Source organism: Chryseobacterium sp. HR92 (genome assembly GCF_045689405.1).
Classification (GTDB): Bacteria; Bacteroidota; Bacteroidia; order Flavobacteriales; family Weeksellaceae; genus Chryseobacterium; species Chryseobacterium viscerum_A.
In genome coordinates this window covers 2,852,317-3,775,062 of sequence record NZ_CP139139.1, presented here as the reverse complement: position 1 = coordinate 3,775,062, position 922,746 = coordinate 2,852,317, and the positions used below count along the sequence as shown (strand labels likewise).

The 922,746-nt window shown below is 36.2% G+C and carries 790 protein-coding genes, 6 tRNA genes, 1 pseudogene and 3 riboswitches (2 of these 800 cut by a window edge); of the genes and pseudogenes, 451 read left to right on the top strand and 346 right to left on the bottom strand.

The features are described from left to right. The 18 genes from SFA27_RS16895 to SFA27_RS16810 all read left to right on the top strand — a co-directional run. Window positions 1–217, top strand: the 3' portion of a protein-coding gene (locus SFA27_RS16895) for a hypothetical protein (protein WP_407293751.1). 254 nt of this gene lie to the left of the window's left edge; the window shows 217 of its 471 coding nt (coding positions 255–471); its start codon lies off the left edge, out of view; the stop codon is at window positions 215–217. Between the two features lie 8 nt (window positions 218–225). Next, entirely contained in the window at window positions 226–534 is a 309-nt protein-coding gene (locus SFA27_RS16890; protein WP_407293750.1) for a hypothetical protein, read from the top strand. 42 nt (window positions 535–576) lie between these two features. Then, window positions 577–819 (top strand): hypothetical protein, encoded by a 243-nt coding sequence (locus SFA27_RS16885; protein ID WP_407293748.1) that lies wholly within the window; start codon window positions 577–579, stop codon window positions 817–819. After that, a complete protein-coding gene (locus tag SFA27_RS16880) occupies window positions 816–1,229 on the top strand; it encodes a hypothetical protein (protein ID WP_407293746.1) in 414 nt (137 codons plus the stop codon). The genes SFA27_RS16885 and SFA27_RS16880 overlap by 4 nt, the downstream gene beginning before the upstream one ends. Before the next feature lie 246 nt (window positions 1,230–1,475). Further along, window positions 1,476–1,685 carry a hypothetical protein gene (locus SFA27_RS16875; protein ID WP_407293744.1) on the top strand — a complete coding sequence of 70 codons (210 nt, stop codon included), beginning with the start codon at window positions 1,476–1,478 and terminating at the stop codon, window positions 1,683–1,685. Between the two features lie 150 nt (window positions 1,686–1,835). Continuing rightward, window positions 1,836–2,213, top strand: a complete 378-nt coding sequence (locus SFA27_RS16870; RefSeq protein WP_407293742.1) for a DUF1064 domain-containing protein — start codon at window positions 1,836–1,838, stop codon at window positions 2,211–2,213. 31 nt (window positions 2,214–2,244) lie between these two features. Continuing rightward, window positions 2,245–2,556 (top strand): hypothetical protein, encoded by a 312-nt coding sequence (locus SFA27_RS16865; protein ID WP_407293740.1) that lies wholly within the window; start codon window positions 2,245–2,247, stop codon window positions 2,554–2,556. Window positions 2,557–2,780: 224 nt separating this feature from the next. Beyond that, window positions 2,781–2,893, top strand: a tRNA-OTHER gene (locus SFA27_RS16860). A 183-nt stretch (window positions 2,894–3,076) separates the two neighbouring features. Then, the gene (locus SFA27_RS16855) at window positions 3,077–3,271 is read left to right on the top strand and encodes a hypothetical protein (protein WP_407293737.1); all 195 of its coding nucleotides are present in this window, start codon (window positions 3,077–3,079) and stop codon (window positions 3,269–3,271) included. Between the two features lie 12 nt (window positions 3,272–3,283). Then, window positions 3,284–3,463, top strand: coding sequence for a hypothetical protein (locus SFA27_RS16850; protein ID WP_407293734.1), 180 nt, complete (start codon window positions 3,284–3,286; stop codon window positions 3,461–3,463). A 157-nt stretch (window positions 3,464–3,620) separates the two neighbouring features. Beyond that, complete coding sequence (locus tag SFA27_RS16845; protein WP_407293732.1) at window positions 3,621–4,145, top strand: terminase small subunit; 525 nt, start codon at window positions 3,621–3,623, stop codon at window positions 4,143–4,145. Next, complete coding sequence (locus SFA27_RS16840; protein ID WP_407293729.1) at window positions 4,145–5,722, top strand: hypothetical protein; 1,578 nt, start codon at window positions 4,145–4,147, stop codon at window positions 5,720–5,722. Before SFA27_RS16845 ends, SFA27_RS16840 begins: the two co-directional genes overlap by 1 nt. 15 nt (window positions 5,723–5,737) lie before the next feature. Then, window positions 5,738–7,072, top strand: a complete 1,335-nt coding sequence (locus SFA27_RS16835) for a phage portal protein (protein ID WP_407293727.1) — start codon at window positions 5,738–5,740, stop codon at window positions 7,070–7,072. 29 nt (window positions 7,073–7,101) lie between these two features. After that, window positions 7,102–7,344 carry a hypothetical protein gene (locus SFA27_RS16830; RefSeq protein WP_407293725.1) on the top strand — a complete coding sequence of 81 codons (243 nt, stop codon included), beginning with the start codon at window positions 7,102–7,104 and terminating at the stop codon, window positions 7,342–7,344. Between the two features lie 40 nt (window positions 7,345–7,384). Next, entirely contained in the window at window positions 7,385–7,753 is a 369-nt protein-coding gene (locus SFA27_RS16825) for a hypothetical protein (RefSeq protein WP_407293723.1), read from the top strand. Beyond that, on the top strand, window positions 7,731–8,768 hold the full coding sequence (locus SFA27_RS16820; RefSeq protein ID WP_407293720.1) for a hypothetical protein: 1,038 nt from the start codon (window positions 7,731–7,733) through the stop codon (window positions 8,766–8,768). Before SFA27_RS16825 ends, SFA27_RS16820 begins: the two co-directional genes overlap by 23 nt. A 269-nt stretch (window positions 8,769–9,037) precedes the next feature. Further along, entirely contained in the window at window positions 9,038–9,439 is a 402-nt protein-coding gene (locus SFA27_RS16815) for a hypothetical protein (RefSeq protein WP_407293718.1), read from the top strand. Window positions 9,440–9,441: 2 nt separating this feature from the next. Continuing rightward, window positions 9,442–10,188: a hypothetical protein gene (locus tag SFA27_RS16810; protein ID WP_407293715.1), complete on the top strand. Its 747-nt coding sequence runs from the start codon at window positions 9,442–9,444 to the stop codon at window positions 10,186–10,188. Between the two features lie 21 nt (window positions 10,189–10,209). Here the strand turns inward: SFA27_RS16810 and SFA27_RS16805 are convergent, their stop codons facing one another. From SFA27_RS16805 to SFA27_RS16780, 6 genes are read right to left on the bottom strand one after another with little or no spacing between them, the layout of a single operon-like run. Beyond that, a complete protein-coding gene (locus SFA27_RS16805; protein ID WP_407293712.1) occupies window positions 10,210–10,362 on the bottom strand; it encodes a hypothetical protein in 153 nt (50 codons plus the stop codon). Window positions 10,363–10,368: 6 nt separating this feature from the next. Continuing rightward, the gene (locus tag SFA27_RS16800; protein WP_407293710.1) at window positions 10,369–10,758 is read right to left on the bottom strand and encodes a hypothetical protein; all 390 of its coding nucleotides are present in this window, start codon (window positions 10,756–10,758) and stop codon (window positions 10,369–10,371) included. Further along, the gene (locus tag SFA27_RS16795; RefSeq protein WP_407293708.1) at window positions 10,758–10,967 is read right to left on the bottom strand and encodes a hypothetical protein; all 210 of its coding nucleotides are present in this window, start codon (window positions 10,965–10,967) and stop codon (window positions 10,758–10,760) included. The genes SFA27_RS16800 and SFA27_RS16795 overlap by 1 nt, the downstream gene beginning before the upstream one ends. Window position 10,968: 1 nt before the next feature. Then, the gene (locus SFA27_RS16790) at window positions 10,969–11,262 is read right to left on the bottom strand and encodes a hypothetical protein (RefSeq protein WP_407293706.1); all 294 of its coding nucleotides are present in this window, start codon (window positions 11,260–11,262) and stop codon (window positions 10,969–10,971) included. Window position 11,263: 1 nt separating this feature from the next. Continuing rightward, entirely contained in the window at window positions 11,264–11,491 is a 228-nt protein-coding gene (locus SFA27_RS16785; RefSeq protein ID WP_407293704.1) for a hypothetical protein, read from the bottom strand. Continuing rightward, window positions 11,476–11,745, bottom strand: a complete 270-nt coding sequence (locus SFA27_RS16780) for a hypothetical protein (RefSeq protein ID WP_407293702.1) — start codon at window positions 11,743–11,745, stop codon at window positions 11,476–11,478. The genes SFA27_RS16785 and SFA27_RS16780 overlap by 16 nt, the downstream gene beginning before the upstream one ends. Window positions 11,746–11,867: 122 nt before the next feature. On the opposite strand from SFA27_RS16780, the gene SFA27_RS16775 reads away from it, so the two are divergent. The 25 genes from SFA27_RS16775 (at window position 11,868) to SFA27_RS16655 (ending at window position 33,248) form a co-directional block, all read left to right on the top strand. After that, on the top strand, window positions 11,868–12,452 hold the full coding sequence (locus tag SFA27_RS16775; protein WP_407293700.1) for a hypothetical protein: 585 nt from the start codon (window positions 11,868–11,870) through the stop codon (window positions 12,450–12,452). Between the two features lie 14 nt (window positions 12,453–12,466). After that, window positions 12,467–12,808, top strand: a complete 342-nt coding sequence (locus SFA27_RS16770) for a hypothetical protein (protein WP_407293698.1) — start codon at window positions 12,467–12,469, stop codon at window positions 12,806–12,808. A gap of 8 nt (window positions 12,809–12,816) precedes the next feature. Next, a complete protein-coding gene (locus SFA27_RS16765) occupies window positions 12,817–13,905 on the top strand; it encodes a major capsid protein (protein ID WP_407293696.1) in 1,089 nt (362 codons plus the stop codon). Between the two features lie 3 nt (window positions 13,906–13,908). After that, complete coding sequence (locus tag SFA27_RS16760; RefSeq protein WP_407293693.1) at window positions 13,909–14,232, top strand: DUF6706 family protein; 324 nt, start codon at window positions 13,909–13,911, stop codon at window positions 14,230–14,232. After that, window positions 14,233–14,556, top strand: coding sequence for a hypothetical protein (locus tag SFA27_RS16755; RefSeq protein ID WP_407293690.1), 324 nt, complete (start codon window positions 14,233–14,235; stop codon window positions 14,554–14,556). Then, window positions 14,547–14,996 (top strand): hypothetical protein, encoded by a 450-nt coding sequence (locus SFA27_RS16750; RefSeq protein ID WP_407293688.1) that lies wholly within the window; start codon window positions 14,547–14,549, stop codon window positions 14,994–14,996. Before SFA27_RS16755 ends, SFA27_RS16750 begins: the two co-directional genes overlap by 10 nt. Next, a complete protein-coding gene (locus SFA27_RS16745; RefSeq protein ID WP_407293685.1) occupies window positions 14,993–15,400 on the top strand; it encodes a hypothetical protein in 408 nt (135 codons plus the stop codon). Before SFA27_RS16750 ends, SFA27_RS16745 begins: the two co-directional genes overlap by 4 nt. 11 nt (window positions 15,401–15,411) lie before the next feature. Then, complete coding sequence (locus tag SFA27_RS16740) at window positions 15,412–15,918, top strand: hypothetical protein (protein ID WP_407293683.1); 507 nt, start codon at window positions 15,412–15,414, stop codon at window positions 15,916–15,918. Window positions 15,919–15,982: 64 nt separating this feature from the next. Continuing rightward, window positions 15,983–16,477: a hypothetical protein gene (locus tag SFA27_RS16735; RefSeq protein ID WP_407293681.1), complete on the top strand. Its 495-nt coding sequence runs from the start codon at window positions 15,983–15,985 to the stop codon at window positions 16,475–16,477. 95 nt (window positions 16,478–16,572) lie between these two features. Further along, window positions 16,573–16,707, top strand: a complete 135-nt coding sequence (locus SFA27_RS16730; protein ID WP_002984504.1) for a hypothetical protein — start codon at window positions 16,573–16,575, stop codon at window positions 16,705–16,707. A 6-nt stretch (window positions 16,708–16,713) separates the two neighbouring features. Next, window positions 16,714–21,525 carry a tape measure protein gene (locus SFA27_RS16725; protein ID WP_407293679.1) on the top strand — a complete coding sequence of 1,604 codons (4,812 nt, stop codon included), beginning with the start codon at window positions 16,714–16,716 and terminating at the stop codon, window positions 21,523–21,525. Continuing rightward, a complete protein-coding gene (locus tag SFA27_RS16720) occupies window positions 21,525–21,998 on the top strand; it encodes a hypothetical protein (protein ID WP_407293677.1) in 474 nt (157 codons plus the stop codon). Before SFA27_RS16725 ends, SFA27_RS16720 begins: the two co-directional genes overlap by 1 nt. After that, window positions 21,989–23,005 carry a hypothetical protein gene (locus SFA27_RS16715; protein ID WP_407293675.1) on the top strand — a complete coding sequence of 339 codons (1,017 nt, stop codon included), beginning with the start codon at window positions 21,989–21,991 and terminating at the stop codon, window positions 23,003–23,005. The genes SFA27_RS16720 and SFA27_RS16715 overlap by 10 nt, the downstream gene beginning before the upstream one ends. Before the next feature lie 4 nt (window positions 23,006–23,009). Continuing rightward, a complete protein-coding gene (locus SFA27_RS16710) occupies window positions 23,010–24,665 on the top strand; it encodes an SGNH/GDSL hydrolase family protein (RefSeq protein ID WP_407293673.1) in 1,656 nt (551 codons plus the stop codon). A 36-nt stretch (window positions 24,666–24,701) separates the two neighbouring features. After that, window positions 24,702–27,428 carry a hypothetical protein gene (locus SFA27_RS16705; protein ID WP_407293671.1) on the top strand — a complete coding sequence of 909 codons (2,727 nt, stop codon included), beginning with the start codon at window positions 24,702–24,704 and terminating at the stop codon, window positions 27,426–27,428. Between the two features lie 22 nt (window positions 27,429–27,450). Beyond that, window positions 27,451–27,819, top strand: coding sequence for a hypothetical protein (locus SFA27_RS16700; RefSeq protein WP_077417844.1), 369 nt, complete (start codon window positions 27,451–27,453; stop codon window positions 27,817–27,819). Beyond that, window positions 27,806–28,234, top strand: a complete 429-nt coding sequence (locus tag SFA27_RS16695; RefSeq protein WP_407293669.1) for a hypothetical protein — start codon at window positions 27,806–27,808, stop codon at window positions 28,232–28,234. Before SFA27_RS16700 ends, SFA27_RS16695 begins: the two co-directional genes overlap by 14 nt. Beyond that, entirely contained in the window at window positions 28,137–28,604 is a 468-nt protein-coding gene (locus SFA27_RS16690; RefSeq protein WP_407293667.1) for a hypothetical protein, read from the top strand. The genes SFA27_RS16695 and SFA27_RS16690 overlap by 98 nt, the downstream gene beginning before the upstream one ends. Before the next feature lie 11 nt (window positions 28,605–28,615). Next, entirely contained in the window at window positions 28,616–29,056 is a 441-nt protein-coding gene (locus tag SFA27_RS16685) for a lysozyme (RefSeq protein WP_407293665.1), read from the top strand. A 250-nt stretch (window positions 29,057–29,306) separates the two neighbouring features. Next, entirely contained in the window at window positions 29,307–29,846 is a 540-nt protein-coding gene (locus tag SFA27_RS16680; protein WP_407293663.1) for a Panacea domain-containing protein, read from the top strand. Then, window positions 29,843–30,241 (top strand): hypothetical protein, encoded by a 399-nt coding sequence (locus SFA27_RS16675; RefSeq protein ID WP_407293661.1) that lies wholly within the window; start codon window positions 29,843–29,845, stop codon window positions 30,239–30,241. Before SFA27_RS16680 ends, SFA27_RS16675 begins: the two co-directional genes overlap by 4 nt. A 231-nt stretch (window positions 30,242–30,472) precedes the next feature. After that, entirely contained in the window at window positions 30,473–30,946 is a 474-nt protein-coding gene (locus SFA27_RS16670) for a LexA family protein (RefSeq protein ID WP_407293659.1), read from the top strand. After that, on the top strand, window positions 30,943–32,199 hold the full coding sequence (locus SFA27_RS16665) for a Y-family DNA polymerase (RefSeq protein ID WP_407293657.1): 1,257 nt from the start codon (window positions 30,943–30,945) through the stop codon (window positions 32,197–32,199). Before SFA27_RS16670 ends, SFA27_RS16665 begins: the two co-directional genes overlap by 4 nt. A 42-nt stretch (window positions 32,200–32,241) precedes the next feature. Then, window positions 32,242–32,877: an SOS response-associated peptidase family protein gene (locus SFA27_RS16660; RefSeq protein WP_407293655.1), complete on the top strand. Its 636-nt coding sequence runs from the start codon at window positions 32,242–32,244 to the stop codon at window positions 32,875–32,877. A 2-nt stretch (window positions 32,878–32,879) separates the two neighbouring features. Next, window positions 32,880–33,248, top strand: coding sequence for a hypothetical protein (locus SFA27_RS16655; protein ID WP_407293653.1), 369 nt, complete (start codon window positions 32,880–32,882; stop codon window positions 33,246–33,248). 17 nt (window positions 33,249–33,265) lie between these two features. On the opposite strand, the gene SFA27_RS16650 is transcribed toward SFA27_RS16655, so the two are convergent. From SFA27_RS16650 to SFA27_RS16640, 3 genes are all read right to left on the bottom strand, one after another. After that, window positions 33,266–34,420, bottom strand: coding sequence for a tyrosine-type recombinase/integrase (locus SFA27_RS16650; RefSeq protein ID WP_407293651.1), 1,155 nt, complete (start codon window positions 34,418–34,420; stop codon window positions 33,266–33,268). A gap of 100 nt (window positions 34,421–34,520) precedes the next feature. Further along, window positions 34,521–34,600, bottom strand: a tRNA-Leu gene (locus SFA27_RS16645). Between the two features lie 93 nt (window positions 34,601–34,693). Next, window positions 34,694–35,461, bottom strand: coding sequence for an MBL fold metallo-hydrolase (locus SFA27_RS16640; RefSeq protein ID WP_407293649.1), 768 nt, complete (start codon window positions 35,459–35,461; stop codon window positions 34,694–34,696). Between the two features lie 54 nt (window positions 35,462–35,515). Here SFA27_RS16640 and SFA27_RS16635 point away from each other — a divergent pair, with 54 nt between their 5' ends. Further along, window positions 35,516–36,943, top strand: a complete 1,428-nt coding sequence (locus SFA27_RS16635; protein ID WP_047377120.1) for a hypothetical protein — start codon at window positions 35,516–35,518, stop codon at window positions 36,941–36,943. A gap of 13 nt (window positions 36,944–36,956) precedes the next feature. Beyond that, window positions 36,957–37,406, top strand: coding sequence for a GAF domain-containing protein (locus tag SFA27_RS16630; RefSeq protein WP_047377119.1), 450 nt, complete (start codon window positions 36,957–36,959; stop codon window positions 37,404–37,406). A gap of 110 nt (window positions 37,407–37,516) precedes the next feature. On the opposite strand, the gene SFA27_RS16625 is transcribed toward SFA27_RS16630, so the two are convergent. The 9 genes from SFA27_RS16625 to SFA27_RS16585 form a co-directional block, all read right to left on the bottom strand. Next, the gene (locus SFA27_RS16625) at window positions 37,517–37,984 is read right to left on the bottom strand and encodes a cupin domain-containing protein (RefSeq protein WP_052184692.1); all 468 of its coding nucleotides are present in this window, start codon (window positions 37,982–37,984) and stop codon (window positions 37,517–37,519) included. A gap of 41 nt (window positions 37,985–38,025) precedes the next feature. Further along, complete coding sequence (locus SFA27_RS16620) at window positions 38,026–38,766, bottom strand: ABC transporter substrate-binding protein (protein WP_264518572.1); 741 nt, start codon at window positions 38,764–38,766, stop codon at window positions 38,026–38,028. A 26-nt stretch (window positions 38,767–38,792) separates the two neighbouring features. Continuing rightward, on the bottom strand, window positions 38,793–40,115 hold the full coding sequence (gene mgtE, locus SFA27_RS16615) for a magnesium transporter (protein ID WP_047377117.1): 1,323 nt from the start codon (window positions 40,113–40,115) through the stop codon (window positions 38,793–38,795). A gap of 162 nt (window positions 40,116–40,277) precedes the next feature. Continuing rightward, window positions 40,278–40,439 (bottom strand): hypothetical protein, encoded by a 162-nt coding sequence (locus SFA27_RS16610; RefSeq protein ID WP_407293645.1) that lies wholly within the window; start codon window positions 40,437–40,439, stop codon window positions 40,278–40,280. A gap of 21 nt (window positions 40,440–40,460) precedes the next feature. Continuing rightward, a complete protein-coding gene (locus SFA27_RS16605) occupies window positions 40,461–40,610 on the bottom strand; it encodes a bacteriocin-like protein (RefSeq protein ID WP_158521347.1) in 150 nt (49 codons plus the stop codon). A 148-nt stretch (window positions 40,611–40,758) separates the two neighbouring features. Then, entirely contained in the window at window positions 40,759–40,905 is a 147-nt protein-coding gene (locus SFA27_RS16600) for a bacteriocin-like protein (protein ID WP_156118410.1), read from the bottom strand. Between the two features lie 39 nt (window positions 40,906–40,944). Next, complete coding sequence (locus SFA27_RS16595; RefSeq protein ID WP_156118409.1) at window positions 40,945–41,085, bottom strand: bacteriocin-like protein; 141 nt, start codon at window positions 41,083–41,085, stop codon at window positions 40,945–40,947. Window positions 41,086–41,246: 161 nt separating this feature from the next. After that, window positions 41,247–41,402, bottom strand: a complete 156-nt coding sequence (locus SFA27_RS16590; RefSeq protein WP_156118408.1) for a hypothetical protein — start codon at window positions 41,400–41,402, stop codon at window positions 41,247–41,249. Window positions 41,403–41,640: 238 nt separating this feature from the next. Then, the gene (locus tag SFA27_RS16585) at window positions 41,641–42,189 is read right to left on the bottom strand and encodes a hypothetical protein (RefSeq protein WP_047377116.1); all 549 of its coding nucleotides are present in this window, start codon (window positions 42,187–42,189) and stop codon (window positions 41,641–41,643) included. Between the two features lie 173 nt (window positions 42,190–42,362). Between SFA27_RS16585 and rpsO the strand changes: the two genes are divergently transcribed. Then, a complete protein-coding gene (rpsO, locus tag SFA27_RS16580) occupies window positions 42,363–42,632 on the top strand; it encodes a 30S ribosomal protein S15 (protein WP_045494446.1) in 270 nt (89 codons plus the stop codon). A 386-nt stretch (window positions 42,633–43,018) separates the two neighbouring features. Here the strand turns inward: rpsO and SFA27_RS16575 are convergent, their stop codons facing one another. Both SFA27_RS16575 and SFA27_RS16570 read right to left on the bottom strand, forming a co-directional pair. Beyond that, complete coding sequence (locus SFA27_RS16575; protein ID WP_407293638.1) at window positions 43,019–43,378, bottom strand: DUF4260 domain-containing protein; 360 nt, start codon at window positions 43,376–43,378, stop codon at window positions 43,019–43,021. 117 nt (window positions 43,379–43,495) lie between these two features. Then, a complete protein-coding gene (locus SFA27_RS16570; protein ID WP_047377207.1) occupies window positions 43,496–44,917 on the bottom strand; it encodes a sugar MFS transporter in 1,422 nt (473 codons plus the stop codon). 441 nt (window positions 44,918–45,358) lie between these two features. On the opposite strand from SFA27_RS16570, the gene SFA27_RS16565 reads away from it, so the two are divergent. Next, on the top strand, window positions 45,359–47,617 hold the full coding sequence (locus SFA27_RS16565) for a polyribonucleotide nucleotidyltransferase (RefSeq protein WP_047377114.1): 2,259 nt from the start codon (window positions 45,359–45,361) through the stop codon (window positions 47,615–47,617). A gap of 156 nt (window positions 47,618–47,773) precedes the next feature. Here SFA27_RS16565 and SFA27_RS16560 read toward each other — a convergent pair whose 3' ends face one another. The 6 genes from SFA27_RS16560 to SFA27_RS16535 all read right to left on the bottom strand — a co-directional run bounded on the left by SFA27_RS16560 (window position 47,774) and on the right by SFA27_RS16535 (window position 55,761). Beyond that, window positions 47,774–50,191: a TonB-dependent receptor domain-containing protein gene (locus SFA27_RS16560; RefSeq protein ID WP_407293636.1), complete on the bottom strand. Its 2,418-nt coding sequence runs from the start codon at window positions 50,189–50,191 to the stop codon at window positions 47,774–47,776. Window positions 50,192–50,197: 6 nt separating this feature from the next. Further along, window positions 50,198–50,638 (bottom strand): MarR family winged helix-turn-helix transcriptional regulator, encoded by a 441-nt coding sequence (locus SFA27_RS16555; RefSeq protein WP_407293634.1) that lies wholly within the window; start codon window positions 50,636–50,638, stop codon window positions 50,198–50,200. A gap of 119 nt (window positions 50,639–50,757) precedes the next feature. Continuing rightward, on the bottom strand, window positions 50,758–53,982 hold the full coding sequence (locus SFA27_RS16550; protein WP_407293632.1) for a M1 family aminopeptidase: 3,225 nt from the start codon (window positions 53,980–53,982) through the stop codon (window positions 50,758–50,760). Window positions 53,983–53,984: 2 nt separating this feature from the next. Continuing rightward, window positions 53,985–54,857: an ABC transporter ATP-binding protein gene (locus tag SFA27_RS16545; RefSeq protein ID WP_407293630.1), complete on the bottom strand. Its 873-nt coding sequence runs from the start codon at window positions 54,855–54,857 to the stop codon at window positions 53,985–53,987. 183 nt (window positions 54,858–55,040) lie between these two features. Beyond that, complete coding sequence (locus SFA27_RS16540) at window positions 55,041–55,244, bottom strand: helix-turn-helix transcriptional regulator (protein WP_002980904.1); 204 nt, start codon at window positions 55,242–55,244, stop codon at window positions 55,041–55,043. 1 nt (window position 55,245) lies between these two features. Further along, entirely contained in the window at window positions 55,246–55,761 is a 516-nt protein-coding gene (locus tag SFA27_RS16535; protein WP_264518565.1) for a DUF2975 domain-containing protein, read from the bottom strand. Window positions 55,762–55,929: 168 nt separating this feature from the next. Here SFA27_RS16535 and SFA27_RS16530 point away from each other — a divergent pair, with 168 nt between their 5' ends. Next, entirely contained in the window at window positions 55,930–56,274 is a 345-nt protein-coding gene (locus tag SFA27_RS16530) for a TfoX/Sxy family protein (RefSeq protein ID WP_264518564.1), read from the top strand. A 123-nt stretch (window positions 56,275–56,397) separates the two neighbouring features. Here SFA27_RS16530 and SFA27_RS16525 read toward each other — a convergent pair whose 3' ends face one another. The 3 genes from SFA27_RS16525 to SFA27_RS16515 all read right to left on the bottom strand — a co-directional run bounded on the left by SFA27_RS16525 (window position 56,398) and on the right by SFA27_RS16515 (window position 58,900). Continuing rightward, window positions 56,398–57,462, bottom strand: a complete 1,065-nt coding sequence (locus SFA27_RS16525) for a DNA polymerase beta superfamily protein (RefSeq protein WP_407293625.1) — start codon at window positions 57,460–57,462, stop codon at window positions 56,398–56,400. A 54-nt stretch (window positions 57,463–57,516) separates the two neighbouring features. Then, on the bottom strand, window positions 57,517–58,032 hold the full coding sequence (locus tag SFA27_RS16520) for a hypothetical protein (RefSeq protein WP_407293623.1): 516 nt from the start codon (window positions 58,030–58,032) through the stop codon (window positions 57,517–57,519). A 118-nt stretch (window positions 58,033–58,150) separates the two neighbouring features. After that, window positions 58,151–58,900: a DNA polymerase beta superfamily protein gene (locus tag SFA27_RS16515; RefSeq protein ID WP_407293621.1), complete on the bottom strand. Its 750-nt coding sequence runs from the start codon at window positions 58,898–58,900 to the stop codon at window positions 58,151–58,153. Between the two features lie 368 nt (window positions 58,901–59,268). On the opposite strand from SFA27_RS16515, the gene cobT reads away from it, so the two are divergent. Genes cobT through cobC form a run of 3 tightly spaced genes read left to right on the top strand, consistent with a single transcriptional unit; the run spans window position 59,269 to window position 61,601 of the window. Continuing rightward, the gene (cobT, locus tag SFA27_RS16510) at window positions 59,269–60,273 is read left to right on the top strand and encodes a nicotinate-nucleotide--dimethylbenzimidazole phosphoribosyltransferase (protein WP_264518559.1); all 1,005 of its coding nucleotides are present in this window, start codon (window positions 59,269–59,271) and stop codon (window positions 60,271–60,273) included. Next, window positions 60,274–61,062 (top strand): adenosylcobinamide-GDP ribazoletransferase, encoded by a 789-nt coding sequence (locus SFA27_RS16505; protein ID WP_407293618.1) that lies wholly within the window; start codon window positions 60,274–60,276, stop codon window positions 61,060–61,062. Further along, complete coding sequence (gene cobC / locus SFA27_RS16500) at window positions 61,047–61,601, top strand: alpha-ribazole phosphatase family protein (protein WP_407293616.1); 555 nt, start codon at window positions 61,047–61,049, stop codon at window positions 61,599–61,601. The genes SFA27_RS16505 and cobC overlap by 16 nt, the downstream gene beginning before the upstream one ends. 482 nt (window positions 61,602–62,083) lie before the next feature. Here the strand turns inward: cobC and SFA27_RS16495 are convergent, their stop codons facing one another. Continuing rightward, window positions 62,084–63,838 (bottom strand): hypothetical protein, encoded by a 1,755-nt coding sequence (locus SFA27_RS16495; RefSeq protein WP_407293614.1) that lies wholly within the window; start codon window positions 63,836–63,838, stop codon window positions 62,084–62,086. Between the two features lie 310 nt (window positions 63,839–64,148). After that, complete coding sequence (locus SFA27_RS16490) at window positions 64,149–64,949, bottom strand: RtcB family protein (protein ID WP_407298178.1); 801 nt, start codon at window positions 64,947–64,949, stop codon at window positions 64,149–64,151. 752 nt (window positions 64,950–65,701) lie between these two features. On the opposite strand from SFA27_RS16490, the gene SFA27_RS16485 reads away from it, so the two are divergent. The 3 genes from SFA27_RS16485 to SFA27_RS16475 all read left to right on the top strand — a co-directional run bounded on the left by SFA27_RS16485 (window position 65,702) and on the right by SFA27_RS16475 (window position 67,364). Then, window positions 65,702–66,037: a HopJ type III effector protein gene (locus tag SFA27_RS16485; RefSeq protein WP_407293612.1), complete on the top strand. Its 336-nt coding sequence runs from the start codon at window positions 65,702–65,704 to the stop codon at window positions 66,035–66,037. Window positions 66,038–66,109: 72 nt separating this feature from the next. Then, entirely contained in the window at window positions 66,110–67,129 is a 1,020-nt protein-coding gene (locus SFA27_RS16480; RefSeq protein ID WP_047377101.1) for a WYL domain-containing protein, read from the top strand. Between the two features lie 97 nt (window positions 67,130–67,226). After that, window positions 67,227–67,364: a hypothetical protein gene (locus SFA27_RS16475; RefSeq protein ID WP_185097827.1), complete on the top strand. Its 138-nt coding sequence runs from the start codon at window positions 67,227–67,229 to the stop codon at window positions 67,362–67,364. A gap of 398 nt (window positions 67,365–67,762) precedes the next feature. Here the strand turns inward: SFA27_RS16475 and SFA27_RS16470 are convergent, their stop codons facing one another. Together SFA27_RS16470 and SFA27_RS16465 are read right to left on the bottom strand one after the other, a co-directional pair. Continuing rightward, on the bottom strand, window positions 67,763–68,947 hold the full coding sequence (locus tag SFA27_RS16470; RefSeq protein ID WP_407293609.1) for a DUF1501 domain-containing protein: 1,185 nt from the start codon (window positions 68,945–68,947) through the stop codon (window positions 67,763–67,765). A gap of 165 nt (window positions 68,948–69,112) precedes the next feature. After that, the gene (locus SFA27_RS16465) at window positions 69,113–70,492 is read right to left on the bottom strand and encodes a DUF1800 family protein (RefSeq protein ID WP_407293606.1); all 1,380 of its coding nucleotides are present in this window, start codon (window positions 70,490–70,492) and stop codon (window positions 69,113–69,115) included. A 387-nt stretch (window positions 70,493–70,879) separates the two neighbouring features. On the opposite strand from SFA27_RS16465, the gene SFA27_RS16460 reads away from it, so the two are divergent. The 6 genes from SFA27_RS16460 (at window position 70,880) to SFA27_RS16435 (ending at window position 76,244) form a co-directional block, all read left to right on the top strand. After that, window positions 70,880–71,443, top strand: a complete 564-nt coding sequence (locus tag SFA27_RS16460; RefSeq protein ID WP_047377098.1) for a membrane protein — start codon at window positions 70,880–70,882, stop codon at window positions 71,441–71,443. A gap of 116 nt (window positions 71,444–71,559) precedes the next feature. Further along, the gene (locus tag SFA27_RS16455; RefSeq protein WP_047377097.1) at window positions 71,560–72,609 is read left to right on the top strand and encodes a glucokinase; all 1,050 of its coding nucleotides are present in this window, start codon (window positions 71,560–71,562) and stop codon (window positions 72,607–72,609) included. A 143-nt stretch (window positions 72,610–72,752) separates the two neighbouring features. Beyond that, complete coding sequence (locus tag SFA27_RS16450) at window positions 72,753–73,319, top strand: YceI family protein (protein ID WP_047377096.1); 567 nt, start codon at window positions 72,753–72,755, stop codon at window positions 73,317–73,319. Between the two features lie 78 nt (window positions 73,320–73,397). After that, window positions 73,398–74,024 (top strand): YceI family protein, encoded by a 627-nt coding sequence (locus SFA27_RS16445; protein ID WP_047377095.1) that lies wholly within the window; start codon window positions 73,398–73,400, stop codon window positions 74,022–74,024. Window positions 74,025–74,151: 127 nt separating this feature from the next. Beyond that, window positions 74,152–74,799, top strand: a complete 648-nt coding sequence (locus SFA27_RS16440) for an alpha/beta hydrolase (protein ID WP_407293602.1) — start codon at window positions 74,152–74,154, stop codon at window positions 74,797–74,799. 101 nt (window positions 74,800–74,900) lie between these two features. Continuing rightward, the gene (locus SFA27_RS16435) at window positions 74,901–76,244 is read left to right on the top strand and encodes an ammonium transporter (protein ID WP_047377093.1); all 1,344 of its coding nucleotides are present in this window, start codon (window positions 74,901–74,903) and stop codon (window positions 76,242–76,244) included. A gap of 61 nt (window positions 76,245–76,305) precedes the next feature. Here SFA27_RS16435 and SFA27_RS16430 read toward each other — a convergent pair whose 3' ends face one another. Together SFA27_RS16430 and SFA27_RS16425 are read right to left on the bottom strand one after the other, a co-directional pair. Then, window positions 76,306–76,929 (bottom strand): FMN-dependent NADH-azoreductase, encoded by a 624-nt coding sequence (locus tag SFA27_RS16430; protein WP_407293598.1) that lies wholly within the window; start codon window positions 76,927–76,929, stop codon window positions 76,306–76,308. Between the two features lie 60 nt (window positions 76,930–76,989). Then, window positions 76,990–77,568: a Crp/Fnr family transcriptional regulator gene (locus SFA27_RS16425; RefSeq protein WP_407293595.1), complete on the bottom strand. Its 579-nt coding sequence runs from the start codon at window positions 77,566–77,568 to the stop codon at window positions 76,990–76,992. Between the two features lie 180 nt (window positions 77,569–77,748). On the opposite strand from SFA27_RS16425, the gene SFA27_RS16420 reads away from it, so the two are divergent. Next, window positions 77,749–79,167: an L-serine ammonia-lyase gene (locus SFA27_RS16420; RefSeq protein WP_407293593.1), complete on the top strand. Its 1,419-nt coding sequence runs from the start codon at window positions 77,749–77,751 to the stop codon at window positions 79,165–79,167. 108 nt (window positions 79,168–79,275) lie between these two features. On the opposite strand, the gene SFA27_RS16415 is transcribed toward SFA27_RS16420, so the two are convergent. The 6 genes from SFA27_RS16415 to SFA27_RS16390 all read right to left on the bottom strand — a co-directional run bounded on the left by SFA27_RS16415 (window position 79,276) and on the right by SFA27_RS16390 (window position 86,588). Next, window positions 79,276–80,118, bottom strand: a complete 843-nt coding sequence (locus SFA27_RS16415; RefSeq protein WP_407293591.1) for a prephenate dehydrogenase — start codon at window positions 80,116–80,118, stop codon at window positions 79,276–79,278. 218 nt (window positions 80,119–80,336) lie between these two features. After that, the gene (locus tag SFA27_RS16410; protein ID WP_407293589.1) at window positions 80,337–80,885 is read right to left on the bottom strand and encodes a hypothetical protein; all 549 of its coding nucleotides are present in this window, start codon (window positions 80,883–80,885) and stop codon (window positions 80,337–80,339) included. Between the two features lie 16 nt (window positions 80,886–80,901). Further along, window positions 80,902–81,936: an SH3 domain-containing protein gene (locus SFA27_RS16405; protein WP_407293587.1), complete on the bottom strand. Its 1,035-nt coding sequence runs from the start codon at window positions 81,934–81,936 to the stop codon at window positions 80,902–80,904. Between the two features lie 79 nt (window positions 81,937–82,015). Continuing rightward, entirely contained in the window at window positions 82,016–84,706 is a 2,691-nt protein-coding gene (locus tag SFA27_RS16400) for a hypothetical protein (RefSeq protein WP_407293585.1), read from the bottom strand. A 3-nt stretch (window positions 84,707–84,709) separates the two neighbouring features. After that, window positions 84,710–85,561, bottom strand: a complete 852-nt coding sequence (locus SFA27_RS16395; protein ID WP_407293583.1) for a DUF4280 domain-containing protein — start codon at window positions 85,559–85,561, stop codon at window positions 84,710–84,712. Window position 85,562: 1 nt separating this feature from the next. Beyond that, window positions 85,563–86,588, bottom strand: a complete 1,026-nt coding sequence (locus SFA27_RS16390; protein ID WP_407293581.1) for a LysM peptidoglycan-binding domain-containing protein — start codon at window positions 86,586–86,588, stop codon at window positions 85,563–85,565. Between the two features lie 548 nt (window positions 86,589–87,136). On the opposite strand from SFA27_RS16390, the gene SFA27_RS16385 reads away from it, so the two are divergent. Further along, entirely contained in the window at window positions 87,137–87,784 is a 648-nt protein-coding gene (locus tag SFA27_RS16385; protein ID WP_407293579.1) for a hypothetical protein, read from the top strand. A 7-nt stretch (window positions 87,785–87,791) separates the two neighbouring features. On the opposite strand, the gene SFA27_RS16380 is transcribed toward SFA27_RS16385, so the two are convergent. The 9 genes from SFA27_RS16380 to tsaE all read right to left on the bottom strand — a co-directional run bounded on the left by SFA27_RS16380 (window position 87,792) and on the right by tsaE (window position 95,342). After that, complete coding sequence (locus tag SFA27_RS16380) at window positions 87,792–88,316, bottom strand: hypothetical protein (protein WP_407293576.1); 525 nt, start codon at window positions 88,314–88,316, stop codon at window positions 87,792–87,794. Window positions 88,317–88,365: 49 nt separating this feature from the next. Next, on the bottom strand, window positions 88,366–88,851 hold the full coding sequence (locus tag SFA27_RS16375) for a hypothetical protein (RefSeq protein ID WP_407293573.1): 486 nt from the start codon (window positions 88,849–88,851) through the stop codon (window positions 88,366–88,368). A gap of 104 nt (window positions 88,852–88,955) precedes the next feature. After that, window positions 88,956–91,235 carry a cation:proton antiporter gene (locus SFA27_RS16370; protein ID WP_047377079.1) on the bottom strand — a complete coding sequence of 760 codons (2,280 nt, stop codon included), beginning with the start codon at window positions 91,233–91,235 and terminating at the stop codon, window positions 88,956–88,958. 96 nt (window positions 91,236–91,331) lie between these two features. Next, complete coding sequence (locus SFA27_RS16365; protein ID WP_407293570.1) at window positions 91,332–91,721, bottom strand: hypothetical protein; 390 nt, start codon at window positions 91,719–91,721, stop codon at window positions 91,332–91,334. 110 nt (window positions 91,722–91,831) lie between these two features. Continuing rightward, on the bottom strand, window positions 91,832–92,542 hold the full coding sequence (locus SFA27_RS16360; RefSeq protein ID WP_407293567.1) for a LytR/AlgR family response regulator transcription factor: 711 nt from the start codon (window positions 92,540–92,542) through the stop codon (window positions 91,832–91,834). After that, entirely contained in the window at window positions 92,517–93,290 is a 774-nt protein-coding gene (locus SFA27_RS16355) for a histidine kinase (RefSeq protein ID WP_081995478.1), read from the bottom strand. Before SFA27_RS16355 ends, SFA27_RS16360 begins: the two co-directional genes overlap by 26 nt. Window positions 93,291–93,305: 15 nt before the next feature. Beyond that, window positions 93,306–93,677: a hypothetical protein gene (locus SFA27_RS16350; protein ID WP_264518532.1), complete on the bottom strand. Its 372-nt coding sequence runs from the start codon at window positions 93,675–93,677 to the stop codon at window positions 93,306–93,308. Beyond that, window positions 93,677–94,867, bottom strand: a complete 1,191-nt coding sequence (locus SFA27_RS16345; RefSeq protein ID WP_047377074.1) for an alanine dehydrogenase — start codon at window positions 94,865–94,867, stop codon at window positions 93,677–93,679. Before SFA27_RS16345 ends, SFA27_RS16350 begins: the two co-directional genes overlap by 1 nt. 67 nt (window positions 94,868–94,934) lie before the next feature. Beyond that, window positions 94,935–95,342 carry a tRNA (adenosine(37)-N6)-threonylcarbamoyltransferase complex ATPase subunit type 1 TsaE gene (gene tsaE, locus SFA27_RS16340; RefSeq protein WP_047377073.1) on the bottom strand — a complete coding sequence of 136 codons (408 nt, stop codon included), beginning with the start codon at window positions 95,340–95,342 and terminating at the stop codon, window positions 94,935–94,937. A gap of 230 nt (window positions 95,343–95,572) precedes the next feature. Here tsaE and dnaG point away from each other — a divergent pair, with 230 nt between their 5' ends. From dnaG to SFA27_RS16325, 3 genes are all read left to right on the top strand, one after another. After that, window positions 95,573–97,561 carry a DNA primase gene (dnaG, locus tag SFA27_RS16335; protein WP_407293562.1) on the top strand — a complete coding sequence of 663 codons (1,989 nt, stop codon included), beginning with the start codon at window positions 95,573–95,575 and terminating at the stop codon, window positions 97,559–97,561. 112 nt (window positions 97,562–97,673) lie between these two features. Continuing rightward, on the top strand, window positions 97,674–98,360 hold the full coding sequence (clpP, locus tag SFA27_RS16330; protein WP_034726592.1) for an ATP-dependent Clp endopeptidase proteolytic subunit ClpP: 687 nt from the start codon (window positions 97,674–97,676) through the stop codon (window positions 98,358–98,360). A gap of 570 nt (window positions 98,361–98,930) precedes the next feature. After that, the gene (locus SFA27_RS16325; protein WP_047377071.1) at window positions 98,931–100,199 is read left to right on the top strand and encodes an esterase-like activity of phytase family protein; all 1,269 of its coding nucleotides are present in this window, start codon (window positions 98,931–98,933) and stop codon (window positions 100,197–100,199) included. Window positions 100,200–100,295: 96 nt separating this feature from the next. On the opposite strand, the gene tpiA is transcribed toward SFA27_RS16325, so the two are convergent. The 6 genes from tpiA to SFA27_RS16295 form a co-directional block, all read right to left on the bottom strand. Beyond that, window positions 100,296–101,054, bottom strand: coding sequence for a triose-phosphate isomerase (tpiA, locus tag SFA27_RS16320; RefSeq protein WP_047377070.1), 759 nt, complete (start codon window positions 101,052–101,054; stop codon window positions 100,296–100,298). A gap of 115 nt (window positions 101,055–101,169) precedes the next feature. Further along, window positions 101,170–101,547 carry a GxxExxY protein gene (locus SFA27_RS16315; protein WP_081995483.1) on the bottom strand — a complete coding sequence of 126 codons (378 nt, stop codon included), beginning with the start codon at window positions 101,545–101,547 and terminating at the stop codon, window positions 101,170–101,172. 40 nt (window positions 101,548–101,587) lie between these two features. After that, window positions 101,588–103,714 (bottom strand): S9 family peptidase, encoded by a 2,127-nt coding sequence (locus SFA27_RS16310; RefSeq protein ID WP_407293558.1) that lies wholly within the window; start codon window positions 103,712–103,714, stop codon window positions 101,588–101,590. 19 nt (window positions 103,715–103,733) lie between these two features. Further along, window positions 103,734–104,081, bottom strand: coding sequence for a TerB family tellurite resistance protein (locus tag SFA27_RS16305; protein WP_264518526.1), 348 nt, complete (start codon window positions 104,079–104,081; stop codon window positions 103,734–103,736). A 116-nt stretch (window positions 104,082–104,197) separates the two neighbouring features. Next, entirely contained in the window at window positions 104,198–105,307 is a 1,110-nt protein-coding gene (locus SFA27_RS16300; protein WP_407293556.1) for a BT_3928 family protein, read from the bottom strand. A gap of 1 nt (window position 105,308) precedes the next feature. Continuing rightward, complete coding sequence (locus SFA27_RS16295; RefSeq protein WP_047377066.1) at window positions 105,309–105,875, bottom strand: DUF1599 domain-containing protein; 567 nt, start codon at window positions 105,873–105,875, stop codon at window positions 105,309–105,311. A gap of 499 nt (window positions 105,876–106,374) precedes the next feature. On the opposite strand from SFA27_RS16295, the gene folP reads away from it, so the two are divergent. From folP to ilvA, 7 genes are all read left to right on the top strand, one after another. Further along, entirely contained in the window at window positions 106,375–107,145 is a 771-nt protein-coding gene (folP, locus tag SFA27_RS16290) for a dihydropteroate synthase (RefSeq protein ID WP_407298177.1), read from the top strand. A gap of 373 nt (window positions 107,146–107,518) precedes the next feature. Next, entirely contained in the window at window positions 107,519–108,391 is an 873-nt protein-coding gene (ilvE, locus tag SFA27_RS16285) for a branched-chain-amino-acid transaminase (protein WP_407293553.1), read from the top strand. A gap of 180 nt (window positions 108,392–108,571) precedes the next feature. Continuing rightward, the gene (gene ilvD, locus SFA27_RS16280; protein WP_407293551.1) at window positions 108,572–110,254 is read left to right on the top strand and encodes a dihydroxy-acid dehydratase; all 1,683 of its coding nucleotides are present in this window, start codon (window positions 108,572–108,574) and stop codon (window positions 110,252–110,254) included. Between the two features lie 6 nt (window positions 110,255–110,260). Continuing rightward, complete coding sequence (gene ilvB / locus SFA27_RS16275) at window positions 110,261–111,985, top strand: biosynthetic-type acetolactate synthase large subunit (protein WP_407293548.1); 1,725 nt, start codon at window positions 110,261–110,263, stop codon at window positions 111,983–111,985. 10 nt (window positions 111,986–111,995) lie between these two features. Next, window positions 111,996–112,277, top strand: coding sequence for a hypothetical protein (locus SFA27_RS16270; protein WP_052184688.1), 282 nt, complete (start codon window positions 111,996–111,998; stop codon window positions 112,275–112,277). Between the two features lie 47 nt (window positions 112,278–112,324). Then, window positions 112,325–113,371 (top strand): ketol-acid reductoisomerase, encoded by a 1,047-nt coding sequence (ilvC, locus tag SFA27_RS16265; protein WP_047377062.1) that lies wholly within the window; start codon window positions 112,325–112,327, stop codon window positions 113,369–113,371. Further along, window positions 113,371–114,645: a threonine ammonia-lyase gene (ilvA, locus tag SFA27_RS16260; RefSeq protein ID WP_407293543.1), complete on the top strand. Its 1,275-nt coding sequence runs from the start codon at window positions 113,371–113,373 to the stop codon at window positions 114,643–114,645. Before ilvC ends, ilvA begins: the two co-directional genes overlap by 1 nt. Before the next feature lie 116 nt (window positions 114,646–114,761). On the opposite strand, the gene SFA27_RS16255 is transcribed toward ilvA, so the two are convergent. From SFA27_RS16255 to alaS, 6 genes are all read right to left on the bottom strand, one after another. Next, complete coding sequence (locus SFA27_RS16255; protein WP_407293540.1) at window positions 114,762–116,231, bottom strand: M20/M25/M40 family metallo-hydrolase; 1,470 nt, start codon at window positions 116,229–116,231, stop codon at window positions 114,762–114,764. An 8-nt stretch (window positions 116,232–116,239) separates the two neighbouring features. Then, window positions 116,240–116,476: a hypothetical protein gene (locus SFA27_RS16250; protein ID WP_047377060.1), complete on the bottom strand. Its 237-nt coding sequence runs from the start codon at window positions 116,474–116,476 to the stop codon at window positions 116,240–116,242. Window positions 116,477–116,551: 75 nt separating this feature from the next. Further along, window positions 116,552–118,951, bottom strand: a complete 2,400-nt coding sequence (locus SFA27_RS16245) for a DUF5686 family protein (protein WP_407293537.1) — start codon at window positions 118,949–118,951, stop codon at window positions 116,552–116,554. A 227-nt stretch (window positions 118,952–119,178) separates the two neighbouring features. After that, the gene (locus SFA27_RS16240; protein WP_407293535.1) at window positions 119,179–120,993 is read right to left on the bottom strand and encodes a cytochrome-c peroxidase; all 1,815 of its coding nucleotides are present in this window, start codon (window positions 120,991–120,993) and stop codon (window positions 119,179–119,181) included. A gap of 65 nt (window positions 120,994–121,058) precedes the next feature. After that, window positions 121,059–122,537 (bottom strand): hypothetical protein, encoded by a 1,479-nt coding sequence (locus SFA27_RS16235; RefSeq protein WP_407293532.1) that lies wholly within the window; start codon window positions 122,535–122,537, stop codon window positions 121,059–121,061. 530 nt (window positions 122,538–123,067) lie between these two features. Beyond that, complete coding sequence (gene alaS, locus SFA27_RS16230; RefSeq protein ID WP_407293529.1) at window positions 123,068–125,671, bottom strand: alanine--tRNA ligase; 2,604 nt, start codon at window positions 125,669–125,671, stop codon at window positions 123,068–123,070. 272 nt (window positions 125,672–125,943) lie between these two features. Here alaS and SFA27_RS16225 point away from each other — a divergent pair, with 272 nt between their 5' ends. The 4 genes from SFA27_RS16225 to msrB all read left to right on the top strand — a co-directional run bounded on the left by SFA27_RS16225 (window position 125,944) and on the right by msrB (window position 128,412). After that, window positions 125,944–126,498, top strand: a complete 555-nt coding sequence (locus SFA27_RS16225; RefSeq protein WP_407293527.1) for a sigma-70 family RNA polymerase sigma factor — start codon at window positions 125,944–125,946, stop codon at window positions 126,496–126,498. A gap of 5 nt (window positions 126,499–126,503) precedes the next feature. Then, the gene (locus SFA27_RS16220; RefSeq protein ID WP_407293525.1) at window positions 126,504–126,773 is read left to right on the top strand and encodes a hypothetical protein; all 270 of its coding nucleotides are present in this window, start codon (window positions 126,504–126,506) and stop codon (window positions 126,771–126,773) included. An 80-nt stretch (window positions 126,774–126,853) separates the two neighbouring features. Further along, entirely contained in the window at window positions 126,854–127,297 is a 444-nt protein-coding gene (locus SFA27_RS16215; protein ID WP_407293523.1) for a DUF417 family protein, read from the top strand. Between the two features lie 17 nt (window positions 127,298–127,314). Then, window positions 127,315–128,412 carry a peptide-methionine (R)-S-oxide reductase MsrB gene (gene msrB / locus SFA27_RS16210; protein ID WP_407293521.1) on the top strand — a complete coding sequence of 366 codons (1,098 nt, stop codon included), beginning with the start codon at window positions 127,315–127,317 and terminating at the stop codon, window positions 128,410–128,412. A gap of 42 nt (window positions 128,413–128,454) precedes the next feature. Here msrB and SFA27_RS16205 read toward each other — a convergent pair whose 3' ends face one another. The 4 genes from SFA27_RS16205 to SFA27_RS16190 form a co-directional block, all read right to left on the bottom strand. After that, complete coding sequence (locus SFA27_RS16205; protein ID WP_407293519.1) at window positions 128,455–129,084, bottom strand: hypothetical protein; 630 nt, start codon at window positions 129,082–129,084, stop codon at window positions 128,455–128,457. Further along, the gene (locus SFA27_RS16200; RefSeq protein ID WP_407293517.1) at window positions 129,081–129,716 is read right to left on the bottom strand and encodes a hypothetical protein; all 636 of its coding nucleotides are present in this window, start codon (window positions 129,714–129,716) and stop codon (window positions 129,081–129,083) included. The genes SFA27_RS16205 and SFA27_RS16200 overlap by 4 nt, the downstream gene beginning before the upstream one ends. Before the next feature lie 123 nt (window positions 129,717–129,839). Next, on the bottom strand, window positions 129,840–130,685 hold the full coding sequence (locus SFA27_RS16195) for an ABC transporter permease (RefSeq protein ID WP_407293515.1): 846 nt from the start codon (window positions 130,683–130,685) through the stop codon (window positions 129,840–129,842). Between the two features lie 2 nt (window positions 130,686–130,687). Then, the gene (locus tag SFA27_RS16190) at window positions 130,688–131,590 is read right to left on the bottom strand and encodes an ABC transporter ATP-binding protein (protein ID WP_407293513.1); all 903 of its coding nucleotides are present in this window, start codon (window positions 131,588–131,590) and stop codon (window positions 130,688–130,690) included. A gap of 116 nt (window positions 131,591–131,706) precedes the next feature. Here SFA27_RS16190 and SFA27_RS16185 point away from each other — a divergent pair, with 116 nt between their 5' ends. The 5 genes from SFA27_RS16185 (at window position 131,707) to SFA27_RS16165 (ending at window position 136,903) form a co-directional block, all read left to right on the top strand. Next, on the top strand, window positions 131,707–133,068 hold the full coding sequence (locus SFA27_RS16185; RefSeq protein WP_047377047.1) for an AAA family ATPase: 1,362 nt from the start codon (window positions 131,707–131,709) through the stop codon (window positions 133,066–133,068). Window positions 133,069–133,200: 132 nt separating this feature from the next. After that, window positions 133,201–134,304: an NAD(P)/FAD-dependent oxidoreductase gene (locus SFA27_RS16180; RefSeq protein WP_407293511.1), complete on the top strand. Its 1,104-nt coding sequence runs from the start codon at window positions 133,201–133,203 to the stop codon at window positions 134,302–134,304. Between the two features lie 17 nt (window positions 134,305–134,321). Further along, window positions 134,322–134,861 (top strand): hypothetical protein, encoded by a 540-nt coding sequence (locus SFA27_RS16175; protein ID WP_407293509.1) that lies wholly within the window; start codon window positions 134,322–134,324, stop codon window positions 134,859–134,861. A 144-nt stretch (window positions 134,862–135,005) separates the two neighbouring features. Then, window positions 135,006–136,118, top strand: coding sequence for a peptide chain release factor 2 (gene prfB / locus SFA27_RS16170; protein ID WP_047377044.1), 1,113 nt, complete (start codon window positions 135,006–135,008; stop codon window positions 136,116–136,118). A gap of 86 nt (window positions 136,119–136,204) precedes the next feature. Next, a complete protein-coding gene (locus SFA27_RS16165; protein WP_047377043.1) occupies window positions 136,205–136,903 on the top strand; it encodes a DedA family protein in 699 nt (232 codons plus the stop codon). 273 nt (window positions 136,904–137,176) lie between these two features. On the opposite strand, the gene SFA27_RS16160 is transcribed toward SFA27_RS16165, so the two are convergent. The 3 genes from SFA27_RS16160 to SFA27_RS16150 are packed head-to-tail and all read right to left on the bottom strand — an operon-like array spanning window position 137,177 to window position 140,027. Further along, entirely contained in the window at window positions 137,177–138,046 is an 870-nt protein-coding gene (locus SFA27_RS16160) for an alpha/beta hydrolase (RefSeq protein WP_407293506.1), read from the bottom strand. Window positions 138,047–138,096: 50 nt separating this feature from the next. Further along, window positions 138,097–139,488 carry a serine hydrolase gene (locus SFA27_RS16155; protein WP_407293504.1) on the bottom strand — a complete coding sequence of 464 codons (1,392 nt, stop codon included), beginning with the start codon at window positions 139,486–139,488 and terminating at the stop codon, window positions 138,097–138,099. 56 nt (window positions 139,489–139,544) lie between these two features. Next, window positions 139,545–140,027 (bottom strand): tetratricopeptide repeat protein, encoded by a 483-nt coding sequence (locus SFA27_RS16150; RefSeq protein ID WP_264518506.1) that lies wholly within the window; start codon window positions 140,025–140,027, stop codon window positions 139,545–139,547. A gap of 154 nt (window positions 140,028–140,181) precedes the next feature. On the opposite strand from SFA27_RS16150, the gene SFA27_RS16145 reads away from it, so the two are divergent. After that, the gene (locus SFA27_RS16145) at window positions 140,182–141,066 is read left to right on the top strand and encodes a DUF808 family protein (RefSeq protein WP_407293502.1); all 885 of its coding nucleotides are present in this window, start codon (window positions 140,182–140,184) and stop codon (window positions 141,064–141,066) included. A 180-nt stretch (window positions 141,067–141,246) separates the two neighbouring features. Next, entirely contained in the window at window positions 141,247–142,824 is a 1,578-nt protein-coding gene (locus SFA27_RS16140) for a T9SS type A sorting domain-containing protein (RefSeq protein WP_407293500.1), read from the top strand. 49 nt (window positions 142,825–142,873) lie between these two features. On the opposite strand, the gene dnaJ is transcribed toward SFA27_RS16140, so the two are convergent. From dnaJ to proS, 5 genes are all read right to left on the bottom strand, one after another. Next, window positions 142,874–143,992, bottom strand: coding sequence for a molecular chaperone DnaJ (dnaJ, locus tag SFA27_RS16135; RefSeq protein WP_047377037.1), 1,119 nt, complete (start codon window positions 143,990–143,992; stop codon window positions 142,874–142,876). A 101-nt stretch (window positions 143,993–144,093) separates the two neighbouring features. After that, window positions 144,094–144,630 carry a nucleotide exchange factor GrpE gene (locus tag SFA27_RS16130; protein ID WP_047377036.1) on the bottom strand — a complete coding sequence of 179 codons (537 nt, stop codon included), beginning with the start codon at window positions 144,628–144,630 and terminating at the stop codon, window positions 144,094–144,096. 223 nt (window positions 144,631–144,853) lie between these two features. Beyond that, the gene (locus tag SFA27_RS16125; protein ID WP_407293498.1) at window positions 144,854–146,188 is read right to left on the bottom strand and encodes an Nramp family divalent metal transporter; all 1,335 of its coding nucleotides are present in this window, start codon (window positions 146,186–146,188) and stop codon (window positions 144,854–144,856) included. A 113-nt stretch (window positions 146,189–146,301) separates the two neighbouring features. Next, window positions 146,302–147,630, bottom strand: a complete 1,329-nt coding sequence (locus SFA27_RS16120; protein WP_264518502.1) for an OmpA family protein — start codon at window positions 147,628–147,630, stop codon at window positions 146,302–146,304. A 118-nt stretch (window positions 147,631–147,748) separates the two neighbouring features. Beyond that, window positions 147,749–149,224: a proline--tRNA ligase gene (gene proS / locus SFA27_RS16115; protein WP_047377197.1), complete on the bottom strand. Its 1,476-nt coding sequence runs from the start codon at window positions 149,222–149,224 to the stop codon at window positions 147,749–147,751. 144 nt (window positions 149,225–149,368) lie between these two features. On the opposite strand from proS, the gene SFA27_RS16110 reads away from it, so the two are divergent. After that, entirely contained in the window at window positions 149,369–150,469 is a 1,101-nt protein-coding gene (locus SFA27_RS16110) for a prolyl-tRNA synthetase (protein ID WP_264518501.1), read from the top strand. Between the two features lie 53 nt (window positions 150,470–150,522). Next, a complete protein-coding gene (locus SFA27_RS16105; RefSeq protein WP_264518500.1) occupies window positions 150,523–151,908 on the top strand; it encodes an OmpP1/FadL family transporter in 1,386 nt (461 codons plus the stop codon). Window positions 151,909–151,966: 58 nt separating this feature from the next. Here SFA27_RS16105 and SFA27_RS16100 read toward each other — a convergent pair whose 3' ends face one another. Next, complete coding sequence (locus tag SFA27_RS16100; protein ID WP_047377031.1) at window positions 151,967–152,695, bottom strand: ZIP family metal transporter; 729 nt, start codon at window positions 152,693–152,695, stop codon at window positions 151,967–151,969. Then, window positions 152,695–153,420, bottom strand: a complete 726-nt coding sequence (locus SFA27_RS16095) for a class I SAM-dependent methyltransferase (RefSeq protein WP_047377030.1) — start codon at window positions 153,418–153,420, stop codon at window positions 152,695–152,697. Before SFA27_RS16095 ends, SFA27_RS16100 begins: the two co-directional genes overlap by 1 nt. A 137-nt stretch (window positions 153,421–153,557) precedes the next feature. Between SFA27_RS16095 and SFA27_RS16090 the strand changes: the two genes are divergently transcribed. Beyond that, window positions 153,558–154,721, top strand: coding sequence for a class I SAM-dependent RNA methyltransferase (locus SFA27_RS16090; RefSeq protein WP_047377029.1), 1,164 nt, complete (start codon window positions 153,558–153,560; stop codon window positions 154,719–154,721). 8 nt (window positions 154,722–154,729) lie between these two features. Next, window positions 154,730–155,161, top strand: coding sequence for a branched-chain amino acid ABC transporter substrate-binding protein (locus SFA27_RS16085; protein WP_407293494.1), 432 nt, complete (start codon window positions 154,730–154,732; stop codon window positions 155,159–155,161). Window positions 155,162–155,463: 302 nt separating this feature from the next. On the opposite strand, the gene SFA27_RS16080 is transcribed toward SFA27_RS16085, so the two are convergent. Beyond that, on the bottom strand, window positions 155,464–156,270 hold the full coding sequence (locus SFA27_RS16080) for an AraC family transcriptional regulator (RefSeq protein WP_264518498.1): 807 nt from the start codon (window positions 156,268–156,270) through the stop codon (window positions 155,464–155,466). A 39-nt stretch (window positions 156,271–156,309) separates the two neighbouring features. Further along, window positions 156,310–157,323, bottom strand: coding sequence for an SDR family NAD(P)-dependent oxidoreductase (locus SFA27_RS16075; RefSeq protein ID WP_407293491.1), 1,014 nt, complete (start codon window positions 157,321–157,323; stop codon window positions 156,310–156,312). Between the two features lie 210 nt (window positions 157,324–157,533). Here SFA27_RS16075 and SFA27_RS16070 point away from each other — a divergent pair, with 210 nt between their 5' ends. Beyond that, the gene (locus SFA27_RS16070) at window positions 157,534–158,538 is read left to right on the top strand and encodes a glycosyltransferase (RefSeq protein WP_407293489.1); all 1,005 of its coding nucleotides are present in this window, start codon (window positions 157,534–157,536) and stop codon (window positions 158,536–158,538) included. A 214-nt stretch (window positions 158,539–158,752) separates the two neighbouring features. On the opposite strand, the gene SFA27_RS16065 is transcribed toward SFA27_RS16070, so the two are convergent. Then, on the bottom strand, window positions 158,753–159,982 hold the full coding sequence (locus tag SFA27_RS16065) for an aminotransferase class I/II-fold pyridoxal phosphate-dependent enzyme (protein ID WP_407293487.1): 1,230 nt from the start codon (window positions 159,980–159,982) through the stop codon (window positions 158,753–158,755). A 158-nt stretch (window positions 159,983–160,140) separates the two neighbouring features. On the opposite strand from SFA27_RS16065, the gene SFA27_RS16060 reads away from it, so the two are divergent. Then, window positions 160,141–160,599: an Lrp/AsnC family transcriptional regulator gene (locus tag SFA27_RS16060; protein ID WP_047377024.1), complete on the top strand. Its 459-nt coding sequence runs from the start codon at window positions 160,141–160,143 to the stop codon at window positions 160,597–160,599. 35 nt (window positions 160,600–160,634) lie between these two features. On the opposite strand, the gene SFA27_RS16055 is transcribed toward SFA27_RS16060, so the two are convergent. The 6 genes from SFA27_RS16055 to SFA27_RS16030 all read right to left on the bottom strand — a co-directional run bounded on the left by SFA27_RS16055 (window position 160,635) and on the right by SFA27_RS16030 (window position 170,939). After that, window positions 160,635–161,375 carry a hypothetical protein gene (locus SFA27_RS16055; protein WP_407293484.1) on the bottom strand — a complete coding sequence of 247 codons (741 nt, stop codon included), beginning with the start codon at window positions 161,373–161,375 and terminating at the stop codon, window positions 160,635–160,637. Window positions 161,376–161,399: 24 nt separating this feature from the next. After that, entirely contained in the window at window positions 161,400–162,485 is a 1,086-nt protein-coding gene (locus tag SFA27_RS16050; RefSeq protein WP_047377022.1) for a serine hydrolase, read from the bottom strand. 198 nt (window positions 162,486–162,683) lie between these two features. Then, on the bottom strand, window positions 162,684–163,715 hold the full coding sequence (locus tag SFA27_RS16045) for a bestrophin family protein (RefSeq protein WP_407293482.1): 1,032 nt from the start codon (window positions 163,713–163,715) through the stop codon (window positions 162,684–162,686). Between the two features lie 207 nt (window positions 163,716–163,922). Next, window positions 163,923–165,995 (bottom strand): thiamine pyrophosphate-dependent enzyme, encoded by a 2,073-nt coding sequence (locus SFA27_RS16040; RefSeq protein ID WP_407293480.1) that lies wholly within the window; start codon window positions 165,993–165,995, stop codon window positions 163,923–163,925. 75 nt (window positions 165,996–166,070) lie between these two features. Next, on the bottom strand, window positions 166,071–168,212 hold the full coding sequence (locus SFA27_RS16035) for a S8 family peptidase (protein ID WP_407293477.1): 2,142 nt from the start codon (window positions 168,210–168,212) through the stop codon (window positions 166,071–166,073). 555 nt (window positions 168,213–168,767) lie between these two features. After that, window positions 168,768–170,939 (bottom strand): S8 family peptidase, encoded by a 2,172-nt coding sequence (locus SFA27_RS16030; protein ID WP_407293475.1) that lies wholly within the window; start codon window positions 170,937–170,939, stop codon window positions 168,768–168,770. A 367-nt stretch (window positions 170,940–171,306) separates the two neighbouring features. On the opposite strand from SFA27_RS16030, the gene dnaE reads away from it, so the two are divergent. From dnaE to SFA27_RS16010, 4 genes are all read left to right on the top strand, one after another. Further along, a complete protein-coding gene (gene dnaE / locus SFA27_RS16025; protein ID WP_407293473.1) occupies window positions 171,307–175,974 on the top strand; it encodes a DNA polymerase III subunit alpha in 4,668 nt (1,555 codons plus the stop codon). 346 nt (window positions 175,975–176,320) lie between these two features. Continuing rightward, window positions 176,321–179,866, top strand: coding sequence for a T9SS type A sorting domain-containing protein (locus SFA27_RS16020; RefSeq protein WP_407293470.1), 3,546 nt, complete (start codon window positions 176,321–176,323; stop codon window positions 179,864–179,866). A 126-nt stretch (window positions 179,867–179,992) separates the two neighbouring features. Further along, window positions 179,993–182,806 (top strand): T9SS type A sorting domain-containing protein, encoded by a 2,814-nt coding sequence (locus tag SFA27_RS16015; RefSeq protein WP_407293467.1) that lies wholly within the window; start codon window positions 179,993–179,995, stop codon window positions 182,804–182,806. 170 nt (window positions 182,807–182,976) lie between these two features. After that, window positions 182,977–185,301 (top strand): GEVED domain-containing protein, encoded by a 2,325-nt coding sequence (locus tag SFA27_RS16010; protein WP_407293464.1) that lies wholly within the window; start codon window positions 182,977–182,979, stop codon window positions 185,299–185,301. Window positions 185,302–185,679: 378 nt separating this feature from the next. On the opposite strand, the gene SFA27_RS16005 is transcribed toward SFA27_RS16010, so the two are convergent. Continuing rightward, window positions 185,680–186,507, bottom strand: coding sequence for an ion transporter (locus SFA27_RS16005; RefSeq protein ID WP_047377013.1), 828 nt, complete (start codon window positions 186,505–186,507; stop codon window positions 185,680–185,682). Between the two features lie 249 nt (window positions 186,508–186,756). Here SFA27_RS16005 and SFA27_RS16000 point away from each other — a divergent pair, with 249 nt between their 5' ends. The 3 genes from SFA27_RS16000 to SFA27_RS15990 all read left to right on the top strand — a co-directional run bounded on the left by SFA27_RS16000 (window position 186,757) and on the right by SFA27_RS15990 (window position 189,612). Then, entirely contained in the window at window positions 186,757–187,605 is an 849-nt protein-coding gene (locus tag SFA27_RS16000; protein ID WP_407293461.1) for a hypothetical protein, read from the top strand. 130 nt (window positions 187,606–187,735) lie between these two features. Further along, the gene (locus SFA27_RS15995; protein ID WP_047377196.1) at window positions 187,736–188,833 is read left to right on the top strand and encodes a Nif3-like dinuclear metal center hexameric protein; all 1,098 of its coding nucleotides are present in this window, start codon (window positions 187,736–187,738) and stop codon (window positions 188,831–188,833) included. A 2-nt stretch (window positions 188,834–188,835) separates the two neighbouring features. After that, on the top strand, window positions 188,836–189,612 hold the full coding sequence (locus tag SFA27_RS15990) for a zinc ribbon domain-containing protein (protein ID WP_047377010.1): 777 nt from the start codon (window positions 188,836–188,838) through the stop codon (window positions 189,610–189,612). A 334-nt stretch (window positions 189,613–189,946) separates the two neighbouring features. On the opposite strand, the gene SFA27_RS15985 is transcribed toward SFA27_RS15990, so the two are convergent. Then, entirely contained in the window at window positions 189,947–191,725 is a 1,779-nt protein-coding gene (locus SFA27_RS15985) for a long-chain fatty acid--CoA ligase (protein ID WP_047377009.1), read from the bottom strand. Window positions 191,726–192,093: 368 nt separating this feature from the next. On the opposite strand from SFA27_RS15985, the gene SFA27_RS15980 reads away from it, so the two are divergent. Both SFA27_RS15980 and SFA27_RS15975 read left to right on the top strand, forming a co-directional pair. Beyond that, window positions 192,094–193,233, top strand: coding sequence for an acyl-CoA dehydrogenase family protein (locus tag SFA27_RS15980; RefSeq protein ID WP_407293457.1), 1,140 nt, complete (start codon window positions 192,094–192,096; stop codon window positions 193,231–193,233). A 22-nt stretch (window positions 193,234–193,255) separates the two neighbouring features. Next, entirely contained in the window at window positions 193,256–193,621 is a 366-nt protein-coding gene (locus SFA27_RS15975) for a hypothetical protein (RefSeq protein WP_047377007.1), read from the top strand. Window positions 193,622–193,889: 268 nt separating this feature from the next. Here SFA27_RS15975 and SFA27_RS15970 read toward each other — a convergent pair whose 3' ends face one another. After that, window positions 193,890–194,834 carry a DUF4349 domain-containing protein gene (locus SFA27_RS15970; protein WP_407293454.1) on the bottom strand — a complete coding sequence of 315 codons (945 nt, stop codon included), beginning with the start codon at window positions 194,832–194,834 and terminating at the stop codon, window positions 193,890–193,892. Between the two features lie 424 nt (window positions 194,835–195,258). Continuing rightward, window positions 195,259–196,854 carry a peptide chain release factor 3 gene (locus SFA27_RS15965; RefSeq protein ID WP_047377005.1) on the bottom strand — a complete coding sequence of 532 codons (1,596 nt, stop codon included), beginning with the start codon at window positions 196,852–196,854 and terminating at the stop codon, window positions 195,259–195,261. Window positions 196,855–197,075: 221 nt separating this feature from the next. Here SFA27_RS15965 and SFA27_RS15960 point away from each other — a divergent pair, with 221 nt between their 5' ends. From SFA27_RS15960 to SFA27_RS15925, 8 genes are all read left to right on the top strand, one after another. Then, entirely contained in the window at window positions 197,076–197,906 is an 831-nt protein-coding gene (locus SFA27_RS15960; protein WP_264518481.1) for a CPBP family intramembrane glutamic endopeptidase, read from the top strand. Window positions 197,907–197,947: 41 nt separating this feature from the next. After that, window positions 197,948–198,523 carry an RdgB/HAM1 family non-canonical purine NTP pyrophosphatase gene (gene rdgB / locus SFA27_RS15955; RefSeq protein WP_407293451.1) on the top strand — a complete coding sequence of 192 codons (576 nt, stop codon included), beginning with the start codon at window positions 197,948–197,950 and terminating at the stop codon, window positions 198,521–198,523. 68 nt (window positions 198,524–198,591) lie between these two features. Continuing rightward, window positions 198,592–199,506: a ribonuclease Z gene (locus SFA27_RS15950; protein ID WP_264518480.1), complete on the top strand. Its 915-nt coding sequence runs from the start codon at window positions 198,592–198,594 to the stop codon at window positions 199,504–199,506. Window positions 199,507–199,513: 7 nt separating this feature from the next. Beyond that, window positions 199,514–200,284 (top strand): TIGR02757 family protein, encoded by a 771-nt coding sequence (locus SFA27_RS15945; protein ID WP_407298176.1) that lies wholly within the window; start codon window positions 199,514–199,516, stop codon window positions 200,282–200,284. Window positions 200,285–200,295: 11 nt separating this feature from the next. Next, on the top strand, window positions 200,296–200,850 hold the full coding sequence (locus tag SFA27_RS15940) for a DUF1003 domain-containing protein (protein ID WP_047377002.1): 555 nt from the start codon (window positions 200,296–200,298) through the stop codon (window positions 200,848–200,850). A 206-nt stretch (window positions 200,851–201,056) separates the two neighbouring features. Further along, the gene (locus SFA27_RS15935) at window positions 201,057–203,417 is read left to right on the top strand and encodes a choice-of-anchor L domain-containing protein (protein WP_407293448.1); all 2,361 of its coding nucleotides are present in this window, start codon (window positions 201,057–201,059) and stop codon (window positions 203,415–203,417) included. A 168-nt stretch (window positions 203,418–203,585) separates the two neighbouring features. Next, window positions 203,586–207,170: a choice-of-anchor L domain-containing protein gene (locus tag SFA27_RS15930; RefSeq protein WP_407293446.1), complete on the top strand. Its 3,585-nt coding sequence runs from the start codon at window positions 203,586–203,588 to the stop codon at window positions 207,168–207,170. Window positions 207,171–207,455: 285 nt separating this feature from the next. After that, a complete protein-coding gene (locus SFA27_RS15925; RefSeq protein WP_407293444.1) occupies window positions 207,456–209,813 on the top strand; it encodes a choice-of-anchor L domain-containing protein in 2,358 nt (785 codons plus the stop codon). 127 nt (window positions 209,814–209,940) lie between these two features. On the opposite strand, the gene rsmA is transcribed toward SFA27_RS15925, so the two are convergent. Then, a complete protein-coding gene (gene rsmA, locus SFA27_RS15920) occupies window positions 209,941–210,711 on the bottom strand; it encodes a 16S rRNA (adenine(1518)-N(6)/adenine(1519)-N(6))-dimethyltransferase RsmA (RefSeq protein WP_047376997.1) in 771 nt (256 codons plus the stop codon). Window positions 210,712–210,802: 91 nt separating this feature from the next. Between rsmA and SFA27_RS15915 the strand changes: the two genes are divergently transcribed. The 7 genes from SFA27_RS15915 (at window position 210,803) to SFA27_RS15885 (ending at window position 216,343) form a co-directional block, all read left to right on the top strand. Continuing rightward, window positions 210,803–211,702 carry an ABC transporter permease gene (locus SFA27_RS15915; protein ID WP_047376996.1) on the top strand — a complete coding sequence of 300 codons (900 nt, stop codon included), beginning with the start codon at window positions 210,803–210,805 and terminating at the stop codon, window positions 211,700–211,702. A 2-nt stretch (window positions 211,703–211,704) separates the two neighbouring features. Then, the gene (locus SFA27_RS15910) at window positions 211,705–212,001 is read left to right on the top strand and encodes a DUF3098 domain-containing protein (RefSeq protein WP_047376995.1); all 297 of its coding nucleotides are present in this window, start codon (window positions 211,705–211,707) and stop codon (window positions 211,999–212,001) included. Between the two features lie 115 nt (window positions 212,002–212,116). Further along, window positions 212,117–212,935 carry an undecaprenyl-diphosphate phosphatase gene (locus SFA27_RS15905; protein WP_047376994.1) on the top strand — a complete coding sequence of 273 codons (819 nt, stop codon included), beginning with the start codon at window positions 212,117–212,119 and terminating at the stop codon, window positions 212,933–212,935. Between the two features lie 24 nt (window positions 212,936–212,959). After that, the gene (truB, locus tag SFA27_RS15900) at window positions 212,960–213,658 is read left to right on the top strand and encodes a tRNA pseudouridine(55) synthase TruB (RefSeq protein ID WP_407293440.1); all 699 of its coding nucleotides are present in this window, start codon (window positions 212,960–212,962) and stop codon (window positions 213,656–213,658) included. Further along, the gene (locus tag SFA27_RS15895) at window positions 213,655–214,233 is read left to right on the top strand and encodes a hypothetical protein (RefSeq protein ID WP_052184684.1); all 579 of its coding nucleotides are present in this window, start codon (window positions 213,655–213,657) and stop codon (window positions 214,231–214,233) included. The genes truB and SFA27_RS15895 overlap by 4 nt, the downstream gene beginning before the upstream one ends. Then, window positions 214,233–214,955 carry a 23S rRNA pseudouridine(2604) synthase RluF gene (rluF, locus tag SFA27_RS15890; RefSeq protein ID WP_047376992.1) on the top strand — a complete coding sequence of 241 codons (723 nt, stop codon included), beginning with the start codon at window positions 214,233–214,235 and terminating at the stop codon, window positions 214,953–214,955. Before SFA27_RS15895 ends, rluF begins: the two co-directional genes overlap by 1 nt. 167 nt (window positions 214,956–215,122) lie before the next feature. After that, window positions 215,123–216,343, top strand: coding sequence for a YncE family protein (locus SFA27_RS15885; RefSeq protein ID WP_407293437.1), 1,221 nt, complete (start codon window positions 215,123–215,125; stop codon window positions 216,341–216,343). Between the two features lie 83 nt (window positions 216,344–216,426). Here the strand turns inward: SFA27_RS15885 and SFA27_RS15880 are convergent, their stop codons facing one another. Further along, window positions 216,427–217,653, bottom strand: coding sequence for a hypothetical protein (locus SFA27_RS15880; RefSeq protein WP_407293435.1), 1,227 nt, complete (start codon window positions 217,651–217,653; stop codon window positions 216,427–216,429). Between the two features lie 409 nt (window positions 217,654–218,062). Between SFA27_RS15880 and SFA27_RS15875 the strand changes: the two genes are divergently transcribed. The 5 genes from SFA27_RS15875 to SFA27_RS15855 all read left to right on the top strand — a co-directional run bounded on the left by SFA27_RS15875 (window position 218,063) and on the right by SFA27_RS15855 (window position 227,190). Continuing rightward, window positions 218,063–219,694, top strand: a complete 1,632-nt coding sequence (locus SFA27_RS15875) for a T9SS type A sorting domain-containing protein (protein ID WP_407293433.1) — start codon at window positions 218,063–218,065, stop codon at window positions 219,692–219,694. Continuing rightward, complete coding sequence (locus SFA27_RS15870; RefSeq protein WP_407293431.1) at window positions 219,694–222,792, top strand: hypothetical protein; 3,099 nt, start codon at window positions 219,694–219,696, stop codon at window positions 222,790–222,792. Before SFA27_RS15875 ends, SFA27_RS15870 begins: the two co-directional genes overlap by 1 nt. Before the next feature lie 5 nt (window positions 222,793–222,797). After that, window positions 222,798–226,421, top strand: a complete 3,624-nt coding sequence (locus SFA27_RS15865; protein ID WP_407293429.1) for a DUF6443 domain-containing protein — start codon at window positions 222,798–222,800, stop codon at window positions 226,419–226,421. A gap of 4 nt (window positions 226,422–226,425) precedes the next feature. Further along, window positions 226,426–226,929, top strand: a complete 504-nt coding sequence (locus tag SFA27_RS15860) for a hypothetical protein (RefSeq protein ID WP_407293427.1) — start codon at window positions 226,426–226,428, stop codon at window positions 226,927–226,929. Window positions 226,930–227,001: 72 nt separating this feature from the next. Beyond that, window positions 227,002–227,190 (top strand): hypothetical protein, encoded by a 189-nt coding sequence (locus SFA27_RS15855; RefSeq protein WP_407293425.1) that lies wholly within the window; start codon window positions 227,002–227,004, stop codon window positions 227,188–227,190. 717 nt (window positions 227,191–227,907) lie between these two features. Here the strand turns inward: SFA27_RS15855 and SFA27_RS15850 are convergent. After that, window positions 227,908–228,252, bottom strand: coding sequence for a MerR family transcriptional regulator (locus SFA27_RS15850; protein ID WP_047376956.1), 345 nt, complete (start codon window positions 228,250–228,252; stop codon window positions 227,908–227,910). Window positions 228,253–228,465: 213 nt separating this feature from the next. Here SFA27_RS15850 and SFA27_RS15845 point away from each other — a divergent pair, with 213 nt between their 5' ends. Then, window positions 228,466–229,350 carry an AraC family transcriptional regulator gene (locus tag SFA27_RS15845; protein ID WP_407293423.1) on the top strand — a complete coding sequence of 295 codons (885 nt, stop codon included), beginning with the start codon at window positions 228,466–228,468 and terminating at the stop codon, window positions 229,348–229,350. 186 nt (window positions 229,351–229,536) lie between these two features. On the opposite strand, the gene ccoG is transcribed toward SFA27_RS15845, so the two are convergent. Continuing rightward, complete coding sequence (gene ccoG / locus SFA27_RS15840; RefSeq protein WP_407293421.1) at window positions 229,537–230,979, bottom strand: cytochrome c oxidase accessory protein CcoG; 1,443 nt, start codon at window positions 230,977–230,979, stop codon at window positions 229,537–229,539. A gap of 256 nt (window positions 230,980–231,235) precedes the next feature. On the opposite strand from ccoG, the gene SFA27_RS15835 reads away from it, so the two are divergent. Next, on the top strand, window positions 231,236–232,129 hold the full coding sequence (locus tag SFA27_RS15835) for an SMP-30/gluconolactonase/LRE family protein (RefSeq protein WP_407293419.1): 894 nt from the start codon (window positions 231,236–231,238) through the stop codon (window positions 232,127–232,129). A 94-nt stretch (window positions 232,130–232,223) separates the two neighbouring features. Here the strand turns inward: SFA27_RS15835 and SFA27_RS15830 are convergent, their stop codons facing one another. Then, the gene (locus SFA27_RS15830) at window positions 232,224–233,531 is read right to left on the bottom strand and encodes a DEAD/DEAH box helicase (RefSeq protein ID WP_407293417.1); all 1,308 of its coding nucleotides are present in this window, start codon (window positions 233,529–233,531) and stop codon (window positions 232,224–232,226) included. Window positions 233,532–233,986: 455 nt separating this feature from the next. Here SFA27_RS15830 and rpsA point away from each other — a divergent pair, with 455 nt between their 5' ends. The 4 genes from rpsA (at window position 233,987) to SFA27_RS15810 (ending at window position 240,916) form a co-directional block, all read left to right on the top strand. Beyond that, window positions 233,987–235,777: a 30S ribosomal protein S1 gene (gene rpsA, locus SFA27_RS15825; protein ID WP_047376953.1), complete on the top strand. Its 1,791-nt coding sequence runs from the start codon at window positions 233,987–233,989 to the stop codon at window positions 235,775–235,777. 324 nt (window positions 235,778–236,101) lie between these two features. Further along, the gene (locus tag SFA27_RS15820; RefSeq protein ID WP_407293415.1) at window positions 236,102–238,729 is read left to right on the top strand and encodes a T9SS-dependent M36 family metallopeptidase; all 2,628 of its coding nucleotides are present in this window, start codon (window positions 236,102–236,104) and stop codon (window positions 238,727–238,729) included. Between the two features lie 125 nt (window positions 238,730–238,854). After that, a complete protein-coding gene (locus tag SFA27_RS15815; RefSeq protein WP_264518454.1) occupies window positions 238,855–239,841 on the top strand; it encodes a DMT family transporter in 987 nt (328 codons plus the stop codon). Window positions 239,842–239,923: 82 nt separating this feature from the next. Beyond that, a complete protein-coding gene (locus SFA27_RS15810; RefSeq protein ID WP_407293412.1) occupies window positions 239,924–240,916 on the top strand; it encodes an alpha/beta fold hydrolase in 993 nt (330 codons plus the stop codon). Window positions 240,917–241,032: 116 nt separating this feature from the next. Here SFA27_RS15810 and SFA27_RS15805 read toward each other — a convergent pair whose 3' ends face one another. Continuing rightward, entirely contained in the window at window positions 241,033–242,175 is a 1,143-nt protein-coding gene (locus tag SFA27_RS15805; RefSeq protein WP_407293410.1) for an MFS transporter, read from the bottom strand. Window positions 242,176–242,250: 75 nt separating this feature from the next. Here SFA27_RS15805 and SFA27_RS15800 point away from each other — a divergent pair, with 75 nt between their 5' ends. Together SFA27_RS15800 and SFA27_RS15795 are read left to right on the top strand one after the other, a co-directional pair. Further along, window positions 242,251–243,033, top strand: coding sequence for an AraC family transcriptional regulator (locus SFA27_RS15800; protein ID WP_407293408.1), 783 nt, complete (start codon window positions 242,251–242,253; stop codon window positions 243,031–243,033). A gap of 206 nt (window positions 243,034–243,239) precedes the next feature. Next, entirely contained in the window at window positions 243,240–243,683 is a 444-nt protein-coding gene (locus tag SFA27_RS15795; protein WP_407293405.1) for an SRPBCC family protein, read from the top strand. Window positions 243,684–243,753: 70 nt separating this feature from the next. On the opposite strand, the gene rplS is transcribed toward SFA27_RS15795, so the two are convergent. After that, on the bottom strand, window positions 243,754–244,110 hold the full coding sequence (rplS, locus tag SFA27_RS15790) for a 50S ribosomal protein L19 (protein WP_047376947.1): 357 nt from the start codon (window positions 244,108–244,110) through the stop codon (window positions 243,754–243,756). Between the two features lie 293 nt (window positions 244,111–244,403). Here rplS and SFA27_RS15785 point away from each other — a divergent pair, with 293 nt between their 5' ends. After that, entirely contained in the window at window positions 244,404–247,142 is a 2,739-nt protein-coding gene (locus tag SFA27_RS15785) for a fibronectin type III domain-containing protein (RefSeq protein WP_407293403.1), read from the top strand. A 176-nt stretch (window positions 247,143–247,318) separates the two neighbouring features. On the opposite strand, the gene SFA27_RS15780 is transcribed toward SFA27_RS15785, so the two are convergent. Beyond that, entirely contained in the window at window positions 247,319–248,857 is a 1,539-nt protein-coding gene (locus tag SFA27_RS15780; RefSeq protein ID WP_407293401.1) for a membrane-binding protein, read from the bottom strand. A 389-nt stretch (window positions 248,858–249,246) separates the two neighbouring features. Between SFA27_RS15780 and SFA27_RS15775 the strand changes: the two genes are divergently transcribed. Beyond that, window positions 249,247–249,948 (top strand): CoA transferase subunit A, encoded by a 702-nt coding sequence (locus SFA27_RS15775; protein ID WP_047376945.1) that lies wholly within the window; start codon window positions 249,247–249,249, stop codon window positions 249,946–249,948. A 49-nt stretch (window positions 249,949–249,997) separates the two neighbouring features. Here SFA27_RS15775 and SFA27_RS15770 read toward each other — a convergent pair whose 3' ends face one another. Beyond that, window positions 249,998–251,800, bottom strand: coding sequence for an ABC transporter ATP-binding protein (locus SFA27_RS15770; RefSeq protein ID WP_047376944.1), 1,803 nt, complete (start codon window positions 251,798–251,800; stop codon window positions 249,998–250,000). Between the two features lie 122 nt (window positions 251,801–251,922). Between SFA27_RS15770 and SFA27_RS15765 the strand changes: the two genes are divergently transcribed. After that, window positions 251,923–252,576 carry a CoA transferase subunit B gene (locus tag SFA27_RS15765; RefSeq protein WP_047376943.1) on the top strand — a complete coding sequence of 218 codons (654 nt, stop codon included), beginning with the start codon at window positions 251,923–251,925 and terminating at the stop codon, window positions 252,574–252,576. A 364-nt stretch (window positions 252,577–252,940) separates the two neighbouring features. Here SFA27_RS15765 and SFA27_RS15760 read toward each other — a convergent pair whose 3' ends face one another. Next, a complete protein-coding gene (locus SFA27_RS15760; RefSeq protein WP_407293398.1) occupies window positions 252,941–253,753 on the bottom strand; it encodes a DUF4197 domain-containing protein in 813 nt (270 codons plus the stop codon). A 233-nt stretch (window positions 253,754–253,986) separates the two neighbouring features. Here SFA27_RS15760 and SFA27_RS15755 point away from each other — a divergent pair, with 233 nt between their 5' ends. The 6 genes from SFA27_RS15755 (at window position 253,987) to SFA27_RS15730 (ending at window position 260,545) form a co-directional block, all read left to right on the top strand. After that, on the top strand, window positions 253,987–256,251 hold the full coding sequence (locus tag SFA27_RS15755; protein WP_407293396.1) for a family 20 glycosylhydrolase: 2,265 nt from the start codon (window positions 253,987–253,989) through the stop codon (window positions 256,249–256,251). A 15-nt stretch (window positions 256,252–256,266) separates the two neighbouring features. Next, complete coding sequence (locus SFA27_RS15750; RefSeq protein ID WP_407293394.1) at window positions 256,267–256,908, top strand: Crp/Fnr family transcriptional regulator; 642 nt, start codon at window positions 256,267–256,269, stop codon at window positions 256,906–256,908. A gap of 253 nt (window positions 256,909–257,161) precedes the next feature. After that, window positions 257,162–257,944 (top strand): sulfite exporter TauE/SafE family protein, encoded by a 783-nt coding sequence (locus SFA27_RS15745; RefSeq protein ID WP_407293392.1) that lies wholly within the window; start codon window positions 257,162–257,164, stop codon window positions 257,942–257,944. Window positions 257,945–258,028: 84 nt separating this feature from the next. After that, window positions 258,029–259,453, top strand: coding sequence for a rhodanese-like domain-containing protein (locus tag SFA27_RS15740; protein ID WP_407293391.1), 1,425 nt, complete (start codon window positions 258,029–258,031; stop codon window positions 259,451–259,453). A gap of 11 nt (window positions 259,454–259,464) precedes the next feature. Next, window positions 259,465–260,028, top strand: a complete 564-nt coding sequence (locus SFA27_RS15735) for a YeeE/YedE family protein (RefSeq protein ID WP_407293389.1) — start codon at window positions 259,465–259,467, stop codon at window positions 260,026–260,028. A gap of 28 nt (window positions 260,029–260,056) precedes the next feature. Further along, window positions 260,057–260,545, top strand: coding sequence for a DUF6691 family protein (locus tag SFA27_RS15730; protein WP_407293387.1), 489 nt, complete (start codon window positions 260,057–260,059; stop codon window positions 260,543–260,545). Window positions 260,546–260,597: 52 nt separating this feature from the next. On the opposite strand, the gene SFA27_RS15725 is transcribed toward SFA27_RS15730, so the two are convergent. The 4 genes from SFA27_RS15725 to SFA27_RS15710 all read right to left on the bottom strand — a co-directional run bounded on the left by SFA27_RS15725 (window position 260,598) and on the right by SFA27_RS15710 (window position 264,399). Beyond that, on the bottom strand, window positions 260,598–261,998 hold the full coding sequence (locus SFA27_RS15725; protein WP_047376935.1) for a TolC family protein: 1,401 nt from the start codon (window positions 261,996–261,998) through the stop codon (window positions 260,598–260,600). A gap of 1 nt (window position 261,999) precedes the next feature. Then, window positions 262,000–263,157, bottom strand: a complete 1,158-nt coding sequence (locus SFA27_RS15720; protein ID WP_407293385.1) for an HlyD family secretion protein — start codon at window positions 263,155–263,157, stop codon at window positions 262,000–262,002. A 6-nt stretch (window positions 263,158–263,163) separates the two neighbouring features. Further along, window positions 263,164–263,529 carry a DUF3302 domain-containing protein gene (locus SFA27_RS15715; protein WP_407293383.1) on the bottom strand — a complete coding sequence of 122 codons (366 nt, stop codon included), beginning with the start codon at window positions 263,527–263,529 and terminating at the stop codon, window positions 263,164–263,166. 222 nt (window positions 263,530–263,751) lie between these two features. Then, complete coding sequence (locus tag SFA27_RS15710) at window positions 263,752–264,399, bottom strand: Crp/Fnr family transcriptional regulator (RefSeq protein ID WP_407293381.1); 648 nt, start codon at window positions 264,397–264,399, stop codon at window positions 263,752–263,754. A 67-nt stretch (window positions 264,400–264,466) separates the two neighbouring features. On the opposite strand from SFA27_RS15710, the gene SFA27_RS15705 reads away from it, so the two are divergent. The 8 genes from SFA27_RS15705 to SFA27_RS15670 all read left to right on the top strand — a co-directional run bounded on the left by SFA27_RS15705 (window position 264,467) and on the right by SFA27_RS15670 (window position 276,952). Further along, window positions 264,467–265,465: a N(4)-(beta-N-acetylglucosaminyl)-L-asparaginase gene (locus SFA27_RS15705; protein ID WP_047376932.1), complete on the top strand. Its 999-nt coding sequence runs from the start codon at window positions 264,467–264,469 to the stop codon at window positions 265,463–265,465. Between the two features lie 209 nt (window positions 265,466–265,674). Then, the gene (locus SFA27_RS15700; RefSeq protein WP_264518434.1) at window positions 265,675–266,217 is read left to right on the top strand and encodes a hypothetical protein; all 543 of its coding nucleotides are present in this window, start codon (window positions 265,675–265,677) and stop codon (window positions 266,215–266,217) included. Between the two features lie 19 nt (window positions 266,218–266,236). Next, window positions 266,237–266,899: a copper homeostasis protein CutC gene (locus tag SFA27_RS15695; protein ID WP_407293378.1), complete on the top strand. Its 663-nt coding sequence runs from the start codon at window positions 266,237–266,239 to the stop codon at window positions 266,897–266,899. 128 nt (window positions 266,900–267,027) lie between these two features. Beyond that, window positions 267,028–269,496, top strand: a complete 2,469-nt coding sequence (locus SFA27_RS15690) for a glycosyl hydrolase 2 galactose-binding domain-containing protein (RefSeq protein ID WP_407293376.1) — start codon at window positions 267,028–267,030, stop codon at window positions 269,494–269,496. Between the two features lie 169 nt (window positions 269,497–269,665). After that, window positions 269,666–270,574 (top strand): AEC family transporter, encoded by a 909-nt coding sequence (locus SFA27_RS15685; protein ID WP_407293374.1) that lies wholly within the window; start codon window positions 269,666–269,668, stop codon window positions 270,572–270,574. 284 nt (window positions 270,575–270,858) lie between these two features. Beyond that, on the top strand, window positions 270,859–273,306 hold the full coding sequence (gene priA, locus SFA27_RS15680; protein WP_407293372.1) for a primosomal protein N': 2,448 nt from the start codon (window positions 270,859–270,861) through the stop codon (window positions 273,304–273,306). A 161-nt stretch (window positions 273,307–273,467) separates the two neighbouring features. After that, entirely contained in the window at window positions 273,468–274,937 is a 1,470-nt protein-coding gene (gene dacB / locus SFA27_RS15675) for a D-alanyl-D-alanine carboxypeptidase/D-alanyl-D-alanine-endopeptidase (protein ID WP_047376926.1), read from the top strand. Between the two features lie 83 nt (window positions 274,938–275,020). Further along, window positions 275,021–276,952, top strand: a complete 1,932-nt coding sequence (locus SFA27_RS15670; protein ID WP_407293370.1) for a M1 family aminopeptidase — start codon at window positions 275,021–275,023, stop codon at window positions 276,950–276,952. A gap of 69 nt (window positions 276,953–277,021) precedes the next feature. On the opposite strand, the gene SFA27_RS15665 is transcribed toward SFA27_RS15670, so the two are convergent. Next, a complete protein-coding gene (locus SFA27_RS15665) occupies window positions 277,022–277,900 on the bottom strand; it encodes a cupin-like domain-containing protein (protein ID WP_407293367.1) in 879 nt (292 codons plus the stop codon). Between the two features lie 158 nt (window positions 277,901–278,058). Between SFA27_RS15665 and kbl the strand changes: the two genes are divergently transcribed. The 4 genes from kbl (at window position 278,059) to gldG (ending at window position 282,441) form a co-directional block, all read left to right on the top strand. Further along, window positions 278,059–279,255: a glycine C-acetyltransferase gene (gene kbl, locus SFA27_RS15660; protein WP_407293364.1), complete on the top strand. Its 1,197-nt coding sequence runs from the start codon at window positions 278,059–278,061 to the stop codon at window positions 279,253–279,255. 171 nt (window positions 279,256–279,426) lie between these two features. Beyond that, window positions 279,427–279,978, top strand: a complete 552-nt coding sequence (locus SFA27_RS15655) for a CopD family protein (protein ID WP_047376921.1) — start codon at window positions 279,427–279,429, stop codon at window positions 279,976–279,978. Window positions 279,979–280,037: 59 nt separating this feature from the next. Further along, complete coding sequence (locus SFA27_RS15650; protein WP_407293361.1) at window positions 280,038–280,766, top strand: ABC transporter permease; 729 nt, start codon at window positions 280,038–280,040, stop codon at window positions 280,764–280,766. Between the two features lie 4 nt (window positions 280,767–280,770). Beyond that, entirely contained in the window at window positions 280,771–282,441 is a 1,671-nt protein-coding gene (gldG, locus tag SFA27_RS15645; RefSeq protein WP_047376919.1) for a gliding motility-associated ABC transporter substrate-binding protein GldG, read from the top strand. Between the two features lie 307 nt (window positions 282,442–282,748). Here the strand turns inward: gldG and SFA27_RS15640 are convergent, their stop codons facing one another. Both SFA27_RS15640 and SFA27_RS15635 read right to left on the bottom strand, forming a co-directional pair. Continuing rightward, on the bottom strand, window positions 282,749–283,387 hold the full coding sequence (locus SFA27_RS15640; RefSeq protein WP_047376915.1) for a hypothetical protein: 639 nt from the start codon (window positions 283,385–283,387) through the stop codon (window positions 282,749–282,751). Between the two features lie 110 nt (window positions 283,388–283,497). Further along, window positions 283,498–283,926, bottom strand: coding sequence for a DUF4268 domain-containing protein (locus tag SFA27_RS15635; RefSeq protein ID WP_407293356.1), 429 nt, complete (start codon window positions 283,924–283,926; stop codon window positions 283,498–283,500). Window positions 283,927–284,100: 174 nt separating this feature from the next. Here SFA27_RS15635 and SFA27_RS15630 point away from each other — a divergent pair, with 174 nt between their 5' ends. The 4 genes from SFA27_RS15630 to SFA27_RS15615 all read left to right on the top strand — a co-directional run bounded on the left by SFA27_RS15630 (window position 284,101) and on the right by SFA27_RS15615 (window position 286,057). Next, window positions 284,101–284,508 (top strand): Rrf2 family transcriptional regulator, encoded by a 408-nt coding sequence (locus tag SFA27_RS15630; RefSeq protein ID WP_047376986.1) that lies wholly within the window; start codon window positions 284,101–284,103, stop codon window positions 284,506–284,508. 89 nt (window positions 284,509–284,597) lie between these two features. Beyond that, entirely contained in the window at window positions 284,598–284,789 is a 192-nt protein-coding gene (locus SFA27_RS15625; RefSeq protein ID WP_407293354.1) for a hypothetical protein, read from the top strand. A 1-nt stretch (window position 284,790) separates the two neighbouring features. Next, window positions 284,791–285,678: a sulfite exporter TauE/SafE family protein gene (locus SFA27_RS15620; RefSeq protein ID WP_407293352.1), complete on the top strand. Its 888-nt coding sequence runs from the start codon at window positions 284,791–284,793 to the stop codon at window positions 285,676–285,678. An 88-nt stretch (window positions 285,679–285,766) separates the two neighbouring features. Next, on the top strand, window positions 285,767–286,057 hold the full coding sequence (locus tag SFA27_RS15615; RefSeq protein WP_047376912.1) for a putative quinol monooxygenase: 291 nt from the start codon (window positions 285,767–285,769) through the stop codon (window positions 286,055–286,057). 179 nt (window positions 286,058–286,236) lie between these two features. Here SFA27_RS15615 and SFA27_RS15610 read toward each other — a convergent pair whose 3' ends face one another. Continuing rightward, window positions 286,237–287,529, bottom strand: a complete 1,293-nt coding sequence (locus SFA27_RS15610) for a T9SS type A sorting domain-containing protein (protein ID WP_407293350.1) — start codon at window positions 287,527–287,529, stop codon at window positions 286,237–286,239. 196 nt (window positions 287,530–287,725) lie between these two features. Then, a complete protein-coding gene (locus tag SFA27_RS15605) occupies window positions 287,726–288,532 on the bottom strand; it encodes a choice-of-anchor J domain-containing protein (protein ID WP_407293348.1) in 807 nt (268 codons plus the stop codon). A 95-nt stretch (window positions 288,533–288,627) separates the two neighbouring features. On the opposite strand from SFA27_RS15605, the gene SFA27_RS15600 reads away from it, so the two are divergent. The 9 genes from SFA27_RS15600 to SFA27_RS15560 all read left to right on the top strand — a co-directional run bounded on the left by SFA27_RS15600 (window position 288,628) and on the right by SFA27_RS15560 (window position 298,107). Then, window positions 288,628–290,733, top strand: coding sequence for a TonB-dependent receptor plug domain-containing protein (locus SFA27_RS15600; RefSeq protein WP_407293346.1), 2,106 nt, complete (start codon window positions 288,628–288,630; stop codon window positions 290,731–290,733). A 13-nt stretch (window positions 290,734–290,746) separates the two neighbouring features. Further along, the gene (locus SFA27_RS15595; RefSeq protein ID WP_407293343.1) at window positions 290,747–291,862 is read left to right on the top strand and encodes an HmuY family protein; all 1,116 of its coding nucleotides are present in this window, start codon (window positions 290,747–290,749) and stop codon (window positions 291,860–291,862) included. A 21-nt stretch (window positions 291,863–291,883) separates the two neighbouring features. After that, window positions 291,884–292,762, top strand: coding sequence for a hemin ABC transporter substrate-binding protein (locus SFA27_RS15590; RefSeq protein ID WP_407293341.1), 879 nt, complete (start codon window positions 291,884–291,886; stop codon window positions 292,760–292,762). Continuing rightward, window positions 292,746–293,786 carry a FecCD family ABC transporter permease gene (locus SFA27_RS15585; protein WP_407293338.1) on the top strand — a complete coding sequence of 347 codons (1,041 nt, stop codon included), beginning with the start codon at window positions 292,746–292,748 and terminating at the stop codon, window positions 293,784–293,786. Before SFA27_RS15590 ends, SFA27_RS15585 begins: the two co-directional genes overlap by 17 nt. After that, window positions 293,786–294,559, top strand: a complete 774-nt coding sequence (locus SFA27_RS15580) for a heme ABC transporter ATP-binding protein (RefSeq protein ID WP_407293336.1) — start codon at window positions 293,786–293,788, stop codon at window positions 294,557–294,559. The genes SFA27_RS15585 and SFA27_RS15580 overlap by 1 nt, the downstream gene beginning before the upstream one ends. Window positions 294,560–294,561: 2 nt before the next feature. Then, window positions 294,562–295,212, top strand: a complete 651-nt coding sequence (locus SFA27_RS15575; protein ID WP_407293333.1) for a class I SAM-dependent methyltransferase — start codon at window positions 294,562–294,564, stop codon at window positions 295,210–295,212. 4 nt (window positions 295,213–295,216) lie between these two features. Continuing rightward, window positions 295,217–296,245, top strand: a complete 1,029-nt coding sequence (locus SFA27_RS15570; RefSeq protein WP_264518416.1) for a hemin-degrading factor — start codon at window positions 295,217–295,219, stop codon at window positions 296,243–296,245. A 118-nt stretch (window positions 296,246–296,363) separates the two neighbouring features. Then, complete coding sequence (locus tag SFA27_RS15565) at window positions 296,364–297,236, top strand: ChaN family lipoprotein (RefSeq protein ID WP_407293331.1); 873 nt, start codon at window positions 296,364–296,366, stop codon at window positions 297,234–297,236. Window positions 297,237–297,471: 235 nt separating this feature from the next. Further along, window positions 297,472–298,107 (top strand): peptide deformylase, encoded by a 636-nt coding sequence (locus SFA27_RS15560; RefSeq protein WP_407293329.1) that lies wholly within the window; start codon window positions 297,472–297,474, stop codon window positions 298,105–298,107. Between the two features lie 169 nt (window positions 298,108–298,276). On the opposite strand, the gene SFA27_RS15555 is transcribed toward SFA27_RS15560, so the two are convergent. From SFA27_RS15555 to SFA27_RS15545, 3 genes are read right to left on the bottom strand one after another with little or no spacing between them, the layout of a single operon-like run. Then, the gene (locus SFA27_RS15555) at window positions 298,277–298,702 is read right to left on the bottom strand and encodes an organic hydroperoxide resistance protein (protein ID WP_047376901.1); all 426 of its coding nucleotides are present in this window, start codon (window positions 298,700–298,702) and stop codon (window positions 298,277–298,279) included. Continuing rightward, entirely contained in the window at window positions 298,703–299,137 is a 435-nt protein-coding gene (locus SFA27_RS15550) for a MarR family winged helix-turn-helix transcriptional regulator (protein WP_407293327.1), read from the bottom strand. Between the two features lie 31 nt (window positions 299,138–299,168). Continuing rightward, window positions 299,169–299,801: an NAD(P)H-dependent oxidoreductase gene (locus SFA27_RS15545; RefSeq protein WP_407293325.1), complete on the bottom strand. Its 633-nt coding sequence runs from the start codon at window positions 299,799–299,801 to the stop codon at window positions 299,169–299,171. Between the two features lie 258 nt (window positions 299,802–300,059). Between SFA27_RS15545 and SFA27_RS15540 the strand changes: the two genes are divergently transcribed. Next, the gene (locus tag SFA27_RS15540; protein WP_407293323.1) at window positions 300,060–300,812 is read left to right on the top strand and encodes an SDR family oxidoreductase; all 753 of its coding nucleotides are present in this window, start codon (window positions 300,060–300,062) and stop codon (window positions 300,810–300,812) included. Window positions 300,813–300,840: 28 nt separating this feature from the next. On the opposite strand, the gene SFA27_RS15535 is transcribed toward SFA27_RS15540, so the two are convergent. The 14 genes from SFA27_RS15535 to SFA27_RS15470 all read right to left on the bottom strand — a co-directional run bounded on the left by SFA27_RS15535 (window position 300,841) and on the right by SFA27_RS15470 (window position 312,658). Then, a complete protein-coding gene (locus tag SFA27_RS15535) occupies window positions 300,841–301,116 on the bottom strand; it encodes a hypothetical protein (RefSeq protein ID WP_407293321.1) in 276 nt (91 codons plus the stop codon). 105 nt (window positions 301,117–301,221) lie between these two features. Further along, window positions 301,222–302,181, bottom strand: coding sequence for a protein-glutamine glutaminase (locus SFA27_RS15530; RefSeq protein WP_264518410.1), 960 nt, complete (start codon window positions 302,179–302,181; stop codon window positions 301,222–301,224). Window positions 302,182–302,696: 515 nt separating this feature from the next. Continuing rightward, on the bottom strand, window positions 302,697–303,425 hold the full coding sequence (gene lipB / locus SFA27_RS15525) for a lipoyl(octanoyl) transferase LipB (RefSeq protein WP_407293318.1): 729 nt from the start codon (window positions 303,423–303,425) through the stop codon (window positions 302,697–302,699). A 31-nt stretch (window positions 303,426–303,456) separates the two neighbouring features. Then, window positions 303,457–304,191 (bottom strand): tryptophan synthase subunit alpha, encoded by a 735-nt coding sequence (trpA, locus tag SFA27_RS15520; protein WP_407293316.1) that lies wholly within the window; start codon window positions 304,189–304,191, stop codon window positions 303,457–303,459. Window positions 304,192–304,280: 89 nt separating this feature from the next. Then, window positions 304,281–305,459 (bottom strand): tryptophan synthase subunit beta, encoded by a 1,179-nt coding sequence (gene trpB / locus SFA27_RS15515; protein WP_407293314.1) that lies wholly within the window; start codon window positions 305,457–305,459, stop codon window positions 304,281–304,283. Window positions 305,460–305,463: 4 nt separating this feature from the next. After that, window positions 305,464–306,009, bottom strand: a complete 546-nt coding sequence (locus SFA27_RS15510; protein WP_407293312.1) for a GNAT family N-acetyltransferase — start codon at window positions 306,007–306,009, stop codon at window positions 305,464–305,466. Continuing rightward, window positions 306,006–306,518 (bottom strand): hypothetical protein, encoded by a 513-nt coding sequence (locus tag SFA27_RS15505; protein WP_264518405.1) that lies wholly within the window; start codon window positions 306,516–306,518, stop codon window positions 306,006–306,008. The genes SFA27_RS15510 and SFA27_RS15505 overlap by 4 nt, the downstream gene beginning before the upstream one ends. Window positions 306,519–306,543: 25 nt before the next feature. Then, window positions 306,544–307,224, bottom strand: a complete 681-nt coding sequence (locus SFA27_RS15500) for a phosphoribosylanthranilate isomerase (protein ID WP_407293308.1) — start codon at window positions 307,222–307,224, stop codon at window positions 306,544–306,546. A gap of 20 nt (window positions 307,225–307,244) precedes the next feature. Then, window positions 307,245–308,018 (bottom strand): indole-3-glycerol phosphate synthase TrpC, encoded by a 774-nt coding sequence (gene trpC, locus SFA27_RS15495; RefSeq protein WP_407293305.1) that lies wholly within the window; start codon window positions 308,016–308,018, stop codon window positions 307,245–307,247. A gap of 32 nt (window positions 308,019–308,050) precedes the next feature. Beyond that, complete coding sequence (gene trpD, locus SFA27_RS15490) at window positions 308,051–309,037, bottom strand: anthranilate phosphoribosyltransferase (RefSeq protein ID WP_407298175.1); 987 nt, start codon at window positions 309,035–309,037, stop codon at window positions 308,051–308,053. A gap of 41 nt (window positions 309,038–309,078) precedes the next feature. Next, complete coding sequence (locus SFA27_RS15485) at window positions 309,079–309,681, bottom strand: anthranilate synthase component II (RefSeq protein WP_407293303.1); 603 nt, start codon at window positions 309,679–309,681, stop codon at window positions 309,079–309,081. 54 nt (window positions 309,682–309,735) lie between these two features. Continuing rightward, on the bottom strand, window positions 309,736–311,160 hold the full coding sequence (locus tag SFA27_RS15480) for an anthranilate synthase component I family protein (RefSeq protein WP_407293301.1): 1,425 nt from the start codon (window positions 311,158–311,160) through the stop codon (window positions 309,736–309,738). Between the two features lie 245 nt (window positions 311,161–311,405). Continuing rightward, window positions 311,406–312,050, bottom strand: coding sequence for a hypothetical protein (locus tag SFA27_RS15475; RefSeq protein ID WP_407293299.1), 645 nt, complete (start codon window positions 312,048–312,050; stop codon window positions 311,406–311,408). Between the two features lie 155 nt (window positions 312,051–312,205). Further along, window positions 312,206–312,658: a cupin domain-containing protein gene (locus tag SFA27_RS15470; protein ID WP_264518399.1), complete on the bottom strand. Its 453-nt coding sequence runs from the start codon at window positions 312,656–312,658 to the stop codon at window positions 312,206–312,208. Window positions 312,659–312,862: 204 nt separating this feature from the next. On the opposite strand from SFA27_RS15470, the gene SFA27_RS15465 reads away from it, so the two are divergent. The 4 genes from SFA27_RS15465 to lysS all read left to right on the top strand — a co-directional run bounded on the left by SFA27_RS15465 (window position 312,863) and on the right by lysS (window position 316,375). Then, window positions 312,863–313,081: a hypothetical protein gene (locus tag SFA27_RS15465; RefSeq protein ID WP_047376884.1), complete on the top strand. Its 219-nt coding sequence runs from the start codon at window positions 312,863–312,865 to the stop codon at window positions 313,079–313,081. Further along, window positions 313,081–313,455, top strand: a complete 375-nt coding sequence (locus SFA27_RS15460) for a c-type cytochrome (protein WP_047376883.1) — start codon at window positions 313,081–313,083, stop codon at window positions 313,453–313,455. Before SFA27_RS15465 ends, SFA27_RS15460 begins: the two co-directional genes overlap by 1 nt. A gap of 3 nt (window positions 313,456–313,458) precedes the next feature. Continuing rightward, window positions 313,459–314,388, top strand: coding sequence for a 23S rRNA (adenine(1618)-N(6))-methyltransferase RlmF (rlmF, locus tag SFA27_RS15455; RefSeq protein ID WP_407293295.1), 930 nt, complete (start codon window positions 313,459–313,461; stop codon window positions 314,386–314,388). Between the two features lie 289 nt (window positions 314,389–314,677). Beyond that, window positions 314,678–316,375: a lysine--tRNA ligase gene (gene lysS, locus SFA27_RS15450; RefSeq protein WP_047376881.1), complete on the top strand. Its 1,698-nt coding sequence runs from the start codon at window positions 314,678–314,680 to the stop codon at window positions 316,373–316,375. A gap of 36 nt (window positions 316,376–316,411) precedes the next feature. Here lysS and SFA27_RS15445 read toward each other — a convergent pair whose 3' ends face one another. Genes SFA27_RS15445 through SFA27_RS15435 form a run of 3 tightly spaced genes read right to left on the bottom strand, consistent with a single transcriptional unit; the run spans window position 316,412 to window position 319,279 of the window. Next, window positions 316,412–316,927 (bottom strand): ClbS/DfsB family four-helix bundle protein, encoded by a 516-nt coding sequence (locus SFA27_RS15445; RefSeq protein ID WP_407293293.1) that lies wholly within the window; start codon window positions 316,925–316,927, stop codon window positions 316,412–316,414. A gap of 7 nt (window positions 316,928–316,934) precedes the next feature. Next, window positions 316,935–317,939, bottom strand: coding sequence for a cytochrome d ubiquinol oxidase subunit II (locus SFA27_RS15440; protein WP_047376879.1), 1,005 nt, complete (start codon window positions 317,937–317,939; stop codon window positions 316,935–316,937). Beyond that, the gene (locus SFA27_RS15435) at window positions 317,936–319,279 is read right to left on the bottom strand and encodes a cytochrome ubiquinol oxidase subunit I (protein ID WP_047376878.1); all 1,344 of its coding nucleotides are present in this window, start codon (window positions 319,277–319,279) and stop codon (window positions 317,936–317,938) included. The genes SFA27_RS15440 and SFA27_RS15435 overlap by 4 nt, the downstream gene beginning before the upstream one ends. Before the next feature lie 235 nt (window positions 319,280–319,514). Between SFA27_RS15435 and gyrB the strand changes: the two genes are divergently transcribed. The 6 genes from gyrB to SFA27_RS15405 all read left to right on the top strand — a co-directional run bounded on the left by gyrB (window position 319,515) and on the right by SFA27_RS15405 (window position 327,992). Next, window positions 319,515–321,449: a DNA topoisomerase (ATP-hydrolyzing) subunit B gene (gyrB, locus tag SFA27_RS15430; protein ID WP_047376877.1), complete on the top strand. Its 1,935-nt coding sequence runs from the start codon at window positions 319,515–319,517 to the stop codon at window positions 321,447–321,449. A gap of 81 nt (window positions 321,450–321,530) precedes the next feature. Continuing rightward, window positions 321,531–321,953, top strand: a complete 423-nt coding sequence (locus SFA27_RS15425; RefSeq protein WP_407293290.1) for a DUF5684 domain-containing protein — start codon at window positions 321,531–321,533, stop codon at window positions 321,951–321,953. 388 nt (window positions 321,954–322,341) lie between these two features. Further along, a complete protein-coding gene (locus SFA27_RS15420) occupies window positions 322,342–324,234 on the top strand; it encodes a DUF3857 domain-containing protein (protein ID WP_407293288.1) in 1,893 nt (630 codons plus the stop codon). Between the two features lie 2 nt (window positions 324,235–324,236). Continuing rightward, on the top strand, window positions 324,237–326,171 hold the full coding sequence (locus SFA27_RS15415; protein ID WP_047376873.1) for a DUF3857 domain-containing protein: 1,935 nt from the start codon (window positions 324,237–324,239) through the stop codon (window positions 326,169–326,171). A 101-nt stretch (window positions 326,172–326,272) separates the two neighbouring features. Beyond that, window positions 326,273–327,097 (top strand): RsiV family protein, encoded by an 825-nt coding sequence (locus SFA27_RS15410; protein ID WP_407293286.1) that lies wholly within the window; start codon window positions 326,273–326,275, stop codon window positions 327,095–327,097. A gap of 4 nt (window positions 327,098–327,101) precedes the next feature. Next, window positions 327,102–327,992, top strand: a complete 891-nt coding sequence (locus tag SFA27_RS15405) for a diacylglycerol/lipid kinase family protein (RefSeq protein WP_407293284.1) — start codon at window positions 327,102–327,104, stop codon at window positions 327,990–327,992. A 287-nt stretch (window positions 327,993–328,279) separates the two neighbouring features. Here SFA27_RS15405 and SFA27_RS15400 read toward each other — a convergent pair whose 3' ends face one another. Both SFA27_RS15400 and ggt read right to left on the bottom strand, forming a co-directional pair. Further along, on the bottom strand, window positions 328,280–329,560 hold the full coding sequence (locus tag SFA27_RS15400) for a dicarboxylate/amino acid:cation symporter (RefSeq protein WP_047376871.1): 1,281 nt from the start codon (window positions 329,558–329,560) through the stop codon (window positions 328,280–328,282). A gap of 182 nt (window positions 329,561–329,742) precedes the next feature. Beyond that, window positions 329,743–331,431, bottom strand: a complete 1,689-nt coding sequence (gene ggt, locus SFA27_RS15395; protein WP_407293282.1) for a gamma-glutamyltransferase — start codon at window positions 331,429–331,431, stop codon at window positions 329,743–329,745. A gap of 216 nt (window positions 331,432–331,647) precedes the next feature. Between ggt and SFA27_RS15390 the strand changes: the two genes are divergently transcribed. Both SFA27_RS15390 and SFA27_RS15385 read left to right on the top strand, forming a co-directional pair. After that, window positions 331,648–332,613 carry an NAD-dependent epimerase/dehydratase family protein gene (locus SFA27_RS15390; RefSeq protein ID WP_047376869.1) on the top strand — a complete coding sequence of 322 codons (966 nt, stop codon included), beginning with the start codon at window positions 331,648–331,650 and terminating at the stop codon, window positions 332,611–332,613. An 84-nt stretch (window positions 332,614–332,697) separates the two neighbouring features. Further along, on the top strand, window positions 332,698–333,450 hold the full coding sequence (locus tag SFA27_RS15385) for a polysaccharide deacetylase (protein WP_407293279.1): 753 nt from the start codon (window positions 332,698–332,700) through the stop codon (window positions 333,448–333,450). Between the two features lie 192 nt (window positions 333,451–333,642). Here the strand turns inward: SFA27_RS15385 and SFA27_RS15380 are convergent, their stop codons facing one another. Together SFA27_RS15380 and SFA27_RS15375 are read right to left on the bottom strand one after the other, a co-directional pair. After that, a complete protein-coding gene (locus tag SFA27_RS15380; protein WP_407293276.1) occupies window positions 333,643–334,848 on the bottom strand; it encodes a metallophosphoesterase in 1,206 nt (401 codons plus the stop codon). Between the two features lie 70 nt (window positions 334,849–334,918). Further along, the gene (locus tag SFA27_RS15375) at window positions 334,919–335,986 is read right to left on the bottom strand and encodes a 3-oxoacyl-ACP synthase III family protein (RefSeq protein ID WP_047376866.1); all 1,068 of its coding nucleotides are present in this window, start codon (window positions 335,984–335,986) and stop codon (window positions 334,919–334,921) included. A gap of 101 nt (window positions 335,987–336,087) precedes the next feature. On the opposite strand from SFA27_RS15375, the gene SFA27_RS15370 reads away from it, so the two are divergent. From SFA27_RS15370 to SFA27_RS15335, 8 genes are all read left to right on the top strand, one after another. Next, window positions 336,088–336,657 (top strand): hypothetical protein, encoded by a 570-nt coding sequence (locus tag SFA27_RS15370; protein ID WP_047376865.1) that lies wholly within the window; start codon window positions 336,088–336,090, stop codon window positions 336,655–336,657. A 3-nt stretch (window positions 336,658–336,660) separates the two neighbouring features. Then, window positions 336,661–337,392 (top strand): bifunctional demethylmenaquinone methyltransferase/2-methoxy-6-polyprenyl-1,4-benzoquinol methylase UbiE, encoded by a 732-nt coding sequence (gene ubiE, locus SFA27_RS15365; protein ID WP_034695974.1) that lies wholly within the window; start codon window positions 336,661–336,663, stop codon window positions 337,390–337,392. Between the two features lie 3 nt (window positions 337,393–337,395). Further along, window positions 337,396–338,178, top strand: a complete 783-nt coding sequence (locus SFA27_RS15360; RefSeq protein WP_047376864.1) for a porin family protein — start codon at window positions 337,396–337,398, stop codon at window positions 338,176–338,178. Window positions 338,179–338,317: 139 nt separating this feature from the next. Beyond that, entirely contained in the window at window positions 338,318–338,620 is a 303-nt protein-coding gene (locus tag SFA27_RS15355) for a hypothetical protein (RefSeq protein WP_047376863.1), read from the top strand. Then, window positions 338,620–338,907, top strand: coding sequence for a cell division protein ZapA (locus SFA27_RS15350; protein ID WP_034695967.1), 288 nt, complete (start codon window positions 338,620–338,622; stop codon window positions 338,905–338,907). Before SFA27_RS15355 ends, SFA27_RS15350 begins: the two co-directional genes overlap by 1 nt. A gap of 234 nt (window positions 338,908–339,141) precedes the next feature. Beyond that, complete coding sequence (gene rny / locus SFA27_RS15345) at window positions 339,142–340,707, top strand: ribonuclease Y (RefSeq protein ID WP_047376862.1); 1,566 nt, start codon at window positions 339,142–339,144, stop codon at window positions 340,705–340,707. A 73-nt stretch (window positions 340,708–340,780) separates the two neighbouring features. Further along, on the top strand, window positions 340,781–342,022 hold the full coding sequence (locus tag SFA27_RS15340; protein WP_407293272.1) for an MFS transporter: 1,242 nt from the start codon (window positions 340,781–340,783) through the stop codon (window positions 342,020–342,022). Between the two features lie 169 nt (window positions 342,023–342,191). Continuing rightward, window positions 342,192–342,380, top strand: coding sequence for a hypothetical protein (locus SFA27_RS15335; RefSeq protein WP_047376860.1), 189 nt, complete (start codon window positions 342,192–342,194; stop codon window positions 342,378–342,380). A gap of 81 nt (window positions 342,381–342,461) precedes the next feature. On the opposite strand, the gene SFA27_RS15330 is transcribed toward SFA27_RS15335, so the two are convergent. The 5 genes from SFA27_RS15330 to SFA27_RS15310 all read right to left on the bottom strand — a co-directional run bounded on the left by SFA27_RS15330 (window position 342,462) and on the right by SFA27_RS15310 (window position 347,689). After that, the gene (locus tag SFA27_RS15330) at window positions 342,462–343,397 is read right to left on the bottom strand and encodes a YeiH family protein (RefSeq protein ID WP_156118397.1); all 936 of its coding nucleotides are present in this window, start codon (window positions 343,395–343,397) and stop codon (window positions 342,462–342,464) included. A gap of 178 nt (window positions 343,398–343,575) precedes the next feature. Further along, window positions 343,576–344,451, bottom strand: coding sequence for a LysR family transcriptional regulator (locus SFA27_RS15325; RefSeq protein WP_264518386.1), 876 nt, complete (start codon window positions 344,449–344,451; stop codon window positions 343,576–343,578). A 222-nt stretch (window positions 344,452–344,673) separates the two neighbouring features. Further along, window positions 344,674–345,981 (bottom strand): voltage-gated chloride channel family protein, encoded by a 1,308-nt coding sequence (locus SFA27_RS15320; protein WP_407293270.1) that lies wholly within the window; start codon window positions 345,979–345,981, stop codon window positions 344,674–344,676. Window positions 345,982–346,012: 31 nt separating this feature from the next. After that, a riboswitch (Fluoride riboswitch) is annotated at window positions 346,013–346,080 on the bottom strand. Between the two features lie 112 nt (window positions 346,081–346,192). After that, window positions 346,193–347,029, bottom strand: coding sequence for a GLPGLI family protein (locus SFA27_RS15315; protein ID WP_264518384.1), 837 nt, complete (start codon window positions 347,027–347,029; stop codon window positions 346,193–346,195). A 192-nt stretch (window positions 347,030–347,221) separates the two neighbouring features. Further along, window positions 347,222–347,689: an acyl-CoA thioesterase gene (locus SFA27_RS15310; RefSeq protein WP_047376857.1), complete on the bottom strand. Its 468-nt coding sequence runs from the start codon at window positions 347,687–347,689 to the stop codon at window positions 347,222–347,224. A gap of 121 nt (window positions 347,690–347,810) precedes the next feature. On the opposite strand from SFA27_RS15310, the gene SFA27_RS15305 reads away from it, so the two are divergent. Next, window positions 347,811–348,164 (top strand): arsenate reductase family protein, encoded by a 354-nt coding sequence (locus SFA27_RS15305; RefSeq protein WP_407293267.1) that lies wholly within the window; start codon window positions 347,811–347,813, stop codon window positions 348,162–348,164. 166 nt (window positions 348,165–348,330) lie between these two features. Beyond that, window positions 348,331–348,519, top strand: a complete 189-nt coding sequence (locus SFA27_RS15300; RefSeq protein WP_407293266.1) for a hypothetical protein — start codon at window positions 348,331–348,333, stop codon at window positions 348,517–348,519. Between the two features lie 63 nt (window positions 348,520–348,582). Here the strand turns inward: SFA27_RS15300 and gcvT are convergent, their stop codons facing one another. The 3 genes from gcvT to idi are packed head-to-tail and all read right to left on the bottom strand — an operon-like array spanning window position 348,583 to window position 350,651. Beyond that, window positions 348,583–349,659 (bottom strand): glycine cleavage system aminomethyltransferase GcvT, encoded by a 1,077-nt coding sequence (gene gcvT / locus SFA27_RS15295; RefSeq protein WP_407293264.1) that lies wholly within the window; start codon window positions 349,657–349,659, stop codon window positions 348,583–348,585. Between the two features lie 9 nt (window positions 349,660–349,668). Next, window positions 349,669–350,142, bottom strand: coding sequence for a hypothetical protein (locus SFA27_RS15290; RefSeq protein WP_047376853.1), 474 nt, complete (start codon window positions 350,140–350,142; stop codon window positions 349,669–349,671). Continuing rightward, window positions 350,142–350,651 (bottom strand): isopentenyl-diphosphate Delta-isomerase, encoded by a 510-nt coding sequence (gene idi, locus SFA27_RS15285; RefSeq protein WP_047383422.1) that lies wholly within the window; start codon window positions 350,649–350,651, stop codon window positions 350,142–350,144. The genes SFA27_RS15290 and idi overlap by 1 nt, the downstream gene beginning before the upstream one ends. Window positions 350,652–350,969: 318 nt before the next feature. Here idi and SFA27_RS15280 point away from each other — a divergent pair, with 318 nt between their 5' ends. Then, window positions 350,970–351,380 carry a phosphoheptose isomerase gene (locus tag SFA27_RS15280; protein ID WP_047376850.1) on the top strand — a complete coding sequence of 137 codons (411 nt, stop codon included), beginning with the start codon at window positions 350,970–350,972 and terminating at the stop codon, window positions 351,378–351,380. Between the two features lie 87 nt (window positions 351,381–351,467). After that, window positions 351,468–352,427 (top strand): D-2-hydroxyacid dehydrogenase, encoded by a 960-nt coding sequence (locus SFA27_RS15275; RefSeq protein ID WP_047376849.1) that lies wholly within the window; start codon window positions 351,468–351,470, stop codon window positions 352,425–352,427. A 79-nt stretch (window positions 352,428–352,506) separates the two neighbouring features. Here the strand turns inward: SFA27_RS15275 and mscL are convergent, their stop codons facing one another. Continuing rightward, window positions 352,507–352,884, bottom strand: a complete 378-nt coding sequence (gene mscL, locus SFA27_RS15270; RefSeq protein WP_407293261.1) for a large conductance mechanosensitive channel protein MscL — start codon at window positions 352,882–352,884, stop codon at window positions 352,507–352,509. 245 nt (window positions 352,885–353,129) lie between these two features. Here mscL and SFA27_RS15265 point away from each other — a divergent pair, with 245 nt between their 5' ends. Continuing rightward, window positions 353,130–354,647: an NAD(P)H-hydrate dehydratase gene (locus tag SFA27_RS15265; RefSeq protein ID WP_407293258.1), complete on the top strand. Its 1,518-nt coding sequence runs from the start codon at window positions 353,130–353,132 to the stop codon at window positions 354,645–354,647. 113 nt (window positions 354,648–354,760) lie between these two features. Here SFA27_RS15265 and lgt read toward each other — a convergent pair whose 3' ends face one another. Beyond that, the gene (lgt, locus tag SFA27_RS15260; RefSeq protein WP_047376979.1) at window positions 354,761–355,624 is read right to left on the bottom strand and encodes a prolipoprotein diacylglyceryl transferase; all 864 of its coding nucleotides are present in this window, start codon (window positions 355,622–355,624) and stop codon (window positions 354,761–354,763) included. Window positions 355,625–356,068: 444 nt separating this feature from the next. Beyond that, window positions 356,069–356,320, bottom strand: a complete 252-nt coding sequence (yidD, locus tag SFA27_RS15255) for a membrane protein insertion efficiency factor YidD (protein ID WP_047423501.1) — start codon at window positions 356,318–356,320, stop codon at window positions 356,069–356,071. A 102-nt stretch (window positions 356,321–356,422) separates the two neighbouring features. Between yidD and SFA27_RS15250 the strand changes: the two genes are divergently transcribed. Continuing rightward, complete coding sequence (locus tag SFA27_RS15250; protein ID WP_264518380.1) at window positions 356,423–357,700, top strand: replication-associated recombination protein A; 1,278 nt, start codon at window positions 356,423–356,425, stop codon at window positions 357,698–357,700. Between the two features lie 53 nt (window positions 357,701–357,753). Here SFA27_RS15250 and SFA27_RS15245 read toward each other — a convergent pair whose 3' ends face one another. From SFA27_RS15245 to SFA27_RS15225, 5 genes are all read right to left on the bottom strand, one after another. Then, entirely contained in the window at window positions 357,754–358,191 is a 438-nt protein-coding gene (locus tag SFA27_RS15245; protein WP_047376845.1) for a hypothetical protein, read from the bottom strand. Between the two features lie 115 nt (window positions 358,192–358,306). Beyond that, window positions 358,307–360,538, bottom strand: a complete 2,232-nt coding sequence (locus tag SFA27_RS15240; protein WP_407293255.1) for a DUF2339 domain-containing protein — start codon at window positions 360,536–360,538, stop codon at window positions 358,307–358,309. A 112-nt stretch (window positions 360,539–360,650) separates the two neighbouring features. Further along, on the bottom strand, window positions 360,651–361,361 hold the full coding sequence (locus tag SFA27_RS15235; RefSeq protein ID WP_047376843.1) for a hypothetical protein: 711 nt from the start codon (window positions 361,359–361,361) through the stop codon (window positions 360,651–360,653). A gap of 363 nt (window positions 361,362–361,724) precedes the next feature. Then, complete coding sequence (gene pheA / locus SFA27_RS15230) at window positions 361,725–362,573, bottom strand: prephenate dehydratase (RefSeq protein ID WP_407293253.1); 849 nt, start codon at window positions 362,571–362,573, stop codon at window positions 361,725–361,727. 293 nt (window positions 362,574–362,866) lie between these two features. Further along, window positions 362,867–363,283, bottom strand: coding sequence for a thioesterase family protein (locus SFA27_RS15225; protein WP_047376977.1), 417 nt, complete (start codon window positions 363,281–363,283; stop codon window positions 362,867–362,869). A 136-nt stretch (window positions 363,284–363,419) separates the two neighbouring features. Between SFA27_RS15225 and dnaA the strand changes: the two genes are divergently transcribed. From dnaA to SFA27_RS15210, 3 genes are all read left to right on the top strand, one after another. Beyond that, window positions 363,420–364,874, top strand: coding sequence for a chromosomal replication initiator protein DnaA (dnaA, locus tag SFA27_RS15220; protein WP_047376841.1), 1,455 nt, complete (start codon window positions 363,420–363,422; stop codon window positions 364,872–364,874). 100 nt (window positions 364,875–364,974) lie between these two features. Beyond that, entirely contained in the window at window positions 364,975–365,424 is a 450-nt protein-coding gene (locus SFA27_RS15215) for a low molecular weight protein-tyrosine-phosphatase (RefSeq protein ID WP_407293250.1), read from the top strand. 66 nt (window positions 365,425–365,490) lie between these two features. Next, window positions 365,491–366,189, top strand: coding sequence for an SAM-dependent methyltransferase (locus SFA27_RS15210; protein WP_047376840.1), 699 nt, complete (start codon window positions 365,491–365,493; stop codon window positions 366,187–366,189). 212 nt (window positions 366,190–366,401) lie between these two features. Here SFA27_RS15210 and SFA27_RS15205 read toward each other — a convergent pair whose 3' ends face one another. Then, window positions 366,402–367,295, bottom strand: coding sequence for a DUF4349 domain-containing protein (locus SFA27_RS15205; protein WP_407293246.1), 894 nt, complete (start codon window positions 367,293–367,295; stop codon window positions 366,402–366,404). Window positions 367,296–367,479: 184 nt separating this feature from the next. On the opposite strand from SFA27_RS15205, the gene SFA27_RS15200 reads away from it, so the two are divergent. Further along, on the top strand, window positions 367,480–368,547 hold the full coding sequence (locus SFA27_RS15200) for a DUF2891 domain-containing protein (RefSeq protein WP_407293243.1): 1,068 nt from the start codon (window positions 367,480–367,482) through the stop codon (window positions 368,545–368,547). Here SFA27_RS15200 and SFA27_RS15195 read toward each other — a convergent pair. Beyond that, window positions 368,544–369,017 (bottom strand): DUF962 domain-containing protein, encoded by a 474-nt coding sequence (locus tag SFA27_RS15195; protein WP_407293241.1) that lies wholly within the window; start codon window positions 369,015–369,017, stop codon window positions 368,544–368,546. The two genes, SFA27_RS15200 and SFA27_RS15195, sit on opposite strands and share 4 nt — an antisense overlap. Window positions 369,018–369,091: 74 nt before the next feature. Between SFA27_RS15195 and SFA27_RS15190 the strand changes: the two genes are divergently transcribed. The 7 genes from SFA27_RS15190 (at window position 369,092) to SFA27_RS15160 (ending at window position 378,472) form a co-directional block, all read left to right on the top strand. Continuing rightward, window positions 369,092–369,937, top strand: a complete 846-nt coding sequence (locus SFA27_RS15190) for a helix-turn-helix domain-containing protein (protein ID WP_407293239.1) — start codon at window positions 369,092–369,094, stop codon at window positions 369,935–369,937. 89 nt (window positions 369,938–370,026) lie between these two features. After that, on the top strand, window positions 370,027–371,337 hold the full coding sequence (locus tag SFA27_RS15185; RefSeq protein ID WP_407293237.1) for a TolC family protein: 1,311 nt from the start codon (window positions 370,027–370,029) through the stop codon (window positions 371,335–371,337). Window positions 371,338–371,361: 24 nt separating this feature from the next. Beyond that, window positions 371,362–372,477, top strand: a complete 1,116-nt coding sequence (locus SFA27_RS15180; protein WP_264518371.1) for an HlyD family secretion protein — start codon at window positions 371,362–371,364, stop codon at window positions 372,475–372,477. 110 nt (window positions 372,478–372,587) lie between these two features. After that, window positions 372,588–374,180, top strand: a complete 1,593-nt coding sequence (locus tag SFA27_RS15175; RefSeq protein ID WP_407293235.1) for an MFS transporter — start codon at window positions 372,588–372,590, stop codon at window positions 374,178–374,180. Between the two features lie 286 nt (window positions 374,181–374,466). Next, a complete protein-coding gene (locus SFA27_RS15170) occupies window positions 374,467–376,677 on the top strand; it encodes a TonB-dependent receptor (protein ID WP_407293232.1) in 2,211 nt (736 codons plus the stop codon). Window positions 376,678–376,781: 104 nt separating this feature from the next. Then, window positions 376,782–377,594, top strand: coding sequence for a siderophore-interacting protein (locus SFA27_RS15165; RefSeq protein WP_047376829.1), 813 nt, complete (start codon window positions 376,782–376,784; stop codon window positions 377,592–377,594). 173 nt (window positions 377,595–377,767) lie between these two features. Then, window positions 377,768–378,472, top strand: coding sequence for a class I SAM-dependent methyltransferase (locus SFA27_RS15160; RefSeq protein WP_407293229.1), 705 nt, complete (start codon window positions 377,768–377,770; stop codon window positions 378,470–378,472). Between the two features lie 187 nt (window positions 378,473–378,659). On the opposite strand, the gene SFA27_RS15155 is transcribed toward SFA27_RS15160, so the two are convergent. Further along, complete coding sequence (locus tag SFA27_RS15155; RefSeq protein WP_407293227.1) at window positions 378,660–379,325, bottom strand: hypothetical protein; 666 nt, start codon at window positions 379,323–379,325, stop codon at window positions 378,660–378,662. Between the two features lie 64 nt (window positions 379,326–379,389). Beyond that, a complete protein-coding gene (gene metG / locus SFA27_RS15150; protein WP_407293225.1) occupies window positions 379,390–381,429 on the bottom strand; it encodes a methionine--tRNA ligase in 2,040 nt (679 codons plus the stop codon). 336 nt (window positions 381,430–381,765) lie between these two features. On the opposite strand from metG, the gene SFA27_RS15145 reads away from it, so the two are divergent. The 4 genes from SFA27_RS15145 to SFA27_RS15130 all read left to right on the top strand — a co-directional run bounded on the left by SFA27_RS15145 (window position 381,766) and on the right by SFA27_RS15130 (window position 389,488). Continuing rightward, complete coding sequence (locus tag SFA27_RS15145) at window positions 381,766–384,519, top strand: SusC/RagA family TonB-linked outer membrane protein (protein WP_047376975.1); 2,754 nt, start codon at window positions 381,766–381,768, stop codon at window positions 384,517–384,519. A gap of 11 nt (window positions 384,520–384,530) precedes the next feature. Beyond that, window positions 384,531–386,132, top strand: a complete 1,602-nt coding sequence (locus SFA27_RS15140; protein ID WP_407293222.1) for a RagB/SusD family nutrient uptake outer membrane protein — start codon at window positions 384,531–384,533, stop codon at window positions 386,130–386,132. Between the two features lie 16 nt (window positions 386,133–386,148). Next, window positions 386,149–387,255, top strand: a complete 1,107-nt coding sequence (locus tag SFA27_RS15135) for a SusE domain-containing protein (RefSeq protein ID WP_407293220.1) — start codon at window positions 386,149–386,151, stop codon at window positions 387,253–387,255. Window positions 387,256–387,331: 76 nt separating this feature from the next. Continuing rightward, window positions 387,332–389,488, top strand: coding sequence for a glycoside hydrolase family 97 protein (locus SFA27_RS15130; RefSeq protein WP_407293218.1), 2,157 nt, complete (start codon window positions 387,332–387,334; stop codon window positions 389,486–389,488). A 67-nt stretch (window positions 389,489–389,555) separates the two neighbouring features. Here SFA27_RS15130 and SFA27_RS15125 read toward each other — a convergent pair whose 3' ends face one another. After that, entirely contained in the window at window positions 389,556–390,554 is a 999-nt protein-coding gene (locus SFA27_RS15125; RefSeq protein WP_047376823.1) for a sterol desaturase family protein, read from the bottom strand. A 203-nt stretch (window positions 390,555–390,757) separates the two neighbouring features. On the opposite strand from SFA27_RS15125, the gene SFA27_RS15120 reads away from it, so the two are divergent. The 11 genes from SFA27_RS15120 (at window position 390,758) to guaA (ending at window position 403,561) form a co-directional block, all read left to right on the top strand. After that, complete coding sequence (locus SFA27_RS15120; RefSeq protein ID WP_407293215.1) at window positions 390,758–392,617, top strand: glycoside hydrolase family 13 protein; 1,860 nt, start codon at window positions 390,758–390,760, stop codon at window positions 392,615–392,617. A gap of 9 nt (window positions 392,618–392,626) precedes the next feature. Next, window positions 392,627–393,145, top strand: coding sequence for a nuclear transport factor 2 family protein (locus SFA27_RS15115; protein ID WP_407293213.1), 519 nt, complete (start codon window positions 392,627–392,629; stop codon window positions 393,143–393,145). Beyond that, a complete protein-coding gene (locus SFA27_RS15110; RefSeq protein WP_052184676.1) occupies window positions 393,145–394,563 on the top strand; it encodes an MFS transporter in 1,419 nt (472 codons plus the stop codon). The genes SFA27_RS15115 and SFA27_RS15110 overlap by 1 nt, the downstream gene beginning before the upstream one ends. Window positions 394,564–394,737: 174 nt before the next feature. Then, complete coding sequence (locus SFA27_RS15105) at window positions 394,738–395,259, top strand: hypothetical protein (RefSeq protein WP_407293210.1); 522 nt, start codon at window positions 394,738–394,740, stop codon at window positions 395,257–395,259. Window positions 395,260–395,611: 352 nt separating this feature from the next. Next, window positions 395,612–396,340 carry a pirin family protein gene (locus tag SFA27_RS15100; RefSeq protein ID WP_047376820.1) on the top strand — a complete coding sequence of 243 codons (729 nt, stop codon included), beginning with the start codon at window positions 395,612–395,614 and terminating at the stop codon, window positions 396,338–396,340. Between the two features lie 37 nt (window positions 396,341–396,377). Beyond that, the gene (locus tag SFA27_RS15095; protein ID WP_047376819.1) at window positions 396,378–396,929 is read left to right on the top strand and encodes an NADPH-dependent FMN reductase; all 552 of its coding nucleotides are present in this window, start codon (window positions 396,378–396,380) and stop codon (window positions 396,927–396,929) included. Between the two features lie 289 nt (window positions 396,930–397,218). Continuing rightward, window positions 397,219–398,211, top strand: coding sequence for a phosphoribosylformylglycinamidine cyclo-ligase (gene purM / locus SFA27_RS15090; RefSeq protein WP_047376817.1), 993 nt, complete (start codon window positions 397,219–397,221; stop codon window positions 398,209–398,211). A gap of 73 nt (window positions 398,212–398,284) precedes the next feature. Further along, the gene (gene purN / locus SFA27_RS15085; RefSeq protein WP_264518354.1) at window positions 398,285–398,848 is read left to right on the top strand and encodes a phosphoribosylglycinamide formyltransferase; all 564 of its coding nucleotides are present in this window, start codon (window positions 398,285–398,287) and stop codon (window positions 398,846–398,848) included. A 169-nt stretch (window positions 398,849–399,017) separates the two neighbouring features. Continuing rightward, entirely contained in the window at window positions 399,018–400,535 is a 1,518-nt protein-coding gene (gene purH, locus SFA27_RS15080) for a bifunctional phosphoribosylaminoimidazolecarboxamide formyltransferase/IMP cyclohydrolase (RefSeq protein WP_047376815.1), read from the top strand. Between the two features lie 90 nt (window positions 400,536–400,625). Further along, on the top strand, window positions 400,626–401,864 hold the full coding sequence (gene purD / locus SFA27_RS15075; RefSeq protein WP_407293205.1) for a phosphoribosylamine--glycine ligase: 1,239 nt from the start codon (window positions 400,626–400,628) through the stop codon (window positions 401,862–401,864). A gap of 167 nt (window positions 401,865–402,031) precedes the next feature. Continuing rightward, window positions 402,032–403,561 (top strand): glutamine-hydrolyzing GMP synthase, encoded by a 1,530-nt coding sequence (gene guaA / locus SFA27_RS15070; RefSeq protein ID WP_407293203.1) that lies wholly within the window; start codon window positions 402,032–402,034, stop codon window positions 403,559–403,561. Between the two features lie 54 nt (window positions 403,562–403,615). Here the strand turns inward: guaA and SFA27_RS15065 are convergent, their stop codons facing one another. After that, window positions 403,616–403,921, bottom strand: coding sequence for a hypothetical protein (locus SFA27_RS15065; protein WP_407293198.1), 306 nt, complete (start codon window positions 403,919–403,921; stop codon window positions 403,616–403,618). 351 nt (window positions 403,922–404,272) lie between these two features. Continuing rightward, window positions 404,273–404,584 carry a hypothetical protein gene (locus SFA27_RS15060; RefSeq protein ID WP_407293196.1) on the bottom strand — a complete coding sequence of 104 codons (312 nt, stop codon included), beginning with the start codon at window positions 404,582–404,584 and terminating at the stop codon, window positions 404,273–404,275. 164 nt (window positions 404,585–404,748) lie between these two features. Here SFA27_RS15060 and SFA27_RS15055 point away from each other — a divergent pair, with 164 nt between their 5' ends. Then, on the top strand, window positions 404,749–406,257 hold the full coding sequence (locus tag SFA27_RS15055; protein WP_047376810.1) for a bifunctional GNAT family N-acetyltransferase/carbon-nitrogen hydrolase family protein: 1,509 nt from the start codon (window positions 404,749–404,751) through the stop codon (window positions 406,255–406,257). 218 nt (window positions 406,258–406,475) lie between these two features. Here the strand turns inward: SFA27_RS15055 and SFA27_RS15050 are convergent, their stop codons facing one another. Next, a complete protein-coding gene (locus SFA27_RS15050) occupies window positions 406,476–406,640 on the bottom strand; it encodes a hypothetical protein (protein WP_167510741.1) in 165 nt (54 codons plus the stop codon). A gap of 211 nt (window positions 406,641–406,851) precedes the next feature. On the opposite strand from SFA27_RS15050, the gene SFA27_RS15045 reads away from it, so the two are divergent. From SFA27_RS15045 to SFA27_RS15035, 3 genes are all read left to right on the top strand, one after another. Next, window positions 406,852–408,498, top strand: coding sequence for an ABC1 kinase family protein (locus SFA27_RS15045; protein WP_407293192.1), 1,647 nt, complete (start codon window positions 406,852–406,854; stop codon window positions 408,496–408,498). Window positions 408,499–408,590: 92 nt separating this feature from the next. Beyond that, window positions 408,591–409,100: a hypothetical protein gene (locus tag SFA27_RS15040; protein ID WP_407293189.1), complete on the top strand. Its 510-nt coding sequence runs from the start codon at window positions 408,591–408,593 to the stop codon at window positions 409,098–409,100. Between the two features lie 175 nt (window positions 409,101–409,275). Beyond that, window positions 409,276–410,628, top strand: coding sequence for a DEAD/DEAH box helicase (locus tag SFA27_RS15035; RefSeq protein WP_407293186.1), 1,353 nt, complete (start codon window positions 409,276–409,278; stop codon window positions 410,626–410,628). Between the two features lie 39 nt (window positions 410,629–410,667). Here SFA27_RS15035 and SFA27_RS15030 read toward each other — a convergent pair whose 3' ends face one another. The 5 genes from SFA27_RS15030 to SFA27_RS15010 form a co-directional block, all read right to left on the bottom strand. Then, complete coding sequence (locus tag SFA27_RS15030; RefSeq protein ID WP_407293184.1) at window positions 410,668–411,633, bottom strand: tetratricopeptide repeat protein; 966 nt, start codon at window positions 411,631–411,633, stop codon at window positions 410,668–410,670. A 10-nt stretch (window positions 411,634–411,643) separates the two neighbouring features. Next, on the bottom strand, window positions 411,644–412,300 hold the full coding sequence (locus SFA27_RS15025) for a GDSL-type esterase/lipase family protein (RefSeq protein WP_264518348.1): 657 nt from the start codon (window positions 412,298–412,300) through the stop codon (window positions 411,644–411,646). A 65-nt stretch (window positions 412,301–412,365) separates the two neighbouring features. Beyond that, on the bottom strand, window positions 412,366–412,830 hold the full coding sequence (locus SFA27_RS15020; protein ID WP_047376804.1) for a lipocalin family protein: 465 nt from the start codon (window positions 412,828–412,830) through the stop codon (window positions 412,366–412,368). 295 nt (window positions 412,831–413,125) lie between these two features. Then, window positions 413,126–414,289: an iron-containing alcohol dehydrogenase gene (locus tag SFA27_RS15015; RefSeq protein WP_407293181.1), complete on the bottom strand. Its 1,164-nt coding sequence runs from the start codon at window positions 414,287–414,289 to the stop codon at window positions 413,126–413,128. Window positions 414,290–414,435: 146 nt separating this feature from the next. Beyond that, complete coding sequence (locus tag SFA27_RS15010; RefSeq protein WP_047376802.1) at window positions 414,436–414,843, bottom strand: helix-turn-helix domain-containing protein; 408 nt, start codon at window positions 414,841–414,843, stop codon at window positions 414,436–414,438. A 99-nt stretch (window positions 414,844–414,942) separates the two neighbouring features. Between SFA27_RS15010 and lpdA the strand changes: the two genes are divergently transcribed. Beyond that, window positions 414,943–416,343, top strand: a complete 1,401-nt coding sequence (gene lpdA, locus SFA27_RS15005; protein ID WP_407293176.1) for a dihydrolipoyl dehydrogenase — start codon at window positions 414,943–414,945, stop codon at window positions 416,341–416,343. Window positions 416,344–416,593: 250 nt separating this feature from the next. Here the strand turns inward: lpdA and SFA27_RS15000 are convergent, their stop codons facing one another. The 6 genes from SFA27_RS15000 to SFA27_RS14975 all read right to left on the bottom strand — a co-directional run bounded on the left by SFA27_RS15000 (window position 416,594) and on the right by SFA27_RS14975 (window position 420,389). Beyond that, window positions 416,594–417,199, bottom strand: a complete 606-nt coding sequence (locus tag SFA27_RS15000) for a hypothetical protein (RefSeq protein ID WP_407293175.1) — start codon at window positions 417,197–417,199, stop codon at window positions 416,594–416,596. A 35-nt stretch (window positions 417,200–417,234) separates the two neighbouring features. Next, window positions 417,235–417,639: a hypothetical protein gene (locus SFA27_RS14995; protein WP_047376799.1), complete on the bottom strand. Its 405-nt coding sequence runs from the start codon at window positions 417,637–417,639 to the stop codon at window positions 417,235–417,237. Between the two features lie 36 nt (window positions 417,640–417,675). After that, window positions 417,676–418,347: a hypothetical protein gene (locus SFA27_RS14990; protein WP_407293172.1), complete on the bottom strand. Its 672-nt coding sequence runs from the start codon at window positions 418,345–418,347 to the stop codon at window positions 417,676–417,678. A gap of 34 nt (window positions 418,348–418,381) precedes the next feature. Next, the gene (def, locus tag SFA27_RS14985; protein ID WP_407293169.1) at window positions 418,382–418,963 is read right to left on the bottom strand and encodes a peptide deformylase; all 582 of its coding nucleotides are present in this window, start codon (window positions 418,961–418,963) and stop codon (window positions 418,382–418,384) included. 56 nt (window positions 418,964–419,019) lie between these two features. Continuing rightward, window positions 419,020–419,586, bottom strand: coding sequence for a Crp/Fnr family transcriptional regulator (locus tag SFA27_RS14980; RefSeq protein ID WP_407293166.1), 567 nt, complete (start codon window positions 419,584–419,586; stop codon window positions 419,020–419,022). A gap of 83 nt (window positions 419,587–419,669) precedes the next feature. After that, complete coding sequence (locus tag SFA27_RS14975; RefSeq protein WP_407293163.1) at window positions 419,670–420,389, bottom strand: hypothetical protein; 720 nt, start codon at window positions 420,387–420,389, stop codon at window positions 419,670–419,672. A 129-nt stretch (window positions 420,390–420,518) separates the two neighbouring features. Here SFA27_RS14975 and SFA27_RS14970 point away from each other — a divergent pair, with 129 nt between their 5' ends. After that, complete coding sequence (locus SFA27_RS14970) at window positions 420,519–423,053, top strand: phosphoenolpyruvate carboxylase (protein ID WP_407293160.1); 2,535 nt, start codon at window positions 420,519–420,521, stop codon at window positions 423,051–423,053. 217 nt (window positions 423,054–423,270) lie between these two features. Here SFA27_RS14970 and SFA27_RS14965 read toward each other — a convergent pair whose 3' ends face one another. Beyond that, on the bottom strand, window positions 423,271–424,872 hold the full coding sequence (locus tag SFA27_RS14965; protein ID WP_407293157.1) for a S8/S53 family peptidase: 1,602 nt from the start codon (window positions 424,870–424,872) through the stop codon (window positions 423,271–423,273). Window positions 424,873–424,960: 88 nt separating this feature from the next. Here SFA27_RS14965 and SFA27_RS14960 point away from each other — a divergent pair, with 88 nt between their 5' ends. The 4 genes from SFA27_RS14960 (at window position 424,961) to SFA27_RS14945 (ending at window position 428,128) form a co-directional block, all read left to right on the top strand. Beyond that, the gene (locus SFA27_RS14960; protein ID WP_047423358.1) at window positions 424,961–426,085 is read left to right on the top strand and encodes a DegT/DnrJ/EryC1/StrS aminotransferase family protein; all 1,125 of its coding nucleotides are present in this window, start codon (window positions 424,961–424,963) and stop codon (window positions 426,083–426,085) included. After that, window positions 426,085–426,495, top strand: coding sequence for a hypothetical protein (locus SFA27_RS14955; protein WP_407293154.1), 411 nt, complete (start codon window positions 426,085–426,087; stop codon window positions 426,493–426,495). The genes SFA27_RS14960 and SFA27_RS14955 overlap by 1 nt, the downstream gene beginning before the upstream one ends. 9 nt (window positions 426,496–426,504) lie before the next feature. Continuing rightward, entirely contained in the window at window positions 426,505–427,527 is a 1,023-nt protein-coding gene (gene galE, locus SFA27_RS14950; RefSeq protein ID WP_407293151.1) for a UDP-glucose 4-epimerase GalE, read from the top strand. 148 nt (window positions 427,528–427,675) lie between these two features. After that, the gene (locus SFA27_RS14945) at window positions 427,676–428,128 is read left to right on the top strand and encodes an adenylyltransferase/cytidyltransferase family protein (protein WP_047376790.1); all 453 of its coding nucleotides are present in this window, start codon (window positions 427,676–427,678) and stop codon (window positions 428,126–428,128) included. 118 nt (window positions 428,129–428,246) lie between these two features. Here SFA27_RS14945 and SFA27_RS14940 read toward each other — a convergent pair whose 3' ends face one another. The 6 genes from SFA27_RS14940 to pnuC all read right to left on the bottom strand — a co-directional run bounded on the left by SFA27_RS14940 (window position 428,247) and on the right by pnuC (window position 435,345). Further along, window positions 428,247–429,239: an acyl-CoA thioester hydrolase/BAAT C-terminal domain-containing protein gene (locus tag SFA27_RS14940; protein ID WP_407293148.1), complete on the bottom strand. Its 993-nt coding sequence runs from the start codon at window positions 429,237–429,239 to the stop codon at window positions 428,247–428,249. A 115-nt stretch (window positions 429,240–429,354) separates the two neighbouring features. Then, on the bottom strand, window positions 429,355–431,964 hold the full coding sequence (locus tag SFA27_RS14935) for a TonB-dependent receptor domain-containing protein (RefSeq protein ID WP_407293145.1): 2,610 nt from the start codon (window positions 431,962–431,964) through the stop codon (window positions 429,355–429,357). Window positions 431,965–432,097: 133 nt separating this feature from the next. Further along, window positions 432,098–433,123, bottom strand: a complete 1,026-nt coding sequence (gene mltG, locus SFA27_RS14930; protein ID WP_264518336.1) for an endolytic transglycosylase MltG — start codon at window positions 433,121–433,123, stop codon at window positions 432,098–432,100. A 32-nt stretch (window positions 433,124–433,155) separates the two neighbouring features. After that, window positions 433,156–433,923 (bottom strand): diaminopimelate epimerase, encoded by a 768-nt coding sequence (gene dapF, locus SFA27_RS14925; RefSeq protein WP_407293142.1) that lies wholly within the window; start codon window positions 433,921–433,923, stop codon window positions 433,156–433,158. Between the two features lie 89 nt (window positions 433,924–434,012). Beyond that, window positions 434,013–434,669, bottom strand: coding sequence for a hypothetical protein (locus SFA27_RS14920; RefSeq protein ID WP_407293139.1), 657 nt, complete (start codon window positions 434,667–434,669; stop codon window positions 434,013–434,015). Between the two features lie 4 nt (window positions 434,670–434,673). Further along, entirely contained in the window at window positions 434,674–435,345 is a 672-nt protein-coding gene (gene pnuC, locus SFA27_RS14915; RefSeq protein WP_407293136.1) for a nicotinamide riboside transporter PnuC, read from the bottom strand. Window positions 435,346–435,510: 165 nt separating this feature from the next. Here pnuC and SFA27_RS14910 point away from each other — a divergent pair, with 165 nt between their 5' ends. From SFA27_RS14910 to hemN, 3 genes are all read left to right on the top strand, one after another. Then, the gene (locus SFA27_RS14910) at window positions 435,511–437,028 is read left to right on the top strand and encodes an amino acid permease (RefSeq protein ID WP_047376783.1); all 1,518 of its coding nucleotides are present in this window, start codon (window positions 435,511–435,513) and stop codon (window positions 437,026–437,028) included. 53 nt (window positions 437,029–437,081) lie between these two features. Further along, a complete protein-coding gene (locus tag SFA27_RS14905) occupies window positions 437,082–438,095 on the top strand; it encodes a WD40/YVTN/BNR-like repeat-containing protein (protein ID WP_407293132.1) in 1,014 nt (337 codons plus the stop codon). A gap of 177 nt (window positions 438,096–438,272) precedes the next feature. Then, the gene (gene hemN / locus SFA27_RS14900) at window positions 438,273–439,631 is read left to right on the top strand and encodes an oxygen-independent coproporphyrinogen III oxidase (RefSeq protein ID WP_309875526.1); all 1,359 of its coding nucleotides are present in this window, start codon (window positions 438,273–438,275) and stop codon (window positions 439,629–439,631) included. 143 nt (window positions 439,632–439,774) lie between these two features. Here hemN and SFA27_RS14895 read toward each other — a convergent pair whose 3' ends face one another. Further along, complete coding sequence (locus tag SFA27_RS14895) at window positions 439,775–441,139, bottom strand: PQQ-dependent sugar dehydrogenase (RefSeq protein WP_407293129.1); 1,365 nt, start codon at window positions 441,137–441,139, stop codon at window positions 439,775–439,777. Window positions 441,140–441,356: 217 nt separating this feature from the next. On the opposite strand from SFA27_RS14895, the gene SFA27_RS14890 reads away from it, so the two are divergent. From SFA27_RS14890 to SFA27_RS14870, 5 genes are all read left to right on the top strand, one after another. After that, entirely contained in the window at window positions 441,357–444,266 is a 2,910-nt protein-coding gene (locus SFA27_RS14890) for a protein translocase subunit SecDF (protein WP_047376779.1), read from the top strand. 448 nt (window positions 444,267–444,714) lie between these two features. Continuing rightward, window positions 444,715–445,287 (top strand): hypothetical protein, encoded by a 573-nt coding sequence (locus SFA27_RS14885; RefSeq protein ID WP_407293126.1) that lies wholly within the window; start codon window positions 444,715–444,717, stop codon window positions 445,285–445,287. A 108-nt stretch (window positions 445,288–445,395) separates the two neighbouring features. Next, window positions 445,396–446,634, top strand: a complete 1,239-nt coding sequence (locus SFA27_RS14880) for a hypothetical protein (RefSeq protein WP_407293123.1) — start codon at window positions 445,396–445,398, stop codon at window positions 446,632–446,634. A 164-nt stretch (window positions 446,635–446,798) separates the two neighbouring features. Next, window positions 446,799–448,058, top strand: a complete 1,260-nt coding sequence (locus SFA27_RS14875; RefSeq protein WP_047376776.1) for a TCR/Tet family MFS transporter — start codon at window positions 446,799–446,801, stop codon at window positions 448,056–448,058. 97 nt (window positions 448,059–448,155) lie between these two features. Further along, window positions 448,156–448,956 (top strand): arylamine N-acetyltransferase family protein, encoded by an 801-nt coding sequence (locus SFA27_RS14870; RefSeq protein WP_407293119.1) that lies wholly within the window; start codon window positions 448,156–448,158, stop codon window positions 448,954–448,956. Between the two features lie 85 nt (window positions 448,957–449,041). Here the strand turns inward: SFA27_RS14870 and SFA27_RS14865 are convergent, their stop codons facing one another. Further along, complete coding sequence (locus SFA27_RS14865) at window positions 449,042–449,992, bottom strand: hypothetical protein (protein ID WP_407293117.1); 951 nt, start codon at window positions 449,990–449,992, stop codon at window positions 449,042–449,044. Window positions 449,993–450,445: 453 nt separating this feature from the next. On the opposite strand from SFA27_RS14865, the gene SFA27_RS14860 reads away from it, so the two are divergent. The 4 genes from SFA27_RS14860 (at window position 450,446) to SFA27_RS14845 (ending at window position 452,712) form a co-directional block, all read left to right on the top strand. Next, complete coding sequence (locus SFA27_RS14860) at window positions 450,446–450,787, top strand: twin-arginine translocase TatA/TatE family subunit (RefSeq protein WP_047376773.1); 342 nt, start codon at window positions 450,446–450,448, stop codon at window positions 450,785–450,787. Window positions 450,788–450,789: 2 nt separating this feature from the next. Next, window positions 450,790–451,356 (top strand): phosphatase PAP2 family protein, encoded by a 567-nt coding sequence (locus tag SFA27_RS14855; RefSeq protein WP_047376772.1) that lies wholly within the window; start codon window positions 450,790–450,792, stop codon window positions 451,354–451,356. Next, window positions 451,353–452,165: a tetratricopeptide repeat protein gene (locus SFA27_RS14850; RefSeq protein ID WP_407293113.1), complete on the top strand. Its 813-nt coding sequence runs from the start codon at window positions 451,353–451,355 to the stop codon at window positions 452,163–452,165. The genes SFA27_RS14855 and SFA27_RS14850 overlap by 4 nt, the downstream gene beginning before the upstream one ends. A 94-nt stretch (window positions 452,166–452,259) precedes the next feature. Continuing rightward, window positions 452,260–452,712, top strand: coding sequence for a tRNA (cytidine(34)-2'-O)-methyltransferase (locus SFA27_RS14845; RefSeq protein ID WP_407293111.1), 453 nt, complete (start codon window positions 452,260–452,262; stop codon window positions 452,710–452,712). 160 nt (window positions 452,713–452,872) lie between these two features. Here the strand turns inward: SFA27_RS14845 and SFA27_RS14840 are convergent, their stop codons facing one another. Next, entirely contained in the window at window positions 452,873–453,346 is a 474-nt protein-coding gene (locus SFA27_RS14840; RefSeq protein WP_407293109.1) for a 23S rRNA (pseudouridine(1915)-N(3))-methyltransferase RlmH, read from the bottom strand. Between the two features lie 426 nt (window positions 453,347–453,772). On the opposite strand from SFA27_RS14840, the gene SFA27_RS14835 reads away from it, so the two are divergent. Continuing rightward, a complete protein-coding gene (locus SFA27_RS14835) occupies window positions 453,773–454,786 on the top strand; it encodes a YihY/virulence factor BrkB family protein (protein WP_407293107.1) in 1,014 nt (337 codons plus the stop codon). Here SFA27_RS14835 and nhaA read toward each other — a convergent pair. The 13 genes from nhaA to SFA27_RS14770 form a co-directional block, all read right to left on the bottom strand. Beyond that, window positions 454,783–455,961 (bottom strand): Na+/H+ antiporter NhaA, encoded by a 1,179-nt coding sequence (gene nhaA, locus SFA27_RS14830; RefSeq protein WP_407293105.1) that lies wholly within the window; start codon window positions 455,959–455,961, stop codon window positions 454,783–454,785. The genes SFA27_RS14835 and nhaA overlap by 4 nt on opposite strands. Window positions 455,962–455,963: 2 nt before the next feature. Beyond that, complete coding sequence (locus tag SFA27_RS14825) at window positions 455,964–458,174, bottom strand: bifunctional (p)ppGpp synthetase/guanosine-3',5'-bis(diphosphate) 3'-pyrophosphohydrolase (RefSeq protein WP_047376766.1); 2,211 nt, start codon at window positions 458,172–458,174, stop codon at window positions 455,964–455,966. Between the two features lie 109 nt (window positions 458,175–458,283). Beyond that, window positions 458,284–458,649: a hypothetical protein gene (locus SFA27_RS14820; protein ID WP_047376765.1), complete on the bottom strand. Its 366-nt coding sequence runs from the start codon at window positions 458,647–458,649 to the stop codon at window positions 458,284–458,286. Between the two features lie 487 nt (window positions 458,650–459,136). Next, window positions 459,137–461,044, bottom strand: a complete 1,908-nt coding sequence (acs, locus tag SFA27_RS14815; RefSeq protein ID WP_407293102.1) for an acetate--CoA ligase — start codon at window positions 461,042–461,044, stop codon at window positions 459,137–459,139. A 56-nt stretch (window positions 461,045–461,100) separates the two neighbouring features. Next, window positions 461,101–462,987, bottom strand: a complete 1,887-nt coding sequence (locus tag SFA27_RS14810) for an AMP-binding protein (protein WP_407293099.1) — start codon at window positions 462,985–462,987, stop codon at window positions 461,101–461,103. A gap of 74 nt (window positions 462,988–463,061) precedes the next feature. Beyond that, window positions 463,062–463,421, bottom strand: coding sequence for a response regulator (locus SFA27_RS14805; RefSeq protein ID WP_047376762.1), 360 nt, complete (start codon window positions 463,419–463,421; stop codon window positions 463,062–463,064). A gap of 9 nt (window positions 463,422–463,430) precedes the next feature. After that, complete coding sequence (locus SFA27_RS14800) at window positions 463,431–466,133, bottom strand: ATP-binding protein (protein ID WP_047376761.1); 2,703 nt, start codon at window positions 466,131–466,133, stop codon at window positions 463,431–463,433. Then, window positions 466,126–466,320: a hypothetical protein gene (locus SFA27_RS14795; RefSeq protein ID WP_047376760.1), complete on the bottom strand. Its 195-nt coding sequence runs from the start codon at window positions 466,318–466,320 to the stop codon at window positions 466,126–466,128. The genes SFA27_RS14800 and SFA27_RS14795 overlap by 8 nt, the downstream gene beginning before the upstream one ends. 2 nt (window positions 466,321–466,322) lie before the next feature. Then, the gene (locus tag SFA27_RS14790) at window positions 466,323–466,781 is read right to left on the bottom strand and encodes a GNAT family N-acetyltransferase (protein WP_052184674.1); all 459 of its coding nucleotides are present in this window, start codon (window positions 466,779–466,781) and stop codon (window positions 466,323–466,325) included. A gap of 75 nt (window positions 466,782–466,856) precedes the next feature. Then, complete coding sequence (locus tag SFA27_RS14785) at window positions 466,857–467,084, bottom strand: DUF6814 family protein (RefSeq protein WP_407293095.1); 228 nt, start codon at window positions 467,082–467,084, stop codon at window positions 466,857–466,859. A 43-nt stretch (window positions 467,085–467,127) separates the two neighbouring features. After that, window positions 467,128–468,708, bottom strand: a complete 1,581-nt coding sequence (locus tag SFA27_RS14780) for an MFS transporter (protein WP_264518317.1) — start codon at window positions 468,706–468,708, stop codon at window positions 467,128–467,130. A 259-nt stretch (window positions 468,709–468,967) separates the two neighbouring features. Then, window positions 468,968–470,347, bottom strand: coding sequence for a hypothetical protein (locus tag SFA27_RS14775; RefSeq protein ID WP_047376758.1), 1,380 nt, complete (start codon window positions 470,345–470,347; stop codon window positions 468,968–468,970). 172 nt (window positions 470,348–470,519) lie between these two features. Continuing rightward, window positions 470,520–470,936 (bottom strand): helix-turn-helix domain-containing protein, encoded by a 417-nt coding sequence (locus SFA27_RS14770; RefSeq protein ID WP_047376757.1) that lies wholly within the window; start codon window positions 470,934–470,936, stop codon window positions 470,520–470,522. A 160-nt stretch (window positions 470,937–471,096) separates the two neighbouring features. Between SFA27_RS14770 and SFA27_RS14765 the strand changes: the two genes are divergently transcribed. The 8 genes from SFA27_RS14765 to argH all read left to right on the top strand — a co-directional run bounded on the left by SFA27_RS14765 (window position 471,097) and on the right by argH (window position 479,953). Then, window positions 471,097–471,786, top strand: a complete 690-nt coding sequence (locus SFA27_RS14765) for a GNAT family N-acetyltransferase (RefSeq protein ID WP_407293093.1) — start codon at window positions 471,097–471,099, stop codon at window positions 471,784–471,786. Beyond that, window positions 471,758–472,954, top strand: a complete 1,197-nt coding sequence (locus SFA27_RS14760) for an argininosuccinate synthase (protein WP_407293091.1) — start codon at window positions 471,758–471,760, stop codon at window positions 472,952–472,954. Before SFA27_RS14765 ends, SFA27_RS14760 begins: the two co-directional genes overlap by 29 nt. A gap of 52 nt (window positions 472,955–473,006) precedes the next feature. Beyond that, window positions 473,007–473,972 carry an N-acetyl-gamma-glutamyl-phosphate reductase gene (argC, locus tag SFA27_RS14755; protein ID WP_407293089.1) on the top strand — a complete coding sequence of 322 codons (966 nt, stop codon included), beginning with the start codon at window positions 473,007–473,009 and terminating at the stop codon, window positions 473,970–473,972. A 112-nt stretch (window positions 473,973–474,084) separates the two neighbouring features. Next, window positions 474,085–475,224, top strand: coding sequence for an aspartate aminotransferase family protein (locus SFA27_RS14750; protein ID WP_407293086.1), 1,140 nt, complete (start codon window positions 474,085–474,087; stop codon window positions 475,222–475,224). 255 nt (window positions 475,225–475,479) lie between these two features. Then, complete coding sequence (locus SFA27_RS14745) at window positions 475,480–476,439, top strand: N-acetylornithine carbamoyltransferase (protein ID WP_407293084.1); 960 nt, start codon at window positions 475,480–475,482, stop codon at window positions 476,437–476,439. Window positions 476,440–476,520: 81 nt separating this feature from the next. Next, on the top strand, window positions 476,521–477,315 hold the full coding sequence (argB, locus tag SFA27_RS14740) for an acetylglutamate kinase (RefSeq protein WP_407293081.1): 795 nt from the start codon (window positions 476,521–476,523) through the stop codon (window positions 477,313–477,315). Continuing rightward, on the top strand, window positions 477,290–478,372 hold the full coding sequence (locus SFA27_RS14735; protein WP_407293079.1) for a M20 family metallo-hydrolase: 1,083 nt from the start codon (window positions 477,290–477,292) through the stop codon (window positions 478,370–478,372). The genes argB and SFA27_RS14735 overlap by 26 nt, the downstream gene beginning before the upstream one ends. Before the next feature lie 276 nt (window positions 478,373–478,648). After that, window positions 478,649–479,953 carry an argininosuccinate lyase gene (gene argH, locus SFA27_RS14730; protein WP_052184672.1) on the top strand — a complete coding sequence of 435 codons (1,305 nt, stop codon included), beginning with the start codon at window positions 478,649–478,651 and terminating at the stop codon, window positions 479,951–479,953. Between the two features lie 358 nt (window positions 479,954–480,311). Here argH and SFA27_RS14725 read toward each other — a convergent pair whose 3' ends face one another. Beyond that, the gene (locus SFA27_RS14725) at window positions 480,312–480,773 is read right to left on the bottom strand and encodes an Lrp/AsnC family transcriptional regulator (protein WP_047376749.1); all 462 of its coding nucleotides are present in this window, start codon (window positions 480,771–480,773) and stop codon (window positions 480,312–480,314) included. 239 nt (window positions 480,774–481,012) lie between these two features. Between SFA27_RS14725 and SFA27_RS14720 the strand changes: the two genes are divergently transcribed. The 4 genes from SFA27_RS14720 to SFA27_RS14705 all read left to right on the top strand — a co-directional run bounded on the left by SFA27_RS14720 (window position 481,013) and on the right by SFA27_RS14705 (window position 487,179). After that, entirely contained in the window at window positions 481,013–481,903 is an 891-nt protein-coding gene (locus tag SFA27_RS14720; protein WP_407293077.1) for an aspartate carbamoyltransferase catalytic subunit, read from the top strand. Window positions 481,904–481,998: 95 nt separating this feature from the next. Continuing rightward, on the top strand, window positions 481,999–483,072 hold the full coding sequence (locus SFA27_RS14715; RefSeq protein ID WP_047376747.1) for a carbamoyl phosphate synthase small subunit: 1,074 nt from the start codon (window positions 481,999–482,001) through the stop codon (window positions 483,070–483,072). A 166-nt stretch (window positions 483,073–483,238) separates the two neighbouring features. Then, window positions 483,239–486,421: a carbamoyl-phosphate synthase large subunit gene (gene carB, locus SFA27_RS14710; protein WP_047376746.1), complete on the top strand. Its 3,183-nt coding sequence runs from the start codon at window positions 483,239–483,241 to the stop codon at window positions 486,419–486,421. Window positions 486,422–486,678: 257 nt separating this feature from the next. Next, a complete protein-coding gene (locus SFA27_RS14705; RefSeq protein ID WP_407293074.1) occupies window positions 486,679–487,179 on the top strand; it encodes a hypothetical protein in 501 nt (166 codons plus the stop codon). 96 nt (window positions 487,180–487,275) lie between these two features. On the opposite strand, the gene SFA27_RS14700 is transcribed toward SFA27_RS14705, so the two are convergent. Then, the gene (locus SFA27_RS14700) at window positions 487,276–487,677 is read right to left on the bottom strand and encodes a nuclear transport factor 2 family protein (RefSeq protein WP_407293072.1); all 402 of its coding nucleotides are present in this window, start codon (window positions 487,675–487,677) and stop codon (window positions 487,276–487,278) included. Between the two features lie 238 nt (window positions 487,678–487,915). On the opposite strand from SFA27_RS14700, the gene SFA27_RS14695 reads away from it, so the two are divergent. The 3 genes from SFA27_RS14695 (at window position 487,916) to SFA27_RS14685 (ending at window position 492,596) form a co-directional block, all read left to right on the top strand. After that, a complete protein-coding gene (locus SFA27_RS14695) occupies window positions 487,916–490,066 on the top strand; it encodes a TonB-dependent siderophore receptor (protein ID WP_407293070.1) in 2,151 nt (716 codons plus the stop codon). 219 nt (window positions 490,067–490,285) lie between these two features. Beyond that, a complete protein-coding gene (locus tag SFA27_RS14690; protein ID WP_407293068.1) occupies window positions 490,286–491,560 on the top strand; it encodes a PepSY-associated TM helix domain-containing protein in 1,275 nt (424 codons plus the stop codon). Beyond that, complete coding sequence (locus tag SFA27_RS14685) at window positions 491,544–492,596, top strand: alpha/beta hydrolase (protein ID WP_407293066.1); 1,053 nt, start codon at window positions 491,544–491,546, stop codon at window positions 492,594–492,596. Before SFA27_RS14690 ends, SFA27_RS14685 begins: the two co-directional genes overlap by 17 nt. Window positions 492,597–492,983: 387 nt before the next feature. On the opposite strand, the gene SFA27_RS14680 is transcribed toward SFA27_RS14685, so the two are convergent. Both SFA27_RS14680 and SFA27_RS14675 read right to left on the bottom strand, forming a co-directional pair. Further along, on the bottom strand, window positions 492,984–494,030 hold the full coding sequence (locus SFA27_RS14680) for a hypothetical protein (protein WP_407293063.1): 1,047 nt from the start codon (window positions 494,028–494,030) through the stop codon (window positions 492,984–492,986). A 3-nt stretch (window positions 494,031–494,033) separates the two neighbouring features. Continuing rightward, window positions 494,034–494,888, bottom strand: coding sequence for a hypothetical protein (locus tag SFA27_RS14675; RefSeq protein ID WP_407293061.1), 855 nt, complete (start codon window positions 494,886–494,888; stop codon window positions 494,034–494,036). 69 nt (window positions 494,889–494,957) lie between these two features. On the opposite strand from SFA27_RS14675, the gene SFA27_RS14670 reads away from it, so the two are divergent. From SFA27_RS14670 to SFA27_RS14630, 9 genes are all read left to right on the top strand, one after another. Then, on the top strand, window positions 494,958–495,476 hold the full coding sequence (locus tag SFA27_RS14670) for a Crp/Fnr family transcriptional regulator (protein WP_407293059.1): 519 nt from the start codon (window positions 494,958–494,960) through the stop codon (window positions 495,474–495,476). A 53-nt stretch (window positions 495,477–495,529) separates the two neighbouring features. After that, window positions 495,530–496,075, top strand: a complete 546-nt coding sequence (locus SFA27_RS14665; RefSeq protein ID WP_264518304.1) for a DinB family protein — start codon at window positions 495,530–495,532, stop codon at window positions 496,073–496,075. Window positions 496,076–496,115: 40 nt separating this feature from the next. Further along, window positions 496,116–496,628, top strand: a complete 513-nt coding sequence (locus SFA27_RS14660) for a methylated-DNA--[protein]-cysteine S-methyltransferase (RefSeq protein ID WP_264518303.1) — start codon at window positions 496,116–496,118, stop codon at window positions 496,626–496,628. Between the two features lie 98 nt (window positions 496,629–496,726). Continuing rightward, the gene (locus SFA27_RS14655; protein ID WP_407293057.1) at window positions 496,727–497,491 is read left to right on the top strand and encodes an isocitrate lyase/phosphoenolpyruvate mutase family protein; all 765 of its coding nucleotides are present in this window, start codon (window positions 496,727–496,729) and stop codon (window positions 497,489–497,491) included. A gap of 2 nt (window positions 497,492–497,493) precedes the next feature. Then, a complete protein-coding gene (locus tag SFA27_RS14650; protein WP_407293056.1) occupies window positions 497,494–498,537 on the top strand; it encodes a bifunctional transcriptional activator/DNA repair enzyme AdaA in 1,044 nt (347 codons plus the stop codon). Between the two features lie 210 nt (window positions 498,538–498,747). Then, the gene (locus SFA27_RS14645) at window positions 498,748–499,350 is read left to right on the top strand and encodes a DUF2911 domain-containing protein (protein WP_047376735.1); all 603 of its coding nucleotides are present in this window, start codon (window positions 498,748–498,750) and stop codon (window positions 499,348–499,350) included. Window positions 499,351–499,353: 3 nt separating this feature from the next. After that, window positions 499,354–499,881, top strand: a complete 528-nt coding sequence (locus SFA27_RS14640; protein WP_047376734.1) for a GNAT family N-acetyltransferase — start codon at window positions 499,354–499,356, stop codon at window positions 499,879–499,881. Then, the gene (locus tag SFA27_RS14635) at window positions 499,878–500,249 is read left to right on the top strand and encodes a cupin domain-containing protein (RefSeq protein ID WP_407293053.1); all 372 of its coding nucleotides are present in this window, start codon (window positions 499,878–499,880) and stop codon (window positions 500,247–500,249) included. Before SFA27_RS14640 ends, SFA27_RS14635 begins: the two co-directional genes overlap by 4 nt. Before the next feature lie 188 nt (window positions 500,250–500,437). Then, the gene (locus SFA27_RS14630; protein WP_047376732.1) at window positions 500,438–500,818 is read left to right on the top strand and encodes a PEGA domain-containing protein; all 381 of its coding nucleotides are present in this window, start codon (window positions 500,438–500,440) and stop codon (window positions 500,816–500,818) included. A gap of 64 nt (window positions 500,819–500,882) precedes the next feature. Here SFA27_RS14630 and SFA27_RS14625 read toward each other — a convergent pair whose 3' ends face one another. From SFA27_RS14625 to SFA27_RS14615, 3 genes are all read right to left on the bottom strand, one after another. Beyond that, window positions 500,883–501,626: a dienelactone hydrolase family protein gene (locus SFA27_RS14625; protein ID WP_407293050.1), complete on the bottom strand. Its 744-nt coding sequence runs from the start codon at window positions 501,624–501,626 to the stop codon at window positions 500,883–500,885. A 63-nt stretch (window positions 501,627–501,689) separates the two neighbouring features. After that, a complete protein-coding gene (locus tag SFA27_RS14620; protein WP_264518298.1) occupies window positions 501,690–502,301 on the bottom strand; it encodes an HAD family phosphatase in 612 nt (203 codons plus the stop codon). A 140-nt stretch (window positions 502,302–502,441) separates the two neighbouring features. Continuing rightward, the gene (locus tag SFA27_RS14615) at window positions 502,442–502,873 is read right to left on the bottom strand and encodes a type I restriction enzyme HsdR N-terminal domain-containing protein (RefSeq protein WP_264518297.1); all 432 of its coding nucleotides are present in this window, start codon (window positions 502,871–502,873) and stop codon (window positions 502,442–502,444) included. 7 nt (window positions 502,874–502,880) lie between these two features. Here SFA27_RS14615 and holA point away from each other — a divergent pair, with 7 nt between their 5' ends. The 3 genes from holA to SFA27_RS14600 all read left to right on the top strand — a co-directional run bounded on the left by holA (window position 502,881) and on the right by SFA27_RS14600 (window position 505,911). Next, window positions 502,881–503,918: a DNA polymerase III subunit delta gene (gene holA, locus SFA27_RS14610; protein WP_264518296.1), complete on the top strand. Its 1,038-nt coding sequence runs from the start codon at window positions 502,881–502,883 to the stop codon at window positions 503,916–503,918. A 229-nt stretch (window positions 503,919–504,147) separates the two neighbouring features. After that, a complete protein-coding gene (trxB, locus tag SFA27_RS14605; RefSeq protein ID WP_264518295.1) occupies window positions 504,148–505,089 on the top strand; it encodes a thioredoxin-disulfide reductase in 942 nt (313 codons plus the stop codon). A gap of 444 nt (window positions 505,090–505,533) precedes the next feature. Beyond that, the gene (locus SFA27_RS14600; protein ID WP_407293046.1) at window positions 505,534–505,911 is read left to right on the top strand and encodes a VOC family protein; all 378 of its coding nucleotides are present in this window, start codon (window positions 505,534–505,536) and stop codon (window positions 505,909–505,911) included. Window positions 505,912–506,305: 394 nt separating this feature from the next. Here the strand turns inward: SFA27_RS14600 and SFA27_RS14595 are convergent, their stop codons facing one another. Beyond that, window positions 506,306–507,157, bottom strand: a complete 852-nt coding sequence (locus tag SFA27_RS14595) for a hypothetical protein (protein ID WP_047376725.1) — start codon at window positions 507,155–507,157, stop codon at window positions 506,306–506,308. A 215-nt stretch (window positions 507,158–507,372) separates the two neighbouring features. Between SFA27_RS14595 and SFA27_RS14590 the strand changes: the two genes are divergently transcribed. The 3 genes from SFA27_RS14590 (at window position 507,373) to SFA27_RS14580 (ending at window position 509,306) form a co-directional block, all read left to right on the top strand. Further along, window positions 507,373–507,585 (top strand): hypothetical protein, encoded by a 213-nt coding sequence (locus SFA27_RS14590; protein WP_047376724.1) that lies wholly within the window; start codon window positions 507,373–507,375, stop codon window positions 507,583–507,585. 141 nt (window positions 507,586–507,726) lie between these two features. After that, window positions 507,727–507,811 (top strand) — tRNA-Ser (locus tag SFA27_RS14585). 202 nt (window positions 507,812–508,013) lie between these two features. Continuing rightward, window positions 508,014–509,306, top strand: coding sequence for a hypothetical protein (locus SFA27_RS14580; RefSeq protein ID WP_407293044.1), 1,293 nt, complete (start codon window positions 508,014–508,016; stop codon window positions 509,304–509,306). Between the two features lie 61 nt (window positions 509,307–509,367). Here SFA27_RS14580 and arsB read toward each other — a convergent pair whose 3' ends face one another. The 7 genes from arsB to SFA27_RS14545 all read right to left on the bottom strand — a co-directional run bounded on the left by arsB (window position 509,368) and on the right by SFA27_RS14545 (window position 515,241). Beyond that, window positions 509,368–510,402, bottom strand: a complete 1,035-nt coding sequence (gene arsB, locus SFA27_RS14575) for an ACR3 family arsenite efflux transporter (RefSeq protein WP_264518293.1) — start codon at window positions 510,400–510,402, stop codon at window positions 509,368–509,370. A gap of 2 nt (window positions 510,403–510,404) precedes the next feature. Next, window positions 510,405–511,016: a low molecular weight phosphatase family protein gene (locus tag SFA27_RS14570; protein ID WP_407293040.1), complete on the bottom strand. Its 612-nt coding sequence runs from the start codon at window positions 511,014–511,016 to the stop codon at window positions 510,405–510,407. A gap of 19 nt (window positions 511,017–511,035) precedes the next feature. Continuing rightward, window positions 511,036–511,509, bottom strand: a complete 474-nt coding sequence (locus SFA27_RS14565; protein WP_407293038.1) for a DUF6428 family protein — start codon at window positions 511,507–511,509, stop codon at window positions 511,036–511,038. A 61-nt stretch (window positions 511,510–511,570) separates the two neighbouring features. Beyond that, window positions 511,571–511,900, bottom strand: coding sequence for a helix-turn-helix transcriptional regulator (locus SFA27_RS14560; RefSeq protein WP_047375646.1), 330 nt, complete (start codon window positions 511,898–511,900; stop codon window positions 511,571–511,573). Window positions 511,901–512,080: 180 nt separating this feature from the next. After that, entirely contained in the window at window positions 512,081–513,025 is a 945-nt protein-coding gene (locus tag SFA27_RS14555; protein ID WP_407293035.1) for a 3',5'-cyclic-nucleotide phosphodiesterase, read from the bottom strand. A gap of 201 nt (window positions 513,026–513,226) precedes the next feature. Next, window positions 513,227–514,330, bottom strand: a complete 1,104-nt coding sequence (locus tag SFA27_RS14550) for an agmatine/peptidylarginine deiminase (RefSeq protein WP_407293032.1) — start codon at window positions 514,328–514,330, stop codon at window positions 513,227–513,229. A gap of 86 nt (window positions 514,331–514,416) precedes the next feature. Continuing rightward, window positions 514,417–515,241, bottom strand: a complete 825-nt coding sequence (locus SFA27_RS14545) for a GyrI-like domain-containing protein (protein ID WP_407293030.1) — start codon at window positions 515,239–515,241, stop codon at window positions 514,417–514,419. A 169-nt stretch (window positions 515,242–515,410) separates the two neighbouring features. Between SFA27_RS14545 and SFA27_RS14540 the strand changes: the two genes are divergently transcribed. Beyond that, window positions 515,411–515,659, top strand: coding sequence for a hypothetical protein (locus SFA27_RS14540; protein WP_047375639.1), 249 nt, complete (start codon window positions 515,411–515,413; stop codon window positions 515,657–515,659). Then, on the top strand, window positions 515,659–516,066 hold the full coding sequence (locus tag SFA27_RS14535; RefSeq protein ID WP_047375637.1) for a DUF4440 domain-containing protein: 408 nt from the start codon (window positions 515,659–515,661) through the stop codon (window positions 516,064–516,066). Before SFA27_RS14540 ends, SFA27_RS14535 begins: the two co-directional genes overlap by 1 nt. A gap of 90 nt (window positions 516,067–516,156) precedes the next feature. On the opposite strand, the gene SFA27_RS14530 is transcribed toward SFA27_RS14535, so the two are convergent. From SFA27_RS14530 to SFA27_RS14500, 7 genes are all read right to left on the bottom strand, one after another. Beyond that, window positions 516,157–517,611 (bottom strand): sigma 54-interacting transcriptional regulator, encoded by a 1,455-nt coding sequence (locus SFA27_RS14530; protein ID WP_407293027.1) that lies wholly within the window; start codon window positions 517,609–517,611, stop codon window positions 516,157–516,159. 69 nt (window positions 517,612–517,680) lie between these two features. Further along, entirely contained in the window at window positions 517,681–518,820 is a 1,140-nt protein-coding gene (locus SFA27_RS14525) for a vWA domain-containing protein (protein WP_407293024.1), read from the bottom strand. A 287-nt stretch (window positions 518,821–519,107) separates the two neighbouring features. Then, window positions 519,108–519,509 (bottom strand): PaaI family thioesterase, encoded by a 402-nt coding sequence (locus tag SFA27_RS14520; RefSeq protein WP_407293022.1) that lies wholly within the window; start codon window positions 519,507–519,509, stop codon window positions 519,108–519,110. Window positions 519,510–519,520: 11 nt separating this feature from the next. Further along, window positions 519,521–519,931, bottom strand: coding sequence for a DUF2000 family protein (locus SFA27_RS14515; protein ID WP_407293020.1), 411 nt, complete (start codon window positions 519,929–519,931; stop codon window positions 519,521–519,523). 3 nt (window positions 519,932–519,934) lie between these two features. Next, window positions 519,935–520,891 carry a GNAT family N-acetyltransferase gene (locus tag SFA27_RS14510; RefSeq protein ID WP_407293018.1) on the bottom strand — a complete coding sequence of 319 codons (957 nt, stop codon included), beginning with the start codon at window positions 520,889–520,891 and terminating at the stop codon, window positions 519,935–519,937. Window positions 520,892–521,106: 215 nt separating this feature from the next. After that, entirely contained in the window at window positions 521,107–522,879 is a 1,773-nt protein-coding gene (locus tag SFA27_RS14505; protein WP_407293016.1) for a flavin monoamine oxidase family protein, read from the bottom strand. Window positions 522,880–522,893: 14 nt separating this feature from the next. Then, window positions 522,894–524,081 carry an FAD-dependent oxidoreductase gene (locus SFA27_RS14500; RefSeq protein ID WP_407293013.1) on the bottom strand — a complete coding sequence of 396 codons (1,188 nt, stop codon included), beginning with the start codon at window positions 524,079–524,081 and terminating at the stop codon, window positions 522,894–522,896. Between the two features lie 714 nt (window positions 524,082–524,795). Between SFA27_RS14500 and SFA27_RS14495 the strand changes: the two genes are divergently transcribed. The 4 genes from SFA27_RS14495 to SFA27_RS14480 all read left to right on the top strand — a co-directional run bounded on the left by SFA27_RS14495 (window position 524,796) and on the right by SFA27_RS14480 (window position 529,106). Next, window positions 524,796–526,502, top strand: a complete 1,707-nt coding sequence (locus tag SFA27_RS14495) for a HAMP domain-containing sensor histidine kinase (RefSeq protein ID WP_264518280.1) — start codon at window positions 524,796–524,798, stop codon at window positions 526,500–526,502. Then, window positions 526,480–527,133, top strand: a complete 654-nt coding sequence (locus SFA27_RS14490) for a response regulator transcription factor (RefSeq protein ID WP_185097813.1) — start codon at window positions 526,480–526,482, stop codon at window positions 527,131–527,133. The genes SFA27_RS14495 and SFA27_RS14490 overlap by 23 nt, the downstream gene beginning before the upstream one ends. Before the next feature lie 471 nt (window positions 527,134–527,604). Next, the gene (locus tag SFA27_RS14485; protein ID WP_407293010.1) at window positions 527,605–528,003 is read left to right on the top strand and encodes an ACT domain-containing protein; all 399 of its coding nucleotides are present in this window, start codon (window positions 527,605–527,607) and stop codon (window positions 528,001–528,003) included. Window positions 528,004–528,158: 155 nt separating this feature from the next. Then, window positions 528,159–529,106, top strand: coding sequence for an alpha/beta fold hydrolase (locus SFA27_RS14480; RefSeq protein WP_407293008.1), 948 nt, complete (start codon window positions 528,159–528,161; stop codon window positions 529,104–529,106). Between the two features lie 77 nt (window positions 529,107–529,183). Here SFA27_RS14480 and SFA27_RS14475 read toward each other — a convergent pair whose 3' ends face one another. Both SFA27_RS14475 and SFA27_RS14470 read right to left on the bottom strand, forming a co-directional pair. After that, window positions 529,184–529,579, bottom strand: coding sequence for a VOC family protein (locus SFA27_RS14475; RefSeq protein ID WP_407293006.1), 396 nt, complete (start codon window positions 529,577–529,579; stop codon window positions 529,184–529,186). Window positions 529,580–529,680: 101 nt separating this feature from the next. Beyond that, window positions 529,681–530,367, bottom strand: a complete 687-nt coding sequence (locus tag SFA27_RS14470; RefSeq protein ID WP_407293004.1) for a Crp/Fnr family transcriptional regulator — start codon at window positions 530,365–530,367, stop codon at window positions 529,681–529,683. Window positions 530,368–530,742: 375 nt separating this feature from the next. Here SFA27_RS14470 and SFA27_RS14465 point away from each other — a divergent pair, with 375 nt between their 5' ends. Further along, window positions 530,743–531,468, top strand: a complete 726-nt coding sequence (locus SFA27_RS14465) for a YoaK family protein (RefSeq protein ID WP_047375612.1) — start codon at window positions 530,743–530,745, stop codon at window positions 531,466–531,468. Window positions 531,469–531,517: 49 nt separating this feature from the next. On the opposite strand, the gene SFA27_RS14460 is transcribed toward SFA27_RS14465, so the two are convergent. Together SFA27_RS14460 and SFA27_RS14455 are read right to left on the bottom strand one after the other, a co-directional pair. Then, window positions 531,518–532,333, bottom strand: a complete 816-nt coding sequence (locus SFA27_RS14460) for a DUF4249 domain-containing protein (protein WP_407293001.1) — start codon at window positions 532,331–532,333, stop codon at window positions 531,518–531,520. A gap of 3 nt (window positions 532,334–532,336) precedes the next feature. Continuing rightward, on the bottom strand, window positions 532,337–534,667 hold the full coding sequence (locus SFA27_RS14455) for a TonB-dependent receptor (protein ID WP_407292998.1): 2,331 nt from the start codon (window positions 534,665–534,667) through the stop codon (window positions 532,337–532,339). Between the two features lie 422 nt (window positions 534,668–535,089). Here SFA27_RS14455 and SFA27_RS14450 point away from each other — a divergent pair, with 422 nt between their 5' ends. The 5 genes from SFA27_RS14450 (at window position 535,090) to SFA27_RS14430 (ending at window position 541,187) form a co-directional block, all read left to right on the top strand. Continuing rightward, window positions 535,090–535,692, top strand: a complete 603-nt coding sequence (locus SFA27_RS14450) for a TlpA family protein disulfide reductase (protein WP_407292996.1) — start codon at window positions 535,090–535,092, stop codon at window positions 535,690–535,692. A gap of 22 nt (window positions 535,693–535,714) precedes the next feature. Next, window positions 535,715–536,278, top strand: a complete 564-nt coding sequence (locus SFA27_RS14445; RefSeq protein ID WP_407292994.1) for a Crp/Fnr family transcriptional regulator — start codon at window positions 535,715–535,717, stop codon at window positions 536,276–536,278. Window positions 536,279–536,377: 99 nt separating this feature from the next. Further along, window positions 536,378–536,767 carry a RidA family protein gene (locus SFA27_RS14440; RefSeq protein WP_407292992.1) on the top strand — a complete coding sequence of 130 codons (390 nt, stop codon included), beginning with the start codon at window positions 536,378–536,380 and terminating at the stop codon, window positions 536,765–536,767. A gap of 95 nt (window positions 536,768–536,862) precedes the next feature. After that, window positions 536,863–537,651 (top strand): SDR family oxidoreductase, encoded by a 789-nt coding sequence (locus SFA27_RS14435; RefSeq protein WP_407292990.1) that lies wholly within the window; start codon window positions 536,863–536,865, stop codon window positions 537,649–537,651. Window positions 537,652–537,701: 50 nt separating this feature from the next. After that, the gene (locus SFA27_RS14430; protein WP_407292988.1) at window positions 537,702–541,187 is read left to right on the top strand and encodes a DUF2723 domain-containing protein; all 3,486 of its coding nucleotides are present in this window, start codon (window positions 537,702–537,704) and stop codon (window positions 541,185–541,187) included. Between the two features lie 69 nt (window positions 541,188–541,256). On the opposite strand, the gene SFA27_RS14425 is transcribed toward SFA27_RS14430, so the two are convergent. From SFA27_RS14425 to SFA27_RS14400, 6 genes are all read right to left on the bottom strand, one after another. Then, on the bottom strand, window positions 541,257–541,400 hold the full coding sequence (locus tag SFA27_RS14425) for a hypothetical protein (protein WP_407292986.1): 144 nt from the start codon (window positions 541,398–541,400) through the stop codon (window positions 541,257–541,259). Between the two features lie 6 nt (window positions 541,401–541,406). Further along, a complete protein-coding gene (gene ric / locus SFA27_RS14420; RefSeq protein ID WP_407292985.1) occupies window positions 541,407–542,132 on the bottom strand; it encodes an iron-sulfur cluster repair di-iron protein in 726 nt (241 codons plus the stop codon). Window positions 542,133–542,171: 39 nt separating this feature from the next. After that, entirely contained in the window at window positions 542,172–542,603 is a 432-nt protein-coding gene (locus tag SFA27_RS14415; RefSeq protein ID WP_407292983.1) for a c-type cytochrome, read from the bottom strand. Between the two features lie 15 nt (window positions 542,604–542,618). Further along, window positions 542,619–543,068 carry a hypothetical protein gene (locus tag SFA27_RS14410; protein WP_407292980.1) on the bottom strand — a complete coding sequence of 150 codons (450 nt, stop codon included), beginning with the start codon at window positions 543,066–543,068 and terminating at the stop codon, window positions 542,619–542,621. 54 nt (window positions 543,069–543,122) lie between these two features. Further along, on the bottom strand, window positions 543,123–543,554 hold the full coding sequence (locus tag SFA27_RS14405) for an RrF2 family transcriptional regulator (RefSeq protein ID WP_407292977.1): 432 nt from the start codon (window positions 543,552–543,554) through the stop codon (window positions 543,123–543,125). Window positions 543,555–543,655: 101 nt separating this feature from the next. Further along, a complete protein-coding gene (locus tag SFA27_RS14400; RefSeq protein ID WP_407292975.1) occupies window positions 543,656–544,468 on the bottom strand; it encodes an AraC family transcriptional regulator in 813 nt (270 codons plus the stop codon). 131 nt (window positions 544,469–544,599) lie between these two features. Between SFA27_RS14400 and SFA27_RS14395 the strand changes: the two genes are divergently transcribed. From SFA27_RS14395 to SFA27_RS14380, 4 genes are all read left to right on the top strand, one after another. Next, window positions 544,600–545,922 carry a TolC family protein gene (locus tag SFA27_RS14395; RefSeq protein ID WP_407292973.1) on the top strand — a complete coding sequence of 441 codons (1,323 nt, stop codon included), beginning with the start codon at window positions 544,600–544,602 and terminating at the stop codon, window positions 545,920–545,922. Window positions 545,923–545,926: 4 nt separating this feature from the next. Beyond that, window positions 545,927–546,991: an HlyD family secretion protein gene (locus SFA27_RS14390; protein WP_407292971.1), complete on the top strand. Its 1,065-nt coding sequence runs from the start codon at window positions 545,927–545,929 to the stop codon at window positions 546,989–546,991. Beyond that, the gene (locus SFA27_RS14385) at window positions 546,984–548,576 is read left to right on the top strand and encodes a beta-carotene 15,15'-monooxygenase (protein ID WP_407292969.1); all 1,593 of its coding nucleotides are present in this window, start codon (window positions 546,984–546,986) and stop codon (window positions 548,574–548,576) included. The genes SFA27_RS14390 and SFA27_RS14385 overlap by 8 nt, the downstream gene beginning before the upstream one ends. A 333-nt stretch (window positions 548,577–548,909) precedes the next feature. Continuing rightward, window positions 548,910–548,982 (top strand) — tRNA-Lys (locus tag SFA27_RS14380). Window positions 548,983–549,715: 733 nt separating this feature from the next. Here SFA27_RS14380 and SFA27_RS14375 read toward each other — a convergent pair. Beyond that, a pseudogene (locus SFA27_RS14375) lies at window positions 549,716–550,513 on the bottom strand (recombinase family protein); the annotation flags it as partial. A gap of 10 nt (window positions 550,514–550,523) precedes the next feature. Further along, window positions 550,524–550,709 (bottom strand): hypothetical protein, encoded by a 186-nt coding sequence (locus SFA27_RS14370; protein WP_213278801.1) that lies wholly within the window; start codon window positions 550,707–550,709, stop codon window positions 550,524–550,526. A gap of 381 nt (window positions 550,710–551,090) precedes the next feature. Here SFA27_RS14370 and SFA27_RS14365 point away from each other — a divergent pair, with 381 nt between their 5' ends. The 3 genes from SFA27_RS14365 (at window position 551,091) to pelA (ending at window position 556,498) form a co-directional block, all read left to right on the top strand. Then, window positions 551,091–554,096 (top strand): LamG-like jellyroll fold domain-containing protein, encoded by a 3,006-nt coding sequence (locus tag SFA27_RS14365; protein WP_407292966.1) that lies wholly within the window; start codon window positions 551,091–551,093, stop codon window positions 554,094–554,096. Window positions 554,097–554,294: 198 nt separating this feature from the next. Beyond that, window positions 554,295–555,476, top strand: coding sequence for a DUF4861 domain-containing protein (locus SFA27_RS14360; RefSeq protein WP_264518261.1), 1,182 nt, complete (start codon window positions 554,295–554,297; stop codon window positions 555,474–555,476). A 2-nt stretch (window positions 555,477–555,478) separates the two neighbouring features. Beyond that, on the top strand, window positions 555,479–556,498 hold the full coding sequence (gene pelA, locus SFA27_RS14355; protein ID WP_264518260.1) for a pectate lyase: 1,020 nt from the start codon (window positions 555,479–555,481) through the stop codon (window positions 556,496–556,498). Between the two features lie 67 nt (window positions 556,499–556,565). Here pelA and SFA27_RS14350 read toward each other — a convergent pair whose 3' ends face one another. From SFA27_RS14350 to SFA27_RS14275, 16 genes are all read right to left on the bottom strand, one after another. Beyond that, entirely contained in the window at window positions 556,566–557,684 is a 1,119-nt protein-coding gene (locus SFA27_RS14350; RefSeq protein WP_264518259.1) for a polysaccharide lyase family 1 protein, read from the bottom strand. A 262-nt stretch (window positions 557,685–557,946) separates the two neighbouring features. Then, the gene (locus tag SFA27_RS14345; RefSeq protein ID WP_264518258.1) at window positions 557,947–560,421 is read right to left on the bottom strand and encodes a glycoside hydrolase family 95 protein; all 2,475 of its coding nucleotides are present in this window, start codon (window positions 560,419–560,421) and stop codon (window positions 557,947–557,949) included. A gap of 225 nt (window positions 560,422–560,646) precedes the next feature. After that, a complete protein-coding gene (locus tag SFA27_RS14340; RefSeq protein WP_264518257.1) occupies window positions 560,647–561,549 on the bottom strand; it encodes an alpha/beta hydrolase in 903 nt (300 codons plus the stop codon). Window positions 561,550–561,599: 50 nt separating this feature from the next. Further along, window positions 561,600–561,941 (bottom strand): cupin domain-containing protein, encoded by a 342-nt coding sequence (locus SFA27_RS14335; RefSeq protein WP_213278808.1) that lies wholly within the window; start codon window positions 561,939–561,941, stop codon window positions 561,600–561,602. A 147-nt stretch (window positions 561,942–562,088) separates the two neighbouring features. Beyond that, window positions 562,089–562,820, bottom strand: a complete 732-nt coding sequence (locus SFA27_RS14330; RefSeq protein ID WP_213278809.1) for a rhamnogalacturonan acetylesterase — start codon at window positions 562,818–562,820, stop codon at window positions 562,089–562,091. A gap of 137 nt (window positions 562,821–562,957) precedes the next feature. Beyond that, the gene (locus SFA27_RS14325; protein WP_407292962.1) at window positions 562,958–563,926 is read right to left on the bottom strand and encodes a pectinesterase family protein; all 969 of its coding nucleotides are present in this window, start codon (window positions 563,924–563,926) and stop codon (window positions 562,958–562,960) included. Between the two features lie 191 nt (window positions 563,927–564,117). Further along, complete coding sequence (locus tag SFA27_RS14320; protein ID WP_264518255.1) at window positions 564,118–565,029, bottom strand: alpha/beta hydrolase; 912 nt, start codon at window positions 565,027–565,029, stop codon at window positions 564,118–564,120. A gap of 160 nt (window positions 565,030–565,189) precedes the next feature. Continuing rightward, window positions 565,190–566,857 (bottom strand): glycoside hydrolase family 28 protein, encoded by a 1,668-nt coding sequence (locus SFA27_RS14315; protein ID WP_264518254.1) that lies wholly within the window; start codon window positions 566,855–566,857, stop codon window positions 565,190–565,192. 1 nt (window position 566,858) lies between these two features. Continuing rightward, window positions 566,859–567,614 carry a rhamnogalacturonan acetylesterase gene (locus SFA27_RS14310; RefSeq protein WP_407292960.1) on the bottom strand — a complete coding sequence of 252 codons (756 nt, stop codon included), beginning with the start codon at window positions 567,612–567,614 and terminating at the stop codon, window positions 566,859–566,861. A 172-nt stretch (window positions 567,615–567,786) separates the two neighbouring features. Further along, complete coding sequence (locus SFA27_RS14305; protein ID WP_213278814.1) at window positions 567,787–569,427, bottom strand: glycoside hydrolase 43 family protein; 1,641 nt, start codon at window positions 569,425–569,427, stop codon at window positions 567,787–567,789. A 50-nt stretch (window positions 569,428–569,477) separates the two neighbouring features. Further along, window positions 569,478–570,737, bottom strand: coding sequence for a glycoside hydrolase family 105 protein (locus SFA27_RS14300; protein ID WP_213278815.1), 1,260 nt, complete (start codon window positions 570,735–570,737; stop codon window positions 569,478–569,480). A gap of 11 nt (window positions 570,738–570,748) precedes the next feature. Continuing rightward, window positions 570,749–571,747 (bottom strand): DUF4861 family protein, encoded by a 999-nt coding sequence (locus SFA27_RS14295; protein WP_407292958.1) that lies wholly within the window; start codon window positions 571,745–571,747, stop codon window positions 570,749–570,751. A gap of 49 nt (window positions 571,748–571,796) precedes the next feature. Beyond that, complete coding sequence (locus tag SFA27_RS14290) at window positions 571,797–573,194, bottom strand: polysaccharide lyase family 1 protein (RefSeq protein ID WP_407292956.1); 1,398 nt, start codon at window positions 573,192–573,194, stop codon at window positions 571,797–571,799. Window positions 573,195–573,253: 59 nt separating this feature from the next. Then, window positions 573,254–574,276, bottom strand: coding sequence for a pectinesterase family protein (locus tag SFA27_RS14285; RefSeq protein ID WP_213278818.1), 1,023 nt, complete (start codon window positions 574,274–574,276; stop codon window positions 573,254–573,256). Between the two features lie 82 nt (window positions 574,277–574,358). Then, window positions 574,359–576,173, bottom strand: a complete 1,815-nt coding sequence (locus SFA27_RS14280) for a RagB/SusD family nutrient uptake outer membrane protein (protein ID WP_213278819.1) — start codon at window positions 576,171–576,173, stop codon at window positions 574,359–574,361. Window positions 576,174–576,185: 12 nt separating this feature from the next. Then, window positions 576,186–579,206 (bottom strand): SusC/RagA family TonB-linked outer membrane protein, encoded by a 3,021-nt coding sequence (locus SFA27_RS14275; RefSeq protein WP_407292952.1) that lies wholly within the window; start codon window positions 579,204–579,206, stop codon window positions 576,186–576,188. An 880-nt stretch (window positions 579,207–580,086) separates the two neighbouring features. Between SFA27_RS14275 and kduI the strand changes: the two genes are divergently transcribed. The 8 genes from kduI (at window position 580,087) to SFA27_RS14235 (ending at window position 590,087) form a co-directional block, all read left to right on the top strand. Beyond that, entirely contained in the window at window positions 580,087–580,923 is an 837-nt protein-coding gene (gene kduI / locus SFA27_RS14270) for a 5-dehydro-4-deoxy-D-glucuronate isomerase (RefSeq protein ID WP_213278821.1), read from the top strand. Window positions 580,924–580,931: 8 nt separating this feature from the next. Further along, window positions 580,932–581,714, top strand: a complete 783-nt coding sequence (locus tag SFA27_RS14265; RefSeq protein WP_407292949.1) for a gluconate 5-dehydrogenase — start codon at window positions 580,932–580,934, stop codon at window positions 581,712–581,714. 18 nt (window positions 581,715–581,732) lie between these two features. Then, window positions 581,733–583,130 (top strand): glucuronate isomerase, encoded by a 1,398-nt coding sequence (gene uxaC / locus SFA27_RS14260; RefSeq protein WP_213278823.1) that lies wholly within the window; start codon window positions 581,733–581,735, stop codon window positions 583,128–583,130. 209 nt (window positions 583,131–583,339) lie between these two features. Further along, window positions 583,340–584,347 carry a sugar kinase gene (locus SFA27_RS14255; RefSeq protein ID WP_213278824.1) on the top strand — a complete coding sequence of 336 codons (1,008 nt, stop codon included), beginning with the start codon at window positions 583,340–583,342 and terminating at the stop codon, window positions 584,345–584,347. Between the two features lie 222 nt (window positions 584,348–584,569). After that, entirely contained in the window at window positions 584,570–585,229 is a 660-nt protein-coding gene (locus tag SFA27_RS14250) for a bifunctional 4-hydroxy-2-oxoglutarate aldolase/2-dehydro-3-deoxy-phosphogluconate aldolase (RefSeq protein ID WP_264518247.1), read from the top strand. A gap of 89 nt (window positions 585,230–585,318) precedes the next feature. Further along, entirely contained in the window at window positions 585,319–586,854 is a 1,536-nt protein-coding gene (locus tag SFA27_RS14245; protein ID WP_213278826.1) for an MFS transporter, read from the top strand. A 150-nt stretch (window positions 586,855–587,004) separates the two neighbouring features. Next, entirely contained in the window at window positions 587,005–588,468 is a 1,464-nt protein-coding gene (locus SFA27_RS14240) for a tagaturonate reductase (RefSeq protein WP_213278827.1), read from the top strand. Window positions 588,469–588,473: 5 nt separating this feature from the next. Next, window positions 588,474–590,087 carry a UxaA family hydrolase gene (locus tag SFA27_RS14235; RefSeq protein ID WP_407292945.1) on the top strand — a complete coding sequence of 538 codons (1,614 nt, stop codon included), beginning with the start codon at window positions 588,474–588,476 and terminating at the stop codon, window positions 590,085–590,087. A gap of 466 nt (window positions 590,088–590,553) precedes the next feature. Here SFA27_RS14235 and SFA27_RS14230 read toward each other — a convergent pair whose 3' ends face one another. The 4 genes from SFA27_RS14230 to SFA27_RS14215 form a co-directional block, all read right to left on the bottom strand. Next, the gene (locus tag SFA27_RS14230; protein ID WP_213278829.1) at window positions 590,554–591,582 is read right to left on the bottom strand and encodes a LacI family DNA-binding transcriptional regulator; all 1,029 of its coding nucleotides are present in this window, start codon (window positions 591,580–591,582) and stop codon (window positions 590,554–590,556) included. Window positions 591,583–591,908: 326 nt separating this feature from the next. Then, the gene (gene xylE, locus SFA27_RS14225; protein ID WP_407292943.1) at window positions 591,909–593,330 is read right to left on the bottom strand and encodes a D-xylose transporter XylE; all 1,422 of its coding nucleotides are present in this window, start codon (window positions 593,328–593,330) and stop codon (window positions 591,909–591,911) included. Between the two features lie 55 nt (window positions 593,331–593,385). Further along, on the bottom strand, window positions 593,386–594,714 hold the full coding sequence (xylA, locus tag SFA27_RS14220; protein ID WP_407292940.1) for a xylose isomerase: 1,329 nt from the start codon (window positions 594,712–594,714) through the stop codon (window positions 593,386–593,388). A 66-nt stretch (window positions 594,715–594,780) separates the two neighbouring features. Beyond that, the gene (locus SFA27_RS14215; RefSeq protein ID WP_407292938.1) at window positions 594,781–596,268 is read right to left on the bottom strand and encodes a xylulokinase; all 1,488 of its coding nucleotides are present in this window, start codon (window positions 596,266–596,268) and stop codon (window positions 594,781–594,783) included. Window positions 596,269–596,782: 514 nt separating this feature from the next. Between SFA27_RS14215 and SFA27_RS14210 the strand changes: the two genes are divergently transcribed. From SFA27_RS14210 to SFA27_RS14155, 12 genes are all read left to right on the top strand, one after another. Then, window positions 596,783–598,162, top strand: coding sequence for a glycoside hydrolase family 28 protein (locus tag SFA27_RS14210; protein ID WP_264518243.1), 1,380 nt, complete (start codon window positions 596,783–596,785; stop codon window positions 598,160–598,162). A gap of 142 nt (window positions 598,163–598,304) precedes the next feature. Continuing rightward, the gene (locus tag SFA27_RS14205) at window positions 598,305–599,627 is read left to right on the top strand and encodes a rhamnogalacturonan acetylesterase (protein ID WP_264518242.1); all 1,323 of its coding nucleotides are present in this window, start codon (window positions 598,305–598,307) and stop codon (window positions 599,625–599,627) included. An 11-nt stretch (window positions 599,628–599,638) separates the two neighbouring features. Further along, window positions 599,639–602,416 carry a glycosyl hydrolase gene (locus SFA27_RS14200; RefSeq protein ID WP_407292935.1) on the top strand — a complete coding sequence of 926 codons (2,778 nt, stop codon included), beginning with the start codon at window positions 599,639–599,641 and terminating at the stop codon, window positions 602,414–602,416. Between the two features lie 146 nt (window positions 602,417–602,562). Continuing rightward, a complete protein-coding gene (locus SFA27_RS14195) occupies window positions 602,563–604,368 on the top strand; it encodes a rhamnogalacturonan lyase (RefSeq protein ID WP_407292933.1) in 1,806 nt (601 codons plus the stop codon). Between the two features lie 39 nt (window positions 604,369–604,407). Beyond that, the gene (locus tag SFA27_RS14190; RefSeq protein WP_264518239.1) at window positions 604,408–605,571 is read left to right on the top strand and encodes a glycoside hydrolase family 88 protein; all 1,164 of its coding nucleotides are present in this window, start codon (window positions 604,408–604,410) and stop codon (window positions 605,569–605,571) included. Between the two features lie 149 nt (window positions 605,572–605,720). Continuing rightward, window positions 605,721–606,809 carry an L-rhamnose/proton symporter RhaT gene (gene rhaT / locus SFA27_RS14185; RefSeq protein ID WP_264518238.1) on the top strand — a complete coding sequence of 363 codons (1,089 nt, stop codon included), beginning with the start codon at window positions 605,721–605,723 and terminating at the stop codon, window positions 606,807–606,809. Between the two features lie 289 nt (window positions 606,810–607,098). Continuing rightward, the gene (locus SFA27_RS14180; RefSeq protein WP_407292930.1) at window positions 607,099–610,137 is read left to right on the top strand and encodes a SusC/RagA family TonB-linked outer membrane protein; all 3,039 of its coding nucleotides are present in this window, start codon (window positions 607,099–607,101) and stop codon (window positions 610,135–610,137) included. 19 nt (window positions 610,138–610,156) lie between these two features. Next, entirely contained in the window at window positions 610,157–612,235 is a 2,079-nt protein-coding gene (locus SFA27_RS14175) for a RagB/SusD family nutrient uptake outer membrane protein (protein WP_407292928.1), read from the top strand. Between the two features lie 218 nt (window positions 612,236–612,453). Then, entirely contained in the window at window positions 612,454–614,556 is a 2,103-nt protein-coding gene (locus SFA27_RS14170; protein ID WP_264518235.1) for a bifunctional aldolase/short-chain dehydrogenase, read from the top strand. 224 nt (window positions 614,557–614,780) lie between these two features. Continuing rightward, entirely contained in the window at window positions 614,781–616,061 is a 1,281-nt protein-coding gene (locus SFA27_RS14165) for a TIM barrel protein (protein ID WP_264518234.1), read from the top strand. A 347-nt stretch (window positions 616,062–616,408) separates the two neighbouring features. Then, the gene (locus tag SFA27_RS14160) at window positions 616,409–617,794 is read left to right on the top strand and encodes an FGGY-family carbohydrate kinase (protein ID WP_407292925.1); all 1,386 of its coding nucleotides are present in this window, start codon (window positions 616,409–616,411) and stop codon (window positions 617,792–617,794) included. A gap of 3 nt (window positions 617,795–617,797) precedes the next feature. Next, window positions 617,798–618,946: an alpha-hydroxy-acid oxidizing protein gene (locus tag SFA27_RS14155; RefSeq protein WP_407292923.1), complete on the top strand. Its 1,149-nt coding sequence runs from the start codon at window positions 617,798–617,800 to the stop codon at window positions 618,944–618,946. Window positions 618,947–619,290: 344 nt separating this feature from the next. Here SFA27_RS14155 and SFA27_RS14150 read toward each other — a convergent pair whose 3' ends face one another. The 6 genes from SFA27_RS14150 to SFA27_RS14125 all read right to left on the bottom strand — a co-directional run bounded on the left by SFA27_RS14150 (window position 619,291) and on the right by SFA27_RS14125 (window position 629,538). Then, entirely contained in the window at window positions 619,291–619,743 is a 453-nt protein-coding gene (locus SFA27_RS14150; RefSeq protein ID WP_407292921.1) for a nuclear transport factor 2 family protein, read from the bottom strand. Between the two features lie 86 nt (window positions 619,744–619,829). Next, entirely contained in the window at window positions 619,830–620,876 is a 1,047-nt protein-coding gene (locus SFA27_RS14145; protein ID WP_213278846.1) for a winged helix-turn-helix domain-containing protein, read from the bottom strand. Between the two features lie 237 nt (window positions 620,877–621,113). Beyond that, window positions 621,114–622,202: a twin-arginine translocation signal domain-containing protein gene (locus SFA27_RS14140; RefSeq protein WP_407292919.1), complete on the bottom strand. Its 1,089-nt coding sequence runs from the start codon at window positions 622,200–622,202 to the stop codon at window positions 621,114–621,116. A gap of 178 nt (window positions 622,203–622,380) precedes the next feature. Beyond that, a complete protein-coding gene (locus tag SFA27_RS14135) occupies window positions 622,381–624,519 on the bottom strand; it encodes a hypothetical protein (RefSeq protein WP_264518229.1) in 2,139 nt (712 codons plus the stop codon). Between the two features lie 5 nt (window positions 624,520–624,524). Next, the gene (locus tag SFA27_RS14130; RefSeq protein ID WP_407292916.1) at window positions 624,525–628,133 is read right to left on the bottom strand and encodes a DUF4450 domain-containing protein; all 3,609 of its coding nucleotides are present in this window, start codon (window positions 628,131–628,133) and stop codon (window positions 624,525–624,527) included. Between the two features lies 1 nt (window position 628,134). Continuing rightward, complete coding sequence (locus tag SFA27_RS14125; RefSeq protein WP_213278850.1) at window positions 628,135–629,538, bottom strand: glycoside hydrolase family 28 protein; 1,404 nt, start codon at window positions 629,536–629,538, stop codon at window positions 628,135–628,137. A gap of 244 nt (window positions 629,539–629,782) precedes the next feature. On the opposite strand from SFA27_RS14125, the gene SFA27_RS14120 reads away from it, so the two are divergent. After that, window positions 629,783–630,385, top strand: a complete 603-nt coding sequence (locus SFA27_RS14120) for an IS3 family transposase (RefSeq protein ID WP_407298174.1) — start codon at window positions 629,783–629,785, stop codon at window positions 630,383–630,385. A gap of 718 nt (window positions 630,386–631,103) precedes the next feature. Further along, window positions 631,104–631,679: a JAB domain-containing protein gene (locus tag SFA27_RS14115; protein WP_407292914.1), complete on the top strand. Its 576-nt coding sequence runs from the start codon at window positions 631,104–631,106 to the stop codon at window positions 631,677–631,679. A gap of 131 nt (window positions 631,680–631,810) precedes the next feature. Here the strand turns inward: SFA27_RS14115 and traN are convergent, their stop codons facing one another. The 9 genes from traN to SFA27_RS14070 are packed head-to-tail and all read right to left on the bottom strand — an operon-like array spanning window position 631,811 to window position 639,742. Continuing rightward, complete coding sequence (gene traN, locus SFA27_RS14110) at window positions 631,811–632,698, bottom strand: conjugative transposon protein TraN (protein WP_407292912.1); 888 nt, start codon at window positions 632,696–632,698, stop codon at window positions 631,811–631,813. 17 nt (window positions 632,699–632,715) lie between these two features. Continuing rightward, entirely contained in the window at window positions 632,716–634,008 is a 1,293-nt protein-coding gene (gene traM, locus SFA27_RS14105; RefSeq protein WP_407292910.1) for a conjugative transposon protein TraM, read from the bottom strand. After that, on the bottom strand, window positions 633,992–634,288 hold the full coding sequence (locus SFA27_RS14100; protein ID WP_407292908.1) for a hypothetical protein: 297 nt from the start codon (window positions 634,286–634,288) through the stop codon (window positions 633,992–633,994). Before SFA27_RS14100 ends, traM begins: the two co-directional genes overlap by 17 nt. Before the next feature lie 11 nt (window positions 634,289–634,299). Further along, entirely contained in the window at window positions 634,300–634,923 is a 624-nt protein-coding gene (gene traK / locus SFA27_RS14095) for a conjugative transposon protein TraK (protein ID WP_407292906.1), read from the bottom strand. A gap of 15 nt (window positions 634,924–634,938) precedes the next feature. After that, on the bottom strand, window positions 634,939–635,931 hold the full coding sequence (gene traJ, locus SFA27_RS14090; protein WP_407292904.1) for a conjugative transposon protein TraJ: 993 nt from the start codon (window positions 635,929–635,931) through the stop codon (window positions 634,939–634,941). A gap of 1 nt (window position 635,932) precedes the next feature. Next, entirely contained in the window at window positions 635,933–636,541 is a 609-nt protein-coding gene (locus tag SFA27_RS14085) for a DUF4141 domain-containing protein (RefSeq protein ID WP_407298173.1), read from the bottom strand. Window positions 636,542–636,586: 45 nt separating this feature from the next. After that, on the bottom strand, window positions 636,587–639,097 hold the full coding sequence (locus tag SFA27_RS14080; protein WP_407292902.1) for a TraG family conjugative transposon ATPase: 2,511 nt from the start codon (window positions 639,095–639,097) through the stop codon (window positions 636,587–636,589). Next, window positions 639,094–639,426 carry a DUF4133 domain-containing protein gene (locus SFA27_RS14075; protein ID WP_407292900.1) on the bottom strand — a complete coding sequence of 111 codons (333 nt, stop codon included), beginning with the start codon at window positions 639,424–639,426 and terminating at the stop codon, window positions 639,094–639,096. The genes SFA27_RS14080 and SFA27_RS14075 overlap by 4 nt, the downstream gene beginning before the upstream one ends. A gap of 10 nt (window positions 639,427–639,436) precedes the next feature. Continuing rightward, window positions 639,437–639,742 (bottom strand): DUF4134 domain-containing protein, encoded by a 306-nt coding sequence (locus tag SFA27_RS14070; RefSeq protein ID WP_407292898.1) that lies wholly within the window; start codon window positions 639,740–639,742, stop codon window positions 639,437–639,439. Window positions 639,743–640,006: 264 nt separating this feature from the next. Between SFA27_RS14070 and SFA27_RS14065 the strand changes: the two genes are divergently transcribed. Both SFA27_RS14065 and SFA27_RS14060 read left to right on the top strand, forming a co-directional pair. Then, window positions 640,007–640,783: an SDR family NAD(P)-dependent oxidoreductase gene (locus SFA27_RS14065; protein WP_407292896.1), complete on the top strand. Its 777-nt coding sequence runs from the start codon at window positions 640,007–640,009 to the stop codon at window positions 640,781–640,783. A gap of 56 nt (window positions 640,784–640,839) precedes the next feature. After that, entirely contained in the window at window positions 640,840–641,760 is a 921-nt protein-coding gene (locus tag SFA27_RS14060) for a helix-turn-helix domain-containing protein (RefSeq protein WP_407292894.1), read from the top strand. A 4-nt stretch (window positions 641,761–641,764) separates the two neighbouring features. Here SFA27_RS14060 and SFA27_RS14055 read toward each other — a convergent pair whose 3' ends face one another. The 3 genes from SFA27_RS14055 to SFA27_RS14045 are packed head-to-tail and all read right to left on the bottom strand — an operon-like array spanning window position 641,765 to window position 643,579. Next, window positions 641,765–642,397: a conjugal transfer protein TraD gene (locus tag SFA27_RS14055; RefSeq protein WP_407292892.1), complete on the bottom strand. Its 633-nt coding sequence runs from the start codon at window positions 642,395–642,397 to the stop codon at window positions 641,765–641,767. 2 nt (window positions 642,398–642,399) lie between these two features. Further along, a complete protein-coding gene (locus SFA27_RS14050; RefSeq protein WP_407292890.1) occupies window positions 642,400–642,801 on the bottom strand; it encodes a DUF3408 domain-containing protein in 402 nt (133 codons plus the stop codon). Between the two features lie 10 nt (window positions 642,802–642,811). After that, on the bottom strand, window positions 642,812–643,579 hold the full coding sequence (locus tag SFA27_RS14045; RefSeq protein ID WP_407292888.1) for a ParA family protein: 768 nt from the start codon (window positions 643,577–643,579) through the stop codon (window positions 642,812–642,814). A gap of 587 nt (window positions 643,580–644,166) precedes the next feature. Between SFA27_RS14045 and mobA the strand changes: the two genes are divergently transcribed. Then, complete coding sequence (gene mobA / locus SFA27_RS14040) at window positions 644,167–644,598, top strand: conjugal transfer protein MobA (protein ID WP_407292886.1); 432 nt, start codon at window positions 644,167–644,169, stop codon at window positions 644,596–644,598. Between the two features lie 7 nt (window positions 644,599–644,605). Further along, window positions 644,606–645,892, top strand: a complete 1,287-nt coding sequence (gene mobB / locus SFA27_RS14035) for a conjugal transfer protein MobB (RefSeq protein WP_407292884.1) — start codon at window positions 644,606–644,608, stop codon at window positions 645,890–645,892. A gap of 113 nt (window positions 645,893–646,005) precedes the next feature. Here mobB and SFA27_RS14030 read toward each other — a convergent pair whose 3' ends face one another. From SFA27_RS14030 to SFA27_RS14020, 3 genes are all read right to left on the bottom strand, one after another. Continuing rightward, a complete protein-coding gene (locus SFA27_RS14030) occupies window positions 646,006–646,986 on the bottom strand; it encodes a sterol desaturase family protein (protein ID WP_407292882.1) in 981 nt (326 codons plus the stop codon). An 11-nt stretch (window positions 646,987–646,997) separates the two neighbouring features. Then, window positions 646,998–647,648, bottom strand: coding sequence for a lysoplasmalogenase (locus SFA27_RS14025; RefSeq protein ID WP_407292880.1), 651 nt, complete (start codon window positions 647,646–647,648; stop codon window positions 646,998–647,000). A 438-nt stretch (window positions 647,649–648,086) separates the two neighbouring features. Continuing rightward, the gene (locus SFA27_RS14020; protein ID WP_407292878.1) at window positions 648,087–649,079 is read right to left on the bottom strand and encodes a YhcG family protein; all 993 of its coding nucleotides are present in this window, start codon (window positions 649,077–649,079) and stop codon (window positions 648,087–648,089) included. A gap of 530 nt (window positions 649,080–649,609) precedes the next feature. Between SFA27_RS14020 and mobC the strand changes: the two genes are divergently transcribed. Next, window positions 649,610–651,610 (top strand): conjugal transfer protein MobC, encoded by a 2,001-nt coding sequence (mobC, locus tag SFA27_RS14015; RefSeq protein ID WP_407292876.1) that lies wholly within the window; start codon window positions 649,610–649,612, stop codon window positions 651,608–651,610. A 161-nt stretch (window positions 651,611–651,771) separates the two neighbouring features. Here mobC and SFA27_RS14010 read toward each other — a convergent pair whose 3' ends face one another. Both SFA27_RS14010 and SFA27_RS14005 read right to left on the bottom strand, forming a co-directional pair. Beyond that, window positions 651,772–653,865: a DNA topoisomerase gene (locus tag SFA27_RS14010; protein ID WP_407292874.1), complete on the bottom strand. Its 2,094-nt coding sequence runs from the start codon at window positions 653,863–653,865 to the stop codon at window positions 651,772–651,774. 23 nt (window positions 653,866–653,888) lie between these two features. After that, the gene (locus SFA27_RS14005) at window positions 653,889–655,289 is read right to left on the bottom strand and encodes a DUF3945 domain-containing protein (protein ID WP_407292872.1); all 1,401 of its coding nucleotides are present in this window, start codon (window positions 655,287–655,289) and stop codon (window positions 653,889–653,891) included. 324 nt (window positions 655,290–655,613) lie between these two features. On the opposite strand from SFA27_RS14005, the gene SFA27_RS14000 reads away from it, so the two are divergent. Continuing rightward, entirely contained in the window at window positions 655,614–655,847 is a 234-nt protein-coding gene (locus tag SFA27_RS14000) for a hypothetical protein (RefSeq protein ID WP_407292870.1), read from the top strand. A gap of 48 nt (window positions 655,848–655,895) precedes the next feature. Here SFA27_RS14000 and SFA27_RS13995 read toward each other — a convergent pair whose 3' ends face one another. Together SFA27_RS13995 and SFA27_RS13990 are read right to left on the bottom strand one after the other, a co-directional pair. Then, window positions 655,896–656,114: a hypothetical protein gene (locus tag SFA27_RS13995; RefSeq protein ID WP_407292868.1), complete on the bottom strand. Its 219-nt coding sequence runs from the start codon at window positions 656,112–656,114 to the stop codon at window positions 655,896–655,898. Window positions 656,115–656,148: 34 nt separating this feature from the next. Continuing rightward, window positions 656,149–656,925 (bottom strand): XRE family transcriptional regulator, encoded by a 777-nt coding sequence (locus tag SFA27_RS13990; protein ID WP_407292866.1) that lies wholly within the window; start codon window positions 656,923–656,925, stop codon window positions 656,149–656,151. 61 nt (window positions 656,926–656,986) lie between these two features. Here SFA27_RS13990 and dinB point away from each other — a divergent pair, with 61 nt between their 5' ends. The 3 genes from dinB to SFA27_RS13975 are packed head-to-tail and all read left to right on the top strand — an operon-like array spanning window position 656,987 to window position 661,845. Beyond that, window positions 656,987–658,135, top strand: coding sequence for a DNA polymerase IV (gene dinB, locus SFA27_RS13985; protein ID WP_407292864.1), 1,149 nt, complete (start codon window positions 656,987–656,989; stop codon window positions 658,133–658,135). An 18-nt stretch (window positions 658,136–658,153) separates the two neighbouring features. After that, a complete protein-coding gene (locus tag SFA27_RS13980) occupies window positions 658,154–661,207 on the top strand; it encodes a DNA polymerase III subunit alpha (protein WP_407292860.1) in 3,054 nt (1,017 codons plus the stop codon). Window positions 661,208–661,236: 29 nt separating this feature from the next. After that, window positions 661,237–661,845: an alpha-ketoglutarate-dependent dioxygenase AlkB family protein gene (locus SFA27_RS13975; protein WP_407292858.1), complete on the top strand. Its 609-nt coding sequence runs from the start codon at window positions 661,237–661,239 to the stop codon at window positions 661,843–661,845. 320 nt (window positions 661,846–662,165) lie between these two features. On the opposite strand, the gene SFA27_RS13970 is transcribed toward SFA27_RS13975, so the two are convergent. The 4 genes from SFA27_RS13970 to SFA27_RS13955 are packed head-to-tail and all read right to left on the bottom strand — an operon-like array spanning window position 662,166 to window position 670,654. After that, window positions 662,166–662,534, bottom strand: coding sequence for a hypothetical protein (locus tag SFA27_RS13970; protein ID WP_407292856.1), 369 nt, complete (start codon window positions 662,532–662,534; stop codon window positions 662,166–662,168). A gap of 1 nt (window position 662,535) precedes the next feature. Continuing rightward, on the bottom strand, window positions 662,536–666,087 hold the full coding sequence (locus SFA27_RS13965; protein WP_407292853.1) for a DUF6443 domain-containing protein: 3,552 nt from the start codon (window positions 666,085–666,087) through the stop codon (window positions 662,536–662,538). Between the two features lie 5 nt (window positions 666,088–666,092). Then, window positions 666,093–669,077 (bottom strand): hypothetical protein, encoded by a 2,985-nt coding sequence (locus tag SFA27_RS13960; protein ID WP_407292851.1) that lies wholly within the window; start codon window positions 669,075–669,077, stop codon window positions 666,093–666,095. Further along, window positions 669,074–670,654 (bottom strand): T9SS type A sorting domain-containing protein, encoded by a 1,581-nt coding sequence (locus tag SFA27_RS13955; RefSeq protein ID WP_407292849.1) that lies wholly within the window; start codon window positions 670,652–670,654, stop codon window positions 669,074–669,076. The genes SFA27_RS13960 and SFA27_RS13955 overlap by 4 nt, the downstream gene beginning before the upstream one ends. 517 nt (window positions 670,655–671,171) lie before the next feature. On the opposite strand from SFA27_RS13955, the gene SFA27_RS13950 reads away from it, so the two are divergent. After that, window positions 671,172–671,417, top strand: a complete 246-nt coding sequence (locus SFA27_RS13950; protein ID WP_407292847.1) for a hypothetical protein — start codon at window positions 671,172–671,174, stop codon at window positions 671,415–671,417. Window positions 671,418–671,499: 82 nt separating this feature from the next. Here the strand turns inward: SFA27_RS13950 and SFA27_RS13945 are convergent, their stop codons facing one another. Next, a complete protein-coding gene (locus SFA27_RS13945; protein WP_407292845.1) occupies window positions 671,500–672,666 on the bottom strand; it encodes an NUMOD4 domain-containing protein in 1,167 nt (388 codons plus the stop codon). 360 nt (window positions 672,667–673,026) lie between these two features. On the opposite strand from SFA27_RS13945, the gene SFA27_RS13940 reads away from it, so the two are divergent. The 9 genes from SFA27_RS13940 to SFA27_RS13900 all read left to right on the top strand — a co-directional run bounded on the left by SFA27_RS13940 (window position 673,027) and on the right by SFA27_RS13900 (window position 693,607). Then, window positions 673,027–674,577, top strand: a complete 1,551-nt coding sequence (locus SFA27_RS13940) for a T9SS type A sorting domain-containing protein (protein ID WP_407292843.1) — start codon at window positions 673,027–673,029, stop codon at window positions 674,575–674,577. A gap of 15 nt (window positions 674,578–674,592) precedes the next feature. After that, the gene (locus tag SFA27_RS13935) at window positions 674,593–678,060 is read left to right on the top strand and encodes a hypothetical protein (protein ID WP_407292841.1); all 3,468 of its coding nucleotides are present in this window, start codon (window positions 674,593–674,595) and stop codon (window positions 678,058–678,060) included. A 5-nt stretch (window positions 678,061–678,065) separates the two neighbouring features. After that, complete coding sequence (locus SFA27_RS13930; protein ID WP_407292839.1) at window positions 678,066–681,596, top strand: DUF6443 domain-containing protein; 3,531 nt, start codon at window positions 678,066–678,068, stop codon at window positions 681,594–681,596. 2 nt (window positions 681,597–681,598) lie between these two features. Then, complete coding sequence (locus SFA27_RS13925; RefSeq protein ID WP_407292837.1) at window positions 681,599–682,030, top strand: hypothetical protein; 432 nt, start codon at window positions 681,599–681,601, stop codon at window positions 682,028–682,030. 859 nt (window positions 682,031–682,889) lie between these two features. Beyond that, the gene (locus tag SFA27_RS13920; RefSeq protein WP_407292835.1) at window positions 682,890–684,443 is read left to right on the top strand and encodes a T9SS type A sorting domain-containing protein; all 1,554 of its coding nucleotides are present in this window, start codon (window positions 682,890–682,892) and stop codon (window positions 684,441–684,443) included. Between the two features lie 2 nt (window positions 684,444–684,445). Further along, window positions 684,446–687,538, top strand: coding sequence for a hypothetical protein (locus SFA27_RS13915; RefSeq protein WP_407292833.1), 3,093 nt, complete (start codon window positions 684,446–684,448; stop codon window positions 687,536–687,538). Window positions 687,539–687,545: 7 nt separating this feature from the next. After that, the gene (locus SFA27_RS13910; RefSeq protein ID WP_407292831.1) at window positions 687,546–691,418 is read left to right on the top strand and encodes a DUF6443 domain-containing protein; all 3,873 of its coding nucleotides are present in this window, start codon (window positions 687,546–687,548) and stop codon (window positions 691,416–691,418) included. Further along, complete coding sequence (locus SFA27_RS13905; protein ID WP_407292830.1) at window positions 691,369–692,115, top strand: hypothetical protein; 747 nt, start codon at window positions 691,369–691,371, stop codon at window positions 692,113–692,115. The genes SFA27_RS13910 and SFA27_RS13905 overlap by 50 nt, the downstream gene beginning before the upstream one ends. 226 nt (window positions 692,116–692,341) lie before the next feature. Beyond that, a complete protein-coding gene (locus tag SFA27_RS13900; protein WP_407292828.1) occupies window positions 692,342–693,607 on the top strand; it encodes a DUF3945 domain-containing protein in 1,266 nt (421 codons plus the stop codon). Between the two features lie 182 nt (window positions 693,608–693,789). On the opposite strand, the gene SFA27_RS13895 is transcribed toward SFA27_RS13900, so the two are convergent. The 3 genes from SFA27_RS13895 to SFA27_RS13885 all read right to left on the bottom strand — a co-directional run bounded on the left by SFA27_RS13895 (window position 693,790) and on the right by SFA27_RS13885 (window position 700,018). Next, on the bottom strand, window positions 693,790–695,340 hold the full coding sequence (locus tag SFA27_RS13895) for a T9SS type A sorting domain-containing protein (protein WP_407292826.1): 1,551 nt from the start codon (window positions 695,338–695,340) through the stop codon (window positions 693,790–693,792). Window positions 695,341–695,815: 475 nt separating this feature from the next. Next, window positions 695,816–696,934, bottom strand: coding sequence for a hypothetical protein (locus SFA27_RS13890; protein WP_343686114.1), 1,119 nt, complete (start codon window positions 696,932–696,934; stop codon window positions 695,816–695,818). Window positions 696,935–697,018: 84 nt separating this feature from the next. Further along, window positions 697,019–700,018 (bottom strand): DEAD/DEAH box helicase, encoded by a 3,000-nt coding sequence (locus tag SFA27_RS13885; protein WP_407292823.1) that lies wholly within the window; start codon window positions 700,016–700,018, stop codon window positions 697,019–697,021. Window positions 700,019–700,433: 415 nt separating this feature from the next. Between SFA27_RS13885 and SFA27_RS13880 the strand changes: the two genes are divergently transcribed. The 4 genes from SFA27_RS13880 to SFA27_RS13865 all read left to right on the top strand — a co-directional run bounded on the left by SFA27_RS13880 (window position 700,434) and on the right by SFA27_RS13865 (window position 705,871). Next, window positions 700,434–701,654: a hypothetical protein gene (locus SFA27_RS13880; protein ID WP_407292821.1), complete on the top strand. Its 1,221-nt coding sequence runs from the start codon at window positions 700,434–700,436 to the stop codon at window positions 701,652–701,654. Further along, window positions 701,651–702,685, top strand: coding sequence for a hypothetical protein (locus SFA27_RS13875; RefSeq protein WP_407292820.1), 1,035 nt, complete (start codon window positions 701,651–701,653; stop codon window positions 702,683–702,685). The genes SFA27_RS13880 and SFA27_RS13875 overlap by 4 nt, the downstream gene beginning before the upstream one ends. After that, a complete protein-coding gene (locus SFA27_RS13870; protein ID WP_407292818.1) occupies window positions 702,678–704,501 on the top strand; it encodes a metallophosphoesterase in 1,824 nt (607 codons plus the stop codon). Before SFA27_RS13875 ends, SFA27_RS13870 begins: the two co-directional genes overlap by 8 nt. A 224-nt stretch (window positions 704,502–704,725) precedes the next feature. Next, window positions 704,726–705,871, top strand: coding sequence for a hypothetical protein (locus SFA27_RS13865; protein ID WP_407292816.1), 1,146 nt, complete (start codon window positions 704,726–704,728; stop codon window positions 705,869–705,871). A gap of 376 nt (window positions 705,872–706,247) precedes the next feature. Here SFA27_RS13865 and SFA27_RS13860 read toward each other — a convergent pair whose 3' ends face one another. Then, window positions 706,248–706,493, bottom strand: a complete 246-nt coding sequence (locus SFA27_RS13860) for a helix-turn-helix domain-containing protein (RefSeq protein ID WP_407292814.1) — start codon at window positions 706,491–706,493, stop codon at window positions 706,248–706,250. 726 nt (window positions 706,494–707,219) lie between these two features. On the opposite strand from SFA27_RS13860, the gene SFA27_RS13855 reads away from it, so the two are divergent. Genes SFA27_RS13855 through SFA27_RS13845 form a run of 3 tightly spaced genes read left to right on the top strand, consistent with a single transcriptional unit; the run spans window position 707,220 to window position 714,310 of the window. Further along, entirely contained in the window at window positions 707,220–710,348 is a 3,129-nt protein-coding gene (locus tag SFA27_RS13855; protein WP_407292812.1) for a SusC/RagA family TonB-linked outer membrane protein, read from the top strand. 22 nt (window positions 710,349–710,370) lie between these two features. Then, a complete protein-coding gene (locus SFA27_RS13850; protein WP_407292810.1) occupies window positions 710,371–711,774 on the top strand; it encodes a RagB/SusD family nutrient uptake outer membrane protein in 1,404 nt (467 codons plus the stop codon). Beyond that, window positions 711,764–714,310: an alpha/beta hydrolase family protein gene (locus SFA27_RS13845; protein WP_407292808.1), complete on the top strand. Its 2,547-nt coding sequence runs from the start codon at window positions 711,764–711,766 to the stop codon at window positions 714,308–714,310. The genes SFA27_RS13850 and SFA27_RS13845 overlap by 11 nt, the downstream gene beginning before the upstream one ends. Window positions 714,311–714,395: 85 nt before the next feature. Here SFA27_RS13845 and SFA27_RS13840 read toward each other — a convergent pair whose 3' ends face one another. Both SFA27_RS13840 and SFA27_RS13835 read right to left on the bottom strand, forming a co-directional pair. Beyond that, window positions 714,396–715,094: a LytR/AlgR family response regulator transcription factor gene (locus SFA27_RS13840; protein WP_407292806.1), complete on the bottom strand. Its 699-nt coding sequence runs from the start codon at window positions 715,092–715,094 to the stop codon at window positions 714,396–714,398. After that, window positions 715,091–716,758: a histidine kinase gene (locus SFA27_RS13835; RefSeq protein WP_407292804.1), complete on the bottom strand. Its 1,668-nt coding sequence runs from the start codon at window positions 716,756–716,758 to the stop codon at window positions 715,091–715,093. Before SFA27_RS13835 ends, SFA27_RS13840 begins: the two co-directional genes overlap by 4 nt. A gap of 110 nt (window positions 716,759–716,868) precedes the next feature. Between SFA27_RS13835 and SFA27_RS13830 the strand changes: the two genes are divergently transcribed. Then, on the top strand, window positions 716,869–719,244 hold the full coding sequence (locus SFA27_RS13830; RefSeq protein WP_407292802.1) for a TonB-dependent receptor domain-containing protein: 2,376 nt from the start codon (window positions 716,869–716,871) through the stop codon (window positions 719,242–719,244). Window positions 719,245–719,409: 165 nt separating this feature from the next. On the opposite strand, the gene SFA27_RS13825 is transcribed toward SFA27_RS13830, so the two are convergent. The 3 genes from SFA27_RS13825 to SFA27_RS13815 all read right to left on the bottom strand — a co-directional run bounded on the left by SFA27_RS13825 (window position 719,410) and on the right by SFA27_RS13815 (window position 721,622). Continuing rightward, complete coding sequence (locus tag SFA27_RS13825) at window positions 719,410–719,673, bottom strand: hypothetical protein (RefSeq protein ID WP_062669273.1); 264 nt, start codon at window positions 719,671–719,673, stop codon at window positions 719,410–719,412. A gap of 29 nt (window positions 719,674–719,702) precedes the next feature. Next, window positions 719,703–721,214 (bottom strand): MauE/DoxX family redox-associated membrane protein, encoded by a 1,512-nt coding sequence (locus SFA27_RS13820; protein WP_407292800.1) that lies wholly within the window; start codon window positions 721,212–721,214, stop codon window positions 719,703–719,705. Window positions 721,215–721,394: 180 nt separating this feature from the next. Next, window positions 721,395–721,622 (bottom strand): hypothetical protein, encoded by a 228-nt coding sequence (locus SFA27_RS13815; protein ID WP_407292798.1) that lies wholly within the window; start codon window positions 721,620–721,622, stop codon window positions 721,395–721,397. Window positions 721,623–721,927: 305 nt separating this feature from the next. Between SFA27_RS13815 and SFA27_RS13810 the strand changes: the two genes are divergently transcribed. The 6 genes from SFA27_RS13810 (at window position 721,928) to SFA27_RS13785 (ending at window position 731,167) form a co-directional block, all read left to right on the top strand. Beyond that, window positions 721,928–723,580, top strand: a complete 1,653-nt coding sequence (locus tag SFA27_RS13810; RefSeq protein ID WP_407292796.1) for a helix-turn-helix domain-containing protein — start codon at window positions 721,928–721,930, stop codon at window positions 723,578–723,580. 63 nt (window positions 723,581–723,643) lie between these two features. Further along, window positions 723,644–724,495 carry an RteC domain-containing protein gene (locus SFA27_RS13805; protein ID WP_407292794.1) on the top strand — a complete coding sequence of 284 codons (852 nt, stop codon included), beginning with the start codon at window positions 723,644–723,646 and terminating at the stop codon, window positions 724,493–724,495. A gap of 111 nt (window positions 724,496–724,606) precedes the next feature. Further along, a complete protein-coding gene (locus SFA27_RS13800; RefSeq protein WP_407292792.1) occupies window positions 724,607–724,903 on the top strand; it encodes a helix-turn-helix domain-containing protein in 297 nt (98 codons plus the stop codon). 182 nt (window positions 724,904–725,085) lie between these two features. Further along, window positions 725,086–725,292: a hypothetical protein gene (locus tag SFA27_RS13795; RefSeq protein WP_407292790.1), complete on the top strand. Its 207-nt coding sequence runs from the start codon at window positions 725,086–725,088 to the stop codon at window positions 725,290–725,292. A 1,287-nt stretch (window positions 725,293–726,579) separates the two neighbouring features. After that, window positions 726,580–726,783 carry a hypothetical protein gene (locus tag SFA27_RS13790; RefSeq protein WP_407292788.1) on the top strand — a complete coding sequence of 68 codons (204 nt, stop codon included), beginning with the start codon at window positions 726,580–726,582 and terminating at the stop codon, window positions 726,781–726,783. Between the two features lie 142 nt (window positions 726,784–726,925). Beyond that, window positions 726,926–731,167 carry an NACHT domain-containing protein gene (locus tag SFA27_RS13785; protein ID WP_407292786.1) on the top strand — a complete coding sequence of 1,414 codons (4,242 nt, stop codon included), beginning with the start codon at window positions 726,926–726,928 and terminating at the stop codon, window positions 731,165–731,167. 100 nt (window positions 731,168–731,267) lie between these two features. Here SFA27_RS13785 and SFA27_RS13780 read toward each other — a convergent pair whose 3' ends face one another. The 3 genes from SFA27_RS13780 to SFA27_RS13770 all read right to left on the bottom strand — a co-directional run bounded on the left by SFA27_RS13780 (window position 731,268) and on the right by SFA27_RS13770 (window position 735,799). Next, window positions 731,268–731,882 carry a hypothetical protein gene (locus SFA27_RS13780; RefSeq protein WP_407292784.1) on the bottom strand — a complete coding sequence of 205 codons (615 nt, stop codon included), beginning with the start codon at window positions 731,880–731,882 and terminating at the stop codon, window positions 731,268–731,270. Window positions 731,883–732,133: 251 nt separating this feature from the next. Next, a complete protein-coding gene (locus tag SFA27_RS13775) occupies window positions 732,134–734,104 on the bottom strand; it encodes a caspase domain-containing protein (RefSeq protein WP_407292782.1) in 1,971 nt (656 codons plus the stop codon). A gap of 819 nt (window positions 734,105–734,923) precedes the next feature. Continuing rightward, entirely contained in the window at window positions 734,924–735,799 is an 876-nt protein-coding gene (locus tag SFA27_RS13770) for a LysR family transcriptional regulator (protein WP_407292780.1), read from the bottom strand. Window positions 735,800–735,959: 160 nt separating this feature from the next. On the opposite strand from SFA27_RS13770, the gene SFA27_RS13765 reads away from it, so the two are divergent. The 4 genes from SFA27_RS13765 (at window position 735,960) to SFA27_RS13750 (ending at window position 738,685) form a co-directional block, all read left to right on the top strand. After that, window positions 735,960–736,493 (top strand): GNAT family N-acetyltransferase, encoded by a 534-nt coding sequence (locus tag SFA27_RS13765; protein WP_407292778.1) that lies wholly within the window; start codon window positions 735,960–735,962, stop codon window positions 736,491–736,493. A gap of 21 nt (window positions 736,494–736,514) precedes the next feature. Continuing rightward, window positions 736,515–737,405, top strand: a complete 891-nt coding sequence (locus tag SFA27_RS13760) for a DMT family transporter (protein WP_407292776.1) — start codon at window positions 736,515–736,517, stop codon at window positions 737,403–737,405. A gap of 191 nt (window positions 737,406–737,596) precedes the next feature. Beyond that, window positions 737,597–737,776, top strand: a complete 180-nt coding sequence (locus SFA27_RS13755) for a hypothetical protein (protein WP_407292774.1) — start codon at window positions 737,597–737,599, stop codon at window positions 737,774–737,776. 117 nt (window positions 737,777–737,893) lie between these two features. After that, window positions 737,894–738,685, top strand: a complete 792-nt coding sequence (locus SFA27_RS13750; RefSeq protein ID WP_407298172.1) for a PhzF family phenazine biosynthesis protein — start codon at window positions 737,894–737,896, stop codon at window positions 738,683–738,685. A gap of 148 nt (window positions 738,686–738,833) precedes the next feature. Here the strand turns inward: SFA27_RS13750 and SFA27_RS13745 are convergent, their stop codons facing one another. From SFA27_RS13745 to SFA27_RS13725, 5 genes are all read right to left on the bottom strand, one after another. Continuing rightward, window positions 738,834–739,502, bottom strand: a complete 669-nt coding sequence (locus tag SFA27_RS13745; protein WP_407292773.1) for a hypothetical protein — start codon at window positions 739,500–739,502, stop codon at window positions 738,834–738,836. A 4-nt stretch (window positions 739,503–739,506) separates the two neighbouring features. Then, window positions 739,507–740,076 carry a hypothetical protein gene (locus tag SFA27_RS13740; protein WP_407292771.1) on the bottom strand — a complete coding sequence of 190 codons (570 nt, stop codon included), beginning with the start codon at window positions 740,074–740,076 and terminating at the stop codon, window positions 739,507–739,509. A gap of 74 nt (window positions 740,077–740,150) precedes the next feature. Beyond that, entirely contained in the window at window positions 740,151–740,783 is a 633-nt protein-coding gene (locus SFA27_RS13735) for a hypothetical protein (protein WP_407292769.1), read from the bottom strand. A 55-nt stretch (window positions 740,784–740,838) separates the two neighbouring features. Continuing rightward, the gene (locus SFA27_RS13730; RefSeq protein WP_407292767.1) at window positions 740,839–741,174 is read right to left on the bottom strand and encodes a helix-turn-helix domain-containing protein; all 336 of its coding nucleotides are present in this window, start codon (window positions 741,172–741,174) and stop codon (window positions 740,839–740,841) included. Beyond that, the gene (locus SFA27_RS13725; RefSeq protein ID WP_407292765.1) at window positions 741,150–741,575 is read right to left on the bottom strand and encodes a transposase; all 426 of its coding nucleotides are present in this window, start codon (window positions 741,573–741,575) and stop codon (window positions 741,150–741,152) included. Before SFA27_RS13725 ends, SFA27_RS13730 begins: the two co-directional genes overlap by 25 nt. 444 nt (window positions 741,576–742,019) lie before the next feature. Between SFA27_RS13725 and SFA27_RS13720 the strand changes: the two genes are divergently transcribed. After that, window positions 742,020–743,042, top strand: a complete 1,023-nt coding sequence (locus SFA27_RS13720) for a helix-turn-helix domain-containing protein (RefSeq protein WP_407292763.1) — start codon at window positions 742,020–742,022, stop codon at window positions 743,040–743,042. Between the two features lie 146 nt (window positions 743,043–743,188). Here SFA27_RS13720 and SFA27_RS13715 read toward each other — a convergent pair whose 3' ends face one another. From SFA27_RS13715 to SFA27_RS13705, 3 genes are all read right to left on the bottom strand, one after another. Next, on the bottom strand, window positions 743,189–743,689 hold the full coding sequence (locus SFA27_RS13715; protein WP_407292761.1) for a hypothetical protein: 501 nt from the start codon (window positions 743,687–743,689) through the stop codon (window positions 743,189–743,191). A gap of 20 nt (window positions 743,690–743,709) precedes the next feature. Next, window positions 743,710–746,421 (bottom strand): hypothetical protein, encoded by a 2,712-nt coding sequence (locus SFA27_RS13710; protein ID WP_407292759.1) that lies wholly within the window; start codon window positions 746,419–746,421, stop codon window positions 743,710–743,712. A 93-nt stretch (window positions 746,422–746,514) separates the two neighbouring features. Beyond that, complete coding sequence (locus tag SFA27_RS13705; RefSeq protein WP_407292757.1) at window positions 746,515–747,111, bottom strand: hypothetical protein; 597 nt, start codon at window positions 747,109–747,111, stop codon at window positions 746,515–746,517. A gap of 344 nt (window positions 747,112–747,455) precedes the next feature. Here SFA27_RS13705 and SFA27_RS13700 point away from each other — a divergent pair, with 344 nt between their 5' ends. The 6 genes from SFA27_RS13700 to SFA27_RS13675 all read left to right on the top strand — a co-directional run bounded on the left by SFA27_RS13700 (window position 747,456) and on the right by SFA27_RS13675 (window position 757,317). Then, window positions 747,456–748,499, top strand: coding sequence for a helix-turn-helix domain-containing protein (locus tag SFA27_RS13700; protein ID WP_407292755.1), 1,044 nt, complete (start codon window positions 747,456–747,458; stop codon window positions 748,497–748,499). 650 nt (window positions 748,500–749,149) lie between these two features. Beyond that, a complete protein-coding gene (locus tag SFA27_RS13695; RefSeq protein WP_407292753.1) occupies window positions 749,150–750,301 on the top strand; it encodes a hypothetical protein in 1,152 nt (383 codons plus the stop codon). A gap of 395 nt (window positions 750,302–750,696) precedes the next feature. Further along, window positions 750,697–751,710 (top strand): terpene synthase family protein, encoded by a 1,014-nt coding sequence (locus SFA27_RS13690; protein WP_407292751.1) that lies wholly within the window; start codon window positions 750,697–750,699, stop codon window positions 751,708–751,710. A 42-nt stretch (window positions 751,711–751,752) separates the two neighbouring features. Then, on the top strand, window positions 751,753–752,778 hold the full coding sequence (locus SFA27_RS13685) for a terpene synthase family protein (protein ID WP_407292749.1): 1,026 nt from the start codon (window positions 751,753–751,755) through the stop codon (window positions 752,776–752,778). Window positions 752,779–753,169: 391 nt separating this feature from the next. Continuing rightward, entirely contained in the window at window positions 753,170–754,153 is a 984-nt protein-coding gene (locus SFA27_RS13680; protein ID WP_407292747.1) for a terpene synthase family protein, read from the top strand. 53 nt (window positions 754,154–754,206) lie between these two features. Continuing rightward, window positions 754,207–757,317, top strand: coding sequence for an amino acid adenylation domain-containing protein (locus SFA27_RS13675; protein ID WP_407292745.1), 3,111 nt, complete (start codon window positions 754,207–754,209; stop codon window positions 757,315–757,317). A gap of 614 nt (window positions 757,318–757,931) precedes the next feature. Here the strand turns inward: SFA27_RS13675 and SFA27_RS13670 are convergent. After that, window positions 757,932–758,720 (bottom strand): MBL fold metallo-hydrolase, encoded by a 789-nt coding sequence (locus SFA27_RS13670; protein WP_407292743.1) that lies wholly within the window; start codon window positions 758,718–758,720, stop codon window positions 757,932–757,934. A gap of 227 nt (window positions 758,721–758,947) precedes the next feature. Beyond that, the gene (locus SFA27_RS13665; protein ID WP_407292741.1) at window positions 758,948–759,835 is read right to left on the bottom strand and encodes a helix-turn-helix domain-containing protein; all 888 of its coding nucleotides are present in this window, start codon (window positions 759,833–759,835) and stop codon (window positions 758,948–758,950) included. A gap of 646 nt (window positions 759,836–760,481) precedes the next feature. Here SFA27_RS13665 and SFA27_RS13660 point away from each other — a divergent pair. The 7 genes from SFA27_RS13660 to SFA27_RS13630 all read left to right on the top strand — a co-directional run bounded on the left by SFA27_RS13660 (window position 760,482) and on the right by SFA27_RS13630 (window position 768,625). Next, on the top strand, window positions 760,482–761,231 hold the full coding sequence (locus SFA27_RS13660; RefSeq protein ID WP_407292739.1) for a hypothetical protein: 750 nt from the start codon (window positions 760,482–760,484) through the stop codon (window positions 761,229–761,231). A 176-nt stretch (window positions 761,232–761,407) separates the two neighbouring features. Next, window positions 761,408–762,718: a hypothetical protein gene (locus SFA27_RS13655; protein WP_407292737.1), complete on the top strand. Its 1,311-nt coding sequence runs from the start codon at window positions 761,408–761,410 to the stop codon at window positions 762,716–762,718. Window positions 762,719–763,329: 611 nt separating this feature from the next. Next, the gene (locus SFA27_RS13650) at window positions 763,330–764,661 is read left to right on the top strand and encodes a helix-turn-helix transcriptional regulator (RefSeq protein ID WP_407292735.1); all 1,332 of its coding nucleotides are present in this window, start codon (window positions 763,330–763,332) and stop codon (window positions 764,659–764,661) included. 576 nt (window positions 764,662–765,237) lie between these two features. Further along, window positions 765,238–766,674 carry a hypothetical protein gene (locus SFA27_RS13645; protein WP_407292732.1) on the top strand — a complete coding sequence of 479 codons (1,437 nt, stop codon included), beginning with the start codon at window positions 765,238–765,240 and terminating at the stop codon, window positions 766,672–766,674. Between the two features lie 37 nt (window positions 766,675–766,711). Then, window positions 766,712–767,098, top strand: a complete 387-nt coding sequence (locus SFA27_RS13640) for a transposase (protein WP_407292730.1) — start codon at window positions 766,712–766,714, stop codon at window positions 767,096–767,098. Continuing rightward, complete coding sequence (locus SFA27_RS13635; protein WP_407292728.1) at window positions 767,095–767,415, top strand: helix-turn-helix domain-containing protein; 321 nt, start codon at window positions 767,095–767,097, stop codon at window positions 767,413–767,415. The genes SFA27_RS13640 and SFA27_RS13635 overlap by 4 nt, the downstream gene beginning before the upstream one ends. Before the next feature lie 244 nt (window positions 767,416–767,659). Beyond that, the gene (locus SFA27_RS13630; protein ID WP_407292726.1) at window positions 767,660–768,625 is read left to right on the top strand and encodes a BPSS1187 family protein; all 966 of its coding nucleotides are present in this window, start codon (window positions 767,660–767,662) and stop codon (window positions 768,623–768,625) included. Window positions 768,626–768,732: 107 nt separating this feature from the next. Here SFA27_RS13630 and SFA27_RS13625 read toward each other — a convergent pair whose 3' ends face one another. From SFA27_RS13625 to SFA27_RS13580, 10 genes are all read right to left on the bottom strand, one after another. Further along, window positions 768,733–768,825, bottom strand: a complete 93-nt coding sequence (locus SFA27_RS13625; protein ID WP_407298171.1) for a hypothetical protein — start codon at window positions 768,823–768,825, stop codon at window positions 768,733–768,735. Window positions 768,826–768,834: 9 nt separating this feature from the next. Then, window positions 768,835–769,101, bottom strand: a complete 267-nt coding sequence (locus SFA27_RS13620) for a YncE family protein (RefSeq protein ID WP_407292724.1) — start codon at window positions 769,099–769,101, stop codon at window positions 768,835–768,837. Between the two features lie 142 nt (window positions 769,102–769,243). Next, window positions 769,244–770,026, bottom strand: coding sequence for a phosphatase PAP2 family protein (locus SFA27_RS13615; protein ID WP_407292722.1), 783 nt, complete (start codon window positions 770,024–770,026; stop codon window positions 769,244–769,246). After that, window positions 770,026–773,052 (bottom strand): efflux RND transporter permease subunit, encoded by a 3,027-nt coding sequence (locus SFA27_RS13610; protein WP_407292720.1) that lies wholly within the window; start codon window positions 773,050–773,052, stop codon window positions 770,026–770,028. Before SFA27_RS13610 ends, SFA27_RS13615 begins: the two co-directional genes overlap by 1 nt. A gap of 4 nt (window positions 773,053–773,056) precedes the next feature. Further along, window positions 773,057–773,983, bottom strand: coding sequence for an efflux RND transporter periplasmic adaptor subunit (locus SFA27_RS13605; protein WP_407292718.1), 927 nt, complete (start codon window positions 773,981–773,983; stop codon window positions 773,057–773,059). A gap of 2 nt (window positions 773,984–773,985) precedes the next feature. Further along, the gene (locus SFA27_RS13600) at window positions 773,986–775,251 is read right to left on the bottom strand and encodes a TolC family protein (RefSeq protein ID WP_407292716.1); all 1,266 of its coding nucleotides are present in this window, start codon (window positions 775,249–775,251) and stop codon (window positions 773,986–773,988) included. A 155-nt stretch (window positions 775,252–775,406) separates the two neighbouring features. Next, window positions 775,407–775,835, bottom strand: a complete 429-nt coding sequence (locus tag SFA27_RS13595) for a hypothetical protein (protein WP_407292714.1) — start codon at window positions 775,833–775,835, stop codon at window positions 775,407–775,409. A 79-nt stretch (window positions 775,836–775,914) separates the two neighbouring features. Next, window positions 775,915–777,165 carry a sensor histidine kinase gene (locus SFA27_RS13590; RefSeq protein ID WP_407292712.1) on the bottom strand — a complete coding sequence of 417 codons (1,251 nt, stop codon included), beginning with the start codon at window positions 777,163–777,165 and terminating at the stop codon, window positions 775,915–775,917. After that, on the bottom strand, window positions 777,166–777,840 hold the full coding sequence (locus tag SFA27_RS13585; RefSeq protein ID WP_407292710.1) for a response regulator transcription factor: 675 nt from the start codon (window positions 777,838–777,840) through the stop codon (window positions 777,166–777,168). It abuts the gene before it with no gap. Between the two features lie 159 nt (window positions 777,841–777,999). Beyond that, entirely contained in the window at window positions 778,000–778,509 is a 510-nt protein-coding gene (locus SFA27_RS13580) for an AAA family ATPase (RefSeq protein ID WP_407292708.1), read from the bottom strand. Between the two features lie 615 nt (window positions 778,510–779,124). Between SFA27_RS13580 and SFA27_RS13575 the strand changes: the two genes are divergently transcribed. The 29 genes from SFA27_RS13575 (at window position 779,125) to SFA27_RS13435 (ending at window position 809,059) form a co-directional block, all read left to right on the top strand. After that, window positions 779,125–779,592 carry a transposase gene (locus SFA27_RS13575; protein ID WP_407292706.1) on the top strand — a complete coding sequence of 156 codons (468 nt, stop codon included), beginning with the start codon at window positions 779,125–779,127 and terminating at the stop codon, window positions 779,590–779,592. 487 nt (window positions 779,593–780,079) lie between these two features. Then, complete coding sequence (locus tag SFA27_RS13570) at window positions 780,080–780,322, top strand: hypothetical protein (RefSeq protein ID WP_255814888.1); 243 nt, start codon at window positions 780,080–780,082, stop codon at window positions 780,320–780,322. 4 nt (window positions 780,323–780,326) lie between these two features. Further along, window positions 780,327–780,617, top strand: a complete 291-nt coding sequence (locus SFA27_RS13565) for a hypothetical protein (RefSeq protein WP_407292704.1) — start codon at window positions 780,327–780,329, stop codon at window positions 780,615–780,617. 21 nt (window positions 780,618–780,638) lie between these two features. Further along, complete coding sequence (locus SFA27_RS13560; protein ID WP_407292702.1) at window positions 780,639–780,971, top strand: transposase; 333 nt, start codon at window positions 780,639–780,641, stop codon at window positions 780,969–780,971. 147 nt (window positions 780,972–781,118) lie between these two features. Continuing rightward, window positions 781,119–782,255 carry a hypothetical protein gene (locus SFA27_RS13555; RefSeq protein ID WP_407292700.1) on the top strand — a complete coding sequence of 379 codons (1,137 nt, stop codon included), beginning with the start codon at window positions 781,119–781,121 and terminating at the stop codon, window positions 782,253–782,255. Between the two features lie 2 nt (window positions 782,256–782,257). Further along, on the top strand, window positions 782,258–783,394 hold the full coding sequence (locus tag SFA27_RS13550; RefSeq protein ID WP_407292698.1) for a hypothetical protein: 1,137 nt from the start codon (window positions 782,258–782,260) through the stop codon (window positions 783,392–783,394). 432 nt (window positions 783,395–783,826) lie between these two features. Continuing rightward, window positions 783,827–784,609, top strand: coding sequence for a hypothetical protein (locus tag SFA27_RS13545; protein WP_202271290.1), 783 nt, complete (start codon window positions 783,827–783,829; stop codon window positions 784,607–784,609). A gap of 4 nt (window positions 784,610–784,613) precedes the next feature. Further along, window positions 784,614–785,441 carry a hypothetical protein gene (locus tag SFA27_RS13540; RefSeq protein WP_407292696.1) on the top strand — a complete coding sequence of 276 codons (828 nt, stop codon included), beginning with the start codon at window positions 784,614–784,616 and terminating at the stop codon, window positions 785,439–785,441. A 10-nt stretch (window positions 785,442–785,451) separates the two neighbouring features. Further along, the gene (locus SFA27_RS13535; RefSeq protein ID WP_202271288.1) at window positions 785,452–786,216 is read left to right on the top strand and encodes a hypothetical protein; all 765 of its coding nucleotides are present in this window, start codon (window positions 785,452–785,454) and stop codon (window positions 786,214–786,216) included. 36 nt (window positions 786,217–786,252) lie between these two features. Continuing rightward, window positions 786,253–786,771 (top strand): DinB family protein, encoded by a 519-nt coding sequence (locus tag SFA27_RS13530; protein WP_407292693.1) that lies wholly within the window; start codon window positions 786,253–786,255, stop codon window positions 786,769–786,771. A gap of 66 nt (window positions 786,772–786,837) precedes the next feature. Next, window positions 786,838–787,971, top strand: coding sequence for a hypothetical protein (locus SFA27_RS13525; RefSeq protein WP_407292691.1), 1,134 nt, complete (start codon window positions 786,838–786,840; stop codon window positions 787,969–787,971). A 303-nt stretch (window positions 787,972–788,274) separates the two neighbouring features. Beyond that, window positions 788,275–788,796, top strand: coding sequence for a hypothetical protein (locus SFA27_RS13520; protein WP_407292689.1), 522 nt, complete (start codon window positions 788,275–788,277; stop codon window positions 788,794–788,796). Window positions 788,797–788,811: 15 nt separating this feature from the next. Beyond that, a complete protein-coding gene (locus SFA27_RS13515; RefSeq protein ID WP_407292687.1) occupies window positions 788,812–790,470 on the top strand; it encodes a hypothetical protein in 1,659 nt (552 codons plus the stop codon). Window positions 790,471–790,711: 241 nt separating this feature from the next. After that, window positions 790,712–791,548 carry a helix-turn-helix domain-containing protein gene (locus SFA27_RS13510; protein ID WP_407292685.1) on the top strand — a complete coding sequence of 279 codons (837 nt, stop codon included), beginning with the start codon at window positions 790,712–790,714 and terminating at the stop codon, window positions 791,546–791,548. A gap of 86 nt (window positions 791,549–791,634) precedes the next feature. Continuing rightward, complete coding sequence (locus tag SFA27_RS13505; protein ID WP_407292683.1) at window positions 791,635–792,183, top strand: YbhB/YbcL family Raf kinase inhibitor-like protein; 549 nt, start codon at window positions 791,635–791,637, stop codon at window positions 792,181–792,183. Between the two features lie 706 nt (window positions 792,184–792,889). Beyond that, window positions 792,890–794,350: a tail fiber domain-containing protein gene (locus SFA27_RS13500; protein WP_407292681.1), complete on the top strand. Its 1,461-nt coding sequence runs from the start codon at window positions 792,890–792,892 to the stop codon at window positions 794,348–794,350. Window positions 794,351–794,444: 94 nt separating this feature from the next. Further along, window positions 794,445–795,890, top strand: coding sequence for a hypothetical protein (locus SFA27_RS13495; RefSeq protein WP_407292679.1), 1,446 nt, complete (start codon window positions 794,445–794,447; stop codon window positions 795,888–795,890). Window positions 795,891–797,384: 1,494 nt separating this feature from the next. After that, the gene (locus SFA27_RS13490; protein ID WP_407292677.1) at window positions 797,385–798,308 is read left to right on the top strand and encodes a helix-turn-helix transcriptional regulator; all 924 of its coding nucleotides are present in this window, start codon (window positions 797,385–797,387) and stop codon (window positions 798,306–798,308) included. Between the two features lie 340 nt (window positions 798,309–798,648). Then, window positions 798,649–799,386 (top strand): hypothetical protein, encoded by a 738-nt coding sequence (locus SFA27_RS13485; protein ID WP_407292675.1) that lies wholly within the window; start codon window positions 798,649–798,651, stop codon window positions 799,384–799,386. 107 nt (window positions 799,387–799,493) lie between these two features. After that, complete coding sequence (locus tag SFA27_RS13480) at window positions 799,494–799,910, top strand: transposase (protein WP_407292673.1); 417 nt, start codon at window positions 799,494–799,496, stop codon at window positions 799,908–799,910. Next, complete coding sequence (locus SFA27_RS13475) at window positions 799,886–800,227, top strand: transposase (RefSeq protein WP_047375575.1); 342 nt, start codon at window positions 799,886–799,888, stop codon at window positions 800,225–800,227. Before SFA27_RS13480 ends, SFA27_RS13475 begins: the two co-directional genes overlap by 25 nt. A 284-nt stretch (window positions 800,228–800,511) precedes the next feature. Next, the gene (locus tag SFA27_RS13470) at window positions 800,512–800,961 is read left to right on the top strand and encodes a transposase (protein ID WP_407292671.1); all 450 of its coding nucleotides are present in this window, start codon (window positions 800,512–800,514) and stop codon (window positions 800,959–800,961) included. 281 nt (window positions 800,962–801,242) lie between these two features. Further along, a complete protein-coding gene (locus SFA27_RS13465) occupies window positions 801,243–801,755 on the top strand; it encodes a hypothetical protein (RefSeq protein WP_407292669.1) in 513 nt (170 codons plus the stop codon). Window positions 801,756–802,019: 264 nt separating this feature from the next. Continuing rightward, window positions 802,020–803,651 carry a tetratricopeptide repeat protein gene (locus SFA27_RS13460; protein ID WP_407292667.1) on the top strand — a complete coding sequence of 544 codons (1,632 nt, stop codon included), beginning with the start codon at window positions 802,020–802,022 and terminating at the stop codon, window positions 803,649–803,651. 633 nt (window positions 803,652–804,284) lie between these two features. Next, the gene (locus tag SFA27_RS13455) at window positions 804,285–804,623 is read left to right on the top strand and encodes a hypothetical protein (RefSeq protein WP_407292664.1); all 339 of its coding nucleotides are present in this window, start codon (window positions 804,285–804,287) and stop codon (window positions 804,621–804,623) included. 597 nt (window positions 804,624–805,220) lie between these two features. Then, window positions 805,221–806,219 carry a terpene synthase family protein gene (locus SFA27_RS13450; protein WP_407292662.1) on the top strand — a complete coding sequence of 333 codons (999 nt, stop codon included), beginning with the start codon at window positions 805,221–805,223 and terminating at the stop codon, window positions 806,217–806,219. A 32-nt stretch (window positions 806,220–806,251) separates the two neighbouring features. After that, a complete protein-coding gene (locus tag SFA27_RS13445; RefSeq protein WP_047375564.1) occupies window positions 806,252–807,286 on the top strand; it encodes a terpene synthase family protein in 1,035 nt (344 codons plus the stop codon). Between the two features lie 144 nt (window positions 807,287–807,430). Beyond that, window positions 807,431–807,970: a TMEM175 family protein gene (locus SFA27_RS13440; RefSeq protein ID WP_407292660.1), complete on the top strand. Its 540-nt coding sequence runs from the start codon at window positions 807,431–807,433 to the stop codon at window positions 807,968–807,970. A gap of 1,013 nt (window positions 807,971–808,983) precedes the next feature. Then, window positions 808,984–809,059: transfer RNA gene (locus SFA27_RS13435), tRNA-Lys, on the top strand. A gap of 210 nt (window positions 809,060–809,269) precedes the next feature. On the opposite strand, the gene SFA27_RS13430 is transcribed toward SFA27_RS13435, so the two are convergent. Together SFA27_RS13430 and SFA27_RS13425 are read right to left on the bottom strand one after the other, a co-directional pair. Then, a complete protein-coding gene (locus SFA27_RS13430) occupies window positions 809,270–809,539 on the bottom strand; it encodes a GNAT family N-acetyltransferase (RefSeq protein WP_407292658.1) in 270 nt (89 codons plus the stop codon). Between the two features lie 65 nt (window positions 809,540–809,604). Further along, complete coding sequence (locus SFA27_RS13425) at window positions 809,605–809,745, bottom strand: hypothetical protein (RefSeq protein WP_407292656.1); 141 nt, start codon at window positions 809,743–809,745, stop codon at window positions 809,605–809,607. Between the two features lie 413 nt (window positions 809,746–810,158). Here SFA27_RS13425 and SFA27_RS13420 point away from each other — a divergent pair, with 413 nt between their 5' ends. The 3 genes from SFA27_RS13420 to SFA27_RS13410 all read left to right on the top strand — a co-directional run bounded on the left by SFA27_RS13420 (window position 810,159) and on the right by SFA27_RS13410 (window position 816,882). Next, window positions 810,159–811,649 (top strand): hypothetical protein, encoded by a 1,491-nt coding sequence (locus SFA27_RS13420; protein ID WP_407292654.1) that lies wholly within the window; start codon window positions 810,159–810,161, stop codon window positions 811,647–811,649. A 163-nt stretch (window positions 811,650–811,812) separates the two neighbouring features. Next, window positions 811,813–813,237, top strand: coding sequence for a hypothetical protein (locus SFA27_RS13415; RefSeq protein WP_407292652.1), 1,425 nt, complete (start codon window positions 811,813–811,815; stop codon window positions 813,235–813,237). Between the two features lie 642 nt (window positions 813,238–813,879). Beyond that, on the top strand, window positions 813,880–816,882 hold the full coding sequence (locus SFA27_RS13410; protein ID WP_407292650.1) for a reprolysin-like metallopeptidase: 3,003 nt from the start codon (window positions 813,880–813,882) through the stop codon (window positions 816,880–816,882). A 94-nt stretch (window positions 816,883–816,976) separates the two neighbouring features. Here SFA27_RS13410 and SFA27_RS13405 read toward each other — a convergent pair whose 3' ends face one another. Then, window positions 816,977–818,143: an FAD-dependent oxidoreductase gene (locus SFA27_RS13405; protein WP_407292648.1), complete on the bottom strand. Its 1,167-nt coding sequence runs from the start codon at window positions 818,141–818,143 to the stop codon at window positions 816,977–816,979. A 27-nt stretch (window positions 818,144–818,170) separates the two neighbouring features. Next, entirely contained in the window at window positions 818,171–818,926 is a 756-nt protein-coding gene (locus SFA27_RS13400; protein WP_407292646.1) for a helix-turn-helix domain-containing protein, read from the bottom strand. A 276-nt stretch (window positions 818,927–819,202) separates the two neighbouring features. Between SFA27_RS13400 and SFA27_RS13395 the strand changes: the two genes are divergently transcribed. Together SFA27_RS13395 and SFA27_RS13390 are read left to right on the top strand one after the other, a co-directional pair. Continuing rightward, window positions 819,203–819,784, top strand: coding sequence for a Crp/Fnr family transcriptional regulator (locus tag SFA27_RS13395; protein ID WP_047375561.1), 582 nt, complete (start codon window positions 819,203–819,205; stop codon window positions 819,782–819,784). A 63-nt stretch (window positions 819,785–819,847) separates the two neighbouring features. After that, complete coding sequence (locus tag SFA27_RS13390) at window positions 819,848–820,783, top strand: ketopantoate reductase family protein (protein ID WP_407292644.1); 936 nt, start codon at window positions 819,848–819,850, stop codon at window positions 820,781–820,783. 176 nt (window positions 820,784–820,959) lie between these two features. Here the strand turns inward: SFA27_RS13390 and SFA27_RS13385 are convergent, their stop codons facing one another. From SFA27_RS13385 to SFA27_RS13370, 4 genes are all read right to left on the bottom strand, one after another. Beyond that, window positions 820,960–821,310: a 4Fe-4S dicluster domain-containing protein gene (locus SFA27_RS13385; RefSeq protein WP_149388834.1), complete on the bottom strand. Its 351-nt coding sequence runs from the start codon at window positions 821,308–821,310 to the stop codon at window positions 820,960–820,962. Between the two features lie 206 nt (window positions 821,311–821,516). Further along, a complete protein-coding gene (locus SFA27_RS13380; protein ID WP_264518203.1) occupies window positions 821,517–822,101 on the bottom strand; it encodes an NADPH-dependent FMN reductase in 585 nt (194 codons plus the stop codon). A 3-nt stretch (window positions 822,102–822,104) separates the two neighbouring features. Continuing rightward, complete coding sequence (locus SFA27_RS13375; protein WP_407292642.1) at window positions 822,105–822,605, bottom strand: DUF2480 family protein; 501 nt, start codon at window positions 822,603–822,605, stop codon at window positions 822,105–822,107. 23 nt (window positions 822,606–822,628) lie between these two features. After that, window positions 822,629–823,255 carry a superoxide dismutase gene (locus SFA27_RS13370; RefSeq protein ID WP_264518202.1) on the bottom strand — a complete coding sequence of 209 codons (627 nt, stop codon included), beginning with the start codon at window positions 823,253–823,255 and terminating at the stop codon, window positions 822,629–822,631. Window positions 823,256–823,449: 194 nt separating this feature from the next. Between SFA27_RS13370 and SFA27_RS13365 the strand changes: the two genes are divergently transcribed. Both SFA27_RS13365 and hxpB read left to right on the top strand, forming a co-directional pair. Next, window positions 823,450–824,070: a helix-turn-helix transcriptional regulator gene (locus SFA27_RS13365; protein ID WP_407292639.1), complete on the top strand. Its 621-nt coding sequence runs from the start codon at window positions 823,450–823,452 to the stop codon at window positions 824,068–824,070. Between the two features lie 35 nt (window positions 824,071–824,105). Beyond that, window positions 824,106–824,753, top strand: coding sequence for a hexitol phosphatase HxpB (hxpB, locus tag SFA27_RS13360; protein ID WP_407292636.1), 648 nt, complete (start codon window positions 824,106–824,108; stop codon window positions 824,751–824,753). Between the two features lie 116 nt (window positions 824,754–824,869). On the opposite strand, the gene SFA27_RS13355 is transcribed toward hxpB, so the two are convergent. After that, the gene (locus SFA27_RS13355) at window positions 824,870–825,496 is read right to left on the bottom strand and encodes an RNA polymerase sigma factor (protein ID WP_264518199.1); all 627 of its coding nucleotides are present in this window, start codon (window positions 825,494–825,496) and stop codon (window positions 824,870–824,872) included. A gap of 241 nt (window positions 825,497–825,737) precedes the next feature. Between SFA27_RS13355 and SFA27_RS13350 the strand changes: the two genes are divergently transcribed. The 8 genes from SFA27_RS13350 to SFA27_RS13315 all read left to right on the top strand — a co-directional run bounded on the left by SFA27_RS13350 (window position 825,738) and on the right by SFA27_RS13315 (window position 836,159). Further along, window positions 825,738–826,694 (top strand): FecR family protein, encoded by a 957-nt coding sequence (locus SFA27_RS13350; protein WP_407292633.1) that lies wholly within the window; start codon window positions 825,738–825,740, stop codon window positions 826,692–826,694. Window positions 826,695–826,743: 49 nt separating this feature from the next. Further along, on the top strand, window positions 826,744–830,034 hold the full coding sequence (locus SFA27_RS13345; RefSeq protein WP_407292631.1) for a TonB-dependent receptor domain-containing protein: 3,291 nt from the start codon (window positions 826,744–826,746) through the stop codon (window positions 830,032–830,034). 314 nt (window positions 830,035–830,348) lie between these two features. After that, complete coding sequence (locus SFA27_RS13340) at window positions 830,349–831,641, top strand: hypothetical protein (protein WP_047375841.1); 1,293 nt, start codon at window positions 830,349–830,351, stop codon at window positions 831,639–831,641. A gap of 76 nt (window positions 831,642–831,717) precedes the next feature. Further along, on the top strand, window positions 831,718–832,641 hold the full coding sequence (locus SFA27_RS13335; protein WP_407292629.1) for a T9SS type A sorting domain-containing protein: 924 nt from the start codon (window positions 831,718–831,720) through the stop codon (window positions 832,639–832,641). Window positions 832,642–832,818: 177 nt separating this feature from the next. Beyond that, window positions 832,819–833,562, top strand: coding sequence for a hypothetical protein (locus tag SFA27_RS13330; RefSeq protein ID WP_264518196.1), 744 nt, complete (start codon window positions 832,819–832,821; stop codon window positions 833,560–833,562). 6 nt (window positions 833,563–833,568) lie between these two features. Continuing rightward, entirely contained in the window at window positions 833,569–834,906 is a 1,338-nt protein-coding gene (locus SFA27_RS13325; protein WP_407292627.1) for a S41 family peptidase, read from the top strand. Window positions 834,907–835,087: 181 nt separating this feature from the next. Beyond that, window positions 835,088–835,357 (top strand): hypothetical protein, encoded by a 270-nt coding sequence (locus tag SFA27_RS13320; protein WP_047375532.1) that lies wholly within the window; start codon window positions 835,088–835,090, stop codon window positions 835,355–835,357. Between the two features lie 79 nt (window positions 835,358–835,436). Continuing rightward, complete coding sequence (locus tag SFA27_RS13315; protein ID WP_052184603.1) at window positions 835,437–836,159, top strand: sterol desaturase family protein; 723 nt, start codon at window positions 835,437–835,439, stop codon at window positions 836,157–836,159. 10 nt (window positions 836,160–836,169) lie between these two features. On the opposite strand, the gene SFA27_RS13310 is transcribed toward SFA27_RS13315, so the two are convergent. Next, window positions 836,170–836,592, bottom strand: coding sequence for a MarR family winged helix-turn-helix transcriptional regulator (locus SFA27_RS13310; RefSeq protein ID WP_047375530.1), 423 nt, complete (start codon window positions 836,590–836,592; stop codon window positions 836,170–836,172). A gap of 51 nt (window positions 836,593–836,643) precedes the next feature. On the opposite strand from SFA27_RS13310, the gene SFA27_RS13305 reads away from it, so the two are divergent. After that, on the top strand, window positions 836,644–838,893 hold the full coding sequence (locus SFA27_RS13305; RefSeq protein WP_407292624.1) for an ATP-binding cassette domain-containing protein: 2,250 nt from the start codon (window positions 836,644–836,646) through the stop codon (window positions 838,891–838,893). 345 nt (window positions 838,894–839,238) lie between these two features. Here SFA27_RS13305 and SFA27_RS13300 read toward each other — a convergent pair whose 3' ends face one another. The 5 genes from SFA27_RS13300 to SFA27_RS13280 form a co-directional block, all read right to left on the bottom strand. Continuing rightward, the gene (locus SFA27_RS13300; protein ID WP_047375527.1) at window positions 839,239–840,273 is read right to left on the bottom strand and encodes a phytase; all 1,035 of its coding nucleotides are present in this window, start codon (window positions 840,271–840,273) and stop codon (window positions 839,239–839,241) included. Between the two features lie 7 nt (window positions 840,274–840,280). Next, entirely contained in the window at window positions 840,281–843,091 is a 2,811-nt protein-coding gene (locus SFA27_RS13295; protein ID WP_407292622.1) for a TonB-dependent receptor, read from the bottom strand. A gap of 218 nt (window positions 843,092–843,309) precedes the next feature. Further along, the gene (locus tag SFA27_RS13290) at window positions 843,310–843,846 is read right to left on the bottom strand and encodes a TetR/AcrR family transcriptional regulator (RefSeq protein ID WP_047375524.1); all 537 of its coding nucleotides are present in this window, start codon (window positions 843,844–843,846) and stop codon (window positions 843,310–843,312) included. 68 nt (window positions 843,847–843,914) lie between these two features. Continuing rightward, entirely contained in the window at window positions 843,915–844,628 is a 714-nt protein-coding gene (locus tag SFA27_RS13285; RefSeq protein ID WP_047375521.1) for a hypothetical protein, read from the bottom strand. A gap of 137 nt (window positions 844,629–844,765) precedes the next feature. Then, window positions 844,766–845,647: a cupin-like domain-containing protein gene (locus tag SFA27_RS13280; RefSeq protein ID WP_047375519.1), complete on the bottom strand. Its 882-nt coding sequence runs from the start codon at window positions 845,645–845,647 to the stop codon at window positions 844,766–844,768. 236 nt (window positions 845,648–845,883) lie between these two features. Here SFA27_RS13280 and SFA27_RS13275 point away from each other — a divergent pair, with 236 nt between their 5' ends. The 8 genes from SFA27_RS13275 (at window position 845,884) to SFA27_RS13240 (ending at window position 851,896) form a co-directional block, all read left to right on the top strand. After that, window positions 845,884–847,179, top strand: a complete 1,296-nt coding sequence (locus tag SFA27_RS13275; protein ID WP_407292619.1) for an Ig-like domain-containing protein — start codon at window positions 845,884–845,886, stop codon at window positions 847,177–847,179. Window positions 847,180–847,220: 41 nt separating this feature from the next. After that, entirely contained in the window at window positions 847,221–848,132 is a 912-nt protein-coding gene (locus tag SFA27_RS13270; RefSeq protein ID WP_407292617.1) for a hypothetical protein, read from the top strand. Then, complete coding sequence (locus SFA27_RS13265; RefSeq protein ID WP_047375511.1) at window positions 848,119–848,754, top strand: ATP-binding cassette domain-containing protein; 636 nt, start codon at window positions 848,119–848,121, stop codon at window positions 848,752–848,754. The genes SFA27_RS13270 and SFA27_RS13265 overlap by 14 nt, the downstream gene beginning before the upstream one ends. Before the next feature lie 92 nt (window positions 848,755–848,846). Beyond that, complete coding sequence (locus tag SFA27_RS13260; RefSeq protein ID WP_156118363.1) at window positions 848,847–849,011, top strand: bacteriocin-like protein; 165 nt, start codon at window positions 848,847–848,849, stop codon at window positions 849,009–849,011. A gap of 238 nt (window positions 849,012–849,249) precedes the next feature. After that, window positions 849,250–849,606: a helix-turn-helix domain-containing protein gene (locus SFA27_RS13255; RefSeq protein ID WP_047375509.1), complete on the top strand. Its 357-nt coding sequence runs from the start codon at window positions 849,250–849,252 to the stop codon at window positions 849,604–849,606. A 50-nt stretch (window positions 849,607–849,656) separates the two neighbouring features. Further along, window positions 849,657–850,652 (top strand): MsnO8 family LLM class oxidoreductase, encoded by a 996-nt coding sequence (locus tag SFA27_RS13250; RefSeq protein WP_407292614.1) that lies wholly within the window; start codon window positions 849,657–849,659, stop codon window positions 850,650–850,652. Between the two features lie 62 nt (window positions 850,653–850,714). Continuing rightward, complete coding sequence (locus tag SFA27_RS13245) at window positions 850,715–851,269, top strand: AAA family ATPase (RefSeq protein WP_407292612.1); 555 nt, start codon at window positions 850,715–850,717, stop codon at window positions 851,267–851,269. A gap of 63 nt (window positions 851,270–851,332) precedes the next feature. Further along, window positions 851,333–851,896, top strand: a complete 564-nt coding sequence (locus tag SFA27_RS13240; RefSeq protein ID WP_264518184.1) for a DUF6624 domain-containing protein — start codon at window positions 851,333–851,335, stop codon at window positions 851,894–851,896. Between the two features lie 69 nt (window positions 851,897–851,965). Here SFA27_RS13240 and SFA27_RS13235 read toward each other — a convergent pair whose 3' ends face one another. The 5 genes from SFA27_RS13235 to SFA27_RS13215 form a co-directional block, all read right to left on the bottom strand. Then, window positions 851,966–853,045, bottom strand: coding sequence for a DUF418 domain-containing protein (locus SFA27_RS13235; RefSeq protein ID WP_407292609.1), 1,080 nt, complete (start codon window positions 853,043–853,045; stop codon window positions 851,966–851,968). A gap of 187 nt (window positions 853,046–853,232) precedes the next feature. After that, the gene (locus SFA27_RS13230) at window positions 853,233–853,577 is read right to left on the bottom strand and encodes a YciI family protein (RefSeq protein WP_047375499.1); all 345 of its coding nucleotides are present in this window, start codon (window positions 853,575–853,577) and stop codon (window positions 853,233–853,235) included. A 76-nt stretch (window positions 853,578–853,653) separates the two neighbouring features. After that, window positions 853,654–854,220, bottom strand: coding sequence for a Crp/Fnr family transcriptional regulator (locus tag SFA27_RS13225; protein WP_407292606.1), 567 nt, complete (start codon window positions 854,218–854,220; stop codon window positions 853,654–853,656). A gap of 101 nt (window positions 854,221–854,321) precedes the next feature. Beyond that, window positions 854,322–854,657 (bottom strand): nuclear transport factor 2 family protein, encoded by a 336-nt coding sequence (locus SFA27_RS13220; RefSeq protein WP_264518182.1) that lies wholly within the window; start codon window positions 854,655–854,657, stop codon window positions 854,322–854,324. Window positions 854,658–854,746: 89 nt separating this feature from the next. Then, on the bottom strand, window positions 854,747–855,883 hold the full coding sequence (locus tag SFA27_RS13215; protein ID WP_407292604.1) for a tetratricopeptide repeat protein: 1,137 nt from the start codon (window positions 855,881–855,883) through the stop codon (window positions 854,747–854,749). Window positions 855,884–856,052: 169 nt separating this feature from the next. Between SFA27_RS13215 and SFA27_RS13210 the strand changes: the two genes are divergently transcribed. From SFA27_RS13210 to SFA27_RS13160, 11 genes are all read left to right on the top strand, one after another. Then, on the top strand, window positions 856,053–856,556 hold the full coding sequence (locus SFA27_RS13210) for a DinB family protein (RefSeq protein ID WP_407292602.1): 504 nt from the start codon (window positions 856,053–856,055) through the stop codon (window positions 856,554–856,556). Between the two features lie 72 nt (window positions 856,557–856,628). After that, window positions 856,629–858,395: a S41 family peptidase gene (locus SFA27_RS13205; protein WP_407292600.1), complete on the top strand. Its 1,767-nt coding sequence runs from the start codon at window positions 856,629–856,631 to the stop codon at window positions 858,393–858,395. A 572-nt stretch (window positions 858,396–858,967) separates the two neighbouring features. After that, window positions 858,968–861,130: a type VI secretion system Vgr family protein gene (locus SFA27_RS13200; RefSeq protein WP_407292598.1), complete on the top strand. Its 2,163-nt coding sequence runs from the start codon at window positions 858,968–858,970 to the stop codon at window positions 861,128–861,130. A gap of 6 nt (window positions 861,131–861,136) precedes the next feature. Next, the gene (locus tag SFA27_RS13195) at window positions 861,137–862,396 is read left to right on the top strand and encodes a tetratricopeptide repeat protein (RefSeq protein WP_407292596.1); all 1,260 of its coding nucleotides are present in this window, start codon (window positions 861,137–861,139) and stop codon (window positions 862,394–862,396) included. An 18-nt stretch (window positions 862,397–862,414) separates the two neighbouring features. Next, a complete protein-coding gene (locus tag SFA27_RS13190; protein ID WP_407292594.1) occupies window positions 862,415–867,172 on the top strand; it encodes an RHS repeat-associated core domain-containing protein in 4,758 nt (1,585 codons plus the stop codon). A 24-nt stretch (window positions 867,173–867,196) separates the two neighbouring features. Then, a complete protein-coding gene (locus tag SFA27_RS13185) occupies window positions 867,197–867,715 on the top strand; it encodes a hypothetical protein (protein ID WP_407292593.1) in 519 nt (172 codons plus the stop codon). 265 nt (window positions 867,716–867,980) lie between these two features. Further along, window positions 867,981–868,475 carry a hypothetical protein gene (locus tag SFA27_RS13180; protein WP_047375478.1) on the top strand — a complete coding sequence of 165 codons (495 nt, stop codon included), beginning with the start codon at window positions 867,981–867,983 and terminating at the stop codon, window positions 868,473–868,475. 216 nt (window positions 868,476–868,691) lie between these two features. Beyond that, window positions 868,692–868,776: transfer RNA gene (locus SFA27_RS13175), tRNA-Ser, on the top strand. A 560-nt stretch (window positions 868,777–869,336) separates the two neighbouring features. After that, the gene (locus SFA27_RS13170; RefSeq protein WP_264518173.1) at window positions 869,337–870,233 is read left to right on the top strand and encodes a hypothetical protein; all 897 of its coding nucleotides are present in this window, start codon (window positions 869,337–869,339) and stop codon (window positions 870,231–870,233) included. 10 nt (window positions 870,234–870,243) lie between these two features. Further along, window positions 870,244–871,092 carry a hypothetical protein gene (locus SFA27_RS13165; RefSeq protein ID WP_047375475.1) on the top strand — a complete coding sequence of 283 codons (849 nt, stop codon included), beginning with the start codon at window positions 870,244–870,246 and terminating at the stop codon, window positions 871,090–871,092. Window positions 871,093–871,103: 11 nt separating this feature from the next. Beyond that, window positions 871,104–872,012: a hypothetical protein gene (locus SFA27_RS13160; RefSeq protein WP_407292590.1), complete on the top strand. Its 909-nt coding sequence runs from the start codon at window positions 871,104–871,106 to the stop codon at window positions 872,010–872,012. 360 nt (window positions 872,013–872,372) lie between these two features. Here SFA27_RS13160 and SFA27_RS13155 read toward each other — a convergent pair whose 3' ends face one another. Then, window positions 872,373–872,516, bottom strand: coding sequence for a bacteriocin-like protein (locus SFA27_RS13155; RefSeq protein ID WP_156118360.1), 144 nt, complete (start codon window positions 872,514–872,516; stop codon window positions 872,373–872,375). Between the two features lie 283 nt (window positions 872,517–872,799). On the opposite strand from SFA27_RS13155, the gene SFA27_RS13150 reads away from it, so the two are divergent. The 13 genes from SFA27_RS13150 to SFA27_RS13090 all read left to right on the top strand — a co-directional run bounded on the left by SFA27_RS13150 (window position 872,800) and on the right by SFA27_RS13090 (window position 886,088). After that, the gene (locus tag SFA27_RS13150; RefSeq protein WP_407292588.1) at window positions 872,800–873,669 is read left to right on the top strand and encodes an alpha/beta fold hydrolase; all 870 of its coding nucleotides are present in this window, start codon (window positions 872,800–872,802) and stop codon (window positions 873,667–873,669) included. A gap of 33 nt (window positions 873,670–873,702) precedes the next feature. Beyond that, on the top strand, window positions 873,703–874,296 hold the full coding sequence (locus SFA27_RS13145) for a dihydrofolate reductase family protein (protein WP_047375470.1): 594 nt from the start codon (window positions 873,703–873,705) through the stop codon (window positions 874,294–874,296). Between the two features lie 47 nt (window positions 874,297–874,343). Continuing rightward, window positions 874,344–874,712 (top strand): VOC family protein, encoded by a 369-nt coding sequence (locus SFA27_RS13140; RefSeq protein ID WP_407292586.1) that lies wholly within the window; start codon window positions 874,344–874,346, stop codon window positions 874,710–874,712. A gap of 99 nt (window positions 874,713–874,811) precedes the next feature. Further along, window positions 874,812–875,354 carry a hypothetical protein gene (locus SFA27_RS13135; RefSeq protein WP_407292584.1) on the top strand — a complete coding sequence of 181 codons (543 nt, stop codon included), beginning with the start codon at window positions 874,812–874,814 and terminating at the stop codon, window positions 875,352–875,354. Between the two features lie 517 nt (window positions 875,355–875,871). After that, a riboswitch (cobalamin riboswitch) is annotated at window positions 875,872–876,064 on the top strand. A gap of 233 nt (window positions 876,065–876,297) precedes the next feature. Further along, window positions 876,298–876,534 carry a hypothetical protein gene (locus SFA27_RS13130; protein WP_047375465.1) on the top strand — a complete coding sequence of 79 codons (237 nt, stop codon included), beginning with the start codon at window positions 876,298–876,300 and terminating at the stop codon, window positions 876,532–876,534. After that, window positions 876,521–877,417, top strand: coding sequence for a methylisocitrate lyase (gene prpB, locus SFA27_RS13125; protein ID WP_407292581.1), 897 nt, complete (start codon window positions 876,521–876,523; stop codon window positions 877,415–877,417). Before SFA27_RS13130 ends, prpB begins: the two co-directional genes overlap by 14 nt. A 2-nt stretch (window positions 877,418–877,419) precedes the next feature. Beyond that, window positions 877,420–878,574: a 2-methylcitrate synthase gene (gene prpC / locus SFA27_RS13120; protein WP_407292579.1), complete on the top strand. Its 1,155-nt coding sequence runs from the start codon at window positions 877,420–877,422 to the stop codon at window positions 878,572–878,574. Window positions 878,575–878,674: 100 nt separating this feature from the next. Then, the gene (locus tag SFA27_RS13115) at window positions 878,675–880,126 is read left to right on the top strand and encodes a bifunctional 2-methylcitrate dehydratase/aconitate hydratase (RefSeq protein ID WP_047375459.1); all 1,452 of its coding nucleotides are present in this window, start codon (window positions 878,675–878,677) and stop codon (window positions 880,124–880,126) included. Between the two features lie 134 nt (window positions 880,127–880,260). Next, entirely contained in the window at window positions 880,261–881,757 is a 1,497-nt protein-coding gene (locus SFA27_RS13110; protein ID WP_264518164.1) for a CoA-acylating methylmalonate-semialdehyde dehydrogenase, read from the top strand. Between the two features lie 103 nt (window positions 881,758–881,860). Continuing rightward, window positions 881,861–883,021, top strand: coding sequence for an acyl-CoA dehydrogenase family protein (locus tag SFA27_RS13105; RefSeq protein WP_047375456.1), 1,161 nt, complete (start codon window positions 881,861–881,863; stop codon window positions 883,019–883,021). Window positions 883,022–883,120: 99 nt separating this feature from the next. Beyond that, window positions 883,121–884,218, top strand: a complete 1,098-nt coding sequence (locus SFA27_RS13100; protein ID WP_407292576.1) for an enoyl-CoA hydratase/isomerase family protein — start codon at window positions 883,121–883,123, stop codon at window positions 884,216–884,218. Between the two features lie 107 nt (window positions 884,219–884,325). Then, window positions 884,326–885,210: a 3-hydroxyisobutyrate dehydrogenase gene (gene mmsB / locus SFA27_RS13095; RefSeq protein ID WP_047375451.1), complete on the top strand. Its 885-nt coding sequence runs from the start codon at window positions 884,326–884,328 to the stop codon at window positions 885,208–885,210. 95 nt (window positions 885,211–885,305) lie between these two features. Continuing rightward, window positions 885,306–886,088 carry an enoyl-CoA hydratase/isomerase family protein gene (locus SFA27_RS13090; protein WP_407292573.1) on the top strand — a complete coding sequence of 261 codons (783 nt, stop codon included), beginning with the start codon at window positions 885,306–885,308 and terminating at the stop codon, window positions 886,086–886,088. Window positions 886,089–886,178: 90 nt separating this feature from the next. Here the strand turns inward: SFA27_RS13090 and SFA27_RS13085 are convergent, their stop codons facing one another. Beyond that, entirely contained in the window at window positions 886,179–886,640 is a 462-nt protein-coding gene (locus SFA27_RS13085; protein ID WP_407292571.1) for an Lrp/AsnC family transcriptional regulator, read from the bottom strand. A gap of 195 nt (window positions 886,641–886,835) precedes the next feature. Further along, window positions 886,836–887,020: riboswitch (cobalamin riboswitch) on the top strand. Between the two features lie 174 nt (window positions 887,021–887,194). Here SFA27_RS13085 and metE point away from each other — a divergent pair. Continuing rightward, complete coding sequence (metE, locus tag SFA27_RS13080) at window positions 887,195–889,498, top strand: 5-methyltetrahydropteroyltriglutamate--homocysteine S-methyltransferase (RefSeq protein WP_407292569.1); 2,304 nt, start codon at window positions 887,195–887,197, stop codon at window positions 889,496–889,498. A 199-nt stretch (window positions 889,499–889,697) separates the two neighbouring features. On the opposite strand, the gene SFA27_RS13075 is transcribed toward metE, so the two are convergent. Together SFA27_RS13075 and SFA27_RS13070 are read right to left on the bottom strand one after the other, a co-directional pair. Then, window positions 889,698–890,495, bottom strand: a complete 798-nt coding sequence (locus SFA27_RS13075) for an AraC family transcriptional regulator (protein ID WP_047375442.1) — start codon at window positions 890,493–890,495, stop codon at window positions 889,698–889,700. Between the two features lie 127 nt (window positions 890,496–890,622). Then, complete coding sequence (locus tag SFA27_RS13070; RefSeq protein WP_407292567.1) at window positions 890,623–892,038, bottom strand: aldehyde dehydrogenase family protein; 1,416 nt, start codon at window positions 892,036–892,038, stop codon at window positions 890,623–890,625. 519 nt (window positions 892,039–892,557) lie between these two features. Here SFA27_RS13070 and SFA27_RS13065 point away from each other — a divergent pair. Then, the gene (locus SFA27_RS13065) at window positions 892,558–893,205 is read left to right on the top strand and encodes a DUF1062 domain-containing protein (protein ID WP_407292564.1); all 648 of its coding nucleotides are present in this window, start codon (window positions 892,558–892,560) and stop codon (window positions 893,203–893,205) included. Between the two features lie 69 nt (window positions 893,206–893,274). On the opposite strand, the gene SFA27_RS13060 is transcribed toward SFA27_RS13065, so the two are convergent. The 9 genes from SFA27_RS13060 to SFA27_RS13020 form a co-directional block, all read right to left on the bottom strand. Next, window positions 893,275–894,510 (bottom strand): RNA polymerase sigma factor, encoded by a 1,236-nt coding sequence (locus tag SFA27_RS13060; protein ID WP_407292561.1) that lies wholly within the window; start codon window positions 894,508–894,510, stop codon window positions 893,275–893,277. Between the two features lie 172 nt (window positions 894,511–894,682). Then, entirely contained in the window at window positions 894,683–895,024 is a 342-nt protein-coding gene (locus SFA27_RS13055; RefSeq protein WP_047375435.1) for a YciI family protein, read from the bottom strand. A gap of 79 nt (window positions 895,025–895,103) precedes the next feature. Then, a complete protein-coding gene (locus SFA27_RS13050) occupies window positions 895,104–896,015 on the bottom strand; it encodes a PhzF family isomerase (RefSeq protein WP_407292557.1) in 912 nt (303 codons plus the stop codon). A 140-nt stretch (window positions 896,016–896,155) separates the two neighbouring features. Next, window positions 896,156–896,557, bottom strand: a complete 402-nt coding sequence (locus SFA27_RS13045) for a DoxX family protein (RefSeq protein ID WP_407292554.1) — start codon at window positions 896,555–896,557, stop codon at window positions 896,156–896,158. 13 nt (window positions 896,558–896,570) lie between these two features. Further along, on the bottom strand, window positions 896,571–897,191 hold the full coding sequence (locus tag SFA27_RS13040; protein WP_407292551.1) for a hypothetical protein: 621 nt from the start codon (window positions 897,189–897,191) through the stop codon (window positions 896,571–896,573). A gap of 64 nt (window positions 897,192–897,255) precedes the next feature. Next, the gene (locus tag SFA27_RS13035) at window positions 897,256–897,855 is read right to left on the bottom strand and encodes a Crp/Fnr family transcriptional regulator (RefSeq protein WP_407292548.1); all 600 of its coding nucleotides are present in this window, start codon (window positions 897,853–897,855) and stop codon (window positions 897,256–897,258) included. 327 nt (window positions 897,856–898,182) lie between these two features. After that, window positions 898,183–898,596 (bottom strand): hypothetical protein, encoded by a 414-nt coding sequence (locus SFA27_RS13030; protein WP_264518150.1) that lies wholly within the window; start codon window positions 898,594–898,596, stop codon window positions 898,183–898,185. A 197-nt stretch (window positions 898,597–898,793) separates the two neighbouring features. Next, entirely contained in the window at window positions 898,794–899,996 is a 1,203-nt protein-coding gene (locus tag SFA27_RS13025) for an MFS transporter (protein ID WP_047375424.1), read from the bottom strand. Between the two features lie 115 nt (window positions 899,997–900,111). Beyond that, window positions 900,112–901,068 carry a helix-turn-helix domain-containing protein gene (locus SFA27_RS13020; protein ID WP_407292545.1) on the bottom strand — a complete coding sequence of 319 codons (957 nt, stop codon included), beginning with the start codon at window positions 901,066–901,068 and terminating at the stop codon, window positions 900,112–900,114. A 271-nt stretch (window positions 901,069–901,339) separates the two neighbouring features. Between SFA27_RS13020 and SFA27_RS13015 the strand changes: the two genes are divergently transcribed. Further along, window positions 901,340–902,185: a hypothetical protein gene (locus SFA27_RS13015; protein ID WP_407292542.1), complete on the top strand. Its 846-nt coding sequence runs from the start codon at window positions 901,340–901,342 to the stop codon at window positions 902,183–902,185. 129 nt (window positions 902,186–902,314) lie between these two features. Here SFA27_RS13015 and SFA27_RS13010 read toward each other — a convergent pair whose 3' ends face one another. From SFA27_RS13010 to SFA27_RS13000, 3 genes are all read right to left on the bottom strand, one after another. After that, the gene (locus tag SFA27_RS13010; RefSeq protein WP_407292539.1) at window positions 902,315–902,926 is read right to left on the bottom strand and encodes a response regulator; all 612 of its coding nucleotides are present in this window, start codon (window positions 902,924–902,926) and stop codon (window positions 902,315–902,317) included. 5 nt (window positions 902,927–902,931) lie between these two features. Further along, complete coding sequence (locus tag SFA27_RS13005; protein ID WP_407292536.1) at window positions 902,932–905,922, bottom strand: ATP-binding protein; 2,991 nt, start codon at window positions 905,920–905,922, stop codon at window positions 902,932–902,934. A 747-nt stretch (window positions 905,923–906,669) separates the two neighbouring features. Then, window positions 906,670–907,317: a DUF1349 domain-containing protein gene (locus tag SFA27_RS13000; RefSeq protein WP_264518145.1), complete on the bottom strand. Its 648-nt coding sequence runs from the start codon at window positions 907,315–907,317 to the stop codon at window positions 906,670–906,672. Between the two features lie 88 nt (window positions 907,318–907,405). Here SFA27_RS13000 and SFA27_RS12995 point away from each other — a divergent pair, with 88 nt between their 5' ends. The 9 genes from SFA27_RS12995 to SFA27_RS12955 all read left to right on the top strand — a co-directional run bounded on the left by SFA27_RS12995 (window position 907,406) and on the right by SFA27_RS12955 (window position 916,376). Further along, window positions 907,406–908,143: a response regulator transcription factor gene (locus SFA27_RS12995; RefSeq protein WP_264518144.1), complete on the top strand. Its 738-nt coding sequence runs from the start codon at window positions 907,406–907,408 to the stop codon at window positions 908,141–908,143. A 93-nt stretch (window positions 908,144–908,236) separates the two neighbouring features. Next, window positions 908,237–908,599, top strand: a complete 363-nt coding sequence (locus tag SFA27_RS12990) for an AraC family transcriptional regulator (RefSeq protein ID WP_047375410.1) — start codon at window positions 908,237–908,239, stop codon at window positions 908,597–908,599. A gap of 425 nt (window positions 908,600–909,024) precedes the next feature. Further along, window positions 909,025–910,281 carry an aminotransferase class I/II-fold pyridoxal phosphate-dependent enzyme gene (locus SFA27_RS12985; RefSeq protein WP_047375408.1) on the top strand — a complete coding sequence of 419 codons (1,257 nt, stop codon included), beginning with the start codon at window positions 909,025–909,027 and terminating at the stop codon, window positions 910,279–910,281. Between the two features lie 5 nt (window positions 910,282–910,286). After that, the gene (locus tag SFA27_RS12980) at window positions 910,287–910,919 is read left to right on the top strand and encodes a TetR/AcrR family transcriptional regulator (protein ID WP_047375406.1); all 633 of its coding nucleotides are present in this window, start codon (window positions 910,287–910,289) and stop codon (window positions 910,917–910,919) included. Between the two features lie 98 nt (window positions 910,920–911,017). Beyond that, the gene (gene dnaX, locus SFA27_RS12975; protein ID WP_149831708.1) at window positions 911,018–912,103 is read left to right on the top strand and encodes a DNA polymerase III subunit gamma/tau; all 1,086 of its coding nucleotides are present in this window, start codon (window positions 911,018–911,020) and stop codon (window positions 912,101–912,103) included. A gap of 38 nt (window positions 912,104–912,141) precedes the next feature. Beyond that, the gene (locus tag SFA27_RS12970; protein ID WP_264518143.1) at window positions 912,142–912,717 is read left to right on the top strand and encodes a hypothetical protein; all 576 of its coding nucleotides are present in this window, start codon (window positions 912,142–912,144) and stop codon (window positions 912,715–912,717) included. Window positions 912,718–913,118: 401 nt separating this feature from the next. Then, entirely contained in the window at window positions 913,119–914,201 is a 1,083-nt protein-coding gene (locus SFA27_RS12965; RefSeq protein WP_047384411.1) for a chorismate mutase, read from the top strand. Between the two features lie 197 nt (window positions 914,202–914,398). After that, entirely contained in the window at window positions 914,399–915,325 is a 927-nt protein-coding gene (rsgA, locus tag SFA27_RS12960; RefSeq protein ID WP_264518142.1) for a ribosome small subunit-dependent GTPase A, read from the top strand. A gap of 634 nt (window positions 915,326–915,959) precedes the next feature. Further along, a complete protein-coding gene (locus tag SFA27_RS12955) occupies window positions 915,960–916,376 on the top strand; it encodes a nucleoside-diphosphate kinase (protein ID WP_034687444.1) in 417 nt (138 codons plus the stop codon). 79 nt (window positions 916,377–916,455) lie between these two features. Here SFA27_RS12955 and SFA27_RS12950 read toward each other — a convergent pair whose 3' ends face one another. Then, window positions 916,456–918,303 carry an alpha-L-fucosidase gene (locus SFA27_RS12950; RefSeq protein ID WP_407292527.1) on the bottom strand — a complete coding sequence of 616 codons (1,848 nt, stop codon included), beginning with the start codon at window positions 918,301–918,303 and terminating at the stop codon, window positions 916,456–916,458. Between the two features lie 155 nt (window positions 918,304–918,458). Between SFA27_RS12950 and SFA27_RS12945 the strand changes: the two genes are divergently transcribed. From SFA27_RS12945 to SFA27_RS12935, 3 genes are read left to right on the top strand one after another with little or no spacing between them, the layout of a single operon-like run. Further along, window positions 918,459–918,680: a hypothetical protein gene (locus SFA27_RS12945; RefSeq protein ID WP_047375393.1), complete on the top strand. Its 222-nt coding sequence runs from the start codon at window positions 918,459–918,461 to the stop codon at window positions 918,678–918,680. Between the two features lie 3 nt (window positions 918,681–918,683). Beyond that, a complete protein-coding gene (locus SFA27_RS12940) occupies window positions 918,684–919,781 on the top strand; it encodes a DUF692 family multinuclear iron-containing protein (protein ID WP_407292524.1) in 1,098 nt (365 codons plus the stop codon). 35 nt (window positions 919,782–919,816) lie between these two features. Next, window positions 919,817–920,302: a DUF1772 domain-containing protein gene (locus tag SFA27_RS12935; protein ID WP_407292521.1), complete on the top strand. Its 486-nt coding sequence runs from the start codon at window positions 919,817–919,819 to the stop codon at window positions 920,300–920,302. A 218-nt stretch (window positions 920,303–920,520) separates the two neighbouring features. Here SFA27_RS12935 and rpe read toward each other — a convergent pair whose 3' ends face one another. From rpe to SFA27_RS12920, 3 genes are read right to left on the bottom strand one after another with little or no spacing between them, the layout of a single operon-like run. Then, entirely contained in the window at window positions 920,521–921,171 is a 651-nt protein-coding gene (gene rpe, locus SFA27_RS12930; RefSeq protein WP_047375387.1) for a ribulose-phosphate 3-epimerase, read from the bottom strand. Window positions 921,172–921,196: 25 nt separating this feature from the next. Further along, a complete protein-coding gene (locus SFA27_RS12925) occupies window positions 921,197–921,499 on the bottom strand; it encodes a hypothetical protein (protein ID WP_407292518.1) in 303 nt (100 codons plus the stop codon). Window positions 921,500–921,504: 5 nt separating this feature from the next. After that, a complete protein-coding gene (locus SFA27_RS12920; protein ID WP_047375383.1) occupies window positions 921,505–922,578 on the bottom strand; it encodes a M42 family peptidase in 1,074 nt (357 codons plus the stop codon). A 51-nt stretch (window positions 922,579–922,629) separates the two neighbouring features. Here SFA27_RS12920 and SFA27_RS12915 point away from each other — a divergent pair, with 51 nt between their 5' ends. Then, window positions 922,630–922,746, top strand: the start of a protein-coding gene (locus tag SFA27_RS12915) for a DUF4294 domain-containing protein (protein WP_047375381.1). The gene runs 588 nt beyond the window's last position; 117 of the gene's 705 nt are visible here — the first part of the coding sequence; its start codon is at window positions 922,630–922,632; its stop codon lies off the right edge, out of view.

The window sequence follows — 922,746 nt, the reverse complement described above, 5'->3', positions numbered from 1 at the left end:
TGATGTAATCAGTAAAGATCAAGGCTTTTCCATAATTCAAAATGATGATATGATCATATTAGATTTTGATGAAGAATATGTTTTTCACACCATTAGCATGAAGAATATGATGAGACAGCCATATGAGATAATTCAGATCTTGTTAAAGCATCATTTCAACGTCTTCAACCTTCCGGAATCCGAATACATCGACAAAGCAACTTTAACCAATAAATAAATTATACAATGGAAAATTTACAAATCCCACAACCAAAAGTTATTACCTGGAAAGAATTAAAAGAATTTGTTAATTCTATTCCCGAAGAATTTATAAATAACAAAGCTCACATAATGCTTGAAGACGAGTCGACAGCAAGAGAGCTAAACGAGCCTTTTTTTCAAGAGGAAGATATTTACTTTAATATCGATGATAGTGATGATTCAGGTACTCTAAAGGACTTAACAGAGGTTCATAACTCAGAAGAAGACCCTTTCATTTTGGATGATTATAGACTAACAACGCCAAAAGGAACTCCTTTTCTTTGGTCTTATTGATTAACCCTGTGCCATCTTAGGGTGGCACTTAATACAATAATTATGGAAAATAATGAAATTGAAATTCTAGAAAAACAGTACGCAGAGCTCGTAAAAACATCATGTGATTTATCAAATAAAATTACAGAACACCTTCACAAAGTATTTGATGATAAATTAGCTCATTATAATACATGGGAAGCTTTTCTAATGGACATTAATACTTATGCATCAGTAGACACATTTGGAAAATTAATATATATAAATCATGCAAAAAATAATTTTAATAAAGTAAATAACTCATGATAGCACCACAAGAACTAAAACAGAATAATTTAATAAGAGATATTGAATCCGGAAGAATTGGAGCAGTATTAACCATAGGAGAAAAGAAATGCACAATAAAAATGCCTTTCTCCAAATTAAGTCAATCCTATGAAGAGTTTGAGCCCATAGAGCTAACAGAAGACTGGCTTTTGAAGCTTGGGTTTGAAAAGCATGATGATGGGTCTGTGTCACATCAATATAGTTACGGATTTAATCCGGTTACACATGATTATTTAGTTTATTTAATATGGATTAAAGACCCAATAAAAGACGATCTTCCAAAATATCCATTTTACCTGAATGGTCATTTTGAAATGAAAACAGTCCACCAACTGCAGAACCTTTTTCACTCGCTTTTTGGTGAAGAACTTAAAATTAAAGAATCATGAATCTACAATTGTCTTTAAAAAAGAAATATTTTGGAATTAAACGTGGGTAATTACGGAAACCCACAATACAAAACCAACCAACAAAAGTAAATTAGTAAAATGAAAGAATTTATTAACGACTGCATGCTTTTTAAACATAAAGACAAGCAGATGCGAATTATAGGCGTTGTATCCTGGCTTAGCATAATTGGAATGATTGCTTTGTTTTACTGGGCCTTATTTTAGTATCTTTACTCCATGGAAAACATGGAAGAAATAGAAGCTAAAATACTTGAAAAAGTAAGGGCAGATCATAAAATAAATGGTGGAGCTAACGGATCTGATATAAACGATTTAGACAAGATCATAAATCTGCCTATCCCTGAAAGGAATAAACTCTTTGAAAAAATGGTAGCCGAAAAAAAGATAGCATACCTAAAGCCATTAAACACAGTTAGAATTACGCTACCAAAATAAAGCCCCTGAATTAACAGGGGTATTTTTTTTGTTCAAAATTTCAATGTTAGACTATAAAATTAAAATTGTTAGTAAAAACTATAGAAAAAGTTAGATTAACTATTGTTTTATCACTTTGGTCTTCGTAACTTTACTATAAAGCAATGACTTATGAGTGTGGGGTATAGTAAACAGTATCAAAATAGAAACAAGTATAAAGCGGTTAAGCAAAAGGTTGATGGATATACTTTCGATTCTAAAAAAGAGGCTTCTTATTATATTGAACTACAATGGAGATTGAAGGCGGGGGATATAAAAGAAATCGTCAAACAAAAATCATTAGAACTTTATTGTAATGAAAAACTTATATGTAAGTATAAGGTAGATTTCTGTGTTGTAACGAAAGAAGATGAAGTAGAACTACACGAGGTTAAAGGTTTTGAAACAAGGGATTGGATGTTGAAGTGGAAAATGACTGAGGCACAGCTTGAAGATATTGGAAATAGGCAGTTTGGAGGAGTTGTGCCGAAACTTGTTTTAGTTAAGTAAGATATGATTGTTGTTGAATTACCAAGCACAGATGATGAGTGCAGAAGGGGTGGATAGTTGGTTGATGAAGGAGGGTGCTTGGTGTTTTTTAAAGAAATTTAAAATGGAAAATGTTTTCTTAATCACAAATAAAGAACGAACTAAGTTTTTGTGCAGAAATTCAACTGGGAGGTATTTTGACATACCAAAGAAACAAAAAGACATAATAACTTACCCAAATGAAGGATCAGCGAAAATGATTGTTGGACACCATAGAGGTGATTATAATTTAGACTCTATTGATAAATGCGAAATGATGGTAGTTCAATATGAGTTAATTCTAAAAGAAGTTGTAGAAAAATAAACGTGATGCTAGCATATAGGTAATGCGCTACAGCCGTGGATAGGCAGTGAAGGAGAGTAGAGAATCACGGGTCGGTCCCGGGAGCATTAGCAAAAATTTTAAGACGATAGAAGTAAGAGCGACCTTACGACTTTACAAAGAAAACAGACTGATCATCTGGATTGTGCACGATTAGATTTGTAATGGTGGAAAAAGCAAAGCCACGGGGTAAAATCCGTGGAAATGGGAAAGTAGCTCAGCTGGCTAGAGCGATTGACATGCCTTAATTGAGTTGGGAAGACGAATCCAGAAACGGAGGTTATCAGTAGGTCGGGGGTTCGAGTCCCTCCATTTTCCACAATAAAGAACAATCAGTGTCAGGTCTGAGGAAGGATGCTCCTGAAAGTTGATGCATAGGCTTGCGGACTTCCATATTGTTCTTTTTAGATTGATTTAATGCAGTAGGAATTTTTCATATTAATATTTTGTGATTTGGTGTCCCGCTGCTGTAATAGGTAGCGGGGTTTTTAATTTAGGGAGTATGGAGAATATAAAAAATTTAATAATACCATTCGTTAGCGTTTTAACAGTGTTTTATTTAGTGGGTGCGTTTATAAATGGAACATTTAACAGTGCATTATGGAATGAAATATTTAAAGCTGTTTTGGCGTCTATAGCAATAATGATTGGTGGAGTCACTGCAGTACTTTATAAAATGGAAATTGAAGATAAATAAAATCTATTTTCTATGGCATGCAACTGTAAAGATATAGACTTTGGATCTGAGGAAAATTTCGCTCAACAAATAATGGTTGATATTCCATCACATATGGAAGGGTATAAGCATGCAAGACTAAAAGAAGGATTATCCGATAAAATTTGTATTGATCCATGTATCATTGATGAGGTTAAAGAGCTTTGGAGTTAGGGGATTGAAACACATGGATGTTGCTGCGGTCATAATAAAGCCGAATCTTTCGTAAATGTACATGAAAAGGATATTGAAAAAATGTTGAGTCTTGGGTACGTTCAAAACCATCCGGACAAAAGCAGAAAAGACACATTTAGATTAAAATCAGTTTGAAATGGCAAAGAAGAAGAGTGAAGATAATGAAGGAAGGAAGTCGGACGGCAAGTTTGCAGAGGGAAACAAGTTTTCTCCTGGCAGAACACCTGTTTATGCAAACGGAGAAGAACTCGCTGAAAAGCTTCTTGAATACTTCGAATGGATTAAAGGGGAATATGAAATACACGATATTGTTACAACAAACACTAAAGGTAGTGGCAAAGACGCGGTAACTACAACAATATTAACACCTACTAAAGTTTGGATCAGAGATCCGGAAGAGCCAACAATGACTGGGCTTGCTATATACCTTGGATTTGAAAGTCGACAATCACTATATGACTATGGCAAAAAAGACGGTTTTTCTTACCCTATAAAAAAAGCACTACTTCAAATTGAGAATAATTACGAAAAAGGACTATGGGGTGACAAGGTAGCAGGGGTAGTATTTGCTCTAAAAAACATGGGGTGGGCAGATAGTCTTAAACTTGGAGAAGACCAAGATGCACCTTTTTCTTTCGGATCTTTTTTAATGAAATCTTAATGGCTACGTATAAAGAAATAGAACAAAAAGGTATTGAACAAATTATACAATGGAGAGGCGACTGGAATAAGTTTGCCTCTGATGCTTTAGGGGTAAATCTAGATAAAGAACAACAGAAAATACTAGAATCAGTTCAATGGAATCCAAGAACTTCAGTTGCTTCCGGAACCGCAAGGGGGAAAGACTTTGTTACAGCCGTTGCAGCTGTTTCCTTTATGTATTTGACGCCTCGATGGAATAATGCAGGGGAATTGATTGCAAATACTAAAGTTGCTTTAACAGCTCCTACAGATAGGCAGGTAAAAAATATCATGATGCCGGAAATATCCCGATTATTTAATAAATCTAAAAAACTTATCGGAGGTTTACCTGGGAAATTAAATGCTTATGGTATTAGAACCGATTATGATGAATGGTTTTTAACAGGTTTTAAAGCTGATGAGCACAACCATGAAGCGTGGTCAGGTTTTCATGCTGTAAATACAATGTTTGCAGTAACCGAAGCAACTGGTATAATTGACGACACTTTCGGGGCGATCGAAGGAAATCTTCAGGGGAATTCTAGGATACTTATTGTTTTCAATCCAAACACTACTATTGGTTATGCTGCAAAGAGCCAAAAGGGCGAACGTTGGTCAAAACACCGATTAAATAGTCTTGATGCGCCTAATGTAATTGCAAAAAAAGAGATTATTCCGGGGCAGGTTGATCACAACTGGATTCAGGATAAGCTTGATAACTGGTGCGCTATTATTCAACCTCATGAATTTAGTACAGAAGAAGATGATTTTGTACATGATGGAATTTATTACAGACCAACTGATATTTTCAGGATTAAGGTGTTGGGTAAATTTCCAAAAGTTTCTGAGGATTCCCTTATTCCGGAACAATGGATTGATGAAGCAAATAAAAGATGGATTGAAAATAACCATAAAGAAGCCGGAAGATCTGGACGTTTGGTTGTGGGATCAGATATTGCTGGAATGGGGCGTGATAATAGTGTCGATGTATTCCGTTATGGTAATTTCGTGGACAAATTCGAAGTGTCAAATTCAGCGGGAGTTGCCGATCACATGAAAGTTGCCGGTAAATTAGCCTCAATACTTAAATCAAATCCCAATGCATATGCTTCTATTGATACTATTGGAGAGGGAGCGGGAGTATATTCAAGAATAATAGAAGTTGGGAAAGAACAAAAGATTGATTTTGGTGAAAGATTAATTTCTTGTAAGTATTCAGAGAAGGCTTCTCTAAATGATAAGCCTCTAAAAGACATTACGGAACAATATGAGTTCTTAAATATGCGAGCTTATCTATTCTGGTGCGTTCGTGATTGGTTAAATCCAAAAAACGGACACAATGCCATGCTTCCTCCGAATGATTTATTTAAAGAAGAAGCGACTGAAATAAAATGGTTCTTTCGGAGTAATGGAGAAATACAAATAGAATCAAAAGAAGATATAAAAAAACGTCTGGGCCGGTCTATTGACTTGTTTGATGCACTAGCAAATACTTTCTATCCAATTGTAGTCAAAAACAAGACAGACCTTAAAAAGCTCGGCAGAATGTTAGGATAATAAAAAATACTATATATGGATTTGAAAGGATTAGATGCAGAGAAAATAGTAAAGAAACTGGATAAATTAAGACCAAACACGGACTATTTATCTAAAGCTGTTCTGCAGTACAACGTGGAAACACACAAAATATTTACAGATAAAACAAAATACCCGGATAAGCTGGTGGAAATTGAAGAAGGAACAATCTCACAGCCTATTAATAGAATTGGTTTTGCTATACAGCAGATGATTGTTGATAAAATCGTTGCTTTTGGGTTTGGTAAGCCTGTTTCTTACATTCCCACAGATGCTGATGTTTGGCCTCTGGTTCAATCGGTTTTAGACCAAAATAAAAGTGTATCGCTTACCAGGAATATTGCCAGACAGATCTACGGAGCCACAAAAGGTGCTGAGATTTGGTACTTGACACCGGAAGCTGATAGATTGCGAGTAAAACAGTTATTACCAACAGAAGGTGATGTTTTCTATCCGGTATTTGAAAACGGAGACATGACAGCATTTGTTCGTGAGATCACAGTTAAAGACGAAAATGACAAGGAGGTTGAATACATGGAGATATACACAGCAGAAGAAAAGATTGTTCTTAAAAAAGAATCGCAATGGATTGAAGAAAGTCGAGAGGTAAATAGAATAGGGAAAATACCTGTTGTTTACGGTTCCCAAAAGAAAACAGAATGGGATATTGTTCAACCTTTGATTGAACGATTAGAAGAACTCGCTTCTGGTCATGCTGAAATTAACGATTACCACGTTGCGCCTAAGATAAAGGCCAAAGGAGATATTAAAGGGTTTTCTAAAAAAGGCGAGAAGGGTTCAATTCTGGAACTTGATAAAGATGCGGAGCTTGATTATTTAACATGGAATCAAAACACAGAATCCTATAAGCTTGAATTTGATAACCTTTGGAATATTATTTTCAAACTTACACAAACGCCAGATATTTCCTTTGACAAGCTTAAGTCTATGGGCGCGATCTCCGGAGTTGCTGCACAATATTACTTCATGGATATTCACCTTAAAGTTGAAATGAAACGTGAAATATGGGATGATTACCTGGCTAGACGTATCAATATTGTCAAAGCGTTCCTTGCAAAAGTACTCAGCACTAAAAATGCTAAAAAACTAGAAGAGCTTGAGGTTGATATTGTCTACAACCCGTACATGATCAACGATATGAAAGAGAAGATCAGTTATTTGATGGATGCAACAGGTGGACAGGCTATCATGTCGGTTGAAACTGCAATGCGAAACTTAGGCATTGATGATCCGGTGGAAGAAATGCAAAGGATTCGAGACGAGAACGAATATTCAGCGGAGACAGAGAACTCGATTACGTTTGGAGTATGATTCAAATAATAATTGATTAAATATACATCATGAAATTAGAAGAACTGTTGGAAGAAAAAGAATTTTATAGTGCATTGTATGGACGATTTGCGCCTAGTGACATTTGTCCGCCCACAATTATAGACAAGAATAATAGGGATTGTTTTAAAAAATGTGAAAGCTGTCAAAATGAATTTTACATTAAAAACATGAAACAAGATGATATTTCAAATTGGTTTTGTCCTGAATGCTGGGAGGAATTACATCCTTTAATGAAAATAGATTTTGAATAGCTTGTAAAGTTAATTTATATCAGTAAAATCAGTTTGATGCATGAAAAAGAAAACTATTAAAATACCAATCTATCATGGAGATTTGATAATCATTTTAGATTCGGAAGAATGGAATAATGTAAACGGCATATACCAACAACGTATGCAATGGGATAGACCAGCAGATGAAAGAGACGTCGCATTTGTTTTTGATGATTGTCATATGGGATATTCAAGGTACGTTGTATGCTTTAAATACCGGCCTAAGAATAGTGTAATTGCTCACGAGTGCGTTCATCTTGTCAATAAGTTGTTCAAAGACCGTGGTCAAAAGTTAGATATTGAAAACGATGAGGCTCAGGCTTACATGACAAGTTGGTTTTTTGATCAAATAGAAAAATTCTTCGATGGACTACGACAAACAACATAGAAAAAGAGTAGAGCAGTACTTAAGGCGGGTTGAAAAACTTTTCAATGACCTTGTTGAAAGTATTGTTTTTTCATCCCTTCCAGCAACTTTAAAGGAAGGGCTTTTTCAGTTCCGGAAGTACCCACGAATTACCAAGCATATAGAAGAGGTTTTTAAACAATTTAACTCCGATTTACGAGAACTGATAACTATTTCAACTGCATATTCTTGGAATGTTGGAGATCTTAAGAATGACGCTTTAAAACTTGCTACCCTCAATAGTATTTCTGGGAAAATACCGGTTGAAATATTAAATAAGCTCAAAGAAGCACCAATGCCTCGTAATGCTGAAGCGTTAAAGGCGTTTCAAGAGCGTAAGATTGGCAAATTCACTATTTCAGACCGTGTCTGGTCAATTACTCAAAACACAAAGAAAGAACTGGAATTTGCGCTTGATTTGGGGTTATCAGAAGGAAGAAGCGCTCAACAGTTAGCCAGGGAAATAAAAAAGTACCTGCGAGAACCGGACAGGCTATATAGAAGAGTGCGAGATAAGCACGGTAATTTGATATTGAGCAAAAATGCTAAGGCCTATAAACCGGGACAAGGAGTTTATCGAAGTAGTATGGCAAATGCTGTACGATTAACGAAAGAAGAAAATAATTTAGGCTACAGAGTGTCTGATCAATTACGTATCATGCAGAATAATGATATTGTAGGTTATAGAATCGAGCTTAGCAACGCGCATAAGATCGTTGACATCTGTGATGATCTTAAAGGTTTCTATCCTAAAAACTTCATCTGGAAAGGCTGGCATATCGGGTGTTTATGTCAACGATATACAGTCCGTAAAACAGACAAAGAAATTATTGATGAAATCAACAAAGGGGTTAATTTACCTCCTTCAAGCTCAGAAAACTATGTTTCCGATGTTCCGGAGCAATTTAAAACATACATGGACGAAAACAAGGCAAAAATGGAAGGCTGGAAAACTCAGCCGTCTTTTATGGTGGATAATAAAGGATATATCAAATAGAAGTATTAAATTTGCATTGCCGTTGTGAGTAATTTTCAACTTGCTACAGTAAAAAATGAATAAAGTGATTGCATTAAATTGTAATCACTTTTTTTTACTGTTTGATTTTAGTAAATTTGCTATAACAGTAAACTCATTCAGGACGCTGAATCTTACAATTAGTTGCGCTATTGTGGGAATAGCCATCGGGATAAGTCCGCATGACGTAAGCAGGTTCGAGCCCTGCCGTGTAATTGTAGAAGTTTGCTGTTATTTTTTTATAAAAATCCATGATCTCGCACCAAGAACAAAAACTATATGATGAATTAACGGAAGGCTGTAACTTTATGCCACTTCCGGACAAGCTTTTAACAATGGTTGAAAACTGCAACCTTAGCGGAGAAATTCACCCGGAATTACCGTTTATCTGCTATCACTTTCATTCGTATTCGTACACGAAAAGACAGTATGAAAGTCTTTGTGAGTTCCATGTAAATATGTTGGAGCAGGTTCAGCAGCATAAAATGTTATCAGATAACGTGTCTAACGCCCTTATTGTACTCCGTGAACCATTAGTACATTCAGGACAGCCAGAATACGAGAAGAAAAATATTGAGTACTGGAAAGAGATTGTAGAAAGCACCCCTGAGATTAGATTTAGATCAGAATTTTTTAAATATATTAGACAATAACCATGAAAATATTTGATGTTGAAAGTAAAATAGAAGTGAATAATAAACAGTTAGAATTCTATTATGAAATGTATGATAAACTAGAAACTAAATTTTCCTTTCTGGTTGTTATTTACTCTTTCATGTTTATATATATGATTGAATTATTTAAGTATTTTATTGATGCTGATATTACATTAACTAATGCTGTTTTTATTATTTTATTTATAGTATTTCTCGTTTTTTTAGGGACCTCTTTACATTACACATATTTGTTACAAAAGCCAGTTGATATACATTACCTTAATGAACCAAATCATTTTTACATTGATAAGCTAAATGAATATAAAACTAAACTCAACTACAATGATGAATTAAACAGTGATGATGAATATATATTAAATGAATATGTTAATTTGACCTATCTTGATGAGCAAGAAATTGCGCTTTCTAAAAATATAAAAGCTTATAGAAAAAAGAGAGGTCTATACTATAAAAATTTTAATATAATCTTGCTGTGTCTTGTATTGTATGTTTTTATATCAAGTTTTGTTATATTTGAAAAGAGGAAAGAAAACACCTCATTTGATTTAAAAAATTACAAAGAAGTTATTAACTATTTAAACTCTAAAAAAATGTCAGAAAAACCAAAAGTTGACCCTAAAATGGTCATTCCAGGTAACCCAGTAGCGGTTAAACAGGGAGGCGTAACTTCAACGCCAAAAGAAACTATACGTCAAGTCCCAAAAATAAATAAAGACAAAAGGTAAAACAGCCCCTTAATTGGGGCTTTATTGTATAATCGAAAATTCACTTTTTGGAGCAAAATATTCATGACCATCATCCGTTTTAATAACCCACGTTGTCCAAGGGAAAAATTGACGTGATGGAATTTCTCTTAAATAAGTACCGGTAACTCCTGAAATGTGCTTTAATCTAGTCATGTTGTTTTATTTTAAAATTAACTCTTTTCCTTTAAGTGCGAAGAAAAGGTTTTGGAGTTGGTGGACATATTTAACATACTTTAGACGAATATTCATCGACTCATCAGGATCATCAGCGCTAATACAAATTACAGCACCACGTTCGCCATATTCAAGTTCTAAATACATTTCACGCCCGTCAACTTCATCAATCAAGGATTCTATCTCTACATATTGATCTAATTGAAAACCGAATTTATTTAGCCATTCCTCGGTTAAGGGGATGGGACTGAAATAGTCTGGATCACGTTCATTAATTCTGTAAAGATCTCCATATTTAGAAACTTCATGAACAATTTCAATGTTTCCGCCTTTGTCGAATACAAAATTCCCTATTCTCATTTCGTTTGCTTCCATTATTTCAAAATTACTTCAATTTTTGGATTATAGGTAGGTACGGCATTACCATTTATTAAGCCGAATGTTTCTTTTTCAATTTCAATATTCAGTTCTAAATCCGGATTAGCTCTTAGAAATTCGTTGATATTTCTTTTAAGGTTTATTTTTAATACCTTAATTTCTTCTTTAATCTCATCTGTTGTTTTACTGCTCATATTTGCTTCCATATTAATTTCTTTGCACTCGTTTTAATATTATTTTATCTGAAAGGTCCTTCATTTTAAAGCCCAGGGTGTTGATTTTATGTGAAGAAATGAAACCAATCTTTTCACTAAAATCAAATACAGCCTTTTCAAAGTCTTCAATTTTTCCCGGAAAACCTAATTCTTTTAATCGTTTAATATCATCAGAAGTAAAGCCAGATTTCTTAATCTGCTCTTTCACTTGAATCAGATATAGAAATTCGCAATCCAATGCAATCGAAATTTCCATAAGTCTTCCATTAAGTTCATATTCATTCATCTCAATTCAAATTTATAACATAATACTGGATAGTTAATTTGTCAATCAGGTGATTGTTAGGGGTTATCCACAAATAGCTTGCTATGTTATACACATGCAAAGCTTTATTGTAATCATCCATTGCTTTCTGTCCCATGGCAATGATCTTTTCACGATCTGCTTTTGAAATATAGAAATTCCGCTTCATTAATTCATTGGTAATAACCTTATGCTTCATCTTCTCATCCATTCCAATACTTTTTCCGTGTCAAACAATAATTTCTTCTTCCTTTTCCTTCCTTCATAGCCTCCTATGATCAATTCATCAGGATAATATTGGCATCGAAGAAGTGCGTATACTTCTTTTTGCCCCTTTCCTGTTACCTCGCAAAACTCCGAAAAATCCATTGTGATTTTTTGAACGATAGAGAGCCTGTTAAAAGCTACTAAAAGTTCGTTCAGTGTCATATCCGACGTTCTCATACTTCCTAAATCTCCCCTCATAAAAATAATACCGTGGTTATAATAGTAAAATTACGGAAATGAAAGTGTAAAAGCAACAAATGCTATTGAAAATAAACGTTTTACAGACGAAATTTACGGTAATTAATAATAAACCTTTTAATATGACAAGAGAAACTATAATTGAAAAGCTGAGAACTAAATACATTGATTTAGGGTTAAGTGATGAAATTTTAGGGTCGCAAGCAGATTTTATTTTATCAAACAAGCCAACTGATGAAACCATTAATGGGGTTATTGACGGTGTGGGGGGGGTATTAAAATCTATTCAATCAAGCTTGGATAAGGCAAGACAAAAGCAACCTGAAAAACCTGCTGAGAAAAAGCCGGAGGAAAAGAAACATGATGTTAAGCCAGAAGATCAAACTTTAGCTGAACAGGTTAAGGCTCTTACTCAATCAGTTCAGGCATTAGTAACCAAAACAGCCGCTGACGACAAAAAAGGAAATCTTGTAAAAGCACTTGCGGCTAAAAACATTCCGGAAAAGTACTACAACAAGTTCCTGACAATTGTAGACTATGGAGAAGGGTATTCCGAAGAAGATACAGTGAAGGCTATGGAGACTGAATTTGAAGATTTCAAACAGGCTTTTGCAACTGAAGGGGCGCAGGGTGGAAAACCACCTATTGGAACCGGAGGAGCCGACCAAAACAATCAAGTATTGAAAGACATTGAAAGGTTAGGATAAAATCGAAAACAAAAATGAGCAAATTAGGATTAAAGAAGACGGTAGTTGCGGGAGATAAGACAATTTTCGCTCACGTTCTTGAAACCGCTTTAGGTGGTTTCGTATTAGATACAACAGGGCTTACTGTTGGAGATAAGTTACTTGCGGGCACTGCATTTTCGTATGATGAAGCAACGAGAATGGCAAAGCCTGATCAAACGAATCCAAAGGGATTACTGTATGAAGATGTAGTTATTGATTCTGCAACTTCTGTTGATATTGTTCTTAGAGGAACTGTTTACACAAACAGAATTCCAGCGTTGACCGATGCTTTAAAAGCTAAGATGCCACAAATCATTTTCTCACTTTCTAAATAATTAAAACTATGAGTGAAATTGTAACATCAATATTCGGACAATACGGAACAAGTGGAGCATTGCAGGCTATCATCGACAAAAGAATGGATAGATTCAAAACCAGAGAATTTACCAAGTATCTTACTTGGGACACTCCTCAGGTTGATCTTTCATTTGCAGATGTCATTGGTAGAAGCAGAATTGAAGCTATCGCATCAGTAATTGGTGAAGATGCCGTATCTCCTGTAAGAAGCAGACAAGGACTTGAGAAGCTAGAGGGTAAAATTCCAACTATTTCTCATAAGTACTTGATGAAATCTTCTGATTACAGAAACTACATTACTTTACAGAATCAAAATAACGTTTCTGATGACACAAAGAAAAAACAAATCATTGATCTTATTTTCAATGATGTGAAAAATGCTGCAGACGGTTGTACCGCTAGAGTAGATGTTATGTTCTTACAGGCATTGTCAACTGGTAAAATTGACCTTAGCGTTGCGGGCAACCCTGACGGTGTGGCTTATGGCCCAATCGACATGATGCTTCCGATTGATAACATTCTTACAGCTGATAAAATCTGGACTGATCCAACAGCAAAGCCAACAAATGATTTTGAAAAGGTTATTGCTGCAGCACAGGCAAAAGGAAACGGAGATTTCGCAAAAATCCTGATGACCAGACCTACTTTCAACAAACTGAAAGACTCTGCTGAAATCCAGGCAATTTTCAAAAATTCAAATAAAGATAATTATGCGCTGGTAACACTTGCCAGAGTAAATGATTTCTTTACTTCTAACGGATTGCCGGAAATTGAACTTCAAGATTCATTGTTTGGACTTGAACAGGATGGAAATATTACCACATTCAAGGCATTTGCTGATGATGTGATTGTATTTGTTCCTCAGGGGCAATTAGGGACTGTAAAGAATGGTCTTGTGGTTGAAGGAGACTTAATGCAAGTGTCTGGACATTCATATGCAAACGTTGATAAAGTTAAGATCGCTAAGTGGTCCAAAACTGAGCCAATGAATGAGTTCACAAGAGGACAATTACATGCTATTCCGGCATTAACTGCAATCGATGCTGTTTATCACTTAAAACTAAAACTAGCATAATAAATGAAAGTTAGGGATTATTTGTCAGCAAATCTTGAGTTATGGTCGGTTGAAGTGTCCGATTCGCTTATTGATGCAGAATTGATTAATATAGGATTGAATGGCGACTCTGAATACGAACCCGAATTAGAAGTAAAAACTAATACGCTGTTTTACAATTTAATCCCTAAGCTTTTATTATCTCCAAAAAGAGTTTCAGAAGGACAGTTTACAATCGAATATGATAAAGATGCAATGCTTGCATATTACCGTATGATCGCTGACCAGTTAGGACTTCCAAACAATTTGGAAAGAAACAAAATTCGTGATCGTTCAAATCTTTGGTAAATGGCATTACAATATCCATATAAACTAGAAGTATTTGTGAAAACAGATGCTATTAAAGATGAAAATGGAAACTGGATTCCAGGAACTGAAGAATGGCAAGACTTCGGTAAATGTCGTGATGAAGACAGCCTTTCAAGTACTAAGACTATTTCTAATGATCAGATTAAGTATGAATATACCTGGCTCATTCAATGCCCTAAAAAACTAAAGTCTATTGATATAGGATCAAGCATTAGGGTTATTGGACAGAAAGGTGAAACCAGACTTGAGGGAGAAGTTTTAAGAGTAAAATACGATCAACTACACAGTAGAATATGGGTGTAAGAGCAAATTTTAACATGCCTGGTTTAAATCAGTACCTCAATGATGCTTTGGATGCAAAGATTCAGAACATCATCAGGATTATGCGGGTGGTCGGTGAAGATGCTATAAACGAGGCTAGGTCTTACGCAAAAGACAAAGATTGGCAAGATGTCACAGGAAACTTAAGATCATCAATCGGATATGTTATCACCTTGAACGGTAGTATAGTTGGTCAAGATTTCGAGAAAGTACAAGGACCACAACCAGCAACCAAAGATGGAAGGAAAATAGGATATGATTTGGCTATTGATATTGCTAAAGCTCTTCCGGAAATAGCATTGGTTATTGTTGCTGGTATGAACTACGCTTCAACAGTAGAAAGTAGAGGTCGTAATGTACTTACTAGTGCTGAACTAAAGGCAAAATTAAAACTCAATCAATTTTTAAATAACATACGGTGAGGAATTCAGTAATAGAAGCCAAACAGTGGATTTATAATGAGTTGAAAAATGGAGGTGTTGGTTCTATTATTACAGGAGATCTGTATAAAGACTTTAGGCCGGCCGGCAGCATCAAAGAGGATGTTGTTATAAATGCAATTACACTTAACAGTACTTTTTTTCAGTCAGGTGCATTTAACGTGAATTGCTATGTACCTTATCTAAAAGTGAAGATCAACGCAATAGATCAAAACGTTCCGAACGAAATTCGATTAAAAGCTGTTTCCGATAAAGTAAAACCAATTCTGGAAAGAAAATTCACAGACAAATACAATGTTGATATAGAGTTTGAGCAAACAATTATGGATGACAAAGATTGCTATATCAATTTCAGACTAAAATTAAACGCATTTAATAATAATTAAAATTCAATAAAATGGCAGGACAGATTAACAATGGTGTAGCGAAAATTGAATTAGCACCAGTTGCATCAGACGGGGGAATGGGCACCGTCTTTAAAAAATTAGGAGAAACCATGCTGGGAACATTAAAAATTAACATGGAAGACGGTACGACTACTGATTTCAATGTTGAGGAATATGATGATCCTATTTTTACAAGAACTACAAAAGGAGCAATGTCTTTTGACTTTGATGTTGCTAATCCGGACGCTGATACGCTGGTTGAGGTTGGGGCTGGAACAAAAGATACTGACGGAAATTATACACCTCCTATTGGAAACGTTACCGTTGAAAGATCTTTAAAAATTACACCTGAAATCGGGTTTGGGTTTGATGTGGTAAGAACACTTATCACATACAAGTTTACTACTGATATGGGTAAAGATAATCTACTTGGAGTTTCGGTAAATGCAAAGGTACTGAGGCCAACAAAAGAAAATACACCTTCGTTTGAATTGGTTAAATATCCAGTAACACCTTAATATTTTTCTTTTTAGCGCACTTGCTTAGGTGGGTGCGCTTTTTTTAACTACAAAATTTACAATTATGGAAGAAGAGAGAATATTAAGTGAAGAGGAAAAAATAATTGCAGAAGAAAAGGAGCTGAAGGTTTTAAATAGTGCAGGGTTTACTGTAAAGACATCATTCTGGGGTAAAGAGATCACTTGGAAGGTAAAAAAAATACCATTGAAAGTAATGTTTGCTCAAAGCTACCGTTTTTTCAAACTTAAAGTTAGCCAGGAGAAACAGGAAAACGATGATTTCCAAGAAATATTAAACTCACAATTTAATTCAGTAGCCGATAACGCAAAGATATGCGCTGAAATTATTGCTATTACAATATTGGGCACTAAATGGAATAACTGGCTTTTCAGAAAACTTTTAACTGAGCATTTATTCAGCAATATCAATTCAAGAGAATTACTTGAATTTACACAGAACGTTCTTTCAATGAACGATTACCAGTCTTTTACAATCTCTACCACATTACTAAGCGCAGTAAGAGTGACGAATCCGATGAAGGTAGAGAAAACGGCCTAAAAACTATTTATGGCCTATGTGGTCAACTATGTCACCACTTTGGATGGACACTCGATTATTTACTAGAAGAGGTGGACTATGCTTTCTTACAAAGAATGCTTATTGATGCACCTTCTTATGATTACGACAAAGATGAAGATGTGAAAAAAGACTCTAAAAAAGGGAAATCATTCAATTATTCTGAATTATCTCAGGAAAGTTTTTTATCACAGTTGGAGCAATATAAATAATGAAGAATGAATAATGTAGGAGGAGCTTTAAATTTCAATGCAACGTTGAATTTAAACGAATGGAGGAGGAATGTTGATCAGATTCGCAGGGACTTATTAGGTTTAAATAATTTCACCGCGCAGCAAACAACACAAATGGATTCATCATTTAGGAATCTTGCCGTTGGTGTATCAAGCTATTTTTCTTTTCATGCTATTAAAGACTTTACGCTTGAAGTGATTAAAGTTCGTGGGGAATTCCAAATGATGGAAAACGCTATTGAAACTATTACTGGATCAAAATCTAAAATGGACCAATTAATGGCTGAATGGAAAGATCTTACCCTAAGGTCTCCATTTAGACTTTCTGAGATTGGCCAAGCTGGCAAGCAATTATTAGCATACGGTATCGATGTGAATAAAGTTACTCATGATATTGAAATGCTTGGGAATGTAGCTGCTGGAGTTTCTGCTCCTATTGGAGATATTGCTTATGTATACGGAACTTTAAAGACACAAGGTAGAGCTTACACTAGAGATATTTTACAGTTTACTATGCGTGGTATCCCAATTATGGGTGAGCTTGCAAAAGTGATGGGCGTTAGTGTTTCTGAAATGAAGGCTTTAATTGAAGCAGGTAAAGTTGGGTTTCCTGAGGTTGAAAAAGCAATGAACAACTTAACATCAGAAGGTGGAAAATTTAATAACCTTATTGGGAAACAGGCAACAACACTTACAGGGGCTGTTAATAGGCTTAAGCATGAGTTTGAATTAATGCTAAATGAAATAGGCTCAAATAATGAAGCCGCTTTATCAGGAGGTATAAACTATCTGTCGCACTTAGTCGAAAATTATCAACAGGTTAGTAAATCAATTCTTGAACTTGTTGCTACATATGGTTTGTACAAGGCTGCCGTAATTACAACTGACGCACTTGCCCGAATGTACAACATGACAATTCAGTCAGAAATAGCACTTCTTGGAATTTCCGAAAAAATGAAGCTTGGTAGGGCATTGGTTACCCAAAGGCAGGCAGAAGCTACTGCAAGAGAAGCTGCCGCTGAACTTGCAAATACAAGAGCTAAATATTCTGCATTACAAGCTGAAGTTTCTTCTTTGGCAATTAAGAAACAATCTGCGATTCAATCTGGAATAACAGCAGCGGCAAAAGCCCAGGAAGCAAGAGTACAGTTATCGTTGGCTAGAATGGAACTAACAGCCGTGCAAGCGAACGGAACAGCGAGGGAAGTTGAGATTGCGCAGAAGAGAGTAGTAACGGCTCAAAATACCGTAATTGCAACACAGGAAACTGCTTCTATAGCTAGAAAAAGAGCTTTAGCGGCTGCTACAGAATTCAATGCAGCGAAACAACAATTAGAAAATACAGCACAAGCAGTTGGCATTGCTGAAAAAACAGCAGCAACAGCAGCAGAAACGGCTCAGATAGCGGCTAAAAATGCCAATGCTATAGCAACAACAAGATTAACAGTGGTTCAAAGAATTCAAACTCTTGCAAGTTTAGCAGGAGCAAAAGCGCAAGCTTTCTTAAATGCGACCTTAATGTCTAATCCATACGCAACTGTTATTGTATTGTTGGGTGTTTTGACTTACAGTATATATAAGGCAGCTTCTGCAACATCTGAGTTACAAAAGATTCAAGAAGAATTCGATGAAAATCTAAAAAGGACAAACCAATCTGTTAATGAACAGAAAACGAAAATTGAGACGCTTGTAAAAGCGATAAAAGATAAGACAACATCAGATGGTGATGCCAAGAAAATGGTTGACCAACTGAACAAGGTTACTGAAAATAGAATCAAAGGTCTTTCTGTTGAAGCGATAAGAACTGGTGAAGCTGACAAGGCTGTTCAAGCATATACAAAAACATTGTACAGAAATGCAGAAGCTATGCTTAAAGTGCAAGAAATTGCCAGATGGGAAGAAGAATTAAAGAGTCTTGAAAAAGATGTTAAAACATTTTCATGGGGCGAAGCATTTGGACAGGCTTTTAATCCATTTAATGATGATTATTGGTCTACAAATCCTGAAAATCAGAAAAAGGAGAAGATTGCAGCCTTAAAAAAGACCATAGCGGAAGCTAAAAAAGACGTTGAAAAGGCGGTTAAAGAGGGTTTAGATATTAATGGCGGAAGTTCTGCTGAAGAAGAAAAGCCTTTTTCTCCTGCAAAATTTACTGAAGAATGGTATGATCAGGAGATTGAAAGATTAGATGCTTTAAAGAAAAAGCAAGTTGTTGGTTCTAAAAAATGGAATGAATACAGGGCTGAAATCGAAAGAATTAGAAATCTTGTAAGTCCCAAAAAACAGAAAGAAGAAAAACAGATTGCTGAATTATTTCCTATAGGATCTCCAAAACAAATTCAACAACAAATGCAGTTGCTAGATGATGCGATCGCAGTAATGCAAAATGGTTTAGTAAAGATCAGAAAGTTGGATAAGTATGGACATGACAAAGACAAGCAAGGAAATCCATTTTTAACAGGTGAAATTATTTCATTGGAAGACGCAAATAAGAGAAGAGCAGCGCTTCAAGAAAAATACGATGATATTTCCTACAAGACATCACAGGAGAAATTTGATTTAGCGAAAAAGCAATGGGAAAACTATTATAAATCGGTTGAATATTTCGGAAAAGATGAAGCGGATAAAATGTATCAAGGTCTGTTCAAGGGCTCTAATAGTTTTTTACAGTACATCGATAATGAAATACTTGCATTGAATGATCGTGCAATAGCAGGTGAAAGATTAACTAAATCTGACTATGATTACCTACTTAACCTTAAAAGTGCTAAAAATACTTTAACGGGGATTGAAGAACCTATAGAAGTCTTTAAAAGAGAGTTTGAAAATACTCTAAAATTAATGCCTTCGTATGTCGATCAAATTGAAGCTATTGATAAAGCAATTGATGAAGCTTACCAAAAAGAAGGTGGTAATTCTGATCTGTTCCTTAGTCAGAAAAGGTTTTTAGACGAAAGAAAAAGAGCAATATTGCAACAACAAAAGGAGATTGCAATTCAATTTGTTAATGAACAGGAAACTGCCGAACAAAAGGCTGTTGAAATTAAGCAAAAATATGAAGACATAAGAAATCGAATAGGTGAAAATTCATCGTATTCAGATCAAGAAAGATTAAGATTATTAGGGATTTCATATAAAAATGAAGCAAAAGACATTTCTGAAGCTTCTTTAGAAGTTTTCCAGAAATCTGATTTGTTTATCAAAGCTTTTGGAGATTTAGAACGAGTAGGGCCTAAGACACTTAAAAAGCTTAAAAAGGCTCTTGAAGAATATCTTAATTCTGCTGATGGACAAAAACTAGGTGTTGAGCAATTAAAAATTATTCAAGATCAGATAAAAAAAATAGGGGATACAATTGAAAAAAATCCATTTGAAACAATAGGTGATTCTATAAAAAAATACATTTCAGAAAAAAGGAAACTTGCCGATGCGGAAAAAAAGTTTGGAAAGAGTAGTCTTGAATATAATGATCAGTTAAAGGTAACTAAAGATTCTTTATCGGGTATTTTTGAATCTTCCGGAAATGCTATTAATGGAGTTATAGGTTTTGCATCTTCTTTAGGGAATGCATTAAGTATGCTTTCTGATGATTCAAATCAAGCTCTAAAAGATGTAGAACAATTAGTTGAAGGGGTGTCTAATGCTGTTCAGGGGTATTTTAAACAAAACTATGCGCAAATGGCCGGAGGTATTGTTCAGATGGTAATGTCTATATCTAGCTTGGTCGGAGGGGATAATGCACGTGAAAAGCAAATAAAGGAATGGGAAAGGGCTATTAATTCACTAAAGAATACCTATACAGATCTACAAAGAGCAATTGAAAAGACGGCAGGTGATGCTTCACTTTCTCAACAAAGAAATCTTATTGAGAATTTAAAAGCACAGCAAAATACACTTAGTCAAATGAGAGATACAGAACTAGGTAAGAAAAAAGTAGACAAAGATAAAGTTGCCTCATATACAGATCAGATTAATGATATTAATCGTCAAGTAGAAGATCTCGTATCAAAATTCAAAGAAAGTGTTACAACTGTTGAATTTAAAGAATTATCACAAAAACTAGCTGATGCCCTTATAGAGGCCTTTGCGCAAGGCGAGGATGCTGCAAAATCATTTGATAAAGTTGTTGATGAGGTAATGAAAAATGCTGTGGTAAATGCTTTGAGAATTAAATTTTTAGAACCTGTAGCCCAAGAAATGGTTGACAAACTTTACTCATCATTAGGTTATGGAAAGGGAAATACAGCAAGCATTGAGCAGTCCATTAAAGAAACTCAATCAGAACTAGATAAAGTGCAGCAAAAAATTGATAGTTCTGGAAATTTCCAAGAAGTAAAGGCGCTACAGCATGAAAAGTATTTGCTTCAGCAAAAACTTAACAATTTGAAACAACAAATTGCAAATTTTGAAATTGATGGTGTATTTGACGGTCTGACTCCTGATGAAATCAAACAACTGAAAGATTACAAAAATGACCCAAGGATCAAGGAGCTTATGGAAGCTTTGAAGGGTATCGATAAAGTTTTTGATACTACTATTGAAGCCGCCCAAGGTTTAAAAGGCGACATCAAAGGAATTACTGAAAAGACTGCCGGTGCTTTAGAAGGTCAGATTAATGCAATGCGAATTATGCAGGCTGAGGCATTGAAGCGATTCAAAGACGGATTAGAAGTAATGAGAAGTCAATTGTTAGTACAGTCACAGATTGAGATAAATACTCGACCAACTGCTGGAATTTATAAAGAGATCAAAGAGCTTAATGCAAAAGTAAAAAACGGACTTGCCGGAATAATATAATGAAAACAGACTATATTTTAAAAGAAATGAAAACTTTCAGCCCTTGTAAAGAGGGCTTTGAAAAAGCTTATAAAGACACTTCAATTAAAAACCTTTGTGAATTGTTTTTTACAAATTCTGACTGGGCTTTGAAGCAAAATTTCCCATCAAAAGAAGTACTTGAAAAATACCGTGGTTATTATGAAAATTACGGGGTGTACTATAGGCAAAGCGCTATAAACAAGGCTGTTAATTTGGCTATCTTTGATAGTGAATCTGAAATAGAATTCACAGGATTTGATGTTTCAGAGATTTTTATTCGTGGAAAATCTAATGTTAAAATAAAAGCTTCAGGATATTCTAAAATATTTGTGACTGTTTTAGATGAGTCAAAAGTGAATATAGAAAGGATTGGAAATGCTGAGGTATTTGTTTACCAATATGGAGGAGCAGTTAATGGAGATTGTGTGGTAAAGCAAAAAAGATGGGATTAAAGTGGTCAATTAATGGAAGGGATTTTGCGGAGTTTGGAATTAATGTTTCAGAGTCTAAAGGCGTTCTTGATAAATTAAAGCCGCGAGAAAGAAACTCTTACACCTGGGCTGAATACCACGGAAAACAAATTGATTTATCTAAGCCATATTTTGAAGCGCGAGAAATGGAACTTCAATGTTGGCTAATAGCATCTGATTCTAATAGGCTGACGGAAAATTTCAATTCATTTTTAGCCTTATTCGATACCAGGTCCACAAAGCGTTTTACTATTGAACCTTTCGGCAATAAAGAATACGCATATGAAGTATTGCTTAATGGCCCGGCTGAGCTTACAAAAGAATTTAGAAAGGGACAAATGTATGGCTCGTTTACACTTAAGTTAATTGAGCCTAACCCTATAAAAAAGATTATTAAAACTACTCTTGATGCCTTCAAACTTTCTTACGAAATAGATTCTGAAACAGAGATTTTCTTCGGAGATGGAACCAAGCAAACCGGCCGCGGAAACGTAAGCCTTACCAAAAACTATTCAGTACCGTCATATGAGAATTCCGGTTTATCGCTTGTAAGTGTAAGCGGTGCGAATGATCAATATTTCGAGGTGTACTTAGTTCCGGAAAAATCTAACGCTTATCAATTCTCAGTTGAGGTGACTCTTCAAACTCCGAAAAACATAAAACTGTACGTAATCGGTAGGAAGCCTAACAACACATATGAAGCGGTTGCAATAAGTACAATTTATGAAGGCGTTACGGGTAAAAATACAATATCAGTAATTCAGGAAGTTAATATTCCGGACTACGGAAAATTCATTTATAAAGTTTTGGACTCAGGTGGAAATGAAATTCCGGGGATAGAATATGACAATCCACGTATTGAAACCGCTGAGGTTGTAGGAGAGTGGCAAAACATGTTAGGAAAAGAAAAGATAATAATTATCGCGGGAAATATTGAAGATTTAAAAAACCTTCAAACACCAGCGGAAACAATTTGGGAAAAAATATAAAACTATGGACGAACAAGTAACGATTATAATCGAAGATTTAATACCACCTGCTAACATAGCTACGATTGATAAAGATCAATTAATAGGTAACGCCGTATCCAAAGAACAGTACGAGAAAGGCAAGGAGGAACAAGATAAAAAGCTTGCTGAAATAAAAGAGCAAGTTGAATCAGATTTTAAGGGAGTGATTTCCCCAACTGATCCAACACCTACAGAAGACGGCAGTTACAAGCCTTCTATTTCTTCAGCAGATCCTGGAACAAATTATCCTAATGCCGGGAACCTGAAAGCCATAAAAGGGTTTTCAACGATGTTCTATAAAAAGGGGACAGTATGGACGAAGTCAGAAGAGGAAATGGCTAAGGCAGCGCAAAATTTAACAGCTTTTGAGGCTTTACAATTTCCAGTCACCGCTGGAACACAATCGGTTTATCAGGAAACGATATGGCAAGTCAAAGTAGGTAAAACTGCAACAGCAACAGACATTCCTTCTTATACTTCTGATATTTGGGTTAAAGTAGATAAAGCAGATGGTATACTAAGTAAGGTGAGTGAGAATTCAGTAGGTAACAAAACGATCAGTACAGTAGCTGATAAAATTATTAGAAATAATACTTTTGACCAGACTTTTGAGATACCACCTAGAGTTGATGGTATTCTAAAAAGCGGACAGTATATTAAACCAAATGGGACTATAACTACGTCAACAGGAACCAGGCAAACTATTGAAATTCAGTTGACGGCAGGAGTTACGGCTTATTATAAAGGATACAATGTTGGAGCCAGCGGTACTGTGCCTAATGTTGTTTTCGTAAACGCGAGTTCGGTAGCTACTGTGGTTTCTGCCGGAGCTGCGAGTACGAGTGTAGCCGAACCATATGATGGAAACTACACACCAACAGTAAATGGTACGTTATACATAAACACAGATACTAGACCGGCGTATGCTGACAAATATCTATTCTATAACGATAGTAGTGCAATTTTAACATTATCGTATAGACAAAAAATGCTATCAGCAAATAGGCTTGATTTGGAAGTCACGTCAATAGCTTATTGCGGTGATTCTATTACAAGATATGGATTGGATCAAACTTACGGTAAAGGTTTTCAACTTGTTATTCAGGAATCAGCGAAGTTCAAAACATCAACTACATATGCGACAGGAGGGTTTACATTAGCGAATTTAAATGCAAGTTCAACTAATTGGGTTTCACATGACATTTTTTCGCTATTAATTGGAATTAACGATCACAGGCTGGCGACTCCATTGGGTGTTTTGGCTGACTTTGATAATGACACTAATAACGGGACTTTTTATGCTGAATTAAGAAAATATGTTAACAAAGTGTATTCTCTTAATAATAAAGCTGTAATTATAATGTGTACGCCTACACAGGTGAACACATTTCCGTTTACGACTACAAATCCGCGGAACTCATTTACTAAAAACGCTGTTAATTGTGATTTAAATGATTATGCAGAAGCGATTAGAACTGTATCAAGAAAATACAGTTTCCCATTAGCAGACTTATTTAATGAATGCAATCAAAACATTCTCAATATTCAACAATTGACTTATGAGGGTGTACATCAGTTTTCAGAGGGCTACAGAAGAATAGCGAATATCGTAATGAACGCAATTAATAAAGTAATTTAATTGAATAATATAACACTATACAGAAACGGATCACCCTTGTTTAATTTAATTGAGCGAGGGAAACGTTCTGTAGAATCTGCAACTCTTAACCGGGTTATGCTTTCGGACGATTCGGTTTCTATTAAACTGAATTCTCGGGAAAAGCTGGATATTCTCATTAATGATTATTTCGTCATTTTTGATTCTGTGTACCGCATCAATACATTGCCGGCATTGGTGAAAAACAGCAATACTTCATACGAGTATAATATTACCGCTCAGGGGTTAATGTTCGATATGCAGCGTTGCAAATATTTCAATGCAGATGCAACCGGATTTGGTCCTGATCTGGAATTTCCTTTGATCGGAACCATCGAGGTTTTCTTGCTGGCTTTAAAAAACAATATGAAGCGTTTTGCTGCCAATTGGGAGCTGGGAAATTTTACCAACGGGGAAACTAAAACAATTACTTTTGGCGATGATACATGCTTGTCTGCTATGCAGAAGATTTGCAATGAATTTAAAACAGATTTCTGGATTAAATATGAAAACGGAAAGTTCGTAATTCATACCGGAGATTACGGCAAAAAAGTGCCTATTAAATTTGAGTACGGAAAAGGGAAGGGGTTGTATTCATTATCTCGGAATAATGTTGATGATAACGATATTGTAAACAGGCTTTATGTATTTGGTGGTACCAATAATATTCCCAACGAATATAGAAACTTCAGTAAGCGATTAAAGTTGCCTAATGCGGATTATCTGGAAGACGCCGGATCAATTACAGCTTTCGGACTTAAGGAGGGCTCAATTACTTTTGATGAAATTTATCCAAAAAGAACTGGTAAAATCACTTCATTAGGCGAAACTAAATTCAAGTTCTCAGATTCCACGATGGATTTTGACTTGAATGAAAAAGAAGCAGATGGAGTGACAACAAAATACCTTATTGCTGGAACTTCAGCAAAAGTGCATTTCAATACTGGCAATCTGGCGGGTTACGAATTTGAAATAAAAAAAGGCGGGTATAATCACACAACGAAAAGTTTTGAAATTATACCATTCAAAAACGATCAGGGGCAAAGTTTCCCAGACGAGGCTTCAACCGCCTTTCAGTTTTCTGTAGGTGATGAATATGTGCTACTTGATATTGTAATGCCAAAAACATATGAGACTAATGCTGAAAACGAATTATTTATTGAGGGATCAAAGCAATTCAATCTTAATCTTAAGGCTAAAGTTTCCTATGATCTAAATGTCGATCCGGCTTACATGGAAAAAATTGGAGTAGGGAAGTTCGATATTGGTGACTATATTCAGGTTTATGATCCGGTCTTAGGTATTGACAAAGTTTTGCGAGTAAATCAGATTACGAATAGCTTTATTGAATCCTATGATTACAATCCTTTTAGGTTAAAAATTGTAATTGCAGATTCATATGAAATTGCGTATAGTTCTAAAGTAGAGCTTCAAATCAAGGAAATAAAAAATGTTTTATCTATTACCAATTTAGGACAGATTAACTATTCGAAATTAGGCTTAAAAACTACTGAGGAGCTTAAGAACCTTGTTTTTGATACGGATGATTATTTTAATCCTGAGAACATCCGTCCGAATTCTATCGAAACGAATATGATTTCTGTTGGTGCCCGTAGTCAGCAGATAAGCTGCAGTGTTGTTTTCTACGTAATGTTTGAGAACAATAAAAATAAAGTCAAAGTAAATCCCGGAATCATCTATTCTCAGACATTCGATAAAGAATGGAATATTCCGGAGAATGTGGAAATAGTTCCAGATGATCAGTTTAGATATGTGTACGGGAAATGTTCTAAAACCGATCAGTCCGGATCAATCGTTTTCAGCCAGGACCAAATCAAGTTCGATGCAGATGCGAATGATTACTATTTCTTGATAGGTATTCTTCACTCTGTAGTTGAAAATGTACGAGTTCTATCAATCACTGTTGGAACAACCACCATAAATGGCGGACTGATCAGGACAGGAATTATTTCATCACTTGACGGCCAAATGACAATCAACCTGGATACACAGGAAATAAAGGGAAAGATCAAATTCACGGACGGTTCAGACGGATTTACATCTATTGATAATGGTTTACTAATGTCTCAGGTAATTGAAGTCGGAAATAACACAGAAAGAAACGCCTTTATTTCTTCAGTAACAGATGCCGGTTCAGATAGTATCCGATTTGGAGCCGGAGCAGATTATGCGCATAAGAATGACGCTGTGTTCAAAGTGTTGCAGAATGGTAAGTTGATAGCTCAAAATGCAAATATTAAAGGAGTAATCGAAGCAGAAACCGGCACAATAGGCGGGGTTAATGGTTGGCAAATCACAACATCAACACTTACAAGTACGACCGGTAAAATTCTTTTTGGTACAGTGAATACTAATGGTGATCTCACTGATGGACTTATGATTTCTAATGATGTTTACCCGAACAGCCAGTATATTGGGAACTTCATGATTAATTCTTCTAAAGATGCTGGGAATGTCATAAACACTGGAGCTACAATTTCTGCATCAGGAAATAATGTTGGAAATACAGCATTGGAGCTTAGCGCATCGGGAGCATCAGGGGTTAATAATGCGCTGACAGTGAATGATGGGTTTATCTTTTTGAATAATACAAGTGGAAGTGGGTTTAAAGGGTTTAAAATATATGTGCAGGCTTTAGGATGGCAATTATTTGAAGGCTTTTCAGGTCAAAAAACAATTGGAGGCACCGTTTGTTATTTCCAAAACGGACTTTTTATAGGGTAAATAAATAATCTTTAAAAAATGAATGGAAAATCTAAACTACAATATCAGCGAGATAATCGCATTAATCATGTCGGTACTGATAGGATCGGGGGCTTACATTTCTTTTGTTTACATAAAAAACAAGCAAAAGATAAGTGTAGCATACGTGATGGCGGTTCTACTGATAAACCTATGCCTGACCTACGTCGCCTCAGAGCTTTTAAAAGCTTTCAATTGGAGCGAGTGGCGAAATCCTTCACTACCCATGGTGGCATTTGCCGGGCAGTATTTGACAGACTGGATGGACAAGAGGTATTTAAAAATATTCGACACTGCAGCTAAGCGGGCCGGAATTAAAATAGATGATAAAGATGAATCTAACGATAAAAACTCCGAAAATGAAAATCAATAAAGACTTATTATACGCTTTTTTGGTTGTATTACTTATCTCGGTTTTTGCCTCTGTAGTAGGCAATATATTCAAAGAAAGTAACGAAAAAGAACTTACTGAATTAAGGAAGATCCAGGAAGCGCAAAATGATGCAAAATACCAATCAGAACTAAGGGAAAAAGCAGCAAATAATAAAAGTGATTCTTTTAAAAGTGTTTTAGAACAGCAAAACATTGGTATTGGTATTCTGAACGATAATTTTAAGAATATGAATAATAGTATTCTTAATATGAAAACGATGTATGATAAAAATTTTACTGACCTTAAAAATTTACAAAATGAAAGCGATCACATTAATTCTGCTTCTATTAGTGAGCAATTTGATTTTATCTCAAAATACAAGTACAAGGAGTATACCGGAGGGCCAAATCCCTGAGGTATATAAAGGGCTTAAGCAAAACGAATATCTAAAGACAAGGCTTCAGAAAACTGAAACCGCACTTTCCAGTGCGAACCAGCTTATCAATGAACAAGATAAAGCTCTTTCCGTTAGTAAGAGTTTGTTAACGGCAAAAGATGAAGCAATGGGGACTGTAATTGAAATCTCCAAACAAGATAAAATTGCAGCTGAAGAACGAGAAAATCAGTTAAATATTGACATTTCATATTTGAAGAATCAACTGGAAGTTACAAGAAAAGAATTTGAGATTAAACAGCGAAAAAGATTCTGGAATGGAGTCAAGATTGGAGGAGTTTCAGTTGCGGTTTTAGGAACTGCTGGACTCATATGGTTAAAAAATAGATAAAATTTACAGCAATGAAAACATCACAAAAGGGAATAAATTTGATTACATCATTTGAAGGATTCAGTTCAAAGCCGTATCTGGATTCAGCAGGAATTCCGACAATAGGTTATGGTAATACTTACTATCCCGGAGGAAAGAAAGTAACGATGAAAGATCCTGCAATCACAAAAGAAAAAGGAGTTGAATTGTTTGCTGCAGTTCTGCCAACTTATGAAAAGATAGTGAACTCGAAAGTGAAAGTTGCTTTAACACAGAATCAGTTTGACGCTTTGGTTTCACACACTTACAATACCGGAGGTTCTGACACATTGTTTTCTTTAGTCAATAAAAAATCAGGAGAGTCAGAAATCAGAACCTGGTTCACCACGAAATACATTACAGCCGGAGGAAAAACTTTAAACGGACTCATCCGCAGAAGAAAAACAGAGGCTGATTTGTTCTTTTCAAAGTAAACTGAAGTACTACAAGGTTGTTTTTAAATAGGATTAAAAATAAAACACGTCATGTTTTGACGTTCTTAGCTTATACTTTAGTGTTGCAGTTTGTAACATATAGATAAAATCAATAACGTGTAAAACTTCCTTGTACTATATGTTATTGTTGCAAACTGCAACAATTTGTATGAATTTTGTCTAGAAAATAGTACAAGGGAATAAAATTTGTTTAATTTTGCCTATGAAAACTGATGGCTTTTCTAAATTTATGAATGAATTAACTGAATTATATTACAATTCATCGCACATTATGCTTTATGTTCTTAATAAAGCAAACAAACCCTTAGACTTCCATAAACTATTTAAGATAATGTATTTTGCGGATCAAAAGCATTTAAGCAAATACGGTAGGAAGATTACAGAAGATTATTATGTAAAAATGCCAAATGGACCTGTGCCTTCTGCTTCATATGACATTCTAAATATGATAAAAAAGAATAGAAATTCCGAGTCGTCCCTTCACAATTATTTTAAAATTATTGGTAGGTATGAAGTAGAAGCTCTATGTACATATGATGAAGATGAATTATCTGAAACTGACATGTGGTGTCTTGATGAGTCAATATCTGAAAATATTAATTTAAGCTTTACACAGTTAACTGACAAATCACATGACAGGGCTTGGGAAAGTGCGCAATTTTCCTTAAATGAATATTTAATTGCAAGAGCAGGAGGGGCAAGTCAAGACATGATAAATTACATGAAGCACATGGAAAATTTAAAAAATTCTACAACTTTTTCAAAATGATAGGTATTGGTGCGGTATTTTTTTTATTTATAGAAGAATTTCAAAAGAAAAAATACTTCATTGTGCTTGGTGAAGACGATCATAGTTATTTGTTCGCTACTTTTTATGTGAATACAACCATTAATTATAATTTCGTTGAAAATCAAGAAGTAGAGAAATTACACATTGTTTTAAAAAAGGCTGAATATCCCTTCTTAAAATATGATTCATTTTTAAATTTGAGTGAGCATTTCCCAAAAACTAAAATTTCTTTAGAAGAAGAGTTTAAGAAAGATGACAAATGTTTAGTTTATACTTTAACTGATGAGCAATTGCATTATCTTAGGAAAGCATTTAAGGAAAACCCTATTATAAAAGGAAAAATAAAAAAGAAATATCGTTTTTTTGATAATTAATTAAAAGGATTAAATAAAATAGATTCCCCACCTAATAGTGGGGATTTTGTATTTTTACAGAACTTGAACTTTAAAGTTCTACTTAATTTATGTCCGCCTCCTTAGGGAGGCTTTTTTGTGGATAACTTTTTAATGCGTCAAGTTCTGTCGCCATGCGGGTTTTGCTTTGCCTTATGAAAATTTAACAGCGGTTTGATATGTTTTGGTTCAAAATGTACATAACTTTGCGATATGAAAACGATCGGAAATTTAGAGTTATTTAATTTGGAAAACACAGAACCTGTGGTATTGACGCCTTTAGAAGAGCGTTTACATGCTGGTGGTTATGGTGCGTTTCCGAGTGCTGCGCTTGATTTTCCGGATGAAAGTATAGACTTTTTAAAGCTTTTGGTTAAAGATCCTATTACAACATTCCCAGGAAGGGTTTCCGGAGACTCGTTGAAGGATATTGGTATTTTAAATGAAGATTGGTGTTTGATACAAAAAGGCATCGAAGCGCGGCCAAATGATTTGGTTGCAGCAATTATTGAGAATCAATTCTTCATTAAGAGATTCCGGCCGAAATACGGAAAAGGCAACAGAATTAAAGAACTGAAACTGGAATCTGCCAACGTTGAATTTTCAGATTTTGACATCACGGACGAAACAGAGTTTTTCTTGTGGGGTGTCGTTACATGGACTTTTAAAAATTGGCGAAAATTATGATAGCACTTATTGACGGTAACAACTTCTACGCAAGTTGTGAGAGAATCTTTAACTACGAATGGCGGGGCCGTCCGGTTGTTGTGTTGTCTAATAATGATGGGTGTGCAATAGCTAGGAGCAACGAAGCGAAGGCGTTAGGTATTCCGATGGGTGAACCTTATTTTAAGCTAAAACACTTTGAAAAAACACATGGTCTGATCGTATGTTCGGCAAACTTTGTATTGTACGGAGATATAAGCAATAGAGTAGTGCAAATCACCCGGAGATACTGCAATGATATTGAAGTGTATTCTATTGACGAATCATTTCTTTTCCTTGATGGATATATGGACCAATATAAAAAGATGGTTGATTTACGCAAGGATGTGCTGCAGGGTTTAGACCTTCCAACAAGTATTGGTATGGCTCCGAGTAAAACCCTAGCTAAGGTTGCTAATAAGATCGCGAAAAAGTTCCCGGAAAAAACCGGATCTGTATACATGATAGATACTCACAAAAAACTGGAAGCAGCATTAAAATGGTTTCCGCTGGAGGATATTTGGGGTATCGGCCGTAGGTATCACGATCGATTTAAAAATTATGGCGCTCATACCGCGTGGGATTTTACACAGTTTCCGGATGATTTCCTGCGTAACGAAATGGGAATTCTAGGAGTAAGAATGAAAAAGGAACTTCTGGGAGAAGCTCAGTATACTATGAGTATCCCTGAACCTAAAAAGATGATCTCAACTACAAGAACATTCGATACCGGACACGCTGAATATGATTACGTACATGAAAGAATTTCAACTTTCGCGGCGGAATGTGCCCGGAAGCTCCGGGAGCAAAAGTCTTGCTGCAGACACGTGACGGTTTTCATCATGACGGACCGATTCAAACAAAACCAGGTTCAATATTCAGACTCGTTCACGGTAACGCTTCCCAATCCGAGTAATTCAAGTATTGATATTTCCAAATTTGCTAAAAAAGCGCTGGATAAAATATTTATTAATGGACCAAAATATCGTAAAGCAGGGGTGATCACAAGTACTTTTGTCCCGGAAACCGAAAGAATGACAAGTATGTTTGACTCGGATTTTCATGAAAAGCATAAACCGCTAATGAATGCAATGGATTTAATGAATAATCGCCTTGGAAAACAAAAGATAAAATTAGCTTCTCAGGATATACAAAGAACCTGGAAAATGGACCAAAAACATCTTTCTCCTAAATACTCTACAAGCTTTTACGACTCGATTATTTTGAAAGCGTAATAATTTGTACGCTTTTTGTATCTTTTCAATTAAAAATATTCTATGTGCTACTCATTCAGTAATAAAACAGTTGATCTAAAAAAGATCGCTGAAGAATTGAATGCAGAAAATTATGAGAGTGATTATGTTCAAGAGGAAAACATTTCTGCCTTTACCAGACCAGCCTTGCCAATCGTCTTAGAACATAACGGACGTAAATTAACCCATGGAACCTGGGGACTATATGCTGAGATACCAAAAGATAAACCTGCCAAGGGACTAAACCTAACTGCAGAAAAAACACATACATTTTACAAAAAGTTTGAACACAACAGATGTGTAGTCCCAATATCTGGATTCTACGATTTCCAACATGTAATAATTCCGGGGAAGAAAACTCCAGCAAAAGTAAAGCATGAAGTCTTCTGGAAAGATGCTGATCATATGTATTTGGCCGGATTCTTTGACGTTTGGGAAAATAAAGAAATTGGAGTAGGAATCGTTACTACTGCAGCAAATGAATTAATGAGCGTTGTCCATAATTCAAAACTAAGAATGCCTATTTGTTTGGATGCGAGAATGGCTGAAAGATTCTTGAAGGACGAGCCGATAGAAGAGTTTGTATTTCCGGCTTATGATCCAGCACTTGTTGCTGTCAACCTGGAACCGCATAAATTACCACCACCTTCATTATTTTAATCATGGAAGATCATAAACATATATTTCAGCTACTTGCAAATTATATCGAGGAAGATCCGAACGACATGGTAAACTTCTATGATGATGCAATGAATTTAATCCGAGGCGCAGCAGCAGATAAGAATATTGAGTTTGATGGCTACTTCAGAGAACGCTGGGAAATTTCCTCAGACACTATCTTTGAGTTTGACGAAGATTATTTTGAAGACGAAGACCGGAGAGATTTATACGTTTTCCTATCAGCGTTAGTTGATGAAGATATTTTTGCTTATCTCCATTATGTATGGCACCATGTTTTTCATCAAGACCTAACAGAAGATATTATTGAAAGACGAATTCTTGAACTAAAAGAAAAAGGCGTAACATTTTAGATACGCCTTTAAATTTATTATTGAGTATTAATTTTTAATTTTCTATTCTGCTCTACCATATGCTCTTCATAATCAATTGCATAAATTCTTGTGGTTCTTTCTGTTGTGTGCCCAGCCAACTCTTTTGCTTTCGTAATTCCGTGTTCTTTAGACACAAGATTTAAAAATGTTGCTTTCAAATCATAACCTTTCATTTTTAAGCCTACAAGCTTAAGGTGTTTTGTAATTGCTTCATTTAAAGCGCGTGCCTTAACAGGATGAGCTCCAGGAATCCTATGTTCTGAAAACAAATATTCATCTGTTGCAGCTATTTCGTAATATTCTTTCCAGTATCTCCAAACTTCCATATTGATGGGTCTCATTACTCTTTTGTGTTTTCCTCCTTTTTTAAGATTAATCCAAAAAATACTTTTTTCAAGTTCAACATCACATTTTCGAACTCCAGCCATTTCAGTGAATCGAGATCCGGAGAATAAAAATATATAAGCAAAAGCATATTCATGATGATTTATTTTAGATATAGAATGAAATTTTTTCCAATCTTCAGATGTTCTAATTATATTTCGAACAGAGGATTCGTGTTCAAGTTTTTTTATGCCCTCTATAAAATTAACTAAAAATATATCCAACTCTACAAAATGAGAAAAGAATCTTGATAAGTGTGATCTAGTTTTATTGACCCTATAGTTTGAATAGCCATCTTCTGACATTTTCATTAAAAGTTGCTTAATATCACCTTTACTAACTGTATTGAGGTCTTTATGATTAATGCCTAGCTTTGAAGCATACTTTTTTATATGCTTAACTGAATTGTCATAGTCGCTTAGAGTGGAATCCACTCCTTTAAATGACTTTAATGAAATTTCAAGAGCTTTAATGAATGGAGTTGAGGGTGAAATAAGGCTATCGTCAATTACTTCATACTCTCTAATGACAGGATTAAATCCTTTAGAAAGAGCAAATAACTCTTTTTCGATTAACATTTTTGTACAATCTTGTTTTTCATTTAATGTTTTACAATGATTCATGCCTTTGAATCTAATGATTTTACCATTAGGAAATTCGTCTGAAAAATAAGAGTATCTTATTTCCCAATCTTTTTTAAGATTGCTTTGATTTCTTTTATCCCAAGATGTAGGATAAACTTTGATAGGTGAGTGATGCGGTTTCATTTTTACACGATTTTTTACACGTTAATAAAATTGAGCGCATTAGAGAATGAAATAGAAAAATCGGCAAACGTAGTGTGGATGCTAGTTTGCCGAGATTTTGTACCCAGGACCGGGATCGAACCGGTACTCCTAAGAACTGGTGTTTGAGACCAGCGCGTCTACCAATTCCGCCACCTGGGCTTGATGTTTACTGCAAACGTGATGTTTGTTTCAAATTGGTGTGCAAATATAGGAACTTTTTTCAATGTTCAAAAGCTTTTTGAAGAAAAATTTTTAAAAGTTGAGTTCCAAACCATCGTAGGCAAGGTGCATTCCGGGTGGAAGCTGCTTATCTTCAATATCATGCAGTCCTAAATGATGACTGATGTGTGTTAAAAATAATTTCTTTGGTTTTAGCTCTTCAAATAGTTTGATAACATCCGGAAGAATAAAATGGGCAGGATGGGGGTCAAATTTTCTGATACAGTTTAAGATCAGCACATCCAGATTCTTCAGTTTTTCCTTTTCTGTTTCAGAAATGAATCCGGCATCTGTAATGTAGGCCAGGTTTTTAAATTTGTATCCGAAGACAGTGATTTTATAGTGAATCACTTCTACAGGAGTGATTTCCGTATCAAGTACCTGGAAAGGTTTATTTTCAATTTCATGAAGTTCAAAAGCGGGTGCTCCGGGATATCTTACATCAGCAAAGGCATAAGGAAATCTGTTTTTTATTTCATGAGCAACTCTTGAGTAGCAATAAAGAGGAACATCTTTTCCACTCTTAAAAATCAATGGCCGCATATCATCAAGCCCGATTACATGGTCATTATGTTCATGAGTTATCAACGCAATATCTACGGTATGTTCGTGGTTGGTAAGCATTTGCTGTCTGAAATCCGGACCGCAGTCGATCAGTATTTTTTTATTTTCTTCCGTAGTCACCATCACGGAAGAACGCAAACGATTGTCTTTGGGATTTTTAGAAGTACACACTTCACATGTACAGCCTATAACGGGTACACCTTGTGAAGTACCGGTTCCTAAAAATTTCAACTTCATTTTGTTTTGAGGTTGGTTTAATTTTGGTAAATTTACAAAAAATTTCATGTCCTAATGTATCAGAAACTAACTCCTAAACAAAAAGCATTAACAATTAATCTAGATCCTACTATTTATGGTACTTTCGCAGAAATTGGAGCAGGGCAGGAGACTGTTCGCCACTTTTTTAGAGCAGGGGGAGCTTCCGGTACTATTGCTAAGGCAATGTCTGCTTATGACAAAGATTTTAGTGATGCCATCTACGGAAAGGAAGTAAAAAACAGGTACGTTACCCAGAACAGGCTTCGCAAAATGCTTCGGTATGAAGTAGCTTTGATTGAAGAGAGAATTTCAAGAGATAATAATCCCGACAGAAAATTCTTTTCTTATGCCAATACGGTAACAACCATCAATTTTGACAAAACGGTAAAAGGCCACGGCTGGGTAGGAATTCGTTTTCAGACCAAAGAAAATGAAGATTACAATGAAATCGTAATTCACGTAAAATTCAAAGAAAATGATGCTACCCTTCAGCAGGAAACCTTAGGGAACCTGGGGGTGAATCTTATTTTCGGAGCGTTCAATTATTTTGACAATCCAAGAACTTTAGTAGAATCTTTATACGATGATATTGCCAAAGACAATCTGGAAATTGATATGATTGATTTCAGCGGGCCTGCTTTTGCTTATGTTGACAACAGGCTGATGTCTCTTCAGTTGGTTAAAAATGGAATGACCGATGCCGTGATTTTCAATTCTCAGGGCAGCAATATGCTTCCGGCAGATGTATTGTACAAGAAAAATATTTTCGCGGTAAGAGGAAGTTTCAGACCGGTAACGAAAGTAAACATTGATATGCTTAAAAACGGGATGGATATGTTTTTCAAAGATGCCATCTGTACCCATGAAGAAACAGAAGTTCTTATCGAGATCACCATTTCCAATCTGAGAGCAGACGGAGATATTGATGAAAGAGATTTCCTTGACAGGGTTGATATTCTTGCTAAACTGGGATACACTGTTATTATCTCCAATTTCTCTGAATACTACAGACTGATTGATTATTTTGCATCTTATACAAGCGGGGATATTGGAGTAGCAATGGGAGTAAATAACCTGTTGATGGTCTTTGACGAGAAGTACTATAAAAATATGTCTGGCGGAATCCTTGAAGCGTTCGGAAAATTTTTCAGAAACGGGATGAGAGTATATCTGTATCCTTATAAAGATCCTGAAACGCATCAGTTGCTGGATTCTTCAAACCTGAAAGTAGAAGAAAACCTGAAAGAACTATATAAATATTTCAAACACAACAATCGTATTGTAGATATTACGAACTATAATCCGGAGTTTCTGGAAATCTATTCAAGAGAAATTTTGAGAAAAATAGCATGTTGTGTGAAAGGCTGGGAAACTCAGGTTCCTGAAGGTGTAGCAGAAATGATTAAAGAGCGCGGAATGTTCGGATATAAAGAAGAGCTTTCCCTAAAACAATTCTCTTAAAAAAATATATACAATGTCAGAATTAAAGAAAAGACTTTCCTCAATTCTTGAAAGTCCTAAACATAATACAGAAGAAAAACTTGAAAAAGTTTGTCACTTGTTGGATCAGGAAATCTCTTACTTCAACTGGACAGGTTTCTATTTCAAAAACGGAGATAAGGAAGAATTAATTTTAGGCCCTTATGTAGGAGCGCCAACAGATCATACCATTATTCCTTACGGTAAAGGAATTTGCGGACAGGTTGCGGTTTCCAATGAAACATTTGTAGTTCCTGATGTGAACGAAGAAAGCAATTATTTAAGTTGCTCTATTGATACAAAAGCTGAGATTGTAGTTCCTATCTTTAAAGACGGAAAAAACATCGGCCAGATTGATATTGATTCCCATACGGTAGATCCTTTCACTAAGGAAGACCGTGAATTATTGGAATGGCTTTGTAACGAAGTTTCTAAAGTTTTGTAATTGAATTTCAATCCGAATATAATATAGACTCCGGCTTTTATAGTCGGAGTTTTTTATGAGTTTTGAAATAGAGTATACAACCGGAGATTCCCGGCCTTACTATTCATAAACTATAGATTATAAGTGGTAATAACAAACATGATTAAAGGCTCATCTCCCGTATTTTCAATAGAATGATAACCTATAGAATTAATAGCCGTAATATCTCCTTTCTGAAGAATTTTCTTTCGTATAGGCCCCTCAACACCAGCTCTTTCACGATATTCTCCGGTTCCATGCACTACTACGTACAGTTCTTGCTCATTTCTTTGATTATGCGTATGAAATCCGGATTCATCACCTTTATTCAACAAAACCATATAAGCAGCCAGACGATTATGAGCTAATTCCTTCTGATCAAACATCTGCAGCATATATACAGTTCCGTTTCCACCATACATATTCTCACGTTTATCCATTTGTGTAATGGTGCGTTCATTCTTTTCAAATGCCATTACGTAAAGATTGATGTATTTTGAAACTTCCCGAATAACGTGATCGAATTCTGCTCCTTCAGATAATATAACTGTATCAGACATGTGAGTTTAAAGTTTAAGGTTTAAAGTTGATGGTCAAAAAATTAGCTTTGCTGCATCAGGTGAATTTCAGCAAGAAGGTCTTTAAAATAATTTTCACATTTCGCAATATGAGTTCCATACCAGGAAAATGCTTCACCATCTACGATCATTATCTTTTTATCAGGAAAGAAAGCCTGCAGTTCTTCAATATGTTTTTCTTTAAACGGAAACGGTTCAGAAGAAAGCATGATGACATCTGCATCTGCAAGATCTTCAGTCGTAATTTGAGGGTAACGGGTTTTATCCTTGAAAATATTCTCAAAGCCAATCTCTGATAAAATCCTATGAATAAACGTATCTGAACCAATGGTCATATAAGGGTTCTTCCAGATAAGATAGGCTGCTTTCACAGGTGTTTCCAGCTTGGCCTGGCTCAGGATTTCATATATTTTAAGATTAAAAAGCTGGGCTCTTTCTTCCTTTCCGAAAAGTTTTCCAAGACTTTTAAGCAGGTAATAATTGTCCTCAATCGTTTCTACATTGGTGACCATTACCTTGAAGTCATCCATCAAAGCTTCTACCTGATCTTTTACATTCTCTTCCTTATTGGCAAGAATGAGATCCGGCTGCAGCATTTTTATTTTCTCAATATTGATATTTTTGGTCCCGCCGATTACTGATACATTTTTTATTTTATCCTGAGGGTGAATGCAGAATTTTGTTCTCCCGATTACTTCATTTTCGGTGAGTCCAAGGTCAAATAAAGCCTCAGTAATAGAGGGCACAAGTGAAACAATTTTCATATTGGCATGTTAGATGATGCCTAAATTTACAAAAGTTTTCCGGTTAAGAAAAGTCCGGCTACAGTAAAATAGATAATAAGTCCTGTAACATCCACCAATGTTGCTACAAAAGGAGCAGAAGAGGTAGCTGGGTCAAGATTTAATTTCTTTAAGACAAACGGGATCATAGAACCGGATAGTGTTCCCCACAATACAATGGCAATCAGGGAAACAGAAACACTTAATCCGACATAAACCCAATATTGGCCATAATCAAAAAGGCCAATCTGCTGCCAAAGCATAATTCTTATAAAACCAATTACTCCCAAAATAGCCCCAAGACATAATCCGGAGATAATTTCCTTTTTCATGACATACCACCAGTCCTTAAGACTGATCTCCTGAAGCGCCATTGCACGAATAATTAACGTTGCTGCCTGCGATCCGGAATTTCCTCCACTGGAAATAATCAACGGAACAAATAAGGCCAGCACAACAGCTTTCTCAATTTCTTTATCAAAATATCCCATTGCAGAAGCTGTCAGCATTTCCGAAACGAATAAGATGATCAGCCAGGTTGCCCTTTTTTTGATCATTTCAGTCCATGAGGTCTGTGTATAGGGAAGATCCAATGCTTCCAATCCCCCGAACTTCTGAATATCTTCCGTATTCTGTTGTTCAATCTGATCGAGGATATCATCAATCGTTACAATTCCTACCAACACACCGGCTTCCGTAATAATGGGAAGAGCGCCACGGTCATACTTTTCGAAATAAGTCACCGCGTCTTCTTTGGAAGTTGTAGTGGTAATCGCCACGAAATGATTGTCTGTGATATCAGAAACCAGCGTGTCTTCCTCTTCCAACAGTAAAGTTCCGATAGCAAGGTCATCAATCAGGCGGTTTCTTTCATCCACCACATAAAGATAGTTCATGGTTTCCACTCTTTTTCCTACCTTTTTGATCTGCTGAAGACACCTTTTTACCGTCCATTCCTTACGGATTTGAATATAATAAGGAGTCATCAGACGGGCAATAGAATCTGAGTTGTAGCCAAGAAGCTTTAAAGCAATTCTTCTTTCCTGCGGGTTAAGATGATTGATGGAATATTTGATAAGCTCATCCGGGAAGTCCTCGAAAAGAGCGGTCCTGTCATCCGGAGTCATTGCATTCAGAATTTCAGAAACTTCATCGCTTCCGATACTTCTGATGGTATCTTCCTGAAAATCAGGGTCAAGGTGTGAAAAAACTTCTGCTTTGTACTCTTTCGGAACCTTCAGGAACGCAAGCAGCCTCTCATCAGCAGGAAGTTCGCTGAGAGTTTCGGCAATATCGGCAGGGTTGAAGATAAGTTCGTCTCTAGAATTCAAAACGTGAATTTTTTTGGATATGCAAAAATAATTCAAATTTTTAAGACTAAGCAATAAACTGGGAAAATTAAGGATTAATTAAAGTTTAGTGCTTCAGTATAAGAGCAAAAAAACACCCGTCGGAACGGATGTCAAAAATTAAATTTAAAATTCCAATATTCTTTAAATTGGTTCACATTCTGAAGTAGGAATGTATGTACAGACAGCGTTTGTACAGCATTGGTATGGTCCGCAATCAGAATTGTCACCACACTTTTTTACTCCGCTTCCTTTAATATTTTTTTGTTCCAGCCTGTTGAGCTTCTTAAGATTTGAATTCTTCATGGTGATCAAATATAGTTAAGATTAAGGCTCTATCGGACAGTCATGATCAAGACATTCTCCATTGCAGCAATATCCCACAGAACATGGTCTTGTTATACTGCATCTGAAGGGGCCGATACCACCATTGATTTGTTTTGCAGCTTCTCTGCTGAGTTTCTTTAAGTTTTTCATATAGTTTGGATTTAATGTGAAACTAAAATAGTAAATATTTTTATATTATTCATTTTGTTGTGAAAATATTTTGCTATAAATCAATATTTTATTTATTTTTTTAAATAAAAAAACACCTACAAATGCAGGTGTCTGTAATGATCATATATTATTCCAGGGGACATGGATTTAGAACGCAGATGTTATGACAACATGATCCGCCCGGACATTCGTAATGTTCCGTACATCTTTTGAAAGGCCCGCTGCCTTTAATTTCCTTTTGTACTTGTCTGCTGAGTTTTTTTAGATTTTTCATGAAATTTGATTTTATGTGAGTTAGTTAAGTTTTATATTTTTATTCAAGACAGATGAATGGTGAGCAAATGCCATAGCAGCAATATCCTACGGCACATGGATTACTGTCACTGCATCTTTCAATGGATCCTCCATTGATTTGCTTAGATTTTTCCCGGCTGAGTTTCTTTAGATTTTTCATGAGATTTAGATTTTAATATTGAACTAAAATAGTAAAAAATATTTATTAATTCCTTATTTGGTGAAAATATTTAATTGTTAATCAGTTGTTTATAAAGTATTTTGCATTAAAAAGCACCTGTTTATAAGTATAAACAAGTGCTTTATTTAACATGAAAATATTTATAATTCAGGACATGGATAAGCTACACATACTCTGTGACAGCATGATCCACCCGGACATTCAAAATGATATTGACATTTCTGAAGACGTACAATACTTCCTAAGACTTCTTTCTGACTGTTTCTGCTCAGTCTTTTTAAATTTGAATTTTTCATAATCATTTAGATTTAAGATAAAACTAAACTAATGAAAGTGTTCAAAGTGTTGATATACATGTAGATAATCTGCAGGATGACGTCTATAAAAGAATTATGAATTATGAATTATGAATTATGAATTATGAATTATGAATTTGTTTGGTATGTACATTGGGCACATCACAAAAATTCACAATTGACTTGCGAAGCAAAATTGACCATTGATCATCAAAAGTCTTATATTCCAACCTTAAACTCAAAGCTCAGCTTCCGTTGGCTTCAGTTTTTTCAGTTTTTTTAGGATTCCCTTTATGGCTCCTTCAGTTCCTATTTTAATGGAGTTTACTGTTGAACCCAGCAGGCGCATATTTTTTCGGTAAGTGTCATAGTCTGTTTCCGTAACAAGATTGCCGTCGGAACCAAAAAGTTTCATGCTGACAACTACCTGATTGGAAAAAACATATTTTCCCAGACCTACTTTGAAATAGCGTACTTTGGAAACAATCGCAAAATCAGCATCGTTATTGATGCAGTAATCTGCAATTGTCTGCTTATCTATGCTATCAAAGGGAACCTGAACTTCCGCCCGGAGCATTTTATTTCTTCTGCTGCTGAAATTATCGGAAACAGCGTCAAAGAATGCATTGTTGGTAGGATCTTTTATCTCATCAATATCAGGCTCTACCTCGGGATTGAAGTACAGAACTTTTTTTATTTTGTCATCAGCGGCTTTCTGAGCTTTTACCGAAGTAATGCCGATAAATAAAAAAGTAGTAATTGCTGTAAAGAATATAATTTTTTTCATTTGTAATCCGAATGCAAAATTACTGCCTTTTCGTTGGATTGCATAAAATTTATTAAGAAATTTTTAACATTTTTTTCTATCAAATTTGATTTATGAAATCAATAATGTTTGCAGAATCAAAAAATAGTCGTAATTTTGCACCCGTTACATAATAATCATTAAACAATATTGGAATGTACTTAACAACAGACAAAAAGCAGGAAATTTTCGCACAACATGGAAAATCTGCACAGGACACAGGAAGCGCAGAAGGACAAATCGCTCTTTTCACTTTCAGAATCAACCACTTATCTCAGCACTTAAAAGCTAACCGTCACGATTTCAACACAGAGAGATCTCTAGTGAAATTGGTAGGTAAGAGAAAAAGTTTATTAGATTACCTTAAAAAGAAAGATATCGCAAGATATAGAGCTATTATTGCTGCATTAGGTTTAAGAAAATAATCTATAAAGATTTTCAAAATAAAAAGCAACTTCGAAAGAGGTTGCTTTTTTATTTTTACATAACAAGGGATTTTTAACCGTAAAAGAACAAAAGTTTCTTTAAGAAATTACTAAATGGTTGAGAAGTATACTTAAATTTCTTAAAGTCTTTGATTTTCATGTTATAATAAAAGAATATTTAGATTCCGACGGAATGAGAAGTTGCATGGATAGACTATCGTCACAATTATGTCATTCCATAGGAATCCAGAGACATTAATCTAACAAGAAAAGCATCAACAGAAATTCAATCCTCACAAAAATATCAACCGAAGGTGCGAAAATTCCCCTCCCTTGAGAGTGGGTGAAAATTCAAAGAATTTTTGACAGAGTGGTTTACAACATTCCTACTCAGCCTTCTTCCCAATTTTTCCCAAATGCGTATTCTGAAAATTATCCGGATATTTCAATCCATAGCCCAGAATTCTGTCAAAAGCGGAATGAGAAAATAAAATGGCTCCAATCATCTGTAAATAGGGAAGGGATAAAGCTGTTCCTGCAAAATAAACAATGATAGCCACTCCAAAATGATGGAAGAGATTATAGAAAAAAGCCCCTGCTTTATTATTAACAGTATATCCCAGCATTGAAATGTCCGGTGCAAGGAATAGTCCTGCAAACCACCACCATGAATATCCTGTTTGGGCAAAAGCATAGATTCCCAATAACATAAATGCTGTGTATTCAAGTTTTAACTGTATTTTCATTGTAATTGCATTAGGTTTAGGATAGGTTTCTTATTTCAGGAGAAAGTTACATGAATTGATTTAAAAAAGCGGAATATGTTGAGATATTCCGCTTTGTATATTTTGATATAATTTATTTTAATGCCCTGATTTGGCTTCGGTGCTTTCCACATGACCCAGATATTTGGTACAGTAAGCACCAAATATCAGAATAACCAGATAGCAGAATACAGGAATGATAAATGAGTGCTGTACTCCAAACTGATCTGCAAGATACCCCTGGAAGATAGGGACTATAGCGCCTCCCAGAATAGCCATTACCACCAAAGAAGATCCCTGACTGGTATATTTACCAAGTCCTGAAATTGCTAATGTATAAATGTTAGAAAACATAATAGAGTTGAAAATTCCGATTCCTAAAATGCTGTACATTGCCAGTTCACCATGATTCACCATAGCAGAAATCAATAATACTACATTGATGGCTGCGAAGATGGATAATGTTCTTGCCGGAGCTGCTTTACCAATGAAAAAGGCAATGAAATTCAGAACAATAAATACAAGGAAAAAGCTGATCTGAGAGAAAGTAAGATTTACAATGCTGAAGATCACAAGGAAAACAGCTCCTGCTGCTCCCAGCATATAAACAGCTTTTTTGCTCTGGCTTAAGGACTGATTTAAAGAGATAGCCCCCAGAAAACGGCCGATCATCGCTCCACCCCAATACATGGAAAGGTAATTTTTACTGATGATTTCATTAAAACCCATGATCTGAGGTTGTTCCAGGAAACTAATGATAAAACTACCCACCGCTACTTCTCCACCCACATAGCAGAACATAGCAAATACACCAAATTTCAGGTGGCTGAATTCAAGAGCTCCCCAACCTTTTACAATTTCCTCTTCCCCCATCTGGAATGACGGAAGTTTAACTCTGGAAATCAATAAGGCTACCAGCAGGAGAATACCCGCAAAAATAAGATATGGAATTCTTGTTGCTACTGCACTGAATGATCCATCCGGAGACGAGAAAAATTCAAAAATAAGGTGGCCTCCTAACACAGGAGCAATCGTAGTTCCGAATGCATTGAATGCCTGAGTCATATTCAGACGGCTGGAAGCAGATTCTTCACTTCCCAGTAACGAAACATACGCATTGGCAGTGATCTGAAGTACCGTAAAGCCTAGTCCCAAAATAAACAAAGCTCCCAAAAACAACGGATAATACGAGAAAGTAGCTGCCGGATAAAACAGAACACAGCCGAAAGCTGCCAGAAAAATTCCGAACAGGATCCCTTTTTTATATCCTAATTTATTGATTGGATCTCCCTTCGTAATAGAGATCAGGAAATAAATCAGTGATCCGATAAAGTAAGCCCCGAAAAAACAGAACTGCACCAGCATGGATTCGAAAAAGGTAAGATTGAAAAGTTGTTTCAGATAGGGAATCAGAATGTCATTCATACAGGTGATGAATCCCCACATAAAAAATAGCAGGGTGATGGTAATCAACGGAACCGTATAATTCCTGCTTTGCGATGGTACTTCTTTATTAATCATAAACATTTATTTATCTGGATAAGGATAATTCCTTAACTTTTTTAAACCTACAGCATTGTAATTGGTGAAGTAGGGCAAATATAGGGATCAGCCTATTGGTTTGCAATAATTTTAATAATTTTTAAAATGAAATAGATACTTTTTTCCACATTAAGATATTATTTTCATTTTTTGAGACAATAATACAAAAACAGCAGGATTTTTCAATGCATTATCTTCAAAAAACACTTTTTTATTTTCACAAATGATGAATAAACAGTAATTGCGGGTACATTTTTTTGAATCTTTCATCAACTGATAGCCAATTTTTTGTATTTTGACAGTCTATTTATGCAATTGAAAAATTTAATATTTCATTATTATATAGTACCTTTGCACACGAAATTTAAAGAGTTTAAATATTAATTCATACTCAATACGGAGTATTAAGAAGACAAATTTATGAGTATACCTCAAGCGTTTACAGAAATGATTACTCTTGCAGATGGCAGAGAAATCACTATCGAAACAGGGAAATTGGCCAAGCAGGCTGACGGATCTGTGGTAGTAAAAATGGGTGGAACAATGCTTTTAGCAACTGTTGTAGCCAATAAAGAAGCAAATCCTGGTGTAGATTTTTTACCATTAACAGTTGATTACAGAGAAAAATTCTATGCAGGTGGAAGAATTCCTGGAAACTTCTTCCGTAGAGAAGCAAGACCTTCAGATCAGGAAATTTTAACGATGCGTTTGGTGGACAGAGTTTTACGTCCGCTTTTCCCTGAAGATTTCCATGCTGAAGTTCAGGTGATGATTTCATTAATTTCTTATGACGGAAAAACAATTCCTGATGATTTAGCAGGTTTGGCAGCTTCTGCGGCTATTGCTATTACAGATATTCCTTTCAACGGACCAATGTCTGAAGTAAGAGTTGTAAGATTTGACGGAGTGCTTTCTATCAACCCAAGCTATGAAGAATTGAAAAATTCTGAGTTAGACATCATGGTTGGAGCTACCAAAGACTCCATCGTAATGGTAGAAGGAGAAATGAAAGAAATTTCTGAGCAGGAAATGTTAGAAGCTATTAATTTTGGTCATGCTGAAATTAAAAAGCAAATTGAAGCTCAGGAGAGATTAGCAGAAAAAGTAGGAAAAGCTTTCCCTAAGAGAGAATATTCTCACGAAACTCATGACGAAGAAATTCGTGAAAAAGTATGGAAAGAAACTTACGATAAAGTATATGAAGTAGCAAGAACTCCATCCGGAAAAGAGGAGAGAGGTGAAAAATTCAAAGCGGTTCGTGAAGAATTCCTTGCTCAATACGCTGATAATGAAGAAGAACTGGAAAGAGTAACTCCTTTCGTAAAAGTATATTACCATGACGTAGAAAAAGAAGCAATGCGTCAGATGATCCTTGAAGACAATATCCGTCTTGATGGCCGTGATCCTCAAACGATCCGTCCAATCTGGTCAGAAATTGATTACCTTCCTGGAGCTCACGGTTCTGCAGTGTTTACAAGAGGTGAAACTCAGTCTTTAACAGCAGTAACTTTAGGTTCTGTGAAAGATGCAAACATGGTAGACAGCGTAATTACGCAGCACGACGAGAAATTCTTCTTACATTATAACTTCCCTCCGTTCTCTACAGGTGAAGCAAGACCTCTAAGAGGAACTTCAAGAAGAGAAGTAGGGCACGGTAACCTTGCTCAGAGAGCATTACAGGCTGTTATTCCTGAAGAAAATCCATATACAATCAGAATTGTTTCTGATATCCTTGAATCAAACGGTTCATCTTCAATGGCAACAGTTTGTGCAGGAACATTAGCACTAATGGATGCTGGGGTACAAATCACAAAACCTGTTTCTGGTATTGCTATGGGATTGATCACAGATGCAAAGTCTGGTAAATTCACTGTACTTTCTGATATCTTAGGAGATGAAGATCACCTTGGAGATATGGACTTTAAAGTAACAGGTACTGCAGATGGTATTACAGCTTGTCAGATGGATATTAAAATCCAGGGACTTTCTATGGACATCATGGAAAAAGCATTGATGCAGGCCAGAGACGGAAGATTACACATCTTAAATAAAATTACTGAAACTATTTCTGAACCAAGAGCAGATGTGAAGCCACATGCTCCGAAAATGGTGGTAATGGAGATCTCTAAAGACTTCATTGGTGCTGTAATCGGGCCTGGAGGAAAAATCATTCAGCAGATGCAGAAAGATACAGATACGGTTATTGCAATTGAAGAAGTAGGTGAAATTGGACGTATCGAAATTGCAGGAACAGATAGAGAGAAAATCAATGCTGCTGTTGCAAAAATCAACGAAATTACATTCGTACCGGTTGTAGGAGAAGTTTACAAAGGTAAAGTAGTAAAAGTAATGGACTTCGGTGCTTTTGTAGCAATTGCTAAAGGTACAGAAGGGCTTCTTCATATTTCTGAAATTGAATGGGCTCGTCTTGACAAAGTTCCTTATGCTGAAGGTGATGAAGTAGAAGTGAAGTTCATGGGTTATGATGACCGTAAGAAAATGAAACTTTCAAGAAAAGTTCTTTTACCAAGACCTCCGAGACCAGAAGGACAAGGTAGACCAGAAGGGCAAAGAAGACCAGAAGGACAGGGAAGACCTGAGGGACAAAGAAGACCTGAAGGACAAAAACCACAAGGTGAAAGACCAGTGGAAAACGAAACTCCTTCTAACGAAGCTTAATAAGATTCATTCTTAAACATAAAAAATCCCTCAATTTGAGGGATTTTTGCTTTTTATGTCATAGCGAAATGCAAAGAATTGAAGCGATTTCACTTTTGGAAATTTAAAGTTAAGTTTTGAGATTGCTTCACGTTCGGCTCGCAATGACTATAGTTATTAACTTCCCACTCTCTGTTTCAGATCCTCAGCACCTCCTGTTTTTCTGGGCTGTCCATTTTTAGAAGAACCGAAATTGTACGTATAAGAAAGCGTCACCACACGGGTATCTCTTTTTACGGCAAAGTTTTCGAGATAATCATTATAAACGGTTTGTCCCTTTATATTACTTGTAAAGAACATATCGGTGAAAGATAATTTCAGGGTGCTGTTGTTTTTGAATTTCTTCTGAGCCCCGATATTCAGATACCAGTTAGGACTTATATCCAGATAAGCATACACTTCTCTTGCTTTATAATTTCCGGTGAGTTCAGCAGTGAAGCCATTCCCTAGTTTGAAAGAATTGATACTGTTGATACTGAATGTGAAATTCCCCTTGTTGTTGATTTGAGTTCCAGAAACATTTCCGGTATATGATCCATAGTAGAAATTAGCACTGTTGTTCATATCCCACCACTTTGTCACCTTTACAGGAGCAATAATATTTAAGCCGAAATAAGATACAGAATTTAAATTTTCAATAGTTTGTACTGTAACCACCTGTCCGTTTTCTACCACAGGTTTAAGGATATCTGTGATATTATTAGATGTTTTGCTGTAGCTTAATGTTGCAAAATATTTGTTGCTCAGGCTGTAAGTCAGTTCATAATTCATTGTAGTTTGTGCATTCAGATCAGGATTTCCTGCTTTAAGTGTCGTAGGATCAAGATAAAATTTAAAAGGATTCAGCTGGTTATAACTGGGTCTTGTGATCCTTCTGCTGAAATTAACTTCCAGGTTGCTTTTTTCTGTCAGGTCATAAGAAAAAACGGCACTTGGAAACAATTGTGTGTAATTTCTTTTGTTGATTTGATGGGTGGTAAGCTGGGTTCCTTTTACATTCGTGTTTTCCATTCTTAATCCTGCTGTTGCTTTGAACTTTTCCCATTTTTTAGAGACATTTCCATACACCGCATTAATATTTTCTTCGTAAATAAAATGATTGGTTTTGGAAAGATCAGGAATGAGAGTACCAGAACTTGCGTTGAAGAACTTCAGGTCATTATCTGTTTTTACAAAGCTGGTTTTAATTCCCGTTTCCAACTTCCATTCATGTTTAAAATTTTTGGTAAGATCAGATTTTAAAGAATAAATATTCAGTTTTCCATCCATATCACCTTTTATGATATCCAGATTATCCGTTCCGCTGGCTATGTCATGCGTTTGGGTATCAAAACTTTGCAGCGAAGAATTTGCATAATTAATGTAGTCAAAATCAGTAGAGATTTCAGAGCCTAAGGAATCAATCGTGTATTTATGATTAAGGTTGAATGAAAGATTGGTCCAGCGGTCATTTGATCTGTTGACGGTAGTGAATGAGCTTTCAGGCAGATGGTTGCTTCCCAGAGTCACATTGGAATTATCTCCGTTCACATTGAATTTGTTGGAAACCAGCCCTACAGAAAACCCAAGTACATTTTTATCATTCAGATAATAATCCATTCCTGCCTTGGCAACATGGCTGTTGAATTTAAATTTAAGATAATTATCCTGTACATATGCTTTTTTAAAACTGTTGTCTTCATAGAAGTTTCTGTCCAGTACAAGACCGTTGTAAGCTTCTCTGTAGGCAAAGCTGTAATTTCCGAAAATATTGATTTTCTTATTTCGGTGGTTAATGCTGAAACTGTTATTGTTTTTCACATATTTACCCGTTCCTAAAGACGTGGAAACACTTCCGTTGGTTCCTTTTCTCTGTTCTTTTTTAAGCTTAATATTAATGATTGCAGATCCTGCTGCATCATATTTGGAAGAAGGATTGGTAATGAATTCTATCTTTTCAATGGTAGAGGACGGAATTCCCTTAAGATAATTGGCAAGGTCGCTTCCGGTCATCGGTGTATTTTTGCCATCAATCTGAATCAGAAGATTTCCTTTTCCGCGGAGGCTGATATTATCATTATTGTCAATACTCACTCCCGGAGCTTTTTCCAGGACTTCAAAAGCAGAATTTCCGGTGCTGGCAATACTGTTTTCAACGTTCATGATCATTTTTCCGTCCTGTCTTTCAATAAGAGGTTTGGTTTTGGTAATCGTTACGCCTTCAATAGATTTTACATTCAGGTCTATGGAAGGGAGCGTCATATTTTCAGCCAAGGAAATATTTTCCGAATGATAGACTTCAGTACCGTTCCTATTGATCTTTACCTGATAGGTTCCTTCTTTTAAATCATTAAAATTAAATTTACCATTACTATCAGCAATTTCTGTTTTGATTAACTGATGATCTGCATTAAAGAGATTGATCTCCATCTGCTCGGCATTGCCGGATTTTATATTTCCGGACAAGGATAAACTCTGTGCAGCCTGTTGGGCAGAATATCTGCTGCTGAACGAAATCAGTATACAGATAAAAATAAATGAGAGTATTCTGGTCATAGCTTTTTACTTTTTGGGGTTAAGACAGTTTTCTGAAATTTTCAGTAAAGCTGAATACATGACTTCCAGTTCCTCATTTTTAATACCCTTTAAAGCCGTTTTACGGTTCTTCTCCACGATATTCTGAACCTCTCTGATTACTTTTACTCCGGAATCTGTTACTTCCAGATTGGTTTTTCGGCGGTCTTCAGGATGAACATGTCTTGCGATGTATTCGGATTTTACCATTAAATCAATAATCCTTGTGACAGAAGCATTGTCTTTGAAAACAAGATCACCAATCTCATTCTGGGTAATTCCCGGGTTTTCCAGAATCGCTTTGATGATAAGCCACTGATCAATTGTGATCGTATAACCATGGGTCTTCAGCTGTCGCTGAGCATAGTTTCTATAGGCTCTGATTGCTTTGTCTATGTTGTAGAATATAATTGAATTTAACTTTTCCATATTTCAAATTTAAAATGACTTATCAATTATTGATATATCAACTAATTGGTAGAATCCCTTTTTCTTTTGTTACAATTCCTGAAAAAATATTTTCAAAAAAATTAAAAATGGTCTGTGAGTTATTTATGTTTTTCCTTTGTAGAAGCGTTTTTCGACCCTGAAGTAAAAGTTATATTTTCTGTGGTCTTAAATAGTCTGTCGATTTGTTTTCTGGTAGAAATATCAGGAGAAACTCTGTAAAATTCATTGATCAGATCCAGTGAAGTAGGCTTCCTAGGATATTGATTGTTGTTGAGAAAACTTTTTAAAGCTGTATTTACCTTGTCTTCACCAATTAAATTGCTCAATTCAACCATTGCGGCAGCTCCTTTGGAATAAGAAATATGAGGAACACCTCCCGTAGCTTTATAGATGGGAACATTCTCGGATAATCCTTTTTCATTATCATAGATCTGCTGATGAACTTTGATTCTTTCCATCATTTTTTCTCTGCCGTGCATTTTCTTGTAAAGCATCATTTCCGTATACATAGCCAGAGTTTCGGTAAGCATTACAGAACCTTCTCTGTCATCGGGATTAATCTGGCTGTTCCCCCACCAGAGATGGGAAAGCTCATGACCTGCCAGTTCATTGATGACATCCTGTTTCTTATCTGCCTGTATATTGGCATGGAACACCATATCTTCCGGCATAAAGACTGCAGAAGGATAGGCTGTAGCCGCAAAACCTCTGGTAAAAGAGGAAATCTCCGCAAAATTGATGGTCTTAAAAGAATAATACCCGAAATTCTGCTGACAGTAATCTAAAGTAAGCTTAGCATTTTCAAGAAGATGATCTACGTTTTCATAATGCTTTTTATGATAAAAGACATTGATGGTGATTCCTTTATAGTTCTCACTTTTTATTTCATATTTAGCTGATGAAACGGCAAACCGAAAAGGAATCAGATCTGCTTTATACTGGAAATAATGGCGTCCGGATTTTGTCCATTTCTTTACCAGATCTCCTGTGCCAATGGCCGTCTGATCGCCATCAGTAGAAACCATCATGTTGAGATTAATAAAATCTTTTTTTACCACTTCAGGAGCTTCAGGTTTCTTCAGTTCAGTAAGCTTTCCCAGTTTGAATTGGCTGCGTTGCTTTTCATCCTGAATTTCATAATCCTTTTGATAGCCGATGGTGGGATAATACCTGCTGATTCTCATAAAAGATCCGTTTTCAATAATAGCATTAAAGGATTGATGACCGTTTACAGCAGCCCATTGATAAGAGAGTGTGAAGTTCAGGGAAGCAGTTTCGCCCGGCTGAATAGCCTGTTTTAATGAGACTTCTGTAATGTTTTTATCAATTTTATTTGCTTCATTATCAGAAGTTAATACAGCGGATTCAAGCTTTAAATCCTCATTGAAATTAATGAGTATTGTGTTGATGGGCTGACTGGTTTGGTTGATAAGGGTGTATTTCCCTACAATCTGATACGCGTTTTTTGAGGTATAAAGCTTAATTTCTGTTGTAATATCAGAGATGTCAGGCTGTGGAAGATTTTCATATTTCCGGAAGTTTTTTTCATATTCTACAGAACTTAAGATTGCCTGGTCTTTATCTTTAGGAACATACCCTTTCATAAACAATATCCCGGCAAAGATCCCTGAAATCAGAAGAAGAATACAGAGTGCGGAAGCGATGATAGAAATTTTTTTAATCCTTATTAAACGATTAAGTACCCATAAAGTACAGACGATACCAACACCGAACAGAAGCCTTTGAGCAAAAGCTTTTTCGTAGATTCCATAGCCGCTAAAATCACTGTAAGTACCTTTAAAATCTGAAAATATCCTGAAAAGAGGATAGGAGATAATTTTGCCGGAAACAGGGCCTGACAATGTAAAAACTGCAAGAATAGAAATACCAAGTGCAATGAATTTATTGGGAATCCGGTCATTAATCAACAAAATCAATCCTGAAAATAAAATCAGAGGAAAAGTATTGAACAGGAAAACACTGAGATAAGCATTCCAGTCAATATGAAAATACTTATAAGCGGCCTGAAAGACAATTCCCTGAGCAATTAGAATTCCTGTAAAGAAAAACAGCAGAAGGCTGATTGAAATAAAATGCCCGGTTAATCTGTTTTTTGAGTAATAAGTACTGTTTTCAATCAGGAAAAATCCGGAAGACCGGCTTCTCCAGAATATATCATTCAGAAAATAGACTGAAATTAGGAGGCCAAGCAGATGAAAGTTCTCTGAAATGGTTGTTGCCATAAGTCCCGAACCGGCATATTTCTGAGGAAGACGGATTCCCTTTTCAATCTCGGCATACATTTCCATGCCGACACAAAATAACAGGAGAATAGTAACAGCCGGAACAGCAACACTTTTGAAGAGATAGGTAAGATCTGTTTTCACAAAAGAAAATACTGCCTGAAAAGAAGCCAACCTTCTAAAATTAGTAGAAACAGTTGAGTATTCTGATGTACTCGTTTCAGATAATGACTGAATATTTTCCGAAGTTTTTACTTTCTTTCCGGATGTATTGGAGAATGAAAATAACCTGAGTGAAAGGAGAAGAATTCCCGCTGATAGAAGGATAAATAAGAGCCTGTTGAATAACAGATAACCGGTAAAAGGAACCATCTGAATATTTTTCTGATGTGAACTAAGATCAAGGGCCTGAATGAAATAAGCAGACAGACCAAAAGGATCAATCAAAGCTGAAAGCTGCTGTGTTTCTAAGGACTGAGGTAAGCTTCCTGCCATAAAAGGAGAGTTGGAAAACAGTAAAATAATCATATAAAATACATACAGCAGCAGTCCGCCTACTACAACCAGCAGTTTTTTCCTGATAATTAATGAAATGAGAAAAAGAAAACTGCAGACAAACAAGCTATTGATAAACCCGAAGATCAATAATGGGTAGATATAATGTAGGATATTAAAACTTTCCTGCATTTCACTTCCGGTTCGCATGATTTGTCCTATGAGAAATCCCGTCATCAGAAATGAAAAGCTTACTAATGTCTGAAGAAAATAAGCAGTGAATTTCCCTTTCAGATAAGCGGACTTTGAAAATGGAAATGAAAACAGAATATGGTCAAATTTTGAATCCTGATCTTTAAACAACAGTTGCAAGGCGTAAACCGTGGCAAAAAAAATAACGGCAAGGCTCAGCATTCCGGTCATAAAACCGATGGTGTAAGGTGAGTTTAAATAAATTCCTTCTCCTACCGAAAGATTAAACTGGCTTCCGCAAAAAATACCGAGACCAATTAAAAGTAAGGCCACAAGATAGGTGAGCCAGTGCTTGGTAGTGCGCCCGGCTTCGAATAAAAATATGATGTTCATGATTAAGGTTTTTGGGTGAGTGTATGGAAATAAACGTGCTCCAGTAAAGGAGTTACAGAACTAAAATCTTTAGGAGAGTTTTCAGAAAATACAGTAACGTGAAGCTCTCTTTCGAGAAGCTGCCTGCTGATGATTTCATAGCTGGAACTATACGTTTCCAGTTCGGTTTTGTCAATAGGTTTTGACCAGATTTTGTTTTCCAGTTCTGTGATTAATTTTCCCGGATTCCCTTTTCTGAGAATCTGTCCATGGTTCATTACTGCCATCTCTGAACACAGATTTCGGACATCTTCAACGAGGTGAGTTGACAATATGACGATAACATCCTGGCTGATATCATTGAGTAATGTATTGAATCGGTTTCGTTCTTCGGGATCCAGTCCTGCGGTGGGTTCATCTACAATAATAATTTTTGGATCTCCCAATAATGCCTGTGCAACGCCAAAACGTTGTTTCATCCCTCCTGAAAAGGTGTGTACTTCTTTTTTAGCAAAATCAGAAAGGTTGACCTTTTCAAGCAGACCCAGAATCTGATTTTTACGTAGTTTTTTGTCGGTAATGCCTTTCAAAATGGCAATATGTTCTAGTAGATCATAGGCTGAAACTTTGGGATATACTCCAAAATCCTGAGGAAGAAATCCGAGATTCTGTTTAATATAATCGGGATTCTTAATAATATCCACTCCATTGAAAACCAAGGTTCCTGATGTTGGTTTCTGAAGCCCCACAATGGTTTTCATCAAAGACGATTTTCCAGCTCCATTCGGACCAAGCAGTCCAAACATTCCGTTTTTGATGTCCAGAGAAATGTTCTTAATAGCCTGGAAACCATTTTTATAGGTAAGACTAAGATTGTTGATAGATAATGTATTCATAGTGTTGTGTTTAGGGAATAGAAGGACAGGCGGCCTTTCGGCAGCAATTTTAGAAATTAGAAATTAGAAGTTAGAAATTAGAGGTTAGAAATTAGAAGTTAGATGGGGAATCTTTACACACCCACTCTCAAACTCTCAAACGCTCTCACTCTCAAACCCCGCAACTCGTACCCCGTATTCCGACTACTCTTTAAATTCAAGAATATCTCCCGGCTGGCATTCCAGGATTTTGCAGATGGCTTCAAGGGTATCAAAGCGGACACCTTTGGCTTTGCCGGTTTTCAGGATAGAGAGGTTCACGGGTGTGATACCCAGTTTTTCTGCCAATTCTTTACTCTGCATTTTTCGTTTGGCAAGCATCACATCTAAGTTGACTATAATTGGCATTTTAAATAAATAGGTCTTGTTCGTTTTGCAAATGTAGTCCTTGCTTAAAGATATTCGCAAGAAACAGGCAGAAAATTCCAAGCATAAAGTGAATAAACACCAGTCCCCATATCATACTTTCTACTTCCACGAAGAAACTCGCGATAATCACCAGCGGAAGCGGGATGAAAATATTGTACAGGTAAAATTTCTTAAGCCGGATGATATTTTCCTGAGTAAACAGTTTCTGCTGGAAAAATACTTTGAAAACCCTGGCAGATAACCAGAAAAAGATTCCATAAGTAATGAGTACCAGTATAAAAGAAAAGATCATATACGGATAATTGCTTTCGATATTCAGAAACGGTTGTTCTGTAAACGGATAATTGATATGAAGGAACTGTCCTTCTTTATAAGGTGTAATCGAAAATCCAGTGATCAAACAGAATAAGGAATACACAAAAGTGATTAAATATCCGGCCGAAAGTAAGGAGCAGATATAAAATAAAATCCTTGAAATAATTTTGGTCTGGTTCATGGTACAAACTTTAATTGATATTGCAAATGTATAATTAATTATCGTAAAACAATAATTAATTTAAATAAAATTTTATTCTTCTGAATTTTAAATTTATCGATAATCCGGAAGAAATAGTGCGATAATCACAGTTTTTAAGTAATTTTAAATAACAAAAAAATCAAAATCATGGCTTACAGTACTGAACTTGCCGACCGGGTACGTGAACGGCTTTCGATGGAAAATAATATGGATGTCCAGGAAAAGAAAATGTTCAGCGGACTGTCTTTTCTGGTGAACGGAAAGATGTGTATTAACATCAGTCATGATAATCTGATGTGCCGCTATAATCCGGAACTGGAAGATGAGGTTTCGGAAAAGAAAGGTTTTCTGCCAATGATAATGAAAGGGAAGCAGTTAAACGGATATTGCTATGTAGAACCCATTGGTTTCCAAAAAGCAGATGATTTTGAATACTGGATCAAAATATGTCTTGATTATAATCCGTTGGCGAAGGCTTCGAAGAAGAAGTAAGTTTGAGTGTGGGAGAGTATTAGAGTATTAGAGTATTAGAGTATTAGAGTATTAGAGTATGAGAGTGGGCGACCACTGTTGTAGCTTCCCACTATTCATTACTCATTATTTATTGTTCATTGCTTATGATTTCCCGTATAATTGTTCTCTTATCTGAACCAGAATCTTGGTTGTTTTTTCCAGATCAGGTGATTCAGGAAGAAGAGAAACGGAATGATAATGCTCAATGGATTCAATAAGGTTTTCTGTTTTTTCCACGACAGTCTCATAAGACCAGTTTCCGGCTTTAATATCCAGTAATTCATCTCTGTTGTCTACACGGATTTGGAGCGAATGATTCCTAAAGATCTGTTCGCAGGACTGCAGCAGCCTGATGGTGTGCATCATATTCTTGCTGTCGTAATTCTGTCCGTGAGTCTGATTGACATTGTAGCGGTCCTCATTACGCTCAGCCACCCACTTCCAGTATTCTCTGTAGTCTTTGCAGTAAACAGAGTAGGCATCAAGGTTACAGAACAGATAAGCGACCGGTTTTTCATCTTTAGGAACGGATGATACGGAAACCTGATTAGCTTCTTCATTCTGAATAATTCCTTTGTATCCCAAAGTTCCCGATTTATCATAAAATAATGCAAAAATTCCCTTTGTATGGTCAATGTTTATTAATCCGCATTTTTCCTGAATTTTTTCATTTTCCCAAAGCCATTGCTTTAATAGTACAGAACCTTGTCCATCAAGAATGAAACAGAAATCCAGGAAAGATTTTCTTTCTTTATCTATCGGATTTAAAATCTTTTTATTGAGACCTTTTGCCTTTTTGATCTGTGAAACAGCATAGCCTGCAAAGGTGTCTTTACATAGTTTTGACAAGAAATCTTCAGTTTTCAGATGATCCATCAAAGGATGTTTGTACAGAATACAATCCTCAGGGCTTGCCAGAACTTCAAGAATATTGGGATTGTTTTTCTGTAGCAGTTCTACAAACCTCCCAATTTCATAATATGTAATGTCATTTGTTTCATTGGAAATCTGCGGAATATAGTTCAGTCCGAAGAAATCTTCCTTTGGCAGATAATATACCCCACGAATATCCGTATCAGAATTCTCCGTTGCCAGCCCGAAAGCTCTGCTTCCGGAAATGGCTTCAAAGAGGAGGAGGTTTTTGTTTTTTAAGTCCTGGATGGTCATGATTTTTATATTTTTTTTCGGAGTAATCGTGGTATATTAAGTGAACTTCAAAAATTAAAGTGCATCAAAAGTTTCTTTAATGACTTCCGGTAAAGGTCTGAATTGTGTAAGAAATTTATATTTTATTCCTGCAGTTGTTTTATAAGATGATAAATTATATCCCACATTGCCTTTTTCTTCTTTATTGAGAACGAGATTGTCATAATTTCCAAGGTCCATGGCGATAATCAGTTCTTCTCCAGACTTTTTGAACTCTTCATAACAGTTGTTGATAAAGTCAAAAGAAGGATTTGTTCTGTCAAAACAATCTTCTTTTATACGGAATTCATAAACTGCATCATCAAGCTGCAGTAACAATGTAGTCAAATCTGCATCATTTCCGTGAATTTCTTTGTATCGGGTAACAACTAATTCAATAAAAGTTTCCGTATAGAAAATGATAAAACTATCATCATCAACATTCCAAAAAATACTATAAAAATAATTGTGTTTGGGAAGATCATATCTTTGGAAAGTTTCGATCACTGACAGAGGAACTTCAATCCCCATTTCTTCCTTTAAAAATTGCATCTTTCAACAAATTCATGTATTTTTTCTTTCTCTTTGGGAATCAATTTTTCAATCTCCTTTTGAAGGGGTTGAATATAATTCTTTTTGAAGAAGTTAAATATTTTCATGTTATTTTTCCTTAAAGTTTTAATATCTCCCTAAAAACCCTCTCCATCTCAACCTTATCCGCATTTCCTCCTGATAAACTCTTTGATTTTTCTTCATTATCTGCTATCGTTTTCTCAAGAAAGTCAAACAGTTCCCAATCGTTCGGATGGTAATAAGATTCTCCTTTGGACGCTTTTAGTGTAACAAGATCTTCTATTTTTCGTTTTGTTGTAGCATCTGTTAAAACAAGCAGATCACTGAACAATACAGGAGGAACAGTTTCTTTTTCTATGACCCATTTTCCTGTTAATGCTGTTCGTAAGCAATAAAAATAACTTTTTAATTTTACTTCATTACTTCTGCAGGTTTCCAGATATTTCTTGCTCATGCTTAAATAATGATAAGAAACCGCTATCGGAGAAAAGCAGGCATCAGCCAAAGGTCTGAACAGCTCTACAAACGCTTCATCTGCTTTATAGACGATAGGAGAGTAGAACCAGCTCAGCAAGGCCGCATTCGACTTCAGTAAAAGATGAAAGGTCTTTCTCAAATCCCAGCCGGAACCGTCCAGATCATCTTCTGTCATGAATTCTATCGTTTCATCCTTATCCCAAGGAGAAAGATACCAATCCTTTTCATGACGGTATATAAAACGTATATCATAATCGCTGTCAGGAGACGCAAAACCCCATGCTCTGCTCCCTGATTCTACAGCAAGAAGGACTTTTACACCTTTTGCCGCTTCAACTTTTTTTATTTTTTCTAGTATTTTTGGTGTCATTGTTTTTGATTTATAATGCAAAGGAAAAGATAAGGTGCGCAATGTTCTTACGTAGGATTTTTTTGTTGCGGAATTCGCGTTGCGAATTGCAGGGTTTGAGAGTAAGAGAGTAAGAGAGTAAGAGGGTAAGTGGGTGAGGGGGGAAAGTTTTTGCGTAAGAGAGCCGAGTGAAAAGATTTGAGAATGGAAGAGTTTGAATACTTAAGAGTTGTAGAGCTTAAAAGTAGGATTATTAAACTTCCAGTTCCCGGCTTCCAACTTCCAGCCCTTATCCTCAATACATTTTACTTTTTACATTGTACATTATACAAAATCCTCCCCATTTCACTAATATTGCACTTTTCCATTTAACATAACTATCAACATTCATGTTATCATCAGAATTACAGCATAAAATTGATTTTAAGACAAAACCGCTGGGCGCATTAGGACATCTTGAACATCTTGCCCACAAAATCGGGATGGTTCAGAAGACCACTTCACCACAGTTATTGAATCCTCATATGGTGGTTTTTGCTGCCGATCATGGGATTGCCACAGCAGGGGTAAGTGCCTACCCACAGGAAGTGACCTATCAGATGGTGATGAATTTCCTGGGTGGAGGTGCGGCCATCAATGTTTTTTGCAGACAGAATGATATTACAATTAAAATTGTGGATGCCGGAGTCAATTTTGATTTCCCAGAGGGTCTGAATCTGGTGGACAAAAAAATCAGAAAATCCAGCCGTAATATTCTGGAAGAACCAGCCATGACTCCCGAAGAATATCAGCAGGCTCTTAAAAATGGATCGTCTGTAGTATCTGAAATAGCGAAAAAAGGCTGCAATATTATTGGTTTTGGAGAAATGGGAATCGGGAATACTTCCGCTTCTTCATTGATGATGAGCAAACTGTTTGACATTCCAATTACAAACTGTATAGGACGCGGAACGGGACTGAATGACCATCAATTACAGAATAAGATTAGCATTTTAACAGAAGCCATAGAAAAATATCCGTCTGAAATGACCGAGGATGAAATTGCCCAAACTTTTGGGGGATTAGAAATTGCCCAAATGATTGGGGCTATAGAAGAAGCTTATCATCACAATATGCTGATCATGGTAGATGGATTTATTGCAACAGTAGCTGTAGCCACTGTCTGGAAAAAGAATCCTGAAGTGTTGAATAACTGTATTTTCTGTCATGTAAGCAATGAAAATGCTCACCCTCAGCTGCTGGGATTGATGAGAGAAAAAGCTATTTTAAATCTGAATCTGCGCCTCGGAGAAGGAACAGGCTGTGCATTGGCATATCCGATTATTCAGAGTGCCGTTAATTTCCTGAATGAAATGTCTAGTTTTGAAGGGGCAAATGTATCAAATAAGGACTAAATGAAAGCCATAAAAAATGAACTGATCTACTTTGCAACTGCACTGATGTTTTTCACCAGAATTCCGGTTCCGTTTACCATTCCGTATTCCGGTGAGATCATGAATAAGTCTCAGAAATATTTTGCATGGGTTGGGCTGGTCATAGGATTGATTAATGCAGTGGTTCTTTATCTTTCTACGATGCTTTTTAATCTTGAAATTGGGATTGTGCTCATGATGATCTCCAGTGTTTTGTTGACCGGAGCTTTTCATGAAGATGGTTTTACAGATATGTGCGATAGTTTCGGTGGCGGATATGGAAAGGAAAAAATTCTGACCATAATGAAAGACAGCCGGGTAGGAGCGTATGGAACCATCGGGATTATCCTTCTTTTTGCTTTGAAGTTTTACAGTATCAAGGCTTTGGGAAGTACTGGTGTTGATGCAATTCGGGTTCTGGGCATTATTGTTTTATCACATACGGTAAGCCGGTTTATCTCGGGAACGATGATTTATACCCATCAATATGTTACCGATATTGATGCCAGCAAATCAAAACCTCTGGCCAATAAACCTTTAGATGGAATGGCTTTGTTAGTAGGATTCGTCAGTGTTTTAATTGCTTTTACCCTGATTCCGGACTGGCGTTTGATTTTTGCATTTGCTCTGGCTTATGCAGGGAAAATGTATATGGGCTGGTATTTTAAAAAACACATTGGCGGTTATACAGGCGACTGTCTGGGTTCAGTACAGCAGGTTTGTGAAGTTTTATTTTATTTAGGAACAATCATCATATGGAAATTCATGTAATCCGTCATACTGCTGTAGAAAATCCTGAAAACCTATGTTATGGTTTTGCTGAAATACCTTTGCGGAAAGGTTATACTGAAGATTTTAAAACGTTGGACATAGACAAGGATTATGATATGATTATTTCAAGTCCTTCTCAGCGTTGCCATCTTTTAGCTGATTTTTTAAAATTTGATTATCAAACAGATGAAAGGCTTCGCGAAATGAATTTCGGGAACTGGGAAATGAAAAAATGGACCGATATTCCCGAAGAAGAAATTAATCCCTGGTACAAAGATTTTATTTATGTAAATGCCTCTGGCGGTGAAAATCTTCTTGAAATGCAGGCCCGTGTTGTCAGTTTCTGGAATGAATTGATTGAAAAAAAAGATACAAATAAAGCACTTATCATTACTCATGCCGGAGTCATTCGCCTGATCCTTCAAACTGTACTTCAGTTTCCACTGGAGAATATGTTCAGTATTCAGATTGATTATGGGAAGAAAGTGATTATTGATGTAAATGAAGGAATTTTTTCTGTTAAAAAGATGAACGTATAGGGAGTGTGAAAACGCTATACTATGAATAATGTGATGTTTAGATTCCTACGGAATGACACAATAGCAATAGGGTTTTATCCGTACAGTTGTCATTCCGCAGGAATCCAGGCAATGTCAATCTTCAATAGGAACGGACTTTAGTCCGTTTGATAAATATTAATTTTACAAAGGGCTTTAGCCAAAGCTTAAACCTTTTGTAATAGAATACATAAGGTAATTCTAAATTTTGAAGGTTGGATTCCTACGGAATGACACAATTGCAAGGACGGTCTATCCACACAGTTTGTCATTCCGTAGGAATCCCGCCTTCTTTATTCGTAAAGTGTAGTGCTGGCCAATATCCCAACTGAAGACGTATAAATTCCCCTCCTTTGGAGGGGTGGCAAAAATTCAAAGAATTTTTGACGGGGTGGTTTTTCCACGTTCTCGTAACCCAAGCCACAAAAAACGCCACCCGATACAATCAGATGACGTGAAAGAATTTATTTAAAAATCCTGATAAAACTATCTTTTTCCAGGCTTTCCAATGAAAAATCAAAGTCAGCCTCGGGTTTTTCTGTCGTAATCTCAGCTCCAAGCTCTTTTACAAGCTCATTGAAAGGCATAGCATCATACCATTGCTGATACAGTGCACTCGTTGCCATCATGGAAACCTTACTATTCCCTGAAACATGAGAATGCCCGGCTCCGAAATTCAACAGTACGAAACATTGCTTTTCGTTTTTTGTCACCAGCATTCCCAGAATCGTTTGTTTCTGAACAGAATTACACCTGGCTTCAGCAAACAGACTGTTCGGATTCATCATATAGTCGTAAGAAATGTTATCTCCTTTTCCGATCACGATTTTATATCCGCAATTAGCATCTCCGCTGAAAACGTTGTTCATGACAAGTGTTGGTGCACATTGCCCTTTATTGGCGTAAAGATATTCCACAGCCCCGTTGGGAGCAGAAGTCATATCTCCTGAATACATCAATTGTCCATCACCGTGATTATACGCCGCATTCCAGCCTATTTTTCCATCGATATTCAATCCTGAAAGGTCAAGGTCATTAGCGCCCCATTTATCTTCCCAATAAATACCAACGGCCAGTCTTTCACCATAAAAACGGGTTCCGGTAGGAATATTTCCAACAAACATTTTTTCAGAAGTTGGTAATGCAAATTCTACATTCTCCGGGAAATAGAATTTCTTTCCGGAAAGGTTTTCATATTTCAGTTTCAGAAAATCTAAAATAAAATCATAGTTGAACTGATTCACATAAGTTTCCTTACCTTTTTTCACCCACGATTTTCCGTTTCTGACTCTGTAAACAAACGTATCCTGGCCATACATTCTTGAATAACATGCGGACAATGCTTTGAATAATGCAAACGGTGTCGCATTTTCCAGCCAATGCCAATCACTGTTTTCCAGTAATGTATTTGTAGCATCATTCAATGGATTTGAAATCAATGGCTTATGATGTACTTTAGATAGCTTTGAAATTTTATTGATTGCTTTTGGTGCTCTGTTTTTATAAGCAAGGAATAATGGCTTAAATCTGTTAAAAATTTCTGCTATTTTTTCCATACCAAAGCTTTCAAACAGATAGGTTGGGTTAAAATTACTTTGCTTAATTAAACCAATTAAATCATCGTTTTTGATTAAAAGTGTGGTATGGGTCGTTTTATAAATAACATAACGGAAAAACTCAACTGGATTTTCTGGATAAATATCGTATAGATCAGCTATTTTTATAATGGCTTCCTTATTTCTGATATTTTCTTTTCCTGTGAAATCATATTCCAGTTCCGTATGCAGAATATACAGCAAATCATCAATGGTTTCTTCTTTCAAAGCAATTCCTGACTTTAGGAGAGAAAGGCATTTTTCCTGCATTTCTTCTGCTGTATAAGCTTTAATGACTTTAAAAACCAGCTTCATATCAGGAACATTCAGTATTTCAGCAGGAATGTAAATTTCACTCTGAAAGTTACTTCCATAGGTTGAAATATAATGTCTGATCTGTTCAAAAAACAAATCAATTCTGGAAGTATTTTTTATTTTCTCCCAGGATTTATGGAACGTTTTATTCAAATCATTTCCATTCAGTTTTTCCTTTGCATAATAAGAGATGATTTCATTTTTCGCCCATAAAGCATCAGGCTCAATGATAAAACCATCATCAGAAATAAATGGCTTTTCATTCGATTCTTTAGCCAGTACAGCATTGAATAATTGTAGTGTTTTCATTGTTTTAATTTAAAAAAATAAGTGAGGAGTAGATTCATTAAAAGTGAAGGGTATAGGAACTCCTTTTACCTATAGTTTATAAAAAGCGGGGAGTAATTTATCCAAAAAAATATAGGAACTCCCTTTGCCTTAAAATTTGTAAAAAGGCGGAAAGTAAATCTGGAAATATAGGAACTTTCTTTGCCTTTAATTTTTTCTTTAAAAATAACTTTTTAGTGCTGTGAAATTTGGGTTATTGCTTTTATTCAAACCTTACGGGTTTCTAAAACCCGTAAGGTTGGTTATTAGTTATGGATTTAATTATTAAAAATTATGCTTTTCTGAATTTCTTCTTTTTCTTCCATGGAGCATTCTTCTCAACATCTCCGGCCATGATACATCCGTAAGGCATCACTTCATCCAGAACTTCGCAAAGTCCGTATTCCTCAATCTGAGCTCTTACGTTCTTAGCACTTTTATAAGCGCTCGGAAGTTCAGAAATATCAACCTCATTAGAGTAGAAACGGATATCTAATCCTTCTGTTTCCTCATTGAAAATTTCTTCAGTTGTTTTATGAGCTAAAGATCTTTTATGCTGGCTTCTGCTGAAGTTTCTTCCGGCTCCATGCGGTGCAAAACCCATGTTTCTTTCATTTGTTTTTCCCTGAACAATCAGTACCGGTTCTGCCATATTCAACGGAATCAGTCTTGGTCCGGTGATATCAGGCATGAATTTATCATCCAGCGGAGTAGCTCCTTTTGCATGATAGAATAGATCTCCATCTTTGAAAACGAAGTTATGTTCATTCCAATATCTGTTTTCCTTTTCCATTTCCAGCTTGTTCAGTACGGCATCATGAAGAGACGTATGGTTTTCTTTTGTCCATTGTCTGATCAGTTGAAGTGCCTCCCAATAGGATTTACCTTCTTCAGTATCATAAGGAATCCAGGCATTTTCTCTCAATGTTTCAGGAGAAATTTCCTGTCTGAAACGGTTGGCAGTCTTCATCCCTTTATCATATAATGCTGCTCCCGGTGCTCTGGATCCGTGATGGGTTACCATCATCGTATTTCCGGTATTTTTGGAAATTCCTACAAACAGGAAATGATTTCCATCTCCCTGAGTTCCCATATGAGAACGGGCAATGCTGATCAGTTTCTCATCATTTAAGAATTTATTTTCTCTGAAGGCATCCATCAGTTCCTGAGACATCGGCATCTGTTCTCCTCTTGGTCTTCCTCCATACCCGAAGTGTGTTACAGAATGCGCAGCATCCAGAACATCTTTAGGATTTGTTTTTCCAAAATCTGTCAGCATTACAGAACAACAGATATCTGCACTATGAAATCCCGGATGAATGGCATTTCTGGCAATAACCACACCTCCTACCGGAATCTGACCTTCAGGACCTGTAGGGCAGGCATCAGGCATTATAGCTCCACCAATTAGTGTAGGGGTTTTCATCAGCACTTTCATGGTTCTGATTACTTTTTCTACATTATCATTTTCACTTTCGTGTTCTGCACGTATGTTGATCATAAAATCTTTAGCGGTTTCATGAAGCGGAATAAGATCCGGCTGTTTGAACTGTACCAGATATTCTGCGATCTGATGTTCATCCAGATTATTCTCGTTGATATAGCTAATGGCATCTTTAAACCATTTTGCCGGTCTATATCCTAATTCGATTAAATGATTTCCATTAAATTCCATTTTGTTTCATTTTGATGATGCAAAGTAATATCATTATTGCGCAATAGTTTTGCGTAGATAAAGAAATTTTAATTATTTTTACAAAAAAGTTATAAAAAAGGCGAAAAAGCTGATCCATACATTGGCAAATAAGCCTGAAACAATATAAAACAAAATTAAAATCTGCAGTTATGGTACTATTAGAACAATTAAGACATTTCCCGGAAACCATCCAGTTTGGTGACGTTATTGCGTACATTGATCATCATTATGAGTTTACTCCTACAGCTTTTCAAAATGGGGATACAACCAATCAGGCAGGACAGAACAATGGTTCGTGTAAAGTTTTCAGTTTTGCGAGCATTCAGGATCTGACTAAAGAAGAAACACTTTGGCTCTTTGGAGAATTCTACAGGGAAGATGTTTTGAAAAACCCTGAAGGAAGTGATCATCAGAATATCCGAAACTTTATGAAGTTTGGCTGGGAGGGAATTACTTTTGACGAAAATGCCTTAAAGGAAAAATAGTTTTTAGAAAAGAGCAAAAACAAATAAGTGAAGAGCTTATTTAAAAAAACACCAATCATTAAACACTAAGGTATGTCATCCAATAAAAACGCTCTGATCCGTTATAAAACATTAGACAAATGTCTTAAAAACAAATACAGAAAATATACGCTGGAAGATCTCATTGATGAATGTTCGGAAGCATTATTTGAATTTGAAGGAAAAGAATCCTATGTAAGTAAACGGACGGTTCAGCTCGATCTTCAGAATATGCGGAGTGAGAAATTCGGATATGAAGCTCCTATTGAAGTCTATGAAAGAAAATATTACCGCTACAGTGATCCTGACTACAGTATTCATAATATTTCTGTGAATGAAAGTGATCTGAAAGCTATGAACAATGCAGTTCAGATTTTAAAACAGTTCAAAGACTTCTCTATGTTCAAAGAGATGAATGGCGTCATTCAGAAACTGGAAGACTCAATCCAGTCAACCAGCCAGAAATCGATTATTCATCTGGATAAAAATGAACAGCTGAAAGGGCTGGAACATATTGATATTCTGTATGAAAGTATTGCGAATAAAAAAGTACTGAAGATTCTTTACAAAAGCTTTACGGCAAGAGAATCCAATGTATTTACTGTGCATCCGCAGCTATTGAAGGAATTCAATAACCGTTGGTTTCTGATCTGTCTTTATAAACAGAAAATGTACAATCTGGCCCTGGACAGAATGGAAAATATTGAAACAGATGAAAGCCTTCCGTATATTGATAAAGATCTGGATGGAGATGAATATTTCAAAGATATTGTAGGAGTTACCGTTTCGGAATCAATGGATCCCAGAAATGTTGTTTTCTGGGTAGATTCTGGAAATGCGCCTTATGTGAAGACCAAGCCGCTGCATAAAAGCCAGGAGATCATCAGGGAAGATAAGGACGGTACTTTATTCAAAATATGTGTTCAGATCAATTTTGAATTAGAAAGATTGCTGCTTGGGTTTGGGGATAGTTTGATTGTTCATAAACCTCGGAAATTAAGAGTGAAAATGGAAGAAAAATTTAAAATAGGAAGTAAAAATTATCAGAATCTGGTTGTTCCTGATGAAAACTAACCTAAATGCACTATTTGCAGTGGACTACAAAAGATAATTTGTTTTCAGGTTTTATCTTGGCTTGGAAATTGTATTAATAACCTAATAAAACCATATTATGAAATCGAGAATATTTAAAGCATTAATTGCAATCCTGGCACCTATAGCGATAGAATATATTGTTAAAAAAATATCTGAGAAACTTGATAAAAAAGAAGATCAGAATGAAAAAGAACCAAAGCAGATTACAGCTTAAAGTAAAAGTAGTTAAAATTTAAAATTATTGAAAAAGAGACTGTCATGAGTATGTACAGTCTCTTTTTTGTTATTTGTAAGGAATGTGGAAGAAACATTGAAAACCACCCCGTCAAAAATTCTTTGAATTTTCGCCACCCCTCCAGTGGAAGGGAATTCTTACGTTTTCAACTCAAACATGTTTATGGATATAGCTTTGATACTTTTTTGACAGATAACATGGGCTAGATTCCTACGGAATGACACAATTGGAATAATGGTCTATCCTTCACCTTGTCATTCCGTAGGAATCTAAACAGTTTTATTATAGTTTAAGGTAAAAACTTAAGCGCACTTCTTAAGTATTTAGTAGTATCTTAAAATAATTTAAGTGTTCAAACGCTTTTGTGGTTCGATAAATCATACAAAATCATAAATACCATCTTTCCATCCCAGTACTTTAGAAGAATCCGCTTTAAGCCAGTTTTTCAGGATTGTAGCATATACTTTTCTGAAGTCTTCTTTGTAGATCAGGTCACCTTCATTCAGATTCTGTAAGTCAGGAGGAGCATTCAGAATGCCTTTCTTTTCGAGATTTCCGCTGATAAAAAACATCTGATTGGCTGTTCCGTGATCCGTTCCGTTACTGGCATTCTGAGCAACACGGCGCCCGAATTCTGAAAATGTCATCAGCAGAATATTATTGAAAAGTCCGTTACTTTTCATATCGGCAACAAAGGATTTTACAGCTTCATTGATGTCATTGAATAACTTTTTTTGCCTGTCATTCTGATTGACATGGGTATCAAAGCTTCCGATTGAAAGATAGTAGACCTGTGTATTGATGTCGGATTTTATTAAAGAAGCTACGGTTTTAAAGTCTTTTCCCAACTGTGAATTAGGATAAATCTGTTCTGTCTTTTTGGCTTTGCTTTTCTCAAAAATATAATCTGCATTGTTAATCGTGGAACCTAATGTCTGATAAAGATAGGAGACTGTTTCATCATCATGATGGTGGTCGTAAAGAGATTTAAAATATTTTTCCTGGCTGGTTTGATAGAGCCTTTTAGGGTCTTTAAAGGCAAAAGCTTTATTATTTTCTCCTTTCAGGGCAAGGCTTAGCATGTCATCCACTTCCAGCGCCTGGGTAGGATGGTCGCAGCGATAGCATTCTTCATCCAGAAAACGTCCCAGCCAGCCTGTTTCCAGAAACTGATCACTTCTGCTTGCCGACTGCCAGATGTCCATACTCCGGAAATGGGATTTGTCGGGATTAGGATAACCTACATTATTCATTACAGACAGTTCTCCGTTATCAAAAAGTTCTTTAAAATAGGAGAGAGACGGATTGATCCCTGCTTCATCAGTCAAAGGTATTGAATCCTGAATGGCAAGAGTTTTTCTTTCTCTGAAATAAATATCATTTTTAGCCGGAATGATGGTGTTCAAACCATCGTTTCCACCTGTAAACTGAAGAACTACCAGAATATTCTGATTGGGATTCAAAGCTTCGTCCAGCGTCATGGCTTTTAAGAAATTGGGCATCAGCATAGAAGCGGTAGCCAGTGAACTTATCTTAAGGAATTCTCTTCTTTTGATTAACATAATTTTGTTTTTAGGATAAAAGGTTACAGGTGGTAGGCAGCAGGTTGTAAGTTGCCGCTTTAAATTGTATGGGCCGCATTTTTACTAACGTTTATTAAAAATAAATGGTAGCAAAGCTATACTGCAACAACTATTACCTGCTACCTGCAACCTACAGCCTTCTCCCTACATTAACTGATATTCCGGGGTAGACATGAGGTTGATGACATTCATTTTTATACTCTTATCAGAAAAATTCTTTACAGAGTTCATATCAAGACTTTGGGTATTCTGAAGAAGATAATCTTCACAGTTTTTATTGCTAAAAAGTTTTTCAATACGTTCCCAGTCGATGGTAATATTCGGGTTTTTAAAGCTCTTGTTTAAAGCTGTCTCCCGGGATTTCATTCCCATATCAATATCATCATCCTGTCGGGGGCTGTATTCCAAAGGCCGAAGTCCGGACCAGATCTGTGGAATCTGAAGCCTTACCATCAGGGTAGAACTGTCTATCCATGATTTTCCGTTGGGCCATCCCGCAACATTGGGTGGATAAAGCAGCATCTGTCCCAATAATTTCTGATAAACAATGAGGTTTTCAGGATTTTGAATATGCATAGGAAGGATTCGCATGATACCTGCCATCAGTTCTACAGGTGATTTTATCCTGTTGCCAATATTCTTCTGATCATAAAACCATGTGCTTGAAAAGATGTCAGTCATCAGTTTTTTGATGTCATATCCGGAATTATAAAAACTGGTGCTGAGCTTATTGACGATATCCTGATCTGGTTTCTCATTGACAAAGAATTTATAAATCTTTGTTGTAATAAAGAGTGCAGTTGCTTTCTGTTCAAGAATAATATTGAGAACATCGCTTCCATCAAAGTTGCCTGTTTTGCCTAAAAAGGTTTTGCTGCCTTCATCATGAAGGTTTCTTCTTTCTTTAAAATTTCCTTCCTTATCGTAACTCCATCTGGTAAAAGCTCTTGCACCTTCTCTTACGTCTTTTTCAGTGTAGTTGCCTCTTCCCATGGTAAAGAGTTCCATGACCTCGCGGGCAAAATTCTCATTAGGATGATCCTTTTTATTCTGTTGATTATTCAGAAAATTAAGCATAGCCGGCGATTGGCTTACTTCAAAAAGCAGATCTTTGAAATTGCCCAACGCATTTTTTCTGATCGTATTCAAAAGCTGTTTGTTAAACCTTGGATTTTGTACTCTGGATGCAAAATGCCCATGCCAGAAAAACGCCATCTTTTCTCTCATCTGTTCCGTGCTGTTTACAATTGTGTTCAGAAAATTGAGATTCAGTTCATTATTTTGCTCTCTGTTGATCCGCTGCATTTCTTTTTTCTTTTCCGCAGGAGCTGTACTGTTCATGTAATCTGCCACAGAAACCGGATCAGGTGTATCATAGGAAATTCCGCTGAAGTGGTCTTCTTTAAATAATTCATTCATTAACGTTTTAATGTTTTTATTTTTCAAATCATCAATTTGATTAATACCAACACCAAAACCTGCCCGCCAAAGAAGATGCTTGTTTTTTAATAATGAATCAGCCATCGTGGAGAATTTATTTTTTGATGTATTTTGAAGAAAAAGGTTAAAATGATAACGGGTTAAGGATTGTTAATATTGTCGTGTCAGGCTGGAAGCTATGTCTGCAGGAAGGAGAAATTTTCTTTTCTTTTAATTATAACAGACGTGGGTTTTTATATAACAGGATATTACTTCCGGGCTCCATCTTCTTGCTTCCTTTCTTTTTCTTTAATTCACTTTTTGGGATCAATTTTTTGATAATTTTTGTTAAACAAATATTTAAATTTTGTTAAAAATAATATATTGATATTCATTGCTTTATGTTTTTTAATGGTGTTAAAATCAAAGAAAAATGCTTGCTTGGCATGATTTTTACATCCTCTTGTTTAGTAAAATTTTAAAATTAGAGTTATGAAAATGTTTAAACAAGCAATAGTACTGGCTGGTATTTTAACAGCAGGTATAGCAAGCGCCCAAAGTTCTCAAATGAATAATATGATCAAAGTAGGTGCAAATGTTGGTTTAGCAGTTCCCGCTGATAATCTTTCCGCTGCAGTAGGAGTGGATGTAGCTTACCAAAACCTGATTACACCAGGATTTGGATTAGGTATCGCATCAGGATATACTCACTACTTTGGAAAAGAGAACAACGGATATAAAAATAATGATGTAGGGGTAGTTCCTGTAGCTGCTTTAATCAGAATTTATCCAAAACAAACCGGCTTTTATTTCGGAACAGACTTAGGATATGGTTTCTTAGTAGGAGATAAAACGGTTGCATCCAACACCAATGTTGAAAGAGCAAGCGGAGGTTTCTACCTTAAACCGGAGATCGGTTACCACAACAGAGACTGGAATTTCTTCGTACAATACCAAAAGGTTTTTGTAGGAACAAAAGGAGATTTGCCAGGTCAGGACTATAATGTGGGGAATATCGGTGTAGGATTCGGTTACAATATTCCATTAGGAAAGTAGTTAGATTTAATATATAAACAATTATTAACCAAAACCTTTTCACGAAAGTGGAAAGGTTTTTTTGTTCTGTGCAGGATTTACAAAAACTATTATTATATTTGGTAAAATTTGAGGTTATGATTCTGAATCCAAAATTTCCACTTTATTTACCAGGAGTAGAGAACAGTAATAATGATAATGTTTCTATCATTGGGGCAAGCCTCCGTGAAGATATAACAATCTTAGGCTATTTCGTTTCCGGGAACGGAGGTCTTGAGATAAAAGTACAAAATAAATATGCAACCAAAGAATACGCTTCTTTTTCAGATATTTTAAAGAAGTTTATTCAGGATAACCAATTGCAAAATATAAAACGTCTGGGAATGGCAGTGCCAGGTCCTGTACTTGACGGAAAAAGCAGTCCTGCAAGATTGGGCTGGAATTTAGATGTTGAAGAATATGCCCGTGATTTTGGGTTTGAAAAAGTAGACATGCTGAATGACCTTGAGGCTTCTGCCTACGGAATGGCTCTTCTTGAAGATAACGATCTGGAAGCTATTTATACAAGCGGACATCTTGAAAAAGGAAATGTAGCGGTTCTTGCTCCCGGAAACGGACTGGGTGAAGCCGGATATTTCTTTGACGGAAAATACCTGAGACCTTTCGCTACAGAAGGAGGACATTCAGAATTTTCACCAAGAACCAATGTAGAAGTTGAATTTTACCAGTTTTTAAATAATATCTACGGTATTGTAAGCTGGGAAAATGTACTTTCCAAGTCAGGGTTATTCAATATCTATAGATTTTTAAGAGATGTGAAAAGGCATCCTGAACCGGAATGGCTGGGAGAACGTCTTGCACAGGGAAATTTTGTGGAAGAACTTTATAAAGCGGCAATCGAAGAGAATGTATTAATCTGCAAAATCGCTTTAGATACTTTCCTTGAGTTTCTGGCAAGAGAAGCAAACAACCTGACATTAAAAGTAAAAGCCACCGGAGGATTACTGATTGCCGGGGATATCCCTCAGATGGTCAGAGAATATATTGACAAAGCAAAATTCTATGAAAAATTCAAGATCAGTGATAAAATGGAGGGAATGCTTAAAAATATCCCGATCTATCTGGTCAAGCAAAATCATACAGCATTAAATGGTATAGCGCTTTATACGGCTTACTATCAAGTATAAAACAGAGCTCCGAAGAAATTCGGAGTTTTTTTTTGAGATGATATTATTCATGAAAATAATAAATTTTATTGATATACATCAATGAAATCTATTGAATAAGATGCCTACCTTTGCCTCATTAAATAAGTAAATAACTCTATTCAATGAAAAAAATATTTTTATTAGCAGTTTTAGCTGGTGGTTTAGCTTTCGGACAGTCAAAAAAAGTAGTAGCGTCTGATGTACACTGGTGGGGATATAAAGTAGCAAAATCTGAGGCTAGCTCTCACGACGGTACTGTAAAAGTAAAGTCTGGAGATATGGTAATGAAAGGAAACCAATTGGTAGGTGGAAGCTTTGTATTGGATATGACTTCTATCAGCTCTACTGACCTTACAGGAGAATATCAGCAGAAATTAAACGGACACCTTAAGAATGGTGATTTCTTTGAAGTTGAAAAATTCCCTACTGCTAGCTTCAAAATTACAGGAGTAAAGAAAAACAACGATAAAGTTTATAATTCTCTTGTAACCGGAAACCTTACTGTAAAAGGAAAAACAAGCCCAATCTCTTTCCCTGCTAAAATTTCTTACAGCAAAGGAGTAGTAAGTTTAGTATCAAACAAATTCTCTTTCGACAGACAGAAATTTGATGTAGCTTACAAGTCTACTATGCAGGATGTTTTTGTGAAAGATGATATTGATATGCTTGTAAAGGTAACTGCTCAATAAATTAATCAAAAAAAGATTATTAAAAGTGTAGAAGTTCTACACTTTTTTTTATTTTTGTTGAATTGTAAATAAAAAAGAATGAAAAGATTACTATTGTTTGCTATGGTGTGCGCAAGTATATCATTTGTTTCTGCCCAAAAGAAATTTGATAAGGTTGCAAAAGTGACTTCATCAGAGATCAGATGGTGGGGGTATAAGGTGGTGAAAACCGAGGCTTCTTCCCACTCAGGAACAGTAAAGCTAAAGAGCGGAAAATTCAACTTTGACCACACGGTTCTGGTAGATGGAGAGTTTGTAATAGATATGAGAAGTATGATGGCGGGAGATGTTTCTGATGAGGATCAGATCAAGCTTACCAACGACCTGAAAAGCACAAACTTCTTTGAAGTAAAAAAATTCCCTATTGCAAAATTCCATTTGACTAAAATTATTCCTTTAGCAAACAGTGAATACAATTCTACAGTGTACGGTGACCTTACCCTTAAAGGCGTGAGAAAAACAATCTCTTTCCCTGCGAATGTATACGTTACTCAGTTCACCACATCTATTGAGTCTGCAAAGTTCTCTCTGAACAGAAGAGACTTTAAAGTATTCTACCAGTCTTCATTGAAAGATTATTTCATTAAGAACGAAATGGATATTCAATTCAAAGTTACTACAGAAATGCTGGATAACGAGAATAGAGTTCCGAAGAAGAAAAAATAAGATTGAATATACAATCCATACAAAAATGAGCAGTTCATCAGAGCTGCTCATTTTTTATGCTTTTGTTGAGCCGAAGATTTGTGGTAAGCCATTCCTTGTTTCTCTGTATTTTTTATAAATTCGTAGTATGAAAATTTATATCGTTAGCGGTCTGGGAGCAGACTTTAAAGTCCTTGAAAGAATAGAGTTTCCCAAACACTGTGAATTGATTTTTATAGACTGGCTTATTCCTGAAAAAAATGAGCCTTTCGATGCCTATGTCAAAAGAATGGCGGATAAAGTAGATGATTCTGAGCCGTTCTGCCTGCTGGGATATTCTTTTGGAGGCATAATTGTTCAGGAGATTGATAAATTGAAACCTGCTGAGAAAGTAGTGATCCTTGGAAGTATAAAATCTGACAAGGAAAAATCAAAATTCATTAAAACAGGAGAGGTTACCAAAATCCCCAGAATATTACCTGTAGGCCTGTTCAACGATAAAGCCGCCAATGTATATGCTGTTGTCCGAAAGCTTTTTGATCCTAAAAACCCAAAACTTCTGCAATATTTTAAAGTAAGAGATCCTTATTATCTGAAATGGTCTGTAGAAAAAGTTTCAGAATGGAAGTTTGAAGAAAATCCTCATGTGATTCAGATCCTGGGTGATAAAGACATTGTTTTTCCCATCCGTTATTCCAAACCGGATTATGTGGTAAAAGGAGGAACACATCTTTTTCCGGCTACGAAATCCAAAGAAGTTTCCAAAATACTGAAGGAAGTATTTTGTGAAAATTAATAAATTATGTTTTAAATGGTTTTTTTATGGGGGTGTTTTGATGAAAAATATGATTTTTATAGAATTTATATTTAAATTTGATAGGGTTAAATATAAATTTTATGAAAATAGGATTAAAATGGATCGTTTCATTCTCTGTTATCACGCTCGTAGCAATCGGAGGTTTGTTCTGGAATCCGGCTGCGGATATTCCTGATACAGGAGAATTTTTAACTGAAGATAAAATTGTAGGGGCTGATGTCGCCTGGATTCTTGCCGCCGCAGGACTTGTTCTGCTGATGACACCAGGTCTTTCCTTTTTTTACGGAGGAATGGTTGGAAGAAAAAACGTGATTTCTACCATGCTGCAGAGTTTTATCGCTTTAGGAGTCATCTCTATGGTTTGGGTAGTTGTAGGTTTTTCTTTGTCTTTCGGTGAATCTCTGGGTATTACTATTGCCGGGAAACATTATGGTATCATTGGAAACCCTCTCAGTTATCCCTTTTTTAACGGGGTAGGAAATCTGCCTCATAAAATGATGGCTCCTACTATTCCGTTTATCCTTTTTGCTTTATTTCAGATGAAATTTGCCGTTATTACTCCGGCTATAATTACCGGATCTTTTGCGGAGAGGGTTCGTTTTATTTCTTATTTATTATTCATCGTTCTTTTCAGCATCTTTATTTATACACCGCTTTGTCATATGGTATGGCATCCCGACGGCCTTTTAAACAAATATTTTGGAGTAAAAGACTTTGCAGGTGGAACCGTAGTGCATATGAGTGCCGGTTTTGCAGCACTTGCGGGAGCCATGGTGGTTGGAAACCGAAAAAATCCGCATCATGAGCCTTCCAATATTCCGTATGTGCTTTTGGGAACAGGAATGCTGTGGTTCGGATGGTTTGGTTTCAATGCGGGATCTGCATTGAGTGCTTCTGCTTCTGCAGCCACTGCTTTCGGAACAACTACAATAGCCTCTGCTTCAGCGATGATGACCTGGATCTTTTTCGATAGAATTAACGGGAGAAGTGTTTCCGCTTTGGGTGCGTGTATCGGAGCAGTAGTAGGACTTGTGGCGATTACTCCCGGATGTGGTTTTGTAAGTATTCAGGAAAGCCTTTTCATAGGGTTTATTACAGCGATCGTATCTAATGTGATGGTCAACTGGAAAGTCTTAAAGAAGATAGATGATACGCTGGATGTTTTTGCCTGCCATGGAGTAGGAGGGATTATGGGGATGATTCTTACTGCTATTTTTGCACATGGTGAGAAAGCGAGTCTGCTTCATGGAGGAATTGATGTTTTTCTTCATCATATGGCAGCCTTGGTTTTGGTTTCTGCTTTTACATTCTTCGGTTCGCTGCTTTTATATAAGATTACCAATTCTATTATTACGCTCAGAGTTTCTGAAGAGTCCGAAAATAAAGGGCTTGACCTTTCTCAACATGAGGAAAGTTTCAGTTAACAGAAAGGACATTAAGTTATACCTAATGTCCTGAATTATATTAATTAAAATCAAAAATAATTTATTGAATGGATTCAATCGTTTCAAAGATTTTGTTTTTAGAATTTTCAAAGACTTCACCGCCAAATTCTTCATTATCTAAGGAATGAATGGTAACATCATTCACCCCCATAATTCCGAAAATATGTTTTAGATAAGTCGTTTGAAAATTGACGTGTCCGTTCTTTTCATTCTCTCCATATCCGGTATCACCACGGGTTGAGAGAATAAAAAGCTTTTTGTCTTCAAGAAGCCCTACATAATCGCCATCCGGAACTCCGGATCTGAATTTCCAGGTTTCATTAATCCGCATTACCTGATCAATATAAGCTTTTAATCCGGACGGAATGGACCAGTTGTACATGGGAGTTCCGATGACATATACATCGTGTTCTTTGAGCTCTTTGACCAGTACATTACTGAGTTGCAAAGGTTTTTGGTTTTCCTCGGTTTTGTCTGAAGATTTTTTAAATGCTCCTGCGATCCAGGATTCATCAATATTAGGAATCGTATCAGTTCCGGCTTCTCTATAAGTGAAAGTATCAAGAGGATATTTGGTTGTCCAGTTTTCAACGAAAAGCTGGGTCAGTTTTCTGCTGTAAGATCTTTCATTTCTTACACTGGCATTAATAATCAGTATTTTCATTTGTTAAGAATTTATACCAGCAAAATTCCTGATTATTTAATCCTGAAAAATTGATCTAGTTCAAGAGGATTTATTTTTTTTCCGGATTCTGCTGATAAATTCTGCAGAAACTCCCAAATAGGATGCAATCAGATACTGAGGAACTCTCGATGAAATATCAGGATAAGTATCCAGGAAATCATAATACTTTTGTTCGGCTTTGTACATGTGATTGAATACAACTCTTTTTTCAAGGGTTCCAAGATAGCCTTCCAGAATAATTCTGAAGTATTTTTCCAAGGATGGAATGTCCTTCAGCATTTTTTGAAAAGACTGGTGGCTGATCTGTAAGAGCTTTGTTTTTTCCACCGCCTGTATATTATAAATGGAAGGTTTTTGTTTTGAGAAACTGGCAATATCTGTTGCCCACCAATGATCAATGGCTAAAAAGAGAATTTCTTCATTTCCGTTGTCTTCATTGATGCAGAAAGCTTTTAAAACACCTGAAATGATATAACTGTCATAGCGGCAGATTTCCCCGTTTCTTAATAGAAAATCACCTTTTTCCAATGTTCTTTCTGTCCAGAAACTTTTACAGGCAGCTATTTCTTCAGGACTTAGTTTGACATGTTGTAAAATGTTTTTAATTAATGTTTCCATTTAAAAAAATGATTAAAAAGAACTGTGTAATGATATATTTGATTGAAATTCACAGGATCAGCTCATTTACAAAAATACTTATTTTATGGGCTGCCAAAACCAAATAAATCTGGGATTTTGCTATGCATATATTAGGATTTATCATGTATCTTTGTTTTTGAGGAAAATGACGAATCATTTATGGAATCAATATCGGTTTTTGAGATTATTAAAGTAGGGATAGGCCCATCCAGTTCGCATACGATGGGACCTTGGAATGCAGCTGCTGCATTTATCAGGATTATAAAAAGAGAAAGATCAATCGAAGAAGTTAAAGAGGTTTTTCTTGAATTTTTTGGCTCACTCGCAAAAACGGGAATTGGGCACGGAACTGATATTGCCGGAATGCTTGGTTTGAATGGAGAAGATTTTAAGACGATCAACACTTCAAAAATTGATGAGAAAATAGAATATATCAAAAGTACTCAAACCCTTAATCTGGGAGGGGAGAAAATTATTCCATTTATCTACGGGCATCATTTGATTTTAAATATGAAAAAGAGCCTTGATTTTCACCCGAACGGAATGATCTTCAGAGCTGTTTTTGAAGATGGGACAGAGTTGGTGCAGGATTTTTATTCTGTAGGAGGTGGTTTCATTGCCAGTCAGGAAAAAAACTCAATTCAAAAGCAGTGTGTACGTACATTGTATCCCTGTCATAAGGCTTCGGATATTGCAAAATATTGTGAAAAGCTGGGATTTGATAAAATTTCAGATTTGATTTTCATGAATGAGGAAAGCTGGAGAACTCAGGAAGAAACGAGACAGGAAGCGCTTTACATCTGGCAGCAGATCAAAGAATGTATTTATAAAGGTGTTAATAAAGAAGGAATTCTTCCGGGCGGGCTGAATGTTACCCGAAGAGCCGCAGGAATCAACAGAAAGCTGTTGGGAGATAAAATTTATAAGAATAAGGATGAATGGTTCCAGCAGGTTGTAGACGCTGAAGAGAACTTCACCAATATCAACAAATGGATTGCGTGTTTTGCATTGGCAGTGAATGAAGAAAATGCAAGTTTCGGAAGAATTATTACTGCACCTACCAATGGAGCGAGTGGAGTAATTCCGGCAGTATTGATGTATTCTCAGGCATTTACACCCTTTACAAGTGAAGAAGATATTATAAGATTCTTGCTTGTAGCAGGAGAAATCGGGACATTATTCAAGAAAAATGCGACTATTTCTGCAGCGATGGGAGGATGTCAGGCCGAAATCGGGGTGTCTTCCGCAATGGCAGCAGCCGGACTTACGGAGATTTTGGGTGGAAGTGTAGGACAGGTATTGATGGCAGCTGAAATAGCAATGGAACATCACCTTGGATTAACCTGTGACCCGATCAAAGGGCTGGTGCAGATTCCATGTATTGAAAGAAATACAATGGGCGCTATGAAAGCGATTACTGCAGCCAATATTGCACTGGAAAGTGACCCTACCAAAGCAAAAGTAACATTGGATGAGGTGATTCTTACGATGTGGGAGACTGCTCAGTCCATGAGTGACCGTTTTAAAGAAACTTCGGAAGGCGGGCTGGCAATCGCAGTCAACGTTCCGGAATGTTAATATAAATAACACTGTGTTAAAAATAAAACCCTTAGTCAGTAATGTCTAAGGGTTTCTTAATAAAATAAAAGTAAAAACCGTCGGGCTTTTAGTATCGTGTGGAATTGCTTACCTTAAAATTCCTCTGATTCTGTTGGCATTGGTGATCAGCTCTTCAAGGTATTCATAATTCTCTTTTTCAAGGGCAGATTTGAATTTTCTGAGCTGGGAAATATGTTCGTTCAGAACATCCAGCACATTTTCTTTGTTTTGTTTAAAAATAGGAACCCACATTTCAGGATGCGACTTGGCAAGACGTACCGTGCTTGAAAAACCGGAACTAGCAAGCTGAAAAATAGTTTCCTCCTCACGTTCTTTTTCCAATACTGTGTTAGCAAGGGCATAAGATGTAATGTGTGAAATATGGGAAATATAAGCGGTATGGACATCATGATCTTCTGCATCCATATAGATCATGTGCATATCAAGAGCGTTAACCACTTGTTCAACAATGTTCAACGCATCTTCTGCGGATTCTTCTTTGTTGCAGATTACACCAGCTTTTCCGGAGAAACTTTCTGCAATAGCGGATTTAGGACCGTTATTTTCTGTTCCCCACATCGGGTGGAAAGCGACAAACCTTGAGCGTTTCGGATGGTCTTTTACAGCATTTACAATCCCTGCTTTCGTAGAACCTGCATCCATTACAGTCTGCTGATCAGACACAAGATCAAGAACAGAAGGCAACAGTTTTCTGGCAGCATCTACAGGAATGGCAAGAATAATCAGATCCGAATTTTTAATTCCATGCTCAAGATCTACTCCGGCATCAATAATCTTAAGCTCTAATGCATCACTGATATGCTGTGTATTGTTATCGATTCCGTAGATGAAGTTGGCGATATTTTTCTCTCTTAATTTCAAAGCCATCGAACCACCAATTAATCCTACTCCAATAATACTTATTTTCATCTTTCTCTATTTTTTAAATAAAAAAACCTCGTCCCTAGGACGAGGTTTTAAATTATATTCATAAGAATCCCTATCCCAGAGCTGAGGTAAAAATTCTATAATAATATGTTCCGTTGTTAAAATTCACGTAGCAAAGGTAAAAATATTTTTCAAATGAAACGAAATTTCTTTTCTAAATTATATATAGATGAGATTAATTGGTTTTGTTAAAGGACTAACTATTTATTTTTAGAAGTTTGCAATCTCTTAATAAGATTAGTTTCAAAAGCTAAAATATCTTCTGGAATCTTTGAAGTTTCTATTTCTCCTATTTGTTTCCATTTTCTGTCTTCATATAAATAGAAAGTTGTTTTTGCATTTTGTTTTGGTTCAAATTCTCCATCTTGTCCTCCTGTATAAGTAATGAATTTATTTGGTAGATATGAGGCAACTACATAGTAATCATTTTCTTTAATAAGATTCTTTATAGCATTTGAGTTTTGGGCCTCATTTTCAGGATTGGTAGATTTTGAAAAATAACCTTTTGAATTATTAGGGCTCCAAAAATATTGAGTTTCATACTTTTTTCCTATAAAATCCACACTAAAAACACCTATTTTTTTATCTGAATAGGTATATGTTGGATATGGATTGGAGATATCTGGAATGAAGAAACCATTTGTTTGATATTTTGCATCCAGAAAATTTATATAATTATCTTTCTCTTTTTGACCTTTGCAGACACAGAGAGAAAATATCATAAATAATAAGGTCGAAAAGGATTTCATTATTTGGTCAAGTTATTTATTCAGATTTTATCCTGCTTTTATGAACATATCCTTTTTTACCTTCTTTAGAAACTACCAACCACCAATCTCCGTTTGAGTCTAAAACTTCAACCTGTTCTCCGGTTTTAATTTTTTGAAGAATTTGAGATGATGTATTTTTTTCTTTTCTTAGGTTAGTGAAACCATCAGGATCTATTATTATTGAATATGTTTTTTCTTGATTATCTTCTTGTAAAAGTCCATAATCTTTGGAATATTTTTCAAGAGATGGATAACCATAATATTTGTTTTTTTGAAAAGAGTCCTTTAATTCTGGATGAGAAACATAGACATTATTTAATAATAAGTATGATTTGTCGGATTGAATATCAACATTTTCCTTACCGGTAAAACCAAGTTGTAAGAGATAGGCAATAGCCTTTTCTACTGAAGTAGGTGTAATACCATTTGTTTTTATGATATTGTCTTTATTATCAGCTAAATAAAATGTTAATGCATACAGAAATGAATCTTTGGGTTTTAAACTTTCTAATAACTTTTCTCTAATTTTAAATGAATTCGTAGTGTTATTATAGAATACAAATGATAGTCTAGAACTTTGTTCGATATCATCCCAGCTTTGGATATTTCTAACAGCAGAGTTAAAAAGGGCTTCATTTTTTTCATAGTTAAACATAACTACTAAATCGAGTGCAAGATCCGGATTTTTAGATGATATATTCAAGATTGATGTCAAATCATTCTGATAAATAATTTTATTCAGAGTTAATAATTCATCAAAATAAGGATGTTTTTGATTACTATTTATACTTGCTTTGACATTATCTAAATCAGGTAGAATATCATTACCTATTTTAATATATTTTCCTTCCTTTGATATCTGATAATTTGTAGGTTCATTGAATATTAAAATATCATTATATCCGTCTTGAAGCTTATCAGGCTTAATGCCAAGTAGATCGACGTTTATTTTATCAAAATTTTCCTTGGTATTTTTGAATTTATGATGGGTGAAATAACTTTCAATTATTTCAGTTTCTTTTTTATCCATTGTATTTTCTTTTTCTTGTGAATGACAGGAATTAATTGTCAGTATTGACATAGTTAAGAATACTGTTTTTCTGATTTTTTTATTGTGGATCATATTTTTTATTTTTTCTAATTACTGTATCTTTTGGATCTGGTACAGTACCATAATTGGTAAACATTGCTTTTAAATCAGTAGTTTCTTCTACGTATATATATATAGTCTTACCTTTTTTAGCTTGCTCTGTATATATCTTTTGAATGGTAGGCATGTCTTTATTATAAACTCTTAAGCATCCATGTGTTACCATAAGAGCCCCATTATCTGTTAATCCCTTTTTTCCATCACCGATTGTATGTCCACAATGCAATAAAATTCCTGAGCGACTAGAGGCATTTAGTGCATCTCCTGCTTTTGGACTTAGGCGAATTGTTCCATGATTTCCAAAAGAAACACCAGAGTTGGGATATGGCTGGCCATTGGCATTAGGTTCATTCAGTTCTTGTTTAGTTTTCCACAATCCATTAGGAACGTTTCCATATCCACCATTAGTGTATCTATCTTCTCCACCAGTTCCTAAGCCTAAAACATAGCATTTATGTAATATACCAGTATTGTCGAAAAAGACAAGAAGTCCTTCTTTTTTTCTATCACTTGGTACTATTACATCAATGTAAATTGTTGTATCATCAGCTGTATATTTTGAATCGTACGTTGCATACTTTCCTTTTTGTTTTTTAGGCTCATCACCTTTACCAAATTTACAGGAATCAATTTTAAAAACTAATGATGTAATGTTAGTAAATGCTTTTTGTTTTTCATCATAATTTGTAGATTTCTTATTTCCAATGGTTTTATCAGCATTTTTTCCTACTAAAGGGCATATCTTACCTTTTACATCTTTTGTAGTATTAGCTAGTGTATTGATACTTTTCCATTTGAAAAAAATCATTCCACTTGATACTGCTAAATCTATACTTTGTCCAATAGCATCAGGATTTTTTATAACGTCAATATTATTATATTTTAATGTATAAGGATTACAATACTTATAAAATCCTTTTCCTGTAACCTGTATTAAACCTCTACCTCTATAGTTCCAACCATCATTTGGGTCTGTGTTTTCTAGCTCTTTAGCCTTGGCCGCTGGAGGAGAATATGCATAATTTGCAATTTTTATCTGTGTTTCTCTTGGAACATCAACTGCTTTAGGATCTCTTCTATCTCTTATTGCTCGCCCCCAAAGTTTTGCTTTTTCTCTACCTTCTTTAGTTTTAAATGCACCAAATGTACCAATTAAAGATTCCCAGTAATAATTGAAACCTTCTCCTTCTTTCAATGATAGAGCATCACCTGATTCTATTTTTGCCTGTGCGAAGAAATGAGCCTTGTTCCAACATGTATTCATTCCCAAATCCTTCATATATTTGGTATACGTGTCTGCAACAATTTTCCTGTTGGCTTCCGAGGCATTAGGGAAGATGGTCTTTAAATCATCTGCTGTTACGGGTTTATCACAATTCGGGCATTTTCCGGTTTCTGGTTTCGGATCTTGCGTCTTCTGCACCCCCGCTGCACTCTTCACCTTCTCCACTTCCATCAGCCCTTCCGAATTTACCCCAAATTTCTGAGATTCTGCAGAAAGATCTTTGGAGATAATTTCTATAAAATAATTTTGTTTATCAGAATCCGGATCGCCGATAGGGGAGTCTACTCCTTTTCCAAAAATATCTTTGGTAATGATAAATCCTGAAGTATCATGTATATCGGCTGATATTTTAATATTCCCACTTCTGAATACTTCATCGTTGGAAGCCGTATCATACTCCCAGATTACATATTGGATATGCTTCTCCACCATGTTTTTGGAGTGGATTCTTATTCTTATTTTATCTCCTACAGCTACTTTGGAGAGTTCATTTCCGGTATCATCAATGAAAACAGCTTCTATAATATTACCCTTAGGATCAGGTTGTTTGGGACCACCTCCTTGTTTTGTAGGAAATTTTGGGGTCTGTGTGCCGGGTTGAGGCTTAGGTTTGGGTTGGTTTTGAGGCTGTCCTTTATAATCAGGATTGGCCACATCTACATTCACCTGACTGGCTCCCTGGATTTTTCCGGAGTAAGTGGCTGTTACATAATATTCATGGTTGGCACCTTCACCTTTGTCACCTTTCATTACAAACTGGTTAGCAACCTGACGAAGGATTTTTTCATCAGACATCAGAGGTATCTGTACTTCTGCAATACCTTTTGCATTGACCAAAGCTTTGTAGCTGCGTGTATGACGATTGTTTTTATTGATGACAGCATCATGACCTTTTCCAGGAGCATCATCTTCCCAAAGATGAAACTCGATCTCTTTATTAAACATAGCGATGCAGTGAGCCTGAGCAATCAGGGTATCACGATAACTGGCTTTGTTGACGTTCGTTCCTCCTCTGTTGAAGAGCACTACTTTATCTATTTTTGAAACTTTATTACTGGTAGGTATTAATATAATATTGGCAACCAATTCTTTAGTTGTGGGAAGTCCGGGTAAAATACCTTTTTTAGTCTCGTAGACTTTCATTTGAAATTCTATTCCCAGCGCTATTTCTCCAAATTTGTAGGTTACTTTTTCGCCCTTTTTAGGTTGGCTGGTGATGTCTTTCCAGATCCCGTTTTTTTGTTTCTTATAAAGATACCATTCATATTCACCTTTCAGTCCAAATGATAGGATGGAAGGTTTTACTTCGTAGGAGTAAGTTGTTCCTACCAGAGGATTTTGATTCCCGATAATATTTCCTGTCATGGCTTAGCTGTAATAGGGTTCATCTGTTCCTTTTGTATCTTCCTTGAATTCATCAAAATCCACAACGGGATTATAAACCTGCTGTTCCTGTGTGTTTGCTTTTGCAACATGGCTTTTTCCGGTCTCACTTTGCTGTCCGTGCTTGAGAATAGTTATCTTTCCTCCTGTACTGCACATAAGTTCTGAAATTTCTGTAAGGCAGCTTTTTTCCATGACTTTTACTTTTTCGTAAGTCTTCTGCCATTTTCCCGCAGGAGCGTAAGCACAGGGAAGGTATCCTCCGGAAGTGGGTTTAAGTTTACACTGTCCGAATGGTTGTGCCGCAGGATCAAGCTGAAGATCATCTTCTGTTACAGCCAGATAATCCGCCTGTCCTTCTCCGTCATTCCAGTAATGTTTCTGGTGGCTGGTTACTTTAAATTTTGGGAATTTAAATCCCTGATTGCATTGCACAGTTCCTTTCTGCACAACGAAATATTTTCCTTCATGAGGGCTGGAACCACTGTCTTCTTTTTTACCTTTCTTTTCTTCTTTATTAGTTTTTTGTTCTGCTTTTCCGGATGACTCTTCTTCATTTTGTGAAGGTTCTTCTGTGGAATTTTCTTCACCAGAAATGTTATCTTCTGTAGACTCTTCCTGAGAAGATGCAGATATATTCTGAGGTTCTGTTTCCTCAGCCATAAGCTGTGGGTCTTCCGGGATAAGAATCGCTTTTCCAGGAACAGGTTCCTGCATGATATCTTCCGGCGGACAGTGGAGATTATGATAGGTTTTTAAAACGCCTTCATTTTTCAGCTTAAACTGCCGGGCCAGTGAACTGAAGGTATCGCCTTTTTGTGTGACATAATTTTTCATATTATCCTTGTGTTATGGTGATGTGATGTTGATGAATAAATACTTCTTCATGGCTGAGTAAAACCGAAGCTTTAGCCTGAAGAAGATTCTTATTGTTTGTGTGAGTAGTGTATTCTAATACAATGTTTCCCTGTGCAGGTTCAGACACAGATTCTTTAAGTTTAATACCACGTAAGATCTCCTGTGAAGTACATAACTCTGTGATTTTACCGTTTAGAATAGTCAAAACAGAATCATCATCATCATCATTTGACTGTTCAATATTGAGTTCACACTGTACCGGAAATGAATTCTGCAGAAAATAAAAAGGTTCTTTCCAATTCTTTTTCCTTTGGAACCAATCTATTTTGGGAAACAGAGTCTGAAACAGGAGTGTACTCTTAAGCTGCTGTAAAAAAAACGATTCATCCTGAATATTCCTTTCAAATACATCCATAAAATTTTGAGAAGCTTCACCTATGTAAAAATCCTCAAGTTCTTTGCGTTGTTTGGAAAAAGTATCCGTAATTTTCTTGTGATCTGCAAATCCGGTGATTTTACCCTGTTCATCAATCACAAACTCAAAAGGCATAATACTTTTCATACAGGCAATGGATAAACTGCTTACTTTATCATCAGGTGTATTTCCATTAGATTTAAAATCATTCTGACTGTAGCTCAGAATGTGCCGGGCTGTGTTTCTTTCTTTGCGAAGATTAAGATCAATGATATAATCGATACTAACCGGAGACTCAAACGGAGTTTCAAAAGTTTCATTAACAGCATATGTTTTAGCAAGAAATGAATCTGAAAACTGAGCAGGAAGACTGTTTTTTCTTTCCTGTTCTTTTTCTGTCTCCGTTTTAAAATGGATAGGAACAAAGATACTTTCAACATCGTTAAGGTTTTCAAGCCAAACTTTATCCATGCTTTTACAACAGGAATTGTGAAACAGTTTTAATTCCTCACCAGTCATACCCAACCGGGAAGCGATAGAGGTCAGCGTGTCTCCATTTCGTACCTGATATTGTAAGAAATCAATTTCCATCCAATGTGAATTATCGCATAAAGCTATTAAAAAACTATATTTGAAATTAATTTTTGGGGTTAAATTTTAAAAATTGTAGTAGAATTACGACATGCATTTAAAGCAATCCGCAAAACTACCCTATCAAAAATTCTTTGAATTTTCGCCACCCTCCAGAGGAAGGGAATGTTACGTCTTCAGTTGAGGTTTTTGTCAGAATTGTGACTTTCCAATACTTCAATAATGCAATACGGGCTGGATTCCTACGGAATGACAAACTGTGTGGATAGACGGTCCTTGCAATTGTGTCATTCCGTAGGAATCTGAATAGCCTTTATCGTTGCCTAAGACTTTACAGAATGACAAGCTGTGTGGGTAAGATTGATCATTCCAATTGTGTATTGTAGTAATTTGAGCTGCTATAAGGGTTTCAAAGCTTGTGTACTTTTAAAACAGTTATTTGTAACTTATAACAGGCAAATAAAAACTTTTGTGAATTTGTGGTTTCATAATATTATAGTACAACCAAAAGTTATTATTAATTTTAAAGCTATAAAAAAACAATAAACATGAAAAATAGATTCTTACACGGAGTTTTCATTGTATTGATCAGTTTGGGTTCTGCATATGCTCAGAAGTCCAATGCTCAGTCATCTGTTTTTTTCACCACAAAGGCAAAGGATACTGTAAGAATCAACGAAACATTCAACGAACAGGATACAACAAACAGTAAGAGCTTAAAAAACAGGCTGAAACCTATTCAGGCCAATTTTAAAAGGATCAATTCCATGACAAAATGGACCTCTGTTCAAAAGAAAAATATTGAAGGAGAATCGGCAGAAGGAGGGGAGGCTGCATTTTATTATACAGATAAAGGACTGGAAAAAGTTATTGCCAGAAATTATGGCGAAATGGGGCAGGAACTGATAGAATATTATCTTCTGAACGGACAGCTATCGTTTGTTTTCGAGAAAGATTACAGGTATAACCGACCGCTTTTCTATGATGCTAAAGTAATGAAAGAAAATAATGATACGGAAGCATTTGATTTGAGAAAATCAAAAATTACAATGACCCGAAATTATTTTGAAAACGGAAATGTTATTTTAATCAATGCTACTACGGGACGCGGATATAATTTCAGTGCGGATTATCCCGATGAGCAGGAGAAAAAGATCAAAGAAGATTTTAAAAGGCTTCTGAAACTTATGGATTAAAAGAGTGCTATGGTTTATCTGCTTTGATAATATTAAGTCTTTCTTCAACCTCATTGATTCTTTTGAGCCAATAGTTGATTCCTTCCTGATTGGTCACTGTTTCTTTGAAAGCATTACGGCTTACGGCCCATAGATGTGAGTTGTTCTTTTGATAATCCAGTTCCCGTTCCTTTTTATTTTCAGGCTCTATCCGGTATCTCCAGAATACGAGAGATTTCATATACTCTGAACGAACTTTTTCCAGATAATCAATAATAGCCTTTCGGTCCTGCGGAATATATCCGGGACCAGAGCATCCACATGAATGAAAAGTGATTCCTACCGTATACAAATTGCGGATGTGAGCCCATTGTTTATCGTCATTTTTGGGAGGGGATTTAAAATCGAGTCCCATATTGGCCATCAGGTTTCCGCATTCGGGGCACTTGGCTTCTACCGAGGTTTTAGTATCCCGGTCCACATCTTTTAGGTGGCGGCGTTTGAAAGTTTTCTGGCAGTTGAAACAGGCATAATGTCCTTTGTAAACCATCATGGAGTATCGGCACATACTATGATCTTATTCTTTGGTTATAAGTTATTTTTTATTTGTTTTTATCCTCTTCATTAAAACTGATTCCCATCAGGCTGCTGGCACTTCGCGGATCATATACCGACCATACATTTCCCCAGGGAAACTTGAAGGTGCAGCTTGGGTAAGGTTTTTTCTTTTTTTGGGTTGGAGGGATTTCCAGGATCCGGGTGAGAAAGGTGTTGTTTCTGTGAAAAACGTTCATTTCTTTTTCCTCTGTCCATTCATTCCAGTCTTTGGCATCACCATTTTCCCATGTGTTCATATGGATGGTGTCCAGCTGATCTCCGAAAAAGCACAAACCAAAAGATACCTGATATCCTTTTATTTCTATAGGGTGAAAATAATACCAAAAATACCCGGTTTTTACATCCTGGAAGTTGTGATACTTTTCTTTATAAAAATCAGTCTGCTTCAGCTGATCAAGACTCATCCTCCGATAAAGCTGTGTATTGAAGGTTTTCAGCTCTATAACTCCATTTTCACTGTTAATCAGCATGTCCCAAGAAATTGAAGCTATAAATATACCCGTTTTTTCTTTACAGACAACGAATAATATTTACAGCTTCTTGTAGAAATAGAAATATCGGTGTGTTATTTGGGTTATGGGTTTGAAATTATTAATGTTGAAGGGATATCAGAAAGCCAAAGACTTTTTGTATCAATCAGGTTTTTCCAGCTTTTACTGCTGATCAGCATCAGATCCTGAGAATTCAGAAACTCTTTCTCAATCTTTTTCTCATTGTACAGAGTGATATGATTAGGAGCAACCTGCTCAATACTTCTGATCAGTTCTTTCACCTCAATATTGTTTCGGATCTGTCCTGCAGCATCCAGAATGATAATTTGAGAATTATTATTGTTGATAAGCCTTTTAGCATATTCAAGAAGGTAAAAATCACTCAGATTAAAGATCGGAACAAATACTTTATCTGCTGCTTTAAAATCTTTTTCCACCAAAATTCCCACAGGAATATTGGTTTTGTCCAGAATCTGAAGCGTAAAATCGTCAAAAGGAGAATTGTTGAAAATGTTTCCTTTACCTTTTACCGTATTCAGAAGTTTTTCTGGATTGATGATCTTCGTTGTAAAACCTAGCAAACGACCCAATAAACTTCCTTCATACATGGATTTTCCAAGCATGATGAGCAAAAGATCATAATGCCCTTTATTGGTAATATTAGTGAGATCACTTTCAATATCAGTAGAGGCTTTGAAGAGGGTAGTAACCTCCAGATTAAGATCATGAGAGGTTTCAATCACATTCTGAAATTGTGAATCCTCATACTCGTTGATATCATAGGCATGCATTTCATCTACCGGAGCAATATTCATGGCGGTGATGCTTTTGTTGCCATTCATTTTATGAGTGAAATTGTGAGCCAGTTTTAAGAGAGTACTTCCTGATTCCGGTTTATCAAAAGAGAGAAGAACACGGTACTTGGAATCATTTTCATGAATGGGTTCGTCTTGATTTTTTTTAGATTTAAAAATAAAATTAATAAAGTCTAAGGCAGGCCCTGTCATAAAAGTGGTGAAAAGCGCCATGATCACGAGCATTGCGAAAATTTCAGGGCTTAAAACTCCTAGGTCATATCCAATATTCAGTACGATAAGTTCCATAAGGCCTCTTGTATTCATCAGAGCTCCGATCGTTAAGCTTTCCTTCCAGTTAATCCCTACAAATCTAGCAGTGAGAGCACTTCCAGCAAACTTTCCGAGAACAGCGGTCAGAATAATGAATCCTGCCGTCATCCATAGATGGCTGTCATTCAGAAGTCCGATTTGGGTACGAAGTCCTGTAAATACAAAGAACAACGGTAGCAGAAGCACCAAGGCCACATCCTCTACTTTATCAATAAAAAGCGTACGGAATTTCGTATTCTCCGGCATAATAGCTCCCGCCATAAAAGCACCGAATAACGCATGAATACCAATTACTTCAGTAGCATATGCAGACAAAATCAGTGTCAGAAAGAAAATAGCCACCATAGGCTTGCTGATTGTATTTTTTCCTGCCTGAAGGTCTCCAATTCTTTTCAGAAAAGGTCTGACAATTTTAATCATTAAAAATACATAGGCAATTGCCATAATGATTACATAGATAGAACTGGCGAAAGAACCTGCTTTTACAATGGCAATTACTGCAGCAAGAATACACCATGCAGTAATGTCATCTGCAGCCGCACAGGTAATAACAATAGTTCCAAGTTTGGTTTTCTGTAGGTTTCTCTCCTGCACAATTCTTGCCAGTACCGGAAACGCTGTAATACTCATAGAAATAGCGATGAATAAGGCAAAAGAAGTAAACTGGATACCCTCCGGTGCAAATTCCTGATAAACAAAATAAGAAAGTCCTATTCCCAAAGCAAAAGGAATAATAATACTCGCATGGCTGATGACTACAGCATCATGAGCTTTTTTTCTTAATACACTCAGATCCAGCTCCATTCCTACAATATACATGAAAAGGATAAGACCTATCTGACTCAGAAACTGAAGATTACCTAATGATTCTTTTGGGAAAAGAAATGCTGAAAACTCAGGGAAATACATTCCCACGAGTGATGGCCCCAGCACAATACCTGCAATCATTTCTCCGATTACAGTGGGCTGTTTTATTTTCATACAAATCCACCCGAAAAGCCTTGCTGTCATAATAATTGTGACGATTTGCGCCAATAATAATGCAAGCGGATGGTGAAGGTTGGTTTTAAATGATTCCAGGAAATTCTCCCAGGTAGAGCCGCTGCTGGTTTTAGCAACGATATTTTCTTTTACTTCCAATGTCTGTCCTTCGATAATGAAATAATACATCAGACACGAAAAGACTGCGATGGTAGTAATGTAGAAAATTAAATTTTTGTATTTCCCCAAATTCATGATTCCAATATTTTATGCAAAGTTGATAAGAATATAGTTATGTTAAATACTCTTTTTTTTTAAATGTAATGAATGTTCTAAAAAATGTAATAAAATCTATTTGAATGAATAGCCGAGTCCGAAGCCTATTCTCCAGTTCCCATTCTGATCTGCTGTTTTAGTATTGTAATAAGCCGGGATTTGGAAGGCTATCTTTTTGTATACGACTGCAAAACCTGCGCCCAAAGTAGGCGTAATAGGACTGTTTTTGGTTCCGGAAGAATGGTCTTCTTTAATTCTCAGGGAAGGAAGCATTCCCAATATAAATTTTACATTTTTGTGAGTAAGGTTTATGTTAGGCCCTGTAAAGTTGAGGAAAGCACCATGATCTACATATCCGGCTACTGCTATTCCGTCAAAAAATGAGACCTTCAATTTTGAAGAGGTTTCCTGAGAAAAGCACAAACCGGATATGAGAAGTCCTGCAGCATAGAAACAATTTTTCATTATAAAATCAATTAATTCTATGCAAAGTTAAAGGGATTACCTATTGAAACAGGGGAGTTGTAATGAAGAGCTTATATCCTGTAACGAAACCCTGAAGATTTGAAGAAGATCTATTTCCCGAATAGCTCCATCAAAGAATTTTTATAGGTATCTCCAATCTGAAGTTTCAGAAAAGTGTGGTCTTCAGTGGTGATTGTCGTGATAATTTCGTTGGTTGAAAATACTTTAATGGAAGAAAGTGCAATGATCTCTTTTTTGTTGACCTGAGCAAAATCTTTGGCCGGAAGCATTTCCAGAAGGTTTTTAAAATTCAGGTTTTTTAATACGATGGTAGTTCCGTCGCTGAGGATAATATCTTTATCCCTGCTGTCAATTTCAGAAGTTTTGATATAAGAGATCTGTTCAGTGAATATGACGGTTTTTCCGATATTGGTATTCCATTCAATGAAGTCTTTCTTAGGAGGGTTTTCCACCAGTTCTTTGGCTTTTTCAAAGGCCTGGATCAGTCTTTCTTTTTTAATAGGTTTTCTTACATAATCTACCACATTCAGATCGAAAGCTTCGGCTGCATATTCTTTATAAGCGGTGGTAAAGATTATTTTTTTTGAGCCTGAAATAATTTCAGCCACCTGAAGACCTGTCATTCCGGGCATTTCAATATCCAGAATACACAGATTACAGTCGATGCTGTCTATTTCATTCAGGAAAATTTTGGGATCATTGAATGCTTTTACCACCTCTACATTGTCGATCTGTTCACATAGAAGTTTTAAGTAGCTGATGGCCAGTAATTCATCATCCAGAATAACGCATTTTATCATAGAATTCTCCTAAATTGATTTTTAATTCTGCAGTGAAGACTCCGTTTTTTGAACTTCTTTCCAGCTGGTAGTAAGTGCTGTAAATCATCTTAAGCCTTTGATCAAAAGACTGGCTTCCAAAACCGCTTTTTTCCTTTTCCAAAATATTCTTTAACGAAGCTTTATTGCTTACTTTCATTGTGAAAATTCCGTTTTCAAGCTCCATATAAATGGAAATAAAAGAGTCCTGGGCCAGGAAATCTGTATGTTTGAAGGCATTTTCAATAAGATCCACAGAAATTAGCGGAGCAAATACCTTTTCTTCATACAGAGAATCAGACTTGTTGATCCTTGATTTGATTCTGAAATCGAAAAGAGGATTGATCTTAATTTTATTAATTTCAATAAGACTTAAAGCAAAATTGAGCTCCTCTTTCGGGCTGACATACTTATTGTTGCTTTCGTATAAAATATAGTCCAGCACATTGGCCAGTTTATCCAGCGACATATACGTTTGATAAGCATGAGACTGAACCGAATTGAGAATGTTTTTAAACAAGTGAGGGTTCAGCTTTGTCCCAATATGCTCCAGCCGGACTTCATTTAGACGCTGTTCAATAAGTTTGTTGGTTTCCGATAATTTGGTATTTCTCTGTTTCAGCTTCTGATTCTGGCTGAAAAGATAAATACTGGTGGTGAGAAACAGGAAAATGGCAAAAACTCCGATGAATATCAGATAATCATGAATCATGTAGTAATTGCCGTCCATACTATGGTATTAAAACTATTTAAGCTTTTTAAGACCGTTTACCATCACTGTTTCTTCACATTTTTCATAAGTGATTTCGTAAGACGGATTTTTTTCAGGATAGGTTAAAAGATAGCTTGGACAAGGTTTCTGTTGTGCATGGCTGCGGTCAAAATCTACTTTCCCTTTGGTAATGATACTGTCTTTTATAAACTTCTCATCAATCTTGTAGGCTGCCATTGCATTTTTAGCTTCTTCAGAATATTTGAATTCTTTGGAAAGACTTTCAGCAATGACACGGCTGTTAGGTAAATAGCCGCTGCAGCTTGCCCCTTTTTTGTTTAAAATAAAAAATACAAGTAAAAGCCCCGGAATGAAGCCTATTGCATAAAATTTCAGTTTTTTCATTAGAAAATTAAAAGATTGATATCGTGGTACGTAAGTCCGAAACGGTCGCAGATGATCTTCTTGGTATGTCTTCCTTTGTACATATATAAGCTCTGCTTCATTTCGTTTTTGCGGATCAGCATGTTTTCAAAGCCGCCCTCTTCGTCATAATTTAAAATATAGGAAAGGAAGAAATTCGAGATTGCCTTCGTAGTGGTTCTCGGCATTCTTGAGGTAAGGTTCGGAAGTCCGCAGTGGATAACACCGTGTTTGATGACATAAGGATCTTCCATGGTAGTAAGCTCTGACGTTTCAATAACTTTACCGTTATCTATGGTAATATCAATAATGACACTTCCTTTTTTCATTTTCATCACCATATCTTCAGTGACGATAGGCGTCATATTCAATCTTGGAAGAGCTCCTATCACTACATCAGCACGTCTTAAGCTTTTGCTGAGTTCTTTAGGATCAATAATGGAAGTCGGTACACGGCTGTCAACAATCGTATGAAGTCTTCTCAGCTTTGATAGAGAGTTATCGAAAACCTTTACGCTGGCTCCTAAGCCAATGGCAGCTTTCGTAGCAAATTCACCTACAATTCCGGCTCCAAGAATCACTACTTCTGCAGGTCTCACTCCTGTGATCCCTCCAAGCATTAATCCGTTTGATAAAGCCAATAACTCTGAAGCATATAAAATAGAAACAGTTCCTGCAATTTCCCCGATTAATCTTACCAGTGCCAGCTGTTTGTATTCATCAACGATAAATTCAAAAGCAATGGCATTTATTTTTTTCTCTGCAAGCTTTAAGAAATATTCCTTGTCTCTAAGGTTGATCTGAAGTGCCGAAACCAGATAAGTATTAGGTTTCATATACTCAATTTCGTCTTCAGTAGGAGGGTTGATTTTCAGAATAAGATCCTGCCCGAAAGCTTCTTTAGGATCATTAGTGATCTTTGCTCCTGATTCGGAATATTGTAAATCTGTAAAAAACGAACCTTCCCCGGACCCGGATTCTATAATGATCTCATGGCCGTGTTCTACCAACACCTGTACGGCGTCAGGAGTAATGCAGGTTCTCCTTTCGTTGAGACAGGTCTCTTTAGGAATTCCAATACTAAACTGTTTCCCCTTTTTAATAACCTCCAATTTTTCCTCTTTCGGCATTAATTCTTCTTCTGTGAAAGGAGTAAAAATATTTGTACTCATCCTTAAATTAAATTATGTCTTACAGATTGTTATTTACACTCAATTAATGAGCAAAGATACATAATATTTAATCGAATGAAACTTCTCTGTTTTCACCCGTGTTCACAATACTCATTGTGTGATAGTTGAGACCGTAAAGCTCCTCTTCATACACTTCCGGCCACTCGATAATGCATAGAAAAGAGTTGTCCAGATACTCTTCAATCCCGATATCATAGACTTCTTCAATGTTTTTTAAGCGGTAAAGATCAAAATGATATACTTTTCCTTTTTCAGTATTGTATTCATTCACAATAGAATAAGTAGGAGAGTTTACTTCATCTTTGCTGCCCATATTTTTAAGCAGAAATTGTGTAAAAGTAGTTTTCCCGGCTCCCAGATTTCCCTTTAATAAAAGGATATTATGTTTTAATTCCGGAATGATGCTATCAACAACTTCCTGCCAGTCTTCGATTGTATGTATAGTGAACTGCATATGCTAATTTGTTTTGCAAAAATAATGATTTATGAGTTTTTAATGAGAGATTAGAAGCTGAAAATTAGAAATTAGTGGTTAGAAGCTAGAAGCTGGAAGTTAGAGCCCACACTATCAAACCCCAACACGAGGTAACCGTAGAAACTCTTTCCTCAAACACTCTCTAACCCTAAAACCCTCTAACTCTCAAACTCATCCAACTTCTCCATAAAAATACTTAATTTTACAGCATGATTTCCAAACAGACCATTGATAAAATATTCTCCACGATCCGCGTTGAAGAGATTGTGGGTGAATACGTGCAGTTGAAAAGAGCAGGGTCTAACTTTAAAGGGCTCAGTCCGTTTCATGAAGAAAAATCTCCAAGTTTTGTGGTTTCACCAAGCAAACAGATCTGGAAGGATTTCTCAACCGGAAAGGGAGGAACCGCAATTTCTTTCCTGATGGAAATTGAGAACTTTACTTATCCTGAAGCCCTTCGCCATGCGGCAAAAAAGTATGGAATTGAAATTGAAGAGGATCTGCGTGAAATTTCTGAAGAAGCAAAGAATGCACAGACCGAAAAAGATCTTTTATATAAAATTCATGAGGTTGCCAATACTTATTTCCAGGAAATTCTTTGGGATGATCAGGAAGGGAGAAGTATAGGTCTTTCTTATTTTAAAGAAAGAGAGCTTAAGGACGATATTATCAGAAAGTTCCAGCTGGGATATTCTCCTGAAAAGAAGAATGCCTTTACTGCTTATGCGCTGGAAAAAGGATATAACAAAGATATTCTTGAGAAGTCCGGACTTTCTATTTTCCCTGAAAATACACCTGCAGGAGTAGACCGCTTCAGGGAACGTGTGATTTTCCCTATTCACAGTTTTTCCGGAAGGGTTTTGGGTTTTGGGGCAAGGATTCTTAAAAATAATGTTAAGACTGCAAAATACCTCAATTCGCCGGAAACGGAGATTTATCATAAATCCAATGTTCTTTATGGATTAAACCAAAGTAAGCAGGCGATTTTAAGAAAGAACGGTTGTCTTTTGGTGGAAGGATATATGGATGTGATTTCACTTCATATGTCTGGAATTGAAAATGTGGTGGCCAGTTCCGGAACGTCTTTGACAACGGAGCAGATCAAGCTGATTAAGAGACTTACAGAAAACGTAACCATTCTTTTTGACGGTGATAATGCCGGTATCAAAGCCAGTTTCCGAAGTATTGATATGCTGCTGACTGAAGGAATGAATATCCGTGTATTGCTTTTCCCTGATGGAGATGATCCGGATTCATTTGCAAGAAAACATCCGCAGGAATATGTAGAAAAGTATATAGAAAATGAAGCGATGGATTTTATCGACTTCAAAGCGGAAATTCTGTTGAGGGATGTTGGCAATGACCCTATTAAAAAAGCAGAAGCGATAAGGGATATCGTAAAATCTGTTTCCTTTGTACAGAATGCACTGAAAAGAGAAGTTTACCTTAAGGAGGTTTCCAATAAATTCGGACTTTCTGAGCAAAGTCTTTTCAATGAGCTTGATGTTCAGAAGCAGATTACACAGAATCAGACCCATCATGTTCAGCAACAGCAGAAGGAAAAAGCAGCAGCTCCGAAGATGGAAATTGTTCCTCTGGAAAAAGAAAAAGAGGATCCTTTCCTATTTGATGTGCTGTTTATGGAGAATAAACTTGTTGAACACATGCTGGCATTTGGGGATATTATTCTGAAACGTAGAAATGAACAAGGTGAGGAATATCAGATTACAGTCATTGAGGAAATTCTTCATCATTTTGAAGAAGAGCAGTATGCATTTTTAGTCAAAGGCAATGAAATCATTATCACTCAGGTGAGGGAAGGAATTCAGAAAGATGAGCTCAGAAGTGGAAACTTTTTTGTATCTTTTATGGATGAAGAGATTACCACAAAGGTTGTGGATGCTTTGATTCCTTTGGATGATCTTGAAAACTGGGCTTCCAGAAATATTTATCCTCCCAATTACGGGGATAAAGTGGCAGATCAGATCCAGGGAGATGTTTTATTGCATAAATACAGATATATTGATTACTTAATCACAGAAACAGATAAAGAGCTAGACGTGTACAGGGATAGTGATGAAGTAAAGTACTATGAGCTTATCAAGAAAATTACCTTATTGAAACAGGCTTCGATGCGATTGAGTAATATCATCGAATATTCACCTATCAAAGGGATCTATGGAGATAGGAGAAGATAGTTTTTAAGTCAGTTTTTTTACTATTCTGTGACAAAAAGTCCTATAAAATTTTAGGAATAAATATTGTAATTTAAACTTTGAGAATAATATAAAAATAATACATAATAGAAATATGGACATTAAAAAGGATTTCAGAGATTTCTCTGTAAAACATTTAGGAAACAACGGTTTGGTTACCGATCAGTATATGGGAATGTATGGCCCAACGAATCTTACTCCGTACATCATGGAAGAAAGAAGATTAAACGTTGCTCAGATGGACGTTTTCTCCCGTCTGATGATGGACAGAATTATCTTCCTGGGAACAGGTATTGATGATCAGGTGGCAAATATCGTTACGGCACAGCTTTTATTCTTGGAAAGCGCAGACCCGTCAAAAGATATTCAGATCTATATCAACTCTCCTGGTGGAAGTGTTTATGCAGGTTTAGGTATTTATGACACGATGCAGATCATTAAGCCGGATGTAGCAACAATCTGTACGGGTATGGCTGCTTCAATGGGAGCTGTATTATTGGTTGCAGGAGAAAAAGGAAAACGTTCTGCGCTTAAGCATTCAAGAGTAATGATTCACCAGCCTTCAGGAGGTGCTCAGGGAGTTGCTTCTGATATGGAGATCAACTTGAGAGAGATGCTGAAACTGAAGCAGGAACTTTATGAAATCATTGGTCACCACTCAGGACAAACTTACGAGTGGGTAGAAAAATCTTCTGACAGAGATTACTGGATGACTTCTGAAGAAGCTAAAGGTTACGGGATGGTAGATGAGGTTTTACAAAGATCTACAGAGAAAAAATAATTGATTGTAAAATCATAAGAAACCGCACTAATTTGGTGCGGTTTTTTTGTTGAATTAATTTTGGATTTTAAACTGTATTGACTGTTTAGATTCCCACGAATGACACAATTGGAATAATGTATTATCCATACAGTTTGTCATTCCGTAGGAATCCAGCCACCATCACTAATGAAGAAATACATCAGAGAAAATCTACAATCCAGACCATATTCTCAGCTGAAGACGTAAGAATTCCCATCCCTTTGGAGGGGTGGCGAAAATTCAAAGAATTTTTGACGGGGTGGTTTTCCATGTCCTCATAAAAAAGACGCAGTCATTGGCTGCGTCAAATCTTCGATTTCTGATACAGATTGAAGATCTGCGCATGTTGTATCTTTTTTCGGATGTCCCAAAAATCTATTTTCAAATTAATTAATGATTAAATAAGATTATTGGGTTTTCGCCTTTAAACTCTCTGTTTTTTCTGTTTATATTCAATTCATTTTGTAGTTCCATTGTTAAAATACAATTATTATTATATTCAACATCAGTTTATAATCAATCTCTATTTTCGCAGCCATAAAAGTGAATATGAAAAAATTACTATTGTCTGTTGTAGTGCTGGCAGTATTGGCTTCATGTAAAAGTGATGATGATACCACAATAATTAATCAGGATATTAATTATTCCAAACTACCACAGGAATTTCCCTTTACAAAACTGGCTACCATAAACGGAGTAGATGTCATTAATGGCGGATTTGGTTCCGGAGCAGCCGCTCATCCTACAAGAAAAGGCGAATTCTATGTCATTACAGACAGAGGACCTAATACCGATTTCCAGAACGGGAAAAAATTTCTTGCTCCTAATTTTACGCCTACCATTATGCATTTTAAAATCAATGCTGATGGAAATGTAGAGGTGATCAAATATATTAAACTTAAAAATCCATCAGGACAACCTATTACAGGACTTCCAAACCCTGTCGGAATGGGAAGTACAGGGGAAATAGCCTATGATGCATCCGGAAATGTTTTAGGAACAGATAAATATGGATTAGACAGTGAAAGTATTGTGGCAGCTGCTGATGGTACATTCTGGGTTTCTGATGAATATGGACCGCACATCGTACATTATAGTGCTGACGGGATGGAGATGGAAAGAATAAGCCCGATAGGTGTAAATACCGGACCAAGAAAGTTGCCTGCCGTTTTAGCGAAAAGAAGAGCCAACAGAGGAATGGAAGGACTTTGTATAACTCCGGATGGGAGAACATTGGTAGGTACAATGCAATCGATGATGTTTGTTCCTAGTAAAACATTGGCTACCAATACTACTTTAACGAGAATTGTCACATTTGATATTATTACAGGGCAGACCAAGCAGTTTTTATACAAGCAGGATGGTGGGGCTTCTGATTCGGTGTGTGATATTACAGCATTAAGTAACAATGAATTTCTGGTGATAGAAAGAGACGGAAATTTCGGATCTCAGGGAGGAATAAAAAAAGTATACAGAATCAATCTGAACAATGCTTCCGATGTGAACGGAGCGGATATCAATGCAGTAGACGGAATGAAAATTAATGGGAAAGCTTTAGAACAGTGTTCATGGGATGAAATTACCAATGCAGGGATAAAAGCTGTTTCAAAAACATTAGCCGTAGATCTGGTTGCAAAACTGGGCTACGAACATGATAAATTTGAGGGAATTGTTTATTTAGGAAATAATAAACTGGCTGTTTTCAATGATGATGACTTTGGAGTAGTGGATGATGGAAACGGAAATCCTAAAGCCAAAATTTTACCTAAAACAGGTAAAGTAGACAAAGGAACTATGTATGTAGTCGATATTCAATAATTAGATTTTTTTAACGAAAAACGGCGACATCTTCGATGTCGCCGTTTTTATGTATCAATAGGAACAGACTTTATCCGAAACCTTTTATTTTTAATATTAATTAAAACCTTCAATAATCTTAGAGAAATCCTCTAGTTTCAAAGCTGCCCCTCCAATCAGACCTCCGTCGATATCCGGCTGAGAGAAGATTTCTTTTGCATTGTCTGGTTTTACAGACCCTCCGTAAAGGATTGAAATTTCATCAGCAACTTCCTGTCCGTATTTTGCAGCGATGATACTTCTGATGTGTGCATGAATTTCCTGAGCCTGCTCCGGAGTTGCTGTTTCTCCTGTTCCGATCGCCCAAACCGGTTCATAAGCAATCACTACCTTCTTAATTTCTTCAGCAGAAAGTGTGAAAAGTGCTACTTCAGTCTGATTTTTTACTACTTCAAGGTGTTGTCCTGCTTTTCTCTGCTCAAGAGTTTCCCCGTTACAGTAAACAGGAATAAGACCTTTGTCAAGAGCTAATTTGATTTTTCTGTTACAGTGGGAATCTGTTTCTCCGTGATACTGTCTTCTTTCAGAATGTCCGATTAATGAACCGGTAGCATCAATAGATTCTAACATATCTGCAGAAATTTCTCCTGTATAAGCACCACTTTCATGCTCACTCATATCCTGAGAAAATACCCCGATTTCGTCCTTTTCAAAGATGTCTTTTGCCATCATTAAATATAATGAAGGTGGAGCAATCCAAACCTCACAGTTCGTAGCATTGTTGTTTTTATAGCTTAGTAACTGAATCATCAATTGTTGTGCATCAATTACATTTTTGTTCATTTTCCAGTTGCCTGCAACTATTTTTCTTCTCATAAGATTTAAATATAGATTTATTTATTTTTAATTTTTCTTTTGCAAAATCTGCGAGGCTCTTTTTTATTCTCGCAGATTTGTTTGATTTAGCAGATTAATTTAACCTAATTACATATTATAGGTTATTTACAACTCTCTTAATATTGTCTAAAATATTAGAAGTATTAAAATTTATAAGTAGTCCTAATTTTCTATCAGATAATTTTAAATAAGTATATAATTGTTTATAATGAACGTTATCTAACTCTTTTATTGATTTTAGTTCTAAAATAACTTTATCTTCTACTAAAATGTCAATTTTAAAATTAATATCAAATTTTTTATTGTCATAATATACCGGAAGTACTACTTCAGATTTGACACTTAAACCATTTTCTTCCAGTTCGTAAATCAGTATTTTTTGATATACAGATTCAAGTAAACCAGGGCCTAACTGATTATATACATTGAAAACACACTTTCGTATAATATATGAAATTTCATTTTCTGTTATTAATATAAATCTGCGTTATCTGCAAAATCTGCGAGGCTTTCTATTTAGTAATCCCTTCTAGTTTAAACATGAAAGCATACACCAAAGCCAGATCCTTCAGATAATCAAACCTTCCTGAAGCACCACCATGGCCATAAGCCATATCTGTTTTTAATAACAATACATTTTTATCCGTTTTCATATCTCTAAGTTTAGCAACCCATTTAGCAGGTTCAAAATATTGAACCTGAGAATCATGTAATCCTGTTGTTACCAAAAGATTCGGATAGTTTTTCTTCTCAATATTTTCATATGGAGAATAAGATTTCATATAGAAGTATGCCTCTTTATTGTTCGGATTTCCCCATTCGTCATATTCATTGGTCGTCAATGGAATGCTGGTGTCAAGCATCGTATTTACTACATCTACGAACGGAACCTGTGAAATAACACCATTCCATAGATTGGGGCTCATATTGGTCACTGCACCCATCAAAAGACCTCCTGCACTTCCTCCCTGAGCATACAGGTGTTTAGGTGAAGTATATTTTTCTTTAACCAGATATTCTCCGGAATCAATGAAATCGGTAAACGTGTTTTTCTTTTTCATCATTTTTCCGTCTTCATACCACTGTCTTCCCATTTCCTGGCCTCCTCGGATATGGGCAATAGCATAAGCAAAACCTCTGTCCAAAAGACTTAATCTGTTGCTGTTGAAAGTGACATCCATAGAACTTCCGTAAGAGCCGTAAGCGTAGAGTAGAAGTGGACTGTTTCCGTCTTTTTTGAATCCCTTTTTATAAACAATAGAGATCGGAATTTTTGTTCCGTCTTTAGCCTTAGCAAAAAGTCTTTCGGTAGTATAATTGTCTTTGTTATAACCTCCAAGAACTTCCTGTTGTTTCAAAAGAGTTCTTTTCCCTGTTTTCAAATCCTGCTCATACTGAGAACTTGGCGTGATCATGGAAGTATATCCAAAACGGAAATTATCGGTATTATATTCAGGATTTCCTGATGAATACACCGTGTATACGGGCTCATCGAATTTCAGGAATTCCTTTTTACCTGTTTTTCTATCGTAGACAGACAATTGAGAAAGCCCGTTCTGTCTTTCATTGAAAACCAGATAGTTTTTAAATGCATTAATACCTTCCATCAGAACATCATTCCTGTGCGGAATAAAATCTTTCCAGTTTTCAACACCTGTTTTGTCTAAAGGCGTTTCTACAATTTTGAAGTTAAGAGCATCTTTATTGGTTCTGATCAAAAATTTATCTTCCAGTGGTGTAACGGTATACAGAACATTCTTCATTCTTGGTTGGAAAACATTGAATGTTCCATCAGCCTGATCAGCATTCAGGTATTTTGTTTCAGAAGAAGTGGTAGACCCTGAGTGGATCAGGATAAATTTTTCATTCTTGGATTTATATACCGAAATAAAATTGGTTTTATCCTTCTCTTCATACACTGTTACGTCCTTACCGGAATCAGTTCCCAGCGTATGTCTTTTGATCTTTTCAGATAAAAGGGTCTCCGGATTATTCTCTGTATAGAAAATGGTTTTGTTATCGTTAGCCCATGTTGCAGAACCTCCTGTATTTTTAATGCCAAGATCAGTCGTTTTACCTGTAGAAAGATCTTTTAAGAACAATTTATATTGTCTTCTGGAAATATCATCCACTCCATAGATCATTTTGGTATTATCCGGGCTGATGCTAAAGCCTGAAGCAGCATAATATGAATGACCTTCTGCCATTTTATCTACATCCAGAAGAATTTCTTCAGGGGCAGTAAGACTGCCTTTTTTTCTGCAGTATTTAAAATATTGTTTTCCTGCTTCCGTACGGCTATAATAATAATATCCGTTTTTGAAAACCGGTACAGATTCGTCTTTTTCTTTGATTCTGGCTTTCATTTCCTGGAAAAGCTTTTCTCTGAAAGGATCTGTGTCTTTCATCATGCCTTCCCAATACGTGTTTTCGGCCTTTAAATAATCAACGACCTTGGTAGAATCTTTTCCTTTCTTAAAATAATCAATCATCCAATAATACGGATCATTGACTTTGTCTCCGTGGATTTCTCTGATATGTTCCTGCTTTTCTGCAACAGGACCTTTCAAATCCGGAAATTTTTGAGACTGAAATGTTGATGCACTCATTACTAATAGTCCTAGATAAATTTTTTTCATGGTTTTTTGTTTTTTTATGCTATAATCCCCAAAGATTTTTCAGCAGAACGTAAAACGTATGCTCCTCTTCAGTTACTTTGTTATCAGCTTTAATCAGTGATTTAGCAAACTGAACAAACTTTACACGTTCATCCTCTGTAGAATCTTCATGGAAACATCTTGCATGGAATTCAAAATGGTCTTTCCATTCTTCAGGCTGTAAAAGGGCCAGTGTCTCCAGTTCATTGTCAAGATTCATTCTGAACGGAAATTCATCCGCCATGTATTGCTGTATCAGCATTCCTTCCTCAGGAGCAAACTCTCCGTCTACAGAAGAAAGAATCATTAATAAGTGATATCCGGCGATTGATTTATTTGATTTTTGCATGAGCTGTTGTATGTTTAAATTTGATAGTTGATAGTTGATAGTTGATAGTTGATAGTTGATAGTTGATAGTTGAGCTGCGATTATTTCTCGTAAATACTTCCTTCTATCATTTATAATTAATTAACGTAGTCCTTCGCAGGCTGTTTGTCTATAATTTTTCCATTTTCAAGAATCAGTACAAATGGGTTGCTTCTTGCTATGGTTTTGATGGCAGTTCCGTCCATCATGGCATTTTTAATGGTTTTAAAAGTATTTGGATAAGTAGAAATTCCATAGATAAGAGCTCCTTTTTGCGTATTTACTTTAGCTTCCACCTTCTGAAGCAGATCAGCAGGAACATCTTTTGGATGGTAGGAGAATACTAAAACAGCTTTTGGAGCGTTGATAATTTCATTCGTAACCTCCATTCCTGTAGGATCTTCAATCTTAAATTTCACGATTTCAGATTTGTAACCTTCTTTGATCAGTACAGATTCATTTTTTCCTTCTTCAATTTTCCATGGAGAACCTTCTGCCCAGTATTCTGTTTTTTTGATATAATCATCCTGATTTACCTTTATAACAGCTCCTGTTTTCTGATTTTTCAGAGAGTAAAAAGTTTTATATTCGGAAGGATTTTTTTCAATTTTTCCTTTTTCAGCTTTAATATCTGTTCCTATTTTATAATCACGGAAATCAATGATTGGTTCATGCATAATTCCTTGTGCCATAACGTAAATCATACCCAGGGAAAAGACCGTTAGAAGGATGTATTTGAATGTATTGGAAGACTCTTTCTGAGTAATTCCATACTCATCTTTTTTACGGAAATCTTTTCTGTACAGAACAAAAAGGATAATCAGTCCTACAAGAAGCACAACATCCTTAAGAAAGCTCTGCCATGGGGTAAACTTGATGGCATCTCCAAAACATCCACAGTCTGTTACCACATTGAAATAAGCTGAATAGAATGTAAGAAATCCAAAGAAAACACAAAGTGCTATTAATATAGATAAGGTAAATTTAAGCTTTAATTTAAGCAGCATCATAAATCCAAGGAAAAGCTCCAGTACCACCACAATAATGGAAAACAGCAGGGCAAACTTTTCTAAAAACGGCATGTTGAAAACAGGAGGAGCAAAATATTCTTCCATTTTGAAAGAAAAACCTACCAGATCCACGGCTTTCACAAAGCCTGAAAGGATAAAAATAACAGCAATAATAAAGCGTAATAAACCTTTGAGCATATTAAATATTTTTGGGTTCGAATTGATTTTCTTTTTCTGAGAACTTGATCAGGCAGAAGACAGCATAATTCAGCATATCGAAATAGTTGGCATCAAGCCCTTCCGAAACGATTGTTTTTCCCTGATTGTCCTCAATCTGTTTAGTTCTTAATACTTTCTGATAAATAAGATCCGTGATCGAAGAGATTCTCATATCCCTCCATGCCTCACCATAATCATGGTTTTTTCTTTCCATTAAAGCCTTCGCTTCGTTGGAATATTTGTCATACAGACCTAAAATTTCTTCTTTATTTTCATTGAAATCATTGGAAAGACCTTTCTCCAGCTGAATAAGCCCAATGATAGAGTAGTTCACAATGGCGATAAATTCATCTTCCTCGCTCTCATCCACCATTTTTTTATCAGTCATCTGCAGCGTACGGATTCTATTAACTTTAATATAAATCTGATCTGTAATGGAACTTGGTCTTAAAACCCTCCATGCTGCACCATAATCCTGTAATTTTTTACCGAAAAGATCACGGCACTGACTGATAACTTTCTCGAACTGTACTGATGTTTTTAGCATAAATTTTCTTAATCTTCCAAATATACGAATTCGGTTTTAGATTTTTGAATTTGATGAGCTGAGTTTGTGTGTGAGAGGGTTTGAGGGTGGGAGAGTTTGAGCGTGGGAGCGTTTCGGGGTCTGGGTTTCGAGTTGTTGAGTTTTAGAGTAAGAGGGTTTTAGAGTAAGAGGGTTTTAGGGTTAGAGAGTGTTTTGAGGAAAGAGTTTCAAGATTAGATTTACCGGGTTTTGGGATTGATAGTGTAGGCTCTAACTTCCATTCTCCAGCTTCTGGCTTTCATCCACTAATTTCTAATTTCTAATTTCTAGCTTCTAATCTCTCATTAAACCTCATAAATCACTAATTTTGCACTACAAAATCAATTATCATTTATTAATTCTCACCCGCCAATAATAAATTCTCATGCTCTCCAACCCTCCAACTCTCCAACCCTCCAACGCTCCAACCTACTCAATCAACTGCAATGGCCGATTGGTACAACTGGATACTCCAAAAATCATGGGAATCCTGAATCTGACTCCGGATTCTTTCTCTGATGGTGGAAAATTTAATAATGAAAAATCAGCTTTGCAACATGCAGAAAAACTTTTGAAAGAAGGAGCTGAAATACTGGATATCGGTCCTCAGTCTACACGTCCAAATGCAGAATTCTTAAGTGCTGCAGAAGAAATAAACAGAATTGGAACTCTCATTTCTCTGATCAAAAAAGAATTTCCGGAAGCCCTTGTTTCCCTTGATACTTTTTATGCAGAAACAGTGAAATTCGGATTTAACGAAGGAATAGATCTGATTAATGATATTTCAGGTGGACAGTATGATGAAAAAATGTTTGATACAGCTGCTGAAACGAAGCTTCCTTACATTCTCATGCATGTAAATCCTTCCTACCAAACCATGCATGATAAAATAAAATTCGAAGATATTACGCTGGAAGTGAACCAATATTTTTCTAAAAAAACAAAAGAACTTTTAGAAAAAGGAGTGAATGATATCATTCTTGATCCCGGTTTTGGTTTCGGAAAAACAGTAGAAGATCAGATGAAAATGATTCACGAGATTGAATACCTGGGATTTGGAAAATTCCCTCTTTTAATAGGCATTTCCAGAAAGTCATTTATCTATAAACCTTTGGGGAAATCACCTCTTGACATCAATGAAGAAACGCAAAAACTTCACATGAAAGTATTGGAACAGGGAGCAAAGATTGTAAGGGTTCATGATGTGGCTGCAACAAAGGAAACATTGACTCGTTTTTTACGAAAAAAATAAAAAGTGTGAAAAAAAACTTGTGAGTAATTAAAAAGTTTATACATTTGCAATATGAATTTTACGAATCAGAAAAATATTATTGTCATTTCTATTATTGCTGTTGTCATTAGCAACAGGAAGGAAACGGCATTTTAAATAGATTTTAATTTAAATTATATATAAAACCGTTTCAAATTATGAAACGGTTTTTTTTTGTTTTAATTTTTTTTAGAGTACAAGAGTATGTATCAGTTATTATCAGTAATTATTATCGTCATTATTATTCCCTTACGTCTGTGAGAAGGAAGGTGTATGACTGTACATATATTGAGCCCTCTCACAACGTGAGAGGGCTTTTTTTATTCCCATTTTAATTTTTTTTAAACCTTATAACATGTATTACAACGACGACACGACCATCTACTTTGACGGAAAATTTATGAAAGCGAAAGAGGCCGGAACAGATCTCTACGGGCAGTCACTTCACTATGGTTATTCTGTTTTTGAAGGAATTAAATCCTACAGCACAGATCAGGGAACCAAAATCTTCAAAGCAAAAGAACATTATGAAAGATTGAGAAGATCAGCAGAACTGATGCATATCCCTTTTGATTATTCCGTAGAACAGCTTACTGATCTTACTTATAAACTTCTGGAACGTAACGGCTTCACAGATGCTTATATCCGTCCGTTGGTCACATGTTCACCCAATATGTCACTTTCAAAAGGACAAAAATCTTATCTGTCACTTCTTGCCTGGGAATGGAATAACGGCTATCTGGCAGATAAAATGAAAATTATGACTTCTCCCTTTCAACGTCCGAATCCTAAAGCTTTCAAGGTTGAAGCCAAAGTAGGAGGTCATTATGTAAATTCCATATTAGCCTGTCAGGATGCCAAAGATAAAGGTTATGATGAAGCGCTGGTACTGGATGAAAATGGAAATGTTGCCGAAAGCTCAGGTGCCAATGTTTTCTACGAAAAAGATGGTGTTTTATATACTCCGGCCAAAGGAAGTATCCTTCCGGGAATCACAAGACAAACTGTTATGGAGATCTGTAACGAGCTTGATATCCCTGTAAAAGAAACCTTTTTTAAACCGGAAGAAATGCGTGGTGCAGATGCTGGCTTTTTCTGTGGTACAGCAGCAGAAATTGTTGCCCTGGATTCCCTTGATGATGTTCCTTTCACCAGAAACTGGGAAGAGACTGCAAGTGGGAAAGTACAGCAGGCATATTTGAAATTGGTAAGAGTTCTGTCATTGTAAATTTTAATAATTTAAATAATTGATTGTCAATTAAGTATATCTATTTTTCAAACGGTTGAGTATTGTAGTTTTTAGAAAAACCGAAAATGAAAAGAATATTACAAAATGTAGTTTTGGATCAAAATTTAGTAAAGAACTCCATTTTATAGATAAGAAAAGAATAGAAAATGCAGGAAAAATATGTTAAATAAATATTCAAAAATATTCACGCAGAACAGTGAACAACCCGCAGCCAAAGCAATGTTGTACGGGATAGGATTTACAGAAGAAGATATGCACAAGGCTCAGGTCGGGATTGCCAGTATGGGGTATGACGGAAATACCTGCAATATGCATTTGAATGATCTGGCTCAGGTGGTAAAAAAAGGAACATGGAATCATGGGCTGGCCGGATTGGTTTTTAACACAATCGGAGTAAGTGACGGTATGAGCAACGGAACAGATGGAATGCGTTATTCTCTGGTAAGCCGTGATGTAATTGCAGACAGTATCGAAGCGATCTGCGGAGCACAATACTATGATGGATTGATTGCATTACCAGGCTGTGACAAAAATATGCCGGGAACCATCATAGCAATGGGAAGGCTGAACAGACCATCCATCATGGTGTATGGAGGAACGATTGCTCCCGGCTGCTACAAAGGTGAACAGCTTAATATTGTTTCTGCTTTTGAAGCTTTGGGTAAAAAGATTGCAGGAGAAATCACTGAAGAAGATTTTGATGGTGTTGTAAAGAATTCATGTCCAGGCGCTGGAGCATGTGGTGGAATGTATACTGCTAATACAATGGCTTCTGCTATTGAGGCATTGGGAATGAGTCTTCCGTATTCTTCTTCCAACCCTGCTTTAAGTAAAGAAAAACAGGAAGAGTGTCTTGAAGCAGGAAAATACCTGAAAGTATTATTGGAAAAAGATATCAAACCTTCGGATATCATGACCCGCAAAGCTTTCGAAAATGCTCTTCGTATGATTGTTATTCTCGGAGGAAGTACCAATGCAGTTTTACATTTTATAGCCATGGCAAAAAGTGTCGGAGTGCCGCTTACTCAGGATGATTTCCAGAAGATGAGTGATAAAACTCCTGTGCTGGCAGATCTAAAGCCAAGCGGAAAATACCTGATGCAGGATCTTTATGAACACGGAGGAATACCATCGGTAATGAAATATCTTCTAAACCAGGGATTATTACACGGTGATTGCTTAACAGTAACCGGAAAGACGTTAGCTGAAAATTTAGAACATGTTCCCGATCTGGATTTTAATACACAGAAAATCATAAAACCATTGTCAGAACCTGTAAAAGCTACAGGACACCTGAGAATATTATATGGAAATCTTGCTGAAAAAGGAAGTGTCGCCAAAATCACAGGTAAAGAAGGGGAGCGTTTCGTAGGAAAAGCCCGTGTATTTGATGGTGAAAAAAATCTGATCAGAGGAATTCAGGATGGAACCGTACAGCATGGCGATGTCATTGTCATCCGTCATGAGGGTCCGAAAGGAGCTCCAGGAATGCCGGAAATGCTGAAGCCTACGAGTGCACTGATTGGTGCAGGTTTGGGAAGCAGTGTTGCCTTGATTACAGATGGAAGGTTTAGCGGAGGAACCCATGGCTTTGTAGTAGGGCATATCACTCCGGAAGCTCATGAAGGAGGTCTGATAGCCTTTGTAAATGATGATGATCTGATTGAAATTGATGCTGTAAACAACACCATACAGCTCAAAGTTTCAGGAGATGAAATAGAAAGAAGAAAGAAAGGATGGCAAAAACCACCTCTTAAAGTACAGAAAGGATTGCTTTATAAATATGCATTAACAGTATCATCAGCGGCAGAAGGCTGTGTAACGGACGAAATCACTCAATAAAAGTATATGGAAAATCTGAATTTATCAACAGAAATACAACTTAGCGGAAGTCGGATCATTCTTGAAGCTTTTCTTCAGGAAGGAGTGAAAACCGTTTTCGGATATCCGGGTGGGGCTATTATTCCTATTTATGATGCCCTTTACGACTATCAGGAGAATCTGAATCATATACTTGTACGTCACGAGCAAGCGGCAGTACATGCAGCACAGGGCTTAGCAAGAGTCTCTGGAGAAGTCGGGGTTGTATTGGCTACCAGTGGTCCGGGCGCAACTAATCTCGTAACTGGTTTGGCCGATGCTCTATTGGATAATACCCCTTTAGTATGTATTACAGGGCAGGTTTTTGAACACCTTCTCGGAACCGATGCCTTTCAGGAAATAGATGTAATGAACGTTACAAGTCCGGTTACCAAATGGAATTATCAGGTGACCGATGCTAATGAGCTTCCCGAAGTATTGGCAAAAGCATTTTACATCGCAAAATCAGGCCGCCCTGGCCCTGTATTGATTGATGTAACCAAAAACGCCCAGCTGCAATCTGTTGATTATAAAGGATATTCTCCATGTTATTCATTGAGGAGTTATAAACCAAATCCTGATCCATGTTTTGAAAGTATTGAAAAAGCTGCATTGTTGATTAATGAGGCAGAAAAACCATTCATCATTGCAGGGCAGGGGATTATGTTGGGGAAAGCTGAAAAAGAGTTCTTAGAGTTTGCCGAAAAATCAGGAATCCCGGTGGCATGGACGGTTTTAGGAATGAGCGCCATTCCTACCGATCATCCACAAGCTGTAGGAATGGTAGGAATGCACGGAAACTATGGTCCGAATATATTAACCAACGAATGCGACGTTCTGATTGCTGTCGGAATGCGTTTCGATGACCGCGTGACAGGAAGATTGGATCAGTATGCGAAACAGGCGAAAATCATTCATCTTGATATAGATAAAGCTGAGATCAATAAAAATGTAAAAGTTGATGTTCCTGTTCTTGGAAACTGCAAACATACGCTTCCATTTCTTACAAAATGGATTGTAAAAAGAGAATATCCGGAATGGCATGAGAAATTTAAAAACTGTCATGAAATTGAAAGTATTAACCTAATCAATACTGAACTTTATCCTGAAGAAGGAGAAATCACAATGGGAGAAGTAATCCGCCACCTGAATGAGATGACAAAAGGTGAGGCAGTGATTGTAACCGATGTGGGACAACATCAGATGGCAACTTGCCGCTATTCTCACTTCAAACATTCCCGAACCAACGTAACAAGTGGAGGGCTGGGAACAATGGGATTCTGTCTTCCTGCCGCAATAGGAGCATCCTATGCAGAGACAGGTCGTCCTGTTATTGCTGTCATGGGAGATGGTGGAGCTCAAATGAATATTCAGGAACTGGGAACTATAATGCAGTACCATCCGGAAGTAAAGATATTAATTCTGAATAATTGCTATCTGGGAATGGTAAGGCAGTGGCAGGAATTGTTTCACGAAGAAAGATATTCCTCAGTGGATATTCAGAGTCCCGATTTCGTTCAGGTGGCAAAAGGATATAATATCCCGGGAAACAGAGTATCTGAGAGAGAAGATCTGAAATGGGCACTCCGTGAAATGCTCGATCATAAAGGGGCTTTTCTCCTTGAAGTGATGACGGGAAAAGAACACAACGTATTTCCGATGATCCCACAAGGAAAAAGTGTTTCGGAGATTGTATTAAATAATAAAGCTTAAAAATAAAAAGATGAAAACAGATCATAAAGAATACACCATTACAGCGTATACAGAAGATTATTTAGGGTTGATCGGCCGGATTAATGCTATTTTTTCAAGAAGAAGAATTTCTATGGTGACCTTCAATGTAGGTCCTTCCGAAATAGAAAAAGTAAAAAAGTTTGTCATCGTTATCAGAGAAACTGAAGACTCTGTTCAGAAGATCAGCAGACAAATGGAAAAACAGGTAGATGTTCTGGAAGTACATTATCACAGAAATCCATACCTGACGGCAGTAGAATATGCCAGCTAAGAACAAAAATTAAACATCACAATCAATAATAAATAAAATCAAAAAAAATGGCAAAATTGAATTTTGGAGGAGTAGAAGAGAACGTAGTAACAAGAGAAGAATTTTCGTTGGAAAAAGCTCAGGAAGCATTAAAAGATGAAGTCGTAGCAGTAATTGGATATGGAGTACAGGGACCCGGACAGGCTTTGAACCAGAAAGATAACGGAATCAATGTGATTGTAGGACAGAGAAAAAACTCCAAATCATGGGATAAAGCAGTAGCAGACGGATTTGTACCGGGAGAAACTTTATTTGAAATCGAAGAAGCACTAGAAAAAGGAACTATTATCTGTTATCTTTTGAGTGATGCCGCACAGATTGAATACTGGCCAAAAGTAAAACAGCATCTTACCCCAGGAAAAGCATTATACTTTTCTCATGGTTTCGGAATCACATTCAGCGAGCGTACGGGAATTGTTCCTCCAGCCGATGTAGATGTATTTCTGGTAGCACCAAAAGGTTCAGGAACATCATTGAGAAGAATGTTTCTACAGGACAGAGGTTTGAACAGCAGTTTTGCCGTTTATCAGGATGCTACAGGAAAAGCCAGAGAAAGAGTAACAGCATTAGGTATCGCAATCGGAAGCGGATATCTTTTTGAAACAGACTTTAAAAAAGAAGTATACAGTGATCTTGCCGGAGAACGTGGAACATTGATGGGTGCTGTACAGGGAATATTTGCCGCTCAGTATGATGTATTGAGAAAAAATGGACACAGCCCTTCCGAAGCTTTTAATGAAACGGTAGAAGAACTGACTCAGTCATTAATGCCTTTGGTAGCAGAAAACGGAATGGACTGGATGTATGCCAACTGCAGTACAACCGCTCAGAGAGGAGCTTTAGACTGGTGGAAGCGTTTCAGAGATGCTACTTCGCCTTTGTTTGAAGAACTATATGACAATGTAGCGAAAGGAAATGAAGCACAACGTTCGATTGACAGCAACAGCAAGCCGGATTATCGTGAAAAACTGGAAGCCGAACTGACTGAGCTGAGAGAAAGCGAAATGTGGAAAGCTGGTAAGACGGTACGAAGCCTGAGACCAGAAAACAACTAATGACCAAACAGATGATGAAAGAGGGAATAAGTTCCTCCGTTTTAGAGAATGTCTATAAAGCGGAGGAACGATTAAGAAATGTAGTGGTAAAAACACCTTTGGCTGTCAATAATAATTTGTCAGCTATTTATGAGTCGAACATTCGTTTTAAAAGAGAAGACCTTCAAAGGGTAAGATCCTATAAAATAAGAGGAGCCTATAATAAGATGGCAACCATGTCTGAGGAAGAACTTTCAAAAGGAGTTGTTTGTGCCAGTGCCGGAAATCATGCGCAGGGTGTTGCGTTTGCATGTCAGACCATGAAAGTAAAAGGAACTATTTTTATGCCTTTACCAACACCCGGACAAAAGCTTGAACAGGTAAAGATGTTCGGAGGAGAGTACATAGATGTTATTCTTTACGGAGATACTTTTGATGTGGCAAAAGATGCTGCAATGAGGTTTTGCAAAGATCATAACAGCGTATTTATTCATCCTTTTGATGATCCGGCGATTATTGAAGGGCAAGCAACAACAGCATTGGAAATTCTGGAACAGGCAGAAGGTATTGTTGATTATCTTTTTGTTCCTATAGGTGGGGGTGGGCTGGCAGCAGGAATCTGTACTGTGTTTCAGCATTTGTCTCCGCAAACAAAAATTATTGGAGTAGAGCCTTCCGCAGCAGCAAGCATGAAAAAAGCCCTTGAAAGAGGAAAACCTGTTCTTCTCGAAAAAATAAGCCGTTTTGTAGACGGAGCAGCAGTACAGAAAGTAGGAGACCTCACTTTCGAATGCTGTAAAAATATCCTGTACGATATGGCTACGGTAGATGAAGGACTTGTTTGTGAAACCATATTGTCACTGTATAATAAAGATGCTATCGTAGTAGAACCGGCAGGGGCGCTTTCAGTAGCTGCATTGGAAAAATACAGGGATGAAATAAAAGGTAAAAATGTAGTCTGTATCATCAGCGGAAGCAATAACGACATTACCCGTATGGAAGAAATCAAGGAAAAAGCATTGCTTTATGCAGGGTTAAAGCATTATTTCCTGGTCAGATTTCCACAGCGTCCGGGAGCATTGAAAACCTTTGTGATAGATGTGCTGGGCCCTGATGATGATATTACCTATTTTGAGTACACCCAAAAAAACTCAAAAGAAAAAGGAATTGCAGTAGTGGGAATTGCTCTGAAGCAAAACAAAGATTTCACCCCTTTGATTGATAAAATGAAACAATATGATTTTTTTGTCAACTATCTGAACAATGACCCTTCTCTGATGAATCTTCTTATTTAAAAGAGAAATATTTCATTTGCTTCAAGGCAAAAGAACAATGACAGATATTATTTTCGCAGATTCTAAAAACACAATGATGAAAAAAAGCTTCACAATCTGTGAAGCTTTTTTATTTTTTATCTTTCAAGCGAAAAATTTGAAATTACTTTTGGACGTTCTGCTTCGTTAGCAACTTTCCAGGATGTTCTGTACATCCATTCCGTCATTTTATACAATTTTTTATAATTGATGTTTTCAGATTCATCCTGAGGCGTATGGTACTGATCGTGCAGTACACTGGTGAAGAATATCGCAGGAATACCAATTTTAGCATAAGGAAGATGATCACTTCTGAAATAGAAATACTCAGCATGGCTCGGAGAATCCCAATCCTTCAGGTATTTGAATTTTGTACTCTCGTTATTGGCATCTTCAGCCATTTTTACAAGCTCTTCAGAGTTTTTGTGAGGAGCATTTCCTCCTAATAAAGCTGCTTCATTATTGTCATTTCTCCCGATCATATCACCGTTCAGAACAGCTACGATTTTCTCTTTCGGAACAACCGGATGAGCTGCATGCCATCTTGAACCTAGTAATCCTCTCTCTTCAGCTCCATGGAAAACAAACAGGATACTTCTTTTTCCCGGCTGTTTTTTATAAGCTCTCGCCATTGCCAGCATAGCAACACAGGTACTTGCATTATCATCAGCACCATTGTAGATGGTGTCATTCTTTACGGGATGTCTGATGCCGTCATGATCCTGATGTCCGCTTAGCAAAACATATTCGTTTTTAAGAACAGGATCTGTACCTTCTATTTTCCCGATAATATTAACGGATGGATATTTGTAACTTTCAGTGATCAGGTTCAGAGATGCTTTAGGATTGTTTTTTACCCAGCCGGCATTTTCTCTTTTGATCCATAGAACAGGAATATTATTCGTGATTTTTTCTCTTAATCCTTCCACACCGTAGCTTCCTCTTGTCATTTGAGGCAGCACTTCTACCCAGCTTTGTTCGGAAATATCATCCGTAATGAAAATAATGGCTTTAGCTCCCAGCTGAAAAGCTTTGTCATAATATTTATTCCTTACAAATCCAGGATATCTTCTTACAAAAAGAGTCATATCTTTTGATATATTTTTGTCGGAAGCATTTACGGCAAGTACTTTACCACTGATATTTAATTTTGCCAGATCTTCAGGTTCTGTGTTTCCGGCATACACTATTTCAGCATCTATAGAAGCGTTCACAGGTTCTGCTACCAGGAAATCTTTCCATAGCTTCAAACTATTCTCTCCAATTTTCAGGCTGCTTTGCGGAATAACCTGATGCCTGTACATATCAAAAAACTGAAAAAAAGTTCCGTTATCTCCGGCAGGCTTCATTCCGGCTTCTTTGGCTTTGTCAGCAAGCCACATAGAAACTTTCAGTTCATCCAGAGTTCCTGCTTCACGGCCCCAGAATTGGTCTGCTGCAAGCTGATACATATCGGTACGAAGATCAGATTCTTTGATGGCGGAAACCAAAGGCTTTTTATAATTCTGAGCATTTCCAATAGTAAACAGGAAGAGACTTAGCAGAGAAAAAACATAATTTTTATTCATCAAAATTTTTAATTGAAGTTAGTCAATTTTTCTGAAAACTGTTTTGAAAACTCTTTTCTGTCTTCCTCCAGTTTTTCCGGTGTAGAAGGCAGAATATAATTAAAAAGAATCTTGTCTTCATTATCTAAAAAGATGATTTCCTTTTCATTTCCGTCCATCATCTGTGAGAAAATGGCCCACATTGAAGTGTCTTTTAATTTTAATAATTCAAAAAACTGTTCTGCTTTGATTTCGATTTTCTGCATGATATTTTTTGTATAATGTATAATGTAAAATGTAAAATGTAAAATGTAAAATTTTTGCTGTAAAGATCGGAAATATTAAAATTCCAGAAACTTTAGCTTAAACTGGATGGCAAAGTTTTCTTTGAAATGAGGGGTTGCATAATAACCCACCCTGTAGAATAAGCCCAGGTTAAAGTAGCTGGAAAGGAAATTGTTCCATTCCAAACCGACTTCCTGATAAAGGTGGTCCAGTTTTCTGAACTTAAACTGATGGTATTCCGGATGCTTCATATCTCCGACAGTTCCTCTCAGAACAAAATCAAAGCTGGAAACATTGTGTCCGAAACTCTTAAAATACAATGGCAGCTTGTGAGTGAAGTAATAGGCTATAAACTTATCATTATAATATTTTCCTCCCTCCAGTGTAGCAAATCCAAGGTAAGATGTAAGGTTGAAATTGAAATCTTTACCGGGAGAAGCAAGTCCGTTCATGGTAAAGTTTTTCCATATTGGAGCTTCACCCAAAACAACACCTCCATATAATCTGAAACCGGTGGTCCCGATGGGGGTCTTGAAATTATGAACAAACAGGGCATCAAAACGGGAATAATTAAAGTTCCCTTGCAGCAGTTTGTAGCTCTGTTCATAATTAAAATACAGCTCAGGATATTTCTGGTCAATCAGAGACTTTCCCTGAGGAGTCATAATATTGGTAGAATTCGGAGAATATTTTAAGGTAAAAAGGGTGTTAAAATTTCTGTATGAAGTACCTCTGTCTCTGAACTGATAATCAAATTCGGCCTCCTCCGTATTTCGTCTTACGGCAAGCGCGAGGGTAAGACCGTTGGTCACATCATTCATATATGATAAAGAAGCTCCTTTGAAGTGAAAATATTTATCATTATTTAGGTTATTCCCGAAATTCATCGTTCTCATTTTGAAGTTCCAGAGTTTTCTGTTGAATTCTCCTGATGCTGTTACGTCATCATACACCTCAAATCTGAAAATTGAATTTTTTTCCAACGAGGTTTTCATATCGAGTCCCATTCCGTATTTCCATCTTCTGTCTTTTACACCGTATGCAAAATAATAATCCGGCGAAAAATAAGGATTGAAATTTTCATTAAGCTTGGCTTTTAAACCTAATCTGAAGCCTTCATAAGAGTTATAATTGACAATTTCATCCACCGCGAAATCTACTGAACCTACTCTGATCTGTCCGTTCAGTAATCCTGATAAAATCTGGGCTTTGCTGTCTATTTTATATTTTTTACCTAAACTGTCGATGGTCTTATAGGTATTTTGCTCTCTTTCGGTAAGAGGTTCGGTTCTGTAACGGTCCAGAGAATGACCGTCAATATTTTTTACAGAAAAGGTATACCCTTTGAAATCTTTAGGATTCTCTTCTATGGGAGCTTCGAAATCAAAATATTTTGAGGTAAGAAAAGCATAGGTTCCAAAGCTTTTTTTAGCTTTCTTATCATCAGTATGTTCCTTGTCGTCCATGGCCATTTTACCCATTTTAAGCTTGGTTTTTTCATGGGCAAGGAACCATTTGTTATTGTAGAATACCCATGTGCTGGTGATGATCCCGTCATTTTTATTTTTACTGAAATTTTCAATCTTTTTGATTCCGTAGGTCTCTGTATCTATATAAATGGCACCATTGTACTTTCGTTTTCTGTCCGGTTTTTTGTAATTCACTTCACGAAAACGGATTACAAAGTTTTTTCTCCCGTCAAGGGTAACAGTATCCGAAAGAAAGAACCTGTAAAGTCCTCTGTTTTCGGGCTTCACCTGTTCAGGAACAATATCTCTGTTACTCTGCTGGAGAGCGATCATTTCATAGATAGGCTGTTTCAGACCAGAAATTCTGTTGTCCAGAATATTGATCTTTTCGCCATATTTTTTTGAGTATAAAAACTCCTGGGCTCTTTCCCAGAGAAAGAGTTTACTTTTCGAAAATACTTTTCTTGCGGAAATATTATTCAATGAGTCTTTTTCCCTTTTTTTCTTGAAAATATTTAAATCATTAAAATACTGATTAAACTGGGAAAGGCTGTCCTCATCAATATCCAGGGAAATTTTTTCGTAAGATTTGTAAGAATAAGAGCCTAAACTTTTTGGAGAGTTTTCGTTAAACAGTTTATTTACTTTTTTCAGAATTTCCAAAGCTCTGGGATCACTTTTATCTTCAATAACTACAGCTTCAATACTGGTGGTTTTTGAAATTTTTTTGAGCAGGGAAATTTCCATGCTGCTTTCAACTGATATGGTTTCTTTCTGGTAAGAATCGGCATCAATATCAATGTTTTTGCATCCTGTTTTAAATTCCAAAACGCCCTGCTCATTAGTGTATCCAATGATGGAATTGTCACAGGATACTTTTGCATTAATAACAGGTTTCTGACTGGCGTCATCCACAATTTTAATCTTTGATTGTGAATACCCCAAAAAGCTAAGCAGAAAAAATAATAACAGTAATTCCCTTTTCATGTAAAAAAACTACGTCAAAATTAATGATATTTATTGTTGTAAAAAAGTTTTTAACAGAGTATAACATTGATTTAATCTAATGTTTTTATGGACTTTGTACCTTATAAAACTGAATAATGAAATGACTCAGATAGTCTTTCTGCCTTTTTTCAGAATTTCCAATAAAAAAACTCCTGAACAAATGATCCTCAGGAGTTTTAATTTTTTTATTTTGTTTGTAAATGGCTTTATCGATCATCCAGAGCTTTCATAAATTCAATAATATCATCTATTTCCTTATCGGTAAGCTGTAACGGAGCATCAGACAGTGTCTGGTTTTCTACTTTCAATCCAAAACCTTTTCCACCGCCTTTGTTATAGAAATTCATAACTTCTTTCAAAGTTTTGTATCCTCCATTGTGCATATAAGGAGCTGTTTTATTGATGTTTCTAAGTGTAGGAGTTTTAAAGGAATGCTGTAATGAAGGCACTGTTTCATGAAACTTACCTCTTCCCGGATCATTGTCAAGTGTTTTGTTTTCTCCGTTGATTGCCACACCTAAAACCTCTTGTTCGGTTTTCTTGAAATTAGGAGGAACTGTACCATTGAACAACGGAATAAAATGGCATATTGCGCATTGGGCTTTTCCAACAAAAAGATTGAATCCACGTTTTTGGCTATCCGTCATTGCTGATTTATTTCCTCTCATATAATCATCAAAAGCAGAATTGAATTTTGACAAAGAACGAATATAGCTTGCCAGCACATTCTGAAGCTGCCACACTTCCGTTTTTGGAGAATGATAAATCTTTTTAAATGCCGCCTGATAGTTTTTATCCTGATTAATTTTTGCCAGAATCACATTCAGATCACCATGCATTTCTTCTTTATTGGAGATGACATCCGAACTTTGCCCTTCCAGGTCATCCTTTCTCATATCCCAAAACTGACCGTGCTGATAGCCTGCATAGTTGAGAGAAGGAGCGTTTCTGGCAAGCTCTGAATTTTCCAGGGATATAGATCTTGCAAGCCCGTCAGTAAATGCTTTTTCAGGACTATGACAGGTTGCACAGCTTCGGTTATTGTTATTGGAAAGGATTTTATCATTAAAAAGCTGATACCCGAGAACTGCCTTTTCTTCGGAGAATGCATATTCTTTTCCTGGAGTGAAAGCATTAGGGTTAAAAGCATTTTTAGCAAAGAAAGTAACTGCATTTTTGTTTAAAGCAGTGGTTACCTCAACATCCGGAATTTTCTCCTGGTTTTTAAAATCCAGCATCAGAGTAGTGATCTTATTCAAATGATCAGGGATAAAACTGGCATAGTCAAACGTATTTTTGTCTGTGTTTTTTTTCAGAACTTCAACGGTTGAATTAATTTCTTCAATGATATTTTTTAATGCCCTGCCTTTCGACCGGTCGGTGGCAATTTGTTTCAATGTTTCCTTGATTCCTTCCAGCGCAGAAGGTATTTCCTGTAAAAATACTCCGGAAACAGGAGTGTCAAAACCTGCAATTCCCAAACTTGAAATTCTGAAAGTTTCCTGTCTTAAAGCATCAAAAACCTGATCTTTACTGATAGTTATCACCTGAAAGTTGGTTTCTATTGTATTGCTTTTGTTGATGAGCTTATTAAGCATTCTGATCACCTCATCTTTATTTCCTTTATCATACGGGTAGAACATCTCTTCCAAAACCTGCAGTCCTTCGGGCTCTATTTCTGTATGTTCATCCATTTCAATTTCAGGAAGGGCAGGTCCATTGATAAACCTCGCAGAGTGGGGCAGAAAGTACTCTACGGCCCATTCCATTTTTTTATAAGTTTTTCTGATATCCTGAAATTTTCCCTGAAGGAGCTTTTCGTCAGAATTTTTTGAAACCAGGGTTTTCAGTTCATTGATTTGTTTTTCAAAATCATCATTGGTTTTGATAATTCTGTTTTTTACAGAGCCAAGGTCTTCATACACAGGTTGCTGCTTGTCATTCTTACAATAATAGAGTGTAAAGAGTGCTGCTGCACAGTATAAGAAAAGGAGTATCGGGTATTTTGAAAGTTTATGCATAGGTATGAAAAAGTATCAACAGAGATTTTCTATTGATACTTTAATTTGATATGAAGAAATTAAAACTATTTTTCTACGTTTCTGATGATTACAATTTGTCCACCTTCTTTATTGGTGTTGATTCCGGAACCATCAGGGTTTTTGAATTTATCCAGCTGCCATGTGTGTGAGTGGATATTCACAGAGAATGTATTCGGAATTCCGATGATGTCTGAAATATCAACCATTGCTCCGAACTCCCAAGAACCGAACTTCTGCAGATCTCCGGACTGGTTGTAAGCAGTCTGCCATGCAGTGTCATTTCTGTTGTGCTTCATGTTCAGCCATGGCTTATATTGTTTTGTAGCAATATTCAGCTGCCATATATAAGAATCGTGGTTGGCATTTTTGTAATAAGAATCTCCGTCTTCCTGGATGTATACAAAATTTTCAGTAACACATAAGTTATCAGGATTAATCAGATTATTTCCCGGATTGGAATCTCCTTCTGCAACTACTTCCAGTTTTCCTGTCAGCATATTATTGGAGTTTAAAACAAGTTTGTACACTCGTCCCCACATTGTTAATCCAGCTTTCGGATTCACACCGTCAGAAGATTCTCCGGTAGCGGTAAAGTAAATTTCTCTTCCTTTTCCAGCTCCTTTTCTGTAATCTACGTCTTCTACTCTTGAAAAACGGATGGCATTATTATCAATGTTTTTCTGGTTAATCTGAGCTCCTGTAAGATTTTTAGCGTTAGGGATTTCTACAAATTCTACATCGTAGCTGCTTCCCTTAGTCATATCTGTTTCAGTATAGTTGCTGTTGGTTCTTTTTAAAGAATATAACTTTCCGTTATCAAGATCTCCCTGTGTATCGGCAACGTACATGATTAATTGTCCTGCAGACTGGTGGGAAGAAGAATAAGACTGGTCTTCACCAATGATGATATAAGTTTTTCCATTGGAAACATCCTTAGGAAGCGGAACTGCATTTTCCATGGAAGCCTTTCCCAATGCTGGTTTTACTCTTGTTTTGTCTGATGCCTGAGATACTGCTGCCAATGGATTCAAAGCATGAACCATACTTTCTTCACCAGATTCTCCGGCAGTAAGAAAAGCACTGAAACCATGAGTATCAGGAGTTGCCAGTGTAGCGGAACATAATCTTGTCATTCCTCCTGTTCCATTTAAGATATATTCTCCTTTTACAGGCTTAAATGTTTTATCCAGATATACTCTTGATACCGATTGTTTGATCTCATGATTGGTAATCATCAGATAGCCGTCAGAATTCGGATCTTTCATAATTCCCATTCCGTCCGGCTGGCCTCCAAAAACAAAATCAGGAGAACCTGAAAGAACATCAGAACTGGAGATTAGGGTTGTAATATTTAAATTCTCAAAACCTTGCATTCCATAAACGAAAGCCGGTTCTTTAGAAAAATTTTCAAGTTTGATTTTGTCATTGACAGGTGTATTCGAGTCCCCATTATTATCATCATTACAGCCTTGAAAAACAATAGCTGCAAGGAATAGAGCTCCAATAGTTTGGTTAATTTTCATAATTATATTTTTTGAATTTCGATTAAGACAAAACTAAAGGTCTATTGTTAACTAAGTTTTAAGAGGATAAAACAAATAGTTTAATATTAGGTAATGATTTGTTAAGATAAGGTCAATAATTAGAACGGGTATAAATAAGAAATACTCTTATTTTCAATGATTTAAATTTCTGTGCTTTTCTTTGAACATAAAAGGTTAATCCTTCAAGACTGTTTTATAAAGGCAGCTTAGAAAGCGATAATTATTCTGGTGAAACTATTTGATTATTAGTAGTTTTCTAAAATTATTTTAATCTCCCACTGATTTCACAGATTACACAGATGTTTGGGGAAGAATCTGCGTAATCTGTTTGATCTGAGAATAAATATTACATATCCTGGTAAGAATCAATGAAGTTGATTCAATTCTTTATCTCCTGAAAAAATAGTAAGCTTTAATAAAAATATAACTATCATACAGGGTAAAAACAAGTCCCGGCTGTCTCAATTCTGAGACAGCCGGGGCCAAAATTTATAATAGATGTTTCTATTTTAGATATTCAAAGCTTTTTGGTAAGCATTTTCCAGCCCTTCAAGGTTTTTACCACCAGCCGTTGCAAAGCCAGGGTTTCCACCACCACCGCCTTGGATTTCTTTTGCTAGATCCTTTACAATAGCTCCAGCCTGGTAATCTGCTGAAAGATCATCAGAAACTCCAACGGTAATCATTGGTTTTCCGTCTGCATCAGAAAGAATAATCGTTACTGAAGTTGGGATTTCTCTCTTTAACTGGAATACGATGTCTTTCACAGAACCTGAATCCAGAGAAGTTTTCTTTACAAGAAGCTGCTTGTTGCCTTTCTGCTCATAAGCATTCTTCCATTCTCCAATTTCTCCTTTTGCTTTTTCTTTTTTAAGAGCATCTACCTCAGCTTTTAATGATGTATTTTCTTCGATCAGTTTTTCGATAGATCTTACCACATCTTTAGACTTTAATAATTGAGAAAGTTCAATGATCTGTTTTTCAAGATTGTTGAAATATTCTTCAGATTTGTCTCCAGAAATGGCTTCAATTCTTCTGATTCCAGCTGCTGCAGAACCTTCAGAAGTGATTTTGAAATGACCGATTTCGCTGGTGTTTTTTACGTGAGTTCCTCCGCAAAGCTCTTTCGAACTTCCGAACTGGATCATTCTCACACTGTCACCATATTTTTCACCAAATAAAGCCATTGCTCCTTTTTCAAGAGCTTCCTGAATCGGAATATTTCTGAATTCCTGTAAAGCAATACTTTCTTTGATCTTTTTGTTTACTTTTTCTTCAATTAATGCCAGTTCTTCCTCAGTCATTTTGTTGAAATGAGAGAAGTCAAAACGAAGATAATCAGGACCTACATAAGAACCTTTCTGTTCTACGTGAGTTCCTAGCACATCTCTTAAAGCTTCATGCAGAAGGTGAGTCACAGAGTGATTAGCCTGAGAGTTTTTTCTTTCGGAAGCATTTACTTTAGCATAGAAAACAGCACCTGCATCTTTTGGAAGACCATTGATTAACGAAATAATCAATCCGTTCTCTTTTTTAGTCTCCAGTACTTCAAAGCTCTCAACAGCATTCTCAAGAACCCCTTTGTCACCAACCTGTCCACCTCCTTCAGGATAGAAAGGTGAACTGCTTAATACCACCTGGTAAAATTCTCCGTCTTTGTTTTCTACCTTTCTGTATCTTGTAATATAGGTTTCAGATTCAGTCTGGTCATAGCCTACAAATGTTTCAGGCTTCGATTCAAGATTTACCCAGTCATATACTTTCTGAGCAGAATCAGCTTTTGAACGAAGTTTCTGTTTCTCCATCTCAGCTTTGAAACCTTCTTCATCAATAGTTAATCCTTTTTCTTCAGCAATGATTCTTGTTAAATCATCAGGGAAACCATAAGTATCATACAGCTCAAAAACTTCCTCGCTTGGCAATACTTTCTGATTATTTGCAATAGTCTGCTGAATTAGCTTTTCAACTCTGATCAGACCGTTTTCAATTGTCTTTAAGAATGAATCTTCCTCACTTTTGATCACTTCAGAAACCAATTTCCCCTGCTTTTCAAGCTCCGGGAAGAAAGGTCCCATCTGCTCCTGCAGAACAGCAACCAATTTGTAAAGGAAAGGTTCTTTCATATCCAGGAATCGGTAAGAATAAGAAATTCCTCTTCTTAAAATTCTTCTGATTACATAGCCTGCACCTCCGTTTGAAGGTAATTGTCCGTCAGCAATAGCAAAAGAAACCGCTCTGATGTGGTCTACCACAACACGGATAGCAATATCTTTTTCATCTTCTAAAATTCCGGTGTATTTTTTCCCTGAAAGTTCCTCAACTTTAGAAATAAGCGGAGTAAAAACATCTGTATCATAGTTGGAAGACTTTCCTTGAAGCGCCATACAAAGACGTTCAAAGCCCATTCCCGTATCTACATGCTGAGCAGGAAGCTTCTCTAAAGATTTATCCGCCTTTCTGTTGAACTCCATGAAAACCAGGTTCCATACTTCAACAACCTGAGGGTGGTCATTATTTACCAGCTCAAGTCCTGAAACTTTTGCTTTTTCTTCTGGTGTTCTCAAGTCAACATGGATTTCTGAACACGGTCCGCATGGTCCGCTTTCACCCATTTCCCAGAAGTTATCTTTTTTATTTCCGTTGATGATTCTGTCCTCTGAAATATGAGATTTCCAGAAATCATAAGCATCCTGGTCTCTGTCCAGATTTTCTGAAGCATCCCCTTCAAAAATCGTTACGTATAAATTTTCTTTTGGAATTCCGTATACTTCAGTCAGTAATTCCCAGGCAAAAGCAATAGCCTCTTTTTTGAAGTAATCCCCGAAAGACCAGTTTCCTAACATCTCAAACATGGTGTGGTGGTAAGTATCTCTACCTACATCATCCAGATCATTATGCTTCCCTGAAACTCTAAGACACTTTTGGGTATCGGCAATTCTAGGGGCGGTAGGTGTTTTGTAGCCAAGGAAGAAATCCTTGAACTGGGTCATTCCGGAGTTGGAAAACATAAGGGTAGGGTCATCTTTCAGCACAATAGGAGCTGAAGGAACGATTAAGTGCTCCTTACTTTTGAAATAATCTAAAAATTTTTGACGTATCTCTTGTGATGTCATAGTATTGCTTTTGCTTTTTTAAATATCAAATTTTTGATAAGATGCAAATTTAAGATTTTTAAGCGATTTGTAATAATTTTATGCTATGTTTTGAATGATAACGACTTTGGCTAACGGATGTGTGGTAAACCTTATAGGTTTTCAAAACCTATAAGGTTTGTAATAGCAGTTTGGTAATGACTATAATCAATAATAATCTATCTAATTTTGCAATTTTCCGTTTAACTTACTACCTTCGTTGTGATCTGAAATAAGACAAAAAAATCCTTCCAATGACAAAAGATGAAGAGCTGAAAGACTGGATAGAACAATATTCAGGACCACTTTTGAAGAGAGCACTGTATGTGCTTTCGAATAAAGAAGATGCACAGGATGTGGTTCAGGAAGTTTTTCTTGCAGCCTATTCTGCCTATGATTCTTTTGAAGGAAAAAGTCAGGCACTGACCTGGCTGATGGCTATTCTGAATAGAAAGGTTGCAGATTTTTATCGGAAAAAATATAAATCTGAAACCAATATCCGACTTGATCATTTTTTTGATGAAACCGGATCGTGGAAAAATAATGATGTTTTGAATGACTGGAATGTACCGGGCGAAGGAGATGAACTTTTAGACAGTACAGAATTTAATAAAACATTGGAAGAATGTATTGAAGAATTGCCCTCCAGATGGAAGATTCTGCTTAAAATGTATTATATCGAAGAAAAAAAAGCACCAGAAGTCAGTCAGGAATTAGAAGTTTCTACGACTAATCTTTGGAAGATTTTGCAAAGAAGCCGAATGCAGTTGAGAGAATGTCTGGAGTTTAACTGGTTTTCAAAATCATAAGAGAAATGATAAGAAGAATACTACATAAATTATTTTTACCCTGCAGTGAAGCTACTTTACTGATGGAAAAGAGGAATGCCCAATCCATTTCTTCCAGAGAAAACAGGATGCTGAGCATGCACCTGATGATCTGCAAATGGTGCAGAATGTACAATGAAAAGCTGGCACTTCTGGATAAAGTTTTTAAAAAGAAGTTTTCTGAACAAAAAACTGAAATTAATGATTCTGAAATTCAGGACTTTAAAAATAAAATAATCAATAAATTAAATTTCTAGGAAAATTTATGTCAGGATTTTAAAATAGCTCCGACTATACTTTTGAAAACAATAAAGTATTCATTTAAAATCTTAAAAACATGGTCGGAACAGTACAGGAATCTAAAAATCAATTGACCCGGACCGGGTATTATGTCTCACTTTTCGGAGCAACTCTTATTTTGCTGTGGATTGGTATTTTCAAATTTACCCCTACAGAAGCTTCTGCAATAAAACCTTTGGTGGAAAACCATTTCTTAACTTTTTTCGTATATAAGATTATGAGCATTCAGGCAGTGTCAAATCTTATCGGAGCGATAGAAATTATCATTGCATTACTCCTGATATTTAGTGCGAAATTTGCTGTACTGAAGAAGTACGCTGGTGTAGGAATGATAGTGACTTTTCTGATGACATTAAGCTATTTATTGACAACACCGGGAATCTGGAAAATAGTGGATGGAGTGCCTGTAACAGATTTCTTTATTTTAAAAGACCTTATGCTTTTAGGATTTGGATTAATGCTTGTTCAAAATAATAAGTAATGAAAAAAAAGATAAAAATGAAAAATATATTAATTGTACTCGGGATTATTCTGGGTATAGCAGTATTTGCTGCGGGATCCGGGCTTTTCAAAAAAAGTAAGCCTGATGCAGCAGAAGTAAAAAAGGAAAATGAGAAAATTATGGATAATAAAAACGTCAAAGAGATTTATTTTGCAGGGGGATGTTTCTGGGGGACAGAACATTTTTTTCAACAGATTCGTGGGGTTGTAGGAACAGAAGTGGGCTATGCCAACGGAAATACCCAGAATCCTACTTATGAAGAGGTGGTAAGCCATACAACAGGTTTTGCTGAAACAGTGAAAGTGAAGTATGATCCCGAGCAGGTAGATCTGAAGCTGTTAATTGACCTTTATTTTAAAACCATTGATCCTACAAGCAAAGATCAGCAGGGAAATGACAGAGGAAACCAATACAGAACAGGAATCTATTTCACCAATAAAACTGATGAAGCTGTGGTAAAAGATGAAGTTCAGAAGCTGGCGAAAAACTATAGCAAGCCCCTACTTGTAGAAACCATTCCATTGAAAAATTTCTACAGAGCTGAAGATTATCATCAGGATTATCTGGATAAAAATCCGGGAGGTTACTGCCATATTGAACCGGGACTTTTTGAAATGGCAAAAAAAGCCAACCCGCTTCCAAAGCCAGCCTATCAAAAACAGGATAAAAAAGTTTTAAAAGAAAAACTGACTGCAGAACAATATAATGTTACTCAGGAAAACGGTACCGAAAGACCTTTCCAGAATGAATACTGGAATGAAACCCGTGAAGGAATTTATGTAGATATTACCACAGGAGAACCTTTGTTTATCTCTACAGATAAATTTGAATCCGGGTGTGGGTGGCCGAGTTTCTCAAAACCTATTACAAAGGCTTTGATTGATGAAAAAATGGACCGTACCCACGGAATGACAAGAGTAGAAGTAAGAAGCAAAACGGGTGATGCCCACTTAGGACACGTTTTCACAGACGGTCCTACAGATAAAGGCGGACTTCGTTATTGTATCAACAGTGCTTCGCTAAAATTTATTCCAAAAGCTGAAATGGAAACAAAAGGATATGGAAAATACCTTCCGTTGTTAGATAAAAAGTAATGTGAAAGGAAGGCTGCCAGATGGCAGCCTTTTTATTTTGAGTTAATGGTTTAATTGAAACCGTTCTTTGATGCTGAACATGGAAATATTCAGAAATATAAAAAATCCGAAAATAAAGTAATAAGTATCTTTTGGAAGTTTTGTGAGAAGCAATTGTATTTTTTCAAAAAAATCAGGTTTATATTCTGGTCTGATAACATCATTACAAAGCAAACATTCATATTCAGGATATTGCACCTTAGGGTCAATATAACTGTAAACAGCAAAAATATGTCCTGTTTTCTCCAGATCAACGGCATATTGTTCCTGTTTGGCGATTGCCAGATCATTCAAAACTGAGACAAAATCGCCATAGCTATTATTTTGATCTAAAATGAATTCAATACCAGACTCTTTCTCATTTCTTTTCTGGAGATTTTTCAGTTCATCAACATATGATTTTGAATTTTCTTTGGCAGTACCGGGGGATACATTTATTTTTTTGTAATTCCAGTTTCTTACAGGTTCAAAACTTGCAAAAGTTCTTTTAATCCCTTCTCTTTCTTTGGCGGGAAGTCCAATATCTACTACAGAAAGGTTAATATCTTCAAACTTTTGGTTTCCGTAATACCAGAATAGAATAGGTATCAGCACAGCACTGATCAATCCTGGAAAATAGTATATTTTTTTCATACTAATCTTTTTCTTTGGATTTGGAGATTTTCTTTAATGCTGAACATGGAAATATTTACGAAAAACAAAAAACCAAAAATGATATAAAAAGCCTGTTGAGGAACATGATTTATAAAACTTTCCGGCTTTATTAAGTTTAGAGTTTGCTTTTCTCTGTAATTGGTATTTCCCACAGTTCCGCCGCACATAGGACGAATTTCTTCATCCGGATCTTTATATTTATGAAGTGCAAAAAAATGTCCTGTTTTTTCTATATCAACGCTATACATGTCCTGTTTGGATAGGATCATAGCGTCAATAATAGCAATGAAATCCTGATAATTATTTTTATCGTTGATCACAAACTCAATACCAGATTTTTTTTCATTTCTTGTCTGCATTTTTTTTAGCTCTGAAACATAAAGTCCCTGATTTTGAAGAGCAGTATTAGGATATACAATTATCTTTTTGTAATTCCATTTTCTGTAAGGCTCAAAAGTATTATCAAAAGTTTGATTGGGTCTTACTTTCGAAGGAAGGCCAAGATCCATTACTGTATATTCTGGCTGAACTCTCTGACTTCCATAATGCCAGAACAAAAGAGGTATCAGTAGAGCACTGATCAATCCTGGAAAATAGTATATTTTTTTCATAGTTAGTTTTTGGCAATACCTAATGAAAATTTTAAGCCAAAAAAAGTGATCCGAAACGAACCACTTTAAAAATAATCTTTAAATATTTTAATTGTTCAATCTTTAAATTTTGAACATTGACATCTACCAGTCTCTCTTTCTCAGAATCCAATACGATCCGAATATAAAAATAGCACACCACACCAAACAAGCAATAAGGCTTTCTGTAGGGTAGTGGAACTCATATTTTACACCCATCATTTTGGCCATATTTAATCTCATCATCGGATTAGGAATAAGGTTGGACATACTTTCCAGCGGTAAAAGATGTGTTAAGAAAAAATCATTCTGAAGAACCTCATTTCTTTGCGGGCCCTGCATTCCTTTTACTTTTGAATAAACTTCAAGAGCGGTTAAAATTCCCTCGCCAATCCAGAAAACAAAAAGGGCCAGAAATACAAACACCGATTTTCTCAATAAAATAGAAAGGAACATTAAGAAACAGAAGAACGTAAATAATTTTACCAGATAATTTCCAATGAAGAAAATCTCGGCGAAAACCTTTACAGACTCTGTTGTATTCGAGTATTGATATCCAAGAAATAAAGTAATTCCTAAGACAATAGCTGTTGAAACAATAGTAAAAATACTTATCGTCAGCAATTTTGAAGTGATGAATTCCTTTCTGCTCAATCCATCAATCGTATTCTGCTTGAACATTCGGTTGCTAAATTCCTGTGAAATGGAGAAGACAATAATCAATCCCAGGAAAATTTTCAGCAAAGCCACAATCCAGGTGGTAAAGTTCCAGATTTCCGGGAAGTTATAAATTCCCTGTTCCTTTAAGTTAATCGTTCCTCCAAAAACATCAAAGTCAACCAGTCCAATGAAAAGCAATGCGATAAGAATGGCGAAATAAAGTATTGTGAAAACCTTAAACGGTTTGTAGTTCAGGTTTTTATAGTATTCCAGTTTTAATAATTTTATCATGACTAATTGGTGTTTTTTACAAGTTCAAGGAATTGAGATTCAAGGGACAGTTTTTTCTTGGTCAAATGGGAAAGATAAATCCCTTTCTCTGCCAGTTTCTGATTCATCGCTGAAGCTGAAATAGAAGCATCATCGCGGATCTGGGCCTTAATAAGATCACCTTCCTGATTAATGGAAGAGAACCAGTGAAGTTCGTTCAATGCATTCAAAAGCAACGTATTATTGTCAGCTTTTAGTTCAAAATATCCGTTGTTGGAAGTCATTTCATCCACTCTTCCGCAGTAAATGGAATTTCCTTCTTTCAGTACAATAACATGGCTGCAGATTTTTTCAATTTCATCCAGAAGATGGCTGGCAATGATGATCGTGATTCCCTGCTTGGCAATATTGCTGATGATTTCTCTGATCTGGATAATTCCTTCAGGATCCAGTCCGTTGGTAGGTTCATCTAATATCATTACTTCGGGATTGTTCAGCATAGCCGAAGCAATGGCCAGACGCTGTTTCATTCCCAAAGAAAAAGTTTTGAAAGTATCTTTTCTTCTTTCAAACAGATTAACGGTCTTCAGAACTTCATCAATCCTTGAATAAGGTGCTTTTTTGATTTCAGCTACAATCTTAAGATTGGTTTCTGCACTGAGATAAGGGTAAAAGTTAGGCTGTTCGATAATCGCTCCAATCTTTTTTAAAGTTTCCGGATCTGTACCTTTTTTTCCAAACCAGAACCAATCTCCGCTGGTAGGATTAATCGTTGAAAGCAGCATCCCGAAAGTGGTGGATTTTCCACTTCCATTGGGACCCAAAAGCCCATAAACATTTCCTTTTTCGACATCAAAAGAAATATTGTTGACCACAACTCTTTTGAATTTCTTTGTCAAATTTTTTACTGATAAAATCTTTTCCATGTAATTTGTTTTACATAGTAGTAGTCTATATAAATTAGATAATGTTACAGAATTATCATAAATCAATGTCAATTTATTTGTAAATACATTAAATTTGATAGAATTAATCAATACTTATGAAGCTAATTGAACTGGCAGAAGAACTGAATGTATCTGCAGAAGCCATAAAACAGTTTATACAGGATTTTGATCTTGAATTGGTAGACTGTGTCAGTACGAATTTTGAGGTAAAGGAAGATTTTGAAAAATTTGCCCGCGAAAATGTAGACTTTTTAAGATTATATGAGAAAGATCTGGATAAAAATAAAACCCTGGAGCAGATTGCCAAAGTAATCAATCAGCCTAAAGACAAGGTAGAAAAGGTAATTAAAGATAATAACCTCAATATCTTTGATAACGGTTTTTTCAAATCTTCTATCTCCAGCTACGGAATTGATAACAAATTAGGCGGAAACTATAAGTTTGTTTATGATTATTTCGGTAGTAAAACCAGTCTTCAGCAAAGAGATTTTATAGGATACAGAGATCTGTTTTTTTATACATCTTCTGTTTTGGAACCCTTCCTGAATCCACAGCAGATCAAAGATTGGGGGATCAACAAGCCTGCAGGAATTATCCTGTATGGCCCTCCCGGAAGCGGTAAAATATTCTGGGCCAATAAAATTGCTGAAATTATTGGCTATCAGTTTAAAGAAGTCAAAAAACATTATTTGGGAACTTCCTTGATTGACGGAAATGAAATCAACTTCAGTGATTTTCTGTTGAACATGATGAAGGAAAACAAAATGCTGCTTTTCATGGACGATTTTGATGAAATTATGATGCAGAGAAGAGCAGAAACAGATGTTGCATCCTGTAATCTTGAAGCTCAGGAGCTTATTCTTCATTATATCGGAAAATTTGAAAAAGAAGGCGTTCTGATGGTTGGTTCTGCTAATTCTGTTTCAGAAATTGATGAAGAAATCCTTGCTCCGGGAAGATTTGATGTGATGATCCCGATCTTTCCTCCCAATGCTTCAGAGCGGTCAGAAATCATTTTATATGCCATGACGAGAGGATTGGAAGAAGATTCCTTACTTTATAAAATATTGAAAAATAACAAAGCAGATAAAGTTCCTTTCTGGCATGAAATATCGTCAAAGATGAAAGCCTTCAGCAATACGATGCTGATAGATTTTACACAAAGTCTAAAGAAAAGAATTAAAAACCTTTATCAAAGAACCAGAAATGAGAAGCTGAAAATTGATCAGAATCTTTTGAGTGGCGCCTTAAGGGATGCCGGTTCCAAGCTTACCGAAGAATACCTTGATCAGGTGGCCAGGTTCTTAGCCGATGCTATTATCAACAATTTTGATGATTTTAAGTTTAGAATTCAGGCATTGAAGACCGAACTGGAAACTTATAGAGTTGTTGAAGAACCACAAAGAGCCATCGGATTTCAACATAATGAGGAGGAGAAAGACAAAGACAAAGGATAAAGAGGTTTAAAGTTCAAAGTTTAAGGTTCAAGGTTTAAAGTTTCTGGTTTTATGATCCAACTTTTACCAGATATGAATTTGTCATGAATACATTTTACTTTTTTACATAAATACATTTTATAAAAATCACTCATGAACAGCATCTGGGAACTGGAAACTTTCTACAGGAAAAGAGATATCATCATCATTGGTGCCGGGTTTTCCGGGCTTTGGACAGCAATATCTATCAAAGAGAAATATCCTGAAAAGTCGATTTTAATCATTGAGCGGAATACCATTCCTCTGGGAGCTTCAACGAGGAATGCCGGGTTTGCCTGTTTCGGAAGTCTCACCGAAGTCATTGCCGATTCACAGAAAATGGGCTGGGAAAAAACGCTGAAGCTTGTTAAAATGAGATTTGATGGACTTCAGAAAATCCAGCATTATTTTAAAAATAGTGAAATTGATTTTGAGCTGAATGGAGGATATGAGATTTTAAATAATGAAGAACCTTTATCCCATATTGATACCGCTAATGAAAAACTGAAAACAATAACCGGTCTGGATCAGACATATACTCTGAAACAGGATAAAATACAGCAATTTGGGTTAGGGAAATCTGCTTTTCTGATTGAAAACCCTTGTGAAGGAAGTCTGCATTCGGGAAAGCTGTTGAAGAAATTGTTGGAAAAATGTCATGAACTGAAAATTGAGTTTCTATTTGGTACGGAAGTTCAGCATATTGAAGAAACAGACCAGGTTGAGGTTCAGCTTTCAACTGATCTTTCTGTAATAACAGACCAGCTTATTTATTGCACCAATGCATTCACTTCAAAATTCCTGGAAAAAGAAAATATCATTCCTGCCCGTGGACAGGTTCTTCTGACAGAACCTATCGATGGATTAAAGCTGAAAGGAACTTTTCACTATGATGAAGGATATTACTATTTCAGGAATGTAGGAAACCAGGTGCTGTTGGGTGGTGGAAGAAATCAGGATTTTGAAACAGAAGAAACAACTGTTTTTGAAACGACAGAGTTCCTGCAAGATCATTTGGAAAATTTTTTAAAAGAAGTGATACTCCCTCAAAATGACTTTAAAATTGCACTTCGCTGGTCAGGAATTATGGCTATGGGGCCAGAAAAAACACCTATTGTAAAACAGCTTTCGGAAAGGCAGTTTTGTGTTGTAAGACTTTCAGGAATGGGCGTTGCACTGGCTCCTAAGATAGGCGAAATAATGGCTGATATGATTTAAAATAAAGAGGTGTACCAATGAAATACTTACCCTACGAACGCATTACTTACAAAACAAATTTATCTGAACAGGAAGTTTTAACAAGACTTTCAGGCTTTGTAGAACCTAAAAAATTTGGTTTGGGAAAAAATTATATAAAAGAATATGAAGGAACTGTGAATAATAATAATAATAATAATAATAATAATAATAATAATAATAATAATAATAATAGCTTTGAAATAAGCAAAGTTATTCAGTACAGAAACTCATTTCTTCCTCAGATAAATGGTAGAATTCAAAATGAAAATAATGGAACCCAAATACAGGTGACCATGTCGCTACATGTATTTGTATTATTTTTTTTAATTGTCTGGTGTTCATTTGCCTTATTTTTCTTCTTAGGTATTACTGCGAGAGATATAGGAAATAAAATGATATCAGTAGAATTTTTCATACCTCTATTGATGTTGTTATTTGTGTATGCTTTAACAATGGTGGGTTTCAAAATGGAAAGTAAAAAATCGAAAGAATACCTCAGAAAAAGCTTTGAAGCTGAAATAATAAAGGAATCGTAACTTTTAAGTCAATTTCTGAAATCTTTATTAACTCTAAAAGTCAAAATTCCAAACCTTAAACCCCGGAACCCGAATCCCTAAAACTCGGAACTCGGAACACTCCACTCTAAAAGAATTCCTTATTTTTGCAAAAAGAAAAAAATCGTGATTAACAACGACCAGATAAAAGAAGTTCAATCCAGGATTGAAGACTTACACAGATATCTTCAGATTGAAAAAAAGAAGATAGAAATTGCCAATGATGATGAAAAAACTGCGGCACCCGAATTTTGGGACAATCCAAAAACTGCTGAAGCATTTTTAAAACAGCTTCGTTCCAAGAAAAAATGGGTAGAAAGCTACGATGAAATTCAGACGCAGTTTGAAGATATACAGGTTTTAGTGGACTTTGCTAAAGAAGATCCGGATTCTGAAAAGGAACTGGATGAGACATTTCCGCAATTGGTTGAAAAAATTGAGGACCTTGAATTCAAAAACATGCTTTCCAATGAAGGAGATGAGCTTTCTGCCGTACTTCAGATCACCGCTGGAGCTGGAGGTACAGAAAGCTGCGACTGGGCATCCATGCTGATGAGAATGTATACGATGTGGGCAGAAAAACAAGGGTATAAAATCCGTGAGCTGAACTTTCAGGAGGGTGATGTAGCAGGTGTGAAGACGGTTACCCTGGAAATTGAAGGGGAATTTGCTTTTGGATATTTAAGAGGTGAAAATGGAGTACACCGTTTAGTAAGAATTTCGCCTTTCGATAGTAATGCGAAACGTCATACCAGCTTCGTTTCCGTATATGTTTATCCTTTGGTAGATGATACTATAGAAATTAATATTAACCCCGCTGATATTTCTTTTGAAACGATGAGGTCTTCTGGAGCAGGAGGGCAGAACGTAAATAAGGTGGAAACCGCTGTACGTCTTCGCCACGCGCCAACAGGAATTATTATTGAAAACTCAGAATCCCGTTCCCAGCTTCAGAATAAAGAAAAAGCCATGCAGCTCCTTCGTTCAAGACTATACGAAATGGAACTGGAAGAGCGTATGAAAGCAAGAAACGAGATAGAAGCCAACAAAATGAAGATCGAGTGGGGAAGCCAGATCCGAAATTACGTAATGCATCCTTACAAACTCGTAAAAGATGTACGCTCAGGTCATGAAACTTCAGATGTAGATGCTGTAATGAATGGAAATCTTACTCCATTCTTAAAAGCATTTCTAATGGCCGATGGAACCGCGGTTTCCGATGATGACCTCGACTTATAAAAATCATGTTTGAATTTTAGTTAAAATCTTATAATTAATTTTTGTTTCAGACATTTTAGACCTACTTTTGTTGTTCATCGATATTTATGGAAGATTTCAATAGCTGGAAGGATTTATTAAACCCGGAGTTTTATATTAAAATGGGAGGGTTTTGGCTTATTTTATTTATTGTATTTGCTGAGACAGGACTTTTTGTAGGGTTTTTCCTGCCGGGAGATTCACTTTTGTTCGTTTCAGGAATTTATGCCGTTGAAATCATCAAAGAGACTTTTGGCTCTACAGGGAGTGATTTCTTAGATACTACATTATTAGCTTCGGGAGTAGCTCTTGCCGCTATTATTGGAAATGAAGTAGGATATTATTTTGGAAGAAAGGCAGGACCTGCTTTATATAAAAGACCGGATTCAATGCTTTTCAAGAAAAAATACCTTTACCAGGCGCATGATTTCTTTGAAAAACATGGAGCTCTGGCTATTATTATGGCTAGATTCTTACCTGTTGTAAGAACTTTTACCCCAATTGTAGCAGGAATTGTGAAGATGGATAAAAAGGAGTTTTTAAGAGATAATATTATTGGTGCTGTATTATGGTCATTTCTTTTGATCTTTGCCGGGCATTATCTGGATAAACTGTTTATGGAGCAGTTTGGAATCAACTTAAAAGAAAAACTGGAATATATTATCATCGTTATTGTATTGGTAACAACACTTCCGGTAATCTTTAAGTTTGTTTTTGGAAAAAAAGAAGATCTTTCTAAAAAATACGAAGACCAGGATTTTGAATAAATAAAAAAATCAATTAGAATATAGAGCCGGCTCAAGTATGAGTCGGCTTTTTTATTGCTTATGAAAATGATAAGCCTGTATTTTAACGCAAAGATTCATTTTATAATAAACTATTTTAAGGAAGCAAAGAAGGGAATCAATGAACTTGATTCTTTCTAAGCAGATGTATATTCGTGAGCTTCATCAGTGACAAAGTCACTTCTCTTTGCTTCCTTAAAAATAAGACGTTCGACTTATTTATCCTTTGCGTTTAATAGAAAAAGCTATAAACTTTTATTTTTTGACCCATTCCAGAATATTCGGATAGATGATGCTGTCTCTTTTTCTTTTACTGAAGAACCTTGGTGCATGGCCTGCTCCTTTCATAAAGATAAACTTGTGCGGAATATTCATCTGGGTAAGCGCTGAGTCCATGGCTATTCCCTGATGCTGATTGACCAGAAAATCATTGTTTCCCTGAAACAGCAAGGTAGGAACATTGGTAATATTTGCAATAGGGCTGGCTTCTTTGAAGGCTTCAGAAACATTTTTCCGGTCAAATTTACTGCCTACCACCTTTTGAAAAGTTGGAGAAGTATATTTGGAATAAAAAGACTTAAGATATTCAGAGCTGTAAAAATCAGTTGGTCCGCTTAAAGAGATAATTTTTTTAATCTGTTCAGGATGCTGATATCCGTAAAGCAATGCCAAATGCCCGCCGGCACTTTCTCCCAGAAGAATATAATTATTAGGCTGAAGTTCTGCCTTTTCCGTTAAGGAATTGAATTTTTCAATGGCCAGGCCAATATCTTCAAGTTGTTCTTTGTAGGTGATTTCTTTCTTTGCAGAAACTAATCTGTAATTCATATTGATACTCGGAATCCTGTTTTCAAAAAGCATTTTCTGAACCTGTATCATATGTTCTTTTTTGCCTAAAGTCCAGGCTCCACCATGAACGATAAGAACTACGGGAGAATTTTCAGCATAATCTTTGGGAAGAAAGACATCCATCTTTTGCCTTTTGTGTTCACCATATTTTAAATTATAAATTTTCTGCTGGCCTCCCGGACCTACCCAGACTCTGAACTTCGTATTGCAGGACTGCAACAGAAAACTGAAGCATCCCATCACAAAAAAATGATACCGGAGAATGAGCTTTTTCATTACTTAAATTTACAAAAAATTCTATTGATTATGACGCAGTCAATGTTTGATTATAACTTTTCTGCTGTTTTTGACGAAAGCCCTTTTTTGATTGTAATAATGTCTTTTTCTCCTTTTTTGAAAATGAAAGAAATCTCGGTGTCATCATCCTGCAGGAAGAATATATCCTCTTTTTCAGCCAGCATTCTTATTTTAGGATCTTTATTGTTTTGTATAAAAAGCTGGCCGTTTTCGTACAAAATATGAATCACACTGTCATCAGAAAGCTGATAGTCACCCACGTATTTTTTAAGTATATCAGCACTTAACACTGCTTCTTTTTTAGGTTGTGGAAGAGTATAAGGCTGTTCTAAAAGAGCTGCTAAAATAGTGTTACCTGCTTTCTCCAGCTTTTTACTTGTGATATTGTTCAGAAGGATAATGCATAGATCATCCTCAGGGAGCATGGCAAAATAACTTGTAGAACCCTCTATATTTCCCCCATGGTTAATAAGTTTTTTCCCATAAAGATCATCAATAAACCAACCATAGCCATAGCCGCTCAAAAAGGGTGTGGTAGCTTTTTTAAATGCTTCTTTAGAAACAATTTTATAATCTCTCAATCCAATATAGTAATTGAACAGGTCTTCAACAGTACTGTAGATTTGTCCTGCGGGACCGGTTAAGGTGGAATTCCATACTTGCGTTTTTTCCTGTTTTGTCTTTGAGATATAAGAATATGGAACCGTTTTGTATGGGCTTTTCAGAGCTATATAGTTAAATCCGGTATGAGTCATCTTAAGAGGGTTTAAGATGGTTTTTCTTACAGCATCTTCATAAGAAAGTCCGGTTACTTTTTCAATGATCATTCCCAGTAAAATATATCCAGAATTGGTATAAGAGAATTGAGTGCCGGGCTCAAAATCCAGAGGTTCGTTTTTAAAAAAAGAGAGTTCTTTGTTTTTAGCAATGGTCTTTCCGGTGTGAAGCAGGCTGAAATATTCTTTGTTTCGTAATACTTCATAAATTCCCGAGGTGTGGGTAAGAAGATGCTCAATAGTGATTTCATTTCCTCTTGGATAATCGGGAATAAATTTTGAAAGAGGGTCTTTAACAGAAAGTTTCCCTTCTTCGCTTAGCTTTACAATCATCAAAGCCGTGAAAGATTTCGTTAAAGAAGCAATCTGATACACACTTTGGTTCTGATTGGGTATCTTTTTTTCCGCATCCTGCCAGCCGTATGATCTTTCAAAAATGTTTTTATTCTGATAATGGATCAAAGCAGTTCCATTAAATTTATTAATACCAGCAAATGCCTTTATAATGCTGTCTATTTCTTCTTTTTTCTTTTCCTGATTAACATTGTTGGGATGAGATTCTGTCTGAGCTTTTAGAGCAGAACAGAATGTACTGAACAAACAAAACAAACATCCTAAAGTTAAAATATGAAATTGACGTCGCATAGGTATCAGGTTTTAAAAACGGTTAAAATTAAGCTTACTATTGATAGTGTTTAGGATTATAGGTTTTCAGCATAACGGCTCAAAGAATTATTGTATCTGGGCAGATATTTTGATATTGCTTTTAATGCTATAGATAGCGCTTCCTTGTGCTTTCCTGCTGAAGAAAGAGACAGTGCTAAAAAAGAATCTACCGCATCGTTCAGCTCATCAGAATAATTAGCCTTTTCTTCCCTTAAAATATGGATGCTTTCTTCTATTTTTCCGTTATTTCTTAAGGTGCTTGCCAGCTGAATTCTTGCTCTTCTTCTTCGTAAGCCGGTTAATCCTTTACCTAATGCCGATCTGTACAAAGGTTCCGCTTCCTTTTCATATCCGGTAGAGTCAAAAGCGCAGGCTCTTTCAAAATCTGCTATGGCCAGGGAATCCGTATCCGTAAGTCTTTCTACATGATTTTTAATCTGCTGGATAAACTCCTCACTGCTTATTGTTCCAAGTTGCAGCCATATACTTTGTAATTGGTTTTCCCAGTTTTGATCCATTGAATAGATTTTAAACAAAGATATAAAATATTGAAAGTGAGCATTGCTTAATTATTCTCATAAATTTCAAAATTATTGTCAGATTATGAATCCAAAAACGGAATTAAATATTTATTTTTGCTGAACTTAACAAAGATTAAAAAATTATTAAAATATGGCATCAGGCTTTTTTGCAATTTTAGATGATATTGCAGCATTGATGGATGATGTAGCGGTTACCAGTAAGGTTGCTACCCAAAAGACAGCAGGGATTTTAGGAGACGACCTGGCTGTAAATGCAGAAAAAGCCACTGGCTTTCTTTCCTCAAGAGAAATTCCCGTTTTATGGGCAATTACCAAAGGATCATTTATCAATAAACTGATTATTCTTCCCATTGTTTTTTTACTTAATTGGTTGTATGCTCCAGCTATTAATTATGTATTGATCCTGGGAGGATTCTATCTGGCTTTTGAAGGCGTTGAAAAAGTAATAGAATTTCTTTTTCACCGTGACAAAAAGGGTCATGAAGTTATAGAGGAAATTGAAGAAGACGAGAAAAGTTCTGAAGAAATAGAAAAAGAGAAAGTAAAATCGGCAATTACAACTGATTTTATTTTATCAATAGAGATCGTTATTATTGCTTTAGGAACCGTATTGGAAGAAAGTCACCCTTTCATTACGCAGATTTTAGTAACGAGCTTGGTTGCATTTATCGCTACTGTTGGAGTTTATGGAATTGTAGCTTTGATCGTAAGAATGGATGATGCAGGGTTTAAATTAATAAAGAAAAGTAACGATAAAGGTTTTTTCGGGAGGCTTGGACATCTATTAGTGAAGGCTTTACCTATTGTTATTAAAATATTAGGAGTCGTAGGAACAGTTGCTTTAATAATGGTTGCTGGTGGAATTTTTCTGCATAGGATTGAATTTTTCCATGGCATATTACCAACTTGGCCAGATGTTTTGAAAGAGCTTACGCTTGGTGTTGTTGGCGGATTGGTAGCGGTTGCCGTATTTACTTTAGGAAAAGGGATCTATTCCTTAGCGACAAAAAAATAAAACAGAATTAGAATTAAATAACCAAAAAATCCTGTACCCGAAAGAGTGCAGGATTTTTTATTAAGTTTTTTTCTGAAATTTTGCAACAAAAGTCTTTGATAGATGGAAAATGCAATGTAAATGTTAGTTTTGTTGCAGCTGCTTTCAGGGCAAAGGTTATCTTTGCAAAAAAAAATAAACATGACAAAAAAATTATACTATGTAAGCTTTTTATTCTCTTCATTTTTTTCAAATGCACAGATGCTTGATGCTTCTTACAGTACTTACGGAATCAATTTCTATAATCCATCTACAACTTTTGACAAGTCAGGTGATATTTTTGTAGAGTCAGATAACAGTGCCGTTGTACTTGGAAACATTGGCCCGGGAGCAAAAAGAGCTATCTATAAAGTTGATCCTAATGGGAATCTGGATACTTCATTTGGAAATGCAGGAATTAAAATCACCCAAAATCAATCTTCACATTATAAAATAATTAAATTAAGCAGTGGTAAATATTTAACGGTCGGAAATGTAGGTTATATGTATAGTCAGAATTTTTTTATTGAAAGATTTAATACTGACGGTACTTTAGATTCAACATTTGGAAACGGTGGAGGACTTGCTGTTGATATGGGCTATCCAGCAACTATTGAGACCATTGATATAGCTTATAACGCTGTTGAATTACCTGATGGGAAAATTATCATATGCGGAGGTGCTGAATATGGATATCCTAAAAGAAGAGCATGTTTATTGAGATTGAATCAGGATGGTACCGTGGATACAACCTTTGGTACCAATGGAAAGTTTTATTTTACTATAAATACCGGACTTTCTCAAGAAAGAGTAAGTGCTATGAGTATTTTTGCAGTGAATAATAAACTAATTGTTGCCGGAATAGGAAGAATTACCGATACCACAGAGGCTACAAACGGCTCTAATGATATTTTCGTAGTAAGGCTAAATCTGGACGGAACTTATGATACTACATTTGGAACCAGTGGGAAACTAATTTTCAGTTTGGGTAATCTCCTTGAATTTGGAAATATGATTCAGGACACCAACGGAAATTTTTATATCACAGGATCTGCATATGTAAATAACATCAGAGAAACCTGGGTAGCGAAAATAAGCTCTGATGGGCAGTTTGTCAATAACTTTGGAAACAATGGTATTGCGAAACGTAAGGTTGTTAATATTCCGGATGCTGAACGTGAAAGCTCTAATTCTATCCTTTTAGGTAATAATGGGATCTATGTGGGGGGAACATTCTTCTTTGCTGGAAACTATTATGAAAGCGACTGGATGTATATGACCAAATTTAATTTTGATGGAACTCCGGACTTATCTTTTGGAACTAATGGATTGTTCAGGCTTCCAACTTATAACTCTTTGAGACGAATAGCTGCAATGAAATTTGATAACAATAAAAGAATCCTGATTTCAGGAGATTCTTCTCATAGTGACAGACAATTTGCGTTGGCAAGAATTATTTTAAATAATGAAACTTTAAATACCGCTGAAATAGGTAAAAAAGAAGTACCCTCATTCTATCCAAATCCTGTAACAGATTTTCTATATATTGATTTAAGCACTGAAAGCAGGTTGGAAAATATATCTTTATACAGTATGGAGGGGCAACTGGTTAAAAATCTGGAATACACCAGACAAGATGGTAAGATAAAGGTTGATCTTAAAAGCCAGTTGTCTGGAACCTATCTGCTTCGTCTGAAATATGATAAGAAGGAACAGACCATAAAGGTTATTAAAAAATAAATTGAAAATAAAAAGCCGGTTTTAATCTTTTAAAACCGGCTTTTTTATATTAATTGAATAAATCTTTTACTTTATCAAAAAAAGTTTTTTCCTTTCCGGATGGTTCTGCAACCATTTCTCCGCTGGACATCTGCTTTTCAAAGAAATCTTTCTGTTCTTTATTAAGCTTCTGAGGTGTCCATACATTGATGTGGATGAACATGTCTCCTTTTCCATAGCTGTCAATGCTTGGAAGTCCTTTTCCGGCCAATCTTAGGATCTTTCCGGATTGAGTTCCCGGATCAACGGTAATTTTTACTTTTCCTCCAACAGTAGGGATTTCTTTTTTAGTTCCTAAAGCAGCTTCAGCAAATGAAACATACAGTTCCTGATGAAGATTATCACCTTCTCTCTTGATTACCTGATCTACTTCCTCTTCAATGATCACCAATAAATCTCCCGGAATTCCACCAAATGGCGCATCATTTCCTTTTCCTCTTACATTAAGCTGGATGCCGTCTCTTGCTCCTGCAGGGATGTTGATTGTGATTTCCTCCTCATCTTTGATAAGACCTTGCGCATTGGCTCCTGCAGGAATCTTGTCAGCAACTTTTCCAATTCCCTGACAGGTACTACAAGTTGTCTGAGTCTGCATTTGACCAAACATGGTATTCATTACTTTAAGCTGAACACCGGAACCGTTACAGGTAGGACATATTTTTGAAGTGGCACCTTCTGCCATCTTCATTTTTTTTACTTTAATGGTTTTCTGAGTTCCGTTTACCATTTCCTCAAGGTTCAGTTTGATTCTGATTCTTAAATTAGAACCTTTCACCTGCTGACGGCCGCCACCGCCGCCACCGAATCCTCCGAAACCACCACCGAAAATATCTCCAAACTGACTGAAAATATCTTCCATGTTCATTCCGCCTCCGAAGCCTCCGCCTCCAAAACCGCCGTTTCCACCTACTCCGGCATGACCAAACTGGTCGTAACGGGCACGTTTCTGATCGTCGCTTAGAACTTCGTAAGCTTCAGCTGCTTCTTTAAACTTTTCTTCAGCCTCTTTATCACCAGGATTTTTATCCGGGTGAAATTTGATAGCCATTTTACGGTATGCTTTTTTTATTTCGTCGGCCGATGCAGATTTGCTGATCTCAAGAACCTCGTAATAATCTCTTTTTGACATGACAATTTTATAATTGATTGTTGATAAATGATAAAAGATATTGTAAAGCTAATAAGTGAAACATTCATCAATTATCACTCACCATTTATCATTTATGAATTTTAATTTCCTGTTACTACTTTTGCAAAACGGATTACTTTATCACCTAAAGTATATCCAGTTTCAATAACGTCTACGATTTTTCCTTTCAAATCTTCTGATGGAGCAGGGATTTGAGTAATCGCTTCATGGAAATCAACATTAAAGCTGTCACCAGCTCTCACTTCCATTGTTTGTAAGCCTTTTTCGGTAAGTTTATTTTTGAATTTCTGATAGATCAGTTCCACCCCTTGAAGGTCAGCCGGATTTCCGTTCTTAGCGATTTCCTTTAATGCTCTTTCAAAATCATCTAAAACGCCTAACATTGAAACCATCATTTCCTGGTTGGCATACTGGAAGAATTCCATCTTCTCTTTGCTCGTTCTTTTTTTATAGTTTTCGAATTCAGCATATAATCTGATGTAACGGTCTTTTTCTTCTGCCAAAAGTTCTTCTGGTGAAGGAGCAACTGTCACATTGTCCTGAGATGCTGCGTCATTCTGAACATTGTTTTCTTCCTGATTATTGATGCTTTCTTCGTTAATATCCTGGTTTTCCATAATTCAATATTTATTTACTGATTGTTTGACAAAGAGCCTGCCAAATCTGAAATCAGGACATTAAGGCAGAAAAATGAGTAATGGTGAATAGTGAATAAATCAATTTGCTTCGCTCATGAATTTGTCGTAGTGTAAGCTTTAAAAGTTGACTTTGCGAAGCAAAAACTGACCATTGACCATTGACTTTAACAATGTCCAATTAAAAAACTAAAGTTGCGTTTTTCTATTCTCCTGCAAACGTCTGGTACAGAAGGTACAGGTTTAAAACAATGATAATAATAGAAATTGCCCATACGCAGATTTTAAGAACCGGCTTATTGACAAATTCTCCCATCTTGGCTTTATCATTGGTGAACATCACCAGTGGAACAACAGCAAAGCTTAGCTGCATGGAGAGAATTACCTGGCTTAAAACCAATAATTCGGTCGTTCCCTGTTCGCCATAAAGAATAGCGACAATAAGGGCAGGAATTACAGCAATAAGTCTTGTGATAAGTCTTCGCAGCCATGGCTTTAATCTGATATTCAAGAAACCTTCCATTACAATTTGTCCTGCAAGCGTTCCTGTCAATGTAGAATTCTGTCCTGATGCCAATAAAGCAATAGCAAATGCAATACTTGCCATAGAAGCTCCTAAAATAGGAGTCAACATTTTATAAGCATCATGAATGTCCGCAACATGCTCATTTCCTGTTGTATGGAATGTGGCAGCTGCAAGAATAAGGATTGCAGCATTGATGAAGAATGCCAGCATCAATGAAACTGTGCTGTCCAGGGTGGCAAACTTTATAGCTTCTTTTTTTCCTTCGGTATCGCGGGTATAATCTCTGGTCTGTACAATACTGCTGTGCAGATACAGGTTGTGGGGCATTACTGTAGCTCCTAAGATCCCAATGGCAATATAAAGCATTGCAGGGTTCTGAATGATTTCTTTCTGAGGAACCAATCCTCCCAGAATTTCATTGAAAGCAGGTTTAGAAATAATGATTTCATAGACAAAACAGGTCAGGATAATGAATATAAGACCTCCTACAATACTTTCAATCCATCGGAAACCTTTGGCCTGAAGTAAGAGGATAATTAAAACATCCACTGTTGTGATGACAATTCCCCAGGTGAGCGGAATATGAAATAAAAGATTTAATGCAATGGCAGAACCAATGACCTCGGCGAGATCACAGGCGGCAATGGCTATTTCACAAAATACCCATAGAATAAAATTGGTAGTAGGGCTGAAGTGATCTCTGCAGGCCTGCGCAAGATCTCTTTCTGCAACAACTCCTAGTTTCACGGATAAATGCTGCAGAACCATTGCGAAAATATTGGAAATAAGAATTACGGAAAGCAGGGTATATCCAAACTGGGCTCCTCCAGCGATATCCGTAGCCCAGTTTCCCGGATCCATATATCCTACAGCAATCATCAGTCCCGGTCCGGCAAATGCAAGATATTTCCTCCAGAAATTTGCATTTTTAGGAACTTTGATCGATGAATAAACCTCTGATAAGGAATGAGATGTTTTATCTTTTCGCCAGGCGCTTTTTATATTGAAATTCATAAATGTTAGAAATGACTAACAAATTTAATTAAATAAATGTAAACAAAGAAATCATGGCACAAAAAAATCCCGGAAATTATTTCCCGGGATCTAATTTTTATTGAATCTAAAGATTATTTTGCAAATCTTACAGACATTTTTCTGTCAGCAGCTCTTTCTGCATCAGAAGCTTTTGCGTCTACTTTTGCAAATTGACTTCCGTAACCGTCTGCAGCAATTACCTGTGCACCAACGCCAGCTTTAGCTAAAGCAGCTTTGATAAATTCAGCTCTGGCTTTTGACAATTTTACGTTAGAAGCTTCGTTTCCTGTTTTATCAGTGTAACCTCCAACTTTGATTTTTGCATCAGGGAAAGCCTTAAGGATAGCTACAAGGTTATCCAATTGTCCTTGTGAACCTGCTTCCAGTTCAGTAGAGCTTCCCATTTTGAAATTAACATGGTCGAAATCGTACCACTTATCTTTCAATGCAGAATCATCAGCTGCATTTTTGTAACCACCAGATTTCAGGAATGAAATCATCTGATCCTCCATACCACCTTTATAACCTTTTAACATTACACCATTAAGATCAATGTTTTCGTCGGTTTTAGCGGTAGCCGGAACAGGTGTTGCAGTTCCTGTTGCAGCTGTATCTGTCGTAGAACTGGTTGCTGCAGAGTCAGACGTACTGGTAGTTGTAGTAGTTGTCTGCTTTTTCTCGCACTGTTTCCATAGGAAATATCCGGCTGCCAATAACAGTAAAAGCGGAAGCAACCATTTCCAGATTGAGCCTCCGCCTTGATTATTGTTATTATTATCGTTAAATTGTTCTCTTATTTCTCTTGCTCCTTCAGAAACATTTTCTCTTGCCGTAGCAACACCTTCTGAGATATTATCTTTAGCAGTAGAAGCTACCGAAGAAACTGTTTCCTTAGCCTGGCCAAACCAATTTTCAGCTCCTAATCCAAAGGAAGCCAAAGAAAGACCTGCCGGCAATAAGGAAGAAATAATGCCTTTCTGATCACTCAGTAAGCTGGAAATACCTGAAGCGCCCAAATTATTGTCTGCTGCATATTTTCCAACCGTGCCTACTGTAGCTCCAGTCACCAGGTTTAACAAAGAACCTGCAGAGGTATTGCTTACTCCTGAAAAACTAGCAATGGAATTGACTAATCCACTTACTTTATCTCCAAAAATTGAAGACAACAACGTAGAAATAATAGGATTGCTAGACGATCCGCCTAATAAATTTCCTAAAATTCCACTTGAAGAGGCTTGTGTAATAGCATCCACAACGCCAGGCTTATCTGCACTATTAGCTAATCCGCCTACTACAGCAGGTAATAATCCGCCAATTGCTTTAGAAATACCGGATTCACTTTCTCCAAACTGCGATGCAGCCTGTGAAACTAAAGCGGGACCTAATTGTCCTTTAATTAAATCAATGACATTTAAAGACATAATAATAAATTTTTTTGATTAATGTTGAGATAAATTTAAACAAAAATCCGTCCAAATGTCATTTTTTTTTGAATATTTCTTTAAAAATTGACGATTTATTTTTTAATCATTAAAATTATTAATAAGCTTTTGCGAATAATACACGTCTCTTAGATGGTTTTCCGGAAACCAATGAAATTCCTTCTTCTACATCATCATCCAAAGGAATACATCTGATAGTAGCCTTCGTTTCATCCTTGATCTGTTCTTCTTCTTCAGCTGTACCATCCCAGTGAGCATAGATGAAACCACCTTTCTCTTCAAGAACTTTTTTGAATTCTTCGTAAGTATCTACTTTTGTAAAATTATCTTTTCTGAATTCTAAAGCTTTGTTGTAAAGATCCTGCTGAATTGTTTTCAATAGATCTTCGATATAAGTATCTAAACCATCGATAGAACGAACTTCTTTCGTCAGATTGTCTCTTCTGGCAATTTCCACAGATTTGTTCTCAAGATCTCTTGGTCCCATTGCTATTCTTACAGGAACTCCCTTCAATTCGTATTCTGCAAATTTCCAGCCTGGTTTGTTCTGTGTGTCATTATCAAATTTTACAGAAATACCTTTTGCTCTCAGTTTAGCCTGAATATCCAAAGCAACTTCACTGATTTGCTCTAGCTGCTCTTCTCCTTTAAAGATCGGAACAATCACCACCTGAATCGGTGCCAGAGTAGGAGGCAGTACCAATCCGAAATCATCGGAGTGTGTCATAATCAAAGCTCCCATCAAACGGGTTGATGTTCCCCATGATGTAGCCCATGCATGTTCTATTTTTCCTTCTTTATTGGTGAATTTTACGTCAAATGCTTTTGCGAAATTCTGACCTAGGAAGTGAGATGTTCCTGCCTGCAAAGCTTTTCCATCCTGCATCAATGCTTCGATACAGTATGTTTCATCAGCTCCTGCAAATCTTTCAGATGGAGTTTTTAATCCCTGAATTACCGGCATCGCCATAAAGTTTTCTGCAAAATCTGCATATACTTTATTCATCTTTTCTGCTTCTTCAACAGCTTCATCCTTTGTAGCATGAGCAGTGTGACCTTCCTGCCATAAGAATTCTGCCGTTCTTAAGAAAAGACGGGTTCTCATTTCCCAACGTACAACATTCGCCCATTGGTTGATCAATATCGGTAGGTCTCTGTAAGATTGAATCCAGTTTTTGTATGTATTCCAGATAATAGCTTCTGAAGTAGGACGAACGATAAGTTCTTCTTCCAGTTTCGCATCCGGATCCACAATCAGTTTAGACGGATTGTCCGGATCGGTTTTTAATCTGTAATGAGTAACAACAGCACATTCTTTTGCAAAACCTTCTGCATTCTTTTCCTCTGCCTCAAACAAGCTCTTGGGCACAAAAAGCGGGAAGTATGCGTTAACGTGACCTGTTTCTTTGAACTTTCTATCCATTTCATCACGCATTTTTTCCCAGATTGCATAGCCATACGGTTTGATCACCATACATCCACGCACACCTGAGTTTTCAGCTAAATCAGCTTTTACAACCAGCTCATTATACCATTTGCTGTAATCTTCGCTTCTTGAGGTTAATTTTGCCATTATTTTTTTTAATTTTTTTAACTTTTGTACATTATTGTTATCTAAAAATAAAAATCTATTTTTGATAGATTTTTTTACCAGTATTTTGGTACATTTTTGGTACAGATTGCAAATATAATTTAAATTAAAAATTTTTACGTTATCATGAAAAGAAATATACATAAAAATTTGCTTGGTCTGCTAAGATCCAAAGGGGTGTTGGCAATATCAGGCGGATTATTACTTGTGTCTTGTGGTGCTCAGATGGGAGGGTATAGCGAGACAGATGGGGTGTATTACGACCCCAATAAGGATACGCTACCTGAAGGAGTTATCATCAATGATAGCGGAAACAGAGTAGGAGAATATTATGACTATTATCAGGATTCCAATGTCATTCAAAATGCACAGACGAATTCCAGAGAACAGCAAAACAGATATAATGACTGGAGTGGTACCAATCCGAATTGGAACTCCAACGCCACAGATTCAGATTGGGGGCTTTATGCAGGTTCTCAGACGAACTATTATGACAACTCATGGGGCTGGGGATCTCCTTGGGGATGGTATGGTGGTTATAGCCCATATTGGGGCTGGGGCATGAACCGTGGCTGGGGCTGGGGTGCTAGTATGTCCTGGGGTTGGGGCGGATCATTCGGATGGGGCTGGGGAGGCTCTTACGGATGGGGAAGTCCATACTGGGGATATGGTGGATATTATGATCCATTCTGGGGCGGTTACGGAAACCCTTACTGGGGATACGGAGGCGGTTACTGGGGTGGTGGCTACTACAACAGACCTGTTTATAGAAGAAGCGGTACCAGTGGAGGAGGATTCCAGAATACAGGTGTAGCCAACGCAGTATACAGAACTAATACGGCTAATTCAGGCTTCAGAAATAGTAATGGTGGTTTCAGAAACACAAACAATGGTGGTTTCAGAGATTCTAACTCAAACGGAGGCTTCAGAAATAATAATGGCGGTTTCAGAGACGGTAATTCCGGAGGCTTCAGAAACGGTAATTCCGGAGGTTTCAGAAATACACAGCAAAATGGAGGATTCCGTAATACTGCACCACAGACAAGACCTAATTATAATTATCAGCAATCACAGCCTAGAAACAATGGAGGTTTCAGATCCAATGATTCAGGAGGTTTCAGATCTAGCGGCGGCTTCAACTCCGGTGGAGGCGGCTTCAGAGGTGGTTCTTCTGGCGGCGGTGGCGGAATGAGATCCGGCGGCGGAGGCAGAGGTGGATTCAGATAATTTTCAAACGAATAAACTATTAAAAAATAATGTTAAAAAAATCTTTAGTATTAATGAGTATTTCTGCTGCATTTTATGCGCAGGCTCAGGATGTTTCTGTGATAAGAAATACCGTGGATGTTTACTCAAGTACTCCTATGGTGGGATCGGCTAAATTCAATGCAATGGCAGGATCTAATGGTGCGCTGGGAGGTGATGCAAACTCTTTGCTTACCAACCCGGCAGGTTTAGGGGTAGCTATTTCAGGAGAGGTTTCAGGAACTTTATCTATTTTAGGCAATAAAAACAGCAGCTCTTTAGCTGGATCTACTATAGACTATAGCAAAACTAAGGGAGACCTTGGAAATGCGGGCGGTATCATTGCTTTCCCACTGATGACAGAAACGGGTTGGAAGTTTATTAATATTGGTATTAATTTTTCCAATCAGACTCTTGATAATGTAATCCAGTCACCGGGTAATAACAATGTTGTTTACGCTTTTGATAAGGATGATATAACCAAGGACGCAGCATTGGCAGGACATATCTATGAAAGATATGGTAATTTGTCAAAGATGAGCTTTGGGGTAGGAGCGAATTATAATCATAATTTATATTTAGGGGCAGGTTTCAATTTTTTCAACGCTTCAGTTGATCAATATGATACCTTATTTTACCGAAATCTTACCAATAATTCTACAGAAGGATTCAGTAAGCAGGATACTCCTTACTCAGAGAGATCTTCAGGGTTTTCAGCTTCATTAGGGGTGATCGGAAAGCTAAGTCCTAATTTCAGAGTGGGAGCATCTCTTGAAACTCCTACATTCTGGACGATAGACAGAAATTACTATTTCTATAATGATCCTGTTTACGGAGACGATATGGGTGCTGAAAACAGAAAATTTACTTCGCCTCTTAAAGCAACAGTGAGTGCTGCATTTGTAGCAAGTAAAAATTTCTCTTTAAACGTAGATTATACCCTTGGACTTACAAAACCTGATTATAAGGTATATGGTGGTGCAGAGAGTGTGTTGAATGACTTCTTTAAAGAGAATTATAAAAACCTTTCTGAAGTAAGAGTTGGAGCTGAGTATAGAGTACAGCAGTTCAGACTGAGAGGAGGTTATGCTTACCAGTCAAGTCCTTTTGATGCGCTTACAATCAGCAGATTTAATGATGCAGGCAGCGTAGGAGATCAATCATACAGCAACATGATGCTAAGCGATAGAAACACACTTTCTTTCGGTATTGGGTATGATTTCAAATCATTCTATGTAGATGCATCTTATCAGAATATCTCATCTAAGTATACCAACCCTTTTATGAGAGGATATATGGATGGTAATTCAGATTCATCTTATTATTCTGCTAATAATATCTTCGAAAGTGATTCGTATGCGGCAAGTGAGGTTAAAAATAACAGAAACAATTTCTTCCTTACAGTAGGATGGAAGTTCTAAGCTTTAATAAGCTATATACAATAAAAAAGCTCCGGATTTTCGGAGCTTTTTTTATTTTTTAATGAGAATGAGCAACAGGATGTTGATGGAAGAAATGCATCATCAATGCAAGTGAAACTCCTAAAACAACCAGTCCGATCTTTACCCAGTCAATATTGTGATTTTTATTGCTTTCAAAAATGATCACCGATGAAATATGAAGGAAAATTCCCCCTACAATCGCCAGGAAATAAGGCTGAAGATCAGGATTGAAATAGTTTCCTAGCAGCATTCCCATTGGGGAAGCAAGGGCAAATAAAGCTACAATGAGAATAGAGGGATAGGATGAAGAACTTTTTGATTCTCCTTTTCTGTTGAATAAAAATGCTCCCAGAATAAATGAAATAGGAAGATTGTGAAATACAATTCCCCAAAGATAAGGAGACATCTCTTGCTCTTCATTGGCAAGAGGAATCCCTTCAATAAATGCATGGATGAATAATCCAACCATTAAAGCAACGGGAAGAATATTATGCTCACTATGATGATGGAAATGTCCGTGTTCAAAACCTTTGGTAAGAGCTTCCAGAATCATCTGTAGAAGAACTCCTGCAATTACAAATATCCCAAGATTACTGTTTCCAGAAGAGGTGTAAACCTGTGGAAAGACTTCGTTGAGACAGATTGTAATCAAAAAACCAGCACTTAGTATCAGTAGATTTTTGGCCAGTTTTTCTTTTTTACCAAAGTGTTTTCCCAGAAATACTCCAGTTATTACACTTAAAATCAGTAAAAGTACTGTTGTCATTATTTTTTCTTAAATAAATTGATACAACGTGGGGAATTTTCTTTATTAAATTCATTCAGCTGATAGTCTCCCCATATTTTTATTCTTTCAAAACCACACTCCGAAGCATAAGCATGGATGGCTTCCAGTGTGTGAAGCTTTACTTTCTCAAAGAAATGAAAAGGTTTACCGTCTGCTTCAAAACGGATATCTTTGATGACATGTCTGCCCTCTATTTTTTTCAGGATTTTAAAGTCTATATCACCACGGGTGATTGCTGTTTCCGGAACTAAAGTATTTCTTACATATTCTTCATTCAGATAATCAAGTACAAAATATCCTCCGGGCTTCAATGCATTGTAAACAGACTGGAATACTTTTTTATCATCATTTTCATTGTCAAAATATCCAAAACTTGTAAATAAGTTGAATACCGCATCCATAGGATCTGCATCAATTGGATTTCTCATGTCATGAACTTCAAAAATCAATGTTTGATTTTCATATTGTTTGTCAGATTCAATGCTTTGTCTTGAAAGGTCAAGCCCCAAAACATCATACCCTAATTTATTAAGGAAAACAGAGTGTCTTCCCTTTCCACAGGCAAGATCTATGATTTTCGACTGAGGCGGCAACTGAAGGTCCGCAGTGAGCTTTGTAATGAAGTTTTCTGCTTCAGTATAGTCTCTGTTGCTATAAAGCAAATGATAATAAGGGGTATCAAACCAAGATTCAAACCATTCCATAATGCAAAAATAACTAAATTTGTGCGGTTAAAAGCAAAGTATTTTACAACATTAAGAGATTGAAAAATTCAATTGGACAAGAAGTTGGATAGCTAATCTTTTAATTTTTAAAACTTTAAATCTTTTAATTCATACTTATGGATACAGAAAATATTAAAATACAGATAAAGACATTCTTCGGATTGGAGCAGATTCTGGCAGAAGAAATCAAAAAACTGGGCGGAAGAAATGTTGAAATTAAAAACAGAGCGGTAAATTGTGAAGGAGATCTTGGTTTTCTTTACAAGATCAATTACTCTGCGAGAACAGCATTGAAAATTTTAGTGCCGATTCATGAGTTTAAGGCTTTCAACCAGCATCAGTTTTATGACAGACTATTCAAATTTGAATGGGAAAACTTCATGGATGTTGATCAGTCTTTCTCTATTGATGCAACGGTAAACTCAGAAACATTCAAACATTCTCAGTTTGTGACTTTAAAAATGAAGGATGCCATCGTGGATTATTTTCAGGAAAAATTCAAAAGACGTCCGAATGTAGAAACAAGAAATCCGGATATCAAATTCCATCTTCATATTGACAGAGAATTGGTGATGATTTCAATGGACTCTTCAGGAGATCCTTTGTTTAAAAGAGGGTACAGAAGAGAACAGGGAGAAGCTCCTATCAATGAGGTTCTGGCTAGCGGAATGCTTCAGCTGGCAGGCTGGGACGGAAAAGGTAATTTCCTTGATCCTATGTGCGGTTCCGGAACATTATTGATTGAAGCGGCTATGATCGCGATGGATCTTCCGGCTCAGATTTTCAGAAAGAGATTCGGATTCCAGAACTGGAATAATTATGATGCAGAACTGTTCTCGAAAATTAAAGAATTCAGAATTAACAGAGTCAGACAATTTGATGGAAAAATTGTTGGGTATGACATTGATGCAAGAATGCTGAATGCTGCAAGAATGAATGTAGAAGCAGCAGAAATGGAAGACGTTATCGAGATTAAGAAACAGAACTTCTTTGATTCCAAAAAAGAATTGTTCCCGTTATTAATGGTATTCAATCCTCCGTATGATGAGAGAATTTCCATTAATGATGATGATTTCTACAAGAAAATCGGAGATACCTTCAAGACCCATTATCCAAATACATTAGCATGGCTGATCTCTTCTGATCTTGAAGCCGTGAAGAAAATCGGTTTACGACCTTCACGAAAAATCAAACTTTTCAACGGAAAGCTGGAAACGAGATTTTTACAGTACGAAATGTATGAAGGAACGAAGAAAGTGCATAAGCTGGAAGATAAATAACGAGAAAAATGTTAGGAGGTTTTTTTGATCTGTTAGATACTTTATTTAGTGTATCCGGATTGTTTCAGTCTGGTTCGGGATCATCGCGTTCAAGTTCTGACAGAAAGAGCCTGAATTACGATGAGAAACCTCAAAAGAAAGTATCTAACAGATCAAAATACTTCACAGAGAAAGTAAGTGCTGTAGCTTTGGTATTGGCAGCATTTTCTTTTTTTATTGTTTTTAAAGATCCTTTACCTGCACAAAATTATACACAAACTTTAGTGATAGCTTCTTTAATAGGAATTGGTATTTCATGTATAGCATTTTTTATTTTGCATGTTTTGGAACTTTATTATTTTAAAACCTTGTTTAAACTGATTCTTTTCAGCTGTTCAGTAATTGTTTTTTTAATTTCTGCAGTATTATATCTCTACTTTAGGTCGGGATTGTTTATATAAAAAGGACAAAATAGTATGAAGGAGCGAAGAAAATGCATAAATTGGAAGATAAATAGCGATTAGAAATGTCCTGGAATTTTTTTGATATATTTGATATAGTTTTGGATGCATTCGGCCTGTTTAGTTCCGGATCAAAATCATCAGTTTCAAAACCTAAAAAAAAGGCTCTGAATCATAATGTAATATCTCAAAAGAAAGAATCAAAAGATTCAGATGTTTCACAGAAAAAATAAGTGTAACAGATTATTAGTTTAATCGAAATAATAAAAATAGGTTGTACAAATGTGTACAACCTATTTTGTTTATCGTGCCAGTGACGGAGCAAAACCATACTGTTTTTTAAAGGCATGTGAAAAATGGGACAGGTCTTCAAAGCCTACTTCCAGAAAAACATCGGAAGGTTTTTTATTCTTTTCAGATAAATGATAATAGGCCAGTTCAAGACGCTTTTGAGTAAGCCACCTCTGTGGAGTGGTTTGAAAAATCTTTCTGAAATCACGGTTAAATGTTGATAAACTTCTTCCCGTCAGATACCCGAATCGTTCCAAAGGCATGTTGAACATATAATTTTTTTCCATAAAACTTATCATATCCACTTTTCCCGGCTCATCAAAATCAGCCAGGACAGCATCTATATTCTGATCAATTTCCCTTAAAATACTGATGGCTTCAGTGATCTTTAAATGAGCTATATTTTCGGGAAGAGAACCCTCCATTTCAAAATAAGGAATAAGAGAGGCAAGGCAGCTGTTCAGAAGCGGATGACTGCTAAAGCTATAAATACTGGATTCCCGATATCCTGTTTTCTTTTGATTATCTACAGTGCTGTAAAATGCTTTCAACCGTTCTGTGGTAAGGTGCATTACTACTGCTTTATGAGGAAGCCCGTCCTTTGGATAATTGATAATCGTGGCAAGATGATTCCTCGGGATCAGAAAAATATCTCCGGCTTTGAACAAATAGGTTTTATCGGCCTGAATAATTTTCGTTTCCCCTGATATAAACCATACCAGCATATGATATTCAAAAACCGTTTCCGTTTTGAACAGCTTGTCATCATAGCTGGAAAGCTTAATATCCGGTGTGAGGTATTGTATCTGGAAATCCATTGTCAAAATTTTTTCATTACAAATGTATTTAAAAAACACTTATTTGGTTTCAAAGTTGAATCCTAACATCTCTTCGCTCAGTTTCCATAATTGTTCAGCATTTTTTTTGTCAATAGAGTAAGGCTGTACTCCACGGATGGTAGCCGGCTCATCAAACCTGTGCTCAATCTGTCCTCTGTCGATCTCTGCAATATCACAGTTTTCACAATAAACTCCACCTATTTCGTTGAGCTGAGGACTTACAGAACACCAGACTGTTGTTGCAGCTCCTTGTGATAAGGTTTTCAGTCTTGCTTCCACTTCCGGTTTGATATTTCCGTTTTCATCATGGGTTCCAAGCTGTTTAAAAAGTTCAATAGGTTCTTCTCTTCCCAGATCAGTTCCATATACAGAACCCGGATGAAGGGAATAAGCTCTGATATTGAATTCTTTTCCTCTCTCATCAAGCTCTACCGCAAATAAATTACAGGCTGTTTTGGATTGGCCATATCCTGAAAGGGTGTCATAATCTCTTTTCTGAAAATTGGGGTCTTCAAAATTAAATGGAGCCATCTGATGTCCGTAGGATGAAACACTTATGACTCTTGCTCCATCTGCTTTTTTCAGAGCCGGCCACAGCTTTGCGGTAAGATGAAACTGTCCCAGATAGTTCGTTGCCAGTTGAGATTCAAGCCCTCTGGCGTCTCTGCGGAGAGGAACCCACATAATTCCTGCATTATTAATAAGAAGATCCAGGCTTCTGCCGGACGAGATAAATCTTTCTGCAAAAACGTCAATAGATGCCGGGTCCATCAGATCCATTTTTTCAAGTTCAAAATTTTCAATTCCTGTAAGGTTTTTCTTTGCTTTTTCAATATCTCTGGCTGGAATAATAACATGTGCTCCGGCTGAAGTAAGGGCTTTTGTGGTTTCAAGGCCGATACCTGCGTATCCTCCCGTAATGATAACGTTTTTTCCGGTAAGATCAATTCCCTGAATAACTTCCTGAGCTGTTGAAAACGCATTAAAGCCAGATTGAATAGGTTGCTGCAATGAGCTGATAGTTGGTTCCATTTTGTTTGTTGTTTTAAATTTCTATAGCAAAATTAGGATGGATTCCCTGTCTTCATTTTGTTTAAAATGTCAAATAACTTGGCTCAGAATTTCATTTGTAATCTCCATGTATTAAAGCAAATAGAATTATATATCGTTAATTTCTCTGAATAAGCTGTTAAACTGTTTGTAGGTTGTTCTGTGAATAAGTAATTTTGAAAAATTTTCAATTTGAAGCCTACTATTTCCATTGTCGTTGCCATTTACAACCGAAAAGATGAACTTTTTGAGCTGCTGACCTCTCTTACCCAGCAGACAGATAAGGAGTTCGAGATCATTATCGTAGATGATGGTTCTTTGATTGATCTGAAACCTACCATAAAAAACTTTGAACAGGGTTTAGATATTAAATATTTCAGAAAGGATAACTCAGGGCCCGGATTGACAAGAAATTACGGTGCGGCAAGAGCAGCGAATGAATGGCTGGTATTTGTAGATAGTGATGTCATCGTTGAAAAGGATTATATTGAACATATTAAAAACGATATTCTTACCATTCCTTGTGACGCGTTTGGAGGAGCAGATAAGGCGCATAAAGGGTTTAATCTGATGCAGAAGGCTATTTCTTATTCTATGACTTCTGTTTTTACTACCGGAGGAATAAGGGGAAGTAAGAAAGCTGTTTCTAAATTCCAGCCCAGAAGTTTCAACATGGGTGTGAAAAAGGCTGTTTTTGAAAAAGTAGGTGGATTTTCAGAAATGAGAATAGGTGAGGATCCGGATCTTTCCATGACCCTTTGGGAGAACGGTTTTACTACTGCTTTTTTTGATGATATTGCCGTATATCATAAACGTAGAGTTGATTTTGGAAAATTTTCCAAGCAAGTTTATCAGTTTGGTTGCGCAAGACCAATTCTTAATCAGAGACACCCTAACTATGTGAAGATTTCTTTTGCGTTTCCTACTTTATTTATGCTAGGATACGGAATGGGCTTTCTTGAGTATTTTATAATGGGAAGAGGGGTTATCCTTTCTTTTTACGGATTGTATACCTTTTTGGTGTTGTTTCACGCTTTATTACTGACTAAAAATATCGGTATTGCTGGTATGGCAGTTATTTCCACTTATATTCAGATGTTTTCTTATGGATATGGGTTTTTAAAATCCTGGATACTACTGAATGTTTTCAGAATGAAACCCGAGGAAGCTTTTCCACATCATTATTATAAGAAGTAATTTTAAGTTTTGGCTAAAGCTGTTGGAGGATTTTGTTTCTTTGATAAATGGGCTGAAGCCCACTCCTTTTGAATTGTTTTTCACTACTTATTAAGTAGAAAATATTATACACAACGCTTATTATTTTCCGTAGGAATCCAAATCAGAAGCTGTAATTTAAACCAAAATAAAAAAAGGCTGTTTCAAACGAAACAGCCTTTTTACAATAATAAATTTAGGATATAGAAATGTTTTCATGGTGGTTAAGAACACCTACTTTCAGCATACACTCCCTCATTTTATGGTAAGTTCTTTTAATGTCGTGGTCAAGGCCGATGGAGAATCTGATCAATCCGTCGGAAATCCCTATGGAAGCACGTTCTTCCTCTGGAATTTCAGATGAAGTAGATTTTCCTGAGCATGAGAATAAGGTTTTATAGAACCCTAAGCTTACTGCAAGGTAGCCAAGGTTTTCTGCCTGCATAATTTCCATCAGTTCATTCGCCTTTTCTGTTGTGCCTGCATCCAGAGTCAGTAATCCTCCGTATCCGTATTCTTCATGAATCATGCTTTTCATTAATTCATGGTTCTTGTGTGATGGTAATCCCGGATAAGATACCTTTAAGCCATCTTCCTCAAACCTTTCAGCAAGATACATCGCGTTGTGGCTGTGTTGTTTTATTCTGATATGTAATGTTCTAAGGTTCTTTAGGATACTTGATGATCTTAAGCTGTCCATAGTAGGTCCAAGAAGCATACATGCTCCGGAATTTACATTTTTAGTATCGTCAATAAATGCCTGTGTTGCACAATATACACCTCCTACAGTATCACTGCTTCCATTGATGAATTTCGTTAAACTGTGGATTACAACATCTGCCCCGAATACTGTCGGCGAAATCGAAAGAGGAGAGAAGGTATTGTCTACAATCAGTTTCAGATTGTGTTTTTTACAGATTTCGGAAAGTTTTCTAAGGTCTGCCACTTCAAGAAGTGGATTGCTTACGCTTTCACAGTAGATCACTTTAGTATTGGGAGTAATTGCATTTTCTACAGCCTCAAAATTGTTGATGTCAACAAAGCTGGTTGCTACATTAAACTGAGGCATGAAGTTTTTAAGAAAAGCATAAGTTCCTCCGTAGATGGTTCTGCTTGAAATAATATGGTCTCCACTTTTGCATACCTGCATCAAAACAGAAGTAATAGCTCCCATTCCGGATGCTGTAACGTTAGCAGATTCAGTGTTTTCCATCTTGGCAAGAGCCTGAGCCAGATAAAGGTTCATCGGGGATGAATGTCTGGAATACAGGTAGCATCCTTCCGCATTTCCTTCAAAAGTATCAAACATAGTCTTTGCAGAAAGGAACGTATAGGTAGAGCTGTCAGAGATAGAAGGATTCACTCCTCCGAATTCACCAAAATACTGAAGATCCTGGATCTCGTTGGCTGCGTTAAAGTTTTCCATAAATATTTGTTTTTATTTTATTGTCACAATTTGCACTAATTTGCTAATTATTACAACATAAATTTGAATTTATAGAATATAAAACTGTAAAATATTGTTTATTTAGAAAAAATATTTAGTATCTTCGATATTATTAAACTTTTACCAAAAAAATATCTATGGAACTTGACGAAACTGATAAGAAACTCTTGTTTTTTCTACAGGAAGACTGCAAACAAACCACCAAAGAGTTGTCCGGGAAGCTTGGATTATCTGTTACAGCTGTTTATGAGCGAGTGAAAAAGCTTGAAAATTCAGGCGTTATTTCAAAATATGTAGCCTTGCTGGACAAAAGCAAAGTTAAGAAAAATTTTATCGTTCTGTGTCATGTGAAATTAAGCCAGCATAAAAAAGAATTTGTACTTCAGTTTGAAAAGGAGGTGATGGATCTGCAGGAAGTGACAGAGTGTTTTCATGTAAGCGGTGATTATGATTATATCCTTAAAATAGGCGTAAAAGATATTGAAGATTATCGCAGTTTTATGCTGACAAAACTTACGACGCTTCAGCACATCGCAAGCACACACAGCTCATTTATGATTTCTGAAGTAAAAAATACAACGGCGATCGTATTATAGATTATTGGACTACCTTATGATAAAAAACGATCGGTTCAGATCGTTTTTTCATTAATAAAAAAAGCTGTTACTTCCGGCTTTTGTATCAGCTGTTCCAGATATGATTTTAAGGTTTCAGAGGTCAGATCAGTTGTATTATTGATCTGTATGCTTCGGAGGCTTCCGTCTTTCTGTGGGGTAATCAAAATGATATTGCCATATTTCAGATGATAAAGTTTCATGTTTACAATGGCAAAGTCTTCCTTTTCAAGAGTGGTGAAGGCTGAGAAGTCGATTCTGTTATCAGAAGTCTTTATAAATCCTTGCCCGATTACATCCGGAAAGTTCCTTGAGACAATATTCATTTTACTGGATGTATATTCTTTGTCATCAATGAAATCTGTAAGAACAAGAATCGTAAAGAATACTCTGTCTTTATTTTTGACCTTATGTGAATTTAGAGTTCCCCAGTTGTTTTCAAGAAAACTTGTATAGACAATCCTTTTGCCCTGAAGTTTTAATCCGAAAAAATTTCCCAGTGTTCCCACTCCTTTAAAGCCGTCTTTCTGAATACTGTCATAGATAGGATAAGGAAATACACCGTATGTAAAGGGCCCTGAATCTTTGCCCTTTACTTTGAGTTCTTCTTCCATTCTTTTAAAATCTAAATCTTCCTTTTGATTTTGTATTTTTAACTGTTTTTCTCTTACGTTTTTGATGTTTTCGGAGGACTGCGCGAAAGACAGGTTTACAATAAAGATTAAAGTAAAAGCTAAATAGAATTTTGTGTTCTTCAATTGGTATTAGTTTTATATTGGTTGTTATAGATCTCCTTTTGTCATTTTATCAATGAAATAATGAAGTTTTTTAATCTCGGTTCTGCCTTTGTTTTTATCATTCAAAAAACAGGTGGTCACAATAACCATTTTTAAGTCTGGAATGACGCATATGAGCTGGCCGCCATAACCTGTTGCTACGAAAGCCTGATGTCCGTTGGTCTTCCTTCGCCACCAGTAATAGCCATATCCGTTGGCATCCGGCATTACATCCCAGGAATCCAGTTTTACATGCTCTGCTGTAGATTCCTGAATCCATTTTGAAGAGACGATCTGTTTGCCGCTAAATTTTCCGTTATTCAGAATCATAATACCGAATTTCAGCAGATCTTCAGGTTTCATAAAAAGCTCTGAAGCTGCAAAGTTTCTATCCATTGAATCCGTATCCCATCGAGGAATATTCATTTTTAAAGGTCTAAAAAGATTTTCTGCAGCAAATTGTTTCAGATTCGTTTTTACAATTTTTGCCAAAGCAGCCCCAAAAAGATGGCTTTCACCGCTGTTGTAATTAAAAACTGTTCCCGGATATTCTTCAAAAGGCAGATCCAGTACAAATTTTACGGGATCACCGGAAAAAGACATCGCTGTTGAGATTTTTGAATTTTCAACCCAGTCAAAACCACCTTGCATGGTCAGTAGATTTTTTAATGTTAATGTATTTCTAATGGAATCATGAGTTACCTTTCCTTCAATGTTGGAAATATTTTTAAATCTGCTCCTTGAGACATTGTATTCCGGAAGAATTTTTAAAACCGGAGTGTTGAGGTTGGGTAGGATGTTTTTATCCTGTGCAATACCTGCCAGAACAGAGACAATACTTTTGGTAACAGATTTTATACTGAAGATGGTCTCTTTGTTGGCTCCGTGAAAATAGTGTTCGTAAATTATCTTATTGTTTTGCGAAACCATAAAAGATCCCAGAGAAGGAATGCTATCAGTGATTTCTTTGGTAAACTGGTCTGTAAATTCTTTCGGTAATTCTTTGTTAAAGGCAACCTGTGAATTCACTTTAGGGCAGAATAAGGTAAGACATAGCATAGTCAAAACCTGCAGTACTTGCTTGGATCTCATTGTTTAAAAAGAAGGGATAAATTATTAGCTGATGAAAAAAGTACAAGCCAAATCTATCCGGATGGATCAACATAGCCAATGCTTTCAATGCCTCTAAATTATGAAAAACAATGAACTTTTAAAATATATTTTACCGAATATTTTTATTTTTTAGAAAGATTCTGAAATTCGGTTTTATTAAAAAGGATAAGTGAAAAATTATACCAATACACCATTTTTAGAAGAAATAGGATCAGGAAGGTCTGTTTCTCCGCTCATCTGAAGAAGATCAATTTCAATTGTTCGGCAGATAGAAAGCATAGGAACATCAAACATTAATCCTGCAAAAGGGTTTTCAGAATAATCTCCCACCAGTTCCATGATAATGTAGATCCATCCGATGATGATACAGAATGGAATAGAAGTCCAGATTCCCCAATCGCCAAGTTTTGCAAACTCATTGACTAATCCCAGAGGAAGAAGCATGATAAACAGGATGTTAAAAACAAAGGCTGTACTGGCAAACTGTCTTGGGGAAGGAAATTTTTTGATTCTTTCTGCCTGTCCCTGAAAATTATAGAATTCATTCAAGGCGTTCTGCAGCTGAGTCTGGTTGAATTCCGTAATGGCTCCCATATTTTTCAGCTCATTGATGTCTTTTGCCTGTTGAGATACCAGGTAAGTGGCAAAATTTTTATAATCATTTTTAAGTTCATATTCTTCCTCCGAAAGATATTTGTGGAGGAAAATAGGGGCTCTTCCGTAATCCGGAAACCCGGCTTTAATCAATCTGTTTCTTCTCAGGTTAATATTCCCGAATTTATTATTTTCCGTACTGATATGCTCCCATTCTGTAGGAACCAGAAGCTGTTCACGGAAAGTGTATAGCCACGCAATATGACGATAAACAATTCTTTTTTTACGGTCTTCAAGATCAAAAACACCAATTTTTTCATTTTTGGTATCAAAGGCATACACCATAGATGCAAACGAACGGCTGGAATTCACAATGCCACCCCAGATTTTTCTGGCTTCCCAAAGTCTGTCATACGCCTGGTTATTTTTAAAGCCCACAAGGAACGCTTCTGCTGTACCAATCAGTGCAACAGGAACCCAGGGAATCGTCATCCAGTGCCAGTTGAAGAAATAAAAGAAAACAGCAATCAATGTACACCAGATAGAGATGAGGATAAGATGAACACCGGCAAGATTGAGAACCTGTTTATAATTGACGTATTTGGTTGTGATCATAAGAATGAATGTGTTTTGCGTGTAGAGACAAAATAAATACCAAACTTTGATGTGTTTTGCTTTTGTAATGTCTATCAGGTAATGGATAATTAAGTTTTCTGGTTTATAATGGTCTAGAATTGAGATTGATAATCTTAAATAAAAGTAGTGAAAAAATTGCATAAAAAAACCTCTGAAAATTTTCAGAGGTTTTAAGTTTATATAGAATTAATATTTCAGCATTTCTTCAATCTTACTGCTGAGCTTTTCAGCATTTGGAAGCATTTCTTTTTCCAGTACCAGATTGATCGGAACAGCAGGTACGTCCAGCGATCCCATTGTTTCTACAGGTGCGTCAAGATACTTGAAGCAGTTTTTAGAGATACGGTGTGCGAAAGCCTCTGCAAAAGAGTTGTTAAGCTGTTCTTCGGTGAGAACGATACATTTTCCATGAGCTTTCACTCTTTCAAAAACAAGTTCTTCATCAAGAGGAATTAAAGTTCTTAAGTCAATCACCTCAACTCTTCCGTTGAAATTCTTAGCAGCTTCTTTCGCCCAGTAAACTCCCATTCCGTAAGTAACTACTAGTAAGGTTCTGCCTTTTTCAGTTTCATCCTTATCAGCTTCAATGATTACTTTTCCTTTTCCAAACGGAAGAACATAGTCTTCAGCTGGTTCTATTGTTTTAGCATCTTCGGTTCCCGGAACTTTACTCCAGTATAATCCTTTGTGCTCAAGCATTACTACCGGATTCGGATCATAATAAGCTGCTTTTAATAATCCTTTAAAATCGGCTGCATTACTTGGATATGCTATTTTGATTCCTTTTATATTGGCTAAAATACTTTCAACGCTTCCACTGTGGTAAGGGCCGCCGCCTCCATATGCCCCGATCGGTACACGGATGATATTGCTTACAGGGAATTTTCCGCCACTTAAATAGCTTGATTTTGAAATCTCTGTGATTAACTGGTTGATTCCCGGATAAATATAATCTGCAAACTGAACTTCAACAATTGGTTTCAGTCCCACAGCACTCATCCCAGCTGTAGATCCAATGATATAAGCCTCCTGAATCGCTGTATTGAATACTCTTTTGCTTCCGAATTTTTTTCCTAACGTTACTGTTTCACGGAAAACCCCACCAATTCTTTCTCCTACATCCTGCCCGTAAAGAAGAGCTTCTGGGTGTTTCCACATCAATTCCTGTATCGCGTGGATAGCAGCATCTACCATTACAATTTTTTCTCCGTTGGCGGGTTCACGTGTTCCTGTTTCCTCTGTAATTGGAGTAGGTGCAAAAACGTGTTGCATTACGGTTTCAGGTTTCGGATCTTCTGCATTTTTAGCTTTTTCAAAAGCTTCTTCTGCTTCAAGGCGGGCCTTTTTAGTGATTTGCTTTAAAAGATCTTCATCAGTTCCTGTTTCCAGTAGATGTTTTCTAAGAATTTCTCCCGGATCTTTAGCTCTATGTTTTGTTAAATCTTCTTCGTCTCTATAGAATTCTCTTCTTACTCCGGAAGTGTGATGCCCGATCAATACAGTTTTTGCGCAGACAACCAAAGGTTTTCTTTCGGTTCTTACAAAATCCACCGCTTTTTTCATAGCTTCAAAACTTTCCACGAAATCTGTTCCGTCTACTCTCATTCTGCTTAATCCGGTGAATCCTGCTACAAAATCATAAGCATCACAGGTTCTTGCCTCATCCTTTGTTACGGAAATTCCCCATTCATTATCCTGAACCAGGAATATGATAGGAAGCTGATGTAATGCGGCAAACTGTAAAGCTTCACTCACTTCACCTTCTGTAACAGAATTGTCTCCAAGGCTGCACACAACAACAGGGTTGTTTTCGAACTCCTGAAGATTAAAGTCCTGTATGTATTTGATTCCCTGAGCTATTCCTGTAGTAGGGATAGTCTGCATCCCCGTAGCGGAGCTCTGGTGAACAATTTTGGGTTTGTTTTCGTCCCTGCTTGAAGGGTGGGAATAATAAGACCTTCCTCCTGAAAAAGGATCATCAGCTTTAGCCAGTAATTGAAGCATTAACTGATAGGGTTCAAAACCAATTCCTAAAAGAATACTTTCGTCTCTGTAATAAGGAGAAACCCAGTCTTCTTTCTTTAGCTGGTAGGCTGTTGCAAGCTGTATAGCTTCGTGGCCTCTTGAAGTACTATGAACGTATTTACAGATATTTCTGTTTTCTTCGTAAATATCAGCCATTGCTTTGGCCAGCATCATGTGATTATACGCTTTGAGCAATATATCCTGAGAAACTTTTTCGTGAAGTGCATTTTCCATAGGAAGCAAATATACACAAAAAAACAAAATACTAACAACTGTTAGTATTTTGTAAAAAATCTTTGTCTATATAGGTTATTCCTTGATCACTTTTTTAGAAATAACATCTTTGTCTGTTTTTACTTCAATGATGTAAATTCCTTTGGTGTATGTGGATAAATCTATCTGTTCTTTGTCATTGCTGATGATTCCGTTTTGTAATTTTTTCCCTGTAAGATCATATACATTGAAAGTAGATTTTTTAGGTGCTTTCAGGATGTTTGTAAAGTCCTTCGTAATCGTAGGGGAAATTGCGAGATTATTAAGAGGGTTTGCAGTGTCCTTAGTTCCTAATAGCTCAGTAAATCCTGTTACGATAATAGAATAGTTTTGAGGAGCATTTCCGCCTGAGTTATTTTTAAGTATCCCTTTATTGGTGATCTCTATTTTATAAGTTCTTCCTGCAACCGGAGCATCAATGACAACCTGCTCCACGTTATCTACAGTATTGTCTCCTTTGGTAGCCGGAGTCATTGGGTTGTTGGCATCCAGTTTCCATGTATAATACACGGTGTTTGTAGTGGTATCTGTAATTTTTAGATCCAGATCATTGATCAGTTTAGAGTTTCTGTTATTGTAAATATTTCCCCATTGATTTGTGAAGTTGGTAAACTCAGGATCTATCCAGGATATGGTCACCTTTAATGGTTCTGAGCCTGATGCTTTTACTGTTTTTACATTGGCAACCCCGCTATTTAAGGTTTCATCATTGAAAATGATACTATTGTTAGATTTTCCAACCAGAAGTTCAGCTCCTTTTTTAGCATCAATAAAGCCCCAGCCAAACTGTGGATCAGGACCTATGTTACCTGCTTCTTTTGCTGAGTGTACCATTAAGGTTTTCGCCGATGCAGCATTGAGTAAGCTTCCGGAAAACAATTGTTTGTTAATTTGAGTCCAAAGACCTACTATTCCTGTGACAACGGGAGCTGAATAAGAAGTGCCGTCTCCTATAGTGACTTTACTTCCTCCTGTGGCATTATTATCAGTCCAAGCACTGGCAACGTCTGTTCCTACAGCGGTAATATCCGGTTTAATACCTCCGTCATCTCTTGGTCCTGCACTGCTGTAGCTGGAATGTATAGCATCTGAAGAAGCGGTATATCTTCCGTCATTAGTTGTAATTCTGTCAGCAGCAGCTACAACAATAATATTTTTACCTAAAGAACCAATTCCTATACAGTCATATCCCTGTGCGCAATTGTTTTGAGGTAATGTGTCATTAGCCGTGAACTCAACTAAGTTACCCGAATTGTCTTTGTAATACTTTTTATAAGTACTTGTAGCAGCACTAGGCCCGCCACCAAATGAATTTCCGGCAGATTTTACAATGATATATGAAGGGTTGTTGTATACAATCTGGTCATAATCACGGTCATTTGTATGATAAGTTCCCTGAGCGTCAAAAGAGGTGTTCGGACTGGTAAAGGCTCCATTCCATACCCATGAAGGTTCATTGTTAATCAGTTGAGGGTCTGCCCATCCCTGATTGGTTCCATAAGAATGATTGGAAACATTAGGCTGGGCTTTAATAATTTTTTGAAATACTGTACTTTGTACTGTTTCTCCATCCAATATAGAAGTTCCGAAAGCATAAGCATCTATTGTAGAGTTGGGTGCAATCCCTTTGAAATTAACCTGTCTTGTTGTGCCATTCGTAGATGTAAAGGTGTAGGGGTAATTTTTTGCGCCAATAAAACTGGAAACAGCTGTTGCATGATCACCGTAGTTGACAGTGCTGCTTTCTTTATTCGTTATTCTATTAGGCAGATTGTTAAAAAGAACGTGACCAGCAAATACTCTTGCTACGCCGGATGAGGTGCTTCCATCGAAAATGGTAAACTTAATACCTTCCCCATTAAACGATCCCGTTAAACCTGTAATAGTTCCTCCTTGTAAAAAATCAGAATTGGAGTTTTTAATCTGATCCATGTCGTGAGCTTGAAAAAAATAAGGTCTGTTATCAGGTAAAAAACCTGCCAGATTGGTTCTTTGCTGCTCGATCTCTTTTGAAACTTCGGGAGTTTTGTTAGAGCCATATCGTTTAGATACATAAGAATCAAACCTCTCATTGTTGTCTATTCTTTGTCGTTCTAATTTTCTATTTAATTCTTCGTTGTTTTGTGCACTTGTTAATGTAATAACTAATGTGCTGATTAAAAGTAGTTGTTTCTTCATTTTTGAGTAATAAATTGTAAAAATTATAGTTAGTCAAATTTATATCAAAAAACTGATAACTAGTTAGTTTTGGTAAATAATTCTAATTTTTTTAATAATATTTTAATATTTTATTTTATGTTTGTTTTGATTGTTTATTTTTTTAATAAGATGTACATGTTTTGTTATTTTTAATATTGCTGTTTTCTTGTGTTTTTAACATAAAATATTAATTGGGAAAAATGAAGTAACTCTCTTTTTATAAAAAAGTTAGAACATTATATGTATTTAATTTTTGAAATAGAAACAACCGGTTGTCAAAAATATAACGTTCCGCTTTCAAACTCGGAAAATTGGTCAGGAATGGTTTAAGTTGTATGGTCGTTTTATAGATAGATTGAAAATCAGTAAAATAAGCCTAATTGTAACTCACAATGCCAATTTTTAATGTATCAGGGGGGTAATAGAAGTTGGTGATTTATCTTGAGGATTTTTTGTGGAATGAAAGTTAATATGCAAAAAAAACAGGATACTAGCAGTTGTTAGTATCCTGTGTGAAATCTTTGTCTATATAGGTTATTCCTTGATCACTTTTTTAGAAATAACATCTTTGTCTGTTTTTACTTCAATGATGTAAATTCCTTTAGTGTATGTAGATAAATCTATCTGTTCTTTGTCATTGTTGATGATTCCGTTTTGTAATTTTTTCCCTGTAAGATCATACACACTAAAAGTGGATTTTTTAGGTGCTTTCAGGATGTTTGTAAAGTCTTTCGTAATCGTAGGAGAAATTGCCAGATTGTTAAGAGGGTTTGCTGCCTCTTTAGTACCTAATAACTCAGTAAATCCTGTTACAATAATAGAGTAGTTTTGAGGAGCATTTCCACCTGAATCGTTTTTAAGTGTCCCCTTATTGGTGATTTCTACTTTATAAGTTCTTCCTGCAACTGGAGCGTCAATCACAACCTGTTCCACATTATCTACAGTATTGTCTCCTTTGGTAGCCGGAGTCATTGGGTTGTTGGCATTCAATTTCCATGGATAATACACGGTGTTGGTAGTGGTGTCTGTGATTTTTAGATCCAGATCATTGACTAATCTTGAATTTTTATTATTATATGCTTCTGCCCATGTCGTATTTGTATTTACATTATATGCAGGATCAATCCATGAGATGGTAACCTTCAGGGGCTCGGTTCCTGAAGCCGTGACGGTTTTTGTATATGCTGTTCCACTGACTAGTGTCTGGTCGCTGAAAATAACAGAATTATTGGCTTTTCCTACCAGCAGTTCAGCTCCTTTTTTTGCATTAATTAAACCCCACCCGAAATGTGGATCCGGGCCAATATTTCCGGCTTCTAATGCGGAGTGAACCATTAATGTTTTTGCTGAAGCTGCATTAAGTTCGGTACCGGCAAAAAGCTGTTGGTTGATTTGTGCCCAAAGTCCAATGATTCCAGTAACAATGGGTGTTGAATATGATGTTCCGGTTCCATATTCATAATCTTCCTGATTTGCACTATTTACACTGGCAGATACAACATCTGTTCCTGTTGCTGTAATATCTGGTTTTATACCGCCATCGTCTCTCGGACCTGCACTGCTGCTGGCAGAATGAATGACATCAGCAGATGCTGTATATCTGTTTTCATTATTGTTAATGACGGTATTATTAGCAACAACAATAATGTTTTTTGCTAACGAACCTATACCTATACAATCATAACCTTGAGAACAGTTGTCTGCTGGTTTAGTATCGGTAGAAGAAAATTGAACCGGATGCCCACTGTTATTGAGATAAAAAGCAGGTAAAAAATTATATGCTGTGGGCCCCATTCCATAATCATTTCCTGCAGCTTTTACTATAATATAGGAGGGATTACTATATACAATTTTATCGTAATTTTGATCTTCTGCAAAGTATGTTCCATTTAAGTTAGCTGAGTTATTTGGGCTTGAGAATGCTCCACGCCATACTAAAGCATATTGGCCCTGTGATACTTCTACAGGTTCCCATCCGGCAGTGATTCCATATGAATGATTTGAGATTTTAGGTTGGGCAATTAATATCTTTTGAAAAATATTACTTTGAGTTGTGTTTCCTGGAAGGGTGGAAGCGTTCATAAAATAGGAATCTATTGTTGAGCTTTTTGCTACTCCTGCAAGATTTAAATTATTGAAAGTAGCATTTACGCTTCCATCTGGATTATAAAAAGTTTTTGTAAGACTATAAGGTTTAGCTCCTATAAATCCTGATATGGCAGTTGCGTGAAAATGATATGCTATACTATCCTGATTCTCTTTATTGATAATCCGATTTGGCAAATTATTGAATAATTGATGAGATTCTAAAACACGGCCGCCATCAAAAACAGTATACTTGATATTTTCTCCATTGAATGAACCTGATAAACCATTAATTTGTCCATTTTGAATTTGGTCAGCATTAGAGTTTTTAATCTGTCTTACATCATTTAACTTTTGAAAATAAGGGGATCCGTCGGGAGTAAATCCTGCAACGCTGCTTTTTTTGTTTTCAATATTCTTTGTAATTTCTTCTAACAGTTTGTTTGGAGCCTTTTGGGTTTCATCCTTTCTGTTTCTTTTTAATTTTTCAACATAATTGTCAAACTTTTTATTGTTTTCTATTCTTTGCTTTTCAAACTCATTCATTAATTTCTCGTTACTTTGTTGAGCACTTGCTAATGAAATAATTAAAGTGCTGATCGAAATAAAGATTTTCTTCATAATTTTTATTATTTATTAATTGTTGTGTTTTTCAAATGTATAAATAATATGGATACTTATCTTCGTTAATGCAATTTAATTGCATTTTCGTTTATTTCGTTAATTATATTTTCAAATTTTCATTTATTTTATTTTACGAATATGATAAGTAAGTAGTTTTTTTTTATGGTGTTTTGGAAGCATATAATGGAAATTATTGTCATAATAATCCCTGAATTTTAAATCTATGGACTTATTCACGTAATTATTCTGTTATTCTTTCATTGTAGCTGTACAATTGATTATATGTATTGCTGCTTTAAAAGAATAATTGGAAAAAATGAAGTAACTTTACATTCTCTTTTTTATTAAAAAGTTAGAACATTATATGTATTTAATTTTTGACACAGAAACAACCGGTTTACCAAAAAATTTCAACGCTCCGCTTTCAGATTCGGAAAACTGGCCAAGAATGGTTCAGATTGCATGGCAGGTACATGATGATGATGGGAATTTAGTTGAAAATCAGGATTATATAATAAAGCCTGAAGGGTATGATATTCCCTTCAATGCAGCCCGTATTCATGGAATTACAACGAAAATTGCCAATGAAGAAGGACGTGACCTTGAAGAAATTTTAAAAGAATTTGCTGAAGTTTTAGATAGAGTAAGAGTCGTTTCCGGACATAATGTGGAATTCGATTACAATATCGTAGGAGCAGAATTTTACAGAAAAAACCTTAAAGATAACCTACAGAAAAAACCCAGAGCGGATACCATGATTTTGGGAACCGACTTCTGTCGGTTAGGCGGAGGAAGGGGTGGAAGATACAAATCTCCGAAACTTGAAGAACTTTACGAAAAGCTTTATGGAAGCAAGTTTGATGAAGCGCATAATGCTGCTGCCGACGTAAATGCTACGGCAAGAGCTTTTTTTGAAATGATAAGAATAGGAGTTGTTCCCGCAGAAACATTGAAGATTTCTGAGGATCAGCTTGCATATTTCAAGAGCCTTTATCCTGATCCGATAAAACCTTTTAATATTGTTATCAGAAGGCAGGTTGCGGATTTTCATAACAAGAAAAAGCAGCAGGATTTCGGAAGTATTGATGAAATTGATCTTGGTAAATATTTCAATTTTGACAATCATAGTGTTTTCTCAACATTAATGGCCACTTCCAGTATTAATGATTTAATTAAAAAAGCTACGGATGATAATTTCCCTGCCGTTGGAATGGTGGATTTGGGAAATATGATGGGCGCTTTTAAATTTGTTTCAGCAATTGAAGGTGCAAATGGTGACCGTGCAAAAAAACATAAAGAATATTTAACAAAAAAACAGGAAGCCGAAGAAAATGGAGAAGAATTTAATGAGGCTGAACCTGTTTCGGAACCTTTAATTCCTGTTGTGGGTTGTGAATTTTATATTTCAGACCGTTACGAACAGAAGCAGTTTACCAAAGATGATCCTGACAGAAGAACACAGGTGGTTTTGCTGGCGAAAGATTTTGAAGGATATAAAAACTTAGCAAAACTTTCAAGTATTGGATTCTTAAAAGGATTTTATTTTGGAGTTCCCAGAATCAGCCGTGAATTGATTGCTGAATATAAAGAAGGGTTAATTGCTCTGACTTCCGGAATTCTGGGAGATGTTCCGGATGCTATTTTAAATACCGGTGAACAAAAAGGAGAGGAGCTTTTCAAATGGTGGAAAGATACTTTTGAAGATGATTTTTATGTACAGATCCAAAATCATAAACTGCCTGAAGAAGAGCATTTAAATGACGTTTTACTGCATTTTGCAGATAAATATAATGTTAAGATTTTAGCACAGAACGAAACTTTTTATACCAATAAAGATGATTCTAATATTCAGGATATTGTAAGCTGTATCAAAGACGGTGAAAAATTGACAACTCCTGTCGGAAAAGGCTTTGGGAAGAGAAGAGGATTGGCTACAGGAGAATATTATATCAAAAATTCTGATGAAATAAAAGAAGCTTTTTTAGCTTATCCTGATGCTTTTGATGCTTATGAAGAATTCACTGCAAAATTCAAACCCTATACATTAAAAAGAGATGTATTGCTTCCAAAATTTGATATTCCGGAAGAATTTATTCATGCTGAAGATGATATTGATGGAGGGAAACGGGGTGAAATGGCGTATTTGACTCATTTAACCTATGAAGGGGCGAAAAAAAGATATGCAGATACCGGAATCACAGACGAAATTAAAGAACGTTTGGATTTTGAACTGGAAGTAGTTGCCAATACAGGATACCCTGGTTATTTCCTGATTGTACAGGATTTTTGTAATGAAGCAAGAAAAATGGGCGTTTGGGTTGGTCCGGGCCGTGGTTCTGCTGCAGGTTCTGCCGTAGCGTACTGTACCGGAATTACCAATGTGGATCCTATTAAATATGATTTGCTTTTTGAAAGATTTTTGAATCCGGAAAGGGTTTCTATGCCGGATATTGATATTGACTTTGATGACGAGGGACGTGATAAAATCATTAAATGGGTAGTTGAAAAATACGGTAAAAACCAGGTAGCTCAGATTATTACGTACTCGGTTTTAGGAGGGAAATCTGCAATTAAAGATGCGGGAAGGGTGCTGGATGTTCCGATTCCTGATACCAATAATATTGCAAAATTAATTCCGCCAAGTCCGGGGATGAACATTGCAAAAGCTTTATCTAAATATGATAAATTAAAACCGGAAGAACAGATGCTTGTTGATGAAATGAGATATGTTCTGAACAGTCCGGATGATGCCCGTCATGATGTACTTGCGAGTGCAAAAAAAATGGAGGGCTGTATCCGAAATACCGGTATTCATGCCTGCGGGGTGATTATTACACCAGAAGATGTAAGTAATCTGGTTCCGGTGACTATTGCTGCAAAAGATGCGGATATCCTGGTTTCACAGTTTGATAACTCCGTGGCGGAAAGTGCAGGTCTTCTGAAGATGGATTTCCTGGGGTTGAGAACTTTGACGATCATTAAAGATGCATTGAAGCTGGTGAAAGCAAGATATGATATAGATATTGATCCGGATCTTATTCCGCTTGATGATACGAAGACTTATCAATTATTTAAAGAAGGAAGAACAGTAGGAATTTTCCAATATGAAAGTCCCGGGATGCAAAAATACATGAGGGAGCTTAAGCCAACGGTTTTTGCCGACCTTATTGCAATGAATGCTTTGTATCGTCCGGGTCCGATTAAATACATTCCAAACTTTATCAACAGAAAGCACGGAATTGAAGAGATCGTTTATGACTTACCTGAAACAGAAGAGTACTTAAAAGAAACATACGGGATTACTGTTTATCAGGAGCAGGTAATGCTTTTGTCTCAGAAGCTGGCTAATTTTACAAAAGGTGAAGCCGATACTTTGAGAAAAGCGATGGGTAAAAAGCAGATCGATGTTCTTAATAAAATGTACCCGAAATTTATTGAAGGAGGTAGGAAAAACAATCTGAATGAAGAAAGGCTGGAGAAAATCTGGAATGACTGGAAAGCCTTTGCGGAATATGCCTTCAACAAATCTCACTCCACTTGCTACGCATTTATTGCTTACCAGACAGCTTATCTGAAAGCCAATTACCCTGCGGAATATATGGCAAGTGTGATGAGTAATAACATTAACAATACGGATTCAATTACCATGTTTATGGAGGATTGTAAAAGTATGGGAGTGGATGTATTAGGACCGGATGTGAATGAATCTCAATATAAATTTTCTGTAAACGAAAAAGGACAGATCCGTTTCGGATTGGGAGCAATCAAAGGGATTGGAGAAGGTCCGAGTGAAGGAATTACACGGGAAAGAGCGAACGGAAGATTCAAAAATATTTATGATTTTTTTGAAAGAATTCTGCCTTCGCAAATGAATAAAAGAGTAGCGGAAAGTTTGGTGCTTGCAGGAGCTTTTGATGAATTGGATTCTTTCCATAGAGGTCAGTATTTTGATATTGATATGGCTGGAAGAACAAATCTTGAAAGATTGATCAGATACGGACAAAGCTTTCAGGAGAGTAAAAATGAAATGGAACACTCTCTTTTTGCGGATTTTGCAGAAGAAGTTCAGATTGAGCAGCCGAAACTGGCACCATGCCCGGAATGGCCAAACATGCATAAACTTAATAAAGAAAAAGAAACGATAGGATTCTATCTTTCTGCACACCCTTTGGATGAATTTAAATACCAATATCAGTTTATGCAGGGGCAGCTTTCTAAAAAGGCGGTGTTGGAAAAGGATGAGGAAAAAGTAGTTATAGATGAAGCTCCTATTTTGGAAAAAGATTCTATTGATGAGGTTGCTGATCTTGTAGAAATTGTTTCTGATGACATCGTTGCCGGTGAAGAAGAGGAGATTATAGAAGAAGTTATAAAAAAAGCTGAACCAAAAGGGGTTTTTCATTTTTTGAATCTTGATGAAGTGGATGCCTATAAAGAACAGGCTTTCGCCAATAAACAGGAAGAACTTTTTGAAGAAAAGAAAAAAGACTGGAAAACTTTACAGAAAGAAAGAGAAAACGGTGGTGGCGGAAAAGAATATACTGTCGCTGGTCTGATTACGGAATATGTGGTAAAAGATGGTTTCAGAAGCGGTGAAAAAGTAGCTTTTGTTACGCTGGAAGATTATTCTGGATCCTATTCATTCAGATTGGGAGACAGGGATTATATGAGGCTGAAGGAGAAGCTGGAGGTTCAGAGATTTGTAATTTTCAAAATAAAATTTGCTCAGGTGAAGGATGGAAGAGTCTTCGTTAATGTAAATGATGTGATAGAACTACAGGAAGCATTTGAAAGGTTTGCGAAGAGTATATCTTTGGTCATGGACGTTATGGATGTAAGAGCTGAAGATCTGGATTTTTTCAGAACGGTGCTTGATAGAAATAAAGGAAATCAAAAGCTGAAGTTCTTTATCAGAAATCTTGAGGATGACTCTCATATCGAAGTGCAGTCTATGAAGCATTCGGTAGATCTGAATGGAGATTTGATTAAAGAAATTCAGTTATTGAATAAATATGAGTTCTATTTAAATTAAAGTAAAATATACTATTTAAAAAGAGTGGCTTAGGTCACTCTTTTTTTTGTTTACATATTGAGAATATTTATGAAAAATTTTAAATGCTTTTTTGCAATGAATAGAAAAATATTCTGAAGTCTATTTTAATTATATAGTAATTTAAATCTTTGATTATTAGTGTTTTATTATTTTTCAATGTATTGCGAAATATCTGTTAAAATTAAATAAACGTTTGATTTTATTGTATTTTATTGCTGCTTTTATTTGTTTTTGTTTATTGTTTTGTGATATTTTCTGATTTTTTAGTTAAAATTTAAATTAATATTTATACATTTATCGCCCTAACTTTTATTATTAACTATTTATGAAGAAATTACTACTATTAAGTCTATTTTTAATAGCTTCCATTACCAATGCCCAGATAATGCTGGGAAGCGGGACTACCCAGGGCGGATATGTTCCTATTGATGTCAACTACGGATACAACTACACGCAGCAGATTTTTACTAAAAGTGAAATTAATGCTAACGCTGCGGGGAATATCACCGGAATGAAGTTTTATTTACCAAATAATGCTGATATTACAAAATCAGTAGATTGGGTAGTGTATGTAGGCCATACTACTAAAACATCTTTTTCCAGTACTACAGACTGGATTCCTACATCTGGTTTGTCTCAGGTGTTTTCGGGGACAGTAAGTGCTTCCGGAGGAGAAGTGACTGTAAACTTTACCACACCTTTTACTTATAATAATACGGATAACCTTGTTGTTGCTGTTGATGAGAATACTACAGATTATACAGCAACTTCAAACAGGTTCTATACTTTTACAGGAGCTTCCAATTCAACTTTGTATTATAGAAGCGATACAACCAATCCGGATCCGGCTTCGCCACCTACGGGAACAAGAACAACAACGAAATCTATTACAAATTTATTAGGGCTTACTCCGGGAGTTCCGGCTTGTCCTGCTGTTTCTGCACCTGCCGCTGCTGCAACGGGCGTTTCGGTATTGCCTACCATTAGCTGGGCTGTTGCAAGCTCTGCATCATCATATAAGATCAGCGTCGGAACAACGCCGGGTGCCACCAACGTGATGAACATGCAGGATGTAGGAAATGTAACTTCCTATACTTTAACGAATTCTTTGAGTTTTGATACTCAGTATTATTATACAGTATATGCTGCCAATTCTACCGGAGTTTCTGCTGCATGTACAGAAAGATCTTTCACTACAATGGCTACTTTGGGATGCCCGTCTGTGAGTGCGCCTACAGCTGCTCAGGTTGGTTTACCTGTGTTGACTACTTTTTCCTGGCCTGCAGTAAGTGGAGCGTTGGGATACAACTTAAGTATTGGAACATCTGCAGGTTCATCCAATGTTTTGAGTAATTTTAATATGGGTAACGTTACTACTTACACCCTTACTCCTGCACAGCAGCTGAACCCTACAACACAGTATTATTATACTATTACAGCTTATAATGGCGGTGTTGTATCAACAGGTTGTACTGAAAGAAATTTCACAACTACTGTTGTACCTCCGGCAAATGATAACTGTTCAGATGCTATAAATTTAACAGTAAATCCTTCTTTGGCTTGTACTGCTACAACTCCTGGTAATACATTGGGGGCTACAGAATCTATGGCTGCCGGTGCTTGCAACGGAAGTCCAAATGATGATGTTTGGTATAAATTTACTGCAACAGCTGCAAGTCATGTTATAGCGATCTCTAATGTAACTTCTACGGGAACTACAACAGGGATTTCAGATATGTATTTCCAGGTATTATCAGGAAGCTGTGGTACTATGACAAGTATGCTGTGTTCTGATGCTGATACTAATATTGTTACCGGTCTTACTCCGGGTCAGACGTATTATATCAGAGTATATACTTATTCATCTACTGTTACTGCCAATGCAAGTTTCAACATCTGTGTAAGTACACCACCGGCACCACCAGCTAATGACGACTGTGCAAACGCGGTGGCTATTACTATTAACCCTGATATGGGTTGTGCTAGTGTTACAGCAGGGACTACATTGGGAGGAACAAGTTCGGGAGTTGCTCTTGGTTCTTGTTCAGGAACAGCTGACGATGATGTTTGGTATAAATTTACTGCAACATCAACAGGTCATACTTTCCAGCTGAAAAATATAGTTTCTGTAGGAAATGTTTCTACAACATCTTTGTATGCCCAGGTATTTAGTGGCGCTTGTGGCGCTTTGGTAAGTACTAATTGTATCAGTTCAAATACAAACTTTACAAACTTAACGGGTCTTACTGCAGGTCAGACTTATTATGTAAGAGTATACACTTATGATTCTAATTCAGGGGCAAGTTTCTATGCAAACTCTTTTGATATCTGTATGGGAACGCTTCCTGCAGCTCCTGCTAATGATGAGTGTTCTGCTGCTGTTTCTTTATCTGTGAGCCCAACACTTACATGTGCTTCACCGGTATCCGGAACAACTTTAAGTGCAACTAATTCAGGATTGGCGGTAAGTCCGTGTACAGGAACAGCAGATGATGATGTTTGGTACAAATTTACAGCTACAGGTACTGATCATGTAGTATTGCTTTCAAACGTTACAGCGGTTGGAACTTCTACATCAACGAGTGTATATACTCAGGTTTTCAGTGGGGCTTGTGGTACTTTGACGAGTATTAAATGTGGTACGGCAGTAAATACACCGCTTACTGGTCTTACTCCAGGGCAGACTTATTATGTGAGGGTTTATAATTCCAATACAAATGGTAGTACACTATATGCTAATAGTTTCAATATCTGTATTGGTACACCTCCGCCGCCGCCTGCAAATGATGATTGTGCAAACGCTACATCTCTTTCTGTAAGCAGTACAGATGCTTTTGTGAATGCTGTGAATGGTTCTACTGTGAGTGCTACTCAGAGTTCAGGAGTTACAGCACCTACATGTAGTGCATCAGGTATCAATGATGATGTTTGGTATTCATTTACTGCAACAGGTGCAACACATCTTGTACATGTTTTATATACTGATAATGCGACAAGTACACAGATCTATTCTGGAACATGTGGAGCTTTAACAGCTATGACTTGTTTTGATGGTGCTTATGGAAATTCCAGTGTATTATTGCAAAACCTTGTAGTAGGACAAACGTATTATGTTAGAGTGTATTCTTCTACAAGTACTGCAACTACAACATCCAATTTCCAGATTGCTGTAACCACTCCTTCACCTGTAATTAATGATACTTGTGATACAGCTATTGCTCTGGCTTGTAATGGAACTGCTCAGGGTGTTAATGCTCTTGCCGGGGATGAAACACTTCCTGCTTCAACATGTGGTAGTTCTGGAAGCACGGCATCTTATAAAGGTGTTTGGTATACCGTAAAAGCTACTGAAAATGGTCCTATTACTATTGATGCTTGTGGTACACAATATGACGCCTATTTAAGAGTGTATACAGGTACCTGTGGTTCACTTACTTGTTTCAGCAACAGTTCAGGTGTAGGATATGCTGATGCCGGTTGTGCCAATACTCTTTATAATGCTCCGACATTAACATTTACAGGAGTTGCGGGTACTACTTATTATGTATTACTTACAGGATATGCTGCATCTAGAATTGGTAATTATAGCATTTCTGTTACACAAGGATGTTCAGGGCTTGCAACAGCTGAAGTTGAAAAGAAAAACAATGAAATTAAAGCTTACCCTAATCCATTTGTAGACGATCTGAATATTTCAGATGCTTCTAAAGTAAAATCTGCTTCTGTAGTTGATGTTGCGGGAAGAATAGTGAAGACTATTGACAATCCTTCTTCTACGCTTCACCTGGGAGATCTGAAACAAGGAATGTATTTAGTAGTATTGAATATGAAAGATGGATCTAAGCAAACGATTAAAGCGATTAAAAGATAAAATGTATTAATTATATAACATGAAACGACAGCTAAACAGCTGTCGTTTTTTTATTTTTAAACATTCTGAAAAAGTGTTTTAAATTATTGTAAATTCGTAGACGTATTAATAACCAAAAACTTATACATGAAGAAAATCTTATTTTTATGCTTACTGATGGTGAGTATTGTACTAAGTGCTCAAATCAAATTAGGCGCAGGAAGTACAGACACGGGTAATGCTCCGGTCAATAGTGGTTTTACCTTCTCTTATTCTCAGCAGATTTATACAAAACAAGAAATCAATGCTGATACAGCCGGGAATATTACCGGGCTTAAATTTTACTTAACGTCTTCTGCAAACCCTGCATATTTATCAAACTGGGTAGTGTATTTGGGGCACACCACAAAAAACTCCTTAGATTATCAGACAGGCTGGATTCCTGTTGCAGAAATGACACAAGTTTATTCAGGTACAGTGACAAATGTAAACGGAGTTGTAGAGGTGACATTTACGACCCCTTTCCCATATGATAATGCAAGAAATTTGGTTGTTGCAGTAGATGAAAATGGATTTAATTCTAATTCAAATAATCCGTTTTTTGTGTATAATACTATGGAGCAGGCTCTTTATACTGAGAGTAATACTGTTAATCCGGACCCTGCCAATCCTCCAATTGGCCATTTTTTACCTTATAAGCCTGTGGTGAGTCTTATGGGGTTAGTTCCTAATCCATTACCGGATTGTCCGATCATCAGTTATCCTGCAAACAATGCTTCGTCTGTACCGGTTCTTCCTAATTTTACGTGGGTTGCTGTACAGGGAGCTACAAGTTATAAAGTTTCTGTCGGAACAACTCCAGGAGGAACAGATATTGTTAATCAACAGTCGGTAACGACAACAAACTTTACTCCGTTATCTCCACTTTTGGCAAGTACAGTTTATTATCTTAAAATAACAGCAGTAGGGCCGGTAGGAGAGTCTTCCGGTTGTGTTAATCAGAAATTTACAACAGTGCCGGGTATACCCTCCAATGATGAGTGTATGAATGCTATAACTCTGCCTGTAAATCCAGATCTGAATTGTATTGACTTTACTTCTGGAACTACTGTGATGTCAACTGTATCGTCTCCTGCATCATCATGTAGTACGAGTACTGGTGACGTATGGTATAAGTTTACAGCTACTTCTTCTACGCATACAGTTAATCTTAAGGAGGTAACCTCTGTACCATTAGGAGGTGGGTATGTTTATTTTCAGGTTTTAAAAGGTGATTGTGGTAATTTGACAAGTATATTATGTTCTGGTTCTGGATGTGGTTATGTGACAAGTGCATCCTGTCCTGTTTCTGTTGTTAATAACCTTACTGTAGGAGAGACCTATTATATAAGAGTATTTAGTGGATCAGGCTATTCATCTCATAAATTTGATATATGTGTAGGAACAGTTCCACCGCCGCCATCCAATGATAATTGTATCAATGCTATAAGTGTTCCTGTGAATTCTGGGATGGATTGTATCAATGTTACTTCCGGAACGACTTTATCATCAACGAAGTCTGCTGTATCTTGTGACAATTTCTCCAGATATGATGTGTGGTATAAATTTATAGCAACCGATACCAAGCATATCATTAAATTGATTAATAAAGTTGCTGTGGGAGAACCAAACTCTTTGGGAGGATTAAATTTTAATGTGCTTGGTGGCAGTTGTGCTAATCCTGTATGTGTAGGAATAGGAGGGGCTGTTGGACTTGTTACTGGTTTTACGGTGGGAGAAACTTATTATCTCAGAGTATTTGATGTACAAGGAACACCCCAATCGGGTTTCAATTTTGATTTATGTATTACAAAAGATTTGACACCGCTTCCAGCAAATGACGAATGTGCAAATGCGGTCTCTTTGGTCGTTAATCCGGATTTGACCTGTGTCGGGGGACTTGAAGGAAGTACTTTGGGAGCAACAGTTTCAGCGATGTTACCAGCAGCTTCGTGTGCCGGAATCGGGGTTCAGAATGATGTTTGGTTTAAATTTGTTGCCACAGGAACCAGCCACAGAATTAGTTTTAAAAATATTATCGATGTTGGAGTGAGTGGTACACAACAAGATATACGATTTGAGGTTTTCAAAGGTAGCTGCGGGGCTTTAACAAGTGTAAAATGTGGTGGAAGCGTTAATAGTTCTAGTTATATTAATAATGTTTCAGGATTGATTGCGGGTGAAACCTATTATATAAGGGCATACAGTACAGGTATTGGTATTGCTGTCAAATTCAATATATGTGTAGGAACATTGCAGCCTCCTGTTAATGATGATTGTACTGGTGCTTTGTCGGTTTCAAATTTCCCATATACTTATACGCAGATTGATGCTGAGCATACTACCAATAATAACGGATTTATAAACTCTTGCAATTCTGCAATGAATGACGGAACATGGTTTACTTTCGTGGGTGATGGTTTTCTGCATAAGATTACAGTTTCAAGACCTTTAAATAGCAGATTTAATTTTGGTATTGGTGCATATAAAGGAAGTTGTGGAAACTTGACGTGTGTAAAAAGAGTAGATTTTACTGGTTCAAGCCCAGTTATTATGGATTTGCCAACTGTTGCGGGAACCGTTTATTATATAAATATTGGAGATCGGGATTACTATACCGATACAGTAGAAGGTATTTTTACTATTACTATAGAAAAAGTAACCAGTCTTGGTACTTCTGAGGTTTCCCAAAATACGGAAAGTATAGAAGTGTATCCAAACCCATTTACAAACGTACTGAATATTGCAAAACCAGATAAAGTAAAATCAGTTTCCATTCTGGATTCTACCGGAAGACTGATTAAAACAATTGAAAAACCTTCTTCTGAACTTCAATTGAGAGATCTGAAAGAAGGATTGTATTTAGTTGTTTTGAATATGAAAGACGGATCTAAACAAACCGTTAAAGCAATTAAAAGATAAATAAATTCTTAAAAAAATAAAAAAAGCGACTGCTCAATTTGGGCAGTCGCTCTTTTTTTTACGGAATTGCCTTATGTTAAAAGAAAAGTGGTATTTGTTGTTATATGATGAAAAAAATATTTTTTTTGTTGCTGATTTTCACTAGATTTGAGTAACTAATACTGATTTATATGAAAAACTTTTTACTCGTTGGTTTTTTAATAACTGGCTTTTTATCTTCCGCACAGACTTACTGTACGCCGGCATTTGCTAGCGGATGTAGTGGAGGGGATATGATAGACTCTTTTACCATTCCGGGCGCCGGATTTGATCATGCAGATACAGGCTGTTCTGTTGATTCGTATGGAGATTTTACTTCTATGACAATTAACCTTAATGCAGGTTTAAACTATGATTTTAGCGTTAAACATGGTTATAGTGATCAGAATGTACGGATCTGGATAGATTTTAATAATGACGGAACTTTTGATGATGCAGCTCCAGAGCTTGTAGCTTCAGCAAGCAGTACCCTTGTAGGAGCAAACAATATTACTTCAGGGCTTATAACAATTCCTTCTACCGTAACTCCGGGTACTTACAGGATGAGAGTAGGAGATAGATTCTCCAGTGATCCTATCCCCTGCAATATATCTGGCTATGGAGAAGCACATGATTATACAGTTGTAATAGGAGCGGTTCCTACCTGCTTTGCTCCAACCGGTTTAACGGTTTCAGCAGTTACCACAAATACAGCTCAGATTGCGTGGACGGCACCAGCTTCTGCTCCGGGCAGCGGCTATGAATATTATTACTCAACATCCAATACATATCCTACAGCGGCTACTGTAGTTTCCGGAACCAGTAATGCTTTAACGGCTAATTTGTCTACACTTGCTCCGGCAACTGTTTACCACGTATGGGTACGTTCTGCATGCAGTACTACAGATAAGAGTGCATGGTCTCAAATGGCAACATTTATGACAGCTTGTGTTTCTGTAGGTGTGCCATACGCACTGGATTTCGAGAGTGTAACTCCTCCTGATCTGCCGAATTGTACTTCAGTAGTGAATGATGGGTCAGGAAATATGTGGGAAACTGGCGATCTGGACGCTCAAGGATTTACAGGAAATGTTCTTAAGTATTCTTATGACTATGCCAATAATGCTGATACCTGGTTTTTCACTAATGGAATCAACCTTACAGCAGGAGTTACTTACAGAGTCAAATATAAATATGCAAATGCAGAAGGATTTGTATATGCTGAAAAATTAAAAGTAGCCTACGGAACTTCAGCCACAGGTGCAGGAATGACCAATGCACTGGCAGATCACCCGAATGTAGTTACCAGTACTGCAACAAGTGCTTTTGTGAACTTTACACCAACAACTACAGGTGTATATTATATTGGATTCCAGGCATATTCTGATGCTAACATGAACAAGCTGTATGTAGATGATATTAATGTAGATGTCGCACCTGCTTGTAGTGAGCCAACTGCTCTGGCTATCTCAAATATTACTGCCGGAGGAGCTACGGTTTCCTGGACGGCTGCCACTCCCGTACCTGCAAACGGATATGACATTTATTACAGCACAACCAATACAGCTCCTACAGCGGCAAGTACACCAAATTTCACAGGAGTTACAGCAATTACTTATAACATTCCAGGTTTAGCACCTGACACTGTCTACTATGTATGGGTGAGATCCGCATGTAGTGCAACAAGCAAAAGTGCATGGAGCGATCCTGTTACATTTACTACATTATGTTCAAGTGCGAACCTTCCTTATCTTGTAGATTTTGAGAGTGTTACTACTCCGGATCTTCCTGGTTGTACGATGAATACCAATATGGGATCGGGGAACGACTGGGAAACTTCAGACCCACCTTCTGATAGCCAGGGATTTACCACCAATGTGCTAAGGTATCATTATAATTCTTCCAATGCTGCCAATGCATGGTTCTTTACCCAAGGATTGAATCTGACAGCAGGAGTACAGTATACAATCAGCTATAAATATGGGAATAATTCATCAACCTATGCTGAAAAACTAAAAGTAGCTTACGGAACTTCACCGGTTGAATCTGCGATGACAAATTCAGTGGCAGATTATCCTTCAATCAACGATGAAATGGCTCATACAGAGTCTATAACGTTTACAGTTCCTGTTACCGGAGTGTATTTCTTTGGATTTAATGCCTATTCAGATGCAGACCAGTTTAATCTGTATGTAGATGATATAAGCATCAGCAATGCGAATCTGGCAACATCTGAAGTTTCTGCAGCGAAAAACAGTATCAAAGTATATCCTAATCCATTTACGGATGTATTAAATATTTCTGATGTGAAAAATGTGAAAAATGTATCAGTAACGGATGTTGCAGGAAGATTAGTGAAAACTATTGCAAACCCTGAATCTACAATACATTTAAGAGACTTAATGCAGGGCGTTTACTTAGTAACTTTAGAAATGAAAGACGGATCTAAGCAGACCATTAAAGCCATTAAAAAATAATTTATCATTTAAATAAAAAGAAAGAGACGGGTCAGTGATGATCCGTCCTTTTTATTATAATGACATTGACAATCAATGGATCAAAAGAAAGATGAGCGAAATATTTCACTCATCTTTTTTATTTTGTACTAAAGTTCTAGTTGATTATAAATTATTTCCCCATCGCTCATTACTCATCATTTGTTGGGTATCGGTTGTATCTCTCCCTTATTCATAAGGTCAAAAACAGTAGGGAAGAACATTACTAATATAAAGTAGACGATGATCATCAGCACCACCAGTGCAAAAAGAATGATCACTAGACTATTCGGTTTGTTTTTCTTTTTTGGTTCCATGATTTTCTGGTATTTGGTGAATAAATTATATTGATATTCAATATCAAGCTAATTTCTTGCCACATTTCTTGCAATACCTTGCATCATCATCAATATCTTCGTTACCACAGCGTTCACAGATCAGTTCCAGGTTTTGTCTCTTGTTTCTCATTTCTGCCGTTACAATACCGGTAGGAACTGCAATAATAGAATAACCGGCCAGCATTAGAACAACTGCAAAAAACTTTCCTAAAGGTGTGATTGGGGATACATCACCATATCCTACAGTAGTTACGGTAACCACCGCCCAATAGATAGATTGTGGGATGGTTTCAAATCCCTGCCGCCCGCCTTCCACCATAAACATCAGTGATCCTACAATCACGGAGAATATAATCAGAAATAAAAGGAAGATGTAAATTTTTCTCGAACTGTTTTTCAGAGCCCTTACAATAAGGTAGCCGTCATTCATAAAATCCAGTAAGTTGAAAATCCTGAAAATCCTCAACATTCTCAGCATTCTGAAAATCAGGAAATACTTAGTGATAGGAAAGAAAAAGCTAAGGAAAAAAGGAACCAGTGCAAGAAAATCTATAACTCCGAAAAAACTGAAAATATAATTTCGTTTATTTTTTACCACTGCAATACGCATAGAATACTCAAGAGTGAAGAAAATTGAAATCACCCATTCCAGAATCAGGAAGGTATAATGAAACCTTTTATCAAGCTGAGGTACACTTTCCATCATAATGATAGCAGTACTTGCAAGAATTAAAGATAATAAGATGATATCAAACAGTTTTCCGAGCCTGGTATCGGAACGATAAATGATCCGGTAAAGGAATCTTTTCCAAAGTTTGTCCTCAGGAACAAGATTATGTTCTCTTTCCATTTATATAGGTTATTTCACAGCGAAGTTAGTAATTTCTATAAAGTATAGGGTAAAGATATGATTGTTAAAAGAATCCTGCAAATGTTAAAAGTATTTCTATCATTAAAAAGTGAATTATTAACATTTAATTTAATGATTTTCAATATATTATAACATACAAAATACGAATAAAATATCACATATAAAAATTTATTTTTTAACATAATACTAACTCAAGTTTGTAATTTTATCCAACAAAAGCTTTATATCATGAGAAAAATTTTAACCTTGTTTATTCTGTTTTTCATAAGCAGTTTTGTACATGCTCAGGTTGGGATTAATACTTCAACACCCAATGGTGCTGCAGTACTGGATATAGTCTCCAACCAGAAAGGGATTCTCATTCCTCGTCTTACTGATACTGACCGGGATACATACCTGGCAGATAATAACGCTTCCACAGTACCGCCTGCAGGTGTTGCGAATGCTAACCTTACTGCAGGAACACTTATTTTTAATACGACAACGAATAACTTCCAGTATTGGGATGGTACCCTCTGGAGACAGCTTTTTGTTCCCACATCTTCTCAGGCTGGTAACGACGGTGTCGTTAAAATAAATTCTGGAAACGCAAATGTAAAACCTTCATTCAGTTTAAGTGCAGCAGGAAGCGGGTATGGCCCAAGACAACAGGTGCTTTATGCCACACCGCTAGTCTTTGCAGCAAGTCCTACTACAAGCTGGCCGGAAACCACAGTTCCATTTCCGGGAGTTACATCCAATATTTATGTTGCTGCTACGGGTAAATGGAGGGAGAATGAAATTAACGGACAGGTCCATGTCTGGAGGGCTATCGCTACGATTACTCCGGGGTCCAACTCTTCAGGATCCGTAAAAGCTACTTTTAAAAACCCTGATTCCGGTTTTGAAATTAACTCTATCCAGTTGCTGCCAAGTGGTTCAAGTGGATCAGGTAACATCCTTACGTTCTATTTCTATACCATTGCAGATCCTGCGAGTCTTGATCCGGGAAGAGGTTATCAGCTTTTTATGGAAGCCGATATCAACTGTAGTGTGGTAATGGAATCCTTTACAAGAGTATCGCTTTTCAAAGATTAACAGTGTCTATTTATTTTTTTAATATCAAATTCAAACCGGCCGATGAAAGCCGGTTTTTTATTGAATCAGAAATATGCTTTGGATTTTTAGTAAAATTAATATCTTCGCTGTAACTGTAAAATATAAATTAATGAAGCTAAAAACTGTAATTGCAAAGATTGAAGAGGAAATAAGTATCAGACAGGCAGAAGATTTTGATAATGTAGGTCTGTTGTGTGGTGTTTATGATCGTGATGTATCTGGGATTCTGGTTTGTCATGATGCTTTGGAAAATGTTGTAGATGAAGCTATTGAAAGAAACTGCAATCTTATTGTATGTTTCCATCCGATTATATTTTCCGGACTCAAATCTTTAACAGGGAAAAATTATGTAGAAAGAGCTGTTTTAAAAGCTATCGAAAATAAAGTGGCGATCTATGCCATTCATACAGCATTTGATAATGATTTCTTTGGGGTTAATTATGGAATTTGCAGTCAGTTGGGATTAAAGAATATGAAAATTCTTCAGCCGAAAGAAAATAATTTAAAACAGCTGACGGTTTTTGTTCCGAAAGAGCATTCCGAAAAAGTAAAAGAAGCTATGTTTTCAGCAGGAGCAGGAAATATAGGTTTCTATGACGAATGCAGTTTTACGGTCAATGGTAACGGAACATTCAGACCGGTAGAGGGTTCAAATCCATTCTCAGGACAGCAGGGCATTCGTGAAAATGCAGATGAAGATATGATCTCTGTAATTTTTGAAGGCTTTAAACAAGGTCAGATTGTAGGAGCGATGAAAGCCGCACATCCTTACGAAGAAGTAGCTCACCAAATATACAGCCTGGATAATAAAAACCATCATGCCGGACTGGGAATGTATGGTGACCTGGAAGAAGAAATGGATGAAAAAGATTTCCTGGGGTTTGTAAAAGAAAAGTTTGGTCTTGAGGTGATAAAACATTCTTCATTTAACAATAAAAAAATCAAAAGAGTAGGGGTTCTGGGAGGTTCCGGAGCGAGTGGAATAAGATCTGCTGCTTCCAGGAAATGTGATGCTTATCTTACCGGAGATCTTAAATATCACGACTATTTTTTAGCTGAGTCTAAAATGCTGATTTGTGATATTGGCCATTATGAATCGGAACAATTTGTTACCCAACAATTATTTGAAATTTTATCACAAAAATTTAGTACATTTGCAATTTCAAAATCTATTGAAAAAACAAACCCAGTAAATTATTTCATTTAAATATGGCAAAAACCAACGATATTTCAGTTGAAGAAAAATTAAGAGCTTTATACGATTTACAGATCATTGATTCAAGATTGGATGAAATCCGAAATACTAGAGGAGAATTGCCAATTGAAGTTGAAGATCTTGAAATCGAGATTGAAGGTCTTGAAAAAAGAGCTGAAAAATTTCATGCTGATATCAAAGATCAGGACGATCAGATCAAAACAAAGCATGAAGTTATTAACCATGCTAAAACTTTAATTGAGAAGTACAAATCTCAGCAGGATAATGTAAGAAACAATAAAGAGTTTGAAGCATTAGGAAAGGAAATGGAATTCCAGGATCTGGAAATTCAGCTTGCTGAAAAAAGAATTAAAGAATTCGGAGTGAAAATTGCTCACAAAAACGAAACTTTAAGTGAACTGAATACTAAGATCGACGATTTGAAAAGCCACTTGAAATTCAAGAAAGAAGAATTAGATGGTCTTATCTCTGAAACTCAGAAAGAAGAAGAATATCTTTTAGAGCAATCTAAAGAATATGCAGGTAAAATCGATGAGAGATTATTGGCTTCTTACAACAGAATCAGAACAAATTCTATTAACGGTCTTGCAGTAGTAGGATTAGAAAGAGGAGCTCCAAAAGGATCTTTCTTCACCATTCCGCCTCAAAAGCAAATGGAAATTGCTCAGAGAAAGAAAATTATTATTGATGAGCATTCAGGGAAAATCCTTGTTGATGACGAACTGGTAATGGAAGAAAACGAAAGAATGAAATCTGTAATTAAATTCTAATTATTGATTTTAAAACAATACAAAAGCTGTTTCAGAAATGAAACAGCTTTTTTTGTGTATATGTAATAGGAACAGGCTTAGCCCGTTTAAACTTTTAGCATAATGTATTTTTTGCGGTGTCTTTGTCATTCCGCAAAAATCTCAACTCTACTTTTTGATTATAGTATGGATTCCTACGGAATGACAAAGGTTGTGCTATAATTAGATTAAAAAAATCAATGGTGGTGAATCAATAGAAACGGGCTTTAGCCCGTTTAACTAAAAAAATAAATCTTCCTATTGGCTTTAGCCAAAACAGAAAAAAACCGCCTCAAAATGAAGCGGTTGATATTATTTACTCATGATGATCATACATCTTATTATACAAAGCAATAAACTTCTCTTTTACTGCCTTTCTTTTTAGTTTTAAAGTTGGAGTAAGCAATCCGCTTTCAATGCTCCATACTTCAGGAGTAAGCTCAATCTTTTTAATTTTTTCCCAGTTTCCAAGATGTTCGTTGATTCCTTCGATTTCCTTTTCAATCCTTTGCTTCAGCTCAGTACTTTTTGCAATCTCTTCTGGTGTAGAGCCTATATTCAGATTATTTCTCATAGCCCAGCTTTTTGCAAATTCAAAATCAGGCTGTACCAAAGCACATGGCATTTTTTCACCATCACCTACAACCATGATCTGTTCTATGAACTTAGAAGCTTTTGCTAAATTTTCAATCGTCTGTGGGGCAATATATTTTCCACCAGAAGTTTTGAACATTTCTTTCTTACGGTCAGTGATCTGTAAAAACCCGTCACTATCAATATGTCCGATATCTCCGGTTTTGAAAAACCCATCTTCCGTAAAGGCTTCTTTGGTCATCTCTTCATTTTGAAAATACCCTTTGAAAACAGATGGTCCTTTTACTGTAATTTCACCATCTTCCTGGATCTTTACTTTTAAATTATCCAATGGAATACCTACCGTTCCTACCTTCATTTTCTCAAAGCTGTTTACGGAAATTACCGGGGAAGTTTCTGTTAAACCATAACCTTCCAAAATTGGAATTCCTGCATTTTGGAACATTAAGTTAAGTCTTGTAGATAATGCCGCAGATCCTGAAACCAATGTCACAATTTCACCGCCTAAACCTTCTCTCCATTTGGAAAATACCAGTTTGTCTGCAATGATTTCCTGAAGTCCGGATGGTTTCGAGATTACTTTTTTCTTGCTGATCAGATTCAAAGCCCAGAAGAATATTTTTGATTTTAATCCTCCGGCAGAAGATCCCGTATTGTAAATTTTATCATATACCTTTTCTACCAACCTTGGGACTACAGTCATATAATGGGGCTTCACTTCTTTCACGTTTTCCCCCATTTTCTCGATGCTTTCAGCAAAATAAAGAGAAAAACCGTTGTATTGATAGAGATAGAAAAGCATCCTTTCAAAGATATGGCAGATTGGCAGGAAGCTTAATGCTCTTGTTTCCTTATAATCCAAGCTCTTTTTCTTTGGAATTCTTGGAATAGCACCCAATACGTTTGAAACAATATTATTGTGGGTAAGCATTACTCCTTTAGGTCTTCCGGTAGTTCCAGAAGTATAAATAATAGTCGCAAGATCCTCTGTATTGATGGCATTGGAAAGGTCGTCTACTTCAATTTGTGTAGATTCATCTTTACCCAGATCCAGAATTTCTCTCCAGTTGGCAGCACCGCTGATGTTGTCGAAAGTAAATATTCCCTGTAGACTTGGGATATTATGTTTTACTTTCATTACCTTAGTCAACAGCTCTTTGTCAGAAACAAAACAGTACTGAATTTCAGCATTGTTGAAGATAAATTCGTAATCTTCAGGTGAAATGCTCGGATAAACAGGTACAGAAACAACTCCGATCTGAGAAAGACCAAAGTCCATAATTGCCCATTCAGTACGGGAATTGGTAGTAATCAAAGCGATTTTATCACCCGGTTTTATGCCCAGCTTCAGTAACCCTCTGGATATCTTATTTCCCTCATTAATAAACTCCTGTGTAGAAGTTTTTTTCCACTCACCCTGATACTTAGTTACAAACATATCCGTTTTCGGATATTTTTCTAAAGCGTAGTGCGGAATATCGAATAATCTCTTGATCGTCATGATTTTTTAAATAATTTATAAAGAAATTTAAATATAAGCATTTTTTTTAATTGAAAACATAGGAATGTAATAATTAGGAATTAGTTAAATGCTTGCCATAATATATTGAATCAAAAAAAGGGCTGGAAGCCTTTAAAGGGTGGTTCCGAGGGCTCATTACAGATCCGGTATACCTTAACCTGCTGTTTTTACTTTCCCTCCTGAATTGGATGGTGTTCCCGATTGGTGAACCGGGATGTCATTTGTGGGCACTTTGAACCTTAGAATCTGTTTCAACTCCCTTTTTCTGTGCGTTTTTCCTGTCTTTAATTTATTTTTTCAGATTTGCTTAAAAAGTGTAAATTTACGGCTATCTAATTATTTTTTTTATGGACTTTAATTTATCGGAAGAACAGCTGATGATTCAGCAGGCAGCAAGAGATTTTGCACAGAACGAACTATTACCTGGAGTGATTGAAAGAGACCGTGACCAGAAATTCCCTGCAGAACAGGTGAAAAAAATGGGAGAAATGGGCCTTTTAGGAATGATGGTAGATCCACAATACGGAGGAGCAGGTATGGACAGCGTTTCTTACGTGCTGGCAATGGAGGAGATTGCAAAAGTGGATGCTTCTGCAGCTGTTGTAATGTCTGTAAATAACTCATTGGTTTGTGCCGGTCTTGAAAAATTTGCTTCTGAAGAACAGAAAGTAAAATATCTTACTCCATTGGCTAGCGGGCAGGTAATAGGAGCATTTGCATTATCTGAGCCTGAAGCTGGTTCTGATGCTACTTCTCAGAAAACAACTGCTGAAGACAAAGGAGATTATTATCTTTTAAACGGAATCAAAAACTGGATCACCAATGGTGGAACAGCTACTTATTATATCGTAATTGCACAAACAGACCCTGAGAAAAAACACAAAGGGATCAATGCTTTCATCGTAGAAAGAGGATGGGAAGGATTTGAAATCGGATTGAAAGAAGACAAATTAGGAATCAGAGGAAGTGATACACACTCTTTGATCTTTAATAACGTAAAAGTTCCAAAAGAAAACAGAATTGGTGCTGATGGATTCGGGTTCAACTTTGCAATGGCTGTATTGAACGGAGGAAGAATCGGTATTGCTTCTCAGGCTTTAGGTATTGCTTCAGGAGCTTACGAACTGGCATTGAAATATGCTAAAACAAGAAAAGCTTTCAAAACTGAGATCATTAACCACCAGGCTATTGCATTCAAATTGGCTGATATGGCAACTCAGATCACAGCGGCAAGAATGTTATGTTTCAAAGCGGCATGTGAAAAAGATGCAGGAAAAGATATCTCTGAAAGCGGAGCTATGGCGAAACTTTACTCTTCTCAGGTAGCAATGGATACTACTATTGAAGCAGTACAGATCCATGGTGGATACGGATACGTGAAAGAATACCATGTAGAAAGATTAATGAGAGATGCAAAAATCACTCAGATCTACGAAGGAACTTCTGAAATTCAGAAAATTGTGATCTCAAGAAGTATCTCAAAATAACATTTTATAAAACACACTACCTATGAAAAAATCTTTGTGGATCATCCTCGGTGTTGTACTGTTGTTACTAGGTGTATTTGTCTGGTATAAGTACTATTTTGTTTTCGGAGAAGGGGTGAAATCCGGATACCTGAACTATGCTATGAAAAAAGGTTATATCTTCAAAACCTATGAAGGTAAGCTGATTCAGGAAGGCTTCGGGAGAGGAAAAACAGGAACAATTACAAGCTATGAGTTTGAGTTTTCTGTAGATGATCCTGAGATTTTCAAACAATTGGAAACCAACAGCGGTAAAACCTTTGATCTGCATTACAAAGAATACAATGGTGCTCTTCCATGGAGAGGAAATACAAAGTTTGTCGTAGACAAAGTAGTGAATATGAAATAAAACAAATAAGGCTCTCAATCTGAGGGCCTTATTTTACACCAAATCACAAAATATTAATATATGAAATAAAAATTTCCAAACTTATTTTGAATCTTGTTTGACAACAAAGATTCATTACATTTTGCTTCTATTTAAAGTTAAGAGGAATTTTCCAGATAAGCAAACTGTTTTACTGAATATTTGATAAAATTAGACATTAGAATTGAACTTCAATTCTAAACCTCATTAAAAAAACATTAAAAATCCACCCTGAAGATGGATTTTAAACTTAGTGAGAGTCGTTATGAGGAATATTTTTATTTTTCTTTTTGTAAAAGTAATATCCAATACCGGCAATAAGAAATAAAGGCCATAACGGAAGAATAAAGAGGAAAATAGAAGTGATTACCTCCCAGCCTGATTCAATGGCTGCCAATGATTTTCCACCGAAAGTTTTAGGTTCCTTTTCTGTTTGAGCTTTATCACTGATATTTACATTGATCGTACAGATTGTATTGTCTGTATAATTACGCCCTGAAACCTGAATATCCTTAGTATCTATGTCTCCAACATTATTGTTGATGGCATCCATTAAACCATCAAAATGCTGGATTGGAACTTTGATATCAAGGTTGTATGTCTTTTGATTCTCTCCATAAGGCCTGGCAGATTCTACATAAGAAAGATTTTCACTTTTGATGTAGCCGTTGTTTTTTTGGGCCTCTTCTCTGATGATTTCCTTCACCGTTTCTGCATTCTCCGCTTTTATAACAAGATACCCTGATTTTACCATTTTATCTTTTGGCATATTCAGTTCATAACTGTCATTTTTAGGCTTGTCTTTATAAATGATTTTGGTTTCTTTAATCACCTTTGGAGCCGGAGTTTTTACTGCTATTTTTTCAGATGGTTTTTCAGCAGAATCTTTTTTCTCTAATTTGGATTCCAGTTTTGTAGTGGCTATTTTCTCAGATAAGGAATCCACTATCTTCGAGGTGTTTTCTATTTTTTGCTGGATGTCGTTTTTAGTACTCTCAAAATCTTTTATTTTAATACTGGCAGAATCCATGATCTGGTTTGCTGTTTTACCTGCGTTGTCAATGGTTTCTGTAGCAGCAGTAGCAGTACTGTCGGCTGTATTAATAACTTCATTGATTTTATTTTGTGCAGCTTCTCCTTTTTTACACATAATGAAGGTGCCTGATATAGCAATAAGTAATATGAACTTTTTCATAACATTAATTTTTTTGATGAAGTAAAATTAGGAGGGAAGTTCTTGTAAAGATTGTAAATAGAATGTATTGTGCTGGTAAAGTGATAACTGTTTTATTTTCAGTGTTTTGTATTTGTTTTACAAAAGATTTACAAAGTAGTTTTCCCTGTTTAGGATACTAAAAGAGTAGGATATGTGTTCTTGGAGTGTTTAATAACAAAGTTTTATTAGATTAGATTCCTGCGGAATGACAAACAGAGCGATAAATTTATCCATACACTTTGTCATTCCGCCAAATATTAGTTCAGTAACCTAAAAATTCCCCTCCTCTGGAGGGGTGGCAAAAATTCAACGAATTTTTGACGGGGTGGTTTTGAAAATACATAATAAAAAAATCCGCAGAAAACTTCTACGGATCTATATTGTAAGCAATTTTGTCTTTTAATTAGTGTTCCTGGAACTCACTGATGAAATGTAATTTCACATTCGGGAATTTCTCCTGTGTCATATGAATGGTGAAAGATGAGTCTGCAAGAAATACCAGTTGATTGTATTTATCTCTTGCCAGGAATCTTTGCTTTAATCTTGCAAATTCTTTGAATTCTTCAGATTTTTCATCTGCTTCTACCCAACATGCTTTGTGCATAGATAGAGGCTCATAAGTACATTTTGCACCATATTCATGTTCCAGACGGTATTGGATAACCTCATACTGAAGTGCTCCTACAGTTCCGATAATTTTCCTTCCGTTCATTTCAAGCGTAAATAGCTGTGCAACCCCTTCATCCATCAGCTGGTCAATACCTTTTGCCAATTGCTTAGCTTTCAACGGATCGTTGTTGTTGATATAGCGGAAATGTTCAGGAGAGAAACTAGGAATACCTTTGAAGCTCAATTTTTCTCCTCCTGTAAGTGTATCTCCGATTCTGAAACTTCCGGTATCATGTAAACCTACGATATCACCAGGGAAACTTTCTTCCACTACCTCTTTTTTATCTGCAAAGAATGCGTTAGGAGAAGAGAATTTCATTTTTTTACCCTCTCTTACCAATAAATAGTTCTCATTTCTCTTGAATGTCCCTGAAACAATCTTCACGAAAGCAAGTCTGTCTCTGTGTTTAGGGTCCATATTCGCATGGATTTTGAAAACAAATCCTGTGAAAGTGCTTTCTTCAGGTTTTACAAGACGCGTATCACTTTCTTTTGGCTGCGGCATTGGAGCAATGTCAATGAAAGCATCCAGTAATTCACGTACTCCGAAGTTATTTAAAGCTGAACCGAAGAATACAGGCTGAAGATCACCTTTCATATAATCATCACGATTAAATTCAGGATAAACAGATTGAATAAGATCAAGTTCTTCTCTTAAAGTTTTGGCTGCTTTTTCACCAATCACTTCATCAATAGAAGTATCATTGATGTCATCAAACTTGATAGAATCTCCAACTTTCTGTTTTTTCTCCTCTAAGAATAACTGAATATTGTTTTCCCAGATGTTATAAATCCCCTGGAAATCACTCCCCATGCCAATTGGTAAAGAAAGCGGACAAACTGTTAGTCCTAATTTTTGTTCTACCTCATCCAAAAGATCGAAAGCATCTTTCCCTTCACGGTCCAATTTATTGATGAAAACCAACATAGGAATGTTTCTCATTCTGCAAACCTTAACAAGTTTCTCAGTCTGTTCCTCAACCCCTTTTGCAACGTCAATAACAACGATCACAGAATCCACAGCCGTTAAAGTTCTGTAGGTATCTTCAGCAAAGTCTTTGTGACCCGGAGTATCCAGGATGTTGATTTTGTGGTCTCTATATTCAAAAGCCAATACGGAAGTTGCTACAGAGATCCCTCTCTGTCTTTCGATTTCCATAAAGTCGGAGGTAGCCCCTTTTTTTATTTTGTTGGATTTTACCGCACCCGCTTCCTGAATAGCACCACCGAAAAGAAGCAGCTTTTCCGTAAGAGTTGTTTTTCCGGCATCCGGGTGGGAAATAATCCCGAAGGTCTTTCTTTTTTGTATTTCTTTGATTAAGTCTGACATATCGTATTTTGAAGTTGCAAAAATCGGGATTTTTTGCGAGGTTTTCAAATTTAAATTACAACAATGCTTATCAGTATAGGGAGTGGGGGGATAGTAGAGTTTGGGACCGGTTTACAAATGACCGTTATAACGTCATTAAATAAATAAGAAATTCCTTTTTTAGTTGCCTGTAGCATTCAAAAAAATTATCTTTGTTTCTAATAAACTTTTACAGAGAAAGGATGGAAAATAGCAAATATCCGAAGTTTACGTTCACATGGTTTGGCGGTGTTGTTTTGGTGGTTGGATTATTTGTAGGAACAATGGCTGTTTCTTTATTCAGCACTTTTTGGAAAGTTGTTTTCAGGGAAAATATAGAATTGAAAGACTGGTTCCTTATGGTTGCAAATTCTGTAGGATTCCTTACTGCTATTGCCTTTTTTGATTTTTTCATCGTAAGGCGCACTACCCAAAAGAAGCTTAACTTCAACTTATCATCCGTTAACTTCTCTACCTATCTCCTTATTTTTCCAATGATGGCGGGAATGATGTTTATTTCTGAATTTATTGCCGCTCAGATTCCTACTACAGGACCTTTCTTTGGTGATTTTTATGAATATTTTACCCAGTTGATGAGCCAGCTGACAGATAATCCGGTGGTAATGATTATCATGACCGTAATCATGGCTCCGATTTTTGAGGAGATTATATTCAGAGGGATTATCCAGAAAGGATTGATTAATAAAGGAGTAAAACCCTGGAAAGCAATTTTGTATGCTTCCATTATTTTTGGAGTGGTTCACGGAAATCCATGGCAGTTTATCAGTGCAGTGATGCTGGGCTGTGTGCTGGGATTGGTATATCATAAAACAAAATCTTTACTAATGCCCATACTGCTGCATGCGTTTAATAATTTAACCCTGTCGCTGTTGGTACTTTATGGTAAAGATGAAAGTTTTGCAAAAGTTCTTAATGTTTCAGAATGGCTTGTACTGGCTGTAGGAATTATACTTTTCTCTTTATTCTATTATCTTTTTATGAAAAAGTATAAAGTGCATTATGCTGAAATGTAAGTAACCAGGTTAAAAAAGTAAAATTGAAAATGAATATAGAAATGGAATTATTAGTAGCTACACACAACGAACATAAAAAAGAAGAAATTCAACAGATCCTGGGAAGTGATTGCGTTGTGAAAAGTCTTACCGATTATCATATTCACGAAGAAATTGTGGAAGATGGAGACTCTTTTCATGCCAATGCCCTGATCAAGGCAAAATACTGCTTCGAAAAAACAGGTGTTCCAAGTTTGGGAGATGATAGCGGACTTGTAGTAGAATCTTTGGATGGAAGACCTGGCATCTTCTCTGCACGTTACGCCGGAGATCACGATTTTGCGAAAAATATTGAGAAGGTGCTGGAGGAAATGCAAGGAATTGAAAATAGAAAGGCTTATTTCGTTACTGTTCTGTGCTACTATGATGAAAACGGAGCGCAATATTTTGAAGGAAGAGTTCACGGAAATTTACTGACAGAAAATAAAGGTTTCAAAGGGTTCGGGTATGATCCTATTTTTGTTCCGGTAGGATATGAAAAAACCTTTGCAGAAATGGATCCGGAAGACAAAAACAAAATCAGCCACCGTAAGCAGGCCTTAGATTTATTTATGGATTTTTTAAAAGTGACTGATTAAGTTTAAATATCAGGGTGAACTACCCATTTAGATTTTCTGTCGTACATTTGTTATAATAAATTATTGATTTGAGTACTTATTTAACAATATTAGGCTTCAACTCAGCAATTCCGACTATCAATACATCACCCACAGCTCAGCTGCTGGAAATGGAAGAAAGGCTCTTCCTTATTGATTGTGGAGAAGGTACACAGGTACAGCTGAGAAAAGCAAAAGCAAGATTTTCAAAAATCAATCATATTTTTATCTCCCATCTTCATGGGGATCATTGTTTTGGGCTTCCGGGACTTATTGCTTCTTTCCGTCTTTTAGGAAGAGATACCCCGCTGCATGTTTATGGTCCGAAAGGTATTAAGAAGATGCTGGAAACCATTTTCCAGATTACGGAAACACACCGCGGTTTTGAAGTGGTATACCATGAACTGGATAAAGATTATTCCGAAAAAATATATGAAGACAACAGAGTAGAGGTATATACTATTCCGCTGGATCACAGGATTTACTGTAACGGTTACCTTTTTAAGGAAAAGCCGAAAGACAGACATCTTAATATGAAAGAAATTGCCAAATACAGTGAGATTGAAACCTGTGATTATCACAATATAAAAGCAGGAAAAGATTTTGTATTGAGTGATGGCTATGTTCTTAAAAACGAAATTCTGACTCTTGAACCTGCTCCGCCGGTATCCTACGCATTTTGCAGCGATACGCGTTACCTTGAAAGTGTGATTCCGATTATTAAAAATGTTACCGTTCTCTATCATGAATCAACATTTTTACATGATTTGAAGGAAATGGCTGATTATACAGGACATACTACGGCATTGGAGGCGGCAACGATTGCCCAGAAAGCTCAGGTTGAAAAATTAATTTTAGGACATTTTTCCAACAGATATGCTGATCTGACTGTGTTTACTGATGAAGCAAGAAATATTTTCCCCAATACATTTTTACCAAAAGCTTTGGAAAGTGTAAAGATTTAGAATGAATATGCTGAAATTTGAAGAACTCAGAGATTTTCTCAACGAAAAAGCAGATCAGTATAATACTCCTGATTTTATTGAAAATGATCCCATACAGATTCCTCATCGTTTTTCTTTAAAACAGGATATTGAAATTGCAGGATTTCTGGCAGCCACAATTTCCTGGGGAAACAGAAAATCAATCATTAATTCTGCGGATAAGATGCTTGATATTATGGGAAATTCTCCCTATGATTTTGTGATGAATTATTCAGAAAAAGATCTGGAAGCTATTCAGGATAAAAGCATTCACAGAACTTTCAATGGACAGGACTTTTCCTATTTCATCAAACAGTTCAACAGGATTTATAAAGAAAATGAAAGCCTGGAAAGTCTGTTTGAAGTAAAAGAGCCGGAGAATAATTTTCTCCACGCTATAGAACGATTCAGGAATGGATTTCTAGAAACAGAAAAACACAGAAGTCATAAACACATCAGTTCGCCTTACAAAAACTCTTCTGCCAAAAGGATTATTATGTTTCTGAGGTGGATGGTGCGTAAAGATAAGCGGGGGGTAGATTTTGGAATTTGGAAAAATATAGATCAGAAAAACCTTTCCATTCCTTTGGATGTGCATACCGGAAATATTTCCAGAAAATTGGGATTGGTTTCCAGAACACAGAATGACTGGAAAACGGTAGAAGAACTGGATGCTGCCATTAGAAAATTTGATGAAGCAGATCCTGCAAAATATGATTTTGCATTGTTTGGATTAGGGGTAACCAAAGAACTGTTATAAAAATATAAAGGATGAAAAAATATAACGAAAAAACAGAAGTTCTTGAAAAAATAGCGGATAGTATTACATCATGGATAGGGTCTATTCAGTCTCTGATTGTACATACTTTGCTGTTTCTTACTTCGTTTTTGCTTCCAATGCTGCATATAGTGGATTTTGATAAGATGCTTCTGATTCTTACTACAGTGCTTTCTCTGGAAGCTATTTATCTGGCTATTTTTATCCAAATGTCGGTTAATAAAAGTCACGAGAAAATTGAAGATATCCAGGAAGATATTGAAGAGATCAGTGAAGATATTGAAGACATTCAGGAAGATATCGAAGAGATCAGTGAGGATATCGAAGAAATCAGCGAAGACATTGAAGAGATCAATGAGGATATAGAAGATATCCAGGAAGACATTGAAGAGATTAATGAAGAAGAGGAAGAAGAAGATCACAATGAAAGAGCAAAAAACGTAATATTGAGAAGTAATGTAAACTCTAATAAAAACGAAATAAAAGCATTAAAAGATATTATCTCTCAGCTGAAAAATGAAATTGAGCAATTGAAAAAAGAAGAATAGTTGTAACTGAATAATGATAATGAAATATAAACAGATCAATTGGGTTGATCTGTTTTTTTATAAGTGGATTTTTATTCTAATGATTTGCGGAAAACGTAATAATAAGAAAAAAATATTATGAATCTAGGTGTTTGTTTGAAAAATAGTAATGTTAAAGGCTGATTTGTTATTATTATTTTTGCTACATTTGAACAAATGAAAACAAAATGTTAATCTATAGACTAAAAAACTATTTTTTCCTTTTTTCTTTTTTATTGATTTCTGTTTCTGCACTTTCTCAAACGAGACCAGTCAGAAAATCAGAGAAGATAAAGCCTTCTGCTGCCAGTCTTAGAGCTGGAGCATTCATAGATGTGAATGTACCGCCTTACACACCTTCAAACTATACACCCGAGCAATTGGTGAAGAATATTTTGATCAATGGGGGTACCAACTGTACAACAGCCAATGTGACGAACGTTACAGTATCTCCTAATCATGATGTGACTAACAGCAATAGATTTTGGGGATATTTTCATAAAGGAACAACAAGCTTTCCTTTTACTGATGGTATTGTCCTTACTACAGGATACGCTTCGGAAGCTGGTAATAACTATGTATCAGCTGTTGGACAATCAGTAGGAACAGGAAGTGATGCTGATCTTGTGGCAGCTACCGGAGCCAACGTTAGCTTAACGGATGCTGTAGCACTTGAATTTGATTTTGTACCCAATTCAAATCAGGTAAAATTTAATTATATATTCGTTTCTGATGAATATACATCCAACTATCCTTGTACAGGATATTCTGATGCTTTTGCATTATTATTAAAGAAAGTTGGAGATCCTACCTATACTAATCTTGCCATATTACCAGGTGGTGCAGGACCTGTAAGTGCAACCAATATTGTTCCTGCAGGAAATGGATTCAGTTGTGGACCTATCAATGCAACTTATTTTGGAGCTTTGGCGAATCCGCATCTGGTTATTAATTATTTTGGGAGAACAACTCCTTTAACAGCAGTGGCAGATGTAATTCCGGGACAAACCTATCACTTTAAAATGGTATTGGCAGATGCGAAGGATCCTTCCCATGACTCTGCTGTTTTCTTGGAAGGGGGATCTTTTGATGTCGGAATTAAAATTGTAGATGAGGCCGGAGCAGTTTTGCCAGGCAGCATCAACATGTGCGACAATACACCGAAACAATTGAAAGCACAGGTAGCAGCCATTCCGGGAATGACTTATCAGTGGTATAAAGATGGAGTTGCCATTCCGGGAGCAACCAGTGCTATTTATGTTGCTACCCAGCCAGGAGTATATACTGTAAAAGTAATGGTTCCGGGCAATCAGTGTCCTAGTGAAGCAACTATTACCATTGTCGGAGGAACAAGCCCTACAGTACAGAATGCTGAACTTAAACTTTGTACAACACCAGCACTCAGTACCTTTAATTTAGAAACAGCAAAACCTCTGATTAGTACAACACAGGGAGCGGTATTCCGTTTTTATGCCAATCAGGCTGATGCGCAGGCTCAAAATAATAGTTACATCACCAATCTGACAACCTACAACGGTACAGATGGGCAGGTATTATATGTACTGGTTTCCAATGGTGCTTTCTGTAGTAAAATTGCAACCTTAACTTTAAGAAAAGAGGAAACTCCAACAGCATTGCTTACAGCTCCCCGATTAAAAATCTGTGCAGGTGAATCTGTATTATTAACAGCTACCGGTGGAGTGACATACCAATGGAGTGATTCTGCAGCCACTACTGGCGGAATAAGAACTGTAAGTCCTACCCAAACCACTACATATACGGTATATGCTATCGGAGCACAGGGATGTAAATCTTTGCAGCCGGCACGTATTACGATTGAAGTAGTACCGGCTATCGTTTCAAACTTAAAAGGAGGACATATCTGCCAGGGAGATAAAATCATTCTGGATGCAGGTTCAGGCCCTGGATATACCTATCAGTGGAGTAATGGAGAAACAGGTCAGAGTATTACTGTTGCAACTCCGGGAGAATATTCAGTAATGATAAGCAATGGGGTATGTTCAAAAGAGTATAAGACACAGGTTATTAAAGCAGTGATTCCTGAAGTAATAAAAGTGGATTATAATGATAACGGAACAATGATTCTTACGGCAAGTAATCCAAGTAACGGTATTCTGGAATATTCAGTGGATAACGGAGTTACATGGCAGGCTTCAAATGTATTTAACAATGTCCCTAAAAATAAAGTCATTTCAATCAGGGTAAGAGTTAAATTTACAAGCTGTGTAGGCTTCCTTGAATTCTTTACATTCGTTATGAAAAATGTGATTACTCCAAATGGAGATAACCTTAATGATAGTATTGATTTCAGTGGAGTTATTAATTATAAAAATTTCAGCGGACAGGTTTTTGACCGATACGGAAGAGAAGTCTTCAAAGCTGAAAAAGTGAGGCCATATTGGGACGGATATTTCCAGGGTAAAAAACTTCCTACTTCCACATACTGGTATCAGATAACCTTCGAAGATCCTGCGAGTAAGGAACTTACCGTGAAAACAGGATGGATATTACTTAAAAATATAGAATAATTAAAATTATAATCGAAAGACTGGCTATTTTGTCAGTCTTTTTTTATTATATTAAAATAAATAGAGTTGATATCCTAACATAAATAAATTTGCGTTAGTAATAATGTAAATTGTGTTAACTTGAATTTCAATCAAAAAAAATAGTATTTTTGTTTAAAATAATATAAAATGTTAAATAGGAGGAGAGGAAATTTATTTTTAGCATTATTTCTGGCTTTCATAGGAAACTTTGTTTTGGCTCAAAATAAAGGGAGGGTAGAAATTGCTGCAAAACCTAAAGCTGCTTCTTTGAGAGCGGGTGTCTTTATTGATGTGAACGCACCAAGTTACCCGGAATCAGGCTATCCTATAACCCAGCTGATCAATGATGTTCTTATATCAGGAGGTACCACTTGTACCAGTTCAAGCGTAAGCAATGTAACCGTATCTCCAAACTTACCTGCTACCAATCAGAACAGAAGCTGGGGATATTTTAATAAATCAAATACCAATTTTCCGTTTAGTAAAGGGATTATACTTTCTACCGGATACGCCAATAAAGCAGGAAATACTTTTCAGGGAACCTTAAGTGATGACCTTGGAACAGGAGGAGATGTAGATCTTGCGAATGCTTTGGGAATCGGGAATAATAACCTGACCAATGCTACCTCAATAGAGTTTGACTTTGTAGCAGCTTCTACTGAAATTACTTTCAGATATTTATTTGCTTCAAAAGAATATCAGCAAAACTTTCCATGTACCATTACAGATGGTTTTGCCTTGCTTCTAAAAAAAGCATCTGATCCTAATTATACCAATCTTGCAGTGCTTCCGGGAGGAGCGGGTGCTGTAAGTGTTACCAATATCCACCCGCAGTATCAAAACTGCGGACCTAAAAATGAAGCCTATTACGGTGGTACAAATACTGCTCAGATTGAAACCAATTTTAATGGGCGTACCATTCCTCTGACAGCAAAAGCAACTGTAATACCAGGAGAAACGTATCATTTTAAAATTGTTCTTGCTGACTATCAGGATCCTAACTTTGATTCTGCAGTGTTTTTGGAAGCAGGATCATTCGATATTGGAGTGAAAATTTTGGACCCGGCTGGAGTACAGCTGCCTGCATCTGTAAATATGTGTGACAATACACCACAAACTTTTACAGCTTCTGTTCAGGGTCCCAATATTACATATCAGTGGTATTCAGGTACCAATCCGATTGCTGGGGCTACCAATGCAAGCTATACGGCAACTCAACCGGGAGTATATACTGTAAAAGTTTATATTCAGGGGAATACCTGCCCGGGAGAGGCTACCATTACCGTGGTAGGGGGAACATCTCCTACAGTACAGAATGCTACATTAACGGCCTGTTATGCTGCCGGAAATGCTACATTTAATTTAACATCAGCACAGGCTTCAATAAGTACCACTCCGGGAGCTGTGTTTTCATATTATACGACCCTGACAGACGCTAATGCAGGAAATACAAATACAATTTCAACTCCCACAGCTTACCAAAGTGCAGGAGGAACAGTATATGTAAGAGTAGCCAATGGCTTTTGTGCTAAAGTAGCGCAACTGCAATTGGTAAAAGCACCACAAATGACGCCTACTATTGCTCCTCCGGCAGTACTTACCTGTGCTAACTCTCAGACGACATTGGATGCATCGGCTTCCGTTTATCCGGCAGGTGCTACATTCAACTGGACAACCACAGGCGGAAATATTGTTTCGGGGGGTACAACTCTAAATCCTGTTATCAATGCTGCCGGAACCTATACTTTAACCATAATAAAAATATATCAGCCCGGAAATATCAGCTGTACAGCAGTGGGCAATGTGACCGTAACAGGAAACAGTGCTCCACCAGTTACGGGACTTACCGCAAGTAAAATAAAAATCTGTAAAGGAGAATCTGCAACACTTACTGCTTCAGGAGGTGCTACTTATAACTGGGGCAATGGCCTTACCGGAAATGGAAGTACACAGGTTGTTTCTCCTACTGTTACAACTACTTATACTGTAACAGCAGTAGGTGCTAACGGATGCGTGTCTCAAAACCCCGCCACCATAACAATTGAAGTATCAGAACCTTTTACAGCACAAAATGCAATATTGCATAAATGTTATCAGCCAGGATTAACTTATAATCTTACAGAAGCTCAGCCTCAGATCACAACTACAGGAGGAGTTACTTTCACTTACTATGTCAATCAGGCTGATGCCAATGCTGCTAACGGAAACTCTATTGCAACGCCTACAACATATACACCACCGGGAGGAAGCCAGACTATTTATGTATTGGCAAGTAACGGAGGCTGCAGCTATGTAGTATCTCTGCAATTATTAAGCACAGCTCAAACTACTCTTACAATTGCAGCGCCACAAACGATTACCTGTACAACCCCTCAGATTACAATTAATGCTTCGGCATCTGTAGTACCTGCGGGATCCACTATCGTCTGGACAACAACGGGAGGAACTATTGTGTCCGGAGGGAATACACTTACCCCTGTTGTAAGCGCTGGCGGAACGTATACTTTAACGGTTACTAATATATCACAACCAGGAAACCTGAGCTGTACCTATACTTCAACAGTAACTGTGTTGGAAGATAAAGTAAAACCAGTAGCTGCTGTTGTTTCATCAGTACCTCGTATTTGTATAGGAGAATCTGTAACATTGACAGCTTCGGGAGGGGTAACCTATAACTGGGGTAATGGCCTTACCGGAAACGGAAATACTCAGGTTGTTTCACCTACTGTAACGACAACATATACGGTATTTGCCGTGGGAGCTAATGGTTGTATTTCTGCAACAGCAGCAAGTGTAACAGTTCAGGTTGGCCCACCTATCGCAGGACTTACTGCATCCAAATTAAAAATCTGTGAAGGAGAATCTGTAACATTGACGGCTACAGGAGGAATTACTTATAACTGGGTAGGACTTACAGGAAATGGAAATACACAGGTCGTTACTCCTACTGTAACAACAGAATATTCAGTATTTGCACTGGGAGGAAATGGATGTAGCTCTGTGAATCCGGCTAAAGTTACTATCGAAGTAGTTCCTGCAATTGTTTCTACATTGAAGGATGTATTTGTTTGCGCCGGAGATAAAGGAACTCTTGATGCAGGTCCTGGACCAAATTATACATACTTATGGAATACAGGCGCAACCACTCAGACAATAACGACTAATGTTGCCGGCACTTATTCTGTGATCATCAGTAACGGAGTTTGTTCTAAAACGTTCTCTGCTCAGCTGATTAATCCTGATCTGCCACAGTTTACCAACGTTGTATATGATAATCATATTCTTACCCTTACGGCAAGCAATCCAACAGGAGGTACTTTAGAATACTCAATAGACGGAGGGCTGACATGGCAGCCGTCGAATATATTTACCGGTATACTGAATAATACAATGTATACTCTGATGGTAAGAGTAAAAGGTGCCAAATGCGGTACTTCACTTGACTATTTTACATTCGTTATCAGTAATGCTATTACACCTAATATGGACGGTGTAAATGATACTATAGATTTCACAGGAATCAGCGGATACAAAGATTTTGCAGCTTCTATCTTTGACAGATATGGAGCCGAGGTATTCAAAGCTGCGAAAGGTGATGTTATCTGGACAGGGTCTTTAAAAGGAATTAATCTTCCTACTGCTACTTATTGGTATAGAGTACAGTGGGAAAACCCGGCCAGTAAGAAAATGGAACAACGCTCAGGCTGGATTCTCTTGAAAAACAGAAACTAAATATTTAGAATAAAAAATTAACAACAAAATCTTTCAGCAATGAAAGATTTTGTTGTTTTATACCATAAACGTTATCGTGTTTTGTGAATTATTTTAAATAGAGGATAAATATGTTAAAACAATTTGTAACACGATGCTACCACATTGTTCATGGTTTGTACGAATAGGGATTGATTAACGAAAATTTACTTTAAAAGGTTCATATATTGTTTTTTTATGGTAAAAAATATAAATATGTATGTGAGATATTTAAAAAAAAATTAAATTTGTTGAAACAAAAATATTATGAGAAGATATCTACCGCTTTGTTTATTTTTTTTAGTCATCTCGACTTTTTTATTTTCACAAGATCTGCCACCAAGGAAACCTCTAAAGGAAACTCCTACAGCAGCCTCCAGAAGAGCAGGTGTTTTTATTGACGTGAATGCTCCGCAGTACCCTGAAACTGCTTACACTATTGAAAAAATGGTTAAAGATGTATTGATCTCATCCGGGACCAATACCTGTCTTACTCCCAATGTAACCAATGTGAAGATTACTCCTAATCATGCTGCAAGTGATGCAAACAGAGCATGGGGTTATTTTCATAAGGCGACAACCAATTTCCCTTTTAAAGACGGGCTTATTCTTTCCACAGGTTACGCAAGAAGAGCTGGTAACAGTTTTGAAGGTGGACTGAGTGATGTCAACGGTGGAGGATCAGATGCTGATCTTGCACAGGTGATTGGAGTAGTGGAAAACAGATTGAATGATGCTGTTCTTTTGGAATTTGACTTCGTTCCTACGACAAGTCAGATTAAATTTAATTATCTGATTGCATCCGAAGAATACACAGGTTCATTTCCATGTACCTTTGCAGATGCATTTGCGATCTTATTGAAACCTACTTCGGGTGGACCTTATGTGAATATGGCTGTGCTTCCCGGAGGTGCAGGACCTGTAAGTATTACGAATATCCACCCTGCAGTACCAGGCAGCTGTGGAGCGGTAAATGAACAATATTTTGCCGGATATAACACAGGTAACGTGGAAACCAATTTTGCCGGAAGAACAATTCCATTGACAGCTACAGCCACCGTAGTAGCAGGGCAGCAGTACCACTTCAAAATGGTAATTGCCGATTATAGTGACCACAGTTATGACTCTGCAGTATTTCTGGAAGGAGGATCTTTCAATATTGGAGTAGACCTTTTAGACCCTGCAGGAACAAAATTACCTTCTGATATCAACGTTTGTGATAATGTACCTCAGGTAATCACGGCTTCTGTAAATGACCCTAACCTTGTTTATCAGTGGTATTATAATGGTGCACCGGTACCTAATGCTACTACCAACACAATTACAGCGATACAGCCGGGTACTTATACTATTGAAGTAAGTGTTCCGGGGAATCCATGTCCGGGTAAAGCTACTATTCAGATCCATGGAGGAACTACTCCGCAGGCTCAGGATGCTACATTACTGCTTTGTACCACGCCGGATATTACCACTTTTGATTTAAGTACAATTACCTCTACCATCAGCCCGACACCGGGAGCTATTTTTAAGTTCTATGTGAATCAGGCAGATGCAATAGCACAGAATGATAACTATATCCAGACTCCGTTAAACTATAACGGTAATGATGGACAGATTCTTTATGTTGTGGTTTCCAATGGAGGATTCTGTAGTAAAATGGTTGAATTGAAATTACTGAAAGAAGTAACCCCAACTGCTAAAGTAAAAGCTTCCAGAATAAAAATCTGTCCGGGAGAATCTGTAACCCTTACTGCTGAAGGTGGAGATACTTACCTATGGAGCAACTTTATGGGAACAGGAAATATGCAGACCGTTACTTTATATCAGACAACAACATTTACAGTATATGCCATTGGAGCAAAAGGTTGTAAATCTCTTAATCCGGCAACAATAAGAATTGAAGTTACTCCTGAAATCACTTCACCATTAAAAGATGTTGAAATGTGTATCGGTGATAAAGTGACTCTTGACGCAGGTGCAGGACAGGGCTTTAAATACCTTTGGAGTACAGGGGCAACAACACAGAAAATTGATGTGGACCAATGGGGTATCTATTCTGTGGAAGTTGATAACGGAATTTGTAAGAAAATTTTTGAAGCTAAAGTAATGGGTGCTGCTACTCCTTTTGTGACTGCATTGAGCTATGAAAGCATCAAGAAAACAGTAACGATCACGGCTGAAAACCCTCCGATGAACAATATGCCAAGTACTTTGGAATATTCTATTGACAACGGAATCAGCTGGCAGGATTCAAACGTGTTTACCAACCTTTTAGACAATACAAATTATACAGTTTTGGTAAGAAGAGTAGGTACACACTGCGTAGGATCTCTAGAATTCTTTACATTACAGATCAACAACATTATTACTCCGAACGAAGACGGAATCAATGATGTATTGGATCTTAAAGCTCTTGGAGACTTTAAAAACTTTACAGGTTCTGTGTATGACAGATATGGAGTAGAGATGTTCAGATTCTCAAAAGAAAATCCTATCTGGGACGGAACAGTTGGAGGTAAGAGACTTCCTACAGCAACATACTGGTATAAGTTCAACTTTGAGTATCCAAGATCAAAAGCTCAGATGAACTGGTCAGGATGGATTATGCTGAAAAACAGAAACTAGAATTGATAATGTAATATAAAAGAAAGCCTTTCAGATTTATTTTGAAAGGCTTTCTGCTTTTTAGGAATAAAGGCTGTTATTAATCCAACAAAAAAGCTCCTTTATAAGAAGCTTTTATTATTGAAGTTTATTGATTTTCTTTCCAGAGATTGGCAAAGTGTATAAAATCTGATACACTAAGTTCTTCGGCTCTTTTATCTAAAAACTCATGACCTTTTAAAGCTTCAGGAATATTTAAGGATTTCAATGCATTAGACAATTTTTTTCTTCTCTGGTTGAACCCTGTTTTTACAATCTGCTTAAAAAGAATTTCGTTGCCTGCAAGGCCTTCCTTAGGATTTCTTGTAAGACGGATTACCCCTGATTTTACTTTTGGTGGTGGATTGAAGACGTTCTCATGTACCGTAAACATATAAGATACATCATAATAAGCCTGTATCAGAACAGAAAGAATACCGTAATCTTTAGTTCTCGGAACAGCTGCCGTTCTCTCAGCCACCTCTTTCTGGAACATTCCTACCATTTCCGGGATCAGTTGATAATGATCTACAATCTGAAATAAGATCTGAGAAGAGATATTATAGGGGAAATTACCAATGATGGCAATCTGATCATCTTTGATAAAACTGAAGTCCTGTTTCAGGAAATCTCCCACAAAAGTCTCTTCAGTAACCTTTGTATAATTTTTTTTCAGGTATTCGATAGACTCAGTATCGATCTCTGCAAGGTAAATGTTCTGATCTTTTTCAAGAAGATATTTGGTAAGAACTCCCATTCCGGGACCTACTTCCATAATATTATTATAGTTCTCAAAACTAAGACCTTCTACGATTTTTCTTGCGATGTTTTCATCTGTCAGGAAGTGCTGTCCAAGATGTTTTTTTGCTTTTACACTCAAGGTTTTTTATGATTTTATTAACAATGATTTTCTTTATTTCGTCCCAAATTTCGGAAGTTTTTTTCTATTTTAGCCAAAAATTTTAATATTAATGGCTAAATCTGTAGATGAATTTAATAAGAAAAGGCTTCGGTCCAGCAATATTACAGTAGTGATAAGTATTGCCTTAGTGTTATTTTTGTTAGGATTAATGGGGCTTATTTTAATTAATGCCCAGAAATATTCTGACTATATCAAAGAACAATTGGTGGTGAACGCCTACTTTGATGAAAATTATGATGCTAAAGATTCTGTAAAAATTGCAAAACTGGAGGAAGAAACTTTTAAAAAGGTACAGACTCTAGCTCCAGTAAAAAAAGCAACCTATATTTCAAGAGACATGGCTGCAAAAGAAGCCAAGAAAAGTATGGGAATTGACAGTGATGCATTGTTTGAAGAAAATATTTTCCCTTCTTCTATTGAAGTTGCTTTAAAACCGGAATTTGTGGATCCAGCAAAAATTGATGAAGCTATCAAAGAGATCAAATCAGTTCCCGGGATTATCGATGTTAAAAATGACAGTACTTTGATGGTGGATGTTTACAATAACCTGAGCAGAATCTTAAAGTGGATCTTAGGATTTTCAATTCTGTTTCTGGTATTGGCGGTTGTATTGATCAACAACTCTATCCGTCTGAAAATATTCTCGAAGAGATTTATTATTAAAACAATGCAGCTGGTAGGAGCGAAAAGAAGATTTATTCTTAAACCCTTCATCATTGAAGCTATAATTTTAGGAGCTATTGGTTCTGTAATTGGTCTTATTGCTTTAGGTGGTGTCTGGTATTATTTCACGAGCCAGATTGGTTCCGCTTTCGTACAGGACAACAACCAGTACTTCTGGTTAGTGATCCTGGTATTGGGAGTAGGAGTTTTTATCTCTGTCTTAAGTACAATTTTCGCTACATGGAGGTTCTTAAAATCAAACGTTGACGATTTATATTACTCTTAACAATGAGCAAAAAAACAAATAAATTTTCCGCTTCAGACTTTGGACATGAAGCTGAAGTACCACAGGAAAACGCTTTCTATTTCGGACCGCAGAATTTCAAGTGGATGCTGATAGGACTGGCATTTATTGTCGTAGGATTTCTACTGATGATGGGCCCGGATGCCAATACGGTAGATGGTAAATTTGACCCAAACTCATGGAATGATGATATCTTTTCTATGAGAAGAATCAGGATAGCACCTCTGTTTGTTGTTATAGGATTTGTAATAGAAGTATACGCTATCTTAAAAAGAAAATAATAGAATAATAATTTTATTTAAGGATTAAAAAATTTAAGTATTGAAAGATTTAAGCCAATCAGCTGGTCTTTTTAATTCTTAAATCTTTTAATCTTTTTTAATTTTTTAAAAGAATATGGATTTAATCAAAGCAATTATTATTGCCATCGTAGAAGGGTTGACAGAATATCTTCCGATTTCTTCTACTGCACACATGGGATTTACAGCTAACCTGATGGGGCTTGAAGAAACAGAATTTTTAAAAATGTTTCAGGTATCCATTCAGTTTGGAGCCATTTTATCGGTGGTAGTGGCATACTGGAAAAAGTTTTTTGACTTAAATAATATTCAGTTCTATTTTAAACTTGCTTTTGCCGTAGTTCCTGCACTGGTTTTAGGATATTTATTCGATGATAAAATTGAAGCTGTACTTGGAAATCAGATCGCTATTTCTTCAGTTTTGGTTTTAGGAGGTGTCATTTTACTGTTTGCTGACAAATGGTTTAAAAATCCGAAGATTGATGATGAAAAAGGAATTACCATAAGAAATGCAGTGACCATTGGTTTCTGGCAGTGTCTCGCGATGATGCCGGGTACAAGCCGTAGTGCGGCTTCTATTATTGGAGGAATGGCACAGGGACTTACCAGAAAAGCTGCTGCAGAATTTTCTTTCTTTCTTGCTGTACCTACGATGCTGGCAGTAACTGTGTATTCAGTTTTTGTTAAAACCTGGGGAAAAGAAACTCCAAACCCACAGAAAGGATATGAAATGATTATGTCTTCGCAGGATCACATTATGATCTTTGTAGTAGGAAATGTTGTCGCGTTTATCGTAGCACTTATCGCTATCAAAGCATTCATCGGAGTGCTTAATAAATACGGATTTAAACCTTGGGGCTGGTACCGTATTTTTGTTGGAGTTGCCCTGTTGATTTATTTTTATTTCTTTAAATAAGAAATTACTCATTTATACCCATTCATGACTGCTGAAGAACTGAAATCAGGATACATTTTTTTATTGGATAAGCCTTTGGACTGGACTTCCTTCCAGGCTGTCAATAAAATGAAATACAAACTTAAAAGGGAATTTGATCTTCCTAAAAAATTTAAAATCGGGCATGCAGGGACTTTAGATCCCAGAGCAACAGGGCTTCTTATTGTGTGCTGCGGAAAATTCACCAAGAAAATTCCTGAAATCCAGGATGCTCCCAAAGAATACTGGACGGAGATTAAGATTGGAGTACAGACAGAATCCTATGATACTGAAAAGCCTGAAATTCTTCATGAGGATATCTCCCATATTACCGAAGAACAGGTAAAAAAAGTGCTGGAAAAATTTGTTGGCGAAATTGAACAGAAACCACCCATTTATTCAGCCATTAAAATTGATGGTGAAAGAGCTTACAACCTTGCAAGAGCTGGGGAAGAAGTAGAAATGAAGGCCAGAAAAACAACCATTCTTTACATTAAGGATATTAAAATAGATTTTCCTTTAGTAAGTTTCATGGTAGGATGTTCAAAAGGAACATATATCAGAAGTCTTGCACATGATATAGGGCAGGAGTTGGGAGTAGGAGCCTATCTGACTCAGTTAAGACGCACCAAAATCGGTGACTATGCTATTGAAAATGCTACAGATCAGTTCTTGAATAACGAGTACAGATTTGAAAGTTTATGAAAATAAAACTATCCTTTTTCTTATTGGTGCTTGTTTTTGTTAAAGCGTTTTCCCAGAATACGGAAACTGGAAAATCAAAAATGGATTTTTATTTCAATCCTTCTCTTAATGCAGGTTTTAATATTAATAAGAAAAATCAAACCAATAATTCGCAGTATATTGAGAGCAGATCTTCACTAGGAAATCTTACTTATAGTATCACTGCTATCGGAGGATATAATTTTCTTCCTAACTTTGCCATAGGAACCGGATTCAAATACAGCTTTATACAGGATAATTATCATTTGATCTATTGGATTATTCAGCCTAAGATTATTTTTTCTCCTGGGGAACGGCCTTTTTATATAGACATTAATTATGGAAAGCAACTTAATCATTCTGCTATTTCAGAAACAGAGTTTTGGGGTGGAAGATTGGGAATGCAGGTTTCCTATTCAAAAAGATTAAGTCAGGAAGGAGGAATTGTTTTTGAATCACATAAATTGAAAGATGACGCTGATGGGTTTTTCATAGGATTAAGCTATGGAATTACTATTTTCAGTAATAAAAATTATACCGGCTACGGAAAAGACTAATGGAAAAGACACGTATCAATAAATATTTATCAGAAGTAGGGTACTGCTCAAGAAGAGCAGCAGATAAACTTTTAGAAGAGGGCAGGATCAAAATAAACGGAAAAATTCCGGAGATGGGAACAAAAGTTTCCGATGAAGATCTTGTAGAGGTAGATGGAAAACCTATCAGAGAACCTCAGGAAAAGCCGGTGTATATCGTTTTTAATAAGCCGGTAGGAATTGTATGTACTACAGATACAAAACGTGAAAAAAATAATATTGTAGATTATATCAACCACCCGAAAAGGATTTTTCCTATCGGAAGATTAGATAAACCAAGTGAGGGGCTAATCTTACTGACAAGTGATGGGGATATCGTTAATAAAATTCTGAGAGCACGCAACAATCACGAGAAAGAATATATAGTTCGTGTAGATAAGCCGATTAATCCAAGATTTTTGGAAAAAATGCGAAATGGTGTTCCTATTCTGGATACCGTTACAAAAAAATGTGAGGTAGAAAAGATTGATGATATGAATTTCAGAATTGTTCTTACTCAGGGACTCAACAGACAAATCCGAAGAATGTGTGAATACCTCGGATATGAAGTAAAAAAACTGAAGCGAATCCGTATTATGAACATCAAACTAGACCTCCCGATTGGAAAATGGAGAGATCTTACAGAAGATGAACTGAGTGCATTGAATTCTATGCTTACAGATTCCAGTAAAACATTCGACTAAAACTTATACTATACTTTAACGGTTTCCCTATATTTTCCAGTATCAACTACTGGAAATACAAATGAATTATTTTTATTTCATAATTTTTCACATATTAGTGTAATATATTTTATTTTTCACAAGAAATATATTATATTTATAACAATAACACTTATAACCTGAAAATCATGAAATTAAAATTTATTGCAGCCCTTTTATTTGTGACTTTGATAACTTTTACCAGTTGTCTAAATGAGCACGATCCGGATCATTCACATGATTCCTCCTTTTACATTGATTATAGAAGCTTGAAAGGATTACCAGACGGAATTGCCGTTATAGAACTCGATCCTGAAGCTCCGGATTTTGGAAATATCAGTAGCAGGCTGGAATTGGGTGTTGGGGTATTACCACATCATATTTATTACAACCAAAATGCAACCAAAATGTTTACGACTGCTTTGGGTGGCAGTTATCTTTATGAGATAAAAACGGGAGAAGACCAAAATGGACTGCCAAAATTAATAAATGCAACACCTATTGATACTGGTGAGAATACAGTAGGCGAAAATTTATTTTTCACGAATGACGGAAGATATTTTATGACCTTTATGGGAGGAGCAGGAGGGCTGAAAGATGGCAGTGTAGGTGTTTTTAATGCTAATAATAATCAGCTTATCAAAACAATTAAAGCACCCATTCAGGCTAATCCCAACCAATTTATAATGTATCCGCATGGTATTTCAGTTAATGAAGAAAAAGGATTAATGATGGTCACCTCAACCATCCACCCAGATCTTACTTCAGGATTGGGAAATACTTGTACTTTATTAGATCTCAATACCTATGAGATAAAGGAAACATATCGTGTGGCAGACTCGCCAACAGACATGTCCGCTCCTGTTGAGGTTTTACTTTTGCGTGGAAAATTTCCGCAATACGCACTTTCTACAACAATGATCGGGGGTGATATCTGGATTGCTCCATACAATACAACAACCAAAAAGTATGATGCTTTTACTAAGCTTTTTGATGGAAGCACGCAAGGATTAGGCTGGGCTCTCGAAATGTATATTGATGATTCAAACAGGTTGTATGTGAGTTTTGCAGATCCCGGAAAAGTACTTGTCTTTGATTTAAGTAATCTTCCCCAGCTAAAACTTTTGAAGACTTTTGATGCTGATAAAGGAGCGCATCATATGGCTTTCTTTAAAACCAAATCAGGAAAAGATGTTGTAGCAGTACAAAATAATTTATTGGACCTCCCTAACTTGAACTCCGGAACCATTAGCGTCATTGATATCAACACAGGAAAAACCCTAGGTACAGTTGATTTACGTAACCGTTATGGAATACTGCCGGAATCTATCGAAGGTACCAGTGGCCCCAGCAATTATATGCATCACTAAAATTTAAAATATTGTTTCAGATAATCAACTATTCCAAAAATTATTTTTTGGAATAGTTTCGTTTATTTTTTATCTGGCTTGAATTATTTTATATATAATCTCATTCTTTCTTCATACTCAGGTTTCAGTTTTAAAAGTTTCCATATTTTTTTATCATCAGGATTACTGATCCGGTAGAATATGATTTTGTCTGCTGAATATTTGAAATAAGGATGATTTTTAAGCCATTCTTCCGGAGCTTCCACTAATGAATATCTGGGCACATCTGAAGTATTCAGCGGTGCTGTTGAAATTAGCTTTTGCACAAGATCCTGATCAATATTGTAAGTGCTTAAAATCTGCTGCTTATTGATAAATCCACCCAGCTTTTTTCTGAAGCCAATGATAGAACCGGCGCTTCTTTCATCCAGACCAAATTCTATAAGTTGTCTGAAAGTAATAGTATTGAGATCTGTTTTTGAAAAATCTGTTTTTTCCTGTTGCTTTTCCTGGAGTTTGATATAAGGTTTCATTTCCTGAAATTTCTCAGCAGAAATCACAAAACATTTCTGTAGATCATCCGGGCTTTTAAAACTTCCCCGTAGATTTCTATCCCGGTAATTAATGATGGTAATGGCTTGTTTTTCTGAAAATCCAAAGGCTTTCCAGTCCTCTATGTCCAGTTGATTAGGATCAAAAGAATGATATTTAATTTTAGTTTTTACTGTATTATTCTTCGCTGAATTTTTGAAAGTTTCGGGAGTTTTTGCTGGCAGAAGCAAATAAGGTTCAAGTTTACTATAATTTTCCGGAGAAATGATAAAACATTCTTTAAACTTCTCTTTGCTGATGAAACTTCCCCCAAGATAATTTCTGTATTTTAAAATAGCATCTGCCTGTCTTTCGCTGAAGCCCATTTTGAGCCAGTCATTGGCAGAATACCGATCAGGATTGAATTTTCCCGTAATGGTAATTTCTTTCCTATCCATTGTACTATACTCCTTAGAATTTCCCTTTTTCAATGTTTCAGGAAGTAAAATGAAAGATTTCAATTCACTGAATTTCTCTTCAGAAATAGCGTAACATTTTTTCAACTGCTCTTTTGATGTGAATTTTCCTCCCACAATATCTTTATACTTGAGAATTGTAGCAGTCTGCTTCTCTGAAAATCCAAGTTTCTGCCATTGATCTTTGTCCAGTGTATTGGGATCAAAATCTGATAGATCTGCAGAATTTGGTAGAGTAGTAATGAACTTTACATCAGGAAAAGGTTCTTTTTCTCGGCTGGTGTACTTCTGGTAGGCTAATAAAATAGTCAGTAATGTGACCATAAATGCCAATTTCTGGTAATAGTTTTTTCTCATCATACAGTAAAAATATCAATAAGAATAAAGTGTGTCAATAGTTGATAATGAAATGGTTAAATATAATATGCTGATTGTATTTAATGCTTATGATGCAATCAGGAATATCATCTTTTATATGATATAATTTCGTTTTTGAGCCTGAGTGTTCAGATTAAGGTTGATATGTTTTTTGATTTTAATGCGACATGTTTTGTCGTTATCCATAGATAATTTTGCATTAGAATAAAACCAATTAAAAACTTTATGATAATAATTTAATAATAAATAGTAGGATGTATGTTAAATCGCATCTTTGTGATTTTTATGTCTTAAAAAGTGTTAAATTTGCGTGGTTTTCAATAAACTAATTACTAACTCAGAAAACAACATTGGAATGAAAAAATTCTATATCTGTGCATTTACCTTATGCACGGTCCTGGGTATATCTGCCCAGGAAGTGGTGTGGCAGAAAGACATCAAATCCTCTACTCAGGATTTTCTTAGCCAGGTCACCACAACTATTGATCAGCAATATCTTATCACGGGAAGTTCTATACAGTCAGGAAGCGGGAAGCTGGAGGCTGGAAGTAAACAAAACAATGGTTATGATTTTCACCTTGTAAAACTGAACCAGCAGGGAGAAGAAGCCTGGGAGAAATACTTCTCGGGATCAAATCATGATTATTTATCAGCAACAGTTACCACACAAGATGGTGGATTTCTATTAGCTGGAACTTCCTATTCAGGAAAAGGGTTGGATAAAAAAGAGGATTCCAAAGGTGGATCAGATATCTGGCTGATCAGAATCAATGAATTGGGTGATGAATTGTGGCAGAAAACTTTAGGAAGCTCTTCAGACGAAGAAGCAAGAGCTGTGATTCAAACTACAGATTTAGGATTCTTTGTTGCAGGGAATGTTCAAAACTCTTCAAAAGGTTATGGTTCCAAAGACGTCTTAATTACCAGAATTGATAAAAACGGAAAAGAACTCTCCCAACTAATCTTAGGCGGAAAAGGCTTAGACGAAGTAGAAAAAATGATTCCAACGAAAGATGGAGGAGCGTTATTGGGAATTTATTCCAGAAGTTCCGAGGTTCGGGTTTCGGGATCTGAAAAGGGTTCTGAGATGCGAGGTGCGGGTTCTGTGTCAAACGTTCAAAACTCGAATCCCATATCCCGAAACTCGAAACAAAGCGACAATTTCGGTGAAGGAGACTACTGGATTGTCAAGTTGGACAAAAACGGAAAAGTAGAATGGGAAAAGAATTTTGGAGGGAAAGGTGATGATCATATAAGAACTCTTGCTTTAACTTCAAATGGTTTCATCATTGGTGGAGAATCCAGATCAGAAAGATCAGGAAATAAAACTGTAGGCATTGAAGAAGGAACAGATCTTTGGTTGATTTCTTTGAATGAAAGAGGAGAAGAGCAGTGGCAGAAATCCTACAATTTCAAAAACAGAGATGTATTGATGGGAATGAGTGTGATTCATTCCGCAGATGATAAATCATCCAAAGGCATTCTATTAGGAGGTTATACTCAGGCAGAAGGAAGAATTCAAACGGATGATGAAACGTTCTGGATGCTGTATTTGGATCAGAATGGTAATGAACAATGGAGAAAGCATGTGAAAGGAGAATCCAGACAAAAAGAAGAAAGGCTTTCTGACTTAAAACTGAACAAAGACGGTTCTATTGTTCTGGCAGGAACCAGCGCAGAAGAACTGGGTAAAGAAAACTGGAAAATTGTAAAACTGGGAGATAAACAGGTTGATCAGTTAATTGAAAAATATGATATCAAGATCTATCCAAACCCTGTTTCAGATTATGCTTATGTAGAAATCGGCTTTGATTTTAAAGATGCTGATATTCTTTTGTATGATATGAGCGGAAGACAGCTTCAGAGTATAAAAACAAAGAACAAAGTGACTAAGATCAATACCCAGGCTTTGGTTCAGGGAGCTTATCTGGTGACTATAAAAACTGATAACAATAAAATAGCAAATACCAAATTAATCAAGAAATAATGAAGAAGATCATGTTATTAGCAATTACATTGTCTGGTATTTTAGGCAATGCCCAATCTGCCAAAGACCTTACCAATCCTTTTAATAAAAATACAAAAAGCCCTCAGGCTACAGATTTTATACGATATGGTAATATCCCTATCAAAAAGAACATTGGAGAACTTGATTTAAACATTCCTTTATTATCTATTCCTACTCAAAACGGGGATAAGATAGGATTGGGATTAAGTTATAATGCTTCGGGTTTTATCCCTGATAAAAAATCCGGTATTGTAGGCTTTAACTGGAATTTGATGTCGGGAGGAGTTGTTACAAGAAGTGTAGTAGGCGCAGCAGATGACCAAATAGGTTCACCTGAAACTCTTAACGGCTATAATGGTCATTATGAGCATGGATACTTAGTGGGAATAAGACAGTTCGGTTCCAATACCTCTGCACTTCCTACAGATAATGATTTATTAACACTTAATCCAAGTAAATTATTTGTAGCAATAGACAATCAATCCGATGAGTTCTTTGAGGTAAGGTTAAATGGCTATCCCAATGCTAACACCACTCGGTATGAAACAACATCAGATAAATATTCATTTAATTTCAATGGTATTTCAGGGAGTTTTTTTATAGCTCCTGATGGAAAAGTAGAAGTAGTAACCAATGAGCCTCATAAACTGAAAGTAGACCTTTCAGGAATGAGCTCTCAACCCTATACCAGTGTCTGTAGTCCGTTAAATGAATCCGAAATCATTATAACGGATGAGGTAGGAAATAAATACTATTTCGGAAAACAAAGTAAAAATTTAGAATATAATGTTTTTTTAGGAGGAAATGCAACAGGGAATAGTGCCCAAACTCCTGTAATCAGCAGTTGGTACCAATATAAAACAGAATATCAGAACGGGGATGTTTTAAAATATAATTACCAGGAGGATAATATTGCTCCCTATAATATTCATAGTAGTTTTTGTATTATGAATGACAATATGTTTTGGCATGGCAATCTGGCACAATATAGTGATTTGAAAAAGTTTTTGGATCTTCATACTATAGGTGATAGCAATTTTAAGCAAGTTTATAACTTAGTAAAGAAAGCTTACCTCTCAAATATTGAGTATAAGGATTATAAAATCATGTTCTCGTATTCTGATCAGGATAATCTTTATAAAAATGTAGCCATTACTGGTAGCCAGTTTGGAAAAGTACTTCAAAAGAAACTGGATAAAATACAGTTATATAATCAAACTAATCTGATCAATACAATAGATTTCGGATATGAAGTATACAACACCCAATATCCAAGAATATTCCTTAAAACTGTAAAAGAAACAGGAAAAGAGCCATATGAATTTTCGTATGATAACAGTAGTACTGCTTATACACCAAGTCCTATCACTTTTGCTGTTGATTACTGGGGGTATTATAATGGAAAAACGTCTAACGATGCTGGTATACCTGTTATCTTTCCTACGGTTAATTATTCAAGTAATGGAGATTATCAGTATACTTCAGATGTAAGGGAACCCAACTTTTCTTATTCAAAGATGTATGCCCTGCAAAGTGTCAAATATCCTACTAAGGGAAGTTCTTTCTTTGATTACGAACCACATACCTATAGCTTTAGATTAGAAAGAAGATCAGATAATAGTTTTCTTCCTAAGCTTTATTCAGTAAACGGTGTCGCTGGGGGGACAAGATTGAAGAAAATTTATGATTACGATCTTAATGCAAATCAAAATATAAGGGAATTTATATACACCAATGATCTTGATCAGCCCTCAGGTATCCTTACCGAGTGGCCAAGATATTTTTTTACATATAATTACCAGTATGACGGTTCACTCTGTTCCGGAGGAGGTGGTTTTCTTCACTGTATGCCTTACACGGTTGATGGTGCAAAATATATTCAGACTGCCTCAGGTTACTCAAGAAGTTTAACGGAAGGAGCCGTTATCACTTATTCAAAAGTCATTGAAAAACTCTCAGGTAATGGTAGTACTACAGATTATTTTACAAGTTATATAGATAGGCCGGATGTTTATTTTGATAGTTCAGTACTGCTTACAGCAGGTAATTACAGTCCAATGCCAGCTGTTAAGAATCTTTTATTCATGCCTGCAAACAGAAGTATTGAAAGAGATAAACTCTCTAAAAGACTTATTAAAGATGAATCAGGAAAACTTCTGGAAGAACAGACCTATTTATATAATGAAGACCCGTCGAGGCTAGATAAGTATCATGTTTCAATGAATATATCAACGGCATGGCTGAATCCTTTAAGGAATTATTATTACAGTAACTTTATAACTTCTAATGTAACCAAAAAGTATTTTAATAATACTTTTTTAAAAACTGAAGTCAATTATTATTATGACAATCCTAGCCATAATATGCTGACCAAGTCTAAAGAAATATCTTCTGACTTGACCACGTATGAGTCTACTTATAATTACGCACATGAAAAAGGCAATCAGCTGATGATTGACAAAAATATGGTAGGTATTCCATTGGAAACAACTGCCACGCAAACTATAGGAACGACTACCAAAACACTGTCAAGATCAGAAACGATTTATCCACTAAATCAATCTGAAGCCAATACAAAAACATCAGGATTGGTTTTACCTACTTCTGTATTATCTTATGATCTTCAAACCCCTGCTTCAGCAACTACAGAAGCTACTTACGATAAATATGATTCAAAAGGAAATCTTCAGCAGTACACTACAAAAGATGGTATTTCAACGGTGATTATCTGGGGCTATAATCTCACTCAGCCTATTGCTAAAATAGAAGGAGCAAAATTAGCAGATATTCAGCAGTCATTAATTGATTCTATTGTGGCAGCTTCCAATACAGATACTTCCGCTGCTCCAAATAATGATGAAGCCTCCCTTTTATCTGTACTAAATACATTTAGAAATAGTTTGCCAAACTATCAGATAACCACTTATACCTATGATTCATTAATTGGTGTACGAAGTATCACCCCACCATCGGGAATCAGAGAAAACTATATCTATGATGTTGCAGGCAGGCTTGAAAAAGTGATTAATGTAGACGGAAAAGTTTTGAAGGAAATAAAATACAATTACAAAAACTAAAACTGATGAAAAAAATTATAATTCCAATAGGAGTATTGCTATTATCCAACTTAACATATGGCCAGCTTTCCTCACTTCCTAATACTGAAAATTATATTCAGACCAAAACTTATCTGGACTATAATGGCACTTCACCCACAAAATCTTCAGAAACCGTTCAGTATTTTGATGGGCTGGGAAGGCCTAAACAAATTGTAGGTATAAAATCTTCCCCATTGGGAAGTGATGTTGTTACCCATATAGAATACGACCAGTTCGGGAGGCGGGTGAAAGACTATCTTCCCGTTCCACAACAGGGAACTCAGAATGGTATAATTTATACTTCCCCATTAAGCAATGCCACTCAGCCAGCCCTCTATGGTTCAGAGAAAATCTATTCAGAAAAAATTCTGGAAAACTCACCATTAGACCGTGTTTTAGCACAAAAACAAGTGGGAACTGCCTGGGATAACAAACCTGTACAGTTTGGATATGATACCAATGCAGATGGCGAGGTTAAAAAATATACAGCCACTTTTAACTATACCACTTTTACAGCGAGCCTGATATTATCCGGCTCCTATGGAATAGGACAACTGTATAAAAATACAGTTACCGATGAAGACGGAAACCAGACCATTGAGTTTAAAAACGGACAAGGCCAGGTGGTATTGGTCAGAAAAGTAATCAGCGCTACAGAAAATGCAGATACCTATTATGTTTACAATGATTATAACCAACTGGCTTATGTAATCCCTCCCATAGCTTCTCTACAGGCAGATCCCAATACTGTCCTTAATGATTTATGTTATCAGTATAAATATGACGGGAGAAGCCGTTTAGTAGAAAAGAAACTACCTGGTAAAGGCTGGGAATATATGGTGTATAATAAAGCAGATCAGCTTATCCTGACCCAGGATACAGTGCTTAAAGGAAAAGGGCAATGGCTTTTTACCAAATATGACCAGTTTGGAAGAACTGTTTACACTGGGATCACAAATAATGCTGCCAGCAGGGTATCAATGCAAAACAGTGTTAATGCCAATGCTAATTTATATGAAACCAGAACTGCGACTGCGGGGCTGACCTTAAATGGCATGCCGGTATATTATACTAAGCTCTCGACTCCTACTGGTGTTACCCAGGTTTTAAGCGTTAATTATTATGATACCTATCCTGCATATAGTTTTAATCCTGCACTGCCAGCGAATACACCTGATATGACCGTCTTAACGGAAACCCCTACCCCTGACGGTAGAAGTACCAAAGGCTTACCTGTGATGAGTTTTGTAAAAAATATTGAAGATGATAGCTGGACAAAGAACTATACTTATTATGATCAAAAAGGGAGGGTTATTGGAACTCATTCCATCAATCATTTAGGAGGCTATACCAGAACAGAATCCGAATTGGATTTTACCGGAATACCAAAGAAAACAGTTACTCTTCATAAGAGATTAGCGAATGAACCTGGAGTTACCATCACAGAACGTTTTGACTATGATAATCAGAACAGATTACTGGTTCATAAGCATCAGGTAGATGATAAACCGGAACAAATCCTGACACAAAACAGCTATAACGAGATCTCACAGCTTACAAACAAAAAAGTAGGTAATAATCTGCAAAGTATTGATTATAATTATAATATCAGAGGCTGGCTGACCCATATTAATAAAGGTCAGATGACAGTTCCTGATTTAGGAGGAAAGCTATTTTCCTACGAAATCAAATATAATCAGATGAATGGAATAGAGAATCCTGATCAGGCATTATTTTCCGGGAAAAATGTAAAGGCGAAATACAATGGTAATATAGCAGAAGTAGACTGGAGAGCCGTAGAATCTATAGGAGCCAATCCCCCTATACAACCTAAAAGATACGGTTATGCCTATGATGCGTTGAACAGACTGTCAGCAGGATATTATCAAAATCCTGTGAACCCTTACAGTAAAGAACATACAGAATCCTTAGCGTATGACCTGAATGGGAATATAAAAAACCTTTACCGTACTGCTGCTTTGGAAGGAAGTAATACAACCGCTACAGTCATTGATGAATTGGAATATATTTACGGATCCAATAATCTGACCAATCAGGTATCTGTCATTAAAGACCACAAAAATAATCCATCAGGATACGAAGGCGGAGGTAGTACTATCCAATATGACCTTAATGGAAACATGTGGCAGATGCCTGATAAAAACATCACCAAAATCACCTACAACCATCTGAACCTTCCCAATAAAATAGAATATGGGAATATGGGACTTTCGGGGATGCATAATTATCTGTACAGGGCGGATGGTATTAAGGTTCAGAAAAAGCTTCCTATGTTTGAATGTGGAATTATCAACTGTTATACTGTAACCCAAATCACAGATTATCTCGATGGATTTCAGTATTATCACAGTGAGTCCGATAACAATGGCGGAGGTGGTATTGAAGGACTCCGTATGATGTCTGAAAAGTTGAAATATGCCCATGAACAGCAGGCTTACAGTGTAGAAAGTGGAATTGTCACCGCAGAGAACCAGCAATTGAATACTCCTTTAGGAATAACAACAGTTAAGACTCCTCAGCTTATGTTTTTTCCTACAGCAGAAGGATTTTATGATTACGGAAAAGATCAGTATATTTACCAGTATGAGGATCATCTTGGAAATGCAAGGATAAGTTTCGCAAGAAACAGCGCAGGTGCTCTTGAAATCACAGATGCTAATGATTATTATCCATTTGGGATGAATCATCTGAAGACTGGAAATGCATTCTATGGACCGGGAAGTTATAAGAATTACAAGTACAATGGTAAGGAACTACAGGAGACTGGGATGTATGATTACGGCGCTAGAATGTATATGCCGGATTTGGGTAGATGGGGTGTTGTAGATCCGCTGGCTGAGAAATATTTTAATATATCACCATTTAATTATACAGCAAATAATCCTATTCTTTATATTGATCCTGATGGGATGCAATTAGATTTGAGTAATATAATGAAGAAAGGTAATGAAGAGCAATATAAAGCTTTTGTGTTTTTTGCTAAAACAAAAGAAGGACAAGCTTTTTTATCTAAATATATGGAGAAAGGACAAAAAGTTGAATATGGAGGAAAGACTATTTTTGAAGCCAAGGCTAATGGAGAGTATCATAATAAAGGGATAGATCTATCATATGGAGTCAAAACAGACTCATCCGTAGGAGGGTCTACAACAGGCAAAATTAAGGGAGATGAGAAGAATGTCTCGATTTTGATTTCAAATAAAGCATATGGTGATTCTGGCAGTCAGTTTTTTAATACCTTAAGACAGATAGTTCACGAATCTTTTGTTCACGCTGATTTGGAAGCTAATGATCTTCAAGATGATGGCTATGTTAATTCAAGTAGCATTCCAAAAGAATATAGAAAATATGACACTTGGGAATCTCAACATGGGCAACATTATTATATCCAGAATGAGTATTTAAAAGATCCTACAAACAAAAAAGTAAATACATACACTAAGGAGGGGTTTCAAATTCTTAAGCAAGCAAACGAAGCTTTAAAATTAAAGTTAGGTAATTCTCAGATAAAAACTGAAATGTGGAATTTTAATGGGTCTATGATAAAAGTAGATAAAAATGGAAACCTCAAACATAAAGATCAATAGTTGTATGAAATTAATTAGTATTATAATGATTAGTATACTCTTGCTTTCATGTCATAAAGAAAAGCAAGAGTATATTGAAGTATCATTGGGATTTAGTATGAATCCTAATGAACCAAGGATTGGAATCCTCATAAATGAGAAAGACTCTTTGTATGTATGTAAGGAAGATTTAATGTCAGTTGACAATGGAGTAAAATATAAATATTTTAAATCAACTCAAAAGATTGATTTTGCTTCTTACAAAAAAAGAATATTAAACTCTTTTTATGATTCAATTCAATTTAAAAGTACTCCTGATGCCCAACCACGACAGATAAATTATTATTTAAATGGGAAGAATCTCAAATTTAGATTTTATTCACACGAATTATCAAAGAGGCAACAGGAAATTATTGAGGACTTGATTTTACTAAAAGAAGATAAAAGACTTAAAGAAATTCATTATCATGAGTTTTCACGAGATTTGCTAGATTCTAAAATTCCTAACCCGCCACCTCCTCCTAAATAACATTACAACTATAAGTACAATGGTAAGAAGCTGCAAGAGACTGGGATATACGATTATAGAGCGAGGTTTTACATGGCAGATATAAGACGTTGGGGATTATTAGATAATTATAATGAAAATTATTTTCCTATTTCCCCCCGCTGGCGTGAGCGTCTCGCTCGTGTCCATGGTAGAATAAATAAAAACCATTACAATAGCAGTGGTTTTTATTTTCTTTCTTCCAAAGCTAATATAAAGACCATCTGGGAAATACCAGGGTAAGCTTTGCAAAAAATAGCGAAGGCGTTCTTGAAATTACAGATACCAACAACTATTATGCATTTGGATTAAATCATATCTCAGGATCATTGAGCACTTCCCAATTCGGAGGTTATTATTCTTACAAGTACAATGGTAAGGCATTCAGGAAACAGGGTTCTTTGAATATGGCGCAAGGAGCTTTTTATAAACGATCTAAAACATCTGTATGGGATTTAAAAAAAAAATATTAACAAAGTTATTCTATTAATTTTCGGAATTATGTTTTGTGGGATAATTATAAAAAAATACTTGATCCTGACTTATTAAATATAAATATTTTAATCAGCACTGTAATGGACGAGTTATTTCAAACTCATATGACCTTATGACTCATTTCAATATTGTCAAATCATCAGATGGTAATAAGATTTATTTGGAAGATTTAAAAATAATTTCATTAAGTAAAATAGGAGATTCTATAGTAAAGAATAAAGATGTTACTTACTTTACTGTTTATAAAAAAGGTAATAGTAAAGTAATTTATGATATGTACAATAAAAATTTACAAGTAGTAAAATGAAATATTTTATATTAAGATTCCTCAGCTGTCATATCCACAAATAAAACAAAACCATTGTGTGAGCATTGGTTTATTTTTATTCAAATACGGAGGTTTTCTTTATAAACAAAAAAATCTGCTGCATTTACTGCAGCGGATTTTAATATATTGTATAAAACTTATTCAGCATCCCTTTCTCCCAAAGACTCTTTCAGCTTAATAAGCTCAGCTTTTACGAATTCCAGGCGGTCAATAAGGGTGATGGTTTCGGAGATTTTACTGTTTGTGGTCAGGGCGATACGGGCTCCGTCCAGGGTGTAGCCTTTTTCTTTTACCAGATGGTAGATCATCTGAAGGTTTTTGATATCTTCAGGAGTGAAATATCGGTTGCCTTTCCTGTTTTTTTTAGGCTTGATAATAGGAAATTCCTGTTCCCAGTAACGTATTAATGAGGTGTTTACATCGAATGCTTTTGCCACTTCTCCTATAGAATAATACAGTTTATCAGCTAAATTTATTTTCATTTTACGACTCCTAAACTCCAAAGATAAAAATTTTTTAAAGTTTCATCCAAAATATATGATAAAAAGTGCGGTCAGACTTTATTTCAAAGGAGATTTATAGCAGTAAAATTATCGTAAATAACACATATTTGTTGTAACGGAGTATTAAGAAACACTATATAACAGTTCTTTTTTATCTAAATTTGTGAATCTTTACAAGGCATATAAATATAAATGATGAATCCTATTTCTGTTCTTCATATCGACCTTTTCCAGGCAGGTAAAAATACTTCAGATTTTTATTTTAACACAATGAAGAATCATTTGGTGGTAGGGCATCGTCATATAGAAAAACCTCATAGACATGATTTCTATGCAGCCGTTCTTTTTACCAAAGGAGTAGGGATACATGAAATCGATTTCCAAAAATATGACGTTTCGGAAGGAAGCCTTTTCTTTCTGTCACCCGGGCAGATTCACAGTTGGGAACTTTCGGAAGATATAGAAGGTTATATTTTCTTTTGCTCCCAGGAATTTTATGAAATGCATTATGTGAATCAGAAGCTGAGAAATTTTCCCTTTTTTGGATCTGTATCTTTTCCGAGAAAACTTCAGCTGGACGCTCTGGAATTAAAGAAGAATATTAGTTTATTTCAGGAACTGGGAGAAGAATATCAGGCTAAAAATATAATGAAAGAAGGTCTTATTTTGGCGTTAATGTCCAGGATTTTCATTAATTCCACCCGGTTATTTTCCAGAGATTTTGATACACATGATTCTGCCGCTGGACTTTCTTACTTTAAACATTATCAGGATTTTGAAAATCTTATTGAACAGCATTTTGCAGAACATAAATCGATTGCCCATTACGCTTCATTATTAGGAATTTCATCCAAGCACCTGAATAGAATTGTACAGGCTGTTGTCCAGAAAACAGCTACAGATATTATTACAGAAAGGGTAGTGCTGGAAGCCAAAAGAATGTTGATGTACCTGGATGAAAGTCTGGTTGAAATTGCATTCAGATTAGGATATGAAGAATATTCCTACTTTGTAAGAGTATTCCGGAAAAGCTCCGGAATGACTCCCACGCAGTTTATGAGGAAATATAAGGCTTAATGAGTTCAAAGTTCAAGGTTCTGAGCTGAAGGTTTATGGCTTAAAGTTGAAGGTTTAAGGTTGCTGGTTGTTTTGGTTACGAGTTTCGGGTTTCTTTTGTTTCGAGTTTACTAGTTGCTGGTTACACACAACCTTAAACTTTGAACCTTGAATTCTCCCTAATCCCTGCAACCTACCATCTGCAACCTACAAAGCTAACTTAAACGGTCCTTCAAAAGTCGTTTCAAAAGAATCTATCAGTTTTCCTTTCTCATCAAAAACTCCGATGACCATATTTTGTTTTGAGAATTTAATCTCTTCTTCAGGGAAGGAAATATTAATGTTCCCTTTCAGGATCTGGTCTCCCTTTAAGATGATGGTTTCAGAACCGAAATAAGTGATTTCAGCATTTGATGGGGTGATAACTTTGATGTTCAATGTCTTCTTTTCATTAGACTTATTCAGAAGAGTATAAATAAAGGTATTGGTAATTTTACCGTTTTTAACGAAAAATGTAGAGCCTGCCGGTTTGATAAATTTCGCTTCCATAGAACCACGGTCGTACATTAAAAATCCAAGGAATCCGATCAGCAATGCCAGAATAACAGTCGTCGCTTTCATTCTTGGCGTAAATCTGAATTTTTCACGGTTTTCAATTTCTGATTCTGTAGCATAACGAACCAATCCTTTAGGTAGGCCGACCTTTTCCATTACTTCATCACAGGCATCAATACATGCTGTACAATTCACACACTCCAGTTGCTGCCCGTTTCTGATGTCAATTCCCGTAGGACAGACAACAACGCATTGGTTACAATCAATACAATCTCCTTTGCCAGCCGCTTTTCTGTCTTCATTGTTTCTCCATTTTGAACGGCCTTCCCCTCTTTTAAAATCGTAATATACGTTGATTGTCTGTTTATCAATTAGTACTCCCTGAAGTCTTCCGTAAGGGCAAACCAGAGTACATACCTGCTCACGAAGCCAGGCAAAAACGAAATAGAAAGTCATCGTGAAAAAGATCATCGTAACAAACTTTAAAGGATGTTCTGAAGGCCCTTCCAGCATAATCTGGAAAACCTGTTCATAGCCTACGATATACATAAACATGAAAGTAGAGATAATTAGAGAAATCAAAATAAATACGGACCATTTTGTAAGTCTCTTTCTGATTTTTTCAGCATCCCATTCCTGTCTGTCAAGTTTCATCTGTTTATTTCGGTCTCCTTCAATCCAATATTCTATTTTACGGAAAACCATTTCCATAAAAAGGGTTTGAGGGCAAAGCCAGCCACAGAATATCCTTCCGAAAACTACAGTAAATAACATTACAAAAATGACCGAAGTTACCGCTCCCAATGCAAGAATAAAAAAGTCCTGAAGGTAGAACGGTTGTCCAAGGATAAAGAATTTTCTGTCGATAACATTGATGAGCAGAAAAGGATTATTATTGATCTTTACAAAAGGCAGTCCGAAAAATAACGCAAGAAGAAGATAGCTGGTGTAATTTCTGTAATTGGTGTATTTTCCTTTAGGCTTTCTTGGGAATATCCACTTCCTTTTTCCGGTTTCATCCATTGTTCCCACTGAATTTCGGAAATCTTCATTTTCAATTTCTAAAGATTTGATATTGTTGGACTCTGCGCTCATTGTTGTATGCTATAAAAGTATTTTGGTACTATTTTCAGCAGGATCACCCTCTTTTTTGAATTGATTTTTTATTGAAAAAAGTGCTCGATCCTGTTACTGCAAAGCTCCGGATTATATTCTTTCACTACTAATATGATCTGCTTCAAAAATAGGATAATTAGGACATTTAATATTTGTGTTTTTTTATTGTATCAAAACGAGAAAATATTTTGAAACCTCTAGGTCATATTGTAAATTGCAGGTTTAAAAATGAAGTATGAAGAATATCTTGAAAATAAGCATGATTGGTTTGGTTTTCGCATTGGTAAACTGCCAATCAGTAAATTATAGTAAAATGTTTTATGAAGGAGTAAAGCCGGAAATGGTTTCAGACACGTTCAGTTTCACAGAAGGACCATCAGCAGATAAAGAGGGGAATGTTTACTTTACCGATCAACCCAACGATAAAATCTATTATTGGGACTGGAAAAGCAACAAGATAATAGAGTTTTTAGACAAGACGGGAAGGGCAAACGGAACACACTTTGACAAAGATGGGTATTTGATTACCTGCTCAGATGATCAGGGAGAAATCTGGAAAATTTCCAAAGACAAAAAAGTGGAAATTCTGCTTAAAGGCTTTGAAGGAAAAAGATTGAATGGTCCCAATGATGTATGGAATGATGAAGCCGGAGGAATGTACTTTACAGATCCATTGTATGAAAGAGATTACTGGGTTGGCTTTAAACAGGAAATTCAGCATAAAAGTCTTTATTACAGAGATAAAGCCGGAAAAGTTATCAGACTTGATACTTTCACTCAGCCTAACGGAATTGTAGGAAGTGAAAAATTAAAGAAATTATATATTTCTGATATTGATGCCGGAAAAACCTATGTGTATGATATATTGGGCGATGGAAAGCTATCTGAGAAAAAACTGTTTTGTGAAATGGGTTCAGACGGAATGGAACTGGATAAGCATGGGAATCTTTATTTAACAGGAGGTGGAGTACATATTTTTAACCGTTTTGGAAAGAAAATTTATCATATTTCTATTCCTGAAAAGTGGACTTCCAATGTAACTTTTGGCGGAGAAAATAATGATATACTCTTCATTACTGCTTCAAAATCTGTGTATACTTTTCCTACCAGAGTAAGGGGAATAAAATAAATAAAAAGAAATGTCATTGAGAGAAGTATAGATGGCTTTGTTGCTATGCTCCTCGCAATGACATATTATTGTTAATCTAAATGGGATTATAGCTTTAATAAGCAACCTCCATTTTTACTTTCTTTCCTTTCAGTTTTTCGTTCTGAAGCTTTCTTAAAACAGCATTTACTTTATTTCTGGAAACAGCAACATAGGAAGTCGTATCCTTTACTTCAATCAAACCGATATCTTCTTTCTGAAGTTCTCCTTTTTTGATAAGATAGCCCACCACATCTACTTTGTTGACCTTATCTTTTTTTCCTGCACTGATGTAAATAGTCTGGAAAGGTGTTTTTTCCGGAACTTTAGTAAACCCGGCAACACTTTCTTCAGGGGTATTGTTTTTAATGAACGGGAAATTTTCTTCCTCTGTCATGATGAGGTATACAAAACCTTTGGCATTCATCCTTGCAGTACGTCCGTTTCTATGAATGAAAGCATCTTCTTTTGGAGGAAGCTGATAATGTACAATAGATTCTACCTCCGGAACATCAAGTCCACGGGCAGCAAGATCCGTAGTAATAAGAATTCTTGCAGAATCATTTCTGAATTTCAGCAATGCACGTTCTCTTTCGTCCTGCTCCATACCGCCATGGAAGGTTTCCCTGTCGATTCCCATCTGGTTAAGAAGCTCAGAGATTCTGTCAACAGCCTCACGGTGATTACAGAAAATAAGAGTCCTTTTATTGCCTATTTTGCAGATTAAATTAAACAAAGTGTCAAGCTTTTCCTCAGAAATTGTCATTACTTTTCGTAATTGTATATCTGGTTTTATTTCACTTAGCTTTAAAAAGTCGATGGTTTTTTCATTTTTTAACCCTGTAAACGTTGGAATTTCATCCATCGCTGTAGCAGAAGTTAAAATTCTTTGTGAAAGACCTTTTAATGAACCTGCAATAAACTCCATATCTTCATGAAAGCCAAGCTCCAGAGCTTTGTCGAATTCATCTAAAACGAGTGTTTTAATCGTTTTCGGATCAAAATTATTATTTCTCACATGGTAAGCAACTCTTCCTGGAGTTCCTATTAAAACCGCAGGAGCTTCAATTAAATTGTTAACCTCTATTTTTTTATCATGTCCGCCATAACAAACAGAAACTTTAAAATCTGTTCCCATAGCTTTAAAAACCTGCTCAATCTGTAAAGCAAGTTCTCTGGCCGGAACCAATATCAATGCCTGAACTCCCTGAACATTTTTTTTCAGATTCCTAAGAACCGGGAATAAAAAAGCAAGAGTCTTTCCAGATCCTGTAGGAGAGAGTAAAACAATGTCTGTGTTGTTTTCAGACGCATTATAAGTAGATTTCTGCATCTGATTCATATCCTGAATCTGCAGTTTCTGGTAGATTGATTGTAGTTCCATGGTGCAAAGGTAGTGAATTTAAGCGGGTGATGCGTTGGAGAGTCTGAGGGCTGGAGGGTTTGGGAGTAGGAGAGTTTGATAGGGATAGGAAAGTGTTACTCTTCTTTAACTCTTCGTTACTGTCATTCTGAATGAAGTGCAGCGAAATGAAAAATCTCATATTTGTATTCCTGCTCTTATGATCAAAAAAAAAATAAGTTTTTCTGAACCGTCTGATTTTTCAATTTTTAAATTCTTTAATATTTTAATAATAAATGCTGACATTCAGTTGTTTAGTGATAATATTTACAAAGGTAAATCTATTGTTTATCTCAAATAAAATTCCTATCTTTGCACCCACTTTTGTGGCGAAAAGGTTTGATGGGTAAATTACTTAAAATTAATTACTTCCGTATTTTTTAATCCGCATTTATTCAAACCGTTAAAAAAGAAGGAATACAAATTTTTATTAGAAAATGTCAAAAGAGACAAATTCAGCAGAGGTTTTATTAAACCAAAACGTAGCACCAGAACAATTTGATTGGGATTCTTTCGAATCAGGTCTTGATGCAGATGCGAGAAAAGAAAAAAGCGATTTAGAAGAAATCTATAACGGATCTCTTAACAGCCTAAACGATAATGACGTTTTAGTTGGTAGAGTTGTAAGATTAACTGACAAAGAAGCTATCGTAGACATCAACTTCAAATCTGAAGGTGTTATTTCTCTTAACGAATTCCGTTACAACCAAGGCCTAAAAGTAGGTGATGAGGTAGAAGTAATGGTTGACAAGAGAGAAGACAAAACTGGTCAGTTACAATTATCTCACAGAAAAGCTAGAACACTTAAAGCTTGGGATAAAGTAAACGAACTTCACGAAACTGGAGAAATCGTTAACGGTTTTGTTAAATCAAGAACTAAAGGTGGTATGATCGTTGACGTTCACGGAATCGAAGCATTCTTACCTGGTTCTCAAATTGACGTTAAGCCAATTAAAGATTACGATCAGTTCGTAGGAAAAACTATGGAGTTCAAAGTTGTGAAAATCAACCCTGAGTTCAAAAACGTAGTTGTATCTCACAAAGCATTGATCGAAGCAGATATCGAAGGTCAGAAAAAAGAAATCATCGCTCAGCTTGAAAAAGGTCAGGTTCTTGAAGGTACTGTTAAGAATATTACTTCTTACGGTGTATTCATTGACTTAGGAGGTGTTGATGGATTGATCCACATTACAGACCTTTCTTGGTCTAGAGTGAACCACCCATCTGAAATCCTAGAGGACGGACAGACTGTGAAAGTTGTAATCCTTGATTTTGATGATGAGAAAACAAGAATCCAATTAGGTATGAAGCAATTAGAAGCTCATCCTTGGGATGCTCTTTCTGCTGACTTGAAAGTAGGTGACAAAGTAAAAGGAAAAGTAGTAGTTCTTGCTGACTATGGTGCATTCGTAGAAATCGCTCCAGGTGTAGAAGGATTAATCCACGTTTCTGAAATGTCTTGGTCTACTCACTTAAGATCTGCTGGAGATTTCGTAAAAGTAGGTGATGAAGTAGAAGCTGAAGTATTAACTTTAGACAGAGAAGAAAGAAAAATTTCTCTTGGTATCAAGCAATTGTCTAAAGATCCATGGGAAAATATCGAAGCTAAGTATCCGGTAGGATCTCAGCATGTAGGAACTGTAAGAAACTTCACTAACTTTGGTGTATTCGTAGAGTTAGAAGAAGGTATCGACGGATTAATCTACATCTCTGATCTTTCTTGGACTAAGAAAATCAAGCACCCATCTGAGTTCTGCGCAGTAGGTGATAAATTAGACGTTGTAGTTCTTGAATTAGATATCCAAGCTAGAAGATTATCTCTAGGTCACAAGCAATTGACTGAAAACCCATGGGATAAATTTGAAACTAAATATGCTGAAGGAACTATCCACGCTGGTAAAGCTGTAGAAGTTCACGATAAAGGAGCTTCTGTTCAATTCGAAGATGCTGAAGTAGAAGCATTCTGCCCTTCAAGATTATTAGAGAAAGAAGATGGATCTAAAATCAAAAAAGGTGAAGATGCTCAGTTCAAAGTAATCGAATTCAACAAAGAATTCAAGAGAGTAGTAGTATCTCACACAGGTATCTTCAGAGATGAAGAGAAGAAAAACGTTAAAGAATCTTCTTCTAGAAACGTATCTTCTTCTTCAAACAACGAAGAAAGATCTACTCTTGGAGACATCGATGCATTAGCAGAGTTGAAAAGAAAAATGGAAGAAGGTAAATAATCTTTGAACCATTCATACATAAGGAGCCGCTCATTTGAGCGGCTTTTTTTATCTAAATATGATAAATATAAAATTTGATAATCATTAAAACAAATTCGTTAATATGTGATTTATTTAATGAAATAATTATATCATAAAGATTTAAAAATAAGTTAAATATAATGTGGTAGGCATAAATTTATGATGAGGTTCTCTTTATTGAGAAATATGCAAAACAATATTAAGATGATAATTTTGCGGGTATTTATTTATTTTTAGATTTTAGGTAAAAAAAATATTGAAAGTTTGTGAATTATTTGTAGATTAGCGGCTTTAATAATGGATATGAAAAATAAAGCTCTACCTCTTTTGTTTGCAGTATTTTCTGCATTTCCAACAGTATTGTTTGGACAGGATAATGAAAAACTGATTAAAGATTATATTTCTCAAAATAAAATAAGAGAATATAAAAAATCTGATCTTAATAATATCATTGTTGATAATGTAGATCCGTCAAAATCATTGAATGGTAATGTTGTTAAATTTTTACAGACATATAACGGATTACCGATATACAGCTCTGTAGGAACAGCATTGATTAAAGACAGTAAAATTGTTTATTATACAGATAATTTTGTAAAAGACTATACTGCATCTACATCGAGCACAGCTGTTATTAATAAAAATACAGCTCTTCAAAAGATTGCTGAAGACCTGAAAAACCCTGATATTGCAAATTTTACGATTCTTGAATATCTTGAAAAGACTCAAAAAAAAGCCACATCAGCCAATCAAAGACTTGTATATACCAATGACGAGAACGGAAACCTACGTTTGGCCTATGAATATACTTTAACGGAACCAAAGACTCCGAATTATTGGAATATTTTAGTAGATGCCAATAATGGAAATATCCTGTTAAAAAATAATCTGACTTTATCTTGTAATTTCCATCATGATGCCTATAGTTCAGATGCTGAGTACAGCCATGCTGATCATTTTGAAAATACCCTAATGGGCCCTCAAAATAATGTAGCAGAGAATAACATTCCGTTACTTTTACCAGATAATGCATCCTATAATGTATTTCCATTGCCAATTGAAGCACCTACTTTTGGTTCAAGATCAATAATTACTAATCCTTGGATATTAAGTGCTTCCCCTGAAGGTTGGCATTCTGATGGAACTAATCATTATACTGTTACAAGAGGAAATAATGTTTTTGCCTATGAAGATGTGGCAGGAACAGCTTTAACCGCACCTGATTATCTTACAGGAGCTCCGGCAGACGGAGGAGCGACAAGAAATTTTGATTTTCCTTTTAATATCAATGAAACTCCGGCAAATAATAGGAATGCTGCCATTACGAATTTATTTTATCTGAATAATAGAATTCATGATGTTTTCTACAAATTTGGATTTACAGAATCTGCCAGAAACTTCCAGCAGAACAATTTTGGTAATGGACCTGTAGGAGGAGATGATGATTCTGTATATGCAGAGGCGCAGGATGGCAGCGGATTAAATAATGCAAATTTCTCTTCAGGACAGGATGGTTATAATGGTAAAATGCAGATGTACCTTTGGTCTCCAGTTGGAAGGGTATTTTACTATAATGCACCTACTGCAGCTGTTTCCCGTACACCGGGAGCAGGAACTGCGCAATTTGGTAATCCACTACCTATGAGCGGTATTACAGGAGATGTAGCACTTTCATCAGTTTTGGATGGTTGTACAGCTTTACCTGCAAGTTCATTGGTTGATAAAATAGGACTGGTTGAGAGAGGGACATGTGCCTTTGCTATTAAAGTGAAAAACCTTCAGGATGCCGGAGCAAAAGCGGCTATTGTATATAATAATGCAGTAAATGGTTCTACTTTGGGGAATATGGCGGGTAATGATCCGACAATTACAATTCCTTCAGTACTTATTACCAATGCAGAAGGAGAATATATCAAAACTCAAATGGCAGCAAGTACTACGGTAAATGTTACCTTGAAAGGTAATATGACTCCTGATGGAAGTTTTGATAACGGAATCGTAACTCATGAATATGGTCACGGAATATCCAACAGAATGACAGGTACAGGGTATAACTGTCTGAATTCAGGAGTGAGTAAAGAACAGATGGGAGAAGGATGGTCTGATTTCTTTGCTTTAATGCTTACAAACAAAGCAGGTGATAATGCTACTGTAGCAAGAGGTACAGGTACTTATGCGTTAGGTCAGGCGATAACAGGTGCTGGTATCAGACCAGCAAAATATTCAACAAGTCTTGCTGTTAACGGATTTACATATGGAGATACCAATGGAATGGAATACAATAACGGGTCAGCAGTTGTTCCGGATGTACACTCTATTGGTTTCGTTTGGGCTACTATGCTATGGGATCTTCATTGGAAATATGTTGAAAAATACGGATATTCTTCAGATGTATTATCCACAACACCTAACGGAAGTACAAAAGTATTACAGCTGGTAACAGATGCTCTGAAACTTCAGGCATGTAACCCTAGCTTTATTGATGGAAGAAATGCAATATTAGCAGCAGAATTAGCAACAACCGGAGGTCTTGACAAATGTATGATCTGGGGTGTTTTCGCAAGAAGAGGTTTAGGAGTGAATGCATCTGCAGGAGTTAAGAATAATATTAATGATCAGGTTCAGGACTTTAATGTACCGGAACAATGTTTATTAGCTACCAATGAAGTGAATGGAGATAAGAACAAGAACATTTCTATCTATCCAAACCCGGCTAAAGATGAGTTTTATATCAACTTCCCAAGCAATACTCTTGGAAAAGTAAGTGTAGAACTTTATGATATGTCTGGTAAACTGGTTTCTTCTGAAGATAAAATTTCACCGGATGCTAAGAAAGCAATTTCTACAAGCAATTTGGTAAACGGAACTTATATGGTTAAAATCAAAGGACTTGGTTTTGAAGCCGCTTCAAAAGTAATGGTTAAAAAATAATTTACTTATTAATTAATTTCAAAATCGCCACAAGCTTGCTTGTGGCGATTTTGTTTATCCATCATTATAACATTTCAGATAGGTTTAATTTATATGTTGTACCTTTGCAGGCTGTTAAAAAAATTATGAAGAAGAAAAATATACTAAAAGGTGTTTTATTTGTAGGGATTGGAGCTAGTATATACGGTATGTTGGCCACTTTTGTGAAAATGGCTTACCATGATGGTTTCACCACTTCGGAAGTAACGACTTCCCAGTTTGTTTTAGGTTTGACGGGACTTTTGATCCTCAATCTTATTCAGACCCTAACCTCAAAACAGAAATTATCGCTGCCAAATTCTAAAGAAGTCAGAATGCTGTTGCTTGCAGGAACTTCTCTAGGAGGAACAAGTTTATTCTATTATATTGCTGTACAGTATATCAATGTTTCAATTGCTATTGTACTATTGATGCAGTCGGTATGGTTCAGTGTGGTGGTGGAAAGTATTCTTACAAAAAAACTACCCAATGCTAGAAAAGTAGTTTCTGTGGTTATCGTACTGCTGGGAACAGTTCTGGCAACCAATCTTATTAATATGGAGATAGAGCTGGACTGGCATGGAGTCTTCTGGGGACTGATGGCAGCTGCTTCATATACCTTGACGATGTTCACTTCCAATACACTGGCTACGCATCTTCCGGTTTTCAGAAAAAGTATTATTATGCTGGCAGGTGGTTCTGTAGTGGTTTTTGCATTTTTATTCTTTGCACAGATCGGACCTATGTATTTTGATGGTTTAAAATCATTATACTTGAATTTTACAGATAATACAGAACATATTCATTCATTTAATTATTCAATATTCCTGACGTATGGATTTGTACTGGCTCTTTTTGGAACCATTATTCCGCCAATTTTATTCAATATCGGATTCCCAAATGCGGGATTGGGTCTGGGAAGTATTGTTTCATCACTGGAGCTTCCGGTTTCTGTAACGATGGCCTTTGTTTTATTGGGTGAGAAAGTATTTCTGATCCAATGGATAGGAATTGCCCTCATCCTTTTTGCTATCGTTTTGATGAATTTACCTTCAAAAAAAGAAAAAGAAGTTTCAATAGCAGAATTGTCCTAAAAAAATATTTAAATAAAATAATAGTTGAAACCGTTCCTTTTGGAGCGGTTTTTTTAATTTTAATCCTTTAAATAAAAGTTTCATGAAACATTTCAGAAATATAACGGCTGCTTTTGCATTGATGGTGTCCGGTTTTATGTTTTCACAGGCAAAGCCTCTGGATGCAATGCTTTCCGACTATAAATATCCTTATGAAGTTCATTTTCTCAATTTTAAGTCTCAGGGTGAAGATTTGAAAATGGCCTATATGGATGTACACCCGCAAAAGCCCAATGGGAAAACAATAATGCTTCTCCATGGAAAGAATTTCAACGGAGCGTATTGGGAGAAAACAGCAAAGGATTTGTCTGCTAAAGGATTCAGAGTAGTGATTCCTGATCAGATAGGATTTGGAAAGTCTTCAAAGCCTCATGCATACCAGTTTTCTTTTTCTCAGCTGGCAGAAAATACAAAAGGAGTTCTGGATGAATTAAAGATTGATAAAGCAATAGTATTAGGGCATTCAATGGGAGGGATGGTAGCGGCCAGATTTACCTTGTTGTATCCGGAGAAAGTACAAAAACTGATTCTTGAAAACCCAATCGGGCTTGAAGATTATAAAACATTTGCGGCTTACCAGACCATTGATCAGGCATATCAATCTGAACTTAAAAATACATCGGAAACCTATAAAAACTATCAGTTGAAATTCTATTATGATAACAAATGGAAAGAAGAATATCAGCCGTGGCTTGATCTGATTGCAGGGTGGACGCTTCATAAAGATTACCCTCAGGTAGCTTGGGATGCCGCTCTTACCTCAGATATGATCTACAATCAGCCGGTATGCTATGAATTTAAAAACATCAAGGTTCCCACGCTGCTTATTATAGGAACAAGAGACAGAACTGCAATTGGTAAAGACAGAACTCCCAAGGAACTTCAGCCGAAAATGGGACAATATCAGAAGTTAGGAAAGAAAACTCAACACGAAATTGCCGGTTCAAAGCTTGTAGAACTTGACAACGTAGGACATCTTCCACACATCGAAGTATACCCCCAATTCTTTGAAGCTCTGTATAATTTTATACAATGAAATATTTGAAACATTAAGTTTTTGTAAGTGATTATAAATAATATATTCTGCTTAATTTTTCATCTTTGATGAACCTTAACTATTCTTATCTCTTTATTAAACTTAATGTTTCAAAATTAATTTTGTTTGTTATTAAAGAATAACAAAGTACAAACTCCAATTCCTGAAAACAGCACACAGGAAAGTCCTAGATTCTGGATAAATCCAATACTTACCAACCCTAAGCCGATCAATATATAATAGATCAACCCCAACAAAGCTCCCGCGCTGCCGGTTTCATTTTTATAATGGATAAGTGCGGTACTTAAAATATTCGGGATTGCCATGCTGAACGCCATTACAATGAAGAAATAAGGAATTAAAAAATATATTCCTGTATCTGTCAGAATCCATACAAAAATAGAAGCAGCAAATGCTGAAATAACACTGACTTTAACTAAATGTTTAGGTTGTATGTTCCTCAATAACAGAAATCTATTAAGTTTTGCTCCTGCAAATGTCCCGCCAGCCAATATAACACTACTGTATCCGAAGGCATATGAAGAATAATGATACTCTTTAAAAATAAATGGCGCCAATGAATAGTAAGAAAACAGTAAGACATTAAAACTCATAATCAATAAACAGCATTTTATGATCGCCTGATCACAGAGCATTCTCTTTAATAAACCTACTAAAATACCCATGTTGATTTCTTTTACTGAATGTTGAGTTTCAGAAATTTTTTTACGGGAAAGAATAAAAAATAATCCCGCAAGCAGACATAATGTTATGAAAACACCCTGATGTCCTACAGAAGAAGACAATACTGATCCGGTAATCATTCCTACTACAGGACTTACTGATAAACCGATTCCAATCCAGGAAAATACTTTGCTGATATTGTTTTGATCGTAAGTGTCTCTTAGAATTGTCTGTGTTGCAATAGATCCTACGGAGATTCCAAATGCAGAAATAATCCTGGCACTAAGGAGAATCATAAAATTGGGTACAAAAATAGCGGTCAGTGTTCCGATTCCATAGGTGATAAGCCCATATTCAAGGGATTTTTTTCTTCCGATTCTGTCACATTGTATTCCCCAAAAAGCTACTCCCAGAGCAAATGCTATAAAATATAAACTGATTGTCAGGGTAGCAGATTCTTCTTTTACCCGGAACAGTTCCTGAACCATTGGTAAAACCGGGCTGTAAATGGTTTCTACAAACTGAGGAAGCATTACAAGTACGGTGAGCAGCCAGATAGGATTCGTCTTTTTCATTTTTTTCTGCAAAGTTTCCAAAATTTCAATGTATATTTATAATGATATAAAAACAAAAAACATCAAAAATAGGACATGGCGGTATTGAAACAGAATGAAGAGTTTGATGCAGATTCTATTCAGAAAAAAGTAATTGGAATAGCTTCTGATATGGTGATGCATGATTCCGGTTTTCATTTTCATACAACGAAAACTCAGTTACTATATGCACCTTCTGGCTGTATGACAGTTACTACTTCTGACATGCAGTTTGTTCTTCCTCCATTCAGAATGCTTTGGATTCCTGCAAACACGGTTCATCGTGTGAATTTCCGGAATATCGTAGCTTATAGATCTGTCTATTTTGATGAAAGTTATTCTGAAAAATATATGAAAGCTGGTCTCAAGGTTCTTCATGTAAATTCTTTATTAAAAGAAATTATAGAAAGGATCTGTTTTTGGGAATGGTTGGAGCTTGATAATGATCAGACTAATCTTTTAAAAGTTTTTTGGGATGAAATGAGTCAGTCTCCGGAAGAAAAGCTGGAGCTTAAAATACCACAGGACAAGCGTTTTAAGAAGCTTTCAGAAGAATGGACTCTGCGTGATGCCATGCCGCCGATGTTGAAAGATCTTGCAGAAAAAGCTGGGGCAGTGGAGAAAACAATCAGCCGTATTTTTAAAAAAGAAACAGGATTATCTTATCAGGAATGGAGACAGCAGTGGCGGTTGCAGCGATCGATTGAACTTTTGGTGGAAGGTAATTCAATAGGAGAAGTTTCTCATATTTTAGACTTTTCATCAGATAGTGCTTTTATAGATTTCTTCAAGAAACAGACGGGTTCCACTCCTTTGCAATATCTCATGAAAAATGAGTAGCCATCAAGGAAAAAAATTGGGAAAATGATGTTTGTAACCAAAGAAAAAATTAAATATTCTTTTAAGTTGTGTACCATGTCAAGGTTTTACACCTTGACATGGTACACATAGTAGTAAAAATTTCTTGTCTTATGCAAAGTCTATTGAAAAGTAATTTGCTTAACATTGGATGTATCAATAGAATAGCTAAATAAAAAATAAAAGATATGAACAATTATACTACTACAATCGAACTCAAAGCTTCGGCAGAGAATATCTATGAGGCTCTTTCTCATCAGATTCCTCTTTGGTGGTCTGAACTGTTTACCGGAGCATCAGCACAGGAAGGAGATGTATTTACGGTAAGATTTGGAGACCATATTCATAAGACAATACGGATAAAAGAAGCAATATCCAACTCAAGATTGATCTGGTCTGTTGAAGATTCACTGATTGCTATACCTGAATTAAAAAATCAGACAGAGTGGATTGGGGCAAGTATCGTCTGGGAAATGGAACAAAAGGAGAACAGCAGTTTGCTGCAGCTTACCCATGTGGGTTTAAATCCGACTGTGGCATGTTATACTATTTGTTCCGGTGGCTGGAATCAATTTATCGGGAGTCTGAAACTCTTTCTGGAAACCGGAACCGGAAATCCTTACAAAAAATGAAAAATATTGAAACAAAAAAAGAGACTGTTTACGTGTAAACAGCCTCTTTTTGTATGTATTGTTGTCTGAATTATTTCTTCTTGTAAGCAGCGTCTTTGATTCTTGCTTTTTTACCTCTAAGGTCTCTGAAGTAGTAAATTCTAGCTCTTCTAACTCTACCTTTTCTGTCAAGCTCGATTTTTTGAAGCGCAGGTAGGTTAATAGGGAATACTCTTTCTACACCTACATCACCACTCATTTTTCTGATCGTGAAAGTTTTTGTAGAACCAGTACCTCTTAATTGGATAACTGTTCCTTTGAAGAACTGAGTTCTTGTCTTTTGTCCTTCTTTAATTTCGTAATACACAGTAATTGTATCACCTGCTTTGAATTCAGGGAATTCTTTTTTAGCAATGTACTTGTCTTGTACGTACTTTAATAAATCCATTATTAATAAAATAAAATGTTAAAGCTAAGCAACTTACACGTTCTTCGTCAGAGGTTGAATAACAGGTTGCAAATGTACAAAATAGTTTTTGAATATGCCAAATAATTAATGTACTAAAAACTATAATTTTTTCATTCCGGTTTTGCTAAAAAATTAACGGTTTCTTTAAAATACCATCAGACAGAGTTTATATGGGAATTCTACTTTTGCCCGAAGTAAAAATCCGGACAACGTTTTTTTAAATTACTGATTCACAACTTAAAACTATATGATATTTTAAAACTAAAGCTATTATGAAACATTATTTCTTCTTTTTTTGTTTCGCGGTCCAGATGGCTTTCGGACAGGTTTTGTTTCCCTATTTACAAAATCCAACCCCGAATTCTATGATCGTCAATTGGAAAACAGCTTCCAATAATGAAACAACCGTGATCTACGGAGATTCTCCAACGAATTTGAATGTGACAGTAACAGGAACCACCAATATCTTTTCTGATACCGGATACAACAACAATTACTATTATCACACGGCAAAGGTTACCAATCTTCAGCCGAATACCAAATACTATTATAAGATAAAAACGGGAACCAGTGAGTCTGCCGTTTACAATTTCAGAACACTTCCTTTGCCGGGACAGGCTGTAACTGCCAATGGAAAGATCCGTTTCCTTATTATGGGTGACAATCAGATCAAAGCTGAACCTAGATATGATACGCTTACGCTGAATGCTTATAAAAAACTAAAGGAAAAATTCGGAGCTGCTTCGGATCCGTCTGATAATATTGCCCTTACTTTTATGGTGGGAGATCAGGTGGATGTAGGAACATTGGATCATTATGAGAATGTTCACTTTAAAAAGAACATCAAGTTATCACCTTATCTGCCTATTCAGACAACAGTAGGAAACCATGAAACCTATGGAACGATGGGAATGAATTCTTACTATGCTCATTTTTATATTGATGAAATTAGTTATAAAGGGATAAGCTCAGGAAATGAAAATTACTATGCTCAGCAGGCTGGGAATGTATTATTCGTAAGTTTAAGCTCTGAACATACGGGATCAGCACAGCAGACCTGGCTTCAGCAGATCTTAACAGCAGCTAACAATGATCCTACAGTAGACTGGATTATTTCTTTGAGCCACAGACCTTATCAGGCTGAGCAATATGTAGGAGATATCTCTACATGGGTAAGAGAAAATGCGGTACCGCTTCTGGTAACCTCTGATAAATACTTAATGCACGTTGGAGCTCACCATCACTTATACCACAGAGGTCAGCTGAAAAATACACCGAACTATCAGATTATCTCCGGAGGAACGGCCTGGGATCAGTATTGGGGAATGTCTAATGAAAAAGATTTTGATGATGTTCAGAAAACTTTGACAGACTGGACCTATCAGATTGTAGAAGTAGATATTCCAACCGGAAAAGTGGATATCGAATGTTATTCCATCGGTGGAGTTTACAACAAGAAAAATAATGTACTGGTAGATTCCTTCCATAGGTATAAAAATCAGCCTAAACCAGCGAAACCATCCATTACAAACAATTTCTCAGGGGCTATCACTTTACCTTTGACATTGAATGGAAGTGCATTTGCTTCTTCAAATAATGAACTGTTGAACACTACACAGTTCCTGATCAGTAAGACATCTAATTTTTCTGTGATTGAAAAAGAATTCTACCGTGATTTTGAAAACTGGTTCGGAAAAGACGGAAACGGAACTCCTGATAAAACCAAAAACCTAAATGATGGAGTAGACATTACAAAAGCCACCTTAGCTGCGAACTCTATTCCAAATGGAATTTATTACGTGAAAACCCGTTACAGAGACAGAAACCTGGAGTGGAGTGACTGGAGTGATGTGAAACAGTTTGAAATCACCGGAAGTGTAGTTTCAAACCCTACATTTACTTTAAATAAAACAGAATATGCCCAAAATGAAGCCATTACCGCTACTTTCACCGGAGGTCCCGGAAACCAGCAGGATTGGGTAGGAATCTATAAAAAAGGACAAACACCGGCCAGTACTACTTCACAAGTGTACAGTTATACTAACGGACAGGTAGCAGGAACGGTTACTTTTAATAATGGTATGGCTAATAAAGGTCAGTATTTTGCCGGATTCTTTGCTAATGGCGGATATACAGAAATCACTCCAAGAAAAAATTTCTATGTAGGGCCGAAAGTTCAGCTGCAAACTACTTCTGATACCTATCCGGTAGGAGGAACAGTTGTCCTTAATTTTACTGACGGGCCTAACTTACAGAAAGACTGGATCGGAATTTATAAAATGGGGCAGACTCCCGGAACTACAGCTTCTATCAAATGGAGCTATGTAACAACTGCATCAGGAACCCTTAATTTCACGGGACTTCCGAAAGGATATTATTACGCGCAGTATCTATTGGAAGACGGATATAACGGAATCGGGGAGAAGGTATTTTTTAAAGTAGGAGATATCGTTACGGATCTTTGGATCAACAAACCGGTATATACTTTGGGAGAAAATATTACAGCTTCATGGACAGATTCTCCGGGAATCATCAAAGATTGGTTAGGAATTTATCCTCAAAGTGTTCAGACTCCGGATGACAACTTCGTTTCTTATACCTATTTTGACGGGGTAACTCAGGGAACAAAAACCATCCAGGGAACAGCAGTACCTGCTACACCAGGAAACTATTATATGGTAATGTTTACCAATGATTCCTATACAGAAGTTTCAAACAGAGTACAGTTCCAGGTAACTTCACCAACATTAGGAACGGAAGAAACAAGAAGTACAGAGAAAAATGTAGTGCTATATCCGAACCCAACCAAACCGGGACAGCCTACTTTTATCAAAAGTGATTACCCGATTGAAAAAATAGAATTGGTTTCAGCTTCAGGAGAACTGCTTTATGTATCGAAAAATATCAATAACCAACGTTTCTCTTTGGTGAATGAGAATCTTCCGGCAGGTGTTTACTTTGTAAAAGTACACGGAAGAAAACTATTTACTTTAAAACTGATTATTCAGTAAGGTAAACGAAATACAATTATAATTTTAGAGACTGCTGGAAATAGTGGTCTCTTTTTTATTGACTGTAAATAATCATAATGTTTACCATAATCATCGTGAAAATCTTTGTCTTCTGTGGCTAAATAAAAAAGCGATTCCAAAAAAATGAAACCGCTTTTGATATATAGATATGGTAATTAGTCAAATGGATAGTACAGATCATCCTCATTGAGTTGAGCCTGACTTTCTGTAGAAGCACTTTCATCCTGTGCATCAGCTAGCGTCTTTATTTCCTGAATAAGTTTTCCATCCGTATTATAAAGTTTTAACAGGATCCATTTTCCGTTGCGTTCAAGCTCTTTAACTCCATCAAATGTTTTCAGCCTGATTTTTCCTGACTGAATAACACCGGCTTTTACAGAAGATTTATTGGAAGGCTTGCCTTTTACATACTGTGTGATTTGTGCTGTGAAATAATAATCTTCACCATCTTCACTGAAAGGTTGGGTAAAAGTATACAAAACAGTGCCTTTCGGATCATAAACAGTTGCTTCATATCCTGTTTGCTTGGCATTCAGCTTTTTTTCATAATTCAGTTTATTAAGACCTTCATAAAAGTTTTTGATATTTACTATAACACCATCCTTATAGAGCGTTTCATTAAAGCCTTCATAAGTGGTACCATTATATGGAATACCATCCTGGTAGGTCAATGTAGATTTCAGCTTTCCATCCGGGGAATAATATTTAATTTCCTGTATGACATCATCTTTTAGAAACTTCTCAGATGATAATTTTTTGTCTTCATCAAAATATTTACTATTTACAATTGAGCCTTTTTCATAGGTGTCAATAGATGAAACCTGTGTATATTCATAGGCCAGCATGTAATCTTCTCCATCCATGGGATTGTAAATGTCATTTTCTTTATCATATTGGTATACAAGATGCCCTATTTTTTTACCAGACTCGTCATAAGTGGTTTTATAACCGTCTTTTTTGTTCATTTTCTGTTCCTGTAAAATCTTCCCGCTCTTGCTATAGATTACACCTTCTTTTACACTGCCGTCTTTTCTGTATTTCTCAATTTTTGAGATCTTCATGGGGCTGGAATAGTAATCCACCATCATATTTTCTCCTGAGCCGGAAGTAGTACTGCTGCCAAGATATTTTCCTTTTTCACCATAATATTTCGTTTCAGTATTACTATCCTTATCAATGATGGTTTCATTTCTGATTCCTTTAATGTCATCATCATAAACGGTTGTTTTTACAGGTGTTGAGTTTTCGTAATCAACCAGAATATTAAAATCAGTTCCGTCCCCCGCATCTTTATAGCTGAACATCTTTCCTGAAAAATTTCCGTCAGCTTTATATACCACATCTTCTGTCAGCCTGCCTTTTGTATCATAAGTCTGAGCCGGGCCAACCTGCAGACCGTTAGAATAAGTGGCAAAATTCTGAACCTTTCCTTCAGGGGTATACCAGGTCACTTTTCCGTCAAAAACTTCACTGTTTGGAGTAATGTCAGAAGCCAGACCTTCCATTTGAAGTTTTCCATCCTTATAGAAGTCTTTGATAAGAGTTAGCTTTCCTTTAGGAATTGTTTCACGGTAATATTCCATGTTATCCTGAGTGGTTTTTTCCCAGTTTTCATCGAAATACGTTTTTTCTTGTGCATACACATTGATGCTGAGTACCAGGGCAAGTAATGCTGAGGTAAATAATTTTTTCATGTTTTTATTTAAAGTTTGATATTTTATATATGATTAATGTGGCAGGTGTTGAAATAAATCTCTGCAGAGATCGAATGGAGCGAAAAGGGCAGGTAATTGTCTGCCGTGAAATAATTTCTACATTAGAATTGTGTTTAAATAATTACTATCCTGAAACAGCAAAACAGGCTGTGATTCTGGATTTGAAGGCTCAAATATAAATCAAATTGATGGAAAATACCACGAAAAATGAACAGACTTGTTCACTTTTATAAATAAGTGTTTGATTATTATAGATTTAAATGATAGAAATAGATTGCTCAAAAAGAGATGAAATTCCGTATCATTTCCTTTCATCGGATATACAAGAAAATTTATTAAATTTAGCCAACAGAAAAATCTAATATTTCATGATAGATAAAAGAGTAAAAAATGCAAAGGAGGCCATCGAAGGAATTAATGATGGAATGACACTGATGCTTGGCGGGTTCGGACTTTGCGGTATTCCGGAAAACTCAATCAATGCTTTGGTAGAAAGCGATGTGAAAGATCTTACCTGTATTTCAAACAATGCAGGAGTAGATGATTTCGGATTAGGATTATTGCTTCACAAAAGACAGATTAAGAAAATGATCTCTTCTTATGTAGGAGAAAATGCTGAATTTGAAAGACAGATGCTTTCAGGTGAACTGGATGTAGAACTTACTCCGCAAGGGACTTTAGCTGAAAAATGCAGAGCTGCTCAGGCAGGAATTCCGGCTTTTTACACACCTGCAGGTTACGGAACTGAAGTAGCAGAAGGAAAAGAAGTAAAAGAATTCAAAGGGAAGCCTCATATCCTGGAGCATGCGTATGATGCAGATTTTTCTATCGTAAAAGCATGGAAAGGAGACCACGCCGGAAACCTTATCTTCAAAGGTTCTGCACGAAACTTCAATCATCCTATGGCAGGTGCTGCGAAGATCACGATTGCCGAAGTAGAAGAATTGGTAGAACCGGGACAATTGGATCCAAACGAAATTCATATTCCGGGAATCATGATTCAAAGAATTTTCCAGGGAGAAAAATTTGAAAAAAGAATTGAGCAGAGAACAGTAAGAACTAAAGAATAAGTTCAAATAATAAACAAAAAAAGCGCTGAAAATATTTTCAGCGCTTTTTTTATGCTTGGGGAGTCAGTGTTTTTCTTTCTCCGATCTGTTGTCTCCACATAGCGTAGTAAAGCCCTTTTTCGTCAATAAGATTGGCGTGGGAACCTGTTTCTACAACCTGTCCTCGTTCAAGAACATAGATTTTATCGGCATGCATAATCGTACTTAAACGGTGTGCAATAAGAACGGTGATTTGTTCTCTTTCTTTGGAAATATCTTTAATAGTTGTGGTAATTTCTTCTTCCGTAATACTATCGAGTGCGGAAGTTGCTTCATCAAAGATCAACAGATGAGGTTTTCTCAAAAGAGCTCTTGCAATGGCAATTCTTTGTTTTTCACCGCCACTCAGCTTCAGACCGCCTTCACCAATCACTGTTTCAATTCCTTTTTCTGCCCTTTCCAGCAATGCTGTACAGCTCGATTTCTGTAAAGCAGCAGCCAGTTCCTGTTCAGTAGCCGCAGGATTTACAAAAAGAAGGTTTTCTTTAATAGTTCCTGCAAATAATTGAGTATCCTGAGTTACAAAACCAATTTGATTTCTCAGCTCATCAAAATCAAATTCCTTCCCATTAATTCCATTGTAAAAGATATTCCCTTCCTGAGGTCTGTACAGCCCAACCAGCAGTTTTACCAGTGTGCTTTTTCCGGAACCACTAGGCCCTACAAAAGCAATAGTTTCTCCGTTTTTGAGATCAAAAGAAATATTATTTAGAGCTTTATACTGAGCAGATTGATGTTTGAAAGAAACGTGTTTGAATTCCAGCTCTTCAATAGCACCAATTTGTTTTGGGTGAAGAGGTTTTTCTTCTACCTCCTTTTTCATTAAACGGTCAAAATTCTGAAGAGAAGCTTCTGCTTCACGATAAGAAATAATGATGTTCCCGATTTCCTGCATCGGCCCGAAAATAAAGAAACCATAAAACATTAAGGATAGATACTGCCCCGGAGTCACAATATTTTTAAAAATTAAATACAATAAAGTCAGGGTAATCATCTGCTGAAGAAAATTCACCATCGTTCCCTGGATAAAACTTAGAGAACGGATGCTTTTCACCTTTCTCAGTTCAAGACCAAGGATCTTATAAGTATTGTTATTTAAACGGATCACTTCCTGGTTTGTCAATCCTAAACTTTTCACAATTTCAATGTTTCTTAAACTTTCTGTAGTACTTCCGGCTAAAGCTGTAGTTTCTGAAACAATATTTTTCTGTATCACTTTTATTCTCTTACTCAATAAATTGGTGACAATGGCGATAAAGAAAATCCCACAGATATAAACCGGCATAATAGACCAATGCAAACGGATTGCATATACCGAAACGAAAATAATACTCACCAGAATTCCGAAGAAAATATTAATGAAATTTGTGATAAATTTTACAGTGTCTTCTCTTACTTTTGTTAAAATGGATAGGGTTTCACCACTCCTCTGATCTTCAAATTCCTGAAAAGGCAATGCCATGGAATGCTTTAAACCGTCTGTAAATATTTTTGCTCCGAACTTTTGGGTAATAACACTTACCACATAATCCTGAAAAGCCTTGGCAATTCTACTCACCATAGCCGTTCCGATAAGCAGCCCAAGGAAATAAAAAGCACCGTGGTATACAGAGCTTCCATATAAATACTCATTCAGGTTTCTGGGCAATAGTTTTTCTTTATCAAAAAAGTTGGGGTGGGTGACCAGCTGGTCCAGAATATTTCCTGTAATAGCCGGGGCAAATAAAGAGAAAACCTGATTGATCGTAGCCAAAAATAAAGAAATGATAATCAGCCACTGATAAGGTTTAAGATATTTGAAAAGTATTTTCATTCTGTTAAAATAATAGAGCAAAATTACAGATATTATTTTAACTAACAGTGTTAATTATTGAACACAACAAAGCTCTTTTGTATTCAAGTGAAAATAATTAAATTGCAGTCTAAGTTTTTATTATGCTTACAAAAGAACAAATTGCCAAAAGAATTTCAAAAGAACTGAAAGATCGTTATTATGTGAACCTGGGAATTGGGATTCCTACTTTGGTTGCCAACTATGTTCCGGAAGGTATTTCCGTAGAATTCCAGAGTGAGAACGGAGTTTTGGGAATGGGGCCTTTCCCTTTCGCGGGAGAAGAAGATGCTGATATCATCAATGCCGGAAAACAGACTATTACTATTCTGGAAGGAGGTTCATTCTTCGATTCTGCCTTCAGTTTCGGGATGATCCGTGGTCAGAAAGTAGACCTTACCATCCTTGGAGCAATGGAAGTTTCAGAAAACGGAGATATTGCCAACTGGAAAATTCCCGGAAAAATGGTGAAAGGAATGGGTGGTGCTATGGACCTTGTAGCTTCTGCTGAAAATATTATCGTTGCAATGATGCACGTAAACAAAGCAGGAGAAAGCAAAATCCTTAAAAAATGTACACTTCCTTTAACTGGTGTAAACTGTGTGAAAAAAGTAGTTACTGAACTAGCTGTTCTGGATGTAACTCCGGCAGGTTTCAAACTGGTGGAAAGAGCACCGGGAGTTTCAGTAGAAGATATTATAAAAGCCACAGAAGCAGATCTGATCATTGAGGGAGAAATTCCTGAAATGCAGTTCTAATCTTATTACAATAAATAATTTTCGGCCTCACAAAGTGAGGCCGAAAATTATTATAAGCGACATAGGACATCGCAGCGTTAAAAAAATAACTCCTATGAACGTTAAGAAAATTCTCCTGTCCGAAGAGCGAGACAAACTTAGAACCGATTAAGAAATAGAGAATTCGCGCAAGTTTAAAATTTTTAGAGAACAGGATTTATTTTTAGCGGAGAGATCCCGGTCTTGAATTTTTGTTTCTTTTGTTTGACTCCGTCGAATCTTCGATTTCAAGACAAAAGAAATTTAAAGCCTAACCAAAAAAGCTGCCTCATCAATGAAACAGCTTTTATATTTTAACAGTTAGTTGTTAATCTAACTTCTTATTTTATTTCCCATCCTGCGCCCCAAACACCTTCTGCAAAATGCTCGTTGTTCTCATTGCAGGTGTATTTCTGATGCCGCTTTCTTTATCGGCTACCATTTTGAATACACCATTGATGGTTTCTGTAGTAACATATTCGTTAAGATCTGTGGTTACAGACTGTCCTGTAAAAGTATTGTATTTTGAAATCAGATTTTTCCAAAGTGTATCAGCACCTACTTTTCCTAATGATGCTTTTACTTTAGGCTGAAAAGCACTGAACAGCTGAGATTGGGTTTTTCCCTGAAGATAACTTGTTGCTGCGTTGTTACTGCCCAATAAAATATTCTTGGCATCCGTAATGGTCATAGAAGTAATAGCATTGGTGAAAATAGGAGCAGCTTCTGTTACGGCATCTTCAGCAGCTCTGTTTAATAATTTTACGCCTTCATCAGCAAGGCTTCCCATACCGATAGAACGTAACGTGGTATCGATCTTTCTTAATTTTTCAGGCATTAAAATTTTTACTGCTTCATTTTTGAAAAAACCATCTGTAATTGCCAGTTTTTTGACTCCATCCGTTACTCCCATGCTTAAGGCTTCTTTTAATCCTGAAGAAATCTGGGTGGAGGTAAGGTTTCCCAGATTGGCAGAAGATTTAGGGGTTTGGCTGGAAGTTGTTGTCGTGGTAGTGGTTTTAGTCCCGTTATTTTTTACAGGAACATTCAGGTCTACGCCTGTTTTATCTTTAACGGTAGATTTTATGATATCTAAAAGTTGTGCCTGTGTAGACATTGAGAATAATAATCCGGCTATAAGAAAAAAGTTTTTTTTCATCGTATTTTTTTACAAATTTAAATCTTTTAATTTTTTTAAGTCGTTTAAGTTGATCAAAAAATAAACCATAGTGTACAGAATATAATAGAACAATATCTAAGAAAATAATTTGGCAAACTGTAAATTGTCCACTCACAAGAATTTAAACAATTGAAAATGTCTAAATTTTGTTTTAAAAAGACTCCAGGAGTTTTGAAAATTAATTATCTTAGCTCAAACCTTAATTCCATCCAATGATACGGACTTTTTTAGTATTTTTTGTATTGATTTCAAACGTAATTTTTGCTCAAAATAAATTGAATATAATTCCTTACCCTCAAAAAGTTCAACTTTCACAGGGAGAGTTTGTAATCCCTAAAACTTTTGTATTAAGTGGTGATCTCCCGAAAGAGGAGACAGAATATTTCAAAAAACAAATAGGCTCTCACTTAGAATTTCAATATGCTCAGAAGGGTGGCGGGATTCATTTAACGAATTCGATAATTCCTCCCGCTTCGAAAGCAGAAACTGAGCAGAAGAAAGAATACTATTCAATAGAAATCTCTCCAAAGCAAATTCATATTAAGTCTTATACTAAACAAGGATATTTTCTGGCTCTTCAAACTTTAATTCAGATTATTGAACAGTATAAAGATGGTAAGAAAATTCCAGCAATGACAATTGAAGATCAGCCAAAATTTGCTTGGCGTGGAATGCACCTGGATGTGTGCCGTCATTTTTTCACGGTGGAAGAGGTGAAGCAGTATATCGACTATCTGGCGATGTATAAACTGAATACTTTCCACTGGCATTTAACAGATGATCAGGGATGGAGAATTGAAATTAAAAAATATCCAAAACTGACTCAGATAGGTTCAAAACGTAAAGAATCCATGATCGGGGCTTATGTTGACAATACATTTGACGGAAAGCCTTACGGACCTTATTTTTATACTCAGGAACAAATAAAAGAGGTGGTAAAATATGCTCAGGACAGACATATCACAGTAGTTCCGGAAATCGAAATGCCGGGGCATGCTTTAGCCGCATTATCTGCATATCCTGAGTTGGCCTGTACAAAAGGGCCTTTTGAACCTGCTACAAAATGGGGTGTTTTTGATGATGTTTTCTGCCCGAAAGATGAAACATTTACATTCCTGGAGAATGTTTTGGATGAAGTGATCAAGTTATTCCCATCCCAATACATTCATATTGGCGGTGACGAGTGTCCGAAGACGAGATGGAAAGAATGTGCACACTGTCAGGAATTGATTAAGAAAAACAATTTAAAAGATGAGCATGGCTTACAAAGCTATTTTATTCATAGAATTGAAAAATACGTCAACAGCAAAGGCCGAAAAATTATTGGCTGGGACGAAATTTTGGAAGGAGGATTGGCCCCTAATGCCGCTGTAATGAGCTGGACGGGTGTAAACGGAGGTATTGAAGCTGCAAAATCAAAACACTTTGCCGTAATGACACCGGGTGCATATTGCTATTTCGACCATTATCAGGGCGATCCGCAGTCTGAGCCTAATGCTTTTGGAGGGTTTACTCCTTTAGACAAAGTATATTCTTACAATCCTATTCCTTCCGAACTGAATGCAGAGCAGGCCAAATACATTATGGGAGTTCAGGCTAATCTGTGGACAGAATATATTTTAGACTTCAAGCAGGTACAGTACATGATTTTCCCAAGATTAATGGCACTTTCTGAAGTGGGGTGGGGAACATCAGACCCTAAAAATTATAAAGAATTTGAAAACAGAGTAATCAGCCAGTTTAAAGTTCTGGATAATATGAAGGTGAACTATGCAAAAAGTATTTATAATATCACCGGAAAAGTAATTCCGTCAAATAACGGGATTGCTTACGAATTGTCAACATCACAGAATTCAAATGGGATCAGATATACTTTGGATGGAACAGATCCTTCTATCAGTTCTAAAACGTATCAGAATGCAGTTCATATTCCTAATTCTTTAACGATAAAATCTGCTTATTTTGAGGACGGTCAGTTGAAAAGCGCTGTTTCTACACAGCAGTTTACCATTTCAAAAACCACAGGGAAAAGCATAACACTAGAGCAGCAACCGAGTGAAAATTATTCTTTTGGAGGGGCTTTTACCTTGGTAGACGGGATTATCGGAAATGTAAAGCAGCTTGGTAAAACATGGCTCGGTTTCCAGGGAAAAGATGTTGTAGCAACCATAGATTTTGGCCAGAAAACAGGCTTTTCAGAAGTTTATTTTAATACCCTTGAAAATAAAGGAAGCTGGATTCACCTTGCTAAATCTGCAAAAATCTTCGTTTCTGATGATAACAGGAATTTTAAAATGATTAAAGAAATCGGAACGGCAGAGATCCAAAATGCCAAAGGAAAAATCAGATTGAATGTAGGAACCCAAAATGCAAAATATCTGAAGGTAAGTATTGAAAATGCAGGGATTATTCCGGCTGGAAACCCGGGAGCGGATTCAAAGGCATGGTTGTTTGTAGATGAAATTGGCGTAAATTAGCTTAATTAGAAAAAAATGCAGGACGATACCATACTCTCTTCAGAATTTTCATCATCACCGGACCTGGTAGAAAAGCTGTATCAATATGGGACAACCAAAAACTACCATGAAGGAGATATTATTTTAGATGAAAATGCTTCTATCCGTTCCATTCCTATTGTTATGAAAGGAATGCTGAAAGTTATCAGGACTGAAGAAGACGGACGTGAAATTTTACTATACTACATCAAAGCGGGAGAAAGCTGTATCATGTCTTTTCTTGGAGGAATGCATAATGAAAAAAGCATTGTAAAAGCCGAGATTGAGGAAGATGCTGAAATCCTTTTTCTTCCTGTAGACAAAGTGTCTTTATTTATCAAGGAACACCCGGAATGGTTAGACTATATTTTCAGATTATATCATAAAAGATTTGAAGAACTATTGGATATCATCAATGCCATTGCTTTCAAAAAAGTAGATGAAAGACTGTTGAATCTGCTTCAGAAAAAATCTGAACTTACCCATTCTGAAACCATCAACACAACTCATGAACAGCTTGCGAATGAATTGGGAACGGCAAGAGTAGTAGTTTCCAGACTTCTCAAGCAACTGGAAGAAGACGGAAAACTAAAGCTTGGCAGAAACAAAATTACCCTCCTGAAAACCCTCAATTCATAATATTTACCTCAATTTCATAAAAGGTAGACATATTCCTCTTCTCTGGAGGGGTGGCAAAAAATCAGAGAATTTTTGACGGGGTGGTCAACCTATCATTTGTAAACCAAAGGAAAACCAACCTCGGATAATTTCCTTGTGCCCTTTGTGAACATATTAGTGTTCATTCGTGTTAAATCTTCCCTTATGTAACAAAAGTAGCTGTATACTTTCATTCACTTTCCCATTTTTGCATCAGAATTATTTGAATAGTGAAATGGAAATTATAGGGTATGCAGCAGCAGTTTTAATTGGGGTGTCACTCGGTCTGATCGGAGGTGGAGGAAGTATTCTCACCGTTCCCGTTCTGGTTTATCTCTTTGGAGTTGATGTCTTTCTGGCAACGGAATATTCCCTTTTTATAGTGGGAGTAAGCAGTTTGGTGGGATCAATGTCATATTTTAAAAAAGGTTTGGTCGATTTTAAAATGGCGTTGATATTCGGAATTCCTTCTGTGGTTTCCATTTTTCTGACCAGAATATATCTTCTCCCTTTCATTCCGGAAGAGGTAATTAAAATACAGAACTTTACCATCACCAGAGACATTTTTTTATTATTGATTTTTGCTGGACTGATGATTCTGGCTTCTTATAAAATGATAAAAAGCAATGTTTCAGAAAGGACTACAGATAAGAATAATGCTTTGCTGGCAGCTGGGCAGGGTTCTATTGTAGGTATTCTAACCGGATTGGTGGGTGCAGGAGGTGGTTTTATGATTATTCCGGCATTGGTCAATCTTTTAAAAATTCCAATGAAGATGGCGATTGGAACTTCTTTAGTCATTATCTCCATCAATTCTTTAATAGGCTTCTTTTCTTCCGTAAATCACGTAAAAATAGAATGGAAATTATTGATTTCTATTGCCACAATTGCCATTGCAGGAATTATAATAGGCTTACAATTATCAAAAAAGGTAGATGGCAAAAAGCTGAAACCTGCATTCGGATGGTTTATCCTGATCATGGGTATTTATATTATCACCAAAGAAATATTCTTTTAAATCTCTTGTGTAACAAAAGTAGCTGTAGAGGGAAAAAGAAAGCAGGAGATTTGTATCCGATAACAATATCAAAAAATAAATAATATGAAAATAGAACAGATTTATACAGGATGCCTGGCACAGGGAGCTTACTATATCACTTCAGCCGGAGAAGCGGCCATCATTGATCCTTTAAGGGAAACACAACCTTATATCAACAGATTAGAAGAAGATGGAGTACAGTTGAAATACATTTTTGAGACCCATTTTCATGCTGATTTTGTCAGCGGGCATCTTGATTTAAGCCATAAAACAGGTGCCCCGGTTGTGTATGGACCGACCGCAAATCCTGAGTTTGAAGCTATTATTGCAGAAAATGAGCAGATATTTGAAATAGGTGATATTAAAATTAAAGTTCTTCATACACCTGGGCACACTCTTGAGAGCTCATGCTATCTCCTGATTGATGAAAATGGCGTTGAAAAAGCACTTTTTAGCGGTGATACTTTATTCCTTGGAGATGTAGGCCGTCCGGATCTGGCACAGAAGGGAACGAATATGACTCAGGAAGAACTGGCAGGACTTTTATACGACAGTTTGTACCATAAAATCTTGCCTTTACATGATGATATTATTGTATATCCTGCTCATGGAGCCGGCTCTGCCTGTGGTAAAAATATGCAGAAAGAAACGGTAGATACCCTGGGAAATCAGAAAAGGACCAATTATGCTTTGAATCAAAAAGACAGACAGAGTTTTATAAAAGAAGTAACAGATGGACTTTTACCTCCTCCTGCTTATTTTGGAATGAATGTGATGATGAATAAAAAAGGATACAGCAGCTTTGATGAAGTGCTTTCACAGGGACTACATGCACTGTCTCCGGAACAGTTTGAGGAAATTGCTGAAGCTTCAGGAGCTTTAATTTTAGATGTAAGAAACAACAGTGAATTTGCCAAAGGTTTTATCCCCCAATCAATAAATATAGGTCTGGATGGTGATTTTGCCCCTTGGGTGGGCGCTTTAATTGCAGATGTGAACCAATTGATCCTGCTTGTAACAGAAAAAGGAACTGAAGAAGAAGCTGTAACAAGATTAAGCAGGGTAGGATTCGATCATATTTTAGGGTTTTTGGATGGTGGTTTTAAAGCCTGGGAAAAGGGTGGAAAAGAAACAGACTTTGTCAACCGTATTTCTGCAGAACAGTTTGAAACCGAAATAAAAGGAAAGGAAGTAAAAATCGTTGATATAAGAAGAGAAAGCGAATATAATGCAGAACATATTCATGAAGCCTACAGCATGCCTTTAGCATATATTAATAAATGGATTAACGGATTACGAACAGAAGAGCATTTTTATATGCATTGTGGAAGTGGGTATAGAAGCATAATGGCCGCAAGTATTCTTCAGGCAAGAGGTTACAGGAATTTTACAGAAATTGAAGGAGGATTTAAAGCCATTGCATCCACAACAAATATTCCTACAAGTGATTTTGTGTGTCAGACTAAAATTTTAAATAAATTAGATTAAAAAAAGAAGAAATGTTGGAGATTATAAAAGAACCGTGGCCATGGTATATTGCAGGCCCATTGATTGGACTTACCGTTCCAGCCTTATTATTGATGGGAAATAAATCCTTTGGAATCAGTTCATCGCTTAGACATATCTGTGCGGCATGTATACCTGCCAATGTGAATTTTTTCAAGTACGACTGGAAAAAAGAAGCCTGGAATTTATTTTTTGTCCTGGGAATTTTCTTCGGTGGAATGATTGCTGCCAATTTTTTGCTTAATCCAAATGCAATAACAGTAAATCCCAGTCTGAAAGCCGAACTTGCAGGCTACGGAATCACAGATTACAGTAATCTGGTTCCGGGACAGCTGATGAGCTTTGAAAGTTTGTTAACCTTGAGAGGATTTATCACAATGGTTGTTGGCGGTTTTTTAGTAGGTTTTGGAACAAGATACGCAGGAGGTTGTACCAGCGGACATGCTATCATGGGACTTTCCAATTTGCAGTGGCCTTCTTTGGTAGCAACAATCTGCTTTATGATAGGTGGCTTTTTAATGGCCAATCTTATTCTGCCAGTGATCCTTTCCCTGTAAGTTTAATTTTTAAAATGAATCTGAAATAATGATAAAAGAAAAAGAACAGAACATACATCAGCAGGATACTTTTTGTGTGAATGAAAATACGGTTACTCATCAATGGTATCATAACCTGAAGTACCTTGCTGCAGGAGTTATATTCGGGATTATATTTGTGAAAGCAGAAGTGATTAGCTGGTTCAGAATACAGGAAATGTTCCGTCTGCAGTCTTTCCATATGTACGGAATCATCGGAAGTGCTGTATTGGTAGGAATGATTTCTGTGTGGCTGATTAAAAAATTCAAAATAAAAACAATATACGACGAACCCATTACATTGACCCCTAAGAAGTTCAACAAAGGTCAGATTTACGGAGGATTGATATTTGGTTTTGGCTGGGCCATTACCGGAGCTTGTCCAGGACCTCTTTTTGCCCAGATCGGAACAGGGGCTTTGGCAGTATCTGTTACGCTGCTGAGTGCTGTTGCAGGAACATGGGTATATGGATATTTCAGAGACAAATTACCTCATTAATACCTTAAAAAAAGACTGTAGAAAATAATCTGCAGTCTTTTTAAGTATAAAATTATGAATAAATGAAGTTCTCTGCGCCTAGAGCCATATAAAGATTAATACGCTCTATTCTGTACTGAAGTTCCAGACTGATAAGGTTCATTTCATTTTTCAGGAGATCCCTCTGTTTACGGATCAGTACAAAGCTGTTGTTGGTACCTACCTTTATTTGTTTCTCGGTGAGGGTAATATTATTCTTCAGTTCATTGACAGCGTTAGTAGTGTACGTAATCTGCTTTTCAATGGAACGGAGATTGGCTAAAGAAGATTCCACTTCGTTCAAGGCATTCAGAACAGCTTTTGAATATTCTTCAACAACCTGTTTCTGTTGAGAATTTTTTATCTCCACATTCTTTTTTAGTTTTCCGCTGTTGAATAACGGTGAAACTAATCCACCGCCTACTTTTAATAAAGGATTGGAAAATAAAGAATTAATAGATTCCACATTACTTCCGGCAGAGCCAAGAGACGAACTGATGCTTAATGAAGGAAGTCTTGCCGCTTTTGCCTGCTGTACTTCATAAAAAGCCTTTTCAATCTGAAAATGACCCGCCTGTATATCTGATCTGTTTTCTAAGAGTTCAAGAGGAAAAGACTCAGGAATACTATTCTCTGCAGGATTGAAAAAATTCTGAGTCGCCAGTTTCCCTTCCGGATACTTTCCGGTGAGCAGTTCCAGTGATCTTCTGGATTGTTTATTCGCGTTTTTTATTTTCTCCAGATAACCTTGCAGGGAAATAATCTCTGCTGTGATATTGGAGATATCCAGAGCATTTGCCGTTCCAACTTTCTTTTGAATGACATACAACTTTTCCAGGTCTTTAGACTTCTGAATATAACTTTCAATCTTATCTTCCTGAATATTTCCTGCGATATTCAGAAAGTAAGCCTTAGCAATCATCCCTGCGATAGATTGATGAAGCAGGATATTCTGATGTTTAGCAGAAAAGTAATTGCTGGTGCTTGCCATCTGTGAAGATTTATTTTTTCCCCAAAGATCAATCTCCCAGTTAGCTTTTAACGCAAGACGCTGAATCTGGGTATTGCTTACTAAATTATTGGAAGTATTGGCTACTGCGCTTACACTGGGATAAAGATCACTTCCTGCAATTTCCATTGCCAGTTCAACCTGATTCAGTTTTTCCTTGGCAATAATGAGATCAGCATTAAAAAGCATCCCCTCATTAATCAGGGTTTCCAGTTGAGGTGTTTTAAGATCATTGATCCAGTCATAGGAAATTGATCTTGCATTTGCTTTTCTGTCGAAGATCCATTCATCCGGGATTTCTATGTGGGAAGCGATTTCACTCTTTTCTTTAAGCTGGTCTATATTTTCCTTTGTGGGCTCTTTATAACCGATGCATGAACTTAAACTTACGGAAAGTACACCCAATAAAATTAATTTCTTGTACATGTTAATGAAGTTTAGGAATCAGATAGTTGATTTTACTGTTGACACGCACCATTACTTTTCGGATGAGATGAAGCGGTTTGATGTGGTCAGAATAAATGACAGCTGTTCCTCTTGCCCCGACTGTAAGCTGTTTCTGACTGTCTTCCAATACAAACTTGGCAATAAGTTTCCCATCTGTTTCCGGCAATTGTCTGGCCGTGTCTGGAAGCCCGGCTGTAGAACCGTTACCTCCCAGCATTCCTCCTGCATTATTCATGATTCCCTGGCTGGTAGCATCTATTACATATTCAAGTTTTGCTTTTACCACTTTTCCCGGTTCCGTTTTAAGAGCCAGCTCCACTTCATCACCGTTTTTTACTGTTTCCAGTTCGTTTTGGGCAAAAAAACCAATCACAGACTGTTGCTTCTGAATAAGGACGAATGCAGATTTAAAAGGTGCCATGATAGCTCCTTCATTCAGCTGAACATTAGGAATTACACCATCAGTAGGAGCCAGAACAACTGTTTGCGAAAGATTCCATTTCGCCTGGTCCAATTTTGCCTGAATTTCAGATACTGAAGAATTTTCTCCACCATAAGATGCATTGGACTTCGTTTCCAAAGATTGCTGCTGTGATTGTGCAGCACTGATTCTGGACTGCAGATCCTGTACATTGGTGACTGCCTGCTCAAGATCAAACTTATTGGCTGCTCCTGCTTCCACCAATTCTTTATACTGAGCGGCTCTTTTATTAGCCAGTTCCAACTGTGACTGTAAACCTGCAATATTTTTTCTGGAAGCTGAGATGTCTGTATCATAAGAACTTACAGTAGCTTTCATATTGCTTAGCTTAGCCTCCAGAGACTTTATTTCCTGTATGTAAGGCTCTCTGTCCAGTACAAATAAGGTATCTCCTTTCTTTACTTCCTGATTGGTGCTGACATATACTTTTTTCACTTTCCCCAAAACCTGAGTGGTAATATCCACACTTCTGTTTCCTACCTTTACATCAGAAGTAATAGGGCAGTAGTAATTTAAGCTTAATATCAAAGCAATAGATCCGAAGATAGGTAATGAATAGACAACAACCTGTGTGGTGAACGTCCAGGGGATCAGTTTTAATTTTTTAATAAGAAGCCAGCATATTCCGGCATATATTGCAACTAGTAATTCCAGCATGTTTTTTTAATTTTCGATTGTTTTAAATTCTTCTTCAGTAAGGTTCGTGTTATCTGTTTCTTTGTCAGGAACATTTTGGTTGCCATAATCATAGTTAGCCCAGATTAAAGCAACCGGCCATAAAAGGCCTCCAAAAACAAGGGAAAGGAGGCACATACTTTTTATGGCGTTCAGTTGAGGGTGTTTCTTTTTTTCTGCTACTTTTTCCGGGTAAATATGAACTTTCCAGAAAAGATAGATTCCTGCAATAGGTAAAACCAATAAGATTAACCATGATGCGGCGTTAGCTATATTGTCTTCCAAATTGCCTGTTGATGCCTGAACAAAATTGCATGAAAATAACAGGCAAAGAAGTAAGGATGTTCTTTGCATAAAATAATTGTATAAGGTAATAATGAAGTGTAAACAAGGTTGTAACCGGCCGTCAGTATAGACCCGCATGGTTACTATAAATCTTAAGAAAGATTAAAGATGATTCAATAATAAGGTGCTTTTTTAGATGATATTTTTCTCATTTTGCTTTTAATTGTTGGTGTAACAGTATTTTCAGTAAGCAAAAATAGGATGAACAAAGTGAGAAAAAGTATTCCTAAGTTATTTTTTTCTTTCGTTCCTTTTTTTATGGATACGGGCTGTCATCCTGGAAAGCGAGTTCGGAGTAATGCCCAGAAAATTGGCAATATACTTTCTGTTGGCATTTTGTGAAGTGAAAGGACGGGTTTCCAGAAACTCTTCATACCGGGAATGCGGAGAAGTGGAGCAAAACTGTTCTGTACGTACTTTTAATATACTGATGATTTGTTTTAAAGATTTGAGATATACATTATAAATACCTCTGTTCTGAAATGCAGCTTCTTCAAATTCATTTTTATTGAACAGGAAAATCTGGCTTTCCAATACGGCTTCTATAGTATATTTTCCTTCATTTTCATTAGCATAAGACTCCGGTCTTTCCATAATGGCAGCCTCCTTTTCGGATGGGAGAAAAAGATTGCTTTCAACCCCGTTTTCATCATCAAAGAAAAATCTTAATAATCCATGGGAAAGAATAAATAATTGATTGAAAGACTTACCAGGTTCTGCCAGCTTCTCTTTTCTTTGAAGCAGTTTTGGAGTGCTGATATTGACCAAAATAGCAATTTCTTCATCAGAGAGTTCCTGAAAGAAAGAGATATTTCTGAAAGTTTTGAATGAGTCCATCACGGCAGTAAAGATAAATAAAAATAATACACGGATATTCATTGAACCGTCATGAGGATTTCATAGAAGTTTTTTTTAGATTTGTGGGTATTATACAATTTGAGATACCATGAACAATAACCGAAGAAGTTTTATTAAAAAACTGGGAATTGCAACAGCCGCACTTGCCGTAAACCCATTGGATCTGATGGCTGCCGAATTACCCGAACCTACTGTCAAAGCTATCAACAAACCGATTGTCCTTTCTACCTGGAATTTCGGATTAAAAGCTAACGAAGAAGCATGGACAATCCTCGGAAAAGGAGGAAAAGCTTTGGATGCTGTTGAAAAAGGAGTTCGTCTTGTAGAATTAGATCCTAAAGAAAGAAGTGTAGGGTATGGTGGCCGTCCGGACAGAGATGGAAGAGTAACACTGGATGCCTGTATCATGGATGAAAATTATAATATTGGTTCAGTAGCATGTCTGGAGCATGTGAAAAACCCGATTTCTGTTGCCAGAGCTGTAATGGAAAAAACACCCCACGTAATGCTGGTAGGTGACGGAGCATTGCAGTTTGCCCTTTCACAAGGGTTTAAAAAAGAAAACCTTCTTACTCCGGAATCCGAAAAAGAATGGAAAGAATGGTTAAAAACCAGCCAGTATAAACCCATCGCCAATATTGAAAATCACGATACCATAGGAATGATTGCGCTGGATGCACAGGGAAACCTTTCCGGTGCCTGTACTACCAGCGGAATGGCTTTTAAAATGCATGGGAGAGTAGGAGATTCCCCGATTATCGGAGCAGGCCTGTTTGTAGATAATGAAGTAGGAGCAGCTACAGCTACAGGTCATGGTGAAGAAGTGATAAGAACGGTAGGAACCCATCTTGTAGTTGAACTCATGAGACAAGGCAGAAATCCTCAGGAAGCCTGTAAAGAAGCAGTAGAGAGAATTGTAAAAATCAATCAGAGAAGAAATAAAAACCTTAAAGATATTCAGGTAGGCTTTATTGCGATCAATAAACAGGGAGAATATGGATCTTACTGTATTCAGGACGGATTCAACTTTGCGGTATATGACCAGAAAGGAAACCGCCTTGAAAAACCGGAATTTGCTTTGAAATAAGTATATGATAGAAGCAACATTGTAAAAGTGCAGAGTTATATATAAATTTTATCGGAGATAAAATCCTTGTACCTTAAAGAAGTGCCAGAAGAAAAATCTTTGCGCCTTTGCATTATTCCAACAACGAAAATTAAAAATTCAATAGAAATGGGCTTTAGCCCATTTAAACAAATCAATGAAACCTATTGGCTTTAGCCAAAACATAAAATATGAAAAGAACGATTATCGCTTCTTTATTTCTCATTATCGCATGCAAGGAAGAAAAGAAGGAGATTAAAACACAGCAGATACAAGAAAAAGTAGTTTTGCATAATGAGTCCAATGAAGCTGAAGAAGCCCAAAAATGGCTGAAGACAAGCATCGTTGATTATTTTAAAGCTGATATCGGAAATGAAGAAAAGAATATGCAGAAGATCACAACCAAAGATTATTTCGATTATAAAACGGATGCAACTAATGTAGATCTGGATGTAGACGGAAGCCTTACTGAAAAAGAATTCCAGGATAAATGGAAATCGAAATTTGATACCAGTAAAGCAGGAATTGGAGTTGGTTTTCTGATCTCAGCACAGGATTGGGATAAAATTGAAGTCGGAAGCTGTGAATTAAAATCTTCCTCAAAAGATGAATATATCTTTAATGTAGTGTTGACTGATAATAGTTTTAAAGCTCAATATCCGTCAGTGATAAAAGTAATAAAAGAAAACGGTTCATTTCTGATTGCAGATGTTTTGCAGGATGAGCCAAAATAGAATTAAACAGATACATACAATGTCAAAAATAGAAATAGCTTGTTTTAATCCTGAATCAGCAATGATTGCTTTTGAAAACGGAGCGGATAGAATAGAATTATGCGACGGTCTCAGTGAAGGTGGAACAACCCCGGATTTTGAAACCATGAAAAGGCTTCGTGAAAAAATGAATATCCCGATTTTTGTAATGATCCGCCCAAGAGGAGGAGATTTTACCTATTCGGATTCAGAATTTGAACAGATGAAAAAAGATTTGGTTCATCTGAAATCATTACAAGCAGACGGTTTTGTATTCGGTATTCTCGATGATAATGATGAGGTGAATATAGAACAGAATAAAGCTTTAGTTGAATTAGCTGCACCACTTCCATGTACTTTCCATCGTGCTTTTGACCGTGCTGCAAACCTGGAAGAATCGTTAGAGAAAGTAATTGAGTGTGGTTTTAAAACCATTCTTACCTCTGGCCAGAAACCCAATGTATCAGAAGGAAAAGAAAACCTTAAGAAATTAGTTGAGCTCTCTGATGGAAGAATAGAAATTCTTGTTGGAGGCGGACTTCGTTCATCCAATATTGAAGGAATAAGAGCCGTTACCAGTGCAGGTTACTTCCATTCTTCGGCCATTACTGATGGTGGTGCTTTTGCGAATCCGGCTGAGGTGGTTGCGTTGAAGAATAGATAAAATAATGATATGCGCTCAGTTTGTCATTCCAAGCGTAGCGAGGAATCTAAACTCTTAAAGTAGAGATTCCTTCGTTCCTCGGAATGACAAAATCACAGGTGTTGTAATGATACAAAACAAATTTATTGATGAATAGAACGATCCTTTTTGCTTTCCTTTTCACGCAGAATATCCTTTCTGCACAGTTTTCCCAAAGAAATTTGTCTTCTGAGAGCTGGCAGTTCAAAAATTCAAAAGATCATAGCTGGCTTCCTGCGAAAGTACCGGGAACAGTTCATCTGGATTTAATAGATAACAAGATTATTCCTGATCCTTTTAAAGATGAAAATGAAAAGAAAGTACAGTGGATAGAAAATGAAGATTGGGATTATCAGACAGCATTTACTGTTTCTTTCCAGGAATTAAAGAACGATAATATTGATTTGGTTTTTAACGGATTGGATACATTTTCAGAAATTTATCTTAATGATAAGCTCTTAAAGAAAACAGATAATATGTTCAGGAAGTGGAATATTCCTGTGAAAGAGTATCTGAAATTGGGAAATAATACATTGCAGATTAAGTTTACATCTGCGGTAAATACGGGAAAGGAATTAGCGAAAAAAGTTCCGTTTACAATGCCGGAATCACCAAGAAGTTTTGTGAGAAAAGCACAATATCAGTTTGGCTGGGATTGGGGACCGAGACTCGTGACAGCAGGAATATGGAAAGACGTTCAGTTAGAATTCTGGAATAATGCCAAAATTATAAATATCAGAGATATTCAGAACAGATTTGCTAACACTTCTGGTAATTTACAATTTGACGTAGAAATTTATGCTCAAAATGCCGGAGATTATACCTTGGAACTTAATAAAACCCGCCAAAAGATAACTTTAAAAAAAGGAATTAATACAATTACGGTACCTTATAATACAAGCGGGATGAAGCTCTGGCAGCCAAACGGACGTGGGGAAGCCAATCTCTATAATTTTGAAGTTAAGCTTTCAAAAGATCAGAAAAATATTGATGGTAAAAATATCAGGATAGGCTTAAGAACTGTCGAATTGGTTCAGGAAAAAGATGAAAAAGGGAAATCATTCTACTTTAAAGTCAATGGGCAACCATTGTATATCAAAGGAACGAACTGGATTCCGGGAGATAGCTTTTCACCCAGAATGACCAAGGAAAAATACCAGAAACTGATCAGAGATACTAAAGATGCCAATATGAATATGATTCGTATCTGGGGCGGTGGTATTTACGAAGATGACGAATTTTACAGGGCCTGTGATGAAAACGGAATCTTAGTATGGCAGGATTTTATGTTTGCAGGAAGCTTTTATCCGGCAGATGAAGCGTTTTTAAACAATGTAAAAGAAGAAGTGAAAGATCAGGTCAGTAGACTTCAGAATCATCCGTCAATTGCCTTGTGGTGCGGGAATAATGAAATTGATGAAGCTATTGTCAACTGGGGATATCAGAAACAGTTCAAATATTCAGAAAATGATTCGCTGCAGGTTTGGAAAGACTATAAAAAGTTGTTTCATGATGTGATCCCTAATACATTGGCAGAAAATCTGAAATCAGATAAAAATATATATTGGCCAAGTTCTCCGTCTATCGGCTGGGGACATAAGGAAAGTCTTACAGAAGGAGATTCTCATTATTGGGGAGTTTGGTGGGGTGAGCAGCCCTTTGAAGTTTACAATGAAAAAGTAGGACGTTTCATGTCTGAATATGGTTTTCAGGGTACACCCAGCCTTCAAACTACAAAATCAATGTTTTCTGGAACTCCGGACTTAAATCTGCAAAGCTCAACAATCAAGGCACATGAAAAGCATGCCCGAGGTTGGGATATCATTAATGAATATCTGAAACGTGATTATAAAGTCCCTGTAGATTTTGTACAGTATAATTATGTTTCACAGCTGTTGCAGGCAAGAGGAATGCAGATCGCTATCGAAGCTCACCGTCGCGCAAAACCTTATAATATGGGAACGCTATATTGGCAGCTTAACGACTGCTGGCCTGTAGTTTCATGGTCGTCTATTGATTATCTCGGAAACTGGAAAGCCTTCCATTACCAGGCAAAAAGAAGTTTTGAACCTGTATTGGTATCAGTTGCAGAGACCGAAAAAAACTATGATGTTTATCTGATAAGCGATCTTGTTAAAGAACTGAAAGCTGATATAAAGTTTGAATTGATTGATTTTAAAGGGAAAATACTTTGGAAGGCCAATCAGTCAGATGTTATCAATGCTGATGTAAGTAAAAAAATTAAAAGCATCAGTAAAACAGAATTGGAAGAGTTTGATTTATCCGGAACTGTTTTAAAGGTCAGTGCTGAAAAGGATACAAAATTTGAAAAACTTTTCTTTTTTAATAAACCTAAAGAATTAAAACTTTCAAAACCTGAGATTAAAATCAGAAAAGTATCCCCAACTGAAATTGAAATATCAACAGATGTCCTGGCAAAAGATGTCTATCTGATTGGAGATGCTCATTTCAGCAATAATTTCTTTGATCTGTTACCGGGAACTTCAAAAAGAATTATCCTTTCAAAACCTTTGGAAAAAACTGAGGTAATAAGTCTTTGGGATGTAATGAAAAATTAAAATATCTTCTGAAAAACTCTATCAGGTAGTCAAACCATGTCAAGGTTCAAAACCTTGACATGGTTTAATAAGTCTTATCTCACATTAGAAATCTTACCAAAAAAAATATAAATTTTACCCTTCCAACTCAAAAATCAGCCGTAAATTTGCAGCATATTTCTTTATAATTATGGTAAATTTTGTTCTGATTGCAGTGTGTATCATTGCAGGAATGATATTCAAAGCAACAAAATCTATCCACCCCGATGCCCACAAAGGTATCAACACCTGGATTCTTTATCTTGCTCTTCCGGCAGTTTCATTTAAATACCTGCCTAAAGTAAAATGGACAACAGAGATGCTGTTCCCGATTGCAGCCACATTTTTAATTTCTGTGTTCTGTTTCTTCTTTATGATGTTTTACAGCAAGAGCAGGGGATATTCAAGGCGTTCCAGAAGTACTTTAGAGTTGGCAAGCGGTTACAGCAATACTTCATTCATAGGATTTCCTTTAATCAGTGCCTTTTATGGAGAAGGACTTCTGAGTATTGCCATTATTTGTGACCAAACGATGTTTTTTGCACTTTCTACACTCGGGATTATTGCTGCTGTGAAAGGTGGAAGCAGATCAGGAAAAGTGAGTGCAATGTTTATTTTAAAAAGACTTGTCACGTTTCCACCATTAATTGGCTGTATCTCTGCTTTGGTATTGTCGCAGTTCATTGATTTTACTGCTGCAGAACCATTTTTTGATAAATTAGCTGCCACAGTAAGTCCATTAGCTTTATTTTCAGTCGGATTACAGCTTAAATTCAACGGATGGAAAAAACTGATTCCACAGATGTCGATGTCAATGCTTTATAAACTTATTCTGGCACCGGCAATTGTTCTGGGAATGGCTCTGCTATTTGGAATAAAAGGAGATGTGGCTAAAATTACTGTATTTGAAGCAGCAATGCCTACATTGGTTACCTCAAGTATTATCGCAGAACAGTTCAGACTGAATACAAAACTAACCAACCTGATCATTGGAGTCAGTATTATTGTAGGGTTTTTTACTTCCGCATTTTGGTATGAGATGACAGAATACTTTTTTTAGTTATCCATAAATTCTTTCTTCGATACTTTCGAATTTGTGCTGTTCTTTTATCCACACGCTTTGTCATTCCGTAGGAATCCAGCCTCTCATACCATTGTTTTTGATCAATAAAATTATGGACATTAAAAAATATCTGATTGTTTAGATTCCTACGGAATGGACAAAAGAGGAAGCAAAAACATACAACAGCCTTAGTTTCTAGTTCTGTTAAAGATTATGAAAGAATTTCTGCAAAGTTGCAATTCTCTGAAGAAAAATTTAATTTTACACTTTAAATATTTCCCTTGCAATACGCTCAAATTGTTTTACCACTGAACCTCAAAGGATCTTTCACTTATAAAGTTCCCGAAGAAATGATGTCCGAAATTCAGCCCGGAATGCGTGTTCTGGTACCGTTTGGAGGAAAGAAAATCTATACAGGAATAGTATTTGAGCTTCATGACAATGCACCGGAAAACTTTGCAGCTAAGGAAGTCATCAGCATGCTGGATGATCAACCTATTCTTCCTGAAGAACAAATCAGTTTCTGGAACTGGCTTTCCGGGTACTATCTGTGTAGCCTTGGTGAAATTTACAGGTTTTCATTTCCTTCTTCTTTGAAACTGGAAAGTGAGACCTATTTAAAATTAAAACCAGGGGCGGTGGTTGATTTTGAAAACCTGGATGTCAATGAAATGTATCTTATTCAGGCATTGGAAGTACGGCAGCTGATCAACCTGACAGATATTGAGGCTTTTATTCCTAAAAAAGACATCATCAAGACCATCAACTCATTGATTGATCTTCAGTATATTGAGATTGACGAAAAAATCGCTGAAAAATATAAGGCTAAAGAAGTAGCATATGTAAGAATTAATGATGAGGTTTTAGCCAATCAGAACCTTACAGATATTCTTTTAAAACTAAACAGAGCTCAAAAGCAGAAAGATCTGTTCCTCCTTATTTTAGAAAAACAAACCGAAAATCCTGATGCTCCTATCAAAAAGTCTGAACTGTTTGAGGATGGTTATTTCGGAAGTTCCCATTTCAAGCCTTTGGCAGACAAAGGTCTTGTAGAGGAATATTATATGCAGAAAGACAGAATTGAAAGCTATGAAGGGGAGATTGAAGAACTGGAAGAACTTTCAGAACAGCAGAAAATTGCTAAATCTGAGATTGATGAAGCTTTTGAAGAAGGGAAAAATGTCCTGCTTCATGGGGTAACTTCATCAGGAAAAACACATATTTATTTAGAAAAAATTGAAGAATGTGTCAAAGAAGGAAAAAATGTTTTGTTTTTACTTCCTGAAATTTCCCTGACCAAACAAATTACGCAGAGATTAGAAAAAAAATACGGACGGCAACTAGGATTTTATCACCAGAAACTGACTGATTTTGAAAGGGTAGAAGTTTGGAGAAGAATCAAACAGAATGATATCCGTATTCTGATAGGAACCCGTAATGCTTTGTTTTTGCCTTATCAGAACCTTGGACTTATTGTTGTTGATGAGGAGCATGATTCAGCGTACAGACCAAGAGAAGTTTCTCCTTATTTTAACGCTAAAGATGCAGCATTGGTTTTAGGTGGATTTTATAATGCAGGTGTGATTTTAGGATCAGCAACTCCTTCTGTTGAAAGTTACTACAGAGCCCGAAAAGATAAAATGAAATATATTTTCCTGAATGAGAGATTCGGGAATGTGAATCTGCCGGAATATGAACTGATCAATTTCAAAGAAGCCCTGGAATCTAAAAAGGTTTCCGGAAATTTCTCCCTGAAACTCGTTGAAGAGATTAAGAAAACGGTGGATGAAAAAAAACAGGCTATTGTTCTGCATAACCGTCGTGGCTATTCCAATGTAATAGAATGTGAGAGCTGTGGTTATGTCAATTACTGCTCCAATTGTGATGTGGTGATGACCTATCACAAAGCAGCCAATGAAATGAAGTGCCACTATTGCGGGCAAAGAGCTTCAAAACCGAAGACCTGTCCAAAATGTAATTCCGAAAAGCTGAACGAAAGAGGAGTCGGAGTAGAGCAGATTCATGAGGAAGTTTCCAAGCTGTTTCCTGAAAATGAGGTGGACAGAATGGATGTGGATTCTATGCGTAAGAAATTTGCCTACGAAAAGCTGTATGAAAAGATTGAAGACGGAGAAACAGACATCATCGTAGGAACTCAGATGATTTCCAAAGGACTGGATTTTGATCATATTGAACTTGTTACAATTCCAAAAGCAGATTCCTTATTATATGTACAGGATTTCAGAGCAGAAGAAAGAGCCTATCAGCTGATTACACAGGTTTCAGGAAGAGCCGGAAGGGTTTCAGGAAAAGGGAAAATCCTCATTCAGACCTTTAATCCTGATCATTTTGTATTTCAGCTGATCAAGATGAATAATCCTGCAAAGATCTATAAATATATCCTTACTGAACGTCAGAAATTCCATTATCCTCCGTTTACGAAACTCATTATGATTGAAATGAAACACAGAAAGGAAGATAAAGTAGACCGTGCTTCTCAGTTTCTGGGTTCCATTTTAAGAAAGTATCTTCCGGAAGATTGTGTTTTAGGTCCTGAAAGAGCTCAGATTGCAAGGCTGAATAATCTATATCAGTTTCAGATTATGCTTAAGCTTCCCCGGGGGAAAAACTATGAAAAATTCAAAAATCTGGTTTTAGTAAGTTTAAAAGAATTTGATGAAATCACTGCGTATCAAAGCATTAAAAAAGATGTTTTTGTGGATTTTTAACAATTTTTAACAAACTTTACACTCTTTTATAGGGTGACGGTGGCTCGTTATATAACAATAATTTCTACTTTTGGACGTTGATTAAGTGTTTGGCTCTTTTCTTGAATGATTTAACCTGTCATTTTTTATAGAGTCAAAACTATAGAACAAAAAGAAGATAGATGGTAAATTTCAGAAAATATATTTCAAGTGCGGCGGTGTTGGCTTCTGGTCTTTTCCTGGCTCAATCTACCGTTTCTACCGTTCTTTATTCTCAGAATTATGACAGTCAGAAAAGCAGCTTAAACCTGCCTTCACCCGTTAGTACGATGGTGGAGAAAACTGTGTTGTCAGCAAAAGAACTTGTAGACATTAATGTAAACACAATGATGGCGGATCCTGTGCTGAAAAATGCAAGCTGGGGATTCGTAGTGTACGATCCGAAAACGAAGAAAGTAATTTCTTCGTACAATGAAAATACCCCTTTAGTACCTGCTTCTACTACAAAGCTGCTTACAACGGAAACAGCATTAAACCTGCTAGGTGAAAACTACCGTTGGATGACTCAGCTGGAGTACTCAGGAACTATAGATGAAAATGGAGTTTTAAATGGAAATCTTTATGTGATAGGAAGCGGTGACCCTTCTTTGGGAACCAACAAAGCAGGTGCTTCATCTTATAGAGATATTATTTCAGATTTCGTAGGCGGAGTTTCAAGAGAGGGAATCAAAAAGGTAAATGGTGATATTATCATTCAGACAGCGCTTTTCAAAGGTAATATTTCAGTGCTTCCGGAAAATGTTGTATGGTTGGAAAACAATAATTATTACCTGCCTGCAGGAAGTACCCGGGATATTAACCCAGCTAACGAAAAACTGATTGTTAAAAAAGGAAGCTTTTCTACAGATAAGAAATTTTTCTACGTTTCTCCTTACAATCATCAGATGGTATATGCTGATAAATATGAAGGAAACGGAGCTTTAACAACAAAACTTCCTGATGCTCCGGCTTATCTTGCCAATTCTTTCAGAACTACATTGGTAAAAAGCGGAATCCCTGTTACCGGAAAAGTAAGTCCGAAAATGACAGATTCAGCTCCGGAAGGCAGAAAAATGCTTTCAGCTTATAAATCTCCAACCTTAAGTGACATTATTTATTATACCAATCAGCACAGTGATAATTCATTGGCAGAAGCTTTATTAAGAACAGTAGGTTATCAGAAAATGGGTGACCAGACTTCAGAATCAGGAAGAATTGTAGTGACCAATCACCTGAAGGATGCTGGTTTTGATATGAATGGTCTTACTTATATGGATGGAAGCGGGCTTTCAAGAAGCAATAATGTTACGCCTATTTCTCAGGCGAAATTTCTAACCTCTTTGATGGATCAGAAATACTATAGATCTTATCTGACTTCTTTACCGATCGGAGGACAATCCGGAACTTTAAAAAGAATGTTCATCGGAGGAGGTAACGGACAGGTTTTTGCTAAAACAGGAACTTTAAATAAAGTAAAAACATTAGCAGGCTATCTGAAAACAAATTCCGGAAAAACATTAGTGTTTTCTTTAATGGTGAACAATTATTCCGGATCTGTAGATATGGTGAAAAAGAGAATGGAGAAAATTCTTGAACCTGCACTGGATCTTTAAAAATTTTTTATTTTATATATTATAACAGCCTTTTAATCATTGATTAAAAGGTTTTTTTTATATTTGATTAAATTTTTCTAAACATGACAAAATTGTACCTGTTGGTGTTGGGATTTTTATTATCTCAACAATTTTATGGCCAGAAGCATGGGCAAAATACCGATATGAAAGGGTTGATCGAAAAAGAGAAACAATCCTTTACTCAGAAAATGAATATTGGGAATACGAACCCCAATACACTGAATTATGACTTGCAGTACCAGAGAATGGATGTCAGTCTGGATCCTGCGGTGTATAATATTTCAGGATCTGTAACTTCTCACTTTAAACCTAATCAAAGTATGGGAAGTATTTATTTTGATCTTTCCAATTCTTTAACGGTTTCTCAGGTAAAATACCATGGGACTAATATCACAAGTTTTCAGCAGCTTCCTTCAAAAGAACTGAAAATTGATTTTCCTGCTTCTATTCCTGCCAATACATTAGATTCTCTTACCATTTATTATGCAGGAGCGCCTTCTACCAGTAATGATGCTTTTAAAACGGCACTTCAGAGCGGAACTCCTGTGCTTTCTACTTTGAATGAGCCCTACGGTGCACAGGACTGGTTTCCTACAAAACAAAGCTTAAATGATAAAATTGAAAGATTTGATTTCAAAATTACAACACCCTCTAATTACAGTGTTGCAGCCAACGGAAAACTGATGTCCGAAACTTTTCCTACGGGATCAACGAAGCTTACTTTCTGGAGAACGATGTATCCTACACCGGCTTATCTGATTGCGTTATCTATTACTAACTTTGTTAAACTTACCGATACAATAGGAAATCCACCTTTTCCTTTTGTGAATTATATTTATCCATCCACGAATTCAAATGCCACCAGTATAGCAAATATTAACTGGACAAAGCAGGTTATGAATACTTTTGAGACCTATTTTGGGGCTTATCCTTTCCGTAATGAAAAATATGGTCATATGGAATTTATGTATGGTGGAGGGATGGAACATCAGACGATGTCTTCTATGGGAGGCTGGAGCAAACAGCTTATTGCTCATGAGCTTACCCACCAGTGGTTTGGTGATAAAGTAACTTGTGGAGCTTGGAACGATATCTGGCTGAATGAAGGTTTTGCAACTTTTGGAGAGCACCTTGCCAATGAAAAACTACTGATGACCAGTACCGAATTCCTGAATTATCTGCAAGGTCAGTCCAACTACATTACAGCAAGTACAACAGGAAGTGTATATGTACCAGATTCCGGACTTTCCAGCATCAACAGAATATTTGATAGCAGATTATCTTATTCCAAAGGAGGATATGTATTGAGAATGCTGAAGTGGATTTTAGGGGATGCTGCTTTTTATCAGGCACTCAAAGACTATCACGCAAGACCGAATCTGGCATACAGCTATGCACGTACTGCTGATTTTAATGCTTCATTGCTTCAGTCTACCGGGACAGATTTTACGGAATTTTTTAATGACTGGGTGTATGGAGAAGGATATCCTACGTATACTATAAAATGGATGCAGGGCGGTAATCAGGCTTTATTTAAAGTTTCTCAGACACAAAGCAGTTCTAACGTAAGCTTTTTCGAAATGCCTTTACCGATAAAAGTAACCGGAACTTCAGGACAAACTGCTTATCTGGTCCTTAACAATACTTCAAATAACCAAAGTTTTTTAGAATCTGTACCATTTCCCATTGCAAGTGTTCAGTTCAATTATGAGTACCAGATTCTGGAGAAAAACTCTACCGTTACTCAGGATAATACCTTAAGTGTTTCTTCTGTTGAGAAGGAAAGCTTTGGACTCTATCCGAACCCTGCAAAAAATGAAATTAATCTGAAAGGAATAAACAGAGCTGAGGATTTTACGATTCATGCTGTAGACGGAAAACTGGTAGGAAAAGGAACTTATCAGCCAGGTAAAGCGATTGGGATTTCAGAATTGGTTCCGGGAACTTACTTTATTACGATTGATGAAAAAAGCATCAAATTTATCAAGCATTAAATTAATTAATGATCGGGAAGTATGACTAAATACTTTGCTTATCATTGACGATAAAATAATAAGAAGCTTTCAGATCTGAAAGCTTCTTTCTTTTCTGGCAGCTTTAGCTCCTCTTTTCCGGGCTGTCTTTACTTTGTATTCAAACCATTTTTCTTTGAATAGTTTGCGCATGAAATTATCAAAATGTCTTGTGATGACTAAGTTTTTAAACCCTCTCCATTTTTCAAGCGGGCTTGATGGAAGTGCTCTTACAGATATAGAATATCCTTCCGTATCATACTGAATATAGTGCCACCATCCGGAAGGAATATAAAGTGTTTCACCTGGATGAATAATTGCTTCATAACCATTTAGATAGCGTAGAGCCGGGTATTTTCTGTAATCCGGATTTTTAATCTGAGCCAGGCTGTGAAAATTGTACGGGAGCTTATACATTAAATCAGACTGTTCCCAGGGGAAGAGCCAAATTCTTTTGATTCCCTGGAATTGGGTAATGAAAACATGAGACATATCAATGTCAATATGGTTTCTGGTTATTGAACCTTCACCTCCAAAAAACATAAAAGGCAGCCATTTCAGTATTTTACCACTTGTAACATCATTGTAGATAATATCATTCTTAAGTTCGGGTTTTATTTTTAATAAATTAAATAAGAAAAGGCGGTGTTCTGTAGGAGCAGACTGTATAAGGTTGAGATATTCTGAAAATGTGCTTTGGGCTATAGGATCACTTGCCACTCTGTCAAGGGAATCAAGTTCACTGCCATAAATATTTACCTTATGATCTCCTGCAATTTCTTTGAAATATTCATAATTCCATTTTTTGAAGGCAGGACTTTCCGGATGTATAAAATCTTCAATAATAATTGGAACTCTCGGCTTCATATGGTCTTTAATAAAGGTTTCTGTATTGTTCGCCTTTATTTTTTCTACCGGCTTTAATCTCATTCTTTCAAATTTTAAACAAATATAAATATTATCCTACTAAATTTATAGACTAATAGTGTTAAAACTCGAAACTGAATTGATTTTTTAGAATTAAACGTATAAAAGGTTTTATTTTACTGCCTTTTTAGTAAATTAGCACATCTAAAAAATTACTAAAAATGATCTCTGAAAAATACCTTCAACATTTACAGAATGAACTTCAGAATATTGAGAATGACGGACTTTACAAAAGAGAAAGAATCATCACGTCTCAGCAAAGTGCAGAAATAGAAGCTAACGGAAAAAAGCTTTTGAACTTCTGTGCAAATAATTATCTGGGATTATCCAACAATCCGGAAGTGATGAAAGCGTCTCAGGAAATGATTCAATCTCATGGATATGGGATGTCATCGGTACGTTTCATTTGCGGAACACAAGATATTCACAAGGATTTGGAGAAAAAAATCGCTGACTTTTTAGGTCTTGAAGATACTATCCTTTATGCTGCAGCATTTGATGCCAACGGTGGTGTTTTTGAACCATTGTTTACTGAAGAGGATGCTATTATTTCAGATGAGTTGAATCATGCTTCGATCATTGATGGTGTTCGTCTTTGTAAAGCAGCGAGATACAGATATAAAAACAATAATATGGAGGATCTGGAAGCTCAGCTGATTGCAGCTTCTGAAAAGAACCACCGTTTCAAAATTATTGTAACAGACGGAGTGTTCTCAATGGATGGTATTGTGGCAGACTTAAAAGGAGTGTGTGACCTTGCTGACAAATATGACGCTTTGGTAATGGTAGATGATTCTCACGCAACAGGTTTCATTGGGAAAACGGGTCGTGGAACTCACGAAGCTAGTGAAGTAATGGGTAGAGTGGATATCATCACTTCTACATTAGGAAAAGCTTTAGGAGGAGCTTTAGGAGGGTTTACTTCCGGTAAAAAAGAGATTATTGATATGCTGAGACAGCGTTCAAGACCTTATTTATTCTCCAACTCTTTAGCACCTGGAATCGTAGGAGCTGCTTTGAAAGTATTGGATATGATTTCTGATAACACTTCTCTTCGTGATCAGGTAATGGAAAATGCAGAATATTTCAGAACAGAAATGAAAGCGAAAGGCTTTGATATTCCTGACGGAGATGCTGCTATTGTTCCGGTAATGCTTTATGACGCACCTCTTTCTCAGAAAATGGCTGAAAAACTTATGGATGAAGGTATTTACGTAATCGGGTTCTTCTATCCTGTAGTACCAAAAGGAAAAGCGAGAATCAGAGTACAGCTATCTGCTGCTCATACCAAAGAACATTTGGATAAAGCGATTGCTGCTTTTGAAAAAGTTGGAAAAGAATTAGGAGTGATCTCTTAATTGTTGAATTGGTTACAACAATGAAAATATAATGTTCGGCTCGGGCAGCTTTGCTGCCCCGAGCCGAACTATTTTTTATAGAAACCCATTTTACTTATATTTTCCTGATCAAAATAAATTTATTTTTAACAATTATATAATAAGCTTATCTTTGCTGTTAATTTTTTCTGAATGCTTTATACAATAATCAAAGCGCTGCACATTATTTTTATGGTAAGCTACTTTGCGGGAATTTTTTATCTCGTGAGGATTTTCGTTTACTATAAGGATACTGATGAATTTTCTGAAGAGAAAAAGAGAATTCTGAGAGAGCAGTACACCTTTATGGCCAGAAGACTGTGGAATATTATCACCGTTCCTGCGGGGGTAATCATGGCAGTATGCGGATTGGTCATGATCTTTTTAAATCCGGGGCTGATGAAAATGCCGTGGTTTCATTTAAAACTTACCTTCCTGATCGGACTTGCTATTTACCATTACTGGTGCTGGAAAAAAGTGCTTCATTTGAAGGCGTTGAATGGAAACACACTGCCAACTGCCAATATCAAACTGAGACAGGCCAATGAAATTGCTACATTTATTCTGTTTCTGGTGGTATTTACCGTTATTTTAAAATCGATGGTGATCGAATACTGGTGGCAATTAATTGCAGGATTTTTCGTTCTTGTATTTCTGATCATGATGACAGTAAAACTGGTTAATAAAAATAAAAAAAACAAATAATTGTGGAGTAGGGCGTATGTCTGAGAATATGCCTTCTTTTTACATCTTACAAAAAAACTATGATTGCAATTTTAAAGAAAGAACTTTGGAGTTACTTTGGAAACTGGAGTGCATGGGTAATCATTGCCGCTTTCAGTTTGATAGTCACTCTTTTCCTGTTCTTTTTCGACAACGATTCTAATATTTTTGAGATCGGAATGGCCTCGCTTCAGAGCTATTTCGTATTGGTTCCATGGCTGCTGATGTTTATCATTCCGGCCCTTTCTATGAAAACTTTTGCGGAAGAACAACAAACCGGAACCTTAAACTGGCTTTTTTCACAACCCTTAAAAGTTTCAGAACTGGTAACCGGAAAATTCCTTTCCGTATGGATTGTTGGAATTTTATGCCTTATTCCTTCACTGATTTATCTTTATACAGTATATGTGCTGGGAGTTCCTGCAGGAAATATTGATCTTGGAATGACCTTGGGGAGTTACCTTGGGTTGATTATTTTAATTGCGGCATTTGCTGCGGTGGGAATTTTGGCTTCTTCATTATCACAGAACCAGATTATGGCTTATCTGTTGGGAGTTTTCATGTGCTTTATCATGTATTTCGGAATCGAGCAGCTGGCGAGTTATAAGCTATTGGGAGGAGCAGATTTTATCCTCCAGAATATAGGTTTCTATCAGCATTTCTTAGGTTTTACAAGAGGCCTTATTGATTTTAAAGATATTGCTTATTTTGTCCTTATTATAGGAGCTTCATTAGTATTGTCCAATCATTTTATTAACAAAAAGAAGTAGAATTATGAAGAAGATCAATGCTAAATCTCCACTGGGAATTTTCTTATTTGCGATTGTTCCTTTAGTCATTATCCTGACGTATTCGGGAATCAGATTAGACTTAACAAAAGAAAAAAGATATACTCTTTCTGATAACACCATCAAAGTACTGGAGTCCGTTAAAAAGCCTCTGACTGTTGAAGTATATCTGGAAGGGGATTTTCCGGCAAGTTTCAAACAGCTTCAGAGCGAGACGAAATTCATGCTGGAAGAATTCAGAAAAGTTAATCCGAAGATTGATTTTAAATTTATCGATCCGATAAAAACAAAAATGTCCCAGGACACCCTGATGGCAATGGGAATGCAGCCGTCTATCCTTCCGGATGTAAAAGATGGAAAGATTTCACAGATTACGCTTTTCCCATACGCTGTGATCAAATATGGAAATGATGGAGCTTCTATACCTTTAGTAGTTCAACAGGCAGGAATTGATGCCGATCAGCAGCTGACAAGATCTATTGAAGGATTGGAGTATAACCTTGTTTCCAACATTAAAAATATTGCAGCAGCAAAGAGAAAGAAAATCGGAATTCTGATCAATCATGATGAATTGAACCCGGATGAATTCCAGGGATTTGTGCAGCTTGCAATGGAAAATTATGATGCAGGACCTATTATTCCTAAAAATCAGACTGAGCTTTCATTGGAAGATATTCCTTTATTAAAGCAAATGAGTGCTTTGGTGATTGCAAAACCAAGAAAAGCCTTTACAGATAACGAAAAAGTAATTCTTGACCAATACATCATGAACGGAGGAAAAACCCTTTGGATGATTGATGCGGTAAATGCTGAAATGGATACCTTAACAAGATCCAAAAAAGTAATGCCCTTCCCGGTAGACATCAATATGACAGACTTCTTTTTCAATTATGGGTTGAGAATTAATCCTGCTTTGGTAAAAGACGTTAAAAAGTTTGCCCTGTTAAGACTGGTTACGGGAGAGGTGAGTGGAAATCCACAATACACAAGCTTACCTTGGCCTTATTATCCGCTTGGAATTGCTGAAAATAATAATCCGGTTACAAAAAATATTAACCCTGTAAAATTTGAATTTCCGACCTCTATTGATACTTTGGGAGGAAGAAAGAATATCAAAACAAAAGTTCTTTTTGAATCCAGTGAAAGAACATTATTGAAACAGGTTCCGAACTATGTAGACCTGAAAGAAATTGCAAGCGTAGACAGTCTTGGACAAATGGAAAAACCAAGTACGCCAAAGATCTTTGCTGTGGCATTGGAAGGAAAGTTTAATTCTGCCTATGCATCCAGAATTGAAAGAAAATCGTATCCTGGTTTCAAAACTTCAAGCCCTGAAAACAAAATGATCGTCATTGCAGACGGTGATGTGGGAAGAAATAAAGTGATCAAAGGAAAACCGCTTCCACTGGGTGTAGATCTGCTGACGAACGAGCAGTTTGGAAACGAGCAGTTCCTTAGAAATGCTTTAGATTATTTGTTGGATGACAGCAACTTGATGGAGCTGAGAAACAGAAATATTGAAGAGAGACTTCTTGACAGACAACGAATTACTGAAGAGAAATCTACATGGCAGTGGCTGAATTTACTGCTTCCGCTGGTAATTATCGGCCTTATCGGAGGATTGTTCTTCTGGTTGAGGAAAAAGAAATTTGGATAGAATATAAAAAGTCCGGAAGAAAAAATCTTCCGGACTTTTTATTATAATACGATTTAATCCTGTTTAGAATCAATTCAGTCTATCACTCCTGAAATAGACTCTATTTATTTTTTCTAAAGACTAATCTGCTAAAAACAAATCAACCAGTAGAATATACTATTCTCTATAAATTTTCCAATGCAGGAAAATTTATTTTTAAGTCTGGATGTTTTTGTATGCTGGACTTAGGTTATTTTCCGGCAATAAAAAAGTTGAGTTCACATCTATATTCAATAATATTTAAGGTTATAGTTTTTAATAGCATAGATTATTGCTGGTAAGCTTCTTTTGGGAGCAAAGCAGCAGTTTTATAATAGCTGATATCACTAGGTATCTGTGCCTGAAGATCCTGAAAAGTATCATAATCATATTGAACCCAGTTTTCTTCATGGTCGGGATCAGGAGTCTTATCTATAGCCAGTTCCAGTTTTCCGTCTTCCTGGTAGCTGCATTCTATAGCTGCATATTTTTCACCGCTTTCGTCCTGTGTATACCAACATTTCACGGTTCTTTCGAGCTGGGGTTCATAAGTTTCGTTATCGATGACCTGTGAACAGATAAAGTTTTCAGGATCGTCCGCTTTGAAAACGGTTTTAGAAATTAAGGGTAGCTCATCTACGGATAAGGAATAGAGTTTATTGGTGGAAATAATAAATCCATCGCCTGTTTCTTTTTTTTCAATATCAAAAAAGTCAGATTTTTCCTTAAGATAATCTACTACCTGCGTTTCGTCTTCTTCGTCACTTAGAAAATAATTGATGTTGTAAACACTGTCTTCATTGATGAATTCAATTTCTTTTAGGAAATCGGAACCTTCCTCATAATAATACAGATGATATTCGTTTAGCTTCACAGCTTTACTTTTGGAGATAATTTCTCCAAAAATGTTTTTGTACACTTTTCTCATTTTTAATCATGTTATTTAGTTTCATCTATTAGTTTAAGTGGTGCTACAAAGATAAGTTTTCTTTTTTATCTAAGCTTGAAGTGCAAAACAGTATTTATTTCGTAAGTATTCTATATATCCTTTATAAAATCCTCATATTCATAGTAAAACCTTTCGAAACCATCCATTTTGTCCACAAAAAACTCAAAAATTTCTTGCCATGTATTTTTGTTGAAAATAGAAACACCATGTTTTTCTATCCATATTCTGCTGATAATCTTACCGTTATCAAGAGTAAAGTATTCTTCTTTTTGAAAATCTCCGGTGAAATCTTTTAAAATATCTTCCAATGACCAGATCTTTTCGTAATAAGCATTTCGGAAAATTTCGTCTTTCATTTCGATATCCAGAGAAACTTCTGCTTTTTTATTGTCGGCAGAAAATTTAAATGCCATATCCTTGATTTTGGTATCATAAAGAATCCATTTTCTGGGAAATGATCTTCCAAAAGCTGTCCAAAATTCCTTTTTTAACTGCTGTGCTTCTTGTTTGCTGAACATATGGCAAACATAATGATTTAATAGGAGAAAGGCAAAAATTTGGTACTGAAACCGTAAAATTACGGATAAGCCGTCTAAGCAGAAATACGTAAAGACAGACTTTAAATTTGCAATTTATCTTTCCGCTTTATCTGTCTTTTTTAAATGTTAAACAATTTTCTTATTTTTGCTGTAATGCTTTCAAAAAAATCTCAATATGCGTTTAAGGCACTTTCATATCTTGTAGAAAAAAGAAATGAAGGTCCAATTCTTATTTCTGAAATTGCGGAACACAAAAAGATTCCTTTAAAGTTTTTGGAAAATATTCTGCTTGAACTGAAAAAAGCGGAAATTCTTGATAGTAAAAAGGGAAAAGGCGGAGGATATTTTCTGAAGGAAAAACCTGAAAATGTGAAACTGGCCAAAATCATTCGTCTTGTAAACGGACCTATTGCTATGCTTCCTTGTGTAAGTCTGAATTTTTATGAAAAATGTGACGACTGCAATGAAGACCACTGCGGACTTCATGATGTACTGATAGAAGTTCGGGATGCTTCACTGAATATTCTGGAGAAAAAAACTTTAATGGATCTGGTCGACTGACCTGGTCCTTTTTTTTGAATTATTAGTCTACTTATTTTGTAGAATAAATATTTTTATCAGATATTTGCAATACTTCAAAGGAAGAAATTATGATTTCAAAAGAAGAAGCACACCGATTACAAAAGCTTACACCTTTCAATACAACAGTGAATACAGCTGCTGCATCCACTTTATCTGAAAAAAAATCTATTTGCAGAAATGCGATTGGCAGACAATTGTTAAATGTCTTTATTCTCGATGATTTTGATAATGAAGTAGTATACTCTAAAATGATTCTGTGATATGGTGATTTCAAGAAAAATTCAGGTAAGGCTTAATGTCCTTTTTGTGACAGCTGTCATTATATCTATTGCTGTTTTTTCAATGTATGAACTGGGATATCTGGATGAACTCCTGGACATCTTAGCAAAAGATAATTACATTTTTTACTGGATGCTTCTGGTAGGAGTTTTTGCAGAAATTGTAGCAGGATCAATGGGAATGGGGTATGGTGTGATCTGTACCACCACACTCATGCTTCTGAATATTCCGCCGCATATTGTGAGTGCAAGTATCCATTCGGCAGAAAGTTTTACGACGGCTGCTGGAAGTCTCAGCCATATCAGATTGAAAAATGTAAGTAAAAGTTTAGTGAAGAAACTTGCAGTACCAGCAGTTATTGGGGCCATTATTGGTGCGATAAGTCTTACTTACCTTGGAGAATATTATGCTAAGATCACCAAAACGCTGATTGCTTTTTATACTTTATATCTAGGGATTCAGATTTTATCGAATGCTTTTAAAGAAAAACAAAGTAAAGCATTGAAAAGAAGAACCAATCTTACCAGGCTGGGAGTGATAGGAGGTTTTATAGACTCTTTTGCAGGCGGCGGCTGGGGCCCTCTGGTAACCGGAACCTTGATTAAAAATGCGTTTACTCCAAGATTTGCTGTAGGAAGTTCTACCGTAGCCAAATTTATTCTCACCATAACAGCTGCTGTTACCTTTTTCTTTACCCTGGGAATTCAGCATTGGAATATCATTCTCGGCCTTTTGATAGGCGGAATTATTACGGCACCTTTTTCAGCGATGCTTACTGCAAAACTTCCTGTGAAGAAAATGTTTGTGATTATCGGAACATTGGTGATTGTGATGAGCTCTATAACTATTTATAAATCAGTTTTTAATTAAAAATTATGCATTGTATTGAAAAATAAAGGGTCTAAAAAGATATTCGGTTTTGAAAATATTTTACTTTTACATCACTAAATATTAGAACATGAATTTACATATCATTGCACTTTTTAAGTTTAATGAAAATTATCTGATGGATGCCGTAGAGCTGTTTCAGAACCTTGTGAAAGAAACAAGAAAAGAAGAGGGCTGTCTGCAGTATGACCTTATTGAAGATAAAGATAATAAAGGAACTTTTTTCCTGATTGAGCTTTGGGAAAGTGTAGAACATCACAACAGACATAATGGCCAAGACCACCTTTTGGATTTCCGTAAAGATGCTTCCAAAATCATGGAGAGCTCTGCAGAGGTTTATAAAGGGTTTAAAATATATTAATGCTATAGAAGAATTTAAAAATTTAAAGATTGAAAGATTGAAAGATTTAATGGATAGTGCATAAACTATTCGTTTCATGAATCTTTAAGTTCACTCATAGCTGGAAAAATAAAAGGCGGTTTCAATACTCTGAAACCGCCTTTTTATTAGAAAAAATAGAAAGTATTAAAATAAAATATTTATTTTACGATAAGCTTTTTCGTTTCCGAATGGCCTCCGTAAGTAATTTTTACAAGGTAATTTCCTGATGTAAGTGTAGAAAGATTCAAATCTTGTTTGTAGAATCCTGCCTGGTTGGTAAGTTCAGCAGAGTATACCTTTTTACCGGTAAGATCATAAACTTCTACATTTCCTTTGTTGCTTGCCTTTTCTTTAACATCAAAAAGAACCGTTACTTTTTTATCAGCTGTTGCCGGGTTAGGATAGATTCCAAAAGATGCCTTTTTTCCAACTTCAGTAATACCTAATGTTTCAGTAATCTTCTTGTATTTGAAATACATATTTCCTGTAGTTGCACCGCCGTTTGTAGTGAAGTACATTCTGTAGTAATCATTTCCTTTTTTGACGTAATATACAACATCACTTTTAACGGTTCCGATCCCTTTCCATGAGTGTCCTACAGTAGTAATAGCTGATGAGAAGCTTGCTGTGGCAGGAATTGTATAAGCTGTTGTAGCCTGAGTTTCCGGCTGTACCATGGCCACTTTGATGTTTGGGCTCTGGATTGCTCCTGAAAGCGGATACATCTGTACACCCATATAGAATGTGTAATATTTAGTAAATATGAAATCCCATGCAGTTCTGGACGGCTCCAGACCAGGAACTTTTGCTCCTGTATCAAATGAGAAATAATTGAAATAAGAATCATCCGTTCCGTTAGCGATTGTTCTGGTTTCTGTAGCTCCCCATGAAGTACCGTTCCATTTTGAATATTTAAAAGTATAACCTGCAAAAGCATCTTCAATGGCAAATTTGATGTATGTTCCTGAAGGGTATTTTAAAACAAAAATAGCTTTTCCCTGAATATGGTGATTGATTGGGTTATAAACTCCCCATCCTGTTGAAGGGATATTAGGGTTTGGTGATGTTACAGGCCCTTGTTCAAAAGCTCCCTGGCTCCAGTCAGTTGTCTGGTCCGGGTTATAAAGCGGATCACCCCATGAAGCTTCGTTGCTGATGCTGATGTTGTCCCAGTCAGCTAAATTGGTTGAGGCAGTGAATACTTCGATATCTTTTGCATCATTTATTCTTGATCCGAATGCGTAGTTTGAATTTCTATAAAAAGCAACATCCCAGGTATTGGCAGGCTGAGAAACCATATTACCATCTGCAAGGTTTACGAACACTCTGTTTTGGTATCCGCTCCCCATTGTCATATTTACCTGTGAGTATCCCTGTGCGTCAGTTTGTGCCAAAACAGTCTGCTGAACAGACATTGCCAATACTGAAGCCAATAATAGTTTTGTTTTCATAACTTATTTTTTAAATCCTTATTTAGAATGGTTCCACAAAAGTATATAATTATTTTTAATGATTCTAAATAAAAACATGATTTTTATCGTGTTTTTATTTTAATCATCTATTGGCTAAGGGAAAATAAGAGCATAAAAAAGCCGGAAGGAGATATCCGGCCGGCTTTAAAAAAGGCAAATAATAGTCTAATAAACCTTATTTTTTGATGAATTTTGATTGGATCAGTTTTCCTTCCGCAGTTTCAATATTCATGTAATATACTCCAGTCTGAAGAGTACTGATGTCGAATTTTTGTCCGTTGGGTTTTCCTTCAGTTGCTTTTTGTCCTGCAGCAGAGTAGATAATTACATTTTTAAGGTCTTTTTTTGATATAAATTCCAATGCTGTTTGATCAGAATTTAATGCATATCTGATGTTTTCTGTTACTTTATTGTGATCATTTACTCCTAAAGAAGCTGTAGTATTATAGACTACATTATCAACCTGAATTGCAACGTGTGTAGCAGTAGGAGTGAATTTAAATACAATATATGAACCTGTGGATGCCGGAATATTTACGCTGATATTCTGTACTGTACCAATAGTGGCTACATTAATAGGACTTCCTACAGGAACAAATGTTGACATATCCGCAGGGTTGGATGCTACTCCTATCTGAATACTTCCCGGACCGGGAGATGGAGATACCAAAGTAGTATCAAAAGTTAAGGTTTTATTTCCGGTTGGAGTTTCAACCTGTGGAGAAATCAGGTAAGAAGAACCTGTTGCATTATTTCCTGCATATGACTGAACGAATCTGTTGGAATCTCCTGCTACAATCATTCTTGGAGGTACAGGAGGAAACTCGCCGGTTATTGGTGCAACTATGGCAGACCATCCAAACTGAGGGAAAGTAGTATTCCCTGCTGTAAAATTATTGAAATTTTCATTGATGTTAGATACCTGAGCATTCGCTGCTAAGGCTGTAAACATCAGAGTTCCTAAAAGTAATTTTAATTTCATGAGATTATTTTTATTTAGAATTATTCCACAAAAATATATATTTATTTTTAATGAGTCTAAATAAAGTTTTATATTTGTCGAAAATTTGTACCCTTATGAAGAAGAAAGTGCTTTCCGTTCTATCATTATCCGTAGTCATATGGATGAATGCGCAAGAAAAGGATTCTCTTAATCAAAAGAAAATTGAAGAAGTTGTTATTACAGGACAGTACATGCAGCAGTCTATTAACAAATCCATATATAAGGTTGATGTCATTGATGCAGAACAGATTAAAAATATGGCAGCCACTAATGTTGCCGAGGTTTTAAATCAAAGTCTTAACATACAGATCACTCCGGATACCCGTTCAGGAAATTCCACCGCCAATATCATGGGACTTAATGGAGATTATGTGAAAATTCTTATAGATAATATTCCGGTAGTAGGAGATACAGGACTGGGAAGCAATATTGACCTTACCAAAATTACCTTAAGCAATATCGAAAGAATTGAAATTGTAAAAGGAAGTATGGGTGTAGAATATGGAAATGGTGCTGTTGCCGGGGTAATCAATATTATTACAAAGAAAACCAGTACAAAAAAAGTAAGTGTAAGAGGCTCCGTACAGGAAGAAACAGTGAGAGACAATTACGATCTTAAGAAAAGAGGGAACGGAAGACATATTCAGAACCTGAATATAGATTATAATATCAGCAACGAATGGTTTGCAAGCATCAATTTCAACCATAACCAGTTTATGGGATATGAAGGAGAAAGCAAAGGCTACAAGTATTTCGGACAGGATAACCAAAGAGGGTATGAGTGGAACCCGAAAGACCAGTATGATGCCTCTGCGTTGCTAAGGTATACAAAAAATAAAACAACATTTTTCTACAAACTGTCCTATCTTAATGAGAATTTTAACTTCTACAACCCGGAAGTAAGTCGTAATCCGCTTAATGACGGGATGGGTGGAGTATCTTATGAGAGCAGAGACAGAAAGTACAATACTGACCGCTGGGTGCACCAATTTAATATTCAGACCAATCTGGGACATATCCGATACCTGGGAGATTTCTCCTATCAGAATCAGGACAGAAAATATTATGACTACAATTACGATATTCCAAACAGAGCGATAAAGAGCCGTCAGGACGAAAAATCTTACTATAAAACAGATGTTATCTATTCAAGAGGAATGTTCAGTAATTTTCTGGATAGTAAAGTTTTTGATTTCCAGTTGGGTTATGAGCTGGATTACACTAATGGTTATGCTGCTTTGATCGCCGGAGACTTCTTTGGTGAAGCAGTGAAAAGAAAGATATTCACCTATTCCAATTTCCTTTCTGCAGAATGGAACGTTTCAGACAGATTTTCTTTAAGACCGGGAGTAAGGCTTTCCCTTAGTGAGAACTTTAACAATCAGTACAACTACTCTTTATCAGCAAGATATAAAACTTCCGAGAATTCAAATCTTAGAGCCATCGTGGGATCTGCAAACCGTTTTCCTAAATATGATGAGCTGTACACCTATTTTGTAAATCTTAACCATGATGTACAAGGAAATCCGGATTTAAATCCTGAAAAAGGATTCTCAGCAGGACTTTTCTGGAATCAGAACTTTTCTGTAGATAATGGCTGGAAAATCGCTTACGGAGTGGATGCATTATATCTGGATGTACGTGACAGGATTGAAATGGTAGTGGTAAAACAACCTTCTACCTACAAATACATGAACCTTAATACCTATAAAAACCTATTGTTCTCAGCCAACGTAGATTTTAGAAAAGATCAGTTTGCCCTGTCTTTAAGAGGTTCTGTAAACGGTACGTCGGTATCAATGAATGAATTAACATCTTCTTCTCCTACAGATTTCCAGTATTTGGTACAGGCAGGAGCTTCAGCAACCTATAAACTTAAAAATACCGATACCAATTTTGCTCTTTACTACAAATTCACAGGTCCGGACAGAATTTATGTATCTGACGGAGCAAGCGGCTTCCGTCTTGGAAAAGTAGACAGCTTCCATATGATGGATTTCATTGTAAGCCAGCCTTTCTGGAATAAGCATTTTGAAATTTCCGCCGGAGTAAAAAATATATTTGATGTAACAAGATTAAACTCTACAGCAGTTGCCGGCTCAGCCCATACAGCAGCGAATGGGTTTGTTAATCTATACTATGGCAGAAGCTATTTTGCCCGATTAATGTTTCAATTTTAAATAAGTTACTGTTATGAAGTATTTAAAAATATTATCTGTTCTTTCCATCATGGCTGCCACACAGTCTTGCCTCTCTGCAGATGAAGATCCGGTTCCGGTTCCTCCTATGACCGGATCAGAAGTGAATGTAAAAATCGGTGGCCCTACAGAACCTAATCAGGTTTGGATTGATCTGAGTGATTACACCAATCCGGCTGTTAACAGCAGAACAGATTGGGATCTTGGTTTTTATACAGGAGATGAATTTCGTGTAATTATGAACGGATCTCTTGCTATGACGGTTATTAAAATACCAGATGCTACCGATATCAGTAAAGTAAAAGATACTGATACAGCAAGCTTGAAAGAAATTGCTCAGGTGGGAACATTTGATGCTGCCAATATGAAATATGTTGACAACCCCAATGGAGATTTTCTGCATCAGACTTCAGGAATTGATGCCATCAAAGAAAATGATGCTGATAATCCTGTTTATCTGATCAATCTTGGAAGGGAAATACCTTCAGCAGCCAATATCGGGGCAGGTTCCGTTTCATTGTCCGGTGATCCGAGAGGGTGGAAAAAAATTCAGATTCTAAGAGCTCAGAATGGATATAAAATCCGTTATGCTGATGTGAATGCAACAGGAGCTGATATCAAAGAATATATCATTACTAAAGATACAGAATACAACTTTTCGTTCTTCAACCTGAAAACAGGAACTCCGGTAAAAATTCAACCTAAGAAGAAAAAATGGGACATCGCGTTCACAACATTTACCAATGAAGTATTCATGGGACCTACAACTAGTGCAGGAAGCTACTTCTACGCAGATTTTGTAACTACTAATACATTGAATGGAGTAGGTGCTTACCAGGTAAGCGTTACAGGAAGTCTGGATCAGGCTTACACTGCATTTAAACTGAAAGACGTTGAGCCTGCCAAATTTGTTTTTAATGACCATAGAGCCATTGGAGATAAGTGGAGAACTACTACCGGTACAGCAACCAATCCGGTTCCTTTTGTGTATTCAGACCGCTTCTTTGTGTTGAAAGACGCTGAAGGTTTCTACTTTAAACTGAGATTCAACAAAATGAAAGACGAAAACGGAAACCGTGGTTACACCAATTTTGAATTTGAACCTTTATAAATAATCAAATAATAGTATATCATGAAAAAATTCATCCTTGCAGCTTCTGTACTTGTAGCAGTATATTCTTGCAAAAAAGCAGAAGCATCAACGAAAGAAAATACAACAGAAGCTACTTCTGAAGCACCAAAAACCAACAATAAAATAGTAACATTAAACGGTGGAATTACTGAAATCGTAGCTGCTTTAGGCCATGAAAAAGAAATTGTAGGAACGGATGTTACCAGTACCTATCCCGCATCTTTAAAAGCTACGGCTAAAGATTTAGGGCACATGAGATCAATGACGATTGAGCCCATCATGGCTGTTAATCCTACTTTGATTCTGGCTTCTGATAAAGATATCAATCCGGAATTAATGGGGAAAATCAAATCTTCAGGAATTCAAACCGAAGTTTTCAAACAGGAATATACAGTAGAAGGTACTAAAAAACTTATTGAACAAGTAGCAAAAGCGATCGGAAATACAGATTATCAGAAACTAAATGATAAAATTGATGCTGACTTAAAGCAAGTACAGCCCATTGCTAAAAAACCAAAAGTATTGTTCATCTACGCCAGAGGAAATATGCTGATGGTGAGTGGCAAAAATACACCAATGGCTTCATTGATTACTCTTGCAGGAGGTGAAAATGCCGTTACTGATTTTGAAGATTTCAAACCATTAACACCTGAAGCCGTGGTAAAAGCTAATCCTGATGTATTGTTCTTCTTTGAAACAGGCTTACAGGGAGCAGGAGGTAATGAAGGCGCTCTTAAAATGCCGGGCGTTTCCCAAACCAATGCCGGGAAAAATAAAAAGATCATAGCAATGGACGGAGGTTTAGTATCAGGTTTCGGACCGAGACTAGGAGAAGCAGCAGTAGGATTAAACAAACTTTTAATTGAAAACACAAAGTAAACTATACTTTTATCTTATTATAAATGCCATATTGCTGGGTATTCTGGCAGTGGTGGCACTTTATATCGGCGTTTATGATTTTAACGGGGTATCACCGTTCACGGTTTTAAGCAAGTTTATTGAAGGAGATCCGGATCTGTCGCTAAGTGATAAATATGTCATCTGGGAAGTAAGAACTTCCAGAATTATTATGGCTATTCTGGTAGGGAGCATGCTTGCCGTTTCAGGAACCACATTGCAGGGACTTTTTAAAAATCCGCTGGCAACTGGTGAAGCAATTGGTTTAACGTCGGGAGCAACATTATTGGCTGCATTTGCTATTGTTTTGGGAGGGCATTTTAAGCAGTATCTTCCTGAAATTGTACAGTTTTCCCTGGTAGGGATTTCGGCTTTTTTAGGAGCTTTGCTGGCGATGATGCTGGTGTACAGAATTTCTACAAGTGCAGGAAAAACAAATGTGGTGATGATGCTTTTAAGTGGTGTTGCCATTACCTCCATAGGGTTTTCAATTACAGGATTCCTTATTTATATTTCAAAAGATGAACAGTTGAGAGACCTTTCATTCTGGAATATGGGAAGTCTGGCTGCTGCCACATGGACAAAAAATATCGTTTTAACAGTAGTTATGGTTATTTCTTATGCAATTTTACTTCCTAAAGGAAAGGCCTTGAATGCCATGATGTTGGGAGAAAGAGATGCTCAGCATTTGGGAATCAATGTAGAGAAACTGAAAAAACAGATTGTTGTTATCACTTCATTAATGATAGGTACATGCGTTGCATTTTCAGGAACAATTGGTTTTGTAGGTCTTATTGTACCTTATATTTTAAGACTTTTATTTAAATCAAACTACGTGTTCATTTTGCCGTTGTCAGCAGTTATGGGAAGTATTTTGCTTCTGATTGCCGATACCATCAGCAGAAGTATTGTGGCACCGTCAGAACTGCCTATCGGTATCTTAACCTCTTTGATCGGAGGACCTATTTTTATTGCTATTTTAATTAAATTTAAAAAATCACTCTAATGATAAAAGCACATCAAATTAATTATCTGCACAAGAATTTTAAAATTCTTGACAGTGTTGATGTCTCTTTAGGGTATGGCGAGTTTTTAGCAATCGTTGGACCGAATGGAGCAGGGAAGTCAAGTCTTTTAAGTGTTTTGGCAAATGAAGTAAAAGAAGGAAAAACTAATATTGTATTCAAAGAAAAATCTATTGCAGACTGGGCAGTAAAAGAGCTGTCTCAGCATAAAGCCAAGTTTTCGCAGCACAATTCCAATGAAATTCCTTTACAGGTAAAAGATGTAGTCATGATGGGAAGATATCCTTATTTTGACGCTCAGCCCGGTAAAGAAGATCTGGAGGCCATGAATAATATGATGTATGAAACAGATATTTTTCATCTGAAAGACAGAGATTACAACACCCTGTCCGGAGGAGAAAAGCAACGGGTACATCTTTCAAGAGTAATGGCACAATTACAGAACGAGATTATCCATAAGCTGGTTTTTCTGGATGAACCATTAAACAATTTGGATATAAAACATCAGTACAAGGCGTTGGAAATTATCAAAAATTTTACGAAAAAAGCCAACAGCGCCATTGTTGTTTTACATGATCTGAACCTTGCCGCACAATTTGCAGACAAGATTTTATTGATGAAATCAGGAAAAGTTTCCGCCTTTGGAACTCCACAAGAAGTTTTTACGGCAGAAAACATCAGCAAAGCCTATAATTTTCCCTGTACCATCTGCGGACACCCCATTACGAATAACCCAATGATCATTTTTGGATAACTATGGAAAAAGAAGAACTTAAAATCCTTGCACAGAATCTTGCCAATCCTCAGGGCGAAAAAGGTATTGAGATTGGTGAGATGATGAATGCTACAAACATCAGCATGACGCTAGAAAGCATCAGAACCCTTGTAATGGAAGACGATCAGCATATCCTTGAAATAGGACACGGCAATGCCGGGCACCTGAAAAGTATCATGAGTCTTGCTAAAAACCTCAGATATACTGGGATTGATATTTCTGAAACCATGCATAATGAGGCCAAAAGACTCAATAAAGAATTTGAAAGACAGGCAGAATTTGTCTTGTATGAAGGTAAGAAGCTTCCTTTTCAGGACAGAACTTTCGATAAAATATTTACAGTCAATACCGTTTATTTCTGGGAAAATCCGGTAGAATTTTTAAATGAGATCTACAGGGTTTTAAAAGATGACGGAACATTCGTTCTTACATTCGGGCAAAGAGATTTCATGGAGAAACTTCCGTTCACAGAATATGATTTCACCCTGTACAGCAACAATGAAATGGAAGAACTGATTTCCAAAAGCCATTTTAAAAGAATGAAAATTTCCGAAAAAGAAGAAGAAATAAAAAGTAAAACAGGAGAAGAAACAATACAAAGAATTTATACAATTTTAACCATAAAAAAATAAAATAATGAGCACATTAGTTAATGATTTAAAGGAAAAATGGGAGGCTCTGAAAGCAGAAAACCCACACATAAGAATAAGAAATGCCGCTGCACAGTTAGGGGTAAGTGAAGCAGAATTATTATTGACCAGTGTAGGAGAAGAGGTAACTGTTTTAAACGCAGATTTCCCGGGAATTCTTACAGAAGCTGAGCAATTGGGAAAAGTAATGGCTCTTACCCGTAATGATGAATGTGTTCACGAAAGAAAAGGAACTTACCTGAATGGAGATTTCAGCAGCCCGCACGCACAGCTTTTTGTTGGAGAAGACATTGATCTTAGAATTTTCCTTAACCACTGGAAGTTTGCTTTTGCAGTAGTGGAAGGAGATAAGAAGAGTCTTCAGTTTTTTGGAAAAGATGGTCTGGCATTGCACAAGATCTATCTGACAAAAAACAGTAACGAAGAAGCTTTCGATGCATTGGTTGGGAAGTTCAAAGCAGAAGATCAGAATCAGGCTTTTGTATTTGAAGCGGCGGCTCCAAAACAGGCTGAAAAAGCAGATACTGAAATAGATGTGGAAGGCTTCAAAAAAGCCTGGACAGAATTGAAAGATACTCATGATTTCTTCATGATGACAAGAAAATATGGTGTAAGCAGAACACAGGCACTAAGATTAGCTCCGGAAGGATTTGCTAAGAAAATTGATAATGCTAAAGTGGTCAACATCCTTGAGGATGCTTCTGAAAAAAATACACCGATCATGGTTTTCGTTGGAAACAGAGGAATTATTCAGATTCATACAGGGAACGTGAAGAAAACACTTTGGCACCAGCAATGGTTCAACGTAATGGATCCTGATTTCAACTTACACCTTGATGTAACGAAAATTGCAGAAGCATGGATCGTTAAAAAACCAACTGAAGACGGAGAAGTAACAGCTATCGAGGTATTCAACAAAGAAGGAGACTTTATCGTTCAGTTCTTTGGAAAAAGAAAACCTGGAATTCCTGAGCTTCAGGAGTGGAAGGACCTTGTAGCAGGATTAGAAAAATAATAATTAGATGATTTTGAATGAGACCGTTTTGTTTGTAAAATTCAAAGCGGTCTTTTTTATGACAAGTGATCTGCAGTGCCGGAATATTTGTGTAATTTGTGATTAAATATAAAATAAAATGAAAAATATTTTCATAGCGATACTGCTTGCCGGTTTCTGTTCTCTGAAGGCACAGGACTTTAAAGCTTATCAGTTTTATGATAAAAAAGGAAAGGAAGTAAAAACGGAAAAACTGGTGAAAGAACTGGCCGATTATGATGTGGTCTTTTTTGGTGAAAACCATAACAGTTCTATCAATCACTGGCTTCAGCTTAAAATTACAGAAGCGCTGTTTGCTAAAAAGAACGGACAGCTTATTTTAGGAGCTGAAATGTTTGAAAGAGACAATCAGACTCAGCTGGATCAATATTTAAACGGAAAATTTGATGCTAAAACATTCAAGGACTCTGCCCGTTTATGGAGCAATTATGCAACAGACTACAAGCCTTTGGTAGATTTTGCTAAAAACAAAAAATTGAATTTTATTGCTACCAATATCCCAAGGAAATATGCTTCCCAAACCGCTAAAGAAGGTCTTGAATCCCTGAATAAATTAAGTGAAAAAGAGAAAACTTATATTGCTCAGTTACCTATAAAAGTTACGTTAGATACTCCAGGATATCCGGAAATGAAAGCGATGATGGGAGATCATGCAGAAGGAACCAAAGTGATGAATTTTATTTCAGCCCAGGCAACGAAAGATGCTACCATGGCAGAATCTATTCTGAAAAACTTCCAGGCCGGAAAAACCTTTATCCATTATAACGGAAACTATCACAGTAAAGAATTTGGAGGAATCTATTGGTATATCAAACAGAAAAATCCTAATCTGAAAATGGCAGTGATCTCCGTTTTTGAATCAGAAGATCCCGAATTGAAAGTTCCCTCAAAAGACTATATCCCAACAGATTTTAATCTGATTATTCCGGGAGATATGACGAAGACTTTTTAATCTTATAAAAATGTCATTCTGACGAAGGAAGAATCTCACTGTTAATTTATTATAAGATTCTTCAATCCATTGCATTCCTTTCAGAATGACAAAAATCAATTACTTATATTGAATTCAATAGGAACGGGCTTTAGCCCGTTCATTTTTTTTATCAAAATTCCATCGGCTTTAGCCAAAACTTAAAATTCATGGATAAATAATCATTTTATTTACCTTTGTATAACATTCCAAAAACATGAAAAAAATATCCATTCTGCTAATCTTTTTTATCGGACTGATCAATGCCCAGAAACTTACTTCTAATGAAATTTCGGTAATCAATCAAGGTGATACAAATACCGCATTGCCAATCTATCAGACTACAGATACCAATCAGCATAAGACATTGCTGAATATTTCTTCAGAAATTGATCCTCTGGATCCGAATACAGCTGTTCTGGTAAAAAGAATGAAAGAGTCTCTTCTTTCAACAGACGGTGGAGTAGGAATTGCAGCGCCTCAGGTGGGTATCAATAGAAAGATCATTTGGGTACAGCGTTTTGACAAAGAAGGAACCCCGCTGGAATACTTCATCAATCCGGTCATTGTATGGCATTCCGATCTACAGAATTTTGGCCCTGAAGGAGATCTCTCTATTCCGGATTTCAGAGATCAGTTTTACAGAAGTAAGGTGATTCAGCTGGAGTATGTGGATTTGAAAGGCCAGAAATATTCTGAAATTGTAGAAGGATTTACAGCCGTTATTTTCCAGCATGAGATCGATCACCTTTTCGGTATTCTGATTTCCGATAAAAAAGAAAAAGAGAAAAATGATTCTTATAAAAAAGTAGATGCTTATCAGAAAAGTGATGTAAATAAAGACAGAAGATGATGATGAATTATAAATTATAAATAATGAATTATGAATGATGACGAACTGTTACTAAAAATATCCTCAATCATCTGTGTCCATCTGCGAAATCTGTGGTTAAAAATTAAAAAAGGAGCTGTTTCAAGTAGAAACAGCTCCTTTCATTATAACTATGCTTAAAAAAATTGGATTAATCGTTGTTGGTTACTGAAAGCTTCACCTCCATATTATTTCTGGTTGCATTAGAATAAGGACAGATCTGGTGTGCCTTTTCTGTTAATTCCTGAGCTTCTTCAATAGAAACTCCAGGGATGTTCACATCCAGTTCTGCTGCCAATCCGAAACCTCCATTTTCAATTTGGCCAATGCTCACCTGTGCAGTAACTGTTGTTTCTCCGGTTTTCACTTTAGAAAGACTGATTACTCTGTTCAAAGCGCTGTCGAAACAAGCTGAATATCCGGCTGCAAAAAGCATTTCAGGATTCGCAAAATCATCATTGGCTCCTCCCAGTGCTTTTGGCATTCTTACTTCAAGATCTAAAACTCCGTTTTCACTTTTTACATGTCCGTTTCTGCCTCCTTGAGCAGTTACTTGAGTGGTATATAGCGTTTTCATTTATTTTTCTATTTTGTTTAATATTTTTAGTACTGTGTCTTTAAGATGCAGCAGTTCTTCCGGCTGTATACCCAGTCTTTCCTGAATTTTTCCCGGAATTTCACATGCTCTTTGCTGAAGCTTTTTCCCAGCCTCATCTAAAAATACTTCAACCACTCTTTCGTCCTCTTTTTTTCTTTTTCTGATAATAAATCCTTTAGACTCCAGTCTTTTAAGAAGAGGTGTCAAAGTACCGCTGTCCAGAAACAGTTTTTCTCCAATGTGGGTTACTGTAAGCCCGTCTCCGTCCCATAATACCATCATAACAAGGTACTGTGGATACGTTATGTCCAGTTCATCGAGAAAAGGACGGTAAAGTCCTGTAATCTCTTTGGCAATCACATACAGCGGAAAGCAAATCTGATTTTCTAGTTTGGGTGTTTTCGGATTTTCCATAAGTTTGAGTACGAAAGATTCGATGAAGGTATTACTTTTTTATGATAAATTCATCCATTGGAATTCTGACTTTTTTCATAGAAGAAAGCCAGTCATTAGCTTCGTCACGGTATCCAAGATATAAAAGACTAACACTTTTTAATCCTAGTTCTTTTAATCCCAGTACTTCATCCACTACAGCATTGTTGAATCCTTCTGCCGGAGTACTGTCGATTTTAAGTTCTGCTGCCTGTGCCAGAGCGATTCCTAAGGCAATATAAGTCTGACGGGCAGTATGCGCAAAATGTTCCTCAGGGGTCTGTGCGCCATACATTTCTTTGATTTTGTCAGTATAGCTTCCGAAACGGCCTCTTGGAAGGTCTCTTACATCGGTATGATAATCATAAACTTTGTCAATTTTTTCATTAGAATAGCTGTCCCATGCTGCAAATACCAAAACGTGAGAAGAATCTCTCATTACTTCAGGGTTTAAAGCACCTGCTACCATTTTTTCTTTTAGTTCCTGATTTTCTACCACAATGATTCGGAATGGTTGTAATCCGGATGAAGTAGGAGCCAGTCTTGCTGATTCTAAAATAGTATTAAGGTCTTCCTGTGAAATTTTTTTGTTCGGGTCATAAGCTTTTACAGCATGTCTCCAGTTTAGATTTTCTATTAATGACATTTTTCTTTTTGTTTTAAATTAAACTACTTGACGGTTATTGAACTTCCTGTTTTTGATGTTGAAGTAAAATAACAGTACAAATGTATAAACAATTAAATTGTGCGCAATTTAATTTTGAAAGATTTTATTTATGAGAATTATTGATAAACTAAAATAGGGAAGAAAGTAAAAAATTTCTTTTATCCATTTCCGCATGATTCGGATTTTTTAAGACTGTCTCTATTCCAATCTTTGCAGGAGAAATTTAAACTAAAAACAATGCAGAGATTTAAAAACAAAACCGCTTTAATTACCGGGGGAACCAATGGAATGGGTTTGGCCACTGCTCAGAAATTTATCGAAGAAGGAGGCTCAGCCATTATCACAGGAAGGAGTGAAGAGACGGTGAACATTGCCCTGGAAAAACTTGGAGAAAATGCTTTTGGAATTGTTTCTAATGCAGGAAATATAAAAGATCTGATGAATCTTCAGCAGGAAGTCAGAAAACATACTGAACATATTGATCTTGTCTTTGCCAATGCCGGATACGGAAAATTTGCTCCTGTAGAATATGTGGATGAAAACCAATTTGACGATCTTTTTAATCTACTGGTAAAAGGTCCGTTTTTTACAGTACAGCAATTATTGCCATTGATGAAAAGGGGAAGCTCTGTTATTTTTAATACTTCTGTAGCGACAGAGATTGCAATGCCTAATTTTTCGGTGTATTCTGCGGCCAAATCAGCAGTGCAGTCTTTCATTAAAACGTTTGCTGTAGAACTTACAGAACGCGGTATCCGTGTCAACGGAGTGAGTCCGGGACATATTAAAACCAATATTTTTAATAACACAGGATTAACCGGAGAACAGATTGAAAGTGCCATTGAGGATATTATTCCTACGATTCCTTTTAAAAGACAAGGAGAACCATCAGAAATAGCCAATGTAGTTCTGTTTCTTGCTTCAGAAGATGCTTCCTATATTCATGGAGCTGAAGTAAAAGTAGATGCCGGAATTTCTGTGATCAGATAATGACAGACTATTTTAGAGAGATTAAAGATTATTTGACCTCTTTGATTTCTTTGATGATATTGGTTTTATTTTCAATACCAATATTATAAGTCTTGCTTTTCTTAAAGCTTTGAGTTGCCTTTTCTATAAGAGTCTTGTAATCAGGTGATTTTTTTGAAATATAAAATACCTGAGCACTGATCCCTATGGCGACACGTACCACTTCATTCGGCTTGTCCGGATCTTCAGTGATATTTGAAATAGTGGCATTATTATACCAGGTTAAATTCTGTGAACTGGAATTACCGGAACAGGATGTAATCATAATAAAAAGTAATAATAGATAGGACCAGGCTTTCATAAGGAAAAGTATTAAGTAAAAAGCTCCTGCAATGTATCAAAATAAATGCAGGAGCTCTATATAAATTAGTTAAAATCCACAGCTTCCTACGCTAGGTGCAGGAGAAGGAGAACATCCGGAAAGGGATGAGAATATGTTTAATACACAATTGGTATTTACGTAGTTGTTATCATACAGTAAAGAACCTGATGGACTTCTGTAGTAAACGTTTCCTGCTGTATTGGCAAAAGAAGATACAGACGCAGATCCACAGCTTGTGTTTGTACATGCAGCTCTCCATGCCGTATCAGTTACCGGTCCGCTGGAGAATAATGATGGATCAATGATTCTTTTCTCAACAATTCCGGAAGCATTTTTAAAGCTTACCAATATCGCTACATGATATACCCATGATACGCAGCATGTTCCTGTAGATGCTCTCAGGTTACCATACACGAATTGTTTTTCACAATCATATCCTGCATTCAATAGTATTTGTCTCATCTTGTGAGCTCTTGCGTAGCAGCCATCCACAGGGTATCTGAATGTGATACAAGGGGAAGAAGCTGTAGAAGTTCCGCAAGCCTGATTTTTAATTTGGGTAAACAGACTGTTTAACGTTGCAAGATTAGGAATAACACTGACTGCTTTTTTGCTGTCACCTCTCTCTTCTTTATTGAATACAGACTTGAAATAACGGATGTCATCAGCTGTTGCTTTGTCTACTTTTGCGATTTCGTTAGAATTGGCCTTCAGGAAAATATGAACGGGAGTTTCGTTTTCTACAGCATCCTGGATCATGGAGATAAATCCCGCATTTTCCTTAGTATCTTTAATGAGATACGGCTGAGCCGAAACCATAAATGAAACTTTAAACTTTCCATCTTCTTTTTCAATCCCTACCGGGACAGTTTTGCCGAAATCTTTCATTGCAATTTCGTTTGACTCTTTAGCTACTAGATTAGGATCCTGATTGGCATTGGAATCTGAACAGGCATTGAATGACAGCATCGTCACGAATACCATCATGGATAACAGAAATTTTTTCATAGTTTTTATATTTTGGTGTTAATTTGTAGTGAACTTTATAATGATGATAGTTCACTATTTTGTGATATTAAAAGTAATAAAAATTAAAATATATGCAAGGCTTTTTTTCAAAAAAACACATAATTATGTTATATTTTTAATTTTATGATATTGAAAATGATGAAAAACTAATGATTATGATGATGAATTCAGAGAAATAAGAAATTTTTAAAATTGTGAGTTTTCTGATTTTCATGGGGGGTGGATTCCTACGGAATGAACAAGGCTAATAATGATATGTACTAAAGCATTAGTATTTTAAGGTAGATTATCCATCTATATTGTCCATTCCGCAGGAATCTAAACTTTTATTTTATCCTCATTTATTATCACAAGCTTTCTGTGTCTGGATTCCTGTGGAATGACAAACGTTGTGGATAGTCTAAGCGAATAAAAATAAATCATCATAAAACTAAAAAACCAGTTTCAATACCTGAAACTGGTTTTTATGATCACTATATATTAATCTGTACCGATTATTTATAAATCAGTTCTGCCTGGAAAACGTCTGCAAAATGTTTTCTGATTTTTGCTTTCAATTCTTCCATTTCTTCAGGAGTAAGTTCTCTTTCAAGTTCTCTTTTCAGGGAGGTAACCTGCTTGTCTTTAATACCACATGGAATAATGTATTCAAAATAACGCATGTCCGTATTTACATTCAATGCAAAACCATGAAGGGTAACCCATCGTGAAGCTTTCACACCCATAGCACACATTTTTCTGGCATAAGGTTTTCCAACATCCAGCCATACTCCTGTTTCTCCCGGAGAGCGTTCTCCCTTAATGCCATACTCGGCAATGGTTCTGATAATCACTTCTTCCAGATTCCTCATATATAAATGAATGTCTGTAAAAAAGTTTTCAAGATCCAGAATAGGATAGCCTACAACCTGCCCGTAACCATGATACGTAATATCTCCGCCACGGTTTACCTTTACGAAAGTGGCATCAATTTCTTTTAATTTATCAATACCGGCAAGCATATTTTCTTCATGTCCGCTTTTTCCTAAAGTATACACATGAGGATGCTCTACAAAAAGAAGGTGGTTGGGAGTAGTAATATGTTGTTCCACAGGAAGATCCCTGTTTTTTATTTTGGTGTCAATGATGTTTTTCATCAGCTGCTCCTGATAATCCCAGGCTGGCTGATATTCTCTGACCCCTAAATCTTCAAATTCTACTGATTTATTTTGATTTGTATTCATTTCAATTTTTGATATACAAATTTAGTGAATTTTAGGCTTTGATGGAATGGATAAAATCTATGGCACTTTTCTTCCAGTCTCTATCCTGAAGCAGAATATTCACAAAGGCTGTTCCTATGATACCGCCATCCGCTTTTTCTGTTACATTTTCAAAATCCTCTTTCGATTTAATTCCGAATCCGATCATCACAGGATTTTTAAGCGGAAGAGATGCTATTCTGGAAAGGTAGGATTCATTTTTTAAAACTGCATTTTCATTCCCCGTTGTGGAGGAAGAGCTTACCGCATACAGGAAACCTGAACTTAAAGAATCCAGATACACCATCCTTTCATCAGAAGTTTCCGGAGTGACCAGAAAGGTGAAATTAAGATTATACTGCTTTATGACAGACTGATAATTTTTCTCAAACTCGATAGGAGGGAGGTCGGGAAGAATCAATCCTGAAACACCGCTTTCAGAACATGCTGCACAGAATTTTTCAAACCCGAAACTCAGTACAGGGTTGATATAACCCATCAGAATAATCGGAATTCTGATCTCATTTTTGATGGCTTTTAATTGGGATAACAGTTTTTCAATGGTCATTCCGTTTTGTAAAGCCAGTTCATGAGCTTTCTGAATCACCGGTCCGTCTGCCACAGGGTCAGAATAAGGCATTCCGATTTCGATCATATCTGCCCCGGAATCCTGAATAAGTTGTATAATATCAGCAGTATCTTCCAATTGCGGAATTCCTGCTGTGAAGTATATATTTAGTTTTTTCATTTTTTTATTGTATTGATGTATTCATGTAAAATGTATTTATGATCAGGTTTTATCTGTTAAAGTCATTTTACATTAATACTTTTTACATTTTACAAATTCTTCAGATACGTTTCCATATCCTTATCTCCACGGCCGCTCAGGCAAATAACAACAACATCGTTTTCTCCAAATTTCTTCTTGTCCAGAACAGCCAGAGCATGAGAACTTTCCAATGCCGGAATAATGCCTTCCAGTTTGGTTAATTCAAAAGCACATTTTAAAGCTTCATCGTCATTAATGCTAAAAAATTCTGCTCTTTTTTCTTTAAATAAATGGGCATGAAAAGGCCCGATTCCCGGATAATCCAGTCCTGCGGAGATAGAATGAGGCTCTATCACCTGGCCGTCTTCCGTCTGCATTACAAGACTTTTACTTCCGTGAAGTACACCCAGAGTTCCTAGAAATGTAGTAGCCGCAGATTTTCCGGAATCTACTCCCAGACCGCCGGCTTCAGCGGCAATGATTTTCACTGCTTTTTCCTCTACAAAATGATAGAAAGTACCTGCTGCATTGCTTCCTCCGCCTACACAGGCAATCACATAATCCGGGTTTTCTCTACCAATTTTTTCCTTAAGCTGTTCTTTAATTTCTTTTGAAATGATGCTCTGAAATCTCGCTACAAGATCCGGAAAAGGATGAGGTCCTACTACACTTCCGATTACATAATGAGTTGTCAGAGGATTGTTGATCCAGTCTCTTAATGCTTCATTCACGGCATCTTTAAGGGTTTTTGATCCTGAAGTGGCTGGTACAACTTCTGCACCCAGCATTTTCATTCTTGCAACATTCGGAGCTTGTCTCTGGATGTCAATTTCTCCCATATAGACGATGCATTCCAAACCAAGCAAAGCACATGCTGTAGCAGTAGCGACACCATGTTGTCCGGCTCCGGTTTCAGCAATAATTCTGGTTTTTCCAAGGCGTTTTGCCAATAGAACCTGTCCCAGAGCATTATTGATCTTATGAGCTCCGGTATGGTTGAGGTCTTCGCGTTTTAAATAAATCTGAGTCTGGTATTTCTGACTTAGGTTTTTAGCAAAATATAGCGGTGTGGCACGGCCCACATAGTTTTTCAGCAAATCCTGATATTCAGCCTGAAAATCGTCAGATTCTATAATTTCAAGATAGTTTTTTTGTAATTCTTCTACATTAGGATAGAGCATTTCGGGGATAAAAGCACCTCCAAACTCTCCATAATATCCGTTTTCATCGGGGTTTTTATAATTCATTTTTTTATTCTTTAGTAATTAAATAAGCATTATTCTGCGCGCTTAGCTGATTGAGCAGTTCTTTTGTTTCCTGTGAAGCATTAAAAATCAAAATATCATCATCTTCAGAATTCACCCATTCAGAACCGATACTTTCTTTGATCATTTTGGCTTTGTCATGAAGAATTTCAATTGAACACTTTTCATAAAAAGGACGGAGATCCGAATGACAAAATCCAATAGTGTCCTTATTTCTCTGAATCGCATTTTCCTTGAAATTACGGACTAAAGCAGTTCCATACCCTTTCTTTTTATGAGTGGAAACAAGTCCTACAGCTTCAGCAAAGGAGTAGCTGGTTCCAGCTATTTTTAACGTAAAATCAAAATTTACACGGATAACTGCTAGTATATTTTCATCTGTATCCAGCATAAAATGAAATTCCGAATCTTTGAAAAAAGTCCGGAAATAGGCAGACTTCATGGTATTCCAGGCAGAGATATCCCAAAGCAGCAAGATATGTTCGATCTCTTTTTCCGTTAAATCCTTAGTTTCTTTTATCTGATATTTCATGGGTTTAAACTATTAATAAATGTAAGATGATAATCGTATTGTTGTTTGGTAATCAGTTTTTTATAATGTAATAATTCTATTTTATGCATTAAATCAATTAAGGTTGCTTTATCTATTTTGGATTGGTACATGGTAATTGCAATTTCCAGGTTGTCAATCAGATAATAAGAATCAGAGTCTTCATACAGCAGAAATATTTTAGCATAAATCAATCCTAAGTCATATTTGATAACTGATCTTACATGGTTTTCCAGAAATTTATCTGAAATAACAACAAGATAGTAGCTGTTCCATAAACTGATTCTTTCAAAAAAATACTGGATATCACTTTCCTGAAAATCTTTAATAATATCAATGAACTCAGACAATAATCCGCCAACTTCCCAATGCTCTATATTGCCATCATTCTGAGCAACAAAATGGTACAGAGCCTGTATTTTTTCATTCCCGAATTTAGGAGGAAATAAGGTTTTATAAAATGTCTTTTTTAGCAAGTGTATGTTCATCATTGTGTTTTTTTAGTTGTTATATCTTTTACTGATATAGGTTTTTAAATTTTTTTATACGGTCAATATCCTTATTTCCAGGTTCCGTTTCAAATTTTGAATTGATATCTAAAACAAAAGGCTGCTGTTGCAAAGCCTTGATATTTCCGATGTTTTCTTCTGAAATACCACCACTTAAAAAGTAGGGCAGTGGAATCTTAAATTCATTCAGAATATTCCAGTCAAACTGTTTTCCCGTTCCACCGAATGCTTTCCCATCTGTATCAAACAGATAGTAGGTGATAGGCTGTAGGTTGCAGGTTGCAGGCTGCTGACTGAAGGTTTGCAGTATTCTGTTTTTGGTTTCTGAATCATTGCTTCCTATCCTTATTACTTTAATGATCTTGACTTCAGGATCCAGTTTTTGTCTTAATTCAGCAATGAAACGATCACTTTCGTCGCCATGAAGCTGGACAAAATTTAATCCTGCTTTTTGAACAATCTGTAGAATGATGTCTGCTTTTTCATTTACGAAAATCCCGGTTTTCCCTTGATGATCAATAGCAGATATCTTTTCCAGGCTCAGATGATGCAAAACATATCTCGGTGATTTTTCATAGAAGATAAAACCAAGGAAATCTACATTCATGGCCATCAGCTCTTGAATCTGGTTCAATTGTGTTAAACCACATACTTTGAGTTTAGGAGTGCTGGAAGGTTGCTGGTTCATGATCAGATATTATTGATAGATTAAATTTGTACTGAGAAGTTTTCAAATGCTTTAGCCGGATTCGTATTCTTCATGAAATATTCTCCCATCAGGAAGCCGTCAAATCCTTTTTCTTTTAAAAACTGAAAATCTTCAAGATTGTAAATACCACTTTCTGCTACAGATAAAACTTCTTTTGGAAGCAGGTTTTTCAATTGAACAGAGTGCTGCAGATCCACTTTGAAATCCTTAAGGTTTCTGTTGTTGATTCCCACAAGGTCAATTTTTGAATTACAATGTTTCAGTTCATCTTCCGAATGGATTTCCAGTAAAACTTCCATATCCAGTTCATGGGCAAGTGCTGTGAATTCCTCTACCTGAGCAGGTGAAAGGCAGGAAGCGATCAGTAAAATGACATCAGCCCCGATACTTTTAGCTTCATAGAATTGGTATTCATCAATCATAAAATCTTTACGGAGAATCGGAATTTTAATATCATTTCTTACACTTAGAATGTCATTTAAATTTCCTCCAAAAAAATCATGATCAGTAAGGATAGAAATTCCGCTGGCTCCAAAACTTTCATAAGCTGAAACCACTTCTAAGGGCTCTGCACTATTGTTGATAATCCCTTTGGAAGGAGATTGTCTTTTAAATTCAGCAATGATCCCGTTTTTATTTATGATGGATTCTTTCAGAGAATATGTAGGCCTTTCAAAAAAGGCTGTGCTTTTTAATCGGTCAAGAGATATACGTAATTTTGCTCCTGCAACTTCCTCTTTTTTTCGTTCAATAATTTTATCCAGTATAGTCATTTTTTGTGTTTAAATTGAATCAATGGTGAATTTTAATTAATCAAAAGATTAAAACTTTTCAATGCTTTTCCACTTTGCAGACTTTCCTTAGCCAGTAGAAGGCAATCATCATACGTTCCGAATTGATGAGTGTTATGAAGAGCTACCGAAGCATTTGCCAAAATCACGGAATTTTGTTGTTCCGTACCTTTTCCTTCCAGAATATTCATAAATATTTTTGCCGTTTCCCGGATGGAGGTTCCGGCCTTAATATCTTCCAGCGTTACCGGTTTGAAACCTAAATCTTCTGCAGAATAGATTTCTTCCCCGTTTTTTGTAATGATCTTGCTGTCATCGGTAAGGCTTATTTCATCATATCCGTCAAGACCATGTACCAGGATAAACTCACGTTCTTCTTTTTGCAGCAGATACTGGTAAATTCTTGCAATTTCCAGATTGTACACTCCAATCATTGAATACCTTGGTTTTGCAGGATTAACCAATGGCCCCAAAAGATTAAAAAATGTTCTTAGTCCCAAAGATTTTCTCAATAATCCAACTGATTGCAGCGCAGGATGGAAATGAGGTGCATGTAAAAAGCAGATGTTTGCTCTTTCAAGATCTTCATTCAATTGTTCTGAATCATTTTTGAACTGATATCCCAGTTCTTCCAGCACATTGGATGAACCCGTAGTAGTGGAAGCTCCATAATTTCCATGTTTGGTTACCTTCTGTCCGGCTCCGGCCACCACAAAGCTTGCTAATGTTGATATATTGATGGTATCTTTTCCATCACCTCCTGTTCCCACAATGTCAATGGCATTACTTGCATCTATGTGTGCAGGAACAGCCATCTGAAGCAGAGCCTCTCTGAAGCCTTCCACTTCCTTCAGGGTAATATTTCTCATCAGGAACACACTGATAAAGGCTGTAACCTCTGCGGCATTGAATTTATTCTGTGCAATCTCAATCATGGTAGCTTTAGCTTCTGATTTTGATAACGTATTATGATTGAACAGATATTGCAGTATTTCTTTCATTTGTGGAGTTTTTATTGTTGTTGAAGGGATCTCTAAGGTTTTCATGACAATAGAAAATTTTTAATGATTACTTCTCCTTCAGGTGTTAAAATACTTTCTGGGTGAAACTGTACTCCATGTACATCATAGGTTTTGTGCTGTAAAGCCATGATCATACCGTCTTTATCTACAGCTGTGATTTCCAGTTCTTCCGGGAAACCTTCGGGATTTACTGCCCAGCTGTGGTATCTGCCCACTTCCAGTCCTGAGCTTAGATCTTTGAATAATTTCGTATTCTCTTTTACCAGTTCAGTAGTTGTTGCTACTCCGTGGAAGATCTCAGTCAGGTTAATAAGATTTCCCCCGAAAGCTTCAGCGATAGCTTGCTGTCCGAGACATACTCCAAGAATACTTTTCGTAGGAGCATACTCTTTAATAAGGTCTAATAAAATACCTGCTTCTTCAGGAATCCCAGGTCCTGGAGAGAGAATGATTTTGTCATATTTTCCAATCTCTTCCAAAGTAATTTCATCATTTCTTACCACATCCACTCTTTGATTCAGAATTCTTTCGATAATCTGGACGAGGTTGTAAGTGAAGCTGTCATAGTTATCAAAAACGAGAACTTTTAGTGGTGGCTGCTGAGTGTTTATATTGTTGTTCATTTCTTTTTTTTGTTAGGTTGTTTTTTTGCTAGTTGCTAGTTGTTGGGACTTGTTTTATTTTTCAACTATTTTTTCTGCTTTTTCAACTGCTTTTTTAAGAGCATTCAGCTTGTTATTAACTTCCTGCAGTTCATTTTCCGGAACTGATTTTGCCACAATACCGGCACCCGCCTGGTAAAAAAGTGTATTGTTTTTACTTAGGAAAGTTCTGATCATAATAGCCTGGTTGCAGGTGCCATTCAAACCGATCATTCCTATACAGCCGCCATAATATCCGCGGGAATCTTTTTCATATTGGTTGATCAGCTGGAGAGCTCTATGCTTTGGTGCACCGCTTAGTGTTCCCTGGGGAAAGGTTGCAGATACCATTTCAAGAGGATTGATATCAGTGGAAACATCCGCTGTCACTTCACTTACCATATGAATAACATGAGAGAACAGCTGGATTTCTTTAAGTTTGGTAACCGTTACATTTTTTCCGAGCTTTCCCAGATCATTTCTTGCCAGGTCAACCAGCATCGTATGTTCTGCATTTTCTTTGGGATCAGCCTTTAATTCTTCAATAGCCTGAAGATCAGCTTCAAAGTTTCCTGTTCTTTTGGATGTTCCGGCAATCGGGTGAATAATGGCTTTATTGTCTTTTATAATTAACTGGCTTTCAGGACTTGATCCGAATAATTTGTAATTTCCGTAATCAAAATAGAATAAGTAAGGAGAAGGATTGATATTTCTTAAAGCACGGTATACATTGAATTCATCACCTTTGAATTTTTGTTCAAATCTTCTGCTCAGAACCAGCTGGAAGACATCTCCGCGCATACAGTGCTTTTGGGCTGTTTTTACCAGTTCAATATAATCTTCATTTGTAATATTAGATGTTTCCCCGCTTATTTTTTCAAAAGGATATACCGGAGTATTCTGGTTTTTAATAAGGTTTTCCAACAGATGAAACTCAGATTTTACGCCATCAACAGAGTTTTCAATAATATGCATTTCATCATTGAAATGGTTGATTGCAATCACATATTGGTATAATCTGTATCTCAGAACAGGGATTTCAACTTCCTTGCTTTGTGCTTTAAGATTGATGTTTTCGAAAAACTGTACCGCTTCAAAGCTTGTATAGCCAAAAAGACTCTGAGCCGTTTGTTCTATCGGGTCGTTGGTTTCTTCACATGTAAAAATTGTCCGGAATTCTTCAAAAATATCTGTGATATTGCGTTCCATCATCAATTGCTTTACAGGAGCAGAAGCAGGAAGCTTGATTTCATATTCGTTGAGGTTTTTCACTTCAATTCCTGCAATGGCATTCACTGCAATGAAGGAAAAGTTATTATCAATACTTTTTGAATCCGAACTTTCCAGAAGAATGGTATCACGGAATTTATCCCTGATCTTAAGGTAAATGTTCATGGGAGTATGAAGGTCTCCCAGTGTTTTTTTCGAAACAGTTTTTATTTTAATGGTGTCAGTATGCATTTTGTTTTTTTGTAAGATTAAAGAATAAAAAAAGGCTTCAACGGTATCCGTCAAAGCCTATATATTGTTTTTTGATTATTTCTGCTGTATGATTAGCAACATGACAATACCTTCAGACCCGACGAAGAGTTTGAAAGCCACCACCAAATATTGTTGCTCATTTTAAACATGGGACAAATTTAGAAATTTTTTTAATACAAAAACTAAAAAAAGTAAAAATTAAAAAAACTTAATATAAAAATCTCCTATTTAAGCTCCTTAAGCTCAAGTTGTAACTCTTTGATTTTTTCTTTGTAAGTTTCATCATCATAATGTTTTACATACTCTTCCAATGCCGCGATATATTCTTCAATGAATTCCTTATTGGTTCTGTCTGCTTCATATTTGATTTTTGCAGAATTGACAGGAGCCAATTTTGAATATTTAAGATTAGCCTGTCCTTCATCAGACTGGTTATAGAGAATCACTATGTTTTTTTCATAGCCCGGAATGTATTTTACGGGAAAAGAAACCTCTGTTTGCGGGATTCTGATTGCATTTTCAATCGGATAGATAGAAGCAGTTGTAGTAGAGAAAAATGTTGAAATATATTTCCCGTCCTGTTTCTTTACAATAGCTTCATAATCATGAATATACATTTCATTTAGGGTAGAATTGGTTTCTACATCAGACGTGATAATAGCGGTACTTTCTACTCCGTATTTGTTTAAAAACCATGCGTTTATAAATTGTCCTCCAAACCCATTTAATATAGCCAGAGGAATAATAGGGATCAGAAACCACGCTTTTTTAGTCAGATAAGAAAGAAGTCCAAAGAACACAAACAGCAGGATCACCGTGTAAAAACCGTGATGGCTGGTGAAAAACAGAATTTCTGAAATTAAAATCATAACCGGATTATCTTTTAATATAAAATCTGATTAAACTTATCAAAAAAATATAAAAGGGACAATGTTTATTTATTATAGCCTATTTATATTAAATTCAACATCATACCCGCAAAGATTTTGACTCGGTGATCTAGCGGGCAGGACGTTAAAAATATCTAATGTACCGGTTCGGAAAGTGGAATGTCAGGAGTTCCGCTGTAGAAAACAATCAGTGTTGCTCCTTTATCTCCGGTTTTTCCTCTGTGGGCAATGTTGACCATTTCAGGTAACGCCTGGCCTTTCCTTACCCACTGTGTTTTGCCATCTTCTTTTCTTTCGATCTGTATTTCTCCTTTTTCCACATAAGCTGCATTAATGACAGGATGCTTATGCCAGTCCAGAGCTTTGTTGGGAGGGACAGCAATTTTCAGAACTGATATTTCAGGCTGTGTTGTAGGATAAGCAGGATATACAGTTCCATCCCAGGACTTTGTCGTTTTTAAAAGTGTTACTGATTCAATTTTATCAGAATATTCTGATTGTGGCTCGTTTGATGAATTATCACAGGAAAGGAGCAGGGAAGAGTGTACAGCAAAGAAAGCTATACCCAATAGATTTTTTTTAGTCATAAACTTTTCAATTAATAGATTGTTTTGGTTCGGATCATCCGTGATACAAAAATAACAAGCTGTTTTTAAATTTCCCTAGTGTTTGAATTATTTTTTTATGGACCTGATTGCAATTAAACCTTAAAAAAAATATTTATCAAAGAAAACATTTGTCATAAGTTTAAAACTTTATTTTTTATATTTTTGCTTCCAAATTAGAAAAAAATGAAAAAAGTATTAGCAATCGCATTTATCGGAGGTTTATTAGTAGCAAGCTGCAAAAAGAAGCCGGATCACTCTTTACAGGATAGCAACACTATGATGGAAGAGCCAGAAGCAACGACTGTTGTAGATTCTACGGCAAAAACTGCTGCTCCTGCTGCTGCAACTCCAGCTGCTCCAGCTCCTGAAGCTGCTAAAACAGATTCTACAGCGAAGAAATAATGAAAAAAATACTTTTGGCAGGAACATTGGGTCTTCTGATCATTTCCTGTTCTAAAAAAGAAAATACAGCAGAAGTGGCAGCTTCTTCTGAGACAGCAGCTGTCTCAGAACCAGCACCAGCTAATCTTTCAGGTGATCAGATCATGGAAACCTTGGATTGCTCAGGATGCCACTCTGTAAATGAGAGAATGATAGGACCTTCTTATAAGGAAATTGCAGGAAAGTATTCTGAAAAGGATACCGAATTGCTGGCTTCCAAAATTATAGAAGGCGGTAGTGGGGTATGGGGAAGTGTGCCTATGGCAGCCCATCCACAGGTATCTAAAGAAGATGCCAAAAAAATGGTGGAATATATTTTAAGCCAGAAGAAATAAAATATGTCCGCTGAAAAATCCAGTCTGCACACAAGAAATCTGCATCGCAATCCCTATGATTTTGATCAGCTTATTTCTTGTGTGCCGGAACTGAAACACTATGTTTTCATTAATGCTTATCAGACGGTAACCATCAATTTCAGCATTCCAAAAGCGGTGAAACTGCTCAACAAAGCCTTACTCTTACATTTTTATCATATTAAAGGCTGGGATATTCCGGATACCAATCTTTGCCCGCCCATTCCCGGAAGAGCAGATTATGTACATTATATTGCCGATCTTTTAGCTGAACAGCTGGACAAAATTCCAACAGGAAACTCTGTGAAAGGTCTGGATATAGGAACAGGAGCCAATCTTGTGTATCCTTTAATCAGTCACAGATCTTATGGCTGGGAAATGCTGGGAACAGATATCAATCAGGATTCTTTGACCAATGCCCGGCATATTTTAGATCAAAATCCGGATCTTTCATCCGTTATTCAGTTGAAAAGTCAGCCCGATGCTGAGCACATCTTTAAAAATATTATGGGTCCTGAAGACAGATTTACTTTTACTATGTGCAATCCTCCTTTTCATGATTCTGAGGAAGCTGCATTGAAAGGGAATATCAGAAAAACAAAAAATCTTAAAATATCAAACTCCCAACAGCCTTTGCTTAATTTTGGCGGCCAACAGTCGGAACTTTGGTGTGAAGGAGGTGAACTGGCTTTTATCACTAAGATGATTAATGAAAGTGCATTATTTTCATCACAGGTTCTTTGGTTTACCTGCCTGGTTTCCAAAAAAGACAATCTCAATAAGCTCACCAGTCTTTTAAAGAAAGTAGGAGTAATAGAGGTGAAAACCATTGATATGGCTCAGGGACAAAAGGTAAGCAGAATGCTGGCGTGGACGTTTATTCCTCAAAAAGACAGAAAAACCTGGTTTATTTAAAGTTCAAGGTTTAAAGTTCAATGTTCAATGTTTAAAGTTGCTAGTCGTTGGTTGCAGATTTCTTTTGTTGCAGGTTTTATTAGGTTATCATTATCTTGATTCTCTATCAAAATTCATTATTCACCTGCGAAGCAAAATTCACTATTGGCATCATCCCGGATCCCGAATCTCAATACCCCGTTTTCCGCCTCTCAACACTATTCCCCTTTACATTTTAAAATTTCTGAAAAAATCAATTGACGGTCAACTCAAAAATGCCTAAATTTGTACGCTTTTAGAAAAATAAGAAATGCAATTATCAGAACAAGAAATCATTAGAAGAGAAAAGCTGAATAAGCTTACTGAAATGGGGATTAATGCGTTCCCTGCGGATGAGTATACCATTACAGATACTACAGAATCTATAAAACAGGACTTTTCTGAAAGTAAACAGGTGAAGATCGCTGGTAGATTGATGTCCCGCAGAATTCAGGGAAAGGCTTCTTTCGCAGAATTGCAGGATTCTAAAGGAAAAATTCAGGTTTACTTCAACAGAGACGAGATCTGTCCGGGTGAAGATAAAGAACTATATAATGAAGTATACAAACACCTTTTGGATATCGGTGATATTATCGGTATCGAAGGAGAATTGTTTACAACGCAGGTAGGAGAGATGACTGTTTTAGTAAAGAACTTTACACTTCTTACAAAGGCTTTACGTCCTCTTCCTCAGGCTAAAACTGACGAAAACGGTGTTGTACACGATGGTTTTACAGATCCTGAATTAAGATACAGACAACGTTATGTAGATTTAACGGTAAACCCTCAGGTTAAAGAAATTTTCGTGAAGAGAACAAAATTGTTCAATGCCATGAGAACATTCTTCAACGATGCAGGATACTTTGAAGTAGAAACTCCAATCTTACAGTCAATCCCTGGTGGTGCTGCAGCAAAACCATTCATTACGCATCACAATGCGTTGGATATTCCATTATATTTAAGAATTGCCAACGAATTATATCTGAAAAGATTGATCGTAGGTGGTTTTGACGGAGTATATGAGTTCTCTAAAAACTTCAGAAATGAAGGGATGGACAGAACGCATAATCCTGAGTTTACCGCTATGGAAATCTATGTAGCGTACAAAGATTACAACTGGATGATGGATTTCACTGAGAAATTACTGGAATTCTGTGCCACTCAGGTAAATGGAAATTCAGAATCTACTTTCGGTGAGCACACTATCAATTGGAAAGCTCCTTATCCAAGAGTTTCCATGACGGAAGCGATCCTGAAATATACAGGGTTTGATATCACAGGAAAAACTGAGAAAGAATTATATGATTTTGCCAAATCTATCGGTATTGAGGTGAATGAAACGATGGGTAAAGGAAAATTAATTGATGAGATCTTCGGTGAAAAATGTGAAGGAAACTTCATTCAGCCGACTTTCATTACAGATTATCCGATCGAAATGTCTCCGCTTACAAAGAAACACAGAAGCAAAGAAGGCTTAACAGAGCGTTTTGAATTAATGGTGTGTGGTAAAGAAATTGCCAATGCGTATTCAGAGCTTAATGATCCTATCGATCAGAGAGAACGTTTTGAAGCACAGATGACTTTATCTGAAAGAGGAGATGACGAAGCAATGTTTATCGATCAGGATTTCTTAAGAGCATTGGAATATGGTATGCCGCCAACTTCAGGGTTAGGAATCGGTATGGACAGATTAATCATGTTCTTGACGAATAATGCATCTATCCAGGAAGTGTTATTCTTCCCTCAGATGAGACCGGAAAAAGCGGTTCCACAGATTGAATTGGGAGAAGATGAAAAGGTAATCCTTGAAATTCTTAATTCTCAGGAAGAAGCAATGTCTTTAGCTGAAGTAAAAGAAAGAAGCCAGTTATCCGGTAAAAAATGGGATAAAGCTTCCAAAACTCTGACAAAGAATAATATTGTGAAAGTAGAGAAAATTGACGAAAATCTTTTGATGAAACTAGCTTAAGATTTCTCAGAAAATATAAATATAAAAGGTACAGAGCTATTCTGTACCTTTTTCTTTTTTCCATTTCCGAAGCTGTGTTCTGAAGTTTTTAAAAGGAGCCACAGTATTAATATGAATCCATTTCCAAACTGGCCACTGAGCGGGTGTTGTAGCCCATTTTCTCTGTCCGGGAGAGAATAATGCTTTATCATCAAGGCTTTCTATCCATGTAATAATTTCATTAACCTGATTTCGCAGCAGTTCTTTCTGCTGTTGTAAACTATAAGAGTCATACTGATCATAAAAAGATTGGTATAGTCCTTTCAGATTATTCCATTTATGCTCAGGCGTAGGAGTTTTTACATCAATTCCTTTGCTTTCATCAGATTCCCATTGTAAAAGCAGATGTGTCCAGCCCAATTGATAGGAAATATTTTGTGATGGAGTTTTGTCAATTCCCGGTAGTAGAAGATCCTTTTCCTCTTCTTTTATAGTATCAAATTCCTGATCATACAGCAGATATCTTTTTTTGAGTTCCTCAATGAGCTCTGTTTTATCCTTATAGTTCTGCATATTTCATCTATTTTCTCAGTTTACTGAAAGAAGCCATCAGATAAAATAAAAACGGAAGAATAAATAAGGAGCCCAGCATCAAAGCCCATCCCAATGCTGCAATGGTTTTTTCGGGGGCCATATGTTCCAGTAATGAAAGATGTTGTCCGTTTCCTAATAAAATAATATTCGGATTATGCTGATACGTTGCGGCCACTAAAATCATAACCATCTGGAATCCTGCCAATGCACGTACAGGAAGTAGTTTTTGACGGTTCAGAGCTCTTAAAATAAGTAATAGGGCAATGGTTGCAAAAGCAATTGCCATAATACCCAAAGGTTTGGAAAATACCCACATCAAAAGAGGAATATCTGAAATATAAGCAGTCACAAACACTAATATTCCTGTAATCACAACAAAAATCATTGTCTGCTTGGACTTTCTTATCATCAGTAAAAGGTCCACTTTATCACGGGTTTCTCTTAATGAAAAGATAGAAGCAAGATAGGCACACAATGCAACAGTGAATAGTCCCACAGAAACCCCAAACCAGTTCAGCCAGCTAAAAATATATAAATCTACAAAACTTACCGCATCAGGATTGATAGAGTGGGAAACCGTTGCAGCAGCTATTAATCCTAAAAAGAACGGCGTTAACAGACTTGCATAGTAGAAAATCTGGGTGTATAAAACCTGCCAGTTATCTTTCACAGCATCATAGTGTCTGAAGGTAAATGCGGTTCCTCTTGCAATAATACCCACAAGCATCAATACCAAAGGAATATGAAGATAGGTAGACATGGTGGTATAAATTTCAGGAAATCCTACAAAGAGAATTACAATGGCAATAATCAGCCACATATGATTGGCTTCCCATACAGGAGCAATAGACTCATACATGATTTCATGGGTCTTATGTCTGGCTTTTTTATTAGTGAAAAGTTCCACAATACCAGCTCCGAAATCAGCTCCTCCCAAAATAATATAAAGACAGATAGAAAGCCAGAGAAAACCTATTACAACGTAGATCATGATTTTTTGTTTTTATCGTTAAATTGAGAGTCGGTAGGATCATAAAGTTTCGGTACCATTTGGATCTGTCTCTTTAAAAGGAAAACAAGAATCAATGATAATGATATGAAAATAGCAGTAAAGAAATAGAATGAATACTGTATTCCAGGCATGGGGGTTACCGCATCTATAGTTCTCATTACTCCATAAATGATCCATGGTTGTCTTCCTACTTCGGTTACTGTCCATCCTGCTTCCAGAGCAATATACCCAAAAGGGGTTGCTATTAAGAAGGTTTTTAACAGCCAGTGCTTACTCAGCCATTCTTTTCTGAAGAAAAAAGAATATAAATAAACGATTCCAATACCAATCATTACCACCCCGAAAAAGATCATAATCTGAAAGGCATAGTGAACAACTGCAACCGGTGGCCATTCATCTCTTGGGAAATCTTTAAGACCCTTTACTTCAGCATTGAAATCATTACTCACCAGAAAACTTAAAACCTTTGGAATTTTCACAGCATATTTCACTTCTTCTTTTTCTTCATCAGGAATTCCTCCGACAATAAAAGAAGCCCCTTTTTCAGTTTCAAAATGAGCTTCCATAGCCGCCAGTTTAATAGGCTGTCGTTCTGCTACTGATTTTGCCGCAATATCACCGCTTAAAGGTGCTCCGAATGCTCCGATAAGGGCAAAACCTACCGCAATTCTAAACGCTTTGGTATGAAATTCAATATTTCTTTTCCGCATGATCATAAAGGCATGAACTCCGGCTACTGCAAATCCTGTCGCACAAAATGCAGCAACCGTCATGTGAAGAGCCTGGGGGAACCACGCATCATTGAACATCGCTTTGATCGGATCTATATTAATATACTGTCCATTGATATAATCAAAACCTGTTGGAGAATTCATCCATGAGTTGGCAGCTACTACAAGAATTCCGGAAGCCAGTCCGCTTACCCCAACCAGAAATCCACAAAACCAGTGAAACCATTTGTTGAATCTTTCCCAGCCATATAAAAAAAATCCGATGGCAATAGCCTCAATGAAAAAGGCTGTTCCTTCAAGTGAAAACGGCATTCCGAAAATAGGACCGGCATGTTTCATAAAACCGGGCCATAAAAGCCCCAGTTCAAAAGAAAGCATTGTTCCTGAAACGGCTCCTGTAGCAAAAAGGATAGCTACCCCTTTGCTCCATGCTTTTGTTAATCCTTTATATACTTCATTATTGGTCTTTAGGTATTTCCAATGGGCAAAAGCCATCAGAAAAGGCATCACCATACCCACACAGGAGAATATGATATGAAAGCCCAGAGAGAGTGCCATCTGAGCGCGTGCTGCTATAAAATCATCCATAATATCAACTTTTCAGTAAATAAATTTACGCATAAATTATTGATGTTGAATATGATTTACGACAGTTGATATTTCATCAATAGATTTTAATTTTGATTCTTTGACCTGGTATCCTATTCCTTATGTTTTCAATAAGAAAACTCTACATTTTTTTGACACTTTTTAACTTTCATACCTCGAAAAAAATCACGATATTTGTAAGTCTTTGCATATAGCAAGATTTTTAATATTTAATATGAGTCAAAAACAATATACAGCTAGTAGTATTCAGGCATTGGAAGGAATGGAGCACGTTCGTATGCGTCCTTCAATGTACATTGGTGACGTAGGAACAAGAGGTCTTCACCATTTGGTTTATGAAGTAGTAGATAACTCTATTGACGAGGCATTGGCAGGATACTGCGACACGATCTTCGTTAGCATCAAGGAAGGAAACGGAATTGAAGTAAGTGATAATGGTAGAGGTATCCCGGTTGATTTCCACGAAAAAGAGCAGAAATCAGCCCTTGAAGTTGTAATGACAAAAATTGGAGCCGGTGGTAAGTTTGATAAAGACTCTTACAAAGTTTCAGGAGGTCTTCACGGAGTTGGGGTATCATGTGTGAATGCACTTTCCAACGAAATGGTAACTACTGTTTACAGAGACGGAAATGTTTATCAACAGATTTATTCTAAAGGAAAAGCACAGACTCAGGTTGAAGAGATCGGACATAGTGAGAAAAGAGGGACAAAGCAGTTTTTCCAGCCGGATGATACCATTTTTACGGAACTGATTTACAACTATGATACATTAGCAAGCCGTTTAAGAGAACTTTCTTACCTTAATAAAGGAATTACGATTACGCTTACTGATGAAAGAGAACAATTGGAAGACGGTTCTTTCCGCTCAGAAATTTTTCATTCTGAAGGAGGATTGAAAGAATTTGTTGCTTATATCGATGGTAGCCGTGAATCTATCATGGAGCACGTGATTTTCATGGAAGGTGAAAGAGATGATATTCCTGTTGAAGTGGCGATGCGTTATAATACGTCATTCAACGAAAATCTTCACTCTTATGTTAACAATATTAATACCCACGAAGGAGGTACTCACCTTGCAGGTTTCAGAAGAGCTTTAACAAGAACTTTAAAGAAATATGCAGATGAATTGGGGCTTCCGGCAAAAGAAAAAGTAGAAATTACGGGTGATGACTTCCGTGAAGGATTAACAGCAGTAATTTCTGTAAAAGTAATGGAACCTCAGTTTGAAGGGCAGACCAAAACAAAATTAGGAAACTCTGAAGTTTCTGGTGCTGTTGATAAGATTGTAGGGGAAATGCTTACGAACTTCCTGGAAGAGAACCCTAATGAAGCGAAGATAATCGTTCAAAAAGTTGTTTTAGCTGCCAAGGCAAGACAAGCTGCGAAAAAAGCCCGTGAAATGGTTCAGAGAAAATCTCCAATGGGAGGTTCTGGTCTTCCCGGGAAACTTTCTGACTGTTCATCCAAAGACCCGGCTGAATCTGAACTTTTCCTTGTAGAGGGAGATTCCGCAGGTGGAACGGCTAAACAGGGAAGAGACAGACACTTCCAGGCTATTCTTCCTCTGAGAGGTAAGATTTTGAACGTAGAGAAATCTATGCTTCATAAAGTATATGACAACGAGGAAATCAGAAACATCTATACCGCTCTTGGAGTTTCTGTAGGTACGGAAGAAGATAGCAAAGCATTGAACATGGCTAAGCTAAGATATCATAAGATCGTGATTATGACCGATGCCGATATTGATGGATCTCACATTTCTACACTTATTCTTACCTTCTTCTTCAGATATATGAAGGAACTTATTGAGAACGGGTATATCTATATTGCTCAGCCGCCTTTATACCTTTTAAAGAGAGGTAATAAAAAAGTGTATGCGTACAATGAAAAAGAACGTGAAGAGTTTACATTAGAGATGTCTCCGGATGGGAAAGGAGTAGAAGTGCAACGTTACAAAGGTCTTGGGGAAATGAACCCTGAACAGCTTTGGGAAACAACCCTGAATCCTGAACACAGAATTCTGAAGCAGGTAACCATTGATAATGCAGTGGAAGCAGACAGTGTTTTCTCAATGTTAATGGGAGATGAAGTTCCACCGAGAAGAGAATTTATCGAGAAAAATGCGAAATATGCAAAAATTGATGCATAACGTTTTTTAAAATATAATAAAAAAAGCTTCTAATTATTTAGAAGCTTTTTTTATATTTGGATAAACCAAAAAAACAATAATATGCTAACTCTTTTACAAACAGACCCTTATAATGGGACAGATGCAGTATCTGGTGCAGCCGCTGCAGGATTAGGGATCGGAACAATGTTCATCAGTTTACTATGCTATATTTTCTATGGATATTGCATGTACAAAATCTTTAAGAAAGCAGGAAGACAAGATGCCTGGGCTGCTTTTATCCCAATTTATAATTTAATAGTGTTGCTGGAAATCGTGAAGAAACCCATATGGTGGATCATTCTTTTCTGTATTCCATTGGTAAATATCTATGCGTGCTGGGTTGTATATGACAGACTAGCCAAAGGTTTCTCCAAAGAGACTCCTCTGTATACCATTCTGATTCTCTTTTTGGGATTTATCTTTATTCCTGTATTGGCACTTGGAAGTGATCAGTATGATAGTAAGTTGATCCCAAATGATTAAAAACAAAATTAAAAAAATAAAAGACTTCAGAGATGAGGTCTTTTTTTATGAACAGTTCTTTATGTTGTAGAATTAATTGTACTTCTGTTTGTTATTAATTCTACAGCTTTTGAATTATATAAATCATAATTTATTTTAAATTTGAAACGCAGACAATATGAAGTTTACCACTTCATGCACAGAATAAATATCTAGAATAAGTATAAATATTCTGTTTTAACTTTTCAGAATTTAAAAATGAAAAGTTGATAATGTGTTCATATCCTTATAAGTACATCTAAAAAAGTACTTTTTAAGTATTAGGTTTAAGGCTTCACAATGTTGAAGCCTTTTATATTTTTTTTAACAGTTATTAAGATTTTCTTATTTTTGCTTAATTTTAATAACTATGATGAAAATATTAGTTCTAGGGGCCTTCTCTGTAGCCTCATTATATTTTGCACAAAGCTATCCTGCTTCTGCAATTCCTGAGAATTTAAAGAAAAATGCAAATGTTGTTATACGAAAAGATTTTACAACGGCTCAGATAAATAAAGTTGATCAGATAAAATACCAGTATAATACGGTTACTACAGTTCTAAACAAAGACGGTAATGATCAGGCCGCAGCCTATATTCCTTATGATAAGGCAAGGCGTATTTCAAATGTAAAAGTGACTATTTACGATGAAGCCGGAAAAAAGATTAAAAGTGTTTCAAAGTCTGATTTTCAGGATATAGCAAATAACCCTCAGGGAATTTTTTATTCAGATAACAGAGTTTTAGTATATTCTTATACACCGGCTCAATATCCTTATACCGTTGACTTTTCTTATGAGACTGACGATGAAAATACAGTTTTCATCCCAGACTTTATGCCATTTACTTCTATCAAAACATCACTGGAAGAAGCACAGTTTAAAATCATTAATACTTCAGGAATTGAGCTTCGTACTAAGATCTATCCGTCAAAATACAACTATGCTTCTGTTATAGAAAGTGGCAGCGTAAATGATAAAACTTATTCATATAAAAACGTACCTGCTATAGATGATGCTTTTATGATTCCGCAGCCCATTAAAATATTACCTGCAGTAAACTTTGCCCTGGCAAAATTCAGTTTGGCAGGAAAGCAGGGAACTTTGAATAACTGGACAGATTTCGGAACCTGGATTTATAATGATCTTCTGGTACCTGTTTCAGCTTCTACCCCTGCTATCAAGGCTGAAGTGGCCTCTTTACAACTGCAGGGATCTGTAGAAGATAAGGTGAAAAAAATTTATCAGTACATGCAGAACAAAAGCCGTTATATTGCTGTGGCATTAGGAATAGGTGGCTGGCAGCCTATGATGCCGGATGAGGTTCAGAAAAAAGGTTATGGAGACTGTAAGGGACTTACAAATTATATGAAAGTCCTTCTGAATGAGGCAGGAATTCCTTCCAATTATTGTATCATTACCTCGGGCCGTTCACAGGTTTCCTTTGATCCTGAATTTCCTTCTATGGGTGGAAACCATGTTATTCTGATGGTTCCGACTGAAAAAGGAAATATCTGGCTTGAAAATACTTCTCAGCAGATCGCTTTTAACCATTTAAGCTACAGTACAACTGATAGAAATGCGCTGGCCGTGACCCCAAAAGGAATCGAACTTATCAATACGCCGGTGTATAAAGCCGAGCAGAACAAAGAGAAGCAGGTATTGAGAGTTAATCTTAACGAGGATAACAGTATTACCGGAACAGGGAACTTTTACTACACAGGAAATCAGTATGATTATAATTTAAGGTTCGCAAATCTAAATCCAAAAGAGAAAAATGATGCGGTAAAAGCCAACTTTGACATTTTGAACTTTGAAAAAGTGGAAATGAAAAACTTTAACAACAACAGAGATAATGCTGTTATTACCTATGATCTTGATTTTAAAACGAATAATTTCTCTAAAAAAGCAGGAAACAGCCTTTTATTCAGATCTGTACCCATTTTTTCTGATGTTATTTATAAAACAGACGAGAACCGTGAACTTCCTTTTGAAGTCAATATGTCCTTTGAAGATGAATATGAAATTGCTTTTATTCTTCCTATGGGCTATAAAGTTGATGAAACTCCGGATAATTCAAACATCACTTCTGAATTCGGGTCCTACAAGCTAAGCTTTGTTAAAAGTGATAATCAGATAAAAGTGACAAGAAAAATGCAGATCAATAAAGGTCTGTACCCAAAAGAAAAATACAATGATTACATCAGTTTCAGAAAGAAAATTCTGAACATGGATAATTCAAAAATTTTAATAACAAAAATATAACCATGAAAAAACTAATAGTATTGGTCCTTTGCTCTGCCAATACCATAATGATTAATGCTCAGAAAAAATACGAATTTCTGAATCCTCCGAAATTTAATGATGCAGATTTGTCTAAGCCAAAATCTTTACTGGATGAAAATGCTCCTGCAGAAATTCTGTATAAATCTGCTTACTTTATGGTGGATGCAAATACAGGGAATCTGCACAAAAGATATTATTACAGAGTTAAGATTTATGATAAAGATAAGGCTGAAGACTGGCTGAATCTTGAAATCCCTATTTATAATGTTGGAACGAACAGAGAATCACTGGGTAAATTCAAGGCTTTTACATACAATCTTGAAAACGGAAACACAGTTCCGGTGAAAGTGGAAAAAAGTTCACAATATAGAAGTAAGGAGAATAAATATGTTACTCTGACAAAATTTGCTTTTCCAAGTGTGAAAAATGGATCAGTTTTAGAATATCAGTATGAAATTATTTCTCCGTTCCGATTTATGATTCCAGAGGTATTGATAGAATCTGACACTCCTTCACTGAACACAGAATATGTTTTTGATACACCTATTAATATGTCATATAATGTAAACTATACCGGAGGGATTTCACCTAAATACAGGGAAATGGAGGAAAGGAACCTGTATGGTGCCCAGTATAAAACCTTCAGATTTGCTTATGAAAACCTAAAAGGCTTTAAAACTGAAAAGTTTGTAAGAAATGACAGAAACTTCAGGACGAAAATCAGTGCAGAGTTGAACTCTACTAATTTTGGTGAGCTTAAACTCTATTCATCATCATGGGATCAGATTGGGAAAAGACTTTATGAAAGCGATGATTTTGGAGGAGAGCTGAAGCGAACAAAACTGGCAAAAGAAAACATGCCGGCAGGAGTTTCAGAAATGAAAACCGATCTCGAAAAGGCAAATGCTATTTTTTCTTACGTCCAGAAGACTTTTACCTGGAATAAAGATAAAGGGATTTATACAGAAGATGGTATCAAAAAATTGTTGGAAACCAAAGTAGGGAATGCAGCAGAAATCAACCTTTTTCTGGTAATGATGCTTCGCGAGGCGGGCCTTAAAGCTGATCCGTTGGTAATTTCTACCGTGGAAAATGGATTGATTAATTTGGTGTCGCCCAATATTTCCAACATGAATTTTGTATTGGCTTCAATTAATATTGATAACCAGCTGCATATTTATGATGCTACCTCAAAACAATCTTCTCTGGATGAAATACCTCTTAAAAACTGGAATCAATATGGAATTTTGGTCACTAAGGAAAAGACTCTGCAGATTCAAATGGCGAATATAAAATCCAGCAACACTTTCCTTACCGTGAATGGTAAGATCAATGATGACGGGAGTATTTCCGGAACTTATTCAGACAGAGATACGGGTGCCTATGCGATGTATGTGAAAGACAGCTATGATGATAACGCAGAAAAATATAAAAAGCAATATAAAGAAAACTTTTCTATGGACTTTACGGATATTGATTCAAAAGTTTTGGAAAATGGAGATTTTGAAAGCAGTATGAAATTCTCTTCAATGAACCTTATTGATAGAGTAGGAAAGAAAATGATCATCAATCCAATGTTGTTTTTAAATAAAAATTCCAATGAATTTGATCAGACGGAAGTAAGACAATATCCCATTGATTTTGGATCGCCTATCACCAAAGTGAAAAAAGTTATTCTCGAAATTCCTGAAGGATATGTAATTGAGGAAATGCCTAAAGAAAAAAGAATCGTTACAGAAGATAAAGAAATAGCGTATACCTATTCTGTAGAACAAAAAGGAAATAAACTGGAAGTAACTACCACAACAAAAGTCAGCAGTTCAGATTATCCGAAAGAATATTACCCTGCATTTAAACAAATCTGGGGAGTAGCTTCTAAGTTTGAAAATCAGGTAATAAGCCTTGTTAAGAAGTAATATTTAAGAGTTTTTAAGCAAAACTTACAAAAAAATAAAGTTTTTTCAAAAACCATTCATCTTTTGAATGGTTTTTGTATTTGATATCAAAAATCAGAATTATGAAAAACACAATTGCTGTTATAGCATTATCTTCTTTCCTTGCAGTGACGGCCTGTAAAAAAAATGAAAAGACAGGGCCGGCAGAAAAAACAGAAAATAAAACCGCTGAAGGATTTGTGGTAGACTCTGTGAAAGTGAATGATTCTACAAAGATTACAGATTCTTTAAAAGTGAGTTATACTTCAAAACTGTTGGTTTTTCCTTCATTAAAAGATAAAAAGCTATTAGACAGCATCTATTTCCAGAATGAAAAAATCAAAGACTTTTCCAAAGCAGGGCTTCAGGCTTATCTTGATAAAGAAAAGAATGATTATTTCAATTCTATAAAAAATGATAATAAAGATTGGGTTTCAGATGTTACTTATGCCCAGAATTGGTATTCAAGCTCACATATGAATTTGATTTCCAATACAAACAATTATATGCATATTCAGTATTTAGGAAGCGGATATGAAGGGGGAGCCCATGACAATTATGGTTTTTCAGAAAGAGTTTTTGATCTTAAAAACAGTAAAAAATTAGAACTGAAAGATATTACTTCAATGCCTAAAAATAAAATTGAAGCAATTCTGATGAAAAATATCGATAAAATTAACAGTGGAACAATGGATGGTGACGGAGAAGTGAAAAACTCGGAAATGCTGTTAGTTGAGAAAATTCCAGCATCTGATAACTTCTATTTTGATGATAAAAACCTGTATTTCCATTATAGTCCTTATGAAATTGCCGCTTTTGCAGCAGGAGATATCACAATTCCAGTTTCATGGGAAGATCTTAAAGGGACCTTAAATGCTGAATTTAAAGAAAGAATGAAAATTAAGTAAATTAATGCTTCCAGATCAGGAAGCATTTTTTAATTTTGCGTTAATGGAAAAAGTAGCTTTTATTATCAACCCTTTTTCGGCCAAAAAAAACTATCAGCCGTTTTTGAACGAACTTAAAACAAAGGTAAACAACCCGTTGTATTATGTATCAGAATCTATTCCCGGAACAGATGAGTTTATCCAGGCCCATTTTGAAGAAGTGGATATTTTTGTGGCCATTGGAGGGGATGGAACCATTTCTACAGTAGCCAAAAATCTGATTAATACAGAAAAAATTCTGGCTATTTTTCCGGCGGGTTCAGGAAACGGATTTTCTAATGAAACCCAGTTCAGTAAAAATCTGGATGAGCTTTTAGAAAAAATAAAAATCAAAAATTCCCGAAAGATTGATACTTTTACGGTGAACGACAGGTTGTCTATCAATGTTTCAGGAACAGGATTTGACGGTAAAGTTGTTAAGGAATTTGAAAAAACAAGCCGTGGATTCAAAAACTATATCAAAGTTTCCCTGAAAACCTTCTTCAACTACAAACCCATCAAAGTAAAGTTTTTTGATGAAGAATACCAACAGTACAATGGGCGTTATCTGATGATGAATATTGCCAATACCCGTCAGTTTGGCAACAACGCTTACATTGCTCCGAAAGCAAGCAAAAGTGATGGCCTGGTGGATATGGTTTTGGTGAAAAAATTTCCTCTGACCTATTCTGCGCTGTTTGCTTTCAGAATGTTCACCAAAAGACTGAAAGATGATGAATATGTCACTTATCTTCCGGTTTCCGAAATATCATTTAAAGTCAATACCAAAAACTGGCACCTGGACGGTGAATTCAATAAGATCAAATCACCGGTTCATGTGAAAGTACAGCCAGCGAGTTTGAGTATTTTGGTTTAGATTCTAGGGTACGGGTTTCGAGTTTACGAGTTGCTGGTTGTTTGGTTGCGAGTTAATTTTGTTTTGAGGGGTCGGGTTACAAGTTGCTGGTTTATTTGGTTGCTGGTTGTTTTGGTTACGAGTTGCGGGTTTCTTTTGTTATTGACTAAATAGAGATAAATATCTTAAACGCATTAAGTAATTCACCATTCACTTGTGAAGCAAAATTGACTATTGACCTTAATAAACTTCCACTGAAATTTCATAGAATACCTCCTAATCCCTGCAACCTACGATCTGTTACCTGCTTATACTTCCAGCTTTTTCTCAACATCAGCAGGATGATCCAGACAATATTGAAGCTGTTTTTTATCAAGCTGCTTTTCCCAGTTGGCAACCACTACAGTAGCTACAGAATTCCCAATTACATTCGTCAGGGCTCTGCATTCACTCATAAATTTATCTATTCCGAGGATTAATGTCATTCCGGCAATTGGAATCTCCGGAACTACTGCCAGAGTTGCTGCCAGTGTTACAAATCCTGCACCGGTAACACCAGCTGCACCTTTTGAACTCAACATTGCTACCAGAAGAAGCATAAGCTGTTTTTCGATGGGAAGATGAATGTTTAATGCCTGTGCGATAAACAGAGAGGCCAGTGTCATATAGATATTGGTCCCGTCAAGATTGAAGGAATATCCTGTAGGTACTACAAGACCTACAATAGCCCTGGAGCAGCCAGCTTTTTCAAGCTTTTCCATGATTCCTGGAAGAGCAGATTCTGATGAGCTGGTTCCCAAAACAAGAAGAAGTTCTTCTTTAAGATAAAAAAGAAGTTTAAAAATATTAAATCCGTTATACCATGCCACAGCTCCTAATACCAAAACAACAAATAGTATAGAGGTAATATAGAAGGTACCTACCAGAAATATAAGATTCAGTACAGAATGAAGCCCATACTTTCCAATAGTAAATGCCATTGCTCCAAAAGCTCCTATCGGGGCCAGTTTCATAAGCATATGAACGATTTTAAATACCGGAGTTGACAGATCCTGTAAAAAATCAGTTACTTTCTGACTTTTTTCTTTTGTTAAAACCAAAGCTACTCCCATTAAAATAGCAACCAGCAGAACCTGAAGAATATTATCACCCACCAAAGGACTGAATAAAGTCTCAGGAATAATATTCATAATGAAACCCGTAAGTGTTGATTCATGAGCTTTTGCCTGGTATTGTGAAACATCACCCGAAAGAGTAGAAGGATCTATATTTAAACCATGACCCGGCTGTAAGATATTTCCTATCAGTAATCCAATGATAAGTGCAAGAGTTGAAAATGTGAAAAAATAGATCATTGCTTTAATAGCAATTCTGCCTACCTTTTTCAAATCGGTCATATGGGCGATTCCTAAAGTAAGGGTAATAAAAATTACCGGAGCAATAATCATTTTGACTAATTTGATGAACCCATCTCCAAGAGGTTTCATTTTCTCTCCTAATTCAGGATAAAATTTTCCAAGAAGAATACCGGCAACAATGGCTATAATCACTTGGAAATAAAGCTGATTGTGTATTTTTTTTGCTTTCAAAGAACAGTCGTTTTGTTTTTTTAAGGGCGAAAATTAAGAAAATTTATCTGAAAACATGACAAAAGTCATTGGAAAGATCTGGGGCAGTGGGTTGATGAATAAAAAACTCCGGCTTCATTCGTAAAAAGGCAAAAGCCTTTTAGAATGAAGCCGGAGCTGTATTATAATATAGGTATAGGATATTATTCCACTGCAACAGAGTCATCTCCGCGGCCGTCTGCTACTGCATGGATGCTTCCGTTTTCATCAAGAACAATCATTTCTGTTTTTCCGATATATTTCGTCTTTTCAATGATGTAATTCTTGCTTTTCAGTTCAGAAATTGTGCTTTCAGGAAAGTTGTTTTCTACTGTAATGGTTTCCGGAAGCCACTGGTGATGAAATTTTGGTGTATTCACAGACATATTGGCATTCAGTTTAAAATCCACAACATTCACAATAGACTGATATACTGAAGTAGGGATTGTGGTTCCTCCAGGAGTTCCTACCACCATATAAGGTTTCCCGTTTTTAAGGAGAATAGTTGGAGTCATGGAAGAGAGCATTCTCTTGTTAGGTTGGATAGAATTGGCTTCTCCGCCCACTGCCCCGAACATGTTCGGTACACCGGGTTTGATAGAAAAATCGTCCATTTCGTTATTTAAAAAGAATCCGGCTCCCGAAACTAAAACTTTGCTTCCATAGTAACCATTAAGAGTTGTTGTTACAGAAGCAGCATTTCCATCCTTATCCAATACGGAAATATGAGTAGTCTGCATAGATTCCTGAGGCTGTGCTATGATTTTGCCAACTTCTGCACTTGGTGTAGCTTTATCAAAACTAAAACTCTTCCATCTTCCTTTCAGATAGTCATCAGAGATCAGGTAAGAAGTTTTATCCTGGATAAAATCCGGGTCACCCATATATTCTGCTCTGTCTGCAAAGGCTCTTCTTTCCGCTTCAGTCATGATCTGGACAGCTTTTGTAGAGTTTTGCTGATATTTTTCGAGGTTTTCAAAACTTGCCATTCTTAGCATCTGAGCCAGAAGAACTCCACCGCTTGATGGCAGGGGCATGGTTACCACATTGTTTCCTTTGTATTCAAATTCAAGGGCTTTTCTTTCCGCAACCTTATAGTTCTTAAGATCTTCCAGCGTGATGATTCCGTTACCTCTTTTCATTTCAGCCACCAAAAGATCAGCAGTCTTTCCTTCATAAAAGCCTTTTGCTCCCAATTTCTGAATCAATTTCAAGGTTTCGGCCAGGTCTTTTTGGATCAGCAGATCTCCGGCTTTCCATGGAGTATCTTTTACAAAAATGATAGAAGATTTATTGTGTTTCTGGAATTTCTCTCTCTGGTTATTCAGCATTTCTGCTTCCTTATCCGTAATAGCAAATCCTTTTTCTGCAAGATCAATGGCGGGCTGAATAATCTTTTCCATAGGTAGTTTGCAGTATTTCAGGGTAGCAAAAAAACCTGCCACACTTCCAGGAATACCCACTGCCAGTCTTCCGTTTTGGGAAAGATCTGTATCTGCTTTTCCTTTTTTATCAATGTACATGTCCCTGGAAGCCTTTTTCGGAGCAGTTTCTCTGTAGTCCAATGTAAATTTTTCCCCGTTATTTTTTACACCTACCAAGAATCCGCCACCACCAATGTTTCCGGCCTGAGGATACACCACAGCAAGGGCATATTGTGTGGCTGTAACAGCGTCATAGGCATTTCCACCCATCTTTAAGATTTTGGCTCCAGCTTCACTGGCTAATGGATGTGCAGATACTACAACACCTTTATTTTTTACCTGTGCTTCCTTGATGATATTGAAATTGGTAAACTGAGCCCAGCTAAGCGGACTGGCCAGCAAAATCGAAGCAATTAAAATCTTCTTCATATGATTGTTTTTTCTTTGAAACAAAATTATTGAATTTTAAGTTAATCATGAGGTATGATCAATGCATTTGATATTTTCTATTGTTTAAGGAGAATTTTACCTGTTTGAATTGAGTATATCCGTATTCATTATTAGAGGAGTGTTTTTAAATACACCTTTTTTATTATGGTTGGCATGTTTTTTTTACTTTTGTACAATTCTAAAAAAATCTGAAAAATGGAATCCTATACGGAAAGAATACTGATTACAGGTGCCTTGGGACAAATTGGTACCGAACTTACGAACAGACTTGTTGAAATCCACGGAGCGGAGAACGTTGTTGCTTCAGGATTGGACAGATGGCAGGAAGGAATTACTTCTGCCGGACACTATGAAAGAATGGATGTTACCAATACACAATTGGTAAGACAGGTGATTCATGATTACGAGATTACTACAGTGTATCACTTGGCATCGCTTTTATCCGGGACTTCGGAAAAGCAGCCTATTTTTGCATGGAAACTGAATCTTGAGCCACTGCTTCATTTTTGTGAAATGGCGAAAGAAGGGCTTCTTAAAAAGATCTTCTGGCCAAGTTCTATTGCTGTATTTGGAAAAGGAATTCCAAAGCATGATGTAGGACAGGATGTAGTGTTGAACCCAACAACTGTTTACGGGATCTCAAAAATGGCAGGGGAGAAGTGGTGTGAATACTATTTCGATAAATATGGTGTAGATGTAAGAAGTATCAGATATCCCGGATTGATCTCATGGAAAACTCCGGCAGGTGGTGGAACTACTGACTATGCTGTTGAGATTTTCTATAAGGCAATTGAAGATGGAAAATATACAAGCTTCATTTCCGAAGATACAGGAATGCCGATGTTGTATATGGATGATGCCATCAATGCAACCTTGAAATTAATGGACGCTCCTAAAGAAAGTTTATCTGTTCGTTCTTCCTATAATTTGGGTGGAATGTCATTTACTCCGAAAGAACTGGCGGCAGAAATCAAGAAAGAAATTCCGGATTTTGCTATCGACTATAACCCGGATTTCAGACAGGCAATTGCTGATTCATGGCCGGCTTCTATTGATGATTCTGTAGCTAAAAAAGACTGGGGACTGACTTATGATTTCGGAATTTCTGAAATGACAAAGGACATGATCAAGAATCTGAAAGTAAAATTAAGCAAGGATTAATAATATAAAGTAATACTTTAATTAATAATTGTTTTAACGTCTGATTTTTAATATTTTATAGAATTTATATAAATTTTAATTTAAATGGTATTATTAACTTTTAACATCACTTGTATTGAAGCTGAAGTAAAAAATGGCTCTCAAATTACTGATGATGAACGATTGAAAATTATAGAAAATAATACCAGAGCAATTCTTAGGATTTTAGATATTCATGATATCAAATCAAGTTTTTTCGTAGAGGTTTCTCTTGTCGGAAAACTTCAAAATTTAATAAAAGCAATTTCATCCAAAGGGCATGAAATTGCTTTTTATAATAAAGACTCAAATCCTGAAGAAATTGAAAATGCCAAAAAGAATATTCAGGATCTGCTGGAAAAACAAATCAGGGGAATCCGTCAGAAAGATGTAAAAGTTTCTCAGGAAATTTTGAAGCTGATGGAATTTAATTATGTCTCGAACATTGATAATGCCAATATTCTTTTTCCTTTCAAAAGGCTTAAAAGAGATACAGAAATTACAGAAGAGGACGGGCTGAGTATTGTTCCTGAAAGCATCTCTCCTTACAGCCAATTGCCCTATAATGATTTTGTGTTTCAGATCCTGCCGATGAAGTATTATCAGAATATGGTTCTGGAAACATTGCAGAATGAGGAATTTGTTCTTATTTATCTGAACACATGGCAGTTTACAGACTTTAAGAAACACCGTTTTGATATTCCTTTTTACCGAAGCTTATTTTCGGGAAAAAAAATGGAGGACAAATTAGATGCCCTCCTTACTTTTCTTAATGACCGGGAAATGGCTACTTCCCGTATGAAAGATTATATTTTTTAGGTGGTAGGTTGCAGGGATTAGGGAGAATTCAAGGTTCAAAGTTTAAGGTTCAAAGTTTAAAGTTTAAGGTTGTGTGTAGCCAGCAACAAAAAATTAGTAACAAAAAGAAACCAACAACTTAAAACCCAAAACAAAATTAACTCGCAACCAAACAACCAGCAACTAATAACTAGCATCCCGAACCCCGCACTTCTAGCTCAGTTCAAAAAGTGTAATCTCCGGCAATACACCCACTCTTCCCGGATATCCCAATACGCCAAATCCTCTGTTTACATATAATAGTTTCCCTTCGCTTTCATATAAATCGGCCCATTTTGGGTATCGGTATTGAACCGGTGACCATTTTACATTTTTAAGATCTAATCCAAACTGCATCCCATGCGTATGTCCTGAAAGGGTCAGGTGGATGTTTGCAGGGTGCTTTTTTACCACATAATCAAAGTGGGTGGGGTCATGGCTCATTAAGATCTTTGTGACGGATTCCGGTACTCCTTGTAAGGCATCGTCTATTTTTCCGAATTGAGGGAATGGTTTTAATCCCCAGTTCTCAACGCCAAGAATATATAACTTTTCTCCGTTTCTTTCGATAACTCTGTGTTCGTTTCTCAGCATATCAAAACCAGCCTGTTTTTCATAACCGATCAAAGTATCAAGATTTTCTTTTTTAGCTGCTGGTGATGCCCAGGTTACGTAATCTCCGTAATCGTGGTTTCCTAATACCGCAAACTTGCCATCTTTAGCCTGGATTTTTGAAAATAAAGGAATGAAAGGTTTGAACTCATCAGCAACGTTGTTCACCATATCTCCGGTAAATAATACCAGATCAGGTTTCTGCTCGTTGATCAGGTCAATCGCATGCTGCAATTTACCAGGATCGGAGAAACTTCCGCTGTGAACATCTGAAATCTGAATGATTTTGTATCCTTTGAAACTTTTCGGAAGATTGTTGAATTTTACTCTTACCCTTCTTACGGTGTGACGGTATTTGCCAAAAGTAATCCCATCTATGAAAAGAGCGGAAAGAACACCTCCCATTCCCAGGCCTACAATACTCAGGAATTTCCTTCTTTCCGGGAAGAAATTTTCCGTAGACTGGGTAAAGCCGATCAGGTATCCTCCGGTTCTGATGATATCATCAATTAATAGAAACAGAACTACGAAGATTTTAGGAAGGATGAATATCAAAAATAAAGAGATCATGATCTGAGCTCTTACCGTACTTCTGTCTGATTTTTGGAAGTGAGTGACTTCGTAAGCGAAAATTCCATACACGGCTAGAGAGAGTACCCAATATCCGATTCTTATCCATGAATTATCAGTGAGTGTTCTGATAGCCTGATAAATATAAACTTCCAAAAACAGGAAGATTCCCGCAATGATTAAAAAATTCTTTTGCATGTTCTGATCAAAAAAGCACAAAGAATAACTTCCCTGTGCTTTTATATTTTTTTATTTATTAAATATTTATTTAAGGAAATCTGTAAACGATAGCATTAATGTTCATTCCGGCACCTACCGAAGTCATCACAACGTTACCTTTTTCTTTAAACGATTGACCTGCCATTTTTCCTTTAATTATTAAATCATACATGGTAGGAATTGTTGCTACAGAAGTATTTCCTAGATCCTGAATTGTCATAGGAGAGATCGCATGATCGTATTCTTTCACATCATAAAGCCTGTGAAGTCTTTCAATCATAGCGTAATCCATTTTAGCATTAGCCTGGTGAATTAAGATTTTGTCTATATCTTCAATAGAAAGGCCTGCATCTGTAATGGTGTCCTTGATGGCATCCGGTACATTTTTAAGAGCGTATTCGTAAATTTTTCTTCCTAACATTCTTACATAAAGGCGCTTTTGGTCTACTTCTTTATTGATGGAAGGTTGATTTTCAAGGTAGTTTAATTCCGGTCCGTTGTCACAAATTGTGTTGTGGGCAATAATTCCTACATTCTCTTCGTCTGTTGCCTTTACAACTACTGCTCCGGCACCGTCAGCAAAGATCATTCTGTTTCTGTCATGCGGGTCTGTTACTCTGCTTAAAGTTTCAGCGCCTATGACAAGAATGGTTTTGGCAACCTTAGCTTTAATTAAATTATCAGACAAAATCATAGCTTCTACCCACCCAGGACATCCGAAAACCATATCATACGTTACGCATTTTCTGTTTTTGATCCCAAGCTTATTCTTTACTCTAGCTGCCATTGTAGGCATAAAATCAGCATATCCGTTTTCAGTAACTTCTCCGAAATTGCTTGCATAGATGATATAATCCAATTCCTCACCGTCTACTTTTGCATCCTCAAGGGCAATTTTTGCAGCTTCATAACCGATTTGTGAGTTGGAAAGATCATCCTCAATGAATCTCCTGTTTTCGATTTCTGTAATCTCTACAAATTTCGCAATGGTCTCTTCCACAGGCTTTTCAATCTTTACTCCGTCTTCAGTATAGAACTCGGAATTCATGAAGTAATCTCTACCAATAACTCTGTTCGGAATATAAGATCCAGAGCCAATAATGATCGTATTCGGCATTCGTTTATATGATTTTTTTAAAGATGCAAAGTTAATAATTAATATTAATAACGGAGAATTAAAAATATTATTAAATTTGCAAAAATTGTACTTTACAATCTATGAAAAACAACTCGTCCTTAAAAGGCTTACTTATTGCAGCTGTGGCGTTTATCGTTGCCTTTGGGATCTACTTCCTTTTTTTAGCCAAGAAGAATTATTATGTTGTAGATAATCCTACCCCGAATACGTATTACTTTAAGATCAATAACGGATCTGAAGGAATCATCTCTGCCGGGCAGTATGTGCATGTGGATTTGAATAAAGGGAAAAACTCTATTCAGGTTTTTGATCAGAACAAAAAGATGCTGTATGATTCAGCATTTGAGGTGAATAAACTTCGTGGTCTGATTAATATTACACACCAGGATTACTATGTAAATGATCAGTACTACGGATACAATCTTAAGAAAGATTCGTTGCTGGCGAACCTTGATAAAACCGTTATTGACGGAAAGGATTATTACGGAGGAGCGAAGCGCTTCAATAAGCTTTACACAGAAGATTTTTATTACAATGTGGATGAAGATTATGACAAAGTGATTAAGAATATCCAGAAAGTGGAATCACGATCTAAAATCTTCAGAAAGCAGGATTACCTAAATTATTATAAAGAATATTACAAGTTTTAAGTTTTGACAAAAGATATCACCAAAGTTACTCCCTACAATTCAGAGGCTACAAAAAAAAGCCAAGTAGAGGATATGTTCGACAATATTGCACCGAAGTACGACCTTCTGAACCGTGTTTTATCCATGAAAATTGACATTCTGTGGAGAAATAAACTGGTAAAATGGATGAAAAATGATAATCCGCAGGAAGTGCTGGATGTGGCTACAGGAACGGGAGATCTGGCAATAACCATTGAAAAAGGAACCGGTTCTAAAGTAGTTGGATTAGATTTATCACAACAAATGCTGAATGTTGGCGTTATTAAAATAAAAAAACTTAAATTAGACGGCAAAATTTCCATGCAAAAAGGGGATGCAGAAAATTTACCTTTCGAGGACAATAGATTTGATGCTGTTTCCGTTGCATTTGGAGTAAGGAATTTTGAGAATCTTACCAAAGGTTTAGCAGAGTTAAGAAGAGTAGTTAAAGATAACAAAAGTGTTTATATACTGGAGTTTTCAAAGGTTGAGGGTTTCATGGGGCCATTTTATATGTTTTATTTCAAAAATATATTGCCTGCCATTGGCAGATTGGTTTCTAAGGATAATAGGGCGTATACATACCTTCCGGATTCTGTAAATGCTTTTCCTTTCGGGGAGAAGATGAAGCAAATTCTTTTAGATACGGGATTTAAGAAAGTAGAATATAAAAAATTAAGTTTAGGTATAGCCACAATTTATAAAGCAACAAAGTAACCTATGAATAAATTTCTATTAAAAGCACTGGTTTTAACCTCAGTAAATGTTGCCGTTTTTGCAAACGCGCAATTCAGAACCCGAAACAGAATGGATAAGTTGGAAGATTTCGACGAACAGAAATTCAGTTGGGGGTTTTATTTGAACGGGAACAGACTGGATTACCGCATTGTTTTGCATCCAAAGTACGGGATGAATGATAATGAAAACCTTGTTACATCCAAGGAAAGTTATAGTTTCGGTGCCGGGCTTATTGCAAAATGGAGACTGAATGATTATCTTGATGTAAGGGTAGAACCAGGTTTACAGTTTGCTCAAAGACAGTTGACTTTTAATACTCAATCCAATGACATTTATGCAGGTGGTTCCTTAACCAATCCTCCTTTTATGCCATTCCCTTTACAGGAAAAGGATAAAGTAAGAGAAATTAAATCTACACTAATTGACATTCCAGTAATGTTGGAACTTCACGGACAAAGATGGTACAATTCAAGACCTTACGTTGCGGCGGGGGTAAACTATGTTGTTAACCTTCAGTCTAACTCAACTTCCACAGATGATAACATGCAGGGGATCTACAGATCAACTACCCATAACTTTGCATGGTCTGCAGAAATGGGAATTCAGTTTTATTTCAACAAATTTAAACTGACTCCTGCCATCCGAGGAACATTCTTCATGAACAATGAGAAAGTGGCAGATAATGCTACTACACCTCCTTACTGGGCATCTGCTATTTCTACATTACAGACAAGAGCCGTAATGTTTGTTCTGAAATTTGAATAAAAAATATCTCATTGAAAAATAGACCGGAGGTGCATTAGCACCTCCTTTTTTGTTGTTATATCAAAATATAGAGTGTTTTATTTTTGTTAGTGTTATTATTTTTTTATTTTTGCTTTTAGTTAGAATATACAAACCTGAAATGCTTCAAGATTTAGAAAACAATTTTTCAGAATTAGAGAGAAAGATTTCGACTCTGCAAAAGAACTATAAAAATCTTACGGAAAATTTAAAAGAATTAAATATTGAGCATGAAGAGTTGAAGAAGAAATATGATGAGGAAAGAAGAAAAAATCAGGTATTAGCAGAAGAACAAAAAAATATAAAACTTTATTCAGCAATATCAGGAAATCCTGAACACAATAGATTAATGAAAAACCATATCAACAGATTGGTGAAAGAAATTGATTTCTGTATTGCTCAGCTTCAAAACAGTGGATTATAATGGAGGTAAGGAGAATAACCGTCAACATTGCAGGAAGAGTGTATCCGCTGAACGTACCGGCAGCAGAGGAAGAAACTTTGCGTAAAGTAGGGAAGCAGATCGAGAATATGATTAAAGATTTTGAACAGAACTTCGATGTAAGAGATAAACAGGATGCTTTAGCTATGTGTGCCCTGAAACTGGGAACCAATGCAGAAGTAGTTTCTCTGAACTACGAAAAAAATATTAATTCTACCAACGAAAGGTTAACGCAGATTAATCAGTCGTTGAATGAAATCGGGAAATAGATTTTTTTTCCTGAAAAATTACTGCCTACAATAATTCTAACACATTAAAGGTAAACTCAACGCTAAACAATTACCGAACAAATGTCCATCGAATGGCGTGCCGGATTTCCGGATTACAGACAGTGGAAATCAGTTCAAATCGTGTTGATTAGGAGTTTACTCTCAATCTCTGGATTATTGTGGGCTTTTTTTATTTAACAAGGATATGAATACAATTAAAACTCAATATAAATTATGATAGAAGTTATAGTCGGTGTTGTTTGTTTAGTAATCGGGGCTGTAGTGGGAATGTTTTTCTCAAAAAGCTCTCTGAATACTAAGGCAAAATTCATCATAGATGATGCTAAGAAAAACGCCGAAAACCTTATAGAAAAAGCTAATGTACAAGCTGAATCCATAAAGAAAGAAAAGAACCTTCAGGCAAAAGAAAAATTCCTGGAACTGAAATCTCAGCATGATGCAGACATTCAGTCCCGCGAAAAGAAAATGCAGGAAGTTGAAAAGAGAACGAAAGACAAGGAGCATAAGCTGAATGATGAACTTAGCAAGACTGGGAAACTTGAAAAAGATCTGGACAAGCAGATTGCAGACTATGCTAAGAAGACCGAAATCCTTGAAAGAAAACAGCAGGAATTAGATACAGCTAACGCTAAGAAAGTAGAAATACTTGAAAAAATCTCTAATTATACAGCTGATGAAGCTAAAGCAGAATTGGTAGAAACCATGAGAGCAGAAGCAAAAACAAGAGCACAGGCACACGTTCAGAGCATCATGGAAGAAGCTCAGATGAATGCCAAAAACGAAGCGAGAAAAATCGTTATCCAAACGATTCAGAGAATCGGAACTGAACAGGCCATCGAAAACTCAGTATCAGTTTTCAATATCGAGTCTGATGAAGTAAAAGGTAGAATTATCGGTAGAGAAGGTAGAAATATCCGTGCTTTAGAAGCCGTAACAGGAGTAGAAATTATTGTTGATGATACTCCGGAAGCAATTCTTCTTTCATGTTTTGATCCTGTAAGAAGGGAGATTGCAAGACTATCCCTTCACAGATTGGTTACCGATGGTAGAATTCACCCGGCAAGAATCGAAGAAGTAGTTGAAAAAACTAGAAAACAAATTGAGGAGGAAATCATTGAAGTAGGTAAGAGAACTATCATTGATTTAGGAATTCACGGATTACACCCTGAATTAATCAAAATCGTTGGTAGAATGAAATACCGTTCTTCTTACGGACAAAACTTACTACAGCACTCAAGAGAAGTAGCAAACATTGCTGCAACTATGGCTGCTGAGTTAGGATTAAACGTAAAATTAGCAAAAAGAGCAGGTCTTTTACATGATATCGGTAAAGTTCCTGAGCAGGAATCAGAATTACCACACGCGCTTTTAGGAATGCAGTGGGCTGAGAAATACGGTGAAAACCCTGAAGTAGTAAACGCTATCGGAGCTCACCACGACGAAATTGAAATGAAATCGTTATTATCTCCGATCATCCAGGTTGCCGATGCAATCTCAGGAGCAAGACCGGGAGCAAGAAGACAAGTATTGGAATCTTATATCCAGAGATTGAAAGATCTTGAATCTGCTGCACTAAGCTTTGATGGAGTATCCAGTGCTTATGCAATTCAGGCTGGTAGAGAGCTAAGAGTAATGGTAGAGAGCGGAAAAGTGAACGATGAAGTAGCTTCTCAGCTTTCTTACGATATTTCTGAGAAGATTCAGAATGAGCTGACTTATCCGGGACAGGTAAAAGTAACAGTAATCAGAGAAACGAGAGCTGTGAATATTGCCAGATAATAATCAGAAAAAGATATTTGATAAAAACCTTTCAAGAAATTGAAAGGTTTTTTATTTTTATCAAAACTTAAAAATGCAAGAACTGTCCATGTCTTCAAAACTGAAGTACATTTTCTCAATTCCCGTTATTATTTCTGCTTTAGGCTATTTTGTAGATATTTATGATCTCCTTTTATTCGGAATCGTTAGAATACCAAGTTTAAAAGCTCTGGGACTTAATCCGGATGCTGACGGAACCTTTATTCTGAATTGTCAGATGGTGGGACTTCTCATCGGAGGTGTTTTCTGGGGAATTTTCGGAGATAAAAAAGGAAGGCTTTCCGTACTCTTCGGATCTATTTTAGTGTATTCCTTAGCTAATATCGCTTGTGGTTTCCTTCCTTATTTTCCAAAAGAACATTTATTATACCAATATGCCGGTTTGAGGTTCATTGCAGGTATAGGTCTGGCCGGAGAGCTTGGAGCGGGAATTACGCTGGTTTCTGAAAGCCTGCCGAAGAGTTTAAGAGCAATCGGGACCTCGGTTGTTGCCGGTTTTGGATTAATGGGAGCTGTAGTGGCTCAGCTTACAGTAGAACTGGCTGGTGGCTGGAATATTTCTTATATTATCGGTGGGATTATGGGAATTATGTTATTGATACTGAGAATAAGTGTATCCGAATCCGGAATTTATAAGAATATTGAGCACAAAAACGTTTCAAAAGGAAATTTTCTATCCTTTTTTACCAATAAAAACAGATTGACAAGGTATTTAAAATGCATTGCTGTAGGATTGCCTACATGGTATTGTATAGGGATTCTGGCTGTTTTAGCCAATCAGTTTGCTCCTGAATTAGGAATTAAAGAGATCAACCCCGGAAAAGCAATTATGTGGGCGTATGTAGGGATTTCTGTCGGTGATTTATTAAGTGGATTTATTTCCCATGCTTTAAAATCCCGTAAAATGGCTATCTTCTATATGCTGATCTTTACCCTGATCGGAGTGGCGATTATGCTTTTTGGCAATACCAATACAGAAACAAAATACTATTTGTTTTGTGTATGGCTTGGCTTCGGGACAGGATATTGGGCTATGTTTGTGACACTGGCAGCAGAACAGTTCGGAACCAATATCAGAAATACAGCAACGACAACCGTTCCCAATATGGTAAGAGGATTGGTGCCGGTTATGATTTTTGCTTTTGACTCCCTTAAAGGTCATTTTCCAGTTATAGAAAGCGCAGCCATAGTGGGAGTGGTGGTATTTGGACTTGCATTTTATTCCTCGCTTACCATTTCGGAAACCCACGACAGAGACCTGGAATTTACGGAATAATTTAAACTGTTTAAATAATAGGGCTGTGCTATTCCTTATTTTGAATATAATAATCACATTATAATCAATAAATTATTAATTTTTGCATTAATTTTTATTGCGTGTAATTAATATTTGTTTAACTTTGGAAGGTAACTAAAAACTATATTGTTTAATCAAACTAAATCTCATGAACATTATGAAAAATGCTAAAAAATTAAGAAAGCAAGACCTTAAAAACATCGCTGGAGGAATAAGTGGAAACCCTGATTTATCTCTTTGCGGATGCAGCTGCTCAGGAGCAGTAACAGGACCATGGTATTGCGTACAGTATATAGGTTGTCCACAGGTGTATACTTGTGGTGAAGCCGCAATCTAAAGAAAATTATTTCAATACGAAATAAACATTTCCACATTTAATATGCAGAACCCTTTTGGTATCAAAAGGGTTCTGCTCATTTTAATGAATAATGTAAAGAAGGCTGCCAATACTTATAGTAATCCAAAGGAGCACAGCGGTTAGTAAAGGTTTTAATCCTATTGATTTCAGGGTTTGAAGAGAAAGAGTAGAGCCAATGAAAAACAGGGTCAGATTCAGTCCGGATTTTGCTAAAACAGTTATTGAAGTACTGAAGCGGTCAAGAAACGGGAAATACGTATTCAGAAGAATGGCTATGATGAAATAACCAATAAACCACGGTATTTTTATTTTGGAATCTTTACTTTTAAAAATGAACATCGTAATCAATGAAACCGGAATGATCCATAGGGCACGGGCCAGTTTTACAGTCGTGGCAATTTTCAAAGCCTCATCTCCATATTTACTGGCGGCACCCACCACAGAACTTGTATCATGAATTCCCACTGCACACCAAAGTCCAAACTGTTCCTGTGAAAGATTCAGCAAATGCCCTATGGCAGGGTATACAAACAATGCAATAGAATTTAATGTAAAAACAATAGCCAGTGCAAGTGAAATCTGTTTCGTGCTCGGTTTGATAATAGGAGACACTGCAGCAATGGCACTCCCTCCACAAATAGCTGTTCCTGCAGAAAGAAGATAAGATAAAGGTCTTTCCAGTTTAAATACTTTTCCCAGGAAATATCCCAATACCATTACTGTAACAATACTTACCACCGTTAACATCAATCCTGTTTTTCCGGCATGAAGAGCTTCATCCAATTTTAACCCGAATCCCAGACCGACAATTGAAATCTGCAGTAGCAAATGAATATAGTGATGAAGGTGTTTCTCAAATGGATTTCCTATAAAAACAGCCAGGGCAAATCCCAATGCCAGAGCAATTGGTGAAGATATAAGCGGAGTAAGACAGAGAACGGCCAATACAATAAAAAATACTTTCCGGGTCATTTCATTTTGGATGAAATCTTTCATAATGCGAACTTTTAAAATCTGCATCAAAATTCCGGAAAATAGTATTACAAAGTAAATTGTATTTTGTTATATTGGATAACTAAAAGTTATAATTAAATGTAAAATGTAATTTGGATAATCAACCACAGCAGTCAGATCATTAATACTCTTTACATTAATACTTTGTACATCAAATCTCCTACTCTGCAAATCTCAAAAAAAGCTGAATCAGTTCAGATTGTTCTCCTTTAGGCAGAATAAAATGAAAATCTCTTTCAATGCTGAAGCTTTTAATGTCAATGACAGCAAGTACATTGTTTTTAAGTTCATTCAGGATGGTGCTGATGGATAGGAATGCCATACAATCTGAGTGAAGAAGATAGTTTTTGATACTTTCACTGCTTCCCAGCTGCATGACGGTATTCAATTCATGAATGTTGATTTCTTTCTCTCTAAGTCTGTTTTGTATAAACTCAAGAGTTCCGGAACCCTGTTCTCTGAAAATCAAATCCAAATGATAGAGATCTTTTAAGTTTAAAGTTTTATGAGCAAGAGGATGATCTGATTTTGCTGCCAAAACAATTTCATCAGGCTTAAAAGTCCTGTATTCAAAATAAGAAGACTGTGATTCTCCTTCAATGATACCCAGATCTATTTTTTCTTCTTTTAAAAGAGTTGAGATCGTTTCCGTATTTCCAGTAAGAAGCTCAATTTTAATATCTTTATAATAAGAATTGAATTTAGCTAAAATTTCAGGTAAAATATACTGTGCAACGGTTGTACTGGCTCCGATAATCAGTTTTCCTTTATGCTGCTGATTGATCTGGCTGATCTCAAATTCGATGTCACGATAGATACCTCTAATCTTTTCTGCATGTTCATACAGAATTTTTCCACTCTGAGTCAGCTGAATAGAAGTTCCTTTACGGTCAAATAGCTTGGCGCCTATCTGAGTTTCAATTTCTTTAATATGTTTGGTAACAGCGGGTTGTGAAATATGAAGCTCTTCTGAAGCTTTAGTGAAACTTAACCGGGAAGCCACTGTATGGAAAACTTTTAATCTGTAATCGAACATGCGGTAAAATTACGAATTATAGTTGGAAATGGAGAAAGGTTGTTGGTGGGTTTGAGAGTGGGAGGGTTTGAGGGTGATGGGATTTGAGGTTCTGGGTTCGTGGGTTGGGATACGAGTTGGTAGTTGTTTGTTTATTTATTTTTTGCTGGATGCTGTTTTTTTTTGTTGCTGGTTACTCAGAACCTTAAACTTTATATCTCGAATCCCGCAACTCGCAACACCTCATAAAAAATCCGAAACAGACTTATCCTGCTGGCTTTCAAATCTTCTGTTTTTTGCTTCTCCGATTTTCTGTTTGGAGTAAATGCTGTTGTGCCCTGAAAGAAGATAAGATACTACGCAGGCAATGGCTACATATACGCCGCATTCTGCTCCAAATAATTCAATTCCCATCAGCATGCAGGCTAAAGGAGTATTGGTGGCTCCGGCAAATACGGCTACAAATCCCATTCCTGCTAATAATCCGAACGGCAAAGGAATAAAGAGAGACAAAGCGCTGCCTAATGTAGCTCCGATAAAGAATAAGGGAGTGACTTCTCCACCTTTGAATCCAGCTGAAAGTGTAACAATCGTAAAAATCATTTTTAAAGCAAAATCATACAAAGGAAGCTGCTTCTCAAAAGATTCTACAATCACGGGAATTCCCAATCCGATATATCGGGTCGTCCCCATCGCAAAAACAGCTAAGGCAATGATAACTCCACCTGCTACAGGACGAAGCGGAGGATATGTAATTTTTGATTTGAAAACGGAACCCATCCAGTGGATAGTTTTACTGAAAGCTGCGGCACAGATTCCGAAGACGATTCCTGCCAGAATGCTGTAGAGAATTGGTAAAAACTCAAGTTTTGGGATGAAATCAATATGATAATGGGTATGTTTTACATTCCATAGATTGGTAGCCCAGTCCGCCAGAATTGCAGAAGCAAATGCAGGAAAAATGGCATTATAACGAATTCTTCCGATAAGAAAGACCTCAAGACCAAATACTGCTCCTGCCAGTGGAGTCCCAAAAACAGAACCAAATCCGGCAGCAATAGCAGCGATGATTAATATTTTTCTTTCATTTCTGTCAAGCTTAAAAGGTTTTGTAAACTGATCAGCAATAGCACCTGCCATTTGAAGAGCTGTTCCTTCACGGCCTGCTGAACCTCCGAAGAAATGGGTTACCATCGTTCCGAGATAAACAAAAGGTGCCATTTTAAACGGAATAATTCCTTTGGGTTCATGAATGGTATCAATCAACAGGTTGTTTCCTGCTTCAATATCTTTTCCGAAATAATAGTAGATAAGTCCTATCAGGAATCCAGCTGCCGGAAGCAGTGCGATCAGCCAGAGATGATTTTCCCTGAAATTCGTTGCCCATTCCAATGATTGCAAAAATCCTGCTGAAGCGCTTCCTACCAAAGCACCAACAATAATACTGATGAGCAGCCATTTGAAAATATAAAGCAGAGCCGGAAATTTTCTGAAGAAAAAATGAGTGTGAAAAACTGCTTTTTTACCAAGTGTTCTTTGACTTTTTGACATAATAATCCTGATTAGTTATTTGTTAATAATCTTTTAATCAGGCGTCATCAGCTTTTGTAAAGCGGTTGGGTAAGGAAGAACACCATTTCCTTTGATACTGCAAATATAAAAAGAATTTGTTTTCAAAAAGAAAAATAAATACAAATCTAATATTGAACTTTAATTTGTTTTGTGCTGTTTAGGAAATATCTGTGGCTTTTGTGTTGAAATTTTATTCTTTATAATGAACCGCCTTATCAATCTCTAGTGGATTATTGTATTTTCTTATCACTTCCTGCATGTTTTTGGTTTGGGTGTTCAGCTCATCCACGGTGTGAATTTCTTTTCCATTGATATTAATTTTAAGATCATTGTTAGCTTTGTTGAAATTGTTTCTTTCAAAAGCAAATGGATCATTATAAAACTCCATGATCAGTTTATACTTCTGCTTTTCATTGATAGAAATAGCTTTATTTCCGAAATTGGATTCAAGAAAATCATCTGTAGGGTAAACTTGTGTTAGTTCCTGACTTTTGATAAGGTGATAAATGAAATTTTTCTTTGTGTCAGACAGTTCAAAGATTAAACCTGGTAATCCGCGGAATTTAAAAGGTCCTTCATTAAAAGGAATATCTTTACAGAACCATGCGGTCCAGTTTCTTCCTCCGAATCGGGTAGTTGCCTTTTGTAAAGTGTAATTTTCTACTTTTTTGGTTTCATTGGAAATGGTCCAGTTTACTTTATCTGTGGTTTTGAAAGAATAATATCCGTTTTTGATATTGATGAAATTTTCGTTATCAAAAGAATTGATTTTTCTTTTCACTACCTGCCCTGACATGTCGGTATGGCTGTTATTCGTCCCGAATTTTTTATTTAAAGAATCTGTTGTGATCAGATTTCTTCCGTAAAACTTAACCTCTTTTGGGGTAATATCCAGAATCATATTCAGTTTTTCATAAGTGGTTTCTGTAGAATCCATCTTATATTGCAGTTCATAAATAAACCGATGCGTCTGAGCCTGGACCAAAGCTAAAATAAGCAATGCCATTAAGGTGGAAATACGTTTCATATAATGTGGTTGGTTGTTTTTTTGTGCTGGTTGCTGGTTGTTCTTTGTTGCTAGTTTTTGTGTTTTGTGGTTCGAGTTACGAGTTATATTCGTTGCGGGTTATGAGTTTCGAGTTGCAAGTTATATACCCACAACATTAAACCCTCAAACCCTCAAATACTCCCACTCTCAAACTCCCGAACCTCGCATCCCTTACAAAAAAGGTTTCATCTCATCCTCAATCTGCGTTCTCAGTTCCATCAGGCGTCTTGCATACATTTCCAGTTGCTTTTCTTCGTTTGTTTCTGGTGTCCACTTGGGTACAGGCAGTTTTTTGCCATTTTCATCTACGGCAACAAAAACGATGATACAGTGAGTTTTTTTCTCAAAATTTGGCTGTTTCAGGTTTCTTGAAAAGACATTGATGGCGATATGCATGCTTGAAGTTCCGGTATAAATTACCTGAGCATCTACTTTTACTACTTCCCCGATTTTGATGGGGTCATAAAAACGGATTCCGCCTACATAAACGGTGACAGAGTAATTGCCACTCCAGGTAGTCGCACATGCATAACCGGCCTGGTCAATCCATTTCATAACACTTCCTCCATGTACATTTCCTCCGTAATTAACATCTGAAGGTTCCGAAATAAACTGAAAAGTAATAGGCTTGTTCTGCATCTTTATAAAATTTGAATAAAGTTATTTAATAATTTCCAAAGTTTTAGATTAAATCCTACTTTTGAAAGACGAAACTTTCAATGAAAGGGAATTTTAACAAATAACAGATTTAGAAATAGTAATGAAGAAAGTATTTTATCTCAACACCTGTGATACCTGTAGAAAAATTTTAGCCCAATTTGATCTTACAGACTGGGAACTTCGCGAAATCAAAAAAGAGCCGATTACCAAAGAAGAGCTGGCTGAAATGCATAAAAAAACAAAATCATACGAAGCGTTGTTCAGTAAAAAATCTACTCAGATTAAATTGAGAGGATTGGATGTAAAATCCTTAACAGAAAAAGATTTTAAAGAATTACTACTGGATCATTATACTTTCCTGAAAAGACCTGTCTTTATTACAGATAAGGAGATCTTCGTAGGAAATGATAAGAAAAACGTTGAAGAACTGCAGAAGTTCTTTGGAGTAAATTAACTCGTAAGATTTTAAATAGTTAATCTGTCCTGCTCAGTAATGATACTCCTCATTATTGAGCAGGACATTTTTTATTCTAATTGAAGTGTTATTAATTCGTAAGTGATTGATTATTATTTAGTTTTTGGTTTTAATTTTTATATTTGTAATCACCAAAATTTACAATATGAAAACAAACTTTTCAAAAACAAAGAATCTGAAAAGATCAGCCTTAAAGGAAATTAACGGTGGATTAATACCTCCTCTTGCCAACTGCTTTACTTTATGCGGACCCGCAGGTGGAGTGATTTCCAATACACCGGGAGTAGGCGATGCCTGTAGTCCCGATAGAAAAGTCTGCTGTATCTGTAATTAAATGTAAAAAAGAGGCTGTAATTTTATTTACAGCCTCTCTTATTAATAATATCTTATTGAACAATTATACAAAAGGAGCTTTTACCACTTTTGCAGGAATGTTCTTGTTTCTTACCTGAATAAAGATTTCAGATCCTAATTTGAAATGAGGCTTGTCTACATAAGCAAGACCTAAACCAATCTTTTTCATTGGAGACTGTGTTCCCGAAGTTACTTTTCCAATCACATTTCCTTCAGCATCTACTACAGGATAATCATGTCTTGGAACCCCTTTGTCAGTAAGCTCAAAACCAACTAATTTTCTTGTAACCCCTTCTTCTTTCTGTTTTGCGAAAGTATCTTTAGAAACGAAGTCTTTATCAAACTTAGTAATCCATCCTAAACCAGCTTCAATAGGAGAAGTAGTATCATCAATATCATTTCCGTAAAGACAGAATCCTTTTTCTAATCTTAAAGTGTCTCTGGCAGCTAATCCACAAGGAATGATTCCTTCTTCTTTACCGGCATCCATTACTGCATCCCAAAGTTTTTCAGCACTTTCGTTATTGAAATAAATCTCAAAACCACCGCTTCCTGTGTATCCGGTGTTTGAAATAATCACATTATTTTCTCCTGCAACACTTCCCACTGTGAAATGGTAGTAAGGAATTTCTGAAAGATTTACCTCTGTAAGCTTTTGAAGGATTTCAGTAGCTTTAGGCCCCTGAATTGCCAATAATGACATCTCATCAGAAGCATTGGTCATTTTAGCTCCGAAAGTATTGTATTTTGAAATATGATTCCAGTCTTTGTCAATGTTGGATGCATTTACAACCACGAAATATTTGTCATCTTCCATTTTGTAAACGATAAGGTCATCTACAATTCCTCCGTTTTCGTTCGGAAGGCAAGAGTACTGAGCTTTTCCGTTTTCAAGTGCATCTACATTATTGGTAGTTACAAACTGTAAAAGGTCTTTTGAACCTGGCCCTTCGATGAAAAACTGTCCCATGTGGGAAACATCAAATAATCCTGCTTTTTCTCTTACGGCAAAGTGCTCTTCTGTAACCCCTGAATATTGAACAGGCATTTCAAAACCTGCGAAAGGTACGATCTTAGCTCCCAAAGAAACATGTTTGTTGTACAAGGCTGTTTTCTTCATATTTAATTCTTATTTCTTTATTTTAAAACTGTTAAAAGTCTCATTAAATTGGGTCATGTAGTTTCCGTTCCAGAATTTCTGGCCACAGTTGATGGAAACCAAATATAAATTTTTGTCTTTTTGAAAAACTTTGGTGATCCAGAACAGCTTCTCTTTTTCATCAAAGTGTTCATAGAGATATTCTGTATATCCTTTTTGGCTTCTTTTATCTTTTACTTTGGACTCTTGGTCTTGTGAATGATAAAGTGCCAGGATGAATTTTTTAACTTCATCTTTTGAAAGTGCTAAATCATGGTACTCAGAAATCGTAATAGCACCGATCTGGCTGGTAGGAAAAATATTGATGATCTCACTGTCATTCGTAGATCTCCAGCCATCAGGAACCTGAATAGAGTAGTTGGAATTTTCATATACTTTTGCTTTTTGGGCAAAAAACAGACTTCCTGTTACAATTGCAGAAAACAACAATATTCTTTTCATCATTAAAAATGGTGTTTATATTCTTCGAGGATGATTTTGAACCATTCTGTAAAGTTTTCAGGATGTTCTGAGATTTCTTTATCCAGATTTTCCGGGGAAATGAACCTTACATCTTCCACTTCTTCTTTATTTAGATTGAAATCAGCTTCATGATTTCCCACAAATACATGATCCAGTTCGTGCTCCCAAAGGCCGCCACCTACATCTGCTTTATAAATAAAATTGAATTTTTCCGAAAGTTCTGCCTCAATTCCGAGTTCTTCCTTTAACCTGCGTATTGCTCCTTCCTTATAAGTTTCCCCATGTCTGGGGTGAGAACACACTGCATTGGTCCATTGATTGGGAGAATGGTATTTTCCTGAAGCTCTTTTCTGAAGAAGCATCTCTCCTTTACTGTTGAACAGAAATACAGAAAAAGCACGGTGTAGCAGGCCATTGATGTGAGCCTGCTGTTTTTCCATCAGCCCTAAAACTTCATCTTCAGGATTTACTAAAACTACAAATTCTTCCATTCCTACAAATGTAAGAGTAATAAATGTATTTTGGAAATTTTTAGATAAACATCATGCTTTTTGTAATAATGTTGAGAAGGCCGTGAATGTTGATCAGTAAATCTGCAAATTCACTTTGTCTTTTTTGTAGATTCTTATTATAATACTCATAAAAAGAAATATCAAAACGAAAAATTTTAACTATTTGTAATGAAATGACTAATAAAATATTAATAATATTCATTAAATAATAGTTTTTATGGTATGTTTTTAACATAAACTAAGATTAACGTGCCTGATAGTTGTAAAAACGCTAACTTTGTTACTTAATATTTAGTAATGGAATTAGAATACATTGAACACATTAGTCCTATTCTAAAGGATGGCGTAAAAAATTACTTAATAGATATCGACGGAACCATTACAGATGATGTTCCCAACGAAGAACCGGAAAGAATGGTTACCTGCGAACCTTATCCTGATGCATTGGAAACTGTCAACAGATGGTATGATGAAGGGCATCAGATCTGCTTTTTTACTTCAAGAACCGAAAATCTGAAACAAATCACCATAGACTGGCTGGATAAGCATGGTTTCAAATACCACAGCGTACTTTGCGGAAAACCAAGAGGGGGAAATTATCACTGGATAGACAATCACCTGGTAAGAGCTACAAGATACAAAGGAAGATTTACGGATTTGGTAGAAAAACAAGTAACCATTGAAGTATTCAAAGAAGACGGCGAATAAAAATATAATTCAAAGATTTAAAGATTAAATGTGAACCAGTTCCTTTAATTTTTAAATCTTTCATTTTTTTAATATACTTGATATTTTATGAAAGTTTTAGCAAACGACGGCCTGGATCAATCTGGAATAGACGCATTGACAGAAAAAGGCTTTGAAGTGATTACTACAAAAGTTCCACAGGAATTTTTGGTAGATTATATTAACGAGCACAAAATCCGTACTCTATTGGTGAGAAGTGCTACACAGGTAAGAAAAGATATTATTGACGGCTGCCCATCTATAGATATTATTGGAAGAGGTGGAGTAGGTATGGATAATATTGATGTGGATTATGCAAGAGAAAAGGGGATCCACGTGATCAATACTCCTTCTGCTTCTTCGGAATCGGTGGCTGAACTTGTTTTTGCTCATTTATTTTCCGGAGCAAGATTTCTTCAGGATTCCAACAGAAAAATGCCTCTGGTAGGTGATACTGAATTCGGAAGTCTTAAAAAAGCATATGCTGCCGGTATTGAACTGAGAGGAAAGACAATTGGTATCGTAGGAATGGGAAGAATCGGGCAGGAAGTGGCCAGAATTGCTTTAGGTCTTGGGATGAGAGTGGTTGCAGCTGATAATAATGTAGGAAAAGCAAGCATTAAAGTAAAGTTTTACAACAACCAGTTTATCAATGTTGATATAGAAACAGAACCATTACAGGAGGTTTTAAAACATTCAGACTTTATTACACTCCATGTTCCGGCTCAGAAAGACGGCTATATGATTGGCAAGAATGAATTTGAAATAATGAAAGACGGAGTAGCTGTTGTCAACTGTTCCAGAGGAGGAGTTATTGATGAAGCAGCTTTAATTCAGGCATTGGATTCTGGTAAAGTAAGATTTGCTGGATTGGATGTTTTCATTAATGAGCCAACACCTTCTAAAGATATCCTTAATCACCCTAAAATCTCTCTTACCCCTCACACGGGAGCTTCTACTCTTGAAGCACAGGACAGAATAGGACTTTCCCTGGCTGAACAGATTTCGAGTATTTTACAGATTCAATAGTCTGGAATGATATAGCAAAAGATAAAAAGCACCTCCATGGAGGTGCTTTTATTTTGTAGACTGTTATCAGGTTTACTGATTATATATTTTTGTTTTTCAACAAATCTCTGATCTCTGTCAGTAATTTTTGATCTTCTGTAGGTCCTGCAGGAGCCGGAGCTTCTTTTTTGTTGACTTTATTGGCGAATTTAATGATCCAGAAAAGAACCATAGCAATACAAAGGAAACTGATTACGGCTGAAATAAAATTTCCGTAAGCAACACCATTCCATGAAAGTTTTGCAATGTTTTCTGCACCGGCGGCTTTCAATGCCGGGTTGAGTATCAGAGGGGTAATGACATCTTCCACTAAAGACGAAACAATTTTACCAAAAGCTGCACCAATGATCACACCGACAGCCAGATCGAGAACATTCCCCTTAAAGGCAAACTCTTTAAATTCTTTTACAAATCCCATAATTTATATTTTTTTAATTAGTATATACACAAAAATATAATTTAAAAATGTAAAAAACACTAATTTCTATAGTTTTTTATTCCCAAAATATTGAATTTTATGATGAATTCTTAGAATTTGTTTTAATGAATATTTCAGCTTTTTACAGATACTTTACTTCATTAATGAGGTCTCATTATTTTTGTTATTGACGTGGCATCATAATGAAAAATCTTTTGTAATTTGCTTAAAAGTTTGTTTTACCTATGAAAATTTTTACTGCAGAACAGATACGCAGCTGGGATCAGTTTACGATTTCCCACGAGCCGGTTTCATCCATACAATTGATGGAAAGGGCTTCGATGGCAGCGGCGCATTGGATTTCGGAACATTGTAAAAATCATAAAAAGCTGGCTGTATTTTGTGGTAACGGAAATAATGGAGGAGATGGATTGGCAGTAGCAAGAATACTGTATCTGAAAGGTTTTGATGTAGATGTATTTGTAGGTGATTCCAAACGGAAATTTTCGGAAGACGCTTTGGTGAACCTGAAAAGGCTTCGTGATATATCAGGAATTTCGGTCAGAAAATTTGATCAGATTGAACACTATAATTTTGATGATAAAACAATCATTATTGATGCTCTCTTCGGAACAGGTTTATCCAGACCGTTGGAAGGTGAGTACAAAGAACTTGTTGAGCAATTGAACGCCAGAAAAAATATTAAAATATCCGTTGATATTCCGTCCGGATTGCCTGCTGATGAAATCTTTGATAACGCTCCCATTATTCTGAAATCTGATTATACCCTGACTTTTCAATGCTGGAAAAGAGCTTTTCTCCATCCTGAAACAGGAAAATATACCGGAAAAGTAGAAGTGCTGGATATTGATTTAAGCAATACCTATGCTGATACAACCAACGTGGAATACTTTGTTATTGATGATCAGCTGATAGAATCTATATTCAAGCCCAGACACGAGTTCTCTCATAAAGGAAGCTATGGGAAGGCCATTATCATAGGAGGAAGTTATGGGAAAATAGGAGCTGCTGTTCTTGCTACACAATCCGCCTTAAAAACAGGAGCTGGTCTGACATTCACTCTGGCACCGGAATGTGGATATGAGATACTGCAGACCTCATGTCCGGAAGCCATGTTTATAGCGGGAGGAAAACAGTTTGTAACAAACTTTGAGGTTGATAAAGACTTTACCTGTGGCATAGGACCCGGACTGGGAACTCATTCAGATACTGAAAAAAGTTTTCTGGGTTTTCTTAAAAACTATACAATTCCACTCATTCTTGATGCCGATGCATTAAATATTATTTCAAAAGATCCGGAAAATCTGGAATTAATACCCAAAAAATCAATCCTAACTCCTCATCCGAAAGAGTTTGAAAGACTTTTCGGAAGTACAGAAAATTCTTTTAAAAGACTGGAATTAGCCAGAGAAAAAGCAAAAGAACATAATATTTATATTGTATTGAAAGATCATCATACACAAGTCATAACTCCGGAGGGAAATGTATTTTACAATATAACTGGGAATGCAGGTCTTGCAAAAGGTGGCAGTGGAGATATCCTTACCGGAATTCTGACTTCCCTTTCAGCACAAGGATATTCTGAAGAAGAAACCTGTATTTTAGGAGTGTGGCTTCACGGAAGATCTGCCGATCTTGCTTCAGAAAGGCATTCAAAAGAATCTATGCTCCCTACGGATGTTATTGGTGAATTCGGAAATGTTTTTGAGGAGCTGAACAGGAAAGTTGCAAGGAGTTTGTAATAGAACAAATAATGGCTCTTTAAAATAGAATTAAAAGAAAAAGGCAAATCTGTAGTGATACAAATTTGCCTCTTTTATCTTAAAACCGGAGTTTTTCAATTTCCCGTATGTGCTTACGCTTTTTCAATGTATTCAGGTTTCTCGTTTTCTTCCGGAGTGATCTTAAATTTCTTAGAAACGATCATGATAACAACTCCTGCAATCATAAACGGAATAGAAAGTACCTGGCCTGTATTCAGGCCGCCAATCTGGATGAATTCGTCACCTTGCGGCTCTTTAAGGAACTCAACAAAGAATCTGATGGCCCAGAGAATGATAAAGAACAAACCGAACAACCATCCCTGCTGATATTTTTTATCTGTCTTTCTGTAAAGTATCCATAATAAAATGAAAAGAAGAACGTATCCTACAGCTTCAAATAGCTGACTTGGATAACGGGGCACAGTAAGACCATATTCACTGCTTTGCTGTGGGAAAAGCAAGGCAAAAGGAGAATTTGGATCTGCAGGTTTACCTACGATTTCAGAATTGAAAAAGTTCCCCATTCTTACGAAAGCACCTCCTAAAGCTACTACAATACCTAATCTGTCATAAACCCAGAATGGATTTTTTCTGATGACTTTAAATGAATAATAAAGGGTGGTGAAAATCAGAGCGATAGTAGCACCGTGGCTCGCCAGTCCTGAAAATCCGGTGAATTTTAATCCATTCTTTGTACTGATTGGTAAAAATACACTCCAGAAATCCTCTTTAAACAATTCAGGCTGATAAAAAATAACATGTCCTAATCTTGCCCCAAGGATTGTCCCAATTAATGTCCATGTGAAAAGAGGTTCAAGATATCTTTGGTTAATATTGTCAATCTTAAAAATTCTGGTCATTAAAACATATCCGAAACCAAATGCAAATACAAACATCAAACTATAAAAGTGAAGGGTAAATGATCCGATATGAAGTCCTTTTGAAGGGTCCCATATTTTAAATGGAGTTTCAAGTTCTACTTTATCAGAATCTGTGATAGGTTTTGCAGATTTTACTGCATATTTGAACGTTGTAACATTTTCTTGAGTAGCAGGAGTATTGATCAGCTTAAAGTTTTTATCAAAAAACTGGTATTTGGAATCTTTGAATCTTGCTAATGCTGAAGCTGCATAATTATAATAAGAAGGTTCAAGGCTTGATCCATTCAGAATAACCACAACATTATTATTAATGGCTTTGTCCGGAAAAGCTGTCAGGTCTCCCATTTCTGTAGTAGAATAGATTTTCACGGGAACGTTGCTTCCGTTGATATCTAAAGTTCCGTCAGATAAACCTCCAGGGTATTCCTGTGCAAAAAGAAGCTGCGTTGTGAACGCCAACAGCACAAGATAAATTCTGAAAAAAATAGTATTCATTTTTCTATTGATTTAATAGTTTGATTATTGACATTTATGTTTGGGTGGAACGGGATCATAACCGCTGCCTCCCCATGGATGGCACCTTAAAATCCTTTTAAATCCCAGCCAGAAACCTTTAAAGATCCCATGAACCCGGAGAGACTCAATCATATAATGAGAACAGGTAGGTTCGTAGCGGCAGTTTTTGGGAAGTAAGGGCGAGATGAACCATTGGTAAAATTTTATCAAAATTACCAGCGGAAATGTAATGATTTTATTGAATGTAAGTTTCAAAACAATGCAAAAATAGGGTAAAAAAATGAAAATTAGTTTAATTTTGTTATAAGTTTCGGAGATCAAAAATCCGGAACATTGATCTTAAAAAATAGAATTACTTTGAATCAAAATATTCCATTAGCTGAAAAATTAAGACCCAAAACCCTGAATGATGTATTGGGACAGGAACACCTTACCGGCGATAAAGGAACAATCAGAAAAATGATTGAAAATAATACCCTGAATTCGCTGATTCTTTGGGGGCCTCCAGGAACCGGGAAAACAACATTGGCTGAAATTATTTCAGAACAGTCAGGAAGGAAATTCTATAAACTTTCTGCGGTTTCTTCCGGAGTAAAAGATGTTCGTGATGTCATTGATGATGCTAAAAAACAGAATCTGTTTTCAGGAAAATCACCCATCTTATTTATTGATGAGATTCATCGCTTCAATAAATCTCAGCAGGATTCATTGCTGCATGCAGTAGAAAAAGGCTGGATTGTTCTGATAGGAGCGACTACGGAGAACCCAAGCTTTGAAGTAGTTTCAGCTTTGCTTTCAAGAAGTCAGGTCTATATTTTAAAAGCCCTGAGTTATGAAAAACTGGAGGAATTGATTGATATTGCTTCTGAAAGATATAATAAAGATGAAGGAACTGATTTTAAAATCCTTGAAAAAGAAGCCTTCATTCAATATTCGGGCGGTGATGCCAGAAAGTTAATCAATTCTGTAGAGTTGGTTTTGAATCAATATAAAAATTCAAACACAACAGAAATCATCAATACTGATGTTCTTGAAGTTCTTCAGGAAACAATGGCGCTGTATGATAAAAACGGTGAGCAGCATTATGATATTATTTCAGCTTTTATCAAGTCAATGCGTGGTGGTGATCCCAATGGAGCGGTGTATTGGCTGGCAAGAATGATTGCCGGGGGAGAAGATATTAAATTTATTGCCCGTAGAATGCTCATTCTGGCTGCTGAGGATGTGGGACTGGCTAATCCGAATGCGCTGGTGGTTGCCAACAATTGTTTTCAGGCGATCAATGTGATCGGAAATCCGGAAGCGAGAATTATATTAAGTGAAACAGCCGTATATCTTGCGGTTTCTCCTAAAAGCAATTCTGCTTATATGGCCATTAATGAAGCGCTGGCTTTAGTGAAGCAAACCGGAAATCTGCCGGTACCGCTTCATTTGAGAAATGCTCCTACAAAACTGATGAAAGACCTGGACTATGGAAAAGAATATAAATATGCACATTCTTATGAAGGGAATTTTGTAGAACAGGACTTTCTTCCTGAAGAAATCAGGAATGTGAAATTGTATGAACCCGGAAATAATGCTACGGAAAAGAAGATTTATGAGGAACTAAAGAAAAAATGGAACAATAAATATTAAAAATAAAGAAGGATGCTGAAAAACGGCATCCTTCTTTTATTGTATTCAATAATTTATTCGGTAGTGTAAATAAATAATGTTTTCTTACCGTTGTAATCTTTTGTTTCCGCTCTTTTCTTGATCTCAGGATAAATCATTGTGCTGGTATCTGTAAATTCATAGCCTTCAATAAATACCGGATTGTCTGCCGGAAGATTATATTGTGCATTGAAGTTGGATAATGACATTCTGTCAAATATATTTTCTCCGTTTTTGAATTTGTATTCAGTCACCCCTTTTGTAAAAACAGAACTGTATTTTTTTAAACTTTGGGGAAGGCTTGCCGGAGTATTGTATACTTTAGAAACCTGCAATACGTTCTTTTTCGCATTGAACAATTCTACTGTTCCGATAGCGTTGTCAGCAACTGCAAACCTTACAGCAGGATTTTTTTGCTGTGCAAATAAAGTAGCAGAAGATAGTATTAAAAAAGAATAGAGTAATTTTTTCATAATCAGAATATGTAACTGTTAAAAACGTGATAAATATAGTTATTTTTTATAAAATGTGAATGAAATCTTAGATTGTTTTACATTTTAATTATAATAAAAACTTTTATCTTGATTATCAGTCTGTGGTTTCCTCACTTTTATCTTTTTTATCCATCATATTTCTGATGATGTTTTTCAGACGTTGGAAAGCGAAAGAACTTAATAACAAGATAATTCCGAGAGCAATAAAGGCGCTGATTCTGGAAATATTATCCATTTGCCATACATCATAACTATAGAGTTTTAAAACCATGAGCCCTACCAATACAAAACCAATCTTGCTGTATTCCTGAATATTCTTTTTCAAACCTGTATAAATAAAAATACTGGCAAGAATGGTCCATACAATAGGAAGGTAAAGAATATTGAAGTGTTCGCTTGCTTCATAAGAATGAGGAATATCATCAGAAGCCATTAAAACATAGGAATGATGAAGTTCACAGCTTGCACAAATAATAAATGCCAAAGACATTATCCAGTAAGAAATCTGGCGTTTATGAAACTCCGATGAAGGGATAATCCTGAAACATATATATATAAAAGGAATCCACTGAAGCAAATGAAGTAAATAAAAACTTAAATGCAGTCTTTTTGTTAAAATATCAGGGACAATTGATGAGACTGAAACAGATAGGTTAACAGTTGCCAGGATAAAAAACAGATAAATCAGAGCGGTATGAATATCACTTATGATATGAAGTTGCTTTCTGATAAGTAATAATATAAAGATATAATAAATAGTAAATAATAATCCTACACCAGCAATTGCTGTCCATGGCATGTCTGAAATGTGGTAGGTGATCTCAAGAAGAAAAGTGATATAAATAACCCCATAACTTACTACCGTAATAAGATCCTCAAAAAAGTTATTGGTTTTTTCGTTTGATTCCTGTTTTGTATTTCTTAATAAATATAAATTGGCAATAATAGAAGCTATTGTAAATGAACTGGTGATAACCGGAGGGTTGAAGATGATATTAAAGTCGCTGGTTCCAAAATATTCTGTCCAGGTTACAATCTGAGCGATCATGACCATTGGAAATAAAAGATAGAAAAAGGTTTTGAAAATGCTATGACCTGTTTTTTTCCAGATGAAAAGCAGCAGGGTGGTTTCTATTGCCCAGATACTGGTAATAAGGTGGGTTTTAAACTGAATGGCTACAGCTGTAGTGATAAGGCTGGTAACAAGTCCTGCAAATACAGAATAAGCAACTCCGAAGTTTTTTCGTCCATGCTCTTTAAAGAGCAGAATGGAATTGACTGCTGCGAAAATAAGTGGAAAAATAATTGGAGGTTCATAGGCTAAAGTATCAAAAATATAGAGGAGTCCAAGAATACTCGAAAAATTAGCAAAAGCAAGTATTAGAATATCAGATGTTGAAAGTATGTTTTTCCTGATGTAATCATGCAGGGCAAAAAGATAGAAAATCACATAACTTATCATGTAAAAAGTAATGCTTAAGAGTTCCGTGCTCTCATTTGTCCAATAAAAAAGATAAGCGGTTGTGAAAATATAGGCAGTCCATCCAACACTTTTCCAGTGTTGAAGAAAAGAGACTACAAGCATTCCAATATTTAAAAGAGTGAGATAAATAAAAAGAAAAGGGTAGTTACTTTGCCCTGTGCTGATCATCAAAGGAGCGCTGAAGCCTCCTATTAATGAGAAAATGATTAAGACTTCACTTTTATAATAGTAGGATAAAATAATAGATGCTGCCGTAATCAGTACGGTGATTACAAAAGATGTATTCTGTGTAAAAAGATGATATTCCCGGAAGGCAATCGTGGCGGTGAAATACAATATGGCAATTCCACCTCCGGTTATAATAGATGCAAATACTGTATAGTTCTTTCTAAGGAAATGTCCTATAATGATGATTCCAGCTCCGGTACAAAAACCAATTCCTGCTCTTGCCGTTTCTCCAATCCAGTTTTTATCAATAGCATACTTCACAAAATAACCGATTCCGAGAACAAGAGTAAAAATACCAATGATGGTAAGTGCATTTTGTTTTAGGAAATCAAAAACAGGAGTTAGCCAGTCTTTTTGAACTGATGGTGGGATTTCTTTATTTTCTTCCCTGTGTTTTACTTCTTCAGGAACAATTTGATGAGGTTGTACTTGCTGAGGAACAATAGTTTCTTCTGTTGAAGTTTTTTTATGGATTACTTCAGATTGAGCCGGGGCCTTATTGATTTTGTAATTAAGGTCGGTGATTTCCTTTTCAAGTCTTCTGATTTTGGTATTCAGATTGTTGAAAATGATGAAGATTACTATAAATATGATGACAGCAACAAGTTCATTCATTTCATTAGTTTTATCAAATATAAAGAAATGTTTGAAAAGCTATTTAAAAAAATTAACCCATCACAGTATAAGTGGTGGGTTAAATGGTATAGATAACTAACAATATGTTTTACTAGTTTGATATTTTGTAAATGGAGAAAGATGTAGTACTCGTTGATAATAGCGATAAGCTGATACCTGGATCAATAAATCCAAAGTTTACTCTATCACCTGCCTGGAAAGAATATAGTGCATTAATATAACTGTCCGAGATAGTTAAGCTAGCCACAATAAGATTGACACCACTGAAAATACGGGAGTCTATTAATGTAGTAACGCCGGCTCCGGCTCCTCTTGTTCTGGTGATTCCAATACCGGTACCACCACTTAATAAAGAAGCTTGAAGTCCTGTTCCAAAACGGAATGAATATGATACAGCATATATTCCATCTGATGGTATTGTATAAGCTGAAGTGGCATCATTGAATAAAGCTGCACTACCTATGGTTCTTTCGGCTGCTAGAAAATTAACAGGTTTGAAATCTCCCAATACACCTACAGTAAGGAGGCTGATGCCGGTGCTTTTTTTTGCAGAATATACGGTAGTATTAGTTCCTGAAGCGGCTATTAATAATGCTGGGTCTACGGTGTAAACCTGAGTGCTTCCCTGGTTAATTGCTAAAACCTGATAGCCAGGTAATGCTGTAGCTGCGGGTGTATCTCTAACTTTCAGTGTTCCATTAACATCTAAAGTTGCAGATGGAGTAGCTGTATTGATTCCAACTTGTGAAAATAAAGGTAAGGTTGCGCATGCTAACATTAAGCTGTAAAGTTTAGTTTTCATGATCAAGATTTTTAATTAGTTGCTAAGCAAATATACAATAAAAATTACACTCACCATTGTGAAATTTATAATTTTAATATTAATATGGTGTAATATATTTAAACATATGTTTATATTTTATATAATATTACTACATAATTTAATTACGAGTTATTATATTTATCTTATAATTAATCGTCTGTTTATAAGGTGTTTAAGGAAAATTATTTCTCCCCAATGTGTGGGTTATTTTTATTGTAAAAGGAAGGTGCTGGACGCCGGATATTTTTTTATAAAAATTGTGTTTTTTTCGGTTTTTAGTCGGTTTAAAAGCAAAAACACTGCTTTAATAGCAGTGTTTTTAGTGTGTTTATTGACTTTTTTCTAGCTTTCTAAGAGGAATTCTTTATAGTTTCCAAGAAAATCAACATTAGCATTGATAGATTCAAGCTCTTTGAGTGCATTTCCATGTAAGACTTCTTCCCAGGGTCCTTCCACGTTGATAAAGAAGAAATAATTGCCCAGTCCGGTCTTTAATGTTCTGGATTCAATTTTACTGAGGTTCATCTTCCGCCATGCAAAAACCGATAAGACCTGATGTAATCCACCCGGATGATCTTCCGGAAGAGTTATCAGCATTCCTGCTTTTTCTCCCAAAGTTTCCAGGTTATTATTTTGGTATGTATCCTGTTGCTTAGAGATAATGATAAACCGGGTATGATTCTGTTCGAAATCCTGAATATTACGGTTGATAATTTTCAGCCCATATAAATTGGCGGCAAACTGGTTGGCCACTGCAGCAATAGCGGTCTCCCTGTTCTCTGAAACAAATTTTGCAGCTGCTGCCGTAGAAGAAAAGTCCTGCTTTGAAATCTCCTTATAATGGGTGTCCAGAAAATGGAAGCTCTGAGCCAGCGCTTGTGGATGTGAATATATTCTTTCAATATTCTCAATAGAGTTTTCCGGGTGAATCATCAGGTGATGAGCAATAGGCATTACCGCTTCTGCCTCAATTTTAATAGACGGGGTTTTATATAAATAGTCCAGCGTCATAGAAACTGTTCCCTCAATAGAGTTTTCCAAAGGTACAACAGCCTTTACTGCTTCTCCGTTTTCAACAGCATTAAAACAATCCAGAATACTGGCCTGTGGTAATAACTCTTCATCAGGAAACAGCTGCGCTGCGGCAAGCTGGGTGAAACTGGCATGAGGTCCCAAAAATGCAATCTTCATAATATAATATATAAGGGATGATTAAAATAAAGGTACAAAGGTGCGAATTAATTCATAAATAAGATTCAAAGTTCGATGTTTAAAGTTTAATGTAGTGGCTTAGTTTTGTTTCGGGTTTTGTGATGCGGGTTATCGTTGCTGGTTTATTTAGTTGGTTGATAGTTGGAGATAAATATTTTGGCTTCATTAAAAAATTCACTCTTCACTTGCGAAGCAAAATTCACTATTGACCTTTACAAACTTTGATCACTACTTCACAGAAAATTTACCTAATCCCTGCAACCTAATCCCTATTACCTGATCTCCTCCCAATTCTTCTCTATCATTTCCATCAGAAAATCGGGACACTTGATGATCTTATTGGTTTTCGCATCCAGAAAGAATAGGGTAGTAGAAGCTTCTGTTATTTTAATATGCTCTTCATTGTAAATTTCATATTCAAATTCGATCCTTACTCCAGGTATTTTTTTAACATAAGTATGAATTTCTAATTTTTGATCATATAAAGCTGGTCGGATATACTTAATTTTATAGTCCGAAACAGGGAGCCAAATTCCTTGGTTTTCAATTTCATCGTATGAAATTCCTATGCTTCTGAAGAGCTCAACTCTCCCCACTTCGAAGTACGTTGCATAGTTGCCGTAGTATACGTATTTCATAGGATCTGTTTCTGCGTAACGTACTCGTATTGAGTGTGTTGTGTGTATCATTTTAGGTGCTAAATTATACATACAAATATATTTTTAAATAATCAATACCTGCAATATTTTTTTTTGAAAAGAAAAAATTGGACCTTTGTCTTCCTTCTAAACACAGTACAAACAAAGAATAATCGGGGCATAAAAAATGGATGACAATTTAATGATGATATGGCAGAAATGCCTTCAGTTTATGCGTGATAACCTGAACGCAGCTGAAGACAATTCTGACCTGAAAAAACTTGAAAAATCTTTCGATATGTTATTCGATAAGGTTCAGCCGCTTTCATTAGTAGCAAACAACCTTACGTTGATCGTACCGAGTGATTTTTACAAGGAATATATAGAGGATAATTATCTGTCCTTACTTTCTGCTGCCCTGAAGAAAAATATTGGAAAAGGAGTGAAATTATGGTATTCTGTGATGGAAAACAGACCAAAAGGTGAAGAAAAACCAGTTACCATGAACATCAAGGGACAAAGCGTTCCTACTCCAAAAACACAGGAAACAATGCCACAAGGATTCTCTGCTAATATTGTGAACCCTTTTGTAGTTCCTGGAATTAGAAAAGTAAATATAGATTCTAACCTGAAACCAGACTATTCATTTGATAGTTATGTAGAAGGAGAAAGTAATAAATTTGCAGCCACTGTAGCCAGATCTATTGCCAAAAGACCTGGAGCAACAGCTTTCAACCCGTTATTCTTATATGGAGGTTACGGAGTTGGAAAAACCCACTTAGGACAAGCTGTAGGCCTTGAAGTAAAAAACCAGTTTCCAGATAAAGTAGTTCTTTATTTGTCTTCTGAAAAGTTTATCCAGCAGTTTATCTCTGCTGCCAAAGCACACAAGCAGACAGAATTTGCAAATTTCTACCAAATGGTGGATGTACTGATTATTGATGATATTCAGTTCTTATCCGGAAAATCAGCAACACAGGATAGTTTCTTCCATATTTTTGATCATCTGCATCAGAATGGAAAACAGATTATTCTTACATCAGATAAAGCTCCTGCTGATATTATGGATATTCAGGACAGAATTGTTTCCCGTTTCAAATGGGGGCTTTCTGCAGAAATCAAATCTCCGGATCTATCAACAAGAAGACAAATCATTGAAGATAAACTAAGCAGAGACGGAATTGTTCTCCCTGGAGATATGCTTGATTTCCTTGCTGTGGAAACGAAAACCAATGTAAGAGAACTTATCGGAGTAATTAACTCTGTAATCGCTTACTCTACAGTATACAAAAGAGATCTTAGTCTTGAATTGCTTAAGGAAACTATCAACAGGATTGCTGCCAACCAGAAAAAGATCATCAACATTCCTTACATCCAGGAAGTAGTATGTGATTATTTTGGAATCAAAAAAGAACAATTGCTGTCAAAAACAAGAAAAAGAGAGATTGCATTGCCAAGACAGCTTGCCATGTACTTCTCTAAAGAATTCACCAATTCTACATTTACTAAAATTGGCGAAGAAATGGGAGGTAAAGACCACTCTACAGTAATGTATGCATGTGATACTATCAAAGATGTATCGAAAATTGACAAAGAAATCAAGAAATACGTTAAAGACCTTACTGAAAGAATCAAGCAATAGTATTGCTGAACAAAAATAAATTGAAATGAAGGATAGTTTTATTCTTCATTTTTTATTTAGTTTTGTTGGGACAAAAGACTCTTTTTTAAATAAACAGAATATGAAAATATTAATGGTTTGTCTGGGGAATATATGCAGAAGTCCGCTGGCAGAGGGGATTATGAAAGCAAAAGTACCGGAAAATTTTGTGGTAGACTCAGCAGGAACCATTTCAATGCATGAAGGAGAGCATCCAGACAAAAGAGCCATTAAAACTGCCGCTAACCATAATATTGATATCTCAGAACAGAGATCAAGACCTATTACCAGAAAAGATTTTGAAACCTTTGATAAGATCTACTGCATGGATATTGATGTATTTGAAGACGTGGTTTCTAAAACCAGGAATGAAGAAGAACGACAGAAAGTATCTTTGTTTCTGGAAGTATTGGGAGATCATAAAAATGCTGAAGTTCCGGACCCTTATTGGGGAGATATGAGCGATTTTGAAAAGGTCTTTCAGCTTCTGGATAGAGGATGTAATGCTATTAAGAACCAAATATCAAAATGATAAGCGTGAAAATACAAAATATTTCCCGCAACCATAACTTAACGAAAGAACTAAAAAAATAATACAATGCTTTTTTTACTCCCTGCTTACTTATCAGAAAATACTTCTATCAATCACTTTTCACCTGTTTTGAAGGATTATATCATGCAGACAGACTATTTCTTTGTGGAAAATGAAAAAACAGCAAGAAAGGTTGTTAAATTTTTTGCTCCTGAAAAAAAACAGGCTGATCTGAAGTTATTTTTATTAGATAAATACACAGAAAACGCAGATATCAAAGAAGCTCAGGAACTGATGCTGAAAGGGCAGGACTTCGGATTGCTGTCAGAAGCAGGATTGCCTTGTATTGCAGATCCCGGAAACCTGATTGTGAAATGGTGTCATGAGAAAAACATCAGAGTAATCCCTATTTCAGGACCTTCATCCATTATACTTGCTTTGATTTCCAGCGGATTCAATGGACAGGAATTTACCTTCCATGGTTATCTTCCTATTGATAAAGGAGAGAAAAAGAAACACATCACGAATCTTGAAAACCTTGTTCAGAAAACAGGATATTCACAGATTTTCATGGAAACACCATATAGAAACAATCAGCTTTTTGAAGATTTGTGCAAGTTTTTATCACCTAATACCAAATTGTGTATTGCTGCCAATATCAATGATCCGGAGCATGAATTCATTAAGACAAAATCTATAAAAGATTGGCAGAAGCAGAAGCCGGAACTTCATAAAATACCTGCAGTGTTTGTGCTTGGGAAATAGTAATATATGGTAAAATAAAAATGATAGTAAAAAGCTGCTTGTAACGGATCATTTTGCCTTTTTACAATGTAACCTTTCGCTTAGAAAATATTTAACAGCCCTTAACATGGCTATTGCATTATTATTGTTTTTAACAGCTTACTGGAAACAGTATAAATTGTTGATAATGCAGTAAAAATCCGGGCATCGAAGATGCCCGGATTTTTAATAAGTTAATTTTGAATCTTTTTCTTTGATTTCCATTTCCTCCAAAGAACGATAATAACAGGAATGAGCAAGAAGAACGGCCATAATGAAACCATTCCCAACAGAAAACTTACAAAACTGTTCCAACCCTCAGTCAAAGAATCTACAAACCGGCTTCCAAATCCAATTTTTGAGGTAGTTGAGCTTCTTACTTTCTCTTTATATAAGTTTAAATTCAGAGTACTGTAATTTACACGGTCATCAATAAAACGAAGACTGCCTTCAGCAATGTCGATCTCATCTTCCAGCTCACGGATATTTTCCTGGATTTCTAACATATCCTTCGTGGTAGCAGCCTTTTTAAGCATATCACGGTATTTTTCAAGATATATTTTTTTGTTGGCAAGCTTTATGGCTATATCGGTATATTCTTCTGTGACGTCATTAGATGAAATGTTTTTAGACAAAACGGTTCCTACACCATCTGAAAAAGAATTAATTAATGCATCAAAATTTTTATGGGGTACACGGATAATCAAAGTAAGGTTATCATCCATATCCATATTCTGGAACTCTTCTTTCTGGATGTAAGCATTGTTTTTCTTGATGATCTCATTGACCTGGTTCTGAGTTTTTTTAACATCACCTACCTGAATCTTCATATCTCCTTTTTTGATGATTTTTTTGGAGATCGTATCTGTTTTCTTTGATTTATAAGCTTCTTTGTTTGTTCCATTTTCATCAGGAAGAAGTTTTTCGGAAACAGAAAATGATGGAGGTATAGGTGCTGCTGCTGCAGAAGGTGCTTTATCTTCGGTCAGAACTTCCATCAGATCGGCTTTCACTTCCTGTTTTTCACCACCAGATTTGCTGCAGTTGATCAGGATAAGACCTGATAATAGAAAAATAATTTTTTTCATGGGTTAATTAGTTTTTCATGGATATAATCAAAAAGCGTGCTTAAAAGTGACTATGTTTCAGATTTATTTAAAATTTTTAAACAAAAGATCAAAATACATATTGAAAAGCAAAAAAATGAAGAGAACGAACTTAAAATAGGTCCTGAAAATTGTTGAAACAGTAAATTATTTCTATTTTTAATTCATGAAAAAAAGTCTTTTAGCATTTGTGTTTTCTCCATTTTTGATGTATGCCCAGGAAGTTCCGAAACTTACAGACGAGATGGCGATGAAATTATCTGATAAACCACTTCATTGTATCAATCAGGAATATCCGAATAAAACGGCCCATATCATCAACAATGCAGGAGAAGTTCCTTTGACTCCCAAAGATCTTCACCCTAGTTTTTATGGCTGTTTCGACTGGCATAGCTCTGTTCATGGACATTGGATGCTGACAAGACTTTTAAAAACAAAACCAAATCTGTCTAATGCCAAAGACATTGAAAAAATTCTGGATGAATCATTTCAGAAAGAAAAGCTGCAGACAGAAGCAGATTATTTTACAAAATATCAGTTGACTGGAACTTTTGAAAGAACCTATGGTTGGGCGTGGATCTTAAAGCTAGATGAAGAGCTGACAAACTGGGATCATCCGAAAGCTAAAATATGGCACGAAAACCTGAAACCGTTAACCAACCAGATTCTGAAGTCCTGGAAAACATATCTTCCCAAACAAACCTATCCCAACAGAACTGGAGTTCACCCTAATACGGCATTTGCAATGTCTTTTGCCATAGACTGGGCTAGGGCAAATAAAGATAAGGAGTTTGAAAACCAGCTGATGGAAAAGGCTAAATACTTCTTTTTAAAAGAACAGAAAACACCTGCTTATCTTGAGCCTGACGGATCAGATTTCTTTTCGCCAAGTCTTGAAATTGCAGATCTTATGCGCAGAGTTCTTCCTCAAAAAGAATTTGTACAGTGGCTGAATGCTTTCTACGAAAAAAGAAGCCTGGAAAATGTTGAAAAAATTCCTGTGGTAAGTGATCTCAGCGATTATCAGACCGTTCACCTTGTGGGATTATCCTTTTCAAAAGCATGGTGTATGAAAGGAATTTCAAACGCACTTCCCGCCAGCCATCCACTGAAAAAAGAATTCAGGAAAACGGCAGATGTATTTCTAAATAATGGGTTGCCACTGCTTTTTCAAGGAAATTATGGCGGAGACCACTGGCTGGCAAGTTTTGCCGTGTATGCTTTGGAAGATTAATATTTGATTCCGATTTTTTTAAGAATAAAGCCTAATAACCAGATAGGTCCTATCAGAAGAAACTTAAGATCTTTGAGAAAAGTAGGCTTTTGTCCTTCTATTTTATGGCCTATCAACTGGAAAATCCAGGTGATAATGAATACAGAAAAATAAACCATCCATGATTGCCTTCCGAAACTGATATTGGTCAGATAGATAAAATGCTCCATGACAAGCATTATTATGATCATTATAAATGAGATCAAAAAAGACAGTCTTATATAGAACAGGGTGATCAGAATAATCATAATAAGGCTTATGATACTGACACATCCAAAATAAGAAGCACAGAAATGAGGGGAGGGAATCAGGGAAGCAAAGCCGAGAATTGACCAGAAAATTAAAGGCACACAAATCCAGTGAATGAACTTGTTGGCCGCATTTCTATGGCTTTTACTGTATTCGGCAAATAATAGATCAACCTTTCTCATACTGAAGGGAAATTGGATTAATGCTAAAATAATAAAATTTTGTAATCACTGGTAAGATTGCTTACATTTGCCTTATGTCTGCCCTAGAAAAATTCGGAGTTGATATTTTCACGGAACGTAATATTTTCGAGCGAATAGCTGTGGGTAAACCGTTTCGTCCCGATAACCCAGCTTTTATATTTATTAAATCAGGAACTATAAAACTTCGCCAGCATTTCAGTGATCTGGAAGTTTCTGCTAATATGTTTATGGTAACTGATCCACAGACCATTTATGAAGTGGTGGGAGTGACTGATGATTTTCAGTCGAGGATGGTTTCCTATAAAAGAGAATTTATTTCAGCTTTGTCATTGAAATTTAACCGCCTCATTACCTATCGTTATTTCAGGCAGCAGATGAATAAGGGAGTTCCTTTTCCCGAGGACGAAATGGAAGTCGTCTGGAAAAGCGTCAATTTCCTGAAGTATATCCTGGATTCTGAAACAGAAATGCTTTACAAGAAAGAAATGGTAGAACATCTTTTCTCTGTTTTCTGCTATCAGATGGCAGGAATCATTTCCAAAGAGGATAACAGTTCTATGAATCAGATGTCCAGACAGGAAGAAATTGTATTTGTATTTCTTACTGATATTGCAGAACATCATCTTACAGAAAGAACCGTTGAGTTTTATGCCGAACGGCAGTCAATTACAACCAGACATCTGTCTTCTGTGGTAAAGACCATTACAGGAAAGTCTGCAAGCCAAATCATCGCTTTAATTGTTATCAATGAAGCAAAAGTACTCTTAAACTCCTCCAATAAACCGGTTTCAGAGGTTTCTTCTATTCTCGGATTCAGTGATCAATACTCGTTTTCTCACTTTTTTAAGAAGCATCTGGAAGTAAGCCCCTCCCAGTACAGGCATCAGTTTGAAAATTAAAATCTTACATTTGAACATCTTTTTCCAAAAATCAAACATTTGATTGATTTTGTTATTGACCTAACTTTGCATCTGTAAAACAAGGTAAAATGACAAAGAAAATAAAAACAGCACTATCTGTACTGATAGCAGCTTTTCCTGCGCTGTTTTTTTCACAACAGATTAAGCAGATGACCGCAGGTGAGGTAGCGGAGCTTGCTGTTCAAAATCACCAGCAGCTCAAGGTTTCTGCACAGAACATTGGTATTGCAAAACAAAATACAAATGTTGTTAAGCTTCAGAAACTTCCTACGATCACGGCTTCTACAAGCCAGTTCTATTTAGGGGACGCAGTAGCTATCGATAAAGACTTTTCAAACTCTACCAATGTTCCAATGCCGCATTACGGAAGTTCGTACGCGGTGCAGGCAACACAGTTAATCTTCAAAGGAGGATTGGTGAATAAATCTATTGAAATGGCGGGGCTTCGTGAGCAGCTTTCGGAACTGGATTTAGAGAAAAATAAGCAGGATGTGAAGTTTTTAGTGATTTCCAACTATCTGGATGTCTATAAAATTATCAATCAGGAAGAGGTATTTCAGAATAATAAAAAACTGGCTCAGGAACGTCTTAAAAACATTCAGAAATTCTACCAGCAGGGAATGGTAACCCGAAATGAAGTGATTCGTGGAGAATTGGCCATTAAGAACCTGGATCAGGGAATTCTTACTCTTACCAACAATAAGAAAATTCTTAATTATAACCTGAATATTGCTTTAGGGTTATCTTCTGACACGGAGATTGTTCCTACAGAAAGTTTAGAGAATAAAGAATCCGGAATAAGCATGGAGTATTATACAGATCTTGCCCATGAAAGCAATCCATTATTGAAATCAGCTCAAAAAAATATTGCGGTAGCAGATAAGAATATTGAGATTATCAAAACGGATAATGCACCTACATTAGCTGGATTTGGAGGATATACACTCCAAAGACCGATTACGACAAGAAATCCTGTTTTAGATATGTACTCAGGAGGCTGGCAGACCGGGGTTTCTTTGAGTTATAATATAGACACTCTTTATAAAACAAAAGAAAAAGTAAAATTAGGTGAGCTGCAAAAGAATCAGGCGAATGATGCCATGACTCTGGTACAGCAGAATGTAGATATGGGAGTGAATGCAGCCTATACAAAATATCAGGAAGCAATTCAGCAGGCGAATATTCTGAATGACTCCAAAAGACTGGCGGAAGAAAACTACAAGATTACGGAGGCCAAATATCTGAATCAATTGGCTGTACAGGCAGAAATGCTTGATGCTCAGAACCAGAAACTACAGTCAGAACTTGATTATGCCAATGCAGAAATCAATGTTTTGTATCAGTACTACAACCTTTTGAAATCTACAGGAACACTTTAATTTTTAAAACTGACAATCAACACAATGGAAAACAAGGAACAAACTACTCAAAATACAACACCAACTCCGGCAGCATCTGCTGCAGAAAACAAGAAAAAGAAAAATAAAACCAATAAAATCAGAGCTATTATTTCTAATATCATTGTTTTTCTGGTGATCGGTTTCGGATTATTCTGGTTAATACGTGAATATTTCCACATCGGAAGTAAAACCTATACGGAAGCAGCACAAGTAGAAGAATTTATCAATCCTATCAATACAAGGGTTTCTGCATACATCAAAGAAATTAAATTCATTGAACATCAACGTGTAAAAAAAGGAGATACGTTGGTAATCCTTGATGAACGTGAAATTCTTACCCAATTGGGACAGGCAGAAGCTGCTTATCAGAATGCAATGGCGCAAAAAACAGCAACAAGTTCTTCTGTGAATACGGTTTCCAACAATATCAACGTGATGCAGTCTAATATTGCGGGAGCAAAAGCCAGATTGTGGAATGCTGAGCAGAATTTAAACCGATATAAAAATCTTTTATCAGCCGAAGCGGTTACAAGACAGCAATATGATCAGGTGAAGACAGAATATGATGCGCAAAAGGCCGCTTATGAAACCTTAGTGAATCAAAAACAATCTGCAAACCTTTCCACTACAGAAGTGAAAAGCAGATTGGGGATTAATGATGCTGAAATTAAAAGAACAAAATCTGCCTTGGATATGGCGAGAATCAATCTTTCGTATACGGTTATTACAGCACCTTATGATGGAGTAATGGGAAGAAGAACAATTTCTGAAGGGCAGTTGATCCAGCCGGGACAACAGGTTGCAACTATCGTTCTGAACGGGCAGAAATGGGTAACTGCTAATTTCCTGGAAAGCCAGATGCCAAATATCAAAGTAGGAGAAAAAATTTCCATGACAGCTGATGCTTTAGGAGGGAAAAAATTTGAAGGAGTTGTAACAGCGGTTTCTGCAGCTACCGGATCAAGATATTCAAGTGTACCTACCGATAATTCTACCGGAAACTTCATTAAAGTACAGCAGAGAATTCCTGTAAGAATAGAATTTACAGCTTCCAATAAAAAAGAAGATCTGGATAAACTGAGCGCCGGAATGAATATGAATGTGAATATCGGTCAGTAATTTAAAGATTTAATCATTGAAAGATTAAAAGATTGGAAAAATATAGAAGTTAAGCGGAAAACTTTCAGCCACTAATTTCTAGTTTCTAACCTCTAATTTCTAAATTCATCATGTACAACAAAGGATTATATAGCGATTGGGTACCGAAACCCGTACAGCTGCTGCTGATTGTATTACTGCTTGCCGTGGTAATGCCCATCGGTGGAGTGTATACCGGAAATATCAGTTCTCTGGTAAGCGGTACCGGTGCCATGACAGAATATTTTATGTGGGCTAACTATGCAACTACCATTGGGATGGGAGCCTGTATGCCTGTTGTTCTCAGAATCAAAATGAGATTCAAAGTAAGGGATAAGATGGTTTTACTTCTGGTGCTTTTAGGATTGCTCAGTTATGTAAACGGAACTACTTTACAGCCAATGATCTTCATATTTACTTCTTTAGTGATAGGCTTTATGAAAATGATGGTCACCATAGAACTGTTTCTGCCACTGATGGCCATGATTGGAAACCGGGGAATGTTTTACGGAGCATTCTATACCTTCGTTCTTGTAATGAATCAGGTGGCTACTTATTATGCGGCTGAATTTGCTCTTATCTACAACTGGCAGCAGTTTTATGTGTTCACGGCGGTTTTATGCTTTACACTTGCATTAATACACTGGATTTTAATGCATAATAAATATTTTGCATTAAAAGTTCCCCTGCATTATATTGATTGGCTAAGTATTTTACTTTTCATTTCAACTTTCATGTTTTCGGCGTATGTGTATTCATTTGGGAGACAGCAGGACTGGTTCAATTCTAAGAATATTATATATGGAAGTATTGCTGCTTTTGTGAGTTTTGCACTGCTTTCTATCCGTCAGCTAACTTTAAAGCGACCGTACCTTTCATTCAAAATTTTTACAAAAAATAATGTACAGCACGGTTTATTCATGCTGTTTTGGCTGGGAATGTTTTTAGGAACAGCTTCTATTCAGAATACTTTTGCGGTGGGAGTTTTGGGCTATGATCAGGTGACCAATACCAGACTGAGTTTACTGATGATTCCCGGGATTATCCTGGCCGGAGTCATTGCCATTTTCTGGTTCAAAAAAGAAAAGCCTTTGAAAATGTATATTTTTTCCGGATTTTCTGCAATGATTGGATATGCCATTATTATGTACTTTTCTATGGTATTGGAATTCAGTTATGACAACTGGTATCTGCCTATGTTTTTAAAAGGTTACGGAATGTGTTCACTGTTTATCTCCGTATGGTTTTATACGCTGGATAAGCTTGAAATGGATGAAATGCTGGCAGCCATCGGGCTTGTGTTGGTTTGGAGAACTTTTCTTGCCGTAGGAATTTTTTCAACACTCTATTCATGGTTTCAGTACCGTTTTCAGGTTACAGCAATTGGTGATCTTGCTGTTTATATGGATGGAATGACCGTTACTCCTCAGAATGTAGCAGCCAATATGAAAGCCATTCAGCTCAATGCCATTATCATAGCCACCAAGAAGATATTCGGATATATTATTTTAGTTGGATTTGGAGTGCTGATTTATGTTGCTACCCATCATTTCGGAGCAAAACGTTTCCAGTATTTCAGGTTTATAAGAGTTTTGGGAGGTAAATCCGTTATCGCAAGAAGACGACTCCGTGAAAGAAGAAAACTGTTAGAAGAAATAAAAGATGCAGCAGGGCCTGCAATATAAAAAATACCTTGTTTTTCACTAGTAAAATCCTGGCCCTTCGTTGGGCTGGGATTTTACGTTTTTTTAGTAGGAAGTTGGATGCTGGAAGAAGGAAGTAGTGAAAGACGGTTTATAGCTGTTTGTTTTATTTAAAATCTTTACTCCAAAAGAAGTTATTATAACTTCCCACTCCCTTCTTCATTTTTCCATTTTTTTATAAAAAAGAAAAAATCTCATACGCTGTTATTTTTATTCTTTCTAAATAAGAATTATCTTTGTGAAATTATAAAACTTTGAAGTAGAAAGAATGAAAAAGCAGTATGCGTTCATAGGTCTTTTGGTTTCGGGATTGATGATTTCCCAGACCGTGAAAGATTCTATTGCCTCTAAAGGTATTGAAGATGTGGTGATCGTAGCCTCCAGAAAACCTACAAAAATCTCTGAAGTTCCGGGAACGGTTTGGGTCGTACAGAAAGAAAAGATTCAGGAACAGGCTAAAAGTGGAGTTCCTATCAAAGAAATGTTATCGATTCTGATACCTTCTATGGATATCGGTCCGCAGGGAAGAACCAATTACGGACAGAATATGAGAGGACGTTCAGCGCTTGTAATGATAGATGGCGTTTCTCTGAACAGTATCCGTGCGATAAGCCGTCAGCTGGATGCAATAGATCCTTTTAATATCGAAAGAATTGAAGTACTTTCTGGAGCAAGCTCAATTTATGGAGGTAATGCTACCGGTGGAATCATTAATATTATTACAAAAACACCTTCTAAAAAAGGGATCAGCGGCGAAACTGAATTGGGGGTACGTACAGGATTTATGGGAAAAGATGACCATGATTTCCGTGCTGCTCAGTCTATTGCTGCAAAAGGAGATAAGTTCTTTGGAAGACTGGGAGTGGCTTATCAGCAGAATGGTGGAGTATATGGAGCAGATCAGAAACAGCTTTTTACAGATATTACACAAACTGACCTTCAGTATAATCAATCAATAGATATCCTTGCGACAGGAGGATATCAGTTTAACAATAAACATAAAATAACAGCCTCTGTTCAGTATTACAATTCTAAATTTAATGGAGACAGAAGTTTATTTTTAGGTGAAAATCTAAGTGCATTTACTACAAAAAATGCTTCATTACTCGAAATGAGAGATGGTTTCTCATCCGATAAAAATGTAGGAACAGAGCGTTATATGGCAACCGTAGCTTATAATGGCAACGGAATTTTAGGCGGACAGGATTTGTATGTACAATTGGCTACCCGTGGTGAAAAATTAGGATTCTATCCATTCCCGGGAAATGTTACTTTACAAACAGGAAAAATACCTTATATGTCCTCTTCACAGCAGGATACCTATTATTCGGGGATTAAAGCTTTATTATCAAAATCATGGCGAGGATTGAATGTTACCTATGGAGCAGACTTTGATTTTGAGAAATTTGAAGGAACACAATCCGTTTATGATATTGCCAAAACAATGTCCAGCGGAGGTTTGGTGAATGAAACAAAATACAGCCTGGGAAGATACCCAACCAATCACTCACAGAGCTACGCAGGATATGTTCAGGCAAAGTACAATGTTTTCCCAAAATTACAATTGAATGCCGGAATCCGTTATCAGCACATCAACGTAAAAATGGATGATTTTGTAGGTTCAGAACAGCAGACACAGATTGCTATGGGTTATGGAAGTTCAGCATCGGCAATTCCCGGAGGTGAAAGTTCTTATAATGTGACCCTAGCCAATGCCGGATTGTTGTACAAATTCAATGAGCAGCATCAGGTTTGGGGAGCTTTTTCCCAGGGAGCAAGCTTAGCAGATCCTGCTAAATTTTACGGAATCGGACAGTATAAATTGGTAGGAACAAACTGGGATGTAGTATCCAGTATCAATGTGAAAGAACAGCCTCTTCAGGCTATCAAAACCAATCAATTTGAGGTAGGTTACCGTGTCAACAGAGGCGGTTTAAGAGCTCAGATTGCCGGATTTTTGAGTAATTCAGACAAAACCGTTGCTGTAGATAAGAAGACTTTCCAGATTCTTGTGAATGATCTGAAATTAAGAAATATGGGAATTGAAGCTGAGGTTTCTTATTCGTTAAATAATGGCGTTTATTTCGGGGCAAGCGGACTTTTGATCAAATCTGAGGTAGATAACAAAGGAGAATGGCAGAAACAGGAGATTTACAATGCTTCTCCTTCCAAATTGGTAACCTATATCGGATATAATATTCAAAACTGGTCATTCAGATTCCAGTCTTTGCAGAATTTCAAACAGAAAGACGAGCTTAATAATGTGGTGGAAGGCTATAATACTTCAGATCTGATGATAGGATACAGATTCCATTTTGGAAAATTCAATTTAGGAATCCAGAATCTATTCAATACAGACTATCAGACGATATGGAGCAAGCGTTCTCAGGTACTGTATTCTACTTACGGACTTCCGGAACTGTTTAATTATAAAGGAAGAGGAAGAACATTTAATCTGTCTTACACTTTTGAATTTTAAAAATAAGATGAAGGTAAAAATGCCTTGATCTGAAAACATATTGTATTTCAAATCCGGTTTCTGAATTAATCGGAAACCGGATTTTAACTTAAAAAAAATCAGTTATGGCAAAAATTTCAACAGGGCAGATCGTTGCCGAAGTTACCAGAAAAGAATACATTACTGACCATTTTATCAGAGTGTATTTGTACTCACCAGAAGTTCAGTTGTTCAAAAATACGATGGTGGGAGACAATAATAAAATTGCCGTTCCTCCGGCAGGACTGAATGAGATTCATTTTCCGACATTGGACGAAAATCATCAGTGGGTGTATCCGTTAAAAGAAGTGGCTCCGGCCATCAGAACCTATACCCACAGAGGAATTGATCTGGAAAAAAATGAATTAATCATCGATTTTGTAGATCATGGAGACGGCGGTCCGGCTTCTAAATGGGTGAGAGAAGCTGAAGCAGGTTCAAAACTGGGAGTGATGATGCGTTTGGAAGGTAAGGAGTTGTACCCTGCTGCAGATTGGTATTTGTTGGTAGGAGATGCTACGGCCATTCCGGTGATCAGTGCTATTTTGGAAACGCTTCCTGAAACGGCAAGAGGTACATGCATTATTGAAGTTCATGGAAAAGAAGACGAGCAGCTGCTTGAAACGAAAGCCCAAATTGATTTTAAATGGTTACACAATGCGCAGCCTCAGATCAGCAGTGAAATTTCAAATGCTGTAAAAAGTATTGATCTTCCTGAGACTACAAAATTTGGCTATGTTGCATGTGAATTCTCAAGCGTGAAAGAAATCCGTACTTATCTGAGAAAAGAAAAAAACTGGACCCCTCAGGAATTATATGCTTATTCTTACTGGAAAGCAGGTGTAGCAGAAAATGAGTCGCAGGCAGATAGACATAAGGAGAAGGATTCGATGGAGTAGATGGAAGGGATTTTGAGTTTGAGAGTTTTAGAGTGGGAGGGTTTGAGAGTTTAAAGTTTAAGGTTTAAAGTTGTAGGTACGCCGTATCTTGTACTTGAGAACCGGTACCTCGTAACCCGCAACATTCAACCAAAAACTTTGAACATTGAACATTGAACTACTATCTTTGCACCATGAAAGATTTAATGGGCAGAGCGATCTGGGATTATTACCACAATGACAATCCTGAAGATCTGCAGACTGAAACGTCAATTTCTGAGCTGGATGAACTTCCGGTGGATTATTTATTCAGAGATTTTGAAGACATGAATGATATTGAGCAGAAAGCACTGCAATTATCCGAAGGAAAAATTCTGGACATTGGAGCAGGTGCTGGTTCTCATTCTTTATATCTTCAAAATGAAAGAAATCTTGATGTGACAGCATTGGACATTTCACCAAAATCAATTGAGATCTGCAAGCTGAGAGGGGTTAAAAAAGCGGTTTGTGAAAATATGCTTGATTTTTCAGGAGAAACTTTTGATACCATTTTATTACTGATGAACGGTACCGGAGTTTTTGAAAGCCTTGCGAAAATTGATACCTACCTTCAGAAGCTGCAGACTTTACTGAACGATGGCGGACAGGTTCTGATTGACAGTACAGATATTCTTTATATGTTCGACCGTGATAAAGATGGCGGAGTATATATTCCGGCTGGTGGATATTACGGAGAACTGGAGTATGTAGTGCATTATAAAGGAGAATCTGAGGAACCGATTACCTGGCTGTATCTTGACTTCAATACCTTGAAGAATGCAGCCAAAAACAATGGCTTCAAAATAGAAAGAGTTTTGAAAGATGAGGATTCTTACTTAGCAAAACTGACTAAGAAATAATTTACAACAAGTCATTGCGAGCTGAAAGCGAAGCAATCTCATGAATTCATATAGTGTCATTCTGTACGCCGGAATGACTTTTTTTGTACTATTTCTAGCCCCGATAGAAACGGTTACCCCACAGCATGCGGTTGGCTCTTTGGCCAGGCGCGAGGAGTAAAAGTGGATAGCGGGAATAAGCTCCTTATTACTGTTTGAATAGATGGATGGCCTTTGCCAACGGATAGTAAGAGAACCATTCCTGGGAATAAAAATACATCAGAACCGCGGTTCCGGCACATAAAACAACAGGAAGAATATAAGATTCTGCACGGTAAGGAAGTTTTTTTGGAGTTGCTAGAACACTGATGACAAGTAAACCTAAAGCTCCTATTGAAATAACTCCAATTTCGGGACTGTATCTGGAAGTTGTACCAAAGTCAAAATGGGAAAGCAGAACATACTTCTGAAATATAAAAAACAGCAATCCAAATACAAGTGTAAGGAAGGCAGGGAAGTATTTTTTGAGTTTGATTAGATTAAAACACAGTAAAATTGCTCCGGGAATCGTACTGAAAAAAACACTGGTGACCAAAATTGTCATCCGTGAATAAAGCCTTATGGCCTCCGGATCTTCTGTAATATGGTCTTTCCAGATTTCTACTTCTTCTGTACGTTTTGCTTCCTCTTCTTCCTTTTTTTGCTGGATTAATTGCTGAACAGCTGTTTTCTCCTGCTCGCTGAAAACCCGTCCTCTTTCTTCCAGAATTTCAAAAGCTGCCTGAACGGCCTCCGGAACAAAGCGGTTGCCTTCTTTTAAATATCCCTCTAGTTCCTGATTGGAAAGTTTTCTTAAAACATTTTTATTGACCATAAGCTGTCTATAAAAGAAAGGCTGCTTCTCGTGAAACAGCCTGTTATCTTTATAAGGATTTTAATTATCCGATTTCAATACCGTTTTCAACATTGCTGTCGTCCGGTGTTACGAAAGATAATTTTCCGTCTGGTTTTGTTGTTAATAATAACATTCCCTGAGACTCAATTCCTCTGATTTTTCTTGGAGCAAGGTTCAGAAGAATCATTACCTGCTTCCCGATTAATTCTTCAGGAGTGAAACTTTCTGCAATCCCGGAAACAACAGTTCTTACATCTACTCCTGTATCTACAGTAAGTTTTAATAATTTATCTGCTTTTTCTACTTTTTCAGCTTCTAAAATGGTTGCTGTTCTAAGGTCTATTTTAGTAAAGTCATCAAATGTGATCTCTTCTTTCATAGGGTTTGCGTTAGGATTTGTTTTTTTATTGTTTTGTTTTGTGTTTTCAAGCTTTTGGATCTGAGCTTCTATTACATCATCCGAAATTTGAGAGAATAAAATTGGAGCATTAGCCATTATTGAATGACCAGCTTCAATTAATACTTTTGAATTCTCAACTTCAGACCATGTTTTTTGTTCTACATTAAAAATTTCATATAATTTTTGTGCTGTAAAAGGTAAAAATGGTTCAGCTAAATTTGCTAGTGCAACTGAAATTTGAGCTCCAATAAATAATGTATTTTTGGTTTTTTCAATGTCATTTTTAACCGTTTTCCAAGGTTCTTCATTCTGCAAGTATTGATTTCCAAATCTTGCAAGATTCATAAATGCTGTTAATGCATTTCTGAATTCATAATTTTCAAGAGAGTTTCTGATTTCTACAGCTCTTTTGCTGATTTCTTGTAATTCTGGTGCATTTACATCTCCTTCAGGAATTTTTCCTTCAAAGTTTTTGTTAATTAATACTGCAACACGATTAATGAAGTTACCAAAAATATTAGCTAATTCAGAATTATTCTTCGTCTGGAAATCTTTCCATGTAAAGTTATTATCTTTTGTTTCCGGAGCAGATGAAAGAAGAGCATATCTTAAAACATCCTGCTGTCCAGGGAAGTCTTCCACATATTCATGAGCCCATACTGCCCAGTTTCTTGACGTTGAAATCTTATCGTTCTCAAGGTTCAGGAATTCAAAAGCAGGGACATTTTTAGGCATAATGTAATCTCCGTGAGCTTTCATCATCGAAGGGAAAATAATACAGTGGAATACAATATTATCTTTTCCGATAAAATGTACCAGATCACTTTCTGGACTCTGCCAGTAGTCTTTCCAGTCTTTTCCGTTTTTCTCTGCCCATTCTTTGGTGAAAGAAATATAGCCGATAGGAGCATCAAACCATACGTATAATACTTTCCCTTCCGCATTTGGAAGTGGAACCGGAACACCCCAGTTAAGGTCTCTGGTCATTGCACGGGGTTTAAGGCCGTCATTCAACCAGGATTTAACCTGTCCGTATACGTTAGGCTTCCAGTCATCTTTATGACCTTCAATGATCCACTCGTTTAAGAAGTCTTCGTATTCGTTTAATGGCAGATACCAGTTTTTTGTTTCTTTAAGGATAGGAACATTTCCGCTAAGCATTGACTTCGGATTGATCAGCTCAGAAGGAGAAAGGGTAGAACCGCATTTCTCACACTGGTCTCCGTAAGCGTTTTCGTTACCACAATTAGGACACGTTCCTACAATATAACGGTCAGCAAGGAATTCTCCTGCCTGCTCATCAAAATACTGCTCGGAAATCTCTTCAGTAAATTTTCCTTTCTCGTATAAAACCTTGAAGAAATCCTGGCTGGTTTCGTAATGGTTTTTAGACGTTGTTCTTGAATATTCATCAAATGAAATTCCCAGATCAGCAAAAGATTTTTTAATGATCCCGTGATATTTGTCAACGATATCCTGAGGAGTTACTCCTTCTTTTTTAGCTCTTATGGTAATAGGAATTCCGTGCTCATCCGAACCACAGATAAACGCTACATCTTTTCCTAATCTTCTCTGAAATCTTGCGTAAACATCCGCAGGAATATAAACACCTGCCAAATGTCCTATATGAACCGGCCCGTTTGCATAAGGCAAAGCTGCCGTAATCATCTTTCTGTTTGACATTTATAGTAAAGTTTTAACTGCAAAGATAAGGAATATCTGTTGAATACCGCTATTGGTGGTGTTATTATGCTGCAGAAAGCAAATTTTGAAGGTTGAATATGAATTTAAGTTAAACAGTTGTTTAACTAAATATTAAATTAATTCAAATGTTATGCAATGCATAAGACGGTGTAAATTATTGAAATTTAAAAAACTAACTAAAAAGTGTTTCGTAATATACATAATTTTAACTAAAATTATATTAAAATTACGATAATTCTATTTTTTTTTTAAATTGCGAGTCTGGCTACAAGCCGAATTAAGACTGAAAAAACGAAACTATAAAAAAATATGATTGTGAATAATTTTACAACAGTATTGAAAATTGCGCCTGCTTTTTTATTGGCCAGCACAATAATGCATGCGCAGAAAAAAGACTCTGTTCCTCAGGAGAAGAAAATTGAGGAAGTTGTATTAATTGGATATGGAAAGCAGAAAAAATCTGATCTTACCGGTTCTATAACTTCCGTCACGGCAAAAGACTTCAACGGAGGGGCAACTTCTGCCGGACAGCTGATCCAGGGGAAAACTCCAGGGGTGCAGATTACCAATAACAGTGGAGCACCAGGTTCCGGAACCAAAATCAGAATCAGGGGGACCTCTTCTTTAAGTGGTGAAAACTCTCCTTTGATTGTAATAGATGGAGTTCCTCAGGACTTTGTAGGAATGAATGGTGTTTCTGATCCTTTATCATTAATTAACCCGAATGATATTGAAACATTTGATATTCTTAAAGATGCTTCGGCTACTGCTATCTATGGTAACAGAGCTTCTAACGGGGTTATCCTTATTACTACCAAGAAAGGAACGGCAGGAAAGTTTAAGTTGAATTTTTCAACGGTAACTTCAGTTTCTACTAAAATGGGAAAGGTAGATGTATTAAATGCTCAGGAATTCAGAGATTTTGTTAATACATACGCACCTGCCGGTTATAAAACTAAACTTGGGAATGCTGATACCGACTGGCAAGATCAAATTTACCAGGCAGCATGGGGTACAGATAATAATGTTGCCCTTTCAGGAGGTATTAAAGGTCTTCCATACCGCTTATCATTAGGGTATAATGAGCAGAACGGTATTGTAAAATCAAATTCTTTCCGCAGAACTTCTGTAGGATTGAACTTAAATCCTAAATTCTTAGATAACCATTTATCCGTAAATGTGAATGCAAAAGGAACATTTACCGATAATAGATTTGTAGATGGTGGAGTAATTAAAGCGGCTACTTATTTTGACCCTACACAACCAGTATATTCAGGAAACTCTAATTACGGAGGATATTATGAATGGCTGGATTCCGGATCTGCAACAGGTTATAATGTAAATGCCAACTCCAATCCGCTTGGACTGATCAATGGAGTAAGAGATGTGTCTTCTGTCCTAAGAGGATTGGGAAATATTCAGTTAGATTATAAGTTTCACTTTCTTCCGGACCTTCATTTCAATGTGAACGCCGGATACGATTATACAAAAAGTGATGGACACAAATTTAAAGACGCCCGTCTGAGACCAGGTTTTGAAGATAAGGGAAGCTCTAATTTCTATTCTATGGAAAAGAAAAACAAGCTTTTGGAAACCTATTTCAATTATGTAAAAAACATCAGTGCTATTAATACTGGTGTGGATATTACTGCAGGGTATTCTTATCAGGATTTCAATATTTATCTTCCAGGTGCTATCACTTATAGAGGAACAGGAATTAACTCGCAGGATTTAGACTTCAAAACTCGAAATACACTGATTTCATTTTATGGAAGAGCTATTTTTACCATAGCTAATAAATATGTTATTTCAGGATCGGTTCGTAAAGATGGTTCTTCCAGATTTTTCAACGGAACCAGAGATAATGTATGGGGAGTTTTCCCTGGAGTTTCCTTAGCATGGAAGCTTAATGAAGAAAATTTCATCAAAAATATATCCTCAATCAGCACATTAAAACTAAGAGCTGGATGGGGTAAAACAGGTCAACAGGAATTACCTGCGCTTAACGGTAATAAACCTAATAATTATCCTGCTTTTGCAGCATACAACCCAAGTTATCAGGGAGCGGGCTATCAGTTTGGAAATGAATTCTATTTTATGTTCAGACCTGCCAACTATAACCCGAATCTTACCTGGGAAACAACTACTACGAAGAACTTAGGATTAGATTTTGGTTTTAATAAAAACAGAATCACAGGATCAATAGATGTCTTCAGAAAAGATACCAAAGATCTTCTTGTATATGCTGATGAACCTGCAGGAGGTCTAAGTAATGCGAGCTGGCAGAACGTGGGTGATATGAAAAATGAAGGGATTGAAGGAAGTATTACAGTAATTCCGGTTAAAAACCAAAATACAACCTGGGAAGTAAGCTTTAATGCTACTCATTACAAGCCGGTCATCACGAAGCTTAAAGACAGAGCGGATGAATCATTTAATATGGAAGTAGGAGGTATTGAAGGAGGTTCTGGAAACAGAATTCAGGCTCATGCAGTAGGATATGCACCTAACTCATTCTGGGTATACCAACAGGTATATGATACTAATGGAAAGCCTGTGGATGGAGCTTTTGTAGACAGAAATGGTGATGGTGTGATCAGTACAAAAGATATGTATTATTACAAATCTACAACACCTGATGCAATTTTAGGTTTCTCTACTAAAGTATCTCATAAAAACTGGGATTTTGCGTTAAGCGCAAGAGCAGTATTAGGAAACTATGTATATAATAATGCTGCTTCAAATAGTTCACTGCAATCTGCATCTACCAACGAATATCTTCAGAATGTATTCACTACGGCACCTCAGTATAAGTTTGCCGTTCCTCAATACAAATCTGATATTTATGTTGAGAATGCTTCATTCCTGAGACTGGATAATATCAATGTAGGATACAATTTCGGAGAAATTTTCACTAAAGGAAGTAATCTGAAAGTATATGCAATGGCACAGAATGTCTTTGTAATTACTAAATATTCAGGAGTAGATCCTGAAGTTTTCGGTGGAATAGATAACGGTTACTACCAAATGCCTAAGATTTATTCTTTAGGTTTTAACTTCCAATTTTAAATAAGAATTCAATGAAACTAAATAGAATTAAACTTAAAAATATAGTATTGCCTCTTTCAGCAGTATTTTTATTGACAGCAGCTTCTTGTGTGAAAGATCTTGAAAGAGAACCGATCACAGATGTTACTTCAGCCAGTATATATAAGGATTTTGCCAACTATAAGAATGTTCTGGCAAAACTTTACGGAGGACTTGCTATGGGAGGTCAGATCAGTGGAGACGGTGATCAGCCGGATAGTGATATTAACGGCATCAATGGTGGTTTTTCTCAATATACCAGATTGATGTACACCCTGAACGTGGTTACCACCGATGAAGCTGTGATTGGCTGGAATGACGGAAATCTTCATACGCTTCACAAAATGAGCTGGGATGCATCTAATGAATTCATCGCTGCAATGTACTATAGAGTATATACAGAAATTGCTTTTTGTAATGAATTTCTGAGAAATGTAACAGATGAAAAATTGGTTTCCAATAATATTACCGGGGATAATCTTGCTCAGGCTAAATTAATGAGAGCTGAAGCACGTTTCCTGAGAGCGCAGTCGTATTATCATGCGATCGATATGTTCGGAAATGTTCCTTTTGTAGATGAATCCTACTTGCCGGGCTCTGTCAATCCACCACAAAGAATAGAAAGAAAAGCATTATTTAATTTTATTGAGTCCGAATTGCTTGCTGTAGCAGGTGAATTGAAAGACCCTAAAACCAATGAATACGGAAGAGCAGATAAGGCCGCTGTATGGTCATTATTGGCAAAATTATATTTGAATGCAGAAGTATATACCGGAACACAGAGAAATACAGACTGTATCACTTATTGTAACAAAGTGATTGCGGCAGGGTATTCTTTAAAACCGAAATACGATGATTTGTTCCTTGCTGATAATAACATCAATAATCCGGAGCAGATTTTAAGTGTAAATTTTGACGGAATCAATACGCAGACCAATGGAGGAACTACTTATCTGGTACATGCTGCAATAGGTGGTGATATGAAAGCTGCTGATTTTGGAGTGAATGGCGGATGGAGTGGTTTAAGAACTACAAAAGCATTTGTAGGCTTATTCCCTACTAATGGAAGTGATAAAAGAGGAAGATTCTTTACTTCAGGGCAAAATTTAGAAATTAATGATTTAGGGTCCTTTACAGATGGTTATGCATTTATCAAGTTTAAAAATGTTAAAAGCAACGGATCTGTTGGAGCACATACTAACTGGGTTGAGGCAGATATTCCTTTATACCGTTTAGCAGATATCTATCTGATGTATGCAGAAGCTGTATTGAGAGGAGGTACTGGTGGAAGTCAGGCCACAGCAATCGGTTATATTAATCAGCTGAGAGAACGTGCGTATGGAAATACAAGTGGAAATGTATCTTCAATCAATCTCAACTTTATTTTAGATGAGAGAGGAAGAGAATTATCTTGGGAAATGACCAGAAGAAGTGATCTTATCCGTTTCAACAAGTTTACTACAGGAGATTATCTATGGCCATGGAAAGGAAATGTGAAAGATGGTAAAGCTGTAGAGAGCTACAGAAACCTTTTCCCTATTCCTGCTAAAGATATCGTAGCCAATCCTAATCTGATTCAAAATCCTGGGTATTAATTTAAAAACGTTTGAAATGAAAAATCTATTCAAAATATTGGCAGCTGTTTTTATCGGAATTTTAATGGTTTCCTGTGAGAAAGATGAAGATAAGGCAGTTCTTGAAGTAACCAAAAACCCTACTTTAACAGGAGATGCAGCCACATTAGTTTTGCTTAAAGCTAATGAAAATGATAAAGCAGTAAAATTTACTTGGACAAATCCCACATTTAATCTTGCTGTTGTTAATAGTAACACTCTTGAGTTTGCAAAAGCAGGAACCAGTTTCGCAAATGCTAAAAGTGCGGATTTAACAGCAAATGATCTGTCCAAAACTTATACTGTTAAAGATTTAAATAAAATTATTCTTGATGCAGGATTTCTTCCGGGGGTTGCAGCAAATATTGAAGTAAGAATGAAAGCTTCAGTAGGAAATGCTGCATCTTATTCCAACGTAATTCCAATGAGTATTACCCCGTATCTAACGGAATATCCTTCTTTTTATATTGTGGGAGAGGCATCTGCTGTTGGATGGAATGCAGGAGCTGCTCAGGTATTATATAAAAATGAAAATATTTCTACAATCTATACCTATCTGGAAAATGGGAAAGCATTCAGATTTTTAGGACAGAAAGACTGGAGTCCTTTGAACTATAGTTTAGATACAGCAGGAATGCAGGATGCTAATAAATATTTCAAAACATGGTCTTCCAATCTGGTAGCTGCAGCACCTGAAAATATGCAGTTTACAGGAGCTTCAGGAATGTACAAGATTACAATTGATTCTGATCTTGCCAAAAAAACAATAGATGTGGTTCCTTCCGCAATCAATAACTGGAACCCTGCTAATCTGTATATGGTAGGTACGATCAACGGATGGAATGCTGCTGGAGCTATAGCTATGACCAATTTAGGCGGAGGTAAATTTGAGCATACCATTATACTTTCTGCAGGTTCTCAATTTAAATTCCTGGGTCAGCAGAGCTGGGGAGATCTTGACTGGGGAAACATCTCTGGAGATGGAAACTCAGGCCTTATAGCTCCTAAAGGAAGCAATGGAAATATTAAAATTGATGGTACTGGAGGGAGCTATAAAATTTCTGTAGATCTGAAATTAGGGACTTATAAAATAGAAGCATTATAATAATTAAAGAATAATAAATGGGTAAAGTGCTGTTACAGCGGCACTTTATCTATTTTTAAGTTAATAAATAGTCATTATGAAGAAAATTACAGTTGGAGCGCTTTTGCTCTCAATGATGTTTACAGGTGTGAAAGCCCAATCTTTAAAATCTCCGGACGGGAAGTTTGAAATGAGCTTTCAGCTGAAAGAAGGAGTACCTTACTATAACCTGAAATATAATGGTACAGTAGTAGTTGAAGATTCTAAATTGGGATTGAGATTATTTAAAGACACAGCCATAAAATTCGCTTCTGAGATTGCCAAACCAGAAGATGCAAAATACGATCTGAACAACGGTTTTGCAAAGACAGATGAAAAAAGAGACTCCAAAAATGAAACCTGGCAGCCGGTTTTAGGAGAAAAGAAAAACTATATCAATAACTACAATGAGCTGGCAGTTACCCTGAACCAGGCTTCTACAGACAGAAGTATTGTGGTGAAGTTCAGATTGTTTAACGATGGTCTGGGATTCCGATATGAATTTCCACAACAGAAAAACCTTAATTATTTCGTCATCAGGGAAGAAGATTCTGAAATTGATTTTCCTACCGATATGAAGGCGTGGTGGATGGTTGCAGATTATGATTCTCAGGAATACCAGTATCAGGAAACAAAAGTATCTGAAATTCCTGCAAAATGGGATAAAGCATACGATGCGAACGCTTCACAGTCATTGGTGAAAAATGCAGTTCAGTCTCCTTTAATGCTTAAAAAAGAAGGAAAAGAACCATTGTATATCAACGTTGCTGAAGCTGCTGTATTAGATTATCCGGCTTCACATCTGGAAGTGGATGCTCAGAATTATAAATTCAAAACGCATTTAACTGCTGACAGACAGGGGGCAAAAGGATACATTCAGACTCCGTCAGTTACACCTTGGAGGACGATTATTGTAGCTCCGAAAGCAGAACAGGTAATGGATTCTAAAATGATCTTCAACCTTAATGAGCCTACAAAATATACTGATACTTCTTACATTCACCCTACAAAATACATGGGAGTTTGGTGGGAAATGATTATTGGGAAATCTCAGTGGGCGTACTCTACAGCTGAAAATGTTCATTTAGGTAAAACAGATTTTGCAAAATTAACTCCAAACGGAAAACATGCAGCCAACAATACAAAAGTTAAAGAATATATTGACTTTGCTGCAGAAAACGGATTCCAGGGATTATTGATCGAAGGATGGAATATCGGTTGGGAAGACTGGTTCGGACACTCAAAAGAATATGTTTTTGATTTCATTACCCCTTACCCGGATTTCGATATCAAAATGTTGAATGAATATGCCCATTCAAAAGGAATAAAGCTGATTATGCATCATGAAACTTCAGGTTCTGCAACGAACTACGAAAGATGGGCAGACAAAGCATTCCAAACGATGAATAAATATGGCTATGATGCTGTGAAAACAGGATATGTAGGAGATATTATTCCTAGAGGAGAACATCATTACTCTCAATGGACAATTAACCATTATTATAGAATTGCAGAAAAAGCAAACGACTATAAAATTATGGTCAATTCTCATGAATCTGTAAGACCTACAGGAGAAAGCCGTACCTATCCGAACTATATTTCTGCAGAAGCAGCACGTGGAACGGAATATGAAGCATTCGGAGGAAACAAGCCTGATCACCAGACGGTCCTTCCGTTTACAAGATGGATGGGAGGTTCTATGGATTATACGCCGGGTATTTTCCAGACGAAGTTAGATTATTATTTCCCTGGAGATAACCGTTTCGTAAAAACTACACTGGTAAAACAGCTGGCTCTTTATGTAACAATGTATATGCCGCTTCAGATGGCTGCGGATCTTCCTGAAAACTACAAAAAGCATATGGATGCATTCCAGTTTATCAAGGATGTAGCAGCAGACTGGGATGATACAAAAATCTTATCTGCAGAACCTGGTGATTATGTAATTACAGCAAGAAAAGCAAAAGGTACTGAAAACTGGTTTGTAGGAGGTATTACTGATGAAAACAAACGTGAGTATACTGTAGACTTCTCATTCCTGGATAAAGGAAAGAAATATGAAGCAACGATCTATGAAGATGGAAAAGATGCTGATTATATAGATAATCCTCAAAGCTATAATATCTACAAGAAAGAGATTACAGGCAAATCAAAAATTAATTTTAAAATGGCAAGAAGCGGTGGTTTCGCAATTTCTATCAAGCCTGTAAAATAATTTTAAAGAGACACTAAGGTGCCCCGGTTCATCGGTTTTTCGATGTCCGGGGTATTTTTTTGACAGATTATTTATCCCCTGCTGGCTGGTTCAGTTGTGAGTATTGATAGTCAGTATCAGGTGTCTGCTCCTTTAAGGATGCATTTTCATTTTTCATTTTTTCCTTGTGCTTATATTCCTTCTGATACTGCTTTACCGTTTTTCCGGTTCCATCATGTCTCCATCCCGGTGAATAAAAAAGATACTTTATACGGTCTTTGAAAGAAAGTCCGGGCTGTCTGATATCTTTTCCTATTCTTCTCCATTCATAGAAAAGCATTGTTGCAGGATCTTTGGACTTTATTTTTGGATAGACACCATACTTCACAGGCACCTCTGGATCTTCTTTTTCAAAAGTTCCGAAAATCTTATCCCAGATAATCAGCCCCATTCCCATATTACGGTCAAGATATTTGATGTTGCAGGCATGATGTACTCTGTGATGAGAAGGGGTAACCAGAATATATTCTAAAAATCCCATACTTTTAATAGACTGTGTATGGACAAAAGTGCCATAAATCTGTATCGCAGAATACGCTACCAGAATATGCCATGGATGAAAGCCCATAAAAGCTAACGGAGAGAAAAATAAATACCTGTACAAAGGTTGAAATACAGGACTTCTGAATCCTGTGCTGATGTTGAAATAATCAGAATTGTGATGCGTAATATGTACGGCCCAGAAGACACGTGAATGATGATCTACATAATGATGAACATAATAAGCGAAGTCCTGAGCGAGAAATACAGCAATCCAATACCAGATTCCCTCTTGCCAGTCGAAAATACGGTGATGATAAAAAAACATCATAACAAATAAAGAGAAGCCTTTCATGATGATATCTAACCCATAGTTGAGCAATGCAAAAAGGACATTAGTTGCTACATCTTTGGTTTCGTAAATTTTTTCTTTATTGAAGTGACTGTAGGCCATTTCTGCGAAAATAATTACCGCAAAAACAGGGATAGTCCATGTGTAAACAACATCCGGACCCTCAGCGTGGAACATACTACTGAAATCAAACATTTTTTCTGTAAAACTAAAGATAAAAAGGGGGATAAATTAACTTTTAAGATGAATTTTTTATGAAAAATTTAAGTTTTTTCTATATAAGTTAAAAAATGAATGCCAAATTTTGAAAAATTGTAGGTATGAGGATGAAAAAAAGAGGACATTCTGCTATATTTTGAATGTCTATATGAAAATTAAATGCTAAATTGAACACTAATATGAAGACAATATTTGCCGCATTAGCCCTTTCAATAGCTTCTGCAGCCTTTTCCCAAAAAGTACTGGAAAGAATAGAACCGGCCTTCTGGTGGAAAGGAATGAAAAACCCTGAACTTCAGATTCTTGTGTACGGAAAAGACGTTGCCCATAACGAGGTTGTACTTTCGGATGGAATACAGATCAAAGACATCCGGAAAGTTGATAATCCGAATTACGTTTTTATTACCGTAAATACCAATGAAATAAATGTTCCGAAGTTTACTATTACTATTAAAAAAGGACGTAAAAACCTGAGTTCTTATGCATATGAACTGAAGCAAAGGAATCCCGGATCTGCCAACCGCGAATCTTTTACTTCAAAAGATGTCATGTACCTGATCATGCCGGACCGCTTTGCCAATGGTAATGAAAAAAATGATTCAACACCGGAACTTACAGAAAAAGCTGATCGAAATCTGCCTAATGGAAGACATGGCGGAGATCTTAACGGTATCATCAATCATCTTGACTATATTCAGGACCTGGGAGCAACAGCTGTATGGCTGACTCCGGTAAATGAAGACAATGAAAAAGTATATTCCTATCACGGGTATGCTCAGACAGACCTGTATAAAATTGATGGCCGCTACGGAACCAATGAAGACTACAAAACTTTATCCAAAGAACTGAATAAACGGAAGATGATGCTGGTGATGGATTATGTCACCAACCACTGGGGTGGCTCACACTGGATGATCAAAGACCTTCCTTCAAAAGACTGGATACACTGGTTTGATGAAGGAGAAAAAGGATTTAAACGTTCCAATTATAAAACGACAACGCAATTTGATACCAATGCTTCAGATATTGATAAAAAATATGCACTGGACGGATGGTTTGATACTACCATGCCGGATATTAATCAAAAAAATCCATTGGTTCTGAAATATCTGATTCAAAATGCAATCTGGTGGATAGAATATGCAGAATTGGGAGGATTCCGGGTAGATACCTATCCTTACAATGATAAAGATGCCATGGCAAAATGGGCTAAAGCCATTACCGATGAATATCCGAAATTCAATATTGTAGGAGAAACCTGGCTTTATACAGCAGCACAAATTGCAGCCTGGCAGAAAAATTCTAAAATAGGAGCCATAGAAGGGTACAATTCAAACCTGCCTTCGGTAATGGATTTTATGTTGTTTGAAAACATGCCTAAAGCTCTTAAAGAAAAAGAAGGTTGGGATAAAGGTATGATCCGCATTTACGATTCCTTTACCAGCGATTTTCTTTATCCGGATATCAATAACCTACTGGTTTTCTTTGAAAATCATGATACAGAAAGATGGAATGAAATCTTTAATGCAAATCCTGATGCTTACAAAATAGGACTTGCTTTGATCTCAACCGTAAGAGGAATTCCTCAGATCTATTACGGATCAGAAATAGGAATGAAAGGAGATAAGACGAAGGGAGGTGATGCAGATATCCGAAGAGATTTTCCGGGAGGCTGGAAATCTGACTCTCAGAATGCTTTCAATCCATCTGCTCAGACTCCGGAGCAAAAGGAATTTTTCCAGTTTACTCAAAAACTTCTGAACTGGAGAAAGGGCAAAGATGTGATTCATAACGGGAAAACTAAAAATTTCGTTCCTCAGGATGGCGTTTTTGTGTATTTCAGATACAATGAAAAAGAAAGAGTAATGGTGGTCATCAACAATAATGAAAAAGATCAGACGTTAAACCTGAAACGATTTGCCGAATCGCTTAATGGATTTACAAAAGGGAAAGAGGTTATTTCAGGAAAAGAATTTATGTTGCAAAATACGATCAATATTTCTGCAAAAACGCCATTAATCATTGAACTTGAAAAATAATTAATACATATGAAAAAACTAACGACTGCTTATACATTAATCCTTTTTGTACTGGGGTTTTCTTTATTGAATGCACAGTCGAAACCCGTATTTGAGAAAGAAAAATCGGAAATCAGTACCATGCTTGATGCATTTAACGTAGCTGCGGCAAAAGCAGATTACAATACCTATTTTAATTTCTTTGCAGATGAATCTACCTTTATTGGAACAGATGCTACCGAAATATGGAATAAAAAAGAATTCATGGTATGGGCAAAACCTCATTTCGACAAAAAGAAAACCTGGGATTTTAAGGCACTTAAAAGAAATATTTACTTCAGCAAAGATGGGAAACTGGCGTGGTTCGATGAACTATTGGATACCCAGATGAAAATATGCAGAGGTTCCGGAGTGGTAGAAAAAATCAACGGAAGCTGGAAGGTAAAACAATACGTTCTTTCTGTGACGGTTCCTAATGAGGTAGTGGATAAAGTGGTGATAGAAAAAACACCTATCGAGGATGCATTAATCCAAAAACTGAAGTCATAATGGCAGAAATGTTGGGGAGATATAATACGGGACCGTTTGGAAAAAGAAAAAAGCCAGACTTATCCATGCTTCAGATTATTAACATGAGTATGGGATTCCTTGGAATTCAAATGGCGTTCGGATTACAAAATGGAAATGCAAGCCGTATTTTAGGTAATTTAGGAGCGGATGTTCACGAATTATCCTGGTTCTGGCTGGTTGCTCCTGTTACAGGACTCATTGTTCAGCCTATTATTGGGCATATGGGCGACAATACCTGGAGTCCGTTGGGAAGAAGAAAGCCATATTTTTTAATTGGAGCTGTTTTATGTGCTATAGGGCTGGTGCTTCTTCCGAATGCAGCTTCTGTGACTCAGATGTTCGCTGCCAATGCTCTTTTATTAGCTGTAATATTCCTTGCCATGATGGATGCTTCTGTAAACATCGCAATGGAGCCTTTCCGGGCATTGGTAGGAGATATGCTCCCGAAACATCAGGGCACAATAGGATTTTCAGTACAGACAATTCTGATTGGAATCGGGGCTGTATTGGGTTCTTATTTGCCGGATTGGTTAACAAAAATGGGAATTTCCAATGAAGCCCCGGCAGGGTTTGTAGCAGATAATGTGATTTATTCTTTTTATATAGGAGCAGGTTTACTTATCATATCAATTCTTTACACTATAATGACAACCAGGGAATACTCTCCACAGGAGTTTGCTGATTTTGAAGATGGAAAAGAAGTTGAGAGGCAGGAATCTAAGTTTTCAGATATTTTCAAAGACTTTGCAGCAATTCCTGTACAGATGAAAAAGCTGGGAATTGTTCAGTTTTTTTCATGGTTTGCTTTATTTACCATGTGGGTTTTTACCACCAGCGCATTAGCTACCCATCATTTTGGACTTTCTCCGGAAGATACCCATTCCAAAGCATTTAATGATGCCGGGGACTTAACCGGAAAGCTTTTCGGAATGTATAATTTATGGGCAATCCCATTTGCTTTTTTATTGACACCTATCGCGAAACTGATTGGTAAAAAACAGACTCATGCTTTGGCTTTGCTATGTGGAGGTTTGGGACTTGTTTCAATGTATTTCATTAAAGATGTCAACAATTTATGGATCTCCATGATCGGGTTAGGTTTTGCCTGGGCAAGTATTCTGGCAATGCCTTATGCGATGCTTATTGAAGTAATTCCACAGAGAAAAATGGGAGTTTATATGGGAATATTCAATTTCTTTATTGTTATTCCTCAGATCATCAATGGATTATTCGGAGGTCCTGTTGTAAGCGGTGTTTTCGGAAAACAGGCGATGGATTATGTTGTGGTAGGAGGTGTTTGCATGCTGATAGGAGCTGTAGTGACCATGATTTTTGTTAAATCAGAAGATGAAACCCCTAAGGAAATTGAAGAGGAGATCAAACAGGTGCATTTTTAACTAGAAGTTAGAAGTTAGAAGTTGTGCCGAAAACTTTACCTTAAATCTAAAATAATATAGTGAAATTCAATAGGAGCGGGCTTTAGCCCGCTTTCTCTTTCAGTATTTATTAATTGGCTTTAGCCAAAACCTATCTTTTTTCACAATTTTTTTAAAATTAAAATTTATATATGAATGAAATTTAAATTTTTAAATAAACTTTTTCCTTCAAATAAAAAAAGTAAGAAGCAGAAAAATGAGGCTGTTATTGAAGATCCTGATGATAGTGGGTTTACTGAAGAAGAATTACTTCAGGAAGAAATGCTTCAATACGATAAACATGTAGATTTCTATTATGCCAATATCATCAACTCATTGATTCTTTATACTTATAATGTAAACCAATTGGATGAAATGACTCCCGTTTTAATAGATCCATTGACGGAACTGTATGAGGAGCTTGATTATGCATTCATCCCGGTTTTGTTTGATTCTGTCTTTAGAAATAAACGGATTGATGAATCATTTAAAGAAGATTTGCTGCAATTTAAAAAGAAAGTAGATGATATTCCTGTGGAAATTTGGGACTGGGACTTTTTAGACCAACATGAAACATGGAAAAATATAAGACTTGAAGCCGAAATGCTTTTAAATAAACTCAATATAGAAACAAGAACTTATAATACGGATTATACTACAATACTATTTAAAAAATAATAACAATAAAATTCAATAGGAGTTGGCTTTAGTCCAAACTTAAATCTATAATTACTATTCAGAATCTATTAGCCTCACACAGATTTCACGGATAACACAGATGTTTACGTTTATTCATATCTGCTCGATCTTCGGAAAAAAGGATATTCGTGGCATGAAATTTTATCGCAGATAAAATCCTTGCGCCTTAAAAAACATATTGAAAGTAAAGAAATCGCATCTTTGCGTAATCCAACCTAGCCGATATTTTCACTTTCTCAACTTTTTTACTTCCCCAATTTCCTTTCTTAACCTACATCAACTTTTAAAATACCCGCATACCGTACATTTGTACTATAAATAATCACAGAAAATGAAAACAGTATATCATAAAGCAGATTCGAGAGGCCACGCCAATCACGGATGGTTAAATTCTTACCATACATTCAGTTTTGCCAACTATCAGAACAGAGACAGAACCAACTTTGGTGTTTTAAGAGTATTGAACGATGACACCGTTTCTCAGGGAATGGGTTTCGGAACACATCCTCACAGGGATATGGAAATTATATCTATTCCTTTGGAGGGGGATTTGGAACATAAAGACTCAATGGGAACTACAGCGGTAATCAGAAAAGGAGAAATTCAGGTGATGAGTGCCGGAACTGGTGTTAAGCACAGTGAGTATAACAAAAATAAAGATGAAGAGGTAAAGTTTCTACAGATCTGGGTTTTTCCAAGAGAACTGGATGTTGAACCACGATATGATCAGAAAAGTATCAAAGAAGGTGAAAAAATCAATGGATTCCAACAGATTTTATCTCCCAATAAAAATGATGACGGAGTTTGGATTCATCAGGATGCATGGTTCAACCTGGCGAACTTTAAAAAAGGAAATGGTAAAAATTATATGCTCAACAAAAAAGGAAATGGAGTCTATGCATTCGTTTTAAAAGGAAGTGCAAAAATAGGAGACCGTGTCCTGAATGAAAGAGACGGATTAGGAATCTGGGATACTCAGAGCTTTAATATAGAAGCCGTGGAAGACACCGAAGTATTATTAATGGAAGTACCAATGGAACTGCCATCTTATCTTAAATAAAAAACTAAATTTGTAATCTTAAAAATAAACCCCACATATGAAAATTTTAGCAATAGCAGGAAGTAACTCCGAAGCTTCAATGAACAAACAGTTGGTAGCCTATGCATCAACATTATTTGAAAATGCAGAAGTAGAAGTAATAGATCTGAATCCTTTTGAAATGCCAATCTATAAGCATGAAAGAGAATTGGCTGGTGGTGTTCCTCAGGAAGCTCATGATTTTGCAGCAAAAATTGATGGCGCAAATTTATTATTGGTTTCTTTAGGAGAGCATAACGGAACATATTCTACAGCATTCAAAAATGTATTCGACTGGGTGTCCAGAATCAAAGACAGAACAGTTTGGAATGAAGTGCCAATGCTATTGATGTCTACATCTCCAGGAGGCAGAGGTGGAGCTGGAGTTTTGGAAGCAGCATCGAAGCGTTTTCCTTTCCATGGAGGAAATGTGGTGGAAACTTTCTCTCTTCCTTTCTTTAATGATAATTTTGATAAAGCAGGTCAAAAGATATCTAATGAAGAGAAGGACAGTGAGTTAAAAGAAAAAATAAAGAAGATTGCAGCCATTGAAACAATCCTTGAAAAATAGAATTTGAATATTCATTTAAAATTACTATTTTTGCAAAAAGAAAAGAGATGAAAATTCAGACCTCCTATAAACAATGTTTTTCTCATAAAGGGAAAATTGTGGGCTCTGAAATTCTGAGATAAAATAACGGCCGATAATCTGAAAAGATTGTCGGCTTTTTTGTTTTCTAAAATCGAGTATAAAAGTAATTGAAATATTAAAAGATAAGAAGACGCAAGACGTCAGATACAAGATAAAAATCATCTGAAATCTGAGATCTGAAATCCTATATCTAAAAATCTAAGCAGACATGAGCAACACTTACAAATCAGCAGGAGTAGACAAAGAAGAAGGATACAAAACGGTTGACAAGATCAAAAAAGCGGTCGGTGAAACCCACAATTCCAATGTACTGAACCACTTGGGAAGTTTTGGTGCTTTCTATGAGATCGGTGGATACAAAAATCCGGTTCTTGTATCAGGAACAGATGGAGTAGGAACAAAGCTGAAAGTAGCTTTAGATACCAAAAAATATGATTCTATCGGGGTAGATTGCTTCGCAATGTGTGCCAATGATATTCTTTGTCACGGAGCAAAACCTTTATTCTTCCTGGATTATCTGGCTTGTGGAAAGCTTGATTCAGAAATCGCAGCAGAAATTGTTTTAGGAATGGTAGCCGCTTGTAAAGATAACAACTGTGCGCTGATTGGGGGAGAAACTGCTGAAATGCCGGGAATGTACCAGCCTGGAGATTATGATGTTGCAGGATTCTGCGTAGGAATCGTAGAAAAAGATCAGATTATTGATGGTTCTACAATCAAAGCAGGTAACAAAATTATTGCATTACCAAGCTCAGGATTCCACTCAAACGGATTCTCTTTAGTAAGAAAAGTATTCCCGAACTTTGAAGAAGAGTTTGAAGGAAAACCATTATATGAAACCCTTTTAGTTCCTACAAGATTATACTACAAAGATATCCATAAAGTATTGGAAGAAGTAAAAGTAAGCGGAATTGCCCACATTACTGGAGGCGGTCTTTACGAAAACGTTCCAAGAATCATTCCTGAAGGACTTTGTGCTTCTATTGACGGTTCTAAAGTGAGAATCCCTAGCGTAATGCTTGAGCTTGAAAAGAGAGGAGGAGTAACACGTGAGGAAATGTACGGAACATTCAATATGGGTGTAGGTATGGTAATCGTTGTAGATGCTGAACATGCTGAAAAAGTATTACACCTTTTAGATGACGCTTACGAAATCGGAGAAATCACAGAGGGAGCAGAAAAAATCAATTTATCACTATAAATGTAGTAACGTGAAAAGTATTTCTGATTTTTAAGTCATTAATACATGAATACTTTTTACATTTTACAAAAATATGAAGAACATCGTTGTACTCGTATCCGGTTCAGGAACCAATCTGCAGAGAATCATTGATACCATTGATGCTGGAGAAATCCAGAATGCAAAAGTATCTTTGGTAGTAGCTGACAGAGAATGTTTCGGATTGGAAAGAGCAAAGAATCACAATATAGAAAATATACTCATTCCAAGAGGAAAGAATTTCAGCAGTGAGTTGGCTAAAGTAATCCCTGAAAATACCGATCTGATTGTATTGGCAGGATTTTTATCCATCTTAAAATCTGAATTCTGTGAAAACTGGAACGGTAAAATAATCAATATTCATCCAGCTTTGCTTCCGAAATTCGGAGGAAAAGGAATGTGGGGAATGAACGTTCATAATGCAGTCATTGAAGCTAAAGAAGTAGAGAGTGGGGCGACTGTACATTTTGTGACACCAGGCATTGATGAGGGAGAAGCTATTCTTCAGAAATCTTTTGAAGTAACAGCTGACGATACTCCTGAAACCCTGGCTCAGAAAGTTCACCAGATTGAATATGAAATATTTCCGATAGCGATCAATAAGGTCCTGGGAAATTAATAAATATAACAATGTACTAGTGTAAAAGTTTACCAATATTAAAGGTATTGTTACATTGCTAGATTATTACATTGATAAAAAAAATCTAAGTAAAATAAAAGTAAATTCGGAGGTGAAAGACCCGGATACAGTTTGAAATAGCTGTAAAAAGTAAAAAATTGAAAGTAAAATGAGTAAAAAGAGAGTTTTAATCAGTGTTTCTGACAAAAGTGGATTAATAGAATTCGCGCAGTTTTTGGAGGCCCAGAATTATGAGTTGATCTCTACAGGAGGAACGTTCAAACATTTGAAAGACGCTGGTTTAAATCCTATTCAGATCGATGAGGTAACCAATTTCCCTGAAATGCTGGACGGAAGAGTGAAAACTTTACATCCGAAAGTTCACGGTGGATTGTTGGCTGTTCGTAACAATGAAGGGCACATGAAAACCGTTCAGGAACACGGAATTGGTCTGATTGACATGGTGATCGTAAATCTTTACCCTTTCTTTGAAAATGTAAACAAAGACATTTCTTTACATGAAAAAGTAGAGTTTATCGATATCGGAGGTCCCTCAATGCTTCGTTCTGCAGCTAAAAACTTTGATTCTGTAACAGTAATCACAGATGTAGAAGATTATGCAGCAGTGAAAATTGAAATGGAGCAAAACGGTGATACTTACATCGAAACCCGTAAAAAGCTTGCAGGAAAAGTATTCAACCTTACCTCTGCGTATGATGCAGCTATTTCAAGAATGCTTTTAGATGAAGAATATCCTACTTATCTTAATGCTTCTTATAAAAAAGTGGCTGACTTAAGATACGGAGAAAACCCTCACCAGACAGCAGCTTACTATGTTTCCACTTTCGAGAATGGAGCAATGAAAGACTTTGAACAGCTTGGAGGGAAAGAGCTTTCTTTCAACAATCTTCGTGATATGGACCTTTGCTGGAAAGTAGTCACTGAGTTTAAAGAAGAAATGGCTTGTTGTGCTGTAAAACACTCTACACCTTGTGGTGTTGCGATCGGAACTTCAGCTTTGGAAACGTACCAGAAAACTTTCGAATGTGATCCTGTTTCTATCTTTGGCGGAATTGTTGCAATGAACTATAAAATAGATGCAGCAACGGCGGAAGAGTTGAACAAAACATTCCTTGAGATTGTAATGGCTCCTGAATTTGATGAAGAAGCTCTTGAAATTTTAAGAAAAAAGAAAAACCTGAGAATTATCAAAATCGTAAACCCTGTTTCTGATAAGCAGACCTGGGTGAAGGTAGATGGCGGTATTCTTGTTCAGGATAATGATACTCACTTCTCAGACGATATCAAAGTAGTTACAGAAGTACAGCCAACAGAAGAGCAGAAAAAAGCTTTACTTTTCTCTCAGAGAGTGGTAAAATATGTGAAGTCTAATGCAATCGTAGTTTCCAACGGAATTCAGGCATTCGGTATCGGTGGCGGACAGGTAAACAGAATCTGGGCGACTCAGCAGGCTATCGAAAGAGCAAAAGAAAAATTCTCCGGAGATTTGGTATTGGCTTCAGATGCATTTTTCCCTTTCCGTGATGTGGTAGATTTCTGCGCTCAGGAAGGTATCAAAGCGATTATTCAGCCAGGTGGAAGTGTAAAAGATCAGGATAGCGTAGAGGCTGCAAATGAGCACGGTATCCCAATGATGTTTACAGGTGTTAGACACTTTTTCCACTAATTAAAATAGAATTAAAAAATAATTAGGGATTGTATTTTTAGCATTCAAAATTATATATTTGTAAAATAAGACTAGATAATAATATAAAGTATGAGAATATTAATCATAGGTGAAGGCGGTAGAGAATCTGCTTTAGCGGCAAAGCTTCAGAATGACTCAAGAATTTCTAAAATGTTTTTTGCCAACGGGAATGCTACTACCGATGTAATAGGGAAAAATGTTCATTTATCGGAAATCAAAGAACTTAGAGATTTCGCCATTAAAGAAAAGATTGATCTTACGATCGTAGGTCCGGAAGCTCCTCTTGTAGCGGGTATCAAGGACGAATTTAAAAAACACGATCTTAAAGTTTTCGGTCCTACTCAGAAAGTAGCAAGCCTTGAAGGAAGTAAAGCTTTCTCTAAGAAATTTATGCAGACCTATGATATCAAAACAGCTAAGGCGGTAGTATTTGATTCATACAACGATGCTAAAGAATATGTGCAGACACAGCAATATCCTTTGGTGATCAAAGCCAGTGGTTTAGCAGGTGGAAAAGGTGTTGTTATTTGTGACAACCTTGAAGAAGCTGAAGCTACCATCCATGACTTCATGATCAGAAGAATCTATGGAGATGCAGGAATCCGTTTAGTTATTGAAGAATATTTACAAGGTTTTGAAGCGTCTATTATTGCTTTCTCTAACGGGGATAAATTATTCCCATGTGTAGCAGCAAAAGACTATAAAAAAGCCGGAAATGGAGATACCGGACCTAATACAGGAGGTATGGGTTCTATAGCACCAAGCCCGGAATTTACTCAGGAGCACTATGCAGATTTTGAGAAAAATATCTTAGAGCCTACCATTACAGGGCTTAAAGCAGAAGGTTTCGGATTCAAAGGAATCATTTTCTTCGGATTGATGGTTACGAAAAACGGAGCTTACCTTCTTGAATACAACATGAGATTCGGAGATCCTGAAACTCAGGTATTGATGGCACTTATGGAAAACAATCTTCTTGATGTGATCCAGGACTGTATGGAAGGAAAAGACATTGAACTTAAATTTAAAGACGAAAAAGCAGTTTGTCTTGTAATGTGTTCAGGAGGTTATCCAAGAAATATCGAAACAGGTTTCGAAATTACAGGAGAAGATAAACTGAAACATAGCAAACTTTTATACGCAGGAGCTATCAGCAAAGGAGACAAAGTAGTTTCCAACGGTGGTAGAGTTCTGAACATTGTAGCTACAGGTGTTACTTTTGAAGATGCCCGCAAAAAGGTTTATGAAGACGCAAGTCATGTACATTTCGATTACGGCTTCTATAGAGACGACATCGGAAAGTTTTAATAAAAATCACGAAAAAAGATTTGGAGCCATTCCAAGTCTTTTTTTGTAAAGCAGTTAATATTAAAAATAAGAGTTCAGATACTAGATTCCAGGCTTCAGACCAAAATCTGAAATCTGATGTCTGAAATCTGATATCTGATATCTTTCAAACAAATCAATTATCAACAATGAACAACGGTATTATTATTTTAGATTTCGGATCCCAGTACAACCAGCTTATCGGAAGAAGAATCCGTGAGATGGGGGTATATTCTGAGATCTTACCTTACAATACACCATTACAAGATATTTTAGCAAAACAGCCAAAAGGAATCATCCTTTCCGGTGGACCAAGCTCTGTAAATGCAGAAAATGCCCACCTGGTTGAAAAAGAATTATACGAGCAGGGAGTTCCTGTATTGGGAATCTGCTACGGAATGCAGATGACAGCTCACCTTTTAGGAGGAAAAGTAAACAAAGGAGAAAAAGGAGAATACGGTAAAGCAAACCTTGAGATCGTTAAAGAAAGCTCTTTATTGAAAGGAGTTACTCAGAACTCTGTAGTTTGGATGAGCCACTTTGACGAAGTAGGAGAATTGCCTGCAGGTTTTGAATTGAACGCAAAATCAGGAGTAATTGCTTCTATTGCTAACGAAGAAAGTAAAATCTACTGTGTTCAGTTTCACCCGGAAGTTTCTCATACAGAAGAAGGAGGGAAAATGCTTGAAAACTTTGTTTTCGGAATCTGTAATTCAGAGAAAAACTGGAAACTGACTAACTATATTGAAAAAACAGTTGAGGAAATCCGTGAGAAAGTAGGAGGCAACAAAGTAATCCTTGGACTTTCCGGAGGGGTAGACTCTTCTGTAGCGGCTGTTTTGATTCACAAAGCAATCGGTGACCAGCTGACTTGTATCTTCGTAGATACGGGATTATTGAGAAAGGATGAAGGCAAGAAAGTAATGGATCAGTATGGAGAGCATTTCCATATGAACATTAAAATGGTGGATGCTCAGGATAGATTCCTTACAAAATTAGCCGGAGTAGACGATCCTGAAGCGAAGAGAAAAATCATCGGAAACGAATTTATCCACGTATTTGACGAAGAATCTCACAAAATTGAGGGTGCTAAATTCCTTGCACAAGGTACTATTTACCCTGACGTTATCGAAAGTCAGTCTGTAAACGGACCATCTGCAGTAATCAAGTCTCACCACAACGTGGGAGGACTTCCTGAAGATATGGAATTCGAGTTATTAGAGCCATTAAGAGAGCTTTTCAAAGACGAAGTAAGAAGAGTTGGAGAAGAATTAGGAATTCCTCATCACATGGTATACAGACACCCTTTCCCAGGTCCTGGACTTGGAATCAGAGTATTGGGAGCTGTAGATGCTGAGAAAGTAAGAATCCTTCAGGAAGCTGATGATATCTTCATCGAAGAATTATACAAAAATGACCTTTACGAAAAAGTATCTCAGGCATTTGTAGTTCTTCTTCCGGTAAAATCTGTAGGAGTAATGGGAGACGAAAGAACTTACGAGTACACCGCTGTAGTTCGTTCTGCCAACACTATCGACTTTATGACAGCAACATGGAGCAGACTTCCTTACGAGTTCCTTGATACTGTTTCAAGCAGAATCATCAATGAAGTAAGAGGAATCAACAGAGTAGCTTACGATATTTCAAGCAAGCCACCAGCAACTATTGAGTGGGAATAATTTTTGACTTGAATTTTACATATAAATCCTGCCCTTTTGGGTGGGATTTTTTTGTTAAGATTGATGATCTGAGAAAATTGTAGAATAATCTTCATTGAAAAAGAACATTCTAGCCATTCCATCATATCTTGCAATGACAAACTTGATATTTTCATGAGATTGCTGTTTTATAAGGCAGAAATCATCATGAACTTTTTGTGTTAGTTTCTTTTTTATATCTTCAGTTTTTGCGATCTCATTTCTAAATCTATATAAACTAATTAAATCATCTATTGGTAAGGTATGATCTGTAAATGAAATTTCAAAATTTCCCATTTCTGTATCATATTCCCGAATTTTTTGCTCAATCAGCTCTTCCATAATTTATAATATGAATGTTGTCTATTTGGAGAAATTTATTAAAACTGTTTTAATGAAGAAATGATCAGTAAAATATTTAAAGCAATTAACAAGCAATATACCAGTTTGAAAAGTATATGCTTATGGAAAATAAGATAATTTAAAAACATTGTCACCATTAAATAAAAGTAAATAAAACTTTTTGCTTCCCGAGGTTTTATTTCAGATGCTGAAAACAAGTTTAAATTATGTGAAATATTGAGTGATGAGTCTGAATAAAAAATTCTTAAAATAAAAATAATGGTGATACTTATGAGTAAAGTTACTGCGTATGGTTTCATCAGTTCATAAAAATATTAATACTGTTTGTTTTTAATTTACATTGTAAAAATAAAAATCTTCAGCAGAAAAAGCATTCAGGTTTTCCATAAAATCAAAATAGCTATTATAAATATCAGAATCTACTGATAGATATGGGGTAGAGAGAGTATCAACAACGATGTATTCTATATCATGAAATGTATGAAGGACATTTTTTACTTGTAAAGCATATTGACTTTCGATAAAAATCAGAGGATAATTTAAACAGATATATCCGATGGTTTTATTTTCCAGGTTCAGGACAGATATTTTTTCTACTTCCATTTCTATATCAATACTATAATGAGGTATAAGTGTCTCCATTACAGCACTGAAATCAGAATGTTTCCAATAATTATTTGAATGAACGGCTGTGTGTAAAGTTTCAGAGATATCCACTGTTAAATTTTGTATAAATGATTGAGAAGTGCTTTTCTATAAGGATTGAAGTAAATTATTTTCACTAAATTTAAGTAAAATTACATCAAATGCAAATAGAAACAAGAAACCTGACCCTTCAGGATTATGATGAACTGGCAGAAACGATGAAAAGGGCCTATCCACAGATGTCGGAATCCATTTGGTCCAAAAAAAGTATTGATAAGCTTACAAAAATGTTCCCTAATGGACAGATTTGTATTACGGTAGACGGCAAGCTGGCTGCTGTAGCGCTTTCCATTATAGTCAATTATGAAGAATTCGGGGATGATCATACCTACAGCGATATTACAGGAAATTATACATTCAATACCCATTCTTCCACAGGAAATGTACTCTATGGAATTGAAGTTTTTGTAGATCCTGAGTTTCGTGAACTGCGTTTGGGAAGAAGACTGTACGATGCCCGGAAAGAGCTTTGTGAGCACTTGAACCTGAAATCCATTGTGCTGGGCGGCAGAATCCCGAATTATCACAAATACAGCCACGAGTTTTCTCCAAGAGAATATATCAGAAAAGTAAGAGATAAAGAGATTTATGATCCGGTATTGTCTTTTCAGCTTTCCAATAATTTTCTTCCGATAAGAATCCTGAAAAAATATCTTCCTGAAGATGAAGCTTCGAGAGAAAATGCAGTTCTTTTACAATGGAACAATATCTATTACAGCAGAAAACCAAATACGATGCAGGACAGCATTATCCGCCTTGGATTAGTTCAATGGCAGATGAGGCACTTCAAAGATATAGAAGCTTTTTATGAACAGGTGGAGTTTTTCGTAAACGTAATGGGAGATTATAAATCAGACTTTGTTCTTTTCCCTGAACTCTTTAATACCCCTTTACTGGCGCCCTTCAATAACCTTTCTGAAAGGGACAGTATGATAGAGCTAGCCAAACTTACTGAAGAGATCAAAAATAAAATTTCAGACCTGGCGATCAGTTATAATGTGAATATTATTTCCGGAAGTATGCCTGTTTTTGATAATGACAATAATGATCTGTATAATGTCAGCTATCTTCTTCATCGCGACGGCCGTATGGATGAATACCGGAAAATTCACATTACTCCGAACGAAAAGAGATATTATGGAATGAAAGGTGGAAATGAAATTAAAGTTTTTGATACCGACTGTGGTAAAATAGGTCTCGTGATCTGCTATGATGTAGAATTCCCGGAATTACCAAGAATTTTGGCTGATCAGGGGATGAAAATCCTATTTGTTCCTTATCTGACAGATACTCAGAATGCTTATATGAGAGTACGCCACTGTGCTGCTGCAAGAGCTATAGAAAATGAATGTTATGTAGCCATTGCCGGCTGTGTAGGAAATCTTCCGAAGGTAAACAATATGGATATCCAGTTTGGACAGGCTGCTGTATTTACACCTTCTGATTTTGCCTTCCCATCCAATGCAGTGAAAGGAGAAGCTACTCCCAATACGGAAATGACCCTGATTGTGGATGTAGACCTGAATCTGTTAAAAGACCTCCATCACAACGGATCTGTTCAGGTGATGAAAGACCGCAGAAAAGATCTGTACGAAACCTATCTTAAATAAAGATGATCCTATCTCAAAGGTAATTCAGATAGATTTTATATCAATAGAAGCGGGCTTTAGCCCGCTTATTATGTATTGATCTGTAATAAAGGCTTTAGCCTAAACTTATGATCTGTTGCCGTTTGACATTGTTTAAAGTTGTAGCCATCCTATAAAAAAGACTGCCCAGAAAGACAGTCTCTTTTTATTTTACCTAAAATTTTTTTTGAGTAGACAGATTACATGTACTGAGGACATACTACAGCAGGGCAGATAAGTTTTGGACATCTTGGTCTTCCGTCTGTAGGGCAGCATTGGTTGGAGCAGTTTCCGATAATGATTCCGCTTCCTGCAATCCCTTTTAATTGCTCTCTTGAAAGTTTGTTGTTACGTAAATTTTTCATGTTCTAATACTTTTGGTTTGTTTTATTTGTACGTTGTAAATATATTAATTTTTATGATATATGATGGTTTTTGTTATTATTAATGAAATTTATTCTTTAAAACATTGATTGTGTGCTGTTGTTTTTAACTTTGCGGATTGGTATTGTTGTCAATAATTCTTTTCATAAAGGAACAATTTTTGGAGTAAATTGCACTTACTATTGATACACTATGTTTGACAAGCAGCAAAGAAAACTGAAAAGATCCGCAAGACTGATTTCCGTATTGAGTAAATATGGATTCAAAGATATGCTGGCAAGGATGAATGGAGGAAATAAGCAGGAAGACACTCCCAATTCAGATGAGATTATTTCAAAAGGAACCGTTTACGAAAGAATAAGGCTCGCTCTCGAAGAGCTTGGGCCCACCTTTGTGAAGCTTGGTCAGACATTCAGTAACCGGGAAGATCTATTGCCGCCGGAACTGATTCAGGAGCTGCAGAAACTTCAGGACAAAGTGGAAACAGTAGATATGGATGTAGAAGAAGCACTGGAGAGCGAATTCAATATTTCCGTGAAAGATTATTTTCTTGAAATTCAGAAAGAACCTTTGGCTACAGCTTCCATTGCTCAGGTGTATAAAGCTGTTTTGAAAGATGGCAGCCCTGTGATTTTAAAATTGAGAAAACCAGATGTACAGTCTGTTATTGAAGATGATTTACTGCTTATCAAAGATATTGAAAAACTGATTTCTGCCTATTCAGAAATAGGAGAGAAGCTTAATATGAAACAGGCCATTTCCACTTTTGAAAAATCATTACTGGAAGAAGTTTCTCTGATTAATGAAAGAAATAATATACTGCAGTTCCGTCTCAATTTTAAGAATAATAAAGAAACGTATGTTCCTAAAGTCTACGAAGAATTCTCCAACAACAATATTCTTTGTATGGAATTCATTGATGGAATAAAGGTTACGGATAAATCAGTACTTCTGGCAAATAATATAGACCCTGTAAATGTTTCCGAAGCAGGTTTAAGGCTGTTTGTATCACAGATCTTAGACTATGGATTCTTCCATGCAGATCCTCACGCCGGCAATATTTTAGTAAAAAAAGATGGTAAAATCGTTTTCATAGATTTTGGGGCGGTAGGAAAAATTCAGCCTAATGATAAAGAAATTCTTGAAAATCTTATTGTAAGTTTTGTCGCTAAAAATTCGCATAAAATAGTCCGGTCACTCAAAAAAATGGCCATAAGCTATGAAATTCCTGATGAAAGACGGTTTGAAAATGACGTAGATGATATTCTGAATTTTGTTCACAGCTCATCATTACAGGATATCAATGTGCAGGTGATTATCAACAAGATGAAGGATATTTTAAAGGACAACAGGCTTTATATGCCAGATTATTTCTATCTTTTATTCAAAGGAATCAGCCTGATAGAAGGAGTTGGAAGGAGCATTAACCCTGATCTGGATATTGTAAAAAGTCTTCACCCTTACACAAAGAAAATTTTTACCAAGAAAATCAGCCCTAAAAATCTTTTAAAAACAGGAATGGACAGGATGATGAATTTCACAGATAATGTGGATGAAATCCCGAAAGAGCTTCGTTCCGTACTCCAAAAGCTGGATGAAAATAAGTTTACTATTTCCAGTGAGATTAAAAATATAGATAAAACCAACCAACTGATCAAATCCAGTGTGGTCAATTTGATTCTGGCTATGATTTTAGGCGCGAATATAATTGCAACAGCCATTGTTTTTAGTTCAGAATCCGGTCCGAGAATAGGTGAGTTGTCTTTGGTAGCAGTCTTAGGATTTGTTTTTTCAGTTATTCTGGTGTTAATACTTTTACTGAGAGTTACAAGAAAGTGATGCACGAAATAAAAATAGAAAAATTGCAATTTTTCCATTCCGAACTATAAATCCCGAATCCCGGAACCCGAATTAAAAAAACAAAAACCATAATGAGAACACTTGTTATAACAGCAATTACCTTTTTCAGTTCATACTGTACTGCACAGCAAGGAAATGAAGAGAATCTTCAAGGAGATTTTGATGGGAACGGAACCAAAGAATATGCTTATACAAAAGTAAGCGATTGTGGTGACGAATGTGAAGGAAAGTGTGAAACGACGATTTATTTCAGTGATAAAAACATACAACCTATAACGATTACCCCTGCGAACCAAGGGAGTCTGTATAATCTGGGAGACCTTAATGGTGACGGCAAAGAAGAGATTGGTTTTTATCCCAATTGGTGTACCAGTTGCTGGCATCCGTTCTATGTATATACTTTAAGTAAAACGGGCTGGAAACCATTATTGCCATCTATTTCAACCCATTGCAATCAGTGGGAAGAAGATAAATTCCCTATCAAAAAAGACCCGAAAAAGAAAGGGTACGTTATTGTTACCTCCAGTAAATGGGAAGATGATGATATTAAAATTAAGGTCAATAGTGTAAAAGTGAATTAGATGGTTAGACTATTGCTGGTTGTTTTTGTTGCTGGTTTAACGTATTGTATAAATGAAATTGTGTTAATCAAATATAGTCAGGTAATCATTTCCTAATAACTAGTTCCTGCAACCTGCTGCCTAATATCTGCAGCCTCTAATTTTTAACTTGTAATTAAATACCTATCTTTGCAAAATGGAAAAACTCACTTTTGCAGATTTTGACCTTCCGGTTAAAATTCTTGATGTTTTGGCGGATTTGGAATTATTTGAACCTACACCTATTCAGGAGAAGAGCTTAAAACCTATTCTTTCAGGAAGAGATGTAATGGGAATTGCACAGACAGGAACCGGGAAAACATTAGCTTATCTTTTGCCCGTTCTGAAAACATGGAAATACAGCAAGACAGGAAATCCAACTGTTTTAGTGCTTGTACCTACAAGAGAATTGGTGGTACAGGTAACCGAAATCCTTGAGAAACTGACAGAAAATATTACTGCAAGAGTAATCGGAATATACGGTGGGAAAAATATCAATACTCAAAAACTATTGTTCAATGATGGTTGTGATATTTTGGTAGGAACACCGGGAAGAGTGATGGATCTTTCCATAGACAACGCCATTTCTCTTAAAGAAGTTCAGAAATTGGTCATTGATGAATTTGATGAGATGCTTAATTTAGGTTTCAGACCGCAGCTTACTCATATTTTTGAAATGATGAAAGCGAAGAGACAAAACATTCTTTTCTCTGCAACCATGACGGAAGCGGTAGATGAAATGCTGGATGTATACTTTGCAAGTCCGATTGAAATTTCATTAGCAAAATCAGGAACACCTCTTGAAAAAATTGAACAGACTGCTTATAAAGTAGAAAACTTCAATACTAAAATCAACTTACTTGAACATTTACTGAAGAATGATACAGATATGTCCAAGGTCTTGATTTTTAATAATAATAAAAGACATGCCGACATGCTCTTTACTAAAATTGATGAGCTTTTCCCTGGACAGTTTGATGTGATTCACTCTAATAAATCTCAGAACTACAGACTTAAGGCTATGAAAAGCTTTGAGAATGAAGAAGTCAGAGGTTTGATTACTACGGATGTAATGGCAAGAGGTCTTGATATCTCAAATGTCACACATGTTATCAACTTTGAAACACCGGATATTCCTGAACAGTATATCCACAGAATTGGTAGAACAGGTAGAGCAGACAAAGAAGGAAAGGCGGTTACTTTTGTAACTAAAAAAGAAGAAACTTTGATTCTTGATATTGAGCTATTGATGGATAAAGAATTGAAATTTAATGAATTCCCGGAAGGAGTTAAAATCAATCCTAAAAAGATCGCTTCTGAAGAAGATCAGGTTATTATGAAAAACCCTGCACAGGTAAAACTGAATGATGGAGGAGGAGCTTTCCATAATAAAAAAGCTAAAAACACAAAAGAAAACTGGGGTGGCCCTTCCAAAAGAAAAGCACCTAAGAAGTTTGGAGCCAACAGGGCCCAACAGAAAGCAATATCAAAATCGAAAAGAAAGAAATAAAATAAAAACGATTCCCATATCAGGAATCGTTTTTTATTTTTAATCAAATTGGATATTGTTATTTTTTAAAATTTCTTTAAACTTATCTGCTTTGCCCTCCTCTTTCATACTCTTGTAAATATAGCCTATCATTTTTTCAGCATCAGACCGGTAAGGTGATTTTTGCTCAGAATAGATCCTGTATGCTTTACAAATATTATCAAGACCTTTCTCGTTATTCTTCAGATGAGTAAAGTAGACTTGCCCCATTCCATAATAAACTTCCGGATCACCGGGATATACTTTGTCAAAATCATTATAGGCATCAATAGCTTTCTGATATTCCTTTTTATAAACATACGTGATTGCTATATTCTGTAAAGGCATTTTACCTGTTGGATCAGCAGCCAATGACTGTTTATAAGCATTTAGAGCTTTATCATATTCTCCAATTCTTCTGTAACATATTCCCAGATTATCCCATGCATAAATGAATTTTGGATCAATCTTTACCGCTTGTTCATAATTTTGAATAGCTTCTTTCCAGTTTTCCTGTTTGGATGCGTCAATGGCCTTCTGATAGAAATCAAGTGCGGTTTTATTTTTTGAGAACTTGTCATAACTGGTTTCTGAAGTGGTGGTAGCTCTTTTTACACTTTCGCAGTTTTGCATCAGATATCGCTCAAGTTCATTATAGCTGTCCTTATATTGTTGTGAATCCTTATTCGTGTTAAAAGTTAGATTGATCTGTTTTTTCCCGTTTACTTTAGGGGCATTTTCAGATTGTTTTTCTGCTCCTTTCAAAAGGGTAGATATTTGAAGAGCTCCGGTGTATTTGTCAATACATTCATGAACATCTTTTATAATATCTTCCTTCTTCCTGTTAGACAGGGAAATAGAGTCAGCACATTTACAGGCGTTTTCTGAGAGTTCCTGAAGAACTGTTTTTTCATTCGGTTTCTCCTGAGAAAATGAAAGAGAATACAATAAAACAGAAAATAAAATGGTTATTGGTTTTTTTATCATGGGTTGTAGTTTATTTCAGGTAAGGAGTGATCACCTTTGTCCAGATTTTATATCCTTCTGGTTTAAAATGAAGCATATCTTCCACAAAAATATCTTTTCTTACATTTCCATTAGCATCTTCCATTGCTTTAGTCACGTCAATGTATTCAGCATTGGGTTCTTTTTTCATAAATGCAGCAATCTTTTTGTTGGCAATTTTCATCTGAGGCCAGATCACTTCTCTGCTTGGAGAGTACTTGATAGAAATATAATCAACTTCAATATTGGGAAATCTTTCACGTATTTTTTTATAAAAAGCTTTATATCTGTTAACCACTACTTTTGCTTTTAGCTGATGGTTGTCTGCAAAATCATTTTCACCACAGTAAATAATGATCTGTTTAGGCTGATATGGAGCTAAAAGATCCTCCGAAAAATCATTAAGGTCTGTAAGTCTGGATCCTCCGAATCCTCTGTTGATAATTTTTTTATCAGGAAAATAATCTGCTATATCAGTCCATTTTGTGAATGATGAGCTTCCCAGAAATAGAATAGCATCCTTGGGTGGCGGATTTTGCTGATCTTGTTTTTTGAATTCCTGAATGTCCTGCCAGAACATTGGTTTTTTTTCCTGAGAAAAGGTAATAGCAAAGTACAGCAATAGAAATGCTGATAGAATCTTCTTCATTATATTCAGTTTTAAATTAGATATAAAAGTAATAAAAAACTCCCGATTAACGGGAGCTTTATGATTTATCTTTTGTAAGTAACGTAAGTAACTTCAGGAATTTTGTCTCCATCCAGATCAAAATTTCCAAACTGCTGGGCAAGCCTAAGTTCTTTGCCTGTTAAGACATCCACTCTGTAATTTGCCGATGCTTCTTCATCACCAAGCTTAATTCCCAAGACTTTTGAGTCAGCATCATAAGTGTATCTTCCTTCACTTTTTTGATCCATTTGACAGTCTGCACCTACTCCTGTATATGCTGTATAGCTTACGTAATAATCTGTTCTGAAGAAAAGAGTGTTTTTAGTTGCACATCCAGTGTTTGGATAGCTTTGAAGCACTGTTTTATTATCTTTTCCGGAAATTATTTCCCTTTTAACTTCCTTCCAATCTCCCTTCATGATATCCATTTCATATGCATCAAGATTGTCATCTTTACAAGAAGTAAGCGCCAGGGCAGAAAAGGCAAATAAAAGTAGCTGTTTTTTCATTTTCACAAATTTAAGAATATGCTAAAATATAAATAAATTTGAAATATCTATAATGAAATAATGATTTTTTAAACGAATGTTTGTAAATTGAATAATTTTGAAAGTGGAATCAGTATTTTCAATCGTATAAAACTGCTAAAACTTAAGAAATTGATTAAAGAGCATACAACACCATACCTGTGAATATCATCAAAATCAAAAGAAGCGGGCTAAACCCGCTTCCCATATAAATTAATTGCTACTCCGGCTTCAATCAAAATTTTAAAGACTCAGCATTATCTTAAATTTTGAACTTCTAGTAGCTCATCTCTACAATCTTATAAGCGTCCTGCGGAGTTAGTTTTTTATACTCTCCAAGACCTAGCCATTTTCTGTCTGTAAAGGCTTTTTCAACCTTTTCAGCTGTTCCTTTAAAATCTTCTGTATATTCAGAAAGTTTGGTTTTGATATGAAGGCTGTGGAAGAATTCTTCCATTTTTTTGATTCCCAGTTCTGCTTTTTCTTCTACACTTCCGTCTTTTATTCCCCAGACTCTCTCTGCATATTGAGCCAGTTTTCCTTTTTTATCATCAAAGTTGTAACGATAGTGGGATGGAGCAATGATTGCCAGCGTTCTAGCATGATCAATACCGAAATAAGCAGTCAGTTCATGTCCCATCGCGTGTACTGCCCAGTCTGTAATGACTCCTTTCTGGATCAGTCCATTCAGGGCCATTGTACAGCACCACATAAAGTTTCCGGCAGCATCATAGTTGAAATCATCAGCCAATACTTTAGGAGCGGTTTCCTGAAGACTGATCAGGATACTTTCTGCAATTCTTTCCTGAAGGTCGGCAGAAGAAGGAGCTGTCATATATTGTTCCAATACGTGGGTATAGGCATCTGTAATCCCGTTCACAATTTGATTTTTTGGAATGGATCTGATTACTTCCGGATCCAATACAGAAAACTGTGGGAAAAGCCCTGGTCCTCCTGAAGACAATTTTTCATTCGTTTCTCTTCTTGAGATGACATACCCTGAATTCATTTCTGAACCGGTTGCAGGCAGCGTTAAAATACTTCCGAACGGCATTCCTTCTCCTTCAAAAGTTCTTACCGAATTTCTCAGAATATCCCATGGTTCTCCAGCATAATTAGCTGCCGCAGAGATAAACTTCGTTCCGTCAATCACAGATCCGCCACCAACAGCAAGAAGATAATTGATATTGTTTTCTTTAATAAAGCTTAAGGCATTGATTAAGACTTCATATTCCGGATTGGCAGGAACTCCGCCAAATTCATACACTTCATGATCTTTCAAAGCCTCTTTTACCTGGTCATAAACACCATTGTTTTTGATGCTTCCGCCCCCGTAAATCATTAATATTCTGGCGTCTTTAGGAATTTCTTTGGAAATTTTAGCAATTTCACCTTTTCCGAAAAGTATTTTTGTTGGATTCTTAAACTCGAAATTAAGCATTGTTCTAAATTTATTTTACCCAAATTTACGGAATGAAAAAGGAAAATTGAGTTAACGAACTTTTAAAATTGCTATTATTATATTTTATGAAAGCTATTACCGTTAAAGGTTCTGAAACCATGAATTATATTTCCCTTTGAAGTCTATTAAGCCTCAGATGAAAGATAGGCTTTAGCTCTTTTGATAAAATTTTCCTTATCCTTTTTAATCTCCTCCAGCAATTTTTTCCGGTCATCAGGAATAGTAAGGTATTGGTCTCCCCAAAGATTGATTTCAACAATCACCGGAATAAGATCGATGCCTTTTTGAGTCAGAAAATAGAGAATTTTCAATTTGCTGTCCGGATGGTCTTTTTTATCAATAATCCCATTGTCCAGAAGATTTTGAAGCCTGGAAGCAAGAATATTGGTGGCAATTTTTTCATCTGCCTTGAGGAAGTCGCCATACGTACATTCCTTTTTCAGCATAAGGTCTCTTATGATTAGCAGGGACCATTTATCACCCCACATTTCCAGAGAGCAACTGATCGGGCAGTCTGATCTTTTTTTACTCATATTGTTAATTTTAAAATAACACTTGCAAATTGAAAGTGTTTGTTTTAATTTTGCTTTTATTTTGCAAGTAAATTTAATCATAAAAAATTAATAAATCAAATGGATTATTATGACATTGCCGTAATTGGCTCCGGACCTGGTGGATATGTAGCAGCGATAAGAAGCGCACAGCTTGGATATAAAACAGTAATTATAGAGAAGTATGATACACTGGGAGGAACATGCACCAATGTGGGCTGTATTCCGACTAAAGCTTTATTGGACAGTACCCACCATTATACAGAAGCACAGTATAAATTCAATGAACATGGCATCAGGCTGGATAAGATAGAGCTTGACTTTTCCCAAATGTACAGGAGAAAGGCAGACGTAGTCTCCAAAAATACCGGAGGTCTCGATTTTTTAATGAATAAAAATAAAATTGCCTGGTTGAAAGGTACTGCAGGTTTTGTTGATAATTCTACTGTGAAAATCGTCAACGGATCTGAAATAAAAGAAATTACGGCGCAGCATTATATCATTGCCACAGGTTCAAAACCATCAAGTATTTCCGGAGTGGAAATTGATAAGAAAAGAATCATTACCTCTACGGAAGCACTGTCTCTAACAGAAAAACCTGAATCGATGGTGATTATTGGTGGTGGAGTCATTGGAGTAGAAATGGCTTCTATTTTCAACCGGATTGGGACCAAAGTCACCATTCTGGAATATGCCGATCACCTGATTGCTTCAATGGACCATGAATTGGGAAAAAGCCTTCATAAAATCCTTAAAAAAGAAGGAATTGATATCCATCTTAACCAGGCTGTTTATAAAACTGAAAACAAAGTTTCTTCAGCCCAGGTCTTTTTTAAAGATAAAAACGGAACAGAAGGAGAGCTGGAAGCAGAGTATATTTTGGTTGCTGTGGGTAGAAGTCCTTACGTAAAAGGTCTCGGTCTTGAAAATACAGACGTAAAGCTTGACGAGAGAGGATTTATTAAAGTGGATGAAAATAACCGTACATCAGCATCCAATATCTACGCGATTGGCGATGTGATTGGCGGGGCAATGCTGGCTCATAAAGCTGAGGAAGAAGGTGTGTTTGTAGCAGAAACCATTAACGGACAAAAACGGCATATTCATTACAACCGGATTCCTTCTGTAGTGTATACATGGCCTGAAGTAGCTTCAGTAGGATATACCGAAGAATACCTGAAAAAAAATAATATAGCTTACAACGTTGGAAAATTCCCGTTTTCTGCCAGCGCTAGGGCCCGGGCCTCCATGGATATGGAAGGTTTTGCAAAAGTTCTGGTAGATCCGAAATACGGAGAAGTGCTGGGAGTTCACATCATTGGGGCCAGAGCTGCCGATCTGATTGCTCAGGGTGTTATTGCTCAGGAATATGAAGTAACGGCAGAAGATATGTTCCGTATTTCCTATGCCCATCCCACCTATTCTGAAACTTTAAAGGAAGCTTATCTGATTGCATCCGGACAGGGAGCGATTAATATATAAACGAATACATTAGAAATTAAACCATTAAGAGCTGCGAAGAAAATAAGAATAATTAAGCTTCATCGTTGATGGAGAAATAAGGCGTATCGTTGAAAAAGCTTTAGCTATTTCCCTTAACTGCCTTATCATCTTAAAAATCTTAATGGTTTAAAATATGAGATTACCAATTTTATCGCAGATAAAATCCTTGCGCCTTAAAATGTGAAGCATAGAAAACTATTTTGCGTCTTAGCGTTTACCAAAAAAATAATTATAAAGAAGTGCAGTTCTCATCCTTTGCATACATACCATTACTTTTCGCTTCCAACTTTCCGGTTTTTCTATTGATTTTAACCAAAAAAGACTCTTTCACAACCGGACAGCCCTTAGACTGCATAAGGTACATAGAAATATGACGGTCCTCAATTTTATAAGCGCCCGTAAAACGGTTACTCGTATCAACTGAATAACCATAGGTCTTTGCCAGCAAAATAGCTTCCGGAAGATTATCTACCGTTCCGATAAAATCTCTTAACTGCTGTTCATTGGAAAAATAAACAGATCTTTCATTTTTGCATGCAAGAATGTATGAAAAACAGTTGTTGCCTATACATTTCTGGAAAAAGCCTCTTTCTGGAAATGGTTCATTGATGGTCATAAAATCGGGAGCCTGGCTTTCATAGATCACTGCTTTTTCATAATCAGTATCATTGCTGAGTACCCGCCAGTAGGCATAGTCCTTGTCAGGAACAATGAAGGGGTAGAGATAATCTACCGTATCAAGGATATCAGGGATTTTTTTATAATCATCAGGAACCTTGATCTGGCCAAAAAGCAGATTGGAAAGGATCAGGGAAAAAGCGATGAAGATTTTCATAGAGAAGGTGTTTTTCAGTGCAAATTTAAAGAGAATTATTCCAATACTATTTTATAATATCCTTTTTCATCCGTTACTTCAATATCTATCCCTGTAAAAGTCAGTTTATTGATTTGATATCCATCGCAAGCTCCTTTAAATTCTGAGGACTCTATTGAAAGATCAAGGTTTTTAATATTGGAATAAAATTTATAATTTTTTGTTCCATTATAGGCGCCTACATTTTCTACAATAACCTTGTTGTCGGATGTTTTGGTTAATTGTACATTAACATTGTTTTCATCCAGAATTGAATAGGTTGTTAATGTTCCGTTGGCAATAAGATTTTCGTTGTTGGAATTTACAAACTCAAAAACTATTGGCAGAGGAGGATTATAACAGTCTTTTTCACAAGAGATGAACAATAATGTTATGAGTAAAAAAGTAAATATTTTTTTCATGGATTATGGATATTGGAATAGTAAAATTAATCAAAATTATATTAACCCTGAACTATCAAAACGGGCTCTGAATATTTTTAAGACCTGTGCAAGCTGATCATCTGTGATATCAAAATCATCAATGTTGATTTCTATTTTTTGGTCATTATACAATAAATATAAGGATTGGGTACTTGTAGTGCCATCGCGGCGAGGGGCGTGACCTTTAAAATGTCTTGTAATTATTTTTTCCTCACGAATCTCACCCCATTGCATATTGGGATGAGTTCCCAGTTGAATGCCTTTATCACTGATCACAATAAATGTCTTGGACTTTTTCTTCATTTCTAAATAAGATGCAATAATAAAAATACTCATGAACAGGGTTATTATACAGAAAACTGTAAAATCAGTTAAATTAAAATGTGTTCTGGAAATGATAAGTCCGAAAACGGCAACTGCCGGAAAAACAGAATATGATAATAGAGTGACAATAGTGATCGATACAGGATATTTGATCTTAACACTTTCGGGAATAGTATCTTTATTAAAGTTGAGTGTGTCTTTTTGACCGCTGTATTCTTTGTATAATAAAATACTATTTACAATGGCTCCGATAAAAAAAATAACAGAAAATAAAGGGTATCGTGTAAGAAAATAAAATCCTGTTGCTAAAAAAATAATTGCAAAAATAATTAGAAAAACAATCCCGAAACTAGGTTTTATCATTTTTATAAATTGACATCTATGGTTGGTATCAAATTTATAAAAACTTCATCGGATATTCCACCATAATATTTCCATTAGTGATTTTCTTAAGCTTAGATTCCATCATTTTTTTTGTAAGAGATTTCAGATGGTCTGTATATAAAATTCCAAGAGTATGGTCATATTCATGCTGAATGATTCTGGCAGTTAATCCTGTAAAAGTTTTAGTATGTTTTGTGAAACTCTGATCCAGATACTCAATAGTAATTTCCCAGGGTCTTTTTACCTTTTGAGATAGCCCGGGAATACTCAGGCAGCCTTCATAATCTTCCCAGGTTTCTTCTGAACTGTGGGTGATTTTGGCATTGATAAAAGTTTCTTTAATACCTTTATCATCTTTCCCGAAATATAAAATCTGATCCTCTGTATCCAGGTTTTTATAAGTGATCTGACTGTCAACAACGAAAAGCTGTAATGTTTTTCCAATTTGGGGAGAGGCAAGGCCGCAGCCATTGGCATTTTCCATCGTATTCCACATATCCATTACAAGTTCCCGTATTTCCGGAGTGTTTTCCTTGATCTGTAAACATTTTTGTTTTAAAATAGTATTGCCGTAAGCCAGAATAGATAAATTCATTGTTGCATTTTCCTGCAAAGTTCTGCAGAAGAGAAAAGATATACAATGAACCTATGTTAATTAATGTGTCTGCGGATTCGGCTTAAAGCCTGTGGTGTAATTCCGATATATGAAGCGATATATTTTAAGGGAACACGCTTGATCATTTCCGGCTGTTCGGTAAATAATTTCAGATAACGTTCTTTTGCCGTAAGCTTTAGCAGAGAAAGTTCTCTCTTGCTTTTAGCCAGAAACAGTTTTTCAGAAGCAAAACGTCCCAAATGGTTACCCACATTGGTCTGGCTGTAAATTTTCTGAAGATCATCATAAGAAATCTGCCATACTACAGTTTCCGTCAAAGCCTGCATTTCATATTCAGAAGGAGTTTGCGTAAGAAAAGAGTCATACGCACAGCTGAATTCTTTTTCAAAACTGAAGCTGAAAGTATAACCATATTCATCATCAGGAATATAAAATCTTACCAATCCCGATTCAATAAAAGATAAGTGATTTTCCGTATGGCCCTGCTGGGTAATGATCTCATTTTTAGTAAAAACCTTTCTGTGAAAATGTCCTGCTATAAATGCCCATTCCGATTCCTGCAGTTTGACGATCTGTTCGTAATATTCTCTGATGTAGCCCATTGGGTTGAATTATCCTGCAAAGGTAGCGAAATCCTGCTAAAGCTTCAGAATTTGCTTTTAAACAAAAAGAATACTGAAAAGAATTAGTCGAGCATATGTTCCACAAACGGAACAATTCTGTTATTCTCAATTTTTCCTTTGATATAAACCGAATCACCATTCTTGAAAATATATTCATGGACAAGAAGATTGTTTAGCCCTTCAGGTTCAAAAAAAGACTGAATCCAGGGATGCTGATCTTTCAATAAAGAAATTTTTTGAGTCCCCCTGGGTTTATAATCTTGCAGATAGTAAGGTGTTTTATCGCTGGTAGTATAAGTTTCGTAAACAAAAGGCATGTTTCTTTGATCTGGATTTTTTATGATACACCTATTAAAATCAATAGGATATAGTTGCCCATTGATTAAAAGTTGAGCCCCTTTGGGATAGCCTGCTGCCATAACGTAATCAAATTTTTCGTAAATTTCTTTATATCGTTTGTTTCGTTTGACGGTGCCCACACGCAGCAGATAGAATGCCGCATCTTTTCCTGATAGTGGAGCTGAGATTGTTTGGTCTGTATAAACAGTGCATTTAAGAACCGGTAATGAGTGGATGACATCTACCTGCTTATTATACTCATCAACTCTTTCCTGCATTGATTCCATACTGCCAAAAGCAAAAGAGCTAAAAGCTATTGCTGAAAAAACAAAGACCAGCATAAACACTCCAAATATGATTAAAATAGTTTTCAGTCCCTTTTTGTCAAGCTGGGTTCCGTTAGTTTTAATATTCACATTGGCGTTAAAATTGAATTTGATCATGGTTCGTTTAAATAGTTTTCAAAACTAAGTAATTACTGAATAAAAATTAATATAGTTTTTGCTTTTAATCCTTTAATTTTTTGTCATTTGTCAACCCAACTCATTCCAAAATCACTTACATTTGTTATTATGATACACGACCAACGCGCAGAAAAATTCAGGCAGATCGTGGAAAATAAGTTCCAGATCTACAATTCATTATTTATGAGCCTTCCTTATGATAAAATGACGAATATAGGAATGCTGCTTCCGTTTCTTTACGAGGAAAGCAGAACCGGCTATGAAGCAGGAAAAACTCCCGAAAACATCGTCGAAGAATTTTTTAAAAACCATACCGATCTTCAGACCGAGGAGCAGAAACTCGAACTGCTTTTCAAGATCATTCAGTATATAGAAAGACAGGTAGTTTTGTTTGATAGTATTGAAGATGCTGCTTTTCCGAATCTTCACTCTGAAAGTGACAGTGGTACCGTAACCAATCTTTTTGAACGCTCTTTTCAGGACCATAAAATTGAAAAAGTACGCGAAAAATTAAAAGATTTCAGTGTAAAGGTTGTATTTACCGCGCACCCTACTCAGTTTTATCCAAGTTCAGTACAAAGGATTATTCAGGACTTAAGAGGAGCTATTACCAGTGACTCTGTTACGCAGATTGATATGCTTCTGCAGCAGCTGGGGAAGACCCCATTTGTAAACAAAGAAAAACCTACCCCTATAGATGAAGCATTGAGCATCATTTCATACCTGAGATATGTGTATTACGATACCATTGGCGAATTGTTTACGAAGATCAAAAAGACTTTCGGGAACGGACATTTTCACCTTCATGAAGATATTATCCAGCTTGGATTCTGGCCGGGAGGAGATAGAGATGGAAATCCGTTTGTGACAGCAGATGTAACGAAAAGAGTAGCAGAAGAACTTCGTTCAGCCATTCTGAAGTCCTATTACAGCCATTTGAAATTCATCAGAAGAAGATTGAGTTTTAGAGGAGTTTCAGAAGTTTTAACCCAATTAAGTGAAGAGCTGTATGCTGCTATTTTTGATGGAAGAAATATTACAGCTGAAGATATTTTAAAGAAAACTGCAGAAGCAGAAAAAATATTAGTGAATGAGCATAATTCCTTGTTTTTAGATCTTCTGGCTAACTTCAGAGATCGTGTAATGATTTTCGGAACTCACTTTGCAACGTTGGATATCCGTCAGGACAGCAGGATTCATCAGAAAGTGATTGATGAGGTTTTTTCAAAAGTATATGGAAGTGAAGATGCAGATAATGAGCAGAAATTCAATCAGCTGATTCAGATTTCAGAAACAGTAAACGCTGAAGATTTTGAAGACATTGTGAAAGATACATTGTTAACGGTTTCACAGGTTACAGACATTCAGAATCTGAATGGTCTTCGAGGAATGAACCGTTATATTATTTCCAATTCCGATGCAGTGAAAGATGTGATGAATGTTTATGCATTCTTTAAGATTTGCGGGTATAAAGACGAAGATATCAATATGGATATCGTTCCGCTTTTTGAAACGATGGAAGGTCTTGCCAACGCTGAGAATGTGATGAATGAACTGTATCACAATCCTGTGTATAAAAAGCACCTGGAAAAAAGAGGAAACCAGCAGACCATTATGCTTGGATTTTCTGATGGAACCAAAGATGGTGGATATTTAAAAGCCAACTGGGAAATTTATAAAGCAAAAGAAGTATTGACTAAGCTTTCCGAGCAGAATAACATCAAAGTTGTTTTCTTCGATGGCAGAGGAGGACCGCCAGCCAGAGGAGGAGGAAAAACCCACGATTTCTACGCTTCTCAGGGAAAAACTATTGCCAATAATAAGATTGAACTTACAATCCAGGGCCAGACCATTACCAGTATTTTTGGAAATAAAGAGCAGGCAAAATACAACTTTGAACAGCTTCTGACGGCCGGAGTGGAAAATGATGTATTCAAAAATGCAAAAAAAGAGCTTACCGAAAAGGAAAGAGCTTTGATTATCGAATTGGCAGATATCAGCTATGGAAAATATTCAGATTTAAAAGCCCATCCTATGTTTGTTCCATACCTTCAGGAGATGAGTACTCTTGAATATTACGGGAAAACAAATATCGGAAGCCGTCCCTCAAAAAGAGGAAACGGAAGTGAACTGAAGTTTGAAGATCTGAGGGCTATTCCGTTTGTAGGCTCATGGTCACAATTGAAACAGAACGTTCCTGGTTTCTTTGGTTTTGGATATGCCATGCAAAAGATGAAAGAACAGGGAAGATTTGAAGAAGTAAGGGAACTGTATAAAGGTTCTGATTTCTTTAAAACTTTAGTATTGAACTCCATGATGAGTATGAACAAGTCCTATTTTCCTTTGACTTATTATATTAAAAGCAATCTGAAGTTTGGTGCATTCTGGAATATTCTTTTTGATGAATATGAGCTTTCAAGAGAAATCATGCTGGAACTCACTGGTTTCAAAATGCTTCAGGAAGAAGATCCTTTGTCAAGAAAATCGGTGAAGATCCGTGAAAAGATCGTACTTCCGTTATTAAGCATTCAACAATATGCCCTGATGAAAATACAGAAAGGAGAAGGAAATAAAGAAGCTTATGAAAAGCTGGTAACACGTTCTTTATTCGGGAATATTAATGCAAGCAGAAACTCTGCATAAGCCATTTTATATAATTTTTTGTACAAATTGCACAGCAATATATCAATAGGAATGGGCTTTAGCCCATTCTTTTTTTATTAAACCAATCCATCGGCTTTAGCCAAAACATATTGTATGCTGTATTAGAAGAATATCTCCCGCAGATTACACAGATCACACAGATGTTTATGTTGTAATAAATCTGCTCAATCTAGGTAATTTGCGAGAGACAAAAAAATTATTCCTTTAAGAATTTCTCATAGTAAACTTTGTCCTTCATCTGAATTTTCAGATAATAAGTTCCTTTTGCAAAATCCTCCACTTTTATAGATTTCTGATGGTCACTTTTTCTGATTAGTCTTCCAAGGTTATCATAAATTTCCAAAGACAGAACTTCCTGCTCTGATGCTATATTCAGGATGTTTTTAACAGGATTCGGGAATATGGAAAATTTTTCTTTTTTTACCATTTCAGATGTATTCAGAACGAGATTATACAAACTTCCGAAGTTAAGAATACCGTATCCTATCTGATCTGAATGAGCAGGATAAAGTGAAGCGGTTTGTCTTAGCTTTGTTCTCATCTGTTCCCTGTTCATCGTTGGAAATGCCTGGATAAGACATGCCACACCACCGGCAGCAATAGGAGTGGCAATAGATGTCCCGTTCACAACTGTAGTAGCATTATCATACACTGTGGTTGTAGCGGTTCCCTGAGTACTTCCGTCAGGTTTTACCACTCCAAGTGAGTTTGGCCCGAAAGAAGAAAATCCGGATGCATTTCCGGCCGAATCTACAGATCCGATAGAAAATACTTTAGCATTGTCAGACGGTGTCATCAGATAATGCCATGGCTGAAGTCCGGAATTTCCGGCAGCAGCAAGAACAAAAATTCCTTTTTCAGCAGCAATACCTGCTCCCCGGGCGATGAAAGAAGTACTTCCGTTCATATTTGCATACGTATAATTGTAACGGCTCTCATCAAAAACATTATATCCCAGTGATGAGGTTATGATTTCCACCCCTTTTCTGTCTGCTTCCTCAGCAGCTTCAATCCAGTAGAGTTCTTCTTCAGGAACTTCTACATTGGCATTTTCACTTCGGTAGAGATAGAAATCGGCATCGGGAGCAGCGCCAACAAATATGTTTTCCAGATACCCGCCAATAGCTCCTAAAACAACAGAACCATGAGGACTGAGTGCTGTATTATAAATATCTCCGGTTTTGGTAACAAAATCATAGGCTGCTTTGATATGGTTACCGTTCCATAATCTTGAAAAAGCAGTTCCCGTATTCACCGTTGGGAATCCGGCATCAATGACTGCTATGGAAATTCCTGTTCCGGTATAACCTGCCAGGTGAAGCGGGCGGATATTAACCTGATCAATTTGGCCGGCACCAGAACCGTAATTAAAGGTGGTGAGTGTTTTATTGACATTGGACTCGTCTTTCCATTTTACAGGTAATGTTTTTACAGTAGTTGAACTGTTTCTTGCAAAACTTTCAACAGATAAAACAAAAGACTGAGCCTGCAGCAGCGTTTTTTGGGCAGGATTAGCATTGACTGCCGCTCCGTTAAGCCATTTTGAATAATCTGTAACGGTAAATCCTAAATTTTGAAGATTCTGAAGATAAGACTGTTCAATTGGAGCATCCTGATCGTTGAGAGGAATTCCCAACGCTGTACGCCTGTTGAGTGATTTCTGGCTGAGTTCAGAAAGCGGATTTGCATAAAACGCAGCCTTATTGGGCTTATCCGTAAAGAAAACAAACACAAGTTCTGTTTGGGCGGATACATTAAGATAACCCGTTAGGAAACAAAAGAGTAAAAGTTTTTTCATAAGATTATTTTGTATAAAGATAAAAACAAAATCAATAAAATTTTTGATAGGATATTAAATTCCTTATTTTTACAGAAATATTTATTATATGAAAAAAATTCAGATGGTTGACTTGCAAAGTCAGTATTACAAAATAAAGAATGATGTAGACAATGCCGTTTTGAATGTAATGGACTCTGCAGCGTTTATTAACGGACCTGAAGTAAAGTCTTTCCAGAATGAATTGGAGTCTTATTTAGAAGTAAAACATGTGATTCCATGTGCCAATGGTACAGATGCATTACAGATTGCCTTAATGGCCCTGGATCTGAAAGAAGGAGATGAGATTATCACAGCTGATTTTACTTTTGCCGCAACGGTAGAAGTAATTCACCTGCTTAAGCTAAAATCTGTATTGGTAGATGTAGATTATGATACATTTACTATTTCTACAGAACAGATTAAAAAAGCCATTACGCCGAGAACAAAAGCGATCATTCCGGTACATATTTTCGGACAGTGTGCCAACATGGAAGAAATTTTGAAAATTGCTGAAGAGCACAATCTATATGTTATTGAAGACAACGCTCAGGCAATCGGTTCAGAATATACATTCTCTGACGGAACTGTAAAACAGGCAGGAACAATGTCTACAGTAGGAACAACTTCTTTCTTCCCTTCAAAAAACCTTGGATGCTACGGAGATGGTGGAGCTATTTTTACCAACAACGATGAATTAGCACACCGTTTGAGAGGGATTGTAAACCACGGAATGTACGAAAGATATTACCATGACGAGGTAGGAGTAAACTCCCGTCTGGATAGTATTCAGGCTGCAGTTTTAAGAAAAAAACTTCCTCACCTTGATTCTTACAACGAAGCAAGAAAAAGAGCAGCTGATTTTTACGATGAAGCATTTGAAGGAAATCCAAATATTCTGACTCCAAAAAGAGCTGAGAATTCTACTCACGTATTCCACCAGTATACTTTAAGAATTCTGAACGGAAAACGTAACGAACTTCAGAAGTTTTTAACGGAAAAAGAAATCCCGGCAATGATCTATTACCCGGTAGCATTAAGAAAGCAGAAAGCGTACTTCCAGGAAAGTAATGATGCAGACTTTGTGAATACAGATAAGCTGTTGGATCAGGTAATTTCTTTACCAATGCATACAGAATTAGACGAAGAGCAACTGAAGTATATTACCGATGCTGTTCTTGAGTTTATGAAATAATGAAAAAAAAGATATTTAAGTATAAGTTGGTATACTATTTAGCGATAATCACCAGCTTATTACTTTTTATAATATCAGCGTTTTTGGTTCTTGATATATTTAATGATTTTAGTCTATTTAAAACATTATTTATTGGGATTTCGTTAGTTATTAATTCATTTGCATTTGTCAATTTAATTGAAAAATATGAGAAGGCTATTTTGTTCCTGAATCTTAGTTTATTTTTATCCATAGTTATTTTAGGTTATCCTTTATTACTTGGATTTTTAAATGGATATTATATTGCAGGACATTTTACTTTTAAATTTTTAATTGTATTGATATTGAGTTTACTGATTGTAAATATGTTTAAGGTGAAAAAATATAAAAGTGTTAGCGAAATAGAAAATATAGGAAAACACGAAGATTAAAAAATAAAAATGGCAATACTTGTTACGGGAGGACTTGGATATATTGGTTCTCATACGGTGGTAGAACTTATCAATAGCGGCTTTGAAGTAGTTATTGTAGATGATTTGTCCAATACGGAAAGATTTATTTTAAAAAATATAGAAGAAATTACAGGTAAAAAGCCGGCTTTTTATCCTTTTGATCTAAGAAGGAAAGAACTTCTTACTCAGGTTTTTGATGCCCATCAGATTGATGGCTGTATCAATTTTGCTGCTTCTAAAGCGGTAGGAGAGAGCCAGATAAAACCTGTGGACTATTACGAGAATAATTTGTTCTCATTAATCAATATTCTTCAGGAATTTAAGACAAGAGAAATCTCTAACTTTATTTTCAGTTCATCCTGCACAGTATACGGACAGGCAGATGTAATGCCGATTGATGAAAATACACCTTTAAAAGTACCTGAAAGTGTGTATGGGAAGACAAAACAAATGGGAGAACAGATCCTGATTGATTTTGCAAATGCCTATCAACGTAAAATTTCGTTATTAAGATATTTTAACCCGATTGGAGCACATCCTTCTGCAAAACTTGGAGAACTACCGATAGGAATTCCTAATAACCTGGTACCTTATGTGATGCAGACAGCTTCAGGAGTACGTGAGAAACTGAATGTCTGGGGAGATGATTATACTACAGAGGACGGAACAGCCGTTCGTGATTATATTTATGTTGTTGACCTGGCAAAAGCACACGTTGCAGCATTAAAGAAACTGATGGAAGACTCTTCGGCTGAAGCTGTGATTGATACCTATAACCTGGGAACAGGAAAAGGTTCATCTGTACTGGAAGTGGTGAAAGCATTTGAAAAGGCTAATAATGTAGAAGTACCTTATCAGATTTGCGCCAGAAGAGAAGGAGATATCACTATTGCGTATGCCAACGCTGAAAAGGCGGAGAAAGAGCTCAACTGGAAGTCTGAAACCTCTCTGGAAGAATCTTTAAGAACGGTTTGGGAATGGCAGAAATATCTGAATACAAGGAATGTATAGTTTCAGTGGTTATGAAATTTTTCTGACCATGTGAAAGAATAATTAAAGAACGAATTATATAAACAAATTACAAAACACCTTCCCAGAAACTTTTGTTTTTATCCTTAAAAGAACATTATTTCAGTGAAGTTTTTAATTCAAAATTAATATGAAGACACAGAGAATAGGGATTACATTTTCCTCCTTTGACTTATTACACGCTGGGCACATCAAAATGCTTGAAGAAGCTAAAACGGTATGTGACTATTTAATCGTTGGGCTTCAGATAGACCCTTCCCACGACCGTCCCAATAAGAATAAGCCAAGCCAGACTATCGTTGAAAGATATATTCAGCTGAAAGCAGTAAATGCTGTAGATGAGATCATTCCTTATTATACGGAAGAAGATCTGCTGGATATTTTAAAATCATTTGTGATTGATGTAAGAATCATTGGGGATGATTATATGGACAGAGATTTTACAGGCAAACAATACTGTGAAGAAAAAGGAATTGAGATCTTTTATAACAAAAGAGACCATAGGTTTTCCACCAGTGATCTGAGAAGAAGAATCTATGAAGCTGAAAAAGAAAAAGATTCAAAAGCTGAGCCTGTAAAATAAATTTCCAGGCAAAGTATATCAAAGATTATAAATAAAAAACAGTTGTAAACAAGAGCTTTACAGCTGTTTTTTAATTTTACCGGAAGCCGCCGGAAATTACTTTTTTTAACTATATTTTCTATTTAAAATCTTCGTCAACAAGGTTTAGAAAGTCAAAAAACATTTCTTTCCAATGGCTTATTTTGGTTCCGTCTTCTTTTATTTCTTCAAAATTATGATTGCAGTTCAGATAAACTTTGCTTTTCAGATTTGTTTTTCTGTGGCGGATGAATTCTGCGGTAATCAAATCACTTGCTTCTACCGGAACCTTATCATCATGACTTCCAATGGTGACGAAAACCGGGATTTTTAACTTTAGGAGATTTTCTATAGGAGGTTCGTTGATAGCAGTATTCCATTTGTAAGTATCGCCGTTGAAATAGTCTTTTACGGAATCTGGATTTTGATAAACCTGTTTGTATCCCCTCATCAATTCGTCAATTTTATCCTGAGCCTGGCTGGCACTTAGTTTCGATTCCTGCATTTGTCTTCTGATAAAGAGTATATCGTTAAATATCTGAGAGGTTGCATTCCCTGCTGAAAAACAAATGTGGGTGATGTTTTTGTTGAGAGTAGCCAGCTTTGCTACCACGTCACTGCCTTCCGAGTGCCCGAGTACAGCAATTGCTTTTGCATTGGGGTAGATTCTTTTCTTTATGAAATTAATCACTTTATTGGCTGCTTCAGCTCTGTCCAGTACATTATTTCTAAGTATAAATGCTGGGGAGGGTGTGTAATTATTTAAAGTTTTTGTGTAATAAGGAAGCCCAACTTTTTGTATATAAACAAATGCATAGTCTTTTGGAAACTCCGCCATTAATTTTTTTGGATAATTATTAAAACAGCAAGGTTCTGTATCATCACCATTGACGATGGGTAAATCACCGCTGCCCTGCAGATAAAGAAAAACTTTTTCCTTAGGTAAAGTATCTGATGTATGGATATAAAAACGGATTGTATCTCCTTTATCCGGAATAATGTATTCTTTTAATTTTTGTTTGTCAGGAGTCTGTGCCCATGTAAAGATGGGAAAAAAGAGTAGGATTAACTGGATTCTTTGAATTGGTTTCATCGCTTATTTTTAGCAATGAAGATATGATTTTATGGATTACGATTTTACATATCAATACCAAAGAAAAAACATTAATAAAAAATCCCGAAAAGTACTTTCCGGGATTTTTGTTGTATTACATCGGACCGCCTTGCTGGTCGTCTCCGGCTGCATTGGAATTGATATCCTTTTTCTTTTTAGGCTGATCTACTTTTTCACCCTGCTTAAATCTATAGGTTAAAGAAATAGAAAACTGTCTTGGCTGCCACTGCATATAGTTTCTTCGTGTATAATCCTCATTGAAACTTAATACTTCTCTGCTTCTCGTATTGAAGATATCCTGAATATTGAAGGAAATTGTTCCGTCTCCTTTCCAGATCGTTTTGGAAGCACCAAGGTTCAGAGCATACATATCCTGAGTATTTTGGTTGGCAGATTTCTGAGCTCCTCTATAGAATCCCTGTAACTGTACACTTAATGTTTTATCCAGTTTAAATGTTGTGTTAAGACGTGCTCTTGTAGAGAAACCATCTCCAGTAAAATCCATATTTCGGGTTTGCTTCTGCTTATTCTTATCAATAGCATCATAATAAGCAATTCCGGTAGTTTTATATCCGAACATATCTAAGCTACCCATTATTTTTAACCATGCAAAAGGATCGTAGGTAAAGTTCAGATCCAAACCATAACGGTCGTCATTTCCTAGGTTGATGGGTTTTGTATAGAATACGCCCAGATTTTCATCAGGTCTGTAGACTAACATTTTAGTATCGTCTGTAGCGTGTCTGTAGTATAAGGTAGGGTTAATAGTAAACTTTTTTCTTGTAATATTATATCCTACTTCAAATGAATCTACATATGATGGGTTAAGATCTATATTTCCTTCAAAAATATTCTGGCTGTTGCTGTAATTTGGGAAGGGAACCATGAAGAAAGATCTTGGTCTGTCTATTCTACGGGAATAATTAACTAAAATCTGATTGTTTTTAGATACATCATAGCTTAAGAATACACTCGGAAATAAATTGTTGTAGTTCTTTGTTTTATTTAATTGCGGATCATTAGGGTTTTGATTGATGTAATTAATCTTTACATTGGAAAGTTCATCCCTCAAACCAAGCTGATAAGCAAATTTTTCTCCGATTTTACTTTTAAACTGTAAATAGAAGGCATTGAAGATCTCTCTGTAATCTGTATCGTTATTATAGTTCGGGATATAAGGATTATTGGAAGTGCTGCTTACAAAATTATTATAAGTATTATCATTCACATCCAATCTGTATCCTGCTTCAATCTTAGACTTTTCTCCTATTGGCAATTCGTAATCTGCTTTCCCGATAACCGTTTTGCTTACAGAATGTCTTCTGGTAATATCCTGTATATCCGGAACCAGGTCATTGGTTTCAAGAATGTCTGCATTATTGTTACTTCTGTTTCTCTGTAAACTTAATGATACAGATAAATTCTGACCATTATCATCAAATTTGTGATCTACACCTATATCTCCCTGGAATGCAAGGTTATTAAATATCGTTTTAGATTCTCTTTGTCCGTAAGGGTTTAATAATTGCCATGTTCCGGCAACCCCATTTGGATCTGATGAATCTTTGAAAAATCTGTGAAAACTGTCATAAGTCTGCAGAAGTTCATTTCCGTCTCCTTCAAAAGTTCTCACCAATCCTGTTACATTGATCGATGTTTTGTCAGACAGATCATATACAAAACCTGCACTTACATTATAATTTTTGTTATATGTTTTGCTGGTGGAGTTTTGCAGCTGATGCTCAAGAACATCATTAGGCTGCGTATTAGGAAGGATCTTAGGAAAAGTAATATTGTGATAAGTAGTTTCCGAATTATTTTTAGTTTTGTTTTCCGTGTAGCCGCCGCCTCCGTTTACAAACCAGGTCCAGTTATTTTTTCTCCAGCTCAGATTGGTGTTAAGTGATGTTCTCGGGAAATATCCTAAAGACCCTACAACACTACCGTTAAATCCGATTTTTTTGTTCTTTTTAAGGATGATATTCAGAATACCGGAAGTTCCGCTTGCTTCAAATTTAGAAGAAGGGTTGGTAATCACTTCAATTCTTTCAATCTGATCTGCCGGGATACTTTGTAAAGCATTGGCACCATCATCTATTCCCAGAAGGGCAGAAGGCTTCCCGTTGATCAGAAACTTTACATTGGTACTTCCTCTCATAGAAACTGTTCCGTCTGTATCTACAGAAACTGAAGGAACATTGGTCAATACATCCTGAAGACTTCCTCCTTTGCTTACAATATCCTGTGAAGGATCATATGTTTTCTTATCAAGCTCTACTTTATAAGGTTTAGCTGCTGAAGCAGTGATCACAACACCCTGGATTTCTTTTGTTTTTCCATCAATGGTAGTAGTCGCTTCAGGTTCTAAAGATAACGCCCCGATATTACCCGCTATTGCAATATTTTTACTGATTACATTTTTTTTGTAATCAATAGCTTCTACCGTGATATCATAATCTCCCGGCACAAGCTCAAGTTTATACTGTCCCTTTTCATCGGTCAGTACAGCATCACTTAATGCTTTATTCACTTTATTACTGAAAGTTACAGAGGCATAAGGAACCGGTTGGTTTTTTTTGTTGACAATAGTCCCCGAAACTCCAGCCTTCTCCTGTGCAAAAGCCATCGCCGCCGCTGAAAGTACTAACGTAAGTCCTAAAGTTTTTCTGGTGAAAATATTGACAATTTCTGTCTTATTCTTCATAGGTTATTTTTTTGTATAAAATCGTGAAAGTATAACCCCTAACATTTTGAATATCCATATCAATTTGATCTTCAAAATATTATGATTGTTTATTATTTTTCTAGCTGTATAAATTTTTAGGTGCTTTCTAAACTTATTTTATATTCTTTGAGTTGAGCCAGTCCTGGTATGCCTTTGCATTCACAGCATGTTCTTCAGCACTTGCCGTAAACTTATGGTATCCAAATCTTGCCGGATCAGCACACATAAATATATAATTGTTGTTTTCAGCATTTAAAACAGCATCAATCGAATTCTTATCCACTACACAGATCGGTCCCGGAGGAATACCTGCATTTGCATAAGTGTTGTAAGGTGATGGTGTAGACAAATGCTTATATAATACTCTTTTAATAGATTCTTTAAAATTAGTCTGCTTATTGATTGCATAAATCACAGTAGGGTCAGACTGAAGTTTCATCCCTTTTCTGTAACGGTTTAAATACAATCCGGCAATCGTTTTCATCTCATCTTTTTTTCCTCCGGATTCTTTATAAACAATAGAAGCCAATGCATAGATCTGATCTCTTGTAAGGCCAGACTGTTGCTCTTTGTTTTTTCTTTCACTCGTCCAGAAATCATTATACTGATTTTCAAACTTTGCAAAAAATTCTCTTGGGCTTACAGTCCAGAAGAAATTATAAGTATCAATGAAGAAATATTTTTTTAAATCCTCAACATTTTTATAGCCTTTCTCCTGTGCCACAGCATCCAGATCATTGATAAAATGTAACGAATCAATTTCTGTTTTTTTGGTCACCTTACCGATCATCTGATACATATCTCCAAAATCCCCGATTCTGTAAGAGTTTGCTGTTTGGTTACCTGCTTTGATCATATTGACAAGGTTCTTATTTCCTGTTCCGCTCTGGATATGATAACGTCCTGCTTTAAAATTAGCATCAAGACCTTTCTCTTTAGCTACAGCTTCAAAAGATTCCCTGTCTTTAATATAAGGAGCAATAGAGTCGAGGATCTGTTTAAAACCTGCTCTATGAGGAATCAGAACATAGCCGTCTTTTTCTACGTTATTTCCTAAATATTTATTATAAAATCTCAAACCAAAAAATCCTGCAGCTACAAAAACCAGCAGAATGATAATGAGAATAGCTTTTTTCATTCTTATAAATGTTGATTAAAAGTTTTTTGTTTTTAAAGAAGATCTGTTTTACCTCTAAAAACTTGCTTTGCAGGACCTTCCAGCCAAATGTTCTGGAATGTATCTCCGCTTTTTTCAGCATGTACTTTAAGATTTCCGCCTAAAGTTTTAACTTTTACAGAGGTTAGATTATGTTTTTGAAGAAAAGTTAAAGCAGAAGCTGTAACTCCTGTTCCGCAACTGTAAGTTTCGTCCTCAACGCCTCGTTCATAGGTTCTTACAAAAATCTCATCATCAGAAATTTTTTCTACAAAGTTTACATTGATTCCTTTTTCTTTATAGTTTTCCGAATTTCTGATCCCATATCCTTCGTCATAAACCTGGTAATCCTTCAGATTTTCTACGTATTTTACATAATGTGGAGATCCTGTATTCAGAACAAAGTCATTCCCATCTTGTGAAATGGTGTCCACATTAATCATTTTCAATTTAATAATCCCGTTATGGATTTCAGCTTCATGCTCTCCGTCTGTTGCAATAAATTTGCATTTATCTTCAAAGATGTCAAGGAAAAAAGCAAAAGCAACAAGACATCTTCCTCCGTTTCCACACATGGTACTTTCTCCTCCGTCAGAATTGTAGTACACCATTTTGAAGTCATAGTTTGGATCGTTTTCCAGCAGAATAAGACCATCCGCACCTATCCCAAAACGTCTGTCACATAGTTTTTCAATAATACCTTTGTCTTTAGTAAATTGCAGATCACGGTTGTCTACCATTACGAAATCATTCCCTGTTCCCTGATATTTATAAAATTCCATATTTTTTTGTTAAATGAAGAAGCAAAATTAATATATTTAAAATGAAAAACGAACAGTGTTAACTGTTCGTTTCCTTATTTATAATCGTTTTATCTAAAGCCGCCTCCGCCGCTCTGCTGTCTGCTTGAACTAGTGCTTTGGCTGCTTGAGCTGTTTCTGAATCCACCACCGGAAGATTCTGATCTGACGCTGTTTTGACTACCACTGTTTTGGTTTCTGAACCCACTGTTATTTTGGGTACCTTGGCTATTCTGGTTACCACTGTTTTGGTTTCTGAATCCGCTGTTGTTTTGGTTTCCCTGGTTGTTCTGATAACCATTATTCTGGTTTCTGAATCCACTGTTACTATTGGAGTTTCTATTATTATTGAAGCCTCCGTTATTATTGTATGAACCGTTACTATTCGTTGTACGTGTATTCTGGAATCCGTTTTGAGGTCTTGAAGAAGAAGAAGATCTTCTTTCTACATAGACTTTTCTTCTGGAGTTATTATAACTGTCATAGTAATAAGGAATTCCATTATCATAGTAGTAATTAACATTATTTCTGTAATAATAGCCGTCATTACCATAATATCCGCCGCTTCCGTAATATCCGGAAGGTGCATAGTAATATCCGTTGTTATAATAAGGATCACCATATCCATAACCTCCATTATTGCTTCCGTATCCGTCGGTATATGCTAAACAAGATGTTAGACTGGTAATAGCAAAAATACTGACTGCTATTTTAAATAAATTTTTCATGACTTTATTGTACTTTTTTTTCTTTAAAACTTTTTTTCCAATTGACGTATCCTAAGATAGCCATTATAGTAAATACCAAATATTGAACCGAAGTGATTCCAAGTCCCTTAAAAATCATCATAGGGATGCAGATAATATCTCCGATAATCCAGAAAATCCAGTTCTCAATGCGCTGTTTGGCCATAAACCACATTCCTACTAAAAATATTGAAGTTGTAAAAATATCCATCCAATTTGCCCAGTCCAGATGATACAATCCTAAACTGGTTCCTTCCATAGAAAACTGATTATCAATATAAGGCTTATAATAATAAATAAGAGTAACCAATATCAAACTCAGCACAAAAAGAATACTTGCATATATCCATTCTTTTCGGGTAGCCCAGGTAACCTCTACATGAACATGATCTTCAGAATTTTTTGCCCACAGAACCCAGCCGTAAATACTCATGACGGTATAATAGACATTAATCATGCAGTCTCCTAGCAGCCCGGCATTGAAAAGGAGGTATACATAAATTAGGGTTGAAATAATGCCGGTAGGGTATACCCATATATTTTTCTTAATGGAAAAAAATACGCTCAGTATTCCGAAAACAGCACCTGATGCTTCCAACGTAATTTGTAAAGAATCATAGCTTTCATAAGGCTTTACAAAAAGATCATATAAATTCATGTAATCAAAAATAAGCAAAAAAATAGACTTTTTAAAATGGATTATATAATATGTTGTTCAGGTTTTTAAGGGCTTTAATGTAAAATAAATAAGGAAAGTTTAACGATAAACGTGGGAGTTCCTAAATTTTTTATATTTTCGTAAATCCTTAATAAATAAAAAAACATGTCGAAAATTTGGGTTAAAAAGCCACTAAGTGCCTATGAGGCAGATATGAAGAAAAGTGAGCTGAAGAAAGTCCTTGGAAAATGGAGTTTAACAGCAATTGGAGTGGGTGCTATCATTGGTGGTGGAATCTTTGTTCTTACCGGAACAGGAGCCTATTATCACGCAGGACCAGCACTTGCCATTTCCTTCATCATAGCAGGTATTGCCTGCGTTTTTGCTGCATTATGCTATGCAGAATTTGCATCCATTATTCCTGTAGAAGGTTCAGCTTATGCCTATGCATACGGAACGGTAGGAGAAATTTTTGCATGGGCCATGGGGTGGTGTCTCATCCTCGAATATGCCATGGCGAGTATGGCAGTTTCCGTGAGTTGGTCCGGATATTTTAACAAATTTTTGAAAATCTTTAATATTCATTTACCGGCCTATCTTACATCAGATCCTGCCAGTTATACAGGAGATGGTTTTTCAATGAACCTGCCGGCATTTATTCTTGTTCTTTTAATTACTGCATTATTGGTAAAAGGTACTAAAGAAGCAGCAGGGGCTAATAACCTGATTGTTTTGATGAAAACTTCTGCCGTTATCTTTGTAATTATTGCAGGAGTCTATATTATTTTTTCTAATACTGATCTTTACAACGCTGTAGATGGTGTTAAAAACTGGAAACCTTTTATTCCGGATCAGGTACAAATCAAAAATTCTGAAGGAGATTTGGTTTCTGCCTATGGGATTAAAGGAATTATTTCCGGAGCAGCAGCTATTTTCTTTGCTTATATTGGCTTTGATGCTGTTTCTACACAGGCTGGAGAAGCTATTAATCCTAAAAAAGATGTTCCTTTTGCAATTATTGCCTCATTATTGGTGTGTACAGCGCTTTACATTTGTGTATCGTTGGTATTAACAGGTATGATGCATTATACAGACTTTAATCCGGAAGGAAAATATCCTGATGCCATTAAAGCCCCTGTAGCTTATGCTTTTGAAATTGCAGGGAAACACTGGGCTAGTAATGTAGTAACAATCGCCGCTACTGTAGGATTAATTTCCGTAGTAATGGTAATGATGATGGGGCAGTCAAGAATTTTCATCGGGATGGCAAAAGACGGATTGATTCCCGGATTCTTCGGTCAGCTTCATCCAAAAACAAAAACACCTTACAAAGGAATTATCTTGTTAGGAATTGTAGTGGCACTGATCGCAGCATTTACTCCAATTTCAACATTGGCAGATATGACAAGTTTCGGAACCCTGTTTGCATTTACACTGGTTTGTATTGCCGTTTGGGTGATGAGAAAAAAAGAACCTAATTTAATCAGACCTTTCAAAGTTCCGGCTTACAAAATAGTGGTAGCATTGGGAGTATTTATCAATATTTATTTGATATTTAACTTAAGTGCCCATGCATTGGAACTTTCTGCCGTATGGTTGTTCTTAGGAGGTTTAGTCTATTTCCTTTATGGAAAATCAAATAGTAAACTTAATAATCCTGAAAAATATCAGGACGCAGAATAATAACAATATAAACCGCTTCGGCGGTTTTTTTTATCTTCCTATAATTCTATAATATGAAAAATATTTTTTCCATTTTATGTTTGTCTATCGGGTTTACAGCGTTTTCCCAGCAAGTGGAAAGCTTTGAAACCGTTCTTAATGATACAATCAGTATCAGAGCTCTTGAATTATACAACAACAAGGTCTGGTATAGCGGTACAGATTCCAAATTCGGGTTTGTAGATCTAAAAGATTTTAAAAATCAGAAACAGATCAAACTATCTGAAGAGAAACTTCAATTCAGAACATTAGCTCAGGACAAAACTTCTTTCTACGCCATCAATATTGAAAGCCCCGGACGTTTTTTTAAAATAGATAAAAAAGATCTGAAATCACAGGTTGTTTTTAAAGATACAGCAAAAACTGCTTTTTATGATGCTTTGCATTTTGTTAACGATAAAATAGCCTATACTTTCAGCGATGCAGATAAAGATCAGATGCTGAAGCTGGCCATATACAAAGAGGGTAAATGGAGTATGTTTAAAAATAATGTAAAATTAAACGAGGGTGAGGCTGCATTTGCCGCCAGTAATACTAATATTTCATCATCTAAAAAATACCTTTGGATAGCGACAGGAGGAAAAGCTTCACGAATTTTAAGAATGAATCTGAAAGATGAAAAGTTTGAAATTTTCAATACACCAGTTGTACAGGGAGAATCTTCTCAGGGAATGTATTCTATTGATTTTTTTGACGATCATTTCGGGATTGCAGCAGGAGGGGATTATACAAAGCAGGATGCGAATATCAATAATATTGCAACCACTAATGATGGCGGAGAAACCTGGCAGATTCAGGCTTCAGGACAGAATGCAGGATATACAACCTGTGTAAAAATTAAGCCCGGATCAAAAGGAAAAGAAATCATTGCAGTAGGAGACAAGCATATCAGTTATTCTTCAGATTTTGGAAAGACATGGAAAAAAATTTCTGATGAAAAAGGTTTCTTCGTCTGCCAATGGATAGATGGTAATCATGTGGCCCTTGCAGGAAATAGCAGAATTGCAGTAATGAAATTAAAATTTTAAATATAAGATATAGAATTTATCACTATCTGCCAAAAGGCTGATCATACGTATTTAGACTCATTATAAAATAGAACCTAATATAATTCATAGGTTAAAATTCATAACTAATGGTTAATTTTGTAAGATGAAATTTAATGGTGTTAAATTTCATACCCTTATAAAATTTTAATTTTCAAGATGAACTCTTTAATAGATAAGTATAATATTCCCGGACCGCGTTACACTTCTTATCCTACCGTTCCATATTGGGATGAATCAACATTTTCACCTGAAAAATGGAAGGAAACTGTAATCAGGTCTTTTCATGAGAGTAATGCAGAGGAGGGGATTTCTATTTATATCCATTTGCCTTTCTGTGAGGCTTTGTGTACGTTCTGTGCATGTCATAAACGTATTACCAAACAGCACAGTGTTGAAGTGCCTTATCTGGAAAGTGTTTTGAAAGAGTGGAAACTTTATCTGGACCTTTTCAACGAAAAACCTAAACTGAAAGAATTACACTTAGGGGGTGGTACTCCTACGTTTTTCTCTCCTGAGAACTTAAAAACATTATTGGAAGGAATTTTTTCAACAGTAGACATTGCGGAACATCCAGAATTTTCTTTTGAAGGACATCCTAACAATACAACGAAAGAACATCTTCAGACTTTATATGACCTTGGCTTCAGAAGAGTAAGCTTTGGAGTTCAGGATTATGATCCTAAAGTTCAGAAAGCAATCAACAGAATCCAGCCCTTTGAAAATGTAAAAAATGTTACAGAATGGGCAAAGGAAATCGGGTACAGAGGAATCAGCCATGATCTTGTGTTTGGACTTCCACATCAGAACTGGGAAGCGATGGAGCACACGATCAGAAAAACAATGGAACTGAAGCCGGACAGACTTGCATTTTATTCTTATGCACACGTTCCATGGGTGAAAGGAGTTGGACAGAGAGGCTTTGATGAAAATGATCTTCCAAGCGGAGAAGAAAAACGCCGTTTGTATGAAGATGGTAAAAGACTGCTTCAGGATTTAGGATATATCGAGGTTGGAATGGATCATTTCTCTCTTGAGCATGACGATCTGTATCAGTCTTTGATTCATAAAAAACTTCACAGAAATTTCATGGGATATACTTCAAGCAAAACCCAACTGATGGTAGGACTTGGTATGTCTGCTATTTCAGATTCATGGTATGCTTTTGCCCAGAATGTAAAAACCGTGGAAGAATATCAGAAAATGGTTGAAGAAGGTGAAATTCCTGTTGTAAAAGGACATGTTCTGAGTGAAGAAGATCTGACTGTAAGAAGACATATTCTGAACCTTATGTGCCAGCTTGAAACAACTTTTGATATCAATAATTCTTTCCCTGAGCTTGAAAACGCTTTGGAAATGTTGAAAGAAATGGAAAATGACGGATTGGTGGAGATCAATGGAACTGAAGTGAAAATTACAGAAGCCGGAAGAGCTTTCACAAGAAATGTAGCTATGGTTTTTGACCTGAGAATGATGAGAAATAAACCCGAAACAAGGATTTTCTCCATGACAATATAGGACAAAAGCGGTTCAGATCTGAACCGCTTTTTTATTGCTTTAAAATTTTAGTTGAGGTATTTTATTGCCCTCACGACTTGTAGTTCGATCACTGTCATACTGAGCATAAACTGAAAGTTTACAAACGTAGTTTAAGAATCGTTCTACTTGATAATTAATTTCTGACTGTAAGACTTCATCTCTCCGGATTTCAGATTGATATAGTAAACGCCGGCAGGTATTCCTGAAATATTAATACCTTTTTCATTAGAGATCTGGTCTGCTTCCAGTACTTTTCTTCCTTCTGCACTGATAATTTCCAGGATTGCTTTTTTATCTGTAACGCCATCAATGAAAATTTCTTTTGAAACAGGATTAGGATAAACTTTTATAGTTCCTAAAGTATTTTCCTGAGTACCTAAAGTTCCTGTGGATATTTTAAAGACTTTTCCACTGTTCACAGCGGCCACGTACAGCCCTTTCTGATAATCTTCCCCGAAAGTAGAAAAATTATTTCCCGAATAAGGACTCGTCCATGTGATGGCATTACTGCTATCCAGAATTCCGATCTGGGTAGAACAGTAGTCTGCAAAGAAATATTTTCCCTGAAGTGACGGATATTGAGTTCCTCTGTAAACATATCCGCCTGTGATGGAACATTTACCACCTGAATGGTCGTATACAGCAATAGGAAAGGTCATTGTAGACTGTGCTGCACATCCTGCGGTATTATAGGCGTTATTTCCTTCATAACAGCGCCAGCCATAGTTTAAGCCGGCTTGTGTAATAGGCATTTTATTGATTTCTTCTATAGCTCCCTGGCCAACGTCTGCAATCATTGCATTTCCTGTAGTCAGATCAAAGGAAAATTTCCAGGCATTTCTCAGACCATACGCCCATATTTCATCGGCACCAGCAATGGTTCCTGCAAAAGGATTATCGGGTGGAATATTATAAGGGCCGGTAGCATCCACATCTATTCTCAGCATTTTTCCCAGTAATACATTTTTATTTTGGGCGTTATTATTCGGATCTCCGCCGCTTCCTCCGTCTCCGGTGATGATCCAGAGTTTTCCGTCAGGAGCAAAATGAATGCTTCCTCCATTGTGATTGTCGAATGGTTTGGGAATGTTTAAAAGGATTTTTTCAGAAGCAGGATCAGCTACATTAGAATCAGTTGAGCTGACACTGTATCTTGCAACGATGATATTGCCCGCCGGATTGTTGTAGTACACAAAAAAATACCCGTTGGAAGAGTATTGTGGGTGAAATGCAAGTCCAAGAAGACCTCTTTCTCCACCAAAAATAATTTTTGAACCGATATCCAGAAAATAGGTGGTATTAATTGTCCCGTTGGGTTGAATAATTTTTATAATTCCGTTCTGTTGAACAACAAAAAGCCGGCTGTCATTGGCGTTCGTAATCTCTACCGGGCTGGTAAGTCCCGTGGCAAATTCTTCCAAATTAATGCTTTGAGAATTAGCAATTAAGGAAGAAAAGATACTCATGGTAAAAAGTAATTTTTTCATAATATTTTGATAGTTAAGGTGTTGATATAATGAATGAAAATTTTGTACCAATCGAATTTTGAAGACTTCATTATGATACTATGAAAAAATTGTTAAATCTTAAATAGAAATCGGAATACCAATATATCTGAAAATAAACCATTTCTGTTGTTAAAAATTCATAAAATACAAGAAAATCATTATATTTGCCGACTTAATTTAACGTAGTTATAACAAAATGCAAGGAAAAGGACTTATTACAATTGTCGCTATTGTACTAGGGTTGATTTGCTTAAACGAGCTATTACCAACATGGTACGCCAGCAAAATTGAAAAGCAGGCGACTGCTATTGCAGGAGACAATCCGGAGAAGTATCAAAAAGAAATCGCAAGACTTTCTAAGGATACTTTGAATTTAGGATTCACAAAACTTTATTACACTAAAGCCAAAGACAAAGAAATGAAACTTGGTCTTGACTTGAAAGGAGGGATCAACGTTCTTTTGGAGATCAACCAGAGAGACCTTGTGAATGATTTAACGAATTATTCTACAAATCCTGTTCTTATTGAGGCTTTAAACAAAACTGATGAAGCACAGAAGAATTCTACAAAAGCTTACATCGATAATTTCTTCGAGCAGTTCGATGTAGTTAACAAAGCTAAAGGTACCAATCTTAAGTTGGCAGATCCGGAAATTTTCGGAAATACAACACTTACTGAAGTGAAGTACAACACTCCTGATGAGCAGGTGAAAAGCATTGTTAAAAGAAAAATTGATGCATCTGTAGGAACAGCTTTTGAGGTAATCAGAACGAGAATTGATAAAATGGGTGCTGTGCAGCCAAACGTTCAGAGGGTACCTGGAACAGCTAGAATTTCTGTAGAAATGCCTGGTATGAAGGACATCGATAAAGTGAAAAAAATGCTTCAGACTTCTGCAAAACTTCAGTTCTGGGAAGTACAGCAGGTTCCTGAGATTGCACCTTATTTCCAGACCTTGACAACTATGGTTGCTGCAAAAGGAGATTCTATGGGAGTGGCAAAGAACGTGAACTTCATGAGCCTTTTACAGCTTGACAAATTAAGAACGAATGGTGTTGCTAATGTAAAATTATCCGATACTGCTGTTGTAAATAAAATTTTGAACAGCAAAGTAGGACAGTCTTTACGTCCGGCTAACATTAAATATACACAGTTTATGTGGGGTTACAAACCTGAAGCAACAGATACTGAAAGCTTAGTATTGTATGCAATCAGAGGTAACATCAACCAAAAAGCTCCGGTAGACGGTGCCGTAGAAACTGCAAACATCAGCTATGATGAGCTGAGCAGAGTAGTAGTTGATATGCAGATGGACTCCAAAGGGGCAAAAGACTGGAAAACATTAACAGAGAAAAACGTTGGTAAGCCAGTTGCTGTAACGCTTGACGGTAGAGTTTATACTGCACCAAACGTTGTAAATGCAATTCCGAACGGTAGAACTCAGATCTCTGGTAACTTTTCTCAGGAAGAAGCTAAAGAATTGGTAGACGTTTTAGGAGCAGGTAAATTGCCTGCAGGTGCAAAAGTAGTTCAGGCTACGGTTGTAGGTCCTTCATTAGGACAAGAGTCTATTGATGCTGGTGTTTTGTCATTTGGTATCGCATTCTTAGTAATTATTGCTTATATCATTTTCTACTATGGTGGAGCTGGTGTATATGCGGTAATTGCAATGATAATCAACTTATTCTACATTTTCGGAATTATGGATTCCGTAGATGCTACACTTACGCTTCCTGGTATCGCAGGTATTGTACTTACAATGGCCATGGCGGTAGATACGAACGTAATTATCTATGAAAGAACTAAAGAAGAACTTTTCGCAGGAAAAAGTATTCTTGAAGCATACAAAGACGGTTTCAAACATGCATTAAGTGCAATTGTTGATGGTCACTTAACGACATTATTAACGGCAGGTGTACTATTCCTTTTCGGAACAGGACCAATCAAAGGTTTTGCATTAACATTAGGAATCGGTATCTTGATGACATTCTTTACTTCAGTATTGATTTCAAGAGTAATGATTTTCTCTAGATTGAATAAAGGAAAACACCTTTCTGTTTGGACAGGTGCTACCAAAAATCTTTTCAGAAATACTTGGATTGATTTTATTGGAAAAAGAAAATATGCTTACATCATTTCCGGTATTTTAACTGTTGTTTGTATCGCATCTATTGCAATCCACGGATTCAAATATGGTATCGACTTTACAGGAGGTAGAAACTATGTGGTAAGATTTGATAAGGCTGTAAATGCGGAAGATGTTGAGGCTAAATTGGTGAAAATGTTCCAGACTGAGGATGGTAAAAACTCTTCTGTAGAGGCTAAAACTTTCGGTAACGACAAGCAGCTTAAGATTTCTACAGATTACCTTATCGAGGATGAATCTCTGAAAGCTGACCAAACTGTTGAGCAGAAGTTGTATGAGGGATTAAAATCCAGCTTACCTGCAAACATGACGTTAAAAGATTTCAAATCTGCAGATAAAGACCATTCAGGAATTATTTCTTCCGAGAAAGTAGGACCTACTGTTGCAGACGATATCAAGACTCACGGTATTCTTGCTGTGGTTGCAGCATTAGCAGGTATTTTCATCTATATCCTTGTAAGATTTAGAAAATGGCAGTTCTCTCTTGGTGCTGTTGCAGCGTTATTCCACGATGCTGTTATCATTTTGGGAGCTTATTCATTACTTCATAAGTTTATGCCATTCAACATGGAGATCAATCAGGATTTCGTTGCTGCAATCCTTACTGTATTAGGTTACTCAATCAATGATACAGTAATTATCTTCGACAGAATTAGAGAATATCTGAGAGAGAAAAAATCTTTAACATTAGCTGGTCTGTTTGATGACTCTATCTCAAGTACATTGGGTAGAACATTCAACACCTCATTTACAACGATTCTTGTTATCCTTGCGATTTTCATTTTCGGTGGTGATAACCTGAGAGGATTTATGTTTGCTATGTTAATTGGTATTGGATTCGGTACATATTCATCTATCTTTATTGCGTCTGCAATTGCTTATGACTTCCTTAAAACAGGAAAAGAAGAAGAGGTACATGGAAAAACCACTTCTACAAAAGAAGAGCTTGCTTCAAAGTAATACAAACTACAATAAATTAGTAAAGACCGTTTCGAAAGAAACGGTCTTTTTTTTATCCTTCCAGATGTTTCTACGTTTTGAAGAACTTATCTTTTTAACGGCAAATAATGCATCTCTATATGCTATTTTGTATATTTTAATAGTAAATGAATGATTTTTTATTGAATTTGTGATTATTTTATTTTTTTTATATGAGTAATTATTTATTTGTGTTTTTGTAATTTAATTTTCATGATTATTTTTATGAATTTAATTTTTTATAAATTAATGTAAAGTGGAGTTATGTATAATAAGTCAAATTTAAGAGATTAATTTATTTGCGTGTAATCATTGAATAATAAAGGGTTTTTGTGAGTTTCTAACAAAATAATTGTTTTGGTTAAAAATTATTAAAAAATAAGAGTTTTATGTGGTAAATTATTTTATATTTACTGAAAACAAAACAAAAATGAAAGTCGAAAAATTATTCGTTGCTGCAGCATTATGTGCTGGCAGTTTCCTTTACTCACAGGTAGGGATTAGCACTTCAAACCCTGATAAAAGTTCTGCATTAGATGTTACCGGTACCAATAAAGGTGTATTGATCCCCAGGATTTCCGATCTCACAACAATAGCTACTCCAGCTAATGGTTTGCTGGTTTATGATCTCAAAAGACAGGCCTTGACACAGAATGTCGGGACACCTGCCAGTCCAAACTGGATCCCGATCAGCGGGAATATTGTTAAATTCTTTTACATGCCTTCCATCAGTATAGATACTTCTACGTTAGGTACAGGAAGAACAAAAGACTTATTCCAGCTTTATAAAGCTCAGTTTTCTACCCCTAAAGTTTCTAGTACGGGAGCTCCGGGTGGGATTCCTTTCTTTGCAAATGCATCGGATCTGTATTATTACGTGACTGATTTTGACAGTACGGTTTTAAGCAATGTAAGCATTGATGCCAATGGTATACTTCGCTATGATGTAATAGGATCGGCTACTGCCTGTTCTTTCGTAAATATTGTATTTGTAATCAAATAATTTAAGAGGCATACAGCCATTATGATCATCCTTGTTCAGGGATGAATATCCCGTGTATAATTAATTTAAAAATTATTGATGATGAAAACAAATTCAATATTACGATATATGCTTATAGCATTTTGTCTTTTTGCATCCGGTAAAATGACAGCTCAAGAGATGGTAACACTTCCCAACGGGGGATGCGGAAGGCTATTGGATACAAATACATCCAGTTCAAGTGATGGTGGTATTCTTTGTTTCAGATTGGGAAAAGAAGCCGCTAATCCTAACAATATGACTGATACTGATGTCAATTCATTCGCCTCTTTAAAGCCGGGTACAGGTGCTGGTCTTTTCTGTAGTATGTACGTAGGCGTAGGAACCAATGGAGCAGATTTTCAGGCTAATAAACCTGTGTATATTGATTTTGCTTCAGATGGTTTCAATTTTAATCCTAGTTTTAATGGGGGAAATTTTGTGTTCTACAATAATGGACAGGAAATCTATCGTACAGGTATCAATGGACATTTCTTCTTTGATTTTGGTGATAATCAGGGGCGCCGGATCATTAAAGTAATTCCCACGGCAGCATGGGATGAAATAAGGCTGGATTTTGGAGAAGCTATAGGGGTCGGATTCTCATTCAGCCAGATGAGAGTGTATAACATTCTTTCAGAGTATTATCTTGCCCCTATGACTTATCTATCTCAACCTTCTGATAAAACTGTGGCTGCAGGTGGATCAACAACGATGACCGCAGTGATCAATAATACGCCTACAGATGAAACTCCGGATAATATTACATACCAGTGGCAGATTCTTAACGGAAGTACATGGACCAATCTGACGAATGGTACCAACTACAGCAATGTTACTTCATCCACTCTTACTATCAGCAACGTTCCTGTAGGATTTAATAATAATCAATACCGTGTAGTAGCCAATTCCAGCTTCCATACATGTTCTTTCCAGGCAATTTCTACCGTAGGAAGGCTTTTTGTAAACTCTGTAAATGACCCTGGAGCTATTGCCGCGGATCAGACCTTATGTATGGACATCAGTAATGATCCGGCTGCGTTCACCCAGACTGCGGCTGCGCAGGTAAGCGGTTCTGCGGAATATCAATGGCAAAGCTCGGTGGATAATGTAACTTTTACAAATATTACCAATGCAACATCTGCTGCTTATGATGTACCACCAGTTACACAAACTACTTATTACCGAAGAGGCGTGAGATCTGTACTGAATGGGAATACAACGGCCTATCTGTATGGTAATGTGGTTAAAGTGACTTTAAAACAAAGCTGCCTGATCAAATGTATTATCACTAACAGAGTGCTTTATACAAAGCTGAATAGCAATTAGCAAAATGATTCCTAATTAATTATGAGAGCCTGTTTCAACAATAAGTCTGAAACAGGTTTTTTTATGTATGTTGTGTATTTTATTTTGTTATTTCATATTATACTTATTGAATACACTACAATTTAGAATCATTATTTTCCAGATTTGATTAATTTTGCACCATCATGGAAAATTCAAAGAAAAAAGCGGCTATAGGCTTCATATTTATTACTTTACTGATAGATATTACGGGATGGGGAATCATCATTCCCGTTGTTCCCAAATTAATTGAGGAACTCATTCACGCAGATATTAGTGAGGCTGCAAAATATGGTGGCTGGCTTGGATTTGCCTATGCATTTACACAATTTATATTTTCTCCGCTTGTTGGAAACCTGAGTGATAAATATGGGCGCAGACCTATAATCCTGATCTCTCTTTTCGGATTTGCTGTGGATTATATTTTTCTTGCACTGGCTCCTACAATCTGGTGGCTGTTTCTGGGAAGAATTATTGCCGGGATAACGGGCGCAAGTGTCACCACTGCCAGTGCCTATATTGCAGATATTTCCACTGATGAAGACAGAGCCAAGAATTTTGGACTGATAGGAGCTGCTTTTGGGCTCGGATTTATTATAGGTCCGGTCCTGGGTGGGGTACTTGGCCATTATGGTGCCAGAGTTCCTTTCTATGCAGCTGCGGGCTTATGTCTGCTTAACTTCCTGTATGGATATTTCATTCTTCCTGAAAGTTTGGATAAAGATAAAAGAAGAGCGTTTGACTGGAAACGTGCTAACCCTATAGGTTCATTTAAATTTTTAGGTAAACACCCTGAAATTTCCGGACTTATCCTTTCCTTAATATTGATTTATATTGCAGGACATGCTGTACAGAGTAACTGGAGCTTCTTTACGATGTATAAGTTCAACTGGACAGAAAGAATGGTGGGGATTTCATTAGGGGTAGTAGGATTACTGGTTGGTCTTGTACAAGGTGGGCTTATCAGATGGACTACCCCAAGGCTTGGTGAGCAGAAAAGTATTTATTATGGGTTGGCTTTCTATGCAGTAGGAATGTTGCTGTTTGCTTTTGCCTCTGAAGGATGGATGATGTTCGTGTTTTTGGTTCCCTATTGTTTAGGTGGAATCTGCGGCCCGGCTTTACAGTCTGTCATCACGAAAAGTGTGCCTTCCAATGAGCAGGGTGAACTTCAGGGAGCATTAACGAGTTTAATGAGTGCAACATCTATTATTGGACCTCCAATGATGACGAATTTATTTTACTTTTTCACACATGATGAAGCGCCATTTAAGTTTTCCGGTGCACCTTTCTTTTTAGCATTTATTTTAATGGCTGTCAGTGTAGTGATTACCTATTCTGCTTTTCAGAAAAAAAATAAAAATTTAGCTGATGTAACTTCAGAAAAAGATTTTCGGAAACAATAGATTTGTTCTATTCCGAACATATATGCCGTTCCGGGTTCAATCTATTCAATAATTTTACAGTAGTAGTTTTTCTGCTTTTTAAAACAAAAAACAAATTATGAATACATTTAACCTGGAAAAGTATTTCGAACGAATTCATTTCTCCGGAACTCCGGAAATGAGCATGGAGGTATTGAAAACAATACATCGGCTTCATCCCAAACACATTCCTTTTGAGAATATCGACCCTTATACAGGAACAGTACCTTCTCTGGATCTGGATGATGTTTTTAAAAAACTGGTTACAGAATTGAGAGGCGGGTATTGCTATGAACAGAATTTACTTTTAAGGGAAGTACTTTCCAGATTGGGATTTCATGTTGAATTACAATTGGGGAGGGTAGTGTGGAAAAGAGAAGAAAACAGCAGTGCTGCTAAAAGTCACTTGATGCTGATTGCCGATGTAGAAGGACAAAAATATCTGGTAGATTGCGGTTTTGGAACGACTACACTTACCGCACCTTTATTGTTGAATAACCAAGAACCGCAGCAGACACCCAACGGACTCTTTAAGATTTCACAAAAAGAAGGAGTATATTTTCTTTGGATCTGGAAAGAAAAATGGCTGCCAATTTATCGTTTTACATTAGAGGTGGTAGAACATGTAGACCTTGAAATTTCCAACTGGTATTTGTCTACATATCCAGAATCCAATTTTAAGAAAAATCTGGTGCTTTCTAAAGTAGATGAAGAAGCCCGGTATACTTTCAGTCAAAATACACTGAATATAAGATATGAAAATGGCGGAAAAGAATCTGTTTTGATTACTAATAATGAAGAGTTGTTTGACATGCTGAAGAATACTTTCGGACTGAAAGAAAATGCAGTAGAAATATTGAAATCAAAACCTGGAAACTGATACCTTCAAATACAGTCTTGCTATAAAATACAAACGGGAAGCTCAGCAGGCTCCCCGTTTTTTTGAAATCTGATTTTTATGAAAATTATGGATAAAGGGATTTTGTCCCATTACTTACAATATTACTGCCCAATCCTGAGAATGACACCGAGAAATTGCTGCTGTTAAAACTTAAAGAACCTGTAGGAGTACAAAGTCCCAGCGCATAACGACATTGTCCGTAAGCTCCTGTTCTCTTGGTAATCTTACTCTCACTTTTCGCTTTTCCTAAACTGATATATCCCCAATCGCTTACATCTGCATTGGAAACTGTAGAACCGGAATAATAAATTGTAATCTGATATCCGGCTTCACCTCTCTTGGAACCCCATAGCCAGCTTGCTGTCCACCATTGTTTATACCAGCTAGAAACTACTTTTGCTGCCTGATTGTTGTTGGAAGCTTCCGTATTTCCACGCGGATCCATCATAATAAGACCTCCGAAAATATTGTCCCAGATAATCCCTGAATCTTTGTAGAAACACAATGTAGTAAATTTTCCGTTTTTGCTGTTCCATGTTACTTCCATAACGTTTGTACCGGACTTTACTTCTTCAGTGGCAGCCTCTTTCAATCCCTGCTGGGCTGTGGTGAGATCATCTCCGCTGTATAAATCTCCAATTTTTCCAATCTTTACTGAAGACGGATCCATGATATTCCCTGTTGCAATAAACTGGTCTTTATCAGTGATCAGGCTTTTGGAAAGGTCAATGCCTTTTTGGGTTGAAATTTTTCCCAATACTTTCACTTCCGCAATCTGCAGGTCATTGTTCAGATAGGTTTCAAGGTTTTTTCCTGATTCATTCAGTTGAAGCTGTACTGATTCAGGAACAATTTGAGAGGAAAGAGGAGTGATCTCTTTTTTCAGATCAGCAGCGGTTATTTTTGCCTGAACTGTTTCCTGCTGATTCATTTCGTTGTTTTCATTCTGGCAGCTGTTGAATGCCAATACCGATAATACGGCGAAAACTTTAAAAGTAGTCAATAGTTTTTTCATAAAATATTTATTTGGTTGTGCATTATAAATATACTGAATTGTTATGTAATTCTCATTGTTTTGAATTAATTATTTGTTAATTGATAATTTTTAGGGATTACATGATAGGTAGCAGATAGAAGGTATCAGGGATTAGGGATTAGGGATTAGGGATTAGGGATTAGGGATTAGGGATTAGGGATTAGGGAAAATACCCTGTAAAATATTGGTGAAGGTTTATTGAGGTTAATAGTGAATTTGCTTCGCAAGTGAATGGTGAATATTGGTGGAGAGACAAGATTAAAGATAATGACAGCCGAAATGAAACTAGCAACCAACAACAAAAAGAAACCAACAACCAGAAACAAAAGCAACCTTGAACTCAAAAACTCTGAAATTTTACAAAATCTTAAAATTTGTTTAAATTTTTAGTTTGCCATCCATAAATGAAATAATCTTTCGTAATTTTACGCCATGGAATTAAGCATTGGAGAAATGGCACTCATTGCCATTGCAATCGTTGTATTATTCGGACCGGATAAACTGCCTCAGATTGCGCGTGACTTAGGTGCAGGCGTTAGAAAAATGCGTGGAGCAGTAGAAGATATCAAAACTGAAATCATGAAGGAGACAGATAATCCTGTTTCTGAAATAAAGCGTGAGATTGAAAAGGTAAAAGATGCTGCCAAAGATTTCAACCCGATGAAGGATATTGAAAAAGATATTCTTACAGAACCTGGTACTCTTGCTTCTAATGAACCTCCAAAGCCGAAGCCGGCTGATGATGAGACTTATGAAGGACCTGTAAGCAGATAATCATGGAGGAGATCATTCAGGAAGATAAAAAGGTATTCCTTTACCTTAATAATTTGGGCGACTCATCTTTCGACCAGTTTTGGATGCTGATTTCCAGTACCTGGATCTGGGTACCTCTTTATATTATTTTTCTTTATTTTTTATACAAAAATTATCAACTAAGAACTTTAGTTTTTATTCTTATATTTATTGGGCTTGGAGCTGTAGTTTCTGATCAGCTTGCCAATATTTTCAAATATGGGGTAGCGAGGTTAAGACCATGCCATGACCCTACTTTGGAACATCATATGAGAATTGTGAAATGTGGCGGACAGTTTGGGTTTTATTCTGCTCATGCTTCCAATACCTTCTTTTTGGCAACTTATTTAGGTATTTTACTGAAAAAGAAGATTAAATGGTTTCCTTATGCTATATTTGCATGGGCTCTGGTTGTTTCTTACAGCCGAATCTATTTAGGAGTGCATTTCCCAATTGATATTTTGGTGGGGGCGTTTGTTGGAACTTTATTGGGAGTGATATTTGGTGCACTCGCCAAAAAAGTGATCAATAAACAAACTATAACCTCATGAAAAAAACTTTATTATTAGTAACTTCCCTTTGTTTTTCTCTTAATTTCTATGCTCAGGATAAAAAACTGGCAGAAGACTGTTTTAATAAAGCTGATTATAAGTGTGCCGAAGAGCAATACTTAAAACTGGCAGAAAAAGAACAGATTCAAAAATTTCAGTCGGAATATTATGATTATCTCGGAACAGCTCAAAGAAGGCTGGGGAAGACCATTCAGGCTTTTAAATCCTACGATTCTGCCTTAAAAGCAAATCCTATGTCAGTTTCTGTGTATGTGAACCTGTCATCGCTTTACAGCCAGAAAGGGAATAAAGCAAAAGCATTGGAATATGTAGAAAAAGGATTGAAAGTGAATCCAGAAACGCCGGATTTATATCTTACCCGTTCCAAAATCTATGACAGCCAGGGAAAAAAGGAACTTGCTATCAAAGATCTTAATCAGATTCTGACTTTTGCACCGGATAATATTTTTGCCAAAACAGGATTAGCCAATCTGAAAAAGAATAATGGTGATCTGGACGGAGCTTTAAAAGATTACAATACACTTATTTCTGAAAAACCAGAATCATTGCTTTACAACGGCCGTGCTGATGTGTATTTTAAAATGAAGAAATATAAAGAAGCCCTTACCGATGCCAATAAAGCCATTTCCATAGATCCTAAATTTGCACACTCTTACGTGAGCAAAGCCATGATTCTGCTGGATACTTCCAAACTTAAAGAAGCCTGCACAAATCTGGATAAAGCGGTTGCTTTGGGCTATGAAAAAGCATTACTGACAGATTCCTATGCTAAATGCGGCAAAAAATAAACTGAAATTCAGAACCCTGATTATTTAAATAAATCCCAATTAAAATACTAAACCAGATTTAACTGTTTTAAAAAACGAATAAAGAAAAAGAGAGATGTTGAATATTGTTCTTGTAGAACCCGAAATACCGAATAACACAGGAAATATCGGAAGATTATGTGTAGGAACCGAAAGCAGATTACACCTGGTTCACCCATTTGGATTTGTAATTAATGATAAAAACCTGAAGCGTTCCGGACTGGATTACTGGGTACATCTCGATGTTTCTGAATATGCAAATGTTGAAGAATGGATTCAACAGATCCCTGATAGGTCCCGTGTTTTTTTGATGAGTTCACATGCTGAAAAATCATATCTGGAAACCGATTTTCAGGATGGGGATTGGTTGGTGTTCGGAAAAGAGAGTGTAGGCCTGAGCAAAGAGATTCTGGACCGTTTTGAAAATCATCTTACAATTCCTATGTCAAAACTGATCAGGAGCTTTAATATTGCCAATTCCGTTGCTTTTGTAGTGGGTGAGGCAAAAAGGCAGATCGGACTGAAATAGAGATAAGTTAGCTCAAAAGTCAAATTATTTGGCTTTTTTCATTCTGAATACAGACTGAAAGTCTGCGAACGTAGTTCAGAAATGTAGCGAAGAATCTCAGAAATTGTATTGGTGAGATTCTTCCTTCGTCAGAATGACATTCATGACAGCCTCTTTTCTTTTAATCGTTATGATAAGGTTTACCCTGTAAAATCTGATCAGCACGGTAAAGCTGTTCTACAATAAACAGACGGATCATCTGGTGGGTAAAGGTCATTTTGGATAAAGACATTTTTTCATTTGCCCTGCTGTAAATCTCTTCAGAAAAGCCATAAGCGCCTCCAATCAGGATATGTACTTTTTTTACAGAAGAATTCATCCAGGTATCAATTTTCTGCGAAAATTCACGGCTGGTAAACTGTTTTCCTTTTTCATCAAGAATCACTACCAGATCGTTTTTGTCGATATGATTTAAAAACAATTTGGCCTCTTCCTTTTTAAGAAGATCAGGAGATAGATTTTTAGCATTTTTAACATCCGGGATTTCAGTGATTTCAAAATTCCAGTGTTTAGGTAAACGGGTGAGATAATAATTAATTAAAGACGTAATTTCTTTATCGTCTGTTTTACCGATACAAAGTAAACTGATTCGCATTGTAAGAAGTTTCAGAGAGCAAAGATAGGGCTTCGGGGAGTAAAGTTCAAAGTTTTGGGTTGAATGTTGTTTTTGTTTTTGTTTCTGGTTGTTGGTTTCTTTTTGTTGCTAGTTTCTTTTTGTTGATGGTTCTATTTCAGTTGTCATTATCTTGGTTCAAGGTTCAAGCTTTTTGGTTTAAGGTTGTTTTTGTTTGCTAGTTTCATTTCGGCTGTCATTATCTTTAATCTTATCTCTCCACCAATATTCACCATTCACTTGCGAAGCAAAATTCACTATTTAATAGACATGTATTACTATTTCACAGAATATTTTCCCTAATCCCTAATCCCTAATCCCTGCTACCTAATTCCTATCACCTATCACCTTCTATCTTTTCCCTATTTAATTTAATTCCCCTACATTTGTATAAAGACAAACAGATCGATGAGTGTAAAGGTTCCCAGATTTATTTTAAAGATTCAAGAGTTTTTTGACAGCATCCATATTCCTGTTTTGGGAATATCGCTTTGGCAGATGTTTCAGATCTATATTTCGGGGATTTTCAAAGGGAAAATAGGAAGAAAAGCGGCCGCTATTTCTTGGAGTTTTACCATAAGTTTGTTTCCGTTTATCCTTTTTTTGCTTTCCGTTTTGCCTTATATGCCGCATTATGATAAACTGCAGTTCTATATTTTTGATGTACTGATGCATAATGTTTTTCCTTCAAATATGGAAGGAGATGTAAGGGGATATATAGAAAGCAATATTATCCCCAATATGAGAGGGATCAGTAACCTGACCATTGTTCTGGCCCTTATTTTTGCCACGAATGGTACATTTTCCCTGATCAATGGTTTTAATGAAAATACAGATGAAAAACTGAGTGATGTAAAGGAATTTATTCTTTCATTCTTTATCACAATAGGCTTTATCACCATTGTTTTTTTAGCTCTTTTCGGGGTATATTATGTGGAGGTTGTAATGAAGCTTTTTACACCGGCTTATGATATTTCCTGGTTGGTGGATAACCTTTCCAGTATTATTGGATTCGTCTCTTTTCCTCTTTTTTACTTTATCCTTCTGACTTTATTTTACTGGTTGGGAACCGTGAAAATTACACGATTCCGTCAGGCGGTTCCGGGGGCTATTTTAACCACGATACTCTTCGTCGTTACTACTTATATCTTTGCTATTTATGTAAAGGATATTGCCCGGTATAATGTTCTTTACGGATCCATCGGAAGTATGATTCTGCTGATGGTTTGGGTGAATGTAAATGTATATCTGCTTTTATTCGGAAATGAACTGAATATGGCCATCAGAAAGCTCAGAATTGAAAAACTGCTGTCTGATGAAATTCAGAGAGAAACCATACACTATCATACCCAGATTACGGAACCTGACTTCGATGGTGATGAAGAGCATAAGAGAAAACTAGATACCCGAAAGAAAGATTAATTCTCTTCCAGTTCAGGATTTTCTTTTGAACTTATACTTAATATGGTAAATCCTGCAATAGCAGCTATAAAGGAAGCAATCAAAATAGCAAATTTTGCTTCATCCTGAATAGGAATTTCTCCTTTAAAGGAAAGCAGTGCAATAAAAATGGACATGGTAAATCCAATTCCGGCCAGCAGACCTACGCCAATCATTTGAAGCCAGTTACTGTTTTGAGGCAGAGAACTAAGTTTTAATTTGATAGCAATCAGTGAAAACAGATTGATACCAATCAGCTTACCTATTACCAAACCGCAAATAATTCCCAATCCTAATGTACTTGTAACGCCGGCAACCATTTCACTGGAAAAAGTAATATTGGTATTCGTTAAAGCAAATATAGGCATGATCAGAAAGCTTACCGGAATGTGAAGCTGATGCTCCAGCTTTTCCAATGGCGATATTTCTACATTGGAAGCGTTGGTAGGTATTGAAAATGCAAGTAACACACCTGCTATGGTAGCATGAATTCCGGAGTGATGAAGGAAATACCATAAAAACAGTCCCGGAATAATATAAAAGATAGTTTTGGTGACTTTTAAAAAATTTAAAATAAACAGCAGGGCAGTTACTCCAAAAGACAATAGGAGATAGCTCCAGTGAATTTGGTCAGTATAGAAAATTGCAATCACAAGAATAGCTCCAAGATCATCTACAATAGCCAATGCCGCTAAAAATATTTTAATAGAATTGGGAATCTTTTTCCCCAGCATCGAAATAATCGCCAGTGAAAAAGCAATATCTGTAGCCATAGGAATTCCCCAGCCATTGCTATATTCTGTTCCGGTATTGAAAATACTGTAAATCGCTGCCGGAACAAGCATTCCGCCTACAGCAGCAAAAATGGGAAGCGAAGCATTTTTAAAGGATGAAAGTTCACCTTCTACAAGTTCCCGTTTTATTTCAAGGCCTACCAGAAGGAAGAATACTGCCATCAATCCGTCATTGATCCAGATGCTGACAGGGTATTCCAGTCCAAAAAGATGGGTGCCCACTTCCTTGTCTAAAAAATGCTGGAAGTTTTCTGCAGCTGATGAATTGGCAATAAGCAATGAAACCAATACACAGAAAATAAGAATAATTCCTGAAGACTGGCTGTTTTTGAAAAATTTTTTAAAATATAGAGATAAATTCATGTTTATGATTGTAGTCGTCTCACTCTTGAAACACCATTAATATTTTTAAGTTTTTTGAAGGTTTCTTCCAGTTGTCCTTTATTTTTAACTTCGAGAATGATATTTCCTGTGAAAACCCCATTATTGGATTCAATAGAGAGACTTTTCATGTCCATTCCCATACTTCCGCTGATGACTGTAGTGATATCATTAATCATACCCATTCTGTCAAGTCCTTCAATTTCAATTTTCACTCTGTTTTTAAAGCTTTCAGCATTTACCCATTTGGCAGGAATGACGCGGTAGTCATATTGTGCTCTTAGATTGATGGCATTTGGGCAGGTATCACTGTGAACTTTAATTCCGTCTGAAATGGTGATGAATCCGAAAATTTTGTCTCCTGGAATCACCGTACAGCATTTTGCATAAGTATAGTTCAGCTTCTCTTCGTCCTTTCCAAAGACAATCATGTCAAGGTTTTCCTCTTTCGGCTCCTCGAAATGCTGATTTTTATTAGGTGATTTTCTGAATCTTGATAGTAAATTGTTAAATACGTTTTTGCTTTCAATGTATTTTCTCAAGCTACTGACATCGAGTTCGTTGCTTTGAAATTTAAGAAAAAGCTCTTGAGACGATTTTAAATTAAAGAATTTCTGAAGTTTATTAATCTCTTCATCATTGAAATTGATTTTTGCATGACGCAGTTTTCTTTGCAGAATTTCTTTTCCTTCCTCTACTAGTTGATTTTTCTGAGAGTTCAGATAACTTTTGATTTTGGATTTGGCTTTTGAAGTTACTACAAATTCCAGCCAGTCAGATTTTGGTTTCTGATTCTGTGAAGAAAGAATATCCACCTGATCCCCATTTTGAAGAATATAGGAAATAGGAACCAGTTTCCCATTGATTTTAGCTCCCAAACATTTCATCCCTAAGTCGGAATGGACTGAGAAGGCAAAATCCAGGGCAGTAGCATTGGTTGGGAGAATTTTAATTTCTCCTTTCGGGGTAAATACAAATACCTCTTTGGAGTATAAATTAAGCTTAATATTATCCAAGAGCTCTGAAGTAGAAAGGTTCTGCTGCTGTTCCAGTACTTCACGGATTTCGGTTACCCATTTTTCAAAGTTTCTGTCATCAGAACTCTGTTTGTAGCCTTCTTTGTATTTGTAATGGGCAGCAACACCTTTTTCAGCGATTTCATCCATGCGCTCAGAACGGATCTGAACCTCAATCCATTTTCTATCCGGACCTAAAACCGTTAAGTGTAAGCTTTCGTATCCTGTAGAACGGGGCTGTGTTATCCAGTCACGCATTCTTGACGGGTTACTGTGGTATACATCTGTAACGATAGAATAGATTTTCCATGCAAGAAATTTTTCATTTTTTGCATCCGATTTATAGATAATCCTGATAGCATAGTTATCAAAAACTTCTTCAAAGGAAACTCCCTGCTTCAGCATTTTTCTGTAAATAGAGGAAATAGCTTTTGCGCGGCCTTTAATTTTAAAGTTTAAGCCTTCTTCGCCAAGTCTTGCCGATACTTCTTTGGTAAACTCGTTAATATATCGCTCACGGTTTTCCTTGGCAAGTTCCAATTTTTCCGTGATCTCATTATATACTTCAGGACTATTATATTTTAAGGAAAGATCCTCCAGCTCAGATTTAATGTTGTATAATCCAAGACGGTGGGCCATCGGAGCATAGATATAAACCGTTTCTGATGCGATTTTTTTCTGTTTGTCCGGAGCCATACTTTCCAGAGTCCTCATATTATGAAGGCGGTCGGCAATTTTGATCAGAATAACTCTGAAATCCTCGGATAAAGTCAATAGCAGTTTCCTGTAATTTTCAGACTGTACAGAGATATTCTGGTGGTTCATGATGGAAATCTTAGTCAGTCCATTCACGATACTGGCGATCTTTTCTCCAAAGATTTTTTTCAGATCTTCGTAAGTATAATCGGAATCTTCAATTACGTCATGCAAAAGGGCACATGCAATAGAAGTAGCTCCCAAACCAATCTCTGTCGCTACAATTTTAGCAACAGCAATAGGGTGGTAGATGTAAGGCTCTCCGGATTTTCTCCTTTGATCCTTGTGGGCATCCAATGCAATGTCGAATGCCTTTCGGATGAGCTTATTATTCTCCTCATCCAACGTTCTGTATGTGTTAGAAATCAGGTCCTTATATCTTGCAAGGATCTCTTTATTCTCTTGTTCTAAATCGTAACTCATTTGTGCACATGCCTATAAGAAGACGAAAATACGAAATTTTTTAGTTTTTTCAAACATAAAAGATCCGCAGAATACACTGCGGATCTCCGGCTATTAGATTTTATATCGATTAGAATTTCACTTCAGAGTTCATGCCGTCACTTGACGTTTTAATCTTAATTTCGGGACTGCTGTGGATTTCAGCTCTGTTTCTTGCATCAATATACCTTTTGATGGTGTCATAATTGGTTTCATTGATGTTCATGTTTTCAAATAAATATGATTTCAATGCTGCATTCTGAACAAATGCATTTCGTGCAAGATCTATCTGGTTAAGATCATTTACGGTAACGCTTGCCAAATATTGGGAATTACCGGAACCATCATTAAGGTATACAATGTAATCTGAAGTTCCGAATCCTGAATTTTCCAGATCACTTTCCAGTTTTTTGTAGTCGCTGTGATGACCAAATACTCCAGCTAATATATGTGACATAGTTAATTGGTTTTAAAGTTCTCATTAAAGTTAGTAATAATTTTCTGATTATCATTGTGTTTAAGGCAATATAATTTGTTAATTAATATTTCATTTTCAATAGAGTGAAGCAATATTTAAGAATAATTATTGAACAGGTGTTTAATTTTAACAATTGAATAATACTAGGTTTGATGGAATCACAACAGTGATATTGTATATGTAATCATAAATTTTCGATATTTTTTTTTGAATTTCCTTATTCTATTTTTTGCTACTTCCTACTATCACTTTAATATCATCAGGATTATATGGATCATCATGGTTATTAGGGGAAGAAGATCTTTCTCTAAAGTGGGAATGTTTTATTATTTTCAAAATGCATTTCATATCATGTGAATTCGCATAGTTGGGATCAATCCAGCTTAGCGAAGAAGAACTATTATACCACAAGAAAGCCCCGGAAAATAACTTCCGGGGCTTTCATTGGTTAAAAAATTAGATAAATTTAAATTCTTTCGTTTTTGATCTCCTCTACAATTTCAGGGTTTAAAAGCGTACTAATGTCTCCGAAATTACTGAAGTCACCCTCTGCAATTTTTCTCAGAATTCTACGCATAATCTTTCCTGAACGTGTTTTTGGAAGCCCGGAAACAAACTGTATCTTGTCCAGTTTCGCAATCGGGCCTATCTGATCTGAAATCAACTGGTTGATCTCTTTCTTCAGGTTTTCCTTATCACGTCCTTCTCCTGATTCTTTAAGCATTACATAACCATACAGGGCATTTCCTTTAATATCGTGCGGATAACCTACAATAGCGGATTCTGCAACGGCAGGGTGCTGGTTGATACTGTCTTCAATAGGTGCAGTTCCCAGATTGTGTCCTGAAACAATGATCACATCATCTACACGGCCGGTAATTCTGTAATAACCTACTTCGTCTCTTAATGCACCGTCTCCAGTAAAATATTTTCCAGGGAAAGCTGTGAAATAAGTCTCCTTATATCTTTGGTGGTCACCCCATATGGTTCTGGCGATTCCCGGCCATGGAAACCGGATGCAAAGATTTCCGGTCACTTGATTCCCTGTAATTTCATTTCGTTTATCATCCATCAAAACAGGTTGTACGCCTGGCAGTGGGAGAGTGGCATAAGTAGGTTTCGTTGGGGTTACAAAAGGAAGCGGTGAAATCATAATTCCTCCTGTTTCTGTCTGCCACCAGGTATCTACGATTGGGCATTTTTTCTTTCCTACATGGTCGTTGAACCAATGCCATGCTTCATCGTTGATAGGTTCACCTACAGAACCAATGACTTTCAAAGAGCTAAGGTCATGTTTATCTACCCATTCCGCGCTTTCTTTCGCTAAAGAACGGATGGCAGTAGGAGCTGTATAAAACTGAGTGATTTTATGTTTTTCAATCACTTCCCAGAAACGATCCGGTTCAGGATAGGTAGGTACTCCTTCAAAAATTACGGTGGTGGCTCCATTCAATAGTGGTCCGTAAAGGATATAAGAGTGTCCTGTGATCCAGCCTATATCTGCCGTACACCAATAAATATCATTCTCCTTATAATTAAATACATTTTTGAAGGTGTAAGCGGTATACACCATATAACCCGCACAGGTATGAAGCATTCCTTTGGGTTTTCCTGTAGATCCGGAAGTATATAAAATGAAAAGCGGATCTTCAGAATCCATAATTACCGTAACGAAATCAGGGGATGCTTTTTCATATAAATCAGCCATCCAGTAATCTCTTCCTTCTTTCATTGTAATTTTGTTGTGGGTTCTCTTTACAACAAGAACATTCTCAACAGTCGGCGTTTTTTCCAGTGCATCATCCACAATGGTTTTAAGATCCAGAACTTTATTTCCTCTATAGCTTCCATCCGACGTGATCACCATTTTGGCTTCACAATCATTTACCCTCGAAGCTACTGCGGAAGCCGAGAATCCTGCAAAAATCACAGAATGCACTGCTCCCAGTTTTGCACAGGCAAGCATTGTAATAGCCAATTCAGGAATCATGGGAAGGTAAATACAGACCCTATCTCCCTTTTCAATACCCATATCACGTAAAACATTAGCTGTTTTATTAACGCGTGTATAGAGTTCGTTGTAAGAAATATGCTGTGCTTCCTCCTTCGGATCGTTGGGTTCCCAAATAATAGCTGTTTTTTCTCCTCTTATGGTAAGATGTCTGTCTATACAGTTTTTGGTAATATTGAGTTTTGCGTTTTTGAACCAGGTGATCTTCGCTTCATTCATATCGTACTTAACAACCTTGCTCCATCTTTGGTACCACACGAAGTTTTGATCTGCTACCTTATCCCAGAATTTTTTAGGATTTTTGATAGACTTTTTATAATCTTCAAAATACTGTGGTAAATCTTCTATTAAGTAATTTCTCATATCCCTTTCGTTTTTTGAAATTTGAATTTATTTTAAATTTATGTTTAATTTCTGGCTTAAGCCTTGTATTCCTTGATTTTTTCCTGAATTTCATCAATGATTTTTTCGTCGTCAATCGTTGAAGGAACCTGGAAATCTTTTCCGTCGAGTAAAGTTCTGATCAGTTTTCTTAAAATCTTTCCGGATCGTGTTTTAGGTAATCGTTTGACAACCATAGCATTTTTCAGAAAAGCTACAGCTCCTATTTTGTTGCGGACCATCTGGATAATATCTTTTTCAATGTCTTCTTCAGAAATAACAGAACCGTTTTTCAAAACAACAGCAGCAAAAGGCACCTGTCCTTTTAAATCATCATCAATACCTACCACAGCGCATTCTGCGACATCCGGATGTGAAGAAACAATTTCCTCCATTTCAGAAGTGGAAAGTCTGTGCCCCGCAACGTTGATTACATCATCCACCCTTCCCGTGATAAAAATATAACCGTCTTCATCTTGTATCGCACCGTCTCCTGAAAAATAGTAACCTTTGTATTGAGAGAGGTAACTGTTTTCAAAACGTTCATAATCTTTCCATATTCCAAGCATGGCGCCGGGTGGGAGAGGAAGTTTGATTACAAGATAGCCTTCGTGATGAGGATCGAGTTCCAGTCCGTTTTCATCAAAAATTTTAATATCATATCCCGGAACAGGTTTTCCTGCGGAGGCTCTTTTAATTTGATAGTTTTCATTATGAGTCAGTAATCCAAGCATAGGCCATCCGGATTCTGTCTGCCACCAATGGTCTATGGCCGGAACTCCAATATGTTCTGCAAACCAGTCCAGAGTAGCAACATCGCATCTTTCACCAGCCAGAAATTGCTTTTTGAAATGGGTTAAATCATATTTTTTCACCAGTTCTCCGTTCGGGTCTTCTTTTTTAATTGCCCTGATAGCGGTAGGTGCAGTAAACATGACCGAAACTTTATATTCTGAAATGATTCTCCAAAATGTTCCTGCATCAGGAGTCATGATAGGCTTTCCTTCAAAAATAATAGTTGTATTTCTGTTGATTAATGGTCCATACACGGAAAAACTATGTCCAACTGCCCATCCGAAGTCTGAAGCTGCCCAATACGTTTCTCCCGGTTCTACACCATAAACATAAGTCATTGAGAATTGTAAGGCGGTGGCGTAACCTCCGGTATCACGAACAATGCCTTTGGGTTTTCCGGTAGTTCCAGATGTGTAAAGAAGATAAAGCGGGTGAGTAGATTCTACAGAAACACAATCTGCCGGAGCTGATTTTTCTGCCAATTCTTCATAATCAATCAGTCCTTCGAACATTTCATCCTTATTATCGACCAGCTTTCTGTTGTACACGATGATATTGTCTACTTTATCTTGTGCCAGTTCAATCGCTTTTTCTACCAACGGCAGGTAGGGAATTCTTTTGGCAATTTCCACACCGGCTGTAGCAGTGATTAAAACTTTAGGTTTACAGTCATCAATTCTCACAACAAGTTCATGTGGAGCAAAGCCTCCAAAGACCACATTATGAATAACTCCGATTCTCGCACATGCAAGCATAGCAAAAAGAGTCTGAGGAATCATTGGCATATAGATAACCGCTGTGTCTCCTTTTTTTAAACCTAAAGAAGCCAGTCCTCCAGCGAATTTTGAAATTTCCTCTTTCGCCTGGTTGAAAGTATAGGTCTTCTTCTGATTGGTGACAGGTGAATCATAGACAATAGCGACCTGATCTCCGAAACCATCTTCGACGTGTTTATCAATACATAAGTAACACATATTGAGCTTTCCATCGGAAAACCATTGTGGGTAATTATTTTCGTCGTTAGAAAGAATCTGAGTAGGAAAATCAAACCACTTTATTTGTCCGGCCTGTTCTTTCCAGAAATTTTCTTTGTTTTCTATACTTTGTTTAAATAAAATATCGGTATCCATATCAATAATCTTGTGTTTGATTTTTTTTGCGAGCCAAAGGCGGAGCAATCTCTTAATGATCTTAATTCTACATGTTAAAACATTTCCTCAATCTGCTGCATCAGTTTTTTAATCGAATAGGGCTTAGTTACGTAAGCATCAGCGCCCATTTCCAGTCCTCTTTCAATATCTTTTGGATTGTTTTTGGCACTTAGAAAAATCACTTTGGTGTCTTTCAGTTTTTCATCCTGTTTAATGAGGTCTAAGGTACTGTACCCATCAAGATTAGGCATCATAATATCAAGAAGGATCACGTCCGGAACCATTGTTTTAAGAAATTCAAGGACTTCTGTTCCGTCACGGGCAATATAGACATCGTATCCGTTTTTCTTAAAGCTGTATTCTAACGACATTAATATTTTGTGTTCGTCATCCGCAATGATTATCTTTCTCATAAGAAGGTTTTAATGGTGTTCAACTTCATCTGTAATCTCTTTTTTAGTTTTTTCGGGAATGCTTATGGTGAAAGTTACGCCCAGTCCGCTATTTTCTGCTTTTATACTTCCTCCGTGTGCCTGTACAATTTTTTTGGAAATGGCCAGTCCCAGTCCGCTTCCTGTAGGCTTTAAAATATTTTGGTTTTTCGACTGATAAAACTTGTCAAAAATCATTTCCAGATCCTCTTCCGGAATGTGTTTTCCGGTATTGAATATGGTGATGGTGAGCTGATTGTCTTTTTCAAATAATTTGGTCTGGATTGTTCCCTGTTCTTCTGTGAATTTTAAAGCATTTCCCCAGATATTCTGAAACAGCTGAATCATTCTCGCTTCATCATATTCAAATATAAAATGATTCAGGAGATTAACTTCACTTAAATGAATATTTTTCTGCTGTATCAGGTGTAGAAGTGGATTTAGTGCTTTTTTATAAGTTTCAATAATATTATTTTCCTGAATATGTAATGAGATTTCACCATGCTGTAATTTGTCCAGATAAAGAATATCGTTGATGATTTCACTCAATCTGTCAGATTCTGTAACGATGTTGTTTAAAAATTCCTGTTTGATGTCAAAAGGAATATCGTCATCATCGGCTAAAATTTCTCCGGCAGAGCGAATGGCGGTGATGGGAGTTCTCAATTCGTGAGCGACAGAGTCCAGAAAGTCGTCTTTTTGACGGTCTTTGACAATCAGACTTTCGTTGGCGGTTCGTAGATCATCCGAAAGTTTCTGCAGTTCCTCAGATTGCTCGGTAAGTTTTTTATTTAAACTGATGTTTTCTTTTGATTCTTCAAGGATGTTTAAAACCTCTTTTAAAGATATTTTATCTTCTTTGGTTACCCCTTCGATCAATATTTTTGCTGAAGCCGTACCAATTCTTCCTGCTAAAAGATTTTCTGAGAATTTGATAAATCTTGAGTCAGCTGTTTCCGTTTTGGAATCTATGTTATATTTTAAATTAAAAATTCGGAGTGCCTGCTCTGTTTTATTTTTGCCTAAAAAACGTTCAAGAATATTCTGTATGTCTGAAATATAGGCTGTTCCACGCCAGATAAAAGCATTTTCATGATTTTGAATATACTTGTCTATATCTACATAAAGTTCTGCAAAGTTTCTTTCACGGTAGTTTCCTTTAGAGCTTACGGAAATAATGGTAAACAGGCTTATATTTACGAGCATCGACCAGAAAAAGATTTGCGGAATTCTTCCCAGATAAGGAATGGTGAAAAAGCCGAAAGCGTCATACATATCCCTGATTACCCCTTTGAACTCCTGATTGTACGAAAAATAATACTGCGGAATAATCAGCCCGAAATAACAGATCACTAATCCGGCTAAAAGTCCTGTAACAACACCTTTGTAACTTCCTCTTCTCCAGAATAAGGCTCCGAAAAATGCAGGAGCAAGTTGTGCAATAACAACAAATGAAATCAATCCTACAGAATCCAGTGAGGTTTTCAGAATGAAATACTTATAGAAGGCAAAGGCCATAATAATCAGTGCAAAAATGCTGAATTTTCTGATATTGGTAATACTTCTTGTATTTTTTTCTTCACTTTCAGATTTTAATTTTCCAAGCAATCCATATGGAATGATGAGGTTGTTGGAAAGCATAATGGAGAGAGTGATGGCAGAGATAATGATCATGGAAATGCATGAACTCAATCCACCAAGAAAAACAAGCACGGTGATCAAAGTATTATCAAAATGCTGTGGGATCAGAATAGAGTAGAACTCAGGATTTACTTTCTGTCCGTCAAAAATCAGCCTTCCTCCCCAGGCAATCGGGAAAATAAAAACAGTAAAAATCAAAAGATAAAGCGGGAAAAACCAGATGGCTGTTCTGATGTGCTTCTCCTGTCTGTTCTCAACAATTGCGGTGTGGAACTGTCTGGGTAAAATGCAGATTGCCGTAGCGGAAATCATACATAAAATCATCCAATTCAGAGCACCTTCAATCCCGTTGAATGTGTTTTTTTCTTTAAAATCTTCAAATTTACTGGCTTTCTCATAAATATCTGAGAATCCATCGAAGGCATAATAAATCACGAAAAGTCCGAGAATAATAATAAAGAACAGTTTTAAAAAGCTCTCCAATGCAATAGCAGAGATAATTCCCAGACGTTTTTCTGAAGCATCCACATATCTTGTTCCATAATATGAAGAAAATAAAGCAATTAAAACCACCACAAAAGTTGCATTATCAGTCAGAATATCTTTGGACATAGGTGTTTCTGTCACCAAGTGGAAGGTTTCCGAAATGGCTTTGATTTGCAGTCCAATATATGGTACGATTGCCAGAAGACAGACTATGGTAATGATAGCACTCAGACTTCTGCTGTTACCATATCTCAAAGAAATAAAATCAGCAAGACTGCTTATTTTATTAACCCTTGAAATCCTTACAATCCGGGTATTGATATAGATCCATGCCGGAATAATCATAATAGGGCCAATGTAAATCGGCAGGTAGTTTAATCCGCTTGTAGCTGCCACACCAATACTTCCATAATACGTCCAGGCGGTACAATATACTGCAAGAGACAAAGCGTAGATGTAAGGATTGTTGATCCATATCTTACTCCTTTTCTTCTCTGCCAGATAAGCAACTAAGAAAAGAAGAGCGAGGTAAAACAGAACGACAAAAAACAACGCAAAACTACTCATCATGCCTTTTTACAATTACAAAAGAAATCACAATGGAAATCATCCAGACTGTAAACAGGTAGATAAGCATCATAGGATAACCTAAAACTTCCTTTTCACTGTTGAAAAGTAATGAAATAGGAATGCTGAAAGCAATCATAAGTCCTACGCTCAGTATGATAAGTTTTTGCTCATGTCTCTTTTTCATAATTATCTTAGTTCTTTACTGAAGCATACTGCTTCTTCACGTCCGGTGTAAATTCCATAATTTTCAATAACCTTATATCCCTTTTTCAGATAAAACTTCACTGCATTATCATTTTTTTTACGGGTTTCCAGGTAAATGTATTTGTAGTCAAATTGTTTTGCTGCTATTTCTAATGCTGAGAGAATCTTTCCGCCTAGTCCCATGTTTTTTTCCAGAGAAAACATGCGTTTAACTTCACATATCTCCGGTGAGAGAGGGCGAAAACCTCCGCAGGCAATAGCTTTTTCATCACTTACAGCAATTAAAAACAAAGCTTTCTCCTGAGTAAAGTCGTCAAGGTTTGCGCTTTTGCTTCCACTCTCACCAGAGACTGTAATAAGAGAAGTATTTAATCTATGGATTAGATCAATAACCCTTTTATCTTCGGAGGGGATGGGAATTGCTTTAATTGTGATGTCCATTTTTTTATTTTCTAATAATTGATAACAGATAATTGATGAATGTGAAATTCATCAATTATCTGTTTTATATTGCTTTTAAATTTTATCGTCAGAATATTCTCCTTTTAAGGCATAGTAACCGAAAATGGCTATTCCGCCCGAGATAATCGGCATCAATACAAAGAGAATGATGATGCCAAAAACAAGGTCTTCCTGTTTTCCGGATGTTATTTTCGGGATTCCCAATACTGTAATTCCGAAATAACCTACAATTACTGCAATTGCAATCCAGACAATGCCTAATATTTTTTTTAGTCCGTTCATTTTAGTAGTTTTAAAATTAATAAAAATTTGAGTGATTCAGTACCTAATCGTGAAGATTATTGTTCTTATTTTTAAGATAAAATAATCCGATGATCAAACATACTGCGGCAACTCCAATTGGATACCAAAGCCCTTCCAGATACCATGTCGCATGTCCCGCTTCTTTTCCGGTGGTTACCAGATAAGTTGCTACTGCCGGAAGAAGTCCTCCGAATACTCCGTTTCCGATGTGATAAGGTAATGACATTGAGGTATAACGAATTCTCACAGGGAACATTTCAACAAGGAAAGCTGCGATAGGTCCATATACCATGGTTACAAATATCACCTGGATGAATACAAGAAAGACCAGATACCACTTGGTATTATCACTTAACTTTAAACTTTGAGAAACTTTGGCTTCTTCCGGTTTGCCGTCTTTCATAACAGCTCCAGCAGGTGACCAGTGTACGATACTGTCTTTTTTGATTAAAGTTCCGTCTGTATAAAGAGTTTCTTTGTGAAAAGTGACCAGACTGTCTGTCGCAATATCACTATGGATTTTTGCAGTTCTTTTTTCTGTAATTCCATTCGCTGCAATCGTTTTATTTTCAAGGTTTACACTTTTGAACATACTGTCGTAAATAGGTCTGTAAGCTAAAATAGCAACCAGCATTCCGGTCATCATTACAGCTTTTCGCCCTATTTTATCAGACAGCCATCCGAAGAATACAAAGAATGGAGTTCCTAAAAATAAAGCGGTAGCCATCAATGAATCCACCTGTGCAGACTCTACGTTCATTACCTTTTGCAGGAAACTCATAGCGTAGAACTGACCCGTATACCAGATTACTCCTTGTCCCATTGCAGCTCCGAATAAGGCCAATAACACAAACTTGAAATTGTATTTATTTCCAAAGCTTTCTTTTAAAGGATTTTTAGATGTTTTTCCCTCGCTTTTAGCCTTAGCAAAAAGTGGAGATTCTTTCATGTTTTTTCTGATGATATAAGAAACGGCTACCATTAAAATGGAAATCCAGAAAGGGACTCTCCATCCCCAATTGTCAAATTCTTCTGCAGAAAGGGTTGATTTTGTGATTAGAATAACGATCAGTGAAATGAAAAGTCCGGCTGTTGCGGTAGTCTGAATCCATGAAGTCCAGTACCCTCTTCGGTGAGGTTGTGCATATTCCGCAACATAAGTAGCAGCACCTCCGTATTCACCTCCCAGAGCAAGGCCCTGAAGCAATCTTAAAATTAAAACTAAAACCGGAGCCATGAATCCAATGGTTTTATAACTTGGAATACACCCGATCAGGAAAGTAGAAAATCCCATGATCAGTAAAGTAACAAGGAAAGTGTATTTTCTTCCGATGATATCTCCCAATCTTCCGAAAAATAAAGCTCCGAAAGGTCTTACAACAAATCCGGCAGCAAATGTAGCCAGGGTGGATAAAAATGCAGCGGTAGGATTGTCAGCAGGGAAAAATTTGGTTGCTAAAACTATAGCTAAACTTCCGAAGATGTAGAAGTCATACCATTCTATCAGTGTTCCGAGTGATGACGCGGTGATCACGCTCCAGATGGTGCGGTTTTTCTGCCTGTCAGTCATATTTTCGTAGCTTTCGTGATGATTTTCGCTCATATAGATTAGTTTTTGATATTAGTGGAATAGGATATTAATTTGATTTTTTTGAACCGTTAAGGACTTTATGATTAAGTTCACTGCTTTGGGGTTATTTCAATCATTCTGAATGAAATGAAATGTAATGAAGAATCTCATGTGTGTCTGGCTGTTAGTAAGATTCTTCCTTCGTCAGAATGACAAGAGTCAAATTATTTGAATTTTGGGAACGTATCCTTAATTCATCTTACAATCTTTATTTTTCTTAATAGTTTAAATTTTACAAGTAGATTTGAAACTGTACAATAAATTCCCCTTTAGAAGAAGGACTTTCGGTAGGACTTGTATAAACAGGTCGTGTTGAATATTGAGTCGTGATTTTCGCATGATGTCCGTCTATAAACCAATTGGCTCCTACATCAAACTGTGAGGAAGATTTATCGAAAGCCTCAAAACTTTTGTGAGTATAGGCTGCAAAAGGTTGTATTCTGATTTTTGGCTTTTCTGCTTGACTTGGTAATAGTAAACCTGCCTGTGCATAGATAATATTACCTGTCCCGATGGTTGGTTGCAGGTTTCCTGGTCCTGCGATGGCTTTATTTCCGATGAAATTGGGATCTGAAGCTGCGATATTCATTGTTCCCAGATTTCTTACATAGTTTGGCCCGAAATTGTAGTTATAATATCCTGCATAAGCAGAGACTGCCATTTTGTTTTTCGCTTCTCCCAAAGGAATATCTGCAAAAGCATCTACTGCAAAAAGAGTAATGTCATGCTTCTCAATGTTTGAGTTTACAGAAGTTCTTGTTCCGTCTGCCTGATGATAGAAACCGGCTCCTATGTTGAAGACTTTCTTTGTTCCCAGATAAGATCCCACTTTGTATGGAAGCGTGTTTGATTCCTCATCAAGGAACTGATATTCCACATATCCCGCTTTTGAAAAACTGGGATTTCCATTGTTGTCTACTGCGACAGCTTTTGAAGGATCTGTTACATTTACTGGGATAAGATCTGTTGCAAAAGGTTTGTTTAAACTGAAACGATATTCAAGTTTACCATATTTACCTTTCGCAAACATTCCCAGCTGTCTTGCGAATTGGTCCGAGTTATCAATCAAAGGCCATGAAAAAACGGGAGAATCTAATGTGAGAAAATTAAGCGTAGAAGCCATCGTCATGCGGGAAAGTCCCATGTAGTAATGAAGTCCTGCTCCTAAAGATAAACTGAATTTTCCCGCTTCTCCAGGTAAAATAACTGCATATTCGTTCCAGGCATCATGAAAAAATAACTGGGTTTTCTTTCCGTTTCCGTAACCTCCTGTACCGGAAGTACCTGTGGCTCCACCATTGATGAAGGTTTGGTTGTTGATTCCGAAATGAAGGAGGATCATGTATCTTTTAGAGACTTGTGCATAGGCTAAAGCGCGTAATCGCCTGTTTCCTATACTCCAGGAGTTGTCTGTGGGCTCACTGCCTACCATACTTCCGGGATTCATAGAGGTGTTTCTCAGCCAAAGCTGGTCCCATAAAATAAATCGGACGAATTTATCACCATCCGGGTTGAGGTTTATTTTTAAGCCATTGCCATAATCAGGAGAACCTTGTGAGTATACAGAACTGCTGATTAAAGCTAATCCAATGAATGTGAGTAATTTCTTCATAAATTATCAATTTTTGGCGTTGTTTTTTGTGAATGCCAAATTGTAATTAATAATTTATTTATGAAAATTTAATATATATTAGTGGTAATAGTATATATATGATGTGAATAATGTGTCAAATGTATTATTTATCAGTCTATTATCTCTTAGTCTAATGCACTCATTTTTCTACTTATTTCTTAAATCTTTCCCACTTAATCAGCATATACTTGTCTGCGAATTGAGTGATGATAATCCCCGAATTTTTAATGTTTTCTTCCTGAGCAATATACTCAATGAGCTCGTTCTGCTTTAATATTTTATAAACAGGATGGAATTCGGAGTGGGGAGGTCTTGTAATATTGTATTTTTTAATCCAAGAGCTTATCGTAACGTGCGAAACTCCGATAATCCTTTCAATTTCGCGGTAGCTGAGTCCTTCCAGATACAGCTGAAGTGCCTTGGTGACATAATAATCATCAATCTGTTTTCCCAGTTTTTTAACGGTGAAATAATATTTGCAGTCTTTACAGTGAAAGCGTTGTTTTTCATTGATAATGCCGCTTTTTACTACTTTGGTACTGTTGCATTTAGGACACGTATTTTCCATAACTATATTATTTTAGCAAATATATAATAAATTAGCAAATGTATATTTTTCTATAAAGATAATTTTACCTGTATAAATTTTTAAAACAAAAAAAATATCTTTTTTATTTGGATTTAAAAGAAATTATATTTTAAATTTGCCAAAAAAATTAGATAAATAAATGGAAATAGAAATTTCCTCATGCGAACATCTAATGTATGTGAGTGAAATACAGCAGGAAATGTACGATTCTGCACAGCGCAGAGGAACGGGAATCGCAAAACGTTCCATAGAATATTTGAGTAAGAAGATTTCAGAAGGCAATGCTGTGGTAGCTACTGAAAACGGTGAGTGGGTAGGTTTCTGTTATATAGAGACCTGGTCACATGGGAAGTTTGTGGCCAATTCGGGACTGATTGTGTCACCGAAATTCAGGAACGGGGGAGTAGCAACTCAGATCAAGCAGAGAGTTTTCCAATTATCTAGAGATAAATATCCGGATGCGAAAGTATTTGGACTAACAACAGGTTTGGCAGTGATGAAAATCAATAGCGATTTAGGCTATAAACCGGTTATCTATTCTGAACTGACTCAGGATGAGGAATTCTGGAACGGCTGCAAGAACTGTGTGAATTATGAGATTTTAATGATGAAGGAACGCAAAAACTGTCTGTGTACAGCCATGTTATTTGTTCCTGAAAACGATAAAAAAAAAGATGAGGTAGTGCATAATCTGCCTGAAACTAAATATAATGAAATGAGCCAAACCGATTTTGGGTATTCTGCACAAAATTCCGTTGGTGAGTTCCATTCGATAATTAATAAAATTAAAAGAAGTCCAGATGAAAAAGAAAGTCATCTTAGCGTTTAGCGGAGGTTTAGATACTTCCTACTGTGCTAAATATCTTAGTGAAACACTAGGATATGATGTATATGCAGTTACTGTAAATACCGGAGGTTTTTCAAAAGAAGAGGAAAAAGAATTGGAAAGAAAAGCTTTAAACCTTGGAGTAAAAGAATACAGGTGTGTAGACGCTCAGGAAGATTATTATAATTCATGTGTGAAATATTTGATTTTCGGGAATGTACTGAAAAATAATACGTATCCTCTTTCTGTAAGTGCTGAACGTACTATTCAGGCGCAGGAAATTGCAAAATATGCGATTGAAGTAAAAGCAGATGCTATTGCTCACGGAAGTACAGGAGCTGGAAACGATCAGGTTCGTTTTGACTTGATTTTCCAGGTGATGTGTCCGAATATTGAAATCATTACACCAATCCGCGATATGGCTTTATCCCGTGAAGAGGAAATTGAGTTTTTGAAAGAACATGGTTATGAAATGGAATTCCAGAAAGCTCAATATTCTGTCAATAAAGGACTTTGGGGAACATCAGTAGGAGGAAAGGAAACTTTAACTTCAAGAAATTATCTTCCGGAAGAAGCTTTTCCGTCTCAAATCAAAGAAACTAAGCCTTCAGAACTGGAGATCGAGTTTAAAAGCGGAGAAGTAGTAGCAGTAAACGGAGAAAGCTTTGAACATTCAGTATATGCTATTCAAAAAATAGAAACATTGGCTTCAGCATATGGAATCGGTCGTGATATTCACGTTGGTGATACGATTGTAGGGATTAAAGGACGAGTAGGATTTGAAGCTGCTGCAGCATCGGTAATCATCAAAGCCCATCATTTATTAGAAAAGCATACCCTTTCAAAATATCAGCAAATGATGAAATCCCAGTTGTCAGATTGGTATGGAAACTGGCTTCACGAGGCACTTTTCTTAGATCCTGTGATGAGAAATATTGAGTCTTTCTTAGTGGATTCTCAGAAAACAGTAAGTGGAAAAGTATTTGTCACCCTTCATCCTTACAGATTTATTCTTAATGGAATTGAATCTGATCATGATCTGATGTCTGATAAATTCGGAAGTTATGGAGAAGCCAACAGAGCATGGACCGGAGATGATGTGAAAGGTTATACAAAGATTGTAAGTAATTCTTTAAATATATACCACCAGATTAACCAAAATATCAACTAGTTCCGAAGGGACGATTTAATGAAAGGCAGAACAAAATTCTGTCAGAATCAAAATGAAGAAAACAGTAGGAATCATTGGTGCCAACGGTTATACAGGAAGTGAGCTGATACGCTTACTGGCTTTTCATCCCCATGTGACATTGAGTTTTTTATATAGTCGTTCGAATTCGGGAACAAGAATTTCGGATCTGTACCCGGATTTAACGACAGTTTGTGAAATGGTTTTGACGGATAAACCTGAAGACGTAGATGTTCTTTTTCTATGTCTGCCTCATAAAGAAAGTCAAAACTGGTTAACTCAGAACCCTGTTAAAGATGAAACGCTGGTGATTGATCTCGGAAACGATTTCCGTTTAGAAGGAAATTTCGGGAACAGAGATTTTATCTACGGATTACCGGAAATCAATAAAAAACAACTGGCAGGTGCAAAAAGCATTGCCAACCCGGGATGTTTTGCAACAGCCATTCAATTGGCCTTATTGCCATTAGCAGAAAAAGGAGCGTTAAGTGAAGTTTTTACCACAGGGATTACAGGTTCTACAGGAGCCGGACAGTCTTTGCAGGCAACAACTCATTTTACCTGGAGAAATGATAATGTATCAGCATATAAAACATTAACTCATCAGCATGTAGATGAGATTTTGCAGCAGCTGGTTTCATTTAATAATAAAGAAGTAAACCTGAATTTTGTTCCATGGAGAGGAGATTTTGCAAGAGGAATTTTTACAAGTTCCACCATGAAGACGGATTGGGAGCTGGAGGAAATAGAACAATGGTATCAGGATTTTTATGCAGAGGAGCCTTTCGTTACAGTCAGTAGCAGGGCAATTGATTTAAAGCAGGTTGTCAATACCAATCGCTGTGTGATTCAGATTGAAAAGAGTGGAAATGTTGTCGTTATTCACTCAGCGATTGACAATTTGTTAAAAGGTGCTTCGGGACAGGCAGTTCAAAATATGAATCTGGCTATGAGCTGGGAAGAAAATGCAGGATTGAACTTGAAACCGATAGCATTCTAATTTATTAATAAGGTAGAAGGTTGCAGATGATAGGTTGCAGTAGTGCGAAGAATAACTTTTAGACCTGCAAGCTTTCAGCCATCAACCATCAAACTAACAACTAGCAACAAAAATGAATTTATTCAACGTATATCCATTATTCAACATAAATCCGGTAAAAGCTCAGGGATCTTTTCTTTGGGATGATAAAGGAGAGCAATATCTTGATTTTTACGGAGGTCATGCTGTGATTTCTATTGGTCATAATCATCCACATTATCAAAACAAGCTAAAGGACCAGCTGGAAAAAATTTCTTTCTATTCCAATTCCGTTCAGAATGAATTACAGGTTGAACTGGCGGAAAAGCTGGGGAAACTTTCAGGATATGAGGATTATAATCTTTTCTTATGTAATTCCGGAGCTGAGGCGAATGAAAATGCATTGAAGCTGGCTTCTTTTCATAACGGAAAAAGCAAAGTGCTTTATTTTTCGGGCTCATTCCACGGAAGAACTTCTGCAGCGGTTTCGGTAACTGATAATCCGAAGATTGTTGCTCCGGTTAACTTCTCTGAAAGATTTATCAAATCAGAATGGAACAATGTGCAGCAGCTTGAAGAGACCTTTGAAAAATTTGGAAGTGAAATTTCTTCCGTTATCATCGAAGGAATTCAGGGAGTAGGAGGAATTATGATTCCAACACCGGAATTTTTATCTAAAATCAAAGAACTGTGCAAAAAATATGACGCTGTTCTTATTTTGGATGAAGTTCAGTCCGGATATGGAAGAAGCGGATATTTCTTTGCCCACCAGGAATTTGGAGTAGAAGCAGATATTATTACTACAGCTAAAGGAATGGGGAACGGATTTCCTGTGGGGGGAGTTTTGATCCATCCTAAATTCCAGGCAAGCAACGGTTTGCTGGGAACTACATTCGGAGGGAATCATTTGGCTTGTGCAGCTTCAATTGCTGTTCTGGATGTTATGAAAGATGAAAACCTTATCGAAAACGCTCAGCAGATGGGCGAATATATTGAAAATGAAATTAAAGATTTGCCACATATTAAATCCATCCGAAGGAAAGGATTGATGATCGGAATAGAACTCGATAGAGACTGCTCGGAAGTAAGGAAAAGCTTATTGTTCGATCATCATATTTTCACTGGAAATTCGAATGATAAAACAGTATTAAGGATTCTTCCGGCACTCAATATCAAAAAAGAGGAAACAGATCTTTTCATCAATGCTTTGAAAACAGTGCTTGGGAATATTTAAAAGGCAAGATGGCGAAATAGCAAAAAGGTTAAAAAGCTTTAACGCAGCGTTTGTTATTCTGAATGTAACGAAGAGAAATGAAGAATCTCTTAAAATATAACAATGCAAGATTCTTCCTTCGCCAGAATGACAAAAACAAACGTCAATTGCTGAGTGAAACGCCCTTGCGAACGAAAAAAGCATCAATGAAAAGCGTTGCGCCCTTGCGTTAAAACTCTCAAAAATGTGTAAACAAAATCTTTAAAATTAATTAAAATGAAAAATTTTACCTCTGTAAGTGATGTAGAAAACTTACAGGAAATCATAAAAAAAGCTTTACAGATAAAAGCAGACCCGCTTACTGAAACAGAAAAAGGAAAGGGGAAAACAATTGGACTTGTATTTTTAAATTCAAGCCTGAGAACCCGTCTGAGCAGTCAGATAGCAGCTCAAAATCTAGGGTTGAATGTATTGACGCTAAATGCAGCACAGGAAGCCTGGAATCTTGAATTTGCTGACGGAGCTGTGATGAACGGTGATACTGTAGAACATATCAAAGATGCGATTGAGGTTTTAAACCAATATTGCGACATCATTGCAGTACGTTGTTTTGCAGGAATGAAGAGTAAAGAAGACGATGTGAATGAAAGTATCTTAAGTCAGTTTGAAAAACATGCAAAAGTTCCTGTCATTTCATTAGAATCAGCTACTCGCCACCCGCTGCAAAGTTTGGCAGACTGTATCACCATTACAGAAAACTGGAAAAAAGACTACAAACCAAAAGTGGTATTGACCTGGGCCCCGCACATCAAACCTATCGCTCATGCAGTTGGAAACTCTTTCGCAGAATGGATGCAGGAAATGGATGTAGAGTTGGTGATTGCAAACCCTGAAGGATACGATCTGGATAAAAACTTTACAAAAGATGTGAAGGTAATCCATGATCAGGATGAAGCTTTGAAAGATGCGGATTTTATTTATGTAAAAAACTGGTCCTCTTTTGATGACTATGCAGCAATGCCTGAAGTAAAAGGTGACTGGATGCTTACCAATGAAAAATTAGCCAATACCAATGGCGCGAAAGTGATGCACTGTCTTCCGGTTCGCCGTAATGTGGAGCTGGGTGACGAGGTAATGGATGGAGACCATTCCATCATCTACCAGCAGGCCAAAAACCGTATTTTCTCTGCACAGGCTGTGTTCAGTGAAATTTTAGATGAATTAAAAGCCAAATAATGATTCTTGTCAAGATTCAAAATCTTGACAAGGATCATTAGACAAGGATAAAAAAGAGCAAGGATCTCAAAAAGTTGACAAATGAAAGAAAAGTTATACATCATAAAAATTGGCGGAGCTTTAATTGATGATGAGGAATTATTAACCCAATTCTTAGAACAATTTTCTGAAATTCAGGAAAGAAAGATCCTTGTACATGGTGGAGGCAAGTTGGCTACAACACTGGCTGATAAACTGGGCATCGAGCAGAAAATGATCAACGGAAGGAGGATTACGGATAAAGAAACTCTGGATATTGTAACGATGGTGTATGCAGGAGGAATTAATAAAAATATTGTTGAGAAACTGCAGCATAAAAAATGCAATGCTATAGGATTTTCCGGGGCTGATGGAAACTTAATCAAAGCCAAAAAACGAGTACATCCTGAGATAGACTTTGGATTTGTTGGAGATATCAATAAGAAAAGTGTGAACAGGAAGCTGGTTTCAAAACTCATCAAGCTTGATCTTGTCCCTGTGTTTTCAGCAATCACCCACGATAGAAAAGGAAATCTTTTCAATACCAATGCAGATACCATTGCATCTGTAATGGCGCAGGCTCTTTCAGAGAAATATGAAGTTGAATTGTTGTATTGTTTTGATAAAGAAGGAGTTTTGGAAGATGTGAACGATCCTGAATCTGTGATCAAAAGTGTTACTGAAGAAGATTTTACCACATTAAAAGAAGAAGGAAAGCTTCACAAAGGGATTTTACCCAAACTTGAAAATGCTCTCGGAGCCATAAAAAATAATGTAGATAAAGTGTTTCTGATCAAAGAAACAGAATTGAAAAACCATATAGAAAATCATCATGCAGGAACTGAAATCTGTTTATAATAAAGAAGAGCTATTGAATAATGCAGTCGGATTGCTTAAAAATTTGATTGAGATTCCTTCATTCAGCAAAGATGAGTTTAATACATCGGTAGAAATTGAGAATTTTTTTAAAAAACACCAGATTCCTACCAAACGTTTTAAAAATAATATCTGGGCGGTGAATAAGCATTTTGATGTTTTTAAACCTTCCGTTTTGCTGAATACCCACCATGATACAGTAAAACCCAATAAAGCATATACGCTGGATCCGTTTGTTCCTATTGAAAAAGAGGGTAAACTGTTTGGGTTGGGAAGTAATGATGCCGGAGCTTCTTTGGTTTCCATGGCGCAGGTTTTTTTACATTTTTATGATAAAGAAGATTTAAAATATAATTTAGTTATTGCTTTGACGGCAGAGGAGGAGATCTCAGGATTTGATGGAATTGAAGCTCTGTTTCCGCAGCTACCCAATGTAGAACTCGCCATTGTAGGAGAACCCACGCAGATGAATCTGGCGATTGCAGAAAAAGGACTTCTTGTGATTGATGGAGAAATGAAAGGTACTCCTTCTCATGCCGCTCATCCTAATCATGATAACTCGATTATAAAATGTATGCAGGATCTGCAGAATATTTTAGACTTTAAATTTCCAAAGGTTTCAGAATATCTGGGAGAAGTTAAAGTTACTTTATCAGGAATTCATGCAGGAGTACAGCATAATGTCGTTCCGGAATCGTGCAATTTTACGCTGGATGTGAGGGTAACAGACGAGTATTCCAATCAGGAAGCATTTGAAATCATCCAGTCTCAAATGAAATCAACTTTAACGGCAAGATCATTCAGACTGAATTCTTCAAAGATCGAAATGGATCATCCGTTTGTAAAAGCAGGAATTGAGATCGGAAGAACAACGTATGGTTCGCCCACCTCTTCAGATCAGGCGATTATTCCATGCACATCAGTGAAAATAGGTCCTGGAGACAGTAGGCGCTCTCACACTGCGGATGAGTTTATCTATATCCACGAAATAGAAGAAGGAATAGAAATTTACATCAGAATTTTAGAAAAAGTGTTATAAAAGGGAGAAACTAGAAGCTAGAGACTAGAAATTAGTAAGAAAAAGGTCGCATAAAGGCTATAACTAACTTCTAGCATCTAATTTCTAATCTCTAAAATATATGTTTTGACTCTGCCCGGCAGGCACTAGAAGTTTAGTTTTTAATAGGATTTATGCAAAAAAGAAAATTAGAAATGAAAGCTTTACATAAGGAAATGTTTTTTTATAGTTAATAGTAATAAGGATTGCCTTGCCGGGCATGTTAAAACCAACAAATATTTTAAATCAAATTGTATCATGAAAAAAATATGGCAGAAGGATAACCTTGCCACCAATATATTAGTCAATCAGTTTACAGTCGGTAAAGATCTAGACTTTGACGAGCGTTTAGCCAAATATGACGTTAAAGGCTCTATGGCACATTGCAAAATGCTGGCAGAAACCGGTATTATCACTCAGGAAGAATCAGAGCAGATGTTATCTGTTTTGAATACTATTTTAAATCAAATTGAAGATGGGATTTTTGAAATTGATAAAGATGCTGAGGATATCCATTCTCAGGTAGAAGCAATCTTAATTGAAGAATTAGGAGATACGGGAAAGAAAATCCATACGGCAAGATCAAGAAATGATCAGGTTTTATTGGATATCAAACTGTATTTATTGGATGAGATCCGTGAGATTACAGCTCTTACCGATGAGTTTTTTCAGATTCTTATTCAATTGGCAGATCAGCATAAGAATGTGTTGCTTCCGGGGTATACCCATTTGCAGATTGCGATGCCTTCCTCATTCGGATTATGGTTCGGAGCTTATGCAGAAGCGTTGTTAGATGATGTTGAGATGTTGTTTTCAGTTAAAAATATCATTAATAAAAATCCATTGGGATCAGCAGCAGGTTATGGTTCTTCGTTTCCGATCAATCGTGAAAGTACCACTTATAATCTAGGCTTCCAGTCGATGAATTATAATTCAGTGTATGCTCAGATGACCCGTGGGAAGTCGGAGAAAATGTTATCAATGGCAATGGCTACTTTAGCCGGAACACTTGGGAAATTTGCTTATGATGTTTGTCTGTATCTGAGTCAGAATTTTGACTTTATCAGTTTTCCAAAGGAATTTACTACAGGAAGCAGTATTATGCCCCATAAAAAAAATCCGGATATCTTTGAGCTGGTTCGTGCACGATGCAACAGAATCCAGTCGCTTCCGAACGAACTGATTCTTCTGACAAACAATTTGCCTTCGGGGTATCACAGAGATGTACAGTTGACCAAGGAAATTCTTTTCCCTGCAATAGATTCTCTAAAAGAATGCCTGGAAATCTTAAGCTATACTTTACCCAATATTCAGGTGAAAGACGGAATTCTGGAAGATGAAAAGTACAAATATCTTTTCAGTGTAGAAAAGATCAATGAAGAAGTGAAAAACGGAAGTTCATTCCGTGATGCCTATGTGAAAGTAGGGCAGGAAATTGAAAACAACGCGTTTGAATTTGAACAAGGAAATCTTGAACATACCCATCAGGGAAGTATTGGAAATCTTTGTCTGGATAAAATAGAATATCAGTTCAATAAACTGAAAAATAAATTATTGGGTTAAAATCTAAGCCATTAAGGTCATCAAAAACTTAAGCAAAAAATCAGTGGAATTCCTAAAATTATTTTAGCCTGCTGTCTTTTCGTTGTGAAAGCCTTAATCTTATAAATCTTATCTGCTTAAGTGATCTTAATGGTTTGATTTTACTCCGCTCTTTGAATTTGATGATTGATTTTGAAACTTTAAAACTATGAGTATAGTTGAAAATTAAAATTAGCTGTATTAATTTTATCGGTGATAAAATCTTTGCACCTTATAATATGGAGTTTATGAATAATGATGTATATTATTTTCAAGACGCAAGAAAATCAAAAATTTTCAGCAAGAAGTTTAAATCAGTTTTGGTTTAAAAATAGCAGAATTATTCCAGATCAATTTTAAACTTGGTAGATTTTTTGACCTCGTGAAGTACGATAGAACTGTGGTACTGCCCGATATTAGGAATGTTTGAAATAACATTCACTGCAAATTCATTATATGAATTAATGTCTTTAGCAATAATCTTTAACATGTAGTCATACTCTCCGGAAAGGCTGATGATTTCCTGTACTTCATCATATTTTCCGATATGTTCCTCAAAGGTTTCCAATACTTTCTTGGATTGTTCCTTGAGACGGACATTACAGTATACTACAATATTTAGCCCCAGTTTTTCACGGCTTAAAAGTCCTACATATTTCTGAATGATCCCATGTTTCTCCAATTGTTTGATTCGCTCATACGTAGGAGTAAAGGTAAGACCAATTTTTTCGGAAATTTCTTTAACCGATAATGTAGAGTCTTCCTGAATAATGCTGAGAATCATTTTGTCTTTTAAATCCATAAAATAATTTGAGTTGTAACAAAAATATTAATTTTAAATGAGAATAAGGAAATACTGAAGTTTTTAATTTATTTTAAACTTTGTTTTTGTAGGTTCATAAAATTGTTGTATCTTTGCACCTAATGAATAAAAAAGCATTTATATCATTAGATTTACCGGGCGAAAGCGCCCTTTACGATATTTATTGTTATTAGCGAAGATTGTTGTCTTCGCTTTTTTTATGCCCAAAAATAAGAATTATGTTTACGATTACAGAACTAAGCACCGAGAGAATCAACAGTATACTGACAGAAGCACTGGCTTTTGCGAATGGTAAAACTGCTAAAATTGAAGGAGAAGTTTTTTGCTCAAACCTTTTCTTCGAAGACAGTACAAGAACGAAAACAAGTTTTGATCTTGCAGAAAGAAAACTGGGACTTCAGGTAGTTCCGTTTGATGCATCACACAGTTCGGTAAACAAAGGGGAAAGCCTTTATGATACAGTAAAAACTATTGAAAGTATAGGAGTAAATCTTGTGGTAATTCGCGATAAGAAAGACCGATACTTTGAGGAGCTGAAAAATATTAAAATTCCTGTAATCAATGGAGGAGACGGAACAGGAAACCATCCTTCACAATGTATGCTGGATCTGATGACCATCTATCAGGAATTCGGAAAGTTTGAAGGATTGAAAGTAGGAATTGTAGGTGATGTAAAACACAGCCGTGTTGCCAACTCAAATGCAGAGGCATTAAGAAGATTAGGCACTAAAGTATACTTCTCAGGACCTGAACAATGGTTTGATGAAGGAGCTCTGATCAATGGAACTTATATGTCGGTTGATGAGCTGATTGCTGAAGTAGATGTTCTGATATTATTAAGAATCCAGCATGAAAGACACGATGCTGCCATGAGTTTCACTGCTTCAGAATACCATAAAAGATATGGATTGACCAAAGAAAGAGAGAAAGCCATGAAAAAAGGAGCTGTCATCATGCACCCGGCACCTATCAACAGAGGAGTGGAAATAGATTCTGACCTTGTAGAATGCGAAAGGTCAAGAATCTTCAAACAAATGGAAAACGGTGTTTTCGCCAGAATGGCCATTTTAAAAGAAGCGCTGGAAGAAAAAGGGTTTACCTTTAAATAAGTTGTAAAAAGTAAAATGTGAAAAGTATTCATGAATACATTAGTACATGAATACATTGTACAAGAAAAAAATAATAGAAAATCTAATTTTTAAAAATGAAGAAAAAATTAATACTGGAGTCCGGTGAAGTGTTTCATGGAGAAGGTTTCGGAGCAGAGTTGGAAACTGCAGGGGAAGTAGTTTTCAATACTGGAATGACCGGATATCAGGAATTGATTTCTGACCCGTCGTATTGTGGTCAGATAGTTTGTATGACCTATCCGCTTATCGGAAATTATGGTATTAACCGTGATGATTATGAAAGTATTGAGCCGGCCATCAAAGGGCTTATCGTAAAAGAACTTTGCGATCTTCCTTCCAATTTCCGTACTCAGATTACTTTAGATGAATTATTTAAAAAGAAAAACCTTTCAGGAATTTCAGGAATTGATACAAGAAGACTGACAAGAATTCTTCGTAACTCCGGAGTGGTGAAAGGAAAAATTGTAAATGCTGATGCCGATGAAAATGCAGTAGCTGCAGAACTGAAATCAACAAATTTCCCAACTAATCAGGTAGAAGAGGTTTCTACAAAAACACCTTATGCTAACCCTAACAGAGGTTTCAAAGTGGTACTGGTAGACTTCGGTGCAAAACTGGGGATTATCAGAGAGTTATCTCAAAGAAACTGTGATATTATTGTGGTTTCTCATGATACTACAGCAGAAGAAATCCTATTGATGAATCCGGACGGAATTATGCTGTCAAACGGTCCTGGTGACCCGGAAGATGTACCACACGCATTGGATATGATCAGAGGATTATTAGGAAAAGTTCCAATCTTCGGAATCTGTTTAGGACACCAGCTAATTGGTCTTGCTTGTGGAGCAAAAACTTTCAAACTGAAATTCGGACACAGAGGAGGAAACCACCCGGTATTGGATCTGGAGAAAAATACAGTTGCCATTACTTCTCAAAACCATGGATATGCGGTAGATCAGGAAAGCTTAAAAGGAACAGATCTTATCGAAACTCATATTGCATTAAACGACAGAACCAACGAAGGATTAAAACACAAAATCCACCCTTGTTTCTCTGTTCAGTATCACCCTGAAGCGAGCCCTGGCCCGGAAGATGCAAACTACCTGTTTGATGAGTTCATTCAAATGATGGAGGACTTTAAAAAGTAACACGACTATCTGTCATTCTGAAAGAAGCGAAAGCGGAGTGAAGAATCTCAACAATAAAGTTAGATTCCTCGATTCCTCGGAATGACAAAATACAATCGTAAGTCTTATAAAAGTAAAAATACGAAGTTTAAGAATTTTGATTCTTGACTCTAATAAAAAAAGAAAAATGGCAAAACGTACAGATATAAAAACAATTTTAGTAATCGGTTCAGGACCTATCATCATTGGTCAGGCAGCTGAATTTGATTACGCAGGAACGCAGGCTTGTCTGTCTTTGAAAGAAGAAGGTTACAAGGTAATTTTGATCAACTCAAACCCTGCAACAATTATGACAGATGTGGAAATCGCTGATAAAGTATATATTGAGCCGATTTCATTACAGTTTGTAAGCCACATCATCAGAAAAGAGCGTCCTGACGCATTATTACCAACACTGGGAGGTCAGACGGGGCTTAACATGGCGGTGGAATTGGAAAAATCAGGAATTCTTGAAGAATGCAAAGTGGAAGTACTGGGAACGAAACTTTCTGCAATCAACAGAGCAGAAGACAGAGACCTTTTCCGTGAGTTGATGAGAGAACTGAACGAGCCGGTACCGGAATCTGATATCGTAAATACGGTAGAAGGGGCACTTGCTTTCGCAGATGAAATCGGTTATCCTGTAATTGTTCGCCCTGCCTTTACAATGGGAGGAACAGGTGGAGGTATTGCTTCCACAGAAGTTGAATTGAAAGAAATTGCCGAATTAGGACTAAAGCATAGCCCGGTTACCCAATGTTTGATTGAAAAATCAATTGCTGGTTTCAAAGAAATAGAATATGAAGTAATGCGTGATGCAAACGACAATGCCATTGTGGTTTGTAACATGGAAAATATTGATCCGGTAGGAGTTCATACAGGAGACTCTATTGTAGTAGCGCCTTCTCAGACGCTTTCAGACAGAGAGTATCAATTGCTGAGAAATGCTTCATTAAAGATCATCAGAGCTTTAGGAATTGAAGGAGGATGTAACGTACAGTTAGCTTTAGATCCGCATTCATTCGAATATTATATCATCGAAGTAAACCCGAGAGTTTCCCGTTCATCAGCTTTAGCAAGTAAGGCAACAGGATACCCGATTGCAAAAATTGCTGCAAAAATTGCTGTAGGATTAACGCTTGATGAGATCATGAATCCGGTAACAGGAAAAACATATGCATGTTTTGAGCCGGCTCTTGATTATGTGGTAACAAAATTCCCAAGATTCCCATTCGATAAATTTGAAACTGCAGACAGAAGACTTTCTACTCAGATGAAAGCAACTGGTGAAGTAATGGCCATCGGAAGAAACCTTGAAGAATCTTTACAGAAAGCCATCCGTTCATTAGAAACAGGAATCAAACATTTAGGATTAAAAACAAAACAAGCTGAGGCACTTACTGCTGAGGAAATCGAAAGAAGAATCAGAGTATGTGATGATGAGAGATTATTCATCATCGGAGATGCTTTAAGAAGAGGATATGATTGGGAACAGATTGTAGAATGGAGTAAAATTGACAAATTCTTCATCTGGAAACTGAAAAAGCTTGTTGACTTCGAGAAAGTAATCGCTGCCAACAAATTTGATAAAGAAACATTAATTGAAGCTAAGAGATTAGGTTTCGCAGATATCAACATTGCAGTTCTTTGGGATGTAAAAGAGCGTGAGATTTTCAACTTTAGAAAAGAAAACGGAATAATGCCGGTTTTCAAAATGGTAGATACTTGTGCTGCTGAATTTGAAAGTGAAACCCCTTATTTCTACGGAACTTACGAAGAAGAGAACGAAAGTGTTGTTTCAGACAAAGAAAAGATCATCGTACTTGGTTCAGGACCTATCAGAATCGGACAGGGAGTTGAGTTTGACTACGCTACTGTTCACTCAGTATGGGCGATCAAAGAAATGGGTTATGAAGCGATTATCATCAATAACAACCCTGAAACTGTTTCTACAGACTTCTCCATCTCAGATAAACTATACTTCGAGCCGCTTACAGAAGAAGATGTAATGAACATCATCGAGCTTGAAAAACCTAAGGGAGTAGTAGTACAGTTCGGAGGACAGACTGCAATCAACCTTGCAGATAAATTAGCCTCTCACGGAGTACAGATCTTAGGAACTTCACTGGAAGATCTTGACAGAGCTGAAAACAGAGATAAATTTGAAAAAGCACTTCAGGAGCTGGGTATTCCTCAACCAAAAGGAAGAACTTCAACTTCGAAAGAAGAAGCTATAAAAATTGCTAACGAGATCGGTTACCCGGTATTGGTACGTCCAAGCTACGTTCTTGGAGGTAGAGCAATGGAAATTGTATACGCAGAAGCAGAGCTGGCTCACTACATGGAAAATGCGGTGGAAGCAAGCCCGGAACACCCTGTATTGGTTGACAAGTACATGGTAGGAAAGGAGATTGAGGTAGATGCCATCTGCGACGGTGAAACTGTAGTGATTCCTGGAATTATGGAGCATATTGAAAGAGCAGGAGTTCACTCCGGAGATTCAATCGCAGTATATCCACCACAGAATATCTCTCAGAGCGAGATTGACACTTTGGTAGACTATACACAAAGACTGGCAAAAGGATTGAAGGTTATCGGATTAATGAACATTCAGTACGTCCTTTTTGAAGGAAATGTATATGTGATCGAAGTAAACCCTCGTTCTTCAAGAACAGTTCCTTTCTTATCCAAAATTACAGAAGTTCCAATGGCAAACCTTGCAACAAAGGCAATCCTGGGACAAAAACTGAAAGATTTAGGATATAAAAACGGATTGGTTCCAAACAAAGAAGGAGTATTTGTAAAAGTACCGGTATTCTCTTTCTCTAAACTAACGAAAGTTGATATCTCTCTAGGCCCTGAAATGAAGTCTACAGGAGAAGTTATGGGGAAAGATACGACCCTTGAAAAAGCACTTTATAAAGGATTGGTAGCAGCTGGAAGAAAAGTTCCTATGCACGGTTCTATCCTTTTCACAGTAGCAGATAAGCACAAAGAGGAGGCAGCAGCGCTTGCAGCAAGATTCCATGAAGTAGGATTCAGAATCTGGGCTACGGAAGGGACAGCGAAGTTCTTCGGAGAAAAAGGAATTCCTTGCAAAATCGGATACAAAATAGGAGAAGAAAGTGTAAATCTTATTGACCTGATCCAGAAAGGAAAAGTTCAGTATGTTGTGAATACCACTACAAAAGGTAAACAGGCTGAAAGAGACGGATTCCAGATCAGAAGAATGAGCGTAGAAAACGGTGTTCCTTGTTTAACTTCAATGGATACAGTAGAAGCGATCTTAAAAGTAATCGAAAGCATGAGCTTCAAAATGGAGACGATGTAATTTCGAACTATAATAAATATTGTAAACCTCATAGATTTTTGAAATCTATGAGGTTTTATTTTATACAAGAATACTGTCCTTAATGATAATTTGAAAGCAATTAAGATAATTGCAAATAGTTATTAACCTTTTTTATTATACCAGCTTAAAAATTGCATTATTTTTACCGAATTATTTATAAATTAGAGCGTTAAAATTCAGGCTGTTATTATTATTTAAAATAACTAATAAAAACTCCACCAAACCAAAATATAACCATGGCAGAATATTACGCAAAATCAAGCAATTCTTTATCTTTTGAAGTTACAAAAGAAGAAAAATTAATTGGAAAACTTACTTATACAAGCTGGTTTAAATTTAATGCGGCCATTGAAATTGCAGGTGGACAAACCTATCAGATAGAGCCAAAAGGTTTTTGGGGAACCACTATTGAGCTGAAAGATCATGAAAGAGTACTTCTGAAATTCAGAATGAACTGGAATGGGGAAATTGTGGTTCAGACCTATTTTGATGGGATTAAAAATGGCTATCTTTTTAAACACAGAGGTATTTTTAAAGAATCATTTGTCCTTACAGATCAGGAAGGGGTTGAGCTGATGATTATAAAACCCCATCTTAAATGGACTTCCCTGAATTATGAATACCAGATTACTACATCTGATGCTTTTGAAACCTTTCCGGAAAACGAGATTGTTTTAATTAATGCTCTGCACTGCGCCAATTATTATATGTCGATGATAGCATCTGCCGTGATTTAAAAGATAATTTTAAACCTTAACAGAAATGTCATTCTGACGCAGGAAGAGTCTCATTAATGATTTATAAGTTGTTATTAATAAGATAAATATTTTTAACTACTTATCCAAAGCCTTTGAAACTGCCAGACTATCTTCCAGCAGTCTGTAGCGAGTAATTTTATTATTTTGAATATGCATCTGAATACAAAATAAAGACTCTACAATATTACCTGTTGCAAGCATTTTTGTTGCAAATTCTCCCGTAATAACAGCATTTTCAGCATCATTGAAAATATGGTCTATTTTAGCAGAAACGGGTTCTGTATTTTTCCATAATAGTTCAAAAAAATCGGATACTTCTTGTTTATTATTTCTGATGCCTAGCCAGGGCGCTTGTTGTTCATTCCCAGGTATATACCAGTCTACTGTATCAGAAAACAGGTTTGTTAATTCTGCCAGATTTCTTTCCGAAAGAAACTGAAGAAATTGCTGCGTGGTTTCTTGGATGTTGTTGCTCATTGTAATTTATAATCAAGAATAGGATTTATATAAAGGTCTTAAGATAAGGAAAATATAAATCCTAATTACCAGAAATACAATTTTTCAGAAGAGATAATCAATAGTTGTATCATTATAGATTTTAATAAACTCTTTATTGATGGGCTATTTAATAAAGTAAGTTTTATGATTTGCATCATGTTTTTATTTAGAATTAATAAAAATAATATAATTTTGCCAAACTAACTTAATTATAAACATGAAAAAAACAATTATTTCTGCAGCTCTATTAGCCGTAACAATGCTGAGTGCCCAGGAGACGGATACGATTAAAGTGGCTGAGATCCAGTCCGTATCGCTTCAGGGAACCCACAATTACAGAACGAAAAAATCTGAATCAATTGCAAGACTTCCTCTGGAAAACCTTGAAAATCCTACCGTTTACAACTTTGTTCCCAAAGAAATCATCAGTGAAATGGGTGCAATGGATTTCAACACAGCGATGGCTTCTGCTCCCGGTGTAGTAGTAAGCAACAGTGTTAATGACAGTGGAAATGATATTTTCATGAGAGGATTCAGTTCCAACGCAAGTTTCAGAAACGGACTGGTCCAAAATCCAAGAGTACAGTCCGAGATCGCTAATATCGAGAGAGTAGAAGTAATTAAGGGACCATCCGGAACCTTATTTGGAGGAACACTAGCCAATTATGGAGGTGTTGTAAATATTGTGACTAAAAAACCACAGGAAAACTTCGGGGGAATTATCAATTATACCACCGGAAGCTGGGGAATGAACAGAATTACAGCAGATGTGAATACTCCATTGAATAAAGAAAAAACAGCATTGGCTCGATTCAATGTTGCAGCATATTCTCAGGATTCTTTCCAGGATGCGGGTTATAACAAAGGATTGTTTTTCTCAGGAAGTGTTTTGTACAAAGTAAGCGACAAAACCACAGTAACACTTGATACCGAGTTCCACGCTCCGGATAAAACATTGAATGCTTATGTAAGAAACTCAGAAAAACTGACTTTACATTCAATGAAGGACCTGGAAGTAGCCTATAAAAGAGCCTTTACAAGTAATGATATCGGTTCCAAAAGAACCAATTTTGTGACGATGGCAGAGGTTACTCATAAATTCAATGACCAATGGACCTCAAGAACATCTTACCAAAGAGGGGAAGCGAATGAAAACGAATCTATCTTTTTAGTGCTTAGATATCTTAATAATAATCAGGTAGAAAGAATGATCCGCCCTTTCGACAGCTTTAAAGTGACCACAGATAATATCCAGCAGAATTTCACAGGAGATTTTAAAATAGGAGGCTTAAGAAACCGCCTCGTTGTGGGAATAGATTATTTCCAGCAAAGAACAAAATATCAATTCCCATACTATGAAGCCAACGGATACAGCAATGTTTTCATGCCTTATGACAAAGTGAATCTCGACAGTTCTTCAGCGTGGGATCCTATCTCAAGAAACAAATTCATGAACAAAGAAAGAAAATCCACAGAATCTGATATCACAACATTTAGAACTATCAGTGGTTATATCTCTAACGTTTTGAATATCACAGATAATTTGCTGGTAATGGCCAGTTTGAGAGTTGATAGCTATAAAAATGATGATACGGTTGTAAACGGTGTAGAAATTTCTACGAAAAACGGTTATCCGGAAAATAAGGTTACAGGGTACAGTCAGACCCAGTTTTCACCAAAATTCGGATTGGTTTATGAAATTATAAAAGATCAGATCTCATTCTTCGCCAATTATGTGAATGGATTTAAAAACTATGCTCCATCACTGAATGAAGTCGGTGTTTTAACAAAATGGGATCCGGAACAGGGAAATCAGATTGAAACAGGTTTTAAAGTAGATCTTTTCCATAAAAAATTACTGACAACGGTGAGCTATTATACTATTAATGTTAAAAACAGACTGGTTGCAGATCCGGGTGGGATTGGAAGTATTCAGGATGGTAATATCAAAAGTCAGGGATTGGAAATAGGCATTATTGCCAACCCTTTCAGAGGATGGAATATCGTTGCCGGATATGGATATAATGATAACAAATATGATGACCGAAGCAAAGACAGCGGAAAAAGAATCGCCTGGACTCCAAAACATGTAGCTAACCTATGGACAAGCTACAAAATTATGGATGGTGTTTATGAAGGACTTGGTTTCGGAGCCGGATTTAATTTTGTAGACCAAACTTACATCAACATTGTGAACCATTTTCTTGCTCCATCTTATACAACAGTAGGCGCCACTATTTTCTATGACAAGAAAAAATACAGAATCGGTCTGAAAATGAATAATGCTTTGAATGAAAACTATTGGAACTTCTACGGACAGCCACAAAAGCCAAGAGAAATCCTTGCCAATTTTGCCTTCAAATTTTAATGATTAAAAAACAAAAAATAATCTCAACGAAAATATAAGGATGAAAACCGCAAAGGTGCAAAGCTTTGATTTATAATACATACCTATTTCTGATGTCTTCAAATATGCTAAAGTAAATGGCAGCAGGAATAACTCTTTTCACTTTACAAACATGCCGTTATAAATTTTCTTGCGCCTTTGCATTTTCTGCAATTACATTCTTGAGTAGATGAAAACGATATGGAGAATAAAAAAACTAATCCTAAAAAAAAGCAGGGGAAATCCCTTACCAAAAGGATCACTGGCTGGCTGCATCTCTGGCTCGGACTGGTTTCCGGAATCATTGTGCTTACCGTTACACTTTCGGGGACTGTATTTGTCTTTTGTGATGAAATCATAGACCTGTGTGGCGGAAATGCTAAATACGTTCAGGCGCCGGCTCATGCTAAAAAAATGACACCTGAAGAATTGCTTGCCCGGTTTCATCAACAGGTTCCGGACAGAAAAGCATTCTATTTTGATACTTATAAAGAAGCAGACAGGAGCTTTAGAGTAGCATCGGCAACGAAACCGCCTAAAGATAAAAACGCAGATAAAGCAGAAAAATCAAAGAAGAAAGGTCGTGGCCCAAGAGGAGTATTTGCCTATCATTATCTTGATCCTTACACCGGCAAAGTCATAGGTTCTACAAAAAGCTACGAGTTTTTCTATGTTGTAGCACATATTCATGCCCAGTTGCTGGCAGGGAAGTTCGGGAAAACCGTTGTCGGAATTGCGTCAATCATCTTTTTTGTCCAGCTCATCAGCGGATTGATTCTTTGGTGGCCTAAAAAATGGAACAAAACAACGAGAACAACAGCTTTTAAAATCAAATCAGGAACAAAATGGCGTAGGAAAAACTACGATTTTCACAATGTTTTTGGGTTTTATTCATTACTTCCGGCAGTATTTATTACCATTACAGGACTGATTATGGCCTATGAAGTTTTAACAAATCTTACCCAGCAGGCTTTCGGTGGGGCTGTGGATGCCCATACCATTACAGAAAAATATGAGCCGAAATTTGATTCTGAGAAAAAAGCTTTGTCATATACTGATTTTGTAGACAGAAAATTCAAAGAGTTTCCCGATGCTAAGCAGTTCAGAATGAGTATTCCAAGAAATGATTCAGCAACAGTCTATCATGTGGTTGCAGCTCAGTTTATTGGCTTAAAAAGCCTTGTCAACGGGAAAAGTATGGAAACGAACAAATACACAGGAAAGGAGATTGATTATCCTAAAGAAGTTCAGATGCATGAAGTGATTGAACATATGAATTTTGATCTTCACGTAGGATACTGGGGCGGAATGTTCGGTAAAATATTCACCTTTATCATCGGAATAATCTGTACCAGTCTCCCGATCACCGGATTTCTGATCTGGTGGGGACGAAGAAACAAATCACCCAAAAAGAATAAAGAAATTAAAAATATTCATCAACACAGAAAAGATTCACACCATGAACAATTTGTTTAAAATTATATTCCTCCCATTATTTTTTCTCTTCACATTGGGAAAAACTCAGGAAAAACTGACGATAGGAGAGAAACAAAACCTATTTTCAAAAGTTTTAAATGAAAACAGGGAAATCTGGGTTCACCTGCCTAAAACTTATAACGATAATACAATCAGCCCTGCAAAATATCCGGTGATCTATCTCTTAGACGGAGAAATCAATTTTGAATATTATACAGGATTAACGGATTTCATTGCCAGAACTCCGTATGCTGATATTCCGGAATGTATTGTAGTAGGAATTAAAAATACAGAAAGAACAAGAGATCTTACTCCTACAAAATCTGAAAAGAAAAGTCCCGTAAATCCTGCTCTTACTCTTTTTGCAGACAGCGGAGGAGGTGAAAATTTTGTGAAATTCATGCAGGAGGAACTTAAGCCGTTCATCAGTAAAGGCTACAGAACTCAGGACTATTCTGTGTTGGTAGGGCATTCTTTCGGAGGATTGTTTGCCATTAATACATTTCTTTTACATCCTGATTATTTCAACGCCTATGTTGCTAATGATCCGAGTTTATGGTGGGATAACAAAATCACGATTTCAAAAGCAAAAGACTATTTAGAAAAGAATAAAAAGTTTCCTGCAAAGAAATCCTTATATGTTTCTCAGGCAGATAATGAAGAACAGCAGAAAAACTGGAATTCTGATATGACTCAGGCCATTGAAGAATTTAAAGGGATCATAGACAAAAATGGATCTCTGAATTATAAACATAGTTTTTTCACAGGAGAAACTCACGGAACTGTTTCCTATCCCGGAAATTACGAGGCTTTAAAATTCGTATTTAAAGGCTTCAGAACAGATATAAAACAGTTATCCAAAAATCCAAAACTGCTGGAAGAAGATTATAAAAAGTTTTCCGAAAAAATGGGAGCAGATTTTACTCCTTCAGAAACTTATCTGAATGTAGTGATCAAATTCATGAAGAGTAATGGTTTCAAAGAATCCGAAACTTATTTTATGAATCTGAAAAACAAATATTATTCTAAGAAATAGTACCCAAAAAAGCAAATCCGTTCATCAACAGATTTGCTTTTTTTATATATCTTAATTCTAAATTAAGTTTTGGCTAAAGCTAATGGAATGTTGATGAAAAGTAAAAACGGGCTAAAGCCCGTTCCTATTGATTGTTTTTCTCGCAGATTTTGTTGGTTGAGTAGATTTATTCTAAAAGCCTATCCACCCAATTTGTCATTCCGTAGGAATCTAAATACTGTATTTAGCCTTATATGGAAAAGAATTAAGGCATTTTTGGGATTGGAATTGACTTTTATGGATTAGAGTGTTGATATTAAGAGTATAGATTCCTACGGAATGGACAACTAAGTGTATAATTGATTATTCCGGTAGAAACCTAAATAGATTCTTTTTAAGAGCCCTTTGTTAATGCCTGTTATCACAATTGATCGGAAAATCCTTCTCCGTTTTATCTAAAAAACTAATGGAAGGACAGCCAAAAGACTGGGCAATAAACCCAAAAATAACAGGAGGTTTTCCTTTAAAAAGATGACCTGTCCATTGGGAAGCATTGACTTCATCGGCATCTATTCCATAAAGAGGTCTGAATTCTCCACCATCACTTCCTGCAAGACTAAATGTCTTCTCAGCAATCTTTTCTTTACGATCATTGGTAATGACTAATTTACGTTCTACAGTATTTCCTTCTTCAAGATAATCCTGCAGATAATAGGTCATATTTTCATACTGTGCCTGATAAGTCTTTCCCTGAATCAATTTTGAATGGGTAAAGTATTTTTTTGGAATATCTGTGCCTGCTTTTTGCCATTTTACAGCTTTCATTTTATTTTCCACAAAAGGGTTTTTATTCCCAAAATAGGCGATGGCATTATCGTATTTATCATAGTCTGTTATTTTTTGATGAGTCTCCACCTGAAAACCAAGCATGTAAGAGTCCGGATCTACCTCTTCACTGTCAGACATATAAGGACTTAAATAAGCAACTGCTTTTAATTGGCTGACAGGCTTTTTTTGAAGCGTATTAGACTGATAATTATAAATATACAGGGAATCATTTTCCGTGAGATGAATTCCATTAAGCAGTTTCTTTCTGCTGGGAGCATCCAGTTCAAAATGCTGTAGTTCTTCAAAAGACATCTGCTTCTGATCTTTAATGATATCCGCAGGAATAGGCTGAACACCTTTATAAATATCCGAAACAGAAATGAAAATATCCACATCAGAATCTTTTTCTGCTGATGAAATGGTAGACAGGCTGAAAATATTAAAATTGGTGTAATCTATTTTCTCTTCAGTTTTTGTAAGTTTTATAGAATCATTTGTGGTTTTTGTTTCTGTGGTAGCTGTTTTCTTCTCTTCTTTCTGACAGCTCACAATAACGAGTTGAAAACATAAAAGTGCAGCAGCAGTTTTGATCTTCATTCTCTTTCTTAATAGCAGGGTATTTATCATATTTTAATTCATTTTGTAATAAGGCTCTGAAAAGTATTTGCTGGGTTTTATATAAGCCATCTTTCTCTCAGCATCAAAGATCCATATGAATCTGCGGAGCATATCGGCACCGAGATAACTGACATTTTGTGTTTTAAGTTCTCCTGAGAAAAAACCTACGGAAATATCTTTAAATGTATTATTTCCCAACTTAAAAAAAGGGAGAACGGCCTGTTTGGTAGTTAAAGTTTTTCCTTCCGAATTTTTCAGCGTTTTCTCTCCGGTTACCTTTAGTTTTTTATCCAGATGCTTTTCTTCAGCGAATTCGTTGCTGTAAAGAACTGCTCCTGAAAATCCGGATTGCAGTACAAAATATGCTTCCTGCTGCTGGTCGCCGTCAATAATATTATCTGCTGCAAGATAAAACCCATCATGGTCTAAGATGATATTGACAGGCTGGTAGCCTTTCAGATCTGGCATTTTATTATACATCACAAATTGATTGTTGTCGTAATCAATTTTAAATACTTTCCCTTCAAAAATTCCGGTTCCTATCTTTCCGTCTGCTTCATGCCCGGTTAATTGATTATCAAAAAAGCGCACATTTTTCTGAGTGATTTTCCCAATTTCTATGATATTATGATCACTGATTTCGTCTTTGTTAAAAACAATATGATCCGCTTTCCGCTTTCGTTCGGGGGAAATTGAACAATCCTTCATTGCAATCTGAAACATCAGATCCAGTGAATCTTTCTTGTTGACGAGGGTTTTCACAATGATATTATTGTGTTTTGTAATCCGGAAGGGGATGGTTTGTTGTGCTTTCATACCATAAAATCCGGCAGAAAGCAGTATGAAAAGTACTGTTCTTTTGAGCATTATCAGTGATTAGTGTTTTAAAACTTTAAAATTACCTATTATCTTTGGAAAAGCAAATAATAAAATGAAATGGTTGAACAATTGCTTCAAAGCGTTATCTATTGGGAGAAGAAAGAATTCAAAAGAAATGAGTTCCTGAAGATTTCGGGCAGTACTGATACCTCTATTTATTTTATTGAAAACGGCAGTGTCCGGATCTTTATGATGGATGAAAATGAAGAAAGGATTATTCGTTTCGGATACACCGGAAATATTATTGTCAGTCTGGATTCCTTTTTATCGGGAAAATCTTCGGATCTTTATATTCAGGCGATTAAGAAAACAACAGTAAGAATCGCTTCAAAAAATGATTTTTATGAGTTTATACAATCAGATGAGGAACATATGAAATTCTGGATGAATATTCTGGAAGATTTGGTATTGCAGCAGCTCGAAAGGGAAAAAGATTTACTCATCAATGCTCCGGGAGAACGTTTTGAGAGGGTTTTAAAACGAAGTCCGAGGCTGTTTCAGGAAGTTCCCAATAAATACATTGCCAATTATCTGAGGATGTCGCCGGAAACTTTATCAAGGCTTAAAAAATCTTGAGTTCAGTCAAGATTTAAGAATGATCTGTTCAGGATATTTGCATAAAAAACGTAATGAAAATTTCAACCTTAGCATTATTAAATGAATTAAAGGACAGAACCAGCCAGCATTTAGAATATGCACAGACCCTCACCCTAAAAACAGAAGAAGAGCTGAACTTCAGAACTTCACAGGATAGCTGGAGTACATTGGAATGTCTGGAACATCTCAATCGCTACGGAAATTTTTATATTCCTGAAATCAGCCGCAATATTTCTTCTGCCGGGAAGTCTCCCCAACCTTATTTTAAGCCTGGAATTCTTGGGAACTATTTTGCAAAAAGTATGCTTCCCAAAGAGAAACTGAATAAGATGAAAACGCTTAAAACAATGAATCCTATCCACAGCAAATTGAATAAAGATGTAGTAGATACATTCATAAAACAGCAGGAAAGAATGCTTGAATTATTGGAAGCAGCACAGGATGTTGATCTGGAAAAAATAAAAACGAGTATAAGTATTTCAAAGCTGATCAAGCTTAAGCTGGGAGATACTTTCCGTTTTGTTATTTACCACAATCTAAGACATATTGGGCAGATAAAAAGAATTTTACCCCATTAAAAAGAAGCTATGATTTCCAAAAAAGCTTAATTTTAAACTAATGGAAATTATACATCAAAAAAATATATCAACCCCACTGGGAGAAATGATTGCCTGTGCCGTAGATCAGGGAATCTGTCTGCTGGAATTCACAGACCGGAAGAATATTGAAAAACAACTGAAGGCATTATCAAAGGTTTTGAAAGCTGAAATTGTAGTGAAAGAACATCCTCATTTCAGACAGCTGGAAGAAGAACTGAAAGAATATTTTGAAGGAAAAAGAAGTCATTTTGAAGTTCCATTGTTTACTACAGGAACAGAGTTTCAGGAAAAAGTCTGGCAGCTTCTCCGTGAAATTCCGATGGGACAAATAAGAACGTATAAGCAGCAGTCAGAAATATTGGGAAATCCAAAGGCGATACGTGCCGTAGGAACAGCCAACGGAATTAATAAAATTGCCATTCTAATCCCTTGTCATCGGGTGATAGGTTCAAACGGAGAGTTGGTGGGTTATGCCGGTGGTATCTGGAGAAAACAAAAGCTGCTGGAGCTTGAAAAAGCTATTTTATTTTAAAGCTGAAGTTCCAATTCAGAAAATTATTGAAAAAAATAGATGTTCATTTTTCGGTTGTAAAACACGCTGCAATCTTTCTAATTTTGAATAAAAAAATTATGATCAGTTTTAAACAGTTACATCATGATGAAGAACCATTACTATTGGGTAATGTATGGAATGTAGAAAGTGCAAAAGTATACAAAAAAATGGGGTATAAAGCATTGGCAACCTCAAGTTCGGCAGTAGCACTTAGCTTAGGATATGAGGACGGAGAACAGATGACTTTTGAAGAATATTTTTATATGATTAAAAGGATCAAAGCTTCTGTTTCAATTCCTTTATCTGTAGATCTGGAATCCGGATATGGTCATGAAACTGATACCGTAGTGTCCAACATCATGAAGTTGATAGAAACAGGAGTATCCGGAATTAATATTGAAGATACATCCGTTATTGACGGAACCCGAAAGTTGACAGACAGAAACGTTTTTAATGAAAAACTGAAAGATATTTTTATAAAACTGGGTGAAAGCAGAGATAAAGTCTTTATCAATGTACGCACGGATCCCTTTTTATTGAATATCGAAAACGCGCTGGAAGAAACTCTGGAGAGGATAAAATTGTTTGAAGCGCTTAATGCTGATGGCGTTTTTATTCCTGGAATGACTTCTGAAAATGATATCAGGACCATTACAGAAGCTACTTCTCTTCCTGTGAATGTAATGTGTCTTCCTGATTTACCAGATTTTGATAAGCTTAAAAAACTAGGCGTCAAAAGAATTACTTCAGGTGCTTTTATGTATAGACATATCTACAGAGAGCTTGAAAAAGCAAGTCAGAAGATTACAAATGAAAGAAGTTTTTCACCATTGTTTATTTAATCATGGAACTCACAGAAAAAATAATGTACGAGGCATCTTATACTAAAGATGTTTCATTTGAAGGGATATTCTGGATGGGCGTAAAAACCACGGGAATATTTTGCAGACCTACCTGTACAGCACGGAAACCTAAATTTGAAAATGTAGAATTTTTTTCCAATACCAAAGATGCGATGCTAAAAGGCTATCGTCCCTGTAAAGTATGCAGACCCCTGGAAAATCTCAACGCAACACCACCGCATATTAAGGAATTACTGAAGGAAATTACCAATGATCCTACATTGAAGCTTAAAGATTATGATCTTGTAAAAAGAGGATTGGAGCCTGCAACAGTCCGCAGATGGTTTCTGAAACATCATGGAATAACTTTTCATGCTTTCCAGAGAATGTCAAAACTTAATACAGCATTTAAAAAACTCCAGCAGGGAAAATCGGTTACAGATGTAGCATTTGATACGGGGTATGACAGTCTGAGTGGTTTTAATGAGAGTTTTAAAAATATTTTTGGGGTATCTCCTAAAAATAATACGACGGAAAAGATCATTGATCTGAAGAGGATAGAAACTATGCTGGGAACCATGATAGCATGTGCCGATGAGCACGGGATCTGCCTTCTGGAATTTTCTGACAGAAAAGCGCTTCCCACAGAGCTGAAAAGTATCTCGGAACATTGTAAAGCTAATATTATTCAGGGAGAAAATCCTAATTTTGATACTCTGGAAAAAGAGCTGAAAGAGTACTTTGAAGGAAAAAGAACCGAATTTACCGTTCCTCTTTCTCCGGTAGGAACCGCTTTTCAGAAAGAAGTCTGGAATATTTTACAGAAAATTCCTTACGGAGCAACAAGAAGCTATCAGGAACAGGCTGATATTCTGGGAAATCCTAAATCTGTAAGAGCAGTAGCTAATGCCAATGGCCTGAATAAGATATCCATTATAATACCTTGTCACCGTGTGATTGGAAGTAATGGACAGTTAACGGGGTATGGCGGAGGAATCTGGAGAAAACAAAAATTACTGGAATTGGAAAAGGCTATTTTGTTTTAGTATTTTTTTTAATATTTTTTCATTCAATCCAGCTGATAAAAGGAAAACTGATTAAAAAGAAGTAAAATCTTCAATGACTTGATATTGATTTTAAAAAAGGATTTGGCCGGAATAATATGTTAATAGAAAAATATCGGTAAAACAAAAATTAACGAAGTTTGGGAAAGATATTTCGTTCTGAATTTTGTAATTTTAAGCAAAAATTTACACGTGAAAAAGTTATTAGCAGCAGTTTGCATTTCAGTTTCAGCATTCAGTTTTGCCCAGGATTATTCTGTGCCGGCAGCAAGCCCGCGTCAGAAAGTGGAGCAGCAGTTTTCAATGTCCAAGATCTCTATCGACTACGGAAGACCAGGAGTGAAAGGGCGTAAGATTTTCGGAGAATTGGTTCCTTATGGTCAGGTTTGGAGAGCTGGAGCGAACTCGTCTACAAAAATTACTTTCGGACAGGCCGTTAATTTCGGTGGGAAAATGGTGCCTGCAGGAACTTATGGATTATTCATTGTTCCTACAGAAAAAGAATGGAAAGTGATTCTGAATAAAGATTTCCAACAGTGGGGAGCTTATACTTATGATCCTAAACAGGATGTAGTAGACGTTACCGTACCAGTAAATAAACTGACAGACAAACAGGAGTGGTTTGAAATCACCCTGAATCCTACAGACGAGAACACAGGAAACCTGGTAATCAAATGGGATATGGCTCAGGCAGAAGTTCCTTTGAAGCCATCAAAATTAGACACTGTGATTAAGATTTCTGACAAATTGAAAGAAATCAAGAAAATAGAATCAGATTCTACTAAAAAGAGCTAAACAATGAATTTTTCTGTTCAGCCTGTTTTAGAGAATGAAGAATTTCAATTAATTCCCTTGCAGCAAGGGGATTTTGAATCTTTATATGAAGTAGCTTCCGATCCCAAAGTCTGGGAACAGCACCCAAGCAAAGACCGTTATAAGAAAGAGGTTTTTGAAAACTTTTTTACTGGAGCTATGGAGAGTAAAGGTGCTTTCAAAATTATTGAGAAAGCCTCCGGAGATGTATTGGGAAGCAGCCGTTATTATGATTTTGATGAAGAAGATAATCATATTTTCATCGGGTATACTTTCTATGGAACAAAATCATGGGGAAAAGGAATCAATCCTCAGGTTAAAAAACTGATGCTTGATTATATCTTCCAGTTTGTAGATAAGGTTCATTTTCATATCGGAAAAGAAAATTTTCGTTCACAGACAGCATTGGAAAGACTTGGAGGGAAAAAAATTGCTGAAGAAGAGGTTGCTTATTTTGCTGAGCCTACAAGAACCAATTTTGTATATGAAATCACAAAAGAAGCCTGGGTATGAAAAAATATAAAATTCAACAATCACCATTTGTAGTCCCTACTACAGACGGAAAATTGATAGAAGAACATTGGGGGAACTCTACCGGAAATTCTAATGTTTCTATTGCTCATATGGTGGCACCTTCGGAATGGAGCGAGCCTCATCAGACCCCTGAATTTGATGAATTTACGTATATTATTTCAGGAAAAAAACAATTTGAAATAGATGGTGAGACTGTTACTCTGGAAAAAGGCCAGAGTATTCTTATTGAAAAAGGAGCAAGAATCCGCTACAGTAATCCATTTTCAGAACCTTGCGAATACCTTGCTATCTGTCTGCCAGCATTTTCTATGGAGCTGGTCAACAGGGAAGAGGAAGGAGTAGATTAAGGAAATTTTTAAAATATAGAAAAGGCAAATCCATAGATTTGCCTTTTTTTATTGGATGTTAAATTAGAGTTATTTTTTTGAGATGCCCATGAATTCTATATTTTATTAAAGTTTTTTCAAAATTGATATTAATTGTTTTAAATTATTTTGTAAGTTCGCGGACTTAAAAAAATGAACTAATTAAATACATGAAAAACAAATTATCAATTGTGCTGTCACTAGGTGTCGTACTTTCTACTACTTCATGCGCAACTATTTTTACAGGAACTCAGGATTCAATAGCTTTTTCTTCAAGCCCTGAAGGCGCAAAAGTATTTCACAAAGGAATAGAAAAATGTACAACACCTTGTACAACTAAAATCCCCAGAGCCTTGGGTAAGCAGATGGTGGCATTTGAAAAAGAAGGATTTGAGAAGAAAGAAGTGAAGCTGACAAAAAACTTTAATGCAGTAACTTTACTTAATATTATTCTGGGTGGTGCAATAGGAGTTGGTATCGATGCTGCAACAGGTTCTCTTACCAAATATTCTCCAAAAAAATATGACGTTGAACTGCAAGCTAAACCATAATTAAGCTAAAAATATAAAAGTAAAAAGGCAAATTCATTAATTCACGAATTTGCCTTTTTTATGCTTATTTCAAAATCTCTTTCAGGAACATCAGAGTGTGGTTCCATGCTCTTTTGGCCATGGTTTCATTATAATCCGGAGATTTGGGATCTGTGAAGGTATGTTTAGAATGGGCATACGTGATAATCTGCCAGTCGGAATTTCCTTCATTCATCTCTTTGATGAGGTTATTGTAATCATCTGGAGTTACTCCTCTGTCATCAGCTGGGTTTTCTACCAGGATCTTAGCAGTTAATGCTTCATTTTTTCGGCTCTGATCTCTTCCCAGACTTCCATGGATAGAAACCACTCCTGCAACTGGCAGATGTCCTCTGGCTGATTCTAATGCTCCGGTACCGCCAAAACAATAGCCAATAACAGCTGTTTTGTCAGAAATTGCTCCGTTTTTCTTTAGCTGTTCCAAAGCCAGGGAAATTCTTTTCTGGTATTCATTATAATTCTGTTTGTAGTATCCTGAACTTTTGGCAGCAGATTCATTGTCTGCAGGAATTTTTCCTTCACCATAAATATCAGCGATAAAGGCAATATAACCTTGCTTTTCAAGTTCAAGAGCAGCTGTTTTAGCTTCTTCATCAATCCCTTTCCAGGCTGGGAGAATAAGAACTCCCGGAAGTTTTTTGCCTGCATTGGAGGTAATCAGGCCATTCAGTTTCTGTACTCCGTCCTGATAGGAAACAGTTTTAAGTTTCTGACTGAATAGGGTGCCTGAAGCCATGATCATTGTAGTTAATAAGATGGAACGTATCATAATTAATTATTTGTGAATTAGTGATTGTAAAACAGATTAAAATTAAGAAAATATTTAAATGAGTTAAACGTCAATTCCAAATTTCTTCAATTCCTTTGCTAAATCGGTATCAGGAAAAACCTGAATGGTAATGAAACCCAGAGACTGTGCTACTTCAATATTCTTCGGATTATCATCAATGAAAACCGATTCGTCAGCCTTGATATTGTATCTTTCTAATAGAACATGCCAAATTTCAGGATCAGGTTTTATAAGCTTTTCGGTTCCTGAAACTACAATTTTGCCCTCGAATATCTGGAAGAAATCATAGTTTTCCAATGCATAAGGGAAGGTTTCTTCAGACCAGTTAGTGAGTCCGAACAGGTGATAATCCGTGTTTTTCAGTTTTCTCAGCACTTCTACATTTTGTGGGATCTCACTTTTCAGCATAACGGTCCAGTTGTCGTAGAAAGCCCGGATTTCTTTTTCCCATTCAGGAAACTTTTTTACCTGGATTTCTGTTCCTTCTGCAAGACTTCTTCCTCTGTCCTGTTCTACATTCCATTCATCCTGGGCGATATTTTGCAGGAAGTATTCCATTTTTTCGTTATCGTTAAAATAATCTTTGAAAAAATATCTCGGATTCCAATCCATCAGTACACCTCCGAAATCGAAAATAATGTTCTTGATTTTCATATTAATTGATATTGCTGTGAATCACCCCGTCAAAAAAATGAATTTTCGCCACTTTTTACGTTTTCAGTGGTAATAATTTATGAAAACGGAGTGTTTTGTGTTTTTACTTATTGTATATTTAGTCTTAAATCAGGCTTTATTTATTCTGGTCTGTAAAACTGATACTGTCCGTCTTTATAATACGCATTGATATGCTGAAGTCCATTGGTCAGGATGATTTCCCTGGCTCCGATAATTGAGTTATATCTGGCTGTCTGTTCGAATGTTTTTTCCGTTAATTTGATCTGCGGTGCTTTGCATTCTATCAGAATTATAGGTTCTGTTTTCTCGGTCACCAGGAGGTCAATACGTTTGGTCAGTCCATTCAGAACAATCTTTTTTTCGGTGATCAGGGCTGAGGTGGAATAGGATTTTACAGTAAGGTAATAATGTATCCAATGCTGCCTTACCCATTCCTCAGGAGTGAGCAGAAGATAAGTTTTACGAACCAAATCATAAATAAAAAACTTATCTTTGTCTTTCTTGAATTTAAAATCAAAAGTTTCCTGAAAATTCAGTTTTGGAAGTTCCATTAATAAGATGAAAGAATTAGATTTAATCCTCAAAAATATTAAAAATAAAGAAGTTTTACCTATTTATTTTTTCCACGGAGAAGAAGCCTACTTTATTGATGTTGCTGTGAAAGCCCTTGAACATAACTTTTTGGAAGAAGATGAAAAAGCTTTCAACCAAACGGTTACCTACGGAAAAGATACTTCTTATCAGGAAGTCCTTTCTCTGGCAAGACAGTTTCCGATGATGGGAGATAAGCAGGTGATTATAGTGAAAGAAGCTCAGGATTTACGATTCAATGAAGAAGAAAACAGAATTTTAGAATCTTATGTAGAAAACCCTGTTCCTTCTACAGTATTGGTTTTTGCACACAAGCACAAGAAACTGGACAGCCGGAAAAAGGCTGCTAAAGCTTTAGATAAAGCCAAAGCACTTTTTCTGAGCGAATCTGTAAAGGAAAGCAATCTTCCTAAATGGATTTCAGATGAATGTACAAAACTTAAGATCAATACTGCGCCCAATATTTCTCATCTTCTGGCAGAATATCTTGGTAACGACCTGTCAAGAATTGTCAATGAACTCAACAAATTAAAGATCATTCTTAAAGAAGGAGAAATCCTTGACGGTACCATTGTTGAAAATCATATAGGAATCAGTAAAGAATACAATATTTTTGAACTTCAAAAGGCTTTAGGAACCAAAAACGCCAATGCAGCCTTTAAAATTGCCCATTTTATGGGAAAGAATCCGAAGAACAATCCTTTTGTAATGATGCTGGCAAGCCTTTACAATTACTTTTCAAACGTTATTATCTACCAAACGATGGCTGGGCAGCCTCCACAGGCAATTGCATCCCAGATGGGGGTAAATCCTTACTTCATCAAAGATTATGCGGAAAGTGCCAGACTTTATCCTTTAAAACATGCCACAAGAGTCATTTCTATTTTACGGGAATTCGATATGAAAGGAAAGGGGCTTGGAGCTGTGAATATGGGGGAAGCGGAACTGATCAGAGAACTCGTATATAAGATCATCAATGTAGATAAGATTAAGATGAAGGTGTGAGGCGAGGTGACGAGATGCGGGGTATGCTAATTACGGGAAATGAAAACAGAAGTTTTTAATTTTTGTTACCCGAATCAAATAACTCGAACCCCGAACCCCACAAAAGTTACCATCGAAATTCAACATATCAGATATTGACAAGTATCATTAAAATAACTTTAAAAAGACGGTAAAAATTCCGAAATTAGCAGTCTTAATTCAAATTAAATCTTTTCGAACAAAGTAAATTATGGAGCAAAACATTTTAGATTGTGTGATCGTTGGATCTGGGCCTTCTGGCTTCACCGCTGCTATCTATGCAGCAAGAGCAGACTTGAAACCTGAATTGTATACAGGTTTGGAGCCGGGCGGACAATTAACCACCACCACAGAAGTTGACAACTTCCCAGGGTATCCAGCCGGGATTACAGGTCCTGAAATGATGATGGATCTGCAAAAACAGGCAGAAAGATTTGATACCAAAGTTCATTATGAAATGATCACTAAAGCTGAATTTTCTAAAGAAGTAGGCGGTGTTCACAAATTATATGCAGGAAACAAAGAGATCCTTGCAAAAACAGTAATCATCTCTACAGGAGCTACAGCAAAATATTTAGGTCTTGATGATGAGAAAAAATATGCAGGAGGCGGAGTTTCTGCTTGTGCTACATGTGATGGATTCTTTTACAGAGGAAAAGATGTAGTAGTAGTAGGAGCAGGAGATACAGCAGCTGAAGAGGCTACTTACCTTGCAAAACTATGTAAGAAAGTAACGCTATTGGTAAGAAAAGACGTTTTCAGAGCTTCAAAAGCAATGGTTCACAGAGTGGAAAATACTCCGAATATTGAAGTGAAATTCCACCATGAATTAATCGGGATTGAAGGAGAAAACAGCTTAGTAGAAAGAGCTGTGATCATCAACAACCAGACTCAGGAGAAATCTACAGTAGATGTTGAAGGAATCTTTATTGCAATCGGTCACAAACCGAATACTGATATCTTCGCAGGTCAGATAGATCTTGATGAGAATGGATATATCTTAACAGAGAAAGGTTCTTCAAGAACAAATCTTCCGGGAGTATTTGCTGCCGGGGATGTTCAGGATCATATCTACAGACAGGCTATTACAGCTGCAGGAAGCGGATGTATGTCTGCAATGGATGCAGAAAAATATTTAGCTGAATTACACTAATACTATTCAGTTTATACAATACAAAGCGTACCCGATGGGTGCGCTTTTTTCGTTTGTTTTTGTTGGAGAATCGCAAAGGGGCAAAGTTTTTCTATCTATTATGTATAATTTTAAGGCGTAAGAAAATCAAAGATTTTCAGCAAGAGATATAATAAGTATCCCGCAGATCAAGAAGATTACGCAGATTTTCCACTATCATCTGCGCAATCTGCAAAATCAGCGTGAGACATTTTACAGTATACAATTTTATCGGAGATAAAATCCTTGCACCTTATAAACGGTCTTTTTACTATTACTTGCGCCTTTGCGTTTTCCCAACATCTTCCATCAAACTTCAAGAAAAATCGTGAGAAAGCTAATGAAAACATTGATATATTTGTGAAATTGCAAAACGACTCGGAATTGCATGTAAGAAACTATAAACTGAACAAAAACGAATAAAAAATGAAAAGAGTAACCGCCATTGGAGGCATCTTCTTTAAGTGTAAAGACCCGGAACAAGTAAATGAATGGTATAAAACCCACCTGGGATTACCAACCAGCCCATACGGAGCCAAATTCGACTGGAAGGAAGCAGAATCTGATAAGAAAGGATATACACTATGGAGTCCTTTTAAAGAGTCTACCCAATATTTTGAACCTTCATCCAAAGAATTTATGATCAATTACCATGTAGAAAATATTGAAGCACTGGTAGAAGAGCTAAAGAAAGAAGGAGTAACCGTCCTGGATGAGGTGGCTACTTACGAGTATGGAAAATTTGTACATATTCTTGATCCGGAAGGAAACAAGATCGAATTGTTTGAACCGGCAGGGGAATAAAAAGCAGAGGATGCTGTGATTGAAAATCCGGTACTAATAAATATACGTAAAGCTTGTCATTCAGAGCGGGACAAAGTGAAGCGTGGAATCTAAATGTTTTAATAAGTTTAGATTCCTGCGGAATGATAAACGTTATGGATAAACAATCATTCAATTGTGTCATTTCATAGGAATCCAGCTGGCTTTAAACACAAAAATGCTGTTCTGACTCATACCCCAACTGAAGACGTAATTATTCCCATCCTCTGGAGGGGTGGCGAAAATTCAAAGAATTTTTGACGGAGTGGTTTTCCGACACATCTTCCATATTGTTTTTCCGGCGAAAGAAGAATCTCACACATCCAAAAGATTCTTCCTTCGTCAGAATGACAGTTGTACTATATTGTTATAATTCTTAATCCAAAATATAGATCTTTTTCTCTTTAAGGTTGAATCCCAGTTTTTTCCCCAGCCAGTTGATACTCGTCTTACCTTCATAAATAAGACCTTCCACAAAAGCAACTTTAGGCTTTTCAACACTAGCAAAAGGAGTAGAAACAGAGCCAATATTACCTGTATAAAACTTGGTGGTCAGATCAGGGTTGAATTCACTTTTCTTTTCTATCATTTGCAGGGTTTCTTTTTTGATGTCGAGCGTATTCATCAGGCGTTCACTCAGCCAAAAAGAATCTTTACCAGAGCCGGAATCCAGGAGAACATTAATCTTGTATTTATTGTTTAATAGCACATAAGTAGTAATATCCATGGATTGGTCTGCGTTGGTAGACAGTTGAATATCCATTACTTTTTTAGCATTCAGTTTTTCTTTAGGAAAGATAAGTTCATTGGTAGTATAATCGATGATAAATTCTGTGTCATAAAGCATGGGCAGGGAAATCAAACCATCTATTCCTTTGATTTCCATATCATGAGTGGAGTACCAGGTATCTTTAAACTTTTTACCATTAAAAATAATCTCTTTTGATTTGAAAAGGGGAATAGTCATTTTTTCACCGGTAGCCCGGAAAGCCGTCAGATAATTATAAGTCTCTTTTGGGCCGAGCTCTTTGGGGAAATTTCCCAGAAAAAGATTGATTCCTCCTCCGGTATCAAAGATAAAATTTCCTTTTTTGCCATCCACTTCGGCACCTACTACGAGGTGGCCGGAAGGAAGTACAGACATGGGCATTTTCTGGGCAAAAGCCATAGAGGAGAAAGCCATAGAGGCGGTAACCACCGTGTTTTTAATAAAAGATTGAGTAAACATTTGAAAAATAGTGTTATTAGTTTTTAATATTGGCATGAATTCTTACAAATATAAATTATAAAATGTAAAATCGGGAACTGGAAATCAGATAGTTTTATTATTCATGATTTGTTATAATATTTTTGAATCATTTCTAAAAGGCTTTCTGTTCATGGTAATAAATGGCTCATACTTAAAGGAAAATTCCTACATTTAGCAACTAATCAAAAAAGAATATGGAAACAAAAGTCATCAAAATAACGCATGTTACCGGGACCTACATCATTGAGGCTCCTCATGGAAAACTTAATGAACTGAAAAGCCAGCTGGACAAATGCCTGAACGATGAGCAGGGGGCTATTGTGGTAAAGGGAGAAGATGGAGATCAGTTTGTATATCCATCAGGCCTTTTAAAAAACAGTTTCATAGCAATTGTAGACAAAGAATAGATGACGTTTCAGGAAAAATAATTCCCTTGATTTCTAGCCTATTATTAAGTTTTGTTAAAATTTGTGTGGGAAAAGTTTTGCAGAAATTAAAAATCGTTCTATATTTGCACCACTGAAAACAACGGTATAGCCGGAGTTTAGGGAGAGTTGGCAGAGTGGTCGATTGCGGCAGTCTTGAAAACTGTTGACTGTAACAGGTCCGGGGGTTCGAATCCCTCACTCTCCGCAAAAACAGCCTTGAATCATTTGATTCAAGGCTGTTTTATTATGTATTCATGGCATGTTAACTTTATTCGATGGGATTGATTAAGTATTTATACTTATTTTAGTGGTCAAATAGAATATGGAAGTTCTATTTAAAAACTAAAGACAATGCATAAGGATGGTATTCCCATCCTCAATAGACAATAACCGCAAAGAATTCAACCATGAAGCAGACTCTTCTGACAATTTTATTTTCCGTGTGCGCGCTGAGCATAAAAGGACAAAAGCAGACGATTTCCCATGACAGCATTGCTGTTTATTTTAATGAGCTGAAAGCAGCTTCAAAGAAGAATATCCAGCTTTGGAATAAAGATTTATATGGTCCCATCATTTTAATAGATCCAAAAACCAGAGAATTATATGCCAATGAGCCAGATACAGAAGGAATTCTGAAGCACAATGGAACTATATACTCCGGAATTCTGCCCGCGAAGATTAATATTGCCAATACTGCGATCAATTGGGGTGGGAAAAGATGGGCTATGATCATGCTTCCCCTCACTTCCAACAGAAACAACAGAATCAATCTGCTGGCACATGAATCATTCCACAGCATTCAACCTTCATTGGGGTTTACGCTTAACAATGTAGAAAATAATCACCTTGATCAGAAAGAGGGAAGGGTTTATCTCCGGCTGGAACTTGAAGCACTGAAACAGGCTGTCCGGTCAACTTCAGAAAAAGAATTACAGAAACATCTTACCAATGCACTTACTTTCAGAAAATATAGAAATATACTTTATAAAGATTCGGGGAACACAGAAAACTTATTGGAGCTGAATGAAGGAATGGCTGAGTTTACGGGAATCATTGTGAGCGGAAGAAATAATGAACAGACAAAATCATTTCTTTTGAGCGGGATAGAGGATTTTATGAAGAATCCCACATTTGTACGTTCGTTCGCTTATCATACGACTCCTGTTTACGGATATCTGCTCTATCAGAGAGACCCAAGCTGGAACAAAAAAATCAGTGCAAAAACTGATCTGACAGATTATTTCATTAAAAGTTTTGGCATCAGGATTCCGGCTGTTCTGCAAAAGACAGTTGACAAATTATCCGGAGATTATAATGGCAAGGCAATTATGAAAGAAGAAGCTGAGAGAGAAGAAAAAACTAAGAAACTGATTGCGGAATATAAACTGAAATTCATCCAGCAGCCCCATTTTGAAATCAAATTTGAGAAAATGAATGTTTCTTTTGATCCCAGAAATATTGTGCCGCTGGAAGATAAAGGGACGGTATATCCTAATATCAGGGTTACAGATTTATGGGGTATTCTGACTGTTGAAAACGGAGCATTAATGAGTCCTAATTGGGATAAAATTTCAATATCAAATCCTGTGAAAATAGAGAATAAAAAGATATCGGGAGATGGCTGGACTCTTGAATTGACTGATCACTATACCGTAGTAAAGGATGAAAGCAACGGAAATTACAAACTATATAAGGACTAATATCATCCTGATAATAAAAGCATCACTGTTTTTGTGATGCTTTTCTTTTCAGTTTATTGGTTTATTCATGATACCATTTCCTTTTTAATAATAAACCAGCTTTTACCAGAAGTATTAATACCGGAACTTCTACCAGTGGTCCAATCACTCCTACAAATGCTTGTGGTGAATGAATTCCGAATACTGAAATTGCCACTGCAATAGCCAGTTCAAAATTGTTTCCGGTAGCTGTAAAGGCAATAGATGCATTTTTATCATATGGAATTTTTAACGCTTTATTGATCATGAAGCTTACGAAAAACATAAGAATAAAATAGATAATCAGTGGTACAGCTACCTTAACAACATCCATGGGTAATTCCAATATTTGGGAGCCTTTTAAGCTAAACATCAGTACGATTGTGAATAACAAGGCATACAGCGTAACGGGTGATATTTGAGGAATAAATTTTCTGTTGTACCATTCTGTACCTTTAGATTGTATCAGAAAATAACGGCTGAGAAAACCTGCCAGGAAAGGAATTCCCAGATAAATTAGGACACTTTCTGTAATATCTTTCATAGAAACATTTACATTAAAACTGGCCAGCCCCAGTTGATTGGGAAGTACATTGATAAACAGCCAAACCATAAAACTATAAGTAAATACCTGAAAGATACTGTTTAAAGCAACCAGCAGGGCTGCATATTCCCGGTTTCCTTTGGCCAGATCATTCCAGACGATGACCATAGCAATACATCTTGCCAGCCCGATAAGAATCAAACCTACCATATAATCGGGCTCATTCCTTAAAAAGAGGATCGCGAGACCAAACATCAGAACCGGACCGATGATCCAGTTGAGAAATAAAGAAACACCGATGGCTTTTTTATCTTTAAATACCAATGGCAGAAGAGAGTAGTCAACCTTTGCTAACGGAGGATACATCATAAGGATGAGTCCGATTGCTAATGGAATATTAGTAGTCCCTATAGACTGAGAATTGATAATAATAGGAATAGCCGGGAAAAAGTGTCCCAAAGCAATCCCTATACCCATGGCCAGGAAGATCCATAAGGTAAGATAGCGGTCAAGAAATTTTAATCTGGGCTGCATGATTATTTTTTGATTTTAGAAAAAACATAGAACATTTCTTCTGCAATTTGTAAACTTCTTTCTCTATATACTGCCGTTTGTTCCGGAGTATTGTCTGAAATTTTAGGATCTTCAAACGTAATCGGAATTCTTTTTTCCGCACCTGGAATAAACGGGCATCCGCCATCAGCCTGCGAACAGGTCATAATTGCTGCGAATCCTGAAACAGGATTGAAAGAACTGTTATATTTTTTGGAAAAACCTATAACAGGCAGGCTATTATCATTATACTTGATAGCATACACCGGATTTTCTGTTTCTGAAATATTGAAGACTGTAAAACCCTGTTCAGCTAAAGTTTCTGCTATCCTGGGAAATAATGCTGTTGTTTCCGTACCGCCGGAATAGCAATAAACTCCCGGAATCATAAAGAAGGCAGAAGCTGTCTGTGCCCAGATCTGAGCCAGATGGCTGCGGCGTGAATTGTGGGTACAGATAAAATTCAGATTGATTTCTTCTCCATCATTTACTTTTTGCTGGATGAAACTGATCAATGGTTCCATGATCTCTTTTCTATTGGTATCTATATTTTCCCATTTCAGAGATTGAACCGTATTTAATAATTCTTGATACATGAGATTTTAATAAAATTAATTAGCAGCATCCTGATCCCGGAGTGCAAGCTGATGCTGGTTTTGCAGATAATTCAGAAAGATTTTTCTTTTGTTTTTCGGAAGGAATTCCACAGGCTTCCTGGGCAAGACAGGCTGTTGTCTTATTTTTCAGGACGAAATTTTTACCATTAAATTCCAGATCATATTTACTGATGGTCTCTCCCTGATATTCTACTTCAATTTCTGAATCTTCTATTCCAAGTTTCTCTTCAGAAAGTTGAATGATGTGAAGCAGTTTCCCCGGTTTCAGGCGGTGTTCATAATCATCAGCATCCCATAGCTGGAAGTTGACTGCTTTCTCATTTCGGATTACGCCGCCGCAATCAATGAATTTTTTTACAATCTGTCCCACTTCCGTTACATGGAAATGCTCAGGAACAAAAGTGCCATTTTCCAATTGAAATTCTACATTTTCCAGTGTCGGAAGAATTTCTTTGATTTCTGATAGTTTCATGAGATTAAAATTTATTAGTGTTATATTGCAATATTACGATATTATTGTTTAAAAAAATGCCTTAGCAGCATTGTTTTATTGTGACATCCTGATTAAAAAACAGGTTAAACTCGTTTTGAAATTGTTTCCAGGTGCTTTCATTAATACAGTAGCATACAGATTTTCCTTCAATTGAACCTTTGATGATTCCAATATTCTTCAGTTCTTTTAAATGTTGAGAAATGGTAGCCTGAGCCAATCCAAGTTCTTCAACAAGATCATTACAGATGCAAGCTTTCTGATTGATGATATACTGCAAAATGGCTATTCTTGCCGGATGTCCCAAAACTTTAAGAAGTGAAGCCAGTTTATTTTGTTCTTCAGTGTAAATTTCGGTTTTAGTAACTCCCATTGCTTTATTTTTATATTGCAATATTACGATGTTAAATTGATATAAATATGAAAAATTCAATTAATTTTACTGATTTAGATATAAGTAGTTGATTTTAAAGTTTTTAAATTTATTTAGTGATTTGTGATTTCAAAAATAAAAAAGATGAAACAGAGATATGCTTCATCTTTTGATTTGTTTTTATGGTAAACTGATCTTTTTACCTTGTTCAGGGAAAATATAATTTACTTTCAGGGGATTGTTTTTCAACAGTTCTTTTTTAATCAGTTCGGGGTTATCACCCGTTGGTTTTCTATGGGTAACTACAATGTTGAGTCCCTCAAGGCTGTTTTCTCCGGTTTTTTCTTTCAGCTTACTTAGTTCCTCAATCAGCAGGTTAGGAGTAAGGTGTCCGAACAGCAGATGTTCAGGCTGGCTGTTTGGGAAAGAAACTTCAATTAATATGGTGTTTAACTGTCTTTTTTTAACAAGTGGAGTTATAGTGTTCCAAAGGTTATCAAGACGGTCAGATTTTTCTATACGGTCAGCACCTGTATCACCCAGATAAAGCAGATAGTGACTATCTCTTCTTACCAATGCTGCACTGCTTTTATAGGGATTTACATGGCTCAGTTCATATCCGGTTATGAAAAATGGCGTTTTGGGTGCCGGGATTTCATGTCCTTCCTGAAGCTCATTATAATGGTATTTCCCAAGGATAGGTTTTTGTCCCTGATCAGCAAAATTGATCCAGGTATCTGTGATAAAGTAATGATTCTGCAAAATCTGAATGACCGGAGCTATAGCGAAAATATCCTTTTTAGAATCTGCCGGGGAATTGATGATAAGCCCGGATAAATGGTCCAAATGACCATGTGATACAAAATATCCTTTTATCTGATCCTTAAGAATTGTTTCTGCGGATCCGTCAAGGCTTTTCAGTTGAATAGCTTTTCGTATTCCGGCATTTACCGTACCGGCATCAAGGCAAAGAAATGCATTGTCTTTCGGAGCACCTACCAGATAGGCAGATAAATTATCTTCCTGCTCACCACCATAGATCCCTAAGGGAATAACATCAAAATTTTGTGCATGGCAAACAATATTCAGAAGAAGGGCCAATAAAGAAACTGCTGTTTTTTTCATAATACTTAAACTGGAAACCATCCTTTACAAGATGGGCAGGGCAAATTTACGCTATTTTTTGGCGACAGCCTTTTAGTTGTATTAACAAATAGAGCTTAACGAGGTTAAATATTTAAAAATCTGGCTAAACAATACTTTAGGTTATAGATGAATAAAGCCTGCAGAACAATCAGCAGGCTTTTATGTATTGGGAATATAATTTTATTGTGGCTGTTGCTGCGTTACACAGTGTATCATTCCACCATTGGCAAATAAGTTACGGCAGTCTATTCCAACAACCTGTTTACCGGGATACAGCTGTTGGATAATATTGTTGGCAACGGCATCATTCGGATCATTATAATTAGGTACCAATACGCGGTTGTTTGCGATATAATAATTGATGTAAGAAGCACGGCCTACATTTTTTCCGTAAGTGGTTATCACATCATTTCTGGTTAATGGAACTTTTACAAACTGGTAAGGAGAGCCATTTTTTGTGGTGGCATCATATAATTTATCAATGTCGCTGTCAGGAACCTGCCAGTAGTTAAGATCATCAGGATTCATCGTAATAATAGTAGACGAATTTGCGAATCGGGCAAAACCGTCAATGTGCATATCGGTGATATCAAGACCTGCTTTTCCATTCAGCCAGATAAATTTGGTCACGCCTAAATTTTTAGTAAATATGGCTTCTGCCTGCTGCTGGGTCATCCCCGGATTTCTATTGTTATTAAGGATGGAACTTTTACATGCCATCAATACTCCGTTTCCATCAATTTCCACACTTCCGCCTTCATTGATCATCACCGAATTAAGATTGATTTTCGGGATATTGGTATCTGCTGCTATTTTGGAAGGAATTGCATTGCATCTGCTGTAATCGGCTTTGTTACCCCATCCGTTAAATCCCCAGTCCTGAATAAATAACTGGCCATTTTGATCCTTTACATAAATAGGACCGTTATCTCTAACCCAGAAATCATCTGTCTGATAAAGTCTGAAATTGATATTGGTAAGAGGAACTCCGGCACTGTTTAACAACTCTGTAATACGGTTTTTTTCGATGTTGTCATAAGCAATAATATGAACTTTTTCACTCTGTACCAGTTCTTTGGTCATTGCTATCCAGGTTGCATCCAGCCGGTTGCGGTAGGTGGTCCCATATTGGTACTGATGTGGCCATTGAAGCCAGGTTCCTTCATGTGTTGCAGATTCTTCCGGCATCTTGTAAACAACAGTGCCGGGATTTGTTGTATCTGGAGGTTCTGGTAATTCTGTCTGAGAGCATGAAAGTAAAAGAGCTGGTAATAACCTGAACATTATTTTCTTTTTTTGCATAATTTATCTTTTTTTACAGGGCAAAATTAGATGGATAAAAATTTGAAAACTTGTCCCAAATTGACAATTTACTTCAAAGGCAGTAAAATATAAGTCAGCTGTTCTTCCTGATGATTTTCCTGTTCCGCATGTCTTTCGTATTTTTCTATGATAGGAGAGTGTGAAAATTCAAGGCCAGAATTAAAAATCCAGCGGGAATAGATTTTAGTGTACGTTTCATCTATTGTTTCATAGCTGCCTGTATGGGCAAAGCGGGCATATTTACCTCCAAATATTGTTTTTGAGGGTAATTTTTTGTTTGCAGACTGAACGGAAGCACAAGAGTCATACCGGCAGTTAATTTCAGTTTTAATTAATGGTTCATCTGCTATTACACCAAAATATTCTGTTCCGGAATCGGGAAACTCATTTTTCATGAATTTTTCCCACAGTACTTCAATTTCTTCATTGTTATAATAGGTTTTAATGCTCTGATAATATACCTGAATTGGTTTAAGATAGACAATTTCCGGCTCTAGCAGTTCGTCAGAAGTTATCGGAATGATCTTGTCTTCGCACAAAAGTTTTTCTTTACTTAATCTTGCTGCTTTTGGAGAAATCCCGAAATGCTGTTTAAAAGCTTTGGAAAAAGAAGAGATATTGGCAAAACCTACTTCAATAGCAATGGAGGTAAGGTTTTCCTGAGTATAAAGAATCCGCTTATAAGCATTTTCTACTTTTAGTCTTTGCTGAAAGATACCTATTGTTTCTCCACAGCTGTACTTAAAAATACGCTGGATATTCCGGTAAGAATAATGTGAGATATCTTCCAGTTCCTTTACAGAAACAGGCCGGTCATAATTCTTTTCCATAAAATTGATAACTCTGTAAATAGAATTCAGGTTGTCTTCCATAAGCTTTGAAATTTTCAGAAATAGACAGCATGAAATAAATTACAAATAAAAGAAATAAAAAAATGTCTCGGCAATATTGTACTTTAGCTTTCGGTAAAAATAAATTTCAGAATAATAATTTTTGCCATTTTAAAAACCTAAAACCAACCCAAAAAACTTGAAATAAACTATGGAAAAAGATTTATCTGGATTAACAGATCAGGAACTTTTAGAGAAAAAAAGAACAATTGAAGGCAGAAATACTATAAATGCTGTAATCCTGGGAGTATTGGCTGGTATTGCTATTTATAGTACGATAGCCAATGGTCTGGGCTTAATGACCTTTTTACCCATCATTTTTGCTTTTTTTGCAGCTAACAGCTGGAATAAAGATAAGAAAGCATTGAAAAGGGAAATAGAATCCCGAAATATGAAATAATGGAGAATTTTGACAGAAGAACAGAAACCGGTGCAGTAGCCTATTTCCGTGACTGTATAAAAAACGGAGATACCAGAGGAGCATTAAGCTGTTTTCACCCTGAAGCAGTCTATATAGACAGAGATGGGAGAGAGCTGAGAGGACTTAAGCAGATAGAGCTTGCAATGAATGAGATTTGCAGACTAAAACTGGACATACAAGGCGAAACTCCATATGTAACCGTTGTGAATGATCTAGCGATGTGGATTGATCAGTGGGAAATGACGGGAACAGCCCCTGACGGACATTTAATACACATGACAGGCCATACTTCCTGTATCATGAAAAAAAATGAAGACGGAGAATGGCTGTGGCTGGTAGACAATCCTTTTGGTTCTGCCGTACTTAAAGGCAGCAATATGGTATAAACTTTAAAGTAACATAGAGTATTTCAATATAATAAGAACCCTTCAGATCTGACCTGAAGGGTTCTTATTATCTATTGGACATTAATGAATCTAGTTTCGTAGAAACTGCCCAATTCCAGGTGAATCAAAAGTAAAAGCATTTTGATTTTCAGACTTGTCAATTTTATTACTGATAGTCAATGCCCATAATACCAGTTCTTTGCAGAAATTTTGATCTTCAGCACTTAAATCAGAAGCATTTTCTTCTACTACAGTTGTCAGAGGAGCTATCTTATCAAGTTTAGCATAAAATTCTTCATCCGTATCATTGTAATTAAGCTCCAAATGATTTTTATTAAACCATCTGATCAGATCGGTATAAGGTGTTTTGATGCCTTCTTTTTCCAGTTTGGAAATACGTGGAAACAGACTTTCAAATTGGGTCATAACTGCTTTGTCAATCAATATTTTGGCGACATAGTCTGCACCTTCCTGTTCTCCTTCATAAACCAGTTCAATTTTTCCTGTGATGGACGGGATAATTGACATAAAATCAAGCAGGCGGACGGTGGTTCGCTCAACCCCGGATTCAATCAGACGCAGTTTGGCTGCTGCAATTAAATTCTCCATGGCACTGATGGTCAGACGGGCGCTGACACCACTTTTTGCATCTACATATTCACTGATACGGGCTGCAAAAGCAACTTCCTCCAAAAGATCCTTTGCCAGATCAGGAACTAGTATCTGTGCTTTATCTTCAGCGGAAATCAATGCTTCCTGTTCTGTGATCTGTCGGGCAAGAGCAATTGTTTTTGGATAATGGGTGAAAATCTGGGACCCGATTCTGTCTTTCAGCGGAGTTACAATACTTCCTCTGTTGGTATAATCCTCCGGATTGGCTGTGAAAACAAACTGAATATCAAGAGGCATTCTCAATTGAAAACCACGGATCTGAATATCACCCTCCTGCAAAATATTAAACAGGGAAACCTGGATACGTGCCTGTAAATCCGGTAATTCATTTAAAACGAAAATAGAACGGTTAGCACGCGGAATCATTCCATAATGTAAAACACGTTCGTCGGAATAGGGAAGTTTTAAAGTAGCTGCTTTAATGGGGTCTATGTCACCAATTAAATCAGCAACATTCACATCCGGAGTCGCCAGTTTTTCGTAGAAACGGTGAGAACGGTGTACCCATGAAATCGGAGTTTCGTCACCCAGTTCTGCAATGAGATCTTTGGCAAATTTTGAAATCGGATGAAACGGGCTGTCATTGATTTCTGATCCTTTTACAATAGGCATGTATTCATCCAGTAGATTGACCATGCTTCTTGCAATTCTTGTTTTTGCCTGCCCGCGTAAACCTAATAAATTGATGTGGTGGCCGGCAAGAATGGCTTTTTTCAATTGGGGAACCACAGTGTCTTCGTAGCCCCAAAGTCCTTCAAATACAGGCTCTTTAGCTTTAATCCTGGCAATCAGGTTCGCCTGAATTTCCTCATTAATCGTTTTATGGGTATAGCCGGAGTCTTTTAGTTCTTTGAATGTAATATCGTTTTTCATTTTCTTATACTGCTAATTATCTGGTAAGATTTTATTTTTAATGCTTTGATGACGTTTGAAATCCAACCTCTATATTCTTCTTATTCTGTTTTTTTCGTAATCCTCGAAGATCATCTGGCCTAAACCTGATAGCCCTGTCAGAAATGCTTTTCCTTTGTTCTGAGCGGTAAACTCTTCTACAAACTGACGCAGATAGGGATCCTGGGCAATCATAAAAGTAGTAATGGGAATTTTCAATTTTCTGGCTTGTGCTGCTCTGTTGAGGCATTGGTTAACAATCTTTTCATCCAAACCAAAACTGTTCATATAAAACTCTCCGCTTGGCAATTGAATACAGCTCGGTTTTCCGTCGGTGATCATAAAAATCTGTTTGTTGGTATTTCTTTTTCTGCGGAGAATATCCATTGCCAGCTCAAGACCAGCCACTGTGTTGGTATGATAAGGGCCTACTTTTAAATAGGGAAGGTCTTTGATCTTAATGGGCCATGCTTCATTTCCAAAGACGATGATATCAATGGAATCTTTGGGGTATTTCCGTTTGATCAGTTCCACGAGTGCCATGGCAACCTTTTTTGCAGGAGTAATACGATCTTCACCATATAAGATCATAGAGTGGCTGATGTCGATCATAAGGACGGTACTCATCTGTGCCTTATGTTTGGTTTCTTCTACAATAAGATCGTCTTCTGTAAGACGAAGGTCTGAAATTCCGTTATTGATCTGTGCATTTTTTAAGCTTTCAGTCATGTTTACGGCTGCTAAGTCGTCTCCATATTGGAAAGAACGGTTTTCACCATCACGTTCGTCACCAATTCCTGTTTTGGTAGTGCGGTGATTTCCTGCTCCATTTTTCTTCAGTTTTCCAAAAATCTGATCTAATGCATACTCACGAAGGGCTGCTTCCAGTTTTGGAGTTAATATATTTTTGCCTTTTCCACTTCCGGTATTGCCTTCTTCAGGGTCTTCCTCTTTGATATAACCTCTTTTTTTCAAATCTTCTTCAAAATCCTGAAGGGTATATTCCTCGTCAAAAATATCATATTCCTTGTCAAGCATATCAAGCCATTCAAAGGCTTCCTCAATATCTCCGGAGGTATGGGTGAGCAAATCTTTGAAAACATCAAAGACCCTGTCAAAATGCGATAATTCCTCCGGCACATGTTTGGTGAATACAAAGCCTTTATGAGGATTAAAATTTTTATCTGTCATAAGATGATGAATCTGTTTTGCTGTTATTTGCTTTTGAATATTTCAGTTTATAATACAATGAAACAGTCAGAAGTAATCTGTATTCTTTTTCTTTATTTCAAACTGAAAAGTTAGGAAAATATCACCTCAAGATTCCTCCTGAGAAATAGAAAAAACTAATGATGGTGATATGGAATTAGTATATAACAGCTAATATTTTAACTAGAACCGAGATAATGAATATTTATATAAAAAATGCACAAATAAAAAGATTTGTGCATTGTAGTATGATGAGAAGAAAATGGGTTCTATGACTGTATAGCAATCATCGTTGCTGTCATTTTTGCAATAAGTTTTTCCTCTTTTTGATCATAGACATAGCCTTCGCAAATGGTAAGTGTTTTTCCTGTCTGCAGAACTTTTCCAATAGCGACAAGCTGATCTGTATTGGCAGGTTTCATAAAATTAACTTTGAATTCCACTGTAAAGACATTGGCATTTTCAGGCATAGTTGTTAAAGCTGCATATCCGCAGGCACTGTCAACAATTGTTGTTAAAACTCCGGCATGAAAAAATCCATTGTGTTGTGTAAGGTCTTCAGAAAATCTGCAGGTAATTTTTACCTGTCCCTGCTGAACTTCTTCTAATTGGGCACCAATTGTTTTCATGATTCCCTGTTTGTCAAAGCTTTGTTGTATTCTATCGTACATAATAATTGGTTTTATTCATGAAATTTTAGTCCATCCAAAGCCTTATCTAACTTTTTATTTTCGCCATACACGATAATACCAACCAGATCCAGTTCATCAGCACGATGCTTTGCTATTTCAAGAACATTCTCTTCACCTGACCGGGTTTCAAAAAGCTGTTGGGTATAAATTCCAATGGCCAGATCACGTTCTTTCGAGCGGCGGAATGCTCTTTGAAGTTTTTCTGTACTTTCTGCTTTGTAGACAAGGGTAGGGTGCTTTATAAAGGGTAAAAACTCTTCCTGATCTGCAGTTACGAATCTTTCACCATGAGTTTCCGGGAACTCAATAGCAATACTTCCTGCCAGAAAAGAGGCAACATTAAGTTTTTGCCATGGTAACAGGTCATCTTTTATAACGATGGCTACTTTTTTATCATACATATTTTAATCGTTTACATTTAATTCCATTTGAATATTACAACGCTGATAAGGAGTTGATCGTCCGGATACTTTCTTAAAACCCAGTTTGTAATACAGATTGATAGCAGGTTTCAATATGGTATTGCTTTCTAGATATATTTTTGATGCTCCGGATTCTTTTGCGGTTTTGATGATCGCTTGTCCCAGAAGCCAGCCTATATTCTTTCCTTGTGCTTTTGGGGAAACAGCCATTTTTGCCAGTTCAAAATCATAATCCGGATCTTCCATTTTGATGAGAGCACATACTCCCAGCGGCTCTTCATTGTATAAAGCGACAAGAATTTTTCCTCCCTTATTTAAAATATATTCTTCCGGATTGTCCAGGGCTTTATAGTCTGTTTCTTCCATTTCAAAATAAGTGGAAATCCATTCTTCATTGAGTGCTTTGAATGCGGATTGGTATTTCGGATCATATTCAACGATCTTTACATTTTTGCTTTCACGGGCCTTTTTCTGTTCTTTTACCCTTGCGAGCAAAGACTTCTGTTCAAAAAGGTGCTCCCACTCTGCGAGAGCTTCCCAAAGATTGTGTGTTGCTTCGCTAATCATTTCATCAATAGCATGGTCAATATCTATACACTGAACTTTTATTTTGGCAGAAAACTCTTTTCCCTTTTCAGTCAGTGCAGCAATATTTCTCCTTTTATCCTGGGACTTCTGGTTATCCTTCACCAATCCCGCTGTAGTCATTTCTTTGATGATTTTGGTTACAGAAGGTTGAGAATGTCCTATTTCTTCTGCAATCTCGGTTATTGTTTTTGAACCTTCTTCGGAAAGAACAAAAAATACCGGAAACCATTTCGGTGAAAAATCAACATCATACATTTCATAGATCTTCGCTGCTTCTTCTGTAATATTGGAAGCCATAAACCGCAATCTGCTGCCTAATGCAATTTTTCCTGTTTTTTCAAATAAATCCATAAATATAATTGATTATATAACTAGTTATGCAAATGTAATAAATTAATTAATACTCCAACAAATATTTTGATTTAAAAAAAAAATATTAAATGAATTAAGATGCTTACATTGAGTGTGTTATATGGAATTCTGATTTTTGATTAATAGAAACAAAAAGCTCCGAAAAAGTCCGGAACTTTATTGATACACATCATCTTAATATTATGAATTCAGGATTACCATCCTAAATAATATTCAGGATCGAGCCAGTAGGGCCAGTCTAATTTAAAATGAGTCTGCAGCATTTTTTCAGCTTCACAGAAAGCACCTTCCACCCAGCCCTGCTGATCAGAATAAGCTTCCCCGATAATGTGGATTTGCTCATCTGCCAGCGGTTTTCTCATGTAAGGCATGACGTCTTTCACAGAGAAACCTGCTTTCCATGCATGATATCCTGCGCCATAAGGATCATCCGTCCAGTCTCTGAAATAAGTTACATAAGGCTGTGGTATATCTATACCGTGTAATTCTTTCAGCTGGTTCATCAATTCATTTACCATGAATTCCGTAGCCTGAACATCATCAAACTTATGCAGTTCTTCCAATGATGCAGACCTTGCGGCTCTTACTTTAAACAGAACTTTGTCATCTGAAAGCGCTTTCCAGAATGTTTCCGTTTCCATATCTCCGTAGCTTCCCAACAGCATAGAATTTTTAGTTTCTTCATCAGTACCGAAATAATAACATTGTCTCATAGGTAAGTCTGTAATAGAGTGCCCGGAATAAATATCAAGATCTCTCCACCATGGACCTTCAAAGCCCATAAGGATTTTAAATGCAGGCTCCATGATGATAGAGCGGATATTTTTATTCAGTTCCTGATGTCTGTTAGCGTCAAAAAAGAAGTTATTCTGATCCAGAAGTTCAAGTGATTTCCTTGGCATACCCAATACTATTGAATTGGCGTACACTTTCCATGTTTTGTTACTTTGGATATTCAGGAACGTGAGTTCGTATTTATGAGTGGCTGTTAAATTATGGTCTTTGGTGAAAGTAATCAGTTTGTTTTCCGACCAGATGCGGGCTCCCTCGTATTCCATATAAGTGTTAGCTACTGCATAGGCAATGCTGTCATATCCTTCCTCAATGGTTTTGTAGGTGGTGTCGGCAGAAAAATCTCCTACCATATATGGAAATGCCTCAGCAGAATTCCAGTTGATGGTATTGGAATAATACCCTCCGGCATTGGCTAAGAATTCATACCCTTCCTGAGAAACCTGATCCTTTATTAAGTTCCAGAAACCAATATCATTTACCAGACGTTTGTCATAAGGGGAACCAGGAAAATTGTAGATCATTCTTGGTTTTATAGCATCCCAGTCGCGGCTTGTCAGTTTAAATGTATAATCATATCCGTTAGGGTCTGCAATGATCAGTTCTTTATAGGTTTCAGCCACCCATGCATCTGCCATTAGAACATTGTAAATGATTTTATTGAATAACTGATCAGAACTGAACCCTTCATCCCCTTCATTCAGATAATAGCGGGTAATCAGCTTGTTGTCATGTTTTTGTTCTTCTGTCCAGGCATTCTGTTTGAAACGCTCTTTTCTGATGTACATCAGGAGTTTTTCAGGTTCTCCCATATGGAATGGGATAGGAGTCATCTTATCTTTCAGAACAGGGGTTCTTTTGCTTAAGTCCTGTTCTTTCAATGGGTACCCTTCTATCAATGTGGTTACAATTTCCTGAGAAGTCAGATAACGCATTCCTCCCAGCTCACCCCAGAAGTTCATTCCCGGCATAACTACGGATTCCAGTCTTCCGCCTAATCTGTCACTCATATCGAAGATCTGGACTTCATGACCTTTATATTTATTGTCTGCTACCAGGCGGAAAGCAGTATATAGTCCGGAAGTTCCGGCACCAATAATGGCTACTTCTACTTTCAGATCGGGCTGCATTTCCGGATACAGCGGAGTATCTTTGTTTACGTTTTCTCTGTTCATGGTTTTATAATTTTTTAAAGTGCTAAGAAATATTTATATCCTAATCGGAAAGGGGTAATGTCAAAATCAGTATGTCCGTCTAGTGCTAGATCAGACATGATTTTACCTAAAAAGGGTGTGAATTTTGCGGCCCATCCTGTGGCATATACTACAATGTTTTTATGGTTGGGTACATAAGAAGGTGCAAAATCAATCAGTAATTCTTTATTGGGAATTGTGCTTAAAGCGATAAGACATGTTGAGGTATATTCCGGTTCAATGCTCAGCCCGGTCATATGGTTTTGTATCCATTGGGAAGTATAGGCGAGTTCCTCCGGGTTTGGAATCAATGTTCTGTCGCTTGGTTCCTCCAGAGGATTGATGACAAAATCCGGTGCTACGCGGATGTACTCCGGATGATCCCATTCAACGGAAGGAAAACCGTAAAACTGATTGCCATTATCTCCTGTTGCATTCTGGAATACAAACCAGGTTGGATATTGTATGGCAGGATCAGTCTTTTTAAAATAAGCAGAAGACATATTCCAGTAGGTAGCTTCTATCTTAAAATCCAGTAAATTGATCACACTGTTGATATAAGGCCCGGGAATAATGGCCAGCTTTTTGGCAATATATATTCCGTTGGGAGTGGTAAGCTCAAAAAGTTCACCATTTTGTTTGATCTCAAGTACGGGAGAATCTTCTCTGAGCTCTACGGTTTTTTCTTTCTGACAAAGGCTTAGAAGCGTTTCAATAGTTGCTTTAAAATTAATGCTGGCTCCATCAGGCTGAAACAGACCTACATAATTATCCGGCAGGTTTTTGAAATGATACTGCTCTTCAATTTCTTTTGAGGTTAAGTTGGTATAAGGAACTCCTAAGGCTTCTAAAGCTTTCTCTGCCTCAGCAATATTTCCTTCGGTAGAATGTACTTCAGGATCTCCAAACCAGAGTGTGCCTACTTTATCAAGCAATGGGGTATCGGTCTTTTTTTGGAGCTCATCCCAGTAAGGTTGAGAGTCCAAAGCCATTTGTACCATATATTCATCCGGATAGGGGATCCGGAACTGGCGGGAAACTCCTGCAGAGCTGCCCAGCTGATTCACAAAAGTATATTGTTCCAATACCAAAGTCTTAGCCTGGCGCTGACCGAGATGATAGGCTGTTGCAAGACCTATTGCTCCTCCGCCAATGACGATTACGTCGTAGTTTTCAGTAATCATAGGTTATTTGTTTTTATTTTTTATAGTCGTATTGTAGAAATAGAGAAAAGTAAAGACAGCAATAAGTAGAAATGTATCATCATTGCTGGTCTTTAATACTCTCTGAATTTCATTCATACAATGGATGAAGTGTAGAGACGAATCTTCCGGTACATCTGAATATCATGGTTTTCCATGGAATATTATCACTATTAATAAGCATTTCAAAGTAACAAAGAAGAGGATATATGTTCTTAGAGTGTAAATTACCAATTGTGGTATTGAGTAGAAATACTGAATGTCCGGAAAGTTTGTTAGACAGAGGAAGAATGGTTCTTTAAAATGATCAAATACAGGAGTGAAAAGTTGTTTTTTTCATTCTCTATTTGATTAGATATTATTCAGTAGATATAATAAAATAAGCAGATGCAGAATATTTTACAGAGCATCAACTTTTGCAATTGATCTAAAAAAATAGATTTACGTAAATAAAACTAAATGTTTACAAAGCATTTTAATAGTAAAAAAAAATAAATTCTGTGAGTTTTATCAAATATTCATTATTATAAGAAGACAAAAATTACTTTAACTTTGCGAATCAGATGATATACTGTTATTATGAAATTGTTGAAAATAATAGTATATTGTTGAGGGCTAATATCTAATGGACTTATGTAGTCAGGAAATTAATTTAACTGATAAACAAATATGAAATATAAATTCTTAAATTTTAAATTGAGAAAACTTGTTCATTACTCATTGATCCTTTGTATTTTACTGATACAGGTCATTATCGCCATATTTTTTTATAACGAATTTGTCAACGGTAAGAAGCTGAAGTTTATTAAAGACCAGCTGGAGCAGAGCCGTGCATTGGGAGGATTGACGGATAACTCCAGGAAAGATTTTCTGGATGCCCAGGAACATCTTCAGAAATATATGGCTACTCAGAATAATAAAGAGCTGCAGTTATATTTTCAGTCGTTGAGAAAACTTAAAATCAATTTTGATAAGATTGGTGAATATGAAAATACAAGTCCGAGGTTGAAAAAGAATCTGGCAGCTCACAGTCAGGATACCTTAAAGACTGCAAAACTGAAAACATTGATAGATTCTGTATACCAGACTTCCCTGAATCCACCATCAAAAATTGAGGATAAGCAGTACGAACCTGCCAAATATAAAAATGATTTTGAAGATTTCAAGATTCAAACCCGAACCTATGCAGACACTGTTAAAAAGAAAGGTTTTTTTGGCCGTTTAAAAGATGCTGTAACAGGTAAAGTGGATGTTCAGAAAGAAAGTACGGTAATCACGATGACCAACAACAAAACGCTGGATCTTTCTCAGGTTAAATCTAAAATGGACAATACAATAAAGTCTATGGATAAGCATTATGCTGCTGAAGTAAAGAAAGTACAGATGCTTGCTGCCCAAAAACAGAAAATCAACCTGCAGTTTTACAGCAATTTCAGTAAACTGCTGGTGTATAGTAACGGCTTAATAGAAGTCTACGAAAATGCCATCAAAGATTTTAAAACTGAACTGGAAAAAGAATATAATGAGCAGAGCTCCAATAATAACAGGATTAGAACATATCTGGTATTGGGATTAATGATTCTTATGTTTATTGTATCCATTCTGATCATGTATTTTACAAGAATGGCGTTTGTTTATGAACAAAAACTGGATGCTGCTAATAAAGAGATTAAAAAGAACCTTAATTTTAAAAACAGAATTCTGGGAATGCTGAGCCACGATCTGAGATCCCCGTTAAAAATTATTAATATTTTTATAGATAAGATCCACAGAACTACAGAGGACGAAACAATAAAGGATTATCTTAAATCTATCAAGTTTACCAACAGTACTCTGCTTCTGCAATCTAACCAGATCCTGGAATACACTAAAAATGAGAATGCTGAAAAAGAACTTATAAAATCGGTTTTCAACCTTAAAGATGAGATCAGTTCTATTGTGAAGGTAATTACTCCATATCTGGAAACCAGAAACAACAGGTTTGTGGTAACAGACAGGATTCCTGAAGAAGTACAGGTATATTCGGATAATATCAGAATCAACCAGATTTTTATGAATATTCTGGGGAATGCCAACAAGTTTACAGAAAACGGACAGATTGATCTCGTTATGGCCACTGAACCTATAGGAGAAAATCAAATTTCCCTGATTACAACGGTAGGAGATACCGGAGTAGGAATATCAGAATCTGATCTTGGTAAAATTTTTGATCCTTACTATCAGGGAATGGTATCTGATGAAGTAGATAATCTGGGGGCGGGACTTGGTCTTAATCTTGTAAAGGAAATCGTAGAGCTTTTTGATGGTGATATATCAGTAGAAAGTAAACTGCACAAAGGAACGAAAGTGACATTCAGGATCAATTTAAATATTAATAATAATGGAAACACCAATTCAAAATAAAGAAATTATATTCCTGCTGGCAGACGACCACAGCATTGTGCGCCAGGGAATGGAAATTGTTATCAGTGATATTGTTCCCAACGCTAAAGTTTATCAGACTTCATCATTACATCAGGTATTGGAGCTGATAGAATCCAAAGGAATTGAAATGGCTATCATTGATGCTCATTTCCCGGACGGAAACAGTCTGCATATTCTGCCTCAGATGAAAAGTATAAATCCTGATCTTAAAGTTTTGATTTTTACAGGACTTGAAGAAGATCTGCATGGCCTTAAATTTATCAAAGCGGGTGCTAACGGATATCTGAGCAAACTGAGTGAAGAGGAAGAGGTAAGAGAAGCGATCACAACTTTTATAGAGAAGGGAGAATATTTTTCTGACCTTTTGAGGAATTTATTGGTACAGCTTGTTTACAATCCGGATCTGATAAGCCCTCTCAACAGTTTGACCAAACGGGAACTGCAGATTGCAGAACTTTATGCTGAAGGATATGGAAACCTGGAAATTTCAAACAGCTTGAATATCAAACAGAATACAGTAAGTACAATTAAAAAAAATATCTTTGAAAAACTAAAGATAGAAAATATGGTTGAACTGGTGGACCTCATTAAAACACACCACAAATTATAGCAGTCTGTAGGATATTCTTCACTTTTTATTATCAGAGAATTTGTTTTATCGATAAATATCTATAAGCAAATCGAGATGTATCGATGGGGTTTATAGAGGATTTTATTTTGTAATGTTGTTCCTTTGTACTGTGAAATTTAAGTAATGAAAAAGTAAATGAGAAAGCTTATTCGGATTTTAAATTTCATACACAAAAAACAACAAATGATTATAACTATACAATTAATAAACGATAGTTATAAAAACACAAATGATGAAATTAATAAACACTGATGAAATTAAATGTGGTGATGAATAACCTTAAACGGGCTTCTTAAAAAGCCAAATGAAAAAAACACAAATACATATAAAGAGGTTCAGTTGACAGGTTACAATTACAAAACAAAAAAGAAGGCACACAGCCTTCTTTCTTGTTTTTTATCATTTGATAAACTGCTGCTGCAATCTATATCTTAGCTTTGTACCAAAAAGATGACAGGAGAAAAAGATTTGGCCGTTCTGCTTCAGAATATGGAACTGGTATTAAATACAGGAGAATATGTGTTTGGCGCCGTTGAAAACCTTAGTGAGATACCGGATATAGAAAAGGTTTTATTTTTCTTTCGGGAAGCTGAGGCGGTTACCATAGTTTTAAGAAAAGAAGTTGCAGATGAATGGAGTATCACTTACAGTTATATTGCTTCATGGATTACTCTTAATATTCATTCTTCTCTGGAGGCTGTAGGGCTCACGGCAGCCTTTGCAAATGCCCTGAAACATGAAAATATCAGCTGTAATGTAGTTGCTGCTTATTTTCACGATCATATTTTTATTGCAAAAGAAGATGCTGAAAAAGCAATGAAAACACTCAATGCCTTGAAAACGGCTTAGGGGGGTAAAAATTGTCTTTACACTTTCCACTTGTAATTTTCACCTTCAAAAATGTCTAATTGAATTCCTAAAATGTCCTGTTGATAAAGCTTTTGAGTGTTCTGCCTGTTTGTGTGTTTTATGTTTGCACCATAATCAAACAAAAATAAACTACAATGAAAACAATCAGAAAAATTTCAGCCGTTAGCCTATTATGCTTAACTCTTTTTACCGTAGCAACAGTGTCCTGCACTGAAGAAAATGAACCTCCCACGGTACAGGAGGTACAAAACAGAAACCACCAAACTGCCAAAACCCAATTCATAAACGTTAAAGGAAATGCCATTGCATACCGCGTTTTAGGAAAAGAAGATGGAATTCCATTGGTGCTTCTGCCGGGCTTGGATGGTTCAATGGATGACTGGGATCCTGCAGTGACAGATGGACTGGCAAAAAAATATAAAGTCATTATCTTCGACAATAAAGGAGTGGCTTCTTCCAAAGGAATTACTCCAAATACCGTTCAGGCGATGGCAGATGATGCAGTCGATTTTATCAATGCGTTGAATTTGAATAAAGTGAATATTATGGGGTTTTCCATGGGTGGTTTTATTGCTCAGAGAATTGTGCTGACGCATCCCTCATTGATTAATAAAGTGATTTTAACCGGAACAGGGCCTCAGGGAGCAATCGGATTATCTAACTTACCTAATATTGTTGCAGGAACAGCGGGGTTAAGTCCTGAAGCTTCCTTCCTGAAATTCGGATTTACAGAGTCGGCTCAGAGTACAGCAGAAGGAAAAGCAGCTTTTGCAAGAATTCAGCTTCGTACAGCAGACAGAGATCTTCCATTAAATGATAATGCTTCAAATTCACAGTTTGCCGCTGTATTGAGCTGGGCTCAACCCAATGTTGATGCCCTTACCGAGATACAAAAGATCAAAAATCCGGTATTGATTGTTCATGGTGAAAATGACCTTCCTGTGTCTGTTCAGAATGCCAAAAATATGGCTCAGAACTTAGATCAGGCAGAATTGGTGATTTTTCCGGATTCAGGACATGCCTCTTTCTATCAATACCATGATACCTTTGTAGCGAAAGCAATTGAGTTTCTTGGAAAATAGATTTAATTTTTGAAATTCATATAAACAACAACTTGCAGAATACACTGCGAGTTGTTGTTTTTGTATTGAAGAAAGGCTTAGCTGAATTTTTGCACAGCTTCTACAGTTACCGGAGTAAAAAAGTTAATCAGATTTCCATCCGGATCACAGAATAGAAGAGATCTGTTTCCCCAGTGCATTGTTGTAGGTTCCTGGATAATTTCAGAGGTTATACTTTTTATTCTTTCATATTCTTCATCTACATTTTTAACCATAAATTCAATAATGGTTGATTTTGTTCCTGTGAATTCTGTAAGACCTTCCGAAAACATCTGCATCGTTCGGGTACTTCCTATGGCAATGGTTATGGAATCTGCTGAAAGTTCTGCAAAATCTTCAGTATACCATGTGGCAGTTGCTCCCATGGTTTGTTCGTAAAATTCTACTGCTGCTTTGATGTCTTTGCTGATGAGTCTTAATGAGGTAAGTTTCATAAGGTATTTTTTTGTTTAAACTAATTTTAAACAAAGGTAACAGGTAGTTATGACAACAGTTTGTCAGTAGAAAATTAAGGCTTTTAGACTAAATAACTTTACTAATAAAAATTAGCTATATGAATTAACCGCTTAAAGTCAATAATCTGTATTTTTCGTCCTTCAGATCTGATGAGTTTTTCCTGTTTAAAATCATTGATGATGCGGGCTAATGTTTCTCTGGCTGTCCCTACCATATTGGCCAGATCTATACGGGAAAGGGAAATGAATACTTCCTGATCAGGGTCATCATTGGATTTGTACTTATCATGAAGAATAAGCAAACTCAAAGCAGCCCTTTCTCTGACTGTTCGATGAGATAAAACAGCAATAAGATTGGCCATTACACTGAATTCATGACTTAAAGATTTCAGCAGTAGCCTTGAAAGTACTGAAGACTGGCCGAGGATATCCAGAAAACTGTCTTTTGAAATAAAGGAGATAACAGAATTTTCCAGTGTTGAGGTAGTGTCTCCATAAGATTCATTACTCAGAATGGCAGAATAACCAAAAAATTCACCTGAGCTATATATGTAAATAATCTGCTCCCTTCCGTCATTATCAACCTTGTATTTCTTTATTTTTCCTTCATTGAGGTAGTAAACGCCATTGGGTTTTGTTCCGTCCGTAAATATAGGCTCATTTTTACGATAGTTCCGGGTTTTCATTGCTTCTGTGAGCAGGTTCTTATCATATTCAGGGAGCTCATCAAAAAGATACTGATTATTGAAAATAAATTTTGAGATCATAATTTTTCTATACAGATTAGTGAATAAACGCTCCGTTTTTTAACTTAAATCACATTTTAAACTGATGCAGATCACCAGGTTTTTTTCCTAAACGAATTACTTTTACAAAAGTAATAAAATTGATTTTGAATTAAGAAACAGAAGACTTCAGAAAGCTGTAGAGAAGCTGTTTTTACTTTCTGTAAGGTCTGTAATTTATTACTTAGAATACATAAAAAGGGATATAGTAACTCTATAAAGAACACTGGATAAATATTTAAGCGGACATGTTTTTCACAGCTTTACGCTGACATTTCTAAATTATTTTTTTTTACTTATTTATTTTATCCAGTTGTTTTTTTTGACAAAAGTATCCAGCTTCTATAGAGATTTAAGATGTTCAGACACAAAGGGAAAAACAGAACCTATTTTCACAATCTTAAACTGGCATCAGCACTTTCATTCGTTGCCGGAATAGTGAATATTGTAGGTGTTTTGTCTGTTAAAGTGCTTACAACCAATATAACAGGACACTTTGCTTTCTTTTCTGAAGAAATTCTTCTGGATCATTACAGCGAAGCACTTACTTATTTTCTGTTTATTATCTGTTTTCTCGGCGGAGCCTTTTGTTCCAGCTTCCTGGTTGAATTTTCATCAGGACACAGGACAGTTCGTCCGCATCTCATCCCTTTAATAACCGAAATTTTGATATTAGGATTTGTAGGAATATCAGGCTATGAGGAACTAAAAATTTCTGTATCTTCTCATGCAATTGCAGGACTTTTGCTTTTTACAATGGGAGTTCAGAATTCATTGGTTACAAGAGTATCACAGTCGGTAGTAAGAACAACCCATCTTACAGGATTGTTTACAGATCTGGGAATAGAATTTTCAAAACTGTTTTTTAAGGAAAGAAAAAATGAACAGCGGCAGCTTAAAAAGAATATTACGCTGAAACTGGTGATTATTGCCTGCTTTTTTTCAGGATGTATCATTGGTGGTTTTGGTTACAGCATGATCCAGTTAAAAACATTGATTATGACTGCAGGATTATTATTCTGTGTAATCCGGTACGACAAGCTGTTGTACAGGTATTATTCCTTAAAAAGAAAGTTGAGGTAAAACAGAATAAAAAAGGATATTCCGTTGATTGGAATATCCTTTTTAAAATTTATGGAGTGACAGGCTGGATCACAAAAGTTTCCGTATCTGTTGTATGGGCGGAAAAATAACCCAAAGCCCCATTATTGATATTACTTGGTGGGTTGGCTGGAGTAGTACCTCCGCCATTACCTCCGGAAATCTGAAGCAGAGCGCTATAGTAAGTGAATATATTGTTATCAATAGACTGCATTTCTACATAGATTTTGTCTCCTACAATCACCTCATGGTCTCTTCCTTTGTTATCGTCATTAGGCAGAATCAGAGGTTGCTGGTTAAGCATTCCGTTATTTACATTGTCTGAAAAGGTATTCATGTATTTTTTAGGAAGATCATTGATGGTAAAACTAAAAAGATAACGGTTCCCAAGCGGCTGTGGATCTGTAAAGATCGGTAGAAGGGTATAAGTGGTTTTGTCACCAAATTTGAAAGAACTCTGTTCAAGCCCGTCAAAATGAACAATTTCAGGCATTCTGCTCTGAGCGGTATACTGCTTTCCTTCCGCCTGTACTTTCAATGTGTAAGTTCTTCCGGGCTGTCCTACAAAAGCGGTTGTCTGATACATTCCGTTTCCTGTATACTGAAGGGTTTCAGTCTGACCCATATCATCACTTAAAATAACCTGAGCTCCGGTTACAGCCGGATACTGGTTAGGTTCTGAGAAACTTACTGATTTTGTGATTTTTACCGTGTAAGGTCCTGATTGATTCGTTACATTCCCTTCAATGACAATATTTCCGCTCTGATCATTCAGATCCAGATCGATCTCTTTTTCACAAGAGGTTAGTGCAAAAAGAGATAATATGATATAAAAAGTATTTTTCATGATTTAGAATTTGAAGTTATAAGTGATATTGGGTACCCAGCGGAACAAAGAAGTCTGCATCGCACGTGTTGTTCCGGGACGGTCAGGATTGTCTTCGAAATTGATGGTATAGGCATTCTCTCTGCCGTACAGGTTATAAATACCGAACGTCCATGAACCGCGGAATCGCTTATTGGAAGTAGGTTCATAAGTCGCACTCAGATCCATTCTGTGATACGCAGGCATCCTGTCAGCATTTCTGTTGCTGTACTGGAATATGGTTTGACCGTTCAGCTCATATTTTCCGGTAGGGAAGGTAACGGCATTTCCTGTGCTGTAAACAAATAATCCTGAAAAGCTCCATTTTGGATTAAGCTGGTAAGTGGCAACAATGGATAGATCGTGGGTTTTATCCATTCTGGCATTGTACCATTCATTATTATTAATTCCGTTGATCTTTCTTTCCGTTTTAGAAAGGGTATAGGAAATCCATCCTGTAAGTTTTCCGCTTTTCTTTTTAGCAATAAGTTCAAGGCCATAAGCTCTTCCTTTTCCGAACAACAGTTCACTTTCTACATCAGATCCGGCATCAAATCCAATCTGAGCTCCGTTTTTGAAGTCGATCTGATTTTTCATGGATTTGTAGTAAACTTCAGCATTCAATTCATAATTATTGTTGTTGAAATTCCTGCTGTAACCTACACTGATCTGGTCTGCAATTTCGGGTTTTACGGTATAGCTGCTCCCTATCCACTGGTCAGTAGGATTTCCGCTGTTGCTGTTGCTTAAAAGATGAAGATTCTGTGTATTGCGGGAATAACCTCCTTTCACACTGCTTACTTCATTGATTCGGTAGTTTGCGCTAATTCTTGGTTCAGGATTCACATACGTTTTCCCGAATTTCCCTTTCTCTAAGAATTCACTGTCGGTAAGTACCCCGTTTTCATACGTATTGAATGTATCTCCTCCCAGTACACTGAACATGGCAAGTCTTACCCCGTAATTGATGGTTAACTTTTCTGTTGCTTTAAAATCATCATTGATGTAAACCGCATTTTCCCATGAATATCTCGGATTTCTTGGAAAGCTGCTCACCGTAGTACCAGAAGCACTGCTTGGAGTAAGAGTATGATAAATAGACTGGAGGCCGAAACGTACAGAATGCTTGTTCCCGGCAAACCAGGTGAAATCCTGCTTAAGATTCCAGTCACGTATTTTTGAATTTAAATCAAATACAGTATCATCGTTTTTCAGACTGATTTTATAATCATAATTACTGTAGATAAATGAAGTATTGGAGAATAACTTACTACTGATAATGCTGTTCCATCTCAAAGTAGCTGTTGTATTTCCCCAGTCTGTATTGAAGGTGTCTCCCAATCCCAGAACATCTCTTCCAAAGTATCCTGAAAGATAAATACGGTTATTTTCATTGATCTGATAATTGGCTTTCAGGTTGAGATCATAAAAATATAACTTGTTGTCTTTATAATCTTTGTTGGTTTTAAGAAACAAATCGGCATAAGTTCTTCTTCCTGAAACAATGAATGATGATTTTTCCTTCTGAATAGGACCTTCTACACTCAGCCTGCTGCTGATCAGACCGATTCCACCATTCAGGTTGTAGTCCTTATTATTTCCGTCTTTCATTTTGACATCCAGTACAGACGAAAGCCGGCCTCCGTACTGTGCAGGACTGTTTCCCTTGATGATACTGGCATCTTTCAGAGCATCACTGTTGAAGGTGCTGAAAAACCCAAGAAGGTGGGACGCGTTATAAACCGGGGCTTCATCCAGTAATATAAGATTCTGGTCGGTAGCGCCGCCTCTCACACTGAATCCGCTGCTTCCCTCACCGTTACTTTTGATACCCGGTAAAAGCTGTATGGTTTTCATCACATCCTTTTCCCCAAAAAGAACAGGGAGCTTTTCAATACTTTTTATATTCAACGTTTCTGCTCCCATTTGAGCAGAGGTTAAATTTTTATCCTTTTTAACAGCGGTCACAACTACTTCGTCAATGGCCTTTGTTGTCTCTTCCTGAGGCAGAAGAGGCAGATCAAGTTTCATATTCTGATCTACTGTAATCTGTTGTTCAAAATCTTTATATCCCGGATTGGAAATAATGATGGTATAATTGCCTGCAGGCAGAGAAAGAGAATAAAATCCATATTCATTGGCTGCAACGTTGATGGAAGGATCTTCACTTACTTTTACCGATACTCCGATTAACAGCTCACCGTTTTTTTTGTCTTTCACAGTTCCACTTACAGAATAGGTTTGTTGGGCTATTGCCAGGGTACTGAAACAGAGCGCTGCGGTGGCAGCGGTAATTTTTAAAAAGGATGTTTGCATTAGTTTATTTTAAAGTAGTAGATCTCTTGTATAGGAATTAATGTTTTGATGATGTACGATTAGTTAGATGAATAGGAGATTTGTTACATGTAACAAATTAATTATGAAATAAATCCACTGAAAAAGGATGTTTTTGAAAATGGTAAAAGCAAGAATAAAATAAGACTGTTACATAAAAAATAATATTATGCATTGTATATTGATTTATTAACTGTTTTTTAGTCAATTATGTTAAAAAATAAATTATTAACGATTGTTGTGTGAACTTTATTGCTGGTTATTATAAAAATTATAGACCTAAGTATTTAAAGAGCTTCCATTGGCTGCCTGCGATGTAAAGACTTTTTTGACTTAAAAAACTTCTTCAGAACCTTTGATCAGAATTTTAATCTTATCTTGGCTAAGAATTAAGAGGAAAGAGCATGGAAAATGTAAGAACGTGGATCAGGAAAAATGGTTCCACTGCAATACTGACAATATTGTTCATTATCGTATTGGTGAATAAAGATGCAAAGGCATGGCTGATGAGACAGGTTGCTTCCACAGGAATTCTCAATTCCAGTATATCAGAATCAAAAGAGAATCAGAATGCTTCAGCAAGGGTTTCCTATGCCGGATTTATGCTGAAAAGTGAAGGTGGAACCATCATTAATACTTCTGATTTACAAAATAAAGTAGTCTTCATTAATTTTTGGGCTTCATGGTGTCCTCCCTGCAGAGCAGAATTTCCCTCCGTTCAGAAGCTGTATGATCAGTATAAAAATAATCCGGACATCGTATTTCTTACCGTAAATCTTGATGATAACACAGCTCTTGGAAAATCTTATTTAAAGGAAAAAGGCTTTACAGTTCCTTTTCTGGTGCCAGCTGGCAATATTCCGGGTGTACTTTACAGTGGGTCATTGCCTACAACGGTAGTACTGGATAAAAAAGGTAACATCCGCCTGCATCATAAGGGGCTGGCAGATTACAGTAAAGACTCCTTTTACAAACAGATCGATGAACTGTTGAAACAAAAGCCTTAATTTATACCTTAAAAAATAGAATATGCTGTATCAGCTGAGGTCTCATATCGAAAAAATACTACCCCTTAATGATGATGAGTTTGAATTGATATCATCCTGTTTTATCTATAAAAAATATAAAAAACATCAGTTTTTAGTACAGGAAGGAGAATCAGTTCCTTACAATTATTTTGTCCTGAAAGGTCTTTTGAAATTGGTTTATTCTGATGAAACCGGAAAAGAGCATATTATCGGCTTTGCCATGGAAGATTGGTGGGAAACAGATTTTCCTGCTTACTATCAGCAAACTTTGGCCACGATGTCTTTGGAATGCCTTGAAGATACAGAAGTATTGTGCCTTCAGTTAGATGACTACAAAAAGCTCTGTACCCAACTACCAAAACTTGAACATTTTTTTCTGGAAAAAGCATACCTGGGATTTATTACCGCTCAGCAACGAACTATTTCCATGATGACAACCGGAATAAAAGAACGGTATGACCAGCTTTTGGAAAAATATCCTTCTTTAGTTCAACGGGTACCGAAATCTCTTTTAGCAGCTTATTTAGGCGTTTCCAGGGAAACTTTAAGCCGTCTTCCACTGTAAAACCGTGATGGAGCTCACACAATAATTGTGATCAGGATCACAGAGATTTACTGTAGTTGTTCTGCAATTTTGTACAGTAAAATATAACAAATTCATACAATGGAAAAAAGAACGGTTAACCCATGGAAATGGCAGGATGAGAGAAGCTATTCTCAGGCTGTAGAGGTAAAAAATGTTGAATGTACTTTATACTGCTCAGGACAGGCGGCTATTGATCCTGATGGAACATCCAGTAATCAGGATATGAAATCGCAGCTGGAACAGGCTATTGCCAATCTGGAAGAAGTGATTAGCACAGCGGGATATGAATGTAGCGGTATCGTCAGATTAAATATCTATACGACTTCTACTGAAGAACTCTGGCCTTATTTTCCCATTCTTCAGAAGTGGATTGCCCAACATAAAATACAGCAGGCCGTAACGATGCTTGAAGTAAAAGGCTTGTTTGAAACTTTAAAAGTTGAGCTTGAAGCAACAGTAGTGAAGTAATTGATAAATATGAGTTAAAAGGCAGACCTTCAAAATATAATTTGGAGGTTTTTTCTTACATTTATCCTATACCAATTACTATATCCAAAGATCTTATGAATATTCAACTTTTTTCAAAAAATGCCTTAGTAGGTGGAGCTACCCAGGGAATAGGTGCAGGAATTGCCATAGAGCTGGCAAAATGCGGGGCCAATGTTACCGTTATGGCACGTAATGAAACAAAACTTAAAGCCTTCGTTTCTTCAATGCCGGTAATTAATACGGAACAGAAACATGAATATCTGGTGGCTGACTTTTCAGACTTTGAAGAGTATAAGAAAATTATAGCAGGATATTTTAATGACCATTCGGTTGATATTTTGGTAAACAATACAAACGGTCCGGAACCAGGTTTGGCACTCGATAAAACGCCGGATGATTATCAGAAAGCGTTTGATCTTCTTTTTAAAACGGTTTGCGAAACAACGTTATTGGCTTTACCTCATATGATCCAACAGAAAAAAGGCCGTATTATCAATGTTTCTTCTTTATCAGTTAAGGAACCCATCGGAAATCTGGCGCTGTCAAATTCTATCCGTTCTGCGGTAATTGCATGGGCAAAAACCCTTTCGAATGAAATTGCACAACATAATATCACCGTAAATAATGTTCTGACAGGATATTTTGACACCGAACGAATCCAAAAACTTGTTACCCATGAGGCTCAGCAAAGTGGTGCTCCGGCGGAAGAAATAAAAAAGACAAGAGAAAATAAGATTCCCATGAAAAGATTCGGGCAGCCGGAAGAATATGGACATCTTGTTGCCTTCCTTGCATCAGAATATGCCGGATATCTTACCGGAACCAGTATTCCTCTGGACGGAGGGCTAAATAATACCTATTAGATGTAATAAACCCTTTCCCCCAGTTGTCATATCAATATTGAAAATATTATATGAAAAACTGGTCTTTTAAAAAGTGGAACACCGTGCTGGGATGGTTCCTTTTTGCTATTGCACTTATCACTTATCTCTCAACAATGGAACATTCCCTGAGTTTTTGGGATTGCGGAGAATATATTTCTTCAGCGGTAAAACTTGAAGTAACCCATGCTCCGGGAGCTGCTTTGTTCCAGATTATGGGAGCTGTAGCAAGTATTTTTGCTCTAGGGAATGCAGAAAATTATTCTATTGTGATCAATGCCATGTCGGCGTTATTCAGTGCGTTTACCATTTTGTTTCTATTCTGGACGATTACCCATTTTTTAAGATGGCTTTTACATAAAGATTTTGAAGAAATTACAAAACATCAGGAAATCTCAATTCTGTTTGCCGGAGTAATTGGAGCTCTATGTTTTACATTTTCAGATACATTCTGGTTTTCAGCCGTAGAAGGGGAGGTATATGCAATGGCTTCTCTGTTTATCGCATTGTTGGTCTGGCTGATCACCAAATGGGAGAATGAATCTAAAGCTGCTGACAGCGAGAGATGGATCATTCTTATTTTCTTTATAATAGGACTTTCTGTGGGCGTGCATATGATGTGTATGCTTGCAATTCCGGCCATATGTCTGGTATACTACGCCCGAAACTATAATTTTTCCTGGAAGAGCTTCATGGCTGCCAATCTGATTACATTAGGAATTCTTGCATTTGTATTCAAGATTATCTTTCCTTTGGTCATGACAATGTTTGGTAAACTTGAGATTTTCTTTGTGAATGGGTTGGGACTTCCATTCCATTCAGGGACAATTGTAGCGTTTGTTCTTATGACGGCATTCAGTTATTTCTTGATTAAATATGCAAGAAATACAAAAAGAAAAGTGTATCAGACCATCGTTTTATCCCTTGTGTATATGATGATTGGTTTCTCTTGCTGGCTGGTGATTCCCATCAGGGCAAATGCCAATCCGCCGATGAACCTTAATGATCCGGATACTGCAATAGGAATGAGAGATTATTATAACAGGGTACAATATGGTGACTGGCCTACAATTTACGGACAGAACTACACCGCATTTCTTGACAAAAATGGATTGGAAAAAGATGAGGACGGAAGCTATAAAAAAGATGTGACAGGAGATATTTATGAAAAAGATGAAAAAACAGGTACCTACAGAAAAACCGGGGAACAGTTCAATTATGTGTTTAATAAATCACATGTCAGTTTCATGCCGCGGATGTTCAATCAAGATAAAGAGATTATTGCAAATTATATTACCTTGTATGGCGCTCCTGATTTTACCTTCAATTATGATAATGAAGACGTGGCAGACAATCCGGAGGCCAAAAGAATTTTTGATGAACTGAGAGCAAAATACGAAGGAGATTCTATCACAGCAGAAGATTACCTGAAAGTAAAACCTTATGATCTTATCAAGGTACAACGTCCATCTTTTGCTCAGAATATGGATTATTTCATCTCTTTCCAAAACGGATACTATTTTGTTCGATATCTGATGTGGAATTTCGTAGGAAGACAGAACGATCTTGAGGGACATATGGAGAATACCAATGGTAACTGGATCTCAGGATTTTCTTTTATTGATAATGCATTGTTGGGTGATCAGGATCATATGCCGGCTAAATTTAAAAATGAAAGTACCGTTAAGTTTTTCTTTCTTCCATTGATCTTAGGACTTATCGGTTTCTTTTTTCAGCTGAACAGGGACTTCGGGAGATTTTATGCTATTCTTTCGCTGTTTGTGCTGACAAGTATGGGAATTGTCTTCTATACCGGAGTAAAACCATTTGAAGTGAGGGAAAGAGATTATGCGATGGTAGGTTCTTTCTATGCCTTTGCCATCTGGATCGGCCTGGGAGCAGGAGCAGTACTTTGGCTGATTCAGTCTAAACTTAAATCTAATGCGGCTCATATTATTCTGGGAGTAGTATTGTTGGGAATTCCTTTTATGATGGGATTCCAGAATTATACTTCGCATGACCGCAGTAAAAAGACCGCAGCCCGTGATTATGCTTATTCATTTTTACGTTCGCTGCCTAAAGATGATATTATTTTTATTTATGGTGATAATGATACTTTTCCCGTATGGGCAATCCAGGAGACGGAAAGATTCAGAGATGATGTGAAAACAGTCAACTTTACTCTTTTAGCTACTCCATGGAATATAGATCAGGTGAAAAGAAGAACATACAATGCAAGGGGAATTCCGGGTGAATTAACGCATGAAGAATATAGAGATGGGGTAAATGATCAGGTATATCTGATGAAAAAAGAGGATTGGGAAGGTTTTTTCCAAATGTTGAAAGAACAGGGAGCGCCAGACACTGCTTTCCGGGAATTCAGAAAATATCTGACTCAGGATTCATTGACCCTGAAGGATGCTATAAGATTCCTTCGACTTAAATCATCTGAAAAAGATGAATTGCTGAAGATGTATTTCGGGGAAAAGCAATATGAAAAATACAATATTCTCCCGGTAAGTAAATTTATCCTTCCCGTAAATAAGCAAAATGCTGTGAAATCAGGGATCATCAATAAGGCTGATCTTTCCAAAGCGGTAGATCAGATTATAATCAATTATGAAGCGAATACTCTTTACAAAAGCAATCTGATGATGTTGGATATGCTGGCCAATTTCGACTGGAAGCGTCCTATAAATTTCTCATCAGGCGGAATGTATGACAGTGAAAATATTTTTTATCTTGATGATTACCTGCAGTTTGATGGCTTCAGCTACAGATTGGTTCCTATTCATACCCCTCAGAGCCCGGATGGAGATAAAGGAAGGGTAGACGCCAATTCACTTTATCAGGTGGTGAAAAACTTCAGATGGGGAAATTTTAAAGACCTTAGTGTTTATTATAATGAAACGGCAACTTCCAATATTTTAGGATACAGAATGTCAGTAAGCAGGGCCGTATCCGCGCTTGTGGTTAATGGACAGAAAGCTAAGGCACTAGAGCTGCTGGATCTTGCTGCAAAAGAAATTCCTGTTGAGAAATACAATGATCCAAGGTCATTAAGCTCAATGGTAACCGGATATATTGTTGCCGGGCAGGAGCAGAAAGGTCTTCAGCTGGCAGAAACTCTTAAGAAGGGGATATTTGAAGAATATGATTACTATCAAAATCTTTCTCCGGCATTTAAAGCGGCTGCCAGAAAACAGATGAGGTCAAAACCAATGGAATATGCCTTAGTTGTTTCCGCAGTTACAGAAGCCTACAAAACATTGGGACAGAATGAAAAAGCATATGCCTATCTTTTGCAGTCAATAGAGCCAATTGATAAGAAATTCAGTGTTTTTATAAAAGGACTGCAGCAAATGGGGAAAGAAAAAGCGATTAAAGAATCGGAAAATATCCGCCAAATTGCTCCTTTTTACCAGTATTTATTCAATGTCATGGAGCCTTTTGATTCTGCTTATTCCAGAAAAAAGGAAATTGAAATTACCAATGCTATGATGAAAGCAACACAATAAATTATAAATAGAAAAGCCTTTAATTCAGTATTTAAAGGCTTTTTTAACATTAATAAAATAAACTCAGACTTATTTCCAGAATTCATCTTCATAACTGTCCTTCTCATCTGTATGAATATCATTCAGCTCTTTTCCGATTTTCTCCCTGAAATGCTGCTCAGATGATAATCCCAGAAATACAGAATATAATCTCTGATGCGGGACATCTATCATTTAGTTTTAAGATTCAATGGTAAACTCTTTTTCCAGTCGGACCGCTTTTGGGAAAAGGATATTATTTTCAAGATGAATGTGTTGATGTAAGTCATTTTCAAAATCCTGAAGCATGGCAAATGCTACCTTATAGGTGTTACAGGCATCTGCAGGCGGAAGATATTCATTGGTGATTTCTGCTATCCTTCTGAAACGGTCACCTTCTACCGTATGTTCGTGTTCCATCATATGAACCGGATTTTCTACGGTTCCAAAATGAGGCTGGGAAAGAGCGCTGCCGGATATTTTGGCTTTCACCATATTTTTCACAAATGGGAACAGGATCAGTTCTTCTTTTTTCATATGAGCTGCCAGATCGTATGCCGATTCATTGAATAATGCATTAATTTCAAACAGCTCTGGATGTCTGCCTCCATGCACTTTACATAGTTTATCAAGAAATGCCTGCAAAACGGGAGTTTTTTCTTCAACATATCGGTGATGGGTTTTCTCAATATAATCCGTAAGAAGATCCAGAGGCCAGCTGTTGAAATCTATCGCTGAACCTTCATTTTTTGGAAGCGCTTCCAATTCTTCATAAACCTTTTCAGGAGCAAGTTTCTTATTGCTGCATGCCTCTTCAATGGTTCTTCCGCCTTTACAGCAGAAATCAATTCCATGTCTTTTAAAAATTACGGCTGTTCTGAAATCTTCAGCAACCATATTTCCTATAAAATCTGTTCTTGTGTTCATAATATAATACTTTTTTGTCCTTTATTATTTTAAATTTTTTTACTGCTTCTTAAGTGAGAGAATGTATTTTACCATCAGCCTGGCGTTATCTTTACTCAGTCCTGCGTGGGGAGTCATGGGAATTTCTCCCCAGTTACCTTTACCTCCGTCAATGATTTTTTGTGCCAATATATCGAGATCTGCATCAGTATATTTTGCTGCAACTTCCTGATAAGAAGGGCCTATTAATTTTGAATCCATTTTATGGCAGGTAAGACAATCAGTTCCTTCTATTAATTTCAATCCTTCATGTTTCGATACATCTGTGGAAGGAGAAACTTCAGTGACTTTTTCTGTTGGCTGTGGCTGGGTAACCTGTTGTTCGGAATAAGGTTCAGCCTGTGGGATAGGAGTCGTTTCCGGTTTGGAGCAGGAAAATAATAATGTGGCTAAAGTCAATGCAACAATGGTATTTTGAACGGGTATTTTCATAATAAAAAATGTTTGTTATTGAACTGTATTTCTTTTGAATTGTAAAATGATGGCTGCTATGAGCGTTAATGCTTTTGTGGTTTCGGCATAAATAAAATAGTCGTGCAATGGAGTAGGAGATAATGCGTTTCCTGATGAAAGCAGGTCTACACGAGAATCAAGTACCGGCAGCAGCCAGAATTGTTCTAAAGCAAGTATAGAAATTAGAACAGTAAGAATTATAAAGTCTGTTTTTGTATAATTTCTTCGGCTCATAAGCATCAACACAAGAATTATAAAAATAAATCCCCATTGTATTTTTGAAGATATTCCAAACATGAGTTTTCCTAATCCTAATGCGGTAGTAAGGGGGATGCCCTGAACCTGAAACTTTAATGGGGTCTCCAGAAAGCTGATAGTCATAAACATCCCGGTCATCAGACAGAGAAAGAGTAGTACCAAAGGATTTTTGAGAAATAGTTTCATTGTAAATTATTTAATATATAAAGATCTTTTTATCTTTTATTTGGTCAAATTTTTTTAGACCTTCAGATGAGTAAGCTGTAAGTCCAGATTGTCAACAAACATTTGAATTTTTGAGGTTTCAAGCATGATTCGCAGATCCTGTCGGATGCTTTTGAACTGATCATGAAGCGGGCATGGATGTGTTTCTGAACATTGATCAAGTCCAAGTCCGCAACCGATGAAAAGCTTATGCCCGTCAATTTCTCTTACAATATCAGCAATGGAAGTGTTCAGATTTTTCTGATCCATATAAAAACCTCCGTTTGGACCTTTGGCAGATTGTACAAATCCTTTTCTGCTCAGGTCCTGTAAAATTTTGGCGATAAAGTGTTCCGGTGAATGGATGCTCTTTGAAATATCTTTAATCCCGACCCTGCTGTCATTTTTAGACTGTTGGGCAATGTAGATCAAAGCTCTTAAGGCATATTCACAGGTTTTTGAAAACATTTTTCTGAGTTTTATAAGGCAAAGATAGAAAGATATTTTTAATAAAAGATAAATTTATCTTTTATTTTTTTTAAACTGATGAAGGTCATATCTAAAACAGATTATCCAATGGAATTTTGAGTTGTTTTATTGCTTTTCCTCAGATCTGAAGGCCTGGACTGGGTAAATTCACGAAAAGTATCACTAAAGGCACTAATGGAGCTGTAGCCTACATCATCAGCAATTTCATTGATAGGCTTGTCCGTATTTAACAATAATTCAATGGCTTTGATGATTCTTAACGTTTTCAGATATTGAAGAAAAGAAATATCCATATCTGATTTGAAAAGCCGGGACATAGAACGTTCACTCAAGCCGAATCTGCTGCTTACATTGGTCAAAGTAAGTTTTTCCCCGATATTCCATTCCAGATAAGATACAATTCTCATCATCTGTTTGTTGTGTGTAGCAGGAAGAATAATAGGTAATGGCTGTTGATGAGTTTTTGGCAGGATTTTTTTTAAAGCTACCAGAAATTCAAAGTTTTCGTCTTTCGCAGTTACGTGTTTTTCATCCCAGATTTCAGTATACTTAATCATCTGGATCAGAAGTTCTGATGCCGGATATATTCCCAGTCTGCTGTAGAAAGGATTTGAGAGATCATCATGGGCATAGAAATAAAGAGAGCGCAGAACTGTTGCCGTATGTCCGATCTCTAAAATATGTTCCATTCCCTGCGGAATCCAGAAGAAATGCCGGGCCGGAACCACATATGTTCTGTTGTTGATTGTGATATAGGCAATACCGCCTTCTACATAGCTCAACTGTCCTTTTGTATGCTTGTGGAAAGGAATTAGTTTTTCCGATTTTTCGTGCATAACAAATACACTTTTGTCGTCCTTATCAATATCAGGAAGTGCAGCAATTAATCCCATAAAAAAATAAAAGTACCAATGAAAATGCAAATATAATGATTTGGCCGGAATCATGTAAAAGTTGACTATTTTAGATAAATAAAATTTCCGGATTGCCAATAAATTTGCAGTGCAATAATTCAAAAATTCAAATGAAAATTTATGTCGCCGGATTGCTGATACTGGGAATTTCCTATACAATATCAGCTCAGACTGGCAACCCAACAAAGGATACCCTACGACTCTCCTTAAAAGACGCATGGCAGAGAGCTGAAGAGAACAGCCGTCACATCAGAATTAATACCATCAACCTGGACATAGCGGAAGCTGAAGTAAAAGATGCAAAAAGAGAACGGCTTCCGGAAATAGAAGTTAAAGGTTCTGCCGAAAAAGCGTCTAACATTCCTATCTATGAAAACGGAATTTTTTCCAAACCGACCCAGCATGAAGTCATTCATACGCTTTACCGAGCCGGAGTAGATTTTTATCTGAATATTTATAATGGAAACAAACTGAATCTTAAGATTAAAGAAAATCAGACTCTTCAGAAAATTAAGGATATCCAGAAAGAACAGTCTGTTTCTGATATTCATTACAAAACGGCAGCGCTTTATCTTGAACTTCAGAAAACTTTAATTTTCAGAAACCTTATACAGCAGGATATTGCTGATCAGAAAACACAGCTTAAAGAAATTCAGGCTCTTTATAAAAACGGGGTCGTTTTAAAAAGCGATGTTTTAAGAATTGAGCTTGAACTGTCAAAGCGGAAGATGGCTTTGGTGACTATAGAAAATGATATTCTCATCGCGATGCAGAAATTGAATATTATTCTTGGAATTCCGGATGAGCAGACTGTTATTCCTGAAGCACCGTTTAATCAATGGAATGAAAGCACAACTTACAATGAGTACCTGAAACTGGCAATGGATCATTCTTTCAATTATCATGTCTCTGAACAACAGACAGAACTGAGCAAGATCAAACTGAAGCAGGTAAAAGCCAATGTAAGACCTAAAATTGGGATGTATGGTGAATTCTATTATGCCAATCCGCAGATTTTTCTTTATCCCTACAATCCTTATTGGTATTCATTGGGAATAGTAGGAGTTAAAGCTTCGTTTTCCATTTCGTCCCTTTATCACAATACTCACAAAGTGAAGGCGGCCCAACTGGAATTTGAAAAGGAAGAAGAAGCACACAAGGATACAGAGGATAAAGTAAGACAACAGGTAAAAGAAGCCTATCTGAGGTATCAGGAAGCCCTTGAGCAGATAAAAGTAGCGGAAGCCAATGTCACCCAGGCCAAAGAGAATGCACGCATCATTAAGAATACTTACTTCAGCCAGACTTCTCTTATTACAGAACTGCTGGATGCTGATATACAGCTTCTTCAGACAAAATTTGAACTGGAAGCGGCAAAAATTATGGCACAGAACAATTATTATTTACTACAAAACATTACAGGCGTTTTATAATACAATGAAAAAAAAATATACTCCCACAGATAGGCTGATCACAAAGATCACAGGATGGATTTCAGTCTTAATTGTTGCCGCACTTGCCATATGGGGCGGTTTTACTTTAAAGAATTACTATGCGTATGAACAGACCAATGATGCACAGGTTCAGGAATATGTGAATCCTATTATTTCAAGAGCAGGAGGATTCATTGTAGCCGTGAAATTTGAAGAAAACCAGGAAGTGAAAAAAGGGGATACGCTTCTGATTATAGATAACCGTGAATATGTTCTTCAGGAAAAACAGACTCAGGCTGCCCTTCAGAAAGCCCATGCCCAATTGAAAGTATTGGAAAGTACTACAGGTACTACAGAAAAAGAAGCTGCAGCAGCGATGGCTCAGGTGGACGCCAATAAGGCAAAAGTTTGGAAACAGCAACTTGATTATAACAGATACAAAAAATTGTATGACGAAGAATCTGCTACTAAACAGCGGCTTGAAGATGTAAAAGCAACGTTGGATGTCAATGAAAGTGATTACCAATCTTCCCAGGATAATTATGCTGCTTCAATGTCTAAAATAAATGATATCCGGGCGGAAAAAACGGTTGTTATCGCAGAAATTGCCAGATTGGAAGCATTGCTGGACCGTCATCAATTAGATGTAAGCTATACCGCAGTCACCGCAGCTTATGATGGAAGAATGGGAAGAAGAACTGTTGAAGTAGGGCAGATGATTGATGCCGGAGAAACGCTGGCGTTTATCGTCAATAATGAAACAGATAAATGGGTGGTTGCAAATTATAAAGAAACGCAGATCAAGGATATGCATATCGGGGATCATGTGAAAATTATAGCAGATTCTTATCCTGACAGGGAATTTAAGGGAACCATCATTTCGTTATCTCCGGCTACCGGATCAAGTTTTTCATTGCTGCCACCTGATAATTCTACCGGCAATTATGTGAAGATTGTACAGCGTATTCCTGTAAGAATAAAAGTAGATGGAGTAAGGAAAGATATTGATGTCCTGAAAGTGGGAATGAATGTGAATGTATATGCCGATAAAAAACATTCTAATGGCTAAAAGACAAATGCCCTATTTCAAAAAATGGGCTCCGGAATGGCTGGTGAAGATTATTCTCTTTTCAATGACTCTTCCGGGAATCATTATATTTTTTCTTCCTTTGGCCAATGTGAATGCCGCAGCGGGATATTATGGGAGTGAACCTGCGGATATTCAATTTTCTGTAGCATTGTTTTATGCAGGATATGTAGGATTTTACAGTCTGGAAAGAAGGTTTTTCAGCTTTCTTGCTGCAAAGGAATACTTTCTTCTGTTTACCACGCTACAGATTTTGGCCTGTCTGGTATGTTATTTTACCCGTGAAATTTATATCCTGTTTCCTGTGCGATTCATACAGGGAATGCTATTTGCAGGAAACGTGAATCTGTCACTGACTCTCATTTTTACGAGACTGAGCAGTGAAAGAGGAAGGGAAATTAGTTTTTCAGTATTCTTTGGAATTCTGATATGTGCTCTGCCGTTCAATAATCTGATCACTGCAGATCTTATTGATTCATATAATTTTAATATTGTCTATAAAACCGCTATATTCTCTTACCTGCCTGGGCTTATTTTCCTCACTCTTGCCATGAGCAATTACAGAACTCATGCTAGATTTCATCTGTATAAACTCGACTGGCAAAGCTTTGGACTTTTCAGTACTCTACTTGTACTGATAGGATATATTACCATTTTTGGACAGGAATATTACTGGCTGGAAGATAATCGGATTCTTGGAAGTGTCATAGGAATTGTTGTTTTGGGAGGAATATCCATTTTCCGCCAGCAGGCCATTAAAAGACCTTATATTGATCTGTGGATTTTTAAATACAGAAACTTCAAAGTAGGTCTGCTGATCCTTTTTGTGATGTATATCTGCCGGTTTGCATCAGGAATTGTCAACAATTATTTTGCATCAGAACTGCATTTGGATCCGTTTCATATTTCCTATATAAATATTTTTAACCTTGCAGGATTGGTTTTTGGAGTTATTATCGCCTGTTGTATGGTTTTGCAAAAGAAAAATATACGGTACATCTGGAGTTTTGGATTTTTAATGCTGTTGATCTTTCATGGATTAATGTATTACTCTTTTGATGTGCAGGCTGATGAGTTTAATTATTATATTCCGTTGTTCCTTCAGGGATTGGGTGTAGGTTTGATTATGGTTCCAACGATTATTTTTATTATCTCGTCAGTTCCTGCTATTATTGGTCCTTCAGCGGCGGCTACAGCTCTGGCTGTCCGATATCTGGGGTTTTGCATCAGTATAGCGCTGATCAATTTTTTTGAATTGTTTGAAAAAAGCCGCCATTATAATGCTTTTCAGGATCATTTAAGTGCTATAGATCCGGCAGTCAAAAATTTTCTTCACCAGCAAACCGCTAAGCTTATTTCCAGAGGGATGCCTGAAAGGAAGGCTGCAAAAGCTGCCAACAAGCTGCTGATAGGAAGAATGAATGTTCAGGATCATGTCCGTTTTGCTATGGATTATTATGAAATGATGGTTTGGCTTCTGGCAGCATCATTGTTATTAATTCTTCTTTTTCCCTATCTGAACCGAACAGCTCTTTATTTGAAATCCCGAAGACTGTCACCAGCTTAGATAGAATTTTTAATTTTTAATATTTGGAAAAGTATAGCTTGTTAAGCTAATTTTATAGTTGAGTGCTGAGACTGTCTTATAAGGCAGTCTCTTTTAATTACTGACGGAATTCAAAATTTTTATATTCAAAAAGCTCTTTCATTGGCAAATCCTATTATTCCTAAGATTTTTATTGAAAAAAAATAATTAACGTAATTAATTTATAAACAGGTGTTTGACTTTTTGGCTATAAATTTTATTGTAAAAAAGCCCGGAAAAATTTGGAATTAAAGACTGTTTTTCTATCTTTGCAGTCCCTTAAACAAAGGGATTTACTTAAAAAAGTAAGTGGCCGACTCGGTAGCTCAGCTGGTAGAGCAATACACTTTTAATGTATGGGTCCTGGGTTCGAATCCCAGCCGGGTCACTTGTTGGGACAAATCTAAAAAAGATAGATTTGTCCCATTTTTTTTACCATTTAATTTGTTGGTATCGTGATAGATAAGTTCGACTGCTGAATTCATTCTTAGAGTTCGATGTCGTGTTCCGTCAAAAACCAAAAAATCAGGGAATATCGAACTTATGATATGTCTTTTTTCTTCTGTATTCCCCTTCTGATAGCGTATGTCAAGATTAGCAATTTTTTTTAGCCCAGACTTAAATAGGTCTTTGATTTCGGTGTTTACAGAAGATAAATTATTCAATCTTACTTCTAATTGTTCAATTTTTTCAGTGGTATATTTTTTCAGAAAAATATACTCATCAGCTTCAATACCACCATCAATCTTTTGGATAAGAGCTTTCCTTTTACGATTGTTTAATTCTGCAATTTGATTTAATATATTCGTTCTTTCTGCGTTTTGAGTTTTCGTTTGTGCATTAAAATCTTCAGTGAATGCTTCTATAAAAACATCAATCATTCCTTTTTTAGGTATTAAGGATTTAAGTTGTTTGAGAAAAACATCATTAGCAATTTCTGCTTTAAATCGGACACCACATGAGCTTGAACAGTGATAATAGTTGTAATAGACTCCCATCTTTCCTTTTGATGCACTTCCGGTGAGCATTTTACCACATTTATTACATTTCAAGAATCCTCGTAGAGGTAGGTTGTCAATTGAAACTACCTTTGGCTTGATTTTTCTCTTCCTTCCATCAAGTATTTGCTGAACTTCATTGAACATACTTTCGGTTATGAGTGGTTCATGCTGTCCCAAAACAAAATGTGCTTTTTCATCTTTATGAGCCGGGATAAATATTTTTCCGCAATACAGCGGGTTTCTTAAAGCGACCCAAAAATTATTTTTACTGAATCTGTATTTGCCATCTGTTCTAAAGCGCAGCATTTTCCATATTTGTTCAGTATTGTAATTGTTCAGAATAATCTGTTCAAAGGCCCATTTTAATAAAGGTCCTTCGACTTCATGTATACCGATATATTTCTTATTATCTTCTGTTATTTTATTGCTATAGCCTAAAGGTGCTGTCCCCATATATCGGCCTTCTTTTTTAGCACGTCTCATTCCGTAAAAAGTGTTCAGTGATCTACGATCATTTTCTACTTCAGGAGTGGCAAGATAAAAAGCGAGCATTATCTTGTTTTCTGGAATGTCAAAATCAAGGGGTTGTTCAATGGCTTCGGGCTCTACGCTAAAGGAGCGTAGCAGATTGATCATTTGGTACGCATCACCAGCATTACGGCTAAACCTATCCCATTTTGTGAATAGTAATAGTGAAGCAGTTGTATTCTTTTTTATTTTCCGTAGTGCTACTAAGTACTTTTGCCACTCAGGTCTATTAAAGGTTTTAGCTGAATAATCTTCAATGTAAACATTCCTTATTGTGATACCTTTGATTACACAGTACTTTCTCAAACGATCTTCCTGATCTCGTTGAGAGTATCCTTTATCTGCTTGTTCATCTGTAGATACACGTATATATAAGTCAGCTTGTCTCATAACATCAGCATTATTGTTTGGGATTCATAAAATCCAAATCACGTCCACTAAGATACTGATTTACTGCAATATTAGCAATTGCCTTAATAAAGCTGAGTATTGCCTTAGCCTCTTCGATATTTACAATTGTTCCTTTTTCTTTCAGGACTTTAACTACTTTTTCAGGAGTTAGTTCTGTTACCTCTTCTCTTTTCATCTTACCTCCATTTACCCTTAAATTATAGAATAAAGGTTTTAAAATTACAAGATGATTTTGTTTGTCCGTAGGAGGTCTTATTTGGCAATTGTATATAATCGAATTTTAAATTCATGTTAAGAAGGAACAAAGGATAAAAACTCCTTCTATAAATGAATATGAATTTTTGTTAGCCCCAACGGATGATTTCTCGAATTTTTTTAAAGAAGATTTATTGAAAATAGAAAGTATATATGAATTATCTTTAGTCATGACCTATTGATATGTACACATTGTTTTTTACGGATTCTTTGTAATTGATTGATATATAGTTCAACAGGATGGAGCAGGATGCTCAATATTGGTTTTGTGGATAGATTAGTTAATACAAAATTAATATTTATGAAAAATAAATCTTTACTGTTTAAATCATCTCTTAAATCTTTATTGTTTTGTGGATTAGCATTATCCACTGTTGATTTGAGTGCTCAGACATTAGCATTTCCTGAAGCAACCGGTTTTGGAAGATATACTACAGGAGCAAGAGGGGTAGCAAATCCTCAGATCTATCTGGTTACCAATTTAAATGACAGCGGCCCGGGTTCATTCCGTGACGCGGTAAGTCAGCCGGGTCGGTTTGTTATATTTAAAGTGGGAGGTATTGTTAACTTACAATCAATTGTTGCTGTGGCGGCTAATACTACAATTGCCGGACAAACCGCTCCCGGAGAAGGAATTGTATTTTTGGGACCCAGAGTATCATTTACAGGAGCCAATAATACGATTGCGAGATATCTTCGTATCCGTTATGGCGGGACATCTCAAAATCAGGATGCATCAGGAATAGCCAACGGGGCCAATATCATTTTAGATCATATGACTTTTACATGGGGTACAGATGAAGTATTCTCGGTTAACTGGGATAACAACGGCACAAGTCCCGATAATATAACGATTCAGAATTCTATTATAGGACAAGGAATGCACCGTCATAATCATTCTGCGGGAGGATTAATGCAGCCTCCACCAGGGGGGAAGATCAGCTTAATCGGGAATTTATATATCTGTAATAAAACCCGTAATAATAAAATAAAAGGAATCAACGAGTTTGTAAATAATGTAGTTTACAACTGGGGTAATTATGGAAATACCTATGGCCACACCCAATCCGGGGAGGCATACATCATGGGAGGAGATTCGGCAGGAAGCTCTTTTGCCAATATTATTAACAATTATTTTATCGGAGGTCCCAATACGAGCAATACGGTTACCACACCTTTTAGCGTAGGAAATGCCAATTTCAATTTATATGGTTCCGGTAATTATTTTGACAATAATAAAAATGGTGTATTAGATGGAGCTGCAGTTCCTCAAAGCTTAGTGGGTTACCCTGTCGGAGATCCGGCCGCCATAATGGCTACTCCGTATGATTATCCGATGAAAACCCCTGCATTAACTGCTCAGGAGGCATACAGTAATATTGTTACAAGTGTGGGAGCATCATATCCAAGACGTGATCAGGTAGATGGTCTAATGATTTCAGATTTAATGTCGAAAGGTACAACAGCTACTTATGTGTATGTACAAACTGATTTAACAGCCCAATTTGGTTTTACTAATGGTGGTGCAGGGCACGTTTACGGTGCGCCGGCTCCTCTGGATACGGACAATGACGGGATGCCTGATGCATGGGAAACGGCCAATGGACTAAATCCAAATGTCTTCGATGCTTTGGCAGTAAGCACAACACATGCTCCGTATTTGAATATTGAGGTTTATATCAATAGTTTACCCAATACAGTTCCTCCGGATTTCATTATTCCGCCTACAAATGTGAATTTTACCAATACAATCACAACTACAGGAACTTCACCTTCAAGCTCTTTAACTGTTAATTGGAACGATAATGCGACAAATGAAACTCATTATATTGTAGAACGTTCTTCCGATGGTACGAATTTTACTGTCATTGCAACCTTGGGGGCGAATGCAACAAGTTATAATGAAATTGGTTTAACGCCTGATACTCAATATTATTACAGAGTTAAAGCAACAAATGCAACAGAATCTTCAGTTTACACATCAGATACATCAGTAACCACACCACCAATCCCGTCAGCTCCGGCAAAAGCAAATAACCCGATTCCTTCAACTGGCAATAATAATGTTGAGTTGAACGGTGGAAACCTGCTTTTAAAATGGAATGGAAGTCCAAATACAACAATGTATACAGTTTATTTTGGAACAGATCCTTCAAATTTAAGCAGTATTGCAACTGTACCTTATTCTACTGCACCCGCATACCAGTTTAATAATTTAAATCCGGCAATAAATTACCATTGGAGAATTGATGCGTCCAATACTCTTGGCACTGCTGTGGGAGATGTATGGAATTTCCGTGCACTGACTCCGGGTATTGTCGGCAACTGGCCATTTGCGGAAGCTCCTTCCGCTGGTGAGCAAATTGCAGACATAACGTCTTTTGCTAATCATGGAGTATTAGATACAGCTTATGACAATGCCAATGTAAGAATACCGGGAAAAGAAAACAACGCCCTTGATCTGGCAACGTCGTCCGGTAATATGTACATCGCCAGTATTCCTCATCAGAATCATATTTTATTTGATAATCATTCGTTTACTGTTTCATTTTGGATGAAGGCACCAATCAGTATGATACCATCGTCTTCATCTGCAAGTCTTTATATATTATGTAAAGGTTCTTTCACTAAAAATACGGCAACAGGAGCCACAGGGAAACGTTTTAATATAGAAATTAAAGGAGGCCAGCTGCGATATGCTATTGATGATGACATTACGAAAAAAGAAATCACATCACCTATTGCCAATTATTTTACTGGTAACTGGGTACATGTTGTGATTCAGAGGGATATTGCCGCACATAAAATGAGAATTTTCACCAATGGCGCTTTAATCACTGAAGGAGATGAAACTTCAGTTACGGGTATTGGTGAAGCAAGTGATCTGATCATCGGGAATATAGGTGAGCTTGAGTTTTTGTCAACCGCCAATGCTCCGGCTCCCTATAAAGGAGCATTCGACGAACTTAAGTTGTACAATTATGCTTTATCTCCAACAGAAATATATACTTTATACAATCAGGACGTGTTGGGTAATGATGAATTCAGCATCAGCAAAAATGTTGGAACAGTATATCCGAATCCTGCAAAAGACCAGATTTTCATTACGCTTCCAGAATATAAAAAATCCAGTTTAACAGCAACAATTATTGATCTGACAGGAAAAATCGTTGTCAAAGAAAAGATTAATGCTGATGGAAACGGAGTCTTTACATTAAATATTGCAGACAAAAAAGCCTCAGGAAACTATATTCTTAATGTTTCAGGAGAAGATTTGAATAGTAATTTTAAAATTATTATTAAATAAAAGGAATTACCAAAGTTTAATTTCATTCCTATTCAAAAAGAGTCCTTTCAAATTATTTTGAAAGGATTTTCTTTAATTATAAATGGTATTTCAAATATTTTTCTAAATCAACCTGTTAGATTTAAAATTTGATTATTTTTTTGATGTTCATAAGAAACTTATCATTATTTTTGATTTTTACAACTCAATTGAATAATTATGTTCAGATCAAAATTTTTAATTTTCGGATTTACTTGTGCAATCGTTTGCGCTAGTTCTTTTCTGAAAGCACAAAATTCTATTCAGGTAAAAAATACATTGAATTTTTCAAGAAATGAAGTCGTTTCAATACCTGTTTCTCAATTAGCTCCTTTTCTAAGTAGAAATAGTGAATCTGACCTCAGGATAAAAGATAGTGGTAAAAACATTCTGCCCATCCAATGGATCGACTATGATGGAGACGGAAAAAATGACGAATTGCTTTTTCAGGTGAATATTGAAGCTAAAAAAGCAAATACTTATACCATTATTGCAGATGCTACAATTCCAATTCCTGAAAGCAAAACTTCAACATATTCAAGATTAGTTCCTGAAAGAGCAGACGATTATGCGTGGGAAAATAATAAAATAGCATTCCGTGTTTATGGCCCGAAAGGTCAGAAAGAAGCACTGGAAGGGATAAAAGGAAGCACGCTATCCAGTGGAGTTGATATCTGGCTGAAAAGAACAGATAAGCCAGTGATCAACAAATGGTATAAAGGCTATCAGACAGATCCGTTGTACTATCACAAAGATACGAGAGGCGAGGGGTATGATCCTTACCAGGTTGGAGACAGCCGCGGAACAGGTGGAATCGGGATTTGGGTTAATGAAAAGCTTCAGGTGTCACAAAATTTTGTAAGTTCTAAAACCATTGCGGAAGGTCCTTTAAGAACGGTTTTTGAATTAACCTACAATCCGTGGAGTGAATTCGGAGTAAAAGAAACAAAACGAATTTCTCTTGATCTGGACTCCAATTTTTCAAAGTTTGAATCCAATTTCCAGGCTGAAAAGCAGGTTCCGAATTATACAATCGGAATTACTTTACATAAAAACGAAGGTGAAACAAAACTGAACGACAAAAGCGGATATTATTTGCACTGGGAAAAAATTGATGATGCTTTTGTAGGTGAAGGAGTTGTAGTGGATCCTGAAATTGTTGAAAAATCTGTTGCCCTTAAATCCGAAACTCCGGACCAGAGCAACCTGTTAGTTGTGACAAAACCTCAAAATAAGCTGATTTATTATGCCGGATTTGCATGGCAGAAAAGCGGGCAGATTCAGACACAAAAAGATTGGGAAGCTCTATTGCAAAAACAATCTCAGATAATTGCAAACCCATTAATGATTAAAGTCGAATAATAATGAAATTAAAACTTTCAGCAGCTGTCTTTTCCTTAACAACAGCCGTTCTTTCTGCTCAGATTAAAGATACTTTAGCCGAAAAAATGCTTGTATATCAGCTTCCCATTGGCGGGTGGGGCAAGCAGCTGGACGATAAATCTGTAGTGAATTATAATTTGCCGCTCGATAAGGATCTTTTGAAAAAGATAAAGGCAACGGGTGACGATCATGCAACCATTGATAATAACGCGACGTCAAGGGAAATTAACGCCTTAATAAAAGCATATTCCACCACAAAAAATCCTGAATATCTGAAATCTGCAGAGAAAGGAATTGGTTATCTTCTTTTAATGCAGTATAAAAATGGAGGTTTCCCACAATATTATCCTAATTCCGGATTGTACAGAAAGCAGGTGACCTACAATGACAATGCGATGATTAACGCTTTGAAGGTTTTGTATAATGTGGCGGAAGGGAAAAATGATTTTGATGCTGTTGATTCTAAATTAAAGGAAAAATCAAAAATAGCCGTACAAAAAGGAATTGAATGCATCTTGAAAACTCAGGTTTTACAAAAAGAAACCCCAACAATCTGGGGCGATCAGTACAACGAAATCACGCTTCGGCCAGATAAAGCAAGAACTTTTGAACCGATTTCTCTGGCAACAGGAGAATCTGTAGGAATTATAAGATTTTTAATGCTGCAACCCGTAACTCCGGAAGTTGAAAAATCGATAAAATCTGCTGTAAAATGGTTTAAGCAAAATAAAATTAAAGGCTACAGCTACAATGTTTCAATAGTAAACGGAAAAGCTGTCCGGACTTTGGCAGAGGATAAAAATTCTGTAATCTGGGCAAGATTTTATGATATTAATAATAACAAACCTCTTTTCGGTGACCGTGACGGAAGCGTAAAATACAACTATAACGAGGTTTCTGAAGAAAGAAGAAACGGCTACAGCTGGTTTGGAGATTTTGCCGATAAGCTGATCAATAAAGAATATCCAAAATGGCTTGAGAAAAATAAAATTTCTGAATAACAATTTTAGATTATAAAAAAGACTGAGAATTTCTCAGTCTTTCTTGTTCTAATTTATTGACTAAAAATTATAATGAATTACAGATATTTCCTGTTAATGTTGCTCCTGCATTGGCTGTTACGTCAGACTTTACAGAAGATAAGGACAGCATCGGGATTGTATAAGGAGGAGTAAATGCAGTACCGCTTCCTGCTGTGTTTCCGGTAACATTGGTAAATGTATTGTTGGAAGTAACCGTAACTGCTGTGTAACCACTCATCAGGTTAATAGGTTCTTTTACATTCTCAAAAACGTTTCCATCGACACGGATATTCGCCTGAACTCCTGCTGCAATACATTTGTTGCTTACAGAACTGTTGAAATAGCTGTTAACAATATGTATTTTACCAAATCTCACTCTCGGCATACGCTCTCTGCATCCCGGAGCCCACCAGCAGCGAACGAATGTTACATTCAGTTTTCCTGCATCTGCTGTTGCCCCGTCACCTGATCCGATAAGGTTGGAGAATCTGTGGTCGTCTGTTCCGCCTGAACCGCCAGGTTTCGGAGCTTTCAGATAATGAAATTTCGTATAAGAAACTGTAACGAAGTCGGATTTGTTTTTAATGTCAAAATTCCCGTCTACACCGTCTCTGAATTCACAATGATCGATCCATACATTTCTGCAGTCATCTAAAATGGCATTGTCCCAGCCATCTGTATCATAAGCTCCCGGACCTTCGAAAATCAGGTTTCTGATCACGATATTGTTGCATCGTTTAATATTGATAATTCCTGATCCGCTTGCAGTCTGATCCGTAGAAACCAATTTAGCACCGCTTGTCCCATAAAGTGTTTTTCCTGTTTGATCCTGTAGCGATAAACGAGTTGTAATAGTGATGGTTCCTGTCACTTTAATGACTTTTACTGCTGTGTTTTCGATCGCAGCTTTTAATTGTGCATAGGTGGCCACGGTAGTTTCAGCGGCTGTTCCTCCACCGGTTGTTCCCCCGTTTTGAGAAGCCCATCCCGGAGCTACACAATTTGCTAAAGGAACTACGGCATTGGCAACGAGTTTGTTTCCGAGACTAAGTTCGTTTGGGTTTTCCGCTAAATCTGTTTTAATGTCTTCCTGCCCGCAACCAGTCAGGGCAAAGGTAGAGCTTAGAGCTACCATAAGAAAGGCAGCTTTAAATGTTGTTTTCATAGTAATGATTTATGTTATTTGATTCGGTTGTAAAATTATATATTTTATATTTAAATGTTTTATATTTTAATATATTAATATTTATATAATTATAATATTATTAAATTTACTTATTCAATCGGTTGCATTTTGTTATTAATTAAAAATTATTTAATCAATTGGTGTTTGTAAATAAAACTCCCGCAGATTTCAGAATTAAACAGGTTATTTACTGTGAATTCTAAAATCTGCGGGAGATTTTCTGCTTACTATTTATTACCTATTATTTTGATTCAAAAATATACGTTTGTCCTTTTTCAGTATCAAAATCAAAAATTTGTGTTTCAGGAATTGAGTAACCTTTTAATTCCGCTTTATCTGAAACTAATGGCATTTTAATAGCATTCACCTGGTAATACAGATTCGGATTTTCTCCTTTTGCTGAGGTTAAACCGGTCTTTGATTTAAACTGAATATCTTTCGCAACTCTGATTCTCGCATTTCCTCCCAGAAAAGATTTTATAACCAGTTTCTTTAGTTTAGAATTCTTCCATTCCATATCGATTTCAAAACCGCCTCTTGCTTTTAACCCTTTCACAGAACCATTAGGTAAAGCATCAGGTAGGGCGGGCAAAATATAAATATATCCATCATAACTTTGCAGTAATAGTTCTGCAATTCCTGAAGTACATCCAAAATTTCCATCAATTTGGAACGGAGGATGCGCATCCAGAAGATTCGGATAAGTTCCTCCCGACTGACCTTTTGTTTCCATAGGTGCGGGAATCAGCTGATCAGAGATTAATTTAAAAGCTCTGTTTCCGTCCAGTAATCTTGCCCACCAGTTTACTTTCCAGCCCATCGACCAGCCTGTGGATTTGTCACCGCGATACGTCAGCGAATTTTTTGCAGCTTCTGTTAAATCAGGATTTCTGAAAGGAGAGATTTGTCCCGACGGAAAAAGTCCGTACAAATGCGAAATATGTCTGTGTTTATCATTGGTTCTGTCCATATCTGTAAGCCACTCCTGCAGTTGGGTGTGTTGCCCGATCTGCATGGGCGGAAGCTTATTTAAAGCTGATTTTACTTCATCCGAAAGGCCTTTATCTTCATTTAGAATTTTTGAAGCATGAATAAAATTATTAAAAACATCAAAAACCAATTGGTTATCCATTGTTGTTCCTGCCGTAATTCCCACACTTTTCATATAGGTATTTTCAGGGGACATAGAAGGGGAAACTACCAGATATTTTTTCGAAGGATCCTGTTGCAGGACATCGAGATAAAATAAGGCACAACCTTTCAGAGCAGCATAATGTTTTTTCAAAAACTGCTGATCTCCGGTGTATAGATAATGATTCCAGATGTGCTGAGTCAGCCATGCTCCGCCCATCGGCCACATTCCGTAAAACCCGCCGTCTACAATTCCGGTGATTCGCCACAAATCTGTATTGTGATGCATATTCCAGCCTCTGGCATGGTACATTTCCTTCGCAGATTCCTGTCCTGTCACCGATAAATCCTGAATCATATCGAATAAAGGTTCGTGCATTTCACTGAGGTTTGTATTTTCAGCAGGCCAGTAATTCATTTCTGTATTGATGTTCACGGTGTATTTGCTGTCCCAGGCAGGATGCAGCTGATCATTCCAGATTCCCTGAAGATTGGCTGGCTGGGTTCCCTGTTGTGAAGAAGATAGTAAAAGATAGCGTCCGAACTGGAAATATAACGCGACCAGATCAGGATCTTTTGAGCTTCCAAATTCTTTAATTCGAATGTCAGTGTTTTTTTTCGTCTGTTCGGTAGTTCCTAAATCTAATTTTACACGCTTGAAAAATTTCTGATACTTTTCAATGTGTGCTTTTAGTTCAGCATCATATTTCTGATGCAAAGCAGATTGTATATATTCTGAAACTCTTACATCCGGATTTCCGGAAATATCATTATACTTTTTAAAATTCGTAGCAATGGAAATATAAATGATCACTTCATCTGCTCCGGAAATTTCAAGCTGATCTTTTGTTGAGGTCAATTTTCCACCTTTTAAAACCGGAAAAGCCACTGTTTTAAAATTAATTTTTCCAATTTTATTATCGGAAGAACCGCTTGTTCCGTTAATCACCAATTGGTTTTTCTCTGTAAAAATTGATTTTTTCAAGTGTGGAGTGGAAGCATGAATAGAAAAATTCAGACTTCCTTTTTTGCCGGAAGATAATTTAATCATAATCACATTATGCGCAAAAGATGAGAAAATCTCACGTCTGAAAGTCACTCCATTTACTTCATAGGAAACACTACTGACTGCCTTTTCAATATCTAACGTCCGGGTATAATTTTTAAAATTTTCATGACCTTTAAAATCCAGAAACAGATCGCCCATCGTCTGATAAGGCATTCCGTAATTCAAATCTTTTGGAGCGGCTCTTGGATAGGTTGTATTGGATAGTTTTTGAGCTTTTTCAAACTGACCTTCATTCAACAGTTTTCTGATTTTCTGGATACTGTCGAATGTGTTTTTCGAAACATTATTCCCCGGTTCTCCCGCCCAGATTGTTTCTTCATTAAGTTGAAGATGCTCCTGCGAAGCCCCGCCAAAAATCATAGCACCTAATTTTCCGTTTCCAATTGGTAAAGCCTCGTTCCAGTTTTCTCCAGGCCTGTTATAAATCAGTTTTAAATTTTGCTGTGCCTGAACTGAAACTGAAATTACCGTTCCAAAAGCCAGTAAAAAGATTTTATGTTGAATGATTTTGAACATTTTTATATTTTGTTAAAGTGATTTGATTTGTTGGAAAAAATGCAAGGGGTAAAGGTTTTCAATTATAATAATGCTTTAAGGCACAAGAAAATCAAAGATTTTCAGTAAGTTTTTATAATAATCAATTTTATCAAAGATAAAATCCTTGCGCCTTAAAACGTAATAACCTAAATAATTTTTTACGCCCTTGCGTTTTTCCAATATATTTTAATTACCCATTACTTATTACTTATTGATTATGGCTTTAAGCCAGTCTGAGCAAAGTTTTTTCCAGTTATCCGTCAGTTCAGATTTATTCGTAATTCCGATTTTATGTTCACCTTCAGCGAAAATAAACATTGCACCTTTTACTTTGTTTTTAATCATTTCCTGATAGTATAAAATACTGTTCATGACAGGAACTGTTTTATCATTTTGAGCATGAAATAAAATCGTGGGTGGAGTTTTTTCCGTTACCCGGTTTTGCATTGAATATTCTTTGATTTTTTCAGGAGAAGCATTTTCACCCAGAAGGCTATTGCGGCTTCCGACATGGGCAAATTCTCCTAAATCAATAACCGGAGAAATCAAAATTGCAAAATTGGGAATAGTTGGAATTGAAGTCCAGTCTCCTTTTAATTCCGTATAATCTGTAGGAATATTACTCACAGATGCAGCCAGATGTCCGCCTGCGGAAGTTCCGATAACGCCAATCTGTTCTGGTGAAATGCCGTACTGCCCAGCGTTTTTTCTAAGATATTTTATAGCTGCCTGAATGTCCTGTAACGGGGCAATTTCTTTTTGTTTCAAGTCTGGAGAAGTCGGCAACCGGTAATTTAAAACAAAGGCCGAAATTCCTTGAGTATTGAACCATTTTGCGATCTGGTAACCGCCTAAATCATAAGTAAGTTTATAATATCCTCCACCGGGAATGACGATTACAGCCATCTGTTTCCTATCTTCCCTTGGAGGTAGAAAAGCAAAAAGTTCGGTCTCTTTTATCTGTATGATTCTTCCGTCTTTTTCTTCCGTTTTCAATGGTAATCCTTTGGAGTTCGGCATCTGACCTTTCGGCCAGACCCTAATTTTCTCCTGTGCAGATAATTGAAGAGTTAGGGAAATTAATAAGAGGAACGCAATTTTTTTCATAGCAAAATAATTTAGCGAAATGCTTTTCTAAATCTTGAAGATTTGATTTTTTAATCTTTCAGGAAATCTTCTCTAAAAGGAGCGAAAGCATCAATTAATTGTCCTGCTTCCAGACATTTTACTCCATGGAAAATATTCGGCTGCGCGAAAAATCCGTCACCTTGCTGTAAGATCTTTGTTTCACCATCAACCATCACTTCAAACTTTCCTGAAGCAACATAGGTGATCTGAGAATGAAAATGCTGGTGTAAAGCTCCAATGGCATCTTTTTCAAACTTTACAATCACCATCATTACCTGAGAATTATACCCCACAAACTGTCTGGAAACTCCTGCTCCTAAATCTTCCCACTCTGAATTACCATCGAAGAAGGGTTCTTTTCTGAATTTCATTTTTTATGTTTTTGATTTTTTAACTAATTTTTTTTACGCTTAGTTTGTCATTTGGACGAAGGAGAAATCTATCTGAACTTCATTCGTAAGTCTTCAACTTGTGTTTTTGAATGACAAACTGATTTTTTAATTATCAGGATTGAAGAACTATTTAATATATTTCTCTAACCCGATTTTTAAACTCTTCAAATTCTTCAGTGCTAATTTTGCAACTGATTCTGCGCCTAAGGTTGATAAATGAGTATCATCGTCTTTTCCTTTTGGATAGTAAGGATTTTCTCTTTCTTTATAATGCAGATGAAGTTTTTTTGAATTTTCAGGACCGTAAGAAATTTCCAGTTGTTCTGTCAGTAACTGCATATCTACAAACGGAACTTTCAGATCATTGGCCACCATTCTTACTACTAAAGGATATTCTTTATGGGTATCAATCAAAACTCCGTTTTCATTGAAATTTCTTCTTACAATAGAAGTCATCAGAATGGGGGTTGCTCCTTTTGCTCTGGCTTCATTTACATACCTTTCCAGGTTGGCTCTATATTGTGTATATGGATTGGTGAATTTCGTAGAATCTTTTAATTTCTGGTCGTTATGTCCAAACTGAATAATGACAAAATCTCCTTTTTTCAGCTGTTTTTCCACTTTATCCCATCTGCCTTCAGTCCGAAAGCTTTTTGAACTTCTGCCATTCATCGCATGATTCTGAATTTCAATTCCTGTTAAAAATTGTGGCAAAACCTGTCCCCAGCCATGTTCTGGATTTTTATCCGGATTTTCTTTGTTGGCCATAGTAGAATCACCGATGAGGAATAGGGTTGGTTTTTGTGCGAATGTTATTATTGATAAAAATAATAATAGTAAGGTTAGCTTTTTATTCATTTTTAAATTCATTTAATTAAACTTAAAAATGCTTTGACTTTGCTCAGTATAACACGGGTAAACATTACGTCATTTAAGCGAATATTAAAACAGTTGGTATTAGCGATGTCATGCTGAGCGAAGTCGAAGCATCTCAATTATTTATTTGGATCCCATCCATCAAAAATTTTTTCAAGGGTATAATTTTTCAAATCCTTTTTCGTCACCTGATGCGACCAGCTTACTCGTTTGGAGATATCTCCTCCTTCGCCTTTGCTGCCGGATTCTGCATAATAAGCGGTCCTTTCTTTATCAGGAAACATTTTGTCGCCTTTCCATGGATTCCAGCCTTCGGGAAGGATGTGTTTTCCCATTTCAGTGTTAATGAAAACAGTTCTGGCGTAAGGTCTCCAGGGTCTTCCCAAATAAACTTTTGTGATGCCTTCTTTTGCACTTAATTTACAGTCGAAAAAAACAAAACCATACGGTCTGCCGGCTTCTGTAGCGGCTGCGGTAATATAAGAATCGGCCAAACTTTTAATGGTGCAGTTCTTAAAAACAACGGTTGCCTGTCCAAAAATGAAATCAGTTGTTCCTTCAATATAGCAGTTTTCAAAATATTGCCTGCTATGGTTGGTTGCGGAATAAATGGTGTCCTGACAGCCCAGAATATTTGAGTTTTTTATCACAAAATGGTCTCCTTCCACATGGAGAGAAACCGCCTGTCCTTCATTGCACGAAGAATTTTGAATTGTCAGATTACTGATTTTAATATCGTTACCCATTACCAGTAAAGTATAGGAATTGAAGGTTGTCATTTTTTCATTAAAAGCATCCGGTTTCCCTGAAAAATCATTATTGCTGATAATGGTACTGTCTTTATTTTCGCCTTCTAAGGTAATTTTATGTTTTGAAGAGGGAATAGTCACTTTTTCATTATAGATTCCGGATTTAATGAAAACGAAAGCTTCTGCAGGCCCTAAATCTCTGATAGAATTTATGGCTTTCTGAATGGATGTGAAATCTCCGCTTCCGTCTTTGGCTACGGTAATTTTTATGTAAGGATCATTTCCCGCAAAGAGAAAATTTGCCGTCGATATGAACAGAATTAAAAATAACTTTTTCATAAACTGGATTATTGTTTTTTAATGCAAAGATTTTTATGAAACCTCATAATTTTTAGAAAGCAAAGGCGAATAAAATTTACTTCGTGAAGCTGTGACGATAACTTTACTAAATCACTTCGTTGATTCATCCTTGCTCGCTAAATATTCATTAATATTAAATTAAATCTTTGCGTTTAAAATCATAATTAATACTATTTCAAAACTTTATTTAAAAAGTCAATTGTTAAATTCAAAGTTTCTGTAAACCAAGGTTCTGCCGACCAGAAAGAGTGCGGAGTATCTTTGATTTCATGAAATTCTGTCGGAATATTATAACTCTTTAATTTTTTCATCATATCGTCTCTTCCTGCATGAAAACGGGGTTGAGAGCTATTAATGAAAAGGGTAGGAGGTGTATTTTTATCCACATATTCGAGAGGTGAAGCTTCTTTCCAGATTTTTGGATTGTCTTTTTGTGGATACCCCAGCCAATAGGCATCGTAAGTTCCTTCTTTTCCGGATTCTTCATGAACAAAAGAAACTACGCCATCTACATTGACGATAGCCTGTAATTTAATATTTTTCCTGACTCCGACTAAAGTAGCGATCTGAGCTCCGGCAGATTCACCCAAAACCGCCATTTTCTTTTTGTTTAATGAATATGTTGAATGGTTTTTCTTTAACCATTGTATACCTGTTTCAATGTCTTCAACTCCGGCAGGGTATTTCGCGACATCAGCCAACCGGTATCCGATAGCAATCACAACGTATCCGTTTGAAGCCAGTTCCATCGCCATAAATTTTTCATTTTCCTTACTTCCGGAGATCCAGCCACCGCCATGTACCATTGCAATTCCCGGATATTTTTTTGACTGATCGAGAGGATAGTATACATCGGCTTTTAAAGAAATTCCGTTGATATTGGCATATTCTACATCGTTATCTATTTTGATATTTTGCGGTACAGGTCTGTCAATGGGTGTGATAAAAGGATATTTTTTCTTAAACTTTTCAAAAGTGCCTTCGTTGGTGTAAGGAGTGGCATTCGGTCTCTTTACCTGTCCAAATGCCATTGTCCCTACAAAAAAAATAGAAATATAAGTATGTTTTTTGCTAAAATTCATGTTATCAAATTTTAAAATTTTGAACCATTAAGAATATTAAAGGAGTTAAGTTTAATTAAGAAAATCATTTTGATTTTAAGTATTATTCAAACCAAAGCTCAGCTTAATATTCTTAAAGACTTAATCAATCTTAATGGTTTTATCTTATCCTTGATGCATTTTATTTAACTGCGTTTTTTGCCACATCTTTTCCGATGGAAAGTGAATTTTTATCGGATGTCACTTCTTTAGGAACCAATACTGCTCCTGTTTTGCTTCCTAACACTTTCACAACAGGCTTACTGGCAGATTCAAACTTCACTGTTGAAAGGTTGATGTTTTTACTGTTGTAAATGGTTGCTCCCGTTCCTTCTGAATATTTCAGTTTTACATTTTTCAATTGAATTCCGTCTGCGTCTACGATGGTTAATGCTTTTCTGGTATTAAACTGTGAATCTTCAATGACTATATTTTTAAGATTCATTTCTGCTAAACCGAATAACGTAATGGCTTCATCAGAATTGACGGCATTGATATTTTTAAAGAAAATATTTCTGAAAACAGGTGTTTCTTCTGTTACCGGATACACTTTTTCCGGCGCTTTGTTGCCTTCCTTCTTTTGGCCATCCTCTAACACAGGAGAGGCTCCTTCATAGAACATATTGAAACCAATGGTCTGTGTCGGAATATTAATCATGTCAATATTTTTAATATAAATGTTTTCAACAATTCCGCCTCTCCCGCGGGTTGTTTTAAAACGAAGACCGATATCTGTTCCGATGAAGGTACAGTCGGAAACATGGATGTTCCTTGCTCCGCCGGACATTTCACTCCCGATAACAAAACCTCCGTGACCGTGGTATACGACATTGTTTTTGACAATTACATTTTCAGTGGGTATTCCTCTTTTTCTGCCATCCAGATCTTTTCCTGATTTTATACAGATGGCATCGTCACCCACATCAAAAGTATTATCGTAAATCAAAACATTTTTACATGATTCGAGATCTACACCGTCCCCATTTTGTGAAAACCATGGATTTCTAACCGTAAGATTTCTTAAAATAACGTTGGTACACATCAATGGATGAAGATTCCATGCCGGGGAATTCTGGAAGGTAGGTCCGTCTAACAACACTTTATCACAACCGACTAAACTTACCATTACCGGACGAAGAAAATCTTTAACTGTCGTTAATTCATCTTTAGAAATTTTATCGGGGACATTGAAACTAGAACTGCTTTCAAATCCTTTTTTATAACTTTCTGAAGGGAACCATGTTTTTCCGTCTGCAGATAATAATCCGCCAGATTTCACTATATTTTTCCATTCAGATTCTGAAACTTTGCTTTTTTTGATGGCTCTCCACGCATCACCGCTTCCATCAATTACCCCTTTTCCTGTGATGGCAATATTGGTTGCATTTTTCGCGGAAATAGGAGACTGGCAGCGAATGGTGTTTAATCCTTCAAAACTTACGTCGACCAAAGGATAATCTGCTTTATCTTTACTGAAAATGATGAAAGCACCTTCTTCCACGTGAAGGTTGATATTGCTTTTCAACTCAATGGGACCCGTTAACCACATTCCGCGGGGAATAACCAATTTTCCACCGCCTTTTGTACTAAGGTCTTCAATTGCTTTTTTGAAAGCTTCCGTATTTTTTACATTTCCGCCTGCAATGCCACCATATTGTGTGATAGAAACGGTGTTGGCTGCAAATGAAGTTTCTGCCACCTGAGGCATTTTAAACTCAATGTTTTTATAAATATCCAGGTTCTGAGCATATGTTTGTCCTGAAAATATCATGACTGCAGCTAAACCGATAATTGTAAGAGACTTCTTCATTTTATTTTTTCTGAGTTTTAATTACTTTTTTAAATTCCTGGTAAACAATGGAGGCCATTGCTTTTGCGCCTTCCTGCTGAAAATGGGTATTGTCTTTTTGACCCTTCGGATAGGCTTCATATACATTTTCAGGGAGATTCATGAAATAGTGATTCGTTGTAAAGTCCTGTCCTTTCTTTGTAAAATATTCCATGGATAATTTGTTTAAATCGATGTAAGGAACATTCATTTCTTTAGCAATTTCAATGGGTGCCTGAGCATATTCTCCGTGTACATTTTCCAGTTTGCCGTTTTTCCATGGATAATTTCTGGCAACGGGTGTTAAGATGATAGGATTTGCACCTTTTTGTTTTGTCTGCGTTACAAATAATCTTAAAAATTCTTTATATCCTTCAATGTTTATATACCGCTCTGTATGCTTTTCAGAACCGTCATTATGACCAAACTGCATAATGACGTAATCGTTCGGCTGCAAATGTTCATACACATATCTCCATCTTCCTTCCTGAAAAAATGTTCTGGTACTTCTTCCGCCATGCGCTCTGTCAATAACAGCAACAGAATCTGTTGTAATTGCGGGTTTCAGAAAAGCCAGACTGTCTTTTGTAAAATAGGGCTGAAAAACCTGTCCCCATCCGGTAATCGGGTAGCGGACTTTCATATAATCTTTTCCCGGTTCGTAATCTCCGGTATAATCTGCCATTGTGGAATCTCCGATAAGATAAATATGGGTGACCTTTTTATTGTGTTTTGCCATTGTCTTTTGGACGTTGTTTTGTGATTGACATGCAGACAACAGCAAAACGACGAATAAAAATGAAACTATACTATATCTTTTTTTTGTCATTGATTTTAATGAATTAGGCTCTAATTTTATCAAACCTAACAGGTTTTTAAAACCTGTTAGGTTTCTATATTGTTAAATGAAATTAATTTTTAGTAATTCTGAACCAGGCAAAATCTGCATAGCCACCACGATTTGCTTTTTGTGTGCTTACAGAATACAGGCCGACTTTTGCCCCAATCCATTTTCCGGGTTTCGCCTGGAATACATCGCCCACTGGGGTGAAATTTTTTCCGTTTTCACTGTAGCTGAACTGGCATAGGCCGTTCGGCTCACTTACATTTACTTTTAAATAGACTTCGTTTCCTTTTAATTTTGTTTCAAACAGAACCTTCTCTTCACCTCCTTTATCTGCTTTTTCGGCTCTTCTTAACTGAATATAAAATCCATCGGGTTTATTGGTAATCACAATTGACTCATGATCTAATCCCATTACTAATAAACCTGCAGTTTTGCCTTCTTTAGCATCTTCGGGAGTTAATTTTACTTTGGTAGAAGCTGCAAAATTCGGGGCAGGGAATTTTTGGGTTAACAGATTCGGAACATTCCATAGATTTTTTTCACCTTCAGGAACTTTTATTGAAAATAATCTTAAAAATTTCTGTCCGGGAAGTTTAGAAGACCACACGATATTTTCGTTGGCGCTCCATTGCCATTGAATTCCCAATTTCGCTTTATCAAATTCATCTGTTTCAGGAGGAGTAGCAACAGGGTAGGATTTTCCCACGTTTGGTTTTTTATAGGTTAAAACCGGTTCTCCGATTCCGTTTTTATTATTATCGATCCCGATAACAGGCCAGTCTTTTTCCCACTTCATTGGTTGTAAGTGAACGATTCTTCCGCCCGTATCCACATCCTGAAAATGATAGAACCAATCTTCCCCAGAAGGTGTATCTACCCAAGCACCCTGATGCGGTCCGTTGATTTTTGTTGATCCCTGTTCCAGCACTACTTTTTCTTCGTAGGGTCCGTCAATATTTTTTGATCTTAATACCAATTGCCAACCGGTTGCTACACCACCTGCAGGAGCAAAAATGTAGTAATAACCGTTTTTTTTATACATTTTCGGACCTTCCACTGTTGGATGTGCATCGTGGCCATCGAAAATGTGAACTCCTTTATCGAGGACTTTTGTTCCTTCGGGATTCATTTTGTTAAGAGTCAGAATACTTTTCACCCCGGCGCGGCTTCCTGCCCAACCATGCACTAAATAAGCATTTCCATCCTCATCCCAAAACGGACAAGAGTCGATTAAACCTTTTCCTTCCATTACCAAAATAGGCTTCTCCCAGGTTCCTATCGGATCTTTAGTTTTCACCATGTAAATTCCGAAATCGGGATCGCCCCAATAGATGTAAAATTCACCTTTGTGAAATCTGATACTGGGTGCCCAAACTCCGTCACCTCTTTTGGGTGTGGAAAAATGGTTGTTTGGAAGTACATCAGGAAGTGCATAATTCACCAGTTTCCAGTTGACCATATCTTTTGAATGAAGAATGGGCAGCCCTGGAGCTTCATTGAAACTTGAAGCGGTCATATAATAATCTTCACCAACGCGAATAGCGTCCGGATCAGAATAATCAGCGTATAAAACCGGATTTCTGTAACTTTTTCCCTGATCGGCAGTCCAGACTTCGGAAACGTAGTTTTTCTCCTGTGCGGTGAGGTATGTTGAAGCAACTGAAAATAATGTGATTGCTGCTATATTTAAAATTTTTGTCTTCATAAAATCAGATTCATTATTTAGGTAATAGGAATCAGGTTGTGGTTCTTGATTTATTTTTCAAATTCTAAACTTGCCAAAATGAATGGTCCTGTTCCTTTTCCGTCATTTGAACGGACTTCTTCGTTTACATAATATTCGTAAGAACCGTCTCTGTAAGGTTTTCCTCCTAATCCGGCAACGGCACAGCATTTATTTAAATTAACCACGCCGTTTTCATCAACCGTGATTAAATTTTTGATAATTCCGTCGTAACCTTTTTTTGCAGCAGCTTTGTATGATTTTGGAAGATAACCCTCGTTAACCGATTTAATGATCGTATAAACGAACATAGCTGATGCTGTTGCTTCTTCATAATTACCTTTTTCCAAAGGCTTGTCTAGGATCTGGTACCAAAGACCGGATTTTTTATCCTGAACTTTAATGACTGCATCTGCGTAAGATTGTAAGTAAGAAATTAATCTTGCTCTTCCCGGATGGTCTTTGGGTAAATAATCCAATACATCCACCATGGCCATTCCGTACCAGCCCATCGCTCTTCCCCAGAAATTTGGGGAAAGTCCGGTTTCTTTATTGGCCCAGGCTTCTTTTTTACTCTCATCCCAGGCATGATAAAGAAGTCCTGATTTTTTGTCTAAAAGATTTTTCTGAACGGAATCAAATTGGAAAACAATATCGTCATATGCTTTCTGAGCATCTGCATTTTTGATAAAATCTTTCGTATAGTGCGTGTAGAAAGGCATTCCCATATAAAGGCCATCCAGCCAAACCTGGTAAGGATAGATTTTTTTATGCCAGAAAGATCCTTCATCGGTTCTTGGCTGCCCATCGATTTGTGAACGTAAAGTTTGAAGTGCCTTCAGGTATTTCTCTTTTTTCTCTTTTTCATACAGGTAAAGAAGAACATTTCCGCTGTTGAGCATGTCAATATTATATTTAGAAAGGTCGTAGGTAAGGATTGTACCATCTTCTTTAATCAGGTCTTCACCAAAACCGCTGATATAGTCGTAATATTCTTTTTTGCCTGTTTTTGCATATACTTTTTCTGCACCGTCCAAAACTATTGCTGACGGATAGGTCCATTTCGGACTTTTACTGAAATCAAGCATCCACGCTTTTGGGAATCTATGCATTTCAGAAAGCAGCATTCTTTCTGACCATTTCAAATTGGAAGGAATTATTTTTCCTGATTTTGAAGTTTCTGTTGAAGTTTTTGCTGCGGTTACATTTTTCGTTTGAGCACAAGCGAGGAACATTCCTGAACCTAGAATGACCACCGCATATGCTTTTATTGTATTATTAATGAAATTCATGATCCTAAACTTTAAAGTTGATTATTTTTATCTAAAATTTCCAGTTTTTTATCTAAATCCTGATAAAATGCTTCTTCTGTTACCAAACCGTTTGGTTCCCATGACCAGGCTCCCAAAAAGTAATAAGAGACATTCTTTGTTTTCTTGAAAACTACAGTATGCGTTGATTTTATTTTTACATATTTATCAAAACTTTCGAGAGAATAGAAGATAGCCATGCCCAGATTATCATCTTTTTTCGTTTCGGTTTGATTGCCGTAAGAAGCAATGTAGCCCCATTTCTTATTTTTACTGATTCCCTGTTTTAACGGGATATTTTTAAAAGCAACAATTCCTGTACATAATCCTGAAATGGTATTGCTTAAGTTTAAATCTACTTTTACAAACCTATCTCTGTTGAAAATCGTCAGTTTTGACTGTAAATCGATGGGATTTCCCCAGGTTTTCCAGCCTTTATAATCGATAGATGCGTAAGACTGGTCTTTTTCATTAACAACTTTTACGGCTGTATTTTTTACAATTTTAAAAGTTTCAACAAAATCATTTTGTTCATCATATCTTCCATAAGAACCGATGCCGATTGTACGTCCGGATTTCAAAATGTCCTGTCCCCAGAAGGCATCGTGATGATAGGATTCAAAGCCGTCTTGTCCGACTTCAGGTAAAACCAAAGTGTTTACTTTTTTACCGAAAATATCCGTAGCGTTTCTCCAGTCCAGATATAATCTGTAGCCGATCTGGTTGTTTTCCAGCCCGATACCTTCATATCGGATATAGTAAGAATGATCGGTATGAGATTCAGGAAGAGTGATTTCCTGAACATTTTTGAAAGTTCCTCCAATGTACTGATTATCTTCCCATTTTCCTCCTTCTTTTACGGAAAGTTCCGCATAGGAAAAGGGAGCTTTTGGATTTTTCTTAATTTTTTCAATTACAGAAGTCTGAGCCAGAGAAAATGCTGAGCTCAAAAATGCTGCTGCTATTAATATCTTAAACAAGTTGAATTTCATAATATCTTTTTTTTAGATAACTGGTTTTTTTAACTAAAAGTTTTCATGGTTATTGGTATTGTCTTTCGGTTATTTTTTTAACCAGATCGTTAAAATATACTTCAATATTATCGTAGTTTTTATCCAAATTCCGTTCGTTGGAATTGGCAACTTTTGGATTTAATTTATTCTTAATTTCCCATTCATCAGGCATTCCGTCGTTGTCTGAATCGGGTAGGGGTTTTCCTCTTTTTAAATCCGGAAATCCGCCGACATCTTTTTGAGAATCTATGATTCCGCTGGAACTTCCTTTTGAACCGCTGTAAGTGAAGCTTCCGTTTTTTACATCTTTTAAAACATATAAATCCACAGCATCCTTTACTAAACTGGCACCGCCGATCTGTAAAATTTTATCATAAGCTGCTTTTGCAGGATCAGTTTTTACATTATTCTGAATATCATGAGGCTTGTTGATTTTTATTTCATTTTTATCTTTTTCCATCAGGTTATAAGACGGTTTCATCTGTGCGAAAACTCCTTGTGCCCAATTGTCTTTTGTTACTTCTGCATTTCCTTCAATCACATTTCCGCTGATGTAATATTTCCCCCAGATATTGTAAACTTCTGTCTCTGGTTTTTCATTTTTATCAATGGCAACAATTCTCTGTCTGGTCATGGTTGCAGGTCCAGGTTTGTAGTAATTATTAACCATATTTACGTTCATTCCTTCACCACCGTAGATATTGTTGTGTCCCCAGTTGTAGATCACATTATTTCTGAAATCGGTAAGATCGGTCAGGGCAAATTCACTTCCCGCATATTCTCCCAATCTCGGGTTTCTGCTGTCGTGATGAGCATAGAGATTATGGTGAAAACTTGCAAATTTTCCTCCTGCAATTCCGCCATATCCGTGAGCGCCTTTCCGGTGAGCAGAATTTCTTAAACTTTCTGCGATCACGCACCATTGAAGCGTGGTGTTTTCATTCACATAAATGGATACTGTTTCATCTGTTGACCAGCTCATAGAGCAATGATCAATGATTAGATTTTTGACAAATCTTGCCCCTAACGCATCGCCTTCAAAATTTTTCTGATCGCCCATTCTGAATCGCATGTAACGTATAACCACATTGTCTGCACCTATGAAAGTTTCGTAATTGGCAACTGTAATTCCATCTCCGGGAGCAGTTTGTCCGGCAACGGTAACATCGCCTTCCTTTATCTTTAAAGGGGATTCCAGATAAATGGTTCCGCCGGTTTTAAACACAATATATCTCGGACCTTTTTGGTCTAAAGCATATCTTAAAGTGCCTTCTGAGCCATCATCTGTTAGTTTTGTTACGAAATAAACCCTTCCGCCGCGGCCACCTGTTGTATATCTTCCGAAACCTTCTGCTCCCGGAAAACTCAAGACTTCCTGAGCATTGGTCAACATTGCAATACCACATAAGGTCCCTATCGTGAACATTTTTTTGAAGTGCTTTTTCAAGATTGAAAATTTTTTGGTGTTTTGGATTTGGATTAGGTTTATTTCAAACTTTTTTTGATGTTCCAACGGTCGTTTCCTTTTAAAATAATTTCTGTAGTGTACTTTTTTCTTTCTCCTTTTGTTAATTGATGTGACCACGGAACTCTTTTGGAAATATGGGCTCCGCTTCCTTTTGAGTTGAATTCTGCGTAGAAAGTGGTCTTTTCTGCATCAGGTTTGCTCCAGTTGTGCCATCCTTCAGGTTTTATGGTAGAATTGATTTCGCAATCAATGTAAACGGTTTTTGCAAAAGGTCTCCAGGGTCTTCCTAAATACACTGAGTTTTCTTTGGCATTTCCGATGATTTTTGAATTGATAAAAACAAATCCGAACTCGTTTTCCTGTGGGGTAGAAGCGGCTGTAACGTAGCTTGCCGTTTCTTTAGAATAAATGGTGCAGTTTTCAAAAACGGCAGTTCCGGCTCCGAAAATATAATCGATTGTACCTTCGATATAGCAGTTTTTAAAGTAATTTCTTGATGGTTTTGTCTTGTCAGTGGAATCCTGAGCTCCTTTTAAGTACAATGTATCCTGATTTCCTAAGAATCTGCAGTTTTCAAAAGCGATTCTGTCTCCTGAAGTCAGTACGGCAACGGCCTGCCCAACTTTTCCTGAGCTGTTTTCAAATGAAATGTTTTTCGCTGTGAAATCATTTGAATAAATAAAAATAGTAGAAGAACCTGTGGTTCCGATATCTTTTCCTTCTGCATTCTTTTTTGAAGCAAAATCATCATACGTAATGTTGGTGTTTTGAGGGTTTTCTCCTTCTAACACAATGGGACCTTTTGTTTCAGGAATGGTAATTTTTTCTTTGTAAACTCCAGGTTTAATTAAAATTTTTGTCCTTATAGAAGAATCATTTTCAATGGCATCAATGGCTTGTTGTATGGTGGTAAAGCTGCCTTTTCCGTCTTTTGAAACCACGATCGTTTTATCGGCAGTTTTAAAAGAAAGAAGGCTTAACAATAGTATCGAAAGTATTGAAATGAAGTTAAAATTTATATTAATGAGAGGAGCTTTCATAAAGGTTTAATTTGATTTAAAATACAGACTTAGCCAAGGCCAAGCCTGTATTCTCAACTTAATATGAATGTATTTTTAATTTCTAGTAGCCGTAATCTTGTGTAAGGTTATAATTGGACATAATGATATCACTGTAAATAGGCAATAATTCTCTTTTGTTGGGCTGGAAATATTGCGCAAAACCTTTTACAGGATCGCTGATATATGTTGGTAACACTGCGGCTCTCCACGCTATTTTAGTATATCCTGCTGGAGTTGCATCCTGAGAAGGCAGATAAAATACCTGGGATTTATCTCCTCCTGTAAAGAAAATATCGATATCATTAATATTTTGCTGTGCCGTTTTTGTAGGGTCGTAAACTGATTTCTTATAATAAAGATTCAATGGTACGTTAGCATACTGACCTGTTCCGTTGGCAAAAGCCGTTAACTTTTGTCTTGTTTCCGTAATTTTAGCATCTAATAAATTCCAGCGGATCAAGTCATATTTTCTGATCCCTTCACAACCCAGTTCCAATAATCTTTCCTGAACAAGATAATTGAAGAACCCATTTTTATCGGTAGGAATTGTTCCAACTTGTCCTAAATTTCCTGTGTAAGCCCTGTTTCTTACCGCTTTTACCGCATTGATGGCATCTGAAGAAGGCGCTCCGTGAAGTTCATTATCTGCTTCAGCAAACATTAATAATACATCTGAAAAACGCAGTAAAGGCCAGTCAACAGCAAGATTTTGAGAAGGTCCTGTTACATTGGTCCAGGACTTTCTGTATTTAGAATCTGTGAAAGAAATGGCATTTACGAGTTCAGCCTGATTAGAATTATTCACTTTGAAAATTCCAACGTTCATATCTCTTCTCAAGTCATATTTACTGAATTCGTAGAAATAAGTCGGAAGGGCATTGATTCCTCCTCCGCCTTTCCAGCTGGAGTTGTCATCATGCTTTAAGCCATTATAGTAACCGATTTTACTGTCTGTTCTTGCGTTTCCTCCGAATGCTCCTACACAGAAAATGATTTCGTTGGTGGTGTCTTGCGAGTTTGAATGTAAAGCTTTGAAAACTTGCTCGTAGCTTGGGTTTAAGCTATGTTCACCAGTATGATTCATGATGTCTTTACATTCATCAAGAGCAATTTGATAATAGGTTTGAGGATTGGTTCCCTTCACCATCTGCTGTGGATTTCTTCTTAAAGAATATCCTGCTCTTGCTAGTGCGATTCTTGCTCTTAATCCTTTTACAAAACCTTTGGAAATTCTGGCATTGGTCGTGCTTCCTTCGGATCTCCACGGAACTAAGGTTGCAGCCTGGGCAAGATCAGCAATCATTTTTTCGTAAATAACGTCCCTGTCAGTTTTCGCTAAATAAAGATTGTCATAATCTGCAGATGGTTTGTCTTGAAAAGGTATATCACCCCAGTTTCTGATCAGTTCATAATAAAACTGAGCTCTTAATGTTAAAGCTTCTCCAAGGTATCTGTCCATTAATTTTTTATCAGCGTCAGAACCTGTCTTGTAAACAGGAGACAGCGGAATGTTTTTAATGCAAAGATTGGCTCTTTCAATTCCTGAATATAATTTTAAGAAAGGCTTATTTAATTCTGTATTGGTAGGGCAGGCACCAAATGTTGCGAGACCTCTTCTGTCATTACAGTTGTAATCTCCCGAAGTTCTGAAATCATCACTTGAATGCGGATATATTAATGCTAATCTCTGCCCGTATCCGTCATCACCTGCAAGCTGGCTGTAAACTCCCACTAAAGCGGTAAATGTGTCGGATACACTATCGAATTGCTGAGCTTCTGCAACACTTGAATAGTTTTCAGGTTCAAGATAATCACTACATGAATGGATGGTGGTAAGAGATAGAATGCAACTTATTATAATTATTGTTTTTTTCATGTTAATTTTCAATTAAAAGGTTAAATCAATACCTGTTAAAATAAATCTGCTTCTAGGATATGCAGCGTAATCAACTCCCGGAGTTAAAGGGTTTCTTCTTGTACTGGCTTCAGGATCATATCCTTTGTAACCTGTGATGGTAAATAAATTATTTATCGTAGCATACAGTCTGAAATTTTTGATACCAAGCATTTCCAGTGAGTTTTTTGGCAGGGTATATCCTATTGTAACATTATTCAGTCTTAAGAAAGATCCGTCTTCGATGGCGTAAGAATGAAGGATGTAATTTCCTTGTGGCGGTGTCCACATGGTTGTGTTTGCATTTAGCGCTGCCAAAGCAGTAGGATCTGTAACTTTTACCCCCTGATCATTGAACCATCTCCATCTGTCTGCAACATCGGCAGACATGTTGTTGTCTCTGTATAAATATTGAGTGGAAAACTCGATTTTATTGGCATTATACACTTTGTTTCCGATAGAGAAATTAAAGAATAAACTCATATCCCAGTTTCTGTATCTGAAAGTCTGGCTGAAACCTCCGAAGAATTTTGGCTGTGCATTTCCAAGTTCGGTCTGGTCGGCTGCGGTAATTTGTCCATCACCGTTCAGGTCTCTCAATTTAAGATCTCCCGGCTGGATTGGTTTTGAACCGTTAGCTACAGAACTGCTGCTTGGAACTCCGTTTTTTAATGTATAAGCCTGAGTGGTCGGGTTGAAATCGAAATCACTGATCTCATAGCGTCCTTCTGTTACGTATCCATAATAAGTTCCTACAGGATTTCCCACTTTAGCAATGAAGTCATACAAACTGTTTACCCATCCTGAAGCCACCAGATAATAATCATTTCCTCCCGAAACATTCGCCCCCAGGCTTTTAATAATATTTTTGTTGGTAGAAATGTTGAAATCTGTTTTCCATGTAAAGTTTTCTTTATTGACAATAAGTCCTCCCAGTGTAAATTCCAGACCTTTGTTCTGTGTTTTTCCTGAGTTTTGATACTGATACTCATATCCTGACGTCTGAGGAATTTTTGCTAAGACCAATAAATCTTTTGTATCAGTAATATATCCATCAATGCTACCATATAATCTTCCGTTAAAAAAACCGAAGTCGAGTCCTAAGTTTTTAGATACGGTAGCTTCCCATGTTACGTTTTTGTTTGCCAAAGTATTTCCTGTAGTAGCTCCCGGAGTTACACCGCTTCCGAAGGTATATCCATAGTCGGTGGAAGTCGTGAAGAAAGTATCATAAAGGTAGGCCGGAATTCTGTTGTTTCCTGCAAGACCATACCCGAAACGTAATTTAAGCTCCTCCAGCCATTCTTTATTTTTAAGGAAATTTTCTTCTTTAAGTTTCCATGCTACAGAAACTGCAGGAAAAGTTCCCCATCTGTTTCCTACTCCGAAGACATTGGATGCATCTGCTCTTATAGAGGCTGTTATGATATATTTATTATTAAAAATATAGTTTACTCTACCAAAAAAAGAAAGAAGTCTGTCCGGAGGTAATGCACCGGTTTTGGGAGCATCCTGAATCATCCCTGAAGGTGGAGTTGCAGATTGGATATTAGCAAAAGCCTCATTAGGTGTAATAGATACTGGTAGCCATTTGGTGTATGTACTTGAGGTTTCTCCGTCAGTCTGTACAGTTTCTTCTCCCAATAATAAGTCTAATTTATGACTTCCAAATTTTTGGGTATAATTTAAAGTGTTGGTATTGGTAATTCTTCTGGTCTGGTTTCTCGTTAACTGTACAATCGGCTGATTGTTATTCGATCTTGCGTCACTGGTAACGGTGCCCCAGAACTGATTAATAAAATTATCTTTCTGAACATATCCTACAACACTTCTGAAAGTTAAGTTTTTGGTAATGTTATAATTCAAATATGCATTTAACAATAAATCATTTGTTCTTGCTTCTTTTACTTCGTTATCATTTAAAATTAAAGGATTTACAAGATTCGTTAATGTGGCGTAGTTAGGATCAAAATCATCAATAGGAACATTGCTGCCTCCTTCGAAAGGTTGATATCTTACAGCGTTTCTTAATCTGTTGGTACCCTGAGATCCACTTGCAGAAGTTCCTGCTCCTGAAATCAGCTGACGGCTGTATCGGACATTAAATCCAACCTTCAGTTTTTTTGAAATATCATAATCATATTTGAAATTAGCCATGCTTCTTCTGAAGCCGGAGGAGAGCATAATCCCATCTTCTTCCACATGATTTAAAGTCAATGAAAAAGCAGATTTATCGGAACCGCCTGTTAAGCTTAAATTATGAGTGAAGTTGAATGCTTCTTTTCCGAAAAGCTCATCCTGCCAGTCTCTTTTCTTTATATTTCTGTATTTCTCAGCAAGCTCATTGAAACTACCATATCGGGTTGTAAATGCTGTAATGTCATCGGCAATACCATTTTTATTGTAAAGCTCATACTGATACATTACAAATTCATAAGGGTCAAGAACAGGAATCGTGTTTGTGATTTTTCTTACCCCTGTGTAACCGCTGTAATTGATTTGAGCACTGGTTTTTTTGCGGCCGCCTTTTGTGGTGATCAAAACAACACCGTTGGCACCTCGCGATCCGTAAATAGAGGTAGAAGCAGCATCTTTTAAAACTTCAATAGATTCAATCTCTTTAGGAGAAATGATTGACAGAGCGTTATCCATCTGGATTCCGTCTACAATATAGAGAGGAGCATTACTTTGTGTAATAGAAGTACCGCCCCTTACCTTAATTTCAACTTCAGCGCCAGGCGAACCTTCACTGGCCGTGATCTGAACACCGGCAACTCTTCCCTGAATTGCCTCTGCCGCACTGTTTACAGGCATATCTTTTACTTCGTCAGCCTTTACAGAGCCAACAGCATTGGTAACATCTTTTTTTGAAACTTTAGAATAACCAACCAAAACCACTTCATCAATGTTTTTTTCGGTTTCCTTTTTAGTTTCTTTTTCTTGAGCCGTAGCAAGGACAGGAAGTAGAAAGACAGTTAAATATAACCACTTTATTGAATGTACTCTTTTATCCATTTTGTATCCTTATAGTTTTAATTTTTGGTTGAAAGTTTTTTTCAATCGTTTTGTTTTGTGTGGATTTGTAAAGTATTCTACTGATTTTTAGCGGCAAATATTTTCTGAAAGATTATACACATTTTAGAGTGCAATCGATTGCGTAAATTTTCATGATAAATATCCTGGCTTCTAAACTAATATTATTTTTTAATACGCAAAGAAAAAAATATTATTTTTTCATTAATTTGATTGTTGAAAGATAAATGAATTTGCAAAATAATGGACAGTTGTAATGTGATAAATCGCTGTAAATTAATTGTTTGTTCATTTAATCTTAGCTTGGGATATTGATCCGAAAGAAATCAAATTTCTTTATTCTTTATTAATTTAAAGCTTAAATTTTACTTAAAATTTATCCTTTTTTGCACCTGAAAATTTCCCAAAATGACAGTCAAGAATATTTTTTTTATAATATTTCTGATTTTTATCATCTTTTCAGATCAATATTTTTAATCAAATTTTATACTTTATATTAATTTTTCTTATTGTATACAATATATATAGTTGTTTTGGTTTATTATTATCAAATCAATATCTTAATTTTGCTATATTGTTTTGGCATAGTTTTATATTTAAAACGCTGTTTAAACATTAAATTTGGTTAATATTATCCATGCAATTTCCTAGATATTTTCCCATTTTTCATATTGTTTTTAAAATTAATAGGCTGTAAATTAGTTATTTATGGATTTGAATTAATTTTTTGTTAACTAATTAAAGAATAATTATATATTTATCCCACAAGTATTTCTATCAGATTTTAGTGTAATTTTATGCAATCGATTACACAATGTTTAACAGGTTTTGATAAAACCACAAAAGAAAAGTATAAAGTAGTATGTCACAATCAGAATTTCGTTACGCCCATCATCCCGAAGATGTAAAAAAGTATACCACTGAAGATCTTAGGAGGGAGTTTCTAATCAATGATTTATTTAATGAAGATAAGATAAAATTAGTCTATTCTATGTATGACAGGCTGATTGTAGGAGGTATTATGCCTTTAGCACAGGCTTTGAAGCTGGAACCTACGGACGATTTGAAAGCCCAGCATTTTCTTGACAGAAGAGAGTTGGGAATCATCAACGTTGGTGGTGCCGGAAAAGTAACAGTAGACGGTGACGTATATGAGCTAGGAAACAAAGAAGCTTTATACATCGGGAAAGGAGCTAAAGAAGTAGTTTTTGAAAAATCAGGTGATGCACAACCTTATTTTTATATCAATTCAGCGCCCGCACATCATACTTATCCAACTAAAAAAATCACGAAAAGTGAAGCCGAAATTGTAGAATTGGGTGAAGAGAAATATGCCAACAAGCGTACGATCAATAAACTGATTGTAAATTCTGTACTGGAAACCTGCCAACTTCAAATGGGAATGACGGAACTTCACCCTGGAAGCGTTTGGAATACAATGCCTGCGCATACTCACACCAGAAGAATGGAAGCCTATTTCTATTTTGATCTGGAAGAAGGGCAGACAGTAAGCCACTTCATGGGACAACCTGATGAAACGCGTCATATTTTTATGACCAACAGACAGGCGGTATTGTCTCCGGAATGGTCTATCCACTCAGGAGTCGGAACTTCCAATTATACTTTTATCTGGGGTATGGCCGGAGAAAATATGGACTACGGTGATATGGACGGTATCAAAACTAACGAACTAAAGTAATTTTTCCAATGAATTTATTTGATTTATCCGGTAAAGTAGCAGTCGTTACAGGCGGTACTCACGGATTAGGAATGGCAATGGCAGAAGGTCTTGCCGCTGCAGGTGCTGAACTGGCGATCACAGGTACAACACCGTCAAAATTAGAAGAAGCTTTAAACTACTATCATTCAAAAGGGTATAAAGCAACCGGTTATCTTTTTGATGTGACAGACGAGCTGGAAGCCGCTCAGAAAGTAGCTTTAATGGAAGCTGCCCATGGAAAAATTGACATCCTTGTCAACAATGCAGGAATTATCAAACGTATTCCGGCAATCGACATGGAAGTGGAAGACTTTAGAAAAGTAATCGATGTAGACCTTACAGGACCTTTTATCATGTCGAAATTAGTTGGCAAATACATGATCAAAAGAAGATCCGGTAAGATCATCAACATCTGCTCGATGATGAGTGAACTGGGACGTGACAATGTAGTAGCCTATGCTTCTGCAAAAGGCGGCCTTAAAATGCTTACCAAAAATCTGGCGACAGAATGGGCAAAACACAATATTCAGGTAAACGGAATCGGTCCCGGATATTTTGCGACTTCTCAGACAGAACCAATCCGGGTAGATGGACATCCTTTTAATGACTTTATCATCAGCAGAACTCCGGAAGGAAGATGGGGTAATCCGGAAGATCTTGCAGGAACAGCTATTTTCTTAGCTTCTGACGCAAGCAGATTCATCAACGGACAGATCATCTACGTGGATGGAGGTATTTTGGCAACCATCGGGAAGCCTGCTAATGAGTAACAACAGAATCAGATTAGAATGAAACCTTTTATTACAGATAACTTTTTATTACAAAATAAGTACGCAGAAGAATTATACTTCAGATACGCGGAAAAACAACCCATCATTGATTATCATAATCATTTGATTCCTAAAGATATTGCGGAAGACACTGTTTTCGATAACATCTCAAAGGTTTGGATTGCAGGTGACCATTACAAATGGAGAGCCATGCGTACCATGGGAGTGAACGAAAAATTCATCACAGGGGACGCTTCAGATAAAGAAAAATTTGAGGCATGGGCAAAAACAGTTCCGTATACATTGAGAAATCCTTTGTACCACTGGACACATCTGGAATTAAAAAGATATTTCGAAATTGATGAATTGTTAAATGCAGACAACGCATCGGAAATCTACGAAAATATCACCGCTCAGCTTCATACTCCTGAAAAATCAACAAGAGGCTTATTAAAAATGATGAATGTTGAATCTCTGTGCACTACGGAAGATCCTACAGATCTATTGAATTATCACCAGGATCTAGCAAAAAGCGATTTCACCATTAAAGTAAGTACTGCTTTCCGTCCTGATAAAGCAATTTTAATTGAAAATCACAACTTTGCGGATTATATTTCAAGATTAGGCGAATCTGCCGGAATTGAAATTAATTCCTATCATACTTTATGTGATGCTTTAATCAAAAGAATTGAATACTTCCATGAAAACGGCTGCAGATTGTGCGACCACGGATTAAATAATATTTCTTTTGAAGAAGCTTCACAAGCGGAAGTAAACGCAATTTTTAATGATAAAATTTCAGGAAAAGTAATTGCTGAAAAGCAGGTGAATCAATTCAAAACTGCCATTTTATTATTTTTAGGAGAAGCGTACCACAAATATGGTTGGGTTCAGCAGTTTCATCTTGGAGCATTGAGAAATAATAATGAAAGAATGCACAGAATTCTTGGTCCTGATACGGGATGGGATTCTATAGGTGACTTCGTTCAGGCTGAAACCCTGTCTAAATTACTGAATACATTAGACGGAAAAGATAAGTTAACAAAAACCATTTTATACAATTTAAATCCTGCTGACAATGAGATTTTTGCGACAATGATTGGGAATTTCAATGATGGAAGCATCAAAGGAAAAGTACAGTTCGGATCAGGATGGTGGTTTCTTGATCAGAAAGACGGTATGATCAAGCAGATGAATGCCCTTTCAAACATGGGGTTGATCAGCTGTTTCGTTGGAATGCTGACAGATTCCAGAAGTTTTCTTTCTTTCCCGAGACATGAATATTTCAGAAGAGTATTGTGTAATCTTTTCGGAGAAGAAATGAAAAACGGTGAATTACCTGATGATATCGAACTGATTGGTAAGACCATTTCAGATATTTGTTATCATAACGCAAAAAATTATTTTGATTTTTAAATTTCAAATTAAATAAAAATCTCTCGCAGATTGAGCTGATTATACCGTTTTTTTAACATAATAATCTCAATTTGCAAGAGGTAAAAATAGATTTAAATCATTAAATAAATTGAAAAGATTAAGCTGAATTAATAAAAAGTCAAATTAATTCTACATAATCTCTTCAATAAATCTTAATGATTTAAAAAAATTAAAGGTTGATAAAAAAAATGAGCAGCAAAATAGTCACATTCGGGGAAGTCATCATGCGACTTTCACCACCCGGAAATAGAACCATGAAGCAAAGCCATGAAATGGAATTCTTTTTCGGCGGAACGGAGCTTAATGTAGCATCTTCATTGGCAACAATGGGTTGTGGTGTAAGACATATCAGCAGCGTTTCTGATGATTTTGTAGGTGAATCGGCCATTTCCTTCATTAAAAGTTTTGGGATTGACACCGCATTTATCAACAAAAATGAACATCCTTTAGGTTTGTACTTTTTAGAAGTAGGCTCATCAGTTCGTGCCAGCAGAATTGCTTACAATAGACTGAACGGTTCTTTTGCCAATAGTAAGCCTGAACAGATTGACTGGAAAAAAGCCCTTGAAGGCTGCCAGTATTTCCATTGGACAGGCATAAGCCCAGGAATTTCCGAAGCCGCTTATAAAAGCCTGAAAGAAGGTTTACAAACAGCCCGTGAATTGGGAATCGAAATTACAACCGATCCTGCTTACCGTTCAAACCTTTGGAAATACGGTAAAAACGGAAACGAAGTTTTGAAAGAACTGATTTCTTATTCAACGATTTTTATCGGTGGAGTGAATGAAATTAATGAAATTCTCGGAACTCAGTTTCCCTCAGATAAAGAAGGCTTTATTGAAGCATGTAAAGAATTAAAACAGCAAATTCCTTCTATTCATAAAATTTTCGACAAAATAAGAATTGGTGTTACAGCAAGTTCTCAACAAACACAGGGAAGAGCTTTAGTTGGCGATAACTATTTTGAAACTGAATTGTTGGAAGTTAATCCTGTGGTCGATAGAATTGGGACAGGAGATGCTTTTGCAGCAGGTTTGATCTATGGGTTAATCAATTTTGATGACGAAAAAGCATTGAAATTCGCTAATGCAGCCTGTGCGATAAAACATACCATATTAGGGGACATCAATTACAGTAGTGTCGAAGATATTCTGGAAGTCATGAACGGAGGTTCAGGCGGAAGAATAAAAAGATAGCTGACTTTTGGCAATTGGCTTGTTGATAAAACTAAAAAAATGTAGACTTCGCTGAGTGAAACGCCTTTGCGAACTTGAAAATATACATCAAGCACTAAAAAGAAAATCTTTGCGCCCTTCGCATTAAAAACAAAAGATTAAGATAAAATTTTGAAGGGACAGCATACTAAAGGATGGATAAAACCCCTTCAATGATTATTTTCAACAAAGTAATTCAACAAAATGACAAAAATTCAATTGGTTACAAATACGATCATCAACCAAGGGGTTTTGCCTCTATACTATAATGCTGATGAAACAGTAACTCTGGAAATACTGAGATCACTTTACAAAGCAGGAGTTCGTGCAGTGGAATATACAAGCCGTGGTGATGCTGCGTTAAGTAATTTTACAAAAATGGTAGAAATCCGTAATGCAGAAATGCCGGAAATGCTGTTGGGAATTGGCACAATAAAAAATATAAAACAAACTGAAGAATACTATAAAGTAGGAGCAGATTTCTTTATCAGTCCGGGTTTCGTAGCTGAGGTTGCAGAATTTTTGATTCCGAAAGATCTGTTGTACAGTCCGGGTTGTATGACGCCGACTGAAATTATCGAAGCTGAAAATGCTGGCGTTACTTTCATTAAACTATTCCCCGGGAACGCATTAGGAACCGGATTTATGAGTGCGATCAAAGATGTTTTCCCCAATCTGAAATTTATGCCGACGGGTGGAGTAGATACCACTAAAGAAAGCATCGAAAGCTGGTTTAAAGCCGGTGTTTCAGCAGTAGGAATGGGAAGCAAATTGGTAAGCAAAGAATTAATGCTTGCTAAAGACTATACAACTATAGAAAATGAAACGGTAAAAGTGCTGGAAATTATTCAGACTTTAAAATAATAATGAGTAAGAAAGCTGGAAACACCTTGTGATCCTGGCTGAGTGAAACATCTTAAAAACATTCAAACAAAACTAATTCTAAAATTAATATGAGTTCAGTTAAGTCTCTTAAACCGAGCAACTTCAGATGGACGATATGCTTTTTGCTGTTCATTGCAACAACAATCAATTATCTTGATCGTCAGGTTTTATCTTTGACGTGGAAAGATTTTATCGCACCGGAATTTCACTGGAACAATAATGATTATGGAAATATCACGGCATTATTCTCTATTTTCTATGCAGTAGGAATGCTTTTCGCTGGAAAATTTGTCGATTGGATGGATACTAAAAAAGGTTTCCTGTGGGCAATCGGAATCTGGTCTGTCGGTGCAGTTTTACATGCATTTTGCGGAATTGCAACTTCAGGAATTCTTACCGGAAACTGGTTGGCAGGCTTTCACGGATCTAAAGAATTGATTTCTACAGTTTCCAATACCTCTGCCATCATCAGTACGAGTGTAACGCTATTTATTTTTGCACGTTTCGTATTGGCTATTGGTGAAGCAGGAAATTTCCCGGCAGCAATTAAAACTACAGCGGAATATTTCCCTAAAAAAGACAGAGCTTTAGCAACAAGTATTTTCAATGCAGGAGCAACGGTTGGGGCTTTGGCAGCTCCGGTTACCATTCCTTTTATTGCAAAAGCCATGGGATGGGAATGGGCATTTATCATCATTGGAGCGTTGGGATTTGTATGGATGGGATTATGGATTTTCTACTACAAAAAACCTCACGAACATCATAAAGTTAACGAGCATGAATTAACCTATATTCAGCAGGATCAGGAAGACTTTGCTGCTGAAGAAAATACTGTGAAGGCAGAAGAAAAAAAGTTCACTTTCAAAGAATGTTTCAGTTACAGACAGACCTGGGCTTTTGTCTTTGGAAAATTTATGACAGACGGCGTTTGGTGGTTCTTTTTATTCTGGACTCCGGCTTATTTAAGCTCCGTTTACAAAATGGATTCTACACAAAGTGCATTACCATTATTCGTTCTTTATATGATTACTTTATTGTCAATCATCGGCGGTTGGCTTCCAAAATATTTTGTGGAAAAGAAAGGCATGAATGCTTACTCAGGAAGAATGAAAGCAATGCTGATTTTCGCATTTTTTCCTTTGTTGGCCCTTTTAGCACAACCTTTAGGTTCGTTAACGTATTGGATTCCGGTTTTAATTATCGGAATTGCAGGAGCAGCACATCAGGCCTGGTCGGCAAATATTTTTTCGACAGTAGGCGATATGTTTCCGAAAAAAGCTATTGCAACCATTACCGGAATTGGCGGAATGGCGGGTGGAATTGGTTCATTCATTATTAATAAATCTTCAGGCGTATTGTTCGATCATGCTCATAAAGCCTGGTCCACGGTTGACGGAATTCCTTTATTGGAAAAATACCCTCAATACATCAACGAAAGATTACCCGACGGATTTTTTGAGCAGTTGGAAAAATCAGGATCAGTAGTTGTAGACGGAATCGACAAGGGCTACATGATCATATTTTCAGCCTGTGCCGTAGCATATCTTATCGCATGGACAGTAATGAAAATATTGGTTCCAAAATATAAAGTGATAAGTCAGTAGAAAAAAAATCTTGGTTAAAATTAGCGTTCTTCGCTGAGTGAAACGCCTTTGAAGCTTAAAAAGTATACAGCATGTTAGCAAAAAAAACTTGCGGACTTTGCATTAAAAATTTTATAGAATTAAAAATATCATTTAATTCAAATTAGAAAGATGGAAAATCAGACAAAACAAAAATTAAATCGTGAATTAAACAATTCTCAGGAAAAACTTCCTATTAAAATAATACAGTTTGGAGGCGGAAATTTTATGAGAGGATTCACAGATTATGTCATTGATAAATTAAATAAAGAAGCGGGATTCAATGCCGGAATTGTAAACGTTCAGCCAACAGCGGGCGGCTCAGTTCATAAATTGGAAGAACAGGGTAATCTATACACGCTTTTCTCAAGGGGAATTAAAAAAGGGGAAATTATTGATACAAAACAGGTAATTTCTGCGATTCAGAAGTCGATTAATCCTTATACAAATTATGATGAATTCTTAGCGTTGGCGAAAGAAGAGGAATTAGAATTTATCTTCTCAAACACAACAGAAACAGGAATTTCTTATGACGAATCAGAAAATAATTACATTGGTCCGCACAAGAATTTTCCTGCAAAACTAACGGTTTTATTACACGAGAGATTCAAACATTTCAACGGAGCTGCAGGTAAAGGCGTGAGAATTATTCCTTGCGAATTGATTGAAGACAATGCGTTTGTATTGAGAGATATGATCCTGAAGTATGCCCGACTTTGGAATTTAGATCCTGATTTTGCACAATGGATTAATCAAAGTAATTACTTCCATAATACATTGGTCGACAGGATTGTTCCGGGGTATCCGAAAGATGACGCAGAATCATACGAAGATCAGTTGGATTATGAAGATCAGATGATGGTTGTTTCTGAAACATTCTTACTTTGGGTAATTCAGGATGCCGGAAATGTAAAAGAGAGAATTCCTTTCGATAAAATTAATGAACAGATTTTGGTGGTTGATGATATTCAGCCGTACCGTTTGAGAAAAGTGAGAATCCTTAATGGCGGTCATACCTTAATGTTGGCTCCGGCAATTTTATCAGGAAAGGAAACGGTAAAAGAATCTATTGACGATGCATTTATCGGGAAGTTTTTAAGGGAAACCATTTTTAATGAAGTAAATCCGACGTTAGGTCTTGATGAAACGGAACTGAAAGATTTTGCAGAAGAAGTTTTTGACAGATTCAGAAATCCTTTTATTAAGCATTATCAGGCGAGCATTGCACTGTATTTTGTTTCTAAATTTAAAGTAAGAATCCTTCCGAGTTTGCTGGGTTACGTTGAAATTAATCAAAAATTACCACTAAATCTGGTATTCTCTTTGGCAAGCTTAATCAGATTCTATCAGGGAAATTTTGGTGAAAAATCTTTGCCAATTAATGATGAAGAATCCATTGTTGCTCAATTCAAAGAAATCTGGACAAACGGAGATTATGGGAAAGTTGCAGAATTATCATTAAGCGAAACCACTTTCTGGGATATAGACCTTACTCAGGTTGGCGGACTGAAAGATGCAGTAGCAAAAGCTTTGTGGGAAATAGACCACAACGATGTAGAAATTGCGTATCACAACTTTATACAATTTTATTCTTAGGAAAAATGCAAAAGAAAGTATTAAAAGTAAATCCCAAGGATAATGTAGCGGTGGCACTGGTAGATCTGGCGCGGGGAGAAACGGTTACTTTGGGTGAACTTACTTATGAAATTATAAAAGACACGAAGGCGAAACATAAATTCGTGACCGAAGATATTACCGTAGGTGATTCTATTATCATGTACGGAGTTTTGGTGGGAAAAGCCAGCCTGCCGATCCGGAAAGGAGAGGTGATTACCACTGAAAACGTAAAACATCAAAGCGCAAAAGTAGGAGGTAAAACAGAAACCACTACCTGGACCGCTCCCAATGTTGATAAATGGAAAGATAAAACATTTATGGGCTATCACCGCGACGACGGACAGGTGGGAACAGAAAATGTCTGGTTATTTTTTCCGCTGGTTTTTTGTGAAAACAGAAATGTTGAGATTTTAAAGGATGTTTTTGAAAAAGAACTGTTGTTTGAAAAAGTGACAAAACATCAGTTATTGTTAAGATCATTAATCAATAATTCTGAAACGGAAGCTGCTGTTGAAGAAGAGCAGGATTCAAGAATATTTAAAAATATTGTAGTTAAATTCATTACACACCAGGGAGGTTGTGGCGGAATTCGTCAGGATGCCGAGGCATTGGGAAGATTGCTGGCAGGATATGTTAACAATCCGAATGTAGCCGGAGCAACCGTTTTAAGCTTGGGTTGTCAGAATTTACAGGTTCAGATCTTTAAAGATGCCTTGGAAAAAATCAGTCCGGATAATAAAAAGCCAATCATCGTTTACGAACAGCAAAAGTCCGGAACGGTAGATGAAATGTTAAGCGGAATTATTAAAGATTCTTATGAAGCCATCAAACACGCTAATGAAATAGAAAGAAAACCAGCATCCCTTTCTAAACTTGTTTTAGGGTTGGAATGCGGTGGTTCAGACGGTTTCTCAGGTATTTCTGCAAACCCGGTTTTAGGACAACTGTCAGATTTAATGGCTGGAATCGGAGGTTCAACTATTCTTTCAGAATTCCCGGAGTTATGTGGAGTGGAGCAGGAGCTTGTCAACCGTTGCGTAAAGGAAGAAGATGCAGAAAGATTTTTACAATTGATGAAAGATTTTGAAAATTCAGTTGTTGCTGCAGGATCTGGCTTTGATATGAATCCGTCACCGGGGAATATTAAAGATGGCTTAATAACAGATGCCATGAAATCTGCAGGAGCAGCTAAAAAAGGAGGTTCATCGCCAATAAATGATGTACTCGATTTTACAGAATACATCAAAGAACCGGGCTTAAATTTATTGTGTACACCTGGAAATGACGTGGAATGTACTACAGCTTTAGTGGGCTCAGGTTCCAATGTTGTTTTATTCACAACAGGTCTGGGGACTCCTACAGGAAATCCTGTGGTTCCCGTAGTGAAAATTTCATCAAATACATCGTTATCAGAAAGAATGCCGGATATCATCGATTTCAATACAGGAGACGTGATTACAGGGGAAAAGTCAATAGACGAAAAAGCAGAAGAATTGTTAGAATTTATCATAGAAGTTGCCAGCGGACAGGTAAAAACCAAAGCGGCAATTCTCAATCAGAACGATTTTATCCCTTGGAGACGGGGCGTAAGTTTATAGTTCTTGTTTTTATATATAAATTATTAGATTTGAAAATGCTTTCAACAGGATGTGGGAAGCATTTTCTTTTGGAGTAAATTAAGTTTAAACACAAATGAAACAAATATTTTCACGAACAAACATAATGTTTTTAATCATTAGGAGCGGACTTTTGTCCGCCTAAGAATATACAATCCGATTGGCTTTGCCCAAAACTTAAGAATGCTGAGATTACTTTAGAATGGCAAACTGAGACATTAACGACATAGGAAAATAGAGCGTTAAGAAAAATTAAAAATTAATCCGTTAAAAAATTCCCACTGTTCGATGCACGAGACAATTTTTGAACCGAAGAACAGATAGCAAATTCGCGCAAGTTTGGGAACTTTAGGATTAAGTTTTAATTTTTAGCGGCAGTTTCCAGGTCTTGAATTTTTGTTTCTTTTGTTTGACTATGTCGAATCGTTGATTTCAAGACAAAAGAAAATCACTTCCTTTTTGAAGACTTCCTGATATAAAGCTGTGGTGCCAAAACCACTTTTTTCTCAATAGAAACCCCGGAATTATTCTCTTTCACGCTTTCAATAAAAACCTGTCCTGCCATTTTCCCCATCGTCAGGGGAGTCTGATCTACAGAACTTATCGGAAGCTCCATAAATTGTGTAAAAGGTTCATTAGAAAAGCCAATAACAGCAACTTCCTGTGGGATTTTGATTTTACGTTTTTTCAGTTCCTGGCAAGCACCTAACGCAGCAAAATCACTGGATGAAAAGATGGCATCCGGAACAGATTTTTTATCCCAAAGTTTTTTAACCGCATCAATTCCTTCATCGATTGAACTTCCTGTTGTGATAATATTTTCTTCTTTTATGCTTAAATTATGGTCCATTAAAGCCTGTTTGTAACCTTTCAGACGGTTCTCATAAATTTCCAGATTTAAGTCTCCGGAGAAATGGCAAATATTTCGGTACCCTTCATTAATCAGATGTTCAGTCGCCATATAACCACCGCGATAATCATCAATAGTTACTGTACTTATTCCTGAAATATCCTTTTTACGGTCAAAAAATATAATAGGAGTATTGGTGGAACTCAGAATATTCTGAATATGTTCGGTATCAATAGTCGTTTTGGAAACAGACATGAAAATCCCATCAACCTGAGCATTAAGCAAAGTATTTAAGTGTCTTTTTTCAATATTTACATCTTCATGGCTCTGGCAGATAATTACATGATAACCATGTGGAGAAAGCTCTTCTTCAATTCCACGGATTACGGATGAAAAGAAATTGGTATTAATATAAGGCACAATAATTCCTACGTTTTTTGTTTCCCCGCTTTTCAGAGCTTTGGCAAGGTTATTTTGTTTGTAGTTCATTTCTTTGGCCGTTTTCTTTACCAAATCTTTCGTTGCCTGGCTTATTCTCGGATGGTCGTTCAATGCTCTGGAAACAGTTGCCACACTTACGTTAAGCTTTTTCGAGATGTCATATATTGTGGCATTTTTCTTATTCATACATGCTTTTTCTGAAGTTTTGGGTATGTCTGGGATAACATACATTATAGTCGTAAATTTAATCAAATTATGTCTATCAAAAAGGAAATATTGAGATTTTATACAAGATTAAGAGTGATTAAAATCAGATTAAGCCTAAAAAATATTGAATTGGCTAATTTTTATTGAGATAGGGTTGAGTTTTTATCTAAAATAAAAACCGAATTCGCTGGAATCAAGCTTATTAACAACAAAAATTTGATTTAATGATAAAAAAGATCGGTTAGTTTAACCAAAGGACACCGAAAACCGATGTCCCCATGGCTAACTATTGATCTAAAAAATAATTAACTTTTCCAAAGTTTTTCAATTTCCTCCAAAGATTTCCCTTTAGTTTCCGGAACCATTTTCCATACAAAAAACAGTGATAAAACACTCATCACTCCGTAAAAACCATAAGTAAAAGCTCCGCTAAACTCCATCATAAAAGGATAGGTGGAGGAGATCAGGTAATTGGCGGCCCATTGAGCTGCAACTGCAACTGCAATCGCTGCCCCCCTGATTTTATTAGGAAAAAGTTCTGAGATCAAAACCCAACAAATCGGTCCCCAGGACATCATAAAAGATGCGGTATAGATGATGATGAAAACCAAAGTTGCAATTCCGATAATATGCAAATAAGAGAAAATGGCAATGGCAAACATTCCCATTGCCATTCCTATGGACCCTACGATCAGTAATGGTTTTCTTCCCCATTTATCAACCGTGAAAATAGCAACCACTGTAAAGATAACGTTAACCAATCCCATAACAACAGTTTGCAGCATTGAAGCATCTTTGTGAACACCCATGCTCTCAAAAATCCTCGGAGCATAGTATAAAGCTACATTAATTCCCACAAACTGCTGAAAAACAGAAAGTAAAATTCCAATAATAATAACTGTTTTCCCGAATGTAAAAAGCTCACTTTTATGTTGAGCAACAGTTCCCTTAATTTCCTGAAAAATTTCATGTCCTCTAAGCTGCCCATTAATTTTTGTTAAAATTTTAAGCGCTTCATCATCTTTTTTAGTTAAGGTTAAATATCGGGGAGTTTCCGGAACAAAAAACAGTAAAATCCCGAATAAGGCAGCCGGAATTGTCAGGGATAAAAACATATAACGCCAGCCGATATCGTTGATCCATTCTACTGATTTTCCGTCGGCAATACCCCAGTTGACAAAATATACTACCAGCATCCCAAAAATTATGGCAAACTGATTTAGAGAAACCAATCTTCCACGAACTTCAGCAGGGGCTATTTCTCCAATATACATCGGGCAAACCGCGGAAGCAAGACCAACACCAATTCCTCCAATAATTCTATAAAAGTTAAAAGCCAGCAAAACACCCAATGATTGTTCACCCTGCTTAAAAAATAAAAATTCAGGATAAGCAGCTCCCAAGGCACTGATGAAAAATAAAAATGCAGCTACCATCAGTGATTTTTTCCTTCCTAATCTGGTTGAAAAATATCCGGAAACAACCCCTCCGATGACACACCCTATCAATGCACTGGAAATAGTGGCTCCATGAGCCAATGAACTCAGTCCCAATGGGATAATTAAATATTCCTGAATGGACTTTTCTGCCCCCGAAATAACGGCTGTATCATATCCGAACAAAAGCCCTCCCAAAGTGGCAACCAATGTAAGCATGGTGACATATACCATGTTGATTTCTGCCTTTGTTCCTGAAGAATATTTCGTGCCCGAATCTATTATTTGCATAGTCTCATATAGTTTTAGTTGTTAAAAATTAGATACTTTGTTAACGGCATTTGTATTATAAATACTGATTAATCAGACTTTCCAGATATTCCTGTTTACCACTTTCCCTGCCTACTTCTCCAAGCCCTTCCGCATGGGAAGCCAGGTCAGTAAGAGATAATTTCCCCTCTTCAAAATCTTTACCTTTTCCGTTATTGAAAGAAGCATATCTGTCAGCTCTGATCTCAGAATATTTTGATTTTTCTAAAATAGCATCTGCAGCCAGGAAAGCTCTTGCAAAATTGTCCATTCCGCTGATATGAGCGATGAAAATATCTTCCAGGTCTGTTGAGTTTCTTCTGATTTTAGCATCAAAATTTACACCTCCACCCTGAAAACCTCCTGCCTGAATAATTACCAGCATTGCCTGCGTCATTTCATATAAATCAACAGGAAACTGGTCTGTATCCCAGCCATTTTGATAATCTCCACGGTTGGCGTCAATACTTCCTAAAACGTTGTTGTCGGCCGCTACTTGTAATTCATGTTCAAAAGTATGCTGGGCTAAAGTTGCGTGATTGACCTCAAGGTTAAGCTTGAAATCATCCAGTAAATCATATTGACGAAGAAAGTTTAAGCAGGTTGCCGCATCAAAGTCATACTGATGTTTCGTAGGCTCCATTGGTTTTGGCTCAATAAAGAAAGTCCCTTTGAACCCTTGTGAACGTGCATAATCTTTTGCTATGTGTAGAAACTTTGCCATATGTTCAAGTTCACGTTTCATGTTGGTGTTCAGTAAAGACATGTATCCTTCACGGCCACCCCAGAAAACATAATTTTCTCCGCCTAGCTTAATCGTTGCATCTAAGGCATTTTTAATCTGTCCTCCGGCATAAGCCAATACGTCAAAGGATGGATTTGTAGCTGCGCCATTCATAAATCGGGGATTGGAGAAACAGTTTGAAGTTCCCCAAAGTAATTTTACTCCGGAAGCTGCCTGTTTTTCTTTGGCATAATCGGTTATAAATTCTATTCTTTTGGTTGATTCTTTAAAATTATCCGCCTCATCAATTAAATCATAATCGTGGAAACAGTAGTAAGGCACACCTAGTTTTGTGAAAAATTCGAAAGCCGCATCCATTTTTTCTGTTGCTCTTTGCTTAACATCTGTTGCGTTTAACCATTCAAAATGCTGTGTTCCCACTCCAAAAGGATCTCCACCCGTTGCACAGAATGTATGCCAGTAAGCTGTTGCAAATTTGAAATATTCTTTCATCGTTTTCCCTCGAATCACTTTATTTTCGTTATAAAATTTGAAAGCCAGAGGATTGTCAGATTCTTTTCCTTCAAATTGAATTTTTCCAATTCCTTTGAAATACTCTTTGTTGCCCATTGTAATTGCCATATATTTTAGTTTTAGTTAGATGATAACATTTATGCAATCGATTGCATAAATGTGTTTGAAAATTTCTTAATGATTTAGATTTTGCAATAGTTTTAATTTCCATTTTTCGTAACTATCCTTGTACTGGTTATAGTTCTTATTATCAGGATAATAGCTTTTTAAAATGTCTTTGTCAGTCAGGATCTCATTTTGCGATTTGAATGCTCCGGATCCCATGGCTGCGGCTCTTGCTGCACCCGTAGAACCTGTGGAATCTATAATTCTTATTTCAGTATCCAAAATAGTAGTGATGGTCTGCGTGAATAAAGAAGAGCGGAATAAATTGTCACCGCCTGCTTTTATAATACCTTTCTGAAGCCCGTCGGACATTAAAATATCCGTTCCGTAAACAAAAGAAAAGGCAATACCTTCTAATCCCGCCCGGAAAAGATGCTCGCTTTTATGACGGTTAAAATTCAGGTTAAAAACAGACGAGCCAATATCTTTATTATGCAGTACTCTCTCTGCTCCGTTTCCGAAGGGCAGGACAATAACTCCATCGGAACCGATCGGTATTTTTGAAGCTAAATCATTAATTTCATGATAGCTGTGTCTTTTTTGATCCACCTGATGTCGAAGCCAGCTGTACTGAATTCCCGCACCATTGAGGCAAAGCATTTTCCCGATTCTCGGCTGTTCCTTTGTGTGGTTAATGTGGGCAAAATTGTTAATTCTTACAGATTCCTTTGATTTAATATTGTCAGTCACACCATAAACAACTCCGGAAGTTCCGCCTGTTGCGGCAATCTCTCCGAGATTCATTACATTGAGGGAAAGTGCGTTATTGGGTTGGTCTCCGGCTCGGTAATAAACAGGAATTCCCTCGGGAAGACCACTTTCTTCTGCTCCCTGTTTTGAAACATAGCATTGTTCAGTGAAATTTTCCACAATATCAGAGACAAAGGATTCCTCAATTCCCAGGTGTTCCAACATTGTTTTTGAAACTCTATGCTTTTCAAAATCCCAAAGTATACCTTCTGAAAGCCCTGTAACAGAAGTTGTTGCTTCGCCACTAAGCTTAAATGCAATGAAATCTCCCGGAAGCATAAATTTCCAGATCTTGTCATAGATCTCGGGGGTATTTTCCTGTACCCATTTCAGTTTGGAAGCGGTGAAATTTCCCGGAGAATTAAGCAGTTCTTTCATGCATTCTTTTTCTCCGATCTCACTAAAAATCCGGTCGCCAATTTCAACAGCCCGGCTGTCACACCATATAATTGAAGGACAAAGTACTTGTTTGTCTTTTCCAATCAATACTAATCCATGCATTTGATAGGAGATACCAATTCCTTTAATCTCATTTTTGTGGATTTTGCTCTCTGCAATTATTTTTTGTGTGAGAATCCGGAGATTTTGCCACCATTCATCGGGGTTTTGTTCTGCCCAGCCTGCTTTTGGGGAATCTATTGACATTTCATGTTCCGGGTATTTGGCATGGGCAACTAATTTTCCCTGATCATCTACGATGGAAGCCTTTATCGATGAGCTTCCTACATCATAACCTATAAACTTCATTAATTATTAATAATTGTAATGCTTTAAATGTAATAATTTTATGTATTATACCGAAGATTTTTATAAATATGTTAATTTTTAACATTATTGAATATTAAATTATTGTTATTCAGTATTTTAACTTTAATTAATTATTTTTTAAATGCTTTAATTCCAATTAAATTAAATAAATTGAGTAATTAACTTTAACTAAAAAAGGCTTTAATTATCCAATATTGAGCAATCGATTGCGCAAATTAATGATTAATTTATATTTTGGTAGATGTTAACCAAGGATAAATCATCGCAAATTAATCAACATGAAAGAGCAGGATACCGTCAAATTCTAAAATGTATACTTTTATGAAAATGAAATGAAAGAATAATTTCGTTATAGAGTTGAAGATTATTTGTTGATTTTTTTGTAAAAACAAACCGAATAAATTTTATTTAAATGATATTCCTTTATTTTGACATTCTTTTGAATACTGAATTTTATTAATGAAAAATCAGATTCTACAATAAAAAATAAATTATGAAATCTCAAAATACATCAAGCTTTTTATTATCCCTGCTGATGCTTTTATTGTTTTCATCAGGCATAAAAAGCCAGGATAAATTTCCCGACGGCACCATAATTCAAAGATGGTTTAAAGAAAACAAACCTACAGACATCAGTAAATTAGGTAAAAAATATATTCTTACCGATAATGGAGTGAAAAACGACAGTACGATTCTTCAGACAAAACAGGTTCAGCAGGTCATTGATCTTGCAGCTAAAAATGGCGGTGGGGTAATTATTGTACCCAAAGGAACATTCCTGATCAGTTCGGTATTTTTCAAACAAGGAACACATTTACATTTGGAGAACGGTGCGAAATTAAAAGGAAGCGATGATATCAGTGATTTTCCGGTTGTGGAAACAAGAATGGAAGGGCAGACTATAAAATATTTTCCTGCAATAATCAATGCAGATGGGTTAAATGGTTTTACTATTTCGGGAAAAGGAACACTTGACGGAAACGGATTGCGCTTTTGGAAAGCATTCTGGAAAAGACGTCAGTGGAATCCTAAGTGTACCAATATGGACGAAATGAGACCCAGAATCATCTATGTTTCAAATTCTAAAAATGTTCAGGTTGAAGGGATTACCGTAAAAAACTCTCCTTTCTGGAGTACACATTATTATAAAAGTGAATTTGTAAAATTGTTAAACCTGACAATTCTTGCACCAAAAGAACCGGTAAAAGCACCAAGTACAGATGCCGTTGATATTGATGCCTGCACGAATTTCCTGATTAAAAATTGCTATATGTCGGTGAACGACGACGCCATTGCATTAAAAGGTGGAAAAGGTCCGAAAGCAGATAAAACTCCTGAAAATGGTGAAAACAGAAATATCATCATCGAAGATAACAACTTTGGGTTTTGTCACAGTGTTCTTACTTGCGGCAGCGAATCAATCCACAATTATAACGTAATTCTGCGCAACTCAAAGGTGAAAGATGCTTCCAGACTGCTCCACCTTAAAATGAGACCGGATACTCCTCAGCATTACGAATATATTACCGTTGAAAATATCACGGGCAATGTCAAAACTTTCTTGTATGTGAAAGGTTGGAGCCAGTTTTTCGATTTGAAAGGAGAGGAAAAGCCTAAAAAATCTTTAGCGAATGATATTCTGATTAAAAATATTGATATCAGTTGTGAAACGGCATTCGATGTTGAAAAATCAGACTTGTATGATCTGATAGATTTCACGTTGGATAACCTGAAAATAAAGGCTTTAAAACCAAAAGAGGAGAATTTGGGGGCTATTAAAAATTTAAAAAAAATTAAAGTAAATGTTACTCAGGTTGCCTCGCTAGACCAGTCTTATGACAAGAAAGATGATTCCGACATTGCTGCAAAATGAGTTTTTTGTCTAAAATATTCGGCGTGGTATGCTTATGCTCCCAATTATTGCATTCTCAATTTAGATTGGGACGGTTTCTGAGCATACAAGCGAATAGGATTTTTGGATTAATGGTGGAGTCAATATTTTTAATGGAGTGATTATGAAAAGTTGGATAAGAATTATAACCATTTTTATTTGTTCATCGATGTTTACCCAGCAAACCAATTTTAAATTTGATTTTGGCGGAAGCAGAGTTCAGGATGGTTTTATTCCCATCACGGAACATTCTGAATTCGACAGAAAAGCAGGCTATGGATTCATGGATATTTCCGGCTTAAAATCAATCGACAGAGGAGGAAATGCTTTGACGGGAGATTATATTACCAGCGACAGACCTTTCTATTTTTCGGTGGTACTTCCGGAAGGGAATTATGATATTAAGTTAAATTTAGGTGATTCTAAAGGAACTTCTCAAACAACAGCTCGTGTAGAAAACCGTCGTCTGATGCTGGACGAAGTAAAAACAAAAGAAGGTGAAATAGTTGAAAAACTTATTACAGTTCATATTAAAGACAGCATTCTCCGTAATCAGGATGGAGTTGAAATTGGAATTGTAAAATTAAAACCAAGAGAAAGAAAATATTTACATTGGGACAACTTATTGACGATTGAATTTAACAGTAAAGCCCCAAAAATTTGTGCAATAACCATTCAGTCTAACAAAACGGCAAAAACAATTTACCTGACAGGGGATTCCACGGTTGTAGATGCACAGTACGAACCCTGGGCCTCGTGGGGACAAATGCTACCGTGTTTTTTTGTTCCGGAAGAAGTTGTTGTTGCGAATTACGCCGAAAGCGGAGAAACTTTGAAAGCTTTTGAAGACCGCCATCGGATTGATAAAATCTGGAACAAAATAAAGCCTGGAGATTATCTGTTCATCCAGTTTGGGCATAATGATCAGAAGTATGGCAACAGCACAAAATCTGGTTATAGAAAAAGATTACAGGAATGGAGTAATAAAGCAAAACAATTGGGAGCGATTCCTGTTTTAGTTACATCAATGAATCGAAGAGTTTTTGATAAGAATAATAAGATTGTCAATACTCTTGATGATTTTCCTGATGCGATGCGGGAAATTAGCAAAGAAGAAAATGTATATTTAATCGACCTGAATGCAATGAGTAAAACGCTTTTTGAAGCGTTGGGACCGGAAAATTCTAAAAAAGCATTTGTCTATTATCCTGCAAATTCTTATCCCAATCAGAAGGATGCTTTGGCAGATGATACTCACTTTAATACGTATGGCGCTTATGAACTGGCAAAATGTGTCATAAAAAGTATTGTCGATCAGAAGCTGCCTTTGACTAAGTTTATTTCTAAAAAATATAAAGGTTTTGACTTAAATCAACCTGATCCTTTTGAAAAATTCCATTGGCCGGAATGTATCTTCATGGAATCTTTAAAACCGGATGGAAACTAAAAAGTAAGAAAATGAATATTCAATCTATAGTAAAGGCAGGCATATTTTGTTTTGCGTTTGGGAATCTTCCTGCACAAAATCCGTGGCCAAAAACCACTGAAACGGCAAAGCCGTGGACACGATGGTGGTGGATGGGAAATGCTGTCAGCGAAAAAGGATTGGATAAAGAATTGACAACACTTAATAAAGCAGGTTTCGGTGGCATAGAAATCGTTCCCATTTATGGAGCAAAAGGTTTTGAAAATCAGTACATCAATTATCTTTCTCCGGAGTGGATGAAAATGCTTCAATTCACTACAGGCAAAGCAAAAAGTTTGAACATGGGAGTTGATATGGCTGTAGGAACAGGCTGGCCAATCGGTGGTTCGCAGGTTGACAAAGAAGATGCCGCTACAAAAATGATTGTTCAGACATACACAATTTCATCAGGCGAAAAATTTTCAGAGCAAATCATTCTGAATGATGAAAAACAGAAGAATTTAGAAACAATAAAATTAGATATTGTAACGGCTTACAATGAGAAAAATGAAGCAGTTGTTTTAACTGATAAAATAGCAAATGACGGCTCTCTCAACTGGAAGCCGGATTCCGGGAAATGGACGATTTATGCTGTTTTTACAGGCAAAACTTTACAAAAAGTAAAACGTGCAGCTCCAGGTGGTGAAGGGTATACACTAGATCATTTTTCACCTGATGCAACGAAAGATTATCTTAAAACTTTCGATAAAGCTTTTGGAAACTCAAACTATGGAATCCGTTCTTTTTTCAATGACAGTTATGAGGTTTATAATGCTGACTGGACCCCTGATTTTAAAAGTGAATTTAAAAAAAGGAGAGGATATGATTTGAGTCCATACATTAAATATCTTGTCAGTAACGAAGAAAACGAGATGACGGGTAGAATTAAGTCAGATTACAGGGAAACCCTGAGCGAATTGATTTTGAGCAATTTTACTAAGGATTTTACAAACTGGGCTCATTCCAAAAATTCCAAAAATACCAACCAGGCCCACGGATCGCCAGGAAATTTACTGGACTTGTATGCTGCAGTCGATATTCCGGAGTCTGAGACTTTTGGAAGTACGGTTTTTGATATTCCGGGGCTGAGAAGAGAGCGTACAGATGTGCAAAAATCTGATCAACCGGATATTAATATGCTGAAATTTGCTTCATCGGCTGCCAATGTTAGAGGTAAACAATTAATTTCAAATGAAACTTTTACATGGCTTACAGAGCATTTTAAAACCTCCTGGTCGCAAGCAAAACCCGAAGTGGAGCAGGTTTTTCTATCTGGAATCAATCACGTTTTTTATCATGGTACAACATATACACCGGCCGATGTTCCTTTTCCGGGATGGCTTTTTTACGCTTCGGTTAATTTTGTTCCGGAAAACAGTTTGTGGCCACATTTAATGGGATTAAATTCTTATGTTGCCCGTACTCAAAGTGTTTTGCAGAGCGGGAAATCTGATAATGAACTGTTGATATACTGGCCAATTTATGACCAATGGGCTAATCCGAATGGAAAAGATATCGCGTTTAAAGTTCATAACGTGGAAAAATGGCTGCAGCCAACTCCAATGTATAAGAATTTAACGAAGCTAAGCAAAATGGGCTATGCTCTTGATATGATTTCTGACAAGATGATTGGCGAATCCAAATCGGAAAACCAGAAAATTCAGACTGCAAAAGAAGGATCTTCTTACCGGGTTTTAATTATTCCTGAATTAACTTATTTGCCGGAAACTACGATACATTATATTCTCAAATTAGCTCAAAATGGCGCTTCGGTTATTTTTCAAAATGAGCCAAAAGATATTCCCGGAAATTTTGAAGTTGAAAAAAGAAGAGCAGAACTGAAATCATTGTGGGCTCAGATCGAGTTTCAGGATCACGGAGAAAATATAAAAACTGCGAGTTTCGGAAAAGGAAAAATTGTGTTAAGTGCTGATATTGAAAAAGGCTTGGAATATTTAAAAATACAAAAAGAACAATTAACGGAAACCGGATTGAGGTTTGTGAGGAGACAGTTTGACGGTGGAAAATACTATTTCATTGTTAATCATACTGCAAAGGACATTAATCAGTTTATTCCTTTAAACTATACAGGAAAGCAAGCCGTGATCATGAATCCGGAAAACGGAGATTTCGGAGTTGCGGAAATACAAAACAATTCTGTAAGAATTCAACTGAAATCCGGACAATCTTTATTTTTTAAAAATAGTGAATCTGTTGATCATTCCATTGCAAAATGGAATTATATTGAAAAAATAGATTCCCCTATCAGTTTAAATCAAGCATGGCAGCTGACTTTCAAAGAAGGCGGTCCCGAACGTCCAAAATCAAGGATTCTAAAAAATCCGGAACCCTGGACGAACTTTTCAGAAGATTCTGCAACACAGAGCTTTTCAGGAACCGGTGTTTATACAACAACATTAGTTTTGAAGAATAAAAAAGCAGACGATTATCTTTTAAAATTCGATAAACTATATGAAAGTGCAAAAGTAATTGTTAACGGTCAGGAAGCTGGGATTGTCTGGAGTATTCCTTTTGAAATCAACATTGGGAAATATCTGAAAAAAGGGAAAAATACCATTCAGATTGAAGTCTGCAATTTGATGGCAAATAGAATCCGTTACATGGATCAGAATAAAATTCAATGGCGTAATTATCATGAAATTAATTTTGTAAATATTGATTATAAAGCTTTTGATGCCTTTGGATGGAAAATTCAGCCTTCCGGATTGGATGGACAAATTCAGTTATTTCCATTATATTTTTCAAAATAGAATTCATATAAAGAAAAGTATATCAAAATAAATTGCGCAATCGATTGAATTATATATTAATGTAATAGTTCAGAATTATGAATATAAAATATAACTTTATTGTACTGATCATTTTTTTTTCACAGCTCCTTTCAGCACAAAGGCAAATGGAGTATTTAAAAAGAGGAATTGTTGCAGTACCTTCAGAAACAGGAATTTTTGTGAGCTGGCGTTTACTGGGTACAGAACCTCAGAATATTCAGTTTGATCTATATCGTATTGAAAATAATAAAAGCAAAAAGCTGAACGAAAAACCATTGCTTAACGAAACCAGTTTTTTAGATACAACGGCAGACAAAACAAAGAATTACACTTATTTCGTAAGATCCAATACCCAGGAACGGGAGATTGATCAGGATTCTGCGAAGTATGCTGCTAATCAAAAACCTTATTTTTCAATTCCTTTAAGAACTCCGGTGGGATATACGCCCAACGATGCTTCTGTTGCCGATCTTGACGGAGATGGTGAATATGAAATTATCCTTCATCAGACGGGGCAATCCAAAGACAACAGTCAGAAAGGCTTTACAGATGAACCCATTATTCAGGCTTATAAACTGAACGGAAAATTCTTGTGGGAAATTAACTTAGGAAAAAATATCAGGGAAGGGGCGCATTACACACAATTTTTAGTGTATGATTTAGACCAGGACGGCAAAGCAGAAGTCGTTATGAAGACGGCAGATGGAAGCAGAGATGGTAAAGGAAAATTCATCGGGGATCCTTCCAAAGATTACCGGAATGAAAACGGGTTTATCCTTTCCGGTCCTGAATATTTGACTGTTTTTAATGGTGAAACAGGCGAAGAAATTAATACCGTTCATTATATTGTTCCGAGATTTCAGGGCAGCTTGAATCCGACTCCGGAACAGCTTACCGAAACCTGGGGCGATGCGAAAGGAAATAGGGTAGACCGGTTTTTGGGTGCAGTTGCTTATCTGGATGGCAAAACACCCAGCATTATTATGTCGAGAGGTTATTATACCCGAACGGCAATCGCTGCCTGGGATTATAAGGATAAAAAACTCAGTTTACGATGGCTTTTTGATACGGAAAGTTCAAAAGAAAATAAAAAATACCGTGGTCAGGGAAATCATAACCTGAGCATTGCCGATGTAGATAATGATGGAAAAGATGAAATTATTTTTGGTGCAATGACGGTTGATAATAACGGAAAAGTCTTGAACAGCACGGGCTTTGGTCACGGTGATGCACTGCACGTTGGTGATCTGGATCCTTCCTCTCCGGGATTGGAAATTTTTGATATTCAGGAAAGATTTGATGATGCGGGTGCCCATTTCAGAGCAGGTGCAACGGGTAAGGTTTTATGGAAACTACCTTCTTTGATTTATAGTAAACAGGGCAAATTTCAAGGACCGGGAAGAGGACTGTCCTTAAATATCGATCCCCGCTATCAAGGTTCAGAATCGTGGGCTTCAGGAGCTGGTGTGAAAGGTATTTACGATACTAAAGGAAGAAAAATAAGTGATAAAAATCCTGTCTGTAATATGGGAATTTATTGGGATGGGGATTTTTTAAGCGAAATTTTAGACGGAACTTCTGTGTCAAAATGGGATTGGAATAAAGAAAAGTCCAATCTCATTTTTGATGCTAAGGATTTTCAGTGCGAATCTAACAATGGCACTAAGAAAAATCCTTCTCTGGTTGCCGATTTATTTGGAGACTGGCGGGAAGAGCTGATTTACAGAACATCAGATAATCAGGAGCTTCGGGTTTTCAGTTCTACCATTCCTACGAAGCACCGTTTGTATACGATGATGCATAATCCGCAATACCGATTGAGTATTGTTTGGCAAAATGTAGGCTACAACCAGCCTCCTCATACTGATTATTATTTGGATGAATCTGTTTCAAAAGCTCCATTGCCAAATATTTATACAGTTAAACCTTAAATCAACCTTAATCCTTTAATTATCTAAAATAAAATAATTATGAAGCAAGTACTAATGAGAGGCGTTTTTTTTGCGTCGATGTTTGGAGTTTTATATTCCTGCTCAGTTCAGAAACAAACGGTGGCAAAAAACGTTAATCTTCCGGATAAAAAAGAAGTTTTGGACGTTTCACGCAGGGCAAATCAATATTTCATGAACAAATGGCCGGACGCGGGAAAGGAAGTTGTCGGAAAAAAAGTATGGCCAAGTAATTTGTGGACACGGGCTGTTTACTATGAAGGACTGATGGCTCTGTATAAAATAGATCCTAAAAAAGAGTATTACGATTACGCCATCGACTGGTCTCAAAAACACAATTGGGACATGATGCGCGGTACTTATACCCGTAATGCAGACAACCAGGCTTGCGGACAAACGTATCTGGATCTTTATGAAATTGACGGCAAAAAAAATCCGGAAAGAATAAAATTTGTCAAAGCTTCTATGGACAGTATGATTGCCTCTAAAAAATCAGATGACTGGTGGTGGATTGATGCGCTCCAAATGGGAATGCCGATTTTTACAAAGCTGGGCAGAATTACCGGTGAACAAAAATATTTCGATAAAAATTATGAGATGTATGCCTTTACGAAATATAAGCATGGAGGAAATGGTTTATATAACCCAAAAGACAAACTTTGGTGGCGGGATAAAAGCTTCGTTCCCCCTTATAAAGAACCCAATGGCGAAGATTGCTACTGGAGCCGCGGAAACGGTTGGGTAGTTGCAGCTTTAGCGCGTACACTGGAAGATACCCCGGAATCTGATCCGCATTATAAGGAATATTTACAGGATTATAAAGATCTGTTATCAGCTTTGCTACCCATTCAGAGGGAAGATGGCTTTTGGAATGTAAGTCTGCATGATCCTGGCAATTTCGGAGGTAAAGAAATGACGGGAACCGCTCTCTTTGTGTATGGAATGGCCTATGGGCTTAATAAAGGATTGATTGATAAAAAGACATATTTACCCGTTCTCGTAAAAGCCTGGAGCGCAATTGTAAAAGATTCTGTTCAGCCGAATGGATTTTTAGGCTGGGTTCAGGGAACAGGAAAAGAACCTAAAGACGGTCAGCCGCTTGCCATTGATAAGCAGCCTGATTTTGAAGATTATGGTTTAGGTTGTCTGTTGCTTGCTGCAAGTGAAGTGTATCAATTAAAATAAACGAATATTCAAAATAGTTAATTTTCACTGAGTGAATGTATCGATTTAGAAAGCAGGAGCGTTAAGAAACTAATATTACAACATGACACTACAAGATGCGCAATCGATTTCATAGTATTAATTTTCAAATTCAATCCATAAGATAAATTATGAATGCATTATTAGGAGTTTTTTTTCACTTCTTAGGAGGTTTTTCTTCAGGCAGCTTTTATTTACCCTATAAAAAAGTAAAAGGCTGGTCCTGGGAAACCTATTGGTTAATTGGAGGCGTCTTTTCCTGGATCATTGTGCCGCCTCTTGCGGCATTTCTTACCATTCCCGGTTTTTGGGAAATCATTCAGAATGAAAGCTCTTCCATATTGGGGCTGACGTTTTTGTTTGGTGCTTTGTGGGGAATTGGCGGTTTTACTTATGGTTTGGGCGTTAGATATCTTGGAGTAGCACTTGGAAGCAGCATTATTTTGGGGCTTTGTATGGTGTTTGGATCACTCGTTCCTTCCATTTATTATGAATTTTCTCCACAAACAGGAAAAGACAATATCGGTTTGCTGTTTTCCAGCCAATGGGGACAGTTTGTTTTGCTGGGACTTCTGGTTTGTGTCATCGGAATCATCATTAGTGGAAAAGCAGGAATGATGAAAGAAAAAGAGTTACAAACCGATTCAACAGATCCTCATGGTCTAGAAGTAAAAACGGAATATAAATTCGGGTTGGGATTAATCGTTTCTATCATATCCGGTGTTTTAAGTGCATGTTTTAACTTCGGACTGGAAGCAGGAAAGCCAATGGCAATCGCAGCCAATGAAGCCTGGAAAATAGCTAACCCGGATCAGGGAGAATTCCTTTTTCAAAATAATGTAACCTACATTGTTGTGCTTTGGGGTGGTATGGCAGTCAATCTGATCGGGTGTTTGTACTTAGCTGTTAAAAATAAATCTTATACCGATTATACCAAAAGAAACGTACCGGTGGTGCGTAACTTGATTTTCTGTGCACTTGCCGGAACTATGTGGTTTTTACAGTTCTTCTTTTATGGTATGGGCGAAAGTAAAATGGGAAATGGCGCCAGCTCATGGATTTTACACATGGCCTTTATCATTTTTATTGCCAATTTATGGGGAATTATCATCAATGAATGGAAAGGAGTTTCCAAAAAAACAATTATAACCATTTCTGGCGGAATGATTGTAATGTTTGTTTCTATTTTGATTGTAGGATACGGAAATTCTTTACGATAAAATTCATTTCACATTCATCCATTCATATAGTTTCAGAGTTAGAATTTTAGCTCTTTTAAAGGCACTGAAAAATCAGTGTCTTTTATTAAAAATAGAGGGATTTTTAATTCGCGGTTTAGTTAAGTATTTTATAAAATAATTAGTGATTTACAATTGTTTTGTTGTTTATTTTAAAATATAACTTAAATATCGTGGCTGATTGTGGTAAATCGTTAATATTTAAATACAGGATATTGCAGGATGCCCGGATTTTTGTAACGGTGTATTTTGGTAACATAAAAATTAACATATGTCTTTAATAGTTAAACATAAAAATATAAAGCGAATCGTCTTTCCGGCATTTATGCTTTCAACAAGTTTTGTCTGGGGGCAAAAGACGGTAAATGATTCTGTGAAAAACACAAAAGATATTGAGGAAGTGGTTGTTATCGGTTATGGTAAAGTTAAAAAGTCAGACTTAACAGGATCTGTTTCTTCAGTTTCTGCAAAAGATTTGGCAGCTACACCGGCAATGAATGCTTTACAGGCGCTGCAGGGAAGAGCATCAGGTCTGAATATCGTAACAGCAGGTGGTGCTCCGGGTGCCAATGCCAACGTTACGATCAGAGGTGGTTCCTCCATAACTCAAAGTTCCGATCCGCTGTATATTGTAGACGGGTTCCAATTGGATAACGCTTTGAATGTGATTAATCCCAATGATATTGAAAGTATCGATGTACTGAAAGGTGCTTCTGCCATTGCCATTTACGGAGCTCGTGGTTCCAACGGTATTATTGTTATTAAAACTAAAAGTGGGAAGAAAGGAAAAACGACTATCACCTACAATACTTTCATGTCATTTGATATGCTTTCAAAGAAACTGGATATGCTCTCCAATGTGGAACAATATGTAAAGTATCAGTACGAATTGGGAGTTCTTCAGTCTAAACCATCAGCGTGGAGTAATGTTTTTGATAATAATCTGGGAACCGATGCACCGGGATTCTATTCCGGAGCCAATCAGAGAATTGCCAATCGCTACGGATCTGCTTCTGCATTAGATTGGCAGGAAAAAATGCTGGGAGGAACGGGATTAACTCAGAACCACAACGTAAACGTTTCTGTAGGAAATAATAAGACACAGGCATTCATCAGTTATAATTACAATAAACAGGATGGTTTGCTTCAAAACTATAGTGAGACAAGGAATTCATTACGTGCCAATATCAATTCAGAATTGTATAAAGGGGTAAGAGTAGATTTCAATACCATGTTTACGAACAATTCTGTAAACGGTGGAGGAGCTTATTCAGGAATGAAAAAAATTCTTCTTCAGCCTATTACCGGTGGTACATTATTTACCCAGGATCATTTGTTCAACACTCAGACTTTCCCGGATTTTTCAGCGCTGGACTCTGGTTTCGATACAGAAAACCCATACATAGAAACCCAGGCTTCAACTTCAAACAAGCGTACCAGAACATTCGTAGCCAATGCAGGTATCGAATTTGACTTTCTGAAAAACTTCACATGGAGAACTGCCGGACAATATAGCTGGATAAACAGCAAATCAACATCATTTTCAGATCAAAACTCCCGTGCGTTCCTCACAGATCCTGTAAACACAGGGATCAATGGCAATATCGCCAATGCAGAAACATTCCGTTATCAGATCACGAATACTTTGAATTATAATAAAACGTTGGGTGAAAAACATAAACTAAATGCTTTAATAGGGAACGAAATCTGGTATGAAGAATCCGAGGGAAGCAGCATGAAACTTACAAAATTCCCATATCCTAATTTCGGACTGGATGATATTGCCAACGCAACGGTTGCCGATAAAAATACAGATAGATCAAGCAACAGCTTACTTTCCTATTTTGCCCGGGTAAATTATAATTATGATAATCGCTATTTAATTACAGGAACAATACGTGCGGATGGTTCTTCAAAATTTGCAGAAGGATCCCGCTGGGGGTATTTTCCATCTGTAGCAGGTGCATGGCGTGTTTCTCAGGAAAATTTCTGGCAGGGTCATAAGATTGATAAAATCGTTAATGATTTTAAATTAAGAATTGAATATGGAGTAACAGGTAACAATGGTGTCTCCAATAACTTATGGAGAACCAATGTTTTGCTTACAGATTATCCAATAAACAATACTCAGGGATATCCGGCATACGTTACCAGTACAAACTGGGGAAATCGTGATCTTCAGTGGGAAGAGCTGAGAACTACCAATATTGGTGTAGATCTGGCGTTTTTCAATAGCAGAATTAAATTGACTTCCGAATGGTATCATAATAACGTAAGCAAAATGCTTTTCGAAAGTGTACTTCCCGTTTCTTCAGGATATTCGAGACAGTACCAGAATATCGGTTCTATGAGAAACAGAGGGATGGAATTCACATTAAATACGGTGAATGTAAAATCCGGAAACTTCAGATGGACGACAGATCTTAATATCTCTTTTAACAAATCTAAAGTTCTTTCTCTTGAGAACGGACAACTGAATAAAACATTCAGTGTAGGAGGCAGCAGAACGGGAATGGTGACCTACTATGCAACGGTAGGAGAAGAACTGGGAGATATGTACGGGTATATTTATCAGGGAGTTTACACTACGGATGACTTTACCCAAAATTCGGACGGATCTTTAACCTTAAAGCCGGGCGTTGTAAAACCTGCAACCGGAACTCCTAAACCGGGCGATATGAAATTTGCTGCTGATAATGAATCAGGAGATCAGTTTACAAGAAAAATGCAGAAGATCGGAAACGGTACTCCGGACTTTATCGGAGGAATCAGTAATAATTTCTCTTACAAAGGTTTTGACCTGGCTGTATTTATGAAATTTAGCGTTGGAAATGATATTTATAATGCCACTAAACAAAGCTTAAGCCCATATGCGATGTTCCAGAATGTTCCTTCAGAATTCGGGAATAATTATTATCATCTGATTGATCCTAATACGGGGCTAGCAACAACCAATTTAGTAAGATTAAAAGAACTGAATCCAAACGAAGACTCAAGCCTTTGGAGTTTAAGCAATACAAATACTTCAAATATTGCCTACCCATCATCATACTATGTAGAAGACGGTTCTTATCTGAGAATTGCCCAGGTGACATTAGGATATTCTTTTCCTAAAGAATTTTTGAATAAAGTAATGTTGTCCAATGCCCGCATCTATTTTACTGTTAACAATTTAGCAACAATTACAGGGTATTCAGGTTATGACCCTGAAGTTTCTGCAGCAAGCGGGGTGACTGTTACACCTGGGTACGACAGTTCTACGTATCCCCGTTCGAGAAGCTATGTTCTTGGCCTTAATTTAACTTTTTAATGATGTAATATTTAAAATCATGAAAAATATATATAATACTCCCATGTTTCTAAGAAAATTAGTCATTCTTCCCTCAATTTTCGTTGCTGTTTTAGCGATGAATTCATGCAGTGACGATTTTCTGGATCAACCCGCTTACAATTCATTGGATACAGAATCCGTATTTAAAAATATAGATACTGCAGAAATGTTTGTTCTGGGTTGTTACAGAGGTATAGTTCCAACAGAAATGTATTATCAGTTAGGAGCCGGAGACACAGTAACCCATTCTTCAGAAGATGGCTCTACCAATAATTCCAAATATAATATTGCCAACTATCAATATGATGCATATACCCCCAATACGGTAACAGGAATTTACTCTGCGATGTATACCGTTATTGAAAGAACAAATATTGCAGTCAGCGGATTAAGCAAAATGGAAGCAAGCCCAAAACGTGATGCTTTATTAGCTGAAGTTAAGGCCATCCGTGCATTTTGTTATTATAATTTAATTCGTGTTTACGGAGACGTTCCTTCAGTTTTTAAACCTTTGGATGAGATGGATCCGAATGACCCGAATACATTGTATCCAAAACGTACTTCAAGAGACGAAATTTATGATCATATCATTGCTGATCTTCAGGAATCCGTAGTCAACGTTCCAGGTTTTGGACAAAGTGGATATGCAACAACAGAACGTTTAACAAAACATGCAGTGAATGCCCTATTGGCAAGAATTGCTCTTTACGCAGCAGGATATTCCCTTCGTTGGGATCTGAATACCGGAAGTGGAGCCATGATGTCGCGCCGTAGTGATAACAGCAGAATTCAGGAGTTGTATCAGATTGCGGATAATGCCTGTGCGGCTATTATTAACGGAGGAAGCAATTCTTTGGTTCAGGCTCAGGGCGGTAAAAGTGGTTTTGAAGCCTTGTGGTTCAATTTCTGCCAAAGGAAATTTTCAGTCACAAACTCTGAGATTCTTTGGCAGGTTGCAGAATACGGGGCAAATACAAACTCAGCTTTCGGAGTCTACGCTAATGAAGGGTCTCGTGGAGGAACGTATGGATCTAGAAAGGCATTGCAATTCATTCTTCCTAGTTATTATTTGTCTTTTAATCAGGGAGATACACGTAGGGACGTTTCTTGTACTTCTTACAGTGTATATTTCTTAAACAATGGTAATGCAAGTGACACCTGGGTGAATGCCGGAACTACATATTCATGTATCCTGTCAGGTAAATTCAGAATGGGATGGTGTATTGCGCCCCAGGCTGCAGACGCCCGTAATTTAAATATTCCTGTTTTAAGATATGCAGATGTTTTATTAATGTATGCAGAAACTCAGAACTATCTAAACGGCGGACCTACCGCTGCAGGAACCACTGCTTTAATGCAGGTAAGAAACCGTGCAGGAATTGGTTCTGTACCTGCTCCGTCTGGTCAGCAGGCATTTGAAGCCGCTATTGTTCAGGAACGTAAATGGGAATTTGCAGGAGAGTTTAATCTTCGTACAGACTTGATTCGTATGAATCGTTTGGCAAGCGAAATTGATGCAACAAAACAAGCGATGAAAAACCTTTCAAACAAAACGGGAGCCTATGCAAATACACCTGTTTACAGACTTTATAAGCTGGAAAAAAATGCACAGATTTATGGTGATCCGTTTTTAGCATTAAAATATATTGATATTACGAACCCTGCAGAAATTGTAGTAATTACTAATGTTCCCACAAGTTCTGCAGGCTTTGAGAATTATCAGACCGCATTACGAGATATTGCAGTAGCACACGGACAAACCACTACAACAGATGATAAATGGTATCCTGCGAATATGTTCCAGGCTTATAACAGTACATTTAACAGCAATGCAAAAAGGACAGCCGGATTTATCGGAGCTGCTGCAGGCCAGCTTCAGATCGGTAGTATCATCTATACCAAACCAACCGGTTCAGCTGAAAACGGAGGAACGTATCCAAACTGGATAGAAGGTGGAGGAGACGGCCTTTTCTATGGATTTGTACCGAATAAAACAGAATTGCTGCCTTTTGCAGCACAGGCGGCAGGTCATCCGTTAGTTGATAATCCAAATCTGTCTCAGCTTCCCGGATATTAATCAAATTAACCTCAAAGTATATTTTAAACCAATCTTTTTAATCACAAAATAGTAATTATAAATATCCTCAGCCGGATTGTTTTATAAAGATAAATTGACTGACAAGAATTTAAACATTAATTTATCTTTAAATACAGTATTTACCAGTATAGTACGGGATGCTGTAAAAAATATTACAGTCTAATTTTGGATAGAAATTCAGAAATATAAGTAAACCAATGGAAAAAGTAAAAACATTCAAATACGTAGACTATTTATGGGATGAAAGCAAAGCAGCATCTTTCGGAAATGATCAGGTGGCTTTATTTTTATACCGCTCAAACATATTAGGGGCAGATTTAAGAATTACCAATTACGGAGGAGGTAATACAAGCTGCAAAACCATCGAAAAAGATCCCTTAACTAACGAAGATGTTGAGGTGATGTGGGTGAAAGGCTCGGGTGGTGACATCGGAACACTAACAAGAAAAGGGATTGCCGGATTATACACAGAAAGATTAAGAAACCTGAAAAATGTGTACCAGGGATTAGCAGATGAGGATAGAATGGTGGGCTTATTCAATCACTGTATTTTTGATCTGGACAGTAAAGCACCTTCCATTGATACACCTTTACATGGTTTACTTCCATTCAAACACATCGACCACCTTCATCCGGATGCTTTAATTGCGGTAGCTGCCGCAAAAGACAGCGAAAAAATTACAAAAGAAATCTGGGGTGATACAATGGGCTGGGTTCCATGGCAGCGTCCGGGTTTCGACTTAGGATTACAATTGGAAAAATGTTTAAATGATAATCCCGGAATCAGAGGAATTGTTTTAGGAAGCCACGGATTATTTACCTGGGGTGATACTTCTTATGAATGTTACATCAACAGCTTGGAAGTTATCGAAATGGCTTCTGAATATATTGCTGGAAAAATCGAAGAAAAAGGACAGGTTTTCGGTGGTCAAAAAGTAGAATCTCTTCAAGCTGATGAGCGCAAGAATAAAGCAGCTCAGTTGATGCCGTTGTTACGTGGTCTGGCTTCTTCCGAAAGCAGAATGATAGGTCACTTTACAGACAGTGATGTGGTTCTGGAATATATAAACAGTAATGATTTGGAGCGTTTAGCACCACTTGGAACTTCCTGTCCGGATCACTTTTTAAGAACTAAGATTCAACCATTAGTTTTAACTCTAGATAAAAATGAAGATTTAAGTGATTCTAAAGCTATTTTAGAAAAATTAACTCCTCTTTTCCAACAATACAGACAAGAGTACAAAGCATATTACGAAAACTGTAAACACCCGAACAGCCCTGCGATGCGTGATCCGAATCCCGTGATTATCATTTATCCGGGAGTAGGAATGTTCAGTTTCTCAAAAGATAAACAGACTACCCGTGTAGCTAGCGAATTTTACGTCAATGCAATCAACGTAATGCGTGGAGCAGAGGCTATTTCAGAATATACCTCATTACCAAGACAGGAAGCTTTTGATATTGAATATTGGCTGCTTGAAGAAGCGAAACTGCAAAGAATGCCTAAAGAAAAGCCATTGTCAAGAAAAATTGCTGTTGTTACAGGAGCTGGAGGTGGAATAGGGCAGGCTATTGCTGACAAAATGATTCAGGAAGGTGCAGTCGTTGTTTTTACAGACCTGAATAAGGAAGCTTTAGATTCTGTTACAGAAAAATACAGCAAGGATCAGGCTGTAGCAGTTACTTGTGACGTAACCAATGAAGAGGCTATTGCTAATGCTTTTAAAGACACAGTTTTAGCGTTCGGTGGAGTAGATATCATTGTTCATTCTGCTGGCTTGGCGATTTCCAAATCCTTGGAAGATACCACTACAAAAGACTGGGATTTATTGGAAAATGTTTTGGTGAAAGGTCAGTTTTTGATGGTTAAAAATGGGGTGGAGATCATGAAAAAGCAAGGCTTGGGAGGAGATATCATTAATATTGCAAGTAAAAACGGATTGGTTGCCGGCCCAAATAACGTGGCATATGGAACTGCAAAAGCTGCTCAACAGCATATGACAAGATTATTGGCAGCAGAGTTGGCAACAGATAAAATCCGAGTAAATGTTGTAAATCCTGACGGGGTAATTGTAGGGAGTAAAATCTGGGAAGGATCCTGGGCAGAAGGCCGTGCAAAAGCAAACGGAATTTCTGTTGAAGAACTGCCTGCATTTTACGCAAAGAGAAATTTATTAAACGAAATTATCCTTCCTGAAGATATTGCAAACGGAGTTTTTGCATGCGTTGCTATTTTAGATAAAACCACAGGAAACATCATCAATGTAGATGGAGGGATGGCAAATGCTTTCCCAAGATAACAGATTAAAAACAGTACCCACAAAAGCGTTTTTTGACACTTAAGTTTATTAAGTTAACTATAAAAATGTAAAAAAGAGCACCTAAGTTTTTTGAAAATCTTTGATTTTCTTCTTATATGGACTTTTTATTTTCATTGATTTAAACTTTTTAAAAGCTTAAGTGTTCTAAAGTGTTTAAAAATAAAAAGCTTTTGTATCTATAAATCAATTCAAAAAATCAAAGCATGATTATAGGAAAAGATATCATTGAACAATATAACAAAACAGAAATTGAAAACTTTACGACAGATTTCGATTTTCTACAAAATAAATTAACAAAATCAGGAGCTAATGTTGCTGAGATTGTCAACAAAATTGCTGATTTCCAGGTGGCTATTCCGAGCTGGGCTTTAGGAGCGGGAGGAACCCGTTTTGGAAGATTTTCTTATGGTGGTGAGCCTTCTTCTTTAGAGCAAAAATTAGATGATGTAGGTTTAATTCATACTTTAACACATTCTGCAGGAGCTGTTTCATTACACATTCCATGGGATATTCCAACTGATGTGAAGGCCATTAAAGAAGTAGCTGCATCTCACGGACTTGTTTTAGATGCCATGAATTCTAATACATTCCAGGATCAGGCAGGCGCTAAACACTCTTATAAATTCGGTTCTTTGAACGCTGTGAACGAAGATTCAAGAGCCTATGCCGTAGAACACAACAAAGAAGTGATCAGGATAGGAAAAGAATTAGATTCAAAAAGCTTAACGGTTTGGCTGGCGGACGGAGCAAGTTTTCCGGGACAATTGAATTTTCAGACAGCATTGTCAAACACAGAGAAAAGTTTAAAAGAAATCTATGCAGAAATGCCTGAAGACTGGAAACTTTTCATTGAATACAAGCCTTACGAACCGAATTTTTATTCAACAACCATTCAGGATTGGGGAACTTCGTTTATGTTGGCAAATGCTTGTGGTGAGAGAGCTTATACGTTGGTAGATTTAGGCCATCATCTACCGAATACCAATATTGAGCAGATTGTTGCAACCTTGATGTACAAAGGAAAATTAGGAGGTTTCCACTTCAACGATAGCAAATATGGGGATGATGACTTAACGGTAGGTTCCATTAAGCCTTATGCTTTATTCTTGATTTTCAATGAATTGGTATACGGAATGGAAAATAATCCTCAAAACCCTTATCCGGCCTGGATGATCGATGCAAGCCATAATATTAAAGATCCGTTGGAAGATTTATTACAGTCTCTGGAAGCTATCCTAATTGCTTATGCACAGGCACTTTTGGTTGATCAGAAAGCATTAAAAACAGCTCAGCTGAATAATGATGTCGTTGGTGCGCAGGATATTTTGCAAAACGCCTACAGAACAGATGTTCGTCCATTATTAAGAGCTGCAAGATTGCAGAAAGGTGCTGCTTTAGATCCGATCGCAGCTTACAGGAGTTTAAAGGTGAGAGAAAATTTAATTATTGAAAGAGGCCTAGAAACCAAAGCAACGGGATTATAAAACCCTTTTTTAAAATTGATAATTTCAACTTTTGAGTGCAATCGAAAGTTTTTATTATATGTATCCTTATATTTTTATCATTAAGGTTGAAAGTGTTTGGAGGTAGGATCTTGCTTTTTGCTGCTTAAGAAATAAGTGGATTTTTTCTTAATTCATCGTATCATCTGAACACTCCTTAATGGTGTTTCAATAACTAAATTTAAAATTATTGAAACACGAATCAAATATCACAAATCAGCATTGTGACATTTGTGAAGATAGTAGCGTCACTTGTGTTAAAACAAAAAAAATAAATTGCTTTGCCGCTTCGTTGTTGCAATGACAAAAAATAAAAATTCATCCCAGAAATGTCTAAAAAAAAGGTAACCATTGTATTTGATATTGGAAAGACCAATAAAAAGTTCTTTTTATTCGATAAGAATTATAAAGAAGTTGTCCGGGAATATACAGAATTACCACTCATTACTGATGAAGATAATTATCCTGCGGAAGACCTTTCAGCCTTGCAGCATTGGATAAAAGATAATTTTAATGCCATTCTTGATCATCAAGAATATGAAGTAAAAGCCATCAATTTTTCCACATATGGAGCAAGTTTTGTGCATCTGGATCAGAAAGGAAATGTTCTGACTCCATTGTACAATTACACCAAACCGATGGATGAGGAAATTCTTGATTTATTTTATGAAAAGCATGGAAGCAAACAGAAAATTGCCCGTGAAACAGCATCACCCCAGGCTGGAATGCTTAATTCAGGTCTGCAATTATTCTGGCTGAAATATAAGCATCCGGAAATATTCAGAAAAATCCGTCACAGCCTTCATTTACCTCAATATTTATCGTATTTGTTTACCGGAATTTGTGTGTCGGAATTTACTTCAATAGGCTGTCACACCAATTTGTGGGATTACGACAAAGCTGACTATCACGACTGGGTGTATGAAGAAGAAATAGACGCTTTATTACCACCAATTGTGCCGACTTCTGCGAGTATCAATACTTCTTACAGAAATAAAAAAATTAAAATCGGTGTTGGGATTCACGACAGTTCTTCAGCGTTATTACCTTATATTTTAAGCAAAAAAGAACCGTTTTTACTTCTCTCAACGGGAACCTGGAGTATTTCGTTAAATCCTTTTAATGATGAAAGCCTAATTGATGAAGATATAGAAAATAATTGCCTGAATTACATGCGAATTGATGGGAAACGTGTAAAAGCATCCCGTTTTTTCATGGGAAATGAATACAAAATCCAGATTGAAAAACTATGTGCTTATTACGGAAAAGAATATGGTTTCCACAGAGAAGTGCAGTTTGATCAGGATTTGTATTTGCGCTTAATGAAAAATAAAAATATCTATTTTCGCTTTGAAGGAATTATTTTAAAACGAAAAATGATCAGTGAAACAGATTTAAAATCATTCACTACTTTTGAAGAAGCATATCATCAATTAATGATAGAACTGATGGATTTACAGATTCATACCATCAAAAATGCAATCGGAAATTCAGATATCGAAAACATTTATATCGATGGCGGATTCACTGATAATGACGTATTTATGAAGCTTATGTCTCATCATTTTCAGCATTACAATGTGATGTCTACACATTCTCCGCTGGGTTCTGCATTGGGAGCTTCCATGGTGATTTCGAACAAAAAAATAGACGAAACTTTTTTACAGCAGCATTATCAGATGAAAGTGCTTCAACCGTTAATTCTTAATTTATAAAACATGGCATTTCCATTTGATACCCGTTACGCTTCGCTTGAACTTTTAATCGAAAAGGCAAAAAAAAGAATGCCCCGTTTCGCTTTCGAATACCTGGATGGCGGTTGCAATGAAAACATAAACCGGGACAGAAATACGAGCGAACTAAGAGAAGTTCTTCTTCGTCCACGTTATCTGAATAATTACAGTGAAACCAACATGGAAACTGAATTGTTTGGAGTAAAATATTCTGCGCCTTTCGGAATTTCTCCCGTTGGGTTACAGGGACTGATGTGGCCCAATGCTCCCGAAATTTTGGCAAAAGCTGCTTTTAAACATAATATTCCCTTCATATTAAGTACAGTTACAACAAGCAGTCTTGAAAGAATTTCCGAATTAACAGAGGGAAAAGCCTGGTATCAATTATACCATCCGAAAGAAGAATGGCTGCGCGATGATATTCTCGACCGTTGTGAAGCTTCCGGATACGATGTACTTGTTGTTTTGGCTGATGTTCCGACTTTTGGATACAGAGCAAAAGAAATAAGAAATGGCTTATCAATGCCGCCTCAAATTAATTTCCGAAATGTTTCCCAGGCTTTGGTAAAGCCGCAATGGTGTTTAGAGATGCTGAAACATGGTGTTCCGAGTTTTGCAACGATGAATAAGTATATGGATAAAAATATGAATGTGAAACAGCTAGGACAGTTTATGAATTCTACCTTTTCCGGCAGATTGAATTCAGACAGAATCAAGGCGATTCGTGACAAATGGAAAGGAAAATTAGTCATTAAAGGTGTCGCTTCAGACGAAGATGCCGCAGAAGCAGTTCGTTTAGGTTTCGACGGAATGATTATTTCCAATCATGGCGGAAGACAGCTTGATGCGGGTGAATCTACGATTGCTGTAGTGAAAGAAATCAGCGAAAAATATAAAGGTCAGATCAAAATTATGATGGACAGTGGTGTAAGAACCGGCCCGGATGTTGCCCGCGCTTTAAGTTGTGGTGCTGAATTTACCTTTATGGGAAGGACTTTCATGTATGCAATAGGAGCTTTAGGTGACAAAGGCGGTGACCATATTATTGAAATGCTTAAAATGCAGTTCAGACAGGTGATGGAACAGGTTTGCTGTGAAAAACCGGAAGATTTGCAAAACTTCAGAGTGAAATAAAATCTTTAAGGTTATATTAATATTCAATTGGAACGGGCTTTAGCCCGTTTTTCATTGTAACAGATTCTTATTGACTTTAGTCAAAATGTAAAATTCTGTTTGCGGATTCCAAAATATTTTTAAACGAAGATTTAAAATAGTAAAATGCATTATTTAAGGAAGCAAAGTATTGCAACAAAGTTGCTGATGAAGTTAGCTTTATTAGAATCAATTTATTGATTCCATTCTTTGCTCACTTACAATAGGCAGTATGATAAATAAAACTTTGAGTTAAAAAAATGACCACTTCAAAATAAAAATTCGCAAAGACAGCTTTGCGAATTTTTTTATGATAATTTGAAAATTTATTTCTTCTTTTCAGCCTTCACCGCCTTCACCGCCTGTCTCGCCAATAGCTTCCAGTCATTTTTTACTTTTACCCAAACCAATAAGATATCCAGCGTCACATCTCCTGGTGCTTTTCCGGCATCAGCAGTCGTTGCATAAAAATGATGACGGACAATGGCTGTATTACCAACAATACTTACTGTTTGATTGGTAATATTAATCGTTACAAAATCAGACTTTTTGCTGGCCAGTTTTTCTACAAATTCCCTGGCATCATCAATATGGCCTCCTGAATGTCCGTAAGTTAATTCCGGCAGGATTAAAGATTCTAAATCAGATTTTTCTCCGCTTATCATCGCTAATCTGAACTTTTCGGCAACAGCATTTACAGCCTCCTTATCACTTATTTTCTGTGCTGAAATACTTATTGCCATCATAAAACCAATGGCAAAAATTAATTTTTTAATCATAATTGAATAATATATTTTGATAGTATTTAAAAGTGTTTTTATTCTAAATTCGAAAGTATAATTCGTGTAATCGATTGCATAACTATTTATAAAGAATCTCTCTGAATAAACTTAAATACGTTATTCACAGATTCTTTTTTATTTTTCAGAATCATATAGGCAGCAGATTCTCCCATAGCTTTAAAATCTGTAGTAATTACCGTAATTCCCAGTAGTTCTTTAAGAGGCGTTTCATTATAGGAAATAATTCCGATGTCTTTGCCTAGTTCAAGGTTTTTCTGTCGGATTTGCTTAACCAGGTTCACCAGATCCCGTTCCCGAATCGTGATGAAAATATCTTTATCCTGCAATTCCATATCGGGATAAATTTCGTCAAGAATTTCATAATCCAGTGTAAAATCTTTACAAAACTTCTCAAAACCCCGTACAATACGGAAAGGGTAGGGATGAATGGATTTGTCGGGATACACTAAAATTATCTTCTCGTATTTCTTTATTTTGTCTAAACCTTCCTTTAAAGCATTATAAATATCATGCTCGAAATCCTGAAAAATAGAGCCGTATTCTCCGGAAATATTAGGCTTGGTATTGTCTAACAACAGCAACTTGTTTTTCGGGATCTGTTCAATCATATCTAAAACCTGCTGTGTTGAGCTGGTATGTTTAGACTGTTCGTCACGGAAATGGGGCATAATCACGTAATAGTCAAATCCGCCAAGATTCTTTTTTAAAGAATTAATGAAAAGTGTTTCGTCACAGTGGTAAATATACATCTCAATATTGCCTTTGGTACCGATTGCATTGACGAAATAATTATAAATCATCATTTTATAAGTACTCGGTTTGTTGATCAGGAAGAAAATATTGATCACATCATTTTTATTAATCCGTGAAATATAATATCCTTTTCCTTTTACAGATTCGATGATTTGTCTTTTCCGGAGTTCTTTATACGCTTTTTCTACCGTATCTCTTGAAAGAAAGCACGACTCGCTGAGTTCATTTATAGAAGGGATTTTCTCACCAATCTTAATCTCTCCGCTATCAATTCCATTGAGAATAGAATCTACAATCTGTTTATATTTAGGAACTCTGGAATGCTCATTGATTATTATTTCAAATGTTTCTGCCATGATGTTAAAGTAGGAGATGTTTATTTCAGTTTAAAGAATAATTTAAAGGTTAACGAACGGGCTAAGGCAAGTTACAAATATTTATAATATTAATTGTAATTGCAATGGTTTTACTATAAATTATAACGGAAAAATAGAATTTTAGTATACAAAGTTAAATACAATATGCAAAAAACTTAATAATATACCTTGACATGGTAATTAGAAAAGTAAAAGAAACAAAGAAGGAATTGAGAATTAAATTTTAGTGCTTGTAATTTCAAAGACAAAAGAGGTAGAAGTTTCAAACTTTCCTCCCTGTGTTGCTCCAAACAGGAATTTAGGGGTTATACCGTCTTTGTCCATTAAAATCATGGGACGTTCTAATCTTCCGAATCGTTTTAAATGACTGGATGGTACAGGTTCCTTAATATAACTTTTCATATCAAGGTAAGCAATTTTCGGTTTGGACCAGTTAAGGCCATCCCTGGAAGTTAAATGTAAACCGTATTCATGGTTAAAGAACCCCATATCACGGGCTACTATATGAAATTTTCCATGTTGTTTCCAGATAAAAGCATCTTCCAGCTGGGCATTGTCAGGCTGTAATGAAAAATCGATGACTGGATTTTCCTTCATTTTCTCGTAAGGACCTGAAGGGTGATCAGCCTTTGCCAGTCCGTATTTTCGGTTTCCTCTTACCGGACCTTTCTGGTTTTCATATTCTTCGGTGTTCCAGGATTTATAAAAAAGCCAGAATTTTCCATCATTTCCTTTTATAAAAGCAGGATTGGTAGTACAATGGTCGTCCCATGCGCCTTTTTCTCCGGGAAGTAGCAGAGGTTTTTGCGGCCTTGCCCAATCTCCGTCAAGACTTTTTGAAGTGGCAAGCCCTATTCTTTTGGTATTTGTTTTTCCGTTTTGGTTACCCATGTAGAAAAGATAATACTCATCTTTTACTTTAGTAATTAAAGGATTATGACAGGTCGTGGCATCCCAGAATTCGCCGCCTCTGGGGGTAAGAATAATTTGTTTATGCTTGAATTCATCATAGGGAGAATCTGCTTCTGCACGGCAGATTTCAGAACCGTTTAGCCAGCCGCCCATCCCTTTTTCTTTTTTCCATCTTGAATAAAAAAGATGAACCTTACCGTCCTCGCCCCAGATTGGAGAATTACACCAAATGTAATAGTTCTCCAATGAAAAGGTACGCCCAATTGGTTTTAAACCGAAATAAGGTTTGTCGGAAGATGAACCTGTAAATGACAACCCCAGAACCCCAGCTGTGATCCCAAGGGCTGAAGTCTGTAAAAAGTCTCTGCGTGTAAAGTGTCTGGGTTTGTCCATCTCATCTGATTTACGGCTAATTTAGTTTAAACATATCAACAGACTGTCCTGTACTTTCGGTGAACTGTTTAGCCGGAATTTATCAGCCTTTGGATTTGAAAAAATTAAAACTAGTGCATAAAAAAAGCCCACCCTAAGGCAGACTCTAACTACTACTACTACTATATGAATATGAAATTTAAGGCATCTTTTTAAAACCTTCCGCTTTTATTTTCCATGAACCGTCTTTTGGAAAACCCGGAAATTTACCTTTGGAACTGTCCCAGCCTTCGAGCATCATGGCAACAGTCGTTAAAACACCTCCGTTTCCGGGAAGATAAATACGAAGACGTTTATCCTGAAAATTATGACCGTTTTTAAGATAGGTATTAGTCTGAATATTCATAAAAAGTGCATCCAGAGCTTTATTTGGAAGCCCCAGTCTTGCGGCGTTCATGGCCGTCATCGGGAAATCCCAACCCCAGGTGTGTTCCCAGTTCCATCTTTCCCAAACAATGTCCAGTGTGTTTTTCATAATTTTTTTATCCAGTTTCGGGGATTCAGGAACCATTCCTAATGCTCCCAGAACAGCCGGATGATCAGTCATCCATTTCGGAAAAGTGAAAGAATCTTTTGCAGATTCGGTTGATAAATAAACGCCATCCTGAATAGGAAGCGGGGCTAGTTTTGCAATAACCTCATCCCATTTTTTATCTCTAGGCTGCCCCAATCTTTCCTTCCATTGTTGAGCAACTTTCAGTGCCCAATCCCAATAAGCCACTTCATAAGTCGGGTTGTACGTATTCTTTGCAGGGAAAACTTCCTGTGCGGGAATAACGCCTTTTCCTAGATTGTAACGGTTTTTCTCTTTATCATAATGAGCATAATCTGCCATAAATTCGGCTGTTGCAAAAATAAGGTCTTTATATTTTTTCAAAACTTTTTTGTCCTGTTTATCGCGGTACAGAAGTTCGGTCATATAGATGATGTGCGGTTGTTCCCAGATCAGGAATGCAGCCACAGAAGATGGGCTTTCATTTCCTTCATTATCAGACATTTTAATCCACCTTACGCCTTTGTAGCCTTGTCTTTCTGCTAATTTTTTTGCTTTTTCAAAAGTCCTGAAATAATAATCCAGTTGTTTTTCTAAAATCTCAGGTCTTCCCCATAAAGCGTAGTGAACACCATGCCACCAATGCATCTCTGTATGTGGTTTTCCGTACCAGCTGTTGAAGGTTAATCCTGTTTCCTGTGGCGGGTTGCTTCCTCCGCATTGTACTTTTGTTAAATATTCTGACAGAACAACCCTGCGTTCCAATTCGTTGGCTCTGGGGTCTGTACTTCCTTCAAAGTCAACTGCTGCACCGCTTTTCCAGAAAAGTTCCCATCCCAAAGCGCTTTCTTTTTCTGCATCAGCAAATAATGTTTTCCTGCTTTTCGGATTTTTAGCTGAAAACTCAACACTTAATTCTATTTTTTTGCTTTTTGAAGATGGTTCTAATACAAAATAATGTTTCCCTGCTTCTCGTAATTTCCCTTCTGTAAAATAAAACTGGGTATAATAATCTGCACTCTGCAACTGATGATGAATGATACCCTGCGTTGATTGTGAAGAAACAATTCTTGTCGTATGATCGTTTTCATTGCCATAAAAAGCAGCGTCATCCAAAAACTGTCCGGTAGGAGAAGGATAGCGTGCGAAAACTTTTAACCTGTTTTGAGCAATCAGATCAGACTCAATTTTAACTCCGATTTTATCAGAGTTCTGAAAAGAAGCCGTCCAGACTTTTACAGGAATTCCGTCCAGTGAGAATTCACTTGTTATAATTCCTGTCCAAAGATCAATTTTTTGATGAATGTTGGTAAGGTCTGAAATTTTTGCTTTCTGACCATCTTTTTTAAGTAGTTCAATACCGATATTTCCTAATTGCAGACGATGTTTGTTGACTCTGAAATACTCAACGGCTCCTTTATTTCGTTCAGGCTCTTTAAGTTGCACACTGTACATTGCTTTACGTCCTTCATTGTTGAAATCGTATGCTTTTAATGTTTCCTCAAATGTATAATCTTTAGTATTTGGAAAACTGTTCCAGCCCCATTCTGACTGGGTTCCCAAGGAAACTCCATTTTTGTAATATTCAGGAAACGACTGCATTCCGGTAATATCGGCTGTGTAGGCAAATTTTCCGTTTCCAACCGTTAAAGTAGAAAGGGTATCGGCTTTTATGTTGACCACATTGTGACGCTGCACTACTTTCTTCCGGTCTATTTTCTGAGCAGTTAATGAAGAAAAGCTTATCAGAAAAAATCCAAGATATACTGCTAATTTTTTACTCATATTTTTTATTTAAGAATAGTGGCACTCATCAGTCCGATAACTACATCGTTGCTCACTGCTGTTAATTTTATTGATTTTAATTCTCTGTTTGGGTCAATCGGAAGATCCAGAATGGTTGCGGCACCGCCTTCAACAGCCCGGCTGCTTACTCCTTTAATTTCTGAATATTTTGTTAAACTTCCTCCTTTGTACAATTCCCCGGTTTTCAGCTGAACCCGGTACGGAATTTTATCGTCCGGAATTTCAAAAGCAAAATTATCATCAAACAAATCCTGCTCTATAGGCCACCAGTTTATGGGATTTTTTAGTTCTAATGCCGTAACCGAACCATCTGAATATTGAATTGTAATCGTTCCATTGATAATTTGTGACTGCATCGGATTGGTAGAACCTGCCATCAGAAAATAGATTTTCTTTCCTTTTCCCGTAACAGGAATTTCAACCGATTTAGGAAAATTATCCCATTGACTTGTAAAGACAATATTTTTCGCTTCGTTATTAATTAAAAAAGGAATTCCTAAGAACTCTAGTTTCCCGTCTTTTCGTTTTTTCATCAATCCGCTGTCATCAATTTGAGTTGTGGTCAGCGGGTAACACCAGTTTCCGATTCCTTGCCACGGAAGCTGTAGAGTAGGGACATGGAGTCGTGGTGAAAGATATTTTTGATTGAAAATTTCAGTTACTCTCTCATTATATTCTGAGGCTAATGAAACGGGATTGAATGCGCCTTTATTTTCAATTTCCCAATCTGTTATTTCTACATTTTGCCTGATTCCATTGTATTCAAGCTGAATAAAGTTGGTTCCCCTGCTTAAAACATTTGCTGGAATTTCAATTGAAGTATTTTGATTTTTTTGAATTGAAAAACTTGTACTTAAATTATTAATACTCAATTTTCCATTGATTGTATTGAATGATTTAGACTGAATTTGTAGTTTTTTATTCGCCCATTTTGTTTCCAAAGGAAATCGGATGTCAACATTTATAGGTTGCCACCAAGTTGTTCCGTTTTGCTCGACTTGCACGAAAAAAGTTCCTTTTCTTTCCTTTTGGTTTAATTCAAACTTGTGGTTGGCCAACCCGTCTTCTCCCTTTGGTTGAGTCCACTCCTCCTGAAGAGGGGAATTTTTTATTAATCCCTGAGGATCATAAATATTTTTGATTTTCTTTTTTGTATCAAAATTCAATTGAAAATTTTCGGAAATATAAGTGATGTAATCTGTTTTTTCTGTTTTTAATTCATCTCCCGAATACGTAATTTCAACGGTGAACTCTTTCCCTTTCTCTGTTTCTAACCTTACAAAAGGTTGTAAAATAGAATTTGGATATATTTCAAATTGCACTTTTTTACCATTTACCGTTACTGATTTTATTTTGGAATGATTCACAGGGATCGATACATCAAGCGAAACTGCATGGGTATAATTTGATTTAAACCAATAACTCGTTTTTTTTGAAATTTGGTTAAATTTAAATTCCCAATCCTTAAGCTTTAGTTCTGCAAAATTCCAGTCTTTGGGAAACCCTGGTTTTATAGTGATTTTATTTTCTAATAATTTGGGGTAGATTCCGAAAAGACCTTCCGTTAAAGTTCTTGCAGCCACACCAATTGGATCGGCAAAATCACGGTACAATTCCCCGCGAAAAGCATCATAGTGAGATAATTGCTCAAAATTTCCCGGACTGATTCCGTAGTACATACTTTCGGCCAGATTGCCTTTCCAAAGTCGATAGGCTTCATCATTTCTTCCCGCCTGCCAATATGCCAAAGCTGTTTGTAAATTCTCTGCCAGCGCTACATTATTAATTGACCAATCATAAGGCTGCCAGCTGGTGGTGGAAAGGGTGTAATAATCTTTATTAATTTCTCCTTTTACTGTTATAGGAATCTTCGGAATATGATTGTTGATGTACTGTGTGTTTTGATAATCCTCAAATTCATTTAAAATATAAGCATCCGAAACATGATAAATAGACCATATTCCGGGCTTATCGTGAAGTACCTGATTCCCCAAAGCGTCTTTATATTCAGAAAAATACCCTTTGTTTTTAATCCAAAGCTCGTTTTTCATAGCTTTTAAAATGGATTCAGCTTCTTTTTCATACGGAATAGGATCTTCGCCAATGATTTTGGCCAGTTTTGCCATTTCACGGTTAGCTCTGTAATTATAGGCAGAAGTGTGGGTTACTTTTCCACCAGAATACTGCAAAGCATCGCTCGCCCAAATGGCAGCATACGCATCATAAAGATTGCCCCGTTTGAAGTTTCGTTTTTCCCAATCCATGTGACGGACCATTGTAGGCCACATTTTTTTTAAAAAAATTACATCTCCCGTGTAGTTGAAATGAGAAAATATCTGATCAAAGAAAACCAGATTCATATCATAATGATGAGGTTTTGAATGGTCATTGGGATTTCTGGAAATATATCCGCTTGAGAATACCGAAGTTCCCATTTCTTCTTTGTGTCTTGCCAGATGCAAAAGTGTGTCCATTTCAACGGGTGCCGAATCGGGTTTTAAAACCTGAGAATTGGAATAGCTTTCAAAGTGTTCTTTTGCCCGATCATGCCAACTGAGAACATCGGCGGCGTAAGCTCCTCGCCAGGCATTTAGCCTCATCCTCCAGGCAACTGCGCCATGAAGAAATGTTGGACTTTCCCAAATGCCATCTGCGGCAACGGCAAGGGTAGCTCCGAAGCTATTTAAATCCGAATCCGGAGTTTTCAACTGAATCCGGCTGATTAATGATAAACGGGATCGTTCAGCTTCATTAAAAATGCCTGCAAGTCGTTTGTCTGAAATATTCTGATCTGATTTTCCTTTTTTAATCTGAATATAAACCGGATTTTTTTGCGCTGAATATGCTGCGTAAATGATCGGAGATTTTTCTGTTTTATTTTGTGTAAAATCAGATAATTTTTCCAACGTTTTCGCCTCTGTCAATTGTAATGAATTGGCGTTCGAAAAACTTCCGCTGATGAACTGGTTTTCTTTTTTCTTGTTTAAATAAGTAAGCTCAAATTGGTTTTTATTAATTTGAAACTGATTATTTTCACAATATTCCGGAAGCAAGTAAAAACCTGATTCCGGGTCTGCACCGATGTCGCCATTTCTGCTGAATGTTTTTCCGCTTGCTCCACCATAAACAGCATAAATCTTTGATGAAGGATCTACATTTATTGTCTCCATTTTTAAGATCAAACCTTCTTCTTCAGATTGTGCTAAAACCGTTATTTTTAAATTTCCATTTCCAAGAATATGATCTTTAATGGTATATAACATCATTCCCGGACGATAACGGGTTTCAATGATATCGGCCTGAATTAATTTTTTAATTGAATTTCCTTTATGAATAACAAACTGAAGATTACCACCCATTCCGGGAAGATACAACGCAAACTCCGGCAAATCTCCGGCTTCTACTCTTGAGGCGAGGTTGTTACCATACAAAGCACGGTTGAAGCGGTATTTCCCGTTAACCAGCAAAAAATCACCTTTGTCTTCTTTGTAATGCAGCGCTCTTTCATTTTTCTGCCAATGTCTGGATTGGGAAAAAGAGTTTGAAAAGGCACATAAAACAATAAGCCCTGCTAAAATGGATGTTCTTCGCATTTTATTTATTTAAATCAGTTAGTGGATCTCCGTTAACAGTTACGTTTTTCAAGGTGACATTCTTTAAGAAATCAACTTTATAAGGAATTTCAACACCGTTAATTTTAGCATTCACCATCGTAAAATCTGTTACCGGAGAAGATTCGTAGGCATCAGAAAGGACGGCATATTTTCCACCTTTTTCAACAGTTAGGTTTTCCACCCAAATGTTTCTGATCGTAGGGATGAAGTTGCCTGGTTTTTCATAGTGCATATTGAAACGCACTGCAGCTTCTTTATAAGCGCCTACTTTTGTATTGTAGAAGAATACATTTTCGATAATTCCGCCCCGGCTTGAGCTTGTTTTAATACGAAGTGCCCTGTCAAGGTTTTTACTATCCATCACATTTTCTATGGCGTAAATATTTTTTGCTCCGCCTGCAATTTCGCTTCCGATCACTACGCCGCCGTGTCCGTCTTTCATTTCACAGTTTTCGATGATGTGATTTTCTGCCGGTTTCCCTATACCTCTTCCGTCTTCATCTCTTCCAGATTTTATGGCAATGCAATCGTCTCCTGTATCGAAATATGAATCTTTAATCCACACATTTTTACAGGCTTCAGGATCAAAGCCATCATTATTAGGACCGTGGCTGATTACTTTTACTCTTTCAATCAAAACATTTTCACACAATACAGGATTAAGGTTCCACATCGGAGAATTTTTCACAAAAACATCTGCCATATAGAAATTTTTACTCTTGTAAGGCTGAACGAAATTAGGCCTTAAATAATATCCATCACCGAATATTCTTTCTCTCGGATCTTGCTTTTGAGCCATGTATTCATGCAGTTTTGCGCGGGCAGGATTTTGTCTTCCGGGGCGGGATTCGTTCCAACCGTATTTTTTTGCACCACACCAAAACCACCAATGGTCGTTATCAGAGTTTCCATCCAATGTTCCTTTTCCTGTTATAGCTATATTTTCTTCTTCGTAGGCATAGATTAACGACGAGTAATTCATACATTCCATTCCTTCCCATCGTGTGAAAACAATAGGGTAGTCGTTGCTGTCCTGGCTAAACAGGATCGTTGCACCTTCACTAACATGCAGATTCACATTGCTTTTTAAGTAAATAGCTCCTGTCAAAAAGATACCTTTTGGAACAACAACTCTCCCTCCGCCTTCTGCATTGCATTTTTCGATGGCTTTTTTAAAGGCTTCCGTATTTTTTGTTTTTCCGTCACCATAAGCACCAAAATCAGTAATGAGATAATCTTTTTTTCTGAAGATGGGCTTTACAATTTCTTTTTTTAATCTATTGATTTCCTGTAAAGGCTGTTCAGAGGAAGTCCAGGGTCTGTATTGCCCCGAAACGGAAGCTGATATGATTAATGCGAAAAGTATTAAAGCGTATTTTTTCATAATGTCAGAAAGATATTAGTTTAAGAAAGAACATCAATATTAAAAATCTCTTTCTTTATCGCAATCTAAAACAATTATGATTAAGAATTATCCTGCACTGTCTGTATAAAATTAATGGAATTAAATACTTGAATGTACTAAAATAAAAAAATAAAGTATCACTTATCAGTCAGTATCTTCCCTGGAGTTGCTAACTTTGTTAGGACACACTATTTATACTCTTTAACTTTAAGAGTATGAAAAGATCAGAAAAAATTACAGTTTAGAGTTTAAGATTGGGCCGGTATCTTTAAGTGAGCAGCGAGGCAATGTATCCTCGGTAGCCGAAGAATTGTGGATCTGTAAAGAAAGTCTAGTCAATTGGCGAAAACTTCACAAAGAAGGTAAACTTAGCAAGGAAAAACAAATATCCTCTGATCCGATAAGGGAAGAGTTATTGAGACTTCGCAAGGAACTAGAAGAAACAAAGCTTGAACGTGACATCTTAAAAAAGGTGGTAGGCATCTTCTCCAAGAGAGACGATCATGATAGCTTGATTTTCCATTCAGACAGTGGGATACAGTATGCGTGTACAGAATTTATATCAATAGTCGGAAGAAACATTACCCGAAGCATGAGCGGAAAAGGAAACTGTTATGATAATGCTGTAGCGGACAGCTTTTTCAAAACTCTGAAGACTGAGCTTGCCTATCAAAATAAATATGAAACTAGAGATCATGCTAAAAACTTTGTGTTCGAATATATAGAAACATTTTACAACACTCACAGAAGACATTCGGCTTTAGGAAATTTAACCATAAAAGAGTATCAAAATTTAATGTCTAATCAATCTAAAAATATAGCATAAAGAGTATATAAATTTTGTCTCAAAAATAGTTGCAAGTTCAATAGCGAAGTTATACAAATCATAAAACTTTAGGTACCATGAAAACACAGAAGAACTAGTGAATTGAGATTCAATATGTTAAAAATCCCTTGATATTAATTACCAAGGGATTTTTAGTCTAGTACACCTAGGATAAAAAGAATTCTTCTCATGATTATTGTTATATTTAAATTATTAAACAGGTCAAAGATATGCCTATTTATGGTACTTAGCAAGTGTTTTTGTTTGTGTTAAATCTACTGTTGGTGAATAAATAATAGTAAATTTTTATTTTTTTTGTGGTATCAATATATTATTTTAAGATGAAGTGTGTTTTTTTGTCTTAATAATTGTATATGAGTTAATTTAATTTATTTTAAAAATATTTTCAAATCATGCGCAGAAGGCTTTAAACACTGGTGTTTGGACCAATATTTTACAATTTAATCATTATTTTATTCTTTTGTTTTTTTATTGCTAAAAAATAAATTTAGATGGTATGTTTGTCAAGACATGGTCTTGGAAAAATAATTAAAAAACCTTCATCATTATTTTGCATAATAAACCGGTAAAAAGGCAGCCAAGTTGTAACGGTCAGCCTTCCTAGTCCCTGCCAAAAGACTACGGCATAAACGGTTTCCTCCCTAAAGGTGCCCTCCATTTATTCCGTTTCCTTTTGTCTTTCACTTTACCCGTAACAATGATCTGCTTTCTTTTTTCCGGTTTTTCTTTTGAAAAATATCAGCAAGGCGAGAGCCTTAATAGGAAGAGGGAATTAATTACTAAGCAGGTACGGGAAAATAAAGGCTCCGCCGTACACGGAGCAAAACAAATGAAGTTTAATATTGTCAACGAAATTAAATTAACCTATTCAAGGGAGGGAAATGCTGAAAAATTAATAACTAATTCAAATGATGCCGTTGAGGTGTTCAGAGCACATTTTGATAGTGGTGAAATTGATTATAGGGAATCATTTTATGCACTGTATTTGAATCATGCCCATAAGGTTCTGGGAATAAAAAGAATTTCTGAATCAGGAATTTCCTCAACTTTGGTAGACATTAGAATTATTATGCAGGCCGCGCTTTTATGTAATGCATCATCTCTTATTGTTGCGCATAATCATCCATCAGGAAATTTAAAACCATCATGCGAAGACGTAAAAATGACCAATAAAATAAAGGATGCATCTGAGTTTTTAAATATACAACTGCTTGACCATTGTATTTTAACTTCTACGGAATATCTATCATTTGCTGATGAAGGATTGCTGTAAGTGATTTTGAAATTTTACGAACAATAAAAAAACGGCAAGTTTAATTGCCGTTTTTGCTTTCTAAATTCAGGCGAAAAGACAGATCTCCCTGCAGTCAAAGTGTCTTTTCGCAGTAAAATTTTATTTTGGTATTAGAAATGTTTTTCTATGGGCTTTGCTCTAATTAAATCTTTATTCTTTACTTTAATCCGCTGATGTCGGCCGCCATTTTTTTCAAATATTTCAATAAACAATACCTGATCTTTAAATAACGTAAATTGGTCAAAAAGATAAACGTTTTCAACTGTAGACCTGTTTTTGACATTCAGTGTAGAAAAATATGCCCGAAGCGGATATAGTATTTTGTCCTGAACAGCTGTACGCTTCAGGTTTTTTTTATCAGTTATTTTGAAATTGATATAATCAACCTGATAATTAATATTTCGGCTGTTCTTAATTTGCAGAACAAAATAGAACTTTCCATTATATAGGTTCAATGACTTTACTATGAATTCTATACCATCACTTTTCGAATGGATGTGCCGGATACTGCGTTTTGAACTTTCACTCAGTGTTTTCATGATGTGATCTGTAACAGAAGAGGAATCGCCTTTAAGTTTTTCAAACAAGATTTCAGAAGTATTTCCATTGTAAGTGTACATTCGTAATTTTGAAAGATCATAGCTGAGAGCCTCAGGATAAGGGCTGTACAATACATCAAAACTATAGAATGTGCCATCTTTGGTGATCACTGAAAAATTGGTTTCGGGTTCAAAACCCTTTACGGCTGCTTTAATTCTTAAAACGTTTTCCAAATCATTAGTTTTGCCAGCCGTAATATAATCACTGCCTAAATCAACATATTGTATAGGAGAAGGAAATAAGAGGTGTGTTGTTTTATCATATGTGACCTGCATTTTCTGTGGATCAATCCTTGCCTTATAGAGTACTCTAAACCCAATGGTATCCTGAGCTGTAACAGTGGATAGGAAAGAAGTTAAAACAACTGCTAAGAGCTTTATATTAAATGCTATTCTCATTATTATATGTATATTTGTTAATTATTTTTTGAAACTAAAAACACAAGGTGTCCTGTTTTGACAGTAATTTTATGCTGTCTGACTTTTCTCTGAAAATATCCGGATACTCCCTGAATGAGTCCTTTGGTCAGGTCAGCTGTCACCTGCTGTCCCGCAGACCGGGTCATCATGATATTTGTTCCTGAGTTTTGGCCCATATTGGCAGCAATATCACTGAGAGCGTTTTGTTCGGAGGAATAGGGTATGTACAGTCCCAATTGTCCATCATTATCATGAATATTAATATCAACAGGTTCAATGATTCCCCCGTACGCTATGGTAGAGATGTTCAGGTGTAATCTTCCGCCCTGAAAGTTTGCCTTAGCTTTCAACACAGTTCCGACAGGGAGTTTTATTTTTCCAAGCATGATAGACTCCAATAGCCTTATTGCGACCATGCTTTCAGAGGTGACGATTTTTGTTTCATGGATAGCAGCCCGGATGCTGTTTCTGGGTGAAGATTCCAGGAACTGCTTATCTTGAATTCCGGTCAATCTTTTATCATTTATACCGCAGAAAATGATACTGTCTGCAGAATCTCTATACAAACTTGAAATCACAGAATGTATGATAGGCTTTGCAACGGTGATTCTGGCTTTAGCAAAAGCTGATACTTCTTTTATGTCACTTTTATTTTCAGACACCTCCTGCTTGGATACCGGAAGATATTTGGCGGCCAGCTGATAAGATCTTTCCATCAGTTCCAGTTGATCATTAATGCTGGTGCCGGCGGGTACTGCTTCGCGTTGTGAAGTTTCTGTCTTTAGTCTGTGAATTTCCCTTTTAAGCGTATTCACTTCCTGATCATCCCTGCTGTAAAATGAACTTAATGCCTGCTGGGCATTCCGATAACTGCTGGTTGGATTCTGATTGGATACAGGTGCAGTGCCAGATTCATTTTGTAAAAGTATTGGATTTGGAGCTGAGGTATCTTGAGAAGAATCAGTCCAGTAATCAGATAAGGTTGTGAGCGCATTTTTCTTTTCTTCATTTTTCTGCTCCAGTAATTGCTGTTCATACGCTTTCTGCTTATCGGACTGCAGCTGGCCATCAGAGGCCTGGGGTATAACTGAATTGAACCCTATCTTTGCACTATGGTCTTTCTCTTCTTTGGGGTTAAAAATCAAATACAAACATCCTGCACATACAATGGTCATTAAAAAGTAAATAACAGGTTTTTTCAACTGGTCAATGGTCAGCTTACGGTTTTTTGATTCATCATTTTTATCACCTTCCGTTACTCTGATATTGGAACTATTTTGGTCTTTCATCTTGATTATTTTGTGAGGAATTATAGACAGAGTGGTAACCTGCTTTATTTTTGATTGTTATATCTGCAGGCTTGGTAATGATATGCCTTATGGGTGGCATATCTTTGCTGTCGCTTACATTTTTCGATGCTATCTGAATGATGATCATAAGTAAGGTCATCAGTGAATATCCTGTAAAAAATAATGCAGTCAGAAAACGTTGTTTTTTTATCGGAAATGTTTTCCATTGGGCCTCCGTACTTTTTACCCACTGATCAATTCTTATTGTTAATTTTTTCATGCTCCTTCCTTTTATCGGTTAACTGTTTCTAAATCTTTATTCTCAACGACATTGAACTTTTCAATTGTAAATCCCTGGGGATTGCTGTCAGATCGGACAGAATTAACCAATGAGCACTGGGTGATCAGGTTTCTTATCGTCAGGTTGCTTGAACGAATAATAAACTGCCTGCTATACGTCTTTACTGCATAGGGATAGCTGCTGAAATCTGCGGTGATACTGTCAACTTCAATTCTTTGCTGTATATTTCCGCTGATGATTCGGTTGTAGTATCCTTTTTCAGAAAGATCTTTATAATAGTTGAATGCCGACTGGTCAGCCAGATTGAATGCTCTTTTCACATTGCTTTCAATCGCACTTTTATCGGGAGCTGCCGTAAAGAATAGTTCATGGAAGCGTCTCACATGTTCCCTTGCTTCTACCGGTCTGTTGATGGACATATCCTGAGAAAGCGCAACCATCAAGGATTTACCATTGTCCAACACATAAATCTTTTGTCTCTGCTGCTCTGCAAAGCTGTATGACTTGTAAACAGCTATACCAACAACTCCCAAGCATAGCAGGGCAAATACAAAAGTGAACAGCCTGATCTGCCTGAAACTGTTTTCTATATTTCTTAAGTTTTTAAATTCCATTGTTTTATGATTTTATTATTTAAGAAGCCTGCCGGATATGTTGCCCGCTGCTGAACCGGCCGCAGCTCCTGCAACATTTCCTGATTTCTGTGCCATCTGCGTAACATTGCGCATAAAGTTGCCGGCACCTCCTGCCTGAATGACCCATCCTGTAACCGTAGGAACCGTAAAATACCCGATGATTCCAATGATCATATAGATGATATACACCGTATTGGAGGTGTCAGGAATAAAGTCGGGATCAGCGAGCATCTCGATATCTCTTTCAATAATCAATGACTGGATCTTGGCAAGAACAGCACTGAACATATCTGCTACAGGAAGCCATAAATACACACTGATGTACCGGGTTAACCATTGCGTAAGAGTAGACTGAAAACCATCCCATACCGATATGGCAAAAGCAATAGGTCCAAGAATGGATAATACAATGAGAAAAAATGTCCTGATCGTATCGATAACCAGAGCGGCAGCCTGAAAGAGTATTTCCAGAAATTCACGGAACCCGTCTCTGATATCTTTCTTAATGGCGAATATTTCTCTTTCGATATACATTCCTGACATGGTGACCAGATCTGATGGTGACCATCCAAGCTCTTCCAGCTTTTTATCAAATTCTTCATCCGAAATCAGATAGGCCATTTCAGGGTTTCGAAGCATGGCCTCTTTTTCCAGAATATCTTTTTTCTGCTGCAGTTCATTGAGGTCTAAGACCTGGCCTTCCAGCATCGAATGGCTTCCGTGAACCACCGGATTCAAAACCCCGTTAATGCTTCCCAGCACCAACGTTGAAAAAAACATGATGCAGATACCGATAGCAAAGGGTCTTAACATCGGAAACAGATCAATAGGTTCGGCGCGGCTTAATGCCTGCCATACTTTTAATGATACATAAAATAATGCACCTAATCCAGCTACTCCTTTTGCTACTGCTGCCATATCTGCACATAATGGCATCATCTCTTCATAGACAGAACGAAGGACTTCATGTAAATTATTAGGTTCCATCTTACCAGTATTTTTGATTAGCTGTTCCATACAGATTCAGGACCCTTTGGGTATTATTCTGCTTTTTAGCCCTCAGGTAGCTGACAGAGATATTCTTATTGGTATAATATCTAACCAGATTATGATAATTCTTGACCTCTTTGTATACCCGGTCAATAATATCCATTCTTTCTTTGTCATTCAATGATAAGTTGGTTGAAGTGACAATTTGCTTTAATTCTTTGAGCAGTTCGGTGCTTTCATTGAGTAATGTAGAGTAGCCATTGGCAATAGCTGTGAGTTCCTGCGCATTGAAATTAGGATCACTGAGCATCTTCCCAAAATTGTTGACATACAGCTCCGAAACATCACCGACCAAAAGAACAGTCTGCTGAACCTTACGGGCATCTTTAACCAGATTATTTACAGCTTTAAGTTTATCATAATATTCTTTGCCCTGTTCATATACCTTCTTCACTTCATTGAAGTTCTTGACCACATTGGAAACCGTGGATGAAGTCTGTACAATTTCATTGGCTGAATTCAGAATACCTGACGCCAGGTTGGCAGGGTCGGTAACTACAAATTGTGCTTTTGCAAATGATGATATTACCATAGCAAGTATTATCATTGTTGTAATGATTGAGTGTTTCATTGTCGTGAAATTTTAATTGATTTAATGTTCTTTTTTGTGCGTTTTGATTCTCCTAAGAGAAATCTTCTTAATGGCATGCTCTACATTGCCGTCAAGTTCCATGGCAAGATCCATGACTTCCAATTTTTCAGTCTCTTCGGTTGTATACGCCAGATATTCTTCTGTAGAAACTTCTGTAGCATATACTGCTGAATGAGTTCCACCCAAGCCAATCCATACTTCTTTGTAGAGTCTTTTAGGATCATTATTCATATTGATCGATAAAACCTGAGACTTTTCTTTGTCGGTCAATCCCAACATAGCCTGGATATCATCAAATTTATTCATGTACTTACGCTGGTCCAGAAGGATCTTACAGTCAGAACTGTTAATGATACTTTCCTTAACAATAGGGGAATGAATAATGTCATCCACCTCCTGCGTAACCACAATCGCTTCACCGAAAAATTTTCTTACGGTTTTAAACAGATACTTGATGTACTCTGCCATGCCCTCCTTAGCAATTGCTTTCCATGCTTCTTCAATGAGGATAAGTTTTCTGATTCCCTTCAGTCTCCGCATCTTATTGATGAAGACTTCCATAATGATAATGGTTACAATCGGAAAAAGGATCTTATGGTCTTTAATCGCATCAATCTCGAAAACGATAAACCGTTTGGACAGTAGATCTAACTGTTTGTCTGAATTCAGCAGATAATCATATTCACCACCTTTATAGTAAGGCTCCAGAACATTCAGGAAGTTGGCGATGTCAAAATCCTTTTCCCTGACTTTTTTCTGTTCCAATATTCTTTGATAATCATTTCTGACATATTCATAAAAGCCATTAAAGGAAGAGTGCCCGTCAAAGCTTTTAATCTTTTCAATGTATCCACTGACAGCATTAGACAGTGCTACTTCCTCAGAACGTGTCGGTGGTTCATCATCTCTTTTCCATAGAGTCAGAATCAGTGTTTTAATACTTTCTCTTTTCTCAATGTCAAATACGCCGTCATCAGTGTAGAAAGGATTAAAAGCAATTGGATGATCTTCTGTATAGGTAAAATAAACTCCGTCTTCGCCTTTGGTTTTGCCTTTGATCAGTTCGCATAATCCCTGGTAGGAATTTCCGGTGTCGACCATAAGAATGTGAGCTCCCTGTTCATAATACTGCCTGACCATGTGATTGGTAAAGAAGGATTTACCGCTTCCCGAAGGGCCGAGGATAAACTTGTTTCGGTTGGTGATAATGCCCTGCTTCATTGGAAGATCAGAAATATCCAGATGAATAGGTTTACCCGTGAGCCGGTCTGCCATCTTAATGCCGAACGGAGATGGTGAGCTCTGATAATTGGTTTCTTCTGTGAAAAAACATAAAGCAGGCTCTATGAAGGTGTAGAAGCTTTCTTCGCTTGGGAAATCTCCGGCATTTCCGGGAATACCTGCCCAATATAATGTAGTGGTATCTGTAGTGTTATGACGGGGTTTACATTCCATGAGTGCCAAGGCACTCCCGGTATCATTCTTTAGCTGTTTGAGCTCAGCCGGATTGTCCGACCATGACATTACATTGAAATGGGCTCGGATGGATTGAAGTCCATAAGAATGGGCTTCATTCAGATATTTTTCAATCCATTCTTTATTGATCTGATTGGCCCTGCTGTACCTTGCCAGAGAATGCATATTTCTGGCAGATTTTTCAAATTGACGAAGGTTATCATCGCTGTTGTCAATAAACAGATACTGATTGTAGATATGATTACAGCTTAACAGCAGTCCTACCGGAGATGCAAATGAAAGCAGGCAGTCACTTCGGTCCGTGCTGAGCTTTTCATATCGGCTGTGGGAAGAAACAGTTGCCGGGAGATCATCTGTGTCAGACAAAGTATGCATACTGATACGGTTGTTTCCGATACGCATTTCTTCTGCGCCAAGATTCAGATCCTGTAATGATAGGTTGGCTTCTCTGGATAGGGTCAGATACTGTTCCAGCAATCCCGACTGTTTATCAGTTCCCGTTATCTCGTCAGCGATCATTCTTTCCAGAAAAATATATCCGCAGTCATTCATAATTCTTTCAAACTGATCCACCGCTTCCATAAATCTGCTGATGATATCTTTATCCCTTATTTCTTTAGGAATTAAAACTCCTTTACAGAGGGATGAGAAATTGCTCTGCATTTTCATTCTTTCCTTAGTGGTTTTGGTGATAAAGAGATAGCAGTAATGATTCAGAAAAGGTCTTTCGTTAAAGTGCCTCTCAAATGATTTGGATAGAAAGCTTTGATCATCACCGGAGAGATCCGGTCTGTAGTTTTCCTTAATAAACCAATCCTGCTTGTGCACAATACTGTAGTCCGGTAATGTTTTTATAGCTTTGAACCAGGCTGAATGTATGGCTTCATATTCAGCAGAAGCTATAGTAAACAATTCAGGTAAACTGACTTTAAAGCAAACAGTAACATCTGCATCTTTAGAGATAATATAGTTTTCTTCAATTGCCAGCAGTGGAAACCTGCTTTCCAATGTTGCCGCTTTTGATTGATTTCTCATGGTGAAGCTTTTTTGGAGTTCGATTTTAGATATCTATAGATTGACTTACGGCTTATGATATATCGGGGATGCTTCTTTTTAGCTCCCAATTTCATCAGTCCGTGCTCTCCGTATTTTCTGTTGAGAGAGAAGGTTTTCCAGATCAGAATACTGGCACTGGCTCCCCCGAAAACAAGACAGAGATAGGTGTTTATACCAGCCATATACATGATCATCACCAGTATCAGTACTGCTAATAATCCGCCTGTAAAAATAAACAGGTACTGTGCTTTCAATCCTTTGAACTCAGCGGTTCTTCCTATTCCTTTATTAATGTGATAGGTGTTCATTATTATTCGATTAAAGGAAGAATGAGCGCAGAATGGTTGCCGCCACAATTAAGAAGATACAGGCTCCGAACCAGCTGGCAGCCGTCTTACTGGTATCAGGATCACCACTGCTGAATTTGTTATATACTTTGACCCCTCCGATCAGGCCTACAACAGCGCCGATCGCATAGATAAGCTTTGTGGCAGGATCAAAATAAGAAGTGACCATCTGTGTGGCCTCAGTAATTCCGGCGGAGCCGTTACCTTGAGCATCGATACTCCAGCTGATTACCGTGAGCAGTGCCGTGAGCATGATTTTTTTTCTTTGTCTTTTCATAATAGTAGATTTTTTGGTTGACTAAAACCCGCACTTTACGGGTGCTGAGACAAAGATGTAGGGTAGCAGGGGGCTTAATTGAAATTCGGAGTCCGGAGGAATTGTTTGGCATCGATAAGTTATCTTGCTGGATTCCTGTTGTAAGAATTATATCCCGTTACATTCCCATTGAAACCTCAATACGGCTTCAAATATCCTCAATTTGACTACATGTATAGTTTCTGTATTCTGCAACTTTGCTGTACAAAATTTAAATCAATGAATATGATAAAGAACAATGAAAATAAGATAGCACTGGTATCGGGTGCTAACACCGGAGTGGGATTTCAGATTGCTAAAGCGCTGGCAGAAAACGGATACGTAGTCTATGCAGGCTCCCGCGATTTAGAAAAAGGTAAGGCGGCCACAGCTGAAATAGGTAGGAAGGCAATAGCGGTTCAGCTGGATATTACCGATAATGAGTCTATCAGAAACGCTGTAGAAACTATTGAAGCTGAATACGGATATCTTACACTGCTTGTTAATAATGCAGCGATCTCTCATGCGGGAAAAGCCGGCCGTACTATGGAAGAGATTTTGGGTTCACAGCGTGCCACTATTGTACCAATAGATGAACTGAAATCGGTATGGGATACCAATGTATTTGGAACCCTTGCCCTTACGCAGGCTTTTCTGCCTTTATTACATAAAGCGCCTGCTTCACGTATTGTGACGGTTTCCAGTGCCTTGGGTTCTCTTACGATCAATGCCAATCCTGAAAACCCGTATCGTGTACATTTCGATGCGGTATATGGGGCTTCTAAGACGGCGCTTAATGGAATTTTTCTCTCTTTAGCCATAGAACTGGAGAAGACCAATATCAAGGTTCATATGGTGAGTCCGGGATTTACGGCCACGGCACTTAATAATTTTGAGGGAACAGACTCTGTTGAAGAAGGTTCAAAGGAACCGATCAGAGTGGCCTTGGCAGAAGACCTTCCGACAGGTAGTTTTACCGGTCCGGCGAATTTTGGCAGAACAGACAAGGTTCTTCCGTGGTAGGATTTTTAACATCAAACCTATGATTCACAGTCATAGGTTTTTTATACATTTATAGTATGAAAAGCAAAGAGGATAAATTGATACGGTTTATATCGATATCGGAAAGCCATAAAGCCTTCGGACTGCCTGCCCCGCAGCATCCTCTGATCAGTCTTATCCATTTCAATAAAGACAATCCTTTCAATGCGGAAATGGCACCGGTCTATAACCTTTTGAGTTTCTATAAGATTACTTTCATTACAAGAAACAAGGGAAGACTCAAATACGGCAGAAGTTTTTACGACTACAATGAGGGCAGCATGCTGTTTCTGGCTCCTAATCAATTGGTAGGGAGTACTGATTACAACAGCGAAACTTACTGCTATTTGCTGTTGATTCATCCTGACTTCCTGCTGGGACATCCTATAGCCGGTAAAATAAAGCAGTACAGCTATTTTTCGTACTCATCTAATGAGGCTCTGCATGTATCAGACCCTGAGAAGGAAATCATTCTTTCTGTTTTCAGGATTATGGAACAGGAGCTCAATAGCCGCGTTGATGAATTCAGTCAGGAGGTAGTGATTGCGCAGATAGAACTGCTCTTGAGTTATGTCAACAGATTTTACAAACGTCAGTTTATTACCAGAAAAGTAGTCAATAACGATGTTCTTCAAAGAACAGAAACCATCCTGGATCATTACCTTAATGATCAGGATTCAATGCATCAGGGTCTTCCCACCGTGCAGTATCTTTCAGATCAGCTGAATATATCACCCGGATATCTGAGTGATGTTTTACGTTCGGTGATCGGGAAAAATACCCAGCAGTACATTCGTGAGAAGGTCACTGAAAAAGCTAAGGAAAGATTGATTTCTACTGATTTGACGGTAGCTGAAATAGCCTATGAATTAGGCTTTGAACATCCACAGTCATTCAGTAAAATGTTTAGGGTTCAGACCGGTCTTTCTCCTGTCGAATTTAGGAATTCATTCAATTAAATGATCAGGTGAAATTTTCAATATTGAAATCTTTCATATCGTCTGTCCGCAAAGTGGAAGAACCGGTTTCCTCAGCATGAGTAAAACTATTATCCAATAGCTCGGCAATGATTTGGGAAGCGTTTTCTATAGAATTTTCCAATAGGATGAATAATTCGGTTCCGTATATTTTCTGAACTGCCGCTGCTGCTGTTTCCTTTTCAGATGGATCACCAACTTTTTGCTGTAAGATCATCTGCACAGCGCTTAGTTCTTCAAAGGTAGCTCCCTGGGCAAAACCATCATTTTTATCAATAATTCTATATTTTTTCCATTCTTCTTCCTCTTCAGTAAAATCAAGGTTGCTATTAAAACCATATTCCGGTTCTTCCTGCGGATTTTGAAGATGTACATTTTCACTGATGTCATATGCTATGTCTAAATTAGAGGGATCAAACCCAGTTTCTTCCTTTTGTCTTTCAGGGGAGGATATTGTCTCCGGGTGGCTTACTGAAGTTTTGGTTTCTCCTATAATAGGATAGGGTTTTTTAATGTTTGTTTGATTTTTTATGGTAGGAGAAGGGGATTTTTTAATAACAATTTTATCATGAAGTAATAGCAGGATAATGATCAATAGGCTTATAATAAGAATTTCCATGGTTATAAAATGGGTTTAAAATGATTGTTGAAATACTCAGTGATCTCATTTCCGTATTCCAGAAAATGCTGCTCAAGGATATTATCGATATACGAGTATAATGTTGTTCTTTCCTCCCGGCTGAGCTGTACGATTCTCAATAATCTTTCGTGGTATTCGGGTCTTATATAAACAACCTTACCATTACGTTCCGAAGGAAACCGGTTGGTAAGGAATAGGTCCTCATAATTTATTTTTTTAGATGTACTGTTTTTTGATTTTTCCCTTGGCTTTTGATACATAGATTCTTTAGCTTCATTGCTCTTCACCTCTGGAGCACTCTGATCACCACTGATGATCTGCATCAGGTATTCTTCATCAACATGAGGTTTTTCAAAATCATTTTTTTCTTTATCCGTTTTCATTGTTCAAGTTTTATAGTGGAGTGATTTGTAGGAATTCCTCGATAAATAGGTTCATTCTGGTCGCTTTTAATAGTGAAAGATCTGCAGGTAAGAGAGTAGACCGGAAAATGCTGTTACCTGTATCCTCCGACTCCTTACGAAACCTCTTGCTATCCATAATCCTTGTTTCCATGATATTCAGCTGGAGTGCTGCAATAGTCTTCTCGTATATTTCATATAGTCCTGTTTTCTCTCTTCCGTCAATCTGATTCCAAAAGAGCCAGATCACTTGTTCTTTACTTTCATGCGCTCCATCGGGAAGACCCAGGAATGCTTTTGTAAATCCCAATGTGCTTTCTACTATCAGCCGGTCAGCGGTTATGGGAGCAAAGATGAAATCCATTGTTTTCAAGGTGGTCAGAACACCTTTGGTATTAGCGGTACCCGGCAGGTCAAAAAAGATAATGTCCGGAACTGCAGCACTCTGGTTAATGTAGTTTGATGTCTGCTCTAATGCATCCTCTGCTTTGCAGCGTATAATGGGAAAAGCTTTTTTGTTAATCAGCTGAAACTGTCTCATTGCTGCTTTTTTATGGTATTCATGGAGCATGATTGCCTTTTTATCCCGCTCCCTCATATTGCTAATGCTGTATTGCGGAAAATCGCAGTCCATGACTAAAACATTAAAACCCAATCGGTAATGCAGTATACTGGCCATTAATGTGGTCATCGTTGATTTTCCTACGCCCCCTTTTTGGGTAAAGAAACTTACTTTTAAAGGATTTTTTGTTGCTTTCATTATGTACTTGTTTATTATTGCTTTGTAATTTTATTTTCTTTTGATCAGTATGTATTTACATATTTTTTAATGGATGTATTATTTTGAATGTCTGTATATATTTACCTTCTTTTCTGTTTCTACCTGCAATTGTTTTGTTGGCTATATGATAGCTTTTAAAGAGTTACAATTGCTTTTACACTTTTAAACTTGTAAAACTTTACCTCTTTATTTTTTACTCCTTTTATAATCAGTTTTATATTTAACTGTAAATGAAAACAAAATCAAAACTGATGCTGATTTCCAGGTGACTAATGGAATGATTTGGCAGTAATTGACAGCCGATAATAGTGTGTGTATTTGGTTGATTCTGTATACATTGTTGTAGTGATTTTAGGGAGAGTTTGTTGCTCAATACAACATCTGAATTCTGTTGGAGGTTTGTTGCGCTAACTTTTGTGATGAGGTTGATTGGGTGTTCATCGGAACACGGCAAGTTGTGTTTTGAGTGCCTCATAACTGTTTTTTGTGCCTCAAAACAACTTGCCCTGCCGGGAGCCTGGAAACGCTCTCCAAAGTCGAGGTTATTAACTTTAAATGGATGTCTAATGAATGATCAGAGAAAAAAACAAACGTGTAAAGGTGGAAGAAAGCCAAAGATAGATCCCTGCATCCACCGGTATGTTTTTCGGCTGAATGATAAGGACAATAATAAGTTCCTGTCTCTTTTTGAAGCTTCGGGAATGGATAATAAAGCTCAATTTATAACGTCTTTGCTGTTTTCAAAAGAGATAAGAACAGTGAAAATAGATAAGGGAACCGTTGATTTTTACATGAGACTAACTTCTTTTTATGCTCAGTTCAGAGCAGTAGGAGTCAATTACAATCAGGTAGTTAAATTATTATATACGCATTTTACTGAAAAAAAAGCAGCAACATTTCTGTATCACCTGGAAAAAAATACCGCTGAACTGGCGGTTTTATGCAGGGGAATTATTGAATTGACTGAAGAATTTAACAGCCGGAGCTTGAAAAAATAACAGCATAATGATCGCAAAAATTGGAAGAAGCAGTAATTTGTATGGCGCGCTTGCTTACAATCATAATAAAGTAGAGCAGGAAAAAGGTAAGATTTTATTCATGAATAAAATGGTTGAAACTCCAAACGGCAGGTATACCATATCACAGCTGGCAGAATCTTTTGACCCTTATTTAGCAGCCAATAGAAATACGGAAAAGCATACCCTGCATCTATCACTTAATCCTGATCCCAAAGACAAGGTCAGTGAGATGGATTTTATAAAGATGGCAGAAGAGTACATGAAGGAGATGGGCTATGGAGAGCAGCCCTATATTGTATTCAAACATACCGATATTGATCGTGTTCATGTGCATATTGTTTCCGTATGCGTCGATGGAAACGGCCGGAAAATTTCAGATAAGTTTGAGAAAAGGCGTTCAATGGAAATATGCAGAAAATTGGAAAAGACTTATAATTTACTGCCCGCAGTAGAAAAGAAGAGTTCTGAAAATTGCCCGATTTTTAGTCCTGTTGATTATCATAAGGGAAATGTTAAACGTCAGATAGCTTTCGTGATCAGAAATATATCTGGGGAGTATTCGTTTAAGACCCTTGGAGAGTATAATGCGCTGCTTTCACTTTTTAATATAGCGGTTGAAAAAATTGAAGGAGAGTTGCACGGTGAACCTCAGCGTGGCCTGGTGTATTTTGCATTGGATAAAAGTAAAAACAAGATCGGACCTCCCATTAAGGCTTCCAGAATTGGGAGGGCTGCCGGACTGGCTGCATTGGAAGTACACTTTTTAAAAAGCAAAGAACTAGTTTTAAACTCTTTCGGCAGGCCTGAGATAAAAACCAGAATTGATAATGTTCTCAAATATAGTAAAGGGGAAGATGATTTTATTGAAAGGTTAAGGTCGAGGGATATTAGTACCGTTGTCAGAAGAAATGACTCCGGGCGTATTTATGGGATTACATTCATTGATCACCATTCAAAAACTGTATGGAATGGCTCAAATCTGGGAAAGGAGTATTCAGCCAATGCTTTTAATGATCTTTTGAAGGATCAGCAAAACAGGGAAAAATCTTCTGAACTAAAATCTTCCCTGCCTAAGTCTTCACCGTCAGATCATGTATGGTCTGATCAGCTTCATCCTTTATTTGGATTTATGAAGAATGGGGATAATGATACCTCTTCCAATGATGAAACTTCAGTTCTGTTGCTAGGGCTACCTATGGCAGATGGGGAAGATCATGAAGAGGAAATTTTTGCCCGGCGGATAAAGAAACGCAAAAAGAAAAGAAAATGGTAGTGGATGCTATCCTTCTTTCTCCAGAATAGCCTGAACTTTGCGCTGTAATTGCATATCTGACGAGAATCGTATTTGTTTTCTTTGCTAATTTACACTTTTATGCAAGACAACCATCAATTCGTCTTTTCTTCTAATTCCCGCTTCAAAGTAGAAATCCGCTCATCTTTATCATGATGATGCCAGCCCGGAGCATTGAAAATATACCCCAACTTCGCTTTCCATGTAGGTGCATTTCGGATGTCCTTTATCATATTTCCAAACTCATCAAAGACGATATGAAAAACATTATAAGTATGAATGTTATGATAGATTCCGTAATCTGTCGTTTTTTTTTCTTCCGCTTTGTATGTGCCGAAAAGATGATCCCAAATCATCAAAATGCCCCCATAGTTATTATCTAAATCCTGAACTTTTCTAGAATGATGCACTCGATGGTTGGATGGAGAATTGAATACTTTATCGAACCACCCTAATTTTCCAATAGCATTGGTATGCGGCCAAAATTGAAAAATTAAGTTAAATTGATGCATCATAGCAATCATAATAGGATGAAAACCAATAATGATAAAAGGGATATACCAAATGTCTCGATATATGATTTCAAACCATCCTTGACGCAACGCAATAGCAAAACTCAAATGAGTAGCCGAATGATGATTGACATGACCTGTCCAAAATAATCTGATTTTATGACTCAATCGATGATGCCAATAAAAGCCAAAATCCTGAACAATCATAACCAATAACCAAAGCCACCAGTGATCTGCATGCCATTTTAAAGTGAAGAATTTGTTGAAATCTTTGATCCCGAAAATATCGGTAAGTCTAAAATGATTGTAAATCCAAAAAAAGTAGGATAATGAAATAGCTTTCATCCCAAAGTCTAACATTACCGCCCCTATCCCCAATCCGATACTTGATACATTATCTTTGATGAGTCTTTTTGTGAATACTTTTTGAGGAATTTGATACAAAAATATTTCCCCTAATATCAACAAGATAAACACAGGAATAAAATAAGTAACAGGATCAGTAAAATCCAACGGACAGAACAGGCCAATACTATGAAAAAGTCGGTTATCTTTTCTTTTCATAGGTCTTCATTTTATTGAATAATTCTGTTCTTTTTTTCAATATCAACCACTCCTAGCACCAACATCAATTGGGCTAAAACATAAGTAATCATCACAACAAGTTCTTTCTCAGTACTATGCTGTACGAACATATTAATGGCCAATACAGAATCTGATATTACAAACAAAATAGCTCCTAGGATTAATAATAAAGAATAAGTACTGATACTAAAATACAGCATCGTAGCAATGGTAATTCCGTAAATCACCACGGGTATCTTCATTTCGTTTAAATAAGGATATATATAGTAAATAAATGACCCTAAATATAGAAAAACAAAGGGAAGCCAACTCCATACATTTTTCTTTTTAATCTTAAAAAAATAAACGATGTAACAAATATGAGCCAATAAAAAGCTTCCCAAACCGGGCATAAATCCCCATCCAAATAACAAAAACACATCACCCAAAAAGCTCAAAATTAATCCAGACAAAAACCATTGGTTTATCCGAAATACATCCTGTTTAGAATAAGTAAAATAAAACCAGATAATAATAGGTAACAACAGTGGCTTGGTAAAAAACCGCCAAGAACTATGATCCATAGCAATAAACGCTAAATCAAACGCAAAAACAATGGCAAGAAGGACTAATAACAATTTGATATTGACAGATTTTATCATGGTACTGTTTTATTGCAATCTTTTAATTATCTTTTTTCTTGTTACAATATGGATATATCTCAGGTTTGCACCAAGTTATTCTATATGTGATACTTAGCTCAGATTGTTAAATTACAAATAAAATTAAGATAAAATACTTTTGAAATATAAAAATACAATGCATCACACTTTAGTTTATTTTATATTTTAGAAATAAACTATTATTAGGAATATTATTTAAGTTTATGCAGTTTAATCACATCTTTGTCCAAAGTAATTTTCGAATTTTTTGGAAAATTCTTCATCCTTCAACTTTAGGATTGTATGACTACTATCAAAAGCAATGATCTAAAGAAAGGATTCAGAAATTAAAAATTATTGTTTTTCCACACCTATATCTTCAGCAGAAATTTTAGTAAACCAAATTAGCTCGAGATATGGCAGATGTATGTATTTTGATTAATTTAAACTATCTAGTTCAAGCTTTATCCTATCTGCTTCTATCAGCTGTTTCAGTTCTTGTTCGTCTGGAAGATATATTCTGTATTTACTTGCAAACAACTTCTCATTTTCTGACATGACAGAATATTTTACAACCGTTTCATCTTTTTCGGTGCATAAAATAATACCTATTGTGGGATTATCATCAACTCCTTTTTTAAGATCATTATACATTCTGACATACATATCCATTTGCCCTATAGCTTCGTGGGTCAGTTTGTGGGTTTTAAGATCAACTAACACAAAGCATTTAAGATAATAATTATAAAATACAAGATCTATAAAGAAATCTGAGGTATCAGTAACGATATGCTGCTGTCTTGCTACAAATGCAAATCCTTTTCCCAATTCCATTAAAAACTGCTGAAGATGAGTAATTAAAGCTGTTTCTATTTGTGTTTCAGTTTGTGATTTATCTGAAGGAAGACCTAAAAACTCAAAAATATAAGGGTCTTTAATATAACTCGATATTTCTTTGCTTTCTACTTTTGGAAATTTTAATAGTCTTCCTAAATATTGACTGTCAATGTTTCTTTGAAGAGTTCTGGTATTCCAGTTTCCTTCAACACAATGTTCCACATACTGTATCCTGTGATCTGGATTGTCGATCCTGCTTATAATCCTATAGTGCGTCCAACTCAATTCGGTACGCACTGCGTTCCAAATTGGAAATGCAACGAAAAAAGCCCGCATATTATTAAGATTTCTCTCGTCAAACCCTTTTCCAAATTCCAATGATAGATGATTTGCAAGATTTTTCAAAACAGACTTACCATACTTTGCCCGTAATTCACCATTTTGTTCATCTTTAATAATAAGCTGCCCAATTTCCCAATACATTTTAAGTAATATAGTATTGCTATTTCTGTAAACTTGGTCTTTAGCATCAGCAATAATTTTTGCAATGGAGCTGTAAAGATCTTGGTTGAATTCTTGTGTTCTCTCTATCATCTATCAAAATTACAAAATTTACTGTAGGATTAAAAGACAATGTAAATGTCGTTTTTTATGGTTTAATAATTTATAAATACTCCAAACATTCGGAGTTTTACCGTCGCAAAAAAGTATTGTAATAAAAATATTTCGCATAAACATATTACAAAACGACCATTTTTCTGAGATTTGAAGTAAGAATTTCAGAACCTGTTCTTGTTTTTCCTCGAAAACTGACATTGTGCCTACCAATTCCCAATTCGCTTTCACCAGTTCAATATTGACTACTTTCATTGCGTTTTGTCTTGCAACCTCAATAGCGGATCCTATACTGTCGAGTAGATCTATGTATTTTGATGGGATAGTTTTCATAGGCATTTTGTGATAGGGCAAATTTAGAAATTCCTTTATCAATAGCTTAAATGATTCAGCAGAAAATCAGTTTTTTTACGGTGCCAAATACTTCCTTATAACGACAGAAACTGCCAGCGTAGAAATCTACTTTCCGTCACCCGCTAAATTCATTATCCTAACTTAAAAAAATTGATATGCAGGGTGAAGATGATCTCAGAGGAATAGCCAAAATTATGGCATTTATGCGGTCGGTCAGTATTTTAATGCTGCTGATGCATTATTACTGGTACTGCTATCCTTTTTTTCTGGAAAAAGGGTGGATATTGGAAGTTATTAATACAATACTGCAGAATTTTCAGAGAACAGCGGGATTGTTTTCTCATCCTTTGTATACGAAAGTTTTTGCTATTCTCTTACTCTCTTTAAGCTGTTTGGGAACAAAAGGAGTAAAAAATGAGAAAATCACATGGACTCAGATTAGTGGGTTTCTGGGAATTGGGTTTATATTGTTTTTCTTCAATACTTTTCTGTTAAAATGGCCTGGAGGTATTGGGAATATTCTTTATATGTCCTTAATGTCGGCAGGATATATCTTTTTGATGATGGCTGGCGTATGGATGAGCAGATTATTAAAAAATAACCTGATGGATGATGTCTTCAACAATGAGAATGAAAGCTTTATGCAGGAAACCCGGCTGATGAAAAATGAATACTCTGTCAATCTTCCCACTAAATTCTACTATAAAGGAAAATGGAATCAAGGCTGGATTAATGTTATCAATCCATTCAGGGCAACTATTGTTCTGGGGACGCCAGGGTCAGGGAAATCCTATGCTATTGTCAACAACTATATCAAACAGCAGATAGAAAAGGGTTTTTCCATGTATATCTATGATTTTAAGTTTGATGATCTCTCGACCATTGCCTACAACCATGTACTGAAATATCATGATCGGTATACAGTAAAACCGAAGTTTTATGTGATTAATTTTGATGATCCCCGGAGAAGCCACCGGTGTAATCCTTTGAATCCTGATTTTATGACCGATATATCAGATGCCTATGAAGCGGCATACACCATCATGTTAAATCTGAACCGGAGCTGGATCCAAAAGCAGGGAGACTTCTTTGTGGAATCACCCATTATTTTACTGGCGGCTATTATATGGTTTCTGAAGATCTATGAAAAGGGTAAATACTGTACTTTTCCTCATGCCATTGAACTGCTGAATAAAAAGTATTCTGATGTTTTTACCATTTTGACTTCCTATCCTGATCTGGAAAATTATCTTTCTCCTTTTATGGATGCATGGCAGGGCGGGGCGCAGGATCAGCTTCAGGGGCAGATTGCCTCTGCAAAGATTCCTTTATCACGGATGATATCTCCCAAGTTATATTGGGTCATGACCGGAGATGACTTTTCCCTGGATATCAACAATCCTAAAGAACCTAAGATTTTATGTGTCGGAAATAACCCTGACCGGCAGAATATCTACTCGGCGGCGCTGGGACTGTATAATTCAAGGATTGTAAAGCTTATCAATAAAAAAGGACAGTTAAAAAGTTCAGTCATTATTGATGAGCTTCCCACTATTTATTTCCGGGGGCTGGATAATCTGATTGCCACAGCAAGAAGCAATAAGGTAGCGGTATGCCTGGGGTTTCAGGATTTTTCTCAGCTGGCAAGAGATTACGGAGACAAAGAAAGTAAAGTGATTCAGAATACGATTGGTAATATATTCAGCGGACAGGTGGTAGGAGATACTGCTAAAAGTCTTTCGGAGCGTTTTGGAAAGGTTTTGCAGAAAAGGCAGAGCCTGACCATCAACCGAAATGATACATCGAGCTCTATATCTACTCAATTGGACAGTTTAATACCGGCCTCTAAAATTTCAACATTAAGCCAGGGAATGTTTGTGGGAGCTGTATCTGATAATTTTGATGAACGTATCGAACAGAAAATGTTTCATGCTGAGATCGTTGTTAATCATAAAGAAGTAACTACCGAAACTAAATCCTATCAGCCGATACCTGAGATTTTATCGTTTGTTAATGAACATGGAGAAGATAAGATGGCACAGCTTATTGAAGAAAATTATAAAAAAGTGAAGCTTGATATGGTAACGATTATTGAAAATGAAATGGAGCGTATTAAAGCTGACCCGGAGCTGCAGCATTTAATACCAAAGGGATAAAGTAAAAAAATCCCCGTAAGCCGGGGATAAAACTAATTACCATGAAAACTCAATTAACATGAGAAATCGGGTGCAAATTTAAAATAAAGAGAGAGATTTCAGTCTATGTGTGGTATTATAATTAAATGATTTTTAGGAGAGTTGTTTTCAGAGGCTAAAAACTAGACGGGTTTTGCTGTTTTTCGTTGCTTGCTTTCAAACTCAAAAGAACTTTCAGCCTTGTCATTGAGTGTTATATACGCATTAAAAAGTTTTCCTGATCTGCTTTTCATGCCTTTGATCAATGAAGTCCTTCCATTTTTGATAAGTCTTTCAAGGTCGGGGATTTCAATCAGGACTCCGCAGACATGTCGGAACTGCTGCCAGTTGCAATGTATATCAGGACATTGTACCATACTGTCATTAATAATCAATTGCTGAGTTCTGCATTTAGGACACAGAAGGACAGGAAGATAAGGTTTCTCAAGGTGAATCTGCAGTAATTCTTCTGTGACAGACTTTGTATAGCTTTCAATGTTCTTTTGGAATTCAGCTGCACTCAGTTCGTTATTCTCAATATTCTGCAATGACAGCTCCCATTCTGCAGTCATGGAAACGTCTGCAATTTTTTTATCCTTAACTAAATCATAAACCTGTAAGCCTTTATCAGTAGGAATAAGCAGTTTTTTTTCTCTTCTGATATAATCTTTCTCAAGCAGCGTTTCAATATTGGATGCCCGAGTTGCTGGAGTACCGATGCCGATATTCCTTAAGGCTTTTCGCTGTTCTGTTTCTTCAATGCTTTTGCCTGCATTTTCCATTGCAGACAGCAGAGTCCCTTCAGTAAAAAGATTTTGAGGCTGGGTTTTCTTTTCCAAAACAGCAACCGTTTTAATTTTTAGCTCCATTCCTTCTTTTAAATCAGGAAGTTCCCGAAACTCTTCAAGGTTTTCAGAAAAGTTTCTGTTGATGCTACGCCAGCCTGTTTGCAATATCCTGCATCCTTTAACGGTAAAATCATGGTGAAGTACCTGTACAGTGATCTCTGTTATTTCTTTAATACAGCATTGTGAAACGGCTTCGAGCAGACGAAAAGCAATCATCTCATAGATTGCATTTTCTTCTGCAGTAAGTGCTGAAGGAATTTTTTCAGTAATAAGAATTCCATGATGATCGGTAGTTTTGTGATCATTCACGATACTTTTATTGAAGTTTCCCCAGGGAATTGTGCCTGTTGTTTTCTTATAGGGTGCTATTTCCTGCAGAATTCTTATGAGATCGGGAATTTCCGGCCATAGATCTTCTGAAATATATTGGCTGTCTGTCCGTGGATAGGTTATGAACTTTTTTTCATAGAGGCTTTGGGCAATATTGAGTGTTAGCGCTGCACTGAAGCTGAATCTTTTGTTGGCTTCCTTTTGCAGGCTGGTCAAATCAAACAGGAGAGGAGCCTGTTCTGTTATTGTTTTTGTATTAATAGAGGAAATCACCCCTATTGCCCGGGTTCTTTCTAGTGATTTGACAAGATCTTCAGCTTGTTTTCTTTCGCTGAACCTGAACTCACCAAGACTTTTGAACTCCGTAAAATCTTTTTGATGTATCAGCTCAATCTGCCAGTAGTTTTGACTCTTAAAATTTGTATGCTCCTGATAACGTTTACAAATTAGAGCTAATGTCGGAGTATGAACCCTGCCTAGTGAATATAAGCCGTTACCTGCTGTAATAGTCAATGCCTGAGAGGTATTGATTCCTAATAACCAATTGGCTCTGCTTCTGCGTTGAGCAGATTGAAACAATCCATCATATAGGTGACCGGGCTTCAGGTTTTGAAAACCCTGCTTTATGGCTTTTTCAGTGAGAGAACTGATCCATAATCTTTCAAATGGCTGGGTACAGTTCAGATATTCATAAATATACCGGAAAATCAGTTCACCTTCTCTTCCTGCATCCGTAGCAACGATGATACTGCTGCATGCACGAAACAACTTTTCTATTATTTTTAACTGTTTGGATGCGTCCGGATCAGTGATCAGCTGACTGCCTTTTTTTACCTTTCTGATGATCAGTTTAAAAGGGTTGGGCAAAACGGGCAGCACCTGCTTGTTAAAAGCTGAAATTCCATAATCTTCCGGCATACCCAAGGTGATTAAATGACCAAAAGCCCAGGTAACGGCATAGCCATTACCTGTCAGATATCCCTCTTTTTTTTCTGTTGCTCCTAAGACTATGGCTATTTCTCTGGCAATACTTGGCTTCTCTGCTAATACTACTTTCATAATAATATAGATTGAAATTGGTATTATATACGTTTTCCAGCGCGGGGCTGAGGTTTGTTCTGCTTGACCTGCTGACTTTTGTCTTTCGGTGACTGCTGGCCTTTCTGTAAAGGTTCCTTTACATGTTTGGTGGCTTCGTTGGTCTTGCCTTCCGAATTCACTGCTGTTTGTGTTTTGTGCGCCTCAGTGGGTTTTGCCTCCTGCTGAATTTTATCAGGGTTCTTAAATGAAAAATCGATCTTTCTGTTCTCCTGATTAAGAGTGATATATCCCTGGTAAGGCTGATTCTTTTTATCCAGCAGTCCGTCCAGATAAATCGTTTGCCCGGCTTTAAACTGATCATACTGCTCATCATTTAATTCCTTGCCTCTGAATGTTCTTGGGAATTCGGTTTGGAAATGAGAATGGGATTGGTGCTGACTCTGCTTGTGATCAAAAAGAAATTCAACATACTTTTTATCCGCATTAAATTGGACATGGGCATTGAATGGTTCCCCTTTGGTTGAGATCATTCCTTCCAGATAAAGGGCTTTGCCTTCTATCAGCGTTTGTTTTTGGGATTCATCTAATCTGATACCTTTGATCTCATCAGGAATTCTGATATTCTCTACTTTGTAAGCAACGAGCTCATTGGTCAGCCGGTCTCTGCTGATAAGAGAGGGAATGATTTCATCAGTTTTTGGGTTAATAAGATCCACCACACGTCCCATATTTCCGTTTTCTATTAAATTCTGTCTGTCTTCAGGGGTAAATTCATGGCCCAGAAACTTAAAATTGAAATTGGGTTCTTTTCTGATGCCATGGAGATTAATCCTTACATCTCCTGCATCATTGGTGCTCAGTGAAAGGCGGGCGTCTATTCGGATAAGCGCTGTTCCTAGATTCAGACTAATTGGGAGAAGGCCGTTGGTTTTAAATCCTCTTAACATGGGTTCCAAAGCATTTGCTTTTTCTAATTTCTCTTGGGTTAGGCCAAATTTTGACATCATTTCCCAGTCAATCTGATCAGGAGAGTATTGATACTCTTTTTCTGATAATGGGTTTGTACTCATACTATTGGTGCTTGGGGTTACTATTTTATAGGTGTTTAGAAATTCTTTGCCCTCCGTACTTGGATGCTCTAGGTGGTGCTGAATCTGTTTTCCAATCTTTTCAGATTCTTTGAGGGGGCTGGTGAAGAAATTGAATAAAGTCGGATCTTTGAGCTGGCTAAGAAAATTGGAGAAAAAATTGGAGAGCGGGTCACCGTTTTTATCAATTTTTAAAAACTGATTTTGATTTTTTTTGGTATTGGGTACTGTTTTCAGATTTCCTGTTCCATCAACGGTCTTTACTGCTTCAATCTTTTGGGTTTTGGGATTGAAAACCAATAGGGTATTGAGTGAAGAGGGATCAGGATTTTGAATGTTTGTGCTATCTTCCATGATGTTAAATTTTGAATTAACAGTGAAGTTAAGAGGATAGGATCAGATCAGCTGGATGTGGAAGAGAAAGGAAATATTTGGCTGTAATTGACTGAAAAGTATAAGAATTTTGCTTCTACAGTCATTTTTTACTGAAAAATAGCTAATTTTAAACTGTCTCGATCTAGAGACATTTTTTTATTTATGTTTTTAATCCTGTTTCATTATTCATAAAACAGGATTTTATTTAGGTAAATCACAGAACAGTATCGAATTAAATGGTGATGGTTTCTGAGTTCAAAAAAGCAGTATATTTGAAACAATCACCAGCCTAAATATTTATAAATGAACCCTATTAAAATAATACCATTCATTGTATTGAGTATTTCTTGTTTTTCACAAACGGATCCTGAAAAATATATGATGGATGATGGTATAACGGTTGAAAAACCTGACGGCATCAGAACATATAATGAAGTTTATAACAGCAATAATATCATATACACAATTGGGAAAAAATTTACTTACTCCTATTTCTATCAGAATATAAAAGGAGAAAAATTAGAGAGGGTAGACTAAACCTTGAGTTTGGAAAACAAAGCGACCTGGACTTGATAACTATTACTGCTATTTATAATGCGACTTATTCTCAAAAAGATTCATTCCATTGATTTTATCGTTAGTAGTATCGTAGATCAGTTCCACTGAAAAATTTGAAACTTCATACAAAATATATCTTAGTTGTGAAACAGTTCTTTCACTGATGATGTGTCCATGGGTAAGTACAAAATCATATTGTGTCTGGCGGTCGGCTAAGTTTTGAAAATCGTAATAAGAGATGATCATAGTTATAGTAAATAATAGTGTAAATTGTTTTAATTTAATTTTTTTTTGAAAGTTTTTCATCGAGTATCTGGATATCTTTTCGGATCTCAAGGAGCATTTCCTTTACATTAGAGTTTTCAAAATGTTCAGGTTCAAAATCCTCCGGAAATATCCCTGAAGCATACTGCCAGATTTCAACGATCTCTCCTAAAGGGATATCATACGGTTTATAGAATGAATTGTCAGCTGCCACAGTTATTGATTTTTCATTAGAAGAGGTAAATCTTTTATAAGAAATACCATCATTTAGAGTGACAATAACATAACTTTTGCCCGGTTTAAGATCTTCGATGTTCTCTATATATTTTCCGATAATATAAGACCCGTCTTTAAAGGGAGGCATAGAATCGCCTTGTGCCGGGAATGCTCTATACTTTCCGTTGGTCAGAAAGGGTAATGAAATTCTCTGTAGACTTTCGATGTATTCGGGATCACTATATCCTGATAAATATCCCATGGAAGCTTTTTGGGGAACAATTTCAATACTGTTATTACCCAACTGGTCAACAACAACCGGTAAAACAATTCTATTGTCCGGGAGCCTTAACACATCTTCTAAGGGATATTTCCTGATATCCACCGTAAGAAGTAAATCAATGCTCAGATTGAAATACTTTGAAATTCTGATCAGTAGTTCGTAAGGAGCTTCTGAACGTCCGTCTTCATATTTTGAATACCGGACCCTGCTCATTAAAATTTTATCCGCAAGCTCCTGCTGGGATAATTTTTTCTGAGTTCTTAAAAACCTGATGTTATCTGAAAAAATTGACATTGATACAAATTGTATCTGCAAATATATGAAAAAAGATACAATTAGTATCTAATTTTGTGACGTGAACCGAGCAATTGTACATATGGACCTGGATACCTTCTTTGTATCCTGTGAGAGACGCAACAACTCTCAACTTAATGGGATTCCCCTCATTATAGGCGGGGGTGACCGTGGAGTGGTAGCATCATGCTCTTATGAGGCCAGAAAATTCGGAGTCCGTTCTGCCATGCCGATCCGAATGGCACTCCGGTTATGCCCGGATGCAAAAGTAATTCGGGGAGATCATGAACTGTATTCCAATTTATCGCATACCGTGACTGAAATTATTCAGGAAAGAGTTCCGGTGATGGAAAAGGCAAGTATCGATGAGTTTTATCTGGATCTTTCAGGAATGGATCAGTTTTTCGGCTGTTATAAGTGGACCCGGGAAATTGCGTCGGCTGTTACCAAAGAAACAGGACTTCCCATAAGTTTTGCCTTATCTGCCAATAAGACGGTTTCAAAGATAGGGACAGGAGAAGCAAAGCCGGTAGGCAGGCTGGAAATTAAAGATCTGGAGATCAAACCTTTTTTAAATCCACTATCCATTAAAAAGATTCCGATGGTGGGAGATAAGACTTTTCAGTTATTATCAAGAATTGGAATCCGTACCATTCATACTTTATCTGAAATGCCCATGTTGGTATTGCAACAGATGATTGGCGTGAACGGAAGAGAACTTTGGAAAAAAGCGAATGGCATTGATGAAAATCCTGTAGTCCCTTATTCTGAAAGAAAATCCATTTCTACAGAAAGAACTTTTACCAATGATACTATGGATGTTGCAGAGCTGAAAAGACTGATATCAGGAATGGCTGAACAGTTAGCATATCAGCTGAGACAGGAAAAATGGCTGACTTCAACGGTGGTTGTAAAAATACGGTATGCCAATTTTGATACAGAAACCAAACAAATCAAAGTCTCTTATACTTCTGCAGATCATACTTTGTCAAGAGTGGCTTTGGAATTATTCAATAAAGTGTATACCCGAAGAATGCGGCTTAGGCTGATAGGACTGCGTTTTACAGGGCTCGTTCACGGGAACCATCAAATGAACCTGTTTGAAGATACTGAAGAGCAGATGAATTTATATCAGACCATGGATTATCTGAAGAACCGCTATGGTATGGGAGCAGTAGGCAGGGCTTCAGGTTTTGATTTTGAAAAATAGAACTTTAAATTTTCAGCAATGTTTTTGAATTGTCATTCTTTTCACAGCCTTCGTTATGGAACTTTATCCATAGAAGAACTCGTGAAGCAGGCTTATGAATCAGGAAGTACGGAACTGGTCCTGACGGATATCAATACCATTACCGGGATCTATGATTTTAAGAAAGAATGTGAACAGGTCGGTATTAAACCGATGGCGGGAGTTGAGGTCCGTAAGGAAGGAAAGCTCTTGTATATTGCTGTAGCAAAGGAGTTTTCGGGAATAGGAGAAGTCAATACGATTATTACTCAGCATAACTGTGACGGTATGGAGCTCTCAGAAACAGCGCCGGAATTTGAAAATGTCTTTGTAGTCTATCCTATGAGTAATATTCCTGAGGCATTAAAGGAAAATGAGCGGATAGGAGTCAGAATAGAAGAACTTAATTTCTTGATAAGGCCCGAATATCAAAAACTGATTTCAAGAATGGTGGTCCTGCATCCTGTTACGTTCAAAACCGATGAAGAATATAAACTGCATAAAATTCTAAGAGCCATTGATCATAATACTTTATTATCAAAGCTCACTAAAAGGGATGTCTGCAGGAAGTCAGAATATTTTATTACCGGGCAGGCAATTGTAAAAGCATTTGAAAGATATCCTGAGATCGTTAAAAGGACAAAAGAGATGCTGGAACAGTGCAGTTTTGAATTTGATTTTAAAAAAGTAAGAAATAAGCTGTTCTACACGAAGTCAAAAGCAGATGATGTAAAGTTACTGCGGAGGCTGGCGTATTCAGGATTGGAAAAGCGGTATGGAAAGGATCATGAAGTGGCTGGAAAAAGAGTGGAAAAAGAACTGAAAGTAATTGATGAGCTTAATTTCTGTTCTTACTTTTTAATAACCTGGGATATTATCTGCTATAGCAACAGTATGGGGTTTATGCATGTGGGACGGGGGAGTGGTGCTAACTCTATCGTGAGCTACTGCCTGGGAATAACGGACATTTGTCCGCTGGAACTGGATCTGTATTTTGAACGTTTCTTAAATCTTAACCGGAAGTCTCCGCCTGATTTTGATATCGACTGGAGCTGGCAGAACAGGGATGCGATATTGGAATACATTTTTGACCGGTATGGAAAAGATCATGTGGCCTTTTGCGGAACCAATGTAGAGTTTAAATACAGGTCGATTTTCAGAGAGGTGGGAAAAGTATTCGGGCTTCCTAAAGAAGAGTTGGATGATCTGGTGGCAAAACCTATGGAAAATCATGACCGGAACACAGTGGTTCAGATGGTCCAAAAATATGGCAGGCTGCTCGAAAAATTTCCCAATCAAAGGAGCATGCATTCCTGCGGGATTCTGATTTCTGAAGAGCCTATTACCCATTATACGGCCCTTGAAATGCCTCCCAAAGGGTTTCCTATTGTTCAGTTTGATATGAATGTGGCAGAAGACATCGGGCTGGAAAAATTTGATATTCTTTCACAGAGAGGACTCGGAACCATTAATGATTCGGTAGCTCTTATTAAGAAGACAAGAGGAATCACCGTGGATATCCGGGATACGGCACTGTCGAAAGATGAAGAAAAGACCAATGAATATCTGGCGGTAGGAAGAACCATTGGCTGTTTCTATATAGAATCTCCTGCCATGCGCGGCCTTTTAAGAAGGCTGAAATGTGATAATTACAGAACCCTTGTTGCTGCTTCCTCCATTATCCGCCCAGGAGTGGCACAGAGCGGAATGATGCGGGAATATATTTTCAGGCATAACCATCCGGATCAGTTTGAATATTTTCATGCGGTATTTGAAGAGCACCTGAAAGAAACCTATGGTATTATGGTGTATCAGGAAGATGTGATTAAAATTGCCCAGTATTTTGGCGGGTTATCTCTGGCAGATGGTGATATTCTGAGAAGAGCTATGAGTGGAAAAGGAAGATCAATTAAAAAGCTTCAGGAAGTAAAAGCCAATTTCTTTGCTTCCTGTAAAGAGAAGGGACATTCAGAACTGCTCACCGCTGAGGCCTACCGGCAGATTGAATCTTTTGCAGGGTATTCTTTCTGTAAGGCCCATTCGGCATCCTATGCGGTGGAGAGTTATCAGAGCTTGTATTTAAAAGTGTATTATCCATTGGAATTTATGGTGTCAGTGATCAATAACCAGGGAGGATTTTATCGGACTGAAGTCTATATTCATGAAGCAAAAATGTCAGGAGGAAATATCCAGGTTCCTTGTATTAATACCAGCGAGTATCAAACAATACTGAAAGGAAAGGAAATCTACCTGGGATTAATGCTTTTGGAAGGACTTGAAACAAGAATTGCCCATGGCATTGTTGAAGAGCGGGAAATCAATGGATTATATACCTCATTGGAGAACTTTATAAGACGTGTTCCCATAGGTATTGAAACCGTACAGATCCTGATTTTTACCGGAGCATTGCGCTTTACGGGAAAGCCTAAAAACGAGCTGCTGGTAGAAGCAAGAATGCTCTTGGTTAACTTTAAGCCTGAACACAGGGGCCTTATGCTGATTGAAGAACTGGTTCAGGAATTTAAACTGCCTGAATTAAAACGGGAACACTTCGAGGATGCATTTGATGAAATTGAACTCATTGGGTTTCCTGTTTCATGCAGTCCTTTTGATCTACTACAGACCCGATACCGGGGTTCTGTTTTGGTAAAAGATTTATTGAAGTTTCATAAACGGCAGGTTAAGATGCTGGCTTACCTGATTTCAAGAAAGCATGTGCCTACTAAGAAAGGGACCATGTATTTTGGAACCTGGATTGATGTGAACGGAGATTATTTTGATACGGCCCATTTTCCGGATAGCCTAAGGCAGTATGACTTTCAGGGAGGTGGATGCTATTTGCTCTTGGGTACCGTGGAAGTTGATTTTCATTTTCCTACCGTTACCATTCATAAAATGGCAAAGATGCCGATGATTCCTGATCCCCGTTATGCCTATGACAAAGAAAAACAATATGATATCCATAGGCAGATTAAGGAAGACGTGAGCATGACCTATAGAAAACCTTATCCGCAGGCCCATGAGATTGGACTGCCAAGACATAAGATACAGTAATAATTTATGAAATTTTGTTAGTAAGAGTTATGAATCAGTTAAGTTTATTTGATACAGAAGAATTCTATGAATTTCCAAAGGATCTTTTGGAATACAGGGAGCATTTTCTAAGTAAGGAAGAAGCTGACCGGTTAAAAGATACGCTGCTTAATACCGCTCCATGGGAACAACGTACCCAGAAGATGTATGATAAAATGGTATTGACTCCACGGTTAACTGCGTGGTATGGGGATTCGAAAGATTATGGGTCTGAAGAAGGAAAAAGACCAACGAATCAAAGGACTCCTGAGCTGTTTTCGTTAAAGGAAAGGATAGAACAGGAGTTTGGCTGTCAGTTTAATGGAGTCTTGCTGAATCTTTACAGAAACCATAATGATTCTGTAGCCTGGCATAGAGACAAGGAAAGGCGGTATGGTAAACGGCCTGTGATTGCTTCTATCAGCCTTGGGCAGACCAGAAACTTTGATTTCAGGAAAAAAGACCATCATGCAAGCAAGTACAGCTTACCGCTTCCGCATGGATCGCTGCTTATTATGAAAGGGGATTTGCAGGAGAACTGGGAGCATCGGATCGCTAAATCAATAGTTCCCATGAAAGAGCGGATTAATCTGACATTTAGATTAGTTCTTGATTCTTAGTTTTGTTTGAGTACTGATTTAATGCTTCATTATTAGTTGCGTCTGTTTTCAAGATAAAAACCCTGAGATCGCTGCATAACAGATTGTTTTAGAAAATACAATCATTCGACGATCTTATGTAAGATCAAATGAAATGATGATAATTGTTTTTAAGTCCCATCAATATGCTTATATATGAAATTCCATAGAAAGAGATGTTTAATTGTCAACAATGAAGGATGCTTTTAGGCACCCTTCATTGTATTGATCTTTCCATTGGATTTCTCTGCTGAAAAAATTGCTATTCCACTCAGGAATTAATGTCATAAGTACTTAAAATATTAACACCATCTCGATAAATTTTTATCTAAACACGTTATAATTTGTTCAACACTATTATTTAGTACAGAGATTGACTCATCGGGAATTTTTTTTGTTAAATTTTGCCAGGAACTAGGATTAAATATTACAAAAACTATCTCCTCACTATTGGATAAGTCATCTTTATCAACGAAAATTGATGAGATATCAACAACCCCCGTATCCCAAAACATAATATTAATACTCAATTTATCAGACTCATATTTAAAATTAAATCCTGAACTCCCAAGTATTGTTGTATTTAATGTCTTGATAATTGATTTTTCTGTAATGCTATATTTATTTATATAGTCCATTAGACTTTGAAGTGTCTTTAAAGCTTCATCCATATTATTTTGTAATTAATGGTGGTGTAATATTAAAAGCTGGTGGAGTAACGAAGCCTCCTTGTTTTTGAAGTAAATACATTTGACTGCCTCCTGCCTCAGGGTGGACTGCTTTTAACCAATTAGCCTGGCCACCATCTATTAATGCGCTTGACGGTATGTCCATTTCAGAATACACCCATCCTTTTGGAGCGGCATTCCAACCATTAGGTCCATCGACTGCAAAAAATGTCATTCCTCCATCTTCTACTATGGTTGAACCTGATGCCACCATCTGATTATAAGATGATAAAGGAGACCAATGTCCAACCCTTGTTGTCCCCAAAGGAATTCGTGTTTGAACGCCTAATCCTTCTAGTGCTCCACCTCCTGAACCAGTTAGTAATGCTGTAGGTGCTGGCTTATAAAGTAGAATACTTCTTAATCCGTTGAATGCAGATTTACCTGCCAGATAATCTACATAATATCGGAACATTTTTGCGCTTGGGTCCATTAAGGCAGGACTTGGAAGTCTAAATGGTGCTGGTTTTTCATATTTTGTTGTGTCAAAGCTTGAAAGAAAAACATTAAAACCTTTTGTACTGATTATTGGTCCTCCCATAGCTGCATTTGACATTTTACTTGGTAAAAGCAATAAGGATGTAACCCCTCCTTCTGTAACAGTACCATTTTCATTAAGAACTGTTAATCCACCATTAGCATTAACGTATGAACCTGACTTTCCAAGTCGATTAAGAGTTTCTCCATTACTACCCGTAATTTGATCCTCTTGGCTATCATGCCAAGAAACATTTCCCAAACTATCATTATACCAGTCATCAACCATTCCTGTAGGATCATTGGCATTGATGGGGTTATTAAAGCTATATCTGAAAGGAGTCATTTCAGGATATTTTTCAGCTAACGGATCAACAACACCCCATCTTCCAAGATCAGGCATATAAAATCGAGCACCGTAATCATACATTTTCGTGTCTTGTAATTCTTTTCCATTAAACATATATTTGTAATTGCTATTTCCATTTAAATTATTATATCCTTCGTGCCTTAAACCGAAAGGATAATAATTATTTTCACTCAAAACTTCTATCCCTGTTCCATTAGCATTCTTTGTATAGCTCAGTCTGATATTACCAAGATGATCAATATAATTATAAATATACTTATTCTTTACAAAATCATAATATCCTTCTGAAGTAGGAATAAATTGCAATATTCCATTTTCATATTGAAAAGAATCTATGTAATCTCTAGTTGTAATTTCATTGATTTCAGTCATAAAATTCATTGAAAATAATTTCTCTCCATAGGCTGAATAAATATACGTAACAGCCCCTTCAAATCTTTCAATATCATAAGGAAGATTTAAATGGTTATATTTTATTTTGTAAATAAAATGTGCATTATCTGTTATCATATTTCCGTTGTCATCAAATCCCATCATATCTCCTCCGTCAAGACCTAAACCATTACCACTGGAATCCCAAACATCACTTAGCTGATTTCCGCTGTAAGTATACGCTATATCATCAATTCTCATTTTATTCCCGTTATCGGTTCCCCCAAACCTTAACATTGTTTTAATGTTTCCATTAATATCATAAGTGGCACTTTCATTATAATGTTCACCAGGAGCAGTCGTTATAGTAGGTTTACTGTATGTTGCCTTTAGTAGCCTGTTTAGTTTGTCATATTGAAATCCATATCGTCTTTTAGTATCATCAGTTGAAGTACGCCAGTCAATTTCAGAAATTAATCCATTAAATTTTGATGGACCAGATACATTATTTTCGGGATTCTGATATTTTATGGAGTAAGCAAAAAGTTTATTATTTAGATTATTGATATTGTTAATTTGCGCCAGAAGTCCATGTATATTGTATTTGTAATCAATATCTTGTAAAGGGGCTGATGTTGTTCCTCCAACTTTCTTATTGGATAGCTGTAAAATATCATTATATGTATTTTGAGTTAATATCTCTTCGGTATTATTTCCAACCTTATGTTTGTGAACACTCAATCTATTTTGATTATCATAAATAAAAGACTCATTAATAATGATTTCTGGATTAGATGGCCTTAACTTGTGAGTCGTCGTCGTGTGGGTAGCTAATCCTGCAAAATTAAGTTCGCTTTCAGTTTTAGTATAACCGTCCTGATAATTTATACTATATCTGCTGAAAGGACGGCCTTTCACATCATAGTACATATAATTTTTAGTCCAGCGGTCATCTTCAATATTTTTAACAAAGCTCATTACAGGAAAGCCTTTAGTACTTATTTTCTTAAGAACAAAATCGTCTTTAACTGCGTTAGATGGAGTGGGAGGATTAAAACTATACAAAGGATAGCTGTCATAATAATTAATAGTTAGTAGCGTGGTAATAGAATTTGGATAGCTTGCAGAATTATTATAATAATATACATCCATACCGGTAGATGTAAAGCCGACAGTACTGTTTGAATATGTCCTCGAAGTGTTATTACTGCCTCGGGCGTCAACATTAACCTGCTCTGCTGATCTTCCCGTGCTGTTATAATTTTGCGTACTTGTATAAATTCCAGTATAAACAACTCTTCCAAATTGATCATATTTTTTAAAAAGCCATTTTTTTTCAGCACCTAAATTGGCATCCTGAGTTAATACTAATCTATCCTGCCTATCATATACCATATATTCCCATCCTTTACCTGGTAACTTTTTCTCTACTAAACGACTCTTGTTATCATACCTGTATTGATAACATAAACTGTTTAGTATATCTGAAGGAATTTCTTCGTCACCCCCAGCCGACATCTCATCAAAGAATTTAAATGAAGCATTGGGAGGAATAACAAAAGATAACTGATTATATTCATTATAAACATAATAGGTGTCTGCATTTTCGGTTGCAGATAATACTTTTCTTTTTAAAATAATTTGCCCTGATCCATTTTTGAATTCAATGACAATATTCCCATCTTCATCCGTTGTGGAGGTTTTCGATAAGTGCCCTGTAGCATAGATCAGGACATCAGAAGTCTTAACAATCGATTTAGTAGCATTATCCGGCCAGGTAGTTAATGCGATAAGTTTCTTTACATTGTCTCCATTACCATTCGTATCATAACTGTATTGAGCGGGATGTGACTGCCAGTCCACACCTGGTTTCTTTTTAGACCGGATGCGATCTAATGGAGATTTTTCAACATCTAAATGAGAGAAAGAAAAACTATCCCCATAAAAAGCTGATGCCTGTCCGTCAACTCCCGATTGAATTCCTCCGTTTAATGAACTCATAGGAACGGGAAACCATGTATCTACTTTTCGTCCAAATTCATCGTAAGGTACTTTGACCACTAAATCTTTTCCTGATGGGGCAGATTTCACACTAACAATTTGTTTCGATCGGCCTAAACCGTCAAAGTACTGTACAGTCTCTTCTACTTTAGCATTCTGGCCCGCAGGATAATCAAGATATGTTTTAATCTGAACATAATTTTCAAGAGGAGAAAGTTGTCCATAGGCAAATCCATTCACTAATAATATACCTATAGGAATTAATATTTTTTTCATCGTTATTAGTTTTTATAATGGTAATTGAATTCTTGTGTTGTCTTATAGGTATAATTGTTATCATTATTTAGATCTCTTTCCAGAACCTTGATTTCTTTAAGCTTATTTGCAGAGTCATAAATATATCTTTCTCTAGTACCTGACGGCAATGTTTTTGAAGTGATACCAACAAGAGGATCATAAGTAAAGGTTGTAACCTGGGTACCTGTTAAAAATTGGTTCTGACGTATATTATCTAATGCATAAATTAAAAGATCCTCACTTGCATTATCAATGTCACCATTTGACTTTTGGCAAATCTCAAGATTATTATAATTGACGATGTTATCATCCATTCCCAAAACATCCATCAAACCCGTGTAAGAAATACCTTCCACTTTTAAGATAGGCAGAGTCTGATTATAACCGTAAATTATAGTTACAGGAATACCTTCTTTTGTCGTGTATTGCAATAAATTACCTTTAGTATCATATTGATCATAGGTAATTTCATTCTGATATACTTCATTGGGACCATTGATAGTATTTAATGAAACAGATTCTTTTTGTAATGGAAATAATTTCTCGTGTCCCAGCCAATCTTTACTAAAGCTTACTTTTGATTTTGAAACAGGAATATTATTGTGGTAACTAGTGGTAATGATTGGTAAGCCAACCATATTCCTTTGTACCAGATCTCCTGTAATATAGAGATCCTTAGCATATTGATATTGTTCCTTATCAGTGCTTCCGTCCTGGTAAGTAGTCGTTTGACTCATTAAATTGTTGAAATTATCTGCGTTAAAATATTCTTTTACACTGTTGGTAATAATTTTATTTCCATTATCTAAAATTACAGTCTCTTTTTGCCCAGTATTATTTAGCCACCTGCTTGTTAAATTATACCTGCTTATAGAAAAAGCGTCAAAATTCAAAAAATAATATTGGTCAGAAAAATAGGTTTCAGGAATATAATCACGATCAACAACATAATTTTCAACATTTAAAATGTTTGTGTAATTATAACTGTAATCAGTAGCTCTCTTAATAAGATAATCCCCATTATTGATTTCTCCTTCAATTTTATTAAACATAAGGTTAGCATTCCAATGGTTAGCATAGGAAGGAAGATATGTATTGCTGAATCCCAACATTGGTGCAGCAGGAAAATCCTCCAATACAGCATATTTTTTTGTTTCAAATCTGGTATTATTAATGATTTCAGTAACTGCTTGATAAGCTACAAAGTCTCCTTGAAAAGCATTGATGTCATACCTCTTATCTGAATTCATTTTATAATATTTGTATTTGTAGAAACATGGGAATCCACCCTGGTTACAAGGCCAGTAACCAGTAACATAACCTTCCGTCAGATATCCTCCAAAACCATCATCTTCTGAATAAAAAGATGAAATATCACCTAATTCAAGTTTATTTGTTGAAGGATTAACTTCAGCCTTCTTATACAAATACGTTTTAATAGTTTTAGCTCCGGTTAAATCACTTATTTCAATTCTCTGTGGCCGAACCCCATAGTGAATACTCTCTATTGTATCTGGATCCTTTATGATGGTGTTGGGCTCATAAAAAATCTCTTCAGTGCCCTTTGTGGGATAGGTAATACGGCTTAAAAGTCCGTACTGGGAATGTGGAAATTGAGTTTTTCTTATACCTGTCGCAAAGTTTATTTGTTGGGTAGTAGGGTTGACCTGTCCTAAAATCTGGGAATAATATTCTTTGGGCAGTAAACTTTCATTGGTGTATCCATTATAGATACCCGCCATGTCCTGGCCTCTTGTAAATCGGGGAGCCAGACCGCCGGGATTATTATAATCAAATGTATACACCTCATCCTGATTTAAACCTAATGTTATATTCTGCAGAAAGTATCTTACTGGAGTAGAATTCCCCAATTCTGCGATCTCAACATTTTGAAGGTAATTTCCAACCTTCAAATAATTGAATTTTACTTTATCTACCAAGACTCCATTGGTATTCTTAATTTCTATCCTATCAAAAAAGAATCCGCCTATTTCATCCCTGCTTTTGTAAGAAAAATCAACAGTAAAATCAGGAGATTGAATTTTTTTGATGTACTTTGTGGTAACATCTTTTATTGTAACACAATGACCATCCCTTAAAAAGAATTCCAGATCATAACCATAGGGATATGTAGCTGGAATATCCCCTCCATACACTGTAGTTTTAATATTTTTAGATTCCGAGTAATTTTCGGGATAATTACTGTAGAAAGTATCATAGGTGAAATTGATACTTTTTGCAAGATTCGTATCCTCTATTTTAGTTAAAAACCAGGCTGTCTTGACAGGGGGCTGCGGGCTGGAATCAGGATCGCAGTATGAAGATATGGATGCATATTCTGCACAATCATTTTGGCCATAATAATATTTTCTGCCCTGTTTGTCCGTTATTATAAATGATTCAAGGTTTGTTGCTATTTCTATCTTAACCTTTTCACTATAATTCAGCAGATAAGCCTGATTATTCTTGATGAAAAAACTTCCCTTTAAATTATTTACATTGTAATAAAAAATATCACATTCACCGTCTTTACCTGAAGTATTATTATTTATTTTCGCTTCATAAATATAGCGTATGGTATGATATTCATTTAAGTTGAAGTCTCCGAGGTAATCAACTTTCTGAGAGTTTCCATCCGGAACTCCTCGAATAACCCTGTAAATCAATGATGTAAATTGTGGTTGCCACAATAATCCCAATGCACCTCCCCAATCATTAAGTTTTAATCCGTTGCTAGAATAAGAAACAGATAAGTCGTAATTCAAATCACCGCTCTTTAAACTCGCAATATCGATGATTTTATTAAAGCGCCCTTTATTGTCTACCGTCGAATAATTGCTGGTTTTTCCAAAATATTCTGTAGAAACTGATGGCTTTAGAGTATTATCTGTAAAGACTTTAATCTGTGAAAACAAATAGTTAGTAGCTAAAATGATTATAATAATTGAAATATTTATTTTTTTTCTCATCGTTTTATTAATTTGGCGTTAGCGGTTTTATTTGTATCTGTTTTGATAACAACCAGATAGGCTCCTTGAACCAAAGCCTGAGTGTTGATCTTTGTTACTCTATTCTTTGTTTTCAGATTTTGAAGCTGTCTTCCAGACATATCATAGAGTAAAATATCTGCATCTTTGAAATCAAAGCCAATTTCTACATACGCATAATCCGATACGGGATTTGGGTATATCTTGATGTCATATTTTTCTATTAACTGATTAACTTGTTTATCTCCCAGCTTTACAATTTTCCAGTTTTCTTTTCCTAATTCATCACCGCTAATGCCAGCTAAAACAATAGATCCATCATTATTCAGTTTTACATCGGATAACCTCTCTTTTCTTTTTCTTGATTCACCTATAACATATTTTCTCCATTGCTCATTACCATTTTGATCCACATATAGTATCCAAAATGTTTCATCATCATTTTCTATCTTATATTCAGATTGAGTATAACCGCCTAATAACATACCTTTTGAAGATGTGTCATCTGATGAATATAAAACACTCATACCCATCAAAATATCTCTGTTTTTGAAATTGTAGGATTTTTGCCACTCTTCATCTCCTCGTTCGTTTAAGGAAATCAGCCAAAGATCTGTGCCTTCCTCAATGCCTGCGGTTTTATTTCCTGATTTCTCCGATCGCGATTCTCCACCAACAATAAAGCCTGTTGAAGTTACTGCCAGGGTTCTGAGATGATCATCACTTTTTCCTCCAAAATTTCTTTCCCATTCAACCTTTCCGTCTTTATTAATCTTTATAACCCAGTAATCACCCTCTCCAAAATTTTCTGTCTTCTTTGTGCCTCCACCATTACTTCTTGAATAAACGCCCAATAAGGCACCACCATCCTTTGTGGGAATCATTTTCTCGACTTCATCTAAACCTTTTCCTCCCAGTATAATCTGTGACAATTCTTTTCCATTCTTATCCAGTCGTACAATCAGAATATCTTTCGAACCATACCCTTTTGCTGAACTTTGAATATCTCCGGCAACAAAGAACCCCAGATCTGTAGTCTGGATAACTGCTTTAGCTTCTTCATCTGAAGAGCTTCCTAAAGTTTTTTGCCACTCTTCTTCTCCAAATTCATTGATTTTTATAACCCAGATATCAGAACCTCCTTTGGTATCTTCCTTTTTATCAAGTCCTTTTTTTGAATATGAAGTTCCTGCCAGCAAAAAGCCTCCCTCTTGGGTGCTCACAGTTGCAGATAAAAAATCGTGATTATTACCGGAAAAGTATTTTTCCCACACTTTTTCACCTTGTTGATTTAGTTTTATCAGATGGAAATCATAGCCATTATTTTGCTTGGGAGTTTCCAATTTGGCGGGTTTTATATCCAGACTGCGGTTCTTAACCTTTTGACTGCCTTCCTTAATAGAGCTTCCGCTAATTAAATATTGCTGATCAATTGTAGTTGTAATCCGGCTTAAAAAATCTTGTGTCGAAGACTGTATGTCTTTCTGCCAAATTACTTCTTGGGCAGACAGACCCAAAATTGTACACAGAGTAAGTGTACTCACGTAGAGTTTTCGCATGGTTATCTTTTTCAATGTTTTTCCGAAATTAATACTTTGTCAAAAGATTGAATGAAACCAAATATTATCTTTTTTTTAAGACAATATTAATTCTTAATGTATGGTGAAGAAGTAAGATTAGTGGATCGAAAATTCTGAATATCAAAATTGTATATGATTAAAGCAGGACATAAGAAAGCCGTTAGAAGAAGCGAAAAATAATGGGGCTGATTGATACTGTTACCAAATAAATTACAGAAGCATATCCTGATATGTTGCAACGGACGATATATGATTCTTTCGACACTATATCAAGCGGGCATCCCGTATTAGAATCTAAGATCCAGGAACTCTATTACTATTTTCAGGGTGTCTTTCCTGGGATAAGGTGTGGTGTTTGCAACAGGGATGAATGTCTGAAAGTGGCTTAAAATAAAAATGAATAGCTTCTTGCTGCCAAATACGACCTTTCAGCTGCCATAGCTTTTAAGAAACTTTTCTGGCTTGATATCTTAAGTACTGTTCAATACATAAAGCCATGGATAAAAATATAAACGAAAAACTGGATACAGTCGAAAAGACAGGTGATACCTTACTGGTGCTGCATCATGAAACGGGTACTGTTGGGATTGTTAAGGGATTGGATGATAATGGGGGAGTAAATAGGGCTATTCCTCAGGAGCTGAACCGTGATGAAAGGCTGGAGAGGGGAAGGCAGCAGGTAAAGGAGGGGACGCTGGGAATAGTTATTTATATAAGGCGGAGAAGGAGGACTGGAAGATGATGGATAAGCCGGGTTAGAATATGTGAGGAGGATGGGAGTGGAGATTTCAGGCAGGTTCCGGAGGTGTTCAGATTCATTAATTTTAATTTTTTTGTTTAAGCACTGAATAAATGGATTTTAACGATAGTTTTGAGACATCAATATCCCATAAAGGCTGACTTTTATTAATAACGACCCATATTTTGCTGTGGATATCAAATTGTTCAATAAAACAGTAATATACCCATTTGGCAATGGTAATACGAGTATTCTTTCCCTTATGATGTACCAGACAATAAAGCGAGTAGGTTGATTCAGTATTGGATGACATTATTTGAGAAAGAATCTGTTCTTTAAGGAAAACAGTTCTTCCGGAAGAAGTCCATCCCGCCAATCGTTTAACACGCGCTTGATTAGAGATAATAAATCGATTATCAAAGCCGGGAATGGTTTTCCATTGTTCTCCTGGAAGATCTTTCAATGACGAGTTCAGACATGCGGGAGGATTATTCTGATCAACAGCGGGCCTCCCTAATTTTTTCCACAGAGAAGTATTAAACAGTCTGCCTGGAAGGTTTTGCTTGTCAGTTACTATAAAATCCTTCTCTGTTGGTGTATAAGATTTCAAAAACCACCGATATCCACCTGCTGTTAAAAATTCTTTATTGATAATATCCTTAATACTTTCCGTAGCAATGCCCAGCTTTTTTTCTACAGCATACATGCTGTCAAAATTTGCCAGTAAGTTTCCTTGAATACTGTACTGGCTGACAGCCTGCATATAGATAACTTTACGATTTTTTGCTCTGTTCTTATCAAACATCCTGAGCCGGATCTCATGGGACGAAATTTTCTCTAAATTTTTGCAATGTATATGAAGCTTGTTCTCATCTTTAGTGGTAATAAGAATGGAACGGTCATTATAATCAAATTTTTCAATAAAATGGTAATAGACAAGACGTTTTACAGATTTCCTGTGCTTTTGGCCGTCTGATGATAAAGTGCAGTGGACACTATAGCTATAATTCTGTAGATAACTGTTAATACGTTTTACAAAAATTAGTTTCATAATCAGTTCCGGCATCTTCCGTTCTTTGCCGCTTGGAAGGGAAACAAAACGTTCTATACTTTTTACACGCCCATAATTGGAAATCATATAGTTTTCATAATTCTCAATAGATTTCCATTCTTCACTTGGAAGATTTTTTAAAGAAGTATTGTACAAAACTTTTTTTACGTATCGGTCTTCAAATTCAGGGGGCAGTTCCATAAGCTAAAGTGATGAAAAAAAATTGATAATACTGGCAAAAATAAAAAACTCAGTTAAAAAGAATTTAAATGTGGTATTCTAGACCCTATATTCTGTAATAATAGCGAGTAATGGATCTACTATTATTATAGCTACAAAGATAATTTCTACTTGCTAAGGAAGCCGAATATTTTATAAACGACATGTTTTGTCGTTTAAGCAATATATTTTTGTGAAATAAATATAAATTATATGGTATGAAGCTAATTGTGGATATTTTAATTATAATAAATGTAAATATTTGTCGTTTCTTAAAAAATGTTAAATTTGCAACGTTTTAATAAAACTAATCACTAACTCAAAAAAAGCAACAATACGGGAATGAGAAAAATCTATCTCGGAGCGCTTACCTTATGCGCTTTTCTGGGCACTTCTGCCCAAGAGGTGGTATGGCAGAAAGATATCAAATCCTCTACCCAGGATTTTTTAAGCCAGATTACCACAACTATTGATCAGCAGTATCTTATCACAGGAAGTTCAATACAGTCTAAAAGCCAGTCGCAAGCGGCTGGCAGCCAGAAGCAAAATAATGGTTATGATTTTCACCTGGTAAAGCTAAACCAACAGGGGGAAGAAGTCTGGGAAAGGTATTTCTCAGGATCTAATCATGATTATTTGTCAGCAACTGTTACTACACAGGATGGTGGAAGTTTGTTAGCAGGTACTTCTTATTCAGGGAAAGGTTTGGATAAGAAAGATGATACCAAAGGGGGATCAGATATCTGGCTGATCCGGATCAATGAATTCGGTGATGAATTATGGCAGAAAACATTAGGCAGTTCTTCTGATGAAGAAGCAAGAGCTGTCATACAGACAACAGATCTGGGATTTTTTGTTGCCGGGAATATACAGAATGCCTCAAAAGAATATGGTTCCAAAGATGTCTTCATTACCAGACTGGATAAAGATGGAAAAGAGTTATCCCAAATAATCTTAGGAGGGAAAGGCTTAGATGAATTAGAGAAAATGATTCCAACGAAAGATGGCGGAGCATTGCTTGGAATTTATTCCAGAAGTTTAGTTGGAGGAACAAAGAAAAGTGAAAACTTTGGTGAGGGAGACTACTGGATCTTGAAGCTTGACAAAAACGGAAGGGTTGAATGGGAAAAGAACTTTGGAGGGAAAGAAGATGACCATTTGAGAACCCTTGCCTTAACTTCAACTGGCTTTATCATTGGTGGAGAATCCAGATCAGAAAGGTCAGGAAATAAAACGGTTGACCTCGAAGAAGGATCGGACTTATGGTTGATGTCTTTAAATGAAAGAGGTGAAGAGCAGTGGCAGAAATCCTACAATTTTGGGAATCGTGATATTCTGATGAGTATGAGCATTCTTCACTCGGCAGATGATAAATCTTCCAAGGGAATTTTATTAGGTGGCTATACCCAGGCAGAAGGAAGAATAGAAACCGATGATGAAACTTTCTGGATGCTATATTTGGATCAGAATGGTACTGAGCAGTGGAGAAAGCATGTTAAGGGAGAATCACGGAAGAAAGAAGAAAGGCTTTCTGACTTAAAACTCAACAGAGATGGTTCGATTATTTTGGCCGGAACCAGTGCAGAAGAATTGGGTAAAGAGAACTGGAAGATTGTAAAGCTTGGAGACAAGCAGGTGGATCAGTTAATCGAGAAGTATGATATCAAGATCTATCCAAATCCAGTTTCCGATTATGCCTATGTAGAAATCGGCTTTGATTTTAAAGATGCAGATATTCTGCTGTATGACATGAGCGGAAGACAGCTTCAGAGTCTGAAGACAAAAAATAGAGTGACTAAGATTAATACTCAGGTACTTATTCAGGGAGCTTATCTGGTGACCATAAAAACTGATACCAATAAAACGGCGAATGCAAAGCTGATCAAAAAATAAAACTTAATTATTTTCATGAAGAAAACTACAATAGCTATAATTTTATTATTAGCTACATTAAATAATGCTTCAGGGCAAACTACAGTCAACCAATATGACCCAAGTGTGAAAAATGTTCCTACCTCTCCTGAAGTTGCATTATTAGGCCGGTTTGGAGATATTCCTGTGGGGCATTATACTGGAACAGCAGAAGTTTCAATACCTCTTTATACTCTTAAAATAGATAATATTGAAATTCCATTAGCTTTAAGTTATCATACCTCAGGTATTAAGGTTGCTGATGAAGCTACATGGGTAGGCCTTGGATGGAATTTTTTGCCTGAGGGAACCATTACACAGGAAATTAGAGGCAGCGAAGACTTTGTAACAGGAGGAGACGGTTTTGCCAACACTTTGGGTTATAGTATTTTTAAAAATAATTTTTCTACTGTTCAATCGGAAAGCCCAATGTATAGACTTCAATACGGAGCAAATGATTATAATGCCGGTCTTCTTCCTGGAGGAGCTCAACCAGCGATAGATGATTCTTATGATATTATAACCAATTTAAAGAGTAAAAAGGGACAACCGGATATTTTTTCTTATAATTTTTATGGATATTCAGGTAGATTTTTTTATAATCCTGAAAACAACAATGAAATACTTTTTTTAGAAAGTAATGATGATGTGAAATTCTCCAGAAATACGGATGGTTGGATAGCAACTACCAACAAAGGTGATAAATTTTATTTTTATGCTATTGAAAAATCAACAACTGATCAGACCAGCACAGCTGACCTATCGTATACTTTTAAAGTTAACAGAATTGAACTTGTAAGTGGTAAGGTTGTTATATTCACTTATCAGGATGAAAGTACCTATCAACAATATCCTACACAAGTTGTTCATCTTACTAATTTTTCTAGTAGCCCTGCTGAAAGTAGTAGTTCGAATGCTGTAATTAATGATAAGAAAACATTGATAGGTATCGAAACTGAGGATACCAAGATAAAATTTAATTTGGATAACAGGGAAGATATCCGCCCGCATTTTACTGCGACCCCAATCAAAAAATTAAGTTCTGTTGATATTCTGTCGAAATACAGTAATAAGAAAATTAAAAGTTTTGTATTTAATCAAAATTATTTTCCAATTAATTCCATTAATAATACACCGGAAGAAGGCTATAAAAATAAAAGGTTAAAATTAAATTCTATTCAGGAAGTTAATTATGATCCAATGGGTAATTCTGTTCCCATAGCTATTCCTCCGTATACTTTTGAATATGACACAACCAATATAATGCCTGATAAGATGAAAAGCTCAGATTTTTACGGCTATAATAATGGGGAAGGCAGCGTAAATCTTCTTCCGGATTTATCATATTTTGATTATTTCAAAACAGCTCCTTATAAAAACTATGGGCTGACACCTAGTTCCTATTTGGGGAGCATGAGATATACAAATGTCAACTATGTGTCAACAAACATCCTTAAGAAAATATCTTATCCCACAGGTGGACGTACTGAATTTGAGTATGAATCCAATACATTTACCAATCAGTTTATACCAACCGTTACTCAATTACAAAATGGTAATAAAAGTCAAACCGTTAATCATCGTGGAGCTGAGCCAAATGGAGCTATTTTTGTCAAAGGCTCTTCCTTCAAGCTTCCCAATAAAACAATAAAGTTTTACAATACTATATATGATGGCTATATGGGACCAAATTATCCGGAAGTTCACTATGGTGATTGGAATGAGATGGCGAAATGCAAAATACAGTTTCGTAAGAAAAAGATAGTTAATGGGCAACAGGTTGAGACCGTTATTAAAGAATGGAAAGTAGATGTTCCAGGTAGTGTTTTTGAACAAACGCACCAGCTCACCTGGAATGAGGAAATAACAGTAGTTGATGATGTCGATCCAACTACAGAATATTATGTATATGTTGAGAATGGTATCAATTACCGAAGTACAGATGGAACCCATAGAGCAATTGTATCAAGTAGTATTTCATATTTTGATAATACGAATATTGATACCTCCATATCCTATGGAAGTGGTTTAAGAATAAAGTCATTAAAAAATTATGAAAACAATACATTATTATCCCATAAAGAATATACTTATAATGATGGAAAATTAATTTATGCATTTAATCCTATAAATCTTATCAGCGGTGCAACATCTAAATCTCTTCCTTCATCAACTACTGGAGGATGTCCTAGTGAATCTATTTCAATATTTAATGACATTTCAATCAATTCCAGTGATTTTGGATTAGGTGGAAATAAACCTTTTGGTTATAGTGAGGTTACAGAAAAAGATATCAGTGTTATTGACGGAACAGCTAAAGGTTATACAAAATATTATTTTACCAATATACAAGGAACTTACTTAAAAGGCATGCCGAAAGTAGATGTTCCGTCCAACGGGGAGAATACATTGATTGAAGTTTTTGATCAGAATCAAAATAAACTCTCTTCAAAAATAAACAACTATGATAATTTACCCAATACCTATGGGGTATACCCTTCATTTGGGATTGTTAAAACATCAACAGGGCTTTATGACCCAAGTAATAATTTTTATCCTTATCAGTTTAATTCAGGCTGTCCTGTAATTGGATTATCCTATACAGGTGACACTTATCAAAATCCTCTGCCGGTCACTAAATATAAATTTTTGGTGAGTCCTCTCATTACAGGCAAGCGAAGACTTAAAACTAGCATTGAAACTTCTTTTTTTGGCAACTCAGCTTTGGTGAAAAAAACAGAATTAACATATAATGCTTCTGGAAATCTGGATACAAGTAAATTGACAACTTCTGACAGCCAAATTATCTATACAGATTATGACTATGCCAATGACTGGGGAAACACCCGTTTGGTTAATAAAAACATGACTGGTATTCCGTTATCTACAAAGGTTACTTCGGATAATAAAACTCTAAGCTTTACACAAACAAAATATGATAGTCAGGACAACTACCTTCCGACTTCTGTTCAGTCGTATGATATCAAAGCTGGCAGCTGGGATACTGAAGTTAAATATGATAAGTATGATGATAAAGGAAATCTTCTGCAGTATACTACAAAGAGTGGGGTTCCGGTTTCTTTAGTTTGGGGATATAATAAGACGTATCCTATTGCTAAAGTTGAAGGGCTTACCTATGAACAGATTGGGGAAGCCGCTTCGGCTCAGCTGGCAGATATTCTTACAGCTTCTGAAAAAGACGCTAACCCTGTATTTTACAATATGCAGCCGGAAGATGCAGAAAACCAGCTTGTTACTAAATTGGATGCTTTCCGTACTTATTTCAGGTTGTTAAACTATAATATTACTACGTACAGCTATGATCCTTTAGTAGGGGTAAGGAGTATTACTCCGCCATCAGGAATCAGAGAACGCTATATTTATGATGCTGTTGGCAGGCTTGAAAAAGTTGTTGATATGGATGGCAAAGTGTTGAAAGAAATGAAATATAACTATAAAAACTAATACCGTTGAAGAAACTCATAATTCCAATCGGTGCTTTGATGATATCAGGTTTTGTACAAGCCCAGTTAAGCACAACAGAAAACTATACCTACAGTAAAACATATCTCGATTATGATGCCAATAATCAACCCACTAAAACAACTGAAACCGTTCAGTATTTTGATGGACTGGGCAGACCTAAACAAATTGTCAATATAAAAGCATCTCCTACAGGAAAAGATCTGGTAACAACAATACCTTATGACGGGTTTGGAAGACAGGTTGATACCTGGCTTCCCGCACCAATGAATACATTAAACGGTGGAATTCAATCAGGAGCAGGGGGTGCAGCCCAAACTTATTATGGTGATAATACGCCTTTTGTGCACAAAAATTTAGAAAATTCCCCTCTGGATAGGACTTTCGAACAAAAACAAGTAGGTACGGCATGGAGCACAAAACCTGTGAAATTTGAATACAATGCAAATCTTGATGGCGAAGTAAAGAAATATAATGCGGTTTTTAATTATAATACTTTCGAAACATTGATCACTGTTTCTACTCCTTATACAGCTAATCAATTGTATAAAAGTTCAGTAACGGATGAGGATGGAAATAAGACCATAGAGTTTAAAAATGGTAAGGATCAGGTTGTGATGATAAGAAAAATGTTGAGTGTAACTGAAAGTACTGACACTTATTATGTTTATAATAACTATAATCAATTGGCCTATGTTTTATCTCCTAAGGCAGTAGATCTTATTAAAAACTTAAGCCCTGGGGTACCGGTTCCAGATACGGTTTTGAATAATCTGTGTTATCAGTATAAATATGATGGGAGAGGAAGGCTGGTAGAAAAAAAGCTTCCGGGAAAAGGGAAGGAATTCATGGTATATGACAAGCAAGACAGGATTGTAGGAACTCAGGATGCTGAATTAAATGAAAAAGGACAATGGCTGTATACCCAGTATGATAAGTTTGGAAGAGTTGTTATTACTGGTATAGCTACTGGAGGAGACCGAAATGCAGAGCAAATATTAGCTGATGGTTCTGGAAATATGTTACGGAATAGTTCAGTTGTTTTTAACAGGCAGGGCATGGATGTTTTTTATGATCCGGATACTACTTATCCTCATGCATCTAAATGGGTTACTTTATTATCTGTGAACTATTATGATTCATATCCTCAATATGGTTTCAATCCATCTGTTATATCTGTTTTGGGAGAACCAGTTCTTACAGGAACTCTTACAGCAGACGGAAGAAGTACGAAAGGGTTTCCTGTTATGAGCTTTGTAAAGAATATTGAAGATGACAACTGGACTAAGAATTATACTTATTATGATGCTAAGGGACGAGTTATTGGGAAACATTCTATCAACCACCTGGGAGGATATACCAGAACAGAGTCTAAACTGGATTTTGCAGGACTCCCCAAACAGACCATTACCAAACATAAGAGATTAGAAACAGATACCGAAAGAATTATCACAGAAAACTTTGAATATGATAATCAGAATAGGCTTCTGCTACACAAACATCAGGTTGACAGTAACCCAGTAGAATATCTGGCTCAAAATACATATAACGAAATTTCTCAGTTGATATCTAAGAAAGTTGGAGGTATTGCTGTAGCCTCTCCGCTTCAACAAATAGATTATCAGTATAACATTAGAGGTTGGTTGACAAAGATCAATGATCCTGCTAATCTGAATGGAAAGCTGTTTGGGTATGAAATAAAGTATCAAAATCCGGTAAATCCTCAGAGCGTAGGAAAATTTAATGGTAATATTGCTGAAATTGAGTGGAATAACGGATCGGAAAATCTCCTGAAACGTTATAATTATGAATATGATGCATTAAACAGGTTAAAAAATGCTTTCTATAAAGAACCATCTACAGGAAATACCGGTTATTTTGATGAGTATCTGAGTTATGATGTGAATGGGAATATCATGACATTAAAAAGAAATGCCGCTCCTGTATCCCAGGGAACTACTTTTGTGCAGGTAGATGATCTTAGCTATCAATATACAGGAAACCGTTTGGATAAAGTAATAGAAACGGCTATGAATGACACGGGCTATGAAGGGGGTAATAATATTATTGATTATGATTCAAATGGGAATATGACCACCATGAAGGATAAAGGAATTCAAAGTATTGTGTACAATTATCTCAATTTACCTAGCACTTATACAATCAGTCAGAACAGTCCTCTTGGGGTGGTCACTGGTTTTGGTTTAAATTATCTCTACAGAGCTGATGGAACAAAAGTCCGTAAAACCTATAGAAGTGAAGGCGGTAAAGGAAGCACAATGATAACCACCAATATAACAGATTATCTGGATGGTTTCCAATACCAGTATTCAGAAATATCAACGTGCCTTTGGTGCCGGACAAGTGTTGCATTTGAACAGGAAGCTTTTAAAAACGAAAGTGACACCAATGTTCTAAAGCCGATCCAGCCCTCGTGGATACTAGACTTTGTTTCTACGGCGGAAGGTTTTTACAGTTTCACGGAAAACCGTTATATTTATCAGTATAAGGATCATCTTGGAAATAGCAGGTTAAGTTTTGCCAAGGGTAGTACTGGAGCTGTAGAGATAACTGACACCAATAATTATTATGCATTTGGAATGAACCATATTGGAAGTAATAAAGGATTATTGGGAGGGTATAAGAATTATAAATACAACGGGAAGGAAATACAGGAGACGGGAATGTATGATTATGGGGCGAGGTTTTATATGCCAGATCTGGGAAGATGGGGGGTGCAAGATGCATATAGTGAAAAACATACTGATTTGAGTGGATATAATTATGCAGTAAATAATCCTATTTATTTTATAGATCCAGATGGAAATAAGATTATTATTTATAGTGGAAGTGATAATAAAAATCAGCAAGAATATACTTATCAGAAAAATAGGGATTATTCTAAAATAGAAGATGTTTTTTTGTCAGATACATATAAAGCACTTGATGCATTATATGCCGCTTCAAATATTGAAATAAATGGGGAACAAGTTAATGTTTTGGAAACATTAATTTCTGATAAAAGAGAGCTTTCAATAGTAGAGGCTTGTGAAACGTGTTCTACATCTTTTTCTTATGGTAGAAATATCAATGATATTAAGAATAATAATAGAGATTATAAAAGTATTGGAACCTTAAAGTTTTCAACTACAAGAGGTGCCCTATTTGATGATGTTAATGATGCTTCATATAATGATCTAAAAAAACAAGTCGAAAATGGAAAATTTTCCAAAACTTCACAAGTTAATTCGCCAACATCGCTTTTTGGCCATGATTTGGTTCATGCATATAATTTCACCACTAGTACAAATGGGTCAAAAACAACAAATGAATATGCAGCAAGAGTAAATGATATTTCCACTCGACAAGGATCTCCATATTTTAAAAATGCGGAAGAAAAATATACTACAGAAATTTCAAAAAAAATAAATATTAATCTAAAAGAAGCTCCAAGAAGTAACCATCAAGGTTATGATGTAAAAACGACTGGAGTATTGTCAAATAAAATAAAGAAATAAGTATGAGAAAATTAGTTTCATTTTGCCTATTGTTTTTTTTATTATCATGTCATATTAAAAATACTGACTCAGATTTTTCAAAACCCATAAAAATTGTAAGATTTATGGGAGTTGATGATTATTCTTCTAATATTAATCCGCAAATATTTTGGAGTCAAAATGATGAACATATGTTTTTATTTATGAATAAGGCAGCTTTTCTTTCTGAGATAGAAACTTATAAAGAAATGCCGGAAAGTACTCTACAAGAGTATATCTATGCATTTATAACATCAAAAAAAGACACATTATACTCTGATTACAATTTAAAATCATGGATATTAATTAGAAACAAAAGAGAGAAATATTACTATGATGAACAAGGTAAAACTGCTGAATTTTTAAAAAGCACTTATCCTTTTTTTAGAGAATGTCCATATATACCTAATAAGTAAATAGTATCTACATTTCTATGATTTTTTAAAAATATGATTTGGAAGATATTGTTGTATTAAGACCATTATTTTTAACTCACAGTTGTCAGAACAAATTATGGTTATAAAATATATAAGCAAAAAGCAGTCTCATTGAGGCTGCTTTTTTGTGCTCCTTAAGATGACAAATATGGTGTTCGGCTACCATCATTTTTAAAAAACTTATCTGTCTTTATATATTAAGTCCTTACTCAAAATATAAAGCGATGGATAACAATATAAACGAAGAACTGATACAGTCTAAAAAACAGGTGATACCTTACTGGTGCTCCATCATGAAACGGGTACAGTAGGAATTGTTAAGTGATTGGGGGAGAATGGGGAAGTAAATAGGGTTAGTCCTGAGGACTTGGATGGTGATGAAATGCTCAGTATTGAACGCAATGAGAATTCTTTTACTGAGTTTTATTCTACATTTTATCACCAGCTGAAGGAGCCTTCGGAATTTTCGTTTTTTAAGGTAACGGAGTATGAAGCAAAGCAGACGGCTTTAAACTTACAGAGGTGCATAGAAAGGCTGGGAAGAGAATATGCTAAAGTAGATGATCACTTGGATAATCCAGATTATCTATGGTGCAAATTTTAGATTCATATTTTGCTTAAGCAAAAATATAATACGTCGTATTTTGTCGCTTTGAGGATATATCTTTGCATTATTAAAGAATGTTAATCAATTCCCTTTGGACGAAACTTTAAAAAGCTTAATTTTGCAGTCATCAAAAACATAACCATGAACAATAATTATTCTATACATTTTGTGTATTTCTAATATACACAATAATTAAATCAGTATTTACTTAAAATTAATTACAGCACAAGCATGAAAAAACTCTACACGGGTGCATTATTCTTATGCACTACTATGGGGATATTTGCTCAGGAAGTACTCTGGCAGAAAGATATTAAGTCCAGTTCGCAGGATTTTTTAAGCCAGGTTGCTACTACTATTGATGGGCAATACCTTATCGCGGGAAGCAGTATCCAAACGGATAAACTCCAACAAAACAGCAAACAAAACAATGGTTATGACTTTCACCTGATAAAATTGAATCAGCGGGGAGAACAGGTTTTCGAGAAGTATTTATCAGGAAACAATCACGACTATTTATCTTCCACTGTCACTACCCAGGATGGTGGTTTTCTGATTTCTGGGACCTCATATTCAGAAAAAGGACTTGATAAAAAAGAAGATTCTAAGGGAGGCTCAGACATTTGGCTCATTCGGATCAATGAATTTGGTGATGAATTGTGGCAGAAAACATTAGGTAACTCTTCGAATGAAGAAGCTAAAGCAGTTATCCAGACTATAGATCAGGGATTTTTTGTTGCGGGGAATGTACAGAACTCCTCTAAAGGTTATGGTTCTAAGGACGTCTGGATTGTAAGACTCGACAAAGAAGGGAAAATATTATCTGAACAAACATTGGGAGGACGCGGACTTGATGAAGTTGAAAAGATGATCCCAACGAAAGATGGCGGAGCATTGCTTGGAATTTATTCCAGGAGTGGAGTTGTAATTGGAGATAAGACGGGTAAGCAGACAGAAAACTTTGGTGAAGGCGACTACTGGATTGTCAAGCTTGATAAAAATGGCAAAGTTGAATGGGAAAAGAATTTTGGAGGGAAAGATGATGACCATATCAGAACACTGGCATTAACTTCAAATGGTTTTATTGTCGGTGGAGAATCCAGATCAGAAAGGTCAGGCAATAAAACTGTTGGTATTGAAGAAGGCACAGACCTCTGGCTGATTGCTTTAAATGAAAGAGGTGAGCAGCAGTGGCAAAAATCCTACAATTTCAAGAATCGTGATATCCTGATGGGAATGAGTGTGATTCATTCAGCAGACGATAAATCATCCAAAGGAATTCTTTTAGGGGGCTATACTCAAGCTGAGGGAAGAATACAAACTGATGATGAAACCTTCTGGATGCTATATCTGGACCAAAATGGTAATGAGCAGTGGAGAAAACACGTGGGTGGAGAATCAAGGAAAAAGGAGGAAAGGCTTTCAGATCTGAAACTCAATAGAGATGGTTCTATTATTCTTGCGGGAACAAGTGCAGAAGAGTTAGGTAAAGAAAACTGGAAGATTGTAAAGCTGGGAGACAAGCAAGTAAGTGAGCTTCTTCCCCAGTATGATATCAAGATCTATCCGAACCCTGTATCTGATTATGCTTATGTAGAAATCGGTTTTGATTTTAAGGATGCAGATATTTTGTTGTACGACATGAGTGGAAGACAGCTTCAAAATATAAAAACTAAGAACAGAGTGACAAAGATCAATACTCAGGCTTTGGTTCAGGGAGCTTATCTGGTGACGATAAAAACTGATTCGGGTAAAACTTCAAACGCAAAACTGATAAAAAAATAATGATGAAAAAGATATTCTTAATAATGGCACTGCCATTAATATCGAATGTTTCGATATGGGCACAGACACTACAACTGCCTAAAAATATACAATCTCCCAATGCTGCTTCTTTAGGGAAATACGGGGATGTACCAATGGATCTCTCTTCGGGAAGAGCCAATGTAAGCATACCTTTGTATTCTCTTAATGAAAATGGTATTCCATTAGATATAAGTGTAAGTTATGATACAGGAGGAGTGAGAGTGGGTGATACCCCTGGATGGGTAGGACAAAACTGGACATTCAATGCAGGAGGTGTGATTACAAGAGTCGTTAAAGGTACTTCGTTCGACGAAAAATTCACCAATGATGTTCCTATGGGCTCCAGCCAATGGGGGATAGCGAGCGGTTATTATTACTATACACCTGCCCTTAATGGGGCCCAGTGGAATAGTGTTAGTAATATGACAACAGTATTAAAAAACGGAGGTATAACCAATAGTACTTATCCAGCAGCAGACCTGGAACCCGATATTTTTATTTTCAACTTTATGGGCCATGTAGGGAAATTCTTTTTGGGCTCTGATGGAGTTTGGAAAGTATCTTCTAAGGATAATATGAAGGTGGAAATCAATATGAATGATAAGATTACACCAATGAACTTTCCTGCTACCAATAATTTCAATCAGAGACCATTTTTAAAGGTTCTTGGTAAAATTACCATGACTGATGATCAAGGCAATAAATATATATTCGGAGGTATACAGGATAATATAGAATATACCATTCCGGACTTCTATAATCAATTGGTGAATCCAGTTATTGCTAATGCTTGGTATCTTTCGGAAGTATATGATAAAGAAGGAACTAAGATTTATTCCTTTGAATATGAGAGAGGAGATTATATAGCATCCTTCTATAATACGAATTCTTTTAGCGGATATAGCAAACAGTTTGATGGTAATATATTCGTTCCGGGGGTGGGATGTAGCGGCGGAAGCAGTATAAGTAATCAGGTCGTTGCTGCTGGACAGCTGATCATTCCTACTTATTTGAAATCCATTACTACAAAATCTGCAAGAACAATTAATTTCTCATCATCAATTAACAATTCACTGAAATACAGGTACAATAATGGAGACCCTACTCTAGACAGTGCTTTCTCCAATATCTTAAGTTATCTGGCGGGGCTGGCCCTACCGGGAGATTATGAAAATGCGATGTTCTATTATATCAAAAGATTACAGAATGGAGTTACCCCAAATCCCAATGTCACATCAGGACACTTCGACTCGTATATCAATGCATTGAAATGGAGAAAATTAGATGGATTTGTAGCAAGAGACAGCCAAAACAATGTCTTGAAACAGGTTTCATTCAGCTATAATAATACCCCAGCTGAAAGATTGAAACTGGAAAAATTAACGGTGGATAATCAATTTGATCATACCTTCGAATACAATAATTTTAGTCAGCTTCCGGGCTTGCTTTCTACTAATGTAGACCATTTCGGATATTACAAGTCTACTCCTTTTTCTCTGGACTATAATTCACCTACAATTCATGAGCCTTCAAGGGAAACAGATCCTACAAAAGTGTATTTTGGAACCTTATCAAAAATTACATATCCTTTGAAAGGCTATACAACATTTGAATATGAACCTCATACGTATTCCAAATATCTGGATTCAAACAGCAGCCTGGTTTCGGGGAATGGAATTATCGGTGGGGTAAGGATAAAAAGAATGTCGGATTTCAGTGATCCACAAAATAAGATTGTAAAAGACTACAGCTATACCATTGATACCAACTCTACTGTATCCTCAGGAACATTGCTTCAAAAAAATGTGTATTATGTAAAGAATTTTCTTATTCCTACTGAGAATGGTATTCCTTACTATCAAACCCAGTTCAGTATAGGATCTGTAGTACAGCTTTCCAACTTGATGGGATCGCAGATTGAGTATTCAACAGTGGTTGAGAAAACAGAGAATAACGGATATATTGTCAATAATTTTACTAATTATTCAGATTTTCCTAATCTACCTAATAGTGGAAAACTAGGACAAAATAATTCCATTTTTGATCCTCATACGGAGTTCGGTTATAAAAGAGGTCTTCCCAAAGAAAGAAGATTTTATAATTCAAGTAATGATCTGTTAAAAGAGGAAATTTTCACCTATAGTGAAACTTCTCCCCAAGCAGCTAGGGGGCTGAGTGGTAAATTTTTTCTTGCTTGTCCTCAATCTAATGGGCAGACACAAGAATTTGTTATTGCCGGAACTGCATATGAATTGTACTATTCTGACTTTAACCTTACCACAAAAAAAACCAGAACTTATGGAAGTGCCGGGCAGTATTTTGAAATGGTTGAAAATAGCAATTTTTCCGATCAGGGAAACTTTGGGGATAATTTTCTGAAGAATAAATCCTTCATTGATACCAATGGGAAATCAATATCCGAGAATTACCTCTATTCTTTTGATAAAAATGGTACTGAGCCATACACAACCATGGTAAATCGAAGAGAGTACCCAGTTGTAGAAACGAGTAAACTTGCCAATCAGGAGCTGTTAAGTAAAACGATAACAGAGTATGCTCTTATTCCAACAGTGGCGTCAAATGGAACTGCTGTGGCTTCCCGAATATTTCCTCAAAAAGTATCGGAAGCTAAGGGTAATAATGCACTTGACGAAAAGTTGATCGTTGATAAATATGATACTGACGGGCATATTTTGAAGGCACACCTACCAACCGGAAACTATACTTATTATTATTATGGTTACGATAACAAATATCCGATATTGAAGATAGAAGGTGTCGAGATTACAGATGAAAGTACTGTTTTAGGATATCTGGCAACGCTTAAGCCTTTGCTTAACGTAATCTCACCTAACTATACCCAAATTATCCAGCAGCAGGCGAATATCATTAATGCTCTGCCTAATCATCTTTGTACATTGTACACTTACAAGAATGAGTTTGGGGTTAGCAGTATCATGAATTCATCAGGTGTGATTGAATATTATAACTATGATAATATTGGACGATTGATGAATGTAAAGGATCAGAATGGAAAACTTGTAAAGAGTTTTACATATGAAATTAAAAACTAATAATCTGATGAAGTCAATATATAGAATTGTTTTATTGGTACTTGTATTTAGTACCTCAATTATCAAAGCCCAATTTTCGAATTATTCCAAATATTACAATTGGAATCTGCTTACCACGTATTCCAATGGTGGTGGTGGTGGGGTAACATTGAGTATCACCAATAATGTACTCAGTCTTAGTTTTAGTGCTGGTTTTACGGATACCACTTTAAAACAAGGAAAAATAGGGCCGACTGATTATGTAGGAACGTTACCCAACACAGAAATTCCTGTTCCGGCTGGAAGCTTTTTTACTGATAAAGGATACCGGTTCTTCATTGTTGATAATCAGTTAGCCATTTATCATAATACGCCCATTTCTTTAACTGGATTTTCGGGAACCATATCTGTGAATTTAACAGCGCCAGTTCCCATACCCGCGGACATTTCGACGTACCTTTCTAACTGGACTCCGCAGAATAAGATAATGTCGGTAAACTATCTTACGGACCAAGGAGATTCTGGAAAGAAGAAAGCATCCATCGTATATTATGATGGTTTAGGAAGGGAATTGCAGATTGTTGCCAAAGGAGAGACACCTTCAGGAAAAGATTTGGTGACTCCTTTTGAGTATGATAACCTTGGAAGGAAGTCGAAGGATTTTTTACCCATTCCAACCATGCAAAACAATGGTCTTTTAGTTGATGCAGCTACAATTTCAGGTTTAGCTTCATCTGTTTACAATGGTGAACCGGCATTTTCGGAAAATGTATTTGAAGCCTCTCCGTTAAACAGGGTTTTGATGCAGTCAGCACCTGGAACAGCCTGGAAGAAAAACAGCGGACACGAAATAAAATTTACTGATGATGTAAATACAGTTTCTGACGAAGTAAAAAAATATAATGTTGATCTGGCAGTTGCTCAGGATATTTATAATCCTAAATTATCATTCAGTTCCACTTATGGGACAGGTAGCTTAATAAAAAAAGTAATCAAAAATGAGGATTGGACCTCTGCAAACGGAAACAACAACACTTCAGAGGAATATATTAATAATGAAGATAGAACTGTTTTACGAAGAAAATATGTAGATGGGAAGAAAGCTGATACCTATTATGTTTATGATATTTATGGCAATCTTACCTATGTTATTCCTCCTCTTGCCTCAGATGCAGTTAAAAGTCTGACAACGGGCTTCTTCCCTGATGTAACTCTTGACAATTTGTGCTATCAGTACAAATATGATAAGAAGAACAGGTTAGTAGAAAAGAAGCTTCCCGGAAAAGGCTGGGAATATCTGATTTATAATAAGGCCGATCAATTGGTGATGAGCCAAGATACAAATCTTAAAGATCAGGGTAAGTGGTTGGTAACCAAGTATGACCAGTTCGGTAGAGTGGTGTTTACAGCTATTACTAATAATAATAGTACAAGACAGTCTTTGCAAACTACTATTACAGGAGCTGCTTATACCTTTGAGATAAGAAGTGCTGGCTCGTTTACCGTAAGCGGAATGCCTATTTATTATACCAACAGGGCTCTCCCGGGAAGTCTGGCACAGGTCTTAAGTGTTAATTATTATGATTCCTATCCTGCAGGATATACTTTTAATCCTACTTTTCCAACGGATATTTTAGGAGAGCCCACATTAAATGCTATTCCTACACCCGAAGGTTTAAGTACCAAAAGCCTTCCTGTCCTTACTTTAGTAAAGAATATTGATGACGATAATTGGTCAAAGGATTATACCTATTATGATAAGAAAGGAAGAGTGATAGGAACTTATTCCATCAATCATTTAGGAGGATATACTAAAACAGAATCCAAACTTGATTTTGCAGGGGTAGCAAAGCAGACTATAACAAAACATAAGCGTCTGGATAGTGATACTGAAAGAGTCATTACAGAAACGTTTGATTATGACAACCAGAACAGACTGTTGGTACATAAGCACCAGGTAGACAGCAATCCAACAGAGATTCTGGCACAAAATACTTATAACGAGATTTCTCAGATTACCAATAAGAAAGTAGGAGGAACTGATGTTGCCAGTCCATTACAGTCTATAGATTACCAATATAATATAAGAGGCTGGCTGACTAAAATCAATGATCCGGCTGTTTTAAATGGAAAGCTCTTTGGGTATGAAATTAAATATAACAATCCTGTATACACTAATTTAGCATCAGGTAAGTATAATGGAAATATCGCAGAGGTAGATTGGAGAAATGCTTCGGAGGGTGCCTTGAAAAGATATTCTTATACTTATGACCCTCTTAACCGGTTGAAAGATGCTATCTATACAGAACCCGGCGCTACCAATCCCTATAATAATAATTTCAATGAAAATCTGAGCTATGATTTAAATGGAAATATTATGACCCTGAAAAGGAATGCTTATCCTGTATCAGGAACTACAGCCACACAGGTGGATGATCTTGAATATAAATATATAGGAAACCGTCTGAATCAGGTAATAGAAAATTCACCTAACAACTCAGGATATGAAGGTGGGAACAATATTATTGGCTATGACCTTAATGGAAATATGACTGATATGAAGGATAAAGGAATCCAGTCCATAGTTTATAATCATATCAATCTACCTGTTTCAATTAGTATGCAGTTTACTAATCCTGTTGGAAATATAAGCACAACAAATATAAATCATTTATACCGTGCTGATGGAGTGAAACTTCGTAAAACATACAGTCAGCAGGCTCATATGGGGCTTCCAACAATACGAATGACGGATTATCTGGATGGGTTTCAGTATTCATATGAAGATGATGGAGGGATCTGCATCACATGCAAGACGGAATCGGCCTATGAATCGCAGGCTTATTCAACATTTAAACCTGTTCTTCCGCCGCTTGCGGCATGGAAACTGGATTTTGTAAGTACCCCAGAAGGGTTTTACAGTTTTGCAGAAAACCGTTATATTTACAACTATAAAGATCATTTAGGGAATGTAAGGGTAAGTTTTGGTAAGAACAATGCAGGGGTAGTTCAGACAATGGATGTCAATAATTATTATCCATTTGGGTTAAACCATATCGGAGGATCAAATTACTCAAACTTTGGAAGTTATTATAACTATAAGTTTGGAGGAAAAGAAATGCAGGAAACAGGCTGGCATGATTTCGGAGCGAGAATGTATATGAGTGATTTGGGCAGATGGGGTGTAATTGATCCATTGGCAGAGAAAATGACCAGATATAGTCCTTACAATTATGCTTTTAATAACCCGGTAATGTTTACAGATCCTGATGGCAGGAGCCCGGCCCATGTTGATCCATCAGAGATTTATAAGAAAGGAAATCAGCAACAGATAAAAGCTTTTGAATTTTTTGCGAAATCTAAAGAAGGTCAGGCTGTGATATCAAAATTTGCAGAAAAAGATCAGGTAATTGCAGGGATAAAGTATAAGGAAAGCGGAGAATTCCATAAGAAGGGAATGGATCTGACATTTGATAATAATATATCAAAAACGTCAGCTTCACAAGGCGCATCCGGTGAAACAACTGTCGAAAACAAAAATGGGAGAACTAATTTTACCGTAAGTGTAGAGAATAATAATACTCCGAACAGAATGGCTAATCAGATTGAAACATTCGCTCATGAAACTTTTATACATGCATTTCCCGAGGCAAAGGATTTCGCTGATGATAAAAAATTTAATCAAAGCAGCGGATATGATAATAGACTTATTAATTTTTTAAAGAAACCGGGAAATGAAAAATATCAGAGCGTTAGATATTATGATCACTATCAGGAAAAGCAAAATCATACTGCAAGGACTCAATATATATCACCTATTTTACAACAATATTATAAATCTGTAAAACAAAATGTTACAAAAGATTCCATTGATAAAAGCATTGACGGCTTTAGGTATTAATTTAGCCTTAGTGAGTACTGTTGTACAGTGCATGGAGAAAAAGGAGAATATGGAAGTACTATTTTTGAAGAATGACGGTCAGTATTCATTTCTCATTGAAGCTCCTTCAACGATAGCATATAGCACACCCTCAGCTATGGAGCTTATATCCAAAACCGAGGGAAACAAAAGTAATGTAATATTTGCAGATCAATTAAAGGAATTCAGGCCATACAAATTTGTTTCTGAGCAAGAGAATTATAATAATATTTACGTTTCTAATGTACTCGGAGAAACAAATTTTAGCAATAATAATCTGTTTGAATATGATGTTCAGATAAGTCAATCAGGAGTTTTAAAGTCAAATATTTATTATCCCTATGATCTAAAAGGAAGTTATGAATTTAAAATAGATAGGCACACAAGTAAAATTTTGGGACAGCTGCTTTACAAAATTTCTTTAGAAGATAGGAAAAATAACAAAGTATCTCCAGATGCTAAGTTGAATAATGTAATTGTTTTGGAAGATGATAGAAGGAGAAATGAAGTTTTTACCCGTGAAAACAATGCCCAAAATAATCTAGAATATTCTTTGCTTCTGGCTTGGATAAATAAGTTATTATTGGAAAATATTAATAGAGCCAATAAAATAGATCATTTAGATATTCCCTCCATTCAGTATGTGGAAAGGTTAGATATTCCACCTGATATGAAATAGTAAAATAAAATTAACTTTTCATATTTATAAAATTCCTTTCTTTCTCGGAAAGTTTTTGAGTTTGAATTGATATAAGAGAATCCCGCAGAAGCGGGATTTTTTTATTCTTTCAAGTAATCTTTTTATTTTCCCTGCCGATCTTAATGTCAACTATGACCTTTCCCTGCCATTATAGTAACAAACCTGTCCGATTTTATATCTTACGCGGTACACAATAATTTAGGTCATGGATAACAATAAAAATGATGAATGGATTACTATTAGGAAAACAGGTGATACCTTAATGGTGCTCCATCATGAAACGGGTACTGTAGGGATTCTTAAGGGGTTGGGGGAGAATGGGGAAGTAAATAAGGTTAGTCCTGAGGACTTGGATGGTGATGAAATGCTCAGTATTGAACGCAATGAGAATTCTTTTACTGAGTTTTATTCTACATTTTATCACCAGCTGAAGGAGCCTTCGGAATTTTCGTTTTTTAAGGTAACGGAATATGAAGCAAAGCAGACGGCTTTAGACTTACAGAGGTATATGGATGAGGCTCCGAATGATGTGAAACAGGAATTAAAGAAGTATGAGATCTCCATCGATGTAGTGGAGGCACATAGAAAAGCTCGGGAAGGGATCATAAGTAAGGGAAAGAGTGCTGGAAATAGTTATGTATATAAGGCTGAACAGGTAGATTGGAAGATGATTGAGAAGCTGGGGTGGAATAAGGAAAGATTGGAAGAGCTGGGGGCTTTGGAACCCATGCTGAAAGGATATAAAACTCCGATGCTTGTTCCGGTACATATTGAACTGGGGACAATATCGGGTACGATTGAAGCGAGGCTCTCCCTTCAGGCTAATGATTTTGGAGAAGTGGAGCTCAGGTTTCATCCGGTAAGAAGAATGCCTGATTTTTCCAAGCCTTTCTTTGGACATGTATTTTCAGAAGAGGATAAAAGGAATCTGATGGTAAGTGGGAATATGGGCAGGGTGGTGGATCTGGTTCATGGGATTACAGGAGAGTCAGTGCCTTCTCTTATCAGCAGGGACAGGCTGACCAATGAGCTGGTGCAGGTAAGGGCAGAAAGGGTAAGGGTTCCTCTCGTGATCAAAGGAGTGACCTTGAATCAGGAGCAGAGAAAGATACTTAGGGAAGGGAAACCGCTGTTTATTGAAAATATGCTTTCAGCGAGGGGGACCCTGTTTAATGCAGCGGTTCAGTATAATGCGGATAAAAGATATGTGGAGTTTTTGCCGGATAAGAAGGTAAGGAGGATGGGAGTGGGAGTTCCGGAGGTGTTCAGAGGGAAGAGGCTTAAGAAATGGCAGGTGGAGAAGTTAAAGAACGGGGAGGTGGCATATGTGGATGGACTGGTGGATAGGAATGGGAAGGGGTATCAGGGGTATTTGAGGTTTGATAAGAGAATAGGGAAGTTTGAGTTTTCGTTTAGGAATGTGTGGAAGGGGGAGCTGGGAAAGAGTAAGAAGAGAGGGAGGGGGATTTGAAAGCCTTCTGTGGGAAGGCTTTTGCTTTTGGGGTGAAAATAAGTGTTTAGGGGATTACAGTTTCAACCTTTATATTAGGGAGTTGTTAATTTTAAATAAGGGTACTTTTTTCTGATCTTTTTCATACTTTTAAAGTTAAAGAGTATAAGAATTATGTCCTAACAAAGTTAGCAACTCCAATATTACTTCTTTATCAATTTCTGAACAGAAATTTTATTTCCTGAATTGATTTGTGACCAATATACTCCTTGCTTTGAGATCGGCAGTTGCAGCTGTTCTGGAGTCTGAAAGCATCTGAAATTTTCTTTTCCATAAATAAGTTTACCCGAATAATCAAAAATACGAACGCTTACTTTGGTCTCTTTTTCACATTTTATATTAATATTGTCTGAAAAAACTGTCGGGAAAATCTTGAAGTTATCTGCTTTCTTAGACTCAACAATTCCTAAGTTATTGTATGTGTATTGTGCAAGTGCAAATTTGCTGTTGCTGGGAAAATCTGAAGAAGAAGCCAATCCTGCAAGAATTATTTTTGAATCAAAAACCAACGATGAATACGGAATATCCTGAAATCCTGAAAAATCTGTAATTACAACACCGGAATTTCCGAATTGTGTATCTAAAATCCCAGATAGATTAAATTTCATCATCGCAAAATTTTCATTACCGTTGGTCGCCGAGTACGTAGAACCAACTGCGATAATATTATTTGAAGAATCTAATTTCATATTTCTCAGCTGACCTCCGATACTTGGAAGAAGTGTCTGTACAACACCGTTCGTTCCGAAAGAATTTTCAAAAGAACCATCCACATTGAATTTTATTATCGTAAAGTTAGATGAAACATTGTTATTGCTGGATGAGAATGATTCTCCGCCCAATAAAATACTTCCGTCACTTAAAACAATATTGGTATTTGACAGTGAGCTACCTATATTCGTAACATTAAAATATCTGTATCCTACAGTGGAAAATGAAGTATCCAAAGTTCCGTTTGGTAACAATCTTAATATAAACATTCTACCTTGGTTGGAGCCTGTCGTCAGCAAAAGATAGCCTGAACAAACGATTGTTCCATTTGGAGCAATATTTACGGCATTCAAATAATGGCGGTGATTAACAGGTGCAATAGTGAATAGCCCGGTATTATTAAACGTAGTATCAAATTGACCGTTCTGTAATAAACGCAAAACGTAACCTTCTGTCAATGCATTCGTGCCTCTTTTGTTACCGACCACAATTATTTTTCCGTCAGATTGCAGTTCACCGTTAAAGACATTGTCATCTGACTGAGCGCCAAAATTGATTTCCAGAATACCGTTTGTACCGAAATTTGTAACATAATTTCCATTTTCATCAACTTTACAGACGATGATGTTAAAATAGCCGTCGGTGGCAAGCTTAGTTCCGAGAATGATCATCTCGTTGTTGCTTGTCTTTAATATTTTTTCAATTGATTTAAACGGAAGCTGTTTGATTCCGTTGCTCTGAAAAGAAGTGTCAAAAGAACCGTCAGAATTGTGTCTCACAAGATAAGCGCTGGTATTGTCAGTACCTCCAACCAGTATTTTACTGTTGCTCACAGCAATCATCGACCCTATTTTCTCAAGATTTGAGTTTGCATTGATGTCATAAACCATTTTTCCATTGGTTCCAAAATTATTATCAAGTACCTGAGCAAAAAAGAGGTGTACAGATGATAACAAAACGATAAATATCGCTTGATATTTCATAATTATTTATTTAACTAATTTCTGATATTTGACGATGGAGTCAGCGGTTTTATCCTGAAATTCAGCAGAATTTAACCACGCAAATATAGGTAAAAACTTCAATGAAAGAACATTAATCCCGCTTTTGAGAATGCTACCTCTTTAATCATAAAAAAGGTTGAAATATTTACTCCATCGGATAAGCCTTATATAATGATTCCTCTATTACTTAGACCTAAAACCAGATCAATAATATTTGGTAATGATATACCTCAATGTACTAGCGCCTGAATCTTTATTAAAGATGATCATCAAATTAATTTTATAAATAAACCAATCTTTAATTTCGGTACAAAATATGATATATTATAATTTAGATTGGATTATCATATAATAAACCTATTCCAAAACGCACTATACAATGGTGCATTCAAGTATATCGTTACCTATAATCGAGTGTTAATATAACATTCTGATTTGTATATTAATTTATTCTTTACCATTCCCACCTATTTTTCTTCTTGGTTTCTAACGAGTTTTTATCAACATCTTCCATTAAATTGTCTTCTGCATTTTTTGCTGGATTGTACCAATCAAGTTTTTTTTCAGCCCAGTCAATCCATTCTTTGTCTGTAGCACTATTGGATTTCATATATTCAAAATACTCTTTTAGAATCATAAACTTCTTCCATCGATGGGCATCATTATAAAAAGAAATAAATTTTGTAAGCTCTTCATCCTTCAATTTTTGTTTTGCTTCCTCAATCTTTCTAAGCTCCTCTCTCTTATCACTTTCAATTTTCCAAACTCTTCTGTTTTCAGCCATTCTTTGAAACTCAGTTTCAACTTTTATCAAAATTTTTTCAATTTGATCTTCAACAAGTAATTTATCTGTGTCTGCAAATTCAGTCGTCCCGTATTGTACGATCTTAACTGCTAGTTTACCGTTTGCTATTAAATCTCTGCTTTTCCATCCTCTTTCATTCGTCGTATCTTTAATGTTACTTTTTTCTTTAATATATAGTGTAATTTTATCTTCATATGCTGCGAATTTTAATCCGTCAGAATCTACACTTACTCTATAGCCTAAAATTTTGAAATTCTTTATTAGATTATCCAATATTCTTAATGAACGAGAAACATTTTTGGGTGAAACAACGATATTGGGTAATCCACTATCCGTATGAATGGTTCCTATTATTTTTGCATAATCACGAATTTTTTTGTTCTCAAGGTTAGCTTGCACTTTGCTAACAATTTCGTCAGGTTTGCTTAATCGTTCAGGTACTTTTAAAATCAATGCAGAATTACTTTTAATCTTTTCAGTAACAATCTGTTTGAGTGAATTTATAGGATTAGGATCATTTTTATTTCTATCTACATGAATTTTGATCTCTTTTTCATTTTCTTGTTGTGGCAATGGGGTTTTTACTACTTTCTTGCCAAACTGTAATTTTTGCCAGTATCCCATAGGTGGCAAAGGAATATCAAATTTTTTACAGATCTTTCTCAGTCCGTTGTCAGACAAGTTAAATTCTTTAGATAATTTAGTTAGAGGTGTAGTCCATACCTTATCATAGAGTTCTGTTCGAGTAAGCTTAATGAGGTCATTCATTTTAAGTACAGTAATTAGTGATATTAAATTCTGAAATTATTAATGATTAAGTAACAAGTATCTTTAAAATCGCGCATCTATAAATTAACTTACTGTTTCGCTATATTTTAAAAAACTAGCAAGCACACCAGAAGGAGTTTTAGCATTTTTATTAAGAATCTTGGTATTGGCGAAAACTACAAAGTTATCTTTGGCTCTCGATACAGCTACATTAAGCATGTTTGGTTTGTTGTCTCTATCGAAAAATAGGGTTCCTTTATCTTCGTCACCGTAGACCATTGAGAATAAGACAATTGGCCTCTCTGCACCTTGTAGGGCGTGAACTGTGCCTATTTTAAAGTCATCAACTTTAAACCCTGCATCTTTTAAAGCCGATTTTAAACTGTTTTTTTGTCCTGTAAATGGCGTAATAATACCAACAGCATGTTCAATTGACTTATATTTCTTTTCAATTTCTGTTTTGTTTTCTGTCAGCCAGTTAATAATTGTTTTAACTTCTTCAATATTAAACCTGCTGCCATTTGGGTTTCTTGTAGATTGGCCATCAACATGAATGCAGTGCATTGGGGGGAAAAGTAAATCTTTTTTTGCTTTTCCCCTTAATGGAATAAGTTTACCATCATAAGCTAATACATTGCAGTAGTTAATGATTTCATCATAACATCTTCTGTGTTCAGTAAGCAATACCCCTTTTTCATGTAAATTGGCTTCCTTAAATCCTGATGCATTTTGAGCCATTTTCATAATACTGCCAGTAGAAGAAAGAAAACCTTTAGGATCAAATTCTTTTTCGTAAACAATATCATCATATTCCTTGATAATTTCACATTTTTTAAGGTTACCAATATCAATTTTATGGGTAACGTTCCAAATGGGTTCTATCTGTTTTACATCTCCAACAACGACAGCCTGTTTAGCTAAAGCAAATGTGGCAATACCTACTTCAGGAGATACCTGGCCTGCTTCATCAACAATAAGAAGATCAATAAAATTAAATAGAGGCGGATTATCATGTATTTTGTTGCCTTCTCCACCTATCCTTAAAAATTTATAAAAACTGAAAAACTTTGGCGCCATGAAGAATGTACTGACAAAGCATGGGGTTAACATAGCATGTCTTTTCCATCTGTTTATCATAGGCTCTTTCCCTTTTCCATTAAATTTAGGATCAAAAAGATCAGATTCAAGCTGTAGTAGGTACCTTCCTTCCCAGTAATGTAAAGCCAATTGAAATGCTTTATGGCGCAGTGAAATATCAAGCTCATCATAAAAACAGTTGGCACTTATTTTTTCTTTTATTTTTAAGTGCTCACACTCCCAATACCTTTCTTCTGAACGTGGAGGGTTACCTTTAATAGAATTGTTACTCTTCCATAGTTTCCATTTTTCAATTGAATCAATAATCCTTTTAGCGGTATTTATCTTAGAATCTATGGTATCAAGAATTTCATTTTTCTTGAATGCAAAATTTTCAGGAATTGCAATTTGGGAATCTCTCAGAATTATTTTTACTTCCGAAGCGCGGTTTTTAAGTGCAGATTGTATTCCCAGAAAGCAAAAGAACTTTCTAAAGAATGGTTCATTGTTAAAATAGATAATGATATTTTGTTCAGTTTTAATCATGTCCTCAACATCATTTTTGAGTATATCTTCATTGAGCAAATCTTCCTGATAATAATTAGAAATTTTCGAATTATTGAGAAGGTAATTAGACGTAAAAACATGTTCAGATTGTAAATAAGCCTTCCACGTATCACCGGAGTCTTTTAGGATTTGTTCAATGTCTGAAATTTCTGTTTGTAATTTTTGAACTACAGATGATATACTGAGAGCGGCAGAATTAAAGTATTCGTTACTTTTATCTAAAAAATATTCTTTAGCATCCTGTAGAAACTCTAAATTTTCTATGTCATTAAAAAGGCCGTTACCATTTAGTTTTTTATAGTTAATCCCTTTTAATTCGGTTTCTTTTTTGCTGGTTGAAGGAAGATAGGTAGCATATCCATCAACATCAGGAATCCATCTGCCCTGTAATTTTCCTTCTCTTGTGTTTGATTTTGAGAAACTGTCTATAATATTGGTAACTGCCTGGTTGTTGGTAGAACAGGCTAAAATAATAGGGGCATCTTCACCCCTAAGCGCACTTTCAACCATCTTATTGGCAACTATACTTTGTAATAGAGTGGTTTTGCCTGTACCTGGGGGACCATTGACAGCAAAAACTTTTTCATTGGATCCTAAAAGTGTATTTAAGCTTTTTCTTTGTGAAATAGATATAGGAAAATCAAAACCCATCTGCCCGAGATGCAAATGATTGGTATTTATTAAATCAGGAACAGTAATAGGTAATTTTTCCTCATTGTTATTTAAGGTTATGAAAGATTGTAAAAGTTCCGGAAGATTCTTTTGGTGAAGAATTTTTTCATACAGCTCTATGATTCCCATTGCTGCATTCATTTCCTCTTGTGGAAGTAGTACTATGGCATTAAAAATTGTTTCATAAGCTCCTGACTGATATTCGCATAGCTTCTGACCGATAACTTTTTTAAATATATCCTGTACATATTGTATATACTCAGGATATTTTGAATAATTTTCTTTTCCTAGGGTAGTAGCTAAATCTACTTCTTCAATGTTTGCAAAAATAAATTCAGTACGTTCATCGGCAAGGGGTTCCAGATATTGTCTTTGGAACAAGGGAAACATTTCATCAGGAATATAAAGTTTCCCGTTTCTGTCTAGATAGGCAGAGTACCAGAAAGGAAATTTGGGTTTCTTGTCTTTGAGATGAACAAGATGGTCTGATGCCGGCTTAAGCTTGAATGGTGCAATTACTACAAATATATGGTCTATAGTGATCCAGTCTTCGTCATCTTTATTTTTAATCCCTCTTTTTTCATTGATCCTACGTTCCTCATAGTCGATAAGTGTATTGACTTTTTTAAGATCTGAAATAGAATTGTCTTCAATATTGAAATCTTCAATTTCAAAATGCTGAGCACCATCAATTTCAATATTCGTATTAAGAGAGTCTGCTAAATTCTTTTTCCAGTAGGTGAGCCATTTATAATGTTCTTGATTCATTTGTGATTGGTTAGTAGAAGTCATATCAAGCTAAAATAAGATAATTATATGAGATTATTTTATGGGAATCCGTAAAAATATGTGATCTGATTAACTGGTAATAATTTATTTTTGCCTTTAGAAATTATATTTTTAAAATGGTGATAAAGGAATTATTGTAAAAGGTTTTATAGATATGCTAAAATTATGGATCATCATACAGATGAAGAAATAAAGACCATGAAGGCTAAAAAATAAGTTTATATTTATTGAATGTTCTAAACCCTACTTAATAAGAAATAATTACTACTTTAGTAAAAAAGATAATACTCTCTACATTATCGCATATTCCTACTATATTGGGTGTATATGTGCAATGATGTAGTGGATATAAACAAGTTAGGCGAAAGCTTAAATAAAATCACGTATAAATCAAATGGTAAATATTTTAAACAATAACGAGAAATTAACGCCTTATGTTTTTTACTCAAGATTTTTAAAAGAAGTAGCTACTGAAATACAAAAAAATAATGATATTAATTTCAAACTTGCTGAAAATGGAGATGATTATATTTTTGATTCAAATTATACTTTAGAACCAATAACAATCCCTTTAATTTTAAGTTTAACTGAACAACTTAGTAAGTTTTATTCAAAACCTATAAATCTTAATTTGTATAATAACCATGCTACTAAAAAAGTTCTAAACTTTTTATATAAGAGTGATTTCTTTCATGTTTCTGGCTCTAATAAAAATCCATCTTTTCCAATTGGAAGAAATATCTTGAAATTTAAAGATGAATATCTGGGTGATTTTATAAATAAATCTCCAAGACCTGAACATAAAGTTAGGTGTTACTCACTAAATGATGGAAATCATTATCAAGAACTAGAAAAATATAAAAACGATGATGAAAAACGTGATTATCTCATTTCTGAATACATCTATATTGTAAAAGAGCATTTTCAAGAATTACTTTTTGATAATGAAAGTACTAATGAAAACTTAGACCTGTATATTGAAATACTTTCAGAACTAATAACAAATGGAGTTTTACATTCAAAGTCTAATACATATGCATTGATGTTTGTTAATAAATTTGGAACAAAATTTTCCATTTCCGATAATGGAATAGGATTTACAGAGTCAATTAAAAATAAAAATACAGATTTTTTATATCAACCACTTGAACTTAAAAATGAAATCGATAAGATCAGTAGTTTAAATATTAATGAAAAAATATTACAAAATCTCAATTTTATTATTGAAACGTTATATTTTTCTTCATTAAAAAATAGAAAAGGATTATTTGATTTAATGATTTCAGTTGTTTTGAATTCTAATGGTTACTTTAGACTTCATTCAGAAAATTCACAAATAATAGTTTCTAGTCGAATGATAAAAGAACTTAATATATTAAGTGAATTAAGAACACGTTTATTCAAATTACATAGAAAAACTCTAATAAATGGAGGGAATCAAGATATTTCAGATGAAATGGTTATAATTAAAAATCAAATTAAAAATACTTTCATTTCACTTTATAAGAACATTTGTAATAAGTATAATGATGATTACAGATTTTCATCCTTACGTTTTTTTAATGTAAAATTTAGAGGTGTTCATATAGAAGTTGAAATCCCTAATAAAATATGATAGTTTCATTAATAAAAAATGTAAACTATATATATTTTAGTTTACATGCGGAAGAGGTAATTACTTCAAATTACATTAAAGACAACAACGACGGGATATTTGTTTCAAGCTTACAATTTGAAACTATTGAACGATTATATATTTTTTTAAAAGGCTCTTCATTTGAAGAACAAAAATATATTGTATTAGACTTTCGCCACATTAGACATATACAAGCAAATATTATTTCAAAAATAATTAATATAAGAGATTTAGGATATAAATTACTCTTTAAAAATATTGCATTTGAAGTACATGAATCATTATCAATTAATGTAATAGTTAATCCAAAGAATTTAACTAATGAAATGAAGGGTTATGATACATTCTATTATTTCACAAGTGATTCTGAAGAAATTTATTCGATTGATTTAGATGAAAAAAAGCTATTTCATCAAGAATTTGAAAGAATATTAAAAGAAAAGAATTATATAGTTGAGTACAGTAAAAAACATTCATCATCATTCGTTTACTTACATTCATTTATAGATTTAAAAAAGCTTATTAGCCTTGAGAACCCTTTTATATATTTTGCATTGTATAAATTAGCAATGAAGATTAGATATAAATGGAAAAATGAGATAAACAACAATCCTATTTTAGTCTCTCAAAGTCTAACTAGTACTTTTATTGTTTCTGTTTTATCAAGGCTTCTAAAATTAGATATTTTAGTTTTTGATAAAATTGGTCCTATTACTAAATTATATAATAAGTTAGAAAAGCACAATTTTGATAAGAGAAAGTATATTGTAGTATCTGACTTAGTCTGTCTCGGTACTGAAGTAAAAATAACAAAAAGTTTAATCGAATTTTCTGGAGGGCAATATTTAGGAAATGTTTCCTTAGTAAAAATTGAAACACTAAATAGAGAGGATTTAAATCTTGAAAATAAAGATAGAACTTTATCTATATTTTCAATTACAAATGAAAACAACAGAGAATTAAACTATTTTATATACACAAATCTTAACCCCAAACCTATTAATGAGTAGTATAATTTTACATATTTCTGATCTACATGTTTCAGTTGATGAAAAGTTTAATGGTGAAGTAAAGATTCATGATTCATATTTGTCTGCTACAGAAGAAAATGACAGTAGTTTGTTATATATAGAGCGTTTTATTGAATTCATCAAAAGTCAGATTGAAGGAAAAATAATTTATTTACTCATTACAGGAGACGTTACTGATTGGGGAGAACAAAAAGAGTTTGAATATGCTGAAAAGTATCTCAACAAAATAGTCAGCGAATTAGCTATACTAAAAGAAAATATATTACTAATTCCTGGAGACCATGACTTAAACAGAAGAGGAATTGAAAATCAATTAGCAGACGATCCTAATAGCCAATTAGAACTTATAAATGAGGCTAAGTTTTATAACTTTAAAAATTTTTATAAATCTTTTTTAGGTAAAGAGTTCAATCCTAATTCAGTAGTTTTTGAAAATCTAATCATTGATGAAAAACTACAACTTATTGGCATTAATTCATCTTACAAAATAGATTTAAAGCAAACCGAAGGTTTAATCTCAATAGAAAAATTTGAAGAGGAAATTAAGTCCTATTTATTAAATAAAGAATTAAAGAGCGTTATTTGTTGCCATCATAATGTAGTTTCAGTACATGAAAATAAAAAATCAGGTCAATGGAAAATTGACAATAGAACTAGATTCCTAAACAAATTACAAGAACTTGAAATTAATTTTATATTTTCTGGTAACGAACATACTAGTAGTTTAGAAAAGCATAGTCAAAGTGAAATTTTAATTTCAGATTCCGGACCTCTATCTTCCAAAAAAAATGATTCAGCTTTTAAAATTTACGAAGTTGAGATAGCTGATAATATTATATTAAAAAATAATATTTATGGATTAATTAAAACAGGTGCATTTGATAATCCTTATCATTGGGAACAAAGAAATAATATTCTTTGTAAACAAGATGATGAAATCGAAATTAAAACAACTGACATTCCAAACATTACAGGGGAAGTAACTGAAATTTTAGCAGAAGTAAATTCTTCTAATGATGAATTAACCGATATCTCAATTTTATTACCAGAGGAAAATGAAAAAAACATTTACGAAAATCAATTTTATACGGAAGAGTTGTATAAAAAAGTTAAAGATCTTAATATATTCCATTCAGGACACTTTCATTGGAGCGAAACATCAAGGGCGCACAATTGGATTGATATTTCAAAATTAATTGAAAATAAAGAAAATCTTAATTTTCTTAAAAATGCCATAATTGATGTTTTAGAGGCAAAAATTCAACCTGAAAACATAGACTTAATTATAGGTTTAGGTTATGAAGGAAATATCCTTGCAACTAAAACAGCAATTAAATTTAATAAACCCTACAGTTTTTTACCTTATTCTTACAGACATAATGAACATCACTATACAGAAACAGAGTTAAATTTCAATAACGAAGAAAAAAAATATAAGGAGGTTCTAATTATTACTGATGTCGTAAATGATGGTAGAACCATTAGAAAGTTAATAAAAAAACGTCAAAATGATTTTTTCTCAAATGTTGATAAAGTATATGTTATATCACTTTTTTATACGGGAGATTCTATATTAAACAACGATATTCTTAATATTGATTTCATGAAAACAAAAACAAACTATGATTTAACTACTGACGAAGAAGTTAATAATATAGAATTTTATACTGTTAAAAGTCTCAAAGTAGAAAAATGTCCTTACGGAAAGAATTTCAGAAATGAGTGTTTTATTTATAAAGACGAACTAAGCTGTGTAAATTTATTTTACGACGAAAAAAAATACATTTTACAATAAGCCATTACTTAACATCGGCTTTGCAAAAGAGCGGGTTAAATGCAAAGTCCAACATTTGTACTTATCATCCGCAAAAACCATTTTTCTTTTTTGTAATTTAGCAAAAAGAAAAAATGGTTTTGTTTGGTTCGTGCAGAGATGAAGATTCAGTCTCTTTTTTCCACTCCTTCACAAAGCCTTTTCCCGTTATGACCAAGTTAACCGAAACAAAATAATATGAAGAAATGACAATGTTTTTCTCTTGGCAATCGGACTTGAATTTAAAAAACAACAAGAATTTCATAGAAGGTTGCATAAAGACGGCACTTGGCGAATTCAATAAGGAAAATAAGCTACTGGTTGATTTCTCTTTAGACAAGGATACTTCTGGAGAGCCTGGCAATCCAGAAATAATTAATACCATCTTGAATAAGATTGACAATTCAAGAATGTTCATTTGTGACCTATCAATAATTAACTCAGATTACCACGGTCGTAAAACCCCTAATCCCAACGTAATATTTGAACTCGGTTACGCAATTAAATCATTAGGTTGGGAAAAAATCATATGCATCGTTAATCAAGAATTCGGATTATTGGAAGATTTACCGTTTGATATTAAACACAGGCGACTAATAGGATACAATCTAAACTCTAAAGAAAAGCAAGTTGAAAAGAAAAAAATAGTAGTAGCTATAAAAGCAAACTTGACCATTTTAAAGGATAGAGGTTTACTTCACGATGAGTTGGAAGACTATTTTAAAAGAGATATTGATACTGAATTTTTATCTATTACAAATCACTTTAGAAAAATAGTTTTGACTGAACCGAGTAGCAATCTCTTATTGGATACAGGATTGGTTTTAAATCTATCAAAAGAGATGCTGAAAGACAACATTGCAAACAGAGACATACTTGGATTTCACCTATTCAAAAATTTTGAATCAAACGCACAGTCACTCAAGAAGCAAATTGATAATATTATTTCTGTTTCCAATTTTAAAAAGGAAAAGTTAGTTTCACTTGTAAAGTTTAAAGAATGGTTAGATTGGTATAACGCATTTACAAATGGGAGAAATTATTCTGATCTATTTATCAAGGGCAATGAAGCTGTTGGATTTAAAACGATCTCTTCCAATAATCCTGAACTGCCTAATAGGATGATTTTAGGCAAATTGCTTTCCAATGATAAATTAATGGTTGCTGACTTCGGTGACATCAAATTAAAAGACAGAGTTCAACATTCTACCCATTTGTATCAGGTTAATCAAAAACACATAGACGATTATTCGAAACTATTATTTGGCTTCATTAAAATAACAAATGAATGGCTTGACAAAACAGGAGGTGAATTCATTGTGGACACATTTAATCAATTTGAGATGAAATAACCTGGTATAACACGGGTGTAGAAATAGTGTAGCGAAATTACATGGTTTAACAGTCGTTCTTCGATTGCCTCACCTTGGTAAAGTATAGCGGATGTAAGAATTTAAGAAATAGAACTAGAACAACTAACACTATATTGTTAGTTACTTTTTATTCTTTTGTCAATAAAAGCGTCTATAATTATCAAAACCTTAAAGAATCTGGTATACCAGATCTTATCGTAGAGTTGGGTTAGTTATAAGGAGTTTGTAAATTCAAATTTTTGAAGAAATTTAATTGTATTAATATAGTAAGGAAGATACGTAGTTTATCTGAATATTTTATTGTAAGTATGTTGAACTTTTGTGTTACTTTATAGATTAGAAAAACCAAGTGTGACTAACCTTTTCCTTCTATTGTAAAATTAAATAATTCTTGGGGATGTGTGTCTAAACCTTTTGCAAGCTCTATTATTGTAGATATTTGAATATTTCTTAATCCTTTTTCAATCTTACTGATGTCACTATAATCAATATCGCAATTCTGGGATAATTGCCTTAGACTTAATTTTTTCTCTTTCCGTAATATTTCAATTCTTTTTCCAAAACTTTTTAAAAATGCTGTTTTTTCTATTGTTGTAGGCATATCAATATTTAATTAATAGCAATTTCAACAGAAACATATTAATTTATGTGGGTATTTGTTCCTACATTTGATTTTTTTTACATATATTTGTATTATGGGTTACAATAAATGTAACTTTGCGATACTTCAACGAATATTAGAAGCTATTGCTTAGAATCTCACTATTGAAAACTGGTAATTTTGACACACGAGACGATAAGCAGGAAGCTCACGACCTAGGCGTGGGCTCTCTTATCTGTGTGTAAGGTATACCAGTACCTCAATAGTAGATATGTAGAGTCCCATGCCGTTTTTTATTGATGCAGTTCTGCTTTTCTACATTATCTTTTTATTCTAAGCCGCTTTACAAAATAGAGGTATACTGATACGGTACAATGGGGTGTACAATCCATTGCGGCTTTAGGGCTTTCACGGGAACACAAATTTTATTCATATTCATATTAATTAGTTTTTTTTGATGGACTGGGACAGTAGGTTTTACTGTTACCTCAGTTGGGCTTTTGTTCCTGGTCTATTTTTAAGATGATTAGGTGCTGTATGGAAGGAGTGTGAAGAGAGGAAAGGAATAATGGATAATTATTAATTAATAGAATAGATAAGAAGTAATAGAAATGTAGGGTATAATAACCATAGAAACAGAGAAGATAAAAAGAAAAGCCCTTTCCCTTTAAGTTGACCGCTTGGCAGGAAAGAGCATTGTCTAATAAATTAAACTTATTCAAAAGTATGAAAAAAAACTTTTGCAGCCTGGGTCATGTTCAAATGGCTTTTGGGTTAGCATTGCTGGTGTCTTGCACCGCAATAGGACAGGTACGTGAGATTTCAGGTACGGTCACAGGGAAATCAGGTGCTTTGAGCGGGGTTTCGGTATTTCAGGAAGGAAAGGATCAGGTAGTATTAACGGGAAGTTCAGGAGCCTATCAGATACAGGTTTCAGGGAAGAGTGCGGTACTGGTGTTCAGGTACGCTGGGTATCTGGTGAAGAGAGTGAAGGTGGGAGATAAGGGTAAGGAGGATGGAGAAGAAGGGAGCAGGGGAAATGGAAATAATGAAGTGGAAAAGAGCGTGATCAATGTTTCGCTTGAGCTGGATTATGGGACTGATGGTAAGGGGGCTGATGTGGGTACGGATAAAGCTTTAGTGACGGGGATTGGGGAGATTGTGCTGAATGCGGGGTATTATAAAGTTCGGGATAAAGAGAGGACTGGGAGTATTGCGAAGGTGTCTTCGAAAGATATCGGAAATCAGCCCGTTTTGAATGTGCTCTCTGCGGCTCAGGGAAGGGTAGCGGGAGTGAATATTGTACAGAATTCGGGAATGCCGGGAGGAGGCTATGATATTCAGATAAGAGGAAAGAACAGTCTTCGGGCTTTGGGAAATAATCCATTATATGTAGTGGATGGGGTTCCGGTAGGAGGAGAAATGGCTTCCCAGTTTTCAGGAGCGGTACTGCCAGCCAGCAGTATTAATCCCCTTAATAGCATTAATCCTGCGGATATTGAGAGTATTGAGATTCTGAAAGATGCGGATGCCACCTCGATTTATGGATCAAGGGGAGCGAATGGAGTAGTGCTGGTGACCACGAAGAAAGGGAAGAGCGGGAAAGCTGGTGCAGGTGCAGGAGGAGCAGGGAATCTGGGATTAAATGTGGGGACTTCGTATGCGGTGAGTTCTGTGATTAATAACCTTACCATGATGAAGACTGGGGATTATCTCAGGATGCGAAGGCAGGCCTATCAGAATGACGGGATTACGGTCTATCCGGCTAATGCCTATGATATCAATGGAGTGTGGGATCAGGGGAGATATACAGATTGGAGGAAATCACTCATCGGAAATACCGCAGATGCTTTTACCGCGAATGTTTCATTAAACGGAGGGAATGAGAGAACAAGTTTTTTGGTAGGCTATGGGCATAGTGAGCAGTCTACCGTATTTTCAAAAGACTTTAAGTATAAGGCGGATAATCTCTCTGCCAATATCAGCCACAGTTCTGAAGACAAACGTTTTCAGCTCAGTGTTTCCAGCAGGTTCTCGCTTCAAAAGAATAATGTCTTGAGTGAGGATATCACCAGGCAGGCTTTCCTGATGGTGCCCAATGCTCCTGCTTTGTATCTGCCGGATGGGAGTCTCAATTGGGAGAACAATACCTTTAACAATCCTGCAGGACTCTATAACAGTTTCTATTCCTATGAAAACAAGCAGTTTTTAACCAATATGAATGTGCAGTATGAACTGCTGGAACATTGGTTTCTGAAGCTTAATGGAGGCCTTAATTACCAGACTTTTGATGAAAGGTCATTAAAACCTAATACTATGTATAATCCTGCTTCCTATCAGGGACAGTCCAGTGCAAGCTCGCAGTCGTATAAGAGTAATCAGGACAGGTTTTCGTTTATTCTTGAACCTCAACTGAACTGGCAGATGAAGAAAGGTAAACATGCTCTGGATGTACTGGCTGGGACGACTTTTCAGCGGGAAATAGGCACTCAGGGCTCTATGATCGGAATTGGATTTGAGAGCAATGCTTTTATAGAGAATGTAGGAGCAGCAAGGACCAAGATCATTACCGATCAGATCAGAACAGAGTATCGGTATGCCGCTTTCTTTGGAAGGGTGAATTACCAGTATGCCGGAAGGTATATCCTGAATGTGACCGGAAGAAGGGATGGAAGCAGCCGCTTTGGCCCCAGTAACAAGTTTGCGAATTTTGGGGCTGTAGGAGCGGCATGGATATTCTCTCAGGAATCTTTCCTTAAAAATAAGAAATGGCTGAGCTTTGGGAAACTTCGTAGCAGCTACGGAACTACCGGAAGTGATAATATAGGAGACTATGGGTATTTGGATACCTATGATCTCTCAGAAAACATGTATAACAATACCGCAGGGCTGAATCCTTCAAGGCTGTATAATCCTAATTACAGCTGGGAGAAGACTACTAAACTGGAAGCGGCTTTGGAGCTGGGGTTTTTAAAGAACAGGATTAACCTGACTGCGGCGTGGTACAGGAACTGTTCTTCAAGCCAGCTGGTGGGATATCAGCTTCCATCTGTAACAGGGTTTTCAAGTGTACTGGCCAATCTGGATGCCGTAGTGGAGAACTCAGGCTGGGAATTGGAACTTTCCGCTAAACCTTTTTCAGGAGGAGATTTTCAGTGGGAATCCGGGATCAATATCAGTTTTCCTAAAAACAAGCTGGTTTCTTTTCCGGGGCTTGCAGGCTCTACCTATGCCAATACCTACGTTATAGGACAGCCCATTACATCGGTAAAGGTCTACCAGTATGAGGGGATTGATCCTGCAACGGGACTGTACCGGTTCAAAGATTTTAACGGGGATGGGAAGATCTCAGCTCCGGATGACCGGCAGACGGTGGAAAATATAGGAGTACGGTATTTTGGGGGATGGAACAATACCCTTCGATTTAAGAACTGGAACCTGTCATTTCTTTTTCAGTTTGTGAAACAGAGAAACTGGAATTATAACAATATTATGCCCATACCGGGAACGATGAATAACCAGCCTCAGGAAGTAATGGATGTCTGGTCTGCTGAGAATCCGGGGGGTACCTATATGCCTTATTCTTCAGGGAGCAATGGGATCAAGAATCAGCTCCATGTGTTTTTTATGAACAGTACGGCAGCGGTATCTGATGCATCATTCATCCGTCTTAAGAATCTGGAGCTGGGGTATCAGGTTCCGGTAAAAGGAGCTTTTAAAAGTGTGAAGATTTATTTTCAGGGGCAGAACCTGCTGACTTTTACAAAGTATTTCGGGCCTGATCCTGAGTTCAGGAATATTGGCTATCTGCCACCTTTAAAAACCTATTCAATGGGGGTTTTGATTAGACTATAAAATAAATGCTAAAAAATTAATAATGAAAAATTCTAAAATCAATATAAATCAATGTTGTCAGTTGATAAGGTTCTGTAGGAACAGGGGACTGGTCCTGCTGTTTTGTGTTCTTCTTTTCTCCTGTGAGAAGATGCTGGAAGTAGAAACGCCTTCCAATCAGATCGGGAAAGATAAAGTCTTTGCGGATGTTCAGACCGCTAATGCAGCGCTGGCTGGGTTGTATGCAGGATTGAGAGATAACTCACCGCTTTCAGGAGAGTCATTGGGAGCTTTTCTGGGAGTCTATACGGATGATCTGGATTCTTATGCCTTAACGGATACCAATGGGGTACTGGCGCTGTATCACAACCAGCAGACCGATACCAATTCTACGGTGTATTCAGTATGGTCTACGGCCTATCAGCACATCTATGCTGCCAATGCTATAATTGAAGGCGTCAGAGCATCAGCTTTGCCGGGTAATGAAAAGAATAGGATAGAAGGGGAAGCCCTTCTGGTGAGAAGCATCCTGCTGTTTTATCTTCAGCAGCTCTTTGGAGCGGTTTCTTACCCGGTAAGTACGGATTATACGGTAAATCAGTCTCTGTCAAGGGTAGAATCTGCGGAGGTGCTGTCAAGACTGGAAGTGGATCTGTTGCACTGTGGAGAGTTGCTGCCGGATCAGTACAGGGATGCCGAAAGGGTATATCCTAACCGTAAGGGAGCTGAACTGATGCTGGCCAAAGTGTATATGCTGGAGCATAAGTGGGCTCAGGCTGAAACTGTGCTGAAAACAATTCTGGGAAGTCCGCTGTATAGTTTTCAGAATGACCTGTCAAAAGTGTTTCAGAAGGATTCAAAACATATTATATGGCAGTTAAAACCTGCAAACCCCGGTGATCCTGTGAAAGAAGCTATGCTGTATTATTTTTCAGGAGCAGCGCCTACGGGCTATGCGCTGTCTGAAAGTCTGATCAGTTCTTTTGAAGCGGGAGACCTGAGAAAACAGCAGTGGATGGTTCCTGTTAGCGTAGGAGGAAATACCTGGTATCGGGCTGCTAAGTATAAGAATATAAACATTAATGATACGGAGGATTCTATCATGTTCCGTCTGGAAGAAGTGTATTTACTGCTCGCTGAAGCACTGGCTCAGCAGAATAAGGTTGGGGAAGCATTGCAGTATATCAATCCGGTGAGGCAGAGAGCAGGACTGAATTCTTTAGCATCAGTTTCAAAAGAAGTGTTGCTGAGTGAAATTCTTTTGGAAAACAGGAGGGAGTTCTTTACCGAAATGGGCCACCGTTTCCTCGATTTAAAACGAAATAACAAACTTGGGGATTTGCAGGCGGTAAAATCAAATTGGAAACCTTTTCACAGCCTATGGCCGGTTCCTCAGAAAGATCTGTTGCTTAATCCTAATTTAAAACCTCAGAATAATGGCTATTAATATCAATAAACTGATAATCCTTTTATTGATTCTTATGGGGATGGTCTGTTATGGACAGGTTCGGCAGGATTCAGTGCGAGATGAAAGTTCAAAATTTTACAATATTGCCGTTAACAAAGTGTCTGATGACGGGAAGTGGATGGTGGCTACAAAAGTCTATAGGAATAATTATGATACGGCAGTAGTGCTGACGACCGAAAGATCAGGGATGAAATCCCTGGTTGGTACACTGACGAAAAAATACCAGTACTCCTTTGTAAAAGGTGGGCAGCTGCTGGCTTTGGGGCAGGGAAAAGCGGTGCTCTGGAATCTGCAGACCGGGATGCAGAAAGAACTGAAGACAGGCCGGGAGGGTAGTGAACCAGTAAGTGTAATGCAGAGTGGAGTGATGCAGAAAGGGGATAAGTATTTTTTGCAGACTAGTGACAGTATTCTTCATATCTATGATGCGAAATCTGCCCTGCTGGAGAAAATAGAGAGGGTGCAGTATTTCAGGGTGAGCGGTTCAGGATCTGTATTATATATCGTGAAAAAATCAGGCAGGGAGACTCAGCTGGTAAGATATTCCGGTAATAAAGTAGAGAGCGTGTATGCCGCGCCGGGTATGATCCGCAGTATGGAAGAAACGCCTTCAGGAAGCTTCCTGATTCTTAAGGAGGAAACAACAGATGAAGGAGGTTCAAACAGTTCATTTCAGAAAGTTGTGCTGCTGGATACAAAGAGAGGGGAACTAGTGTTTCCTGATATAGGTAAAGTTAGAAAGGAAGAATACCTGCGTTTTACCGAAATACAAAACGGAAGTGCCATCATGATTACAGGAATGATTCATATTCCGGCAGAAAAGGGTACGGTTGATATCTGGTATGGAAATGATGGTAATCTGGAAGCCAAGCAGGAAGGTTCTTTTGTCAATAGATACTGGATATGGAAAAAGGATGGGAGTGAGTTGATGAGAGTTCCTTCTGATCGTTTTTCAACAGTAATAAGCCTGAATAATCCTGATTATTTTTTGATGTTTAACAGGGAGGAATTGCAGAATTATTCAACACTGTTTCCTCTGATTCACGGTTTTCTGTATGATCGTAAAAAGGGTAGGTATGAGGATCTGGGTATACTACAGGCAGAAGTTTCAGTGTCAAACTATGGAAATTATTTTACATTTAAAAATAAAGAGGGCTTGTGGGTGCTTGTAGATCCGGAGACTTTGAGGAGAACAGTGCTGGAGAAAAAAGATTTGACAAAAGCATATTTCAGTCCTGATGGTAGAACGATCTATTTTGAAAGCAGCAGTGATCTTTGGAAGTATGAGATAAAGAAGGGACAGGTTACCGCACTTAATATCGATCATGACAATGAAGTAAAGGTGGTTACGAAAGATGAAACAGATTTATATCCTGATTCGGGTTATAATTTTAGGAGAAGTATACTGAATGTAGATGTGCCGGTGCTGCTGGCAGTTACCAGAAAAGGAACGATTGAGAAAACCTTTTTGAAATGGGAGAAAGGCAGGCTTGAAACACTCATGGCTTCTTCAGCTTCGAATATAACATGGTATAAAACGGATGAATCTTTGAAAAAAGGGGTGTATGCAGAAGAAAGTCTTCATTTTCCGCCTAGGATTGTCTGCAAGGAGATAGGAAAAGAAAAAGGGAATATTGTATTTCAGAGTAATGTGCATGATAAAACATCAGCATCAATAAGGAGGGATGTGATTAGTTTTAACAATAGAGAAGGAACAGCTCTGAAAGGACTTCTGTATTATCCTATCGGATACACTGAGGGGAAAAAATATCCAATGGTCGTGCATATTTATGAAGTGCAGAGCAGGAATCCGAATCAGTATTTATCCCCACTCAATAATTTTCCGGTAGGGTTTTCGATTAGAAAACTTTTGCAGGAAGGGTATTTTGTATATCTGCCGGATATTGCGAACGGACCTTCAGGGGTAGGAAAGTCGGCATTAGATTGTGTGGAAAGCTCACTGGATGCATTAAATACTCATGCAGGCGTTGATCTTGTGAATGTAGGATTGATAGGTCATTCTTTTGGAGGATACCGTACCGATTTTATAGCGGGACATTCCAATCGTTTTAAGACCTATATTTCTGGAGCTGGAGCAAGTGATCTGACCAGAATGTATTTTTCTTATAATGAGACCTCGTCAACCCCTTTTTACTGGCAGTTTGAAGAGGGACAGTATAATATGCATGCTTCTTTCGCGGAGAATAAAAGACTGTATTTGGATAATAATCCGATTGATAATGTACATAAGGTAAATGCTCCCATGCTTTTATGGACCGGAATGGAAGATAAAAGGATTGTATGGGACCAGACCATGGAATTTTATATAGGGCTGAAAAGGAATAAAAAAGATGTCGTGGCATTATTTTATCCCGGAGAAGCCCATGTTTTTACCATAGGCTCAAAAGCAGATAAAGATCTGGCTTTAAGAATACAGGATTGGTGGGATTATTTTCTGAAAGGAAAAAGAAATATTTCATGGATAAATAAACAAATGAACAGGGATGCTTTTTAGCATCCCTGTTCATTAAGTATTAGTTAGTGCGTAAATGAGATATATAATCAATTTTGGATGTCATGATTCAGCGTAATATGATGAATCAGATCATCTTTTTCTTAAGCTCTTTGTATTTTGAACGCCCTATGGGTAAGATTTCCTTTGTCAGGAGCAGCAATTCATATCGGGAGCCAGGACTAATCAATACCTTTTCAGCCTGCTGAAGATTAACAAGATAAGATTTATGGATGCGTTCAAACTGATCAGGAAGAAGTTGTTGCAAAAGCTCAAGTGATTTATCATGTAATTCCTTCTGCCCGTTTCTAAGGTGCAGTTCTGTATAAATTCCGGCGCCTTTAATGTAGATGACCTCAGCAATATTGATCAGCCGAATCTGTCCGGCCCTTTTTACGGCTAAGTATTTAATGGTTTCGTCCTGTTTTATTGCAGGACTGATAAATCGGTTCAAAGCCTTAAAAAGCCTGTCCTGATCAAAAGGTTTAGGAACGAAATCCAATACACCATAGGCAAATGCATTGATAGCTTTGTCAATATTAGCGGAAACAATGATTGTATGAAAAGAAGCTGCAACCATCTGCTCCAACACCTCAAAACCGTTATCACCATTGAGATTAAGATCCAAAAACAGTAGATCCGGAGTTTGATCGGCAATCTCATCAAGCCCTTTTTGTAGAGAATCACAGAGTATAATTCGGACGGGTTTATTTCCGAAAAATTCAGTAGTCATTCGCTCTAAACGTCGGGCGATCCGGGCTTCGTCTTCAATGATCAGTATTTTCATGGTCGTAAAATTTGAATGATAGATACCCAGCCGTTTTCTGTAGCTTCTGAATTAAATGTCCAGTTTTGTTGATAGCTTTCTGTCAGACGTGCCTGGATATATTTAAAACCATTACCACCAGTCCTGTCTGTCATTACCCGCCGGTTTTTTGCGATAGTTTTAAAAACATACTGATGGGCCTCTTTTGAAACTGAATAACTGAGGACGAATTGAATAGTATTTCCGGACAGAGGTTCACTATGGGTAATGCCATTCTCCAATAATGTATGGATGATGGCTGGAGGGATGAGCTGCGTTTCATCAATTTCATTTTGTTCCCATACATAATTGATTTCTTTCCGGAATCCCATTACAGAAAGATGCTGCCTACAGAGCTCAAGTTCTTTGGTTATAGGAATCAGGGTTTGTTCAGAAATTTCGTTCATAATGTCAAACTCCGCTGCCAATGCCTGTATGAAGCGTGACCCTTCTTTGGGAGATTCTTCTACCCAATCCATCATGGAGGTCAGTGTATTTCTTAAAAAATGAGGCTGAATATTTTTTTTGAGCAGTTCCAGCTGCAGTCTTGAAGAAAGTATTAAAGAGTTCTGATGCTCAGCTTCAATGATACTGGTACGGATGGAATGCAGGTAAAGCATACATAAGACGATCAGAGTAAAACTGATGAACAGTCCGAAATCATATACCATATATCTGTTGACCAAAGCACTGAGTAAAAGCCCTGTCAGTACAATAAAACTTCCTTTCTCTTTTTGGATAATACTGTTTAGTACCACAATAAAAGCTGTGACCAGCATCGCAAGACTGTAGAGCCGGGCAGTCAGGTCATAATGCCCATAATTAAACCCGTACAATAACAATAGAGTTACCAATAAAGCTGCCATGAGCCAGACTCCTTTTTTTACGTTGAACTGGATGATAAAATACCAAGGAACAAGTAATGCATTGGCAAAAGTCAGCCAACCTATAATTTCCAGCCGGATAAAGAATCTGGAATAAGGGATAACTACATGGAATTTCAGGTATTCCATTATTAGTAAAGCAAAAAAAAGTAGGCAAATAGTTCCGAAAATCAGGATATCCCATTGTTTACGCCTGCTGTTTACATAAAGAAAAAAGTAATAGATCGCTGCAATAAGGAAGGCTCCAGCCATTAAGTTCATATAGGACATGGTAACCAATGGATTGGTCATTAATGTAGGATAGTTTTCTATTTTAAAACTAATGCTGCGCTGTATATGCGGAAGCAAAGATTGTGAACTACGCAGGGCAATCGTATGAGAGCCAGACGATACCAAATGGTCCGGAATTCTATAATAGCTGCTCTCGGTACCGGGTACTTCAGGTCGTCCATTTTGAGGAACCTGCCCGTTTTTACCGATGAGTATTCCGTCCCAATAGACTTCAAAAGCACCAAAGGATTCTATCTGAAGACCAAGAGGAAGGATGTCTTTTTCTACTTTACGGAGTTCTAAATGCGTTCGCGACCAGAATATCTTATCTGAAGTATTTCCCCGGGATTCCGACCAGTCTTTATCATTAAAATTTTTGGCTGCCCATATCTTATTATCACCTATTTTGTAGACAGGTACAGGATCTTCATTGCTGATAACAGAAGGAACTAGAAAACCAAGAAACGTGAATAGAAATACCAGATGATGCATAATGTAAATATACAACGGAATACCCAAAATCTGATGACTGTTTAAAAGCTAATTGAGCCGTTCACATGTTTTTAAGTGAGGTGCCAGTTTCCGCGCTTTAAATTTACATTATGAAACAGATAATAATAATCTTTGCTGTAATGATTACTGTCCAATATTGCTTTGCTCAGGGATCAGAAATAACAGGTAAAGTGCATGAAAAACCGGCCTTACCTATACCTTATGTGACCGTAACACTAAAAGAAAACGGGCAAAAACAAATCGGTGTGGTTATCACAGATAGTAAAGGAATCTTCCGGCTGGAAAATATACCGGCTGGAAATTACATGATCAGTTTCAGCCTTATGGGTTTTAAAACAATTATCCAGCCTGTACAGGTCAGCTCCGGTAGTCCGGTAAAGGTGGGAACAATTATTTTAGAGCCGGATGCAAAATTGTTGGAAGAAGTATCTGTGATTTCTCAACGTACATCTGTCAGTCTGAAGCTGGATAAAAAGGTTTTCGATGTGGGTAAAGATGTTCTCTCATCATCGGGAGCAGTCACTGACTTGTTGAATGGGGTCCCTTCAGTGAGTGTAAGTCCTGCAGGTACGGTTAGTCTTCGGGGGAATACAAATGTACTGGTATTGATAGATGGTCGGCGTACAGGATTAACCCAGGGAAATGCCCTTGAGCAGGTACCTGCTGATCAGGTGGAACGTGTAGAAGTGATCACCAATCCTTCTTCCAGATTCGATGCAGCAGGCTCAGCAGGGATTATCAATATCATTCTGAAAAAGAATAAGAAATCAGGATTTAGCGGGCAGCTTCGGGTTGTTGGTGGTATTCCCAATGAAACCCGCCTTAGTCCCAGCCTGAATTATAAATCAAATAAGCTTAATTTGTTTGGTACTTATGGATTGAGGTTGTCAGATTATGTTGGTCTGTACACCATGCAGCAGTCTACCGGGCTTATGAATACACCAGTTTATCTGAATCAACGGCAGGACGAGAACAGACATGATGACGCCAGGCTACTTTATCTGGGAGCGGATTATCAAATCAACAGCCAAAATATATTCACTGTTGCATTCCTCAGAAATGCTACCAAAGACCATGACAAGACGACTTTAAATTATCTGTATTCAGGAAAGAATTCATTGGTCGATAGCAGTTTAGTCCGCAAAGGAGAATCATGGGAAAAGCGAAGCTTTAATCAACTGGAAGCAAATTATACCCGTACTTTTGAACGGGTTGGAAAGAAATTGACTGTTGATTTACAATATGATTTCTGGAACAGCAGCAAAGATTGGAATCTTGCAACCAGTAAGCTTTTACCGGTATATACTGACTTACCGGTAATCAGAACGAGTTCAGCAGGAGGAAGTAAAGATTTTATGATTAAAACTGATATGGTACAACCCCTGGATAGTATTTCGACATTGGAATTTGGGCTGAAGGCAGAGAATCGTAGTGTAACCAGTGATTTTATTGCTGAACAACAAAATAATGAACGATGGGAAATTATCGACCAGATTGATAACCATTTATTATATAAAGAACTGATTGGGAGTGCCTACGTGCAATTTTCCGGGAGGACTGGAGATTTTAGCTATCAGGGAGGTCTGCGAGGTGAATTAACTCACATCGGGATTAAAGACAGGAAAGACAGCTATACCCATGATAAAAATTATAACCGTCTTTTTCCAACATTAAACATCAGCTACCGTTTTAATGAAGGGACAACTTTACAAGGTAGTTACAGTAAACGGATCAACAGACCCTCTCTATACATGATTTATCCATTTAACGAATTAACGGATCTGAGTACACGCTATATTGGTAATCCTGATCTAAACCCATCTTATGCTGATGTATTTGAAATCACTTTCCTTAAAAACTGGAAAACCCTTACTATTAATCCTGCATTCTACTACCAGCGAAATAGCGGAGTAATTGAAGATTATACCTATAAAGATGCTAATGGACTGTTCATCAGTATGCCGGTTAATATCGATAAAGAAGTACGTCAAGGCTTTGAGCTTTCGCTCCTTTATAACCCTGTCAAATGGATGCAGGTAAATACAGAACTTAATATATTTCATTATGCCAAGCAAGGGACCTATCAGACACAAAGCTTTGATTATTCAGGTAATACGCTTACCGCCCGGTTAAGTGCCCAGTTGAAACTGAAGAATACGCTTATTTTCCAGACTGTTTATAACCTGAGAGGTGCCAATGCTACTGCACAAACCCGTACAAATGCTTTACATAGCATTGATTTTGGATGCAGTAAGACTTTTTTAAAAAACAAAGCAACAGTGACGTTTGACGTGAGCAATCTGTTTGAGCTGAGAAAATCCGGCAGTGTGACAAGAGGGACAGACTATGAAATCAACCAGATCAGTATTCCCAATGCAGCCCGCTATCGCTTAACACTGGTCTATAAGCTTAATCTGAAAGATAATCAAGCTGTCCGACAGGCTAAAGGTGTTAATCGTAATTAATTTATTGATCCATTATATTTTTAAACCAGTGTAAGGAGATGCAGAATCAATTTGTATAACTTGTCAAAAATAAAAAGTCAGTTAAAGCTTTCAAAAATGTTCTATGGATAAGATATTAAAGAAGGAGGCCCACTGACCTCCTTCTCTTTGTTAATAGATTTCAAATTACGGTAAAATTTCAAACAAATCTCCAAAACACTGTGAGCCGCTCATTCTTTTCAAGTTGTGAGGACCTGTAGCATCTGTGTAAGTGCAGAGTATCCCTGTGTTTACTGTTTCACAGTTTTTAACCGCTACACAGGTAGGCTCTCCAAAATTTCCGACTCTGTATCCAATAGTAACTACTTTGGATGAACTTTCGATGTTTGATGCTAATGCACCTCCTGTGCCCATAATTACCAGGGCGGCAGGAATTAGAAACTTTTTCATAATAATTGAAGTTTTTGGTAAATGACTGCTTACTCTTTGTTCAGGTTTTCAGCTTCCCCTGTTGTAAAATATTTTACATTGCTTGTTCTGTATCGATAACGGACTAATTTCTTTCCGATAAGAGCATACAGGTATTGATCGGTTACCATAATCTGGGATACAGGTTTGTGATCGATATGGTCTATATAAAAGCTCCCTGCATATTCCTGCCGGCCTGTACGGTAAATGTCGATTACCGTTGCATTTTTCCAGCGTTCTTTTGGTTCATGTTTTCCCATTAATTGGGAATGGTTAAACAGAAAGGGGCCGTTTGTAGTAATTGCTGAGTTAACCTTTAAGGGGCGGAACTTTAACTTCATTGTGCCGTCTGAAAGTTTAACAGGCTCAACCTGTGCTTTTGAAATGGTATCAATGGTTTTCATCTTGTCTTTTAACTGCAGACTATTATTCATGATCAGAAATTGGTTTCTATAAGAATACATATAGATAATATTTCCGCTTTTTTGATCAGCGGTCAGCTGGCCGTCTGCATCGAATATTCCGTCAATCTGTTTTTGCAGTAATTCAGCAAATAAGCTGAATTTAGGCTGTTTATTCAGAGCCAGCAGTCCTAACTCATATTCTCCTGTTTCACTGCTTCGGATTCTTAGCGCAAAATGAGAAGAATCTATGACCGCCAGCTGATTAAAGTATACGTCATTATAGCTAATGGTATGTGCTGAAGAGTCTTTTATTTTTCCTTTGTAAATGATAGGAACGCTGCCATCATAGAGATAATAGTGGGGTCCTGATACTTTGAACTGTAAATTGGTGTAATTGAAATCAGTACGATCAGGATGTATCCTCTTTGATTCTGGTGTTTTAAAAGCTTTTTCAATAATGGTGAGCAGTAGTGGAAAAGAAGCGTTCCCCAGAAATACTTTTCCCTGGCTGTTTCCTGCAAAATAATAGTGCTCATTGTCCAATTCCAGGACCTTATCCTGGATAATAGGATGAGCCAGAAAACGGCGGGTAAAATTATTTTCTTTTCTAACCGTATTTTCAGAACTTATATATAACAGGATAACAAGCAGTGAACTTATAAAAATCATTACAGCTATTTTTAAGTAAACCATACTTCTGCATCTTCTTTTAAAATAGATAGAGATCAGGGCAATGACGGCCAATACTACGCAGGCTATATTAAATAGGAGATGTTCTTTCCAGTCCATCTTTTCCAGAACGCCTCCGCAGGAACAAGGAATTGATTCACTATAGTATAAGATGAGATATATGTAAACAGTAAAACTCATCATCATTCCTAAGGAGAAAAACAGACCTAGCGGCCGTGTACTTCTGATTAACAGCAGCATGACAATCAATAATTCAACGATAATAACCAGGTAGGATATAGGTCCGGCGTATGCGGTGAGAAGTGGAGACTGGGCAATCTGGATCTGGAAATTTTCAAAATCCAGGATCTTATTAACCGAAGCGTAGGTAAATAATAATACAAAAAAATAAGTAACCGCTGTGGGTAGTAAGGGAATTAATTTTCTCATGGTAATTAGTTCAGCATTGATATAATAAGATCCATACAACCTTTACTCCGCAGTAATCCGGCATCGTTGTTTTCTCCGAAATAGTTATTGTTGTCGTAAAAGTTCCTTTGTTTTTCCAAACTCCGCTGACTGGACATAATTGTCCAGATCCTGCGGTGACAGGTAATTTCACTTCGGCGCTCATTTCCTCTCATTATCGATTCCTAGAGGTCTCCAATGATCACGGTCTTTAGGCGGATCAGTATCTTTATAAGTAGTACTGTCTGCCTTGGCTGAAAAAGTACTGTAGTTTTGAATGTTTCCACTTACTTCTTCCATGTCTTCAGTAGAGGTAAGATCGTCCGGATGACAGGAAAATACCAGTAATGAGAATATAATTCCCATAGAAATATAAATTGCGTTCTTCATGATTTGGGATTTAAAAATTAATAATCCCGGCCGGTTTTTTCTAGAATTCTGAGAACGAATGTAGAACAAGTATTTGCTGAAAAAAAAGATATTTGGGGATGATTTATAAATAATTTATGGCTGTTTTGTAAATTAATTCAACCTGTGTTTTGAGTTTAATAATTTGATAATCAGTTGTTTGTTTTGTATTTTTACTATTGGTAAATTCCCGGTATGTTGAAATAGTTTTATTCCTGTTTCATTTTACGTACTTTTGAATAATATTCATCAGATCTTAAAAGTTTATTAATAAAATTTTTTCTGTTTTGAAAAAAGCAATATTTCTTTTCATGTGTATTGGTGTTTTAATGAATGGTCAGAAATTTTCAGACTATAGAGCACGGTATGATAATTTTGATGAAAATGACATCCGTGCCATGGAATTTGTTGATGTTTACATCAGGGAGGCGAAAAAAGTAAAGAATTATAAAGAACTTTCACAAGCTTACCGGGATGCAGTCTATTTCAGCAAAGAAAAAAAACTTATCTATGCAGACAGTGTAATAGGGGCTGCTTCCTTAACAAGGGATTCTGATGTAATTGGTAACGCCTACCTAACTAAAGGAAGTATCTATTATTTTACTCTGCGGAAATACCAAAAAGCTTTGGATGAATATCTGAGAGCATGGGTTTATCTGGAAAACTCTAAAGACTCATACCTGTACCATAAGAATCTGTATCATATAGGGGTCGTTAAAAGTTACCTGGGATATTACGAAGAAGCCTATAAAATCTTTTCAAACTGCCGCCAGTACTATAATAAGCAGGATGCTCCGGAAACACAGCCTAATCTCCGGCATAACCGGAAAAGGGGATACCTGAACAGTCTTAATCAGATGAGTATATGTTTGATACTCCTTTCCAGGTATAAGGATGCTGAACCATTGGTATCGGAAGGTCTTCAGCAGTCTGCTAATGATAAGGATTTTGACCTCGAAAGGAGCTACTTCTATAAACTGAAAGCCATACTGGGGTACCTGGAAGGAAATGATCAGGAAGCCTTAACAGATTTTAATACGGCACTGGCAGGTATTGAAAAAGTGAATGATTTTACGAATGTTTCAGTTATTTATTATTTGAAAGGTAAAATTCTGCTCAGAAATAACCAGGATCAGCAGGGTATCGGTTATCTTAAAAAAGTAGATTCGATCTTTCAGCAAAACAGCTTTGTATTGCCTGCGACAAGAGAAACGTATGAACTGCTGATTGATTATTATAGAAATAATACAGACCCTATAAAAGAACTTTATTACACGAATCAGCTGTTGAAATTTGATAAAATATTATCAGCAGATTTTAAGTATTTATCCACTAAGATTCATAAGGAATATGATACAAAAGCACTGATTGAGTCAAAGAAAAAATTAGAAAATACCTCGCGCTATGGATATACCATAGCAGCATTCTGTCTGATTGGACTTTTAGTAATTTCTGGAGTAGGCTATCAAAGAATATGGAAGAAGAGAAAAGGAGAGTCGGTGAGTACTCAGGCTGTGATCGAAACTTCTGATGAAGAACCTCAGGAAACCAATTCTGTTAAATCTTTCAAATTGCCAGAACACCTGGTTGCGGATATTTTAAATAAACTGCAGCATATGGAAGAAAAGGACTTTTATCTTGAAAAAGGGTTGACACAAAGTCAATTGGCTAAGAAACTAAAAACCAATACTGCATATCTCTCTGCGATTATTAATGAGCATAAAGGCTGTAATTTTAATACCTACATTAACCGATTGAGGATTATGTATGCCAAAGAAATGCTGACCAATGACCCTCTTTGGCGAAAATATGCTATTGATGATATTTCCAGAGAATGCGGTTTCTCCAATAGATCAAATTTTTCAAAATTGTTTATGGAAATGACTGCGATGAGCCCCGTTGAATTTGCCCGGAAAATCGAACAGGGGGGTGAACAATAAGTTGATAATATAAGGGTTAGAAGGTGGCTGATTTAATTTTTGTACCTTTTTATGTAAAAAAATATGGAAACCCAGTTGTTTTTTAAAAAGTGTGAGAAATTGCTAGCCCTGCTGGATAAAAAATTGGACAGGATTAAGTTTGAAAATAGTGAAGACAGGATAGGATGCTGCGAAAAATCGCTAATGGAAATTGATATTGCGATTAGAGATATTAAATCAATGGTAATTGTCCTCGAGTTTTCAGCAGCAGGAGATGAAATATATTTCTTTAAAGAACTCAAGCCTCTTTTTATTTCCCGATTTATTTATTATTCAAGACTGCTATCCATTGAGGCAGCAAAACCGAATGCAGGGAAATTAAGTATTAAAGAGTACTATCATTGTGAACTGGAGGTGATAAAAGATTTTTATCAGGAGCATATTGACTTTTATGAGTATTACAGGAGAAAAGCGGCATTTCTGGATCACAAATATTTTGTCCGCAGCCAATTTGACCTTAAAACAAAGCTTGAATCGGGATTGTATAACTATGATGAAAAGTTCGCCACTTCCCATGACCATTTAGTTGCCCAGATTCTGGCTAACGACCGACTGGAAAAATATCTTTTGAAATCAATAAGCGAAGCCGAAGGATATGTTTTTGAAAAGATAAATGATCAGTCTCCATTGGATTGGTCTTCTTCAAAGTCCGGATTGGTTGAACTTTTATATGCCCTTCATCAAACACGTTGCTTTAACGGTGGAAATATTGAATTTAGTGAGGTAGTACGCTTTACTGAAAGATCGCTGAATGTCAGTTTGGGGAATTTTTACAAAACCCTCCATGAAATTAAGAACCGTAAAATAAACCGGACCAAATTTCTTCAGCTTTTAAATGATAATCTGAATCAGGCATTTTTGGATTCAGATCGCTGAATTTGACTTCTATTATTTTTTAGCATAAAATCTTTCGGTAGTTACGAATGCCTACCGAAGGAATTTCTATGTAAAGCCTAAACTTTGTTCTAATCATAAAAAACAAATATCATGAATATTGATAGAATAGAATTTATGGCTTGGATGGAGAGAATTATGACTCGTTTTGATATCCTTCATGAAAAAATAAACACAAAACAAAATGAACTGTCTTCTATTGATGGTGAGCAGTTACTGGATAACCAGGACGTACTTCAGATGCTTAAAATCAGTTCACGATCATTACAGCGTTACCGGTCAGACAAAAAACTGCCGTATTATACGATAAGCGGTAAATTATATTATAAGCTTTCTGATGTTCATCAGCTGATCAGAAACAGTTTTAATAAATCTTCCGGATATTATTAGGATAATCTTGTAGTTATAAATAACATTGATTTAATATCGGCCTTTTATGGCTTCTTTCTGCCAGATTCAATAGCCTATACTGTTCGTGAAAATATTTGCGAAAAACCGATTAAATAATCTCAAAAACCGATAATATGAAAAAAAATTAAATTTTAATTGCTACATACACAGAGGAAATACAAATGAGTGATTTTTGTTCACTTTATTTTGATAACTCAGCTGAAGCTTTGTCATTCTTACATTTATTCTATGAAAGTTTATCTAGTGAACGAGCAATGGTTATTAAACTAGGTGATGATGATCCACTAATTTATAAATATACAGATGGTTTCCCATTTGAAGAAGTAGAAATTGAATTGAAAAATAGATATTCAACAGCTTACAATTAATCTCAAAAAATGATCATTAATCAAAAACATGAAAAGTAAAAGGTAAAAAGTTTGATGCTTTTATATTTGCATTTGTTTATGATGATGATAATGGAAATTCTGATGTCATATTAGATGGGAGTAAAGAAATGGCTTCATCAAAGCAGATGGATCTTCAGAATATGATTGAAACAGGGGATAAGAAAGCCCACTAGAGGGAGTGAAAAAAATAGGGGGTGATTCTAATCTGTTACCAAATAAATTGCAAAAGCATATCCTGATATGTTATAATGGACAATATATGATTCTTTCTGCACTACACACAGTGGGCATCCCGTATTAGAATCTATGGTACAGGAACTTTTTTTAACTATTTTCAGGGTATTTTGCCAGGGGTAAGGCAGAGTATGGTATATGGGGGTGTTTGTAACAGGGACGAATGTCTTAAAGTGGCTTAAAATTAAAATGATTGGCTTTACCTTTCTGTGGTAGAACCAATCATTTTTTATAAACTGTCAGATAAAATATTACTTTTAGTTTCTAATGTAGAAAGCAATGTAAGATAAAAATATTTTAGATTCTCTTATAATTTAACCACTTTCTTGATAGGAAAAATAAAAGAGATATTATGAGAACAATTGTAAAGGGCCACAAAAATATCTTTGATAATAGATATAAAATGAAAATACCAACAAAAGATATAATAGTGAATATTAAGAATAATTTTTCTTTCCCAATAAGCTTTAAAATTTATGACGGTTTATAAAATTAAATTTGTATACGTGTTTACTTAATGAGAAAATCTTTTTAATAATATTCACGAGGAATATGGTTGTTTCATAATGCAAAGTAAACCAATAACTACGCATTCAATTTGCGCATTTATTTTAAATATTAAATCTAAACCATAAAAAGTTACTTGATAAAGTTCTTGTAGATTATGTGTCCCGTATCTTTAAAATTAAAATTTTCTTAACTAAGAAGCTTTTTAAAATTACTATGCTTTTATAAATAAAGTGCTAAAAGTAAATATATATGAAGAATTTGATGAAAGTATTAGACGATAAAAAATTGTTTAGAAAATAAATATCAACCTAGCAACGAGTGCCATTCTAATAGACTTCTGACCAATATAATTTTCTAAAACAGATCAAATTTTTTACAATGAATATTTTATTAATCAAATATGTAAATACTCTTAGAATAATCTAGGTACTTATTAGACAATTTTCGTTATTTGATTGAAATAAGATTGCTTACTCCAAATATCTTTATCCAAATGATTATTATGCTGCAAACACAGGTTCTGTGCCAGGTATTATTTATTATGCAGATACTATAAAATTTGCAAAAAAGAACATTTGGCTAATTTTAGAACAATTGGCAGCTTACGAAGAAGAAATGGGTGAAGTTCTTAAAAAGCCTTCTGATGTAATGCAACTTCAAAACTGGTACACATGGTTTGCATGGGAAAATATGATGAGCGAACTCATAATTTATCTAGATGAATAACTATTAATTTTCCAATACTCTACAAGGCTGTTGAAAGGCAGCCTTTTTTATAATTTGTAAAGGAATGTTTACTTAAACTTTTTAATATATTTTTAAGTAATTAAATTTGTATTTATCTACAATTAAAAAAAACTATTTAATCATGTCGAAGAAAGGGGGAGATTTCGAAATTAATGCCATTGACTTCTTAGAGAAAATTTTTAGCGAGTTAAAGTACGTTGTGACTAGAAAACGGATCCAAAAATCGGGTTCTCAAGATGGTTATGATGATTTAATTGATATTGTTGACGATAGGAATAGACACTACACGATTTATGCAGAATGTAAGGATTATTCAACAAACTTAAATTACACACAGGCAATTGAGAAAATTCCTCATATTGTCTCGACCCATCAAAACATTCATTTACTTCTATTCATATCTCCTTATCAAGATTTTTCAAACACAAATGAAAATTCTAAGGTTGAAGGCTTTTATCAAGCAATTAATGATAAGTGTCCGGTAGATTTCTTAACCCCCGAATCTTATATAAGAGAATATTTTAGCTTATATCCCGATTTGTATAAGAAAGTCTACAAAAACGATGAAGTCATAATTGAAGAAAAAGACCGTGAAATTCTATTAAGAAAATTCGAAAAGTTAATCTTTTCAAGCAAAAATCTGAAAAGAATTGTCGTTCTTGATGAAGACAAAGAAAAATATATTGGAAGTAATACTATTGATGAATTCCACATCGCTCGAAACTTTAGAAAATTTCAGGAAAATGATCGTTATTCTTTTGAAAATCCTAATTATAATTTTGATCTACTTGATTATTTAAATAATTCAAAACTTGGCGTTGTCATTTTAGGGAATCCTGGATATGGTAAAAGTGAGGAATTGAAAAATTTTTCTGTACAATTATGGAACATGATGGATCAAGATTTTAAAATTCCCAAGTTCCAATCTCTGACAAATTTCAGTAGTGATACTAAAATTGAGGACTTACTACCTTCAGAATATAAAAACATGTACGATTTAGTTATAATCTTTGACGGTTTAGATGAAGTTCACAACATCATAGATTTTTCTAATAAATTTCGAAATTTCATTTCAGATAACTCTGATTTAATTAATCGTAGTAGAATGAAATTTATAATAAGCTGCAGAACTAGTATCTATAAAAAATGTGTCAAAGATTTGAAAAATTTAGATATATGCTTTTTAAACGAAGTATCGGAAGGCTCAGCAATTCGATTCCTATTTAGAAAGTTTAAATTAGATATAACTACTAGTGAAGGATTTAGTTTTTACAAGTATAGAGATGTTCTTGAAAATCCTTTTTATTTAGAAATATTAGGGCAGCACTATAAAAAAACTGGAAAAACCTTATTAAATAAAACAAAGCTGATTGAAAAGTACGTTGAAAGCAGATTGGAGCTGGATGAAAATAATAAGTTCCGCAATGATCTGAATTTTGACAAATCTGAAATTCTGGAATCCTCAAAAAAAATTGCATTGGCGCTCGAGTCGATGCAGAGAACTTCTATTTCCAAAAGTGAGATTTCATTTATATGTAAAAATAAAATAGATGTTTTTAAAAATCCATTTCTAAAAGAAACTGTTGACAATGATATATGGAGTTTTGAGCACAAAAACATTCAGGAATACTTTGTTGCAAAAGTATTATCTCAGTTAGATTTTAATGAAATTATTAACTTACTGAGAATTGATGAATACTCAAATAAAATACACCCAACTTGGATTAATGTTGTCTCATTTTTACTGAATCTAGATTTAAAACAAGAAGTTTTTGACGAACTGGTGGAATGGATTAGTACAAACGATATGACTTTCATTTTTGAAGCAGACAGTAATCGTATATCGGACAAGATTAAAATAAAATGTCTACGGCAAATATTCGAACAAAATTGTTTAAAAGATACGATTTGGATTTCTAACTCAATGGAGGTAGGGATATTTAGTAATTTGCCAAAGAATGTAACTTATCTTTTGGATCAAGTAAAAAATAAAAGTCTTCATATCAGAGCCAGAATATCCGCAATCAGTTTACTTTCTCACATGTCGTTTGATCCAAATCAAATAATAGAATTAGAAAGTATAATTTTTCAAATTATAGATGAATTTGAGGAGAATAATACTGACAGATTATATTTATTGTACGAAAGTTTTTCTCTTATTAGAAATTCTACTCTTAAAGACGATTTAAAATTTTTTCAAAGTATTTTTGATAAACTGAAAGATTACGACCATAAAGATGTTATTGACGGTATAATATCATCAATTCCAAAAGACTTGATCTCTTCAAATATTGATTACTTTTTAAATATTCTACAAAAATCAATTGATCGTAAATGGACGAATCCTTCTTCTACTAAGAATTTGATTTCTCGTAAGGAAAGCATCTTTAACGTTTTCAAGAGAATTACAGATCCTAATTCTCTTCTAAAAGTTTATGCATTTTTGATTGAAAGGCATAAAAACTATGAGATCAAAGAAAGCCGCATTGCTGATTTTCTTAATCACCTAAAAAAAATATTTGAAAATAGTAGGGATCTTATAAAAGACGAACTTGCTTTTATAATTACTGATGCAGTTCTTAATGATAAAATTAGATATTTTGAGGATGATCTTTTGGTCGAAATGGTTAAAGCATGCAAAATTCAAAAGAAGGTTTTTGAACAAATTTTTGAAAACTTAACAGGGACAAGAGCTCAAAACCATTTTCTTTCTGAAATTATTGAGGAGAGTTGCTTTGAAAGGGTAATTTCAAAATATGAAGATAAAGGAATTGATGAAACTTTTATTGTTGATTTGAGAGAAAATATAGCTTATAATTCAAGTGTGGATTTGGCAATAGATTTTGAAAGTTTTGTTGAAACAAATTCACGTATAAAATTTAAAGAGAAATTAAATAAAGAAGAATTTAATAAAAGATTTAACTTGTATAGAAGGGAAAGACAAAGGGAATTTGATGTTCTATTTAACATTCGGGAACTGGAAAATCAAATGAAAGAAATCTTTAAATTTAAAAATACGGAGCAGTTATCTCATAAAGATGTTGAGAAATTCGATCGAATTTTTTACGAAACTGAAAGTTTAAGAGAAGCTGCAACAATAAAGGCTAAAGATTTACTGCTAAAGATCTTACGCAAAAATTTTAAAATATCAAATTCTTTACACGTTAATGATTTATCAAAATATATAAATAAATATGAGTTTGAGATCATGAAAGATATCTATGGAAATTTACCTTCGGATACAGATCAAAATGTTATTATATCTCAAGATCAAATAATCTACATTAAAAATTGGTGTATTGAAAATACTGATAAAATGAACAACGTATATCGTAATTATATGTTTACTGGCGATCCTTGGGAAGAGAAAGATTATCTAATATTTAAAACTATCTATAAATTTCAAAAATATTTTAATTTTAAATTAGACGAAGAGCTGCTTTTAAACTTTATTTGGTTAAATGGTTATAAGGAAGATGCTAATTTACATTTTATAGAAGGTCATGTTTCAAAAGATAAAATTGAAGAAAGAATAATTGAAAATGTTAACAAAACAGACGATGAGTCCAGCATATTTTTTTATATAAAATATATCACTGCAAATAATTTAGACCTAAATTTAGTAGGTTTCGATATTAAGGAAAAGGTTAGAGAGTTATTATTTTCAAACGATACTTTTTATGCAAGAAAATATATTGAGTTATTATTTATAGATGATGTTGTATTTCTAAAAGGACTACTCAATATAAAATACAATAAAACACTAAGGCATTTTTTAGATTTTGTTTTAGGTGCTTTAATTAAGAAAAAAGAACTGAGTTTTGTTGAGAAATTTTTGATGGATCAGTACAATATTCTAATTCAAGATAATGTAATGGAAGAAACTAACATTATAAAGAATTTGATTCTAGCAAATAGTGAGATGGGGTTTAAAAAACTCAAAGAATTAATATTTAATTGCCCTGATCAAAACGTAAGTATTGAAAACCATTTCAGTTATGGAACATGGCAGCAATTTTCTAATCAAAATTCTATAGATGATCTAATTGAAATTCTTGATTTTTCAATGATTAACTACAGTTCAGAGCAAATTAATAATGTACATTTTTCACCAGTAAGAATTACCACAGAAGCTATTGTAAACATTTGTAATAGTAATAATTCTGAAGTTTGCGAACGGGTACTGAGTGGGCTTGAGCTGATAAATACGAATAAAATTTTGGAAAAAGGACGAGATTTATTTTATATCAAGAAATTAAAGAAAGATGTAAATGAAATTTCTGTTAACCACAAATCATTACCATACAATATAAAAAAAGCATCGAAACTGATTGAAGACTGTGAGCATATATTTTATAGCTAAGTTTTCAACCTTTAAATTAGTCTTTTTAAGTATTAAATAGTTAGTTAGCGAAAATTAAGTTGTAATAATCTTATCTAGGATTTTCATTATATTTATTAGATTAAGATTCCTGGTGTTCTTCATTGTTTTGTTGCTCTAACTGCTTTATCATAGAATTTACTGAAATAGCTGGCATAGCCTGAACAGCAACAATATAGACTAACGCAAGTGGTGCCAAAATATAAAACAACAATTCTAAAAAATCTTTTTTAGAAATTGAGTTCATGAAAAATAATAATAGAGAGATTTCTAGAATTGAAAAAGTCATTACCAGAATAGTAAAATAGTATGTTAAAGTGGAGCTATATTTTTCAATTTTTTTCTGAAGTAAAAGAGGACCCGAAGAGGTTGTATTCACATGCGACTTAACACGATTTATTTTTTCCCAAGTGGTGTTTCCTCCTAACTTGTTCTTTAAATCTATATAACGATCAATACTAGACACATGAGTTGAGATACCAGTGTGCAGATAGAATACAGTTTCTTTTACAGAGGGCTCAATGAACTCAGTTATGAATTGTTGATCCAGTTTATCTGTTAACGATTGAGATTCCAGCAATATTTTTAATTTTCTCTTTTTAAAAGACTCAATAGAATTGTACAATGTCCCGCCAACTATTGGGACGAGAATTATATTTACTGTAGTAAGAATAAGCTTAACAAGTTCGGTATCCATATATTTATATTCTTTATAATGTTTTCTAGTTTGCAAAATATCTAAGTTTTGGTAACTGCCCTCTATTAAAAACTAGTATTGAATAAGCTATTATAACTGAAAATCATTCATAGGCATAGAGGAATTATGAAATATACTATTTGCCCAATTGCACAAATAGACTTTTATTTTAACTGCTCTCTATGACTTGATCAATTGGCTTTATAATAGCTCCCTTTTTTAATTGCTTGATATTTACATTGAATATGGGATTAATAACAAATGTTTTGTTTATAATACACTGAAATTAAGTTGCCTAATTCTAAATCTGATTCCACAATTTTGATCTTATAATTTTCATCAATTTCCTCAATAGATTGCCAGTTTTTGATGTAATCTTCAACGCTTTGAGGATCGGCAATAAATGGTACCATATTATCAATTTCTAACAACTCGTCATCTGAGTTAGTGAAATAGCAAAGTGGAGTATAGTCATTGATTATAGTTGTTTCAGTTTTCTCCAATAATTTACTATAACGAACTTTTTCATAGGAAAGGACGTAACTAATGGTTTGGTCTTCTTCAATAATATTTTTAATTGTATCAATATAGCCGTTTACTCCGGACTGTATAATTTTACAAGGTTTACTTGTCAAAGCATCTGTAAATTTTTGTACCCAAGAATCAATTTCTTTTTCTGTGAATCTTTGAATCTGTTTTCCCACCATTACATAATTAGTATCACCATTGTCAAATAGAATTTTTATACAATAACTACCATTATTCAAATGATTTGCAGGATTCCAAGAGATTATGTTAATATCATAGAAATTTTTAGGCTTTTTTAAAAAAGCTAATTGCCCTTGACCATCCTGAAGTAATTGAATCCATTTATCAAAATCAAAATTTTTGAGATAGTGGTCTTGTGCAATATCTTTATAAATACTTTTTCCTAAAATTCTATCGATGGGTCTCAAGCAATTATTATGTACATTTCCAACAGCCGTACTGTAGCCATAGTCATCAAATTCGATTAAATAATTGTCATTGTCAGTAATTTTATCACCACAATGCAGACATTGCATTTGCTTAGTATTGGAATTTAAAAGTTGTGTTAAATATTGACTATAATATATGCTATATAATTGCTCTTCTACATAATCAATATCCGGATGTGCTCCGAGGAATACTGTTTTTTCTCCGCTGAATTCTGGGTATTTCTGAATATAATTTATCATTCCATCAACGGTCGCAAAGCGTCTTATTACATCCCAACTGTTTTCTAGATCATTGAGATCAAGAATCCCTTTATTATCTATAAATTTTATTTTTTTTTCGTTCTGATCATTGAATCTGAAATTTTCAATAATCATAAAGTCATAGTCATCAACAATTGACTTTACAATTAGTATTTCTTTTCCCGATGCTAATCTATTATCGGAGGAAATATTAGCTAAAAATTCTTGTTTAAGAATTTCTGAATTAGGAATGCCAATCGTTTTTTTAACTTTAGATTTTATACCATTTGATATTGTAAAAACTAATTCACCATCATTATGTCCAACTCCATCTATATAATTACATAAGGGTTTTTGATTGTTTTTTGATGATATTAGGAGTTGGATATAATTAAATAGTTCAGACAGAGAAGAATTCTCATTGTCATTTTTATTTAGAAAATCAAAGATTTTTTTTCCAAACGGGCTATGCTCATTAGGTAATCCGTCTGAGACTTTTTCTTCACCTCCAGACGAAATAACCCATCTGGATTTTTTTGAATTTAAATCTAAATATGTTCTTTCTAGATTTCCGTTTCTGGTGGTAGTTAAAAAAGTACCTGAAAAACAAGAATCTATTATTAGCAAAACGTGCTTTGCCGGACAGTCGCTGATAAAATTCTTGATGCTTGAATTTTCTATCCATGTACTTCTGTCCAAGGTCCCGTCCGTAGGAATCCAAAACCCTTTTTTTGTGACCGGATCCATATTCCCATGACCCGCAAAAAAGATAATGACGCTATCTTCTTCCGTTACTACTTGATTCAGACTATTCAAAGAATTAAATATCTCAGATTTTGTAGCATTGGTGTTATATAGATTATGTGGATATACTTCGAACGAATATCGATTTTTTAGGATTTTGGTCAAGGTCTCTGCATCAAGTACAGCATTATTAAGATTTTTCCACAGATGGGAAGAGTAATCATTAATACCTATAGCAAATATATAGTTATTTGAATGCATTATTCTACAAAAGTTATTTTCAAATTTATATGGGAATTAGTTAAGCCAAATATAATAAACTTTATTAAGCTAATATTGAGGTGTCTGATAAATGATAGCACTAATGTTAAGGTTATATATGAGGATAACAGAGATTGAGTTTCTATTTATAAATATTGTTTTTAGCCATGACATTAGTTTTGATTTTTATTTTGAATATAAAGGATGACAAAATAATTTGAATTTAGTAAAATATTTAAAAAATTATAAATTTTTGCTAAATTTACGTTGGAAAAACGAGTCAAAAACCTATGAAATTCAAGGTGTGTAATTCGGTGTGTAGTTTTAACGCGATTTCTGTAAAGTACTATTAATAAAGATATTTAAAGAGCAGGTGGTGATCCCTCTCTCTCCGCTTAGGGAGACGTTAATTTTTTAACGTCTCCTTTTTTTATGAGTGTAATTTATTGATTTTCAATTTGTTGCATTGTTTTTAAATAATACAAAAATGTGTTCGAGTTTTGTGATGTTTCCTTAAACGAAAAGATATTTGCTTTTAAAATATCACATTATCCATTATTACGTGTTCGATATTCCTCCAACCAATCAATCTCATGGCACAAGATCCTAATCTTTTTTGAAGGAAGTAGCTAACATGCATAGTAAATCTAAGATAATGATTTATCATTATGTCGGATTATTTCAGTCAATAGAATAGTTCCGTTTCTATATCGTAATCTGGGTTATAAGAAAGATAAGTGGGCAAAAAACTTTATGATTACTATGTTAAATAAGTTGGACAAGTAGAATAAAATTCCTCTATTAATTTCATTGGTGTTCTCATGATTGTCCGGTTGCAATTAGCAATCGTAAAACATTAGTCAGGATGGGATTTTGATCTTCAGATCGCCAGTTTAAATAAAGGTTGGTTTCAATTGGCATTGAAATAAAACGTATGCCAGGGTTGGCATGATGGATATAGGAGTCTGGTAGGATAGCGATTCCCAGTCCCTTTCGGACAAGTGCTATTGTTGCGGAACCGAATTCAGAATATACACAGACATTAGGGATAAAGTTGAAAGAATTGAATAGCTGTTGGAGAATGTTACTGTAACTACTTCCCTCATCCTTAACTGGTAAGATGAATCTTTGTGATTCAAGGGAAGCCTTGTTAATGTCGTTTTCATTTTTGAATGCATGGTTTTCAGGTACTACTATAGCCAAATGATCAGTATAGATTTTCTCTGAAATTATGTTTTCGACATTATTTATATCCCTCGTTATCACAAGATCAACTTTATAGTTCCTTAAGAAATCCTGCTGATCTTCATACCTTACCTGTACTAGCTCAATATTTATTTTAGGAAAAGAAACCATTATTTTACTAATAATATCAGGCATTATTGATGCTGAAATCGAGTCAGGATGTGCAATGGTGATCGTACCTGATTCTCCTAATTGGATTTGGATTGCATGTTTGTGGAAGGACTCTAGTTTATTCAGTTCAACTTCCCACTTTTCTTTCAGAAATTGTCCTGCTGGCGTTAGTTTGACGTTTCTTTTGTTACGCTCAAACAATTGAACTCCAATAAGAGTTTCCAGAGATTGAATTTGCCGGCTAAGCGCTGATTGAGTTATATTCATTGTAGCTGCAGCATTCCAGAAGTGCAGTTCACGTGCAACTGCCAAGAAATATTTTATTTGCTGTAGGTTCATAATTAATGCAAAATAAGAATTAGTTTATGTAAAAGTAGCATTTTATTGCATTAAATAATGCTTTATTTTTGTAAAATATTATGCACGTGTTTGGGGTTGCAATATCCTTAGGACGATGCATCCAAAAATTTTGTCAATTAAACTTTTTAAAGAAGCTAAAATGGAAAATATAGAAATAAGCAGGGTTATACTTAATGATATTGCCGACCTGCAAAAAATTGGTAAAGACACTTTTTTCGAGACGTTTTCGGAAAGCAACAGTGAAGAGAATATGGCAAATTATCTTTCGGAAGGGTTCTCAGAAGAAAAACTTATCGATGAGCTAAACAAAGAAGGATCTGAATTTTATTTCGCCAAAATAGATGGTAAAGTTATTGGATATCTGAAATTAAATACGGGTCTCTCGCAAACTGAGCTTCAAGATAATGCTGCGCTAGAAATAGAAAGGATTTATGTTCTAAACGCTTATCATGGGAAGATGATAGGGCAAGTGCTCTATGAAAAAGCATTACAAAGGGCTGAATTCTTACAGGCTCCATATATCTGGCTGGGGGTTTGGGAAGAAAATCCTAAAGCTATTCGATTTTATGAGAAGAATGGATTTTTGGTATTTGACAAACATATTTTCAAATTGGGAGACGATGAACAAACCGATATAATGATGAAAAAGATGCTGCCCATTGAGAACGTATAACCCAAAGTATAGATAACTAAAATGGATCGGAAGAATATTTTTCTGCTTTTACTGGTTTTGGGTACAGCATTTTGGGGCATTTCGTTTTCCATAACTAAAATAGCCATTGGCGAGAATTCTGCTTCAACTTTTCTATTCTATCGTTTTTCTTTAGCTACAATTGTATTGTCTGTTATTTTTAATCGTTACTTGAGAAATTTGGATTGGTTGTCTATAAAAATTGGTGCAGGTCTAGCTATTCCTCTGGTTTTTGGAATTTATATGCAGACGCTTGGTATTAAACATTCGTCAGCATCCCAATGCTCTTTTATTGCAGGAACATGCGTTGTGATAATACCTGTGCTGAAGTTAGTATTGTATAGAACTTTTGTATCCCAAAAGTTATGGATTGCAGCTTTTGTATCACTAATAGGACTATTTATAATTTCAATAAAAAATAATTTCACGATTGGCTTGGGAGATCTATACACATTAGTTGGAGCTTTTGGATTTGCAGTATATCTGATATGTGTTGAAAGATGTTCAGTAAAAAACAAGCTAATCAGCACCATTGTACCAATGTTTGCAATGTGCGCTTTGCTTACCTTTGTCATTGCAATAATCGATGCCAATGCCAAGTGGCAACCTATCACGACTGGTTTTTGGTGGGGAATTGTTTTTTGTTCCTTGTTTTCTACAGCCTATATGTATACGGTTTCCAATATTTCGCAACGTTACATAAGTGCAGAGAGGGTAGCCCTCATTTATTTATTTGAACCAATCTTTGGAGCTGTTGCTGCCTTTTTTATCATGGACGAAAGTATTACATATCGGTTACTAATTGGTGGAGGATTGATATTTTGTGCCACATTAATTTCAGAATTGAATGTAAGTTCAAATAACCTTTTAGAGTGGATAAAGGAGCGGTTATAGATTAGCCAAGAGTTAGATGCCTGACAATGTTTTGTGTTGAATTAGGTATGTATGTCATATATTCTATCAAATGAAAATCAGGCTAGGCCTAGGCAACCCCTTTCTTTATTTTCATAGAAAACAACAAATATTCTGAAGATTTCCGTAATGATTTTGTACTGTTTTCATCAGAAATACAGGCAGCTATTAGTATGAAAATTATTACAGGTTATGATAATCCTGTTCATTTTATCATCAATATGATCTCACTTACCGCGCATCCTTTCATATTGTTAGGGATGCTTCAAAAGACATCAGTTATCAGTTCAGTAGAAAAAAATACTATACTAGAGCTTCAGCAGAAAGTAATTATTAAAAATTTATTTTACTAAAGTATAGTAAAACATTTTTCTCTATTTAGAAATGCTATATTATTAAACATCCGGCATCTTTTTAAAAATAATTTGTTTTTATATTTTATAAGCAGTAATTTTCCTTTAAAATTTTTTATGAAGCTAGAGCTGTATCAGGTTGATGCGTTTACTGATGTGCTTTTCAAAGGAAATCCAGCATGTGTAGTGCCTTTAAATGATTGGTTGCCAGATGAAATTCTCCTAAATATTGCGAGAGAAAATGCTGTGGCAGAAACAGCATTTTTTTTAAATAATGGACAAGAAGAAATACATTTGCGTTGGTTTACCCCGGAAATAGAGATGGATCTTTGTGGTCACGCCACTCTTGCGGCTGCACATTGTCTTATTTCAATTTTAAATTATAAAAGCAATATAATTGTTTTTGAAACTAAAAGTGGAAAGCTTACAGTAACTTGTGAAAATGATTCATATTATCTTGATTTTCCATCAAGGATGCCTGTGAAATCTGATCTTCCTAATATTATCTCCCGGTCTTTAAATATTCAGCCTAAGGAAATTTATAAATCTCGGGATTATATCCTTGTATATGATTCTGAGGATGATATAAAAAACATTCGAATTGACAGGTCAATCTTTGACCTTATAAATTTAGATCCGGGAGGAGTTGTGGTAACAGCAAGAGGAGCAAACAGTGATTTCGTTTCACGATGTTTTACACCACAAGCGACTATCCTCGAAGATCCTGTTACCGGCTCAGCACATTGTTCACTTGTTCCGTTTTGGACAAAAAGACTGAATAAAAAAGATCTTTTTGCAATTCAGCTTTCGGAAAGGAGAGGCGAATTATATTGTCAGCAGCAGGATGAAAGAGTGATAATTGCAGGAAAGGCTAAAACATATTTTTCAGGAAATCTTTGGACAGAATAGCATGACTTTATTTACATGATATAACCTAAGTGAAATTTTTGTATGTTTTTTTAGTTAATCTCATAAAATAATTGGAATATAGAATTTGTTATTAGATCTATACGTTTAGTATCAATAATTAGTGTTTTTGAAAATGAGTTATTTAATATTAAAATCCGGAAGGTTTGTTTAAAAGTAATGTAGATCCGTTTGTACCACCCAAATCCTTAGAGCTGTCGTTGATATTTTGTTTAGTAATAAGATATTTATAGGCCATCAAATATAGATCAATAGTAAAATTGTTAAAAGTCCCATCTGGATATCCGGTAGTGTAGTCGAGTAGTTTACTATTTGTGAAATTGGCTCTAATGTGCCAGCTTCCATTGCTTTTAAATGCACTAATATTTGGGGAGCCTTGTATCTTATCATTGATCCCATTACTTCCATAATCAAGGGCGACTTCAGTCGAACCATTATTGAGTTTGAACGAATAATTATGTACCACAACTAAAAATTTAGAGGCATCAATTTTTGTATCATAGTCATTAAGGCCTGAAGAAGGTATTCCTGTAAGTGTAAGCTTTATATAATTAAATAACCCGCTGCTTTCAAGTTCTGGATCATAAAGATCTAGCATGTTTGTAGAAGTTGCAAGAAAGTGTCCTCCTGTTTTATCAGGTTCCCCAGGATTTCTTAAATAAAGGGAGTTGGTATAGCTTAGGCCATTAACATCTAATGTTTCGATTGGATTTGATGTATTGATTCCTATTTTACCATTTTGAGCATTGATAAACAATCCTGTAAAGATAATTATAATGCTGTAAATTTTTTTTTTCATAATTTTATTGTAAACCTATTGGAGTATTAGTTGAAATTCCAGTATATGAATTGTCTACGGAGCCGGAATAAGTGCCCCAGTCTTTAATCAAAGTCTTTTCATAAACGCATAACGTAAGTGTCCAGGTTCCGTTTTGAGAAGAGACTGTACCTGCTCCCTGAAAATTTAAATTGACAGCATTATATGTCTTACCTGCACTTGTTATGGATGTAACTTCCGTTGAATATGCACCATAAGAATTCAAACTGGCGTTTAGGGCCAACTGTGCATTGGTGAAAACAGCACCTGTAATAGCAACGACATATTTATTGCTCTCCAGTCCTGTATTGAGGCTGAAAACATCATCTTGACTAACATTTCTCAGTATAATATTGTACGTGTTGATGGGAGCTACATCTCGAAGAGAAATATCAAGCAGTTTAACTTTTCCTGTAGGTGTTGTGTCTTTGGAACGTGTCAGGAGTAAGTAATTGCCCGTTGTGTAAGAGTTTGTTGTGTCAATTATATAAGATTCTATCAGGGTTTCTCCGGCAACATCCAATGTTCCCTTGGGAGTAGTTGTATTTATTCCCACCTGTGCTGTTAAAAGTAGTGAGATTAGGAGTCCCCAAAATGACAGTATTTTTTTTCTCATTTTATATTTTAAAATTAAAGGATTAGGGGAGATGCTGCAGAGCCGTTGCCAGAGCCTCCAAGGTTCTGGGAAGGATTAAATTGTCTGGTGTAGGCTTTGTCAAAAACCAGTAGGTTTAAGGTCCAAATGCCAGCAGGAAGAGAGGCGTCTGGTTTAAATCCTGCATAATCAGCTTTGAGTTTCCATGTTCCGTTCTTTGGATAGGCAAAAATCTGTGGAATAGGTGTAGCGATATTGCTCATAATAGTAAATATGGGTTGTGTAAATCCGAAGGAAGAGATAACCACAAGAAATTTATTTGAATTGATCTTTGTATCATATTCGTATATCCAGTCTTTATTTGAAGGATCACAATTAATTTTGAACTGAATAAGATTAATTGGGGCTGGAGTAGTAGGTACAAAAGACTCGTTGTAAGATGTAATCTTGTTTTGGGGTGCAGGGGACTTAATCAAAAAAGAATAGTTTTCATTCGCACCAAGTTTTTCGAGAGGGTCTTTTAATATCATGCCCGATGTTTTCATCGTGCCATTGACGGTAAGTTCTTTTTCGGGATTAGGTGTATTGATTCCTATGTTTCCTGCTTTTTGAGCATATACGGAAATGATGCTGCTGAAAAGCAGGATCGTTGAAATAGTTTTGTTCATTAAGTATTGTGTTATATTTTATGCATATCTTTTTACAGATAGGGAAGAGGAGGTATTAAATTTTAAAATTACGTTTCCATTTTGTAATAGTATTTCTACTTAGCTTAAAATGTAGAGCTAATTGACTGTTATTTAGTTTATTTTTTTTTTGATATTCAAGCATCTTTACAATAGTTTTTTCATCATATGAACGGAGACGTTGATTGCCGGAGCAAATCTCCTGATGACCGAAAATCAATTTATTGAGTAGGATAATATCCAAAACATCAAGTTTATTCTTTGACAATATATTTTCACATGTATCAGTCTTTTCCGGAAATTTGTTATTGATAATATCTGTATATATTTTTTTGTAATAGGGTTGGTTTATTTTTTGTTCTTTTCTATCCATTTGTATAAAGTTGTTTTGGGAATATTATAATCTGTAATAATCTGAGCTCTTGTTTTTTCTCCATTTTCAATCATTTCAAGCATAAAATTGACTAATTCCTGAGTGTATATATTTTTTCGAAAATGCGGCATTTTTGAAATGATTTTAGTTTTTTTGTTTTTAATATCTGTTGTAGCCGGAGCATAAAGTATTAGGTTTTGAGAATAGATTCTGAAAAAATCATATTCAAGAATTCTACTCCATTTAAGAATAATTTCGGAATCGAGACTTTTTGATTGATACATCGTGGTGATTTCCTTTTCTGTACAGCTGAAAAATTTACAAAGTCTGGTGATTTCTATTTCACATTCTAAGGTACGTTTATGGATTATTGAACCGATGTTTATATTCTTGAAATTCATTTGGAAAGGTTTATAATTAGGGACATTGGAAATGAATGTTGTTTTCAGAACTTAAGAAACTTGTTTCCATTTGATGAATATCTTAAGTTGAAAGAATTGTAAAAAAATGCCGACAGAGAAGCCTACTGTATTACAGAAGCATCAGTAAGGTTGATATGAAAAATCGAGCGTGAAATCTTCTCTGTGGCATACTGAGCTATCATTTTATATTTGTTCAAAGTTTGTTTTTTTTTATCATTTAGATCATTTGTTACAAAAATGCTTTCTTCTTGTAGTTTTAAATGTTAAATTTGTAATTTATTTAACAAAAATAACTGATATAAACAATCAAAAGAATTAAATATCAATACAATTTTTAATTTGATTCATATTGTTAATTTATTGATAATCAGTTTTTTGGTTAAGTTATTTTTTTATATTCAAATGATAACTGGAAAAGAATTTATGAATGAACTTGTAGATGCACTCAAAAGAAAACTTATCTTGAAGTATGTGTATCTGATGTCTGGCATTTTGTTGGTCTATTCTTTTGTATTTTATTTTATTATTAAAGATTCTTTTTTTGCTGGTTGTACTCTACTTTATTCTATATTGATGTTTTACACATTCTTGGTAATCCGAAAGAATTATAATATAAAATTTCTGGTTCATCTTTATCTTGCCTATGCTCCTTTATTTGCGGGGTTTATTATGCTCGATTTCTGGAAATATTCTGCGGCTACTGCCATGTGGTTATTACCAGTTCCATTCGGTGCATATATATTTCTGGAAAAAAGATATATTTATATTTATTCAACATATATTATACTTATCATTGCTGCTGTAAGTATACTTACAAAGTTGTTTACATTTGATTATTTTAACTTAGACGATGTTAGTGTTATTGTAGTTTCTGATACTTTTGTTGGAGTTTCAAATATTATGGTATTTAGTCTTCTTATTTACTTTAACGAAAAAATAAGAAAAGCTGAAATAGAAAGAGCTTTATTTCAGTTTAAATATTCCGAATCAGATCATCAAGATCAAATTGAATCAGAATTAATTAATTCTTCAGAAAAAGAACAGATTATCTATTCATGTGATAATACTGAAAAGTATAATATTTTGTTTAATAAGGTGAAAAGTCTTATAGAAGAGAAAGAAACTTATAAAGATGCAGGTGTTACAATTTCTCAATTATCTAACGTATTGAAATGTAATAATTTATATATAGCTAAAGCTATCAAATTAAACGGATATTCAAATTTTAATCACTATCTGAATGTATGTAGAGTTGAGAATGTAAAAAAGCTCCTTAATGAAAATGATATAAGTAGAGTTACTCTTATGTATATTTATACCGAATCTGGGTTTTCAAACCAATCTACATTTAACAGAGTATTTAAGCAGATTGAAGGAATTACACCATCAGAATATATAATGAGCATAAATCATGAGAAAAATAAGAGTATAGTTTATACAAAATAGATTATGAAAAAATCCTATTTTAGATTAACTTTCATAGTTGATGTTAGTATTTTAAACAAAAAAATAAGCAATTTCTTTTGATGTTTGATTACAATAAAAAAGTCGGCACATTTATGCCGACTTTATATATTTATTGGATACTATTATTATTTCCAAAAGCTCCATTTTACTCCATCAAATACAGCCATCGTTTTACTTACTGTATCGTAGCACATCGTTCCTGCAATAGGACTTTTCATACTTGCTACAGGGTCATTAACCTTTGGTAAAACTAATGCTCTGCTCGCTGATTCAAGAACAAGAACACCTTGTGCAGGAGAGCTCGGAGCACCAATAATGACTCCTCCTCCTTGCTCAGCAGATGTGTTTGGCATTGTACCTGTGAGACTTCCGGAATCGGACAAAGGCACCCATATATCATTTTCGCGCATTTTTACCGTATTGTCTGTTTTATCAAGTAAAAATGTTCCGTTACTTGCCGCAATCCCGGTTGGGAGAACTTCTACTATCGGAAGGATAATTCCTGTATTGGATAATGGAAAATCCAGAATAGCATCTCCGTCTACAGAAGCTTTGCCCATGCCCACCTGTGCTGTAAGGCAAGAAAAGCTTGCAAAAATGACTGTTGCTAATATTATTTTTTTCATTTTGATTATTTTAAAAATTATTACTGGTTACAGCTTCTTACTACACAATGCCAACTTGTTCCGTTGTAAAGTTTCATACATTTATCCACTGTGTCATACATAAGCATACCTTCTACAGGATTTACAATTGCAGAACTCTGAGAACGTGTAATTACAAAACCTTTTGTTTTGGATTCCAGTGCTACAGCTCCGTTTGGAAGGTTTTCCGGCCATCCGTTTTGTTTTGTCTGAATGGTAATGCCAATTTTAGTAATCGTATCAGCAGGAGAAAGGTTCGGATCTTTGGTACAGAAAGTAAATTTTGCGAATGTAAAAAACTTACCGTTTGGAATCTGGATGCCAGCTGTAGCACCACTTACAAGAGGAACATTTACAACATTCGTAGTCATACCCGCATCATCGGCATAGATAAGATAGGTTGCCTGAGTGTCAGAAGTTTTGAAGAATAGATTCTGTGCTGTGCCCGCTGTTTGCACTTTCCATCTACGATTCATAATATTCTGGACATTATAGGTAGTTGCTGCTCCATTATTCCCCGTCATAAAGTAGAATTGGTCATTGGTAATATCCGTATGGTTAGTATTACTGTTTGCGTTTATAAAATCATTATTGGTACTAATGGTAATAATATCTCCTGCAGCGTCCTGTGATTTTGAAATTCTCTGGTGCAGAGCTTCAGCATCATCCCTGGCTATACCAATTACATTGGTTTGATAGGAATTAGCAGCTGCAGACCATACATTTATACCAATAGTATTGGTATAATTCACGGGTGAAGCAAAGCTTCCTAAGGTAATACCATATTTAATAGCCAGATAAGATACTACTTTATTGTAATCTGAGCTACCTAAAACCGAATTATACATTATGTTCTCTGGCATAATGATATCTATCCCGTCATCAGGTCCGCCATCACCATCGGTACCTATCAGTAGGTCAGTTCCTGATTTAGAAAGAGATACTCCACTGCCTTTTGATACACTATTTACTTGATAGCTAATTGTTCCGGTACCTGTAGCTGAAAATGTGGTAACTGCCGGGATATTTGCAGTATATGTTGCTGATCCTCCAGCGCCAGGCCAGGCAATAGGCACGTTGGCGAGAGCCCCAAACCATTCATTGGAGCCGCTTGTTGCATTTAGATTTGCACCACCGTGGAAATGGAACATATTTCTAAATCCTGAAACAGTTGGGTTTTTGTTAAGTGCAATCATTGTATAATCATCTCCTGTTCCTGCAAACGCATTTTGGATACCAAGGCCTGAAGTTGAGGTGGATTGTGCTACAGGATTAAAGTTGACATTCATTGCAGAAGAGTTTCTGTATAATGGTCCGGTAGTTTGTAACGCAATTGTATTAGGAGAAGCTGCTCCTCCGACAAAATTTCCTCCTATCAGTCCTTTATTAGGCCAAGTTGCAATTGCTATATTGTCAGTGGTATTTCCATTTGGATTATCATCTGCTTTTATCCAGACGCGCAGATTGCTTATAACCCCTCCTGGAGCTTGTACAAAAGCAGCCAGGGTAAAAAACTGCCCGTTTGCCAGTGAAACATCCGCATAGTTGTAAACAACTCCATTGATAGTCTGCATATTCGCTGACATGTCAGTGAATGTATTCCCTGCGATAAAGGTGGGATCCGAACTATTCTGGACAAGTTTTAAATTAGTAAGCCCTTGAGGCCACATGATTCTTACTGTTCCTACTGAACCTGTATTCTGAACTTTCCAGACAGAATTAAAACGGGAATTAACTCCGGCAATGCCATTGATTGCAACAGAAGGTATTTTTGCCAAACCATTATCTCCAACAACAAGAAACTGCTGATCGGTAAGTGTTCCGGAATTTAAAGCATTCGTATTTGCCATACCTGTAAGCCCAATCAAAATCTGCTGCCCTGGTCTGGTACTCATTGATTGCTTTTGATAAAGGACCGTATTATCATCTCTTCCAATTCCGGTAATATTGTTAAGATATCCAGCATTGGTAGCTGCATTCCAATAGTTGGTTGTTCCGTTTGAGGCAATGTAGTTGCCAAGTTTTGTGATTCCATACTTCAAAGAAAGATAACTTTCTATCTGTGGACGTCCTGTTGTTTGAGTAGTATTATAGATTACAATTTCAGCAATATCGGCGTTACTAAACTTATTTGGAGTGGTACCTTCGGCTCCTACCCAGAATTTTGCGGCTCCTGCTATATCAGTACTATTGTTGAATGTAGATGATATTGAAGCACCATTAAGATACGCTGTAGCTGCATTGGAATTTCCATCGAGTGATTGTAGACGGACTTCATTTAGAGATGGAGCGGTTGTAATAATACTGCGATTGGTAATCAGCATTCCACCGTCTGAATTTCCACCTACGTTCCATGTTCCTCCAGCACCATTGGAATGATTGTAAAGCGAGTTCATTACGGAACCCAGTTTTCTATAAACAACATATTGTGATGTTGTATAAGGAGCGGCTGCCGTTGTTGTTATAGTTTGTGGAATATTAGAGGACGTTGCTAAGCGATCATCCGTGCCGTCAAATCTTACGGACGGATTAAAATTAATCTGACTTGATGTGGGCAGAGTACTAGCTCCACCTTGTTGGACCAAATTGTATAAAGCCGAAGCACTGTTGCTCCATCCGATCACGTTGCTTCCTGCAGTTACTATTCCTACATCACCTTTATACCATAGCTGAGATCCAGGGACTCCACCGGGGCTTTGGGCTTTTGCAAGCATGAGTATATTTGTTATTAGAAATATGCTCAATAAAATATTATTATTTTTCACCTTATTGTTTTCTTTAAATTATATTAATATATGTTTGTCTGTTCAAATACATTTCTGATTTTGAAATATAAAGTAGGGAGGGGGACGAGTTGTATACTTAAACAATTGATAATTACTTAAAAAAAGAAAGTTATGATTTGTGATTTTTTCAATATTCTTTTTTAAATGATTATTCAAAAAGTTAAACATTGTATTTTCAATGAAAAATTTCTGACTATATTGAAGAGTAATGACTAATCCAGAAATAGCCATATCTTGGTGATTAAATGAGGTTAAATTATCAGGCTTTACGGATTTAATCAATTGTGCTTTATGACAGATTAAAATATCTTTTTTTAAGTTTATTAATTTTTTATTCTTTTTGCGTCTTAGCTTTATCTTTTTGTTAGCTCCTATTTGCTTATTTTCAGAATAATTTTTTATTAAAGGTTGTTCCCCGAAAGACCTTGACCCAATCTTTGCTATCCCTGAATCTGCAATGTAAAATGTTGTATTCTCTCCAATAATAATTTTAGTGTACTTATCATTATAGAAAATCTGGGATTTTAGTCCTGTAAATTTAAAAATGAATAACAAAAACAACAGTGAGGCCATCCTGCATGGAAAGAAAATGGACCTCAGCTGTTGTATGTAATTCATAATCTGTGTTTTTTTGTTAAAATAGTTGCTGGGCAACTTCTGATAGAGTTTACAGTAAAATCAGAAATATAATGAGGGAATTAAGGTTTTAAAAAGAATGTGTAGATTAAGGATGTTTAAATTTTATTTAAATATGTTGGTTAAATTTTAAGTAAATTATTTTTATTGGTAGATATATATAATTTTTATATTGTTAATTATAGATATTGTTTAATTGTGTATCTTTACTTGCAAAGATAGTTGTTGATAGTAATCATAATTTGTAAGTATAAGTCATTTTTCTAATTCGGTTTAAATATTGTAATACGTTGATTTTAAAGTAGATAATACAATTGATTTTTTATATGTATTCAGAGATTGATAATATAACTGTAAATACTATAGACGTTTTAAAAAGACGATGTATATCTTTAATTGTATATGTACTTTGTGCAGCTCTTTTCCTATATTCAATCATAATTTATTTTATAGTAAAAGACAAATGGCTTGCATTAAGTACTTTTATTTATTTCTTGGTATTGTTATATACATATATTCTTATAGGTAAAACATATAATATCAGAGTGTTAGTTCATGGGTATTTGGTTTTTGACCCTTTGTTTGCTGCTTTTATAATGCTTTACTTTTGGAAATATTCAGTTGGAACAGGATTATGGATATTACCTATTCCTATTGGTGCGTATGTGTTTCTTGAAAGAAAATATGTCTATATATATTCATCATACGCTCTATTAATTATAGTTTTTATTGCCACCATAAGTAAACTATTTGCATTTAGTACTCCTTTAAAATATCACAGTATTAAGAATGCTGATTTTTCGGATGTATTAGTGGGGGTGGCTAACATAATAATTGTCGTAGTACTACTATATTATAGTGACAAAATCAAGTCGACGAAGATTACAGCAGATTTTGAACAGACAATAAAAGCTGCAAATTTTAATGATTTAGAAAAAGAGTCATATAAGAGAGATGATACATGTATAGTTGAAAAAGATGATCTAGCTGATTCTGAAAGTGTGACGGTTAAGTATGATCAAATTTTTCAAAGTATACAAAATATAGTTGAAAATCAGCTTTCTTTTAAGAATGCTGATTTTACAATTTCAGAATTATCTCACCTGTTGAAAATTAATAATTTGTATATTGGTAAGGCAATCAAATTTAATGGATATTCAAGTTTTAGCTTTTATATTAATTTTTGTAGAATACAACATGTCAAGAAATTAATCGATGAGAATGATCTTGGTAAGGTTACTCTTATGTATATTTTTACAGCATCAGGATTTAAAAGCCAGTCAACTTTCAATAGGGTTTTTAAACAAATTGAAGGGATAACACCGACAGAATACATCTCTAGTCTAAAAAAAGATGTTGATCAGATTTGAGTTAAATTTATAGAAAAGAAATAGAGTTGTTATTTTCAAAAACTATATCAAAAACTTAAGTTTTCGTACACTATCGGTGTTTTCCGAGCAAATAAAAATGATTTTTTGTGTCATTAAGAAAAAAAACTCTGGAATTATTTTTAAGGCTCTTTACCTTTTACTATTCTAAAATCGCATTTTCAGATATATATTCTATTGGTTTCAACGAAAATAAGAACCTGAGACTCAATATTGAAATCTAATAGACCATTTAATTTAAAATTTTCCTGCCAACGGGCAATATTTTTTTCTGTTAAATAGAACTCTGTTATATACCTTTCTTTATTGTGTATTCTCTAAATTGAAAAATGTAGGTTAACTTCTTGCCCATTTTTTAACCATACATATTGTGCTATAAATTTTCTTTTTTTATACACTTTGAAATTCCTTTATATAATATTTTGACAGCTATTATATCATTTTATAAATGTGACTATTGTAATTTATTGATTTGTAGTTTTTTATTGTATTTCAATGAAATGTGAAATTTTGTTTATACTTGGAACTTTTGATTGCTTTTACCAGGTATTTTTGTAGTGTCAAGATGCAACATTTAAAGTTTTATAGATATACTTTCATTTTGCTCTGTCTTATTAAAAATTACATTAATTATGAGAAAACAATTACTATTTGCAACAACAATCTTTTCGTATTGTACTGTATTTGCTCAAGTGGGAATTAATACCACTAACCCTAATATTAAATCTACCTTAGATATCATATCTAAAAGTAACAATACTGGAGTATTATTTCCAAGATTGACAACGGTTCAGAGAGATGCCATTAATCCCGGAACATCTGATGCTTCGGTTGATGGGCTTTGGATTTATAATACAGATATTAAATGCTATGAATTTTGGAACCGTACAAAATGGATTTCTCTTTGTGGAAATACGACAGAAATCCCCCCTCTTTCAGGTGTGAAATTATTGTCTTACGAACAGGATGCTACATTTACATTTGCAACACCTGTATTTACAGATTTTTTCAATTCATATGATAATTTTGGTCCATTTCCTGCATCGACAATCCAAACAGATGGATCTTCTCTAGTTCCCGAAAAAATATTGTATACGAATTTCTCTTCAATTAATTTTCAGGACTATGATATTATTGGAGTTTCCTATCGTCCTGGTGTTGATTTAACTCCAGCTGAAATTACAGCACTCATAACTTTTGCCAATAATCCGAACAAGCATCTTTATTTCTTTACTGAGGGCTATACACAGGCTGGAAAATTGTCCCTGTTAAGTCAGCTTATAGGAGATATTACACTGACAAGCAGTGATGTTGTTGGAACTATAGGATCTAATGGAGATACTAATCCTTTGGGGCCATGTTACTATATAACCGGAGAGGCGCTTAATAGCCCATTTGTTAATGGTCCTTTTGGACAATTACAGGCAGGTGTGCATAGATTTGTTGATCATGCATCTTCATCAAATTCATTTTCTTATGCCAAACTGAGCACTAGTTCTAATGTACAGATTATTGCGGCAGACGGATTAGTAGGAGGTGTACCTCAGCCAACATCAAAGGTGGGAGTATTTAAGGTTAAAAATAAGAATGTTTTTGTAATTGCTGATGGGGCTCCATTTTATGGAGGGTTCAGTAATGTTGGACCCGCGTGTATGACTCCTTCTATTGGAGGTGTAAGAGGAAGGAAACCTATTAAATGTGATGCCATTTCTACAAACGGAAATGATTCTGGTGTAGGAATTTTGATGGCAAATATTATTGCTTGGTCATTAAAAAGCCTATAGCTTTAAATTTTAAAATTACAAAAGATATTACCTTAAATTTTTATAATTGGTCAATGATTAATTTGTTTAACTATATACAAGAAGTTCGGTATACTGTTTTGAATATGAACTATGGAAAATGTGAGTCAGCTGATTAAGAACTTATGATGTGGTACTTTTTCTGTAGGATGTTTATAGCTCTATTTAATAAATATTTTCGGAATGAAATAATAATAAATTACTGATTTTTAGAATGATATGAAAATTATTTTCTATCTTTAAAGTATTATTTCATGATTGTATTTATTGGGTATATAGTGCTATAGACTAATTTAGAATAGCTCACTATACGCGGCTTTATATGTTTTTTAGGATAATGATATATAATTAAAAATATAAATCTAAAAACAGAAATCATGAGTAATGAGAATTTTAATCCACTTGAGCTTCTACAAAGCAAGTTCAGGTATCCGTTTCCAACTCTTAAGAATCCACATGCAGATCTTTTGCAGGAGATTACTGAAAATCAATGGATTGATGGTGAGTATTTTTCCCTCTACGAGAACAATCCTCAAATCCGTAAAAAGTACAAAAAGACCAAAACAGCTCATATAGCAGCTCAATGGTTTCCTACAGCTACTGTTGAACGTTTTAAACCCATTTGCAGGCTTATGCTATGGACTTTGTATAATGATGATCTCTATGAGGAAAGTGAACCTCAGGAAATCAAGTTAGTCCGAGACCAGTCTATTGCAATATTGAATGGAGAATTAAATGCCAAGGAGGCAACAATTCCATTGGCCGCTATGTTGAACTCATTAAGACAGGAATTGCTTGAATTCATTCCAGAGGAATCTATTCATCGCTTTAGTAAAATGATCAACAGGTATTTCATTGGGTTGGAAACGGAACTGGAATATAAGAAAAATAAAACCTTCCCAAGTATAACGGAATGTATTGCCTTAAGGGAGGACTCCATCTGCCTTTATCCTTTCCTTCAACTCACAGAAGTAGAAACAGGTGTTGTTCTACCGCTTGAAATACATGAACATCCTGTTATACAACGTTTGCAGGCACTTGCATGTCATTTGGTGACTTTTTTTAATGAAGTACAATCAGTGATGAAAGATGAAGCAACAGGAAGTATTTATTATAATATTGTGAAAGTCATTCAGAATGAACGTCAATTATCTCTGGAAGAAGCCTGCCTGGAAGACCTTCGGCTTCATAATGAGGACCTGAAGGAATTTGTAGCCCTGCAGGCTTCATTACCTGATTTCGGAATCTGGCAGGAGGCAGTAGTTAACTGGGTGCATTACATGAGTATGGTGCTTAGTGGCTGGAAAAATATATCCACAAAATTGGCTCGGTACAATGCTATGGAGTTTCCAAATGCAGCAGAGTTGAAAGAAAAACTCAATCAGTTATAATATTTGTAAACTAATTTTCATTTACCAATAAAATTCAAATCTATGAAACAAGAACTTCACATCCCGATTCCTAAATATCCCTGGAAATATGTTGAAAGCACTTTAATGTTTGCTTTTGATGAGATAGAAAAAAAATGGATAGAAGAAGATTATGCTTATCTGGGGGCAGAAAGCATGAGAAGGTACATCCATCAGAATATAATAAAAGTTGTACCCTACATGTCCCCGACAACAACGGATCCGAACATGCTGATACCTAATTGCCGATTTTTGCTATATGAAACCTACTTCGATGATTATGTGGAAATCATGCCGTTAGAGGAAGTTAAAATACTTAGGGATCGTGCATTTGAGGTAATGACGGGAGATAATGCTCGTCCCGATGAAATTGGAATGTTCAGGCAAATGGAGCAAGCAAGAAAAGAGTGGTTAGCGAACGGTATGCCTCAATTTTGGATCGAAAGAATTGCAAAAAGCTTTTGGGAATTCGTTACTTATGGAATTATGGAAGAAACCCATTTTAAGCTTACTAAGACCTATCCCACTTTGGCCCGTTACTTAGTAATCAGGAGCCGATCAATTGGGCAGATAGCTTTTTCTGACCTAATTGCTCCTGCAGTCGGCTCTGCACTTCCGGAGCATATTTATAATCATCCATCAATTCAAAGGGTATTATTCCTTCAATCAATTATTATAGCTATACAAAATGACTTCCTATCCCTAAGGAAGGAAATGGCAACTGAAAATGAAAACTTTAATATCATACTTTTACTCCATCATACTCATCATCTTTCCCTTGAAGATGCTTTTGTCAAGGCAATGGGCATCCATGATGACTTTGTAGTTGAACTGGAAGAAATTTCCCAATGTCTTCCAGACTTTGGATCATATCAAAAAGAAACAGAGAATTATGTTTACCATACAAAGCTGATGGTTACCTGTCTGAATGAATGGTATCACCGATCAGGAACAAAGCGTTATGAAGCTGAAGGCTTTGCAACCCCCAAATATGGTGTACAAGGTGAAAAGCCTTTAGACTATGATATAAAATACATTCGTCAAGAATAATTTTAATGGTATTATAACAACCCTATTAATTTTAAATATCCCAATCAAACTCTAATAAGTCACTATTTTGTCTCGCTAAAAATGAAAATGGTTAGCTGAATAGTGACTTTATTATTTTTGGAAATATAAAGAAACTTTAAATAGATGAAATTGAGAGATACAATCCGTAGAATATAGGTATTGTCTACTTAAAACATTCAATTGTAATATAATTATAACGACTCAAACAAAAAGAGTTTGCTAGAGAATAATATACAAGAGATTGGTTGTATTCTTGAAGCTGAATTTGTACACGCATGAAAACCTTTTGATTTTTTGTGAAATGTTGTTATGTCTTGATGGTTTCGTGCACAAATAAATTATATAATATAACACGAAAATAATTATTAAAATGAAACAACAAGATATTCCTATTCTACAATATCCGTGGCCTTATGAAGTTGGACCTTTTTCTCAATTATTTTATGAAGAACAAAATCATTGGATTGATACTGATTATCAGTTCATGTCAGAAGGTACAAGAAATGAATATAAAAAACATGGTCTTGTAGAAGCTGCATCCTATATGTTTCCTGCAGCTATGACCAAAGAGCAAATTAGGCCAATAGCAAGATTCATGGTTTGGCTGACACTATATAATGATTATTATGAGGTTTGTCCGACACATAAGCTTGTTGGTATTCGAGATTATATCATCGATATTATGATGGGAGCGAGTCCTAAAGCGAATGATATTGGATTAATACGGCAGGTGGCTTTAACCAGACAGGAATTTATACCTTATGTAAATGATACATGGTTCCAACGCTGGGCAAAAAATTTTTATAATTATACTACCTATGGAATTATGGAAGAAGCCTCCTATAAGCTAAAGAGGGAATTTCCATCTCTTAGTAATCTTTTACTTATACGTGAATATTCAATTTTTATGTATCCATATGGAGATCCTGTGGAACCCTCTATTAATTATATTCTTCCCGATCATATATCTGAGCATCCAATTATAAAACGTTTGAAGATGTTGATGTGCCGAATTATGGCCATTCAGAATGATTTTGCTTCGGTAGAAAAAGAATCAGTAATTGATACGGAAGTCTTCAATATTATATTAGTGATAAAAAATCAGTATAAAGTTTCTCTGGAAGAAGCTATTGCTGAGGCAATGCATATACACGATTCATATGTGGTTGAATTTGTGGAGTTGGAGAAGAATCTTCCTGATTTTGGTTCACACCAAAAGAATATGGGAAGGTTTGTGCATAATATGGCACTAATGATTTCAGGATTGGGAGAATGGTATCACAAAGGTAATTCTACTAGATACAAAAATCCTGGTGAATTTTCTAAACCTGAATATGGAGTATCGTTATTATAAATGTAAAATCAAACCACACAAAAATTACATTCATTTTTAATCAAAATACTAATATGCCACACAAAATATCAACATCAGAAATACCAGCAAATTCCACAGCTATTCCTTTAGCTACAGAAGAAAGAAATAAGCTATTGAATAAATTTAATGAAACAAGCTGGGAGTACAAAAAAGAAGAAACTTTAGGTTCACTATTTCAAAAGCAGGCAAATATTTATAAGGAAGATATAGCCGTAGTGTATCAGGACCAACAAATGACGTACCGCGAGCTTGATCAGAAAAGTAACCAAATTGCCAATGCTTTAATAGCAAAAGGCGTAAAAGAAGGAGCATTTGTTCCGGTCTGGCTGGACCGCTCTTTAGAATGGGTAATTACAATTCTGGGTATTATAAAAACCGGAGCTGCTTATGTACCTATAGATCCTACCTATCCTGTAAAGCGGGTAGCATATATTCTTTCGGATACTTCTTCGGAAATTATTATTACGAACCGAACATTGGGGCTGCTTTTACCTCAAAATAAAAATGTTGAAATCTTTTACTTTGATAAAAAAGAAGAGCTTAATAACTTGTCGATACAAAATCCAGAGGTCATATTAAATCAAGATAATTCGGCATACACGATCTATACTTCAGGATCTACGGGAAATCCTAAAGGAGTCATCGTTTCTCATCACAGTATACAGCATTTGGTAACCTGGCATAATCAGTTTTTCCACGTAAATCATACTTCCAGATTAAGCCTGGTTGCTGGATTAGCATTTGATATATCCGTGTGGGAAACTTGGTCAGCACTCACTGCAGGGGCAATGTTGTTTATAGCTGAGAATGAAGAACGAACAGATGCCTCTGCTTTAGTAAATTACTATCATACAAATCATATTACTCATGGTTTTGCTCCTACAGTATTGGTTCCTGAAGTTATCAATCAGACAAAAAAGTACAATGATATGGATTTACAATACCTTTTTACAGCGGGAGAAAAACTGAAACCAGTTTTAACAGATGGGCTAAGCTATGAGCTGATTGATTATTATGGACCTACCGAATGTACAGTATATGCTACTTTTAAAAAGGTTAGGGATGTGAATGGTGAATATATTTCTTCTATTGGTAAACCAATCGCAAATACTCAGGCGTACATCTTAGGAAGCCAAATGGAATTATTACCTTTTGGAGCTACAGGAGAATTATATATTGGTGGTGTTTTATTGGCGAAAGGTTATCTAAACAATGAAGAGCTTACTGCCTCTAAATTCATTACCAACCCTTTTATGGAAACAGAAAAGCTTTATCGTACAGGAGATCTTGCCAAGTGGTTACCTGATGAAAATATACAGTTTTTGGGAAGGGTTGATAATCAGGTTAAAATTAGAGGATTTCGCGTTGAGCTGGGGGAGGTAGAACGTACAATTATGCGGCTGGATAGTGTGCAGGAAGCAGTTGTCATTACAAAAAATACAGCAGGAAATAATAAATACTTAGTTGCCTTTATCAAATTAAAATACGGAATAGAAAAAGATATTACTGTGATTAGGCAGCAGCTAAAAGAGGAGCTTCCGGGCTATATGATTCCTGCTCAAATTATTACAATTGACAGAATACCGCTTACTGCAAACGGTAAAACAAATACTGATCTACTGAAGGAACTAGCAGATAAACATGCAAGAGAACTTGTTTCAAATGAGCCGCCAACCAATGAAACAGAAAAAATTATAGTTGATATTTGGTCTGAAGTATTGGAACGGCCGGTGATCAATATTACAGACAACTTTTTTGATATCGGAGGAAATTCTCTTCTTGTCGCTATTGTAGCAATTACATTGCAAGAAAGGTTAGGGGTAAAAGTCTATTTGCGGGATATCTATCAATACCCTGTATTGCAAAATTTGGCAGAGATGGTGATTACCCGTGCTAAAGAGGAAAGAGAAGCAATTGCTGACGAAGATGTAGAGCCCTATATTGAATTACAACAAGATGTTTACTTAAATCCGGGGACTGTGTTTGTAGGAAATTTTGATCCTCAAACATTAGAAAACCCTTCTGCAATATTTTTAACGGGTGCTACAGGCTTTGTTGGTATTCATCTTTTGCAAGAACTTTTAGATACCACTCACGCCAATATTTATTGCTTGATAAGAGCCCAGGATGAGTTTCAGGCAATGGAAAAGATAGAGGGCTGTTATAAACAGTTTCATATTGTACAGAAAAATCAACAAAAATCAAGAATTATCCCAGTATTAGGTGATTTGACATTACCATCTCTAGGACTTTCAGATGAATCTTTCACTAAGCTGGCAACAACGCTTGATCTTATTTACCATTCAGGCAGCTCTGTTAATTTTATTGAGCCTTATTCTTATATGAAAGCTCCGAATGTAGAAGGGCTAAGAGAAATCATCCGACTTGCCGGAGCTGAAAAGACCAAATGCCTCGCCTTGTTATCTACGATTTCTGTATACAGTTGGGGGCATATATTTACAGGCAAAACGACTATGTTGGAATCTGATGATATTGAGCAAAATATAATGTCAGTAAGCAAAGATATTGGTTACGTAAGAAGTAAATATGTAATGGAAGCGATAGCAGATCTTGCATCAAAAGAAGGTTTACCTTTAATTACCTATCGTCTTGGGTATGCAATGTGCCACAGTGAAAGCGGTGCAAGTGCACCTTATCAATGGTGGTCTGGTCTGGTTAAAAACTGTATTGAATTTAAATCTTATCCTGCACTTACAGAATTAAGAGAAGGATTGATTACAGTTGATTATATGACGAAATCTATGGCGCATATCACGAAAAATAAAGAGGCTGTCGGAAAGAAATTCAACCTGATCGCAAGCCCTGACACTAATCTTACATTAGAAGATTTCTTTGGCTTGCTTAAAAAATATTATTCTCATCAGCTTGAACCTCTTTCGTATAAAGAATGGAGGAAACAGTGGGAAAATGACAGTAGAAATAGGTTGTATCCATTGACCAGTCTTTTTAAAGACAATATGCATGAAGGTTTGTCTACTGTAGAACTTTATCAGAATACCTATGTTTGGGACTGTTCCAATGTCATTGAATTCTTAAAAGGATCCGGTATAAAAGAACCTGAATTTAATAAGCCTTTGCTAGATTCTTATTTAAAATATCTTGAAATTCCTTTTGAAAATTAAAAATCACCAAAATAATGGAAAATATATGGTATCTGCCACTTTAAATACAACAAGTGAATTTAACTGAGCCATTAGAAAAATACTCAGTTAATTTTAGCCGAATGTAAATGTAGTTACAGGAAAAGAGATCATTGGAGAAATTGTCCGTTCTCTAAATGTTATTATAAGTTTTTTGGAAAACTGATTAAGAATTTCAGAATCAGAAGACTTTGACAAGACCCGGAGCAAAAAGAGCTCTATGATTTTAGTTTCGGTAAGGCAAAAGGTGTTATAGTCCTGAATTTGATTGATAATTTATTCTCTGACTGTAACGAAAAAACAGCATACGTAGTAACGGGAATAGCTTATATAATTCTTATATTACAATTGATATACCCTCATTGATAAAAGTATATGTTTTTTATGCCAACGAAATTACGGCTGACGGCTATTTCACGATTCCTGATATGGGAACTGTTACCCCTATTTTTTGTGATTTTTGCTAATTCAATACACCCTAGATAAAGTAGATGTATATCTTCCTCCTATGCATCATTCATATTATACTCTAAAAATGTCTGTATTATACATTGTATAATACGGACATTTTATGGTACAAAAGCTATATAAATAGGCTACAGCTCTATGGTTTCACCATCTTCTGGTATCAATACAAAGTCGGCAATATTATTATCAATAGTATATTGACGAAGCTCTTTTCTACTAAGTAGACAGTGGTTTAAAGCTTCCATATGCATTACTATAATTTTTGCGTTGGGTAAAATTTTGTGTACACGAAGAACATCTTCCTTTCCCATAATAATAGAACCAAATCCATTGAGTTGTGCATCTCCAGCATTCAATATCACAACATCAGGTTTAAGAGTTTTAAGATTTTGTTCCACTTGATCGATCCATATTGTATCACCTACAAAGTACACTGATTTCTCGTCAGATTGATTGAAATATAGTCCTGATGCATCACCTAAGCTTTCAGCTACTTGTGGAACCGCAAAGGCTTCATTGGAGCCGTGTTGACAGTCTGTCATCTGAATCAAAACACCTTCGAATGCCGTTTTTTCTTCGATTACCGATACGTTGGTAAATCCTGCAGATCTTACAGTATTGGCATCTGCTGCATTCTGGACAAAAATAGTTTTATCCTTTGGAAGTAGATTCATAGCAGCGTGATCCCAATGATCCGGATGAAGGTGCGTGAGAATAATTACATCTGGATCTAATAATGTTTCAACAGGAACTGGTAATGAAACCAAAGGAATACGGAGCTCAGCATTTGGTGTTCCCTCAAATCCGGGATATGCTTCTTTTTCTGCTAGCATCGGGTCTATCAAAAATATCTTTCCCCCATATTTAAATACATTTGTAGCATTTCTGATTAATTGGAAACTTGTTGTCTGTGTCATTTTTCTATTGTTTAATTGTTTATCAAATTATATAAACAAAGTTGGTGGAATTTGAAATTTTACATTCTACCATAACTGTAATTTATTATACCAATTTGATAAGCTGTATTTAAACGGAGCAGAAATATTTTTTCCATTGTTGCTACTATTTGAATGAACTTCAATAAGAAAAAGTGTATGGAAGATTACCCTGTTATTTGTTAGGATAGAAACTAAAAAGAACCATTTTAGGAGTTTTTTAGTTTCATTTGCTGGTGAGAGGAATTGATAAATTCTGTTGTAGTCATTCCTGTCATTTTTTTGAAAAATCTCATGAGGTGTACAGGTGCTGAAAAATGGAGGTCAAAAGCTATTTCAGTAATCGTCTTTCCTGAATATGCGATTTCATTTTTTATTTCAAAGAGAAGACGCTGTTTGATAAGATCATTCGCAGTTATTCCAAACTGATCTTTTACAGATTTATTTAATGAAATTCTGCTGATATTCATCATATCAGTATAATCTATAATTCTTTGTTTTTCTTTGATGTGTTTTTCCAGTAAAATCTTAAACTGATAGGAGTAGTTATTATCTGGTTTTTTTAATGAAAGCTGGTTTTTTTTCGCGTATTCTCTATTGAGTGTCTGTAATATATAATAGATCAGAGATCTTATTATATGTGCACTATCCTGTTTGGTTGTTTGCAGTTCTTCCTTGATTTCATCAAGCATCATTGTATATCGGTTCATTTGCTCTTGTGCTAGAGAAAGAGTCAAAGGAGTACTTAATTGATAGAAGTACAATAGTCCTGTAATAAAAAATTTATCAGCAAAGAAGTCATTAAGGAAATCTTCCTGAAACAAGAGAGTCATAAATTCAGATTTTTGAAGATCTATTTTCCACTGTCTTTTCTGAAAAGCGGAAATAAAAATTACTGTATTGTTTTTTATTTCGATAGTATGTTGGTTTAACATCAATATTCCTGAGCCTTTTATAAAGAAAAGTATCTCAAAGAAATCTGTGTTATATGCTTCATCAATTTCGTTATAATATTCGTGAAGATGCTCCTCACCACTTAGAATATTAAGAAGGAAATCAACACCACATTCACTTTTATGGAATTTTATTGTTTTCAATTAAACAGTTTTTGGCTGATCAAAGATACCTAAAACTAACTAAATGTGGTGTCCAAATCCAAGCTTATTCTATTTTGAAGAATACTATCGATTTCTCCATAAATAAGATTGTATTTTGATAAAAAATAGAGAATTAAATTGCAGAAACAGGTCAGATAGAGCGATGTTTTGTGAAGTAAATTACTTGTATTTTTTATGGAATTTTAGAATCTAATATACTTGTATAAAATCTATTCAGTATTAACAGGGACTTCACTATTGTGATATTGAGCACTTAAAGGGGGGGGATGTACAAAGCACTTCTGGAAACTATTATAGCTGCATTATATTATTAAAGAAAAAGAATAATAACCATCAGATTCTGTTTTAGGTCAATCATTTATACCGTAGATTCTCCACTAGAGCATGTGATATAATGTTAAAAACAGATAAAAAAGCAGATATTTTCTTAACAGATTCCTAGGGAAACTAAGTTTTAGTATGTTAATTATTATATACCAATTTCGTGTACCGGGGTGAAAATATTTTGAAAATCAGCAAGTTGTATTTTGCAGTATAAATGCAGTAAGGGTAGTGGAAAATAATTCCTATAATTTTATTGCAAATTTTTAATATGGTTTTCTAACTATTAAAAAAATAAAAAGCAATGAAAAAAAAATTATTACCTCTGACAGTTCTTTTTTATGGATTATCTTTAGCACAAGTTGGAATAAATACAACTTCGCCTACACAAGAACTCGACGTGAATGGCAATGTGCGTTTTCGGAATGTTCCTGAAAATGCTATTCTTGACAATACGGACAGGGTATTGCTGTTACAGGGAGATGGAACAGCCAAAAAAGTTACAGTGAGTTCTTTGCAGCCTCCAGGAAAATTTGCTTTGGATGACATTTATACGGTGACAGCTACTGTTCCTGTTGATAAGAATATTGCAGGTACCTACAGTTCTAGCAACTTTAAGATTGATAATGTCGATATCCAGATGAATCAATCTATAATTATTCCTGCAAAAACAGATGCATTGGTTATTGTTAACTATTCGGTTCCTATGGGAATGGGAAGCAATTTCACCTGTGCAAACTATTTGTGGTATTATGGAATAAGATTCTTGAAAGATGGGGTTGAGATGCCCCAAGGTTCTAGAAAGTTTACCTTTTTTAGAACAGATCAGTCAGCAAAAGTATCTACAATTTCGGGCTCCTATTCTGAGAAAATTACAAATAACACACTTACAGATCTTACGGTGACCTATTCTTTAAATGGATATTTAGAATTTGATAGTGGTACTATTGCTAATCCTTGCATTATAAGATTTAATATGAATAGTGCAACAGGAGAGAACTATAATTGGGGAAGGGCTAATATGAATATACAGATGTTTAAAAAACCACTATAATATCAACGTTGCTAGAAAGCCGTGATATATACATGGTATTGAAATAAGTAGTAATAACGAAATGAAAAGGACTTTAATCTAGTAACCATAGAAAACTTAAAATAGATAGGAATTTAAATTACTTTTTAACACAAAAAACATTCAAAATGAACACAAAAAATTTATTTTCAATTGGTTTGTCATTGCTAAGTGTAGCTTTATTTGCACAAACCGGCAATGTAGGAATTAATACGACAACACCAGGTACCACACTTGATGTTAACGGTGCCATTACCAACCGTGAAACAGCAGTCAATGTTGTCAGCAATACTGCTACCGTTCCAGCCAACATAAGCCAGATACGGCTTACAGGAGCTGCTACAGCAACTGTTTCAATTTCTGCGCCAGCCGCACCTAACGCGGGACAAAGACTTGTTATTTTTAACAATACATCAGGTGGTTTTGGCGCAACACTGAATGGGGTTACAATCCCAAATGCAAAAGCTTTGGAATTTGTTTATAGCAATGGAGGATGGATATCTACTGATGGAGGAACAGTTGGTGCAGTTCCGGTTAATATTTATACAGCAAATGGTGCACTCAATAGTAACAGAGTCGTATCACAGGGAGCTAACACCTTAGCATTTACAGCAACTCAGTCCAATGCTTTTTCGGTAGCTGGAAATACTTTTTCAGTAGATGCCTCCAATAATAGAGTAGGAATCGGGACAACTGCACCAGATACTAAGTTAACTATCAATACAGCAGATAATAATTTTGGTTTCCATCACACAAATGGAACGATTAGCCTTAAGTCTTACCTCGGAGCAGGTGCTGCATGGCTGGGAACAACAACATCGCATGATTTAAATTTAGTAAGTGCTAACACTTCACGAGTGACAATGACAGCAAGTGGCAATGTAGGTATTGCTACAACTACACCAACAAATACATTGGATGTAAATGGTAGTGCTAGATTTCGTTTGTTACCTACACAAACCACACTTGGGACTTCAAATATGTTGCTTTCTGATGGCTCTGGAGTTGTTTCGCAGATTAGCGGTAATGACTTTATTAACACTTTGAAAACTCCAAATAATATTTTTAATGCTGAGCAGACGACCAGTATTGCAACCACCCTACCTGGAGGTGGAGCTTCGAACAGAGTTGTATTTGGGACAGTCAATATCAATACTGCAGGGGCAGGTACCTGGAATGCTGCTAATAATTACTATACAGTAGCCAAAAAAGGAATATATCAGATTGTAGCAGGAGTACGATTGGAAAATGCTGCTGATTTAAATTATGGACTTTATATTAATGCAGGTAGCCAAGCATGGACATTCGGCGGTGTTTCCCAACAAGGAAATATTTTTATAATATCCGGAACTTATGTAAAGTTGCTTAATGTGGGAGATATTATTTATTGTGATACAAAGTCAAGCCCTACTGGGGCTAGCTATACCCAAGGTATGTCTTTTATGCACATTATTTATACTGCACTATAAATGAAAATGTTTTAAAATAGGCATTTTAGTTTGGTAAAACCGATCAATTACTGTTTGGAAAGTCACATAACTATAATCATATAAATGAAAAAGATGAAAATTAGTTGCTATAGTACACTGTCTTTTTTTATTCACCAAAGCTTTAAGTAAGTGTACTATTATTTTAAAGGCGATTTTAAAATCGCCTTTAAAATATAAAAGAGGTCAATTTTGTGATGGCAACAGCTCATTATTTTTTTGAAATAATTGTATTTTTTTAATAGTTCATAATTTTGATGAAAAGCATTTTTTATTACTGTAAAAACATATTATGGATACTCACTCTAATTCCCAACTGCTTGTATTTCTAGATGATTTTTTAAATCAATAATTATTTAAAAACATGATTTTGTTATTTTATGTTTTAATAATTTAAAATCTTAATATCTAAATAAAAATAACAGCGACAAATAAGAACGACATTCTATATATATTTACTTGCGATTTATCCTAAACTTATTTTAACCTATCTTCTAATATCTATGACTCATTTACGAAACATTTTTTTTGTTCTGTCATTTTTCCTAATAAGTCATTTCAAATCTCAAATCACCATCACGAAAATTGACAGTATGCAAACTCAATCAGTTAATAAATATCTTATGCGTGGTGAATTGTATAAAGTCGTACAATTAGAAACGGAATTGAGAAAAGAATGTCAGAAATTACATTATAAAAAGGGTGAGATACGAGGTTATCTTAATATAGCCACTGTACTAAGTGTTATGAAAAAAAATAAAGAGAGTTTTCAGATGCTCGAAAAGGCAGAGAATGAATTAAGGGATAAAGATGATTACAGCCTTAAATCATATATGTATTTTGTGTATGGTACCAACTATAATTCTCTGGGATTACATGAACAGGCAATCAAATATTTTGATGATGCTTTTGTAATGGCTCACAAGATAAAAGACAGAAAAGAAAAAAAGTATAGGCTTTACAGCATTTATGACTGGAAAAGAAACAGTTTCGAATATCTAGGAATTATGGATTCTGTCTACAGTAATGAGCGGAAATGTATGAAATCACCTATGCCAATGCTATATATTACAATTGCTGAAAGGCATTTTAAGTTAAAGAATATAGATTCAGCTGAATTTTATATTAATAAAGCTAATGAGCTGCTATATACTAAGAAAATTCCAATTGAGGGTAAAGCTAACGTACTTAGAGCTTATGGCATGCTGAATATTGAAAAGAAGAATTTCAATAAAGCATTAGAATATTTATTTAGTTCTGTAAACATCACTTCAAAAGCTCATTTGAGTAAACGAACCCTGGAATCTTATAAATTGATCATAGAGGCTTACAAAGGTTTGAATCTTTCTGAGCTTGAAAATGAGTATCTAATAAAATACTCCGTTTTAAATGGTAGTTTACAGCAAGAAGAAGATGCTGGAATTAATACAGTTATTAATCGAATGCATAAAGAGCAAGTAAAGAAAGAAAGAAGTGATCATTTTATTTTTTTTTGCATCGTACTTAGCATAGGTTTGGTATGCGGCGTTATAATATATCTTGTTTTTAAATTTTCTAAAAATCGGGAAAGAATTAAAGATAAATTAATAAATGAGAAAGCAAAAGAATCGGACGAACTTAAACGGAAATTATCTTGTACATATGAAGAACTGATACGACTTGCTAAACAATCCGATCCTTCTTTTATTATTATTTTTAATGATCTTCATCCATCCTTTTGTAATAGTATTACTTCAAGATATTTGGATATAAATTCAAATGATTTAAGATTATGTGCCTTTATCAAACTAAACCTTTCAAGCAAACAAATTGCAGAGTATGATCATATATCGGTTCGAACTGTTGAATCTAAGAAATATAGATTAAGAAAAAAATTAAATCTTTCTCGCGATATAGATCTCTATAAATGGGTCCAATATTTTTAAATTATATCAATTTTTTATTTACTTAACTAAAGTTATATTGTTTAAAATCAATATTTTATATCATGCGGTATAAATGCAGTAGAGATTTTTTTTTGTCAATCATATAAATTTGTCTTAGAACTTAACTAAGAAATGAAAGTTGATAGACTATTACTACAAATACAAAAATCTACTAAAATAAAAAATCAATAAATAAAATTTAAGAGATTCTAAAAACACTACAGCATACTTTGATCTGTTTGCAGACTCCTGTCGTTTTCCCTCACTTATAATTGCAGGAGTTTCTAATAGAAATAATGAAATCTGAGAAGGGTTTCATTATTCAAGAAGTGCAATTTTCCAAAAAAAAAATAAAATTAAACAAATGAAAAAAATATTATCAAGATAGAAGGCTCAGCTTATTCAGCTTATTTTACTAGGGGAGGAGCTTTGTCAGTACATCCCAAAGGAAAGGTATTAATCTTATATATTACAAAATGGGACTGCACTTGATAATATTGTAATGGAAGTACAATCGTCAATTATAAAAGAAGTTGGATAGATTTTCAATTAAAAAACACAACACAATCCATACAAATGATAAAAACATTATTTCAAGCAGGGGCGTTTCTTTACGGAACGCTTCTGTATTCTCAGATTGGGATTAACACCCCTCAGCCTAAAGCCAGTCTCGATGTTCATGGTTTTGAAACTGATGTAAAAAAAGCAGATGGCTTAATAGCTCCAAGGCTTACCGGAAATCAATTGAAAACCAAAGATGCACTATATACTGATGATCTTAAGGGGGCAATAGTATATATAACCGAAAGTGCAAATCCGGTTAGTATTAAAACAGCTGATGTTATTTCTGCAGGATATTATTATTTTAATGGAAGTATTTGGGTGAAAATGGAAGGAGGAACTTTTAAAGGTGATCCCTCTCCAGATGCTTTTATAGATGATGGGGCTAATAATATGGTGAAACTTGGAACTTCTTCACTAGGAAACACTAGAATAGCAAATTCAGATTTTGTCATTAAAGATAATGGAAATGTTGGAATCGGTACAATTTCTCCCACTCAAAAACTTGAGGTAAGTGGAAATGGTAAGTTTGACTCTGACAGTACTTATATTGATATTATTTCCAGCGGAATAAATCCAGCGAACGTTAATTTGATCCGTAATAACAGCGGAACTAATTTGTCGAATGGAAATCTGATCGGCTATTTTAATTTTAATGGAAGAGTAAATGGTGTTGATAATACTCCTTTATCAACAATTGTTAGTAATTATCAGGGAAATGGAATTGGAAACGAATCTTCCATAGACTTCCGTACCAGTGGAACCTCAAATGTTGATATGAAACTAGATGAAAACGGTAATTTAGGAATTGGCACAACAACACCTTCTAAAAGGCTGGATGTTCAGGGCACAGGAATTATTTCAGGGAGATTAGGTGTTGGAGTAACTGACCCTGAGAATAAGCTAGATGTAGATGGGAATGCCCGGTTCAGAGCTGTTCCTTCGGGAACTCTAAATGATACGGATAAATATGTCGGAATTACAAGTGATGGAACTTTAAAGAAGTTTGATGCCTCTCTTCCCGCATTTGGAGTGTTTGCGTCCAGTACTCAAACTGTTACTCGAAACGCGGATGGAGCACCTCGGACCTTAGCTTTTGATGAGGTTAATAAAATCGATAATGCTTATATTACAAAGACTGGCCCTAATGTTTTTAGAGTAAATAAATATGGAATTTATACTGTAGAAGTTTGGGGATTATTTTCCGCTATACCAGAAGCTAATGATGGAGTAAGAATTGGGTGTACAATAAAAGTAGATACGGGTGTAAAAAGTGCTCAATTAATTGGCAGCCGATGGGAGCTAGGTGATGGGACAACAAATGTAACAAGAACAGTTATCCTAAATGCAAACAGTGATATCACAGTAGAATCTCGATGCTTGCGAACAGGAAGCCAACAATATAATACAGCTCCAGGATCTACTGTTTTTATTACATATATGCCTTTATAATTATATGATGAACTTCAAGATTATTCATATTGGACAGATGATAGAACAGAAAATTGCAGAGAGTGAAATAGAAATATGCCGTATCTGTAGTTTTTTGAATGTTACAGAAGCTGACTTGAAGCTAATTTATGGGTCAGCAAGTATTGACAGTGATTTACTGTTAAGAATATCCAAATTAACTGACTATGACTTTTTTCGTATTTATTCCCAGCACTTGATTTTATATTCACCGCCTAAGGGGCTGCAAATTCAACAGGATAAAACGGGGCTGCCTGTTTTTAAAAAAGGAATTTATTCGAGGGAGGTTATTGAATTTATTTTGGAACTGATTATAACTGGTAGAAAAACAAAGTCTCAAATCATTAAGGAATATCGTATACCTAAGACAACCTTGTATAAATGGATAATAAAATTTCAGAAATGAACAAATACCCCAATTACAGTAAGATCTACAAAGACCTTGTTGAATTAAAATATCCAGAGAAAGAGATTAAATGTAAAACATTACTACAAAAGAAAGTTTTATCTGCATTAGATGTGATTAAACTAAATTATTTGCTTTTCAGTAACGAGTCGGATAGTTTTAATCAAAAACTTCGTTCTTATGATGAAACTGCTATTTTAGAGATTCTGCTGTATCAGAAAATTAATGGGTTTAATAATACGGAAGTAGCATCTCATTTTAAACTCAGTCGTAATACAATAGCCAAATGGAAAAAATTATTTTGGGACAAAATCTAGAGCTCAGATTTATCAGTGTTTTCTAATATTTATTTTTTTAATGCCTTTGGCAGTTTGCTTGAGTCGAAATTTATCTGAACAACTTGAAACCGTTTACTAGTGGTAATTGTAAGAAAATAAGTTTATTATAAAATTGTTGATTTGACCAATAATTTATGTATTCAACCTCCTTGATGTACACAAATGATATAGATTTCATTTTAAAACTTTTCGAAGTGCTAATTACTTTAAATAATTTAATATATTGATTTTAATACTAAATACTAATGAAAAAAAAATTGTATTCTCCATCATTGTGCCAGTTATTTTATTTGTTCTTATTGTAAATCCAACTATCAGTATGACAGCACAAAGTAAAGAACCTTTTATTGATTTTACCAGCTATAAAATCCTTAAAATAAAACCCAGCGAGACTGATCCTAGTGTGCGAAATTGGGATAGTGTACATGTGGTGTATTACGATAGAAGTATCAAGAATAATAAGATATTATTATGGCTTACGGGTACTAATGGATCAACCAGCCATATCCCATTAAATTTTTTTAAAACAGCACTAGCTCAAGGTTATCGAATTATAGCCCTCTCTTTTATAAGTACACCTGGTGTTTCACAGATATGTGTAGGAAATAAGCTGAATGAAGATATCAATTGTGCTGCAGAATTTCGTAGAAAACGTATTTATGGGGATATTGACTTCTTATCTATTCCGGATCAATACGAGGATGCTATAGTACCTCGTTTGGTAAAGCTCTTACAGTATTTGTTAAAAAATGATAAGGAAGGTTTATGGTCACAATATCTCTATCATAGTACAAATAAGCCAGTTTGGAACAAAATAGCTATAGCCGGTCAATCCCAAGGCGGAGGTATGGCTGAATTTATTGCCCAACATGAATCGGTAGCAAGAATATTGAGCTTTTCTGGAGGATGGGATTACAGCAATTCAAAAATGAAGAAGATTGCTGGATGGTACTCACAAAAATTGATCACACTGCGTGAGAATGTTTTCGCAACTTATCATGTACAGGAATCAGCTGCTGTACAATTAGCTGAAATAAACAAGACTTTAGATATCCCTACAGATAATGTTTTTGCATTAAGCCAACCTCTTCTGAAACAAAAACTAAGTAGCAATCCATATCATACAGAGGGAATTCAGAACCCTATCTATAAACCTATTTGGATAAAAATGCTGGGTTCGGGATTGTAGAAAATACTTTTCTTTTACTTGAACTAGTTCAATGATTAATCTGATAGTGATAATCAAGTTAAATAACTCTAAAACAGATTGTAATTCAATTTTTAATGTTTTTTTGATTACTTTTTAGCGCCAACATTTATGGTCTTGATGACAGTGTCGGTTAGTGGATTTATGATGCTTATATTATTACTTCTTCCATTACAGGTAATTACTTTTTTTTAAAAAGTCTCATAGAATATAGCATCTGGATTTTTACCGGTCGGGATTTCACCGATGATTGTATTGGTTTGGGTGTCGAATACTTTTATCTTATTCAGTTTACAATAGAAAATATACCCCTTATTCGTATTGGGAATAAATGCAATCCCATGAACACCATTTGTATCTGTAATTTCAGCAATAGGAGATTCTGTTACTTTATCAATAATATTAACCCGGTTGTCATTACTCACATACAATTGATTGTTTTTAGGATCCACTATCATCTCCGCCAATTTGAAATGTTTTCGTGACTTTCATGGAAGCATGATTTTGAGTATAAGCATTGAGAGAAAGTACAAGAAAAATGATTGTTATTGAAAAGGACTTAGTTGTCATAGTTTATGTATTTTAATTGAAAATAAGTTGTTAAAATTGTTTTATCAGACCAATAGAGAATTGATTATTGCTATAACCGGGAAATATAAATACCTGATTTTTTTTATTTTTACCCCCAATGTGAACCCTATCATAAAGCCAGTAAGATAAAGTGGTAGAAAGAATACCTACTCCGGCTCCGGCAGCAACATCACCCAGCCAGTGTTTATTATTATACATTCTCAGGATACCTGTTCCGGCAGCAACGGCATAACCGGCAACACCTATCCATGGAGAAACATTCCAATATTCCCTGCGAAGGAATTCCGCAGAAGCAAAAGCTATGGCAGTATGTCCGGAAGGAAAAGACTGATTATTACTTCCATCAGGCCTTTCCTGTTTAGTTAATCTCTTTGTAGGAATAACAATAGCGGTAGAAATCCCTATGGACATCGCATATACAATGAGTTCTTTTTTTACAGAACTTTCTCCTTTTACTCCAAAGGCCTGAAGTGCAAAAACGGCAGCACCGGGTAAAAATTGAGTATAATTATCAATAGTAGTACGGAAAGTCGGATGATCTTCCATTATTTCATTTCGGGTGTCAAAGTTGACTTTTTTGAACCATTTGGTTTCCGTAGCCAATACTCCGTAGGTAATCAATGCACCGGGAATGATAAATTGTCTACCCTTTAATTTAAAAGGAGCTTGCACGCTGTCTCTTACGATCATATTATTCGTAGTAACAACCGCACTGTCTTTTATGGAAGTGTTGAGACTGTCATTTTGCGCAGATATTGTGAGAGGCAATAGAAGGAAGATTAAGAATTTCATTATTCAGGTTGTTTTAATTGAATTTTATTTAATAAAGTAGGAAAGACAATAAGTAAAAGAGGTAGAGCAATCAGAAAACCACCGATAACCGCAATGGCCAAAGGCTGGTGCATCTGAGCGCCTGTTCCAATTCCTAATGCAAGAGGCATTAAAGCAATGATAGCACCTAATGCAGTCATAAGTTTTGGACGGAGTCTTGTACTTATCGCATATATAATAGCCTGTTCTTTACTTTTGGAAGCCAGGCTTTCATGAAATTGTAAATAAGTGAAAATAGTATTCTCCCCAATGATTCCCACCATCATAATTAAGCCCGTATAGCTTCCTACATTCAAAGGAGTATTGGTGAGGTACAAGAGAAGTATTCCTCCGGAGATTCCGAGAATGGAAATACATAAAATAAGAAATGCCACTGTGAGATTTCTGAATAAGAAAAGCATCACAGAAAATACAAGCAGGCACGAAATTCCCAGAATAGTAAGAAGTTCCCGGAAAGACTTCTGCTGTTCTGCATAAGCACCACCATATACAATAGAGTAACCTGCAGGAAGTTTAATCTTCTGGTCAAGCTGTTTTTGAATTTCTTTAATTGTTCCGCCAAGATCTCCATTATCCAATCTTGCGGTTACAATCCCAAGCGTTTGAAGGTCTTCTCTGTTTACCTCTGCAGAACCACTGGTAATGCTTACATTCGCAAATTCATTTAAAGGTTTTAATGTTCCGTCCGGTAAAGAAATCATGCTATTGTTGATATCATTAAGAGACTGATTGGTTTTACTGTTGTACAGCAGACGGATAGGAGTAAACTGAACCTGGTCAAATATGTTTCCTGCAACATTCCCGTCCAGATTAGCCTGAAGCTGGCTCTGGAAATCAGGCAATGCTATTTTATACTGAGCCAAAACAGAGAGTTTGGGAGTAACAATCATGGAAGGGCCTGCAATAACAATTCCATCGAATACGTCAGCAGTACCATTCACTTTTGCTACAATGTCAGCTACTTTTTTTGAATAATCTTCAATGACCTTCTGATCGGTGCCGAAAATTTTAATCTCAATAGGCTGTACACTGCTCATCAGATCACCCAGCATATCTGAAATCACCTGTCCGAAATCAACGCTTAAAGGAAGTCCTGAAGACTCTATTTTAGAACGGATTTCATCTGTAACTTCAGCAGTCGTTTTACTTCTGTCTTTTTTTAGCTGAATCAGGTAATCACCGGTATTGGGTTCCGTGATAAAAAATCCCATTTGTGTACCTGTTCTTCTGCTGTAGGCAGCAACTTCCGGATTGGAAACGATTATTTTTTCCACTATTTTCAATTCCCTGTCTGTTTCTTCCAGTGAGGTTCCCGGAGGCGATTTATAGTCCAGAACAATACTTCCTTCATCCATTTCCGGTAAAAATCCTGTACTGATATTAGGTAAAATAAAAGCAGTAATCATAATAAGAAACAGAATGAAAATATAACTGAAAAGTGGTTTTCTGATGAAAAAGCCAACCCATTTTCGTTCTTTTACATCATGATGCTGCAGGTTTTTCTCTTTTGTTTTTCCGAAAGAAAAGAACAAATAGATTACCGGAAGCAATATCCAGGTGCCAAAGAAGGAACAGATTAAAGTAACAATCATGGTATTGGTCATCACTTTGAAATACGCTCCGGCAACACCGCTCATCAATACGAAAGGTAAAAATATCACGATAGTGCTTAATGAAGATCCTACCATTGCTTTTAACAGATAGTTGATTGCTTTCTGAACCAATGTTTTGGAAGACTCTTCAGGATGTTCTTCGTGGGTACGGTGTATTTGCTCTACAACAACAATGGCATCATCTATAATAAGGCCGATAGCAGCGGCAATAGCTCCTAATGTCATAATATTAAAAGTCTGTCCGATAGCATAGAGAACCAGCATGGTAAGACTTAATGTAATAGGAATTGTAATCAATATAACTGCACTAGCTTTCCAGGAGCGAAGAAAAATAATGGCTACAATAATCGCCAGCAGAAGACCAATCCATAATGCATCTGTTACACTTTTGATAGAATCATTTACAAAATCTGCCTGTACATAATAAGGTTTTAATGTCACATCTTTTGTCAGCGTTTTCTGCAAATCATCAATTTTAGCATTCATAGCTTTGGTCAGTTCCACTACATTTGCATTAGGCTGCTGAATGACAGCAATGAGGATGCTTTCTTTTCCATTGGCATTGACTTTAATATACTGTTTTGCCTGATGAATATTAATTTCAGCAATATCTCCTAATAGAACAATTCGGTTGCCATTATTGCTGATCACTAGGTTTTTAAGCTGGTTTTCGTTTCGGATCTGAGCATCAGTAAGCGTGAGATACAGATATCTGAAATCAGAAGAATATCCATTTGATTTAATAAAATTCGTAGTATTTATTGCCTGTTCAACAGTAGCTGAAGTAATCCCCAAACGAGCCATCATCTGTTGGTTCATCAAAACCTGAAACTCTTTATCCTGTCCGCCAATGACTCTTATTTCACTTACACCGGGAACCTGAGAAAGAAAAGGCTTGATGGTATACAGAGCAAGTTGCTTCAGGGCTATAGGATCTTTGGTGTCAGAATTTAAAGAATATCCCATTACCGGAAGAATAGAAGGGTTCATCTTTTCTACAGTAATATTGGTTTCCGGAGGCAGTTGGTTTCTGACTTCATTGATACTGCTTTCCACCTGTTGTTTTGCCAGATCTACATTAACCTTCCAGGACAGGAATGCAGAAATTTCACAACTTCCTCTGCTGGTTGTGCTTTTAAGAATTTCAAGATCAGGTACTTTTTTTATAGCGTTTTCCAATACTTTGGTCACACCTACAGTCATCTGACTGACAGGTTGCTGTCCCACATCTGCAATCACTTTTATTTTCGGAAATGTAACCTGGGGAAATAAAGCAGACTGCATTTGTGTATACGAATAAATACCCCCTGAAAGTATCAGGAAAATCAGAATCAACAGGGGACTTCTGTAGGTGACAAAGAATGATTTTTTCATCTGATTAAGGGTTTTTAATTTTTACAGCAGCCGTATCGCTTAATCCGAAATTTCCGGAAACAATTACTCTGTCTTTTGTGGTAAGATTTCCTGATTGTATCTGAATATATCGGTCTGTTTCAGCACCTTTTACAACAGGTGTTTTTACCGCGGTCGTATCGTTGATGATTTTCATTACCCAAAAAGAAGATTGAGTTTCATCACTTAATATTGCCATTTTTGGAACAGATAAACCATAGGAGGTTGATTTGGAAAAAGTAACGGTACCAATTAAATTTTCAGGAATAATACTGCTTTCAGGTACCTGAAGAAGAACCTTTACGGTCTGGGAAACTGCATCTACCGAAGGCATTACTTTGGCTATTTTAGCAGGCAGATTATTTCCATCGGGTAATTTTACAGATAAGGAGTTTTGATTTTTTATGAGCTGCAGATATTCATAAGGAACATCTACTACAAATCCAAAGCTGGATGCATCCGTAATCGTTGCAAGGATTTCACCATCCTGCACATAATCTCCGATCTGATGATTCAGCATCACTATATATCCTGTTGCAGGGCTTACTACCGTTGTGGTTCCGTTAAACCTAAAGGATTTATCCAGCTTATTAATCGTATTTCCTAAAGCCCGTGCTTCTTTGGTTTGCAATCCGAAAAGTACAGAGCCACGTCCAACCCGGTCTCCCAGCCTTACATTCATATGGGTAATATATCCTGTACTGTTGGCTTTTGCATCCGATTTCAAAAGATAGGTTGCTGTCGCATTCAGAGTGACCTCATTATGAAGCTGAATAGTATCGGAAGGGTAGGCAACAGCTACTTCTGTTTTAGGCTTTGCCTCCGGTTTCACTTCTTCCGGAGCAACAGGATCATTTTTCTTACAACTGAATGTAAGGATACTCACTAATATCAGGTAAAATAACTGTTTCATGATTATTGAATAATTAGATATTGCATCTGGTTCTGCAGGTTCAACAAAGTGGCATTATACTGAATGATATTGGCTTTTAGGCTTAGTAAATTATTAATGGATAAAATAAAATCTACCATTCTTACATCTCCGGTCGGAAGCTGTTTTGCATTAGCTTCTACCAGCGTCTTTGCATAATTGATCTGCTGGTTGGCTGTTCCTATCATTTTATAATACTGTTCCATCTGATTCTGGATCTGAAAAATTTGCTGTTGGTATTGTCTTTCGGTCTGTTCCATGTATTTTTGGCGGGTTTGTAGAGCCAGTTGATTTTGTTGCAGCATCATTTTCTTTTGATGGCCGTCATAGATCGGGATGGAAACTCCTACACCCACTCCCAATCCGAAATTTTTGTAAGGAGTTTGTGTAAACGAAGATTGATATCCACCATCAGAGAATGCCATAATTTTAGGTTTATAATTGTATTTTATAATCTCACTGTCATTTTTTATTTTCAGACTGTCGGCTTTAAAAGATTGATTATACATACTTTCTTTGAAATCAACAGGATTGAGGCTTTTATCAATATTGGGAGCATTCAGAGGAGTAAAATGAATGTCCACAATACCACACAGATAATTAAGGAGTGCATAATTGCTTTGCCATTCAGCTTGCTGCTGTTCCAGCGTGAGTTCGTTTTGCTGCAAGGTGACTTTAAAGGTGAGATAATCGGTTTGTTTAAAGACAGACGATTGCGTTAGCCTTTTTAAAATTACGTCTTCCTGATTAAGCAGACTGATGATTTCCTTACTGAGTTCATAACGCTGCTGGCTGGTATAGGTTGCAATGTATTGATCTGTAATTTGTTTATTTAAGGTTTGAATGCTGATGTTTTTCTGAGCCAGAATCTGGGCAATATTGGCATCATAAGCTTTTAACCTTGTATCAAGGTTATTCCGGCTAATAAATTCTTTGGCGACTCTTACACCTGCAAATAATGACTGCCCGTTGGTCAAAGTATTATCATATCCCCATCCTTTAATATTGGGAGAATATCCTGCATTGGCTTCTCCTGTCACTATAAAGCCATAGGTGGATTTTAGTTTTAAGCTGTCAATTTTATTAGACATCACCTGATTATTATAATCATTGAGTAAAGGGCTGTTATCCTGTGCTGTGGTAATAAAATAGGGAAGAGTATGCTCTGTTTGTGCTTTTACAGAAAAACAAAATGATAGGATAATCAGAACGATAGACCAGCGGGTCGGATATGGGTAGGTTGTGTTCATACAGACTATTTCAAATTGTTAGATCAAAGATGAAGTAGAATTCTGTGGACATTCTGAATTTTATGAGACTCAATCATTTTTATGAAATAATTAACCATCAAAAAAGCCAACTGTTTCCAGCTGGCCCTCTTATCAATATTTCATTTTTCTATAGACTAATCTTTTTGAAGCTTTACAAAATTACCCTTGGTATCAAATAAGGCATCACCTCCTTTTACTTCAGCTTCGTAGAGTACAGTTCCATCTGCTTTTGTGATTTTTGCAGCTTCTTTTATATTTCCCAGTTTATGTTGCGCAGTATATTGAGCTACAGAGGGAGGAAGCTGGCTGATGGCAATTTCTGTTTCACTTTCTTCCAGAACACCTGCTGCAGAATACAGAATACTCATTTTTTTTCCATTTTGTTTAAACCCTGCCTCATATTTTCCGTCTTCTTCTTCCCATTTTGCGGTAATGGAAGGATGACTTTTTTGAAATGCTTTTTCAACAGCCAAAGGAATTTTAAGCTTTTCTTTTTTCTGTTGTGCGGCTGCCATTGCACTGAATCCTGTTGCCAATAGCACGATAAAAGTTGTTATTTTCATTGTACACATTTTTTAATTGATGAGGTAAAGGTGAATAGTTATTCTGTAGACATTCTGAATTTTTCAGATGATACAGAAATTAATTGAAAATAATACTGAATAGGTGCTGATTGTGGACAAAATGATATTGGATTTGATACTGATACAGCTCACAAATTTTTTTGCTCATTTCCAGTCCCAATCCAATGCTGTGCGTATTTTCTGTCTGTTTTTTAAACCGTTGAAACAGTTCTTTCTCATCTAATTTTTTGTCTGCGGGATTCGAGATGATAAGCCTGTGCTGAGAAATTTTTATAGAAATAAGATGTCCGTTTTCTGAGTGTCTTATTGCGTTAGACAGGATATTTCCAATGAGAATATCAATGAGAATAGGGTTCGCTGTAATTTCAATATCATTGTCTAGTTCAGTTTTCCATTGAATGTTTTTTTGCTCAGCTGGTTCTTCGTACTGATTCAGTAATTTCTGAATGACATTTTTAATCTGTATTTTTTCAGTATCTGGAAATTGGTCGTTCTCTATTTTGGTCAATAATAAAAGGGTACGATTGAGGCGTTGCATTCTATTCCCAGCTGTAGAAATATCTTCAATTAAATCTGCCTGCTCTTGAGTGATGGGTGAAGTCTGCATCAGTAATTCTACCTTACTTTGCATGATCGCAATAGGGGTTTGGAGTTCATGTGATGCATTTTCTGTAAATTCTTTTTGAACTTTATAGAGTTTTCGGTTACGCTTGATAAGTTCTTTGATGGAATTCCCCAGATTTTTAAACTCTTCAATATTGGTGGGTATAAACTGCTCATCCTTATTACGATCTACTCTATAAAGGTTGAGCTTATCCACAATATCATTAAAGGGTTTCCAAAGCTTTTTGGAAAGCTGAAAATTGATAATCATCAGACCGGTCAGCAGCAATATAACCAGTACTAATTGCAGTACCAATATACTGTTTAGAAGATCTTCGTCTTCTATCATGGATTTCTGAATTCTGATTTCATAAGGTTTGCCATTCACAATGGTATTGGAAAGCAAAATCCGATGCATCACCGTTTCATTGTCGTCAGGAATAAAAACAGGCTGACTATACAGGGAATCAAAGACTTGGGAATTATTGGAAGGGCGGACAATAATACTGTTTTCAAAGGAAATAAAATTATTAGGTATCGTTGTCTTCAACTGTTTTTTTATCCATGTTTTCTGATGATTCATATTTTCATCAAGGCTCTTTAACATCAGATACTGTAATGAGAAGTAGAAGACAGGAATCGCTATAAGTAAGATAAGAATAGAATAGATGAGATAGCGGCGCGATATGTAGTGGATTAATTTCATTTAGTACTCAAATTTATATCCCATTCCGTAAACAGATTTTAAATAATCATTGCATCCAAGGGCAATAAGCTTTTTTTTCAGGTTTTTGATATGAGCATAGATAAAGTCATAATTATCATAAACCTCAGCATTTTCTCCGGAAAGATGTTCTGCAATTGCTGTCTTGGAAAGAACCCTGTTTTTATTGATCGCAAAATAGAGCAGCAAATCATATTCTTTCCTCGTTAAATCAACAGACTGTTGATGAACAATCACTGTCTTAGCTACTGTATCAATGGTGATTTCATGAAATACCAGAACATTGCCGCCATTAAATCGGCGGCGACGGATTACGGCAGCTATACGTGCGCTTAATTCTGATAAATGAAAAGGTTTCGGAATATAATCATCCGCTCCGAGTTGTAACCCTGATATTTTATCATCGATTGAATCTTTTGCAGAAATAATGATAACTCCATCTGTTTTGTTATTCTCTTTTAAATTCTTTAAAATATTCAGGCCGTTGCCATCAGGGAGTGAAATATCAAGCAGAATACAGTCGTAATCATAAGAATCTACTTTTTCAAGAGCCGTATTGAAGTTGTTAGCCACTTCACAAAGGTAATTCTCCTGTTTTAAATAGGTGATGATACTTTGGCTCAATGCTGCTTCATCTTCAATGACCAGTATTTTCATAGAACTAATGATTTTACTCAAAATTAAAATTAAAATCTGAATGAAAACTGAATTTTGGAAATCATTTTCGTTTATTGAAGTTAATGAGGTTCTTTCTTCTATTATCAGTACTAATAGATCAAGTATCTTTATAATGAAGAGAAACAGTTCGGATGGCGATTATAAAATTTTATCAAGTACTTGATTTCTGCGATTCAATACTGTACCTCTTACTTCAATTACCTCTATTCCAAAATCACTAATCCAATCGTAGAGTAAATCATTAACCTTACTTCTAAGTTTTGGAAGGTTTGTCTGATAGTTCTGCATCAGATCCGGCTCTTCAATGGGAACAAAAACAAAGAGATCAATTTCTGCAATGAGTGTTTGAGTTTTTTCAAAAAAGGATTGAATATTTCTATTTGGATCAATAACATGAAGATAGGCAAGGATATCAAGGACAAACCGATCAAATATAACGTCATTTCCGCTTTTGGAAATAAGATGGCCCGAGTAATTAAATTGTTCAACAAAATCCTCAGCATTAAGATGTTCTGAAAATTCATAACCTGAAAGCTCTAATTGATAGTAAGGTTCTGTTTCAAGGGTATAACCAGGAAGGCTCTCCAAAAGTTCTTCTGCCAATGTGGTTTTACCAACATTATGTGCTCCAAATATTGCAATTCTCATATTTTATTTCTGAGCTAATTTACTTAAATTATAATATATGCGCAGATGAAAACAATTGTATTTTATACCCTAATCTGTTTAATGCGATTGTATATAGTATGGTATATATTCTCTTCTCTTGTAATGATCATTTTTGTATCCTTTTAGTTATAATGGTATTATTACTTATTGATCAAAATCATTAAATGAGAATTACTGTACTTTTCTGAATAATTTAAAATATTTTATATTTGGTTGTAAATCAATGTTTTGATTGTTTTGTAAATGCTGTTTTACAAAATGTCAGTTATGGTTTTTACCTTTTTTTCTTTATTTTTTTTTTGAGGTTATAGTTTTGTCTCATCAAAGTTTCAGAGCACTGCCTGATGTTTTAGACCCGGGTATGCATAAAAATTATTTATGATACGACTGAATACTATGATTAATCTCAATTTTTCAGATAGACAAAACTCTAAGCATAGTCCAATGGATGATGAATTAGCAAATGATGAAAAACACAAATGATAATGAGTATGCTAAAAAAGTTTCCGATGAGGAGATTTCTCCTCATCATGTCTGTCTATAATTAATAAGCTTAGTTAAAATCGGGTGTTACCTAATCCGAAAATGAGAGTTATGGAAGATTTTAAAAATATCCATTTAGGAGAATTTATTAAAAGGCGAATTGAAGAATCTGCAATGGACATGGACAGGATCACTACTTTTATGAATAATACAGAGGGAGAAATTAAAGAAATGCTTTCAAGTCCTTCTTTAGATACAGTAATATTGCTTCGCTGGAGTAAATTGCTTCGTTACGATTTTTTTAGGTTATATTCTCAGCATATCATGCTGTATGCTCCTGCCGGAGCCAGGGAAACCGAGAGTAGAAAAGGTTCTATGCCCCGATTCAGGAAAAACATCTACACTCCCGAGATTATTCAGTTTATCCTGGAGCTTATTGAGACTGGGGAAAAAACAAAAATAGAAATCATTGAAAATTATCGAATTCCTAAAACAACTTTGTATAAATGGATAACTAAGTACAGGAAGAAACAGAAAGAAAATATGGCAATGGATACAATTAACAATAGCTCTAAATAAAATCTTTTTTTCGTTAAAAGTGTGATTGTAATACATATAAGTGATGTGGTAGGATTGCATACTAGAAATTAATGTTTCTGAACATTTTGGCTCGATGCTATATAGAAACTTAAATCGAGTGTGCATTCTTTTTTAGAAAGACCTGGCAGGCTTTTGAGGGTGTATCGGAAAACACAATAATGAATAAAAAATGATGAAACACAAAATCATGAAAGATATACACAAATATAGCCTGCCCAATGGGGAGATTTTTCTCCCCGTTATGGTCTACTTTAAAGCGGGTGTAAGGCCTTGCATATTCATAGCCACTGTAAAATCCCTTCAAAAAAGCAAAATCCAAAATTTAATCTATTATTTTTTGGAGCAAAATTTTAGTGCACATTTGGGGCCAGATAGCTATCAGGTTATTATGAATAGATACCCATTGTAAAAAGGTATTATAAACGAAATTTTAATAATAAATATGTATTTGAAAATCAATAACAGTATGAAAAATTTTAATCTGTTAGGGAAAAGCAGGGATCAGATTTGTTGTGATATGGGTAGAGATCCTGATGAGCAATCAAAAGAAATGTGGTGTTATGTGCTGGATACTTCCTGGTTGAAGAAAACTTTATTGTTTATTGAATTTGAAGAAGAGAAAGCTTCTCATTTATCTGCAAGGGCTATCTATAGAAATCCTTTGGCCAGATCAACAACTAATAGTAGATCCGTTTATCTTTTTAGGTAAGTATATGGAAAGATCTGAAAATAATCAATATTATAATCTTCAGGGGCTTACGAAGTATGAAGTGAGAGAAATGCTGGGCAGTGAATTCAATTTTTTTCCTGCACGTTCCTGGAGCTATGCACTGAAAATAAGATGGTGGGAATCTGCCCATCATCTTGTTCTCATTTTTGAACAAGAAGTGATAAAGGACATCTATATAAGTATATCCTATCTTGGGTTTTACACAAGAAAACAAAAAACCAACGGAATGATAAGGAAAAGTATATTAGAGTACGGAGCAAATAAAAAAATATAATAATAACCATAATAGATAGTGATGAAAAATCCATTAATCAATGAGGCAAGTCCTGATTATAAAAGGATCTATAAAGATCTACTTGAAATGAAATATCCTGAAAAGAAAGAAGCATGTAGTATAATTTTAAAAAAAACTAAGATTACTGCTCTTGATGTGATCCAGATAAACAGAATCATATTTGGCAAAAATAAGACGAAAAGAAAACACAGGTCTTATGATAAAAATTCAATAACAAAAATATTGAAATATCAGTATGACAATAGTATGACAAATATTGGCTTAGCCCAGGAGTTGGGAATCAGCCGTAATACTATTGCAAAATGGAAAAAATATTTTCAGTATAAAATATAATAATAAGAAACAGGAAATATAAGTTCTGCCCTTGCTTTCTTAAAATATTAGAATATCATTAGAAAGTAGATATATTGAGAAAAAATAAGACTTAAAATCGTTATTTTTGTAAGCCTCAGGAAAGAGGACTTATAACCAGATATTGATATGGCAGAGCTATTTAAGTATATATATACTTCACTACCAATGATCTCTTCACTCACTTGTGGTATGCTTTTCGTCGTCGCTTACGGACAGGAACTAACCAAAGTGGAGCAGCAGGTCAAGAAATTACTGGGTGTTTATTTTGCTTTTATGATCTTAAGCTGGGTATATGTCCAATTTAATTTTAACTATGAGCATCTGTTGAAATATTATCTTCCTCTAGTCTGTTTTGTATTGCAGCTCAATCAGGTTATTTTTTATCATTTTATCAGCCTGCTGACCCCTGTAGAAAATGACAATCTGTTTCATATAAAAGTCCATTATATTATACCACTGATCCTTCTCTTTGTTTCAGGAATTTTTATGATAACTTTCACGGGAATTAATCAGCTTTCAAACGACGCCGTTTCATCGTTATTTATGCCCTATACATCTCTTTCAGTTTTCTTTTTCATGCTTTGCTATGCGATATTGGGAAGCATAAGAGTTATCCGGTATAAAAGAATATTGATAAAAAAACACGGAAGAGAAAAATGGAAAGTGATGCGTTGGATGGTGCCACTGATGGTCGTAAGATTTTTGCTTCTTATCCTGTTTATATGTAATCCGTTGCAGCTTAACTTTGTATTGATAGCAATGACCCTTCTTGTTCCTGTACAGCATATCATCATTGTCTATAATATCCTGATGAGAAATTATGCAATAATATCTTTCGGTGACCATAATACCGTTATGATCGCAGGAGGGGAGATTATTGCATTGTCAGATGTATTTAATAATCAGGAGGCTAAACCTGTAAGCAATGCATCACTGCTTCTTGCCAAGGAAGAGCTGGAACAATACTATGAAGAGAGTAAACCTTATCTGAATGCCGGTTTTAAGATGCAGGACCTTGCTGTTTATTTTGAAACGAACAGAACCTATCTTTCAGGATTTATCAATAAAACCTTTGGAGTCAATTTCTCCCAATACAATAACCTGTGGCGACTAAAAGAGATGAAATATCTTCAGGAACATCCTGAACATAAAGATAAAAACCAGGAAGAACTCGCTCTGATGGCTGGGTTCTCTACTCCAAGAGCATACTGGAGAGCCAAAAAAGCTGCAGAACAAAAGGTTGAACAAAAAGACAATGAATAAATATGGAAATTGAACGTTTATTATTAATCATGTCATTTTCTATTGCTGTATTTTCTGCTCTTTTTTGCAGTATATTGCTTTTGATAAGACTGTTTTGGAATAAAGATGAATTTATAAAAAGAGTAATTATACTTCTTATTAGTGGGTATATAGTTGAAATTATTTATGTGATTACTATTTTCTTTTATAATTTTGATAAAGATACTTTTATTCAGACCAAACCTGTTAATTTTTTGACAATGCTGCTGTTGCCAGTCATGTTTTATCATTTGATCTTTAAAATAACCAGGCTCCGGACTGCTGAGCAATTTTCATTCTGGCATTACGTACTCCCATTGAGTTTGGCTGCAGGATATGGATTATGGTTTGCATTAACACCCTGGAGCATTCTGTTGCTTATGGATGCAAAAGATATTCAATGGATAGCGGGTTATAAAGGCTTTATTTTTTTTGATTACAGTCGTTTTTATATAAGGTTGATTCTGAGTCTGATTTATTTAGGTCTGGCAGCCAACAGAGTAATTCGTTACAGAAAAGAAATAGTGCAATATTCTTCCAATATGGAAGAAACTTCTTTGGCATGGCTTTATCAGATCTTTGGTGTGCTTTTTTTGGTTATTCCATTTCCTGTATTATATTATTTTATTGGATCAGAGGTATATACGAAGTTTGTCGGATTGGTAGTTCCTCTTCTATTCATATTGCTATTAAATGTAACTACTTGTTACCATATTTTCAGACAGAACTTTATATTGCTTACAGAAGATATTATAGCAGACAGGCTGTCAGAACAGGAAAAGGAATCCAGGGAACCTCTTAGCCATGAAGTAGTTTCAAAATACATGGATGTAAAGAAACCTTATCTGGACCCTAATCTTAAAATTACAGATCTGATCACTGCTTTTGGTACCAATCGTACCTATCTGTCTTCTTTTATCAATACAACATATGGGCTTAACTTCAGCATGTACATCAACCGATACAGGCTGGAAGAATTTCAGAGATTAAAAGAGCTCCCGGAAAACAAAATGGCTGATGAGGAAGAATTGGTTTACCTTGCAGGTTTCAGAAGCCATCAAAGCTTTAAAAGGAGTGAGAAAATTTTAAAGTCTGCTGCTAATACCGAACCGAATGAATAACGAAATGCTTCATTTTAATCTGACATTGCCGGTTTATTCAAAATCCTGACAGAATATGAGCGGATAATTATACCTATCCAATCCAAGCGAAACTTTTGAGTGGGTTTTGTAAAATCATTAGTCTGGATGATGATATGATGGCTTGCTGATTGCTTAGTAGATCCACTAAATAGCACCTGATGATATAATCATTTGATATGTATTGTTTTGTAAAATCATACATCGTCATTTACATTTTGTCAGTTCTATGTTTACAATTTGTCATCATCATTTGTACTTTTTTTAATTTCCTGTATCAGAAAGGGCGATAATTTTGATATCTCAAAAATGAAAATGCCAATGTTTTTTTTACTGATCTCATATTATATCAGATTAAAAAAACACTGTTTCCTGCATTTTTAATTATTGGATATTATTAATGAATCATAGGACATGAATAGAAAATGGACAATTGTTGCTGTAATTTTTTTAAGTTTTTGTGTAAAAGGTCAGGTCGGAATTAACACAGAAACCCCGGAAAAAGACCTGGATATTAATGGAGACATTTCTTTACGGAGAGAATTCAGGGTTGGCGGTAATGAATTTATACAGGGAGATCCCGGACAATACGGACAAGTATTGGTTTCCAGGGGGACCAATGAACCTCCTCAATGGAAGTTTTTAAACATTCCGTTTTTAGAAGACAGTGAAATAAAGCTTCAGCAGAGTTATGCTGTGAAAGATGAAACGGGTATTGACTTTCTCACAGGTGAGGGTGACGGGAATTACATCGGGATACTGGATGAACCTTTAACCGAAGCATGGAAGAAAATAACAGATCTCAAGACTATTATTGAGGTTGGCCGGGCAAAGAATAAAGTGGCGCTTTTTTTTCAAACCGGAGTAGAGATGTCTTACGTGAACGGGGCTACCCATACGAGATACATTTGCGGGGTGTTTATGGATAATCAGCTAAAAGCAGTACGGGGGGATCAAATTAATTTATTTTCAGCTAAGACCGCTAATCATCAGTCGTTATTTACCCTGATCTATACACTGGATAATGCTCCGGTGGGAGTTCACACCATAGAAGTTGCATGCAGAAAAACATTTACAGATGCTCCTACAGCCAGTTTTGCTATTGGTAAAACAGCTTCTTCCACTGTTGCAGCGATCACTAATAATTTTATGCTAAAGTCAAACCTAAAGATTGATATAATGGAATATATCAGATAAAACTATGATGAATATAATGAATGTAAGTACTTTTTCGGTCTTTTTACTTGTACAGTTAGGTCTTTCATCTTCTCTTTCGGGGCAGGTGGGTATTAATACCAATAAACCGAAATCAATGTTGGATGTAAATGGAGATATGGTAATCAGGGATAAGATATATGTGGGAGGAACAGATGCTGTAAAAGGAAATCCGGGAGTTCCGAAACAGGTGTTTACCTCACAGGGTGATCATCATCCACCCATATGGAAAACACCCAACATTCCCGAAGTAAAAGATTTTAATTATTACCTGATCTACAATAACGTTTTTGAAGATGAAACAGGAGTTTTACTTTGGCAGAAGACATCATCTTTATTGCCTGAAGATTATCTTATGACCAATTTGCCGGCAGGGTACTGGAAATCTATCGCCGGGTTAAGCGGAAAAGTATTCAAAGTAAGCAGTACTCAGAACAAAGCTTATTTTACCTTCGAAACAGTGGCCCATCTCCGTGCTGATGAAGATGGGGTATTTCCTGCAACTGATTTTGCATGCGGTATATTTGTGGATAAGAAGCTTAAAGGAATAAGGACTGCAACGGTAAGACAGGTAAAATTAACATTTCCTTTTACAACTGTTACAATGCTTATTGTTACCGAAGGCCTTGCAAAGGGTAATCATGTTGTAGATGTTTTGTGTTCGCGTTCTAGGGACTTTAATAATGCAGGCTTTTATGATCTTGCCATTGGAAGAACTGTAGATAACATCAATCTTAATGATTTTATGGCCAGATCAACATTGAAAGTTGAAGTATTTGAAATACCGGAAGAATTTGAAATAGTAACCCCTTAAGTCTTATATTATGAAAAAACACATATTCCTGTCTTTGATTTTATGTCCTATTGCTTTTTCAGCCCAATTCGGTATCAATACAAGGTCTCCTTTAACAACTATGGATATAAATGGGGATACAAATGTCAAAAATAAATTATATCTTGCTCCTGCCGGAATACCTGTTATTGGGGACGTCAACAGCCTTATTACATCTAATGGGGAGCATCAAAAACCAGAGTGGACAAAACTCATGATTCCAGCCGGATACAGGGGAATGTTGAATCTTACCTATGTTAATCAGAAATCTGACGAGAATGGTCTTTACATAGAAAAAACAGGATTTGGAACTTATACTAAAGATATTCCTCTTAGTAGCAACTGGAGCCAGATTCCGGGATTGGAAATGAATTTTAATATTTCTAATCCTGAAAACCGGGTCTACACTAATTTTCAGACAGCTGTACAAATGAACCTGGTAGGATATCCGGCAGGAAACAGCAGTTTTGCCTGTGGCGTATTTGTTAACCAAAAACTTAAAGGGGTACGGGTTGATTTGCTTCAGGGACCTGACAAAGCGTATAAAATTTTTACGATAAATGCTATGTTAAGTAATTTGCCTACTGGTGTTTATAATGTGAAGGTAGCCTGTAGGGCAAGGGAAATAACCAGTAATAATGTTCATGTTGCTGGAAAAATTGCATTTGGAAGACCTGTCAGTTCGTCTGATGTTCAATTGAATGGAGAGATGGCAAAGTCAACGTTAAACCTGTCTGTGCTGGAAGTATTACAATAATCTATCTTATTTTTAAACCCTTTCAAAAATACTTGAATGAAAAGAACAGAGCTTGTCGCTACTCCTGATTATTTTGACAGATATATCAATTTAGTTGAGGATATTGATCTATTTGATGCATTTGATGATAGCATTCATCAGATAGATATGCTGGATGTTGATGTACTGAAGAAAATAGGATTAAAAACTTACCTGCCCGACAAATGGACTATACCTGAAATCCTTCAACATATAGCAGATGTAGAAAGACTATTAGTTTCCGGTACACTAAGATTTGTAAGAGGGGAGGGGGACTACATTATTTCTTTTGATGAAATAGCCATGGCCAGACATTCCAGGGCCAATGCCAGAGACGTTTCCCGGATTCTGAACGAGTTGAAATCTGTAAGATTTTCTACAATTGAGTTATATAAAACCTTTGATGATATAGACTTTCAAAAGTCCGGAATCAATTGGAAGCACCTTATATCTGCTGACGCTATGGGATTTAATATAATAGGGCATCAGATTCATCACCTGAAATTTATAGAAGATCATTATTATCAGTTCGCATAAAATTTACGATAATAATTTAAACAGGATCAAATACAATGAAGTTTAATGATGATAATGTAATTAGAAATGGAACTGCTTGAATATATTTATCTTTCTCTTCCTATGGTATCATCTCTTACCTGCGGAATACTGTTTGTTGTTGCCTATGTGCAGCAGCTTACTAAAGCAGAACAGCAAGCAAAAAAACTGTTGGGAATGTACTTTGCTTGTATGGTTATTTACTGGTTGGTTGTTCAGATGTACCCTGTATATAATTCAGTTTTAATATACTTTATTCCGTTGATTTGTTTTGTATTACATGTAATGCAAGTGGTGTTTTATCATTTTATATATCTGCTTACTCCTTTGCAGAAGGCGAATGAGCCTTATGCAAAATTGCATTACATTATACCCCTGGGTCTACTTGCGGTTTCAACTGCTTTTATGGTTATCTTCACTGGTGTTCAGCATTTGCAAAATAATGTTATTTCAGCCGTTTATGCACCTTATATTTTCTTTTCAACTATTTTTTTTATACTGTGTTATACGGTTCTGGAATGTAGTAGAATTATTCGGTATAAAAAAAGAATAATAAGGGATTATGGTACTGAGAAATGGAAGAATATGCGATGGCTGAAATGGATCACTGTTCTGAAAATCCTGTTTATTATTGTATTCGCTTTCAATCGTATGAAGCGGGATGAAGCATTCTTTCTTCTGGCACTGTTGATATGTCTGCAGCATTTAATTATTGTATACAATGTACTAATGAGGAACTATACCATATTGTCTTTCTATCATAATCAGACCATCATGATCACCCGGGGACAGGTGATCTCTTTATCAGCTCGTTCTGAAGATACATCTGGAGGAAAGGTGAAAACTATTATCAGCGGGGAAGAACTGGAATCTTATTATAGAAAAAATAAGCCGTATCTGAATTCGACACTTAAAATTAATGATGTGGCTGACCATTTTAAGATCAACAGGACCTATATGTCCGGATTTATTAACAAAACATTTGGAGTCAATTTCTCACAATACAACAACCTCTGGCGCCTGAAAGAAATGGAGTCTCTTCAGCAATGCCATAAACATAAAGATAAAAATCAGGCAGATCTTGCCCTAATGGCCGGATTCAACACCACCCGATCCTATTGGAGGGCAAAAAAATTGCTCAGGAAAGAAATGAATATAAAAACTGATGAATATTATACTTAAGACTTTGCTGATTTGCTCTTTCTTCTTAATAACTATAGTAAGTCCTGTAAAGATTTAATTTATATTAAACCAGTGTGTTGTAAAAAATATAAATTACAATTGCTGATTTGTCAGTTATACTTTTTACGTTTTTTTTCATCCTTCGATATCTAGACGGGTACTTTTACCGTCATAAAATCTGGTAACTAGACTATTTATTCTGGTAAATGCGCAATTGTGCAGAGATATAACTCCTGATCGTTTTTGATGAATAAGAAGTATATCCTTATTACTGGTTTTTATTATTATTTGAAAAGTAAAATTATGATCAGCAAAATGTTAAGAGCTCATTTTGCAGGAATATTTCTTCCTGTGAGTTTGTTTGTTTTTATGCCTTGCAATGGGCAGATTGGTATTGGAAAGACATCGGTGGATGGAGACGGGATACTGGATTTTGGCGATTCTCCAAAAGGAATTGTACTGCCTTTATTACCTGATCTTCCTGCTAGTCCATCTCCCGGAACTTTTGTGGTGGACAACAGTGATCTGAAGGTAAAAGTATTTAGTAATGGAAACTGGATTTCTTTAACGGATGTCCCTGGAAATTCAGATAGACGTATGATAAATCCATCTGCTGAAACCGGTCGGGGAGTCATCATTGGGGCTCCTGATTCTCCTGCGATAGGAGTATTGGTCCTGGAGTCTGAAAATAAAGCACTTATCCTGCCTAAAGTTGCCAATCCCCATCTGAATATTCCCAATCCTGTTATTGGGACTCTATGTTATGATACAATAAGCAAAACCCTGGCAGTATTTGATGGTAATCAATGGCATTACTGGAAATAGCAAATAAATAATAGTATGAAAAAAATTGAAAAGAAATTACTGGCAATGGTAATGCTGATTATCATGTTACCTTTTACCGCCATGAAGGCGCAGCAGTGTAACGAAGTGGTTCCCACGTTAAATCTTTCTATGAGCAATGAATTTTCACATTGTCCCGGGATCAATACAAGCATTAATACTAAAGTTATTTCAGGAGATATTCCTCAAGGAGCTGAGGTAAGATGGTATGATAATCCTAATGCTTCCGGAAGTATGGTAAATGGTGGAAATATTACTCAGACAGGTACTTATTATGCCTTTTATTACCATATGACGACCAGCTGTTATAGTCTGCCTTCAGATCCGGTTTCCGTCATATTACTTTCGGATACTCCGGTTTATCTTAATAATAAAGCCCGGTATTTTGGTTTCGGTCAAACGTTTAACCTGATAGCGTTGGAAGATACTTCGCGTCTACCTGTTGGGGTAAGTGTTTCTGTAAAGTGGTATTCAGATGCTTCAGGTACAGTTCCTGTTCCTAATCCTGCGCTCGTAAATTTTACCGGACCCTCCAGCCCCGGGCTGCCCCCGACTACTAAAACTTTTTACACCAGATATGAGCAAAATTTTAACGGGCAAATCTGTAAAGGGCCCCTGCAGGCCGTGGAAATAAAAAAGATTGCTCCTTTCCCACAGGTAAGACTGTATACTGATACAGAATTTGATGATCCTGCTGTAACAGGGGGTATGGGATACAGAATTTCAATATGTGAGCCAATTGATCTGACTTTGTTAGAAGTTCCGTCTGCTTCTGGTATGGTAACCCCGGGAACAGTGGTAAAATGGTATTCGGTGGGTAGTGTTAATGCGGATTTACAGATTAATGCTAATGTTGTAGATCCTTCTTATTGGACTAATTTATTGGAAGTTCCAAATCCACATGCTTCAGGGGGAGGTACGGTTTTTCCCCGTTATTATGATCCGGCAATCGATTATTATGGTCCCAAGGGATACCATGATGCAAATAAAGCATATCATCAACTTTCTGGAACTTATAGAAAGTATGCATCACCACGGTTGAATATTTCTTCTAATAATGTGCCTCCAACACCATGTACAAATCTTCCCAATGGTGGAGAGCCGTTTGTCCTTATGCCTCAACTAACTGTTTGTCCGGGAGAAAAAGCTGACCTTACAGTTCCTGGTATTATTCAACCCTGGACTTCTGGCGGGGTCAATATAAATCCTCCAAACCTATATTGGTATACCAACGATCATCATGGAGGAGATCCTGTTGCTGATCCGTCAGCAGTAGAGGCAGGTATTTACTATCCTTTTTACTATTATTCAGAGTTTAAAATTTTTCGGCCAATAAGGTCAACTTCTACAGTAACTGTGGTCGAAAAACTTAACTGTAATGAATGTACCAAGCCAGGTAATACTTCAGTTCCCGCAGATATCTCTCTGATAGGTATTTCATCATTAGAAAATCAGCCTGATGGCTGGCCACAGCATTACAGCGCTTTCATTGTTTTGGGCTCAAAAACGAAAGGATTTGTAATGACAAGAATTGCAGGGACTTCACAGATTACAAATCCTGTTGAGGGAATGCTGATCTATGATACCGTGGAAGGTGATATTAAGCTTTATAATGGAAGTATCTGGAAAAAAATTGAAAAAAGCTGTAATGAATAACCACTTTCATTTCTTACCTTTTCTTAATTTTGAAGAATATGAAGAATTTATGGGAAATAAAGTCTGAAAATGACCTTTTGACTAGCTTAAAAACAGTAAAATTGATAAAATAAAATATAAATAACGGATAAATTGCCATTAACAATATTTGTATTTCGATTTTCCCATCAATGCAATGCATAGCCCAAATGTTGTAAGCAATACTTTCCATAAATGTGGATTCAAACAAAGAAAAAAGTAAATGAAGATCATCACCCTTCCTGACGAACTCAATGTAGACCAATCACAATCCGTTCATATTTTTGATTATCAAAGTTCAAAGGAAATAGCAAAACAACAAATTGTATTAAACCAAAATACATTCAGTTTTCTTACCGAAGGAACTAAAGACGTTATTTTTGACAATTCAGCTCTGTCAATAGATAATTCTAAATTCCTCATCATGAAATCCGGGCATTGCCTGATGACCGAAAGGCTCTCAAACATCCGGAATTATAGAAGTGTGCTTCTGTTCTTTTCAAACGAAACTTTACTGAAATTCATCCGGAAAACTGAACTAAACCAAATCAAACCCACTGAATATAAATCCGTTTACTCATTTGGCTACGATGAATTTACGCAACGATTTGTAAGCAGTTTGTTGGATATTTCCAAACTTTCAAGAGATACACAAAAGAAATTGCTTGTTTTGAAGCTTGAAGAGATCATACTATATCTTACGGAAATACACGGGACAGAATTTCTTTATTCGCTAATAGAAAACAGTAACGATACTACACAAAAATTTATCCGCACTGTTGAAACCAATCAGTTGAGTAAACTGACATTAAAGGAATTGGCTTTTTTGTGCAATATGAGCATATCCACTTTTAAAAGAGAATTTGAAAAACATTATGCTGAATCACCTATCAAATGGTTTCAGAACAAAAGGCTGGAACATGCTCATTATTTGCTGAATCAAGAGAAAAAAACTTCAACTGAAATTTATTTTGAAATGGGTTACGAAAGTTTATCTAGTTTTATTCAGGCCTATAAATCAAAATACGGTATTACGCCAAAACAACATCATAAAAATTGAGCTTTTATCAACAGTTTTTGAACATTGTTCTCAATTTATTTGGTATTATCCAGCCTAATTTTGCTTAAAATTTAAATCATTATACAATGAAAAAAGCAAATTTGATTTTAGTGTTGTCTTTAATTTTCTCAACAGCACTTTTCGGACAAAAAACATTTACGTTATTAAGTGAAGATTTGGGTGGAGAAACTACCAAAATACAAGAGTTTAACGGATTTGGTTGCTCGGGAGATAACCAATCACCTCAATTATCATGGAAAAATGTACCCAAGGGAACCAAAAGTTTTGCTGTCACAATGTACGATCCTGACGCACCAACAGGAAGTGGATTCTGGCATTGGGTTATGTTTGATATTGCTGCCAATGTAAACGAACTAGTAACCAATTCAGGGAATGTTAAATTGAATTTAGCTCCAAAAGGTGCTGTCCAGAGTATAACGGACTACGGAATTAAAGGGTTTGGAGGACCTTGCCCGCCTGAAGGACACGGATTTCACCAATACATTATCACTGTTTATGCCCTGAAAACCGATAAATTAGGATTGGATGAAAACAAAAATCCCGCAATTGTTGGTTTTAATCTCTGGAACCAGACGTTAGCCAAAGCGAGTATCGTTGCTTATTACAAACGATAAAATAAAAAAATGAAACGGATTGAAATTTAATTCTCAATCCGTTTTTTTTTACTCTAACTGGAATTTGTATGTTATTGACTGTTCTTAAAGGTTTCTAAAATTTACTGCCTCAGATGATCGATATGATAGTAAACTCTTTTACGAAAGTACCCGAAAAAAAGTTGCAATGAATAAATTTAGATACCCATATGGATTAAGAAATTTATACATTATTTTATGAGAATTCTACGGTAAAAAATGCTGAATAAGATTTGTTTTACTATTTTTTATCATAAGAAATAAGAGCCGTAACTGTAAATTGTTACATTGATTTATCGATTTGTTACTGATTTTTTTTATTTTGTAATATTAAGAATATCAGCTGTTTGTAAAATTGTAAAATAAAATTGATGATTTGTCAGTGAGGCTTTTTACTTTTTTTTCTTCATAGCACCGGAGACCTTTTTACTTTTGCCATGTCAATTAAGGATCAATTGATAAGAACTGGAGAATCTACTAAAGTTTTTCCAATACATATTAATACACAGTTTCATATGTCTGCTGCAAGGATTGCTTATTTAGAGAAATCTTCTTTTCCTTTTTCTTGTTTAAATAAGTTTAAATCTTAGAACAGTATTTATAAAAATAGGTGCAACATAAAATAATTGGTAGAATGATATAAGGTTTTTCCGTAGCGAAAAATAGTAAATAATTAAACAAAAATGTAATGAAAAAAATAATGATTACAGGAATACTTTCTGTATTTACTTCAATAAATATTTTTGGTCAGGTAGGAATCAATACCACCCAGCCTCATTCATCAGCGGCTTTAGAGGTTGCGGGAGACAATAAAGGTTTTCTTCTTCCACGAATATCATTGACAGCAACAACAGACAATACAACCATTGCATCCCCGGCTACAGGGTTGCTTATTTATAATATCGCTACAGCAGGAATATCTCCCTATAATGTAACTCCCGGACAATATTATTATAACGGGACTCAATGGATAAGGTTATCAGATGCAGCTCCCGGATGGAATTTAACAGGTAATTCCGGTACTACTGCGGGTGTCAACTTTGTGGGTACCACAGATAATACAGATGTCATTTTTAAAAGAAGAAATGTTCATGCCGGACTATTAAGTGATTACCAGACCTACAATACTTCATTTGGAGTGAACTCCTATAAAGGATCTGCCAACGGAATCCAGGGAATTCGTAATACTGCAATTGGTTCTAACAGTCTTCACGGAAGCTCACTGGGTGTGGTAACCGGATCAGATAATACTGCAGTAGGAGCCAATAGTTTATTGGTAAATGATGCTGAACAGAATGTAGCTGTAGGATCAGATGCTTTGAAAAATAATACCAGTGGTGATAATAATACAGCAATCGGTTTTGCTGCTTTAACTAAAAATATTACAGGACGGTATAACATTGCCAACGGGTCATCTGCGCTGAAAGAAAATACGGAGGGCTTTTTCAATGTTGCGATTGGCGGCTGGGCATTATCGAGTAATAAAAATGGAAGTTCTAATACAGCAATTGGTGGGTCGAGTCTTTCTTCTAATGTAACTGGATTCTATAATACTGCCATCGGTTATTTAACAATGGAAGCAAATAAATCTGGAAGTTTTAATGTTGCGATTGGATATGATGCACTTTCAAAAAATTCTTTGGGATCAGAGAACATAGCAATTGGTCATGGAGCAGGTACTTTAACAAATAATCTTAAAAATACAATTGCTATTGGTACTATGGCATTTGTGAATGAATCCAACAGCATACAATTAGGGAATGCAGACATCATAAAAATAACAGGTCAGGTACCCTTTACTACCACTTCCGACCGACGATTTAAAGAAAACATTCAAACAATACCATTGGGACTGGATTTTGTAAACCAGCTTCACCCGGTAGAATATATTCGTAAGAATAACAAATCAAAAACAAAAGAATGGGGGATAATTGCCCAGGAGCTGCAAAACACGCTTCAGGAGACCGGATATCAGGATGCAGGTATTGTACAGGAAGACGGGAGTGAAAACAAAATGCTTTCTGTCCGTTATACAGATTTAATAGCTCCTATGATTAAAGCCATACAGGAATTGACAGAGCATAATAAAATGCTCAATAATAGAATCAACCAGCTGGAAATGAAATTAGAAAAAGTAAGGAAAAAGTAATTGCTTATGCAGTTCAGATCGGAAGTTTTTATAATAATATATTATATAAAGCTTTTTAAATAGTAAAAATAGTAGATCATTAAGCAAAAATGTAATGAAAAAAATCATAATTACAGGAGTACTTTCTGTATTGACATCAATAAATATTGGGGGTCAGGTAGGAATCAATACTGTTCAGCCCCACGCCTCAGCAGCTTTAGAGGTTGCAGGAGATAATAAAGGATTTCTACCTCCCAGAATTGCCCTGAAGGAGATCAGGGACAGTATAACGATTAAAGATCCGGCAGCCGGACTTTTAATATATAATACAGCTGTAGCAGGTAACAGTACAAATGCTGTTGTACCCGGGTATTATTATTGGAGCGGAAATAACTGGACCTTGTTGTCAGATACCCAAAATACATGGGGAACTTATGGGAACAGTGCGACCAATCCTGGTACCAACTTTATAGGAACTACAGATAATCAGGATCTGATATTCAAAAGAGGAGGTGTTATCGCAGGAAAATTAAGCGGGGTAGGAATTTATAATACCTCTTTTGGAGTAGGATCTTACAAAGGAAATTCAGGATTTGTAGGACGATGGAATACAGCAATAGGATTTGAAAGTCTTAAAGGAGAAAATGAAAATATGGTTGCCCATGACAATACCGCGGTTGGTAGTCATAGTTTGACATCAAATTATAATGGTGAAGGAAATACAGGGATAGGTTATCAGGCATTAATGTTGAATAGAACCGGGAAGTGGAACGTAGGAGTAGGACATCAAAGTTTAGGCAGCAACAAGACAGGTAATTATAATACAGCTCTTGGGAAAGGTGCCTTAACACACTTAAATGATGGATCTGAAAATACAGTAATTGGCTTTCTTTCCTTAGGTAATCTCCCATCAGGAAGGGATAATGTAACATTAGGAGCCTATGCAGGACAAAGCTTATTGATGGGTAATAGTAATATTATAATAGGAAAGAGCGCTGCACGAAACCAATCCTCCGGATCAAATAATATTGTCATTGGTTCTGATATCGACTTAAAAAATACTTCAGGGAGTAATCAGCTGAATATAGGAAACAGTATTTATGGTGTTAATGTGAATGCGGGAGGTAATAGTTATGCCAGTATAGGAATTAATACAGCTTTACCAGGTAATGCTTTGGAAGTGAAGAGCGAGCAGTCTGGTGCTTCAGGAGTAAGACTTACGAATTTGGTTAATGCATCGAGACTCGGAACTAATAATGAGGGAGATATTATTGAAATACAGCCTTCTGTTAAAAAAATCACAGCAAATTATACGATTACCGGAGCTGATGAAATTATTTTAGCAGATACTTCATCTTCAAGTATTCATCTTACTTTGCCGGCTCCATCTCAAAAAGGTAAAAAAATAATTATTAAAAAAACAGATGGTTCGGCTAATAATATTGTAGTCCAGTCGCAGAGTCAGATTGATGCTCAGGCTGATATTTCAATTGTTCAGCCGTATTCAGGTGTTGTTGTTTTGGACGATGGAACAACCTATTGGGTTATCGGAAGAATTTAGATAAAAGAATAATTAAATATGTGACAAGATTTATTTGTAAATAGTATATTTCAGTGATTTAATCTCACTAAAAAGTTTGAAATTGAATTAAGAATTCTTCTTACACTCTTTTAGTCGCTAAAGAATAGTATTTGTATTTGTTTGGATTTATATGTAATTATCTAATGATTATAAGATTTACCACCTGTTAAGGTAAAAATGCGTGATCAAGAGTATTTAGTTTTCTTAAATCCTCCAACAAAAAGTTCGAGTTTTGTACCAATGGGTCACTTAAGGAGACAACAGTTAAAGTTTGTCTCCTTTTTTGTGTCTGCATGTTGTTGTATTTCAATGTATTAATTTTGAAATATTTATAGTTGGATTTTTAAACTATATCCTTTAAAAGCCTGAACAAAATTTTCTAAAAAAATGCTTTTTGTTTTATCCCGTGAGGTTTTTCAAAAGTTCGATTTCTCATTAAGGTTTTGAAACTTTCTTTACTATGGGTTTCTTGTAATTCTTTGCCATAAGATATAGAAAGTCTACTATAATTGTCATTTCATTATAATCTACTTGAATACCCTTTTTTGCTAATAAAGCAATGACTTGTTCTACTGAGATATTTTTATCCGCTATGTCCAATTCAGGGAAGCCTTGAAAAAATCAACAAACTGGTTGTCACCTAATAGTTGATTTTGTGTGTTAATATTTTTTAATTTAATATCATGTAATTTTCTTTTCAGGCATTTGGAATTAATTAGATACTCTTTTTTTAATTGGTTATAGTCATCGAATTTCAATATTTCTACAACAAAAAAAAATTCTTGCCTGTGAAAGAGCAATTGTTGAGAAGATTTGCATTAACCCTGGTTTTACAGCGCGCATAGCAATGATAATAGGGATATTTTTTGTCTTACCTTGAGAAAATGCTTCCGGTTAGTTTTCTGCCACAAGTTGGACATGTTAAAAATCCTCTTAGAAAAAACACTGCTTCCAAATTATCTGATTTGGCTGTAACCTTTCTTTTTGTATTAATGCCTAGTTTTATGGAAATCTACAATGCTGCAACGGGGAGTTATCATTGGTGGAATTCTCTATATGGTTTGTCTGTTTCATTGCTATAAACAGAGCGCTATGGTGAGCTTTCTCAAATTACAATATAACTTCGTTAGAAGGATATTGTAAAAATTCAGATTAATAATTATTGAGTAGTATAAAACAAGGCTTGGACTAACAATGCAGCATCTTAAAATAATTACAGAGAAGAGAATTTTTTCTAAGAAAATTTTATGGTTTTACCCTGTGACATGAGTATGGAAGGCTTTAATTTCAAGTGAAATTTAGATTTTTGACGAGAAAAATCTGTTATTTTCGGAATTTCTTACAACTAAATCAAGGAGGTAAATTGTTGTTATTGGCTGTGTTGCAGGTGTATTTTCTTGAGTTTAATGTACTTGGATTAAATGACAGATATTTTGGTGAAAAAATGCTCTATTTTGGATTATATAAATTATCATGTTAAATTATATAAAAGAAAAAAGGCAGCTGGCTGCTGATGAGATTGAGTATGAAAAAAGTCTTTACTTTGATATTTATACTCTTGTACTTGTATTGATTCTTGGTTGCAATGTAGTCCTGAATGTTTTCTTTCTAAATCAACCTGTGTATGGTGGAATATTCTTCGGAATGGTTCTTTTTATGTTGTGTACATTGCTTTGGCCGGATAAGATACGGTTTAACAGGTATCTTTTAATGCTTCTTTTCTGGTTTCTGGGATTGGTGATTTTTTATTGTGATACCATAAGTGGAAACGGAGCCATGAACTATCTGTCATATATCTCTCTTACCATCGCTGTAGCATTTTTTTTTGACTATGATAAGGATAAGTATATCATTTTTATGCTTGTGATTACCTATGTAATATTTTTTCTGATCAACATCATCACGGACTATTCTATATTTTCATCTCTTCATCAAAATCTCTCTCCTGTAAAACTTTGGTATATAAGAGTTTATAAGGCGTTGGAGATCTCCTTTTGCACTTTTGTTGGGATGTATATTATACATAGGAAGGAAAAAATGATCATAAAATATTATATAGAAAAAGAGAAGCTTAATGACTTTATAAAGAAAACAGATAAGATAAGTTCGTCCAATGAATTGTATGAATTAGCAATGAGTAAAAACTCACTTTTTATTACCTATTTTAAATCTGAGTTTCCTGAGTTTTTTGAAAAAATTTTAGAAGTCTGCCCAAATCTCATCTCATCAGAACTGGAAATATGTGCTTTATTAAAACTAAACTTAACCACAAAGGAAATTTCAATTGCGACTAACACAACTATCCGTGCTGTGGAGAATAAAAAGCATAGGATTCGTAAGAAAATTAATCTTCCTACAGAAACTGATTTGAATCTATATATTATAAAAACCTTTTAATTATTTACTGATATTCAGTTTGTTATTTACATTGAGTATAACTAAGTAGGTGTGAAAGTAGATGTGAAAACTGTTTTTTTTAGTGTTAGGATTCTTTTTATCTAATATTGCACCTGTCTAGAAAATCAAGCAGTTGTATTTTCTGAAATAAAACACAAATGTCTTAATATATAGCTGGGAATATTATTTCCCAGCCCTCTCACTGGGGATAGGATATTACTTCTCCGGATCAATTTAATATAAGGGATAAAGATATTGAATAGTAATTCATTGGGTTTACAATGATCCCTAGTCATAGAAATAATAAAAATTATTATATAATCCTTAAGTAAAAAACATTATGAAAAAATTTAGTTTCCTGGCAATTTTCTTTTTTGTCAATGCCTATAGCCAAGTAGGAATCAATACTGGAAATCCAACTGAAATATTGGATGTTAATGGTAATGAGAGAGTACGAATACTTCCCAAACATCAGACGGCAAATTCTATTTTTACAAAACCAGACGGTTCGAAATCAGATAATAAAGATCAGTCATTTATAGCAACTAAAACGGTGGTAGCAGATGCAAATGGAGTTTTGGGATATGTTGACGGACTACCCAAATCCAGTGGTGGAGGTTTGGATATAGGAGATGCTATTACACGAATTTATTCCGTTCCTGCTGCCACTGCTCAGTCTAATACATTTAACTTAAAAAATTATATAGTAGCCAATGGTTTGCAGCCCTTACCGTCAATAGATGGCTTGGAAATGAATTTACAGGGAGTTAGTCCGAGTTTTTATGACCCTCGAATATATAATATATCGAATGGGGCTTTACTTGTCAGCTATCAATCATTTGCTACGGTCGTTAATGAAAATGAAACTTCATTAAATAACAATCTGCAGGCAGGAAGTTATCTTCAGATTGATGCTAATGATGTAGTATATTGGACTACAACAGCAGCAGAGGTTGAGACTACAAATCTTCAGGTGCAGATTGATAATAGTACTTACAGGTGGTACGAATTTAAATGGTGGTGCATGGAAGTATCAGGACAAAAGAAGATTTTTATGTCGGTAGTTCGTAAAGCTTAAAACTGAGTGTTTTTAGTGTGGGTAACATACTTGTGAACAATTGCAGTAATCCGGTTAGTAAAGGAAAAGCTCCATTGATATTTAAACTCACTTAAAATACCCTTGATTTGGATTTAAAAAACATAAATATTGGAGAATTAATTAAAGAAACCGTAGCGCAAAATGAGGTAGAAATGTCCCGTATCTGTAGTTTTCTCAAATGCTCCGAAGAAGAGGTCATCAGCATGTATAACGAAGAGAATCTGGATACTAATACACTACTGCGTTGGAGTAAATTACTTGAGTATGATTTTTTCCGAATCTATTCTCAGTATTTAATACTCTATAACCCGATTAAAAAAGGACAAAATAAAAATATAGAAACCCAATTACCCCAATTCCGTAAGAATATTTATATGAAGGAAATGAAAGATCATATTCTTGAAAAAATCAACAAAAGAGAAAAAAAAATCAACGAAGTTGTAGAAGATTACGGAATTCCTAAAACAACACTATACACATGGGTGAAAAAATACAACAATTAATGCCTGATTATAAAATGATATATTATGATATCCTTTTCGATAGATCTCCAGAGAGAATAGAAGAATTTAAAGAGTTATTTGAAAAACCAACATTGTCCGTTTTGGAGATATTGCAGATAAACCAGAAAATTTTTGGAAAGGCAGATAAGTCAGTAGAAAGATTTAATCAAAGACACAGATCCTACAATTCCAATGACATTTTTGAAATATTGGAATATCAGAAAAAAAATAACATGAGTAATATGCAACTTGCCAATCACTTTAAATTAAGCAGAAATACAGTAGCTAAATGGAAAAAACTATTTCTATTTAGATAACATGGGGATTTAATAAAACAATTCTTGTTAATGGAATAACTTTTTATACATGGAAAGGAGATCTTTTAGTCTCCTTTCTTATGTGAAATTGGTTGTTTTGTTAAGAATTGTTAAAAAAAATGCTTTATAAAATTACCCTTTCCACTTCTGGAACAGTCTCTTTTTTTACTTCAGGTCTTTTTATGCATTCACTTAAAACCATATTGTTGTACTGGAAATAGAACTGGAATATACATTTTTAGACTTAAAATATATAGAATGGATCAATAAAAGCAAATGAACTTATGATGGATTTAAAACAAATTAATATCGGACAATTACTTGAGAACAGTGTAAAGGAAAATCATATTAAAATAGAAAGCTTGTGTGGCTTTTTTAATTGCGAAGCTAAACAGATTGAACAGATGTATAGCTCGGATGCTTTGAATACGGATATTTTAATCAAATGGTCTCAGTTATTACAATATGATTTTTTTAGGTTGTACTCTCAACATTTGGTTTTATATGCTCCTCCGAATGCTAATGGATATAACCAGGTAGAAATCAAAAAAAAGGTACATACTCAAGAGCTTCAGGTTCGTAAAAATATTTATACAAAAGAAATTATTGAATTTATCATCAGAAGAATCAATAAAGGAGAGATGACCAGAGAAGAAATCATCAGTAAATACCGGATCCCCAAAACAACCCTTTACAAATGGCTGAATAAGTATAGTGAATATATGGAAGAATAAAAGCAGAAACATTCTTTTGTTTGTTAAAACTAACTGCTGTAGGCATAATTTCTAACATGTTTAGAAGGTGTTATTTAAGCCTGTGAGCTTTTTGACAACATGATAATGGACTAAATGCCAATAATAATAAAAATATAATGCTTTAATTTTGATAATTAAGAAACTAAATATAAAAACAATAGAAGTTCTATTGAATTTGTTAGAGATTCTGAAGAATAGACCATCGAATAAAAATGATGTAAAGAAAATGAGTAATTAAAGTTTCAAAGACTTACATAAATATGAGAAATGATTTTTTCCAAAATTATTATGCTTGGACCAAAGGTGAAATAGAACAGGGAAAATGGATGGTAACCGCTGCGGTTCTTCTGGTTCCTGTCCTGATACTGCTCGTGAAAAATAGTAATGTAATTTTGCGTGGGATGACCCTGCCGCTTTTTCTACTTTTTGCAGTTAATATTGGATACGGAGGCTATTTACTGATGAATAGAAATCAACAGGGACAAAAAGTGGAAATGCATATAAAACCATCCGCTGACGAATCTCTTAAAAATGAATCCCAAAAACTAAAAAAAGATCACACTGTCTTTTTAGTACTGAAGAAAATCTGGGTTATATTAATTATTACTTCTTTAATATTATATCTGATGACGCCTGAAGGTTATTATAAAGGTTTAGCACTTGGTTTTGCCATAATGTTTGTTGGTCTGTTGACAGTTGACACTTTGCTTCACCATAGATTAATGCAATATCTTGAGAGTGTTGATTTAAAAATAGAATCAGTATCAAAATAAGCTGAAGGTAGTGATTGTGTTATCAACACTTATGCTCTTTTAATACTCAATTTAAATTGCCTTAAATTGGATATAATCTTAAGTATCTGGTTCATTTCTATTCAGAAATTGTAACGAATTAAAGCGATGATTTAATGGTGTTATCTATTTGTAATATAGAATGTTAATTGTGATTTATTATGTGATGGATTCCGAAAATATAACAAAAAAACTTAATCGAGGTGCTTGAATTAGTGTTTATTTTGCATATTATAAACATCAACCATGAAAAATTTTATCTTCCTCATATTGTGTTTCTTTTTTAGCAGTATCTATTCCCAGGCTTTATCTGAAAAAGATCTAGACAAAGAGATTAATGAACTAAGGGAACTAAGCAGTGCTAATCCTAGAAAAGCGATTCAACTTTCAATAGAAAGTTATAATTCGGCAAAAAAAATAGACTATAAGAAAGGAATGCTTGACAACCGTATGATCCAGATGGCAAGGTATTTTGATCTTGGAGATTTTAAAAAGGTAATTGAAATCAGCAAAGAAGCAGAACTTCTGTCAAGCAACCTAAATAATGCGGAAGATTTATCAAATACCTTCAGACTCAGAGCTTCAGCCTATACTGAGCTGGGATTCAATGATGAAAGCTTAAAAGACTTTACCGAAGCTTTAGAAATATCTGAAAAGATCACATCTTCTGATTCCAAGTTTTATTATAGAGCTCTTATCTATACAGGGATAGGAAGCTATATGGCCCATATCAATGCTCCCGTAGATTCTGTAATGTCTTATGAAAAAAAGACATTGACTGAAGCTTTGAAGATGAGTGCTGATAAAAACTTTGTAAGTAAAAAATATTACCTGATTTCCAATGTTTATACGAATTTGGGAATGATGAATGTAGCGAAGGGGTACCCTAAAAAAGCAGAAGAATATTTTACCAAAGCTTTAGAAATTTGCAGAAATAAAAATTACTCAATAAATGTACAAACAGAGATACTCGTTTTAAACGAATTTGCGTGGCTTTATTTTGATCAGAAAAACTACGACAAAGCTATACAATATGCTAAAGAAGCTGCTGTTATGGAGAAACAATTCAGTTTTCCATACATCCGAAGAGATATTTATGAAATTCTGTTTAAATCCCAAGTAGAGAAAGGAAATAAAGAAGAGTCTTCCGAATACATGGCGAAATTTACCAAGTTGAATGATAGTATTGTAAATGCAGAAAAGAAAACGATTAATACTCCGATGAAACATATTTTATCTGAAAAAGAGAGTGATAACCATGATTCAATGAATAGAATATTGATAACAGGGGCAGCTTTATTTGTTCTTTCAATATCAGGAGGATGGATCTATTGGAAAAGAAGAAATAAAATCTTACATCAAAATTATGAGGGGATCATCGAAAACTTAAAAAAAGCAGAATCTGTATCTGCTGAAGAAAAGAATGTTCATGTTGATGCTCTGGACATAGAAAATGTTGGAATTATCGTCTATCCCCATGAAAAAACATCAAACCTTATTATTAAAAATAATACTGTAGATAGTATTTTGTCAAAACTGAAGAAAATTGAAAATTCACAGAAATTTATCAAAAAGGATTTTACACTCACATTTCTTGCCAGTGAGCTGAATACAAATCCCAGATATTTATCTGAAATTATAAAACAACATAAAGGAAAAAGTTACAATAATTATATTAATGGATTAAGAATTGGCTATATTACCAATAAACTCTATAAAAACCCTGTATACAGAGAGTACAAAATCAGTTATCTGGCAGAGGAATGTGGTTTTACATCCAGGGAAGTCTTTGCAGTTATTTTTAAAAAAGAAACGGGAATGACTCCTTCTTATTTTATCAGCCAGTTAAAGCAAGAAGATTTAATGTATTTGCAATAGCTATTTTAAGTGGATCATAACATCTGGAAACTCCTTACTTAGATTAGGAGCTTGTTATGTTTATTGTGATTTTTTTTCATTTTTATTAAAATTCTATAAATAGAACTTCAAAATTTCCACACTATTGATCAAGAGATTATTGTGTCTTAAAATTTTGATTTTAAATTGATTATAACCTTATTTATTCGGAAAATCTAACATGAATTCTTTTCATTTTAGCCAATAAACCCATAATCTTGCAGAAAAATAGATAATAAACATTGTTCCCATTGAATCAATTGATGCAAGTGATTTTATTTACACTTAAAATACAACTGATGAAAAAGAATATTATAATCAGAATTTTGATTCCCTCAATCACAAGTTCTGTTTCCATTCTTTGTTGTTTGGCCCTTTCCACAAGGGCCTGTTTTTTCGTGATGAACAGATGAATGATTTTTATTCTTTGCATCATCATTCTTCATTTCAATATTAATAAAAGGTAGAAATTACAGATATGGGTATGTAGGGTATATCATTTAGGGAAGTACGGCTATAATTGCTGTAATCCTGATAGAATATAACCTTATAGCTCCATCATCAGACCTGTTTGTTGTAAAAACTACGTCTAATAAATGTCCTAAAATATTAATTATGGAAATTGATACTTTAAAAAATCAACTCGCAGTGCTATTATGTAATGATTTTAATACATGGCATACTGTATTGAACAATACTCAGCCGGAAGGTTATATTTGTGATTATTGGAAGGTAGATATTGATTCAAAGAATATCAATATTGATCTTAATTCCGGAATGTTTGCTGTTGATGATGGTTTTCTATCTTCATATATAACGTTCGTTAGAAATGGAAATAAACACAATGAGTTTTATAATAAAGCTTTTACAGTGAAAGGGAAGTTTAAACATAAGGGAGAAAATCTATTTGAATTGAAAGATATTGATGTAGGTATTGAAATAGATATATTTTAGATCGTGTTACTATTTTGATTTTTCGTAGTTTAATATTGTTAATTATAATTATTTATTTTGAATGAATTGTTAATGTTTGGAATGGTTGAATTAGAAAGAAATTCCGAATTTATTACAGCTGTTTTTGTTTCGAATGTGTTTGTTAACTATCTAGTTATTAGTATTTTATTTTTATTTTTTTTATTGAAAATCAATTTTAAGTGAAAAAAATATTGAATGTATCTTCTTTTTTTTAACTTAGTGAAACAAAATCCAATCGTAAAAAATATACTAATAAATAATAATTGATAAGAATTTGATTTTTTTTAAAAATATTTTCTAATAACTTGCTCTCCTCACTATCCAGGCAGGTATTATATTTAATATAGAACCGCACGTTAAATCAATCCATTGCTTATACCGTCGACAGTGATTGATTTGGAATTAATTCTTCCAACCTCATTTTACATTCCGATAATAAAACAACTAAATATTCAGACCTCATTTTAAGTCTGAGTTTTATGAGTTTTTGTACATCATCCTTTGTCCATTTGTTTCTCAAGTTGGGTGGATATTCGGATGGTAATTAGCCTGTGTCAAATTCAAAAAAATAAGACTATGAACACACTTGAACTACTTAAAACCCAATTTAAGTATCCGTTCCCTACATTAAAGAACCCTAATGCGGATCTATTGCAGGAAATAACAGAGAATCAATGGATTGATGGAGAGTATCTTTGGCTCTACGAACAAAACCCCAACCTTCGTAAGAAGTATAAGATGACCAAGACGGCACATATTGCTTCCCATTGGTTTCCTACGGCTTCTCCTGAACGATTGAGGCCAATTTGCAGACTGATGTTATGGACCTTGTATAATGATGACCTCTATGAAGAAAGTGAGCTTGAAAACATCGAATATGTACATGCACAATCAATTGCTGTACTTAGGGGTGAGGTTACCGGTGAAGATTCCGGAATCCCTTTGGGTAAAATGCTGGCTTCCTTGAGACAGGAGTTGTTACAGTTTATCCCGGAAGAATCACTTTTCCGTTTTACACAGATGATTGATAAATATTTTATGGGATTGAAAACAGAGCTGATCTATAAGAAGAACAAAACTTATCCCAGTGTAGTAGAGTGTATTGCTTTACGCGAAAACTCTATTTGCCTGTATCCTTTTCTCCAACTTACTGAAGTAGAAACAGGAATCGTTCTTCCACCGGAAATTCATGCAAATCCGGTAATACAGCGTTTACAAACTTTAGCCTGTCATTTGGTTACCTATTTCAATGAAGTTCAGTCTGTCTTGAAAGATGAAGCTACAGACAGCGTGTATTATAACATAGTGAAGGTCATTCAGAACGAAAGACAAATGTCTCTGATGGAGGCATGTCTTGAAGATTTACGTCTGCATAATGAAGACTTGAATGAATTTCTAGCACTGCAAGTCTCTCTTCCGGATTTTGGTGAATGGCAGGAAGCGGTTATTAATTGGGTACATTACATGAGCATGGTTTTGAGTGGTTGGAAGAATATATCTACAAAGTTGGGAAGATATAATGCTATGGATTTTCCGGATGTCGGAGAACTGAGGGCAAAACTAAATGAAATATAATAATCATATAATCTTAAATACATAATAAACCTATGAGTATCAGAGAAGAATTAATTGTTCCTAAATGCTATTATCCCTGGGAAACAGTCCAGAGTCCTATTGCCAATGCTTTTGATGAAGAGGAAAAAGAATGGTATGACAATGACTATACTTTTATTTCTGAAGAAGGAATAAAGAGATGTAAACCTCAATTTTTGTCTCGGGTTGCCACTTATATGAATCCAACTTGCAAAAGTATTGATCTTATGCGCCCCTGTGCAAGGTTGATGATCTATATCACCATTTTTGATGATTATTTTGGGATAACACCAAGAGATGAATTGAAAGTTATGGCCGATAGAGTTTATGAGGTAATGATGGGGGATGAGCCCAATCCGGATGAGATTGGAATCCTCCGACAAATGGCACAGGCAAGAAAAGAATGGCTGGCCAATGGAATGCCCCAATTTTGGATAGACCGTGTCTCCATCAATTTCTATGAATTCATCATGTATGGCATGGCAGAGGAAATTCCTTTCAGGCAAGTAGAAAATAGAACCTATCCCTTGCTTGCCCATTATCTGAGTTTCAGGAAATACTCAATCGGAATGTGGCCTTACGGTGACCTGATAGATCCTGCCACTGACTCCCCGTTACCTGTCCACCTCTACAATCATCCCATTGTACAGCGCTGCAGGGAAATACTTTCTCTGGTTATTGTTATTCAGAATGATTTTGCCTCTATAAAAAAAGAGCTTGAAATAGAAAGTGAAAGTTTGAACATCATCTTCATTCTGAGTAACCAGTATAATCTATCATACCAGGACTCTTGTTCAGAAGCGATGAAACTGCATGATGCATATTGCCAGGAGCTTGATGATTTGCATAAATCTCTACCAGATTTTGGAGAATTTCAGGAAGTAGTATATGATCATATCCAACATATCAAATTACAAATAAGTGGCTGTGCAAACTGGTATTATAATTCAGGAACCAATCGATATGAACCAAAAGGATTCATTGTTCCACAATATGGAAGAGAGGGTGATGAAATTGTAATACCTCATAGTGTATTCGTTAAGAAATAACGGATGGATGTTCCATTGTGAATAATATATAATATTCTCTTGAAAAGTAATATTATTGAACCCCTTAACAACGTTTATTTGAACCATGAAGAAATAAACAGGAAAATTGGATTAGGTAATTTTACTGTTTAGTTATTAATGACTATGAAAAAAGAACGATTAGATGCCATTACGGATGGGATAATGGCTGTGATAAGCACTCTTATGCTTATGGATATCAAAATACCAAATTTATCATTTGCACATTTGCCTGGTATTTTGTATCAGATATTTGTTTATGCCATGAGCTTTGTGACTGTAGTCATTGTATGGCTTAATCATCATCGTATCACGTTGCATAAAGAGAAGATAGGGATCAATTCTGTTTGGATTAATTTCGGATTATTGTTTGTAATATCATTTATCCCTATTGCTACAGCGCATTTAAGTGAATCTTTTTTTGATACTTCTAACCATATGTTCTATGGTGTTGTTACGACATTGGTTGTACTTTTCTACGCAATCTTTCAGGAGTGTATTACCCGATCAGAAAATGAAAAGAATATACGGTTTGACCGGAAGATGAGTTGGTTGACAATGGGACTTTATCTATTAAGTATTCCATTAAGTTTGATAACCGTGTATATATCCGGGACTATTTTTCTTTTCGTACCTGCTCTATATTTTATTCAAAGTAAGAAATAGTAATTTCAACAATATGAAATTCATATAACGATGACAGATTTGAATCAAAGGTAATGAGTGCTACATGCTTACGTTAATTGTATAGTTGTCTTTGTTTGCCATCTTCTTTCAAAGCGGTATTACCATACCTTTTGAGTATGGTAATATCGCTTTCTTAATATTTTCAAGGGACTTCATGGGATGGCTCCTGTCTCTATAATGAAAATTCTTTGATTTATATCATTTTTTTTTAATTAGTTAATAATCTCTGGACTTGGGCCAGAGATTATTTTTTCAGGTCTTGATATACTGAATTATGCCAAATCAAATCACTGTACTCATCATCTGTAATTGGTAATTTAACAGTTGAGAAATATTACAGTTTGAAGGGCATTCACAATCTTAAATAAATTAAGTATGCTTTAGATAATTGAGTAATTTAATAATTTGGAAATTTTAATATTTATTTTGATGAAATTTTCCTTTGAAGGTTTTACAATTAAGAACCCTATATTTTTGAATTCATAAATGTTCTCAATAATTTTTAACAACAAAGATGAACTATCTTTTACTTTCATTGAAAGTTGGCCAATGTTTTCCGTAAGGGTAATTAGGAGTTTCAATATAAATGAATCTTTCTGAAAAGAATGATAAATATGTTTAATTTATAGGATGATAATTTGCACGCATTTAAAAATGACTTATTGAGATGGATATAGATCATCAAGAATACTTAGTTTTCTTAAATCTTCCAATAAAGAGTTCGAGTTTTGTACCAGCCGGGTCACTAGTAAAATGGATTACTCAGTTAAGTAATCCATTTTTTATTGGAATTGTATTTTCTTATTCATTTTATAACATTTGAATTTCAAATGATCTGCTCTTCAATAGAGCATGAAATTTTTGTCTCTGATTTTGTAAAAGTTAGCATAATTTGGTTCATAAAATGTCTGGAAAGTATTGTGAATAAAGAAAATGTTTCTATCTTTGCAGTCCCTTAAACAAAGGGATTTACTTAAAAAAAGTAAGTGGCCGACTCGGTAGCTCAGCTGGTAGAGCAATACACTTTTAATGTATGGGTCCTGGGTTCGAATCCCAGCCGGGTCACCAAAACCTGTTCAGGTTTTAAACAGTTAAAAAGGCGCATAAAAATGCGCCTTTTCTATTTAATATCATTTTAATGCTGCGACAGGTTTATGGATTATATATAATCTATGAGCATAGCAGTATTTTATTTATTGCTCAATGGTTCTGAAGCAATAAGCGGAGGAAGACAGGAACAGTAAATTTTTCATCATTGGAATTTAATAATAAAAAAAATTACTTAGGAACATATCTCATCTTGATTTCTTCAGAAGAAGTATGCAGTATTTCCTGAAATCCTATTTTCCGGTATAGATTGTAAGCCTTATCATTTCCGGGAATAACCTCTAGAATGATTTCAATACCATTAAATTTTTGAAGGACTTCGGTAATAACAGATTCAATCAATCCCTGGCCAATATTTTTTCCTTGAAACTCTCTTTTTACATACATCTGATAAATACTTCCGGTATTGTTTTCATTTTTAATAAAAGTACAGATACCCACAAGTTCCTGCTGAGCAAAAGCTCCACATACAAATCTTTCCGGTGTTTGTTCTTCAATATCGTTTTCTATCCGAAATTTTCAATACTAAGAGCTTTCTGATAGGTTGCTCCAAAAGATTCAGGGAATTTTTCCAGACTTTCCAGGCGGATAGCCCTGTAAATTCTACTTTCTTCAGGGATAAGTTTTCTATAATTAATATCTGTCATAGTCATTAGATTAATCATTTTCATTAATATCCGGATACAAATATGTAGATTATTTTGAACTTCTTTTTGGTATGGCCGGTTGAATTTCAACAATTATATTAAAACTAAACGATGCATTTGTAACAAATTTCATTTCAGTTAGTCTTATTATAAACAAAAGCAGTCATTTTTTTGATCGGAAAAGGTTATATATTCATCCGGAAAGTTAAAAAAAATGTTTGTTTAAGGGGGAATTTTGATACTTTATTTAAATGTTACATTTTTGCAAAATTAACTGCTTATTCCATCATAAGCATGATAAATTATGTATATTTATAACACTTATTGGGGAATAATAATAAAAATAACAGTAGAAATTTATTAACATGTTTCAAAGGAACATGCGTAGGTAGATATAGGGAAAAGTGGTACTGATGGAAAGAATTAATCTGATCATTCTTAAGAATAAAAAAATACATTCAAAGGAAATAAAAAAGATAATAGCCTGTACAATCTGCATAGGGTTATTTTTATGTATGCTTTCGTGCAGCCATGATTCTCAGGATAAAGAAAGAGAAAACTTTGATGTTTCTTTATTAAACCAGACTTCAGACCTTCAGTTGTCAGGGGAGTATGAAGCTCTTGTCCGGCTGAATATAAAATACCTGAAAAAGGCTGCGAAAATGAAGTATAAAGCCGGAAAAGGCCTTTGTTACCTGAATATGGCAGGGGTGAATGTCTCAGCAGGAAATTATGATAAAGCCCGCTTTTTTTTCAACAAAGCAGAGAAAGATTTGAAAAACTCTGAGAATAATTATCATAAAGCAACATTCTATAATGACTACAGCCTGTATTATTCTCATCTTAAAATAAATGATAAGGCTATTGAATGTAATAATAAAGCATTTTACTATTTAAAACAGGCTGCAAAAACTAGTCTTGCCCGAAAACTTCTTCCGAGACTGTACGTGAACAAAGGAATTTACTATGCCTGGAAAGGGTGGTTCGGAACTTCTTTAAAATGTTTTACCAAAGCGAATGTACTTGAAAACTCCGCCTATAGTAATTGTATGGTCGCCCAATACTATTTATTTGTTCACAAGCCTGATTCTGCAGGAATATATATTGAGCGGGCTGATGAGAAAATGCTAAGCCAAAAGACAACTGATGTAGAATCCCTCTGGGTTTATTATACCATGGGTTACTACTATAATGAAGTCAATAACAGTGAGCAGGCTGAGAAAGCACTTAGAAAAGCATTGGACATCAATATTAAAACAAGACGTACTTATTCTTCACATATAAAAGAGGTTTATATGGCACTGGCAGAACTGTATAAAAAAAAGAATGACGGCGGGAAAGCTTATTTCTATCTGAAAAAGTATATGGAAGAAGAAGGTAGATTTGATGCCGCAAGATTTACCGCAATGAATAAAGCAACCGAGGATTTTATTTCTGAAGTAAAACAGGAGTCGGACTGGCATAAAAATGATCTCCCACTATTCATTGCCTTATCTATTGCTATTCTTACCTTTTCAGGAGTATATGTCCGGAAAATAATTAATAAGTTAAAGCTGAAGAAAAACTCTTTAAAAGAAGAGACAGATGAACTAAAAAACCATGTGGAGACTAAGCAGCTGGAAGAAGTAATAGAGCTTGCCAAACGAAATGATTCTTCTTTTTTATTAAAATTCAAAGAACTATATCCTGATTTTATAAAATCACTTCTGAAAATCAATCCTGACCTTGAAAACTCAGAACTGGCTTTCTGTGCCATGCTGAGACTTCGTTTTTCTGCTAAAGAAATTGCAGACTATACTTTTGTACAGCACAGATCTGTACAGCAGAAAAAATACAGAATAAGAAAAAGACTGAATATTCCCGGAGAAACAGATACTTATGACTTTTTTGAAAACTTAACATAATAAGAATATTTCTTCACAATAAAAGATGCCGGATTCTGTTTTATAAAAAATTTTATTGTTGATCTCGCCAGAAGTATCATTAAAAAAATAGAAGAGAATGCATTCTGAGAGATCATTATTAAATCATAATTTATACAGAAATTTAGCTTAAATAAAGAAACATATGATACGTATTTTTCTTATTGTTTTACTTATTATTTTAGTTTCTTGCCATTCTCATTCAAAGAAAGAGGCTGAAAAGAAATTTGATATTTCTTTGCTGAAGCAGAATGAGAAATTCAGAGTGGCCGGAGAATATGACTCTCTGATCAATCTCAATAAAAGGTATTACAAATTAGCCGATAAAATAAATTATGCGGATGGAAAAGCACTATGCTACATCAATCTGGCTGAACTTAATATTTCATTAGAAAATTTTCAGAAATCTCAGATTCTTTTTGATAATGCAAAAGAAATTCTGGATCATTCAGAAGATAATTTACATAAGGCCAGATTTTATAATGTTTATGGCCGGTTCAATATAGAACTCCGAAGGGTTGACAAAGCTTTTCAATATAATAATGAAGCGATGAGCCTGATACAGAAAAGCAGTCAATCTGAGCTTAAAAATGATCTTCTTTTCAGTATCTATTTCAGACAGGCTATTTATTTTATCCAAAAAAAGAATTACGAAAAAGCACTCGAATATTTTCACAGGGCAAAAAAAATGGATAATACAGGTCTTACCGATTGTGCTATAGGGGATTATGTTTATATGCATAAGAATAAAGACTCTGCATACAAATATGTAACTACTGCTTATAATAAAGCTATTATAAGAGGAAAAGAAGATGGAATTGCCTTGTATGCCAATACGATTATGGGAGAATATTTTCTTACCAACAAACAATATGATAAGGCAGAAGAGACACTTAAGAAAGCCTTGAAGATCAATGAAAAAACCAAACGCATCTATGCCTATTACGGCAAGTACATCTATAATGATCTCAGAATGTTGTATGAGCGCAGAGGAGATAAAGAAAAAGCATACCTTTATTTGAAAGCATATACAGACGCTTATTATAAAACCAACACATCTTTACTGGCTACAATTAATCAGGATATGGAATCTTTTATTACGGGAGCTCGCCAGGATGAAGCCCATCATAAAAGTAAAATATACTGGATTATCTTTCTGTCATTGGCAGGTCTTTCTCTGCTGGGATTGTATGCCTGGAGAATTATCAGTGCTTTGGGAAAAAGAAAAGAGGTACTCACTATAGAAGCCGAAAATCTGAAAATCAGGATGAATGACAATAAACAGGAAGAGATCATAGAACTTGGTAAAAAGAATGATCCTGAATTTCTGAATCGGTTTAAAGAAGCTTATCCTGAATTTATAGATCGACTTTTAACGATCAATCCCGGCCTTGAAACCTCTGAATTAATTTTTTGTGCGATGCTGAAACTTCATTTTACCTCCAAAGAAATTGCAAATTATACTTTGGTTCAGCACAGAAGTGTTCAGCAGAAAAAATACAGAATAAGAAAGAAACTGAATATTCCCGGAGAAACAGATATTTATCATTTCTTTGATACCTTGAAATAACTCAAAAAAAAACTGTCTGATTCATCATGTCAGACAGTACTCGAAATATTCTCTTTTCACCACTTGGAATTTTTTTGTGGTCTCTTGTTCAAATATGAAAATTTTTAACGAAAACAAGAAAAAAAGCTATACTACACAAATACTACATCATATATTTGGGTTTTTAATTAATTGATAATTAATCAATTATGTTTTCTGTTAAATTTGTAGATATATTTTAAAAAAAAGACTAAACAATTTTAAGCAAGCCTTTTTTTTCGCTTTTGTTTTTAAATAATAAACTCTTTTAAGATGTTTTTTAGTCTGATTTTCAATGTTTTTTCCATCAGTATTTTGATAAGAACACTCAAATAATTTTATCTTTTCAAAACCTTTAAAGATTGATAAATAATTATGGTTAAAATATAAATTATTGATATTTAATTATTTACAACAGTGTTGTATCTATGTAGTATTACCTTTTTTTGTTTTTTATTCAAAAAATATAAGCTTTGTGAAGAGTTTTATTATGAATGTCATATGATATATTTTGTTTTATTGAATTTATGGTAATAGTTGATAGTGTTTTTAAAAAACCAATTCAGAATAATCCTTTCAATAAAAATTGCAATGTATTCTCCCAAAATTACTTTAAATAGTTATATGAAAAAAAGAATTTTATTAGTTTGCGCGTTAGCGTCTTGTTTTACGGTTTTCAATGCTCAGAGATGGGAATCTGTCTCTCAAAAAACCTCACAGATAAGAAAAGGAGTAGATGTACAGCATTCTTACAGAGTGGATCTGAAGTCTCTTAGAGAGATGCTGAAAAATGCTGAAGAAACGGGAAAAAATGCACGCCCTGTCATTGTTTCCTTACCAACAGTAGAAGGAAAGATTGAAAGGTTTGCTGTCTATAGCAATCCAGTAATGGATAAATCGCTTGTAGACAAATATCAGCTAGGATCTTATGTGGGAGTTGGTGTAGATGATTCTTCTAAATATTTAAGATTCAGTACTTCTCCAACGGATATGCAGTCTATGATTATTAAAGATGGTGTATTTCAGTTTATAGAACCGATAAGTGCCGATAAACAGACTTATGGAGTATTTTATAAAACAAAGAATGAAGGAGAGCATGGTTTTAAATGTGATACAGGAGAACATGATTTTAAGGATATTAATAAGTTGGTAGCGAATGGTAAAAAAATGCTTTCCGGAGTTGGAATTACGAGCAGACCCACCAATACGAAATACAGAAATTTTAGAATGGCATTGTCCGTTACCGGAGAATACAGCCAGTACCAATTAACAGCAGCAGGTACTCCTGCTAATGCCACGGATGATGTAAAAAAAGGAGTTGTTTTGGCAGCAATGAACAATACAATGACCCGCATAAATGGTGTTTTTGAACGTGATTTTGGTGCTCATTTAACAGTTCAGAACCTTCCTCAGCTTATTTATCTTGATGCTGCATCTGATCCTTATACAAATAATTTAAACCTTCAACTACAACAGACGCTTACTTCTGAAGTAGGAAATGCTAACTATGATATTGGGCATGTTCTTAATCAAAATGCAGAAAGAAGCGGAAATGCAGGAGGAATTGGAATTGTTTGTACAGATCCTGCAAATAATACAGATATAAAAAAAGGTTCTGCTTTCACACAAGGGCCTATCCCGGTAGGTGAAGTTTTTGACTTTACCGCAGCACATGAAATGGGACATCAGCTGGGTGCTAACCACACATTTTCAAATACTTCTGCTACAGATGCAAATCAGGGAGCGAATGTAGAACCAGGAGGCGGAACAACCATTATGGGATATGCAGGGATTACCTACGATAATGTGCAGGCTAATGCAGATGGATATTTTCATTACAAGTCAATTGATCAGGTGCTGACTAATTTAGAGAACAAACCTAACTGTGGAACATCTCAAAATATTACTAATAATACAGCTCCGGCAATTAATCCATTGTCAGCTTATAGCATTCCTAAAGGAACGGCTTATTATCTTGAAGCTTCTGCTACAGATGCTGAAAATGATTCTGTAAACTATACCTGGGAACAGAATGACAGTACAGATGAGTTTTCTACGATCTCAGGAGATAGCGGATGGGGATATAATCCTAAAGGTACCTTAACAAGATCAGTTCCTGGTACACCAGCCGGAAGAAGATATTTTCCTAAGTTGGAGACTGTGATGAGCGGAACACTTACAGATAAGCAAGGATGGGAAACTGTATCGTATATTCCAAGAACATTGAATTATGCAGTAACGGTAAGAGATCTGAACGCTCAGCGCCCAATGGTTTCAACTTCTACAACTACAGTGACAGTTGGGAATGATGGGCCTTTCAAATTCAATGGGCTTACTACATCTTCTGTGTTATATAATGATGCTGTAAATAAAATCTATTGGGATGTTGCCAATACGAATGCAGCGCCTTATAATACAGCGAGTGTGAAAATAGATTATACTACAGATAATGGTACAACCTGGACAAATCTTATTGCAGCAACTCCTAACACCGGAAGCTATAGCGCACAAATGCCGAGTAATCTAAGTGGGGCTGTAAAGCTAAGAGTTTCAGCTGTAGGTAATGTATTTTATGCAGTATCTCCTTCAATTACTGTTGGTAGTGCCCCTACATCTAATACATCTGCTCCTACAGGTATTGCGGCTATTGATACTGAAATTTTCAAAACAACTGCACGAGTGTCATGGAACAGTGTTCCGGGAGCTACTTATTCTGTTAATTACAGAAAAACGGGAACAGCAAACTGGTCTAATGCAGTTAGTCAGGCTAATTCTATAGTACTGAATAATTTAGAAGATGAAACCAATTATGAGGTTCAGGTTGCTGCGGTAGTTAACTCTGTTGCCGGGATTTTTTCTAATAATTATACATTTAAAACGAAAGGATTAAAAACTGGAGTAGATTATTGTATATTAAACTCAGGATCACCTTACTTAGGGGCAATTTTGAAAGTTGCAGTTGCTAATATTAATTATACTGATCTTACAGCAAGATCTTATAAAGATTTAAGTGAGGATCCAAGCAAGATTGTTAATTTGACACAAGGTAATACCTATACAATTTCACCAAACATAGGGAATTTATTACAAGACGGTATGCCGGTAAATTTATCTGTATGGATTGATTACAATAGAAATGGAACTTTCGAAACATCAGAAAGAGTTGCTCAGGCATCCGGGACGTCCCCTAAAGGGAATGTTGGAATGGGTAATATTAACTTTACAGTTCCATCAACTAGCTATGCCGGAGATAAGTTGTTACGAATGAGAATTATTGGTAAATATTCAACGACAGCTTTGGCTAATGTATGTGGTGAACTGGCAAGCGGTGCAGGTGGTATTATGGATCTTCCCGTGAAAATTACAGCCAATACGCTCGCTGTGAGAGAAGCAGCGGAAACCAAATCTTCAGACATAACTATTTACCCTAATCCTGCAGATACATTTGTAGAAGTGAAAAACCTTAAAGGTAAAGCAGATTACAAAATCTACAGCGCAGATGGAAGATTAGTTCAGGAAGGTAAAATTGAAGGTAAGATCAACGTTGCTTCTTTGGTAAAAGGAATGTATGTGATCACTATAAAAGATGACAAGAATACTTATAATACTAAGTTAATCAAGAAATAACACAAATGAATCTCCGCATCAGGATCTAAAACGCGGAGAGAAAAAAGGTTTATTAAACCTAAAAAGGCTGTCTCTGGTTGAGGCAGCCTTTTGTTTATGATGAAGTCAGGTGACCATTAAAGAAGTCGAGCATGGTTGCTAATGACTTTTCAGAATGCATCCGTTCTCCGTTTTCAAGGGATTCCTGCGTAGAAATGGCTGCTCTTTTGCGCATATGATGTTCATAGCCGGAAATGGCGTCCTGTAATGTGCTGTAATTATTACTTGTTAAATATTCGCTCAGTTCAAGGGCATCCAGCATAGCCATATTAGCACCTTCTCCTGCAAATGGAGGCATTACGTGTGCGGCGTCACCAATAAGTGTTAGATTAGGTTGTGCTTCCCAGGTCTGATCTGAAGGCATAGAGTAGATCAACCGTGGTATAAACGGAGTTACAGCATTTTCAAACAATTCATCCCAGATAGGGCTCCACCCGGAATATTCTGTTTTGAACCAGTTTAGTACCTGTGAATGATCAGAAAAATCAAGACCACTGTCAGCGGGCCAGTTTTCATCCGCTTTAAAGCTTGCATAAAATCCAAGATCTCCGTTACCTTTCTGGCCAAGCAGAATATTTTTGGTATTTCCGAATGCCATTATTTTTCCACCCTTAATGATGGCATCAATCTGAGGTGCTTTTTCTTTTGAAGCACTACCTTCCAGCATGATGATTCCGGAGTAAATTGGTTTAATATCAGTAAGATATGGCCGTATTTTAGAATTGGCTCCATCACTGGCAATAACAAGGTCTGCATATTCTGAAGTACCGTTTTTAAAATGCAGAAGCCATCCTTCATTTTGACGTTCCATCGTGAGAAAATGACTGTCCCAGACTACGGTTTCAGGATGTAATGATTCTAAAAGCATATTCCTTAGAGGTCCACGGTCTATTTCAGGGCGGAAATGCTCATGTCCAAAATCTTCTTCAGGTTTTGTTTCATGGTCATTAAAAAATATTTCTGCCTTTTCATTCATTATCAGCATCCTGTCTGCTCCGGGGCGGAAGGTCTTTTTAAATTCCTCCAGTAGTTCTGCTTTGCGTATGGCTGCCAGCCCCGAATCTTCATGCATATCAAGAGGTGAGCCCTGTACCCGTGCATTTTTATTGAAATCTCTTTCATATACTTTTACGTCTGCACCTTTCAACTGTAAAAGTCTTGCCAGTGTAAGTCCTGCGGGACCGCCGCCAACGATTGCGATTGATTTATTGTCTATCAGCATTGTTAATTTAAATTTTACAATGCAAATTTATTTTCCTTTCAACACTGATAATAGTACAAATCGGTCGTTTTTATTTTTAGATAATTCTTTAGGAGCAACTCCTGAAAATTTCTTCACTTCCTTGATGAAATGATTCTGATCGGTATAATTGAGTTCAGGAAAGAGCCTTCCTTGTGCTATATGTTCCAATGACGCTCTGAAACGCAAGATAGTAGAGTAGGCTTTTAATGACAAACCAAGTTGTTTGGTAAAATAGCGGTTGATCTGTCTGCTGCTCCAGCCTGTTTTTTCAGAAAGTTCTTGTACACTCATTTCACCTTTTGAGGTATAAACCAATTCAAAAAGCCTCTGTTTTCTTTCATCAAGCTTTTGAGGAAGCAGTTCTTTTATTTTTTGAGTTGCTTTTGTACTGCAATGGTTAAAATCCTTTATATCATCAGCTTTAAAATTCCAGAAATCAGGAGAAAGTTCTTTTCCGATATTCAATAAATCTGCGATGGAAGTATTCAGAATATATTCAACAGCAAGTGGTTTAAAGCTGACGATAAATGCAGTTGTATGGGGAGCTATGTACCTTTGTTCAGGATATGTTTCCAGTCCGAGAAGGGTAATATGAAAAGGTTCTGAAGCTGATTGTGAAAAAAATAAATCAATTCTTCCGTCAGGAATGATCACCACTTCTTTAGCTTCATCTGAAAGGTTCTGAAAAGTTCCCAGATTTTCAACGAAATCTGCGATCTCTTTATCAGGTTCGATGAAATTATAAATGAAGCCATTGTCCATAATGATTTCCTTTTGCAGGCTATTTTTTGCTGAAGAAAAAGTACAAAATTTGTTATAAACTACCAAGATATTCTTTATTGTACAGGATTGATTAAAACAAACATTAAGGTTTTCAGTACAATAATAACCGATTACTTTTATTTAAAGATAAAAATGTAAAAGCTTATTGGATAATATTCTAGAATTAAAAGCTTTTGCGCTTTACTTCAAGGTTTTTAAATACTATTTTTGTTACAGATAGTTTTTAAAACTAAATGTATAATAGCTCTTATTCTCATGGACAAATCATCAATTAACACCTACTTTCATTCTTTATTCAGTATCAAAGCTGAGGTGGTTGAAAAAATTACTGAAAAATTCAGCCATTTTGAGTTAAAAGCCAATACTGTTTTGCTGGATAAAGATGCCATCAGTACCAATACATACTTTCTGGAGAAAGGTTATGTCCGGTCGTATATATTGAATGAGGATAATGAGGAGATAACCACCAATATTTATACAGCCCCCTGTTTTGTTAATGATTTTCTGTCTTTTTTCAAACAACAGCCTACCAAAGAAATATACCAGACCGTGACTGAATGTGTTTTCTGGGAAACAGGATTGGAAAATGTACAGCATAACTTCCATAATATTCCTGAATTCAGAGAGTTTAGCAGACTTCTTTTTGTCCTGAATTACTATAATATTCACGACAGACTGATAGAAATGGCCAGTCAGAAGGCTTCTACAAGATATTTTAATCTGATGAAGAAAGATCCGGATATTTTTCAGCATGTTCCTTTGAAGATAATTGCTTCTTATCTGGGGATCAAAGACAGTTCACTGAGCCGGATCAGAAGAGATATTCATAAAATTTAATTTCTTTTCATTTGTCAAGTGATATTTCAGAAATCATCACTGATCTTTGCTAAAAATAATTTCATGAACAAAAAGCATATTGTCGTTGTAGGATTAGGTGGAGTAGGCGGTTACTTTGGTTTTAAAATAAATCAGACCAATGAAGCTTCCGGAAAATATACTGTTTCTTTTGTTGCCCGCGGAGAAACCTATGAAAAAGTAAAAGAAAACGGATTAACTCTGCTGTCTCCCGAACATTCCAATAGCCAAACGCATCCTGATGCTGTTGAAGAAAACATCAGTGATATTCAAAATCCTGATCTGGTGCTGATTTGTGTAAAAGAATATGATCTTGAAAATGTATGTAAGCAGCTGCTGCCAGTCATCAATAAAGACACGATATTGCTTCCTATGATGAACGGTGCAGATATCTATGACAGAATACGTAAAATAATTCCTGAGCATACGGTTCTCCCAACCTGCATCTATGTAGCTTCTCATATTAAGGAAAGAGGAACTGTGGAGCATAAAGGAAAAGCAGGGAAAATGATTGTGGGGAGAGATCATGAACATTTTTCTGCTCCTTTAGAATGGATTACAGAGCTGTTGAATGAAAGTAAAATTGATTTTGATTTTAAAGACAATTCATTATCGGATATCTGGACGAAATTTATTTTCATTGCCAGTTTCGGATTGGTAACAGCTAAGCATAATTCATCTATCGGGGCGGTATGCACAAATGAGCAGCAAAAATATGAAGCCACCGAAATTATGAAAGAAATAAAGCAGATTGCAGTTCAAAAAGGAATTTCCCTTCAGCACGATATCATCGATAAAACTTTTGAAAAAGCATCTACATTTCCTTTTGAAACCCCGACTTCTTTACAGCTGGATATTCATTCAGGAAAGAAAGAAAATGAGCTGGAATTATTTGCAGGAGCTGTTTTAAAATATGGGGCAGAACTTGGTATTGAAACTCCTTTTACTCAAAAAATCTACACGGAGATTAAAGAAAAATAGATTTGGGCTAAAGCCGAATGAAAAAGAAGGATAAAAAGGCGGGTTAAAACCCGCCTCTATTGAAAATTAAATATAAAAGATAGAAATTTCTTAAGAATTCCCGGATTCCATTCACAGTTGATCACATTGCAGAGTTCTAATTACAAAATGACACTGATGCACGCTAGTGTCAACTTTTAAGCATTGTGCATGAACTTCTGCCGGTCTAATAATACTTCATCCGTTTCGCGGTGATCAGGATCATCTATACAACAATCTACCGGACATACAGCCTTGCACTGGGGTTCTTCATGAAACCCCTTACATTCCGTACATTTTCCGGATACGATATAGTAAACTTCGTCTGAAACAGCTTCATTATAAGTATCAGCATCAGCTTCCGTACCGTCTGGGAATGTTATATGACCTGAAAGTTTTGTTTTGTCTTTCCAGCGCCAGTCGATGGCTCCTTCGTAAATGGCCGAATTGGGACATTCAGGTTCACAGGCCCCGCAATTGATACATGCATCCGTTATTTTTATAGCCATATTATGTATGTTTAGAAGGTTTTAAAAAGGGATTTCTTTAACGTTGAACGGTTCGGAAATCCCTGCTAAACTTAATTACAGCAGTTCAACACTGTTCTTTGAAAATAAGCAGCATAAAGCGTGCTAATTTTTATTTTTAAATCATTAATCTTCAGTAATTTCTGCCTTAAGCCTATCAATATGAGCTGTAAACTGAATCTGGCAGGTTAATCTGCTGGGCTTATTAAATCTGAAGAATTCAGGCTTTCTATTTTTCTTGAGGTTGCAATACTGATAAGTTTATCAAACTTACCGGAATAGAGTTCCGAAATTTCAGTTGAATGTTCCGGATCAAATAATGATGATCTCACAATAGGAACACTGAATGGTAATGGCCATGCTCTTAGTGACTTGGCGATAGAGTCCATAGTATTGATTCCCTGCATGGCCTGAAGACCATCTGCCCAGCATACCAGTCCGACAGTTTTATCCGTGAGGTAAGGTTCGTATCTGTTGGCAGTCACTTCAAGCCAGTCCAGACAGTTTTTCATCACGCCCGGAATACTGCCATGATAAAGCGGAGCCAGCCAGATATGCAGCTCAGCATCGGTGAACATCTGGGTCATGCGCTCTACAGCCAAAGGAGTTTTGGTAAGTGTAATATCAAATAGCGGAATACCGGAATCAGCGAGAGTAAAAATATCAGTATGAATTCCCCGTATTTTCAGACGTTCTGAAAAATAGTTGGAAATCAGTCCGGAAGTAGATTGTGTTCTTCTTTCCAGAGATCCGTTGAATATGATTGCTTTCATTTTTTATTGTTTAAAAATTACTTTGGGTAATCCTATCTCACCATACATCAGTGTTTTTACTAAAGGTTTCAGAAGTCCTGCAGCTAATAAATAGAGCGCGGGATCATGATTGGTACTTGCACGAACGACTACTTTCTGATTTCTGTAATGTTTCAGGTCCGCATAGATGAGACGGCGTTTCCAAAGATCGAGCAGAACTGTTTCTGCATTGTTCAAATCGACATAAGAAGCATAAGGAGATAGTTTTTCCATGATTAGCATATAGGCCCAGGGCGGGATAATGGCATCCGTAGAACAGATGATTCCTACTGCTTTTTCGTTATAGACAGAAAAATCCACCGCAGCAATTGATTCTTTAAACTCTTTCTCCTTGACAATCATTCCCATGAAGAGATGATCTTTGATATCCAGTTCCACAATTTCCGTTGTGGGTTTGTAATCTGAAAGATCAAGGGCAATAATACCTGAAGCTTTTGCTTTATTGATAAAATTTTCCTCAGTCATAGTTTATTTACATTAAGTGTTAATTATCTTACTTTTGATAAAGCCTCTTCATATTTTTTCTCAACAGCAGACCAATTCAGCACAGACCAGAAAGAATCCAGATAATCTGCCCTTTTATTCTGATAGTTCAGATAATATGCATGTTCCCATACATCTATCCCAAGAATAGGGAAGCCTCTGTTTGTTGAAAGAACATCCATCATCGGATTATCCTGATTAGGAGTAGAACTGATAGCCAGTGATCCGTTGAATTTTACAAAAAGCCATACCCATCCTGAACCGAACTGAGATAAGCCTGTTTTTTTCATTTCTGCTTTAAGGTTCTCAAGGCTTCCAAAAGTTGCAATGACAGCATCATTAAGGGTACCTTCAGGATTAAGCTTAGGTTGTGGAGAAAGAATTTCCCAGAATAAAGAGTGGTTATAATGTCCCCCGCCATTATTTCTTACAGCAGGGCTGTATTCACTTACTCTTTGCAGTAAAGAATCAAGATCGGGATTGGTTTCATTGGTTTGTGACAGTGCAGTATTCAGATTATCTACATATGCCTGATGATGTTTCTGATGGTGAATTGTCATTGTTTCTTTATCTATAAAAGGCTCCAAAGTATCATAAGCATAAGGTAACTGAGGTAATGTAAATGGGTTCATCGTATTTATTTTTTTGATTATTATAGGACAAAGGTAAAAATTTATTTAAATAAAACAACATTTTGGTTGTTTTATTGATTGTGTTGCTTTAAAAGATAACAGTTTGTAAATGTTTGATTTAGTTACTTTTTTTGGAGATTATAGAAAATGACTATATTTGTTGTTGAAAAATAAAACAACCTAAATATTGTCAAATGAAGAAGCCGGCTGCGGATCGTATTCTGATGTTTTTAAAGATGAGAGGTGAAGTTACATCGCTTCTTATTGCTGAAGAATTGTCGATCACCAAAGAAGGAGCAAGAAAACATTTACTGAATCTTGCTCAGGAAGGATTGATCCGGTCTTCGGTGAAGAGCGAAGGAGTGGGGCGCCCATCCACCTATTATACCCTTACAGAAAAAGGATTGGCTCAGTTTCCTGATACTCATGCAGATGTAACCGTTCAGATTCTGAAATCAGTGAAAAATCTTTTGGGTGAAAATGCATTGGAGCTATTAATCAGTGACCGTGAGAAAAATACTCATGAGCGATACGAAAAAGTACTTGTTAAGACAAAATCTTTGGAGCAACGCCTCGAATCCCTGGCAAAAATACGCAGTGAAGAAGGATATATGGCAGAATGGAAAAAAGAAGGGAAAGATTATTTTCTGATCGAAAACCATTGCCCGATATGTGCTGCGGCAACAGAATGCCAAGGGTTCTGCCGTGCTGAATTATCCAATTTTCAGTCGCTGATTGGGAAAGAATACAGGGTTGAAAGAGTAGATCATATTATTTCCGGCGGACAGCGCTGTGTTTATAAAATCAGCCATTAATTCATCATTTATAACTTATAATTATCATTCAAAAGATGGCTTTAAAAGCAGTAATATTTGACATGGACGGGGTACTGATAGATTCAGAAAAATTCTGGACTCAGGCAGAGCTTGATGTATTTTCATCCTATGGAGTGCAGGTCACAGAAGATCTTGCAGCACAAACCAAATATATGACTACTCAGGAAGTAACAGAATTCTGGTATGAAAGATTTCCATGGGAAAATTTTGATGCATCTGATTTAGAAAATAAGGTGGTTACAAGAGTGATAGAAATGATAAAGAACCAAGACTGTACAATGTCTGGAGTGCAGGAGTTTATTAAAAATCTTAAGAATAAAGAATACAAGATAGGACTGGCAACTAATGCTCCTTTGCGTGTAGCTAATGCTGTTCTTGAAAAGCTTCAGGTTAGTGATTTATTTGACACTGTTCACTCATCAGAGTTTGAAACTCAGGGAAAACCTCATCCAGCTGTTTATCTTACTTCTGCAAAAAAACTGGGTGTTTCTCCTGAACACTGTATTGCTATTGAAGACAGCCCCTCTGGATTAAAAGCGGCGAAAGGAGCTGGAATGCAGACTATAATTTTCACCAATAATGACGAAAGCATAAATTCAAACCTTGCCGATTTTAAAATCCTGGATTTTAATACAGCTTTTTTACCGGTGTTTGGTGAGTAGCGAATAGTGAATAGTGAATCCGCTTCGCTGTGAACTTTAATATATGCTACAAAAATTGACGATTGACTGCGTAGCAAATTGATCATTGACACAACCCCAACCCCGCAACCCGCATCTCAATACCTCGTCAACACCTCCATCAACAAAAGAATAGAAACCAGTTTTTTAGACGACTGATATTCAGGATTCAGTTGTTCGCGGATTTCCCCCAAAGCTTTGCTTAATTTATTACTTACTGTCTTATTGCTTACTCCTAATGCTTCTGCGGTTTCATTAACGGACATATTTTTCCGGATTCTCATATCATATACCTGTTGCTCCGTTGAAGGAAGCTGGGCAACCACTTCATCAATCATTAATAATAAACTATTGATTTCATTTTCCTCAAGGATCTCAAAATACTCTGTATCCGATATCTCAAATTCATTAGGGATGTCAAACTCATCAATGCTCAGCGTGGGAGGGGCTTTTTTATAATTGTTATAAAAGTCAAGGATGCGATAATGAAGATGGCGGAGAAGGTAGCCTTTTGCACTTTCGGAGTCATCAGTTTGTATCGTATCTGTATTCTCAAGGATCTTTATCCATAGGTTCTGAAGGATTTCCTCAGCAATTTCTTTATCCCGCGTGCGCACAAAAACAAAGCTATATAGACTATCCCAGTATCGGTCATACAGCAGCATAAATGCAGGACGGTCGCCTGATTTTATTTTCTTTAATAATGTATAGTCTGTTGGGCTCATATTGTGTTACAAAATTACCTAAAGGAAAATTAACTTTTTGTGAACTTTGGGGATGGTAAGATTAAATATTTCTGAAAAAAGAGGGTTAAACAAGATGTTAATGTTTAGTAAATGTGAAAAACAACGAAAATTATTAACAATTTGGTTGTAATGTGAATATAACATTAACAATACCCTGGGGAAGTTTTTCATTTTCACGGTCTTATAGATAGAAGTATCTGTGAATACTATGAAAGACTTTATGAAAAAACATTTAACATATAAAAATATTGAAGCCTTTGTTTTCAGACTTTGGGAACGGGAAGTTTCTGATGACCCAATTTCTGAAAAGGAAAATAAACTTTTAACAAAATGGAGAATCCAGACTGAAAAAGATCTGGATACTGTTCATAGAAAAGAATCCAGAGAAAGGGTATTATCCGGACTGGAGCATTATTTTTCTCAAACAGATATTATTTCTATACATTCTGCAAAAAGGTTGAAAACAAACCTATATAAAATGGCAGCAGTTATTATTCTGCTTTTGTCGCTGGGAGGTATTTTCACCTATACCATGTTCATTAAGCCCGATGTTTATCTTGCAAAATCAGAAAACCGTATTGTTCATCTTGAAGATGGATCTGTAGTTACTCTTTTACCAGGCGCTGAACTCACTGTTGATAAATCATTTCCTGCCTCTACCAGGGTTGTGAATTTAAAAGGAGATGCCATTTTTTCCGTGGCTAAGTCAAAAGTACATCCTTTTGTAGTGCGTGCTGATGGTTTCAGTACTAAAGTATTGGGAACAGTATTTAAAATCTCACAGTCCGGAAAGAAAAAAGCGGTTGATCTTTATGAAGGAAAGGTGGCTGTATCCTCTCCCGGAGTTCCGGTTTCTTTCCTTAAGCCTAATCAGAAATGGACAAATTTCGGGATTGCACATACTACAGCGATCATTTCAATAAGTCCGGTGAAAAATGCGGCCAGGAAAATTTCTGCAATACTGTCTTTAAGCTTTAATGATGTTCCTTTAAAAGAAGTGGTAGTTGTTCTTGAGAGTAACTATAACACAAAAGTATTATATCCTAAAGATGCTGAAGACAAGAAGATCACTGCTGACTTTACCGGAGGAACAGTAGGAGAAAATATTGAATCACTGGCCTTCATCCTTGGATTGGAAGTACAGAAAAAAGAGAACACCTATATCCTGAAGAAATAAAACATTACACAAAAAATTAAATAGTCATAATCAAGAGAACACTTTAAGTATGAAAAGTTTGAAATGTGGGATTACCATAGCAGCCTTATTTTTTACTGTAGCCGCAGAAGCACAGGAGCTGGTTCAGAAAGTAACATTTTCTGTACCTGCCAACAGACCGTTGATTGAAGTTTTGGAGGAATTTGCCGGAAAAACGGGAATGAGGCTGGCTTATTCCAAGGTAGATATTAAAGAGCTGAAGGTAAAAGGAGTGAAATGTGAAAATACATCCGTTAATGGCTGTCTGAAAGATATTACCAATGGACTTCCCGTTGTGTACCGTCTGCATGGTGATCTTATTTCAATAAAATATGAAAGTTCTAACATCTCTGTACCGGGAAACGGACGTATTTCCGGTAAAATAGTGGATGAGGTAGGAAATCCCATTACCGGAGCAGAAATTAATATTGCCCAGAAAACCGTAGTAACAGATAATAACGGAGATTTTACAATAGATCTTCCCTCAGGAACTTATAATCTGACGATAAAAGCTCCAAAATACAATACACTGAGAGTTGAAAAACTATCCGTTATCAATAAAGAAACGAACTCCGTATCATTTGCCCTGAACAAGGCTTCTGATAAAATTACAGATATTAAAGAAGTTGTGATTACTGCAGCGCGTAAAGCAGATACCCAGGCAGGGCTTCTTGCTCAACAGAAAAAAGCGGCACAGATGAGTGACGGTATTTCAGCAGAACAGATTTCTAAAACACCGGACAGCGACGTAGGAGGGACTCTGAAAAGAGTAACGGGAATTACCACTATAGATAATAAATATGTAGTAGTACGATCTATGGGTGAACGATGGAATACCGCAGCCATGGACGGAATTAATCTCCCGAGTACAGAAGCCTATAATCAGAATTTCTCATTTGATATCATTCCTACTGCCATGGTGGAGAGTGTAGTGGTGAGTAAATCTGCAACACCCGATATGAATGCCAGCTTTGCAGGAGGTTATGTGGAAGTGAGAACCAAAGATATTCCCAACGAAAATTTTACAACTGTAACCATGGGAACTTCTTATAACGATCAGTCAGCATTTAAAGAATTCCTGACACGCAAGCGGGGAAAGTATGATTATTTCGGATATGATGACGGGACAAGGGATTTTCCCAAAGGTCTTGAAGCGGTAAACTGGACGGATCCGAAATTTTTTGAACAGTCCAGACAATTTACCAATGACAATTTCAGCACCTATAAAACCAGAGGTGACATGGGATCCAACATTCAACTGGCATTAGGAAGAACATATGCGCTTAAAAACAACAATAAATGGGGATTTGCCGGAGCATTTGTCATCAGAAATGAACAGAATAAACTGGATATAGACCATACGGGAAGAGGAAACTGGCTGGATACCACAGGAATGCCGGATGCAAACGGGCAGATTCCGTTTTACAACTTCAAAAACAGCGGAGCTTCCTACAATTATAATTCCACGTTAGCAGGGATGCTTAATTTCGGGCTGCAGTTGGGCAAAAACAGAATTTCATTCCGTAATTCCTACACCCATATCTTTGATAATACTTTGACGAGAGTAACCGGATGGAATGAATACTCAACCGGGAGCGGAATGGCTGCCAATGCAGAATTAGCCTATAATTATTTCTACCACGGAATTATTCCCAATAATGATCCGGCTCAGATCAAAAATTTAGACAAACCTTATACCGATAATACCAACTATCCGATTTTTCAGACCCTTTTACAAAATAAAATCGAAGGAAATCATAAAATAGGAAATACAGAAATCAGCTGGTTTGGGGCGCGTACAGGAGTTTCTTCCGATACCAAAGATTATACACAGTATATTACCCGGTATGACTTTATCGGAAATGAAATCTTAACCTTTCATAAGATCTACAATTCCGGAGCCGATTTTTACAGAGGATACATTGAAAACAGAGAAACAGATTACAACTATGGAGCTTCTGTAAAATGGGATATGGATGCCGGAAATTTTAAGAACACTATTAAAACCGGATATGCCGGAGCTATAAAAAACAATACCAACCAACAGCAGAAGTTTTTTCTTCGTGTTGACGAAAACCGGGACGTTCCGAATAGCGAGAAGAACTATTTGACGATGTATGGTTCACTTGCTGACTGGTTTGATGGTACCCATTATGTTCCGGGTGGTATTGGTTGGGAAACCAAAGCATTGTACAAAAATGACAAATATGAAGGAGAAGTCAATCAGCATGCTATGTATATTATGTTTGACAACCGTTGGAAAAATAAATTGAGACTTGTCTGGGGGCTGCGTGCAGAATATTTTAAATATGATATGATTTCCCAGCAGCTGGATGCTTCCGACTCCAAATACATCACGAGAACAGCTATAGATGATAAGCCATGGCAGTGGATGCCTTCCGTGAATTTTACGTACAGTCCTACCAATAAGATCAACCTGAGGCTTGCTTACAATAAATCTGTCATCCGTCCTCAATTTAATGAAAGAACAGGACTTCCGTATTTCGATCCTATTGCCAATGGGTTGATTTACAATACGGAATTGAGCTCATCAGTGATTAATAATTATGATTTTAAGTTTGAATGGTTTCCGGGACTCGGTGAGATATTTTCTGCAGGATTGTATTACAAAAATATTGACAGACCTATTGAACGTGAAGGCCATATTTCCAGTGAAGGAAACCTTTTCCTTTACAATGGAAATTCAAAAAATGCAAAGCTGATAGGAGTAGAGGCGGAGGTAAGAAAAAGTTTAGGCTTTATTGCTGACGGAACTTTTATGGAAAAGCTTTTCATAAGCGGAAACTTTACTTATAACCATACCAAAGTAGTGGCTTTTAAAGATCTGTATAAAACTGGTGATAATGATGAAACCTATGAAGTGAAACGTCCGCTTTACGGACAGACTCCTTATGCCTACAATCTTGGATTGGTCTATGACGGAAACCGGTTAGGGATGAGTTTTTTGTATAACGCAAAAGGAGACCAGTACATCACGGTAGGATATGCGTACAAAGGAGAAGAAATCCAGCGGCCTTATGCAGTGGCAGACGCTCAGATCTCTTATAAATTCCTTCGTAACAGAAATTTTGAAGTAAAATTTAATGTAAGAAATCTCTTCAACAGGGTAAAGGAATATTATAACAATTTCAATTCTTATCTGGCTGCAAAAGATGGAGGGGGAAGTAATGTGGGAACAGAAAGGGAAGGCTGGGAACTTCTTCCGGGAGCAACGGACAGGTATGATAAAAATATTGACAAGATTATGTTCCGGGCTTACAGCGGAAGAATGTTCAGCCTAAGCGTGAATTATACTTTTTAAAAAATAAGTGCACCAAACACTATAATTATAAAAAAGAGCTCAAGATAGCATCGTACAGGTTTCGGTAACCTGATCAAAAACTGGAAAGATACTGATGAAGCGCACAGCAGTACCGGTTCAGAAAAAAACCGAGCGTTAATGGCTTTTCCCAGGTATTAACGGTTTCTACGGGAACTTCCCCAATGCAGCTCCTCCTGCAGTGACGGATGAATTCTAAAAACCAAATCGAAGGAATAGAGAGGCAGATATTCCTGAATATTAAAAAACTGATCTGGTATAAAATAACACGACCGGATTTATTAAAAATTATAACAATGAAAAGACTAACTCTAATTGCAGTGGCAGCATTATCTCTTACAGCTTGTCAAAACGATCAACTGGCGGATTCATCATCTCCATTTGAAATGAAATCTACTTCTGCTGAGTACCTTACAGCTTCGGCTCTTCCGGTAACCAGCGTAAGCGGTGATATTACTTCAAATACAACATGGAGCGGTGTAGTTGAATTAGACGGAGTTGTAACGGTAAAAAATGGTGCTACACTAACAATCCAGCCGGGTACATTCATTAAAGCTAAGCCAAATACAAGCAATACTGCTACAGGAGTTTTGGTAATTGCTAAAACAGGAAAAATTAATGCAGCAGGTACTGAAGCTCAGCCAATCATTTTCACAAGCTACAAATTGCTGGATGGAAATGAAGATACAACTGCTGCTCCTGGTGATTTCGGAGGAGTTATCATGTTAGGAGATGCACCTACCAACACTCCGTTCACAAAAACAATTGAAGGACTATCTGGTCCGGATTTCTATTACGGGGGTACTAATGCTTCTCACAACGGTGGAACATTGAAGTATGTACGTATTGAGTTTGCAGGATTCGATCTTTTAGCTCCGAACTCAGGAAACGAAATCAATGGTCTTACTTTAGGAGGAGTAGGAAACGGAACTACTTTGGATCATATTCAGGTATCTTTCGGGAAAGATGACTCTTTTGAATTCTTCGGTGGTACTGTAAACGCTTCAAACCTTGTTTCTTTCGCTGCGGATGATGATAACTTCGATTTCGATAACGGATATACAGGAACTATTACTTGTGCTCTTGCTTTGGCAGATTACAACTCTACACACAGTCTTAGCGGATCAAGCCCGGATTCTAACGGTATCGAGCTTGATAACAACGCAGACGGTTCTTCTACATCATTGTTAACTCACCCGGTTATCAACAACCTTACGATCATTGGTTCTAAGAACTCTACTAAAGGTGCTTTGTATGAAAACGGAATCCACATCAGAAGACATGGTAGATTAACATTAAATAATGCTGTAGTTACAGGTTACCCTGTGGGAATCAAAGTAGAAGGTACAGGTTCTGAACTTTCTTCAGCTTCAGCATACAACACAATCCAGATCCACGGATTTACTACTTCAGTTACGGGTACAGGAACAGCGGGAATCCCTGCAGCTAACCTTGCGACTGGTACTCCTGCGTCTCTATGGGGTATGAGCCAGCCTTTCTTCAACGAAGGTGGTTGGAATGTATCTCCAAGAAACTGTGGAAACTTCCAGGGACTTTGGACAAAATACAATTTCTCTATTGTAGAATAATAAAAACTTTAAAAAAGCAGGGAACAGCACATGCTGATTCCTTGCTTTTACTTCAAAAACCTTAATAATCAGCATTATGAAAAAAATAATTTTATCATCTGTTCTGTTTTTATCTCATCTGGCTGCAGCACAGTCTCTGGTATGGGGAAATTCTTTTGATACTCCTGCTGACCTTCAGGGATGGACTTTCCATGATTTGAACAACAATGGCAACGGATGGGTACAGGGGCAGAATATCTATCACAACGGAACATCCCTGGCGTATGGAACTACAGGCGTTCTTCGTCACTCTACCAGCTTGGTTCCAACTGGAAGTGCTACGGGATTTGGTACAGAAAATGACTGGATTATTTCTCCTCAGATTGATCTTACAAATACTGCAGGAACTGTTACTCTGGCCGCTTATATCGGAAGACAGAGATCTACTCATACCATTGTTGCCAGAGAGCTTTTTATCTATGTAAGCACGCCGCAGAAAGAAGTTCCTGAGTTATCAGACTTCCAGGCAATGACGGTAGATGCAAATGGAAATGACGTTCAGAGTATCTACAAAATACAGGTAGGTGACTCAGCCAATCCTTTTCCGGCTGATCTTACCCAGTTTGTAGAATCCCTTGTAGATCTTTCTGCTTTTGCAGGGAAGAAAATCTATATCGGAATGTGGTCAAACAGAAAAACAAGCGGAAATAACGTTCAGAATATCAATATCGATGAAATGGGGATCTACACTACTTCATTTTTGGGAACTAAGGATGTAAAAAGAAACAAAATTGTAACACAAATAGCAGAAAATCCGGTAAAAGAATCTTTACAGCTGCAGCTTAACCCAGTATTGAAAGAAAACATGACGGTGGTAACCATTTACAACGCAGCAGGACAAAAAGTACTTACCACTCAGTATTCCAAAGCAATCCATACAGCAGGGCTTATATCTGGGGTTTATATAGCAGAAATCACAGATGGAAAAAATACGGAAAGGTTGAAGTTTATTAAAAAATAACCCTTCTTCCCTTAGAAACTGATTTTTAGAAATACCATAATTTTTAATATAAAAGAATGGATAGTATTTGATAAAGGCTATCCAGAACATATCCAACTAGTTTTTTTATAATTATATATTGCCCTGCTTTGGGTAGGGCAATATTTTTAAGTTTTACAATGAAATAATTGAAGAAAGATGAATAGAATCTTCGCATTACTACTATTATTTACTGCACTGTTTTCATGCACAGACAGCAACACGATGGAGTTGTATGATAAAGTACAGAAACCCGGAGAGGTTAATATCAAAGGATTTTCCAAGCCTGATATCCTTCAGCTGAGATTCAACGGAGCACCTGTATCCATTGACGGAAAAACCTCCTATACCAATAAAATAGAAACCCAGCTTCAGTTTGTCCTGGATCAGGGAGAAACCAATAAGCTGTCTGTATATAATAATGAAACAGGAACTGAAATTGCAAAATACAATATTACTTATGACAATATAAATGATTTTAAAACCTTATACTTTTTCAATCTTCCGGGGATTTATCTGCAGACTTATGCTGTAAAACCTCAGGTTAATCTTGGGAAAGTAGGGTTTGAATTTATTTTTCCCAATCTTGGCGAACTTTCAGGGACTTCTCTGGAAAATGTAAAAGGTGTTCTGAAAAGAGAAAACGGAGTAGTGCTGGCAGAATTTGATAATATCGGGAAAGACAACTTTACCGCAGTGAAAATTTATAGTTTTTTCAGTTCTACAGCTCCGGTATATCTGGAATTGTATAAACCGGGAACTACAGAACCTTATGCAGGATCTAAAATGATTCAGGTGAAATTGAAACAGCACACAGGAGCAAACATGATTGTTCTTCAGGAAAAAATAGAAAATGGAGAATGGGTAGTAAAAGGAGATATTGATGTAGCAGAATATCTGTAATTGTATATGAAAAACTTTTTGAAATTTCAACTGATTGCTCTGGCAATTCTTCTCATTTCGTGCACAAATAATGACGAAAGCGCACCTGTTTTTCCGGAAGGGAGTACAGAATCTGTGAATCTCTGGGTTCAGGACAGCATGAAACGGTATTATTACTGGGCAGATCAGATGCCTGCGAAACCTGATTACAGGCTTCCTGTAAAGGATTTTTTTAAGAGCCTTCTGTCTTCTCAGGACCGTTTTTCTTTCATGGTGAATACTGAAGATTCTTCCAGCTATCCACGTTCTATAAGGAATATGTACGGCTTTGATTACACCGTTGTTAAGCTTGCCAGCAATCAGGTTGTTACCATCATTAAGCTGGTTCTTCAAAATTCTCCGGCCTTTAATGCAGGTCTGGAAAGGGGAATGATTATTACCAAAATCAATGGAAAAGTTATTACCGCAGCAAATGCTGAATCAATGGCCTCATCCATTAAAGACCAGACCGTTGTAGATCTTACCGTAGGGAAATGGCAGAACGGAACGGTTGCTGATGAAAAAAATATTACCGTTTACTATGGCTTCTCTTTTGAACAACCCATTTTATCTAAAGTTTTCGAGAAAAACGGTAAAAAAGCAGGATATCTGTATATCTATGATTTCCCGGACGGAATGACACAAACGCTGAATCAAAAATTTACAGAATTTAAGGCTGCCGGAGTACAGGAACTGATTCTGGATCTCCGCTACAATTATGGAGGTTCGGTATCATCTGCTGCTGCACTTTGCTCACTGATTCCTTCAGGGTTATCATCTGGCTCACCATTCATCATTTTTAAAGGAAATAAAAACGGGGGGGAAGTAAAAAGAACATTTGCACAGCAAATTGCCTATGATCCTAAAGCTCTTGATTTTGCCACTTTACGTGCTAATGCTTTGGGATTACAGAAAGTATTTATTCTCACATCGAACAGTACAGCATCTGCTGCGGAAATTGTCATCAACAATCTGAAGCCGTATATGCAGGTTATTCAGATCGGAGATACTACGTTAGGTAAAGATATGGCCGGATTTGTAGTGGAAGACAAGCGGAAACCAAGAAAAATTTCCTGGCAGATTCATCCGGTAATTTATAAAGTATTCAATGCCAATGGAGCCGGAGAATACAGCAATGGAATTTCTCCACAGGTCATTGTCAACGAATATGCCGGGCTGCCGCTATTACCTTTGGGTGATCCTAATGAAACTCTTATTTCTTCAGCCCTTAACGGAGGGTATTTCAAATCCGCAGGTCAGGAAAAGAATGGAGAGGCTAAGATTTTATTTCAGAGTGATGTCCCTCCAATGGTGACAGGGAAGTAATTTTGAATGAAAGGATGAAAAAGCAAAAGAGCCAATTTGCTGAATTTTAATAATGAAAAATAAAAAATAAGATATAGAATAGTAAAAGTAAAACCTATAAAAATTTCTTCGCCATTTTGCGACTTAACTTTTTGCCAGTTTACTTTCAATCTATTCAGTAAATCAATAAAATCAAAAAATCATGCAGGGAATAGAACCGAAACTTCACATGAACCTGACCAGCCGCATTGAATACTACCGTCTGCTGATAGAAGCTGCAGAAGATCCCGAAAGCCAGCCTTCGGATGTGGCTACACAGATTTCAGAACTGGGTCATCTGTATGAAGAATATCTGCTTAATAAAAAGAATCTTGAGAACAGCATCAAAAACTATCGGCAGTATCATAATAATTTACGGAAAAACCTTACCGTAAGACTTCGGGAGCTCAGAAGAAAGGCAAGACAGAAATAGTGTCTGAAATTGACTTTATCAGCCGATTTTACTGTGAAATTCATACCTTTATGACTTCAAGTTGAAGGACAACAGGTTTATGAATTTTAATCAAACAGAACTTTCCGGTTATTTGCATCTGTTCTGGCAGTTTTCCTGGCCGCAGTGGATGATATTCAGCCTTATCATTAACAGTTTTCTGTACCTGTTTTCTATAGGTTTATATGTTTTTATTGAAAAGACCTGTCGTAAAAGTCAGCTGCAGGAAAAAAATCATCCTGTTACAAGATCCGATTTCTACCTCAGCCTTTTTACCATAATCTGTAACAGCTTTGTCATGTTGCTGGGAGCATTATTATGGAAAAACAGATGGATTGTTCTTGGAGAAAATCAATCGGGAGTTGAGATAGCAGCTGAAGTCATTGCCTTGCTTCTTCTGATGGATCTGCTGATGTATTTCTTTCATTATGGAGCTCATCTGCCTTTTATCTATAAAATTCTGCACAGAAAACATCACGAGCATGTAAGTACCAATTTTCTGAGCCTTTTTGTTCTGCACCCTTTTGAAACTATAGGATTTGGTTTGATGATGCTTGCTTTACTCATCGGTTATGATTTCTCAGTCATTTCCATTTCCATTTATCTTTTGCTCAATCTCATCTGGGGAACCATAGGACACCTGAACAGAGAATTTTTTCCGGCTTCTTTTGACCACTTCTTCGTGGGAACCACAAGGTTTCATAATGTGCATCATCTGGATGAAAGCAAAAATTTTGGATTCTATACTTCTATTTGGGACAGGGTATTTGGGACCTATAAGTAGAAGAAAGGTATTACAATTTTACATGATTCAGGACTTTGTTTAGCAGATAATTAAAATTTTCCAATTCTTTAGCAGTCAGTATGGAAGCTGTCTGTCCGGTAATGTTTTTACGGAAAGTTTCTGAATTTTCTATGATAAACCTTCCCTTATCCGTTACTGAAAGATTGTATTTTCTATGATCTGTTTCTTCCTGTTTCTTAATAATTAAATCATTACTGATCAGAAATTTAAGTTGCTTGGAGATAGCTGCCTGGCTGATATTAAATGCTGTTGAGATTTCCCTTCCTGTGGCTGTTTCTTTTCTTAGAATAAATTCAATGATATTATAATGTGCCGCTGTAACTCCATTAATATTTCCCCGGTTCATATGAGCCAGAATAAGACATTGGAAATTAGTAAATGTGTTAAAAAACTCTTTTTCAGTGTGTTTCATGATAAATATACTTAACTTAGTTAATTATTAACAAAGTTAAGTATTTTAAATATGGAAAATATAGAAATTACCAATGCCCGGCAAAATAATCTCAGAAATATTTCCATAAAAATTCCAAAATATAAGATTGTGGTGTTTACGGGAGTATCAGGATCCGGGAAATCTTCATTGGTTTTTGAAACCATTGGAGCAGAAGCTCAAAGGCAGATTAATGAAACCCAGAACAGTTTTATCAGAAACCGTCTGCAGCATTATGGCCTGCCTGATGTAGATAAAATTGAAAATTTGAATGTTCCTATCATTATCAATCAGAAGCGGTTAGGAGGAAATGCCAGGTCTACGGTGGGAACAGCGGCTGATGTGTCTGCTTCTTTAAGACTATTATTTTCGAGAATGGGAGAGCCCTTTGTAGGCTATTCTAACGTTTTTTCATTTAATCATCCGCAGGGAATGTGCCCGGAATGTGAAGGACTGGGCTTTGTTCAGACCTTGGACGTGAATGCTTTAATTGATCGTGAAAAATCCTTACATGAAGGCGCAGTCCGGTTTCCGACCTTTCAGCCGGGTGGATGGCGTTTAACAAGATATACCTTGTCCGGATATTTTGATAATGATAAAAAACTGAAAGATTTTACCGAAAAAGAATGGGAGATTTTGCTGCATGCACCAGAGCATAAACCTAAACATCCCCATAAAGACTGGGGAAAAACCGTAAAATATGAAGGGATTGTTCCAAGAATAGAAAAAGCGTTCCTGAAAAAAGATTCCAAAGAAAATATCACAAGAAAAGATGCCCTGAAGAATATTGTGATCACAAAAACCTGCCCTTTATGTCAGGGAAAACGGTTGAATGAAAAAATCCTGTCCTGTAAGATCGAAGGAAAAAGTATTGCAGACTGTATGGCTCTTTCCGTGGACGAACTGCTTGAGTTTATTACTTCGCTGGATTCAAGACAATATGAAGTCGTCATCAAAGAACTTTCAGCAAAATTGCAGAATATAATGACCATCGGATTGCAGTATCTGACTCTTGACAGGAGTACCAACACCCTTTCCGGGGGAGAATCTCAGCGTATAAAAATGGTACGGAGTCTGGGAAACAGTCTGATAGATCTTTTGTACATTTTTGATGAACCCAGTATTGGTCTTCATCCCAAAGATCTGCAAAATATTATCACCATCATACAGCAGATCAGGGATAAAGGAAATTCTGTCTTAATTGTAGAGCATGATCCCGACCTGATAAAAATGGCAGACCATATTATTGATATAGGCCCGGGCTCAGGAAGAAACGGGGGAAAAGTGGTATATGAAGGAACATTTAAAAACTTAAAGAGTTCAGCCGGCAAAACAGGTTCTTATTTTGCAAGGAAACCGTTTATAAAACAAAAATTCAGAAAATCTGATGGATACCTGGAAATTAGAAATGCCAACAGGTATAATCTTAACAATGTGACTGTAAATATTCCGACCGGAGTAATGACAGTTGTAACAGGAGTTGCAGGATCGGGGAAAAGCACACTCATTAACCGTATTCTGCCGGAGCTTTATCCTGATGTGACCATTATTGATCAATCTTTGTCTGCTGCAAGCGCCCGCTCCAATCTGCTTACTTATCTGGGGATATCAGATATTGTGCGAAAGCTTTTTGCACAATCTAATCATGTTTCAGACAAACTGTTCAGCAGAAATAGTGAAGGAGCCTGTAAAAACTGCAAAGGATTGGGAACAGAAAGAATTGATCTTGCTTTTATGGATGATATTGAACAGCCTTGTGAAGTTTGCGGAGGTTCGGGATTTGATCCTGATGTATTGCAATATATCTACAACGAAAAAACAATTGTGCAGGTTATGAATCTGACAGTCTCTGAGGCTATTTCTTTTTTTAAGGAAGAAACTGTTCTTAAAAACTTTGATCTGCTGATACAGCTGGGGCTCGATTATATGACTTTGGGGCAAAGGCTGGATAGCTTTTCCGGAGGTGAAAGACAACGCCTGAAACTCACAAAAGAGCTGAAGAACACCAATCAGATTATTGTTCTTGATGAACCGAGTACAGGGCTGCATCCAAGTGATACACAAAAATTACTGACTTTTTTTAATAACCTTGTAGAGCAGAATAATACACTGATTGTCATAGAACATAATCTTGATATTATTTCACAGGCAGACTGGATTATTGATATGGGGCCGGGAGCAGGAAAGTTTGGTGGGAAAGTATTGTTTGAAGGTACTCCAGAGGAGCTATTGAAAAACAAAATATCATTCACTGCAGAATTTCTGAAGAAACATATTCAGTAAAAAGTTTAGCGTACATTATTATTTAAAACGCAAAGATTAAATGTAATTAATTTATATGAGGGGGTAAAGTATAGCAGTAAAACTGCTTAAAAAGCTTATGGATAAGCATCAGTTTCATCAGTCGATTGCAAATCGGCTTTTTCTTAGCTCCCTTAAAATAGTACGTAATGCAAAACAGCCTTTGCGTTGAAGAATTCTAAAGTCCTGTTAAGTTATTAAGAACAATGAAGAGTATTAGGTTGAACTCAGCTCATGAGATTGCTTCACCTTTGGTTCGCAATGACAGTATAGCCCAACTTAATACTCTTAAAACCTTATCAACCTTAATGGTTTAAATGTTAATTTTTATTTACCAGTTTTCACTGCTGATTTAATGGCTTTTTCAACTATTCTCCAATCGTAAAAGTGAAATACTCTACCATTACTCATCGCAACGAAGACACCTTTAGGAAATTTTGGACCTAAATTAACATTCGTTACCTCAGAACCATCACTTTCCAGGGTAGAAACAGGAATTTCTGCAATTCTTCCTTTTGACTGATCTTCTCTCAGGTAGACATTAAATGTGTCATTCTGCTGATTGGAAACCAGAATATATCCTTTTCCTTTAGCCGTAGGGTAGATGGAAATTCCTTCCACATCAGATTTGAAATCACCTTTCCCGAAAACAGATAATTCCTCATTTCCCTTTTCCGGATCTGCATAATATTTGTGAACTCCGAACTGCTCATCAGAATAATAGATATAGCCCATTTCATCGTCTACAGCAATGCTTTCAATCTCTTTCAGTCCGCTGTATTTCCCGAATTTACGAACAACTTCTCCTGTGATGAATCCGTTCTTTTCAGTCAGTTTATACTGCCAAAGGTAGCCGTCAGCAGGACCGGATTTTCTTCCGACAATAACAAAGATTTCTTCTGTCTGTGGATTTTTATATAAAGAAATTCCCATCGGGCCGCGTTCAGATTCTCCATCAAATACAGAGATTTCTCCAATTTCTTTCAGCTCAGGAAGTGTATATAATTTTACCTTGTTGGTTTCTCTTTCTGTTACGGCAGCAATATCTGTTTTTTTACCGTTTAGCATAAAACCATATTCCAGATCAACGTTATTGGGACGTTTCAATCCTAAAACTTTATGGGTGATCTTTCCGTTAAGGTCAAAGGCGTACAAACCTCCATCAGTATCTTTATCAGTTCCAATGATAATACTTTTTGATGCATCCTGTGGATTAATCCATATGGCGGGATCATCCGTATCATGAACTACTGTTTCTGTAATAACAGCCGGTTTTAATTTTTCTATTACTTCTTTCTGCCCTGTACAGTTGATTACCAAAGGAAGGACCGAAAGAGCCAATATATAATGTATGTTTTTCATGTGTATTTTAAAAATCAAATTTCACTCCCATTGTAAACCTAGGTCTGTAATATTCAGCCTGAGCTGTTCTGCTCTGGATTCCCTGGTAGTATCTTAACGGCTGATTGGTCAGATTATTGGCTTCTGCGAAAACTCTGAGCTGGCTTGTAATCTTGTAAGAAGCATTGGCATCAAGGAAAAACTGTTTGTCATAATAACGGTCGTCAAAAGCTTTTCCTCCCAGTTCATCAATATAATGAGACGCATAGTTCATAGAAACTCTGGCTGAAAAATGTTTATTTTCCCACGAAAGAGACCCGTTGAACATATGTGGAGCCGCTCCGGGAAACCCTACATCTGTTCTTTCAATACCTTCTTCATTGGTGATTCCTTTTGCTTTGGATTTGGTGTAAGTATAGTTCACATACACTCCAAGTCCCTTCCAGAAAGCGCCGGGAATAAAATCAAGCTGTCTTTGCAAAGCCACTTCAAAACCATAAATATCTACATTATCCCCATTACGCTGCTGGGTAAACTTCCAGTTGCTTTCTCCCGCGGGAATTGGATTTGACTGTCCTGCAAAATCATTCGCGAAATCATTTGCAGTATAATTTCTTTTGGAATAGGTATAAATAAAATCGTTCAGGTTTTTATAAAAAACTCCTCCGGAAAGAATCCCTACAGACTTAAAGTACTTTTCCGCCATAAAATCAAAATTATACGCATAGGTTGCTTTTAAGTTTGGATTTCCGGCTGCAACAATCTCGTCTTCTGAAATCACGTTAAGGTAAGGAACCAGTGAATAATAATTCGGACGGGCAAGGGCTGTGGTAAATGCTGCACGAAGCACAAGATCCTGCATCGGAATATATTTGAAAGAAATATTCGGAAGTACGTTCGTATAGGTATTGGTATTATTGATTTGTCCTACCAGATTTTTTTCATTCATTACATAGTTTCCGGTGTAATCAATGTTAGTTGTTTCAATACGCGCCCCAACGATCATTGATAATTTATCATTGAAATCCTGATCCCAACGGATATAACCTGCATAGATCTGCTCCTTTGCGTTGTAATTGCTGGAAAGATATTTCTCCGGCTTTAATTTACCATTAAACAAAGTTGGATTGAATAAATCCAGCCCTCCAAGGAAAGATGGATCAACGAATGTTCCCGGAACATAATTTCCAGGCTGGAAGTTTTGGCCGTCAAGGTTTATCGTAGGTACGGATAAGAGACTTCCCATAGTGTTGACCGGAGTAAAGGCATAGAAATCATTTTCTCTTTCTTTTTTCTTCAGACGCATACGGAAACCGGTACGAAGACGTCCTTTCTGGCCATCAATTACTGAAAATGGAAATCGTACATTCACTTTTGCTCCCAGTTCCTTTTCCTGTGTAAAGTTGTTGGCATCCGAAAGATCACTCAATTTATAACTGCCTAAATTATCTGCAGCAAGGAGGTTGAACATTGGTTTCTCAGGATTGCTAAGATCAGGAGAGAAATTCATTTTGCTGTTTTCAAACTCTATATAACGCTGGTGAGGCTTATCTTCACTTGCTATTGCATAGTTGACGGACCAGTCAAGATCTATCTTGGAGCCTAATAAATGTTCTCCTCTTAAAGCATAGTTCTGAACTTTCTGTTTTTCCAGACGGGTGTTGTCATTATCAGCATCACCACCTTTATTCTGTCTTGTGATACTTCCTTTCCAGTCTGTAATTTCTGTTTCATCGGCGTTATAGACTGGTTTTATTTTATATCCTAAAGCCAGTCTTGTTTCTTTATCATTCCTGAAATTATACATTGCAGAAGCATAGATCTTGTTTTTGGAATTGAATTCATAATCCATATTGAGATCAAAGCTGTGCCTGATACGGTGTTCATTATAGTAACGTACACCCATTTTACTTACATAAACTGTTTGGGCCAGATCGTTTGCCTGGCTCCATACAGGTTCTATATTATCCGAACCGAAATTGTTGTTGTTATAGGAAAAACTGAATACAGCACCTAATTTTTTGTCTAAAAATCGGTTTCCATACACAAATCCGGCTGTGTAATTTCCTTTTTCACGGATAGGGTTGTATCCTCCGGCAACGGTTGCAGAAATCCTTTGTCCGTTCGGAGAAGCTCTGGTAATAAGGTTTACAGAACCTCCAATGGCATCGGCATCCATATCAGGCGTCAGGGTTTTATTCACTTCTATGGTGGAAATCATATCAGAAGGAATCAGGTCCATCTGGACGTTACGGTTATCACCTTCAGCAGAAGGAATTCTGTCACCATTCAGCGTAACAGAGTTTAGATTGGGAGCCAGTCCTCTGATAATAAGATTTCTGGCTTCTCCCTGATCATTCTGTATGGTAACTCCCGGAACACGCTTCAAAGCATCTCCTATATTGGCATCAGGAAAACGCCCGATCTGATCAGAAGAAATCACATTGGTAATATTGGCGTTATTTTTTTGCTTGTTTAAAGCTCTTGCCTGATTTTTTAAAGTAGCTCCTGACACTACAATCGCAGCAATTGACGTTTCTTTTTTGTCGAAAACGATATTCTGACGGGTGTTTTTCTCAGACTCCACTGTTACATTATATTCATGGATGCCATAACCAAGATAATCAATTTTCATGGTATAGCTTCCCGGGGGAACATTCAGAAATACAAAGTTTCCGTGTTCATCTGAGGTCGTATAGATATTTCCCGGAGTCAGAGAGATTTTGGCTCCCGGCAGAGCTATTTTTGAATCGTCGTTGATGTTTCCGGAAAGAGAACCGCTCTGTGCATAGAAAAAAATAGAGGCACAAAATAAAACAGATGTAAAAATTTTTTTCACTTTTCTTATTTTAAGATAAAAATCATAACAAAATTAAACGTCTGTTTGGGGAAAGTGTTGAAGAGAAAATTAAGGTTTTCTTAAGAATTGTTAATATAGAAAGATAAAAGATAAAAGATAAAAGATCTTGTTGTTAAAATTCAATAGGGGTGGGCTTTAGCCCGCCTTACAAATTGCAAATAATTCTATTGGCTTTAGCCCAAACCTGGAATTTTCGTTTATTGAGGAATACTCAATAGATCCTGCACAATAATTTTAGACTTTTCGATTAATTCATTTGATCTGTAAAGCTGGCTGGTGAGTATCGAACTTTCAAAAAGAAGGTAGATATGGGCTGATGCAATATCGTTTTGGATATCTTCATTGAAGCACTCCCTCAGCTTGTTTTTATGATACCGGATTACCTTGTGAATCTCTTCTTTATCAGCAGGAATTTCAGATAAAATATTCAGAAAGCTGCATCCTCTGAAGTCTTCTCTTTCATTCATATCAACCAGAAAATCGAACGACTTCAGGATTTTTTCCTGTACTGTTTTTGCTTCTGACGTAAACTGCTCAAGCTCAGAAGCCCAGTAGTCATATCTTTTATTGAGAAACTCAATACAAAGCTCATCTTTAGATCTGAAATGCTGATAAAAACTTGCCTTTGATACATTTGCCTCTTCAATGATCTGATTGATGCCCGTATTGTTGTAGCCTTGTTTATGGAAGAGAACCATGGCAGTGCTTAGTATTCTTTCTCGTGGTCGGGGCATAATGTAAGATTTTTGCAAATTTAGAAAAATATGAACAGACTTGTATGTTGATGTATGATAGATTGATTTTAAATAAATCCTCTTGCGTAATAAATCTGAACAACAAAAAAGAGTACCGTGAAAAACCAAACAATATAAGGATGATAACTAAAATTATTTTTCAGAATATAATGCAGCGCTTTGAAAAGCTTAAAGACACCAATAATTCCAACGATAATAAAAACCAGAAAGACCAGAAAAAACAGATAATCTCTTGTCCCATAGTCACTCACCTTGCCAAGATGATCCAGATAAGCCTCTACATTCAGGGTTTGTCCTAAAAACATTGCTGAACTGATTAATATAAAAAATGGAGTAGAGGTATACACAGTGGTATAAATGAAAGAAAACAGCAAAGTCCGGAAAGTGGCTGTATTTATTTTTTCCTTTTTGTACCATAATAAAGCAACGCTGAAGAGTACTGCAGTAATATTATTCATCAGAAATATAAACAGGGCTTTCTCTACCATACTTAATCCCTTGATCTTTGAAATAATATTGTGTTCACCACCGTAATCCATTAAAAGTACAGAGATAATAACAGAGGTATAAACGGAAAGCTTAATGGGGGAAAGATAATCCTGAAAACGTTCCGTCTCTTCTTTCTCCATCTCGTGTACAGAAAGATCATAGCAGCGGCGGGGATCCTGAAATAATTTGAAAATGGTAACCGGAACCAATAATATTTCAATAATAATCTGCAGACATAGTTTCTCAAAACTATCGATCAACTTTTCAAACATATACACGGGTATTAGGGAACGTATATGCAATTTAATTAAATTTTAGACGATATTTCAAAAATAGAGCCTGCAAATAAAAAAGAGTGGATGATTGTACTTAAATCATCCACTCTTTTATAACGTAAAAACAATCCTTATTATTTAGGAAGTCCTTTTCTTAATGCATTATTAGCTATTTCTACTGCTTTTCTTTCTTTCCAGTCCATATACCTTTTTTTGTATCGTCCTTTCATGAAGTTATCAAAATTACGCTGAACAGCAAGATTCCAAAGAGAATGTGCTTTTACAGCCCAGCTTTTGTCCCATGCACGCAGGGAAATAGAGAAAGATCCATCCAGATATTTCATCCAGTGCCACCAGCCGGTAGGCATGAATAAAGTATCTCCGTGTTCCAGATAGCATTCGATTCCTTCAATACCATCCAATGCCGGAAATTTTTCAAAATCAGGATTGGCAATATCATAATCTTCCAGTGCGTAAGTAGCATATGGAAGTTTATAAAGTCTGGATTTCCATTTGTACTCAAACAAAAGAACATGTTTTCTTCCATTGAAATGGGTATGGAAAATATGAGGCATGTCTATGTCATAGTGAAGGAAGGTCACAGAACCTTTCCCACCGAAAAACATACTCGGATATTTATCTAAAAATCCACCCATCAGATTCTTTGGCGGAACATAATCATCCAAAAGTTTTGGTGCAAATTTTATAGGATCAAAGAAAAAGATTCTCAGATCAGTAGGCTCCCTCTGAATAAGGTCTACGTAATCACGAAATTGCATTTTCGTCGTTGGAGTATTGATGGGAGCGGCAGGATCTGCTTTGGAACTGTCGTAAAGGGGAACTTCAACGTCGCCTACCACTTCTTTCATGTACTCCATCGTCCATTTTTGGTAGGCAGGCCATTTTCTAGCCATATTTCTGATTACCACTGGCTTACATGGCTTTAGATATTTTTCACGGAAATCTTCTTGTGAAATATCATCTACAATATCAATTGGTTTAAGGATTATTCCCATTTGTTCAAATTATTAAGCTAAAGTATTAAATATTTGCGACAATAAAATGGAAAGAATTAAAATTATTTGGAATTGATATAAATAAATGAAAAAATACAGATTCTGACTTCTTTTTGGTGGAGTTATTATGCCGGTTTCATGGTTTCTAAAGTCTTAAAATGTACTGTGTTTATACCATACAATGAGATTTGCAAAATATAATAATTGTGTGTATCATTGTGCTATTAAAAATAGCCATGAAACGTTTTACAACCATTATTTTCTCACTTGTATTTGCAAGTGCTTTTTCACAGAAACAAACCAAAATTTTTACTTCAGATATTGATAATTTTTGGGTGGCTTATGACAGCATTCAAAACACAAACGATCATTCCAGAAAACTGGATCTGATTAAGAAATTGTATACTGATAAAGCAACAAAAGGCTTAAAAGCATTTATGAACGCAAGAGATTATAATGACGGTCTTTATGTAAAACTTATTGACAAGTATCCTAAATTCTGGAATACCATCAGGCCAAATACGTTGACAATTAAGGCCAAAACCAATGAATTTGAAGCCAGCGTTGACAGGCTGAAGCAGATTTACCCTGAGCTAAAAGATGCCGAAATGTATTTTACTATTGGCGGGCTGAATTCCGGAGGAACAGTGAGCGGAAAGATGGTGTTGGTAGGAGCTGAGCTTGCCACAGGGCTTCCTTCTACAGATGTTTCAGAATTCAAAGATGAATGGCTGAAAGGTGTTTTTGCAATGCAGTCTCTGGATAATATCGTCTCTTTAAATGTTCATGAATATATCCATACCCAACAGATCGGAGACCGTAGAAGAGTTCTAAGCCAATCTATAAAAGAAGGTGCCTGTGATATGATTGCCGAACTGGTCATGAATAAACCTCTGGAAAGAAAATATCTTTCTTATGGAGCGGCTCATACAGCTGAAATCAAAGAGTTATTTAAAAAAGAAATGTTCACCGGTAATTTTACGAACTGGCTTTATAACGGAAGAGAAAAAGGAGAAAGTGCAGATTTAGGATATTACGTAGGATATGTGATTTGCAAATCATATTATCAGAATGCTAAAGATAAAAAGCAGGCAGTTAAAGATATTATTGAGCTGAATTATGACAATGATAAAGCTGTAGAAAATTTCCTTACCCAATCAAAGTTTTTCAAAGAAAAAACGAGTGATTTGATGAAGGAATACCGTAAGATGTCGCCGGATGTTGTAAAAATAGATCCGGCAAATGGTTCTGTAGAGGTAAGTCCAGATGTAAAAGAAATACGAATCACTTTTTCAAAAGAAATGATGCCAGGATACTATTCTTTCAACCTTTCTGATAAAGGAAAAGAATATATGCCGATCACCAAAGTTATTGGAATGGAAAATACTGATAAAACTTTGGTTTTGGGAGTAGATCTTAAGCCTGGTAAAGAATATGAATTTGTCCTCACGGATAAAAGTTTCAGGTCCAAAGAAGGCTATTCTCTCAAAAATGAGGAACTTGTTATAAAATTTAAAACGGGGAACAAATAATCTGATTCTTTACTAAAATCGTCAATCTTCAGTTAGCTCCATTGAAAAAAATATTACATCATTTTAAATTCAGATTCTATCAAAGTTTCAGGCTTTTAAATCTGAACCCGAGAGCAGGCGTTCCTGTTCTGATTGTTTTGGGAGTTCTGATCGTCATGAAACTACCCGAAAGCTGCTATTATCCACCCTTATTTTTCCTACTGGTATTGCTGTTTCATTACGAAAGAAAAGACATTCCTTTTCTTAAAAAAGCCTTTGTCAAAAGCTGGCGGTGGATCATTGTACTGGAAGCCGCATTGATCTACAGTATTCTCCTTTGCGGAAATATTCATTATACATTGGAGAAAACCGCGTTGTTTTCATTGCCAATGTTTGTCTTACTGGCTTTTATCACGCCAAGAACCCAACCTTTGATGACATTCCGGTGGAACTTTATTCCGGATGATTTATTTGAATGGAAAAGCTTTCTGAGAAAAAATACCTTGCTCGCAGTACTGGGGTTTGTTATTTTATGGGGTTCAGCTTACCATTTTGTGACTCTGATTCTTGCGGGAGTTTTTGCATTGGATTATATCTCACATCTTTACGAACCTAACGAAAACAAAGAAATGCTGGAAATGTATTTCAAAAAATATACTTTAAAAGAAAAACTCAGAAGAAATTCTCTGCTTTTCAATGCTTTGCTGCTGCCAACCTACTGTCTGTTTCTGATTCTGCATCCTGCCGAAAGTGTATACATACTTTATTATTTTGCTTTTATGAACCTGTATTATATGCTGATTCTGACCAGAAAATATAAGCAGTATTATTATAAAGAAAAGAGTAATTACTACAATATGGGTGTTTTTATTGAGTACACGATATGCAGTATGACCATTATTCCTGCAGTATTCCTATTGAAAAATAATATAAAAGAAGCTTCTCAAAATATTAAAACATATGTTGGAGATTAAAAATATACATGTTCATTTTAAAAATCAGAATGTTTTAAATCATCTGAATCTATCCATAGAAGAAGGCTGCATATTGGGACTGCTTGGCAAAAATGGGGCAGGAAAGACCACTCTGTTTGAATCCTTGTACCAAAGTATACCATTCTCAGGTGAGATCAGCTGGAAGAATGAACGGTTGAAAAGGGAAATGATTTCTTATCTGGAAACCGAAAACTATTTTTACCCTTATATTACGGGAGAAGAATATCTTGCCTATTTTACCTCAAAAAAAGAAACTGAAATCAAAGAAATCATTGAAAGATTTAATCTTCCTCTGAAAAAATATGTGCAGTATTATTCCAGCGGGATGAAGAAAAAACTGGCTCTTATCGGGATGCTGATGCTGGATAAGCCTATTAATATTCTTGATGAACCATTCAATGGAGTAGATTTTGAAGGGGTTCATATTCTTTATGACATTATCAGACAGTTGAAATCTGAAAAGAAGGTAGTCATTGTGAGTTCCCATATTATCGAAACCCTTTTTCATACCTGTGATAAAATTGCCCTTTTGCAAGATGGAAAAATTGAAAAAATCTACGATAAAGAAGAATTCAGCCTATTGAATGCTCTTAAATTCTAGGTGTAAAATTTAGCATTATTTAACAATCAAAATTAAAACTGTTCAGCAATTTTTTTACTAAATTGTGATTTCAAACTAATAACTTATTTATTATGAAAAATCTAAAGAAAATCGCAAGACAGAGTTTAAAAACAATCACAGGAGGTCGCCCGCCTGCAGAGAGTGAGTGTATAGCATGTGGCTGTCCTACATCAACATGTTATTACAGAAATGGAAATGGTGGTGGCGGTGGATGTGCTGACATCAGATGCGCATAAAAACTTTATAAACAGACCTTCCGAATAACGGAAGGTCTTATTTTTTCTGTATTAATTTTAGTATCTGTATATTTCCTTACACCTATAGCTCCAGTTTCTGTGTTTTTGGTGCCAGAAAGATCTGGTGCCAGTACATAAAGATCTGTTCATTTTTATTATTTTTTCTGCAAATTTGCAGAATAGACTTTCAGAAAATTATATACTTATCTTTTTGAAAGTGTAATTAAAAAACGATTTTATGCCTGAATTTTTCCACGATAAAAGACTCTATTATACACCTATTGAATTTGCGTTAAGTCATATCGGAGGAACCTGGAAAATGCCTGTTCTATGGAGATTGCAGGAAAAACCTCTTCGTTTCAGTGAGCTTAAAAAGGATATTCCTCATATTACAGACAAAATGCTGACCAGCCAGCTGCGCGAACTGGAGGCCAAGGACATGATCCATCGTGAAGTATTTCCCGTAGTGCCGCCGAAAGTAGAGTACAGCCTTACAGAGAAAGGGAAAAAAGCTATTCCGGTTATTGAGACCATTATGCAGTACGGCTACGATCTGATCAAAGATGAAGGAATTGTCTTTCCGCCTAAAGAATGAAAAGGTGTATTGTCTTTTTTTATACCTTCACATAAAATCTATTCTATAGTATGAAGCTGAAATTAGGGATCTTAGACCAGTCACCTGTAACAATGGGAGGCAGTGCGGCCTCTGCATTGGAAAACAGTATCAATCTTGCTTTATTGGCTGAAGAAACAGGTTTTCATAGTATTATGTATTCCGAACACCATGGAGTAGAAGCTTATGGCAGCTCCAGCCCTGAACTTTTAGCAGCAGTTATATTAAGTAAAACCAACCGTATCAAAATAGGAACCGCCGGAATTATGATGCGGAACTATTCTGCCTATAAAATTGCGGAATGGACCAAAATGCTGTCTACCCTATATCCTGAACGCTTTATTCTCGGATTGGGAAAAGCTCCCGGAGGATTAAAAGATGCTGTAATGGCACTCAATAATCATAAACCGGTAGTTTTATCAAATATGGAAACGAAACTGGAAGAGATCATTCAATTGATCAGAGATGAGGAAGGTATTTATGACGGACTTATTGCACAACCCACTCGTGTACAATTTATTCCTGAAATTATGTGGCTGGGATCAGGAATGACTTCAGCAAAAGAAGCTGCTAAACATGGGACAGGATATTCTTTCGCCGCTTTTATGAACAGTGAAAACGGAATGGAAAATACAGAAGCTTATCTGAGAGAATTTGACGACACTCAATATTTTTCCCAGCCTTCTTTGCAGGTAGCAGTGGCAGCATCAGTAGCAGATACTATTGATACAGCAAGAAGGAATGCTTATGGAATGGCCTACCAGTTTTTACAATCCCGGCAATTAGTCAGTCCCAATGCTGTTCTTTCTCCTGAAGCTATAGAGCAAAAGATTTTGGGAACTAAAGATGAAGATGAGTTTTTCACCTTTTTAGAAAGAATTATCATAGAAACGCCACAATCTGTGGAGCATAGATTGCAACAGGTTGCAGAAAAATACAATACGGATAATCTTCTGATATTATGCAATATGTACCAGGAAGAAGATCGCGTTCATACTTATAAAAGTATCATTAAAAATAATAATTAAGCCCCATAGAAAACCTGAGATTTTGTTATAAACGGGGCTGTCTTTAAAAATAATTCAAACCGATGAAGCAGGATATTTCAAAATTATATATCATTACGGGTGGTCCGGGAGCCGGAAAAACAACGCTGTTGAACGAATTAAACAAATATGGTTTGACAACAGTTCCTGAAGAGGGCAGGAGAATTATTACAGAACAGGTTGAGTCCGGAGGAGAAGCGCTTCCCTGGCTGAACAAAGAACTTTTTGCTAATCTGATGTTTGAAGAATCCGTAAAAACCTATTTGGAAATGGATAATGTGACCCATATGAAACCTGTTTTCTTTGACCGCGGAATATGGGATACGCTGGGTTATATGAGGCTTGAAAATATTCCTGTTCCGGAATTATTGATAACAAAAGCCAGAGAAATGGTTTATAATAACAATGTTTTCATTCTTCCTCCATGGAAAGAGATTTATGAAAATGACCAGGAAAGAAAACAAACCATTGAAAAAGCCATCCTCACTTTTGAGTGTATGAAAGAAATTTATCAGGAATTTGGCTTCAATATCATTGAGGTACCGAAAGTTACCGTAGAAAAAAGGGCCAGTTTTATCCTTGACAGAGTTCTGACATAAATCTAAAACTAACAGGCTCAGTTGAGGTATATGCTGTATCACCAATCAATTATCATTAATAATATGGACAATTTCTCATTTGAAAAAGAACTGATTGAACTTGCTGATAAAGATCTGACTGTAAGAGGGGAGCTGCTTGCTGCCGGAAAACTGTCCGGAGGTTACCATCCTGAAATGGAAAAGGTTCATAAAGCCAATGCACAGCGGCTTCGGGAAATTATAGCCGAAATCGGGTTTCCAACCCTCTCAAAAGTCGGTGAAAAGGGAAGCAATGCTGCATGGCTGATTATCCAGCACGCTATTGGTGAGCCTGAATTTATGAAAGAATGCTGTACCATGATGGAAGAAAACAGCCATGATATTAATCCAATACATAAAGCTTATTTATATGACCGGATTCAGTTCTTTCAGAGCAAACCTCAAAAATACGGAACACAGCTTACCGCTGAAGGAATAGTGTATCCCGTAGAAAACAAAGAAACCTTAAACAAAGAACGCGAAAAAGTAAATCTTCCGGCACTGGCACTGGCAGAAATTAACAAAATTCCAGAACCTGAAAACATTCCGGAAATAGATGACCAAAATATTGAATATACGATTTGGAGAAGAAAAGTGGGCTGGATTTAAAGAATAGAAAATGGATACTAAAAATCAGACATGGAAGTTTCTTATGCAATTAATTCTTCATTTTTATTATTACCCGCTTATTTTTCTCATTATCATTTCCAAAGGCCCCTGCTTGAATTTTCTCCCCCAGAATTTACTGAAGTAAATACTCAAAACAAAGAATCCTATTGAATACAGGAGAATACCAAGTGGAGATACCCAAGCTTTATGACTCATTAAATCTGAATAATTTCTACCCTGTAATAAAGCAAATACAACCATTCCGAGGCTGAGATGAGATACATAGTGAGTAAGCGTCATTTGTCCGGCCCTGGCAAGGTCTGCGGTCCACTTTTTTTCAGAAATATACTGACTGATAAACATAAAACCTGCAATAAGCATCATTCCAAAACCTATAGTATTCAGGATAAAAGGTAATACTGGAGGAATATAATCTGCATTGATGAATTCACGCGTTTCCGTGCTGACATCCATGAAGGTGCTTGCATAACGGAATCCCTCTACCATAAGATATAATACCAGTCCAATGCAGAAGATCTTTTGCTGAGTCTGCTTAAGTGCCCAGTCCAGTCTTCCAAGATATAGCCCGGCAGCAAAATAAGCAAACCATGGCAGTATAGAATTCCAGCCGTTGTAAAATGTATTTCTGAGAAATCCGGAAACGGTATAGAAATCTGTGTATTCAAAGGTGGAAAAATTCCATCCTGTTTCGAATGGGATAATCAGTAACAGCAGATGAAATAAAACAATGGCAATGGCTGCTGTTATCAGATAATATTTTTTATCTATGAATATCAGTAATGCACCTATACTCATATAACCGCCGTAGAAATGAAGAATATCAGCCGGCCACCAGAGACAAAACAGCATTCCGAATAGAAAAAGAAAGGCCGCTCTTTTGAGAATGGTATTACGAAGTCTTTTTCTGTCTTCCGAAGTATATTCCTGAAGACGATTGGTCATCAGCGCTACTCCCATACCAGCAAGAATTACAAATACCGTACTGGAATGTCCGCTGAAAAGAACCAACAGTTTTCCAAGAGTGGAATGATCATCATGATTTCCGAAGACCATATTGAAGTTCACGATAAACATTCCGAAAATAGCATAAGCCCGTGCCAGATCGAATCCGATGATTCTTTTTTTCATACTGAAGAATTATTTTCAGCAAAAGTCAAGAATAGGATCGGGCATTCCTTTGACAAAAGTCAAAAAATAAAAAGGAGTGGGGCACAGGAAGATAAAAGTAACAGAAAATCCCTTGAAATGATAGTGTTTTATTAAAAATTAAATAAAGAAAATCTCTTTTTAAAACTCCCATCTTCCTGCCTCCATCTTACTTATCCACCTTCAAAACTTCACGCACTTCAATGTTCCCCCCGATTTTAAAAATAGGATTTCCTTTAGCCATTTCTACTGCTTCATCAATAGATTCTGCCCTTACAATAATATATCCGCTGATGAATTCTTTGATCTCAGTATAAGGTCCATCCGTTATAATATTATCCGGTTTGACTGTTTTAGCAGCTCCGGGAGCAGGTAAAAGAGTATTTCCTTTATCCACCAGCTTATTTTGAGCAGCAATGCTTCCCAGCCAATTCATACGTTCACGGATCTGTTCCGGGGAAGGTTTAAAATCAGAAATATCTTTAAGTCTGAAAATTAATGCAAATTCTTTCATAGTCAGATTATTTTTTATGTAATAGAATGACGAATGGGAAGTCAAAATGGGGACAGAATTCTTATTTTATTATCACCTAAATTCTGGCTCTTATTCTGCTCAGGGTTTCCAGCGAAACCCCCAGATAAGAAGCAATATGTGTCAGTTTCAGATGATGAAAATACTCCGGAGATTTTTTCAAAAGACTTTCATAACGTTCTCTCGCACTCATTGTATGGAAATCAAAAAGCCTGTCCTCCAGCCAAATGGTGTACAATTCAGTTAATAATATATCATATTCCATCAGTTGCGGAAAGTCTTTTTTTGCAGTTTCGAATGCTGTATAATCAACGGTTTCAATAGTTACATCTGTCAGACATTCGATCACTTCTTTGCTTGGTTTTTGGTAGAGATAACTTTTAAAAGAAAGCGCAATATCATCCTGAAAGAAAAATTCAGTTGTTATTTCCTTTTTATCAGAGAAGAAAAATTTACGGGCAACTCCTTTAATGATTAGAAAACTTTTTCTGCATATCTCATTTTGCTGCAGCAGGATTTCTCCTTTTCGAACTTGCTTTACCGTTGTAATTTTGTCAAGAGCATCAATAGTTTCCTTGCTGAAACGGGATACAAGTGCCTGAATTTTTTCAATGTGTTCCGTCATGTTGGAATTTTATATTTCAAACTTATCCAATTTTAGCGTAACAGCAAAAATTCAGGTTAGCCGATTGAAATACCTTTTATTTTTTAGGGTAAAAACTTATTTTAATCTTGTAATAAAGGTCTGGGATCAAACAAAACTTTTAAGGTATGAATCTTTCCATCTTTAATCTGATACCATCCGGAAGCTTCTACCGCTTTTTCTCCCATGTCAATAGTATACCAGAAACATACATCTTCACCAGATGTAAAAGCTTTCAGAATTTTATATTTAAACTTCATCTGCTTCATATCTTTGATGTAAACTGAAGCATTATCCCTTTTTCCCAATACTCCGATAAATTTAAAATCAGGATCAAGACAGCTTTCTGCCTTCTCAAAATTTTCTTCATTTAAATATTGAATGAATTGTTCTGCTGTATTTTGCGTTGTTTTGTCCATAAAAATTGTTTTTATTGTTGAATACAAAATTAGCGCTTCATTGGATGTCCCACTTGTGACTATAATCACAAAATGATTTGAATTTTCTATTACTTTAAAATAGTAATTCTGCCTTTTGCATATGCAATCTGATCTTTTTCTTTTTCCTGATCCGGACGGTTTTTAAGATACATCTGATAGTAGGTAGCTGCATTCTTTGGCTGTTTCAGATTCAGATCATAAAGAAGTCCTAAACGGTAATAAATAATATTGCTAGTACCAAAGGTTAATCCTCTTTTATAAGCTGTTACAGCATCATTATACTGGTTTTTGGATTCATAAATACCTGCCAATGCAGCATAATACAGCGTGGTGTGATCTGAAATAGCTTCATCAATAGTCTTCTGTGCATAGATGGCAGCATTGTTATAATCTTTCAGTTCCCGATAGCTTAAGGCCATGAAATATAATGTACCTTCGTTTTGTACTCCCATATCTTCCAGCATTTTATAAAGATTGATGCATTTCTGATAATCCTTTACATAAAAATAAGCTTGTCCCATATCATTCATTACATTCACATCAGCATGGTTTTTCAGGAGTTTTTCACCAATTTCAATTACTTCCGGATACTTGGCGAGTTGATTGGCAACAGGTAATAGGGTCTGTTGTAAAGTGAAATTTCCAGTATCAGAAGCAATGGCTGTTTTCAAAACATCATATGCAGGCTGGTATTGTTTCAGACCACTGTAGGTCAGAGAAAGATCATAGGCTACATCAGGATCAGTAGAATTCAGAGAGCTGGCTTTTTTGAGGTAGTTCAGTTTGGTTTCAGGAGTATCAGCATAGGCCGCGAGCTGTTTATAAGCATTGAAGTTAAGACTATCCAGCTGAATGATCTGTTGAAGATAAGCCTTGGCATTGGTTGCATTGCCCCGTCTGGAATTGATGCTGGCCAGACTAAATAGAGTGGGCAGGCTGTTCGGTTGTATGGTATTGATTTTTATGTAATTTTTCTCTGCTTCCGGAAGTTTTCCGGCCATCATATTGCAGTAGGCTATTTGTGAAAGAGCTTTTACATCCTGTGTATCTCCGGGATATATGCTTTGAAGGTATTTGGCAGCATCGGCATAGCGTTGTGTCTCATAATATTCAAGCAGCTTTTCAGTGTCAATTTTTGCAGACTGAGCAGTGATATTGTTAAAGCCTAATAGTATAATGCACAAGCAAATTCCTATTTTCATCATGGTTATTTTTTAACTAAAATATTGGATATTTAATAAGCTTCCAAATTTTACGATCACATATTGGGGATTTTTTTAAATTTTTATGAATAATTTATAATAAAATCAAAACTTCTCCCATTAGATTTCTTATATTCATCCTGCAAAAGCAGATAAGCCAAATCCCAATAATATGGAAATAAAAACGGTACAGTCATTTATCAATTATTATGAGAAAATAAGGGAAAGAACCAACCGCATTATTGCAGTTGTTCCGCCTGAACATATAGATTACTCTTATAAACCCGGGAAGTTTACCATTGGTGATCAGATAAGACATATTGCCACCATAGAACGGTATATGTATGGAGAAACGATTAAAGGCAAGAAAAGTGCTTATCCGGGATGTGGAAAAGAACTGGCTGACGGGTATGAAGATACCGTGAAGTTTTTCAATGAAATGCACAGACAAACGTTAGAAATTATCAATGGCCTTTCTGATGAAGATCTTACCCGCAAATGCCTGACTCCGGCCAACAGTGAAATCTCTGTCTGGAAATGGCTCCGCGCCATGATAGAACATGAGATTCATCACAGAGCAGAATTATACATCTATCTCAATCTTCTGGATGTAAAAACACCACAGATCTACGGATTTTCTGCCGAAGAAGTTCAGGAACTGAGCGTGAAACTATAGGATAAAAGGAGTGTGGGAAGAATTTCAATCCATTAGGGTTAATTTGTATATTAGCCCATTCAAAAAATAATAATGGCCAGACCTTTTATCATTCCTCTAGTACTGTTTCTAAACAGTGCTTTTGCACAAACTCATACAGATCTGAAACCCGGAGACACCTTAAAGTATTCTCCCCAATCTCATAAATCCTCCTGGATCTCAGTACAGTCTGCAGATGCCAATCTCGGTATTGCGCTGTTTATGGATGGGAAAAAAGTAAAAGAACAGGATGATTCCAGAGGAATAAAAAGTGTTGAAAGATTCTACTTTACCCCGGAAAAAGGGAAAAAATATGAACTGAAAATCTGGGCTAAATCCTATACTGAAAAAAGTAAAACAGCCAAAGTTTCCATTACAGAATCCAAAAATGTACCTGTTATTAATGGTCAGTTCACTACTGATCAGTTTGTAGAAGACCTTAGAACATTCCGTTCTATAAGGGAAAAAGCAAATTCCGGACTGTATGTGTACAGAACAAAAAAACAAATTGACAGTATTTACCAACAGGCCGAGGAAGAAGCGAGAAACAGTAAAAATATTTTTGATTTTTATAAAGTAATTGCAAAGGTTACCGGATTTGAAGGAAGCTGTCATAACTATACAGACCTTTCCAACCATGCTTCTTATTATCTTACACAAAAACCGGAATATTTACCCATTACACTCAAGAATATTGACGGTCGTCTGCTTCAGGATTCAAAAGACAATGTATTGCCTCTTGGTGCTGAAATCCTTTCCATCAACGGAGTTCCTGCAAAAGAGATGATCAGCCGCTTTTCCCAATATTATTTTTCTGACGGATATTCTATACCTTACAAAGAAACAACAGGCTTTGAAAGAGGAATGCTGGATAAATTTTATATAGAATTTGGAACCCACAAAAACTATGTTATCAACTATAAATGGAACGGGATCGTAAAAGAGATATCACTGCCGGGAATATCGTTGGAGAACTTTAAAAAACTTCAGGATTCAAGGTATTCGCTTGCATTTGACAAAAAACTGCTGTCTGAAAAATACAGTCTGAATAAAGAAGGAGATGGAATCTACCGCTTATCTTTGAGAGGTTTTGATTTTGCAACCGGGAAAGACGATCCTGCCTATAAAAAATTCAGTACTTTTCTTGACCAGATGATGGACACCCTGGAACGCGAAAAAACAGAAAACCTGATCATAGATCTCAGAGGAAATACCGGAGGTACAGGAGCTCTTTATGAAAAAGTATTTTCTTATCTTACACAAAGACCTTTCCGTGACAGCCACTATGCCTATACAAAATTCAATGAAGTTCCTATGGAAGAAAAACTGGTGATTACACCTCTTTTTCTATCGAATGGAGTAACAGATAAAACCGGTTTGAACGCTTACCTGAAATCATTATATCCTAAAGCCGTTCAGGGGAAATACTATTGGGCAGATGATAAAAATCCTTCTATAATGCCTAATGACAAAACTTTTAAAGGGCAACTTTATTTATTAGTAGATCAGCGTGTTGCTTCGGCAGCCTCCCATCTGGCTTCTCTGATTAAGTCCTATACCAATGCCATTGTGATCGGAAAAGAAACAGTAGGAGGATATTATGAACATAACGGTCATCTTCCGCTGGTATATGAACTTCCCAATACCGGTATCCAGACAGGATTCTCTATTGTGCATGTTATTCAGGACGCACAGAATCTTCCCGACCAGAAAAGAGGTCAGGGAATTATTCCTCACATTCAGGTACAACAGACCAATCAGGAATTTCTGGATCAGACGGATGTTTATCTGAAAAAAGTATCAGAACTCCGGAAACCGTAAAAATGATTTTATTTATTGTATTAAATTTAAAACCAGCTGTAAATAATGAATTTACGGCTGGTTTTTTTATTGTTGAAATTCAGTTTTATTTTAGTTTATTTCTATTATAAGTGATAAATTTATTGTTTTTATTTATTAAAAATTGTTAAATATTCATCTGATAAAGAGATATTTATTTTATTTTTTTAATCATTTGTTTTGGAATTATGGATGAAAAGTCGTAGAACTACTACAAAATTTCAGATTAGTTACTGAAAATTTTTTGAATAGAGATTAGCGTTTTATCTTTGTAATACCACCAATCCAATTACAAAAAAATAATAATGATTAAAATTTGCCAATCATCACAATAAACCCAGGAGAAATCCTTGAATTCAGCAGGGGAATAAAGTAGATATAATACGCTGCTTTACCTTTTTTTACTTATTACATTATACCCTGTTTTGATCCCAATATCCGGATTTTATTCCTTAGAATAGAACACGGATAACGAAAATATATCTGATCTTTTTGACTCAGGTAGATTTTAGCCTTAAAAAATTTGACATCCAATCAATCAAAATATTATAACTATGTTTCAGGACGATCATTCACCCAAAATGCCTGTTTCCAAAGATAAAATTCCAGCTGCAGACAATCTGAAAGAGTCTCTTAAAGATCAGGCAGTAAGTAAAGCTGCCCAGAAAGTACAGGAAAAATCGAGTGGATCTATAAAAAAAGCTACTGAAAAGATGGTTCAGGCGCAAGCTTACACCGGAATGGTTCAAAGCGGTTCCCAAATGTTTATGAATCAGGTTAAACAACCTAATCCACCCACATTGGTAGAAGACAAAGTATGGTCAAAACAGCCTACTTCCGGAATCTATAATGCCAATACAATCCCCGGCAATCAGGTAGCAGGAATCAACCGTGTGATAAAACTTGAAATTGTAATTGATGGAAAAGTAATCAAACATTTCAAACATTTTCAGCTAAAACAAAGTGCTGTAAAGCATCACGAGTTCGATCTTATGCTGGCTCACGATACTCTGGGAAGCTTGGAAAACCATAATCTGGAAGAAGCTCAGAACTTTCTGGGAAAAAGAATTACAGTGATTTTCAGATACAAAGACGTTGAAGACGGCCCTGAAAGAAACTTTGTAGGAGTCATTACCGAAGTAGGGTTCAGTCAGGAAAAAGGAAGTCTGGGAAATATTGTTCTTACAGGTTCAAGTCCTACTGTTCTTTTAGATGCAGCTCCTCACATTCAGAGTTTTGGCGGAGCACAGGAGATAAGCCTGAACAGTATTGCAGATCAGGTGATTAAAGAAGGCCTTGGACAAAATTCCTTTGATTTCAGGGTAGATGCTGCACACGGAAACATTTCGTACAGCTCACAATATGAAGAAACCCATTACAATTATCTGGCAAGAATAGCAGAAGCATATGGAGAACAGTTTTATTATGATGGTGAAGTCCTGCATTTCGGGAAACTTCCACCTCAGGAAAAACCCGTGAAACTCACTTACGGAAGCAGTGTGAGTGACGTAAAAATCAAAATGAAAGCCCAGCACGTAAATCCCTCATTTTATGGATATAACAGTAGTAAAAATGAGAAATTAACTGCAGGGAATTCTAAGATTACCCATACTTCAGATATTGCTAAAAGGGCTTATGAAATATCAGAAAAAACTTTTACAACTCCTTCATTGAGAGTAGCTCCGATAAAAGCAGTGTCTTTTATGGACGTAGAAAACTCTCAGAAAGGAACAGCAGGAAGTAAAGCTTCAGAAGTATTTGTTATTTCAGGTGTTACAACAGTACCATTCCTGTATCCGGGTTGTATTGCTGATATTGAAATGCGGAAAGCAGAAAGCAGTGAAACAACGTACTTCACCAAACTGATGATTATAGATATGTATCACGAGGTGGATGCAAGAGGATATTATACCGGAACATTTGAGGCAATAGCTTCTGACACAGGATTTATTCCACGACCTGAGTTCCATACTCCGAAAGCAGATGCACAATTTGCTAAAGTAATTTCTAATACAGACCCCTTAAATCAAGGAAGAGTTAAAGTTCAGTTCGACTGGCAGAACGGCTCTACCACTACAGAATACATCCGGGTGATGACTCCCGATGGTGGCGGAAGCGAAAAAGTAAGTAAAAACCGTGGCTTTATGGCGATTCCGGAAGAGGGTGATCAGGTAGTGGTCAACTTTGCCCATCAGCATCCTGACCGTCCTTTTGTGATGGGAGGAATGTTTCATGGCGGAGTTGGCGGCGGTGGCGGAACCGGAAATAATATTAAAAGCTTAAGCAGTAAAAGCGGACATACCATGAGCTTGGATGATGGCGGAGGAATTACCGTGAGAGATAAAGACCAAAATTCCGTTTTTTTGGATGGTGCAGGAAATATAAGTATAGACAGTAAGATTTCTATTACGCTTACTTGTGGAAGCAGTTCTATTTATATGGATAAAGATGGAAATATTCAGATTAAAGGAAAAGAAATATTTGTACAGGGGATTAATATCGGAGTCGGAGGAACCTCTAGTATCGGCGTTGGAGTAGGTCCTGAAGATGGTGATCCTACTTCCGGAGTCGGAATCAAGTCTGATACCCTGGATATTGGAACCAAAACCCTTTCCATGAGAGGGGATACCGAAGCCAATCTCAGCAGTGGAGGAAAAATAAATGTAGGCGGTGGAAGTGAAACAAATATTGTAAGTGGAACTGTAAAACTGAATTAAAAGCAGATGAATCCAGTAGATTTGGAGTTGGTAAAGTTAAAAAGACAATGGCAGAAAGTCGTTTCAAAGAACGAAGAAAAACCTATGCTGATCTGCATAGGAGAAAAACATGAAACCGATCTTTTTGACGGATTTATCAAATCAAAACTCTCCGAAGATGAAGAAGGGGATGATATTTTTTTACTCCATTACCAGGAATTTAACGGGATGAAATCCTTTGGACAGACTTTACTGGATGAATGGACCGAATTCTACGAAATGCTGAAGAAAAGTGAAGAGAATATTCCGGATTGGGACTTCAAAGATCCGGAAAAAGCTTTTAAAACTGATGCCTACAAAGCATTTTATCCTTTGCTGGAATTAAAGAAAAACTTCCCCAATATTAAGGATTCAAAAATCTACCTTTATATTGCTCCGCTCAGAATCAATGATACAGAAGAGCTGTCTCTCTGGGTGAAAGAATGGTGCAGAATATGTGAAATGTCAGAAAATAAGGATCTTAAACTGGTCTGGGCAGAACATCATACCCATAGAACACTGTCACAGATTCCTTCAGCACACAGTTTCAGAGTAGAAGTGGATATTCATCAGTTAATGCAGAATACTGCAGCACATACAAACCGGAAGAAAAACAGTCCGGATACTGATTTTCAGCAGCAGATTCTTATAGCGAGTAATCATTTGAGTAAAGAAAGATTCAAAGAAGCGGAACATGCCTTAAAAACAGCAGTGAAGCTGGCTAAAGAACAAAAGAATAAACAGGGAGAAATCTCTGCCTATTTTATGCTTACTCAGGCGTATACAGCAGACAGGAAAAAAGACAGGGCAGAAGATACTTACAGGATCATATTTGAAGAAGTAGAACCAGATTCACCTCTGGCAGTTCAGATGTATATGAATTACGGAAGCCATCTGCTAGGAAATTCCAAAAAATCAAAGGCAGAAAAAATATTTGAAAAAGCTGCAGAAACAGCACAAAAGATTGGTGAACATGCAATGGCTATTGAATGTTACAGAATCATTGGAACATTAAATGATACTGTGCTGACAAGAGATAAAATGATAAGGTATTTTGAAAAATGCCTCGACATAGCAAAGTTAATGGATCCTTCGGTACGGGAACAGAGCAGCCTGCGGTTTGTAGCCTCAATGTTGATTCTCAAATACGAAGGAGATCATGATAAAAAAACAATACTGGACAATGAAATGAAGACTTATTTTGGTGATGACTGGAGGGTAAGTGTAGAAAAACCAAAAGCAGGGTAATCTCAAATTAAAAGAATCATGGCAGATCTGAATAAAAAGACAGTAAAACCCATAAAGGTTGCAAAACCGGATATGAACCCGGACCGCTCCCTGAAGGTGAACGCAGACGTTACTTCAGTGAGCTGGGACAAAACCAAGCAGGGGTGGAAGAACGGAATGAAAAATAATGTTGATTCCCTGAATCCTGTTTCTATGGTTAAATCCTTAGCTGGAGGAGACGATGCTCAACCTGCGAAAAGTAGTGGCGACGGAGGTGGAGACAGCGCTGTGACTGCCGAAAAAGCAGCTCCGGAAAGTAAAGTGAAGCTGATCAAAGTGAATACTCCGGCAATGCCTTCCACTGCCATTCAGCACACGAGTAAGCATTTTGATATTGTGCTGGCCATTGATATCCACTGGACACTGATCCCGCCGCCGCCTTCATTTATGCTGATTCCACTGCCATTACCGCATCCTTTTATCGGGATTGTTTTTGACATCATGGATTACATTACCATCACCATCCCGATTCCACAGTTTGCAAGAAATCTGATGCCCTCACTGCCGGAAAGTATTCCGATGGGAGGTTCAATATACGTTCACGGAAGACACAAAGCAACTACCACCACAAGTGTAATGGGAGTAGTGATTCCGTTCAGGCATATCACATCACTTATTCCGGTATACATTATCCCTTTTCCTCAGGAAGCTCCACACGAAGGAGAAGTGTATTATGGTTCGCAAACCGTTTTGGCACAAGGAAGTAAAATGAGTGGAAACCAGCCGCAGCAGGTTCTTACCTGTATGGGATTCCCTTTCGGAATGACGATGCTGCCTGCAATGCCGGATAAACCAAAGAAAAACCCACTGGCATATTTTGCCTTCTATAATAACTTTTCAAGCATGTATATTCAGATCAATACGGGAGGGCCTGTATTGGTGGGAGGAGCTTTTGTTCCCCATGTCTATACACCCGGAGAAATGCTGATGCGTCTTGCCGGGATGTTTTTAATGAGAAGCCTGACCAAGAAAATAGGAAAACTGGGAGCTAATGGTTTAAAAAAGCTGAACAACAGTGTTCTTAAAAAAGCTCCTTTTAATAAATTTAAATTGGCCAATGCCTTATCCAAAAAATTATGTCATTACGGCCTTGAGCCTGTGAATTTTGCAACCGGTGCCATGGTTTTCGAATGGGAAGATTTTATTATTCAGGGCAGTACACCTTTAACCTGGAAAAATATCTGGCACAGCGACCGGCCTTATGATTTTGGACCTCTTGGAAATGGAGTTTTCAATACTCATGATCTGTTTATTCTTCCTGAAGAAAACAATAAGTTTGCCGGTTGGATGCATCCTGACGAAAATATTGCCATGTTGATTCCCGCACCTGAAATTGGTGAAGAAATGACCTATTTCAGAGATCAGAAAATATGGCAGTACAGACCAAGCAGCAGTATTTGGGTGATTCGCAAAGGAACCGATATTTATACCTATAAACGTTTCCATCATGTTACAGAAGGAACAATTTATAAGGTGATTCGTATTGAATATGGAGATGGCACGATCAGAGAATATGAATATGAAGACCGGAATATTGTCCTGAAAAGTATAAAAGATGTAAAAAGTGGATTCAGTATTGAAACGGTTATCCATCCTGAGTATAAAAAAGTAACAGAAGTTTATTATTGTTATAAAAAACAGAGAGATCTGCAGGTTAGGTATGATTATGATGAGCGTGGTAATCTTATTCATGTCTGGGACATTCACAAAAAAGCAATTGTCTTTGAGTATGATGGAAAAAATCAGGTTGTAAAAAGAACCAACCGAAACGGAATGAGTTATCAGTGGGAATATGATGCAGAAGGAAGAGTAACCCATACCAAAGGAGTAGATGGATATATGGAAGGAAAACTTCATTACCATGATGAGGAAGGCTTTACAGAAGTTATCTATCCAAAGCAAAACAATAAAACAGAGGAATATCATTATGATGAAAATTTTCTGGTTTACAAAAAAGTAGATGGAGAGGGTGGAGAAACATGGTACGATTTTACAGCGCACAACGAACTAAAGATGCTGGGAACGCCTGAAGGACGTGTCCAGGGGTATACCTATGATGAAATGGGAAATATTAAAATTTTCCATACCCCGGATGGAGAAGAATACCATTATCAGTACAATGAATTCGGACAGGTAATTGCCCGTTTCTCCCCTTCGGGAGCTTCGGAAACATGGAGCTATGATGAAGAGGGAAAACTGATCAACTATACCGATCCTGCCGAAGAAAGTGTATACTATGAATATGCAGACGGTGACAGAGTTCCTGAAAGCAGCAGCAGAGAAGGGATTGTTACCTATTATCAATATAACCAGAGAGGCCAGCTTACTCAACTCACCAACACTGCCGGAGCCGAACAGTACTGGAAATATGATGAATATGGAAGGCTGTTGGTGTTCAGCCCGAGACCTTTGAACAGAACCCTCTGGGACAGAGATAAAATGGGAAGAGTGGTTGAAGTGAACGAGCAGGGGCAATTCCCGTTAAAACTCCGTTATGATGCCTACGATCTTCCGGTGTATGCTACTGACGGGCACGCAGAATGGCTCATGAGCTATACGCCGATGGGAAGGCTTAAACGTCAGGTCCGCAGGAATGCTCTTTCTCATAAAAAAGAAGAAACATTGGTTTTCGGGTATGATGCTTACGAGAATCTGATGAGCATTACCAATGAAAAAGGAGAAGTTTACCGGTTTGAAAGAAACTATAATGACGAAGTCACCGGTGAGACAGGTTTTGACGGCCAGAAAAAGTTCATTGTAAGAGATAAAGACGGAATGGTCACCCAAACCAGAACTCCCCACGGAAAAGATATTTTTTATGAATATGATCTGGGCGGAAGATTAACACAGACCCATTATCCCGACGGAACCTGGGAAGCCTATCAGTATGATTCCTCAGGATTATTGGTTAAAGCAGATAATGAAAACAGCAGTGTAGCTTTTCAGAGAAATAAATTAGGACAGATCACCAGTGAAAAACAGGGTGCACATACCATTCAATATGAATATGACACTCAGGCAAATCTGATCGGTTTGAAAAGTAGCTTAGGAGCCGAAGTAGACTATTCTTATAATGATCTGGGACAGCTTAAAATGGTAACTGCCGCTACTCCGGAAGTGTATGCACCCTGGCAGATGAACCTTGAGATCAGCCGGAACGGACAGATGCATTCCCGTGAAATGACCGGCGGGGTAGAAAGCACTTTTGAATTTGACCATATCGGAATGCCGGTAAGTCAGAAAGTAACAGTGAATAAAACCAATACTACCTTCCATAAAGATTACAACTGGGGAGCCGGAAGCAGATTGCTGCATACGCTGGACAGGGTGACGGGTGGAAGAACGAGATTTGATTACGATGCTTTCGGAAGCCTTGTCGCGGCAGAATATTCCAACGGGGAGGTACAGTACAAAAATCCGGATGCTACGGGATGTTTATATGAAAGTACCCGGCAGACTGACCGCGTCTACGACAAAGGAGGTAAGCTGATGCGTGATAAAAACTGGTTTTACCATTACGATGAAGAAGGAAATTTATTGTTAAAAAGTAAACGGCCAATCAACAATGCCAGGCCGGAACATAAAGAAGAACAAGAGAATACACATCCTTATTATAAAACCATTGCTTCAGATTGGCTGAACAGCCCGAAACTACCTGATGGAGCTGATTTACCCAATGTAACTGAAGACTTTCCAACAGAAATCCAAAACCCGGAATGGTCCTCCGGAGACTGGGCGTATTCCTGGAATGCTAACGGAATGCTGGCCAAAGTAAAACGCCCTGACGGCAAAAATGTAAGCTTTGAGTATGATGCCCTCGGAAGAAGAACCTCAAAAATTGGCCTAAAGAAAATAACTCGTTATATTTGGGATGGTAATGTTCTTCTGCATGAATGGAGCTATGATGCTGAAGAAGTTCCTGTAACGGTTGTAGATGATGACGGAAATGTCATTGAGGGAAAAGAACCTGTGGAGAATGTGGTAACCTGGGTGTATGAAAGAGGAAGTCATGTACCAAGTGCAAAAATAATAGATAATGAATGTTACACGATTGTTAATGATTATTTAGGAACGCCAATACAGGTTTACACTGAAAAAGGTGAAAAGATCTGGGAGAGAGAACTCAACATTTATGGAGATATAAAAGTTGAAATTGGTGTTGGAAATTTTGTGCCTTTCCGTTATCAGGGACAGTATTATGATGTTGAAATTGATCTTTGTTATAATAGATTAAGATATTATGATGTAAACAGTGGTTTATATATTAGTAAAGATCCAATAGATATTGATGGAGGTTATAATATTTATGCATATGTTCATGATTCTAACAACTATTTAGATATATTTGGTTTAGCTGGACAAAGATGGGCTGGAAAAACTAAAAAAGATGGTACACCTTATCAAAAGCCAGGCCCGAAGAGTAAAGGAACTGGTGATCATAATGCTAAAATTGATGAAATCATAGCAAGAGAAACAGCTAAACCTGGAGTAGAGCATATTGGTGGAGGTTCTAAAACAGAAATAATATTAGAAGACCTAGGAGGGCATAAAGATGTGAGAAGAATGGATGCATCATTTAAAAATGCGGATGGAGATATATACCACATAAATGTTGGACGAACATTAGAAGATGGAAAAACAGGAGTAATAAGAGAAAGACTAGCTTTGGAAGATGTTAAAAATGCTGGCCATGATGTTACTTTTGAAGGATATGGTAAAGCATCTGCGTATAGATAATTTAAAATAGTAAATAGAGATTAAATGGCAAGTAAAATAAGTATTTTAAATACAATTGATAATGTAATAGAGTATGCTAAACCTCTTTTAGATAAGTATGAAGTTTATGTATATATTGAATATAGAGATTCAGGAAAAGTGTGGCATACTTTGTTAGAAAATAATGTTAAAGAAATTGATATTAATGAAAGTTATAGTTGTTTTTTTCTATCCACAAAGCTAATTGATGTTTCACAGAAAATAAGTTTCTATAGTGATGAAATATATGGTTATACAATAGAGGGAACCGGAGGTAGAGAAGACGGAGATAATATTGAACAGACGGCATTAAGAATGATAAGCAAGACTCCTGAAAAAAATATTAAATCATTTTTTAATGCACTGCTTAATATGTTAAAGAAAGATACTGATTATGAGAAAGGAGTTTACTCTGGTGCGGGAACTTTTTACAAGGAGATTTTTTATTTAAAAAGTATGGGGCAAAGTAAAATATTCTGGTTTGATTTCAAAAGAAAAGATAAACCAATTAAAATTACTGAATAAGTAAATCTAATGAATAAATCCTTTATTAGATGACAATGGTTTTATAATCCTTTTTGCTTAAAACTAATATATAATTTTACTCTTCTGATTCAGAAAAGTTGAAAGATTTTATTTTAAACTTTAAAAAAGCATGTGAAGATGAAATTTTAATGAAAGATTTGTTTTCACGGGCCGAACTGGACTGATCAAAACATTAAAAAACAATCTGAACATGTGATAACATGGTAAACAGATAAAACTTAATCCAAATCCAATCCAAATATATATGAAGAAAATATTCTCAGAACTTAAAGGTTTTGTGGTGTTCAGCCCGCAGCTTTTAGCAAACTACCTGCAGGAAAATCATCTTCCGGGTACTAATATTTTAAAATATTTCGTAGAAAATGAACATGGAGATGAAATAACAAAATCAGGAATCGCAATCCCTATAATAGGCGTAGAAGAAGACCATTATGCATTCCGGGTCTCTGTGAATGATGAAAAGATTTTGAATGATGATGAGGTAGAGGTGGAGTCTAGAGGCTGGATATTTCAGACTGCTAATAATGAAGTAAAAGTGGTTGGTATTGGCTATTTAAAAGACATTACTTCCATCAATGATGAAAACAGCATTACTTTATCCTTAGAAAACGGATGGTATTCTTTGAAAATACGGGGAGGAAATAAAAATGGTGAAAGATTATTTGAACTGAATATGCAGAAACAGGACGTGCATCCGGCTTTTAGCGGAGATGTTACTACCGAATATTATTACGGTTAAAAATATGCATTAAAAAATATCGATGAAGGCTGAATACCTTTGTTAAAGGGTAAATAATTGAAGTTGAGTTGTTAATGATTCTGATTTAACAGCCTGGAAAAATAGAATTTTGTTGAAAGACATAGAAATATAAATTTTCTTCAAAAAATATTTTGTCAGTAATAAAAAACTTTCTATATTTGCACCACTGAAAACAACGGTATAACCGGAGTTGAAGGAGAGTTGGCAGAGTGGTCGATTGCGGCAGTCTTGAAAACTGTTGACTGTAACAGGTCCGGGGGTTCGAATCCCTCACTCTCCGCAGACTATTAAATTAAATAGTACAAAAGCTGTAAAATATTTTACAGCTTTTTTTGTTTTTATGTAGGTATTCAAAGTGCTAAATAATCATAATCTGAAAATGATCTATTTACGACCTGACAAAAGATTAACCTGACCATTTTCTTTTTTTGAAAATATCCGAATAGTAGTAATACTAAAATCCTTTAAGAATCTTAAACTTATAAAATATCTATTGATATATCGAAATCTATCGATAGGGTATGCTTTGTCTGATTGCGAAAAATCAACAATTTTGCAAAAAATTATTATTGACCTGATGTTTACATCAATGAAAACAAGATTCTAAAAACACATTTGCCTAATCCCTCAAACACAACATTTTTATTGATAGGCTGCTACATTATTAAACCCACATGGATGATTCATGTAATAAATGTACGTTTTGTTGAAGATATTATTTTCATTTTGAAATCCGGTTTATAAATGATTAAAATAACTTATGAAAGGCTGTTTAATCTTATCATTGAGTTGTGAGCGAGGATTAACAACCTCTATCACCTCAAATTTTTAAATGAGAATATGAGAAAAAAAATACATAAAACACTGATGCTGCCTTGTTGCCTCCTTATCAATATACTGAATGGGCAAATAGGGATTGGTACAAATAATCCACAAGGTATTTTACATGTAGATGGAGCTAAGGATAATCCTGCTTCGGGAACACCAACGGCAATACAAGTTTCTAATGATGTTATTGTAAACAAAACAACAGGATTCATTGGTGCTGGAGTGCTTAATCCTCAGGTTCAGCTAGATATCAGATCTGCAGGAAATGAAAATGCTCTTGGTTTAGGAACCACAACGATGTCTGCAGTAGCAGCAGGTGCGGGTGCTACACGATATGATGTAAACAGTATACCGGTAGGAGCAAAAATTGAAGTCTCTGATGGCGCTGTATGGCACAAAGCTTATATTGCCCCTCAAAAGGCTGTAATCGTTGTTCGTAAAATCGTAAGCCAATCTATACCTTCTGCTTCTGCAACAACCATTATTAATTGGAACGAGGTACGTGACATGAGCAATAGTTTTGATCCAAGCTCTGGCGAGTTTACAGCTCCCCGAAATGGGACGTATACTTTTTTATTAACATTCAATTTTAACGGAGCTGTTATTAGTGATGGTTCCAGAGTTGAATCGCAATTTTATAATCCTACTACAAACACTGTTCTTGCCAGTGTATATAAAACTTTCGGCCAGTCTATGACAGGCACATCTGATGATGCAAATTCTACACGTTCAACGCAGGCTGGAGGATCAAGTACCGTTACCCTCACGCTTACTGCAGGGACTAAGGTAAGTGCCAGACTATACCAAAATCTAACCTCAGGCGCTATTCCGCTAAGGGTTACAACTGATTCTTCTAATCCTGCAAATCCAGATGATGGATTTAACAATTTAACCATAATAGAACATTAAGATATAGATTATGAAAAAGAAGATCATTATAACTTATAAACTATTTGCTTGTATTTTATTTTTTTCTGCAACTAAAACAACAGCACAAATAGGGTTTTTCACTCCTACGCCTGCACAACCTTTACATATAGATGCGGGAAAAGATAACGGCTCTGCACCCGATGCAACAAAAATATCTAATGATGTTGTGATTACACCACAAGGTCAGGTTGGCTTTGGACTTTTAAATCCGGTTACTAAAGTTGATCTGAGGTCTTCATCTGACCAGGGAATTATTGGCTTAGGCAATAATACACAGAGCCCTTCTGCAGCGGGAGGAGGTGCCATACGCTACAATAACGGTGGATTTTTAGAATATTCTGACGGGGAACAATGGATTGCATTGCCACTTACTGCTCCAACCAAAGCACTAGTAAATGCCAGTAAAGGCTCTGCACAAAGTATTCCAAGTGCAGCTTCGACGGTTATTACAGATTGGACAGAAACAGTTGATTTAGGTGCTGGTGCTACTGGAGACTTTGATCCTTCCACAGGAATTTTTAAAGCTCCTCGTGATGGTTTTTATCTGGTTTCTTTCAACATCACGCTGGCTAATGGAAATATCCCTAAAAATACCTTTATAGAAACTGCAATAGAAAGCAATCAAAGTACAGATAACATTCCTGTATTTAAAACAATAAATTCTTATCCTGCTTTTCAGGCTGGTACAGTAAGTAATTACATAAGTGGTAATTGCAATGCTATTTTCAACCTTAAAAAAGATAATACTATAAAATTTAGCATCAGGCATAATATAGGCAGTGCCCGAAATACTTTAAATGACAGCAAATTAAATAATTTAAGTATTAGTGAATTATAAAATACATGATAATGGGACGAAAAAATAGAATAAAAAAATTGATCAGTGCTGTTATTGTTTTGTCACTGAAAGTAACATATGTAAGCGGTCAAATAGGAATAGGAGTATCCAATCCTTCTAATCCTCTTGAAGTTAAGACGGATGCCGGGAATATTATAATTAATAGTTCGGGAAGGGCAGGTGTTATGGTTGCCAATCCCAAGGTAGCTCTGGATTTGCGTGGTGGAACCAATAGTTCTGTTGCTATTGGAAATACAGCGAAGACTGCTGCTCAAGCCGGGGCTGGAGCATTACGATATATTGCAAGTCCTGCCATTGGGGTAAAAGGATATTTAGAATTTTCCGACGGTTCAAATTGGGTCAGTTTTTTTCCTAAAGGGAAGCCGCGTATTATAGTAATGGCAAGTAAAACAACTCAGGATACCTATGTATTTGAAAGTGCTGCTCCCTCAGAAATAGGAACCAAATCCGGCGTAGTTCAAAGAAGATCTTCTTATTTAACGAACTGGACTGAAAAATTAGACTCTGATTCAGGAGTTCCAACCTCAAATTTCGACCCGGCTACAGGTGAATTTACAGCACCGCGTGATGGCGTTTATTTTGCAACTTTTACATTTGCATTACAATCCAGCCAGGTTAATACCGGGGCCAATAATCAAACTGAAGCAATTTGGGAAGTGAGAGATTCTGCCGGCACCATTACACAAAGAATCAAAACAAATAATGGATATGCTTCTGATACCGGAGCAAGTCCCAATGCAGTACCCGTAGGTTCAGCCTGTACAGTAAGTGTATACCTGAATAAAGGCAGCAAATTAAGACCTTTTACATGGATTACAGTAGCATTTGATGGTACAATCAGCCAATTCGATGTCTCAGGAAGTGGGGCTTACAATGCGCTTACAATAGTTGAACAGTAAAGATATTTCAATAGGTTTGAACAATCTAATTGTAATTTTTAAGTCTCCCAATCTGATTGAGGAGACTTTTTTGAATGAAGAATAAATTTACATTAAAAATATAGTCTTGAAAAAAAAAGACATAGAGAATTTAAAATAGAAACCTGCAATTCATACGAATTACAGGTCTTTATTTTGGAGAATACAATGTTTTAGCTTAATATCTCACATGGTGCTATGCAAATCACCCAGGGACATCTCTTTATTCCCGGAGGAGGACAGCATGCTTCGGAACAGCTCATTGCTCCGCCATTAATACTCTTCAACTGATCTCTTGAAATTTTTTTAGAATTTTTCATAGCCAGATAATTAAATTAAAACTTAAGGCTGGTTTCCACCACCACATCCGTCATATGGCATGCATTGCCACTTTCCGCCGATTAAACAAATCTGTCCGCCTCTGCAGTCAATACCACCCTTAATTGTTTTCAATTCCTGTCTTTCGATTTTCTTTAAATTTTTCATAATATTTTAGGTTTAGTTCTATCCGAAATTAATAAATTTTTATCAATTTTTGTTGAATTATTGTGAAAATATTTATCTTCAATCGCGCTATTATTTTATATTTTACCTTAAACTTTCTGAAATTGTGTAAAATCTGATATGTTTAAAAGTGCGAAAACACCCTATTAAACAGAATGTATAAGAACTGATTTCGTTTAAGAAAAATCTTGTCTTGTGACAAGTGGAATTTCATAATGACTTGCTAATTTTGGTTAAAAGTTTAACTACCAAATCCGACAATATTATGAAAAGTGTATTCAAATTCTCAACCCTGAAGTCATTACTGATTTTTACTGTTATCGCTATTGCATCACAGGTTTACGGGCAAAAAGTGAAACCATCTGAAAGTGGCTATGCACCTGTTAATGGTATCAAAGTTTACTACGAGGTCTATGGCAAAGGAAAGCCCATTGTATTGCTGCATGGTGCCTTCATGACGATTGATATGAATTGGGGCGAGTTGATCCCGGAACTGTCAAAAAACAGAAAAGTAATCGCTGTTGAATTACAGGGACATGGACATACTCCGTTTTCAGAACGGAAATTATCACATACTGATCTGGCGAATGATGTGACAAAGGTCATGGACTATCTTAAAATTGATAAGGCAGATATAGCAGGATATAGCTTTGGCGGGGCAATCGCTTATCAGCTGGCAATACAGAGCCCGCAAAGACTGAATAAGCTGGTCATTATTTCTTCAACTTATAAAAATAGCGGCTGGCTGCCTGAAGTTAATAGTGCATTTAAAGGGATGAAACCTGAGCTCTTCATGAACAGCCCTATGCATACCGCTTATGATGCCGTAGCGCCCGATAAAACAAAATGGACAAAATTTCTGGAGCAGATGATAGCTACTGCCGGACAACCATTCGACCTGGGTGATGATAATATTTCTAAAATTTCAGCGCCTGTTTTAATTATTGCTGGAGATAATGATGGTTTAGATAAAACCGAGCTGGCAAAAACTTATAAATTATTAGGCGGTGGAGTGTCTGCAGATATGGGGCCTATGCCCAAATCCCAACTGGCAATTGTTCCGGGGCAAAGCCATGTCAGCCTGATGATGCAAACCGCAACAATTCTGAATTACCTGAATAGTTTTTTACAATAATCAGATAGAATATCATTTATAAAATTGAATATAATGAGAAAAATAATTGTCTTATCAATGATTACAATGGATGGTGTTATGCAGGCACCTGGCGGCCCTGAAGAAGATACATCCGGAAATTTTAAATATGGCGGATGGACTGTATCATATGGTGATGAACTTTTCGGTGAAATCATGCAGGAAGAAATGAAACAGACTGATTATCTCCTTGGAAGAAAAACATTTGATATTTTTTCATCGTACTGGCCTCAGCATGCTGAATTTTGGCCGGGAATCAATGAAGGAAACAAGTATGTTCTGTCTCAAACCATGGAACATTCGGATTGGAAGAATACCTTTTTTCTCAAAAACCTGGATGATATCCGGAAACTTAAACAATCGGAAGGTGCTGATATTCAGATTTGGGGCAGTAGCGAACTGATTCATCTGTTGTTGAAACATGATCTTGTAGATGAACTTCGCCTAAAAATATATCCGTTGATCCTTGGCCGAGGGAAAAAGCTGTTTGATGATAATTCGGTTCCGGCTGCTTTTGTTCTGACGGAAAGCCATGTAACATCAAAAGGAGTCATTATAGCGAATTACAGACGTTCCGGAGAAATTGTAACAGGGAATGTTGAAGTGTAAATAATGTCTTAATTAATTTTATTTTTTACAACTGTTAAACCTACAATATGGATACAAAATTTGAAGCAGGAATAAATATTGCCATAAAAATTCCAAAAAATAAATATGAAAAAACGGTAGCTTTTTACAGGGATATTTTACATCTGAATGTTGAAGAAAAACCGATTAATAATCCAACTGTTTCCAGAACCCATGAGGTAAAATTCGGGAATAATATCATCTGGTTAGACTGTGTAGATAATTACACCCATTCTGAAACCTGGTTACAGCTGACGGTTCCTGATGTAGAAAAAGCTACAGAATACCTCCAATCGAACGGAGTAGAAACCTGTGATGAGATTGAAGAGCTTCCTGAAAATATGCACTGGATTACAGATCCTGCTGGCACCGTGTTTAATGTACAAGAAAGAAAATAGCAAAAGACAGAAAGAAGGTGTGGAAAATTGCTTAAAATGTGGTTTTAATCAAAATTTTAATACCTTTAACTTTCAAATCATTAAAATTTTAAACAATCCATGAAGACGAAACCACTAACTTTCATCTTAACCCTCTTTTTTCAGCTGATAAGTATCACTGCATTTTCACAGAAAACAGCAGTTCTCAACTCCTTATTGGATAAAAATACAGAATTTATTTTTCCACAAACTCCCGATAAAATCTCAAAAGCATTGAATGTGAAAACTATGTTTTATGAAGATGCCAATGAGGAAAAATATGCAAAATGGCCTACAAAAACAGGTTTGGAGTTGTACTGCAGCTTGGGAGGAAATAATGCTGTTAATGAAATGTTTTTTACCATTTCAGAGAATAAACCTGTAGTGGTAGAAGGGCTTCCATTTGGCCTTATTATGAATAAAAGCACACTGCAGGACAGCAAAACTAAGTTCAGTAAATACAATGCTAAAACGCAGAAACTTGATGCAGGCAGTGAATTTCCAGGAGGTTCAAAACTGGTTTTTAAGAAAGGGAAACATTATGCAACCTTGCTTTTTGACCATAAAAATCTGCTGAAATTTTTAAGTCTTACTACAGGACTGATTGATCCGGCCGCAAATTAATTTTAACAGAATCTCAAATACTATAAAATCCGTCACTTTTTGGCGGATTTTTTCAATGTATTGAATGATACCCGGCTGTATAAAATGATCCATTCCAAAAAAAGTACTGAAACTCCTCTGATTACAAAGCAACACAGTTGCTTTCAGAAAATGGATTGAAGAATAAAGATTAAAATTTCTGGCTAAAAAAGATATAAAAAAGATCATTTAATATCAAAAGATAAAGATCCACTATCCTTAAAAAAACAATTCAAAAAAACACTTTAATCACAGGATGAAAAACAATAGTAAATAAGCGGTTTCTTTAAACTTGTTTGATTTTTTCGTCTCATATCTTAGGGATTTAGTAACAAAAAACAAGCATAATCATCTAAATTATAATGCCTATTGGATGAAAAGTGTATTTTTAATAACAACAAAATCAATGGGTTATAGATAAATAGTTATTGTTTGCATAAAATATCTTTCACGTTTTTATAAAATACCTATATTTACCACCAAGGAGTTCTTAACATCTTCTTTATCAACCGAAACTGGTTACACTTAGCTGTGTCTTAAAAGGGAATCGTGTGCAAATCACGAACTGTCGCGCAACTGTAAGTAACATCAAGGTTTTTATCAAATAAAGGTCCACTGTATACCTGGTTATATGGGAAGGGCGATAAAAACTGTTACAAGTCAGGAGACCTGCCTATTTCGAATTGACGATGCTTTCGCGGTCTGAAGCTTATAGTCAGGTATGATACGATATGGATAACAGTGGGATCAATATATTTTGTCAGCTCATGTTATTTTTGTGATGCAAATAAGTAGTGGGGTAGTATGCTCTTTCATTATCGTGTATTCATCGTATTTTCCTTTTCCATATTTTTCTTTCTTACAAACATTGTGAAGTTTGCCAGGAACTTTTTATGAAGATTTAATCAATATAAAAAGTTAAAAAATGTACCCATTCGATTTCGATTATTTATGCAGAAGCAGCAGACTTGGAAATAAACAGGCTTGCATGGAGATAATGATTCCGAATTCCGGATTACAAAAAACGATTAACATCAATCAGCTTCCTTTTGATCTCCTTTTTACCATCACATGGAATGATGGTGGCTGCTGTTGTGCCTGTTCATGGTCTTCTGTAAACAAATTTCAACTAAACAATAAATATTATAATGACTACAAGTGAAAGTTTGAAGTCTCCCGGCATGAAATTCCGGGAGGCCATGCGAAAAGAAAGTCCGCTTCAGATTGTTGGTACCATTAATGCCAATCATGCGTTATTAGCACAGCAGACAGGTTTCAATGCAATTTACCTTTCAGGAGGTGGTGTTGCTGCCGGTTCTTTGGGGGTTCCTGATTTAGGAATTACCACGCTGGAAGATGTATTGATAGATGTTCAGCGTATCACGAATGTCTGCGAAGTACCATTAATGGTAGATGTTGACACCGGATTTGGGCCTTCAGCATTCAATGTTGCAAGAACCGTAAAGTCACTGATTAAAGCCGGGGCTGCGGCTCTGCATATTGAAGATCAGGTAGGAGCAAAACGCTGTGGACACCGACCGGGAAAAGAAGTGGTAACCAAAGAAGAAATGGTAGACAGATTGAAAGCTGCGGCAGATGCCCGTACCGATGAAAATTTTGTAATTGGTGCCCGTACAGATGCATTTGCCAATGAAGGATTAGAAAAAACACTGGAAAGAGCGGTCGCTTACAAGGAAGCGGGAGCAGATTTCATTTTTGCAGAAGCCGTTCCTGACTTAAGCTTTTATCACAAATTTGTTGAAGCTACGGGAATTCCGGTGCTGGCCAATATTACCGAATTCGGGATGATAAAAATGTACACGGTGGAGGAGTTAAAAAATGCAGGTGTAGAACTGATTCTTTATCCGCTATCGGCTTTCCGTGCTGCCAATAAAGCTGCCCAGAATGTATATGAACATCTTCGCAAAGAAGGAACCCAGGCCAATGTCTTAGATACCATGCAAACCAGGGAAGAGCTCTACCAAAGCATTGGATATTACGACTACGAACAAAAATTAGACAACCTTTTTAAACAAAATAATTGATAATGTCAAATAACAGTGAACCCACATTTAAACCTAAAAAAAGCGTTGCGCTTTCAGGGGTAGCAGCAGGTAATACTGCGCTTTGCAGTGTCGGAAAAAGTGGAAACGATCTCCATTACAGAGGATATGATATTCTGGATCTGGCAGAGAAAGCACAGTTTGAAGAAGTAGCCTATCTTTTGATCTATGGCCAGCTGCCTACCGGAGCACAATTGAAAAACTATAAAGCTAAGCTGAAATCTTTGAGAGGACTGCCTCATTCTGTGAGAAATATCCTTAAGAGTATTCCTGCTGCAGCCCATCCAATGGATGTCATGCGTTCTATGGTTTCTGCTATCGGAAGTATTCAGCCGGAAAAAGATGACCATAATATGGCGGGAGCAAGAGATATTGCAGACAAATTACTGGCATCTTTCAGCTCAGGTCTTTTATATTGGTACCATTATACCCATAATGGAAAAGAAATTGATGTAGAAACTGATGATGATACAATAGGAGGGCATTTCCTTCACCTGTTACACGGGAAGAAACCCGCAGAGTCATGGGTAAAAGCAATGGAAATTTCGTTAAACCTTTATGCAGAACATGAATTTAATGCCTCAACATTTACGAGCCGTGTGATTGCAGGAACAGGATCTGACATTTACTCTGCCATTACCGGAGCCATTGGTGCCTTAAGAGGACCAAAACATGGAGGTGCTAATGAAGTTGCTTTTGAAATCCAGAGCCGTTATAATTCTCCGGATGAAGCTGAAAGTGATATTCGCCAGCGCATTGCCAATAAAGAAGTGATTATCGGATTCGGGCATCCGGTGTATACCATTTCAGATCCGAGAAATGTAGTCATTAAAAAAGTGGCTAAAGAACTTTCCGAAGAAGCAGGAGATATGCTGCTGTATGATATTGCTGAAAGACTGGAAACGATCATGTGGGAAGAAAAGAAAATGTTCCCGAATCTGGACTGGTTCTCCGCTGTTTCTTATCATCTGATGGGAGTTCCTACTCTGATGTTCACCCCCTTATTTGTTATTTCAAGAGTGACAGGATGGAGTGCTCACATCATAGAACAGAGACAGGATGGAAAGATTATCCGCCCAAGTGCCAACTATACAGGGCCCGAAAACAAAGAATTTGTATCCATTAACGACCGAAAATAATGGAACATAGAATGTGGAAATGAAAAAGGAATAATTCATTTTCAATTTTCAATTTTCCACTTTTAACTTTTATTTAATTAAATTTTTCAACGATAAAAAAATGAGTTCACACATCTCAAACGAAAGACCACAACCCGATCAGGTATTAGCAGACATTGCAGACTATGTCTTAAACTACGAAATTAAAAATGACTTGGCATGGAAGACTGCTCATTACTGTCTTCTGGATACGATCGGCTGTGGTCTGGAAGCATTAACTTATCCTGCATGTACGAAACTTTTAGGACCTGTGGTAAAAGGAACGGTAGTTCCTAACGGAGCAAAAGTACCGGGTACTCAGTTCCAGTTGGATCCGATTCAGGCAGCGTTCAATATTGGAGCTATCATCCGTTGGCTGGATTTCAATGATACATGGCTGGCTGCAGAATGGGGACACCCTTCTGATAATCTTGGAGGAATTTTAGCCACTGCAGACTGGTTATCCAGAACAAATATTGCAGATGGAAAAGCACCTTTAAAAATGAAACAGGTCCTGGAAGCAATGATTATGGCTCACGAAATCCAGGGGGTAATGGCATTGGAAAATTCATTCAATAAAGTAGGGCTGGATCACGTTGTATTGGTAAAGCTCGCTTCTACAGCTGTAGTAGGAAAGCTGATCGGATTAAACCGTGATGAAATTATCAATGCCGTATCACTGGCTTTTGTGGACGGACAGTCTTTAAGAACTTACCGCCACGCTCCCAATACAGGTTCCCGCAAATCGTGGGCTGCAGGAGATGCTACATCAAGGGCTGTACGTCTTGCCCTGATTGCACAAACAGGAGAAATGGGCTATCCATCTGTATTGACTGCAAAAACATGGGGATTCTACGATGTCTCCTTCAAAGGGAATGAATTCAAATTCCAAAGAGAATATAGTTCTTACGTAATGGAAAATGTTCTTTTTAAAATTTCCTTCCCTGCTGAATTTCACTCGCAGACCGCAGTAGAAGCAGCAATGACATTACATGCAACTTTAAGAGACCTTGGAAAAACAACAAATGATATCAAAAAAATTACCATCCGTACCCACGAAGCTGCTATTAGAATTATTGATAAAAAAGGACCTTTAAATAATCCTGCCGACCGTGACCACTGCATCCAATATATGGTGGCTGTACCATTGATCTATGGAAGACTGACAGCTGCCGATTATGAAGATAACATCGCTTCAGATCCAAGAATTGATGTACTTCGTGACAAAATTGAATGTGTGGAAGATATTCAGTTTACAGCAGATTATCACGATCCGGAAAAACGTTCTATTGCAAATGCGATGACAGTAGAACTTAATGACGGAACTGTTTTAGACGAAATAGTGGTAGAATATCCTATTGGCCACAAACGCAGAAGAGACGAAGGTATTCCTGAACTGATCAAGAAATATAAAGTGAACCTTGCCCGTATTTTCCCGGAAAAACAACAGAGAACGATTCTTGAAAATTCATTGGAATATGACACATTAGCCAATCTTAACGTCAATGAATTCGTAGATCTTTTAGTTATTTAAAATCAATAAGAAAATGGAGAATTGAATATCAAAACGTTTTTAATGAATAGTCGATATTTTTTTGAAAATAATCAATTCTCCATTCTCATTTTTATGATCATAACTTTCAGTTCTCCATTTTTAATTTAAAAACTATGTCACAAAAAATAAAAATATTAATCAATGGAAATTTTACAGAAAGTAAAACAAAAAACTATCTTCCTGTAGAAAATCCTGCTTCACAGGAGATCCTTGCAGAAGTTCCTCTCACAGAATTATCTGAAATAGATGAAGCTATTGAAGCAGCTGCGGAAGCCTTCAAAATATGGAAAGAAGTTGCCACTCCGGAAAGAGCAAGACTATTCCTGAGATACCAGCACCTTTTAAAAGAACATCAAAAAGAAATTGCTGAAATTCTCTCTAAGGAAAATGGAAAAACCTTTGCAGATGCTATGGGAGATGTATGGCGCGGTATAGAAGTCGTGGAACATGCCTGTAATATTCCGACTCTGATGATGGGGGAAACAGTAGAAAACGTAGCAAGAGGGGTAGATACTTACAGTTACATTCAGCCTCTTGGTGTCTGTGCAGGAATTACTCCTTTCAACTTTCCGGCTATGATTCCTTTATGGATGTTTCCTATGGCGATAGCATGTGGTAATACCTTTATTTTAAAACCTTCTGAGCAGACTCCTATGACTTCCATGAAAATGGCAGAGCTGTTTTTGCAGGCAGGCTTTCCTAAAGGCGTTTTAAATATTGTTCACGGTACCAAAGATCAGGTAGATCATATTCTGAATCATACTGACATCAGAGCTATTTCATTTGTAGGTTCTGTACCGGTTGCAGAACATGTTTACCGTACCGGAACTGATAATCTGAAAAGAGTTCAGGCCTTTGGCGGTGCCAAAAATCATATGGTGGTCATGCCGGATGCCAATAAAGGACAGGTGATCAATAATCTGGTAGGAGCTTCCTGTGGTGCGGCAGGGCAGCGTTGTATGGCGATCAGTGTGGCCGTATTGGTAGGAGAGGCACAAAACTGGGTAGAAGATATTAAAACTGCTTTAAGCACAATCAGACCAGGAGTTTGGTCTGATGAATCTGCTGCATTTGGCCCGTTGATCAATAAGCAATCTAAGGAAAAAGTGGTAAGGCTGATCAAAAGTGCCTATGATCAGGGTGCAGAAGTTCTGCTGGATGGGAGCAGCTGTACTGTAGAAGGCTATGAAAACGGATATTTTGTAGGGCCTACCTTATTTAGCAATGTATCTGTGGATATGGACATCTACAAAGAGGAAATTTTTGGGCCTGCATTGCTGTTATTAAAGGCAGAAACATTAGATGAGGCGATTAGAATCATTAATGAAAACCCATATGGAAACGGAACCTCTATTTTTACCAACTCAGGAGCTGCTGCAAGAAAATTCCAGCATGAAATTGAAGTCGGGCAGATTGGAGTTAACCTTCCGATTCCTGTTCCGCTGCCGTTTTTCTCTTTTACAGGATGGCGAAAATCATTCTTTGGCGATCTGCATTCTTACGGAAAACAAGGCGTTCGTTTCTATACCGAAACCAAGACCATTACTGCCCGTTGGTTTGAAGAAGATGTACCGGGAGGAAATGTGAATATGACCATCAGCTTAAAATAAGGGAGGCAATCATTAAAAAGGACTTTACTTCTCAATCATTCACTTTTTACGTTCAATTATTCATTCTCAATTTTCAATTCAAATAAATTTTCAATTCAATATTATGGAGTTTAACCTCAATGAAGACCAGCTGGCATTTCAGGATGCCGCGAGAAAGTTTGCTGAAAAAGAGCTGTTTCCATATGCTTCAGAATGGGATGCTGAAAAGAAATTTCCCAAAGAAGCTATTGTTAAGGCCGGAGAATTGGGTTTCTGCGGTGTATACACCAGCGAAGAAGCCGGAGGGCTGGGATTATCACGGCTGGATGCAGCCATTATATTCGAAGAATTAGCCGCAGCCTGTCCTTCCACTACTGCTTATATTACCATACATAATATGGTTTCATGGATGATTGATGAATTTGGAAGTGATGAAGTCAGAAAAGACTTATGTCCGGATCTGGCATCAGGCCAACTCTTAGGCTCCTACTGTCTTACTGAACCGGGCTCAGGCTCAGATGCAGCAGGTTTGAAAACGACAGCCGTAAAAAAAGGAAATAAATATAGTATTAACGGAACCAAAGCATTTATCTCCGGAGCAGGTGAAAGTGATATATTAATTGTCATGGCCCGTACGGGAGAATCCGGCACCAAAGGAATCAGTGCTTTTGTAGTACATGCAGATACTCCTGGAATAAGTTTTGGAGAAAAAGAAAAAAAGCTGGGCTGGAATACACAGCCGACCCGTTTTGTATTTTTAGATCATGTAGAGGTAGAAGAGAAATATCTTTTAGGCTCATTAGGAGAAGGATTTAAAATAGCTCTGAAAGGATTGGACGGAGGCCGCATCAACATCGGAACCTGTTCTGTAGGAGCTGCGCAGGGAGCAATTAATCAGGCTCAGCGCTATATGCATGAAAGGCAGCAGTTCGGGAAATCATTAGCCCAGTTTCAGTCTCTTCAGTTTAAAATTGCAGATATGGTGACAGAGCTGGTTGCTGCCCGTCAAATGGTACAGTTAGCAGCATTTAAACTTGATTCCAAAGATCCCAATGCCACTATTTATTGTGCCATGGCAAAAAGACTGGCTACGGATATGAGTTTTAATATATGCAACGAGGCCCTTCAGATCTTAGGAGGCTATGGCTGTACACAGGATTTTCCGGTTGAAAGGCTGATGCGTGACGCCAGAGTACATCAGGTCGTGGAAGGAACCAATGAAATTATGAAACTCGTGATCTCAAGAAAGATCCTTGAAGAAGGAGCTACTCTACAAATAAGATGATTAATAGATTTTTCATTAATGTAGAATCTTTAGCATTTAACTTAGACAACTTTTAATAACAATCTTCAACTCTCAACCCTCATTTTTTAATTAAATACCATGAGTGTAATTATAACAGAAATAAAAAATAACGTCGGAATTATTACCCTGAACTCCGAAAAAACGCTCAATTCGCTGTCATTGGAAATGATAGAAGAACTGAAAGTTGTTTTGGAAAACTGGAAAACTTCCGGTGAAGTAGCCTGTATATTCCTTCAGGGAGCTGGTGAAAAAGCTTTATGTGCAGGTGGTGATGTAAGAAAATTACATGATGCTATTATTGCACAGCGTACAACAGACGGTACAAAAGTGCCACAAGACTGTTTCGACTTCTTCTCAAAAGAATACCAGGTAGATTATATGATTCATACTTACCCAAAACCTGTTATCGTTTGGGGACACGGAATTGTAATGGGAGGTGGAATTGGTCTGATGGTGGGTGCTTCACACCGTATCGTTACTGAAAGAAGTAAGCTGGCAATGCCTGAAATTACAATTGGATTGTATCCTGATGTAGGGGGAACCTGGTTTTTGAATAAAATGCCTTCTGCCTATGGTATCTATTTAGGATTAACAGGCGCAAGGCTGGATGGAGCAGATTGTAAATTTTTAGGACTTGCAGATTATTATATAGAATCCTCCTCAAAAGAAGCTGTTCTCAATGCCCTTCAACAGGCAGACTGGAGCGGAACATCTCATAAAACCGTATCCCATATCCTTGAGAATATTTCAAAAGAAGTCCTTATTCCTCAGTCTCAGGCAGCATTGCATGAGTCTTTTATCAAGCAGTTTGAAGAAGTCAACTCTCTGGAAGATTTCAGAAAAATATTGATCAGCCACAATGATAAAGATGAATGGGTGAATAATGGAGTGAAAAGCTTTGAAGCCGGATCTCCAAGTTCGGCACACATTATTTTCAGGCAGCTGAAACAAGGTAAAGGTTTAAGTCTTGAGGAAGTTTTTCAATCTGAACTGAATCTGTCATGCCAGTGCTGTATCCACCCTGATTTTGCAGAAGGAGTAAGAGCATTATTAGTCGACAAAGATATGTCTCCAAAATGGCATCCCGCAACATTGGATGACATTACGGAAGAATGGGTAGATTCTTACTTTAAAGAATTGAAAATGGAAAATGAAAAGCTGAGAATGGAGATCTAAGTATTAGAAATGAAGTTTTTACATTCTTTTTTCAACATCTGATAATAGCATTTTTCCATCAATAGAGAACATTGAACTATCAACCTTAAACTTTAAATCAAGAAATTATGTCAAATATAGCATTCATAGGATTAGGAAATATGGGCGGGCCTATGGCCGTTAACCTGATCAAAAAAGGCCATCATGTTGTGGGTTTTGACCTTTCGGAAGAAGCTCTAAAAATATTGGTGTCAGAGGGAGGACAGGCTGCCGAATCTGCTGTATTAGCATCTAAGGATGCTGATGTAGTGATCTCAATGCTGCCTTCAGGAAAACACGTAGCTGACCTTTATTCAGAAGAGTTTATAAACAGTCTGAAACCAAACACATTATTGATTGACAGCAGCACTATTGATGCGGTTACAGCACGTACAGTTGCTGAACTTGCTGCTTCAAAAGGCTGCAGAATGATAGATGCCCCCGTTTCAGGAGGAACTGCAGGAGCTCAGGCGGGTACATTAACCTTTATTGTGGGTGGTAAACAGGAAGATTATGAAAAAGCCAGACCGATACTTAAGTGTATGGGACAGAATATATTCCATGCCGGAGAATCCGGAGCGGGACAGGTTGCTAAAATCTGTAATAATATGCTGCTGGCCATTCATATGATCGGAACTTCAGAAGCTATCAATCTGGGCGTAAAACATGGTCTTAACCCTCAGACTTTAAGCGAAATTATGCAGAAAAGCTCCGGGAAAAACTGGTCTCTAGATGTGTATAATCCTTATCCGGGAGTGATGGAAAATGCTCCGGCTTCCCGTAATTATTCCGGTGGTTTTGCCGTAGACCTGATGACAAAAGATTTGGGTCTTGCTGCAGAAGCCGGACTGGAAACCAAAACATCCACACCTCTCGGCAATACCGCATTGAATTTATACAGAATGTGGAGCGAATCCGGAAACGGAAAAACAGACTTTTCAAGTATTATCCAATTTCTAAATAGAGACCTTTAAAAATTTGAATAGAAGATAAAAACCTCTCTATGACCACTTTTCAATAATTTTCAACTATCAACTATCAACTATCAACTATCAACTATCAATTAAAAATGACTTTCGAAACATTACTATATCAACAAAACGGGCACATCGGAACACTGAGGATTAACCGTCCGCAGGCATTAAATGCTTTGAATAAACAGGTTTTACAGGAACTGAAATCATTTGCCAGCCAGATAAGATCAGATAAAAATATCAGAGTGTTAATTATTACAGGTTCCGGTGAAAAAGCTTTTGTTGCAGGGGCGGATATTAAAGCAATGCAGCAAATGACTCCCGCAGAAGCAGAGACTTTTTCAATTGCTGCACAAGCTTCTTTTAATGCGATCGAAGAACTTCCTTTTGCGGTGATAGCCGCTGTAAATGGTTTTGCATTGGGAGGAGGTTGTGAACTCGCTTTATCCTGTGATATTATTCTGGCCAGCGGGAAAGCAAAATTTGGACTCCCTGAAGTAACATTAGGATTATTGCCTTGTTTTGGCGGAACCCAGCGTCTTCCAAGAGCTATTGGATTATACAAAGCAAGAGAAATGGTTTTCTCCGGAGAATTTTATTCCGCAGAAGCCTGTAAAGATTTTGGTTTTGTCAATCATGTTTTTGCTCCCGAAGAATTACTGAACGAAGCCCAAAAACTGGCAGAAAAAATTGCTGCAAGAGGACCTGTAGCTGTGGCAAAAGCGAAACAATCTTTAAATACAGGATTTGAACTGCATATCACAGACGGATTACAGCAGGAAGCCGCCTTATTCGGAGAATTGTTTACAACACAAGATCACAATGAAGGCATTGGGGCATTTATAGAAAAACGAAACCCGGACTTTAAAGGAAGCTAATGGGAATGGAAAATTGAGAATTAAAACTAGGATGGCTTAACATAATAAATCGTTAGGTATCATGCTTAATTTTTTAATTCTCAATTTTTATTAGATGGTGATTCCATGATTGTTTTTCACTTCAGCCATGACAAACGTACTGTGGGTACTCCCGATAGAATCTACAGATCCAAGTTTGTTAAACACAAAATCCTGGTAATGTTTCATATCCCGTACCTGAACTTTCAAAAGGAAATCAAAATCTCCGGAAATATTGTAACATTCCGCAACTTCTTCAATTTCTAAAATTTCTTTCACAAAATCATACCCCACAGATCTGTCGTGAATTTTTAGCTTAATCTGACAGAAAACCGTAAAGCTGCGGTTGAGCTTTTCAGCATCAAGAACAGCCGCATACCTTTTCACAAATCCTTCCTGTTCCAATCTTTTTACCCTTTCAAAAACCGGTGAAGTAGAGAGGTTCACTTCCTTTGCAAGCTCTTTAACGGTCAGTTTTGCATTTTTCTGGAGCAGCCTGAGCAGCTGTACATCCTTATCATCGAGTTGTTCCACAGAATATTATTCTTTTAGATTATAAAAACAGTCAAATTTAAAGAATTGTATGCTTTTATTAATGTTTTTAAAAGTTTATTTTGCTTAATTAATTGACTTTAATTGTATGTTTATTCTGTATTGTTAATTTTACACAAAATTAAAAACTTTTACTGATGACCATTGTTAGAGGTAAAAGTACAGTTCTTTAGAGATACTTCATCAAACAGGAAAGGTTTTACTTAACGTAGACTAATAGGGAATCGTGTGAGAATCACGAGCTGTCGCGCAACTGTAAGTAACACCGAAGGTTTCTGTCCTTGTATATCCACTGCCAAAATCGGGAAGGATGACGGAAACTGTTACAAGTCAGGAGACCTGCCTTTACTGAATTGACAATGCTTTCGCGGTCTGAAGCTTTTGGGTCATACAGATGATATATCGGATTCATGTGTTTTTTCTTTATGGGAAATGCACAATCTGTTATATCATGATTCCAGAAATTTTTATCCGTTAAAACATTCCGAAGCATTTTAAAAAGACTTTACCATTAAGTTTAATTAAAAAGTAAAAAAATGCAAACTCACATTCTGGGCTATCCGCGTATTGGTAGCAAAAGAGAACTCAAAAAAGCCTGCGAGCAATATTGGTCAGGTAAAATCCTTTTGGAAGAACTTCTGAATACAGGCAGAAATATCTGTAACCAAAACTGGAACATTCAGAAAGAAGCGGGAATAGATCTTATTCCTTGTAATGATTTTTCATACTATGATCAGGTATTGGACATGAGCCTTGTGGTAGGGGCGATTCCTGCACGTTACCATGAAGTAGTGCTTAAAAAGAACAACTCTGAACTGGATCTTTATTTTGCAATGGCAAGAGGATATCAGAAAGATGGACTAGATATTACTGCAATGGAAATGACAAAATGGTTCGATACCAATTATCATTATATCGTTCCCGAGTTTTATAAAAACCAGCAGTTTAAACTGAGCTCAGATAAAATTTTTAATGAATTTGCAGGAGCAAAACAGGCAGGAATCAATGCAAAACCTGTAATTATCGGACTGGTTTCTTATCTGTTATTAGGAAAAGAGAAAGAAGAAGGATTTGATAAACTGGATCTGGCTGCAAACCTTCTTCCCGTATATATAGAGATCTTAACTAAACTTCAGGAGCAGGGCGCAGAGTGGATTCAGTTTGATGAACCTTTTTTAGCATTGGATTTAACGGAGAAAGCAAAAGAAACCTATCATTTTGTGTACGCCGAAATAAGAAAACGTTTCCCGAAACTGAAATTTATGGTGGCCACTTATTTTGAAGGATTAAATGATAATGGATTACTTGCTGTATCACTTCCTGTAAATGTATTACATATTGATCTTGTGAGAAATCCTGAACAATTAGACGATATTCTGAATATTGTTCCGGAAAGTTTAAGTCTTTCATTGGGAGTGGTTGACGGAAGAAATATCTGGAAAAATGATTTTGAAAAGTCTTTATATTTCATCAATAAAGCAATTGAGAAATTAGGATCAGAAAGGATTTTGATTGCTCCTTCCTCTTCATTGCTTCATTCGCCATGTGATCTGGATTTTGAAACCAGTCTTAACCCGGAAATTAAAAACTGGCTGGCTTTTGCCAAACAGAAAGTGACAGAAGTTGTAACGCTTAAAGAACTGGTATCCGGAACAGAAAATGAACAGATTCTTGCTTCTTTTGAAGAAAATAAAAAAGCAATTGCAAGCAGAAAAACATCCTCGCTTATTCATAATGATGAGGTGAAGCAAAGAGCAAATGCTGTCACTGAAAAAGATACACAAAGGATAAATACTTTTAAAATCCGTAAAGAAGAACAGCAGAAAGTACTACAGCTTCCTTTATTCCCAACGACTACGATCGGATCATTTCCACAGACAACGGAGGTAAGAAGCTGGAGAGCAAAATTCAAGAAAGGAGAGCTGACAGCAGAACAGTATGATACATTACTGAAGGAGGAAACCCAAAGAACGATTAACTGGCAGGAAGACATCGGAATAGATGTATTGGTTCACGGGGAATTTGAACGTAACGATATGGTGGAATATTTCGGGGAACAGCTGGAAGGTTTTGTATTCACAAAAAATGGCTGGGTACAGAGCTATGGAAGCCGTTGTGTAAAACCTCCTGTGATCTTCGGTGATGTTTCCCGTCCGACACCAATGACGGTATATTGGTCTCAATATGCACAATCCCAGACTGAAAAATGGGTAAAAGGAATGCTTACGGGTCCGGTTACTATTTTACAATGGTCATTTGTGCGTGATGATCAGCCTCGTTCCGAGACATGTAAACAGATTGCTCTGGCCATCCGTGATGAGGTTGTGGATCTTGAAAAAGCAGGAATCAGAATTATTCAGATTGATGAGCCTGCGATAAGAGAAGGGCTTCCATTACGAAAAACAGATTGGCAGAACTATCTGAAATGGGCCGTAGAAGCTTTCAGAATTTCAGCAAGCGGAGTGGAAGATGCCACCCAGATTCATACCCATATGTGTTATTCAGAATTCAATGATATTATTGAAAACATTGCCGATATGGATGCAGACGTGATTACCATAGAATGTTCCCGTTCTCAGATGGAGCTGCTGAATGCTTTCGCAAATTTCAGATATCCGAATGAAATTGGTCCCGGAGTATATGATATTCATTCCCCAAGGGTTCCGTCAAAAGAAGAAATGATTGAACTGCTGAGAAAAGCCCAAAACGTGATCCCGGCCAGCCAGCTTTGGGTAAATCCCGACTGCGGACTGAAAACAAGGCATTGGGAAGAAACCGAAAAAGCTTTGATAGCAATGGTAGCCGCAGCTAAAGAAGCTTCCGTAGAATATGCACTTTAAAATAGTTTAAAATAATTAGATACAATTTCTCAGATCGTGCCATGATATTCATGGCACGATTTATTATAGTAACCCTTTAAAACATTGCTCTATGTTCCTGAAAGTTTGAAAAGTGATATGAAAGTGAAAATTATTACAATAGCTGTTATCATCCTGGTGATTCTCGCTTTCAGATACTTTTTTTTAGATGAAGTTTAGGTTATTTTGCCTGTAATGAACTCGGTGGATAACCAAACTGTTTTTTAAATGCAAAGGAGAAATGGGATAAATTTTCAAACCCGAGATCCAGATAAATATCAGAAACCGATCTTCCTTTTTGGGTAAGCAGAAAATGTGCTTCCTTTAGCCGTCGAAGCTGCAGCCATTGTCTTGGAGGAATACCAAAAATCTTTTGAAAATCTCTTTTAAACGCAGACAGACTTCTCCCGGTTAGATAAGCAAAACGTTCCACATTGACATTGAAATGAAAATTTTTGTTCATAAATGTTTCAATATCTATTTTATAAGGCTCTGAGAAATCAAATAAAATATCTTTAAGGCCCGGATCATTGCTCAGCATCAGAAGTAAAGCTTCTTTCTGTTTGAGACGCAGAAGTTCTGTAGAAGCAGGAAGTTCTTCATAAGCCAGTAAAGAATACATAAAAGAAGTTAACGCCTTTTGATCCGGTTTTATAAAGGCCGGAGTATTGTCCTTCTTTTCTGCCTGATATCCATACTCACGGCTGAAATCACGTAAAATAGCTTCATCAAAATAGATGGTTACTGTTCTTATCTCACCATTTTTAGGAGGATATTTAGCAAATTTCAAAAGACGGTTTTTCCTTGCGGAATAAAGCTCTCCTTCCTTGAACATCGTTTTTGTAATCCCGTCATTCAGTTCCATTTCCCCGGAAAGCACCAGTCCCAGGCTGTGGATCCGTGCAAATTGTTCTCCTTCCCTGAATTCTGAAAAGTGACAGGAGTAATTGATAGGTAAAGGAATATTATTTTCGCTCATAGCTCAGACGGGTATTTCTTGATCGATTCTTTTTTCAAACTTACAAAACTTTTTTAGTACCACTGATGGATTACATATTGTTTAAATCCTCAAAGCCTGCTATTCATAGACTTTGAGGATTGCAATATCAGGCAAGAATTGTTTTAGGTTCCAGATAAGCTTCCAATCCGAATACCCCATACTCACGGCCGATACCGCTTTGTTTGAAGCCACCGAAAGGAGCATAAGGATCATGTGAAAACCCATTGATACAAATTCTTCCGGCATCAATCTGTGCGGCAATACGTTCTGCATGCTCTTTATCGGAAGAACTGATGTAAGCTGCGAGACCGTAAGTAGTGTCATTGGCAATGGAAACAGCTTCCTCTTCATTAGTATAAGGAATAATAGACAGCACAGGCCCGAAAATCTCCTCCTGAGCGATACGCATATCATTACGGACATTGGTAAAAATGGTTGCTTTTACAAAATTACCGTTTTCAAGACCTTCCGGCTTTCCTTCACCACCTGCAAGCAGAGTAGCACCTTCTTCCTGTCCCAGGCGGATGTAGCTTTGTACTCTTTCAAACTGCTTGGTGCTTACCATAGGCCCTACAAGAGTATCTTCTTCATCAGGATTTCCTACTTTTACTTGTTCTGCAGCTTTTTTAGCCAGTTCATTCACTTTATCCAATCGGTTTTTGGGAACAAGCAGACGGGTAGGAGCGATACATGCTTGTCCGTTGTTCATATACGCTCCGAAAACAGCCATGGGAATAGCTTTTTCCAGATCGGCATCTTCAAGGATGATATTAGGTGATTTTCCTCCAAGTTCAAGCGTTACTCTTTTCATAGTATCTACGGCTCCTTTGGCAATAGCTTTTCCCGTAAGGGTGGACCCAGTGAAAGAAATTTTGGCGATGTCCGGATGCTGCGTAATTTCTGCGCCTACTACATTTCCTAATCCGTTTACAATATTGAATATTCCTGCAGGTAAACCGGCTTCATGGAAACATTCAGTAAGCAGCTGGGTTTGTGCAGCACTCATTTCACTTGGTTTGATAACGGCAGTACATCCCGCTGCAATAGCGGTAGCCAGTTTGTTGCAGATGAAACTGTTGCTGGCATTCCATGGAGTAATGATTCCTACCACTCCCAAAGATTCAAAACGTACCTTAGAATGTCCTACAGTTTTTTCAAAATCATAAGATTCTAAAGTCGTAATGGTTGTTGTAAAGGCTGAAATGGCATTTTGAACACTCATTCTGCAGAACTGCAGGGTTCCTCCATATTCATTTACCATCACAGAAACCAGCTCATCCTCCCGTTTGCTCACAGCTTCATGTAGTTTTTTAAGTAAACTGATACGTTCTTCTTTTGTTGTTTTTGAAAAGGTTGAAAAAGCTTTCTTCGCTGCGGCGATGGCTATTCGGGTATCTTCTTCATTCCCAAGAACGACTTCTCCGGTTTTTTGATTGGTCGTAGGGTTGATAAGGTCAAATGTTTCTGTTCCATTCGGTGTAACAAATTCACCGTTGATGTAAATTTTATTAATCTGTTTCATTTTGATGATTTTAATACCACAAAGTTCGTCACAAACAGAAAAGACAGGTTTGCTGTAAGGTTCAATTTTTATTTGTTGTATGGCTCATTTTAGAGACTGATTTCTATGGGAAATACAAACTGTTTGTTATCTTTTTTGAATTAATAGGAAAAAATGATTTGTTCTTCCCTGAAATTGATTACTTTTATCATAACCAAGTAAATAGGTCGTTTTGAGAACAACACTTAAACTTATTACTGCTTAGTATCAGTCTTCGTAACCACAGGCTGATCGTTCTTTCGTTTGGGTAATTCTACCCAAACAGGTTTTCATTTCATCATATTATTACTGTATTGCCTGCAAAGGGCAGCTATATCTGTTGTTTTTAGTCTTATCATTATGATTTTCAAAGACTGAATACAGATTACAATTATACCTTAAGAATAGTCTTTGGGTAAGTCTCAGATGTATCAACCTTCTTGTAATGCGTGAATAATATGGAAAAAATCCAACAAAGAATAACAAGCACGATTATAAGTAATGAGTACAACACATATTTGGGAGGTAAAAGCGAAAAATACTCCCTTACTAAAAAAGAAATGCAATCATTGTAGCAGCGACAGGTTTTACTGCAGCGATAAATTCAGACTGAATGCTCAAAAAAAGAATATTGATATATGGTTGATTTACCGATGTATAAAATGCAGCAACACCTATAACATGACTGTTTTTTCAAGAATAAGAACAGAATCTGTCAGTAAAGAACTGTTTAATAAATTTTCAGAAAATAATACGGAAATTGCCTGGGAATATGCTTTCTCACAGGAAATAAGACGGAAAAATAATGTAGAAGCAGATATGGAAAGTGTAGAATATGAAATCCTGTACAATACCATCTCTGTTGAAGATCTGATCAGGATGGACAGTGAAATGATTTCGTTTCAAATACAATGTTCTTTTGATTTTAACGTAAGAGTTTCCACTGTTATCAGGACATGTTTAGGTCTTTCATCATCTAAATTGAATCTTCTGCTTGATTCAGATACAGTTTATTTTAACGGAAAGCCTTTACAAAAGAAATACAAGATTAAAAACAGTGATATCATTAATATCAACAGGCAAGAGCTTATCAACATTTATCTTATTGGGAAAGAGAGCTTATTTCTCAATATTGTAAATGATAAATAATAAAAAAAGAGGCTGTCTCAAGAGTCAAATTATTTGACTCTTGAGACAGCCTCTTTTGTATGTTGAAATTTACTTTGTTTCTTTTAAAAGATTGATCTGTTTCTGTAACGTCTGTTTTTCCGGCTTTGATTTGGTCAGACGGATCGCTTCTTCAAAATGAGGAATTGCTTTATCAGGATGGTTTTCAGAATATAAATATCCCAGTAATCCATGATAATACCCGTTACCGGTGAGATTAAGCTTTTCAACTTCTGTGGCAGCTATCTCTTTTCCGTACACTTTGGAAAAAGCAAAAGCCCTGTTTAAGGCAGTAACCGGAGAGTATTCAATGATAACAAGCTGATTGTACAGGTTTAAAATATGCGGCCATTTATCTTTGGCAGATGAAGTATGCCAATACGCAATACCTGCTTCCAGATGATATTTTGAAACGGAAGTAGTATTGGTCTCACAGGCTTCTATGAGGTAATAATTACCTTTTTCTATCAAAGTTGTATCCCATAATGTTTCGTCCTGTTCATCAAAAAGAATGGCTTCACCTTGTTCATTGGTTCTTGCATCAAGTCTTGAACTCTGAAAACACATCAGGGCCAGCAGTGCATTGGTCTTTGGAATATTGGTAAATGGGTTATCGGTAAGGATCAGGGTAAGTCTTATGGCTTCCAGACAAAGGTCTTTACGGATCAAAAGATTATTTGTTCTGGAGAAATAACCTTCATTAAACAATAAATATAAAGTAGCCAATACCGTCTCCAGACGCTGATGAATATCCTGTTCACTTAAAGAATCTACTGTAAAATGGTGTGTTCTGAGAGCTTCCCGGCCCCGTTGCAAACGTTTTTTAATTGTTTCCGTTTTAGAAAGGAAAGCATTGGCAATTTCTTCCACGCTGAAACCGCAGAGGATCTGAAGAGCCAGACATATCTGGGTTTCCTGGGAATTGACAGGGTTGCAGGCTGCAAAAATCATTTCCAGCTGGCTGTCCGAGATGTTTTTGGTATCGAAATCTATTGTTGGATGCTCTTTTTCAGCGGTTCTTATTTCCTCTTCTTTGTTTTTTTCAATAATGGACAGATGTTTGAAATAGTCCTTGGCTTTATTCTTAGCCACTGTATAAAGCCAGGCTGCAGGATTATCCGGAAGTCCGTTTACAGCCCAGTATTCCGAAGCTTTAAGGAAGGTGTCACCAGCAATATCTTCTGCAATTTCGATATGTTTAATATCAAAACTTCTGCAAAGCACCGCAACAATTTTGCTGTACTCAGTTCTGAATAAATGCGGTGTTATTTCATTCGGATTTGTCATGGCTGATCAAAAGACTATATTAAAGGTAATTATATTTGTTTTGAAAGCTTGAAACACTGGAGTTACTATTTTTCTGCAAAAATCTGCGGCATCTGCACAATTTACGTGAAGGTTTTGTATTTTATTTTCTATAGATTGAGCAGATGACGCAGATGAAATTTCATAATTACTATTACAATTTACTGATTTCCCTTACTTCCACATTTCCCCCAAATAACAGAATAGGACAGTCTTTGCATAAAGCTGCAGCTTCTTCAATGGATTCTGCGTTGATAAGGGTGTATCCCATAATTGATTCTTTAATCTCAGCGTAAGGACCATCGGAAATTACTCCGTCGGATTTTACAACCTGTCCTGTACTTTCCAGGCGGTTTCCCCTGTCTGCCAGTTTATTTTGCGCAGCAATTCCTGCGATCCAGTTCATCCATTTCTGGGTATTGGCCTGCATTTGTTCCGGTGATGTCTTGGGCATAGACTTGTAGTCTGCACGGAAGACTAATAAGAATTCTTTCATTGTATTCAAATTTTTGATTCATCTTAATGACGACCAGCTCTTTTCAATGGGGACAATTTTTTTAATATAGATATCAGAATTATTTCAAAGTCATAGTGGTTCTGAAAACGCTTACTGCATTTCCGGTAATCCTGATTATATCTGGCTGGTTGTCTTTTATACTAACCCGTACTTTTACTTCACCAATCCTGTTGATGGCTTCCCCTTGTCGTCCGGTAAATTCAAAAATACCATCAATAGTTTCTTTAATTTTGTTTTGAATAAGATACCCGCCCAAAGGGCCGTTCGCATTTCCGGTAACCGGATCTTCAGAAATACCGATAGCGGGTGCAAACATTCTTCCATTGGTTAATATCTCTTTTTCATCTATATCGAAAGTAAACACAAAATACCCGTTACAGCCGATTTCTTTACTGAGCTTTGTCAAAGCAGCAAGGTCCGGAACCAGACGATTTAAGGTGATATTGCTTTTAATACCGATCATTACTTTTGAATGGCCCGTGGAAGCGATTTGTACAGGACATTTTTCATCAAGATCATCCATTGTCAGTCCCAGAGCAAGCACAATTCTTTGGATTATTGAAATATCAAAAACAGGACTCAGCTCAAATTTTCCCTGTGTCATGGTGATGAGATAATCATTATATTCTCTTTCAATATGAATTGGTAATATTCCGATTTGTGTATGTATTGCAATAGTACAGGAATCCAGAGAATCTTCCTGAGCTTTTGCATAGAGAGCTGCAATGGTAGCATGTCCACAGGAAGGAACTTCTGTGGTAGGAGTAAAATACCGGATGTGATAATCGAAATTTTCGTTGGGATTATTAGGTTTGAAGACAAATGCTGTTTCAGAATTATTAAGTTCTCTGGCAACGAGCTGCATTTCTTCAGCCGTCATTTTTTCGGCATTCAATACAACTCCTGCAGGATTTCCTTTAAATTTTTCTTTGGTAAATGAGTCGATTTGATAGACAATAACTTCTTTCATATGAGTGATTAAGTTTATTGTAAAAATACGGAATGAAACTGGGGATCTGATGCCTGTTTTATTGTCATTTGGTAAAAAAAATAAACCAAAATCCTGAGATTCTGGTTTATTAATAGAAATAGAAAGGTTTGCGGGTTATTTTAATCCCACTTATTCTGGGTAGAAACAGCATACTTTCCGGCTCCTGTAAAGAAGAAACTCAGACTTACAAGCATATAGATAGCCAGTAATTCCAAAGCCCATCCTCCAAATTCATTAAGTTTGAAAATATTAGCTGTTTGTGCAAGAATGGTTGCAGTAAAGCAATTAGCAGCAAAAATCAATCCTGCAAGGCGTGCCCGAAATCCAATGATCAGCAGGATAGGAGCTATAATCTCTCCTGCAAATACACCGTAAGCAAAGAATGACGGCAAGCCGTACATGGTCATCATATCTTTAATAAACCTGACTCCGTGGACCAGTTTGCTGATTCCATAAACAGACATCGGAAATCCGATCGCTATTCTTGTGATAAGCATTCCTAAATCAATGTTCTTTTTCATTTCGTATTATTATTTAAAAGTTATATTTTATAAATACCCCGATATTTTCCAGGGTCTTTTTTCCGTTGTTAAACTGATCAAAATTGGAGGCCAGCCCGTACATCATTTTATCCTGTTTTACACCAAGCCTGATAAACTGCAGCCCTCTGGGATACCCGCTGTTATCAAGGTTTCCAATAGCCAGCACACTGAAATATCCTTTAAAGTTTTCCGCCAGATAAGGAGTATATTCAAATGATATGGACTGTTCCAGCGAAAAGCCTTTCTGATAGGTAGTTCCTATAGAGTAGGAGAGAGAATAGCTGGGTTGGATGATCTTGTATTGCAGATAAGCGCTGAAGAAAGCTCCCGGATTTTTAATTCCAAATGCTGCGTTGGCACTAAGTCTTTTGGTAAAGCTATAAACCAGGGTATTTCTGATGAAGAATATGTTTTCTTTGTCTTTGGTGTATTCTGTATCGAATAAAGTAAGATTGTTCAGTTTCAATCGGTTGTTCAATTGATAATTGACATTGTGCATATAGGTATACGACCGATGTCCTAAAACAAGATCTGGAGTATAGGAAAGTTTCTGTGCATTCAGATTCAGCGAAGCAGATGCAAGAGTTGTTATTACGATGATTTTAGCCTTCATATTTCACTCATTAAATTCTGTGAGCAAAATTATTCTGGCTGGAACGGAATAAACTTAAGAAATCTTAAGAAAGGTCAGACAGGTGTTTTTTTCTCAGATAACTCAGGTATTCTACTGTAATTCCCAGGTAGGAAGCAATCATGTATTGAGGAAAGCGCTGTTCAATATTGCGATAGGTCGTTACAAATGTCCGGTATTTGGTGTAGGCATCAACCCTTGAATGTTCAAAGGTTCTTTCCTGCAGCGTCACATAAGCAGACTGCATTTTCAGGCGCCAGAATTCCGAAATGGCCGGAACTTCTTTGTATAATAATTCCAAATGGCTTTTACTGATCTGTATTATCGTAGTATCTTCATTAGCCTGGATAAACATTCTTGAAGGTAATTCGCTCAGATAACTGTATAAATCATTTACCCACCAGTTTTCAATGCCTAGCTGAGTAGTATTTTCCTTTCCTTTTTCATCAATATGATACGCATACAGACTTCCTTTGGCAATAAAGCGCATGTGTTTGGAAACCTGGCCTTCACGAAGCAGATATTCTTTCTTTTTGAGCTGTATAATTTCTAATTTGGAAGTGATATAGTCAATATCCTTATCTTCTAAAGAAACGATTTCCTTAAAGTGTTCTAGCAGCTGTGAAAGTATAGTATCTGTATCCATTATGAAGTATCTGTGCTTTCCCAAAGATTATGTAAGGGCGCACTATGGACACAAATTTACAGAAATATTAAAAATTTGTAATGATAAAGCAGGCTGAATACCTGCCGAACGGATAATAGGTTTTGAAAAATACAGTCTTCTAGTAGGGTAAAGTACACAAGAAAAAAAGTATTATTTGTAGTTTATGCTTTCTGGTGTTGGTCTTAACCAGATTGAATTTAAAAAAATAAAATACTCTTTGAGGAAATCTGTTGAATCCTATTAAAAAGAAGAAGACCACAATTTATAAATTAAATTGTGGTCTTCTGCAGCTTAGAACTATTTAAACTACGATTCTGTTTTCAAATAACCATAATGCAAAGCTGTTTCTTTTCCGAACAAACTTGAGAAAATATTCTGAAACTCATGGATGTACTTGCACTTTATCGCGTTCCCATATATTTTCAGCCCTTCCAGTATTTTTCTGGAGCTAAGGTCTATATCGTATTTTATAAAGGGTTCCGGCCTTTCATATCGTATACTCTTATCCGAACTGTAAGTTCTTAAGAATCCCAGCTTTTCAAGCCATTCTTCTGTTATTTTGATAGGTCTGATAGACGCTGCCGGAACTGAGATACTTTGAATATCATTTTCAATTTTAACAAAATAAGCCTGTTCAACATTGTGAAAGATCTCGGTGATGGTATAAATTTGATTATTATACTCCACCAAGTTCCTGATTTTTAAATCTGCTACGTTCATAATATTCTGATTTTTAGGTGATGATATAGTCCCAAATAAACAGCAAATATTATGCCCGGCATCACATTGTTGAATCCTGTTTTAGAGAAGATTAGGTTAAATTTTTACTATAAAAAATTAATAATATGTTAAAATAGTACACGTAATGGCGAATTATAAGAGGTTGCCAAAAAAATGGATGTGGTATGTATGTGGTACTAGTTTTTTGCCCTTCCTTTAGGCACTATATTAGCCGTAGCTAACAGAAGGGCTATAATAACAGCTACGATAAGAATTCCTATGAAGATATTCCAGGAATAAGCATGAAGGAGATAGCCGGTGCCACTCCCCAGAATACTTGACCCGAAATAGTAAAACAGCCAGTAAATAGAAGTGGCTGAAGACTTTCCACGTTTGGCATACAATGCAGTCATCTGACTGGCCATAGTATGGGCAGCAAAAAAAGAAAGGGTAAAAAGACCCAGTCCGAAAATAAGGATATAAATATTTTCAGATAATAACAGCGCGGCTCCGGTGAGCATAAATAAAATAGAGCCTTTCAGGATATCGTTCATGGGAAACCTTCTGGAAAGGCGGCCTGTGATCATCGTACCAAAGACCCCGAAAATGTACATGAGAAAGATAAAAGCGATGATAAAATGGCTTAATGAAAATGGTTGCGCTTCCAATCTAAACGTCAGGTAATTATAAACACTTACAAAAACGCCCATCAGTAAAGCGGCTGTACAATATAAACGAAGCATATAGGGATTAGTCAGGAAAAACTTCATCTGTTTTACCTTAAGATGATAATCTGTTTTTTGTGGATTGAAAAATCGTGATTCCGGGAACAATTTCCAGAATACAGCTCCCAGAATGAAGCTTTCTATCCCGATAAAAAGTACTGCATTGCGCCATCCGAATTCACCGGCAAGAAGAGTAGCCATTATTCTTCCGCTCATTCCTCCGATGGTATTGCCGCTGAGATACATACTGATGGCTGCCGGAACAGCCAAAGCGTTCACTTCCTCTGTAAGATAGGCCAGAGCCACTGCCGAAACACCGGAAACAACAAAACCTTTCAGTACTCCTATAGCAATCAGGAGGCTTAAGCTTGGGATCCAGGTGGAAATAATGGTAAGTGCAGCAGATGAAATCAGTGAAAAGACCATCAGACCTTTTCTGGAATAACTGTCTGCTTTAAAAGCAAAAAACAGTAATCCTAAAGCCATACCTATTGTAGATGAAGATACAAGAAGGGAAGTGTCACCTACAGATACCCCAAACTGTTCTGCAGCCATAGGCAGCATCGGCTGGAAAAGATAAAGCTGAGCAAAAACCGAAAGTCCTGAAAAGAAAATACAAAGTTTTATATATCGGAAACGTGAGCTTCCCTGACTGGCTTTTTCAGATGAATTCATGATTTTTTGCAATTAAAATGCACAGGTTTTACAGAAAAATTAAGTGCTGTAAATTTCCTGATTATTTTTCGGATTTAAAAATCATTATTTCAATCATATTGATTGGTGAAACAAATCAGTGCAGCTGTAAACTGCTGATGTATTCTGAAGGGGTAATACCTTCCATCTGTTTGAATACCCTGTTGAAAGTAGATTGATTTGAAAATCCTGCTTCTGTGTAAATATACATAAGGGTTACTTTCTCAATATCATTTTCAGTAAGCAGTCTTTTCACACACTCAATCCTATGCATATTCAGATAATTATTGAAATTGGGATATCCCTTTACCCGGATTGATTTTGAAATGTAAGTGCTGTTGATATCCATTTCTGCAGAAAGCTTTGAAATATTGAAATTAACATCTTTATACAGCTGTTTTTCTCTCATTACAAGCTCAATTTTTTCAAATAGCTCATCTGTAAAAGGTGTTTTTTCTACTGTAGGAGCTTGCTGGATTACTGTATTAAGGTTCTTTTTTTCAATTTCATGGTAAATTTCTACTCTTTTTATTTTATCCTTAAAATAGATCAGGAGAGATATCACAGCTACATTGGAAATCATAAGGATGGTATCTGTAACTCTCACGTCTTCTGGTTTGTGGATCGGAAATTTAAAGCTGAAGGTTTTTGAAATAAGATACCCCGCAATAATATTCAGTAATACAAACAGGCTGTAGATAACGACGTATTTCCTGTGGAAGAAAACATAGGCGGCCAGCGGAATCGGGATCAGCCAGACAAAACTTGCTATAGAATTGTTCCAGAAAGCAAGCATAATATAAAAGTTAAAAAGGGTAGCAATGATAATATAGGAATGTACCATTACATTTATTGAATACGTTTTACGAACAATCAGGTAAGTGTAAACCATTAAAAAAAGTCCGCCAAAAAGATACCAGGCCATTATTTTATCAGGGATGATAAAGGTATATATCAAACCAAATACAGCAAGTATGGCAGCCATCAGAATGTTATAATAATAAACCAGCTGTCTTTTGTATTGTTCAATTTGTATGTCTTTTTCGGTGGTCATTCGCGGTAAGAGATAATTTTAAATCATTTAAATACATTGTATAACAGTCAGATACTAAAAAATGACTGGGGTAATATGTTGTGTATTAATTGTTTGTGTTTTGTTGAGCCGTTTCCGGTTTTTCATTGATTATTTAAGAAATTGATTTATCCACGCAGATAACTTTGCACCAGCTAGCTCAACAAAGGCTGATTGATGACATTTCAATTGACCCGCATGATTTATTCACCCCTTAAATAAGTCAAATAATTTTTAAACAAATATAACTAAAATGAAGAAAATAAAATTAACTCTTGCCAGCATCATGATAAGCTTTTCAATAACAGCATATTCTCAGGTTGGTATCAATACAGATTCTCCCAAAGTAACTTTACATGTAGAAGGAAAACCGGATGTCACAACTGTTCCTGATGGTGTAATGGCTCCAAGAATGACTGGAGATCAGCTGAAGGCAAAAGACGATGTCTATCTGGCTGCACAGACCGGAGCATTGGTCTATGTAACCCAGGCTGTGACGATGCCTTCTGTGAAAACAGCTAAAGTAGATAAAGCAGGTTATTATATGTTTAACGGAACCACCTGGAAATTTGCATTCGGAGGAAAAGATGATGATATTACGATTGGTGATCTGATTTATTACCATGGAAGCATTCCTGCAGGTACCTCCGGAGCTACTACATTGGCGAGTACCTATCTTTCTGATCTTCCTGTTTTGGGTGGTTTCTTAAGGCTTGATGCACAATTTAACAGCAGTTCGGCGGGGACAGGAGCCGCCACCACTTTTAATCCAAGACTTTATAATGCAGGTACTTCAGATGTGAAAATCTGGGTTTCGGAAATGTCTACCCATACCGGTGATTCTGACAATGGGAATATTAAACTATCGCCAGGAGCCTACAGACAGTTTGATGATGGCGTTTATCTTACACAGACCCATAATGAGACCGTAACTTTTGATATTACCATACAGGAACCAGAGCCAAGATGGTACAGAGTATATTATGCATTCCGCGTAGATAACAAATCTACAACAGGAAGCAGTGATGCCACGACAACAGATTCCAATACTGCTGATAATACAAGAGAATTGTTTCTGTCTGTGCAGAGGTTATATTAACAGAACCCTTGTCTATGATTCTAAAAATACATTGATTTTAAAAATAAAGCCACCTGCCAACGGGTAAAAATCTAATGAGATTTGTGTTTTTTCCGGGGCTGGAATACTATGTGATTCCGGCTCCTTTTTCTAATGCATCATTTCATAGGCTTTAATCAGTTCTGCGATATTGGTAACATCAAGTTTTTGAAATATTCTTTTTTTGTAAGTACTTACGGTAGACATCTGGATATTAAGCTTGTTGGCAATTTCAAGATTTCCGTTTCCGTCGGCCAGGAGTTTGAAGATTTCATATTCACGGGATGAAAGCTTTTCTACCGGATTGTTTCTTTTGTTTTGAATAATAAGACCAATCAGCTCTGCAGGATAGAAATATCCTTTCTCGATAACTGTTTTCACTGCATTCTTTATTTCTTCTTCGCTGCTTTGTTTATTCAGATAACCTTCAGCTCCTTCTCTGATGTACTGAATGGCGACATCTTTATCATATCCTGAGAAAATAAGAATCTTGAGGTCATTCTGTATGTTTTTAAGTTCCGGAATCATTTTTTTATACTGAGTTCCAGGCATATCAATATCTAAAATAAGCAGGTCATAACTTGAACTGCCAAGCTTTTTTTTCACCTGGTCATAGTTTTCTGCAAAATCTATTTTCAACTCCGGATAAGCGGTTTCAAGAACGAGAGAGGTTCCTGCTCTTACTACATAATGATCGTCAGCAATTAAAATTCTTACATTCATAGAGATTAGTTTTTATTGAGTGTTATTTCCACAACCGTTCCTGAGGGCTGGTTTTGACTGAACCTGATTTCAGCGTTGATCTTTTTCACCAGATGGATAACCATGTGCAGACCAAGCCCTTTTCCTTTAAAGCTGGGGGTTTCCAGTTTAGGATTTCTGAACAGGTTCATATAAATGGCAATCTGTTCTGTGGACATTCCACTACCTGTATCAGCAATTATGATTGTGGAGTTTTGTTGGTTTTCTGTAATATTCAGGCTTATATTTCCCTCAAAAGTATTTTTCACGGCATTATCAAGAATATTATGAATAATGGCGGTTAAAATGCTTTCGTTTACTTTAGAATATACGGTATGTTCAGTAAGTTGGGTAATTGTTGTTCCCTTTTCCTTGGCTATTTCACAGAAAAGCCTGTTCTTGATTTCAAGAATTCTGTTGATAGGATATTCCTTTTCTTCAAAAATATTCTCCGCTTTGTAAAGCTCAGTATATTCTTTTAAATTCAGGGTAAACTGATAAAGCTGTTCTGAAGATTTATAAATACTGTCAAAATATTTCTTCTGAAGCTCCACATCATCCGACTCATGAAGTTTCTGGGAAAGCATAGCAATAAACCGGATAGGAGTGGTGATATCGTGGCTGATGGTTTCCACCAGTTTTTTCTGATATTCCGTTTCTTTTTGCAGGTTGCTTTTTACTACTTCAAGGTGAAGAGAAGTTTCTTTCAGCTCAGAATTTTTATTATGAACAATTTGCTTTAATGCCTTATTCTTTATTCTTAAAAAGTTGGTAGTGAGCTGAACAATGATAATAATGATAATCAATATAATAACAGAAGCAGACACTCTGAACAATAATGTCTGATAAAAAAGTGGCTGGATGTTGAAACGTACTGTCTTTATCTCATACTTTCCATCCGGAGAAATAAGTATTCTTATACTGAGTGTATATTCACCCGGAGAAAGGTTGCTGATGGTGTATTTTAATTCGCTTCCTGTTGGGATCTGCTCCCAATCAGTGTTTTCCTTTCCCGATATTTTTCCTTCAATATACAGATTTTCCGGATTAGAAAAATAAGGAATATCAATAAAAATATCTGCCGTTTTATAATCATTTTTCAAATCAAGGGTCTGATGAAAATACTGAGGCTCAGCATTACCTATTTTTACCCTTTCAATATAGATTTTGTTTCTTTCCGGATAATAAGTCCGGATATTGTTCGGGTTGAAAAATACAAAACCGTCCATTGATGGAAACACAAATTCCCCATTCTCCAAAGCATAGGCATTAGGTTCCGAGCTGCCATTGAATTCATTCGTCAGAAAGCCGTCTCTTTTGGTAAAACGATAATAGAAGACAGGTGTTTTTCTGTTTTCTGCGTACTGTAGCAATTGTTTTTTAGGAACTTTAAAAAGGCCGTTGTTGGAAGAAATCCAGTAAGCACCTTTTTGATCTTCAAGTATATAATGAGCCGACTGCAGGTAACCGTTTCTGTCATTCGGCATCTTGATGAGTTTATGGTTTTTGAAAAGATAAAATCCATTTTTATTCGTAGTAATCCAGATCAGATTATCCTTTGTTCTGAAAATACTTTTGACATGAATATTTTTGATGATAGGAGTTATCGTACTGCTTCCCGGCATTACTGAGTACAAGCCGTCACTATTGCCGGTCAGAATTTCATGGTCACTGTATTGGAAAAAAATATTGACAAAACTTTTAAAATTATAAACGAAATCAGGATTGGTAAACAGGTCTTTTTTATAGAGACGGAGCTGAGTACCTGAAAGATCCGTAAATGTAGTGCCATAAAAATTTCCGCTTTTCATAAAAGCTTCAAATCCCTTACCGATGAAAGTAGAATCCTTCTTTTTATAGCCTGAATTTTTGTAATACCTGATAATACTATTTCTCTTTCTGATCAGAATGTTCTTGGAATCGTCATACATCATCAGATAATTATCATTGCACCCGAAAAGATGTTTATTGACAATACCGTTTTTCCCGAATTCTGTTCCGTCTTCAGCAATGATTGTACTTTTACTGAAGGGAAGGGATGCATAATAGACATTATTTGAAAAATCTGCTTCTTTCTTTGAAATATAAAAATTAGTAAGCTTAAGCACATTAAGCCCGTTGTTAAGCGTTCCAAGATAAAGTTTATTGAAGTCTTTATCAAAAAACATGGAACAGTAAGAGTGATTGCCTATTTCCTCAAACTTAATGAGAAATTTTAAACGGAGATTCTTTTCGTGACCTTCTAAAAGATAAATGTTATCATGATTGATGATAAAAGTCTGATTGGTAATCTGTTGCCAATAAATTTTGGTGTCCGGATGATTAAAAAGTGTTGGTTCTTCAGAAACAGAAAGCTGTCCTTTATGGATAGAATAGGTTTTCCTTTTTTTCAGATCATTAATAAAAAGAGTATTATCCAGTACAAAAGTATTATTCAGGTCCTTATTGGTAAATGGGATTACTATTTTTGTTTGTTCTTCCCCTTCTCTGTAGATGATGGCATTTTTTTCTGTAAAATAATAGGCTGAGTTTTTAAGCTGTATAAAATACTGAATATCATTATAAAAGCTTGATGTTATAATATTGTTGGCAATCCGCTGTATAATAGTATTGCCATTGGAAAAAGCCATTTTATCACTCCCGGTAAGACTGGAAAGTTTTGGAAACCTGTTTTTAATAATGATTTTATTCTCCTGGAAGTTATTGAGAACCGTAATACTGTCCAGAAGCGGATCACCAATAAATTCACCAAAATGAAGATTGTTTACTTTGAAATTATTAAAAGTAATAAACGAACTACCATCATACCGTACAAGGCCGTTCTCTGTGGATATCCAGATAAAACCATATTTATCTTTGACGATGGCCTTTGCGCTGCTTTGCGGAAGCCCATTGTCTATATTGTACCACGTAGAAGTGTGGCTCTGTCCGTAAATGTTTAAATAGATGCAAGCAAATATAAATGCCCAAACTCTCATATATGTGCAAAACTGATCTATATCTCCTGCACTAGTGCAAAAGACGGTTAATAATAGTGTTTGTACAAGTCAATGTTTTTTTAATGGGCAGGAACGATTGAAAATAAATTTTTATCATTGAAGTTTTCTGGTCTTTTGTGTTTTATATTTTTTGATTGTGTAAAAATAGTGAAATTATGGCGATAAATCAGTATCTTAAAATCTGTTTTGCACAAGTTTTATCCCGGTTTACTGACGATAGGGTACATAAATTTTTTTGAAATACTATAATATTTCAATAATAAGTGATAAATTTACACTGTATTCATTTTTAAATTCCTTCTATAAATCTCAGTGCTGTACCGAACTTGTGATTGGTTTTAGGATTTTACAAATAATAAATATTTATGCTTTTATATTTTTTTAAGAGTTGCTGATAAATATTTTTTAGTTTTATTGAATTGCTTTTTGTAGTAAAAGTTTGACAAAAAACTGAGGTTAATTCTACATGATATCTTTGTTAGAGCTTATGAATATTCATATTTTTGCAAAAATATTTTCACAACAATTAAAGAAGATTTATTGTATAAATAATGATTCTAAGAACACAAACGGTTTTATCTCAAAAAAAACAAAAGAGGCTGCATCAAAAGTAACGCCTCTTTTTTATTGTCAGATTTCAAAAATTCCATTTTTAAACATACAAAAACCTCCCATAAATACGGGAGGTGAATTAAACTGATTGTATATTGAAGTGTAATTCAATCGTTATTTATGAGCTTCAAGCCACTTCAGCCTGCGCTCATCCGGCAGATGCTTTACTTTAAAGTTCTCAAAAACTGCATTGAAACCCTGTCCGTCAGGGCACGCGGCCATTAAGCCAACCATTACCGGAGTATTATCCTGAAGAGGAGCATTCCGCATCATGATATAGTTTTTATCATCAAAAGAATAAAATATTTCCACAGCATCAAGCCTTCTCACAGCCTTTATCCATACTGCGGGAGGTGTTTTCTCTAGTGTTATGACGCTCCAGTCACTTTTGTTGTGAGTCACCACAGTGCTGAGGTTATATTTGCCGTCTACAAATTCCACTCCGGCTTTGATATAATGCTCCTTGTCAGTTCTCAGCATAAGCCCCATCTGATCAAACCTGGATTTGTAACTGCCTGTGATTTTCACTTTTGCCTCAAATTCCCCGCCATAAATGGTGTAATAAAAGGGAGCATCATCCACTGTAAATCCATAATGTGAAACTCTCCAGTAATCACTCTGTGGCGTTACAAACATTGAAAGGCTGTTGTTTTTGATTTCCCATTTTTCAGGTTCATTGAACCATGTCATTTTTTCCAGACTCTGTGCAGAAAGCTTTTGCATCAGGAATACGGCACAAAATCCTAAAATCAATTTCTTCATTCTCTTTGGATAAATTCTAAGGGTAAATTATTATTTTAGCAAAAGTATTATTAAACCTTATCCGCGTCAATACTGATAAATAACCATTATGGAAATCCGTGAACAGCTCAGCGATAAATTGCTCGATAACGCTTCCAAAAAATGCATGCTTGATATAGAAGTCTATAAGCAAAGAGCACTTGCGTATTCTCAGATGGAGGGAGCGATATGCGTATTGAGTGATATGCAGGCGAATAAGAGCTATATTTATAAATCTGCAGCTGCTGGAGAGCTTGGATTGACTATGGGAGAAAATCCGACAGAAATAGACTCCATTTGGGAAGAAGAGATGCTGAAAAAGATCCATCCGGACGACCGACTTAAAAAATATATTCATGAACTCCGTTTTTTCAAATTACTGGATACTATGGAAATGGAGCAGCGTACAGAATACAGTGTCGTGTCAAAAATCAGGATGAAAGATAAAAATGAAGACTACCGCTGGGTTAAACACCGTATGTTTTACGTGTATTCACCGTCCAATAGCAGATTGAGACTGGCTCTTTGCCTTTATAATATTGCTCTGGCTCCACCTATGGTTCCGGATTTTATGATTATTAATACAATAAAGGGAGAAGTTATTGTAAAGGATAAACTCGATTATAAAAATATTCTGAGCCCAAGAGAATTGGAAGTTTTGAAATTTGTGGGAGAGGGCTATGCCAGCAAAGAAATTGCTGATATACTTTTCATAAGTATCAATACTGTTAGCAGACACCGTCAGAATATTCTGGAAAAACTAAAAGTAAAAAATTCTACACAAGCTTTCAAAGATAGTTTTTATTAATGGCTTAGCTTTCAATATCCGAAAAGTTCACCGTGTTATTTTGTATCTTATGATTAATTTTATACTTTGGATATAGATTAGCAAAAAAAATACATGATGAAAAGAAGTGAAGAAATTACCCGTCAATATTTTACCTTTCTGGATAAACACATTCAGGATGTTATTTCCGGAACCATTCCGGATTTTATGGAACTGAACGAAATTGCCGGCAAGCTTGCTGTTTCCCATAAACACCTCACCGATACCATAAAAAAAGAAACCGGAGAACACCCCTGTTATTTTTATGATGGAAAAATTATAGAACAGGCCAAAGAGATGCTTATTAATTCCGATAAATCAATAGCAGAAATTGCTCGTGTTTTTACATACGACCCATCCAATTTTTCAAAATTTTTCAAAAAAATGACTGGCTTTACTCCCGGAAATTTCAGAAATTCTAAAAAGAACTTAATCTGACTACTTTTTTTGTTTAATATTGCTGTGGCAGGAGATTTATGGCGGGTTTTGTCTTTAAGTAGGGATTTGGCCGTTCAGATTATCTGTTTTAAAAGGCTGTTTAGTGAATTAAAATGTTAAAATAGTGGGAAAATAATCTTTTATAAATGAGCCGTTTGTGAAATATAATCATATTTTTTTTATTATTTATATATTAATATTTCTTTATTGTTTGATTTTTTTATTAAATTTAGGTAAGAAAAAACTAATTAATTCAATAGGTGAAAACGTTAAAAAGATAGATAAAGATATAAATACTTTGGTTTCCAGATAATAAGAATAAATTATTGTGTCTTTAATAATATTTAATCTTAATAGAGGCGCTTAAGCCCTTTAAATAGTTATATATTTGTTTCTTTTAAACCACACAACAAACAAGATTAAGGATGAGCATCAATTTCACAACAGCAACTATTAAAGACTTTGAGAATATACCAGATAATGATATGGCTCAAAGGGCTGAAATTTTTTATGAATATTTAGACTATGTAAAGTCTAATGGACACATGAATTACAGACTGAAGAATACTTCAGGAACCAATGCAATACTGAATGTAAATATTGCAGACCAAAACAGAGAATTTGTTAGTTTTGTATCAAGTGATTATTTAGGTTTTACACAACATCCGAAAGTAAAACAGGCTGCTATTGAAGGAATAGAAAAATACGGAACAGGCACAGGAGCTACTCCTCTCATTGGTGGATATTTTGATTACCACAATGCCTTAGAAAAAAGAATTTCAAGTTTTTTTAAAAGAACAGAAGATGAAGCTGTAGTATTTACTACCGGCTATACAGCTAATAGCGCTAGTTTACAGTGCTTAATGCAGAAAGAAGATCTTGCTATTTTAGATATGGCAGTACATGCCAGTGTACACGAAGGATGCGCTTTTACCAATAAAAAAACATTTCCGCACAATAATTTAGAATCTTTGGAACACATTTTGAAGGTATCTGAAAATCTGTACCGTACGAAACTCGTTATTGTGGACGGAGTGTATTCCCAAGATGGTGATACTTCCCGTATTAATGAGATCTACAATCTTGTGAAAAAGTATAATGCCTTTCTAATGGTAGACGACGTACATGGCGTTGGTATCCTAGGAGAAACAGGTAGAGGTACTTTGGAACAGGCTGGATTATTGGATAAAGTAGACATTATCACAGGAACATTCAGTAAAACGTTTGGAAACCTTGGTGGATATGTCATCGCCGATAAAAAATTGGCAGCATTTATCAGATTCCATTCCCGTCAGCAGATTTTCTCAGCAACAGCTCCACCATCATCCGCAGGAATTGTTAAAGCCATTGATTTAATTGACGAAGAACCTATCTGGAGAGAAAAACTCTGGAGCAACATCAATTATTTCAAAAAAGGGCTTGACGATCTTGGATTAGATACCGGAGTTACCTGTTCCGCAATAATTCCAGTGAAAATAGGAGATCCCTATGTAACAGGAGAAGCCGGAAAACTACTAATAGAAAAAGGGATCTATACCAACCCGATTCTTTATCCGGCTGTACCAAGAAAAGATGCGCGTATCAGGATGAGTGTAACTGCAAGACACGAAAAAGAACATCTCGACAAAACGCTTAACGCGTTTGATGATATTAATAAAAAATTGCATATTGCAAAAAAATAATAATTATGCCTAGAAAAGTAGTGCAGGGCCCCATTAGGGACAAAGAAAAAACAAAACAAAAGCTGCTTGCTGCAGTTGGTAAAATTTTAAGAGTAAAAGGATACTCCGGACTAAAAGTAAGTAAAATTGCCGCAGTAGCCGGATTTGATAAAAAATTGATCTATGAGTACTTTGGAAGTACTGATAAGCTGATTGATGAATATATCAAATCTCAGGATTACTGGAGCCAGGTCAACCAGGATGTTGATATGGATTTCTCTGACGGTGGACACGAACTTACCAAAATGGTTGTACTCAACCAGTTCGAAAACCTGAAGAAGAATAAAGAACTTCAGAAGATTATCCTATGGGAGCTTTCAGAAAGTAAACCTATTCTTAAGAAATTAGTTGAACAACGTGAAGAGGTAGGAGAGGTTTTATTCGGGAATATCTCAGATCCTTATTTTGGTGAAGGAGTAGCTACAAGACACAGAGCAATTATGGCTTTGATTGTTTCCGGAGCCTACTATCTTAACCTTTATACAGGATATAACGCAAACAAGTTCTGCGGTATTGACCTGAAAACTGAAGAAGGCAGAAAAGAGATTGAAGGCGCTATCGTTGAGTTGATTGACTTTGCATACAGCAAGAAAAAATAGGGATTAAAAGTTTTCCGATTTAAACAGAAATATGTTTTTTGTTGATATTTGAAAACTTTTAATTTTCAAATTAAAACTATATTTCTTATTTTTGACCAATGGAAAATTTTATAGTATCTGCAAGAAAATATCGTCCTCAGGAGTTTGATACGGTTGTAGGACAATCCCATATTACGGATACTTTAGAACATGCAATTGAAGAAAGTCAATTAGCTCAGGCATTACTTTTTTGTGGTCCTCGTGGTGTGGGTAAAACTACCTGTGCCAGAATTCTTGCAAGAAAGATCAATGAGAAAGATGGCTCGGTTTCAGAAGATGGCTTTGCTTATAATATCTATGAGCTGGATGCTGCATCCAATAACTCTGTAGATGATATCAGGGAACTGATAGATCAGGTAAGATTTGCTCCTCAGGTTGGTAAATACAAAGTATATATCATAGATGAGGTTCATATGCTGTCTTCTGCCGCTTTCAATGCTTTCCTTAAAACTTTGGAAGAGCCACCTGCTCATGCAATCTTTATTTTGGCAACAACGGAGAAACATAAAATTATTCCAACAATTTTATCCCGTTGCCAGATCTATGACTTCAAGAGGATTACGATTGAAGATATCCAGAGCCACCTGAGAAATATTGCCCAGAAAGAAAATATCCAGTACGAAGATGATGCATTATACCTGATTGCTCAGAAAGCAGACGGTGCACTAAGAGATGCGCTTTCTATCTTCGACAGGCTTTCTACATTCTCCCAGAAAAATATTACACTGGCAAAAGCAGCCGAAGTATTGAATATTCTGGATTACGATCAATACCTCAATATTGTAGATCTTGCTAAGGAAAATAAAATTCCTGAAGTGCTTTTTGCATTCAATGAAATTGTAAAAAAAGGATTTGATCCCCATATTTTCATTGCCGGACTAGGAAATCATTTCAGAGACCTGATGATGGCGCAGAATACTTCTACTATTGATCTCATTGAAGTGGGAGAGAAGACAAAATCCAAATTTATAGAACAGGGACAAAAGTGGGCCGCCCAGCAGCTGATTGATGGTATTGAAATCTGCAATCACGCAGATATTAATTATAAGAATTCTAAAAACCCAAGACTTACGGTTGAAATTGCATTAATGCAGCTGGCTTCACTGACAGCTAATTTAGGCGATACTAAAAAAAAAAGTTCCTGATCCTAGCTCCGTTTCTTAGTGAGAAACAGGAGGTGAAGATGCCGGAAAAAGCTCCGGAAAAGAAAGAAGCTAAAGCAGAACAACAACCTGCAGCTTCTCAGACAGTTCAGGAAGCTTCAGTAACAAAAACAACCAAGCCGTTGTCAAGGCCGGGAATCTCTTCAGGTTTCAGTATCAATTCATTTTTGAATAAAGAAGATAAAGTGGAAACAACAGAAAATGTTGTTGTAAAAACTGAAAACCTTCCGCAAAACCATTTTACAGATACAGACCTGCAGATGGAATGGAAAATTATGCTTAAACAGCTTCAGGTAAAAGACAACTTTGTTTTTAATGCTGTAAAAACCTTTAAGCTGGAAAAAGCTGAGGAAAATAAAATCAAAGTTTTGTTCCCTTCAGATTCTGCAAAAGTAGAATTTGATAAAATAAGTGGAGAATTTTTTAATCATTTTAAAAGAAAAATTCAGAATCATATCATCGAGGTAGAATATGTCAGAGACGTTGAAAATCTGAAGATTGAGGTGGTGACGAAAAGAAAAATGTTTGAAAAACTTATCGAAAAAAATCCACTTTTGAAAGATCTTGATGATTTAATGAAGTTTGATTTGACATAATTTTTATATATTTGTCAAATATTTCTGTCGAAAATAAGTTTTTGACAAAAACAAATTACAACCAGAAACGCTAAAACAAAGACATTTCCAGAAGAAAATGGAAAAACTGACTAACACATATCTGTCTTTTTTTGCACCCGCTAATTACTTTTTTAGCGGTTATTTTAGTTTTTCTGCTTCTTATTATAGAAATTTCAGAACGTATTACCGATTTTATTGGTACTGTTAACTGAATTTCTTTCCAAAAAATACAGGAGAAGTAGAGCCCTATTATTTTCCTGATTCCTTTAAACAATTTTGAACGGCATTTTTTGAAAAGAATTATAAATTAAATTTTATAATCCAAAGGGCTATTGCTGTTATTGAAAAAATTATATAAAAAAACAATAAAATTTAGAATAATGAATTTAAATGATTTAAAAAATGAGTGGATCGATGGGCTTACACAGCCTCTAATGATTGCGGGACCATGTAGTGCAGAGAGTGAAGCTCAGATGCTTGAAACGGCCAGGAGAATTAAAGAATCTAATGCTAATGTATCGGTTTTCCGTGCAGGAATCTGGAAACCTCGTACCAAACCAAACGGTTTTGAAGGAGTAGGAGTAATTGGTCTGAACTGGCTGAAAAAAGTAAAAGAAGAGTACGGTTTTAAAACAGCTACTGAGGTAGCAAACGCACACCATGTATTTGCAGCTCTGGAAGCAGATGTAGATGTTCTTTGGATCGGAGCACGTTCTACAGTAAATCCATTTACAGTACAGGAAATTGCAATGGCATTAAGAGGAACAGATAAGCCTGTATTCGTGAAAAACCCTGTTAATCCGGATCTTGCATTATGGATTGGAGCGTTGGAAAGACTTTTGGGTCAGGATATTAAAAACCTGGGAGTCATTCACAGAGGATTTTCAACATACCAGAAAACAAAATACAGAAACAACCCAAACTGGCAGATTGCCCTTGATTTCAAGAGCCAGTTTCCAAATATTCCAATGTTGATTGACCCATCACACATCTGCGGAAACAGAACTGGTCTGGCTGATATTACACAGGAAGCTCTTAACGTAGGATACCAGGGTGCTATCATTGAATCACACTGCAATCCTGATGAAGCCTGGAGTGATGCTTCTCAGCAGATTACACCTGAAGTTCTTGCAGATCTTATCGGTAATCTGAAAGTGAGAAGCTCTAATCTTGCAGGTTTTGAAGGGGAGATGGGAAGACACAGAACTTTAATCTCAGATCTTGACTTCCAGTTAATTGAACTTCTTTCTCAAAGAATGAAAATTTCTGAAAAGATCGGTAAACTTAAAAAAGAGAACGATATTGCGATCTTCCAGCCTGAACGTTGGAAAGTAATCACGGAATACGCTAATCAGAAAGCAAAAGAAACCGGAATGTCTCAGGAATTTATTGAAAAAGTTTTCAAGGCGATTCACGAAGAGTCTATTGAAGTTCAGAATAGCATTATGATCGATAAGAGATAAACTGCAGATAACGGGTAAAGGGATAAAGACCCAGGATAAGCAGAATTTGATTTAATTCCTGAAAACGATTACCTGTTTGCTGCAAAAAATATTTGTTAGGGCTTAGACCTCAGGATTTAGAAGAATAGAAACATGTGTTTTTAACCTATTTCCTGAATGCTAAGCCCTAATTGCGTATATTTGCACCAGTATTATCTATGAAAGGAAAAATCATTAAATCTACAGGCAGTTGGTACCAGGTTTTGGAATTGGAAACAAATAAAATTTTCGAGGCCAGAATCAGGGGAAAATTCAAACTAATAAAAACAAGGCTTACCAATCCACTTGCTGTAGGAGATTTTGTTGAATTTCAGCTTGAACAGGATGATATTGCATGGATCACGAAAATTGAGCCGCGTTCTAATTATCTGATCAGAAAATCAGTAAACCTTTCAAAAGAAGCCCATATTATTGCTTCCAATATTGATCTAGCGTGTTTTATCTTTACTCTGAAACATCCTGAAACATCTTTAGGATTCCTTGACAGGTTTCTGGCATGCTGTGAAGCCTATAATATTACTCCATTGATTCTCTTTAATAAGATTGATGTTCTCCACGGGGAAGAAATAGAAATTGTGAAAGACATAGAGTTTCTCTACCAGGAAATTGGCTATAACACATTGGAAATTTCATCCTATTCGAGACTGAATCTTGAGCAGCTGGAGGAAATCCTTAAAGATAAAACCTCAGTATTCTTCGGACACTCCGGTTGTGGGAAATCTACTTTAGTAAATGCTTTGCAGCCAGGATTGAATTTAAAAACATCTGAAATTTCAGATACCCACCTGAAAGGAAAACATACAACAACTTTTGCACAGATGCACTTTTGGGATTTTGGCGGAAATGTTATCGATACCCCTGGTGTTCGTGAATTTGCCATGATTGATATTGAAAAAGAAGAAGTACAGCATTATTTCCCTGAGATTTTCAAAAAGAGAGAAGAGTGTAAATTTCATAATTGTCTTCACATTAATGAACCGAAGTGCGCCGTTCTTGATGCCCTTGAAACAGGCGAAATACAACATTCGCGCTATGCCACTTACATCAAATTGATGGATGAGGCGGAAGAAGCTTCTCAGAAATAAAATATACAGAGAGACTATCATTAAATAGTCTCTTTTTTGTTTTAAAATTTCTTTTACTGAACCTGTCACCACTCCTTGTCAAGGTTTAAAGAGATCTTTACTATTTTATCCCTTTGATTTTAGTAATATATTTTATAATATTTTTTATTTAAAGAATAAATTAAATGCTATAATTGATTGTCTTTTTTTTAATACTTGGTATGTTGAATTTTTACGAAAAAAAATCTATTTTCAGATAACTCTACTTTTTGGCATGACAAATTTGGCAGATAACTCCACTTTTGGCATATTTTAGTTGATTGAAAAAATGATATTTTAGAAAATTCAATTATTTTATTAATTGAAATAAAAGCAATAATATTATTAAATATACTTTTATTTAGTGCTTAAAATTACCGAATTGATAAAAAACAGTATTGTTTTTTGGGAATAAAAAAACCCAGCCGAAGCTGGGTAAAAACTAATAACCATGAAAACTCAAATTAAACATGAGAATCGCAATAGAATAAACAATTACTGTGCCAAAGATTGATTCATAATTTCTTAATAAAAGTTATTTTTATGTTAAAAAAAAATTAAAATAAAAATCAAAGATATTTTTTGTAATTTTGCGCCATTAAAAAAATATACATTTATGTCTAACATTACATTCACTATGATTAAGCCTGATGCAGTTGCTGACGGACATATCGGTGCTATATTGGGTAAGATTGCTGAAGGAGGTTTTAAAATCAAAGCTTTAAAATTAACTCAGCTTACAGTTGCTGATGCAAAAAAATTCTATGAAGTACACGCTGAAAGACCATTTTATGGTGAGTTGGTAGAATTCATGAGCTCTGGTCCTATCGTGGCTGCAGTTTTAGAAAAAGATAATGCAGTTGAAGACTTCAGAACATTAATCGGTGCTACTAACCCTGCAGAAGCTGCAGAAGGTACAATCAGAAAAATGTTTGCAAGAAGCATCGGAGAAAATGCGGTTCACGGTTCAGATTCTGACGAGAATGCATTAATCGAAGCTCAGTTCCATTTTTCAGGAAGAGAGATTTTCTAAGAAAATCATCTTACAAAATAAAAGATCCGGAGAATTTTCTCCGGATTTTGTTTTTCATAAATGTGATCTTTAATCAGATTTAAAGATTATTTTCAATTGCCCCTACATTTTCTCTGTACAGTTCAAGAGGTTTATTAAGCAACACCGCAATAACGGTCATCTGCTTATCAAGCTTTTCCTTTGGAATATCAATGTATATAATTCCCGGTCTATCGCTCCAGTAAAGTTTATTGTATATTGTATGTGACAGCATAGTACCTTCGCCTACCACTCTTATTCTGGCAATTCCGTTTTTTATTCCTTTTAAGGCAATGGGGCCTGTAGGTGTTCCTTCCACAAAAAGATAAAGTGTCTGTTTATCTTTTGACAATGCGCTCATTCCTGAATAATGACCATCTGGTAATCCTTTTTCCGTTTCATAAAGAGCCTCTGCATGCTTACTTATCCATTGCAATGCTTCCTTATTGGTGTTGGGTGTTTTCTTTATTTTCATATCGAGACCATCACTGGTCAGTCCTGAAGAAGTTGGCAGATTATAACCATTATATAATGTATTGGTTATATTATAGACTGCTTCCTGCGTATTTTTATTATTCAGTATTTCAGTGAGAGAATGATCTTCCTTCTTAAAATCTTTCAGAAATACAGGTGAAGTATCAAAAGTAAGCTCTGCAACGGTGACATCTTTATCAAATTTTACATTGGAAAAATTCAATGTCAGTGTTTTTTCAGCATTGTAATCTGTTTTAATAACAGCCGAAGGATCTCCAATAATTTTTACTGAAGCAGGCTTTGTTCCCAATCCATAAATCTTTGTGAAGTTTTTAGCTTCCTCCAGATAAAGGAATAAGGATTTTTTTGAGGTGGATAAAGAAGACTTTCCTCTGTAATTTTCAAAAGGAATTCCACGGGTTGTTTCATAAATGGCACGCTGATTTTTGGAGGTCCAGCGGCCAAGATTCTTCAGAATTTCAATCTGCTCCTCGGGAATTGTACCATCTGCTCTGGGGCCGATATCAAGCAGAAGATTTCCACCCATACTGATCACATCTGCCAGAGTCCTGACAATCATATTAGGTGTTTTGTAATTTTTATCATAAGGCTGATATCCCCAGGAATCATTCATGGTATAACAAAGCTCCCAGTATGGATTTTGTGGCGGAACTACCGGAATTCCCTGTTCAGGAGTGTCGTAATCCCCATGATTGTTGAGCCTTGAATTGATGATGATATTGGAATTGTATTTCTTGAGTAGTTCCAGAGCCTGAGAAGCTTTCCATTCTTCAGAAGTATGCTCCCAGTCTCCATCAAACCAAAGAAGGTCAGGGGAGTACTGAGAGGAAAGTTCATTAAGCTGGCTTTGGTAGTAGCTGATAAAATTCTGCCAGCGTTTCGGATCATCTTTTATTTCGTATCGCTTTTTTGTCCGGGTATTGATGTTATAATAGGGGTGGCTCCAATCTGGCAGAGAGAAGTAAAGCCCCGTTTTTAATCCTGATTTTTTCAAAGCGGAAATAAAAGGACTTAAAACATCTTTTTTTGCCAAAGACTGCCCGGGAATGGTGGTTGCATTTTCAGCCTTAGAGTTCCACAATGAAACCCCGTCATGGTGTTTGGTTGTGATAACAGCATATTTTGCTCCGGATTCTTTAATCAGGTTTACCCATTGTTCGGGCTGGTATTTTGAAGCTGAAAAGCCATTCAGCTGTTTCATGTAATTTTCATGATTAATATAATTGTTGAAAAATGACCATGATTCGGAGATCCCATTCACGGAGTAGATTCCCCAATGAATAAAAATACCCAGTTTAGCATTTTTAAACCATTCCATTTTCTTGCTGTTGTCAACTGTTTGAACCTGTGCGCTGATATTATAAGCAGATAATACCAACCCAAGGAAAACAGCTTTAATCAGACTGCTTTTCATATATAGTTTTTTTTGCCATTAAATATAAATAAAGAAAACATGAAAGCATAAAATAGTTTGTAATATTTATTTATAAATGATGTTAAGATGGTACTTATTGTTGTATTTTTATAAATGGAACGTTTATTGTAAATTTTATCTGAAAAAAAGCAACTATGAAAATTCCAGTAGTATTAATGGCGAGTTTATTAGCGGTAGGAGTCTCTGCACAAAGCACTAAACCCGAAGCTAAATCTAAAAAGCCTATAAAAAAAGTAAAGAGAGCAACAGCGCCCGACACTGTTGAAAAGAAAAAACCGGGAACTCCGAAGCCAATCGTAAAAAAAGATACGCTGGTTCTTCGTGGTCATGGCTGCCCGGCCTGTGGAATGGGATAAAAAATGAAAAAACCGCTATTAGGAATATCAATGATGGCAGAAGCTGATTTTGTTTCTGCTGTTTTGCCATTGCTGCAGAACAACGCTATTGATGTTCTGGAATGGTCTTTTGATACCCTTTATCATACCAATGAACCGGATTGGCTTCGTGATCTGCTGAACTTTTATGCTGAAAATAACCGTTTGATAGGACATGGCGTTTATTATTCCCTGTTTGACGCAAGATGGACAGAAAGGCAGGGGAAATGGCTGCAAAAGCTAAAAGAAGAAGTCAGTCTGAGGAAATACAATCATATCACGGAACATTTCGGTTTCATGAATACTGAAAACTTTCACCAGGGAGTACCATTACCGGTATCTCTGCATCTCAAAACGTTACAAATAGGAAAAGACAGACTGTACAGGCTTCAGGAAGCTGTGGATATTCCTGTTGGTATAGAAAATTTAGCCTTTTCATTTTCCATAGATGATGTTAAAGAACAAGGTGTTTTTCTTGATAAACTGACAGAAGATACCAATGGTTTTCTGATTCTCGATCTTCATAATATTTACTGTCAATCCTGCAATTTTGAAGTAGAAATGCAGGAGATAATTGATCTTTACCCTTTAGATAAGGTAAAAGAGATTCATCTTTCCGGAGGGAGTTGGCAGGAGAGTGTGTATGGAAAAAAGCAGGTGAGAAGAGACACTCATGATGATGTTATTCCTGAAACAATCTTTTCTGTTTTGCCCTCTGTGTTGGAACAGTGTCAGAATCTGGAATATATTATTATTGAAAGACTTGGACATACGCTGAAAACAGAAGAGGATAAAGAAAACTTCCTGAATGATTTCAATAAAGTTAAGACAATGATCGAAGCTTCAGGTGGGAAAGAAAGAGAGAAGAGCAGCTGGAGCAAACAGGAAATACAATTTTCAAAAAAGCCTGTTGAAGATCCGGCGTTGTTTGAAGAGCAGTCGAGGCTTACCAGGCTTCTTTTTGACAATGTGGGAACAGCGGTCATCAAAGATCAGGATTTCCATTATTTTAAAACAGATAATTGGGATCCCGAAATGATTCTTACGGCCCAGAATATCATTAAAAAGTGGAATCCTTATTAATTCTATCCTGATAACCAAAATCAAAATATATGAAAATGACAACATTAGTATTGATCATTACTGCTGTCCTCACTGCTCTGATAGGAGGACTTTTCTATGCCTATTCATGTTCGGTAGTTCTCGGGCTGGGAAAACTCTCTGATGTGGAATATCTGAAAGCCATGCAGAATATCAACCGGGAAATTCTGAACCCCGTTTTCTTCATGAGCTTTATGGGAACAGCGATTCTCCTTCCGCTATCTGCTTTTTTGTTTCGGGGACAACAACCCGTTTTTATTTTTCTTCTGCTGGCAGCACTGGCCTATTTGATTGGAGTTTTTGGAGTCACGGTTGCCGGGAATGTTCCAATGAATGATGCGCTGGATAAGTTTGATATTTCCGGTTCTACAACAGAAGCGATCAGGCAGATGCGCGATAATTTTGAAAACAGATGGAATTTTCTGAATAATATAAGAACTGTCTTTTCTGTGATTTCCATCATTTTTGTGGTCTGTGCCTGTATTTGGAACAGAGAAGTGTAAAAAGAACCAGAATAAGTAAAAATACTTAATGGTAGATTCAGTATTTCTACGGATGTATAGGTATGCTTTTATTCAGATCTTTGTAATGTTAGCAAGACAAAACAGATCTTTAACATTTTCAAAATGTTGAAAAAAAATTTATAACCAAGAAGACTTCATTTCAAACAAGAGAAAAGGCAGCCATTGGCTGCCTTTTGTTTTTATGATTAAGATAATGATTAAATCTTTAGAAGCTCAATTGTTCTCTCAGGGCTTTCCGCTGAGAAAACAGCATTTCCTGCAACAAGTACATCAGCTCCGGCTTCAAAAAGCTTAGAAGCGTTGTCAAGATTCACACCACCGTCTATTTCAATCAGTGCTGTAGAGTTATTGCTTAAGATCAGATCTTTGGTTTCAGCAATTTTTTTGTAAGTATTCTCAATGAATTTCTGTCCTCCAAATCCTGGGTTTACACTCATTAACAATACCAGATCCACATCTGCAATGATGTCCTCAAGCATTAATACAGGAGTGGAAGGGTTTAAAACGACACCCGCTTTTACTCCTTTACTCTGAATGTGATGAATGGTTCTGTGAAGATGTGTACATGCTTCGTAATGAACGGAAATAAGGTCTGCACCATGGTTGATGAACTCATCAACATATTTCTCAGGCTCCACAATCATCAGGTGAACATCTACAAATTTTTTGGCATGTTGCTGAACAGTTTTCATCACCGGAAAACCAAATGAAATGTTAGGTACAAATCTGCCGTCCATCACATCAATGTGGAACCAGTCGGCCTGAGAATTGTTCAGCATTTCAATATCTCTTTGCAGATTCCCAAAGTCTGCAGATAAAAGGGATGGAGCAATAAGCTTCGTTTTCATTTTTACTTTTTATACTTTTACTTTATTATCCTATTGAAAATGAACGGTCATGGGTAAAATAATAATAGGTGAGATATCCTGTTATTAAAATCACTTCTATGACAGATAACTTTTTATTGTTGATATTTATCAGTAAAAACCTGTCAATCACAAGGAGTCCAAATAAAATCATCAGGAAAATGACTTCGATCATAATTCCTAAACTTTCACTGGAATCGAATGTAAATAATTGATATACAATTAAATGGATTCCAAGTCCTGCAAGTATAATGAATACTATAGAGATGAAAGTAGGTTTCTTAATGAGATGATAAAAGACATTTTTCATTTTAATTAATGATACTTCAGTTTCATTTCTGGTTTGATCTTAAGAACCGTTTCATAGATAAGTTTAATAACATTAGCCACATCTTCCTTAGATACCATTTCTACCGTAGTATGCATATAACGCAAAGGTAATGAAATTAAAGCACTTGGTACTCCGCCGTTGGAATGGGCAAAAGCGTCAGTATCAGTTCCTGTAGCTCTGCTTGCTGCGGCTCTTTGGAAAGGAATTTTTTTGGTTTTTGCAGTATCAATAATCAATTCTCTGATCGTATGATGAACACTTGGAGCAAAAAATACTACCGGTCCTGCGCCACATTTCTGATCTCCTTCTTTCTTCTTTTCAATCATTGGAGTGGTGGTATCGTGGGTAACATCAGTTACAATGGCAATATTGGGTTTAATAGTATCAGCAATCATATCTGCACCGTATAAACCTACTTCTTCCTGTACAGAATTAGTAATATAAAGCCCGAATGGAATAGATTTTTTATTTTCTTTTAAAAGTCTTGCTACTTCAGCAATCATGAAGCCTCCGATCCTGTTGTCCAGTGCTCTGCATACAAAATATCTGTCGTTCATTTCAAAGAACTCATCCGGATAAGTAATCATGCATCCTACGAAGATTCCCATTTCTTCCACTTCTTTTTTGGAAGTAGCACCACAGTCGATGAAGATGTTTTCAATTTTGGGAGTGGGCTCATTCTGATTCGTTCTTGTATGAATAGCCGGCCATCCGAATACTCCTTTTACGATCCCGTTTTCTCCATGAATATGAACCACTTTTGAAGGGGCTATTGTTTGATCAGAACCTCCGTTTCTAATGACATAGATTAACCCGTCATCCGTAATATAATTAACGTACCATGAAATTTCATCAGCATGTGCCTCAATCACTACTTTAAATTCAGCTTCCGGATTAATGATTCCATAACAGGTTCCATAATGGTCTACTTCTATTTTGTCAACATAGGGTCTGATATAGTCCATCCAGACTTCTTGCCCTTTATGTTCATAACCTGTTGGTGATGATGTATTTAAATATTTCTCTAAAAATTTCAAAGATTTCTTTTCAAATTTCATAAAAAGGAATGATTTTTGCGTTTAATTTTTGTTGTTATAAGTGTAAAAATAATGAATTTTAGTAAGATTATCTGCCTTTTTATTTTCTTTTTTGGAGTCAGTGTTTTTGGCCAAAAGGATGGCGTAGTGGCAAAACCACTCAATCAATATCCAGCTGAATCCTTGAAA

Bases quoted from the DNA above. Each gene is read 5' to 3' on its own strand.
- SFA27_RS15200 (WP_407293243.1), top strand. From the start codon at position 367,480: ATGAAAAAAAGTCTTTTAGCATTTGTGTTTTCTCCATTTTTGATGTAT.
- SFA27_RS16345 (WP_047377074.1), bottom strand. From the start codon at position 94,867: ATGAGTACAAATATTTTTACTCCTTTCACAGAAGAAGAATTAATGCCG.
- SFA27_RS15265 (WP_407293258.1), top strand. From the start codon at position 353,130: ATGAAAATTTTTACTGCAGAACAGATACGCAGCTGGGATCAGTTTACG.
- SFA27_RS16160 (WP_407293506.1), bottom strand. From the start codon at position 138,046: ATGAAAAAGCTCATTCTCCGGTATCATTTTTTTGTGATGGGATGCTTC.
- SFA27_RS16465 (WP_407293606.1), bottom strand. From the start codon at position 70,492: ATGGCTGATTCATTATTAAAAAACAAGCATCTTCTTTGGCGGGCAGGT.
- SFA27_RS13340 (WP_047375841.1), top strand. From the start codon at position 830,349: ATGAAAAGACTAACTCTAATTGCAGTGGCAGCATTATCTCTTACAGCT.
- SFA27_RS15670 (WP_407293370.1), top strand. From the start codon at position 275,021: ATGACAAAATTGTACCTGTTGGTGTTGGGATTTTTATTATCTCAACAA.
- SFA27_RS16495 (WP_407293614.1), bottom strand. From the start codon at position 63,838: ATGAAAACACTACAATTATTCAATGCTGTACTGGCTAAAGAATCGAAT.
- SFA27_RS13735 (WP_407292769.1), bottom strand. From the start codon at position 740,783: ATGAACAAAACTATTTCAACGATCCTGCTTTTCAGCAGCATCATTTCC.
- SFA27_RS16640 (WP_407293649.1), bottom strand. From the start codon at position 35,461: ATGAAGTTGAAATTTTTAGGAACCGGTACTTCACAAGGTGTACCCGTT.
- SFA27_RS14965 (WP_407293157.1), bottom strand. From the start codon at position 424,872: ATGAAAAAACTTTTACTCTTTTGTTTCCTAACGGGTTATCTTAATGTA.
- SFA27_RS14940 (WP_407293148.1), bottom strand. From the start codon at position 429,239: ATGAAACCAATTCAAAGAATCCAGTTAATCCTACTCTTTTTTCCCATC.
- SFA27_RS15850 (WP_047376956.1), bottom strand. From the start codon at position 228,252: ATGAAAATAAATTTAGCTGATAAACTGTATTATTCTATAGGAGAAGTG.
- SFA27_RS13440 (WP_407292660.1), top strand. From the start codon at position 807,431: ATGAAAAAAGAACGATTAGATGCCATTACGGATGGGATAATGGCTGTG.
- SFA27_RS15470 (WP_264518399.1), bottom strand. From the start codon at position 312,658: ATGACTAAAAAAAATCTATTGGGTATAGCTTTCTTTGCTGTACACTCT.
- SFA27_RS13720 (WP_407292763.1), top strand. From the start codon at position 742,020: ATGAATGAACTTGTAGATGCACTCAAAAGAAAACTTATCTTGAAGTAT.
- SFA27_RS14175 (WP_407292928.1), top strand. From the start codon at position 610,157: ATGAAAAATATATATAATACTCCCATGTTTCTAAGAAAATTAGTCATT.
- SFA27_RS16410 (WP_407293589.1), bottom strand. From the start codon at position 80,885: ATGAAATCCTTTTCGACCTTATTATTTATGATATTTTCTCTCTGTGTC.
- SFA27_RS15640 (WP_047376915.1), bottom strand. From the start codon at position 283,387: ATGAGAAAAGTGTACAAAAACATTTTTGGAGAAATTATCTCCAAAAGT.
- SFA27_RS16180 (WP_407293511.1), top strand. From the start codon at position 133,201: ATGAACAGCATCTGGGAACTGGAAACTTTCTACAGGAAAAGAGATATC.
- trxB (WP_264518295.1), top strand. From the start codon at position 504,148: ATGGAGCAAAACATTTTAGATTGTGTGATCGTTGGATCTGGGCCTTCT.
- SFA27_RS13620 (WP_407292724.1), bottom strand. From the start codon at position 769,101: ATGATAGTGGATCCTAAAAACAATCAATTGTATGTGAGTAATGACAAC.
- SFA27_RS15865 (WP_407293429.1), top strand. From the start codon at position 222,798: ATGAAAAAAATTATAATTCCAATAGGAGTATTGCTATTATCCAACTTA.
- SFA27_RS15155 (WP_407293227.1), bottom strand. From the start codon at position 379,325: ATGGTCAATAAAAATGTTTTAAGAAAACTTTCCAATCAGGAACTAGAG.
- SFA27_RS13670 (WP_407292743.1), bottom strand. From the start codon at position 758,720: ATGACACAGACAACAAGTTTCCAATTAATCAGAAATGCTACAAATGTA.
- SFA27_RS12970 (WP_264518143.1), top strand. From the start codon at position 912,142: ATGCCGGAAAAAGCTCCGGAAAAGAAAGAAGCTAAAGCAGAACAACAA.
- rpsO (WP_045494446.1), top strand. From the start codon at position 42,363: ATGTACTTAACAACAGACAAAAAGCAGGAAATTTTCGCACAACATGGA.
- SFA27_RS13315 (WP_052184603.1), top strand. From the start codon at position 835,437: ATGAATTTTAATCAAACAGAACTTTCCGGTTATTTGCATCTGTTCTGG.
- pelA (WP_264518260.1), top strand. From the start codon at position 555,479: ATGAAATTAAAACTTTCAGCAGCTGTCTTTTCCTTAACAACAGCCGTT.
- SFA27_RS15965 (WP_047377005.1), bottom strand. From the start codon at position 196,854: ATGTCAGACTTAATCAAAGAAATACAAAAAAGAAAGACCTTCGGGATT.
- SFA27_RS16595 (WP_156118409.1), bottom strand. From the start codon at position 41,085: ATGAAAAATCTAAAGAAACTCAGCCGGGAAAAATCTAAGCAAATCAAT.
- argB (WP_407293081.1), top strand. From the start codon at position 476,521: ATGAAAGAAAAGTTATACATCATAAAAATTGGCGGAGCTTTAATTGAT.
- guaA (WP_407293203.1), top strand. From the start codon at position 402,032: ATGAACAACGGTATTATTATTTTAGATTTCGGATCCCAGTACAACCAG.
- SFA27_RS12990 (WP_047375410.1), top strand. From the start codon at position 908,237: ATGATGAAAAGAAGTGAAGAAATTACCCGTCAATATTTTACCTTTCTG.
- SFA27_RS14615 (WP_264518297.1), bottom strand. From the start codon at position 502,873: ATGGAACTTCCAAAACTGAATTTTCAGGAAACTTTTGATTTTAAATTC.
- SFA27_RS15785 (WP_407293403.1), top strand. From the start codon at position 244,404: ATGAAACATTATTTCTTCTTTTTTTGTTTCGCGGTCCAGATGGCTTTC.
- SFA27_RS14775 (WP_047376758.1), bottom strand. From the start codon at position 470,347: ATGAAGAAATTACTCACATTCATTGGATTAGCTTTAATCAGCAGTTCT.
- SFA27_RS14580 (WP_407293044.1), top strand. From the start codon at position 508,014: ATGAAGCAGACTCTTCTGACAATTTTATTTTCCGTGTGCGCGCTGAGC.
- SFA27_RS13830 (WP_407292802.1), top strand. From the start codon at position 716,869: ATGAAACAGATAATAATAATCTTTGCTGTAATGATTACTGTCCAATAT.
- SFA27_RS13045 (WP_407292554.1), bottom strand. From the start codon at position 896,557: ATGAAAAAGAACATTGATTTAGGAATGCTTATCACAAGAATAGCGATC.
- SFA27_RS16415 (WP_407293591.1), bottom strand. From the start codon at position 80,118: ATGAAAATAAGTATTATTGGAGTAGGATTAATTGGTGGTTCGATGGCT.
- trpD (WP_407298175.1), bottom strand. From the start codon at position 309,037: ATGAAAGAAATACTGCAATATCTGTTCAATCATAATACGTTATCAAAA.
- SFA27_RS15165 (WP_047376829.1), top strand. From the start codon at position 376,782: ATGGCAAAAATTTCAACAGGGCAGATCGTTGCCGAAGTTACCAGAAAA.
- msrB (WP_407293521.1), top strand. From the start codon at position 127,315: ATGAAAAATATATTAATTGTACTCGGGATTATTCTGGGTATAGCAGTA.
- folP (WP_407298177.1), top strand. From the start codon at position 106,375: ATGGGAATCCTGAATCTGACTCCGGATTCTTTCTCTGATGGTGGAAAA.
- SFA27_RS14715 (WP_047376747.1), top strand. From the start codon at position 481,999: ATGAAGAAAAAATTAATACTGGAGTCCGGTGAAGTGTTTCATGGAGAA.
- SFA27_RS13945 (WP_407292845.1), bottom strand. From the start codon at position 672,666: ATGGAACTGCCCCCTGAATTTGAAGACCGATACGTAAAAAAAGTTTTG.
- lysS (WP_047376881.1), top strand. From the start codon at position 314,678: ATGCAATTATCAGAACAAGAAATCATTAGAAGAGAAAAGCTGAATAAG.
- SFA27_RS16090 (WP_047377029.1), top strand. From the start codon at position 153,558: ATGGATACAGAAAATATTAAAATACAGATAAAGACATTCTTCGGATTG.
- SFA27_RS14215 (WP_407292938.1), bottom strand. From the start codon at position 596,268: ATGAAGTTTATAGGTTATGATGTAGGAAGCTCATCGATAAAGGCTTCC.
- SFA27_RS14025 (WP_407292880.1), bottom strand. From the start codon at position 647,648: ATGATAAAATCTGTCAATATCAAATTGTTATTAGTCCTTCTTGCCATT.
- SFA27_RS13375 (WP_407292642.1), bottom strand. From the start codon at position 822,605: ATGACTGAGGAAAATTTTATCAATAAAGCAAAAGCTTCAGGTATTATT.
- SFA27_RS16245 (WP_407293537.1), bottom strand. From the start codon at position 118,951: ATGAAAAGGGAATTACTGTTATTATTTTTTCTGCTTAGCTTTTTGGGG.
- SFA27_RS16460 (WP_047377098.1), top strand. From the start codon at position 70,880: ATGAAAATGTTTAAACAAGCAATAGTACTGGCTGGTATTTTAACAGCA.
- SFA27_RS15560 (WP_407293329.1), top strand. From the start codon at position 297,472: ATGAAAAAAATATCCATTCTGCTAATCTTTTTTATCGGACTGATCAAT.
- SFA27_RS14520 (WP_407293022.1), bottom strand. From the start codon at position 519,509: ATGTACGATAGAATACAACAAAGCTTTGACAAACAGGGAATCATGAAA.
- SFA27_RS15340 (WP_407293272.1), top strand. From the start codon at position 340,781: ATGCAAGAACTGTCCATGTCTTCAAAACTGAAGTACATTTTCTCAATT.
- SFA27_RS16395 (WP_407293583.1), bottom strand. From the start codon at position 85,561: ATGAAAAATTATGTCACACAAAAAGGCGATACCTTCAGTTCACTGGCC.
- SFA27_RS14020 (WP_407292878.1), bottom strand. From the start codon at position 649,079: ATGATAGAGAGAACACAAGAATTCAACCAAGATCTTTACAGCTCCATT.
- SFA27_RS16295 (WP_047377066.1), bottom strand. From the start codon at position 105,875: ATGCTAAAAACATCAGTACAGTTCGAGAAAGTTATCAGTCAGTGCCGT.
- SFA27_RS13920 (WP_407292835.1), top strand. From the start codon at position 682,890: ATGAAAAAACTCTACACGGGTGCATTATTCTTATGCACTACTATGGGG.
- SFA27_RS15925 (WP_407293444.1), top strand. From the start codon at position 207,456: ATGAGAAGATATCTACCGCTTTGTTTATTTTTTTTAGTCATCTCGACT.
- SFA27_RS13165 (WP_047375475.1), top strand. From the start codon at position 870,244: ATGAAAAAGAAGATCATTATAACTTATAAACTATTTGCTTGTATTTTA.
- SFA27_RS15990 (WP_047377010.1), top strand. From the start codon at position 188,836: ATGGCAAAAACCAACGATATTTCAGTTGAAGAAAAATTAAGAGCTTTA.
- SFA27_RS16425 (WP_407293595.1), bottom strand. From the start codon at position 77,568: ATGGAAACATTAATTAAAAACATTTTACAACATGTCAAACTAAGTCCT.
- SFA27_RS13880 (WP_407292821.1), top strand. From the start codon at position 700,434: ATGGTAAATATTTTAAACAATAACGAGAAATTAACGCCTTATGTTTTT.
- traK (WP_407292906.1), bottom strand. From the start codon at position 634,923: ATGGAATTTAAAAACTTAAGAAATATAGAAAACAGTTTCAGGCAGATC.
- SFA27_RS15750 (WP_407293394.1), top strand. From the start codon at position 256,267: ATGCAGGACGATACCATACTCTCTTCAGAATTTTCATCATCACCGGAC.
- SFA27_RS16790 (WP_407293706.1), bottom strand. From the start codon at position 11,262: ATGAATGAATATGAACTTAATGGAAGACTTATGGAAATTTCGATTGCA.
- SFA27_RS14780 (WP_264518317.1), bottom strand. From the start codon at position 468,708: ATGAGCGAAAATCATCACGAAAGCTACGAAAATATGACTGACAGGCAG.
- SFA27_RS16060 (WP_047377024.1), top strand. From the start codon at position 160,141: ATGGAACTTGACGAAACTGATAAGAAACTCTTGTTTTTTCTACAGGAA.
- SFA27_RS13730 (WP_407292767.1), bottom strand. From the start codon at position 741,174: ATGGATAGAAAAGAACAAAAAATAAACCAACCCTATTACAAAAAAATA.
- SFA27_RS16000 (WP_407293461.1), top strand. From the start codon at position 186,757: ATGAGAAAAATTTTAACCTTGTTTATTCTGTTTTTCATAAGCAGTTTT.
- SFA27_RS13195 (WP_407292596.1), top strand. From the start codon at position 861,137: ATGAATCCAGTAGATTTGGAGTTGGTAAAGTTAAAAAGACAATGGCAG.
- SFA27_RS16195 (WP_407293515.1), bottom strand. From the start codon at position 130,685: ATGATAAAATTATTAAAACTGGAATACTATAAAAACCTGAACTACAAA.
- SFA27_RS12980 (WP_047375406.1), top strand. From the start codon at position 910,287: ATGCCTAGAAAAGTAGTGCAGGGCCCCATTAGGGACAAAGAAAAAACA.
- SFA27_RS14050 (WP_407292890.1), bottom strand. From the start codon at position 642,801: ATGAAAACGGATAAAGAAAAAAATGATTTTGAAAAACCTCATGTTGAT.
- SFA27_RS15335 (WP_047376860.1), top strand. From the start codon at position 342,192: ATGAACATTATGAAAAATGCTAAAAAATTAAGAAAGCAAGACCTTAAA.
- SFA27_RS13875 (WP_407292820.1), top strand. From the start codon at position 701,651: ATGATAGTTTCATTAATAAAAAATGTAAACTATATATATTTTAGTTTA.
- SFA27_RS13425 (WP_407292656.1), bottom strand. From the start codon at position 809,745: ATGACAGATATTAATTATAGAAAACTTATCCCTGAAGAAAGTAGAATT.
- SFA27_RS14300 (WP_213278815.1), bottom strand. From the start codon at position 570,737: ATGAATTTCATTAATAATACAATAAAAGCATATGCGGTGGTCATTCTA.
- SFA27_RS14545 (WP_407293030.1), bottom strand. From the start codon at position 515,241: ATGGAAGACAACCTGAATTCTATTTACAGAGTTATCAATTTTATGGAA.
- SFA27_RS13540 (WP_407292696.1), top strand. From the start codon at position 784,614: ATGATGAATATAATGAATGTAAGTACTTTTTCGGTCTTTTTACTTGTA.
- SFA27_RS13325 (WP_407292627.1), top strand. From the start codon at position 833,569: ATGAAAAACTTTTTGAAATTTCAACTGATTGCTCTGGCAATTCTTCTC.
- SFA27_RS15615 (WP_047376912.1), top strand. From the start codon at position 285,767: ATGAATTTACATATCATTGCACTTTTTAAGTTTAATGAAAATTATCTG.
- rpsA (WP_047376953.1), top strand. From the start codon at position 233,987: ATGTCAAAAGAGACAAATTCAGCAGAGGTTTTATTAAACCAAAACGTA.
- nhaA (WP_407293105.1), bottom strand. From the start codon at position 455,961: ATGAATTTATCTCTATATTTTAAAAAATTTTTCAAAAACAGCCAGTCT.
- SFA27_RS16630 (WP_047377119.1), top strand. From the start codon at position 36,957: ATGTCAGAATTAAAGAAAAGACTTTCCTCAATTCTTGAAAGTCCTAAA.
- SFA27_RS16855 (WP_407293737.1), top strand. From the start codon at position 3,077: ATGGAGAATATAAAAAATTTAATAATACCATTCGTTAGCGTTTTAACA.
- SFA27_RS13370 (WP_264518202.1), bottom strand. From the start codon at position 823,255: ATGAACCCATTTACATTACCTCAGTTACCTTATGCTTATGATACTTTG.
- SFA27_RS13520 (WP_407292689.1), top strand. From the start codon at position 788,275: ATGATCAGCAAAATGTTAAGAGCTCATTTTGCAGGAATATTTCTTCCT.
- SFA27_RS13990 (WP_407292866.1), bottom strand. From the start codon at position 656,925: ATGTCAATTTTTTCAGATAACATCAGGTTTTTAAGAACTCAGAAAAAA.
- SFA27_RS15445 (WP_407293293.1), bottom strand. From the start codon at position 316,927: ATGCAGAACTATAAGGATAAAACAGAGCTCATTGAGGAACTCAAAAAA.
- SFA27_RS13170 (WP_264518173.1), top strand. From the start codon at position 869,337: ATGAGAAAAAAAATACATAAAACACTGATGCTGCCTTGTTGCCTCCTT.
- mobC (WP_407292876.1), top strand. From the start codon at position 649,610: ATGCAGGGTGAAGATGATCTCAGAGGAATAGCCAAAATTATGGCATTT.
- dnaA (WP_047376841.1), top strand. From the start codon at position 363,420: ATGGATGACAATTTAATGATGATATGGCAGAAATGCCTTCAGTTTATG.
- SFA27_RS14395 (WP_407292973.1), top strand. From the start codon at position 544,600: ATGAAAATTTATGTCGCCGGATTGCTGATACTGGGAATTTCCTATACA.
- traJ (WP_407292904.1), bottom strand. From the start codon at position 635,931: ATGGAACCTAATAATTTACATGAAGTCCTTCGTTCTGTCTATGAAGAG.
- SFA27_RS14640 (WP_047376734.1), top strand. From the start codon at position 499,354: ATGAATTTTTCTGTTCAGCCTGTTTTAGAGAATGAAGAATTTCAATTA.
- SFA27_RS16730 (WP_002984504.1), top strand. From the start codon at position 16,573: ATGCTTATTGATGCACCTTCTTATGATTACGACAAAGATGAAGATGTG.
- SFA27_RS16350 (WP_264518532.1), bottom strand. From the start codon at position 93,677: ATGAAAAAACTGAAATTTTATGCAATAGGCTTCATTCCGGGGCTTTTA.
- SFA27_RS15415 (WP_047376873.1), top strand. From the start codon at position 324,237: ATGAAAAAACTAATAGTATTGGTCCTTTGCTCTGCCAATACCATAATG.
- SFA27_RS16010 (WP_407293464.1), top strand. From the start codon at position 182,977: ATGAAAAACTTTTTACTCGTTGGTTTTTTAATAACTGGCTTTTTATCT.
- SFA27_RS15945 (WP_407298176.1), top strand. From the start codon at position 199,514: ATGCTGAAATTTGAAGAACTCAGAGATTTTCTCAACGAAAAAGCAGAT.
- SFA27_RS13525 (WP_407292691.1), top strand. From the start codon at position 786,838: ATGGAACTGCTTGAATATATTTATCTTTCTCTTCCTATGGTATCATCT.
- SFA27_RS13395 (WP_047375561.1), top strand. From the start codon at position 819,203: ATGGACAAATCATCAATTAACACCTACTTTCATTCTTTATTCAGTATC.
- SFA27_RS13580 (WP_407292708.1), bottom strand. From the start codon at position 778,509: ATGAGAATTGCAATATTTGGAGCACATAATGTTGGTAAAACCACATTG.
- SFA27_RS16885 (WP_407293748.1), top strand. From the start codon at position 577: ATGGAAAATAATGAAATTGAAATTCTAGAAAAACAGTACGCAGAGCTC.
- SFA27_RS14675 (WP_407293061.1), bottom strand. From the start codon at position 494,888: ATGCTCAAAAGAACAGTACTTTTCATACTGCTTTCTGCCGGATTTTAT.
- SFA27_RS16005 (WP_047377013.1), bottom strand. From the start codon at position 186,507: ATGGAAAGAGAACATAATCTTGTTCCTGAGGACAAACTTTGGAAAAGA.
- SFA27_RS14045 (WP_407292888.1), bottom strand. From the start codon at position 643,579: ATGAAAGCAACAAAAAATCCTTTAAAAGTAAGTTTCTTTACCCAAAAA.
- dapF (WP_407293142.1), bottom strand. From the start codon at position 433,923: ATGGAATTTTATAAATATCAGGGAACAGGGAATGATTTCGTAATGGTA.
- SFA27_RS16050 (WP_047377022.1), bottom strand. From the start codon at position 162,485: ATGAGATCCAAGCAAGTACTGCAGGTTTTGACTATGCTATGTCTTACC.
- SFA27_RS14330 (WP_213278809.1), bottom strand. From the start codon at position 562,820: ATGAATAAAAAGCTAACCTTACTATTATTATTTTTATCAATAATAACA.
- SFA27_RS13415 (WP_407292652.1), top strand. From the start codon at position 811,813: ATGATACGTATTTTTCTTATTGTTTTACTTATTATTTTAGTTTCTTGC.
- SFA27_RS16620 (WP_264518572.1), bottom strand. From the start codon at position 38,766: ATGAAAATTGTTTCACTTGTGCCCTCTATTACTGAGGCTTTATTTGAC.
- SFA27_RS16185 (WP_047377047.1), top strand. From the start codon at position 131,707: ATGAAGCTAATTGAACTGGCAGAAGAACTGAATGTATCTGCAGAAGCC.
- SFA27_RS16780 (WP_407293702.1), bottom strand. From the start codon at position 11,745: ATGAGGGGAGATTTAGGAAGTATGAGAACGTCGGATATGACACTGAAC.
- SFA27_RS15800 (WP_407293408.1), top strand. From the start codon at position 242,251: ATGGCGGTATTGAAACAGAATGAAGAGTTTGATGCAGATTCTATTCAG.
- SFA27_RS14745 (WP_407293084.1), top strand. From the start codon at position 475,480: ATGAAAAATTTTACCTCTGTAAGTGATGTAGAAAACTTACAGGAAATC.
- SFA27_RS15710 (WP_407293381.1), bottom strand. From the start codon at position 264,399: ATGAATATCCGTGTATTATTTTTATTTATCTTTACTGCCGTGATGGAC.
- SFA27_RS13600 (WP_407292716.1), bottom strand. From the start codon at position 775,251: ATGAACACAACCTACCCATATCCGACCCGCTGGTCTATCGTTCTGATT.
- SFA27_RS15120 (WP_407293215.1), top strand. From the start codon at position 390,758: ATGAAGACAATATTTGCCGCATTAGCCCTTTCAATAGCTTCTGCAGCC.
- SFA27_RS16475 (WP_185097827.1), top strand. From the start codon at position 67,227: ATGAAATCGAGAATATTTAAAGCATTAATTGCAATCCTGGCACCTATA.
- SFA27_RS13835 (WP_407292804.1), bottom strand. From the start codon at position 716,758: ATGCATCATCTGGTATTTCTATTCACGTTTCTTGGTTTTCTAGTTCCT.
- SFA27_RS16590 (WP_156118408.1), bottom strand. From the start codon at position 41,402: ATGAAAAATTCAAATTTAAAAAGACTGAGCAGAAACAGTCAGAAAGAA.
- SFA27_RS16585 (WP_047377116.1), bottom strand. From the start codon at position 42,189: ATGAAAAAAATTATATTCTTTACAGCAATTACTACTTTTTTATTTATC.
- SFA27_RS14635 (WP_407293053.1), top strand. From the start codon at position 499,878: ATGAAAAAATATAAAATTCAACAATCACCATTTGTAGTCCCTACTACA.
- SFA27_RS15550 (WP_407293327.1), bottom strand. From the start codon at position 299,137: ATGGAAAATCCGAAAACACCCAAACTAGAAAATCAGATTTGCTTTCCG.
- SFA27_RS16525 (WP_407293625.1), bottom strand. From the start codon at position 57,462: ATGACCATCCAGGACTTAAAAAACAAAAACCTCCTCCTCTTTGAAGCC.
- SFA27_RS15980 (WP_407293457.1), top strand. From the start codon at position 192,094: ATGGACTTTAATTTATCGGAAGAACAGCTGATGATTCAGCAGGCAGCA.
- SFA27_RS13690 (WP_407292751.1), top strand. From the start codon at position 750,697: ATGAGTAATGAGAATTTTAATCCACTTGAGCTTCTACAAAGCAAGTTC.
- SFA27_RS16540 (WP_002980904.1), bottom strand. From the start codon at position 55,244: ATGCCAATTATAGTCAACTTAGATGTGATGCTTGCCAAACGAAAAATG.
- SFA27_RS13400 (WP_407292646.1), bottom strand. From the start codon at position 818,926: ATGGACAATGGCTTCATTTATAATTTCATCGAACCTGATAAAGAGATC.
- traN (WP_407292912.1), bottom strand. From the start codon at position 632,698: ATGAGAATAGCATTTAATATAAAGCTCTTAGCAGTTGTTTTAACTTCT.
- gldG (WP_047376919.1), top strand. From the start codon at position 280,771: ATGAAGAAGATCAATGCTAAATCTCCACTGGGAATTTTCTTATTTGCG.
- SFA27_RS13585 (WP_407292710.1), bottom strand. From the start codon at position 777,840: ATGAAAATACTGGTCATTGAAGATGAAGCAGCATTGAGCCAAAGTATC.
- SFA27_RS13035 (WP_407292548.1), bottom strand. From the start codon at position 897,855: ATGGATACAGATACTATACTTTCACAGCTGCTAGAACACTTTAAGGAA.
- SFA27_RS15930 (WP_407293446.1), top strand. From the start codon at position 203,586: ATGTTAAATAGGAGGAGAGGAAATTTATTTTTAGCATTATTTCTGGCT.
- SFA27_RS14285 (WP_213278818.1), bottom strand. From the start codon at position 574,276: ATGAAAGCTCCTCTCATTAATATAAATTTTAACTTCATTTCAATACTT.
- SFA27_RS14140 (WP_407292919.1), bottom strand. From the start codon at position 622,202: ATGGACAAACCCAGACACTTTACACGCAGAGACTTTTTACAGACTTCA.
- SFA27_RS14970 (WP_407293160.1), top strand. From the start codon at position 420,519: ATGATACACGACCAACGCGCAGAAAAATTCAGGCAGATCGTGGAAAAT.
- ilvB (WP_407293548.1), top strand. From the start codon at position 110,261: ATGGAAAATCTGAATTTATCAACAGAAATACAACTTAGCGGAAGTCGG.
- SFA27_RS13940 (WP_407292843.1), top strand. From the start codon at position 673,027: ATGAGAAAAATCTATCTCGGAGCGCTTACCTTATGCGCTTTTCTGGGC.
- SFA27_RS14905 (WP_407293132.1), top strand. From the start codon at position 437,082: ATGAAAAATATTTTTTCCATTTTATGTTTGTCTATCGGGTTTACAGCG.
- SFA27_RS15650 (WP_407293361.1), top strand. From the start codon at position 280,038: ATGATTGCAATTTTAAAGAAAGAACTTTGGAGTTACTTTGGAAACTGG.
- SFA27_RS15205 (WP_407293246.1), bottom strand. From the start codon at position 367,295: ATGAAAAAAATTATTTTTCTATTATCAGGTCTTATCCTGATCAACTGC.
- SFA27_RS15805 (WP_407293410.1), bottom strand. From the start codon at position 242,175: ATGAAAAAGACGAATCCTATCTGGCTGCTCACCGTACTTGTAATGCTT.
- SFA27_RS15705 (WP_047376932.1), top strand. From the start codon at position 264,467: ATGAACAATAACCGAAGAAGTTTTATTAAAAAACTGGGAATTGCAACA.
- SFA27_RS13775 (WP_407292782.1), bottom strand. From the start codon at position 734,104: ATGCATTCAAATAACTATATATTTGCTATAGGTATTAATGATTACTCT.
- SFA27_RS14400 (WP_407292975.1), bottom strand. From the start codon at position 544,468: ATGGGATTAATTGCTGCACTTCCTGATATTGATAAGGACGACAAAAGT.
- SFA27_RS15695 (WP_407293378.1), top strand. From the start codon at position 266,237: ATGTCAAAAATAGAAATAGCTTGTTTTAATCCTGAATCAGCAATGATT.
- SFA27_RS15555 (WP_047376901.1), bottom strand. From the start codon at position 298,702: ATGAAAACGCTATATACCACTCAAGTAACTGCTCAAGGAGGCAGAAAC.
- SFA27_RS13485 (WP_407292675.1), top strand. From the start codon at position 798,649: ATGAAAAAATTTAGTTTCCTGGCAATTTTCTTTTTTGTCAATGCCTAT.
- SFA27_RS14920 (WP_407293139.1), bottom strand. From the start codon at position 434,669: ATGAAAAATTTATTTAAAATAGCAGTCAGTATTTTTGCTATTACCAGT.
- SFA27_RS16420 (WP_407293593.1), top strand. From the start codon at position 77,749: ATGGAATCAATATCGGTTTTTGAGATTATTAAAGTAGGGATAGGCCCA.
- SFA27_RS15780 (WP_407293401.1), bottom strand. From the start codon at position 248,857: ATGAAAAAATTATTTACCTCAGCATTACTTGCCCTGGTACTCAGCATC.
- SFA27_RS14115 (WP_407292914.1), top strand. From the start codon at position 631,104: ATGATCTGCTTTCTTTTTTCCGGTTTTTCTTTTGAAAAATATCAGCAA.
- SFA27_RS16570 (WP_047377207.1), bottom strand. From the start codon at position 44,917: ATGATTAATAAAGAAGTACCATCGCAAAGCAGGAATTATACGGTTCCG.
- SFA27_RS13030 (WP_264518150.1), bottom strand. From the start codon at position 898,596: ATGAACGTAGCAGATTTAAAAATCAGGAACTTGGTGGAGTATAATAAT.
- SFA27_RS12950 (WP_407292527.1), bottom strand. From the start codon at position 918,303: ATGAAAAGCAGTCTGATTAAAGCTGTTTTCCTTGGGTTGGTATTATCT.
- SFA27_RS15110 (WP_052184676.1), top strand. From the start codon at position 393,145: ATGGCAGAAATGTTGGGGAGATATAATACGGGACCGTTTGGAAAAAGA.
- SFA27_RS15185 (WP_407293237.1), top strand. From the start codon at position 370,027: ATGACAAAGAAAATAAAAACAGCACTATCTGTACTGATAGCAGCTTTT.
- ric (WP_407292985.1), bottom strand. From the start codon at position 542,132: ATGAACACAAGAACAGATTTTATAGGAAATATGGTTGCTGAAGATTTC.
- SFA27_RS14560 (WP_047375646.1), bottom strand. From the start codon at position 511,900: ATGGGAGTTACTAAAACCGAAATTTACACTGAAGAACAAAATAAACTG.
- SFA27_RS13885 (WP_407292823.1), bottom strand. From the start codon at position 700,018: ATGAATCAAGAACATTATAAATGGCTCACCTACTGGAAAAAGAATTTA.
- SFA27_RS13555 (WP_407292700.1), top strand. From the start codon at position 781,119: ATGGCAGAGCTATTTAAGTATATATATACTTCACTACCAATGATCTCT.
- SFA27_RS15060 (WP_407293196.1), bottom strand. From the start codon at position 404,584: ATGGAGACACTTATACCTCATTATAGTATTGATATAGAAATGGAAGTA.
- SFA27_RS14475 (WP_407293006.1), bottom strand. From the start codon at position 529,579: ATGAAACTTACCTCATTAAGACTCATCAGCAAAGACATCAAAGCAGCA.
- SFA27_RS16250 (WP_047377060.1), bottom strand. From the start codon at position 116,476: ATGCAGAAAATCGAAATCAAAGCAGAACAGTTTTTTGAATTATTAAAA.
- SFA27_RS14685 (WP_407293066.1), top strand. From the start codon at position 491,544: ATGAACAATTTGTTTAAAATTATATTCCTCCCATTATTTTTTCTCTTC.
- SFA27_RS15595 (WP_407293343.1), top strand. From the start codon at position 290,747: ATGAAGTATTTAAAAATATTATCTGTTCTTTCCATCATGGCTGCCACA.
- SFA27_RS14125 (WP_213278850.1), bottom strand. From the start codon at position 629,538: ATGAAAAAATACGCTTTAATACTTTTCGCATTAATCATATCAGCTTCC.
- SFA27_RS13460 (WP_407292667.1), top strand. From the start codon at position 802,020: ATGAAAAATTTTATCTTCCTCATATTGTGTTTCTTTTTTAGCAGTATC.
- SFA27_RS14440 (WP_407292992.1), top strand. From the start codon at position 536,378: ATGGAAAAAAGAACGGTTAACCCATGGAAATGGCAGGATGAGAGAAGC.
- SFA27_RS14250 (WP_264518247.1), top strand. From the start codon at position 584,570: ATGACAAAAATTCAATTGGTTACAAATACGATCATCAACCAAGGGGTT.
- SFA27_RS14435 (WP_407292990.1), top strand. From the start codon at position 536,863: ATGAATATTCAACTTTTTTCAAAAAATGCCTTAGTAGGTGGAGCTACC.
- SFA27_RS15065 (WP_407293198.1), bottom strand. From the start codon at position 403,921: ATGGAAGAGCTGATTGAGCAAAAAATTCGGGAATATGATACAGAAATG.
- SFA27_RS14800 (WP_047376761.1), bottom strand. From the start codon at position 466,133: ATGAGTAGTTTTGCGTTGTTTTTTGTCGTTCTGTTTTACCTCGCTCTT.
- gcvT (WP_407293264.1), bottom strand. From the start codon at position 349,659: ATGAAGAAAACAGCCTTGTACAACAAACATGTTTCTTTGGGAGCTAAG.
- SFA27_RS16665 (WP_407293657.1), top strand. From the start codon at position 30,943: ATGATAGCACTTATTGACGGTAACAACTTCTACGCAAGTTGTGAGAGA.
- SFA27_RS16535 (WP_264518565.1), bottom strand. From the start codon at position 55,761: ATGAACCAGACCAAAATTATTTCAAGGATTTTATTTTATATCTGCTCC.
- SFA27_RS13635 (WP_407292728.1), top strand. From the start codon at position 767,095: ATGAACAAATACCCCAATTACAGTAAGATCTACAAAGACCTTGTTGAA.
- SFA27_RS15115 (WP_407293213.1), top strand. From the start codon at position 392,627: ATGAAAAAACTAACGACTGCTTATACATTAATCCTTTTTGTACTGGGG.
- SFA27_RS15100 (WP_047376820.1), top strand. From the start codon at position 395,612: ATGAAAACAGTATATCATAAAGCAGATTCGAGAGGCCACGCCAATCAC.
- SFA27_RS14550 (WP_407293032.1), bottom strand. From the start codon at position 514,330: ATGTTCAGGTTATTACCAGCTCTTTTACTTTCATGCTCTCAGACAGAA.
- SFA27_RS15600 (WP_407293346.1), top strand. From the start codon at position 288,628: ATGAAGAAGAAAGTGCTTTCCGTTCTATCATTATCCGTAGTCATATGG.
- SFA27_RS15635 (WP_407293356.1), bottom strand. From the start codon at position 283,926: ATGTTCAGCAAACAAGAAGCACAGCAGTTAAAAAAGGAATTTTGGACA.
- SFA27_RS16100 (WP_047377031.1), bottom strand. From the start codon at position 152,695: ATGACAACAGTACTTTTACTGATTTTAAGTGTAATAACTGGAGTATTT.
- SFA27_RS15565 (WP_407293331.1), top strand. From the start codon at position 296,364: ATGAAAAATATTTTCATAGCGATACTGCTTGCCGGTTTCTGTTCTCTG.
- SFA27_RS16030 (WP_407293475.1), bottom strand. From the start codon at position 170,939: ATGAAGAAAATCTTTATTTCGATCAGCACTTTAATTATTTCATTAGCA.
- SFA27_RS14135 (WP_264518229.1), bottom strand. From the start codon at position 624,519: ATGAGTAAAAAATTAGCAGTATATCTTGGATTTTTTCTGATAAGCTTT.
- SFA27_RS13570 (WP_255814888.1), top strand. From the start codon at position 780,080: ATGAAAAATTTTAATCTGTTAGGGAAAAGCAGGGATCAGATTTGTTGT.
- hemN (WP_309875526.1), top strand. From the start codon at position 438,273: ATGAACTCTTTAATAGATAAGTATAATATTCCCGGACCGCGTTACACT.
- SFA27_RS16065 (WP_407293487.1), bottom strand. From the start codon at position 159,982: ATGGAAAACTTTAACGCAGCCAACGAGATCCAGGATCTTCAGTATTTT.
- SFA27_RS14480 (WP_407293008.1), top strand. From the start codon at position 528,159: ATGAAAACAATCAGAAAAATTTCAGCCGTTAGCCTATTATGCTTAACT.
- SFA27_RS13560 (WP_407292702.1), top strand. From the start codon at position 780,639: ATGAAAAATCCATTAATCAATGAGGCAAGTCCTGATTATAAAAGGATC.
- SFA27_RS14445 (WP_407292994.1), top strand. From the start codon at position 535,715: ATGCTGTATCAGCTGAGGTCTCATATCGAAAAAATACTACCCCTTAAT.
- SFA27_RS15570 (WP_264518416.1), top strand. From the start codon at position 295,217: ATGAGCACATTAGTTAATGATTTAAAGGAAAAATGGGAGGCTCTGAAA.
- kduI (WP_213278821.1), top strand. From the start codon at position 580,087: ATGTCACAATCAGAATTTCGTTACGCCCATCATCCCGAAGATGTAAAA.
- SFA27_RS13995 (WP_407292868.1), bottom strand. From the start codon at position 656,114: ATGATCATCTCTTATTACGATTTTCAAAACTTAGCCGACCGCCAGACA.
- SFA27_RS14705 (WP_407293074.1), top strand. From the start codon at position 486,679: ATGGCAGAATATTACGCAAAATCAAGCAATTCTTTATCTTTTGAAGTT.
- SFA27_RS15240 (WP_407293255.1), bottom strand. From the start codon at position 360,538: ATGAATGAACTTGTTGCTGTCATCATATTTATAGTAATCTTCATCATT.
- SFA27_RS14565 (WP_407293038.1), bottom strand. From the start codon at position 511,509: ATGAAACTATCAGAAATCAAAGAAATTCTTCCGACACTGGAAAATGTA.
- SFA27_RS13100 (WP_407292576.1), top strand. From the start codon at position 883,121: ATGAGTGTAATTATAACAGAAATAAAAAATAACGTCGGAATTATTACC.
- SFA27_RS14230 (WP_213278829.1), bottom strand. From the start codon at position 591,582: ATGAATAAGAAAAATGCCACAATATATGACATCTCGAAAAAGCTTAAC.
- SFA27_RS16085 (WP_407293494.1), top strand. From the start codon at position 154,730: ATGTTAGGAGGTTTTTTTGATCTGTTAGATACTTTATTTAGTGTATCC.
- SFA27_RS14990 (WP_407293172.1), bottom strand. From the start codon at position 418,347: ATGATAAAACCTAGTTTCGGGATTGTTTTTCTAATTATTTTTGCAATT.
- SFA27_RS13590 (WP_407292712.1), bottom strand. From the start codon at position 777,165: ATGAAATTAATCCACTACATATCGCGCCGCTATCTCATCTATTCTATT.
- SFA27_RS13005 (WP_407292536.1), bottom strand. From the start codon at position 905,922: ATGAGAGTTTGGGCATTTATATTTGCTTGCATCTATTTAAACATTTAC.
- SFA27_RS14825 (WP_047376766.1), bottom strand. From the start codon at position 458,174: ATGAGTTACGATTTAGAACAAGAGAATAAAGAGATCCTTGCAAGATAT.
- SFA27_RS13205 (WP_407292600.1), top strand. From the start codon at position 856,629: ATGGCCAGACCTTTTATCATTCCTCTAGTACTGTTTCTAAACAGTGCT.
- SFA27_RS16015 (WP_407293467.1), top strand. From the start codon at position 179,993: ATGAAGAAAATCTTATTTTTATGCTTACTGATGGTGAGTATTGTACTA.
- SFA27_RS16605 (WP_158521347.1), bottom strand. From the start codon at position 40,610: ATGAAAAACTTAAAGAAACTCAGCAGAGAAGCTGCAAAACAAATCAAT.
- SFA27_RS15130 (WP_407293218.1), top strand. From the start codon at position 387,332: ATGAAGAAAATTACAGTTGGAGCGCTTTTGCTCTCAATGATGTTTACA.
- SFA27_RS14975 (WP_407293163.1), bottom strand. From the start codon at position 420,389: ATGATCAAATTCAATTTTAACGCCAATGTGAATATTAAAACTAACGGA.
- SFA27_RS16470 (WP_407293609.1), bottom strand. From the start codon at position 68,947: ATGTTAATCAAAAGAAGAGAATTCCTTAAGATAAGTTCACTGGCTACC.
- SFA27_RS12995 (WP_264518144.1), top strand. From the start codon at position 907,406: ATGGAAATCCGTGAACAGCTCAGCGATAAATTGCTCGATAACGCTTCC.
- SFA27_RS13715 (WP_407292761.1), bottom strand. From the start codon at position 743,689: ATGAAAAAAATAATATTAGCAACAGTCATTTTTGCAAGCTTTTCTTGC.
- SFA27_RS16310 (WP_407293558.1), bottom strand. From the start codon at position 103,714: ATGAAAAAAATTTATCTAGGACTATTAGTAATGAGTGCATCAACATTT.
- SFA27_RS15755 (WP_407293396.1), top strand. From the start codon at position 253,987: ATGATACGGACTTTTTTAGTATTTTTTGTATTGATTTCAAACGTAATT.
- SFA27_RS13130 (WP_047375465.1), top strand. From the start codon at position 876,298: ATGTACCCATTCGATTTCGATTATTTATGCAGAAGCAGCAGACTTGGA.
- SFA27_RS16020 (WP_407293470.1), top strand. From the start codon at position 176,321: ATGAAGAAATTACTACTATTAAGTCTATTTTTAATAGCTTCCATTACC.
- SFA27_RS16675 (WP_407293661.1), top strand. From the start codon at position 29,843: ATGATAGGTATTGGTGCGGTATTTTTTTTATTTATAGAAGAATTTCAA.
- SFA27_RS15895 (WP_052184684.1), top strand. From the start codon at position 213,655: ATGAAAATAAAACTATCCTTTTTCTTATTGGTGCTTGTTTTTGTTAAA.
- SFA27_RS13515 (WP_407292687.1), top strand. From the start codon at position 788,812: ATGAAAAAAATTGAAAAGAAATTACTGGCAATGGTAATGCTGATTATC.
- SFA27_RS14325 (WP_407292962.1), bottom strand. From the start codon at position 563,926: ATGAAAAAGTTATTTTTAATTCTGTTCATATCGACGGCAAATTTTCTC.
- SFA27_RS15095 (WP_047376819.1), top strand. From the start codon at position 396,378: ATGAAAATTTTAGCAATAGCAGGAAGTAACTCCGAAGCTTCAATGAAC.
- SFA27_RS15720 (WP_407293385.1), bottom strand. From the start codon at position 263,157: ATGCTGGAATTACTAGTTGCAATATATGCCGGAATATGCTGGCTTCTT.
- SFA27_RS13000 (WP_264518145.1), bottom strand. From the start codon at position 907,317: ATGAAGAAATTGATTTTAGGATTTTGTGCCGTATTCCTGATGCAAAAG.
- SFA27_RS15180 (WP_264518371.1), top strand. From the start codon at position 371,362: ATGGAAAACAAGGAACAAACTACTCAAAATACAACACCAACTCCGGCA.
- SFA27_RS14470 (WP_407293004.1), bottom strand. From the start codon at position 530,367: ATGATCTCAAAATTTATTTTCAATAATCAGTATCTTTTTGATGAGCTC.
- SFA27_RS13975 (WP_407292858.1), top strand. From the start codon at position 661,237: ATGAATCAGTTAAGTTTATTTGATACAGAAGAATTCTATGAATTTCCA.
- SFA27_RS16550 (WP_407293632.1), bottom strand. From the start codon at position 53,982: ATGAACATCATATTTTTATTCGAAGCCGGGCGCACTACCAAGCACTGG.
- SFA27_RS16740 (WP_407293683.1), top strand. From the start codon at position 15,412: ATGGCAGGACAGATTAACAATGGTGTAGCGAAAATTGAATTAGCACCA.
- SFA27_RS16565 (WP_047377114.1), top strand. From the start codon at position 45,359: ATGAGTATACCTCAAGCGTTTACAGAAATGATTACTCTTGCAGATGGC.
- SFA27_RS14245 (WP_213278826.1), top strand. From the start codon at position 585,319: ATGAGTTCAGTTAAGTCTCTTAAACCGAGCAACTTCAGATGGACGATA.
- SFA27_RS13850 (WP_407292810.1), top strand. From the start codon at position 710,371: ATGAAAAATTCTAAAATCAATATAAATCAATGTTGTCAGTTGATAAGG.
- SFA27_RS13465 (WP_407292669.1), top strand. From the start codon at position 801,243: ATGAGAAATGATTTTTTCCAAAATTATTATGCTTGGACCAAAGGTGAA.
- SFA27_RS14650 (WP_407293056.1), top strand. From the start codon at position 497,494: ATGGAACTCACAGAAAAAATAATGTACGAGGCATCTTATACTAAAGAT.
- SFA27_RS16200 (WP_407293517.1), bottom strand. From the start codon at position 129,716: ATGAAAAAAATATACTATTTTCCAGGATTGATCAGTGCTCTACTGATA.
- idi (WP_047383422.1), bottom strand. From the start codon at position 350,651: ATGGAAGAATTTGTAGTTTTAGTAAATCCTGAAGATGAAGTTTTAGGG.
- SFA27_RS14190 (WP_264518239.1), top strand. From the start codon at position 604,408: ATGAAGCAAGTACTAATGAGAGGCGTTTTTTTTGCGTCGATGTTTGGA.
- SFA27_RS14850 (WP_407293113.1), top strand. From the start codon at position 451,353: ATGAAAAAAACTTTATTATTAGTAACTTCCCTTTGTTTTTCTCTTAAT.
- SFA27_RS13260 (WP_156118363.1), top strand. From the start codon at position 848,847: ATGAAAAATCTAAAGAAAATCGCAAGACAGAGTTTAAAAACAATCACA.
- SFA27_RS15480 (WP_407293301.1), bottom strand. From the start codon at position 311,160: ATGCATACTGACACCATTAAAATAAAAACTGTTTCGAAAAAAACACTG.
- SFA27_RS13355 (WP_264518199.1), bottom strand. From the start codon at position 825,496: ATGAGCCCAACAGACTATACATTATTAAAGAAAATAAAATCAGGCGAC.
- SFA27_RS16710 (WP_407293673.1), top strand. From the start codon at position 23,010: ATGGACGAACAAGTAACGATTATAATCGAAGATTTAATACCACCTGCT.
- SFA27_RS15320 (WP_407293270.1), bottom strand. From the start codon at position 345,981: ATGTCAAAAAGTCAAAGAACACTTGGTAAAAAAGCAGTTTTTCACACT.
- SFA27_RS13255 (WP_047375509.1), top strand. From the start codon at position 849,250: ATGCCTGAATTTTTCCACGATAAAAGACTCTATTATACACCTATTGAA.
- SFA27_RS14130 (WP_407292916.1), bottom strand. From the start codon at position 628,133: ATGCGAAGAACATCCATTTTAGCAGGGCTTATTGTTTTATGTGCCTTT.
- SFA27_RS15690 (WP_407293376.1), top strand. From the start codon at position 267,028: ATGAATAGAACGATCCTTTTTGCTTTCCTTTTCACGCAGAATATCCTT.
- SFA27_RS15625 (WP_407293354.1), top strand. From the start codon at position 284,598: ATGATTTCAAAAGAAGAAGCACACCGATTACAAAAGCTTACACCTTTC.
- SFA27_RS14910 (WP_047376783.1), top strand. From the start codon at position 435,511: ATGTCGAAAATTTGGGTTAAAAAGCCACTAAGTGCCTATGAGGCAGAT.
- SFA27_RS16735 (WP_407293681.1), top strand. From the start codon at position 15,983: ATGGAAGAAGAGAGAATATTAAGTGAAGAGGAAAAAATAATTGCAGAA.
- SFA27_RS14460 (WP_407293001.1), bottom strand. From the start codon at position 532,333: ATGAAAAATACTTTTTATATCATATTATCTCTTTTTGCACTAACCTCT.
- SFA27_RS15760 (WP_407293398.1), bottom strand. From the start codon at position 253,753: ATGAAAAAAAACTTTTTTCTTATAGCCGGATTATTATTCTCAATGTCT.
- gyrB (WP_047376877.1), top strand. From the start codon at position 319,515: ATGAGTCAAAAACAATATACAGCTAGTAGTATTCAGGCATTGGAAGGA.
- SFA27_RS15875 (WP_407293433.1), top strand. From the start codon at position 218,063: ATGAAAAAATTCTATATCTGTGCATTTACCTTATGCACGGTCCTGGGT.
- pheA (WP_407293253.1), bottom strand. From the start codon at position 362,573: ATGAAGATTGCATTTTTGGGACCTCATGCCAGTTTCACCCAGCTTGCC.
- SFA27_RS13065 (WP_407292564.1), top strand. From the start codon at position 892,558: ATGAGTACAACACATATTTGGGAGGTAAAAGCGAAAAATACTCCCTTA.
- SFA27_RS14880 (WP_407293123.1), top strand. From the start codon at position 445,396: ATGCTTATAGCATTTTGTCTTTTTGCATCCGGTAAAATGACAGCTCAA.
- SFA27_RS15135 (WP_407293220.1), top strand. From the start codon at position 386,149: ATGAAAAATCTATTCAAAATATTGGCAGCTGTTTTTATCGGAATTTTA.
- SFA27_RS15355 (WP_047376863.1), top strand. From the start codon at position 338,318: ATGCTTCAAGATTTAGAAAACAATTTTTCAGAATTAGAGAGAAAGATT.
- SFA27_RS15580 (WP_407293336.1), top strand. From the start codon at position 293,786: ATGATAAAAGCACATCAAATTAATTATCTGCACAAGAATTTTAAAATT.
- SFA27_RS13685 (WP_407292749.1), top strand. From the start codon at position 751,753: ATGAAACAAGAACTTCACATCCCGATTCCTAAATATCCCTGGAAATAT.
- SFA27_RS16225 (WP_407293527.1), top strand. From the start codon at position 125,944: ATGACAAAAGATGAAGAGCTGAAAGACTGGATAGAACAATATTCAGGA.
- SFA27_RS14840 (WP_407293109.1), bottom strand. From the start codon at position 453,346: ATGCGAATCAGTTTACTTTGTATCGGTAAAACAGACGATAAAGAAATT.
- metE (WP_407292569.1), top strand. From the start codon at position 887,195: ATGCAAACTCACATTCTGGGCTATCCGCGTATTGGTAGCAAAAGAGAA.
- SFA27_RS16215 (WP_407293523.1), top strand. From the start codon at position 126,854: ATGGTCGGAACAGTACAGGAATCTAAAAATCAATTGACCCGGACCGGG.
- SFA27_RS15315 (WP_264518384.1), bottom strand. From the start codon at position 347,029: ATGAAACGTATTTCCACCTTAATGGCATTGCTTATTTTAGCTTTGGTC.
- trpB (WP_407293314.1), bottom strand. From the start codon at position 305,459: ATGAATTATAAAAACCCCGATGAAAACGGATATTATGGAGAGTTTGGA.
- rsgA (WP_264518142.1), top strand. From the start codon at position 914,399: ATGAAAGGAAAAATCATTAAATCTACAGGCAGTTGGTACCAGGTTTTG.
- SFA27_RS15425 (WP_407293290.1), top strand. From the start codon at position 321,531: ATGCTAACTCTTTTACAAACAGACCCTTATAATGGGACAGATGCAGTA.
- SFA27_RS14785 (WP_407293095.1), bottom strand. From the start codon at position 467,084: ATGAACGGACTAAAAAAAATATTAGGCATTGTCTGGATTGCAATTGCA.
- SFA27_RS15485 (WP_407293303.1), bottom strand. From the start codon at position 309,681: ATGAACAACAATATAAACACTCAGCAGCCACCACTAAAAGTTCTCGTT.
- SFA27_RS13410 (WP_407292650.1), top strand. From the start codon at position 813,880: ATGAAAAAAAGAATTTTATTAGTTTGCGCGTTAGCGTCTTGTTTTACG.
- SFA27_RS15440 (WP_047376879.1), bottom strand. From the start codon at position 317,939: ATGATCTACGTTGTAATAGGTTTTCTCTGGCTTTCTATCTGTCTTTAT.
- SFA27_RS15435 (WP_047376878.1), bottom strand. From the start codon at position 319,279: ATGGATGATTTTATAGCAGCACGCGCTCAGATGGCACTCTCTCTGGGC.
- SFA27_RS13105 (WP_047375456.1), top strand. From the start codon at position 881,861: ATGGAGTTTAACCTCAATGAAGACCAGCTGGCATTTCAGGATGCCGCG.
- SFA27_RS13445 (WP_047375564.1), top strand. From the start codon at position 806,252: ATGAGTATCAGAGAAGAATTAATTGTTCCTAAATGCTATTATCCCTGG.
- SFA27_RS14765 (WP_407293093.1), top strand. From the start codon at position 471,097: ATGGAAATAGAAATTTCCTCATGCGAACATCTAATGTATGTGAGTGAA.
- SFA27_RS14430 (WP_407292988.1), top strand. From the start codon at position 537,702: ATGAAAAACTGGTCTTTTAAAAAGTGGAACACCGTGCTGGGATGGTTC.
- SFA27_RS13335 (WP_407292629.1), top strand. From the start codon at position 831,718: ATGAAAAAAATAATTTTATCATCTGTTCTGTTTTTATCTCATCTGGCT.
- SFA27_RS15970 (WP_407293454.1), bottom strand. From the start codon at position 194,834: ATGAAAAAGTTCATATTACTTATTGCTATATCAGGCACCTTCATTATG.
- SFA27_RS14000 (WP_407292870.1), top strand. From the start codon at position 655,614: ATGAACCCTATTAAAATAATACCATTCATTGTATTGAGTATTTCTTGT.
- SFA27_RS16095 (WP_047377030.1), bottom strand. From the start codon at position 153,420: ATGGAATGGTTTGAATCTTGGTTTGATACCCCTTATTATCATTTGCTT.
- SFA27_RS16830 (WP_407293725.1), top strand. From the start codon at position 7,102: ATGAAATTAGAAGAACTGTTGGAAGAAAAAGAATTTTATAGTGCATTG.
- rdgB (WP_407293451.1), top strand. From the start codon at position 197,948: ATGGAATTATTAGTAGCTACACACAACGAACATAAAAAAGAAGAAATT.
- SFA27_RS13185 (WP_407292593.1), top strand. From the start codon at position 867,197: ATGGCAAGTAAAATAAGTATTTTAAATACAATTGATAATGTAATAGAG.
- SFA27_RS13090 (WP_407292573.1), top strand. From the start codon at position 885,306: ATGACTTTCGAAACATTACTATATCAACAAAACGGGCACATCGGAACA.
- SFA27_RS15505 (WP_264518405.1), bottom strand. From the start codon at position 306,518: ATGATGAACATACACTTGCTAAAAAAGACATTTTATAAAACCTTATTT.
- SFA27_RS15815 (WP_264518454.1), top strand. From the start codon at position 238,855: ATGAAGAAGAAAAATATACTAAAAGGTGTTTTATTTGTAGGGATTGGA.
- mobA (WP_407292886.1), top strand. From the start codon at position 644,167: ATGAATGATCAGAGAAAAAAACAAACGTGTAAAGGTGGAAGAAAGCCA.
- SFA27_RS14690 (WP_407293068.1), top strand. From the start codon at position 490,286: ATGGAGAATAAAAAAACTAATCCTAAAAAAAAGCAGGGGAAATCCCTT.
- SFA27_RS14255 (WP_213278824.1), top strand. From the start codon at position 583,340: ATGAGCAGCAAAATAGTCACATTCGGGGAAGTCATCATGCGACTTTCA.
- ggt (WP_407293282.1), bottom strand. From the start codon at position 331,431: ATGAAGAAGATTTTAATTGCTTCGATTTTGCTGGCCAGTCCGCTTAGC.
- SFA27_RS15360 (WP_047376864.1), top strand. From the start codon at position 337,396: ATGAATAAATTTCTATTAAAAGCACTGGTTTTAACCTCAGTAAATGTT.
- purH (WP_047376815.1), top strand. From the start codon at position 399,018: ATGAGTAAAAAGAGAGTTTTAATCAGTGTTTCTGACAAAAGTGGATTA.
- SFA27_RS13895 (WP_407292826.1), bottom strand. From the start codon at position 695,340: ATGAAATATCAAGCGATATTTATCGTTTTGTTATCATCTGTACACCTC.
- SFA27_RS13145 (WP_047375470.1), top strand. From the start codon at position 873,703: ATGAGAAAAATAATTGTCTTATCAATGATTACAATGGATGGTGTTATG.
- SFA27_RS14455 (WP_407292998.1), bottom strand. From the start codon at position 534,667: ATGCAAACATCCTTTTTAAAAATTACCGCTGCCACCGCAGCGCTCTGT.
- SFA27_RS16125 (WP_407293498.1), bottom strand. From the start codon at position 146,188: ATGAATTTCAATATAAAAAGCGCCTGGCGAAAAGATAAAACATCTCAT.
- SFA27_RS13760 (WP_407292776.1), top strand. From the start codon at position 736,515: ATGGATCGGAAGAATATTTTTCTGCTTTTACTGGTTTTGGGTACAGCA.
- SFA27_RS15275 (WP_047376849.1), top strand. From the start codon at position 351,468: ATGAAAGTTTTAGCAAACGACGGCCTGGATCAATCTGGAATAGACGCA.
- SFA27_RS15510 (WP_407293312.1), bottom strand. From the start codon at position 306,009: ATGAAATATCAGATAAAAGAAACTAAGGATTTAACGGAAAAAGAGATC.
- SFA27_RS13055 (WP_047375435.1), bottom strand. From the start codon at position 895,024: ATGAAAGAATTCTTATTAGTCTTCCGTGCAGACTACAAGTCTATGCCC.
- SFA27_RS14335 (WP_213278808.1), bottom strand. From the start codon at position 561,941: ATGAAATTCAGAAAAGAACCCTTCTTCGATGGTAATTCAGAGTGGGAA.
- SFA27_RS14160 (WP_407292925.1), top strand. From the start codon at position 616,409: ATGTCTAAAAAAAAGGTAACCATTGTATTTGATATTGGAAAGACCAAT.
- SFA27_RS16220 (WP_407293525.1), top strand. From the start codon at position 126,504: ATGATAAGAAGAATACTACATAAATTATTTTTACCCTGCAGTGAAGCT.
- SFA27_RS15740 (WP_407293391.1), top strand. From the start codon at position 258,029: ATGAAAATAGAACAGATTTATACAGGATGCCTGGCACAGGGAGCTTAC.
- SFA27_RS13545 (WP_202271290.1), top strand. From the start codon at position 783,827: ATGAATAGAAAATGGACAATTGTTGCTGTAATTTTTTTAAGTTTTTGT.
- SFA27_RS16760 (WP_407293693.1), top strand. From the start codon at position 13,909: ATGAAAGTTAGGGATTATTTGTCAGCAAATCTTGAGTTATGGTCGGTT.
- SFA27_RS15605 (WP_407293348.1), bottom strand. From the start codon at position 288,532: ATGAAATTAAAATTACTTTTAGGAACTCTGATGTTTACAGCCTTAGCA.
- rny (WP_047376862.1), top strand. From the start codon at position 339,142: ATGATAGAAGTTATAGTCGGTGTTGTTTGTTTAGTAATCGGGGCTGTA.
- SFA27_RS15325 (WP_264518386.1), bottom strand. From the start codon at position 344,451: ATGTTCGATTACAGATTAAAAGTTTTCCATACAGTGGCTTCCCGGTTA.
- SFA27_RS15140 (WP_407293222.1), top strand. From the start codon at position 384,531: ATGAAACTAAATAGAATTAAACTTAAAAATATAGTATTGCCTCTTTCA.
- SFA27_RS13840 (WP_407292806.1), bottom strand. From the start codon at position 715,094: ATGAAAATACTGATCATTGAAGACGAAGCCCGGATCGCCCGACGTTTA.
- SFA27_RS15770 (WP_047376944.1), bottom strand. From the start codon at position 251,800: ATGAAAATACTTTTCAAATATCTTAAACCTTATCAGTGGCTGATTATC.
- traM (WP_407292910.1), bottom strand. From the start codon at position 634,008: ATGAAAGACCAAAATAGTTCCAATATCAGAGTAACGGAAGGTGATAAA.
- SFA27_RS15300 (WP_407293266.1), top strand. From the start codon at position 348,331: ATGAAAACAAACTTTTCAAAAACAAAGAATCTGAAAAGATCAGCCTTA.
- SFA27_RS16485 (WP_407293612.1), top strand. From the start codon at position 65,702: ATGGTACTATTAGAACAATTAAGACATTTCCCGGAAACCATCCAGTTT.
- SFA27_RS14695 (WP_407293070.1), top strand. From the start codon at position 487,916: ATGAAAAAAACAATTATTTCTGCAGCTCTATTAGCCGTAACAATGCTG.
- SFA27_RS15245 (WP_047376845.1), bottom strand. From the start codon at position 358,191: ATGAAAAAATTACTCTATTCTTTTTTAATACTATCTTCTGCTACTTTA.
- rhaT (WP_264518238.1), top strand. From the start codon at position 605,721: ATGAATGCATTATTAGGAGTTTTTTTTCACTTCTTAGGAGGTTTTTCT.
- SFA27_RS12955 (WP_034687444.1), top strand. From the start codon at position 915,960: ATGTCTAACATTACATTCACTATGATTAAGCCTGATGCAGTTGCTGAC.
- SFA27_RS16130 (WP_047377036.1), bottom strand. From the start codon at position 144,630: ATGGAAAACCAGGATATTAACGAAGAAAGCATCAATAATCAGGAAGAA.
- SFA27_RS16750 (WP_407293688.1), top strand. From the start codon at position 14,547: ATGGGTGTAAGAGCAAATTTTAACATGCCTGGTTTAAATCAGTACCTC.
- SFA27_RS16480 (WP_047377101.1), top strand. From the start codon at position 66,110: ATGTCATCCAATAAAAACGCTCTGATCCGTTATAAAACATTAGACAAA.
- SFA27_RS14070 (WP_407292898.1), bottom strand. From the start codon at position 639,742: ATGAAAAGACAAAGAAAAAAAATCATGCTCACGGCACTGCTCACGGTA.
- cobT (WP_264518559.1), top strand. From the start codon at position 59,269: ATGTTATCATCAGAATTACAGCATAAAATTGATTTTAAGACAAAACCG.
- SFA27_RS14505 (WP_407293016.1), bottom strand. From the start codon at position 522,879: ATGAACAGAGAAAACGTAAACAAAGATACTCCGCTGTATCCGGAAATG.
- SFA27_RS13060 (WP_407292561.1), bottom strand. From the start codon at position 894,510: ATGACAAATCCGAATGAAATAACACCGCATTTATTCAGAACTGAGTAC.
- SFA27_RS15845 (WP_407293423.1), top strand. From the start codon at position 228,466: ATGATGAATCCTATTTCTGTTCTTCATATCGACCTTTTCCAGGCAGGT.
- SFA27_RS15105 (WP_407293210.1), top strand. From the start codon at position 394,738: ATGAAATTTAAATTTTTAAATAAACTTTTTCCTTCAAATAAAAAAAGT.
- SFA27_RS15795 (WP_407293405.1), top strand. From the start codon at position 243,240: ATGAACAATTATACTACTACAATCGAACTCAAAGCTTCGGCAGAGAAT.
- SFA27_RS16405 (WP_407293587.1), bottom strand. From the start codon at position 81,936: ATGGATAAAAAAGAAACTGAAATAATTGAAAGTTATTTCACCCATCAT.
- trpA (WP_407293316.1), bottom strand. From the start codon at position 304,191: ATGAAAAAACTAAATATATACTTCACAGCAGGAATTCCGCAATTGGAA.
- SFA27_RS16150 (WP_264518506.1), bottom strand. From the start codon at position 140,027: ATGGATCAAAACTGGGAAAACCAATTACAAAGTATATGGCTGCAACTT.
- SFA27_RS14280 (WP_213278819.1), bottom strand. From the start codon at position 576,173: ATGAAAAAAACAATAATTATAATAAGTTGCATTCTATCTCTTACCACC.
- SFA27_RS14055 (WP_407292892.1), bottom strand. From the start codon at position 642,397: ATGGAAATTCTTATTATAAGCCTATTGATCATTATCCTGCTATTACTT.
- SFA27_RS15375 (WP_047376866.1), bottom strand. From the start codon at position 335,986: ATGCCGAATACGATCATTATTGGCTCTGGATCTTATATTCCGAACAGA.
- SFA27_RS14320 (WP_264518255.1), bottom strand. From the start codon at position 565,029: ATGAATTTTAGCAAAAAACATACTTATATTTCTATTTTTTTTGTAGGG.
- SFA27_RS14005 (WP_407292872.1), bottom strand. From the start codon at position 655,289: ATGGAAGATAGCACAAACATTCAAAATCCTGATCCCTCTTCACTCAAT.
- SFA27_RS14700 (WP_407293072.1), bottom strand. From the start codon at position 487,677: ATGAGCAACAACATCCAAGAAACCACGCAGCAATTTCTTCAGTTTCTT.
- SFA27_RS16795 (WP_407293708.1), bottom strand. From the start codon at position 10,967: ATGGAAGCAAATATGAGCAGTAAAACAACAGATGAGATTAAAGAAGAA.
- SFA27_RS15985 (WP_047377009.1), bottom strand. From the start codon at position 191,725: ATGACGATCAAGAGATTATTCGATATTCCGCACTACGCTTTAGAAAAA.
- SFA27_RS14165 (WP_264518234.1), top strand. From the start codon at position 614,781: ATGATTATAGGAAAAGATATCATTGAACAATATAACAAAACAGAAATT.
- SFA27_RS15010 (WP_047376802.1), bottom strand. From the start codon at position 414,843: ATGAGTAAAAAAAGATCAGACTGCCCGATCAGTTGCTCTCTGGAAATG.
- SFA27_RS16165 (WP_047377043.1), top strand. From the start codon at position 136,205: ATGGAAGATTTCAATAGCTGGAAGGATTTATTAAACCCGGAGTTTTAT.
- SFA27_RS16625 (WP_052184692.1), bottom strand. From the start codon at position 37,984: ATGTCTGATACAGTTATATTATCTGAAGGAGCAGAATTCGATCACGTT.
- SFA27_RS13275 (WP_407292619.1), top strand. From the start codon at position 845,884: ATGAAACGTTTTACAACCATTATTTTCTCACTTGTATTTGCAAGTGCT.
- SFA27_RS15160 (WP_407293229.1), top strand. From the start codon at position 377,768: ATGAAAGATTTAATGGGCAGAGCGATCTGGGATTATTACCACAATGAC.
- SFA27_RS15915 (WP_047376996.1), top strand. From the start codon at position 210,803: ATGGCTAAATCTGTAGATGAATTTAATAAGAAAAGGCTTCGGTCCAGC.
- SFA27_RS15590 (WP_407293341.1), top strand. From the start codon at position 291,884: ATGAAAAAATTCATCCTTGCAGCTTCTGTACTTGTAGCAGTATATTCT.
- SFA27_RS16725 (WP_407293679.1), top strand. From the start codon at position 16,714: ATGAATAATGTAGGAGGAGCTTTAAATTTCAATGCAACGTTGAATTTA.
- dnaX (WP_149831708.1), top strand. From the start codon at position 911,018: ATGGAAAATTTTATAGTATCTGCAAGAAAATATCGTCCTCAGGAGTTT.
- SFA27_RS15125 (WP_047376823.1), bottom strand. From the start codon at position 390,554: ATGTTTGATTTCAGTAGTATGTTCCACGCTGAGGGTCCGGATGTTGTT.
- SFA27_RS15730 (WP_407293387.1), top strand. From the start codon at position 260,057: ATGATAAAAGAAAAAGAACAGAACATACATCAGCAGGATACTTTTTGT.
- SFA27_RS16880 (WP_407293746.1), top strand. From the start codon at position 816: ATGATAGCACCACAAGAACTAAAACAGAATAATTTAATAAGAGATATT.
- SFA27_RS12945 (WP_047375393.1), top strand. From the start codon at position 918,459: ATGAAAATTCCAGTAGTATTAATGGCGAGTTTATTAGCGGTAGGAGTC.
- SFA27_RS13330 (WP_264518196.1), top strand. From the start codon at position 832,819: ATGAATAGAATCTTCGCATTACTACTATTATTTACTGCACTGTTTTCA.
- SFA27_RS13265 (WP_047375511.1), top strand. From the start codon at position 848,119: ATGTTGGAGATTAAAAATATACATGTTCATTTTAAAAATCAGAATGTT.
- mscL (WP_407293261.1), bottom strand. From the start codon at position 352,884: ATGGGATTTGTAAAAGAATTTAAAGAGTTTGCCTTTAAGGGGAATGTT.
- SFA27_RS15390 (WP_047376869.1), top strand. From the start codon at position 331,648: ATGGAATCCTATACGGAAAGAATACTGATTACAGGTGCCTTGGGACAA.
- SFA27_RS16490 (WP_407298178.1), bottom strand. From the start codon at position 64,949: ATGGGAACTCAGGGAGATGGAAATCATTTCCTGTTTGTAGGAATTTCC.
- SFA27_RS13020 (WP_407292545.1), bottom strand. From the start codon at position 901,068: ATGACCACCGAAAAAGACATACAAATTGAACAATACAAAAGACAGCTG.
- SFA27_RS13765 (WP_407292778.1), top strand. From the start codon at position 735,960: ATGGAAAATATAGAAATAAGCAGGGTTATACTTAATGATATTGCCGAC.
- SFA27_RS13350 (WP_407292633.1), top strand. From the start codon at position 825,738: ATGAAAAAACATTTAACATATAAAAATATTGAAGCCTTTGTTTTCAGA.
- SFA27_RS15410 (WP_407293286.1), top strand. From the start codon at position 326,273: ATGAAAAACACAATTGCTGTTATAGCATTATCTTCTTTCCTTGCAGTG.
- SFA27_RS14845 (WP_407293111.1), top strand. From the start codon at position 452,260: ATGTTGAATATTGTTCTTGTAGAACCCGAAATACCGAATAACACAGGA.
- SFA27_RS15015 (WP_407293181.1), bottom strand. From the start codon at position 414,289: ATGCTTAATTTCGAGTTTAAGAATCCAACAAAAATACTTTTCGGAAAA.
- SFA27_RS13675 (WP_407292745.1), top strand. From the start codon at position 754,207: ATGCCACACAAAATATCAACATCAGAAATACCAGCAAATTCCACAGCT.
- SFA27_RS15305 (WP_407293267.1), top strand. From the start codon at position 347,811: ATGAAGAAAGTATTTTATCTCAACACCTGTGATACCTGTAGAAAAATT.
- lpdA (WP_407293176.1), top strand. From the start codon at position 414,943: ATGGATTATTATGACATTGCCGTAATTGGCTCCGGACCTGGTGGATAT.
- SFA27_RS16575 (WP_407293638.1), bottom strand. From the start codon at position 43,378: ATGAAAATACAGTTAAAACTTGAATACACAGCATTTATGTTATTGGGA.
- argC (WP_407293089.1), top strand. From the start codon at position 473,007: ATGAAGAAAACAGTAGGAATCATTGGTGCCAACGGTTATACAGGAAGT.
- SFA27_RS16120 (WP_264518502.1), bottom strand. From the start codon at position 147,630: ATGTCTTTAAATGTCATTGATTTAATTAAAGGACAATTAGGTCCCGCT.
- SFA27_RS13535 (WP_202271288.1), top strand. From the start codon at position 785,452: ATGAAAAAACACATATTCCTGTCTTTGATTTTATGTCCTATTGCTTTT.
- SFA27_RS13870 (WP_407292818.1), top strand. From the start codon at position 702,678: ATGAGTAGTATAATTTTACATATTTCTGATCTACATGTTTCAGTTGAT.
- SFA27_RS14490 (WP_185097813.1), top strand. From the start codon at position 526,480: ATGGAAACACCAATTCAAAATAAAGAAATTATATTCCTGCTGGCAGAC.
- SFA27_RS16365 (WP_407293570.1), bottom strand. From the start codon at position 91,721: ATGAAAAATTGTTTCTATGCTGCAGGACTTCTCATATCCGGTTTGTGC.
- SFA27_RS14515 (WP_407293020.1), bottom strand. From the start codon at position 519,931: ATGTATGATAAAAAAGTAGCCATCGTTATAAAAGATGACCTGTTACCA.
- SFA27_RS13980 (WP_407292860.1), top strand. From the start codon at position 658,154: ATGTTTTTGAATTGTCATTCTTTTCACAGCCTTCGTTATGGAACTTTA.
- SFA27_RS16635 (WP_047377120.1), top strand. From the start codon at position 35,516: ATGTATCAGAAACTAACTCCTAAACAAAAAGCATTAACAATTAATCTA.
- SFA27_RS12940 (WP_407292524.1), top strand. From the start codon at position 918,684: ATGAAAAAACCGCTATTAGGAATATCAATGATGGCAGAAGCTGATTTT.
- SFA27_RS14385 (WP_407292969.1), top strand. From the start codon at position 546,984: ATGGCTAAAAGACAAATGCCCTATTTCAAAAAATGGGCTCCGGAATGG.
- SFA27_RS16820 (WP_407293720.1), top strand. From the start codon at position 7,731: ATGGACTACGACAAACAACATAGAAAAAGAGTAGAGCAGTACTTAAGG.
- SFA27_RS16440 (WP_407293602.1), top strand. From the start codon at position 74,152: ATGAAAATTTATATCGTTAGCGGTCTGGGAGCAGACTTTAAAGTCCTT.
- SFA27_RS15630 (WP_047376986.1), top strand. From the start codon at position 284,101: ATGCTTTCAAAAAAATCTCAATATGCGTTTAAGGCACTTTCATATCTT.
- SFA27_RS15310 (WP_047376857.1), bottom strand. From the start codon at position 347,689: ATGCAGAACAAGCCTATTACTTTTCAGTTTATTTCGGAACCTTCAGAT.
- SFA27_RS16555 (WP_407293634.1), bottom strand. From the start codon at position 50,638: ATGGAAAAGTTAAATTCAATTATATTCTACAACATAGACAAAGCAATC.
- SFA27_RS13700 (WP_407292755.1), top strand. From the start codon at position 747,456: ATGTATTCAGAGATTGATAATATAACTGTAAATACTATAGACGTTTTA.
- SFA27_RS14535 (WP_047375637.1), top strand. From the start codon at position 515,659: ATGGAGAATTTTGACAGAAGAACAGAAACCGGTGCAGTAGCCTATTTC.
- SFA27_RS16715 (WP_407293675.1), top strand. From the start codon at position 21,989: ATGGGATTAAAGTGGTCAATTAATGGAAGGGATTTTGCGGAGTTTGGA.
- SFA27_RS13385 (WP_149388834.1), bottom strand. From the start codon at position 821,310: ATGGCTATAAAAATAACGGATGCATGTATCAATTGCGGGGCCTGTGAA.
- SFA27_RS15905 (WP_047376994.1), top strand. From the start codon at position 212,117: ATGGATTTAATCAAAGCAATTATTATTGCCATCGTAGAAGGGTTGACA.
- SFA27_RS16390 (WP_407293581.1), bottom strand. From the start codon at position 86,588: ATGGAAATTGATTTCTTACAATATCAGGTACGAAATGGAGACACGCTG.
- SFA27_RS14860 (WP_047376773.1), top strand. From the start codon at position 450,446: ATGGAATTAAGCATTGGAGAAATGGCACTCATTGCCATTGCAATCGTT.
- SFA27_RS14995 (WP_047376799.1), bottom strand. From the start codon at position 417,639: ATGAAAAAAATATTTACTTTTTTACTCATAACATTATTGTTCATCTCT.
- mmsB (WP_047375451.1), top strand. From the start codon at position 884,326: ATGTCAAATATAGCATTCATAGGATTAGGAAATATGGGCGGGCCTATG.
- SFA27_RS15700 (WP_264518434.1), top strand. From the start codon at position 265,675: ATGAAAAGAACGATTATCGCTTCTTTATTTCTCATTATCGCATGCAAG.
- SFA27_RS13725 (WP_407292765.1), bottom strand. From the start codon at position 741,575: ATGAATTTCAAGAATATAAACATCGGTTCAATAATCCATAAACGTACC.
- SFA27_RS16380 (WP_407293576.1), bottom strand. From the start codon at position 88,316: ATGATGGTTTACAAAGGACATTATGCCTGTTTCAACTGCCAGAAAACT.
- SFA27_RS13300 (WP_047375527.1), bottom strand. From the start codon at position 840,273: ATGAAAAACATACATTATATATTGGCTCTTTCGGTCCTTCCTTTGGTA.
- SFA27_RS16520 (WP_407293623.1), bottom strand. From the start codon at position 58,032: ATGCAATTTTTAAAGGAAGAAATGGGGATTGAAGTTCCTCTGTCAGTG.
- tsaE (WP_047377073.1), bottom strand. From the start codon at position 95,342: ATGCAGTTCACTATACATACAATCGAAGACTGGCAGGAAGTTGTTGAT.
- SFA27_RS13595 (WP_407292714.1), bottom strand. From the start codon at position 775,835: ATGAAAATAACAACTTTTATCGTGCTATTGGCAACAGGATTCAGTGCA.
- SFA27_RS14145 (WP_213278846.1), bottom strand. From the start codon at position 620,876: ATGGCAGAAACATTTGAAATAATAATCAATGAGCATTCCAGAGTTCCT.
- SFA27_RS16850 (WP_407293734.1), top strand. From the start codon at position 3,284: ATGGCATGCAACTGTAAAGATATAGACTTTGGATCTGAGGAAAATTTC.
- SFA27_RS14315 (WP_264518254.1), bottom strand. From the start codon at position 566,857: ATGAAGAAGTCTCTTACAATTATCGGTTTAGCTGCAGTCATGATATTT.
- SFA27_RS13660 (WP_407292739.1), top strand. From the start codon at position 760,482: ATGAAAAAAAAATTATTACCTCTGACAGTTCTTTTTTATGGATTATCT.
- SFA27_RS16045 (WP_407293482.1), bottom strand. From the start codon at position 163,715: ATGATCACAACCAAATACGTCAATTATAAACAGGTTCTCAATCTTGCC.
- SFA27_RS14410 (WP_407292980.1), bottom strand. From the start codon at position 543,068: ATGAAACTATTTCTCAAAAATCCTTTGGTACTACTCTTTCTCTGTCTG.
- SFA27_RS15350 (WP_034695967.1), top strand. From the start codon at position 338,620: ATGGAGGTAAGGAGAATAACCGTCAACATTGCAGGAAGAGTGTATCCG.
- SFA27_RS15610 (WP_407293350.1), bottom strand. From the start codon at position 287,529: ATGAAAACAAAACTATTATTGGCTTCAGTATTGGCAATGTCTGTTCAG.
- SFA27_RS13245 (WP_407292612.1), top strand. From the start codon at position 850,715: ATGAAGCAGGATATTTCAAAATTATATATCATTACGGGTGGTCCGGGA.
- SFA27_RS13470 (WP_407292671.1), top strand. From the start codon at position 800,512: ATGATGGATTTAAAACAAATTAATATCGGACAATTACTTGAGAACAGT.
- SFA27_RS15500 (WP_407293308.1), bottom strand. From the start codon at position 307,224: ATGAACCAGCAACCTTCCAGCACTCCTAAACTCAAAGTATGTGGTTTA.
- SFA27_RS13900 (WP_407292828.1), top strand. From the start codon at position 692,342: ATGGATAACAATAAAAATGATGAATGGATTACTATTAGGAAAACAGGT.
- SFA27_RS14820 (WP_047376765.1), bottom strand. From the start codon at position 458,649: ATGTCACATATATTAGCTGGAGTATTTGGTCATCACAGCGACTACAAA.
- SFA27_RS13750 (WP_407298172.1), top strand. From the start codon at position 737,894: ATGAAGCTAGAGCTGTATCAGGTTGATGCGTTTACTGATGTGCTTTTC.
- SFA27_RS13230 (WP_047375499.1), bottom strand. From the start codon at position 853,577: ATGAAAGAATTTGCATTAATTTTCAGACTTAAAGATATTTCTGATTTT.
- SFA27_RS13890 (WP_343686114.1), bottom strand. From the start codon at position 696,934: ATGAATGACCTCATTAAGCTTACTCGAACAGAACTCTATGATAAGGTA.
- SFA27_RS13865 (WP_407292816.1), top strand. From the start codon at position 704,726: ATGACAATGTTTTTCTCTTGGCAATCGGACTTGAATTTAAAAAACAAC.
- lipB (WP_407293318.1), bottom strand. From the start codon at position 303,425: ATGAATACAAATCAAAATAAATCAGTAGAATTTGAAGATTTAGGGGTC.
- SFA27_RS13025 (WP_047375424.1), bottom strand. From the start codon at position 899,996: ATGAATTCATCTGAAAAAGCCAGTCAGGGAAGCTCACGTTTCCGATAT.
- hxpB (WP_407292636.1), top strand. From the start codon at position 824,106: ATGGCTTTAAAAGCAGTAATATTTGACATGGACGGGGTACTGATAGAT.
- SFA27_RS14350 (WP_264518259.1), bottom strand. From the start codon at position 557,684: ATGAAAACAACATTTAAAGCTGCCTTTCTTATGGTAGCTCTAAGCTCT.
- dnaJ (WP_047377037.1), bottom strand. From the start codon at position 143,992: ATGTCAAAAAGAGATTATTACGAGGTTCTTGAGATCAGCAAATCTGCA.
- SFA27_RS16110 (WP_264518501.1), top strand. From the start codon at position 149,369: ATGAAAAGAAATATACATAAAAATTTGCTTGGTCTGCTAAGATCCAAA.
- SFA27_RS13365 (WP_407292639.1), top strand. From the start codon at position 823,450: ATGAAGAAGCCGGCTGCGGATCGTATTCTGATGTTTTTAAAGATGAGA.
- ilvC (WP_047377062.1), top strand. From the start codon at position 112,325: ATGGCAAAATTGAATTTTGGAGGAGTAGAAGAGAACGTAGTAACAAGA.
- SFA27_RS16445 (WP_047377095.1), top strand. From the start codon at position 73,398: ATGAAAAGATTACTATTGTTTGCTATGGTGTGCGCAAGTATATCATTT.
- SFA27_RS14085 (WP_407298173.1), bottom strand. From the start codon at position 636,541: ATGATAATACTTGCTATGGTAATATCATCATTTGCAAAAGCACAATTT.
- SFA27_RS13110 (WP_264518164.1), top strand. From the start codon at position 880,261: ATGTCACAAAAAATAAAAATATTAATCAATGGAAATTTTACAGAAAGT.
- SFA27_RS13615 (WP_407292722.1), bottom strand. From the start codon at position 770,026: ATGAAATTCTTAATCTTCCTTCTATTGCCTCTCACAATATCTGCGCAA.
- SFA27_RS14935 (WP_407293145.1), bottom strand. From the start codon at position 431,964: ATGAAGAATAAGACAGAAATTGTCAATATTTTCACCAGAAAAACTTTA.
- SFA27_RS16105 (WP_264518500.1), top strand. From the start codon at position 150,523: ATGAGTATTTCTGCTGCATTTTATGCGCAGGCTCAGGATGTTTCTGTG.
- dnaE (WP_407293473.1), top strand. From the start codon at position 171,307: ATGTATTTAATTTTTGACACAGAAACAACCGGTTTACCAAAAAATTTC.
- SFA27_RS15040 (WP_407293189.1), top strand. From the start codon at position 408,591: ATGAGAACACTTGTTATAACAGCAATTACCTTTTTCAGTTCATACTGT.
- SFA27_RS13650 (WP_407292735.1), top strand. From the start codon at position 763,330: ATGCAAACTCAATCAGTTAATAAATATCTTATGCGTGGTGAATTGTAT.
- SFA27_RS14170 (WP_264518235.1), top strand. From the start codon at position 612,454: ATGGAAAAAGTAAAAACATTCAAATACGTAGACTATTTATGGGATGAA.
- SFA27_RS14465 (WP_047375612.1), top strand. From the start codon at position 530,743: ATGTTCAGACACAAAGGGAAAAACAGAACCTATTTTCACAATCTTAAA.
- SFA27_RS16370 (WP_047377079.1), bottom strand. From the start codon at position 91,235: ATGAATTTGGGGAAATACAAAAATTTAATTTTCTACATTACTACCATC.
- SFA27_RS13915 (WP_407292833.1), top strand. From the start codon at position 684,446: ATGAAAAAGATATTCTTAATAATGGCACTGCCATTAATATCGAATGTT.
- SFA27_RS15545 (WP_407293325.1), bottom strand. From the start codon at position 299,801: ATGTCATTAATAGAAAATCTAAACTGGAGACATGCTGTAAAAGCTTAT.
- SFA27_RS13925 (WP_407292837.1), top strand. From the start codon at position 681,599: ATGAGAAAATTAGTTTCATTTTGCCTATTGTTTTTTTTATTATCATGT.
- SFA27_RS13235 (WP_407292609.1), bottom strand. From the start codon at position 853,045: ATGAAAAAAAGAATCATCGGATTCGATCTGGCACGGGCTTATGCTATT.
- SFA27_RS15405 (WP_407293284.1), top strand. From the start codon at position 327,102: ATGCTTCCAGATCAGGAAGCATTTTTTAATTTTGCGTTAATGGAAAAA.
- SFA27_RS14735 (WP_407293079.1), top strand. From the start codon at position 477,290: ATGCAGGAACTGAAATCTGTTTATAATAAAGAAGAGCTATTGAATAAT.
- SFA27_RS14310 (WP_407292960.1), bottom strand. From the start codon at position 567,614: ATGGCAAAACACAATAAAAAGGTCACCCATATTTATCTTATCGGAGAT.
- SFA27_RS14590 (WP_047376724.1), top strand. From the start codon at position 507,373: ATGGAAACAAAAGTCATCAAAATAACGCATGTTACCGGGACCTACATC.
- SFA27_RS14155 (WP_407292923.1), top strand. From the start codon at position 617,798: ATGGCATTTCCATTTGATACCCGTTACGCTTCGCTTGAACTTTTAATC.
- SFA27_RS14540 (WP_047375639.1), top strand. From the start codon at position 515,411: ATGGAAAAAGATTTATCTGGATTAACAGATCAGGAACTTTTAGAGAAA.
- SFA27_RS15280 (WP_047376850.1), top strand. From the start codon at position 350,970: ATGGAATTAGAATACATTGAACACATTAGTCCTATTCTAAAGGATGGC.
- SFA27_RS14295 (WP_407292958.1), bottom strand. From the start codon at position 571,747: ATGAAATTCAACTTGTTTAAGATATTAATAGCAGCAGCATTTTTGAGC.
- SFA27_RS13050 (WP_407292557.1), bottom strand. From the start codon at position 896,015: ATGAAAGAAGTTATTGTCTATCAAATCGACTCATTTACCAAAGAAAAA.
- SFA27_RS16255 (WP_407293540.1), bottom strand. From the start codon at position 116,231: ATGAATAAAAATTATGTTTTTTCTCTGCTAAGTCTCTTCCTGTTTACT.
- SFA27_RS13575 (WP_407292706.1), top strand. From the start codon at position 779,125: ATGGAAGATTTTAAAAATATCCATTTAGGAGAATTTATTAAAAGGCGA.
- SFA27_RS13200 (WP_407292598.1), top strand. From the start codon at position 858,968: ATGTTTCAGGACGATCATTCACCCAAAATGCCTGTTTCCAAAGATAAA.
- SFA27_RS13495 (WP_407292679.1), top strand. From the start codon at position 794,445: ATGAAAAAAATCATAATTACAGGAGTACTTTCTGTATTGACATCAATA.
- SFA27_RS16545 (WP_407293630.1), bottom strand. From the start codon at position 54,857: ATGAATACATTATCTATCAACAATCTTAGTCTTACCTATAAAAATGGT.
- SFA27_RS13825 (WP_062669273.1), bottom strand. From the start codon at position 719,673: ATGAAAAAGTTTCTAATTCCTGCCGCCCTGGTAATTATGGGCACAGGA.
- SFA27_RS14720 (WP_407293077.1), top strand. From the start codon at position 481,013: ATGTTTACGATTACAGAACTAAGCACCGAGAGAATCAACAGTATACTG.
- SFA27_RS14620 (WP_264518298.1), bottom strand. From the start codon at position 502,301: ATGAAAATCAAGAACATTATTTTCGATTTCGGAGGTGTACTGATGGAT.
- SFA27_RS15860 (WP_407293427.1), top strand. From the start codon at position 226,426: ATGAAATTAATTAGTATTATAATGATTAGTATACTCTTGCTTTCATGT.
- SFA27_RS13345 (WP_407292631.1), top strand. From the start codon at position 826,744: ATGAAAAGTTTGAAATGTGGGATTACCATAGCAGCCTTATTTTTTACT.
- SFA27_RS16385 (WP_407293579.1), top strand. From the start codon at position 87,137: ATGAAAAATAGATTCTTACACGGAGTTTTCATTGTATTGATCAGTTTG.
- SFA27_RS14890 (WP_047376779.1), top strand. From the start codon at position 441,357: ATGCAAGGAAAAGGACTTATTACAATTGTCGCTATTGTACTAGGGTTG.
- SFA27_RS15855 (WP_407293425.1), top strand. From the start codon at position 227,002: ATGGCAGATATAAGACGTTGGGGATTATTAGATAATTATAATGAAAAT.
- pnuC (WP_407293136.1), bottom strand. From the start codon at position 435,345: ATGAATTTATATGATCTTTTTGTAAAGCCTTATGAAAGCTATGATTCT.
- truB (WP_407293440.1), top strand. From the start codon at position 212,960: ATGACTGCTGAAGAACTGAAATCAGGATACATTTTTTTATTGGATAAG.
- SFA27_RS13780 (WP_407292784.1), bottom strand. From the start codon at position 731,882: ATGGATACCGAACTTGTTAAGCTTATTCTTACTACAGTAAATATAATT.
- SFA27_RS13290 (WP_047375524.1), bottom strand. From the start codon at position 843,846: ATGCCCCGACCACGAGAAAGAATACTAAGCACTGCCATGGTTCTCTTC.
- SFA27_RS13250 (WP_407292614.1), top strand. From the start codon at position 849,657: ATGAAGCTGAAATTAGGGATCTTAGACCAGTCACCTGTAACAATGGGA.
- alaS (WP_407293529.1), bottom strand. From the start codon at position 125,671: ATGACATCACAAGAGATACGTCAAAAATTTTTAGATTATTTCAAAAGT.
- SFA27_RS13280 (WP_047375519.1), bottom strand. From the start codon at position 845,647: ATGGGAATAATCCTTAAACCAATTGATATTGTAGATGATATTTCACAA.
- SFA27_RS14240 (WP_213278827.1), top strand. From the start codon at position 587,005: ATGGAAAATCAGACAAAACAAAAATTAAATCGTGAATTAAACAATTCT.
- rluF (WP_047376992.1), top strand. From the start codon at position 214,233: ATGGAAAAGACACGTATCAATAAATATTTATCAGAAGTAGGGTACTGC.
- SFA27_RS15195 (WP_407293241.1), bottom strand. From the start codon at position 369,017: ATGAGAAAGGTTGATCTATTATTTGCCGAATACAGTAAAAGCCATAGA.
- SFA27_RS16080 (WP_264518498.1), bottom strand. From the start codon at position 156,270: ATGGATTTCCAGATACAATACCTCACACCGGATATTAAGCTTTCCAGC.
- SFA27_RS13405 (WP_407292648.1), bottom strand. From the start codon at position 818,143: ATGCTGATAGACAATAAATCAATCGCAATCGTTGGCGGCGGTCCCGCA.
- SFA27_RS13010 (WP_407292539.1), bottom strand. From the start codon at position 902,926: ATGAATGTAAGAATTTTAATTGCTGACGATCATTATGTAGTAAGAGCA.
- SFA27_RS16720 (WP_407293677.1), top strand. From the start codon at position 21,525: ATGAAAACAGACTATATTTTAAAAGAAATGAAAACTTTCAGCCCTTGT.
- SFA27_RS14235 (WP_407292945.1), top strand. From the start codon at position 588,474: ATGCAAAAGAAAGTATTAAAAGTAAATCCCAAGGATAATGTAGCGGTG.
- SFA27_RS16800 (WP_407293710.1), bottom strand. From the start codon at position 10,758: ATGGAAGCAAACGAAATGAGAATAGGGAATTTTGTATTCGACAAAGGC.
- SFA27_RS15235 (WP_047376843.1), bottom strand. From the start codon at position 361,361: ATGAAAACTAAACTTTACAGCTTAATGTTAGCATGCGCAACCTTACCT.
- SFA27_RS15575 (WP_407293333.1), top strand. From the start codon at position 294,562: ATGGAAAAAGAAGAACTTAAAATCCTTGCACAGAATCTTGCCAATCCT.
- def (WP_407293169.1), bottom strand. From the start codon at position 418,963: ATGAATTTATCTATTCTGGCTTACGGCAATACTATTTTAAAACAAAAA.
- SFA27_RS15330 (WP_156118397.1), bottom strand. From the start codon at position 343,397: ATGAAAGATTTCATCCAAAATGAAATGACCCGGAAAGTATTTTTTATT.
- SFA27_RS13180 (WP_047375478.1), top strand. From the start codon at position 867,981: ATGAAGAAAATATTCTCAGAACTTAAAGGTTTTGTGGTGTTCAGCCCG.
- purM (WP_047376817.1), top strand. From the start codon at position 397,219: ATGAGCAACACTTACAAATCAGCAGGAGTAGACAAAGAAGAAGGATAC.
- SFA27_RS15775 (WP_047376945.1), top strand. From the start codon at position 249,247: ATGATAGATAAAAGAGTAAAAAATGCAAAGGAGGCCATCGAAGGAATT.
- tpiA (WP_047377070.1), bottom strand. From the start codon at position 101,054: ATGAGAAGAAAAATAGTTGCAGGCAACTGGAAAATGAACAAAAATGTA.
- SFA27_RS16450 (WP_047377096.1), top strand. From the start codon at position 72,753: ATGAAAAAAATATTTTTATTAGCAGTTTTAGCTGGTGGTTTAGCTTTC.
- SFA27_RS16145 (WP_407293502.1), top strand. From the start codon at position 140,182: ATGGCATCAGGCTTTTTTGCAATTTTAGATGATATTGCAGCATTGATG.
- SFA27_RS14345 (WP_264518258.1), bottom strand. From the start codon at position 560,421: ATGTTCAAAATCATTCAACATAAAATCTTTTTACTGGCTTTTGGAACG.
- SFA27_RS16235 (WP_407293532.1), bottom strand. From the start codon at position 122,537: ATGAAAATTAACCAAACTATTGGAGCTCTATTCCTTGCAGCTATTGTT.
- SFA27_RS15935 (WP_407293448.1), top strand. From the start codon at position 201,057: ATGTTAATCTATAGACTAAAAAACTATTTTTTCCTTTTTTCTTTTTTA.
- SFA27_RS14030 (WP_407292882.1), bottom strand. From the start codon at position 646,986: ATGAAAAGAAAAGATAACCGACTTTTTCATAGTATTGGCCTGTTCTGT.
- SFA27_RS16660 (WP_407293655.1), top strand. From the start codon at position 32,242: ATGTGCTACTCATTCAGTAATAAAACAGTTGATCTAAAAAAGATCGCT.
- SFA27_RS16840 (WP_407293729.1), top strand. From the start codon at position 4,145: ATGGCTACGTATAAAGAAATAGAACAAAAAGGTATTGAACAAATTATA.
- SFA27_RS14390 (WP_407292971.1), top strand. From the start codon at position 545,927: ATGAAAAAAAAATATACTCCCACAGATAGGCTGATCACAAAGATCACA.
- SFA27_RS14080 (WP_407292902.1), bottom strand. From the start codon at position 639,097: ATGAGAAATCAATCAAAAGCGGCAACATTGGAAAGCAGGTTTCCACTG.
- SFA27_RS14290 (WP_407292956.1), bottom strand. From the start codon at position 573,194: ATGTTCACGATAGGGACCTTATGTGGTATTGCAATGTTGACCAATGCT.
- SFA27_RS15960 (WP_264518481.1), top strand. From the start codon at position 197,076: ATGGAAAATAGCAAATATCCGAAGTTTACGTTCACATGGTTTGGCGGT.
- arsB (WP_264518293.1), bottom strand. From the start codon at position 510,402: ATGCAGCCCAGATTAAAATTTCTTGACCGCTATCTTACCTTATGGATC.
- SFA27_RS13490 (WP_407292677.1), top strand. From the start codon at position 797,385: ATGTTAAATTATATAAAAGAAAAAAGGCAGCTGGCTGCTGATGAGATT.
- SFA27_RS16530 (WP_264518564.1), top strand. From the start codon at position 55,930: ATGGCTTACAGTACTGAACTTGCCGACCGGGTACGTGAACGGCTTTCG.
- SFA27_RS14805 (WP_047376762.1), bottom strand. From the start codon at position 463,421: ATGAGAAAGATAATCATTGCGGATGACGAACACAAAATATTAATGTCG.
- SFA27_RS15385 (WP_407293279.1), top strand. From the start codon at position 332,698: ATGGTATTATTAACTTTTAACATCACTTGTATTGAAGCTGAAGTAAAA.
- SFA27_RS16075 (WP_407293491.1), bottom strand. From the start codon at position 157,323: ATGGAACCAACTATCAGCTCATTGCAGCAACCTATTCAATCTGGCTTT.
- SFA27_RS14795 (WP_047376760.1), bottom strand. From the start codon at position 466,320: ATGAAAAAGAGACATGAGCAAAAACTTATCATACTGAGCGTAGGACTT.
- SFA27_RS13745 (WP_407292773.1), bottom strand. From the start codon at position 739,502: ATGAAAAAAAAAATTTACAGCATTATAATTATCTTTACAGGATTGTTT.
- galE (WP_407293151.1), top strand. From the start codon at position 426,505: ATGGCAATACTTGTTACGGGAGGACTTGGATATATTGGTTCTCATACG.
- SFA27_RS13040 (WP_407292551.1), bottom strand. From the start codon at position 897,191: ATGAAGGCTAAAATCATCGTAATAACAACTCTTGCATCTGCTTCGCTG.
- SFA27_RS16455 (WP_047377097.1), top strand. From the start codon at position 71,560: ATGATTCTGAATCCAAAATTTCCACTTTATTTACCAGGAGTAGAGAAC.
- SFA27_RS15055 (WP_047376810.1), top strand. From the start codon at position 404,749: ATGCAAATAGAAACAAGAAACCTGACCCTTCAGGATTATGATGAACTG.
- SFA27_RS14865 (WP_407293117.1), bottom strand. From the start codon at position 449,992: ATGAAAAAACTATTGACTACTTTTAAAGTTTTCGCCGTATTATCGGTA.
- SFA27_RS16305 (WP_264518526.1), bottom strand. From the start codon at position 104,081: ATGCAAAAATCAAATAAATCAATCGCCGGATATCACTTATTAATGATT.
- SFA27_RS14855 (WP_047376772.1), top strand. From the start codon at position 450,790: ATGGAGGAGATCATTCAGGAAGATAAAAAGGTATTCCTTTACCTTAAT.
- SFA27_RS15045 (WP_407293192.1), top strand. From the start codon at position 406,852: ATGTTTGACAAGCAGCAAAGAAAACTGAAAAGATCCGCAAGACTGATT.
- SFA27_RS16435 (WP_047377093.1), top strand. From the start codon at position 74,901: ATGAAAATAGGATTAAAATGGATCGTTTCATTCTCTGTTATCACGCTC.
- SFA27_RS16700 (WP_077417844.1), top strand. From the start codon at position 27,451: ATGGAAAATCTAAACTACAATATCAGCGAGATAATCGCATTAATCATG.
- SFA27_RS12925 (WP_407292518.1), bottom strand. From the start codon at position 921,499: ATGAAAAATGTCTTTTATCATCTCATTAAGAAACCTACTTTCATCTCT.
- SFA27_RS14630 (WP_047376732.1), top strand. From the start codon at position 500,438: ATGAAAAACAAATTATCAATTGTGCTGTCACTAGGTGTCGTACTTTCT.
- SFA27_RS16870 (WP_407293742.1), top strand. From the start codon at position 1,836: ATGAGTGTGGGGTATAGTAAACAGTATCAAAATAGAAACAAGTATAAA.
- purD (WP_407293205.1), top strand. From the start codon at position 400,626: ATGAGAATATTAATCATAGGTGAAGGCGGTAGAGAATCTGCTTTAGCG.
- SFA27_RS13530 (WP_407292693.1), top strand. From the start codon at position 786,253: ATGAAAAGAACAGAGCTTGTCGCTACTCCTGATTATTTTGACAGATAT.
- SFA27_RS13450 (WP_407292662.1), top strand. From the start codon at position 805,221: ATGAACACACTTGAACTACTTAAAACCCAATTTAAGTATCCGTTCCCT.
- SFA27_RS14530 (WP_407293027.1), bottom strand. From the start codon at position 517,611: ATGAAAAACGATATTACATTCAAAGAACTAAAAGACTCCGGCTATACC.
- SFA27_RS14660 (WP_264518303.1), top strand. From the start codon at position 496,116: ATGGAAATTATACATCAAAAAAATATATCAACCCCACTGGGAGAAATG.
- xylA (WP_407292940.1), bottom strand. From the start codon at position 594,714: ATGGCAATTACAATGGGCAACAAAGAGTATTTCAAAGGAATTGGAAAA.
- SFA27_RS14955 (WP_407293154.1), top strand. From the start codon at position 426,085: ATGAAAAAAAAGATATTTAAGTATAAGTTGGTATACTATTTAGCGATA.
- SFA27_RS16785 (WP_407293704.1), bottom strand. From the start codon at position 11,491: ATGGATGAGAAGATGAAGCATAAGGTTATTACCAATGAATTAATGAAG.
- SFA27_RS15190 (WP_407293239.1), top strand. From the start codon at position 369,092: ATGTCTGCCCTAGAAAAATTCGGAGTTGATATTTTCACGGAACGTAAT.
- SFA27_RS14365 (WP_407292966.1), top strand. From the start codon at position 551,091: ATGAAAAATAAATCTTTACTGTTTAAATCATCTCTTAAATCTTTATTG.
- SFA27_RS16430 (WP_407293598.1), bottom strand. From the start codon at position 76,929: ATGAAAATACTGATTATTAATGCCAGTGTAAGAAATGAAAGATCTTAC.
- SFA27_RS16140 (WP_407293500.1), top strand. From the start codon at position 141,247: ATGACAAAAAAATTATACTATGTAAGCTTTTTATTCTCTTCATTTTTT.
- SFA27_RS14555 (WP_407293035.1), bottom strand. From the start codon at position 513,025: ATGAAAAAAACAGCAGTTTCTTTATTGGCCCTTCTTCTGAATATTGTT.
- argH (WP_052184672.1), top strand. From the start codon at position 478,649: ATGAAAAAAATATGGCAGAAGGATAACCTTGCCACCAATATATTAGTC.
- prpB (WP_407292581.1), top strand. From the start codon at position 876,521: ATGACTACAAGTGAAAGTTTGAAGTCTCCCGGCATGAAATTCCGGGAG.
- SFA27_RS14205 (WP_264518242.1), top strand. From the start codon at position 598,305: ATGAAAAGTTGGATAAGAATTATAACCATTTTTATTTGTTCATCGATG.
- SFA27_RS15170 (WP_407293232.1), top strand. From the start codon at position 374,467: ATGAAAAAGCAGTATGCGTTCATAGGTCTTTTGGTTTCGGGATTGATG.
- ilvE (WP_407293553.1), top strand. From the start codon at position 107,519: ATGTATTACAACGACGACACGACCATCTACTTTGACGGAAAATTTATG.
- SFA27_RS14875 (WP_047376776.1), top strand. From the start codon at position 446,799: ATGGAAAATTCAAAGAAAAAAGCGGCTATAGGCTTCATATTTATTACT.
- SFA27_RS14500 (WP_407293013.1), bottom strand. From the start codon at position 524,081: ATGATTACTGAAAACTACGACGTAATCGTCATTGGCGGAGGAGCAATA.
- SFA27_RS14960 (WP_047423358.1), top strand. From the start codon at position 424,961: ATGAAAAAAATTCAGATGGTTGACTTGCAAAGTCAGTATTACAAAATA.
- rpe (WP_047375387.1), bottom strand. From the start codon at position 921,171: ATGAAAACGAAGCTTATTGCTCCATCCCTTTTATCTGCAGACTTTGGG.
- SFA27_RS15745 (WP_407293392.1), top strand. From the start codon at position 257,162: ATGGAAATTATAGGGTATGCAGCAGCAGTTTTAATTGGGGTGTCACTC.
- SFA27_RS13420 (WP_407292654.1), top strand. From the start codon at position 810,159: ATGGAAAGAATTAATCTGATCATTCTTAAGAATAAAAAAATACATTCA.
- SFA27_RS16815 (WP_407293718.1), top strand. From the start codon at position 9,038: ATGATCTCGCACCAAGAACAAAAACTATATGATGAATTAACGGAAGGC.
- SFA27_RS15665 (WP_407293367.1), bottom strand. From the start codon at position 277,900: ATGAGATTAAAGCCGGTAGAAAAAATAAAGGCGAACAATACAGAAACC.
- SFA27_RS13860 (WP_407292814.1), bottom strand. From the start codon at position 706,493: ATGCCTACAACAATAGAAAAAACAGCATTTTTAAAAAGTTTTGGAAAA.
- SFA27_RS13510 (WP_407292685.1), top strand. From the start codon at position 790,712: ATGAAGATCATCACCCTTCCTGACGAACTCAATGTAGACCAATCACAA.
- SFA27_RS14980 (WP_407293166.1), bottom strand. From the start codon at position 419,586: ATGGGCTACATCAGAGAATATTACGAACAGATCGTCAAACTGCAGGAA.
- SFA27_RS16175 (WP_407293509.1), top strand. From the start codon at position 134,322: ATGAAATACTTACCCTACGAACGCATTACTTACAAAACAAATTTATCT.
- SFA27_RS13785 (WP_407292786.1), top strand. From the start codon at position 726,926: ATGTCGAAGAAAGGGGGAGATTTCGAAATTAATGCCATTGACTTCTTA.
- SFA27_RS13705 (WP_407292757.1), bottom strand. From the start codon at position 747,111: ATGAATTACATACAACAGCTGAGGTCCATTTTCTTTCCATGCAGGATG.
- SFA27_RS16650 (WP_407293651.1), bottom strand. From the start codon at position 34,420: ATGAAACCGCATCACTCACCTATCAAAGTTTATCCTACATCTTGGGAT.
- holA (WP_264518296.1), top strand. From the start codon at position 502,881: ATGAAAGAATTAGATTTAATCCTCAAAAATATTAAAAATAAAGAAGTT.
- SFA27_RS16680 (WP_407293663.1), top strand. From the start codon at position 29,307: ATGAATGAATTAACTGAATTATATTACAATTCATCGCACATTATGCTT.
- SFA27_RS16600 (WP_156118410.1), bottom strand. From the start codon at position 40,905: ATGAAAAATCTAAAAAAACTCAGCAGACAAGTACAAAAGGAAATTAAA.
- SFA27_RS13695 (WP_407292753.1), top strand. From the start codon at position 749,150: ATGAGAAAACAATTACTATTTGCAACAACAATCTTTTCGTATTGTACT.
- cobC (WP_407293616.1), top strand. From the start codon at position 61,047: ATGGAAATTCATGTAATCCGTCATACTGCTGTAGAAAATCCTGAAAAC.
- SFA27_RS14790 (WP_052184674.1), bottom strand. From the start codon at position 466,781: ATGGACATCACAATTAAAGCAATTCCCATCCCCTCCGAAGATAAAAGG.
- SFA27_RS15290 (WP_047376853.1), bottom strand. From the start codon at position 350,142: ATGATGAAAAGAATATTGTTGTTTTCTGCAATTGTAACAGGAAGTCTG.
- SFA27_RS14425 (WP_407292986.1), bottom strand. From the start codon at position 541,400: ATGATAGATGTCCCGCATCAGAGATTATATTCTGTATTTCTGGGATTA.
- SFA27_RS16560 (WP_407293636.1), bottom strand. From the start codon at position 50,191: ATGACCAGAATACTCTCATTTATTTTTATCTGTATACTGATTTCGTTC.
- SFA27_RS13960 (WP_407292851.1), bottom strand. From the start codon at position 669,077: ATGAGAAAAAAAATAAATATTTCAATTATTATAATCATTTTAGCTACT.
- SFA27_RS14075 (WP_407292900.1), bottom strand. From the start codon at position 639,426: ATGAACACCTATCACATTAATAAAGGAATAGGAAGAACCGCTGAGTTC.
- SFA27_RS16845 (WP_407293732.1), top strand. From the start codon at position 3,621: ATGGCAAAGAAGAAGAGTGAAGATAATGAAGGAAGGAAGTCGGACGGC.
- SFA27_RS14405 (WP_407292977.1), bottom strand. From the start codon at position 543,554: ATGTTTTCAAAAACCTGTGAATATGCCTTAAGAGCTTTGATCTACATT.
- SFA27_RS15420 (WP_407293288.1), top strand. From the start codon at position 322,342: ATGATGAAAATATTAGTTCTAGGGGCCTTCTCTGTAGCCTCATTATAT.
- SFA27_RS14760 (WP_407293091.1), top strand. From the start codon at position 471,758: ATGAAAAAGAAAGTCATCTTAGCGTTTAGCGGAGGTTTAGATACTTCC.
- SFA27_RS13380 (WP_264518203.1), bottom strand. From the start codon at position 822,101: ATGAAAGCAATCATATTCAACGGATCTCTGGAAAGAAGAACACAATCT.
- SFA27_RS15885 (WP_407293437.1), top strand. From the start codon at position 215,123: ATGAAATTAAAATTTATTGCAGCCCTTTTATTTGTGACTTTGATAACT.
- SFA27_RS14200 (WP_407292935.1), top strand. From the start codon at position 599,639: ATGAATATTCAATCTATAGTAAAGGCAGGCATATTTTGTTTTGCGTTT.
- SFA27_RS14770 (WP_047376757.1), bottom strand. From the start codon at position 470,936: ATGGAAAATACGTGTCCTAAATGCAACAGTACCAAAGTAGTAAAAAGC.
- SFA27_RS14180 (WP_407292930.1), top strand. From the start codon at position 607,099: ATGTCTTTAATAGTTAAACATAAAAATATAAAGCGAATCGTCTTTCCG.
- SFA27_RS15175 (WP_407293235.1), top strand. From the start codon at position 372,588: ATGTACAACAAAGGATTATATAGCGATTGGGTACCGAAACCCGTACAG.
- SFA27_RS14100 (WP_407292908.1), bottom strand. From the start codon at position 634,288: ATGAAAAAATTAACAATAAGAATTGATCAGTGGGTAAAAAGTACGGAG.
- SFA27_RS16240 (WP_407293535.1), bottom strand. From the start codon at position 120,993: ATGCATAAACTTTCAAAATACCCGATACTCCTTTTCTTATACTGTGCA.
- SFA27_RS13910 (WP_407292831.1), top strand. From the start codon at position 687,546: ATGAAGTCAATATATAGAATTGTTTTATTGGTACTTGTATTTAGTACC.
- SFA27_RS13965 (WP_407292853.1), bottom strand. From the start codon at position 666,087: ATGAAAAAAATATTAATTCCTATAGGTATATTATTAGTGAATGGATTT.
- SFA27_RS16690 (WP_407293667.1), top strand. From the start codon at position 28,137: ATGAAAGCGATCACATTAATTCTGCTTCTATTAGTGAGCAATTTGATT.
- SFA27_RS14655 (WP_407293057.1), top strand. From the start codon at position 496,727: ATGATCAGTTTTAAACAGTTACATCATGATGAAGAACCATTACTATTG.
- SFA27_RS13115 (WP_047375459.1), top strand. From the start codon at position 878,675: ATGAGTTCACACATCTCAAACGAAAGACCACAACCCGATCAGGTATTA.
- SFA27_RS14450 (WP_407292996.1), top strand. From the start codon at position 535,090: ATGGAAAATGTAAGAACGTGGATCAGGAAAAATGGTTCCACTGCAATA.
- dnaG (WP_407293562.1), top strand. From the start codon at position 95,573: ATGATTTCCAAACAGACCATTGATAAAATATTCTCCACGATCCGCGTT.
- SFA27_RS14810 (WP_407293099.1), bottom strand. From the start codon at position 462,987: ATGGATACCGATATTTTATTTAAACAAAGTATAGAAAACAAAGAAAAT.
- SFA27_RS13855 (WP_407292812.1), top strand. From the start codon at position 707,220: ATGAAAAAAAACTTTTGCAGCCTGGGTCATGTTCAAATGGCTTTTGGG.
- SFA27_RS16655 (WP_407293653.1), top strand. From the start codon at position 32,880: ATGGAAGATCATAAACATATATTTCAGCTACTTGCAAATTATATCGAG.
- SFA27_RS16695 (WP_407293669.1), top strand. From the start codon at position 27,806: ATGAAAATCAATAAAGACTTATTATACGCTTTTTTGGTTGTATTACTT.
- SFA27_RS16190 (WP_407293513.1), bottom strand. From the start codon at position 131,590: ATGGAAAAGATTTTATCAGTAAAAAATTTGACAAAGAAATTCAAAAGA.
- SFA27_RS15765 (WP_047376943.1), top strand. From the start codon at position 251,923: ATGCTTACAAAAGAACAAATTGCCAAAAGAATTTCAAAAGAACTGAAA.
- SFA27_RS15725 (WP_047376935.1), bottom strand. From the start codon at position 261,998: ATGTACAAGAAATTAATTTTATTGGGTGTACTTTCCGTAAGTTTAAGT.
- SFA27_RS13815 (WP_407292798.1), bottom strand. From the start codon at position 721,622: ATGAAGAACGCAATTTATATTTCTATGGGAATTATATTCTCATTACTG.
- SFA27_RS14835 (WP_407293107.1), top strand. From the start codon at position 453,773: ATGAGTGTAAAGGTTCCCAGATTTATTTTAAAGATTCAAGAGTTTTTT.
- SFA27_RS13680 (WP_407292747.1), top strand. From the start codon at position 753,170: ATGAAACAACAAGATATTCCTATTCTACAATATCCGTGGCCTTATGAA.
- SFA27_RS13015 (WP_407292542.1), top strand. From the start codon at position 901,340: ATGAAGAAAATAAAATTAACTCTTGCCAGCATCATGATAAGCTTTTCA.
- SFA27_RS14625 (WP_407293050.1), bottom strand. From the start codon at position 501,626: ATGATACGTTCCATCTTATTAACTACAATGATCATGGCTTCAGGCACC.
- SFA27_RS15025 (WP_264518348.1), bottom strand. From the start codon at position 412,300: ATGAAGAAGATTCTATCAGCATTTCTATTGCTGTACTTTGCTATTACC.
- SFA27_RS13795 (WP_407292790.1), top strand. From the start codon at position 725,086: ATGAGTGATTTTTGTTCACTTTATTTTGATAACTCAGCTGAAGCTTTG.
- SFA27_RS14570 (WP_407293040.1), bottom strand. From the start codon at position 511,016: ATGTATCAAGAATTATTAAATACGGTTCAATCTCTGAAATGGGAAAAT.
- SFA27_RS13955 (WP_407292849.1), bottom strand. From the start codon at position 670,654: ATGCGAAAACTCTACGTGAGTACACTTACTCTGTGTACAATTTTGGGT.
- SFA27_RS14340 (WP_264518257.1), bottom strand. From the start codon at position 561,549: ATGAAAAAAATTGCGTTCCTCTTATTAATTTCCCTAACTCTTCAATTA.
- SFA27_RS15225 (WP_047376977.1), bottom strand. From the start codon at position 363,283: ATGATACACACAACACACTCAATACGAGTACGTTACGCAGAAACAGAT.
- SFA27_RS14065 (WP_407292896.1), top strand. From the start codon at position 640,007: ATGATAAAGAACAATGAAAATAAGATAGCACTGGTATCGGGTGCTAAC.
- SFA27_RS13935 (WP_407292841.1), top strand. From the start codon at position 674,593: ATGAAGAAAACTACAATAGCTATAATTTTATTATTAGCTACATTAAAT.
- purN (WP_264518354.1), top strand. From the start codon at position 398,285: ATGAAGAACATCGTTGTACTCGTATCCGGTTCAGGAACCAATCTGCAG.
- SFA27_RS14600 (WP_407293046.1), top strand. From the start codon at position 505,534: ATGAAAAGAGTAACCGCCATTGGAGGCATCTTCTTTAAGTGTAAAGAC.
- SFA27_RS13710 (WP_407292759.1), bottom strand. From the start codon at position 746,421: ATGCTTGCAAAAGCCCAAAGCCCCGGTGGAGTCCCTGGATCTCAGCTA.
- SFA27_RS15820 (WP_407293415.1), top strand. From the start codon at position 236,102: ATGAAAAATAAAGCTCTACCTCTTTTGTTTGCAGTATTTTCTGCATTT.
- prpC (WP_407292579.1), top strand. From the start codon at position 877,420: ATGTCAAATAACAGTGAACCCACATTTAAACCTAAAAAAAGCGTTGCG.
- SFA27_RS13160 (WP_407292590.1), top strand. From the start codon at position 871,104: ATGGGACGAAAAAATAGAATAAAAAAATTGATCAGTGCTGTTATTGTT.
- SFA27_RS15050 (WP_167510741.1), bottom strand. From the start codon at position 406,640: ATGAAAAATTTACGTAACAACAAACTTTCAAGAGAGCAATTAAAAGGG.
- SFA27_RS15880 (WP_407293435.1), bottom strand. From the start codon at position 217,653: ATGGTCACATTACTGACTATTTTATTAGCCTACCAGAAGTACACCAGC.
- SFA27_RS16360 (WP_407293567.1), bottom strand. From the start codon at position 92,542: ATGATAAAATGCGTTATTCTGGATGATGAATTACTGGCCATCAGCTAC.
- SFA27_RS16685 (WP_407293665.1), top strand. From the start codon at position 28,616: ATGAAAACATCACAAAAGGGAATAAATTTGATTACATCATTTGAAGGA.
- dacB (WP_047376926.1), top strand. From the start codon at position 273,468: ATGGTAAATTTCAGAAAATATATTTCAAGTGCGGCGGTGTTGGCTTCT.
- ilvD (WP_407293551.1), top strand. From the start codon at position 108,572: ATGTTAAATAAATATTCAAAAATATTCACGCAGAACAGTGAACAACCC.
- SFA27_RS16515 (WP_407293621.1), bottom strand. From the start codon at position 58,900: ATGACACCAAAAATACTAGAAAAAATAAAAAAAGTTGAAGCGGCAAAA.
- SFA27_RS14305 (WP_213278814.1), bottom strand. From the start codon at position 569,427: ATGAAGACAAAAATTTTAAATATAGCAGCAATCACATTATTTTCAGTT.
- SFA27_RS14895 (WP_407293129.1), bottom strand. From the start codon at position 441,139: ATGAAAAAATTACTTTTTACCATGAGTATCTTTTCTTCCTTAATTGCT.
- SFA27_RS16825 (WP_407293723.1), top strand. From the start codon at position 7,385: ATGAAAAAGAAAACTATTAAAATACCAATCTATCATGGAGATTTGATA.
- SFA27_RS15835 (WP_407293419.1), top strand. From the start codon at position 231,236: ATGAAGAATATCTTGAAAATAAGCATGATTGGTTTGGTTTTCGCATTG.
- SFA27_RS16770 (WP_407293698.1), top strand. From the start codon at position 12,467: ATGAGCAAATTAGGATTAAAGAAGACGGTAGTTGCGGGAGATAAGACA.
- mobB (WP_407292884.1), top strand. From the start codon at position 644,606: ATGATCGCAAAAATTGGAAGAAGCAGTAATTTGTATGGCGCGCTTGCT.
- SFA27_RS16035 (WP_407293477.1), bottom strand. From the start codon at position 168,212: ATGAAGAAACAACTACTTTTAATCAGCACATTAGTTATTACATTAACA.
- SFA27_RS13150 (WP_407292588.1), top strand. From the start codon at position 872,800: ATGAAAAGTGTATTCAAATTCTCAACCCTGAAGTCATTACTGATTTTT.
- SFA27_RS16205 (WP_407293519.1), bottom strand. From the start codon at position 129,084: ATGAAAAAAATATACTATTTTCCAGGATTGATCAGTGCTGTGCTGATA.
- SFA27_RS15475 (WP_407293299.1), bottom strand. From the start codon at position 312,050: ATGATTTTAATTTCAGAAATTCTGTTTTTCACCAGCCATCACGGTTTT.
- SFA27_RS13820 (WP_407292800.1), bottom strand. From the start codon at position 721,214: ATGAGAAAATTAATTCCCTTACTACCCACAGCGGTTACTTATTTTTTT.
- SFA27_RS13215 (WP_407292604.1), bottom strand. From the start codon at position 855,883: ATGATGAAAATAGGAATTTGCTTGTGCATTATACTATTAGGCTTTAAC.
- SFA27_RS13455 (WP_407292664.1), top strand. From the start codon at position 804,285: ATGGAAATTGATACTTTAAAAAATCAACTCGCAGTGCTATTATGTAAT.
- proS (WP_047377197.1), bottom strand. From the start codon at position 149,224: ATGGCAAAATTAACCTCAAGAAGCGAAGATTACAGCAAATGGTATAAT.
- rplS (WP_047376947.1), bottom strand. From the start codon at position 244,110: ATGGATTTATTAAAGTACGTACAAGACAAGTACATTGCTAAAAAAGAA.
- SFA27_RS14750 (WP_407293086.1), top strand. From the start codon at position 474,085: ATGAATTTATTCAACGTATATCCATTATTCAACATAAATCCGGTAAAA.
- SFA27_RS16325 (WP_047377071.1), top strand. From the start codon at position 98,931: ATGAAAAAATTACTATTGTCTGTTGTAGTGCTGGCAGTATTGGCTTCA.
- SFA27_RS15975 (WP_047377007.1), top strand. From the start codon at position 193,256: ATGAAAAAATCTTTGTGGATCATCCTCGGTGTTGTACTGTTGTTACTA.
- SFA27_RS16400 (WP_407293585.1), bottom strand. From the start codon at position 84,706: ATGACAGGAAATATTATCGGGAATCAAAATCCTCTGGTAGGAACAACT.
- SFA27_RS14370 (WP_213278801.1), bottom strand. From the start codon at position 550,709: ATGAAAAGAGAAGAGGTAACAGAACTAACTCCTGAAAAAGTAGTTAAA.
- SFA27_RS14485 (WP_407293010.1), top strand. From the start codon at position 527,605: ATGACAGGAGAAAAAGATTTGGCCGTTCTGCTTCAGAATATGGAACTG.
- SFA27_RS15995 (WP_047377196.1), top strand. From the start codon at position 187,736: ATGAAGCTAAAAACTGTAATTGCAAAGATTGAAGAGGAAATAAGTATC.
- SFA27_RS15655 (WP_047376921.1), top strand. From the start codon at position 279,427: ATGCTTTATACAATAATCAAAGCGCTGCACATTATTTTTATGGTAAGC.
- SFA27_RS16300 (WP_407293556.1), bottom strand. From the start codon at position 105,307: ATGCTCAAAGGTTTATTACGCTTTATTATTGCTGTTATTTTTATCCTT.
- SFA27_RS15370 (WP_047376865.1), top strand. From the start codon at position 336,088: ATGAAAAACAACTCGTCCTTAAAAGGCTTACTTATTGCAGCTGTGGCG.
- uxaC (WP_213278823.1), top strand. From the start codon at position 581,733: ATGAAACCTTTTATTACAGATAACTTTTTATTACAAAATAAGTACGCA.
- SFA27_RS13285 (WP_047375521.1), bottom strand. From the start codon at position 844,628: ATGTTTGAAAAGTTGATCGATAGTTTTGAGAAACTATGTCTGCAGATT.
- SFA27_RS13135 (WP_407292584.1), top strand. From the start codon at position 874,812: ATGAAGACGAAACCACTAACTTTCATCTTAACCCTCTTTTTTCAGCTG.
- SFA27_RS15810 (WP_407293412.1), top strand. From the start codon at position 239,924: ATGAAACATTTCAGAAATATAACGGCTGCTTTTGCATTGATGGTGTCC.
- SFA27_RS15620 (WP_407293352.1), top strand. From the start codon at position 284,791: ATGGTGATTTCAAGAAAAATTCAGGTAAGGCTTAATGTCCTTTTTGTG.
- SFA27_RS14680 (WP_407293063.1), bottom strand. From the start codon at position 494,030: ATGATAAATACCCTGCTATTAAGAAAGAGAATGAAGATCAAAACTGCT.
- SFA27_RS16355 (WP_081995478.1), bottom strand. From the start codon at position 93,290: ATGGACGGCAATTACTACATGATTCATGATTATCTGATATTCATCGGA.
- SFA27_RS13640 (WP_407292730.1), top strand. From the start codon at position 766,712: ATGATAGAACAGAAAATTGCAGAGAGTGAAATAGAAATATGCCGTATC.
- SFA27_RS16375 (WP_407293573.1), bottom strand. From the start codon at position 88,851: ATGCTGATTAACAGTGAAAATGGAGTTATAGAGCTGAAAACCTTCAAT.
- SFA27_RS14870 (WP_407293119.1), top strand. From the start codon at position 448,156: ATGAATACATTTAACCTGGAAAAGTATTTCGAACGAATTCATTTCTCC.
- SFA27_RS16505 (WP_407293618.1), top strand. From the start codon at position 60,274: ATGAAAGCCATAAAAAATGAACTGATCTACTTTGCAACTGCACTGATG.
- SFA27_RS14415 (WP_407292983.1), bottom strand. From the start codon at position 542,603: ATGAAAATACCCGTTCAAAATACCATTGTTGCATTGACTTTAGCCACA.
- SFA27_RS16865 (WP_407293740.1), top strand. From the start codon at position 2,245: ATGATGAGTGCAGAAGGGGTGGATAGTTGGTTGATGAAGGAGGGTGCT.
- SFA27_RS16890 (WP_407293750.1), top strand. From the start codon at position 226: ATGGAAAATTTACAAATCCCACAACCAAAAGTTATTACCTGGAAAGAA.
- SFA27_RS15910 (WP_047376995.1), top strand. From the start codon at position 211,705: ATGAGCAAAAAAACAAATAAATTTTCCGCTTCAGACTTTGGACATGAA.
- SFA27_RS16805 (WP_407293712.1), bottom strand. From the start codon at position 10,362: ATGACTAGATTAAAGCACATTTCAGGAGTTACCGGTACTTATTTAAGA.
- SFA27_RS13070 (WP_407292567.1), bottom strand. From the start codon at position 892,038: ATGAAACAGATTAATAAAATTTACATCAACGGTGAATTTGTTACACCG.
- SFA27_RS16835 (WP_407293727.1), top strand. From the start codon at position 5,738: ATGGATTTGAAAGGATTAGATGCAGAGAAAATAGTAAAGAAACTGGAT.
- SFA27_RS16670 (WP_407293659.1), top strand. From the start codon at position 30,473: ATGAAAACGATCGGAAATTTAGAGTTATTTAATTTGGAAAACACAGAA.
- xylE (WP_407292943.1), bottom strand. From the start codon at position 593,330: ATGCAAATAATAGATTCGGGCACGAAATATTCTTCAGGAACAAAGGCA.
- carB (WP_047376746.1), top strand. From the start codon at position 483,239: ATGGCAAAACGTACAGATATAAAAACAATTTTAGTAATCGGTTCAGGA.
- SFA27_RS13305 (WP_407292624.1), top strand. From the start codon at position 836,644: ATGGAAAATATAGAAATTACCAATGCCCGGCAAAATAATCTCAGAAAT.
- SFA27_RS15535 (WP_407293321.1), bottom strand. From the start codon at position 301,116: ATGATTACATCCTGTTCCGGTAATTCCAGTTCACAGAATTTAACCTGG.
- SFA27_RS15035 (WP_407293186.1), top strand. From the start codon at position 409,276: ATGGAAAAACTCACTTTTGCAGATTTTGACCTTCCGGTTAAAATTCTT.
- SFA27_RS13610 (WP_407292720.1), bottom strand. From the start codon at position 773,052: ATGAAAAAATCATTCTTTGTCACCTACAGAAGTCCCCTGTTGATTCTG.
- SFA27_RS13905 (WP_407292830.1), top strand. From the start codon at position 691,369: ATGTTACAAAAGATTCCATTGATAAAAGCATTGACGGCTTTAGGTATT.
- SFA27_RS15460 (WP_047376883.1), top strand. From the start codon at position 313,081: ATGAAAAAAATACTTTTGGCAGGAACATTGGGTCTTCTGATCATTTCC.
- SFA27_RS15870 (WP_407293431.1), top strand. From the start codon at position 219,694: ATGAAGAAGATCATGTTATTAGCAATTACATTGTCTGGTATTTTAGGC.
- SFA27_RS14275 (WP_407292952.1), bottom strand. From the start codon at position 579,206: ATGGATAAAAGAGTACATTCAATAAAGTGGTTATATTTAACTGTCTTT.
- SFA27_RS13320 (WP_047375532.1), top strand. From the start codon at position 835,088: ATGCAGGGAATAGAACCGAAACTTCACATGAACCTGACCAGCCGCATT.
- SFA27_RS13805 (WP_407292794.1), top strand. From the start codon at position 723,644: ATGGAAACCCAGTTGTTTTTTAAAAAGTGTGAGAAATTGCTAGCCCTG.
- SFA27_RS14510 (WP_407293018.1), bottom strand. From the start codon at position 520,891: ATGGATTTATTTGAAAAAACAGGAAAAATTGCATTAGGCAGCAGATTG.
- SFA27_RS14265 (WP_407292949.1), top strand. From the start codon at position 580,932: ATGAATTTATTTGATTTATCCGGTAAAGTAGCAGTCGTTACAGGCGGT.
- SFA27_RS15000 (WP_407293175.1), bottom strand. From the start codon at position 417,199: ATGAAAATCTTCATCGCTTTTTCCCTGATCCTTTCCAATCTGCTTTTT.
- SFA27_RS13800 (WP_407292792.1), top strand. From the start codon at position 724,607: ATGAATATTGATAGAATAGAATTTATGGCTTGGATGGAGAGAATTATG.
- SFA27_RS13210 (WP_407292602.1), top strand. From the start codon at position 856,053: ATGGAAATAAAAACGGTACAGTCATTTATCAATTATTATGAGAAAATA.
- SFA27_RS13565 (WP_407292704.1), top strand. From the start codon at position 780,327: ATGGAAAGATCTGAAAATAATCAATATTATAATCTTCAGGGGCTTACG.
- SFA27_RS13475 (WP_047375575.1), top strand. From the start codon at position 799,886: ATGGGTGAAAAAATACAACAATTAATGCCTGATTATAAAATGATATAT.
- SFA27_RS12965 (WP_047384411.1), top strand. From the start codon at position 913,119: ATGAATTTAAATGATTTAAAAAATGAGTGGATCGATGGGCTTACACAG.
- SFA27_RS13225 (WP_407292606.1), bottom strand. From the start codon at position 854,220: ATGACGGAACACATTGAAAAAATTCAGGCACTTGTATCCCGTTTCAGC.
- SFA27_RS14725 (WP_047376749.1), bottom strand. From the start codon at position 480,773: ATGGATTTAAAAGACAAAATGATTCTCAGCATTATTCAGGAAGACTCT.
- SFA27_RS15030 (WP_407293184.1), bottom strand. From the start codon at position 411,633: ATGATAAAAAAACCAATAACCATTTTATTTTCTGTTTTATTGTATTCT.
- SFA27_RS14010 (WP_407292874.1), bottom strand. From the start codon at position 653,865: ATGAAAGTAGTATTAGCAGAGAAGCCAAGTATTGCCAGAGAAATAGCC.
- SFA27_RS12920 (WP_047375383.1), bottom strand. From the start codon at position 922,578: ATGAAATTTGAAAAGAAATCTTTGAAATTTTTAGAGAAATATTTAAAT.
- SFA27_RS16040 (WP_407293480.1), bottom strand. From the start codon at position 165,995: ATGGAAAATGCACTTCACGAAAAAGTTTCTCAGGATATATTGCTCAAA.
- ilvA (WP_407293543.1), top strand. From the start codon at position 113,371: ATGACCAAACAGATGATGAAAGAGGGAATAAGTTCCTCCGTTTTAGAG.
- SFA27_RS14670 (WP_407293059.1), top strand. From the start codon at position 494,958: ATGGTTGAACAATTGCTTCAAAGCGTTATCTATTGGGAGAAGAAAGAA.
- SFA27_RS13770 (WP_407292780.1), bottom strand. From the start codon at position 735,799: ATGAACCTACAGCAAATAAAATATTTCTTGGCAGTTGCACGTGAACTG.
- kbl (WP_407293364.1), top strand. From the start codon at position 278,059: ATGATCTCTGAAAAATACCTTCAACATTTACAGAATGAACTTCAGAAT.
- SFA27_RS16155 (WP_407293504.1), bottom strand. From the start codon at position 139,488: ATGCGACGTCAATTTCATATTTTAACTTTAGGATGTTTGTTTTGTTTG.
- SFA27_RS14595 (WP_047376725.1), bottom strand. From the start codon at position 507,157: ATGTTTACTCAATCTTTTATTAAAAACACGGTGGTTACCGCCTCTATG.
- SFA27_RS13845 (WP_407292808.1), top strand. From the start codon at position 711,764: ATGGCTATTAATATCAATAAACTGATAATCCTTTTATTGATTCTTATG.
- SFA27_RS13970 (WP_407292856.1), bottom strand. From the start codon at position 662,534: ATGGATGAAGCTTTAAAGACACTTCAAAGTCTAATGGACTATATAAAT.
- SFA27_RS15685 (WP_407293374.1), top strand. From the start codon at position 269,666: ATGGTAAATTTTGTTCTGATTGCAGTGTGTATCATTGCAGGAATGATA.
- clpP (WP_034726592.1), top strand. From the start codon at position 97,674: ATGGACATTAAAAAGGATTTCAGAGATTTCTCTGTAAAACATTTAGGA.
- SFA27_RS16270 (WP_052184688.1), top strand. From the start codon at position 111,996: ATGAAAACAGATCATAAAGAATACACCATTACAGCGTATACAGAAGAT.
- SFA27_RS14525 (WP_407293024.1), bottom strand. From the start codon at position 518,820: ATGACAGATAAAAATTTTAATCCTCATAAAGGCTTTGTATTCACCAAA.
- SFA27_RS12985 (WP_047375408.1), top strand. From the start codon at position 909,025: ATGAGCATCAATTTCACAACAGCAACTATTAAAGACTTTGAGAATATA.
- SFA27_RS15530 (WP_264518410.1), bottom strand. From the start codon at position 302,181: ATGAAAAAATTTCTGTTATCCATGATGGTATTCGTGACGATGCTGTCA.
- SFA27_RS16755 (WP_407293690.1), top strand. From the start codon at position 14,233: ATGGCATTACAATATCCATATAAACTAGAAGTATTTGTGAAAACAGAT.
- SFA27_RS13950 (WP_407292847.1), top strand. From the start codon at position 671,172: ATGGATAAAAATATAAACGAAAAACTGGATACAGTCGAAAAGACAGGT.
- SFA27_RS13190 (WP_407292594.1), top strand. From the start codon at position 862,415: ATGGCAGATCTGAATAAAAAGACAGTAAAACCCATAAAGGTTGCAAAA.
- SFA27_RS16775 (WP_407293700.1), top strand. From the start codon at position 11,868: ATGACAAGAGAAACTATAATTGAAAAGCTGAGAACTAAATACATTGAT.
- SFA27_RS14945 (WP_047376790.1), top strand. From the start codon at position 427,676: ATGAAGACACAGAGAATAGGGATTACATTTTCCTCCTTTGACTTATTA.
- ccoG (WP_407293421.1), bottom strand. From the start codon at position 230,979: ATGAGCGCAGAGTCCAACAATATCAAATCTTTAGAAATTGAAAATGAA.
- SFA27_RS15540 (WP_407293323.1), top strand. From the start codon at position 300,060: ATGCAGAGATTTAAAAACAAAACCGCTTTAATTACCGGGGGAACCAAT.
- SFA27_RS13140 (WP_407292586.1), top strand. From the start codon at position 874,344: ATGGATACAAAATTTGAAGCAGGAATAAATATTGCCATAAAAATTCCA.
- SFA27_RS14665 (WP_264518304.1), top strand. From the start codon at position 495,530: ATGAAAATTTCAACCTTAGCATTATTAAATGAATTAAAGGACAGAACC.
- SFA27_RS15020 (WP_047376804.1), bottom strand. From the start codon at position 412,830: ATGAAAAAACAGCTACTTTTATTTGCCTTTTCTGCCCTGGCGCTTACT.
- SFA27_RS13310 (WP_047375530.1), bottom strand. From the start codon at position 836,592: ATGAAACACACTGAAAAAGAGTTTTTTAACACATTTACTAATTTCCAA.
- SFA27_RS13605 (WP_407292718.1), bottom strand. From the start codon at position 773,983: ATGAAACAGTTATTTTACCTGATATTAGTGAGTATCCTTACATTCAGT.
- SFA27_RS15940 (WP_047377002.1), top strand. From the start codon at position 200,296: ATGAAAAAATATAACGAAAAAACAGAAGTTCTTGAAAAAATAGCGGAT.
- SFA27_RS14360 (WP_264518261.1), top strand. From the start codon at position 554,295: ATGTTCAGATCAAAATTTTTAATTTTCGGATTTACTTGTGCAATCGTT.
- SFA27_RS13755 (WP_407292774.1), top strand. From the start codon at position 737,597: ATGAAAATTATTACAGGTTATGATAATCCTGTTCATTTTATCATCAAT.
- SFA27_RS16765 (WP_407293696.1), top strand. From the start codon at position 12,817: ATGAGTGAAATTGTAACATCAATATTCGGACAATACGGAACAAGTGGA.
- SFA27_RS15380 (WP_407293276.1), bottom strand. From the start codon at position 334,848: ATGCAAAAGAATTTTTTAATCATTGCGGGAATCTTCCTGTTTTTGGAA.
- SFA27_RS13155 (WP_156118360.1), bottom strand. From the start codon at position 872,516: ATGAAAAATTTAAAGAAAATCGAAAGACAGGAATTGAAAACAATTAAG.
- SFA27_RS14060 (WP_407292894.1), top strand. From the start codon at position 640,840: ATGAAAAGCAAAGAGGATAAATTGATACGGTTTATATCGATATCGGAA.
- metG (WP_407293225.1), bottom strand. From the start codon at position 381,429: ATGTCAAACAGAAAGATGATTACGGCAGCTTTGCCTTATGCAAACGGG.
- SFA27_RS13075 (WP_047375442.1), bottom strand. From the start codon at position 890,495: ATGAGCGAAAATAATATTCCTTTACCTATCAATTACTCCTGTCACTTT.
- SFA27_RS12935 (WP_407292521.1), top strand. From the start codon at position 919,817: ATGACAACATTAGTATTGATCATTACTGCTGTCCTCACTGCTCTGATA.
- SFA27_RS14195 (WP_407292933.1), top strand. From the start codon at position 602,563: ATGGAGTATTTAAAAAGAGGAATTGTTGCAGTACCTTCAGAAACAGGA.
- SFA27_RS16875 (WP_407293744.1), top strand. From the start codon at position 1,476: ATGGAAGAAATAGAAGCTAAAATACTTGAAAAAGTAAGGGCAGATCAT.
- SFA27_RS16610 (WP_407293645.1), bottom strand. From the start codon at position 40,439: ATGAAGAATTCAAATCTTAAGAAGCTCAACAGGCTGGAACAAAAAAAT.
- SFA27_RS14210 (WP_264518243.1), top strand. From the start codon at position 596,783: ATGAAATCTCAAAATACATCAAGCTTTTTATTATCCCTGCTGATGCTT.
- SFA27_RS15215 (WP_407293250.1), top strand. From the start codon at position 364,975: ATGAAAATATTAATGGTTTGTCTGGGGAATATATGCAGAAGTCCGCTG.
- rlmF (WP_407293295.1), top strand. From the start codon at position 313,459: ATGTCCGCTGAAAAATCCAGTCTGCACACAAGAAATCTGCATCGCAAT.
- SFA27_RS13240 (WP_264518184.1), top strand. From the start codon at position 851,333: ATGGACAATTTCTCATTTGAAAAAGAACTGATTGAACTTGCTGATAAA.
- SFA27_RS16810 (WP_407293715.1), top strand. From the start codon at position 9,442: ATGAAAATATTTGATGTTGAAAGTAAAATAGAAGTGAATAATAAACAG.
- SFA27_RS13505 (WP_407292683.1), top strand. From the start codon at position 791,635: ATGAAAAAAGCAAATTTGATTTTAGTGTTGTCTTTAATTTTCTCAACA.
- trpC (WP_407293305.1), bottom strand. From the start codon at position 308,018: ATGACTATACTGGATAAAATTATTGAACGAAAAAAAGAGGAAGTTGCA.
- SFA27_RS15830 (WP_407293417.1), bottom strand. From the start codon at position 233,531: ATGGAACTACAATCAATCTACCAGAAACTGCAGATTCAGGATATGAAT.
- mltG (WP_264518336.1), bottom strand. From the start codon at position 433,123: ATGAAAAAAGCTATTCTCATTATCATTCTGCTGGTTTTTGTAGCTGCA.
- SFA27_RS15735 (WP_407293389.1), top strand. From the start codon at position 259,465: ATGTTGGAGATTATAAAAGAACCGTGGCCATGGTATATTGCAGGCCCA.
- SFA27_RS13500 (WP_407292681.1), top strand. From the start codon at position 792,890: ATGAAAAAAATAATGATTACAGGAATACTTTCTGTATTTACTTCAATA.
- SFA27_RS13550 (WP_407292698.1), top strand. From the start codon at position 782,258: ATGGAAATTGAACGTTTATTATTAATCATGTCATTTTCTATTGCTGTA.
- SFA27_RS13645 (WP_407292732.1), top strand. From the start codon at position 765,238: ATGATAAAAACATTATTTCAAGCAGGGGCGTTTCTTTACGGAACGCTT.
- SFA27_RS14885 (WP_407293126.1), top strand. From the start codon at position 444,715: ATGAAAGTCGAAAAATTATTCGTTGCTGCAGCATTATGTGCTGGCAGT.
- SFA27_RS13390 (WP_407292644.1), top strand. From the start codon at position 819,848: ATGAACAAAAAGCATATTGTCGTTGTAGGATTAGGTGGAGTAGGCGGT.
- SFA27_RS13220 (WP_264518182.1), bottom strand. From the start codon at position 854,657: ATGGACAAAACAACGCAAAATACAGCAGAACAATTCATTCAATATTTA.
- SFA27_RS15715 (WP_407293383.1), bottom strand. From the start codon at position 263,529: ATGCAAAGAACATCCTTACTTCTTTGCCTGTTATTTTCATGCAATTTT.
- SFA27_RS14150 (WP_407292921.1), bottom strand. From the start codon at position 619,743: ATGATTAAAAAATTAATTTTTGCCATTGGTTTTATGATGGCAATAAGT.
- SFA27_RS15465 (WP_047376884.1), top strand. From the start codon at position 312,863: ATGAAAAAAGTATTAGCAATCGCATTTATCGGAGGTTTATTAGTAGCA.
- SFA27_RS15210 (WP_047376840.1), top strand. From the start codon at position 365,491: ATGCTTTTTTTACTCCCTGCTTACTTATCAGAAAATACTTCTATCAAT.
- acs (WP_407293102.1), bottom strand. From the start codon at position 461,044: ATGAGAAATTACTTAATAGAAGATTTACCACAGTATTTTGAAGATTAT.